The following is a 922746-nucleotide window of genomic DNA, read 5'->3' as shown; positions in this document are numbered from 1 at the left end:
ACAGCCGGTGGGCGATGGTCAGGACGGTGCGGTCCCGGCCGACCCGGTCCAGGGCCTCCTGGATGGCAGCCTCGGTGCGGGTGTCCAGCGCGCTGGTGGCCTCGTCGAGGACGAGCACGAGCGGATCGCGCAGGAGTGTGCGGGCCAGGGCCAGCCGTTGCTGCTCCCCGCCGGAGAAGCGGTGTCCACGTGCGCCGACGACGGTGTCGTAGCCGTCCGGCAGCGAGGCGATGAGCTCGTGGATCTGGGCGTCGCGGGCCGCCTGCTCGATCTGGGCCTCGGTCGCGTCCGGGTTGGCGAAGCGCAGGTTCTCCCGAATCGTGGCGTGCAGCAGGTAGGTCTCCTGGGAGACCACCCCGACCACGGCCGCGCGCTCCGGTGCGGGCAGGTCGCGCAGGTCGATGCCGTCGAGGGTCACGCGGCCCCGGGTCGGGTCGTCGAGGCGGGTGAGCAGCGAGGCCAGGGTCGACTTGCCGGAACCGGTGTGGCCGACGAGGGCGACGGTGGCACCCGCGGGGACGGTCAGGTCGACGCCGCTGAGCGCGTCGCTGTCACCGCCGGGGTGGCGGTAGCTCACGCCCTCCAGCCGCAGCTCGCCGCGCGCCGCCGCCGGGTCGAGGTGACGCGCCGTCGCGGGGTCGGGCTCGGCGACCTCGACGGGCAGGTCGAGGTACTCGAAGATCCGGCTGAACAGCGCCATCGACGCCGTCACCGAGACGCCGACCGAGAGCAGCCCCATGACCGGCCGGAAGATGCCGGCCTGGAGGGCGGTGAACGCCATCAGGGTGCCGATCGAGATGCCGGCGCCGGTGACCGGCAGCCCGGCGACCAGGTAGAGCGCCGCGGGGACGACCGCGAAGACGATGCCCATCGTCGCCTGCCGCCAGCGGCCGGCGATCTGCGCGGCGACCTCGAGGTCGAGCAGCCCCTCGCTGGAGCCGTGGAAGCGGTCGGCCAGCTGCTCCCCCGCACCGAGCGTCTTGCTCAGCCGGGCGCCGCTGACCGACAGCGACTCCTCGACCTGCCCGTGCAGTCCGGCGAGCGCCTTCTGCCGCTTGTCGGTCGCGTCGCGGCGCAGGCGGGCCACGGACCTGGTCACGATCACGGCCGGCGGGATGACGACGAGGGAGAGCAGCGCCAGGGTCGGGCTCATCGCGACCATCGCGACGAGGGTGCCGATGACGGTGGCGACGTTCCCGGCGAGCGAGGTCGCGGTCGAGGTGACCACTCCCTGGAGCCCGGAGACGTCGTGGGTCAGGCGTGACTGCACCTCGCCGGAGCGGGTGCGGGTGAAGAAGGAGAGCGGCTGGCGCTGCAGGTGGGTGAACAGCGCCGTGCGCAGCTCGTGCATGATCCGCTGGCCCATGGCGGTGCTCAGCCAGGTCTGCAGGACGCCCAGCACCGCGCCGACGACGGCCGCGCCGACCATGGCGCCGACCAGGATCAGCAGCAGGCGCACGTCCTGCTGGGGGATCGCCACGTCGACGATCTCGCGGACCAGGAACGGGCTGACCAGCCCGAGGGCCGAGCTGGTGATGATGAGCGCGAGCACCGCGGTGATGGTCCAGCGGTGCGAGGCGAAGAGGGCCAGGACCCGGCTGCCGCTCACCGGGTGGGCCGCGAGCTGGGCGGTGTCCCTGGGGTCGCGGCGGGCGCCGGCGGAGCCGCGTCCACGTCCCCCGTGGCCGGGGGTCGGTGTCGAGAAGTCGTCCAAGCGCTTCTCCTCTCGTCTGGAGCCGGCCGTCTGGAGCCGGCCCGGAAGTCTGTGCCACCTCCCTCAACTACTGAGGTTGCCTCTTTATTTCCGACCCTCGCTACGATGCCGGTATGACGTCCGCGCCCCGCCCTCCGGCCGGCGCCCCCTCGGCCCACGTCGCAGACCTGTCCGAGGTGGACCTGCTCATGCGTCTGGCCCGCCGCTGGAGGTCGGTCGGGACGGCCGGGACCGGCCACGGGCTGTCGCCGCACCAGGAACGCGGCCTGCTGGCTCTCGCCCGGCTCGCGCGCCGCACGCAGCAGGACGGCTCCGCCGAGCACTCCCGGCACGGGGAGCGCCTCCCCAGCCCCGGCGTCCGCATCTCGCACCTGGCCGACCATCTGGGCATCGCTCCCCGCTCGGCGACCGAGGTCGCCGACGCCCTCGAGTCGGCCCGGCTGCTGACCCGCTCCCCAGACCCGACCGACCGTCGCGCCGTGCTCCTCAGGCTCACCGACGAGGGGTGGCGCGCCGTCGCAGCAGCACGGGACCGGCGTCGGGCGGCCGCCGACGAGGCAGTGGCGGCCCTCGCCCCCGCCGACCGGGCCGAGCTGCGCCGCCTGCTGGAGACGCTCCTGCAGACCTGACGTATCCAGCCCCGGGCGAGCCGCTCCATACGGTGACCAGCACGGTCCACGACGAAGAGGGAGATCACCGTGTCCGAGAACCTCACCCACCCGCTCCTCGCAGCGCTCACCGAGGCACTGACCCGCACCGCCGGACTGCTCCGCGTCCCGGTCGAAGGCGTGCGCGTCCTCGGCGTGGAGGCCGCGCAGTGGCCCGACGGTTGCCTGGGCCTGCCGGAGGACGGCGAGGCCTGCGCCGAGGCCGTCACCCCCGGCTACCTGATCCGGCTGCACGACGGCTTCACCTGGCGCGCCGACGAGCACGGCAACGTGCGGCGGATGCGCCGGCCCGAGCCGTACCCGGACACGGAGGTGCGCCTGCACTACAGCGTCCAGGGGGGCATCGGCGGCGGCTACACCGCCTACGAGACCGACAGCTGGCGGCTGTCCGAGCAGGAGGAGGCCGAGCTGCTCGACCTGATCGATGCGGCCGACTTCTTCGACGTGGACACGCCGATGCCGACCCACACCGTCTACGACGGGATCACCACGCGGCTGTGGATCGCCCGTGGTCGGCGCGCGCACGAGGTCCTCCGCGGGAACGGTATCGAGGTCCAGGACACCGAGGCGTTCCACGCGCTGATGGCCTGGGCCGCCGAGCGCACTCCGCCGATGTTCCCCCGCGGCGTGATGGACCTCGACGGCGAGACGGCCGGCACGCCCTGACCGGACCCTCCTGGACTGGCCGCAGAAGCAGACCTCACCGTCGCCGTGGTTCAGGTCACAGGAGCGCGTGCGCGCGGGTGAGGCGCTGGCGCCACCACGCCTCGCGCTCCGCGCTGCTCCGGTATGCCGTGAGGCGGCCGGGGTCCACCGCCTGCCGGGCGGCGTCGGCCCGGTCCGTCGTCAGCGTGCCGGCCAGCGGGAGGAGGGGGTCCGGCACGACGTCGGCGGCGAGGAGGGCGGCGGTCCCCAGGCCGCAGTCGTGGTCGAGCTGCGGGAGCGCGGCGGCCAGGCGGACACCGGCGGCGAGCCCGACCGAGGTGTCCAGGGCAGAGGACACGACGGCCGGCAGCCCGCAGGCATCGACGATCTCCAGGGCGCGCGCGACGCCGCCGAGCGGGGCGACCTTGACCACGACGAGGTCGGCGGCGTGCTCGCGGGCGACGCGGAGCGGGTCCTCGGCCCGGCGGATCGACTCGTCGGCGGCGACGGGGACGTCGACACCGGCCCGGGCGAGGCGGACCCGGAGCTCGGCGAGCTCCTCGACGGCCGTGCAGGGCTGCTCGGCGTACTCGAGGTGGAGCGGGGCGAGCGCGGTCAGCGCCTCGACGGCCTCGTCGACCGACCAGGCGCCGTTGGCGTCCACGCGGATGCGAGCCAGCGGCCCCAGGACGCGGCGGACCTCGGTGACGCGGGCGACGTCGTCGGCCAGCACCTGGCCCTTCTCGGCGACCTTGACCTTGGCGGTGCGGCGGGCGGGGTCCGCAGCGAGGTCGTAGCGGGCCAGCACGCTCTCCACCCGGGCGGCCGCGAGCGCGGGGACGGTGGCGTTCACCCCGACCTCGGCGCGCACCGGCGGCGGGACCTCCCCCCACCCGAGCTCCACCGCGGCGGCGAGCCAGCGCGCGGCGTCGCGATCGTCATACTCAGGGAACGGCGCCCACTCCGCCCACCCGCGCGGGCCCTGGATGAGGACCGCCTCCCGCTCGGTCACCCCGCGGAAGCGCAGCCGCATCGGCAGGGTGACGACGTGGGCGGCGGCGAGCAGGTCGGACAGGTGGGGGCGCAGCGGGGACGGGGGCACGTCTGGAGCGTAGGACCTCCGCCGACCACCCTGCCTGGTGCCCGGCATCAATCTGTGGCCACCTGGGGGTCCACCGCAGTCGGGCGATCTCGACCAGGGCCGCGACCGTGTAGCGGCACCACGCTGGGCAACGGCGCGGAGCCGCTCGGGCACGCTCGCGGACACCTCCGGTCCGCAGCGAGGCCCGGGGGGGGCTGCGCCCGGCTCCGCCCCCGGGCAGGCTGGACCCATGGCACTCAAGTGGTACACGGTCGTCGTCGACTCCAAGGCCCCCCAGGCGCAGGCGCGCTGGTGGGCGGAGGTGCTCGGCTGGGTCAGCGTCTACGACACGCCCGACGAGGCGGTCATCGTCCCGAAGCAGGCCCTCGACGAGCACGAGGCCGGCCCGGCCGCCACGCTCGAGGACTGGATGCGCCGCGGGCAGGGCCTGGTCTTCGTCCCTGTCCCCGAGGACAAGACCGTCAAGAACCGCCTGCACATCGACCTCGCGCCGCACACCTCCCAGGACCGCGACGCCGAGATCCAGCGGCTGCTGGGCATGGGCGCCTCGCGGGTCGACGTGGGTCAGGACGAGTCCGAGGTCACCTGGACGGTGCTCGCCGACCCCGAGGGGAACGAGTTCTGCGTGCTGTCCAGCCGCGACCGCTGACCTCAGCCGCCCTCGCCGGTCACCTCCCGCACGTGCTCGGCGAACCCCGGCAGCGTGAACTCCAGCTGCCCGTGGCCGGCGCGGGCGATGATGCCCTTGTTGATCAGGCTGGCGCGGGTCTGGCTGATCGAGCTGGTCGGCACGCCGAGCGCCGCGGCCACGGTCGCGCGCGGCACCGACGGGACGCCCGCCGCCGCCATCGCCGTGAGGAACGCCTGCTCCCCGGCCGTCGCCGCGTCCCACCGGCCCTGGAAGAGGGTCCGCAGCCTCGCCTGCGCGACCTGCCACCCCTCCTCGGTATGCGGTGCCCTGATCTCCTCCCCACGGGACGGCTGCGCGACGTCCCAGGCCGCGGCCCCCACGAGCTGGAGCAGGTAGGGGTATCCGTTGGCGTAGCTCTCGGCCAGGCCCAGGCCCGCGGCCGACCAGCGGACCTCGGCGTCCGCGGCCGGCTCCACCAGGGCCCGCGCGGAGGCACCGGCGTCGAGCGCCGGCAGCTCGGCATACTCCCACCGCTCGGCGAAGGTGGCCGCCGAGGTGAGGTGTCCGGGCGTGGACGGCAGGCCGGCGCCGAGGACCACGAGCGGGTTGAGGTCGCGCTCGTGGGCGAGCGCCTGCAGGGCGTTGAGCAGGACGCCGGTCTCACCCAGGGCGGGCGCGTGCAGCTCGTCGAGGCACAGGAGCAGCCCCGCCCCGCCACGCCCGCGCACGGTCCGCGACGCCGAACGCAGCAGGTCCTGGGTGGCCAGCACCCTGCCCGGCGAGGTCTCGTCCTCCTTGCGCCGGACCCACTCGCTGCTCGCCCTCAGCCCGTGCCCTCCGACCTCCAGGCGCAGCGACTCCCAGCGGGGCAGGGCCGTGCCGGGGGTGATGTCGACCTGGTCGAGCCCGCGCTCCACCGCGGAGACGAGGTCGGCGAGGACGGGCTGGCCCTTGACGCACGGTAGCCACGCGACGGCATACCCCTTGGGCAGCGCGAGATCCTCGGCGGAGCGCAGGAGCGAGGTCTTGCCCAGCCCGCGCGGGGCGACGAAGGCGAGCGGTGCCCCTGCCGGCCCACCGTCGGCGACGCGGTCGAGGACCACCTCGATGCGGGCGAGCTCGTTGTCGCGGCCGGCGAGGAAGCGCGGGATGTCGCCCGGTGCGTAGGGGTTGGGCTCGGCCACCGATACCTCTTTCGGATACTTCTGGATAGGTATCCAAACCTATCCGGACTCTCTACTAGTGTGTGCGGCGTGACCGACACACCCCAGACGCAGGGCCCGTTCGACCCGACGCAGTGGCAGGAGGTCGCCGGCTTCGAGGGCCTGGTCGACATCACCTACCACCGGCACGTCGAGCTGGGCTGCGTGCGCATCGCCTTCGACCGGCCCGAGGTCCGCAACGCCTTCCGCCCCGGGACCGTCGACGAGCTCTACCGCACCCTCGACCACGCCCGGATGACCCCCGACGTCGGCGTCGTCCTGCTCACCGGCAACGGCCCCTCCCTCAAGGACGGCGGCTGGGCGTTCTGCTCCGGAGGCGACCAGCGGATCCGGGGGCGCAGCGGCTACCAGTACGCCGCAGACGGCACCGGCGACGACACCGCGGCCGGGGTCGACGAGGCACGGGTCAGGGCCGAGGGCGGGCGGCTGCACATCCTGGAGGTCCAGCGCCTCATCCGCACGATGCCCAAGGTCGTCATCGCCGTGGTCAACGGCTGGGCGGCCGGCGGCGGGCACAGCCTGCACGTCGTCTGCGACCTGACGATCGCCTCGCGCGAGCACGCGCGTTTCAAGCAGACCGACGCCGACGTGGGCAGCTTCGACGCCGGCTACGGCTCGGCCTACCTCGCCAAGCAGGTCGGGCAGAAGTTCGCCCGCGAGATCTTCTTCCTCGGCCGCGCCTACGACGCCGAGGCGATGCACCGGATGGGCGCGGTCAACCTCGTGGCCGACCACGCCGAGCTGGAGACGGAGTCGATCCAGGTCGCCCGCGAGATCCTCGGCAAGAGCCCGACCGCGCAGCGGATGCTCAAGTTCGCCTTCAACCTCGCCGACGACGGACTGATGGGCCAGCAGGTGTTCGCCGGGGAGGCGACGCGGCTGGCCTACATGACCGACGAGGCGGTCGAGGGCAAGGAGGCGTTCCTGGAGAAGCGCTCCCCCGACTGGAGCCCGTTCCCCTGGTACTTCTGACCTCTTCGTGGTCCCGGCCGTCCGCACCCGACGTGCGACACTGGGGCGACGACGCGCACCTGAGGCAAGGGGAGGACACCATGCGACGCGCCCTGACGACCGCCCTCGCGGTCAGCGCCCTCGTGCTGGCCGGGTGCTCCGGCGACGAGGACCCCGGGACCACGCCGAGCACCGCGCCCGGCGACGCACCGGCGAGCACCGGCGCCCCCGCCCCGACCGCCCCGACGGACGCGGTCGAGGAGACCTCCGACGAGACGTCGAGCACCGCGGACCCCGACGCCGGGGGCGAGGTCGAGGGTGGCGAGGAGGGCCAGGCGGCGGCCGACGTCGCCAAGGAGTTCCTCCTGGCGATGGTCGACGCGGACCCGCGGGCCTGCGACTACCTCCTGTCCTTCACCGACATCGAGCGCCCGATGACCGCGGTCAAGGCCGACCACGAGATGTGCGTCGAGCTGCTGCCCGAGGTGCTCAAGGCCGAGACCGAGGCGCAGGGCCTGGACCCCGCGGCGGCCGCCGCGCTGCAGGGCCTGCAGATCACCGGCGCCGACGTCGACGGCGACACCGCGGTCGTCGACGGCGACAACTACGCCGAGGAGTTCGCCGAGCCGATGGGCCGGACGACGATCACGCTGAAGCAGATCGACGGCGAGTGGTACGTCGACCTCGACAACTCCTTCGCCGCCCCGACCGAGCAGTGAGCGGCGTTGGCGACCTCGCGGTCCCGCCCGGCGCCACCTGGGACGACCTGGCCCCAGACCTGCGCGGGCTCCTGGACGCCTCGCCGCACGCCCCCCGCGCGGTGACCCTCGCCACCTCGGGCTCCTCCGGCACCCCCAAGCGCGTCCGCCTGCCCGGCGCCGCGCTGCGCGCCTCCGGCGAGGCCACCGCCGCGCTCCTCGGCGGCCACGGCCGCTGGGTGCTCGCGCTGCCCACCCACCACGTCGCCGGCCTGCAGGTCCTCGCCCGTTCGGCGCTGGCCGGCACCGACCCGGTGGCGCTCGAGCCTGGCGCACCCTTCACCGCCGAGGCGTTCGCCCGCGCTGTCGACCGGCTCGGTACCCCGTCCACGTCGGCGCCGCTGCGGCTCGTCTCGCTCGTGCCCACCCAGCTCGCCCGTCTCCTCGACCACGCCGCGGGCACCCGGGCGCTGCAGGAGATCGACGCGGTCCTGCTCGGCGGGGCGGCGGCGGACGCCGGCCTGCTCGGGCGCGCGCGCGAGGCCGGCGCGCGCGTCGTCACCACCTACGGGATGAGCGAGACCAGCGGCGGCTGCGTCTACGACGGGGCCCCGCTGCGCGACGTCCGGGTGCGGGTCGAGGAGGACGGTCGGGTCAGCCTCGGCGGGCCGGTCCTCGCCGAGGGCTACGCCGACCGGCCGGACCTCACCGCCGAGCGTTTCCGCACCGACGCGGACGGGACCCGCTGGTTCCGCACCGACGACCGCGGGGTATGGCGCGCAGGTCGCCTCACCGTCCTCGGCCGCCTCGACGACGTCATCGTCACCGGCGGTCACAAGGTGGAGCCCCGCGACGTCGAGACCGCGCTGCGCCGGCTGCCGGGGGTGAGCGACGCGCTCGTCGTCGGCGTCGCCGACCCGGAGTGGGGTCATCGGGTCGCCGCGCTCCTCGTCCCGTCCGGGCAGCCGCTGCCCACGGACCGGCTGCGGCGCTCCCTCTCGCCCGGACTGCCCCGGCACGCGGTGCCCCGGCAGGTGGTCTGGCGCGACTCCCTACCCCTGCTGGAGTCGGGCAAGCCCGACCGGGCCGCCGCCCGCGAGCTGCTCGGGGAGGGCTGAGGGCACGACCACCCAGGTCGCGGTGGCAGAATGGGGGGTCAGTCCCCACAACCAGGAGGAGAGGCTCGTGCCACGCGTGCTCGCCGCGGTCGCGGTGCTCGCCTTCACGATCTACTGCGTCGTCGACGCGGTGCAGACCGAGGATGAGCAGGTGCGCGGCGTCCCCAAGCTGCTCTGGCTGGTGATGATCCTGCTCTTCCCGCTGGTGGGAGGCGCGGCCTGGCTCGTCGCGGGCCGGCCGACCAGCATCCTGGAGACCCTCCTCGGCCCGCGCGGCGGGGGCGGGCCGCAGGGCCCGGTCGGCCCCGACGACGACCCGGACTTCCTCAAGCGCCTGTAAAGGACCCCCTACGTGGCAACCCTCGCCCAGTGGACCGAGGGGGCGCGCCCCCGCACGCTCCCGGCCGCCGTCGCCCCCGTCCTGGTGGGGACGGCTTCCGCGCACGCCCTCGGCAGCTCCGACCTCGCCCTGGCCCTGCTCGCGCTGCTCGTGGCCCTCGGCCTCCAGGTCGGCGTCAACTTCGCCAACGACTACTCCGACGGGATCCGCGGCACCGACGAGGACCGGGTCGGACCGGTCCGGCTGGTCGGTCAGCGGCTCGCGGACCCGGGCACCGTCAAGGCGGCGGCCTTCGCGTGCTTCTTCGCGGCGTGCGTGCTGGGCCTGGCCCTGGTGGCCCTGTCCGAGACCTGGGCGCTCCTGCTCGTGGGCGCCACCGCGGTGTGGGCCGCCTGGAACTACACCGGCGGGTCGCGGCCCTACGGCTACCGGGGGCTGGGCGAGGTCATGGTCTTCCTCTTCTTCGGGCTGTTCGCGGTGCTCGGCACCACCTGGACCCAGGCGCACCGACTCGACCTCGCCTCCGTCGCCGGCGCCGTCGGCTGCGGCGCGCTGGCCTGCGCGATCCTGGTGACCAACAACCTGCGCGACCTCGAGGGCGACAGGGCAGCCGGCAAGCGCACCCTGGCCGTGCGGCTCGGCTTCGCCCGCACCAGGGAGCTCTACACCTGGCTGGTCGTCGGGGCGTTCGTCATGGTGCTCGTCGCGGCCGTGGCCCACCCCACCGCGCTCGTCGGTCTGCTCGCCGCTCCGCTGGCGCTGGGCCCGCTGCGCGTCGTGCGCAGCGACGCGGTCGGCCGGGAGCTGCTGCCGGCGCTGGCCCGGACCGGCGTCCTCCAGCTGGGCTACGCGGTCGCGCTGACGATCGGGCTGGCGCTCGCGCCGCTCGTGGGCTGAGCGTCGAGGCCCGGCCCGGCGCTCAGACCCGCTGACCACCGACCGCCGACGCAACCGGGGCGAGTGCAGGGGTTCGGTCGGCTCCCCGCGCTCACCGCCGACGCAACCGGGGCGAGTGCAGGGGTTCGGTCGACACCCCGCGCTGACCGCCGACGCAACCGGGGCGAGTGCAGGGGTTCGGTCGACCGCCCGACGCCCCGGCCCCGCTCAGGCCCGCCCGTCCGCCTCGGCGTCCTCGTCCTCCTCGGCCGAGTGGTCCAGCCCGCTCTCCCGGCGCTTGCGCGTGACGCGACCACCCACCCGCCGCTCGATGCCGGAGGCGATCGCCTCACGGTCCCGGGCGAGCAGGAAGTAGGAGACCACCATCGAGGCCAGCGCGGCGACCACGGCCGCGGGCAACAGGTCCATCTTGAGCAGCAGCAGCAGCGCGAAGAAGAAGGCGAAGACCATCACCCTCATCACGGAGTAGCGGAAGGCGACCACTACGCCACCCCGGAGTAGCTGTGCAGGCCGGTGATGAGCAGGTTGACCACCGTGTAGTTGAGGATGATGCAGACGAAGCCGGCGATCGCCACCCACGTCGAGCGGCGCGCCGACCAACCGGTGGTCGCGCGGGCGTGCAGGTAGGCGGCGTACACGACCCAGATCACGAAGGTCCAGGTCTCCTTGGGGTCCCAGCCCCAGTAGCGGCCCCACGCCTGCTCGGCCCAGATCGCGCCGGACATCAGCGCGAAGGTCCACAGCGGGAAGGCGAAGATGTGGATCCCGTAGGTCATCCGCTCCAGCGCCTGGCCGGTCGGCAGGGCGGCCAGCCACCCTCGCACGTCACCGCGGGACTCGGCCCGGTCCTTGAGCAGGTAGGCCGTGGCGAGCGCGGCACCGATGGTGAAGAGGCCGACGGACAGGGTGGCGACGGTCACGTGGATGACCAGCCAGATGTTGTCCAGGGCGGGCATCAGCTGGGACGCCTCGGTGTACCACCACAGCCGGGCGGCGCCCAGGATGACGAGCACGGGCAGCACGACGAAGGCGCCCAGCCACAGCCGGTCCTTGCGCAGGCTCCAGACGGAGTAGATCACCAGCGCGAACGCGGAGGCCATGAGCGAGAACTCGTACATGTTGCCCAGCGGGGCGCGCGAGACGGACAGCGCCCGCAGGGCGGTGCCGCCGACGACCGCGAAGGTCGCCAGCCAGGTCAGCTGCAGCCCGATCACGCCCCAGCGCCGCGAAGGAGCGGGGTCGCTCGCGGACCCTCCGGGCGTCGAGGGCGGGACGTCCGCCTCCCGGGCCGCCTCGGGCGACCCGGCGCCGGCACCCACCAGGACCCTGCTCTCCGCGCGGCTCTGGCGGGCGGTGCCGGTCAGCGCCAGGTGCAGCGAGAACGCCAGCATCGCCAGCGCCAGCACGATGATCGCGCCCCAGATCAGGTAGTCGGAGGCGGCTGCGAGGGTCGGGTCGGTCATCAGGTGTCGTCCTTGTCTGTCACCACGCGCCCGCCGGAGGCGGCCACGGTCCGTGCGAGAACCTGGTCGACGAGGTCGTCCAGGCCGGGGTCGGTGCCCTTGGGCAGTCCGGCGACGGTCACTCCAGTATGCAGCGCGGCGTCGCCCGGGTGCTCCTGGGCGCCGGAGGGGCCGGCCGGTGCCACGCGCACGAAGACCCGGCGGCGCCGCACGCCGAGCGTGAGCACGAGCCCGAGCAGCGCCAGACCGGCGAAGAGGAGGGCCGGGGTGCGCCCGGGGTCGTGCCGGACCAGCAGCCCGCCCCAGCGGATCACCGACTCCATCTCGATGGTGCCGCGGTCGTCGGGCAGCTCGAGCACGTCGCCCGGCTCGAGCAGGAGGCGCAGCGGCTCGCCGCCCTCCTGCTGCAGCTGGGTCATCGAATCCGTCTCGATCGAGAAGACCGACTGCGCCCGCCCCTCGGGGAACAGGTCTCCCTCGAAGGCGGTGAGCACCAGCGCGGGCGCGACCAGACCGGGGAAGGATGAGGTCGGGCCGAGTCCCTCGACGAACTCCAGGGTCGGCAGGAAGCCGCCGACAAAACCTAGGCCCGGCGAGGCCGCCGGGACCTTGATCACGCCCTGGGAGGAGTAGTTGTTGTCCTGCGGCAGGAAGGTCACCGCGTCGCTGAAGAGGATCTTGCCCCCGGCGTCCCGCACCGTGACCACCGGTGCGTAGCCGTTGCCGAGGAGGAAGACCGAGGTGCCGGCCACGTGCAGCGGCTTGTTGACGGCGAAGGCCCTCGTCTCCGGCGCGTCCGCGCCGCGCTGGACCGTGGCGTCCCCGGCGAAGACCCGCGGCTGGCCGAACTGGGCGCCCTGCGCCTCGTGCTCGAACTGCACGTCCAGGTCGTCCAGTCGCAGCGAGAACACCGGCAGGTCGTCCGGGTTCACGAGCGGGCCGAGGTTGAGCGTGTCGAAGCTGGCCGCGCCCGTGGTGAAGGTCTCCCCCTCCTTGAGGATGATCTCGCCGCGCCAGCCGAAGAGGTGGCCCACCGCCACCGAGACGATCACCCCGAGGATCGCCAGGTGGAAGAGCAGGTTGCCGGTCTCCTTCAGGTAGCCCTTCTCGGCGGAGACGACCAGCGCCCCCTCCTCCTCGGCCCGGACCCGGTAGCGGCGCCGGACCAGCTCGGCCCGGGCTGCGGCCACCACGTCCCCCGCCGGGGCGTCGAGCACGGCCTCGGCGCGCGAGGGCATCCTCGTCAGCCGGGACGGCGTGCGGGGCGGCTGGGCGCGCATCGCCTGCAGGTGCAGGCGCAGCCGCGGCAGCACGCAGCCGACCAGGCTGATCATCAGCAGCAGGTAGATCGAGGCGAACCACGGCGAGGCGTAGACGTCGAACATACCGACCCGGTCCAGCCACGGCCCGGCGTCCGGGTGCTCCTCCAGGTAGGTGCGCACCCGGGAGGGGTCCACGCCGCGCTGGGGGAAGATCGAGCCGGGGATCGCGGCGACCGCGAGCAGGAGCAGCAGCGCCAGCGCGGTGCGCATGCTGGTCAGCTGCCGCCACGTCCAGCGCAGCCAGCCCACGAGACCGATCGCGCCCTTGCCGCCACCGCCGCCACGACCACCGAGCTTGGTGCGGTCCTTGGGGTAGTCCGGCTCGATCCGGGCGGGAGTCTCCGTGGCCATGTCAGATCACCGTCGTGAAGGAGCTGGTCAGGCGGGACTGGATCCACGCGGTCGCCTCGGCCCACACGCCCAGGACCATGAGCAGGCCGAGGACGACGAGCAGGCCGCCACCCACGCGCTGCACCACCAGGTAGTGGTCGCGCAGCCAGCGCGAGCCCCGGGAGACCCGTCCCACGCCCGCGGCCACGAGCACGAACGGCAGGCCCAGCCCCACGCAGTAGGCCACGGCAAGCACCAGCGCCCGCCCCACCGCGCCGTCACCGGGCAGGATCGAGGTGCCCAGCGTCTGGATCGCCGCGAGCGCCGGGCCGGTGCAGGCGGAGAAGCCCAGCCCGAACACGACCCCGAGCAGCGGTGCCCCGCCCAGCCCCGCGGCCGGCCGCCAGCGGACCGTCACGCCGCCCGTCGGCTGCAGGAGCATGACCAGACCGAGAGCGACCACGACTGCGCCGCCGAGCCGCAGCAGCAGCCCCTGGTGCTGCGCCAGGGCCAGCCCGAGGGAGGAGATGACCACGCTCATCGCGATGAAGACGGCGGAGAAGCCGGCCACGAACAGCAGGGTCCCGGTGACCACGCGCCACCGGCCCGCCCGGACGTCGGCGCGGCCGGGCGCGGGCGCCATACCCCCGACGTAGCCGAGGAAGCCCGGGACGAGCGGCAGCACGCAGGGGCTGGCGAAGGAGACCAGCCCGGCCAGCGCGGCGACGGCGACGGCCAGCAGGAGCGGGCCGGAGAGGACCAGCTCGCTCACCCGGTCTCCCCCTGGGCGAGCACGTCGTCGACGAGGCCGCGCAGCGTGGAGGCGTCGACGGGGCCGTTGACCCGCGCGGCGACCCGGCCCTGCTGGTCGAGCAGGATCGTGGAGGGGGTCGCGACAGCCAGGCTGCCCAGCTGAGCGCGGGTGCGCCCGCCGTCGTCCTGGAGGGAGGGGTAGGGCACGGCGTACTTGTCCTGGAAGGCCTGGGCGTTCTGCACCGAGTCGCGACTGTTGACGCCGATGAACCGCACCGGCTCCCCCGCCTCCTCGAGGGCAGCGGCGACCTCGACGAGCTCGGGCGTCTCCTCCACGCAGGGTCCGCACCAAGAGCCCCAGACGTTGATGACGACGACCTCGCCGACGTGGTCCGCCGAGCTCCAGGCCTCCTCGTCCAGGGTGGTGCCCGTCAGGGTGATCTGGGTCTGCCGCTGCTCGGGCGCGAGCGCCTCGACGGTCCCGTCGCCGGCGACGTAGCCCTTCTGGTCGCCCTGGCGCATCTGGTCGTTGATCGTAGAGCCCTGGTCGCTGCAGCCGGCGAGCAGCAGGGCGGCCGCGGTGGCGGCGACCAGGGGTATGCGGCGTGCCGGCGTCACCGGATCGTCCGCCCCGAGGCGCCGGTCACGTCGAGCGCCCCGACCAGCAGGTGGCGGGCCGGCTCGGCGTAGTCGATGCCCACCGGGTCGGTGCCGTGGAAGGTCACGCTGGTGACCGAGGCCAGGCTGCACTCGCGACGACGCGGGTGGTGCCAGAGCCGCGTGCGCTCCAGGGAGCGGCGCAGCGTCCAGACCGGGAGCTGGTGGCTGACCATGACCGCCTCGTGGCCCTCGGCCCGGGCACGGGCCACCTCGAGCGCCTCGGTCATCCGGGCCGCGATCTCGGCGTAGGGCTCGCCCCAGGAGGGGGTGAAGGGGTTGGTGTAGGCCTTCCAGTGCCGACGTCGCCACAGGGCACCCTCGCCCCGACCCACCTGCAGCCCCTGGAAGTGGTTGGCCGACTCGGTGAGCCGGTCGTCGACCGCGACGGAGAGCCGGTGCGCGGCCGCGATCGGCGCCGCGGTCTCCTGCGCCCGCTCCAGCGGGGAGGCGACGACGTAGGTGATGTCCTGCTCGGCCAGCGAGTCGGCGGCCGCCTGCGCCATCGCCCGACCCCGCTCGGAGAGGTGGTAGCCGGGCAGCTGGCCGTAGAGCACGCCGTCGGGGTTGTGCACCTCGCCGTGGCGCACGACGTGCACGACGGTCACGGGCGTCCCGTCGGGCAGGGTCCTGGCCTCGTGCGCGGGCGCCCCCCGGGGTCGCTCGCGGGCAGCGTCAGGCTCGCGGGCAGGGTCGGACATGGCCCGGATTCTCCCACGCGATCCTGAGACGGTCCTGACCACCTGCGCGACCCGCTCAGGCGATCTCGGCCGCCGACTCCTCGATCGCGCGGACGGTCGTCTCGACAGCGTCGTCACCGTGCGCCGCCGAGACGAACCACACCTCGTAGCAGCTCGGCGGCAGGTGGACGCCACGGCGCAGCATCGCGTGGAAGAACCGGCCGAACCGCTGCGCGTCCTGCTCCCGCGCGTCGTCATAGTCGCGGACCTCGCCCTCGCGGAAGAAGACGCTGAACATCGAGCCCACCCGCTGCACCCTGTGGGCGATGCCGTGCCGCCCGAAGGAGTCCCTCACCGCGGTCGTCAGCGCGTCGGCGACCTCCTCGAGCCGGGCGTAGACCTGCGGGGTGCAGGCCTGGAGCGTGGCCAGACCCGCGGCGGAGGCGACGGGGTTCCCGGACAGGGTGCCCGCCTGGTAGACCGGCCCCTCCGGGGCGAGCATCGCCATGACCTCGGCGCGGCCGCCGAAAGCCGCAGCCGGGAAGCCGCCGCCCATGACCTTGCCGAAGGTGAACAGGTCCGGCGCGCCGGAGGCCGGGACGCCCTCGAGGCCGAGCCAGCCGGCGGTCGAGGCCCGGAAGCCGGTCATCACCTCGTCGCTGACCAGCAGCGCACCGTGCTCGGCGGTGATCCGCCGCAGCCCCTCGGTGAAGCCGGGCGCCGGCGGGACGACGCCCATGTTGCCCGGCGCCGCCTCGGTGATGACCGCGGCGATCTGCTGGCCGCGCTCGGCGAACGCCTGCTCCACGGCCGCCAGGTCGTTGTAGGGCAGCACGATCGTCTCCCCCGCCGCGCTGGCCGGGACGCCCGGGCTGTCGGGCAGGCCGAAGGTCGCCACCCCCGAGCCGGCCGAGGCCAGGAGCGCGTCGACGTGCCCGTGGTAGCAGCCGGCGAACTTCACCACGGCCGAGCGTCCCGTGACGCCGCGCGCCAGGCGGATCGCGCTCATCGTCGCCTCGGTGCCCGAGTTGACCAGGCGCACCTGCTCCAGCGACGGGACCCGGCGCACGATCTCCTCGGCGAGCAGCACCTCGCGCCTGCTGGGCGTCCCGAAGGAGAAGCCGTCGGCCGCAGCCTGGCGGACCGCCCGCGCCACGTCCGGGTGCGCGTGCCCGAGGATCATCGGCCCCCACGAGCAGACCAGGTCGACGTAGCGCCGTCCGTCCGCGTCCCACATCCAGGGCCCCTCGCCGCGCACCATGAACCGCGGCGTCCCGCCCACGGAGCCGTAGGCCCGCACCGGGGAGTTCACCCCGCCGGGGATCACCTCACGGGCACGGCGCAGCAGCTCCTCGGAGGCGGGCGCGGTGTCGGGGTAGGGGGGGTTCGGTGCGTGGGTGCCCTCGGACGTCATGCGCCAAGCCTGACACGCTCACGCCCGGCTCCTGCGCGAGCGTCCGCCACCACGGCCAGGGTCGGTGTCCCGGGTGCCACCGGGTTTCCTCCTTCGGACATCGACGACTGTCGATGTACTCTGCTGGCGTGCCCCAGCCCACCGCCCCCGCGCGCGTGCACCTGTCGACGACGGACACGTACCTGCCCGTCTGGATCGGCGTGGCGATGGTCGCCGGGCTGCTCCTGGGGCGTCTCGTACCAGGCCTGGGCGAGGCGCTCGGCGCCGTGGAGGTCGACGGCGTCTCGCTGCCGATCGCGCTCGGCCTGCTCGTGATGATGTACCCCGTCCTGGCCAAGGTCCGCTACGACCGCCTCGACACCGTGGTCGGCGACCGACGGATGCTCCTCAGCTCCCTCGTCCTCAACTGGGTGGTCGGGCCCGCGGTGATGTTCGCGCTGGCCTGGGCCCTGCTGGCCGACCTGCCGGAGTACCGCACCGGCCTCATCATCGTCGGCCTCGCCCGCTGCATCGCGATGGTGATCATCTGGAACGACCTGGCCTGCGGCGACCGCGAGGCCGCCGCCGTGCTGGTCGCGATCAACTCGGTCTTCCAGGTGGTCGCCTTCGCCGGTCTCGGCTGGTTCTACCTCGCGGTGCTGCCGGGCTGGCTCGGCCTGGAGCAGGCCGCCCTCGACGTCTCCGCGTGGCAGATCGCCAAGTCGGTCCTGATCTTCCTCGGCGTCCCGCTGCTCGCCGGCTGGCTCTCCCGCGTCTGGGGCGAGCGGGCCAGGGGTCGCACCTGGTACGAGGAGCGCTTCCTGCCGGTGGTCGGGCCGTGGGCGCTGCGCGGACTGCTCTTCACGATCGTCATCCTCTTCGCCCTCCAGGGCGAGCAGATCACCTCCCGTCCGCTGGACGTGGTCCGCATCGCGGTGCCGCTACTCGTCTACTTCGCCCTCATGTGGGGCGTGGGCTACCTGCTCGGCAAGGGACTGGGTATGTCGTACGAGCGCACCACCACCCTCGCCTTCACCGCGGCCGGCAACAACTTCGAGCTGGCGATCGCCGTGGCCATCGCGACCTTCGGCGTCACCTCCGGCCAGGCCCTGGCCGGTGTCGTCGGCCCGCTCATCGAGGTGCCGGTCCTCGTCGGTCTCGTCTACGTCTCCCTCGCCCTGCGCGACCGTTTCCCCCACCAGGAGGCCGCCCGTGCCGATGCCTAGGCCCGCCGTCCTGCTCGTCGACGTCCACGACGCCGGCCGCTGCGATTGACGTGCACGTCAGTGGAGGGTGGTGGTCGCTGGAGCGACCACGACACTCACCCTTGCCGAGCAGGTGGCCCCGTCAGCTCCAGGAAGGCGCGCAGCCGCTCCACCGTCTCCGGACGGACCGTGTAGTGCACCCACCTCCCGCGCCGCTCCCGCTCCAGCAGTCCGGCGCGGCGCAGCTTGCCCGTGTGGAAGGAAAGGGTCGGTTGGGTGATCCCGAGGGCGTCAGGGAGATGGCACGCGCACGCGGTGCCGGACTGCGAACCTGCCAGGTACTGCAGCAGCCGCACCCTCGTCGGGTCCGCCAGCGCCCGGAAGAGCCCGGCCAGGTCCTCGGCCTGCTCGCGGGGCAGCAGCTCGGACTCCGAGCCCGCGCAGCACAGTTCCTCCTGCGGGCCTGCCGGGACAGGATGCGCGCGGACCTGGGTCATTCCGAGCAGGTTACGCCGCGCATCGACGACCGTCCATGTCGCAGACGGACGCCTCAGCGCACGTCGGCGGCCTGACCGCTGTTGCGGTTGGCTCGCACCACCCGGGCCATGAGCTCGCCGTAGCCGAGCAGCTCCTCGCGGCTCAGGTGGTCGAGCAGCGCGTGCCGGACGCTCTCCACGTGGACCGGCGCCAACGCCTCCACGGTGCATCGTCCCTCGTCGGTGAGGACGAGCAGCACCCCGCGCCCGTCCCCGGTGGCCCGGTCCCGCCGCACCCAGCCGCGCCGCTCCAGCCGCGTGGCGGTGTGGCTCACCCGGCTGCGGGACTGCACGACGAGATCGGCCAGCATCGCCATCCGCAGCCGTCGACCCGGTGCCTCGGAGAGCATCGAGAGCAGCTCGTACTCCCCGAACCCGACGTCGTGCGCCGCGAGGGCCTCCTCCATCGTCTGGCGCATCAGGTGCCAGGAGCGCAGGATGGCCCGCCAGGCCTGCTGTTCCTGCGGGTCCAGCCACCGCGTCGCCCCGTCCTCGCTCACGCCCGCTGCTCCGCGAGCAGGCGCGCGGCGTGCACGGCGTAGTAGGTGAGCACGACCTGGGCCCCGGCGCGCCGGACCGAGGTGAGGGTCTCCATCACCATCCGGTCCCGGTCGACCCACCCGCGCTGCGCGGCAGCCTCGATCATCGAGTACTCCCCGCTGACCTGGTAGGCCGCGACCGGCACGTCGGCGACCTCCACGACGTCGCTGAGCACGTCGAGGTAGGGTAGCGCCGGCTTGACCATGACCATGTCGGCGCCCTCGGCCAGGTCGAGCCGCAGCTCGCGCAGCGCCTCGGTCCGGTTCGCGGGGTCCTGCTGGTATGTCGTGCGGTCCCCGGTCAGCGTGGAGGCCACCGCCTCGCGGAACGGTCCGTAGCAGGCGGAGGCGTACTTGGCCGTGTAGGCCAGCACCGCGACGTCCTCGTGGCCGGCGGCGTCGAGAGCCTCGCGGACCACGCGCACCTGTCCGTCCATCATCCCGCTCGGCCCGACCACGTGCGCACCGGCGGCGGCCTGCGCGAGCGCCATCTCGGCATACCGCACGAGAGTGGCGTCGTTGTCGACCCGGCCGCGCCCGTCGAGCACGCCGCAGTGGCCGTGGTCGGTGAACTCGTCCAGGCACAGGTCGCTCATCAGGACCGTGCGCTGGCCCAGCTCCTCGCGCAGCAGCCGCAGCGCCCGGTTGAGGATTCCGTCGGGTTCGGTGCCGGCGGTGCCGGCTGCGTCCTTGTCCTCGTCACGGGGGACGCCGAAGACCATGATCCCGCCGACGCCGGCCTCGACCGCCTCGCTGGCCGCCGCGAGCAGACTGTCCGGCGTGTGCTGCACGACGCCCGGCATCGAGCCGATCGGCTGCGCCTCGGTGATGCCGTCACGGACGAAGACGGGCAGCACCAGGTCGGCGGGGTGCAGCCGCGTCTGCGCGACGAGCCGGCGGACCGCCGGGGTGGCGCGCAGCCGGCGGGGCCGCTCGTGCGGCACCGTGACGGTCGGCTCCCTCCCGGCCGTCCCGCTCACCTGCGGGACCTGGAGCGCCGCCCGGTCGTGCGCTGCTGGCTGGGGCGCAGCACCGGGCGACCCTCCGCGCGGACCGCCGCGGCCGCGGCACGGGCGTGCTGGGCCAGGGCGTCCACGAGCACGACCGCGTCCGGCTCCGGCGCCACGACGTCGACCCGCAGCCCGTGCTCCTCGGCGGTCTTGGCGGTGGCGGGGCCGATGCAGGCCACGACCGTGGTCGGGTGCGGCTTGCCCGCGATACCGACGAGGTTGCGCACCGTGGAGGAGGAGGTGAAGCACACCGCGTCGAAGGCGCCGCCCTTGATCGCCTCGCGCACCGGCGCGGCCGGCGGGGCCGCACGCACGGTCCGGTAGGCCGTGACGTCGTCGACCTCCCAGCCGCCCTCCTGCAGACCGGCCACGAGGGTGTCGGTCGCGATGTCCGCGCGGGGCAGGAAGACCCGGTTGATCGGGTCGAGCACCTCGTCGTACTGCGGCCATGCCTGCAGCAGGCCCCGGGCCGACTGCTCGCCCTCGGGGACGAGGTCGGGCTCCAGGCCCCAGTCGCGCAGGGCGGCGGCGGTCACCCCGCCCACGGCGGCGAGCTTGAGCCCGGAGAGGGCGCGAGCGTCCAGTCCGAGGGCCTCGAACTTCTCGCGCACCGCCCGCACCGCGTTGACCGAGGTGAAGCCCACCCACTCGTAGCGGCCGGTCACCATGCCGCCGATCGCGCGGTCCATCTGCTGCGGCGTGCGCGGGGGCTCGACGCTGATCGTCGGAACCACCGACGAGGTCGCGCCGTAGGAGGCGATGCGGTCGGTCATCGGCCCGGACTGCTCCTTGGTCCGCGGCACGAGGATCGACCAGCCGAAGAGCGGCTTGGTCTCGTACCAGGACAGCTCGGCGCGCAGCTCGACCTGGTGCCCGACGACCGCCACCGACGCGTCCGGGCAGGTGGCCCGGCCGGCCGCGAGGACCGCGATCGCGTCCTCGAGGGTGGTCACGTCGGTCGCCTGCGTGGTCGTGGTGCCGTGCTCGGTCAGGGCGACGGGCGTCTGCGGGTCGCGGCCGGCGGCGGCCAGGCCGCGCAGCGCCTCCAGCAGCGGGCGGCCGGTGCCCAGCACGACGACGGTGATGTCGTCGCGTGCGGACAGCGCCCAGTCGACCTGCGGGTCGTCGGCGGAGACCATGTGCAGGGAGCCGCTGCGCTCGTGCGCGGTGAGGGGCACGCCGGCGTAGGCGGGGACCGACCACGCGGTGCTGACGCCGGGCACGATCTCGAAGGGGACCCCGGCCTCGCGGCAGGCGAGCGCCTCGACGGCCAGCCCGCTGAAGGCGCTCGGGTCGCCGTCCATGAGGCGGACGACGAGCTGCGAGGGCGCGGAGCAGCGGCCGGCGGTGCGCACCAGGAGGGTGGCGCGGGCGGTCTCGCCGAGCGGCTTGGTCCCGGAGGACCGCTCGCTGGTGACGACGAACTCGACCTCCTCGCGGGTCCAGGCGCGCAGCTGCTCGACGTGGTCGGGCGAGTCGAGGACGACCACGTCCGCGGCGGCGAGGTAGTCGCGCGCCCGGACGGTGAGCAGCCCCGGATCACCCGGCCCGGCGCCGACGAAGGCCACCCGGGCGGCGTCGGGCTGCGACAGGGACGAGGGCGGCTGGTGCGCGGCTTGCAGGCTCACGTGGATCACGCTCCGGTGTGTGAGACCCCGGGTCCGCCGTCGGGACGGTCGGCGGACCGGGTGGGGTCGGGACGGTTCAACAGGTGCTCGGCCACGGTGCGGCCGAGCAGGACCGGGTCGGACCCGGTCTGCTCGTGGCGCTGCGGGTGCCGCAGCGCGACGAAGACGGAGAGGGTGAGGGGCGGGGTGGTGCGGCCCGCCTCCTCCGCGGGCGCGGGCCGCAGACCTGCCGGCGCGGCGTGAGCGCCCACCGGGGCCGTGCAGCCGGCCTCGAGCCGGGCGAGGACGGCGCGCTCGGCGGTGACGGCAGCGCGGGTCGGCGGGTGCTCCAGCGCGTCGGCGAGCAGGCCCCTGAGGTCGGCGTCGGTGACGACGACGCCAGGAGGCAGGTCGGCGAGCGCGGCGTGCCCGTCGCGGCACTCGACCGCGAGCGCACCCTGCCCGGGCGCGGGGAGCATGGTGCTCAGGTCGAGCCGCTCGGTGGCCTCGTCGAGGCGACCGAGCCGGGACAGCCCGGCGCAGGCGAGCACCACGGCGTCCAGCTCGCCGTCGCGGACCATGGCGATGCGGGTGCCGACGTTGCCCCGGATGTCGCGCACGTCGAGGTCGGGACGCAGCTGTGCCAGCTGCGCCGCGCGACGCGGCGAACCGGTGCCGACCCTCGCCCCCTCCGGCAGGGTCGCGAGCGTGAGGCCGTCACGGGCGACGAGGGCGTCGCGCGGGTCCTCGCGCTCGGGGACGGCGGCCACCACCAGGCCCGGCTCGGGCGTGGTCGGCAGGTCCTTGAGCGAGTGGACGGCCAGGTCGATGGTGCCCTCGTGCAGCGCCTCGCGCAGCGCGGAGGCGAAGACGCCGGTGCCGCCGATCTCGGAGAGGCTGGCTCGGGAGACGTCGCCCACGGTGCGCACCGGCACGAGCTCGACCTCGTACCCCGCGGCGCGGAGGTGGTCGGCCACCCAGCCGGACTGGCTGGTGGCGAGCTCGCTGGCCCGGGTGCCCAGGCGCAGCGCGCGTCCGGTCGCGTGCCGGTCGGCCACGTCGGCCACGTCGGCCACGTCGGCCAGGCGGTCCGGCGCCGCGTCCGGGCGCAGCATCCCGGCGGTCATCGCTCACCTCCGAGGTCCGCCACGTCGAGCGCGGGGGCGGCGTCCACCGCCACCTCGTTGGGGTCCAGGTCGAACAGCTCGCGCAGCACCTGCCCGTAGTCGGCCGGCTCCGGCCCCGAGGCGAGCTCCTTGACCCGGACGGTCGGGGTGTGCAGCAGCTTGTCGACCACGCGCTGGACGGTGCGGCGCACCTCGTGGCGCTCGTCGTCGGGCAGGTCCGGGACCCGCTGGTCCAGCCGCGCCATCTCCGCGTCGACGACGCGGGCGGCCCGGCTGCGCAGGGCGGCCAGGGTCGGGGCGAGGCGGGCGGCGCGGCGCTCGGTCAGGTAGCCGGCCACCTCGGCGCTCACCAGCTCCCGGACGGCGGTCACCGCGTCGTGCCGGGCCGCCCCTCCGGGCGCGCCGTCGAGCACGTCGCGCAGCTCCGCCAGCCCCCGGAGCCGGACCTCGGGCAGGGTCGCGACCTGCGGGTCGACGTCGCGCGGAAGGGCGAGGTCGAGGACGACCAGCGGCGAGGTGGTGCCCGCCCCGGCCCGGGCGCGGCCGAGCTCGTCGGCCCCGACGACGTGGCCCACGGCCCCGGTGCAGGTGAGGACGAGGTCGGCGGTTCCGAGCAGCGCGGGCAGGTCCGACCAGTCCGCGGCGGTGGCGCCGTGCTGGGCGGCGAGCCGGTCGGCACGGGCGCGGGTGCGGTTGACCACCGTGAGGTCGGCGAGGCCGGCCCGCCGCAGCTCGGCCACCGCCAGGCCGGACATGGCGCCGGCCCCGACGACCACGGCCCGTGCCGACACGAGCGAGGGCAGCTCCTCGGCCGCCAGCGCCAGGCCGACGCCCACCAGGGAGTGCGAGACCCGGTCGATGCCGGTCTCGGCGTGCGCGCGCTTGCCCACGCGCAGCGCCTGCTGGAGAAGGGTGTTGAGGGCGGGCCCGACGCGGCGGTCGAGCTGGCTGCGACGGAGCGCCTCGCGCAGCTGACCGAGCACCTGGCTCTCGCCGACGGCCATCGAGTCCAGCCCGCAGGCCACCTCGAACAGGTGCGCCACGGCCCGCTGGTCGTGGTGGACGTAGAGGTAAGGGGTGAGCTCCTGGCGCGCGACTCCGGTCGCCTCGGCGAGCGCCTCGCCGACCCGGACGAGGGCACCGTGGAAGGTGGCAGCCTCGACCACGACCTCGAGCCTGTTGCAGGTGGCCAGGACGAGCGACTCCTCGACGTGGTCGCCCGCGTGCAGCTGCATCGCCAGTGCGCGCGCCTGCTCGGCCCCGAGCGCGGCGCGCTCGAGCAGCTCCATGGGGGCCGTCCGGTGCGACAGCCCGACGACGAGCACGCTCATCGGGTCACCCTCCTCATCCGACCTCGTCCCCCCGGGCGTCGGCGAGCAGCCGCTGGTGCTCGTGGAAGGCCAGGATCTGCAGCTCGGTGGACAGGTCCACCGCGCGCACGTGCACGCCGTCGGGGACGCGCAGGACGACAGGGGCGAAGTTGAGGATGGAGCGCACCCCGAGCCCGACGAGCGTGTCGGCGACCTCCTGGGCGGCCTCCGCGGGCGTGGTGATGACCCCGACGTCGAGCGTGCCCGCGCCCCGGTCCAGCTCGTCCAGGCGTCGCGCCGGCAGTCCGCCGACCGTCGTGCCGACCAGCGCGGGGTCGTTGTCGACCAGGGCGACGACCTCGAAGCCACGCGGCGCCAGCCCGCCGTAGGCGGCCAGCGCCCGGCCCAGGTTGCCCAGGCCGACGATCACGACCGCCCGCTGCCGGGCCAGGCCCAGCTCGGCGGCGATCTGGTCGCAGAGGCGGGCCACGTCGTAGCCGACGCCGCGGACCCCGTAGGAGCCGAGGGCGGAGAGGTCCTTGCGCACCTGCGCCGAGCGGATGCCCAGGAGCTGGGCGAGGTCCTCGCTGGAGACCGAGCCACGGCCGGCGTCGGCCAGGTCGGTCAGGGCGCGCAGATAGCCGGGCAGCCGTCCGACGGTCGCCTCGGGGACTCCTCGTCGGGTGGACTCGGCCATCATGCTTGGACCGGCTCCTCTCTGGGGCTCGCGCAACGGCGCGGCAGGCCTTATATCAGACCCGCTCAGGCGCCCGTCGCGGACCCCTACACTCTAGGCACGCGCCAGCCGTTCGACCAAAACACGCGGTCGGGGGCCCTGCGGTGCTCGGCCGCCTCGCCCTCAGGGCCTGCGCCGGCGCCCCAGCGCCGCGCGCACATCGCGCTCGTCGACCACCCAGCGGGCCACCTCGACCCCGTCGACCAGCAGCACCGGCACGAGGGTGTCGTAGTGCGCGAGCAGCGCCGGGTCCTCCCGACCCGCGTCGTCCAGGTCGACGATGCGCAGGTGCGCCGGACGGGCGGTGCCCGCCCCCAGCACCCGGGACACCACCTGCTCCATGTCGGCGCACAGGTGGCAGCCCCGACGGGTGAGCACGACCACCTCCGCAGGGGGACGCCGGGGACGGCGCAGCCGGGCGAGCCACCCCATACCTGCTCCTCTTCGGTCGCTGCTCGGTCCCGGGCAGGGGCGCGGCCCCTGCCCGGGCGCGACGCCGCCACGGGAACGACGACGGCGCCGGCCCCGGTGCGGGGTCGGCGCCGTCCTTTTCGTGCGGCGTCAGCCGGTCACTTCTTGTTGCGACGCTGGTGACGCGTCTTGCGCAGCAGCTTGCGGTGCTTCTTCTTCGCCATCCGCTTGCGGCGCTTCTTGATCACAGAGCCCATGGGCTGTCCTTCGTCTCGATGGTCTGGGTCATGCCAGGACGTCGTACGTTCTCCGCGCGAGCGATAAGGATCACCCGCGCAGGTGGCCGGGAGCGGCGCTGCTCGCGGCATCGCTGCCACGCCCTACCCGCACGACGGACCGTCCCAGACTAGCGCGGGCGGGGGTCCCGTCCCAAACCGGGAGCCGGGAGACCGCTGCGACCCGGCCCGCCGTCAGGCCGTGCCGTGGTAGGACTCCTCGAGGTAGGCGTGCACCGCCTTCTCCGGCACCCGGAAGGAGCGACCGACCCGGACTGCGGGCAGCTCGCCGGAGTGCACCAGACGGTACACGGTCATCTTGGACACGCGCATCACCGCAGCCACCTCGGCCACGGTCATGAACGTCATCTCGCCGAGCTGACGCTCTTCTGCCATCGGACGCTTCCTCATCTGTTCGATATGTGGTCGTGCAGACGGTCGCGGCTTCCCCTCCGGCCCGTCCTCACTGTGCTGTGGCCCCACTGTAGGGGCAGGAGTGGTGGTTGCGAAAGTCGTGACTGCAGAATTGTCCAGCCCGACACGCGAGGGGGTGACTCTCGGGCAGGTGGGGCTGGTGTGCCTGACGTGGCGGTTCAGTCGAAGTAGGGGTCCAGGCCCCAGCCCGGGAAGACGGCTCTGCGGGTGGCCATGATCGCGGAGTCGACGGGGTCCTCGGGCTGGTAGCCGTCCTCCCAGGCGCCGTAGCGGATGGGACGGCCGCCGCGGTCGCCCATCAGCTCGGGCGCCTCCCGGCCGTAGTACTCCTCGACGTGGTCGCGCCACTCCTGCGGCGTCGCCGTCGCCGGGTCGACCCGACGACCGGTGGCCACGCCGATGAGGTGGGTCCAGGCCCGCGGCACGACGGAGACGAGCTCGTAGCCGCCTCCCCCGAGCGCCACCCAGCGTCCGCCGGCGACCTCCTCGACCAGGTCGGACACCCATCCGTAGGCGACGGCCATCGCGTCCATGGACACGCTCAGGTGCGCCAGCGGGTCGGAGTAGTGGCAGTCGCAGCCGTGCTGGCTGACCACGACGTCGGGGCCGAAGGCGCGCACGACGGGGGGCACCACGGCCTGGTAGGCGCGCAGCCAGCCCTCGTCGCCGGTGCCCGGGGGCAGCGCGACGTTGACCGCCGTGTCGACGGCCCTCGGGCCGCCGGTGTCGCCGGGGAAGCCGGTGCCGGGGAAGAGCGCGCGCCCCGTCTCGTGCAGCGAGACCGTCATCACCCGGTCCTCGTTCCAGAACGCCCGCTCGACACCGTCGCCGTGGTGCACGTCCAGGTCGAGGTAGAGGACGCGACGGGCGCCGAGCTCGAGCAGCCGCCGGATGCCGACGGCGGCGTCGTTGTAGACGCAGAAGCCGCTGACCGCCCCCGGCATCGCGTGGTGCAGCCCGCCCGCGATGTTGACCGCGTGCCGAGCCTGCCCTGACCAGACCGCCTCGACGGCGGCGAGCGTGGCTCCGACGGCCAGAGAGGTGGCCTCGTGCATGCCGGCGAAGGCCGGGGTGTCCTCCGTGCCGACACCCAGCCGTCCGGTGGCGGAGCGCGGGTCCGCGGAGGCCTCCTTGACCGCGGCGAGGAGCTCGGGGGTGTGCACGGTGAGCAGCTGCTCGTCGGTTGCCGGTTCGACCGGCTTTACGACGACGTCGTCGTGGTCGAGCAGCCCGAGCGAGCGCGAGAGCCGGTACGTCAGGTCCAGCCGCGAGGGGTGCATGGGGTGCCCCGGGCCGAAGTCGTACGCCGTGAAGCGCTCGTCCCACATCACCCAGGTGGCCGCCATGGCCCCACGGTAATCCACCGGTGACGGGCGGGGTGCCCGGCGTCCTCGCCGGGGGCGCCGGACCCGGCCCGCTCAGAGGGAGGTCGGGACCCCGCCGGTGTCGCCCAGCGGGTAGACCATCATCAGCTCCTCGGCGTCCGCGTCGTCGTCGTCGACGCCGCGGATCCGCATCGGCCGGCGCTCGTCGGTGGGCCGGAAACCGAAGCTGGAGGCGAACGCGACCGCGCGCCCGTTGTCGGTGCCCACCCAGTAGAGCAGTTGCCGCAGCCCGACCTCTCGGCCGACCTTGGCCGCCTTCTCCATGAGCCGGCGCGCCACCCCCGAGCCACGCCGGGACGCCTCTACCCAGAGCCCGAAGAGCTCTCCCGCGCCCGCGATCTTGGTGCGGTGGCCGGTGCCCACGCTCACCACGCCGATCACCTCGTCACCGTCCTGCGCCAGGATCCGCCGGGAGCGCGCCATCCGCTCCTCCCACACGCTGTCCTCGAACTCCGCCTCCTCCTCGGCGGACGCGACGAAGGCCTCCGGAGACTCACGCAGCGCCCGCAGACGGACTTCACGATAGATCGGCCACTCGTCCTGCTCGAGGACGCGCACGCGGATGTCACTCATGCCCATACTTTGTCACACGGCGGTCCGCGCCCGCGAGGGAGTCCGGGGCGCGACGGTCAGTCGGGCGGGGGCGAGAGCTGGCGCGAGCGGACGGCCGCAGCCTCTATCGCGGTCAGGAACGCGGCCCTGACCTTGTGGTCCTCCAGCGCCCTCAGCGCAGCCACGCTGGTGCCGCCGGGGCTGGAGACCTGCTCGCGCAGCACCGTGGGGTGCGTCCCGGTCTCCCGGATCATCGTCGCGGCGCCGTAGAGGGTCTGCACGACCAGCTCGGTCGAGGTGTCCCGCGGCAGCCCGAGCAGGACGCCGGCCTCGATCATCGCCTCGACGACGTAGAAGATGTAGGCCGGCCCGCTGCCGCTGATCGCGGTGACCGCGTCCTGGTGGGACTCGTCGAGCACGACCACCCTGCCGACCGAGGCCATCAGGCCGCGGGCCAGCTCCAGCTGCTCCTCGGAGCAGTGGTGGCCGGGGCTGAGCGCGGACATGCCCTGGTCGACCAGTGCCGGGGTGTTGGGCATGACCCGCACCACCGAGGTGCCCGCCGGGAGCCGGCGCTCGAGGAAGTCGGTGCTGATGCCGGCCGCGATCGAGACGACCAGCGCCCCGGGCCGGACAGCGTCGCGGACCTCCTCGACCAGCGCCGCCATGTCCTGGGGCTTGACGGCCACCAGCACGATGTCCGCCGCGGCGACGGCCTCGGCGGCCGGCACCGCCCGGGAGCCGTGCCGGCGGGAGACCTCCTCGGCACGCTCGGCCGACGTGTCGGAGACGAGCAGGTCCTGGGGGTCGTGGCCCGAGCGCACGAGGGCCGCCAGCAGCGTGCTCCCCATGACGCCCGCGCCCAGCAGCGCGATCGTCATGCCTCAGCCCTTCGTCGCCAGTCCGCGCAGGAAGAAGCCGAGGTTGGCCGGACGCTCGGCCATCCGGCGCATCAGGTAGCCGTACCACTCGTCGCCGTAGGGCACGTAGACCCGCACCCGGGCCCCGGCCGCGGCCAGCCGCAGCTGTTCGTCGGGACGGATGCCCAGCAGCATCTGGTACTCGAAGGAGTCGGGCGTGCGCTGCGCCTTGTCGGCGAGGACCGTGGCGATCTCCACCAGCCGGGGGTCGTGGCTGGCGACCATCGGGTAGCCCTCGCCCTCCATGAGGACCTTCAGGCAGCGCACGAAGGACCGGTCGACGTCGCCCTTGTCCTGGAAGGCCACCGACTCGGGCTCCTTGTAGGTGCCCTTGCACAGCCGGACCCGTGAGCCCTCGTGGGCGAGGTCGCGGCAGTCCTGCTCGGTGCGGTAGAGGTAGCTCTGCAGCACGGCGCCCACCCACGGCCAGTCCTGGCGCAGGTCGCGGAGCACCGACAGGGTGAGGTCGGTGGTCGTGTGGTCCTCCATGTCGAGGGTCACGGTGGTGCCGGCGTTGGCGGCGGCCTGGCAGATCGCCCGGGCGTTCTCGAGCGCGATGGCGTTGCCGTCGCGACCTAGCGCCTGCCCCAGCGCGCTCAGCTTCAGGCTCACCTCGACGGCGCCGTCCTGGGTGAGCCCGGCCTGCGCGGCCGCCGCGATCACGTCCAGGTAGGCGTCCCTGGTGCGCTCGGCCATCGCCGGGTCCAGCGTGTCCTCACCGAGGTAGTCGATGGTGGCCATCCGCCGGGTGTCGGCCAGCTCGGTGGCCACGTCGAGCACGTCCTGGGTCGTGGTGCCCCCGACGAAGCGGCGCACGACGTCCCGGCTGACCGGCGCGTGCTCGATCGCCTGGCGCAGCTGGTCGTTGCGGCTCATCCCGAGCAGGGTCTGCCGCATCAGCGCGGCGGGATTGAGGTGGGCGAGATCCATGGGGCCAGGCTACGCCGTGTCAGCCGACGTCCCGCGCGCCCGGACCGTCGTGCTGGCCCAGGTGCTGACGGGCGAAGGCGAGCGACTCGGCCAGGGCCGCCTCGCGGGCCTTGGTGCCGAGCTTGCGGGTGCCCACCTCGAGGGTGACCACGCCGTCGAAGCCGGAGCTGACCAGGTGCCCGAGCACCTCCGAGCAGCGCTGGTTGCCGCGGCCCGGCACGAGGTGCTCGTCCTTGAAGGAGCCGAAGGAGTCGCCCAGGTGCACGTGGCAGACGCGGTCGCCGAGGTCCTCGGCCAGCTGGAGCGCGTCGACGCCGGCGGTGGCCGCGTGCGAGATGTCCAGGGTGACGGCGCTGTAGGGGAAGTCGCGTGGGTCCGGCCCCGGGAGGTAGGCCTGCATCGCCCGCGCGCCCGAGCGCCACGGGAACATGTTCTCCACCGCCAGCTTGATGCCCCACCTCTCCTGCCGCTCGGCCACGCCCTCGACGAAGCCCTCGGCGTAGCCTCGCTGCCACCGGAACGGCGGGTGGACGACGACGCACTGCGCGTCGACCTCCGCGGCCAGGTCGAGCGCCCTCTCGATCTTGCCCCACGGGTCCCACCCCCACAGCCGCTGGGCGAGGAGCAGGGTCGGGGCGTGGATCGCCCCGATCTGCAGACCGTGCAGCTCGGCCAGCGACTTCAGCGCACCGGCCTCCTGCGTCACGGGGTCGGTCCAGACCATCACCTCCACGCCGTCGTAGCCGAGCCGCTGGGCCAGGTCGAAGCAGTAGGCGGCGTTCTCGGGATAGACCGAGGACGAGGAGAGATGGACAGGGATGTGCGGGAAGTCAGTCATCGGGTAGACCGTCCAGGAAGCGGAGGATGAGCCCCTCACGGAGGGCCCAGGGACAGATGGACAACGCCTCGACCCCGAGGAGGTCGAGAGCCGCCTCGACGACGACCGCGCCGGCGAGCAGCTGGGGCGCCCGGGCGGCGGAGACGCCGGGCAGCTCGACGCGCTCGGCCGCTGTCATGGTAGCCAGCCGCGGCACCAGCTCGGCCAGGTCGGACCGCAGCAGGGTGCGTGGGACGTAGGGGCCCTCGCCCTGCGGGGCCGACCCGCAGACGCGCGCCAGGGAACGGATCGTCTTGCTCGTGCCCACCGTCAGGTTGGGTCCACCGGCGCGGGTGAGCGTCGGGTGGACGGTGGCGATCTCGGAGCGGACCCGGCGGCGCAGGTCCTTCACGTCGGCCGCCGACGGGGGGTCGCCGGCCAGCTCCCGGGTCAGCCGCCCGGCGCCCAGCGGCAGGGAGACCGCGGCGTCCGGCTCCTCGTCCAGGCCGACGGCCATCTCCAGGGAGCCACCGCCGATGTCCACGTTGAGGATCCGGCCGGCGGACCAGCCGAACCAGCGGCGTACCGCCAGGAAGGTCACCCGGGCCTCGTCCTCGCCGGCCAGCACCTGCAGGTCCACGCCCGAGCCGGCCGCGACCTGCTCGAGCACGTCCTCGGTGTTGTCGGCCTCCCGGATCGCGCTGGTCGCGAACCCCATGAGCCGGGAGACGCCGCGGCTCTCGGCCACCTCCGTGCAGTCGGTCACGAACCGGGCCAGCGTGCTCGCGCCCGCGGCCGAGATCGTGCCCTCGTGGGTCAGGTGCTCGGCCAGTCGCAGCGTGACGCTGTGCGAGTAGTCGGGCAGGGGGTGCGCGCCGGGGTGGGCGTCGACCACGAGAAGGTGCACCGTGTTCGATCCGACGTCGATCACTCCCAGGCGCATATCTGCCATTATCCCCCCTAGGGTTGCGGCGTGACCGAGAGCCCGCTGGACGCACCGCGCGCCTGGGCCGAGCTGACCGACCCGGCCGACCCGGCGCAACGCCTGCGTCTCGACCTGACCTGGCTGACGTCCCGGTGGCGCTGCATCTACGGCGCCGGCTGCCACGGGATCGAGGCCGGGGAGCCCGACGCGGGGTGCTGCACCCTCGGCGCGCACCTCACCGACGACGACGACCACGCCCGGGTCGCGGCGGTCGCCGGGCGGCTCGGGCCCGACGGGTGGCAGCTGGTCGACGAGGCGCGCGACGAGGGCTGGCTGGCCGAGGACGAGGACGGCGAGCGCGTCACCCGCGTCGTGGACGGGGCGTGCATCTTCCTCAACCGCCCCGGGTTCCCCGCCGGCCCTGGCTGCGCGCTGCACCAGCACGCGCTGGCCGAGGGTCTGGCGCCGCACACCACCAAGCCGGACGTGTGCTGGCAGGTGCCCCTGCGGCGCGGCTACCGGGACGTGGAGCGCGCGGACGGCACGTCATACCTCGAGATCACGATCGGCGAGTACGACCGTCGCGCGTGGGGGCCCGGCGGGCACGACCTGGACTGGTGGTGCACCGGGTCGCCAGAGGCGCACACGGCGGGCGAGCCGGTCTACGTCTCGCAGCGCGCCGAGCTCGTCGAGCTCGTCGGGCAGGAGGCGTATGACGCGCTCGCCCGCCTCTGCGAGGAGCACCTCGCGGCGGTCGACGCGCTGCGGGAGTCCGGGCGGCGGCACCTGCCGCTGCTGGTGCACCCGGCGACCGCCGCTGCTTCCCCCGGCCAGGAGGTGGGTGAGAGCTAGCCGCCGTGAGCCGTGAGCACCGCGAGCCGCACGAGGTCGTCGGACCACAGGCCGGGCCAGCCGTGCACGCGCGGCGCCCACCGCTCCGGCAGCCCCGAGGAGCCGTAGCGGGCCCCGAGCAGGCCGCCGGCGATCGCCGCCACCGTGCCGGTGTCGCCGCCGATGCCCACCGCGGTCGACAGCGCCTCGACCACGTGCTGCTCGGCCGTCGCGGCCCCGCGCGTGCGGTGGACCGCCGACCAGGCGGCCTGGAGCGCGACGACCGTGCAGCCGTTGCCGCTGAAGGTGGAGGGGTCCTCGCGCTCGGCCTCCTCGACCCACGCCGACCAGCGCACCTGCACCTCGGGGCCGCCCAGGAGGTCCAGACCGCCGCGCAGGTCGAGCACCCCGTCGACCACGGCGCGCCGCACCGCCTCGGACCACAGCACGCAGGAGTCGCCGGCGAGGGTGTCCCAGTGGGTGAGCCGGGCGACGGCACGGGCGCTGCGCGCGGTGGCCTCGCGGTCCGCGAGCGCCGCGAGCCCGACCACGCAGGTGCGCGCGAGAGCGGAGTTCCCGGCCGAGCGCCCGGTCCGCTCGTGCTCGGCCCACGACTCCTGGAGCAGCGCCTCGTCCAGGGTCGCGTCGTCCCCGCGGCGGGCGACGGCGGTCAGCACCGCACGGGTGTGGGCGCCGACCTCGGGCGGGTCGGACTCGAACCAGGACAGGAACGCGGTCGCGACGCCGAGCTGACCGGTCGGCGAGGTCAGGTCGGTGCCGGTCGCCGCGACCTCGGCGACGCAGAGCGCCATCTGGGTGTCGCCCGACCACTCCCCCGGCGCGTGGTCGCCGGGTCCGCCGCCCGCCGGCTGCGGCCCGGTCGCCGGGTCGTAGGGCGCGGCGCCGGACGCGTAGGGGACGCCGAGCGCGTCGCCGAGCGCCTGGCCGAGCAGCACGCCCCCCGCGCGGTCGATCTGGTCGTCGGTGAGGTTCATCTGGCTCCCTTCTCCTCGCTGCCAGTACAGCCCAGAGCGCGCTCAGCGCTGCGTCCCGGGGGCGCCCGTCCCCCGACCGACCGACGTCAGGTCGCGTCCCGGTCCTGCAGGGCCCGCTCCTGGACGTCCGGTCGGTAACGCCCGCCCAGGTACATCCGCACCACGCGCAGGGTGAGCAGGGTCAGGTAGGCCACGAGCGCGACCGGGAAGATCCACCACGGCACCGCGCCGCCCGGCTGGTGGGCGGCGTAGGCGATGACGACCTCGGCGGAGACCAGCAGGAGCAGGGTGAGTCCGGTGATGACCATGATGTCCTCGCGGACGAGCCGCTCGAAGCGCACGACTCGCGGAACCGTCGACGTCCACCACTCGCGGTGCGGGGCGTTGACCAGGTCCGGGGCGACGAAGACCAGGCGGGACAGCAGCACCAGGGGCAGGGTGATGGCGAGGAAGACGACCGGCATCGCCAGGGCACCGGCCTTGCTCGACCACCCGTCGGGCACGCCGGACCCCGACCAGTGGGTGGGCACGCGCTCGGGGAGGGTGAGTGCGAGCCAGACGAGGACGCCGGTCCAGCAGGCGAGCGAAAGCCACAGGACGAGGCGGGCACGCGCCGAGGAGGGCTCGCGAGGCAGCTTGCGCGCTCGCCGCACCGCCTCCTCGCGGCGCCGTTCCCGCTCCTGCCAGCTCTCGCCTGTGCTGCTGCCGCTCCCTGCCCTCATGTCTTCCACCCTAAAGAGACTGCGTCGCCGAGCCGGTCTGTCGGCGGCACAGCCTACCCTCGGGCACGTGGCGACGAAGAGCGGGAGCAGACCGGCCTACCGGTGCGCGGAGTGCGGGTGGACGGCGATCAAGTGGGTGGGCCGGTGCGGTGAGTGCCAGGCCTGGGGCACGGTCGTGGAGACCGGTGCGCCGACCGCGGTGCGGACCAGCGCCGCCGCGCCGGCACGGCCGGCCGTGCCCATCGCCGACGTCGACGCGCAGACGGCGCGGGCCCGGCCGACCGGCGTCGGCGAGTTCGACCGCGTGCTCGGCGGCGGTCTGGTGCCCGGCGCCGTGGTCCTGATGGCCGGCGAGCCCGGGATCGGCAAGTCGACCCTGGCCCTGGACGTGGCGGCGCGGGCGGCCCGCGAGGGGCGGAGGGTGCTCTACGTCTCCGGCGAGGAGTCCGCGGCGCAGGTCAAGCTGCGCGCCGAGCGGATCGGGGCGGTGGCCGACACCCTCTACCTGGCCGCCGAGACCGATCTGTCCACCGTCCTGGGCCACCTGGAGCGGACCGACCCGGACCTGCTCGTCGTCGACTCGGTCCAGACGGTGGCCTCGGCCGACGTCGAGGGCGCCCCGGGCAACGTCGGGCAGGTCCGCGAGGTCGCGGCGGCGCTCATCCAGGCCGCCAAGTCCCGGGACACCGCCGCCGTGCTGATCGGCCACGTCACCAAGGACGGCTCGATCGCCGGTCCGCGCGTGCTGGAGCACCTCGTCGACGTCGTCGTCCAGTTCGAGGGCGAGCGGCACTCGCGGCTCCGGCTGGTGCGCGCGGTGAAGAACCGCTTCGGCCCGACCGACGAGGTGGGCTGCTTCGACCTCGGCGACGCGGGCATCGTCGGGCTGCCCGACCCCAGCGGTCTCTTCCTGACCAGTCGCGACCGACCGGTCGCCGGCACCTGCGTCACGGTCACCCTGGAGGGACGCCGCCCCCTCGTCGCGGAGGTCCAGGCCCTGGTCAGTCGGCCCGGCGGCGGCTCGCCGCGGCGCACGACGAGCGGGCTGGACTCCTCCCGGCTGGCCATGGTGCTCGCCGTGCTCGGGCAGCGCGCCGGGGTGCCGCTGGCCGAGCTCGACTGCTACGCGGCGACGGTCGGCGGGGTCCGGCTCTCCGAGCCGGCCTCCGACCTCGCCCTGGCACTGGCCCTGACCAGCGCGCTCGCCGACCTGTCGCTGCCGATGGGCACGATCGCGGTCGGCGAGGTGGGGCTCGCCGGCGACCTGCGTCCTGTCACCGGGCTGCAGCGACGGCTGACCGAGGCCGCCCGGATCGGCTTCACCGAGGCCGTCGTGCCGACCGGCTCGCTCGCCGACGGCCCGCCGCCGGCCGGCATACGGGTGCACGAGGTCGCCACTCTCGCCGACGCGGTCCGCCTCGTCGGGTCCGCCGCGCAGGGCGGCAGCCCGCAGGGCGGTCTCGTTGCGGTCACGAACGGGTAAAGAATGGACAGGTCGGCCGGGCCTGAGGCACCCAGGACCTAGGATCGGCGCACAGGGACAGGCGGGTCGGAGCACACCGCCGGGAAAGGTGGGTGTCCGGTGGCCGAGCGCACCGACGAGGAGCTCCTGCGCAGCACCCTCGCCGCCGTCGCACCAGGCACCGACCTGCGCGACGGCCTGGAGCGCGTCCTGCGCGGCCGCACCGGCGCGCTGATCGTCCTGGGCAACGACCGCGCCGTCGAGGCGATGAGCTCCGGCGGATTCGAGCTCGACGTCGACTTCTCCGCGACCCGGCTGCGCGAGCTGACCAAGATGGACGGCGCCGTCGTGCTCAACCGGGAGGGCACCCGCATCCTGCGGGCCGCCACCCAGCTGCTGCCCGATCCCACGATCGAGACGCGCGAGAGCGGCACCCGGCACCGCACCGCCGAGCGGGTCGCCAAGCAGACCGACCTGCCGGTCATCTCGGTCAGCCAGTCGATGTCGATCATCGCCATCTACGTCGGCGTCCAGCGCCACGTCCTCCAGCCCCGCACCCAGCTGCTCGCCCTCGCCAACCAGGCGCTGCAGACGCTGGAGCGCTACCGTGCCCGCCTCGACGAGGTCACCTCGACCCTGTCCGCGCTGGAGATCGAGGACCTGGTCACGGTCCGCGAGGTCGCCTCGGTCCTGCAACGCCTGGAGATGGTGGCGCGGATCAGCACCGAGATCGAGCAGTACGTCGTCGAGCTGGGCGTCGACGGCCGCCTGGTGCGGCTCCAGCTCGAGGAGCTCACCGGTGGCATCGGCCGCGACCGCGAGCTGGTGATCCGCGACTACGCCTCCTCCGCCGAGGCCATCAGCGACCCGGCCGAGGTGCTCGAGTCGATGGCCGGCCTCGACGGGGCCGAGCTCCTCGACCTGGCCGCCGTCGCCCGCGCGCTGGGCATCACCGTCGTCGGCGACGGCATGGACCACCAGAGCCTGTCGCCGAGCGGCTACCGGCTGCTGCACCGCATACCCCGGCTCCCGGGGGCGATCGTGGAGCGGCTGGTCGAGCACTTCGGCAGCTTCCAGGCACTCCTGTCCGCCGGCCTGGAGGAGCTGATGGAGGTCGACGGCGTCGGCGAGGCGCGTGCCCGCGCGGTGCGCGAGGGCCTCTCCCGGCTCGCGGAGGCCTCGATCCTGGAGCGCTACTCCTAGATGGGCCCCGCTCACGCGGCCACGGCCGCCGCGCTGCACGACCGCCTGCTCCCCTGGTATGCCGTGCACCGCCGCGACCTGCCCTGGCGCCGACCCGGGTGCTCGCCGTGGGGCGTGCTCGTCTCCGAGGTCATGCTCCAGCAGACGCCCGTCGCCCGCGTGCAACCGGTCTGGCAGCGCTGGGTGGCGGCCTGGCCGACGCCGGCCGCCCTGGCTGCTTCGTCGCCGGGCGACGCCGTGCGGGCGTGGGAGCGGCTGGGCTACCCCCGGCGCGCGCTGCGGCTGCACGCGGCTGCGGTCGTGCTGCGCGACGAGCACGGCGGGGTCGTGCCCGCCCAGGAGGAGGTGCTGCGCACGCTGCCCGGGGTGGGTGACTACACCGCCGCCGCGGTCGCCGCCTTCGCCTTCGGGCGGCGGTCCACCGTGGTCGACACCAACGTGCGCCGCGTGCACGCCAGGTCGGTGACCGGGGCGGCGCTCCCGGCTCCCGCGCTGACCCGGGCGGAGGTGGCCCTGGCCGCCGCGCTGCTGCCGGAGGACGACAGGGAGGCGGCCACCTGGAACGTCGCTGTCATGGAGCTCGGCGCGCTGGTGTGCACCGCCCGGTCGCCCCGGTGCGGGGCGTGCCCGCTGAGGGACGTGTGCCGCTGGCGGCTGGCCGGCTCGCCGCCCTACGACGGGCCGCCGCGCCGCGGGCAGGCGTGGGAGGGCACCGACCGGCAGTGCCGTGGCCGCATGGTGCAGGTGCTCCGGGACGCCTCCGGGCCGGTCGGCGCCGAGGAGCTGCACTCCGTGTGGCCGGACCGGGCGCAGTCGGACCGCTGCCTGGACGCGCTCGTCGCCGACGGGCTGGTCGAGCCGCTCGAGGACGCGCGCTTCCGGCTGCCCGTCTGACCTCGACCAAGGACTGCTGTGCCGCGGCGTTCCTACGGCAGCGGCTCTCCGGGGTCCTGCGCGGGCCGCTGCGGGTCGGCGTCCCGCGACGCTGCAGGGGCGTCCACGGCAACGTCCTCCTCGGCAGCGGGGTCGACCCCGGTGAGGTTCGTGCGGGACGCCGGCGTGCGGTAGGCCAGCCAGAGCAGCAGCGCCCCGAGCAGGATCATCGGGGCGGACAGCACCTGCCCCATCGTCACCCAGTCCAGCGCGAGGTAGCCCAGCTGGGTGTCCGGGATCCGCAGGAACTCCACGGCGAAGCGGAAGGTGCCGTAGAGGAGCAGGAACAGCCCGGACACCGCCCGCACCGGCCGGCGGCTGCGCGAGAAGACCCACAGCACCGCGAAGAGCACGAGACCCTCGAGGAAGGCCTCGTAGAGCATCGTGGGGTGGCGCGGTCGGTCGTCGGCCGTCGGGAAGACCATCGCCCAGGGCACGTCGGTCGGCTTGCCCCACAGCTCGCCGTTGACGAAGTTGCCGATCCGCCCGAAGAACAGGCCCAGCGGCACGAGCGGGGCGATGAAGTCGGTGACCCGCCAGAAGCCCCTCCCGGTGCGGTGGCCGAAGAGCCAGCAGGCCGCGAGCACGCCGAGCAGCCCGCCGTGGAAGGACATGCCGCCCTCGTCCAGCCGCACGATCCACAGCGGGTTCGCGATCGCCTTGTCCAGGCCGTAGAACAGCACGTAGCCCAGGCGGCCGCCGGCCACGATGCCTACGGTCGCCCACAGGATGAGGTCGCCGACCTCGTCGGCGGTCCAGCCGGAGCCGGGCCGGCGGGCGCGGCGCACGCCGAGCCACCAGCCGACCATGATCCCGACGGCGTACATCAGGCCGTACCAGTGGATCGTCAGCGGCCCCACGTCGAAGCCCGGCGGGATGTCCGGGTAGGGGATCACGGCCGGCAGCAGCGCGGTCGGGGGAAGGCTCATGGCAGGGCGGTCCTTCGTCCGTCAGGCGTCGGGGGACGCGACCTTCTGGGCACGGGCTGCCTCGCGAGCAGCGGCGCGCTGCCGGCGCAGGCGCGAGGCGAGGCCGCCGAGCTCCCTGCGCCCCCGCTGGACGGCGGGCACCAGGCGGTGGAGCACGGCATACAGGGTCTTGTTGTGCACCACGTCGACCTCGCCGACGAACTCGGTGGCACCCCCGTCGCCCTTGCAGAACGCCCGCTTGAACAGGTAGAGCCCGTCCTGCGGGTCGAGCGCGAAGACACCACCCATGTCGTAGCTCTCGGCGCCGCGCGAAAGCCCCCAGACCATGAGCTCGTGGTTCATCACCTGGTTGGGCGCGAGGTTGCGCTTGAGGTCGTTGGAGCCGGCGTAGAGGTAGTAGAGCTTGCCGTGGTAGTCGACCGTCACCGAGGCGGCGAGCACGTCGTCCTCGTGCCGCGCGTGGGCGACCCGCATCCGGTCCCCGAAGGCCTCGCGCATCCGGTGGAAGTAGGGCAGCCCGCGGGTGGTGATCTCGTTGCGCCGGGCCATGAAGGAGTAGATCTCGTGGAACGTGCGCAGCCCCTCCTCGGTGTCGGCGGGGACGACGACCACGCCCTTCCTGCGTCCGGTGCGGACGCGGTTGCGCGCCTTGCCGTCGTACTTCGCCAGCAGCTCCTCCTCGCTGAGCTCCTGGCCGTCCTCGTCCTGCAGCCGCACGATCATGCAGTAGCGCGGCTGGACCAGGTCGTCCTTGCCGGCCCCGACGTTCTTGACCACCCAGCCCTCCTGGGCGCGCAACCAGGCGTCCAGCTCGGGGGTGAACGGCACCTCGGGGTCGAGCTTGGTCATCACCGCCCGGTGCTTGCGCACCAGCGGCGCGGCCTCCGCGAGGAGGCGGTGCACCATATCCGGGTCGTCCCAGTCGACCAGCGGTCCGCGGGGGGCGTAGAGCACCGAGAACCCGCCCGGCAGACGTCGCACGAGGAGGGTCATCGCGGCGACGACCGCGCCGCCCTCCTCGAGGTAGACAGCCTCCTGCCCCCAGTCGTCCTTGACGAGCCCCCAGCGCAGGTCCTGGGTGAGCGACCGCAGCGGGTGCGAGCGCACGAAGTCGTCGTAGCGCGTGACGGCGTCGGGGTCGGTCAGGTCGAGGACGGGCACGCCCGTAACGGTACCTGGCTCACAGGTGGGACCGGACCACCTGCACCGCCCGGGCGGCGGCCCCGGCGGTGACGAACGGCGCCGTCTGCAGGGTGACCACACGCCGGGAGACGTCCTCGGCGACCGGGCTGCCCGACGGGTCGTAGCTGAAGGCCGCCGGGTCGGTGGGACCGGGGAACAGGGTGGGGCTGTACCACCGGTCGGCAGGCACCCCCTCACTGCGCAGCGCCGCCACCACCGCCCCCGCCCGGTCGGGTCCGTCGAGCAGGACCGGGTAGCGCACCAGGGCCAGCTTCGGGTCCTCGAGCAGCCGCGGGACCGTGATGCCGGTCAGTCCGGCGAGCCCGTCGCGATAGACCGCCGCGGTGCTGCGGCGGTGCGCCGTCCACTCCTCGGTCCTGGGTAGGTGGTGCAGCGTCTCCTCCAGCACGGCGGTCGGGAGCAGGGTCGGCTCGCCGGCGACGCGACCCGCGCGCTCCGAGGGCAGGAGGGCCAGGTCCAGGAGCCCGGTCGAGGCGGCGAGGGTGAGGGCACGGCTGCCCGCTGCCCCCAGGCGACGGGCGGCCCGCAGCACGGGTGCGCCGACCGCGCCGGCCACCGCCTTCCTGCGACCGGCCGGGGGGAGCGTGGCGAGGGCCGCCGAGAGCACCCGGTGCCACGGCCCGCCGCGCAGGGCGGGGTCGACCCACACGGCGGCACCCGACCGCGTCGGCAGGGTCAGCGCGTGCCCGAGGTCGTGCACCGACACGTCGGCGACCGGCTCCCCGTCCTCGCCGCGGGCCAGGTGTCCCAGGCAGTGTGAGGAGTCCTCGACGAGCAGCACGTCCTGCGGCAGGAAGCCGCGCAGCCGGGCCAGCGGCGCGGCCGGGCCGAAGGTGTGCCGCGCGACGAGGGCGCGGGTGGTGGGTGTGAGCGCGCGGGGCACGGTGGCGGGATCCATCGACAGGGTGTCCCGGTCGACGTCGGCCCAGCTCGGCCGCAGCCCCGCCGACACGACCGGCGCGAGCGCGCTCACCGGGGCGAAGGGCTGGACGACGGCCTCCCCGGGACCCGACTGCCGCGCGACCGCCCGCAGCACGACGAGGAGCGCGTGCTGGACCTTGCCCACCAGGTGCCAGTCGGCCGGGTCGGTGCCCGACAGCCCGGCCAGCGCACGGCGCAGCGCGGCAGGGTCGCCGTCGTGACGGGCACCGTCGCGGCCGTCGTCGCTGGTGGGAGCGCTCACGGCACCGAGTGTAGGTGCGCCCGGCCCGGTCGGCGCGCCCACGGGCCGTAAGGTGATCGCCATGCCGCTGACCTTCGTGACCTCCCCCGACCCGCGGGAGTGGGACGCCCGGATCGCCGCGAACCCCGACGGGGGCAACGTCTACCAGAGCCACGCGCTGGGCCAGGTCAAGCGGATGGCCCGCTGGGAGCCGAGGTATGCCGTGTCGGGCGACGTCGCGATGACGGTCCACGCCAAGAAGGCTCCCGGATTCGGCACCGTCTGGTACCTGCCCAAGGGCCCCTGCGTCGACGACGTGGAAGCCCTTCGGCCGGTCGTGGCGGACCTGCGGCAGGCGGCCGCGCGCGAGGGCGTGCTGTTCGTGCGGATCGAGCCGGAGATCCGGGAGAGCGAGGACTCGGTCGCTGCGCTCGCGGGAATGGGCCTGGTGCGCACCGACCCCGTGCAGCCGCACTCCTCGACGGTGGTCTTCGAGCTCCCGGCCTCGGAGGAGGACCTGCTCGCGTCCTACCCGTCCAAGACCCGCAACATGGTGCGCCGCGCGATCCGCGAGGGGGTCGAGGTGGAGCGGGCACCGCATACCGACCAGACCTACGAGCAGATGTGGGACCTGTGGGAGGGCGTCGTCCGCGACCAGGAGCTGGGGGTGCGCGGCAAGGACTACTTCGTGGAGTCGTGGCGCACGATGGTGCGGGGCGGGCTGGCCCAGCCGGTCGTCGCCCGGGTCGAGGGACGGATGGTCGCGTGGGCGCTGGTCACCGTGATCGGCGACGTGGCGGCCTACAAGGAGGGCGCGAGCACGCGGGAGCGGCCGGTGCCGGGGGTGAGCCAGCTCGTCCAGTACGAGGGCATGCGCTGGGCGATCGAGCGCGGGGCGCGCACCTACGACCTCGTCGGCACCCCTCACTCCACCCGGGTCGACGACAAGAGCGACATGCGCTACGGCCTGGGCGTCTTCAAGCGCGGCTTCTCCAAGGACGTCCTCGACTGGGTCGGCGCCTGGGACCTCGTGCTGCGCCCCCGCAGGTATGCGGTGTGGCAGCGGATCGGCCAGCGCGTGGTCACCCGGCTGCAGCGCCGGGAGCCCGGCGACGCCTTCTGGTAGGCCTCCCGACTTCTGGTGACCGTCGGCGTGTCGGCGGACATCGGCCCGCGAGCACGATGTAGTCGTGTGGACGGCGTCATCCGGCGCCCGGGGGACGAAGGGGCAGCGCATGACCACGGACGCGGACGACCTGACCACGACCACCGGGACGGGGGTGCGCAACCTCGTGGTCCACGCCTCGGTGGCCCTCGTGGCCGCGCACCTGGTGGTGGTGCTGCTCCACGAGCTGGCCCACGTGGCCGCCGGCGTGGCGCTCGGCTTCAGCAACGAGCTCTTCCCCTTCGGGGTGGTGCACTCCCCCGAGCCGGACGACGGGCGGGACGTGGTGATGCTGCTGGCCGGGCCGGTGTTCAGCCTGGTCACCGGTCTGCTGGCGATGACCTTCCAGCCGTTCCGGCGCGGGCCCGGGCAGGCGCACCTGCTGTGGCTGTGGTTCGCGGGCATGTCGACGATGGAGGGCATCGGCTATCTCATGCTCACCCCGTTCGGGGTCGGCGACACCGGGACGGCGGCCGACCTCCTCGACGTGCCGGCCCTCGTGTCCTGGGGCGCCCTGGCGGTGGCCGTGCTGGGCACCGTCGGGACGGCGCGCTGGTTCGCGGGGCCCGCGGTCCGGCACACGGCCGGAGACCTGGGCAGCCTGCGGGCCTTCACCTTCTACCCGTGGATCGTGGGCACCGTGGTCGTGCTGGCCCTGAATGCGCTCAACCTCGTGCTCGTCGGCGACGCGCTCGGACCGGAGATGGGCCCGGGCGTCGTCGTCGCCGTGCTCATGGGGGCCTTCGCCCTGGGCGTCTTCGCCCCGATGGCCATGCCGTTCACCACGGCTGTGCAGCGGCGCGATCCCGGGGCGGCGGGCAGCGAACCGATGGCCCTGCCACGCGTGCCGGTTCTGGGTCTGGTGCTGCTCGTCGTGGTGGTGCTGGTCAACCTCGTCGTGCTGGTGCCCGGGTTGAGGATCGGCTGAGCAACGGGCCGTCCGTCAGCGCCGCCGGTTGGTCCTTGCGGTCGCGGGAACCGACCACGGGTCCTCGGGCCACGGGTGCTTGGGGTAGCGGCCACGCATCTCCGCCCTGACCTGCGCGTACGGGCCGACCCAGAAGGACGCCAGGTCGTCGGTCACGGCGAGCGGGCGCCGGGCCGGACTGAGCAGGTGGAACAGGGTGGGCACCCGGCCGTCCACCAGCCGCGGCGTGTCCCTCAGGCCGAAGCACTCCTGCAGCTTGACGGCCACGACGGGCCGCGCGTCGGGGTCGTCGTGCGGCGGGTAGTCCACCGTGATCCGGGACCCGCTGGGCACCTCGAGCCGTTCGGGCACGAGATCGTCGAGGCGCGCGGCCTGCGGCCACGGCAGCAGCCGGCGCAGCGGGTCGGTCAGGTCCACGCGGTCCACCGGTGTCCCGCCCGCCAGCCGCCTCAGCTCCGGTCCGAGCCACTCCTGGGCGCGGTCCGCGAGCGCCTCGTCGGACACGTCGGGCCAGGGGGCGCCGAGGACGCGGTGCAGGAGCGCCAGGCGACGTCGCAGCATCTCCGCCGGGGTCGACCAGCCCAGGATGTCCAGCCCGTCGCGAGCGAGTGCCTCGGCGACCGCCCCGGCCCCCGCCTCGGGAGAGGGCCGGACCGGCGTGGAGGCGAGCTCGATCGCGCCGACCGCGTCGACCTGCCGCGCGACCACCCGCCCGTCGACGAAGGAGGCCCGCACCTCGCGGGAGCGCAGGGAGCCGGTGGCCAGCTCCACGACCCCCTCCCCCAGGCCCGCAGCCAGCCGCACGACCGCGCCGGTCCCTGCGGCCACGCGTCCCTCGACCAGGGCGACGTCGGCGACCGCGATCCACCGGTGCGGGTGCAGCGGGCTCCCCGGCGGGAGGGCCGCCCGCGTGCCGGACGCCAGCAGCCACGTGTCCCCGTCGCGCCGCGCGACGCGGGACGGGTGGGCCAGCGCGGTCACGAGCCCGGCGACGTCCTCCGGCGGCACGGCGCCCGCCCCCCGGTCCGCGGTCCCGCCGCCGCCGTCCAGCCCGCGTGGGTCACCGACGAGCCGCTCGAGCCGCCGGACCTCAGCGCGCCACCGGGCGGCACCGGGCGGGCGGCCCGACCGCAGGGCGCGCAGGAGGCCGCCCAGGTCCCCGTCCTGCGCCCGGTGGTCGTCGGCCAGGGCGGCGACCACCTCTGCGGCGGCCCGGGCTCCGACGAGCGGCGCGCCGGCGAGCAGCGCCCTGGCCTCGCGGGGGTCCGCCGGCACCCGGACGACCCGCAGCCCCAGGCCGGTGATGCGGCCGTCGTGGTCGACGAGCGCCAGCCCGCGCAGCACCTCCTCGGCCGCGCGCGTGGCGGCCGGAGCGGGCGCAGTGAGCAGCGCCATACCGTCCCCGCGGGGCGAGCCCCAGGCGGCGAGCGTGAGCAGCGCGCCGGTGAGGTCGGTGGAGGCGATCTCCGGGGTGGTGTGCTCCGGGGCGTGGACGAACGTCGCCTCGTCGAGGCAGCGGACGACGGTGCCGGGGCCGAGGCGGGCGGCGCGCCCGGCGCGCTGGGTCATCGCGGCGCGCGAGGCCTGCACGGTGACCAGCCCGGACATGTCCCGGCGCAGGTCGCGCCGCGGCTCGCGGGAGAGTCCCGCGTCCACGACGAGCCGGACCCCCGGGACGGTCAGCGAGGACTCGGCCAGCGCCGTCGACACCACGACACGGGGCGGGTCCCCGGGACACCGTCCGGACACGGCCCGCTCCTGGGCCCGCGCGTCGAGCCGCCCGTGGAGCGGCAGGACCTCCGTGCCGGGCGCCAGCCGCGCCACCTGCTCCACGACCCGGTCCACCTCCCGCACGCCCGGCACGAAGACCAGCGCGTCGACGGCGGGGTCGGCCGCCAGCGCGCGGGCGTGCTGCCCGGCCACCGTCCGTGCGACGTGGGCGAGGAAGTCGTCCGCGACGCCACGTGCGTCGGTGCGCGAGCCGGGCGCGGGCGCCCAGACCACCTCGAGGGGATGCTGCTGCGAGGCGTGGTCGACCACCGGGGCGGGCCCGTCCTCGCCGCCGAGCACCGCCGCGAGCGCCGGCACGTCGAGGGTCGCGGACATCGCGACGAGCAGCAGGTCCGGCCGCAGCGCGCGGGCCTCGCCGAGCATGCCGACCAGCAGGTCGGTGTCCAGGCCCCGCTCGTGCACCTCGTCGAGGACCACGGCCCCGACCCCAGGCAGCTCCGGGTCGTCGAGCAGCCGCCGGACCAGGACGCCGGCGGTGACGAACTCCACGACCGTGCCGTGGCCCACCCGCCGCTCCCCGCGCACCGTGCTGCCCACCAGGTCGCCGACCGAGGTGCCGGTCAGCGACGCCAGCCGGCGTGCCGCCGCCCGCACGACGACCCTGCGCGGACCGGTGACCACGACCCGGCGCGGGCCCCGGCGCCCCGCCAGGAGGTCGGCGGCCGCGGGCGGGGCGAGCGTGGTCTTGCCGGCCCCGGGCTGGGCGCGCACGACGGCGACGCCGCGTGCCTCCAGCGCCTGGCGCAGCTGCGGCAGCGCCTCGGCGAACGGCAGCCCCCGGCCGATCACGGCCAGGTCGAAGGGGGCCACGGGCCTAGTAGAAGGGGCCGGACTTCGCGGTCAGCCGGCGGTAGACCGGCATCCCGACCCGGTCCCAGGCCCGGAACGTCCGCGGCCGCAGCACCAGCTGCATGGTCCCGACCTGGTCGACGATCGGGCCGAAGGCGGTCTTGAACTGCACGAGCGGGTGCATCGGGTGAGACTCGTCGTCGGCGTCCCAGCTCGGCGGGGCGCCGTACATGTCGTAGGTGGTCGCGCCGTGCTCCTTGCACCAGCGCATGGCCTCCCACTGCACCTTGTACTGCAGCCCGTTGCTGTCCCGGGTCCGCAGCGAGCCGCCGTCCTTGTAGTAGCCGAGCCCGTCGCGGTAGATGATGAACGCGCCAGCCTCGTGGTCGCCGTCCTCGCGCGGCCTGGCGAGCACGAAGTGTCCCAGCCCGGCCTCGATGTAGGTCCGCCAGAGCCCCTCGTGGTAGGCCCGCGGCCGGCGCTCCTGCACCCCGGCGCGCTCGAGCGTCTCGTCGTAGAGACGCCACATCACCTCGAAGGCATCCTCGTCGGTGCGGTGCTCGACGACCGCCTCGGAGCTCTTGCGGATGTAGCGCCGGGCCCGTTGCCGGAAGCCGGCCAGGATCTCCTCCTCGTCCGGCCGCAGGTCGACCAGCACCGTGTGCTGCCCCAGCTGGAGGTCTGGGTGGTCGCGCATCCCCGGCACCGAGGCGATCAGGTTCTCGCGGTCCTGCGGTCCCTCGGCGGTCACCGAGGGCTCGAGGACGACCGCGAACGGTCGGCCGATCCCGGCGGGGCGCAGGTCCTCGAAGCAGGCACGGGCGTGGTCGGCGTCGGCGACCCGCGGGCCCATCGGGCAGTACCAGAGCTCCCCGAACGGCGGCACCCTGCGGTAGAGGTAGAGCGCGTGGACCGGCGGGCGGCCCTCGTGCTCGTGCACGAGGTGCCGGGCACGCCACTCCGGCGCCTTCAGACCGGCGTAGGAGTCCAGCTGGTAGAGCTCAGGACCGCCGGGGTTGCCCCACACCAGGTCGTCCCAGCGGGACCGCTCGTCGGGGGTGGCGTCGCGCAACGTCATACCGGCCACCCTAACCGCCGAGGGGGCGCCCGCCGGACGTGGCGGGCGCCCCCTCGGGGACCGTCGTGCGCTGGTGCGCGGGTGCGGGGACCTCAGCCGGTCGGCTGCTCCCCGGTCTCGGTCGTGCCCGGACCGCCCACGCCGGCCTCGGCGACCGGCAGCGTGTCCGGGACCTCGGCGGGCTTGGGCTGCCCCGCGAAGGTGAAGGCCGCCTGGCGACCCTCGCCCTCGACGTCGACCAGGACGATCTCACCGGCACCCAGATTGCCGAAGAGGATCTTCTCGGAGAGCTGGTCCTCGATCTCGCGCTGGATCGCGCGGCGCAGCGGCCGCGCGCCCAGGACGGGGTCGTAGCCCTTCTTGGCGAGCAGCGCCTTGGCCGCGGGCGTGAGCTCGATGGCCATGTCCTTGTCCTTGAGCCGCTCGTCGAGCCGGGCGACCATCAGGTCCACGATCTGGACGATCTCGTCCTGCGTGAGCTGCGGGAAGACGACGGTCTCGTCCACCCGGTTGAGGAACTCGGGGCGGAAGTGCTGCTTGAGCTCGTCCTCCACCTTGTGCTTCATCCGCTCGTAGTCGCTGCGGCTGTCCGGGCCTGCCGAGAAGCCGAGCGTGACACCCTTGGAGATGTCCCGCGTGCCCAGGTTGGTCGTCATGATGATGACGGTGTTCTTGAAGTCCACGACCCGGCCCTGGGCGTCGGTCAGGCGACCGTCCTCCAGGATCTGCAGCAGGCTGTTGAAGATGTCCGGGTGGGCCTTCTCGATCTCGTCGAAGAGCACCACGGAGAACGGCCGGCGGCGGACCTTCTCGGTCAGCTGGCCGCCCTCCTCGTAGCCGACGTAGCCGGGGGGCGAGCCGAACATCCGGGAGACGGTGTGCTTCTCGGAGTACTCGGACATGTCCAGGGTGATGAGCGAGTCCTCGTCGCCGAAGAGGAACTCCGCCAGGGCCTTGGCCAGCTCGGTCTTGCCGACGCCGGTCGGGCCGGCGAAGATGAACGAGCCGCCCGGACGGCGGGGGTCCTTCAGGCCGGCGCGGGTGCGGCGGATGGCCTGGGACAGCGCGCCGATGGCGTCGTCCATCCCGATGATCCGCTTGTGCAGCTCGTCCTCCATGTTGAGCAGCCGGCTGGACTCCTCCTCGGTCAGCTTGAAGACCGGGATGCCGGTGGCCGCGGCGAGGACCTCGGCGATCAGCTCCTCGTCGACCTCGGCGACGACGTCCAGGTCGCCGTTCTTCCACTCCTTCTCCCGCTCGGTGCGCGCCTGGGTGAGCTTGTGCTCCTCGTCGCGCAGCCGGGCCGCCTTCTCGAAGTCCTGCGCGTCGATCGCGGACTCCTTCTCGCGCTTGGTGTGCGAGATCTTCTCGTCGAACTCGCGCAGGTCCGGCGGCGCGGTCATCCGGCGGATGCGCAGCCGCGCGCCCGCCTCGTCGATCAGGTCGATCGCCTTGTCCGGCAGGAAGCGGTCGTTGATGTAGCGGTCGGCCATGGTGGCCGCCGCCACCAGGGCCGCGTCGGTGATCGAGACGCGGTGGTGCGCCTCGTAGCGGTCGCGCAGCCCCTTGAGGATCTCGATCGCGTGGGCCAGGGTGGGCTCCTGGACCTGGATCGGCTGGAAACGACGCTCCAGCGCGGCGTCCTTCTCGATGTGCTTGCGGTACTCGTCCAGCGTGGTCGCGCCGATCGTCTGCAGCTCGCCGCGGGCCAGCATCGGCTTGAGGATGCTCGCCGCGTCGATGGCGCCCTCGGCGGCACCGGCACCGACGAGGGTGTGGATCTCGTCGATGAACAGGATGATGTCGCCGCGGGTGCGGATCTCCTTGAGGACCTTCTTCAGCCGCTCCTCGAAGTCGCCGCGGTAGCGGCTGCCGGCGACGAGCGCGCCGAGGTCCAGGGTGTAGAGCTGCTTCTCCTTCAGCGTCTCGGGCACCTCGCCGCGGACGATGTCCTGGGCCAGGCCCTCCACGACGGCGGTCTTGCCGACGCCGGGCTCCCCGATCAGCACCGGGTTGTTCTTGGTGCGCCGGGAGAGGATCTGCATGACCCGCTCGATCTCGGCCTGCCTGCCGATGACCGGGTCGAGCTTGCCCTCGCGTGCGGCCTGCGTCAGGTTGCGGCCGAACTGGTCCAGGACCAGCGATCCGGCCTGCTGGCCCTCGGGGCCGCCGCTGGGGCCCACGCCCGCGCTGGCGGTCTCCTTGCCCTGGTAGCCGGAGAGCAGCTGGATGACCTGCTGGCGGACCCGGTTGAGGTCGGCGCCGAGCTTGACCAGCACCTGGGCGGCCACGCCCTCGCCCTCACGGATGAGACCGAGCAGCAGGTGCTCGGTGCCGATGTAGTTGTGCCCCAGCTGCAGGCCCTCGCGCAGGGACAGCTCGAGGACCTTCTTGGCCCGGGGGGTGAAGGGGATGTGTCCGGTCGGGCTCTGCTGGCCCTGGCCGATGATCTCCTGGACCTGCTGGCGCACCGCGTCCAGCGAGATGTCCAGGGACTCCAGGGCCTTGGCCGCCACGCCCTCGCCCTCGTGGATCAGGCCGAGCAGCAGGTGCTCGGTCCCGATGTAGTTGTGGTTGAGCAGCCGCGCCTCTTCCTGCGCGAGCACCACCACCCGCCTGGCGCGGTCGGTGAACCTTTCGAACATCGTCACTCCTTGACTTCGTGGCACGCGGGTCGTTCGAGCTGCACCTGGGTGCCCACGTGCGCGCGGGCGTGCATCCACTCTACGTTGCGTCTGCCTGCCTCAACGTCGCCGAGCGTCGCCTGTGTTCCACGGGTGTGCCGTGTTCGCCCCTGGCATAACGGCTCCGCCTAGGAGATCCCCAGCCCCACCCCCTACCATCGGCGCCCATGCACACCCGCACCCTCACCGTCGCCACCACCGCCGCCGGTCTCGCCCTCGTCCTGGGAGCCTGCACCTCCGGCGGGCCGGAGCCTGCACCCACCTCCGACGAGGCGGCCGTGACCAGTGACGACGGGCTCGAGGGCACCGCCGGCAACCAGGGCTGGATGTGCAACTACGTCAGCCCGACCGCCGTCGAGCTCGCCAACGGCTCGGCCCCGCAGACGACCCGCATGCTGGTCACCGAGGACACCGAGGACAGCTGGGTCTGCGACGTGCTCGTCGGTGGCAAGGGCGAGCAGGAGCCGGTCATCGAGCTGTCGATCCACCTGGGAGAGGGCGCGTGGGCCGACGCACGGGCCCGGGCCGAGGGCGCGGAGGGCGTGGAGCCCGGCCCCGACCACCTCGGCGTCTCCTTCGTCTCCCCGGGCCTGGTCACCGGCCTGACGATGTGCAAGGACCCGCAGTCCGACGACGCCGGCGACAAGATCCCCTACGCGCTGGTCGCCGAGTCCTTCGGGCAGACCGGCGCCGGGGCCACCGAGCATCTCGAGCGGGCGGTCACCGAGACGGCCAAGGCGCTGGACCAGAGCGTCGGCTGCAGCCCCAAGCTGGCCGTCGAGGAGGATGCGGCGCAGACCACCGCGCCCTGAGCCGCTCAGCCGGCCTTCTTGGCCGTGGTCTTGCTGGCCGTCGCCCTCTTCGCCTCGGTCTTCTTCGCAGCGGTCTTCTTCGCAGCGGTCTTCTTCGCAGCGGACTCCTTCGGCGCGGCCTTCTTGGCGGCCGGCTTACTCGGGCGCTCCGAGGCTGGGTCGTCGCCGGACTCGTCGTCGGCCTTCGCCCCGCGACCCTTCTTGGCCCGGTCGACCGAGCGCTGCAGGGCGGCGAGCAGGTCGACGACCTCCCCGGACTCGGCCTCCTCCTCGGCCTCGGGCGCCTCGGTGACGTCGCCGCCCTCGATCTTCCTGGCGACGAGGGCGTCGAGAGCCTCCTTGAAGTCGTCGACGTGGCCCTCGGGCTCGAAGTCGCCGGCCATCGATTCCACGAGCATCTGGGCCATCTGCTTCTCGGCCTTCTTCGGCTCGCTGACCTGGTCGAGGTTGTCGAGCCGGGCGGCGTCGCGCACCTCGTCGGGCCACAGCAGGGTCTGCAGCAGGATCGCGTCGTCCATCACCCGCAGCACCGCCATCGTCATCCGCGTGCGCACCGAGACCGTGACGACCGCGACCCGGTCGGACTCGCGCAGCGCCTCCCTCAGCAGTCCGTAGGCCTTGGCCCCCATGGCGTCCGGCTCGATGAAGTAGGCCTTGTCGTAGAGGATCGGGTCGATCTGGGCCGCCGGGACGAACCTCTCGACCTCGATCTCCTTGCTCGACCGGTTGGGCAGGGAGGCCAGGTCCTCGTCGGTGAGGACCACCGTCCGCCCGTCCTCGGTCTCGTAGGCCTTGGCGATCTCCTTGTAGGGGACCTCCTCACCGTCGGCCTGGGCCACCCGCTTGTAGCGGATCCGGCTGCCGTCGCTGGCGCGCACCTGGTGCAGGCTGATGTCGTGGTTCTCCGTGGCCGAGTAGAGGCGCACGGGCACGTTGACCAGCCCGAAGGAGACCGCACCCTTCCAGATCGCTCGCATTGGTCAAGGATGGACCAATGCGACCCATGCTGGCCACTCCTGGCGACCTGCGCACCGGCCCGCCCGCCGGACCGGCCTGGGTGCACGAGATCAAGTGGGACGGCATCCGGCTGCTCGCGGACGCGGCCGACAGCCGCCTGCGGCTGCTCACCCGCTCCGGCCGGGACATCGCGGTGGCGCTGCCGGAGCTGCACGGCCTGGCGCAGGTCTGCGACGACGTGCTGCTCGACGGGGAGGCGGTCGCGATGGTGGCCGGGCGCCCGTCCTTCAGCCACGTCGTCGACCGCGTGCACACCGCCTCTGCCGTCGCCGCGTCGCGTCTGGCCCGCACGCGCCCGGTGACCTACATGGTCTTCGACCTGCTGCGCCTGGACGGCATGGACCTCACCGGCCTGCCGTGGTCGGCGCGGCGGGCCGCGCTGGAGGACCTCCTCGAGGGCGTCCCGGGGGTGCAGCCCTCCCCCGTCTTCGACGACGGCCGCCAGCTGCTGGCCGCGACCGCCGACCAGCGCCTCGAGGGGGTGGTCAGCAAGCGGCGCGCGTCGCCATACCGAGCGGGCGTGCGCAGCACGGACTGGCTGAAGTTCCCCCACCGCGGCAGGGTCAGCGTCGTGATCGGCGGCTGGCGTCCGCAGACCGGCACGGTCGGCCGGCTCGGCGCGGTCCACGTGGGCGTCCCGGTCGACGACGGAGCCGGTCGACCCCTGCGCGACGACACCGGGGCACTGCGGCTGGACTACCGCGGAAGGGTCGGCGCCGGCCTGGCCGGTCGCGCCGGGGAGCAGCTGCAGGCCCTCCTGGTCGGGGCGCCGACGGCGCCGTACCCCTTCACCGCGGACATCCCGAGGCCCGAGGCGGCCGGCTCGACCTGGCTCGAGCCGCAGGTCGTCATCGACGTCGCCACGCTCGAGGTGACCTCCGACGGGCGGCTGCGGCAGCCGTCCTACCAGGGTGTGCGCACCGACCTGACCCCCGAGGACCTCCTGGAGCAGACATGAGCAGCCAGTCCGTGAGCGTGGCCGGGCGCACCCTGCGGGTGAGCAACCTGGACAAGGTGCTCTATCCCGCGACACGGACCACCAAGGGGGAGGTCCTGTCCCACTACGTCACGCACGCCGAGCAGATCCTGCCCGAGCTGCGGCAGCGGCCGGTGACGAGGATCCGCTGGCCCGAGGGCGTGGAGGCGGCGCACTTCTTCGAGAAGAACCTGCCCTCCGGCGCCCCCGACTGGCTGCCCCGGGTGACCATCGCCACGCCGGGCTCCTCACGGGGCCGGGACACGCTCACCTTCCCGCTCGTCACCGACCTCGCGGCGCTCGTCTACCTGGTCAACCTCGGCAGCCTGGAGCTGCACGTGCCCCAGTGGCGGGTGGGCGAGGACGGAGGGCCGCTGCCCCCGACCGGCTCGTGGTCGACCTCGACCCGGGGCCCGGCGCGGGCCTGCACGAGTGCGCCCGGGTCGCGCTCCTGGTGCGGGAGCGGCTGGAGTCGGTGGGGCTGGCCACGCGTCCGGTCACCAGCGGCAGCAAGGGCATGCAGCTCTACGCCGACCTCGAGGGCACCCGCTCCTCCGACGAGGTCAGCGCAGTGGCCAAGGCCCTGGCCGAGCACCTCGAGCAGGAGCACCCCGACCTCGTCACGGCGAAGATGACCAAGACCCGAAGGCCCGGCAGGATCTTCCTCGACTGGAGCCAGAACAACGCCGCCAAGACCACGATCTGCCCCTGGTCGCTGCGCGGCCGCGCCCGCCCGCAGGTCGCCCTGCCCCGCACCTGGCAGGAGGTGGAGGCGGCCGCGGCCGGCGAGGTGGAGCTGACCCAGAGGACGATCGAGGAGGTCTGACCCGCCCGGCCGCATCACCTGGGACAATCGGGCGATGACCTGGGCCGAGCACGCGATCTTCTGGCACGTCTACCCGCTGGGCTTCACCGGGGCCCCGCAGCGCGCAGGGCAGACGCCCGACGCGGGCGGCACCCCGTACCCGAGGCTGCGCCAGCTGGTCGACTGGCTCGACTACGCGGTGGGGCTCGGACTCAACGGGCTGCTGCTCGGGCCGGTCTTCGCCTCGGTCAGCCACGGCTACGACACGCTCGACCACGAACGGGTGGACCCCCGGCTCGGCACGCAGGACGATCTCGCCGCGCTGGCGGCGGCCTGCCGCGAGCGCGGCGTCCGCCTGGTGCTGGACGGCGTCTTCAACCACCTGTCCGCCGACCACCCGCTGGTGCGGCGGGCGGTCGCCGCGGGGCCCGGCACCGACGAGGGGCGCTGGATCCGCTGGGTGGACGGCTACCCCCGCTGGTTCGAGGGGCACCCCGGGCTGGTCGAGCTCGACCTGGCCCAGCCGGTCGTCGCCTCCCGGGTCGCCGAGGTGATGACGCACTGGCTGGACCGCGGGGCGGACGGCTGGCGGCTGGACGCCGCCTACGCGCAGGGGGCACAGGTCTGGCGTCCTGTCCTCGACCAGGTCCGCGCCGCCCACCCGGACGCCTGGGTGGTGGGCGAGGTCATCCACGGCGACTACGCCGGCTTCGTGCGGGACTCCGGGGTGGACACGGTCACCCAGTACGAGCTGTGGAAGGCCACCTGGTCCTCGCTGGTGGACGGCAACCTCTACGAGCTGGACCACGCGCTGGGCCGGCACGCGGCGCTGCTCGACACCTTCGTGCCGCAGACCTTCGTCGGCAACCACGACGTCACCCGGATCGCCTCGCGGGTCGGCAAGGACGGCGCCGTCCTGGCGCTCACGATGCTCATGACCGTCGGCGGGGTCCCGTCGGTCTACTACGGCGACGATCAGGGGTTCGAGGGCGTCAAGGAGGAGCGCGAGGGCGGCGACGACGCTGTGCGGCCCTCCTTCCCGGGCACCCCGGGGGAGCTGGCGTCCTGGGGCGAGCCGGTCAGCCGCGCGCACGTGGAGCTGGTCGGGCTGCGGCGCCGTCATCCGTGGCTGGTCCGGGCCCGCACCGAGGCGGTCACCCTCTCCAACGATCACTACGTCTACCGGGCGACGGGGACGCCCGAGGAGGTGCTGGAGGTCGAGCTCGACCTGCGCGGCGGGGGTCACCGCGCCCGGGTGCGCGACGGGGCGGGACAGGCGATCTGGTCGTGGGGCTGAACGCCTCCTTCACGGACGTCCCGAGGGCCGACGCACGTCAGGGAGGTCCGCTATCGTCATGAGGGTGTGACGGTGCCCTCCATGGACGCCGGGGTTCGATGACGACTAGGGGACGGGGTTCGAGGATGACCATGGGACGACGCGTCTCCCGGGCGCGGGCAGGGACGCTCACGGCGGTCACGGCTGCGGCCGCCCTCGCCGCGCTGACGGTCGGGCCGCAGGGCACCGCGCCGCGGGCCGCGGCCGAGCCTGCCGCCACCGGCGCGACCGCGTCCGGCACGACCGAGACCGAGATGGAACCGGCCGCCACCTCCCAGCCGGTCCGCTGGACCGAGGCCCTGGCCGACCAGGCCCCGTGCCCGGAGGGCCGCACCCGCCGCGCGACGCTGCTCGACGAGCACTTCAGCCGTGGGATCCCGCAGGCGGACTTCGCCAACGGCTGGTCGGTCGTCAGCCGGTCCCTCGACGGCCGGGCTGCGCGGTCCGTGGTGAGCGGCTCGGACACCGAGGACTGGTTCTTCGCCCCGTGGGTGCAGGCCCCGGTGGGCGCCCAGACGATGCTGGCGTTCGCCTCGCGCGGCACCGTGCCGGCCTCGGGCTACTCGCGCGCCGACGTCAACTCCGTGTCCACCCGGGTGGCCGCGAACGGCACCCGCTGGCAGGGCCGGGTCTTCGACGTCACCGCCGCGACCCGGGACGAGGACGGCCGGCTGGGCACCTGGTTCCAGCACCGTTCGCGCGCAGGCACGACCCAGTGGTGGGAGGTCGACAACGTCCAGCTCTACACCTGCCGGGCGGCGGCCGTCAGCCGGATCGAGGGCTCCGACCGCTACGCCACCTCCGCCGCCGTCGCGGCGCAGTACCGCCCCGGCCAGGACGTCGTCTACCTCGCCAGCGGCCACGGCTTCGCCGACGCGCTCAGCGGCGGGGCCCTCGCAGCCCGGGACGGGGCGCCGGTCCTGCTCGTGCGGACCGACGCCATCCCGGCGCCGGTCGCGGCCCAGCTCACCCGGCTCTCCCCGACCAGGATCGTCGTGCTCGGCGGGGCCACCGCCGTCGGGGACGCGGTGCTCGAGGCCGCGCGGGCCTACACCGACGGCAGCGAGGAGAGCGTCGTCCGCCTGGCCGGCGCGGACCGCTACGCCACGTCGGCCGCCGTGACCGGCTCCTACCCCGCTGGGGTCGGGACCGTGTGGGTCGCCAGCGGCAGGAGCTTCCCGGACGGACTGTCCGGCGGGGCCGCCGCCGGGCGGCAGGGCTCCCCGCTGCTGCTGACCTCGCCCGTCGAGCTGCTGCCGCAGACCCAGGAGGCCCTCGACCGGCTCGCCCCCGCGGACATCGTCGTCCTGGGCGGACCGGCAGCCGTCCCTGAGGCGGTGGTGGACCAGCTCCGGGCGCACACCACCGGCACCGTCACCCGGCTCGCGGGATCGGACCGCCACGAGACCTCCGCGCTGGTCGCCGACACCTTCCCGCGCGCCCCCGAGCGCGTCTTCCTCGCCACCGGCGCCGCCTTCCCGGACGCACTGTCCGGCTCGGCGCTGGCCGGCAAGGAAGCCGCCCCGGTCCTGCTGACCCGGGCCAGCAGGCTGCCCGCCGACGTCGGCTCGGCCCTGGACCGTCTCGACGCCGGCTCCGGAGTGGTCCTCGGCGGCTACACAGCCGTCCAGTCCACCGTCCTCGACCAGCTCGGCCAGCACGTCGGCTGACCAGGAGGAGGAGCTATGCGCACCACCCGCACCCTGCTCAACGGGGACGTGCTCGTCCTCGACGTGCCCGACGCGGAGACGATGCCCGCCCCGGCGGCGATCGGCGTGCTCGCGCGCGACGGCCTGGAGCTGGAGATCACCACCGGTGGCCCGGGCCACCTGGAGCACTACCTGTCGGTCAGCGGCACCCGGCTCACCGGCGAGGTCCAGCTGCGCCACGGCGCGACCCTGCGCCACGGACGCCACGGCGACGACCCGGCCCGAGGCCTGGTCTTCGCCCTCCGCACCGGCGATCACGAGATCTACGGCACGACGGTGCCCGGCATGGACCTGGAGGGGCTGACCTCCTTCCTCTCCCACGTCGAGGTCGCGACCGGCCCCGCCGGCCCGGTGCTCACACCGGCCGCCCCCGTCGGCTGGTCGGAGCACCGCACCCACGACGTCGCCCAGGTCGTCCGGGTGGTCGGCGGTGCCCGGATCCTGCTCGACGTCCGGCGGACCCGCAACGGGCTCACCCGGCCCTCCGGCCCCGGCCTGGACGTCCGGGGCGGCCGGCTGAGCCGGTCGGCCGACGACGAACGGGTCCACTACGCCGTGCTGGAGACCCCGGCCTTCCTGGTCTACGGCATCCCGGCCGACGAGGAGCACGTCGACGCGGCGGCCACGACGCTGAGCACCGTGACGGCGGAGCTGGGATGAGCATCCTGTCCCCGGCGCTCCTCGGCGCGGTGGGCCTCGTGCTGCTGGCCTCCGCGGCCGGGCACCTACGCTCGCCGGCCGCCCTGCGCCACGGGCTGGACGCGCAGGGCGTCGTGCCGCAGGTCGCCCGCCGCGCCGTCTCCCTCCTGCTCGGGCCGGTCGAGACGGTGCTGGGCGTGGCCGCGATCCTGGCCGCGGTCACCGGTCCCCGGCCCGCGCTCGCCCTCTGGGCCGGTCTGCCGTCCGCCGCGCTCTTCGCGGTCCTCGCCCTCTACCTCACGGCGGTCCTCAGGTCGACGGCCGGCCGGCCGGTCCCGTGCGCGTGCGGCCTGGGCGAGGCTCCGGTCGGCCCGTCCACCGTCCTGCGCGCCGCGTTCCTGGGAGCCATGGCGGCCCTCGGCGGGGCGACCGCGGGCGGCTGGTCACCGGGCACCGCTCCTCACGAGGAGCTCATCGTCGCGCTGGCCGCCGCCCTGGTCCTCGCCGTGGCGACCGCGCTGCTGCCGGCCGCCCGCGCCGTGCCGGCTGCGACGCTGCACGTCCGCACCGTCGACCTCGGAGGTCCCCGTTGAGCTTCATGGAGTCCGCCGTCCTGCTGGCCTGGGTCGCCCTGGTGCTGCTCGCGCTCGGGCTGGCGGGGCTGCTGCGCCAGGTGACGGTGCTCAGCCGCAGCCAGGCCGGGCGGCCCGGGGACGCCACCGCGACGGGCGCGGCGCCGCGCAGCACCCGCGACCTCCTCGGCTTCCGGCTCCCGACGCACGGCGACCTCGCCGGCCTGGTCGCCCCGGGGGCGGGCCGGACCGTGGTGGCGTTCGTCTCGCCCGGCTGCCCCTCCTGCGTCCTCACGCTCCGCGGCCTGGCCGACGTCCCCGAGCTTCAGGACGGCACGGTGCACCTCGTGGCCGTCTCGTCCGGCTCGTGCGAGGCGGCGGCGGCGGACCTGCCCGGGACCGGCCGCTGCGTCGAGCAGGGCCGTCCCCTGATGGAGCAGCTGCACGTGCCGGCCACGCCCTACCTGATGGAGGTCGACGGCGGGGGCACCATCGTCGCGGCCACGCTGCCCGGCCCCGACACCGATCTGGCCGCCTGGGTCCGCCGGACCCCGGGACGGACAGCGACGAAGGAGCACCGATGACGGACGACATCCCCACCCCCGCACCGGTGAGCTTCGCCGACCTGCCGGTGTCGGACCCCGGCCACCTGCGCAAGCGGCTGCGGCCCCGCCCCACCACCCGGCGCGCCTTCGTCGGCTGGGCGCTCGGCGCCGGCACGGCGGTGGGCCTGGGCTCGCTGGCCCTGGTCAACCGGGCCGCCGACCGAGCCCAGGCCGCCGCCTACTGGCAGGACTGGACCGGCACGTCGACCGGCCCGTGCGCCGACTACGCGCGGGACCACACCGAGACCGGCATCCAGTGCGGCGTCTCGCAGATGTGCCTGACCCTGTCCTGCTGCTGGAAGTACCGCAACGGCGCGGGCAACCGGGTCGGCTGGCACAAGAGCGCGCCGGGCGCGGCCGGCTACTACCTGCACCGTCCCGACGACTGCTGGGCCGGGACCTACGACTCCTGGCACTGGAAGTTCAGCGACGGCAACACCTACCGCTGCTCCGACGGCTGGACCTGCAGCGCGGACGGAGCGTGCTTCAAGTCGATCTGCCCATGGGTGGTCTGAGCCCGTCGGTCACGGTCTCCCGGGTGCGGCGCTGGGCGGCCGACCCGTTGCCGCTGCTCGCCCTGGTGGCGGCAGCCGGGGCCGTGCTCGCTGCGCTCCAGGCCGTCGGTGCCGTCACGCCCCCCTGGCAGGTGCCGGCGCTGCTGGGTGTCGTCGCCGCCGGGCTGGCGCTGTCCGGGTCGACCTGAGGACTCAACAGCGCGTGGGCGCTGATGGCCCCGGTCCGGGGCCGAGGGGTGCAGCTGCGGCTGTGGTTCGCCTTCTTCCTCGGGTGCGCGCTCGGCGGCGCCATCACCGGGAGCCTGCTCGGAGTGCTCTGCGGGCTGCTCTCCCCGATCCCGGTCGCGTGGCGCGCGGCCCTGCTCGGCGCCCTGGTGCTGGCGCTCGCGGTCACCGACCTGCGCCAGCCCCTGCTCCGGCTGCCCCAGCGCACGACCCTCATCCCGCAGGAGGTCTTCGCCCGTGGCCTGGCCCGGGGCGGGTTCCGGTTCGGGGTCGAGTACGGCTGCGGCTTGCGTACCCTCCTCCCGTCGGCCGCGCCCTACCTCGCGGCGCTCCTGGTGCTTCTCCTCGCCCCGGCCTTCGGCACGGCGCTGCTGCTCGGGGCCGTCTTCGGCGCCTCGCGCTCGCTGGCGGTCCTGCAGCGCGTGCTGCTCGGCCGAGCCGGCTGGCAGCAGTTCCTGGCGGCGCACACCCGCACCCTCGAGCGCGCCGGGACGCTGGTCACGGCCGCCCTGGTGGCGTGGGCGGCACTGCTCCTGCTGCCCTGACCCGGACGCGGGCTGAGCGCCGACCCGCCGTCGAGCTGGCGACGGACGCAGGGCGGGCCGGTCCCCCAGGGAACCGGCCCGTCCTGACGGTGGTGCGAAAGCGTCAGTTCGCTGCTGCGTAGGCGTCCTGCAGGTCCTGCGACACGCGACCGCGGGAGCTCACCTTGTAGCCGTTCGCGCGGCCCCACTCGCGGATCTTCGCCAGCTCCTCGGACTTCGCCGAGCCCGCCCCCGAGCCGGTGCCACGGCGCCGGGTCTGCCGACGCCCACCAGAGCGCCGCGACTCCGCGATCCAGGGCGCGAGGCCCTCACGCAGCCGGGTGGCGTTCTCGTCGTTCAGGTCGATCTCATAGGTGACCCCGTCGAGGGCGAACTCGACGGTCTCGGTGGCCTCGCCACCGCTGAGATCGTCTTCGAGAATGATCTGCACACGCTGAACCATTGGATTCTCCTGGATATGTCGTCCCGAGGCAGGCCACAGGGATTTGACCCGCCAGTACTAGGAAACCACATTCATGGCCGAACATCCAGAGGACACGATGAATTATTCCGTCGGTCCGCAGTCCGACGGCGACATCGATGCCGGCCCGGAAGCCCAGAGGCGACCGGCCCGTTCAGCGTGGGTCGTCGGGCTCCTGCGCCGTGACGTCCTTTTTCTCGGATATGTCCCGCACGGGCCGCCCCTGTTCCGACCTCTCCGCAAGCGACCGGTCCTGCTCGGCCTCCCAGCGCCGGATGGCCGCGCGCTCACGACGGTCACCCTCGACAAAATGCTTGAGGATCATCCAGAAGAGGAAGAGCAGGCCGATCGAGGGAATCAGCGCGGCCAGGATCATCCAGCCCTCGCGGAGCAGCTCGCCCATCATGCCTCCGGCTTGAGGAAGGGAAAGAGGATCGTCTCGCGGATGCCGGTCCCGGTGAGCAGCATGAGGACCCGGTCCAGGCCCATGCCGAGGCCGCCCATCGGCGGTGCGGCGTACTCCAGCGCCCGCAGGAAGTCCTCGTCCAGCTGCATCGCCTCGGGGTCTCCCCCTGCCGCCAGCAGCGACTGCTCGGTGAGCCGGGCACGCTGGATCTCCGGGTCGACCAGCTCGGTGAAGGCGGTGCCGCGCTCCACGCCGCCGATGATCAGGTCCCACGCCTCGACCAGTCCCTCGTGCGTCCGGTGCGTGCGGGCCAGCGGCTGGGCGATCTCGGGATAGTCGTGGACGAAGGTCGGTTGGACCAAGGTCGGCTCGACGAGGTCGCCGAAGATCTCCAGGGCGATCTTTCCGGCATTCCATTCCGGCCTGACCGGGACCTCGTGCTCGGCCGCCAGGGCGCGGAGTTCCTCCAGCGGGGTGCTCACGTCCACCGTTCTGCCTGCCGCTACGGAAAGCCCTTCGTAGAAGGGGAGCCAGGCCCATTCTCCATCGAGGTCCACGGCACCGCGCGGGGTCTGAACCTGACGAGTTCCGACAGCGTCGGCCGCCGCCAGGATCATCCGCTTCATGAGGGCGGCCATCGTGAACTGGTCACCATAGGCCTGATATGCCTCGAGCATGGTGAACTCGGGGCTGTGGGTCGAGTCGATTCCCTCGTTCCTGAATATCCGTCCAATTTCGTAGACGCGGTCGATACCGCCCACGACGGCGCGCTTGAGATGCAGCTCGAGGGCGATCCGCATCGTCATCGGTAGGTCGAAGGCGTTCAGGTGCGTGAGGAAGGGTCGCGCCGCGGCGCCGCCGTGGATGGTCTGCAGCACCGGGGTCTCGACCTCGACGTAGCCCTCGTCCTCGAGCACGCCGCGCACGGCCCGCGTCATCGCGGCCCGGTCCATCACCATCTGGCGCGCCTCGTCGCGCACGACGAGGTCGACGTAGCGCTGCCGCACCCGCTGCTCCTCGGACATCTCCTTGTGCAGCACCGGCAGCGGCCGCAGCGCCTTGGACGCCATCTGCCACGAGGCGGCCATGACCGACAGCTCTCCGCGCCGGCTGGAGACGACCCGGCCGGCGACGAAGACGTGGTCACCGAGGTCGACCCAGGCCTTCCAGCGCGCGAGCGCCTCCTCCCCGACCTCGGCCAGGGAGAGCATGACCTGCAGCCGGGTGCCGTCCCCGGCCTGGAGGGTGGCGAAGCACAGCTTGCCGGTGTTGCGGACGAAGACGACACGGCCCGCCACGCCCACCCCGTCCTGCGTCTCCTCGCCCGTCCCCAGGTGGCCCCACTGCTCGCGCACCTGCGCCAGCGTGTGCGTCACCGGCACCGAGACGGGGTAGGGTGCGACGCCCTCGGCGAGCATCGCCGCGCGCTTGCCCTGACGCACGCGGACCTGCTCGGGCAGGTCGTGCTCGTGGTCGGGGGCGGCGGGAGCGGGTGCTGCGGCCTGAGGATCAGTCACCCCGACAGGGTATCCGCCGCCGCCGGGCGCCCCGGCACCGAGCCGCGAGGCTCACCCCATACCTGTGGGGGTCTAGAAGAGCGCGTCACCTGCGACTCCGCGCTCGAGATCCAGCAGCGCCTGCTTGCGCTCCACGCCGCCGCCGTAGCCGGTGATGGCGCCGGAGGCGCCGACCACCCGGTGGCAGGGGACCACGATGGAGACCGGGTTGCGCCCGTTGGCCAGACCGACCGCGCGGGAGGCCCCGGGCTGACCCAGCTCCGCGGCCAGCTCGCCGTAGGAGCGGGTCTCGGCGTAGGGGATCCGCTCCAGCAGCGCCCAGACGCGTCGCTGGAAGTCGGTGCCCCCCGCCGCCAGCGGCAGGTCGAAGGCGGTCCGGCTCCCGGCGAAGTACTCGGCGAGCTGGTCGGCGGCGTCCCGCAGCACCTGCGGGGCTTCGTCGCGGTCCACCTCACGGCCGGTGTCGACCGGCGGGTGCTTGCTCTCGGCGAACCACACGCCGGTCAGGTGCGTTCCGTCGCTGACGAGGGTCAGCGGGCCGACGGGCGAGTCGACGACGAGGTGCAGGGTCGCGATGGTCATGGGGCCTCCTTCGGCCGGGGTCGGGTCTGGTGGGATCCAGGGGTATGGGGTGGTGGCTCGCCGTGGGCGGGCGGCCGGGCCGACGCGTGGGTGCCGCTCGCCCACAGGAGGGCGGTGGCGTAGGAGCGCCACGGGCGCCAGGCCTCGGCCCGCGCGAGCAGCGCGGGGGCGGCGTCGTCGAGGCGCGCAGCCTTGGCGGAGGCACGCACCCCGAGGTCGCTGGCGGGGAACGCGTCGGGGTCGCCCAGCCCCCGCAGGGCGACGATCTCGGCGGTCCACGGGCCGATGCCGCGCAGGGCGAGCAGTCCCTCGCGCGCGACGTCCCGGTCGGCGCCCGCCGACAGGTCCAGCTCCCCGCCGGCCAGGGCAGCTGCGAGGGCGAGCAGCGCCCGGCGCCGGGCCCCCGGCATACCGGGGAGGTCGACCTCGTCGGCGCCGGCGACCGCTTCGGGCGTGGGGAAGAGGTGCGTCGGGCCACCGTCCTCGAGCAGCGCGGGAGGCAGCGGCCTGCCCAGGGAACGGACCAGCTGGGCGGCCAGACCGGCGGCCCTGGCGGTCGAGACCTGCTGCCCGAGGACCGCGCGCAGCGCCATCTGGGCGGCGTCACCGCTGCCGGGCAGGCGGACCCCCGGCGCGCTGGTCGCGAGCGGCCGGAGCCCGGGATCCGTGGCGAGGTGCTCGTCGACGGCCACGGGGTCGGCGTCGAGGTCGAGCAGCCGCCGGCAGCGCTGGATCGCCGCGGCGAGGTCCCGGACGTCGCTGAGGAGCAGACGGGCGGGCACGTGCCGAGCATCAGGCTCCGGCATCTCCAGGCGGACGACGGCCGGCCCGCGCGGCAGGTCGAGGGCGACCTCCAGACCCCGGTCGCGCCAGACCTCGACGCCGGGCACGGTGGTGGCCACGAGGTGACCGAACAGGCTGGGAGCGTGCAGCGGGGCGCGGAAGGGCAGCCGCAGGTCCAGCCGGGCGACGCTGCCTGCGGGCGCCACGGGCCCCGCGCCGCTGGGGTCGCCGACTGGGCTGTCGACGAGCTGGTCGGCGGGGCCGCCGCTCTTCCCGCCATCGTCCGTGTCCCGGGCCCGGGCGGCCTGGCGCAGCTCGGTCGGCGTCGTCGCGTAGACCGTGCGCACCGTGTCGTTGAAGGACCGGATGCTGGAGAACCCGGCGGCGTGGGCCACCTCGGCCATCGTCATCGTGGTGCCCTCCACCAGCAGGCGGGCGGTCTGCGCGCGCTGGGCCCGGGCCAGGGCGAGCGGCCCTGCCCCGAGCTCGGCCCTCACCAGCCGCTCGAGCTGGCGGACCGAGTAGCCCAGCCGTCCCGCAAGACCACCCACCCCCTCGCGGTCGACGACGCCGTCGGCGACCATCCGCACGGCGCGTGCGGCGACGTCGCCGCGCACGTGCCACTCCGGCGAGCCCGGCGTGGCGTCCGGTCGGCAGCGCTTGCACGCCCGGAAGCCCGCTCCCTGGGCTGCCGCGGCCGAGGGGAAGAAGCGCATGTTGACGACTTTCGGCGTGATCGCCGGGCAGCTGGGCCGGCAGTAGATCCCGGTGCTGAGCACACCCGTGACGAACCACCCGTCGAAGCGGGGGTCCTTGCTCCGGACGGCGGTGGAGCAGCGGGCGGGGTCGAGGTGCACACCTCCATGGTGAACCCTGTCGGAGGCATGGTCTAGCAGGAAAACGACATCAGCGTCGTCGGGTCGCCAGGGGGCGGCTCCCGCAGCCCGGTGGAGCGCGACGGCTGCCCGGCCCGCCAGGATGGTGCCGTGAGGTGGGAGCAGGCGTGGCACGAGGCCCTCTACGGGCCCGACGGCTTCTACCGACGCCACGCGCCGGCCGAGCACTTCGCGACCTCGACCCAGGGCGTGCCCGGCGCCGGCGAGGTGCTGGCGGCGGCGGTCGTGGCCCTCGCCCGTGGGCACGGGTGCACGCAGGTGGTCGACGTCGGCGCCGGTGGGGGCGAGCTCCTCGCGCACGTCGCCGCGCTCGCGCCGGACCTGCAGCTCACCGGGGTCGACGTCGTCGACCGCCGCCCGCCCGGGGTGCACCGCTGGCTGCTCTCCCCCGGCGGCGCCGAGCTGCCCGAGGAGCTGGTGCACCTCACGGACGCCCTCGTGGTCGCCCACGAGTGGCTCGACGTCGTGCCCTGCCCCGTGGTCGAGCGGGACGAGCACGGGGTATGGCGCGAGGTCACCGTCCTCCCCGACGGCACGGAGTCGTCGAGGCGAGTGTCGTCGTCGGGTGCGGCGTCGTCGGACCGGGACGCCGAGATCCTCCACTGGCTCGGCCGCTGGGTCCCGGGGCACGTCGTGCGCGCGGAGGTGGGCCCGCCCCGGGACCGGGCCGCAGCCGACCTCCTGGGGCGGATCGACCGGGGCGTGCTGCTCGTCGTCGACTACGGGCACACCCGCGAGGACCGTCCCGTGCACGGCACGCTGACCGGCTTCCGCAGCGGCCGGGAGGTGCTGCCGGTGCCGGACGGCACGTGCGACCTCACCGCGCACGTGGCGGTGGACAGCCTCGTGGACCACCTGGCCGACGCCTTCCCGGGCACCACGTGCGAAGGCTCCAGCCAGGCGGAGGCCCTGACCAGACTGCTGCCCGCAGCGGGTGCGCAGGTGCCGCACGAGCTCGCCCTCAGCGCACCCACGGCATACCTGGAGGCGCTGGCGCGACGTGGCGCCCTCGCGACGCTGCGTGCGCCCGACGGACCGGGCGGCTTCCACTGGCTGGTGCTGCGCCGTCAGTAGGGTGGGACAGGTGAGCACCCGTGACCTCGACGTGACCCTGGGCGCCGGGACCGGCGTGGGCGGGACCAGCACGACCGAGATGGTGCTCAACATCGGCCCCCAGCACCCCGCCACGCACGGCGTGCTGCGCCTGCGCGTGACCGTCGACGGCGAGCGGATCCTGGCAGCCGAGCCGGTGATCGGCTACATGCACCGCGGGGCGGAGAAGCTTTTCGAGGCGCGTGACTACCGGCAGATCATCGTGCTGGCCAACCGGCACGACTGGCTCTCCGCCTTCAACAACGAGGTGGGCGTGGCGCTGGCTGCCGAGCACCTGCTCGGCATGGAGGTGCCCGAGCGCGCCACCTGGACGCGCACCCTGCTCGCCGAGCTGGGTCGCGCGCTCAACCACCTGATGTTCCTCGGGTCCTACCCGCTCGAGCTGGGTGCGATCACGCCGATCTTCTACTCCTTCCGCGAGCGCGAGGAGCTCCAGGCGGTGATGGAGGAGTTCTCCGGCGGCCGGATGCACTACATGTGCACCCGGGTCGGCGGTCTGCTCCACGACATCCCGGACGGCTGGCTGGACCATGTCGACGCCGCGGTGGAAAAGGTGCGTTCGCGGATGCCCGAGCTGGAGTCGCTGCTCCTCGGCAACGAGATCGTGCGCGCCCGCACCCACGGTGTCGGGGTGCTGGAGATGGAGCAGGTCCTGGGCTACGGGGTCAGCGGCCCCATCGCCCGCGCCTCGGGGCTGGACCTGGACCTGCGGCGCGACGAGCCCTACCTGGCCTACGGCGAGCTCTTCGGCGCGGGGGGTCCGGGACGGGTGGTGACCCGGGAGGCCGGCGACTGCGAGGCGCGGCTCGAGGTGCTCGCCGAGCAGGTCCACGTCAGTCTGGACCTGGCCCGTGCCTGCACCGAGCGGCTGCGCGAGCTAGGCCCGGGTGCCTTCGACACCAAGCTGCCCAAGGTGCTCAAGGTGCCCGAGGGCGAGGTCTACCTGCAGAACGAGAACCCGCTCGGCCTCAACGGCTACTACCTGGTCAGCCGCGGCGAGAAAGCCCCGCACCGGCTCAAGCTGCGCTCGGCCTCGTTCAACAACGTGCAGGTGTTGCGCGAGATGCTGCCCGGGACGGTGGTGGCCGACATGGTCGCGGTCCTGGGGTCGATGTTCTTCGTCGTCGGTGACATCGACCGGTAGCACCTGGCCCCCTCGGGCAGAGCCCCGTTGCGCTCCGATCCAGAGGGCGGATCGAAAGGGCGCATCGAAAGGGCGGATCAGAAGGGCGGAGGTTCGTCGCCGGGCTCGCCTGCGTCGGGTGCGTCGCCCGCACCGTCGTCCTGGGGCGGGTCGTCGACAGTGGTCCAGGCCGGGTGGTCCACCACCTCGCGGGGGTCGTGGGTGAGGAGTCGCTCCGGACTGGGGGTGCCGGGGCGGGGGCCGTCCTTGCGCCGACCGTCGCGCGTCGTGTGGCGGATCAGGACGGCCTCGTGCAGGCCGAGGAACTCCACGTCCGCGCCGGGCTCGTCGTCGTCGGCGACCAGCCGGTCCCCAGGACGACGGTGGGCCAGGGCTGCGTAGACCAGCAGCGATGCGAGGTGCCTCTGCTCCGCGAGGGTGAGTCCGCTCTCCGCCCCGTGCGCGGCCCCACCGGGTGGCCGACCCTCGGCTGGTCCAGCTGGTGGCGTCGCGCTCGGCGTGGCGGGATCGGGGACCGGGAGAGCCTGGGTGAGGTACTGGCGGTAGTCGTGGGCACGGGTGTCGTAGACCCGGCCCCAGAAGGACTCCCACGTGATGTTGCGGCTGGCGTCCATGACCGCGTCCCAGAACTTCAACGTCTTCAGCACGTGCCAGGGCCGGTCCAGGGACTGCAGGTTCGGCTCGCAGGTGGGTCCGCCGAGCAGATACTCCTGGACGTGGTCCAGGTCGCACCACGGTGCCGGGACCGTGGAGCCCGGCGCCCTCGAGGTCACGTCCGCGGCGATGATCTGGGCACGCATTGCCGCGTCCGGGGCATACCCGGTGGCCGAGCGCTCGATGCACCGCCCGTCGGCGGGGTCCATCAGTATCCGGTACAGCGTCGTGCCCGGCCGGCCGGCGATGGCCCGCACCTCCGCGGCGGTCAGGAACCGCGACTCCCGTCCCAGCAACCGGCCCACGCCGGGCAGCACCCTCACCAGCCCGAAGCTCGCCCCATCACCGCCACCCGCCTCCGCAGAAGGACTCCTCCCCTGTGCAGACGGACTCCTCCCCTGTGCAGACGGACTCCTCCCCTGTGCAGACGGACTCCTCCCCTGTGCAGACGGACTCCTCCCCTCCGGGCGACGGACTGCCCCCGCGGGACGAGGGACCGTCCCCGTGGGACGAGGGAAGCCTGGCGTGCAGGGCGGTGGTCGAGGGTCCAGCTCGTCGTCACCGTCGGCGCCCGCGTCGTCGGCCGTGCCGGGGCGGGGGCCGGAGCCGGGGCCGGGGCCGGAGCCGGGGCCCGGGCCGGGGTCGGAGCCGGGGCCGGAGCCGGGGTAGGTGTTCGGGACGCTGAGGACGGGAGCGCCGGTCAGCGCCTCCCAGGACACGATCACGTTGACGTGCGCCGACGGCACCCCGGCGAGGACGTCGACCAGGCCGGCGACGTCGTCGGGGCTGACCAGACCCAGGTCGCCGCCCAGGTCCGGCAACGGGAGCACCCCGTGGACCAGCAGCGCCCGCGCGATGTCCGAACGCAGCTGCCCCTTCCAGCGCGGGTCACCTGCGTTCCTGGCCTTGGTCGCCATCTCCTGCAACCGGGCCGCGGCACCCGTGACCGAGACGACGTCACCGGTGATGACCAGCCGCGCCGTCCCGTCGTCATCGACGACCGCGTAGGCGTCACGCGCCGCGTGCGCCGCCAGTCGCTCCGTCTCCCTGGCCTCCGGGTCTGCACCCTCCACGGCGGTCGCCAACCGCTCCAGTGCGTCGTGGAAGACCGGCTTGGCCCACGGAGCCTTGGACACCCCACCCTCGGGAGTGAGCCGCTCCGCCGCGGCCTCGGCCGGGTCGATGCAGGTCGCGAACAACGCTCGCGAGATCGCCGCAGCGTCCTCGTGCGCCATCCGCGCGCACCGCCGCGACCAGATCAGCACCAACGTCCACGGGGCGATCCCGGCCTCCAGGGCCTGCTCCACCGGACGCCGCGACGCATCCGGGAGGGAGGCGATGGCCACCTCCTCCTGCGCCGCTCCCCGTCCGCACCCGGTCAGCGCGACCAGCTCGGCCACCGCCACGGACTTGGCCCGTGCCCGCCACCGCTGCCGGGCGGTCCTGGACATCTCGGCCGGGTCGGCCACACCCTTGTCGGCCAGCAGCTCTGCCCCGGTCCGGGCAGCCAGCTCACGCACCGCGTGCAACCGCGCCCCCGACGCGGCGCACGACCACCGGTGAGCGGCCTCCACCGCGTCCAGGGAGGCTTCACCGCTCAGCTCCTGCCGATCCAGCGCAGGCAGCACGTCCTCCAGCTGACCACGCCGCTGCGGGCCCAGCCCCGCCAGCAGCTCCCCGTCAGGGTCGCCGCGCGGAGCGAGGTCAGCGTCCGCGCACGGCCCGGGCCGCTGGTAGGACACCCGCAGCACGCCGTCCAGCCCGAGGCCGGCACGGCCGGCCCACTGTCTCGGCACGAACGCGTCCAGCGCCTCGAGATCCACCGCGCCCCCGGCCCCCAACCCTTCCCTCAGCATCCGGGCCCGGACCGCGTCCTCACTCTGCTCTGCCTCGCCTGCCATACCAACCACCCCCTCCCCAGGGTCCGATCTGATGCCCCTATCTTAGGACAAGTGTCCGACAAAGGGCGCGGTGATCCACAGGGTGTCGTACATACCTTCGGGAATGGTGCTCGAGAGGAGGGCGCGCCGACCTCAGACCCGGCGCAGCACGCTCACCGCGAAGTCGGAGTCCGGCACCCACGGCTTGAGGTCCCAGGTGGCGAAACGCTGCTCCAGCACCAGCCCGGCCCCCGGAGCCAGCGCGTCGAGCTCCTGCGGGGTGAAGCCGCGGCCCACCCGGCACCCCAGCAGCACGAAACCGCCGGCGACCACGTGAGCAGCCACCCGTCCCAGCGCCCTCGCCCGGTGCTCGGCAGGCACGAAGTCCATGACGTTGCCCGCCAGCAGCGCCCCGTCGAACGGCTCGGTCACCCCCGTTGCGGGCAGGTCGAGGCTGACGACGTCGCCGACCAGCCACGTCGCGCCTGGGTGGTCCTGAGCGGCCGCAGCGATCAGCTCCGGGTCGACGTCGACGCCGACCACCCTGTGGCCCAGCCTGGCCAGGTGCCCACCGTGCCGACCGGGGCCGCAGCCGACGTCGAGCAGCCGCGCCCGCCGTGGGGCGAGCACGTCGACGAGCCGCGACTCGCCCTCGAGGTCCTGCCCGGAGCGGGCCATGGCACGGAAGCGCTCGGCGTACCAGCGGGAGTGCTCGGGGTCCTCCAGCCCCGGCCACATCGAGGTGGGCAGCCGCCCCTGCACGGGGTCGACCGGCGCTCGCCGCTCCTGCTCTTCCATCCCGCCAGGATAGGCATCGCCCCTGGCCGCCCAGGCGTGGCGGCAGCGTTCGGCCGCAGGCAGCCGGTTCCCGCAGCCCAGCCGAAAGGCAGCCCTGCCCCGCAGCTCAGCCGTAGGCGAGGTCGCCGTCGGTGGCCGTGTCGCCGTCGTCGTCGTCGTGCTCGGTCGGCGGGATACGGCACCAGGCCTGCCCGACGTAGCCGCTCACCGACAGCGCGAGCGCGGCGGCCGCGTGCACCACCCCCCAGACCAGCTGGACCCGCTGGCTGGGCACGTCGGCGACGGAGACGTGCACCAGAGAGTTGGCGAGGTACCAGCCGAGCAGGGCGGCGCCGCCCAGCGCCGCGGCCTGCGCCCCGACAAGGGTGCCGCGGGCCCGCTGCGGCGACGGCCGCCACGTCCCCTTGCCGTGCACGTAGCGCCGGACCTGCCAGGTCATCGCGAGCACGAGCAGCGTGACCGCGACCAGCGGCACAAGGCCGATCCAGGAGATCACCGGGTGCGCGCCACCGGCCGCGCGCACGACTGCGAGCAGCAACCAGCTGGCCATCCCGGACAGCAGCGCGACGACCACGCCGGAGCCGATCCGCACGCCCTGCTCAGGTCTCACCCGGCGTCCTCCTCCAGCGGGTGCACGTCCTGGTCGGCGACGAGGGGTATGAGGTCGCGCACCGCGACCACCTCCTCACCCACGCGCAGGCGGGCCTCGGGGTCCACGTCGAGCCAGGGCCTGAGCACGAACGCACGCTCGTGCGCGCGCGGGTGCGGCAGGAGCAGCTCCGGGTCCGCGCTGCGGACGTCGGTGCCGGTGGCGGGGTCGCCGTACTGGACGAGGTCCAGATCAAGGGTGCGCGGCCCCCACCGCACCTCCCGGGTGCGGCCGTGGGCGGCCTCCACCCGGTGCAGGGCGGCCAGCAGCGCCGCGGGCGGCAGGCTGGTCCGGGCGAGGGCGACCGCGTTGACGTAGTCGGGCTGCTCGGGGCCTCCGACCGGCGCGGAGCCGACGACGCGGGACAGCCGCAGCCCGCGGAGCCCCCGGAGCCGGCGCAGCCGGTGTGCCGCAGAGATCAGGGTGCCGGCGGGGTCGGCACCGTCGACGCCCTGCAGGTTGGCGCCGAGGGCGATCACGACCGGCACGTCGCGCTGCCGACGAACGACGACCTCGACGTCGCCGAAGGGCACGCCGACCGGAGCCTGCGGCTTGTGCACGGTGACCTCGACGGCCTCGACCAGCGGCCGGGCGAGCGTGCGCGCGGCGATCTCCTCGGCGACGGTCTCGATCAGGTCGCGGGGCTCTCCGGTGACGACGTCCACGACGTCGGCGGCCACCTGCGCGTAGTTGACGGTGCGAGCCAGCTCGTCGCTCTCGCCGGCGGGGCGCAGGTCGAGGGAGAGCACGACGTCCACGACGAAGTCCTGGCCGTCGCGGCGCTCGTGGTCCAGCACGCCGTGGTGACCGAAGGCGCGCACACCGGTCAGGCGGACGAGGTCACCGCGCACGGGCCGCCTCCACCATCTGGTGCACGGCCAGGGTCTCGCGCGTCGGACCCACCTCGTGGACCCGCACGGCGAAGGCCCCCGCCTGTGCGGCGAGCAGGGAGGTCGCCGCGGTGGCGAGGTCGCGCTCCGTCGGCGTGGCGGGGTCGGCGCCGGGCTCCACGGCCGCCCCCGGGCGGCGCGGGAGCCGACCCAGGAAGCGCTTGCGCGAGGTGCCCACCAGGACCGGCAGGCCGAGGCCGACCACGTGGTCCAGGCCGGCGAGCAGCTCCCAGTTGTGGTCCGCGTCCTTGGCGAAGCCGAAGCCCGGGTCCAGCACGAGCTGGTCGGCCGCGGCGCCGCGCGCGAGGAGGGCGTCGACGCGGGCGGTGAGCTCGCGGCATACCTCAGCGACGACGTCGTCGTAGTGGGGGCGCGCGTGGGGGTCGGAGAGCAGTCCACGCCAGTGCATGACCACGAAGGGGGCGCCGGAGGAGGCGACGAGGTCGGGCATGTCGGGGTCGGCGAGCCCGCCGGACACGTCGTTGACGATCACCGCACCGGCCTCCAGCCCGGCCGCGGCGACCGTGGACCGCATGGTGTCGACCGACACCGCGTGCCCGGCGTCGGCGAGCGCGCGCACGACCGGCACGACCCGGTCGAGCTCCTCCTGCTCGGAGGGACGCACGCTGCCGGGACGGGTCGACTCGCCGCCGACGTCGAGCAGGTCGGCGCCCTGCTCGACGAGCTCGAGGCCGTGGGCGGTCGCGGCGTCGGGGTCCAGCCAGCGCCCGCCGTCGCTGAAGGAGTCGGGGGTGACGTTGACGATCCCCATGATCCGGGTGGTCCGGGGGAGCACCAGGTCGGCGACGGTCGGCCGCACGGTCAGCGGGCCCTTCCCGAGACCAGGCTCATCGCCTCGGCGCGCGTGGCGGGGTCGCGCAGCTGCCCGCGGACGGCGGAGGTGATCGTGCGGGCGCCCGGGCGGCGGACGCCGCGCATCGACATGCACAGGTGCTCGGCCTCGACGACGACGATCACGCCGCGCGGGGCGAGCCGCGCCTCGAGCGCCTCTGCGATCTGCGTGGTGAGCCGTTCCTGCACCTGGGGGCGTCGGGCGAAGACGTCGACCAGCCGGGCGAGCTTGGACAGGCCGACGACCCGTCCGTCGGTGCCCGGGATGTAGCCGACGTGCGCGACGCCGTGGAAGGGCACGAGGTGGTGCTCGCACACGCTGAACATGTCGATGTCCCGCACGACGATCATCTCGTCGTGCTCGACGTCGAAGGTGGCGCCCAGCACGTCGTCGGGCACCTGGCTCAGGCCGGAGAAGATCTCCGCGTAGGAGCGCGCCACCCGGGCGGGGGTCTGCTGCAGACCCTCACGCTCGGGGTCCTCGCCGACCGCGAGCAGGATCTCGCGGACCGCAGCCTCGATCCGGGCGTGGTCGACCGGTGCGACGACCGGGGCGCCGGGGGCGTCCCCGTCGTCGCCGCCCGCGCCGGTGGCGCGGACGGGTCCGGCAGGAGCCCCGTCAGGGGTGTCCGGGGTCGACATGACCACCCTCCGGGATCTCGATCACCTTCTCTGGCGGGTGCTCCTCACCTTCGTCCACCGGCGGCCGGTGGCCGTTGGCCATCGCCCGCTTCTCGGCGTCGGTCAGGACCGGCCCGTCCTCGTGGATGGTCCGGGCGTCGGAGGAGAGCCAGACCGCGCGGACCGGGCGCTTACGGACGTCCGTGAAGATCTCGGCGATCGCCGCGGCGTTGAGCGTCTCCTTCTCGAGCAGCTCCAGCACCAGGGTGTCGAGGACCTCCCGGTTGTCGTTGAGGGCGTGCCAGGCCTCGTCGTGCGCGGCCTCGATGAGCCGGCGCACCTCTTGGTCGACGACGCCCGCAAGGTTCTCGGAGTAGTCGCGCTCGTGGCCCATGTCGCGACCCAGGAACACCTCCGATGAGCCCGAGCCGAGCTTGACCGCCCCGACCCGCTCGCTCATCCCGAACTGGGTGACCATCTTGCGGGCCAGGCCGGTGGCCTTCTCGATGTCGTTGGCCGCGCCGGTGGTCGGGTCGTGGAAGACCAGCTCCTCGGCGACCCGCCCGCCCAGCGCGTAGGCGAGCTGGTCCAGCAGCTCGTTACGGGTGGTGGAGTACTTGTCGTCGGCCGGCAGCACCATCGTGTAGCCCAGCGCCCGCCCGCGCGGCAGGATGGTCACCTTGCTCACCGGGTCGGTGTGGTTCATCGCCGCGGCGACGAGGGCGTGGCCCCCCTCGTGGTAGGCGGTGATCTTCTTCTCCTTGGCGCTCATCACCCGGGTGCGCTTCTGCGGACCGGCCATGACGCGGTCGATCGCCTCGTCGAGGTCGTGGTCGGTGATGATCCGCGCGTCCTGGCGGGCGGCGAGCAGCGCCGCCTCGTTGAGGACGTTGGCCAGGTCGGCGCCGGAGAACCCCGGGGTGCGCCGCGCCACCGCCATGAGGTCGACGTCGTCGGCCATCGGCTTGCCCGTGGAGTGCACCTGCAGGATGTGCAGGCGGCCCAGCATGTCCGGTGCCTCGACCGCGATCTGACGGTCGAAGCGGCCCGGGCGCAGCAGCGCCGGGTCGAGGATGTCGGGGCGGTTGGTCGCCGCGATGAGGATCACGTTGGTCTTGACGTCGAAGCCGTCCATCTCGACGAGCAGCTGGTTGAGCGTCTGCTCCCTCTCGTCGTGGCCACCGCCGAGCCCGGCACCGCGGTGCCGGCCGACCGCGTCGATCTCGTCGACGAAGATGATCGCCGGGGCGTTCTCCTTGGCCTGCTCGAACAGGTCCCGGACGCGCGAGGCGCCGACACCGACGAACATCTCGACGAAGTCCGAGCCGGAGATCGAGTAGAAGGGCACGCCGGCCTCACCGGCGACCGCCCGCGCGAGCAGCGTCTTGCCGGTGCCGGGCGGGCCGTAGAGCAGCACGCCCTTGGGGATCTTGGCGCCGACCTCCAGGAACTTGCGCGGCTCGGCGAGGAACTCCTTGATCTCCTCCAGCTCCTCGACGGCCTCGTCCGCGCCGGCCACGTCGGCGAAGGTGACCTTGGGCATGTCCTTGGTGGCCAGCTTGGCCTTGGACTTGCCGAACTGCATCACCCCGCGGCCGCCGCCCTGCATGCGCATCATCAGCCACAGGAACAGTCCGAGGATGAGCAGCAGCGGAAGGAAGTTGCCCAGCAGCTGCACGAAGAAGTTGGGCCGCGCCGGGTCGTCGGTCCAGGTCGTGCTCGGCGGGTGCTCGTCGATGGCCCTGATGATCTGCTCGCCACGGGCCTCGACGTAGTACGCCTGCACCTTGCCCGTCTCGCGGACGTCGTCGCTGGAGAAGGTCTGCCCGTCCTTGAGCGTGAGGTCCACCCGGTCGGGGGTGACCGTGGCCTCGGCGACCTTGTCCGCCTTGATCAGCTGCAGCGCGTCGGAGGTGGGGATCCGGGTGAAGTCGCTGGGCGAGAGCAGCGAGAACCACAGGATGCCCAGACCCAGGAAGACGAAGATCCACATCCACGGACTGGGCTTGGGGCGGGGCCGCCGCTTGTTGGCGCTGCTGCTCATGTCTGACGCGTTCGGGTGGACACGTCGCCGTGCCCGTCCCGGTCCTCCTGATCAAGAAAATCGGCACGTTGTCTGCTGCCCACAACGCGCGGCAGACGACCAGTGTTCCATCACGCCGCCGGGACCGCGGCCCCGGGGCACGGTCGGGTCCCTACGAGTACACGTGCTTGGCCAGGGTGCCGATGTCGCGCAGGTTGCGGTACTTCTCGGCGTAGTCCAGCCCGTAGCCGACGACGAAGGCGTTGGGGATCTCGAAACCGACGTAGCGCACGTCGATCTCCACCTTGGCGGCGTCCGGCTTGCGCAGCAGCGTGCAGATCTCCACCGAGGCGGGGCGGCGCGACTCCAGGTTGGTGCGGATCCAGCTCAGCGTGAGGCCCGAGTCGATGATGTCCTCGACGATGAGCACGTGCCGCCCGGAGATGTCGGTGTCGAGGTCCTTGAGGATGCGGACCACGCCGCTGGACTTGGTGCCCGAGCCGTAGCTGCTCACCGCCATCCAGTCCATCTCCGCCGACCCGGGCAGCGCCCGCGCGAAGTCGGCCATCACCATCACGGCGCCCCGCAGCACGCCGACGAGGAGCACGTCCTTGTCCTTGTAGTCCCCCCACACCCGGGCGGCCAGCTCGGTGAGCCGCGTCTGGATCTCCTCCTCGGTGTAGAGGACGTTCTCCAGGTCGGGCCCCATGTGCTCGGCGTCCACGCGCTGCTCCTTCGTCGTCTGGCTCCGGTCGTCGTGCTCGGCCCATTGAACTACGTGGGCCGCCCGATCCACACCTGCTCCCCCGTCCGGGACGCCTGCACCCCGCCCGGCAGGTGCAGGGGGCCCTGTCCGCGCCACCTGGTGAGCAGCCCGTCGACGGCCAGCAGGTGCTCCGAGGTGAGGTCGGTCCCCGGGCTGCCGGACGCCAGCGCCGCGCGCCGCCACAGACGGGTCCGGACGGCGCGGGGCAGCCCACGCAGCCGGCCCGCCTCCCAGGGCGGGTCCCCCATACCCAGGTATGCCGTCTCCGCCGCCGCGTCGAGGGCGTCCGCGTCGTCCCGCAGCAGGTCGGCGCTGCGCGCCAGGCCGGCCACCACGCCGGGACCGAGGTCGACGGCAACGTCGGCGAGGGCCCTGCGGGCCCGGACCCGGGCGTAGCGCGGGTCGACGTTGTGCGGGTCCTGCCAGGGCTCGAGGCCGAGCTCGGCGCACGCCTGGAGCGTCTGCTGGCGGGTGACGCCGAGCAACGGCCGGAGCAGGAGGGCGCCGCCGGTGCCAGGGTCTGCGGCCGCGTCGAGCGGCCGCCAGGGCGGCATCCCCGACAGCGACCGCGCGCCGGACCCCCGGGCCAGCCCGAGCAGCACCTGCTCGGCCTGGTCCTCGAGGGTGTGCCCCACCAGCACGGCGCGGGCGCCGAGCGCGTCCGCCCGGTCGGCGAGCACGGCATACCTCGCCCTGCGGGCGTCGGCCTCGGGACCCTCCCCGGTGCGCACCACCTCGACGGCGACCACCTCGACGGGATCGAGCCCCAGCTCGTGGCACAGGGCGGCGGCCTGCTGCGCCACCCGTGCGGACCCCTCCTGCAGCCCGTGGTCGACGACGACCGCGCCGGCGCGCCAGCCCAGACGGGACGCGACGAAGCCCGTGCCCGCGGCCAGCGCCGAGGAGTCCGGGCCGCCCGAGCACGCCACCAGGAGCAGCGGCTCGGCGGTCGGCGGGCCGAGGGGGACCTGCGTCAGCGCGCGCCGGACCGCGACACGCACGGCGGCGACGGCGGGCGGCGGGCCGGGCACGGGCGCGCGGGGTCAGCCGTGGACGCGCGCGACCCAGGCGGCCGGGTCGGCGATCTCGGCGGGCCGCGGCAGGGTCTGGGGCGAGCTCCACACCTGGTTGAAGCCGTCCACCCCGACCTGGTCGGTGACCGCGCGGACGAAGACCGCGCCGTCGCGGTACTGCCGCATCTTGGCCTCCATGCCGAGCAGCCGGCGCAGCATCTTGTCGACGTTGCCGGCCCCCTTGCGGCGCCGCTGGAACTTCCGGCGGATCTCCGCGACCGAGGGGATGACGCTCGGCCCGACCTCGTCCATGACGACGTCGGCGTGCCCCTCGAGCAGCGACATCACCGCGGTCACCTCGGCGAGGCGCTCGCGCTGCTCGGGGGTGGCGAGCACCTGGGTGATGTCGGTCTCGCCGCGCAGCACGCCCGGCAGCGCCGAGACGATCTCGCCCAGACGCTGGCCCATCCGGTCCGGCTCGGGCACCATCTCCGAGCCGATGGAGCGTGCGGAGTCGATCACGTGCTGCCGCAGCCACGGCACCGCGGTGAACTGCACCCGGTGGGTCTCCTCGTGCACGGCCACCCAGAGCCGGAAGTCGGATGGGTCCACCTCGAGCTCGCGCTCGGCGCTGAGGATGTTGGGCGCGACGAAGAGCAGTCGCGGGGTGCCCTGGGGGGCGAGGTCGTACTGGCCCAGCACCTTGGTCGAGATCCAGGAGAGGATGCCGGCGACCTCGGTGCCGGTGATCGTGGAGCCGACCTTCTGGGTGCGCTGCCCGACCTCCGGCAGGGTGCGGCCGGCCTGCTCGGCGCGCTGCCGGTCGGCCTCCCTCTTGCGGGACACGACGTCGTCGAGCACCGGCCCGAGCATCGCCCCCATCGAGGCGGCGTTGGCACGGATCCAGCCGGGGCGGTCCACGACGAGGGCGGGCGGGGTGCCCGGCGGCGTCTCCATCCGGGCGGTCGAGGCCACAGGGCCGACCGCGCGCTCCCCCGCGGAGCGCAGCTGGGTCACGAGGGCCTCCACCTCCCGCCGGCCGGCGCGCGGCCCGGGCGGCACGAGGCGTCCGGCGGCCGTCGCGGCGAAGCCCCAGTCGACCAGCTCGCTGCCGCGCACGTCCGGCGCGGTGGCCGGCGTCGGGTCGCCGGGCTCGGCGGGCGCTGGCACTGGGGTCGCGGGGATGGAGTTCATGGTCCGACGGTATGCGGTGGCGCCGGGTCCGCGCGAACCCGGCAGCCCCAGAGCGTCAGCAGCCGCAGCGGGCGAGCTGGGCGACGACCTCGTCGAGGCTGGAGCGGGCCTCCAGCACGGCACCGTCCTCGCCGATGTCGTCGGCGGTCATCGCGTAGACGAGCAGCCGGCCGTCCCGGGTCACGACGGTCCCGGCGAGCGAGGTGACGTGGGGCAGCGAACCGGTCTTGGCCCGGGCGTTGCCGACCGCGGCGGCGTGCACCGGCAGGTGGAAGCGGTCGTGGAGCGTCCCGGTGTAGCCCGCGATCGGCAGCCCGCCGGCGGCCAGGACCGACTGCAGCGGCGGGTGCGAGCCGTCCGCCCCCGCTACCAGCACCTCGGCGATGACGTCGACGGTGAGCAGGGTGCCGCCGGACAGTCCGCTCGCGTCGGCGAGGTGCAGACCGGTCATGTCGATCCCGTAGTCCTGCTCCAGGGTCTGCGCGATCCACGTGGTGAGGGCACCCTCGTCCACCGATCCGCCCGCGGCCACGGCGGCCTGTCGCGCCAGCTGCTCGACCATCGCGTTGTCGCTGGTGGCCAGCGCGAGCGCGAGCACGTCGCGCAGCGGCGCCGACTCGACGGTGGCGAGGACCTCCTCGGTCTGCTCGGGTGCCTGCACCTCCTCGGCCTTCCACCCGGGGTCGTCCACCGCCTCGCCGTCCGGATCGTCGGCCACCCGGACGCCGTGCTCCTCGAGCGCGGCGGCGAAGGCCCTCGCGGTCTCCTGCGCGGGGTCCCGCGGGGAGGGTCGCTGGGGCAGGGCACGGTCCTCCTCGAGGCCGAGCTGGACGATGCGCCCCGTGTAGCCCTCGGAGACCCAGAAGTCGGTCCAGGTCGACAGCGTGTCCGGTCCGGCGACGTGCTGCAGGTCGAGGGCGACCTCGACCGGCCCCTCCACGGCCCGCGCCTGCAGCGCCTCGGCGGCCTGGGCGGCCAGGTCCCCGACGCCCGCGCGGCCGGCGACCGCGTCCGCGTCGCCCTCGCCGCGGGCGAGGAGCATGTCGCCGCCGGCCACGAGGACGAGCTGCTCCGGGGAGGTCCCGGAGACCACCCGGGTGGTGAAGGTGTGCTCGACCGGCAGCCCGGTGACGATCGCGGCGGCGGACAGCAGCTTGGTCGTCGAGGCCGGCGTCACCGGCCGGTCGGCGTTGCGGGCGGCGAGGACGTCTCCGGTGAGCGCGTCGCGCACGGTGACAGCCCGGCGCCGTGCCGGGCCGAGCCAGTCGGTGTCCAGCTCGTCGGCGATGTCCTCGGTCAGCGTCGCGGCGTCGGGCTCGGGTCCGTCGGCGACCTGTCCGAGCGGGCGGGTCAGCGGGAGCGGGCGGGGCAGGGCCTCGGCCCGTGTCGTCGGGGGGGCCGCGGTGGTCATCGCGGCGTCGTCGGCGGTCCCGGGCGGCGCCGCGGCGCCCGCGACCGCCGGGCCACCGGCAGCCACGAGCGCGAGGAGCACGGCGGGGAGCACGGCATACCTGGAGCGCCCTCCGGCACCGCGCATGCCGCTGCTGACCACCTCTGGCCGCCCTCCGTCGCTGTTCCGTGCCCAGATGGGGGACACTGGACCCCAGAGCCTAACCGCCCACGATGCAGAAGAGAGCACCGCACATGCACTTCGACGTGACGATCGAGATCCCGCAGGGCAGCCGCAACAAGTACGAGGTCGACCATGCGACCGGGCGCATCCGGCTGGACCGCATGCTGTTCACGGCGACGCGCTACCCGGCGGACTACGGCTACATCGAGGAGACGCTCGGCGAGGACGGCGACCCGCTGGACGCGCTGGTGCTGCTGGACGAGCCGACCTGGCCGGGGTGTCTGGTGGCGGCCCGGCCGATCGGCATGTTCCACATGCGCGACGAGGCCGGCGGCGACGACAAGATCATCTGCGTGCCGGCCGACGACCCGCGCAAGAGCCACATCCGCGACCTGGAGCACATCGGCGAGCACACCCGCCTGGAGATCCAGCACTTCTTCGAGGTCTACAAGGACCTGGAGCCCGGCAAGTCGGTCGAGGGCGCGCACTGGGCGGGCCGCGAGGAGTCCGAGCGGGTCTACCACGAGGCCGTGCAGCGCGCCAAGGACGCTGGCCTGACCACCGCGCGCTGGCCGATGCCGCACCCCAACCACTGAGCGCGCAGGAGCACCTGGCGCACCGCGCACCCACCGACGCCCCGGAACCAGACGGTCCGGGGCGTCGTCCATCCCGACGACGCACGGTTCTGCTGTCCCCGACCGGGGCTCTAGGCTGTGCCTCAGCAGCCGCCGTCGCAGGGACGGCGCAGAAGGGCGGGAGCGTGTCCCGCCGGAGCGGGGAGGCAGAGATGTCGACTGTGGTGGAACAACCAGGTGGCGGGATCACCGAGGCCGGGCGCGGGGGCAGGGGCTGGCTGATGGCCGGCATCGGGCTCGGCGCCGCCGCCCTCATCGGGGGCGGGGCGTACGCCGCCGTCCACTTCCTGGGCAGCACCGGCGACCAGCCGGACACCGTGCTGCCCGGGGACGCGGCCGCCTACCTCCGCGTCGACCTGGACCCTTCGGTGGGCCAGAAGGTCGCCGCGGTGCGCTTCTTCCAGGGCCTGGACCCGCAGGCTCAGGCTCGGCTGGAGTCGGGCGAGTGGCGCGAGTACGTCTGGGAGAAGCTGACCGAGGACGGCGACGTCCCGGCGGACCTCGACTACGCGACCGACATCGAGCCGTGGCTGGGTGACCGGGCCGGGGTGGCGGTCCTGCCCAACGGGGAGGAGGAGCCGCTCGTCGCGGTCGCGATGCAGGTCAAGGACGGCGAGAAGGCGCTGGCGACCCTGGACAAGATCAAGGCCAGCAGCGCAGCCGCCGACACGCCGGCCGACGAGCAGTTCGGCTACTACCTCGACGGCGACTACGTCGTCCTGGCCAAGGCCGACCAGGTCGAGCAGGTCAGGGCCGCCGCCGAGCAGGGCACGCTGGAGGACCAGGAGGCCTTCACCTCCGACATGGACGACCTCGGCGACGCCGGCGTGGCCTCCTTCTGGATGGACGTGGCCAAGGTGGCCGAGCTCGAGGACGTCGCCCTGGACGAGGCTGCCGAGCTGGGCGCCGGCGGCGCGGTCACCAGCGGGCTGACCGACGAGCAGAAGGCGATGCTGTCGGGGCGGGCCGCCGGCGCGCTGCGGCTCAGCCCCGACGCGGTGGAGATCCACGGGCTCTCGCACGGCTACGGCGGCTTCTCGATGCCGACCGCCGACGGGGCCCAGCTGGTGCTGGACCTGCCGGCCGACACCGCCGCCGCCTTCTCCCTGGAGAACGGCGCCGACTGGGTGCAGGCGGTCTGGGACCTCTACTCCTCGGTCGACGAGGACGGCGTCGACTCGCTCGTCGAGGAGGCCTCCGCCCAGGGCTTCACCCTGCCCGAGGACCTCAAGACGGTCCTGGGCAGCTCGCTGGTCCTCTCGGTCGGCCCCGGCATGGTCGAGGCGGTCGAGGGGATGAGCCAGACCGAGACCAGCCTGCCGCAGCTGCCGGTCGCCTACCGCGTCCAGACCGACGCGGACAGGTTCAGCACCCTGCTGCAGGACCTGGGCCTGCCGCCCAACGAGCTGGCGCAGCGCACGGACGACGGCGTGCTCACCCTGGGTCTGGCCCAGGACTACGTCGACGGCGTCGCGGCGCCGCAGAGCCGGCTCGGTGACGATGCGACCTTCGGCGCGGCCGTCGCGGACGCCGACGAGGCGGCCTCGGTGCTCTTCGTGAACATCAACGAGTACGAGGACCGCTACCTGCCGATGGTCGAGGACGAGGATGCCCGCTCCGCCCTCGAGCGGCTCGCCGCGGTGGGCTGGTCGACCGAGGTCACCGGGGCCGACACCAGCCGCTTCACGCTGCGCTTCGTCGCCGACGGTGAGTGAGCCGACCGGCTGAGCCGCCCGCGGCGCGAGGACGCCCCGGACCCTGTGGGTCCGGGGCGTCCTGCCGTGCTGGAGCCGCCTATCGGAATCGAACCGATGACCTGTTCATTACGAGTGAATGCCCCACCGCAGGTCAGCGTCTCGCGCTGTCTCTTCGTGTCTACATAGTGTCTCACGGTGTAGCCCCACGACCAGGGTAGGCGCACGCTCCTGGCGCACCAGTGACGCACGAATTGTCTCCCCAGGCGACCGTGCGCCACCCGGCGTCTCATGCACGGCGTCTCCGAGGGTCGCCCTTGACGATGACCGCAATCAGTTCTGGGCTGCACCCGACAGCCTGCGCGAGGGCGGCATACGTCCAGCGCCGCGGGTCGCCCCTGCGCAACGCTCGCACGAGCTCGTCTCGCTGCTCCCGGTGGCGTGCAGCAGACGCGAGAGCGCCCTCCGACCGGAGGTGATGCTCACGCGCCTGCTGCGCCCGAGCGTCAGAGGCCACGCGAGAAGTCCGAGATGAGCTGCGGCACCGCCGAGTCGAACCCGGCCACGTCCAGCATTCCCGGGTCGGACGGATCTGCGATCGAGCATCCGGTCGCCGTCATCCCGACCACGATCATCTTGGCGGGGATGCCCGAGCGCTCACGGTAGGTACGCAGCGCCTGGTGCGGGTGGCTCGACCCGGCCCACGTCTCGTTGTCCGTGTAGACGACGAACGTGTCCACCTCCAGCCCCTGCTCTATCGCGTGCGTCACCGGCAGCGCGCAGTCGGTCCCGCCGAACGCAAGGTCAGACACGGCTGACCAGTGGCGGATCGGGCACACCCGCATCCCCAAGTCGGAGTTCTACGCCCCCTAAGCGTCCTCTGACGCGCGGGCGCGCGGCACCAAGTGAGGCCGTAGCCACAGCGTCAGAGGCCTCTCCGCGAACCGGTACGACACCAATGACAGCAGCACCGTTACCACCGCGACGCAAGGCAGCAGCATTGTCCGCGTCATCCACTCCATCGGTGAGAACCAGTGCTGCACCGGGAAGTGCCACAGGTACAGCCCGTAGGAGATCAACCCCAGCCACACCAGCGGTGTCCACGACAGTGCACGCGCGCCCCACGACCCCGGCGAGGTCACCAGCCACCCGACCAGCGCGGCACAAGCCCACGCCTGCACTCCTTGGCCGAGCTGGTAGCCACCGACCATGCCCCAGAACGTCTGCGCCGTCAGGACGGCCAGTGCCGGCCCTGCCAGCCACCGACACGCCTTCTCCACCGCGGCCGGCCACAGGCGCAGCCCGCACGCGACCAGGGCACCGGTGAGCAGCGAGTCCATGCGGGTGTCTAGGCCGTTGTACATCCGATAGGTGTCGTCCCCGATCCACGCCCTGATCAGCACCGCGACGGCAGACAGTGCCAGGGCCGTCCACGCGATGCCCCGCACCCGCCACAGGCAGTACGCAGCGGCGAGGACGAGCGGCCACACGAGGTAGAACTGTTCCTCGATCGCCAGCGACCAGGTATGCCCGAGCTCCTGCATCTCGTGGCCACCGATCCGCCGCCAGTTTGCGTAGTAGAACAGCGCGGCCGCGACGTTCCCCCACGGTGGACGAAGCACGACCACCGTGACGGCGACCGTGAGGACCAGCGCCGGGACCAGGCGTACGAACCGACGCCCGTAGAACCGTAGGTAGTCGATCCGGCCGTGCCGCTCACGTTCGGCGATCAGCAGGCTGGTGATCAGGTAGCCCGACAGGGCGAAGAACACCGACACCCCGGCCCCGCCGCCGGGTACGTAGTCCGGCCAGGCATGACCCACCATCACCGCGCCCACTGCGACGGCACGCAGCCCGTCCAGCTGCGGGATGTACCCCACCCCGGGGACCCTCCTGCTCACCAGCCGCACCATACCGCCCCGACCCCTGACCGGGAGGACCCACATGGACATCCGCTGCCGACTCGGCTGGCACGCATGGAAGATCGTGCGCATCCCCGGCCCCCGCGCGACCCCCGCCTGATCCGCCAAGACGAGGCAGGGGCACCCACGCACCCGCGTCCCCTCGGGGGGAGACGCACCGGGCACGCACCACCCAGGAGCAGCCAGCCCGCCCCCCAGATACATCCCCGAGAGGACACCATGCCGACCCGCCTGTACCGACCCACGCACGACCGACCCACCATCCTCGACCGCGTCCTCGCCCACGAAGCCGAGTTCGCGCTCGTCGCCGGACTGTGGACCGCGCTCGGCGCCGTCCTCTGCTGGACGTGGATCGACCCCGGCACCGGCCCCACCACCGTCCTGTCCGGCCTCCCCCCTGGCTCGCCGGCGCCGTGTCCGTCGCACTCCTCGTCTCCGGGCTGCTCGTCTGCGCCGCCGTCCTGTGGCCGACCGACCGTGTCGCGTGGCGCCTGGAGATGACCGCCCTACCGTTGGGAGCCGCCTCGTGGATCAGCTACGCCACCGTCACGGAGTCCCTGATCTGGCGCATCATCGCCGCCAGCTTCATCCTGTTCGTCGCCCTGCGTGTCCTGTCCGCGTGGCTGGTCGCCCGGCACCCGGTGCGGGTGCTGCTCGTCCTGCGTTGACGTGCGGGGAGGCGCCGTGGGGGTGAGCATCGAGGGGATATTGTCCGTCGTCCTCGGCGGCGGCCTCATCGCGTCCGTGCTGACGTGGTGGACGACCCGCCACAAGCCGAAGACGGACACCGCGCAGGTCGTCATCTCCGGCTACGACGGGCTCGTCGACGACATCCAGGCCGAGCGCGACACGATGCGTGCCCGCCTCACCGCGCAGGACGCACGCATCGACACGCTCACCGCCCGCGTGGAGGACGCCGAGCGCGAGGCACGCGAGGCCCGCACCATGACCTCCTACGCCGTCGCCGAGAACGCACGCCTGGTCGACTACATCCGCGACACCGCCGAGGCTGTCGTCGCCGGGACCGTCCCCCCGTGGCTGCCGCCGTCCGCGTACGGGCTGCACACCCGCCTCACCATCGACGACCTGCCCGTCGTCCCCGACCACGACACGGGCGTCCCCGGCGTCGACCTCAACCCACCGATGGAGGACCCCGATGCCTGACCTCCGCATCATCCCCCGCGCCGAATGGGCACCCCTGCACCGTGGCGGCTGGCCCGACTACGCCGCCGGCACCCCCTACCGGCCACTACCCGCTACGGAGGCGTGGGCGCACTACCCGGGCGGCGGCACCATCCCGCCCGAGACCGCCACCTTCGAGGAGGACGCCGCCTTCGTCCGGTTCCTCGACCGCGTCGGCTACGCCCGCTTCGGCCCCGACACCGGCACGGCCACCTGTGGGACCCGAAGAACGGCAAGGTCTCCACGCACTACGTCGACGCCGCCGGCGGGTGGTCCGGCACGCACGTCGGCGGCGCGATCGACGCCGGCTTCGACCCGCCTTCGGGTGCGGGGATCTCCGACTACGAGAAGGTGCGCCTCGACGACCTCGTGGCCGACCTCGACAAGCTCGGCTGGGGCTGCATCTGGGGCGTCCCGCAGCACTACGACCACGCCCACATCGACTACATCCGCGCCAACCGCAACATCGTCTACCAGGGGCCGAACGCCGGCTTCAGGGTGGCCGAGATCGAGGCGGTCCAGCGGGCAGCCAAGGCCCTCGGCGTCTACACCGGCGACGTGGACGGCGTCCGCGGCATCGGCACGCAGGCTGCGATCAAGACCCTGCAGCAGCTGGCAGGCCTGACCGCTGACGCGCTGCCCGGTGCGGCGACGATGGCCGCGATCAACTCCCTCCTGGCCCTCAACGCCGGGTTCACCATCCCCGACATCAGGGCGCGCCAGTCCGACCTTCGCCGTCTCGGCTACTACAAGGGGGCGCTCGACGGCCTGCGCGGCGGGCAGACGGTCGCGGCCATCGAGGCGTTCCAGCGCGACCGTGGCCTCGCGCCCGACGGCCTACCGGGCCGCAAGACGGTCGACGCGATCACCCTGGCGCTGGCCGAGCTGGACAAGCCGGCGCCCCGGCCCGAGCCGACGCCCCCGCCCGTCGTGTCACCCGAGCCGCCGACGAACGTCCCGCCCGTGCCGGGACGCCTTGGTGGCGCCGACCGGTACGACACTGCAGCCCTCGTCGCCCGCCAGGCCCCGGCCGAGCGGCGCCAGAAGGTCTACCTCGCCGCGGACTGGGCCGACGGCCTCGCCGCAGCCTCCGCAGGTGACGGCGTCGTGCTCCTCGCCCGGCGCGGCGGCACCGTCCTGCCCGGCACCACCCAGGCCGCGCTGCGCGACCTGCCCGTGACCGAGCTCGTCATCGTCGGCGGCACCGCAGCCATCCCCGAACCCCAGGCGCGACAGGCCGTCGACGCCATCACCACGAAGTGAGGAACGCCATGCCATCGAGCACCACGCAGACCCGCTACCCGTGGCGGGCGACCGTCCGCACCTTCGTCCAGACGTGGGTGCCGCTGATCGTGCTCGTCGTCCTGGGCCTGCCCGAGGTCGTCGAGGCGATCGACGCCGAGGCCGGCGCCTACCTGCCCGACCACGTCCGCTCCTGGCTCCTCGGACTGTCGACCGCGGCCGCCGTCGCCGCCGCGCTCGCGGCCCGCCTCATGGCGCTGCCGGGCGTGGGCCGTGTCCTCGACCAGGTGCGCGGCCTGGGCTGGCTCGCGGCCGAGCCGCCGTCCCGGGGCGCGCACCGTGACGACGACGGCGACGGCATCGCCGACGGCGCGGCCCGGTGACGTGAGCACCATGCGCGTCATCGTGACCTGCCCACCCGCCGAGGACGACCTCCCCTGCGACGACTGCACCATGCCCGACGCGATGCCCTGGCTGCTCCTGGCCACCGCCTGGCCAGCCGGCCTCGCGCTCACCGCCGGCTGGACCGTCCGCACCGCCTGGGCCGTCGCGCACAACCCCGACGCGCTCCGGTGGCTGCTGCGATGACCTACCAGGCCCACACCTGCGCCACCTACGGCGTCGTCACCGGCGTCTGCCCCGGCTGCGGCGCCCCACGACTCCACTGCGCCCTCTGCGGGGCCGACGCGACCTCGCACCAGCTCGACCCCTGCGTGAGCCGGTAGACTGGGCCACGCTAGTCAGCCAACTAGACGCGCCCTGGAGCGCAGACCGCCCCCGCCCTCCCTTCCCGGGAGGGCGGGGGCTTTTCTTGTTGACGCACCAGTGACGCACGAGGCCCCCTAGCCTGTTGGCTAGGGGGCCGTTTTCCCTAGAGCCGCCTATCGGAATCGAACCGATGACCTGTTCATTACGAGTGAACCGCTCTGGCCGACTGAGCTAAGGCGGCGTGGCTGCCTGCCCGGCAGCGCGACCGAGGATACCCGAGGGTGAGGCGCGCGCCCAAACGCGGGCGCACGCCATACCCCGGGGCGGCGGAGCCGCTCAGCAGCGCAGCCCGTCCTGGGGGACGGTGCCCTCGAGGAGGTAGGCGTCGACGGCGTCGTCGACGCAGTCGTTGGAGCGGCCGTAGGCGGTGTGGCCGTCACCGTCGTAGGAGATCAGCACCCCGGAGTCGAGGATGTCGGCCAGCGCCTCGGCCCACTCGTAGGGGGTGGCCGGGTCGCGGGTGGTGCCGATGACGACGATGGGGGCGGCGCCCTGCGCGGAGTAGTCCTGGAGGGTCTGCTCGGCGTGCACCGGCCAGTACTCGCACGCTCCGTCGCCGGCGAGGTAGCGGCCCCAGGTGGGCGAGGCCGCCTCGAACTGCTCCTCCACCGCGGCGCTGTCCAGGTCCGGCCCCTCGTCGGCCGGGCGGTCCAGGCAGTTGACCGCGTAGATGGCCTGCATGCCGTTGCCGGTGTAGGTGCCGTCGCTGTGCCGGGAGGCGTAGGAGTTGGCCAGGAACATCAGCAGCGTGCCGTCGCCCTGCTGGGCCCGGCCGAGGGCCTGGGTGAGGATCGGCCAGATGTCCTGGGAGTACATCGCCACGATGATCCCGAGCATCGCCCAGCCCTCGGTGAGCTCGGTGACCGTGTCGCCGCTGACCGGCAGCGGGTGCGCGTCGACCTCGTCCAGGAAGGCGGGGATCGCGACCATCGCGGTGTCGACGTCGTCGCCGAGCGGGCAGCTGCCGCCCCCGACGCAGTTCTCCACGTAGGCGCGCGTCGCCCGCTCGAAGCCTGCGGCCTGACCCAGCCCCATCTCCAGCCCGGTCAGGGTCGGGTCGATCGCGCCGTCGAGGACGAGGCGGCCCACCCGGTCGGGGAAGAGGGTCGCGTAGGTGGTGCCGAGGAAGGTGCCGTAGGAGGCCCCGAGGTAGGTCAGCCTGGGCTCCCCCAGAGCGGCGCGCAGCACGTCCATGTCCTTGGCCGCCTCGACCGTGGAGACGTGCCCGAGGAGGTCGCCGGCGTTGGTCTCGCACGCCTGCGCGAAGTCCTTCAGCTCGCCCTCCACCGCGCGTTCCTCGGCGGGGTCGTCCGGAGAGGGGTCGGTGCCCAGGAAGGTGTCCATCTGCTCGTCGGTGAAGCAGGTGATCGGTGCCGAGCGGGCGACGCCGCGCGGGTCGAAGCCGACCACGTCGTAGGCCGCGCGCACCTCGCGCGAGACGACCGCGCCGGCCATCATCGCGTAGTCGACGCCCGAGGCGCCCGGACCGCCGGGGTTGACCACGAGCGAGCCCTGCGGCTCGCCGGAGGCGCCGGCGCGCAGCACAGCCAGCTCGATCGTCGGGCCCCCCGGGTCCTCGTAGTCGACCGGCACCTCGAGGTTGGCGCACTCGAAGAGCGACTCGCAGTCGGTCCACTCCAGCTGCTGGCCGTAGAAGTCCTCCAGGCCCGCGGGGGCGCCGTCGGCGTCCGGGGTGGAGGTGCTGGTCACCGGACCGTCGGTGGAGAAGCCGTCCTGCGTCGCGGTGCCCGTGGGGGTCGGGGCGCCGCCGTCTCCACCGGCGAAGGTGCAGCCGGCCAGCAGCGTGAGCGTCAGGAGGCTCGCGAGCAGGCGCGGGGTGCGGGCGTGGCGGCCTCCCACGTGGGGTGTCGTCACAGTCCTAGGTCCTCTCGGTCGGCAGGATGAGCCCGATCATCATCGCCTCGAGCACGAGCAGGGGCGCTCCGTTGGCGATCAGCCGCTGGCGGGCGAGCCCGATCGTGTCGAGGGCACGCAGGAGGCCTTCGGGGGAGAAGGCACGCGCGAGCCGGCCGATCTGCTCCGGTTCGTTGGCGTTCACCGTCTCCACCGGGCTGCCGGTGGCCACCACGAGGGCGTCCCGGTAGACGGAGGCGAGGTCGGTCAGGGCTGCGTCGATGCTGTCGTGGGTCTGGCGGCGGGCCTGGCGCTTCTGGCGGGCCTCGAGCTCGCGCAGGTGCGCCCGCACCGCCGGCGGCTGGGTGCGCGCGCCCGGGTCGGCCCCGAGCTGCTCGAGCAGGGCCCGCCGCTCGTCGTCCGACCGGTCCGCGGAGACCGAGTCGGCACCCTCCCCCGCCTCGTCGACGAGGTCCTGGGCGGCGCGCAGGGCGGCGCCGACCCCGGTGAGCGACAGCGGTATCGCGACGATCTCCCGGCGCCGGCCGCGTGCGTGCTCGTCGGTGGCCAGGCGCCGTGCGATGCCGATGTGGCTCTGCGCGGCGCGGGCGGCGAAGTGGGCCATGGCCGGGTCGATGCCGTCCCGCCGCACGAGCAGGTCGGCGACCGCGTCCACCGGTGGCGTCCCCAGCCGCAGGTGGCGGCACCGCGAGCGCACGGTGACGATGAGGTCCTCGACGGAGGGCGCGCAGAGCACCCACACGGTGCGTGGCGGCGGCTCCTCCAGGGACTTCAGCAGCGCGTCCGCGGCGGGCTCGTTGAGGCGGTCGGCGTCCTCGACGACGATCACCCGCCAGCGACCCATCGACGGGCGGGTCTGGGCGAGCACGGCCAGGTCGCGCGCCTCGGCGACCTTGATGAAGGTCTCGGACGTGGCCACCACGGTCACGTCCGGGTGGGTGCCGGCCATCGCGGTGCGGCAGTCCTGGCACTCACCGCAGCCCGCGTCCCCGGGCGTGCGGCACTGCAGCGCGGCGGCAAAGGCACGGGCGGCGATGCTGCGACCCGAGCCGGGCGGTCCGGTGACCAGCCAGGCGTGGGTCATCGCCCCGGGCGTGCCGACGGTGCGCCGCAGCGTGTCCACGACCCGGTCCTGGCCGACGAGCTGGTCGAAGACGCTCATGCCGTGGACCCCAGGAGCGCACCGACGCGAGCACGCACGGAGGCTGCCAGCTCCTCGGGAGGCAGGGTGCCGTCGAGCACGAGGTAGCGGTCCGGCTCGCGCGCGGCGAGCTCGAGGAAGGTGCCCCGGACCCGGTCGTGGAAGTCGTCGGCCTCGCGCTCGAGCCGGTCGTGGACCTCGCCGCGCCGGGCCCGCCCCTCCCCGGTCGGCACGTCGAGGAGCACGGTCAGGTCGGGCACGAGGCCCTCGACCGCCCACACCGACAGCTGGCGGACGTCGTCGTGCCCGAGCCGGCGCGCGGCGCCCTGGTAGGCCACGGAGGAGTCCAGGAAGCGGTCGGTGATGACCACGTTGCCCCCCTCCAGCGCCGGACGCACGAGGGTGGCCACGTGGTGGGCCCGGTCGGCGGCGAAGATCAGCGCCTCGGCCCGCGGGCTGACCGACCCGTCGGCCCCGTGCAGCACCAGCTCGCGAAGCGCCGTCCCCAGGGCGGTGCCGCCGGGCTCGCGCGTGTGCAGGACCTCGGCCCCCTGCTCCCGCAGCCAGGCCGCGAGGAGCCCGGACTGGGTCGACTTGCCCGACCCGTCACCGCCCTCGAAGGCGACGAACAGCCCCCGCCCGTGACGGCATACCTGGGTCCCGGGCAGGGGCTGCTCACTCACGCCCGGCAGCCTACGTGACCGGGCTGACGGACCGACCCGCCGTCCACAGGCGGGGGCCCGCCGCTCAGCCGCGGGCCGCGTTGGCGACGACGGCGTCGCGGACGTACTGCGCCAGACCGGGCGCCACGTCCTCGTAGGTCTGGGTGAAGCGCGGGTCGGTGACGTACATCTCGGCGATACCGGCGTGCAGCGGCCGCGGGCAGTCGTAGAACCACCGACAGATCTGCTGGCGCGCCTCCTCGGCCGCGTCCATGGCCGCCTCGGAGCCGGCCGGCTCACCGGCGTCCATCAGCTCGACGAAGCGTGCGTTGTTGGCGGCGCCCTCCTCCTTGATCTGCGCCCACTGCTCCTTGGAGTAGCTCTTGGCGCGGCGCTGCGACTCCGTCCAGGCGTCGGTGCCGCCCCAGCGCTCCTCGGCCTCCTGGGCGTAGCTCTCGTCGAAGCTGTCGCCGAAGAGCTCCCGCTGCTCCTCGCGGGTGATCCGGTAGTCGTTCATCTCAGCCTCCAGGGCCCTGTCGATCGCGCTGACGAGCCCGTCGAGCTCGGCCAGCCTGGCCGTGACTGCCTCCCGCTGCCGCCGCAGGTGCGCGACGACCGTGTCGCTGCCGGCACCGGCCGCAAGGATCTCCCCGATCTTCTCGAGCGGGAAGCCGAGCCGGCGGTAGACGACGACGTGCTGCAGCCGGCGCAGGTCCGCCTCGGTGTAGAGGCGGTAGCCGGCGTGGCTGCGTTCGGACGGCACCACGAGGCCGATCTCGTCGTAGTGGTGCAGGGTGCGCACCGTCACGCCGAGCTCCTCGGCCACCTGGCCGACCGTCAGCATCTGCCCCGTCGTCATCTGGTCTGCGGTCACGCGACCGAGCCTGGCGCCTCACGTCGCGTGAGGGTCAAGCCGGTCGGGTCAGGGGGTCTCCCCGGCCGGGTCGGCCGGCTCGTCGGGACGGGTCATGGTGCCGCGCCCGCGCATCGACTCGAAGATCAGCGAGGTCTCCGCGTGCAGCACGCCGGGACGGTTGGTGAGGTGGTCCAGGACGAAGTCGCGCAGGGCGTCGGCCGACTCGGTCGCTACGTGGACGTAGTAGTCGATCGCCCCCGACACGTGGTAGGCGCCGAGCACGCCGGGCAGCTGGGGCACCTGCTCGGTGAACTCCTCGAAGTGGCTGCGCCGGTGCCCGCCGAAGCGCACCGCGATCATCGCCTCGACCGGGCGGCCCACCGCGACCGGGTCGACGTCGGCGTGGATGCCGCGCACCACCCCGCGCTCGCGCAGCGAACGGACGCGCACCAGGCAGGTGGACTCGGCGATGCCCACCTCCCGCGCGAGGGTGGCGTTGGAGGTGCGGCCGTCGAGCTCGAGGAGCCGGACCAGGGCCAGGTCGGTCGCGTCGAGGGGCTTGGGGGGGAGTGGATTCTTCGGCACGAGACGAGGGTATGCCGTGCGCGCCCGGGTGGCGCACTCGCGTCACCACAGATCCATCGGCGACTTACCGAGCACGTCCTACGATGCTTCGTGACGTTTGTGGTTCCGTCGCAGAGGCTGCACGATATGGGCATGAGCACCGAACACCTGAGCTTCGATAGCCGCGCCGTGCACGCGGGTCGTGGCGACCTTGCCGCGCTGGGGCTGCACGTCCCGCCCATCGACCTGTCCAGCACCTACCCCCTGCCCAGCGTCGACGAGGGCGGTCAGGCCTACGAGCTGATGGCGGGCGGTGGGACGCCAGCGCCGGGCCAGACCGCGGTCTACCAGCGGATGTGGAGCCCGGGCGTGGCCCGCTTCGAGGAGAGCCTGGCTGCGCTCGAGGGGGCGGAGTCGGCGGTCGCGTTCGCCTCGGGCATGGCCGCGCTGACGGCGACGCTGCTGTCCTGCGTGAGGGCCGGTCGGCCGCACGTCGTCGCGGTGCGCCCGCTCTACGGAGGCACCGACCACGTCCTCGCGACCGGGATGCTGGGCACGCGGGTCACCTGGGCCGCCGCCGACGGCGTCGCGGACGCGATCGAGGCCGACACCGGACTGGTGGTCGTCGAGTCCCCGGCCAACCCCACGCTGGACCTGGTCGACCTGCGCGCCCTGTGCGACCAGGCCGGCGAGGTGCCCGTGCTCGTCGACAACACCTTCGCCACCCCCGTGCTCCAGCGGCCCCTCGAGCACGGCGCCAGCATCGTGCTGCACTCGGTGACCAAGTTCCTCGCCGGGCACGGCGACGTGCTGGGCGGCGCGGTGGCCTGCTCGGAGGAGACCGCGCAGCGGATCCGCTCCGTGCGCGCCATCACCGGGGCGATCATGCACCCGCTGTCGGCCTACCTCTCGCACCGCGGCCTGCAGACCCTGCCGGTCCGGGTGCGCGCCCAGCAGGACACGGCCCAGGTGGTGGCCAACTGGCTCGTCGACGTCGAGGAGGTGGAGCGCGTCTACTACCCCGGCGTCGAGGGCGGCGACCCGGCCGGCCTGGTCGGCACCCAGATGTCAGGGCCGGGCGCGGTGGTGTCGGTGGACCTCGGGTCCTTCGAGCTCGCGGCTCAGGTGGCGCAGGGCGTGCGGATGATCACCCATGCGGTCTCCCTGGGCGGCGTGGACTCGCTCGTCGAGCACCCCGCCGCGCTGACCCACCGCGTCGTGGCCGACGACGTCAAGCCGCACCCCGGCGTCCTGCGCCTCTCGATCGGTCTTGAGTCGCCGGAGGACATCATCGCCGACCTGGAGCAGGCGCTGGCCGGAGGCTGAGCCGCCCAGCGGCCCGGCCAGGTCGACCGACGACCTCTCAGGACTTCTTGGTGGTCTTCTTCGCCGTCGTCTTCTTGGCTGCCCGCTTGCGGGTCGTCGGGCCTTTGGCGCGCTTCTCCGCGATGAGCTCGAAGGCGCGCTCCTCGGTCAACGACTCCGGCTCGTCGTCCTTGCGCAGCGTGGCGTTGGTCTCGCCGTCGGTGACGTAGGGGCCGAAGCGCCCGTCCTTGACCACGACCTTCCTGCCCGACACGGGATCCTCGCCGAACTCGCGCAGCGGCGGCTTGGCGGCCGCCCGTCCACGCTGCTTGGGCTGGGCGTAGATCGCCAGCGCCTCCTCAAGCGTGATCTCGAAGATCTGGGACTCCGCGGTCAGCGAGCGCGAGTCGGTGCCCTTCTTCAGGTAGGGCCCGTAGCGGCCGTTCTGCGCGGTGATCTCCTCGCCCGACCCGGGGTCGACGCCGACCACCCGGGGCAGCGAGAGCAGCTTGAGCGCGGTCTCAAGGTCGATCGTGGCCAGGTCCATGCTCTGGAAGAGCGACCCGGTGCGCGGCTTGACCTTCTTGGCGCCCCTCTTCGGCGCCTCGTCGCTCTCGGGCAGCACCTCGGTGACGTAGGGGCCGTAGCGGCCGGCCCGCGCGACGATCTCGTGGCCGCTCGCCGGGTCCACGCCCAGGACCCGGCCGTCGTCCGCGGCCGCCTCGAGCAGCTCGCGGGCCTTCTCCGGGGTCATCTCGTCCGGGGCGACGTCGTCGGTGACGGTGGCGCGTCGCGGCTCGCCGTCCTCGCCCGCCACCTCGACGTAGGGCCCGTAACGCCCCACGCGCACGACCACGCCGTCCCCGATCGGGATCGTGGACACACCCTTGGCGTCGATCTCGCCGAGGTCCTCGACCAGGTCCCGCAGCCCCTCCAGCGACGTCGCCTCGTCGCCGAAGTAGAACCGCTGCAGCCAGTCGACCCGCTGCACCTCCCCGGCCTCGATCCGGTCCAGGCCCTCCTCCATCGACGCGGTGAAGTCGTAGTCCACCAGGCTCGGGAAGTGCCGCTCCAGCAGCTGGGTGACGGCGAAGGCCAGCCAGGTCGGCACGAGCGCCGAGCCCTTGGTGCGCACGTAGCCGCGGTCCTGGACCGTCCCCACCGTCGAGGCGTAGGTCGACGGGCGTCCGATCCCCTTCTCCTCCAGCGCCTTGACCAGCGTGGCCTCGGTGTAGCGCGCCGGCGGGACGGTCTGGTGCCCCTCGGCCTCGGTCCGCAGCGTCTCCAGCGCCACGCCCTCGGACAGCTTCGGCAGCCGGGTGCCCATGCCGTCCTGGTCGCCGTAGCGCACCTCGTCCCGGCCCTCCTCGTAGGCGGCGAGGAAGCCGCGGAAGGTGATGACGGTCCCGGAGGCGGAGAACTCGGCCCTGCGCAGCTCCTTGCCCTCCATGCTCGCGCCGCCGCGCGTGCCCTCCGGCAGCGTCGCGGCCAGCCGGACGGTCGCGGTCGAGCCCTTGGCGTCGGCCATCTGCGAGGCGACGGTCCGCTTCCAGATGAGCTCGTACAGGCCGTACTCCTGCCCGCGCAGCTCCCCGGCCACCTGGGCCGGGGTGCGGAAGCGGTCGCCGGCGGGACGGATCGCCTCGTGCGCCTCCTGGGCCCCCTTGGCCTTCTTGCCGTAGACGCGGGGGCTGTCGGGGACGTACTCGGCGCCGTACATGTCGCGCGCCTGGGTCCTGGCCGCGCTGACCGCCGAGCTGGACAGGGTCGTCGAGTCGGTCCGCATGTAGGTGATGTAGCCGCCCTCGTAGAGCCGCTGGGCGGTGCGCATCGTCGACTGGCTGTTCAGCCGCAGCTTGCGGGAGGCCTCCTGCTGGAGCGTGGAGGTGGTGAACGGCGCGGACGGGCGGCGTGTGTAGGGCTTCTCCGCGACCTCGCTGACCACCACCTCGCCCTCGCGGGTGCCGTCGGCGACCGCCTGCGCGCCGACCGCGTCCAGCTGCACGGCCTTGGCGTTCTTGAGCGTCCCGTCGTCGGCGAAGTCACGGCCGGTGGCGACCTTGCGCCCGTCGAGACCGGTCAGCCGGGCGGTGAAGGCGTTGCTGGCCGAGGGTCCCCCGCCGGAGGGGGCGAAGTCGCCCTCGACGTCCCAGTAGGAGGCGGAGCGGAACGCCATACGCTCCCGCTCACGCTCGACCACCATCCGCGTGGCGACGGACTGCACCCGCCCGGCCGACAGTCCCTGCTTGACCTTGCGCCACAGGACGGGCGAGATCTCGTAGCCGTAGAGCCGGTCGAGCACGCGGCGGGTCTCCTGGGCGTCGACGCGGTGCATGTCCAGCTCGCGCGTCTCGTTGACGGCCCGCCGGATCGCCTCCTTGGTGATCTCGTGGAAGACCATCCGCCTGACCGGCACCTTGGGCTTGAGCACCTCGAGCAGGTGCCAGGCGATCGCCTCGCCCTCGCGGTCCTCGTCGGTGGCGAGGTAGAGCTCGTCGGCGTCCTTGAGGCGGCGCTTGAGCTCGGCGACCTTCTTCTTCTTGTCCGCGTCGACGACGTAGTAGGGCTCGAAGTCGTGGTCGACGTCGATCGCGAACTTGCCGTAGGGCCCCTTCTTCATCTCCGGGGGCAGGTCGCGGGGCTGCGGCAGGTCACGGATGTGGCCGATGCTGGCGTCCACGGTGTAGTCGGGCCCGAGGTACTCCCCGATGCTCTTGACCTTGCCGGGCGACTCGACGATGACCAGCTTGCGTCCTGCAACCACGGGCGTGCTCCTCCTCGGACACCGCGTGCCGCGGATTCGTCGCGGCTCGGACACGGGACCTCGGGCGCCACGGTAGCCCATCGGTCCAGCGACTACGCTGCATCCCTATGACGGTCCCCTCTGGAGCAGGTATGCGGTCACGCCCCCGGGTGCCCGCGCGCGCGCTCGGCGCGCTCGCCCTGGCGGGGACCCTGGCGCTGACGGGGTGCACCGGTGAGGACGAGCCGTCCGGCACCGACGCCGGGACCGCCGTGGTCGACGGCACGGACGGTGCAGGGGGCACCGCCGGCGCCGACGGCGGGCAGCAGAGCGCTGGCCCGGTGGCGCCGCCCACCGGGCCGAGCGACATCCAGCCGGTCGACGGGGAGCGCTCGGCCAGCGGCGACGGCAGCATCACGGTCGACGCCGACCACGCCGGCTTCGTGCTGCCGTCGGGCAGCATCGCCTGCTCGGTCACGAGGGAGTCGGCCGTGTGCCAGGTCGACGACGGCCCCGCCGTCAAGCCCGAGCACCTGGCCCAGGAGAACCTGCCCGGCTGCGAGGCGGGCGAGGCCAACGCGATCCGGCTCGTCGCGGGCCGTGGGGCGTGGACCTGCGTGGCCGACGCGCTCGTCGACCAGGCCACCGTCGGCACCGGCGGCTGGTGGGTCGAGGACGTCGGCGGCACCACGACCGACCAGGACGGCAAGACGCTGGCGGTCCTGCCCTACGGGTCCTCGCTCACCCTCGGCTCGGTCACCTGCTCCTCGGCCGAGTCCGGGGTGACCTGCGCCAACGACGCGCAGGGCGAGCAGTTCCAGGTCTCGAGCGGCGGCTACAGCTACAACTGAGCGGAGCAGGTGGGCTCCCCCGCGCTCAGCGCAGCAGCCCGTCCTTGACGAGGTCGCGCAGCACCGGCAGGACCGCCTCCCGCACCTGGTCCACCGCCACCTCGGTGAGCACCGCCAGTCCCGCGCAGAGCTGACCTGCGCTGAGCTCCCCGTCGCAGGCGCCGACGAACCCGGCGCCCAGGGTGTCGAGCCGGACGACCCGGCGCAGGCCGCCGCCCTGCCGCAGCTGGATCACCTGGGGGTCCGGCGCGCCGGGCCGGCCGACCCGCTCCTCGGTGATGTCGTCGGCGACCTGCCAGGGCACGTCGAGCAGCTCGTCGTCGGTGTGCTCGGCGAGCCAGGTGCGGGCGTGCAGGCCGTGCAGCACCGCCGGTCCCATCGGCGAGGCGACGGGGGTGCGCACGTCGACGAGGTCGCGCCACGGGTCGCGCTCCGTCGCGGGACGCTGGAGGGTCACCACCCCGAAGCCGACCCGCTCGACCCCGCGGGCGGCGAAGTCGGCCAGCCAGGCGGCATACAGCTCCTCGAAGGCCGGTGACCCCGGCCGGTGACCGCCGTCCCGGACCCAGGTCCCGGCATACTCGCTGACGTCCTGCTCCTCGCGCTGGACGACCCACGCGTCCAGCCCGTTCCCCTCCAGCCAGCCGCCGACGCGGTCGCGCCAGTCCTCGTCCTCGGCCAGCTCCCAGTTGGCGAGCAGCTGGGCGACCCCGCCGGGGCGCAGGTGCGCGCCCAGCTCGCGGACCAGACCGGCGACCAGCGCGTCACCGGTCGCGCCGCCGTCGCGGTAGCCGTAGACCGGGACCCCCGCCACGCGCGGCGTGATGACGAACGGCGGGTTGGACACGACGAGGTCGAAGGTCTCCCCCGCGACCGGCTCGAGCAGGCTGCCTTGGCGGAGGTCGAGCCCGATCCCGTTGAGCGCGGCGGTGAAGCGGGCGAAGGCGAGGGCCCGCGCCGACAGGTCGGTCGCCACCACGGCGCGCGCATGGGTGGACAGGTGCAGCGCCTGCACGCCGCTGCCGGTGCCGAGGTCGAGGCCGCGGTCCACCTCCGGACGCGGCGTCCAGGAGCTGAGGGTGGTCGAGGCGCCGCCGACGCCGAGGACGTGCTCGGTCGGCAGCGGACCGCCGGTCGCCGCCTCGCCGAGGTCGGAGACGAGCCACCAGGTATGCCGTTCGTCGCCGTAGGGGCGCAGGTCGCAGGTGGCGAGCAGGCCGCCGCGCACTTCGTCCCCGACGCCGGCGCGGCGGGCCAGGCCGAGGTCGAGCAGGCCGGAGGGCCCGGTGCGGGGCAGAGCCGCTGCGAGCCGGGGGGCGCCGACCGGGAGGCCGAGCACGAAGAGCCGGACCAGGGCGGCGGCCGGCTCGTCGCTGTCGCGGGTGGCCAGGTCTGCGGGCAGCAGCTGCTCGCGGTGCAGCGCCGCGGCCGCCCGCTCGCCCAGCACCTCGCCGGTCCCCTCGAGCGTGTAGGCGGCCTCCGTCAGGTCCTCGCGCAGCGCGTCGAGGAGGGCGGGCACCACGACGGGCGTGGGTGGCACGGGGCCGGACCGGCCCGGCCGGCCCGGTGCCGGCGGGGACTGGGGAGGGGAGGAGGAGGCCACGCGACCAGCGTGTCACGGGCGGGCGCGCGGGAACGAACGCAGGGCCCCGCCCCGGTCCTCCCGGTGCGGGGCCCTCCGTGCGGTGGGGAGGTCAGCGGTCGCTGAGGACCTCTGCGCCCTTCGGGGCGCCGCCGATGGCGATGTCCCGCCGCTTGGACACGGTGACCGCGGCCACGATGACCAGGGCCGCGACGATCGCGATGAGCCAGCGCACCATGTCGTTGGCGCCGTCGCCGTAGGTCAGGCCCACGATCGCCGGGGCGATGAGCAGGGCGACCAGGTTCATCACCTTGATCAGCGGGTTGATGGCCGGGCCGGCGGTGTCCTTGAACGGGTCGCCGATCGTGTCGCCGATGACCGTGGCGGCGTGGGCGTCGGAGCCCTTGCCGCCGTGGGCGCCGTCCTCGACGATCTTCTTGGCGTTGTCCCACGAGCCGCCGGAGTTGGCCAGGAAGACGGCCATCAGCACGCCGGTGCCGATCGCGCCGGCGAGGTAGCCGGCCAGGGCGCCCACACCCAGGCCGAAGCCGACCGCGATCGGGGCGAAGACGGCCAGCAGACCGGGGGTGGCCAGCTCGCGCAGCGAGTCCTTGGTGCAGATGTCCACCACGCGGGCGTAGTCGGGCTTCTCGGTGTAGTCCATGATCCCCGGCCTCTCGCGGAACTGGCGGCGCACCTCGAAGACGATGGCGCCCGCCGCGCGGGTCACCGCGTTGATGGCCAGCCCGGAGAAGAGGAAGACGACCGCGCCGCCGATCAGCACGCCGACGAGGGCGCGCGGGTCGAAGACGAGGAAGGACTGCAGCAGGTCGCCGTTCTCGCCGAGGGCGGTGCCGATCGTCTGCTGGATGGCGTCGAAGTAGGAGCCGAACAGAGCGGTCGCGGCCAGCACCGCCGTCGCGATCGCGATGCCCTTGGTGATGGCCTTGGTGGTGTTGCCGACCGCGTCCAGCTCGGTGAGGATCTGAGCGCCCTCGCCGTCGACGTCACCGGACATCTCGGCGATGCCCTGGGCGTTGTCGGAGACCGGGCCGAAGGTGTCCATCGCGACGATGACGCCGACCGTGGTCAGCAGGCCGCAGCCGGCCAGCGCCACGAAGAACAGCGACAGGATCAGCGAGCCACCGCCCAGGGTGAAGAGGAGGAAGACCGCCGCGGCGATGGTGACGGCGGTGTAGACCGCCGACTCCAGGCCCAGGCCGATGCCGGAGAGGACGACGGTCGCCGGGCCGGTCAGCGAGGTCCGGGCGACGTCCTTGGTCGGCTTGCTCTCGGTCCCGGTGAAGTGGCCGGTCAGCCACAGGATGAAGGCGGCCAGCACGATACCGACGACCACGGCGGCGGCCGAGCGCACGGCCGGGTTCAGGTCGACCACGACCGGGTCGCCCAGGATGGAGATCTGGTCGCGCAGGCCGTCGGCGCTCCTGGGCAGGAAGACCAGGGCGGCGACCACGGAGGCGACCGCGGCCACACCGGCGGAGAGGTAGAAGCCGCGGTTGATCGCGGACAGCCCGCTCTCGTCCGCGCGGGCCTTGGTGATGAAGACGCCGAGGATGGCGGTCAGGGCGCCGATCGCCGGGATGATCAGCGGGAAGGTCAGGCCGCCGTTGGCGCCCAGGGCCGCGGTGCCCAGGATGAGCGCGGCGACGAGCGTCACGGCGTAGGACTCGAAGAGGTCGGCAGCCATGCCGGCGCAGTCGCCGACGTTGTCGCCCACGTTGTCGGCGATGGTCGCCGCGTTGCGCGGGTCGTCCTCGGGGATGCCCGCCTCGACCTTGCCGACGAGGTCGGCGCCCACGTCGGCCGCCTTGGTGAAGATGCCGCCGCCCACCCGCATGAACATCGCCAGCAGGGCGGCGCCGAAGCCGAAGCCCTCGAGCACCTTGGGCGCGTCGCCCTGGTAGACGAGCACCACGAGCGCGGCGCCGAGCAGGCCGAGGCCGACGGTGGCCATCCCGACCGTGCCGCCGGTGCGGAAGGCGATCCTCATGCCTGCGTCGCGGTCCCCGTGCCGGGCCGCCTCGGCCACGCGCATGTTGGCGGCGGTGGCCAGGTTCATGCCCAGGTAGCCGATGCTGGCCGAGAAGGCGGCACCGAACAGGAAGGCCACCGAGCGTCCGACCCGGATCGTCATGTCGTCGGCGGGCAGGACGAGCAGCAGCAGGAAGGCGACCACGGCGAAGACGCCGAGCGTCTTGAACTGTCGGCCGAGGTAGGCCGAGGCCCCCTCCTGGACCGCCGCGCCGATCTCCTGCATGCTCTGCGTGCCCGTCGAGGTCACCAGGACCTGCCTGCGGAAGACGAAGCCCATCGCGAGGGCGAGGACCGAGATGGCGAGCACCACGACGACGATCGAGGTGTCCGCGGTGCTGAGCGAGATGTCGCTCGCGGCACGGACTGGTGTCATGAACAGCCTCCTGAGCTGGCCCGCGGCCTTGCGGGCAGACGACGTGCGGGACGGTGGTCCCGCTTCGGGTTGTGGTCACGGTCGTGACACGGCGCCGCGGTGCGGTCGGCCGCCGTCATGGTATGCGGTCGCGCCCCGTGCGGTCCCCGCGGGTCGTCGCGCGGGTGTGTCAGCGGCCCGGCGTAGCGTGGCGGGGACATGAGCGAGGATCTTGGGCACGACGACGGGTTCGACCCGTTGGCCGCCCTGTCGCACCTGACCCGCGGCCCGCGCGCCGGGCGGCTGGTGCACGTCCGGACGGTGCCGGCACGCGCGGGTCGCACGGTGCCCTGGCCGGACTGGGTCGCACCCGAGGTGACCGCCGCGCTGCACGGCGAGGGCATCACCGAGCTCTGGGAGCACCAGGAGAAGGTCGCCGAGCTGGCCCGATCGGGGCAGCACGTCGTGGTGGCCACCGGCACCGCCTCGGGCAAGTCGCTGGGCTTCCTGCTGCCGGTGCTCACCGCGGTGTGCGAGGGCGCGGCGGCCGCCAGCGGGCGGGGCGCGACCGCCCTCTACCTGAGCCCCACGAAGGCGCTGGGCGCCGACCAGGCGGCGCGGCTGCATACCCTCGCCGTCCCGGGGGTGCGCGCGGCGACCCTCGACGGCGACACCCCGACCGAGGAGCGGCGGTGGATCCGGGACCACGCGCACTACGTGCTGACCAATCCCGACCTGCTCCACCACACCCTGCTGCCGGGGCACGAGCGCTGGCGCAGCTTCCTGCGGGGCCTGCGCTACGTCGTCGTGGACGAGTGCCACGTCTACCGCGGCGTGTTCGGCGCGCACGTCTCGGCGGTGCTGCGGCGGCTGCTGCGGGTCGCCGCGCGGTACGGCGCCCACCCGACCGTGGTGCTCGCCTCGGCGACCGTCGCCGAGCCGGAGGTCCTCGCGCGCACCCTGCTGGGGCAGGAGGTCGAGTCCGTCACCCAGGACGCCTCGCCGCGCCGCGAGACGGTCGTGGCGCTGTGGCGGCCGCCGGAGGAGGACGGCAGGCGGCGCGGGACGGTCGCGGAGACCGCCTCGGTCCTGGCCGACCTCGTGGAGACCGGCGTGCAGACCGTGGCGTTCGCCCGCTCGCGCCAGGGGGTCGAGGCGGTGGCCGGGCGGACCCGGGAGGACCTGGACGCTCGCGGTGCGGGGGTGCCCGGGCAGGTGGCGGCCTACCGGGGCGGCTACCTGCCCGAGGAGCGACGGGCGCTGGAGGGGTCGCTGCGGCGCCGGGAGGTCCTCGGCCTGGCCGCGACGACCGCGCTCGAGCTGGGGATCGACGTCGCCGGCCTGGACGCGGTGGTGATGGCGGGCTGGCCGGGGACGCGGGCCTCGTTCTGGCAGCAGGTCGGTCGGGCCGGCCGTCGCGGTGCCCCGTCGCTGGCGGTGCTCGTCGCCGCCGACGACCCGCTGGACGCCTACCTGCTGGCCCACCCCGAGCTCGTCTTCGACGCGCCGCTGGAGGCCTGCGTCCTCGACCCGGAGAACCCCTACGTCCTCGGCCCGCACCTGGCGGCGGCCGCGGCAGAGCTGCCGCTGACCACCGAGGACGAGCAGTGGTTCGGCCCCAGCGTGGCCGCGCTGGCCGAGCAGCTGGTGACCGGTGGCGTCCTGCGCCGTCGCCCGACCGGCTGGTACTGGTCGCGTCCCGACCGACCCTCCGACCACGTCCAGCTGCGCGACGCCGGCCAGCCGGTGCAGATCGTCGAGTCCGGCAGCGGTCGGATCCTGGGCACGGTGGACGAGGAGCGGGCGCTGACCACCGTGCACGCCGGCGCCGTCTACGTGCACCAGGGGCGCGCGCACGTCGTCACCGACCTGGACCTGGAGTCCGGGGTCGCCATGGTGGTCTCCGGCGACCCGGGATGGAGCACGAGGGCGCGCACCGAGAGCACCTTCGCCGTGCGGTCCGTGGAGCAGGAGGAGGTCTGGGGCGCTGCCCGGCTGTGCACCGGTCGCGTCGAGGTGACCTCTCGGGTCACCGCCTTCCAGCGGGTGCTGCCCGACGGGGCGGTCGTGGGCACCCATCCGCTGGAGCTGCCGGAGCGCACGCTGATCACGCAGGCGGTGTGGTGGACGCTGCCGGAGGAGGAGCTGGCGCTGGCCGGCCTGGCGCAGGAGGAGGTGCCGGGCGCGCTGCACGCGGCCGAGCACGCCACGATCGGCATGCTGCCGCTGCTGGCGACCTGCGACCGGTGGGACGTCGGGGGCGTATCGACACCGCTGCACCCGGACACGGGGCGGCCCACGGTCATGGTCTACGACGGGCACCCCGGCGGCGCGGGCTTCGCCCGGCGCGGGTTCGGGGAGGCGGCCGTCTGGCTCGCGGCGACCCGGGACCTGGTGGAGGCCTGCGCCTGCGCGTCGGGCTGCCCGGCCTGCGTGCAGTCGCCCAGGTGCGGCAGCGGCAACGAGCCGCTCGACCGCGGCGGCGCCGTCGCCGTGCTCTCGCACCTGCTCTCGGAGCGATCGGTGCAGGTGCCCGCCTCCGGCTGAGCCGGCCCCGGCGCCGGCCACCACCGGGCGTGGCCTCCTCGTCTCCGTTATTCTCGTCGGGCGTCGGCACCCCGGCGCCATGGAGCACGCCCGGAAAGGTCCGACCATGCTCGTCATCGGCTTCCTGCTCATCCTGCTGGCCGCAGCCGCCATCGCCTACGTCCTGCTGGCCACCGCCGGCGACCCCGCCGTGCAGATCAGCTACGGCGTGCTCAACGTCGAGATCACCCCGCTGTGGCTCTACCTCGCCGGCGTGCTGACCCTGCTGGTCGCCGCCCTCGGCGTGTGGATCGTCGGGGTCGGTGCCCGCACCAAGGCGCGCCGTGGACGCGAGGTCCGCGAGCTGCGCAAGCAGGCCAGGGAGACCGACCGCCGGGCGACGCGCACGGGCGACTCCCAGGTGCCGCCGCGGACCGGCGCCGCAGGCACGACCGGGGCGCGGACGGCGCCCCCGACCGGCCCGCGGCCGACGACGACGACTCCGCCGGCGACCGGCACGGGGCCCAGGACGACGACTCCGCCCCCGGGCACGACCCGCCGGAACCCGCTCGACCCCGACGCCTGACCAGGCGCTCAGCCGCGGGGGGCGGCCATGGCGCAGACCCACCCCTCGGGCATGGTCCCGTCCTCGATGAAGCCGTGGAGCCGCTGCTTGGTCGCGTCGTCGAGCTTGGCGTCGCCCTCGGGGTAGACGATCGGCTCCTCCTTGGCGTTGTGCCTCTCCAGCTGGCCGAGGAGCTCGCGGCAGCGGTCCGTGGCACCGCCCCCGCTCCTCGCCGCCGCCTGCTCGAGCTCGTCCAGCGTCCGCCAGATCTCACCGTGCTCGCGCAGCATGACCAGGACGGGCCCCATCAGTCCGGCCGCACGCAGCGGCGGGAAGAGGAACTCCTCCTCGAGGTAGATGTGCCGGCGCAGCGCCGCAGCCGCGCGGGCGAGCTGCTCGGGCTGGGGCTGTCCCGCCTCCTGCCCCGCGGCGAACGCCTCCAGGCCGGCGTCGATCTCGTGGTGCTCGCGCTCCAGCGCGGCGGTCAGGGTGGGCTCGTCCACCATGGCGGGGCTCCTTTTCTCCAACGTCTGTGATGGATACCTGGAGGCTACGCCCCGCCTCGGGCCGGCGGTGGACCAGTGCCGGAGCCGGCGGTGGACCAGTGCCGGAGCCGGCGGTGGACCGGTCACTCGTCCGTCATGACGCCTCCCGCGACCGCCCGGGCGGTCGCGCTCCAGGAGGTCCCCGGGACGTCCCTGCGCACTTCGACCCGCGCCCGCGGCAACCCAGCCGCGTCGGGCACGACCGTGCACGAGACGAGGACCGCCCCGTGCAACCCGGCGACCGATCCACCGGCCGCGCAGGCCGTGGCGGTCCCCGTACCCTCCAGGGCACGGCCGGCCACGGCGAGCGCCGCCAGGTCGGCCGCCGAGCGTGCGCGCTGCCCGGCCAGCGCGACGGCCGCCACGAGCAGCCCCGCGACCAGCAGGGTGGTCAGGACACCGATCAGCCCGATCGCCAGCACCGTGCCGGACCCTCTGTCCGTCGATCCGACCCGGCTCGGGAGCGGCGACGAGCCCACGGGCGAGGGCCCGCTCACGGCCCGGGAGGCGCTCACGGGCGGGCTCCCGGTTCCCAGAGAGCGGCGGCGGACGCCCGAGCACCGGGCAGTGCGGGCAGCAGGCGGACGCGGCCAGGAGCGCTCACCCGGACGGTCACGGTCTCGGCTTCCGCGTCCACCTCGACCGTCGACCCGGCCGGCGCCCGGCTCGCCACCACCTCCCGGACCAAGGTCACGGCCTCACCGCGGGACGCGGCGCGTGCACCGGCGCGCGCCGCGTCCTCGCACCTGACGAGGTCGACCCCGAGGGTCATCGCCGTGAGGCAGAGCGCGAGCACCAGCACGACGGCGGGGAGCGCCACCGCCAGCTCGGCGGTGGCCAGCCCCCGCTCGCCGCGCCGGCACCCGCGCCCTCTCACAGGGACACCGACAGTGCGGTGGTGATGACCGTCGTGACCAGCCCCTCGACGGCACCGGACTTGATGACCATCAGCAGCAGCGCGGCGAACGCGCACGCGGCGATGGTGCCGACGGCGTACTCCGCCGTGCTCATCCCCGCCTCGCTGTGCCGACGCAGCTGGGCCAGTCCGAGACCGACCCGCCGACGCATGGTGCTCTTCCTCATGGTTCCCCTCCTCGTGCTACGGCACGCCCCCGTGCGGGGCGCACCTCGGGTGCGGGCCGCACCGGGAGCTCGGCCTGTGCCGAGCGCCGGGATCCGCGTCCCGCCCTACCGAGCCTGGGCGCTGGCCCGTGACGGCACCAGCGCGCAGGCGCATCTGTGGAGGAGGCCCGACCCGTGCCAGCCCTTGTGGACAGGCAGCCCCGGCCAGCCTCCGGTGATGGCTGGAGACAAGGTCGTGCTCGAGTCGTCCTACCCGAACGCGTGAGCACCGTCATGCAGGTGCTGCGCCGGCTGGTCCGACAACCTGCCCGCGCACCCAGAGCAAAGGTCAGCGTGCGCGACACGCGGTGTGCGGTGCGGTCCGACCGGATCGACGACCCTGGCGAACGGGAGCGGGCCTGGAGGTCCGTCGAGCAGCAGTGGCTCGGCTAGCGGGCCCACGAGCACGGGTCGGGGCGCGGCGTCGGCTGTTCCGGCGCCGAGCGCCGCCGCGCCGGCGCTGACGGCCGACGGGCCGGCGGGTCACCAGACGAGGTCCCGGGTCAGCGCGAGGACGACGGGCACGACGGTGGTGAGCACGAAGGCCGGCAGATAGGCCAGTCCGAGCGGGAGCACGAGCCGCACCCCCAGCTTGGCTGCGCCCACCTCGACGTCGCCGACCGCCTCCCGGCGCAGGTCCGCCGCCGCGCGGGTCAGGGCTTCGCCGGGAGGCACCCCGGCCCCCTCGGCCAGCCGCAGGCTCCTGACGGCCGGCGCCCACTGCTCCCCAGCGTCCTCCCACGCCTGCTCCACGGGGACACCCTCGCCCAGCCGGGCCGCGACCTCCGCGAGCCGTTCCCCGGTCGCGCCGGGAAGGACCTGGGCCACCCACGCCACAGCGGAGACGAGCGATCCACCACCAGCGAGGGCCAGGGCCACCAGCTCGAGAGCCTCGGCCACGAGCCCTCGTCCGGCTGGGCCGTCACCCTCGGCACGGTGGCCGGCACCGGCAGCCCGACCGGGGCGCCACCTGCCGCGGGCACCCCTCCGCCGGCCGGCGGGGGTCCAGGCCGGGCGCGGCCCTGCCGGCCACAGCAGGACCGCGGCGGCGGCGACCAGAGGAAGCAGCACCAGCACCACCGTCCGGGTGCCCGTCATCAGGTGACACCGACCAGGACACCTCTGACCATGCGGCGGACGGTCGCGTGCCCACCGGCCAGCAGCAGCAGCCCCAGCCCGGCGGAGGCCAGGGCCAGCGCGTCGCCGTAGAGCGCGACGGGACCGATACCCAGCAGCGCGGCCAGCCCGACCCCCGCCAGCGGGAGGAGACCGAGGACGGTCGCGGTGGCCCGCGCTCCGGCGGTGGCGACCTCGACGGCCCGCTCGAGACGGTGACGTTCCCGCGCGGCGTGGGCGCTGGACCGCACAGCGGCCGCGAGCGGCGCCCCGGTGCTCGCCGCGACGGACCAGGCCCTGGCCACCGAGGCGGCCGTCGGGCTGCCGGTGCGGCGGGCCAACCGCGACCATGACGGGGCGAGAGGCTGCCCCTCCCGGGCGGCCCGGGACAGCTCGGACCACGGACCGAGCGATCCGGCAGGTCCCACCGGCTCGAGGACCACGCGCAGCGCGTGCTCGGTGGAGAGGCCGGCCTCCAGCGCGGCGGCGAGGCCGTCGAGGAGCTGCACCTCCTCCGCCTCAGCGGCTCCCCGACGAGGGGACCGGAGCCGCCCCAAGTGGTTCCGGAGCGTGGTGGCACGGCGCCCCACCTCGCGCCTCGTGGACAGCTTCCGACCCCTTCGGAGGGAGGCCCGGCCCCCGGCGTGCCGGCTCGAGCCTCGGGGGGTCGACGGCCAGGCCAGCACCGCCAGAGCGGCCAGCAGCGCCAGCAGGAGCACGACCGGCCCGGTGGGTGTGCAGGTCACGGCTCGTCGCCCGCTCGCCCTGGGAGGAGGAGCCGCTGCTGGAGGACCGCCCAGCCCGGACCCTCGGTCCATGCGCCGGGCCCTCCGGTCAGGGCTGGGAGCGTGCGCAGCCCCTCGCCCGAGCGGTCGAGCACAGCCACCTCGGCGAGCGCGCGTCCGCCGTCCGGGAGCCGGGTCATGTGCAGGACGACCTGGATGGCGCTCGCCAGCTGCACGTGGACCGCCGCAGGCGTCATCGAAGCCAGCGCACCGAGCGCCTCCATGCGGCTGACGAGATCGGTGGCCGCGTTGGCGTGGACGGTGCCGCAGCCTCCCTCGTGACCGGTGTTGAGCGCGGCCAGGAGCTCCCTGACCTCCGCGCCCCTCACCTCGCCGACCACCACTCGGTCCGGACGCATCCGCAGGCACTGGCGCACGAGCGTGGTCAGCGTCACCTCGCCCCGGCCCTCCACGTTGTTGCTCCTGCCCTGCAGGTGGACGACGTGCGGATGGCCGATCTGCAGCTCGCGCACGTCCTCGACGACCGCGATCCGTTCGTCGTGCGGGACGTCGGCCAGCATCGCGGCCAGGACGGTCGTCTTGCCGCACCCGGTCCCGCCGGTGAGGACGAAGGAGGTGCGGGAGCGCACGACCGCCCGGAGCAGGGCGAGAGCACGCCCGTCCAGGGCGCCCCACGCCCGCAGGTCGTCGAGCGAGGGCCCCCTGCGGCGCGGGACGCGGAGGCTCACGTGCGGACCGCCGGCGACCAGTGGCGGCAGGACCGCGTGCAACCGCACGCCGCCGGGCAGGAGCCCGTCGACCCACGGGCTGCTGTCGTCCAGACGCTGCCCGGCGAGGCCGGCCAGGCGCACGGCGAGACGTCGCACGCTGCGCTCGTCGGTCAGACCGGTCTCGACCCGCTCGACCCCGTGGCCGCGGTCGACCCATACCCCGGAGGAACCGTTGACGAGGACGTCGGTGACCTCCTCGTCCCCGACGTGCGGAGCGAGCGGCCCCAGTGCGGCGAGCACGTCGGGGCGGACCTCGCTCACGCTGCGCCCCGGTCCAGCTCGGCCACCCGGGCGAGGACCGTGCACGCCGTCGCCCGAAGGGGTCCCTCCCGGGTGCCGGGCGGTTCCTGCTCGGCGAGCGCCTGCGCGACCGTCGGGTCGTGGGGCAGCCGGTCGAGCAGCGGCAGCCCCACCAGTCCGGCGACGTCGTGGGGATCCAGCCCGAACCCGGGAGCCGGACGGGCCACCAGTCCCAGCCCCGTCGCGAGGAGCTCACGGGCCGCCAGGGCGGCGGAGACCTGGCTGGGCGCGGTCCCGCTCAGCAGGACGAGGTGGTAGCACAGGTCCCACCACGCGGGCGCCTCAGGGTGGTCGGCACGAGGGAGATCCAGGACGGTCGCCCCCTGCCCCCGCGCCAGGCGAGCGACGGCCTCCAGTGCCGCCGGGCCCAGCGGCCGGGCCGGACCGGACGGCGGTGCGGTCACCTCGCCGGTGGCTGGCCGGGCTCTGGGGCCGGGATGGCTGAGCACGCGCAGACCGTCCTGGGCGGGGAGCCGCCCTGCCGGGAGCGCGAGCACCTCACGGTCGTGCATCGGCCAGCGCAGGCCGGGCTCGTGGGACAGACCGGCCAGCTGGTCGAGGCCACCACCGCCGGGCGCGAGGTCGACGAGGAGGGTCGGCGTCCCGACGTCTGCGCAGAGCCTGGCGACGGCGCAGGCGAGGCTGCTGGTACCCAGCCCTCCGGAGGCGCCGAGGAACCCGATGACGGTGGTGTGCGGCTGCATGCGCCCCACCCTGGACGCGCCGGGCACCGAGCACCATCCTTGCGGGCGGTCCTGTGGACGGCGGGGCCGCGATCGCGGTGCTGTGGACAGCGGCCTCGGCGGCGGGGGAGGTGGTCGGGCGGTCGGGCTGTCCGCACAGTCGTCCCGAGGCCGCAGGAGAGAAGGTAGAGGCCGGAGGATTGGGGACGGCCCCGGCGGGGGGGAAGCCGGGGCCGTCGGCGCTCAAGACCAGGGGGGGTTGGTCCCGAACACCCGCGCTACGACTCTTGCGAGGAGCGCTGTACTGACAAGTATGCCCCTCTGCGGTCTCACATGCAAGCCACGCCCCGGACGCGTCCCGGGCGCCCGTCGCTGGGCGGCAGCCACCTGGCGTTCTCCCCGGAAGAGTGGCAGGTCAGCGACCCTCGAGCCGGCCGGCCAGCACCGCGTCGGCGACCCGCGTGCCCTCGGCCGCGGCCCGGGTGACCGACTCGGCGCAGTGCAGCAGCCACAGCCGCACGCCCTCGCGCCCGCCGGAGGCGTAGGCGGTGATCGCCCCCCGATAGTCGGACCCGGCCCGGTCGGCGTGCCCGACCTCCGGCACGGCGACACCTGTGGGGTCAAGACCCCCCACGCGCAGCACGGCGCGCTCCATGGCCCGCGCCACGACGCCGTTGCCCAGCACGAACGGGCGAGCCGTGACCAGCTCGGCATGGACGACCGCCGCGACGAGCAGGACGGGGACCGAGCCGGCAGGGACCGCAGCCACCAGCTCGTGCACGAGCGCCAGCCGCTCGGCGACCTCCTTCGGCCCGGGCGCCTGACCCAGCTCGGTCCACTCGCGGCATTCCTCACCGGCCGCGCGGGGACGACCCACCTGGGCCATCGGCAGCAGCTCACCGGCGGCCGCCGTGTGCAGCGAGGCGAGCACCTGCGCGGGCGCGCGCAGCTGCGCGGCACCCACGTGCTCGGTCGCCGAGGTGGCCCGGACGACACCGGCGAGCACACGCCATACCGGGTCCTCGTCCCGCTCGTCCCAGGGAAGCGCGCCGCGCACGAGGTCGCGCACGAGGTCCGCGCTGCGCTGCGAGCCCGCGGGCTCGGCCCCCTCGAGCATGGCGCTGGCGGCGGCGCCGCGGACCCGCGACTCGGCGGCCGCCTCGGGGATGCGACGGCGCAGGGCCTGGTGCCAGCGCAGCTCGGTGCAGGCCTGTCGGGCCGTCTCGATCCCCTCGGCGACACCAGGCGTCCGGGCGAGGTCGGCCAGGGCGGCGAGTGCGGGCGAGGTCACAGAGGTCACTGTAGGGCCCCGCAACCGGGGTTACCCGCGAGTCTTTAACAAACCGTGACCCAAAACGGTGGATCACCCCTCGTCGCGCTGGCAGAATGGGCCCATCGACGCAGGTGGCCCCTCAGGGTGGCCCCGCCGGCTGTCACGGGACCGGAGCAACGTCGACACGGTGCCCGCCCGGCGCGTTACAGGGGCTGTCGGGCGGGCACCGAGCCGGCCACCGCACGCGCCGAAGGGGCGGCGACGGTCCGTGGCGCCGGGCGTCGATCTGTGCCTCTGCGGCCGGTCGGACCTGCAGCGGGGTGGTCCTCGCGCTAGCATCGCGGCCATGGCAACCCCCGTCGATCCAGGCAAGCAGCCCCACGTGGGGCTGACCGGAGACCGCACCATCGGCCAGCTCGTCAGCGACGTGTCGACGGACATCTCCCAGATCATGCGCGGCGAGATCGAGCTCGCCAAGGCCGAGATCAAGCAGGACGTAGGCCACGCGGGCAAGGGTGCCGGCATGTTCGTCGGCGCCGGCGTCCTCGGGCTCTACGGGCTCGGCCTGCTCCTGCTGGGGCTGGCCGGCGTCATCGCGATCTGGCTCAGCTGGTGGGCCGGGCTGCTCATCGTGGCCGCCGTGCTCTTCGTGGTCGCGGCCATCCTGGCGCTGGTCGGCAAGAAGCAGATCTCCCAGGTCAAGGGCAAGCCGGAGCGGGCGATCAGCCACGCCCAGCAGACCGTCGCCACCCTCAAGCAGGCGCCCGCCCAGCTCAGGGGCGGCTCCTCCGGCCCGACCGCCCCGGCGCTGCCGGAGACCACCACCGTTCCCTGACCGGTCCCGCCCGGGCGGACGGCTCAGAAGGGCAGCGGCCGCACGTCCGAACGGTCCCACTCCGGCGCGATGCCGGCGAAGTCCAGGACCCGGTCGAGAAGCCCCGCGGTGAAACCCCAGACCAGCAGGCCGTCCACGTCCCAGGCGGGTCCGACGAAGCCGCTGGGGTGACGGACCACGAACCGGTGCGCGGGATCGACGAGCCAGTCGACCGACGGCCGGACGACCCGGGCCACCTCGGCCGGCTCCTTGGCCCACAGCTCGCCGGGCTGCGGCTCGCGCCACCACCCCAGCACCGGTGTCACGTCGTAGCCGCTCACCGGGATGTGCAGGGTGGGCAGCTCGCCGAGGATCCGCACTCCCCCGGGCTCCAGCCCGACCTCCTCCCACGCCTCGCGCAGCGCGGTGTCGGCGGGCCGGGCGTCGCCGTCCTCGGTGCCGCCGCCGGGGAAGGCGGGCTGCCCGGCGTGCGAGCGCATGTCGTGCGCGCGCTCGGTGATGACCACCGTCGTCTCCGCGGGGTTCTGCGGCCCGGGCGCGAAGAGCATGAGCACCGCCGACTGCCGCCGACCCCCCTCGGGCGGGGGCAGGAAGCGGCTGAACCGTTCCCCACCGATCGTGGGGACCGTCTCGGCGAGGGCGGCGAGCCAGGAGGGTGCGCGGTATGCGGTCACGGCCGCGGTCCCGTGCGCAGCAGCTTCTCCGCGCGGGCCGGGTCGGTCTCGCCGATCCCGTAGGACGGGCAGAGCCGGGCCACCGGGCACGCGCCGCAGGCCGGAGTGCGGGCGTGGCAGGTGCGGCGGCCGTGGAAGATGACGACGTGGGAGAGCTGGGTCCACTCCTTGCGGGGGAAGAGCCCGCCGACGGCGTGCTCGACCTTGACGGGGTCTTCTTCGGCCGTCCAGCCGAAGCGGCGCGCCAGCCGGCCGAAGTGGGTGTCGACCGTGATGCCGGGCACGTCGAAGGCGTTGCCCAGGACCACGTTGGCCGTCTTGCGGCCCACGCCGGGAAGGGTGACGAGGTCCTTCAGACGGCCCGGGACCTCTCCGTCGTAGCGCTCGACCAGCGCTGCGGCGAGCCTGAGCAGGCTGTCGGTCTTGGCCCGGAAGAAGCCGGTCGGTTGGATGATCGTCTCCACCTCGGTGCGGTCCGCCCCCGCCAGCGCCGCAGCGTCGGGAAAGCGGGCGAAGAGCGTGGGCGTCACCCCGTTGACCCGGACGTCGGTGGTCTGCGCCGACAGGACGGTGGCCACGAGCAGCTGGTAGGCGTCGGTGAAGTCCAGCTCGGCGCGGGCGTCGGGGTAGCGCTCGGCGAGCACCCTGTACATCCGCCGGGCGCGGCGGGTCAGCGCCAGCGGCGTCTCCTCGGTCCTCGTCCCGCCCCCGGTCTTATTCTCCACGTCGCTGCCGGTCACCCGCCCAGCCTAGACGTGACCCGCGACACACCCGCCGCCGCCCGGCCGGGGCGGGAAGTGGCACTATGGGCTTCGTGGACCGCCAAGTCGTGATGAAGGCTCCGCTGTTCTCCGCGCTCGACGAGGAGTCGGCGCGAGGACTCCTGGACTCCATGACGCCGCACCGCCTCGCCCGGGGCGAGTCGGTCTTCCACGAGGGCGATCCGGGCGACTCGCTCTACGTCATCCTCACCGGAAAGGTCAAGCTCGCCCGCAGCTCGGCCGACGGCCGGGAGAGCCTGCTGGCGGTGCTCGGCCCGGGGGAGATGTTCGGCGAGCTGAGCCTCTTCGACCCCGGCCCCCGCCTGAGCACCGGTCACGTGGTCTCCACGACCGAGCTGGTCTCGCTGGGCAACGACGCGCTGCGCCTCTTCCTGGCCGACCACCCCGAGGTGGCCATGCAGATGCTCGCCGGGCTTGCGCACCGGCTGCGCCGCACCAACGAGGGCCTGTCCGACCTGGTCTTCACCGACGTCCCCGGCCGCGTGGCCAAGGCGCTGCTCGACCTGTCGGACCGCTTCGGCCGACGCAGCGAGGAGGGCCTGCACGTCGCCCACGAGCTGACCCAGGAGGAGCTGGCGCAGCTGGTCGGCGCGAGCCGGGAGACGGTCAACAAGGCGCTCGCTGACTTCGCCCACCGGGGCTGGGTCACGCTCGGCGCCAAGTCGGTCACGCTGCTGGACCTCGAGCGCCTGCACCGGCGCGCGCGCTGATCGGCTGCGCCCTCTCCACCCTTCGGGGGCCTGGGCTCAGAGACGTCCGAGGTAGTCGAGCTGGGCCAGGACGCTGAGCCTGGCGGCCGGCCACACCGCGTGCGGCACGTCGGCGTAGACCGCCTCCACGACCCGGTCGGCGAGGTCGCGTCCGTCCGGGGCGGGTCGCCCCGCCGTCGGGCCCTCGAGCTCGAGCAGCGCGGCCCGGACCTGGTCCAGACGCTCGTGACGGTGGGTCCAGTAGTGCTCCACCGTCCCGGCCGCGTCCGGCACGCCCGGCCCGTGGCCCGGCGCGATGCTGGCCATCGCGCCGGACCCGCCGAGCCGGCGCAGCCGCTCCAGGGACTCCAGGTATGAGGTGAGGTCGCCGTCCGGGTAGGCCACCACCGTGGTCCCCCGGCCCAGGACCGTGTCACCGGTGAGGAGCACCTGCTCGGCGGGCAGCAGGAAGGAGATCGAGTCCCCGGTGTGACCAGGCGTGGGGACGACGACCAGCTCCAGGCCGCCGACGGCCAGCACCTCGCCGTCGGCGAGGTCGTCGTGGCCCCCGCCGACGGCCCGCACGGGGGCGCCGGTCAGCTCCGCCCACCGGCCGGCCGACTCGGCGTGGTCGTCGTGGTGGTGGGTGAGCAGGGTGAGGGCGACGCGCGCGTCCTGCCCGGCGACGTGGTCGAGCACCGCACGCAGGTGGTCCTCGTCCAGCGGCCCGGAGTCGACGACGACCACCTGGCTGCTGCCGGGCTCGGCCAGCACCCAGGTGTTGGTGCCCTCCAGGGTCATCGGCGAGGGGTTGGGGCAGAGCACGCAGTGTGCCCGCTCCCCCCACGCTCCGCCCTGCCAGGAGGGGTCCGCGGCGGCGAGCGGCTTCATACCCCTGCGACCTGCGCGGGACAGCGCATCCACAGGGCACCGTCGCGCTCGACGGGCCAGGGCTGGATCCGCACGACCGGCGGGACTCCGGCGAGCCAGGAGTCCAGGTCCTCGACCGCGGCGAGCTGCTCGAGCATCACCTGGGTCGGCGGCAGCAGCAGCTCGCGACCCTCGCGCTGGGCGACGAGGACGGCCCCCGGCCTTGCCCAGGCGACCCGCTCGGCCTCGGTGGTCAGGTTCGCGGCCCGCTGCCCCTGGGGCAGCCGGGCGGCGAAGAACCGGGTGTCGTAGCGCCGTGGCTCGCACACCGGTGTCGTCCAGTGCCCGCGCAGGGAGAGCAGGTCGCTGCGCAGCACCAGGCCCAGGCGTGTGAGGAGCTCGCCGAACCCCTGCTCCCGGCCCAGCACCCGGAGTCGCTCCACCTCCCAGGACCGGTCGGTCAGGTCCGCGACCACCTCCTCGGGGCTCGGACCGGCGAGCAGCACCCCGCACTCCTCGAAGACCTCGCGCGCGGCGGCGCCCACCAGCTCGCGGGCCACCGCCTCGTCGGTGCCCAGACGCCGCGCCCACGCCTGCGGGGTCGGACCGGCCCACGGCACGTCCGGGTCGGCGTCACGGGGGTCGACGCCGCCCCCGGGGAAGGCCACCATGCCCGGCGCGAAGGGCATCGAGGAGGCCCTGCGCAGCACGAAGACCTCCACGCCGGCCCCGCCGTCGGACCTGTCGCGCAGGATCATCACCGTCGACGACGGCCTGGGCACGGCCGCGCGGCGCTCGGGCTCGGCCGTGGCCAGCCAGGCCCGCGTCTGCTCCTCGACGACCGGCGGCATGGCGAAGTCGCGGACCGGCCCCTCGACCACGCCCAGGTCGACCACGACGACGTCAGTCGCGGACGGCGACGGTGATCTCGACCTCGACCGGGGTGTCCATCGGCAGGGCCGCCACGCCGACCGCCGACCGGGCGTGCACACCCGCGTCGCCGAAAGCCGTGCCGAGGAGCTCGGAAGCACCGTTGACGACGCCGGGCTGCCCGGTGAAGGCCGGGTCGCTGGCCACGAAGCCGACGACCTTGACCACCCGCACGACCTTCTCCAGGTCGCCGACGACGGACTTCACCGCCGCGATGGCGTTGAGGGCGCACAGCTCGGCCATCTTCTTGGCCTCGTCCGGCGACACCAGGCCCTCACCCTCGCCGACCTTGCCGGTCGCCGGCAGCTTGCCGTCGACGAAGGGCAGCTGGCCGGAGGTGAAGACCATGTCGCCGTGCTGCACGGCGGGGACGTAGGCGGCCACCGGCGCGGCCACCTCGGGGACGGTGTGGCCCAGCTCGGAGAGCCGCTGCTCGACTGTGCTCATCAGGGTCAGCCCTTCTGCCGCTTGAGGTAGGCGACCGGGTTGGTGCCGTCCGGGCCGGGGATGACCTGGACCAGCTCCCAGCCGTCCTCGCCCCACTGGTCGAGGATCTGCTTGGTCGCATGGATGATGAGGGGGACCGTGGAGTACTCCCACTGCGCGTTGCTCATGCGCCCGACACTACCGCTCACCCGGGCGCCGCCACCGGCGTGGTAGGACTTCCCCCGTGAGCCCCGACCGCGGCATCCTCGACCGGCCCGGCCCGGAGCCGGACGCGACCCTGGCCTACGGCGGGCGGCCCGCGCAGCTGGTCGACCTCTACACCGCTGCGCGCCGGACGCCGCGCGCCTGGGTCGTGCTCGTGCACGGCGGCTTCTGGCGCGCCGAGTGGGACCGCGCCCACCTGCGCCCGCTGGCGGGAGCGCTGCGCGCCCGGGGGTATGGGGTCGCGCTCGTCGAGTACGCCCGCTCCGGGATGCCCGGAGGCGGGTGGCCGGGGACCTTCGACGACGTGGCCGCGGCGCTGCTGACGGTGCGGCGGCACGTGGGTGGCGCCGTGCCGGTGGTCCTCGTCGGGCACTCCGCCGGGGGTCACCTCTCGGTCTGGCTGCTGCACCAGGACGCGGCCTGCCCCGGGACCGACCTGGCCCCCGTCGCCGGGGCGGTGAGCCTCGCCGGCTGCCTCGACCTGTCCCTCGTGGCGGAGCTCGGCCTGGACGACGGAGCGGCGGTCGACCTGATGGGCGGTCCCTCGACCGAGGTGCCCGAGCGCTACGCCGCGGCGGACCCCGCTCTCCTGGGGCGCACCCCATACCCCGTGGTCGTCGTGCACGGGACCGCGGACGAGCAGGTGCCCGAACAGGTCGCCGACTCCTGGTGGGCGGCCGCCGGCACGCCCGGGCGCGACCGGCTGGTGCGGGTGGAGGGCGTCGGGCACTTCCCGCTGATCGACCCGGAGGATCCTGCGCACGGGGTGCTGGTCGCCGGGATCGAGGGCCTGCTGGACCGTCGGTGAGGGCAGTTCCCCAGGAAGTTCCCGTACCGTAGTGGGATGCGCTCTGCCTTGACCGTCGCCAGGGTCACCTCGCTGCTGGGGGTGTTCCTCGCTGTCGCGATGCTGATGGGGGTCATCGGCGCCGGCCTCGTCGCGCCCGTCGTCGGCGCCGCCGGGCTCGCCGCCCGTGAGGGCGTCGGCATGTTCGAGCGACTGCCCGGCGACCTCGACCAGAACCCGCTGGCCCAGCAGTCCAAGATCCTCACCGCCGACGGCCGGGTGCTGGCGACTCCCGCCGAGCAGAACCGCATCATCGTGGAGAGCAAGGACATCTCCCAGAACATGAAGGACGCGCAGGTCGCGATCGAGGACGAGCGCTTCTACCAGCACGGAGGTCTCGACGTCGAGGCTCTTGCCCGCGCGGTCGTCTCCAACGCCACCAGCGAGACCACCCAGGGCGGCTCGACGCTGACCCAGCAGTACATCAAGCTGGCGCTCAAGGACGAGGCGCTCAAGGACCGTGACGAGGAGGCCCTGCGCAAGGTCGAGGCCCGCTCGGGCATGGAGGGCTACGTCCGCAAGCTGCGCGAGCTGAAGTATGCCGTCACCCTCGAGGAGCGCCTCACCAAGGACGAGATCCTCACCGGCTACCTCAACCTGTCCTTCTACGGCGACCACGTCTACGGGGTCGAGGCCGCGGCCCGGCACTACTTCAACGTGCACGCCAAGGACCTGAGCATCGCGCAGTCCGCCACCCTGGCGGGGATCGTCCGCTCCCCCACGGCGACCAACCCGGTGGCGAACGTGGAGCTGGCGACCGGGCGGCGCAACACCGTCCTGGACAAGATGTACGCCCAGGACCTGATCACCGAGAAGGAGTGGAAGAAGGCCAAGGCCAGCAAGATCGAGCTGGACCTGACCGACAGCCAGCGCTCCTGCATCAACTCCCTGAACCCCTACTTCTGCGACTACGTCACCGCCTGGCTGCTGCGTCAGCCCGCCCTCGGCGCCACCGAGGCCGAGCGCGAGGAGAGGCTGAACACCGGCGGCCTGACGGTCACCACGACCCTCGAGTCGGACCTGTCCAAGAAGTTGCGCAAGATCCTGCGCGAGACCACCCCGAAGAACAAGTACAACCTCGGCTCGGCAGCCACGATCATCGAGCCGGGCACCGGCAAGGTGCTGGCCTTCAACCAGTCGAGCCAGTACACCTTCGACGGGTCCGGGGACAAGGTCCGACAGACCTCCGTGGACTGGAACGTCGACTCCGCCTACGGCGGCCCCGGCGGGTTCGAGCTGGGCTCGGTCGCCAAGGCCTACACGGTCGTCACCGCCCTGGAGAAGGGCGTGCCGGTCGAGGCCGAGATCGACCTGCCCACACCCCAACTGGCCGACTCCAAGGGCGTGTGGATCAACAACCCGGCCGACCCGCAGGTGCCGGACGGGCAGACCCACCCCGTCGCCGTGTTCACCAAGGACGACTTCCAGAAGGGCTGCACGATCGGAGAGGACTACTGGACCGTCCGCAACGCCGCCGACGAGAACCACGAGCCCGAGATCAGCCTGCGCAAGGCCACCTCGCTGTCGATCAACACCGCCTTCGCGACGCTGGCCTCCCAGGTCGGCACCTGCGACATCATCGAGACGATGACCCGGATGGGCATGCACGACAGCACCGGTGAGCAGTTCTCCCCGTTCCCGCCGGCGATCGTGCTGGGCGCTGACTACGCCTCGCCGATGACCGTGGCCTCCTCCTACGCCACCTTCGCCGCCGGCGGCGTCTACTGCCCGCCGGTCCCGGTGACCAAGATCGTCGACAGCAACGGCGAGGAGCTCCCGCTCGACCTGCCCGAGTGCGAGCGGGTCATCGACAAGGAGATCGCGCTCGGCGCGGTCGAGCTGCTCAAGGGCGTCGTCAGCCCGGCGGGGTCGGGATGGAAGGCGATCCTCGAGGGCGACCGACCGGCGGGCGGCAAGACCGGCACGAACAACAACTCCAGCCACACCTGGTTCGCCGGCTTCACCAAGCAGCTCTCGATCGCGGTGTTCATCGGCGTCCCGACCGGCGCCCCTGCCGGGGCCGACCGCGAGGACCTGCAGATCGGGGACACCTACGTCGACGGGGTCCTCTATGGCTCATCGCTGGCGGCCCCCACCTGGAAGCGGATCATGGACATGGCGTCCGAGGGCATGCCGATCGAGGACTGGGAGAAGCCCTCCTCGGAGATCCTGAACGGCAAGCGCTTGACGATTCCCTCGGTCATCGGCCTGGACGTCGCGAGCGCCAAGAAGAAGCTCGAGGAGACCGGCCTGACAGCCTCCACCCAGGACGTCTCCTCCGGCCAGGCGGCTGGCACCGTGGTCTACACCACGCCCGGCATCGGCAGCTCGATCCTCACCTCGACGCCGGTGGTGCTCCACGTGTCGACCGGTACCGCGCCCCCGCCCCCACCCCCGGTGGTCACCCAGCCGACGCAGCCGTCCCAACCGCTCCCGCCGTCCCAGCCGCTCCCGCCGTCCCAGCCGCTCCCGCCGTCCCAGCCGTCCCAGCCGTCCCCACCGCCGTCGAACGACGACGAGGCTGCACCACCGCCGTCGGCTCCGCCGACCGCGCCACCGCCCTCTGACGGCGGTGGCGACGAAGGCGGTGGCCGGGGTGGCGGCGGTGGAGACCGTCCACCCAGCCCGCCGGGCGATGACTAAGCCCTGCCCCGCCGGGTGACGGCCGGGGCCTGCCTGCCGGACGAGCGCTGAGCGGCGAGGGACGGGTGCCCGTCAGGCGCCGAGAGCCGTCCGCACCGCGGCGGCCACCCGGCCGCCCTCGGCGCGGCCGGCCACCTTGGCCTGGACGACCTTCATGACCTGGCCCATCGCGGCCAAGCCGGAGACACCGAGCTCGGCGACGGACTCCTGCGCCAGGCGTGCCAGCTCGGCGTCCTCGAGCTGGGCAGGCAGGTAGGCCTCGAGCACCGCCAGCTCGGCCTCCTCCTGCTCGGCGAGCTCGGGACGCGCTGCGCCGATGTAGGCCTCGGCGGCCTCGCGCCGCTTCTTGGCCTCCTTGGCCACGACCTTGAGGACCTCCTCCTCGGTCAGCTCCCGGTGCGCCTTGCCGGCGACCTCCTCGGTCGAGACCGCGGTCAGCGCCATCCGGATCGTGGCCGCCCGCACCCGGTCCCTGGCGCGCATGGCCTCGGTGAGGTCGCTCTGGAGGGTCGCCTTGAGTCCGGCCTGCTGGGGCGTGGTCATGGACGTCAGTCTCTCACCCGGCCGGACGGAGGGCACCGGGTTTGCACAGGTTCCACCTGCGAGGATCAGGACATGGTCGGATCGGTATGGCGTGCGCTCGGCACGGGCGCGGTCCTGGCGGCAGGTGCCGCCGCCTACGCGACGTGGGTGGAGCCGCGACTCTTCGTGCTGCGACGCGTGGACGTGCCCTGCCTGCCGGCCGGGGCGCTGCCGCTACGGATCCTGCACCTGTCCGACCTGCACCTGGTGCCCCGCCAGCGGATGAAGCGGGACTGGGTCGCCGGGCTGGCCGCCCTGCGCCCCGACCTGGTGATCGACACCGGTGACAACCTGGCCGACCCCGAGGCGGTACCGGCACTGCTGGAGTCCTTCGACGGGCTGCTCGGCGTGCCGGGTGCGTTCGTGCTGGGCAGCAACGACTACTTCGGCCCCCGCCCCAGGAACCCGCTGCGCTACTTCGACGACAGCCACCCCAAGCCGGTGCGCACCGGACCGGCGGAGCCCGGGCAGCACGGCCCGGGTCCGGACGTGGCGAACGACCCGCGCCGGCTGCCCACGCAGGACCTGGTGCACGGCCTGACCTCGCGCGGCTGGGTCGACCTCACCAACGCCCGCACCCGCCTGGAGGTGGCCGGGGTGCGGCTGGAGCTCGTGGGCGTCGACGACCCGCACCTGCGCTACGACGACTACCCGTCCGTGGCCGGGCCGGCCGCGACCGACGCCGACCTGACGATCGGGGTGACGCACGCGCCCTACCAGCGGGTGCTCGACGCGATGTCCGCCGACGGTGCCCGGCTGCTGATCGCGGGGCACACCCACGGCGGGCAGCTGCAGGTGCCGTTCTACGGGGCGCTGGTGACCAACTGCGACCTCGACACGGGCAGGGTCGCCGGGTTGTCGCGGTGGTGGCCGGGCGCGGGGCACGCACCGTCGCGCACGGCGCCCGGCGACGCCGCGTGGCTGCACGTCTCGGCCGGGCTGGGCGGCAACCCGTACACGCCGTTCCGGTTCTGCTGCCGGCCCGAGGCCACCCTGCTGACCCTGCTGCCAAGGTCCTGACCCGGCACGGATTCGGTCGCTGCCGCGGGTGTGGGTTATTCTTGCGGTCGCTGCGTACGGCCCCGGCCGTGCGGAGCACAGCCACGGGGTGTGGCGCAGCTTGGTAGCGCGCTTCGTTCGGGACGAAGAGGTCGCAGGTTCAAATCCTGTCACCCCGACCAGATACCGCAGGTTCCTGACCTGCGGTTTTGCCATCCTGGGGTCGCCTAATGGCGTGAAATCGTCGCGTCGGGCATAACTGGGGCACAAGGCCGGGTGATGACAGGAGTGGCCAGGTCGGGACAGGACGAGTCGCTCGTTATGCCCAGCCTGAGTGCGGATCCCCCTGCCCAGATTCGTGCCGTCAGGGTGCTTGCGTCCCCGGTCGCCCCCTCGTCGGTTAAGCCGCTAAACTGAACTTATAGCGACCATCGCGCTGTTCGGTGCGACCGGCAGGACCGGGGGCCGCGTCCTGCACCGTGCTCTCGACGCCGGTCATGCCGTGCGCGAGCTGGTGCGCGACCCTGCGAAGCTGGATCACGAGGGTGACGACCTGAGCGTGATCCGCGGGGACGTCCTCGACCCCGCGTCGGTGGCCCGGGCGGTGTCGGGCGCGGACGTCGTGCTGAGCTTGTTCGGGCAGGTCAAGGGCCCACCCAGGACCCTGCAGACGGACGGCACGCGGATCATCGTGGATGCGATGAGAGCTGCTGGCGTGCGCCGCATCGTGACGCTGTCAGGCGGCGGGCTGCGCGCCCCGCAGGACCGCCCGGGGATGGCCGACCGGGGACGTACAGGACCGTGGCGGCCCAGAGCTGCTCCAGTGGTTCGGTCATGGAGTGTTCCTTTCGGTAGCGGCCGACCGGAGTGGCCCGCCGCGGGATTTACACTGTAAGCACGAGAGGGCGGTGAGTGGTAACTGCTCACCACCGCCCGACGGAGACGCTGAGGCAGGGACGGAGGCTGGTGATGAGTCAGGTGGAGCGGGACGGTCTGGTGCGGGCCGCGCTGGAGCTGATCGATCAGGGCGGGCCGCAGGCGGTGAGCCTGCGGGTGATCGCCGGACAGGCCGGGGTGCCGGTGGAGCAGCTCTACCGGGTGGTCTCGGGTCGGGAGGAGCTGCTGGACGTGGTCGTGGCCGAGCTGGTGTCCCGGATCGAGGGACCGCTGGAGGAGGGGATGGCACGCACCTGGCAGGGGTACCTGCAGGCGCTGGGGCACCGGGTGCGGGAGGTGATGGTGATGCACCCGAGGGCGTTCCCGCTGCTGGTCACCTCACCCCCGGCCGCGCCGTGGCTGCGGCCGCCGCTGCGCTCGTTGATCGTGGTGGAGGACCTGCTGGCACACCTGGTCGGGCACGGGTTCAGCGACGAGGAGGCGGTGCAGGCCTACCAGGGGTTCTCCTCCTTCCTGCTGGGCCACCTGCTGCTGGAGGCTCCCTGCTGGGTGCCAGCACCGGGCCGGTCGAGGTGCCGCTGGACGAGGGCGGCGCGAGCGTGCCGGGCACGCACGAGCATCGCGAGGATGGGCACTTCCCGCACCTGAGGCGGATGCGGGAACGGCTCTCCCGGGACAGCGGCGCAGAGCAGTTCGAGATCGGCCTGGAGGCGCTGATCGACCGGCTGGAGATGCAGCTGGGGCAGTGAGGTTGGGGTGGGCCGGCACCCCGCGACGGAGGGGTATGGGCGGGGTGCCGGCCCTGCTCGATCCGACCTCAGCTGCGCCGGTCGGTGTCCTCGACGACGTCGACCTCCTCGCGGGAGACGTCGGTGGTGACCTCACGCTGTTCGGTCACGCTCTCCCGCTGGATCCCGACCTGCTCGGTCGCCACGACGTCCTTGGCGATCACCGGGCGCTCCTCGTGCACGGCCACCACGACCTCATCCTCGCCCAAGTCCGCCCCGCCGGTGTCCTCCCCCGGTCACAGGCTCGCGCACGATCTCGTACTCCTCACGCTGGACCGGCACGGTCACCGTCTTCTGCTCGGTCACCACGTGCTTGCGCAGCCGGACCCGGCCGGTCTGCACCCGCTCGGTGCCGACGTCGACCCGCTCCTCGTGCAACGTCATCCGCGCGTCATCATCCCCGGGACCGGTGCCGGTGCCGGCCATGCCCCGTAAAGCCTCCCGTCACGGTCGACGTCGCGGTCGCCGGTCCTCGGGCCGCCGCTGACGTCCATCCCGGACGTGTCCAGCCGGTAGTACTCGTACAGGCGGTCCTGCTCCTGCTCGGACAGGTGCTCATCGGCGTCGAAGTTCGGTGCGTCCTTGACGTAGCCCTTCTCGTACGGCACCCGCAGCTGCCCGTTGTCCAGCGAGGCGTCCTGCAGCGGCACGAATGTCTCCTTCGTGCCGAACAACCCGGTCCGCACGGTCACCCACGCCGGGTCACCGCTGCGGTCATCCAGATACACCTGCTCCACACCACCCAGGACGTCGCCGTCTCGGTCGACGACCTCGGCGGCCTCCAGGTCCTGCACCTGCTCCTGCGTGATCCTCATGTGCTTACGCTCCGTCGTTCAACGGGGGAACTGAGACTTACAGCGTAAGCGCACCGGCGGTGCGCGCACCTCGAACCGGCACCGGGTGGTCACGACCTGGGCTGCCCGCCTGCATGGGTCGGCCTAGACTGGCCACGATGGTCGACACCACGCGTGCTCGCACGCGGCGCTCAGGCCGCCGCGAGGTCCGCCCTGCCCTGGCCCGGGACACCATCGTCGACGCGGCCGTGGACCTGATCGACCAGCGCGGCGTGGAAGCCCTGTCGATGCGCAACCTCGGCGCGGTGCTGGGGTATGAGGGGATGTCGTTGTACCGGCACGTGGACGGCAGAGATGATCTGCTGGAGGCGGTCGTCGACCGCCTCACCGACTCCCTGGACCTTCCGAACGAACCACCACCGTGGGAGGAGTACCTCACCGACGTGGCCGCCCAGGTGCGTAAGCTGGCGCTGAAACACCCTCGGCTGTTTCCGCTGGTCGCGACCCGCCACCCCGCCGCGCCCTGGCTGCACCCACCGCTGCGCAGCCTGCGCGTGGTGGAGCACCTGCTGGCGACCCTGCGGGCCCAGGGATGGACACCAGAGGACGCCGTGCACGCCTACCAGGCGTTCTCCAGCTTCTTGCTCGGTTACCTCCTGCTCGAGGTCGCCGCCCAGGGGCAGGGCACCGCCCCTCCCGAGGCCCGCATCGACGAAGGAACCAGCGAGGACGACGCTGCACCGGTGACCGGGCGGGACCGCGAGGTCGATGTGCACGACTACCCCACCATCACCGAGCTACGGCCCGTCCTGGAACGCGCGGACACGACCACGGAGTTCAACGCCGGCCTCAGGGCGTTGCTGCGCCGGCTGTCTCAGCTGGCCCCGGGCTGACCCCGTCACCGCGAGGACGTGGCGGCTACGGCCAGCCCACGCAGCCGCACCGCGACCAGGACGCACATCACGCACCAGGGCAGCAGCGAGGCGACCGACATCACCAAACCGACCACTCCGAACGTCGAGGGGACCAGCATCAACACCCCCGCCGCCAGTGCCCACCACGCCACCGCACGCCCCAGGACCCTGGTGCCCAGCAGCGCGGCCCCTGCCAGCAGGAGAGCGACCCCGTTCAGGACGTAGTAGGTCAGGAACGCCGTCCCCCGCCACGACGCGAGCAGCACCTCACCCGCAGCCTGCAGCGCCGGCCTGTCCGCGGCGGGCGCGGCCCCGTGCACGCGGGCCAGCAGCAGCATCTCCACCGCAGGGTTGGACGCCAGGTAGGCCGCCATCCCCAGCACGACCAGCACACCGACCACCGCGGCAGCGGACCGGGCCCGCCCCCACAGCACCACCACCAGGGCCAGGTAGATCAGCGCCACCAGGACGTTGTTGAGACTGTAGAGCAGGTCAAGGCTGACCAGCCCCAGCACCGGGTCGGCCCTCATCAGCTCGAAGAACCCCGCGACCGTGCCCGGCGGGGGTTGCACCGCGAAGACGACCACCTGCAGCACGATCAGCAGCACCGACCCCAGCGCCGCCACCGCACCGGTCAGCAGCACCCCCCGCCAGGCACCCAGGACCGGCCACGTCTCAAGACCTCCGTCTTCCACGAACAGGAGTCTGGCACGACGGGCAGGACCTGAGCCCATGGCCAGGGTCTTGAGCCTCACGTCACGGGAGCCTCTAGAGTCCCACCCATGGACCACCACTTACCCGCGCCCACCGACGGTGCTCACCCTGCCCTGTCCGCGTTGACCCACCCGGACAAGGACGTGCGCCAGCAGGGTGCGATCGCCCTCGGCCAGCTCGCCGACCCCCGGCTCGCTCCACGGATCGCGGACCTGCTGTGGCAGGAGAGCGACGTCTTCGTGCGCGAGACGCTCACCTGGGTACTCACCCGCACCCCGGCTGCGGCCACCAAGGAGGCAGCAGCCCAGCTGCACAACCCCGACGCCGAGATCCGCCTGCAGGCGCTTCACCTGCTCAGCAAGGTCGCCGACCCGGGCTCGGTCGCGGTCGTCGCGCAGCACATCGACGACCCCGACCCGGCCGTCGCGGACAAGGCCAGATGGGCGCTGGCCCGGATCAAGGACCCCTCGGTCATCCCCCTGCTGGTGGACCGCCTCGGCGCGACAGAACTCACCGTGCGCGACGGGATCACCGCCACCCTGAGCCAGTTCGGAGCCCCGGCGGTGCCCACGGTCGCCGCGGCCCTGGAGCACCAGGCAGCCACAGTGCGCTCCCACGCCGCAGATGTCCTGTGCTTCATCGGCGCACCCGCCGCGCACGAGGCCACCCCCGCACTGACCAACCGCCTGGACGACGACCACCCCGACGTCCGGCTGGCGGCCACCCTCGCCCTGCGCGAACTCACCGACCACCCGCCCGCCCGGGCCACCCTGCACCAGGCCAGCATCAACCATCACGATGCCAGAGTCAGAGCCATCGCAAGAGCAAGCATCTGACGCTCGACGGCCACCCGGTCGCGGACCCTGAACAGACGCCGCAGCTGACGAGCAGCGGGGACTGTCCGCCGAACGGTGTTTGTGGCCTGACACGCCGGCACCGCTGGCAGGGAAGGTCACCTGATGACCGAGAAGGTGCCGCAGGCGGCCCCAGGTCTCATCGACCGGTTCAGGCAGGTAGCAGCGCAGCTGTCCGACCAGCCGGGCGATCAGCACGGCGTCCTTGTCGTCGGTCTTGTCGAACGTCAGGTCCTCGGACTTGCGCGCCCAGGAGGAGATCGTGGGCTGCACGCACACGAACGCCATGCCCCGGTCAGCCGCGAGCTGGCCCAGGATCCGCCACCGGTGCCCGGTCGGCTCACAGGCGACCGTGACGCCGGCGAACCCGTGGCGGGCCCCGTGCTGGCCTGCCCAGTCCAGCGCGGCGCCAAGGTCCCAGGCCTTGCACCGGAAGGTGCGCCGGGCCAGGACGCGGGAGTCGTGGTCGCACACCACGACCATCTGCTTGCGGTCGGCAAGGTCGATGCCCACGATCGCATTCGTGGGCGGGACCGCTTCGCGCAGCCGGGCCAGCCTGGCGTTCCGGTTCCGGTCACCACGCGAGACACCACTACGGTTAGACATTGAACGTCCTCCTGAAGGCGATGGGATACCAAGCCCGACAAGCGCATCAGGAGGACGTTCCTCACGTCCAGACCCCAGCGCTACAACGCCTTCCCATGCCGCCAGGAGGACGCTAGCCTGCGGCGCGTCCGACATTGCCGCGCGTGGTTAGACCACGCGCACATCTATCAGATCCTCGAGTCCGCCGAAATCATCTGGGTTGCGGGTGTACAGCGCAGCGTCATGCGCATGGGCGGTAGCCGCGATCAACAGGTCCATCGTGCGTCGACGGGGTTGACGTCCGGCTTCTACGACTGCGGCCGCGAGGCGGCCGTAACTGGCCGCCACTGTCTCATCTAGCGGTAGAGCATCAAAGCGACGTTGGAGAATGCTCAGGCGCCGCAGGCGTTCGGCACGCACCGCGGCGGACCTGGCAACCAGGACCCCGAAGTGCAGCTCCGCCAGCGTGACAGTGCTGATGGCCAGGACGCCGGGGATGGGCGTGACGTCCTCGGCGATCACCACGCTCGTGTCGAGCAGGCCCCGCTCGTCTGCCGCCGCCTGTTCGGTCACTTCTCTGCCCAGGGGTCGCGAACGGCGTCCTCGACCAGTTCTCGATCAGCCTCCCAGTCTGCATCAGCAGGGCCGGCGAACAGATCCGTGACGTCATCCCAGCGGTGCCAACGGTTCTGCCGAGCTGGCACGAGCCGGGCGCTGGGCCGACCGGACACTGTGATGATGATCTCCTCGCCTCGCTCCACGCGTCGCAGCAGTCCGGAGGCGTCCTGCCTCAGCTCACGAAGCCCAACCGTTTCCATGAATTCATGGTAGCCGATGTGCTACATACCCGCTCGGGCCGAAACCGGTGGCCCTCTTGACGGGGCCGATGTCGACCTTCACGCCGCGGCCTGAGGCGCACGCTCGTCCTCTTCTCAGGTGCCGGGACTGCCTGCTAGCACATGACCAAGACGTCTGGGTCCTCGGTGATGTCTCCGGCTGAGCAGGACTCCTCGCGATTCATGCCGCCGGCGCGCGCTTCTCGCGGAAGGTGCGCAGCGCCTGGGTCCGTTCGGTCTGGCTCAGGACGCCGGCGAACGGGGAGTTTTGACGAAGCTCGCGCGCCCGGGGGCTGGTGCTGAGGATCGTGCCGACCGTCTGTTCAAGTCCCCGGGCGAGGATGCTGTCCCACTCACGGAGGTACTCGACCGTTCGGCCGTCCGCCCGATGCATGGAGCTCCAGCGTCGGATGTTCTCTCGCGCCAGCCCCATGACTTCCTCCGGCCTGGTGAGCAGGTGGGTGAGCATCGCCTGGTGCATCCACATCTGCTTGCGCTGCTCCTCCGTCATCGACTGGGCGTCGAGCAGGGCCTCGACGTCAGAGCGTCTGACTCTGCGGTGCGCCCCCACCCTGATGCTAGGCAGGTCGCCCCGCTCGCACAGGTTGACGACGTGCTGACGCGAGACGCCGAGCGCCTCGGCGACCGCCCCCGTCTTCATCAGCGTGTCGTTCTCCATGTCTCTACTCTAGAGCAAACACCAAAAACACAATAGAACCACCAGGGCGCGTTCAGCCAGCCTTGAAGCCAAGGCGACGTTCACAGGCCGTCGCGACGCGGCGAACCGGCCTCGACCATCGCCGAGAGCGCCTCCGCGATCCTGGCGTCCCTGTCCGCTGCGGCGTGCTGGTAGCGCAGGGCCGCCTTGTGCGTCGAGTGGCCGAGCCGAGCCATGAGCTCAGCCAGCGTCGCTCCCGCCTGCGCCGCGAACACCGCTCCCGTGTGTCGCAGGTCATGCCAGCGCAGGTCCGGACGCCCGGCCGCTGCCCGCGCGGGGTGCCATGCCTTGTTGAGAGTGGACACGGCCAGGTGCTGGGCCGGGTTGCTCTTGGCATGGAACAGCAGCGCGTCCGGTCGCTTGTCCTTCATCGCGTCCAGGTGCGCCTGGATGGCGGGCATGATCGCGGACGGCAGCGTGACGGCGCGGATGCCGGCCTCGCTCTTGGGGTCACCCACGACGAACCGTGGTCGACGACGCGCCGCCACCGTCTCGGGATCCTCACCAGGCAGGCGCACCACGGCGCGGGTCACATGGACGACGTTGCCGGACAGGTCCTTGCGTCGCAGCTCCAAATCCTGTCACCCCGACCATGGCACGAAAGGGCCGTTGACCTGCGGAAACGCTGACTCAGCGGCCCTTCTGACTTCCCGGCCGTGCCTTGACCGTGCCACGGCGCTGGCCGGGAACGACGACCATCCCGATCCAGGCCTGGGCCTCAACGCCAGTGGCGTTCACGGCAAGACCTAGGCCGGTCGGAGCGGGGCGGCGTCCGCTCTTGAGTTGCTGGGAGGCATGTGGTGGACGCGACGATGGGCCACCGTGGTGACGGTGGCCCATCGTCGCTCATGACTGAGTCAGACTCGGCGAAATCAGTTGTCGACCTCGAGCACGCCGCAGACAGCCGGGTCGGTCGCCTCGGCGGGCAGGCTCGCGTCGAGCTCGCTGGCACCCGCGCCGTCGAAGTCGTATGTCCCGTTGCCGTTGTAGTCCACACCGTGGATGACCACAACGCCTTCACCATCACGGATGGCGTCGGCGATCTGCTTCGCGTTTCCGTCGCGGCCGGTGTCGCCGGTGCCGGCGATCCTGGTGACGTTGATGTTGGCGCGGCTGTAGTGGTACGAGCCGCCCTGGGAGACCGGAAAGCGGGTGACGTCCAGGAAGCTGGCGGGTGTGGTGTCACCGGTGGCGGTGAGCGAGACGACGACTGGTCCGTATGCCGGCACGCCTTCGGCGGTGTTGATGCGCCCGTCGCCGTTGGCGTCCAGGTCCAGCCCGGGGCACTCGTTGAGGGCGTCCTCGCCGTAATGGGAGCAATGATCAGAACCTGTGGATGGCCCTCGGCGGGGTGACGTGCAAGTGGCGTACCTCCCGAGCAAGATCTGAAGCCCATGCAAGTTCTGATCGGGGTCGGCGTTGGAGCGCCGGCTCGGGAAGGTACGCCCATGCTCAAGGTAGTCCAGGAGAACATCGAGTCCAACGTCGACGCGACCACGAGCGGTGGGTCGCTGCTGGATGAGATCGTCCGTGACGGTGCTCGGCAGATGCTCGCCGCGGCGTTGCAGGCCGAGGTCGCCGCCTACGTCGAGCGGTACGCCGAGGAGGTCGACGAGCACGGCCACCGGCTCGTGGTCCGCAACGGCTACCACCAACCGCGGGAGGTGAGCACCGCCGCTGGTGCGGTCCCGGTGCGCCAGCCGCGGGTCAACGACCGGCGGGTGGATGAGGCCACCGGTGAGCGCAAGCGGTTCGCCTCGGCGATTCTGCCCGCGTGGGCCCGCAAGAGCCCGCAGCTGGCCGAGGTGCTGCCGTTGCTGTACCTGCACGGCCTGTCCTCCAGCGACTTCGCCCCGGCGCTGACCCAGTTCCTCGGCACCGCCTCGGGGCTGTCGGCCAAGACGATCACCCGGCTGACCGAGCAGTGGCAAGCCGAGGCCGCCGCGTTCAACAAGCGGTCGCTGGCCGGCACCGACTACGTGTACGTGTGGGTCGACGGGATCCACCTCAAGGTCCGCCTCACCCAGGACAAGGTCTGCCTGCTGGTCATGGTCGGCGTCCGCGCCGACGGCACCAAGGAGCTCGTCGCGCTCGAGGACGGGCACCGCGAGTCCACCGAGTCCTGGGCCGACCTGCTGCGCTCGTGCAAGCGCCGCGGCATGGCCGCCCCGGTCCTGGCGGTCGGTGACGGGGCGCTGGGGTTCTGGCGTGCGCTGCGCGACGTCTTCCCCGAGACCGCACAGCAGCGGTGCTGGTGGCACAAGATCGGCAACGTGCTCGCCGCGCTGCCCAAGTCGGTGCACAAGAACGCCAAGGCGGCGCTGGCCGAGATCTACCAGGCGCAGGACCGCGAACACGCCCAGGCCGCGGCGCAGGCGTTCGCGGCCGCCTACGGGACCAAGTGGCCCAAGGCGGCCGCGAAGATCACCGACGACCTCGACGTCCTGCTCGCGTTCTACGACTTCCCGGACGAGCACTGGGTGCACCTGCGCACGACCAACCCCATCGAGTCAACCTTCGCCACCGTCCGGCTCCGTCAGCGGGTCACCAAGGGCCCCGGCTCGCGCGCCGCGGGCATCGCCATGGCGTTCAAGCTCATCGAGTCCGCGCAACGACGCTGGCGCGCGGTCAACGCCCCCCACCTCGTGGCCCTCGTCCGCGCCGGCGCCACCTTCGAGAAGGGCAAGCTCGTAGAACGACCCGAGGAATCAGGAGACCACCAACACGTCGCGTGACACACCGATCCACAGGTCTTGACAATTGCTCCCGTAATGGATGTGCTGGGCGTGCGGGGCGTCCGGCATCAGGCCGTGGGCGTCTACCTCGATGTGCTGGATCTTCTGGTTGCGCACGGTGCCGGGCGGTGCCGGAGGCGCCCGAACTGTTGAGCTCGTGCAGGTCCGCTTCGAGTGTCACGGTCCTGTCGCCACCCTGGCCGGATGGCTGCGGGTGGGCCGAGGCCGACCCGGCCCCGAGTGCCGCTGTGGCGACCACCGCGAGGACCGAGGTGCCGAGGAAGGCCTGCCTGCGTGGATGCATGATGAGCTCCTAGAGGTGTGCGACCAGGGAGACGATCTCAATGGTTGAGCGGTATTCGGAGCCGCTCGCCCATTGGATTGGAACCTCTGACACTTCAGGTGTGGTGCGGTGCGGGCCCCTGCCTCCTGGGTGTTCAGGCCCCCGGCCTGCCGAAGGGCGTAGCACTGACCGACCGCGCTCGTGCCGCACTGGAACGCGACCACGCGATGCATCCGACTCTGCCGCCGTCAGACCGTTCAGGCCGGCTGGCGCCGGAAAGGGTCGTCAGGTCCGCCACAAGCATCCGCGTTGCGGGTGTACACAGCAGCGTCATGCGCATGGGCGCTAGCCGTCTGCTCGGCACCGCTCTGCCCGGGGGTTGCGAACAGTGTCCTACATCAGCTCTGGGCGGTGTCAGGACGAGGCGGCGCTGCGCCGGGCCTGTTCCTGCAGCCAGCCGTCGTAGCTGCCCTCGAGCTCGACGACGTCGAATCCTGCCCGGCGCAGGGCCGCCGAGGCCACCGCGTTGCGCACGCCGCTCTGGCAGAAGGTCACGATCCGCCCCCGGGCCGGCAGCTCGTCCTGGTGCCACAGCACCCTGCCCGCGGACAGCTGCTCGGCGCCGGGGATGGTGCCCGCGGCGTGCTCGCTGCGGTTGCGCACGTCGAGCAGCACCGCGTGCTCCATACCCTCGAGCCCGGCCGGGCAGACCGTGCCCGGCTGCACCAACGGCAGCCCCTCCAGGCTGCTCACGTAGCCCACGACGTCGTCGACGCCGACCCGCACCAGATGGTCCCAGAGGTCCTGGGCCTGGTCCTGCCCGCGGGCCAGCAGGACCAACGGCCGGCTGTCCGTCTCGGGGTCGTAGGCCCAGGCGCCGTAGGTCGCGGCCCTCTCCGGCACCGGCACCGACAACGAGCCGGGCACCGTGCCCGCGTGCACCGCCCCGACGCTCCGGGTGTCCACGAAGGTGACCCGGTCGGCCTCCAGGTCCGCGCGCACGGCCTCGCCCGCCAGCTCGGCCAACGGCGCCCGCCGCCCCAGCACGACCGGACCGGCCAGGTTCTGCCGCTTCATCCGGGCGAAGTAGGCGTGCGCGTCGGGCTGGCCCGCCAGCAGCTCGGCGACGAAACCCTCCTGGTCACCAGCCGCCAGGTAGGGCGCCCACCACGCGTAACGCCGCTCGTAGCCCACCGTCGTCGAGGGCAACGCACCCAGCGCCTTCCCGCACGCCGACCCCGCACCGTGCGCGGGGAAGACCTGGACATGGTCGGGCAGGGTGAGGAACTTCTCCCGCAACGAACCGAAGACCTGCCCGGCACCGGCGAAACGGGTCTCCACCCCACCGGCAGCCTCGTCCAGCAGGTCGGGACGACCCAGGTCACCGGCGAAGACGAAGTCGCCCGAGAGCAGATAGCCCGCCTCCCCCGCGAACGCGCCGTCGGTGACCAGGAAGGACAGGTGCTCGGGCGTGTGCCCGGGAGTGTGCAGCGCCGTGAGGGTCACCTCCCCCACGGTGAGAGCCTCGCCGTCGTGCAGCCGCCTCCCCGCGAAACCGTACTGCCAGTCCGCCCCGCCCTCACCGGAGAGATAGACCTGCGCGCCGGTCGCCGCGGCCAGCTCGCGGGTGCCGGAGAGATAGTCCGCGTGCACGTGCGTCTCGGTCACCGCCACGATCGCCAGCCCGTGCCGCTCGGCCAGACCCAGGTAGACCCCGACGTCGCGCCGAGGATCGACCACCACCGCCTCACCGCTGCCCTGACAACCCACCACATAGCTCGCCTGCGACAGGTCCTCGTCATAGATCCGCTCCAGCAGCATCAGGCGCGCCCAAGGATCCGGTCGAGGACCGAGCGGCGGCCGCCGGCCGTCTCGGCCTCGGTGTGCCCGGCGCAGCGGTCGGCGCGGGCGACGCCGGCCATGACCTGGTCGACGTGCAGGCCGCAACCGGCCCAGGTGGTCTTGCCGCAGGTCCTGCAGGTGGTGCGACGGCACATGTGTGTTCTCCCCGGGGTCAGGGCGATGACGACGATACCCATAGGGGTATCCTGGGCAGGAACATTAATACCTAGGGGGGTATGGCGTCAAGTCCGGTCGCGCGCTCGGCACGGGGGACCTCCCGCGCGTTTGTCTAATACCCCCGTGGGTATATAGTGGCACGTATGGACTACGCAATGAGCACCACCGTCAAGAGGCCGTTCGCCGACACGCTGGAGGCGACGAGGAACGCCTTGGTCGACCAGGGCTTCGGCGTCCTGACCGAGATCGACATGGCCGCCACGCTGAGGACCAAGCTGGGCGCCGACATCCCCGAGCAGGTCATCCTCGGGGCCTGTCGTCCGGCCCTCGCCCTCGCGGCGGTCCGGGCCGAGCCCTCCGTCGGTGTGCTGCTGCCCTGCAACGTCGTGGTCCGGGCCGTCGACGACACGACCGTCGTCGAGGCGATGGACCCGGACGTCATGGTCACCATGACCAGCAACGACGACCTCACCGGCGTAGCGTCCGAGGCCAGGCAGCGGCTGAGCGCCGCGCTGGCCTCGCTCGGCACGCCGGACGTCGCCTGACACCTACCGAGAGGACCATCACCATGATCACGCTGGACTCCGAGGACATGGCTCCCGTCGTCAACCGCCTCCGCCGCGCCCAGGGCCAGATCGGGGGCGTCATCCGGCTGATCGAGGAGGGCCGGGACTGCAAGGACGTCGTCACCCAGCTGGCCGCGGTCAACCGGGCCCTGGACCGCGCCGGCTTCGCCATCGTGTCCTCCGGCATGCGGGAGTGCCTCAGCTCCTCCGAGGGGATGACCGCCGAGGACCAGGCGGCCATGGAGAAGCTCTTCATGACGCTCGCCTGACCCCGCCCCCACCGCCAGCTGAGGCCTGCGCTTGCGCAACACGTCCGACGAGGAGGAGACGTCAGTCAGCAGACAGCACAGCCTGACCCGTCAGGCACCAGACACTGTGCCCACCCCAGGTGATCTGCGCGACCGACTAGCGGCGCGACGTCATACCTGCCCGTCTATAGTGCAAGGAGCCCGCATTTCCACCACGTCAGAGGAGAGAATTGCCGTGAGCACCTACACCCTTCCCGACCTCGCCTACGACTACGGCGCGCTCGAGCCGCACATCAGCGGCGAGATCATGGAGCTGCACCACAGCAAGCACCACAAGGCCTACGTCGACGGCGCCAACGCGGCGCTGGAGAAGCTGGCCGCGGCGCGCGAGTCCGGCGACTTCGGCACGGTGCCGATGCTGGAGAAGAACCTGGCCTTCAACCTGGGCGGCCACACCAACCACTCGGTCTTCTGGCAGAACATGTCCCCCGAGGGCGGCGACCGTCCCGACGGCGAGCTGGCCGCAGCCATCGACGAGCACTTCGGCTCCTTCGACGGCTTCAAGGGTCAGTTCGAGGCGGCCGGCACCACCATCCAGGGGTCCGGCTGGGCCGTGCTGTCCTGGGACTCCATCGCCCAGGGCATGCGCGTCTTCCAGCTCTGGGACCAGCAGGGCAACGTGCCGATCGGACAGACCCCGCTGCTCATGCTCGACATGTGGGAGCACGCCTTCTACCTGCAGTACAAGAACGTCAAGGCCGACTACGTCAAGGCCTGGTGGAACGTCGTCAACTGGGCGGACGTGACCAAGCGCTTCCAGGCTGCGCGCACCGGCACCGCGGGGCTCATCGTCCCCGCCTGAGCACGAGATCTGCCGTTCCGACGGGGCGGAGGGCGTGAGCCCTTCCGCCCCGTCGGCGCGTCTGGGGATAGTCTGAGCCGCACTCCGAAGGACCCGACGCGGAAGGCCAGGTCATGCAGGTGCAGTGGTGGGGCGTCATCCCCTTCGCCATCATGCTCGCGACGATTGCCGTCGCACCGCTCGTCCCCGCGACCAGGGAGCTGTGGGAGCGTCAGCGCGTCCAGCTCCAGGTCTCCCTGCTGCTCGGCCTGCCGGTCGCGATCTGGTTCCTGGCGGCCAGCGAGGGCCAGGCCGTGGTGCATGCCCTCGTCGAGTACGGCCAGTTCATCATGCTCCTGCTCGCGCTGTTCGTGGTCTCCGGCGGCATCTTTCTCGCCGGTGACATCCGGGCGACGCCGAGGGTCAACACGGCCTTCCTGGCGGTCGGGTCGGTGCTGGCCTCGTTCATCGGCACGACGGGTGCGGCGATGCTGCTCATCCGCCCGCTGCTCAACACCAACGCCGAGCGGGTCCATCGTGTGCACACCGTGGTCTTCACGATCTTCATCGTGGCCAATACCGGCGGGCTGCTCACGCCGCTGGGCGACCCGCCGCTCTTCCTCGGCATGCTGCGCGGCGTCCCGTTCACCTGGACCTTCAACCTCTTCCCGGAGTGGCTCTTCGTCAACCTGGTCCTGCTGGCCACCTACTACGGGCTGGACCACCGGCTGTGGCGCAGCGAGCCGAAGGAAGCCCGTCAGCGGGACACCACCCGGGTCGAGCCGCTGCGCGTCCACGGCGCCATCCACTTCCTCTACCTGGCGATGATCGTGCTGTCGGTCGCCTTCGCCCCCAGCGTCGACGTGCAGGCGATCGAGGAGGGTCACGCGACCTGGTACCAGTGGATCCCCTGGCGCGAAATCATCATGCTCTCGGTGTCCATGGCCTCCTTCTTCACCGGTCCGCGCACCGCGCGCTTCCGCGACAACCGCTTCACCTGGGGACCGATCCAGGAGGTTGCCGCGATCTTCATCGGCATCTTCCTGACGATGATCCCGGCGCTGCGCTACCTGGCCCAGGTGGCTCCCGAGCTGCCGCTGAACCGGTTGACGTTCTTCTACTTCACCGGTGGGCTCTCCGCGGTGCTGGACAACGCACCGACCTACCTGACGTTCTTCGAGATGGCCCAGCAGCTGGGGGGCGAACCCTCCGTCGCGGAGGTGTGGGAGCCGTTCCTGGTCTCGATCAGTCTCGGCGCGGTGTTCTTCGGCGCGGTCACCTACATCGGCAACGGGCCGAACTTCATGGTCAAGGCGGTCGCCGACTCGGCCGGCGTGACCATGCCGTCGTTCGGGGGCTACGTGGTTCTGGCGTTCCGCTACCTGGTGCCGGTGCTCGTGGCGATGTCGCTGATCTTCATCAGTGGTGTCGGCTGGGCGCAGATCGCCGGCTGGGTGCTCACCGGGCTGCTCCTGCTGCGTGCCCTGCGCAGCCTGGTGATGAAGCCGCGGCAGGAGACGCGCGTCGAGGACGCGAGCTAGCGCTGCCGCGAGCGGCGCCCCGGCTGCACGACCGCGTCCGAGGAGGGCCCGATCAGTCGACCCCGTGGAGGGCCGCCATCTCGGCCTCCATGACGTCCTCCTCCTCGGCGTCGAGGCGGACGTGCGCGAGCAGCGCGAGAAGGACCCTCAGCGCGGCCGCGGCCCGCTCGCCCCACGACGACAGGTAGCTGAACTGCCACCACCACATGGCCTCGGTCCGGTGGCCGGCCTCGTAGTGCAGCGCGCCGTGGTGCAGGTCGTCGGCGATCGCCACGAGGTCGGCCGACAGGGAGCCGCTGGCCACCTCGGCGGACAGGACGGGGTCCTCCAGGTCGCAGTAGGTGTCCACCCCGCCGAGCAGCTCGAGGAGCCGCTCGTGCAGACCGTCCAGGTCCGCGTCGGGGCCGGGGTCGGGCTCGAAGCGCTCCTCCGGGACCACGTCGACGAGCGCCCCGAGGCGGGCACCCGCACCGCAGAGCTGACCCACGGCGAGGAGCAGCACCGGCAGCGCCGCCTCTGGCACCTCCCCCGAGGTCACCTCCCGCAGCGCGGTCACGTAGGCCGACACCTCGTGCTGCATCTCCCGGGCGAGCTCGTCCCAGCCCTCGTCGACGATCGTGTCCATGCCCCCACACTAGGCTCAGCCGGCCTCCGGCGACACCGGTGACGACCGCACCACCACGAGCAGCGTGACGTAGAGCGCGGCGAGGAGCAGGGGCGAGACGCTGACGGCGAAGAACGACCCCACCGCCCACACCACCGGCCAGACCACGAGCAGCCAGCGCGGCACCATCCCCACGCGCCAGGATCCGGCCGAGCAGAGAGCGACGCCGACCCAGCTGAGCGCGGTGGACGCGACATACGTCGGGCCGCCCTGCACGTCCTGGCCGGCGAACAGGCTCGCCAGGAGGACCGCGCACAGCGCGGCCATCGTGACGCCGACGAGCCCCAGCCCGACCTGACCGAGCCGGCCGTCACGCCGGTCCTGGACGAGACGGACACCGGCGAGGACGAGGACCGCGCCCACGGCGACCGGCAGGCCGCTCGCCGTGAGCCAGTAGTCCGCGGCGTACCGGTAGGGCCCGTCCGCGGTGTTCGTGGCCACAGCGAGGACCGCGGCCTCGGTAATGGCCCCGACGACGCCCACGGCGACGCCGACATGGAGGAGCCCCTGACCCCTCCGGCGCACCGCGGCGTCCGCCAGGGCTGTCGGCGTCGGACGGGGTCGGCCGGCTGGGACGGTGGTCATGAGGTCCTCCTTCGAACGGACGCCCTCGACGCTAGGGACGTCCGGCGTCCGTGTCGTCGGTACCAGGACCGACCTCGCGTCGTCCGTCCGGTGTCGTCCTCACGGAGGACGCCGTGCCGCACGCCGCGGTCCTATGCTGCAGACGTGACCAGGCGCCAGTCCGGGTCCCCCCGCACCGCGGACCGGTGGCTCGCAGCCGCCGTCGTGGCAGCCGCCGCGGCCGAGGCGCTGGTGCGCGCCCACGACCACGGGTCCCCCGCGCTGCTCCTCGGGCTCGTGGGGGCCGGCACCTTCGCGCCGGTCGCCTGGCGTCGGGTGCGGCCGCTCGCGTGCGTGGGCACGCTGACCGGTCTCGCCCTCGTCGGCTCGCTGCTGCAGCGCTGGGCGCAGGTCCCGGTGACCGACTCCGCTGTGGGCGTGCTGGTCCTCGTCGTGGCCGCCTACAGCCTGGGTGCGTATGCCGCACGCCGCGCGCTCCTCCTCGGCGCACCGCTGCCCGCCGTCCTCGTCGTGGCCACCGACCTCCTGGCGGGGACCGGCCGGAGCACGGGCGCGGCCGTCGTCTTCGCCGTCCTCTTCGTGGTCGCGGTGCCCGTGTGCGCCGGCCGGCTCGTGCGGGCCCGGCGCACGGCGGCCGGCGAGTTGCGGCGACGCTCTGCCGAGCTGCTCGCGGCGGGCGATCAGGGAGCCCGGGAGGCGGCCGCACGGGCGCGGCTGGCCGTGTCCAAGCAGGTGGGTCAGGAGCTGCTGGTCGGGATGGCGGCCCTGACCGTGCGGGTCGACGCCGCCGCGCGGGCACGGGAGATGGAGCGAGGGCTGGACGGCGCCGAGATCGCCGGGATCGAGCAGGATGCGCGCGCCCTCCTGGTGCGGACGCGCCAGGCGGTGGTCTCGCTGGTTCCCGACCCTGATCCCGACATCCCTGCCCTGGCTGTCCCGCTCACCGCGACCTCGACCGGCCAGGCGACCTCCGGCCGGGTCACCGCCGGCCCCGCAGGTCCGTCGCCCTGGCGCCCCGCTGCCGGGGCCAGGTCCTGGACCGCGCTCGCCGGGTCGGTCGTGGCCGGCACCCTCCTCCTCGAGCTCCCGCACCTCGCGGTGCGGGTGCCGCTGCCGCTGGCGGTGCTGGCCTGCGTCGCCGTGACCCTCCCGCTCGCGCTGGCGTGGGCCTCACCGCTCCTCCTGACCGCGTGCTTCTGGGCGGTCGTCGTCCTCGTCGGCTCCTTGGTCGCGGACCTCGACGGCAGCCTGACGGGGGTCGCTCTCGCGTTCGTGCCGCCCTTCGTCGCGGCCGCCCTCGTCCGCCGGGCACTCGGACCTCTCGCGCTCGCCACCTGCCTCGTGGGTCTGCAGCTCACGCTGGGATGGCCCGGGCTGGGCGACGCCCTGGTCGTCGTCCTCCTCAGCTTCGCCGCCGGAGCGGCCATGCAGGAGGGCAGCAGGCTCGTCCACGACCTGCGCCGGAGCGCCGACGAGATGGCCCGGCAGCACGAGGCCGCGGCACGTACCGCCGGGATGGATGAGCGCGGACGGCTGGCCAGGGAGCTGCACGACGCGCTCGGTCACAGTCTCACCGTCGTGGTCCTCCAGGCCGGGGCCCTGCGCCGTGCCAGGGCGGCGCGGGGGACGCCGGCGCCGCGCCCGACGGGAGCGCCGCTCCCGACGACGGGGCCGGGTCCGACGGCGGGGCCGGTGACCGACCACGAGGCAGAGACGCTGGCCGCGATGAGCCGTGCTGGCCACATTGGCCTGGCCGAGCTCACGGCCGGTCTGGGCAGCGGGCAGGACGACGACGTGCCGACCCCGTGGACGGACCCTGGACGCCCCGGCCTCGCAGCGGTCGGCGAGCTGCTGGAGCACGCCCGGGACTGCGGGCTGAGCGTGCGCGCGGAGCTGTGCGACGCCGACCCGCTCCTGGACGCGGCCGGCCGGGTGGCGCTCTACCGGGTGGTGCAGGAGTCGCTGACCAACGTGCTGCGCCACGCACCGGCCGCCGAGGTGCGAGTCAGCGTGCTGTCCGGCGAGCGGACCGTGGACGTGCGCGTGAGCAGCACCGCCGGAGAGCGCCACGCAGGCCCGTCGGACCCCGCCCGCCGCGGGCTGCTCGGCATGGAGGAGCGGGTACGGGCCTGCGGCGGCCGGCTGGAGTGGAGGGCCGTGCCGGCCGGTGGGTTCGACGTGCGGGCCATCCTGCCGCTGACGAGGGCACCGGCATGACCGCCGGCACGACCCCCGGCACGGCCCCCGGCACCATCCGGGTCGCGATCGCCGACGACCAGGACCTCGTGCGCTCCGGCGTGCGCGCCATCCTGGAGACGGAGCCGGACCTCGTCGTGGTGGGCGAGGCGGCGGACGGCCAGGAGGCGGTCGCGCTCGTCGCCCGCGAGCACCCCGACGTCCTGCTCCTCGACGTGCGGATGCCGCTGCGCGACGGGCTGAGCGCGGCGCAGGAGATCGTGGCCGCCCACCCCGGGACCGCGGTCCTCGTGCTGACCACCTTCGACCTGGACGAGTACGTGCACGCCGCACTGCTGGCCGGCGCCGCCGGTTTCCTGCTCAAGGACATGCCGGGCGAGGAGATCGTCGACGCGGTCCGGCGGACCGGGCGCGGCGCCGACGCCGTGCTCGCGCCGGCCGTCATCCATCGGCTCGTCGAGCGCTTCACAGCGAGGACCCGGGTGGCGCCGGACCGCCTGGAACAGCTCACCGCGCGCGAGCTGGACGTGCTGCGGCTCGTCGCCGAGGGCCTGAGCAACGCCGAGATCGCCGGCCGGCTCTACGTGGCGGAGACGACCGTCAAGACACACGTGGCCCGGCTCCTCATGAAGCTCGGCCTGCGCGACCGGCTGCAGGCCGCCGTCCTGGCGCACGAGACGGGCCTCGTGGGCCGGTAGGCCACCGGGCCGGCCGCCGGATCAGGTCGTCGGCGCGCCGCCGGAGAGCAGGCGTCGGCCCTCGAAGGCCCGCCCGAGGGTGACCTCGTCGGCATACTCCAGGTCGCCCCCGACAGGCAGCCCCGAGGCGAGCCGGGTGACGCGCACGCCCTCGAAGGCGGCCAGCATCCGGGCCAGGTAGGTCGCCGTCGCCTCCCCCTCGAGGTTGGGGTCGGTGGCGATGATGACCTCGCCGACCTGGCCGTCGGCCAGCCGCGCGACCAGCTCGCGCACGCGCAGGTCCTCCGGGCCCACGCCGCCGATCGGGTTGATCGCCCCGCCGAGCACGTGGTAGCGGCCGCGGAACTCACGGGTCCGCTCGATCGCGGCGACGTCCTGGCTCTGCTCCACCACGCAGATGAGCGAGGTGTCGCGCCGCGGGTCCAGGCAGATCCGGCAGCGCTGGGCCTCCGCGACGTTGCCGCAGACCTCGCAGAAGCTGACCTTCTCGCGGATCTGCACCAACGCGTCCGCCAGCCGGGTGATGTCCTCCGGGTCCGCGGTGAGCAGGTGGAAGGCGATCCGCTGGGCGCCCTTGGGGCCGACGCCGGGCAGCCGGCCGAGCTCGTCGATCAGGTCCTGGACCACACCCTCGTACACAGGGGCCGAGCCTATGCCGTCCGGCTGCGTGCGCCGAGCAGCGCCGCGCGCAGGCCGACGACGTCGTCAACGACGTGGTCTGCGCTGGACAGCGCCTCGCGGGTGCCCGCACCCCAGGTGACGGCCACGGCGGTCATGCCTGCGGCCCGCGCGGCGAGCACGTCGACGACCGCGTCGCCCACGTAGGCGCAGCCCGCCGGTGCAGCCCCCACCCGCCGGGCGCCCTCGAGCAGCGGCGCGGGATCTGGCTTGTGCACGCTGGTGTCCTCCATCCCGACGACGTGCTCGACCTCCGGCAGGCCGGTCACGCGCATCCCGCGACGGACCGTCTGGCGCCCCTTGGATGAGACCACCGCGACGGGTATGCCGTACGCCGTGAGCTCGGTGAGCAGGCCGGCCGCCCCCTCGACGGCGCGGATGAGCGTGTCGTGGTGGAGCAGGTTGTGCTCGCGGTAGCGGAGCACCAGCTCCTCGCCCCGGCCGGGGTGGCGCTCCTCGAGGACGTCGATCAGGGTGCGCCCGATCCAGCTGCGCATCTCGGCGTCACCCACGGGGACCTCCAGCCCGTGGAGGGTGTGGCGGTAGGAGGCGAGGATGAGGGGGATGGTGTCGGCGAGCGTGCCGTCGAAGTCGAAGAGCACTGCCTCCCAGGGTCGGTCTGCGAGGATCATCCGGGCAGGTCCGGCTGCCGCTGGTTGTACTCCCCTGCCCACTCCTGGCCCGACATGGCCAGGATCGCGGCCATCACCTCGTCGGTGAGCTGGCGGCGCGCCCGGCCCTGCGGCATGCCGGAGAACCGGTCGCCCACCTCGATCGGCGCACCGAACTCGACCCGGACCCTGGCCCGGCGGGGCAGCCGGGAGCCCACCGGCATGATCTGGTCGGTGCCGGTGAGCGCCACCGGGACGACCGGGCAGCCGGACTCCAGCGCGAGCCAGGCCACGCCGGTGCGTCCGCGGTAGAGACGACCGTCACGGGAGCGGGTGCCCTCGGGGTAGATCCCGAACGCCCCTCCCCCGCGGACGTGCGTCAGCGCGAGGTCAAGGGACTCCTGCGCGGCGCGGACGTCGTCGCGGTTGACGGGGATCGAGCCGACGCCGGTGAACCACTCACGGCTGATCCAGCCCTTGACGCCGGTGCCGGTGAAGTACTCGGACTTGGCCAGGAAGGCCACCTGCCGCGGCGAGGTGAGGGGGATGACGACGCTGTCGGCGAAGGACAGATGGTTGCTGGCGAGGATCACGCCGCCAGTCGCTGGGACGTTGTCGGTGCCGACGACCTCGGGGCGCCAGATGAGGCGGGCGAGCGGGGTCGCCACCGGGTGGAGCACCTCGTAGAGCATCTCCGTCCTTTCAGGCCACGGGATCGTCGTTGATGGCGATGACGGTACCGCCCAGGACGTGCTCGATCACCGGCTGCCCGACCACTCCCGAGGTGGCGAGGTCCTCGTCGTCGTCGCTGGGCGCATCGCCGTCGGGAGCCGGCCGGGCGGGCGCGGAGGCCTGGGGCTGCTCCGCGACGGTGACCGCGTCACGGGTGACGGGCTGACCCGTGGTCCGAGCGTCAGCCTTGGCGTCGGGCTCGGGCTCGGGGTCGCCGGTCGCCCACGCCGGGGCGGAGGCCGACCGCGCCTGCTGGGACCAGTCGGGTCCGGCAGCGTGCGGTGTGCGACGGCTGGCGCCGAGCTGGTCGGCCATAGAGGGGGCCGGTGCAGCCTGCGCGGGGGTCGGGGCCGCCGCCGGGTCGTCCGCCGAGGGACGTGCCGGACGTGCTGGGGCACGGGGCGGGGCCGCGGAACGGGCGGCCGCGTCTCCCGCTGCAGCCTGGCCGGCCCGGGTGCGGATGCGTCCCGAGCGCGGACGGTCCTCGAGCGGCGGCGGGGCCGCACCCTGGGGGTCCGTCGGCTGCTGCTGCGGCGCCAGGTGCTGCTGCGGCGCGGCGGGCTGCGGCGGGGGTCCAGCCTGCGGTGACCCGCTCTGGGGGCGGCCCGCTCCGGAGACGACCGCCTCGACCTGGGCGTCGAGCGCGATCGACTCGATGAGCGCCTGGCGCAGCGCCTCCTGGTGGGGCGTCCCGATGAAGTGGCGGATCCAGTTCTCGTCGGGCATGCCCAGCAGCACCCGGCGTCCGTCGTAGTCCAGGAGCACAGCCATCTGCAGACCGCTCCACGTGCGCCTGCTGATCTGCCGGACGTGCTCGAGCACGTCCGGCCACTGCCGCCGCAGCGCGGCGGTGTCGAGCGCGCCGGGCGCCGACCGGTCGGTCGGCTGAGGCTCGGACGTGGGGGCGGGCTCCTGCGACGGCGGCGGTCCCGACTGCGGCTGCGGCCGCTCCTGCTCGGGCCCGGGCTGCGGGGGTCCGGGTGCGGCTCCCTGACCAGCTGCCGCCTCCTCGGGCGCCGGTCGCGGGGCCGCCTGCGGTGCCGCTGCGGGCACCTGCTGCGCCGGGGCGGGCTGCTGCGCCGGGGCAGGCTGCTGCGGCGCTGCTGCGGGTTGCCCGCCCGAGGACGCGGCGAGGCGGCGCTCGATGCGGTCCAGGCGCACGCCATACCCCTCCTCGCCCGCGGCGGAGGGGAGCAGGAGGCGGGCGACGAGGAGCTCGAGCATGAGCCGGAAGGACACCGCGCCGGTCATCTCGGACAGGCCGTGGCTGACGACGTCGGCGGCGCGGGAGAGCGCCTCGGCGCCCTGCACCGAGGCCTGGTGGCGCATCCGGTCGATCTGGTCGGCCGGCAGGCCGGGCAGCAGTCCCCCGGCGGCGGCCGAGTCGCCGACCGCCGAGAGCACGATGAGGTCGCGGTAGCGCTCGAGGAGGTCCTCGACGAACCGGCGCGGGTCGTGCCCGGACTCCATGACCCTGTCGACCTGCTGGAAGACCGTGGCCGCGTCCCCGGCGGCGACCGCGTCCACGACCGCGTCCAGCAGCTCGACGTCGGTGAACCCCAGCAGCGCGGCCGTCCGCTCGTAGGTCAGCCCCTCCTCGCCGGCGCCGCTGATGAGCTGGTCCAGGACCGACAGCGAGTCGCGGACCGAGCCACCACCGGCGCGCGTGACGAAGGACAGCACCCCCGGCTCCAGCGCCACGCCCTCCTGCCCGCTCACCTGCTCCAGGTAGGCACCCAGCCGCTGCGGTGGGACGAGATGGAAGGGGTAGTGGTGGGTCCGCGACCGGATCGTGGCCAGGACCTTGTCCGGCTCGGTCGTGGCGAAGATGAACTTCACGTGCGGCGGCGGCTCCTCGACGACCTTGAGCAGCGCGTTGAAGCCGTTGGGCGTCACCATGTGCGCCTCGTCGATGATGTAGACCTTGTAGCGCGACTGCGCCGGCCCGAACGCGGCCCGCTCGCGCAGGTCACGGGCGTCGTCGACGCCGCCGTGGCTGGCCGCGTCGATCTCGATCACGTCGACCGAGCCGGCCCCGTCCCGGGCGAGTGCCTCGCAGGACTGGCAGGTGCCGCACGGCTCCGGCGTGGGCCCCTGCTCGCAGTTCAGGCAGCGGGCCAGGATGCGCGCGCTGGTCGTCTTGCCGCACCCGCGCGGCCCGGAGAACAGGTAGGCGTGGTTGACCCGCCCCGACCGCAGCGCCTGCATCAGCGGCTCCGTGACGTGCTCCTGGCCGATGACGTCGGCGAAGGACTCGGGCCGGTAGCGGCGGTACAGGGCGGTGCTCACGGTCCGACCCTAACGGCCGCCGCTGACAACCGGCCCGCCCGTCCACAGGTCGGCGCTCCGGGACCGACGGACCGACCCCGGGGTACGGCGCGGCTCAGGTCGTCGGGCGCAGCACCGTCATCCGGTGCGCGGCCCGGGTGAGCACGACGTAGAGGGCCCGCACGCCGCCGGCCGCCTCTGCGACGATCTCGTCGGGGTCGACCACCAGGGTGGCGTCGTACTCCAGGCCCTTGGTCGACAGGGGGTCGACGACGACCACCCGGTCGGCCACGCCCTCGAGGCCGACGAGCGGTGCACGCCATACCTCGGGGACGACCACCGCGACCTGCCCGTCGACCTGGCCGAGCAGGTCCTGGAGCGCATCGCGGGCCGCGGTCGTCACCTCCTCGCGCGGCACGGACAGCTCGACCGGGTCGTGACCGGTCTCGCGCACCGCGCGCGGGATGTCCGCGTCCGGCACGTGCTCGCGCACCATGGCGGCCGCGTGGTCGAAGATCTCCCGCGCGTTGCGGTAGTTGATGTCCATGTGGAAGGCGCGGCGCACGCTGCTGCCGAAGGCCTCCTCGCGCGCCCGGGCCGCCTCCTCCAGGTCGTCCCAGGACGCTTGTGCCAGGTCGCCGACGACCGTCCACGAGGCCCACCTGCCCCGGCGTCCGAGCATCCGCCACTGCATCGGCGAGAGGTCCTGGGCCTCGTCGACGAGCACGTGGGCGTACTCCTCCGGGGAGCCGATCCGACCGGCGAGCAGCCGGGTCAGCGGATCCCGGGAGATGCGCTCGGTGCTGGTCGGGTCGACCGCGACGACCACCGGCCGCCCGTCCTCGTCGGTGGCCTGCTGCTGCTGCCCGAGGTCCAGGCCCGCGCCGGTGCGCAGCGCGGCGACGCCGTACTGCGAGGCGTCCTCGAGCTCCTCGATCTCGTAGAAGCCGCGCTCCTCGCTGGGCAGGTCGACGACCGGACCCAGCCGGGCGTGCAGGTCGTCGACCAGCGCGACGTCGGCCGCCGTCCACGATCCCTCCTCCAGCGCGCGCCGGTAGGACTCCGCGAGCAGCCGCGCCTCGTGCGGGTCCGCCCCCAGCCGTCGGGCGAGCGCCTCGTCGGCCAGCCAGAGCAACGCCTGGCGCGGGTCGACCGGCCGCCACCACTCCCGGGCGAAGGCCTCCACGTCGCCGGAGTCGGTGAACCGGTCCACGAAGTCCGCGCGCTCGCCCGTCTCCGTGTCCACCTGCTCCCAGGCGGCCTCCGCGAGGGCCTCGACCGCCGCGTCGTAGGAGGTGTTGCGGTGGTGCGAGCGCAGCACGCGGGCACGGACGCGGCGCAGGTGCTGCTCGGTGAGCCGGATCGCGTGCCCGGCGACGAAGGTCCGCAGCTGGGTCGGCGCGTCCGGCACGGGCTCCTTGGCGAGCCCGGCCAGCAGGCGGCGCACCCGCAGCGAGCCCTTGACGGCCGCGGTGGGCGGCGGGTCCAGCCGGGTGGCGGTCATCCCGGCCACGACGTCGCCGAGCGAGCGCAGCGAGACGCTCTCCTCGCCCAGCGAGGGCAGGACGCGCTCGATGTATGCCGTGTAGGCGGCCGAGGGACCCACCACGAGCACCCCGCCGCCCTCGAACCGGCGCCGGTCGGAGTAGAGCAGGTAGGCCGCGCGGTGCAAGGCCACCACGGTCTTTCCGGTGCCAGGGCCTCCGGTGATCTCGGTGATGCCGCGCGCGGGGGCACGGATGGCCTCGTCCTGGTGCCGCTGGATGGTGGCGACGATGTCGCGCATGCGCGCGCCCCGGCTGCGGGTCAGCGCCGCCATCAGCGCCCCGTCGCCGACCACCACGACGTCGTCGGGCGCCTCGCTGACCATGAGGTCGTCCTCGATGCCGACGACCTGCTCCCCCCGGCAGCGCAGGACGCGCCGACGCACCACGCCCAGGGGGTCCACCGGCGTGGCGCGGTAGAAGGGCGCCGCCGCCGGCGCCCGCCAGTCCACGACGAGCGGCTCGTAGTCGTCGTCGCGCACCCCGAGGCGGCCGACGTAGCGCACCTCGCGCTCGGCCGAGCCGGCGCCGTCCTGCCCGGTGCCGTTCCCCGCGCTGCCGTCCTGCCCGTCGTGGTCGAGGTCGAGACGGCCGAAGACGAGACCCTCGTGCTGGTGCTCCAGGGAGGCGCGGCGCTTGCTCGCGGCATACACCAGGGCGTCCCGCTCGAAGAGCCCGGCCAGCTCCTCCTCCCGCGGGTCACCGGTGCCCGGCCGGTCCGGGCGGGCCCTGGCCATGCCCTCCGCGTGCACGAGCTCGACGCGTTCGGCCGCCTTGGCCAGCTCGGCGTACACGCGATCCACGTGCGCCTGCTCGACCGCGATCTCGGCGGCGACGATGTCGTTGGTCGTGGCCCTCACTCGCCCACCCTTCGTCCGACGTGCTCCCCCGCAAAGCGAACACTCTATCCGTTGACTCTGCGGCCGACCACCTGCACGGCCACCGGCCGCGTCGTCGCGCCCGGGTGCGGGAGATGCTCTAGATCCAGCCGCGGCGGGCCGCCTGCACGCCGGCCTGGAACCGGGTGGCCACCCCCAGGTGGTCCATCAGCCACCGGACCCGGCGCTCCACCGTGCGGACCGACACGCCCGTCTGCCGCGCGATGACCTTGTCGCTCGCGCCGGTGGTCAGCAGCGCCAGGATGCGCTGGTCACGCTCGGGCAGCGGGATCCGCTCGTGCGGCGTCAGCTCGCTCTCGAGCCCCGCCGCGTAGGGGGTCGCCAGCCCCCAGATCTCCTCGACCAGCCGGGTGAGCGCCCGCACCGGGGGCCCGAGCCGCACCTCGAAGGAACCCTCGCCCTCGCCGTCGTGGGCGGTGAGGTCCACCAGCGCGGCAGCGTCGGCCACGACCGTGGTGAACGGTATGCCGTTGGCGACGGCCACCTGGTGCCCCTCCGCCCGGCTCCGTCCGATGTGGGACAGGGCCGCGGCGCTGTCGAGCAGCTCCGTGTCCAGGACCAGCCGCACGTCGGCGCCGGCCCGCACGGTGAGCAGGCCGGGGACCTCATCGACCCGCTCCAGCAGCCGGACCGCGGCCGGCGAGGCGTCGAGGACCAGCCAGACTCGCGAGGAGGCCAGGCGGTGGAGGGCGACGACGTGGTCGACGATCTCCTCCACGCCCTGGAGCATCTGCAGCCCCACCGGCGGGAGGGTGGGCCGCTGGCCGACCGCCCGGCGCCACAGCGCCTCGACCTCGCTCGCGGTGGCGCGCGCCATGGCGGCCCGATGCTCCATCCGGTCGGCGTTGCGGGCGATCGCCTCGCGCGGGGGAGGGACGTCCCACGCGTCGGGGTCCGCCGTCCGCTCCAGCAACCCGCGGGCCACCAGCTCGCCGGTCGCCATGGTGATCGCCGCATCCTCCAGACCGGCCGAACGCAGACCCTCGCGGCTGGGCATTCCCAGCCCGATGGCGATCACGTAGACGCGGGAGACGAAGTGCTCGTAGGCCTCGCCGAAGACGTGCGGCTCGAACGGACCGGGATCGGTGGGGGCGGCGACGGAAGTGACCACGCAGGCCATCATGGCGGATCTCCGCCATTGTCGCCATCCCGTCACGGCCCGAGATGACATCTGCCGAGACGATGTGTCAGAGTGGGTCTACCGGCTTCGGCCGGGCGCAGGGAACGTGAGAGTCGCCGGGCATGCCCCCCATCAGTCCGGCTGACCCTGCCCTGTGACGTGGCCCTCCTGGGAGATACCCCCCCTGCCTTCCAGGAGGGCCACACTTATCTCCCGCGCCGCCAGCCCTCTCCCCGCACCGGCGCCGCCCGCCGCGGCCGGTAGGCTCGACAGGCGTGAAGGTCCTCCTCCTCGGCTCCGGTGCCCGTGAGCACGCCCTGGCCCTCTCGCTCTCCTCCGACCCGGCCGTCGAGCACCTCCTCGCCCTGCCGGGCAACCCCGGCATCGCCGAGGTCGGCACGTGCCTGGCCGGCGACCCGTGCTCCCCGGAGGCGGTCACCCGGCTCGCCCGCGCCGAGCGGGTCGACCTGGTGGTCGTGGGCCCGGAGGCACCGCTCGTGGCCGGCGTCGCCGACGCCGTCGTCGCCGCCGGGATCCCCTGCTTCGGCCCCTCCGCGGCCGCGGCCCGGCTCGAGGGCAGCAAGGCCTTCGCCAAGGAGGTCATGGCCGCCGCCGCCGTGCCGACCGCCAGCTGCCACGTGTGCGGCACCGACGAGGAGGTCGCCGCGGCGCTGGCAGCCACCGGAGCCCCCTACGTCGTCAAGGAGGACGGGCTCGCGGCGGGCAAGGGCGTGGTCGTCACCGCGGACCGCGGCGAGGCCGCCGCGCACGCGGCCGCGTGCCTGTCCCGCGAGGGCGGCCGGGTCGTCGTCGAGGACTACCTCGACGGACCGGAGGTCTCCCTCTTCTGCCTCAGCGACGGCACCACCGTGGTGCCGCTCGCGCCCGCCCAGGACTTCAAGCGCGTCGGCGACGGGGACACCGGCCCCAACACCGGCGGGATGGGCGCCTACAGCCCGCTGCCGTGGGCGCCCGAGGGCCTCGTCGAGGAGGTCCTGCGCACCGTCGCGCGGCCGACGGTCGAGGAGATGGCCCGCCGCGGCACGCCCTTCGTCGGGGTCCTCTACGTCGGGATCGCGCTGACCGCGGCGGGGCCGCGGGTCGTGGAGTTCAACGCCCGCTTCGGCGACCCCGAGACCCAGTCGGTCCTCGCACGGCTCGAGACGCCGCTGGCGGGCGTGCTGCTCGCCGCCGCCGAGGGGCGCCTGGCCGACCTGCCGCCGCTGGAGTGGTCACCGCGCAGCAGCGTCACCGTCGTCGTGGCCGCCGAGGGCTACCCCGGGTCGCCGGTGACCGGCCGTGAGATCACCGGCCTCGAGGAGGCCGGGGAGGTCGAGGGCGTGCACGTGCTGCACGCGGGCACCCGCCGGGACGAGGACGGTCGCCTGCTCTCCTCGGGCGGACGCGTGCTGTCGGTCGTGAGCGTGGCCGACGACCTGGCCGGCGCCCGGGAGCGCGCCTACGGCGCGGTGCACCGCATACACCTCGAGGGGTCCCACCACCGCGGCGACATCTCCCGCGCCGCCGAGCAGGGCGGGGTGGAGGTGCCTCTCGCCGTGGTCTGGCCGACGACCGGCGAGGACGGCGAGAGCCCGGTGGAGGTCGTCGGGCACGAGCTGGTCCACTCCGGCAAGGTGCGCGGCCTCTACGTGCCGCTCGACCCGCAGACCGGCGGCCGCGACGACCTCCGGCTGCTGCTCGCCGCCTCCGACCGGATCAGCGCCTACGACCACGTCCTGTCCACGCCCATCCCCGACAAGGGCAGCGTGCTGACCCAGATGTCGCTGTGGTGGTTCGACCAGCTGGCCGACCTGGTCCCGCACCACGTCGTCTCCACCGACGTCCCCGAGGAGGTCGCCGGCCGCGGCGTCTATGTGCGACGGCTGCGGATGCTGCCCGTCGAGTGCGTCGCCCGCGCCTACCTCACCGGCGGGGGCCTCGCGGAGTACGCCGCCACCGGCACCGTGTCGGGCGTGGCCCTGCCGGAGGGGCTCGTCGACGGGTCGCGGCTGCCCGAGCCGGTCTTCACGCCCAGCACCAAGGCACCCGTCGGCGAGCACGACCAGCCGATCTCCTTCACGGACGTCGAGGCGCTCGTCGGGCCCCGCCTGGCTGCCCGCCTGCGCGACCTCACCGTCGCGATCCTCGTGCGCGGCAACGAGATCGCCGCCGGCCGCGGCATCCTCATCGCCGACACGAAGGTGGAGTTCGGGGTGGACCCGCAGCAGCTGGCCGACGCCCTGGGCATCCCCCTCGAGCAGGCCACCGAGGGCGAGGTCGACTGGGCGGGGGTGGACCCCGACGTCGTCGCGGTCGTGCTGGCCGACGAGGTGCTCACGCCCGACTCCTCGCGCTTCTGGCGCGCGGACGAGTGGGCACCCGGGCGCACGCAGACCTCGTACGACAAGCAGGTCCTGCGCGACTGGCTCACCTCCCCGGCGAGCGGGTGGGACCGCGCCTCCGACGCCCCGCCGCCACCCCTGCCGGACGACGTCGTCGCACTGACCCGGGACCGCTACGTCGAGGCCTACGAGACGCTCACCGGGCGCGCGTTCGACCCGTCCGGCACCACCTCCTCCACCGCCCAGGAGTCCTGAAGCATGGCCGTGCACGACCACCAGCTGACCGTGTTCCCCGGCGGGTCGGCCCTGTCCGACTTCCGCGCGCAGGCGCTGCTGCGCCGGCTGCGCTCAGTCGCCCCGAAGGTGGGCGCGGTCTCCGCACGCCACGTGCACTGGGTCGCCTCCGACGCCCCGCTCTCCGAGGACGAGCACGCCGCGCTGTCGGCGATCCTGACCTACGGCGAGCCGTGGACCGGCCACCGCCAGCAGGAGTCCTCGGCCGTGCCCGGACCTGGCGAGGAGGTCGTGGTCGTGGCCCCGCGGCTGGGCACCATCTCGCCCTGGGCCAGCAAGGCGACCGACATCGTCCACAACTGCGGCATACCGATCCACCGCGTCGAGCGGGTCACCGAGGTCCACCTCGGGCTCGTGGGCGGGGCCGGGCTGACGGCGCAGGAGCGCGACGCCTGCGCGGCCGTGCTCCACGACCGGATGACCGAGACCGCGCTGCCGACGCGTGAGGCCGCCGCGGCGCTGTTCACCGAGCAGGACGCCCCGGCGATGGAGCACGTCGACGTCCTCGGGCGCGGTCGTGAGGCGCTCGTCGAGGCCGACCGTGCGTGGGGCCTGGCCCTGGCCGAGGACGAGGTCGACTACCTCCTCGAGGCGTTCACCGGGCTGGGCCGCAACCCCACCGACGTCGAGTTGACGATGTTCGCCCAGGCCAACTCCGAGCACTGCCGGCACAAGATCTTCAACTCCGACTTCGTCATCGACGGGCAGGCGCAGGAGCGCTCGCTCTTCGGGATGATCCGGCACACCGAGCAGGTCAGCCCGCAGGGGACGGTCGTGGCCTACAAGGACAACGCCTCGGTCATGGAGGGCGGCCGGATCACCCGGTGGGCCCCCGAGGGCGGGGCCGACGCGGGCGCCGCCGGGCTCTCGGGCCCGAGCCGCTACGCGCGCCGCGAGGAGGACGTCCACATCCTCATGAAGGTCGAGACGCACAACCACCCCACCGCCATCTCCCCCTTCCCGGGCGCGGCGACCGGCGCCGGCGGCGAGATCCGCGACGAGGGTGCGACCGGTCGCGGCTCGGCGCCCAAGGCCGGCCTGGGCGGGTTCGTCGTCTCCAACCTCCACCTGCCCGGCACCTGCGAGCCGTGGGAGTCCGAGCGGTATGGCGCACCCGGGCACCTCGCGACCCCGCTCGAGATCATGATCGAGGGCCCGATCGGTGCCGCGGCCTTCAACAACGAGTTCGGCCGGCCCGTGCTGGGCGGCTTCTTCCGGGTCTACGAGCAGACGGTCGACGGAGTGCGCCGCGGCTACCACAAACCGATCATGAGCGCCGGCGGCCTGGGCTCCATCAGCGCCTCGCAGACCGAGAAGATCCGCTTCCCCGCCGGCACGCTGCTGGTGCAGCTCGGCGGTCCCGGCATGCGGATCGGCATGGGTGGCGGCGCCGCCTCGTCGATGGCCTCGGGCGTCAACGCCGCCGAGCTGGACTTCGACTCGGTGCAGCGCGGCAACCCCGAGATGGAGCGGCGCGCCCAGGAGGTCGTCAACCACTGCGCGTCGCTCGGCGCGGACAACCCGGTGCTGGCGATCCACGACGTGGGCGCCGGTGGTCTGTCCAACGCCTTCCCCGAGCTGGTCGACGACGCCGGCCTCGGCGCGCGCTTCGACCTGGACGCGGTGCCGCTGGAGGAGTCGGGCCTGTCGCCCAGGGAGATCTGGTCGAACGAGAGCCAGGAACGCTACGTCCTGGCGATCGCACCGGAGTCTCTCGAGGTGTTCCGTGCGCTGTGCCAGCGCGAACGGGCACCCTTCGCGGTCATCGGCGTCGCCCAGGACGACGGGCAGCTGGTGCTGCGGGGCGAGGGCGACGGGGACGACCCGCTCGTCGCCGTCGACATGCCGATGGAGGTCCTCCTCGGCAAGCCGCCGCGGATGACGCGCGACGTCGCCCGGGTGGAGCGTTCCTCCGCGGAGATCGACCTGTCGGGACTGGACGGGTCCGCGGTGCGGGACACGGCATACGCGGTGCTCCGCCACCCGAGCGTGGCGTCCAAGCGCTTTCTCATCACGATCGGTGACCGCACGGTCGGAGGACTGTCCCACCGCGACCAGATGGTCGGCCCGTGGCAGGTGCCCGTGGCCGACGTCGCGGTGACCCTGTCCGACCACGTCGGCCTCGCCGGTCAGGCGATATCGTCAGGGGAGCGCACGCCGCTGGCCTCCGTCGACGCGCCTGCCTCCGGCCGGATGGCGGTCGGCGAGGCGCTGACCAACCTGCTCGCCGCGCCCGTCCCCTCGCTGCGCGACGTCAAGCTCTCCCTCAACTGGATGGCCGCCTGCGGCGAGGAGGGGGAGGACGCCGCGCTCTACGACACGGTGCACGCGGTCGCGATGGAGCTGTGCCCTGCCCTCGGGATCGGGGTGCCCGTCGGCAAGGACTCCCTGTCGATGCGCAGCACATGGACCGACGAGGACGGCGCCACGCGGCAGGTGACCTCGCCGGTGTCGCTGGTGGTCTCGGCCTTCGCCTCGCTGGACGACGTGCGGGGCGTGCTCACGCCGCAGCTGCACGCCGGGTCCGAGCTGCTGCTGCTCGACCTCGGCGCAGGACGTCGCCGCCTGGGCGGGTCGATCCTGGCGCAGGTGCGCGGAGAGTTCGGCGGGACGGTGCCGGACCTCGACGACCCGGCACGGCTGACCGACCTGGCCGACGCGCTCGGCGAGCTGCGGGAGAAGGGGCTGGTCACGGCATACCACGACCGGTCCGACGGCGGCCTGTGGGCCGCGCTGTGCGAGATGGCGCTCGCAGGTGCGGTGGGTCTGGACGTCGAGGTCCCCACGACCGCCGGCCACGGGGTGGCGGCACTGTTCACCGAGGAGCTCGGGGTGGTGCTCGAGGTGCCCGCCGACCGGCTGCAGGATGCTGGCGACGTCCTCGACGCGCACGGGCTCACGCCGCTGATGCATCACCTGGGCCGGTCGACGCAGGAGCGCCGGGTGCGCGTGCGGGCGGGCGGCGTCACCCTCGACGAGCCGCTGCGCGACCTGGCGCAGGCGTGGGACGAGGTCTCGTGGCGGATCGCGGCGCTGCGCGACAACCCGGAGTGCGCCGACGAGGAGCACGCCGTGTTCGGGGCGGACGACGACCCCGGGCTGTCGGTGCGCCCCAGCTTCGACCCGGTCGACGATGTCGCGGCCCCCTACCTCAACCTCGGGGCCCGGCCAGCCGTGGCGATCCTGCGCGAGCAGGGCGTCAACAGCCACGTCGAGACCGCGTTCGCCTTCGACCGTGCCGGCTTCGACACCTACGACGTGCACATGACCGACCTGCAGAGCGGACGTTTCGACCTCGGCGACGTCGTCGGTCTGGTGGCCTGCGGCGGGTTCTCCTACGGCGACACGCTCGGCGCGGGCGAGGGCTGGGCGCGCTCGGTGCTCTACAACGAGCGGCTCAAGGACTCGTTCACCGCGTTCTTCCACCGCGAGGACAGCTTCGCGCTCGGGATCTGCAACGGCTGCCAGATGTTCGCGGCCCTGGCCGACCTCGTCCCCGGCGCGGAGGCCTGGCCGCGGTTCACCCGCAACCGGTCCGAGCAGTACGAGGCCCGCCTGTCGATGGTCGAGGTGCTGGAGTCGCCCTCGATCTTCTTCGCCGGCATGGCCGGCTCACGGCTGCCGATCGCGGTGGCGCACGGCGAGGGTCGAGCGGACTTCTCGGCCGGCGACGAGGCGTCGGTGCTGCGCGCGATGCGCTACGTCGACAACCGCGGGCGCGTCGCCACGGCATACCCCTCGAACCCGAACGGCTCCCCCGGCGGACTCACCGCGGTGACGACGCCCGACGGACGGTTCACCGCGATGATGCCGCACCCCGAGCGGGTCCAGCGCAACGTCCAGATGTCGTGGACCTCGGCGCCGGTCGAGGAGGTCAGCCCGTGGCTGCGGATGTTCCGCAACGCGCGGGTGTGGGTGGGCTGACCCCTCCTCGGACCCGAGCACCGAGAAACGACACAACGTCGGCGGGGAACTGCCTCGTCGGACAGGCTTGAGCGCATGTCAGACGTGCGGGGGTCCCTGGCCGCTCACCAGGGGGTGGCGACGACCGTCCAGCTCACGGCGCTGGGCGTGACGCCGGCCGAGCTGAAGGGCCTGCTCGCCTCGGGCGTCCTCGTGCGCCTCCGTCGTGCCACCTTCATCGACGGGCAGCTGTGGCGGACGACAAGTCCCTGGGAGAAGCACCAGCTGCGCGCGCGGGCGGTCGCCGCGGCCCTTGTCCCGGGGTCACCCTACGCGCTGAGCCACCACAGCTCGCTCGCGGTCAGGGGGTCAGCGTGCACGGCGTGGACGACCGGGTCCATCTGGTGCGCACCGACGGTCGCCGGGGTCGGAGCGGAGCCGTGGTGCACGTGCACCCTCCGGTCCTGACCCGCTGGGTCGACGAGGCGGACGGCCTGCCTGCGCTGGTGCCCGAGCTCCGGTCGGCCTTCGCCCGCGCCGACGCTCGCCGCCGTCCTCCGGCGTGATCCGCTCTGTCTGTGGACCTGTGCACCGGAAGAAGACTTGTGCACCGGATATATCCCGTGCACAAGTCTCGTTCGGGTGCACAGGTCGCGCGACTCCCGGAGCGTCGTGGGGGCGCGTCGAGCCGTCGGGCGTCGGCGGGGGACGTGTGGGGGCCTGGGCGGTTCTCGCTCAGGCCTGCTGGATCCGGACCGAGTTGCCGGCCGGGTCGCGCACCGCGAAGTCGCGCGCTCCCCAGTCCTGGTCCATCGGCTCCTGCATGATCTCGGCGCCGCTGGCCTGGACCTTCTCGAAGGCCGCGTCGAGGTCGGCGGCGGCCAGGTTGATGCCGGCGAAGGTGCCCTTGGCCATCATCTCGACGACGACCGCGCGCTCCTCGTCGCTGATGCCGGGGGTGACGGCCGGCGGGTGCAGCACGATGGAGACGCTCGGCTGCCCGGGCGGGCCGACGGTGATCCAGCGCATGGCGCCCGACCCCACGTCGCCGCGGACCTCGAAGCCCAGGGCGTCGCGGTAGAACGCCAGCGAGGCCTCGGGGTCGTCGGCCGGCAGGAAGCTTGAAGAGATGGTGATGTCCATGGCTTCACCGTAGTTTCGTGGTGGCGAGCGGCGCTTCTCGATTCCTGATCGGTCTGGTCACGTCCCTCGTCACGCACGGAGGTATGGCCAGCTCGGTCGCCTCCCGTCGGTAGCCGCTCGGGGAGATGCCGACCAGCTCGGAGAACCTCGTGCTGAAGGTGCCCAGCGAGGAGAAGCCGACGGCGAAACAGACCTCGGTCACGCTCAGCTGCCCGCGCCGCAGCAACGTCATCGCCCGCTCGACCCGCCGCGTCATCAGGTAGGAGTAGGGCGACTCGCCGTAGGCCTCCTTGAACCGCCGGGAGAGGTGCCCGGCGGACATGTGCACGCCCCGGGCCAGCGCCTCCACGTCCAGCGGGCCGGCGAACTCCCGGTCCATCCGGTCGCGCACCTGACGCAGCAGCCGCAGGTCGCGCAGCCGCGCGGACACCTCGTCCATCCGTCCAGTATGCCGTTCCCCGTCCGGTCGGCCCTCCCGGCGCCCGGACGGTCGGTTCTGGTACGACGGCGCCCCGCAGACACGGCATACCCGCAACGTCGAGGCCGACCCGGCGGTGACGCTGACGCTGGAGAGCGGCACCGAGGTCGTCATCGTGGAGGGCAGTTCGCTGGCGACGCGGGCCGATCCAGAGGGCCTGGGTGTCCGACTCGCGGCGGCGTTCGCCAAGTACCACGACGCCGGCTACCACCCGGAGCCGGACTCCTGGTCGGGCGAGGACGGCGGCGGCCTTCGCGTGATCACGCCCGTGCGGGCGGTGGCGTGGTTCTCCTTCCCTACCGACTGCACCCGGTTCAGCTTCGGTGAGGAGCGGGTCTGAGGCCCTCGGCCCGGACCTCAGGCCGCGTCTGCGCCCACCATGTCGTGCAGGACGATCGACTCCTCGCGGTCCGGCCCGACCCCGATCACCGAGACGCGCGTGTTCATCAGCTCCTCGAGCCGTCGCACGTAGCGCTGCGCGTTGGGCGGCAGTTGCTCGAAGGTGCGGCAGCCGGTGATGTCCTCGGTCCAGCCGTCCAGCTCCTCGTAGACCGGTCGGGCGTGGTGGAAGTCGGACTGGCTGGCGGGCATCTCGTCGACCCGGGTGCCCTGCACGTCGTAGGCGACGCAGACCGGGATCTTCTCCAGCCCGGTGAGCACGTCGAGCTTGGTGATGACCATGTCGGTGATGCCGTTGATCCGCTGCGCGTAGCGGCCGACCACGACGTCGGCCCAGCCGCACCGGCGCGGACGGCCGGTCGTGGTGCCGAACTCGTGGCCCGCCTCGCGCAGGAAGTCGCCGGACTCGTCGTGCAGCTCGGTCGGGAAGGGCCCTTCACCGACCCTGGTCGTGTAGGCCTTGAAGATGCCGATCACCCGGTCGATGCGGGTCGGGGCGATGCCGGACCCGGTGCAGGCCCCGCCGGAGGTGGCGTTGGAGGAGGTGACGAACGGGTAGGTGCCGTGGTCGACGTCGAGCAGCGTGGCCTGCCCGGCCTCGAAGAGCACCGTCTCGCCCCGGTCCAACGCCTCGTTGAGCTCCAGCGCGGTGTCGGCGACCATCGGCCGGATCCGCTCGGAGTGCCGCAGCAGCTCCTCCATGACCTCCTCGACCTCGACCGCGCGCCGGTTGTAGACCTTGAGCAGCATCTGGTTCTTGGTCGCCAGCGCACCCTCGACCTTCTGCCGCAGGATCGACTCGTCGTAGAGGTCCTGCACGCGGATGCCGACCCGGTTCATCTTGTCGGCGTAGGTCGGGCCGATGCCTCGGCCGGTGGTGCCGATCCTGCGCTTGCCGAGGAAGCGCTCGGTCACCCTGTCGAGCACCCGGTTGTAGGGAGGTATGACGTGCGCGTTGGAGCTGATCCTCAGCCGGCTCACGTCGACTCCTCGCTCGGTCAGCCCGTCCAGCTCCTCGATCAGCACCGTCAGGTCGATGACGACGCCGTTGGCGATGACGGGGACGCAGCCGGGGGAGAGGATGCCGCTGGGCAGCAGGTGGAGGGCGTACTTCTGGTCACCGATCACCACCGTGTGACCGGCGTTGTTGCCGCCGTTGAACTTCACCACGTGGTCGACGCTGCTCCCCAGCAGGTCGGTGGCCTTGCCCTTCCCCTCGTCGCCCCACTGGGCGCCGACCAGGACGATCGCTGGCATGCGGCTGACCTTTCTGTGAAAGTTGTGGGGGTCAGCCTATCCTCGACGGCTGTCGAGCAGACCACGCCTGCCCAGAGCCAGCCCCAGCTGGAAGCGGGTGTCGGCCCCGTGCTCGTCCATCAGGGCGGCCACCCGGCGGCGCACCGTGCGCAGCCCCACGCCGAGCTGGCGGGCGACGGCCTCGTCCTTGAACCCCAGCGCCAGCAGCTCCAGCAGCCGCACGTCCCGCGCCTCGGCGTCCCCGTTCGGGACGGGTTCGGCGCGGCGCCACAGCTCCTCGAAGAGGGTGACAAAGGCGTCGACCACCCGGCGGGGCCGGAGCAGGATGAGGTCGTCGCCCGGCCCGCCCCCGGCCACCAGCACCCCCGAGCGCCCGAAGATGCCGAACTCCACGCCGATCTGGTCGTCGGGCAGGTAGCGCTGCTGCTCCCCGGCGCGCGCCCGTTCCTCCGCGTAGGCCCTCCAGTACGGATCTTCCAGCACCGACAGCGGGAAGATCGACAGCATCGGCCGCCCCTCGGCCATCCCCTCGTCCCGCCGGCGTCGCACGGTGTCCTCGTGGGCGGGGCCGGCGTCCATGGCGCCGGTCACCTGCAGGACCGAGCCGGTCGAGGTGCGGAAGAGCTGCTCCACGACACCGGCGGACTCGGCCGGCGCGACCCGCTGCACCATCGGCGCGCGCGGGCCGGACAGCTGCAGCCCGTGGCGGTAGTCGTCCTCCAGCGCCGCCAGCGACTCGCGCAGCACGAGCAGCTCCTGACGGCGCTCGTCCAGCTCGGCCTCCTGGCTGTCCAGCAGCCGCCCCACCGTGACCCTCGGGTCGTCGACGCTCACGCTCCCCTGCGGGGTCTCCCTGGCCAGGCCCAGCCGCTCGAGGGTCCGGAACACGCGCTCGGCGCGCCGCGCGGTCCAGCCCACGCCCTCAGCATGGACCGCCAGCGGTGCGGCCGGGCTGCGCAGCACGCGCCGGTAGAGCGCCACCGCGTCGTCGCTGAGCCCGGGAAGACGTGGTTGAGGGTTCACACATGGCAGGTTAGGGCCAGTGGCAGCGTTGCGCCAGACGAGGCGGGTGGCGTCTGGTTGGATAGACGATCGTCGGGCGCATACGTCAGGGGACGCGATCACGCCCGCTCAGGGGGCGCGGTCGACGCCGGGATCCCCTGGCGTCGACCGCGCTTGGGGAGGGACCGGGGTCGACGGCTCCGGGGCGGCGCCGGATGAGCCTGCTCGGACGCGCCTGGGGTCAGAGCCCGAGCTCGCGGGCAGCCTGCGCCGAGGAGGCCCGCAGGAACTCCGTGCACCGGACCCGCTCGTCCTCCTCACCGATCTGCCCCGCCGCGCGGGCCAGCGCCGCCAGCGCACGCAGGAACCCGCGGTTCGGCAGGTGCTCCCACGGGACCGGGCCCTGGCCCCGCCACCCGGCGCGCCGCAGCGCGTCGAGCCCGCGGTGGTAGCCGGTCCGGGCGAAGGCGTACGCGCTCACGTCGTCGCCGTCGGCGAGGGCACGCTCGGCGAGCGTGCCCCACGCCAGGCTGGAGGACGGGTATGCCGCCGCCACCGCGCGCGGGTCCTGCGCCTCGAGCGCGGCCGCGGCGGGGTCCTCGGGAAGGTGCGTGGGGGGGACGCCGAGCAGGTCGGCGCCGACCGTCACCGGCTGGTCCCGGCCGAGCGCAGGTGCTCGCAGGCCTGCACGACGCGGGCGGTCATCGAGGCCTCCGCCTCCTTGCCCCAGGTGCGCGGGTCGTACATCTTCTTGTTGCCGACCTCGCCGTCGATCTTCAGGACGCCCTCGTAGTTGGTCATCATGAAGCCGGCGACAGGCCGGGTGAAGGCGTACTGGGTGTCGGTGTCGATGTTCATCTTCACCACGCCGTAGTCGACGGCGTCGGAGATCTCCTGCTCGCTGGAGCCGGAGCCGCCGTGGAAGACCAGGTCGAAGGGCAGCGCGCCCTCCTGCAGGCCCAGCTCCTTGGCCGCGGCCTCCTGGGCCAGCTTGAGGATCTCCGGGCGCAGCTTGACGTTGCCCGGCTTGTAGACGCCGTGGACGTTGCCGAAGGTCAGCGCGGTGAGGTAACGACCCTCCTCGCGCGGGCCGAGCGCCTTGATCGTGGCGATCGCGTCGTCGGGGGTGGTGTAGAGCTTCTCGTTGATCTCGTGGGCGACGCCGTCCTCCTCGCCGCCGACGACGCCGATCTCGACCTCCAGGATCGTGCGCGCCTGCTTGGAGAGCTCCAGCAGCTCCTCGGCGATCTTGAGGTTCTCGTCCAGGTCGACCGCCGAGCCGTCCCACATGTGCGACTGGAACCAGGGCAGCCCGCCGTTCTTGACCCGCTCGATCGAGGCGGCCAGCAGCGGACGCACGAAGCCGTCCAGCTTGTCCTTGGGGCAGTGGTCGGTGTGCAGGGCGATGTTGACGTCATACTTCTTGGCGACCTCGTGGGCGAAGGCGCTGAACGCCAGCGACCCGGTCACCATGTCCTTCACGCCCTGGCCGGAGAAGTACTCCGCGCCGCCGGTCGAGACCTGGATGATGCCGTCGCTGCCCGCGTCGGCGAAGCCCTTGAGAGCGGCGTTGAGGCTCTGGCTGGAGGTGACGTTGATGGCCGGGTAGGCGAAGTTCTCGGCCTGGGCCCGGTCGATCATGTCGGCATAGGCCTCGGGGGTGGCGATAGGCATGGGGTCCTCCTCGGACGCAGCGGTGCGATCGGCTGCCTCCATGCTTCCACAGCGGGGGTATGCGGTGTCCGCCGGTCTAGGTACGGCCACCCGCCGCATGCTGCAGCGCCCAGTGGTACATGACGATCGCCGCGGCGGCACCGGCGTTGATGGAGCGCGTCGAGCCGTGCTGCGTGATCGCCAGGACCGTCTCGCAGGCCTCGACCGCCTCCGGGCTCAGACCGGGTCCCTCCTGACCGAGGAGGAGCACGCAGCCGCGCGGGACGGCATACCCCTCGAGGGGGACCGACCCGGGGACGTTGTCGACGCCCAGCAGCGCGAGCCCCCGCCCGGCGGCCCAGGCGGCGAGCGAGGCGACGTCGGGATGGTGGTGCTCGTGCTGGTAGCGATCGGTGACCATCGCGCCGCGGCGGTTCCAGCGGCGCCGCCCGACGATGTGGAAGGCGGCGGCGTTGAAGGCGTTGGCGGTGCGGATGACGGAGCCGATGTTGAAGTCGTGGCCCCAGTTCTCGACCGCGACGTGAAAGCCGTGGCGACGGGTGTCGAGGTCCGCGACGATCGCGTCGTGGCGCCAGTAGCGGAAGCCGTCGACGACGTTGCGGGTGTCGCCCTCGCGCAGCAGCTCGGGGTCGAGGTGCGCCGGCAGCCGGCCGTCCGGGCCGGTCGGCCAGTCGCCCTCCCAGGGCCCGACGCCGACGCTCACACCCGCCCGGCCCTGCGGTTGCTGCGCACCCGCCGCACCACCCATACGGCCACGACCACGACCACGAGGCCGATGACGATCTTCTGGAAGATGTCGGCGTAGGGCGCGACGTCGTGCCAGTTCTCGCCGAGCTGGTAGCCGGCGACGACGAAGATCGAGTTCCAGACCAGGCTCCCGGCCGTGGTCAGCAGCAGGAAGAGGAGGACCGGCATCCGCTCCAGACCCGCGGGTATGGAGATCAGGCTGCGGAAGATCGGGACCATCCGGCCGAAGAAGACCGTCTTGGCGCCTTGCTTGGCGAACCACGCCTCGGTCCGGTCCAGGTCGTCGAGGTTGACCAGCGGCAGCCGGCTCCACACCGCCCGGAACCGCTCGCGCCCGAAGACGCGCCCCACGCTGTAGAGGGCGAGGGCGCCCACGACCGAGCCGAGCGTGGTCCAGAAGATCGCGCCGGCCAGGGTGAAGGTGCCCTGGCTGGCGGTGAAGCCCGCGAGCGGCAGGATGATCTCGCTGGGGATGGGCGGGAAGAGGTTCTCGGCCGCGATGGCCAGGGACGCTCCCGGTCCGCCGAGGGTCTCCATGAGGTTGACGGCCCAGCCGGCCACCCCGGTCAGGTCGGTCTGCGTGCCCACTATTCTCCTCGTCGCTGTCGCTTCTGCGGCTGCACGATTGTCCCACCCGCTTGCTGACGGTATGCCGTGAGCGCCGCCCGGGCACCCGGCGCACCGGCCGAATACCATGCGCGACCTGCGGTGCCGCACTACGGTGGGGGCAGCGCCGCAACACCTGCGGGTGCCTCGGACGCGGCCCACCAGCGGGTCGTCACTAGGAGGAACGCCACATGAACGACACCACCAAGTGGATCATGATCATCCTGCTGCTGCTCCTCATCGGTGCCGCGGTGTTCATGCTCCTGCGCTCCCCGGGCAAGGAGAACGGCGCGGTCGACGTGCCGCCCGCCGACACCGACCGCGACGGCATCCCGGACGCCCCGGGCGGACGCGCCGGCGTGGCCCCGGTGGACGAGCGGGGCGTCTACGACCAGGACGCCGAGGCGGTGCCGGCCGAGCCGGTCACCACCGCTGGCCAGACCTACGACGAGCCGGTGGCGGACCAGGCCTACGACGAGCCGGTGGCGGACCAGGCCTACGACGAGCCGGTGGCGGACCAGACCTACGACGAGCCGGTGGCGGACCAGACCTACGACGAGCCGGTGGGCGAGGACGAGGCGGAGCCCTACCGCCCCGAGGCCGGCGCGTACGACACGGGGACGACCGCCGCCGACGGCTGGGACGCCGACGGCCCGGACGTGGCCCAGGCCGCTGCGGTCGGAGCCGCCGGTGCCGGGGGGGCCGCGGCGGCCGGACCGGTTGCCGACGACGAGCCGCCCGCGCAGACCCCGGACGAGGTCACTGCCGACAGCGCGCCCGTGGGCGCGGACCACGACGGGTCGCTCGAGGCCGAGGGCGCCAGGCCGCTCACCGACGAGGAGATCGAGGCGGGCAGCAGCGAGGAGCCGCTCGACGTGGAGGGCCAGACCCAGGAGTCGCTCCACGAGGACTCCCGGGGCGGCTGGGACCCGGACGGCCCGGACGTCGGCGAGGCGGCCGCGCTGGGCGCTGCGGCTGCCGCCGGCGGAGGCCTCGCCGCGGCATCCGCGCACCACGAGCCCGCGATCGACGAGCCCGTGGCTGAGGAGCAGGTGATCGACGAGCCCGTCGCTGACGCTGACGCCGAGCATGCGGCCCCCGGCGCCGGGACAGCTCCCGCGACCGGTGGCTTCCACCAGGAGATCCTGCCCACCGACCAGGGCACGGACGTCGACGCCGGACCTGCTCAGGAGTACCCGGTCGGGGACGAGAGCACGACCTACCGGGCCGACGACGGATCCGCGGTGCGGGTCGAGGAGCCGGCCGCCGAGGACACCAGCGGGCTCGAGGAGGCGGCCGGACGTGGCGCCGGCTACGAGTCCGTGGACACCACGCCCGACGCGCCGCTCGACACCCCCGCTGCTGACAGCGCTGCCGCCGCCCCGGCCCCGGCCGACGCGGGCTACGGCGCACCGCAGACGGCGGACGACTTCGCCGCAGGCTCCACGGACCCCGAGGTCGCCGCGGAGGCTCCGACGGACGGGACCTACGCGGCCCCTGCGAACGGTGCCGCCACCCCGAGGACCGACGACCCCGGCTACGCCCCGGTCTTCGCCGAGGCTGCCTACGGGGCCGGCTCGGCAGAGCCGCTCGAAGACGGCACCGGTCCTGCCGGCTGGGAGATCAAGGGCAACGCCGGCTCGATGCTCTTCCACACGCCGGAGTCGCCGAGCTACGACGCCGTGCGCGCCGAGGTCTGGTTCGAGTCCGAGGACGCCGCGCGCAACGCCGGCTTCGCGCACTGGGACCGCCGCCGCCGCTGAGCCCACCACACGCAGAGCCCCCGCCGACCCGGTCGGCGGGGGCTCTGCGCTGCCGGCACCTCTCACCCACTCGACCGCAGGACGAGGCCGGGACGGGGCGTCGGGGCGTCACACGGACCCCACCAGTCCGTCCGCTCCCGCTCTGCGTGGGTCGCCTGTGGCGAGCGAAACACGAGTGAAAATGCGGAATCATCGCAGGTCAGAGAGTTACACCTGTGTCATATCCGGGGTGACCTGCATGTTTGCTGAGAGTGTGTGAGCAACCTCACATAGTTACACGGTTGTGGTTACCGCTAGAAGCGTACTCATGCAGGTCAGCGTGGGTTGACCGGACCGCGAAAGATGGGTTCACTGCTCGTGCTCGCCCCTGTGAGCGGTCTCGTCCCCGACCCCCCTGATGGATGCCTCTATGTCGCGCACGCGCAGCCTGTCCCGCACGCTGATCGCGGTCACCGCCGCCACGGCCCCGGTCATCACCCTGGCACCGTCGGCTCACGCCGCCCCGCAGCCGCAGCCCCCGCGCACGCCGCTCGGGCTCCTCCCCTCCGCACCGGCACTGCCCGCCTCGCCGGCGCTGCCGGCGGCGCCCGCTCCCACCGCGCCGGTGCTGCCCACGGTCGAGCAGGGCGTGACCCGCTGGGTCAGCGTCCCGGTGGCCAACGTGCGCTCCGGTCCCAGCACCTCATACCGGGTCGTCGGCACCAGGTCGCTGGGCGCGAAGGTCCAGGGGACGGTCACCTCCAACGGCTGGCTGAAGATCTCCGACACCCAGTACATGGCCCCCTCCGTGGTCAGCTCCAGCCAGCCCGGCACGAACACGCAGGCCGACACGATGTGGCTCGACGTCGCGGTGGGCAACGTGCGTTCCGGCCCCGGCCTGGGCTACCGCGTCGTCGACACGATGACCTACGGGCAGAAGGCCCTCGGCAGCTGGGTCAACGGCTGGCTCAAGGTTGGCGAGGGCAGGTACGTCAGCGGGACGATCCTGACCTCCAGCAACCCCGACGGCGGCTCGTCGGCCGAGACCGTCACCCGCTGGGTCAGCGTCCCGGTCGCCAACGTGCGCCGCGGGCCCTCGACCAGCTACGCCGTCGTCGGCACCAAGACGATGGGCACCGAGGTGCGCGGCACGATCGGCAGCAACGGCTGGCTGAAGATCTCCGACACCCAGCACATGGCCCCCTCCGTCCTGGGTGCCACCGACCCCGGCGGCAACGACGGCGGCACCACGAAGGTCGACAGGTGGGTCAGCGTCCCCGTCGCCAACGTGCGCTCGGGACCCTCCACCGCACACCAGGTGGTGGGCACCAAGACCCAGGGCAGCGCGGTCAGCGGCGTGGTCAGCACCAACGGCTGGCTGCGGATCTCCACCACGCAGTACATGGCGCCCAGCGTCCTCACCCCGGACGCGCCCGCGGCGGCACCGGCACCGCCGCCCCCGTCCGACCCCGCCCCGAGCACCCCGGTGCGCGAGGCGGTCCTGGCGACCGCGGCGTCGTACGTCGGCTACCCGTACGTGCTCTACGGCACCCCGCCGAACGCCTTCGACTGCTCCTCCTACACCTGGTGGGTCTTCAAGCAGCACGGCATCAACATCCCGCGGACGGTCCGCGACCAGCGCACCGTGGTGACCCCGGTCAGCGAGCCGCAGCCGGGCGACCTCGTGTTCTACACGAAGTGGTACCACGTGGCGATCTACGCCGGCAACGGCATGGTCTACGACGCCCGCAACCCCAGCACCGGGGTCATGTACGGCCCCATGCTGCAGGACCCGGGTATGTGGTACGGCCGGGTCCCCGGCCTCTGACCCACCCCCGTCACGAGCTCAGGGCCCCCGCACCCGGGGAAGGTGCGGGGTCCCTGCTCTGCGGGAACGGGGTCGCTCAGCTCAGCCCGAGGTCGGCCAGGGAATAGGCGGCCCGATAGTCCACGCCGGCGGCGCGCACCTTCTCCTCCGCCCCGCTCGCGCGGTCGGCGATGACCGCGACCGCGAGCACCTCGGCACCGGCGTCCCGGCAGGCCTGCACCGCGGTCAGCGGCGAGCCGCCGGTCGTGGAGGTGTCCTCGACGACGAGGACCCGCCGACCCTCGACGTCCGGCCCCTCGATGCGGCGCTGCAGCCCGTGGGCCTTCTCGGCCTTGCGGACCACGAAGGCGTCCAACCGCCCGTGGCGGCGGTGCGCGGCGTGCAGCATCGCGGTCGCCACCGGGTCCGCGCCCATCGTCAGTCCGCCCACGGCGTCGATCTCCAGGTCGGAGACGAGGTCGAGCATGACGTCGCCGACCAGGGGGGCGGCCTGCCCGTCGAGGGTGATCCGGCGCAGGTCGACGTAGTAGCCGGCCTCCTGGCCCGAGGAGAGCGTGACCCGGCCGTGCACCACGGCCCTGTCCTTGACGAGCTCGAGCAGGCGGTCGCGGGCGGCAGTCATGGCAGCGAGGGTAGCGCCCGGCTCAGACGGTCCGGGTCCCTGCCTCGGCGCCGGGTGGCGAGGGACCCGCTGACGCCGCGGGTGATCCGGCGCGGGACGACCCGCAGCAGCCCGACCACGCCCTTGTAGGTGAGCGAGGGGACGGAGACGACCTTGCCGTGCGAGACCGCGGCGAGCGCCTCGCGGACCACGGCGGGAGCGTCGAGCCAGAGCGCCTCCGGCAGCCGGGACATGTCCATCTCGGCACGCTGGTGGAACTCGGTGTGCACGAAGCCCGGGCACACCGCCGTCACCGTCACCCCGTGGGGAGCGAGCTCGCAGGCCAGCGCCTCGGAGAAGACGGTGACGTAGGCCTTGATCGCCGAGTAGTGCCCCATCACCGCGAAGGAGGCGACGGAGGAGACGTTGAGGATCGCACCGCGCCCCCGCCCGCGCATCGCCCGACCGGCGGCGTGGCTGAGCACCATGACCGCCCGGACCATGAGGTCCACGGCCGCCTCCTCCTCGGCGAGGTCGTTGCGGACGAAGCCGCGCCCCGAGCCGAAGCCGGCGTTGTTGACGAGCAGGTCGACGGGCCGGTCGGGGTCGACCAGGCGGTCGGCGACCCGCTGCAGCTGCCCCCGGTCGACGAGGTCGGCGGTGAGCGTCTCGACGGCGACGTCGTGCCGGTCCCGCAGCTCGGCGGCGGCCTGCTGCAGCCGCTCCGGGTGCCGGGCGACGAGGACGAGGTCGTGGCCGCGGCCGGCCAGCTGCTCGGCGAACTCCCGTCCCAGCCCGGACGAGGCTCCGGTCACCAGTGCGACTCCCATGACGCCAGCCTACGTCTGCCGGACCCGTACGCTGACGGGTATGCCGCGCGCCGCGTTCTCCTTCCAGCTCACGCTCGCCGCACCCCCCGACGTGGTCTGGGAACGGTTGTGGGACCTCGACCGGCACACCGCCGCGGTCCCCCTCACCACGGTCGCGGGGGGCCCGCTGGGTGCCGGGGCGAGATTCACCGGCCGCACCGGCCTGGGCCCGCTCGGGTTCGACGACGACATGGTCGTGCGCGAGTGGGACCCGCCGCGGCGCGCCGTCGTCGACAAGGTCGGGAAGGTGCTGCGCGGAGCAGTGACCGTGACGCTCCGGCCGACGACCGAGGGCACCCTGGTGCGCTGGCACCAGACCTACGGTGCCGCCCTGGTGCCCGACCGCCTGGCCGCGCTGGCCCGGCCAGCGGTGCGCACGGCATACCTGCTGGCGGTGCGGCGGATCACCGGCGCCTAGTCTGGCGGCGTGCGCATCGCGACCTGGAACTGCAACAGCATCCGCTCCCGCGTCGACCGGGCGGTGGCCTTCCTCGAGCGGCACGACGTCGACGTGCTGGCGCTGCAGGAGACCAAGTGCCGGGACGACCAGTTCCCCCACCTGCCGTTCCAGGCGGCCGGTTACGAGGTGGCGCACGTGGGGCACAACCAGTGGAACGGCGTCGCCGTCGTCAGCCGCGTCGGGATCGAGGACGTCCAGGTCGGCTTCCCGGGGCAGCCGGGGTGGGGGAACCCGGTAGCCGCGGAGGCCCGGGCGCTGGGCGCGACCTGCGGCGGGGTGCGCGTGTGGTCCCTCTACGTCCCCAACGGCCGGTCGCTGGAGGATCCCCACATGGTCTACAAGCTGGACTGGCTGGCGGCGCTGCGGGAGGCCGGGGCGGGCTGGCTTGGGCAGGACCCCGACGCGGCGATCGCGCTGATGGGCGACTGGAACGTGGCGCCGACCGACGAGGACGTGTGGTCGGTCGACTACTACGAGGGCAAGACCCACACCTCGGCGCAGGAGCGGGCGGCCTTCGAGGGGGTGGTCGGCGCGGGCTTCGCCGACGTGACGCGAGAGCACACGCCCGGGCCGGGGACCTACACCTACTGGGACTACACCCAGCTGGCCTTCCCGAAGCGCCGCGGCATGCGGATCGACTTCTGCCTGGGCAGCCCCGGGCTGGCGCGGCGGGTGGAGGGCGCCTTCATCGACCGCGAGGAGCGCAAGGGCAAGGGTGCCAGCGACCATGCCCCGGTGGTCGTCGACCTGACGGCCGGATGAGGACACGGAGCGCACCGCCGGTCCCGTGGAAGAGCGTCCCGCGAAAGTGCCATGCCGTGCAGCACTTCCACGGGACGCTGTGGTCAGCGACGGGCGCGCAGCGCCAGCGGCAGCGTGAGCAGCACCAGGCCGGCGGAGATCGCCATCCCGGTCCCGAAGCCGTGCTGGACGGCGACCGTGCCCACGAGCACGGCGCCGAGGCCCGTGCCGGCGTCGAAGCCGGCGTTCCAGACCGCGCTCGCCGCCCCGACGCGGCGCGGACCGGCCGCCTCGAAGGCGGAGACCATCGTCAGCGTCTGCAGGCCGCCGTAGGCGGCGCCGAGGAGCGCGCAGCCGAGCAGCCACGGCAGCAGGCCGTCGAGGCCCACCTCCTGCTGGGTCAGCCAGGCCACCGCCAGCAGCCCGGCCACCGCGACCAGCACGAAGACCCAGGCCAGGCGACCCGAGCCGAGGCGGTCGGCCAGCGCGCCGACCCGCCACCGCAGCACGGTCGAGACCAGCCCGAAGACGAACAGCCCGGCGGTCGCCAGCCACGCCACCGAGACCATCTGCGGCGCGAAGGTGATGAGCGCGCCGCCGGCCAGGGTGATGGCCAGCAGGACCAGCGTCGGCGAGAGCACGGCGAGGTAGGTCGCGGCGCCGGCGGGTGCGTCCGCCACCTCCGGGTGCTGGGGGTCCCCGGTGGCGCGCTCGGGCAGGTGCCGCGCCAGCAGGACGGTGGCGGGGATCCCGAGCAGGGACACCCCGCTGAGCACGAAGACGATCCAGAAGCCCCAGGCCTCGGCGATCCAGCCGCCGACCGGCATGAGCAGGACGTTGGGGGCGGCGAGCGCGAGCGAGTAGGCGCCCACCGCGGCCCCGCGCCGCGCCGGGTCCACGAGCAGCACCGCCGCGGCGCTGGCCGCCACGGTGAGGATGCCGAACCCGACGCCGCGGACGGCCGACAGCAGCAGGATCGTCCCGAGCTCGTCGGTGAGCACGTGCAGGACCGCCGGGACGCCGAGCAGGACGAGGGCGAGCGTCAGGGTGAGGGTCCAGCCGACGCGACGGATCAGCGCGGGCACGGCGAACTGCGTGGCGACCGTCGCGCCGAGCAGCACGAAGTTGACCAGCCCCGCCCCGGCCGAGTCGGCCCCGCCGTGGACCGCCCAGAGCGGCGCGACCGGGAGGAGTGCGGCATACCCCGCGAAGCCGGCGAAGGAGACCACGGCCAGGGCGAGCATGCCCGGCACGGCCCAGATGCTGGTCGGCGGCAGGTCCCGGGGCGGTGGCCCTCCGGTCGGGGAGTCGGGCGCGGTCACTGGGCGGCGGCCCTGGCGGCCGCCTTCTTCTCCTTCTTGTAGGCACGCACCTGCTGCAGCGACTCGGGGCTGGTGACGTCGGCGATCGAGCGGTGGACCCCCTCCTCGCCGTAGACTCCTGCCGCCTCGCGCCAGCCGGGTGCCCCCAGGCCGCGCTGCTTGCCGAGGAGTGCCAGGAAGATGCGCGCCTTCATGTCGCCGTAGCCGGGCAGCGCCCTGAGCCGCCTGAGGATCTCCTTGCCGTCCGGGTCGTCCCGCGTCCAGATCGCCTCGGTGTCACCGTCCCAGTCCGCGACCACGGTCGCGGCGAGGTCGTGCACGCGCTGTCCCATCGACCTGGGGAAGCGGTGCACCGCAGGCGGCGTGGCGAACAGCGCGACGAACTCCTCAGGGTCGGTGGCGGCGATCTTCTGCGGGTCGACCGACCCGAGCCGTTCGGCGATCTTGCGGGGGCCGTCGAAGGCCACCTCCATCGGGATCTGCTGGTCGAGCAGCATGCCCGTGAGCAGCGCGAAGGGGTGCTCGGAGAGGACACGGTCGGCCTCCGGCTCGCCGACGAGGTGGAGGGTCTGGGTCATGGCTCGATGGTATGCCGAAGGGCCGCGCCCGGCGACGCTGCCGGCGGAGGCGGCCGCAGGCCCAGCCCGAGCGCGACGAGGGCCGCCAGGGCCGTGGCCAGCCCGGCGCCGGTGAGCACGGTCTGCACCTGGACCACCGCGGCGCCGAGGAGGGCGTCGGTGTCGGTCGGGTCCGGCAGGCCGGCGACCTCCTGCTCGAAGCGGCGCAGTCCCAAGGAGGTCAGCAGGGCCAGGCCGACGACCATGCCGACCATCCGGGCGACAACGACGAGCGAGCTGACCGTGCCGTGGCCGTCCTCGCGCGCGTCGGCCAGCGCGGCGTCGTTGACCGGGGCGATGGCCAGGCCGACGCCGAGTCCGGCGCCGACCAGGGGCAGGGTGGTGGCGAGGGCGTCGTCGAGGGTGCCCCGGTCCCAGCGGCCCATGTCCAGGACCGAGGCGGCGGCCAGCGCGAGCCCGGGCGCGGCGACGAGGGCCGGGCCCAGCCGCCGCAGCGCCCATCCCCCGACGACCGCCCCGACCGGCACGGCGAGCAGGAAGCGCACCAGCACCAGCGCGGCGTCGGTCTCGTCCGTGTCCTGCACGAGCCGGGAGAGCAGCGGGACGTCGACGACGACGGCCACGATCGCGGCGCCCACCAGCAGGCTGACGACCAGCGCCGGCCACACCCGCCGCCGCACCACGCCCTCGGGGATGAGCGGGTCGCGGGCCGTGCGCTGGCGGACCACGAAGGCGAGCGCCGTGAGCGCGGCCAGCGGCAGCAACCACCTCCCCCACGGCCCCAGCACCTCGGTCTCCGGGTCGGCGGTGGCGAAGGTCAGCACGAGCGCCCCCAGGCAGACCGCCACGAAGCTCGCGCCCAGCAGGTCGGCCCGGACCAGCAGCGGCAGCCATCGCGGTGCGGTGAGCAGCCCCAGCAGCAGGCACACGGCCGCCGCGGCGGCGCCGACCGGGGTCAGCACCCGGGACCCGGACGTCGGGTCGAAGGGCACGAACGGGCCGCCGAGCGCGATCGAGGTGGTCAGCGCCCGGGGCGCCCACAGCGCGAGCGTGGTCAGCACCGCGGCCGTCCCCGCCAGGAGGTATGCGGTGACGCGCACCGCCGCCCGTGCCGGACCGGGCCGCGGCGGCGGTGCTGGCGGAGAGGGAGTGGCGTCCCGCAGCACCCAGACCCCCACCAGGCAGGCCAGCCCCAGCAGCACGTTGAGCCAGAAGATGTCGCGCCAGCCGGCGACGACGAGCACGAGCGCGCCGAGCAGCGGACCGAGCACCGAGCCCAGCTCCTGGACGGCGCCGACGACGCCGAGCGGCATACCACGGCGCCCGGGTGGCCACAGGTCGGCGACGAGCGCCAGGGTGGCCGGCACCAGCCCGCCCCCGCCCAGCCCCTGGAGGAAGCGGCCACCCACCATCACCGGCAGCTCCACCGCGGCAGCCGTGATCGCCGAGCCGACGACGAAGACCACCAGGCACCACAGGAGGATCCGCCGCCGGTCGACCAGGTCGGAGAGCCGTCCGATGAGGGGCAGCACGGCGATGTAGCCCAGCAGGAAGCCGGAGATGATCGGCGTGCCCTTCTGCAGCGACTCGATCCCGACCCCGACGCCGGCCATCATGTCGGTCAGCGCCAGCACCACGACGTAGGTGTCGGCAGCGGCGAGCGCCACCGCCAGCGAGGCGACGGTCAGCAGCGACCGCGCGCCACGCGCCTGCGCCGACGACGTCCCCCTCCGGCCGGTGGCCGCCTGGCTCCCCCGCCCGCTCACGTCAGGGCTTGGTGACGGTGACCGGCTCGCCGTAGGCGGTGAGCGTGACCGTGTAGGTGGACGTCGCAGGTGGGTAGAACGGTCCGGTGATCTCGACGGTCCGCAGCTCCCAGCCCTCCTCGACCAGCCCGTAGGTCACGTCGAAGGGCGACGCCGCGTCGCCCGCGTACAGCAGGTCGGTCACCGCCTTGCCGGGCAGCGTCCCGGTGACCTCCTGGACGACGTCGGCGCCGGCCCGTGCCTCGTCGCCGAACTGCGGGTCCTGCGTCTGCGGGAGCAGCCCCACCAGGCCGTCCTGCGGGTCGAACAGCGTCGCCGGGTCGGGCACGCCCAGATCGGCCGGGTCGGTCCTGACGTGCGCGGGCACGTACGGGAGCTTCACCCACAGGTCGCCGTCCAGCGCCACCGTCGGCACGTCGGCCTGGATCCCGGCCAGCCTGGCCGTGATCGTCCCGGTGAAGGCGGGCGGGTCCATGGTCCCCTCACCCACCGCGCCGATGATGTAGCTCTTCTCCTCCTCGGGAAGCCCGGTCCCGGCGAGCTCGAGGTGGACCGAGCCGGCATCGACCAGCACGTCGTGCGCCTGCCCGAGCCGGTCCGCGGCGGTCGGCGCCTGCGTGGTCGGGGCCGGGTCCTCCGCGTCGCCGCCGCAGGCGGCGAGGGTGAGCGAGGCGCCGAGGGCGAGGACGACCAGGGTCCGCCGGGTGGGTCTCATGGGGCAAGTATGCCGTCGACCCGCGTCCGCGGGCTGGCGGTGGGCGCCTCAGGACAGCAGGGCGGCGCTCGCCCCCAGCAGCAGGGCCCCGCCGGTCGACGCGCAGACCCATCCCCCCGTCCGGGCCTCGCCCTCCTCGCCCAGGTGGCGCCCGACGAGGACGGCGGTGGCCAGCGCCACGACGACGGCCGCGCCGAGGTAGGCCGGGGTCCGGTAGAGCCACGAGTAGGGCACGAGGTGCACGGCCATGACGGTGCTCAGGGTCGCCGCGGCCAGCAGGTGGCGCCGCCGCACGACCAGGACCACGGCGAGCGGCAGCACGAGGAGCTGGCCGGTGGACAGGTAGATCGCCAGCTGGTTCAGCGCCGCTCCCTCCGGGCGGGGACCGCTGGCGGTGAGCGCGGTCAGCGCCAGGGCCAGCGGCAGCGCGACCATCCCCTGGAAGAGGGCGGCGTAGCTGCCGACCACCGACCCGCGCAGACGCCAGAGGAGGGCGGCCGCCAGCCACGTGGTGCCGTAGGCGGCGAGGAAGCCGGCGCCACGGTGGTTGACGGCCGCGAGTGTCTGCAGGTAGGCCTCCAGTTCGTCCATGCCGGCGACCCTACGTGCCCGGAACGAGCCCCTGGGATGGTCTCGAGGCACCGCCTCAGCTCAGGGTGAGGCTGTCCCCGTCGTCGGCGACGTCGACGGACACGGTCTGGCCGTCGCGGACCTCCCCGGCGAGCAGCGCCCGGGCGAGCCGGTCGCCGATCTCGGTCTGGACGAGCCGGCGCAGCGGACGGGCGCCGTAGGCCGGGTCGTAGCCGCGCTCGGCGAGCCAGCGGGCCGCCGCCTGCGTGACGTCGAGCTCGATCCGCCGGTCGGTGAGGCGGCGGGCCAGCAGCTCGACCTGCAGGCCGACGATCGTGGCCAGCTCGTCCTGGCTGAGCGGGTCGAAGATGACGACCTCGTCCAGCCGGTTGAGGAACTCCGGCTTGAACGCCTGCCGGACGGTGACCATGACCTGGTCGTGCTTGGTCTGCTCGTCGGTGGTGGGGTCGACGAGGAACTGGCTGCCCAGGTTGGAGGTCATCACCAGGATGACGTTGCGGAAGTCCACCGTGCGGCCCTGGCCGTCGGTGAGCCGCCCGTCGTCGAGGACCTGCAGCAGGATGTCGAAGGTCTCCGGGTGGGCCTTCTCCACCTCGTCCAGCAGGACGACGGAGTAGGGACGCCGGCGGACCGCCTCGGTGAGCTGGCCGCCTTCCTCGTAGCCGACGTAGCCGGGCGGGGAGCCGATGAGGCGCGCGACGGCGTGCCGCTCGGAGTACTCCGACATGTCGATGCGGACCATCGCCCGCTCGTCGTCGAAGAGGAAGTCGGCCAGGGCCTTGGCCAGCTCGGTCTTGCCGACACCGGTCGGGCCGAGGAAGAGGAAGCTGCCGGTCGGCCGGTCCGGGTCGGCGATGCCGGCCCGCGAGCGGCGGACCGCGTCGCTGACGGCGCGCACCGCGGTGCGCTGGCCGATGAGCCGCGTGCCGATGACGTCCTCCATCCGCAGCAGCTTCTCGGTCTCGCCCTCGAGCAGCCGGCCGGCCGGGATGCCCGTCCACATGGAGATGACGTCGGCGATGTCGTCGGCGCCGACCTCGTCCTTGACCATCGGGGACTCGGGGGCGGAGCTGACGGCCGCATCCTCCTGCTCCTGGGCCGCGGTCAGGTCCTTCTCCAGCTGCGGGATCTCCCCGTAGAGGAGCCGGGAGGCCGCCTCGTAGTCGCCCTCGCGCTGGAGCTTGTCGGACTGCGTGCGCAGGTCGTCCAGCCGGGCCTTGAGCTCGCCGACGCGGTTGAGGCCGGACTTCTCCGCCTCCCAGCGCGCGGTGAGCGCGGCAAGCTGCTCGCGACGGTCGGCCAGGTCCGCCCGCAGCTTCGCCAGGCGCTGGCGGGAGGCCTCGTCCTCCTCGCGCTGCAGGTGCATCTCCTCCATCGTCAGGCGGTCCACCTGGCGCTGGAGCTCGTCGATCTCGACGGGGCTGGAGTCGATCTCCATCCGCAGCCGGGAAGCGGCCTCGTCGACCAGGTCGATGGCCTTGTCGGGCAGCTTGCGACCGGTGATGTAGCGGTCGGACAGGCTCGCCGCGGCGACCAGCGCGGAGTCCGCGATCGCGACCTTGTGGTGCGCCTCGTAGCGCTCCTTGAGGCCGCGGAGGATCGCGACCGTGTCCTCGACCGAGGGCTCGCCGACGAAGACCTGCTGGAAGCGGCGCTCCAGCGCGGGATCCTTCTCGATGTTCTCGCGGTACTCGTCCAGCGTGGTGGCGCCGACCATCCGCAGCTCGCCGCGGGCGAGCAGCGGCTTGAGCATGTTGCCGGCGTCCATCGAGCCGTCGCCGGTCGCGCCGGCGCCGACCACCGTGTGCAGCTCGTCGATGAAGGTGACGACCCGCCCCTCGCTGGCCTTGATCTCGCCGAGGACGGCCTTGAGCCGCTCCTCGAACTCCCCGCGGTACTTCGCGCCGGCGACCATCGCGCTCAGGTCGAGGGCGACGAGCTTCTTGCCGCGCAGCGACTCGGGCACGTCACCGGCGACGATCCGCTGGGCCAGGCCCTCGACGACGGCCGTCTTGCCGACGCCGGGGTCGCCGATGAGGACGGGGTTGTTCTTGGTCCGGCGGGAGAGCACCTGGACCACCCGGCGGATCTCGGAGTCCCGGCCGATCACCGGGTCGAGCCTGCCCTCGCGCGCCATCTCGGTCAGGTCGGTGCCGTACTTGCCGAGCGCGTCGAAGGTGCCCTCGGGCTCGGCGCTGTCCACCTTCTGGCCGCCACGCAGGGTCGGGATGCGCTCCTCGATCGCGGCGGCGTCGAGCACCGGGAAGAGCCCGGTGCGAGCCACGGCCAGCAGCAGGTGGTCGGTGGAGACGAAGCTGTCCCCCATCTGGGCCATCGTGTCCTGGGCGTCCTTGACCACCCCGTGCATCGCCCGGGACAGGCCGGGGTTGCCCATCGAGGAGCCGCTGGCCGTCGGCAGCGAGGCCAGCGCGGACTCGGCGGCCTGCAGCGCGGACGTGGCCGAGGACCCGGTGGCGTCGAGCAGCGGCCCGGTCGTGGTGTCGGTCTGCTGGGCGAGCGCCTTGAGCAGGTGGGCCGGCTCGACCTGGGCATGGCCGGCGGCCGCCGCGTCGCGCACGGCGGCGGACAGGGCCTCCTGGGCTTTGGTGGTCAGGGACAGATCCATGCAGCATCACCTTCGTCGGCAGTGGGAAAAACGGACTCTGCCCGTTCCAACCTGTTCAAAGTTGAGTGTATTCCGCTCAACTTCCGACCGGCGACACGCTCGGCCCACCCCCGACCGGCGACACGGTGGTCGGGGGTGGGAGGGAAGGGTCAGAGCCCGAGGAGTGCCAGGGAGAGCACCATGACGACCGCGCCGAGGAAGAAGCCGACCAGCGACTGGCTGTAGTGCGTCTGGTAGCGCCGCGCCGCCGGCAGCAGCTCCAGGAAGCTCAGCGCCAGCATCATCCCGGCGACCAGCGCCAGGGAGAGCACCAGCCACTGCTCGGGCAGCACGGCCCGCAGCAGCAGGTAGCCGACCACCGCCCCGACCGGCTCGGCGAGCCCCGAGACGGTCGCCCACATGATGGCCCGCGAGCGGTCACGGGTCGCCGCGTAGATCGGCGCCGCCACCGCCACCCCCTCGGGCACGTTGTGGATCGCGATCGCCACCGCCAGGGTGATCCCGCTCGCCGGGTCCTGCAGCGTGGACATGAAGGTGGCCAGCCCCTCGGGCAGGTTGTGCAGCCCGACCACCGCGGCGACGAGCAGCCCGCTGCGCAGCAGCCGCGCCTCGTCCACGTCCTCCACACCCTCCAGCTCGGCGGGGTTGAGGTCGTGCGGGATCACCTTGTGGATCCCGACGACGACCAGCGCGCCGAGCAGGGTCACGGCACCGACCCACCACAGGGCGGGCCGCAGCCCGACGACGTCGCGCAGCGCACGGACCGCCTGCGGCGCGACCTCGACGACCGAGACCGCGATCATCAGGCCGGCCGCGAACGCCAGCGCCGCCGCCAGGGCCTGCCTCCGCAGCAGCTGCTCGCGGGTGCCGAGCCAGCCGCCCACGACCGTGGACAGCCCGGCGAGGAGGGCGACGAGCAGGGCGAGGGCCACCGCATACCTCCTGCTCGTGGTCGGGCGTCACCGGGCAGGTCGATCCTCCCGCACATCCTCACGGGTGCCACCCTGGAGGTATGGAGATCAGCTGCCACCTGGGCGACATCACCACCGAGCGCGTCGACGCGGTCGTCAACGCCGCCAACTCCTCGCTGCTGGGCGGGGGTGGGGTGGACGGCGCGATCCACCGGGCCGCGGGGCCGGAGCTGCTCGCCGAGTGCCGGCGGGTGCGGGCCGAGCGGTGGCCGGACGGGCTGCCGGTGGGCGAGGCGGTCGCGACCGGGGCCGGCCGGATGGTCGCGCGCTGGGTCGTCCACACCGTCGGCCCGAACCGGCACGCCGGCCAGGGCGACCCCGACCTGCTCGCCTCCTGCTTCCGCCGCAGCCTGGAGGAGGCGCACGAGGTCGGCGCCGCCTCGGTGGCCTTCCCGGCGGTCAGCGCGGGCGTCTACGGCTGGGACCCTGCGGTGGTCGCCGACGTGGCCGTCGCGACGGTCCGCCAGACGGCGCCGGCCACGCCCGGGGTCCAGGAGGTGCGGTTCGTGCTCTTCGGCGAGGCCGTGCTGGCGGAGTTCGAGCGGGCGCTCGGCGCCTGACGGTCAGCGTGCGGGCGGCCAGGCGTGGTCCAGCGCGTCGTCGAGGAGCTGCTCGCCCGCCTCCAGCGTCCTCTCCTCGCGGCGGGCCTCCTCGCGTCCGACGAGCACGCCGTAGGTGTAGGTCTCCTCACCGGCGCCGGCCGCCACGTGGCCCAGCTCGCGCAGCCACTCCTCCGCCACGACCGAGTCCTGCACCTCGCCGAAGGCCTCGGTGACCAGCTCCCACCGCTGCGCCGCGGCGGCCGCCCCGTCGCCGAGGGCGGGCGCCACCGCCTCGCAGGCGTAGCGCACGGCCTTGGCCTTCTTGCGCGCCTCGTGGAACAGGCGGACGCGCTCCGCGCCCTCCGCCCGCGCCGCGACGTCGCGGTCCGCGCGGACCCGCTCGACGGCCGCCGCCACCAGCGAGGGGAGCACGTCCTGCGCCGGCCGGTGCGCGCGTCCGCGCCACGGCGGCTCGGCGAGCAGCTCGACCAGGCGGTCGGTCATGAGCAGGTAGCGGTCGCCGTCGAGCACGCCCGCGAGCGCCGCGTGGGCCTGGTCGTGCCGGGCGTCGAGCTCGGTGCGCAGCCGCTGGGGCACCGGTCCGACGACCTGCTCGACCGGCAGCTCGTCGATCGCGGTCAGCATCCGCTCCCGCATGACCTCGGCGTCGCGGGGCCGCCCGAGGGCGGTGGCGTACCAGCGCAGCTCGGCCCGCAGCGGCTCGGTCACGTCCGGGTCCAGGAGCCGGCGGAAGGTCCGCAGCGCGCTGCGCAGCCTCCGGGTCGCCACCCTGGCCTTGTGCACCGCGTCGGGCGCGTCGGCCCGCACGTCGTCCTCGCGCCCGAGGATCACCGCGACCTGGGCAGAAAGGTGCGCCAGCACGACCTCGGCCGCCGGCGCGTCCGCACCCGGGCGCTCGCCACGGGCGGCGCGCTCGGGCCGCTCGCCCAGGGCCCGGGCGAGCTTGGACGGGTTGTCCGCGACCTCCACGCCCTGGCCGGCGAGGTGCTCGGTGATCCGGTCGAGCAGGGCGTCGTCGCCCTCGACGAGCTCGACCTCGAGCTCGCGCCAGCCGCTCCCCCGCGGCAGGGCGGTCACGGTGTCGTCGCAGAGCTGGGCCAGCACGGGCCCGGCGCCGGCCGCGTCCTCGCCACCGCTCCCGACCGGGTCGAGCAGGTCGATCTCGACGCGGTGCGTGCGGAGCACGGCCACCGGCAGGAGCGCGGCGTCCGCGCCCGCCGGCCACGCCTCCCCCAGCGCGGCGGCCACCTCCGTCCTGTGGCCGGTCGGCACGCGGAGGCGTCCGGGGCCGCGCCCCAGCGGCGCGTGGACCTCGAGGCGGGAACCGTCCGGGCGGGGGAGCTTGAGGTGCCAGCCCTCGTCATACCCTCCCTCGCGGCGGCGCAGGGTGATCCGGTTGCGGGCCAGCAGCAGGTCGCGGGTGTCGACGTAGACGGCGCGCATCCGCAGCTCGCGCGCGGGCCCCACCCGGACCAGGTCGCCCAGCGCGGGCAAGGGGTCGTCGGGGTCGAGGTGGAACTTGCGCTCGGTCTCGACCTGTCTCATGACCCCATTCTGGCCGTCGCGCCGGACGGAGGGGTCAGCCGGTGGCAGGGCGCTCGTCACCGGGCTGGTCGTACCACCCGTCGTGCTCGCGCGCCAGGTCCACGAAACGCTCCCGCAGCCCCTCGTAGGCCCCGCCCCCGGGTGCGTCGGGCAGGCGCGTGTCGAGGACGTGGACGCCCCACCCGGCGTCTGCGCCGCCGGCCCCGTGGCCCCGGCCCCGCGGTGCCTCGCGCAGCACGCGCACGTGCTCGAAGCCCTCCGAGCGCAGCGCGTCGGCGATCTCCTCGGCGCGCCGCCGGTCCGGCAGGACGAGGAGGTGCTCGCTGCCGGCGTGGGGAGGCTCTGCGGTGCTCACGGTGCCCAGGGTAGGCGCGCGAACGCGTTGCGTCCGGGATGCCAGGGCCAGGGTGGCGCGTCTCAGTCGACCTCGGCGTGCAGGGTCAACGGCTCGGGCGCACGCCACCACAGCAGCGTGCCGAGCAGGCAGACCAGCCCGGTGACCCCGAACGCCCAGCCGAAGCCCGCCGCGTCGGCGATCAGCCCGATGAGGATCGGACCGGCGATCGCGCCGCCGTCCTGGCTCATCTGGAAGGTCGACAGCACCTTCCCGCCGTTGCGCTGGTTGCCGATGACGTCGGCGACCGCCGCCTGCTGGGCCGGGTTGACCATGCCGGCGCCGACCCCGGAGACGAGGGAGAGCACGAAGAGGACGGCCAGGCCCGCGGTGGTCGACAGCCCCGGCCGGAGCGCCTGCCCCAGCAGCGCCATCGAGACACCCATCGTGATCAGCCCGACGAGGACCAGCGGGCGGCGGCCGAGGCGGTCGGTGAGCCGGCCGGACACCTGCAGGGTGGCTGCGGTCCCCACCGCACCGACGGCCAGCACCGCGCCGGCGACCCAGGTCTGGTCGAGGACGGCGATGGCGAGCAGCGGCAGCACCGCCATCCGCACCCCGAAGTTGGTCCAGCCGTTCGCCGCACCGGACACCAGCACGGCCCGGTAGACCGGGGAGCGCCACGCCTCGGCGAGCGCCATGGTCGGGCGCTCCGAGCGGTCCGGCGCCGGCCGTAACCTGGCGCCGCCCAGCCCCACGGCGACGACCCCGGCGGCGAGGACGAGCGCCACGCCATACACGATGAAGGGTGCGCGCATCCCCCACCCGGCGAGCAGCCCGCCGAGCACCGGTCCCACCATCCCGCCGATGAGGAAGGCGGAGCCGTAGGCCGAGGACACCCGCCCGCGCGCCCGCAGCGGCGCGAGCCGGACGAGCAGCGCCATCGCCGAGATGGTGAACATCGTCGACCCGACCCCGCCCAGACCGCGGAAGAGCAGGAGCTGGCCGTAGGACTGGGCGAACGCCGTCGCGAACGAGGAGGCCGCGACGACGAGCAGCCCGGCGAGGTAGATCGGCCGCTCCCCGAAACGCCCGACGAGCAGCCCGCCGGCCGGCGCGAAGACGAGCCGGAAGAAGGCGAACGCGGAGACGATGACCGAGGCCGCCGCCACCCCGACGTCGAAGGAGCGGGCGTAGGCCGGCAGCACCGGCGAGACGATCCCGAAGCCGATCGCGATGACGAACGCGGCCCCGACGAGCACCCAGATCTCGCGGGGTATGGGGTCGCGCACCCCGGGCGGGTCGGGCGCGGTGGTCGGCGGGTCGGCGGGTGTGGCCACGTGGGTGCTCACTGCCCCCCGACGAGCGCGGCGAACCGGTCCAGGTCGACGTTGCCGCCGGAGAGCACCACCCCGACCCGTCGGCCGGTGAGCTCGGGCACCGCGCCGGACAGGACGGCGGCCAGCCCGAGCACGCCGGTCGGCTCGACGACCTGCTTCAGCGTCGAGGCCATCACCCGCATCGCACCGACCAGCTCCTCGTCGGTCGCCGTCAGGACCGCCTCGACCCCGTCGCGGACGATCGGGAAGGTCAGCTCGCCCAGGCTGGTGGTCTGGGCACCGTCGGCGATGGTGCGGGGGGTCTGGATCTGCACGATCCGCCCCTCCTGCAGGGAGCGGCGGGCGTCGTCGCCGGCGGCGGGCTCCACGCCGTAGATCCGCGCGTCGGGCGCGAGCGCCCGGGCGGACAGGATGCTGCCCGAGAGGAGCCCTCCCCCGCCGAGCGGGACCACGAGCACGTCGGGGGGGCCGGCGTCCTCCACCAGCTCCTTGACCGCGGTGCCCTGGCCGGCGATGACCTTCGGGTGGTCGAACGGCGGGACCAGGGTCATCCCGCGCTCCGTGGCCAACGCCGCCGCGACCGCGGGCCGGTCCTCGGTGTAGCGGTCGTAGCGGACCACCTCGGCGCCGTAGCCGAGGGTCGCGGCGACCTTCTGCTCCGGCGCGTCGTGCGGCATGACGATGACCGCCGGCATGCCGATCTCGCGCGCGGCCAGCGCCACGGCCTGGGCGTGGTTGCCCGAGGAGAAGGCGACCACACCGCCGCGACGCTGCTCCCCGTCAAAGGCGGACAGGGCCGTGTAGGCGCCCCGGAACTTGAACGCACCGACCCGCTGCAGGTGCTCGGCCTTGAGGTGCAGCTCGCAGCCGGCCAGGGCGTCCAGCCGGCGGGAGCGCAGGACCGGCGTGCGGTGCGCGACACGGTCGAGGACCTGCGCGGCGGCCTCGACGTCGGCGTAGGTGGGCAGCGTCGGAGCGCTCATCGTGGTCCTCTCGTGGTCGATCCGTCCGAGCCTCTCACGCCCGTCCGCTCACGGCTGCGTGCGGAGCGGGACGAAGCGGTACCACCCGGGCGCCGGCTCGAGACGGGGCCGGTCGTCCTCGACCCGGACGCTCACCACCTGGCCCTCCAGCGGCAGGACCATGAGACCGTCGGCGGCGAGCTGGTCGACGAGCGCCCCCGGCAGCTCGCGGGCCATCGCCGAGACGAGGATCCGGTCGAAGGGGGCGGCGTCGGGCGCGCCCAGCACGTCCGGGTCGGCGACGCGCACCGCGGCCCGGTCCAGGCCGTCCCGCCGGAGCCGTCCGGCCGCGTCCTGCACGAGCTCCTCGACCACCTCCACCCCGAGCACCCTGCCGGTCGGGCCCACGAGACGCGCCAGGATCGCGGTGGTCCAGCCCGAGCCGCTGCCGACGTCGAGCACGGACTGCCCCTCCCGCACGTCGAGCAGCTCCAGCATCGTGCGCACGGTGGAGGGCTGGGAGCACGTGGAGCCGTGGCCCAGCTCCACCGGCGCGTCGATCCGCGCCAGCCGCCGCGACCCCGAGGGCAGATAGCCGGCCCGCGGCGTCTCCCGCATGGCCTCCACGACGCTGGGCACCGCCGGCATCCCTCCAGGCTAGGGCAGGCCAGCAGCGGGCTCCACCCGCACCGGCACGACCAGATCCCCTCGGCCTCGCCGCGGTGGGCGGTCCACTCTCGCTCGGATCAGCGGTCCGGCAGGGCCGCGACCATCCTGGGCAGCGCCGCGGCGGCGGTGGTCCGCCACACGACGTCGGCCGCCTCGCTCACCGCGGTCTCCTGCGGGTTGATCTCGAGCACGGGCACGCCGCGCGCACCGGCCAGGTGCGGGATCGTCGCGGCCGGGTGGACCAGCCCCGAGGTGCCGACGACCACGACGAGGTCGGCCTTCTGCGGCCTGCGCCGCGGCGAAGAACTCCTCCTGCGGCAGCGCCTCGCCGAACCAGACCACCCCCGGACGCACGGCGGCACCGCAGACCTCGCAGCTGGGCGGCTCGAGGTGGGCGACCGGCTCGTCCACCTGGGGGTATGCCGCACCGCTGGGTCGCCCGCACTCCGCGCACCGCAGCGCGAAGAGACTCCCGTGCACGTGGGCCAGCACCTGCGCGCCCGCGCGCTCGTGCAGGTCGTCGACGTTCTGGGTGGCGATGCGCAGTTGGGTCCCCGGCCGCTGCTGCCAGTCGGCGAGCGCGCGGTGGCCGGCGTTGGGCTCGGCACGGCGGACGAGGCCGGCGCGCCAGGCGTACCAGGCCCAGACCTGCCCGGGGTCCTCCTCCCAGGCCGACGGCGTGGCCAGCTCGGCGGGGTCGAAGCGCTCCCACAGCCCGACCTGGGCGTCCCGGAAGGTGGGCACCCCCGACTCGGCCGACATCCCTGCGCCGGTGAGCACGCAGACCCGCTGCGCACGGCGGACCAGCTCCAGCGCCCGGCCCGGGACGGGGGCGGCGGGTGGCTGGCTCATGACGCCCATCCTGGCAGGTCGGCCGGCCCGGGCATGATGGTGGCCATGCCAGCTTCTGCAACGGTCGCCGCCGTGGTGTTCGACCTGGACGGCGTGCTCACCGACACCGAGACGATCTGGGACGAGGTCCGACGGGGACTGGCGGCCGACGACGGCGTGCCGTGGCCGAAGGGCGCCACCGAGGCGATGATGGGCATGTCCACGCCGGAGTGGTCGGAGTTCATGGCGACCACGGTCGGGGTGGACGGAGACGCGGAGACGGTGGCGGCCCGGACGGTCGGGGCGATGGCCGCGCGCTACCGCGCGCACCTGCCCACCCTGCCGGGTGCGCAGGCTGCCGTCCGCCGGATGGCCGCGCGCTGGCCGGTGGGCCTGACGTCCTCGTCGCCGCGACGCCTGATCGACACGACGCTGGCCACGCTCGGACTCACCGGGCACGTCCGCGCGTCCGTGTCGACCGAGGAGGTGGCGAGGGGCAAGCCCGCCCCTGACGGCTATCTGCGCACGTGCGAGCTGCTCGGGGTCGCGCCGTCGCGGGCCGTGGCGATCGAGGACTCCTCGAACGGGCTGCGCTCGGCGGCGGCTGCCGGGATGCGGGTGATCGCCGTGCCGCACGAGGCGTTACCGCCCGCGGCGGACGCGCTCGCGCTCGCCGACGTCCGGGTCGGCTCCCTCGACGAGGTCACGGTCGAGCTCGTCGAGAATCTGGGGGCCTAGGCGACCGCGGAGGGTCACGCGCCGTGGTGCAGGTGGTCCTGCGTCCGTCGCGCCGGGACCGTGGGCGCGTGCACGTAGTGCATCGACCCCTTGTGGGGCTCGCGGAAGAAGAGGAAGAACCACGCGAACCACAGGGGCACGAAGACCAGCATCAACGGGCCGAGAAACATCGGGCCGACAGGAACTGCCATGGGCATCATGGACCTCCGTCCACCAGCCACCTCAGCTCTGCACCAGCTCTGCACCGCAGGACCGCGGCGGACATGATCGGTACGTCTACTAGAACGCTGTCCTGCCCCGGACTGTTCCGCCTGGCCGGGCCTGGCCAGGATGCTCGAGCGCGCGTTGACGCTGGGCACTCCGGGAGGGAGCTCCGGACGGGTGCAGGCCTGCCGCAGATCGCGCGGCTTGCGTGCGGCCGCGCTCAGTCGCCGAACGGCCAACCGGCCGGGCGCCACAGCGTCAGGGCGGTCCCCCCGCCCCGGGCCACCGGCCGGGTGCCGGCGCGCAGCGCCACGACCTCGCCGGAGCGGCCGGCGGCGAAGACCCGCGGCGCGCGGCCGACGGCCTCCCGCAGCGAGTGGTTCTCGGCGGTGAGCTCGGCCAGACGGGTGCGCATCGCCTCGACCTGCGTCTCGAGCTCGAGGATGCGCTGGATCCCGGCCAGGCTCACCCCCTCGCCGGAGAGCCGCTGCACCTCGCGCAGGCGGTCGATGTCCCGGGAGGAGTAGCGACGACCTCCCCCGCGCGTGCGCGAGGGCGTGACCAGGCCCAGCCGGTCGTACTGGCGCAGGGTCTGCGCGTGCATGCCGGCCAGCTCGGCCGCCACCGAGATCACGTAGACCGGCGTGTCCCGGTCGGGCCGCGCGATCAAGGACGCGCCCTCGCCATGAGCTCGGCGCGCGGGTCGGTGCTCCCGTCCTCCTCACGGAGGGTCTCGACGGCCTCGCGGGCCTTGTCGGAGAGCCGCTGCGGCACCACGACCTGGACCTTGGCCAGCAGGTCGCCGGTGCCCTTCCTGGCCTTGATGCCACGACCCTTGACCCGCAGCACCCGCCCGGAGGGCGTGCCGGGGGCGATCTTGACCTTGACGGTGCCGCCGTCGAGCGTCGGCACCGGGACGGTCGCGCCCAGCGCCGCCTCCGCGAAGGTGACGGGCAGGTCGAGGGTGAGGTTGTCGCCCTCGCGGCCGAAGACGGGGTGCGGACGGACGGCGACGTGCAGGATGAGGTCGCCGGGCTCGCCGCCCGGGACGGGTGCGGGCTCGCCCTTGCCGCGCAGGCGGATCTTCTGCCCGTCCTTGACGCCGGCCGGGATGCGTGTGGTGATGCGTCCGCCGTCCGGCTTGCTCAGGGTGACGGTCTCGCCGCTCGCCGCGGCGTGGAAGTCGAGCGTCGTGCTCGCCTCCACGTCGTGGCCGCGGGCGCCGCCGCGCGGGCCGTGGCCGCCCCCGGCGAAACCGCCCGGGAAGCCCTGCCCGCCCTGCTGCTGGAAACCTCCGGCGCCGCCGAAGGCGCCGAGCAGGTCCTCGAGGTCGATGCCCCCGGCGTTGCCTCCGGTGCTGAAGCGGACGTTGCGGGCCCCGCCGCCGCCTCCGCCGAACATCTGGGCGAAGACGTCCTCGAAACCGCCGGCCCCGGCCCCGCCGGGTCCTCCGGCGGTGAACCGGGCGCCGCCGCCCATAGCGCGGACGGCGTCGTACTGCTGGCGCTGCTCGGGGTCGGAGAGCACCGCGTAGGCCTCACCGATGTCCTTGAACTTCTTCTCCGCGGCGGTGTCGCCCGGCTTGGCGTCGGGATGCCACTGGCGGGCGAGCTTGCGGTAGGTCTTCTTCAGGGTCTTCTCGTCGACGTCCTTGGGGACGCCGAGGATCGCGTAGAAGTCCTTCTCCATCCAGTCCTGGCTGACCATGGGTCCTCACCTCCTCCTGGGGTGCTGCGTGGTGGTCCGACGGTATGCGGTGGGGCCGGCGGGCGGCCGGCCCCACCGCGTGGCTCGGGGCACGTGCGGAGCGTTCAGGCCGGGTCGGCGACCGCCACGCGAGCGGCGCGCACGACCTTGTCGTTGACGACGAACCCGGGCTGCATCACCTGCACGACCGTCATCTCGGTGGTGCCCTCCGGCAGCTCCACGCCGGGGGCGTCGGCGGGCATGTGCATGAGCGCCTCGTGGACGTTCGGGTCGAAGATCTCGCCGACCGCGCCGACCTGCTTGACGCCGAAGCGTTCCAGGGTCTGCCCGAGCTTGTCGGCGATCGCCGCGAACGGCGTCCCCTCGGCAAGGTCGCCGTGCTCCCGCGCCCAGTGGATGTCGTCCATCACCGGGAGCAGCGCCTCCACGACGCTTGAGGTGGCCCGGTCCCGGTCGCCCTCGCGCTCCCGCTGGGTGCGGTTGCGGAAGTTGACGAACTCGGCCTGCATCCGGCGCATCTCCTCCAGCCGCTCGGCGGCCAGGGCGGTGTCCGGGTGCGGCTCGTCCTCGGGCCCGGCGGGGGGACCGCCGGCGGGGGTGGCCTCCTGCGTGGAGGAACCCTGGGGGGCGTCCGCCGAGGGTTGCTGGCCCTCGGGGCGGCGCACCTGCCCCGTCTCCGGGTCGATGAGCCTGCGGTCCCTGATGACGGGCCCCGACCCGGGGCGCTCCTCGTCGGGAGCGCCCCCGGGCTGGGTGCCGTGGATGTCGGTCACTTGGTCTCCTCGTCGTCGACCACCTCGGCGTCGACCACGTCGTCGTCATTGCCGCCGGCGGCCGCGTTCGGGTCGATGTCCGCCGCGCCGGTGGCGTCGGCGAAACCGGCACCCGCACCGGCGCCCTCGGCGCCCTGCTGGGCGTACATGGCCGAGCCCATCTTCTGGCTCTCGGTGGAGAGAGTCTCCATCTTGGCGTTGATGTCCTCGATCGTGGCGCCGGAGTCAGCCTTGAGCGCGTCCTTGAGGTCGCTCAGCGCGGTGTCGACCGGGCCACGGGCGTCGGCCGGGACCTTGTCGCCGGAGTCGGCGAGGAACTTCTCGGTCGAGTAGACCAGCTGCTCGGCGGTGTTGCGGGTCTCGGTCTCCTCCTTGCGCTTCTTGTCCTCCTCCGCGTGCGCCTCGGCGTCCTTGACCATCCGCTCGATCTCCTCCTTGGGCAGCGCGCTGCCGCCGGAGATCGTCATCGACTGCTCCTTGCCCGTGCCGCGGTCCTTGGCGGACACGTGCACGATGCCGTTGGCGTCGATGTCGAAGGTGACCTCGATCTGCGGCACGCCGCGGGGGGCCGGGGCGATGCCGGTCAGCTCGAAGTTGCCGAGCAGCTTGTTGTGCTGGGCGATCTCGCGCTCACCCTGGTAGACCTGGATGCCCACGGACGGCTGGTTGTCGCTAGCCGTGGTGAAGACCTCGCTGCGCTTGGTCGGGATCGCGGTGTTGCGCTCGATCAGGCGGGTCATGATGCCGCCCTGGGTCTCGATGCCCAGGGAGAGCGGGGTGACGTCGATCAGCAGCACGTCCTTGCGCTCGCCCTTGAGGACACCGGCCTGGAGGGCAGCGCCGACGGCGACGACCTCGTCAGGGTTGACGCCCTTGTTGGGCTCCTTGCCGCCGGTCATCTTCTTGACCAGCTCGGCCACGCTCGGCATGCGGGTCGAACCACCGACGAGGACGACGTGGTCGATCTCGTCGAGCTTGATGCCGGCGTCCTTGATGACCTGGTCGAAGGGCGCCTTGGTGCGCTCCAGCAGGTCTGCGGTCATCTGCTCGAACTGCGCGCGGGTGAGGGTCTCGTCCAGGTGGACGGGGCCGTTCTCACCCATCGACAGGTACTGCAGGTTGATCGAGGTGCTGGTCGAGGAGGACAGCTCCTTCTTGGCCTGCTCGGCCGCGTCGCGCAGACGCTGCAGCGCGATCTTGTCCTTGGACAGGTCCACGCCGGACTGGTTCTTCACCGTGGTGACCAGGTGGTCGATGATGCGCTGGTCCCAGTCGTCACCACCGAGCTTGTTGTCACCGTGGGTGGCCTTCACCTGGATGGTCGCGAAGCCGTCCTCGGAGTCCTTGCCCACCTCGAGCAGGGAGACGTCGAAGGTGCCGCCACCGAGGTCGAAGACGAGGATGAGCTCGTCCTCCTTGCCCTTGTCCAGGCCGTAGGCGAGCGCGGCGGCGGTGGGCTCGTTGACGATGCGCAGCACGTTCAGGCCCGCGATCTCGCCGGCCTCCTTGGTGGCCTGACGCTCGGCGTCGTCGAAGTAGGCCGGCACGGTGACGACCGCGTCGGTCACGTCCTCGCCCAGGTAGGACTCCGCGTCGCGCTTGAGCTTCATCAGGATGCGCGCGCTGATCTCCTGCGCGGTGTAGGACTTGCCGTCGATGTCCTGCGTCTTCCAGTCGGTGCCCATGTGGCGCTTGACCGAGCGGATGGTGCGGTCGACGTTGGTGACGGCCTGCCGCTTGGCGACCTCACCGACGAGGATCTCGCCGTTCTTGGCGAAGCTGACGACGGACGGCGTGGTGCGACCGCCCTCGGCGTTCGCGATGATCTCCGGCTCGCCGCCGGTGAGGACGGCGACCGCCGAGTTGGTGGTGCCGAGGTCGATGCCGACTGCACGTCCCATGCGGGTTCTCCTTAGGTATGCGGTGCGCCTCGCCCGGGCGGGCGGACGCTGGGTTGACACGTCTGCACTCAACTCTGCGGATCGGACCCCTGCCTTGTCAAACTGAGGCTCATCGAAGTTGAGTTCACTAGGCTCAACCTTAGACGAGGCGCAGATGTTCCCGACGGCTGGATCCGATGCCGGCGAGTTTTTTTGTAGGAACCCGAATTTCTTGTCCCGATCCCAGTTTCGTGTCCCGCGCGTGTCCTGAGTCCCGATTTCGTGTCCTGGTAGGACGCTGGTGGCTATGGGCGCGACGAACCCCTTGGACACGGAGGTTCGCTACGTCGACGCCGACGGCGAGTCGGTCACGACGTCGCTTCGGCAGCTGGACCTCAAGCGCGCATCCACCGCGTTGCCGGTGCGTCGGCTGAAGTCGCATGTCCGCCAACGTCACTACTCAGGCCTGTTCTGGTCGGCGACTACGGGTGCGCACGTGCCCTATGAGAGTCGGTTGGAGCTGGATCGGCTGTGGCTGGCCGACTTCGACGCTGATGTGCACTGGATCGCCGCCCAGCCGATGTGGTTCGGCGGATCGGACGAGGGAGTCCTACGGCGGCACGCGCCGGACCTGCTGCTGACCGACAGGCGTGGCGTTATGACGGTCGTGGACGTCAAGCCCGCCGAGTTCGTCAAGCGACCGCAAGTCCAAGCGGTGTTCCGGTGGACCGCGCGGCTGTGCCAGGCCAAGGGCGTCCGGTACGAGGTGTGGTCCGGTACCGAGCAGGTCGCGCTGGCGAACATCCGGGCGTTCGCGGTCGCCCGCCGCGGGATCGAACCAGCCGACCTGGCCGCCGCGTCCGCTGCCGGACGGCGGATACGCCGAGGTCCACGTGATCTCCGACCCCCGCCGCGATCTGGTGGAGGCGATGAGGGCCGCCGACCTGCAGGTTTTCCAGCTTCTGGGACATGGGCGAGATGGACCGCATCCAGCGGACCATCGACACCGTCCGGCTGGTCGGCGCGCTCGTCCTCGTCCTCGGTCTGACCAGCTGCGCGGTCGGCGCCCTGGACCGCGCCATCGAACGCCGCCGCGAGGTCGTCCGGCTCCAGCTGCTCGGCGTCCCGCCTCGCACCCTGCCCCTGAGCCACTGGCTCGAAGTCGCCGTCCCGATCCTGCTCGGCACCGTCCTAGCCCTGGGGCTGGGCTGGCTCGCCGCCGACAGCTACCTGCTGCTGGTCAGCGACGACGAGCGCTTGCGCATCGCCCCCAGCTTCATCGGGCCGATGATCGCCGCGGCCGGAATCGGCAGCCTCCTCGTCGCCTGGGCCACATCACTCGTCGCCAACCCCAGGATCCGGCCCGAACTCATCCGCGCCGCTTAGCCACCCACCTTCGAAGTCCCAGTGCCCACGGGCCATGTACTGTCAGCCCTCGTCGTCATCCGCTGAAGATGCCGACAAGTTGGTGACACTGGTGGCCTCTCACCAACTTGACAACCTGCAGGTCAGCGCCCTGCGCCTCCGACAGATCGGCCGAGAACCCCTCCGCCCGGACTTCATCTTCTTCGACACCGCTACACCAACCTTGTGTGTAGGTTCATGGCCAACGTGTCGGATGCCTGCTCTTTGTCGGTCGCATGTCGGATTTTCTGGCCTCTCGTTGGATGCGCCAGGCACCTGTGGACCTCCGCCTCTGGTATGATGAAATCATACTGTGGAGGTGGGTATGACGGTGCGCAAGGTCGCGGTGACGCTCCCCGAGGAACTCTACGAGATGCTGGAGCGAGCCCGCTCGGCAGAGCACCGGAGCCGTTCGGAAGTTATCCAAGAGGCCTTGCGCACTCATTTCGGTGAGCCCATCTACCGGCCGACCGACGAGGAACGTGCAGCCCTCGTTGCGGCACTGGACGCCGCCCAGGTGAACCCGGAGTCACTGCACGATTGGTCCGACGTCCGCAAGACTCTCCCAGGTCGACGTTGAGGATCGTCCTCACCCAGCACGCGGTGAGCGACATCGAAGAAGCCTGTGACTACTACGCTGGCATCGACCCGAAGCTCGGTACGCGCTTCGCCGACGACGTCGGCGCGGCCATCGAGCGGATTGTGATGTTCCCCAAGGGAGCACCAGCGGTTGAAGGGTTCGACGAGCTCCGCAGGGCCCGGATGCGGCGGTTCCCCTACGGAGTCTTCTACCAGCAGACCCCGGCGGGTGACCTGCTCGTCGTCCGGGTGCTGCACTCCCGGCGCCACCCCGCAGGAGCCCTCGACGGCTAGGATCCCCGAGCCACACCGGTGCCACTCGGGCGTGGAGATTGGCTGAAGATGCCGACAAGTTAGTGACACCGCCGGCATCCCACAAACTTGTCAGCCTGCAGGTCACAGGCCCGTGGCTGCGACAGGTCGGCCGAGAACCTACAGTGGTTGTAGGTTCCGGCACAAGTTGTCACTTTCCGGGTTTCTTGTCACTCGCGTGTCACTTCCGGGCGAGTTGTCACGACGGCGTCATGCTGGTGGCGTGAGCAGGTCGCCGCGTGGCGAGGTGGAGTTGCGGTACACGTCCCGTGAGGGCGAGGACGTCGTGAGCACACTGGCTGATTGAAGCGCCCCAGGTTCGATGCCGCTCCTGTTTGAGTCCAGGAGGATGAGCACCATGCCCAAGAAGATCGATCCAGAGTTGAAGGCCCGCGCTGTGCGTCTGGTCACCGAGCACCTGTCCGAGTACCCGTCGTTGACGGCCGCTTCGGCCGCGGTGGCCAAGCAGCTGGGTGTCGGGAGGGAGTCCGTGCGTCGCTGGGTCATCCAGGCCCAGGTCGATGCCGGTGGCCGCGACGGTGTGACCAGTGAGGAACTGGAGCAGATCAAGTCCTTGAAGTCCAGGGTCCGCCGGTTGGAGGAGGACAACGCGATCCTGAAGGCCGCGACGGTTTTCTTCGTCGGGGAGCTCGACCCCCGCAACCGATGATCATGGGATTCATCGACACCATGAGAGCCCAGGGCCACGCGGTCGAGTCGGTCTGTGTGGTGCTGCGTGAGCAGGGCTGCCAGGTTGCCGCGCGGACCTACCGATCCTGGAAGCAGACCGGTCGAACGATCGCGGCACGTACGGTGACCGACGCCCAGGTTGTGGACGCGGTGCGTGACATCGCCTGGACCACCACGCCGCACGGGCGCCGCAAGTTGGCCCCGGAGGGCCTGTACGGGCGCCGGAAGATGACCGCGTACGTGCGCCGCACGACGATGCCCGCGGCGTCTGCCGGGGCCGTGGACCGGGCCATGAGGACCCTCGGGCTGGTCGGGGTGCGCCGCGACAAGGGCACCCGGACGATCCCGGCCAAGGACGGCATCCGGGCCGGTGACCTGCTGAATCGTGACTTCACCGCCAACGCACCGAACCTCGTGTGGGTCACGGACTTCACCTACGCCAGGACGTGGGCCGGGTTCGTCTACGTCGCGTTCATCCTGGACGTGTTCTCCCAGCGGATCGTGGCCTGGCACGCCGCCAGCACCAAGCACACCGACCTGGTCATGATCCCGCTGCGGATGGCGATCTGGCAACGAGAACGGGACGGCCACCCCAGGGTGCCCGGGCAGCTGATACATCACAGTGATGCGGGCAGCCAGTACACCTCGATCCGCCTCACCGAGCATCTCGCGCTGGAGGAGATCCGGCCCTCGATCGGGTCCGTGGGCGACGCGTACGACAACGCGCTCATGGAGACGGTCAACGGGCTCTACAAGGCCGAGTGCATCCGCACCACGGTCTTCCACGCGGGGCCCTACAAGACCCTCGCCGACGTGGAGTACGCCACCGCCGGCTGGGTCGACTGGTACAACACCCGTCGGCTCCACGGGTCGCTGGGCAACGTCCCACCGATCGAGTACGAGCAAGCCCACTATGCTGCCCTCAACCCCGAGCCGCAGCCCGTATGAGAGCGGCAGAGAACCTGGGGCGCTTCAGCCTGCCTCACACCCAAACTCCACCGCAGCCTGCTCCAACCTGAACGCACCCTTGACGCCTGCCTCACGCACACCTTCTATCCCGGCACTGGACAGCTCGAGAGGTGGGCCGAACCTGCTGGTTGACGTGGTCACTCGCACGTCGCGTCGAGCACTTCGGACCGAGCTGCGCATGGTGCCGGGCTCGCCCGAAGACCCGTCTCGTGCTGCCCGGAGTGAGTTGACCCCGTGCCACCAGGCGATGTTCACGGGTCACGGGCACCGAAAGTGAGCCTTGACAGAGCGATGGCCCCAAACTTAAAATTCTCCCACTTCCGGAGATGGAGGGCAAGCCATGAAGCCGATGATGGCACGCAGAACGGGTCCAGATCGCGCACGCTCCGCCCAGGTCCTGCTGCTTGGCATGGCGTCAACTCTCCTGGCATTGCTCTCGATCGAACGGGTGGCGTCGGCAGCCACCGGGGAGGGTTCGATCATGGTTCAAGTCGACGCAGGCGAGGTCGGCATGTGCGCTGGTGAAGAGTTCTATGAGGATACCGAGTATCTCATCGATGAAACCGCGAACGGTTGGGCCACTAGATAACTGCGCAGGCACAACCAGGCAAACGATGTGCGCTGCCTTCGAACTAGGCTCGACGTACTGGCGAACGTTAGGAACGCACGACATTCACCAACAGAGGCGGCTTACGACTAGGAGTCAGGATGGGTCCGAGGCGCAGCAGGGGGCGACGGTTCGCAGTAGTGACCGCGACTGTCGCGTTAGCGGTTGGGCTGGGAGCCTGCGCCGGGTCCGACCCAGCACCGGGAACGACGGGTGAGGGGGCGGCGGTTACCGACCGCCCGGTGGAGCACTCGACGCTGGGGTGCGATCAGTGGGAGGGTAGCGACATTGTGGTCGCGGGGGATGGCGGGGCGGCTACCGGCCCAGGCGCCGCAGAAGATCCGGCGCAGGCAATCCGGAACTTCGCCACCCTCGAAGGACTGCCTGCCGGCAAGGACAGCGAGGTGTCTGCGGGTGTCTGGGTCAGGGTAGGCGCGGACGGTCGAGCGAGCCACATCCTGCGACTAGCCAGATCTGGTAAGTGGTGGTATGTCTCCGGTCTGGACAAATGCGCGCCAGCGCATGAGACGCCCCCTAACTAACCACATGACCTGCCTGGTTGACCCTCCCCCAGACAAAGAGAATGTCGGCCCGCTCGACGGAATGGGGACGGTGAACCGGCATTGGATCAGCGACCCCGGCGTGAGGATTCCGACAAGTTAAGGAGACGGACGGCGGCTCAAGGACTGTCCCTCTGCAGGTCACGCGACTGCTCTTCCGACAGGTCGTCCGAGAACCTACAGCCGGCGAGTTTTCTTGTAGGTTCTCGGCCAAGTTGGCAGTGGTCTCATCTATCTGACAGTGGCGTGTCAGTAGTCTCATCCATCTGTCAGTGGGTCACGATGGGCGTGTGGGCGTGCGCGAGGTCTCCTTGCGGTACTGCAACGTCGCCGGTGACGAGGTCACGACGACGTGGCGCGAGGCGCGCGCCGAGCTGATCGTCGAGGGTCTTCCGGTCCGTATCCCGCCGTCCTACCGGGGGCAGGGGAACTACCCGGGTCTGTTCTGGTCGGCGACGAACCGACGGACGCTGGTGTACGAGAGCCTGCTCGAGCTGGACCGGCTGTGGTTGGCGGACTTCGACCCGACTGTCGTGGGTATCGCGACCCAACCGTTCCAGATCACGGGAAGCGGCACCGGCGCTCAGCCTTCGCATGTGCCCGATGTCCTCCTGGTCCATGTCGACCGGACGGTCACCTTAGTCGACGTGAAGCCGGCAGAGTTCCTGGACAAGCCCGCGGTGCGGGCCCAGTTCGACTGGACACGCGGGTTGTGCCGGGACAAGGGCTGGGGCTACGAGGTCTTCTCCGGCGGCGATCCAGTCGTGCTGCGCACCATCAAGGCCCTGGCTGTCGGTCGTCGCTCCGCGCGACCGTCGACCGGCTGCTGCACCACGCCCACGTCTGTCAGACCAGCGGCGACAGCGTCCGCCTCACCCAAGCCCTCGCCGGTCAGGGGTGAGCCTGTTGAACTGAGCAACCAGACCGGTGGTGGCCACCCCGCCTCCTGGGCAGATCCCATGGCCACCCCGCCTCCTGGGCAGATCCCATGGCCACCACCGGGCAGGTTTCTTGTCCGCCACCGGGCAGTTCCTACTGGCCCTTGACATCCCCGACGGCCCGTCACCGTCGCGGCGTGTGGCTGTCCCAGGCCGGGCCGTGGTGGTGGACCGAGCGGATCGGACCCTGACCCTGCCCGCGACCTCCCAGCCGCATCCGCGCGGGCCGACACGACGATTCAGGCGCTCGACCGACCACCGTGAATCATCGAGGTCTGGCCCGGCGGCAGCAGCACGAAGGTGCGCAAGAGACAGCCCTTGACGAACTATGAGACATAGGAGCAGGATATGTCGTGTCGGTCGGGTTATCGTCTGGCCTTGGGGGTGCTGGTGAGGCTCCGCAGCAGCCAACGCAGGGGAACTGCACATGAGCTCACCATTCAGGATCGGATGGATCCATGTCACCCACGAAAACTCTTCGGACCACCCTTCTCGTGCTTCGCCAGCGCGGTCCTCGCGGTTGGACCAGCGGCCGTCACGGCCTCGGCGCAACCAGCGGAGAGCTCGTCCACCGTTGGGCCGACTGCGGTCCCGCCGCCGCCAGCACCCGGACGATGTGGCGCGTACTACATCATCCAAACCTCGGGTGGTGAAGCCCAAGTGCGAGAGTGCAGGAATAGCGCCGGCACTCAGATTCGGGTCAACGGCAACGTCATCGACACGGACAATGACGGCCAGTGCGCCCAGGTTTATGCCTCCTACAACATCTCCACCGCCACGGACTACAGCCGGTACGCCTGCCCGCAGGGTGAGCGCGAGTACTTCACCTTCCCCTGGCGCAACGGCACGAACGCTTATATCTACCTTCGTGAGGTGGACGAGCCTGAGGCAGAGCCCAACTGACGGTATTGCGGTCCGGTGCAGCGGATTGCACGCAGGGTATGACGGGACTCCCGTCCTGTGCGGGCTCGACCTAGAAATCCGCGGGCGAGAGATCGTCAGCGTCAGTGGGGCCAGCGGATCTGGGAAGTCAACGCTACTGCTGACCCTGGCTGGACTGCTCCCTCCGACCGCGGGCGAGGTGATCGTTGAGGGAACCGCGGTCTATCAGTTGGACGCGGATGCGCGCACGACGTTTCGTCGCGAGAACGTGGGCCTCATCTTCCAGTTCGGTCAACTCGTTGCTGAGTTGACTGCGGGTGACAACGTGGCGTTGCCATTGCTTTTGGGAGGCGCACGCCGTCACCGCGCGACGGAGCAGGCTCGAGCCATACTCGGTGAGTTGGGGTTGGGCGAGATGGTCAGCCGATATCCGCATCAGCTCTCTGGAGGGCAGCGACAGCGGGTGGCAGTGGCCCGAGCCTTGGTGAACGAGCCGCTGGTTGTGTTGGCGGATGAGCCGACCGGTTCCCTGGACTCGCGCACGTCCCAGGACGTGCTGGACCTGTTGTGCCGCTCCACCCAGCAGGCCGGTGCCTCCTTGGTGCTGGTCACCCATGATGAGGGCGTGGCCCGACGTGCGGACCGGCAGTTGTACCTGCATGATGGCACGCTGGCTACCGAGAGCCTCAGACCGTGACGTTCTGGCTCGTGGGGCGGCTGTGGCGGGGCGCCGGGCCCGTGCAGTGGGCGTTAACCGCGGTCCTGGTCGCCACAACCGCATTGGCTGCCGTGGTGCTGCTGGCGATGGCCAGCGTCCCGGCAGCTTTTCAGAGCCAAGAAGACCGGTTGGCGTGGACACAGTTTCCGCGGGACTGGACGGCACAGGCCGACCCGGAGACAACTGCCGACTACATCTATGTCTACCCGGTGGTGGACTACATCGCAGATCAGCGGGTGACCGTGGTCAACGTGGCCACGCATGGCGAGGGAGTGGCTCCCCCCGCCGGGATACCCGAGTTTCCCGCGCCCGGCGAAACGCTGATCTCACCAGCACTGCAGGATGCGCTGGCGCAGCACCCGGAGGTTTCACGAAGGTACGGAAGGGTCGTCGGTGGGATCACCGCTGAATCCCTCTTGGGGCCGAACCACCTGATGGCAGTCCGCGGTGATACAGAGCAACAACTCGACCCGGTCGCTGTCCCGATCACGGAACTGTCTGCCGAGGCGGCAGCCGTCTCGTCGACGACGCTGACCCTGCTGCTGTCTCTGGCCGGTGTGGCACTGCTGGTGCCACCGCTGTTGCTCGCCTACACGGCCACCTCAGCGTTGACTCAAGCACACCGGAGGCGCATGGCCAACCTCGTCATCGCCGGCGCACCCGCCGCGATCATCCGCAGGATCGTCGCTGGTGAGGCGCTGATAGCCAGCAGCCTTGGGATCCTCGTGGGCGGCGCGACCTTCTTCGTGTTGCGGCCAGCCTTAGCGGGCCTGCTGGTCGGGGAACCTGCCCCGTTTTCCAGGGACCTTGCCCCGGCATGGCCCCTTGTGTTGATGATCGCCGTGGGCTTACCTCTGATCGTCGTCGGGATTGGGCTGCGCACCGCACGCTCGGCAGTACACCAACCGCTGGTCTCAACAATCACCGCCCGGGAGCAGACCCGATCGGGACGGCCCGCCGCGGTCGGGGTCCTGCTCTTCGCCAGTGCATTGACGCTGGGCTGGGTCGGGATCTTCACCGGCACACGGCAGACCCTCTTGCTCATGGCGCTCGGTGGAGCGGGCCTGGTGCTGGTGCTCCCGTGGCTGGTCCGCAGGACTGGCCAGTGGATGCTCGCTTCGCGCCGCCCCGCACTGGTTCTCTCCGGCGGGTGGTTGGAGGCCGCCCCCTGGAGTACCGCCAGAGGCGTCGCGGCCGCCTCGCTGGCCGTCTTCGTCGCCACAGTGTTCGTCATGCTCAACCCCACCGCGGTGGCCGCCGTTCCTGACCCCGTCATCCAGCAAGCCCCGGGAACAATCACGATCGAGGCCCGTGCCGCGTCCGCCGACCAGGTGTCCGCCTTGGTCGATGATCTCCGCCAGATCACAGGAGTCCAAGCCGCAGCTCCCGTGATCGAAGGCACCGTCCAAACTGGTCAGCACCCATTAACAACATGGATCGGAGACTGCCGCCAGATCGCCACCGCCGCTGAGTTGGCCGAGCTTGACTGCGGCGACTCCTCGGCTGCCTGGACCACCTCCGCAGCAGAAGCCGCATTGCAGGATCCGGCCCTGCAGGTCACCGGCCTGGCCCCTGCAACCCTTCGGTCGCTGACCGCAGCGCCAGACCCGAACGAAGCCGAATCGCTCCCCGTACCGGCTGCCACGCCCGAACTGCGTACCGCGATCGCCGCGACAGACAGACCACACCTGATCATCGACCCCGCCCGGGCAGGGCTGGACGTGTCCCACTTCCGGCCTACTCTCGTACTGGTTCGGACCACCGACCCCCAGGCTCTCGCACATATTCGCACCGCCGCACTCACGACGGACCCCACCGCACAGATCGCGACCCGAGCCACTTCGCAGGAGGGCTACGACGGGCAACTGCGCCAGTACTACAGCATCATGTTGTGGGGGGCTATCGGGACCTTCCTCACCGCCGCAGCAGCATTGTTCGCGTCCGCGCTCACCGGGATCGCGAGGAGATCCACCAGCACGGCAGTGCTGCAGGCGATGGGAACACCGACGCGCACGCTCCGCGCAGCGGTGTGCCTATCCGTGAGCGCCCCGATGGCTCTTGTCACGGCTCTTGCACTGCTCGTAGGCATCTCCTGCGCCAGCAGTCTGCTCTACACCCTGAGCAGTCCCACGGGGACAGGCCTGATCGGATTGTGGCCACTCGTTCCCGCCATGATTCTCGCGACCGCAGCAGGTGCCACCGCCGCCCTAGCTATCCCGAAATCAGCCCGATTGAACGAGCTGCCCGGCGAATAACCGCAACCCAACCTGGCCAGGCGAGAACGCATTCAGTCGCAGCAGACCCCGAGCGCGGAAGGTTGCGGACATCCCGGGACGGTCAACCCAGGCTCAGCAGGGCTGACCGGCCTGTGCGCAGCTACAACCTGGAAATGGACAAGAAGATGAGACTGAGCCAAGGTGGGCCGACCCACGTCGGGCCCTCCCCCCGGAACTTGGACACGGGGGTTGATTACGCAGCGGTTGGCAGTGTAGCGGCCCAGCGGGCCTCGTAGGTGGACGGGGACAGGTAGCCGCACCAGGAGTGTCGGCGTCGGGTGTTGTAGCGCACAGCCCAGCGGAAGACCTGGCGACGACAGGTGGCCTCGTCGGGCCAACAGGCGGCGTCCTGGAGGACCTCGCGCTTCAGGGTGGCGTTGAATGATTCCGAGCACACGATGGGAGTATGCCGCCGGCTGGGATCTCGGTGCAGCCGGCAATCCCGGACAAACCGACCGACAAACCGGCGCTCGAGCGGTTCTTCAAGAGCCTGCGGCTGTCCCTGCTGGACAAGCTGTCCGCCTACAAGGGACCGAACATCGCCTCCCGGGGCAAGGACGTCGAGAAGGGCGCGTTCTACTACGTCACCGAGCTGGAGGACCTGATCAGGGAGTGGGTCGGCGACGTCTACCACCTCCGCGCGCACCGGGGATTGCGGGACCCGTTGCTGCCGAAGGTCGACCTGTCCCCGCAGGAGATGTTCAACCGGGGGATCGAGTTCTCCGGCCTGCTGCGGCTCCCGGCGGCCGAGGATCTGCGGTATGAGCTGATGGAGGTCCAGTGGCGCAAGATCCATCACTACGGGGTCGACATCGACGGGCGCCGGTACGACGGTCCGGGCCTGAACACCTACCGGGCCAGGAGATCGGACTACGGGGGCGCCCACGCCGGGAAGTGGCCGATCCTGGTCGATGCCGACGACGTGCGGGCCGTCTACTTCCAGGACCCGGCCGACAAGAGGTGGCACCGCCTGGAGTGGCGGCTGGCCGCGGGGATCAACACCCCGTTCAGCAAGGACGCAGCCGACTACACCCGCCGCATCAGCATCGCCGAGCACCGGCACGTCGACCCGCAGCAGGCCGTAGAAGACCTCCTGGCCCGGTGGAGCCGGGAGGAGGTGATGGGCCGCCGAGAACGCAACCTTGCGATCCGGCTGGCCACCCAGCCCAGCAGCCACGTGTTCGATGACGACGAGGTGACCGACCACGCCTCCCTGCCCGGAGTGATCGACCTGCTGACGGCCCGTCAGGCCCGCGAGGCCGCGCCGCCGCAGCACGCGGATGACCTGGACGTGTTCGAGCGGTACTACGCCGAGCACCCGGACAGCGAGGTGCTGGAAGTGTTCGACGAATGAGCAACCCGTGGGCCCGGTGGCTGGCCGTGCACGACACGGCCCTGTTCCAGCTGTCCCGCAAGGTCGGGTGGGACGCGTTCGTGAACGCGGCACCGCGCCCGGACTTCCCGACCTTGACCATCGCTGAGATGGCCGACCTGGGCCCGGAGGAGGCGGAGGACTACGGTGAGGCCCGGATCGTGTGGAACGCCAACCCACCGACGGTGCGTACCCAGCAGCTCGCCTCGGCCTACCAGGTGATCGATGAGGTGATGGCCTCCAACCGGCGCGACGCGGACAAGCTGCGCGGGTCGGTGGTCATCGACGCCGAACCGTACCTGGGCAAGACCACGATCGCGACGAGGTACGCGCGCGACTTCCACCGGCGGATCTACCGCCGCTACGGGCACACCACGGCTGAGGGGAATCAGCGGCTGCCGGTGGCGTTCGTGCCGCTGAACGAGGGCATCACCCTCAAGGGTCTGAACCAGAAGCTGTTGGAGTTCTACGGCCACCCGGCGGCCCGGCGCGGGTCACGCACCGAGCTGACCGCACTGGCCATCGACTGCGTCGCCAGCTGCGACACCCGCCTGATCGTCATCGACGAGCTGCACTTCGTCGACTTCGCCGGGCGCCATGGCACCGAGGTGTCCAACCACCTCAAGGGCCTGGCCAACGAGCTACCGGTCACGTTCATCTACGTCGGGGTCGGGCTGCGTGAACGCCGCTTCTTCGACGAGGGCCTGCACGGCGACCAGGCCGTCCTGGCCCAGACCAGCCGACGGGCCACCCGCTGCCCGGTCGTGCCCTTCACGACCGGCACCGACGCCGGTGCCCGCGCCTGGGCCACGCTGCTGGCCACCCTGGAACCGCACTACAAGCTGGCCCGGGCCCGGCCAGGGATGCTGACCGACCACGCCGACCTACTGCATCGACGCACCCAGGGCCGTATCGGGTCACTGACGGCCTTGCTCGACGGTGCCTGCGCACGAGCCATCACCACCGGGACCGAGGTGCTCGACGCCGACGTGCTGTCCTCGGTCCGGATCGACAATGCCGCCGAACGTCTCAGCCACAGCGCCTGAACCCCTCCCCCGGGCAGTCACCGGGGGTGTCCGGGCGCGGCTGGTGCCCGGCGGGTACGACATCACCCGGCTCCCGCTGACCGTGCCTCCGGCCGCCGGGGAACAGCTGGGGTCGTGGCTGGCCCGGTTGGCTCACAGGTACCGACTGCCGGTCTCCGGTCTCCTGACCGAGCTCGCCGTGCCGGTCGTCGCCGGCCCGGCCTCCCGCGTCGAGGCGCACCTGTCCCCACACGCCCAGATCCTGGCCATCGCGGCGGGGCTCGACTCCCTACCGCCGGGCACCGACGGCGGCGATGATGCGCTGTCCTCCCAGGTGACCCGGTACCTGGGCACCTATCACGGACGGGGCGAGGTCGCCCCGGACCGGACCCGTTTCTGCCCCTCCTGCCTCGCCGACTCCGGCGGGGTCTGGCTGCAGGCCTGGACGGCCCCACTGAACCTGGTCTGCACCACGCACCGACAACTGCTGGTCCGCCGCTGCCCGGCGTGCCGACGCGCACGGTTCACCAGCTCGGCGTGGATGACCCACGACACTGCCCCCTGGGTCTGCAGCGAACCCGCGTCCGGACAGCACAACCCCACGGACCCGATACCAGGTCTGCGGGCAGGACCTGCGCCAGACTCCTGCTCCGCCGGTCGACCAGGACATGGCGAACCTGCAGCTATGGCTGCACGCCCTGGCCCGGCAAGCCGACGACGACCCGGCCCACGTGATCGGTGCCTGCGGCTTCGAGGTGTCCCACGCGGACCTGTTCGACGCCGCCCTCGAGCTCGTCGTCGAACGACTCGGCGACGTCAAGCACCTGACCCGTCCCGGCCGCGCCGCCCGCGACCTGCTGGACGCGATCCGGTTGGCACGAGCAGTGATCCAACAACCGGACCCGGCCGCCGCTGGAGAGGTCGCCGACCGGCACGGGCTGCTCCACCCGGCCGGCCGGGTCACCCCGATCGGCCCCGACCACGTCCTGACCAAACGTCGCCGCAACCCCCTGCTGGCCGCGGTCCGCCTCACGTCCCTGAGAGAACACCTGCCCGCCAGCAGCCAACTGGTCTTCCGCACCGGCAGTGGCCACCCCTGCTACCCCTTCCCTACCGAGCACGGTGCGCCCACACCAGCGCCGGAACAGGCGCGACTGGCGTGGATTCCGCAGCTGCTCTGGCCCGGCACCCTCAACCCGTGGATCCGCGACAGCGACTACCGGGACCGGGCCGCCGCCAGCATGCTGCTGGCCAAGGTCGGCAGCACCCGGCCCTGGCGACTGATCGCGATCGACCTCGGCCTGCCAGCCTCGTTCGCGGTCCACCCACCGAACCTGGTCCGGCACCTGCGCCGTACCGGCGCCTGGCCGGCCGTGCTGCGCCGTCTGGACGAGGTCGCGACCCTCCTGGAGGCTACTTTCCCGCCGATCGACTACCAGGCCCGACGGTGGATTGCCGCCGACCAGGACCTGCTCGTCGCAGCGGTGAACCACACCCGCGGCCTCCTCGGCCCGTGCCACGGCTGGGTCAGCACCGGCGCCCTGGTCGAGCTGTTCTGGTCCGTCTACACCGGCGGTGACCTACGACTGGCCGCACCCACCGAAGGAACCCTGCTCAACCCCGACCTGTACCACCGCGACGACGAGGGCGCCGACACCGACCCGACCGCAGACCCCTACCTGGCCCGATTCCTGGCCGTGGTCGCCACCGGTGTGGCCGAGGCGACCGGGCACAACCCGGACGAACCGTTGACGTGGCGACCTCCTTGAAGCAGCCAGGCTCCCAAGCCGACACCTGAACCGACACGAGATGACACCGGGTCAGCGCCCGAGCTGCCACGGTCCGTGCGCTGGGACCACTCCGCGCCCGTCACCCGGGCGGTCGCCCTGCGCCTTGCCGAGGAGGACTTGCCGGCGCAGGCGCTGTCCTCGACCGCTGCGGCTTTCATGGACAGCGGCTACGGCATCACCAACCCCGACCTCCTGGCCCAGCTACTCCCCTCCACGCGCGCCACCTACCAGACGCTGCGCGGGCTCCCCCACGACCAGCGCCTCGTCGACCCGATCGTCCGCCGACAGATCCGCCACACCCTCGCCCTCGACAGAGAGGACCCACCCAGGGCCGGCCACATCATCTGGGAACTGGACGGGCACCACCGAGCGGCGACCTGACACCCGAGACTTGGCTCCTCAACCTGATCAGCATCTCCAAACAACCGTCCGGTGCAATCTCAGACCATCTCGAGCCCGGCCCGAGCTAGTGTCGGTCGAGTACGACGACGCAACGTTCATCGACGGCCTCCAAGAGTCCGGGCCGCGCAGGCGCAGACGAGGGTCAACAGACGCAGCAGACCGTAGTGCCTCATGTCAAGGTGCCCGCGAAACGGTGCCCGTGCCTCAACTAGGAACTGCCCGCGAAACGGGTGGCTGATGGGGCTTGGCCTGGACGCGTACGCCCTTGCGCACGTCGGGTAGTGCGGAGGGGATGCTGGCGAGGTAGAGCTGTTCGGTCTTGGCCTTGGCGTGCACGATCAGTCGGGTCTGCAGGTCGGCGATCCGGCGGCCGATCTGGGCGGGGTTGAGCGAGTCGCGGTAGGCGGTCAGCTCGGCCTGCTGGGTCGTGGACAGGACGCCCGCGGCCAGGAGCCGCTGCAGGGGCGTGCGGGGCTGGTCGTACAGGCGGGTGCGCCGTCCGTGGCGGTCGGTGCCGTAGCCGGCCGGCTTCTTGGTCGGGGTCAGGTAGTTCATCCGGTCGTTGACCAGCGGCCACAGACGGGCCAGCACGGCGCGTTCCTCGGCCGTGTCGTAGCGGTAGTAGAAGGCGTACCTGCGGACCAGGTGGTTGTTCTTGGACTCGATGGCGGCCTGGTCGTTCTTCTTGTAGGGCCGCCCGCGGGTGAAGTACACGTCCAGGTCGGCGGCCCAGTTGACGACGGCGTGATTGAGGAACTCGCTGCCGTTGTCGAAGTCCAGGCCGCTGACCTTGAAGGGGATGTGGTCCACGCCGGCCTGCAGCGCGCCCAGGATGTGGATGTGGGCGTTGTTGCGGACCGTGGCCGTGAACACCCACCCGGTGTGCACGCAGGTCAGGTTGAGGGTGCGGGCGTACTCGCCCTTGGTCGTGGGGCCGCAGTGCGCGACGGTGTCGCACTCGAAGAACCCCGGCTCGGCCTCGACCTCGTCGCCGGCCCTGCGCACGGTGATCGAGGTGCGCAGCAACGGCGAGGGCTTGGTGGTGGAGATGCCGCGCACCTGGTCGGTGGCCCTGGCCGGTGCCAGGTACCTCCTCGATCGTGGCTGCGGACACGGCCAGCAGCTCGGCCCGCACCCCGGTGCTGTACCTGCCCTCGGGGTCCAACATCCCGGGACCTTCGAGGCACAGCTCGCCGTGGTGCTCCAGGGCGTCGAGCTGGAGCTGCATCGAGGCGGCCAGGTACTTGCCGCACTGCCCGCCCGAGGCCGCCCAGACCTTCTGCAGGACCTTGGTCGCGTTGTAGGAGTACTTCGGACCCCGCGGCGTGCGGGGGCGGGCCGCGACCTGGCGACCCGCGCCCGGTGGCGTCTTCGCGGCCTCGGTCAACCGGCGCCGGGCGTTGTCGCGGGACCAGCCGGTCACTGCGACCACCTCGCCCAGGATCCGGCCCCGGTCCTTCTTGCTCGCCCGCACGCCTTGGCGTACCTGCTCGTGATCTCCGCGCGCGACCTCACCGACAGCCCACCGTCCATGTTCCAGGGTGCACCCACCCGTTTCGCGGGCAGTTCCTAGTTGAGGCACCGGACCACGTTCGCGGGCACTTCAGGTGAGTCTCGTCGCACCCTTGTCCGATCGGCCGAGGTGATCTAATCTGGCATTTAGGCCTGTTGACGACGAAGGGCTGACAGATGGCTTTCCCACGAGCACCTGAAGCGGCGAAGCCTGGCCCCGGGGGGCGCCTGAGGTACCGGTCGAGGACGATGGCCGCAGTCGTGCTCGCACTGGCTCTGCCTCCGGCTCGGTTGCTTTCGCGGCCACCTACTACTCCACTGTATCCACGATGGGCAGTTACGGCGGGTACAACTTCCGGAACCAAGCATGGTTGGACAATTACAGTCCAGGCCAAGGTGCAGCCAAGACCTACGTCACATCGGGCACTGCCCCTGCCGGGTGGCTCGGCGTCGAGGGCCGGGTGCTACGCCAGTCCAGTGACGCGATTTGCCGCACCACTGGCATGCAGTACAGCTCCAACGCGACATCATCCGTCTCCCGGGGTGCATGGCGCCCGACAAACTCATCGACGTGCCCCAGTGGCCAGCACTACTACAGCGGGGGCAAGGCTGCCCGATGGAACGGGAACGGTTACAACTACCAATTCACCTTCAGGACCGTGGCAGTGGTCCTGGTGAACTAAAAGAGGTCCAGAGATGAGCATCAAAACCAAGCCGAGGCGAGCCGCCCTAGTCGTTCTCGGGGCAGGTGCGGTCATCGTCGGTGGCGCCTACGGTGGTGTCGCGTTGGCAGAGGGCACCGTTGCGAGTGACACGGTCGAGGACAACATCGCTGCCGACCAGTATCCGAAGCCCGCCAACCCCGACTACGCAATCAACGCGAAGGGGCTCACCTACGGGACGGCCGCGCAGGCAAACGTGCCTGATGAGGAGCCAGACCTGATTCTCGTGGTGTCCGACGCCGGCGCCGAAGGGTACGTCTACACCGACGAACTGAACCCGCCAGACTTCAAGTCTCCACAGGAAGCGCTTGCCTGGCAGGAGGAGCGGTACGCCAGCGACTTCGTGCTTGGTGTGTACGAGAGCGACGGGGCGACCAAGATCGGCACCTTCACCATTCCCAAGAGCGAGAACTAAGGCCGATAGCTTCACCCTACATGCCGGGCTGCCCACAAGCCCCCACTGTGCAACGATTCTGGCCCCCGTCCGCGAGCGGGTCGCGTGCTGGCTGAACGCTCGCGCTCGTCCCGTGCCCGGGGTGCAAACTTTGAGTTCATGCCGCCTGTCGCCGCCTAAGCATTCCCAAAGCGCACAGCCGGCCAGTACATCGCCTGACGCACGCCACCAGGGCGACGGCGCCGGGTGGACGCAAAGAGGCCCCTGTCAGGCTCACCCGGGTTGGTACTTCTTGGCTAGTCTGCCGGGGTTGATGCCAGACTTCTCCTGCCGGTGCTTCCAGTCCTCGGGGAGGTTCCGGTGGCGCACTTGCCACAGCGATCCGGATCCGAGGAAAGTTGTCGACCAGGGAACTCGTGATCGGGCTTCGCGATGAGAACAGGCAGGCCCTGCGCAGCTGTCAGCGTGGCCGCCCAACTCGCTGAGGCGGTGAGGTTCCACATACGCACCGGCAGAGCGAAGAAGCCCGTCGCCACACCGATCATCACCAGCGGACGTGCTGCCACCAGGAGTGCCTCGTCTGACCGGCGAACTACTGGTGCCGTCATCATGTCGGTGGTGCCGGCTGGTGAGCGCCTAGCCCCTGGCCCCATTCCTCCAGGCCATCCAGGACCGGGCCGAGCGCCTGGCCCGCTGGAGTGAGGCTGTAGGACGACACGCTGGGGCCGTCCTGGCGTTCGATCAGGCCTGCGCCATCCAGGGTGCGCAGTCGGTCGCTGAGCAGGTTCGTAGAGATCCCCCGCAACATCTGGACGATCTCGGTGAAGCGTCGGGGCTCTTCGGCCAGCGTGGCGAGGATCAGCAGTGTCCAGGGCCGGCCGAGGAGCCGACTCGCCGCGTGCAGTCCCGGCCCGGGAATGTGCCGGTCGTCGCCGGACACGGGTCAGGACGCCCGCTGTGTGAGGAACACGGGAAAGCCGTCCGGGTCGAGCGCGACCGCGTCGCGCTCACCCCAGGGTTCGTCCGTGGGCTCCTGGGTGACCGGAACCCCTTCACGGCGCAGGCGGGCCACGAGGTCGACGACGTCGACGACCTCGAAGTACCCCTCGCAGCGTCCGTGGAGCGCTTCGGTGGCGTCCTGTTCGTCGACGTGGGTTGGACTGATCAGCAATCTGGTCTCCCCGACGGCCAGCTGAATCCTACGGGCCCGCTCGGAGATGAAGGTCAGTCCCAGCAGGCCCTCGTAGAAGATGCGCGCACGGTCTGGATCCTGCACGTAGATGGCTACATTGCGGACACCCGTGAGATAGGTGGACATGGACTGCTCCCGTCTGCTTCAGATTTTGGAGTGATGTTCACGTTCAAAATATGAAGCGCGACTGCATCCGTCAAGGCGGACGGCGGCACGCCCTCAGTGCCCACCTTGGCCCCCGCACGGCAAAGACCACGAGGCGGGAGGACGTGGCAGGGGCAGTCCCGACCGCGGCACGGCCGTGAGGATTCCGTCAAGTTAGCGAGACTGACGACGTCCAGCGATCTTGTCGGTCTGCAGGTCAGGCGCCTGCTTCCCCGACAGATCGGTCGAGAACCTACATTTCTTCTTCTCTCTCCCCGTGCCGCCCTCGGCCTCACTCCCGATGACGATGGTATTATGGATGGCATGTTGGCATCGCTCGACAAGGCGGGGCGCGTGGTCATCCCCAAGGAGGCCCGGGATCAACTTGGGCTGGGACCCGAAGTCCAGTTCGAGGTGACCCTGACCGGCGACGGGCTGCTCCTCACCCCCCTTCGTAGGTCGGCACGGCGCATCGTCGAGGTCGACGGCTGGCCGGTCATCGAGGCCGTGCCCGGCGTGACGACGACCGACGCCGATGTCCAACGCTGGCGGGACGATGGTCAGCGCTGACCGCTGGGCGGTCGACACCAGCGTCGCGGTCGCCGCGCTGGACGCTGGTCACGCGGCACACGTTCCGTGTCTTGCGGCCGTCCGTGAGCATCGCCCCTCCCTTGCCGGGCACGCGGCATACGAGCTCTTGGCCGTCCTGACCCGGCTTCCCGGGCCGCTGGCCGTCGATGCCACGGATGCCGCAACGCTGATCGATCGCGTCTTTCCCGAGGCGGTGTGGCTGTCGGCGCGTGCCAGCGGCGCGCTGCGTCCTCGACTGGCGACGACGGGCATCGTCGGTGGTGCGGTCTACGACGCGCTCGTCGGTGAGGCGGCCCGCGCCAACGAGCGACGCCTACTCACGCGGGACCTGCGTGCCCGTCGGACCTACGACCTGCTGGGCGTCGACTATCAAGTCGTCGGTTTCTGAACGGAACTCCTGCCACCTCCATGACGAGGGGCAAGTTCCAGTGAACTTTCAGCCGGGCAGTGACGGCTAGCTGGGCGCGACGGCTAGGGATGCGGACAAGATAGTGAGACAACAAACAGCGAGGCGACTTGTCCCGCCGCAGGTCAGCGGCTTGCGCCGGAGACACTGTTGGCCCGCCCCTGGACCATGCGTGTCGCCGGTCGGGTGGGTCATCAGCGCCTACGCGCTGCGCAGGAACCTGCTCAGCGGGTCGCCGCCTACTGTCGTGACGCAGTGCTCGGAGTCTTGCCGGCACGCGTGTGGTCGTAGGCGGCGGGTTGATGGACCACCACCTGGGGACGGCGGTGCGAGAGGTAGTCCCGGCACCAGTTCGTCACCGCGGTCACCCGCTGGCTCACGCCGGGCAGCAGGGCGGCGTGGACAGCCAACCAGGCCAGGAAGGCGGCCGGCCCCAGCACCCGCAGCCGACCGGCTCCGAGCTCGGCGACGGCCGCGCCCCGCCCGACCATCGCCATGATGCCCTTGTCGAGGTAGGTGAACGGGGTGCGGGGCTCGCCGCGGAGGTCGGCCATGATGTTGCGGGCGGCGTGCTTGCCGGACTGCTGTGCCACCGAGCCCAGCTGGGGGAGCTGGCGCCCCTTCGCGTCGACGATGTTGGCGGCATCGCCCAGGACGTACACGCCTGTGACGTCCGGCGCCGTGAGATCAGCGGCCACGTCGACGCGGCCGCCACGCCCGGTGTCCAGACCGGAGCCGGAGAGCAGGGAATTGGCCTTGAGCCCTCCCGCCCAGATGACGATGTCCGCACGGATCCTGCTGCCGTCGGCCAGCGTGACCCCTTCGGCATCGACCGACGACACGGCGCTGCCGAGCCGCAGCTGCACACCCACGGAGCGCAACCGGTCCGCCGCGTAGTGCTGGGAGGCCTGGGAGAACGGTCCCAGCACGGTGTCCACCATGTCGACCAGGTGGACGCGGCACGAGCGGGCCGCGAACTCCGGCGAGTAGTACCGGGACACCACGTACTTGATGTTCTCCGCGATCGCCCCAGCCGTCTCCACCCCGGTGGGTCCGCTTCCGACCACCGCCACGCTGAAGGTCCCCTCACCCACCGCGGACTGGCCGGTGGCCGCTCTGTCCAGAGCACCGAGCATCGCCGAGGACAGCGCGGTCGCGTCATCGACCGAATAGAGCGGGTAGGCGTGTTCCTCGGCCCCCGGAGTGTCGAAGAAGTTCACCACGGCACCCGCTGCGACAACGAGGATCTGCGCGTGGTACCGCAACCCGTCACTGGTGGTCACGGTCCTGGACCCGGCATCGATCTGGCTGACCGTGGCGGTGCGCAGGGTGACGTGCCGTCGCAGCTTGTGCAGCAGGCTCCGCAGGGGGCTGGCCACCGAAGCGACAGCGACCTGGGAGGTCGCCACCTGGTAGAGGAGCGGCTGGAACTGGTGGTAGAGGTTCTGGTCGATCAGCAGGACATCGATGCCGGCCCGCCCGAGCCTCTTGGCCACCTCCAGACCGGCAAAACCGGCCCCGACGATCACGACCTCGTGGTGCTGCTCGTCCGGGTGCTGCACGTGCGCGAACTCCTCCACGCGAGCCTGCCCCGCTGCGTCCGTCGACATTCCAGCTCTCTCCTTCCTCCTCGCGCCGGGAAGGGCTGCTCCATCCCGGTTCAGCTCGTCTGCGCCCTCCCCAGGCTAGGACGCCCCGGTGCCCGGCGCCCCCTGATCAAGCGACAAGGAGCTCTAGAGTGGCTTGAGCAAGGGACCTGCCGAGCTCGCCGAGCACCGCGGCGCCCACGTCAACTGGAGGGTCTTCGGCGTCTCCTGCGCCGTCATCCTCGGCTTCTCGGCCTGGGCGATGCTCGCCCCCGACCAGGCACGCGGCACGATGCACCGCACGGTGACCTGGATCGCGGTGAACCTGGGCTGGTTCTACGTCCTGACGGTCACCCTCGTGATCCTCTTCGTGCTGTGGGTGGCCTTCTCCCGGGAGGGCAGCGTGCGGCTCGGCCCCGACCACTCGCGGCCGCAGTACAACCTCTTCACGTGGGTCGCGATGCTCTTCGCGGCCGGCGTGGGCATCGACATGCTCTTCTACTCGGTGACCGGGCCGGTCACCCAGTACATGGTGCCGGTGTCGGCCGAGCCGCAGTCTGTCGAGGCTACGCGCGACGCGGTGGTGTGGACCATGTTCCACTACGGCATCACCGGCTGGTCGATGTATGCCCTCCTCGGGATGGCGATGGGCTACTTCGCCTATCGCTGGGGGATGCCGCTGTCGATCCGGGCCGCGCTCTACCCGCTCCTGGGCAAGCGGGTGCGTGGGCTCACCGGTGACCTCATCGACATCTTCGCCCTCATCGGCACGGTCTTCGGCGTCGCCACCTCGATGGGCATCGGCGTCGTCCTGCTCAACGTGGGATTCGCCTGGCTGTTCGGCCTCCAGGAGGGCCTCGCGCTGCAGGTCGCCCTGGTGGTCGTCGCGGTCGTCATGACCGTCGCGGCCACCACCTCCGGGGTCGACAAGGGCATCCGCCTGGTCTCGGAGCTGAACCTGTGGTGCGCCGGCGCCATGATGCTCTACATCCTGGTGACCGGCGAGACCGCGTTCCTGCTCAACGCCATGGTGGCCAACATCGGCCGGTTCATCGGCACGCTGCCGCAACGGACGATGGAGACCTTCGCCTACGCCCCGGGCGGCGCGGAGTGGATGGGCGGCTGGACGCTGTTCTTCTGGGCGTTCTGGCTCGCCTGGGGACCGTTCGTCGGGCTCTTCCTGGCCCGCATCTCGCGTGGCCGCACGCTGCGGGAGTTCGTCATCGCCGCCATCACCGCACCGGTCCTGTGCGACTTCATCATCGTGTCGATCTTCGGCAACTCCGCCCTCTTCGAGGTGCTCCACGGCAACACCGCGTTCGCCGAGCTGGCGATGACCGAGCCGGAGCAGGGCTGGTACGCGCTGCTGGAGGGGTTTCCCGGCGCCGCCTTCCTGATCGGGCTGGCGACCCTGTCCGGGCTGCTCTTCTACCTCACCAGCGCCAACTCCGGTGCGATGGTGATGTCCAACTTCTCCTCCAGCATCCCCAAACCGGCCCAGGACGGGGCGAAGTGGCTGCGGATCTTCTGGGCGGTCGTCACCGCCGTGCTGACGATCGCCATGCTGGTCGCCGGAGGGGTCACCACGATGGAGTACGCGACGCTCATCTTCGCCCTGCCCGTGACGGTCGTCGCCTACCTCGTGATGGCCTCCTTCTCCAAGGTGCTGCGCATGGAGCGGGCGGAGCGCGAGGGCCAGGTCATCCGCCGTCGCTCTGCGGCGGCGCACGGCGGGCAGGTGCCGGAGAAGACCTGGCGCCAGCGGCTCGCTCAGCTGCGTGCCTACCCCTCCCAGAAGGTCGTCGCCCAGTTCCTCGAGGAGGTGGTCCGCCCGGCCCTGTCCGACGTCGCCGAGGAGTTCCGCGAGCAGGGCTACGACGCACGGTTCACCACGACCACCGTCACCCCGACCGGGATCCCCGAGCACACGCTGGTGATCGACAAGGCCGACCACCGGGACTTCCACTACCAGGTCGCCGCGGTCGAGGCCCCGGTGCCGGCGCTCGGGGCCCGCCCGATGTCCCGCGGCGACGACGTCTTCTACAAGGTCGAGGTCTTCACCCAGACCGGCACCGAGGGCTACGACCTCATGGGTCTGACCCGCCAGCAGGTGATCAGCGACGTGCTCGACAGGTATGAGGCGCATCTCGCCTTCCTGAGGTACTCCCACGAGCACGACTACGCCTCGGTGCTCACGCCCGCCGAGCCGCACGAGCCCGACCGCGCGCCGGCCGTCCCCACGGTGGCGGACGACGTGGAGCGGATCGAGGAGTGAGCTCTCGGGGCCTCGGGCTGACGGCATCGCAGAACCTGGACTGGCATGCCGGTCTTGCGGATGGCACCGCTGCACCACCACCTGTCGTGCGCTTGCGGTAGCAGGGTCACCCAGGCCCCCTCACCACATACCGGGCGCGGCACGCCGTCGGGGACTAGCGTGGCGAGGTGGCCACGACCGGCGCGCAGGCGACCAAGGCGGACGAGCACGGCGGCAGCATGCTCACGGTACTCATCGCGCTGGGCGCCAACGCCCTCATCGCCGTGGCCAAGACGGCTGCCGCGCTCCTCACCGGGTCGGCCTCGATGGTCGCCGAGTCCGCCCACTCCTGGGCCGACACCGGCAACGAGGCGCTGCTCCTCGTGGCCGAGCGCAAGGCCGGCAAGGAGCCGGACCTCGCCCATCCGCTCGGCTACGGCCGGGCCGCCTACGTGTGGTCGATGATCGCCGCGTTCGGACTCTTCACCGCCGGCTCGATCCTGTCCGTCATGCACGGCATCTCCGCCCTGCAGGACGAGGGACCGGGCGAGGACTACCTGGTCGCCTACTCCGTCCTGGCGGTGGCGTTCGTGCTCGAGGGTGTCTCCTTCGTCCAGGCCCTGCGCCAGACCCGCGCCGGGGCGGCGAAGCTGGCGATGCGGCCCCTGCGCTTCGTCCTGGACACCAGCCAGACCACCCTGCGGGCGGTCTTCTTCGAGGACGCCGCGGCCCTGCTCGGCATCCTGCTGGCCGCCGGCGGCCTGGCCCTGCACGAGGTCACCGGGGAGGCGGTGTGGGACGCGGTCGGCTCGATCCTCGTCGGCGTGCTGCTCGGTCTGGTCGCGGTCCTGCTCATCGTGCGCAACGGCCAGTTCCTCGTCGGTCAGGTGGTGGCGCCGTTCACCCGCCGACGGGTGCTCTCCGCCCTGCTCGACGACCCGGAGATCGAGCAGGTCACCTTCGCCCACATGGAGTATGTGGGTCCCTCCCGCATCTTCGTCATCGCCGCCGTGGACCTGGTCGCCGACGACCGCGAGTCGGTGCTGCGGGGGCGGCTCCAGGCGGTCGAGGACCGGCTGCACGAGGACCCTCTCATCACCCGTGCGGTGCTCAGCCTGTCCGCCCCGGGCGAGGGGCCGCTCGGCACGGACGACTGAGCGCCTCAGAAGAGCTGGCGCCAGTTGGTCCTGGCCAGGTCCAGCAGCTCGTCGCCGCGTCCGGACATCACGGTGCGGATCGCGAAGAGCGCGAAGCCCTTGGCCTGCTCCAGCTTGACCGCCGGCGGCATCGACATCTCCTGCCGGTCGGTGACCACGTCGACCAGCGCCGGCCCGTCGTGCGCGAAGGCCTCGCGCAGCCCCGCCTCCAGGTCGGCCGAGCGTTCCACCCGCACCCCCTTGATCCCCATCGCCTGCGCGACCGCCGCGAAGTCGGGGTTGTCCAGGCCGGTGCCGAAGGTGACGAACCCGGCCGCCTTCATCTCCAGCTCCACGAAGTTGAGCGAGGCGTTGTTGAGCACGACGACCTTGACGGGCAGGTTCTTCTGGACGGCGGTGAGCAGCTCGCCGAGCATCATCGCCAGCCCACCGTCGCCCGAGAGCGAGACGACCTGCCGGGACCGGTCGACCGCCTGGACGCCCAGGGCGTGCATCAGCGCGTTGGCCATCGACCCGTGGTTGAACGAGCCGATCAGCCGGCGCCGGCCGTTCATCGTCAGGTAGCGCGACGCCCACACCACCGGCGAGCCGACGTCCGCGGTGAAGACCGCGTCGTCCGCGGCGACCTGGTCCACGAGGCGGGCGAGGTACTGCGGGTGGATCGGCTCCTTGCGCCGGCTCGGGGTGGCCAGCTCGTCCAGCTTCTCCCTCGTCCGGCGGTAGTGCTTGAGCGAGTCCTCCAGGTGCTTGCGCCTCTTCTGCCGCGGCACCCGCTCCAGCAGCGCGGCGGCCGTGTCCCTGACCGTCCCGACGATCGGCAGGTCCACGCGTGTGCGACGCCCGATGTTGGCCCCGCGCAGGTCGACCTGGATGACGGTCGCGTCCTGCGGGTAGAACTGCTGGTAGGGGAAGTCGGTGCCGAGCATGAGCAGCACGTCGGCCTCCAGCATCGCCCGGTAGCCGGAGGCGAACCCGAGCAGCCCGGTCAGGCCCACGTCGAAGGGGTTGTCGTGCTCGAGGTGCTCCTTGCTGCGCAGGGTGTGCACCACCGGCGCGGCGAGCCGGTCGGCGAGCGCCACCACCTCGTCGTGGGCGCCGGCGCAGCCCGCACCGGCGAGGATCGTGACCTTGGACGAGCCGCCGAGGAGCTCCACCGCCCGGTCCAGTTCGTCCACGGACGGCAGGATCCGGGGCGCGGTGCGCGGGATCGGCACCGGCTCGGTCCGCTCCGCCTCAGCGAGGGCGACGTCGCCGGAGACCACCAGCACCGACACGCCCCGCTTCTCCACGGCCTCCCGCAGCGCGATGTCGAGCATCCGCGGCAGCTGCGAGGGAGCGGTGAGCTGCTCGGCATACACCGAGCAGTCCCGGAAGACCTCGACCGGGTGCGTCTCCTGGAAGTAGGTGGAGCCGATCTCCTCGGTCGGGATGTGCGCGGCGATCGCCAGCACGGGCACCCGGGAGCGGTTCGCGTCGTAGAGCCCGTTGATGAGGTGCAGGTTGCCCGGACCGCAGGAGCCCACGCAGACCGCGACCTCACCGGTGATCTCGGCCTCGGCCGCCGCCGCGAAGGCCGCGCTCTCCTCGTGCCGGGTCAGCATCCACTCGATCCGACCGTCCTCGCGCAGTGCGTCGGTCAGCCCGTTGAGCGAGTCGCCCGGGACGCCCCAGACGCGGCGCACCCCCTGGGCGTAGAGCTGGCTGACGATGTTCTCCGCGACGGTGGGCACGGCGCCTCCTGGCAGGACGGGGTATGTGGCTGGGCCGGGTTCCCTGTCAGGCTAGCCCGAGGCTAACGAGCGTCCTCTTCGGCTCGCATCACTGCCCCAGGCGCACCTTCTCTGGCGGCGAGACCGGGCACACCTCGGTGAACACATGCTCGACATCGGGGTACTTGCCCTGCGCCACCATGTCCTCCACCTGACCACGCACCGACGGTTCGTCCGGCGTCCAGGCGCGGCTGGCCAGGAACGTCTCCCTCGTGGGCGGCTCAGCCATCTCGAGACCCTCGTCGCGCAGGCATGGCACGGTCGTCGTCGTCCAGTAGTCGTAGATGCGTGACCAGTCGGCGTCGTCGAGGGGCTGCAGATACTCCTCCCGGATCGGATAGCTTGCGATGCACACGTAGTAGTCCATGTCGAACGCGGCGCTCTGCTCCTCGGGATAGCTGAAACCGCCATGCTCGCCCATCGACCAGCCCCGCTCGACCAGACACTCGTCCACCACGTCCTTGGACTCCGCCGGCGTGACCTCCCGGATGGGCTCCACCTCCGGCGGGTCTTCGATGCCGAGCATTTCCGCGACGGCCGCGATCTGACCCTCAGCAGTCACCGGCTGCGCTGTGTCGGCAGGACTCGAGGCGCCTGACGTGGTGCTGGCCACGTCCGGCACCGGCGCCCCCTGCTGGTTGCAGCCGGCGAGCACTACCGCGGCGCTGCCGACGACGCCGAGCACAAGCCCTCGCACCTCAAAGGCACACAAGATAGGGACGCTCGATCCACCTCAAGGAGGCTTCGGCGTAGACTTGCCTGGTCGCCCAGTAGGGGATGGAGTAGGAGCGTCGGTAGTACGGGTGGTCGACGTATCCCCAGTTCCCCGTGTCGGAAGCGCTCGTGCGAGCGTCCCAGGACTTGTTGTGGGACCACCCCTGAGCGCCCGAGCGCAGAGAGAAGTGAGGGCCGCAGTCATCATAGAAACTGCCCCAGCGCGCCATGATCTTGAACCGCTTCCATCCCATGTCGAACCACTCCGTTTTCATGTCGAACCACACCGTTCGACGTTGGGCTGGTGGACTCACCATACGGGTGCCGGTCGAGCTTGTCGGTGAAGAACCGTTGTAGCAGCGTCGCAAGGTCACTCATCATCGGCCCCCGCTCGCTTGGATGCGTTCGGCGAGAGCGGCTGCGAGCTCAGGGGTGTTCGACAGATACCAGTAGGTCGCTTCCGGGCCGACGTGTCCGAGGAACGCCGACAGCACTGGCATCATCTGATCGACGTCGCCGCCGGCACGGATGTGGCCGATCAGGGTATTCGTCGCGAACGAGGGTCGGAAGTCATGCAACTTGGCGGCCGGTCCGGTCGAACCGCCAGCCAGGTCGGCCATCTCTCGTATCTCTCGGAAGGTGTTGCCTGCGGTCGAGCGAGCGATCCGGGTGCCGCGCCGGGCGACGAGCACCGCTGTCGTCTTCGGGACAGGGAACGTCCGATCACGCAGCCGCTGGTACCTGCGGATGGCGGCCATCGTCGTTGCGTGCAGCGGCACGAGGCGGGACTTGCCGAACTTCGTGTCCGTGACTCGTGCCCAATCGCTGCCGTCACCGGACTCGTCCAGGGTGAGGTCGTCGTGATCGAGGTTACGGGCCTCGCTGATCCGCATCCCGGTCGCAGTCAGCAGCCCCAGAAGCGTCTGCCAGGACGCTGCACGAACCTCTGGGATCAGCCTGCCCGCCGCGGCCAACAGCGTGTCGATCTGCTCGCCGGTGAAGATCAGCGGGCGAGGACGATGAGCCCCGTAAGGGCGTCCGCCGGTCCAGAACACTTCCTCGCCCTGAACCCTGCCGCCACGGCCGTAAAGAACGTACTCCTTCAAGGCCTGTCCGACATCGTCAGGAAGTGGCAGTTCATCGATGCGGTCGCCCTTGCCGCGAACGCGCAGGCTTCCGGTGCGCCAGCCGACGTCATCCAGCCGCAGGCCGGCGATCTCGCAGGCACGCAGCCCCAGCCCGGTCAACAGCAGCAAGATCGCGCGGTCGCGAAGGCCTTTCGACGAACGCAGATCGAGCGTGTCGAACAGCGCCTCGACCGTCCCGGCGGGAACGGGTTCAGGGATCGATGAGAGCCGCCATGCCGCCGCGTGAGGCACTACCCCAGAGAAGTCCTGTGAGGTCCGTGCCGACCGGTGGCAGTATTGCAAGAACGAGCGCAGCATCACCAGCTGCTTGCCTAGCGTCGACGCCTTCCATCCGCGCGCCGCTTCCAGATTCACCCACTCTGTCAACGTCGCTGCGGTCAACCTCCGCAACGACTGATCGACCGGCGCGGGCAGCCACTCCACGAACCCCGCGACACGAGCGGTATACGCCGCCCCAGTGCGCTTCTGTGCGGACCGCTCCCGCAGCAGCCACTTCTCGAACTCGTCCAGCACGTCTCGGACGTCGGCGCGGCGCTGATCGCGATGAATCACCATCTCTGTCCTCCTGACCCGAAGCCAGGCGATCCCAGTGACCGCCAGGTCAGATCAAGCGAACCCCGACGCAAGCACCCATCGTTATGTTGACCGGCTCAGGCGCTGGCCTCCGCCCGACCACGCCACTCACGATGCCGGTCAACATAACCCCGAGGTCGACATACCATCGCTTATGCGGAATTCCGCATAAGCGATGTAGTGGGTCAGGTTCCGGAAACCCAGGGCCAGGCCACGCAGGTGCTCAAGGCGACCATTGATCGCTTCTGTGGGTCCATTGCTGGTGCGCGGTCGGTCGAAGTAGGCCAGGACGTCGCAGACGCGTCTGGCCAGGGTGCGGCCGAGCTTGCGCAGCTCGACCAGCGCCTTGGGCACGCCGTCGGCCAGGGCCTCGATCACGGAGCTCATCTCGACGCGGGCCAGCAGCCCGGTCGGGGTGGCGGTAGGCGGCGATCATGCGCTGGTAGATGCCCCAGGTGCACTCGACCTGGATGTGCTCCTCGCCGGCGAAGAGCGACTCGAGGCGCTCGTGCTGACGTTCGGTGAGCAGGTCGGCGCCGGTGTGCAGCGTCCGGCGCGCCGTGTAGAGCGGGTCACCCTTGCGGCCACGATGACCGTGCAGCTCCTGCTGCACCCGGTGCCGGCACTCGTCCAGGGCCTCCCCGCTCAGGCAGACCACGTGGAACGGACCATCATCGGCACAGCGTCCGGCTGCTCTTCGCTGGTCGCCGTCTTGAAGCCGGCGTTATCCCGGGGCTAGCCCGGCGGTGGTCGCCCGGGGGCGAGCGGCCGGCCCCTACCAGGACATCTCGTGGCAGCGGGTGGCGTCGGCCTCGACCTGGAGGGTGGCGTGCTCGATGTCGAAGCGTCGCTGCATGACCTGCCGCGCGTCCTCGAGCACCGCCTGGCTCGACGTGCCGGGCGCGGCGACGAGGTGCGCGGTGGCGACGTGCATCCCGGAGGTGAGCGCCCACAGGTGCAGGTCGTGGACGTCGCGCACCCCCGGCACCTCCCGGAGCCGTGCCTCGACGTCGGCCGGGTCCAGCCCGTGCGGGGCGTGCTGGCCCAGCACGGCCAGCACCTCGCGCGCCAGGAGCAGGGCGCGCACCAGGACGAAGACCGCGATGGCGAGGGCCACGACCGTGTCCCACCAGCCCTGACCGGTGCGCGCGACCAGGACGCCGGCGACGATCACGCCGACCGAGCCGACGGTGTCCGCGACCACCTCGAGGTAGGCACCCTTGACGTTGATGCTCTCCGTCGCGCCGCCGCGCAGGAGCAGCAGCGCGACGAGGTTGACGACCAGGCCGATGCCGCCGACCACCATCATCGGGCCGCTGGCGACCTCCGGCTCCTGCCCGAGGCGGCGGGCGGCCTCGGTCCCGACGTAGGCCGCGGCCCCCAGCATGAGCAGGACGGTCAGGCCGGAGGCGAAGACCTCGGCCCGGTAGGACCCGTAGGTGCGCCGGCCGGTCGTGTCCGGCCGCGTCGCGATGCGGGTGGCGGCGAGCGCGGCGCCGAGCGCGACGACGTCGGCGGCCATGTGTCCCGCGTCGGAGAGCAGCGCCAGCGACCCGGACCAGAGCCCCGCTGCCAGCTCGACGCCGAAGAAGCTTGCGACGAGCACGAGGGCCACCGCCAGCCGCCAGCGGTGCCGACCGCCCAGGTGGGTGCTGCCGTGGGAGTGGCTCATCGCGCGCCGGCGCAGCAGGCGCCCGAGCACGCCGTGCCATCGGGCGCGCCGCCGCCGGCAGGCATCGCAGACCCCGGCGCGCAGCAGCCCTCGCCGCGCCAGGCCAGGACGCCCTCACGGGCGGCGATCGCGGCGATGACCAGGCCTGCCGCCGGGTCGGCCCACGACCAGCCGAGCAGCGCGTTGAGCAGGAGCCCGCCGAGGAGCACCGCGGACAGGTAGGTGCACAGGAGGGTCTGGGTCGAGTCCGCGACGACGGCGTTGGAGCCGAGCTCACGCCCGGTGCGGCGCTGCGCCCACGACAGGAACGGCATGACGAGCAACGAGGCGATGGCCAGCCCGACGCCGACGGGCGAGTGGTCGGGCTCGTGGCCGGCGACGAGCGCGAGGAGCGAGCTCGCGCCGACGTAGGTGGCGAGCGCGAAGAAGGAGAAGGCCATCAGCCGCAGCGCCAGCTGCTCCCGCGACTCGGGCAGGCGGTGGGCGAACTGCCACAGCACGACCAGGCCGCTGCTCACCTCGATGGCCGAGTCGAGGCCGAAACCGACCAGGGCGACCGAGCCGGCGACCACTCCCGCGGCGAGCGCGACGACGGCCTCGACGACGTTGTAGGCGACCGATGCGCCGGCGAGGAGGCGGGCCCGCCGGCCGAGGGTGCGCCGCCGTGCCGCGTCGGTGGCGACCGCTGCGAGGGGCCGGACCGCGGTCATCCGGTCCGCTCCGCAGCCGCGCCCGAGCTCGGGCAGAGCACGACCGCGTCGCCGGTCGCGGCCAGCAGCCCCTCGGCCGCCGCGAGGACGCGGGTGACCGCCTCGGGGTGCGCGACGGCATACAGCGAGGAGCGGCCCACCGGTCGGGAGGTGACCAGGCCGCAGCCGCGCAGGCAGGCGAGGTGTTTGGACACCGTCGACTGGGCCAGGCCGAGGTGGGCGGTCAGGTCGACGACGCGGTGCTCGCCGAGCAGCAGGTGCTGCAGGATCGCCATCCGGGAGGGGTCGGCCATGCCGCGGAAGAGGCAGGCCGCCGCCGTGGCCGCCGCCGCCTCGTCGAGGGGCCGGGGCGCCTCCCGGCCGTTGGTCTCCGTCGTCATCATCGCCATCTGGCGATGATAGCGCGATCTGTCGAACCACTGAACCCTGCGGCCCTCCCGTGCGACTAGAGGGGTATGACGCGACCTTTCACGTCATACCCGGGCGGGGGACACCCGTCCACGAACCAAGGGGACGACACCATGGACGCTCGACACCTCCTCCGCCACCGCCTCACCGGCCTGGCCGCCGCCGGCCTGCTCGCGACCGCGCTCGCGGCCCCCGTCTCGGCGGGCGCCGGCACCGTCGCGCCGGCCGCGCCGGTGACCGTCGTGCCGGCCGCGCCGGGTCCCTACTGCGGGATCTCGTGGGGATCGCTGGCCAAGAAGAACGCGGTCTCGCACACGACCGGCACGCTCGAGGACGTGCGGGCCGGGCAGCACGACTGCTACGACCGGCTGGTCCTCGACGTCGACGACGTGCCGGGAGGGCTGAGCTACGACGTGCGCTACGTCGACGTCGTGCGGACCGAGGGCAGCGGGAAGGGCGTCCCGCTCGCCGGGCCGGCCCAGCTGCGGATCGTGCTGCGGGCGCCGGCCTACGACGCGCAGGGCCGCGCCACCTACCGGCCCGCGGACCGCGCACACCTGGTCGACGTCGCCGGCTGGTCGACCTTCCGCCAGGTGGCGTGGGCCGGCAGCGTCGAGGGGCAGACGACCGTGGGCCTCGGTGTCCGTGCCCGGCTGCCCTTCCGGGTCTTCGTGCTCGACGGCCCCGGCGACGGCGCCCGGCTGGTCATCGACGTCGCCCACCGCTGGTGACGTGCGAGGCCCGCCTCAGAAGTTGATCCGCGCCCCCAGCACGACCGTCTGCCCGATCGGCAGCCGGAAGTAGGAGGTCGGGTCGGCGGCGTTGCGGGCCAGCACCTCGAAGAGCCACTTGCGCGACCGGCCCATCCCGGGCCGGTCGCTGCGGTGGACGGTGATCCTGGACAGGAACCAGGTGACGTCGCGCAGGTCGACGTCCACCCCCTCGTCGCGCGCGAGCGCCAGGGCGACCGGGATGTCCGGGTGGTCGGAGAAGCCGAAGCGCGCGGTGACGTGCGTGATGTGGTCGTAGGGGTCGCCGAGGTCGTCGACCACGACGCGTTCGTCCTCCGGGACGTGCGGGACGTTGACCGTCTCCATCGTGACGATGACGACGTCGTCGTGGATGACGTGGTTGAAGTGCACGTTCTCCCGCAGCGCGAGCGGGGTGGTGGCCTTGTTGGGGTGCAGGAAGACCGCCGTGCCCGGGACCCGCAGGATCTTGGCGTTGCCGTGCACCTCGTCCAGGAACGGCCCGAGCGGCCCCTCGAGCTTCTCCCGCCGCGCGGTGACCAGCTCGCGGCCGCGCGCCCAGGTCGTCATCACCGTCGCCACGCTCACCGCGACGGTCAGCGGCAGCCAGCCGCCGTGCAGCACCTTGGCGATGTTGGCGGAGAAGAACCCCACCTCCAGGGTGCCGAAGACGAGCGCGAACGCCGCCACCTGGGGCCAGCGCCAGCGCAGGGCGGCCACCGCATACACGCAGAAGAGCGTGGTCGTGAGCATCAGGTCCATGGTGACCGCCAGCCCGTAGGCCGTGGCCAGCCGCTCGGACGCGCGGAAGGTCAGCAGGAGGACGAGCACGCCGCCGAGCAGCAGCCAGTTGACGCTGGGTACGTAGATCTGCCCGCCCTCCTGCTCGCTCGTCTGCCGCACGGTGAGCCGGGGCAGGAAGCCGAGCCGCTCAGCCTGGCGCGCGACCGAGTAGGCCCCGGAGATCACCGCCTGGCTGGCGATGATCGTGGCCATCGTGGCCAGGACGACGAGCGGCAGCCGGGCCCACTCCGGCGCGAGGTGGAAGAACGGGTTCTCGATCTCGTGGCTGTCCCGCAGGACCAGCTGGGCCTGACCGAGGTAGTTGAGGGTCAGGCAGGGGAAGACCAGCGCGAACCACGCCCACACGATCGGCACCCGCCCGAAGTGCCCCATGTCGGCGTAGAGCGCCTCGGCCCCGGTGATCGCCAGCACGGTGGCACCCATCGCGACGAAGGCGATCGCGGGCCGGTGCAGGACGAAGGACCAGGCGTGGTGCGGCGACAGCGCCGCCAGGACGGCCGGGGCGGCGACCACGTGGACCAGGCCGAGCACGCCGAGGGTGAGGAACCACACCACCATCACCGGGCCGAAGAACCGCCCGACGTGGTGCGTGCCGAACCGCTGCACCGCGAAGAGCGCGACGATGATGGCCGCCGCGAGCGGCACGACGAGTCGGCCGAGGCTCGGTGTGGCGACCTCGAGGCCCTCGACCGCGGACAGCACCGAGATCGCCGGGGTGATGAGGCTGTCGCCGAAGAAGAGCGAGCCGCCGAAGACGCCCAGCACGAGCACGAGCGCGTGCCGGCGCCCGCCGAAGCGGACGCTGCGGTGCGCCAGGTGGGCGAGCGCCATCACGCCGCCCTCGCCCTCGTTGTCGGCGCGCAGGATGAAGCCGAGGTACTTGGCCGAGACGATGAGCGTGATCGACCAGAAGACCATCGACACCACGCCGTAGACGTTCTCCGACGTCGGTTCCACGATCCCGCCGTCGAGGGCGAAGACGGTCTGCAGGGCGTAGAGGGGGCTGGTGCCGATGTCGCCGAAGACGACGCCGAGGGCGCCCAGCACGAGGGGCGCCACGGAGCGTGCCGGGCGCGTTCCGGCGGATGTCACGTGCGGGGATGCTACGCCTCTCCGGGCCGAGATGGCGGGTCGAGCGGGTGGGAGCGCCAGGGGCGCCGCAGGATGGGGGTATGGAGCTCCTTCTGCTGGGTGGCACAGCCTTCCTCGGGCGCGAGGTCGCCCGGGCCGCGCTCGCCGGTGGCCACGACCTCACCTGCCTGGCCCGCGGGACCGCGCCGGCGCCCGGCGGCGTCACGCTCGTGACCGCCGACCGGGACCAGGACGACGCGCTTGCGCCGGTGTCGGGAAGGTCCTGGGACGCGGTCGTCGACCTCACCAGGCAGCCCGGCCACGCCCGCCGTGCGGTGCGCGACCTGACGACGGCGCACTGGGTCTTCGTGTCGAGCGCCAACGTCTACGTGGAGGGCCCGGAGGTGGACCGCGACGAGGGCACGCCGCTGGTGGAGCCGCTGGAGGCGGACCTGATGTCCGGCATGGAGGACTACGGGGCGGCCAAGGTCGCGTGCGAGCGGGCGTTCGCAGGGTCGGGCACCTCGGCGACGCTGGTCCGCGCCGGGCTCATCGGCGGTCCCGGCGACCTGTCGGCGCGCAGCGGCTACTGGCCGTGGCGGTTCGCCCACCCGGTGGACGGGGGCGGACAGGTCGCGGTGCCGGACGACCCTGACTTCCCGTGCGCGCTCGTCGACGTGCGCGACCTGGCGGCCTGGATCGTCGCAGCGGCGCAGGAGCGGCTCGACGGACCCTTCAACGCGACCGGCCCCACGACGACGCTCGCCGGCGTGCTGGCCGAGGCGGCGGAGGTGGGCGGAAGCGGCTCCCGGGCACGCCCCATACCCCTTGAGCTGCTCAAGGAGCTGGGGGTGAACCCCTGGGCGGGGCCGCGCTCGATGCCGCTGTGGATCGACGTGCCGGGGCTGCGCGGCTTCGCCACGATGGACACGGCGCGGGCGCGAGCGGCGGGGCTGGTGTGCCGCCCGCTGGCGGGCACCCTGCGCGGAGCGCTGGCGACGGAGGAGGAACGCACCGGGCCGCGGCCGTCGGGGCTGACCGACGACGAGGAGCGCGAGGTGCTCGCGGCGGTGGGCCGACCCGGGCGCACCCCGTCGGTGCGGCGTCATACCCTCGGTTCGTGAGCGAGCTGACCTCCACGGTGTCCGGCACCGCCCTGGTCTTCGAGGGCGGCGGCATGCGCGCGTCCTACACCTCCGGGCTGCTGGTCGCCCTGCTCGAGGCGGGCCTCCACCTGGACTGGGTGGGCGGCATCTCGGCCGGGGCGAGCAACACCGCCAACTACGTCTCGCGGGACGCCTGGCGGGCGCGGCACAGCTTCACCGATTTCGCGGCCGACCCTCGCTTCGGCGACTGGCGGACGCTCGTGCGGGGGCAGGGCCTGTTCAACGCGCACTACATCTACGAGGAGACCGGACTGCCCGGTGCCGCCCTGCCCTTCGACTGGGCGACGTTCGTGGCGGACCCGGCCACCGTGCGGATCGGGGCGTTCAACGCCACCCGCGGGGAGCAGGTGTGGTGGGGCCGGCAGGACTTCGGCTCGATGGCCGACCTCATGGTGCGGGTGCGCGCCTCCTCGACGATGCCGGTGGTCATGCCGCCGGTGACGATCGACGGCGAGGTCTACGTCGACGGGGCGCTCGGACCGGCGGGCGGGATCCCGCTGGACGCGGCGCGGGCCGACGGCTACGGCAGGTTCCTCGCCGTGCTGACCCGGCCGCGGGGCTACGTCAAGACGCCGTCGCGCACCGACTGGTACGTCCGCCGCCACTTCCGCCGTCTCCCCGCGGTCGCCGAGGCGCTGCGGCAGCGCCCGGCGCGCTACAACGCGACCCGCGCGGAGCTGTGGGAGCTGGAGCGGGAGGGCTCGGCATACCTCTTCGTGCCGGAGGTGATGCCGGTCGGCAACGGCGAGCGCGACGTGGCGCGGCTGCGCGCCAGCCACGAGGCGGGCCTGGCCCAGGCCCGCCGCGAGCTGCCCGCCATCCGGGAGTTCCTCGGGGTGTAGGGGAAGCACGCCGGCCAGGGGCTGGCCGCAAGCCGCTCACGTGAGTGGCGCGTGCACGGCATACCTGTCCAGCGCGTGCCTGACCCACTCACGTGAGTGGCGCGTGCACGGCATACCTGTCCAGCGCGTGCCTGACCCACTCACGTGAGCGGCGCGTGCACGGCGGGGGAGCTGGTCCGGCGCTCGTGGCATGCTCCCGGGGTATGCGGACGCACACCTTCGGCAGCCACCTCACCAGCGAGCTCGTGGACGGGGTCGCGCACGTGCGTCTGGCCCGGCCGGACAAGCTCAACGCGCTGACCCTCGAGATGCTCGACGGCCTGGTCGCCGCGGCGCGGTCGCTGCGCGGGCAGGCCGACGTGCGGGCCGTGGTGCTCTCCGGCGAGGGGGACGCCTTCTGCGCCGGGCTCGACCTGCGGGCGGCCCTGCGGCAGCCGCGCGGCATCGCGACGAGGTTCGTGCCGCTGCCGTGGACCGGGACGAACGTCTTCCAGGAGGCCTGCTGGGCGTGGCGGCGGCTGCCCGTCCCGGTGGTGGCCGCGGTGCACGGGCACTGCCTCGGGGCTGGGCTCCAGCTGGCGCTGGGCGCGGACCTGCGGGTGAGCACGCCGGACGCGCAGTGGTCGGTGCGCGAGGCGCGCTGGGGGCTGGTGCCGGACATGAGCGGCACCCGGTCGCTGGTCGAGCTGGTCGGTCTTGACGTGGCCAAGGAGCTCACGCTCACGGCGCGCACGGTCGGGGGCGAGGAGGCGCACCGGCTGGGTCTGGTCACGCGCGTCGCGGCGGACCCGCAGGCCGCCGCGCTCGACCTCGTCGGCCAGATGGTCGCCCACGACCCGGTGGCGCTGGCGCGCGGCAAGCGCCTGCTCGACCGTGCGGTCGGGGCGTCGGTGCGGGCGACCTTCGCGCGGGAGCGGTGGGCCCAGCTGCGGCTGCTGGCCCGGATGGACCGCAGCGGCCTGCCGGGAGGCTCGTCGCAGCCCGCCCGGCCGCGGGGTGCCGCGCGCTAGGACGCTCTGACCGCCCACCCCGACCTGTGCACCCCTAGTCGACTTGTGCAGGGGATGTCACCCGTGCACAAGTCATCTTGGCGTGCACAGGTCCGGCGGGCCGGGGCGGGGCGGGGCGGGGCGGGGCCGGCACGCCTCAGCCGTCGAGGAAGTCCCGCAGCAGCTCCGTGAGCTCCTCAGGCTTCTCCGTGTTGACGAGGTGCCCGGCGCCCTCGAGCACGCGCAGCCGGGCGTCGGGGATCCCGGCCGCCAGCGCCCTGGCGCCGGCCTGGTTGGCCAGGTCCTTGCCGCCGACGACGACCAGGGTGCGCGCGGTGATCCGCGGCAGCGCCTCGGTGAGGTCGAGCGCCCGCACGACCTGCTGGCTGCGCAGCACCTGCTCCTTGGAGACGCCGGCGTCGGCCAGGCGCGACCTGGGCACCATCCGCACCAGCGCCGACTGCAGCCGCAGCACGGTCCGCGAGGGCCGCACCTGCCCGCCCACGAGCACCAGCCGACGCACCCGCTCCGGGTAGTCGGCCGCGACCTGCGCGGCGACCATCGCCCCGTAGGACACCCCGCACAGGTCGACCTGCCGCATCCCCTCGAGCATGAGGTCCTGGTCGAGCGCGGCCGCCGCCTCCGCCATCGGCACCGTCTTGCGCTCGGTCGGACGCAGCCCCGGCACCCACGGCGTGAGGAGCCGCCGCGACCCGTAGAGCCGCACGACGACGTCCTCCCACGCCATCGGCGCCTGGCCGAGGGCGTGGAGCAGGACGAGCGGGAGGGGGTCGGGGCTGGGTCCGGTCATCGGACGAGCAGGGTATGCCGTGCGCCGCTCACGCGGACGAGGCCGGGTGGTCGTTGGGCTCGTGGGGGTCTCCGACGCAGAACTCGTTGCCCAGCGGGTCGCGCATCACCGTCCAGCTGAAGCCCTCGACGTCGTGGTTGCGCACGACCTGGGCGCCCAGCTCGACCAGCCGCGCGACCTCGTGGGCGCGGTCGCCGCCGGACAGGTCCAGGTGCACCCGGTTCTTGCCCTGGGTCGGCCGCTCGACCCGTTGGAAGCCGAGCGCGGGCCGTCCGCCGAGGATGACGAAGTCGTCGGTCTCCATCACCGGCTCGGCCTGCAGAGCCTCCCGCCAGAACCCGGCGAGCGTGCGCGGACGCTCGCAGTCGAAGGTCACCATGCCGGCGGTCAGGCTGCTGCACGTGGTCGTCTCAGTCATGAGGCCAGTCTGGCCGACGGGAGCCGCAGGTGCGAGGGCGCCGCCCGGGACGTGGCGGCGCCCCCCCCGCGGTCCGCGGGCCGGGTCAGGGGCGCGGTGCGCCGCTCGGGCCGCCGTCTCAGGCTGCCGGCTGGCTCTCGCGCACCGCGGCGAGCAGCTGGTCGTAGAGACCGCGCACCGCGTCCTCCGGGGCGTCGGCCAGGATCTCGCCCTCGGTGGACAGGTCCTCGCCGAACCTCAGGCCGGGGCCGTCCAGGCGCACCATCCGCAGGCGGTCCAGGACGGTGCCGAGGGCAGCGGTCGCGGCGGCCGCGCCGCCCCAGCCGTAGCCGACCACGGCCACCGGCATGCCCGCCCACTCCTGCTTGAGGGTGTCCAGCGCGTTCTTCAGCACGGCCGGGTAGCCGCCGTTGTACTCGGCGACGGTGAGCACCAGCGCGTCGTAGCCGCGCACCCGCTGCGACCAGGCGATCGTGCTGGGCCGGTCGTAGTCGCCGGCCGCGGGCACGGCGTGGTCCTCGAGGAAGGGCAGGGCGACCTCGGCGAGGTCGACGATCTCGACCTGGGCGTCGTACGGCGCCAGCTGCGAGACCCACTCGGCGACCTTGGGGCCGATCCGGGAGGGGCGGGTGGTGCTGACGACGACGCCGATCTTGGGGAAACTCATACCACTGATAATAGATGACGGTTCAATCATATTCCGGATCCGGACCGGATGTGGTCCACGCCATACGCTGTCCTGGTGACCGGTCGGATCGAGGTGCGCGGCGCCCGCCTGCACAACCTGCGCGACGTCGACGTCGACCTGCCCCGCGACGCGCTGGTCGCGGTCACCGGGATCTCGGGGTCGGGCAAGTCCAGCCTGGCCTTCGGCACGATCCACGGCGAGGCGCAGCGACGCTACCTCGACTCGGTCGCCCCCTACGCCCGCCGGCTCATCCACACGGCCGTCGACCCGCAGGTGCGCGACGTGCGCGGACTGCCCCCGACGGTCGCCCTCGAGCAGGGGCGCGGCGCAGGGAGCCGGCGCTCCACCGTCGGCACGGTCACCACGACCGGCCCGACGCTGCGGATGCTGTGGTCGCGGTGCGGGACCTACCCGCCGGGCGCGGAGCACCTCGACTCCGACCACTTCTCCCCCAACACCGCGCAGGGCGCCTGTCCCACCTGCGGCGGCCTCGGCGTCGTGCACGAGCCGACCGAGGCCTCGATGGTGCCCGACGACTCGCTGTCGGTCGCCGGGGGTGCGGTCGCCGCGTGGCCCGGGGCATGGCTGGGCAAGAACTACCGCGACATCCTCGCCACGCTCGGCCACGACGTCGACCTGCCCTGGCGCGAGCTGCCCGAGGAGACCCGACGGTGGATCCTCTTCACCGACGAGCAGCCGGTCGTCACCGTCGTCCCCACCCGAGAGGCGGCGCGGATCCAGCGGCCCTACCAGGGCACCTTCTCCTCGGCGGCGCGCTACGTGCGGCGCACCCTGGCCGAGACGCGCAGCACCACCCAGCGGGCCAGGATGCTCCGGTATGTCGAGACCCACCCGTGCGGCACGTGCGGTGGTCGCCGGCTGCGGCCCGACGCCCTCGCCGTGACCTGGCAGGCGATGGCGGTCGACGAGGCGGCCGACCTGGCGGTCGGCGAGCTGCTGGCGGTGGCGCGGGTGCGGCTCGACGAGCTCGCCGTGCAGCCGGAGCGGGACGCCCGCGAGCAGGCCGAGACGATGCTCCTGGAGGACCTGGTCGGGCGGCTGGGGCTGATGGCCGAGCTCGGGCTGGGGCATCTCACGCTGGGCCGCGGCAGCACGAGCGTCTCCGCCGGCGAGCTGCAGCGGCTGCGGCTGGCGACGGCGCTGCGGTCGGGGCTGTTCGGCGTGGTCTACGTGCTCGACGAGCCGTCGGCCGGGCTGCACCCGCGCGACACCGAGCAGCTCGTCGCGCTCCTGCGCCGCCTCGTCGCGGCGGGCAACACCGTCGTCGTGGTCGAGCACGACATGGGCATCGTCACCCGCTGCGACTGGGTGGTCGACGTGGGGCCGGGGGCCGGGCGCGAGGGCGGCGAGATCCTGTGGTCGGGGAGGGTCGCCGGGCTGGCGGGCGTGGTGGACTCCGTCACCGCGCGCTACCTGGACCACCCCGTGCACGCCGGGGAAATCCGGCCGGACGGCTCGCCGGCGCGGGCAGGGACCGGCACGCTGTCCTTCACCGACCTCACCCGGCACACCGTGCGCGGTGTCGACCTCGACGTGGCACTGGGGACGCTCACCGTGGTGACCGGCGTCTCGGGGGCGGGCAAGACCAGCATGCTCGACGCGGTCCACGACGTGACCGGCGCACAGCTGGCGCGGGTCGAGATCCAGGCGGGGGACGATCCTCCCGGCGCTGCGGAGGAGACGGACAGCGAGGACGCCGGCGGGGCGGAGGGCGGCGCGGCCGGCACCGCCGACGCACCCGCCGGCGGACGCGTGACCGCCTCCGGAGACGGCATACCGAGGCGGCTGGTGCGCATCACGCAGAAGCCGATCGGCCGCTCCCCCCGGTCCACGCTGGCGACCTACACCGGGATGTGGGACCACGTGCGCAAGACGTTCGCGGCGACGCCCGGGGCGAGGGCGCGCGGGTGGACGGCGAGCCGGTTCAGCTTCAACACCAGGGCGGGGCAGTGCCCGACGTGCCGCGGCGAGGGCGCGGTGTCGGTCGAGCTGCTGTTCATGCCCGGCACCTGGTCGACCTGCCCCACCTGCCGCGGCGCGCGCTTCAACCCCGAGACCCTCGAGGTGACCTGGCAGGGGCGCACCGTCGCCGACCTGCTGGCCATGACGGTCGTGCAGGCCGCGGAGGCGCTCGCCGACCTGCCCGCCGCGCGCCGGGCGCTCGCCGCGCTCGACGCCCTGGGGCTGGGCTACCTCACGCTCGGGCAGCCGGCGACCGACCTCTCCGGCGGGGAGGCGCAGCGGATCAAGCTGGCCACCGAGCTGCAGAAGGAGCGCCGCCAGCCGACCCTCTACCTCTTCGACGAGCCGACGACCGGGCTGCACCCGGCCGACGTGCACCGTCTGCTGGCGCAGCTCCATACCCTCGTCGACGCCGGCCACACCGTGCTGGTCGCCGAGCACGACGAGGCGGCCGTGACCACGGCGGACGTCGTCGTGGAGATGGGTCCGGGGGCCGGCGAGGACGGCGGGCGGATCGTAACCACCCGCTCCCCCGACCTGTCCACCCACCACCCCTAGCAGCACCGCCACGTGGAAACCAGCGCCCAGCCGAGCGGATAGGCCACCCCGTTCCGCCCCGACACCCAGGAGGCCCGCGCCCGACCTCGGCGAAAGGCCACGACCTCACCCCGTCACCGTGAATGGTCGAGGTCGACGGCTGACGTGCCGTCGTCAGGACACACGTCCCTTGTCGGGTCAGGCGCTGTCGTGACAGCGTGCCAATACCGCGTCGAGCCACTCGTCCGCAAGTATCGCGTCGGTCAGCGCGCTGTCCATGCTGGCGACGAAAGTCTCATGGCTGTCGATCGGCGTCGCCATGAGCCACGTTCCGTCCAACGGCGCGATGACGTTGGCGGGCTGGGCCGACTCCAGCCCCTCGGGCGCTCCTTCCCATCCGCCGAGGGTCAAGCCGTCCGACTCGAAAATGTAATAGGGGCCGATCTTGGGCGCATCAAATCCGGCATCCCACATGTCAAACCCCTCCCAGATGGCATACAAGAAGACCTCTCGAGTGTCCGGCGCGTGATCCTTGAGCAGGTCCAGCAGCCGCGGCGGGGCAGACCCATCCTCGGGCAGACTCAATGAATCAGGGTTTTGCTGCACATCCTTTTCGTAATGAAGGAGAACATGCTTCCATCGAGCATCCGGGGTCAGCTCACGCCCCGTCACCCCAAGGTAAGTATCACGGAATCTCACACCTCCCGCCGGGTGATATACCCTCACTATGAATGGAAAGACACAAGGCAGGACGTCAGAGATGAACCTTTGCGTTGTTACAGCCAAGGTGCGGCAAGGGTCCCCCAAGAGAGGAACCCCTAAAAGCAGATCGCGTTTCTCTGAGTTCAATCGTGAAGGATGCGCTAGCCCTGACATTGCCCACCAACATACACTGTCTTCGAGTCATAACCGATGTTTTGAGCGGGAGCACTGCCGTCGGCCACATCCGCGGAAGCCCAGTTGTCCACGTAGACGTTTGCTGACGCAAAGTAGGTGCCTGAGGCGCCATAATGTGCTCCTTCACTTCGAGCAGGAAGATATACCGTCTTCTTTGGCCCGTACGGAAGACCCCGCGTAACGTCAACCCACTGAGGCCCTTGAGAGAGTGAGGCGAAAGGCCCGCTCGAGGGACTCCCGCAGGATCCACCGGAGTCGAAGCCAAAATAACCGTCGACTCGCAGTCGCGTTGTTCCCCCAAGCCCAGAGCAGTTCATTGTAACCTTCGCATGGATCGTCTCGAATTCACTGCTCCAGTGAGGGTTATGAACGTTGAACTTACAAGTTTCACTAGCGACGGTTGAGAGTTGTCGATATCCGCTGCCGTAGCTGGCCCAGTGACCGTTGCCATGCCGAGCGTCAGCGCCGCCAAGACGCCTACGATGCAGGTTCTCGGTTTCAGGACACCTGATGATAATGTCGGATCCGGTTTCAGGCCACCACTGACGAGCGCATTACACCCCGCATCGGGGCGGCGCGCACCGCCTGCGGGTGCAGCAGGGTGCAGCAGTGCACCCTGGTGGACAACGGTCGCACCGTGGTGGTGGCCGACCACGACGATGCGGCCATGGCCACGGCGGACGTGGTCGTCGAGCCGGGGCCTGGGGCGGGCTCGTGGGTCGCAGGCACGAGGCCGGCGTCACCGCCACGACCGACTACGTCCCGGTGGTCGAGGCGGGCGGGCTGCGCGCCGAGGAGGTCCGGATGGACCTGATGCAGCACTACCGCGAGGACGTGCTGCACAGCGCCGGCATGCCGGAGGAGCTGCCAGGCCAGCTGGGGATGGTCGGCGGGGTGGCCCGGCTCCTGGCGCCGGAGGTGGCGCGCACGATGCGGGGACTGGCGGGCCGCTACGACAGCTTCGTCACGACCGCCCTGAGCGCGACCTGGCCAGGACTGTTCGGCAGCGACCGTCCGCAGGTGCTGATGATGTTCGTCCCCGCCATCCCCTCGGCATGGGGCGACTCCAGCCTGTTCTCCGTCGCCCCGGGCCGCTCGGTGCACAACGTGGCCGCGGGCCTGCGCGGCATGTACTCGGCGATGGGCGCCGTGGCGCCCGGGCTGGAGCCGGGGACCGCCGGCATCACCAGGCGCGACCGCCGGCGCGGGGTGCTCGGGATGGCGACGGCGCCCGCCTTCATCGCCAACACCGCGCAGTTGGTCACGCCGCGCCGGGTGGCGGGCCGGCGGGTCCGGGTGATCGGTTACCCCTTCCTCGGGCCCGCGGCCGACGCCGCCCTGCCCGCCGACCTCGAGGCCTTCCTCGCCGCCGGCCCGCCGCCGGTCTCCGTCGGGCTCGGGTCGCACACCGTCCCGGCGGTGCGCGAGGCGATCCGCGGCATTGTCGCGGCAGCACTGTCGGCGGGCCGGCGGGTCGCCGTGATGAGGGGGTCGGGCCTGGAGGACGAGGACGGGCACGACGAGCGGGTGGCCTTCGTCGGCGACGTGCCGCACGACCTGCTCTTCCCGCGGACGGCCGCGGTCGTGCAGCACGGCGGTGCGGGCACCAGCGCGGTCGCCCTGCGCACCGGCCGGCCCAGGTCGTCGTGCCGTTCACCATGGACCAACCGTTCTTCGCCGGTCGCCTGCACGAGATCGGGTCGCCGGTCCCCCGGTGCCGGCGCCGGGCGCGTCCGGCCCGGACGGGGCGGAGCGGGTCGGGGCCTCGGGGCGGAGCGGGTCGGGGCCTCCCTGGCCCGTGTGCTCGAGCCTGCCGTGGCCGCACGGGCTGCGCAGGTCGCGGCGGCCGTCCGGGGCGAGGACGGCGTGGCCGGCGCCGTCGCACTCATCGAGCAGGAGCTGGGTGCCGGGTCTGAGACGGGCAGGGCGGGTGCGGCGACCGGCGCGCACCGCCGCCCGGGGTGCCTGGCCCGCGCCCGGCCCCTACGCTGGGGAGCATGGGACGGCCGACCCGGACGCTGAGCACAGCGGCGGTGGGGTGCCTGGTCCTCACCGCATGCTCGGGCGGGAGCGACGGCGACGATCCCCGGAGCGCGCCGCCCACCGACGTGACGACCGCGACGAGCACGACGACCGCCGCCCCTGCCGATGCCGGCACCGCGACCAGCGAGGCGGCCACAAGCAGCCCGACCGAGGCTGCACCGGCCACCGAGCCGACCGTCCGGGTCCAGGTGGTCGCCGACGGGCTAAGCCTGCCGTGGGACGTACAGTTCCTGCCCGACGGCACGGCTCTGGTCACCGAGCGGGGCGGCCGGCTGCTCGCGCTCGACGACGCCGTCGAGGACCCCGGCTCCGCCGAGCCCCGCGAGGTCGCGCTCGACCTGCCCGAGCTCTTCGTCGGCAGCGAGGCGGGACTCATGAGCCTGGCCGTCTCGCCGGACTTCGAGCAGGACCGCACGATCTTCGTCTGCCACGCCGCCCAGCCCGCTGGCGAGCACCCTGACGTGCGCGTCACCCGCTGGACGCTCGACGAGGACGTGACCAGGGCGAGCCGGGACGGTGTGGTGGTGGCCGGCATGCCGCTGAGCACCGGTCGGCACTCCGGCTGCCGTCTGCTGTTCACACCGGAGGGGCAGCTGCTCGTGGGCACCGGTGACGCCGCCGAGGGCAGCAACCCTCAGGACCTGCAGTCCCTCGGCGGCAAGGTGCTGCAGCTCACGGCCGACGGCGACCCGGCGGCGCCCGAGGGCCACGTCGAGGGCGCCGATCCGCGGATCCTCACCTACGGCCACCGCAACGTGCAGGGGCTGGCGCTCCAGCCCGGCAACGACCGGCTGTGGTCGGTGGAGCACGGGCCGGCCGTTGACGACGAGGTCAACATCCTGAAGCCCGGCGCCAACTACGGCTGGGACCCGACGCCCGGCTACGACGAGTCGGTGCCGATGACCAACCTGGAGCGCTTCCCCGACGCGGTCGAGGCCGTCTGGAGCAGCGGTTCCCCCACCCACGCCACCAGCGGCGCGACCTTCCTGCAGGGCGAGCAGTGGGGCACCTGGGACGGCGCGCTCGCCGTCGCCGAGCTCAAGGGCAGCGGCGTCACCGTCTTCCTCGTCGACGAGCGGGAGATCACCGGCAGCGTCCGCGTGCCCGAGCTCGAGGGAACCTACGGGCGCCTGCGCTCGCTCACCCTCGACGCCGACGGCGCGCTGTGGGTCACCTCCTCCGACGGCGAGGACGACGTCCTGCTCCGGGTGACAGCGGGGACCGGCTGACGACGGCGGCGACGCGCGCACCGCATACCCTTGTCCCCCGTGAGCACCCACATCGCCGCCGAGCCCGGCCAGATCGCCCCCCGCGTCCTCCTGCCCGGCGACCCCCTGCGGGCACGCTGGATCGCCGAGACCTTCCTCGAGGATGCCGAGTGCTACAGCCAGGTGCGCGGCATGCTCGGCTTCACCGGCACCTACCACGGCGAGCGCGTGTCCGTGCAGGGGACGGGTATGGGGCAGCCGTCCGCCTCGATCTACGTCAACGAGCTGATCAGCGAGTATGACGTGCAGCAGCTCGTGCGCGTCGGTTCCTGCGGCGCGCTGAGCGAGCGGCTGGCCGTGCGCGACGTCGTCATCGCCCAGGCGGCCGCGACCGACAGCTCGATGAACACGATCCGCTTCCAGGGCTACCACTACCCGGCCGTCGCCGACTTCGGGCTGCTGCGCCACGCCGTCGAGGCGGCCGAGAAGGCGGGCGCGCCGCACCTGGTCGGCACCGTCTTCAGCTCGGACAGCTTCTACCACGCGCGGCCGGAGCTGACCCAGAAGGTCGTCGAGTACGGCGTCGTCGCGGTCGAGATGGAGGCTGCGGAGATCTACACCCTCGCCGCCCGGCACGGCCGCCGGGCGCTCGGCGTGATGACCGTGTCCGACCACATCATCACCGGCGAGGAGACCAGCGCCCGGGAGCGGGAGCAGACCTTCGGCGACATGGTGACGATCGCGCTGGACACGATGCTGGCCACGCCGCTGCCGGCCTGAGCCGCAGCCGCTGTGCCCGACCCGCGCACGTGAGTGGGTCCAGCACGGCATACCCGCCGAACGCGTGCGCACCCCACTCACGTGAGTGGGTCCAGCACGGCATACCCGCCGAACGCGTGCGCACCCCACTCAGGTGAGTGGTTCGAGCACGAGGCCTAGCGCGTCAGGAACTCCCGCAGGTCGGTGGCGAACCGCCCGGGGTGCTCCAGGTGCGGGCTGTGCCCGCACTCCGCGTAGACGATCTCGGTGACCTGCCCGCCGCCAGCCTTCAGGACGGCGCGCAGCTGGGAGACCATCGGCTGGGTGGGGCACACCTCCTCCCCCGGGTAGCCCGGGACCACGCCGAGCTTGCCCAGCTGGGCCAGGTCGAACATCGAGGTGTCGGAGACGATCTGGTCGGCGTCGCCGCGGATCCACAGCACCGGCGGCACCCGGTCGAGGTCGGCGAAGCCGGACTGGTCGAGGTACTTCGGCGACAGCGCGTTGTTCATGCCGGTGGTGCCGGGGGCCACCCCCGGCCAGTTGGCCGAGCTGGTGCGGTCGCCGGGGTAGACGTCGTCGCCGACGGAGGTCTTGAGCATGCCGTCGAGGTACTTCTCCTCCAGCTGCGGGTCGAAGGTGAAGCCCGGCCGGACGTAGAAGGACCGCAGCGTGGTGCGCGGGCTGGTCGGCCGCTCCCCCCGGTCGCCCGCGGCCAGCGCCGCGCAGAAGTCGGGGTTGGCGGTGCCGCCGCCGGAGCCGGCGAAGTCCGCCGCGACCGGCCGTCCGTCCAGCCCGGTCGACCCGCCGAACCCGTAGGGGCTGCCGGCCGCCTCCAGGACGAGACGGCGCACCCTTCCGGGGTGGTCGATCGCCAGCTGCAGCACGACGTTGCCGCCCGCCGACCAGCCCAGCGCGTCGACCGGCCCCTCGATGCCCATCGCGTCGAGCAGCGCCGCGACGTCGTCGGAGAGGTCCGCCACGCCGCGGGTGGCGTCGATCGTCGCCCGCTCGGAGTCGCCGTAGCCCCGGAAGTCGGGCGCGATCACGTGGAAGTCGCCCGCGAGGTCGGTCATCAGCTCCTCGAAGAAGACCGAGGAGCTGACGTTGCCCTGGACCAGCAGCAGCGTCGGCGAGGCGGGGTCACCGGCCTCCCGGACGAAGGTGTTCAGGCGGTCGGTGGGGACGTGCCGGGCGTCGATGCTCATGCCCGGCATCCTGCCACCGGCCCCGACGGTCCTCACGTCACGGGGCGCGGCTGGCCACCACGTCGACGAAGACCTGCGGCAGCTCGCGCGGGTCGCGGATGACCAGGGACTCTCCCCCGGCGGCCTTGGCCAGCCGGTCCAGCGCCTTGGCGTCCACGTCCGGGCCCACGCCGATGAGGACGACGGTGACGGGAGCGTCGCCGGAGTCCCGTGCCTTCGAGAGCCGCTCGACCACCTGCTTCTCGGACAGGCCGCCGGTGCTGTCGTCGTTGATGCCGTCGGTGAGCAGCAGCACCGAGCTGATCGCCTCGGGGCTGTAGCGCTCCTGCATGGCGGTGTAGGCCGCCCACAGGGAGTCGTGCAGACCGGTGTCGCCCTCCAGGATGTCCAGGTCGAGCTTGTCGGTCTCGGCGAGGAGCAGGTCCTTCTGGGTGACGCCGCTGCGGACCACCTCGTTGAGGGGTCGCAGCCGCACGACGTCGCGGTAGTCGTTCTTGCCGTCGAGCGCGGTCGCGAAGTACCACAGCCCGATCGCCGTCTGGCCCGGGACGACCGACAGCGCCGTCTGCGCCGCCTGCCGGGTGAGGTCGATGCGGGTGGTGTCCTCGCCGACCACGGCCTCCATCGAGCCGGAGATGTCGATGAGCGTCAGGATCCGCGACTGCGGGGCGATGACGGTCCAGGTCCTCGCCAGCGTCTGCGTGATCTCCGGGTCCGGCTCCTGCCCGTCCGCGTCGCCGGGCTGCAGGCCGAGGTCCTCGATGTCGCCGGCGGCGTCCTCGGAGGTGAGCGCCTCCTCCAGCGCGTCGGCCGCCTGCGGGGAGCCGGCGTCGCCGATCCGCACGAAGGGCATCCGCACCACGCTCGCGCCGTCCCCGAAGGGCAGTCCCCGGATGCCGAGGTCGGGGTCGGCGCCGGCCACCTGCTGCTGCGTGACCGGCACGACCGTCGTGGGGTCGGCCGCGACCGCGACCAACGGGTCGCCCTGGACGGCGGTCTGGGCGAGCAGCACGAGCGTGCCGCGCGCGTCGCTGCCGGCCTGAGCCCACCCGTCGGGGCCGGCGCCCGCGGCCGCGAGCAGGGCCATCGAGGCCTGGTCCACGCGGGGGTCGCCCACGCGCAGCGTCACGGGCGCCTCGCCGGAGGCCACCGCCTCGCGGTACAGGGCGGTGAGCTGGCCGAACGTGGTGTCCTCTGACACGCCGAGCGCGCCCAAGGCCCGGGCGGCCGGCTCGGACGCGGCGAGGACGACCGGGCTGGAGGCCACGACGTCGCCGACCTCCAGGTCCACGCCCTCAGCAGCCATGAGCTCGGGCCACCCCGACGAGCCGGCCACCCACACGTCGGGCGTCTCACCGCTGCGCAGCGCCGCCTGGGCGGTGGCGGCCTCGCGGGAGACCACCGCGTAGCTGAAGCACTCGTCGCCGGCCCGCTCCGAGGCCGCCTGCACGGCCGGCAGCAGCTCGGGGGCCGACCAGACGGTCACGGGGGTGCAGTCGAGGTCGCCCCGCCCGGCCGGTTCGGAGGTCTGCTCCTCCTCGTCCGGCCCCGGGCCCGAGGCGCCCGCGACGTCCGTGGTCGGGGTCTCGCCCGCGGTCGCCCCGTCGTCGTCGGAGCCGCCGAGGAGCTGGAACACGCTGATTCCCCCGACCACCAGGAGCAGGACGACGAGGGAGACGAGCGCGACGGGGCCCCAGTTCACGGACGTGGGGCTGCTGTGCTTGGCCACGCCATGCAAGGTAGCGCGTCTTGGACCGCCCCGTGTCTGTCAGGGCAGACACGGTCCGTCAGGCCGACGCGCCGCCCGGACGCTTCCTGGGCAGCCCGTCCTCGAGGAACAGCGTCGGACCCCCCGGGTCCCGCGCGAGCACGGAGGTCAGCAGCCGCGCCACGTAGGGGGCGACGTGCCCGGCGGCCTCCTCGGTCGTGGACCAGTGCACCGCGCGCAGCTCGGTCGGCTGCAGCGTGACACGCTCGATCAGGTCCGGGTGGGCCCCGAGGTCGAAGACGAGCAGCAGCGCGTCGGTCCACTGCTTGTAGGGCGGCAACCAGTCCACCGCCACCAGCCCGCCGATCGGCAGCTCCAGCCCCAGCTCCTCGGACACCTCCCGCCGCAGCGAGGCGACCGGCGACTCGGCCGGCTCGGCCACGCCGCCGACGAGGTCCCAGTCCTTCTTGTAGGTCAGCTCGCACAGCAGCACCCGCCCGGCTCCGTCGGTGACCAGACCCTGCACGATGAGCCGCTTGGTCGGCAGCGAGGCGTCCAGCATCGCCAGGAACGCCTCGTGGGTCCCCGGCGGCGGGTCGTCGCGCAGCCGCGCCAGCCGCAGGACGTCCACGGGTATGCCGTCCGCTCCCCTCCCACGGCCTCTCGCCACCCCCTCGGGTCGCAGGCCGGCGCGCTGGAGGACGCGACGCAGCGCCACCTGCTCCCGCGGCACCTCCGCCTCCACGCGGTGGTGCCCGGCGGCGAAAGCTGCGTCCACGACCTCGAGGACGGCCTTGGCAGCCGAGTCGAGCCCCTCCGCGGGGCCGGCCCGTCGCGCCGTTCCCTCGGCGGCCTCGACGGCTGGGTCTGTCCCGAACGGCGGGTCGTCGACCGTCCCCAGGTGCTCGAGCCCGACCAGACCGACGACGCCGGGCTCCCCGGACCGGACCTGGGCGCGGACCCGGCCCGTCGTCATACCTGCCTTCCCGTCACGGAGCGTGCCGGCTCAGACGTGCCGACGGCTGGTGATGACCCGGAACCGGTTGGCGACGTACGCGGCGTCGGCGTAGGCCGCGTTGGCCGCCGGGTTGGCGCCGGTGCCGTGCAGGTCGGAGAAGGCCGCGGTCTGGTTGACGAAGATCTGCCCGGTGAGGTTCTCCGAGAGCGCGACCCCGGCCTCGGCCGCGGCGTCGCGGGCGTCGTCGAGGACCTCCTCGTCCGTGGAGTAGACGGCCGCGGTCATCCCGCCGTGCTGCTGGACGGTGTCGGTGAAGATCTGCAGCGACTGCGCCGTGTCGTCGGTGCCGATGACGAAGGCGACCGGGCCGAAGCACTCCTGGGTGTAGGCCTCGGCGTCGTCGGCGTCGACCGCCACGAGGCCGGGGGTGCGCACCACCGCGTCCGGGTAGATCGGGTGGGTCACGGCGCGGGTGTCGAGCAGCACAGTGCCCCCCAGCCGTTCGGCGAGCCCCGGCAGGTCGGTGGCCCGGCCCCGGACGTCGTCGTTGACCGTCGCGCCGAGGACCTCCACGGCGCGGGCGTCGTCGGCGGTGAAGCGGGTGATCGCCTCGCCGAGCCTGGCTGCGAACTCCTCGCCGGACAGGTGACCCTCGTCGGTGTCGACACCGGTGCGCGGGACGTAGACGTTCTGCGGGGCGGTGCACATCTGGCCCGAGTAGAGGGAGAAGGAGAAGGCCAGGTTGCCGAGCATCCCCTTGAGGTCGTCGGTGGAGTCGACGACGACGGTGTTGAGGCCGGCCTTCTCGGTGTAGACGAGCTTGCCCCGCGCCGCCGCCTCGGTCTCCAGCCAGCGGCCGAAGCCGGGCCCGCCGGTGTAGTCGATGATCTTCACGGCCGGGTCCAGCGCGAGGTCCTTGGCCAGCGTGCCGCCGGTGTCCTCGGGCGCGAGCTGGACGAGCGCCCTGTCGAAGCCCGCACCGGCGAGCACGTCCCTGGCGATCGCGACGGTGAGGGCCAGCGGCAGGACCGCGTGCGGGTGCGGCTTGATGATGACCGGGTTGCCGGTGGCGAGGCTGGCGAAGATGCCCGGGTAGGCGTTCCAGGTCGGGAAGGTGTTGCAGCCGATGACCAGCGCCACGCCGCGCGGCACCACCCGGTAGTCCTTCTGCATCCGGATCGGCTCGCCCTTGGCCGGCTTCTCCCAGGTGACGGACGCGGGTATGCGGTGCTGCTCCTCGAGTGCGGCGACGACCGCCTCGAGCGCGCGGTCCTGGGCGTGCGGACCGCCGGCCTGGAAGGACATGACGAACGGCTGACCGCTGGTGTGCATGACGGCGTGCGCCATCTCGTGGGAGCGCTCGTTGATCCGGTCGACGATCTCCACGCAGACCGCGGCGCGCACGTCGGCGCCGGCGTCACGCCAGGCGGGCATCGCCGCGCGGGCTGCCTCGATCGCGGCGGCGACGTCGAGCTGGGGGTAGCGCACGCCGAGCGTCGGCCCGTAGGGGCTGACCTCCGAGCCGACCGTGTCGCCGGTCGAGGGTTGGTCGGCGAGCGCCTCGAAGTCCTTGTTGAGGGTGGCCTCGTGCGCCGCCTGACCCCGCTCCGGGGCCGCCTCGCCGTAGACCCGCGGGCTCGGCGACTCGGGGTAGCGGCTGTAGTAGCTGCGGTCCCGGAGTGCCTGCGTCGCGGTCTCCAGGGTCTCCCGGTGCTGGTCCAGGAGCGGGTGCGTCGTCGCGGTGTCGGCCATGGTGCCAGCCTAACGACGTGGTGCGACGACGGACATGCGGACCTCGACCGTCGTCCGGGGTGACCTCCCGCCGGACGCGGTCGGGGCAGGACGGGCTCCCGGGCTCAGCGGCCCCGTGTCCGCCGGCTCCGGCGACGGCCGACCACCACCAGCACCAGGGTCGCCGCGACGGTGGCTGCCGACAGGACCCCGACGGCGTGGTGCGGGTCGGGATCCACGCCGCGCATGGCCCGGCGCACCGCCTCGCGGTAGGGGGTGATCCCTCCCGGCGGAGCCCCGACGAGCTCCTCGAGGTCGCGCTCGCGGCACACGACCTCGTGCACGAGCGAGCCGACCAGCGGCTTGGCCACCCCGGCATCCACCGGGGTCACCAGACCCACCCAGTGGCTCGCGAGCCAGGGCGTCATCACCGGGAGCGTCACGATGAGGCGTCGGTGCTGCCCGGTCTCCTGGGCGAAGGCCTGCATCATCTCGGCGTAGGTCAGCACGTCCGGTCCGCCGATGTCGAAGGTCCGGCTCACCTCCGGGGGCAGCTGCGCCGCCGCCACCAGCCAGTGCAGCACGTCGTCGATCCCGACCGGCTGGATGCGGTTGCGCAGCCACTTGGGGGCCACCATCGCCGGGAGCCGCGTCGTGAGGTAACGGAGCATCTCGAAGCTCACCGAGCCTCGTCCGATCACCGTCGCCGCCTGCAGAACGGCCGTGGGCACGCCGGAGGCGAGCAGGATCTCGCCGACCTCGACCCGCGAGGCGAGGTGCGTCGACAGCTCCTCGCCCTCGGGGTGCAGGCCCGACAGGTAGACGATCCGGCCCACGCCCGCTTCCCCCGCCGCCCGCCCGAAGCCGTCCGCCAGCTCCCGGTCGCGTCGGACGAAGTCGCCACCGTCCATCGAGTGGATGAGGTAGTAGGCCACGTGGACGCCCCGCAGCGCCGAGCGCAGGTCGTCCGCGTCGGAGGCGTCACCCTGGTGGACGTCCACCTCCCCCGCCCAGGGCGCGTCGAGCGAGCCGGACCTGGTCAGGACGCGCACGGCGTAGCCCTCCTCGAGGAGGCGCGGGACGAGCAGGCCGCCGACATAGCCGGAGGCGCCGGTGACGAGTGCGGTGCGGTTTTCCATGGGTTCACCTCAGGAAGGTCAGGATGGGTGGGAGGAGCAGGAGCATTCCGGTGGACCAGGTGACGTGGGTGATGACCGGGCCGAGCACCCCGCCGGTCACGCGTCGCTGCAGCCCGCAGACCAGACCGAGGGACGCAGCAGCGAGGACGAGCAGGGGCACGCCGCTCACGACGGTCGTCAGCGTGTAGACCGCCGTGGTCACCGCGACCGTCCACCGCTCGGGGATCGCGGAGTAGAGGGCACCGCGGAAGAAGGCCTCCTCCGCGATCCCGTTGCCGGCGGTCAGCACCAGGACGAGCGGGAGCGAGCCGTAGCGCGCGTGGTCGAGCAGGTCGTCGACCGGTCCCCGCAGCACCGGCACCTGCGCGACCAGGAACGCACCGGCCAGGAACACCCCGACCAGCAGTGCTCCCAGGGCGAGGGACTGCACGACGGGCACGGCGTAGGACGTCCCGTCGCGGGTGCGCGCCCGACCGACGTGGAGGGGCCCGGCGAGCAGCGCGCCAGCGGCCCAGGTGAGCGCGAGCGCCGCGGTGCCGAGGTAGAAGAGGGGATCTCCGGGACGCAGGCTCAGCGACCACCAGAGCAGCACCGCACCGACGCCCAGGGTGAGGGCCGAGACGATCCGGCGCCGGCGCAGCACGCCCGGGGGGTCGCGCCGCTGGCGCGGCACCTTGGTGACGAGCGCGGCGTTGAGGAACGCGCGCAGCTCGGTCACCGGGTTCACAGGTCCCATCCTGGATGCTCACCGCCTTTCCGGCACCTGCTCATCATAGACAAACGCTTGACAAACCTTGGATCGCCGGGCTCAAGGACACCGGCCTGTTCGCGAGCGTCGCCAGCCAGGGACTGCCGATCCAGACCGCGGTGGCCGTCGGCGTCACCGTGCGACAGCCTCTTCGTCTACCCCTGGTGCGCGGCTGAGGCCACGATCTCGGTCAGGCCACGCACGTGGTCGCCGGCGAGGAGCCCGGCGGTCCGGTGCGTGGCCTGATGCCGTCAGGGCAGCTCGACGACGGTGGAGCCACCGTCCTCGCCCTTGCGTCCGGTCAGTGCCCTGAGGGTGCTCACCGCGGTGCCGACGAGCGACTCGCCGCCCCAGTAGTGCGCGGTGTCGCCCGACACGCGCAGCACCACGTTGTCCGGGTCGTCGGGACCGCCCTCCATGAACGCGTCGGCGCCCTTGGACCACAGCCGCTCGACGAGCGCGCGGTCCTCCACCAGAGCCCCGGCGCCGGAGAGCGACACCCACGCCTTCATCGACGAGTACGCGACGTTGACCCGCGGATCGGCCAGGACGTCGCTCATCACCGGGCTGCTGCGCCGCACGAGGAAGAGCACGTCACCGTCCTCCTCGGCGACCTGCGTCGACAGCGGGCGGCTCGTCAGCCGACCCTGGGGGGAGCTCGAGTCGATCGTGGTGACCATCGCGACGTCCATGTCCGAGATCAGGTCGTGGACCTTCTCCACGTCTGCGGGGTCCTCGCTCACCCGCACGGGGTCGGCGGGGCTCGTGTCGTGGTGCTCGCGCTGGGTCATCGTGCATCTCCTTCGTCGACGTGGGCAGAGGGACGTGGGAACAGGTATGGGGAGAAGGGCCGGAGCGGACGACGGCCATCACGCCGAGGGCGACCACGTCCGGGGTGCGGCGCAGCAGGAAGAACGAGAGACCGACCACCATGGCGAGGACGACCATGGTGGCCGGCGAAGACCACGGTCAGCCAGCTGGCGTCGAGGGCGAGGGCGGCGGCCAGCCGGCTGCTGGCCGCCACGGCGGAGCCGGCGCTGCGCGGCAGCCACTGCCCGACGACGTACCCGGCGAGCAAGGCCCTGCGCAACGAGCTCATGCCCTCGGACCCTAGCTGCCAGGACGGACCTGCGCCGCGCGGAAGCGGGCCCCCGCCCTCGACGTCCAGCGACGGGGTTCGTCGGACGACCCTTCGCATCCAAGGTTTGTCAAGGCTTGGGGTAGGCTGCGTCCATGAGGAGGACGACGTGCACCGCACGGTGAGGCAGGTCAGTGAGATGACCGGCATCGCACCCGACACCCTGCGGGCCTGGGAGCGGAGGTACGGCGTCGTCACCCCGGCCCGCTCGGAGTCCCGCTACCGCCTCTACGACGAGCACGACATCGAGCGGCTGCAGCTCATGGCGCGACTGGTGAGCGGGGGCGCCCCGGCGTCGCTGGCCGCGCAGCAGGTGGCGGCGAGCCTGCCCGACGACCGGTCGGAGCACGCCGGTCCGGGGCCGGGCGGAGGAGCGTCCTCGGCGGAGGTCGAGCCGCGGCCCACGACCTCTCCGGCCGTCACCGACCCCGGCCTCGACGCGCTGGTCGTGGCCGCCCGGAACCTCGACCGGGCCGAGGTCGACCGCGTCCTGGACCGCGCCTTCTCCACCGGCTCGTTCGAGTCGGTCGCCGAGCAGTGGCTGCTGCCCGCGCTGGCAGAGGTCGGCGCCGCCTGGTCCGACGGTCGGATCGACGTGGCGGGCGAACACCTCGTCAGCGGGGTCGTCCGCGGACGGCTGGGCAGCGCCTACGACGCCGCGGGCTCCGCCCTGGGAGGGCCGGTGGTGCTGGTCGGACTGCCCCCGGGCTCCCGGCACGAGCTCGGCTCCCTGACCTTCGCCACCTGCCTGCGCAGGCTCGGTGGCGACGTGCGGTGGCTAGGAGCCGACCTCCCGGTCGACAGCTGGTCCCACGCCGTCGCGCGGCTGCGGCCGGCGGCCGTGGTGATCACCGTCCCCACCGGCGCCGACCTGGCAGCCGCGTCCGAGGTCACGGGGCGGCTGCGCGGGGAGCACCCGGCGCTCCCGATCTTCGCCGGCGGTGGCGGGACCGGGCACGCCGCCGACGCCCTCCGCAGCAGCGCGGTCCTGGACCTGCCCGGCTCGGTCACCCGCGCTGCGCGCGAGGTCATGGTCCATCTGCAGGACACGCTGAACGCGACCCGCTGAGGTCGGACAAGGGCCTGCCCAAAGGCGGGGCTCCGCCGTGTCGTCCTACCCGCCGTTGCTGCGACGGGTAGGCTCAAGGTGTGACTCAGACCACTAACGTCTATCGTTTGTCAAATGTTTGTCCATGAGGCATCCTTGAGTCACGCAGCCAGTCCGGATCCGGGTCCACCGGCTTCCCGACGCACAGGAGACGAGCCGACATGACCACGACCGCCGCGTCCGCCGGCCAGGGCCTCGCCTCCGGCCCGCCGCACGCGCCCCGCCAGGAGGACCTGGCCACCCCCGCACTCGAACGCTTCCTCGCCCGGGGTCGTGCCCAGGTCGTGGACGAGCACGACCGCGCCCTGTGGGAGGCCCTGCACGGGCTCACCGACGGAGGGAAGCGGTTTCGCCCCGCCCTGCTCATGCACCTCCACCGGGCGCTCGGCGGGCGGGACCACCACGTCGCCTCCGCCGTCGCTGATGCGATCGAGCTCCTCCACACGGCCTTCGTCATCCACGACGACGTCATCGACGGGGACGAGGTGCGTCGGGGCCGACCCAACGTCGGCGGCACGTTCGCCGGCCGGGCTCGCGCCACCGGCGCCTCCCCGGAGCGCTCGCACCACTACGGAGAGGCCGCGGGCATCCTCGCCGGGGACCTGGCCCTCGCCGGCGCGGTGCGTGAGATCGCCCTGTGCGGTGCCCGCAGGGACGTCGTGGTGCGACTGCTCGACCTCCTCGAGGAGGTGCTCCACCGCAGCGCAGCCGGGGAGCTGGCCGACGTGCGGGTCAGCCTGACCGTCGAGGCCTCCCTGGCCGACACGCTGGACATCGCCGAGTGGAAGACGGCGGCCTACTCCTTCGAGCTGCCCCTGCAGGCGGCGGCGGTCCTGGCCGAGGCGCCCGAGGACGTGGTCGTGGCCCTCGGGGCCGTCGGCAGGTGCCTCGGGGTCGCGTTCCAGCTCCAGGACGACCTGGACGGCGTCTTCGCCACCGCCGAGCAGACCGGCAAGGACCCGCTGTGCGACCTGCGCGAGGGCAAGTGCACCGCGCTCATCACCGTCGCGCGCTCCACCCGCCGGTGGGAGGAGCTCGCGCAGTACGTGGGCGACCCGGACCTCACGGCCGACGGGGCGCGGCGCGCCCGCGAGCTGCTGACCGCCTGCGGCGCCAGGCGCGCGGTCGAGATTCTCGTGCGGGACCTGCGCGAGGCCGCCGTGGCGGGGACCGCAGCGCTGCCAGGGACCGCGCGGGAGCCCCTGCTGGAGATGATCCGGCTGCTGCTCCCGAGGACCGCTCCGAGCACGGCGGCCGCGCCGGCGGAGGACCGGACGAGGGCCCGGACGAGGGTGAGGGGAGCAGCCTGATGACGCCCCGTCGCGTCCGTAGGTCGATCCCGTCGACCACCTCCTACGACGAGGTCGCGCGGGCTAGCGCCGCCGTGGTCATCAGCCACTACTCGACCTCCTTCGGCTGGGCCACCCGGCTCCTGCACGAGCCGGTCCGCACCCACGTGCGCTGCGTCTACGCCCTGGTCCGGGTCGCCGACGAGCTGGTCGACGACGAGGGCCAGCCCTGGGACCGCGACCAGCGCGCCCGGCTCCTCGACAGCCTGCAGGAGGAGACGCACCAGGCCCTGCGCGCGGGAGGAAGCGCCAACCTGGTCGTCCACGCCTTCGCCCTCACGGCCGCCCAGCACGGCATCGGTCGCGACCTCGTCGACCCCTTCTACGACTCGATGCGCGCCGACCTGACCGTGCAGGTCCACGACCGCGAGAGCCTCGACGGCTACGTCTACGGCTCCGCGGAGGTCGTGGGCCTGATGTGCCTGCGGGTCTTCGTCGACGGAGACGAGCCTCGCTACCTCGAGCTCGCCCCCGGCGCCCGCCGCCTCGGCGCCGCGTTCCAGAAGGTCAACTTCCTGCGCGACCTGCACGCCGACCAGAGCGAGCTCGGGCGCACCTATCTGCCCGGTGTCGACCTGGCCACCTTCACCGACCGCGAGCGCGACCTTCTCCTCGACGACATCGACGCCGACCTGGAGGCAGCCGCGGCCGTGATCGGACGGCTCCCGGCGAGCAGCCGGTGTGCCGTGCACGCGGCCCACGGCCTGTTCTGCGCCTTGTCGACGCGGCTGCGCACCACCCCGGCCGCCCGGATCGCCCAGGAGCGGGTGCGCGTGCCGGACCTGGTCAAGGCCCGGATCCTGGCGCGCAGCGCACTGGTCGCCCGATGAGGGTGGCGATCGTCGGCGGTGGCATCGCCGGACTGGCCACCGCCGCGCTGCTCGCCAGGGACGGGCACGACGTCGACCTGTTCGAGCAGCAGCAAGGCGTCGGCGGCAGGGCCGGCTCGCGGTCGGTGGGCGGGTTCCGCTTCGACACCGGCCCGTCGTGGTACCTCATGCCCGAGGTGTTCGACCACTTCTTCCAGCTCCTCGGGACCTCCTCCGAGGAGCAGCTCGACCTGCGCGTCCTCGACCCTGCCTACCGGGTGTTCTACGAGGGTGCGCCAGGGGCAGCCGCTCCGGCTCCCCTGGACGTGCGCGCCGACACCGACGCCAACCTCGCGACGTTCGAGCAGACCGAGACCGGTGCCGGGCGCGCGCTCACGGCATACCTCGGCTCCGCCCGCGAGGCCTACGACCTCGCGCTGCGCCACTTCCTCTACACCAACTTCACCTCACCGCTGGCCCTCGCCTCCCCGGCGGTGCTGCGCCGGCTCCCCCGCCTGCTGCCGTTGCTCACCCGCTCGTTGGAGGACTTCGTCGCACGGCGTTTCGCCGACGTCCGGCTGCGTCAGGTGCTGGGCTACCCGGCGGTCTTCCTCGGGTCCTCGCCCGACCGGGCACCGAGCCTCTACCACCTGATGAGCGCTCTGGACCTGACCGGCGGGGTGATGTATCCGCAGGGCGGTTTCAGCCACCTGATCGCCACGATCGCCCGTCTCGCGGGGGACCAGGGCGCGCGGATCCATACCGGGGCCACCGTCACCGCGGTGACCACCGCCGACACCGCGCGCCGACGCCCCCGGGCCCGGGCGACGGGTCTGCGCTGGCGGGACGCCGACGGCACGGAGCACACGCACGCCGCGGACGTGGTGGTCGGGGCCGGCGACCTGCACCACCTGGAGACCCGGCTGCTGCCGCGCCACCTGCGCACCTACCCGCAGGAGTACTGGGACCGCCGCGAGTCTGGGCCCGGAGCCGTCCTCGTGCTGCTGGGCGTGCGCGGCGGCCTGCCGCAGCTGCCGCACCACTCGCTCTTCTTCACCCACGACTGGCACGCCAACTTCGACGCGATCTTCGAGGGTCGGGTGCCCAACCCGGCCTCCGTCTACGTCTGCAGACCGTCGGCCACCGACCCGGGCGTCGCCCCGGCGGACCACGAGAACCTCTTCGTCCTCGTGCCCGTCCCTGCCGACCCCGGCCTGGGTCGCGGCGGAGCCGACGGGAGCGGCAGCCCCCAGGTGGAGGCGATCGCGGACGCCGCGGTCGCGCAGGTGGCCAGGTGGGCCGACGCGCCAGACCTCACCGAGCGCGTCGTCGTCCGGCACACCATCGGTCCCGGTGACTTCGCCGAGGACCTCTCCGCCTGGCGTGGAGGCATGCTCGGTCCTGGCCACACGCTGCGGCAGAGTGCGATGTTCCGCGCGCGCAACCGGTCCAGCCACGTCGAGGGCCTGTACTACGCCGGGTCCAGCACCATCCCGGGCATCGGGCTGCCGATGTGCCTGATCAGCGCCGAGCTCGTGCTCAAGCACCTGCGCGGCGACACCTCGACGGGACCGTCGCCGGTGCCGCGGCCGACCGCCGAGGTCGATCACCGTCGGCGCCGCACCCGTCGCTCGTCCCAGACCGGCTGGTCGGCCTCGTAGACCTCGCCGTCGGCGCCGAAGACGAGGAAGCGGTCGAAGCCGCGCGCGAACCACCGGTCGTGGGTGACCGCGACCACCGTGCCCTCGAACCTGCCCAGCCCCTCCTCCAGCGCCTCGGCCGAGTCCAGGTCGAGGTTGTCGGTGGGTTCGTCCAGGAGCAGGAGCGTGGCCCCGGAGAGCTCGAGCATGAGGATCTGGAAGCGCGCCTGCTGACCGCCGGACAGGGAGTCGAAGGTCTGCTCCGCCTGCCGCGCCAGCTCGTAGCGGTCCAGCACCCGTGACGCCTCGTCGCGCGTGCGACCGCGCCGGTGGTCGTCGCCGCGGTGCAGGATCTCCAGCAGCGTCCGGCCGTCGAAGGTGTGCCCGTCGTGGGTCTGGGCGAACCAGCCCGGTCGCACCCGCGAGCCCAACCGCGCCGTTCCTGTATGCCGCACCGCCGGCGGTCCGGCCTCGCCCACCGGCTGGTGCTCCACGTCGGGGTCGGACCCCCCGGCCGCGAGCAGGCGGAGGAAGTGCGACTTGCCCGAGCCGTTCGACCCGAGCACGGCGACGCGCTCGCCATACCAGACCTCCAGGTCGAACGGCCGCATGAGCGAGTCCGCGTCCCCCGGCGCGCCCTCCGCGACCGGCGACACGGTCGGCTCACCCTCAGCCTCCCCCGGCGCCAGCAGCTCGAGCCGCTCGCAGACCACCGCGCGCTTGGCGGTGCGGCCCCCGGTGAGGCGCATGGTGACGTTCTGCTCGCGGGCGACCTTCTCCGGCGGCCCGGCCTCCTCGAAGCGGCGCAGGCGGGTCTGCGCGGCCTGGTAGCGCATCGCCATGTCGGAGTTGTAGGCGGCCTTCTGCTTGTACATGAGCACGAGCGCGCGCAGCTTGGCGTGCTCGTCCTCCCACCGCCGAAGCATCTCCTCCAGCCGGGCGTTGCGCTCCTCGCGGGCGCGGTGCCAGGTGGCGAAGCTGCCCGGGTGCGTCCAGGCGGTGGCCCCCGCGGCGCCGGGCTCGAGGGTGACGACGCGGGTGGCTGCGTTGCCGAGCAGCTCGCGGTCGTGGCTGACGAGCAGGACGGTCTTGGTGGAGGCGCGCAGCTGCTCCTCGAGCCACCGCTTGCCCGGCACGTCGAGGTAGTTGTCCGGCTCGTCGAGCAGGAGCACCTCGTCGGGTCCGCGCAGGAGCGCCTCGAGGACGACGCGCTTCTGCTCGCCGCCGGAGAGGGTGGCGACGCGGCGCCACTGGACCCGCTGGAACGGCGTCCCCAGGGCCGCGGTGGTGACCTCGTCCCAGCGGGTCTCCTGCTCGTAGCCACCGACGTCGCCCCAGTCGGCGAGCGCCTGGGCGTAGGCCATCTGGGCCGGCTCGTCGTCGATCTCCATGATCGCCAGCTCGGCGGTGTCCAGGGCACGGGCGGCGGCGGCGATGCGCTCGGGCGCGACGGAGACGAGCAGGTCGCGCACGGTGGAGTCGTCGCGCACGGACCCGACGAACTGGCGCATCACGCCCAGACCGCCGCTGCGGGTGACCGTGCCGCCGTGCGGGTCGAGCTCTCCGTCGACGATGCGCAGCAGGGTGGTCTTGCCGGTGCCGTTCGGTCCGACCAGCGCCACGACCGCCCCCTCGCCGACGCGGAAGCTCACCTCGTCGAGCAGCGGACGGCCGTCCGGCAGGACGAAGGAGATCTGGTCGAGGTTGACGTGGCCCACGATGCGAGCGTGTCAGGCGCGGCCGGGCGCGGTCCACCGGATGTGGTCCGGGCCGCCTGGTCTGGTGCCGGTGGACAGCGGGTGTGGCGCTGGGGAACAGCGGGGGTGGCGCTGGGGGACAGCGGTCCCGTGGAAGATCGTCACGTGGGAGTGCTGCGCGACACAGCATCTCCACGGGACGCTCTTCCGCGGGACGGGCTCCCGCGGGACGGGCTTCCGCGGGACGGGCTCCCGCGGGACGGGCTTCCGCGGGGCGAGCTCACCCTGCGCGGCGCCGGCGGCGGCGCCGGCCCTCCTCGATGGCTGCCCGGATCTGGTCGAGGAACGGCGCTGGCGAGATGCGCCACCCCAGGACGGGGATCTGCAGACTGATCATGGTGTCGCTCGTGATCGCCAGGTCGTTGAGCCGCAGCGAGTCGTCCACGACCTTCAGCCCGACGAAGTGGTGCGCCCCATGGATCTCGGCGTGCACGTCCTCCCCCTCCCAGAACAGGTCGAGGTAGACGCGGCCGCCCGGCCCCGTCCGCACGGCCTGGCGGGAAGGTTCGGGCAGCCCGGCGCCGCGGCAGGCTCTGGAGACGTCCAGCTCGTTGATCGAGTGCGCCCCGTCGCAGATGTCCTTGATCACCCCGTCGAGAACGCTGCGCCGGCGCGACCGGCCGACGCACTCCCACCGCTCGAGCAACGCGGTCGTCGACACCAGCCGCTGCTGCACGGCCATGGCCAGCAGGGTCGCCGCCGCCCGGTCCGACCTCGCCCACTCTGCGGCCCTGACGAGGGCGACCTCCGGCTTGGTCCGGCGCAGGCCGGTCGTCACGCGGGGGCCGAGGTCGCGGAGCACGTGGTGCCGCACGCCGGGCAGCCGGCGATAGGTCGCGTTGCGCGGCACGGTGACATGGATGAGGTCCTCGGTCCACGACGTGAGTCCGGCGGCGATGAGCGCCGTCGGCCCGTCCAGCACGGAACGCGGACCTGACTCCCACAGCGCCCGCCAGAGGAGCCCCTCACCGGTGGGCTCACGGCCGTCGATGCAGATCGTGTGCTTCCCGCCGCGGTGCCACAACCGTCGGCGGACCTGGCCGTCGATGTCGTGACGGGTGAGACCGGCCGAGAGCAGGTCCTGACGCAGAGCCACCCCGCCGCGGAGCCGTGCGAGCTCTCCGCCGATGCGGGCGCGGCGGTCCAGCCTGTCCGCCGACGTCCCGGCTCCGATCGGCCCAGACCCGGGACCACCGTCTTCCTGCGCCGACTGCTTCGCCACGTTCCATCCCGGTCCCTGCATCTGTCTCGCGCCTTCCTCCGACTGTCGCGCGCGTCTCCCACGACCCGCCCGGCGCTCGTGCAGCCGGACACGCGTCCTGGCCTCCGCCCACCGCTTCTCGGGCGCATACCCAGGCTGGCACGTCCCGTCCGTGGCCGACCGTGCTCATCCACAGGCCCGGCATGCTGGTCCCGTGGATCAGCGTCCCGTGGAAGTGCCGCGAGACGCAGCAGTCCCACGGGACCCTCTTCCACGGGCCGCGGGTCTTCCCCGACGTCGCAGGGCCGCCTCGGCACTCCTGGACGACCGCAGCGAACGCCCGTGCCAGAGTGGATCCATGACGCAGCCGCAGGACCCCACGGTGACCGGCAGCCCCCTTCGCCCGGCCGGGGCGGGAGACCCGGCCACCAGCAGCGCACCGACCACCAGCACGACCGGCGCGCCCTCGTGCCTCGCCCCCGCCGACCTGCCCGTCGCCGTCATCGGCGCGGGCGCGATGGGCTCGGGCATCGCCCAGGTGGCGGCGCAGGCGGGCCACCCCGTCACGCTCGTGGACAGCCAGCGAGGAGCCGCCGAGAGGGCCGTCGAGAAGCTCACGGCCACCTTCGACACGCTCGTGGCCAGGGGCAGGGTCGACCGCGGGACCGCGCAGGCCACCCTCGCCCGGATCAGCACCCACACCACCAGGGACATGACGACCGTCCCGCCGGTGGCGCTGGTCGTCGAGGCGGTCGTGGAGCAGATCGACATCAAGCGGGTGATCTTCCGCCAGCTCGAGGAGGCACAGTCCCCGACGACGGTGCTCGCCACCAACACCTCCAGCCTGTCGATCGACGCGATCACCGGCGTGGCCACGACTGGGCACGACGCGGCCCTGCACGGCGGCACCTCCCCCGCGATGGCGCAGCCCGGCCGGGTCATCGGGCTGCACTTCTTCAACCCGCCGCCCCTGATGAGGCTCGTCGAGGTCGTCTCCGGCGAGCTCTCCGACCCGACCGTGCTCGACGACGCGAGCGCCCTGATGCGGACCTGGGGCAAGACACCGGTCCGGTGCGCCTCCACGCCGGGGTTCATCGTCAACCGGGTGGCCCGCCCCTTCTACGGCGAGGCGCAGCGGATGGTCGAGGAGGGGCTCGTGGACCCGGCCAGCCTCGACCTGACCCTCCGGCAGGCCGGCTTCCGGATGGGTCCCATGGAGCTGACCGACCTCATCGGCCAGGACGTCAACCTGGCCGTCGGCGAGTCGGTCTGGCACCAGACGGGGCAGGACCCGCGCTACGCGCCCACGGCATACCAGCGCGACCTGGTCCGCGCCGGCCGCCTGGGCCGCAAGACCGGGCGCGGCGTCTTCCGCTACGACGAGTCCGGGAAGATGCTCGACGCCGTCCCGGACGAGGAGCTGGCCGCCCGGCTCGTCGGCGGCCCCCTGCGCACCGACCCGGTGGCCCGCACCCTGACCATGCTCGTCAACGAGGGCGTCGACCTGGTCCACCGCGGCGAGGCGACCGCCGACGACGTCGACACCGCGATGAAGCTCGGCACCAACTACCCCCAGGGCCCCTTCGAGTGGCTCGAGCAGCTCGGCGCCGCCACCGTCCGCGCCCGGCTCGAGGAGCTCGACACCGCCTACCCCGGCGGCCGCTACCGCCCGAGCGAGGCGCTGCGGTGAGTGCGGAAGAAGCCCCCGACCTGACCCACGTCCGGCGCATGTGGGCGGAGGACCAGGCCTCGGCGGGCCTCGGCATCGAGGCTCTCGAGGTCGGCGTGGACCTCGCGGGCGGTCAGCGGCTCGGCCACGCCCGCACCCGGATGACGGTCGTGGGGACGATGGTCAACGGGCACGGCATCATGCACGGCGGGTTCCTCTTCACCCTGGCCGACTCCACCTTCGCGCTGGCCTGCAACGCGACCGGGCGGCCGACCGTCGCGGCCGGCGCCGACATCACCTTCCTCACCGCCGGGCGCCTGGACGACGTGCTCGTCGCCGAGGCGCGCGAGCGCATCACCTACGGGCGCAGCGGCATCACCGACGTCACCGTGAACCGGGAGTCCGACGGCGCGGTCGTGGCCGAGTTCCGCGGCCGGAGCCGGTCGCTGCCACCGCGCTGACGACCCTGCCCGCGCACCCGGGGAACCACACCGGGCGGGTCCAGGACGCAGCTGCGGGTCCGGGTATGCGGTGACGCACCTGCGCGGCCACCGTCACCGGGCATACGCTCCAGGGGAAGCCGAACGTGAGAGAGGTGCCCATGTCACTGCCGACGATCGAGCCCCGGCCCGACCTCTACGACGACGCCGAGAACTGGTCGGTCGACCAGCTGCGCAGCGAGCAGCTCAGCAGGCTGCAGGACTGCGTGCGCCGCGCCTACGAGGGAGTGGCGCACTACCGCCGGGCGCTGGACGAGCGCGGGGTGCACCCTGACGACATACGGACCCTCGAGGACGTCCGGCTGCTGCCGTTCACGACCAAGGCGGACCTGCGGGACAACTACCCGTTCAGGATGTTCGCGGTGCCGCGCGAGCACTGCGTGCGCGTGCACGCCAGCTCGGGGACGACCGGGCGCCCCACCGTCGTCGGCTACACGAGGAAGGACATCGACACCTGGGCCGACCTGGTGGCCCGCTGCCTGCGCGCCGCGGGCGTGCGGCCGGGCGACATGGTGCACGTGGCCTACGGCTACGGCCTGTTCACCGGTGGCCTCGGCGCCCACTACGGGGTGGAGCGGCTCGGCTGCACAGCGATCCCGATGAGCGGTGGGCAGACCGAGAAGCAGATCCAGCTCATCCGCGAGCTCAAACCGTCGGTGATCATGGTCACCCCCTCCTACTTCCTGGCGATGATGGACCACGTCAAGAGCCTCGGACTCGACCCGTCGGAGACCTCGCTGCAGATCGGTGTCTTCGGCGCCGAGCCCTGGACGCAGGCGATGCGCGAGGAGATCGAGGCGGAGTGCCAGATGCACGCCACCGACATCTTCGGGCTCTCCGAGGTGATGGGACCGGGCGTGGCCCAGGAGTGCGTCGAGACCAAGGACGGACTGACCCTGTGGGAGGACCACTTCTACCCCGAGATCATCGACCCGATCACCGAGGAGCCGGTCCCCGAGGGGGAGGAGGGCGAGCTCGTGCTCACCGCGATGACGCGCGAGGCGATGCCGGTGCTGCGCTACCGCACCCGCGACCTGACCCGGCTGATGCCCGGCACCGCGCGCCCGAGCTTCCGCCGGATGGCCAAGATCACCGGGCGCTCCGACGACCTGATGATCGTGCGCGGCGTCAACGTCTTCCCGACCCAGATCGAGGAGATCGTGCTCAAGGTCGACGGGCTCACGCCGCACTTCCAGTGCGTGCTGACCCGGCCGGGGCGGATGGACGAGCTCACCGTCAACATCGAGGGCGCGCCCGGCCTGCCGCCGGAGCGCCGGGAGGTCCTGGCCCGCGACGTCGCCCACCGGATCAAGTCCAGGATCGGCACGTCCGCCCAGGTCGTGGTGCTGGCCGAGGGCGGCATCGAGCGCTCGGTGGGCAAGGCGCGCCGGATCGTCGACCACCGGCAGCTGGACTGAGCACCGGTTCGCACCGGGCACCGCGCTCCGCAGGCTGCGGCATAGGATTCACCGCATGACGTCGTGGCTCGGCTGGGTGCTGCGCCGCGCCCGGGCCTCGACAGGCCTGCTCCTGACCCTGCTGGCGCTGGTCACGGCCACGACCGCGATCCTGGCCGGGGCCGTGGGCTACTCCGGCGCGGCGGCCACGACCGCCGCCCGGCAGGCGATCACCGGTGCCCCTCCGGGCGAGGCCGGCATCCGCGTGCAGACGCGCGAGGGCGACGACCCCGCCGCCCAGGACTCCGCCGCCCGCGGGCTCATCGACGAGGCGTTCGCACCCGCGCCGGTCAGCGTGCAGCGCACCGTCGTCAGCCCGCCCCGGCCGGTGACGGACGTCGACGGCACCGTCCTGAAGGGGGACGTCGTCGTCCTGGCCAGCGAGGCGCTCACCCCCGACGACCCGGACGTCGGGGACAGGGTGGACGTCGTCGAGGGCGGCTGGCCGCAGGCGGCCACCGACCCGGTCCAGGGCCTGCTGCACGCCGGGCCCGCCGCCGAGTGGGGCGTCGGCGTCGGCGACACCCTCGAGGTCGACGGCACCCCGGTCGCGGTCGCGGGCCTGTGGCGCCCGGTCGACCCGGGCGACGCCTACTGGTTCGGCGACCCGCTCGTGGCGACCGGTCGGGACGGCAAGGAGCGCGGCCCGCTCCTCGTCCCGCCCGGCTCGGTGGCCCAGCTCGTCGACGCGCCCTTCGTGCGGTGGACCGTCCAGCCGGACGCGCGCGAGATCCAGCCCGGCGACCTCGCGCACCTGTCCTCCGCCGCGGAGAGTCTGCGCTCCACCCTGAAGACCCCCGGGGTCGACGTCCGCGGCGTGACCGTCGAGGGCGACCTGGCCCCGACGGCCGGCACCGCGGCCCACAACCTGGCCACCGCCAACGCCCTCGGCGTCATCCCCCTGTCGGTCCTGGCGCTGGTCACCATGCTCTCGGTGATCCAGCTGGCGCGGCTGCTGGCGACCACCCGCGAGGCGCAGGCGCAGCTGCTCGTCGCCCGCGGCGCCACCCGCACCCAGGTCCTGGTCAGCACGGTGGGCGAGTCGGCCGTCGTCACTGTCGTCGGCAGCACGCTGGGGGCGCTGGCCGCGTGGGCGGTCCTCCAGGCCGTCCCGGCCGGCCCGGGCCAGGGCGGCACCGTCGTCCGCGTCGCCCTGCTCACCGGGCTGGCGGTCCTGGTCGTCCTGGCCGCGGTGGCCGCGATCCAGGTGCGGCGTCTCACCGCGGGGGGGACCGCGGACATCTCCGGCCGCACCCGCGCCGCCACCGCCCTGGCCACCCTCGTCCTCGTGCTCGGCGCGGCCGGCGTCTCCTGGTGGCAGCTGCGGCGCAACGGCTCCCCGCTCGTCACCCGCGACGACGGCTCGCTCGGCACCGACCTGGTCGCCGGCGCGGCGCCAGCGCTGCTGCTCGCGGCGGCGGCCGTCGTGGCCATGGCGCTGCTCGGCCCCCTCGGCCGCCTCGTGGAGGCGCTGACCAGGTCCGGCCGCTCGGCCGCCGGGCACCTGGCCGCCGCCCAGGTCGCGCGCCGCCTGCCCGTGTATGCCGTGCCCGCCGTCCTCACCGTCCTCGCCGTCGGCGCGACGACGCTCTCGGGACTCTACGCAGGCACCTCCGCGGCGCTGCGGGACAACCTCGCCGCGGTCGGCCAGGGCGCTCCGGTGCGCGCCACGCTGGAGGCACCGCCCAAGGTGGCCGCCGACGGCCAGGTCCCCCCGGCGCCGCAGCTGCCGACCGGCGTCACCGGCACCACCTCCACGGCCCCGGTGTGGCTCGACGAGACCTCACGGCTGGGCGACCTCGAGGTCCCCGTGACGATGGCCCCGGCGGGCGAGCTCGCGCAGACCGTGAGCCTGGCGCAGCTCCCCACCGGCCAGCAGCTGGTCCCGGTGCAGGCCCTCACCGTGCCCACGCCGGCCCCCGCCGGGGTCGAGATCCCGCCCGGCACCCGCGAGGTCACCGTCACCGTGGACGTGGACCTCACCGCCGACGAGAAGGCCCTGGAGGGCGTCCAGGCAGGCTTCGAGCAGACGGTCAAGGACGTCATGGACGGCGTCTTCGGGCAGGCGCAGCCCGACGAGGCCCAGGCGCGGGCCGACGCCCGGATGATGATGGACAGCCAGTTCGTCAACGCCCCCTCCCAGACGACGTGGGACCTCAGGCTGCGGTTCGTGGACACGACGCACGGCATCTACCGCACCGTGGACGGCGGCACCGTGGACCTGAGGATGCCCGCGGTCACGCTGCCCTGGACCGCGCAGGTCGAGGCCGGCGATCAGGTGGAGGACATCGACTACACCCGCGCAGAGATCACCCAGGGTGGCGGCGACGCCGACATCACCTTCGCCCTCCCCCAGGACACCTCCTTCACCCTCGTCGGGGTCGACCTCCTGCGCCCCAACGAGCGCTTCCGTGGCTTCCCCGCGCTGCCGCCGGACGTCGACGCACAGCTCACCGCACGCACCGGCGACGGGACCGACCTGTTCGGCGCGGCGACCGCCGGGTGGGGCTCGCTCACGCTGGCCTCGCCCCAGGTCCTCGCCGACATCGAGGCGGAGAACGCGGGCGTCGACCCCGAGGCGACCGTCACGACCGTGCTGCCGGACGGCGGCCGGCTCACGCAGGGGCTGACCCGCCAGGTGCCGGGGGAGCTCGACACCTCGGGGAGGACGTGGACGATCCACCAGGGCTCGGACGTCATGTTCCCGGACGACGTCACGATCGCCCCCGGCCTGGAGTACGTCGAGGACGCCGCGCCTCCGACGACGGCACCGACGCCGTCGCAGCAGGAGGAGGAGAACACCACCGTCGAGGCCGCCGCCTCCACCGGCACCGTGCCCGCGGCGCTGACCGCTGCCACGGCGTCGGCCGCCGGCCTGCGCGTCGGGGACCGGGCGCAGCTCAACGCGTTCGGCAGCCAGCTGCCGATCGAGGTCGTCGCCGTGGTGCCGGCCGTCCCAGGCTCGCTGTCCGCCACGGGCGTCCTGCTCGACCGGGACGCGGTCGCCGCGCAGTTCGTCGCGCAGCAGCGCCCGCTGCCCTACCCCACCGAGCTCTGGGCGATGCCCGACGGCTGGTCGGGCGTCGAGGGCGCCGCCGACGCCCGCACGGACGAGACCACCAGCACAGTCGTCGAGGAGCTCGCCGGCCGCGACGGCGTCGCCACGGTCACCGGGCCCGGGCGCGTGGCGGTCACCGACGCCACGAGCGCGGCCCGCCTCGTCTTCTGGGTCGCCTCGGTCGGCGCGGTCCTGCTCGCGGTGACCGGCATCGGGGCGGTCGCCGCCACCCTGCTCGGACACCGCCGGCCCGAGGTCGCCGTGCTCCGCGCCCTGGGTATGACGCCGCGCTCGCAGGCGCGCTCGCGCGCCCTCGAGCTGGGCGGGGTGGTGCTGGCCTCCGTCGCGCTCGGGCTGGTGGCCTCCTGGCTGGTCGGCCGGGCCGTCGTCCCCGAGCTGGCCCGCTCCACGGCCCTGCCGGGCCAGGCGAGCCTGCCGGCCCAGCTGCTGCTCGAGCCGGGAGTGTGGGCCGCGCTCATGGGCGTCGGCGCGCTGGTCGTGCTGCTCGTGGTCGGCGGCCAGGCGACGCGGGTCCGCGCGCAGGCCCTCGACCACGACTACCGGGAGGAGATCAGGTGACCGGCCGGCACAGCACCCGACGCCACACCTCCGCGGGTCTGGCGGCCCGCCAGTTCGCCGCCGACCCGTGGGTGTCGGCCGCCCTGGCGCTGCTCGTCGGGCTGGTTTCCCTCCTCCTCACCGCGGTGCCCCGGGCCCTCGACGACGTGCAGGCGCGCCAGCTCGCCCAGGACGTCGGCAGCCTCTCGGCCCTCCAGCGCGACGTCACCGGCACCTGGGGGACGACCGTGGAGTTCCCCGCCACCCTCGACGACGCCGGCCGACCGACCGACTCCTGGCAGGCCTTCGAGGACGGTGCCGAGCGGGTGCGCCAGGAGCAGCCCCAGCCGCTGCGCTCGCTGCTCCAGCCCGCGCAGATGCACGCCTTCCTCACCCACAGCATCGACACCGTGCCGCCGATCGAGTCGACCTACTACCAGGCCACGATCACCGTCTACGCCGACCCGCACCTGGAGGACCTGGTCGAGCTCGTGGACGGCGACTGGCCAGTGCTCTCCCTGGACGGAGGCAACACCGGCGCCCGCACGCGTGACGGTGACCCCGGTGCCGCGGAGGAGCCCGCGCCGGTGCAGGTGATGATCCTGGACGAGGCGGCCGAGAAGACGCACTGGGAGGTCGGCGACGAGATCGCCCCGGGCCTGGAGCTGGCCGGCACCTACCGGCCCAAGGACCCGGACGACCCGCGCTGGCAGCACGTGCCCAACGGCACGAAGATGGGGATCCTGGCCAACCCCAACAGGGGCGAGGCGGCGCAGGTCACGGCCTACCTCAACCCGCTCAACCGCGGCAGCCTGGGGCCGCCGGCCTCGGTGCGGATGGAGCTCTGGTACCCCGTCGACGCCAGCGCCGTCACCGCCGCCCGGATCGACACCCGGCTGCTGCGCCGCCAGCTGACCCGGATGCTCGCCCAGCAGCACGTCATCGTCGCGGCGGGCGACCCGGTCCTGGGCCCGCTGCAGGGCGACCAGCTGCCCTCCTTCACCACCGAGCTGACCGGCACCCTGGACCAGGTCGCCAGGCAGCAGCGGGCCACCAACTCGCTGCTCGCGGTGGTCGCCGCCGGCCCGCTCGGGGTCGCCGCCGCCGTCACGTCGCTCGGCGCCCGGCTCGTGGTGCACCGGCGCCGGTCCGCGCTGGCGATGACGCTCGCCCGCGGCGCCAGTCCGACGCAGCTGCGGTGGCTGGTGGCGATCGAGGGCCTGGCCCTCGGTGTCCCTGCTGCGGTGCTCGGCCACGTCGTGGCCCAGCTGGCGCTGCCGACGACCTCCCGGTGGTGGGAGTGGGTCGTCACCGGGGTCGTCGCGGTCGTGCCGGCCGCCGCGCTGGCGGCCTCGCTCGACGACGCCTCGCTGCTCCAGCAGCGCAGCGACCTGTCCGCGCGCAGCTCCAGCCGCTGGCGCTGGGTGGTCGAGGCGGCCGTCCTCGTCCTGGCGGCCCTGGCCACCTGGCGGCTGCTCGGCCGCGACTCGCGCGGGGACGCCGCCGCCGACTCCGGCATCGACCTGCTCGCGGCGGCCACACCGCTGCTGCTCGCGCTGGCCGCCTGCGTGGTGGCGCTGCGCCTCTACCCCCTGCCGCTGGCCGGCCTCACCCGCGTGCTGCGGCGCCGCACCTCGCTCACCCCCTTCCTCGGCGCGGCCCGCGCCCTGCGCGACCCGGCCGGCGGGCTCGTCCCCGCCCTTGCCGTCGTCCTCGGCACCACGATCGCGCTGGCCAGCGCGGTGCTGCTGACGACCGTGACCCGCGGCGCCGAGGCCGCCGCCTGGCAGCAGAACGGCGCCTCGGTCCGGATCAGCGGCCCCTACGCCGACGACTCCTTCGTCGAACTGCTCGAGGGCGTCGACGGCGTGCGGGAGGTCGCCCGGGTGCGCGACCTCGGCACCCGGCTCGACCTGGTCGTGGGTAACGAGCGCGACAGCCTGCGGCTGCTCATCGCCGACGACTCCCTGCAGCAGGTGCTGGGGCCACCGTCGCAGGCGGTCGGCCCGCCGCCGTCCTTCTACGCCCAGGACGGGCCGGTGCCGGTCGTCACGGGCGGCGAGGTCACCCTGCCCGCCGGTGACGGCGACCTGGGCACGCTCGGGGCGGTGCAGGTCGTCGGCCACCTCGACGAGCTGCCCGGCCTGGTCACGCCAGGGAGCTGGGCGCTCATCGCCAAGGACCGGTGGGAGGCTGCGGGCAAGACCACCCCCACCGGGCGCAGCGCGCTGGTCGCGGTCGACGAGGGCGCGGACCCCGCCCGGGTCGCGGAGGAGATCCGCGGCGTCATCGGCGCCGGCGTCGTCACCACGGTGCAGGAGGAGCTGGACGAGTTCACCTCCGCCCCGGTCACCATCGGGCTGACCCGGGCGTTCGTCGGCGCGGCGCTGCTCAGCGGCCTGCTCACTGTGCTCTCGATCGTCGTCGTCCAGCTGATGGGCGCGGGCGCCCGCGCCCGGCTGCTCGCGGTGCTGCGCACCCTCGGCCTGGCCCCGCGGCAGACCCGCGCGCTCACCGCCTGGGAGCTCGGTCCGCTGCTGGTCACCTCCCTCGTCGTGGGTGCCGCGCTCGGGCTCGCGATCCCCTGGGTGCTCGTGCGGGCCGTGGACCTGCGCGGCCTCACCGGCGGACAGCACCAGCCCGCCCTGTCCGTCGACCCGGTGACCGTCGGCGCGGTCCTGCTCGCCGTCGTCCTCACCGTCCTGCTCGCCGTATCCGTCAGCGCCTGGCTCGCCGGGCGCACCAACCTCGCGCAGTCGCTGCGCGTCGGGGAGGAACGATGACCACCACCACCGCAAGCACGACCACCGACCACGGCGGGGTCGCCCCCGTGCGGGAGTACTCCGGCCCCGACATCTGGTGCGAGGACCTCGTGCGGATCTACTCGACCGAGGGCGTCGAGGTCCAGGCCCTGCAGGGCCTCAACCTCGTCGTCGACCCCGGCGACGTCGTCGCGCTGGTCGGCGCCTCCGGCTCGGGCAAGTCCACGCTGCTCGGCATCCTCTCCGGCCTCGACCGGCCGACCGGCGGCAAGGCCCGCGTCGCCGGCGTGGACCTGCTGACGATGAACCGCGCGCAGCGGGTGGACTACCAGCGCCACGTCGTCGGGTTCGTCTGGCAGCAGACCTCCCGCAACCTGCTGCCCTTCCTCACCGCCGCGGACAACGTCGCGCTGCCGATGGTCATCAGCAGCCGCAAGGAGCGGGGCGGGCGCGTCGCCGAGCTGCTGGACCTGCTCGGCGTGGCCGACTGCGCCGACCGCCGGCCCGCCCAGCTCTCGGGCGGCCAGCAGCAGCGGGTGGCGATCGCCACCGCCCTGGCCAACTCCCCCTCGGTGCTGCTCGCCGACGAGCCCACCGGCGAGCTGGACGACGCCGCCTCCGAGCAGGTGCTCGAGGCGATGCGCTCGGCCGCCGGCGAGCTGGGCACCACGGTGCTCGTCGTCACCCACGACCCGACCGTCTCCGACCACGTCCGCCGGACCGTGCAGATCCGCGACGGCCGCACCTCCACCGAGGTGCTGCGGGAACGGGTCGTCGGCGAGGACGGCGTGGAGCGCCTGGTCGCCCGCGAGTACACCGTCATCGACCGGGCCGGCCGCATCCAGCTGCCCCAGGCGTACGTCCGCGAGCTGGGCCTGCACGACCGGGTGCGGATCGAGAAGGAGCCGACCCACGTGCAGGTGTGGCCCGACGACCAGGAGCACCACCTGCCCGCCAACGGCGGGACGCGACCGCCCACGACGGACGGCGAGGAGGAGCGATGAGCGAGCGCGCGGCATACCCGCAGGAGGAGACCGGGCCGGAGAGCGGGGCGACGGTCCTCGCCGGACGGGGGCTGCACCGGACCTTCGGCTCGGGCGCGACCGAGGTGCACGCCCTCGCGGGCGTCGACATCGAGGTGCCCGCCGGGCGGCTGACCGTCGTGCGCGGGCCTTCCGGGTCGGGCAAGACGACCCTGCTCAACCTGCTCGGAGGGCTGGACCGGCCGACGTCGGGGGAGGTTCTGCTCGACGACGGGCGGGTGCTCTCGGGCCTGCCGGAGAAGGACGTGCTGGCGGTGCGGCGGGAGCGGATCGGCTACGTCTTCCAGAGCTTCGGGCTGGTGCCGGTGCTCTCCGCGGCCGAGAACGTCGAGGTGCCGCTGCGGCTGCAGCGCGTCCCGGCCGGCGAGCGCTCGACCCGGGTCGCCGAGGCCCTCGAGCTCGTGGGCCTCGCGCGGCACGCCGGGCAGCGCCCCTACGAGCTGTCCGGCGGGCAGCAGCAGCGCGTCGGCATCGCCCGGGCGCTGGTGTCACGGCCCGACATCCTCATCGCCGACGAGCCGACCGGGCAGCTGGACTCCGAGACCGCCGCCACGGTCATGGATCTGCTCGTCGAGCTCACCCACGAGCAGGGCATCGCCTCGGTGGTCGCCACGCACGACCCGATCCTGATGGGCCGGGCCGACCAGGTCGTCGAGCTGCACGACGGGCGCCGGGTGGGCACCACCGCCTGACCGTAGGGTTGGGCCATGCGCGTCCTCGTCACCGGCGGTGCCGGCTACATCGGCTCCCACACCGTCCTGCAGCTGGTCGCGGCCGGGCACGACGTTGTCGTGGTCGACGACCTCAGCAACGCCAAGCCCGCGGTGATGGACCGCCTGGCCGAGCTCGCGGGGCGGCCGGTGCCTCTCCATACCTTCGACGTCGCTGACGAGGAGCGTCTGGACGCGGTGATGGGCGACCCGGCCGCGCCGGTGGACGCCGTGGTCCACTTCGCCGCGTTCAAGGCGGTCGGGGAGTCGGTCGCGCGGCCGGTCGACTACTACCGCAACAACCTCGGCGCCACCCTGTCGGTGCTCGCCTCCATGCTCCGGTATGACGTGCGCCACCTGGTCTTCTCCTCCTCCGCCACGGTCTACGGGGAGTCGGCCCCGGTGCCGATGACCGAGGACCTGCCGACCTCGGCGACCAACCCCTACGGGTGGACCAAGGTGATGAACGAGCAGATCCTGCGGGACGCCGTCGTGGCGCACCCGCAGATGCGCGTGGCGCTGCTGCGCTACTTCAACCCGGTCGGGGCGCACCCGAGCGGGCGGATCGGGGAGGACCCCTCCGACGTGCCCAACAACCTCATGCCGTTCCTCGCCCAGGTCGCGGTCGGCCGACGCGAGAAGCTGTCGGTCTTCGGCGACGACTACGACACGGTCGACGGGACAGGGGTGCGCGACTACATCCACGTCGAGGACCTCGCCGCCGGCCACGTGGCCGCGCTCGGGTGGATCAGCAGCCACGACCGGGCGCTGTCGACGTGGAACCTGGGCTCGGGCCACGGCACCTCGGTGCTCGAGCTGGTGCGCGCCTTCGAGCAGGCGAGCGGCCGGGAGATCCCCTACGAGGTGGTGGCGCGGCGCCCGGGAGACATCGCGGTGTCCTACGCCGACCCCTCCCTGGCCGAGCGGGAGCTGGGGTGGCGCACCACCCGCACGGTGGCGGACATGTGCGCCGACACCTGGCGCTGGCAGCAGGCCAACCCGCAGGGCTACCCGGACTGATCCGGGCGACGCCACCTACCCGGCGTAGTAGACTGGGCAGATGCGCCAGCGATCCACGAACCTCGGAGACCTCGAGAAGGTTGTCATGGACACCCTCTGGTCCCACGGACCCGAGCTGTCGGTGCGCGACGTCATGGAGCGGATGGAGGGCGAGAAGGACCTCGCCTACACCACGATCATGACCGTGCTCGACCGCCTCGCCAAGAAGGGCCTGACCGACCGCACCCGCGACGGCCGGGCCTGGCGCTACACCGCCGCCTCCTCCCGCGAGGAGCTCGCGGCCACCGCCCTGCGCTCGACGCTGGCGAACGTCCAGGCCGACCGCCAGCTGGCCATGATGCACTTCCTCGACGACGCCAGCCCGGCCGAGATCGACGACCTGCGCGCGGCCCTCGCCGAGGTCGAACGCCGCCACGGCTGAGCCGCCGTGACGGGTGTCCTCGTCACCGCGGCGCTCATCGTCGGCGCCCTGCTGACCGTCCTGGTGGCACCGCACCTGCTCGCCCGCCAGGCCTGGCTGCGCGCGACCCCCGGTGAGGCGCTGTTCCTGTGGCAGGCGGTGAGCCTGGCCGGCGTGCTCTTCGCCCTGCTGGCGGCACCGGTCGGCGCGCTGGTGCTGCCCACCGACCGGCCCTGGCTGCTGTCCGCGGCCATCGTGGTCTCCGGGCTGATGGTGGTGCGCCTGCTGGTCTCCGGCCACCTGATCGGCACCGACCTGCGGCGGCTGCGCGCCCAGCACCGGCGGATGGTGGACGTCACCGGCGAGCGGATCCACCGTCCCGACGCCAACGTGGAGGGCGTCACCGTGCTGGCGCGCGGCAACCCGACCGCCTACTGCCTGCCCGGGCGGCACGACCGCATCGTGCTGAGCCAGGCCGCGGTGGAGCGGCTGACGCCCGAGCAGCTGGGCGCGGTCCTGGCCCACGAGCAGGCGCACCTGGACCAGCGGCACGACCTGCTGCTGGAGCTGTTCACCGTGCTGCACGAAGCGGTCCCGCGCCCGGTGCGGGCCGAGGAGGCGCTGCGCGAGGCGCACCTGCTCGCCGAGATGCTCGCCGACCGGGCGGCCGCCTCGCGGGTGGGCGCGCTGCCCCTCGCGCACGCGCTCGTCGCGATGTCCGGGGCCGGGAGCACCCACGAGCCGGAGCCGGCCGGGGCGACCCTGGCCGGCGGCGCCCAGGTCGGCGTGCGTCTGCGGGCCTTCGCCTCCGACCCGGCCCACCCGGTGTGGCGGGTGGCGGTGGTGGGGGCGGGGCTGCTCGCGCTGGCGGTCCCGTGGCTCGTCCTGCTGCCTGCGGCGCTGGTCTGACCCCGGACGCCCCCGGAGGCCTGCGCCCAGGGGGTGCTGGGATCTTCCGGTGGAGATCGCCGCGGCCGGGGCCTAGGTTGGAGCTGACCGTCCCCAGGCCAACCCGAGGAGGACCCGTGGGAGACAACGCGTGGATCGTGTGGTTGATCGTCGCGATCGTCGTGGTGGCGATCATCGTCGCGGCGATGGTCGCGTTCCGGCGCCGGAAGAAGATGGAGCAGGACCGGCACGAGGCCGCGAGCCTGCGCGAGCGCGCGGCAGGCGGGGAGACCTACGCCGCCGGGGCCGAGGACCGGGCACGCGAGCTGCAGGGCCGGGCGCGCGAGGCCGAGGCGAGGGCGGAGCAGCTGCGCGCCGAGGCCGACCAGGCCACGCACATCGCCCGTGAGCACCGGGACCGGGTGACCGGCGACCACCTGCGGGCCGAGGAGGTCGACCCCGACCGCTGAGGACGGCTCAGCGACGCGGGTTCTTCATCGCGATCGCGGTGGACAGCACGGTGGCGAAGCCGCACCAGGCCGCGTAGGGCGCCAGCGCCGCCCCGGCGACCGGACGGGCCCGGGAGGTCCGCCGCACGAGGTCGGCCGAGCTCACCGCGAGCACCGCGCACTCGGCGGCCGCCAGCCAGGGACGGCGGCCGCGCCAGAAGAGCCAGCTCCATCCGGCGTTGAGGACCAGGTTGGCCGTCAGCGCCCTGCGGTAGGCGGCACGCTCCGTCCGCCTGCCCGACTCCTCCAGCTCGTCGAGCGCGACCGCCGAGGTCACGGCGAGACCGGCGTAGAGCGGGGTCCACACCAGGGGGAAGACGGTGCTCGGCGGCTGCCACTCGGGCTTGCGCAGCGTGCGGTACCAGAGGCTGTCGGGGTCGGTGGCGAGCACACCGGCCACCGCCGTCCCGGCCACGCTCGCCGAGGTTGTGAGCAGGGTCGTCAGACGCATCCCCCCACGCTCCACCACCACGGCCCCGCCCGCATCCTCAAAAGGCCCGACCGCGCACCTGCACCGGGATGGGAAGATGGTCCCCATGCCGCTGCCCGCCGCCCGTACGCCCCTGGCCCACCTCGAGCCCGCGATCGCGCTGGGCGCCCTCGACGGGCGCTACCGCGGGGTCGTCGCCCCGCTCGTGGACCACCTCTCCGAGGCCGCGCTCAACCGTGCCCGCCTGCACGTGGAGGTGGAGTGGCTCATCCACCTCACCAGCCACGACGTCGTCCCCGGTGCCGACCACCTCGCGCAGGGCGAGCAGGACGCCCTGCGCGCGCTGGTCCTCGATCTCGACGCCGCCGCGATCGCCGAGCTGAAGGACATCGAGGCCGAGACCGTCCACGACGTCAAGGCGATCGAGTACTACCTGCGCCGCCGCCTCGTCGAGGTCGTGGGCGCAGATCGCGCCGTCGCCCTGGGCGAGCTGGTCCACTTCGCCTGCACCAGCGAGGACGTCAACAACATCTCCTACGCGCTCATGGTCCAGGGCGCGGTCACCCAGGTGTGGCTGCCCCGTGCCCGGGCTCTCCTCGACCAGCTCTCCGGCATGGCGCGCGAGCTCGCCGAGGTGCCGCTCCTGGCGCACACCCACGGCCAGCCGGCGACGCCGACCACGATGGGCAAGGAGCTCGCGGTGCTCGCGTGGCGGCTGCGGCGGCAGCTGGACCGGGTGGGCGGCACGACATACCTCGGCAAGCTCAACGGGGCGACCGGCACCTACGGCGCGCACGTGGAGGCGGTGCCGGGCGCCGACTGGCAGCAGGTCAGCCGCTCCTTCGTCGAGCACCTCGGCCTGACCTGGAACCCGCTGACCACCCAGATCGAGAGCCACGACTGGCAGGCCGAGCTCTACGCCGACGTGGCCCGTTTCAACCGGGTGCTGCACAACCTGTGCACCGACGCCTGGACCTACATCTCGATGGGCTACTTCGCCCAGGTCCGCGGCCAGGGCACCGTCGGCTCGAGCACGATGCCGCACAAGGTCAACCCGATCCGCTTCGAGAACGCCGAGGCCAACCTGGAGGTCTCCAACGCCCTGCTCGACGTGCTCGCCTCGACGCTGGTCACCAGCCGCCTGCAGCGCGACCTGACCGACTCCTCGATGCAGCGCAACATCGGCACCGCCTTCGGCCACAGCCTGCTCGCGATCGACAACGCCTCGCGCGGCCTGGCCGGGCTCGACGCGGTGCCCGAGGCGATGGCCAGGGACCTCGACGCCAACTGGGAGGTGCTCGCCGAGCCGGTCCAGTCGGTGATGCGGGCGCTGGCCGCGCGCGGGGTCGAGGGCATGACCAACCCCTACGAGCGTCTCAAGGAGCTGACCCGCGGCCGCCGGATCGGGCAGGCCGAGCTGGTCGAGTTCGTGCGCGGCCTGGGGCTGCCCGCCGAGGAGGAGGAGCGCCTGGTCGCGCTCACCCCGGCGACCTACGTGGGTCTCGCACCGCGGCTGCTGGACCACCTGGAGGGCTGATGCACCTGCTCCCCGCCGACCAGCTCGACCCGGTCCGCACCCACCTGCGCGCGCAGGGGTATGCCGTCGCGCACGCGGTCACGCCCGCGGACACCGAGCTCCGGTCGGCCCAGGCGGAGATCGCCCGGGCGCTGCGGCTGCCCGGCAACGCCGCGACGAACCTCGACGCGATGGCGGACACCCTGCGCGACCTGAGGCAGATCTGGGGCAGCCAGAAGGTCGCCCTGCTCTGGGAGGACGCCGGCCGGCTCGCCGGCGAGGACGGCCGCGCCTGGTGGATCCTCGGCGAGCTGCTCGACGAGGCCGACGACCTGACCGTCGTGGCGCTCGGCGAGGCGCACCTGGGCGCGCCGCCCGCGCCTCACGAGCAGGATCGCGCGTGAGGCTCCCCCGCCCGGTCCAGCTGGGTCTGCTCGTCCTGTGCGCCGCCGTCGTGCTCTGGCTGGTGGCGCGGACCCTGGAGGGTGGTGGGAGCACCGTCGGTGCGCCGTCGCCCTCCCCGACCGGCACGGACACGCGCGACTGGGACGGGATCGACGCCTGCCGTGACGACGTGCTGCCGCCGGAGCTGGAGGAGGTCGCCGACGAGGTCGAGGCCGGCGGACCCTTCGAGTTCCCCGGCAAGGACGGGTCGACCTTCGGCAACCGCGAGGGCTACCTGCCGCAGGAGTCGGGGGGCTACTACCGGGAGTACACCGTCCAGACGCCGGGCCTGGACCACCGCGGTGCGCGCCGGGTCGTCACCGGCGGCGGCCAGACCGATCCGCAGGTCTGGTACTACACCGACGACCACTACGAGAGCTTCTGCGAGTTCGCCCCCTGACGGGGGTCGTCGGCCGACGTTGCGCCACATACCCCATGGGGGTATGATGAGGGTATGGCTGTGAACGGATACACCGGGTCCAAGGACGCGTACCTCAAGAGGCTGCGCCGGATCGAGGGCCAGGTGCGCGGCATCGAGCGCATGGTCGAGGAGGACACCTACTGCATCGACGTGCTCACCCAGGTGAGCGCGGTCACCAAGGCGCTGCAGGCGGTCAGTCTCGGGCTGCTCGAGGACCACATCGGTCACTGCGTCGTCGACGCCGCCAAGGAGTCCGACGAGGCCAAGGACGCCAAGGTCCGCGAGGCCGCCGACGCGATCGCCCGGTTCGTGCGCAGCTGACCTGCCGGAGCCGCCATACCCATCATCACCAGCACCACCACACCGGAGGACACCTCATGGAGACCACCACCATCACCGTCAACGGCATGACCTGCGGCCACTGCGTCGCCTCCGTCACCGAGGAGCTCAAGGAGGTCGCCGGCGTCACCGACGTGCGCGTCCCCGAGCTCGTCAAGGGCGGGGACAGCCAGGTCCTCGTCGACTCCGAGGGCGCCCTGGACCTCGAGGCCGCCAGGGCCGCCGTCGCCGAGGCGGGCTACACCGTCTCGGCCTGACGCCCTTGCGGGCGGCCGCCCGGCCGGTGGCCGTCCGCACCACGCACCCCCACCGCAGGACCAGGAGCCATGAGCACCACGACCAAGAGCACCCCCGACGCCGGCACCAGCACCCCCACGAGCCACGTCGACCTGGCGATCACCGGCATGACCTGCGCCTCGTGCTCGGCACGGATCGAGCGCAAGCTCAACAAGCTGGACGGGGTCGAGGCCAGCGTCAACCTGGCCACCGAGAAGGCGAGCGTCAGCTTCCCCTCGGCCCTCTCGGTCGCCGACATCGTCGCGACCGTGGAGAAGACAGGGTATGGCGCCACGCCCCTGGAGGAGGACCGCGGCGGCCGCGCCCCCGCGATGACCCACGACGTCGTCAGCAGGAGCTCCCTGCGGCTGCGCGTGGTCGTCGCCAGCGTGCTCGCGGCGGTCGTCGTCGTGCTGCACATGGTCCCTCCGGTCGCCGACGCGCTGGGCACGACCGGGATGTGGCTGCAGTTCGCGCTGACCGTGCCGGTCTACCTGTGGGCGGCCTGGCCGTTCCACCGCGCCGCGCTGGTCAACGCCCGCCACCTGTCCTCCACGATGGACACGCTGGTCTCGGTCGGCACGACGGCGGCGATGGGCTGGTCGGTCGTCGCGCTGTTCACCGGCTTCACCCACGACATGTACTTCGAGACGGTCGCGGTCGTCACCGCCTTCCTGCTCGTCGGCCGCTACATCGAGGCCCGCGCCAAGGCGCAGGGCCGCTCTGCGCTGACCTCGCTCATGGAGCTGGGCGCCAAGGACGTCGCGATCCTGCGGCACGAGGCGGCCACGGGCGCGTGGACCGAGGAGCGGATCCCGGTCCAGGACCTGATGAGCGGTATGCGGTTCGTCGTCCGGCCGGGCGAGAAGGTGGCCACCGACGGCCGGATCGTCGAGGGGCACAGCACGATCGACGCCAGCATGGTGACCGGCGAGTCGATGCCGGTCGAGGTGACCGCCGGCGACGACGTCACCGGCGCCACCGTCAACGGCCACGGCCGCCTGGTCGTGGAGGCCACCCGGGTCGGCAGCGAGACGACCCTGTCCCGCATCACCGCGCTGGTGGAGCAGGCCCAGACCGGCAAGGCCCCCGTGCAGCGGCTGGCCGACCGGATCTCCGCTGTCTTCGTCCCCGTCGTGCTCGTCGTCGCGCTGGTGACCTTCGTGCTGTGGCTGCTCACCGGGCACAGCATGGCGGCCGCGCTCGCCCCGGCCGTGGCGGTCCTCATCATCGCCTGCCCGTGCGCCCTGGGTCTGGCGACGCCGACGGCCCTGCTCACCGGCACCGGCCGCGGCGCCCAGCTGGGCATCCTCATCAAGGGCCCGCAGATCCTGGAGTCGACCCGCCGCGTCGACACCGTCGTGCTGGACAAGACCGGCACGATCACCACCGGCGAGCCCGTCCTCACCCACGTCCTGACCGCCGGCGCCCTGTCCGAGGAGGCCGCCCTCAAGGCCGCCGCCTCCGTCGAGACCGGCAGCGAGCACCCGGTCGCGGCGGCGATCGTCGACGGAGCCCGGGCCCGCGACATCGAGACCAGCCAGATCACCGGCTTCACGAACCTGCCGGGCCAGGGCGCCCGCGCCAGCATCAAGGACACCGAGGTGACCGTCGGCAAGGCCGACCTGTTCGACGAGGTCCCCGCCGAGCTGCGGGCCGAGCTGGACGCCGGCCGGGGCACCACCGTGCTCGTCGGCTGGGAGGGCACCGCCCGCGCCGCGATCACCGTGGCCGACACCCCGCGCGAGACCAGCGCCGCCGCCGTGGCGCGGCTGCGCGAGCTGGGCCTCACGCCATACCTGCTGACCGGTGACAACGAGCACACCGCCCGCCGGGTCGCCCAGGAGGTCGGGATCGACCCCGCCCACGTCGAGGCCGGCGTGCTGCCGCAGGACAAGTTCGCCCGGGTCAGGGCGCTGCAGGGCCAGGGGAAGGTCGTGGCGATGGTCGGCGACGGCGTCAACGACGCCGCGGCGCTGGCCCAGGCCGACCTCGGGATGGCGATGGGCAGCGGCACCGACGTGGCCGCCGAGTCCGCGGACATCGTGCTCATGCGCTCCGACGTCGGGGCGGTCGCCGACGCGATCGGGCTGTCCCGCAAGACGCTGCGGGTCATCAAGGAGAACCTCGTCTGGGCGTTCGGCTACAACACGCTGGCCATCCCCCTGGCGGCGTTCGGGATGCTCACGCCGATGATCGCCGGCGGCGCGATGGCGATGTCCAGCGTGCTCGTCGTGCTCAACAGCCTGCGGCTGAAGGGCTACGGCCGGCGCTGAGCCGGTCGCGCAGGACCCACCCACAGCGCGAGGCCCCCGCACCGCCGGGTACGGGGGCCTCGCCAGGTCCGCAGAGATGCGGGCGTTCAGATCGTGACGGCACCCTCGGGCGTCTCGAAGGTCACGTCGAACAGGCACGGCTCGTCGTCCTCCACGAAGCCGAACTCCACGTCGCTCTCGAAGTTGCCCTCGGCCTGGTCGCCGATACCGAGCCAGGCGCGCACGACCGGGGGCTCTCCGCCGATGGTCAGACCGCTGAGCCGGGCGGTGCTCGCCGCGAGCTGGGAGGGGTGGGCGTCGCGCGGCGAGACCCACTTGACGAAGAACGGCAGGTTGCCGTGGTCGATGACGTTCTTGACGCCGATCTGCTTCCACTCCAGCTCCACGCCCTGCGGGGTGTGCCGGTTGCCGTCGACCGCCGCGCGGCCGAGGCGCTCCTCGACGACGGTGAGGTCGTCGACCTCCACGACCCACGCCATCCAGCCGCCGCCGCGCGCCGAGCGGGCCTTGACCGCCTGACCGAAGGGGGCCTTGTCCGAGGCGGGGTGGTCCAGGGCCTCGACGACCTCCAGGTAGCGGTCCTCCGCCAGGGGCAGGATGACGTTGCGGGTGCCGAAGCGCGGGTGCACGCCGCCGTCCACCGGGGTGATGCCGAGCTGGTCCCCCAGGCGCCCGGCCGTCGCCTGCAGGCCCTCCGGGCCGGCGGCGTAGCTCACGTGGTCGATACGCATAGCGGTCATCGTGGCACACCCACCCGGCGGTGCCCACGCCGCCCCCGCCTCGCGCTCAGCCTCCGCGCCCCGACCGCTGGCGCACCGCCTCGTAGAGGATGATCGCCGCCGACGTCGCCACGTTGAGGGAGTTGGCGCGCCCGACCATGGGGATCCGGACGCGGTGGTCCGCCGCCTCGAGCACCTCGGCCGTCAGGCCCTCCTTCTCGGTGCCGACCGCCACCGCCGACGGTCCCCGGTAGTCGACCTGCGTGTGCTCGGTCTCGGTGTCCGGCGTCGCCGCGACGAGGGGTATGCCGTGCGCCCGCAGCCAACCGAGGGTCGCCTCGGTGCTGTCGCTGGCCACGGGCACCGAGAAGACCGTGCCCTTGGAGGCCCGCACCGTGTTCGGGTTGCCCCAGTCGGTGACCGGGTCGGCCGCGACGACGGCGTCGAGGCCGGCGGCGTCGGCGGTGCGCAGCATCGCCCCGAGGTTGCCGGGCTTCTCCACGCCCTGGCACACCAGGACCAGCGGGTCGGAGGGCAGGTCGAGGTCGGCGCACCGGCGCTCGATCGTGTCGACGACGGCGAGGAACCCGTCCGGCCCCTCCCGGTAGGCCGCCTTCTCGAAGGCCGCCCGGGACAGGCGCACGAGCTCCGTGCCAAGGGACCCGACGCGGCCGACGAGGCCGTCGGCGCGCGCTCCCTGCCCCATCAGCTCCGGGCAGTAGAAGAGTGCACGCGGCACGACCCCCGCGTCCAGGGCGAGGCCGAGCTCCTCGTATCCCTCGACGAGCGTGCGCCCCTCCTGCTCGCGCGTCCGCCGCCGCCGGAGCCCGGCCAGCGCCTTGACCCGCGGGTTGGCGGGAGAGGTGATGAGGAGGGGGTCGCGCACGTGCACCAGTCTGGCAGCCGGCCCCGTGGTGAGGGGTGCGCGGCGCGGCCGGTCGGCTAGGCTTCGCGCTCGTGGAGGAGGGGACCCCCGAGGCGACGCCGGCACCGGCCGGCCCCCTGCGCGCCGCCCGCGACTGGCTCACCGCCAGCCCCGCGCGCGTCGGGTATGCCGTGGTGGCGGCGGTCCTGCTGCTCACCTGGCCCTTCGGTGGCTGGTCGCCCGCGGTCGAGGCGGGGGCGAGGACCCCGGTGGGCAGGGAGGTCTCGGCCGCGCCGTTCACGGTGACGGTGGAGCGCGCGGTCGCCGGGGTCGACCTCGGCCACCCGTTCGCCCTGCTGGACAACGGCATCAACCCCGACCAGGCCGACGACCAGCACGTGCTGCTGATGCTGACGGTGCGCAACGACTCCGCCCGCACGCTGCCGGTGCGCGAGGTCTACGCCGACCTGATCTCCGTCTCCGGGTCGGGGGAGCCGGTCACCACGACCGGCGCACCGCAGGCGGACGTGTCGATGTGGAGCAGCGTCTACGCCGGCCGGGAGCAGCCGCAGCTGCTCGCCGGGCTCGGCCCGGGGATGGACTACGAGCTGGTCCTGCAGCAGCCGGTGAGCGGCGAGGCGCCCGAGGAGCTGGAGGTCGAGCTCTACTCGCGGACCTCTCGGCAGAGCTCGCTGGAGGACACCATGCTGTGGGCCGACCCCGTGCTCGTCACCACGGTCACCGTCCCCGTCGAGCATCCCGCCGGACCGCTCTACCGTGCGCCGTGGGAGGACGGAGGCAGCTCCGGGGGTGACGAGCGGTGAGCCTGCTCTCCGGCCGGTGGCTGGGCGGCCTCGGCACGAGCGCGTTCGTCCTCGCCGCACTCGCGGTGGGACGGGTCGTCGGCGACCAGCTGCCCGACCCGTTCGAGCCGTTGAGCGCGCCCAGGGAGCACGCGGTGGGGGTGGGTGAGACGGCATACCTGCGGGAGGCGGAGCTGACGGTGACGGGCACGCGGCTGGGACCGCTGCTGGACGACGGGCTGTCCCCCGTGCCGACTCCCGGCATCTGGCTGGTCGTCGACCTGGAGCTGACCGGGGCCGGGTCCGACTCGCAGCTGCGCACGTGGGAGGTCGTCGCGGCCGACGGGACCAGCTGGGCGCAGACGCGCGGCCTGACGAGGACCTGCAGCCTCGTGCCGCCCGGCATCACCCAGCGCTGCTCGGTCGCGCTCGAGGTGCTGCCGGCGGCGCTGCCCGGCGCCACGCTGCGGCTGGGGACCGCGAGCGACCTGCGCTACGACGACGTGGCGGTCGTCGAGCTCGGTCTGACGGCCGCCGACGTCGAGGCGGCGGCGTCCGACGCCCCCGTGGCCACGCTCCCGCTGGAGCTGGTGGGCGCGGACGGGCAGGGCGCGCCGTGAGCTGGTGGCGGCGCAACCGGTGGGCCCTGCTCGCGCTGCCGTTCGTCGTCGCGCTCGTCGCGGTCAGCGGCGCCTCCCGTCTGGTCAACTTCTGGTGGCCCAGCCAGCTGAGCGAGCCGGTGGTCGGGTCCGTCGGGGCGCCCGTCGGCCTCACGGCGCAGACGTGGGACGAAGAGGGTGAGGAGACGAGCATCGACGTCGACGTCGTCGTCGGGCCGACCACCGAGGCGGTGGACTGGACCGACGGGGACGGCATGCTCCAGCGCGTGCCCTACGTCGACGGCACGCGCGTGTGGCGGACCGACGTGACGTTCACCGCGCCGGCAGGGGAGGACCCGACGCTGTGCTTGGCCGAGGTGGTGGACACACGGGGGCGCACCACGACCTACACCACGACGGCCGTCGGGGCCCAGGGCCTGCCGGTGAGCCCGTGCGCGCCACCGTTCTCGCTGTCGGAGCAGGGGCCGCGGGACGAGACGTGGACCGTGCCTGTGCTGGTGCGCCTCACCGCCGACGTCGAGCCGGCCGAGCTGCGGATCTGGTGGCAGCCCCCGGAGCACGTGGCGGTGCCGCTGGAGGTCGACGCGGGCTGAGCAGTCGGCCGGCGCGGACCGTCGTCAGCCGGCCTCAGCCTGTCCGCGAGCTGCGGGCGGCGCGAGCTCCATCGCCGTGGAGCAGACCAGCGCGCAGGTCCAGGCGAGCGGCGCGACCGCGGCGGGGCTGCCCTCGCTGAGCACCTTCTCGGGCAGGCTGCCGGCGACCGTGCGGTGCTCCTCGAGCCAGGCGAGCACGTCCCGGCCACGGCCGGGGTGCCCTGCCGCGACGTAGGCCTGGGCGAACAGGGCGGTCTCCGGCGTCCAGCTGACCCAGGTGTCCTTCCAGCCCTCGCCGGGCGACACGCCGCCGGCCGGCCGGAGCATCGCCGTCCACGCGAGGTCGAGCAGCGGCACCACCTCGCGCTCCAGGCCGTGCACGTAGGGCGGGAGCAGGAGGGCGAGCGCGGCGTCATACCCCCCGCCTCGCGCGTAGCGGCGGAAGCCGGTGCGTCCGAAGCGGACCGCGACGACCTCGCGCAGCCGCTCGGCGTAGGACGCGGCCTGCACCGCCTGCGGCCCGAGGTCCTCGCCCAGCGCGGCGGCGGCCTGGAGCCCGGCCAGCGTCACCGCCGCTACGCCCAGGGTGGTGCGCCGCTCCGGCACCTCCCAGTAGTCGGGCGTGGGACTGGGCAGCCCGTCGCCCCGGGGCCGGTCGAGATCGGTGAAGACGGCACGCAGCGCCGCCACGGCAGCAGGCCGGGCGACCGCGAGCAGGTCCTCGCGGAGCCCGGGCAGAGCCCGGCAGGAGCGGTGGAGCGCCCAGAGGAACCAGCCCGCGCCGTCGGCCTGGTGGGGCCTGGCGTCCGGGGTGGAACCGGCGAGGGTGTACCTCGCCTCGAACTGCCCGTCCGGCCGCTGGCAGCGCGCCAGGAAGGTGATCCACCGCAGGACGTCTGCCCCGCGTCCCAGGTCGGCGTAGAGCCGGCACACGTGCGCGGCGTCGCGGGGCCAGACGTAGCGCCAGTTCGCCGTCCAGGCGGCCACCGGGGCCGGCAGGCCCGCGGACAGGACGTTGAGGTCCAGGACGGCGTCACCGGCCAGGCCGGCCCAGCGCGGGTCCACCGTCCTACGGACGACCGCCAGCAGTCCGGTCTCGGCCGCGACGAGCTCCGGCGTGCGGGCCGCCGGCGTCAGCGCCCGGCTGCCGGGGACGGGGAAGCGCTCCTGCGGCAGCAGGAAGGAACGCTGCGACGGCCCCGAGAACCCGACGCCGGCGGACACGAGCGGGATGGTCTCCTCGGCGCGCGCGGCGTCCCGCAGCAGCGACCCGCCGCCCACGACCCCCAGCGCGAGGCCCGCCCCCAGGACGGCGCGGCGGGCGACCCGGCCCTGCCTGCCGAGGGGCACGCCGCCGTCCCCGGCGGGTCCGCCGGTCATGGCAGGGCACCGCCGGCGGTGGCGGGCTCGGGCACCCCCTTCTCGGTCGCGCCGAGGACCAGGAACCGGTCCACGGCCGCCGCGACGAGCACCGCCACCAGAACCCAGCTGACCCCGGAGAAGAGGATGTCGACGTAGGGCGCGAGCGCGACCATCAGCTCGGCCTCCATCGACGGCAGCACGGCCCGCAGCCCCCAGGCCACGAGCAGCTGGGACTGGCGGGCGAGCAGGAAGACCAGGCAGAGCGTCACCATCGGCACGAGCCCGGCGCGCACGAGCGTGCGCAGGCCCGTGCCCAGCGAGGTGAAGCGTGAGGTGAAGGAGGCGATCGGCTGGGCCAGCCAGTCGCGCAGCCAGTCCGGCAGGAGCGAGAGGCGCTGCCGCACCCGCGCCGCGGCGACCAGCTCCTCGAGCGTGCGCACCCGCCGGGCGACCCGCTCGGGCAGCGGCACCTCGGGCGGCTCGACGGGGTCGCCTAGCGTGCTGCCGTAGACCACGGCGCCGACCACCAGCCAGGCGAGCGGCACGACGACGAGGACGTCGAAGTCGCCGAGCACACCCCATACCCAGGAGGTCAGCGACGAGACAGCACCGCCGACCGGCCCGAGCGCCCCCGTCAGCCTCTCCCACACCCCGACGACCCCGTCCACCGCGCGCCGGTCCAGCACCCAGCCCCACAGCCCCGACCACTGGGTGGCGATCGACTTGGCGGCGAAGGCCAGCCAGACGACCTCGAGCCAGGCGGCGAGGAAGCCGAAGACAGCGTGCCGCCGCGGCAGGTCGAGCCGGTCCACCAGCCAGCGCAGCACCAGGGCGGCGACGACCGTGGCGACCAGCACCGGTGTGTCCACGGTGCCGATCGTGCGGTCGGCCATCTGCGACCCGGTGAGGAAGGTGGTCTGCCGGAACTCCTCGGAGAAGGTCTCGTTGACGAACCGGCGCATGTCGTCGCGCAGGTAGCCCTGCGCGGCGTAGAGCGCGAGGAAGGGGATCAACGCGCCGGAGACCACCTGCATCCGCTGCGACATCGTCTCCGGGCGGCCCTCGACGTGGCGCAGGGAGGGCAGCAGCGCCCGGAGCATGAGGATCAGCGCCGTGAGCGTGGCCAGCGGCGCCAGCGTCACGGTCACCGAGGCGGCCACCGGGTGCTCCCGGCTCAGCACGAAGCTGCCCCACAGCACCAGCTCGCGCACCGCCGCGCCGAGCAGGAAGAGCACGACGAGCACCGGCCAGTGGCGCACGAGCAGGCGCAGTCCGTCGACGACGACCACCAGGGCGGCGGCGACGGTGCGGCCCACCTCGCGCAGGGCTCCCCTCACAAGCTGGGAGTGTATGCCGTGCGCCTCCGCCGCCGCCCCCGCCACCGGGCGTGGCGGCGGGTCGGCGCTCAGACGACCTTCACCTTCGTGCGCACGACGGTCGTGCCCGGCAGCTGCGGCGAGGTCATCGTGGAGGTGACCACGCCGGTACCTCCCCGCAGCCCGCGCACGTCGACGGTGTAGGTCAGCGTCCCTCCGGGAGTGGGAGGTGTGCTGCTCACCACGAGGTCGCCGGTCGGCACGGTGGCGCTCATGTCGCCCTCGCCGAGCGCGTTCTCGGCGCCGACGAGGAAGGACTGCCCGGGGTCAGCAGGCAGGTCCGCGGGGTCGTAGGCGTAGGAGATGTCCTCCACGCCGTTGACCCCGATCCAGGTCTGCATCGGCACCACGTCGGTGGTGCCCCACACGCGGGTCTCGTGCTCGACGACCAGCCAGGAGCTGACGCCGTCGGTGAGCACGCTGATGTAGATGCCGTCCGTGCCGGTGCCGTCCAGGTCGGTCCAGAACGGTGCGAGCACGTTGTTGGGCGGAGCGGCGTCCGGGCCCTCCGGGATGCTGCAGCAGTTGTTGTCCGCCTCCGTGCCGCCGCCGACCACCGAGTAGCCGTTGGAGTCGACACCGAGCAAGGTGTACGTCCGACCGGCGAACTCGAAGGACGGCACGTTGAAGTTGACGAGGTCCTCGTCGCCGACCGGGAAGGGCTTGATCCCGAAGGCAGCCAACGGGAGGAAGCCCGCCACCGAGCTGCCGGGCTCCACCGCCGGTACGCCCGGACGGTTGCCGGCGAGCGTGGCGGTGGCCGTGACCGACCTGGGGCCGGTCGCCGTGGCTCCCTCCACGCCTGCCAACTTCAGCTCGTTGGTCAAGGAGGTCGTCAGCGAGACCCTCTGCTCCTCAGGGCCTTGATTGACGGCCTGGACGGTGCAGGTGGTGGTGCCCTGCCGGGGGATCTCGGCCGGGTCGCAGGACTGGGTCAGCCCGACGTCCCCCTGCGTGTGCACGAAGGCCACCGGTAGGTGCAGGCCGGCACCGCCGTGCTTGGGGGTCAGCAGGACCGAGCCGAAGCGCTGCTCGCCGAGCGGGGCCGTCGAGCTGATCGTCACCATGAGGTCCACGGACCGGCCAGGACGCAGGTTGAACTTGCGCGGGCTCACCGTGATGGTCGAGTCGGCCGGAGCCTGCGCCGAGACGTCGACCTGCTGCATGCGGGAGGAGGTGTTCGTGACCGTCCTGGTCGTCGTCAGGGTGCCGGGCATCGTCGGCGCGTTGATCGAGGGCAGGTTGAGGTCGACCGCGGTCAGCGGGTCCCCGCCGAGCTGGAAGAGCCTGCCGGCGGTCTCGTCGACGGTCAGGACGACGTCCGCGGCGGCGGCCACGTCGATCCGTCCGGCGCCCATGTCGAAGGCGTCGGCCGGGGTGGTCAGGTCCTCCTTGACGACGTCGGTGACCGAGGACGTCATGAGCGCCGAGCGGATCTGTCCCGGTGTCCAGTCCGGGTGGACCGCACGGACCAGGAGGGCCGAGCCCGCGACGTGCGGCGAGCTCATCGAGGTGCCGGCGATCGCCTGGAAGATCTCGCCGGGAGGTCCGCCGGTGACGGTGTCCGGCGTCGGGGTCATGCCGGCGAGGATCTGCACGCCGGGCGCGGTGACGTCGGGCTTGACGAAGAGGCCGGCCGGCCCGCGGCTGGAGAAGGCGGCCATGACGTCGCCCTGGCCGTCTTGGGCCACGCCCGCGGTGAACTGCCCGAGCACGTCGTCGTGGCCGTCCATGAAGGCCTCGAGGTCGGTGCCGTCCGCAACGTGGATCGTGGGCAGCCAGTGGTTGTCGGTCTCCACGTCAGCCAGGCTGGGGTTGTACAGAATCATGCCTGCGGCTCCGCCCTGGAGGACGTTGTAGCCCTTCTCGACGCGCGCATTGGTGCCGCGCCGGCACGCCACGATCTGCCCCTCGAAGGTGCCTGCCGGTGCAGGATCGAGGCACATCGGGTCGTTGTAAGGGGCGTCGGCGGACATCACGACCGGCAGCGGGCCGGCGCCCTGGGTGATCGTCACTCCGCCCACCTCGTAGGTGTCGGCGCCGGCGGTCATGGTCAGCGTGGAGCCGAACTCACGCCTCTGGGTCGAGGCCCCCACGCTGGTCACCCAGGGCGAGAGGTGGTTGGCCGTGCCCGCCCCCGGCCCCTCGTTGCCGGCGGAGGCCGAGACGAAGACACCTGCGGCGTAGGCATCGAGGAAGGCCAGCTCGGTGGGGTCTGCGTAGGGATCTGTGCCGCCGGAGATGGAGAAGTTGATGACGTCGACGCCGTCCTCGATCGCCTGCTGCACGGCCGCGGTCGTGTCGGAGTCGAAGCACCCCTGGACGCCGCACACCTTGTACTCGACGACCCACGCCCCGGGTGCCATCCCGCGGACCGGTCCGCGGTCGACGCCGAGGACCTCGGCGTGCTCGAGCACGTTTCCGGCACTGGTCGATGCGGTGTGCGTCCCGTGCCCCTCGGAGTCGCGCGCGCTGTGGTATGGCTCGACGGCCGCCCGGCCGGCGCTCGACAGGTAGGTGTCCAGGAAGGCGTAGCCGCCGATGAGCTTGTTGTTGCAGCTGAACGGGTCGTCCTCCGCGGTGAGCGGATTGTCCCCGAAGTCGCACTCGAGGTCCAGCCCCTTCGGGGGCGCCTCCAGGTTGCCCTGGTCGGCGAAGGACGGGTGCTCGGGCCACACACCGGTGTCAAGGTTGGCGTAGATCAGCCCGGCGCCCGCGTCCGGGGCGCCACCCAGGGCCTCCTGGACCTCGTCGGCGTGGATGAACTGCGGGCTCGAGTCGGTCAGCGGCTTGCGCAGCTCGTCGGGCTGCACGGCCGCCACCCCGTCGATGGCCAGGACGTCCTCGACGCTGTCGGCCGGGATGGTGGCCGACAGCCCGCCGTAGGCCACCCGGAAGCTGCGGCCGACCTCGGCCCCGGGCACCGCCTGGTCGAGGGCCGCCTCCACCGCCTTCTCGTTGCGCTGCTGGTATGCGGTGTAGGCGCGCTCCGCACGGCTGTGCCCGGTGATCGGGCGACCGGTCACCCTCGGGCTCGTGGCGGCCAGTCCGTCGAGGCCGCCGGCGTAGCTCGCCGAGCCGTCGTGGTCGAGCTTGATCATGACCGGGATCAGGGTGTCGTCCTCACGGTCGAGGAGCGCCCGCGGCGTGTGGGCGAGCGAGCCGGACAGGGACTTGTGGGCTCTCACCGTCCCGGTGTGCGTGACGGCACCGTCGACGACGGTGAGGTCCGCCGGTTCGACGGGGTCGGGTCCGGCACCTGCGGAGGGCAGTGCCGGGCCGACGGCCAGGAGGGAGAGTGCGGCCGCAGCGGCCGCGAGCTGACGGAGTGGAGAGCGCGCCATCGCGTGGGTCCTTGTCTTCCATGGACCCGGGGCGGCAGCCGTGCACGTCCCACGGGTCCGTTCAGGACCTCGGCCCGGACGGGCAGAGTGGCTGAACGCTACTCCCGTCGATGCGCCTTGTACACCCTTCCTCGGTGTGCCGCGCGTGGGCCGACGAGCTCGTCAGGCCAGCTCTTCCAGCACCTGTTCCAGGGCGTCGACCAGGCCGTCCTCCTCGACGGGGCCGGTCATCCGGTCGGCCGCCTGGACGACCTCGGCCGGAGCCTGTCCCATGGCGTAGCCGCGAGCGGCCCAGACGAGCATCTCCACGTCGTTGCGCTGGTCCCCGACGGCCACGGTGCGGTGCGGCTCCACGCCCAGGCGGCGGCGGACCTGCTCCAGCGCGGAGGCCTTGGAGACCCCCTCCGGGGCCAGGTCGAGCCAGGCGCTCCAGCCCACGGCGTAGCTGACGCCGTGCAGCCCGATGCGCTCGACCAGGTCGCTGAACTCCTCGGAGGTGGAGTTCGGGTCGCGGAAGGTGACACGGGTGACCGGCTGGCTGAGCAGCTCCTCCATCGGCACCACGGTCTGCTCGCCCCACAGCTCGCCCTCGGGGAAAGGGGTGCTCACCTTGAAGCCGACGCCGACCTCCTCGACCGCCACGATCGCGCCCGGGAGCTCGCGCCGGACCAGGGACACCGCGGGGGCCGGGTCGAAGGTGACCACGTCGAGGAGCCGGAAGCCACCGTCCTGGTCGTCGTCGACCTCGACGGTGACGGCACCGTTGGAGCAGACCACCGGCCGACCGTGCGTCCGCAGCCCGAAGTGCTCCAGGATCGGCATCGTGGCCACGACCGAGCGCCCCGTCGCCACGACGACGCGCACGTGCGGCAGCCCCTCGAGGCGGCGGACGACGTCCTCCACCCGGGACGAGACCGAACCGTCGTGGTGGATGAGGGTCCCGTCCACGTCCAGCGCCACCAGCAGGGGCGTGTCGCGCACCGGGTGGCGCTCCTGGGTGCGGGTCCTCGTCTCGACGCTGCTCACAGGGGCGAGCCTAGCCGCAGGCCCTGCCGCGGGACCCTGCGGCGTCCCCCGCACCGTCGCACCACCTATCCCCTGGACAGATCAAGATCGTCCTGTCTATGATCCGACAGACGGGAATATTTCCTGCGTGAATGCGGTTCTACCGGATACCTTGCGTGAAAACAGCCCAACGACGGGAGGAGATTGCCATGCGAGCGGACACGCACATCGACCCGGGTCAGGTCCACGAGGTGCTGGCGCAGCATCTGCTGGTCGACGGCTACAAGCTGGTCTTCGACACCATAAGGAGCCACGGGTCCTGGTTCGTCGACACCCGCACCGGCGACTCCTACCTGGACCTCTACACCTTCTTCGCCTCCGCGCCGCTGGGCGCCAACCCCTCCGGCGTCGTCGACGACCCGCAGTTCCAGGCGCTGCTGGCGCAGGTCGCGTCGAACAAGCCGGCCAACTCCGACGTCTACACCACGCACCTGGCCGAGTTCACCACGACGTTCGCCCGGGTCCTGGGCGACCCGGCACTGCCGCACCTGTTCTTCGTCGAGGGTGGGGCCCTCGCGGTGGAGAACGCGCTCAAGACCGCCTTCGACTGGAAGAGCCGGCGCAACGAGGCGGCCGGGCTCCCGGCGGACCTCGGCACGAAGGTCATGCACCTGACCCGGGCCTTCCACGGCCGCAGCGGCTACACGATGTCGCTGACCAACACCGACCCGGCCAAGGTCGCCCGCTTCCCCAGGTTCGACTGGCCCCGGATCGACGTTCCCGCGATCACCTTCCCGCTCGAGGAGAACCTGGGCAAGGTCGAGGCCGCCGAGCGGCACGCCCTGGAGCAGGCCCGGGCCGCCTTCGAGGCCCACCCGCACGACATCGCCGCGTTCGTCGCCGAACCGATCCAGGGCGAGGGCGGGGACAACCACATGCGGCCGGAGTTCCTCCAGGCGATGCAGGCCCTCTGCCACGAGCACGACGCCCTGTTCGTGCTCGACGAGGTGCAGACGGGCGTCGGCCTGACCGGCACCCCGTGGGCCTACCAGCAGCTCGGGCTCGAGCCCGACGTCGTCGCCTTCGCCAAGAAGGCCCAGGTCGGCGGGATCATGGCCGGGCGCCGCGTCGACGAGGTCGCCGACAACGTCTTCCACGTCTCCAGCCGGATCAACTCCACCTGGGGCGGCGGCCTGGTCGACATGGTCCGCTCCCGCCGGCTGCTGGAGATCATCGAGCGCGACGGGCTGTTCGAGCGCGCCGCCGACACCGGAGCCTGGCTGGGCGAGCAGCTCCGGGCGCTCCAGTCGCGCCACCCCGGCACGGTCAGCAACGCCCGCGGTCGCGGCCTGATGTGCGCCCTCGACCTGCCCGACGGCCCGACCCGCGACGGACTCGTGCGCCGGCTGCGCGAGGATGAGAAGGTCCTGGTCCTGCCCTGCGGCGAGCGCTCGGTCCGCCTGCGCCCCGCCCTGGACGTGACCCGGGACGAGCTCGCCCTCGGGCTGCGCGCGATCGAGAGCGTCGTCGACCGCATGAACACCCGCACATCGACGGCATGAACAGCCGCTCTCGACAGCGCCGGCACGGATGTTGAGACGCTGGACGAGCGACCCACCCCATCCAAGGAGAAAGGTGTCCACCATGGTCCACCACGTCACCTCCGTCATTGACGGGCAGCCGGTCGCCGGCGCGCCCGGCGGCCGGCTCACCAACGTCGACCCGGCCGACACGGCCACCGTCGTCGCCGAGGTCGCGCTCGGCGACGCGGGCACGTTCGTGGAGGCGGCGAGGGCGGCCAGGAGGGCCCAGCCGGCCTGGGCCGACGTGCCCGCCCCGGTGCGCGGACGCGCCATCGCCCACATCGGGCGGATCGTGGAGGCCAACCAGGACGCGCTGGCACGGATCGTCACCGCGGAGATCGGCAAGCCGCACGTCGAGGCCCTGGGCGAGGTGCGCGAGATCATCGACACCTGCGACTTCTTCCTCGGCGAGGGACGCCGGCTCTACGGCCAGACCGTCCCCTCGGAGATGCCCGACAAGAGCCTGTTCACCTACCGCGAGCCGGTCGGGGTGGTCTCGGTCATCACCGCCGGCAACTTCCCCGTCGCCGTCCCCTCCTGGTACATCGTGCCCGCGCTGCTCACCGGCAACACGGTCGTGTGGAAGCCCGCGGAGTATGCCGCCGCCTCGGCCCAGGCGCTGGCCGCCCTGTTCCGCGCCGGCGGGCTGCCCGACGGTGCCCTGCACCTCGTGCTGGCCGACGGCGAGCAGACCTTCGCCGGGCTGGAGGAGGCCCTCGAGGAGCGGCTGGTCGACAAGGTCGGCTTCACCGGGTCCAGCGTCGTCGGCGCCCTGATCGGCGAGCTGACCGGCCGCCACCTGCAGTCCGCCTGCCTGGAGCTGGGCGGCAAGAACCCGATGGTCGTCACCCCCAGCGCCGACCTCGACCTGGCCGTCGAGGGGGCGGTGTTCGGCGGGTTCGGGACCGCCGGCCAGCGGTGCACCTCGCTGGGCACGGTCATCGTGCACGAGTCGGTCCACGACGAGTTCCTGCGCCGGTTCGCCGCTGCCGTCGAGCAGGCGGCCGTGGGCGACCCGAGCCAGGAGGTGCTCTTCGGACCGATGATGTCGCAGAAGTTCGCCGCCCGGTTCGAGGACTACCTCGGCTGGGTGCAGCCGCACCACCGGGTGCTGGGCTCGGGCGGCACCGGCCGGATCACCGGCGACAACCCGCGCGAGGGGTTCGTCGGGGACCCGGAGCGCGGCCTGTTCTACCACCCGACGATCGTGGACGGGGTGGGCCCGGAGGACCAGATCTTCATGGAGGAGACGTTCGGCCCGATGGTGGGCGTGACGAGCTACCGCACCCTGGAGGAGGCGGTCGACCTGGCCAACCGTCCGGGCTACGGCCTGTCCAGCTCGATCTACACGACCGACCCGCAGGACGTCTTCCGCTTCCGGCGCGGGATCGGCGCGGGGATGGTCAGCGTCAACAACTCCACCTCCGGCGCCGAGGCGCACCTGCCCTTCGGGGGCAACGGCCGCTCCGGCAACGGCAGCCGCCAGTCCGGGATGTGGGTGCTCGACCAGTTCACCCGCTGGCAGGCCGTCAACTGGGACTGGTCCGGACGGCTGCAGAAGGCGCAGATGGACGTGGCCGACCTGACCCCGGACGACGCCTTCCGCCTGGACGTATGACCGAGGCTCCCGGCGCCGCCGAGGTCGACGCGAACCTCCGCCGGTCGGTCGCCGCCCTCGCCCGGCCGTCGGGGGTGCGTGACCCGAGCCTGCCGCTGCGCCCGGGGACCGGGCTCACCGGCACCGCCGCGCTCGCGCTCTTCGAGGCCCAGGCGACCAGCCGGCAGCTCGACCTCGCGGCGCGGTCGTTGCAGGCCCGGGGCGAGGGCTTCTACACGATCGCCTCCTCAGGGCACGAGGGCGACGCGGCGGTCGCCGCGGCCCTGCGCCCGACCGACCCCGCGCTGCTGCACTACCGCTCCGGGGGCTTCTACGTCGCCCGGGCGGCGCAGGTCCCGGGCCAGGACCCCGTCCGCGACGTGCTGCGCGGCCTGGTGGCGGCCGCGACCGAGCCGATCGCCGGCGGCCGGCACAAGGTCTTCGGCCACCACGACCTCGCGGTCATCCCGCAGACCTCGACGATCGGCTCGCACCTGCCCCGCGCCCTCGGGGTGGCCTTCGCCGTCGAGCGGGCCCGGCGCCTGGGGATCGACTCCCCCTGGCCGGAGGACGCGGTGGTGGTCTGCAGCTTCGGCGACGCCTCCGCCAACCACTCGACGACGACCGGCACCGTCAACGCGGCGTCCCACCTGAGCCACCAGCAGCTGCCGCTGCCGCTCCTGCTCGTCTGCGAGGACAACGGGTGGGGGATCAGCGTCCGCACGCCGCAGGACTGGGTCGCCGCCGCCTACGGCCACCGGCCGGGCCTGCGCTACCTCACGGCCGACGGCTCGGACCTCGTCGCGGTCCACGACGCGGCGCGCGAGGCGGTCGACCACGTGCGCCGGCGGCGCCGGCCGGCCTTCCTGCACCTGCGCACCGTCCGGCTGCTGGCCCACGCCGGCTCCGACGTGGAGAGCGCCTACCGGACGCCCCGGGAGCTGCGCGAGGACCTCGCCCGCGACCCCCTGGTCGGCACCGCTCGCCTCCTCGTCGAGGCCGGGATGGCCGGTCCGGAGGAGCTGCTCGCGCGCTACGACGCGATCGGCCGCAGGTGGCCCGGGTCGCCGAGGAGGTCGTCCGGGAGCCGCGGCTGGCGAGCGCGGCCCAGATCGTGGAGCCGCTCGCGCCGCACCGACCGGACCGGGTCGCCGTCGAGGCGGTGCGGTCGGCGTCCCCGCAGGAACGCTCGGCCGCGTTCGGCGGCCGGCTGCCGGAGCACGAGCCGCCGCTGACCCTCGCCCAGACGATCAACCGGACGCTGACCGAGGAGCTGGCGCTGCGCCCGGAGATGCTCGTCCTCGGCGAGGACGTCGCTGTCAAGGGAGGTGTCTACGGCGTCACCCGCGGCCTGCGCCAGACGTTCGGCCCGGCGCGGGTCTTCGACACGATCCTCGACGAGCAGTCGGTCCTCGGCCTCGGCCTGGGGGCCGCGGTCTCGGGCTTCCTGCCGGTCCCGGAGATCCAGTACCTCGCCTACCTGCACAACGCCGCCGACCAGCTGCGGGGAGAGGGCGCCACGCTGTCGTTCTTCTCCCAGGGCCAGTACCGCAACCCGATGGTCGTGCGCATCGCGGGGCTGGGCTACCAGAGGGGCTTCGGCGGCCACTTCCACAACGACGACGCCGTCGCGGCGCTGCGTGACATCCCCGGCCTCGTGCTGGCCGTCCCGTCGCGGCCGGACGACGCGGCCGCGATGCTGCGCACCTGCCTGGCGGCGGCCCGGGTGGACGGGACCGTCAGCGTCTTCCTCGAGCCGATCGCGCTCTACCACGCACGAGACCTGCTCGCCGAGGGCGACGGCCGGTGGCTCTCGTCCTACGCCCCGCCCGGGCGGTGGGCGGGGCAGCACGCCCCGGTCGGCTCGGCCCGCACCCACGGCGAGGGCACCGACCTGACGCTCGTCACCTTCGGCAACGGGCTGCGGATGAGCCTGCGGGTCGCCGCGCGGCTCGCCGGGGAGGGCGTGGGCTGCCGGGTCCTCGACCTGCGGTGGCTCGCTCCGCTGCCCGTCGAGGACGTGCTGCGCGAGGCACGGGAGACCGGCCGGGTCCTCGTCGTCGACGAGACCCGCAGCAGCGGCGGCGTCTCCGAGGGCGTGGTGACCGCGCTGGTCGACCACGGTTTCGACGGGGCGGTGAGGCGCGTGACCAGCCGGGACAGCTTCATACCCCTGGGCCCTGCGGCCGACCTCGTGCTGCTCTCCGAGGAGGAGGTCCTGGCGGGCGCACGCGCGCTGCTCGGCGGCGTCACCTCCTGAGGGGGCGGCGCCGCCGCTCACTCCGCCAGCCGCAGCGCCTTGCGCCAGCTGAGCCTGCCGGAGGTGTGCAGCAGCGCCCGCCGGTAGAGCCGGCTGCCCAGCAGGATCGTCAGCGCGCAGAAGCCCACGACCAGCGCGAGCGCCACGGCCGGCTGCCACCAGGACACCTCGCCCTCCAGGATGCGCATCGGCATGAGCAGCGTGGACAGGACCGGGACGAAGGAGGCCACCTCCCGCGCGACCCCGTCCAGGTTGATCGCGCCGAGGAGGGCGAAGACGAGCACCATGGTCAGCGGCATCGTGGTGGACTGCAGGTCCTCGGTGCGCGAGGCCAGCGCCCCCGCCGCGGCCCAGACGCACGCCAGGGCCAGGAAGCCGAAGACGAAGAACGGCAGGTACCAGCCGATCGCCTCGGCCAGCCCGGGCAGGGCGACGTCGAGGTCGGTGAAGGTCATCCCCACCAGGGCGACGGACACGATGAGGGCCATCTGGCCGAAGGCGAGCAGCGTGTTGCCGAGCACCTTGCCCAGGAGCAGCTGGCGCACCGGGATCGCCGCGGCGAGGATCTCCACGATCCGGGACTGCTTCTCCTCCACCACGCTGGAGGCGATCTGCATCCCGAACATGATGGCCGCGAGGTAGAAGACCATCGCGAAGCCCAGCCCGACCAGGAAGAGCATCCCCTCGCCCATCCCCCCGGTGGCCGCGGACAGGTCCACCGGCGTCAGGACGCTGCCCGCGGTCAGCTGCTGCACGGAGGTGCCGGCGGCCTTCGCGTTGGCGGTCAGGGCCTCCGTCCGGACGGTGTCGGACAGGGCGGCGTAGAGGCTGGAGGGGGGCTCACCGTCGCTGAGCAGCTCCCACGAGCCGGGGCCCCCGACCAGCGCGACGTCGGCGTCGCCGTCGCGCACGGCCTGCTCGGCGGCCGCCCGGTCGGCCACCCGCAGCGTGTCGACGGTGGTGTCGGACACGCCCGTCACCGACAGACCCACGACGGCGGGCGCGGCCTGCTGGACCACGGACGCGCCCGCGTCGCCGGTCACCGCCACGGTCTGCTCGGTGGTGCCGGCGAAGAAGGTCGGGACGACCATCGCGCCCAGGAGGAGCACGACGGTGAAGACGGTGGACAGGATGAAGGTCTTGTCCGTCAGCCGCACGTGCACCTCGCGCGCCATGACCAGCGCCCACGGCGCCCGCGGCGGCGCGACCCTGGCGGCGCCAGACGGGCTGCCGACCGGGCCACCGGGGCCGCCGGGCGAGGATCCGCGCAGGTCGGTGGGGTCCTTGGTCAGGCTCATCAGGCCGCCACCTCTCGGTAGATCTCGGACAGGGTGGGCACGATCCGCGCGAACTCGCGGACGCCGCCGCGGGCGACCGCGTCGAGCAGGAGCCGCTCGGCCGCCTCCTCGTCGGTGGGCTCGACCAGCGCCGTCGGGCCGTCGACGTCGACGACGGTCACGCCGGGCGCGCCGCGCACCCAGCCGGCGTCGTGGGTCGTGGTCAGCCGGTAGCGCAGCGGCGCCGTGGCCCGCAGCTGCTCCGAGGTGCCCTGCGCCACGACCCGACCCCTGCTCAGGACCACGATGGCGTCGCAGAGCCGGTCCACGAGCTCGAGCTGGTGGGAGCTGAACAGCACCGGGACCCCCTGGGCGGTGTGCTCGCGCAGCAGCTCGCTCATCTGGTCCACGGCGGCCGGGTCCAGCCCGGAGAACGGCTCGTCGAGGACCAGCAGGGTCGGGTCGCCCAGCACCGAGGCGATGATCTGGGCGCGCTGCTGGTTGCCCAGCGAGAGCGTCTCGAGCTTGTCCTTGACCCGCTCGCCGAGGCCGAAGCGCTCCAGCAGGTCGGCCGACCGCTCGCGGGCGTGGGTGGCGCTCATCCCGTGCAGCTGCCCCAGGTAGGTCAGCTGGGCGAGGACCGGCTGCTTGGGGTAGAGACCGCGCTCCTCGGGCATGTAGCCGAACCGGCTGCGGTCGGCCCGCGTCACGGCACGACCGCGCCAGTGCACCTCTCCCGCGGTCGGCGCGAGGACACCCATCACCATCCGCATGGTCGTGGTCTTGCCCGCCCCGTTGCCGCCGACGAAGCCCACCATCGCGCCGTCCGGCACGGTGAAGCTCACGTCGTCGACGGCGAGGTGGTCGCCGTACCTCCTGGTCAGTCCCCGCAGCTCGAGCATGTGCGCCCCTTCGTCCTGGTGTCGTGGTTTCAAGGACGACGCTACGTCGCGCCGGGGACGGCCCACATCGGCCCTCCGACCGAGAACCCCTCTCCTCCGCGCGACGGAGACCGCAGCAGGCTCAGTCGCCCGGGCAGACCAGGCCCGCCTCGTAGGCCGCGACGACCGCCTGCACCCGGTCCCGCACCCCGAGCTTGGCCAGGATGTTGGACACGTGCGTCTTGACGGTCGCCTCGGTGACGAAGGCCTCGGCGGCGATCTCACCGTTGGACATCCCCCGCGCCACCATCCGCAGCATCTCCCGCTCGCGCTGGGTCAGCCCCGGCAGCGGCTCCGGTATGTGCTCGGTCCCCGTCTCCCCCTCGCCCCCCGCCGGCGCCGTGCCGGCCGCAGCCACGCTGCGGGCGATCACCCGGCGCGTGACCTCCGGGGCGAGGAGCGCGTGGCCGTGGGCCACGTCCCGGACGGCGGCGACGAGCTCGTCGGGGTCGGCGTTCTTGAGCAGGAACCCGCTGGCCCCCGCCTCGAGCGCGTCGAAGAGGTAGTCGTCGCGGTCGAAGGTGGTCAGCACCACGACGCGGACGTCCGGGTGCTCGGCGACGATCCGGCGCGTCGCCTCGATCCCGTCCAGCACGGGCATCTGCACGTCCATGAGCACGACGTCCGGCCGCAGCCGGGCGACCGCCTCGACGGCGCCCTGCCCGTCCCCGACCTGACCCACGACCTCCAGGTCGTCCTCGACGGACAGGATCATCGCGAAGCCCTGCAGCAGGAGCGGCTGGTCGTCCACGAGCAGGACGCTGATGGTGGTTCCCCTCACCCGTACATCCTCCCACCCCGGCGACGCCACGCCGCAGCCCTACCCCGACCTCAGGCGCTCAGCCCCGCGCCCGCGGCGGGTGCCACCCCGGCGCGTCGCCCCTCGAGCGGGAACCAGACGCGCACCCGCCAGCCGGGCATCCCCTGGCGCGGGCCCGCCTCCACACCGCCCCCGAGGTGCTGGGCGCGTTCGCGCATGCCGCGCAGACCGAGCCCGGTCCCGGCGGTCCCCGGTCGCAGGGAGCCGTCGTCGACGACCTCGACCTCGAGCCGGCCCTCGTCCTCGTCCACCCGCACCACCGCCTGGGCCCCGCGCGCGGTGGAGTGACGGTGCACGTTGGCCACCGCCTCCTGGACGATCCGGTAGGCCGACAGCTGCACGGGAGTCGGCACCCGTGCCGCGGCGCCGGGCGCCGACTCGACCACCCGCACCTGCACCCGGCAGGTCGGTGTCGTGGCGCCGGCGGCGAGGGCCGGAAGGTCCTGCAGCGTCGGCTGCGGCGCCCGGTCCACCACCGCGCCGGCGCCGGTGGCGGGCACGGACGGCATACCCTCCTCGTCCGGCTCCTCGGCGCGCAGCGTGCCGAGGAGACCGTGCATCTGCCCGACCGCGTCGCGGGAGTTCCGCTCGATCGCCGTGAGCGCGGTGCGCGCGGCGTCCGGGTCACGGTCCATGACCTTGCGGGCGGCGCCTGCCTGCACGCCCATGACCGAGACGTGGTGGGCGACGACGTCGTGCAGCTCGCGCGCGATCCGGATCCGCTCGGCCACGACCGCCTGGTCCCTGAGCCGTCCCGACTGGGCCTCGATGGTCCGTGCCTGCTCGACGACCTGGCCGGTGCGGCGCGCGGCGTTCCACGCGATCTGCCCGAGCAGGATGGAGCCGCCGAAGAAGAGGACGTTGTTGAGCAGCATGAGCAGGCCGAAGGCGAGCGGAACGTCGAAGAGCCCCACCTGGTCGGGCAGGTCGGCGGAGAAGCGCGCCGTCGCCTGGGCCACCCCGCTGCCGAACGCGTAGCTCCACGCGACCCAGCCGACCATGAGCGCGAGCACCAGCCCGACGGCGGCGACGACCGCCCGTCGGTCCCTGCCCCACGCCACCCCGGAGAAGATGAGGAAGAAGTAGAGGGCCTGCATCGGCAGCGTGCTCATCGTCATCGGCAGCACCAGGCCGAGGACCAGCATGTGCACTCCGGCGGCGATGACGACGAGGGTCGGGCGGCTGCGCCGGAGGGGGACGAGGGCGGCGGCGGTGAGCATGCCGAGGTACTGCCACGGGACGCCGTGCGGCTCGTTCTCGAAGGCGCCGAGGCTGCGCATGGTCTCGGCGCCGAGGGCGGCCGTCAGCGCAGCGGCCAGCGCCAGCCACAGGTCGTTGCGGCGCTCGGCAGCGGTGGGGCCGGGGCGCTCCCACCCGGTGTCCGCGCCGGACCAGGTCTCGATCGTGCTCACCCACCCAGGGTAGGAGCCGGGGCGGGGCCGGCGCCTCGGCCCCAGGTCGTAGACCCTGCGGGCGAGACGCCGCTCAGCCGGCCGGCGGGCGGATGAGCGCTGCTCCGCCGAGGAAGGGGCGCAGCGCCGCCGGCACGTGGATCGAGCCGTCCTCCTGCTGGTGGTTCTCCAGCAGCGCGATGATCGGGCGGGTGCTCGTCAGCGCGGTGCCGTTGAGGGTGGCCACCGTGCGGGTGCCGCCGCCCTGCGGGTCGCGCTCGCGCACGCCCAGGCGACGCGCCTGGTAGGTCGTGCAGTTGGAGGTCGAGGTCAGCTCGCGGTAGCGGCCCTGGGTCGGGATCCATGCCTCGCAGTCGTACTTGCGCGCGGCGGGGCCGCCGAGGTCGCCGGCCGCGACGTCGATGATCCGGTAGGGCAGCTCGAGGGCGTCGAGGACGCGGCGCTCGACCCGCAGCAGGTTGGCGTGCTCGGCCTCGGTGTCCTCGGGTCGGCAGAAGACGAACATCTCGGTCTTGGTGAACTGGTGGACCCGGAAGATGCCCCGGGTGTCCTTGCCGTAGGAGCCCGCCTCGCGCCGGTAGCAGGTCGAGGTCGCGGCGTAGCGCAGCGGCCCGGCCGACAGGTCGATGATCTCCTCGGCGTGCAGCGCGGCGAGCGCCACCTCCGAGGTGCCGGTCAGGTAGAGGTCGTCCGCCTCGAGGTGGTAGACCTCGTCGGCGTGGGCGTCGAGGAAGCCGGCGCCGGCCATCGCCTGCTCGCGCACGAGGGTCGGCGGGACGACCGGCACGAAGCCCTCCTCCTGGGTGACCTGCTGGGCGAGCGCCATGAGCGCGTGCTCCAGACGGGCGCCGACGCCGAGCAGGTAGTAGAAGCGCGCACCGGAGACCTTGGCCCCGCGGGCGGTGTCGATCGCCCGGTGCAGCTCGCCCAGCTCGAGGTGGTCCTTCGGCTCGAAGCCCTCGGCAGCAAAATCACGGGGAGCGCCCACGTGTTCGATCACGACGTAGTCGTCCTCGCCGCCCGCCGGCACACCGTCCCTGACGATGTTGCCCACCAGCCGCATGGCCGCCTCGCGTTCCGCGAGGGCCGCGGCGTACTCGGCCTCCAGCGCCTTGACGCGGGTGGCGAGGTCCTTGACCTCGGCGAGCAGCGCCTGCTTCTCCTCGCCCTGGGCCTGGGCGACGAGCTTGCCGTGCGCCTTCTGCTGGGCGCGGGCGGCCTCGAAGCCGGCGAGGGCGGTGCGGTGCCGCTCGTCGGCGGACAGCACCTGGTCGACCAGCCCGGGGTCCTCGCCGCGCGCCTGCTGGGAGGCGCGCGCCCGCTCGGGATCGGCACGGAGCTCACGGAGGTCGATCATGCGGGCCAGCCTACTGGTGGGTGGCGGGGCCCGGCCGGGACGCCCGGCGGTCGGGTCGTGCGCGCGGGGGCCGGGTCGGGCGGATACGGTGACCCGTATGGAGAGTGCTGGCGGCGGACGCCGTGCCGCGGTCGTCGTCAACCCCACCAAGTTCACCGACGTGGGGCGGGTGCGGCGGCAGGTCGGGCGCGCCTGCGGCCGGCACGGGTGGGAGGAGCCGCTGTGGCTGGAGACGACCGCCGAGGACACCGGCACCGGCCAGACGCGGGAGGCGCTCGCCGCGGGCGTGGACCTGGTGTGCGCGCTGGGCGGCGACGGCACGGTCCGCACGGTGGGCGCCGAGCTGGCGGGCACCGCGACGCCCATGGGGCTGCTGCCCGGCGGCACCGGCAACCTGCTGGCCCGCAACCTGGAGCTGCCGATCGACTCCCTCGACGCCTGCCTGGAGGTGGCCCTGACCGGCCAGGACATGCCGATCGACACCTGCCTCCTGGACCTGGTGCGCCCGGCGGCCACGGCGACCGGCGACACGACCGGGGACACGACCGGGGACGACGCCGGTGCGGCCGACGACGACCGGACCGGTGAGGGCACCGCATACCCCCGGGGCGGGCTGCACGGCGAGCGCGAGGAGCACGTCTTCCTGGTGATGGCCGGCCTCGGCTTCGACGCCGAGGTGATGGCGACCGCGCCCGAGAAGCTCAAGGCGAGGGTCGGCTGGCCGGCCTACATCGTCTCCGGACTCCAGCACCTCAAGGGACCGCAGTTCACGGTCGTGGTCAAGGTCGACGGCGCGATGCCCTTCCGGCGACGGGTGCGCAGCGTCATGGCGGGCAACGTCGGCAAGCTGCAGGGCGGCATGGACCTGCTGCCGGACGCCCTCGCCGACGACGCGAGCGTGGACGCCGTGCTGCTCTCCCCCGAGGGGGTCGTGGGCTGGGCCGCCACCATCGCCCAGCTGAGCACGCGGCGACGGTTCGGCCACTCCCGCGTCGACCACGTGCAGGGGCAGGACGTGCGGGTCGTCTGCGACCGGCCGGTCGCCGTCGAGATCGACGGCGACCCGATCGGCGAGGCGACCGCGATGCGGGTGGTCGTGCAGCCGGGCAACCTCGTCGTCCGGGTGCCGGGCAGCGGCCGGCGCCGGGCGCGCCGCGACATCGACGCCCTCTCCGACGAGCAGCAGCACCCGCTGCCGCAGCCGCACCACGACGGGCGCGTCTCGCACCGGGGCTGAGCCCCCGCCCCGTCCCGGGGTCAGTCGGCGCGGCCGCTGCGGGCGGCGTCGAGGGCCTGGCGCTCCTCCGGCGTGAGCACCACGTCGGAGTCCCCGCCGACGACCGCCTTGCCGTACGTCCGGCTCTCGCCCCGCGCGTGGATCGAGCTGACCACCACACCGTCACCCGCGTCGTCGAGGAACGCGGCGCTGAAGGACATCCGCCCGCCCATGTCCCCGAACGCGTCGTAGCGCACCACCGCGACGTGCCGCAGCGCACCGGCCACCTCGTCGCGCAACCGGGCGACCTCCGTCTCGACCGCGTCGAGGCGCTCCCCCGAGGTGCCCGCACCCTCCGCGGCACCCCCGCCGGTCCGCGCGAGCCGCCGGTCCAGCACGCGCAGCCGCCGCAGGGCGACCCCGGCGGTCAGCAGCGCGAGCACGGCGACGACCACCGCGGTGAGCAGCAGCGTCTGCGCGGTCGGGTCGAGTCGGTCCACGTCCCGAGGGTATGCGGTCGCGCCGCCCCCGCGCCGCAGCCGCCCGGCGGCGCCCCGGTCGTGTCCGGTGGTCGGAGGCACAGGGAGCTGTGGGTCACGCGTGGCACCATGCCACCAGCACGAAGGACGAGACCGGACGGCGCGGGAGGAGGCCACGATGGCGCGGACAGCACCCACGTCGGCTCGGGCAGCTGCGCCGACGACGTCGCACCGGCGCGGGGCCCGGGTGCTCGTGGTGCTGGTGCTCGGAGCCTGGATCCTCGCGGCGGTCGCCGCGGGGCTCGGTCTCGCGCCGCGGGCGGGGAGCACCACGACGTCGCCGGACTCTCTGGGCACGCCGGGCGACGGGCCGGTCGTGGTCGTCGGCGTGCCCGGCCTAACGTGGGACCTGGTCGACGAGGACGCCACGCCCGCGCTCCACGCGCTGGCGGGCGAGGGAGGCTCAGCCGCCCTCGTCCTGCGCGGCACCTACGAGGTCACGTGCTCCGCCGACGCCTGGCTCACGGTCGGGGCCGGGCAGCGGGCCGCGACGGACGTCGAGGGGTGCGCGGACGCGGAGCTCGAGGCGACGCCGACCAGCGGCCGTCCGGCGCCGGTGCTGCCGCAGGACGTCGTCGTGAGCGGGGACGGCGCAGCCGTGGTCGACGAGAGCGCCTGGGACCGCTGGACGAGGAGCGGCGCACGCAGCTCCCTCCCGCCGCAGCTCGGCGCGCTCGCCGCCGCGGCCGAGGAGGCCGGGACCTGCGTGGCCGCCTACGACCCGCTCTCCGCGCTCGGAGCCGCCGACGGGGAGGGGCGCGTGGCGGCATACCTGCCTCAGCGGGAGGCCCTGCTGCCGACGGAGCTCGACCCGGGCTGCAGCGTCCACCTGATGTCGACACCGTCGGTCACCACACCCGACCGTGAGGTGCTGACCACCCAGCCCGACCGGGCGGAGCAGGTCGTCGTCGACCCGACGGTGCTGAGCGGGGTCGACGCCGCGGTGGGCGAGCTCGCCGACCGCCTGCCGGTGGGCTCGTCCCTGGTGGTCGCCGGCCTGGGGCACCCTCGGGACCAGGCGGTGGCGACGACGCTGATCGTGCACCCTGCCGGCAGCGGCCCGCAGGGCGCGACCCTGACCAGCGGCTCGACCCGCCAACGCAGCCTGGTGCAGCTGACCGACCTGACTCCGACCGTCCTGGTCCAGGCGGGCATCGCCGGCGGGTCGGCGGCGTCGCCGCTGCCCACGACGCTCGCCGGAGCCCCCGTGACCGTCGCCCCCGGCGACGACGGCCGCACCCGGGCGCAGGACCTCGCCGCCGCGGTGAGCGGCGCGAAGACCCTGGCACCGGTCGCGCTGGGCGTCGTGGCGGTCCTGACGCTCCCCGTCCTGGTGCTGGCCCTGCTGCTGAGGCGGCACCGCGCGGTGGCGGTGGTGGGCACGCTCGCCATGGCCGTGCCCGTGGCGACCTGGCTGGCCGGCCTGGTGCCGTGGTGGCGCGCAGACCGCCCGTCGGTGGCGCTGACCACGGCCGTCGTCGGAGCGGCGCTGCTGGTCGCGGGGACCGCCTGGGCCGGTCCGTGGCGGCGCGACCCGCTCGGTCCGCCCACCGTGGTCGCCGCCGTGACGCTGGTGGTGATCGGCGCGGACACGCTGTGCTCCGCGCGGCTGGGCCTGGTCTCCGTGCTCGGGCTGCAGCCGGTGACCGCGGGGAGGTTCTACGGGCAGGGCAACGTCGGCTTCGGCACCGTGCTGGGGGCGTTCCTCGTCCTTGCCGCCGCGATGCTGACCTGGCTGCCGACAGCGGCGGACCGGGCGGGGAGCGACGGCAGGGGCCGGAACGGAGGCGACGGCGGACGTCGGCGCGCCGCCTCCCGCGGCGCCGGTGCGGCCGTCGCGGTCCTCCTCCTCGGAGCGGGACTCACGGTGGTCAACGCGGCGCCCTCCGGGGGTGCCGACTTCGGCGGGGTCCCGGCGATGGTCGTGGCCACCGGGCTGTTGGCGCTCTACGCCCTCGGCCAGCGCTGGAGCGTGCGCAGCCTGCTGACCCTGGCGGTCCTCGGTGTCCTGGTGGCGGCGGTCGTGATGGTGCTCGACTGGCTCCGCGGGCCGCAGCGACGGACGCACCTGGGTGCCTTCGTCCAGCAGGTCGTCGACGGCCACGCGCTGGGCATCGTGACCCGCAAGCTGGACCAGAGCCTGGGGATCCTGATCAGCTATCCGTTGTCCTGGCTGGCGGTGCTGGCGCTGGTGCTCGTCGCCGTCGTGGTGGTGCGCCGCCCCCGCTGGTCGGCCGCGCTCTGGGAGCCGGCGGGGACGCACCCGGCGGCGCTGGCCGGCGTCGTGGCGATGGTGCTGGGCTGGGTCCTCAACGACTCCGGGATCGCGGTGGTGGCACTGGCCCTGGCGGTGCTGATCGGTGCCGCACTGGCCGTGCTGGGCGCCCGCGAGCCGTGGTTCGACCAGCCGGAGAGGGGCCGGTAGGACGCGCGAGGCCCGGATCCCCGGGACGGCCGGGCCCGTCTGGACCGTCCCGCCTGCGGGACCGGGCTCAGAGCTCGTGCCAGGTGCCGCCGGTCCGGCGACGGACCGCCCCGCCCAGCCGGCCGCTCGACGCCCGTCGCCCTGCGGCCGCGGCACGGGCCGCCCCGGAACGCACGACGCGTCCGGCCGTCCGCGCGTGACCGGCGGCGGCCCGGGGCACCCCGGAGCGCTCGGCCAGGGCACGGGTGACGCCGGCGAGCTGGCGGGCACGGTGGAGCTGGGAGGCGAGGTCGCGGCCGGTGACCCGGTGGTGCAGCTCGCAGGGCACCTCCACGACCCGGCCCCCGCCACGGAGCACGTCGACGGTCAGGCCGACCTCGACCCCCCACCCGGCGGCCAGGGGCATCGCGGCGTCCAGCGCCGCACGGGTGAGGCAACGCTGTCCGGACAGCGGCTGGGTCGGCGTCCAGCCGGTGAGCCGGGCGATGCCCTCGCGGGCGGTGCGCACCACGAGGCCGAAGCCACCGCCCGGGCTGTGCTGCGGCGGCAGCACCGCGATCGCCATGTCGGCCGACCCGGTGAGCACCGCGTCCACGACGGGTCCCAGGTTGCCGGCCGAGGCCTCGAGGTCGGCGTCGACGAAGAGCACCGCGGCGCCGGGAGCGAGCTCGGCGGCTCGCGCGGCACCGGTCGTCATCGCGGCGGCCTTGCCGTGGTTGCGCTCGTGCCGGACGACCTCGACCCGCCCGGCCCACTCGGCCACGGCGGCGGTCTGGTCCGCCGACCCGTCGTCGACGACCACGACGTGCGCCACCTGCGCCAGCCCGTGCAGCGCGGTGACGGTCGACCCGATCCGCGCCTCCTCGTCCCTGGCGGGCACGACGGCGACCACGCGCGGGGGCGAGGGGTGGGGCAGGGGCGAGCTCACCGCATACCTCCTGCGGTCAGCGCAGGGTGACCTGGCGGGAGACCAGGCCGTCGCGGGCGCGGCGCTCGGCGGTGGACAGCGGGTCGTCGGAGGCGAGCGCCTTCTCGTAGCGACCCTGGAGCTCGGCCAGCGCGGCGGAGTGCGAGGCCGGCTCGGCGCCGGGGTCGACCTCGAGGACCGGCACGAGCAGCCCGGCGGCGCGGAAGGCGCCCAGCAGCTCGGTGCCCTCGCCGAGCGTGTGCTCGCCGGCGGCCTGCAGGCGAGCCACGGCGCGGGTGGCCGCGTCCTCGTCCTCGCCCAGGATCCACCGGACGTAGGCCCGGCCGGTCATCAGGCACCAGTACGCCGACGGCGCGCCCTCGAGCCGCTGCATCGGCACGGCGGTGTCGTTCATCTGCTCGAGCGCGGCCTTCTGCTCGTCGGTGGCCTCCTCGCCGAGCCAGAAGCCGAAGTCGTCCTCGACCTGCACCTCCAGGCGCTGGCCCTCGGCGAGCAGGTCCTGCAGCCGGGGGGTCGCCGCGGTCGCGGGGCGCACCGAGTTGATCGACGTCCCCGGCTCGGCCGCGATCGCGGTGAGCAGCGCCTGGGCGACGTCGCGGGAGGCGTCGCCGCTGGAGGTGCGCGACTGGAGGGCCACGAGCACCTCGCCGGTGTCGCGGTGGATCGCCGGCATCGCCGCCGGCAGGATGCTGACCAGCGTGACCTCGCGCCGGCCCGCGGGGACCGGCCGACCGCCGACCTCGGTGCCGTCCGGCACCTCGACGGTGACCCTGGCGGTCGCGGCGGGCAGGATCTCCCGCATCGCGACCCAGTCGGTCTCGTCGGCCAGGCCCTCGAAGGGCCGTGCCACGTAGGGAGCGCGCTGCTCCTTGGCGCCCGCCTTGTCGGCGCGCTTCTTGCGTGATGCCTTACCCATGCGGGGGAGTCTACGTGCGTCGTTAGAGTGCCTGAGCATGAGCAAGAACGAGCTGTCCTGGACGCCCGCCCCCGGGCACGGCGAGGAGGTCCTGTATGCCGTGGACGGTCCGCTGGGCCGCGTCCGCCTCAACCGGCCCCGGGCGATCAACGCCCTCGACCGCGCCAGCGTGGACTCGCTGCACCAGCAGCTGCACGCGTGGGCGGAGGACGACACGGTCGCCGCGGTCGTCCTGGACGGTGCCGGCGAGCGCGGGCTGTGCGCGGGCGGGGACGTCCATGCACTTCGCCAGGCGGTGCTCGACGGTCGGCCCGGCGAGGCCGAGGACTTCTGGGCCGCCGAGTACGCCGTCAACGCGCTGATCGCCGCCTACCCCAAGCCGTACGTCGCCTGGATGGACGGGATCGTCATGGGCGGCGGGGTCGGAGTCTCCGCGCACGGGTCGGTGCGGCTGGTCACCGAGCGCACCCGGCTGGCGATGCCGGAGACGATCATCGGGTTCTTCCCGGACGTCGGCGGGCTGTGGCTGCTCTCCCGCGCGCCGGGCGAGCTGGGCACGCACGTGGCGCTGACCGGGGCGACGGTGGGCGGCGCAGACGCTCGGGTGCTCGGCCTGGCCGACGCGCTCGTGCCGTCGGGGGCCGAGGGCAGGCTGCTGGCCGCCCTGCGGGAGGACCCGACGGCGGACGCCCGGGCCCTGGCCGCGCCGGTCCCCGTGACCGACGTGGCCACGGACCCGTCGCCGGAGCCGTGGCTCCAGACGAACCGGGACTGGATCGACGAGTGCTACGCCGGTGCCGACGCGACGGTCGTCCTGGAGCGCCTGCTGGGGCACGCCTCGCCGGAGGCGAGGGCCGCCGGCGAGACCCTCGCGACCCGCTCGCCGCACTCCGTCGCGGTGACGCTGGAGGGGCTGCGCCGGGCTGCGTCGATGGACGTCGAGCAGGTGCTGGCCCAGGACCTGGTGCTGGGGCGCACGTTCGCCGCCCACCCCGACTTCGTCGAGGGCGTGCGCGCGCAGGTCGTCGACAAGGACCGTTCGCCGCGGTGGGCCCATGCCTCGGTCGCCGACGTGCCGCGGTCGGAGGTCCTGGCGGCCTTCGGGGAGGCCTGAGCGAGGAGCCGGAGCACCTCCCGCCCACCCGCGCGTCGGCCCGACCCGCACCGTGCGCCGCCGCAGAAGGGACAGCCGGGACCGCGGACTCATGGGCTGAGCAGCGCGCGCGGCATCACCCGAGCAGCCCACGCTCCCGGGCGACGGCGGCGGCCTCGGTGCGGCTGGAGACGCCGAGCTTGGCCAGGATGTTGGAGACGTGGACGCTGGCCGTCTTGGTGGTGATGAACAGCTGCCGCCCGATCTCGCCGTTGCTGCGGCCTGCGGTGACCAGGCCGAGGACCTCGCGCTCCCGGCGGGTCAGCTCGACGCGCACCGCGGCAGGGTCAGCACGTGCGTGGGGTGCGGACCGCCCGGGACCGCCGCGCGGCACCTCCCGGCCCTCGACGCGGGCCAGCTCGGCGAGCAGCGGCAGGGCACCGAGCCGCTCGGCCACCTCGCGCGCGGCCGCCACCAGCTGATGGACGCGGGCGGCCTGCTCGGGTCCGGCCTGGGCGAGCACGGAGGCCAGGCGTGCCTGGGACCTGGCTCGCTCGAAGGGGCTGCCCAGCCGCCCGAACGTCTCGACCGACTCCTCCCACGCGGTCACCAGCTCCTCCAGCGACGGCGAGCGGACGCCGGCTCGCCAGCGCAGGCGGAGCTGCTCGGCGCGGTGGCGGGCGGTCCAGGCCACGCCCTCGGGACCTTGGACCCGACCGATCTCCTCGCCCCTGCGGGCCACCACGTCGGCGGCCTCGACCAGGCGGTCGCCGGTGGCGACCAGCTCGGCACGCTCGGGCCCGGCCGCGTCGGCGGCACGGTCGGCGAGGTGGGCCAGCAGCAGCGCACCGAGGCGCACCTGGGCCGGAAAGCTCTTGACCTGCCACAGCGCGGTGACGGAGGCGCTCGCCCGGTCGTACGCGGCGACCGACCCGGCCAGGTCGCCGGTGTCGCCGAGCACGTCGATCGCCGGACCGGTCGTGAGGATGACCGCCCAGCCGTCGCGGTATGTCGTCTCCGGCACGGCCGCGAGCGCGGCCGTCGCGCCGGGGTCGCCCCGGCCGGCCATGGTGTGGAGCCTCAGGGCGTGGAGCAGCCCGGCGAGGACGGGCGGCGCCGACTCCGTGGAGGTGTCGGCGAGCCGGTCCACCTCGTCCCAGTCGCCGAGCTGGTAGGCGCAGATCGCCGCCAGCGCCCGCGCGTCGAAGCCGTACGGCGCCCAGCGGCGACCGTGGTCCCGCGCCAGCTCCCAGGCCTCGCGGTAGCAGTCGTGAGCCTCCTCGTAACGGCCCTGCTCGAAGAGGATGCCGCCCAGCTGGTGCAGCCCGCGGACCAGTCCGGTGGTGTCCCCCGCCCGCCGCAGCCCGGCGACGACGTCCTCCAGGGCGGTCCGCGCCGCCTCCGGCTCGCCGACGAACGACTTGAGCCGGCCCAGGGTCGTTGCCGCCTCCGTCTGCAGCCGTTCCAGGCCGAGCTCGACGGCCAGGTCGTGCGCGGCCTGGGCGGCGCGGGTGGCCACCTCGAAGCGGCCACGGTCGGCGTTGGTCTGGGCGTGCACGGCCAGCGCCCTGACCCGCTGCCTGCTGGGCTGCTCGCCCAGCAGGCCCAGCGCCTCCTCGGTCGCCGCCAGCGCGTCCACCGTCGTGGTGTCGACCATCAGGGCGGCGAAGGCGAGCGCCACCAGGAGCTCGGCGCGCTCTGCCGCGGCAGGAGCGACCTGCGCCGACGCAGGAGCGACTTCGGCCGCGGCGTCGGCGCCCCTGACCTCCCCGACCTCGAGCAGCAGCAGGTCCAGCGCCTTCGGTGCGTGCCCGGCGGTGATGAGCGCGTCGGCGGCCTTGCGGACGGTCGGGGCCCGGGCGACACCGGACTCCTCGGCCACCGCGGGCGCACCCAGCAGCTCGAGCGCGGTGAGGAAGTGGCCGGCCGCCTCCTCGGGACCGCCCAGGCGCATCGCCTCCTCGCCGGCCTCGACCGAGGCGCGGACGGCGGTCACCGGGTCGTGGCCGGCGCGGGCGTGGCGGGCGAGCTCGGCCGCGGCTCCCGGGACCCCGCCCTCGCGCAGCGCCCGGGCGCACGCGGCATGGAGGCGGGCCCGCTCGCCGGGGAGCAGGTCGTCGTAGACGGCCTCGCCGAGCAGCGCGTGCCGGAAGGAGTAGCCGGCGTCGCTGGTCGGCACCAGGATGTTGGCCTCCACGGCCGCGCGCAGGGCCTCGTCCAGCCGGGCTGCGGGCAGGTCGACGACCGCCTCGAGCATGGCGTGCGGCACCCGTCGTCCCACGCAGGCCGCCGCGCGCACCACCGCGCGGGTCTCCTCGGGCAACCGGTCCAGCCGCACGAGCAGGACGTCGGCCAGCGTCCAGGGCAGCGCCGCGCCCCCGGTGCCGTGCGCGGCGAGCAGCTCCTCGGCGAAGAACGCGTTGCCCTCGGCGCGGCGCACGATCTCCTCCACGCCCTCCTGGTCGGCCCGCGCCCCGCCCGCGGAGCGCACGAGCGTCCGTACGTCGGCGTCGCCCAGCGGGGCGAGGTGCAGCCGGACGAGCGAGGGCATCCGCCCCCACTCGGCGACCGTCGAGCGCAGCGGGTGGCGCCGGTGCAGGTCGTCGGCGCGGTAGGAGACGACCACCGAGACCGGGGTCGCGAAGCCCCGGGCGAAGAAGAAGGACAGCAGGTCACGGGTGGACCGGTCGGCCCAGTGCACGTCCTCGACGACCAGGAGCACCGGCCGGTCCCCGCCGAGCACCTCCAGCGCCGTGTGCAGGCCCTCGAAGAGCTCGCCGCGCACGGCGCCGTCCCCCGCGTCGTCGCGTCCGGCCAGCGGCGCGACCTCACCCATCCCCGGTCCGGTCCGCAGCGAGGCCATCCCCTCCAGCGCCTCCCCGCGCTCCCCCGGCTCCGCCGTCGTCAGCACCCGGCCGGCGGGCAGCAGGCGCGCCACGGCGGGGTGGTGCGCCACGACCGGCTCGAGAACCGCCCGGGCGTCCTCGTCCAGGCGCCCCAGCACCTCGGTGAGGGGCAGCAGCGGCAGCGCGCTGTCCCCGAAGTCCAGGCAGTGCCCCACCAGCACCCGCCACCCCTGCGCCCGCGCACGCGCCCCCAGCTCGGCCAGCAGCCGCGTCTTGCCCACCCCGGCGTCGCCGCCGAGCACGACCGAGGCCGACCCCGGAGCGTCTCCGAGGCCGACCCGGTCCGCGAGCTCGGCCAGCTCGGCGTCCCGCCCGACCAGGGGCGCGGTCGATCGGTCCTCCTGTGCCACGTCCCCCATCATCGCGGTCAGCACCGAGCGGTGCTCGTCCGCCGCGCTGACAGGGACGCACGGCACGGTCACCGGACCGGCACCGCGGTGCCTCCGGCCGCGGCGGGCACGGTCGCCCGGCGGCTGCCCGGTCGGGCACCACGGCCGGACCGCGGGGTCCCGGCGGTCACCTGGCGGCCCCAGGCCCGCACGAGCTGCTCGCGCCGGTATGCCGTCTCCTCGGCGAGGTACGGCGTCAGCATCATCGTCATGGTTCTTCCTCTCGTCGGCGGACCCGGACGGGTCCGACCCTTCGAGAGTCCTCGACTGAGGTAGGCAGCCACATCGGGCGTGCTCCCTATCTCTTCCGGCCAGCTACCTCAGACACGTGGCCGGATCCGTGCGGTACTACCTCAGGCGCGCTCGCCGGCCGCGCCGGGACCGTCCGCCCCACGCAGCCGCAGCGCGGCCCGGGCCTCCTCGACCTCGGCCCACGGCACGAGCTCCTCGCCGCGCTCCATCGTCGCCTCCGGGCCCTTGCCGGCGAGCAGCACCGTGTCCTGGGGGCCGGCGCGGTGCACGGCATACCTGATCGCGTCGGTGCGGTCCCCGACCGAGACGAAGTTGCCGCGCCCGGCCCCGGTGGCGCCGCGCTCCATCTCCGCGAGGATGTCCGCCAGCGGGGTGGTGCGGTGGTCCTCCTCGGTGAAGACGGCATGGTCGGCCATCCGGGTCGCGACCTCGCCCAGCGGGGCGCGCTTGGAGGGGTCGCGGGGGCCGCCGGCCGAGCCGATGACCACCCACAGCTCTCCGGCAGTGGTCACGCGGACGGTCTCCAGAGCCTTCTCCAGGCTGGGCGGGGTGTGGGCGAAGTCGACGATGACGCGCGGCTCCCCGGGCCCGCGCTCGACCATCTCCATCCGGCCGGACACGCCGCCGAAACCGGCCAGCGCCCCGACGAGGTCGGCCGCCGGGACGCCCGTGGCCGCCACCGCCGCCACCGCCGCGAGCGCGTTGGCCACGTTGAACCGCCCGATCATCGGCAGCCGCGCGGGCAGCTCCCCCTCCGGGGAGACCAGCGTGAAGGTGATCGCGTCGGGCCCCTCCTGGACGTCCTGCGCCCGCCAGTCGGCCTCCCGGCCCTCCGCGGAGTATGTGGTGAAGGTCCGCTCCCCCGTCGTCGCCACCGGCACGAGCCGGTCGAACCACGGCGCGTCGTCGACGTTGAGCACGGTGGTGGCGGCGCGGGCGACGAGCTTGGCCTTGTCGGCGAAGTACTGCTCCATCGTGCCGTGGAAGTCGAGGTGCTCCCCGGTCAGGTTGGTCCAGACGCCGACGTCGTAGGAGACGCCGCGCACCCGGTCCAGGGCCAGCGCGTGGCTGGAGGACTCCACGACCGCGGCCGTGGCCCGGTGGCTCACCATGTCGCGCAGGATCTGCTGGACCTGCGGCGCCTCGGGGGTGGTGAAGTGCGAGGGTGGCTGGCGCAGCACCCCGTCGGGCAGCTCGTAGCCGACCGTCGACAGCAGACCCGTGGGCCGGCCGGTCGCGCGCAGCAGGTGCAGCGCGAGGCAGGAGGTGGTGGTCTTGCCGTCGGTGCCGGTGACGCCGATCACCGTGAGGCTGTCGCTGGGGCGGCCCATGAGCGCGGTCGCGGCGTCGGCGAGGGCGGCGCGGGCGTCGGGCACGCGCAGGTAGGGCACGGGGCAGGCGCGGTCCTGCGGCATACCCTCCCCGACGACGACGACCGCACCGGCCTCGACGGCCTCGCTGACGAAGGCGTGACCGTCGAAGCGGGCGCCGCGGACCGCGACGAAGGCCTGGCCAGGACGGATCCAGTCGGCCTGGTGGCTGACCCCGGTGACCTCGGTGGCGGCGGCCCGGCCGGTGGGGTCAACCAGCTCCGCGCCGACGGCGGCCGCGAGGTCGTCGAGTCTCATGGCGCTCAGCGTAGACGCGTCGATGCCGCCGTGAGCGCTGGCCACGTCGCCCAGGACCGAGCCCGGGGTCGGGACAGGCTCAGGCTCGGACGAGCCAGACCGGCTGGTAGGTCGAGAGGTGGACGCCCCCGTCGGGGCTGAGGTTGGGCGGGTAGCCGTTCAGCGCGTCGACCGACTGCTCGGGCGGCAGCCCGTGCTCGCGGACCCACCAGCCCGGCACCTGCCGCGGCTCCTCGGTGACGTTGTAGAGACCGAGCATCGGGCCCAGCGGGTGGCGCCGCAGGACCGCGAACACGCCGCGGTCCGGCGCCGCGACGGGCTCGGCCGGCACGCTGGCGTGCAGGTGCGGCAGGGAGGCCCGCACCGTGGCGAGGTGGCGCATACCCGCCCACACACGGCCCGGCGCCGAGTCCGGGTCCGCCTCGGCCTGCCGCACCCGCCCCCTGTCCAGCCGCGGCCGGTGCGCCCACCGGTTGTCGCCGGCGTGCTCGGGCACCGCGGCCCAGTCCGCGTCGTTGAGCTGGGCCACCTCGTCGCCCGACCAGATCACCGGGAGACCGCCGAAGCCGTACACCACGGCATACCCGAGCAGCACCCGGGCGACCGCCAGGTCGACCTCGTGCACCGCCTCCTCCTGAGCCTCCAGGTTCGCCGCGAGGTCGAGGAGGTCCAGCGCCGTGCCCAGGCCGGCCAGCGAGGCCGCCGACCCGCTGATGCGGCGGTCGCCGGTCGCGGGGTTGTGCTGGAAGACCAGGCCCTGCGCGGTCGACCCCGGGAACTGCCCGGAGTAGTAGTCGGACAGGAAGACCCGGTGCCCCGCACCGTCGGCCATCACCGCCCGGGCGTCGGCGTCGTCGACCGCCCAGCCGATGTCGTCGTGGCAGCGCAGGTAGGTGATCCACGCCGTCGTCGAGGGCACGGCCGGCACCCTCGCCAGGGCGTGCGTGGCCAGCCGGCTGTCGCGGCAGGCGAGCATCGACCACACCTGCACCATGAGGCTGTTGTGGTAGGCGAGGTCGGAGACCTTGCCGTGGTGGCGCCCCTGCCCGAGGTAGTGCACGACGTCGTCCGGGGCGACGATCGCCTCGGCCTTGAAGACCACGGCCGGGGCCGCGATCCGCGCCAGCGCGCGCAGCGCCTGGGTGAGCTGGTGCACCTCGGGCTCGTTCTGGCAGGCGGTGCCCATCCGCTTCCAGAGGAAGGCGATGGCGTCCAGCCGCAGCACCTCCACACCCTGGTTGGCCAGGAAGAGCACGACGTCGGCCAGCTCGCAGAAGACGTCGGGGTTGTCCCAGGCCAGGTCCCACTGGAAGCTGTTGAAGGTGGTCCACACCCACCCCTGGAGGTCCTCGTCCCAGGTGAAGCTGCCGGGTGCGAAGTCGGGGAAGACCTCGGGCAGCGAGGCCTCGTAGCGGTCCGGGATGGTCCGGTCGGGGAAGACGTGGAAGTAGGCGCGGTAGCGCTCCTCGCCCGCCCGTGCGGCCACCGCCCACGGGTGCTCGCGGGCGACGTGGTTGAGGACGAGGTCGAGGCACAGGCTGATGCCTTCGCCGCGCAGCGTCGTGGCCAGGGCGCGCAGGTCCTCCATCGTGCCGAGGTCCTCGCGCACCCGACGGAAGTCGGCGACCGCGTAGCCGCCGTCGTTGGGCGCCGGCCGCGGCTGGAGCAGCGGCATGAGGTGCAGGTAGCGCACCCCGAGCTCCTTGAGGTGCCCGACGGTGCCCGCCACCCCCGCCAGGCCCGTTCCCTCCGGCGCCAGCCGCTCGGCGTACGCGGCGTAGCCGACCACCTCGGGCCGCTGGAACCAGTCCGGCTCCAGCGAGCGCCGCTCGTCCAGCAGGTGCAGCTCCTCGTCCCGGTCCCGGTAGGCGCTCGCGGCCAGCTCGAGCGCCCGGCCGGCGACGGCGAGGGGGTCGGGGTAGGGGGTGAGGCCGGCCAGCAGGTCCTCCCACCACCGCGCGACCCGCAGGAGGAAGGTGGTCCGCCGGTGCGCAGGAAGCGGCCGGAGAGTCCCCTCGAGGCGCTCGTGCACCTCGGGGGGAAGGCCCTCCGGCCAGCTGCCCTGCGGGGTCAACCCTTGACCGCGCCCGAGGTCATCCCGCGCACCAGGAAGTTCTGGAGCACGAAGAAGACGACCATGGGCAGGATGATCGAGATGAACGCGCCCGCGGTCAGCAGCTCGGCGCCCTGACCCTGGGTCCCCAGCAGCTGCTGGAGCTTGACGATCACCGTGGTGTTGGAGTCGGACAGGAACAGCTTGGCGATGAGCAGGTCGTTCCACACCCACAGGAACTGCAGGGTGGCGAAGGCCGCCATCGCCGGCATGGCCATCGGGGCGATCAGCTTCCAGAAGATCTGGAAGTTGGTGCAGCCGTCGATGCGTGCCGACTCGACCACGCTGAAGGGCAGCGAGGCCATGTAGTTGCGCAGCACGTAGATGCACAACGGCATACCGAAGCCTGTGTGCAGCAGCCAGACCGCCAGGTAGGTGCCGGAGATGCCCAGGCCGCGCGGGCCAAGCAGGTCCAGCAGCGGCGCCAGCGCCGACTGCAGCGGGACGACCATCACCGCGACGATGATGATGAACAGCAGGTCCTTGCCCCAGAAGTCCATGAACGTGAACGCGTAGGCGGCGAACGCGGCGAACATCACCGGGATGATCGTGGCCGGGACGGCCACCAGGATCCCGTTGAGGAAGGCGTTGCCCAGGTCCGCCTGGTCGATGACCCGTGAATAGTTGTCGACCGTCCAGCCGCCCTTCCACAGCGCCTCCCACCACCCGGAGGTGGCGGCCGCGTCGCGGGTGCGCAGGCTGGTGACAAGCAGGCCGATGGTGGGCAGCGTCCACAGGAGGGCCAGCAGGAACATGACCACCATCGAGAACGGGCTGCGGGGCCGCCCGTCCTTGAGCCGTCCCGCCCCGTGCCGCTTGGGGGCCACCGGGGTGGCGGGGGTTGCCGTCGTGGCGCTCATCGCATGGCCTCCTGCTCGCGGAACTGCTTGACCTGGTAGATCAGGACCGGGATGACGGCGATCAGCAGCACGACGACGAGCGCGCTGGCGATGCCGGCCTGCCCGCGGGCGAACAGCTGGTTGAAGAACATGTTCGCGATGACGTCGGTGTTGTCCCGGCCGTTGGTGAGCACGTAGATGATGTCGAAGACCTTCATCACCAGGATCAGCACCGTGATGAAGACGGTGATGATCGTGCCCTTGATCTGCGGGATGGTGACCTGCCAGAAGATCTGCCACTCCGTCGCGCCGTCGATGCGGGCGGCCTCGATGGTGTCCTCCGGCACGCCCTTGATGGCCGAGCTGAGCAGGACCATCGCGAAGCCGGTCTGCAGCCACACCAGGATGACCATGAGCAGCAGGCTGTTGAGCCGGGCGGTGTCGATCGAGAGCCAGTTCAGCGGCTCCGTGCCGGGGATGAGGGTGTAGATCGCGTTGAGCACCCCCGTCTGGTTGCGGCCCGGCGCCTGGTAGGCGTAGATGGTCGTCAGCCAGATCGCCGAGGCGGCCACGAAGCTGATCGCCATCGGCAGGAAGATGAAGCTCTTGGCCCACTTCTCGCCGCTGGCCGAGAGCTTGTCCGCCAGGACCGCCACGATCACTCCGATCGCCACCGAGATGGCCGGGACGATCGCGATCCACAACAGGTTGTTGAGGAGCGCGGACCAGAACGCGCTGTCGGCGAACAAGTCGCGGTAGTTCTGGAGACCGACGTAGGCGGTGCTGTCGGCGTTGGCGAAGCTGTAGTGGATGGTCTGGATCGTCGGGTAGAGCAGCATCAGCCCGATGAGGGAGAACCCGGGCAGCAGGAAGGCGTACGGGACCAGCCCGTGCTCCAGCCGGCGGGGCAGCGCCTCCACGGCGAGGTTGATGAACCAGAACAGGATCGCCGCGCCGCCGATGCCGGCGACGAGGCCGAGCAGGCCCATCAGGATCTTGCTGTCAAGGAACCAGCCCGGGTAGTAGGCGAACGCGAGGAACAGGTTGCCCAGCGCCCAGATCGTCAGGGCGACGCCCAGGACACCGACGATCAGCTGCACCGGCTGGAGCCCGGAGGTGTCGGGCACCGCCTGCACGGGGTTGTCGTCGACGACCCGGGGGTCCTCCTCGGGGACGTCCTGCCCCACGGGCGGGGTCGAGTGGGAGGAGGTCATGTCAGTTCGACCCTGTCTCCGACGCGGAGTCGTCCTCCGCGCTCTTGGGCCAGCTCGCCTCGATCGCGTCGGCCGCCTCCTGCGCGGTCTTGTCGCCGGTCTGGTAGTCGACCATGCCCTTCCAGAACGTGTCGGAGCCGACCTCCTTGGGCATCAGGTCGGAGGCGTCGTAGCGGAAGACGTCGGCGGTCGTGGCCATCTCGGCGATCTGCCGGGTGGTCTCGTCCGGGTACTGGCTGGCGTCGAAGGTCTTGTGCGGGCTGAGCCAGCCGCCGGCCTGCGCCCAGGCGCCGCCGAACTTGTCCGAGGTCAGGAACTTCATGAACTCGATCGTGTCGGTGTCGTAGCTGAACGCCGCCGCGAGGTCGCCGCCGCCGAGGATCGGCTGGCCCTTGAACCCGTCCACCGCCGGCGGGAAGACGTAGATGCCGATGTCGTCGTCCAGGTTGGCCTGGACGTCCTCGGGGAAGAAGCCGGTGGCGAAGTTGCCCTGGCGCATCAGGTAGCAGCCGGGCGGGTCCTCGAAGGCCGGGGTCATCGCGTCGGAGAACGGCGTGGTGATGATGCCGGTCGCGCCGCCGAGGACGTTGCCCGGCTTGTTGGCCAGCTCCCCGTACTTCTCGATCGCGGCCACCACGCGCTCGTCGTTGAACGGGATGCGGTGGTCCACCCAGTCGTCGTAGACGTCCGGGCCCCACAGCCGCAGCATGTACTCCTCGACCCAGTCGGTGCCGACCCAGCCGGTCGCCTGGTCCGAGCCCCAGCCGATGCACCACGGCGGCGTGTCGGTGTCCTGGCGGATCTGGTCGGCCACGTCGGCCAGCTCGCCGAGGTCGGCGGGCTCGGTGTTCCAGCCGCCCTCGTCGTAGGCCTTCTTGGGGTACCAGACGATGGACTTGACCGCCATCCTCATGGGGGCGGCGTACACGCGGCCGTCGAACCGCGCCGCGTCGAGGAAGCCCGGGACGAGCGTGGAGTCGAGCGTGTCGTAGTCGAGGAACCGGTCGACCGGGATGACCTTGCCCATGCCGACCATCTGCTCCACGCCGCCGGGCTGGGGGAACAGCCCGATGTCGGGGGCGTCGCCGGAGTTGACCTTGAGCAGGATGGTGGTGGTGAAGTCCTGGTCGGGGACGTACTGCACGTCGATGCCGCTGCTGTCCTCGAAGTCCTTGATCGACTCCAGGAAGGCCGCCTCCTCCTGGCCGCCGAAGGCGCCCAGGACGGTCACGACGCCGTCGCCCTCCTCGGGCTCGGCGTCAGCGGCCAGGCCTCCGCCGGCACCGCCGTCGGGGTTCTGCAGGCATCCGGTCAGGGTGAACGCGGCGGCGGCCGCCGTCGCCATGACCAAGCCGCGTCGCAGTCGGGAACTCGCCATGTCAGGCTCCTTCACCTCACGGTGCCGGGCGTCGCGGTCCGGTGGGTCGGGTCCGCGCATCGAGCCCGCACATCGCCACGACACTACCCATCGGATGTGTCCTGAGTCACGACTGTGTGGTCACGAATTGGTCACGGTCGGGCCCGGGCACCGGTCTCGCGCACCGGCTCGACGAGCGGGAAGGGCACGTAGAGGCGCTGGCCGACCACCTGGACCAGGTAGCGGGAGCGACCGCGGCGCACCACCCTTCCGGAGACCCCGTGGTAGCGCCCGGCGGCGGTGATCCGCACCAGCGCGCCCGCCGGGAGCATCGTCGGGCCGCCCACCGGGGCGGCCTCGCCGCGCGCTCTGGCCCGCAGGTGCTCGAGGTCCCGGGCCACGGCGCTGCCGAGCAGCGTGTGGTCGACCGGCACGCCGTCCAGCGTCCAGCGCAGCACCCGGTCCTCGTCCGGGACCGCGCGGCAGCGCGTGCAGAGCAGGAGCCGGGCGGGCCTGCGGTGGCGGTGCACGACGTGGCCGGCGGCGCACCGGCCCTGCCAGCGGCCGGGCACGACCGGCTCGTCGGCGGTGTAGCACCGCTGCCCGCTGGCCCCGATCGCGACGGCACGGCGGCGCCATACCTCGTCGTGCCCGTGCCGCGGGCCCACGAGGGCGTGCGCGATCTCGTGCAGCACCGTCTCCCGCACCTCCGCCTCGTCGTGGGCCGCGGTGAGCGCCCGGCTCAGGGTGATCCGTCGGTCGGCGAAGTGGCAGGCGCCGGCGCGCACGCGGGCCCGGTCGAAGTCGAAGGTCCAGCCGGTCAGGCCGTGCTCGTCCATGAGCGAACGCGCCAGCCGCTGGGCGAGGGTGAGATCCACGACGCTCATGGTAGGAACCGCCCCTGACGCACGGTCGGCGTTAGGGTCGACCGTGTGAACCTCGAGAAGGTCGTCTTCGGATTCTTCGTGCTGCTGGCGGCGACGCTGAACTTCGGCTACGTGATCGGTGAGATCGACAACGCCCATCTGCACAACGTCTACGAGCTCTATGCCGCCGTGGCGGTCAACATCATCGCCACCATCCTCAAGTTCGGCGACCGCACCCAGATCGGGGCGGTGCACCTGGCGACCAGCCTCGTCGCCAGCATCCAGCTGATCATCGCGGCCCTGGTGTGGATCTGGGCCTCGCACGTCGACCCCGCCGGGCTCACCGACCAGCACATGGCCAGCGTCGTCTCGATCGCCGCCGGCGCGCTGCTGGCCAACTTCGTCTCGGTCATCCTGCTCGTGGTCGAGACCGTCTCCTACCGGCGCCGCTGACCGGCCGCCGGCACCACCGCATACCCGATGGTCAACCTGCTGCAGCTGCTCCCCAGGGGCAAGCGCGCGCGCAACCGGCCCGACTCGCTGCGCCGGGTCCGTGTCGACGTGCCGCGGGAGCCACCGGCGACCGACGCCGTCTTCCTCGTGCTGCGGCGGCTGCGGGTGCCGCTCGGGGTGCTCGTCGGGGTCTTCGCGGTCATGACGTTCGGGCTGTCGGCCATGCCCGGGTCGCCGGAGAACCCCGAGCGGCTGTCGGTCTTCGACTCCTTCTACGTCATCAGCTACACCGGTCTGACGATCGGCTACGGCGAGGTGCCGCACGCGTTCTCCTACGCGCAGCGGATCTGGGTCACGCTCACCATCTACGCCAGCGTGCTCGCGTGGTCCTACAGCCTCGGTGCGCTGCTGGGCCTCGCCCAGGAGCACACCTTCCGCCGGGCGATCCAGGTGCAGCGGTTCAGCCGGAAGGTGCGGCGGATCAACGCGCCCTTCGTCCTCGTGGTCGGCTACGGGCAGGCGGGCGAGGCTGTGTGCCGGGCGCTGGAGGACCAGGGGCGGGAGTTCGTCGTCCTCGACAGCAGCCTGGACCGGATCGAACGGCTGGCCCTGGACGGCTACACCAGCGACGTGCCGGCCCTCGCCGCCAGCGGACGAGATCCGAGGGTGCTGGGGATGGCCGGCCTCGCGCACGACCACTGCGAGGCGGTCCTGGCGCTCACCGACAACGACGAGACCAACCTGTCCGTCGTGATGAGCGTCAACCTGCTGCGCCCCGAGCTCATGGTCATCGCCCGGTCCAGCGACCGGGAGCACGCCCAGCAGATGCACGACTTCGCCGCGGACGTGGTGATCAACCCCTTCGACCGCTACGGCGCCTACCTGGTGATGGCGCTGCGCCGCCCGGCCGGCTTCCGGCTCGCGTCCTGGCTGATGAGCCCGCGCGGCACCGAGCTGCCCAACAAGCTCGAGCACCTCACCGAGGGCCACTGGGTCGTGTGCGCCGACGGGGCCTTCGGCTTCGAGGTCACCCGCGACCTGGAGATCGCCGGCCTCGACGTGGTCCTCGTCGACCCGGCAGACGGCCGTCCCGACGTCACCGACGCGGTGGGCTTCATCGCCGGCGCCGAGTCGGACATCGTCAACATGGCGATGGCGGCCCACGCCCGCATCGAGAACGACGACCTGTTCATCGCGGTCCGGCAGAACTCCGCGGTCAACGAGGCGCCGCTGCGGGCCTTCGACGCCGACTCCGTGTTCGTGCCGACCGAGCTGCTGGCGCGCGAGGCGGTGGCCCGCATCACCTCGCCCAACTACTGGAGCTTCATCGACCACGTCCTGCACGAGGACGACGACTGGGACGCCCACGTCATGGACGAGATCGTCGCGGTCGTCGGGGACGAGACCCCGGTGAGCACCCGGCTGGACCTCGACCCGACGCACGCTCCTGCGGCGGTCCGCTGGATGCGCACCCACGACCTGACGATCGGCGACCTGCTGCGGGACCCGGACGACCGCGACGTACGGCTGGCGGCGTTCCCGTCGCTGCTCGTGCGCGAGGGGCGGCGGATCTTCACCCCACCCCTGGACCAGACGCTGCAGGAGGGCGACTCGGTGCTGCTGCTCGGCCGCGAGCAGGACCTCGTGGTCGCCCAGGCCACGCTCTTCCACGACTCCGCGGTGGAGTACGTCGCCACCGGCCGCGAGGTCGCGACCGCCTGGGTCGTGCGTCAGCTGCAGGAGTGGCGCTGGCGGCGCCGCGCCCGCGTGTCGCGGCGAGGCTGACCTCACCACCGTTCGGCGCTCCCGGGCTGCAGCACCGGGCAGGACAGGCGGCAGGGAGCCGGCTTCGCGGGTCCCGTCGCGAGTAGTTGACCGGTCGGTCAATCAAGACCTATCCTGGAACTACCCGACTCGCCTCAAGGTTCGACGGGTCCTGAGAAGAAATCGAGGCACACATCATGCAGAAGTGGACACGATGGCAGGACTGGGTAGCCCTGGTGGCTGGCGTCTACGCCTTCCTCTCGCCGATCTGGACCACCACGACGACCACGGCGACCTGGACGGTGGTCGTCCTCGGGGTGATCACCGCTGCGGTGGCCCTGTGGTCGCTCGCCCTCCCCGACGACCGGAGCTCTGAGGTCGCGCACATGATCATGGGCGTGCTCCTCTTCATCGCCCCCTGGGTCATGGGGTTCGCCGACCTGAGCGCGATGGCCTGGACGGCGTGGATCACCGGTGTGGTGACCTTCATCGCCGGCGCCTGGGCCATGCCGCTCAGCAACCGGCTGCACATGCAGCACCACCCCGCACCGACCCACTGAGGGCACCGGCGGGCGGGCCCACGGGCCCGCCCGGCCCGGCGGGGCACGACCAGGAGACCGACGACATCATGACCACGGACCGGCGCACCGCCATCCTCGACGCTGCCGAGCGCCTCTTCGCCGAGTCCGGGTTCGACGCCACGTCGACGGCCCGGGTGGCCGCCGAGGCAGGGGCGCCCAAGGGACTGGTCTTCTACTACTTCCCGCGCAAGATCGACCTGTTGCTCGCCCTGCTGGACGAACGGCTTCCCGCGCACGACCCGGCCGAGGCCGCGACGGTCGCCGAGCTCGGCGACCCCGCCGGCTCGCTGGTCCGGCTCGACCGGCTCCTCGGCCTCGGCGAGCACAGCTCGCTGACCCTGCGCACCATCGTCTTCCGCGAGTCCGGGACCCACCCCGAGGTGGCTCGCCGGCTCCTCGCGCTGCGCTCGGGACTGGTGGCGCTGACCGAGGCGGTGCTCGACCTGACGGTTGGCGTCGTGCTGGATCCCGAGCTGCGCAGCCAGGCGGCGCACACCTTCGTCGCCGTCATGCTGGACCGGGCCAGCACGGGTCGTGCAGGCGGACCCGCACCCGACGCCGCCGGGCCCGCCCGACTCGTGTCGCTCGCGGTCCAGGCTGCGCACTAGCTCACCGGACGCGCACTGCGCCCCGCCCCTGCCTGACTAGTCTGGACCGATGGGCCTTCTCGACCGTCTGAAGCGTGCCGCCTCCTCCACCACCGGTGGCACGCACGTCCGGCCCGCCGAGGAGGCGGCCCCGCCCCGGGTGAGCGCGCTGCCCGACCGGGGCGACCGCGCGGCCGACGAGCTGCCCCTGACGCCGGAGTCCACCCGCCCCGGCGACGAGGATCGGGCACGCATCAAGGCGGGGCTGGCGGCGCTGGAGGTCGAGGGCGTCGACGTCGACGACCTGACCTCGCTCGGCGAGGGTCTCGACCGGGCCCTGAGCGGCTGGATGACCCGCCACGGCGAGGACCACGACGGGATCGTGGAGCGCTACGCGATCGGGATCGGTGAGCACCTGGTCCGCAGGACCGACCTCACCTGGGCGGTCGTCACCGACGTCTTCGGGACCGACCTCGCGGTGAGCGCCGGGGACTTCGTCGTGGTGCCGCACAACCTGGTCGCGGTGCGCTGGATGCGCCGCGAGACCGGCTGGGCGCCCCGGGTGGTCGGCCACCTGGTGGACCTGCGCACGCGTTCCCGCTGACCGGACAGCCTGCCGACCGGAGGCCTGCGAGACAGCGAGGATCCACGTCCGGACAGCGACGTGGCCGGGACCGCTCGAGGCGGTCCCGGCCACGCGGCGGGTCGGGCTGGCTGGTCAGCCCAGCTGGAGGGCCTGACCCACGACGATCAGGTCGGGGTCGGCCAGGTCGTTGATCGAGACCAGGCTGGCGACGTCCACGCCGTTGACGTCGGCGATCTCGGCGAGCGTGTCGCCACGCTGGACGGTGTAGGTCCCACCCTCCGCGTCGGCCGGGACGAGCATCACGTGACCGGCGAAGATCAGCCGGCCACCGTCGATCAGGTCGTTGATCCCGACCAGGTCGGAGACGGTGGTGTCGTGGTCCTTGGCGATGGAGGCGGTCGTCTCGCCGCGCTCGATCACGTGCTCGACCAGCTCGGGCTGCTGGGTCGCCTGCTGCGCGGGTGCCTGCTCGATCGTCTGGGGAGCCGCCTGCTGCTGGGGCTGCTGGACCGGCGCCTGCTGCTTCGGCGCCTGCTGCTGGACCGGCGCCTGCTGCTGCGGCGCCTGCTGCTGCGGGGCAGGGGCCTGGTATGCCGCACCACCGGCGGTCAGGCCGGCCTGCACCGAGCACACCGGCCAGGCGCCGGGGCCCTGGGTCGCGAGCACGTTCTCGGCGATCGCGATCTGCTGGGCACGGCTGGCCAGGTCGGCGCGCGCGGCGTACTGCGTGCCGCCGTGGCCCTCCCAGGTGCCCTGGGCGAACTGGAGACCGCCGTAGTAGCCGTTGCCGGTGTTGATGCTCCAGTTGCCGCCGGACTCGCACTGGGCCACGGCGTCCCAGGTGGAGCCGCTGGCGGCCTGCGCGGCGCCGGCGCTGCCGAGGCCGGCGAGAGCGGCCAGGCCGGTGGCGGCGGCCAGCGCGGTGACGTGACGGGTGCTGATGGCACGGTGCTTCATCGGATGTGATCCTCACGGGACGGGTACGAAGGGTGGCCGCGGACAGGGGCGCCGCGGCCACGTCCCACGGTGGGGCACGTCGGGACGGATCTCAAAATTCAGATTCACATGACATTCACAGAAAGGGCCGTTACCAGTTCGTGATTCTTCCGTGATCTGCGGTGATGCCTTTTCTTGTGAAACGCCTCACAGTGCACCCATGCGCCGCCCGGGTGTGCGCTCTGGCCGCCCTCGCGCTTGACCTGCGTCAAGGAGGTCTGCTCTGACAGTCCGTAGTTTTGAGGGTGACAAGCAAGCCCCCCGACAGAAAGGGCATCTCCGATGAGCACCACCACCTCCACCACGACGACGATCCTGCGCGCCGAGGGCTTCTCCTGCCCCTCCTGCGTGGCCAAGATCGAGAAGCAGGTCGGCCGCCTCAAGGGCGTGGAGTCGGTGAAGGTCCACTTCGCCTCGGCCCGCGTCGAGGTCGTGCACGACCCCGCCGTGGCCAGCACCGAGGACCTCGTCGCCGCCGTGGCCAAGGCCGGCTACAAGGCCACACCCGCAGCCTTCTGAGGCAGGACCTCGCAGCGACCGGCCGCCCGCGGGGCGGCCGGTCGCTGGCGTCTCCGAGGAGGTGAGGCGACCGGCGACCTTGAACTCACCCCTGGCGGAGGGTCCAATGGAGGTATGCAGACCGCTTCGCCCTCCTCCGGTGTCCTCGCCGGCATCGTCGTCGACGACTCCGCCTGCGACGTCGACGACCTGTCCCCCTGTGGCGGCGTGCGCGTGACCGTGCCCGGCGAGCAGCGCTGGGACGAGCTGGTCGAGCTCGCGGTCGGCTCCGAGTGGCCCGGGCTCGAGCTCCTCAGCGGCGTGCCCGGGACCGTCGCCGAGGTGGTGCGCGCCAACGTCGCCGCCCACGGGCAGGAGCCGTCCGGCACGGTCGCCTCGGTGCGGACCTGGGACCGGAGCACGGACGCTCAGCGCACCTTCGCGTGGGGGGACTGCCGCTTCGGGCCCGGAACCTCCCAGCTGCAGGAGACGCTGCCCGGCGGCCGCGGTCGCTACCAGATCCTCGATGTGACCTTCCTCTTCAAGCAGGGCGACCTCACCGCGCCGGTGCGCGACGCGCAGCTCGCGGCGCTGCTCGGCGTGCGGCCCGGTCACCGCGTGCCGATCACCGCCGTCCGCAGCGCCGTGCTGGCGGACCGGGGGCAAGAGGCCACCCGATGAGCCGCGGCGACCGACCGGCGCGGGGATGGGCGCCGCGGGGAGCGGTCGTCTTCGCGGTCTTCGCCCTCGTGGCGCTGGCAGGCCCCGCCGTCGTGGCGGCCTGGTCTGTCATGCAGGACCTGAGCACGACCGGCGAGAAGTTCGACGGCCTCGGGACGGCGATCGGCGCCCTGGGCCTGGTGCTGTGCGTCATCGTCGCCGCACCGCTCGCCTCCTTCCTGCGCCGCGGTGGGAAAGCGACCTTCTGGACCGGCACCGTGGTCTGGGTCGTCTTCGTCCTCTTCCTGCTCAACCTCGGCTTCTCCACCCTGCTCACCGGTGCCGCCGCCTGGGTCTTCCTGGCCGCGGCCGTCATCGCTGCCGTTGTCGCCGGCGTCCGGGCCCGCCCCGTGGTGGGCTGACAGGACCGCTCGCTCGAAGGCGCTCCTCGGGCCGGCACCTGGCCGTCGACGACCTGCTTGCGTTTCGCCCGGCGTGCACGATGGGCAGATCGGGCGCATCGCCCCTGGTCGCTCGCATCGTGCACGCCGGGCGACACCGCCGGTCGACCGGGTCGTGAGCAAAGCGGCCGACCGCTTGACCCGGGTCAAGGTAGCCCGTTCCGACAATGCGTAGTTTCGAGGGTGAGCACGAAGCTGACCGGCCGCAGCGCACGACGCGGCCCACCCCATACCCCGCTTGTCGGAGAGGAAGATGTGAGATGAACAAGGTCCACAGCTGGCTGCACGGCCGCTGGGGAGTGCCGCTGGTCTCAGGACTGCTGATCGTGGCCTCCCTGGTCGCCGGTCAGCTCCTGGACGCGCTCCGCTGGGGCGACGCACTCATGGTCGCCGCGGCCGTGGTCGCCGGCACGCCCATCGTGATCAAGGCCTGGCGCGCGCTGACCGCCCGGGTCGTCGGGATCGACCTGCTGGTCTCGATCGCGGCGATCGGCGCGGTCATCATCGGCGAGTACTGGGAGGCCGCCGCGGTGACCTTCCTGTTCGCCGTGGGCCACGCGCTGGAGACGGCGACCCTCAACCGGACCCGTTCCGCGCTGGCCGAGCTCATCGCGGTGGCCCCCGACGTGGCCGTCGTGCTGCGCGAGGGCGAGCAGGTCGAGGTCCCGGCCGCCCAGGTGCTCACCGGCGAGACCGTGCTGGTCAAGAACGGCGCCAAGGTGCCGGTCGACGGGATCGTCTCCGGCGGCACGGGAGCGCTGGACGAGGCCTCGATCACCGGTGAGTCCATCCCGGTCGAGAAGACCGAGGGCGACCAGGTGTTCGCGGGCACCATCTCCACCGGCGGCTTCCTGCAGGTGACCGCCACCGGCGTCGGCGCCGACACCACCCTGGCGCGGATCATCCACCGGGTCGAGGAGGCCCAGGACGCCAAGGCCAAGACGCAGAAGTTCATGGACCGCTTCTCCGCCTGGTACACCCCCGCCATCATCGTGCTGTCGATCATCTTCGGCCTGGCCACCCAGGACGTCGTCCTGGCCCTGACCCTGCTGGTCATCGCCTGCCCCGGTGCCCTGGTCATCTCGATCCCCGTCTCGATCGTCGCCGGCATCGGCCGCGGCGCCAAGGACGGCATCCTCGTCAAGGGCGGCGAGTTCCTGGAGACCTCCGCCAAGATCGACGCCGTCGCGCTGGACAAGACCGGGACGCTCACGCAGGGCCGCCCGCAGCTGACCGACGTCGTCCCGCTCGACCCGGGCATCACCAGGGACGAGCTGCTCCAGCTGGCCGCCCGCGCCGAGGCGGGGTCGGAGCACCCGCTGGCACGCCCGATCGTCGAGGCCGCGGCGGAGCTGGGTCTGGCGGTCCCCGGGCTGCCCGAGCACACCGACCCGGTGCCCGGCAAGGGCATCGTCGCCACCCTCGACGGACAGCGGATCGCCGTCGGCAACCTCGCGCTCATCGAGGCCGAGCAGGCGACGCTGGACAGGGCCGGCCAGGACGCCGGGGTCAACGACCGGGCCGCGCAGACGGTCCAGGAGCTGGCCGCTGCCGGGCGCACCCCGATGGTCCTGGCCCGTGACGGGCAGGTCCTGGGTGTGGTCGCCGTGGCCGACAAGATCCGGCAGGACGCCCCCGAGATGGTCCGGCGCCTGCACGCGGCTGGCGTCAAGAAGGTCGTCATGCTCACCGGCGACATCGCCCCGGTGGCCGAGGCGGTCGGTGCCCAGGTCGGCATCGACGAGGTCCGTGCGGGACTCCTTCCGGAGGACAAGCTCGACGCGGTGGCGGACCTGCAGCGGCAGGGCTACACGGTCGCGATGGTCGGCGACGGCGTCAACGACGCCCCGGCCCTGGCCACCGCCGACATCGGTGTGGCGATGGGTGCCGCCGGCACCGGCGTCGCGATCGAGACGGCCGACATCGCGCTGATGAAGGACAACCTGCTCAAGCTGCCCGAGGCGGTCTCGCTGGCCAAGCGCACCGTGGCCAACATGCGGCAGAACATCGTGATCGCCCTGGCCACCGTGGCCGTGCTGATGCTCGGCGTGATCTTCGGCGGGGTCACGATGGCGATCGGGATGCTCGTCCACGAGGTCTCCGTGCTGGTCGTCATCGTCAACGCGATGCGCCTGCTCCGTCGGCGGGAGCACCAGCCGGTCGATGCCCGGACGACCACCGACGACACCCCGTCCCGGCCCCGGGTCGCCCAGCCGGCCTGACCACCGACCGACCGGCCGCCCCAGCGCGGCCGGTCGGGCACGTCATACCCGCATCGGAGAGGATTGACCCATGTCACGTGTCTATGTGTTCACCCAGTACGGCGGCCCCGAGACCGAGGAGCTGCGCGAGCGGCCGGTGCCGGAGCCGGGACCGGGACAGATCCTGGTCAAGGTCCGCGCGGCCGGCGTCAACCCGGCGGACCTCAAGCTGCGCGAGGGCCAGTTCGGCCGCTCGCACACGATGCCCCGCACGCTGGGCTTCGAGGTCTCCGGCGTCGTGGCCGCGGTCGGTCCGGACGTCGAGGGGTATGCCGTGGGCGAGGCCGTCCTCGGTCCGGTCGCCCCCGGCGAGGGCGGCTTCGCCGATCACGCCCTGCTGCGGGCCAAGGACGCGGTCGCCAAGCCCGAGGACGTCTCCTTCGAGGTGGCCGCGACGGTCCCCGTGGCGGGCACCGCGGCCTACGACCTCACTCACCAGGTGGAGCTCGAGGAGGGGCAGACGATGCTCGTGCTCGGCGCCGGCGGCGGGGTGGGGCACATGGCCTGCGAGATCGGGCGGGTGCACAGGTTCCGGGTGATCGGGGTGGCCTCGGAGGCCAAGCGCGAGATCGTGGAGTCCACCGGCGCCACCTGGGTGGCCTCCGGCGACGGCGCCGCCGGCGCGGTCCGCGAGCTGGCGCCGGACGGTGTCGACCTTCTCGTCGACCTCGTGGGCGGGCAGCCGCTGCGCGACCTCGCGCCGCTGGTCACCTCCCCGGACCGCATCGTCTCCGCCGCCGACGAGCAGACCGCCACCGAGCTCGGCGGCTCCGGCCGGGCCAACGACCCGGAGGCGCTGGAGAAGATCGTCGGCGTGGTCGGCCACGGGGTCCTCACCCCTGAGGTGGCCGCCGTGTTCCCGCTCGACCGGGCCGGCGAGGCGCTCGCCGCGGTGGCCGAGGGGCACAGCCGGGGCAAGACCGTCATCGTCCCCTGATCCGACCCTCCTGCCCGGTGTCCCCGAGGCTAGTCTCGGGGACACCGGGCCGACCAGCAGAGGAGACGCACCGTGGGGACGCGGAGGTCGGAGCAGATGGTCGCGGCGTACGTCGAGGAGCTGGGACCCGCCGAGCTGATCCGCGTCGGCCCGCTGCCCGTGCCGGTCGTCGGCCCGACCGAGGTGCTGGTGCGGGTGGAGGTGGTCGCGGTCGACCCGGTGGACACCCTCGTGCGGTGGGGTGCCTTCCCGACGCCCGTCCCGCTGCCGTTCGTCGTCGGACGCGACCTGGTCGGGACCGTGGCTGCGGTCGGCGCGGGCGTGGCCCGGTTCGGGGTGGGTGACCGGGTCTGGTCCAACAGCCTCGGGCACGGCGGTCGGCAGGGCTCGTTCGCCGAGTATGCCGTGGTGCCGCCCGAGCGCCTCTACCACCTCCCCCGGGGGGTCGACCCCGTCCAGATGGTGGCCCTGGCCCACCCTGCGGCCACGGCCTGGCTCGGTCTGCACCGGCACGCCCGCGCCCAGGCCGGGGAGACGATCCTCGTCGGCGGGGGCGGCGGCAACGTCGGGGAGTGCGTGGTTCGCCTGGCCGTCGCCGCGGGACTCCGCGTGCTCGCGACCGCCTCGGCCGCAGACCTGGAGCGGGTCGGGGACGCGGGTGCCGAGGTCGTCGTGGACTACCGCGCCGCCGACGTGACCGCTCAGCTCCGCGCCGCCGCGCCGGAGGGGATCGACGTGCACTGGGACACGTCGGGGCACCACGACCTCGAGGCGGCGGTCGCCCTCGCGCGCCGCGGCGCGCGCATCCTGCTCACCGCGGCCGGGCCGGAGGCGAGCGTGCCGCTGCCGGTGGGTGCGGCCTACACGAAGGACGTCGACCTGCTCGGCTTCGTGATCAGCAACGCGACGGTCCCGGACCTCGCGGCGGCGGCGCGGGCGGTCGGCGGGCGGCTCTCGGACGGCACCCTGCGCGCGCGGGTCACTGAGGAGCTGCCGCTGTCGGCGACCGCCGAGGCGCACCGCCGGGTCGAGGCCGGCAGGGTCCGGGGACGGCTCGTGCTGCGGCCCTGACGCCGAACCGCGTCGCCCGCTCAGGGGAGGGCGCCGGCCCTCGGCAACCGGTGCAGATCGACCGCGGTGATCGTGCGGTCCTCGACGGTCGCCGTCATGTAGGTGCAGTGCGGCTCACGGCGTCGGTCGGTGGGGGACCCGGGGTTGAGCAGGCGCAGCCCGTCGTGCTCGGTGTCCCAGGGGATGTGACTGTGCCCGAAGACGAGCACGTCCAGGTCGGGGTATGCGGCGCGCATCCTCTCGCCACGCCGCGTCCGGGCGCCCGTCTCGTGGACCACGCCCCACGCCATACCGCCCAGCTCGGCCCGAGCCACCTCCGGGAGGCGGCTGCGCAGCTCGGGGCCGTCGTTGTTGCCGTGCACGGCGACCAGTCGGCGCGCTCGACCCTCGAGCTCCTCGAGCAGCGGAGGCGTCACCCAGTCGCCGGCGTGGATGACGACGTCAGCGCGACCGACCTCGTCCCACACCTGGCGGGGCAGGGCCCGGGCGCGGGCAGGGACGTGGGTGTCGGCGAGCAGGAGCAGACGCAGGCCGCTCATCCCACCGGTGCCTCTGGCCCACCCTCGTCGCGGTCGGGACCGTCGTCGGTGGGCCTGTTGTCCATCGGCCCACGGTAGCTCGTGCGGGTCCCTCCTGGGGCCCAGGTGTCGTGTCTCGACACCACCGGTGCTGCGCGGGCCCGAGCGTTCGGGTAGATCGGTCGCATGACAGTCCTCTCCCGTCCGCACGAGGAGCGCGACCGCCTCGCCCAGGAGCTGCTCGACCGTCTCACGCCGCTGATGAGCGCCCTGGGCATCATCTTCGTGCTCCTGATCCTCGGTGAGCAGCTCACCCGTCCTGGCTCGACCCTCTCGTCCGTGCTCACGGTGCTGGGATGGGCGCTCTGGGCGGTGTTCGCCGCGGAATTCGTGGCGCGCGCGGTCGTGGCACCGCAGACGGGTCGCTTCCTGCGGCGCAACTGGTGGCAGGTCCTGTTCATCGCCCTGCCATTTCTGCGGGTCTTCCGGCTGATCCGGGCGGCCAGGTTCCTGCGCACCGGGCGGGTGCTCTCGGGAGCGGTCCGGGGGACGCGCTCGGCCGCCTCCGCGCTGCGCGGGCGGCTGGGCTGGCTTGCGTCGCTGTGGTTGATCACGGTGCTGTCGCTGGGCCAGCTCCTCTTCGCCTTCAGCGGCTACGCGACCTTCGGCGAGGCGCTGCACGCGACCGCGATGGGGGCGATCACGGGCGAGCCGTTGGAGCCTGACGACGCCTTCGCGAACGTGGCCGAACTGTTCCTGGCAGCCATGTCGGTCGCGGTGTTCGGCACGCTCGCCGGCGCGGTCGGAGCGTACTTCCTGCGTGCGGACAAGGACGCTGCCGACCGCGGTGCGGCTGCCTAGCTCACCGCTGGGTCACAGCCGGACCAGCATCTTGCCCGTGTTGCCGCCCTGCAGCAGGTCGATGAACGCGGCCGGCGCGTTCTCCAGCCCGTCGCGGACCGTCTCGTCCCACGTGACCGAGCCGTCGGCGAGCCAGCCCGCCATCTTCTGCGCGAACTCCTCCGCCTTGTCGGCATACGTCCCGACGAGGAATCCCTGCAGGGTCAGCTGCTTGCCGATGACCAGGGAAAGGTTGCGCGGGGCGGGGGTCGGCTCCGTGGCGTTGTACTGCGAGATGGCACCGCAGACCGCCACCCGCCCGTGCGCGTTGAGCACGGAGATGGCCGCCTCGAGGTGCTCCCCGCCGACGTTGTCGAAGTAGACGTCGATGCCGTCGGGGGCGGCCCGACGGAGGGAGTCGACCACGGGGCCGTCGCGGTAGTTGAAGGCCGCGTCAAAACCGAGCTCCTCCAGGCGGGCCACCTTCTCCGACGAGCCGGCGCTGCCGACCACCCTGGAGGCGCCGCTCATCTTGGCGATCTGCCCCACGAGGGACCCGACCGCCCCGGCGGCTCCGGACACGAAGACCGCGTCCCCCTCGGCGAACCGGGCGGCATACATCAGCCCGGCGTAGGCCGTCAGACCGGTCATCCCCAGGGCACCGAGGAAGGCGGACTCGGGCGCCAGCGTGGGGTCGATGGTCTTGACGCTGGAACCCGGCACCACCGCGTGCTCGCGCCAACCCCTGTTGTGCAGCACCGTGGCGCCCACCGGGACGTCGGCACTGGACGAGGCGAGCACCTCCCCGGTGGCGGCACCCTCCAGCGGGGCGTCGAGCGGGAAGGGCGGGACGTAGGACTTCACGTCGCTCATCCGCCCCCGCATGTACGGATCCACCGACATGTAGTGGTTGGCGACCAGCACCTCGCCATCGTTCAGGTCGGGCACGGCGGTCTCGACCAGCGAGAAGTTGTCGGGCAACGGCGGACCGCTAGGACGGGAGACGAGGTGGATCTCGCGGGTATGCGTGGGCGTGGAGGTGATGCCGATCAGTCCTTGTGAGTTGGGTCAGCGTCGGTCTGGGCAGCGCCCGGCGCGGTGGTGCACGGCGTGCAGCTGCTGACGACAGCGTAGGCCGCGACCCGCGGTCGGACCTTCTCAGGCCGACGTCCTGGGAACGCGCTCCTCCCACGTCCGCTCCGCGACCAGCTGCTCCTTGCCATCGGTGGTCGCGTGCGCGGTGACCGATGCCCGGACGACGAAGTCGTCGGCGTCAGCAGTGATCTCCTGACGCGTGTCCACGTGCGCCCGCCACCCGTCCTTGGTGAGGGTGATCGCCCACGCCGACGTCGCGGTCGCGCTGAGCGGGTCGCCCTCCCGGATCCGGTACGTCTCCCTGCTGTGCTCGCGGAACTCCAGACCGTCCGGGTAACGACGGGAGCCGCCGTAGCCGGGGTCCACCTCCAGCGTCCACTCCCCTGACGCGACGTCATGGGTGAGGAGGCGTTCCGCAGGCGCGACGACGGCCGGGTCGACATCGCCGTGCTTCTCTGGCAGCGGTCCTACCGGCAGCGGCCGGCTCTGCTCCGGGTCCTCGAACGACACCTGCTCGACGTGGCCGGTGAGCGTCGGCAGGCTGAGAGCGGACGCGCCCAGGTCGACCCGCAGGGTGGCCTCCTGCGGGTGCGGCCAGATCCACGGCCAGTACGTGGAGGACAGGGCGAGGCGGAGCGTGTGCCCCGCCGGCACGGCGTAACCGATCGATGCCAGGTCGATCTGCACGTCGACCATCTCGTCCACCGGCATCTGGTCGTTGCGCTCCCGCCCGTTGCGCTTGTTGAGGTTCAGCACACCACGGGTGATCAGCGTGGAGGCGCCGTCAGGAGCGACGTCGCACAGACGGACGACGATGGTGCCCTGCGGGCGGTCGCACGCCAGCCGTAGGTGCACCCGCGGGTTCCCGAGGACCTCCAGCCGTTCGGGCAGCGGCGAGAAGGTCAGCGTGACCGAGCGGCCGTCGTCGGCGCGTTGGTCGGACGGCAGGTCGGTGGCGTTGCCGAACGGGAAGAACCGGCCGGCGTCCGCCCCGGTGTGCTGCGGCGTCCGGACGATCACCGTGGCGTCCTGACCCACGACGCCGGAGCACGCCGCGCCCGCGAGAGCCAGCTCGGTGTCCTGGCCGGCCGCGGGGGGCCACTCACCCATACCGACCCAGCGGCCCTGCCGCTCGGGGTAGTAGGTCGCCGGGCGCTCCGCATCCATCACGAACGCCCGCAGCAGGGGCTCATCCTCGACGCGGTTCTGCGCGCCCTTGAGCCAACGGTCCCACCACCGCACGGTCTCCTGCAGGAAGCCGATCGAGGGACCGGGTGCGAGCTCGCGGTCGGGGTACTGGTGGGACCAGGGGCCGACGATGCCGCGCACCGGCACCGTCAGGTTCTGCGCCAGCCGGAAGACGGTGTCGCGGTAGGGGTCATGCCACCCGCCGACGGCCAGGACGGCGGCCCGGATGCTGGAGTAGTCCTCGCAGACGCTCCCGCGCCGCCAGTACTCGTCCCGTTCCTGGTGGGCGAGCCACACGGGTGCCATCGGCTGCGTGTCCTCCAACCGGTCACGCCACTGCCCGACCCAGCGTTCACCGACGACCTCCGGCCGCGGCGGACGGGCGTTGAAGGCCAGCATGGTGCCTGCCCAGGCCGACATGTCGATGGCGAGGACCGCCCCGCCCATGTAGTGCACGTCGTTGTCGTACCTGTCGTCCGTGGAGCACACCGTGACGATCGCCTTCAGCGGCTCGGGGGCGAGCGCGGCCAGCTGCAGGGCGTTGAAGCCGCCCCAGGAGATGCCGAACATGCCGACCTGACCCGAGCACCACGCCTGATCGGCGAGCCACAGGATGACGGACACCCCGTCGTCGAGCTCCTGCGGGGAGTACTCGTCCACGAAGTGCCCGTCGGAGCTGCCGGTGCCACGGATGTCGACACGCACCGACGCGTAGCCGTGCCCGGCGTAGTACGGGTGCCGCTCGCTGTCGCGCGGCGCGGTCCAGTCGTCGAGGCGGTAGGGCAGGTACTCGAGCAGGGCCGGCACGGGGCGGTCGAGCGAGTCCTCGGGCCGCCAGATGCGGGCGTGGAGGCGGACGCCGTCGGGCATCGGGATCCACACGTCCTCCACCAGCAGGGGGCGGGGAAGGGGGTCCACGTACTTCACGGTGACTCCGCCTCCTCGTGGTGCACCTGCCCCGGCGGGTCGGGTTCGTCGTCCTCCACGTGCACGTGCACGGCACGGTCCTGCTTGAGCCACCGCGTCAGCGACAACGTCAGGAGCAGGTACATGACGAGAACCGGGACGGCGACGAGCACCGCGGAGGTCTGCACGACCTCCAGCCCCCCGACGAGGATGAGGGAGACCGCGAGCGCGGACATCACGGCGCCCCACAGCAGCCGGTGCCACCGCGCCGGCTCGGCCCCGTGCACGTCGGTGCTGGCCACGCTGGCCAGCACGTAGCTGGCCGAGTCCAGCGACGTCGACAGGAACACGAACCCGAGGACGAGGAAGGCGACCGAGGCCAGGACGGACAGCGGAAGAGAGTTCAGCAGCTCGACGACGACCGCGGGCCCGCCGCCGTCCCCGAGGGTCGCGACGAGGTCAGCCTCACCGGACAGCTGCAGGTTCATGCCGTAGCCGCCGAAGATGGCGAAGTACAGCCAGCTGCCGGCCGTTCCCCACGCGAGGATGTTGAGGACCAGGTCACGGATGCTGCGGCCCTTGGAGATGCGGGCGACGAAGATGCCGATGAACGGCGCGGTGGCCGCGAACCAGGCCCAGTAGAACACCGTCCACGCCTGCGGGAACCCGCCCTGGGTGATGGGGTCGGTGCTCAGGCTCATCATCATGAAGTTGTCGAGCATCACGCCGAGGCTGTTCGTGAAGTAGGACAGGATGAACAGGGTCGGGCCGGCGAGCAGCACGAAGACGGCGAGCGCCAGCGCCAGGTAGACGTTCCAGTCACTGAGCCGACGGATGCCCTCATACAGGCCCGCGTACGCGCTCGCGGAGAAGATGACCGTCCAGATCACGATGATGCCGATGTTCAGGTACGTCGACTGCTCGATCCCGGTCAGGTCGCTGGTCACCGCTGCGACCATGGGAACCCCCAGCCCCAGGGACGTCCCGAGCCCGCCGACCATGCTCCAGATGACCAGGATGTCGATGACCTTGCCGATCGGCCCGTCGGCGTGCCGACCCAGGACGCCGCGGCAGGCGGCGCTGACCCGCAACGACGAGCTGTTGCGCACGAAGAAGCTGTAGGCGATGACGACGGCGGGCAGCGCGTAGAGGGCCCAGGCCGAGATGCCCCAGTGGAACAGGCCGTAGGCGACAGCGAACTCCGCTGCCCGGTCGGACCCGGCCTCGATGCCGAACGGCGGGCCGGTGTAGTAGTACAACGGCTCCACGATCGACCAGAACATGATGCTGGTGCCCATGCCTGCGCAGAACAGCATCGCGCCCCAGCTGAAGCGGGAGAACTCCGGGCGGTCGTCGACGCCGCCGAGCCTGACCTTCCCGTAGCGCCCGACCATCAGCCACAGCAGGACCCCGAACAGGGCGATGGTGAGGAACTCCCAGGCCCAGTCCAGCCGGGAGGTGATCGCGGTGAGGATGTCCTGCAGGACGGGTGCTGCGGTGTCGCGGAACACCACGAGCAGGAGGGTGAGGACCGCGACCAGTGTGATGGACGGCCAGAAGATGCCCTTGTCGACCTTGCTCTCCATCAGCGACCCGCTCCCTGTCAGTGACGTCCGGCTTGCTACGAGCCCGTGCAAGACACCCCACGGAGGCTGTCAGGTATCCACGGCCGCCGCAACCTGCGGCTGGGTCAGCGAGGCGCGCCGGCGCGGCCTGGTCGCTGCGACACGCGGACCGCCAAGGACGTTGCGGCGGGAGCAGCCCGGTCTCCTGCTGGGGCTCGTACGCTCGCGCCGGTGGGACCCCCCACCTGGGGGATGGTGCCAGGCGGGCGGTCCGGACACCCTGAGGGGGAGGCCGCTGACGAGCGGTGGCCACGACGCAGGGAGAAGGTCATGGACATGGGCACGGCTACGCACGAGGTCGTCGTGGTCGGCAGCGGGCCGGCCGGGCTGGCCACCGCTGCTGAGCTGAAGCGACGCGGTGTGGAGGTCCTGGTGCTGGAACGGGGCGACCGGCTCGGCGCGGCCTGGAGCGGGCGCTACGACGGGCTGCGCTTCAACACCAGCAGGTGGTGGTCGGCGCTGCCAGGGGCCCCGTTCCCGAAGGAGTTCGGATGGTTCCCGACACGAGATCAGTACGTCGGCTACCTCGAGGACTACGCCGCGCGTCACGACCTGACGGTCCGCACCGGCGTGGAGGTGAGGCGGCTGGATCCGTCCGGGGCAGGCTGGACGCTACGTCTGTCGAACGACGGCGCGGACCGGCTCGCGGCGGCCCACGTCGTCGTCGCGACCGGTGCGCTCAACCTGCCGAGCGTGCCGGACTGGGCGAGCGGCACGCCATACCGGGGCAGCATCGTGCACGCGAGCTCCTACCGGAACCCCGACCCCTACCGCGACCGTCGGGTCCTGGTCGTGGGGCCCGGGTCGTCCGGCCTGGAGATCGCGCGGCAGCTCGCCGAGGGCGGCGTGGCGCAGGTCCTCGTCGCGGTGCGGACGCCGCCCAACCTCCTGCCGCGCGTCAAGGGTGGGCTGCCCTTCGACCTGCCGGTGCCGCTCTTCTTCTCGCTCCCGGTCGCGATGGTCGACGCGATGCTCCGCAAGGTGCAGCGGGCGACCTGGGGTGACCTGAGCCCGTACGGGCTGCCTCCCTCGCCGGAGGGCACCCTCTCCGGACTCCTCGCGCGCGGCGCCGGGACGGCGATCGTGGATGAGGAGACGGTGCAGGCCGTCCGGGAAGGGCGGATCCAGGTGGTTGCCGGGGTCGAGCGGCTCGACGAGACAGGTGCGGTGCTCACGGACGGGACGCGCCAGGAGATCGACGACGTGGTGCTGGCCACCGGCTACCGCACCGGGCTGGAGCCGATCGTTGGTCACCTGGACGTGCTCGGGGAGCGGGGTCTGCCGCTGGTCACCGACGGCGGCGAGGCGCTGCCCGGTCTGCGGTTCGTGGGCTACGTCTACCGGCCCGGTCTCACGGGGTACGTCGGCAAGCTGGCGCGGCGCGCAGCGCTGGAGATCGCGAGGACGCGCAGGCGCGCGGTCCCGGTGCCCGCGTAAGGACGCTCACTAGGCGGAGGAGCGCACCACCGGTGCGTGGGAGAGACGGGCGAAGAGCTCGGGCCGGCTGCTGACGCCCAGCTTGGCGAAGACCGACTTCACGTGGCCCTTGAGGGTGTCCGGCGTGATCCACAGCTCGGCGGCGATGTCTGCGGTGGCCATCCCGGTGAGGAGGAGCTGCGCCACCTGCCGCTCTCGGGGTGTGAGCTCGTGCAGGTGCATGAGCAGGCACGCGACGTCGGCGCGGCGCGCGGGCTCGAGCAGCACCGCAGTCTGCCCCGCCGTCTCCAGGCAGCTGCCGCGCACGACCAGCCACTCGCCGCTGACCGCCCGGACCTTCGCGACCGCGGGCGCCCCGTCGACATCGCCTGCGGCGAGCGCACGGGCGCGCATCGCCACCTCGTGCAACACGGCGGACCGCTGGAGCCGGTCGTCGTCGACCGGGCCCAGCCAGTCGAGCGCGCGCGGCGTGCTCGAGACGACCCGCCCGTCGTCGTCGAGGACGACGATGCCGGGCGTCTCCTGAGCGGGGTCGAACCATGCCTCGTCGAGGAGCAGCCCCGTGCGGATCCCGTGGGCCACGTGCGGCGCGATCCGCGCCAGCAGGTCCACCTCGCGCAGGGTGAACCAGGGCGCGTCGGCGGTGCGGGTCAGGCAGACGTGGCCCCAGCAGACGTCTGCGGTGCAGAAGACGGCACGCAGCTCGTCGCCGAAACCGTTCGGCTCGTAGACGGCTCGCCAGCGTGGGCTGAGCTCCAGGCGCCCGTCCGTCGCGGCGCTCAGCGAGGCGGCGGCCACGCCGGTGCGGGCGAGGTCGACGAACTTGGTGAAGTCGTCCTGAGAGAGCTCCAGTTCCATGAGCGACAGGTGCGCGGTGCGCGGCACATCCTGCTCGTAGACCCCGTTGAGGAGCATGGTGTCAGGGTCGACGAGGATCCAGCCGGCGGCGTCGTAGGGCACCTGCCGACGGACGAGCGCTGCGACCCGCTCGTAGAGCGCGAACGCGTCCTGTGGGCGCGCGCACTCCCGAGCGACCGACTGAACGAGACGGTCGTCTCGAGCGCGGGGGGGCGTTGCCATACTCCCATCTTCCCGCGCCGGGACTGGCGTGTCCACGGTGTGCCGGTGGCGTTCTCGGGTCGGGCGGACCGTGCGCACGAGTCCCTCGACCTGGGCCGCGGACAGGCAGTCTTGCGCCGCCAGGGACGAGCACGAGCAGGAGCTTGTGCAGCGGTGAGATCTTGCGGGTGTGCTCGCCGGCCACTGATCAGTCGCAGGATCCGATCTGTCGCACGTGTCGCGGGCTCTCCAGCAGGCGCACATTGCGTCCCCGCCGACGACGTCGTGTCAGCCGGGACCCACTTCGAGACACGACCCACTGCAGGAGCGTGATTCTGAGACGTGCTCCGCTGCGCATGGTCGTGACAGCACTCAACCGCCGATGTGCGTACGCTGGGTACGGCAACGAACGCGGTCGATCACGCCGGGCGGACCATCGAAGAACCACGCAGATGAGCCCGACATGCGATCCATAAGCTCGCGCCTGTCCCCCTCGTGAAGCCGGGCAATCGGCACACTCGAGATGGGCCGGCCCACGCAGCTGTCGGCGAACGTCGGGGTGGGGAGGTTAGAATACTGTCCGACGGTGCGTGGCTAGCAATAGATCGGACTGGAGGCTCCCTATGTCGCACGATCGAGTCCTACACCTCTCGCCCGATAGCCACATGACCGTTCTCGGATGTGCGTCCAATTCAGCGAGCGGCCCAACAACCTCGTTCGTAGTGTACGCAAATGAAAAGGGCTTACTAATCGATACCGGAGTCGACCCAATAGGTCGACTCACATACAATAGAGAAGACGTTGCTCAAGTGTCGAGCGTGATCGTGACACATTCGCATTCAGATCACTGCGCAGGATTCGCGAATTTCGTCTTCACACGCCAACTCCTAGCGAAAAATTGCGACGGCATCCCACCATTGCAGGTTTACGCCAACAGGCAGACACTGAACGCGCTTGATTCGCAGTTGAAGACCCAGTATCCGAACCGCGAATTCGACGTAATTGAAAACGAAGTCATAGCCGGGGAAGCCATGCGGACGCCCGAGGGCTTCACTTTAGTCTTCCTAGATAGTGCTCACGAAGTTCCGGCTGTCTCCGCGAGAATCACTCACGATTTGCATGATTGGACCATTGGCATTCAGTCCGATAGTGCGCCGTCGAACCGCTTTCTCAAGTTTTTCGAAGGTGCAACCGTCCTCGTTGCAGAGGTCCACTCGCTCGAGACTGATTCCGGTCGGTTGCGTAGGGTCCACGAGAGGGGCCACTCAGGGCTGGCGGACGCAGCACGGCTTGTGGAAATGGTCCAGCCCGAAGTTGCAATTCCTTTCCATTTGCCATCTGAGTTCTTCTCAAGTGCCGCAGCGGCCGCTACCGTCGCTGCCGCATTGGGCGAGGCTGGTCGGAGGGGTTTGCAATGTCTTCCGACCATTGGGCAGTGCACGGACTAGAGCGTGCGGAACGGCGAGAAGTGAATAAACGGGACGCCTAATCGTTCTGCTGCCAGTTGGTCATGTTCTGAATCACCTATGAAGAGACATGCTGATGGCTGCCTCCCGCAAGCAGCCGCCAGCATGCTGTACTTATCCACTTCGTCCCGGTCCGTGGCGCGACCCAGGACTTGAATCTCCGGACGCGGTTGGGTCGCACATTCATAGGTTCGCTGTAGCAATTGCTGAGACTCATCGATGGCACCTTGGGAAACGATAAAAACATCCGTCTCCGCTGCCAGCCACGTCAAGAGATCGCGCGCAGGGCCGATCAACGTCTCCGTACCTTGCAGTTCGCGGAGCCTTACGCGCTTGCGCGCCACCACCTCATCGAGGAGGGAAGTGTTGATCTCTAAGCGCTCCATCACAGCCATCAGAAATGATCTCGAACTACCACCCAGTCTCAGTTCTTCTTCGATGACTTGTGTAGCTATGCTCTTCTCGTCCTCGGTGCACAAACGCATGGCCTCGATAGACGCTCTTACGTGGAGGGGGTCGCGCTCAAAGAGTGTTCCACCTAAGTCAAAAGCAACACATTTCCGAGGCAGCAGCGTTTCAATGGAATGCCGCAAATCGAGAAACATGTTCCTCGTGGGGTAAGGGCTATCAATACTCAAGGAAGCCGCTCCCATTCCTGCTTGTTTGAGGCGATCCACTCAGCGGTGCGCAAGGCGTCAATGTCTCTATCAATGTCGAACACCGGGTCCTCGACAGAAGCAGTCACGCGACAATATTCGTCAGCGATAAGGGCTCGCACGAGTTCGCCACTGCTCCGAGCTGCTCGGAGTGCTTCATGCCGTGAACACAGCTCCAGTAAGGTGGTGCGTCCTGCCGAAGATAACCATCGAACATTCGCAAAGACGGTAGAGCTGGGAGGTATGCCTTTGGAGAAAGCGGTCACTAAACCGGAACTATGCAAATGAACCCAGATAGGGTCTTCATCTTCTACATAATGCGTAACAAGAAGGTGCAACTGAGGTCCTGGCGTAGTCAGTGAAATGTCTTCTAAGAGCCTCGTGACCGCCCCAGTTCGCATGACCGTATCGGCTGTCCCCACCACGATTGGCCCCGGCTTCGACTCGACCAAAACACGCAGCATCGCCTGTCCAGTGCCACCACCGAGTTCCACTCTGACAAGCTCGAAGTGAAGTGAGGACCATCGAGACCGCAAATGCTCGAACAGTAGCTCATTCTCAGGCCATGTAGCTACGTATATAACGCCGATGCCAGCTGCAGCCATACTACCCACGGTGTAATTTATCAGTGGCTGGCCCAGCAGAGGGGTCAAGCCCTTTTGTCCCTGTGCCATCAGCATCCTCGAACCCTGCCCCCCTGCAAGTATGGCGCCGACGGGAATTGTCTCTTCCCTAGTGCCCAAGGGTTGTCACTCGCTTTCGTGCTAAGGGGATGAGGTCGCTCCGAATCCATGCCGCCAGATCCTGACTGGAACGCCACTCCGGTGCAATGCCTGCCCAGATTAGTTCGAAGTCTTTAGCAAACCTATTTACTACGGCGCTGCTATAGATAAACAGCGAGTTCACTCGGTAGTGGTCGTCCACACGTACCGGCTCATGGAGCACCACCACGTCTCCGCCGAGCAGGTGGTACTTTAGCGGGATCCTGGCATCCGTGATGCCGGCATGATACGTGGGGCAATTCAAAAGATGGTGAATCCAACGCTCAAGGCTATCAACCACTTCTTGTGGCGAGAGGTTGGTGCCACTCGCAGGCCGCCCACGTTGCTCAACGTATGCGAGCAATTGTGAACGAGAGTATATCTCTCGGCAAGGAACACCGGCCGACAACTTTTGGAGGAAATTGTTCCTTCGCTCGAGTTGCCCGGTACGGTAACCGATGGCGTCTGGGTGGCCCTCGCCGTAGCGGCCTTCCGCGATCCTTTGGATCGCGCCTTCTCCGAGAAAGTGCGGAGCAATACGGTACTGGATTAACGCGAAGGATTCGGCGGCCTTTTCCGCCGCAAGGATGTGCTCCCTATAGTCGGAAACCGTCGCATTGACGAGGATTTCGGCGTCGAGCGTTAACGCCGGGGGGGTGATGACGTCAGTGACTAAAGCCTTGTGAATGTCACCGTCCAGCTGGGCCTTGAGGGAAGCACGCTGCCTCCACTGGTAGGAGCCCACGTGCATCGCGAGGGCAGCAACGCCGCTGCAGATGAGCAAAGCCAAGGATGAAGTGAGTGACGGCGCCACATCTGCAGGCAGGAACTGGATCAGGAGCGCAATAAACCCCAAGTAGGCCAGTGAGAGTCCAACATGGTGCTTGATTGGTCTCCGTCCCCCCGGATCTGGGTCCGCGGTGTACAGCCACGTGACTGCGATGGTGATGGCTAGGCCCGCGATCACGCTGGCGATCGTGGCGTTCAGTTCGCTGTCCCAGAGCACGGGCCCATGCTAGCGACAGGATGTGCGAAGGCTGAGACACCCGCTTCCGTCCCTGTGTCTGGTTCCCCGGCCTTGTTACGCGGTGGCCGCTGCCGCGACATCCGCCCTGGCTTGAGCACGGGGCGTTGCTCTCCTGTGCAGCCCAGTCTTGAACGTGCCCGTGCCTGTCGTCGTGGTGGTGGTTGGGTCAGGATCACCGCCTTCAACTCGGCCGCGCAGCTACGTCGCATGGGCCGATCAGCACCTACAAACCGCGGCCCCCATCATCGGTCCGATTCAGCCACCGTCATCGTCAAGTCGCACAGTGAATCTTCGGCCCGGGGGTCAATAGCTTGGCGACAGTGGTGTCTCAAACAACCCGACGCACAACGGCTGGAGATGATCGGGACATTGAGGTGAAGCCGGCGAGACAAGCTGGACGGCCAGGGTAAGGGCGTGGATACATCGGTTGTGCCTGCATCGCAACGAGTATCGGCTCGACGGCCCAAAGCTGCTGTCGGGACATTACGATGTTCGAGCACAGGCGCGGGCCGCGCGGCGGTGGCCCCGCCGCTGGTCCCCTCGCGCACTGATGTCGAAGCCCAATAGGCGCGAGCGCGGGCTGGGCTCTGGCGTCCGAGGACTAAGTACCTGATACTGACCATGCCCCACTGGTGGTCTGTTGGGTCGAGAGAGGCGGGACCCCGATTTGCGCTGCACAGAAGTCTTCGATCTTATCGTACTCGGCGCCGGCATAGCCGGTCACACGGTTGCGACGTCGGCGGCGGAAGCTGGCTTGAGTGTGCTCATGCTGGAAAAGACTGAGGAGGTGGGCGGGTCATCTGCGATGAGCGGCGGGTGGTTTGCCTTCTCTGGTACAGCAAAGCAACGCGAACGTAGCGTCGGCGACTCAGATCACTTGTTTATGCAGGACCTTCTTCGAACGGGCGACGGTCAAAGCGACCGCACTTTGTTGAGGGCCTACCTAGCGAAGCAACAGGAGACGTATCTTTGGCTGAAGAGACACGGAGTCGTCTTTCGGGCCCTCGAGTTGAGCGCCGGGATGAGCGCGGCGCGGGCTCACCAAGCTCACATGCACCGTACGCTGAGCATTCTGCAGGAATTCTTTGTAGCCGCGGGCGGCGCCATAAGGGTGCGACACCGGGGACTGCGAATGCTGCAAGCTCGCTCGGGAAAGGTGATTGGCGTGGTGGCAGACACGCCGGGGGGCGAGTGCTCGTTCGTAGGCCGCGACGGCGTCGTTCTAGCGACCGGTGGATTCACACGGGCCGTTGATCTCCTGCAGGAGTTTGTGCCTGACCAACTATCCGCCCTTCCGCATGGCGGTAAGGGAAACACCGGGGACGGCTTGAAAATTGCGCGCTCGCTCGGAGCTGGTCTTGCGGACATGTGCTCCGTTTCGGGCACCTACGGCGCGCACCCAGGTTCTGACGACGCTTGCGATGAGTTGGTCACCGCTTATTACAAGGGCGCCATTGTAGTAAACCAGGATGGGAGGCGGTTCGTCAACGAGTCCGTCGACTACAAGACGTTGGGTCGGGCGGTGCTCGCGCAACCCGGGGAAGTGGCCTTTCAAATCTTCGATTCGAAAATACGAGCGATGTGTCGAGAAAGCGATTTGATCAAGGACCTCGATTCCCTTGAGCAGAAGGGCCACTTGCAGAAAAGTGATACGATCTGCAGACTGGCGCAATTGGAGGGTATCGATGCTGCCGCACTTGCTGATAGCGTTGTTCGATATAACCGCGGAGTCGCGACCGCGACGGACGAGTTCGGTCGTACGCATCTGTGCAGCGGTTCCGGCAATCTGATAGAGATCGACACGCCGCCCTTCTACGCTTACCGCTCGAAGTCGGTCATGACCTCAACCTACGGCGGCTTGACGACTGACAGTTGTGGCCGCGTTCTCAACGTGCACCAGGCCGTGATGGAAAATCTGTACGCAGTGGGTGAGATCACCGGGGGGTTTCACGGTGCGGGTTACATGACCGGCACCTCGCTGGGGAAAGCGACTGTATTCGGGCGGATCGTTGCTCAGCATGTTGTACGTAGTCATTTTCGCCGCAGCCTGTGAGGAGTGCGTACTTGTCCTGGCAAGGGCTGTCGGGGTTGGTGGCGAAAGGATCTCCCCGCGTGTACGGCCCCTCTCTCTCCATGTGGGCGATCCCAGCCGGGTCGTGGGAGATGTCCGAGCCTGGAGTGACCAAAAGGGGTCTGCGCCGGCTCGGAGTCTCTCCGGAGCCACAGCACCTGTATTGGGGCGGACCAGTCAGCTCATTCCGTCCTCGTCGCCCTGGCAACACCTTGAGACAAGCCCACAGCTTTGCATTGACGCAACCCAGCCAGTTCGAGAGCCGGGCGTTTCCCTTGCTACTATCCTGGCTGGCCCTCTCGACGGCACGAGTGGCGCTGCCCACGAGGGGGATGACGTGGCACCTGAACAAGTTGGTATCGTGTTCGGGGATACCGCGGTATTCACGGCGGTTGAAGTTGCGGCCTTCTGGACGCTGCGCCTAGCCACGTGTATCCGCCAGCGCGGGCCTTCGGCAGCAGCCGTTTGTCGCTGATCCGTGCCCTGGCCGTGTCGACACAGGCGGCGACGAGGCCACGCACATCCTCGTAGTTCGCCGGCCGAGGCGCTTTGACCGGGCGGCCCTGACCAGCGGCGTGACGTTGCACGTCCCGCTTGACGGTCTTGTGGGTGGTGCCGCAGATATCAGCGGCGCCACGGTAGGCGCCCACGGTCTCGTAGGCGGTGATGATGTCCAACTCTTCCCCCATTTTCTTAAATGGAGCTCCCTGGGCGGTGCGGTGACTGGCTTAGACACCGACACCGTCACCGCCCAGGGGCTCAACTCATGGACGACACGAGCAGAGGGTGGGGACACTTGCCTGGCCACCAGCTGGGACCTCACGTGGCCACCAGTGGGGACTTTGCCCCCGGCATGGACACCCCCTCGCAGCGGTAGCGCCAGAGCGAACGACTGCTATCTCGCTTCAAGCCGGACGTCTCGAGGCGGCCCGCCATCCGGGCGAAACGTCCGGAAATGCCGCGACCTGCGCAGTCTGATTGCTTCGTCTTGACGGCTCGCTCGTGCCCTTAGAACTCTGTCCCCCTCGTGATGCCGAGGGTGGCCAGTAAGTCCTCGTGCAGCTGTATCCAGACAAGATTCACCGCAGCCACCTCTGGTGAGTCGACCCATCGGTGGTCTCCATCCCAGGCTTGTGCCAGGGCTGCGTCCATGCGCGGTTGGTGAACCCCGAACCGGGGCACCTCGGCGGCAAGCACCGCCATAACGTTCCCCAGCTCGGCCACGAGACGGTCCAGCTCGCGAAGAATCGCCCGGTCGTATCCGGCATCCAAGTGGTCGTTGAACACGAGCGGATCATCGTCTGTAGGCCTGAGCTGCCAGCGCGTCATGAGGGGGCCAAGACGTTCATTCAGTGGCAGAAAGCGCCCGTGCCCATCCACCACGTTCTGCCGTGTGCCGTGAGCATCGAGGTCATCGCTCAACATCTGCTCGCCCTGCCGCCGCCCCAGATCCGTCATCGACCAGCCGCTGCCGTCGGTATAGGCGGGGCGACGGGCCAAACCGCGCGCCTCCGCATCCAGAAGGTTCTCCTGAACGTCCCCCGGGTCAAGCCCGTACAGTTCCCCGACCTGCCGGGCTGTGGCGTGACCGAGTACCCGAACACCGTGGAGCGACAGCACAGAAATCGACGACACGGGTACAAGCGTATGCAGCGCCAGCAAGCAACACCGCCCGGCTGCGCGTCCGGGTCGTGGGGCGACGCGTCCCTGCGACTGGCAGGCCACCACACGGGTGTGTCCCCCACGGGGTCGAGCGCAGATTGAGGCACTGTGAAAGGCCGCCAGAGGCGCGCATCTGCCGCCTGCAGGGTGTCCGTCTCCCACACGACTCTGTGGCACCGGTGTCACCTGTCGGTGCGGCAGTCCCTATCGATGGTCGCGCATCGTGGTGGAAGTGCGTGCTGGTGTGGTCTAGTTGTTGTCGTGGCGGCGTGGACTCGGGGAGCGATGACGTACGAAACGATGGTTCGCCAGGGGCTGTCGTCGCGCCAAAAGACCGGGGCAACCGATGCCGTGCGATCGGTGATGACACTGCAGGCTCAAGAACCGGCGTCCCTGTATCTTGCGCTCTGGAATCGCATCGATGGCTTTGAGGCGAGCGATCTTGACCGGGCGTTGGCCGACGGTGCGATCGTGAAGGCGTCGTTGTTCCGGTTCACGCTGCACGCCGTCGCCGCAAACGACATCCCATGGGCAAGGGCAGCGATGAAGAGTCGAGCACACGACGCCGGGTACTACGACATCCTTGACGGCATCGGGCTCAGTACGGAACGGATCGAAGGACTCCTCGAGCGGCTGTCGAAGGTGATCGCCACACCGCACAGCAACGCCGACATGGAGCGGCTGCTCTCCGAGCTCGTTCCTGAGGCCGGCGACCCGGCGCGACTCTGGTCGGCGTTGCGAATCGTCGGCGCCTTCCGGAACGCCCCGACAGCCGACCCCTGGTCGTTCGGTCGACGTCCGGCCTTCCTGCCATGCAGGAGTGCCGCCGATGACGAACCAGCCGCAACCGCTGAACTCGTGCGTCGCTATCTCACAGCGTTCGGCCCAGCGACCATCGCCGACATGTCGCAGTTCACCATCCTCAAGCGGTCGGCCCTCCGGGAGGTGGTGAATTCGATGGCCGATGTTGTCGCTGTCGCTGGGCCGGACGGAGCGCAGCTTGTCGATGTGAACGGTGGCGAGCCCCAACCGGAAGCCGAAAGGGCAACGCTCCCGCCGCGCCTGCTGGGGATGTGGGACAGCGTGCTGCTCGCGTATGCGGACCGCTCGCGCGTGATCCCCGACGAGCACCGCCCGCACGTCATCCGACGAAACGGCGATGTCCTCCCGACCGTGATGGTGGAGGGTCTCGTCCGAGGTGTCTGGCGGGCCTCGGCTGACGCGATCGAAGTCCGACCGCTGGAACCGCTGGACGATGCAACCCTCGAAGATCTCAACGGCGAAGCGCGGAATCTGCGACGTTTCCTTGCCGACCGAGAGCCTGCGGTGTTCTCCCGATTCGGGAAGTGGTGGGATCGTTTGCCCGACGGTCCGACGATCACGATCGGATCTTGAACGCCGACAAGTCTGGACCCGCCAGCCACGGGCTCATCAAGGACGACGCCCGGTTCATGGACCCTCTGCCGCCGACACTGCTCCTGCCCGACGCCCTGACCGAGGACGTCCTGACCGAATTCGACCGGCCTCGCATGAGCAACGGCCCACCAGGACCGTGAACGGTTGACTAAAGCACCTTCGCGGCCTGGCCCTCGGCTTCCGCAACCTCACCAACTACGTCGCCAGAGCACTCCTTCAGACCGGCGGATTCAGGCCGCGACTACACCCTGCAGTTACATGCCCGATCACTGTAGTCACAGGACTCACCGGCACGCGGGCACGATCGCAGTGCACGCATCTGCCGCCGGGCGCGCCGACCGAGGCCCATAGAGTTGTGCACGTCCACTACGCGCCGGACATCAGCGGCGGTGCGAGCGGACTCAAGCCTCTCGGAGGTAGCCAGTGGCGGGGTCGATCTCCGCGAGGAAGTTATGGATGTTCTCCCGGTGCTCTTCCAGAGACATGTCCCGAGTCGGGCCGAGGCCGAACCCGTAGCCTGGATTCGGGCCGCTGCTCCACACGTAGTCTGTCCCTCCCTGTCCATCCGCTCGCACCTCGAATACCTCACCGTCGACGTCGAGCATCAAGGCGGGACCCGTCATGCTCGTGTCAGGCTCCGTGCACACGCCTGGCTCCGCAGCAGCGTCGATGTCTACGTCTTGTGGGTAGTGATCACGCACTCCACCATCATCCGCTAGGCGGCCTAATAAGGGCACGGATCTGCCGCGGGTCGGTCGCCTGAGACTCTGGCGGTGTTTCGCGGAACAATTCCTCTATCGAGGGCGGGCGCTGAGCAGACGGCCGACGATTCGCGATGGTTGAGGGTTCAGGGGCGGGTGCGCCAGAGTTGGCAGGGCCAGTCCCACTGCTCGGTGGGACCGGAGAGGCCGAACCAGTCCTCGAGCGCGGCGGCGATGAGTGCTTCCTGGTCCACGTCGTCGTCGATCCCGTCGTCCCGGACCGGCGTGAGGTTGGCGGTGTCTGGGTTGATGAAGTGCCGAGCCGTATGGGTGGGATCGGACCCGTCCATGACAAAGCCCGACCCATAGCGAACAGGCCCTTCGGCCAGGAGGAACTCCGGCTCACCGCTGAGGAAGAGGGTCCGGGTGCCGTCGGGCTCGACTACCAGGTTCTCCGCCGGCTCGGCCGCGATCAGGGCATGGATGTCGAGCTGATACTCCGAGGACACGGGCACCAGTCGCGGCTCGGGCTCGGGACGGTGCACGACGCCGTCCCACAATCCCTGCTCGAAGGCTTCCATCCGGCCTCGGGCGAAGGGGCGATCAGTCAGCCCGAGGTCGACCTCGCGCACCCTGACCCCGGCTTTCCAGTGCGTCCAGGCCGCGGCGTCGATCACTTCGTTGAACGTCACTCGGTGCACGGTGTCGGCTTGCGCGCGCAGGGCGGGCCAAGGACCCTTGCGCGGGCGGAACGGCAGCATGTACCGAGCTGCCAGCCAGAAATGGGCTTCTGTCTGCCCAGCAGCGACGACGTCGAGATCGGCATCCGAGGTAAGGAACGCGCCCATAGTGCTCTCATCGCTCACCTTTTCCACCGAACGACACGAGGCTCGGAGCACCTCCGTGGCGTCCGGGACAGCAACACTTCCGGTGCGGCTCCACCGCACAACGTCGAAACTCATACGGTCCCCGGGCTCCGCCGGGCTCACGAAGACCTCCACGGGCCTCTCCGACGCAATCACCAGCGCAGCCTACCCAGGAGTGGGACACCCATCCGGTCATGTCGCTGGTCGTCAACCCATGGATTGCAGCGCCGGCCTGCTTAAGCGGCCATACGCCAGAATCCCAGCGGCGGCCGCGAGAAGCACCACGGCAAAGAGCAGCCAGGGCATCGGGTCGAGGAGTTCCCCGCAGCCAGACACGCTCGGGGTCGCGATGCACTCATCACCGGGCCCGCCACGGTTCCGCCAAGCGACCGAAAGCAACGGAGCCGTCGCGCCCGCGAGGAGCCACGGCAGATCCCATTTCCAGTTCCTCAGGGCGGCAGCCGCAATCGCGATCGCGAGGACGGGGAGACCCACGGTCATTAGGGACAGGCCGAAGAACGTGATGACGCTGCCGGCGATGAGCCAGGCCAGCAGACTCCACATGCTGCCGATGCGGTGAGCCATGACGCTCATCCACCGACCATAGCGGTCCGCGGAGCGCCCACGTCCGACTCTGCCGTCGACGGGTCCGGGCAAGATCACAATGCCGGGACGACTGCTGGTCTACGGTGTGTCACACTCGGCCCGCCATCGACGAAGAAGAGTCATGAAAGAGATCGGGACGGACCAGGATGCGTTCGAGGCGTTCTACCGCGAGCACCTGAGCTTCGTCCGGAAGTACGTCGCACGCCGTGTCGACGACGCCCATACTGCCGCTGACCTGACGGCCGACATCTTTTTGGCCGTCATCGAGTCAGCGCACCGGTACGACGAAGCCAAAGGGTCCGCGGGCGCCTGGCTGACCGGGATTGCACGCAACGTCGTGGCTGATCACCAGCGGAAGAATGCACGCGAGCTGCGTGCTCTGGGCAAGGTCAACGGACGGGCCTTGCTGGATGAAGCTTCGGTCGAACGGATCAACCAGAGGCTGGACGCCGAGCGCGCAACCCGCCAGTTGTACCGGACTCTGCAAACCTTGCCCGCCACCCAGCGCGCAGTTGTGGAACTGGTCGCCATCGACGGACTCAGCCTCACCGAGTCCGCCGCCGTCCTGGGCATCACCGCTGCGAACGCGAGAACCCGATACCACCGCGCCCGGACCCGGCTCCGCAGCGCTCTGCCGACAACACTTAGCGAGGTGCCCTCATGACGACTCAGCTCGACGACTTCGAGACCCGGCTGCTGCAATCGCTGCGCGCAGAGGTCGCCCAACGGCACCAGCCTCGCCCCCGGCGAGGATTGCTGATCGTTGCCGGTGCCGCGGCGGCAGCAACCGCGTTCATTGTCGTCCCGGCACTGAAGCCGACACCCGCGTTCTCCGTCAGCGAGGGCAACGCTGGAGAGATCAAGGTCACGATCACCCGACCAGAGGACGCCTCGGGCCTTGAGCGCGCACTCGTCGAGCACGGCATCAACGCCGACATCACCTACCTGCCGGACCTGCAGACGTGCTCCCCTGGGCGCTTCCAGAAGAGCGAACGGGCCACCCCCGGGCTGATGACTTCGATCAGCGATCAGAGCATCGCGGTCACGATCCCACCTGGGGCGGTACGTGACGACGAAACGTTCGTGCTGACTTGGTCAGTCCTGCCCATGACCGACGACGAGATCGCGGATCAGAACCTCGATCTTCCCGATCATGTAACCGTTGTCAGCGGCTCACACTCCAACGTTGACTTCGCCGTCGCCTCCGGACCGGTTAGCCCATGCGAACCAGTCCTCGCACCTGGATCACCCAGCCCGTAATCCAAGCGTCCGGCGTGTGCTGCAGCGGCCCGGCTCGGAGCTCCGACAGACGCACTACTTTGCCGCTGTGAACGCGTAGCGTCCGACCATGCCGCACTGGGCGTGGCCGCACGCTACTGCCGCTGGTCGCCTGCTGCTCGACCGTGCCGCTGCGGGGACAGCAGAACCGAGTTCACGCGTGGGCGCACCCCGACACGAGCCCTTCCGATGGAACCAGCAAGCGTTACCCAGGACGGCGCGCCATCTCGACGTCCACCAGCAGCGCAGCGTGCGCCTCGTTCCAGGTCTGCGCTGGTACTCGCGCCATCCCCGGTTCCAGAACGGAGTGCCAACCGTCCCGCATCACGCCGCGGTGGTTCAGCAGCGCCGGGACGGCGAGCGGCAGGGGAAATCCGTTTCGCCACATTGGCTTGTAGCTTGCGACGTTCCCCACGTTCGCTTGCCAGACCAGCAGCTCCCAGCCGAGCGAGCCGAAGGCATGGTCAAGCGCTAGCGCCACAGCCCCGGTCATGGCGCCCCGGCCACGGGTCCGTGGGTGGGTAACGTAGCCAACATCCCCCGAGGCATGCTTTCCCTCGCCCCCTCCGGAGCGTAGATCGATCGTGCCGGCATACGCCCCATCCTTCTCGATCGCCCAAGAGACACGATCGGGCGACGGCTCGATCATCTCCGCGAGGTACTCCTTTGCCATCTCCTTCGAGTAGGGCGTCGGCACCGTGGTCCAACGGACAGTCTCGGGATCGATACACCGCTCAAGGACTGGCCCGAGGTCGTCCATCGTGTGCGGTCGAAGGGACACACCGGGACCGGTCAGGACGGGGATCTCGAGTGCGTCGGACATGCCCGAAACGCTACCTGCTGGACGGAGCACCGCCAGGCCGTGGACGCCCGCATCTGCCGCTGTGAACGCGTAGCGTCCGACCATGCCGCTGTGAACGCGTAGCGTCCGACCATGCCGCTGCTCGCTAGTCTGCGTCTCCTTGGTGCTTCTCTTGCCTGGAGTCGTGCGTGTGCGGGTGGTCCAGTCCTGCAGTGCGGATGAGCTCTCCTTGCAGAAGGGCAAGGCGGCGTGTGGTGCCGGCGTAAGAAGGCGCCCTGACTTCGCGCCGGTCCGTCCGCTCCAGAACTAGTTCGCTCAATCCAGGAATGGGTGTCGCCTGCCATGAGCATGGGACCGCTCTGAGCGGTTTTCTGCCAGCTTCATGGGACCACCTGGGTTGCCAGTCATGGGACCACCCGGCGCGCCTGCCTGGTGGGTCCTCGGATCGCTCGTTGGATCGTCTCGTCAGCGTCGTCGACGTGGAGGTTCAGCGGGCATGGGATTCAGGGAGGTCAGCGTGATCGAGGTCAGAGAAGTGCTGCGCGGGTGGCTCGAGGGAGCCGGGCTGCGCACCGTGGCCGAGCGGGCCGGGGTCGACCGCAAGACCGCGCGCCGGTACGTGCAGGCCGCCCAGGAGGCCGGGCTGGAGCGCTCGGCCGGGTGGGCCGCGGTCGACGACGCGCTCGTCGGCGCGGTCGTGGAGGCGGTGCGCCCGGCACGACCGAACGGGCACGGCGCCTCCTGGGAGGTGCTGCTCGCCCACGAGGAGGCCATCACCGCCTGGGTCAAGGGCGAGGGCAAGGACGCCAGGGCGCTGTCGATCGTGAAGATCGAGGAGCTCCTGGCCCGGCAGGGCGTCGTGGTGCCCTACCGGACGCTGCACCGGTTCGCCACACAGCGGTGCGGCTACCGGACCAAGGAGACCACGGTCCGCGTGGACGACGGCGAGCCGGGCGTGGAGCTGCAGGTCGACTTCGGCCACATGGGCTACCTGGTCGACCCGAGCGACGGGCGACGCCGCAAGGTCCACGCGTTGATCTTCACCGCCGTGGTCTCCCGGCACGTGTTCGTCTGGCTGACGTACTCCCAGACCCTGACCGCGGTCATCGCGGGTTGCGAGGCCGCGTGGGCCTTCTTCGGCGGCGTGTTCAAGGTCCTCATCCCGGACAACCTCAAGCCGGTCGTGACCGACGCCGACGCGGTCAACCCGCGCCTGTCCACCGGGTGGCTGGACTACGCCCAGCACGCCGGGTTCGTCACCGACCCCGCCCGGGTCCGCTCCCCCAAGGACAAGCCCAGGGTAGAACGGGCGGTCCAGTACGTGCGCGGCAACTTCTGGGCCGGGGAGGACTTCACCGACCTGGCCGATGCCCAGGCCCACGCCCAGGCGTGGTGCGCAGGGCGGGCCGGGATGCGGATCCACGGCACGATCCAGGCCCGCCCCCTGGAGGTGTTCGCCCGCCTCGAGGCCGGCTGCCTGCTGCCCGTGCCGGCACACTACGACCAGCCCGTCCTCACCCGGGTCAAGGTCCACCGCGACTACCACGTCGAGGTCGCCAAGGCGCTGTACTCGGTGCCCGAGGCCCACCTGGGCCAGTACCTGGACGCCCGCGCCGACAGTGAGCTCGTCAAGCTCTACACCAGCGGGCCCGGCGGCGGGCGCCTGGTCAAGACCCACCCCCGGCAGGCACCCGGGCGACGGTCCACCGACAGGGCCGACCTGCCCGAGCACAAGGCCGGGTACGCCATGCGGGACCTGGCCGCCCTGATCGGCGCCTGCACCGGACACGGGCCCAGCATCGGCATCTACGCCGAGCGGCTGCTGCAGGTCCCGCTGCCCTGGACCAGGATGCGCGCGGTGTACCGCCTCCTGGGCCTGGTCCGCCGCTACGGGCCCGAGGCGGTCGAGGCCGCGTGCTCACGCTCCCTGGACCTGGACGTGGTCTCCGTGACCAAGATCGCCGCCATGCTCGAGCGCGCCACCGAGCACACCGCACCGGTGCTGCCCGCCGCGGCAGGCGGCCCCACAGGAAGGTTCGCCCGCGACCCGGCCGAGTACGCCGGCGCCGGGCCCGCCCGGCTCACCCTCCTCCCCGGCGGCGCAGCCGCCACCACCAAGCCCGAAGGAGAGCACTCATGAGCACCACCGCCGCGCACGAGGCCAGCACCCTGGCCGGGCCCGTCGACCCGGTCGGGGTCGACCTGACGCGCACCCTCAAAGCCCTCAAGCTTGGGCAGATGACCCAGACCCTGCCCGAACGGCTCGTCCTTGCCCGAGCGCGCAAGATGGGCCACGCCGCGTTCCTGCAGCTCATCCTCGACGACGAGATCACCCGCAGGGAGTCCCGCTCGGCGATGCTGCGCGCCGCGAAGGCAGGCCTGGACCCCTCCATGCGGCTCCAGTCCTGGGACGAGCTGGAGGACCTGACCTACGACCGGGCCATGCTGTCCGACCTGACCACCCTGGCCTTCACCGAGGCCGGCAACAACGTCCTGCTCCTCGGTCCCGTCGGCGTGGGGAAGACACACCTGGCGACCGCGCTGGGCCACATCGCGATCCGGCGCCGCCTGAGCGTGCACGCCGCCCGGGCGGACAAGCTGTTCACCCGGCTACGCGCCGCTCGCCTGGACAACACCCTGGAGGCCGAGCTCCGCAAGCTCGCCCGCGTCGACGTCCTCATCCTCGATGACTTCGCGCTCCGAGCCCTGGACGCCACCCAGACCAACGACTTCTACGAGCTCGTCGTCGAACGGCACCGCCGCGCCAGCACGATCGTGACCTCCAATAGGGAGCCCTCCGAATGGCTGACCATGACCAGCGACGCGCTGCTGGCCCAGTCCGCCATCGACAGGCTCACCTCCGGAGCGCACACCCTCGTCATCGAGGGCCCCTCCTACCGCCAACGCGACACCCACCGGCGCGGCACCCTTGACACCAAGGAGCAGGACCAGTGATGCTCACTCACACCCCCAGGTGGTCCCATGCTCGTGGCAACGAGGTGGTCCCATCACGCTGGCAAGCGACAATGGGTGAGCCCCACGTGTAGTACGGGGAGTACGGTGCCAGGTGAGCTCGACGCAGACTCGAGTATGGGATGCGAGCTCTGAAGACCATGCCTTGCACCGTGGCCCCGTCGCCGTCCAAGACGACCTTCTGACGGAGGGCCAACACGAGGTAGAACGAGCACACGGCGAGAATGACTTGCACGATGCGCCAGTTGTCAGGGTTCTCAAGAGGTGCAGGTAGCACGAGCAGGGAAACCGGCTCTTCGCAGATGAGGGTGTAGAGGTCCGTCCGCGCGTCGGTGCCGGGGTAGGTGTCGAGGTCTTCCGATGATGGGAGTTCTCACACCGCCCACCGGGAAGACCTCGACGTGCCTGACGCTACCTTCACCTGCCCTGACCTGACCACCTTCTCGTCTGGACGACCTCGGCCTGGAGGTCACCGGCCAGCTCATCGAGCCTCACCGGGCCGTCTTGAAGTGTCGGGTCGTGGAAGCCGATGACTGGTGCAGGCGGTGCGGCTGCCAGGGCACCCCACGCGACACGGTGACCCGGGAGCTGGCGCACGAACCGTTCGGGTGGCGCCCCACGACCCTGTTGATCACCGTGCGCCGCTACCGGTGCCCCGGACTGCGGACACGTGTGGCGTCAGGACACCACCAAGGCCGCGCCGCCGCGGGCCAAGATCTCGCGCGCCGGGCTGCGGTGGGGCCTGGTCGCGATCGTGATCCAGCACCTGTCCATGTCCAGGGTCGCCGAGGGCCTCGCGGTGTCGTGGAACACCGCCAACAACGCGGTCCTGGCCGAAGGACAGCGTCTGCTCATCGCTGACCCGGCCCGCCTGAACGGCGTCAAGGTCGTCGGGGTCGACGAGCACGTGTGGCGGCACACGCGCAAGGGGGACAAGTACGTCACCGTGATCATCGACCTCACCCCGGTCCGCGACGGTACCGGGCCCTCCCGGCTGCTGGACGTGGTCGAGGGCCGCTCGAAGAAGGCGTTCAAGGACTGGCTGGCCGAGCGGGACCAGGCCTGGCGGGACGGCATCGAGGTCGTGGCCATGGACGGGTTCTCTGGGTTCAAGACCGCCACCACCGAGGAACTGCCCGACGCGGTCACGGTCATGGACCCCTTCCACGTCATCCGGTTAGCCGGGGACGCGCTGGATGAGTGCCGACGCCGCGTGCAGCAGGACCTGCACGGGCACCGCGGCCGCAAGGGCGACCCCCTGTACTCCGCACGGCGGACCCTGCACACCGGCGCCGACCTGCTCACCGAGAAGCAGCAGGACCGCCTCGACAAGCTCTTCGCCGGCGATGAGCACGTACAGGTGGAGTGCACCTGGGGCATCTACCAGCGGATGATCCACGCCTACCGCGACCCCGACCGCGCGGGCGGCCGTACCGAGATGCAGTCCGTCATCGACGCCCTCACCGACGGCGTCCCGGGGCCGCTGGTCGAGCTGCGCAAGCTCGGCCGCACCCTGACCAGACGCGCCTGCGACGTCCTGGCCTACTTCGAGCGGCCGCGCACCAGCAACGGACCTACCGAAGCCGTGAACGGTCGACTCGAGCACCTACGCGGCCTGGCCCTGGACTTCCGCAACCTCACCCACTACATCGCCAGAGCTCTCCTGGAAGCCGGCGGATTCAGACCCCAACTACACCCTGCATTGTGAAGAGCCGGGAAACCGCGACGGCGAACCCCAGATGCACCCCGATGCTGACTGGGCTGCGCAGAACCTTTCGCTCCGCGGTACGTCTCACAAGCGGAGAGTACAGTCGCACGCTTCTGCCGCTGTGGTCGCGTAGCGTCCGACCATGCCGCCTGGAGAGTGCTCGCACACTCCTGCGCACCAGTGGTCGCCGGCAGTGGTCTCGTGGGCCGGCTCCCTCATCCACCGATGTCGGGAGTAGTTGGTAGAACCGCCTCGACAAGCCGGTGCGCCATCCACTCCGCGCGCGTCTGTGAGGCTTCCACCAACCAGCCGATCATCTGCTCGGGATAGAAGACGAGGACAGTGAGAGCGAAGAGCGTGCCCATCGCGGTCTTCGCCCACCGAGTGCGCAGGATCGCCCAAGCCATGCCCTCCAGCTCCACAACTCCCCCAATCGTCTACTGATCACCGTGCCGTTGTAGTCAAGACGCGCGACTCTGACGGATAGTTCCCAATTGGTCGTCAACTCGGCATAGGAGCTCGCCACTCACTGCTGCCGAATGAAGTCGGCCTTGGTATTGCCAGGCGCCAGCCCGACGGCCCCGCCGCCTGCTGCACTTGACGGCACAGTCTGCGGAGCGCCTAGAACTCCCAGGCCCACGCGCCATCGACACCCATGTTCATGCCGTTCAGCGTGATCGACCCTGACTCCACACTCGTGTCCAGAACGATCCTGCCCTTCACCTCTTCCCCGGGTCCGATCGTCTGGGGCAGCACTTCGTTTTCGTTCAGGCACCCATACGCGTTGCCGACGGAGTCGTTCTCGCGCTTGCTGTCTTCGTCGAAGACAGAGAAGCCGTGTGAGGAGATATTCACCTGGCCAAATGGGTCCTCAGCAAGCTCCGGCATGGTGTGGACCTCAAAAGTGAGCGCCACGAACTGCCCGTTCTTAGCCGGTTGCGCGTAAGGAGAAGTGCACGCGACATCGACCTCGATGTCGGTGACCCGGAACACGGTGGTGAAGTCGCCGTTGGGCAGGGTCATGCCTGCCCATTGACCGACGTCTTTGACCAGGTTGCCACGGGAGTTGGTCTCGGGCTCACCGAAGTCGTATTCGCTCGCGTTCCCGTCCTCCGTTGTCGCGGAGCTTGCCTCGGCGGCATCTTCCGTCGTGGGATTCGGGCTGCTCGTTCCTGTGACCTCGGAGTCGTCCGACGACGGCGAAGGTGCCGCCGCAGGCTGGGTCACCGTCTCCGTCACAGTCACCATTTGTGGACTTGTATCCCCGCCGCAGGCGCTCAGCACCATCGCTGCGCACCCAGTTGCCATCATGGCGAAAAGCCGCGTCATGTCTTGCCCCTCCACTTTGTCCCTGCCGTATCGGGAGGGACGCTAGCAGTCGTGGGTGACAGGCCCTCAAGCGGGATGCGCGTTTGTGCGCCTACTGATTTCCCTTAGTAGGCGACGTCACGTGGACGCGCAGGGCAGGGACTTCGCGCTCTCGAGAGTTGGATCTTGTTGCAGTCCGCCGCCACGGTCGCACGCTTCTGCCGCCAGGAGCGTGGTCGCACGCTCATGCCGCGCGTTGCTTGATCTCTGGAGTGAATCTGGCTCGCGTTCACTCGCCAGCGGGTGCTGAGTCCAGTTCTGCTGACGATTCGACACCAGAGGACGTAGTGCATCTCACGGTGTAGGACTGGGCGGTTGTCTGCAGCTGGCCTTGACCGTTCTCCTCCGAGGAAACTGAAAGCACTACCTGCCCCGAAGCATCGGATATCTCGACCACTCCGGCCCCCAGGACCGAGACCTCATGCGTGCCAGCCGCTACATCTGAGCGGTTGAGCTTGCACCCATCCATGACGACCTCCAAAGGCGCGCTCTCCGGGTCTGGGGACGGATCACCAAGGCATCCGGCGACCGTCAGGGCAGAAACCAGCATCAGAAGCACACGGAGACCGCCGGCGCTCGTCTTCGGACGGTTCGTACTCTTGCCCATTCCCTGCTCCTTCGCAGAAGACCTCCTCCAACATACGCCGATGGACGGCGCTTGACCGGCACCCGCCATCGTCTGAGGGGGACGAGGCCACACTTCGGAGGGGCGGAACAACGGTCCGACGGGTCAACAGAACGTCACTCTCATGCCGCTGTCGGCGCGCAGCGTCCGACCATGAGTCTGGTGAGGAGGCTCGGATCGCCGTCGAGATGCGGACGGGTCTGGTCGCAACGTCACGGTTCGGTCGCGTTCTACCCTCTGTCCTGGTGCGGTCAGACGAACTGGCGCTACGTTCAGTCATGCGCAGCAGGGGAACCGCCGTCCTCGTCCTCACCGCCAGCTTCGGCCTAGCCTTCTGGCTCGGCACCGGACCACTGGCCCTGCTCTACACCCCCCACTGGGCCGCCGAGGCAATCCCCGTTCTATTTGGGCCCTTGGCCCTGATCGCGGCCCTGCTCGCGCCCCGCTCAGTGCCTTGGAGCCTTGGTGGATACGGCGTGGGAGTCATCCTCGGTGAAGTGATCGGCGAGCATACTTACGCGGCACAGCAGGCGCACTTGAACGCGCAGTTGGCCGACCCCGCGTACTTGCAGGACTGGGAACCGAGCCACCCCGGATGGTGGATCGCAACCCTTGCTTTTCTGACCCTGACCGGAACCGGCTGCTGGCGAGGGCGACGAGCCGCCCGCCGCTCGGACACAGCATCGAACCGGACTGCCGCCCTCGTCGGTTCATCTCCGGTCACTGGTCCATCCATCGCTCGCGGTTCCCGAAGGCTGCACTGAGGCCGACGTCCCGGCATCCTCTTCTGCCGCGGGTCGGTCGGTTTACGAACTGGCTCAAGGTGCTCCGCGGGAGGCTCTTATGCCGATGGAGATCATCATCGGTAGACGTCTGCGCGGTGCTCGATCGCAATGACGGTCACGCGCTCATCGATCCGGTAGATGATCCTGTACGAGCCGCGTCGTGCGCTGTGCAGTCCTTCGAGGTCGAAGCGCAAGGCTTTGCCGACGCGCTGGGGATTGCTCGCGAGTGGGCCGTAGATGAACTCGATGGCCGCCGTGGCCACTTTTTCGGGCAGTCGCTGCAGAGCGCGCTTGGCCGTAGGCGTCCACGCGACCTCGTACTGCTCCGTCATCAGGCGCGCAGCCTCGCAAGAATGTCCTCCTTGCTGAGGGCCTCGGCCTCGCCAGCCACGAGCTCGGCAAGGCTGTCTCGGACCTGACTGATGAGTCTTGGTCGGCTCACGACCTTCAGCGTCTCCTCCAACGACTCGAGGTCATCGGCGCTGATCACCACAGCCACCGGCTTGCCGTGCCGAGTGATCACCACCCGGTCATGCTCGCGCTCGACCTGGTCCACCACCTCGGACAGGCGATTCTTCACATCACGCAGGGCCATCGAAGTATCCACAATCATAGCCACAAGTGTAGCCACAACAGGCCGCAGGTCAACGCCCTGTCCTGCCGCTGTCGTCGCGTAGCGTCCGACCATGCCGCTGTCGTCGCGTAGCGTCCGACCATGCCGCTGTCGTCGCGTAGCGTCCGACCATGCCGCTGTCGTCGCGTAGCGTCCGACCATGCCGCTGTCGTCGCGTAGCGTCCGACCATGCCGCTGTCGTCGCGTAGCGTCCGACCATGCCGCTGTCGTCGCGTAGCGTCCGACCATGCCGCTGTCGTCGCGTAGCGTCCGACCATGCCGCTGTCGTCGCGTAGCGTCCGACCATGCCGCGAGTTGCCATGCCAGGGCCTCCCCTTAGGAGGGCTCCCCGAAGCATGCGGGCGGAGACGCGTGAGCCGCATCCCTTGCGGGCCGCTCGCACAAAGTTGCCACCTAGGCAGCGGCACGATCGGGCATAGTTGGCCTTATGCGACCGGTCGCCATCTCCCTTCTGGCTGCTCTCGTCGTCGCAGCCTGCAACGAGGACCTGGCCCCGAGCAATACCCCACCGACGCACTCCCCGGAGCTCATAAGTTCTGCGGACGCCAAGCCTGATGGCCTCATGCTGGAATGCGTGGACGCCATCGACAACGCGGCTGAGGTCCCGACGGAGTATCAGGCCATCCTCGGCTCCGTGGCCCTTCCCACATCGGAGAGCGCCACGCACGCCCTCCAGGCCGTCCAACGACCAGATGAGCCCCCGCCGAACTACTTCGCCAAGACCGGGCTGCTACTACGGGCCAACGCGCCCATGAGCATCGAGGTTGAACACGCATCCCAGGGCGCGCTCATCGGGTGGGGCAGTCCACCAGCCTTCTCCTCCCGAGTCTGGACCGACGGCTGCGCCGGGACTGGGTGGTTCGCATTTCCCGGTGGGCTCATGGTCGCCGAACCGATGTGCCTTAATCTGACGGTCACGGTAGACGCCGACAGCGAGACGATCCACCTTGGGGCTGGCGCGGCCTGCAACGGTCAGCAACCACCGCCCTCGCCCTGACACCGCCCACACGCTACTGGCACCCCTCTGTGTCAAGACGCCGCTGGGAGGGAGGTTCTACGCTTGGTGGTGGCGGGTCCGGGAAGTGGCTTGTCCGAAGAGCCGGCATCGGGTTGTGAGCCGGTCACGCTGGAGTCAGAGTCGTCACCCCGTTGCCCTCCCGGGCCCGTCGCCGTGGGCCCGGCGAGGTCGTCGAGCATCGCCTTATAGACCAGGTCGGACAGGCGCCGTTTGAGGCAACGCATCGCTTCCATCGGCGTCTTGCCGGCAGCGACCTTGCGGTCGTAGTAGGCACGGCCCTCGGTCGCGTGCCGCAGATGGACGACGGCCATGATGTGCAGCACCCGGTTGATCTGCCGGTTCCCCTTGCGGGAGAGCCGGTGGTGGGTGTGGTCCCCGGAGGAGGCGTCCACGGGGGCGGTGCCTGTCCAGGACGCGAAGTGGTTGCGGTCGGGGAAGCGGGTGATGTCGGCGACCTCGACCAGCAGCCGCGCGGCGCCGGAGGGGCCGATGCCGTGCAGGTCGATCAGGCCGGTCCCGGTGGCTTTCACCAGCGACTTCAGCTCCTTGTCCGCGGCCTTGGTGCGGGCGTAGATCTTGGCCAGGTCCTCGGCCAGCTCGACCGCGTGGGCCTTGCGCACCTTGCCCGCCACGGTCGTCGGGCGGACCTTCTTGAGCAGCTCCTTTGCCTGCGCCGCGGACAGGGACCGCTTGGCCCCGCCGGGGATGAGCTCGAGCAGCAGCTTGTGCAGCTGGCACACCTTGCGGGTGTGCTCGGCCCCCAGGGACGCGCGCCGGTCCACGCACATGCGCAGCACCTCCAGCTGCTCGTCGTCGACGACTGGGCGCAGCCCGCCCATGCGGACACCGACCAGGGCGATGGAGTGGGCATCGGTGGCGTCGGTCTTACGGCCCTGGCCGGTGGCGAAGACCCGCACCCGCGCGGACATCTTCGCCGGCACGTCGACCACGTCCTCACCGTCAGCGACCAGGCGGGAGGCCACGTGCTTGCCGATCCCGGCGCAGCCCTCGACCGCCCACAGGCGCTGCGGCCACTGCCGCGCGTAGCCCAGCAGCTGGGCGTAGCCGTCGGCGTCGGTAGTGAACCGGCCGCCACCGACGACCTGCTCGTGGCTGGTCATCACCTCGATCGTGACGGTGCGCTTGTGCGGGTCCATCCCGATCACGACCAGCGGGTTCTCTGCGTCCATGCCCTTGCTCCCTTGCGTCGACATCACTTCGTGTCGAGCTGGGAGGGCACCGCTACGTACGGCTGGGCAAACCCCTCTCGAGCCTCTCCCGGCCCTGGCGGTGACCGGGGCGACGCAGGCCAAATGTAAGCCTCACGCCAACGGCGTGGGCAGCCGCACTGAGAGCGACCACCCCGGTCACCTCAGACCGAGCCTGGCCGGGCCCGATCCTGACGTCAATGAAACACGTAGCCGCACTGAGCGTGGCCGCACGCTACTGCCGCGCGTCGGGCGGTCACAGTTGCAGATGGATTCGCAACGCTTCGTCGACCGCGGCCATAAGGCGGTGCGACACCCGGCCTACCGCAGAACCGACCCGCTCGACTGCGACGGAGCGCACCTGCTCCGCCTGGGCCTTGGAGTCCACCCGCAGTCCTGTCTCGTCGGCTGGCAGCAACACCTGGAACGGGAAGATCCGCTCCACGTTGCTGGTCACGGGCACGACGGTGACTACTCCACGACCGAGTCGTTCAGCCATGGTGTTCGCCCGATCATTGCTGACGAGCACCGCGGGCCGCCGCTTGTTGGCCTCGCTGCCGCGCACCGGATCCAGATCGACGAGAAGGATCTCACCGCGCAGCATCGGTCAGCCCGTCCGCGGACGTTGACGCCCACGCGTCTTCGTCCCCTGCGACGGCCCACTCCTCCCAGGCGGCGGCATAGGCCGCCTCCAGCTGCGGGTCTTGCAGACGGCGGATGGCCTGCTGGACGGCAGCGGACCTCGACTCGAGGCCAGCTTCTTCCACGTAACGGTCGAGGGCCGCGAGGTCTTGCTCGCTCAGACTCACACTCACCTTCATGCATCGATGCTACCCGAGTAGGATGATATTTGCTACCTCAGTAGCAGCATCCGGTCATGCCGCCAGCCGTGTCTCGCGCCCTTCAAAGCGGACCTACTGGCAGGATCCTTGCCGTGTCCAAGTCAGAAGGGGCGGCCAGAGCCGCGTGGTGGGGGTCCAAGGACGAAGTCAGGATCGACCACGCCACGCTGGTGGACGCTGATGTCGACTGGCTGCAGCCAGTCAAGCGGTTGACGCTCTGGGCAGTGAAGCATCCAGACAACCTCTTGGCGTGCCTCCCCCGGTTGGAGTTCCTCGACATCCGCGGTGGCTCCGGGACGAACGTCCGCCACATTGCGGGGTGTCGGAGTTTGAGGGTGCTGGTCGTGAACCAGGTCCGCGGCATGAGCGACCTTGGTGACGTCGCACAGCTCTCAACCCTCGAGCTGCTCAGCTTGTACGGACTGCCTAGAGTGCAGACCCTCCCATTGAGCGCCGGTATGCCAGCCTTGACACGCGTCGAACTGGGTTCCATGAAGGGCCTGTCCTCAATCGCACCCATCCTGGCCGCGCCGGCGCTCGAGGAGCTCCAACTAGTTCGCAAGGTCAACCTCAGCAGCAAGGACATTCATGCCATCCGAGAGCATCCCAGCCTGGTCAGATTCGGATGGTTCGCAGAAGACGTCCCCGACAAGGTCTGGAAGCCCGTGGTGGACAGGATCGGCAAACCCGCCCCGGCTGCGCTTACCCCCGAGAAGTGGCTCGACCAGCACCCGGGCTAAACGCGCGCATCTGCCGCACTGAGCGTGGCCGCACGCTACTGCCGCCAGTCGCTCGCGCTGGCGTCAGCCTCCCCGTGTTGGCTCACCCGAATACCGTCTCCCGATCCGAATCCCGATGAGCAGGCTCAGCAACAACGCCCCGGTGAGCGTGACGCCGAGCGCTAGCAGTTGCTCGGGAAACAGCATCACCGGCACGGGCCCGTCGGCGGGCACGGGTTGGTAAGCGAACCAGCCATAGGAGTTGGGGCCGATGACGGCACTGACAAGCAAGCCACCGACGATGAGGACGGCCGCCACCAACACTGCGATACGAAAGCGGGTGCGACTGGTGGACACCGTGCCATCGTGTCATGAAGCTCGCGCACGCTCCTGCCGCGAGGCGCGCGACGTTGCACAACTCGCGCTGGGAGCTCCTGATCGTGCAAGTCTTGCCGGTTGCTGTGGCGCGGGTGCAGACCGTTCAACCGCTGACGAGAGGTCTCGCTCTCGTCGGCCTTCCCGAAACACGGGTTCGGCATCCGCACGGCGCGTCCCGTTCTCGTCGCTCGGGTCCCGTGGCCTTTGTCCTCGGAGATACTATGCGGCCCTCCGAATGGCCAGACCCGTCAACCTCGACCCAGGCGGCGACGAGCGCTAGAGCCGGAGGTCCCGGAGGCGAGGCAGGTTGGCCCACACTCTCGCCGCCAGGCTCGGGTCGAACATCGAGTGGTAGCCGCCGGTGTGCCAGAAGAGCACCGGCCCCTCGATGAGCCCTCTCCCGGCCAGGTCGATGATCGCGGCGACGGCCTTGGCGGTGTAGACGGGATCGACCACGATCCCCTCAAGCCGCGCCATGAGGTCGATGGCCTCGGTCACCCCCGGAGCCGCCTCGCCGTACCCCTCTCCCAGGTAGTCCTGAGTCAGCTCGAGGTCGGAACCGGTGACCCGGAGACCCGGCGCGACGAGGTCGGCCCCCTCGTTCGCGAGCCGGAGGTAGGTACCCGGGACGTCCTCGTAGACCTCCCCGGCGACGACGACGCCCAGGATGCGCGTGGCTTGCCCCCGCAGCGTCCGCCCCAGGACGAGCCCGGCGTGCGTGCTGCCTCCCGAGCTGGCGTGCACGATAGTCCTTGGTGCCACGCCGTGTGCGGCGAGCTGGTCGGTGGCCTCGAGGTAGGCGTGCACGAAGCTCGCCGCCCCACGACCGGTGGCCGAGCCTATAGGTAGCCGGTGCACGCGCTCGCCAGCAACCTCGAGCTCGCGCACCACGTCCGTGGTCAGCCCCGCCAGCTCCACCCAGGACACGTCGCCCACGAGCCGGAGGTCGGCACCGAAGAGAGCATCGAGCAGGAGGTTGCCCACCGGCTCCTTCGGTTCGTCGTGGCAAAGCACGAGCGTGCACCGCAGACCGAGGGCGGCGGCAGCGGCCGCCGCAGCACGAGTCGCGTTGGAGTGCCGGGATCCCTCGGTCACGATGTGGGTCGCCCCCAGCGCCCGCGCGTGGGCCAGCTCGGCCTCGAGCTTGCGCACCTTGTTGCCCGCCAGACCGACCGAGCCCAGGTCGTCTCGCTTGCACCAGACCTCCAGCCCAAGGTGATCGCCGAGCCGGGGCAGCAGCTGCACGGGCGAGACGAACCCTCGCAGGTCGATCCGGGGCAGGTCGAGGTGCTCGGGTTGTGTAGTCATGCCTGAGAAATGTAGGCAGGGCAACTCAGATGCACAACCGCTTAAACACCAGGTATGCAGATGCATAGTCCAGGTGGGTTGCGCTTGGTGTAGCGTCGGTCAGGTGCACACCCTCGACGCGGTCGATGCCCGAATCCTCTTGGCCCGGGACGGCGACATGGACGCCTCACTGGTCGAGATCAGCGCTCGGCTCGGGATCTCGCGCAACACGGTGCACGCGCGCCTGAAGAAGCTCCGTGAGGGCGGCGCGCTGCGGCCGCCCAGCACCGCCCTGTCGCCGGCGGCGCTGGGACGTCCGCTGCTCGCCTTCGTGACCGTGTCGGTGTCGCAGCAGGAGATCGACCATGTCTACGCGGCGATCGCCGCGATCCCGGAGGTCGTCGAGACGCACACCACCACCGGGGACGCGGATCTCATGCTCAGGGTCGTCGCGCGCGACACGGTCGACCTGCATCGGATCACCCAGCGCATCCAGCTGGCGCCAGGCGTGCACCGCAGCAGCACGGCCATCGCGACGACCGAGGTCATCGCGCCCCGGATGTCCCTGCTGCTGCAGCGGCTCGCGGGGGACGGCCAGGCCGCGGCACCCCACCGCAAGCCATGAGGCGGATCACCGCCGAGAGGACGATCCCCAGACGCTGACCAGCCGCGGTCTGCCCCGGCGGATCCTGCACGAACGGTTGCGCCTGCGGGTGGGCACCGGCCGCGGGCCACAGAAGGCGGGCCTGTGCCAGCGGGGCGTCCTCGATGGGGAGGTAGGCGATCTCAGGAGACTGGTGGTTGTAGGTGGTGGCCTCGGCGGTGATCCCGACGGCCTAGCCTAGGGTGATTCGGGCGAGCCACTCGTCGGTGTTCGCCACGCGGACGGTGCGCGGCGATGGACCGTGGTGGGCCCACAGGTCGGCGGTGGCCGTGGGGGCGGTGGCACAGACGGCGAGCGGGCCTTCGGACAGCTCCTGGAGGGTGACACTGGTCTGTTGCGCTCTGGAGTCTGTGGCGGGCAGGGCCGCGACCAGCTTCTCGGTGAACAACGTCAGCGACACCAGGTCCGAGTGCGCCGGGTCAGCGGGGGGCGAGGTGCGGACCAGCGCGGCATCGATCTGGCCGTGCCGCAGCGCCTGCACTGGGTCGGCGGGCCGCGCCGGCTCTCAACCAGTACGTCATCCGCAAACTCGGCGACGCATCCTGACGGATATCCGGAAATGCCGCAAGTGGAGATGAGGTCGAGCTCTCCGGCTGGCTCTGACGGTGGCCAGCCGGGAGTAGCCTCACAGTTGTGTCGAGTAAGGCGGAGCGGCGAGCTGCGCGGGAGGCAATCGCTGCATACCACGAGGCCGAGCTGGCCAAACTGGTGGAGCGGGTTGGTGAGGCGATCGACGCTTTCCGGTCGGGGCAGCTGGACGCCTTGGAGGTCGACCGAGTTCTTTTCCAGTACTCGCGGGCGGCCAAGGAATTGTGGAAGTTCTGCGATCTCGGGTCGATCGAGCTGACCGCGTCCCTTATCAACCGCGACGAGCCATCGGTCGATTGGTGGGACCGCGGCGCACCGAGACGGCGGTGACCCGCGAGTCGTGGATCTGCACGTCACGCACGTGGGCCTAGGTCACGCCGAGGAGTTCACCCTCGCGCTCCCTCGGAAGTACCCGATAGCGGCGGTTGCGCTTGCCAGAAAGGCCACCGAGATGGCGATGACGGCTACTCGTGCCGCGCCAAGGTTGGGCAACGGAATCGCGTAGTACGCCAGATAGACGAGAAGCATCGCGCTGGTGAGCCCGACAGCGACCCAGCCGAGTCGCGAGCCTGCTCGCGCAGCGACACCACCGAGGACGAGCGGCACTCCAATAATGACCAGCAACCACGGGGCCTCGGCGATGTCGCGGACGATCAGCTGCGCAATGTCCGGCACGGCTCTCCTCCTTGAGTGTCATGTCACGCTGCCTAGCAGTATGGAGGCAATGCCTGAGCACCCCCCGTGCTCGCCCTCGAACTCACTGTATTGCCGCGCTGAGGACGGCTACGCTCGTCCGATCATGCCGCGGCGAGGTTGCCGGTGGGCCTCCGCACATGAGAGGCTCGGTCTACTGGGAGGAGGGCCACGTGAGCACGAACGCTGAGTTCCTTATTATCCCCGCCGTTGACCAGGCGGGCCAAGCGACATGGATGGAGTCGCTGCGGCCGAGAACAACGACCATAGAGTTGCTGTTTCACGACGGTGACACCGATCACCCGTTGACTCACGGGCTGGCGTGGCTGTCTCCCATCCGCCAGGTGGGGGTCGGTGCGCGTCCCGGTTATCCCGGACCCCAGCCGAACGCCGTCCTGCACCGTTACCCGTACGACCGGGCCATCCTTCATGCACTGAACGGTCTCGGCGGTCTCTTTGAGTACGTACCAGCCCCCACCGGTGACACCGTGAACTTCACCCGGCTTGGCAACGTCGATGTCACCTTCCTGGACCACTCCGACACAGTGCTCGGATCGACGGTGACCCACGAAGGACTCATCCTGTCTCCGGTCGAGGCCTCCGCCAGAACTTGACCCATCCGCTCTTGCCGCACTGGGCGTGGCCGCACGCTACTGCCGCTGCGCGCGAGCTCTGTGCGTGTGTCGTGGCCGCCCTCTATCCTTGAGGCATGAGCACCGTCACGTCCGACAGCGTCGCCCTTCGTGCGGCTCTTGCCGCGCACCGTGGCGCCCTCGACGAGATCCTCCAGCATTACGGTGCGACGAATCCGAGGCTGTTCGGCTCGGTTGCCCGCGGCGACGCCACCGCCGACAGCGACCTCGACATCCTCGTGGACCTGCTGCCCGACGCGGGGAATCCTCTGTTGCGCGTAGCCGGTATCGGTGAGGACCTCAGCGAGGTCCTGGAGCGACGGGTCGACGTGGTTACCGCGGCCTTGTTACGGGACGAGGTATCAGCCACCGCACTGGCAGATGCGGTACCGCTGTGAGTCGATCCGAGCAGGAACGATTCATCGACATCTTGCACGCCATCGAGCGCTGTCAGAACTACACACAGCATCTTGACTCCGAGGACCTCCGAGCGATGGCCTACGACGCTGTGCTGCGCAACCTTGCCGTGATCGGTGAGGCGATTCGGGCGCTACCCAGCGAGACGCGCGACCGCGCACCAGAGGTCCCATGGGGAGCGATTGCAGGTCTGCGCAACGTCGTCGTGCACGAGTACTTCCGCATAGATCCCGCGCTGATCCTCGACATCATCGACAACCAGCTCGGGCCTCTGGCTGACCGCCTTCGCCAGTTCTAATCCCTGCCGCGCCAACACACGACTCTGCCGCGCGTCGAGCGGTCATAGCTGCAGATGGAGTCGCAACGCCTCGTCGACCGCAGCCATGAGGCGGGGCGGCACCCGGCCTACCGCAGAACCGACCCGCTCGACTGCGACCGAGCGCACCTGCTCCGCCTGGGCCTTGGAGTCCACCCGCAGTCCTGTCTCGTCAGCTGGCAGCAACACCTGGAACGGGAAGACCCGCTCCACGTTGCTGGTGACGGGCACGACGCTGACTACTCCACGACCGAGTCGTTGACCCATGGTGTTCGCCCGCTCATTGCTGACGAGCACCGCGGGGCGCCGCTTGTTGGCCTCGCTCCCGCGCACTGGATCCAGATCGACGAGAAGGATCTCACCGCGCAGCATCGGTAAGCCCGTCCGAGGACGCTGATGCCCACACGTCCTCGTCCCCCGCGACGGCCCACTCCTCCCAGGCGTCGGCATAGGCCGCCTCCAGCTGCGGGTCCTGCAGGCGGCGGATGGCCTGCTGGACGGCAGCGGACCTCGACTCCAGGCCAGCTTCTTCGACGTACCGGTCGAGGGCCGCGAGATCCTCCTCGCTCAGACTCACGCTCACCTTCATGGATACATCCTACCCAGGTGGGATAATAATTGCTACCCTAGTGGCAGCATCCGCCCATGCCGCTACCGCTCGTGCAACTGGGGCACTTCACCGTCACACGCCAGCACGATGGGCCGTGCGAGACGTTGCTCCTGCTTGGAGGCGAGAGAACCCAGAGTTCGCCCGAGGAGCTCAGCGGGAATGATCGCCGAGTGGCTCGTCGGCGCGCTGGACGAAGCCGTTCGAGCGGCGGGGCGACCGCGATGAACTGCCAGATGAGGATGTGATCGGTCGGTCTCGTCTCAAAATCCCCAGCTGGCGTCTCAAAGTCCGCCGCTGAAGTGCCGATCCGTCTCACGCAGTCTCATACTCTCCGGTAAACCTCAAGATCGCTCGCGGTTGACAGGTTGACAGGCATGTCGTCACGACTGCCCCAGCAGATACCGCCCGAAGTGCGGCACCGTGAACGCGATCCGGCCCCGCTCGCCGGAGTAGATCAGACCCTTCTTCAGCAGCGCGTCGCGCGCCGGGGACAGGGACTGCGGCTTGCGACCCAGGTGCGTGGCCAGGTCGGCGGTCGCCACCGAGCCCACCTCGTCGACGTCAACGCCCTCCGCGAGCTGGGACGAGGCCACCTCGGCCATCGCCCGCAGGTACTCCCGCTCCCCCGGCGTGGCCCGCTCGTAGCGCGACCCGAAGAAGCCCACGGCGAGCTCCTCCTCCGCCTCGGGCGCGGCCACGCGGACGTCCTCCTCGGTGATGGGCGAGGACGGCGCCAGGTCCCACACCTCCTTGCCGTAGGCCTGGATGAAGTAGGGGTAGCCGCCGGTCGCGGCATACATCGCCTCCAGCGCACCGTCGGCCCACTCGGCGTCCTCGTCCTCGGCCGGCGCCTGCAGCGCACGGGCGGCCTCCTCGCGAGAGAGCCGGTCGATGCGGTTGTAGCGGAAGAGCCGCTCGGAGTAGGACTTGCTCGCCGACAGCACCGCCGGCAGGTGCGGCAGCCCCGCGCCGACCACGATCACCGGCAGCGCCGACTGGCTCAGCTCGTGGCAGGCCGCGCACAGCGCCGAGACGTCCTCGGGGCCCAGGTCCTGCATCTCGTCGATGAAGACCGCCACGCCCTTGCCCACGTCCGCCGCGAGCCCGCCGACGTCGGTGAACAGTTCGACCAGGTCGATCTCGATGTCGCCGGAGTCCGCCCGGCCGGTGATCGCCGGGACGTCGATGCCCGGGTTCCAGCGGTCGCGCAGCTTGGCGCCGGGCTGGTCCTTCTGGGCGAAGGCCTTGATGACGCCCAGGACGTGGTCGACCTCGCCGCCCTGCGGGTGGCTGAGCTCGCGGACGGCGACGTGCAGCGCGGCGGCCATCGGCCGGCGCATGCCCTGCTCCGGACGCGCCTCGTACTTGCCGGTCCCCCACCGCGCCCGCACCGCGGTCGAGCGCAGCGCGTTGAGCAGCACGGTCTTGCCCACCCCCCGCAGCCCGGTGAGGATCATCGAGCGCTCCGGGCGGCCGCGCTGGATGCGCTCGAGCACCACGCGGAATCGCTCGAGCTGCTCGTCACGGCCGGCGAGCTCGGGGGGGCGCTGTCCGGCGCCTGGGGCGTAGGGGTTACGGATCGGGTCCACGCTCGGACTGTATGCGGTGGTCTAGCGAATCTGTCAGAGACACGCAGACACGTGGATCGTCGGTCTCGATGTCCGGGTATGCCGTTCTCTGCCGATTGCGCTAGACGTCGCGATAGTGCGCGATCGGGCGCGCCGAAGGCTCGATCGGGCCGTCTCGGTCGCTCTAGCGATCCCGTTAGAGTGGGGCAGATGGAAGCAGAGCGCATTGACCAGATCCCCGTCGGTCAACGCGTCACCCTGCGTCGTCGGCTCCCCGACGGGGCGGCCGGCGATGTCGTCGGCACGGTCGTGGCGCACGACCCCGAGGGCGTGACGCTGCACACGATGCGGCGGGGCGAGGTGCGCGTCGCCTACGCCGAGGTGGTCGTGCACCGGGTGGTGCGCCCCGTCCCCTGGCGGATCGGCGCGTTCCTGCGCCGGGCCGGCGTCGCGGTGCTCGACCTGGACGGCGTCCTGCGCACCTTCGACACCAGCGGTGAGCTCGCCAGGGTCGAGTCCGAGCTCGGGCTGGACGTCGGGGCGGTGATCGAGCTCGCCTTCGCGCTGCCGGAGGCGGCGGCCATGGTCACCGGACGCTCCACCCACGCCCACTGGATGGCCGCCGTGCGCGCGCGGCTCCTCGCCGACGCCCACGCCGAGGAGGCGGTGGAGCGGCTGATCGCCGTGTGGCGGGAGGACAGGGGCACGCCCATGGGTGCGACCGTGGCCCTCGTCGACTCCCTCGTCGCGGCGGGCACCCCGACCTTCGTCTTCACCAACGGCACGGACCGGGTGCCCGAGGAGCTGGAGCACATGGGCCTGGGCCGGCTGGTGCCGATGCTCATCAACACGCATGACATGGGCCGGGCCAAGCCGGCACCGCAGGCCTTCGCGCTCGCGCACGCGGAGGTCGAGCGCCGGGTCGGCCGGGTCGTCGACCGGGCGCAGGTGCACTTCACGGACGACCGCCCCGGCAACGTGGAGGCCGCCCGGGAGTTCGGCTGGCAGGGACGGGTGTTCACCCCGCCCGCGCCGGGCCAGTGGTGAACAGCCCGCCGCATCCTGCCGAGGAGGGCTGTTACAGGACCGTGGGGTCCTGACCGCTCTCGCTGGTCAGCGCCTTGCCGTGGCGCAACCACGACAGCATGCCTCCCTCGACGTTGACCACGTCGAAACCCTGCTGGACCAGCCACTGCACGACCCGGCCCGAGCGTGCACCGCTGCGGCAGACGACGGCCAGCGAATCGTCGGTGACGGGGAGCTCGTCCAGCCGCGCCGGCACGTCGCCCATCGGGATGTGCACGGCGCCGACAGCGTGGCCGGCGGCCCACTCGTCCGCCTCGCGCACGTCGACCATGAGGACGTCGTCGGGCAACTGGGAGACGTTGACGGTGGGGATGTCGTTCATGGTCCCATCCTGCCCCACCGGGGGAGCGCGACATCCGGTGCCCCGGGGCGATCGGAGGCCCCGCTGTCCGCGACTCAACGCACGGTGATCTCCACGCGCCGGTTGCGTGCCTGGGCCGCCTCGACCTGCTCCTCGGTGCCGGTCTCGTCGGCGACCGGCCGGCTCGACCCGTGCCACTCCACGGTGATGTCCCAGCCGGACCCTAGCTCCTCCTCCAGCGCGCGGGCGACCGCCTCGGCCCGCTGCTCGGACAGCTCGTCGTTGCGCGCCGCGCTGCCCTGGCCGTCGGTGTGTCCGGCGACGGCGACCGCCCTGGAGTCCTGCTCCCTCAGGACCTCGACCGCCACCGCGATGGCGTCGTCGGCCTTGCCGGTGAGCTTGGCCTTGTCGAAGTCGAACAGCACGGCGGTGTCGAGACTGACGGTGACCTCATCGCCCTGCTCGACGCTCGCGCCCGCCTCCTCGGCCCGCGAGGCGTAGGTGCGCAGGCTCTCCGCAGCACCCACCGACGCGGTGCCCACCGCTGGCGTGGTGACCGGCAGCCCGGCGTCGGGCAGGACGACCAGGTGCTCACCACCGGGGTCGGCGACCTTGACCTCCAGGGTGATCTGCTCTCCCGGCTCGACCATGGACCCGGTGTGGCAGTCGGTGTCCTTGGCCATCCGCCCGGTCGGCGCGACGGGCCCGTAGGCGGCGAGGCCCTGGAAGCAGTGCTGGCCCTGGAGGTCGGGAAAGTCGAACTGGTGCCGGGCGAGGGTGTAGGTCGGTCTGAAGTCACCGGCGTTGGCCATGGTGGTGCGCGCGGTGACGACCCCGCCCTCACGACTCACCTGGTCGATCGTGAGGACCTCGTTCCAGCCGAAGGGCACGCTGCTGGCCTGGGGCAGCTCGGTGACGGGGACGTCCTGGATGGTGCCGACGTCGGCGACCTCGACGTCGACCCTGTCCTGTCCCGCCGGCAACGAGACCACGGCCCAGGCCGGCGCCCCGCCCTCGTCACCGAGCTCGGTGTAGACCTTGGTCGAGACGCTGCACAGGCACCGGTCGTCCTCGTCCCGCACCGGCAGGTGTCGCACGCCCTCCTGGTCCACCACGGCGACGCGGGAGAACTCGTAGCCGCCGGACGCGAAGAAGAAGCCGGGCTCGAACCACTGCGCGGCCGAGGTGTCGCTCGTCGACCCCGCGACGCGACCCGTCACCACCGCCCTGGAGTCGTCCAGCCGGTGCACGCCGAACAGGGTGAACTCCCGCTCGCCCTCAGAGATCGTCTCGATCTCCTCTGGCCAGGTCCGCTCGACCGGCACCGTCATCGGCACCGCCGTGTTGAGCTCCAGCGCCTCGGCCGTCGCCTCCGCGCTCCCCTCCGTGGTCGTCACGGCATCGTCGGCCACGGGCGGCGTCCCGCTGGTCACCGCCGCCCCGGCGGTGGTGGTCGTCTCCGGCTGCGGATCCGGACCGGCGCTCTCGCAGGCGGTCAGCACGAGCGCGGCAGCGACGACGGCCCCGGCCAGGCGCGCGAAGGATGCGGCGGTCTTGGTCATGAAGTCCCTCCCCGGACGAACGACGGACCAGTCTGCCACACCGGGCGAGGCGCCACCGCGCGCGAGGCTCAGCGCAGCAACCGCGACATCCGCCGGTCGGCCAGCTCCTTGCCACCGGTCTGGCAGGTGGGGCAGTACTGCAGCGAGGAGTCGGCGAAGGACACCTCGCGCACCGTGTCCCCGCACACCGGGCAGGCCTGGCCGGTGCGGCCGTGCACGTTCATCCCGGCCCGCTTGGCGTCCTTGAGCTGGGCCGCGGGCTTGCCCTCGGCGGCCAGCACCGCCGCGGTCAGGGTGGTGCGCAGCGCCTCGTAGAGGCGCGCCACCTCCTCCTCGGTCAGCGAGGCCGCCAGCGCGAAGGGCGAGAGCCGCGCCGCGTGCAGCACCTCGTCGGAGTAGGCGTTGCCCACGCCCGCCAGCACCGTCTGGTCGCGCAGCAGCCCCTTGACCTGCGTGCGCCGCCCCTCGAGCAGCGCGGCGAAGTCGGCCAGCGAGAAGTCCTCGGCCAGCGGGTCCGGACCCAGGGCCGCGACGCCCTTGATCGCGGAGGGGTCGGTCACGACGTAGGCCGCCAGCCCCTTCTTGGTGCCGGCCTCGGTGAGGTCGAAGCCGGACCCGTCGTCGAGGCGCACACGCAGGGCGATCGGCGTCCTGCCGGGACGCACGCGGGTGGGCGGCACCTCGTCATACCAGCGCAGCCAGCCCGCCCGGGCGAGGTGGAAGACCAGGTGCGTCCCGTCGACGTCGAGGTCGACGAACTTGCCGCGCCTGCCGACCGCGTCGACCGGGCGGCCCACGAGGGCGTCCGGCGGCGGGTCGAAGGTCTTGAGGACCGCGATCGAGCCCAGCTCGACGTCGGTGACCACGCGACCGGTCGTCCGCTCGCCCAGGAAGTCGACGAGCGCCTGCACCTCGGGCAGCTCAGGCACTGCGGGGCTCCTCTCCGCCGTCCTCGTCGGGTATGGCGTGCGCCCTCACCTGGGGCGCCGTCCCGGGCTGGTCCTTCGCGACCTCGCCCTCCGGCAGCCTCTCCGCGCCGGTGGCGTGCGCGCCCCGTGCGGTCACCAGCAGCTGGTGCAGCCCGTAGCCGTTGGGGGCCTTGAGCATCGGCACGTCGGCGCGCTTGCCGAGGAGCTCGTCGGTCGCCACCGGCAGACCGCTGGAGAGCAGCTGCTCGGCCGGGGTCAGCTCGCGGATGCAGATCGCCTCGACCTCCTCGGGGTACTCCTCGGCGAGCTCCCCGTAGATGACCGGGTCGTGCTGGCCGTCGTCGCCGACCAGCACCCAGCTGATCTGCGGGAACTCGGCGACCAGCCGGCGCAGCTCGCGCTCCTTGTGCTCCTGCCCGGAGCGGAACCAGCCGGTGTTGGTCGGCCCCCAGTCGGTCAGCAGCATCGGTCCGACGGGGAAGTCGTGCCGGCGCAGGAAGCGGGTCAGCGCGGGAGCGGTGTTCCAGGCGCCGGTGGACAGGTAGAAGACCGGCATGCGCGGGTCCTCGGCGACCAGGGCGCGGTACATCGAGGCGATGCCCGGCACCTTCTGGCGGACCAGCTCGGAGCGTACGAAGGTGTTCCAGCCCGCGATGAAGATGCGGGGCAGGTGGGTGATCATCACGGTGTCGTCGATGTCGCTGACCAGGCCGACCTCGACCTTGGGGTCCACGACGAGCACCGAGACGGTGACGGAGTCGCCGTTGTCGATCGCGACGCTCGCCTCCTGCCAGCCGGGCGGCAGGCCGTGCCCCTCGAGGTCGACGTCGACGTAGCCGCTGCGGTCGCTGCGCGCGCTCGCCCGCGCCGCGCCGAGCCGGACGGTGACGAGGACCCCGGTCGCGGGAGCGGTGAGGAAGACCCGCCAGCCGCGCTGCGCGACGTCCAGCAGCGAGTCATGAGCGTGCGTCAGGGCGGTGCGCCGCTCCTCGGGCTCGGTGCGCGACAGGGTGACCCGGGCGAAGACCCGTGCCCGGTCCACGCTGCCGTAGCCGGTGTAGCCGGACACCCGCTCGTGCCAGCCCCGGCGCTCCAGGCGCGCGTTGACCCTGCGCCGGACCGCGTCCTCGAGCCGGGCGGCGGGGTGGGGACGTCGCGCCATGGTTGACACCCTAGACCGGGCGACGGTCGGAGGGGCCGGCTCCCGCGTCAGTCGATCCCCGCGACGGCGGCGGCGCGCTCACGGGCCTTCTCGGCGGCAGCCTCCTTGGCCTTCTTCTCCTTGGCGGCCTTCTTCTCCGCCTTGACCTTCTCCGCCTTCACGCGGGCCTCGCGCGCGGCGGCCGCGCCGGGCGCCTCCTCCAGGCGGCCCTCCTGCTGGGCGACCTTCTCCAGCGCCACCCAGGTCGGTCCGTCGACGACACCCGTCGGCTCGAGGTCGGCGGACTTCTGCAGCTTCTCCACGGCCTTCTCGGTCTGCGGGCCGAAGCTGCCGTCGGCGTCGACGCCCAGGAGCTGCTGGAGCAGCCTCACCGCGCCTCCGGCGTAGGGGCTGCCCGCACGACCTTCGGCGTCCGTCTCGGCGGCGAGGACGCCTTCGGGGTCGGCCGACAGGTCGAGGGAGCCGCGTTCGAGCTGCACGTCGCGTACCGCCATGGTGGGGTGCACGGCGCGCTCGAGCAGCAGCCAGGTCAGCGGCGTCACCACGGCCGGGCCGTCACCGCGCCGCTGGGCCTGCTCGGCCAGCACGGGCACGGACTTCTCCCAGCGGGCCAGCGCCTTGGCGGTCCTGGGCCCGAACGACCCGTCCGGCTCGGCGCCGATCGCCGTCTGGAGCACCTTGACCGCCTTGCCCTGCTCACCCTCGGTCAGGGTGGTCCTGAGGTAGGGGGTGAACTCGCTGGTCTGCCAGGCCTTCCGGGCCACGCCCAGCGCTGCGTCGGGCAGCGGGGCGAGGTCCCAGCCGAGCGCCACGGCATACGTGAAGTCGTCGGCGACGCCGGTCATCGGGACGTGGTGCTCGCTCTGCCAGTCCAGGAGCGCGGCGCGGGTCGTGCCGTCCAGGACGCCGGTCTCGGGCAGGTCGAGCAGCTTCTGGAGCATGCTCACCCCGGCACCGGACTCCCCCGGCCGGACCCGCCCGATACCCGTGCTGGGTGCGGCAGGGGCGTCCTCGACCGGGCACGGGTCGACGCGCGGCACCGTGTGGAGCGGGGCGTACTGCCACGGGATCACGTCGCAGGGTCCGAGGTCCGGCTGGGTCACGGCCACGCCCGTCCACCAGGAGGTGCGCATCTCGGCGCCGTCCCAGGTGAAGGAGAAGTGGATGTGGTCGGTGTGCGGGTTGCCGGTGTAGTACTGCCAGCCGCGCTCCTGGCTCCAGATCAGGCCGTTCCAGATGAGGTACTCGATGCCGAACCGGTTGGCCATCTCGCCGTCGTTGCCGGTCAGCCACAGGATGACCGCGTCGGCGATCTGCACGTCGCTGTGGTCCCAGACGTTGAGCGGCCAGTCCAGCGCACGGCCGTCGTGGTGGAAGGAGGCGTAGTCGATGCAGGGCCGGGAGCCGAAGAAGGTCGGCCGGTCGTAGTGCTCGCTGACGAGCAGCGCGAACGCGGTCACGCCCGGGCGGTCCTCGGGGTCGCAGGAGACCTGCTGCTCGAAGGGACCCTTCTCGTCGACCTGCTCGGGCAGGTCCTTGTTGACCGGAGGGTCGGGGACGAGGGAGGGATCGATCGGGACCGGCGCGAAGGTGGCCGCACCGCCGAAGCCGCCGTTGGTGCCGTAACCCGCGCCCCCCAGGGTCGGAGTCGGCGCCGGAGCCGTGGTGGCCGGGATGCCGGCCTGGTCCTGACCGGCTGAGTCGACCGCCCCCGGCGCGTCGTCCGCCGAGGCGGACAGGCCCGGGGTGACCGCGAGGATCCCCGCGAGCGCCGCCGCGGCGGCTAACCGTCCGACCGCCCCGCTGCCCCTGCGGACCGGTCCCCCACCTGCTCGCATGTCCCTGCGCTCCGTCCCGTGCGACTGTGCCTGGCTCGACGACGCGACCCCGTCGAAGCGGCGCCGCGTCCTTCGAACTCTATGCCCCGGCGGACGTCCTGACCAGTGGTTCCTCCAGATTGGCTTCGACTGATCTGTGCCGACGCCACTCTGGTCACATCAGTCACAGCCTGGCGGCCCGACGTCCGAGGGGGGTTCCGGTCCAGCACCACGAACGCCCGCCGATCGACTACCTTGCATGGAGCGGCTCGACGCTGAGCCGTTCATCGCCTGTGAGGAGCACGACATCATGACCACCCGTACGTCCACGAAGCGTAGGGCCCTCGTGGCGGCCGGCGCGGCGCTCATGCTGGTGGCGGGGGGCGCGTCGGCAGCGACGTCCGCGCCCTCGGCCCCGGATGCGCCGCCGTCCCCCGACGCCCCCGTCCTGCCCGACCCGACCCAGGTCTACCGCATCGCCGGTCCGGACCGTTACGCCACCGCCGCCGAGATCGCGCGGGCCTTCCCGGCCGGCGCCAGCCCGACGGTGGTGGTCACCTCCGGCCAGGGCTTCGCCGACGCGCTCTCCTCCCAGCTTCCTGCGTCCGTCACCGGCGCCCCGCTCGGCGACGACCGTGCGGCCGGCGCCCCGGTGCCGATCCTGCTGACCCGCTCGGGCAGCCTGCCGGCGGCGACCCGGTCCGCGCTGAACAGCCTGCACCCCACCAAGATCGTCGTCGTCGGCGGCACCAGCGCCGTGTCCGACGCGGTGCTGCGGGAGCTCCGCGGCTACGCGGGGACCGTGCAGCGGGTCGCCGGCGACAACCGCTACGAGACCTCCGCCGCGGTCGTCGGGAGCTACCCGGCCGGCGTGCCGGTCCTCTACGTGGCCACCGGAAAGGCCTTCCCCGACGGTCTGACCGCCGGCTCCGTCGCGGGCCGGGACGGCGTGCCGCTCCTGCTCACCGACCCCGCCAAGCTGCGCGCCGTGACCGCGCAGGCGATTTCCGACCTCGCGCCGCAGTCGGTGGTCGTCGTCGGCGGGGCCAGCGCCGTGTCCGACACGGTCCTCGACTCGATCGCCGCCATCGTCCCGGACACCACCCGGGTGTCCGGCGACGACCGCTACGAGACCGCGGCAGCGGTCGCGGCGACCTACGAGGCCGACTCCGTCGCCTACCTGGCCAGCGGGCAGAACTACCCGGACGCCCTCACCGGCGGCGCATTCGCGGCATACCACCAGGGACCGCTGCTGCTGACCCGCACGACGACCGTCCCCGCCGCCACCATGGGCGCGCTCGACCTGCTCAGCCCGCAGGGGCTGGTCGTCTTCGGCGGCACCACCTCGGTCACCAAGGGCGCGCTGAAGGCCGTCAACGCCGCCCTGCCGGCCTGGTACGACGAGCTGGTCGTCCAGCTGCTGTCGTTCAACGACTACCACGGCCACATCGAGGTGGAGAACGGCAAGCTCACCGAGGCTCAGGACCCCGAGCAGAACCTGGTCGGCGGCGCGGTCAACCTCTCGACCACGCTGGACATGCTGCGCACGCGCTCCTTCGAGGACCAGAGCCTGACGGTCGCTGCCGGCGACCTCATCGGCGGCTCGACCTTCATCTCCGGGCTCTTCCAGGACGAGCCGTCCGTGGAGACCCTCGAGGTCGCGGGGCTGGACATCTCCAGCGTCGGCAACCACGAGTTCGACGAGGGTGTCGATGAGCTGCTCCGTATGCAGTACGGCGGCAACCACCCGGTGCTCGGTCAGTTCGACGACGAGCCCTACGACGGCGCCGACTTCCAGTGGCTGGCGGCCAACGTGGTCGACAAGGAGACGCGCGAGCCGATCCTGCCGGCCACCGAGGTGCGCAACGTCGCCGGCGTGGACGTCGGCTTCATCGGCATGACCCTCGAGGCCACGCCGACCCTGGTCAGCCCGGGCGGCGTCGCCAGCGTCGACTTCCTCGACGAGGTCACGACGGCCAACGCGCAGGCGGCCGCTCTGCAGGCGCAGGGCGTGGAGTCGATCGTCGTGCTGCTGCACGAGGGCGGCTACCAGACCGGCACCTACAACGGCTGCGAGGGCATCTCCGGCCCTGTCGTCGACATCGCCGAGAAGCTCGCGCCCTCGATCGACGCCGTGATCACCGGCCACACCCACCAGCCCTACGTCTGCACCATCGACGACCCGGCCGGTGAGCCCCGCTCGGTGACCAGCGCCAACCAGTACGGCCGCGTCGTGACCGAGACGGCGCTGTCCGTCAGCCGGACCACCGGCGACGTCATGCGCGACCGTGTCTGGGCCGACAACCACCTGGTCCTGCAGTCCGTCGCGGACGACCCGCAGATGGCCCAGGTCGTCGAGAAGTGGCAGGCCAAGGCCTCCGTCCTGGCCGGCCGCGTCGTCGGCACGGTCGCCGAGGACATCACCGGGGACGCGAGCGGCAACCGCGGCATCGAGACGCCGATGGCCGACCTGGTCGCGGACGCGATCCTGGCGGCCACCTCGGCGCCCGCGGACGGCGGCGCGCAGATCTCGTTCATGAACGTCGGCGGCGTCCGTGCCAGCCTGAAGGTCGACCAGATCAGCAACGGCGAGCAGCCGGGCGAGGTCACCTACCAGGAGGCCTACAACGTCGCACCGTTCGGCAACCTGCTGGTGTCGATCGACATGACCGGCGCTCAGATCAAGGCGGCGCTGGAGCAGCAGTACCAGCCGGTCGAGTCCCGTGGCAGCCGCCCGATGCTGGCGCTCGGCGTCAGCGAGGGCTTCAGCTACACCTGGGACGCCACGCAGCCCCAGGGCTCGCGGGTGAGCAACATGGCGCTCGACGGCACGCCGCTCGACCCCGCCACCACCTACCGGGTGTCCACGCTGAACTTCCTGCAGGAGGGTGGTGACCTCTTCACCGCCTTCACCGAGGGCACCAACCTCATGGGTGGTCCGGAGGACCTGGCCGCGCTGGTCCAGTACCTGAACGACAACCCGGGCCTCACGGCTCCGGAGGACCGGGTCGAGGGTCTGTGACCTGACCCGACCGACAGCGGCGAGGGCCGCCACCCGTGACGGGTGGCGGCCCTCGTCATGTCCGGGCCGTCCCGGCGTGCGCACGTCCTGGCGGACCTGTGCGCGGGGGCGGCCGGCGGTTCCCGAGGTCGCTCAGAGGTTCTCGTCCACGAACTGCCGGGCCACGTCGGCCGGGTCCTCGCCGTTGCTGACGACCTGCACCATCATCTGGGTGAGGTTCTGGGTGGTCAGTGCGGCAGAGACGGCGTCGAGGGCCTCCTCCACCGTCGGGTTGACCACGTCCTTGGAGATGAGCGGGACGATGTTCTGGGCCGCGAAGAGGCTCTCGGGGTCCTCCAGGACGACGAAGCCGTTCTCCTCGATGGCCGGGTCGGTGGTGAAGATGTTGGCCGCGTCGACCTGGCCGTTCTTCAGCGCCTGGACGGTGAGGTTGGAGCCGGCGGCCAGGGAGCGGAACTGCTTGAACTCCAGCCCGTAGACCTTCTTCAGACCGTCGACGCCGTTGGGCCTGGTCTCGAACTCCGGCGGTCCGCCGAGCACCAGGTCGCCGGCCTTGCCCTTGAGGTCCGCGATCGAGCTGAGGCCGAGCTCCTTGGCCGTCTCCCCCGTCACCACGAGGGCGTCCTTGTCCTCGGCCTGGCTGATCTGCAGCAGCTGCAGGCCGTCGGGCAGGTTCTCCTTGGCATCCGCGAGGACCTCCTCGGAGGAGGTCGCGGTGATGTCCGGGTTGAGGTAGGTCGCGAGCCCGCCGGTGTACTCCGGGACCAGGTCGATCGACCCGTCCTCCAGGCCTGCCATGTAGGTCTCGCGCGAGCCGATGTTGAGCTTCGTCGGCGCGTCCACACCGGCGTCCGAGAGCGCCGCCGCGTAGATCTCGGCGAGCAGCTCGTTCTCCGGGAAGTTGGCCGAGCCGACCACGACCTCGCCGCCCTCGCCGTCCGGTGCGGGGGCGGTCGCGGTGCCGGCGGCCGGGCTGTCCCCGCCGGTGTCCCCGGAGCCGCTGTCGAGCGGGTCCCCGCCGCCGCCGCATCCTGCGAGCAGGAAGGCGGTTGTCAGGGGCAGCGCGATCAGCCAGGTTCGACGCATGAGAGCTCCTCCGATGAGGTGAATGATGTCGCGGTCACGATGTCACGAACCGCCGGCGGGCGCACAACCACCGTGCCCCTCCGCAGGACAGAGCCGGGCCCGACCGGGTCCGTGGTGGCGGTGGTCATCGGGCTCACCCGACCGGCACCGCGGTGACGACGTGGTTGTCCACGTAGTGCCCGGTCCGCGGGGACCAGTCGCCGGTGCAGGTGACCAGACGCAGCACCGGGTCGCCGTCCCGCCGGAACAGCTCGTCGACGGCCAGGTCGGTCTTGGCGACCGTCTGTCCGCCCACCACGCGGTATGCGGTCCGCGTCCCGTCCGCGAGCTCGATAACGATCTCGGCCCCCTCCGCCACCCTCGTGAGGTGGGCGAAGGCACCGGGTCCGGTGGTGGTGTCCACGTGGCCGGCGAGGACCACCGACCCCGCGTCGCTGCCGGGGGCCGGTCCGTAGCGGTACCAGCCCGCCCGGTCTGCCTGCTCGGGGATCTCCATCTGGCCGTCGTCCGAGACGCCGACCGCGTCGAGAGCGACCTCGAGGCGCAGCGAGGGGACGCGGAGCACCGCCGGCGCCGCCAGCCGGTCGCCCCTCGGGGATCGCCGCCCCGCGTCGGCCAGCGCGGCCGACGACCGGCCCGGCTGCCCGACGGAGGACCGGGGGGCGGGCGCGGAGGCGGCCGAGGGCCCCGCCGCCGGGTCGGGGGCGGACCCCGGCGGCGGGAGGGTGGTGGCGGCCGAGCTCGCCATCAGCAGCGAGGACGACGCGTCGGCTCCCGCTTCGGCGCCGTCGACGAGGAGGCCGCGGACCGCCCAGCCGACCACCAGGAGACAGGCCAGCAGCGCCCCGAGGGCGAGGAGCCCGCCGGGTGCCAGCCGCCTGCTCCGGCGGGTCGGTCGGTGGGCGGATCCGCGGCCCACGGGTCAGGCCCGACCGTTCGTGGTCGTGCCGGCCCGGACCAGGCGACGGCCGGCGACGACCGCGCCCGCGGCACCGGCGAGCGCCAGCACCAGCAGGGCGCCGTCCTGGGCGGTCCCGCCCTGGTCGCCGGCCATGCCGCCGAGCCCGGAGGGGACGCCCTCGGGCGCGCTGTGCAGGCCCTCGATCGTCTGCACCGCGAGGGCGAGGTTCTCGTCGGCGGCCGAGCCCCAGGCGTAGACGATGGTGTTCGTGCCCTCGGCGAGGTCGAGGTCGGCCGGGCCGAGCACGACGTCCTCGGTGCCGGCGAGCACCACGTCGGCGGAGACCGTCGTGGCCGGGAGGTCGAGCACCGCCTCGTCGGGGTTGGACAGACCCTCGATGACCGGGCTGCCGCCGGCGCGCACGTCCACCGCCGGGGCGGCCGCGACGTGGCGGACGGTCAGGCGGGCGTCGCCCGCCTCCGTGGTCGAGATGTCGTTGACGAACGCCGAGAGCATCGGCGTCCCGGACTCGTCCAGGTGCGCGGCGAGCGTCAGGTTGGCGCCGCCGGGGACCTCGAGGCCCTCCGCGGAGAGCGCCGGCTCGGCCGAGTCGGGGGTGTCGCCATCCGCGTAGACCTCGATGTCGTAGGCACCGGCGGGCAGCATCATCGGGTCGGTGAGCGTCCCGGGGGCGAAGTCGGGGATGGTCTCCTCCCCGTTGACGTAGACGTCGACGGTCAGTCCGGGGACACCGTGCAGCACGGAGACGGTGGCCTCCTGGTCGGCGGCCAGCGCCGGTGCGGCGAGGGCGGTCGTGGCGAGCCCGGCGAGGATGGCGGCGGTGGTGGTCCTGCGCATGATGGTTGCTCCTTGGGTCCGGGGCGGAACGGTTCCGCCCTCACCTGTCACTGCGGACCTGGACGGCCTGCCAGATTCAGGTCTGTCCCATCATTGTCTAATGTTTGTCATATGTCCAGTCCTGGACGCGGTCCGCGACCGGCGGGTCCTTTCAGCTGGGTGCCTCGACGAGGCCGACGAGCTCGCGCAGGGAGGTGATCCGCTCCGCACCGGGCGCCTCGAGCTCGACGCCCGGGGTCTGGAGCAGGATGCCGCGCACCCCGGCCGTCTCGGCGGCGGCGACGTCTGCGGGCCGGTCGCCCACGGCCAGCACCAGGGCCGGCCGGAGCCGGTGCCGCGTGAGCAGCTCGACCACCATCGCCGGGTCGGGCTTGCGCGGGAAGCCGTCCGGCGCGCACACCAGGTCGTCGACCCGGAGGCCGACCTGCTCGAGCAGCTCGCTCGCGCTCTCCCGGTCGCGATGGGTGGCCACCAGGTTGAGCCCGCCCGCCGCGTGCACCGCCCCCATCACCTCGCGCGCACCCTCGGTCACCGGTGGCGGGTCGTGGCGCCAGGTCTCCTTGGTGGCCTCGTAGGCCGCGCGCAGGTCCTCCTGCGGTATGCCGTGCCGCTGCGCCAGCGTGGTGATCGCGTGCCCGCTCGAGACACGCGTGAGCACCGCGACGGCATGCAGGTCCGCGTCGGTCACCGGCCCGCCCCCCCTCCCCTCCTGCACGGCGCCCGCCAGGGCCCGGTCCACCACCGGGTAGGTGTCGAGCAGGGTCCCGCCCAGGTCCCAGATCACCGTCCGCACGACGACGTCCGCCAGCCTCAGTGCCCGGGGCTCGCCCGCGTCAGCCCCGGGGAGACCACCAGCCGCTGCACGCCGGCGAGCACGAGGTCCACCCCGAGGGCCAGCAGCGCCACGACGATCGCCCCGCCGGCCATCTGCGCGTAGTCGCGCGACGCCTGCCCGTCGATGAGGAACCGGCCCAGGCCACCCAGACCGACGATGGCCGCGATCGTGGCTGTCCCGATGATCTGCAGCATCGCTGCCCGCAGGCCGGACATGATGAGCGGCATCGCCCCGGGCACCTCGACCTGGCGGAGCACCTGGGCGCCGGTCATCCCCATACCGCGCGCGGCGTCCCGGGCGGCGGGGTCGGTGGCCTGCACGCCCGCGTAGGTTCCCGCGAGGACCGGAGGGACCGCGAGCAGCACGAGCACGATGAGCGCGGGGATCACGAACGCGAGCTCACCGCGCAGCCGCGGCAGGAGCAGCAGGACGGCGATGAAGAGCACGCCGAGCGAGGGGATGGCCCGCACCGCGCCGGCGGCGTTGACCGCCAGCCAGCGGCCGCGGCCGGTGTGCCCCACCCACAGCCCGACGGGGACCGCGACGAGGGCCGCGACGACCAGGGCGAGGAAGGAGTAGAGCAGGTGCGCCAGCGACTGGTCCACGATCCCGCCGGTCCCGGTCCAGCTGGCAGGGTCGGTGAGCCACTGCCAGGTGAGGACGAGCGCGTTCATGCCGGTACCCCCTTCTGCAGCCACGGCGTGAGGAGGCGCGCCAGGAGCGCGATCGCGGCGTCGAGCAGGAGCGCCAGCACCACCGAGGCGAGGACGCCGACGACGATCGGCCCCATCGCGTTGCGGTTGAAGCCGTCGGTGAACAGCGACCCGAGCTGGCTCACGCCGATCAGCGCGGCGACCGAGACCATCGAGACGTTGCTCACCGCCGCCACCCGCAGGCCGGCCGCGACGACGGGCACGGCCAGCGGCAGGTCGACGGCGACCACCCGCCGCAGCTCCCCGAAGCCCATCGCGGTCGCCGCCTGCCGCACGTGCCCGGGCACCGAGGCGAGGCCGTCGGCGACCGTGCGGGTCAGCAGCGCGACGGCGTAGATCGTCATCGCGACCAGCACGTTGGCGTCGTCGAGGATCTGGGTGCCGAGCACGAGCGGCAGCAGGATGAACAGCGCCAGCGAGGGGATCGTGTACATCAGCCCGGTCCCCGCGATCAGCGGCGGCCCGAGCCACCGCACGTGCGTCGCCAGCCACCCCAGCGGCACGCTGACCGCCAGTCCGATCAGCAGCGGCACGCCGGCCAGGTAGAGGTGCCGCAGCATGAGCGCGCCGAGCTCGCCCCACTCGACCCCGCCCATCAGGGGCTCTCCACGGTCCGGTCCGCGTCGGCTCCAGACCGCTCGGGGTCGTGCGCTGCGTCCCCACCGGGCGCACCGCTTGTGGCCAGGGCGTCGAGCACGTCGTCGGCGAGGACCGTGCCGACCACCCCGCCGTCGTCCTCGTCCACGACCACGCCGCGGCCGCTGGGCGAGGACAGGGCGGCGTCGAGCAGGTTCCGCGCGCTGTCCCCGCGACGGGCCACGCTGCCGAAGCGGCGCACCCGGTCCTCGGTGAGCGGCCCGCCCCAGGAGCGAGCGTCCGCCCAGCCCAGCGGCATACCGGTGTCGTCCACGGCGAGCACCCAGCCGGAGCCGGCGGGGACCGCCTCCCCCAGGCGGACGGTGCTCTCGTGGCGGGGCGTGACCTGGACGTCGGCGAAGCCCAGCGCCCGGTAGCCTCGGTCCTTGCCGACGAAGGAGGCGACGAAGTCGTCGGCGGGCCGCGCGAGCAGGTCGGCCGGGGTGGCGAACTGGGCCAGGTGACCGCCGTAGCGCATGACCGCGACCATGTCGCCCAGGGTGAGCGCCTCGTCGATGTCGTGGGTGACCAGCACCACGGTGATCCCGAGCTCGTCCTGGAGCCGGCGCAGCTCGTCCTGGAGCTCGGCGCGCACGATCGGGTCGACCGCGCTGAACGGCTCGTCCATGAGCATCAGCTCCGGGCCGCTGGACAGGGCGCGCGCGACCCCGACGCGCTGCTGCTGCCCGCCGGAGAGCTGGGAGGGGTAGCGGCCGGCCTGCTGGGCGGTGAGGCCGACCTTCTCGATGGCCTCCATCGCGGCCGCGCGCGAGCGGGCGCGGTCCCAGCCGAGCAGCCGCGGGACCGTCATGACGTTGGCCAGCACGGTGCGGTGCGGGAACAGGCCGGCGTGCTGGATGACGTAGCCGATGCTGCGGCGCAGCTGGGCCGCCGGCCGGTCGCCGACGTCCCGGTCGTTGATGAGGATCCGCCCGGAGGTCGGCTCGACCATCCGGTTGATCATCCGCAGGCTGGTCGTCTTGCCGCACCCGGACGGTCCGACCAGCACCGTGATCTGACCGCGGGGCATCTCCAGGGAGAGGTCCTCCACGGCGGTGGTGCCGTCGGCATAGGTCTTGGTCACGCTGTCGAAGCGGATCACCCGGACAGCCTAGGGGGACGGGCGCCGCCGGACCCGATGGGCCGCCGTCCGGCACCTGTGGGCCCCGCCGCCGTCAGGTGCGCGGTCACCCGCCGGGCAGTTGTTTCGCCCGGCGCCCTGGAACCCTTGCGGAACCCGCAGCGCGCCCCCTCCCGACGGGCACGCTGTGGACAACTTCTGCGGCTGGTCGACCGGCTGGTGCAGGCTGCGGCGGTGGATCCGGTGGAGGCGGTCCGCCGATGCGGCGGCCGGGCGAGCAGCGCGCAGCTGCGCGAGCTCTGCGTGCGGCCCCGGGACCTGTCGGCCGCGGTCCGGACGGGGCACCTGGCACGCACCCGGCCGGGGCGCTACCGGCTCGCGACCCTCGACACCCAGCTGGACGTGGCCATCGGGCTGACCGCGACTCTCTCGCACCGCAGCGCGGCGCTCCACCACGCGCTCGAGGTGGCCACCGCCCCGGAGCTCCCGGAGATCACGGTCAGACGCAACCGGCGGCTCAGTCGTGACCAGCAGCGCAGGGCCAGCACGACCTGGCGCGACCTCCCCGCGAGCGCGGTCGCGGCGTCCGTCACGCCGCCGGCGCAGACGGTCCTGGACTGCGCCCGGGACCTTCCGTTCCAGGAGTCGCTCGCCGTCGCAGACTCGGCCCTGCGCCACGGCCTCGTCGACCTCGACCAGCTCCGGGGGCGGGCTGCGCGCGTGCGGGGGCACGGTGCGGCGCGGGCGCGCCGGGTCGCGGCCGCGGCGAGTCCCCTCGCGGCCAACCCCTTCGAGTCCTCCCTGCGCGCGATCGCCCTGGACTCCGGACTGGACGTGCAGCCCCAGATCCAGGTCACCGACCACGGCCTGTTCGCCCTGGTGGACCTCGCCGACCAGGGCCGACGGCTCGTGATCGAGGCCGACAGCTACGAGCACCACGGGAACCGCAGGGGCTTTCGCAAGGACGTGCGCCGCTACACCGAGCTGGCCGTCTTCGGGTGGACCGTGCTGCGCTTCACCTGGGAAGACGTGATGCTCCAGCCGGACTACGTCCGGTGGGCCCTCACCTCCTGGCGCCTCGCCCAGGACGGGGTCCGGGTCCTCGCACCGCCGGCGCACCTGCCGCGGCTGGCCTAGACGGTGGCCGTCGTCCACGTCTCGCCGGGCGTGCACGATGAGCAAGGACCCGGGCTTCGTGGCACTTTTCCGCATCGTGCACGCCGGGCGAGACGCCCACCCGGCTTCCCCACGCGGACAGCCGGCCGCAGGACCCCTCCCCCGAGCAGATGCAGGCAGCGCCCCACCGCCCGCCCGGAGCACCGTTCGGCAGGTGGAACCGCCTCCTGCTCGTAATACTCGGAAGATGCACAGCGTCCCCCGCGACCTCGAGAGTGCCGCCACCGCGCAGCGGCTGGCCGACACCGTGCTGCCCACCCGGCACGGCCGCTTCCGGATGACCGCCTACCGGGGCGGCACCGGCACCGAGCACGTGGCGCTCAGCGTCGGCGTCCACGACGACGACCCGCCGGGCGCGCCGGCCCCGCTGGTCCGGCTGCACTCCGAGTGCCTGACGGGCGACGCGCTCGGCTCGCACCGCTGCGACTGCGGCGAGCAGCTCCAGCACGCCCTCCACCTGCTCGCCGCCTGCGGCCGCGGCGTGCTCGTCTACGTGCGCGGGCACGAGGGACGCGGCATCGGCCTGGCCGAGAAGCTGCGCGCCTACGCCCTCCAGGACGCGGGCCTGGACACCGTCGACGCCAACCTGCGGCTGGGCCACCTGCCGGACGCCCGCACCTACGACGAGGCGGCCGCGGTCCTGGCGGACCTGGGCGTGCGCCGGCTGCGTCTGCTCACCTCCAACCCCGCCAAGGAGAGCGCACTGCGGGCCCTGGGCGTGGACGTGGTCGAGCGGGTCCCGATCGTGGTGCCGCCCCGCCCCGAGAACGCCCGCTACCTGCGCACCAAGCGCGAGCGCATGGGCCACGACCCCGGCGAGGACGACTGGCAGCAGCTGCTCGAGGGGACGGTGCCCAGGAGCGGCGAGCTGGCGGAGCGCTACGGCGACCTCGTGCGCCGCGACGGCCCGCTCGTCCTGGCCCAGCTCGGGCAGAGCCTGGACGGGTTCATCGCCAGCCGGTCCGGGGACGCCCGCTCGGTGACCGGGCCCGCCGACCGCGAGCACCTGCACCGTCTGCGCGCCCTGGTCGACGCGGTCATCGTCGGCGGGCGGACCGCCGCCGTCGACGACCCGCGCCTCACCGTCCGGGACGTGGTCGGTCCCGACCCGGTCCGGGTCGTGCTCGACCCAGGGGCCACGCTGCCCCTCACCTCCCACCTGCTCTGCGACGGGGTGGCACCCACGCTGTGGCTGGTCCGTGCCTCCGCGCCGGTGCCCGCCGACCTGGCGGAGCACGTCGAGGTCGTGCGGTGGCACGCTGCGGGACCGATGGCCCCCGACCAGGTCCTGCAGGAGCTGCGGCGGCGCGGCCTGGGGCGGGTCCTCGTCGAGGGCGGCGGCCGGCTGGTGAGCGCCTTCGTCGACGCCGGCCTGGTGGACCGGCTCTACCTGACGACGGCGCCGGTGATCATCGGCGAGGGCGTGCCCGGCCTGCGGGTCGCGGCCGCCGAGACGATGGCCGGGGCGACCCGTGCGCCGGTCCGGCGCTGGGTCCTGGGCGAGGACGTGGTGGTCGAGGTCGACCTGGCCGCCGAACGGGTCGCGCGCACCGACCGCTCCCCCGAGGACCACGGCGCCGACGAGGTCGAGGAGGTGTCGAGCAGCACGGCCTGAAGGCTGCGCCCCGCAGGGTGCCTGACCCCGACCTGCGGCACGATGGGCCTCCATGGACCACCACCCCGCGAGCTGGACGGTGAGCGAGGCCTCATGACCGACCGACCGCGAGGTGGGCTGCTGGCCCTGTGCCTCGCCGAGCTGGTCAGCTGGGGCCTGCTCTACTACTCCCTGCCGGTGGCGGTCACCCCCATCGCGGCCGACACCGGGTGGAGCCAGACCACCACCATGGCGGCGCTCTCGGTCGGGCTGCTCATCTCCGCCGTCGCCGGGATCCGCGTCGGCCGGCTGCTCGACGCCGGCGGTCCGCGCACCGTCATGACGCTCGGCGCCGTCCTGGGCGTCGTGGCCCTCCTCGTGGTGGCCGCCGCGCCCACCCTCCCCGTGTTCTTCGCCGGCTGGATGCTGGCCGGGCTCGCGCAGGCCGCGACGCTCTACCCGCCCGCCTTCGCCGTCGTCACCCGCTGGTACGGCTCCGCCCGGGTGCGGCCGCTCACCCTCCTCACCCTGGTCGGCGGGCTGGCCTCGACCGTCTTCGCCCCGTTCCTCGCCCTCCTGCTCGACCAGCTCGGCTGGAGGGCCACGTATGTCGTGATGGCCGGGATCCTCGCCGTCACCGTGGTCCCGTTGCACGCGTTCTTCCTCAACCGGACGTGGACGCCGCCGCCCTCCGCCGAACCGGCCGCACCCGCGTCGCCCCCCGCCGCCTCGTCCGCGCTCCGGACCGAGACCCGCGCCCGGGTCCGTGCCGTCACCCGTTCACCACGGTTCGTCCTGCTGCAGGTGGTGGTCTCGCTGGCGACCTTCACCCTCTTCGCCGTGACCATCAACATCATCCCGCTGCTCGTCCACCGGGGGGCCTCCTTCGGCCTGGCCGCGGTCGCGCTGGGCCTGATCGGCCTGGGGCAGGTGTCCGGCCGCCTCGGCTACGTGGCCCTGGAGGCGGCGACCACGCCGCGGCTGCGCACGGTGCTCCTGCTCGGCGCGGGCGCCCTCGGGCTGTGGCTGCTCGCCTTCGTGCCCGGGCCGGTGGCCCTGCTCGTCGGCATCTCGATGCTGTGCGGCGCCGTCCGCGGCTGCCTCACCCTGCTGCAGGCCACGGCGGTCTCGGACCGGTGGGGGACGGCGGACTTCGGCGCGGTCAACGGTGTCTTCGTCGCGCCCGTCGTCGCGCTGACGGCTCTCGCCCCGGTCGCGGGCCCGGCCCTCGCGGGGCTGCTCGGCGGCTACCCCCCGATGGTCCTCCTGATGGCCGGCGTCCTCACCCTCGCCACCGCCCTCGCCGCCCGCACCTGAGGACGGGGGCGGCCGGGGGACGCCCCCGCCGGTGCCGGCTCAGCGTGGCAGGACCAGCAGGTCCTCGTGGTCCACCCGGACGTCCAGGCGCCCGCCCGCCAGCTGCTCGAGCCGGCGAGCGCGCCACGCCCGCAGCGCCGAGACCTGCTCGGGCGACTCCTCGACGGCCGCCTCGACCCGCTCCCCCAGCCACCGTCCCAGGAGCTCCGGCCGGCGTGCGTCGAGCGTCCAGGGCGTACCCGCCGCGTGCACCCTCAGCCCCCGACCGACGAGGTCGTCGCGCAGCATCCTCACCGCGTCCGGCCCCGGCCGACCGCGTCGCCGCTGGTGCGCGTCGAAGGACGCCCGGAGCCCCGCGTCGCCCGGATCCTCCGGCGACCACTCCACGCTGCCGGTGACCGAGAGCGACAGCAGCGCCGGCGCGCCCGACCGGTCGACGGCCTCGGCGAACCGGTCGACGTCCGGACGGTCGAGCACGTCCAGCAGTGCGGCGCAGGTGAGGACGGTGGGGGCACCGTCGCCCGGAGGCAGCCCGGCCAGCACCTCGTCGAGGTCCCCGGCACCGGCCTCCACCCGCAGGGCGTCACGGTGGTCGGCGTGCCCGAGCAGCTCCGCGTCGTGGTCGACCACGACCCACTCCTGGGCGAAGGGCAGCCGCGGACCAAGGTAGTCCCGGTTCGCGCCCGTCCCCGCCCCCACGTCGACGACCCTGACCACCGCGGCTCCGCACTCGTGCAGGTGCCGCACCAGCCGGTCCAGCAGACCGCCCGCGCCGTGGTCTCGCGCCTCCTCGTCCGCCTCGCGCCGCAGCGCCAGCCAGCCGGCGCTGGCCCGCACCGCCGGCGGCACGGCGCCGGCGGTGAGCCCAGGCACGACGGCAGCGGGCACCTCGCCAGCAGCCACCCGGGCCGGGTCGTCCGCCTGCTCCTCCGTCCGTGTCGTCATCGCTCGATCCTGTCCAGGGCGAGGTCGATCTGTCGGACGGTGCGGTCCCACCCGCTCAGCAGAGCACGCCGCTCCAGCGCCGCCGCCCGCCACGCCTCCCGCAGGTCCGGCTCGGTCAGCCACCTGCGCAGCGCCCCGGCCAGCTCCTCCGGGCCCTCGACCGGCACCGCCACGCCCGGCGGGTCGTCGCAGCCGGTGCCGCGCAGCGCCTCCACCGCCCCCGTCCCCTCCCCGACCACGGTGGGTATGCCGTGCGCGTGCGCCTCGGCGACCACCTGCGCCCAGGTCTCCGAGCGCGAGGGGTGGACGAGCAGGTCGGTGCGCTGCCACAGCCGCTCGAGCTCCTCGCCCTCCACCGTCCCGGGCCAGGCCACGCGGTCTGCGATCCCGCGGGCTCGGGCGTCGGCGACCAGCGTGTCGAGGTGGACAGGGTCCTGCGCCGGGCCGGCGAGCACCGCGGTCCACGGCAGGTCGGCGACCTCCTCCAGGGCGGCGAGGAGGACGGCATGGTTCTTCACCGGGGCGACGGCTCCGAGGGCCAGGAGCAGCGGGGCCGAGTGGTGCTCCGCGGAACCGCCCCGACTCCCCTCCGCGACAGGAGCGCGCTCCGTCCCCGGCCGGGCGACGACCACGTCCCCGACACCGTGCCGGGCCCGCAGCTCCTCGCGGGCCCAGTCGCTCACCGTGACCACGAGGTGCGCGGCGGCCAGCGCCCGCCGCTCCCGCCGGTCCAGCTCGGCCGCCCGCTCACCGCTCTCCCCCGCTCCGTCGGCCAGCAAGGAGTGGACCAGCAGCGCCGTGGGCCGCGCCTGCGCCGAGCGACGGACCGCGCCCGGGGCGGCGCACCCGACCAGCCCGTCGACCAGGACCGCGCCCGGACCCAGCGCGTCCAGCCGCACGTCCAGCGCGGTCCTCTGGGCCTCGCTCGGCCAGGGCCAGTCCCCCTCGGCCCGCACCTGGTTGACCTCCCGCCCGAGGTGCCGCCAGCGTCCGACGATCGCCGCGTCATACCGGTCCCCGCCGCTGGGCGCCTCGGCCGGCCGGTCGGGGACCACGACGTGCAGCGGGCCGCCGGTCACGCCCGGTCCAGGTCCAGGCGGTAGGACGCCCACGCGTCGGGGTGCTCGCGCAGCGTGACGCTGACCGAGCGGAACGGCGCCGGGTCGACCTGCTCGACGAGCCGCTCGGCGACCCAGCGGCTCAGGAACTCGGTGGTGGTGACGTGCCCGGCCAGCTCGGGCACCTCGTCGAGGTTGCGGTAGGCCAGCCGCCCCAGCACCCCGGCGAGCGCCTCGGTGGCGGCGCCGATGTCGAGCACCACCCCGTGCGCGTCCAGGCCGTCGCGCTCCCAGGTCGCCTCCACCACGTAGGTCGCGCCGTGCAGCGCCTGCGCCGGCCCGAAGAACTCGTCGGGCAGGCTGTGGGCCACCATCACGTGGTCACGGACGGTCAGCGTGTGCATGGTCCTCCTCCTTCGTCGGTATGCCGTCCGCCGCCGCGGGCGGGTAGCTCACCACGTGGCACAGCCCGGGTGCCCCGGCGGCCAGGTCCTCCATCAGGCGGGGCAGCTGCTCCAGCGGGGTGGGGCCGGCGAGCAGGTGGTCCAGGGCGGGGTCGGCGGCGGCGCGGAGGGCGACCGCCATCCGGTCGGCGTGGTCGCGGCGCGCCGCCCGGTGCGGGCTGACGCGGCTGACCTGGCTGGCGCGCACCGCGAGCCGCCGGGCGTGGAAGTCGCCGCCGAGGTCCAGGGTGACGGGGCGGTCGCCGTACCAGGACAGCTCGACGACCTCGGCCTCCTCCCCGAGCAGGGACAGCGCCAGGCGCAGGCCCTCCTCGCTGGCCGAGCAGTGGAAGACGACGTCGCAGCCCGGCGTGGCCGAGCCGGGCCGCACCCAGGTGGCACCGAGCGCCCCGGCGACCCGACCGCGCTCCTCGTCGGGCTCGACGACCTCGAGCCGCTCCAGCGGCAGCCTCGCCAGCAGCGCGGTGAGGCTGGCGCCGACCATGCCGCAGCCCACGACCGCGACCCGGTCGCCGTAGAGCGGCCGGCCGTCCCACAGCGCGTTGACCGCCGTCTCCAGGGTGCCGAGCAGCACCGCGCGCGCGTCGGGGACGTCGTCGGGCAGCGCGGTCAGGGCGGTGAGCGGCACGACATACCTGTCCTGGTGGGGGTGCAGGCAGAAGACGCGGCGGCCCACCCACCCGGGATCACCGGCCTCGACGACGCCCACGGAGAGGTAGCCGTACTTGACCGGCCCGGGCAGCCCGCCGGCTTGGAAGGGCGCCCGCATCCGCTCGGCGACGGACGCCGGGACCCCGCCGCGGTGGACGAGCAGCTCGCTGCCGCGGCTGATCCCGGACGCGGTGGCGCGCACGAGCACCTCCCCCGGGCCCGGCTCGCGCAGCTGCTCGGAGCGCACCTCGCCCCGGCCGGGGGCGAGGGTCCAGTAGGCACGGGCACGCATGGCACGATTCTGGCCCGATCGTCCCGACCGCGCCGCCCGGAACGTCAGGTCGCCGGGGAGGTCCGCGGGCGCGCCGGTCGGTGCCTACCTCTAGCGTGACGTCCGTGGACCCGACCCCGACGACCTCCGCGCGCAGCCGGCCGGCGACGCCCGGGGACGTCGTCACCCTGGCCCGCGTGGTGCCGGTGCTCGCCGCCGCCGGGCTGGTCGTGGGGGCGCTGGCGACCGGCGGGGAGCCCCGCACGTGGTGGGTCGCCGGGCTCGGCGGGCTCGCCTGGGCCGGCGACGCCCTCGACGGGTATGTCGCGCGCCGCACCTCCTCGGTCACCGACCGCGGGGCGGCGCTGGACTCCGCGGTGGACGGCGCCCTCGTGCTCGTCCTCTCGCTGGCGGTGGCGCCGGTGGCGCCGTGGGCGCTGGTCGGCGGGCTGCTCTTCCCGGCCTTCGCGCTCGTCCAGGTCCGGCGCCCGGCGTGGCGGCGGCCGCTGCCGCCCAGCCCGCGACGCCGCCTCCTCGGTGGGGTGATGGCCGGGACCCTCGTGCTCGCGTGCGCCCCGGTGTGGCCGGCCGCCGTGGTGCAGGTCGCCGTCGGGGCGGCCGTGGTCCTGGTGACGTGGTCGTTCGTGGTGGACGTGCGGTGGCTCGAGCGGGCGGCCCCTGGGAGGGTCAGGAACCTGCACTAGCCTCGTCGGAGCAGCTCGACGAGAGGGACCGATGAGACACCGGCAGCGGCACCCCGCGCACCGTCGGGGTCAGCGTCCCTGGTGGCTGGGCATGCTGGCGGGGACGCTGGTCGCCGCGGTGGTGGCCTGGCTGGCGGTCTGCGTCGACGTGCTCGTCACCCCGCAGGTCGACCCGCACGGGCGGGTGGACGCCGTCTACGTGCTGGGACCGGCGGAGACCAGGATCGGCGCGGCGCTGGACCTCATGGACCAGGGACTGGCCCCGGTGCTGCTGGCGACCACCTCGGTGCGCGAGGACGGGACGACCTACGCCACCGGTCACTGCGGCACGGCGGCGGCGACCTACCGGGTGGAGTGCGTGCTGCCCGACCCCTACAGCACGCGCGGCGAGGCGCAGGTGCTCGGCGAGCAGGTGGCCGCCCACGGGTGGACCCGGGTGGCCGTGCTCACCAGCACGGTGCACACCGCGCGGGCCCGCATGCTGATGGAGCGCTGCGTGGACGCCGAGGTGCTGATGTGGACCCTCGACGACCGTCCCGACCCCGGGGTGGTCGCCCGGCTGGAGGGGTTCGTCTACCAGTCGGCGGCCTGGGTCAAGGCCCAGCTCGAGCGGGACTGCTGACCCGGCGGGCACCTCCCGCTGCCGAGCCGACCCGGCCGTCCACCCGACCGGCGACACGTTCGGTGCGCGAGCGGCGGCGCACAGCCCTAGCGTCGGGAGCATGCAGACAGCCCAGCCGTCCCGTGCCGTCGCCCTCGTCGCCGGAGCCTCGCGCGGCCTCGGGCTGCTCGTCGCCCGCGAGCTGGTCCTGCGCGACCATGACGTCGCCGTCTGTGCGCGGACCGAGGACGACCTGGAGGTCGCCGTGCAGATGCTCCGGAAAGGCGCGGAGGCCCGGGGCGCGACCGCCGACGAGGGCGCAGGGCCGGGATCGCCGCAGGTGCGAGGCTACGTGTGCGACGTGGGCGATCAGGACGCCGTCGAGCGGCTCGTCGCCGACGTCGAGCGCGACCTCGGTCCGGTCGACGTGCTCGTCTGCGTCGCCGGCACCATCCAGGTCGGCCCGGCACGGACCATGACGCTGGAGCACTTCGAGCAGGCCGTGGCCACGATGCTGATGGGGCCGGTCCGGCTCGCCTGGGCGGTGCTGCCGGGGATGCGGGAGCGCGGGCGCGGCCGGATCGGGACGGTGACGAGCATCGGTGGCAAGGTGGCGGCACCGCACCTGCTGCCCTACGTCACGGCGAAGTTCGGTGCCGTCGGGTTCAGCGAGGGCCTCTCCGCGGAGCTGGCGGGCACCGGTGTCACCGCCACGACGATCGTGCCAGGGCTGATGCGCACCGGGTCCCACGAGCGGGCCCTGTTCACCGGCGACCAGGCGGCTGAGTTCGCCTGGTTCGGCCCCGCGGCGTCGATGCCGCTGCTGTCCGCCGACGCCGAGCGGGCCGCCCGGCGCATGGTCGACGGGGTGCTCTCCGGACGGACGACCGTGGTGATCACGCCCCTCGCCTGGGTCGGCATGCGCGTGCACGGGTTGATGCCTGCCACCACCGTCCGCGTCATGGGCCTCGTCAGCCGGATGCTGCCGGACGCTCCCGGGCTGCCGGACGACTCCGTCACGGTCGAGGGACGCCACGCCGCGCGGGTCCTCGACTCCTCGGTGGTGCGCACGCTGACGACCCTGGGCCGCAGGGCTGCGGCCCGCTTCAACGAACGCGGTCCGGGTGCGGTCCCGACCGGCCCGGGTACGGGCCCGACCGGTGCGGCGCGGCGTCAGGGCGAGGCCGCGACCTCCTCGCTGCGCACGTAGGACGGGGCGCGCAACCTGGACCACAACGGGTGCATCCAGGTGCCGGTGGGCGGGTGCCGGACCGGGTCGTGGCGACGGTGACAGTCGCCGTCCTCCCAGACCACCTCGAGCCGCCCGCGCTCGTGCCACGGCTGTCCCGGGGCCGCCACGAGGAGGCGCCAGGTGCGGGGCGGGCCGCTGACCCGCCCGGCGCCGGCCTCGGCAGGCTCGGGGTCCAGGCGCAGCAGCAGCGGGCCGCGGGCGGTGCTCATCGGCAGCAGCGTGGTCACGGTGCCGTGCGCGCCCGGACCGCGCAGGGTGAGGAGGTGGCGACCCACGACACCCGTCCCGGTCGAGGCGAGGAGCACGTCGCCGGCGCCGGGGCCCTCGACGCGCACCGCCAGACCCTCCACGTCCGGCCACCGACGCAGTCCGGTCGCCCGCGAGCTGCGCACCAGGCAGGGGTGCGGACCGGGCTCGTCGAGCAGGTGGACACCGCTGGGAGGGCCGGGCGAGACCAGGAGCCAGCCGCGTCCGCAGACCCCGACGGGGTGCAGCGCGCGCGTCCCCCGCACCCGCGCGAGCAGGCCGAACGCCCGCCCGAGCGTCGCACCCGTCGCGCCGCCGGCCGCGGCCAGCACCGGGCGCGTCGCCACGCTCACGGCCGGAGCACGACCTTGAGACAGCCGTCGGACTTGTCGTTGAAGGTCTGGTACATCTGCGCGGCCTGCTCGAGCGGGACCCGGTGGGTGGCCAGACCCTCGAGCCCGAGGACGTCCTCCTCACCGCTGACCAGGTCGTAGAGCTCCCCGGTCCACCGGGGAACGTTGCACTGCCCCATCCGCAGCTGCACCTGCTTGTCGAAGAGCTGCATCATCGGCATCGGGTCGGCCATCCCCCCGTAGACGCCGCTGAGCGAGACGGTGCCGCCCCGCCGCACCGCGTCGATCGCCGTGTGCAGGGCGGCGAGCCGGTCCACCCCCGCGGTCTCGATCGCCCTGCGCGCCAACGGCTTGGGCAGGCGCTTGGCCGCGGCCACGGCCGCGCCGAGGACCGGGCTGCCGTGCGCCTCCATGCCGACGGCGTCCAGGACCGCGTCCGGCCCGCGGCCGTCCGTCATCGAGCGCAGCACCTCGGCGACGTCGTCGACCTGCGACTGGTCGACGACCTCGAAGCCCTGCTGCCGGGCCGCCTCGAGCCGTTCCGGCACGCGCTCGACCCCGACCACCCGCTCGATGCCCAGGTGGCGGGCCACCCGCAGGGCCAGCTGCCCGACCGGGCCCAGTCCGAGGACGGCGAGGGTCCCGCCCGCCGGCACGTCGGCATACCGGACCCCCTGCCAGGCGGTGGGGAGGATGTCGGAGAGGTAGAGGAAGCGTTCGTCCGGGTGGTCGTGGGTGATCTTCACCGGACCGAAGTCGGCGTGCGGGACGCGGACCAGCTCGGCCTGCCCTCCCGGGACCGACCCGTAGAGGCTGGTGTAGCCGTAGAGGCTGGCCCCCTTGCCGTGCTCGCGGTTCTGGGTGGTCTCGCACTGGGAGTAGAGCTGACGCTCGCACATCCAGCAGCGACCGCAGCTGATCGTGAAGGGCACGACCACCCGGTCGCCGACCGCGAGCCGACCGACCGCCGGGCCGACCTCCTCGACCACGCCCATGAACTCGTGGCCGAGGACGTCGTCGGGCTGCAGGTAGGCCGCCAGGACGTTGTAGAGGTGCAGGTCGGAGCCGCAGATCGCGGTGGAGGTGACCCGCACCAGGGCGTCCGTCGGCCGCTCGATGCGCGGGTCGGGAACCTCTTTGACCTCGACGTCGCCGATGCCCTGCCAGGTGAGTGCTCGCATCGCCCCACGCTAGGTCCGCGCGGAGGCGGGCGCGCGACGAACTCACGGGTAGAGTCGGCGCATGACCGCTGTGAGCGTGGCGATCGTCAACGACTACCCTCTGGTCGTCGCCGGGCTGACCCTGATGCTGCAACCCTTCGCCGACCGGGTGCACGTCGTCGACCTCGCCGTCGACGCGGTCCCGGACCGGCCGGCCGACGTCGTGCTCTACGACACCTTCGCCGGCCCCGAGCCCAGGGACCGGGTGCTGGAGGAGATCCTGGCCCGGGACGCGACGGCCCGGGTGGTGCTCTACACCTGGGCGCTGGAGGACGACCTGGTCGACGACGCGCTGCGCGCCGGCTTCGCCGGCTACGTGGACAAGGCCGCGACCGCCGGGGAGCTCGTGGCCGCGATCGAGCGGGTGGCGGCCGCCGAGGGCGACGTGGTGGTGCGCCATGACGCCGCGGAGGCGGCGCTGGACGGGGACGGCCTGAACGGTCCGTCCGGCCGGTGGCCCGGGATGGAGCACCAGCTCTCGGCGCGCGAGGCCGAGGTGGTGGCCTTCATCACCCAGGGCCTGTCCAACCAGGACATCACCCAGCGCGCCTACCTGTCGATCAACACGGTCAAGACCTACATCCGGTCGGCCTACCAGAAGATGGGGGTCAGCACCCGCTCCCAGGCGGTCCGGTGGGGGATGGAGCACGGTCTGGACCATGCCGGTCAGTGCGCCGAGGACCCTGCCGGCGACCGACCGGCCGAAGCCCGGTGAGCGCGCCGGCGGCCATGCCCACGGGGCCGCTGGCCGCCGAGCTGGTCCGCGGCTTCGCCGACGGCAGCCTCTCCCCGGTCGACGTCGCCACCGACGCGCTGGAGCGGATGGAGCGGGGCGAGCCGCGGATCAACGCGATGTGGGTCCGCGACGACCCCGAGGAGGTGCTGGCCCGGGCCGCGGCGTCGGCGCGGCGGTGGCGCGAGGACCGACCGCTCGGGCGCCTCGACGGCGTGCCGGTCACCCTCAAGGAGAACCTCGCCCGCGCCGGCGTCCCGATGCCCTCGGGCACCGCCGGCGTCGACCCGGTCGTGCCGGACACCGACTCCCCCGTCGCCCGCCGCGTCCAGGAAGCGGGCCTGGTCGTGCTCGGGTCCACCGTGATGCCGGACTGGGGCATGCTCTCCTCCGGCATCTCCTCGCTGCACGGCACCACCCGCTCCCCGCTGGACCCGGCGTGGACCACCGGCGGCTCGAGCTCGGGGGCGGGCGCCTCGGTCGCCGCGGGCTACGCCCCGCTCGCGGTGGGCACGGACATCGGCGGGTCGATCCGGCTTCCCGGCACCTGGCTGGGGCTCGCGACGCTCAAGCCGAGCGCCGGGCGCGTGCCGCTGCACGCTCCGTACCTCGGGCGCGCCGCCGGACCGATGGCCCGCACCGCGCGTGACTGCGCGCTGCTCATGTCGGTGCTGGCCGGGCCCGACCCGGTCGACTGGACCAGCCTGCCGGCCGAGCCCACCGACTGGACGCACCTGGGGACCGACGTCCGCCGGCTGCGGGTGGGCGTGTGGACCACCGCGGGGTATGGCGTGGAGCCCGACCCCGAGGTCGTCGCGGCCACCCGCTCGGTCGCCGACGCGCTCGCCGACGCGGGCGCGGACGTGGTCGAGGTGGCGCCGTGGCTGACGCAGGACGTGCTCGACGGGATCGACCTCTTCTGGCGGGCGCGCTCGTGGGCGGACTTCGTGCGGCTGACGCCGGAGCGGCAGGAGCGGGTGCTGCCCTATATCGCCGAGTGGGTGCGCGGCGGGTCGGCGGCGAGCGGGACCGACATCGTGGACGCCTACCACGCGTTCGGGCTGCTGCAGGCGCGCACGGTCGCGGCGTGGGCGGCGGCCGGCGACCCGGACCTGCTGGTCTCGCCGGTGGCGCCGTGCGCGGCCTTCCCGGCGGAGCAGCCGATGCCCTATCCCGACGGGCGCGGGCTGTGGCACATCAACTTCACGGTGCCGTGGAACATGACCGGCCAGCCCGCCGGCACGGTGCCGGCCGGGGCCACCGCGGACGGGCGGCCGCTCGGGGTGCAGCTGGTGGGGCGGCCGTTCGACGACCTCGGCGTGCTGCGGGTGATGGACTGGTGGGAGCGGCCAGGCTGTTGACCCGCCCCGGGCCGCGTGGGTCCACGTTCGACCGGCGAGGCCGTGGCGACCGGCGTAGGGTTGAGGAGGTCCATGACTTCAAGAGTCTGCGCGAAGGAGCACGAACCATGAAGAGGACCTTGGCCCTGGCCTGCTCGGCCACGATGGTGCTGGGACTGGCAGCCTGCGGCGGTGACACCGGCACGGAGACGCCGGCGGACGAGACCACCGCGGAGGACACCGCCACCGACGAGGGCACCGCGGACGGCGACGCAGCCGCCACCGGGGACGACAGTTCGATGACCAGTTCCGGCGAGGCGGCCGCGCTCGAGCTGCCCGACCTCAGTGGCGAGGAGCTCGAGGTCGCGGGCGTGTGGACCGGCGCGGAGCAGGACAGCTTCGGCCTGGTGCTGGACGCCTTCGAGGAGAAGACGGGAGCGACCGTCCAGTACACCTCCACCGGCGACGACATCGCGCCCGTGCTGACCCCGCGGGTGGAGGGCGGCAACCCGCCCGACGTGGCGATGCTGCCCCAGCCCGGGCTGCTCACGCTGTTCGCCGAGCAGGGCGCCCTGGTGCCGGTCGGCCCGGACGTGGAGGCGGCCATCGACGCGAACTACGAACAGGTCTGGAAAGACCTGGGCACCGTCGACGGCGACCTCTACGGCGTGTGGTTCAAGGCCGCCAACAAGTCGACGATCTGGTACGACGTCGAGGCGATCGAGGCGGCGGGGATCAGCACCACCCCGCCGGAGGACTGGGACTGGCCCGACCTGAAGGACATCTCCCAGACCATCGAGGACTCCGGCGTCACCCCGTGGGCGGTCGCCGGCGCCGACGGATGGACGCTGACCGACTGGTTCGAGAACATCTACCTCTCCCAGGCCGGTCCCGAGCTGTACGACAAGCTCACGGCCCACGAGATCAAGTGGACCCATCCCTCGGTGGACGTGGCGCTCACCACGCTGGCCGAGGTCTGGGGTGAGGAGGGCTGGGTGGCGCCCGGCGCGCTGCAGACCGACTTCCCCGGCTCGGTGACCACGGTCTTCGGTTCGCACGACGCGGCCATGGTCTACGAGGGCGACTTCGTGGCCGGGGTGATCGGCTCGGAGACCGACGCCGTCGTGGGCCAGGACGCCGACTTCTGGCCCTTCCCGGCGGTCGGCGAGGAGCCCGCGGTCGTCGGCGGCGGCGACGTCGCCGTCGGCTTCACCGACAGCGAGGCGACGATGGCGCTGCTGGAGTGGCTGGCCTCGCCCGAGTCGGCGGAGATCTGGGTGCAGGAGGGTGGCTTCACCTCCCCGAACAAGAACGTCGACACCGCGCTCTACCCGGACGACATCTCGCGCGGCATCGCCGAGAGCCTGATCGCGGCAGGCGACGCCTTCCGCTTCGACATGTCCGACCAGATGCCGCCCGAGTTCGGCGGCACCCCGGGTGCCGGCATGTGGCAGGACCTCACCGACTTCCTGCGCGACCCCACGAGCGTGCAGGAGACCATGGAGAGCCTGGAGGCCAACGCCGCCAAGGCCTACGGCGACTGAGACGCGGACCGGAGCACCACTCCATACCCGACCCGTGAGCACCACCGCACCGGCCGCGCGAGCGGCGGGCCCCCAGCATCAGCGGCGGCGCCCGCCCTCGCGCGAGCATGCCTGGGTGGCGTGGCTGTTCCTCGGCCCCGCCGCGGCGATGCTGGTCACGCTGGTCGTCTACCCGATCGGCTACTCGATCTGGCGCAGCTTGTTCGACGCACGGGGCGACACCTTCGTCGGGCTGGCCAACTACGCGCGGATGTTCACCGACCCCGCGACTTTCACGGCGCTGAAGAACAACGTCATCTGGGTGCTCGTGACGCCGGCGCTGGTCACCGTGCTCGGCCTGATCTTCGCGGTGCTGACCGAGCGGGTGCGCTGGGGCACCGCGTTCAAGCTGATCGTCTTCATGCCAATGGCGATCTCGTTCCTGGCCGCCGGGATCATCTTCCGCGTCGTCTACGAGCGTGACCCTCAGGTCGGCCTGGCCAACGCGGTGGTGACCGGCGTCTACGAGGTCTTCACCCAGCAGGCCAGCTATCCGGGGGCCGGCCCGCGGCCCGGCGACCTGCTGGTCGAGGACGGCGCCGGCGGCTACGCGACGGCGGCCGACGTGGATCCGGGCTCGACGGTGCCGTTGCCACTGGTCGGCGTCGGCGCGGAGTACGTGCCCGCCGACCCGGTGACGCCGCAGCCTCCGGAACAGGCCGCCGCGGACGCCATCACCGGGACCGTGTGGTTCGACTTCACCCGGGGCGGCGGCGGCACGCCGGGCGAGATCGACCCGTCGGAGGTGGCGCTGCCGGGCGTGCAGGTGCAGGCGCTCAGCGACGGGGAGGTGGTGGGCCAGGACCGCACCGACGAGGAGGGGCGCTACGTCATCGAGGGAGTGGACGGTCCGGTGACGGTCGCACTGCCCGCGGACAACTTCACGACCCCGTTCCGCGGGGTGGCCTGGCTGGGCCCCACCCTCGTGACGCCGGCGATCATCCTCGCCTACGTGTGGATGTGGGCGGGATTCGCGATGGTGCTGATCGGCGCCGGGCTGGCCGCGATCTCGCGGGACGCCCTGGAGGCCGCCCGGATCGACGGGGCCAGCGAGTGGCAGGTCTTCCGCCACATCACGGTGCCGCTGCTCTCGCCGGTGCTGACCGTGGTCTTCGTGACGATGATCATCAACGTCCTGAAGATCTTCGACCTCGTCTACATCCTGGCGCCCGGATCGTCGGCGCAGGCCGCCAACGTCATCGCCGTCGAGATGTGGTCGGTCTCCTTCGGCGGCGGGCAGAACTTCGGCATGGGCAGCGCGCTGGGCGTCTTCCTCTTCCTGCTCGTCCTGCCCGCGATGCTGTTCAACATCCGCCGCTTCAAGCAGGAGCAGCAGTGACGGCGGCGACCGCCCACGGCGCGGCGGACCCCATACCTCCCGGGCGGGAGGCGAGCACCCGACCCCCGCGGCGCGGCATGGCCTCGCGCGTCCAGAGCGCCCTGGGGCGGGGCCTGGTGTCGGTGGTGCTCGCCGCGGTCGCGATGTTCTGGCTGATGCCGAGCTTCGGGCTGTTCATCGCCTCCCTGCGCACGCCGCAGCAGAACAACACCTCCGGCTGGTGGACGGCGCTGACCCAGCCTGCGCAGCTCACCCTCGACAACTACCAACGGCTGCTGTCGAACGAGGGCATGGTCAACGCCTTCTTCAACACGGTCTGGATCACGGTGCCGGCCACGCTGCTGGTCGTCGTCCTCGCCTCGCTGGCCGCCTATGCGTTCGCCTGGATCGAGTTCCCCGGCCGTGACGCGCTGTTCATCGCCGTCGTGGCCCTGCTGGTCGTGCCGGTGCAGGTGGCGCTGATCCCGGTGGCCGGCCTGTTCGGCGACCTGGGCATCTTCGGGTCCCGTCTGTCTGTGATCCTCTTCCACGTGGCGTTCGGGCTGCCGTTCGCGGTCTTCCTGCTGCGCAACTTCTTCGCCGGGATCCCCAAGGAGCTGCTCGAGGCGGCCCGGATGGACGGCGCCGGTGAGTGGCGGATCTTCCGCAGCGTGATCCTGCCGCTGGGTCTGCCGGCGATCGCCTCGCTCGGGATCTTCCAGTTCCTGTGGGTGTGGAACGACATGCTGGTGGCGCTGGTCTTCGCCGACTCGCGTGCCGCCCCGCTGACCGTCGCGCTGCAGTCCCAGGCGCGCCAGTTCGGCGCGAACATCGACATCCTCGCGACCGGCGCGTTCCTGTCGCTGGTCGTGCCGCTGGTCGTGTTCTTCAGCTTCCAGAAGTATTTCGAGCAGGGCGTGCTCGCCGGCTCGGTGAAGTAGCCCGCCGACCGCGGTGCGCGGCACGGCATACTGGCCGGCGATGACGGTCGAGGTGCGGGACGCCCGCGTGGACATCGACGGCCGGGCCGCGCTGGCGCCGGTCTCCTTCTCCGTGGCGCCGGGGCGGTGCCTCGGCGTGGTGGGCGACAACGGGGCGGGCAAGACCACGCTCCTGCGCGTCCTGGCCGGCCTGCTCGTGCCGACCGGCGGGTCCGCGCACGTGGGTGGTCGCCGCTGCGACGAGCGGGACGCGGCCTTCCGCCGGGACGTCGCCGCGCTCGTCGGGCCGCCGCCGGCCGCCCGCGACCTCACCGTCGAGGAGCACCTGCTGCTCGTGGCCCGCACGTGGGGCGCCGGCTCCGGCGACGCGGTGCGGCTGGTCGACGGGCTGGTCTGCGAGCTCGGTATGCAGCAGCTCACCGACCGCTTCCCGCACCAGCTGTCCACGGGTCAGGTGCAGCTCCTCGCGCTGGCGCTCACGCTCGTGCGACCGAGCTCGGTGCTCCTGCTGGACGAGCCGGAGCACGGGCTCGACGACGGACGGGTCAGGACGGTGCTCGCCGCGCTGCGGGCGCGGCGCGAGGCGGGCATGACTGTGGTCCTGGCCACGCACGACCCGCGGTTCGTCGACGGGCTCGGCGCCGAGGTCCTGGAGCTGAGCGCGGCGTGAGTGGCGGAGGGGGAGGTGGACGGCGCGGGGCGGGCGGCACCGCATACCGCGTCTATGTCCTGGTGCTCGTGACGGCGCTGGTCGTGGGCCCGTCGCTGCGGGCCCTCGCCGTGGTCGTCGCGGTCCCGGGGCTCGGCGAGGTGCTGGCGAGGGAAGACCTCCCGGCGCTCGTCGCGGCCGCGGCGGGGCTGCTGGTCTGGGGCGCGCTGGCCGTCGGCACGACGCACGGGCCGGTGATGGGCAGCCCGCTGCGGATCCACGTGCTGGCCGGCGGACCACAGCCGCGGCGGATGAGCCTGCGGGGGTCCTTCGTCAGGCGCCTCCTGGTGCTGGTCGTGGCGGGTGCGGCGCTCGGCGCGGTGCCGGGACTGGCGCTGCTGCACCTCGGGGCTGGCGGTGCCGGCACCACCGCGCTGGGTGGGGCGATGACAGGCGCGTGCGTGGGTGGCGTCACGGCGGCCGGATGGCTCGCCGGGCAGGCGCTGTCCCGGCGGGGCGTGCGGCGCGCGGCGCTGCTCGTCCCGGTGTGCGCGGGTCTGGTTGCGACGCTGCTCCTGGTCGGCCCCGCCGCGCTGCCGCCCGGGTGGACGTCGCCGGTGACGGTGCTGCTCCTGCTGGTCCTGCTCGTCGCCGGGCTGACGGTGGTGCCCGGGCTGCTCGACCGCCTGCGCGGACCGGTCCTGCTCGAGCAGGCGACGAGGTGGCAGGGCGCTACCACGGCAGGAGGTGCCGGCGACCTGGCGGGCGCAGCCGCCACCTACCGGCCCGTCCCGTCGCGGCACGGCCGGTGGGACGCGGTCGGACGTGGCGGCTCGCTGCCGCTGCTCTTCCTGCGCCGCGACCTCGTCGGTGCGGCGCGCACGCCGGTGCGGCTGCTGGTCGGGATCTCGGTGCTGCTGCTCGCGCTCGTCCTGGGCATCGTGGTCAGCACCCTGTCCTCCGGGCCGTCGTGGGCCGTGCTCGCCGTGGCGTTCGCGATGGTCCACGTCCGGCTCGGGGTCGTCAGCGACGGCTTCCGGCACGCTGTCGAGGCGAGCGCGGCGCCGACCCTCTACGGCGTGCCCGACCACCACCTCGTCGGCCTGCACGCCGCGCTGCCGCTGGCAGTCGTGCTGGTCCTCGGCGCGGCGGCCGCCCTGGTGGCGGTGCCGCTCACGGGGGTGCACCCGGTGGGAGCGCTGCTCGTCGTCGTGGGCGGGCTCTTCTGCGTGGCCGTGCGCGCCTACGACGCAGCGCGCGGACCGATGCCGCTGCTCCTCCTCACCCCGGTGCCGACCGCTGCCGGCGACATGTCCGGGCTCATGGTGGCGGCGTGGCAGGCCGACGCGCTGCTGGTCGCCGTCCTCGTCCCCACGCTCGTGACGGTCGCGGCGGTGTCGCTGGGCGGGTGGCTCGTCCTGATCTACGCACCGGCGGCGGCGCTGGTCCTGCTGGGTCTGCGCCGACGGATGAGCCTCCGCTAGCAGCTGCGCGCGTCCAGACCCCCCGCGGTCGTCCCCTCCACCTCCAGTCTAGAGCGCACAGGGGGGCTTGCGGCAAGGCCCCGGTCGTGCCCCACAATCGCTGGTCGCACGGGCGACCGCCGCCCGGGAAGGGTTGGGGACGATGACGACGACGGGGATCTTCGAGCTGGCCGGGCGCGAGGCCAAGGCCGCGCCGGGCATGGTCGAGCAGGACGAGGCGCACCTGGCCGCCGTGGCGCAGCGGCTCGAGGAGACGGTCCAGGAGCTGGCGGACCGGCTCGCCGAGGAGCGGCGGGCTCCGGCGGGAGGCGGGCAGACGGCGCTGGAGCGGGACCAGCAGGTGCACCGGCTGAGCGCGCGGCTGCGGGTGCTGGAGCGCTACGGCCAGGACCTGTGCCTGGGCCGGATGGTGCTGGCCGGCGAGGACGAGCCGGTCTACGTCGGGCGCCTCGGCCTGAGCGACGGCGACGGGGAGAGGCTGCTGGTGGACTGGCGCTCCCCCGCTGCGGAGCCGTTCTTCGCGGCGACGCACGCCGACCCGATGGGCCTGGTCAGCCGGCGGCGCTACCGCTGGGCGCGGGGCCGGGTCGTCGACTACTGGGACGAGGTCTTCACCGCCGACGGGCTCGACGGCCACGCGGCGCTCGACGACCAGTCGGCCTTCATCGCCTCGCTCGGCGAGGCGCGGTCGTCGCGGATGCGGGACGTGCTGGGGACGCTGCAGGCGGACCAGGACGCGATCATCCGGGCGGACTCGCGCGGGGCGCTCGTCGTCGACGGCGGGCCGGGGACGGGAAAGACGGTGGTGGCGCTCCACCGCGCCGCCTACCTCCTCTACGCCGACCCGCGCCTGGGCCACCACCGTGGTGGGGTGCTCTTCGTGGGGCCACACACCCCATACCTGGCGTATGTCGAGGACGTCCTGCCCAGCCTCGGCGAGGAGGGCGTGCGCACCTGCACGTTGCGCACGCTGCTGCCCGAGGGGGCGGCGGCCGTGGAAGAGACCGATGCGGAGGTGGCGCGGCTCAAGTCGTCGGCGGAGATGGTGCGGGCGGTGGAGCCGGCGGTCGCGCTCCACGAGGAGCCGCCGACCGAGGCGACGGTGGTGACGACGGAGGTCGCCGAGGTCGTCGTGACCCCGGACGACTGGGCCGAGGCATTCGGCGCCCGTGACCCCGCGACGCCCCACAACCTGGCGCGCGAAGAGGTGCTCGACGAGCTCGTGGACGTGCTCGTCGACCGGTTGGTCGACGAGGCGGGGGTGGACGAGGACGGCGTCGGCGCCGACGCGGCCGAGCTGCGGCAGTCGCTCCACTCGAGCCGCGAGCTGCGGCGCGCGGTCGAGCGGGCGTGGCCGCTCATCGAACCGACCGACCTGGTCGGCGACCTGTGGGACGTGCCGGCCTACCTGCGCCGCTGCGCCCCGTGGCTAACCGTCGAGGAGGTGCGGCTGCTGCAGCGCGACGCCCCCCAGGCGTGGACCGTGTCCGACCTGCCGCTGCTGGACGCCGCACGGCAGCGGCTCGGCGACACCGCGGAGGCGCGCCGGCGGCGTCGCCAGGAGGCGGCGCTGGCCGAGGAGCGCAGGCGCATGGCCGACGTCGTCGACGACCTCGTCGCGCACGACGACTCCGAGATGCAGGTCATGTCGATGCTGCGCGGGCAGGACCTGCGGGCGGCGCTGGACGACGTGTCGGTCGCGCCGGCCGCGGACCCCGACCGGCTCGCCGGCCCGTTCCTCCACGTCGTCGTCGACGAGGCGCAGGAGCTGACCGACGCGCAGTGGCAGATGCTGCTGCGCCGCTGCCCCTCGCGCAGCTTCACGATCGTCGGCGACCGTGCGCAGGCCCGGCACGGCTTCGCCGAGAGCTGGGAGGAGCGTCTGAGGCGGGTCGGGCTGGAGCGGGTGGAACGGCGGACGCTGACGATCAACTACCGCACGCCGGCGGAGGTGATGGCGGCGGCCGAGCCGGTCATCCGCGCCGTCCTGCCCGACGCGGACGTGCCGGTCTCGATCCGCTCCACCGGCGTCCCGGTCCGTCACGTCGGTGCCGCGGAGCTGGATGGGGTCCTGACCGGGTGGCTCGCGGACCACGAGGAGGGTATGGCGTGCGTCGTCACCTCCACCGGCGAGCCGCTCGCCTCGGTGGTGGGGTCGCCGCGGGTGAGGTGGCTCTCGCCCGAGCTCGTGAAGGGGCTGGAGTTCGACCTCGTGGTGATCGTCGAGCAAGAGAGCTTCGGCGACGGGGTCGAGGGTCCGGTGGACCGCTACGTCTCGATGACGCGCGCGACCGGACAGCTGGTGATCGTCACCCTCTGACGACCGGGAGCGCGCTCTGCAGCCTCACCGAGAGCGCGTCCTGCAGCCTGACCGAGAGCGCGTTGTGCAGGGCGACCGAGAGCGCGTTGTGCAGGGCGACCGAGAGCGCGTTCTGCAGCCCGACCGAGAGCGTGGCCCGCTGCGTCCCGTGGAAGAGCGTCCCGTGAGAATGCCGTGCCCCGCCGCTTTTCCACGGGACGCTCTCTCACGGGACGGGGTGCAGAGCGCGCTCCCGGCCGCAGGGCGGAACGTGCAGAGCGCGCTCCCGGTCGCAGGGGACGGGGTGCAGAGCGCGCTCCCGGTCGCACGGGACGGGGTGCAGAGTGCGCTCCCGGTCGCAGGGGACGGGTGCAGAGCACGCTCCCGGTCGTCAGAGGGCGGTGGCGGCGGCGAGCACGGCGGCCTCGCCCTGGAGCGGCCCGATCAGCTGGACGGAGAGCGGCATGCCGCCGGCATCGGTGCCCATCGGGACAGAGACGGCCGGGAGGCCGAGGAAGTTGGCTGCCACGACGAGGCGCAACCGCCGCCAGGCGTCCTCCGCCGCCTGCTGGCCGCCGAGGTCGAAGTCGACGGGCGGGACGCGCTCGGTGAAGACCGGGCCGAGGACGAGCGGCGTCTCGTGCTGGAAGCTGCGCCACGCCGCGGCGACCACGGGGTGCCGGGCCCACGCCTGGGCGAGGTCGGCGGCGCTCTCGTAGGGCCGGGTGACTGCTGTGCTGTCCCGCAGGAACTGCGCGGCCGAGCGGCCCAGCGGGACCGGCAGGCGCGCGGGGTCGAGGGACCAGGCCACGTCGGTGACGGCCAGGCGCCGCCACAAGACAGCCGCCTCCTCCAGCAGCGGCGGCTCGGACTCCTCGACCTCCCAGCCGGCCGCCCTCAATGTCTTTGCCGCCCGGTCGACGGCGGCGCCGACCTGCTCGTCGACGCCCCAGCCGAGCGGGTCGCGCACCACCGCCGCCCGGCGCGGACCGTCGAAGCTGCCGACCGGCGGCAGGTCGAGGGACACCGGGTCGCGCCCGTCCCAGCCCTCGGTGACCGCGAGAGCGGTCCGCAGGTCGCGGACGCTGCGGGCCAGGAAGCCGTTGACGGAGAACTGCTGGAGCGTCAGGGCGACCGGGTCCTCGGCCACCGCCGACCGGGGCACGCGCCCCAGGCTGGGCCGCAGCCCGCACACCCCGAGCGCGGACGCCGGCAGCCGGACCGACCCTCCGAAGTCGTTGCCCAGGCCGAGCGTCGACATGCCGGTGGCGACCGCGACGGCGTCGCCGCCGCTGGAGCCGAAGACGGTGCGAGTCTCGTCGAACGGGTTGAGGGTCCGGCCGAAGAGGTCGTTGTCGGTGTCCCAGCGCATCCCGAAGTCCGACATGTTGCCCCGCCCGACCGGGACGGCGCCGGCGGCCAGGACGCGTTCGACCACCGTGGCGTCCCTGGTCGGGACGGCGTCGGCGGCGCCGCGCCACCCCTGCGTGGTCGCCGACCACGTCAGGTCGATGTTCTCCTTGACGCTGACCGGCACCCCGGCCAGCGGCCCGGGGTCCCGGCCCTGCGCGACGGCACGGTCCACCTCGTCCGCGCGTCGCCGCGCGCGGTCTCCGAAGACGACGGTGAGGGCGTTGAGCCGGGGGTTGGACCCGGCGGCCCGGCGCAGGTGCGCGTCCACGACCTCGGCCGCGGACGTCGTGCCGGCCCGGACGGCGCCGGCGACGGAGACCGCGTCCGGAAGGTCGTGCATCGAGGTCATGACCTAAGTCTGCGGGGTGCCCTGGTCGCGCAGCGCCTCGACCTCGCGGCGGATGCGCGCGGCGAACCCGGCCTCGCCGAAGCCGTCCGCGTGTGCGCGCAGCACCTCGGGCGACCACTCGCGGGACTCCGCACGGTCCACGGCCTCGGCGATCTCGCCGGACACAGGGTGCTCGAAGAACACGCCGGTGCGGCCGTCGACGACGGTGTCCAGGTAGCCGCCCTCGTGCAGCGCGACGACCGGCAGGCCCCAGGCGTTGGCCTCCAGCGGCGTCAGGCCGAAGTCCTCACGGCTCGGGGCGAGCAGCCCCCGCGCATGGGCGTAGGTCCAGCGCAGCTCGGCGTCGCTGATGCCGGAGAGGATCCGCACGTTGGGGGGCAGGTCCGCGAGGAGACGCGCCCGCTCGGGCCCGTCGCCCACGACCACGAGCCGGTCGTCCGGGCGGTCGCGGAAGGCCTCCACGGCGGCGCCGACGTTCTTGTAGGCCATGAGCCGGGAGACGACGAGCCAGTAGCCCTCCCACCCGGAGATCTGCGCCGGGGCCGCCTGCTCGCCCGTCGTGTCGATGCCCGGGGGCGGGGGCACGACCTCGGCGTCGATCCCGTAGGCCGCGGCGATCCTGTCCCGGACCACGCCGGAGTTGGCCAGGTAGCGGTCGGCGCGCAGGGCCGCCGCGCGGTCCCACCGCCGCAGGGCGGGGGTGAGCGCGGCGAGCGCCAGGCGCCGGGGGGCCACCGGACCGGCGCCACCGAGGTACTCCTCTGGCTGGTAGAGCCAGCGTGCCGGGTTGTGGCAGTAGACGAGTGCACGCCCCGAGGTGCGGAAGCCGTGCGCCCAGCCGCTGCTGGAGACGATCGTGACGTCGGCGTCGACGCGGGTCGAGCCGGCGGCCGGGGCGAGCATCGGCAGCGCGCGGCGGTGGTTCTGCCGCAGCGCAGGGATGCGGTTGAGGGGCCCGGCCACCACAGTCCGCTCGCGGAACTCGGGGAAGGTGCCCTTCTTGTCATACAGGGTGGTGAAGATGGGCGCCTTGGGAAAGGCGCGGCTGAGCGCCAGCACGACGCGCTCCGCACCTCCCCGCTGCGTGAGATAATCGTGCGCGATCGCCACCTTCATCTTGGTGACTTCACCTTGATGACCAATTCCATACCCACTTCCTCGACGCTCGTCACCCGAGGTCAAGATACCCGCAGCATTGGTCAGGCCCAAATCGATGCTTTATCAGGCCGGCCCACCATGGTAAAGATGATGAAGCGCCCGCCGTCTCCGGTGGGCGCAACCACAGGAGGAAGCATGGAACTCGTCCCCGGCAACACCCTCATCACCGCCACCCCGCAGGAGGGTCGCGAGCTGGCGATCGCGATGGCGCGCAAGTCGGTCGGCGCGATCCAGACGGACGCGGACACGCGCAAGAAGCTGCGCCCGGACTACGCCAACAACGCCGACTCGCTCACCCACGCGGCGCAGGTCGTGGCGATCGAGTTCCAGACGATCGCGGCGGCGAACGACTACTGGCGCGACCAGGCCTGAGCCGCCGCATGACGAGGCTCCTCGTCGTGCACCACACGCCGTCCCCGGGCATGCAGGCCATGCTCGAGGCGGCGCTGTCCGGTGCTCGCGACGACGAGATCGAGGGCGTCGAGGTCGTCCTGCGCCCGGCGCTGGTCGCCGGGCCGGTGGACGTGCTGGAGGCGGACGCCTACCTGCTGGGGACGCCGGCGAACATCGGCTACCTGTCGGGGGCGATGAAGCACTTCTTCGACCAGGTCTACTACCCCTGCCTCGACGCGACCCGCGGCCGGCCCTACGCCGCCTACGTGCACGGCAACGAGGGGCTCGAGGGCGCCGTGCGCGCGATGCGGAGCATCACCTCGGCGCTGGGCTGGGAGCCGGTCGCGCCCGTGCTGGAGGTGTTGGGGACCCCTGACAAGGAGGCGCTGGCCGGCTGCACCGAGCTGGGTGGGGTGCTGGCGGCGACGGTGATGCCCGAAGGAGACGTGTCTGAAGCACAGCCCCGGTCCTAGATTGGCACCGTGGACGAGACATGCACGAGCAGCGGGTTCGACCACTTCCTGCTGACCCGGTTCAGCGCCGTCCTGTGCCCAGGGCAGCCACCCGCCGAGGAGGACTGGCTCTACTACCGGCTCGCCTTCTTCCTCGACGCGTGCCTGCCGTCGGTGCTCTCCCAGCGCGGGGCGCAGCCGTTCGAGTGGCTGGTGCTGCTCGACGACCGCTGCCCGGACGGTTTCCGCGAGCAGGTGGAGGAGCTCGCCGAGGGTGCGTTCACGCCGTTGTGGAGTCACGAACCGTTCCGGCGGGACAGCTTCGCCGGCCCGGTCGTCGACCGGAGCGACGCTGCATACCTGATCACCACGCGGATCGACAGCGACGACGCGATGGCGGTCGACCTCATGGCCGCGGTGCAGGGGCAGTTCGAGCGGCAGGAGCTGATGTTCGTCAACTTCGCGCGCGGTGTGCAGATCGACAGGTCGGGGGCGGTCTACCGCAGCGACGTCCTGTCCAGCCCGTTCCTCTCGCTGGTCGAGCGGCGGGACGAGGGGCCGCCGCGGACGGTCTACGCCGCCAAGCACGCCCGCGCCCGCAGCCTGGCACCGCTGCGGGAGGTGAGGGCGCCGGTGATGTGGGCGCAGGTGCTGCACGGCACCAACCTGTCCAACATCGTCAACGGGGTGCGGGTCGACCCGCGCGTGGTGGACGAGCGGTTCCGCATCGACCTGGGGTATGAGGCCCGCCCGGGTCGGGCGCGCCTCCTGCGCGGGCAGGTGAGCCACCTCGGGCAGCTGGCGCGGCTGTGGGCCGCGCATCCGGGCGAGCTGACGAAGTGGGCGGAGGCGACGGCCTGGACGCTGCGCGGCACGCACGAGCGGCCGCAGCAGGACGGCGCGCCGACGGTGACGGACCGGGTGCAGGAGTGGGAGCGGGAGGCCCGCACCAGGCTGCGGCAGGCCGGGTGGGACCTCACCGCGCGGGCCAACCGGCTGGTGCCGGGGCGCGAGCGGGTCGTCGCCGGGGACGTCGAGGAGGTGCTGGCACGCGACCGCGTCGCCGTGCTCGCCGAGTGGGCACGGGGCCCGCGGCTGCGGGAGGACGCGCGGCGTGCCGCCAGCGCGTATGCCGACGCCGGGCTCGGCGTGCTCGTGGTCGGCGCGCGCGACCCGTGGGCGGCCCTGCGCCCCGGGCCGGTCCCGCCGGGCGTCGCCGTCGCACGCCGGGGCAACACCGCCTACGACTTCGGGTCCTGGGCGTGGGCGCTGGCGACGTGGCCGCAGCTGGCCGCCAAGGACCTGGTCGTGCTCACCAACGACTCGCTGGTCGGCCCGCTCGCGCCCGTGGACGAGCTGCTGCGCAGATCGGGGCGACGGAGGCGGACGTCTGGGCGGCGACGGCCAGGCGGCGGCCCGTCGAGCACCTGCAGAGCTATCTCCTCGCCTTCCGTCGGGGCGTGCTGGGCGGCCCGGCGCTGCGCGACTTCTTCGCCAGGGTGGGGCCGGCCCGCTCCAAGCGTGAGGTGGTGCTGACCTACGAGCTCGGCCTCACGCGGACGATCGACGAGGGTGGCCTCACCCGCGACGTCGGCTGGACGCACGAAGAGCTCGGACTGCCACCTGAGGCAGACCTGCCCCTGGAGGGGTGGAAGGGGCTGCTCGAGGCCGGCCTGCCGTTCGTCAAGAGGACGCTGCAGACGCACCCGCGCTTCGCGGTGGTGCGGGTCGAGGTCGGGGCGCGGATCCGCGCGGGCCTGGGTCAGCCCGCGTCGAGCAGCCCGAGCAGGTACTCACCGTAGCCGGACTTGCGCAGCGGTCCCGCGCGCTCGAGGAGCTCCTCGCCGGTGAGGAAGCCCATCCGCCAGGCCACCTCCTCGGGGCAGCCGATCTTCTGTCCCTGCCGCGCCTCCAGGGTGCGGACGAAGTTGGAGGCGTCGTTGAGCGAGTCGAAGGTGCCGGTGTCCAGCCAGGCGGTCCCGCGCGGCAGGACTTCGACCTGCAGCTCGCCGTCGTCGAGGTAGCGGCGGTTGAGGTCGGTGATCTCCAGCTCGCCGCGCGGCGACGGTTTCAGCTCGCGGACGTAGTCGACGACCCGGTCGTCGTAGAAGTAGAGACCGGGCACCGCATACGAGCTCCGTGGGCGGGCGGGCTTCTCCTCCAGGGAGACGGCACGGCCGTCCTCGTCGAACTCCACGACGCCGTAGGCGCTCGGGTCGGCGACCCGGTAGCCGAAGACGGCCGCCCCGACCAGGTCCTGGAAGCGGCGCAGCTGGGTGCCCATGCCCGGTCCGTAGAAGATGTTGTCGCCCAGGACCAGGCAGGAGGTGTCGCCGCCGATGTGGTCCGCGCCGAGCAGGAACGCCTGCGCCAGCCCGTCGGGCGAGGGCTGCTGGGCGTAGGTGATGGTGATGCCGAACTGCGACCCGTCGCCCAGCAGCCGGGCGAACTGGTCCGCCTCGTGCGGGGTGGTGATGACCAGCACGTCCCGGATCCCGGCCAGCATGAGGGTGGACAGCGGGTAGTAGATCATCGGCTTGTCGTAGACCGGGACCAGCTGCTTGCTCACGCCGAGGGTGATCGGGTGCAGCCGTGAGCCCGTGCCGCCTGCCAGGATGATGCCGCGCATGAGACTCAGGGTATGCGGGCACCGCAACCATCGCTATACACTGCCCGCGCAGGCTGGGGAACCTAATTTTTGGGAGGCACCGTGACATCCCCCTCACCACCGCCGGGTCGACTCACGGGCATCGACACGCTGCGGGGCCTGTCTGCCGTGGCTGTTCTTGTGTGCCACATCGCCGGGTACTGGACGTTCATGAGCCTCCCGTGGAAGATGCCACAGCTGATGGCTCTCGGCGCACATGGGGTGGACATCTTCATCGTGATCTCCGGCTTCGTGCTGTTCCTCCCCGTCGTGCGAGCGATGGGACACCTCGACTCGAAGCAGTTCTACGGCCGGCGCGCGATGCGCATCCTGCCCGCCTATTACTTGGCGCTCGCCATCGCTGCGGTCCTCGCGATGGGACCACGCACCTGGGATCTCGTGGTCGCCCGACAGGCGACTCTCCCCGAGCTCGTCCTTCATATCCTCGGTATTCAAACCTGGTTTCCCGGCACCCTCGGGTCAATCAACGGGTCGCTGTGGAGCATCTCTCTTGAGCTGCACCTCTACCTAGTATTCCCGGTGCTGGTGGCGATTTGGCGGCGCTGGGGGATGACACCGCTCCTCGTCGGGAGCGTTGCACTGGCCACCGTCTGGACGTGGTCGCAGAGCCTGGGAGTCAGCGGGCCAGTTGGGTTCGGGCTGGGCGGCATCCACGCACTCCCCTCGAGGTTGTTGCAATTCGTCGCTGGCATGTGGTGTGCGACTCGACTGGTGAGCTCCCAGCCTCTGAACACGCGGCACTGGGCGCTCGGCATGCTCGTTTTCGGCGCTGCCGCAACGTTGGCGTCGACGATCCAGCTGAACGAGGTCATCATCCACCTGGCATGGGGCGGGCTCGGTGCGTGCCTGGTCCTGTTGATGTGCGCAGTTCGCCCAACGGGTCAGACCGTCGAAATTTCCGAACGCTTCGGTGAACGCGCATACAGTTTCTACCTCCTTCACCAGCCTGTTCTGCTAGTCCTCGGTCCGGTCGTCGCTCTGCTTCCAGGATGGCCAGTCCAGCTCGTGGTCGGAGGCACCGGGGTGTTTCTGCTGGTCACAGCGTTCGCCGCCCTGATGTATCGGTACGTCGAGCTGCCCACGCACCAACTGGGTCGAAGGCTTTTCCCCAGCCCCTCGCAACGTCCCGCGCCTGCACCAGGGTCACGGACTGGCGGTTATTAGCACAGGCAGGCCGGCCCGCGCTTCACTACCACCCAAAGGGCTCCAGACCTTCCAAGTATTTCGTTAGCGCATTCCGTTGGTCGACGACCTCGTGGCCTGCCGCCTCGATCTTGCCCAACCGGAGCACAGAACGGGCCGGTCTGCGTGCGATCGGTCCGTCCTGGTCCGCTAGGTATTCGGCGGTGATGGTTTCCGTTATCAAGGCGGGGTCGGCGTCTCGGGCCTCATAGACCTGCCGTGCGATGTCGGCCCACGAAGAGGCGTTCCCTGTGCTCGTCACGTTGTAGGTCCCGTACGGTGCGCCTGTGGTCAGCAGGTGCACGGTGGCGCGGGCGAGGTCGTCGGTGAAGGTGAGCCGGCCGACCTGGTCGGCGACCACCGACGGGGACACCCCGCGGTCGGCGAGGCCGGCCATCGTCGTGACGAAGTTCTTGCCCTTCCCGACGACCCAGGAGGTGCGGACCAGGTAGTGCCGTGGGACCACGGACACGGCCAGGTCGCCGGCGGCCTTGGACGCGCCGTAGACCGACAGCGGCGCGATCGGGTCGTCCTCGCCGTAGACCTCCTGGGTCCCGTCGAAGACGTAGTCGCTGGAGTAGTGCACGAGGGTGAACCGGTGCTTCACCGCGGCCCTGGCCAGTGCTGCGGCCCCGGTGGCGTTGGCCGCCCACGCGGCGCGGCGCCCCTCGGGCGTCTCCGCGGCGTCGACCGCGGTGTAGGCCGCGGCGTTGACGACGGTCCCGACGCCGGTGAAGTCGAAGCCGGCGACCGCGGCCGGATCGGCCAGGTCCAGCCCGTCCCGGTCCAACGCCTCCGCCCCGGGCAGCGCGTCGACGAGGGCCCTGCCGAGCTGGCCGCCGGCGCCGAGCACCAGCGTGCGCGGGGGCGGGACGGGGGTGACGTCGGCCAGGGTCGGGTGGTTCTTGTCCTTGTCCGAGACCTGCGCCTGCTCCAGGGGGATGGGCCAGGGGATCGCGGCGGTCCCGTCGGCGAGGTTGAGCATGGTGTACGCGGAGTCCGGGGACCAGTGCTCGTTGACCAGGTAGGAGTAGACCGTGTCCTGGACCAGGGTCTGGTAGGAGTTGCCGACCCCGCGCGGGACGAAGACCGCGACGTGCTCGTCCAGCTCCTGGGTGTGCACGGTCCCGAACGTCGGGCCCTCGCGCAGGTCCACCCAGGCCCCGAACACCTTCCCGGCCACGACGGAGACAAGCTTGTCCCAGGGCTCCGCGTGGATCCCCCGCGTCACGCCCGCCCGACCGTTGTGCGCCGCCGACTGCTGCACCGGCCCGAAGTCCGGCAGCCCGGCAGCGGTCATCTTGGCACGCTGCCAGTTCTCCTTGAACCAGCCCCGCGCATCGGCATGGACAGGCAGGTCCACGCTGAGCAGCCCGGGGATCGGGGTATGGCGCACGCGCACCTCGGCGGTCACGCTCACTGACCCTTCGCCGCGTAGCCGGCCTCGACCGCAGCCTTCTTCGGGCCCCACCAGTCCCGGTGCGCTGCATACCAATCGATCGTGCGTACCAGGCCTTCTTCGAAGGAGGTGAACCGTGGCTCCCAGCCCAGCTCGGTCCGCAGCTTGGTCGGGTCGATCGCGTACCGCAGGTCGTGCCCGGGCCGGTCGGTGACGTGGTCGAAGTCGTCCGGGTTACGATCCATCAGTTCCAGGATCAGGCGCACCACCTCCAGGTTGGCCTTCTCCCCGTCGGCACCGACGAGGTAGGTCTCACCCACCCGGCCGTGGTTGAGGATCGTCCACACCGCCGAGGAGTGGTCGTCCACGTGGATCCAGTCCCGCACGTTCGCGCCGCTGCCGTAGAGCCTGACCCGGCCCCCGTCCAAGAGATTCGTGATCTGACGGGGGATGAACTTCTCCACGTGCTGCCAGGGCCCGTAGTTGTTGGAGCAGTTCGACAGCGTCGCCCGCACCCCGAACGAGCGCACCCACGCCCGCACCAGGTGGTCCGCCCCCGCCTTGCTGGCCGAGTACGGTGAGGAGGGCGCGTAGGCAGTGGACTCCGTGAACCGCTCAGGGTCGTCCAACTCGAGGTCGCCGTAGACCTCGTCGGTCGACACGTGGTGCAGGCGCACCCCGTGCCTTCGCACCGCCTCCAGCAGCGTGAACGTCCCCACGATGTTGGTGTGCACGAAAGGGCTGGGGTCGCGGAGGGAGTTGTCGTTGTGGGACTCCGCCGCGAAGTGGACCACCGCGTCACCGTCATCGGTCAGACGACCGACGAGACGATCCACCAGCTCCACATCCGTGACATCCCCGACCACCAGCTCGACACGGTCGCACGGCAGACCTTCCAACGCCTCACGCGACGCCGCATACGTCAGCTTGTCCAGCACGGCCACGCGAACGTCGGTGTGCTCGAGCAGAAAGTGGACAAAGTTGGAACCGATGAAACCGGCCCCACCAGTCACGAGAAGTCGCATGCTGGAAGCCTAGCGACCGGACTGCACAGACCCGTAGATCTGCATGTAGGCGTCGACGACCCGGTCCCAGGTGAATCTCCTCACGGTCTCTAGCCCGCGCGTCGCCATCCGCCGCGATTTCTCGCGATCACTCAAAAGTTGGACAACAGCTCTAGCCAGAGCCGTGGTGTCCTCAGGATCGACAAGACGGCCATCAACTCCGTCGGTGACCAGATCCGCTGGGCCACCCCGGGTCGTGGCGACCAGCGGTGTGCCTGACGCCCACGCCTCCAGAACAACGATGCCGAACGCCTCTACGCGGCTCGGCACAACGACGACATCAGCCTTGGCCATCAGCCGTTGCACCTCGCCCGCGTCCTTGCGACCGAGGAAGTCGATCCTGCTTCTGATCCCAAGCTCTGTCGCAAGTTTCTCAAGACCCTTTTGCCCCGGGCCCTCACCCACGATCTGCACGCGAGCGTGGGGAGGGAACGCCTGGGCTGCACGGATGAGTAGGTCGAACCCTTTCTTCTCCACCACGCGTCCAGCCGCCAGCACGACCTGCTCTTCCTGCGTGGCTGGACGACTTGAAGCCACCGGGTCTAGGACCACCCCGTTCGGCACGACCTGCACCTCGCCGGCACCGAACCGCTGCTGGAGGTCCTGAGCAACCATCGTCGAGCATCCCGTCACCACCTCCGCCCGGCCACACGCCATCGCAAGGGCTCGGCGTTGCAACGCCGAGCGCTCAAAGATGTCGTGGTCGTCCATGAACGTCTCGCCGTGGCTACTCAGGACCAATGATCGTCGGCTGAGCAGCGCAAGACCGAGGGCATAGGTCCCGTTCGGGCCGAAGCACTGGACATGTAGAAGGTCGGGTCGAAACGCTCGCCACGCCTCGAACCACGCGGTTCCCGTCGCAGGCGCCTGCACCACCAAGGACGAGAGAGACGACAGCTTGCGCGCCGGCAGAGGCGTCGGCAGGTAACGCACACGGATGCCGTCGACCTCCTGCATGCCGAGACGTTCTCCGCGGTCTGGGGTCCAGATCTCCACACGAACGCCTCGCTCCTGCAGCCCGCGGGCGACGTGCCGGGTATGTTCCTCCACTCCGCCGAAATGAGGATGGTATGAGCTCGGAATCAGGGCCACAGATCTCGCTTCAGCGCCTACCGTCGTGTGAGCACCCACGGGTAGCAGGATAGTCGGTGCCCGTCCCCGGGTACCGTGCTGATCACTGCCGGATCCAACGATAGGGGTGGCGTGAAGCACTTGGTGATCGCAACGACCGCGACGTCCACACCGATGGGGGCCCAGAAGTACGAGACGGAGATCACCTCCCGTGCACACGCCGCTCTGGCTGCGGAGGGCGAGCAGTGGCAAGTCCAACGAGTGGTGTCACGATCCCTGCGTTCTCCCCTCCCAGGAGACAGGCGCATCCCGACGGGTCGCCTCTTCAAGGCCACCCGGTTGGAGCGTCGCATCTTGGGAGGGCTCATCTACAAGCGCAGGTCCTTGGTTCATCGAATGGATCTCCTCCTCCCACCCCCACCAGGGCCGGACGTCGTGACGCTGCATGACGTGGTTTCGTGGAAGTTCTCTGACGAGTCCGCGCCGGTCAAGGCCGCCGCCCACGAGCTTCGCGCTGCCGACGCGGTCATCTGCGTCTCCCAGTTCACCGCCGATGAGGCGACGGAGCTGCTCGGACTTAAGGATCCAGTCGTCATCCCGAACGGTGTCGACGAGGACTACTTCGATGCACAGCCACTTGACGTCGAGACTCTCAACGCGCTCGGGCTCCGTAAGCCCTTCGTCCTGTACGCCGGGGGGTCGGCTGCGCGCAAGAACCTACCCAGTCTCGCTGACGCGTGGCGCCGGATTGCGGGAGTCCGGCCCGAATGGTCGCTCGCGCTCGCGGGTCCGACCACCCCGACGCGCTCGAAACTCTTCTTCGGCTTACCGCAATTGGTCCATCTCGGGCGTCTGGCCGACGAACTGATGCCCGGCCTCATCGCCAGCGCGGACGCGGTGGTCGTCCCCTCGCTGTATGAGGGCTTCGGGCTTCCCGCGCTGGAGGCTATGGCGGCGGGCACGCCTCTGCTCTGCAGCAATCGAAGTTCCCTGCCCGAGGTGGTCGGTGAGACCGGCACATTGGTCTCGCCCACCCCGGAGGCTCTGGCTGCAGGACTCGAGCACGTCACTTCCGGCAGCGACGAGATCGTGCGGTTGACGTTCCTTGCTCGTGTGCGCGCCGCGCAATTCACCTGGGACCGGTCAGCACGAGCTCATGCCCAGGTATGGCGCTCAGTGCGCTGAAGTGGCGGGCTCGCCACCGTGATTCTTGCGCGGCCAACCGTGCGGATAGCGTTTGAACCGTGGTCCGGCCCCCTCCGGCAGCCGGTCTAGCACGGTCCAGCCGAACTGCCAGAGTGCCTGGATACGGACGTCGTCCCAGCTCCGACCGCCCGTCCTCAGCAAGACACCCGGTGGGTCAGTGTTGGTGTCGTACTTGATCGTTGGATTCACGGCGCGGAACAGACGTGCCGCACGCTGGTAACTCTCCATCCGGTATTCGAAGGTGTAGGGATGCGGAGCATGACGCACAACCGCCGCAGGGGCGAGGCTCCTGAAGGGGGCCCGGATCAGGCGCTCACGATCGATTAAGAAGACGTGGTCGCTGAAGCCGTGCGTCAGGATGAAGTCGCCGACCCTGGTCACAGCCTCTCGTTCGATGACAGGCTCGAACGACGTCCGAGGGGGCCTGTTCAGCGACACGTGCAACACGCGTGAGTCGGCGCGTAGGAGTTCTAGTCCGGGATCGATCCAGTTCTGCGGATCGACTAGTCGAGTCTCCGCGTCCCAGCCCAGGAGCCAGCGTGTCCTCAGAACGTGTGGCATGACCAGCCCGAAGTCTACGAGATAGGGACGCTTCCCCAGAGACCTACGGGAGATGCGCTTCGCGCGCAGAGCAGCCTCGAGATGGTCGGAGACGAAGGCGTAGCCGCTCAGCTCACCCGACCTCACCAGGGCCTCGGCCCGTTCTCTGGCGTCCGCCTGGTCGGCGACGTTGTTGACGAGGACGACGACCTCATCCAGCGTTCGCCGCTGCGAATCGACGATACCCTGCACGTACCCGGGCTGGAGGACTGCGCGATAGGTGCGCTCATACACGTTCGTTATCAGCCCTACGGACATCGACGCCTCCAATACCTGCTTCGCCCCAGGCCATCAATATACTGACGTCCCGGGACGACAACGCCCACCTGCTTGGGCACGAGGCAGGAGGATCCAAGCCGTGAGCGTGACACGAGTGCTTCTGATCTCCCCGGTTCCCGACCGCGACCCTCCGTCGGGGGACGTGACGTACACGCGTCAGCTCCTGGCGTCGCCGCCTCCGGGCGTCGAATACACCACTTACGACCAAGCGCTGGACGACGGAACCCTCGTCGAAGTGGGATCCAGGTCGGCCGTGAGCACGACCCAAGGCCTGGCGCGCGTCGGTCAACTGCTCGTTGCAGCAGCTCGCAAGGCCGAGCACGTGGTGAGGCGCTCCGGTCTGACGTACCGGGAGCCAGTGCGTGTGTTCCGCGTGCAGAATGACGCCTTCGACCTGGTCCACGTCCACGTGTTCAGCCACCTCTTCCTCGGTACCCGACCTCCAGTGCTAGCCAGCGCGGGGGGACCGCTCCGATGGGTCTATGGCGACGCGTGGGGCTGGTCAGACCGTCGTCTGCGTATCGCCGACGCTGTCGATACCCTGATTGGGGCCGCCTGGAACGCCACCCTATGCGGCCGCCGCCTCGGTCAGGCCAACCTGTTCGTCGCCCCGAGCACCTACCTCCAGCGCTGGCTCCTCGCACGAGGCTGGAACCCCTCCGACATCGTTGTCCAGCCCAACTATTTGGTCCCGCCGCCGGGCGGGTCCGCCTCTCCCCGGTCCGCCCACACACCCACCCTGGGATTTGTAGCCCGCGACTTCGATGCCAAGGGCGGCCACACGGTACTGGAAACATTCGCCCGCCTGCGAGACTCCATACCCGACCTGCGCCTGCTGGTCGCAGGGTCACCTCCACCTGCCGACGCCCCCACAGCCGGCATCACGTGGATGGGCGAAGTGAGTCGAGAGGAACTGTTGCAGGACGTGCTTCCCCAGGTCGATGTGTTGGTCTACCCCTCTCACTTCGACACGGGGGTTCCGTACAGCGCGATGGAGGCACTATCCCTGGGCATTCCGGCAGTGGTGTCGGACTACCGCTCCCTCCCCGACCTCGTGGGGGATGACGCTGGGACGGTCTGCCCCGCCGGGGACGTAGACGCCTTCGTCGCTAGCATGCTCCGGCTGCTCGAGGATGCAGACCAGTGGGACAGTGCTTCCACCGCTGCCGCGCAACGCTTCAACGAGCGCTTCTCCGCACGATCTCAGGCTCCGCGACTGCGCACGATCTACGACCTAGCGCTCCGGCGAAAGTCAGTTTCGGATCGACGCCGCCGCCGCTGGGTCACGTGATTCCCGGATGCGGAACCTGTCTTTCAAGCGCAGGAACGGAGCCTCCACCCAGCGGTAGGACGCGCCCGCACAGACGACTGTGATGCCGAGGGCCAGAAGCATGTTCCCCAGCCAAAGCATCTCGACACCGAGCACCGACATCAGTTTGGAGACCACGGGCGAGAGCACGATAGGGAAGTGGTATAGGTACAGGCCGTAGGCACGGACGCCCAGCCAGGTGAGCGGGACGACAGAGAGGAACCTGGCCCCAAGCGACCTTCTTGCCACGACGAACCCGACGATCACCACGACCGACAGAATCGTGGGGATCCCGAACGGTCCCCGCATGAGCACCGCAGGTACTGCAACGGGAGTCATGAGGATGACGGTCAGGACCGCCAGAGAGACAAGACCCGACCTGCCCCACCAAACCGTACTGGGCGGGAGGCGGGGAAGCACAAGAGCGATGCAGCTTCCGACGAGCATGGGTAGTCCACGCCAGTACATGGCCCCAACGGTGCCAGGCAGAACGCCGGGCAGAATCGCCAGACCCAGCATCAGCAGTGCGATCACAGCCAGTGAGCGCCTTAGCCGTCCTGCCAGCAACCCAAGCAGCACGACTGGCCAGAACAAGTAAAAGTGCTCCTCGAGCGAGAGCGTCCAGGTGTGGGAGAGAAAACCGGAGTCGATGCCGAGACCGATCGTTACGTGCGAGACGTATAGCACGGCAGCAACGGCGCCAGGGACCGCCTCGCGCAGTTCGCCTCGACCAGCTTGGAGCCCGAGGACCAGACCTACCGTGAGCAGGAGGGCAGGGTAAAGCCTCAGGATGCGACGCATGTAGAAGTTCGGAAGCGATACCCGCCCGTAGCGTTCTCGCTCTCGCACTAGCAGTGAGGTGATGAGAAATCCGCTAAGAACGAAGAAGACGTCCACGCCAGCGAATCCGTTAGGGGCCAGCTGAGGGAAGGCGTGATAGAGCAGCACGGCGACGACCGCCACGCCACGGAGGCCGTCTAGGGCTGCCCAGTGGACCGCGTCCGCCTGCGGACCAGAGTCTGATGCCACCGCCGAACAGTAGCGCGGGCTGTGCCGCGTCGGTAACTGCCAGCTGTACGCTGGGCGCGGCTGGGTGTACGCACTTCCGCGCCCAATGATGGAGGGTCCATGGATTCACAGCGCGTGTCGGTCGTCATCCCTTGCTACAACGACGCTCCCGAACACCTGCGGCAGTGCGTCGACTCCGCTGCCGGACAGACGCATGCGGATGTCGAGGTGATCGTGGTGAACGACGGATCGAACGAAGAGTCGACCCTGCGGGCACTGAGGTCACTCAACGGGGTAGTGCTTCTGGAGCAGGAAAACGCAGGCCCGGGTGCTGCCTTCAACACCGGCATCGCGGCAGCGACCGGGACGTATGTACTCCCTCTGGGCGCGGACGACTACATGGCTCCAGACATGGTGGAGTTGCTGCTCAGTAGGCTTCGCGGCGCCGGACCCGATGTTGTCGGCGTCTACCCGGTCGTGGAGTTCAGGGGGGAACGGTCGGGCCTGATGCCTGCACCGCCGTCGGTCACGCTTCAGGACATCGCGGTCCGCAACCGGGTCGTGGCGAACACGTTGTTCCGGCGGTCCCAGTGGGAGCTGGCAGGAGGGTACGGTGCCTTCAACGACTGCTCCGAGGACTGGTACTTTTGGGGAGTCCTGCTCGGACGCACCGGAGGGCGCCTCGTCCAGGAGCCAGGAGCACGCTTCTTCTATCGGGTCCGGCCGGGATCGCGAAACTCGGTAAACCGAGGGGTGGAGCGCAAGGAGAACGCGCGGCGCCACATCGTCGAGGCACTTCCCGACAGGGCTGCCGAACTTTACCTGAGCGCTGCCCGCCAGGCAGACGACGCAATCGCCGAAGCTGATCGTTATCGCTCCTTCGTCGAAGGTTGGCGGCGACGGCTCGGACCAGTAGCCCCCGCCTACAAGCACGGCCACAAGCTCCTCACCCAACTATCGCGATGGCGTCGACCAGGTTCGTAGCTGCTCGTGACCTCCGACAAGCACCCTGATCTCGACCGGGCTGGCCTGCAATCGCGGGCGATCCGTGGAGCTGCGTGGACAGCCATCCACACCTTCGTCTCGCTGCCCGTCGCGTTCCTGGTCAACCTGCTTCTCGCCCGCGTGCTTGGTGTGGTCGACTATGGACGCCTCACCTACTTGACGATGCTCATCACCGTCACTGGAACGATCGCGGCGCTCGGAGTAGGGACCAGCGTGCTCCAGTTTGGGGCGAAGGCGCACACGGCTGGACGCACGGACGAGGTGCGGAAACTGCTCCGGGCGGGATCCGGATGGCGTCTGCTTGTGAGTGCACCTATCGTCACGCTCGTCGTCCTCGCCTTCGTCCGACTCGAGCCATCCTTCTTGGTCCTCGTCCTAGTCTTCGGTGTGTGGCTCCCCGCCGTCCTGGGCGGGCTGGGGATCGCCCTGAACATCGAGCAGAAAACGGCCGAAGGCGCCCAGGCGGCACTGATCGGCAGTTTCTTCACTCAGGCATCTGTAGTTGCCATCGTTCTCACCATCGGTACGGCCGACGCGGTCTGGGCGGGTCGAACAATCGCTTCGGCGCTCGTCGTTACGCTCCTCTTCTTCTTCATCAGCCAGCCATATCGGAGCGCAGTCCTCACGCCAGGGAACCCTTTTCGACTCTCGAAGCAGTTCTGGCGATTCGCCATACCGACCGGACTGGCCAGCGTCGTGGGGACTCTGGTGACCTCTCGCTCGGAGGTACTTCTTCTGCAATGGCTGTCGAGCCCCGTCTCCGTCGGGCTCTTCGGCTTGGCGTTCGGGCTCGCCGCCCACATCTTCGCCCCGGCCCAGTCGTTCATCGGTCCGCTTATCCCCGCGGTCTCCGGACTGGCCGAGGTCGATCCGCAGGCGCTACGACCGGCGTTTCTACGGGTGCTCCGCTGCAGCGCCATCGTGGCCGGCCTGTTTGTTGCGGGCCTCCTCCCTGCCTTTTCCTCCTTGGTGCCGCTGCTGTACGGACGCGAGTTCTCCGCGGCGGCGAGCATGGTACTGGTGTTGGGCATTTTCACCGCGCTAGGGCTTATTGCGGGCCCAATCACGGCCTTCATCTATGCCCGCCTCCGAGGCCGTCTGATCCTTGAAATCGAGATCTGGTCGCTTTCCGTAAAGGTCGCCATTGCCCTTGCGTCAATTGCCTGGTTAGGGGCGTGGGGCGCGGTTCTCGCGAGCGCCTGTGCTATCACGGTCAGAACCGCGATGCTATGGATCCACGAGGCGCGACATTTGAGGATTTCTCGGAGAGATTCGCTCTTTTCCGGCGCACCGCTCTTCCTCGCTTCGCTCATCGCAGCATCACTTTGGATTGGTTCCATGTGGGTCGCCGATACTCCCGTGCTACGCGGCATGGGTACTGGCATGGTTGGAATAGCCGGCCTGGTGCTTCTCGTACGGTTCTTGCGACTCGGTCTAAAGACCGGAGATCGAGATGCGATCCTTCAGGCAGTTCCCCTCCGGTTTCGTCCCATCTTTCGTCCGCTCATGTCGATACTGGTCTCTACGGAGCATCGTCAGTTGTGATGACCTGCTCACATAGCTCTAGAGACCTTTGATGCGCAAGGAATCGAGAACAGAATCAGCCCGCATGGCGGCCCGTTGATCAGTGAAGGCCGCTGACCGGCGCAGACCCCAAGCCCTCAAGCCCTCGAAATGTGCCAGCGACGAGCCAAGGGCATTTGCAAGTGCGACTGGATCACCCTCCCGGTAAAGCACGCATGTTGGTGCCGCATCAAGGAGTTCGCGAGGAGCACCGTGGTCGGTGCCGACAACTGGCAGTCCTGCCGCCAGCCCCTGCACGATCACCTGCCCGAACGGCTCCGGCACGATCGAGCAGTGCACGAGGATGTCGTGCGAGTCGAGCAGCGCCTGGACGTCGTCGACGTGCCCGAGCAGGCGCACACCTGGCTCGGCCCCGGCGAGCGCCGCGACCTTCGCTGCATACTCGTCCTCGCCGAAGTGCGACCCTCCCGCGACGGTCAGCGTCGCCTCGATCCCGAGCTCACGCAGCGGCGCCAGCGCCCTGATAGCGACGTCGGGCGCCTTCCACGGTGAGATGCGCCCGAGGAAGAGGAGCCTCAGCGGCGCGGGCGGCTCGGTCCGCGGAGGCCGGTCCAGCATCTCTTGGGTGACCCCGCACATCGAGTAGACGACGTCGATCCGCTCATCGCTGACGCCGAGAGCATCCTGGACGGTGCCCGCGGTCCACCGCGAGTTCGCCACGTAGTGGCTCACCCTCCGGGCAGTCACGTGCTTGGTCAGGGCGAGCGCAAGAGGCGACATGGCGCTGTCGGTGAGCCCGTCCCGGACCCAGTAGACGAGCCGGGTCCGCCGCGGCGCCAGCAGGGCGACGAGGAAGGCGGCGCGCATCGAGTTCGCCACGACGAGGCCGCCCCCTCGCAGTGCCCTCCGGAGTCCCAGCGCACCCTTCGCGTGGACCGTCTCACGCCCGAGCCCCTCCCAGACCCCCCCGGGCTCCATGGTGACGAGGCGGACGGGCAGCTCGGTTGCCTCGAGATAGCGGCGCAACGCCAGCTCTCCGCCCCCTGGCTTGTTCGTGTGCGAGACGAACGTGATGATGCTGTGGCTCTTCACTCGTGACCTCCGGCGACGCGGTCCAGCACGTCCGCCATCTGCTCGACCCGTATCGTCCAGGAGGGTATGTCGTCAGGAAGGTCGGGCGACCACGGCACCACGTCCGCGGTCGCGGCCGTCACGGCCCCGGGGAAGGCCGCCGCGGACACCGCCTGCACGAGAGGATCGTCGACGTCGACGAACCCGGCCACCGGGGTCGCGACGACCTGACGCCGCGCCGCCCTGTACTCGTAGGCCTTGATCGGGTCCAGCGACATGGTGAAGTCGGTCAGCACGTGCGGCACGAGGAGCACGTCCGCGTGCTGCAGGTAGGCCGGCACCTGCTCGCTCGCGCGGGGACCCAGGACCTGCACCCCGGCGGCGCGGAGAGCCGCGAGGTCCGGGGCCGGCAGCGGGGCCGGACCGACGAGGACGACCGTCCCGGGGCGGCCACCAGGTGGGTGGCTCAGCGCTCGGGCGGTCGCCACGCACAGGTCGACGTCGACGCGGTCCCGGTGGGCCGTCCCCAGGTAGAGCGCCACCAGGCCCGTGGGAAGATCCTCCGGCCGCGGCTGGAGGGTGCGGTAGGGCTCCAGGTCGACCGCGTTCGGGATCAGAACGACCTCCCGCAGTGCCGACTTCGTGCGTCGCAGTCCTTCGGAGCAGACGACGACCTCCCGACAGTGGTCGAAGAGATACGTCTCCTGCCGTCGCAGGCGTGTCAGCTCTGCCGCAGGGCGGTCTGCCACCAGCCAGTCGTCGGTGATGTCATAGAGCGCGGGCCATCCGGTGACGGCCAGCACCTCGGCGCCGCCCGGGTCGTTCACCCAGAGCACCGGGTCCGTCATGCCCAGTCGGGGAGCAGTCCGCGCGACCAGCCCGGCGCGCCGGCGGTCACCGCCTGCGTCGATCCTGCGGGGCAACCACTTGGTGGGGCGCAGCGCCCAGACCTTCGCATCCGTGCCCTCCACTGCGATGCGTCGCAGGCCGGAGCGGCCGGGCAGGCGTCCGCCGCGCAGGCTGTGCCCCACGTCGACCGGTGGCTCGACGAAGAGCACCCGCCGCACGTGCCCGGCGCGCAGCAGCCCGGCGACGAGGTGCTGGTTACGGCGCCAGACCTCGTCCCAGACCTCGAGCGAGATCACTACAACGTCCCTCACGTTGCCAGGACCTTTTCGTAGACGGTCTGGGTGTCGGTGTACTGGCGATCAGGCGTGAACCGCTCCCGCTGCACGGCGCGAAGCTCTCGCCCATATACGGAGCTCGCCGCGGCGTCGGCCGCCATGACGGCGAGCATGTGCCCAGCTTCGTCAGTGCGGCCTGGCGCGAAGAGGAAGCGGTCGCCGACCAGCCCCACGGTCTCAAGGTGTCCACCGCTGGCTGAGGCAACCACAGGAGTGCCATGAGCCATGGCCTCGACGACGGTGAGACCGAACGGCTCCGCCGTTGCCGTTGCCAGGACCATCGCGGCGCGACGCATCCGATCGGCCAGGTCGTCGACGAAACCCAGGAAGACGAGCTGCTCTCCCAGACCCAGGCTCGTCGCCCGAGCGACCAGCGCGTCGTGCTGGGACCCACGACCCGCGATTTCGAGCCGCCACCCTTGTGCGGCCAGACCTGACGCCGCAAAGGCATCCAGTGCATCAAGCGTGCGCTTTTCAGGAGACAGCCGTTGGGCGACCAGGATGACGTCCTCCCGGGGTCGAGTCACCTCAACCTGCGGGTCGACGCCAGCGTAGACGACCGTCGAATCGCCATCGATGTTCGCCGCCACGAATGCGCTGACGGCGATCTGCGTCGCCACCGCCCTGCGTAAGAAGGGCCGCGCCATGTGGCCCCGAAGGCTCGCACCTCGCACGGCGGCGAAGTGGCGCGTGGTGACGACGCGCGCAGGATGGGTGAAGAGCCGGGCCGCCGCCGTCGCCGCAACCTCCGCCTTGGTCATGTGCGCGTGAAGAATGTCGACCCGGCTCGCGAGTCGGGACAGCCGCAGCGCTTCCCCTATGCCGCGGCAGGGCGCGAACGACACGTTTCCGGCGAGCCGCTCGCGCATCGCGGCAGAGTCGCCTCCCCAGACCTCGACGTCGTGACCGTGACGCGCCTGGGCGTTCGCGAGCCCGCAGACGTGCTGCTCGGCTCCAGCGAACGATGCAGTGAGTACAAGGTGGCGGATCTTCATGCGGTGACCTGTGCTGGACCGGCTACTTGTCGCTCGGACAGCTCGTCGGTCCGGCTCATAGCCAGGACTCCCAGCAACACTCCGATCAGCAGGAACGGGATGCTTGTCGTGGGGCTCAACCAGAAGATGTCGAACTGGCCCTGCACCAGTCGAGCGACCAGGGTCGACAGGGCGAGGGCACCGCTGACCCCCGGCACGCGCCAGAGCACGGCGATCATGCCGACGGCCATCACGACAAAGCCGAGCAGGCCCACGACGCCCGTCGTCGCCAGCACCTCGAGGAACACCTGCGGCGGGTGGAAATTGTGCAGTCCGCGTCCCTCGGTCCAGTAGCGAAGCCCCAGACCGAACCACGGGGATGTCTGCCAGTTGGCGATGCTCTGGTCGTACCACTCGAGGCGTTGGAAGTAGGAGTTGTGCTGGTTGCCCGAGGCGATCTGGTCACGGACGAGGGTAGCCACCACCGCGAGCGCCGGGATGCCCAGGAAGATGCTCAGCCAACCGCGGCCCCGTTCGTGGCGCCCTTTGAAGGCCACGAGCACGAGGCCAACGGCCAGCGCGACGATCGCCTGCCTGGACTGCGAAACGCCCAGCGCCGCCACGCAGAGCCAGAAACCGGCATGGGCGACAGTCCTCGACAGCCCAAGCCAGGCCGGGCGGGCGTAGAGCATCAGCGCCGCAAAGGACATCAGCGATCCGAAGTAGTTCTTGTGCATATCGAACGGCCGGGTCGGATAGAGGGGTGCGAAGTCTCCCCTCACGTAGTAGGTCGCAGCCTCGACGAGGCCAAGCACGGCCAGGACGGCCGTGGCGGCCAGGAAAAGCCGCGTCCCGGTACGACCCGCACCTGACCGCCCGACCGCCCAGCCGACGATCAGCGCCCCCGAGACGAGCAGCCAGTTGTGGAACCAGTCCACAGTGTTGGCGAGGAACGGGTTGGCGATCAGGGTGAACAGCGTCAGCACCTGATAGACCGCGTTGAGCCACAGCAGAGCGCGCAGCTCCTTACTGAACGGTCTGGGCGACAGCAGCACCGCGGGCCAGAATGCGAGCGCCAGCATCACGTCCGACAGCGTCAGGTCCACACCGCCGCCGCCGACGCGCGCCACCACCACGATCAGCGGCATCGCCAGCAGCGGCAGCGTGACCGGGTTGACCAGCGCCGCGATCGCGACGAGCACGACCAGCGCGACGCCCACGGCGACAAGCGGCTGCTGCGGCACGAGCCAGGCGACGCCGAGGGTCAGCGCCACGGCGGCGACCACGAGGGCACCGATGCCCACGCGGCCGACGATGTCGCGCCAGGTCGTCGTCATGCGTCCACCCTCTCGCGACGGGGGTGGTCAGGTCGAGCCCCGCGGGGGAAGTGTTGACGCTCGACGGACAGGGGCCCCCGCGCGAGCAGCCCGGCACGTGCCCTGGCGGCGCGCCCGCGCCCGCCCGGCAGCACGACCGAGCGCACGGCCGCCCCGGCCAGCTGGGCGGCGCGCGCCACCTGCCACCCCGCGTCGCCGAAGTGCTTGCGCAGATAGCGCTCCTGCCCGGCGTGGAAGTGGGTCTCCCGCCGCTGCGGGTCGCTCGAGGTGGCCGCGCCGACGTGCGTCGCGGTCACCTCGGGCACCAGCCGGTGCCGCCAGCCCATCAGCGCCGCTCGCCTGGCCCAGTCGGTCTCCTCGGCATAGAGGAAGAAGGCCTCGTCCAGGGTGCCGACCTGCTCCAGCGCCTCCGCGCGCAGCATCAGCACGGACCCGATGACGTAGTCCGGCCGCCGGTCGTTCACCCGACCCAGCCCCACCGCCTCGAGCCACGAGCCCAGCGGTGAGGGGAACGGCCACGCCACCCTCGCCGGCCACCCGTCCCCGTCGACCTGCGCCGGCGCGACGCTCGCCAGGTCCGGCTCTGCCCGCAGCGCCGCGTGCAGCGCGCGCACGCCCTCGACCGGGACCACCGCGTCCGGGTTGAGCAGCAGCACGTCGGCACCAGGGCGCAGCCGGCGCGCCAGGGCGTGGTTGACGCCCGCGCCGAACCCGCCGTTCCACCCGGGGTCGAGATAGCGCACGCCCAGCTCCTCGCACAGCGCGCGGACCTGCGGCAGCGAGGAGTTGTCGACCACCGTCACGTCGAGCTCGCGCACCGGCTCCAGCGCCGCGCGCAGCAGCCCCGTCGAGCCGTACGCCACCACGACCACCTCCGGGTCGCCCGCGTCGGCCGCCTCGCTGCGGGCCACCTTGGTCATCCGGCGGTAGACCTCGTCGTAGCGCGCGGCGACCCTCTCCCACGAGCACTCCTGCGCCCGCTCCAGCCCGGCCCTCCGCAGCCGCTCCCACAGTCCGGGCTCACGGCCGACCCGCAGGAGCGCCTCCCCCAGCGCGGCCGCGTCGCCCTCCGGCACCAGCACGCCCGCGTCCCCGACGACCTCGGGCAGCGCACCGGAGTCGCTCGCCACGACCGGCACCCCCGCCGCCATCGCCTCGACCACCACCCGGCCGAACTGCTCCACCCACCCCGGCGTCGTCAACGACGGCACCGCGAGCACGTCCAGCCCCGCCAGCAGCGCGGGCAGCTCCTCCTGCGTCGCCGCTCCCGCGAAGCTCACCCGGTCGCCAAGGTCCGGGTATGCCGCGCGCTCGCGCAGCTGCTCCTCCTGCGGTCCCGCGCCGACCACCGTCAGCCGCAGGTCGGGGTAGGCCGCGACCGCGTCCAGGAGCACGCCGACACCCTTGTGCGCCGCGAGCCTGCCGACGTAGCCGACCTGCACGGGGTCGACGGCCGCGGGCGGCTCGCGGTCGGCGGGGGCGAAGCGCTCCACGTCGACCCCGAGCGGGACGATGTCGGGCACGCCGGGGAACCCCTTGCGCACGCAGATCTCCCCCGCCCGCTCGTTGCACGCGACGACCGCCCGGGCGTGCCGCAGGGCCCAGCGCTCCCACCAGCGGAACGGGACCGGATAGCGCTTCTCGATGTTCTGCGCCGAGTAGAGGGCGTAGGGCGCCCGCTGGCGCCGCAGCGCCCGGAGCACGAGCGCCTCGAGGGTGCTGACCGCGAAGGGCTCCTCGTGCAGGTCCAGCACGTCCCACCGCTGCCCCATCGCCCGCCAGAGCGGCCGCGGGTCGTAGGCGAACAGGGCCGGGTGCCGGCCCACCGTCGCGACCGCCTCGACGGACCCCTCCGGCTCCAGCGGGTCCGCGGGGTCGCCGGTGAGGGTGACGACCGAGCCGCCCTCGTCCCAGCGGCGCGCGGAGAGCAGCAGCACGTCGTGGCCGAGCCCCCTCAGCCCACGCTCACGCTGTCTCCATGCGGTCATCACCCCGCTGTGGAACAGGCGGAGCACCTTCATGCGCATAGACTACGGGTGGTCGACCATGCACCTGAGCGGGAGGAGGGCCCCGTGACCGTCCGCGACCTGCTGCTGACGCTGCGCACGCGGTGGCGCATCGTCGTGGCCACGATGCTCGTCGTCGTCGCCGCGACCGCCTACCTCACCCTGCAGATCCAGCCGGTCTACCAGTCGAGCTCACGGGTCTACCTGCTGGCCAACAACCAGACCGAGTCGACCAACGTCTACAACATGCCCGCCGCCGAGCTGGCCACGGTCATCCAGGTCGCGACCTCCCCGATCGTGCTGGACCCGGTGCGCGAGCAGCTCGGGGTCGGTCCCGGCACCATGCTCCAGGTGCAGGCCAGCCGCTCCGGCGACACCCCGCTCATCGACGTCACCGTGCGTGCCCACGACCCCCAGGTCGCCGCCGACGCCGCCACGGCCGTGCCCCAGCAGCTGGCCGCGGTCGCGCGCAACTTCTCCCCGATGCTGCAGATGAGCGGCAGCGCGGTCTCCGCGGAGACCGTCGTGCCCGCCGCCGTGCCGGGGCGTCCGGTCGAGCCGGACCCGGAGCGCAACCTCGCGCTGGGAGCCCTCGCCGGCCTGCTGCTCGGCGTCGCCTTCGCGCTGGCCCGGCAGGCGCTGGACCAGCGGGTCCGCGGGACCGCCGACGTCGAGGCGATCAGCGACCGCCCGGTGCTCAGCACGATCCCGATGCGCAAGGCCGACGACGCGCACTCGATCTACCTCGAGCTGGACCCGTTCGGCCCGCAGGCCGAGGCGGTCCGGCAGCTGCGGACCAACATGATGTTCGTCGACGTCACCACCGGCAAGCACTCCTTCGTCATCAGCTCCACGTTGCCCGGCGAGGGCAAGACCACTACGGCGGTCAACCTGGCCCTGGCGATGTCCGACGCCGGCACCAAGGTCCTCCTCATCGACGCGGACCTGCGCCACCCGTCGGTGGGCACCACGCTCGGCCTCGAGGGCGGCGTCGGCCTGACGACCGTGCTGCTCGGTGACGCCGACGTCCACGACGTCGTGCAGCCCTGGGGCGGCAACAACCTGCACGTCCTCACCGCCGGCGAGGTCCCGCCGAACCCCAGCGAGCTGCTCGGCTCCAGCAAGATGCACGAGCTCTTCGAGCGCCTCAGCGAGCAGTACGACTTCATCCTCGTCGACACCCCGCCGGTGCTGCCCGTGACCGACGCCATGGTCATCGAGAAGCTCACCGGCGGCATGCTCATGGTCGTGGCCAGCGGGGAGACCCGCAAACGGCACGTCTCCGAGGCCATGCGCGTGCTGGAGACCACCGGCACCCACGTCGCCGGCTTCGTGCTGACCAAGGCGCCCGCCCAGCCGTCGGCCTACTACAGCTACTACGGCGGCGAGCACGCCTCCACCCGCCCCGACGGCCCGCGCAAGCGCAAGCGGCGCCAGGGCAAGCGCGACAAGCGCATGTCCAAGTCGCGTCCCCACGCCGAGGCTGCTGCGAGCGCGCGCGCCGAGCGCGCCGTCGACGGAGGTGAGGCGCTGGAGTTCAGGAGCCGCGCCCGTCAGCGCCTGGACCGCCGCAACGGCAGCGGCTGAGCCTCTTCAGCCTCGCCGCAGGAGCCCCATGCTGACGAGCTCGTCCAGGAGCTCGCGGACAGCTGCCGGGTCGACGTCGTCCCGCTCCACGTCCAGCTCCCGCGCCGCGACCTCGCGGATCGCGTCCACGTCGTGCCCGGCCAGGGCGCCGCGGCAGACGACGGCCGCCGGCCCGGCCAGCACGTGGATGATGCCGGTGTCCAGCGGCGCGACGTAGACCCGTCCGCCGTGGTCGCCCTCCTCCGGCCGGTCAGCCACACCCCAGGCCGGGTCCCGCTGCCACGTCGACGTCTGTTCCTTCGCGTCCCCCGCGCCGCTCACCCGTCGCCTCCAGCGTCGCGGCCCGCGCCCCGCGCAGCCCAGAGCTCGAGCAGCCCCCGCCGCCCCCGGTCGACGAACTCGACGGCCACCTCCACGGGTGACGGGTCGTGGCCACGGGTGTTGGCGAGGTGCTCGGTGTTGACCAGCGGGGCGCGCAGCGCCGTGGCGACCTTGCCGACGAGGGTGGGCTGCGCCTTGACCCGCGCCCGCCACTCCTCGACCCGGCCCGAGCCCGTCGTGATGGCCCTCCACAGGTCGTGCTCGCGACGGTCCCGCACACGGTCCAGCTCCCCCAGCGCCGCGGCGTGCGCCACCTCCGCGCCGACGCGGGGCACGAGCGCACGCACCTGCGCGCCCATGGCTGAGTCGCGCAGCGCAGCCAGCCGCGGCTGGTCGTCCGCCGTGGCCCCGTTGCGCGTCTCGTTGAGCAGGAACACCAGCGCCTGACCCGCCTGCGAGGGGACCGGGTTCGGCACGCCGCCCAGCGTGACGACCTCACGGTCGGCCCACAGCACGTCGAAGGTCGCCTCGTCAGCGGACATCCCCGGGAAGAACCGGTGCACGTCGGCATAGCCCAGGTGGTCGTGCCAGTAGGTCTGCGCGTGCCCGAACGGCGACCCGGTGTGGAAGCGCGAGCGTCGGTGCCAGGCGGCCTGATCCAGCGCCCCGACGAGGCGGCGCACGTGGGAGGGCCGCACGAGCAGGTCGGCGTCGGTCCCGGCGCCCCGTGAGCGCCACTGCGGCTCGAAGGCCAGGCCCTTGACGTGCAGGACGTCCGCACCGACCCGGTCGGCGAGGTGCTGGAGCGCGGCGTGGCACAGCTCGATCCTGGCCGTCAGCTCGACCCGCGCCTCGCCCTGCGTCCGCACGCCCCCATGGTGCCACCCGGGGCGGGGCTGCCCGGCCGGACGTGCCCGCCCCGCGCTCGACCTGCGGTCGCGGACGCGTGCACCTAGCCTGAACCCATGCCCGGGGAGAGTAACGTCGTCATCGTAGGAGCAGGCCTCGCCGGCCTGACCTGCGCGCTGTCCCTGCAGAGCCACGGCGTCCCCGTCCGTGTCCTCGAGGCCTCGGACGCCGTGGGCGGCCGGGTGCGCACCGACCGGGTGGACGGCTTCCTGCTGGACCGGGGATTCCAGGTGCTCAACCCCGGCTACCCGATGGTCAAGGCGCACGTGGACCTGGCCGAGCTGGACCCGCGCAAGTTCACGGCCGGCGTGGGGGTGCGCTCCGACCGCACCCACGAGCTGCTCGTCGTGGCCGATCCTCGCCGCGAGCCGCAGTTCCTCGCGCAGACCCTGCGCTCGGGCAAGCTGCACCCGGCCAGCGTCACCGCGCTGGCCCGGTGGATCTCGACCGGCGACGCGTCGCCGGCCGACGGTTCGGTGGACCTCGAGCGCAGCAGCTCGATGGACGAGGCGGGTCTGCACGGCCCGCTGCGTCGCCTCGTCGACACCCTGCTGGCCGGCATCCTACTGGAGGACGACGGCAGCACGTCGACGCGGTTCGCGCGCCGGGTCGTCAGAAGTCTCATGTCCAGCACGCCGGTCCTGCCCGCGCAGGGCATGCAGGCGGTGCCGGAGCAGCTCGCCGCGCAGCTGCTGGTGCCCGTCGAGCTCGACACCGAGGTGGTCGAGGTCTCGCCCGGCTCGGTCCGCACCGCCGCCGGGGAACGCGTGCGGGCCGACCTCGTCGTCGTCGCCACCGACCCCACCACGGCCGGCCGGCTGACCGACCGACCGGTCGCCACCGGCAAGGGGCAGACCACCCACTGGTATGCCGCTCCCGAGCCGCCCACGGACCTCGCGGCGGTGATCGTCGACGTCCGTGAGGAGCGCGGTCCGATCGTCAGCTCCGCGGTGCTGAGCAACGTCGCTCCCGGCTACGCCCCCGAGGGCTGGCACCTGGTGCAGGCCAGCACCCTCCTGGCACCGGGCCAGGAGCCGGTCGACGACTTCACCGTGATGCGCCAGCTGCGCCAGATCTACCGGACCAACACCACGGCCTGGCGGCTGCTGCGCCGCGACGACATCCCCTACTCGGTGCCCCTGCAGCCCGCCCCGTTCCGGGAGCGTGCGGACCTGGCCGTCGCGGACGGTCTCATCCTGGCCGGCGACCACATGGACACCGCCTCCCTCGACGGGGCGATGGTCAGCGGCCAGCGCGCCGCGCTCGGCTACCTGCGCCGTCGTGGCCTCGTCGAGGTCTAGCGTCCCTGTGGACAGAACCAGACGCGTCCCGGCTCGTTCTGCTCCGATAAGGCCATGCAGATCGTCTCCACCGAGGTCGTGGGTCCCCGTGCCTCCGTCATCCTCAAGCGCGCTCGCACCCTCGCCCGCATGACCCAGAGTGACGCCAGCCTCCGCTGCCACATCGCCCGCAGCGTCTTCTCCGACTATGAGCGCGGCGCGCGGGACCCGTCCATCCAGACCCTGCGCAGGCTCCTGGCGCCGCTGGGTTTCGACGTCTCCACCATCTGCCTGGTCCGTCGGGTGCTGGCGGCCGACCAGCTGCAAGGACCGCTGGGACAGGTCCTCCTGGCGCACCTCGACGAGGTCGTCGCCGTCCTGCGCAGCCACGGCGCCACGCGCGTGTGGGCGGTAGGTCCCGTCGTCGAGGGGCTGGAGAACGAGTTCGACGATATCCGTCTGCACGCAGACCTCCCCGCAGGAACACCGATCGCCGCGGTCATGGGCGAGGTGAGCGAGGTCTTCGGGTGGGCCCACATCCCCAGCATCCATCCTGTCCCGAGGCCCGGGCCGGAGGAGGACCCTAATCTCTTCGCCCCGGACCCACCCTGCGTCGAGCTGGGGACCGAACCCGCCTAGCTCCTGATGATCTGAGGTGCGACCAGCCGGAGAACAAGCCTTGGGGAACTGAGGACAAGAACAGACCGCCCGCCCCTCGCTGGCGATGTCGCCGATCGTCGACGGAGTCGTCGGACGCTGCTTGCGACAACCCGCGCGGAGCGACCGTGCCGAGCAACCGTACCGAACGACCCGTGCGTCGTCGACGATCCGCGACATCAGCCGCGCGCAGGGGGTCGATGCGCAAGGGGTCTGCTCCGGCCGACCCTCCTTCCCAGGCTCTCCGACCGCGTTCACTCCTGCCGCATCCGCTCCAGCCGAGCAGTCAGCAGGGCGAGCCGGTGCGCGTTGCCGGTGAGCGCGACATACCGCTCGCCGTAGAGCGCCAGGAGCGCGTCGTCGAGGCGCCGCACCGCGCCGGGCGGGTAGCGGTAGTCCATCCGGGCGTTGAGTGCGGTGGTGTCCTGAGTCGAGAGTGCCTCGCCGAGCTCGGCCAGCGAGGTGATGCCCAGCTCGAGCAGCAGCGCCGAGGTCCACCCGTAGTGCTCGGTGCGCGACCAGCCGGCGTCGGGGAAGCGTCCGGCGAGGAAGGCGGCCAGGTCCCGCGCACTGATCCTGGGGTCCTCGTCGGCCTCGTCCGCCTGCCCCGGCGCGCTCTGCCGCAGCCGGTCCCGGATCGTGACGAACTCCCGGTCGGCCAGCTCCAGCAGCCCCGCGGCCAAGGTGAAGCGCCGGTCCAGGTCAGGGGCGTACTCCTCGGGGATCGTCCCCTTGTAGCGGGTGTCGTGCTCGAACTCGGCCCAGGCGTGCTGCAGCACCGTGCGGACCTGCACCGACGCGGTCCGGCCGGCGAGCGCCGACCACTCCTGCCGCCCGGTGCGCTCCGCGTCGAGCTCGAGGAGCACGTGCCGGCTCTGGTAGCCGAACCCGCCCGCCTGCGCGGTCTCCAGGCCCATGTCGCGGTCGTCGATGACGTGCAGCTGGGCGGCGAGCAGGTCCGCGACGGCGTCCACGTCGGCCAGCACGTAGGTGACCACCCGCAGCCCGACCTGGTCGGTGATCTGGGTGAGCGGGTCGGAGAAGACCGGCCTGCCGTCGACGGTGCGCGAGGCCTTGCCCGCGAACGACTCGACGCTCTTGGTCCGGCCGGTCACCGTCAGGTAGTCGATGCCGGCCTCGTCCAGCAGCGTGGTGACGAGCTCGACATACCCCTGGGTGGCCGCCTCCACCTGCGGGCGCGCGGCGGCATACGCCCGCACCGCGTCCTCGGGGCTCTGGGGTGCCGCTCGCCGTTCGCGCATGCCCCCTACTCTGCCGTGCCCGGCGGACGGACGTGCGCAGACCGGCCGGTCAGTCCTTGTCCTGCAGGTAGGGCTCGCCCTCGTCCGGGACGGCGATGAGCCGGCCCTCCTCGTCCTCCACGAGCAGGTCGCGCTCCAGGTCGTCGCCGCTGAGCGTGTCCACGACCATGGCGATGGCGCCGTCACCGGTGATGTTGGTGGCCGTGCCGAAGGAGTCGATCGCGATGTAGGTCGCGATCATCAGGCCGACCTGCGGCTCGGTGAACCCGAGCATCGAGGTGAGCAGGCCGGAGGCGGCGAAGATCGCACCGCCGGGCACGCCGGGCGCCGCGACCATCGTGATGCCGAGCATGAAGATGAAGCCGATGAAGACCGGGATGTTGACCGGGACGTCGGCGAGGAACATCACCGCCAGCGAGAAGGAGACGATCTTGGTCGTCGAGCCGGCCAGGTGGATCGTCGCGCACAGCGGCACCACGAACGAGGCGACGGGCCGGCTGACGCCCATCTTCACCGCCTGGCGCAGGGTGACCGGGATGGTGGCCGCCGAGGAGGAGGTGCCCAGCGCCGTGGCGTAGGCGGGCATCATCGTCCGCAGCGAGGTCAGCGGGTTCTTCTTCGCGATCGCGCCGGCGACGAAGTACTGGATGAGCAGCAGCACCACGGTCAGCGAGAGCACGAGGACGATGACGCTGGCGAAGGTGGTCACGACGTCCCACACCTGGCCGGCCGCGGCCATGTTGGCGAAGATGCCGAAGATGTAGAGCGGCAGCAGCGGGATGATGATCGCGGAGATGACGATCTCGATGATGGAGCGCAGCTCGACGAACCCCTTGTGCATGGTGTCGGTCTGCAGCAGGGTCATGCCGACGCCGAGCACGAAGGAGATGACCAGGGCGGTCATCACGCCGAAGACCGGCGGCATCTCGACGGTGAAGTAGGGGCCCAGCAGGGCCTCCGCCGGGTTGACGACCTCGGTGAAGGAGCCCGGCTGCAGCATGCGCGGGAAGACCGTCATGGACACCGCCAGCGCCAGGAACCCGGCGAACAGCGTGGACCCGTAGGCGATCGCGGCGGTGATGCCCAGCCACTTGCCCGCGCCCTTGCCCAGCTCGGAGATCGCCGGCGTGATGAGCCCGACGATGATCAGCGGGATGATGAACGTCAGGAAGCTGCTGAAGATCCCGTTGAACGTCTCGAAGATCCGGACGAACCAGTCCGGGCTCCACAGCCCCACCACGATCCCCAGGACGATGGCGACGACGATGCGCGGCAGCAGGCCGAATTTTTTCACAGGGGAATCGTGACAGCATCGGGCGCTACTTGAAAGTCACGACCGCTGGCCGGGAACCCGCCGCTCTGCCTCCAACTCCGCATTGAACCACTGCAGGGTCGCTTCGAGCCCGGCACGCAACTCCACGGGCTCCTGCTCGGGGAAGAGCGCCCTCAGCAACGCGTCGTCAGCCTGCGATGCCGGGACGTCGCCCGCGCGGGGTTGCCTATGCTCCAGCACTGGCTCGACCTGCGCCAGCTCACCAAGGAGCTGAGCAAGCTCCAAGATCGTGGTGGAACCGCCGAACGCCAAGTTGACCGGTGATGTGCTGGTCACCCGCCGTTCGATCGCGTCCAGGACGATCCGGCAGACGGATCCCACGTAGGTGAAGTCGCGTGACTGCGACCCATCACCGTTGATCGGCAGAGGAAGACCCCGTAGCAGGCGGTCGATGAACAGCGGCACGACAGCCGCATACGCGTGGTCGGCGCGCTGCGCCCCACCATAGACGTTGAAGAATCTGAACGGGAGCACCGGCAAGCCGTAGCATTCCTGGAAGGCGAGCGCATAGTGCTCGCTCGCGAGCTTGCTCACTGCGTAGGGGCTCATCGGCGCCACCCAGTCGTGCTCCTGCTTGGGCTGCTTGCGGTTCGCTCCGTAGACGGATGACGAAGAGGCGACGATCACGTGCTGGCCCCCCTGGACCGCGCGGTCCAGCACCGCCAGCGTGCCGGTGGCGTTGGCATGGTGCGTCGGCAGTGGCCGCTGCACGCTCCTAGGGACGCTGCCGAGAGCCGCGAGGTGGACGACAGCATCGGTGCCCGACATGGCCCGCTCGAGCAGCGTCGGCTCTAGGAGGCTGCCCTCGATGAGACGCAGGTCCAAATTCTCCAGGTTGCTGTGAAGTCCTGTGGAGAAGTCGTCCAGCACACTGACGTCGTGCCCCGCCTCCAGCGCCTGGCGAGCCAGGTTGCTGCCGATGAAACCGGCTCCGCCGGTGATGAGAATGTTCATTGGCACATCACTTCCCGAAGATGGCGCCCTCGAGGGCGGGGGTGAGCCACTTCACGAAGGCCTGACTGAAGTGGTCGGTGTCCTGGTAGATGAGCAAGCTGTCGGTCAGCGCGTAGCACTGATCCGCACAGGTGAGGTCGAGGGTGTCGACGACCCGGACGTTCTCACGACCCCCCACGAACTCGGCATAGGACGCTGCGGTGTAAAGAGGCTCGTGATCACGCGGCAACGAGCAGGCTGTGGCGTCGTCAAGGTGCTCAGCAAGGCAGTTGACGGGCGTCTCGGGCCAGGTGATGGAGTCACTCATGAGCACGACAGGAACTCCCTGCGGCAGACGGTCCAGCAGGCCGGACAATCCCTCCTCGAGCAGCTGGGCAGGGTCGGCGTCCGGATCCGCCGTCAGATCTTCGTAGAGGTGGGTCTGGTTAGACAGGATGATGACCTCCGGATCGGAGTCCGCGAGGATCTCCAGCTGGTGCTCCCGCCACTTGTCGCAGTAAGGGTTGGCCGTGCCGTCGGGCAGGTGGTCCACGGGTATCAGCAAGGATGGGCAAGCGTTGAGCACCATGGGCATCACGCGCATCCCCCTCTCCTTGCCGATCGTGTCCAGCGCCGGCACAAAGTGGGCCGCGTGCGAGTCCCCGAAGAGGATGACGTCACGTTCCGAGCCGGTATCACCGGCCCAGCACACAGGCTTATCCGTCAGGTTCATGACGCCTAGACAGTCCCCGTCGTAGACCGGCGCCGACGAAGCCTCCGTCAGGCTCGGAGTCAGGTCTGCCGGCACGGCGTCAGCAGGGACGGACACGACCCAATCGGTTCGCGGCGGCGCCGTGACCGAGCCCGACGGCTCGGGGGCGTCGGAACCGCTCGTCCTGATGCTGGACCACATCAGTGCCAGCAAGGCAGCCACGACGAGGAATGCTGCGACGCCGTAAGCGATAACCAGACTGGGCTGGGTCTTGCGAACCGGACTCGTCATAAGAGGCCTTTCGATCAGGTGGTACGAGAGGACCGCGAGCACGACCGAGGCGAGGGCGGCCACGATGGCCGACGAACCACCGATGGTGCTCCGTCCCAGGGCGGCAGCGGAGAGCACCAGGACCGGCCAGTGCCAGAGGTAGAGCGAGTAGGAAACGTCGCCCAGGACAAGCCCCGGAGAAGTCAGGCGAGCGATCGCCCCGGAGCCACCGCCCGAGGGCTGTTCGTCCGACCCATTACCGGCAAGGATAGCCAGGGCCGCGCCGAGCACCGGCAGGAGAGCTGCCCATCCCGGGAACCGCACGGAGGCGTCGTACAGGATGACGGCCACAAGGATCATTCCCACCCCCACTGCTCGTCCCCCGTGGCGCAGCAGCGCCGGATAGGGGCGGACGCGTCCGCGGGTGGTCAGCCCGAGGAGCGCTCCGACGCCGAGCTCCCAAGCGCGCGTCCAGGGCCAGTAGTAGGCCTGCTCGGACCCGTCGGTGGCCGACAGGACGAAGGAGACGATCACGATCCCGGCGATCACCGCGATCCACGGCTTAGCTGTGGTCGTCCTCATGAAGAGTCCCAGGAGCACGACGGAGAAGTAGAACTGCTCCTCCACCGAGATGGACCACAGGTGGAGCGCCGGCGATGTCTGGTCCGCCGCAAAGTAGCCCGAGGGGGCGGCCGCGAGATGGACGTTGGCGTAGTGCAACGCGGCCGACTGCAGGTCCTGCAGGGCCGTCCAGGCGTCGATCGGGCCCAGGATCAGCCAGGAGGCGAGCGCCGTCAGCACGATGACCAGGAGCAGCATCGGCAGGATGCGCATCACCCGCCTCGCCAGGAACGCACGAGCGTCGAAGTGGTGATTTCGGTCGAGCTCCTGGCCGACGCCCCGCAGGATGAGGTAGCCGGAGATGACGAAGAACACGTCGACCCCGACGAATCCGCCTGGTGCGATCCCCGCGCCACCGGCGTGGAACACCACGACCGAGAGCACCGCCAGCGCCCGGAGCCACTGGATGTCCGCCCTCCGGCGTCTGGCCACCGCGGCAGTCCGATCCGTCACGGGCTGGGTCAAGGTTGCTCCAGCCATCACCTTTCCCCGCTCCTGTCCGGTGGGCGCTCCCGAGACGGCTCGTCCCGCGGACCGGGCGTCAACCGGTCGACGAGCGACCGTGGCACCCGAGGACCCCGTGAAGGCCTGATGCTAACGTGTGAGGCCGCACCAAGCGAGACGACGCCTAGCGCCCGGGGTGGTTGGAGGGTCTGCATGCCGCATGTTCTGTGGTGCGTCACCAGTCCTGTGACCGCACGTGCTTTTCTGCGTGGGCATCTGCAGCACATGGAGAGCCGCGGTATTCGCACCACCCTGGTCTGCGGCGATGACGGCACTATCGGTGAGGAGTTCCCCTCGTTCGAGCCCTGGACGGTCGACCGCGAGCCCTCTGCGCTGGCTGACCTTCGGGCCGCCCGAGACCTGACCCGCATCCTCCGTCGCCTGCGCCCCGACACTGTCGTGCTGGGCACACCCAAAGCCGGACTGCTGGGTATGCTCGCGGCCGTCGCGACCCGCGTTCCTCGTCGCATCTACGTCGTGCATGGTCTGCGGTACGAGGGCTTCACCGGGTGGCGTCGACGCGTCTTCCAGGCATTCGAGGTGCTGGTCGCGTCCGGAGCCACGCAGACGGTCGCCGTCAGTCCGTCGGTCGCGGCGTCGCTCCGGTCCTTCCTTCCGCCATTGCCTCGTCGTCGGGTGAGGGTGATCGCGCACGGATCTGCCGACGGCGTCGACCCCTCTCGGTTCCGACCTGCCACGGCCGACGAGAGCCGGGCTGTGCGGCGCCGACTGGGCCTTCCGGCGGACAAGCACGTGGTCCTTTTCGTCGGGCGTCTGACCGGCGACAAGGGCCTGAGTGCACTCGTGCGACTCGCCGCGGTGCTCGAGACGCGGTCCGACACGGTGCTGGTGCTCATCGGCGAGCCCGAGCCGCGAACGGCGACCGAGGAAGGTCTCGTCGACCTCCTCACAGCCAGCCCCGCCGTACGGCACGAGAGCCGCTCGGACGAGGTCGAGACGTGGCTCAGGGCCGCCGACGTCCTGGCCCAGCCCACCCGGCGCGAAGGTATGCCCAACGTCATCCTGGAGGCGCAGTTCAGCGGACTGGCGGTGGTCTCCTGCGCGGTGACAGGTGTAGTCGACGCCGTCGAGCACGACGTCACGGGAGTCCTGGTCCCGTGGGGCGACGACGGCGCGTTCGTCGACGCTGTCCTCGATCTGCTCGCGGACCCGGGTCGTCGCCTCTCGCTGACCCAGCAGGCACGATCGCGTGCGCTCGCTCGTTTCGATCAGAAGCAGGTGCGCGACTGCTGGGCGCGCTTCCTCCTGGAGGAGGCATGATCCGTGTCGGTATCGCGCGTCCGACCCGCTTCTACGGGCCAGAGATCTTCGCGCTCGTCCACCACTTCGCGAACGATCCTGACGTGCGTTACGTCCTCGTCGAGGACAAGGAGGATCTTGATTGCGTCGAGCTGGACCTGGCCCACGTGGTCATGGGTTTTGAGGGCCGGTGGCGGCGTGCACGGACCCCCCGCATCCACGACTACTCGTCGCTGTCGACTCCGCCCTGGGCGCCGCTCAAGGACCGCATCAAACGCTCCGGCCAGATCCGCCCCGTTCTCCGCAGCTTCCTCTCCTGCTTCGTCAAGGAGCACATGGACTTCCGGGACGGCTGTCCCTGGGTGCTGCGCGACATGGGCGTCTCGGACGCCTTCTTCGCCACTTCACCGGTGGGGGGCAAAGAGCACGACATGGGCTATGCCGGCAGCCTGACCGTGGCGCGCGGCCTTGTGCGGCCACTGACGTCGCTCGCTGCGTCAGGGTTCCGTCTCCTGCTGGTCGGAGAACCAGACAGCCAGCTGCGCAGCGCCCTCGCGGCATACCCGAACGTCACGTTCGCAGGAAGGCTCCGGCAAGACGACGTCCCTGAGGCTCTGCGCACCTGCACGTACGGGCTGAACTACGTGCCTCCGGTCACCCCCTACCAGCACCAGACCTCCACCAAGGTCCTGGAGTATTCCGCCCTTGGGCTGAAGATCCTGACGAACGACTATCCCTGGGTGCGCCGGTTCCAGGCCGACCACGATGCCCGCTTCGCGGTACTCGACCCAGACCGGCCGCCGACCCCGGAGGAACTGGCTGCGATGCCGCTGCGCAACGCCGACCCCGAAACGTTCCGGTGGTCGTCGGTCCTCGAAGCCAGCGGTTTGCGCGACCAGATCCTGAGGGTCGTCAATGGGTTCTAGGGCGCTGCTGCGCGGAGGCCTCCTCTATGCGGCACGGGTCTCGTACGGGGCGCTGCTGCTCGCCGCCTCAATCATCATCGCCCGGCTGTACGGTCCGTACGGCCTCGGGGTCTATGCCCTGCTCCTCACCTTGACCAACCTGGGCGGGATCCTGGGGGTGTTCGGCATGAACACCCTCCTCCTCGAGCGGCTACCCCGGCTGCGGATGCGCGCCGACGCCGACCGAGCCGTAGGAGCGTACCTGCGTTCGCTGCTGGGTGTGGTGACCCTCACAGGGGCACTTGCCACCACGCTCTGCGCGCTGGTCGCCTGGTACATCGTTCCCGAGCTGTTCTGGGCCAGCGGCACCGTGATGTTCATGGCCTGGTCCACCCTGTTCCTCAGCTTCCTCGTCTCTGAGCACCGCCAGGTCATGGCCGCGTCGCTCGAGTCTGTGCTGCGTCCCGCTCTGTTCGTGGGGCTCCTGGTCGTCATGGGCTTCGTCCTGGCCCTGGACTTCACCCTGGTCGTCAACACCGCTCTGCTCGGGTCCCTCGGTGTTCTCGCGCTCCTGGCTGGGATGAGCGCCCTCGTCCTGACCAGGCGTTACCGGACGCGCGCCGTATCCCCCGGCTCTGTGCACCCGGCGTCCTCCTCGCAGCACGTGGGTGCATCCGTCCTCGGCCGAGACTCCCTCGGACACGGCTTCATCTACATGGTGACGGCTCTTCTCACGGCGGCGGGTCAGCAGTTGGACCGGTTCGTCATCGAGCTCCTGGCCACGACGGAAGCCGTCGGTGTCTACAGTTCGACGCAGAACGTCATGAACATCGTCACCTACGCGATGCTGGCCCTGATGTCGCTGCTCCTGCCCGCGATCGCGGAGTGGCAGGCCGGCAGCCTTCCAACCGAGGATTTCGTCCGACGGTGCCGTCTCATGTCCAGGGCACTGACCGCGCTGGCGCTCGCGGTCGTCGTCGTGTGCGTCTTCGGGGGCGACCTCCTTCTCAGCGTGTTCGGTCCCGAGTTCGTCGCCGGCCGTGACGCGCTCGTCGTCCTAGCCGTCGGTCAGGTGGTCACCGCGGCCCTCGGTGTCGCCACGACAGTCCTGTCGATCGGGGACCACCGGCTCGTCGCCCTCTGGATCACCGCCGGAAGCGTCGTTCTCAACATCGTCCTGTGCTTCCTGCTCATCCCGATCGGCGGGATCACCGGAGCGGCCGTAGCGACCGCGGTCTCCCAGTCGTCCAATAGACTGGCCGGGCATCTCTACCTGAAGCGCCGCCTTGGCGTGAGCGTGACCGCCTGGTGAACGTGGAGCCCCTGTGACACAACCGACCAACGCGCTGACCTTCGCGGTGCTCACCGTCGCGCTGGCGGCCGCGGCACTGCTGGTGCTGGCCTGCACCTTCTACCGCGGCCCGTTCGGGGTGAAGGTCGCCGCCGTGGCCAGTTTCGTCCTCCACGGGGGGCTGGGGATCAGCAACGTCCTGTGGTCCTGGTTCGCGATCGCCGACCAGGAGACTTACCACGCGCAGGCACTCGCCCTGGCCGACGGGCGAAATCCCCCCATCTGGCAGGAGAGCAAGCAGGCCTGGCCGGTCCTCCTCTCCTGGATGTACCGCTGGATCGAGCCGAACCTGCAGCTCGGCATCGTGGCGAACGCGCTCCTCACGGGAATCACCGTGCTTCTCGTCCACCGCACCGCGGCAACTCTCCACCCGCGGGCCGGGGGGTACGCCGTGCTCCTGCTCTTCCTGATGCCCAGCTGGTGGATTTGGGGGTCGTTCGCCGTGCGTGAAGGACTGGTGTGGACGATCTGCGCCGGCATCGCGCTCTGCCTCGTCCACCTCCGCCGTGGTTCGATCGTGGCCTCCGTCGGCTTCCTCGCGCTCTGCGGCCTGCTCGTCGCGGCACGTGGAACCCTGGTGCTGCTCATCCTTGCGGGGCTCGCCCCGGTCCTGCTCATCGGTTCCGCCAACAAGCTGCGCGGAGCCCTGCTCGGGCTGGGAGTAGTAGCTGGAGCGTTGTTCTTCTTCAACGCGGTCCTGGCCGAGACCGTGGAGCGCTCCGATGACCTCGAACTCATCCGCAACGACCAGTCACGCGCCGAGTCTGGCTTCGTCACTGGCCAGGTCCTCGTCACGCTCGCGCGTGTCCTAGGCGGTCCGTTTCCCTGGGAGGTCCCTTCGCTCGGGCTCATCTTCCTGCCTTTCGGGGCCTTTGCCATCGGCATCCTGGTTCTCACCCTGATCGGACTCCGCCGCCTCGGTCTGCCCGGTCTGTGGCTAGCCGGCCCGGCGGGTTCGATCCTCCTCGGCCTCGCCCTCGTCTCGGGCAACTACGGCACGATGATGCGGCTGCGCGACATGGCGACGATCCTCGTCCTACCGCTGGCTGCGAGAGGGCTGCTGTCCATCGTCCGCTCACCGTTCTGGCGTGACCGCTCCATCCAGGGTCGTCCCACCGTCCACCGGACTCCCGGCGCGGCCACGACGCGGGTCAGAGACGCGTGAGCAGGTCTCGCCAGGAGCGCCGGTCGCCTTCGCCGGTGATCGTCATGCAGAGTACCGAACCGGCACGCCGCGGCTCGGCCGCGCTCGTCCACCTCTCGGCGATCGAGGAGGGGCTCGACCGAGCCGGACTGACCGTCCGTCGCACGTGGGCGGACCCGACGCACCCCCTGCCGGTCCGTCTCGTCGCCAACGGGATCCAATTCATCCGCGCGTTGCGTGGGGCCGATGCGGCCTACCTGCGCTGGCACGTCGCCGACGTCCTGCCGATGATCGCCCTGCGCGCCCGGCGCGTGCCCTATGTCCTCGAGATCAACGGGCCGGTCGACGACGTCATTCATGCTCATCCCGTCGTCCGGCCGCTGCGTCCTCTGCTCGAGGCTCTCGCCCGGTGGCAGCTGCGTGGCGCGACTCGCATCACCACGGTGTCGACCGGCCTGGCTGGCTGGGCGGACCGGCAGGGAGCTGGGCACACCGATCCGCAATCGGTGCAGAACGGGGCCTTCCCCAAGATCCAGCGACACCGACGACCGCCGGAACACCCCCCCTACGTCGTCTACTTCGGCGAACTAGCCGACCGACAGGGGGTGCGCTTCCTCCTGGATGCCCGCCGCTCCAGCACCTGGCCGGAGGGCCTCAAGCTCGTCGTGATCGGGGACGGGCAGTTGCGCCCCGAGGTGGAGGCTGCAGCCCGGGCGGGTCTGCTGACGTCCCTCGGACGCCTCGCGCAGGAGGGGACGCACGCCATCGTGGCCGGTGCTGCAGCGAGCGTCAGCCTGCAGTCTCCCGCGTACCCCCGTAACGAGGTGATGGGCTTCCCGTTCAAAGCCGTGGAGAGCTTGATGCTGGGAGTCCCGGTCGTCGGGACCTCCCTGTCGGACCAGGACCGCATCCTGGCGAGGTTCCCGCGCTGCGGCGTGGTCCGTTACGGGGACGTCCCCGCCCTGTGCGAAGCCCTCACGAACTGCGTCCGCGCCGAGGAAGCGGAACGTGCGGCCATCGCAACCGAGGCCGGCGCCACCATGACCTGGCAACGCGCCGGGGAAGAGACGGCCGAAGTCGTGTGGGACGCGCTCGCCCGGTCGGGATTCGGCATCGCCAAGGGGTAGTCAGCGGGCGCTCAGGACGTCCTCGTCTGCCTGCTCCCGGGCGTAGGCATGGTAGTAGTTGCCGTTGGTCGCCCCAGCGCGAGCCGGGACCTTGTTGAGCACCAGGCCGAGCACATGCGCCCCGACGCTGTGGAGAGCGTCCATCGCCGAGTGCAACTGTGCACGGCGGACCACCCCCGACCCAACGACCACGATGGTGCCGTCGGACTGGCTCGCGAGCACGGCGGCGTCTGTCACCGGCAGCAACGGTGGCCCGTCGATCACCACGAAGTCGTACCGGTCGCGCACCTCCGTCAGCAGGCCAGCCATGCGCGGCGACCCCAGGAGCTCGCTCGGGTTCGGTGGCAACTCACCAGCACCCAGGACGTCGATGCGCCATTCCTGGCCGTGCTGCTGCACGACGTCGTCGAATTCAGCGTCTCCGATCAGCACCGTCGTCAGCCCTACCTCACCCACGAGACCCATGTACTCCAGGAGCTTCGGACGGCGCAGGTCCGCCTCGATGAGCAGCACCCTGCTGCCGTCGGCGGCGAGAGCGAGAGCCAGGTTGGCGGTCGTCGTGCTCTTGCCCTCGTGCGGCACGGACGACGTCGTGACAATGACCTGCGGAGGGTTCTCGGGGTCGATGAAGCGCAGGTTGGTCCGCATCACGCGGAACGCTTCGGCGCGTGGGTGCTGCGTACTTGCCTGCGTCAGGAGGGGATGCTTGACCGCGTGCCTGTCGTAGCCGATGGTCCCGATCAGCGGCGGGAGGTCTTCCCGCTGCGGAAGGGAGGACGCGTCCACGATCCGGGTGTTCGTGACGACCCTGGTGACGGTGATCACCAGACCAAGGAGCGCGCCGACAAGTCCTCCGAGCAGCAAGTTCCTCCCTGGCTGCGGGCTGATCGGAGCATTTGGTACCGCCGCGGCACGAGTCACGCTGACCTTGACGGGGGACGAGGCCGACCGGACGGACTCCAGTTCCTGGATGGTTTCGGTGAACTGCTCAGCGACAGCATTCGCCAGTTGCGCTGACTCTTGAGCAGAAGGTGCGTAGGCCGTCAGCTCGAGCAGCACCGTTCCCGAGGAGACGTTGGCACGCAGGTCGTGCGCGAGGTCTGCGGCGTCTCTCTGGAGCCCGAGCTCTTCGATGACCGGGTCCAGCACGATCGGCTGAGTCATCACCTGCGAGTAGGTGAGGACCTGGTTCTGGGTGTAGTTCACGCCTTGCACCAGGCCCGCCGCGTCGTCGCCTACGCTCGTCGAGACGAACATCTCCGTCGAGGACGCGTAGCGCACCGGCTGCAGCAGGCTCATCGCGGCGCCTACGATGAGGCCGAGGAGCGCACCTAGCAGCACGCCGCGCCAGCCCTTGCGCGCGACGTCCAGGAACGATGCGAGCGTCACTCTAGTCCCCCTGACCGGGTAGGAAGTTGAAGCGACAGCGTATCAATCCCATTTGGGGCGTCGGCACATCTCTTCTAGGCTTGGGGCGCGCGACTCCTGAGTCGTGGCATCGGCGGGAGGAAGGCACTCGATGAGATCGGCGCGGACGCTCGACATCCTGATCGCCGTTGCCACCGTCGTCGCGGTCGCGGCGGCATGGCTGGCCTTTGCACGCCTGCCGATCCACCAGCCTGACGAGGTGGCTGTCTCAACATCCGCTCCGGCGCACCACAGCGATGACGCAGAGAGCGGCGGGGCGCCGGCGGTCACGCCCACCACCAGGGCTGCGGCCACGTCAAAGGAGGGTCCACGTGATCCACGAGAAGTGTGGTGGGACGCCTTCCAGTCGCCGAGAGCCGACCTCCTCGTCGTCGGAGACCACACGGTGAACAACGACGACGAATGGCTCACCGAGTGGGCTGGGATGCAGGGTTCTCGCGCCGTCGACGTGCACTTCTGGCAGGAGGCGAGCGACACTCACTACGAGCAGACGGTCCGGCGCGGCAAGGATTCAGGCAGGGCGGACCTCGTGGTGTGGGCGGCGGCGCGTGAGGGGACCTCGCTCGCTGCGGCGGCCGAGATGGTCCCTCAGTTTGTCTCAGAAGGCACCCGCCCCGACCTCGTGCTGATCTCAGTGGCCGGCGAGGGCGATGAGAGCGACCTGGACGACCTCTCAGCGGCTCTCGCCAAGGCGGCTGGGGACCGTGTCCCGACCGCCGTTGTGCTCTCGCCCCCGGGCTGGGCAGCGTCCGAGCTGGTGGAGCCCCTGGCCGAGTGGGCCGCCAGGAACGACCTTCCGGTCGTCGATCTCCGCGATATCAAGGGCCTGCCGCCGCAACCGACGCCAGCGGAGGCGGCAGCGGCCATCCAGCAGGTCGTCCGGAGCTGGAGCGAGTAGACGCTCTCGGCCCAAGATGCTCGGAGTCGCGGCAGGCTCGGGACGCCCACCGTGTCGTGGGGCCGTCCCTCTAGCCGGTCACTCGCGCCGGGACGCCAGCGACCGTGCGTCCGGGCTCGACGTTCCGTGTCACGACAGCGCCGGCTCCTACGACTGCCCCTGACCCGATCGTCAGACCCTGCAGGACGGTCGCGTTGGCGCCGATGAGGGCCCCCGCTCCTACTCGTACGTCACCGGAAAGGCAGGCGGCCGGGTTGAGACGGACGAAGTCGTCCAGCACCACGTCATGGCCCACCGTGGCGTTCTGGTCTACGTGGACGTGCCGCGAGACGTCGATCGAGGCACTGAGTCGGACACCCGGTGCCACCACCGTGCCCTCTCCCAGCCGGACGTCAGCACCGATGGTGGTGTCCGGATGGACAAGGATCGGAAAGGAGACGTCTGTGCGGGCGTTCTGGCTCAGGCGGTCCACCAACTGGCGGCGCCCGTCAGGATCACCGACTGCCACGACAACCGACAGCGGACCGTCGCGGTCGAGAAGATCTGAGACCCTCCCGAGAATCATCGGTCCGAGGCGTCGCAGCCGATGGACGTTCGCCGGACTAGGAGCGTCGTCCACGACTTCTCCGCAAGCCCAGACCCGGTCGTCGAGGGCAAGCCGACGCAACAAGGTCACGACCTCTCGCCCGAAGCCTCCGGCGCCGACCACGATCGGTGGGGTGGTGGGTGGGGGGATCACTCGCCGCCCATGAACTCGGGCATGGTCGCCTCCCCCTCCGCGCTGATCCCCTCTCGACGCAGGACCGTCAGGACGGTGCGTGCCAAGATCCTCAGGTCGAGACCGACGGTAGCTCGGTCGACATACCAGACATCCAGCGCCAGCCGTTCGTCCCAGCCCAGGCTGTTGCGTCCCGAAATCTGGGCCAGGCCGGTCAACCCGGGACGCACCTCGTGACGTCGTGCCTGCTCAGCGGTGTAACGGTCCAGGTAGGCCATGAGCAGGGGGCGAGGACCAACGAGGCTCATGTCACCTTTGACCACGTTCCACAGCGTCGGAAGCTCGTCCAGGCTCGTCGAGCGCAGGAAAACGCCCAGCCGGGTAAGCCTGCTCGCGTCATCCGTCAAGCCGGGCGCAGGCGGCCTCATCGTGCGGAATTTGACCAACTCGAACGGTACCCCGTGCAAGCCCGGCCGCTGCTGACGGAACAAGACCGGGCCACCGCTCGTCAGCCGGACGGCGACAGCGGTCATCATCTGCAGGGGCGCGCTGATGGTCAGCGCGGGAACCGCGATAACCAGGTCTAGGACCCGTTGGGCCCTGCGGGGCGCCCTCAAGCCGCGGCCAGCTCGTCGCCGATGGTCGTGATGACGAGATCCACTTCTTCGTCCGTGAGGACAGATCCGCTCGGCAAGTTGATGCCGTGCCCGAAGAGTCGCTCTGCGGCACCGGTGACCACGCGGCGGGAGCTGGCGAAGACCGGTTGGAGGTGCATGGGCTTCCACAGGTGCCGGGCTTCGATCTGGCGAGCGTTCAACGCTGTGACGAGCTCGGGGCCGCTGCGTCCGAGACGGGCAGGGTCGAAGACGGCAGAAGTCAACCAGCAGTTACCACCGTCAGCCTCGTCACCGAGGAAGCGCACGCCGTCCAGCCCTCCCAGCGCCGCTCGGTAGCGCATGTGTATCTGCTTTCTGCGGGCGATCATCTCGTCCAACCGGCTCAGCTGGCCGCGTCCCAGCGCCGCCAGGATGTTGGAGAGGCGGTAGTTATACCCGACCTCCTGGTGCTCGTACCACGGCACGGGCTGCCGGGCCTGGGTCGAGAGGTGGCGGGCGCGTTCTAGCAGAGCAAGATCGTCGGACAAGATCATGCCTCCGCCAGAAGTCGTCATGATCTTGTTCCCGTTGAACGACAGTGCGGCCGCCATGCCGAAACTACCTGCCGCTCGCCCGTTCTCGTCGACCGCGCCCAGCGCCTCCGCCGCGTCCTCGACGAGCGGGATCCTCCGTTCGGCGAGGGCCGGCGCCAAGCGTGCGTAGTCGGCCGTCCGGCCATACAGGTCCACGGTCATGACAGCGCCGACCCGCACCCCCTCCGCGACGAGCTCGTCGACCGCACCGAGGAGGACATCGACGTCCAGATTGCCGTCGTGTTCCTCGACGTCGACGAAGACCGGCTTGGCGCCTGTATAGGCGACGGCAAACGCCGAGGCTGCGAACGTCATCGTCGGAACCACGACCACGCAGTCATCGTCCACGCCGACGCCCAGCAGTGCCAGGTGCAGGGCTGCGGTGCCGGATGCGAGGGCGAGTCCGCCCGCGACTCCCACCCGGGCGGCCATCTCCTGCTCGAACAGCTCGACTTCTGGACCTAGTGGCGCGACCCACCCGGAACGCAACGCTTCGATGACGTGCCGCTCCTCCGTCTCCGTGATATCGGCGAGAGAGAGGTGGATCACCGGCTCCCCTCACGCATAACTGCTTCCGACACGGGATGCAGCGCCAGGCGCCTCAGCGTCTCGACCGAGTCGGGATACGTGGAAGAGTTGATGAAGTCACCGGAGATGGGAGGCACGTCCACGGACCGTACCAGTGGATGCCCAGTCTCCCGACGATGCTCCGAGTCGGTGAACAGGTCCTCGGACAGCTTCTCACCGGGTCGCAGACCCGTGTACAGGATGGGGACCTCCTGGCCCGCCATCCTCATCAGGGTTCTGGCTACGTCAGCGATCTTGACGGGCTCTCCCATGTCCAGGACCATCGCCTCCCCGTCGCCGCCCATGACGCAGGCCTGGAGGACCAGTTGACAGGCCTCGGGGATCAGCATGAAGTATCGCTCGACATCAGGATGCGTCACGGTTACCGGCTGGCCGGTGCGGATCTGCTCCGTGAAGATCGGGATGACCGAACCCCTGGAACCAAGCACGTTGCCGAACCGGACCGACACGTAACGACCGGCGTGCTTGCGAGCAAACTCAGCTGTCAGCCGCTCGGCGATCCGCTTTGAGTAGCCCAAGGCGCTCGTGGGCGCGGCAGCCTTGTCGGTCGAGACGTTGATGAAGACGCCCACCCCCGAGGCAGCCGCCGCGGACAGGACGTTGTAGGTACCTTGGACGTTGGTCATCCAGGCCTCGGACGGGTTCTTCTCCAAGAGCGTGAGGTGCTTGAGGGCCGCAGCGTGGAAGACCACATCAGGACGGTGCTCAAGGAAAAGCTGGTGCAGCCGACCCCGCTCCCGGATGTCTGCCAGGAGGAGGTCCTCCCCCTCCAGCAGTCCCCGGCCCGTCAGGGAGAGTTGAGTGGCATGCAGACCGGACTCATCACGCTCGAGCATGAGCAAGCGGGCGGGCCGGTAGCGCGCGATCTGACGGCACAGCTCGGAGCCGATCGAGCCACCGGCGCCCGTGACGAGCACCACCTGGCCCGTGATCTGCGCCGCGATGGCCTCCTGGTCCAGAAGGACGGGACGCCTACCGAGAAGATCTTCAAGGTCCACGTCGCGCAGGTCCTGCACATCTGCACGGTTGAACATGTCGTCGATCGCCGGCAGCACCTTGACCTGCAGGCCCGTCGCGTCGCCGATCTGAGCGACCTCCCGCAAGTACTGCGCATCGGCGTCAGGCAGAGCTACGACGAGATGTGTGGCCCGCTTGCGCTCCGCAATCCGGGGGATGTGGCCGAGACCGGTCAGAACCTTGATCCCGTCAACCCGCTGGCGACGCATACCGCGGTCCTCGTCGACGATGGCCACGGGGACGTACTGCCCCGACCCGAACAGCATGCTGTGCACCAGCGAGCGTCCCGTGACACCCGCCCCGATGACGATGGCACGGGCCTCGGCCTCTCTTCGGCCGAAGCGGCGAGCTCGCCATGCCCGAGCCACGAACCGGACCGCCAGCATACCAACGAGAGCTACCGCGCCCCCGAGGAGCGGCACGGAGCGCGGCACCAGAAGAGGCGGCTGGACCACCGTGACGACGACGAAGAAAAACAGGGCAGTGAGAGTGACCGTCCGTCCGACAGAGACGACCTCGTCGAACGAACCGCGTTGGTGCCTCGTGGAGTACGGACCCGTGACGACGCCGATCAGGATGTGCAGCACCCCTGCGGCCGGCATGACATAGACGAGAGTGTCCGCAAACTGTCCGATAGAGACATAACTGAGTCGCCCCCAGGTAGTGAGGAGGATCGCGACCGCCCAGATCACTGCATCGGTCAGCGCCCAGAACGCCCGAGCGGCCACTTCGTGCATCCTCAAGTCCGACAACTCCCATTTCGACTCTCGCGACGGACTGTTCGACAGCCGCAGCTCCCCCCACCCCACCTTCACCGAGGGCAGTTACCTCAAGAGGTTGACACAAGAAAGGATTCTCTGCAAGTTTTCGGGTTGGCACGAGGTCCTCGAGCTGACGGACTCTGGCTCACCATGACCGCGCTGCGTGCCTGCCGGCACTGCCCACTGGTCTCAGTCGATCACGACCTCCGTGCCCACGCCACCTTTCACCGCCGCGGCGATGCTGGACAGCGCGGTCACCACCGCCCGCGGACCGCCGGACTCCACGAACCGGGTGACCGCCTCGATCTTGGGCAGCATCGACCCGACGCCGAACTCGCCGGCCTCCAGGAACCCGCGCAGGTCGGACACCGGGACCCGCCCCAGCGGCCGCTCCTGGGCCGTCCCCCACCCCAGCACCGCGTGCTCGACGTCGGTGGCGATGACCAGCAGGTCCGCCTCCACCATCCGGCTCAGCAGGTATGCCGTCAGGTCCTTGTCGATGACCGCCTCCGTCCCGCGGTAGCCGCCCCGAGGGTCGGGCACGCACGGGATCCCGCCGCCGCCGGCCGCGACCACGAGGAAGCCGGGCCCCAGGAGTGCCGCCACGGCTCCGGCGTCGAGGATCTCCCGCGGCTCGGGCGAGGCGACCAGGCGGCGCCACCCACGCCTGCCCTCGTCTCGCCATACCTGTCCCTCGGCCTGCTTGGCCGCGGCGTGCTCGGCCCGGCGGTAGGGCCCGATGGCCTTGGTGGGCACGGCGAAGGCCGGGTCGTCGGGGTCGACGAGGGTGCGGGTGACCAGCGCCGTGACCGGGCGGGAGACGCCGCGCTCGGCCAGCCTGCGCTCGAGCGCGTTGACGAGGGTGAAGCCGATCGTGCCCTGCGTCTGCGCGCCGCACCAGTCCAGGCCCACGGGCGTCAGGTGGCCGGCGGACAGCTCGTTCTTGAGCAGGATGTTGCCGACCTGCGGCCCGTTGCCGTGCGTGAGCACCACCTCGTGCCCGTCGGCGACCAGCGCGGCGACGTGCCGCGAGGCCTCCTCGATGGCCCTGCGCTGGTCGTCCGGCGTGGAACTGCCGTCGGTGGCGGTCATGGCGTTGCCACCCAGGGCGACGACGATCCTCATCGGTCCTCCAGCCTCAGGGCCTGCGCCCAGGTCGTGGCCGGCCGCCCGAGCAGGCGGGCCAGCGGGCCGGGGTCCGCGGTGAACCCGGTCTCGTCGTAGGCGGCGAACATCGCCAGCAGGTCCTCCCGCGCCGACCCGTGCACCTGCGCGCCAGGTCCGGCGACCCACTCCTGCACGCTGGTGCGGGTGGCGGCGACCGGCCGGCCCAAAGCCTGCTCCGCCCGGGCGGCCAGCTGGGCGACGGTCAGCTCCTCCGGCCCGCCCAGCGTGACCGTGGTGCCCGCCGGCAGCTCCCCGGCGAGCGCCGCCGCGGCGACCTCGGCCACGTCGCCCAGGTCCACCAGGCTGAACGGCCGGTCCAGCCGGTAGGGCACCGCCAGCTGCCCCGCGCGCGCCGCGCCGGTGAGGTTCTGCAGGTAGGCGCACGGCCGCAGCACCACGGCACCCGGGTCGACCGCCCGCACCGCCTCCTCGGCGCCGCCCTTGCGCAGGTGGTGCGGCATCCGCGCGTCGTCCGGGTCGGCCACCGAGTGGTAGACCAGCCGATCCACGCCGGCCCCGCGGGCCAGTCGGGCGGCGCGCGCCATCGCCTCCGTCTCGCCCGGGTGCACGTTGGGCATGAGCAGGTATGCCGCCTCCGCGCCCTCGAACGCCTCGGCCAGTCCTTGCCCGCTGGCCACGTCGGCGACGAGCCACCCCGCACCGGACCCGTCGTCGACGTGCCGCCGCGAGGTGCCGCGCACCGCCAGGCCCCGGGCCAGCGCAGCACGGACCACGGCACGGCCGGTCTTGCCGGTCGCGCCGAGGACCGTGACCGTCGGCATGTCCTCAGAGCCAGTCGACGTCGGCCGAGGTGGCGCCGCCGGAGAGCCGTGCGTAGCCCGGCCCCCGGTCGAAGAACGGCTCCTCGCCCCGGGCCGCCCGGCGCTCGGCGCGCAGCGCCTGCGTGGCGGCCTCGTCGATCACCGGCTCGTCCCTGGTGCCGGAGGCGACCACGCCGTAGTCCTGCCGCGCGCCCTCGAAGGACACCTTGCCCCAGCGCAGGTCGCGCTCGACCTCCTCGGTCGGTCGCTCCAGCGGGTCGCCCCAGCCGCCGCCGCCGGTGGTGCGGATCCGGATGATCTCCCCGGCCCTGACCGGCTCGGCGTCGGCGAGCGCGTCGACATACCTCTCGTCCGGGCCGCCGGGGCCGATGCAGACCTCGAACGGGTGCCCCGCCTTGCCGCCCTTGACGCCCCAGCAGGCCAGGATCGAGCGGTCCGCGATCGACATGAAGTGGGCGTCCTTGAGCATCCGGATCGCCTTCTCGTACCCCAGCCCGCCGCGGTAGCGCCCGGCCCCGCCGGAGTCGACCGCCAGCCCCAGCCGCTCGACGAGGAAGGGGAAGCGGGACTCGGTGAACTCGGTCGGCAGGTTGCGCGAGTCGGGCACGACGTGGATCGTGTCCTCGCCGTCGGCGTAGTAGCGGCCGCCGGAGCCGCCGCCGAGCACCTCGCGCATGAGGTAGTCCTTGCCGTCCCGGTCCTTGCCGTAGACGCCGGTGTAGCGGATCGTCTCCTGGTCCGCCGGCATCCTCCCGTCGACCGCCTTGGCGACCACCCCGGCCAGCACGCCGAGCAGGCGCAGGATGACGAACGTGCGCGCGTTGGTCGGCGCCGGGAAGATCGGCGTGAGCAGCGTGCCCTTCTCCGGGAACCTCATCTCGATGAGCGGCACCACGCCCTCGTTGACGTCCAGCTCGGCCATCCGCTCGGGGGTGTCGGCCAGGTTGCGCAGGATCGGCGCGAGCCACTTCTTGAGGAAGTTGCCGTCCGCGTAGTCCCCGCAGTGGTTGATCGGCCCCTTGGCCTGCGGGGCGGTGCCGGTGAAGTCGATGATGATCTTGGGCCCGTCCTGAGGCCCGCCGGTGCTGGTCTTGGTCAGCGTGATCCGCTGGGTATGCAGTCTCGGCGCGTCGACGCCGTCGTGCTCGGCGTAGTCCTCCCAGACGTACTCGCCGTCGGGGATCTTGGACAGGATCTCCCGGCGGTAGGTCTGCGTGGTCTTGTCCAGGATCGCCTGGAACGCCGCCTCGACCGTCTCCCGGCCGTAGCGGGCGAACAGCTCCGACAGGCGCGAGGCCCCCATCAGGCAGGCCGAGCACTCGGCGTCCAGGTCGGCGGCCAGCGACTCGGGCATCCGGGAGTTGCGGGTCATGATCCGCAGCGCCGCCCGGTTGGGCACACCCTGGTCCCACAGCTTGATCGGGGGCACCATCAGCCCCTCCTCGAAGACGCTCGTCGCCGCCGACGGCATCGAGCCGGGCGTGGCGCCGCCGATGTCGTCGTGGTGGCCGAAGGCCTGGACGAAGCAGACGACCTCGCCCTCGTGGAAGACCGGGACGGTGACGCACAGGTCGGGCAGGTGGCCGATGCCGCCCTCGGACTCGTAGACGTCGTTGTGGAAGAAGACGTCGCCCTCGCGCATCGTCTCCAGCGGGAAGTCGCGGGCCACCGGGTGGACCAGCGCGCTGTAGGAGCGGCCGGTGAGCTTGCGCAGCGCCCGGTCGTGGATGCCGGCGCGGAAGTCGTGCGCGTCGCGGATCATCGGGCTGCGCGAGGTGCGCGCGATCGCGGTCTCGACCTCCATCTCGACCGAGGCCAGGGTGCCCTGGACGATCTCGACGACGATCGGGTCGACGGCCGGCGCGGTGGTGGGAGTGGTCATGTCAGCGCTCCTCGTTGCTGGACGGCCGGGTGATGATCAAATTGCCCCACGCGTCGACCCGCAGCGCGAAGCCTGGGTGGACCGGCACCGTGGAGCCGAACTCCTCCACGATCGCCGGGCCGGCGAAGGTGTCCCCCGCACGCAGGTGGGGGCGCCAGTAGACGGAGGTCTCCACATACCCCTCGTCCGCCTCGAAGCAGACCTGACGGGCGCCGGTGCGGGCGCCCGAGGGGTCCCCGTCGCCGGCCTCGATCGTGGGCAGGGTGGGGCGGGTGATCGGCCCGATGCCGGTCACCCGCAGGTTGACCCACTCGACCTCCTGGGCGGCGTCGCCCCGGAAGTCGTAGCCGTAGAGCGCGCGGTGCGCGTCGTGGAAGGCCTCGGCGACCTCCTCGGCGGCCGCGGCGTCCAGCCCGTCGTCGGGCACCGGCACGCGCACCTCGAAGGCCTGGCCGACGTAGCGCAGGTCGGCGGTGCGCTGGAAGCGGTGCTGGTCGGCGGGGAAGCCCTCGACGTCGAGCGCGTGCGCGGCCCGCGTCCGCAGCTCCTCGAAGGCGCCGTCGAGGGCTGCCAGGTCGAGCGTGGCGTGCTTGGTGACCATCGTCTGGACGTAGTCGTTCTTGACGTCGACGGTGAGCAGGCCGAAGGCGGAGACGTTGCCGGGGTTGGGCGGCACGATGACGCCGGCGAGGCCGAGGATGTCGACCAGGCGGCAGGCCAGCAGGGAGCCGGACCCGCCGAAGGTGGCCAGGGTGAAGTCGCGCACGTCCAGGCCGCGCTTGACCGAGATCTGGCGCAGGGCGTTGGCCTGGTTCCAGGCGCTGATCTCCAGGATGCCGGCCGCCGCGTGCTCGCGGTCCAGGCCGAGGCGGCCGGAGATCTCCTCGATGCCGGCGCGGGCCGCCCCGACGTCCAGCGGGATCTCGCCGCCGAGCAGGTGCGGGGGGATCCGGCCCAGGACCAGGTGGGCGTCGGTGATCGTCGGGGCGCCGTCCGCGCCGCCGTTGCCGTAGCACAGCGGCCCAGGGTCGGCGCCGGCCGACTGCGGGCCGACCTTGAGCGAGCCCTCCGGGCTGATCCAGGCGATCGAGCCGCCGCCCGCGCCGACCGTGACCACGTCGATCATCGGGATCTTGGAGGGGTAGTCCCCGACCGTCCCCTCGGTGGTCAGCGTCGGCTCGCCGGCGAGCACGACCGACACGTCGGTCGAGGTGCCGCCGCCGTCGCAGGTCAGGACCCGCTCGAAGCCGGCCAGGCTGGAGATGAGCGCGGCGCCCAGCGCCCCGGCCGCCGGGCCGGAGAGGACCGTGGTGATCGGCTGGTGGACGACCTCCTCGGCCGACAGCACGCCGCCGTTGGACTTCATGATGTAGAAGGGCAGCGCCCGGTGCGAGGCGTCCCCCGTGGTCCCGGTGTAGGCCCTCAGCCGCTCGGTGATGTTGGCCACGTAGGCGCCGACGCGGGGCTTGACGGCGGCGTCGACGAGGGTGGTCATCGAGCGCTCGTACTCGCGGTACTCGCGCAGCACCTGGCTGGAGATGGAGACGACCGCCTCGGGCATCTCCTGCAGGATGACCTCGCGCATCCGCTCCTCGTGGGCCGGGTTGGCGTAGGAGTGCAGGAAGTTGACGGCGAGGGTGCTCACCCCGCGGCCGGCGAACCAGCGGGCCACGGCGCGGGCGCCCTCGTCGTCGAACGGGCGCACCTCGTTGCCCTCGAAGTCGAGCCGGCCGCCCACGGTGCGCACCAGGTCGGCGTCGGTGATCCGCGGCGGCTTGACCCAGAAGTAGGAGTTGCCGTAGCCGTCCGGCACCGCCTGCCGGGCGATCTCCAGCACGAACTCGTAGCCCTGGGTCGTGATGAACCCGACCTGGTCGATCTTGCCCTCGAGCAGCTGGTTGGTCGCCACCGTGGTCCCGTGCGAGACGGCCGTGACGTCGGACCCGGTGGCGCCGAGCACGTCCAGGACCTTGTCGATGCCGTTGATGAAGCCGTCGGCCGGGTTGCCCGGGGTCGAGGGCGTCTTGGTCGTCGTGATCGTCCCGGCGTCCTCGTCGAAGGCCACCACGTCGGTGAACGTCCCTCCGGTGTCGATGCCGATCCGGATGCGCCGGGGCGCTGCTGTGGTCATCAATCGTCCTTCGCGGGAGGGGCGTCGGTGGCCCGGGTGGACAGTGCCTCGAGGTTGATTCAAGCCGAGGCGGGTGGCGCTTTCGTCAGCAGAATGTGCCGACGCCAGCAGGCTCAACGAGCAGGATCTGCCCGTCCGGGCGCGCGCGTCAGCGGCTGCGCCCGCGGGCCCGGGCACCGACGAGGACGCCGAGCAGCGCGACGGCCGCACCGACCGCCATCCCCCTGGCGAACGAGTCGTCGCCGTCCGCGGCGCCGGGCAGGGCAGCGGCCCGCAGCGCACCGAGGCGTCCGGGGCTGCCGGCCGCCTGCGGCAGCTGGCTCCCGGACGGGACCGGACCGACCGTGTCGCCGGTCGGGGGGTCGAGCTCGCCGGTCGGGGTGGGGAGCTCGGGCTCGCCGGAGGCGCGCCGCACCAGCTCCTTGTCGATGTTGGCGAAGAACTGCCCGGCCAGGCGCTTGGCCACACCGCTGAGCATCCGCTGGCCGACCCCGCCGACCGGGCCGCCGACGGTGGCGTTTGCGGTCCAGGTCAGGTCGGTGCCGCCGTCGTCGGCCGCGGCCATGTTCACGGTCACGTCGGCGTTGATCGTGCCCGGCCCGCCGGCGCCGGCCAGGGAGAGCACGAAGGACTCCTGCGGCACCTCCTGGGAGAAGACGGCGGTGCCGTCGTAGGTGCCGCGGATCGCGGCCACCCCGGCGCTGACCGTCATCTCGAAGCTGCCGGGCGCCACCTCGCGCATCGCCTGGGCCCCCGGCAGGGTGGCGACGAGCACGCTCTCGTCGTGGAAGGCCTCCCACGCCGTGGCGGGGTCGGCGGACAGGTGGTTGCTGCCCGAGATCTGCATCAGGACTCCTCGGTCTGGTCGGTCTGGTCGGTCCGGTCGGTCCGGTCGGTCCGGTCGGTCCGGCGGCTGGCACGCAGGTGCCACAGGTCGCTCGGCGAGATCGGCATCCGGGTCACGGCGAAGCCCTCGGCGTCGGAGATCGCCGAGGCGATCGCGGCGGCCACCGGGATGGTCCCGGCCTCGCCGGCGCCCTTGATCCCCAGCGGGTTCAGCGGGCTGGGCGTCTCCAGGTGGTCGGTCTCGATGTGCGGGACCTCGGTGGAGAACGGCATCAGGAAGTCCATGAAGGAGGCGTTGAGCAGCTGCCCGTCCGCGTCGTACTCCATCTTCTCGTAGAGCGCGCCGCCGATGCCCTGCGCGACGCCGCCGTAGACCTGCCCCTCGACGATCATCGGGTTGAGCATCGGACCGCAGTCGTGCACCACGGCATACCGCAGCACCGTGATCTCGGCGGTCTGCGGGTCGGTCTCGACGATCGCCGCGTGCATCCCGTTGGCGAAGGTGGTGCGCACCGGGGAGAAGAACTGCGTCTCCTCCAGCCCGGGGCGGTCCTCCTCGGGGATCGGCGGCTTGGTCTCGTCGGCCTTGCCGCCGAACTGGGTCGCGGCCTTGGCCGACTCGTCGAAGGCGTAGCGCAGCGGGTTGGCCAGGACCGCCACCGTCCTCAGCGGGATCGTCGCCTCGGGCGCGCCCCTGACGCTGATGATCCCGTCGACGATCTCCAGGTCGTCGGGGTTGGCCTCGAGGGCGTCGGCGGCGATCCGCAGCGCACGCTCCTTGAGCTTGCGGGCGGTGAGCAGCATCGCGTTGCCGCTCATCACCGCCCCGCGCGAGCCCCAGGTGCCGACCGAGTAGGCCATCGCCCGGGTGTCGCCGGTGGTCACGTGCACGTCGTCCAGGGGCACGCCGAGCTCGTCGGCGACGATCTGGGCGAAGACGGTCTGGTGGCCCTGGCCCTGGGTGGTCAGCCCGGTGGCCACGTTGATCCGGCCGCTGGTCTCGACCTCGATGTGCGCACCCTCGTAGGGCCCGGCACCGGTGCCCTCGACGTAGCAGCCCAGGCCGATCCCGACCTGGCGGCCCTCGGCACGCGCCTGCTCGCGGTAGGCCTCGAACTCCTCCCACCCGATGAGCGCCTTGAGCTTGTCCAGGCTGGCCGGGAAGTCGCCGGAGTCGTAGATCCCCAGCCGCCCGTCCTGCAGCAGCATCCCGATGTCCCACGGGAACTCCTGCGGCTGGATGAAGTTGGCCGAGCGCACCGCGGTGCGGTCCAGCCCGAGCTCCGCGGCGATCGCGTCCATCGTGCGCTCCATCAGGAACGCGGCCTGCGGCCGGCCGGCGCCGCGGTAGGGCGTGACGATGACGGTCGTGGTGTAGAGCGAGGTGAAGCTCACCCGGAAGTTCTTGAGCCGGTAGGGGCCCGGGATGTGGGTGACCGTGTTGAGCGGCACGATCACGCCGTAGGGCAGGTAGGCGCCGTGGTCGTGCCAGACGTCGGCCTCCATCCCCAGGATCACGCCGTCGTCGTCGAAGCCGACCCGCACGTGCTGGAGCATCTGCCGCTCGTGCGCCGAGGAGATGAAGTGCTCGCGCCGGTCCTCCACCCACTTGATCTCGGTCTGCATCCGCAGCGCGGCCGCCGCGACGCAGATCTCCTCGGGCCAGGGGTGGTTGATCTTGACCCCGAACCCGCCGCCGACGTCGGGCACGATGACCTCGACCTGGGAGAGGGACAGGCCCAGCTTGGCGGCGACCGCGGCGCGCAGCCCGGTCGCGGTCTGCGTCGAGGAGTGCATCCGCAGCATCCGCAGCTCGGGGTCCCAGCGGGCCGCCACGCCCTTGCCCTCCAGCGGCATGCTCGCGCTGCGCTGGATGTCCAGGTCGAGCTCGAGCACGTGCGGCGCGGCGTCGATCCGCGGGCCCGGCTCGCCGAGCTCCTGCTCGAAGTAGGCGCCGACGTTGCCCGGCGCACCCTCGTGGACCAGGTGCTCCGCGGCGCGCGCGGTCTCCACCCCGACGACCGCCGGGAGCACCTCATACTCCACCCGGACCCGCTGCGCGGCGTCCTCGGCGAGGTAGCGGTCGGTGGCGACCACCATCGCGACCGCCTCGCCGACGTGGTGGACCGTCTCCTTGGCCAGCGCGTATGCCGTGAAGGGCGCGGTGATGCTCGGGTGCGGGATGAGCATGGGCAGCGGCTGCCCCGCCGCCTCGTGCGTCTGGTCCAGGTCCTCCCAGGTCCACACCGCGACCACGCCCTGCACGTCCAGGGCCCCGGAGACGTCGATGTCGGTGATCCGCGCGTGGGCGTGGGGGCTGCGCACGAAGGCCGCGGCGAGCGCGTGCTGGGACAGGTCGTCCAGGTAGTGGCCCTGGCCGCTGACCAGGCGAGGGTCCTCCTTGCGCTGGACGCGGTCGCCGACCGAGCGGGTGCTCACTGCTGCTCACCCTCCCGCCGCAGCTCGGCCGCGCGACAGACCGACCGCACGATGTTCTGGTAGCCGGTGCACCGGCACAGGTTGCCGGCGATCGCCTCGCGCGCCTCCTCCTGCGTCGGGTCCGGGTTCTCCTCGAGGTAGGCCGTGATCGTGGTCAGGAAGCCCGGCGTGCAGAATCCGCACTGCAGCCCGTGGCACTCCACGAACGCCTGCTGCACCGGCCCGAGGGTCCCGTCGGGCCTGGCGAGGCCCTCCACGGTGGTGATCTCGTGGCCCTGGGCGGTGGCGGCGAACATCAGGCAGGACCGGGAGGGGCGGCCGTCGACCAGGACGGTGCAGGCACCGCACACCCCGTGCTCGCAGCCGACGTGGGTGCCGGTCAGGCCCAGGTCGTGGCGCAGCGCGTCGGAGAGCAGCCGGCGGCCGGGGACCTCGAGGTCGTGCTCGGTGCCATTGACCCGCAGCGTGATCTCGAGCAGCTCCTCGGGCTCCTCGGGCGCCTCGCTGGGGTTGAACGGCGGGGTGCTCCGGCGGATCCGGACACGCTGGGTGGCCATCAGTTCTCCTCGGTCGTCGCGGCGGTGCTGCCGAGCAGCTCGGCGAGCAGCCGGGTGGTCTGCACCACCGCCAGGTGCCTGCGGTAGTCGGCGGAGGCGTGGATGTCGTCGCCGGGCTCGACGAAGGCGGCGACCGCGTCGGCCAGCGCGTCCTGCAGGGCCCGGTCCGCCGCGGCGCCGGGGGTGCCCAGGTCGTGGCCCTCGAGGGTCGGGACGAGGTCGAGCACCGCGGGCACCTCGGTGACCGAGACGTAGGAGACCCGGGCGAGGGTGGCGCGGCCGTCCTCGACCCGCAGGGCCAGGGCGGTGCCGGCGACGGCGTAGTCGCCGTGCCGGCGCGCGGTCTCGGTGAAGGCCGTGCGGGTGCCGGCCGGGAAGCGCCCGAACACCGCCACCACGGCGAGCTCCTCGGGCTCCACGGCGCACTCCATCGGCCCGACGAAGAACTCCTGGCAGCTCAGGGTGCGCTCCCCGCCGCGGGAGCGCAGCTGCACCGAGCCGTCGGTGATCGCCAGGATCGCCGGCAGCTCGCCGGAGGGGTCGGCGTGCGCCAGGGAGCCCACGACCGTGCCGCGGTTGCGGATGACCGGGTGCGCCACGTGGCGCAGGGCCTGGCGCAGGAGCGGCTGGGCCGCTGCCGCGCCCTCGTGGGCGAGCAGGTCGGCGTGGCGCACGAGCGCGCCGACCCGCACGGCGTCGTCGGTGACCTCCACCCGGTCCAGGCCGGGGAGACGGTTGATGTCGACCAGGTGGGCCGGGGCGGCCAGGCGCATGTTGAGCACCGGGACCAGGCTCTGGCCGCCGGCGAGGACCTTGCCCTCGTGGCCGTGCTCGGCGAGCAGGCCCAGGGCCTCCTCGAGCTCGCGCGGTGCGTGGTAGACGAAGGGTGCCGGCTTCATCTCACTCCTTCCTGGTGCTGGCGGGGGTTCGACGGCTGGCGGGCGATGTGCTGGTCGGTGAGGCCCTGACCGCCGGGCGGGGAGGTCGTGGCTCCCCGCCCGACCGTGATCAGCTCAGGCGTCGACCCTGGGCCGCTCGCCGTCCTCGTCGGCCTGGGGGCCGTCCTCGACGATCAGGTGACCGTCGTCGGTCCGTCCCAGGACGCGGCGGCCGCGCAGGCCGTAGTCCTCGGCGAACCCGAGGTTGTCCAGGCTCTGGATGCCGGGCGGGGAGGCGATGGTGGCGGTGCCGAAGTTGGCGTCGCGCATCGACGCGGGCATCAGCCAGGCCACCAGGTGGTAGGCCGTGATGACCACGATCGTGCCGAACGCGATGCCGGCCAGGCTGAAGGTGCTGGTGATGTTCAGCGAGGTGTCGCCGATCGCGATGATGATGCCGGCCGCGACGGGGACGAGGTTGATCGGCCGGGAGAAGTCGACCCGGTTCTCCACCCAGATCTTCGCGCCGAGCAGGCCGATCATGCCGTAGAGGACCACGGTGATGCCGCCGAGCACGCCGCCGGGGACGGCCGAGACCAGGGCGCCGAACTTGGGCGAGAGGCCGAAGACGATCGCCACGAGCGCCGCGGCGTAGTAGGCGGCGGTGGAGTAGACGCGGGTGGAGGCCATGACCCCGATGTTCTCGGCGTAGGTGGTGGTCGGCGAGCCGCCGACGCTGCTGGCGATGATCGTGCCGACACCGTCGGCGGCGATGGCCCGGCCCATCATCGGGTCGAGGTCGGCGCCGGTCATCTCCTCGACGGCCTTGACGTGGCCGGCGTTCTCGGCGACCAGGGCGATGACCGCCGGGAGCATGAGCAGCACGAAGGTGAGCTTGATGTCCGGCGTGTGCCAGCCGACGACGCCGTTGGCCAGGTCGGTCGCCGGCGGGAAGCCGAACCACGGGGCGGACATGACGCCGTCCCAGTTGACCCGGTTGTGGGTGTCGACCTCGCCGGTGCCCGCGTTGAAGGCGGTGATCGGACCGGTGGCGAGGTCGGCCAGCCAGGAGGCGACATACCCGAAGACGAGGCCGAGGAGGACCGAGACGCGGCCCCAGAAGCCGGGGAGGATGGTGGCCAGCAGGATCGTCGCGGTCATCGTGGCCAGCGCGATCCACTGGTCCTGCGGCCAGTAGATGTTGGCGACGACCGGCGCCAGGTTGAAGCCGATGAGCATGACGACCGCGCCGGTGACCACGGGCGGCAGCACCTTGGTCAGCGCGGCGGCGCCGATGAAGTGGATGAACACGCCCACCAGGGCGAGCACCACGCCCGCGACGAGGATCGCACCGGTCACCTGCGGGGGCGTGCCGCCCTGCGCGTAGACCGCGGCGGCGCCGCCGACGAACGCGGCGGACGTACCCAGGTAGCTGGGGACCTTGCCGTTGACGATCAGCAGGAAGATGATCGTGGCGATGCCGCTCATCATGATCGCCAGCTGGGGGTTGAGCCCCATGATCAGCGGGAAGACGAACGTCGCGCCGAACATCGCGACGACGTGCTGCGCGCCGAGCCCGGCGGTGCGTCCCCAGCTCAGCCGTTCGTCGGGCGCGACCACGTCGCCGGGGCCGAGGGTCTTGCCGTCTCCGTGAAGCTTCCATCCAAGGGCCATGTGTCCACTCCTGTGTGGGATGCAGGCGCGTCTGCTCAGCCACGGTGGCTGACACGCCCTTGCCAGGCGAGACTACGTGCTGGGGTCGACCTGTCACTCTGGTGGTTGTTGACGAAGCATCACCCCTGCCGTCGGCAAGACCTGCCGGTCCCGGCTCACGGTTCGCGCAGCTGGCGCACCTGGAGGGCGAGCATGATCGCGAAGCGCAGCCGCGGGTCGGTGGTGAACGGCCCGAGCATCCGCTCCAGCTTGCCGATCCGGTAGCGCAGCGAGTTGTAGTGGAAGTGCAGCGCCCGGGCGGTGGTGGCCACGTTGAGGTTGTTGTCCAGCAGCACGGTGAGGGTATGGAGCAGGTCCTCCGCGTCGGGGTCGCCGCCGGCCGCGAGCGGGCCGAGCGTCTCGGCGACGAAGCTGTCGACCTCCTCCCGGCCCTCGATCTGGGAGAGCAGCCGGAAGACGCCCAGCGCGTCGAAGTGGGTCGTCGCCCGCGGGCCGTGCAGCCGGCGCCCGACCTGGACGGCCTTGCGCGCCTCGGCGTAGGCCCGCGGGAGGTCGGCCACGTCGGTGAGGGTCCGGGAGATGCCGGTGCAGAAGGTCCGGCGGCCGCCGCCACCGAGGCCGTGCACCTGCCGGGCCATGGCGCTCACGCGCTCGGTCACCTGGGCCGGCTCGGCCTCGGCGGGGACGCCCAGCAGCAGCACGACCTCCTGGCTGAAGCCGGCCACCGCGGTGGTCGGGTCGTCGGTGGCCGCGGCCCCGCGCCAGGCGGCCCGGAAGCGCTCGGGCTCGGCCAGACCCTCGTGCTCGGTGGGCCCGTCGACCTCGGCGACGACCACGGCGAGCGGCTGGTCCAGGTCCCACCCGAGGTCGGCGGCGTGGGTCAGGACCCGGTCGGGCGTGCCCGCGCGGCCGAGCAGCGCGTCGCGCAGGAAGTCAGCGCGGTAGCGCGCCTCCACGGCCGCGACCGCCTGCTGCTTGGTGATGGCCAGGGCGGCCGCGGTCGTCGCCGGCACGACCACGTGCCGGTCCTCGGCGGCGAACCGGCTGCTGCGCACCAGCACCAGTCGGCCCAGGTCGCTGGCCCCGCCGGGGATCCGGGCGACCATGCGGTGCAGGTCCTCGTGCTCGACGGAGACACCCGGCACCTCCTCCTCGACGAGGAAACGGCCGGTGGGGTCGAAGCACGGCAGTGCGAGCACCGCCTGGAGCACCTCCTCGCTCGCTGCCGCCCGCGCGAGGACCCGGCCGTCCATCGAGGTCACCAGGGCGGCCTCGGCCAGGTGGCGGACCATGCCCTCGCAGACCCGGTCCAGGTCGCCGCCGGAGATGACGACGCCGACGAGGTCGTCGAGCACCTGCTCGGCGCGGGCGAGGGTGACGGCGCGCCGGTTGAGGACGAGGGTGAGCACGGTGTTCATGACGTCGTCGAAACCCAGCTCCTCGGGGAGCGCGAGGACCGGCAGGCCGAGCCGGTCGGCCTCGGCGAGCGCCTCCGGGGGCAGCCGGTCGACGTAGCGGTGGAGCTTGACCGCCACCCCGGCCAGCCCGCGTGCGTCGAGCGCGCGCACCCACGCCACGAGGTCCCCGTGCTGGCGCAGCGGGTATCCGGTGGTCAGCAGCAGCTCGTCGGGCCGGACCCAGGGCAGGACGTCGGGCACCTCCATGACGTTGACCCGGGTGACGAGGCGGTCCAGGCCCTGCGCGCCGGCGAGGACGGTGGCGCCCGCCAGGACGTCGAGGGCGAGGGCCTCCCGCACGGTGATGCCGGTCGGTGTCGGGTCCAGGCCGGTGTCGCGGCGGGACGGCTCCGGGGCTGCGGGGGCGGAAGACTGCTCCGTTGGCAAGACTTGGCGCTCCATCGCCGCATTGTCGTCAACGTTGGCCAGCCCTGGCAAGCCCGCCCCTGCCTAGGGTGGACGGATGGGACCAGCGGTGGTGCGGCGGAGCGCACCTGCTGCTGCCTCCACGCGCGCACCCGGCTGGCTGTGGGGGCCGGCGGTGGGCGCGCGGGTCCTCGCGTCCTCGGGGAGCGCCGCCTACCTCCTGCCCGTGGGGATGCCCCCCGGGATGCCCCCCGGGGCGCCGGCCGGACCGCCGGCCGGGAGCCCGACCGCCGACGTCCTGGCCCTCGTCTCCCCCGACGCCCTGCGCCTCCCGGGCGCCGTCCTCGTCCCCGGTCCCGGCGACCTCGCCGCGCTGCGGCTCGCCGTCGGCGCCACCGTCGCCGTCGGCGAGGGACGGGTGCAGGGTTCGGGGGCCCAGCTGCAGGTCCGCCGCTCGTGGCTCCCGCGCCCCGTCCCGTCCGGCTCGTGGCCAGCGGCTCCGGAGGTGGTGACCGCCCTCGACGGCCTGGCGCTGCGACCCGGCCGCGCCGACCTGGGGCCGCTGGCCGCGGAGGCCCTGCACGACCCCGTCCCGGGCGTCGCCGCGCTCGTCGGGCTCGGTCCCGGCCTCACGCCGTCGGGCGACGACGTCCTGTGCGGGATGCTCCTGGTGCTCGGCGCCGCCGGCCATCCGGACCGGGCCGCCCTCGCCGACGCCGTCCGGGGCAGCCTGCACCGGACCACCGCGCTCTCGGCGACGCTCCTGCGCGACGCGCTCGACGGGTATGCCGTGCCGCCCGTGCGCGACCTCCTCGCCGCAGCGCAGCACGGCCCGGGGCCGGGGGACGGGGGCGCCGGACTCACCGTCCTGGCCCGGGCCGTCACCCGGATCGGCCACTCCTCCGGCTCCGACCTGCTCGTCGGTGTCCGGACTGCCCTCGAGCACCTGCTCGCCACCTCTGTCCATACCCGTCCCGACCCCGTCCCCCGAGAGGACTGACGTGACCGACACAGTCGACGTGCGCAGCGGCGTCTACCACGACTCCGTGACCCTGATGCAGGTGTCCCAGCAGGTGAGGACGACGCCGGGCGTCACCGACGCCCTCATCGGCATGGGGACCGAGCTCAACCTCGGCCTCATGCGGGACGGCGGCTTCGACGTGCCCGGTGCAGCCGGCCCCAACGACCTGGTCGTCGCGCTGCGCGGCAGCGACGAGGGCGCGCTCGGCGCGGGCCTGGCCAGGCTGGAGGAGGTCTTCGCCGAGCTCCGGGCCAGGTCGCGGCGGACGGGGACCGCCGAGGAGGTGGCCCCGCGCACGGTCGGCTCGGCCGCCGCACGCTCCGGGGCCAACCTCGCCCTGATCTCCACGCCCGGCCGGCACGCCGTCGCCGACGCTCTCGACGCGGTGCGCTCCGGGCTGTCGGTCATGCTCTTCTCCGACAACGTCTCCGTCGAGGACGAGATCCGGCTCAAGGACGCGGCCGCGGCCGCCGACGTGCTCGTCATGGGTCCGGACTGCGGGACGGCGGTGGTGGGCGGGGCCTACCTCGGCTTCGCCAACGTCACCCGGCCCGGGCGGTTCGGGGTCGTCGCCGCCTCCGGCACCGGCGCGCAGCAGGTGATGTGCCTGCTCGACCTGGCCGGCGAGGGCGTCAGCCACGTGCTGGGCCTCGGCGGCCGCGACCTGTCCGACGCGGTCGGCGGCCGCTCGGCGAAGCAGGCGCTGCGCGCACTCGCCGCCGACGAGGCCACCGAGCACGTGATCATCGTCTCCAAGCCGGCCTCCCCGGCCGTCGTCGAGGAGCTGACCGCCCTGGCGGGCGAGCTCGGCGTCGGAGTCTCCTGGGCCACGCTCGGCCGCGGCCTGCCCGACCTCACCGCCGCCACGGAGGTCGCGCTCACGGCTGCCGGCGGCACGGTCCCGGAGTGGCCGTGGTGGGCCGCCGTCGAGCCGCGGCCCGCGGGTGAGCCGGGGCAGGGCGAGCACCTGCGCGGGCTCTACTGCGGGGGCACCCTCGCCGACGAGGCGATGATCATCACCGAGGAGCAGCTCGGCCCGATCGCCTCCAACATCCCGCTCGAGGGCAGCCCGCAGGTCTCCGGCCACGAGCCGCTCACCGGCCACGCCGTCATCGACTTCGGCGACGACGAGCTGACCCAGGGCCGGGCGCACCCGATGATCGACCCGTCGCTGCGGCTGGAGAAGATTCGCGAGCAGGGCACCGACGCCACCTGCGGCGTGCTCCTGCTCGACCTCGTCCTCGGCCACGGCTCGCACCCCGACCCCGCCCGTGAGCTCGCCGACGCGGTCTCGGCCGCACGCTCGGCCGCCCGCGAGGACGGCCGCCAGCTGCCGGTCGTCGTCGCGCTCGTCGGCACGGAGTCCGACCCGCAGGGGCTCAAGGCCTGCGCGGCCACGCTCTCGCAGGCCGGCGCGCAGGTCCACACCTCGCACGCCCAGGCCGTCCGCACCGCGCTCCAGCTGCTCGCCCGCCCCTGACCAGGGCGCCGGAGCACCCCATACCTCGCACGCCACCGACCGAAGGACCGACCGATGAGCACCCCGACCCAGGAGCCGCTGCGCGGCCTGCTGACCCGCGACCCCGTCGTCGTCGCCGCGGGCGCCGAGCTGTTCAGCCGGACGCTGCGCGAGCAGGCCGTGCCCGTCACCGACGTGCAGTGGCACCCGCCGCTGGAGGGCGCCGACGAGGCGCTCGCCCGGGTGCTGGCCGACCCGCGCCTGGCCGAGGCCAACGCCCTCGCGCTGGAGCGGATCACCTCCGCGGAGGCCCAGCTGGTCCGGGTCGCGCCGGCCAGCGAGCTGCTCGGCCTCGAGCCGGGCGAGTTCCTGCACAGCGGCCCGCCGCTGACGTGGGAGCGCGCCTCAGGGCCGATGAGGGGCGCACTCGTCGGCGCGATGATCTTCGAGGGGCTGGCGGCCACGCCGCAGGAGGCGCAGGAGAAGCTCGCCGGGCCCGACATCACCCTGGCCCCGTGCCACAGCCGCGGCGCGGTCGGCCCGATGGCGGGCGTGATCAGCCCCTCGATGTGGGTCTTCGAGCTGCACGACCCGGTGCACGGGACCACCTCGTGCTGCTCGCTCAACGAGGGGCTGGGCAAGGTGCTGCGCTACGGCGCGTTCGACGAGGAGGTGCAGACGCGCCTGGCCTGGATGCGCGACGTGCTCGGGCCGGTCCTCGCCGAGGCGGTGCAGGCGCACGGGCCGGTCGACGTCAAGGCCTACCTGCCGCAGATGCTGCAGATGGGCGACGAGGGGCACAACCGCAACCGCAGCGCCACGCTCATGTTCCTGCGCGACCTGCTCCCGCACATCGTGCGCCAGGACCGGTCGGCCGACGACATCGCCGAGGTATGCCGCTTCGTCGGCGCCAACGACCACTTCGCCCTCAACCTGGTCATGCCGGCCTGCAAGCTGGCGATGGCGGCCGCCAAGGACATCCCCGGGTCGTCCGTGGTCGTCACGATGGCGCGCAACGGCACCGACTTCGGGATCCAGCTGGCCGGGACGGGCGAGGAGTGGTTCACCGCGCCGGCGAACACCCCCGAGGGCCTCTTCCTGGGCTCCTACGGGCCGGAGGACGCCAACCCCGACATCGGCGACTCGGCGATCACCGAGACCGCCGGCATGGGCGGCTTCGTGATGGCCGCGGCGCCGGCGATCGTCCGGCTGGTCGGCGGCGACGTGGCGTTCGCGCTGACGACGACGCGGACCATGTACGAGATCACCCTCGGCGAGCACCCGACCCTGCAGGTCCCGGTCCTGGAGTTCCGCGGGGCGCCGGTCGCCATCGACGCCACCGCGGTCGCCCGCACCGGGGTGCTGCCCCAGATCAACACCGGCATGGCCGGCCGGGTCGCCGGCACCGGTCAGGTCGGTGCCGGGCTCGTCACGCCGCCGGCGCAGGTCTTCGTGGACGCGCTGGCGGCGCTGGCGCAGCGGGTGCCGGCCGGGACCGGCCACGACGAGGAGGGGACGGCGTGACCGCCCTCCACGAGCTCGGCCTGGTCGAGCTGACCGGGCTGCTGCGCTCCCGCGGGGTCAGTGCGCGCGAGGTCCTCGACGACCACCTCGCCCGGATCGAGCAGGTCAACCCGGCCCTCAACGCGGTCGTCACCCTCGTGGCCGAGCAGGCGCAGGCGCAGGCCGCCGCGGCCGACGAGCGCGCGGCCGGCGGCGCGGAGCTGCCGGTGCTGCACGGCATACCGATGACCCACAAGGACACCCACGCCACGAGGGGCATCCGCACCACGAGCGGGTCCCCGCTGACGGCCGACCTGGTGCCCACCCACAGCGACCTGATCGTGCAGCGGCTGTGGGACGCCGGGGTGATCGCGACCGGCAAGAACAACACGCCGGAGTTCGCGGCCGGCTCGCACACCTTCAACCCGCTGTTCGGTGCGACCGGCAACCCCTACGACCCGGCGCTGTCCGCCGGTGGGTCGTCCGGCGGGGCCGCGGCCGCCCTGGCGGCGCGGGTCCAGGCGCTGGCCGACGGCAGCGACATGGGCGGCTCGCTGCGCAACCCCGCGGCGTGGTGCAACGTCCTCGGCCTGCGCCCGAGCCAGGGCGTGGTGCCGATCGTGCCGAGCGCCAACCCCGAGGCGTGGCTGAGCCGGCAGGGGCTGATGGCGCGCTGCGTCGACGACCTCGCGCTGGGGATGTCCGTGGTCGCCGGTCCGCACCCGGAGGTGGCTGCCGCGTGCCCCGCCGACGGGCCGGCCTTCGCCGCGCTGCTCGAGGACGACGGGCCGGCCGACCTGACCGGGGTGCGGGTGGGTCTGGCCGTCGGTCTCGGCCAGGACGTGCCGGTCGACCCGCAGGTGCGCCGGGTGGTCGAGGAGCAGGCCAGGGTGCTCGAGGGCCTCGGCGCCGCCGTCGAGGAGTCCGCGCCGGACCTCGCCGACGCCGACGAGGTCTTCGACGTCACCCGCGCCTTCGACATGGCGACCAACCTGCGCCGCCTGGTCGCCGGGCACCGCGACGACGGGACGGTCAAGGAGGACGTGGTGTGGAACGTCACCCGCGGCCTGGAGCTGAGCGCCGAGCAGCTGATGTCGGCGGCCGAGGCGCGGCGGCGGCTGGACCGGGCGGTGCGCCGCTGGTTCGGCGAGCACGACCTGCTGCTGGCCCCGACGGTGCAGACCATGCCGTTCCCGGTCGAGCAGACGTGGCCCACGTGGATCGACGGCGTGCAGCTGGAGACCTACCTGGACTGGATGCGCTCCTGCTGCCTGGTCTCGGCCACCCGCTGCCCGGCGCTGTCGGTGCCCGGCGGCTTCGTGGACGGGCTGCCCGTCGGCCTGCAGCTGGTCGCCGCGCCGGGAGCCGACGTGCGGCTGCTGGCGCTGGCGCGGGTCTACGAACGGGCGACCGGGTTCGCGGGGACCGCGCCGGGTCGCTGAGGCCCGGCGACGGGATCAGTGGGTCGTCGTGGTCTGCTGGTAGAGGACGAGCCGCAGCCCGTCGTCGGTGCGGGCGTAGACACTGGCCATGAGGGCCTCGAACGGCGGCTCGTCGCCGCGCCGGGCCACCGCCCGGTAGACGACGGCGGCGGATTCGGCCGTGACCGGGACCAGCCGCGGTGCGGTGAGCTCGTAGCTGTCCCAGGCGGGCGCCTCGTCGAGGGAGGCCACGACGGCGTCGCGGTCGAGGACGGCACCGTTGACCAGGACCATCACGGCGTCCTCGCTCATCAGCTCACCGTAGAAGCGGCCGCCGGAGGAGCTGCACAGCGCGTCCCAGCCCCTGCGCTCCAGGCTCAGCAACGTCTCGAGTCCTAGTTCTTCCATCTTCACCACGTTAGGCGAACCCCGGTCGCGGCGGCCAGGGGTCCTGCTCATCCCAGGTGTGCCGGCAGCGCCGCCTCGAGGCCGAGCCACAGCGCGAGGTCCTCGATCTCGGCGACCACCCGGTCGCGGCGGGCGGCGCTCCATACCCCGTCCTCGTGGAGCGCGTCCACCCGCAGCACCCCACCCTTGCGGTCGGCCGTCGCGTCCAGCTTGCCGACGAGCCGGTCGCCGTCCAGCACCGGCAGCGCGTAGTAGCCCCACCGGCGCGCGGCCCTGGGCTTGTACATCTCCAGCACGTAGTCGAAGTCCCACAGCTCGCCCATCCTGGTGCGGTCGAAGACCAGCCGGTCGATCGGGCAGAGCAGGGCGGCCCGCCCCTCCAAGGGGGTGCCGTCCAGGTAGCGGGGGTCGACCCGCCAGGTGCCCCTGACCCCGTCGATCACGGCCTCCTCGCCCTGGTCCCCGGCGCCGAGCGGTTCGGTCGGGCACTGCGGGCCGCGGGCGCGCAGGATGCCCATGGCCGCCAGCCGGCGCCGGTCCTGCTCGGCGACGGCCTCCTGGACCGGCAGCGGCTCGAGGTGGGGGTAGACCCGCTCGGCCAGGTCCCAGAGCCGCTGCCCCTTCTCCCGGGCGCAGACGGCGACCTCCCCGCGGGCCACCATGAGGTCGAGGAGGCGGCCGAGGTTCTTGGCGTCGGTCCAGCCGCTGGAGCGCCACGGGACCTGCGTCGAGTCGGGCAGGCCGCCGGTCGGGGTCGGGCCCCGTGCCGCGAGGTGGGCCAGGACGTCGCGGCGGGCGCGGTCGTTGGCCGCCACCCAGTCGGCGTTGACGAGCTGCCAGCCCTGCAGCTCCTCGTGGCCGGGCGCGGGCACCGGCCAGGCCGCCATCTGCGCGGCGTGGAGCGCGACGTCCTCGGCCGGGCGCACGAAGCCGAGGATCTCCACCAGGGTGCGCTCGGCCAGCAGCCGGTCCAGCTCGCCGGGGTCGTAGGCGCTGCCGAGCCGGCTCCACAGCACGAGGTGCTGGGCCGGGGCCACCGCCGTGACAGGGTCCAGCTGCAGGTGGGTGAGCTCACGGACGGTCTCCACGACGTCGCCCGGCCGCGCGCGGGTGAGCAGCTGGGCACGGACGGCGACCCGGCGGGCGTCCCGGGCGGTGAGGCGGTGCGGCGCAGCCATGTCCTCCACGGTATGCCGTGCAGCGGACAGGTGCGGTCCGCCTGGTGCGGGCTCAGCCCATGAGGGTGCCGACGAAGATCTGCCAGGCCAGCGCCGACTTCGCGGTGAGGCTGAGCACGATGTAGGCCGTCTCCCCGGTGAGGTAGTCGCGGAACCGGCCGACCCGGCGGTACTGCAGCCACTGCACCAGGGCGAAGACGTTGAAGAAGAGGAAGAGCGAGACGATGATCCCGTAGACGAAACCGGGCGGCTCGGCACCGGTCGTGGACCCGGGGGCGAGCGTGTAGACGACGACCCCGACCCACGGCACGACCCCGGCGAAGCAGCCGAAGAGGAACGGCAGCCACCCGCCGTCCCCGGGCTGGTGGTACTTCTCCTGCAGCCAGCCGAAGAGGATCATCGAGGCGTTCACGCCGAAGAGCGCCAGCAGCGCGACCACGTCGTAGATGCCGACCAGCTGGGCGATGATGACGATCATCAACGAGCTGGACAGGGAGTACTCGACCCACCGGAAGTAGTTGTGGCCGCGGGCCAGGCCGGCCCGGTAGCGCCGGAACGACCCCGGCGAGGCCACGATGACGTGGAAGAGCGCCGACAGCGCCAGGAAGGCCGCGATCGCCAGCGCCGTGGGGACGTCCCACAGGGTGACCTGGTCCCCGGGCGGGGTGCCGGGCGGACCGGCCAGGTAGGTCGCGGTCACCGGCAGCGTGAAGTCGGTCGCCAGGACCACGACGGCCACCGCCTGCGCGGCGTGCACCGCCGCGGCGACCCAGTTCAGGGTGCGCAGCCGCGCGTAGCGCGACCCGTCGCTCGGGGTGGTGCTCACGGGCTCTCCGTCTCGTCGTGGGCGCTGGCACCTCACCGTACTGCCCGCCACCCGCCCGTCTCCGCGCCGCCCTAGACTCGCGCCATGCCCAGTCTGCTGTGGCTCCGCCGCGACCTGCGCCTCGGCGACCACCCGGCCCTGCTGGCCGCCCACGAGGCCGCCGGCGAGGGCCTGACCGTCCTCTTCGTCGTCGACCCGGCGCTGTGGGCCCGGGTCGGGGCCGTGCGCACCGCCTGGCTCGCCGCCACCCTCCGGGCGCTCGAGGAGGACCTCGAGGGCCGGCTCACCCTGCGCGTCGGCGACCCGGCCGAGGTCGTCCCTGCCGTGACCCGCGAGACCGGCGCCACCGCCGTCCACCTGACCCGGGAGACCACCCCCTACGGCGCCCGGCGCGACCGGCAGGTCCGCGGCGCCCTCCCCGAGGACGTCGACTGGGTCGAGACCGGCACGCCGTATGCCGTCGGCCCCGGCCTGGTCCGCACCGGTTCGGGCGACCCCTACAAGGTGTTCACCCCCTTCAGCAGGGCCTGGCGCGCCCACGGGTGGCCCGGGCCGGCGGCATACCCCGACGGCCTGGTGCCGACCGACCTGGGGCGGAACGCCCACGCGGACCGGCTCGTGGAGGAGGCGCTGGCCGCCGACGACCTGCCCGAGCTGCCGCCGGCCGGCGAGCGGGCGGCGCTGGCGCGGTGGGCGGAGTTCGTCGCCGACGACCTGGCCGGTTATGACCGGGGGCGCGACCGGCCGGCGGAGGAGTCGACGAGCTTCATGTCCCCCTACCTCAAGGTCGGCGCCGTCCACCCCCGCACGCTGCTCGCCGACCTGTCCGGCCGCAGCGACGGCAGCGTCGAACGCTTCGTGAGCGAGCTGGCCTGGCGGGAGTTCTACGCCGACGTCCTGCACCACCATCCACGCACCGGCTGGTCGGACCTGCGGCAGGAGCTGTCGGGGCTGCGCTACGACGAGCCGCAGGACGCGATCGAGGCGTGGCAGCAGGGCCGGACCGGCTATCCGATCGTCGACGCCGGCATGCGGCAGCTGCTGGCGACGGGCTGGATGCACAACCGGGTGCGGATGATCACCGCCAGCTTCCTGACCAAGGACCTGCACGTGTGGTGGCCGGTCGGCGCGCGCTGGTTCCTGGACCGGCTCATCGACGGCGACCTGGCCTCCAACAACCACAACTGGCAGTGGGTCGCCGGGACCGGGACGGACGCCGCACCTTACTTCCGCGTGTTCAACCCGGTGCTGCAGGGCGAGCGGTTCGACCCGCGCGGGGAGTACGTCCGCCGCTGGGTGCCCGAGCTGGCGCACCTGCCGGGCAAGGCGGTGCACCAGCCGTGGGAGCACGAGGAGGGCTACACCCGCGGCTACCCCCGGCGGCTCGTCGACCACGCCGAGGAGCGCAGGGAGGCCCTGGCGAGGTACAGGGCGGCGAGGGGCTGACCCGACGGGGCGCGCACGTCGACGGGCTAGGGGCGAGGCCGTCGGCGGTGCGGGTGCCCCGTCGCTCGACGACGGGTCAGGGCGCCACGTAGCCGGTCGGGTCCTCGCCCAGGTCGACGATCGCCGCGACCGGGCCGCCGCCGTCGGGGCCCTGGTGGGCCGCCGACACCGACACGAACACCGCGGGGTCGCCGGTCACCGCGGCGGTCACGCCGCCGACGGCCGCCTTGATCTGCCGGTGCCAGTGCACGTCGGAGTCGTCCAGCATCGCGTTGCGCCGGCCGAGGACCTTGCCGTCCTGGCTCGCCTCGCACTTGAGGAAGACGTTGACCAGACGGCCCTGCAGGTCGTCGCGGTGCGGGCGCTCGGGCAGGTCGAGGCCGGCGTCCTTGATCGCGTTCCAGATGCCGTCCTGGTCCAGCGCGTGCTCCATGACCGAGTGGCCGATCCGGTAGCGCCCGCCCACGCCCGTCGCGTTGCCGACCACGACGACCTGGGCGCGGTCCAGCTCGACGCCGGAGGAGCAGGAGGCGACCGCGGAGTACTTCGAGCGGTCGCTCATGATCTCCTCGTCGCTCACCCCGTCGATCTCGCCCAGCGCGACCGCGATGCCCAGTCCCGTGGTGCCGTTGGAGACGTCCATCGAGGTCAGCGTGTCGTCGGTGAAGACCGTCTCGCCCCGGCTGTGCGCGTCGCGGATCGTGTCGATCGTCAGCAGCGGGGTCTTGGTCTGCACGTAGTGCACGTCGGCGGTGTCGGTGATGCCGGCGCGCTCCATCGCGACCTTCACCGCGGCGGCGACCTTGTCCACCATGCCGGTGCGTCCGATCTCCTCGGGCAGCAGCGGCTCGCTCATCGCCATGCCCACGGTCAGCCGCGGCTCGTCGGTGGCCTCGACGGTCGAGGGGTCGACGCTGGCGAAGATCGTCGCGTGCGGGCTGATCACGCCGTCGGTGCCGCCCGACCAGACGATCGGGATCTGCTTGACCTTCTCGCCGTCGACCCCGTGGGCGACCAGCGCCTCGCGGAAGGCCCGGTCGGCGATGATCCGCGTGTAGTCGTTGACGCCGCCGTTGCCCTCGGTCTTGCCGATGATGGCCAGCACCCGGTCCGCCTCGAGCACGCCGTCCTCGAGCAGGCGGACGAACTCGCTCGCGTCGCTGACGCTGTGGATCGGGACCTTGCGCACTTCGATCGGGTCGGGCATGTTGCGGGCCTTCCTCGTGGATGGACGGTGGTGACGCACGTGCTGTCGAGGGTATGGGGTGCGCACCCCGGGCAGTCCGGCAACAGTTGCCGGAAAACCGGGGGTGGCCGGGACAGGATCCGCCAGCGGCCCGCGCAGCCGGGGGCCTGTCCTACCGCGCCCGCAGCTCCCGCTTGAGGATCTTGCCGGTCGCGCCCTTGGGCAGCTCCTCGATCAGGGTGACGGTGCGCGGGTACTTGTAGGGAGCGACCTGGTCCTTGACGTAGGCGACCAGGTCGTCCTCGGTGGCCTGCGCGCCCGGGGCGAGCACGACATACGCCGCGACCTCCTCGCCCAGCTCGGGGTGCGGCACCCCGATGACGGCCGCCTCGGCGACCCCCGTGTGCTCGTAGAGCACCTCCTCGATCTCGCGCGGGTAGACGTTGAAGCCGCCGCGCAGGATCATGTCCTTCTTGCGGTCGACGATGAAGTAGTAGCCCTCCTCGTCGCGGCGCGCCAGGTCGCCGGAGTGGAACCAGCCGTCGGCGTCGATGGCCGTGGCGGTGGCCTCCGGCTGCTGCCAGTAGCCCTTCATGATGTTCTCGCCGCGGATGCAGATCTCGCCGATCGCCTCGGGGTCGGAGGGGTCGAGGTCGGTCCCGTCGTCGCCGGTCAGCTTCATCTCGCAGCCGCGGACCGGGGTGCCGATCGAGCCGGGCTTGCGCTTCCGGTCGGGGTGGTTGAAGGAGGCGACGGGACTGGTCTCGCTGAGGCCGTAGCCCTCCAGGATCGCGGCGTCGAAGACCTCCTCGAAGCGGCGCATCACCTCCAGCGGCAGGCTCGACCCGCCGGACACCGCGATGCGCAGGGCGGACAGGTCCGGCGTGGCCTGCGAGGCGGCCGCGGCGGCGAGCATCGCGCCGTACATGGTCGGGACGCCGGCGAAGACGGTCGCGCGGTCGCGCTCCATGACGGCCAGCACCTTGGCGGGGTCGAAGCGCGGGATGATCGTCAGGGCGGCGCCGGTGGCGACCGCGGTGTTGAGGGCCACCGTCATCCCGAACACGTGGAAGAGCGGCAGGCAGCCCATCACCACGTCCTCCGGGCCCAGGTGCAGGAGCGTCTCGTTGCTGGTGTCCAGGTTGGTCTGCAGGTTGTCGAAGGTCAGCTCGGCGCCCTTGGGCCGGCCGGTGGTCCCCGAGGTGTAGAGGATGACCGCGGTGTCGTCGCCCCCGCGCTCGACCACCTCGGTGACCGGGTCGGTGGCGTCCTCGCCGTGCACCCAGGAGCTCAGCCCCTCCGGGCCGACCGCCATCAGCTGCACGCCGGCCGCCTCCGTCGCGGCCTGCGCCTCCTCGCCCGGCATCGCGACGAGCAGCTTCGCGCCGGAGTCCTCCAGGTAGAACTGGATCTCGCGCCGCCGGAACAGCGGGTTCATCGGCACCACGATGGCGCCCAGGCGCAGCGCGGCGTAGAAGATGACCGGGAAGCTCGGCAGGTTGGGCAGCATGAGCGCGACCCGGTCGCCCTCGCCGATCCCCTGCGCGCGCAGCCACCCGGCGAGCTGCCGGGCCGAGTGCTCGAGCTCGGCGTAGGTGAGCCGGAAGTCGTCGAGGATGATCGCCGGTCGGTCGGGGTGCTGCTCGGCCGTCCGGACGAGGTTGTTGGCGAGGTTGGTCATCGTCGACCTTTCGGGAGGGGTATGCCGTCGGCTCCTCATCTTCGTCCTCCCCGCCGCCCTCGGCAAGGGTCGGGGGTGCGGGGGTGCCGGGGGTGCGGCACGACCGCCGCAGGGCCGGACGGTCGTGATGACCTGGTGTCGCCTGGCTCACTGCGGTCGCGGTGATCTGCTGTCGACAGGAAGCACCAGGTCACCACGACCGCTGTCGGGACTGTCCGGCGAGCTCGGATCACGTGGCGCTGTCAGCCGCCCAGGTGGTGCCGGCGGCCCTCACCCGCCAGGTGGTGCGGCGGCAGTCACCCGCGCCCCGGTGTGCACCTTCCGCCAGGCGTCGACGGCGCTCCACATGCTCACCAGGCACATCAGCCCGCCCGCCCACATGAGGGTGTTCCAGCCGTCGCGCGGGCCGTCGACCAGAGCAAGCACCACGATGAGGACCGCCAGGGCCACCATCGCGGTCTGGGCCCACGCCGCCCGCCGCAGCCGCGCGGGCCGGTCGCGCTCGAACCTGGCCGCGTACACAGCCGGGTCGCCGAACTCCTCGGCCAACGCCCGACCGGTCTCCGCAGCGTGGGTCCGCGCCTCGTGGACGATGTCGCGGACCCGCGCCTCGCCGAGGTCCATCCGCATCCGCAGCGTCCCGGCCAGGCGACGCTCCCACTCCTCGTCGTCCAGCGGGCGCGTCGTCCGCCGCCCCTCACGCTCGGGAAGGACGCGGTCGAGGAGGCTGGCGAGGAGGACATACCCGAGCACCAGGGCGGCCCAGGCGAAGCTGCTGGCGGTGGCGACCACCCGGTCCGCGCCCATGACCAGCCAGGTGGCCCCGGCGACGCCGCCCAGGACGACGGCCCCGGCGGCGGCGACCGCGACCCAGCGGGGCCGGCGCAGGAGCGCGCGCTCCCAGGTCGCCAGGGCGAGGGTGCACATCAGGCCGGACGCGAGGGGGAAGAGCATCCAGCCCCAGCTGTAGTCCGTCGTCCAGCCGTCCTTGACCAGCACCATGATCATCACCAGGAAGGTCAGCAGCGCGGCGACGACGCAGCCGACGACGAGCGCATCGCGCCAGGAGGTGTCCGGCGTCCCGTCGACGAGGACGCGCCCCTCCTCCGGCGCCTCGCGCAGCCGGGTCCGCGCCCACTCCCGCGGGTCGCCGTAGAGCGCAGCGGGTCCCTCGCCCGACTCGCGGACCAGCGTCAGCGCCTCCTCCAGCTCGCGGCGGGTCGCGGCGCCAGCGACCCCTTCGAGCACCATGAGGGCCACGACGTCCTGCGCCCACCTCTGGTCCTGTTCATCCCCGCGCGCGTCCCGGTATGCCGTGAGCACCCCGGTCAGCATCCCTTCCCTGCCCATCTCACTCCCCGCCCTTCGTCAGCTCGTCGGTCAGCCCGCGCCATGCGGCCAGGCCCTCGGTCAGGTGCGTCCGTCCACCGGCCGTCAGGGTGTAGTCCTTCCGCCCCGGCCCGCCGGCTCCCTCGACCCAGGCGGCGCGCACGTGACCGTCCGCCTCGAGCCGCCCGAGCATGGGGTAGAGCGAGCCGCCCCGCAGCAGGCCGAAGCCCCGCTCCTGAAGCGACTGCGCCAGGGCGTAGCCGTGCAGCGGGCCGGTGCGCAGGCTGCCCAGGATGGCCAGCTCGAGGGCGGCGCGCACCCAGGGTGCGGGCCAACCTGATGTGTCGGTCACGGATGTAAGTATGACCTGTATCTAGGTATGCAGGTCACGCACGGATCCCGGGAGGGACCCGGGAGGGACCCGGGAGGGACCCGGGATGAGCAGGGCGGGACCCGGGATGAGCAGGGCGGAGCCGGGGGCGCGCGTCAGTCCGCGGCGTGCTCCTCCAGCCACGTCCCCAGCGCCCGGGCGCTCGCGTCCACGAGGTCGGGCCAGTCCATCGCCCCCGCGTCGGCAGCGTCGGACACGTGCTTGACGAGGCGCACGGGGACACCGAGCGCGGCGCAGGCGAACGCCACGGCATACCCCTCCATGTCGACCAGGTCCGCGCGGGCGGCGAGCCGGTCGCGGACGCCGGGGTCGGTGACGAAGAGGTCGCCGGTGGCCAGCACGGTGCCGTCGCCGCCGGGGATCTCGAGCTGCTCACGGGGGTCGGCGCCGAGGCTGCGGACCACCTCGGCGTTGATGTCGTGGTTGAGGACGCGGCTGGGCAGGAAGAGACCGTCGCGGTCCGGGCGGAGCGCACCCGCGGTGCCGACGTTGAGCACCGTCAGCCCCTCCCGATCGGTGCCGAGCAGGGCACGGGTCGTCGCGACGGCAGCGGCGGTCTTGCCCAGGCCGGTCAGGACCACGGGCAGGTGCGGCGGGGCGTATGCAGCCTCCGGGCGCGGGGCGCACACGACCAGGTAGCGGCTCATGGACTCAAGAGCCTAGGGGTCGCCGCGCCGCAGAGCGCGCGCCCGGCCGGACCGTCGCGCGCCCGGCCGGTCAGAGCAGGTCGGCCAGCGGCACCGAGGTGTCGCCGAGCTTCTCCGGCGCCGGCTTGCCGACGAGCGCACGCAGGGTGTCGCCCACGTCCCAGTCGTTGACCTGCATCGCGGCCAGGATCGTGCCGTCCTTGACCCAGAAGGCGGTCATCCCCTCGGCCGGCTCGCCGCGGGTGACGACCTCGTCGTAGCCGTCCTTGCCGACGTGACCGACATACTCCATCCCCCAGTCGTACTGGTCGGTGAAGAAGTAGGGCTGGTTGCGGTAGGGCTCCTGCGAGCCGAGCATGGCGCCGGCCACGAACGTGCCCTGGTTGAGCGCGACGTCCCAGTGCTCGACGCGGATGCGCCCGAGGGTGGGGTGGTCGTGGTTGGCGACGTCGCCGGCGGCCCAGACGTGCGGGTCGCTGGTGCGCAGCGAGGCGTCGACGAGGATCCCGTTGTCGGTCTCGAGCCCGGCCTGCTCGGCCAGCTCGACGACCGGCAGCACGCCGATGCCGACGACGACCAGGTCAGGGTGCAGGTGCGAGCCGTCGGAGAGGGTGAGGTCGGTCCCGCCCTCGCCGTGCTCGATCGACTCGACGCCGGAACTGACCCGCAGGTCGACCCCGTGGTCACGGTGCAGCTGGGCGAAACGCTCCCCGAGCTCGGCCCCGAGCACCCTGGCCAGCGGGACGGCCTCCGGCTCGACGACGGTGACCTCCGCCCCGGCCTGGCGTGCGGCGGAGGCGACCTCCAGGCCGATCCAGCCGGCGCCGATGATCACCACCGAGGTGCCCTCGGCCAGCTTCGGCCTCAGGGCCAGCGAGTCGTCCCTGGTGCGCAGGTAGTTCACCGGCGCGCCGGAGTCGTCGGCCATCGCCAGGTGCCGCGGGCGCGAACCGGTGGCGAGCAGCAGCTCGTCGTAGCCGATCGTCCGGTCGCCGGCGGTCACGGTGCGGGCCTGCAGGTCGATCGCGCTGGCGGTGGTGCCCGTGAGCAGCTCGACGTCGTGCTCGTCGTACCACGCCTGGTCGTGCACGGTGGCCGAGTCCGGCTCCTCGTTGCCCAGCAGCACGCCCTTGGAGAACGGCGGGCGCTCGTAGGGCAGGTGCTCCTCGGCAGCCACCACGGTGATCGACCCGGTGTAGCCCTGCTCGCGCAGGCCCTCGACGGCCTTCGCCGCCGCCAGACCTCCTCCGACGACGACGATGCTCCCGGGCTGGCTGCTCTCCGACTGGTTCTGCTGGGTCATACGCTCCTCCTGGTGAGTGCGAGGAACTCGGCGCGGCTGCTGGGGTCCTCCCGCAGCCGGCCGAGCACCGTGGACGTGGTCGTGCGGGTGCCCGGGACGCGGGCGCCGCGCAGGGTCATGCAGGTGTGCTCCGCCTCCACCACGACGCCGACGCCGCGGGCGTGGAGCGTCTCCTGGAGGTGGTCGGCGATGTTCTTGGTCAGCCGCTCCTGGGTCTGCGGGCGGCGGGCGTGCAGGTCGACCATCCGGGCGAACTTCGACAACCCCAGGATCCGGTCTCCGGGCAGGTAGCCGATGTGCGCCACCCCGACGAAGGGCAGCATGTGGTGCTCGCACAGGCTGCGCACCGGGATGTCGCCGACCACCACCAGCTCGTCGTAGCCCTCCTCGTTGGGAAAGGTCGTCAGGTCGAACTCCTCGGGCTGGGTCAGCTCGAGCAGCGCCCGCGCCATCCGTCCCGGGGTGTCGGCCAGGTGCTCGCGGCTCAGGTCCATCCCCAGCGCGGTCAGCAGGTCGGCGGCGGCGCGCTCGGCGGCCGCGGAGTCCACGCTCGGCCGGTCGGGGACGATCCGCGGGCGGCGGTATGTCGTGCGCTCCGGCAGGAGCTGGACGGCCGGTTCGGACGCGACTGCGGTGCTCACGAGCGGACTCCCTCCTCGGGCCGAGGCGATCCCGGCCGGACCCTTGTGACGTTAGACCCGACCACGCTCTTGTGTCAACAGAATCCTGTTTTAGAATGGCCCCATGGATCTTGGATCGCACGCTGCCCGCATCGGTGCTCTGGCGGAGAGCACCCGGCGACGGCTCTACGAGTATGTCGTGTCCCAGCCCGGCGCGGTGGGCCGCGAGCAGGCCGCGCGCGAGCTCGACCTGGCACCCCATACCGTCAACTTCCACCTCGACAGGCTCGCCGAGGAAGGCCTGCTCGACGTGGAGTTCCGGCGGCTCACCGAGCGCACGGGGCCCGGCTCGGGCCGCCCGGCCAAGCTCTACCGGCGCACGGACCGGGAGGTCTCGGTGTCGCTGCCGCCGCGCCGCTACGACCTGGTCGGCGACGTGCTCGCCGCGGCCGTCACCCGGGCGATGTCCGGCGACCCGCTGGCGACCTCCGTCGTGGAGGCCGCGCACGAGGCGGGGCGGGCCGCGGGCAGCACCGCTCGACCCGAGGGCGGGGCTGCGGAGGCGACGCTGGAGGACCTCGCCCGGGCACTGACCGGCCTGGGCTACGAGCCGCGCGACGAGGACGGCGCGATGGTGCTGGCCAACTGTCCCTACCACGCGCTGGCGCAGGAGCACACCGAGCTCGTCTGCGGGCTCAACCAGCACTTCGTCCAGGGCGTGGCCGACGGGGTCGGCTGCGGCGGAGCCTGCGCCTGCCTGGAGCCGCAGGAGGGCCGCTGCTGCGTGGTGGTCCGGTCGGAGCGCCAGCGCTAGCGCGGCGGGTGCGACCCGTGCACGCGGTCGTGCAGCGACTCCATCTGCGCGTCCAGGTTGGCCGAGGCCGTCGCCGCCTCGCGCAGGTCGTGCACGATGTCGGCCGGCACGTCCTGGTCGTACTTGTAGTAGATCTTGTGCTCCAGCGCGGCCCAGAAGTCCATCGCCACCGTGCGCAGCTGCAGCTCGACCACGACGGGCACGATCCGGTCGGACAGGTGGACGGGCACCTCGAGCTGGGCGTGCAGGCTGCGGTAGCCGTTGTCCTTGGGGCGGGCGACGTAGTCCTTGACCTGCAGGACCGTCAGGTCCGGCTGCCGGGCGATCATTTCCCAGACCGCGTAGACGTCCTTGACGAAGCCGCAGGTCACCCGGACCCCGGCGATGTCGGTGACCTCCCGCCGGATCGCCTCCATCGACGGCTCGAAGCCCCGTCGCCGCACCTTCTCCACGATCGAGCGCACGCTCTTGAGCCGGGCGTCGACGTGCTCGATGGGGCTGCTGTCGTGCAGGTGGGTGAACTCGTCGTGCAGGATCGAGATCTTGGTGGTCAGCTCGTCGATCCCGAACTGGTACTCCATCAGCAGCCGGGTCACGTCGGCGTTGACCGACTCGAGGTCCTCGAGCCTGGCCCGGGCGTCATCGATCGGCAGCGGCGTCGTCACCCCCGACACGGTAGGCGTCGAGCCTGGGAGGTCCTCACCCGCGGCGGCGAGCCGCTGCGCGGGCGTCACGACCACGGCGGCGGCTGGGGCAACGGCTGCCCACCCTCCAGCGCCAGGCCGTCGTCCACGCCGCGGGCCAGCCAGAGCAGCAGCCGGGCGGGGCTGGCCGCGAGCGCCGGACCGCCGCCGCCGACCTCGATCTCCGCCATCCCCTCGGGCCGCAGCGTCATCCCGGGCGCGCCGGCCGCGTCCCACTGCCGGGCCCCGCGTCGTAGCGTCCGGGCGACCCAGCCGGGGTCGGCGTCCTCGAAGCCGTAGCCGCTGTCCAGGTCGACGTGGTGGAAGACCACCTCGAGCAGGCGCATCGAGACCAGCTGGGCGCCGGTCACCGGGGTGCCGGTGCGGCTGCGCACCTGCGCCTCGCCCGCCGGACCGGTCAGCACCTCCGACTCGCGCCGGAAGCGCTCGGCGCTGAGGCGCAGGTCGACGACGATCTCCTCCAGCGGCCGCAGCGCCCCGTCCTCGATCTGGGCGTCGCGCACCAGGGCCGAGGGGTATGCGGCGCGCTCCCGTCCGTCCGCCGCCCACCTGACCAGGTTGAGCAGGGCGTCGGCGTTGCGGGAGAGGTGGGTGAGCACGTGGGCCAGCGTCCACCCGGGGCACCGGCTCGGCCGGCGCACGTCGTCTGGTCCCAGCCCGGCCACCGTGTCCAGCAGGCGCGCGGTCTCGGCGTCGAGCTGGGCGAGGTTGTCGGCTGCGCGGTTGGTCATCTGTCGTCCTCCTGGTTCTCGTCCTGCTCGTCGTTGGCGTCCTTCGTGTCCTTCGCGAGCGGGTCCTGGTGCGCGCCCGGGTCGCCGGCACCGCCGTGCAGGAGCGCCACGTCGGAGACCACGTCGATGTGCTCGCTCATCGCCCGCGCCGCGGCGAGCGGGTCCCGGTCCCGGATGGCGGCGGCGATGACGCGGTGCTTGTCCAGGGAGTTCTGCGGGCGGCCGGGCGTGGAGAGCGACTCGATCCGGGTCTCCAGGATGAGCTCGCCGATCTCCTTCATCAGCCGGGCCAGGACCCTCGAGTGGCCCGCCCGGGTGACCGCCTCGTGGAAGGCCTGGTCACCCTCGAGGGCCCGCTCGCCGGCGCGCACCTGCCGTTCCATGAGGTCGAGCGCGGCGTCGATGGCGGCGAGGTCCTCGTCGGTGCGGCGCCGCGCCGCGAGCGCGGCGAGCTTGGCCTCCAGGGCCGAGCGCGCGTCGATGATGTCGGGCATCGAGTCCTGGTGCTCGCGCACGGCGCAGAGCAGGACGTCCGCCTCGTCGGCGCCGCGCAGGATCGTCGCCCCCTCCCCGTGCCGGACGTGGACCATGCCGACGACCTCCAGCGCCACGAGCGCCTGCGCCAGCGAGGCACGGCTGACGCCGAGTGCCTGGGCGAGCTCGCGCTCGGCGGGGAGCTTGTCCCCCGGGCCCAGCCCGTGGGTGCGCACGTGGTCCAGCAGCTCCTGGACGATCTGCTCGTAGAGGCGCGGGCGGGGCAGGCGCGGCGGGACCGGGACGCCCGGTGCGGCGGGGCGCACCGGGGTGGCATCCTGGCCCGGCGCCGGCCCCCCGGCACCGACGGTCTGGGGACTCATGGGCGGAGTCTATTGACAAGTGGCTCGGTTGCCTATTGGCTAGGCCACTGAACCGACCCCCTCCGAGGAGTGACCCATGCCACAGGGTGCGCGGTCCGGACCGCTGTCCGACCTCGTCGTGCTCGACCTCACCCGCGCGCTCGCCGGCCCGCACGCCGGGATGATGCTCGCCGACCTCGGCGCCCGCGTGATCAAGGTCGAGTCGCCGGGCTCCGGGGACGAGACCCGCTCGTGGGGTCCGCCGTTCGTGCCGGGCAGCGACGGCGAGGACGTGGCCACCTACTTCCTGTCGTGCAACCGCAACAAGGAGTCCGTGGCCCTCGACCTGAAGTCCGACGAGGGCCGCGAGGTCCTCACCGCCCTCGTGCGACGCTGCGACGTGCTCCTGGAGAACTTCCGGCCCGGCGTGCTCGACCGCCTCGGCTTCACCGCCGAGCACCTCCTCGGGCTCAACCCCCGCCTCGTGCTGCTCTCGATCTCCGGCTTCGGCCACGACGGGCCCGAGGGCGGACGGCCGGGCTACGACCAGATCGCGCAGGGCGAGGCCGGCCTGATGTCCCTCACCGGCTCCGGCCCCGAGGACCCCCAGCGGGTCGGGGTGCCGATCGGGGACCTGCTCGCCGGCATGTACGGCGCCTACGGCGTCCTGGCCGCGCTGCACGAGCGCGAGCGCACCGGGGCGGGCCAGCACGTGCGCACCTCGCTGCTGGCCTCCTTCGTCGGCGTGCACGCCTTCCAGGGGACCCGGTGGACGGTCGCCCACGAGGTGCCCCGCGCCCAGGGCAACCACCACCCGTCCATCGCGCCCTACGGGCTGTTCCGCTGCCGCGACGGCGCCGTGCAGATCGCCTGCGGCAACGAGAGCCTGTGGCAGCGCCTGTGCGCGGAGTTCGGGCTGGACCCGGCGGCGGAGGGACTGGCCAGCAACCCCGAGCGGGTCGCCCACCGCGAGCAGCTCGTCAGCCTCCTCGAGGAGACCTTCGCCGACGTCGACCGCGACGCGCTGCTCGCCCGCCTCGACGGGGCCGGCGTCCCCTCGGGCCGCGTCCGCGACCTGCAGGAGGTCTACGAGTGGGACCAGACCCGCTCCCAGGGCCTGGTCGTCGACGTCGAGCACCCGACCCTCGGGCCGGTCGAGCTGCCGGGCCCGCCGCTGCGCTTCTTCACCGCCGACGGCACCGAGACCACCCCCACGGACCACCAGAGCCCGCCCCTGCTGGACCAGCACGGTGCCGCGGTGCGGGCCTGGCTGGAGGAACGCGGATGACGCGGCGCCCGGCCCGCAAGGTCCTCGACACCGTCCTGGACACGGGGTCGTTCCTCTCCTGGGACGAGCCCCCGGTGCAGCCCGACCTCGGGCCGGACTACGCCGCCCAGCTGGCGCGCGCGCAGGAGCGCAGCGGCGTCGACGAGGCGGTCATCACCGGCGAGGGCCGGCTCGGCGGCCAGCGGGTCGCCGTCGTGGCCGGCGAGTTCGGTTTCCTGGCGGGATCGATCGGCGCCGCGGCCAGCGAGCGGCTGACCGTGGCCATCGAGCGGGCCACCGCCGAGGGCCTGCCGCTGCTGGGCTCGCCCTCCTCGGGCGGCACCCGGATGCAGGAGGGCACCCCCGCGTTCCTGCACATGGTCAAGATCGGCCAGGCGGTGATGGCCCACCGGCAGGCCGGGCTGCCCTACCTGGTCTACCTGCGCGACCCGACCACCGGCGGCGTGCTGGCCTCGTGGGGGTCGCTGGGCCACCTCACCGTGGCCGAGCCCGGCGCGATGATCGGCTTCCTCGGCCCCCGGGTGCGCGAGGTGATCCACGGCGAGCCCTTCCCCGAGGGGGTCCAGCTCGCCGAGAACCTCGTCCGCCGCGGCGTGATCGACGGCGTCGTGCCCCTGGAGGGGCTGCGTGCGGTCGCGATCGGCGCCCTGCGCGTGCTCACCACGCCCCAGGAGCCCGAGCTGCTCGCCGCGGTCTCCTCCCCCGAGCCCGCGACGGTCGAGACCGACCGGGCGGCCTGGGCCTCGGTCGAGGCGACCCGGCGCCCGGACCGGCCCGGGCTGCGCGAGCTGCTCGCCGGGTCGGCCGAGACCTTCGTCGCCCTGCGCGGCACCGGCTCCGGCGAGTCCGACCTCACCGTCATCCTCGGCCTGGCCCGCTTCCCCGGGTTCTCCTGCATCCTCGTCGGCCAGGACCGGCGGGCCCAGCAGCACGCCTACCTGGGTCCCGCGGCGCTGCGCGTCGCCCAGCGCGGCTTCCAGCTGGCCGAGGAGCTCGGCCTGCCCGTGGTCACCGTCATCGACACCCCCGGCGCCGAGCTGTCCACCGAGGCCGAGCAGTCGGGGATGGCCGGAGAGATCGCCCGCTGCCTCGGCGCGCTGGCCACCCTGCAGGTGCCGGTCGTCTCGGTCGTCCTGGGCGAGGGCACCGGGGGCGGGGCGCTGGCCCTCATGCCCGCGGACCGCACGGTGTGCGCCGAGAACGGCTGGATCGCCCCGCTGCCCCCGGAGGGTGCCAGCGCCATCGTCCACCGCACCGGCGAGCTCGCCCCGCAGATGGCGAAGGCCCACCGGATCCGCGCCGTCGACCTGCTCGCGATGGGCGCCGTCGACGAGATCGTCCCCGAGCTGCCGGACGCCGCCGAGGAGCCCCAGGCCTTCTGCGACCGCGTCGTGGTCGCCACCGCCCGGCAGCTGCGCGAGCTGATCGCCCAGCCGACCGCCGACCGACTCCGCTCCCGGCACCAGCGCTACCGACGCATGCGCTGAGCCGGAGCGGCCGGGGTCGCTGCACACCGCATACCCCTGCGCACCACCCCCGTCCCCGGACCCGCCGAGGACACCACCCCCACAGGAGAACCGTCATGAAGTCCATCCGATCCCGACTCCTGACCGTCGTGGCACTGACCACCTCGGTCGGTCTGACCGCCTGCGCGGCACCCGGCTCCGGCACCAAGGCCGGGGGTGAGGACGACGGCGACACGACGGTCGCGGCCGCGGCCGAGTGCTCCGACGTCGAGCTGCGCCTCTCCCACCAGTGGCCCGAGCCGACCGGCGACGAGGGCGGCGACTTCCGCGCGCTCATCGCCAAGAAGTTCGCGGACGAGGTCAGCACCGCCACCGACGGCCAGGTCAGCGTCACGGTCTACCCCAACAGCACCCTGGCCAAGGCGACCGAGCAGTACGACGCCATGATGAGCGGCTCGATCGACGCCTCCGTCTTCCCGCTGGACTACGCCTCGGGCAAGGTCCCGGAGTGGAGCATCACGCTCATGCCCGCCCTCGTCCGCGACCACGACGAGGCCAAGGCCTGGGACGAGGGCGAGATCGGTGCCGCCGTCCGGGACAACATGGAGAAGAACGGCCTGGTCGCGCTGACCAACGTGTGGAACGCCGGCGCCATCGGCGTCAAGGGTGACCCGATCCTGCGGCCCGACGACATCTCCGGCGGGGAGACCATGCGCGCGGCCGGCACCTACGTCGAGCACATGCTCGAGGCTGCCGGCGCCGGCATCACCTCGCTGCCGAGCTCGGAGATCTACACCGCGATGCAGACCGGCGTGCTCGACGCGGCCGTCACCTCGACCGGCTCGTTCGCGTCCTACAACCTGCAGGAGCAGGTCAAGTCCTACACCTCCCCGACGACCCACACCTTCTGGTTCATGTACGAGCCGCTGGTGATGACGACCTCCTCCTTCGGCAAGCTGTGCACCGAGCAGCAGGACGCGGTGCTGAAGGTCGGCGAGGACCTGCAGGACTACGCCTACACCGCCTCGCGCGAGGACGACAGCCGCGTCGAGAAGATCTTCCAGGACGCCGGGGTCGAGGTCGTCACGATGAGCGACGAGGACTTCGACGCCTGGCTGCCGCTGGCGCAGGAGCAGTGGGACTCCTTCGCGGAGTCCGTCGACGGCGGTCAGGAGCTGCTGGACCTGGCCAAGAAGGTCCGCGAGGGCTGATGTCCGCGGCCACCCACCACGGCACCGCGCCGCCCTACCGACCACCGGCGATCGTCCGCTGGGTCGGCGTGCTCTCGGAGGCCTCGGGATGGCTGGCGGCGATCGCGCTCGTCCTCGCCACGCTCATCACCAGCCACGGGGTCTTCGTCCGCTACTTCCTGCGGCAGCCGACCGTCTGGCAGACCGAGTCGACGATCTACCTGCTCATGCTGGTGACCTTCGTCGGCGCCGCCTACGGGCTGCGGCACCACGCCCACGTCGGGGTCGACCTGCTCATCGACATGGTCCCCAGGCGTCCGCAGCTCGTGGTCCGCATCATCACGGCGCTGATGTGCCTGGCGGTCGTGCTCGTGGTGATGTGGACCTCCTACCTGGACTGGCACGAGGCCTACCTCTTCAACTACCACTCCTCCACGGCGTTCCGCTTCCCGCTGTGGATCGCCTTCGCGATCCTGCCGCTGGGCATGCTGCTCGTCGCGCTGCAGTACGTCGCGATGATCGTGGAGGGGATCATGGGGCTGGCCGGAAAGGTCCCGCTGGACAAGGTGTCGCTGATGACCTCGACCAGCGAGCTCGGTCAGGTGAGGTCGGAGATCGAGCTGACCGAGGAGCTGCACCCCCAGGACACGGCGCGGGACGACGGAGGTGAGCCCCGGTGAGCTCGCTCACCCAGGGAGGCATCATCGGCCTGATCGCCCTGGTCCTGTTCATGACGGGTATGCCGATCGCGTTCGCCCTGGCCATCACCGCCCTGGCCTCGATCGTCTTCTTCCTCGGCCCGGACCAGTTCTCGCTGTTCGGCAAGATGACCTTCGACTCGCTCAACGACTTCGGCCTGCTGGCCATCCCGTTGTTCGTGCTGATGGGCAACATGTTCGGCGGGTCGCACGCCAGCCGGCAGCTGTTCGAGGCCGGCGAGGCCTGGCTGTCGCGGATCCGCGGCGGTCTGGCGATGAGCTCGGTGGCCGCCTCCACGCTCTTCGCCGCGCTCACCGGGTCCAGCGCCGCCACCGCCGCGGCGATCGGGCGGGTCGCGGTGCCGGAGATGGAGAAGCGGGGCTACTCGGCACGCATCGCCACCGGCGCGATCGCCGCGGGCGGCACGCTGGGGATCCTCATCCCGCCCAGCGTCACGCTCATCCTCTACGGCATCGCCGCGGAGCAGTCGATCGGCCAGCTCTTCGCCGGCGGAATCGTGCCCGGCATCATCCTCGCGCTGATGTTCTGCGTGTGGATCTTCATCGCCCAGACCATGGAGAACCGGGCGTCGGACCGGCGCGCAGCGCGGGACGGCACCGGCGGCGCGGCGACGCTCTCCGGTCCGCGGGCGCAGCGGCGCTACACCTGGGCGGAGCGGTTCACCAGCCTGACCAAGGTGCTGCCGTTCGCCGCGCTCATCGCCGTGGTGCTCGTCGTGCTCTACCGGGGCATCGCCACCCCGAGCGAGGCGGCCGCGATCGGCGTGCTGCTGGTGTGGATCCTGGTCGCTCTCATCTACCGCGGCCTCAGCGGCCGTGCGCTGATGGAGGTGCTCAAGGAGTCCACCAACCAGAGCACGATGATCCTGATGATCACCGCGTTCTCGGCCGTCATCGCCACGGTCCTGAGCTACCTGCGGGTGCCGCAGGACCTGGCCGCGCTGGTCAGCGACGCGGAGCTGAACCGCTGGGTGGTCCTGCTGCTGATCAACATCGTGCTGCTGGTGATGGGTTGCTTCCTGCCTCCCGTCTCGATCATCGTGATGACGACCCCGATCCTGCTGCCGATGATCCTGGCGCTCGGTTTCGACCCGATCTGGTTCGGCGTGGTCATGACGATCAACATGGAGATGGGGCTGATCACACCACCGGTGGGCCTCAACCTCTACGTGCTCAAGGGCATCGCCCCGCACATCCCGCTCAAGGAGATCCTCCTCGGCTCGATGCCCTACATCGGGGTGATGACCCTGGCCCTGGTGCTGTTCTCGGTCTTCCCCCAGATCGTGCTGTTCGTGCCGAACTGGCTCTACTAGCGCGGCCTGCCCGCAGCACGCCGTGAGGAGGCCCCGCAGACCACCGGTCTGCGGGGCCGCGACGGTCCAGGACCTCAGGAGCGCAGGTCCGCCAGCGTGTCCGCCTCCCCCGGTGCCTTGTCGTCCCGGTAGCGCAGCACCCGGGCGAACCGCAGCGCCATACCCCCGGGGTAGCGCCGCGAGGTCTGCACCCCGTCGTAGGCGATCTCCACGACCTGCTCGGGCCGGACGTGGACGACGTGCTGCTCGCGCCGCGTCTCCAGGGCGAGGAAGCGCTCGGTCTGCCAGGCCAGGACCGCGTCGGTCATCCCCTTGAACGTCTTGCCGACCATGACCAGCTCGCCGGAGCCGGGGTCGCGCGCGCCGAGGTGGATGTTGGACAGCCACCCCTGCCGGCGGCCGCTGCCCCACTCGACGGCGAGCACGACGAGGTCTGCCGTGCGGCGGGGCTTGACCTTGACCCAGCCGGCGCCGCGCCGGCCGGCCGCGTAGGGGGCGCGCGGATCCTTGACGACCACGCCCTCGTGCCCGGCAGCGAGGACGTCCTCGAAGAAGGCCTGGGCCGCCGCGGGGTCGGCGCTCCGCAGCCGCTCGACGGTCAGGTCGGGGGCGAGCCGGTCCAGCGCCGCCCAGCGCTCCTCGGCGGGCCGGTCCAGCAGGTCCTGGCCGTCCAGGTGCAGCAGGTCGAAGAGGTAGGTCGCCACCGGGGTGGTCCGCGCCAGCGTCTGCGGGTCGGCCGAGCTGGCGGTCCGGGCGCCGGTGACCTGGAAGGGCTCGGGCCGCCGGTCCGGCCGCAGCGCGATCACCTCGCCGTCGAGGACCGCGGCCCGGGCCGGGAGCGCAAGGACGGCGTCGACGACCTCGGGCAGCCGGTCGGTGATCTCCTCCAGGCTGCGGGTGAAGAGCCGCACCGGCGGGTCGGCCGCCCGGTCCAGGTGCGCCTGGAGCCGGATGCCGTCGAGCTTGGCGTCGACCGCGACCTCGGCCCCGCCCCCGACCGCGGCGACCGCGGCAGCGACGTCCGGCTCGGACCCGGCGAGCATCGGGCGCAGCGGCCGCCCGACCTCCAGCCCGAGCCGGTCCAGGGCGTCCGCGCCCTCGAGCAGCGCGGCCGCGGCGACCGGCCCGGGGAAGCCGGCCAGCATCACCGCCCGGCGCACGAGGGTCTCGGGCACCCCGGCGGCACGGGCGATCGCCGGCAGCAGGACGCCCTCTGAGGCGCCCTGGCGCAGCTCGCCGGTGAGCAGACCGACCAGCCAGCGCTGCTCCTGAGCCGTGGCTGCCCCGAAGAGCTCGCCCACCATCCGGCCCCGGACCGCCAGCGAGCCGCTCCCGGAGAGCCGTCCGAGCGCGGACAGGGCGTCGTCGACGTCGAGCACCTCCAGGCAGGGCCGGTCCGCCGGCGCGGGCAGGTCGCGCAGTCCCCGCCAGCCCACGCCGACCGTGCGCTGCGGCAGCGTCCCGGCGAGGTAGTCGGCGACGACGGCCGCGTGCCGCGCGGGCTGCTCCGCGACCCGGGCTGCCTCGCCCAGCGTCGCGGCCAGCAGCTCGACCTTGGCGGTCCGCGAGCGGGTGGCCGCCACCCGGGCGGAGGTCTCGATGACCCGGGCGAGCGGCATACCTCCTCGGTGCTCGCTCAGCGCTGCTGCTCCAGCAGCTCCAGCAGCGGGACCGACGGCGCCACGCCGGGCACCCCGGCCTCGTCGAGGAACGGTCCGAGCACCGTGCCGTCGGGCAGCGTGATGGTGTCGCCCGGGCTGCTGGCGGTCCCGGCGCTGCGCACGTCGCCGTGCCGGTAGACCACGTCGCCGGGGCGCAGACCGGGCACCAGCTCGGAGACGGTGACCAGGGTGTAGCCCTGCGCCGTCAGGTCGCTGATGATGAGGGGGACGGCGTCGACCGAGTTGGGGTGGATGTCGTGCTGGAGGACGATCGAGCCGGGACGCACGGCCGACATCACCCTGCTGCGGACCGTGGCGGCGGACGGGGAGTTGTCCCAGTCCCGGGGGTCCACGTCCCAGATGACCAGCGGGAAGCCGAGCTGGCGGGTGAGGGAGTTGAAGGACCCGTACGGCGGGCGGAGCAGCGTCGTGTCAGGCACCCCGTGCTGGTTGAGCTCGTTGTCGGTGACGTCGACCTCCCACTGCTGCTGGGCCCTGGTCAGGAGCGTCAGCTGGGTGTGGTCCCAGGTGTGGTTGGCCACCTCGTGGCCCTCGAGGTAGGCGCGGCGTGAGTAGGCCCCGTAGGCGTCGACCATCTGACCGACCTGGAAGAACGTCGCCGGCACGCGGTAGTCCGCCAGCGTGTCGAGCAGGGTGCCGGTGTAGCGGCCGGGGCCGTCGTCGAAGGTCAGCGCGACGCACCTGGTCACGTCGCAGTCCACCGTCGGGCGCGCGTCCAGGGAGGCTCCCCGCATCGAGGAGGTGCACAGGGCGTCCTCGCCGCCGAGCGCGACGACCCGGGTGGGGTGGCGCTCCTTGAGGAAGGCGGCGGTCGCCGCGCGCACCGGCTCGCACGGACCGGGCGTCAGCAGCACGGGGCCGTCGGCGATCATGCCGGAGGCCACGGCGTCGGCGAAGTTCTGGCCGTCACCGCGGGCCAGGTACACCCGCGAGGTGCGGCTGGGGTAGGCGTGCTTCGCGATCGCGATCGCGGTCCGGTAGCGGTCCCGGCCCGCGAGACGACCCGTCGTCCGGCCGTCGGCCGCCTCGGCCAGCACGGCGTCGCTCACGGCGGCCGGGCCGCCGAGCGCGACCACCCGGGTGGCGCCCATCGCCTGCACGGCCGCCGCGGTCGCGGCCGGCACGGAGGCGCCGTCGCGGGAGGTCAGCAGGATCGGCCCGTCGCTGAGCATGCCGCCGCCGAGGGCGTCCGGCGAGACCTCGCCGCGGGTGAGGTAGACCCGGGCCGAGCCGGAGGGGAACTGCCGCTGGGCGATCAGCGCCGCGGTCTCGTAGCGGTTGGCCCCGCCGATCCGGTCGGTGGAGCGCCCGCCGGACGCGGTCGCCAGCGTCGCGTCGCAGACGGCCGCAGGGCCGCCCAGCGCGACGACCCGCTGAGGGTCGATGCGGTCGATCTCGTGGAGGACGGTGGTCGGCACGGCGCGGCAGTGCGAGCGCACGAGCAGGACCGGTCCGTCGGAAAGGGTGCCCGCGGTGAGCGCGTCGCTGAACTCGGCCCCGTCGGCGAGGTAGACGACCGAGGCCTGCGCCGGGTCGGCGTAGCGGTCGCGGGAGATCGCGACGGCCGAGGCGTAGCGGTCGGCACCCGCCAGCCTGATGATCGGCGCGCCCGTGCGGCCCGAAGGGACGATGTCCGTCGCGTCGGCGGTGCCGTCGGTGGTCGCACCGTGGGTGGCGCTCACCACCGTGTCCGGCTGCTCCTCGGCCGCGCCGGCGGGGCCGAGGAAGCTGGTGGCCACGAGCGCCAGGAGCGCGCCCCACACCCCCGCCCGCGTCAGATGCGTCCCGCTCTTCCCGCCTGCCCCACCGATACCCATGGGCAGACGCTACCCCCTGCCCCACGGGAGCGCCAGTGACTCAGATCACACGTCGGCCGACACGGACCCCGCAACAATCTTGACCAAGTCCTGACCGAACGCATACCCCGTCTTGACCGAACCCGGGCTAACGTCGTTCCTGACCGACGACGTCACCGACCGGCCGCGGGGATCACTCACCCCAGGACCCTCCGGCCCCGACTCGTCGGGAGCGCGCACGTCGTCGCCGGCGGACCCCCTGCACCCGCCGGCAACCTCGGAGGGGAGGACGTGCCCGCGCCGAAGGGCGCGCCGGCTGTCACGGGCCCGGCGCGCCCTTCCACGTCCGGCAGGGGGTTGTCCCCCCTGCCGTCCGGTGGAGCGCACCCTCGCGGCCGGCACCGGCACGTCACTACGGTTGGGGGCATGACCGTGCGCAGCGCGCCCCTCGGGGGACCCGGCGACCTCACCTCGCCCCCGCCGCTCCCCGGGGCCGGCCCTGCGGGGGCCGGCTCGCCCTGGCCCGCGCCCGCCCCCGGCCCCGCCCGACCGGTCCAGGTCGCGCTGCGCCGCTGGCGGGAGGGCTGGTGGGCGGCGACCGGCCTGGTCCTGGGGCTGTTCACCGCCCTCCTCGCCGTCGTCGTCGTCGTCCTGGGCGTCGCCGGTCTCTTCTCCCTGCCTGCCGTCGGCACCGGGATCCTCCTGCTCGTCCCCGCGTTGTGGGGCGGCTGGCTCCTGAGCCGGCTGCAGCACGGCATGCTCCTGGTCTTCGCAGGCGTCGAGGTCGGCCCGCCGCTGCCCAGCCGGGCGCCCACCTGGCGCCGCGCGCTCGGCCTGGACGAGCCGCGGCTGCGCTCCTTCGGGTGGGCGGCCCTGCACGGCCTGTGGGGGCTGCTCGCCGGCTCCGTCGTGCTCTTCCTCCTCGTCCAGGGCCTCACCCTGCTGGCGCTCCCGCTCGTCGGGCTGGGGGCACCGGACGAGGGCAGCCGCGTGCTCGGTCTCGTCGTCGTCTCCGGACCGACCGGGTATGCGCTCGGCTCCGTCGTCGGCCTCCTCACCCTCCTCGTGGTCCCGTGGGTGGGTCGCGGGATGACCAGCGTCGACATCGCCCTGGCGCGCTGGCTGCTGGGCGACGACCCGCAGCGCCAGCTGCGGGAGATGAGCCGCCGGGTCGCCACCCTGACCACCTCGCGCGAGGAGACCATCGACTCGGTCGAGTCCGAGCGCCGCCGGATCGAGCGCGACCTGCACGACGGGCCGCAGCAGCGGCTCGTGGCCATCGCGATGAACCTGGGTCTGGCCCGTTCCACGATGGACAGCGACCCGGAGGGTGCCCGCGTCCTGATCGATGAGGCCCACGCCTCGAGCAAGGAGGCGATCGTGGAGATGCGGCAGGTGGCGCGCGGGATCGTGCCGCCCATCCTCACCGACCGGGGGCTGGACGCGGCCGTGTCCGCGCTCGCGGCGCGCAGCCCCATACCCGTCACCGTGGAGGCGCACCTGGCCCGCCGGCCGGACCCGACCGTGGAGGCCATCGCCTACTTCTGCGTCTCCGAGAGCCTGACCAACGCGGCCAAGCACTCCGGGGCCCGGCACGTCGGCGTCCGGCTCGACGTCGTCCCCGCCCCGAGGGCGACCGGCTGACCGTCGCCGTCACCGACGACGGGCGGGGGGGCGCCACGGTCGGCCACGGTTCCGGCCTGGTCGGCCTGCGCCAGCGGGTGACGTCGGTGGACGGCGACCTGCACGTCCGCTCGCCCGCCGGCCAGGGCACCACCGTCACCATCAGCCTGCCCATGCGACCCCGGAGGACACGATGACCACCATCCCCAGCACCGACCGGGCCGCCGAGGGGTCCGCCGACCGCCTGCGCGTCATCCTCGCCGAGGACTCCGTGCTGCTGCGCGACGGTCTCGTCCGCCTGCTCCAGGCCGCCGGGCTCGAGGTCGTCGACGCCTGCCCGGACGCGCAGACCTTCCTGGTGTCGGTCCGCGAGCACCGCCCGGACATCGTCGTCGTCGACGTGCGGATGCCGCCGACCTTCACCTCCGAGGGGCTCCAGGCCGCGCTCGTCGTCCGGCAGGAGCTGCCCGACGTGGCGGTCGTCGTGCTCAGCCAGTACGTCGAGGAGACCTACGCCACCGAGCTGCTGGCCGGTCGGCCCCGCGGCGTCGGCTACCTGCTCAAGGACCGGGTCGCCGACACCAGCGAGTTCATCGAGGCCATCCGCACGGTCGCGGCCGGGGGCACCGCGCTGGACCCGGAGGTCGTCTCCCAGCTCATGTCCCGCGCCCGGCACACCGACCCGCTGTCCCGGCTCACGCCGCGCGAGCAGGACGTGATGCGCCTGATGGCCCAGGGCCGCACCAACAGCGCGATCTCCCGCGAGCTGTTCATCGGCGAGGGCGCCGTGGAGAAGAACGTCTCCTCGATCTTCACCAAGCTCGACCTCGCCCCCACCGGCGACGACCACCGTCGGGTGCTCGCCGTCCTGCAGTGGCTCGAGCACGGGGCCGAGGGATGACCCCGGCGACCACCACCGTGCCCCAGGACCGGGTGGCACCGCCGCCGGGTCCCACGAGCGCCCCCCGCTACGACCCCCGGCACCGAGGCCTGCGAATCGGCGGTGCCGCCCTCGTCGGTCTGCTCGGGATCGGCCTCGCCGTCAGCACCGTCCCGGAGATGGTGCGCGACGCCGAGGTCCAGTCCTTCGACCTGCCCGCAGGCACCCAGGAGCTGAGGATCGTGGGTGACGTGGGCGACGTGGACCTGCGCGGAGTGCCGGAGGGAGGACGGACGGGGATCAGCGCGGACAAGCACTGGTCCTTCCGCGAGCCGGCTGCGCGGGTGGAGAGCACCGGCGGGATCACGACGGTGACGATGGACTGCCCGGAGTTCGCCGTGGGACAGTGCTACGCAGACTGGGACGTGGCGGTGCCCTCGCACGTCACGGTGGTCGTACGCACCTCCGTCGGCGACGTCGACGCCGACGGCCTGACCGGCGACCTGGCCGTGCACAGCTCGGTGGGCGACATCGCGGTCACCGGGTCGCCCGCGGTCCTGGAGGTGAGCACCTCGGTCGGGGACGTCAGCGCGACCCTGGGCGCCCCGGCCGACCGGGTCACCCTGCGGACCAGCGTCGGCGACGTCGCGCTGACCCTGCCCGGCGGCGTGGCCTACGACCTCAAGGCCCAGGGCCTGGACCCGGCCGACGTGCGCGTGGAGACCTCACCGACCTCCGAGCACCACGTCAGCGTGGAGAGCGACCTCGGCTCGGTCCTCGTCACCGGGGACTGAGGAGGGGCGGGGCGCGCAGACGGCGAGGAGCCCTGCACCGGTGACGGTGCAGGGCTCCTCGTGTCTCTCACCGGTGGGCGTCACCGCGAGGTCGGGGACCTCACGGGTAGACGACCGACTCCAGCTCCTCCTGGACGGCCAGGGACACCGCGCTGTACCCGCCGGCGATGGTCAGCGCCTGCACCCGCAGGTCGATCATCGTCGCCAGGGTCGCCGCCGGGATCCTCGTCGGACGCGTCAGCAGCACCGGGCTGGTGTTCTGCGCGGCCACCGGGGCGGCCGCCAGGGCGTCGGCGAAGCCGGAGCCCGACGCCATCACGGCGTGGGCGACGGGGGTGGTGAAGAACTCGGCAGCCACGTTGGCGGAGGTCTCGTACCGGTCGTCACCGCCGATCCGGACCACGTCGGTGGCGTAGGCGCGAGCCTGCCGCAGCACCGCATCGCTCACCGCGGTCCTCCCGCCCAGGACCACGATGCGGTCCGGGTCGAGACGGGCGAGCTCGGCGGCCACCACGGCCGGGATCGAACCCGGACGCGTGAGCAGCACCGGGGAGTCCTCGACGCCTGCCGCCGCGGAGGCGGACAGGGCGTCGGGGAAGGCCCGGCCGCTGGCCAGGAAGGCCACGCTGACACCCACCGGGTACTCGCCGGAGACCGCGGCCGAGGTGGCGTAGCGGTCGCTACCGGCGAGGCGCTCGACCGTGCCGGCGTAGTCCGCCAGCCTGGCCTCGACGCCCGCGCTGATGGCGGTCGGACCGCCGAGGACGACGATCCGTTCCGGGGCCAGCGTCTGCAGGGCCATCCGGGTGGCCGCCGGCAGCGAACCGCTGCGGGTCAGCAGGACCGGGGAGCCCTCCGTGCCGGCCAGGGCGCTGCCGGACAGCGCGTCCGGGAAGGCCTGTCCGCTGCCGATGTAGACCGTCTCCACGCCCGCGTCGAAGTTCTCGACGGCGAGCTCGGCGGCGGTGGCGTAACGGTCCGGGCCCATGGCGCGGTCCACCGTGGGGCTGTCGACCAGACCGGTGCCGGCCCAGGCGATGCCGAAGGCGGGGCTGGTCCAGGTCTCGGTCACGGCGTCGCGGTCGTCGTTCCAGGCCTGGGCCCGGGTGATGGTGATCTCGATGACGTAGTCACCGTCCGGCACCCGCACGCGGGCCCCGTTGTCGTCGACGACCTTGCCGTCCCACGTCCTGACGGTCAGACCGGGGGTCCGCTCCAGGTAGTCCACCTCGCTGACCAGGCCGAGCGAAGCGCCCTTGCCACCGTCCGCGCGGGCCTTGAAGACCTCCCAGTCCATCGCGCGGGACTGCTGCTCGAGGTGCATCAGGACGGTGGGCACGTCGCCCTCGTCCATGGTGTACGTCGTGCCCGCTCCGGCGAGGTTCCAGTCGCCCTCGGGGTCGACGCAGTCGACGCCGAGGAACATGGTGCAGGACGCCAGCTTGCCCAGGACGGGCAGCTCGACGGGGCCGGTCTCGCCCTGCACGGCGCCGGTGAGCACCTCGACCTGCTGGAGGTCGAAGGAGGCACCGCCGACGGGCACGGAGTAGACGCTGCTGTCGGTCCCGGTGGCCAGCACGTAGCCGCCGTAGAGGAAGCCGATGTCCTCCTCCGCGTCGTAGGGACCCACGACGGTGACGTCGACGGTGGCGCTGCCGCCCGCGGGGACGCTCACCTGGTCCGCCGAGAAGCTCACGTCGGCGTCGGCGTAGTAGTAGTCCCAGTCGCTGGCCGTGCCGGCGGTGCCGAGCGCGGGCTCGAAGGACATCGTGTAGACCTCGGTCAGGTCCGTGGTGTTGGTCAGCGTCAGCGTCGTGGTGACCGCATCAGAGGTCTGACCGAGCTGCAGGAAGGACGGCTCGAGCTCCACGTCGGCCAGGATCGCCTTGTCGACGTGGATCATGCCGGCACCCTGCAGGTGCACGACCTCCAGGCCTGCGGCGGGAGCGATGTTGAGGGGCAGCTGCTCCGCGGAGTTCTGCATCTTCGTCTTCACCTCCGGCACGCTCAGGCCCGGGTCGGCCTCGAGCATGAGGGCCGCGGCCCCCGCGACGTGCGGGGAGGCCATCGAGGTGCCCGACAGCGTGGCGTGGGCGCCCTTCTCCAGGGGGTAGGTCGAGTAGATCTGACCGCCCGGCGCCGCGACGTCCGGCTTGTACATGAGGTCCGCCGCGGTGCCGAAGGAGCTGAACGAGCTCATCAGGCCGCCGGTCGGGCTCGGGGTCGAGGTCTGCTCGGCGGACCAGGTGATCGTGGTGCTGCCCTCGGCGAGGGCGTCGGCGACGAGGGCCTCACCGTCGGCCGCGGTGATCATGATGACCGGGACGGTGACCGGCGGGTCACCCTCGACGGTCGGGTTGATCAGCCCGGGCACGTTGTTGTAGATGATGACGCCGGCGGCACCGGCGAGCTGGCCGTTGCGGGCCTTCTCGTAGAAGGAGCAGGTGCCGCGCTGGATGAGCACCCAGTTGCCGTCGATCACGGCCTTCTGGGCGTCGGTGAAGGGGTCCGTGCCGCAGGCGAGCGCCTCGGGAGTGCCCGGCTCGGCGACGGCCACGACGGGCGCGGTGCCCTCGGTCGGAGGGGCCGGCGAGCCGGTGGCCGGGACGTAGGGGACGGGGTCGCCGTTCTCGTCGGAGAAGAAGCTGGCCATGAACTCGATGTTGTCGACCGAGCCGACGCCGATGGTGTCGCGGCCGACGCCGGGGGCGCCGGCGGAGTAGACGCCGTCATCGCCGGAGTTGCCGATCGAGGCGGCGACGACGACACCCTCGCGGGCGAGGGCGTCGGAGGCCTGGGCGGTCGGGTACTGCGCCCAGTTGCTGAAGGCCGAGCCGATCGACATGTTGACCACGTCCATGCCGTCGCGCAGCGCCAGCTCCATGGCGTGCAGCATGACGTCGCCCTCGGTGGAGCCCTCGCAGCCGAAGACGCGGTAGGCGCCGAAGGTGACGCCCGGTGCCACACCGGTCACCTCGCCGTCCGCGCCGACGATCCCGGCGACGTGGGTGCCGTGTCCCTGGCAGTCGTCGGGGTTGGGGTCGGGCATCGGGTTGGGCTGGTAGGCGGGGTCCGAGGGGTCTGAGTTGTAGGTGTCGCCGACCAGGTCGTAGCCGTAGGCCACGCGCTCGGAGGGGAAGGCCGTGCTGCCCGGCGTGCCGTTGCCCCCCAGGTCGGGGTGGTCGATGTCGATGCCGGTGTCGATGATGCCGACCTTGATGCCGGTGCCGTCGTAGCCGAGCTCGCTCTGGACGACGTCGGCGCCGGTCATCGTGATCGCGGAGAACAGCTCCGGGTCGATGGTCTGGGTCTGCACGTCGGTGGGCGCCTCGATGATCTCCATCGGGAAGATCGCCTCGACCACGCCGGAGGAGGCCAGCTCGAGCAGCTCGTCCTCCTCGACGTCCACGGACACGCCGTTCCACAGCGTGCCGAACTCCTGGCGGACCTCCACGTCCACCCCGGCGTCGGCGACGTCGGCCTGGAACTGCGAGCGCTCGGCCCTGATGGCCGACAGCGAGCCGCCGTTGCTGGTCGGCTCGCTCGCGAACTGCACGAAGAAGCTGTTGGGGGCCGTCTGCACCCCCGTCACCACGTTGTCCTGGATCTTGAGCTCTGGCGCCGTGGCGCCGTCCGCGAACTTGCTGATGTCGTCAGCGCTGGCGGCGATCGGGGCGAGGAACGCCCCGGTCATGGCCAGTGTGGCGACACCCGCGAGAGCGCGACGGGCGTGACCGCCCCTGTCTGCTGATTTCACGCGACTATCTCCCTTGACATGCCGTCCGTGCACGCCGGCGTGGCGCACACCCTCGTCACCCTAGGAAAAAACGGACCCCCTGCGGGCCCCCCAAGGTCACGATCGGGTAACGATGGAGGCCCGACGCCCCCCTTCCCACCCGAAGGGGTGAGGGGCTTCAATGGGGTATGGCACCCGATCCCGCACCCGTCCAGCCCGCCCCCTCCACCACGGCCTTCGTCGGCCACGCCGGCCACGGTCCGGTGGACACCCCGGTCCGCGTGGCGGACCTGGCGGACTACCGGGCGACGTTCTGCCCGGACGGCGCCGACCCGACCGACCTCGACCGGGCCGTGCGCCTGTTCTTCGCCAACGGTGGCACCGACGCGGTGGTGGTGCGTGCCGCAGGGCCCACGCCCGGGCAGGTCGTCCCGGTCGGCGGCGTCGGCGGCCTCCACGCGCTGCCCGGGCCGTTCGCCGTCCTCGTCCTCGTCGGCGTGACCGCCGCGCACCCGCTCGCCGTGGCCCGCGCCCTGGGCCGGTGCGAGCAGGAGCGGTCCGTGCTCCTGCTCGACCTGCCCGCGGACTCCTCCCCCACGACCGCCCGCCTGCTCACCGCCCAGGTGGGCGGGGAGCGGTCGCGCGCGGCGGCATACCTGCCCTGGCTGGTGATGGACGGGGACCGCGGGCCGGTGGCCGTCCCCCCGTCCGGTGCGGTGGCGGGGCAGCTCTCGCGGGACGCGGGGCGGGGGGTCTGGGGCGCACCCAGCGGTGCCGACGCCGAGCTGCTCGGCGTGACCGGCGCAGCGGCGGTGCTGGACGAGGCGACGACCGGGACCCTGTCCCAGGACGGGATCAACACCCTGCGCACCTTCCCCGGCGCGGGTCCGCGGGTGTGGGGCGTGCGCACCCTGGCGGCCCGGGAGAGCGCGGTGCCCGCCGAGCGCTACCTCCCGGTGCGCCGGCTCACCGACCACGTGCTCACCTCGCTCGAGGAGGGTATGCGGTTCGTCGCCGACCGCCGTCCCGACGCCGGTCTCGGCGACCTGGTGCGACGTCGGGCCGAGGACTTCCTGCACGGCCTGTGGCAGCGCGGCGCCCTGGCCGGCACCCGGCCGCAGGATGCCTACTTCGCGCGCTGCGACGGCACGACCACGACGCGCGCCGACGCGGCCGCCGGCCGGATCGTGCTGCTGCTCGGGATGGCCGTCCTGCGTCCGGCCGAGTTCGAGACCTACCGGCTCGACCTGGACACCTCGGCGGCCAGCGGGCCGGCGGTGCTACCGGCGACCGCCGCCGTCGCGGCGGCCACCAGGCTGGCGCAGGAGCACCTCACGGTCGTGCGGCGGGTCGACCTGCGGCCGCTCCTCGGCGGGGGGAGCGCCGACACCGAGCGGCGGCTGGAGCAGGAGTTCGCGGCCGCCGCCAGCGGCAGCACGGTCCTCCTCCTGCAGGAGGCCGACGCGGTCCTGGGCACCGGGGAGGTCGGCAGGTCGGTCGGCCGGCTGCTCGAGCGGCTCTCGCGCGACAGCGGCGTGCCCTACGTGCTCTCCGGGGGGCGCCGCTAGGCGCCTCTGGTCGCGGGAGGGCCCCCGCAGCGGTGTCGCTGCGGGGGCCCTCGACGCGTCGGCCTCACGGGTAGACGAGCGCCTCCAGCTCCTGCTGGACGGCCAGGGCCACCGCGGTGTACCCACCGACGATCGTCAGCTTCTGCACGCGCAGGTCGATGATCGCCGCCAGGATCGGTGCCGGGATGCTGGCCTGCCGCGTCAGCAGGACCGGGCTGGCGTACTTCGCGGCCACGGGCGCTGCGGCCAGGGCGTCGGCGAAGCCGGAGCCGGAGGCCAGCATCGCGTGGGCGACCGGAGCGGTGAAGAACTCCGCAGCCACGTTGGCCGAGGTCTCGTACCGATCGGCACCACCGATCCGGACCACGTCGGTGGCGTAGGCGTGCGCCTGCGTCATGACCGCGTCGCTGACCGCGTCGGTGCCTCCCAGGACCACGATCCTGGCCGGGTCGAGCCGGGCGAGCTGCGCCGCCACCTCGGCCGGGATCGAGCCCGCCCGGGTCAGCAGCACCGGGGAGTCCTGCACCCCGGCCGCCGCGGAGGCGGACAGGGCGTCGGGGAAGCCGGAGCCGTTGGCCAGGAAGGCCACGTTGACGCCCGCCGGGTACTGCGCGGCGACGGCTGCCGAGGTGCCGTACCGGTCGCTCCCGGCGAGACGCTCCACGGTGCCGGCGTAGGCCGCGAGCTGTGCCTCGACGTCGGCGCTGATCGCGGTGGGACCGCCGAGGACGACGATCCGCGCCGGGGCCAGCGTCTGCAGGGCCGCCCGGGTGGGCGCCGGCAGCGAGCCGCTGCGGGTCAGCAGGACCGGGACGCCCTCGGTGCCGGCCAGCGCGCCGCCGGAGACTGCGTCCGGGAAGTCCTGCCCGCTGCCGACGTAGACCGTCGCCACACCCGGGTCGAAGTTCGCCAGGGCGAGGTCTGCGGCGGTGGCGTAACGGTCCGCGCCCGCCACCCGGTCGACCACCGGCCCCACCAGGCCAGCGCCCACCGCGAGCTCGGGAGAGGTGGACCGCACCGACATGCTGGGGAACTCCCCGCCGTACCCGACGGTGTTCACCGACTGGACCCGGTAACGGTAGGTCGTGGTCGCGTCCGACGTGGTGTCGGTGAGCGCAACCGTGCTCCCTCTCGTGTTCTCCTGGTCGAGCGGCCGCTCGACCGTCCCGACGTCGGTCCAGGTCAGGTCGTCGGTCGTGCGCTGGACCACGAACGAGGTCTCGGTGATCGACCCGTCCGTCCAGGTCAGTCGCACATGACGGTCGGCGCCCGTGCCGACGAGCGTGCTCGCCAGGCTCTCCGCGGGCAGCGGCGGCAGCGCCAGGCTGACCGGTCGCATCATGTCCATCTCCTCGTGGGACAGGATGTGGCAGTGGTAGACGTACTCCCAGCCGAAGTTGACCAGCTTGTTGAGGATCTGGGCGGTCGGGTTGCCCTGCGGGTCGATGTTGTTGAAGCCCGTCGTCGACCCGAGCGGGTCCATCGGACTGAGCGGCCGGATCGAGTTGGGCACCTCGAACGGTGCCGTCGGCACGATCGGTCGCAGGGCCACGATGGTGTCCTCCAGCGGACTCATCCGGACCGTGTCCTTCCACCCCAGCTCGGCCGGGCTGGTCGGGATGATGATGTTGTCCCAGGTCACCCGGTTGAGCACCTGGACGTCGTAGAGGTGGAAGTGGATCGGGTGCGTGTCCACCCCGTTGTGCGTGAACCGCCAGATCTGCGTGCCGTCCTTCAGGTCCTTGATCGGGGTGACCTTGACATCCGCCGTGGGCAGGTTCGTCCCGTCGATCAGCTCCGTCTGCGGGTTGATGAAGGGGTAGAGCGTCACGTTCTGCAGCCCCGGTGTCGGCGGCTGCGCCTCGATGCCGAGGTTGGCCGTCATCCGCCCGAAGTCGTCGAAGGACGAGGCGTTCATCTCGTCGTGGATCGCCTTGGGCTCCACCGTCAGGGAGACCCTGGTCGCCGGCGAGCGCAGCGTGTTGAACCCGAAGGTGCCGGTGTCGTGCACCCGCAGCATGCCGTCGCACCGTTCCACACCCGGGCGTGCGTTGCAGTTGCTGCTCGCCGCGAACGAGGATCCGTAGGCGGAGTTGTAGGCCGCCTGGCCCACGATGACCGGGTTCTGGCCGGACTCGAAGACGCCGGACCCGTTGGCCTTGTGCGAGAACGCCGAGCGCAGCTTGGTGAGGTTGAAGGCTGCCGCCGGCGCCTCGTCAGCGATCCTGACCTGCATGACCGTACGGATGTTCGGACCGTAGCCGGCCAGCGGCGTGGGCGAGCCCACGGGGCTGAGGTCGGGTGCGCCGGTGTAGTAGTCGTAGGACGGGACCCGAGCGGGGAAGGCTGCCGGGGCGTCGTTGTAGAGGATGAGCGTCTTCCCCGCGAACCTGCTGAAGTCCACGACCACGTCCGCCCGCTCGGCCGGCGCCATCAGCAGCGAGGACTGGTCGACGTTGCCGACGTCGAACCGGGTCGGGTCGGTGATGTACGTCGCCGGCTGCTGCCCGTCGATCACCGCGGGGGCCGGCAGGAAGCCGCCCTCGTTGGCGATCTGGACCCAGTCGGGTCCGTAGGCGTCGTCGTTCGTCCCCACCGGCGTCGGTGAGACGTTCGGGTTGGTCTGGGCCGCCGCCAGCTCGTCTGCGTTGAGCGCGACCTCGGTCGTGCCGTCACCCTGGTCCGGGTCGGCCGTGTACCACTGGAGGTTGAAGAACCGGTCGTTGGCCGCGTTCAGGAACGTGAGCCGGTAGCTCTTCGGCTGCAGCGTCACGGTCGGGTAGGCGACGCCGTTGATGATCGGGGTGTCGTTGAACTGCTCCATCCCGGCCGAGACGTTCGGCGTGCCGGGGATCTCCTGCGGCTCGCAGAACGGGTCGGTCTGGTACTGCCAGGTGGCCGGGTCGTCCAGGTTGCACGCCGGGTCGAAGTAGGGGTTCGCGATCGGTCCGTGGACCGCGTCGCTGGCCGGTGGCCAGAACCACGGCCCGTACATCCAGCGGCCGTAGGCGCTCATGCCGGACGGGTCTCCCGGGTTCTGCGCCGGCATGTAGACGTGGTGGTACCAGAAGCTGCCCTTGCCGCCCCACCGGGTCGCGTCCCAGGTCGGGTCCTGCAGGGCGAGGGTCGCCTCGTCGGGCGTGAACGTCCGGTCCTGCACGACCAGCGGGATCGTCGCGTCCGCCCCGGGGAGGGTGCCGTCGGAGATCAGCTTCTTCTCGGTGTCGTCGGTGATCTTGTAGCCGGCGGCCTCACCGGCGTAGACGTTGAGCCGGGTGATGCCCCAGGAGTGGTCGTGGTAGAACATCAGCCGCGCGCTCTGCTGGTTGGTGTAGTAGAAGGTCGAGCACCCGTCGTCGGCCGCGGCGCAGACCTCTGCGCCGGATCCGGTGACCATGTCGGGCACGTTCTCCACGCTCACGCCCTGCGGCCAGGCGGTGTCCTCGCCGGCCGGGGTGATCCACTGGTGCGGCGTGCCGTCGCTGATCCACGGGGTGATGCCGCCGTGCAGGTGCAGCGTGGCCCGGTTGTCCTTGAAGCACGCGTCCGACTTGGGGTATGCCGTGCAGTCCGGGTTCCGCACACCGTCGAGCACGCTGCCCTCGTCGGCCGGCGCGCCCATGTCCATCGGGCCCATGCCGGAGCCCATCATCGTGCTGTCGGTCGGCAGGAAAAGGTCGCCGGCGGCACCGTTGGGCAGCAGGTTGCGGAAGACGATCCGCACCGGACGGTCCTTGGTCGCCCCGATGAACGGGCCGAGCCACTGCGGGGAGGCGACGCCGGTGTAGCCGGCGATCGGCTGACGGGTCCCGTCGAGCAGCTCGTTGTAGAGCGGCACCTGCCGGCCCGGGACCGCCGCGGTGGACAGCTGCACGTAGCCGCGCACCAGCGTGGCGGGAAGGTCGGTCGAGAACTTGGTGCGGTACTGCACGAGGCCGATGACGTACTCGTCGGCCTCCTTCCCGTCGTAGGTCTTGACCTCGGGCACGGCGGTGGGGATGAACTTCGCGGCCGCGCCCGTGGACGCGGTGTCCGGCGCGAGCGGGCAGCCCAAGCCGTCGGTGCCGGGGTCGCAGGTCAGCGGGAGCTGGTCCTGGAACTTCTTGATGCCCGGGGACAGGTAGCCGTCGCCGGGGCTGTCCACCGTGATCGCGCTGATCGAGCCCAGGTCGGTGCGGGACGTCACCGTGGCACCGGTGCCGGTCCCCGTCGGGTCGTTGACCTGCACGCCCGGCCGGCTCGTGTAGCCGGTGCCCGGCGCGGTCACCGACGCACCGACCAGCTTCAGCGTGGTGGTGGCGGTGGCAGGGGTGGCCCCGCTGATCGGGTCGAAGACCGTGCCGTCGCGGACCGTGACGGAGGGTGCGGTGCTGTAGCCGGAGCCGGGGTCGTCGACGACGACGGCCGTGATCGTGCCGCTGGCGTCCATGCCGTCGACCGCATCGCCGCTGGCGATCATCGGGACGTGGGCCCTGGCGATCGAGCCGTTCGGGTCGTCGGGGAGGTCGAAGTCGACGGTCGGCATGGTGTAACCGCTGCCACCGTCGGCGAGGTGGACGGCGTCGACGCCCCCCGAGGCGGTGCCCGTCGCGCCGCTGCCACCGCCACCGGTGATCGCCAGGCCGAGCGCGCCGTAGCCGGAGCCCGCCTCGCCGACCGTGAGGCCGATGACGCCACCGGCGGGGTTCACGCTCACCGTCGCCGCGGCCGCGGTCCCGGTGCTGCCGTCGACGGTGACGGTCGTGGCGGGGGAGTAGTCGTGGCCCGGTGCAGTGACGGTGATGGCGGAGATGCCGCCCGTGAGGGGGTCCACCGCCGCCACCGCCTCGGCGCCTGCTCCGGTGCCCGCGGGGTCCACCAGGGCGACGTCGGCGGTGGACAGCGTGTAGGGGCTGTTGGCCCAGTTGGGGTAGGGCCCGAAGTAGTGGGGGACCGCGGACTCGTCCGTCGGCGAGCTCGGCGCGCCCGCTGCGACGACCGCCGCGCCGGCGGTCGGCGGAGCTGCTCCCTGGGCCAGCGTGCCGCCCACCGAGATCGTGGCCACCAGGAGTCCGGCACTCAGGAAGCCGATCCTGCGGCGAGTCCCCACATGCTTGTTCATGTCCACATCTCCCTGTCTTGGCCGGCCCGCGAGCCCGTCGCCGACCGTGCAGGGCGCCCTCCGACGTCCTTGAGGTCAGTCCATCCCTTCCGGAGGGCATCGGGCGGACAGGTGACCGGACGGTCAACCAGCGGTAATCTCCCGGTCATGAGCACGGTGATGGTCGTGGACGATCACGAGCGGACCCGGACCCTGCTGCGCAAGGTGCTCGCTGCCGAGGGGCACGTCGTGCTGGTCGCGGGGGACGGTGACGATGCGCTGCGCCAGCTGGCCGAGCACGAGGTCGACCTCGTGCTCCTCGATCTGGTCATGCCGAGCTCGAACGGCCTGCTGGTCCTCTCCTCGCTCCGGCGCAGGGGGATCACCACCCCGGTGATCATGGTCTCCGGGGTCGACGACGTGGCGGTCCGGGTGCAGGCGCTCGACCTCGGGGCCGTGGACTTCGTCCTCAAGCCGTTCCACAACGCCGAGCTCGTGGCGCGCGTGCGCCGGCACCTGCTCACCCCCGGTCGCCCGGTGTACGACGACCGGCGCTTCCTGGAGTCCGGCGGCCTGCGCCTCGACCTGGACCGTCGCCTGGCCCGGGTCCGCGGCGCCGAGGTCGTGCTGAGCGAGCGTGAGTTCGGTCTGCTGGCCCACCTGGTCCGCCGGCAGGGCGACGTGTGCACCCGCACCGAGCTCCTGCACGACGTGTGGGGGCTCGACTTCGACCCGGGGAGCAACCTGGTCGAGGTGTGTGTCCGCCGCCTGCGCAAGAAGGTGCCCGAGGTCTGCGTGGAGACGGTCCGCTCGGTGGGCTACTGCTTCACCGGCACCTGAGGTCGCCGACGTGGTCGGGGTGCACGAGGTCGACGGCGTCGTCCGCTCCCGCCTGTTCGCTGCCTGGGCGCTGCTCGCCGTCGGCTGCACCGTCTGGATGTGGCTCGCGCCCGGGGACGAGGTGGTGCCCTTCCACCTGGTCTGGATCGGCTTCGCGCTCGCCTACGGGTTCGAGGCCTGGCCGCTGCGGCCCACGATCGTGTCCCTGGCGGCGGTCACCCTCGCGACCGGGGCGATCCTGGTCCGTCGGGCCGCGACGGGGGTGATCGCCTGGGAGGAGACCTCCGAGATCCTGCTGATGCTCCTGCTCGCGGCGCTGGTGATCTGGCACGTCCAGCGCCGCGACGCAGCGCTGGACGCCGTCACCCTGCTCGCCGAGCGCGACGCGGAGTCCTCCGCCCAGCGGGTGCGCCTGGCCCGGCTCACCTCGCACGAGATGCGGACGCCGCTGACGATCTCGCTGGGCTACGTGGAGCTGATCCTCGCGCGTCCGGTCGAGCCGGACCTGCGGGAGGAGCTGGAGGTGCTGCACGACGAGCTGGGCCGTCTCGCCCGGGCCAGCGACCGGTTGCTGCGGATGATCAGGCTGGGCCAGCCCCTCGAGCGCTCTGCCGTCGACGTCGATGCGCTCCTGCAGGAGACCGCCCGCCGCTGGTCGACGGTCGCCCAGCGGAACTGGGTCGTCCGCTCCGAGGGCGGCACCGTGAGCGCCTCGGCCGAACGGCTCCGCGCCTGCTTGGACACCCTGATCGAGAACGCCGTGCGGCACACCGCGGAGGGTGACGTGGTGCTCCTCCACGGCTCGCGCACCGCCGACCACCTCTGGCTGACGGTCGCCGACTCGGGCCCCGGCCTGGACGCCGACCTGGTCGCGGCCGTCAACGGACGACGCCCGCACGAGGCGCACCTCGCGGAGCACGCCGGTGCCGACGGCCTGGGGGCACGCACCGGCCTGGGCATCACGCTCGTGCAGGAGATCGTCGAGACGCGCGGAGGCCGGGTCGTGGCCGGTCGCAGCCACCTCGGCGGAGCACTGGTCCTCCTCGTCGTGCCGGCCGAGATCCCGCACGCCGACGACGAGCAGGGGACGACGAGCACCGGCCCGGCCGCCGTCGTGCGCCCGGTCGGCGACCTGGAGATCGAGGCGGCACGCTGGGCGGACCTGTCCCCCGACCCGCCGCCCGGGACCGCAGCGGCCCTGGAAAGAGAAGAAGGTAGCCCTCACCCCGGGTGAGGGGCGCACAATGGCCTGGTGCTGATCCGACTCCTGCGCAGGCATCTGCGCCCCTACACAGGGACCGTCGTGCTCGTCCTGCTCCTGCAGCTGGTCGCGTCGATCGCCAGCCTGTGGCTGCCCACCCTCAACGCCGACATCATCGACAACGGCATCGCGAAGGGGGACACCGCCTACATCTGGCGGATCGGCGGGATCATGCTCGCGGTGAGCGCCGTGCAGGTGGTCTCCCAGGTGATCGCGGTGCGCGGCGCCGCCCGGACCTCGATGGGGCTGGGCCGCGACGTGCGCGAGCGGCTGTTCGACACGGTGCTGAGCTTCTCCTCACGCGAGCTGGGGCAGTTCGGTGCCCCGACGCTGATCACCCGCAACACCAACGACGTCCAGCAGGTGCAGACGCTGACCTTCATGTCCCTGGTCATGCTGGCCGCCGCCCCGATCACGGGCATCGGCGGGGTGTGGATGGCGATGCGCCAGGACGTCGGCCTGTCCTGGCTCATCGCGGTCGCGGTCGCCGTGCTGCTGACCGGGATGGCGGTGGTGATCGCCAGGATGGTCCCGCTGTTCCGGGCGCAGCAGAAGAAGCTGGACGCGATCAACCGGGTCATGCGCGAGCAGATCGGCGGTGTGCGCGTCGTCCGGGCGTTCACCCGCGAGACCGAGGAGAAGGCGCGCTTCCGGCAGACCAACACCGAGCTGACCGACATCGGCCTGCGGGTCGGTGACCTGATGGCGGTCATGTTCCCGTTCGTCATGCTGGTGATGAACGTCTCCAGCGTCGGCGTCATCTGGTTCGGCGCGCAGCGGGTCGAGTCGGGCGCGATGGAGGTCGGCGCCCTCACGGCCTACATCAGCTATCTGATGCAGATCCTGATGTCGATCATGATGGCCACGATGGTGGCGACCATGATCCCGCGGGCGTCGGTGTCGGCCGAGCGGATCGTCTCGGTGCTCGACACCGGGACGAGCGTCACCGCCGCCGCGCACCCGCAGCGCCCCGACCGGCTGGTCGGCGAGGTCGACCTGCGCTCGGTGGACTTCACCTACCCCGGTGCCGAGGAGGCCGTGCTGCACGACATCAGCTTCAGCGCGCGCCCCGGCACCACCACGGCGATCGTCGGCGGCACGGGCTCGGGCAAGACGACGCTGCTGCGGCTGGTGCCGCGCCTGGCCGACGTGACCGGGGGCCAGATCCTGGTCGACGGGATCGACGTGCGCGAGCTGTCCCCGCAGGACCTCTGGTCGCGGGTCGGGCTGGTGCCCCAGCGCCCCTACCTCTTCTCCGGGACGGTCGCCACCAACCTGCGCTTCGGTGACCCCGACGCCAGCGACGAGCAGCTGTGGGAGGCCCTGCGGGTGGCGCAGGCCGAGGACTTCGTCTCCGCCTTCCCCGAGGGCCTGGACCACCCCGTCGCGCAGGGCGGCACCAACGTCTCCGGCGGTCAGCGGCAGCGGCTGTGCATCGCGCGCGCGCTGGTCGCCCGGCCCACCATCTACCTCTTCGACGACAGCTTCTCCGCGCTCGACCTCGCCACCGACGCGCGGCTGCGCGCGGCGCTACGTCCCCGGACGCAGGAGGCGACGGTCGTCGTGGTGGCCCAGCGGATCTCCACGATCATCGACGCCGAGCAGATCGTGGTGCTCGACGCAGGGCGGGTGGTCGGGGTCGGCACGCACGACGAGCTGCTGGCGACCTGTCCCACCTACGAGGAGATCGCGCGCTCCCAGGAGCTGACGGGAGCGGCGGCATGACGGGGCGGACGACGACCAGGGCACCCGGCGGCCCCGAGGGCCAGGATCCCCGGCCCAGCACACCGGCGGAGGAGGAGCACCATACCGACGTCGTCCCCCGGCGCCCGCCCCGCGGCCCGCGCGGAGGAGGCCCCCCGGCTTCGGAATACCCGCCGAGAAGCCCTCCCACTTCGGCGCCTCCGCGCGCCGCCTCGTCGGTCGGCTGGCTCCGTACCGCATGTACATCGCGATCTCCGTGGCGCTCACGATCGGCGGTGTCGTGCTGTCCACCCTGGGGCCCAAGATCCTCGGCCGGGCCACGGACTACGTCTTCGCCGGGCTCATCGGGCGCAACCTGCCCGCCGGGGCGACCGTCGAGGAGGTCGTCGCCGGGCTGCGGGCCCAGGGCAAGGACACCTTCGCCGACCTGGTCGCCGGCACGCCATACCTGGTCCCGGGGCAGGGCATCGACTTCGACGCCCTGGCCCGGGTGATCATGCAGGTGCTGGCCCTCTACCTGGTCGCCGCCCTGCTCATGTGGATCTCGGTGCGACTGGTCAACCGCATCTCGATGTGGACGGTGCGCGACCTGCGCTCCGACGCCGAGGACCAGGTGCACCGGCTGCCCCTGTCCTACTTCGACAAGCAGCCGCGCGGCGAGGTGCTCTCCCGGGTCACCAACGACCTGGACAACGTGCAGCAGGTGCTGCAGCAGACCTTCGGACAGCTGCTCAGCGCGGCCGTCACCGTGGTGGCGATCCTGGCCATGATGCTGTGGATCTCCCCCGTGCTCACCATCATCGCCGTGCTGACCATCCCGGTCTCCGTGCTGGTCACCGTGCTGATCGCCTCGCGCTCGCAGAAGCTGTTCAAGGCGCAGTGGGCGCACACGGGCACGCTCAACGGTCAGGTCGAGGAGGCGTTCACCGGTCATGAGCTGGTGAGGGTCTTCGGGCGTCGCGAGCAGGTGACGGCGCGGATGCGCGAGGTCAACGAGGAGCTCTTCGACGTCACCTGGCGGGCGCAGTTCATCAGCGGCGTCATCATGCCGGCGATGTTCTTCATCGGCAACCTCGGCTACGTCCTCGTGGCCGTCGTCGGTGGCCTGCGGGTGGCGACCGGGACGCTGAGCCTGGGCAGCGTGCAGGCCTTCATCCAGTACTCCCGCCAGTTCACCCAGCCGGTCACGCAGGTCGCCTCGATGGCCAACCAGCTGCAGTCGGGCGTGGCCTCGGCCGAGCGGGTCTTCGAGCTGCTCGACGAGGAGCCGCAGGTGCCGGACCCGGTGGACACCCCGCCGGTGAGCGCGTCCCGCGGACGGGTGGAGTTCGAGGACGTCACCTTCTCCTACGGTCCCGAGCCGCTCATCGAGGACCTCTCCCTCGTGGCCGAGCCCGGGCAGACCGTGGCGATCGTGGGCCCGACCGGAGCCGGCAAGACCACGCTGGTCAACCTCATCATGCGGTTCTACGAGCTGGACGCCGGACGGATCACCCTGGACGGCCGGGACATCACCTCCATGACCCGGCACGACCTGCGCGAGCGGATCGGGATGGTGCTGCAGGACGCGTGGACCTTCGAGGGGTCGATCCGGGACAACATCGCCTACGGCCGACCCGGCGCCACCGATGCGGAGGTGCACGCAGCGGCGCAGGCCGCCTACGTCGACCGGTTCGTCCAGCACCTTCCGGGGGGTTACGACACGGTCCTGGACGACGAGGGGTCGACGGTCTCGGTCGGCGAGAAGCAGCTGATCACGATCGCGCGCGCGTTCATCTCCCAGCCCTCGCTGCTCATCCTCGACGAGGCGACCTCCTCGGTGGACACGCGCACCGAGCTGCTCGTCCAGGAGGCGATGGCCAGGCTGCGCACCGACCGCACCAGCTTCGTCATCGCGCACCGCCTCTCCACCATCCGTGACGCCGACCTCATCCTGGTGATGGAGCAGGGTCGGATCGTCGAGCAGGGCACGCACACCGGGCTGCTCGCTGCTGGCGGTGCCTACGCCCGGCTGCACGCGGCGCAGTTCCGCGGGGCAGCGGTGCAGGTGGACGCCGAGAAGCAGGCGGGCGAGGTGCCCGGCGCGCCCGGCTGAGAAGGCCTCCTGCACGCCCGTGGGTCCCGCGGGCCGGCGGCACCGACAGCTACCCTGGCGGGCATCATGTCCTCCCTCGTGGTTGTCCGGTGAGGTTCGACGCGGCCGTCGTCGGGCTCGGCCCAGCCGGTCGGGCCCTCGCCTCGCGCCTGGTGGCGCGAGGCGCCGCGGTGCTCGCCGTCGACCCTGCGCCGGACGCCCTCTGGCGCCCGACCTACGGCGTCTGGGCCGAGGACCTGGAGGGCCTTCCCGACGACGTCACCCGCTCCCTGGTCCGGCGTCCGCAGATCCGGGCCCGCGGCCACCACGTGCTGCCGCGCGAGTATGCCGTGCTCGACAACGCCGCCGTGCAGCGTGCCCTGCCGCTGGGCGCGGCGGAGGTGCGCGCGGAGCGGCTGGGGGACGAGGAGGTCCTCGCGCTGCGCCGGGAGGCCACCGTGGTCGTGGACGCCCGCGGCGCCCGGCCGGCGGGTGGTGACGTCGCGGCCCGGTCCCAGGACCGCTCCCCTGCCCAGACCGCCTTCGGGATCGTCCTCGCGCAAGAGGACGCCGCCCCCGCCCTGGAGGGGGCCGAGGGGCTGATCATGGACTGGCGCCCCGACCAGGTCCCCGGAGGGCACGCGGAGCACGGCGCCCGGCCGACCTTCCTCTACGCCATCCCGCTGGGCGACGGGACCGTGCTGCTGGAGGAGACCTGTCTGGCGGCGGCTCCTGGTCTGCCGGTCCAGGAGCTGAAGACCAGGCTGCGGGCGCGGCTGATGGCGCGGGGTGTCACGGCGGGTGCGATCGAGGACCCGGTGGCCCGCGAGATCGTCTGGATCCCGATGCGCGGTCGTGGGACCCGCACCGTCGGCGGCGTGCTCGCGGTCGGCACGGCCGGGCGCGGCGGCAACGTGGTGACCGGCTATTCGGTCGCCCACTCCCTGCTCCGCGCCGACGCCCTGGCAGCACGCATCGTCGAGGGGGATCCGCCCCGCCGGGTCGACCCCGTGACACCCGCGGACGCTCTTCGGGAGGCCGGTCTGCGTGCCCTGCTGCGCCTGGGTCCCGACGGCATGCTCGACCTGTTCGACGCCTTCGGCCGGCTGCCCGAGGAACGGCAGCGGGCCTTCTGGTCCCGAGCGGCGGACGCCCCCGACCTGGCCGCCGCGATGTGGGGGATGTTCTCCCGGATGCCGGCGCGCTCCCGGGTGCAGCTGGCCCGGGCCACGCTGGGTCCGTGAGCCGGTCTGCGGCAGGCCGGAGCCAGGCTGCGGGACGCAGGCCCGCGCGGGGTCCCGACTAGGCTGCACGGTATGCAGCTTGCCGAGCAGTTCGACCGTGCCGCCGGGCGCTACGACGTGCTGACCAGGTTGAACCCCGGCTACCACCGGGCGCTGCGCGAGGCGGCCACCGCACTGGTGAGCAGGCTGCGCGGCAGCTCGGCACCGCTGCGCCTGTGGGACCTGGGCTGCGGGTCGGGGCTGTCCACCCGGGCCCTGCTCGACGCGGCCGGGACGGAGGTCACGGTCGTCGGTCTGGACGCCTCCGCCGGGATGCTCGAGCAGGCCGGGACCAAGGACTGGCCGGACGGCGTCCGGTTCGTGCAGGCCCGCGCCCAGGAGCTGCCGCGGGTCGCCGCCGAGGAGCTGGCCGGGCCGGCCGACGGGGTGTTCGCCGCCTACCTGCTGCGCAACGTCCCGGAGGACCAGCGGGACGCCACCGTCGCCGCGATCCACGACCAGGTGCGCCCCGGCGGCTGGGTGGCGCTGCAGGACTACCACGTCAAGGGCGACACCGTCGCGAGCGCGGTGTGGACCCTCGTCTGCTGGGGGGTGGTGATGCCGCTGGCGGTGGTGCTGCGCGGCAACCCGGCGATCTACCGCTACCTGTGGCGCAGCGTGCTCGACAACGACAGCACGGCCCGGCTCTCCAGCCGCCTCGACCGGGCCGGCCTCACCGAGCAGACGTGGAGCACCGCCGGCGGCTGGCAGCGCGGGATCCTGCACACCGTCCTGGCCCGTCGACCGGGCTGAGCCGCGCCCACCGTCCATCCCCGGAGGCCCCGCCCCCCGAGCACCCGAAGCAGAGGACCCATGAACGCCAGCCACCCGCCCGGCCGCGACCGCGGCGCCGTCCACCACCCTGCCGCCCCTGGCACCGCACGACTGACCGCTCCCCGGCACGTCGTGGTGGTCGGCGGCGGCATCGCGGGGCTCGCCTCCGCCGCCGTGCTCGCCGAGCGCGGGGTGCAGGTCACCCTCCTCGAGGCGTGCGAGCAGCTCGGCGGACGGGTCCGCGCCTGGCCCCTGGACGACGGCCGCACGATGAGCCGCGGGTTCCACGCCTTCTTCCGGCAGTACTACACGCTGCGCTCGCTGCTGCGCCGCGCCGACCCGACCCTGACGCGGCTGGTGCCCGTGCCGGACTACCCGCTGCGCCGCCGCGACGGCCTGACCGACTCCTTCGCCGCCCTGCCGGCGACCCCTCCGCTCAACCTCGCGGCCTTCGTCGCGCGCAGCCCCACCTTCCCGGTGTCCGCGCTGCCCTCGGTGCACCTGCCCAGCGCCCTGGAGCTGATCGACGTCTCCTACCCGGCCAGCCACGAGCGCTACGACGGCGAGTCCGCGCAGGACTTCCTGGACCGGTTGCGCTTCCCCGAGGGCGCCCGGCACCTGGCGCTGGAGGTCTTCGCCCGGTCCTTCTTCGCCCACCCCGCCGACTTCGGCGCCGGGGAGCTGGTCGGCATGTTCCACAGCTACTTCACCGGCAGCTCCGAGGGCCTGCTCTTCGACGTGCCGGACGACGACTACGACACCGCTCTCTGGGCGCCGCTGGGGCGATACCTGGAGGGGCTCGGCGTCGACGTCCGACTCGGCGAGCCGGTCGGCTCCCTGACGCGGGACGGGGGGGTATGGCACGTGCAGGTCGCGGGCGAGCAGGGCGCCACCTGCACCGCGGACGCGGTGGTGCTCGCCACCGACCCCCGCAGCACCCGCGCCCTCGTGGCCGACCTCCCGGCCGGGGATGCCGCGCGCGAGGACTGGCACCGGCGGGTCGGGGCGGGGCGCAACGCGCCGCCGTTCGCGGTGCTGCGGCTCTGGCTGGACGCTCCCGTCGCGGCCGAGCGGGACGCCTTCCTGGGCACGAGCGGCTACGACCTGCTCGACAACGTCACCGTGCTGGAGCGCTTCGAGGACGGGGCTGCGGCCTGGGCGGCGGAGCACGGTGGCTCCGTGGTCGAGCTGCACGCCTACGCCGTCGACCCGGCGCGGGACCCCGACCTCGCCGGTGACAGCCCGCACGGCCTGGACCTCGGCCGGTTGCGCGAGCGGCTGATGACCTCCCTGCACGAGGTCTACCCGGAGACCGCCGACCGCGGCGTGGTCCACGAGGAGCTGCTCGTGGAGGACGACTGCGGGCTGGTCGGCACCGGCGCCTGGCGCGAGCGGCTGACCGTCGGCACCCCCTACCCCGGCCTGGTGCTCGCCGGCGACGGGCTGCGGGTCGACTGGCCGATCGCCCTCATGGAACGGGCCGCGGTCACCGGGGTCCTGGCCGCCAACGAGCTGCTGAGGGGCTGGGGAGTGCGCGGCGAGGACGTCTGGACGGTGCCGCTGGAGGGCGTGCTGCGCCGCCCGCGCTCGGCCGTGGCCAGGCTCGGACGCTCGGTGCGCGACCGCATACCCCTGGGGTCCGGTGCCTGGAAGCGGCTCGGGACCGGCCGGCAGGCCGCCCGGCCGGTGCGATGACCGTGCGGCGCCGGGCCGTCCGCCAGGAGGAGCCGAGCACCCCGAGGCTGGAGCGGGAGGACCCCGGCGGGCGCACGGGGGTGAGCGCGATCTGGCGGGTGCGCGGGCTGCCCGAGGCACGGCAGGTGCTGCGTGCCCGGCACGCCACCACGCAGGCCGGCTTCACCGCCGAGAAGATCCCGCGACGGCTCAAGCTGCACCCCATCCTGGTCTCCGACGGGCCGCTGCACGACGAGCAGCGGCGCAAGGTGGGACGCTTCCTGGCGCCCAAGGTGGTCCAGGACCGCTACCCGGGCCTGATGCAGGACGCCGCCGACCGGCTGCTGGGCGAGGCGGCGAGGTCCGGCGGCTGCCGGCTGGACGACCTGGCCCTGGACTACACGGTCGAGGTCACCGCCCAGGTCGTCGGGCTGACCGCCTCCTCGGTGCCGAGGATGGCGCGGCGGCTGGTCACCTTCTTCAACCAGCCCCCCTTCGACATCACCCGGGCCGACCTCGGCCGGACCGGGCGGCAGTGGGCCTCGGCCGCGGTCAACGGGCTCGTCCCGGTGGTGCGCTTCTGGTGGCACGACGTCCGCCCGGCGGTGCGCTCCCGGCGACGGGAGCCGCGCGGGGACATCATCAGCCACCTGATCGCCGAGGGCTACAGCAACACCGACATCCTGGTCGAGTGCGTCACCTACGGCACCGCCGGGATGGTCACCACGCGGGAGTTCATCACGATGGCCGCCTGGCACCTGCTCTCCGACGAGCTGCTGCTGGAGCGCTACCTGGCCGGCGACGAGGCCGGGCGGACGGCGATCCTGCACGAGATCATCCGGCTGGAACCGGTCGTCGGGCACCTCTACCGCCGCGCGCAGACGGAGGTCCCCGTCGGGGAGCACGCCTCGGCGGCCCCGGGCGACCTCATCGACGTGTGCATCCGGTCGGCGAACGCCGATCCGGAGGCGGTCGGACCCGACCCGCTGGCCCTGTGCCCGGGCCGTCCTCTGCCGACCGGGGTCAACCCGGCCGGCCTGGCCTTCGGCGACGGCGAGCACCGCTGTCCGGGCCAGCCGCTGGCGATGCTGGAGTCCGACGTGCTGCTGCACGCGCTGCTCTCGCGCCGCCCCCGACTGGTGCGGGAGCCGGAGCTGGGCTGGGACGAGCTGATCGAGGGCTACACCCTGCGCGGGATGGAGCTGAGCCTGTCCTGATCGACCGGCGCGACGGTTCAGCTCCCTCCGGGCCGCCCGGTGGCCGGCAGCTGATGGCGGTAGGTCCAGGAGGTCAGCGCGGTGGCGACCATCGCCACCAGCACGCCGCCGAAGATGTGCAGGGCCCGCTGCCCGGCCTGCCCCAGACCGAACTGCACCGAGACCGCCACAGCCAGGCCCACCGCCAGCCAGAGGTTGACCGGGCCGGCGGAGCGGCGGAGCACGACGTACACGAGGGCGCAGAGCAGCGAGAGACCGAGGGTCACCCACGCCCCCACCTCGTGGAAGCGCGCATACCCGGGCTCCCCACCCAGCACCGCCGCCGCCCACCCGGCCTGGCCGACCACGGCGCTGAGCAGCAGGGTCGCCGCCAACCGCAGGGTGAGCAGGTGCGGGTGGGGCAGGCCGAGGCTCATGCCGACCTCCAGGCGACGCGTCGGGCGGTCTCCAGGAGGCCCTCGACGCCACCGGGGGCGAGGGTCGTCCCGGACAGCACCGAGCCGGCCGCCTCGATCTCGGCCGCGATCCGGTCCTCCACCTCCTGGCGCACACCGCCCTCGTCCAGGGCGCGCTGCAGCAACGGCACGTCCGAGGTCAGCGCCTCAGCGGTCCCGACCCGCTCCATCGCCGCCGCCGCCTCGCCGCGCAGCCGCTCGGCGCCGAGCACCCAGATGAGCGTCGACTTGCCCTCCCGCAGGTCGTCCCCGGAGGGCTTGCCGGTCACGGCGTGGTCGCCCCAGACCCCGAGCACGTCGTCGCGCCAGGCGAAGGCCCGGCCCAGGTGCCAGCCGAAGCGGGCCAGCACCTCGCGCTGCTGCGGGGTGGCGCCCGCCGCCAGGGCGCCCAGCTGGAGCGGCCGCGCGATCGTGTAGGAGCCCGACTTCAGCGCCGCCACGGCCTCGGCGTGCGCGAGGTCCGAGCGCCGGGCGGCGGCCCCCGTCAGGTCGGCGCGCTGACCCACGATGAGCTCCAGGTTGAGCTCGTACCAGTAGTCGCGCATGACGGCCGGCAGCGTGTGGGCGAGCCGGTCGGCCTCGCTGTGGGCCAGGTCGCCCAGCAGCAGGGCGATGTTCTCGCCGAAGCGCACCGGGTCGCCATGACCGCCCGCCTCCCGGTGCCGCCTGGCCGCGACGACGTGGGCGGAGGGCACGCCGCGGCGTTCGTCGGACTGGTCCATCACGTCGTCGTGCAGCAGCGCGAAGAGGTGCAGCATCTCCAGGGCGGCCGCGGCGCGCACGAGATCCGCGTGGCACGGGGTGCCCAGCCAGCCGCCGGTGGCGACGAACCCCCAGTGGCACATCTGCGGGCGCAGCCGCTTGCCCTGACCCGCCAGGAGGGTGTGCAGCCACTCGGGCAGGTCCCCCGGGTCACCGCCGAGCAGGTCGACCTCGCCGGCGGGCGCGACGGCGTCCCAGCCCCGACGCATCGCGGTCAGCTCCGCGGCCAGCAGCGTGTCGACCGCCTCGAGCGTGGCGGCGGCGGGAGCGCCGTCCCGAGCCCGACCACCAGGGCGGCCTTCCAGGTCACCCCCCGCGTCCCGCCCCTGCTCGTCCGTGCCACCTCTCACGGCGCCCGAGGCTACCGCACCGGAGCTCACCCCAGCCGCGACACGAGGGCATCGATCAGCGCCGCACCGTCCCGCCCGGGATCACGCCTGGCGAGGGAGGCCGCCACCCGCGCGGCTCCCGCCCGGATCCCCGGGTCCTCCGCCACGTGCTCCACCGCGCGCCGGAGCGGACGTGGGTCGTCCGCCCGTCCCGGCGAGGGCAGGTGCATCCCTGCCCCGGCCCACTCCACCCGTCGGCCGACGTCCGCCTTCTCCTCGGTGCGCCCGACCTGCAGGACGGGTACCCCGTGGCCGAGGGCCAGCACGGCGCCCGTCCACCCCCCGTTGGTGACGAACAGCCGCACGTGGGGCAGGAGCTCCTCGTAGGGGACGAAGTCCGTCACCGTCACCCGTCCGGGCGGCGGCAGCAGGCCCGGCCCACCCAGCGCGGCCGGATCGCCGGCGCCGGTGGTGAGCACCCCGGGCCGTCCGCTCCGGGCCAGCACCGTCAGCACCGGTGCGAGCACCTCGCGGGGATCGGCCCGCAGGGTGCCCTGGGTGGCCAGCACGAGCCCCCCGTCGACCACCTCCTCCCACCAGTCCGGACGTTCCCAGTCCCGCGGGGCCGGCGGGCGCAGCGCCCCGACGAAGTGCACGTGGTCCGGGAGCGCCCGGCGCGGATACTCCAGCTCCGGTGCCCCGCAGTGCAGGTGCAGGAAGGGCGAGAGCACCGCCTCCAGCACCGGCACCTGACCGGGGGGCAGTCCGACCTCCAGCCGCAGGGCGTCGTAGGCCGTCTGGGTGCGGCGCATGATCACCCCCCGGCTGGCCGCCTGGACGACCCTGTTGCGCCAGACCCAGGGCCGTTCGGTCCGGTAGGGCAGGCCAGCGCCGAAGGGGGGCGTGTGCTCGTCCGGGAAGTGCAGCGGCCCGTCACCGAAGCTCACCCACGGCACGCCCTCCCGCTCAGCGGCCAGGGCCGCGGCATACCCGAGCGAGTCGGTGAGCACGACGTCGGGGCGCAGGGACCGGACGAGCTCGCGGCTGCGGCGCAACCGGCCGGAGGCGTCCTGCAGCAACCAGGAGTAGCGCTGCGAGACCTCCCGCAGGCGGCCGGCGCGGGAGGTGAACGACCGGGTCGGACCGGTGTCCCAGCGGTGCGCCGGGGACCGGGGCGCCAGGTCGCGCAGCTCGTCCGCCTGCCCCCAGTGCACCTCGGCGCCCCGGGTGGCCAGCCCGGCCAGGAAAGGTGCGGCGTTGGCGGTGTGCGCGTAGATCGGCGAGCTGAGCGCCAGGACCCTCACCGCACCGCTCCGCGCCGGACGAGGGCAGCGGCCGGCCCGACGGCGCCACGGGTGGCGTCCGTCAGCGCCACTGCACGCGGCCCGGGCGGGCGCTGGTCGTCCATGGTCCCAGCGTCCCATCCCGCGAGCGGTCCGGCCACGGAGCGCACGGCATACCCACGGTCACCGCAGGTCGTAGTCGACGACCACGGGGGCGTGGTCGGACAGGCGGACGCCGCGGTGCTCCCGGTCCACGACCGCCGAGACGGCCGTGCGCGCCAGCCGGGGCGTCGCCAGGTGGTAGTCGATCCGCCAGCCGACGTCCTTCTCGTAGGCCTGACCCAGCCACGACCACCACGAGTACGGGCCCTCGGTGCCCGGGTGCAGCGCGCGGACCACGTCGACGAGCGTCCGCGGCGAGAGCCGGGCCCCGATCCACTCTCGCTCCTCGGGCAGGAATCCCTCGGAGGTCCTGCTCTGCCGCCAGCGCGCGACGTCGAGGCAGGTGTGCGCGACGTTCAGGTCGCCGATGAGCAGGAACTCCCGCCCACGCTGCGCCGCCGCCCGCCGGGTCCGCGACAGCTGCCGGGCGAAGGCGGCCATGAAGCGCATCTTCCGCTCGTACCTCGCCCCGCCGTCGGGCGCCTCGCGCATCCGGTGCGGGACCTGCAGATGGGCGGGGAGTCCACCCTTGGGCAGGTAGAGGCTGGCCACCGTCACGGGCGCCTCGGCAAGGTCGACCTCGACGTACCGCCCCTCGTGCGCGTGGCGTCCCAGCCCCCGCGCCAGCGGCACGCCGTCCGGTGCGGCCTGGGTGTGCAGGTGCTCCTCCCCGGGTGCCCGGACGAGGACCTCCGCGTCCCAGGTGCGCACCCCGGCGGGGCGCTCCCGGGTGAGCACGGCCACCCCGTTGCGTCCCGCGATCTGCCCTGGCTCGTAGACCACGTGGTAGTCACCGAACGCCTCCGGCGGCAGCGCCCCGACCGGGGCACGCACCTCCTGGAGCGCGACGACGTCGCAGCCCCTGCCGGCGAGCCAGTCACCGAAGCCGCGGCGGTGGGCGGCCCGGACACCGTTGACGTTCAGCGTGGCGATGCGCAGCACCCTGCGAGGGTATGCCGCGGCCGCGCCGCGCTCAGGCGGGCCCGTCCAGGACGTCCCGCTCGGCCGGGATCGCGTCCGGGTCCTCACCGCCGAGCATGTCGACCTCGCCCGCCTCCCTGCGCGCCGCGGCACCGGACTCCGGCGCCCCGTAGGCGGTGCCGGCCTCCGGCTCCTCCTGGTAGATCCGCTGGTCGATCGTCTCCTCGCCCCGGTCGTCGACCTCGAGCAGCTCGGCGCCCATCGGCCGCTGTTCCGGGGGGCTCCAGGGCACGTCGTCGACGGAGTCGGGCTGGTCCAGGTCGACGTCGGCACGCGCCTTCTGCTCCGCGTCGAGGTCGAGGTCGTCGATGTCCTCGCTGTAGGTGATCGGTTCGTCCTGGTCGGGATGCTGGCTCATCGCTCCACCGTGCCCCGCCCAGCGCCGGACGGCAAGCCGGATCGTGGGGTGCGTGCCGGACGACATGTCCCCCGGGTGTCGCCCGGGGCGCAAGAATGTCCCGCATGGGTGTGGTGGTGACGTATCTGGCGGTGATCTTCGGTTGCGGGCTGATCGCCAGGACGGTCAAGCTGCCGCCGCTGATCGGTTTCCTCGGCGCCGGGTTCGTGCTCAACGTGCTCGACGTCGAGCAGCTCGACGCGTTGTCGGTGCTCGCGGACGTCGGTGTGACGCTGATGCTCTTCGCGATCGGCCTGCGACTCGATCTGCGCAGCCTGCTCGGCAAGCACGTGTGGATCACCGCCGGGGCGCACATGGTGCTTCTCACCGGCCTCGGCACCCTGTTCCTGGCCGGGATGAGCGCTCTGGGGGTCTTCGGCCCCGAGTCGTGGCAGGTGCTCGCGACGCTGGCGCTCGTGCTGTCGTTCTCGAGCACCATCTTCGTGGTCAAGATCCTGCAGGAGCGCGGCGACGAGCAGGCTCTCTACGGCAGCATCTGCATCGGCGTGCTCATCATGCAGGACATCGCGGCCGTCGTGGTCATCTCGGTCTCCCGCGGCCAGGCACCCAGCGTGTACTCGCTCGGCCTGCTGGTCCTCATCCCTGTGCTGTACCGGGCGACCCGGGACTGGTACCGGCTCGGTCACGGCGACCTGGGCGCTGTTCGGCATCGCGATGGCTCTGATCCCCGGGTACGCGCTCTTCGAGTGGCTGGGCCTGTCCGGCAGCCTCGGTGCCCTGGTGATGGGGCTCGTGCTCGCCCCGCACCCAGGGGCGGACCAGCTGTCGCACTCGCTGTTCACGATCAAGGAACTGCTGCTGGTGGGCTTCTTCGTCACGATCGGGTTCGAGGGTCTGCCCACCTGGCACAACGTCACGGTGGCGGCGGTGCTGCTGCTGCTCCCCCTGCACGCCCTGGTGTACTGGGGGTTGTTGTGGCTGCTGGGGATGCGCAACCGCACCAGCGTGCTCTCGGCCCTGCTGCTGTCGAACTATTCCGAGTTCGCGTTGATCATCGCGGCGATGGGGGTGTCTGCCGGGTGGCTCTCCTCGCACTGGCTGCTGTCGCTGTCGATCGCCGTGTCCGCGGGGTTCGTCGTCTCGGCCGTCGCGAACCCGCGCAGCGTCTCGCTCGCCTCGCGGTTCGCCCAGCGCCTGCCGGTGCGGCCGCCGCACAAGATCCACCCTGAGGACCGTCCCATCGAGCTCGGCGAGTCGACCGCGATCGTGCTGGGCATGGGCCGGGTCGGCCACGCCACCTATCAGCAGCTCACCGACGCCTACGGCTACGCGGTGCTGGGTGTGGAACACGATCCGCTGCGGGTGCACAAGCTGCGTGAGCGTGGCGTCAACGTCGTCGAGGGCGATGCCACGGACTACGACTTCTGGGCCCGGCTGGTGGGGTCGGGCACGGTGCGCATCGTCGTGCTTGCCATGCCGGCCCAGCACGCCAACATCGACGCCCTGCGCGAGCTGCGCAGCTTCGGTTACGGGCAGGTCACGGTGGCGGCGGTCGCGTCCTACCAGGAGGACGTCGAGGAGCTCGAGGAGCTCGGGATCGACGCGGTCATCCGCCTGTACGAAGGCGCCGGCGAGACGCTCGCGGACCGTTCGGTCTCCGCTGACCGACGCCTGCCCTCACCCTGATCGTGCCGGGGAGCTCGAGAAAGAGGGCATCTGCCCGATCCGTACCCGCCCCCTTAGGGACGAGCGTTGCCGTCATCCCCCGGAGCACAGGGCGACGGGAACGGAACATCAGGAGCGCATCATGGGACCCGAGGGCACCGGCCTCTACACATGGACACCTGTCCGGCACACCAGCCGGACCGACAGCCTCACCGTCCACCGCCGCCCAGGACCCCTCCGGCGAGTCGTCGGACGACGCGGCGGAGCGGCTCAGGCGACGGCCCGGGGGCGGGTCCCGGTGGACGTCCGGGTGGACGTCCTGCGGCGGTGCGCCGAGGAGCAGCTGGGGGCCGGGGACCGCACGGGCGGCGGGCAGACGCTGGGCCAGGCACGCCTGGTCGCGCAGGCGTGCGGCCTGCTGCGGGCGGTCCGGCTGGCCGACGAGCTCGCGGCGCGAGCCGGCCTGGGGCCTCCCCGTCCCGACGGCGGTGGCGAGGACGGTGCGGCTGGCGACGGAGCCGGAGCTCTCGTCGCCGGCGAGCAGCTCTTCATCAGCGACAAGACCGCAAGCGTCCACGTCTCGGCGATCCTGCGCAAGCTCGGCGCCAGCACCCGCACACAGGCTGCGGCGCGGGCGCGCAACGTCCCCGGCTGAGCAGCAGCGGCTCTCCCGCGTCGTCGCCTCAGTCGGTCAGCCCGGACGCGTCCTCCGGAACGTCCACCGCATACCGCCGGAGCAGCGCGAGCGGGACGACCTGCAGGACCGCCTCGTGGGTGCTGGCCAGGAGCACCGGGGCGCCCCGTCCGGCCTGCGCCGACTGCAACCAGCGCAGCGCGACCACGCACCAGCGGTCGCCGGGTGCCAGGCCGGGGAACTGCCACTGCGGCCGGGGCGTGACCAGGTCGTTGCCGAGCTCGCGCTGGTGCTCCAGGAAGTCGGCGGTCAGCACCGTGCACACCCCGTGGGTGCCCGTGTCGTCGGGGGTCACCTCGCACCTGCCGGAGCGGGTGAACCCGGTCAGCGGGTCGGTGCCGCACTCCTGGAGCTCGCCACCGAGGACGTTGCGCTCAGCCATGCCCCGATCATCTCAGGTGCTGCGGATGTCCCGGCACCGTGCAAGAGTGGCGGCATGGAGACCAGCGTCAGCAGGCGGACCGGTCCCGACCGGTTCGAGATCAGCGTCGACGGGGCCGCTGCAGGGTTCACCCTGTTCGTGGACCACGAGGGGCGACGCATCTTCTACCACACGGAGGTGGACCCCGAGCACGGCGGCAGGGGGCTCGCGGGCGAGGTCGTCGGCACCGCCCTCCAGCGCACCGTCGACGAGGGCATGCGGGTGGTCGCGGTGTGTCCGTACGTGAAGAAGTACGTCAACACCCACGAGGAGTTCGCCGGACACGTCGATGCAGCCACCCCGCAGATGCTCCGCGCGATCCCGCGGCAGGGCTAGGTATGCCGTCGGTCCGCGCAGGCCGACGGGCACGCAGGCCGGCGGGCGGGCACTCGCACTGAGTACCCGCCCGTCGGCGTCCCGCCACCAGGTCCTGCGTCAGGGGCCGGCCGGCACCGCCGGGGCAACCGGGTCCGTGGGATCGGAGGCGTAGGTCTCCGCCGTTCCCTGATCATCGGTGTAGTCGACGACCACCCTGATCTGGCGTCCCTCGTCCGCCGGCTGGACGGTATAGCCCAGCTGGTTGGTGTCCGGCGTGACCTTCGTCGCCACCGTCACCACGTCGGCCGCGAAGCCGTCGCCCGAGGTCTGCCAGCTGTAGGTCATGCCGGCCGCCACCGCCTCCTCGAGCCCGTCCGCGTCGACGAAGGGGCTGGGAAGGATCGACTGCCCGACCTGCGGCGTGGTGGTCGACAGCGTCAGCCCGGTGGGGCTGTCGTTGATGTTGACCACGCTGGCGCCGTTACCGACGACGGGGGAGACGATCTGGCGCAGCTGGCCGTTGTCGTCCTCGAAGGTCACCACGACCCGGAGGATGGCACCAGCGTCACCGTCACCGGGGACGAACTCCTGCTGCCAGGTGTTCGGGTCGGGGCCGGGTGTGACCTCTCCACCCTCGGTGGGCGAGGGGTCCCAGGCCTCCGTGGCCTCGCCGGCCTGCCAGCTGAACCGCAGGCCGACCGGGTCGGTGACGGTGGCGTTGCCGTCCGGGTCGAGGAGGTGCACCGTCGCGGTGATCGGCTGGTCCTCGGTCGGCGGCTCGGTCTGCCCGCCGAAGGAGACGTAGCCCATGTTGGTGCAGGGCGTCATCTCCTCGTTCAGCTCGAAGCAGCCGCCGTCACCGAACTGGAGCATCTCGATGTTGACCAGGATGTCGGCGCCCTCGGACTCCTCGAACTCGGCTCCGCCGATGTGCACGACCTCCCAGTAGCCGTCGGGGAGGGCCTTGATCGTGTAGTTCGGGTCGCCGACGTCGTTGATGAAGGCGTCGGTGTAGACCGCCGTGTCGACGTCGCCCGCGTCCGACTCGTCCACGAGCTCGCGGACGATGTCGATGTCGCCGGGGTTGATGGCCCCGGAGAACACCGCTGCCCGCATGTCGGCCGCGCTGGCGTAGCGCTGCCCGGTCGTGGTGTGCACGAGCCTGACGCGCAGCGCCCGGTCACCGTCGATGACGTCGTCGCCGAACCGCCCCTCGAGGATGTCGTCGCCAGCCCCGCCGAACAGCAGGTTCGCGACCCCGTCCGTGTCCTGGAGCAGCGGGTTGTCCGAGCGCAGCCGCATGGAGTAGTCCTGCTCGTGTCCGGCGGGGTTCAGCAGCTCCCGCATCCCGTCGACGAGGTCCAGGTTCTCCGGGTCCATCCGGTTGACCGCGTCCGCCGACAGGTCGTCGGGGGCGACACCCAGACCGCGGATGACGTCGTCACCTGAACCGCCCGAGAGGGACTCCACCTGCAGGTAGCGGTCGCGGATGGCTGTGACGTCCGGCGGCTGCAGCAGGTTGAAGTTCAGGTCGGCGTCGACGTTGGTGCCCGTCCCGTCGTAGGTGACGTAGTCGAACCCGAACATCCCGTGGTAGCGGTCCGTGCCGCCGGCCTGGCCGACCATGATGTCGTCGCCGCCCTCCGCGTCGTGGTCGTCCGAGCCGCCTCCTCCGATGAGGACGTCGTCTCCGCCGTCCACGTCGTCCTGGAACTGCTGACCGTTGTCGCCCATGAGCAGGTCCGCGTGCAGCCCGCCCTCCAGCCAGTCGTCCCCTTCGTTGCCGAACGGGTTGTCCCGGCCGGTCCCGCCGATGAAGACGTCGTCGCCGGTGCCGAAGAAGCCTGTGGCCCCGTCGGAGTTGTCGGACGGCTTGGCGATGAAGTCGTCTCCCGACTGACCGAAGAGCAGGTCTGCGCCCGGGCCGCCGTCGATCGCGTCGTTGCCGTGACCACCCTTGATGTTGTCGTTACCGAAGGAGTCGGTGAGGATGTCGTCGCCAGGGCCACCCTGGATGGAGTCGTCACCGGACCCACCCTCGATGCGGTCGTTGCCGCCGTAGCCCCACAGCGAGTCGTCGCCCTGACCACCGCGGATGCGGTCGCCCAGCGTGCGGTCGCCGTGGATCTCGACGTGCTCGTCGCCGTCCCAGCGCCACGTGCCGTCAGCCATCTGGCTCAGGCCGCTCGGCAGCGGGTCGGGCAGGTTCTCCAGGTCGAAGTACGGCGAGTGCGACAGGAAGATGTCCGCCGGCAGCAGCGACGCGTCCGTGTTGCGCTGGATCAGCTTGGAGAAGGAGTTGGCCTCCAGCGCTGCGAAGAGCTGGTTGCCCTGGTTACGGAACAGGTAGTAGAACCGGTCGCCGAACTGGAGGTCCTCCAGCTGCTGCTCGAAGACGTAGTTGAACGTGCTGCCGAGCATGCCGCCGAACGGGTCGAGCGCCTCGGCCAGGCCGCCGACCCAGAAGTCGACGTCCTCCAGACCGGTGATGCTGCGTCCGTCCACGTTCGCCCAGTCGCCCGTGCTGGCCATGAAGGCCCCACGGTCGGCGGGGGCGGTCGGCGCCGGGAAGAGGGCCTGGACGGCCGTCACGAGCGCCGGGGTGAGGACAGTCTCGCCGCCGAGCACGTAGACCTTGTTGGGCGCCAGGCGCACCAGCTCATCCTGGACCGGGGTCGGCAGGGAGCCGCTGCGGACCAGCATGACCGGGGCCTGCTGCATGCCTGCCGCGGCCGCGCCGGCCAGGGCGTCGGGGAAGTTGGTCCCGGCGGCCAGGAACGCGCTGCCACCCACGGCGGCGAACGACCTGCTCACCATCGCGCTCGTCTCGTAGCGGTCGCTCCCGCCGATGCGGGTGACCGTCGCGAGCGCCCCGAGCTGGGTGGCCACCGCCGGGCTCAGTGCGGTCTCGCCACCGAGCAGGACGATCGAGGACGGCGCCAGGCGCGTGATCTCGGCCAGCACCTCGTCGGGCACGGAGCCTGGACGGGAGAGCAGCAGAGGTGCACCCTCGGCCGCTGCAGCGGCGCTGCCGCTGAGCGCGTCCGGGTAGGCCTGGCCGCTGGCCACGTAGACCGTGTCGACGGCCGCGGGGTCCGGGAACGCGCTCCGGGTGACCAGGGTGCCGGTGTGGTAGCGGTTGTCGCCGCCACGCCGCTCCACGACCGGGGCATAGGTCTCCAGCGAGTTGGCGACCTGCTCGCTCACCGCGGAGGTGCCGCCGAGCAGGACGATCTTCTGCGGCCGCAGGCGGATGATCTCCTGCACGGTCGCCACCGGTATGGCGTTCTGCCGCACCGGGAGCACCGGTCCGCCGTCGGCCGCGGCCGCCGGTCCACCGGTCAGCGCGTCCGGGAAGACGGTGCCGTTGGCGATGTAGACCGTCTGGGCGGTCGGGAAGAACGCCCGGCTCACGGCCGCGGCGGTCTCGTAGCGGTCGTCGCCGGCGATGCGCTGCACGATGTCGACCGTCCCGATCCCGTTGACTAGGGCCGAGGCTGCGGCGCGCTTGCCGCTCAGCGTCGTGGCCTCCAGCACCGACGGGTGCTGGCCGTAGGCGGCGACGAAGTTGACCAGCGAGGTGGTGCTCGCACCACGGCCGAAGTTCTGGCCGTTCTTCAGGTTCAGCCCGAAGTCCACCCAGCTGCTGTAGGGCTCCAGCTGGGGGTTGCCGCTCTGCGCGTAGAAGGTGCGCCGGGCCTGCTGCAGGCCGGGCACGCCGGTGTCGCGGGCACGCAGAATGTTGATCGTCGCCAGGTCGAGGGGCAGACCGAGCAGGTTGTTGCGCAGCGTGCTGGTGACGAGCTCGTCGACCTGGTTGGCGACCTGGTCCGTGGTGCCGTTGACGATCGCGCCTGCGGCCTCCTCGGGATCGAGGATCGCGTCCGCGGGGCAGACGTTGTTGGCGTCCGGCGCCACCGCGCAGTGGTACTGCCGCGGGTTGAGGAAGCCGTCCAGCAACCGGGCGTCGGTGACCTCGGCACCGTCTGCCCGGGTCAGGTCCCGGGCGATCGTCTCGGTCAGCATCGAGTGGCCGAAGCGGTAGACCACGTGCGCGAACTCGGCCTTGATGGAGGCGTCGATCGTGCTGTCGTAGGCGTTCTCGTTGAACACCACGGCGTCGATGGCCGGCTGGACGATGCGGGCGAACTCCTCGAAGACGAGGTGCTGGTACTGCATCTCGTTGGTGAAGCGCGCGGCCTGGAAGACGCGCTCGGCGTAGGTCCAGTCGTCGGCCTCGCCGCTGCTCTCGAACCTGGCCTTCAGGTCCGGGTTGGCGTCGAGGATGTCCTGGACGTGCGCGGCCAGGCGGTTGTGCTCGGAGTGGAAGACGTGGTGGACCGCGCTCAGGCCGATGTTCTCGTTGCCGCGCCCGTCACCGGTGATGAAGTGCTCGCCGAGCAGCACGTTGTCGTAGCCCGGGATCGTCGGGCATTCGCCCGTGTCGCACTCGGGGTCGTCCACCGGCGGCGCCGGCGTCGCGCCGTGCGCGATGTCGTCAAGGAAGGACTGCGGCAGCGGGACCGCGTCGGTGGAGACCACCGGGGTGGTCAGGTTGCCCTCGACCGCCCCGCCGGGGGTGAGGAGCTGCGGGAAGCCCGCGGGACCGGGGATGAACTGGCCGTAGGGGTCGACGACGACCTGCGGGACGTTCAGCACGCTCTGGTCGCGCAGGTCGATGCCCAGCACGGTGAGCGCCTGCTCCTGGACCGCGTCCCAGGTGGCCAGGCCGCCGTTCGGGCCGTTGAGGAGCCGGCCGGTCGCGACCGGTCGCGCCGGGGTGCCGACGAGCTCGTACTCACGGATGAACACCTGGTGGGCCGGGTGCGAGGTGTAGGTCTGGTTCTGGTCGACCCAGGGGGTGGTGCGGTTCTGGTGCTCGCGCACGTCGTCCGAGGTGCTGTCCACCCCGTCCGGTCCGGGCTGGTTGGTGGCGCGGCTCATCGCCAGGAACTTCTTGTCGTCGTCGGTCCGGCTCCACAGCGGGTCGTCCGGGCTCAGCGGGACGATGATCGCGTTCTCGGGGTGCTTGTCGACGAGGTCGAGACCGTGGTCGAAGAACTGGCCGAAGAAGACGAACCACATGTTGACCGGCGGCGAGAGCGCCTCGTCGGCCGTGGTGTTGGGCAGGTAGAGCTCGCCGGTGTCGGGGTCGATGACGGCGTCCGGGTTGTTGTCCGCGGCGACCTGGACGGTGGGGTTGTTGGTGGTGTTGTCGACGATCAGGTTGGTGATGACACGCGGCTGGGTGTCGTAGACCAGACCGTCGTACTGCTCGTAGCAGGTGCCGTTCGGGTCCTCGCACATGGAGGTGTCACCGGCGGTCGGGCCCATGGGCATCGGCGTCTCGCCCTGGCGCCAGCGGATCGGCAGCAGCCGCGGCATGAGCTCGTTGGACTTGCCGATCGTGGTGTCGAACTCGAGGTTGTTGAAGGAGCCGTCCACGGTGCGCAGACCGTGCGGCAGCATCGGGTCGCGCACGCACTTGCCGCTGGTGTCCTGGTTGGAGCGGCACAGCAGGCTGTAGCTGCGGTCCTGGCGCTCGATCGCGTAAGCGTGCGCCTCGGAGATCTCGATCTGGTCGAGGATGAACTCCAGGTCGCTAGGGATCAGGCCGAAGGAGGGGTCCTCGTCGGTGGCCAAGGGTGCGAAGTCCGTGGTGGGTGCGGTGCTGGGTGCGGCCCCCGCACTGCCGGCCGCGGCCGTGGTGAGGACCACGGCGGCGGCCGCGAAGAGCGAGACCGGCGTGCGCAACCGCCTCCTGTCCCTGATCGCCCAGAGAGCGAGCAAGGCGGTGAGGAGAAGGAAGGCACTGCCCCATACAACGGTCATCTGGACCACCCCGACATTTCGTCCCGGCCTGCGCCTGCACGCTGCCGGCTCGATTGACTGTCCCGCAGGATGGATTACCGGCTCTTCACAGATGACGGTGTAGTCGCGGTCTGAAGCCTCCGGCCTCCAGGAGTGCTCGGGCGATGTAATGGGTGAGGTTGCGGAAGCCGAGGGCCAGGCCGCGTAGGTGCTCGAGTCGACCATTGATCGCCTCGCTGGGACCGTTGCTGGTGCGGGGCCGGTCGAAGTAGGCCAGGACGTCGCAGACGCGTCTGGCCAGGGTGCGGCCGAGCTTGCGCAGCTCGACCAGCCGTGCGGGGACGCCGCTGCTCAGCGCTTCGATGACCGAGGCCATCTCCGCCCGGCCGGCAGTCCGGTCCGGGGCGCGGTAGGCGTAGATCATCCGCTGGTAGATGCCCCAGGTGCACTGCACCTCGACGTGCTCGGGTCGGGCGAAGAGGCTCTCGACGCGCTCGTGCTGACGGTCGGTGAGCAGGTCGGCGCCGGTGTGCAGGGTCCGGCGCGCCGAGTAGAGCGGGTCGCCCTTGCGGCCACGGTGCCCGTGCAGCTCCTGCTGCACCCGGCGCCGGCACTCGTCCAGGGCCTCCCCGCCCAACCTGACCACGTGGAACGGGTCCATGACAGAGACCGCGTCCGGCAGCTCCTCGGTAGTGGCCGTCTTGAACCCGGAGAATCCATCCATGGCCACGACCTCGATCCCCTCGCGCCAGGCCTGGTCCCGGTCGGCCAGCCAGTCCTTGAACGCCTTCTTCGACCGGCCCTCGACCATGTCCAGCAACCGTGCCGGCCCGGTCCCCTCGCGCACCGGGGTGAGGTCGATGATCACGGTGACGAACTTGTCGCCCTTGCGGGTGTGCCGCCACGCGTGCTCGTCCACGCCCAGGACGCGGACGCCCTCCAGGCGGGTCGGGTCGTCGATGAGCACCCGTCGTCCCTCGGCCAGGACGGCGTCGTTGGCGGTGTTCCAGGAGACTGCCAGGCCTTCGGCGACGCGGGCCATCGATAGGTGCTGGCAGACGATCCCGACCAGTGCCCACCGCAGGCCGGCGCGGGAGAGCTTGGCCCGCGGTTCCGCGGCCTTGCTGGTGTCCTGGCGCCACACGTGTGAGCACTCCGCGCACCGGTAACGGCGGACCGTGACCATCAGCGTGGTGGGGCGCCACCCGAACGGTTCGTGCGCCAGCTCCCGGATCACGGTGTCGCGGGGGACGCCCTGGCAGCCGCACCGCCTGCACCAGTCGTCCCGCTCCACCACCCGGCAGGCGAGGACCGCCCGGTCCGGCTCGAGCAGCTGGCCGGTGACCTCCAGACCGAGGTCGTCCAGGCGGGCGAAGGTGGTCAGGTCAGGGCGCGTGAAGGTAGCGTCGGGCACGTCGAGGTCTTCCTGATGGGCTGCGTGAGAACTCCCATCATCGGAAGACCTCGACGCCTACGCCGGCACGACGCGCCAGCGCCCCCTACACCCTGATCTGCGAAGAGCCGGATTACCCTGCAGATCGCTCGATCATGCCGCCCCCACGAAGGAATGTCCCTCGGTAAAACTACCTATTGTGCCGTGCCCGGAATTCTGCTATGAAAGTCCGCCGCGAGCGGTGGGCGGCGTAGTCTTTGAGGGTGACCACGATCATGTGGGGGGCGCTGGCGGCCTCGTCCCTGCTCGTCGGCGCGGTGCTGGCGCTGCTGCGGGACTGGAGCGCGCGCACGGTCGGGCTGGTGCTCGGCTTCGGCGCCGGGGCGCTGATCGCCTCGGTCTCCTTCGAGCTCGCCGAGGAGGGAGTGCGTGGCGGAGGGGCGCTCGCGGTCGGGGCAGGGCTCGCTCTCGGGGCGCTCGCCTATGCGCTCGCGGACCGCGCGGTCGAGGGGTATGCCGCTCGCGGGGCCGGTGCCGCCGGCCTCCCGCTGGCGGTGGGGGCGCTGCTCGACGGCATCCCCGAGCAGGTGGTGCTGGGCGGCGGGCTGGCCGCCGGCGGCTCGGTGTCGGTGGCGCTGCTCGTGGCGATCTTCGTCTCCAACCTGCCCGAGTCGATCGGGTCCTCGGCCGACATGCTGGGGTCAGGGCGGTCCCGCACCACCGTCCTCGGGCTCTGGGGCGTCGTGGCCGTCGTCTGCACGCTGGCCACGGCGGGCGGGGCGGTGGCGGTGGCCCACGCCCCGGACGGCGTGACGGCGGGCATCCAGGGCTTCGCCGCCGGGGCCCTGCTCGTCATGCTGATCGACTCGATGATCCCGGAGGCGCGCAAGAAGGGCGGGGAGCTCGCCGGCCTGGCAACGGTGGTGGGTTTTGCTCTCGCCGCCGGCCTGTCACTGCTGACCTGACCCCCGGTCCGCCTCGTCCCGCTCCGCCGAGGTGCGGGCCAGGGAGAGCATCATCAGCCCGCCCAGCAGGTCGAGGACGCCGATGGCGAGGACGACGACGGTGATCCAGCCGGTGCCTCCGGCACCCATGAGCCGCCACAGCCCGTAGAGCGTGAGCAGCACCCCGATGACCAGGTAGAGCATCCCCCGCCGGCGCAGGAACGCAGGGTCCTGGCGGGGGTCGCCGCGTCGCGCGGCCCGCCCGCCGGCCGGGGACGGCCCGCCCTCGTCGACCACCTCGCCGCTCAGCACCCGGGTGGCCTCCCGGCCCTCCTCGTCGGCGAACGTCCCGTCGAACGCGTCCTGCGTCTGCGGGTCGTAGGCCTCGTAGCCTGTCTCCTGGGCCACGATCGTGACCGCCTGCCGCACCTGCTCGTGGAATCCCTCCGGGTCCTCGTGCTCCCAGTAGGGGAAGCTCACTGCCGCCTAGCCGTGGAAGAGCTCGACCTGCAGGCCGGTGTCCGTGGCCGAGAACTCCCCGAAGACGTCGCCTCCGGTCTCCTCGGCGACCCACGTCTCCACCGGCCCGGTCACCTGCTCACGCAGCCGCGCCTCGATGCGGCCGAAGGTGGCCACGCCGTCGGCGAGCGCGGCCTCGTCCAGGAGGGCGTCGTCGTGCGTCTCCTGCTCGTCGGCCTCGACGACCTCGGTCCAGTCCTGACCGGCTCGTCTCGGGTAGAGAAGGATGTCGTAGCTCATGGGTCCATCCTGCCGGAAGATCCGACGAGTTCTGTCGGTGCCGCCGGTCAGCGCAACGACGAAACTCCCGACCGGATCAGATCCGGCCGGGAGTTTCGTGTCTTCAGAAACGGGTAGCTCAGGAGACTACCTTCATGTGCGCGAGGGGGGAGTTGAACCCCCACGCCCTTTCGGGCACACGGACCTGAACCGTGCGCGTCTGCCTATTCCGCCACTCGCGCGAGTGCCGAGCAAGACTAGCACGATCCCGGCCGGACCCTTCAATCCGCACGTCGGCCGCAGGGGATCCGCGCGGGAGCGGCCAAGGTCCAGAGACTCTCCAGTCCCGGCAAGTACGATCGCAGGGCGGGGCCGTCGGCACCGGCGGGCAGCACCGGAGGAGGAAGGAGAGAGCCGTGGGAGTCTTCGACCGGCTCGAGCGCGGTCTCGAGCGTGCCGTCAAGCAGCCCTTCGCTCGGATCTTCAAGGCCGAGGTCCAGCCCGTGGAGATCGCCTCGGCCATGCGCGGGGCGATGGACGACCGCGCCGCCGTGCTCGGCCCGGGACGCACCATGGTGCCCAACGTCTTCACCATCGAGCTGGCGGGCTCGGACTACGAGCGCCTCTCCTCCTACGCCTCCGCGCTCACCGACGAGCTCGTCGCGGCGGCCGAGGACCACGCCGACGCCCAGCGCTACGTGGCCCCCGGTCCCTTCGAGGTCCGGCTCAGCTCGGGCGAGGACCTGGAGACCGGCATCTTCCGGGTCCGCCCGGCCGCCAAGGACGGCCGCCACGCCCGGACCGGCGGCGCCCGGGGGAACGACGCCCGGGAGCATGCCGACGGGCGTCCGCGCGAGGACCGTCCTGTCCGTGGGCGCGAGCGGCAGGACCAGGACGAGCTCGCGGCATACCGCCCCGAGCCCCGGCGCCCCGCGGACCGGCCGGCGGAGCGCCCGCAGCAGCCCACCCGCGAGATCCCCTCGGCCCGACCGTCCCGCGGCCGCGCACCCCGCCCCGCCCTGGAGATCGACGGTCGCCGCGTGCCGCTGACCGCCGCGGTCACCACCCTGGGGCGCGACGAGTCCGCCGACCTCGTGCTCGACGACCCCGGCATCTCCCGGCGGCACGCCGAGGTGCGGATCGGCAACGACGGACCGCACCTGCAGGTGCTGCTGCGCGACCTCGGCTCGACCAACGGCACCTACCTCAACGGCGACCGGGTGGGCGACGAGGAGCTGCGGGAGGGCGACCGCATCACGATGGGACGCACGAGCCTGACCTTCCGCCTGGAGGGCTGATGGGAGAGCTCACCCTCAACCTGGTGCGGCTCGGAGTCATCGTGCTGCTCTGGGCCTTCGTCTTCTCCGTGGTGGGCGTGCTGCGCGGCGACCTCTACGGCACCCGCGTGCTGTCCCGCAGCGGCGGTGCCGCCACCCGACCGCGCGAGGTGCGCCCCGAGCGCCGACGGCGCCGCGAGGTGCCCACCCACCTGGTCGTCACCGAGGGACGCCTTCGCGGCACCTCGGTGCCGCTGCACGAGGGGGGCCTGCTGATCGGCCGCAACCCGGAGTGCACGCTCGTGCTCACCGACGACTACGCCTCCGGGCGGCACCTGCGCATCTATCCGGGCGCCGACGCCTGGTACGCCGACGACCTCGGCTCCACCAACGGCACCCTCGTCAACGGCCAGAAGATCGGCGAGGGCGCCCGGCTGGACCCCGGGGCGCAGATCCGCATCGGTCAGACCGTCCTCGAGCTGCGCCGCTAGAGTCGATGGTCGCCCTCCGCTACGCCGCCCGCACCGACGTGGGACTCGGCAGCAAGTCCCGCAACGAGGACTCGGCCTACGCCGGGCCCGAGCTGCTCGTGCTGTGCGACGGCATGGGCGGTCACGCGGCCGGCGACGTCGCCTCCTCCCTCGTCGTCGGCGAGCTGGTCCACCTGGACGGCGAGTCGCACGGCGCCGACGACGCGCTGAGCATGCTCGAGCGGGCGGTCGAGGAGGCCAACTCCCGGCTGGCGGACGTGATGGACGTCTATCCCGACTCCGACGGGATGGGCACCACCTGCATCGCGATGATGCGGGCCGGCACCAAGCTGGCGGTCGCCAACATCGGCGACTCCCGCGCCTACCTGCTGCGCGGCGGCCGGCTGACCCAGATCACCAAGGACCACTCCTTCGTCCAGTCCCTCCTCGACGAGGGCCGCATCACCAAGGACGAGGCGCTGCACCACCCGCAGCGCTCCCTGGTCACCCGGGTGCTCACCGGACGCAGCGAGGACACCCCTGACCTCTCGCTGCGCGAGCTGCGCACCGGCGACCGGATCCTGATCTGCAGCGACGGCCTGACCGACTACGTCGCCGAGGACACCGTCGCCGAGCTGCTCGGCCGCAGCGACCGCTCGCCCGGGCAGGTGGCCGACGACCTCGTCGGCGTCGCCCTGCGCGCCTCGACCCGCGACAACGTCACCGTGGTCGTGGCCGACGCCGTGGACTCCGGCCACGGCACCACCGAGCCGCAGGTGGTCGGCGCCGCCGGCGAGCGCCGCCGCACCCAGCCGGTGCGCACCCTCACCCCCGCCGAGAAGGCCGCCCAGCTCTCCCGGGAGGCCGCGGGGCTGACGCTGGAGGAACCGAGGCTGGCCGAGGAGGGTCCACGCCGCCCGCTCCTGCGCTGGCTGCGCCGCGCCGTCCTCACCGCCGCCGCCGCCGCGCTCGTCGTCGCCGGCGGCTGGGGCGCCTGGACGTGGAGCCAGCAGCAGTACTTCGTCGGCGAGGACGACGGTGTCGTCACGGTCTTCCGGGGCGTGGCCCAGGACCTCGGACCGATCTCGCTGAGCACCCCCGAGGAGCGCACCGACGTCCGCCTGCAGGCCCTGCCCGCCTACTACCAGGACCGGGTGCGCGGGACGCTGTCCGCCGACGACCGCGCCGGCGCCGACACGATCGTCGAGGAGCTGCGGCGCATGGCGCAGGAGGGTTGCGCGCCGCTGGTGATCCTGCCCGACGGGTCCACCACCTCGACCGTGCCCGAGGGTGCGGTCGCGGTCACCGGCACCGCCCGGCCCACCCAGGACGCGGCCGAGGCGACCAGCAGCCGGACCTCGACCACCGCCCCGCGCGCCACCGCCGGCGACCCGCTCGACGTCGGCGTGGACCTGGGCACCTCGACCGCGCGGCCCACGGTGACCGTCGTCTACCCGAGGGGGTGCCCATGAGCCCCGCCGGCCCCACGCCCTCGACCGTGACCAGCCTGCGCGTGCGCAGCGGGCGCACCGTCGAGCTGCTGCTCACCCTCTTCGCCCTCGTCGTCGTCGGGCTGGCCTACGTCAACGTCGAGCTGGCCGTCCGCGAGGAGGTGCCCCCGGACCTCTGGTGGCACCTGGGCACCCTCACCGCCCTCGCGCTCGGTCTGCACGTGGTGCTCCGCTGGCGGGCCCGGTATGCCGACCCGCTCCTCCTGCCGATCGCCACCCTGCTCAACGGGCTGGGTCTGGTGATGATCCACCGCATCGACCTGGGCAGCTCGTCGAGCTCGGTGGCCACCCGCCAGCTGCTGTGGACGGGCGTGGCCGTCGCGGCCGCGGCGGCGACGCTCGTCGTGGTGCGCGACCACCGGGTGCTGCGCCGCTGGACCTTCCTGGCGATGGCCGTCGGTTTCCTGCTCCTGCTCCTGCCGATGCTGCCGGTCGTCGGGCACGAGGAGTTCGGGGCCCGGTTGTGGATCCGGATCGGCGGCCTGAGCTTCCAGCCCGGCGAGCTGGCCAAGATCGCGCTCACCGTCTTCTTCGCCGGCTACCTGGTGAGCACCCGCGACGCGCTGTCGCTGGTGGGGCGCCGCCTCCTGGGTATGCAGTTCCCGCGCGCCCGGGACCTCGGCCCGATCCTCGTCGCCTGGGGGCTGTCGGTGCTCATCCTCGTGCTGCAGCGCGACCTGGGCTCCTCGCTGCTGTTCTTCGGCCTGTTCGTCGCCATGCTCTACGTCGCCACCGAGCGCACCAGCTGGATCGTCATCGGCCTGACCCTGTTCATGGCCGGGGCGGTGATGGCCTGGCGGATCTTCGCCCACGTCCAGGCGCGGGTGACGCTCTGGCTCGACCCGTTCGCGGCCGGCCAGTCCGACCAGGTGGCCAAGGGGCTGATGGGCCTGGGGCACGGCGGCATCTTCGGCACCGGCCTGGGGCAGGGCTATCCCTACCTGACCTACTTCGCCAACAGCGACTACATCTTCGCCAGCTTCGGGGAGGAGCTGGGGATGGTCGGCGTCTTCGCGATGCTCATGCTCTACGCGCTGCTCGTCGAGCGCGGCCTGCGCACCGCGATCGGGGCCCGCGAGGGCTTCGGCAAGCTGCTCGCGGCAGGACTGTCCTTCACCGTCGCGCTGCAGGTCTTCGTCATCGTCGGAGGCATCACCCGGGTGCTGCCGCTGACCGGCCTGACCACGCCCTTCCTGTCCGCCGGCGGGTCCTCGCTGCTGGCCAACTGGGTCATCGTGGCGCTCCTGCTGCGGATCAGCGACCACGCCCGCCGGCCGGTGGCCGAGCGGGCGCCGGACCCGTCCGTGAACCTGCCCGGCGTCCCGGGGGTGACCTCACGATGAACACCCCGATCCGGCGTCTGGCGTTCCTCGTCCTGGCGATGTTCACGGCGCTGCTGCTGGCCACCACCTGGATCCAGTTCGTCGCCGCCGACGGCCTGCGCGACCGCCCCGGCAACCGGCGCACGCTGATCGACACCTACAGCCGCGAGCGCGGCGCGATCCTCGTCGACGGCACCGCCGTCGCCCGGTCCGAGCGCACCGACGACGACCTGCGCTGGGTGCGCCGCTACGACCAGGCCACCCGCTATTCCCACGTGACCGGCTACTGGTCCTTCACCTACGGCGCCGGGCTGGGTCTGGAGAAGGCGCGCAACGCGGTGCTCGCCGGGACCGACGACAGCCTCTTCTACCAGCGGGTCGTGGACCTGGTCACCGGCCAGCAGCCGAGCGGGGCCAGCCTGGAGCTGACGATCGACCCCGACGTGCAGGCCGCGGCGGCGGAGGCGCTGGGCGACCGACGGGGCGCCGCGGTCGCGGTCGACCCGCGCACCGGGGCGATCCTGGCGCTGGTCAGCCGCCCGAGCTTCGACCCCAACGCCCTGTCCAGCCACAACCTCACCGCGGTCGACGAGGCCTACCAGCAGCTGACCCAGGATCCTGCCCAGCCGCTGGTCAACCGGGCGATCGCCGGCGACCTCTACCCGCCCGGGTCGACGTTCAAGCTTGTCGTCGCGGCCGCCGCCCTGGAGAGCGGCGACTACCGCGCCGACAGCGAGCTCGACGGTCCGGTCCGCTACACCCTTCCGGGGACGAGCACCGAGCTGCCCAACTTCGGCGGCGAGGCCTGCGACCCGCAGGGCCGCCCCACGCTGGCGCGCTCGGTGCAGATCTCCTGCAACACCGCCTTCGCCTGGCTGGCCGGGCAGCTCGGCGCCGACGCGGTGCGCGAGCAGGCCCAGGAGTTCGGCTTCGGCCAGCAGATCGAGGTGCCGATGCAGGTCACCCCCTCCAGCTACCCGGACCAGCTGGACGACGCGCAGCTGGCGCTGACCGGTGTCGGGCAGTACGACGTGCGCGTCACCCCGCTGCAGGTGGCGATGGTCTCCGCCGCGATCGCCAACGACGGCGCGCTGATGACTCCATACCTGGTGGAGACGGTGCGCGACCGCGACCTGGAGGTCATCCACGAGACCCGGCCGCGCACGATGTCGCGCAGCGTGTCCGCCTCGACCGCGGCCGCGCTGACCGAGATGATGGTCTCCGTCGTGCAGGGCGGCTCGGGGACGCTGGCCCAGATCCCCGGGGTGAGCGTCGCCGGCAAGACCGGCACGGCGGAGTTCGGCAGCTCGGGGGCGGCACACGCCTGGTTCACCGGGTTCGCGCCCGCGGACGACCCGCAGATCGCCGTCGCGGTGATCGTGGAGTCCGCCACCGACAACTGGACCGGGGAGACCGGCGGCCAGGTGGCCGCACCGGTCGCCAGGGCGATGCTCGAGGCAGGAGTGGCTCCATGACCGACGACCCGACCCAGGCGACCCCGCCGCCGCAGGACCGTGGGCAGGAGCCGCGCGTGCTCGGCGGCCGGTACGAGGTGGGTGAGCTCGTGGGCCGGGGCGGGATGGCCGACGTCCACGCCGGCCACGACCTGCGGCTGGGGCGGAAGGTCGCGATCAAGATCCTGCGCACCGACCTGGCCAGGGACAGCTCCTTCCTCGCGCGCTTCCGCCGGGAGGCGCAGTCGGCGGCCGGGCTCAACCACCCCTCGATCGTCGGCGTCTTCGACTCCGGGGAGCAGATCGTCCACGAGGCCGGCGGTGCCCCGCTGCACGTGCCCTACATCGTCATGGAGTTCGTCGAGGGCAAGACGCTGCGCGAGCTGCTCAACGAGAGCCGGACCAAGACGCTCCTGGCGGACGAGGCCGCACGCATCACCGCGGCGGTGCTGGCCGCCCTCGAGTACGCCCACGACCGCGCCCTGGTGCACCGCGACATCAAGCCGGCCAACGTCATGGTCACGCCGCAGGGCGCGGTCAAGGTGATGGACTTCGGGATCGCCCGCGCCCTGGCCGACACCGCCGCGACCATGACCCAGACCCAGGCCGTCATGGGCACCGCCCGCTACCTCTCCCCGGAGCAGGCACAGGGGCTCGACGTCGACGGACGCTCCGACCTCTACTCCGTGGGCTGCCTGCTCTACGAGCTGCTCGCCGGCCGGACCCCCTTCCAGGGCGACCCCGTCTCGCTCGTCTACCAGCACCTCGGGGAGACCCCCAAGGCGCCGTCGACCCACCTGAGCCACCTGCCGCAGGCGCTGGACGCCATCACCCTGCACGCGCTGGAGAAGAACCCGGACGAGCGCTACCAGTCCGCCGCCGACTTCCGCGCCGACCTCAACGCGGCCCGCGCCGACGAACCCGTCTCCGCCGCCGCCGAGTCCAGCTACGCCCGCGCGCTGGGGATCGCCGGGGCGGGGGCGGCCGCCGTCGCCCGGGCGCGGGCCGCCACCGCCCCGACCCAGGCGGTGCCCGCCGCGAGCGGTCCCGACCGGGGCGACCCCCACGAGGAGGACCTGCGCCCCACCGGGCCGGTCCCCTTCCTCGAGGGCCGCGACGAGGAACGCTGGGAGCGGACCGACGAGATGCCGGTGCGCGAGCGCCGGCACCGGGGCGCGGCGCTGCTCCTCGGGGCGCTGGCGCTGCTGGCGGTCGCCGGCGTCGCCTGGGTGCTCTTCCAGGTCCTCGGCCCCGGCCAGGACCAGCCGACGATGGTGACGGTGCCGAGCACCGTCGGACGCACCGAGGCGCAGGCCAGGACCGAGCTGACCGGCCTGGGCTTCGTGGTCCCGGACGCGACGTCGCGCAACAGCGACGCCGCGGTGGGCGACGTCATCGAGCAGGACCCGCCGGGCGGCTCGGCCGAGGAGGGTTCGACCGTGCGGCTGGTCGTCTCGGCCGGTCCGGAGGCGATCACGATCCCCGACGTGCGGGACATGGAGGAGCAGGCGGCCCGGGACCTGCTGGAGCGGCAGGGCTTCACCCAGGTGGTCGCCAAGGCCAAGAAGGTGGACGACAAGGACGTGGAGAAGGGCCACGTGGTCGGCACCGACCCCGCGGCCGGCGAGGAGGTGGCGCCCGACGCGCGCATCGTCCTGGAGGTCGCCAGCGGCAGGGTCAAGGTGCCCGCCCTCGTCGGCGAGGACCAGAACAGCGCGGTCGTCCTCCTCAGCGACGCCGGTCTCACCTGGGACATCCAGGAGGAGCGCACCGCCGAGGTGGTGGCCGGGACGGTGCTCAGCCAGTCCGTCGAGGCCGGCGACCGGGTCCCCCTCGGCACCGAGATCGTGCTGGTGGTGGCCGCCGAACCGGTGGTCTTCGTCACCGAGACCACGACCGTCAACCCTCCTCCGGCGGACACCAGCACGACCACGAGCACCGAGCCCAGCGAGTCGCCCAGCGAGTCGCCCAGCTCTCCCTCGTCGACCGGGCCCACCGGCCCGACCGGCCCGACGGGGCCGACCGATCCCGCCCCGACCGGCCCGACCGAGACCGGGCCTACCGGCACGGACCCGCCGACCGACGGGTGAGCGCGGCCGCCCGGTCGGCGACGGCGTCGGTCCCGGGCCTCAGTCCTGGGGGGTCGGCAGGATCTCGCCCGGCTCGAGGTCGCGCACGGCCGTGGCGTAGTCAGGGCGCACCGTGCCGGTGAAGCCGGGCATCTCGGCGGTCTCGACGTCCTCGACGGTGTAACCCAGGCCGACCGTGTCCGCCCACTGCCGGTAGACGTCGACGACCGGGTCGGCCTCGAGCGCGGAACGCATGCTGCCCACGTCCCCGATCGCGGTGACGGTGTAGGGCGGGGAGTAGACCCGGCCCTGGAGGTAGAGGGTGTTGCCGACGCACTGCACCGAGCTGGTCGACACGATCCGCTGGTCCTGCACCATGACCGCCTCGGCACCCCCGGCCCACAGCGCGTTGATCACGCCCTGCAGGTCCTCCTGGTGGACCACGACGTCGTCCACCGTGTAGCCCTCCGGCAGGGTCTGCAGCGTGTAGCCGGCGTCGTCCAGGGTCACCCGGACCGCAGGACCGGCGACGGGGGCGAGGCCCACCCGGGGTGCGACCCTGTCGGCGCTGCGGGACAGTCGGCGAGCCTCGCTGGAGTCCACCCGGTCCTGGAGGGAGGCCACGTCGGTCCGCAGCCGGTCGGCCCGCTCGTTGAGCTGGGACACCTCGCGGTCGCGGGCGGTGATGAGCCCGACGAGGTCGCTGATCTCGCCGCTGAGCGGCCGGGTCCTGGCCAGCGAGGCGCTCGTGCCGAAGAGCAGACCGGCCACCACGCACACCACGGTGACCCCGATGACCCCGCCCCGGCGACGGGCAGCGCCGCCCGCGGCGGGGCAGGGCGCCTCGCCGTCGGCCGGTGCGGTGCTCATGGCGGCCAGCGTAGCCGCGTATCCTGACCGCACCCACCAGACGAAGGAGACCGCCGTGCCCAAGTCCCGCGGCCGTGAGGGTGCGAAGCAGCGTGCCCGGCGCACCAGCGAGATTGCGCCCACGACCCAGAAGATTCCCTCGAACCCCTCGTGGTTCGTCCCCGTGATGTGCGCGCTGATGATCGTGGGGGTGCTGTGGGTGGCGACCTTCTACGTGACCTCCGGGCAGTGGCCGATCGGCTCGATCCGCTACTGGAACCTCGGGATCGGCATGGGGATGATCATGGCCGGCTTCATGATGGCCACCCGCTGGCGCTGAGAGTTGTCCACAGGCTGTCCCCAGCCTGGGGACAAATGACAGCCGTGTAACTCACACCCTGTGGACAACTCGTCGGGGGGTGGGGATCAGAGCTGGACCGAGAAGGCGGACGGTCCGAGCACCGCCAGGATCCGCCACACGGCGAGGCCGGCCAGGACGAGCGCGGTCGCGCCCAGGGCGGGCCAGAACAACGCGCGACGGCGCGCGGCCTGCGGCGAGCGGCCCGGCGCCGAGGTGAGGATGAGCAGCCCGCCGACCGCCGCACCGGTGAGCGCCCCGCCGACGTGCGCCTGCCAGGCGATCCCGGGCAGGAAGAAGGGCAGCGCCAGGTTGATCGCGATCATCACCAGCAGGCTGGTCGGCACCTGGTGCTGCTTCAGGGCGAGCACGACGTAGAGCAGGAGCAGGCCGAAGATCGCGCCGGACGCGCCCACGACGTGGGTGATCCACCCCGGGTTCGGCGGGGCGATGAGCAGCACGCCGACCGAGCCGCCCACCGCGCAGATCAGGTAGACCAGCAGGAAGCGTGCCCGCCCGAGCATCTTCTCCAGGACCGGACCGAAGATCCACAGGATGTACATGTTGAACAGGATGTGCAGCAGGCTGGAGGGGGAGTGCACGAACGCCGAGGTGACGAACCGCCACGGCTCGCTGCCGGCCAGGACGCCCACGAAGGACAGCTGACCGGTCAGGCTCGGCACCGTGCGCTGGCCCAGGTAGACCAGCACGCACAGCGCCACCAGCCCGTAGGTCACGTACGGGGCGCCGGTCGTGGCCACCGCCCCGAACCGGGTGCGCGGCACCGGCGCGCCGCGCGAGCCCTCCTTGACGCAGTCCACGCACTGGATGCCCACCGCCGCCGGGCGCTGGCAGTCCGGGCAGACCGGGCGCCCGCACCGCTGGCAGCGCACGTAGGACACGCGGTCGGGGTGCCGCGGGCAGGTGGGTGGGGACGAGGTATGCGGTGTCCCGGGCGGCTGCGTGCCGCCCGGGTCACCGGGGCCCCGCCCGGGCGGTCCGGGTGGGTGGGTGCTCACGACGGGTCGGTCAGCGCTCGACGGAGACGCGCTCGATGACGACCGGCTCGGCGGGCTTGTCGTTGCGCCCGGTCGGGACGGCGGCGATCGCGTCGACCACCTCGCGCGAGGCCTGGTCGGCGACCTCGCCGAAGATCGTGTGCTTGCCCTGCAGCCAGGTGGTGGAGTCGACGGTGATGAAGAACTGCGAGCCGTTGGTGCCCTTGCCCATGCGCTTGCCGGCGTTGGCCATGGCCAGCATGTAGGGCTGGTTGAAGTTCTTGTCGGGGCTGATCTCGTCGTCGAACTCGTAGCCGGGGCCGCCGATGCCCTCGCCCACCGGGCACCCGCCCTGGATCATGAAGCCGGGGATGATGCGGTGGAAGGTGAGGCCGTCGTAGAAGGGCTGGGGGTTGGTGCGCCCCGCGTTGTCCTTGTACTCCTTCTCACCGGTGGCCAGACCGACGAAGTTGGCGACGGTCCTGGGCGCGGCGTGCTCGAAGAGCTCGACCTTGATGTCGCCGTGGTTCGTGTGCAGCGTGACGTTCATGCGCACCAGTCTCGCACGGTGCCGGGTGCGGCCCCAGCTGGATACCGAGGCCCGGAACAGGGCAGGATGGGAGACAGACCACACGAAGGAGGAACTGCAGTGTTCTTCAAGACCGATGCAGACCGGGCGTCCGCCGAGGCGGCCAAGGCCCGCCACGATGCAGGGGAGGCCGGCGGCAGCGCCGCGTCCGGCGCCCGCAACCTCGGGGCCGCCGTCGTCGCGACGCTGGCCGAGGTCACCGCGCCAGCGGACGACCGCAAGGGCAAGAAGCAGGCGCAGCGCACCCGGGCCAAGGCCGTCAAGGCGGCGCGCCAGGACCGCGAGGCCGCCGGCAAGGCGGCGTCCAAGGCGGCCGCCCACAGCCGCAGGGCGGCTGCGCACGGCCGGTCCGCGGCCGACAAGCGCGCCGAGGAGGCCGGCGGGACGATCGCCGCGCTGGCCGACGCGGCCGGGCACAAGGCGGCCGCCGCGGCGACCACCGCCGCCGGGACCGCGAAGGTGGCCGGCGACCAGCTCGCCGACCGCATCTCCCGCTCCGACGTGGCCGACCGCGCCCGCGAGCGTCTCTCGCAGGCCCGCGAGTCGGCGGCCCACGCCGGTGAGACGATCGCCGACCGGACCGGCCCGCTGGCCGACTCGGCCCGCGAGAAGGCCGGCGTCGGCGCCGCCCTCGTCGGCGCCCTGGCCGCCGCGGCGCGGGAGAGGGCCGCCGAGACCCGCACCCGCGCGCTGCTGGGCGTCGACCACGGCCTCGACGTCGCCGTCCCCCGCGCCCAGGAGGGCGTGGCCGCGGTCGGCCCCCGGGTCGACCACGTGCGCGACGTCATCAACGAGGAGCTCCTGCCCAAGCTGCAGGAGATGCTCGGCGAGGTGCAGGCCGGCAAGGACCGGCTGCTCACCAAGGACGACGGCGTCGCCGCCGCCCTCACCGGCACGCCGAAGAAGCGCCGGCGCAAGGGCGGGGCGCTCATCGCCCTGGGGCTGCTCGCCGCGGCAGGGGCCGGGCTCGCCTGGTACCTCAACCAGCAGCAGCACGCCGCCACCGACCCGTGGGCCAGCCAGGCCGGTGCGGACCCGTGGGCCAGCCGGACGCCGGTGACCCCGGTCACCGACGGGCCGCTGCCCGAGACGACCGTCACCGAGACCCCGGTCGCCACGGTCACGGACACCGCCGTCACGGACACCGCGGTCACGGACGCATCGGTCCCCACCGACACCGCGGCCACCGCTGCTCCCGCCGCCACCCCGACGGCGGAGCCCACCGGTGAGTCCGCCGCACCGCGGATGCTCGACCCCGAGGAGATCGACTCCCTCGGCGCGACGTCGCAGAAGGAGAGCCAGGAGCAGACCCCGGGCACCACGCCCCCCGACGGGGACTCCGCCCGCGGCTGATCCCTGGTCCGCACGACGGGCGCCGTCCCGCTGGGGCGGCGCCCGTCGCGGCTGTCCGGGTCCGGGCACCACCCTCCCGAAGGCCGGACGCGGGACCCCCGCACGTCACACCCGTCACACCATGACCTTGCGACACACCGGCGCAGGACCCTCGTCGCGGCCTGCGGCGCACCTACGCTGAAGCCGATCGCCGGTGCGGGCGTGCCGGCCTTCCCGTCAGACAGAGACGGGAGGACGCCCGGCCACGGCGCGTGAGGAGGCCAGGGTCATGTCGGTGCTGCCCGCTGCAGACCTGCCGCCCGACCCGGGCGGGGCGGAGGCCTTCGTCGACCTGGACCACGACGGCTCGAGCGGCTACGCGCTCGCCCCGCTGAGCACGACGACCTCCACCGAGGTCCTCGAGCCTGCTGCCCGGCGTCGCCGCCGGGGCGGGCGGGGACCCACCGACGTCTCGCCCCGGCCCGGCTACATCCCCGGTCTCGACGGTCTGCGCGCGATCGCCATCGTCGGCGTGCTCGTCTTCCACTACCTGCCCGGCGTGCTGCCCGGCGGGTACCTGGGCGTCGACGTCTTCTTCGTCGTCTCCGGGTTCCTCATCACCACGCTCCTGCTGCGCGAGCTGGACCGGCACGGCCGGGTGGACCTGCCGGCCTTCTGGAAGCGGCGCGCCCGCCGGCTGCTGCCCGCCCTCGCGCTCGTCGTCCTGGTCAGCGTCACCGCGGCGCGCCTGGTCGGCGGCGACCTGCTCGTCGGCATCGGGAGGCAGACCCTCGGGGCGCTGACCTTCACCACCAACTGGCTGGAGATCGCCGCGGGAGCCAGCTACTTCCACAGCACCAGCCCGATCCTCTTCGTCAACTTCTGGTCGCTGGCGGTCGAGGAGCAGTTCTACCTCCTGTGGCCGCTCACGCTCGTGCTCGCCGTGGCGCTGACCCGCACCACGCGGCAGCGGATCCTGGCCGTCGCGGGCGTCGGACTGGCCTCGACGGTCGCGATGGCCGCGCTCTACACGCCCGGTGCGGACGCCACCCGGGTCTACTACGGCACCGACACCCACCTGATGGGACTGATGGCCGGGGCCGCGTTCGCGATCGCCTGGGCGGACCCGACCCACCGGGCCGGGCTGCGCTCGCCGGTATGGCGTCGCTGGCGCTGGGCGGCCGTGCTCGGCTCGCTGGCGGTGCTGGGCGCCCTCATGCGGTGGATGGGGGAGTCCTCGCCCTGGACCTTCCGCGGCGGGATCCTGCTCGCCTCCCTGGCCACGCTCGTGCTGCTCGCCGCCCTCCTCGAGTCGCGCAGCCCGTGGCGCACGCTGATGGAGCTGGCGCCGCTGCGCTGGGTCGGCGAGCGCTCCTACGGGATCTACCTGTGGCACTGGCCGGTGCTCATCCTCGCCGGTGCGCTGGTGCCCTACGCGCTCGGCACGACCCGTGGGTGGCTGGTGCTGGGCGGCGCGCTCCTGGTCACCCTCCTGCTCTCGGAGATCTCGCTGCACCTGGTGGAGACACCCGTGCGGCGTGACGGCCTGCGCGCCTCGCTGGCGCGGCTGGGCCGGTGGGCCGGCACGCCGTGGCGGGTCACGAGGGTCCCGCGGATCGCCGCCGGCGTCGTCACCGCGATGGTCGTCCTCACCGCCGTCGCCCTGGTCACCGCCCCCGACAAGTCGAGCACCCAGCGCCAGATCGAGCAGACCGAGGCCCGGCTCGCCGGCGCGGCGGTCGCCTCGACGGTGGACGGCGCGGCCGAGGCCGCCCAGACCGGCACCGAGCTGGGCGGCTCCGACGGCGAGGACGCCGGGGTCACACCTGGAGCGGTCCTCAGCGCGGCGCTCGGCCTGGCCGACCTCGCCCCCGACGCCGCACCCTCCGGCACCGCGGACGCCGCGAAGCAGGCCGACGAGCAGGCCGACGAGCAGGCCGATCAGGCCAAGGACGCTGACGGGCAGGACGGCGCCACGGCCGCTGCGCCCGGCAGCGTCGAGGTCAACGGCACCACCTTCAGCGCGGACGACGACGGCCTGCTCGTGCCGCCCGGGGAGGCCATCACGGCCATCGGCGACTCCCTCGTCGTGACCAGCGCGGACGGCCTCACCTACCGCTTCCCGGGCATCAACTACGTCGCCAAGTCCAACCGGCAGTGGCACGAGGCCGGCGCCGTCATCGACCAGGCGCTCGCCGACGGCACCGTCCGCGGCAACGTCGTCCTGCACTTCGGCACCAACGCCGGGGTCGACGGGGACGCGCTGCGCTCGGCGCTGGAGGCCTTCGGTCCGGAGCGCAACGTGGTCGTCATGAACCTCTTCGTCAACGCCTCCTTCACCGACGGCTCGAACGCGACGATCGAGAAGGTCGTGGCCGACTACCCCAACGCGGTGGTCGGCGACTGGCACGGCACGATCAGCGCCCAGCCGCAGGACCTGCAGGCCGACCACGTCCACCCGGACCTGGACGGGATGCACGTCTACGCCCGGGTCGTGGCCACCGCCTTCGACCAGCTCGCCGCCCGGGGCGGCTGAGCACGGCGGGCGCGCCCGGGGACCGGGGCGCACCACATACCGACGGGTGCGCACCGGACCTTCACCCGAGGTGCGGTTGTGTGGCAGGCTCGACCCTGTGAACATCGTCTTCGTCGAGCCGCACTTCCCCAGGAACCAGCGTGAGTTCCCCAGGGCGCTCGCCGAGGCGGGCGCCGACGTCATCGGGATCGGGGAGACCCCGCTGGACTACCTGGACGAGCAGCTCAAGAGCTGGATGGTCCACTACGAGCAGGTGGGCTCGGTGACCGACCTGCAGCAGATGACCGACGCCGTCCGCCGGGTGCAGGGCATGGTGTGGGTCGACCGGCTGGAGTCCACGATCGAGGCCCACCAGCTGGTGGCCGCGCAGGTGCGCGAGGCGCTCGACATCCCGGGCACCTCGGTGCGCACCACCTGGCTGTGCCGCGACAAGCCGTCGATGAAGGAGGCGGTGCGCCAGGCCGGCGTCCGGGTCGCCAGGTCGACCGGAGCGGACACCGCCGAGCAGGTATGGAGCTTCGCCACCCAGGTGGGCTACCCCCTGATCCTCAAGCCTCGGGACGCGGCGGGCGCAGCCGGCACGGTCCGCGTGGACAACGACAGCGAGCTCGCGGTGGCCCTGTCCAACCTCGGCGGCCACGACTCGATCGCGGTCGAGGAGTTCATCGAGGGGCACGAGGGCTTCTACGACACGGTCTCCGTCGACGGGCACCCGGTCGTGGACTTCGTCTCGCACTACTACCCCGGGGTGCTCGAGGCGATGCGCACCCGGTGGATCTCGCCGCAGTTCATCGCGACCAACCGGATCGATGGTGGCGGGCTCTACCAGGAGCTGCGCGAGATGGGCGCGCGGGTCAACGCCGCGCTCGGCATCGGCACCTCGGCCACCCACATGGAGTGGTTCCACGGGCCCAAGGGCCTGGTCTTCTCCGAGATCGGCTGCCGCCCGCCGGGCGTGGGCTGCTGGGACCTCTACAACGCCGGCAACGACATGGACGTCTACGGCGCCTGGGCAGAGGCGATCGTGCACGGGAGGGTGACCAGGCGACCCAGCCGCAGCCACTCCGCGGGGATCATCGCGCTGCGCCCGGACCGGGACGGCCGGATCAGCGGCTACTCCGGCCTGGAGGAGGTCGAGAACCGCTACGGGCGGTGGATCATCGACGCGCACATCCCGGTGGCGGGCACCGGCACCCAGCCGGTCTCGGCCGGCTACATGGCCAACGCCTGGATCCGGATGAAGCACCCGGACTACGACCAGTTGCGCGGCATGCTCGACGACGTCGGCCGCACCGTGCAGGTCCATGCCGGCTGAGGCGGAGCCACCGGACGCGGACCCCCGCATCACGTTCCTCGGTCCGCAGCGCACCCCGCGGGTCCCGCACGTCGTGCGGCACCTGGGTCTGCGCGGCCGGCGCTTCGGGATGATCACCGCCGGCTGGCGCGACCGCGAGACCGACGACGCGCTGCTCAGCGACCTGCTCGGCGGCAACACCGTCAACCTGGGCCTGTGGGGCCTGATGCAGCAGGTCTGGGAGGCCGACCCCGAGCTGGCCGCGGCCGACCACCGGCGCCGCACCGTCCACACCGAGATGCAGGAGCTCTACCTCATCGGCCTGGAGCAGGCCAACGAGGCGGCCCGCCGGATCCGGCTGCACGAGCCGCGGGACCCGCGCGTGGTCAAGGAGTCCCTCATGGACGTCGTCGACATCATGCGCACCCTGGACCAGCGGCACGTGAGCCGGGTCGACGAGCTCAACGCCGACTTCTACGAGCGCTACCAGCCCCAGCACCGCGACGCGGTGGTCGCGGGGCGCTTCCGGGTCGGCCGCGCGGTCGCCGACTGCGAGGCCATCGCGATCACCGGTGGTCACGTCGGCGTGCTCATGGGGGCGATGCACGTGTTCAACCTCGGGCCCGCGCTGGCCTCGCCCGCGGTCCCCGACCCGCTCGAGGACGCCGGCCTCCGGGGCGCCACGGACCCTGACGACCTGCCGCCGCCGAGGCTGCTGCGCCCGGTGCTGGCCTGGGGGGCCGGGGCGATGGCGCTCACCGAGAGGATCGTGCTCTTCTACGACCACGCCGTGACCAGCCCCGGCGTCTCCGAGGTCCTCATGGGCGGTCTGGGCCTGACCCGCGGCGTCGTCGCCCTGCCCTCGCCCCGGGAGCGGCTGGACATGCGCGACAGGCGCCGGCTCGGGGTGCTCGCCCGCCGCGCCCTGCCCCGCCGCGGCGTGCTCCTGGACCAGCGGACCACGGTGACGCTCACCGCCGACGGCCGGCTGCCCGACGACGCCCGGGTGCTGGGCAGCGACGGCATCGTGACCACCTACCGCCAGAGCCTGCTCGACGAGGCGCCGACCGAGCCGCCCCTCGCGGTCGGGCCGACCGGCGCGGGAGGTGAGGAGGTCCGATGACGCTGCCCACCCCATACCCGATCCAGCGCCAGCACAAGGGCAAGCTGGCGATCAACGTGCTGCGCTCGAGCGAGCCGCTCGGCACGGCGGAGGTCGAGGAGTTCCTGGCCGGCCGCGACATCCCGATCGTCGAGGGTCCCAAGTGCACCTTCCTCTACCGGGGCGAGGTGGACGCGGTCGCGGTGCGGCACCGGATCGTCAACCAGCCGCAGCACGTGCCGATGCGGCGGATCGAGGGCACCGACCTGTGGTTCGTGGTCATCGAGCTGCCGGCGCACTCGCGGGTCGAGTACCAGATCGAGGTGCGCGTCGGCGCCGTCGTCGAGACCTTCAACGACCCGCTCAACCCGCACGTCGCGCACTCGCCGGTCGGCTCCTCCAGCGTGCTGCAGGCCAGCGGCTACGAGACGCCGGCATGGGTGCTGCCGCAGCCGGACGCGCGCCCCGGGGAGCTGGTCGACTGGGTCCTGCCCTCGACGGCGCTGCGCCGCACCACGCACAACCGGATCTACCTGCCGGCGCGCTTCCGCCGGTCCAGCCACTACCCGCTGCTCGTCGTGCACGACGGGGACGACTACATCACCTACTCGGCCATGAAGACGGTGCTGGACAACCTCATCCACAACCTCGACATGGCCGAGACGATCGTGGTCTTCACCAACTCCGGCGACCGGCTCAAGGAGTACCCGAACTACGCCCCCCACGCGCGCTACATCACCCGGGAGCTGCTGCCGGCGATCGAGGCCGAGCTGCCGGTCGTGCGCCGCTCGGACTCGCGCTGCCTGATGGGGGCGAGCTTCGGGGCGGTCGCCTCGCTGTCCACGGCATACCGCAGCCGCGGGACGTGGGACAACCTGCTGCTGCAGTCGGGGTCGTTCGTCTTCACCGACATCGGCAGCGACCACGGCGGCGGGCCGGCCTTCGACCCGGTGATGAAGTTCATGAACCGCTACCGGGCCAAGCCGCGCCGGGTGGCCGACCGGATGTACATCTCCTGCGGCATCTACGAGCCGCTCATCGTGCCCAACCGCTCGATGGTGCCGGTCTTCGAGTCGACCGGCGCCAAGGTCAGGTACGTGGAGGCGCGGGACGGCCACTCGTGGGAGAACTGGCGCGACCGGTTGCGCGACGGGCTGTCGTGGATCTTCCCCGGGCCGCAGAAGCTCGTCTATGAATAGTTCTAGAGACCGTGATATCTACCTAGGGAGCCTGGCATGACCATGTCCTACCTGCTCGTCGACGGCGAGAACATCGACGCCACGCTCGGCAACTCGATCCTGGGCCGACGCCCGCACCCCGACGAGCGCCCCCGCTGGGACCGCGTGCTCACCTTCACCGAGGACACCTGGGGGCAGCCGGCCAAGGGGTTGTTCTTCCTCAACGCCAGCAACGGCCTGCCGATGACCTTCGTCCAGGCGTTGCGGGCGCTGGGCTACACGCCGGTGCCGCTGTCGGGCACGCCGGACCAGTCGGTCGTCGACATGGCGATCCAGCAGATGCTCGAGGCGATCCGCGAACGGGACGACGACGTCATGCTCGTCAGCCACGACGGGGACTTCCTGGACTCGGTGACCCCGCTGCTGGACGGCGAGCGCCGGGTGGGGCTGATCGCCTTCGCGGAGTTCCGCAACTCCGGCTTCCACAGCCTCATCTCCCGAGGTATGGAGTTCTTCGACCTCGAGCACGACACGCTCGCCTTCAACACCGAGCTGCCGCGGATGCGGATCATCCCGATCGAGGAGTTCGACCCGGCGCAGTTCCTGTAGAGGGGCGTCTGCGGGACCGGAGCACTTCACGACGGTTGGCGTAGAGAACGCCTGATGTATCAGGCGTTCTCTATCCGGACCGTCGTCGAGTCGTCGCTCGGGCGACCAGCTGTGCGACCAGTGGTGCTTGTGGGGTTGCCGCGGCTAGAGTGGCCCGATCGCTGACCCTCGTGGGCCGTCCGGTGCCCGCCGCCCCTCCCAGGGAGAGACCATGCGCACCGTCCTGCACCGCTTCGTCGGACCGGCTCTCGCCGTCGTCCTGAGCGCCGGGCTCCCGACGGCGCACGGCGCCGCAGCGTCGCCCGCCGTGCTGGCCACTCACCCCTCGACCGGCACGGACACGGCCATCACCGGCACGACCGCCGACGACACCTCGGGCGCCGACCACCGCAGCGTCCCGCTGCAGGCGGCCGCCGCCGGCCTCGGCCTGTCGGCACGAGGGCCGTCCTCCTCGCAGGTGAGCTCGGCGACCCTCTCCCTCGGCGAGGGCGTCCACGTGGTCGGTGTGCGGTGGACCGGCGGCACGCCGTCGGACCTGGAGCTGCGGCTGCGCGAGCCGGGCCGGCTCTGGGGCGCCTGGCACGACCTCGGCGGCGTGCTCGAGACCGGCCGCATCGCCCAGGAGCAGGCGGTGGTCGCCCGGGCGGCGGCGACCGAGGCAGCGGCGGCGCGGGCCACGGCCGACGCGGCGACCGACGACGCGGGTGCGGACGCACGGCATACCTCCACCGGCGGGACTGACCTGGACCCGGACGTGATGGCGACAGAGGGCGACGTCGTGATCGGCGCCGTCGACGTCGAGGTCCGCGTGCGCGGGGCGGTCGCGGACGCGACGCTGGAGACCTGGACGACGAAGCCGACCGCCACGGACGCCGAGGCGGTGGCCGACCTGCCGGTCGGTGGCGCGGGACTGGTCGTCGGCACGCGCGCGGACTGGGGCGCGGACGAGTCGCTGCGCGGGACCGACCCGGTGGCCCTGGTGCACGACGGGCCCAAGCTGGGCGTCACCGTGCACCACACGGCCACGCAGAACGGCTACGCGGCCGAGGAGGTCCCGGCGCTGCTGCGGGCGGTGTACTTCTACCACGCGCAGACGCTGGCCTGGGGCGACATCGGCTACGGCACCCTCGTGGACCGGTTCGGCCGCGCCTGGGAGGGACGCGCCGGCGGCGTCGAGCACAACCTGCAGCTGGCGCACGCCTACGTCATGAACCGGGACTGGGCCGGGATCAGCGTGCTCGGCGACCACGAGACCGCCCAGGTCGAGCCCGCGGAGCTGGCCACGCTGGCCGAGCTGACCGCCTGGACCCTCGACACGCACGGCGTCGACGTGGGCGACGAGATCGTCTACACCAACGACAGCGAGGGGTGGACCCGGACGGTGCGGGCCGTGCACGGGCACCTCGACGCGGTCGCGACGACCTGCCCCGGGATGCACCTCTACTCGATGTTCGAGCAGGTGCGGGCAGCGGTGGCAGCCCAGGAGTCGGCGGGGACGCACGCGGTGCAGCGGGTCGCCGGGGAGGACCGCTACGCCTCCGCGGCGGCCCTGGCGCAGCGCGCCCTGCTCGAGGGGACGGACACGGCATACCTCGCGTCGGGGGTCGGGCTGGTCGACGCGCTCGCGGTCGGGCCGGTGGCGGCGGAGCAGGACGCGGCGGTGCTGCTCACCCGGACCACGTCGGTGCCGGCGGCCACGCTGGGCGCGTTGGAGTCCCTGGGCGTCTCGCAGGTGCGGATCGTCGGCGGTGAGGCCGCGGTCGGGCCGGAGGTCGAGGCCGACCTGGTGGCGCGGGGGTTCCGCGTGACGCGTTTCGCCGGCGCCGACCGGTATGCCGTGGCCGCCGCCCTCTCGGTCGAGGCCGCTGCCGACGGGAGCGTCCCGGGGACGGTCTACCTGGCCAGCGGGCAGGAGCTGGCGGACGCGCTGGGCGGCGCGTCGGCCGCGGCGCACCACGCGGGCGCGGTCCTGCTCACCCGGCCCGGACGACTTCCGGCGGCGAGCGCCGACCGGTTGGCCGAGCTCGCGCCGGAGCGGGTCGTGGTGCTCGGGGGTGGGGCAGCGGTGAGCGGAGCCGTCGTCGACGAGGTGCGTGCCCTGCTGCCCGCCGCCCAGGTGGACCGGATCGGCGGAGCGGACCGTTACGCGACGAGTGCGCTGGTGGCGGACGACGCCTTCGGGACGGTGGCGAGCGCGGTCGCCGCCTCGGGGATCGCTCCGGCCGACGCCATGGCGGGCACCCAGCTGGCCGCACGCCACGACGGCCCGCTGGTGCTGGTGCAGGGGGGCTGCCGACCGGCCGCGGTGGACGCGGCCTACGGGGAACTCGGGGTGCGGCTGACCAGGCTGGCCGGCGGGCCAGCGGTGCTGGACTGGGCGGCGGGGAGCACGACCTGCGGGTGAGGGACGGGCACCTCGCACCTCGATGCGGCCACGACGCCGAAGGCCCTCCCCGCGGAGCGGGAAGGGCCTTCGACCTGGTGGGGTGGAGACGAGGGGACTCGAACCCCTAACCCCTGCTTGCAAAGTCCACGGATGGGGCACGCGATAACCCATTTCTGCAGTTCAGGGCGTTGCGGAGCACACCGGATCGCGCCGATCGCGTACCCCACTGCAGTACTAATCTGGGGTACGGTCCCACTGCCGCAGGTGACGTAGCGGAGGGCTCATCCTCACCGCAGCGGAATCGGACCATGACCCGGCGCCACGCTTTGGCCCCCCGTGGGGTGCGCGGACGGCGCGGCCAAGTGGGCTCAGCCGCACAGAGGGGCGTGACTTCGCTGCAACGCCGAACGGATGTCGCGGACAGGCGAAGCCCCGGTGACCGGACCTTGAGGGCTGGATCCTTTAGTGGACGGGCCCATCCATGCTGGAGGGTTCAAGGAGGGCGCGATAGCGCGTCTCACCCTCGTATGCTGACTTCACATATCGCCCGAAACGGTCTGCATAGGCGCAGGTGATCGCGTTCCTGTCGGCTACGTGTTTTGTGAGTGGCCGCTATGCCGCCTTCAGCCCGCCTTTGATCGGCTGGTCCCCGTCGTCGGGAAGGCCGCGTCGAAGAGAACCATGGAACTGTTCGCAGCAAACCAAGGTCGGGCGCAGCGCTGGGTGCTCGCACCTCCCGCTCCAACCTGAAAGCTCCGGTTTCGCCCGTCGTTCGGAACGGCGCGTATGTGGGCTCTTCAACTTTCAGCGTGGTGAGCCCCTGACCGAGGGCTCGCGGCCCTGCGCCACGATGGGTGTTGTCAAGGCATCCATAGAGCGAGGACCGCGAGCGTGCACAAGCCTACGTTCGACGTCGATGCGGCGTCGATCCTGTTCAACCTGTCCGGCTACCGGGTCGTGTCGGCCAGCCCTGCCGTCGCCGATGAGCAGCCCCGGCAGGTGGTGATCGAGACCCTCGCCTGCGAGGGTGCGTGTCCGTCCTGCGGGGTGTTCTCCAGCTGGGTCCAGGCCCGCCCCGTCCAGCACGTGAAGGACGTTCCTTGCGGGGGTGAGCGGCTCGACGTGGTCGTCCGCAAACGCCGCTACGCCTGCACCGAAGAACTCTGTCCGCGGCGCTCGTTCACCGAGGAGACAGACCAGCTGCCCGCCCGTGCCCGGGTCACGACCCGGCTGGCCGAACACGTGATCACCGCCTGCCGCGCCGAGACACGTGCGGTGTCCCGGGTCGCCGACGAGGCGCACCTGGCCTGGCCTACGGTCATGCGGATGCTCACCAGCACCCTGGACCTGGACAGCGGTGTCGACCGCCGCCACGTCAAGCACCTTGACATCGACGAGCACCGCTTCGCCCGCCGTGCGGTACCTGCGCGACCCCGACACCCACACCGTGAAGCGGGTCGAGCCCTGGTCGATCGTGTTCACCGACCTGGACGACGGCGCGATCCTGGACGTCGTCGACGGCCGCCGCGGCAAGGTCGTCAAGTCGTGGCTGGGTGCTCGGCCCCGGTGGTGGCGCAAGCGGGTACGGCTCGTCGCCCTCGGCCTGTCCAGCGAGTTCCGCGCCGCGGTCCGCAAGGCCCTGCCGAAGGCGAGAGTGAGCGTGGACCACTGGCACGTGGTCCGGCTCGCGAACGACATGGTCACCAAGGTCCGTCGCCGCCGGGTGTGGGAGCTGCACGAGCGTCGCGGCCGTGCCACGGACACGCCGTGGAAGTACCGCAAGCTGCTCACCTGCGCCGGCGACCGGCTGAGCGTGCGGCAGCGTGAGCGGCTCAAGGAAGTCCTCGCCCAGGACGTCGAGCTGGCCGTCGCGTGGGGCATCAAGGAGCACGTCCGACAGCTCCTCGCCGCCCGCGACACCGCCTCCTTCCAGCGGCACTGGGCCCGCCTGGAGAGCGCCGTACGAGCCACCCGACTGCCCGAGCCCGTCAGCCTCATGCGCACCCTGCGCGCGTGGCGGCGCGAGCTGCTCACCTTCTGCCGCACCAGGGTCACGAACGCACGCACCGAGGCCGCGAACCTGACCGCGAAGACGATCAAGCGCGTCGGACGGGGATACCGCAACCACGACAACTACCGATGCCGCATCATTGGATACGCGCCCCGACCGATCGCGGCGTGAACACCCAGACCACGCTCAAAGTTGAAGACCCCGTATGTGGGGTTGCTGGCTTTCGGCCCCGGCCCCTGATGCACTGGAGGAAAACGCGTTGATGCCGGCGGCCCCCCTGGACCGTCGTCACGCTAGGGTTAGTGAGTCCCTACGGCCAGAGAGGTCCACCGGCTTGCCGATTTTCCAACTCGCAGACACTGACGAGCTGGCACAGCCGTCGCCGCCGTGGTTTGTCGACTGGGTGAGGCTGGGCCTGCGGGCGGCGGAGTGGACCGCCTCGCCTACACCAAGTCGCCGGGTGATCGGCGTCTCAGCACCCAGCGAGGCACTGGCGACCGCTGCACTGTCCTTCGGGTTCGTTCGCGCTTCTTACCTCGCTCGGTCCGGCACTGCAACGTTGCACCCGATAGCGCCTGAATCGCTTGAGACCGGAGCTTGGGTGTGGTTCCGAGCAGGGGCCACGGTCCGCACCGGACGCTTTCTCGGGTTCGACCTCGCAGGCAATATCCGTACGTCGAACGGTCACTTCCGCCGGGCGTCAGTAACTGAAGTGCGACTGCTGCCCGGTTGGCTTCAGGGGCGGGAAGGAACCGCGGACTATCACGATGGGGTCGACCAGCTCTTTTTGAAGCAGATGCTGCGCTCGACTGACCCCCTCGCCTTCGCTACGTCATGGAGCACCCGGCTCCTCGTGATTGGCTCGGTCTCGAGGATGAACCAGGAACTTGACCTACGCATAGCGCCGGCCGCGCCCGACGCCACGATGGGCACGATCCGACAGATCGTGCGGCCGTTGGATCGAGATGCCCCGCTTGGTTGCCAGAGTGTCCTTGTCTCCGCGCAGTTGGAAGAGCCGCCATGGCTCGCGTGGGAGACGCCGCCCGCGCTCACAATCCTCCGCGGCGCCTACGCCACCAGCCGATGGCTGCCTGAGATTACAAGTGGCTGTGTGATCTCCGTGCTCGGACGCGCGGAACCAGGCCTAGAGGCCGCCGTTGCTGCGCTGATGCAGGCGCGCTCTTATGCGGAGCCACTGGGATCGACGGCCTTGGGCTGGGTTGCACCAACTAGTTGTGAAGTGCTCGCGTTCGATGAGGCCGCATGACACTTCTCCAGGACACGCTCGAGGCGTACGCACTTGCCGAGGACGTGCAACCCGAGCGGTATCGAGTGGATTGCCCACCGGCCCACCACTTTTCGTTCGCGTTGAACACTCTGACGAGGACTCTCGCGGACGAGACGGAGAATTCCCTTTGGGACACTGTGCTCGGTAGTGGCCGGGCCGCACGCTGGCGGGCGGGCGCAGAAGGCATACCGTTCGATGCTCCGAGCAGCGGCGCCCGGGAGCCTCTGGAGGCTCTAATTGGACGGGCGGACTCCCTTTCTGCACTCGTCGAGGGGCAAACGCAGCGACTCCTCCAACGGCTGGCCGAGGCCGCAGCCGGGCTGCTAGAGGAGAACAATAGCGCTCTCGCCTCCGCGATCCTGCAATGTCTCGCAGATGGAGACCCAGACGACACCTGCGCGATCGCGGTCAACGGCCGCACCGCACATGCTATCTCCGCTTGGTTGAACAGCCGCGGGCTCGAGTTCCCCGTGATGAAGCCTCGTGATTTTATGACGGGTCGGCGCTGGGATTTCGCGGTCGTTGTCGGGGCAGCCGACTGGTTCCCAGGACAAATGTTCACATGCCCACGCGCGAAAGCTCTGACGCTTGTCCATCACGCGCACTTAAAGGACGCAGAGCAAGTCGAAGGGGCGTTCGAACGCTTCGCGACAGTCCCGTTCTCCGTGCGCGTGAAGGATCCGCAACCATGGACCCGCAGCGTGCCGGATCTCGGCAGCGGCTCCCCTGCGGAGGACGACAGTGACAGAGCAGCTGCACTAAGCCCGGCACCACCGTGGAGCGCTCTGACGCAGCAGATTCCTCGAGTCGGCACTGGCGACGACCAGGTCCTTGCGCGCCTGTTGGTGCTTGGGGCTGGCTATGGCCTGTGGCTGCCCGTAGAGGCGATGAGCATTCGCGGGCTCGACACAAGCGCGGCGCCTGGGGAGCGGGTTGTCTCCCTTAGGGCCTCTTCCATCGCGTCCGATGCCGTTCTCGTGGTGCGCGAAGGGGGGAGCGTGTCGGGCACCCTCGCCGACATGGCAGACGCCGCCCTGGGGAAACGAGCCACGGCCATCCGGCGACGACAGCAGGAATGGAAAACACTGCTGCGTCAGGAACTCGACCGCGTCGGGCCGTCTGCCCTGCAACGAGAGCTAAGACGAAAAGGTTCGATGACGGCAAACGTTCGATTCTGGGCTGATGACGAAAACATCAGGCCCCAATACGATCGCGACTTCATCGTGCTGCTGACCCACTTAGGAATATCGGACCCCGAACCGTATCTGTTGGAGGGCCGAGAACTCTGGGGAGCTCACCACAAGGCGGGGGTGCAACTTTCGCATGCACTTGAAGCGGCACTGGAATCAGTGGACCTCACGGAACTCGAAACGTGCGGGCGTCAACAGTTGCACGTAAGTAACCAGTCAGTAGAAGCGACACTAACGGCCTTCAGGGTCATCGCCGTAGAGCACGAAACTCACAGTGTGCCGTCCAGCGCGACCCGGAGAACCTTCGAATTGCAGGGAGCGCAATGGCTCGAATGATACCTCCCATCATAGGAGCGGACTCGCCGCCCGGCGAGACGCTCATCTACCAGCGCTTGGCGGAGGACCCTGATTGCAAGGACTGGATCGTTCTGCACTCCCTTCACCTTGCCGAGGTGCGCCGAGCTGCCGAGGGCGAAATCGACTTCGTGATCATCATGCCGGGGGCCGGGGTCCTATGCCTGGAGGTCAAGTCACACAGACGCGCTCACCGCGGCCCGGACGGGGTATGGCGCCTAGGCAGCCAGCCCCCAACTGACAAGAGCCCGTTTGCACAGGCAGCACGCGGCATGCACGGCGTCCTGGACTACCTCGGCCGCAAGAGGCTAGACCTGCGCCAAGTTCCCGTTTGGTCGGCCGTATGGTTCACGCACGCGTCAGCGGACGTGCCCCAATCCCCCGAGTGGCATAGCTGGCAACTACTGGATCGGCACGACTTGCGGCGTCCCATCTCCCAGTCGCTTGGCGCCGTCATGCACAATGCACGGAAGCACTTCGCTCAAAAGTTTTCGCGCTTCGACGTCAATAGCAGCGAGCCGAGTAAAGAGCTGGCTACGGCGTTGGCGGCTCAACTACGGCCCCGCTTCGAACTCTCGATGACCCCAAAGCAGGTATCGAAGGAACGAGCCGCTGAGCGGCTCAGCTTCGTTGAGGAGCAGTACGAGGCATTGGATTTAATGGAACAAGAACCGCGCGTTCTCTTTACCGGTCCCGCCGGCACGGGCAAGTCCTTGCTAGCTGCCGAGGCCGCACGACGAGCCACAGCTCGCGGGGAGCGCGTCCTCTTCGTCTGCTTTAACCGGCTCCTTGGCGGGACTATGACCGCCGCCTTCGCGGATCTGCCAACGGTAACCGCGCGCACCCTCCACTCATACATGATCCACACCACCAAAGTATCGGTTCCGGAAGCAGCATCGCAGGAGTGGTGGCAAGCCACTCTGCCGGAGCTTGCATTGGAGGCGGCACTCGAACTTTCGGAGCCGTACGACGTTCTCATCGTGGATGAAGTGCAGGACGTGGCATCCAACCAGGCATACCTAGATGTTTTGGACGCATCGCTCGTGGGTGGCCTAGGAAGTGGACGGTGGTTGATGTTCGGCGACTTCGAGAAGCAGATGCTTTATGGCGGCGGTCACGACGGGCGAGGCGAGCTGGCCGCTAGGTGCAGCCACTTCAGCAAGCCCACGCTGAGCCACAACTGCCGTAACACGCCGCAAATAGGCTCGGCTGCAAGCCGTCTCTCGGGCATGCCGATGAACGCTTATCGGGGGTATCGCCGTCGAGACGACGGGGTTCGCCCCATATTCCGAGCCTACACGTCTGCAATTGAACAGCAACAGCAGCTATTGGCCGCCCTTGACACACTGACTAGCGAGCACTACGGGAGCAGCGAAATCGTGATCCTGTCCGCCAAGACTGAAGACTCGGCCGCGGCTGTGCTCGCCGAAAACGGCTCTCCTCGCCTGGCTCCTTACGGGAATCACGGCAAGAAGATTCCTTATACGACCATCCACGCCTACAAAGGTCTCGACGCCCCGGCCGTAGTCGTGACTGACATCGAGAATGCGGGAGACGCCGCCGCGCAGTCCCTTTTCTATGTTGCCCTATCCCGGGCGAGTGACCGCCTCGTAGTTCTGGCTGATGCCAAGGCTATGAAGGAGCTCGCTGGCATCTTGGTGGGCCGCGATGAGTGATCTCACCGCTACCCGGGAGATCGTGCAGCGAGCCCTCGCGGAGGAACTGGTTGGGCCTCAATCGGACGCGCCTCGAGGCATGCCCCTCGACCTGTCAACGAGGGTTCGATTTGACAGCTGGGAGGCCGTCGCGGGCCCATACCATTGCAGTAAGACGTTGCAGGAGGTGTTGTCGGACACCGAACCGGTTCGTCGCTACGGCGTAGGCGTACTGCATCCGGCGCACGTCGCTGACTCCCCGCTCCAGGTAGTCGTCCCGGGCCTTGAGAAGACGAGCGGCGAGGTACCGCCGGACGCGGGGGGCGGTCCTAGCGAAGACTCCGGATCGGTCGCCGCTGACGGCGACGATCTTGACTTGAGCTTGGCGAACAGTTGGGAGCAAAGCACCGTCGGCGTGTCCTTCCGCGCCGATCTGCCTGCGGGCTCAGGATTGCGCGTGGTCGCTTCCTTCGGTGCTTACGCTCCGATTGAAGTCGTCGTCGGGGACGCGACACCACGTTGGTGGGTCCGACGACCCGTCAAGGCTGTGGGTTACTTCAGCGCGGCGGGGCTGACAGAGCACCAGGGGCGTCGCATCATCGCCCCAGATGTGTGGACGGTCGAAGGCGTTGACCCGTCCACGCTCGAACTTCGAGCGTTCAGTCGCTTGATCGACGGCCAACGACTAATTACTTTGACAGTCACCAACCGCAGCTCGGGACGGGGAAGCGCTCACTGCCTATTTCAGGCCGGCTTGACAGTTCTGGCGGAGCAAGGGGCTGCCATCCTGCCCTACCGCGAGCGTCGTGGGAACCGGGTGGTCGATCGTGAAGAACAGTCAATCGCTCTGCTCTACCGGCGGCATCAGACCTTCGGCATCGGCCATGGCTGTGCGGCTGACTGGGAACGGGAGCCGGGTGACGCGGTGACCGAACTACGGGGCGTTTGCCTTCCCCAGTACGAAGCACCGAGCGTGACGCCCGACATACGTGCCAGGGATAACTCCGTCCTCAAGGTCGACATGCGCCTGCTAGCCGGGGACGACGATACTGCAGCTGCCGACCAGGTAGAAGAACTGCTCGCTTCATATGAAGAATGGATCGCGCGCCGTCGAGAAGAGCGCGTCAACCTCCCCCAGGAGTTGCAGCCCGCAGCCGATGACCACCTGCAACAATGTGACCTTGCCCTGAACCGCATGCGTGACGGGTGGAGTCTAGTTCGGACAGACCCACTGATACGCAAGGCTTTCCGCCTTGCCAACGCTGCCATGCTGGCCCAGCAAGCCAGGTCCTCGGCCGAGCTCCGACGAACGTCGGTCGATGCGAACGGGCTAATCAAGGTCGAGGGACTTCCACCGGACGGGTCGCTGTCGCCGGACCGCGGCTTCTGGCGGCCGTTCCAGATCGCCTTTTTCCTAGCGGCTCTCAAATCCACTGCGCTAGGGGACGACGCCGAGCGCAAAACCATAGAGTTGATCTTCTTTCCCACTGGCGGAGGCAAGACCGAGGCGTATCTAGGGCTCGCTGCGTTTTCCATGCTCCTCCGTAGGCTGCGCGCGACCGGCGGTCCGGACTTAGGACCGCAGCCATCCAGCGCCATCACTGGAGGAGCGGGCACCGACGTCCTCATGCGCTACACACTGCGGCTCCTGACAGCACAGCAATTCCTCAGGGCGGCATCGTTGATCTGCGCGCTTGAACAACTGCGTCAGGATGACCAAAACCTCGGTACCGCGGAGTTCAGCGTTGGCATCTGGCTCGGTGGAGACACGACGCCGAATACGCACAAACAAGCGGTCGAGACTTGGAACGCTTTGGCTCGTGATCCCGCTAATGCTTCGAACAAATTTCTCCTTCTGCAATGCCCATGGTGCGCGGCGACAATGGGCCCCACCCAGGAGCAGCAGCAACACCGGCGCGGGCGCGGGCGCGGGCAACAGCCGACCGTACCCGGATACATCAAGCAGCGCGACGTCGTCCGCCTGGCGTGTCCGGACCGCAAGTGTGCGTTTGCCCGCGGGCTGCCTCTGTACGTTGTAGACGAAGATATCTACGCCAAACGACCGACGCTTGTGATCGGCACTGTCGACAAGTTTGCAATGCTCGCCTGGCGCGACAAGGCTCGAGCAATTTTCGGTATCAACGGCAACGGCGATCGAGAACTAGCACCACCAAACTTGATCATTCAGGATGAGTTTCACCTCATTTCAGGGCCGCTGGGCTCCATGGTCGGGCTCTATGAGGGCGTTATCGAAGACCTTTGCACGGATCATCGGCAGAGCGAACCGACCCTGCCCAAAATCGTCGCGTCAACCGCCACGATCCGTCGTTACGAAGAACAAGCACTTGCTGTCTACGGCCGCCAAACCGTGCGCCTGTTTCCCCCACAGGGACTTGACGTCCAAGACGCGTTCTTTGCGGTATGGGCAAGGCATCCGGCCACCGGCGAATTGTTACCGGGACGGCGGTATGTCGGAGTCCATGCCCCTTCGCTCGGGTCGACCCAGTCCGTGCAAGTGCGGGTCGGGGCGTCGCTACTTCAGGCGCCGCTTCTCCTAGCTTCAGCAGAAGAGCAAGATCCCTGGTGGACCAATCTCTGGTTTTTCAACAGCCTTCGTGAATTGGGAAACACCCTGTCGCTGATGCAGTCGGATATCCCCGACTACATCGTCGGGGTCCGGCTACGCGACAAACTGACTGCGGTCCGCTTTCCAGGTTCGCCGCTTGAGCTCACCAGTCGCCGCCGGGACGATGAGATCCCGCGTGCCATCCAACAACTCGAACGGAAACGTGTGCCCACCACTGGCCGCGACAAGGATGCTCGAGGCGCCGTGAGCGTCTGCCTCGCATCAAGCATCGTTGAGGTGGGCGTCGACATCGAACGGCTCTCTTTGATGACAATTGTCGGACAACCAAAGACGACGGCACAGTATATTCAGGTATCTGGACGGGTAGGCCGCCGTTGGTGGGAACGGCCTGGGCTTGTCGTTACATTGTATGGTGCTGCGAAGCCGAGAGACCGGAGCCACTACGAGCGTTTCCGCAGTTATCACGAGAAGCTGTATGCACAAGTCGAACCGACGAGCGTCACACCGTTCGCCAAGCCGGTCATGCAACGCGCACTCCGGGCCGCGTTGGTCGCCTACGTGCGCATGTACGGTCCAGAGGGGAGCAAGCCTTGGCCGTACCCCCAGGAACTCGCTGAGAGAGGGAGTGCCCTCCTGCTCGCCAGATTGCGCCGCGTCGATGCCAGCGAGATGGGGGCCGCGACCGAGCTACTGGCACTCGCGGCCCGTGAATGGCAGCACTGGGGCAGGGCGGAGTGGGACGGGAACTACCTGACCGGGGATCCCCTGAACGGTCTCATGCGCTTCCCCGGTACCGCAGAACCACCCACTCCGTCATGGGAGATCCCCACTTCGATGCGAAACGTGGACGCGGAGTGCCGCACAAGCGTGACTGTGGCTTACCACGAGGACCGCGCGCTGGAGGTCTCGGAGTGACCACCGGGGGTATCCGTCGAGCACAGCTGATCTCACCTTTTGGCGTCGGATCTATGCATGTCCTCGTCGGTGGATCTTCGGTCGTGACGGCCGGTCTTGACCACTGGTTTGACGGCGAGAACGTCGATTTGCACGACTACAGGATCGACGAATGGCGTCTCGAAAAGCGGCTGGGGGTGCGTCATTTCCGCCTGCCGCCCGACTATCGGACGTCGAGTGGCCGCGGCCTGCAGGAACCCAACCTGAGGTTGACCGTGCCCGGACTTCGTTTTCCAAGGTGGAGTTTTTGCCCATACTGCAAGCGGCTGCATGAGCACCCGTTGGCTCTGCAGGGCCGTGCCCGCTGCGCTGACCCCAAGCACGAAGGCAAGGGAAATCAAGGGCCCGTACTCGCGCAGGTGCCGTTCGTTATCGCCTGCGAGGAAGGACACCTAGCAGACTTCCCCTGGCGAGAATGGGTGCACCGCTCGTTGCGCCCGAGCTGCCGGGGTGTCATGCGTCTCACGTCAGGTGGTGGCGGATCGCTGTCGGGCCAGCGCGTGTCCTGTGATGGCTGCAAGGCGTCACGTCCCCTAACAGGTATCACCAACACCGCCCGTGATTCCTCCGGCGAAAGTTCCACCATCCTCACGCAGTCTCTCGCCGGAGGTGAAGAAACCTATGACTGCGCAGGATGGAAGCCTTGGCTTGGTGACCACAGCGAGCCTTGTGGTCGGCCACTGAGAGCAACGCTACGCGGCGCCTCGAACGTCTATTTCCCGCTCGTTGAAAGCTCGATCTATCTGCCGCAGAAGCAAACAGCACCTGAAGATCTCATGCAGATCCTTCGAAAGCCGCAGTTCTCGATGCTGGGTGTACTCCGCGAAGTGGGTGAACTGACACCGGCGGCCGTGCGGAAGACGGACGCCTTCGGCCTACTCGAGCGCTACGAAGACGACGAGATTCAGGCAGCGGTCGATGATCTATTCGTGCCAGTCTCAGATCAGGATTTCTCACTCGATGACACCTCGCAAACTGAATGGCGCCGCCCAGAATACGCGTTGTTGCGGGACGCAATAGTTGACAACGACCTCACTGTCACCGCACCGACAAGTGACTTCGACCCGATCCTCGCAGAGGCATTTTCTCGCGTGCGACTCATCGAGACGTTGCGAGAAACCCGAGCGCTCTGGGGTTTTACGCGCCTCAACTCTGGAGGCCTAAAGCTGCGGGAGGGCAAGGCGCGACTGTGGAGAAATATGCCATCAGTCGCGACCGAGTGGCTCCCGGCATACGAGGTTCGCGGGGAAGGCATCTACCTAGAACTAGACGAGAGTCGCCTCGCCGCCTGGGAGGCCCGCCCCGAAGTGCTTGAGCGCGCGAGTCTGATTTCCCGTCGCTACGGAGCGGTTGTTGCAGCGCGAGGCTTGGCGGAACGCGAGCTGGGTCCCCGTCTCGTGTTGATGCACACAATCGCACACTTGCTCATAAATCAATTGATCTTCGAGTGCGGATACAGTTCCGCCTCCCTTCGGGAACGGCTTTACGTCGCCGGAGCTCCGAGCCCCATGGCGGGTGTGTTGATATATACTGCCGCTGGCGACTCGGAGGGGACCATGGGCGGACTCGTCAGGATGGGCCAACCAGGCAACTTGGAACGCGTGTGGGATGCAGCTATCGCTGCGGCGGAGTGGTGCTCAACTGATCCCATCTGCATGGAAGCCGGTGAGGGCGGCCAGGGCCCCGATTCTTGTAACTTGGCGGCATGCCACGCCTGTGCACTTCTGCCCGAAACCAGCTGCGAAGAGTTCAATCGCTTCCTGGATCGGGGCCTTGTCATCGGTTCGCTGCAGAATCCGAGTGTGGGGTACTTTTCGGCATCCTCGGCTCCCTAGCCAATAGCCAGCCTCCCGTCTCAGCTTGCGTAGCAGTCTTGTAACTGCCACACAGGTCAGTGGGCGGGGTCGATCAATCCGCCAGGTCAGAGCTAGGGATGATGATGACGATCTCCCGACTCGATGGGCCTCAACCGCCCAGTCTCGCCTGCAGGGTGGCGCGCTTACAACCCGAGCGCTGGCGCGCCGAGAGCTGCGGGCCGCAGGACCACCCCTCAGCGTGACGGTTTGCCGAGCCGCCGTGCCACAATGTCGGCGATGACGTCCGCTACCTCTACGGGGGGTTGGTGTTCCCATACGCGGACGACAGCCCAACCGGCCTCCGCGAGTTGTGCATCCGTGTCGGCGTCGCGCTCACGGTTCCTCGCCATCTTCCCAGACCAGTAATTCGGGTTCGCCTGGGTTTCCTTGCGACCGTGTTCAGGGCAGCCGTGCCAGAAGCAACCGTCGATGAACACTGCCACCTTAGCCGGGCCGAAAACGATGTCGGCTCGGCGTCGCAACCCCTTTAGGGGTGGCCGATCAACGCGGTACCGCAGACCCCGGGCGTGGAGAATGCGGCGCACAGCCAACTCCGGCGCTGTGTCGCGGGTGCGTTGCAGCTGCATACGGTTGCGGACACCAGACGTCGATGCATACGAAGTCGTCTCGGAGTCCACCCGCCTGGTGCGCTTGCTCGACCGTGGCCGCCCGCTCATCGTTCGCTCGTGCAGAACATCCGGTGTCGAAAGGCACCTTCCGCGGTCGCTCCACGATGCACACCTGGCGCCGCTTGGTCGTCCGGGGCCGCAACGGTCATGCGGTCACCCATGTGGGCAACCTGAAGCATTGGCCACTGCTCAGCTGATCTTCGAGCGAAGACGATTTGTGGCAAACGCCGCATGGCGGGCGTGGTCCTCCTGTCCGCGGAAAGCATGCCAGTCGCCTATGCGATAAACGGGTACGCCCCCGCGCTCACTCACTTCGATATCGAAGTCATGACTCAGAAACTTGATTCGGCGAACGATCTCGTCGTCGGCGAGGGCGCGTCCGAGAGCGTTGCGGAGACCCGCGAGCGACATAAAGCCGCCGTGATTCCGCATCGCTCGGTACACCTCGTCTTGATACTGGCCGCCGTCGGTTTCATCGTCGGATCGGAGTGATTCCTTGCGCAGCGCGGCTGCGATCGCCAGCCCGACGGCGCGCGCCACCGGCGGGGGAAAAGCGTTGCCGATCTGACGGTAGATGGCCGTCTTGCGGCCCTTGGGGTCTCCGAAGTCCCACTCGTACCCAGGGCCGGACCAGCCCTGTATCCGTGCGACCATCTCGTTCGTCAACTTGGGGATGAAGTCCTCGGGTAAGTCACGGCTGGGTGCAGCATCGGCGATGCCCAGTCCGTCTACCCCCATCGAGCGCCACGCGCGCTTCGCCCGGGTCGGGCCGAGGTCAGGGCCGCCGTGCTTCTTAGAGCCACCCACGATGGTGGGGGCAACCCGGTCGGCCTTCCTCGCCCATGCCTCAACGCCCATCCAACCGTTCGCACCCATAAGGTCGTACAGCGCCGCGCCGACCGTTTGAACGGTAGGGGTGGGCATGGGCCAGGAGAAGTACGGCGCGAACTCCTCTCGCAGCGCGACCAGGATGAAGCGAGGGCGCAGCTGTGGGACTCCGAAGTCCTTGGCTTCCAGCAATCTCCAGTCTGCGTGGTATCCCAGCTCGCCGAGCCGATCGAGGACGGCCTGCCGGTAGCCTGCGAAGCGTGGCATGGACAGACCACGAACGTTCTCGAGAAGCACGGCGTCCGGCATCATCTGGCCCGCTGCCTCGACAGCCCAAGCGAACAAGTCCCGTTCGTCGGATGACCCCAGCTGCTTGCCGGCGACGGAGAACGGCGGGCAAGGAACCCCGCCCGCCAGCAACGAGACGCCTCGGTGGTCCTGCGGACTCCAAATTGAATCGTCCGCGACGTCCCCGACCGCGACCACCGGCTGCGGGCGGCCCTCTTCGGAGGCAAGGCGGGAAAGGTTGCGCTCGAGGGTCGTCGCTGCGTCGCGGTCCAGTTCCACAGCGAGCGTGTGGCGGAAGCCTGCGAGGTGGAGACCCAGACTCTGGCCGCCGGCACCGGCGCAGATCTCAACCGCTGTCAGCTCGGCAGTGTGCGTGTTGCTGTCCATGATGCGACCATTCTGGCAGGGACCGCCGACATGGCTGGGACGCGCACCGGTGCCCACCCACGATGTCGGCAGTCACCGGCCCGCGGCACGTTCCCCGTACCAAGAAGTGCCGAACGGTTGGCGGGTCTCGGCCGTGGCCGCCCTCAGCGCCAGACGCGAGGGACCGAGCGCGACGGGCCCCTCCTCGCCCGCCTCCGCGGGGCACACGTAGCCGGCCACGTACTCCGTCCTGCGCGGCACGGGGAGGCCGAGGTCCCGTGCCGCCGCGCGCTGCCAGTCGTACGCCCCGCCCAGGATGACGATGCCCTCGGCGGCTAAGGGATCCCGGGACCCGCTTTGTCCACCTCGGATTCGCCTAGTCACGTCGAGCTGCGCCGCGACGGTCGCCACGGCTGCGCGGCCCACGACCTGCCCCACGGTTCGACGGAACAATTCGGACACGCGGCTGGTCCCTCCCCGGGCCGCAAAGACGGCGGCCACGTCCGCCTCTGGCATGTGCAGCAGGGTGTTCGGGGGGAGGTCGGCGTCCCTCTGCAACCATTTGATCGCCGACCTGCCGAGAACGGAGAGCGTGCGCTTAGCGTCCCGGTTTCGGCCAACATTCAGGAGGTCTTCCGATGCTCGCACGACACCAACCGAGAACCGCGACGTCTGGTCACTGGCCGTAATCACCATGCACAGCTCCCCGATGGCCTCGGGTGGTAACATCCACCCTCCGGAACTCTGGCTGTACTTAGCGTCGACGTCGTGGCCCGCAATGCAGTAGTCCAGCTTGGCCCCGTCGGCATACTTGAACTCGCGCTGAAGGTTGATCTCAACCAGGGTTCCAAAATGGGTCTTCTCAGTCTTGAACAACTGGTCCCAGCGGTAACGGCGGGTTCGCACACCGTCGTAGATCTGGTCGTACGTATCACGCAGAACCTGTCCCGTGGCCCCACCAGTCGGGTCTAGCCGCGCCATCTCGATCACGATGCTGTCCCGCGCGCGGTCGGGGGGGAGCTGGAAGTGGAGGTCAAGGGTCACACCCGGACAATATCTGAGGCGCGCTGAGCTGCCTCCGGTGCCCGTGTCGTTCGAGCGATGGCAGGCCTACCTGCCCCTACCCCTCTCCTGTGTGTCGGTCCGCATGCCGGAAGTCAACTCCGCCGTCCCCGCACGTCGAGCAATGGAGCACCCCGATCTTTGGCAATGCCGATGTGAAGATCCATGCGTCACAGGCACCGCACTGCCACACCGTGCAGTTCCCACGCAGGAAGCGGAGCAACTCCCAGGCCCCCTCGGCATCGAAACAGTCGATAACCTGAGGTTCCGGCTGGCAAGCATCAGCGAGCCATGCATCGAGCCCATGCCGACTGACTGTGAAGTCCTCGCCGAGGACGTACACGTACTGATCTACTTGTTGGGTGACAATTACACGGCCATCTCCGGTGACGTAAAGGTTCAGGGAGGCAGCCCTGGCGCCGCCCGCCGCCTCCAACACTGCCTTGCTTGCCTGCATCGCATCCGTCACCCGCGCCATCCTATCCGTGCTTGGAGCCGCGGTTCGTTCGTCCTTGCCACAGTCATCGAATCTGCTACTGTCGCGGCGCAACCGAGCGATGGTGCCTTACGTGTTGTTACCGCCGCCTCTGCGACTCGCCTAGGACGCGCCTGAGGCTTGCCTGCTGCGTAAGCGGCGGGATCTACTTCGAATCCACGCGATCTTCAAGAACGCACCATCCTGGCTGACAACGTGTCGTCACCGGCTAACATCCGGCTCACCTGGTGCTGTGTCGCCGGCACGTGAAAACTGACCCCTGGACGGCAGGGCGGGTTCCACTCAACGTCGCAACACCGGCGGACTTTCGGAGGCTAGCAGCGCGGTGAAGAGTTGGTGCGGCGTACGGTCGTCCAGGATCATCCGGGGGCGGTTGTTCAGCTCGTTCTCGACAGCGAGCAGATGCTCGAGAGTGTGGATGCCGAGGTCGGTCCCCTTGGGGAAGTAGTCACGCAGCAGCCCGTTGGTGTTCTCGTTCGACCCGCGCTGCCAGGGTGAGTGGGAGTCGCAGAAGTAGACCAAGGTGCCGAGGGTCCGGGTGATGGACAGGTGTCTGGCCATCTCGGTGCCCTGGTCCCAGGTGATCGAGCGTCGCAGGTATGGCGGGAGGTCACCCAGGCGGGCCGTCAGCGCCTGGTGCAGGGCTTCACCGTCGCGGCAGGGCAGGTGCAGCAGCCGCAGCAGCCGGGTCTGCCGTTCGACCAGGGTGCCGATCGCGGACCGCTGGTCGCGGCCGATGATGAGGTCGCCCTCCCAGTGCCCCGGCTCGGTCCGGTCTGTGGGCTGGAAGGGTCGCTGGTGCACCGTCAGCATGGGCTGCTCGAACCGGGGCCGCCGGCGCTCGACACGCTGCTGCGCGCGCCGGTGCTCCCGCCCGGTCCGCAGCGGTGAACGGCGGTGCGGCGCCAGCGGTGAGGGCCGCATGAGCGTGGACCCGGGCTGGTAGAGGGCCTGGTAGATGCTCTCGTGGCACAGCTGCATGCCGGGGTCGTCGGGGAACTCCGCCCGCAGGTGCCTGCTGACCTGCTGCGGGCTCCACCGCTGAGCCAGCAGTTCGCCCACCACTCGTCGCAGCTCGGTGTTGGTCTCCACCCGCCGAGGATGATGACGGCCGCGTCGAGCGGTCGCGGCCCGGTGCGCCTCGAACGGACGGGTACCCCTGCGTGCCGGCGTTGCGGCGCAACTCCCTGGAGATCGTCGACTTCGCCCGGCCCACCCGGGCCGCGATCGCCGTGACGGTCAGGCCGGCCTGGTGAAGATCCGCGATCGCGATCCGCTCGCCCTGCGACAGGTAGCGGGTGCTGATCTGCCGCACCGCCAGCCGCTCCAGCGGCGGCACGAAGCCGACGACCTCACCGCGGCGGTAGACCTTCGTCCCGCGTGCCCAGTTGTTGCCGGCGCTGCGCGATACCCCGACCTCGCGGGCCGCGGCCGAGATGCTCCACCCCCTCTCCCGCAGCTGCACGAACCGAGCACGCTTGGCCGACAACGGGCGCCGTCCCGGCCCCTTCTTCACACGTCGCGACAACGACCTCACACTCCCGGACTCTAGGGAAGCGTTGCGACAGTGCCTGGAAACCACCCTGCCGCCAAGGGGTCAGATTTCACCCGCCGTTGACATGCTGGACGCTCGAGCGAAGCCAGCTCTTGCCCTCGTCCTTCCCGGGTTGGGGAATAGTGCGGGTATCAGTATCCGAAAATGTGCACGCTCAACACGTCGACAGCTGTGCGCGGGGTTGTGAAGAATGCCCCCATACGTCGCACAACTTTGGGGAATGGTCGTTCCCGGACCGCTCCGTTCTCGTTGAAGAGCTCGTTGGGGACGACAAGGAAAAGGTGGTTGGCGTTGATGGCGATGTGGGCTTTCCACAAGTCCTTCAGATCGTGATTGTTGGCCGTGGTGCCGCCTCTCTCGACCTCTGCGATCACCCCCGTTGTCGGCGACAACGGGTAGTAGAAGTCCGGACGCGCTCGTGTTACCAAACCCTCGTCGGGGGTCAAGACGACTTCTGGCGCGAATCCCAGTTCCGCTTCGAGCAGGCTTCCCACCCGGCCTTGTATCGCCTTGGATTGGGCCCCATGAATATGGAGCCGCGCGATGACACCCTCATCGGCCTGTAAGTGATCCATGAGACGCTCAGCTAGAGCGTCGACCCGCTCGAGTTCTGCCCGCTCGAGAGCGCCGTCGGGCATACGTGCGTGCCGACGGTACTGGATCACCTGCGCAGCTTGGCAGCTGCGCGGGCTAGAAGCTAGTCCGGCAGAACACGCCGAGCGAGTTTGCTGCGGCTGGCCAACCGTGGGCCCCGCGCCCCACGTGTCGACGGGCAAGCCATCAGCCGCTGAACAGCACATGGTTCCGGGGTTCTCCCGAGGGCTTCGACACCGTGTTTCAAGGGTTCCCAGACCGGTGCCCAACTTTGTCAACGGGCCCACACACAACGTCTACGTCGGATGGCCGCTGCAGGCCTTCGTGCGGTCCGGGCATTGCCGGTTAGGTTCCTTCAGGGCCAGTCTCAATACATCCGGTTTCGGTAGTTCCACGACGCCTCGACCGCGCGGCGCCCCAAGATGGCCTGCGTTGGTCGCGGCCCTCATCGAGCGGGACCCGGTGCCTCGCGTAAGGCACCCTCATGGGGCGCGTAACGCTCTGCTCGTCGCTGGCCGGCTCGCAGCCTCCCGCCGTCACGGTCTGGCGTCGGCATGCCGAGAACAGAGGTCGGCGTGCTCAGGCGCCTGATCAATCGGGTCTGGTGTCTGGCTCCGCCGGGATCTCTGCTGGGAAGACCCGTCGGGCTCGGCTCTGTGGATGGGGTGCCGTGGACGGCGCGCCAGACGGCGAGATCGCCGAGGAGCTGGCTGTCCACGTGCGGTGGCAGTGCTCGCTGCCAGGGCGCCCGGTCGGACGCACCAGCCTGCCGGGCTTCGTGGGCGACGCGCTCGGCCAGATGCTCGACCCGACGGGTGAGCCGGTCGAGGTAGTCGCTCGTGCCCGTGTCCTGCCGGAGCGCCGGCGGGATGTCGGGGAGCCAGGGCAGGGGTGCGTCTCCGTGGGACGGTGGGGTGGTGCCGGCGATGCGCCAGGTGAGGGCGGCGGCGGGGTCGTCGGCCTCGGTGAGGGACTGGGTGCCGCGGTACCAGGTCGCCTCCTCGAGCACCTTCTGTGGTGATGTGCCGTCGACCCAGCGCAGCGCGAGCTGGCCGCGCAGGTGCGGGTAGGCCGGCTGCTCGGTGAGGCCGGGGATCCATCGCTCGAGGGCGTCGTCCAGCGCGGCCATGCGCTCGTGTCCGAGGTGGTTCTGGGCCAGGACCGGTAGGGCGTCCTGGTAGGCCAGCACCGCTTGGCGCAGCAGCTGAGCCGCGTCACCGCGCTCGACGGTGGTGGCCGAGTGGGCGCGGCCGTCGCGGGCGAGGATGTCGGTGAGCACCTGCCGCGAATCGACGACCGTGTCCTGCACCTCGGGTCCGACACCGTCCAGCGAGGGGGTTGGTGTGGCGAGGTAGACGTGGTTGGCCTGCCGGCCGCGGGAGAGGGCGACGTAGAGCGCCTGGCGGGTCTCTGCCCCGGTGAGGACGGTGTGGGTGGTGTCGACGGTCGCGCCCTGGGCGGCGTGGATGGTGCTGGCGTACCCCAGCTGCACGTGCTCAGCCGCGTACCCGGCCGGCAGCGTGACGTGAGGTCGCTTGCTCCCGCTACCGTCGCGGTGGCGCTCGACAGAGAGGCTTCCGTCGGGATGAACCTCCAGGACGTGCCATCGATCGCCGTTCTTGACCCACGACCCATCCCCAGCACGCAGGGTGCGGTCGTTGCGGTGGGTGATCACGGTGTCCCCGGCACTGGCGCGGGTGCCGTCGCCCAGGGTCACCTCGCGCCCGGGCGGCTGCCCGATGGTGTCGAGGCGGTCGGTCCGGGCGCGCTGGTTCAGCTCGCGCACGGCGTCCCGGGTCGCGGCCAGCAGCAGGCTGGACAGCCCGGCCTGCTGGTCGGCTGCCCAGGCGGCGTACGCCGCATCGACCACGTCCCCGGTGTCACCGGTGTGGACGCGGTCGTGGTCGAGGTAGTGCTCCAGGGCGGCGGGGTCGCCGTCGCGGATCGCGAGGGTGGCGGCGCCTTCGGCGGGGTCGGTGAACCGGTGCAGCTCGGTCAGCGTGGCGGTGGTGCCGTGCGCGTAGCCCTGCTCAGCCAGGCCACCGAAGATCCCGCCTGCCGCCACGGCGGCCAGCTGCTGGTCGTCCCCGACCAGCCGCACGCTGCCACCGGCGTCGACGACGTGGCGGACCGCGGCCGCGAGGTTCCGGGTGCCGGCCATCCCGGCCTCGTCGATCAGCACCAACGTCCCCGGTCCCACGCGGCAGTTCGGGCCTCCCGCCTGGTTCGGGGCGGCGAGGCCGGCTCCGGTGGTGGTCTGGTGGAGGTACTTGGCGAGGGTGTCGGCGTGGATGCCGGTGGCGCGGCCGAGCTCGTCGGCGGCGACCGCGGTGGGGGCCAGGCCGAGGACGGTGCCTCCGGAGGTCTCCCACGCGCGGGCGAGCACCCGCAGCGCGGCGGTCTTGCCCGCCCCGGCCGGGGCAAGGGCGACCTGCATCCGGCACCCGCTCGTGGCGAGGTTGCGGACCATCGCGGTCTGCGAACGGTCCAGACCCGGCCCGTCCGCAGACTGGGCCGCCAGCACATCCTCCACGACGACTGGGTCTGCCTGGCGGCCGTCCCGACGCAGTCCTAGGGCGAGGAGCTCGTGCTCGGCGGCCAGGATCGCGTTTGAGGTGTAGGTCTGGCTGCCGTGCACGACGTGGGCGGACTGTCCGTCCGGGCGGCGCAGCACCTCCGGTTCGCCCAGCTCCAGCGGGACGCCGACCGGGACCGAGAAACGGTGCATGACCCAGCGTTCGACCTCACGCGCGTGTTCCTCGAGCCGGGCCAGGGGCACCTGGGCGGTGCGGAGCTGGCGCAGCGTCTCGGCGCGCACGTGCCAGACCTGCCACGTCGCCCGCGACCCCTCCAGCACCTTCACGACGCGGGCGGCGAGGAGCTGGGGGCGTGCGCCCCCACCCCTGAGCGTAGGTATGCGTCCCTGGAGCGTCTCCACCTCGTGACCTGCGACGATCCCCACTTCTCTGCTGGGCTCCCGGGGGCGTCTCCACCCCGCCCCCACCGCACTCGCGACTATCTCCTCCGGGTTGCGTCCCGCGGGGGCGAGCACGGCGGTGGCCTGCGCCCGCCAGGTCTGGCGTTGCTCGGCCTCGGAGCGGGGGTCGTGCTTGTCCGGGGGGGTCTCCAGGTTCGCCTGCTGCGCCAGCGCCAGCGCCTCGATCGTGGTGGGGTTGCGGCCGTGGTCGGCCCGGAAGGTGGCGGCGAGCTCGCGCTGCCGGGTCTCGATCGCCTGCCGCCGCGACGACCAGGTGGCCAGGAGGGCGGGGTCGATGCCGTCGATCTCCCGCACCGCCCGCTTGCCCTCCGGTGAGGGACGCTCGCTGAAGCGGACGCCGAGCCGGTCGACGAGGCCGGCTTCGAGGTGGGTGTTGTAGTGCTCGGAGGCCATGACCTTGGCCTTGAAGAGCATCCGCCCGTCCAGGGTCAACCACCGCCCGCACTCCCCGGGCAGGGACTGCACCTTGTTCGAGACGACGACGTGGGTGTGCAGGTCCGGGTCGCCGGTGCGCGAGTCACGGTGGTCGAACGCGGCCGCGATGAGCCCGACCACCGGGACCTGGCGGATGCCACCCTTGCCCACCCTCGTGTAGGCGACCTCACGCTCCAGCATCGCCAGGGTCGCGCGGACCGCGTCCTGGTGCGCAGCCTCCACCTGTCGCGCGATCTCCGGGGAGGCGAGGGCCCACAGCGCCGAGACCGACTTCACCGGCGAGAACGTCAGGTCGAACCCCGCCACCGGCACCTGCGCCGGCCGCGACGCCCTCGCCACGAACATCGTCAGCTCGGCCTCGTCCACCGGCGCGCGGCCGTGCCGCTGCACGAACGCGCCCCGTGCCACCTGGGTGCGGATCTCCGTCCGCTCCTCTAGGGGGATGGGGGCGTTCCACACCAGGCCCCGCGACGTGTTGTGCTCGCTGAACGCCCGCGCCGTCACCTGCCGCAGCGTCGTGGCGTCGAAGGTCGAGAACGCCCGCCCCAACGCACCCCACCCCTTCACGGCCGCCTGCGGCTCCTCGGAGCGGGGGTGGCGGCCCTGGCCGAACAGCAGCCGCATCTGCTCCTCGGTGACGACGTCCCCCGCGGCCAGGTCGAGCCCGGCGAGGCCGGTGCCCAGCCAACGGCCGGGCGCCTCGCCCTTCTCCTCGTAGTACGACGCGAGCCCGACCTGCCGCTTCTCGGTGGCGTCGTGGGCAGCGACCTGCTTCGTCAGGTACGTGTACCCGCTGCCGGCGGCGAGCTTGTGCAACGTCATCACGTATACCAAAGGCGGCCGAACGAGCCTCAGGGTTTCACGAGTTTCGCCGAGTGCACTAGGTGTGTCCTCGATCTGCTGCTGCTGGGCGTCGGTCGGTCGCGGAGCTGCTCAGAAAAAAGTTGAAGAAAATGAGTCCCGGAGGGTGGTCTCGGCCGCTTTAGGGGGTAGGCGGGTTCGTCGTCGGGTGGTTATCCACAGGGACGGTCGGGTGCCTGCCTGGTCCGCACGGGATCTGGCCTACTGGAGGTCGGTCCCTGACGAAGGGAGTGGACATGTCGACGATGGCCAGCGGGAGTCCGGAGCAGCGGAGCAAGGCACCGGTCGGGCCACTGCAGCGGCGGTGGTACAGCGTGCCCGAGGTGGCGGAGATGCTCGGCTACGGGCCGACGAAGGTGCGGATGATGTGCATCTCCGGCGACCTGCGCTCGCTCAAGGACGGCGGGTCCCGTCGCATCCTGCCGGCGTGGGTCGACGAGTACGTCGCCAGGCGGGCGGCCGAGGCGGAGGAGGACTGGCGGTGAGCCGCCGCGCCAACGGGGAGGGGTCGATCTACCCCTACCGCAACGGCTTCGCCGCGCACGTGTGGATCACCACCCCCGCGGGCCGCCGCCAGCGCAAGTCCGTCTACGGCAAGACCCGGGCCGAGGTCCACGAGAAGTGGCTCCGGCTGCACGAGCAGGCGCGGCGCGGACCGGTCGTCCCGGTCTCGCCCAGGCTCCGCGACTTCCTCGAGCAGTGGCTGACCGAGACCGTCCGGCCAGGACTGTCGCCGGCCACGGCGAGCAACTACGAGATGTTCTCCCGGCTCTACATCGTCCCCGACCTGGGGGATCGCAAGCTCGAGAAGCTGTCGGTCCGCGACGTCCAGACCTGGGTCAACGAGCTGCGGGTGCGGTGCCAGTGCTGCTTCCAGGGCAAGGACGCCGCGCGGACCGAGCCGCGGTGCTGCGCGCGTGGGCAGTGCTGCCACGAGGTCGCCTCGGAGTGGACGGTCCACCAGGCGTGGCGCGTGCTCCGCGGGGCACTCACCCAGGCGATGCGCGAGGAGCTCGTCTTCCGCAACGTGGCCGCGCTCGTGCGCGTGCCGGTGCCCCGGGCGAAGCGATCGGCCGTGTGGTCGGTGGACGACGCCCGGCAGTTCCTGGAGTCAGCCCGCGACGCCGGGGATGCGATGTATGCGGCCTACGTGCTGCTCCTCGTGCTCGGGCTGCGGCGGGGGGAGGTGCTCGGCCTGGCGTGGGAGGACGTCGACCTGGAGCAGGGCGAGGCCTACATCGCCTGGCAGGTCCAGCGCGTCGACGGCCAGCTGCTCCGGCGGCGGACCAAGACCCCCTCCTCGGACGCGCCGCTGCCGCTGCCGGACATCGCCCTCCGGGCCCTCCAACGGCACCGGGCCGAGGAGAACCGGCGACGGCTCGCCGCCGGAGACATGTGGGGCGACTGCGGCCTCGTCTTCACGACCCGTCTGGGCGATCCGCTCGACCCGCGCAACTTCCACACGGCGTTCAAGACCCGGGCGGGCAAGGCCGGCGTCCCGATCATCCCCGTGCACGCAACGCGGCGGACCTGCGCGAGCCTGCTCGTCGCGCTCGACGTGCACCCGCGGGTGGCGATGGCGGTGCTCCGGCACAGCCGGATCTCGATGACCATGGAGGTCTACTCCCAGGTCTCGTCGCAGGCCACGCGCGAGGCGCTGCGCCAGCTCGGCGGACGACTGGGCGGCTCGGTTGGCTAGACCCCGAACGAAGATGTCGCAGTTCGACGACAAGGGCACATGTCGCGGTACCGTGACATTTCAAGATGTCACGGATATGTGACATCTACGGTGGGGAAGTGGGTCGCATGCTCAGGACGGTCCGAGACGTCGGTGCGGCGGTGCGCCGAGCACGCCGGGAGGCCGGGCTCAGTCAGCAGGCTCTCGCGGACCGGGCGGGGGTTTCCCGCCAGTGGCTCTCCCGCGTGGAAGCGGGGAAGGGTCCCTCCGCCGAGATCGGCAAGGTGCTCGACGTCCTTGCCGCGCTCGGACTTGCGGTCGACCTGGTCACCACCCCCGTGACCGAGGCCGCGGACGATGACCCGTTTGCCGGTCTCTTCGAGGGCGGCTCGTGACGGCATTCCTGGACGTCTACCTCGACGGCGTCCTGGCCGGACAGGTCGATGAAGGTGGGGCGCACTTGGCTCGTCCGCGACGTGACCGTCGAGGACTGGGTCGCCGTCGGTCTCTCCCTAGGTCTGGAGGCGACCGAGGCCGTGGACCGCGTGGAGCGCCTGCGCACAGGCCTGCCCGAAGCGTCCTCGCAGCGGCTAAGGCCGCACCCGCGCCCTTCGCTGACGATGCCCGCCGTGTCGCCAGTGCCGTCGCTCGGCAGGTCCACCCGCGGGCTCCGCGCCTTCCACGCGCGTCTCAGGCCACCCGGAACTCGGCTGACTAGGGCTGTGAGCAGGACTCTTGGTGGGAACGCCCCGATCCCTGCTGCTGTGGGCGAGACATGTTCGCTCACTGCACATCCCACCTGCCAAATGTCTGTCATGAGTGTGTAGATTGACATTGTGGACGTCGCTATGTTCGGGAACAACAGAACCGGGACCCTCGTGCCGATCTCGGGTGTCGACCCACGATCCGGGGAGTGGACACACTCCGCATTCGTTCCCGCGCCACTGACGGAGGACCTGCCCGACGTGAGTCCTCAGACATGGATGCGGGTCGCCGACGCGCGCGCAGCCCTCGCGGCACTGGACAGCACGGCGCGTCAGCTGCCCAATCCCCAGCTGCTCCGGCGACCCTCGCTGCAGAGGGAGGCCCAGAGCACCTCGGCGCTCGAGGGCACCTACGAACCCCTGCACGCGGTGCTGACCGCCGACGACGAGGGCCCGCTGAGCCTCACGATGCGCGAGGTTCTCAACTTCGTGACGATGGCCGACTTGGCCTTCGGCTGGGTGAACCAAGGCCGGACCTTGTCCGTCCCCATGCTCGCCGAGCTGCAGCAGACGCTGGTCCGCGGCACCCCGGCGGAGAGCCCCTCGTCCGGGCAGATCAGGACGATCCAGGTCGTCATCGGGCAACGCCGGACGGCTGCCGTCGGGGAGCTCCCGGTCAAGGCCGCCCGGTTTGTCCCCCCTCCTCCCGGGTTGGACCTCGAGGCGAACGTGCGCGACCTGGTGCGTTGGATGGCCGCGGACCACAAGGAGACGATGGACCCGGTGGTCGTCTCGGCGCTCTCGCACTACCAGTTCGAGACCCTGCACCCCTTTCACGACGGCAACGGACGCATCGGCCGCCTCCTCATCGTCCTGCAGCTCTACGCCTCTGGGGTCCTCAGCGAGCCGACCCTCACGGTGTCCCCCTGGTTCGAGGCACGACGCAGCGAGTACTACGACCGCCTCCTGGCGGTGAGCTGCGCCGGCGAGTGGGACCAGTGGATCTCCTTCTTCGCCCAGGGGCTCGAGGAATCGGCGCGGACCACCCATGGGCAGATGCTGAGGCTCGTCGACGTGCAGTCCGAGCTGAAGGAGAGGATCCGCGCCTCGTCTCTGCGCGCAGACAAGGCCCACACCCTCGTCGACTACGCGGTCGCACACCCCTCCTTCACGGTGCGGCAGGTCCAACGCGACCTCGAACTCTCCTACGGCCGGGCCAACGGCCTCGTCGGTCAGCTGGTCGACCTCGGCGTCCTCTCGTCAACGGGTGAGACCTACCGCCGCCGCTTCTTCGCCCCTGCCGTCCTCGACGTCCTCCTCAGCGCCTGACGGCGTTGCAGCACGCACGTCACCCCAAACCTGCAGGTCAGGCCCATGATCGACGCGTTTGCAGCCGTACTTTGCTGGGGTACGGGCACGAAAGAGGCCCTCCCCGCGGAGCGGGAAGGGCCTCTGACCTGGGGTGGAGGCGAGGGGACTCGAACCCCTAACCCCCTGCTTGCAAAGCAGGTGCGCTACCAATTGCGCCACGCCCCCTGGACGGCCCGCTGGTCGGGAGACCGGGACCGGGGATTGTTCAGTTGTGCGGGCGGACCAGGGTCACTGGCCGCCGACGGTGTGGACGTCGTCGGTGGCCTCGGCCCACAGGTCGCGCTCGGCCTGGGTGTCCTGCATCTTCTTCAGCACGGCGATGCCGGCAGCAGCCGCGGCGAGCATGAGCAGACGCTTCATTCTGTGCCTCCGTCGGGGACGAGGTGGATGGTGCTGGTGGGCCTAACTGGACTTGAACCAGTGACCTCTGTCTTATCAGGACAGCGCTCTAACCAACTGAGCTATAGGCCCGGGGACGCGTTGCTCACGCGACGCACGAGACTACCGCATGGCGGCGAGCGCGCCCAAATCCTGGGCGAGCTCCCCGACCGGAGCGGCTACTCGTCGGAGAGCGTCACCTGCGCGCCACCGACGAGAGCGGCGCAGATGTTGTAGAGGAAGGCGGTCAGGGTGGCCAGGGCGGTGAGCAGGAAGACGTTGAGCACGCCGATCACCGCGGTCAGCGAGACCACGCGGCCGAAGCCGAGGTAGTCCATCAGGTCGAACGCCGGCCCGCCGGACTCGCCGCTGGTCACCTGGGTGAAGAAGTCGCTGACGGTGGAGAAGACGTTCATCCCCGACAGCACCGTCCACAGCAGGCCCACCATGACCACGCCGGCGATGCCGAGCGCGACCGAGACCAGGAAGCTGATCTTCAGGACCGACCAGGGGTCGATCCGCTGGGCCGTCAGCCGCACCCTGCGGGGACCACCCCGGCGCGGGGCGGGACGTCCGGCACGGGCCGGGTCGGAGGTGCGGGCGGTGTTGGTGGGGGCGGTCCGCGGTCCCGCCGGTCGCGCGGTCGAGGGGCGTCCTGCGGTCGCACCGGCCGCCGACCCCGACGCCAGACCGGCGGAGGCGCCCCGCAGCGCGCGCGCCTTGCGGGCCGCCAGGTCCCGGCCCTGGGCGGTGCGCGCCAGGGCCCCGTCCCTCATCCGGGCGGCGGTCGAACGGTCCTCCTCCGAGGCCGTCACCGTCCGTCCGCGCTCGACCCCGCGCCCGGGCCCCCGGTCCGGTCCGGACCCGTCCTCCGGCTGCACGCGAGGATGGACCTCGGTCTCGTCACCGGAGGTCGACGGGCCCGGCTGGGCGCCGTGGCTGGTGCTCATGCATCGTCTCCCGGGGGTGCGTCGCTGGTCTGACCGCTCGGCTGCTCACCGTCCGGCTCCTCCGACGGTACGCCATCGGCGACACCGGCGACATCCTCCGCGCCGTCACCGGCAGGTATGTCGTCCGCCTGCGCGTCCTCCTGCCCGGCGATCTCCTCGACCTCCTCCAGCGCCGTGCTCTCGGCGTTGCGGGCCACGGCCACGATCGAGTCGTGCTTGCCGGGATCGGCGAACCGGACCCCGGCGGTGTCCCGGCCGGTGACCCGGACCTGGTCGATGCTGGAGCGCACCACGTTGCCGCGTTCCATGACCACCAGCACCTCGTCGCCCTCGTGCACCGTGAGCGCACCGACGAGGTTGCCGCCCTTGTCGGTGGACTTGGCGACCTTGATGCCCAGACCGCCACGACCCTGCACCCGGTAGGCCGAGACCGGGGTGCGCTTCGCCATACCCGTCTCGAAGACGACGAAGACGAACGGGTCTTCGCCCTCGGGGACCACCGACATGGAGAGCAGCTCGTCCTCGCCGCGGAACTTCATCCCGGAGACGCCGGAGGTGGCCCGGCCCATCGGCCGCAGCGCCCCGTCGGTCGCGGTGAAGCGGACCGACTGGCCCTTGCGGGAGACGAGGAGCACGTCGTCCTGCGCGGAGGTCAGCTGCGCCCCGACGAGCTCGTCGCCGTCGCGCAGGTTGATCGCGATCAGACCGCCGGAGCGGGGGGAGTCGTAGTCGCCCAGCCGGGACTTCTTGACCAGCCCGTTGCGGGTGGCGAGCAGCAGGTAGGGCTCCTGCTCGTAGTCGGCGATGGTGAGCACCTGGCGGATCCGCTCGTCCGGCTGGAAGGCCATCAGGTTGGCCACGTGCTGACCCTTGCCGGTCGGCCCGCCCTCGGGGAACTCGTAGGCCTTGGCCCGGTAGACCCGGCCGGTGTTGGTGAAGAACAGCATCCACTCGTGGGTGCTGGTGATGAAGAAGTGCTCCACCACGTCGTCGGCGCGCAGGGCGGCGCCACGACGGCCCTTGCCCCCGCGGTTCTGCGGCCGGTACTCGCGCACGGGGGTGCGCTTGACGTAGCCGCCGCGGGTGATGGTGACGACCACGTCCTCCTCGGGGATCAGGTCCTCCATCGACATGTCGCCCTCGTCGGGGACGATCCGCGAGCGCCGCGCGTCGCCGTACTTGTCGACGATGGCCCCGAGCTCGTCGATGATGATCTGCCGCTGCCGCTCGGGCTTGGACAGGATGTCCTGGTAGTCCTCGATCTGGGTCTGCAGCTCGTCGTGCTGGTCGATGATGCGCTGGCGCTCCAGCGCGGCCAGGCGGCGCAGCTGCATGTCGAGGATGGCGCGGGCCTGCACGTCGTCGATGGCCAGCAGCTCCATCAGACCGTCCCGGGCCTCATCGGCCGAGGGGCTGCGGCGGATGAGGGCGATGACCTCGTCCAGCATGTCGAGGGCCTTGAGCAGGCCGCGCAGGATGTGGATCCGCTTCTCGGCCTCGTCCAGGCGGAACGTGGTGCGCCGCACGATGACCTCGACCTGGTGGTCGACCCAGTGCCGGATGAACGCCGAGACGGGCAGCGTGCGCGGCACCCCGTCGACGAGCGCCAGCATGTTGGCGCTGAAGTTGGCCTGCAGCTGGGTGTGCTTGTAGAGGTTGTTGAGGACGACCTTGGCCACGGCGTCGCGCTTGAGCACGATGACCAGGCGCTGCCCGGTGCGGCCGGACGTCTCGTCGCGCAGGTCGGCGATCCCGCCCAGGCGACCCTCGTTGACCAGCTGGGCGATCTTGCGGACCAGGTTGTCCGGGTTGACCTGGTAGGGCAGCTCGGTGACGACGAGGCACTGACGGCCGTGGATCTCCTCGACCTCCACGACGGCGCGCTGGACGATCGAGCCGCGGCCGGTGCGGTAGGCCTCCTCGATGCCCTTGCGGCCCAGGATGAGCGCCCCGGTCGGGAAGTCCGGACCGGGCACCAGCTCCAGCGTCTTGGCCAGCAGCTCCTCGCGGGTGGCCTCCGGGTGCTCCAGCAGCCACCGGGCGGCGGAGGCGACCTCGCGCAGGTTGTGCGGCGGGATCTGGGTGGCCATGCCCACCGCGATACCGGCCGAGCCGTTGACCAGCAGGTTCGGGAAGCGCGCCGGCAGCACCGTCGGCTCCTTGGTCTTCCCGTCGTAGTTGTCGGTGAAGTCGACGGTGCCCTCGTCGATCTCGCGGACCATCTCCATGGCCAGCGGCGCCATCCGGGCCTCGGTGTAGCGCGGGGCGGCCGCCCCCTCGTCGCCGGGCGTGCCGAAGTTGCCCTGCCCCGAGATCAGCGGGTAGCGCATCGACCACGGCTGCACCAGGCGCACCATCGCGTCGTAGATCGCGCTGTCGCCGTGCGGGTGGTAGTGACCCATGACGTCGCCGACGACACGCGCGCACTTGTTGAAGCCGCGGTCGGGACGGTAGCCGCCGTCGAACATCGCGTAGACCACGCGCCGGTGCACCGGCTTGAGGCCGTCACGCACGTCGGGCAGCGCGCGGGAGACGATGACGCTCATCGCGTACTCGATGTAGCTGCGCTGCATCTCCGCGTTGAGGTCGACCGCCTCGACGCGGTCGGTCTCGCCGGGCGAGCGGTCCACGGGCGCGGTCTGCGGGTCGGGGTTCTCCACCTCGACGTCCGTGTCGTCCGTGGGCAGGTCGGGGGTCTCGTCGTCAGCCATCGTTCCCTCGGTCGGTCGTGTTCAGGTCAGGTATGCGGTGCAGGCGCGGCGGCCTCGTCCCGCCGCCCGGCGCGCCTAGATGTCGAGGAAGCGGACGTCCTTGGCGTTGCGCTGGATGAAGCTGCGCCGGGACTCCACGTCCTCGCCCATGAGCACGGCGAAGATCTCGTCCGCGGCCGCGGCGTCGTCGAGGGTCACCTGGAGCAGCACGCGGGTCTCGGGGTCCATCGTCGTCTCCCACAGCTCCTGCGGGTTCATCTCGCCCAGACCCTTGTAGCGCTGCACGCCGGAGTCCTTGGGCATCCGCCAGCCCCGGTTGGTCGTGCCCTCCCGGATGAGCGCGTCGCGCTCCCGGTCGGAGTAGGCGAACTGGTGGTCGGCGTTGGACCACTTGATCCGGTAGAGGGGCGGCTGGGCCAGGTAGACGTAGCCGTGCTCGATGAGCGGCCGCATGAACCGGAACAACAGGGTGAGCAGCAGGGTCCGGATGTGCATGCCGTCGACGTCGGCGTCCGCCATCAGCACGATCTTGTGGTAGCGCGCCTTGGTGATGTCGAAGTCCTCGCCGATGCCGGTGCCGAAGCCGCTGATCAGCGCCTGCACCTCGAGGTTGGCCAGGATCTTGTCGAGCCGGGCCTTCTCCACGTTGAGGATCTTGCCGCGGATGGGCAGGATCGCCTGGGTGTGCGGGTCGCGGCCGCTGACCGCCGAGCCGCCGGCCGAGTCGCCCTCGACGATGAACACCTCGGACTTGGCCGGGTCCTTGGACTGGCAGTCCTTGAGCTTGCCGGGCAGGCCGAGGCTCTCCAGCGGGCCCTTGCGGCGGGTGGCGTCGCGCGCCTTGCGGGCGGCGACCCGGGCGTGCGCGGCGTTGACGGCCTTGCTGACGATCGCCTTGCCCTCGCGGGGGTGCGCGTCCAGCCAGGCGCCGAACCGCTCGGTCATCGCCGCCTGGACGAAGCCCTTGACCTCGGAGTTGCCGAGCTTGGTCTTGGTCTGGCCCTCGAACTGGGGCTCGCCGAGCTTGACGGAGACGACCGCGGTCAGGCCCTCGCGGACGTCGTCGCCGGTGAGGTTGTCGTCCTTCTCGCGCAAGATCTTGTTGGTGCGCGCGAAGTCGTTGACCAGCCGGGTCAGGGAGGCGCGGAAGCCCTCCTCGTGGGTGCCGCCCTCGTAGGTGTTGATCGCGTTGGCGTAGGTGTGCACCGACTCGCTGTAGGCGGCCGTCCACTGCATCGCCACCTCGAGGCTGAGCTGGCGGGCGGTGTCCTCGAGCTCGAAGGCGATGACCTCCTCGTGGATCGGCTCGGCCCGCTTGCTCTTGTTGATGTGCTTGACGTAGTCGAGGATGCCGTTCTCGTAGCGGTAGCTGACCGAGCGCTTCTTGTCGGCCTGGCTGGCCTCGTCGTCGGCGGTCTCCTCGATGGCCTCGGCGTCCTCGGTCCGCTCGACCGGCCGCTCGTCGGTCAGCGAGATGGTCAGTCCCTTGTTGAGGAAGGCCATCTGCTGCAGCCGGGCGCGCAGGGTCTCGAAGTCGAAGACGACCGCGTCGAAGATGTCCGGGCTGGGCCAGAAGGTGATCGTCGTCCCGGTGACGTCGGCCGGGATCTGCTCGTCCTTCGACAACGGAGCCTGCGGCACGCCGAGCTCGTAGGCCTGCCGGAAGACGTGGCCCTTCTGCCGGACCTCGACCTCCATCCGGTCCGAGAGGGCGTTGACGACCGAGGAGCCCACGCCGTGCAGACCGCCGGAGACCTTGTAGCCGCCCCCGCCGAACTTGCCGCCGGCGTGCAGCACGGTGAGCACGAGCTCCACCGCGGGACGCTTCTCGGTCGGGTGCAGGTCGGTGGGGATGCCACGGCCGTCGTCGATCACCCGGCAGCCGCCGTCGGCCAGCAGGGTGACCTCGACGTGGGTCGCGTAGCCGGCCATCGCCTCGTCCACCGAGTTGTCCACGACCTCGTAGACCAGGTGGTGCAGTCCGCGCTCACCCGTGGAGCCGATGTACATGCCCGGGCGCTTGCGGACCGCCTCCAGGCCCTCCAGGACCTGGATCGCCGAGGCGTCGTAGGCCGGCGCGGTGGCCAGCGACCCTGGTTCCCCTTCCTGAGGTGGTGCCGCAGGCAGCTCCGGCATCGCGGGCTCGGCAGGGATCTCGGGACCGACCTCGGGCACGGTGCTCCTCGGGTAGGGGACGTGTCGACGGCGACCGTCGACGGACAACATCCCGATCTTACCCGTTCCGCGGGCCCGAACCGGTCATCCACAGGCGTTCTGAGGGCATTCTTCGCCGATCTGGCCGCAGGACGTGCCGACGACCCACCCCCGACACGTCTCCTACCCCCTCAGCGGCCCAGACGGCGGTCCAGGCGCGTCGGCGGACGGTGGCCGGACCGGGACGGCCGCCGGACCCGCACGGATCAGCCGTAGGTGTCCCGCGGACCGCGTCCGCCCGCCGACAGCGGCCCCTTGCGCCAGGACGGACCACCGGGGCCGCGGACCACGATCTCGGTGACGACGCCGGCCCCCACCTCGGTCTCGATCCTGGCCAGCACGCTGGACAGGAGCAGCCGCATCTGCGTCGCCCAGGCGGTGCTCACCGCCCGCACGGTCAGGACCGTGCTCTCGAAGGCGACCACCTCGACGTTGGCGGCGACCTGCGCCCCCACGATCTGGGGCCACCGGCCCACGACGGAGCCCACCTGGACGTCCGCGTCCCAGCCACGGCTGGCGACGAGGCGCTCGATCTCGGCCCCGACCGGGTGCGGATCACGCTTGTCGCCCTCCTTGGGCGGGGCCTGCCCCGCGGCGCGGCGCCGGCCGGCGCCGGCGGGCGAGCCCGGGCGCAGCCCCTTGGCCCGCGCGTTGCGGCGGGCCCTGGCCAGGGCGTCGTGCGCCGCGTGCAGCGGGTCCAGCTCGGCCTTCGTCCCCTCCGCCCCGGGCTGAGGAACCTGCGGGGCCGGGTCCGCAGCACCGGCGGCCGGGACGTCGGGGGGCTGCCCGTTCACGGTTCGGTCCCGTCGTCGGACGCGGCCCGCGGCGTCACCGCTCCGAGCACCACGTCGAGCACCCGCCCGCGCGGTCCTCCACCAGGCCCGTCGAGCAGGCGGTCCGGCACGTCGTCGGCCACCGCGGCGGTCACCAGCACCTGCTCGCAGTCGGCGACTAGGTCGACCAGCCGCTCGCGACGTCCCACGTCCAGCTCGGCGAAGACGTCGTCCAGGACGAGCACCGGGTCGGTCCCCAGGTCGTGACGCAGCAGCGAGAACCCGGCCAGCCGCAGGGACAGCGCCAGGCTCCAGGACTCGCCGTGCGAGGCGTAGCCCTTGGCCGGCAGGTCGCCCAGCGTGAGCACCACCTCGTCACGGTGCGGCCCGACCAGCGAGACGCCGCGCTCCTGCTCCTGGGAACGCACCTGCTCGATCGTGTCCAGGACCGCCTGCACCACCTCCTCCTGCTCGGGCACCTCGCCCGCCTCGATCCGCTCGGCCGCGCGGGTGCCGGCGGCCAGCGAGCTGCGGTATGCCGCGTCCGCGGCGGTCTGGCTGTCGCTGATCGTGCGGTAGGACTGCGCGAGGTAGGGGCGCAGGTCGCGCAGCAGCCGCAGGCGCGCGTAGATCAGGGCGCCCCCGATCTGGGCCAGGTGGGTGTCGAAGACCGTGAGCGTGGCCAGGGCCGAGGCGCGCGCCTGCTCCAGGTCCTCCCCGGGGGCCAGCCGGGGACCCCCGCCCCGACGGCCGCGCCCCGGCTCGCGCCACAGCGACGCCCCCGAGCGCAGCAGGGCGTTGCGCTGCCGCAGCGCCCGGTCGTAGTCCGACCGCACGCCGGCCCACCGTGGCTGCCGGGCGACGAGCAGGTCGTCGAGCATCCGGCGCCGCTCGGCGGGGTCGCCCTTGACCAGCGCCAGGTCCTCCGGCGCGAAGAGGACGGTGCGCAGGGTTCCCAGGACGTCGCGCTGCCGCGCGACCGGGGAGCGGTTGAGGCGGGCCTTGTTGGCCCGGCCCGGCACCACCTCCAGCTCGACCAGCGACTCCCGGCCCTCGCGCACGACCGTCGCCCGCACCACGGCGCTCTGCGCACCGGCCCGGACCAGAGGAGCATCCTGGGCGACGCGGTGGGAGGCGAGCGTGGCCACATACCCGGCGGCCTCGACGAGGTTGGTCTTGCCCTGCCCGTTGCGCCCGAGCAGCACGGTGACCCCAGGGGCGAGCTCGACGTCCGCGGCCGGATAGCTGCGGAAGTCGGTCAGGGCCAGCCTGCTCAGGTGCACGGGGACGGCCGGGCTGCCCGTGCCCGGGCGCCGGCCGGACGCCCGGGGTTCACCGGTCGGTGTCGCCGCTGCCCGAGGTCGGTCCGTCGGCGTGCTCGGTGGTGCCGGTGCCCGAGGACGGCCCGGCGGTCTCCGCTCCCGAGGACGGCTCGGCGTTCTCGGCGCCCGGCCGCTGCTCGCCGGCCTCCTGCGCCTTGGGCTCGGCGCCGCCGTGGACCTCCACCTGGCCCTCGTCCTTGCTCTTCTCGTCGTCGAGCATCTTGACCGCGTGGCCGCCGAACTGGCCGCGCAGCGCGGCGACCATCTGCATGGCGGGGGAGTTCTCCTGGCGCGAGGCGAAGCGGGCGAAGAGCGCCGAGCTGATGACCGGCATCGGCACGGCCATCTCGATGGCCTCCTGGACCGTCCAGCGGCCCTCGCCGGAGTCGGTGGTGTACTCGCTGACGCCCTTGAGCTCAGGAGTCTCCTCCAGCGCCTTGACCGCCAGGTCGAGCAGCCACGAGCGCACCACGGTACCGCGGCTCCAGGCCTGGAAGCAGCCCTGGACGTCCTTGACGAAGTCCTTGGCGGTGAGCAGCTCGTAGCCCTCGGCGTAGGCGGCCATCAGGCCGTACTCGATGCCGTTGTGCACCATCTTGGCGTAGTGGCCGGCGCCCACGTCCCCCGCGTGCACGAAGCCCTCCTCGCGCGGACCTTCGGGTCGGAGCGCGTCGAAGACGGGCATCGCCATCTCGACGTGCTCCGCGCGGCCGCCGCACATCAGGCCGTAGCCGTTCTCCAGCCCCCAGATCCCCCCGGAGACTCCGCAGTCGACGTAGCCGATGCCCTTGGCGGACATGAGCTCGTCCAGCTCGATGTCCTCGGTGAACTTGCTGTTGCCGCCCTCGATGATCAGGTCTCCCTCGGAGAGCAGCTCCCCGAGCTGCTCCACCGTGCTGCGGGTCGGTTTGCCGTGCGGGACCATCACCCACACCACGCGGGGCGCGTCCAGGGCCTGCACCAGCTCCTCGAGCGTGTGCACGTCCCGCAGGCTCTCGTCCAGGTCGAAACCGAAGACCTCGTGACCGGCCTTGCGCAGCCGGTCGCGCATGTTGCCGCCCATCTTGCCCAGGCCGATCATCCCGATCTTCATCGCTTCTCCTCGTGGTTGGCGGACTAGGTGGTCTGCCGGGGCCGCTCCGCGCTCAGCCGGCGAAGCGCACCGGCATCAAGACGTAACGGTAGGACTCGTCGGGCTCCCCGTCGATCTCGGCCTGCCCCGACAGCACCGCCGGACGCGAGGGCTGGGTGAAGCCCAGCCTGGCCAGGGGGGCGTTGAGCACCCCGAGGCCGTCCAGCAGGAACTGGGGGTTGAAGGCGATCTCGATCTCCGGCCCGGTGAGCGAGGCCTCGACCGCCTCGCTGCCCTGGGCGTCGTCGCCGCTGCCCGCCTCGATGGTCAGCTGGCCGTCGGTGAACCGCAGCCGGATCGGGGTGTTGCGCTCGGCCACCAGCGCCACCCGCCGGACCGCCTCGATGAACGCCTGCGTGTCCACGACCGCCACGGTGTCCACCGAGGAGGGGAAGATCGAGGTGACCTTGGGGTACTCGCCGTCGAGCAGCCGCGTGGTCGTGCGTCGCCGGCCGGCCTCGAAGCCGACCAGCCCGTCGGAGCGCTGGGCGTCGCCGAAGGCCACGTCGACGCTGGCCGAGGCGCCCAACGCCTTGGCGGTCTCGGACAGGGTGCGGGCCGGCACCAGGCAGACGTAGCTGGCGTCCGGGGCCGAGGGGCTCCAGGTCAGCTCGCGCAGCGCCAGGCGGTAGCGATCGGTGGCCAGCATGGTGACCTTCTCGCCCTCGATCTCGACACGGACGCCGGTGAGGATCGGCAGGGTGTCGCCGCGGTCGGCGGCGATGGAGACCTGGTGGACCGCCTGGGTGAACGCGTCACCGGGCATGCTGCCGCTGGCGTCGGCCTGGGTGGGCAGCTGGGGGTAGTCCGCGACCGGCATCTGGATGAGCGCGAACCGGCTGGACCCGCAGGTGAGCTGGACCTTGGCGCCGTCGGTGGCGACCTCGACCGGACGGTCGGGCAGGTTGCGGGAGATGTCGGCGAGCAGCTTGCCGAGCACGAGCACCTGGCCGCCCTCGCTCACCTCGGCCTCGACGGTGACCGTCGCGGACACCTCGTAGTCGTACGCCGACAGCGTCAGCGTCCCGACCTCGTCGGCGGTGAGCAGGACCCCGGCCAGCACCGGCACGGGCGGACGGTTGCTGAGTCCGCGGACCACCCAGGCCACGGCCTCGGACAGGACATCGCGCTCGACACGGAACTTCACGACACTCGGCCCCTCGGCTGATGAGACGACGACAACAGGCGCGGCAGTCACCGCAGGGGGCGACGCGCGGATGTGCAGCATGTCACGACTTCACGCCGCCAGTCCATCGCGCCCCGGATCTGGTGGTTCTGCGTGGATCCCACTGTGCCATGCCCGGTCCCCGCACCCCCGGACCAGGCCCAGCAGGGACGGGGGAGGAGGTTCCTATGGTGATGGATCTCGTCGTTGTCGTCGGGCCTGTGGACACTGTGGACGACGCCGGTCCGGGACCACGTCCGCGCAGGTCGGAGCGGGGATCGAGCGGGTGCTGACCCTGTGCGCACCGGGTGGACCGGGCTGGGCACGACCTCCCTGCGGGTGTGGACGGACATCCGTCGTCCACAGGCCGTCCCACGACCTGCGCCGGCGGTCCCCAGCTCGGTGCGGCCTCCTCCCCACGTGGTCCACAGGCTGTGCACAACCGGGCAGCGTGCCGTCGACGCCGGGACGAGGGGCAGGTGTGACGGGGGTGAACGGTGGGTCACGACGCACAGGTTCGTCCACAGGCTGTGGACAGTCGGTGGGAACTGCAGCGCCCGAGGCTCCTAGCGGGCCGACGCCTTGCGGATGATGCCGGTCAGGTCGGTGATCTGGTCGTAGAGGGCGCGGCGCTCGCCCATGAGCTGGCGGATCTTGCGCTCGGCGTGCATGACCGTGGTGTGGTCGCGGCCGCCGAAGTGCTGGCCGATCTTGGGCAGCGAGAGCTCGGTCAGCTCGCGGCACAGGTACATCGCGATCTGGCGGGCGTTCACCAGCGAGCGGGAGCGCGACGTGCCGCACAGCTCCTCGATGCTGATCTGGAAGTAGTCGGAGACCTCGGCCATGATCGTCGGCACGCCGATCGCCGCCGCCTCGCCGCTGGGGATGATGTCCTTGAGCACGTGCGCGGCCAGCTCGGCCGTCAGCGGCTCGGAGGACAGCGAGGCGAAGGCCGTCACCCGGATGAGCGCCCCCTCCAGCTCACGGATGTTGGTGGTGATCCTCGAGGCGATGAGCTCGAGCACCTCGTCGGGGGTGTTCATCCCCTCCTGGGCCGCCTTCTTGCGCAGGATGGCGATGCGCGTCTCCAGGTCGGGCGGCTGGACGTCCGTGAGCAGCCCCCACTCGAACCTGCTGCGCATCCGCTCGGCGAAGCCGGAGAGCCGCTTGGGCGGCTGGTCGGAGGTGATCACGACCTGCTTCTCGCTGTTGTGCAGCGTGTTGAAGGTGTGGAAGAACTCCTCGACCGTCTGCTCCTTGCCCTGCATGAACTGGATGTCGTCGATGAGCAGGAAGTCGACGTTGCGGTAGCGCCGCTGGAACGCGCCCGCCTCCTGGTTGCGGATCGAGTTGATGAAGTCGTTGGTGAACTCCTCCGAGTTCACGTAGCGCACCCGCACCCCCGGGTAGAGGCTGCGGGCGTAGTGCCCGATCGCGTGCAGCAGGTGGGTCTTGCCCAGTCCCGACTCGCCGTAGATGAACAGCGGGTTGTAGGCCCGCGCCGGCGACTCCGCGACCGCGAGCGAGGCGGCGTGCGCGAACCGGTTGGACGAGCCGGACACGAAGGTGTCGAAGGAGTACTTCGGGTTCAGCCGCGCCTCGTCCGGGCCGGTGCCCTGGGTGGCCGCCGCGCGCCTGGGCACCGCCGGTGCCGTCGTCGCGGCCGCCGGCTCCTGCGCGGGGTATGGCGTGGCGCCACCCTCGGGCGTGCCGTCCGTGGCAGGGGCGGCCTCGTCCTGCGCCTCCACCTCCTGGCGCAGCGACTCGTCCACGGTGATCGCCAGACGGACGTCGTGACCCAGCTCCCCGGCGAGCGCCGTGACGATCGGCGGGCGCAGGGTCGTCTCCAGCGTGTCCTTGGTGTGCTGGTAGGGCACGGCCAGCAGCGCGGTGCCGTCCAGCAGGCCGATCAGCCTGGTGAGCCGCAGGAACGCCCGGTCCCGGGCCGTGACCCCCTGACCCTCCAGCTCTGCGACGACCCGCTGCCACACCGCGTCGGACTCTGCCGGGGACGGATCGTGCGTCACTGCGTGGTCATCCCCTTGTAACGTCGACATGGTCCAGAATCCTGTCCACAGGATTATCCACAACCTGTGGACGGAGCGGTGGACAACCGCCGGGAGAGCCCGACGCTAACAGCATGGGCGCCGCTCGGGCAAGTGCTGAAGCGGAGCAATCCGGCGTCGTCGGCGTGTCGCGCCCGTCCCAGCGGCCACGTCGCCGATCATGGTCGGTTCGCCGCCAGGCGCTCGGGCAGGGGGCCGCGGTTTGACCCGGGCGAGGGCCTCCCGTACCGTTGCACGAGGCCATCCTCGGCCGCTTTCGCCTGCCCACGCGTGACCGTGGTGGACCGCTCCTTCTGTAACGGTCTGCCGCTACGTCCTGCGTGTGGGCTTTCGTTGGCGGCCGGGGACGCGCACCGGCGCCCGACCCGTGAGGGAAAGGGCGGCCGACCCTGATCCACGGACCGCTCCTGGGCGGTCCCCGTCACCGGAGCACCGCACATGAGCAAGCGCACCTTCCAGCCGAACAACCGCCGTCGGGCCCGCAAGCACGGTTTCCGTCTGCGCATGCGCACCCGCGCGGGCCGCGCCATCCTGGCCGCCCGCCGCCGCAAGGGCCGCTCCGCGTTGTCCGCCTGAGCGTCGGCCGCTTCCGGCTGCCGCATGCTCCCGCGTCGACACCGACTGACGAGCCCGGCCGACTACCGCGCCGTGCTGCGCGGCCAGGCCCGGCGGCGCCGTCGTCGGGCCGGCACGGACCTCCTCGTCGTGCACGTCTCGGTGCCGGACGCGGAAGCCTCCGCACCGGCCGAGCCCACGTCCCTGCCCACGCGCCCGCCGCGCGTGGGCTTCGTGGTGTCCAAAGCCGTGGGCAACTCGGTGGTCCGGCACCGCGTCCTGCGTCGGCTGCGGGCGCTGGTCGCCCAGCGGCTGACCCTGCTGCCGGCCGGGACGGACGTGGTGGTCCGGGCGCTGGCAGCCGCGGCGACGGCGAGCTCTGCCGAGCTGGGAACGGCTCTGGACGAGGCTCTGGAGCGGGCCCTGCCACCGGTGGGGGTGTCCCGGTGAGCGCCCCGCGCGGACAGGGCCGGGCCGAGGAGGGACTCATGCGCGACGTCCACCGTGGCGGCGTGCCGGACGGAGAGCGGCGCAGCGTGCTCGCGCTTCCCCTCGTCTGGCTCGTGCAGCTCTACCAGCGGACGATCTCCCCCCTGCTGGGGCCGGTGTGCCGCTACTACCCGTCCTGCTCCGCCTACGCCGTGACCGCGCTCGAGCGGCACGGTCCGCTGCGGGGCACTTGGCTGGTGGTGCTGAGGCTGCTGCGCTGCAACCCCTTCGCCCGGGGCGGTGTCGACCACGTGCCCCCACGCCGGGGGGGCCGGGCGCCGGACCCCGGTGCACCCCATACCCACGACCATGTCGGAACCCAGCCTCCGGGCGCGGCGCCGACACACGCACCGGTGAGCCGCGCTCACCGACAAGACTGAGGACCTCATGGGAATCTTCGACACGATCCTCTTCCCGTTCATCTGGTTCGACTCCGCCATCCTGGTCGGTTTCGAGTGGGTGCTGACCAAGCTCGGCCTGTCGGACACCAGCGGATGGACCTGGGTGCTGGCCATCATCGGCCTGGTCGTCACCCTCCGCGCGCTGCTGACGCCGCTGATGATCAAGCAGATCAAGAGCCAGCGCCGCCTGCAGATGGTGCAGCCGGAGCTGGCCAAGATCCAGAAGAAGTACAAGAACAAGAAGGATCAGGCCTCGCAGAAGGCGTTCCAGGAGGAGACCTTCGCGCTCTACCGCGAGGCGGGTGCGAACCCGTTCAGCGCCTGCCTGCCGATCCTGATCCAGATGCCGTTCTTCTTCGCGCTGTTCCGGGTGCTCAACAGCGCCGCCGCGGTGTCGGAGGGGAGGGCGGACCCGCTGGGGCTGTTCTCCCGCGAGCTGGCCACCAAGATGGCCGAGTCGCACATCTTCAACGCCCAGCTGACCTCGACCTTCCTGCACGACCAGGACATGTCCGCCAAGGTGCTGTCGATCGTGCTCATCCTGGTCATGTCCGCGACGCAGTTCATCACCAGCCACCAGCTGATGCGCCAGAACATGTCCGAAGAGGCGCTGAACAGCCCGATGGCCCGCCAGCAGCAGATGCTCATCTACGTGCTGCCGGTCGTCTTCGCCGTGTCCGGCGTGAACTTCCCGGTGGCCCTGCTCATCTACTGGACGGTGAGCAACCTGTGGACGATGGGCCAGCAGTTCTTCGTCATCCGCAACATGCCCGCCCCCGGGTCGCCCGCGGAGAAGAAGTACCGCGAGCGGATGGCACGCAAGGGACGCGAGGCGACCGGCATCCAGCTGAAGAACCCCAACCTGCTCGCCGAGCGGGAGGCCGCCAGCGACGACGCCGGCACCACTCCCCGAGGCAGTGGTCAGCGCGCGCAGCCCAAGAGCAAGAAGCGCTCGAAGAAGCGCTGATCACCAGACCCCCGGCTGGCCCCCCGCAGGCTGGCCACCGCCGGCGCCACGCGCGCCCAGCAACCCAGGAGACAGCATGAGCACGAACCCCGAGAGCATCCCGCCGGTCCAGGACGTCCCCGTCGAAGCTGACGAGCAGGACAGGCCCGAGCTGCACGAGAAGGACGAGCGGGCCTCCGACCTGCGCGAGGCGGACGACCAGACCCTCGAGGACCAGCACCAGGCGCAGGACGACGGCGAGGACGGGGACGACCAGGACGCGTCGGCGGCTGCCGGCCCGGACCGTCGGCACGACGCGCGCACCGAGGACCTGGTCCGCGAGGGCGAGGTGGCTGCCGACTTCCTGGAGGCCCTGCTCGACATCGCCGACCTGGCCGGCGACATCGAGGTGGACATCGAGCGGGACCGGGCAGCCGTGGCGATCGTCGATTCCGAGGACGGGGTGGCGCCGCGTCGCCTCGTCGGCCCGGGAGGAAGCGTCCTCGACGCGCTGCAGGAGCTGACCCGGCTGGCCGTCCAGGCCGACACCGGGGAGCGCAGCCGGCTCATGCTGGACGTCGCGGGGTACCGCGCCGACCGTCGGGCCGCGCTGGTCAAGGCAGCACAGCAGGCGATCGCCGAGGTGCAGGAGAGCGGCGCGTCCCGGGACCTGGAGCCGATGACCGCCTTCGAGCGCAAGGTCGTGCACGACGAGGTCCTCGCGGCCGGGTTGCATTCTGAGTCCGAGGGCGCGGAGCCGTCGCGCTACGTCGTCATCAAGCCCTCGGCCTGAGCGACCCCTTCCACCCGTGAGCGACGTCCCGCCGCCCGTCACGGCCGCGCCCCCGCCGCCGGCCGAGGCCGAGGAGATCTTCGGCGGGCAGCTGGGCCTGGCGCTGCGTTATGCCGACCTGCTGGCGACGACCGGCATCTCGCACGGCCTGGTCGGCCCCCGCGAGGCAGCACGGCTGTGGGAACGGCACCTGGTCAACTGTGCGGTCTCCGCGGCCCTCGTGCCGGAGGGTTCGGAGGTCGTCGACATCGGCTCCGGGGCGGGACTGCCGGGGCTCGTGCTGGCCATCCTGCGTCCTGACCTGCGGCTGCACCTCGTGGAGCCGCTGCTGAGGCGCACCACCTGGCTGGAGAGCACGATCGCCGAGCTCGGCCTGGAGAACGTGTCAGTGCACCGCGGACGCGCCGAGGAGATGGAGATGTCCGTCCCCGTGGTGACCGCCCGGGCGGTGGCCTCGCTGGACAAGCTCGTCCGCTGGTCCTTCCCCCTGCTGGAGCCGCAGGGGCGGCTGCTGGCGCTCAAGGGCGAGGCTGCCCGGCGCGAGCTGGAGGAGGTGGAGCCGCTCCTGCGCAGGTGGGGCGTCCCGGCCAGTACGGTGCACGTGGTGGGCGAGGGGCTGGTGAGCGAGCCGGTGCGGGTGGTGGAGATCGTGCGGCCCGACCACCTGCCTCCCGGGACGGACCACACCGGCCCGTCCCGGCCGGGACGCAGACGGGGCGGGCGCGCGAGTCGTGGCCGGGACGCGAGACGCACCGAGGGTTGACCGGCCGGCCGGCCCTCCTGGAAGCACCTGGTCGTGCCTCGCCCCACCAGCCGCTCGTCGTGACGGGGAACGTGCGACGACGGGGACACCCGAAGCCGAGCCCGGCTTGGGGCGGAGGCGGGCCATCAGGGATGATGGGAGCCTCATGACTACGACTGACCACGGCGCACTCGGGTGGCCGCAGCAGCAGGGGAGCACAGCGAGCGCGCAGGGAGGGGATCGGTTCGACGGCTCATCGTTGCTCGGCTGGCCACCCGCTCAGGAGCAGCTCGGGTGGCCGGCAGGCCCGACGGAGGCGGGGACCGTACCTGCCGCAGCTGTTTCCCGTGAAACATCTGCGTCGGACCTTGCGGACGGCCCTCCGGCGGTGGTTTCCCGTGAAACATCGCCGGAGGTCGTAGCTGGCTCCGATGCCGAGACGAGCGTCGTTTCACGTGGCACGACGACCGCCGAAGCTCCGGAGAGCGTCCGCGAGGAGCCCCTGGCGCACGACGCGGGCACCGGTCAGGGTGCCGGGCGGCTGCAGCAGTCCGGCGTGGTCGTCGACGCGTCGGGGGCCGCCCCCCACTCGTGGTCGGGGACGCGCGTGCTGACCGTGGCCAACCAGAAGGGCGGGGTCGGCAAGACGACCACGGCGGTCAACCTCGCGGCGGCGATGGCCGAAGCGGGGTTGCGTGTGCTCGTCCTGGACCTCGACCCCCAGGGCAACGCGAGCACCGCGCTGAGCATCCCGCACCAGAGCGGCACGGCCGGCATCTACGACGTGCTGATCGAGGGGGTCGCCCTGGCCGACGTCATCCAGGAGAGCCCGCAGGTTCCGGGACTGCTCTGCGCACCGGCGACGATCGACCTGGCCGGCGCGGAGATCGAGCTGGTGCCGCTGGTGGCACGGGAGAACCGGCTGCGCAAGGCGCTCACGACCTACCTGGAGTCCCTCGGTGAGGAAGACCGCGTGGACCTGGTGCTCATCGACTGCCCGCCCAGCCTGGGCCTGCTCACCGTCAACGCCTTCGTCGCCGCGCGGGAGGTGCTGATCCCGATCCAGTGCGAGTACTACGCCCTGGAGGGTCTGAGCCAGCTGATGAAGAACGTCGAGCTCATCCAGCAGCACCTCAACGCCGGGCTCCAGGTGAGCACGATCCTGCTGACCATGTTCGACGCGCGCACCAGGCTCGCCTCCGACGTCGCGTCGCAGGTGCGCGACTACTTCGGCCCGCGGGTGCTGCGTGCTGCGATCCCGCGGTCGGTGCGGATCAGCGAGGCGCCCAGCCACGGCGAGACCGTCATCACCTACGACCCGTCGAGCACGGGAGCACTGTCCTATGTCGAGGCCGCCGCAGAGATGCGGCAGCAGGAGGTAACAGCATGAGCGAACGGCGACGCGGTCTGGGCAAGGGCCTGGGTGCCCTCATCCCGGCCGGACCGGGTGGTGACCGGCCCTCCGACGTCTTCTTCCCCCGGGCCCCCACGACTGCGCCGGTGCCCGACGGCACCGAGCCGGATGCGTCAGCTGAACGTTTCACGGGAAACCACGCCGACGCCTCCTCACCCGGAGGCGAGAGTCCGGACGCTTCCCGCGCGAGCACCACCGCGCTCGTCGGGGGCGACGTGGACGGGCTGGCCCCGGTGCCGGGGGCCCGCTTCGCCGAGGTCCCGGTCGACGCCGTACGGCCCAACCCGCGGCAGCCACGTCAGGTGTTCGACGAGGACGAGCTGCGCGAGCTGGTCGACAGCATCACCGAGCTCGGTGTCCTCCAGCCGATCGTCGTGCGTCCGCTGCCGGCCGACGACGAGGGAGGGCCGCTCTTCGAGCTGGTCATGGGCGAGCGCCGGTTGCGCGCCTCGAGACAAGCAGGCAGGCAGACGGTGCCCGCCATCGTGCGCAGCACCGAGGACGAGCACATGCTCCGGGACGCGTTGCTGGAGAACCTCCACCGGGCCCAGCTCAACCCGTTGGAGGAGGCCGCCGCCTACCAGCAGCTCCTCGACGACTTCGGCTGCACGCACGAGGACCTCGCCGGGCGCATCGGGAGGTCGCGGCCGCAGATCTCCAACACGATCCGCCTGCTGCGGCTGCCACCGCTCGTGCAGCGCCGGGTGGCCTCGGGCGTGCTGAGCGCCGGCCACGCCCGCGCGCTCCTCGGCCTGGAGGACGGCGCCGCCATGGAGCGGCTGGCCCAGCGCATCGTCGCCGAGGGTCTGTCCGTGCGCAGCGTGGAGGAGATCGTCCTGGTGGGTGTCACGGACGCCCCCGCCCGACGGTCGCGCACCCGTCCGGAACCCTCCCCCGAGCTGGCCAAGGCGGCCCACGACCTGTCCGAGCGGCTCGAGACCCGGGTGCAGGTCAGCATGGGCCGGCGCAAGGGGCGCATCACCGTCGAGTTCGCAGGTCAGGACGATCTGGAGCGCATCCTGCAGGCCCTCGCGGGAGAATGACGGAGGCCGTCGTCGGCCGGTCGGCAGCGGCAGTTCTCCACAGGACGCAAACCGGCCGTCCACAGGGCTGTGGACAACCCGTGTGGACGGCCGGTGGACAACCGTGGAGCGACGCAGATCAGGCGGTGAACTGCTCCATCTCCTGAGCCAGCTTCTTCTTCGGCAGCGCGCCGACGAGGCTCTTGACCACCTCGCCGCCGGAGTAGACGTTGATCGTCGGGATGCCGGTGATGCCGTAGGCCTGGGTGGTCTGCGGGTTGTCGTCGGTGTTGAGCTTGACGACCTTCAGCTTGTCGCCCCACTGCTCGGAGAGCTCCTCCAGGATGGGGGCGACCATCTTGCACGGGCCGCACCAGGGCGCCCAGAAGTCGACGAGCACGGGGCCGTCGTGCTGGAGGACGTCCTCGGTGAAGGTGGCGTCGCTGGTCTGCGTGATAGCCATGGATGTTCTTCCTTCCGGCGGGTCTGCGAGATTCTTCGGGTGGACGGGGCGGGCGGCCTGCGCCACCCCGGGTCAGACGGGGGCGAGCACCGAGGCGAGGTGCCGCTCGGCGTCGAGGGCTGCCGAGCAGCCGGTCCCGGCAGCGGTGATCGCCTGCCGGTAGGTGTGGTCGACCAGGTCCCCGCAGGCGAAGACGCCCGGGACGCTGGTGGCGGTGCCGCGGCCCTCCACGAGCACGTAGCCCTCGTCGTCCAGGGCCACCTGTCCGGCCACCAGCTCGCTGCGCGGGTCGTGGCCGATGGCGATGAACAGGCCCGGGGTCTCCAGCTCACGGATCTCACCGGTCACGGTGTCCCGCAACGTGATCGAGGACAGCTTGGGGTCCCCGTGCAGGGCCACGACCTCGGAGTTCCAGATGAAGCTGATCTTCGGATCGTTCAGGGCACGCTCGACCATGATCTTGCTCGCGCGCAGCTCGTCGCGGCGGTGCACGACGGTGACGGTGCGTCCGAAACGGCTCAGGAAGGTGGCCTCCTCCATGGCCGAGTCCCCGCCGCCGACGACCACGATGTCCTGGTCGCGGAAGAAGGCTCCGTCGCAGGTCGCGCACCACGACACGCCGTGGCCGGAGAGGACCTGCTCCTCGGGCAGCCCCAGCTGACGATAGGCCGAACCCATCGCCAGGATGACCGTGCGGGTGCGGTGGACGGTGCCCTCCCCGTCGGTCACCGTCTTGACCGGACCGGCCAGGTCGACCGCGACGACGTCCTCGCGCAGCAGCTCGGCGCCGAACCGCTCGGCCTGCTCGCGCATGTTCATCATCAGCTCGGGACCCATGATGCCGGTGGCGAAGCCGGGGAAGTTCTCGACGTCGGTGGTGTTCATCAGCGCGCCGCCGGCCGTGACCGAGCCCTCGAAGACGAGGGGCGCGAGGTTCGCGCGCGCGGCATACACCGCGGCGGTGTAGCCCGCCGGGCCGGAGCCGATGATGATGACGTCGCGCACCTCGTCGCCCGCAGGCTGGGGGGTGGTCGGCGTGACCTCGATGGGGAACGTCATGGCATCCTTCCTGGCGTTCGTCGGCGGGCGGGGGCCTCGCACCGGCGGCGCGCCGCGGGCGAGGGGTGGCGGGTCCTTGTGACAACCGATCCTAAACGCCGGATGTTCCCGGGACCGCGCCAGGTCACGGCCCCCAGGCGAGCACCTCCAGCGCGTCCACGCTCGCACCCTGGGCGCAGGAGGCCGGGAGCAGGACGGCCGAACCGGCGTCCCCGTCGCGGCCGACCAGCACCACGACCGGGTCGCCCTCGTAGAGGGCCTCGGCCGCCTGGCGCTCCGGCCAGGACCGCCCGTCGCCACCGGTCTGCCAGCAGCGCTGGGCACCGGCGACGCTCAGCGTGCCTTCTCCGGAGGAGGAGAAGTCCTCGCTGGTCAGGGCGGCGAGCACGTCGGAGCGCACGGCGCCGGCCCTGACCTCTCCCAGCGGCGGGAGCACCTCGACCGGCAGGTCCGCAGCGGCCACGCTCGGCGCCGCCGCGTCGTCCCCCGCGGAGTCGGCAGCGCTCCCGGCTTCTTCCTGGGCGAGGAGGTCCTGAGCGGCACCACCGGCCGACCCGTCCATCGCCTCCTCGTCGCTCCCGGCGCTGTCGGCCCCGCCCGCGTCGGCCGCGCCCGCGTCGGCGGCGACGCGGGAGCGGGTGCTCACCTGGGCGGCGCTGTCCAGCTCGGCCGCGGTCCCGCCCAGCAGGCCGCCCCCGCCCAGTTCGCCGACCGCGACGGTCGCCACCAGCAGCCCGGCGGCCGCCGCTCCCAGGTAGGCCAGGGTGCGCCCGGGACTCCGGGGGGAGCGCCGCCCGGTCAGCTCCACGACACGCCCGCGCCCGCCACCGTCCGTGGAGCCGGTGTCCTGCAGGCGCTGGGCGTGCTCGGCAGCCAGCCGGGCGGTGATCCGCTCGACGAGATGGTCCGGCATCGGGCCGGGGTCGGGCAGGGTCCGCAGGAGAGCACGGATGCCGGTGGGGTCGACCTCCTCCGGCCCGGAGCTGCGCAGGGGGTTCTGGCCCTCGCTGGGCGTCACGCAGGGACCTCCTCGCGGTGGCGGTGTGCAGGAGCGGTGGTCGGGCCCGCGCGGCGGGCGGCCTGCTCCCGGTGCGCCGGATGCGGCGCACACCGGTACGACGACCGGGCGGCCCGCAGGGTTCCCCCGCGCAGGGTGGCGCACCTCATACCTCGGCCCCCGGCCCCTGCGTGGGACGCAGGATCCTGGCCATCGCCTCCCGGCCCCGCGAGCAGCGCGACTTGACCGTCCCCTCGGCCACCTCGAGCACCGCGGCCGCCTCGGCGACGCTCAGCCCGTGCAGGTCGACCAGGGTCAGCGCGAGCCGTTGCGCCTCCGGGAGCTCGGCCAGGGCGGCCCGCACGTCGAGCCGCACGTCGACCGCGTGGTGACCGTCGCGGGGCTCCACCGGCTCGTGGTCCTCGATGTCGGCGGTCGGACGGACGCGACGCAGCCGGTCCAGCGAGGCGTTGACCGTGATCCGGTGCAGCCAGGTGGTCAGCTGGGCGTCGCCGCGGAAGGAGGCGGCCCGGCGGAAGGCGTTGAGGAAGGCGTCCTGGACCGCGTCGGCGGCCATCTCCCGGTCCCGGGTGGTGCGCAGCGCCAGCGCCCACATCCGGTCGCGGTGCCGGCGGAAGATCTCCCCGAAGGCGTCCGCGTCGCCCTCCACGTGCAGCCTGATCAACGTGTGGTCGTCGAGCTCGGTCAGGTCCCTCGTCACGGCTGGCGCACCCGTCGTGCTCACCTGACGGTGATCTCCCGCACGCTGACGACCTCTCCCTCGGGGGAGGTCCACGCGCGGGTGAACCACACGACGAGGTAGCGCCCGGTGGCCGGCTCGTCCGGCGTCACCGTCCAGGTGCCGCTCGCGGCGTCGTCGCTGCCGAGCTCGGTCGCGCCCGCGATCGTCGGCTGGTCGGCGAGGTATGCCGTCACGCCCACGTCGCCCTCGCCGAGCTGCACCTCGACCTCGCTGACCTGCGCACCCTCGCCCAGGTCGAGGACGAGGCCGGTGCCGGTCTTCAGGCCGCCCCAGCCGGGGGAGAGGTAGGTCTGCGAGCTCCAGGCCGTGTCCGGGTCGCCATCCACGGCGAGAGGGGCGTCGGCGGCGTTCTCGTCGCCGTCGCCCTGCGGATCGAAGGAGTCGATGCCGAGCACCGGCAGGCCGCCGCCGGCGGCCGGCGCGGCCGCTGTCGGGGTGTCCTGCGCATCTGCGGAACCGGTCGGCCCGTCCTTGCCCTCGCCGGCCGCGCCCGCCCCTGCGGTCGACCGCGTGCCGTCGGTGGCGGAGGCCGTCGTGGGAACGCCCGCCGGTGGGGTGTCGTCCCCGAGACCCCGCAGCGCGCTCCACCCCAGGACGGCGACCAGGCCGAGCAGACCGACGAGCACGAGCATGATGGCCGCGGTCTGCGCGCCGGTGCCGCGCTCCTCGCGCAGGCCGGAGGCGTCCGGGCCGGCTCCGCGGTCCGCGACCTGCGGGGCGGGCCGGACGGGGCGGTCGGTGCGCGGGGAGATCCGCTCCCCGGTGCTGCGGACCCCCAGGAGCTCGGCGGCGGAGGGTCGTCCGCGCGCCTCGTCAGGGAGCGGGTCGGCGGCCCGGTCGTCGGCGCCGACCCCGAAGATGCCGCCGGTGCGGTCGTCGCCGCGCGCGGATCCGTGGGTGGCGCGGTCGTGGCGCCCGAGGGCGCCGTCCTCGCGGGGAGGCCGGGGCACCCGGGTGGTCGCGTCCGGGTCGTCGCCCTCGCCGGCGGGCAGGTGCTCGGTGTCCGTCGGGTGGGTCGCGGCCGCGACCGCACTGGCCGTCGACGACGCCGGCGCGGCGCCCCGGTCGGAGGGCTCGGAGGGGGCGCTGAAGGAGGTGGGACGGGTGCCCCGGACCATCTCCGAGGACCACGGCGCGAGCTGGCGGGCCAGCTCGCCGGGGGTGCGGGGCAGGCCGCCCATCGCGCTGTCCGTGCCGTGCACCATCCGGCACAGCGCGTCCAGGTCGCCGGGCACGCCCCCGACGACCTCCGAGGGAGCGAGCAGCGACCCGTCGGCCAGGCGGCGCGCGGGGCGCAGCCCGGGCAGGTCCTCCCCGGGCCACCGGCCGGTCAGGCCGGTGTAGAGCAGGGACACCAGGTCGGCGGTGTCGATGATCGAGGCCTCCGCGGAGGTGACGTCGTCGGTCCCCTCCAGCGCCGAGGCCACCCCGACCCCCGAGATCTTGACCGTGCCGTCGCTGGTGCGCAGCACCGAGTGCGGGTTGAGGTAGAGGTGGTGCAGGCCGCGGCGGCGGGCGGACTCCAGGCCGGCCGCGGCCTCGCCGACGATGCGGCGGACCTCCTCGGCGGCCAGCGGCTCCTCGGCGACGAGGGAGGCGAGCGACTCGGCCTCGCTCAGACCCTCCTCGACGACCCAGCTCAGACCGTCCTCGGTGCCGACGTCGAGCACCCGGACCAGCCTCGGGTCGTCCACGGAGGCGACGCGGCGCGCGCCGTCGAGGGCGGCCTGGGCGGTCGCCTCGAACTCGCCGGTGGCGGGCAGCACCGTGACCGCCACCAGCCGGCCCAGCGTGACGTCCCGGGCGGACCAGTACTCCAGGCTCCCGCCGTCGCGTCGGGCCAGCAGCTCGTCGAGGGCATAGCGCTCCCCCAGGACGGTGCCCACCTCGAGCCTGTCCATGTCCTCGTCCTTCCCGCCGTCCCCGCTGCTCGCGGGCCGGTCCCACCCTAGTGTGCCCGCAGCGGACCCCTCCGCTGCCCGGGACGCGCTCGAGGGATGGTCCTCGTCGGCCGCCTCCCCGGATCCCTCCCAGGGTATGTCGTGCCACGGCAGGAGCGGGAGCACCCCGCTGTCGTCGCCCGGGGGCACCGACGGCTCGGTATGGGGTGCCCGCCCGCCCCCGGGGTCGCCGCGGTCGCCGCCCGCGTGGTCGTCGCCCCGGCCGGACGCCTCCCCCGAACCCTCGCCGGACGTGCTCCGCGCGAGCAGCCGCTGCCCGCCGGGCACCCGCCGCAGCAGCGGGGCGGCGGCCTCGGCGAGCTCGGCGACCCCGAGGAGGTGGGCGCACACGGCATACACGAGCAGGAAGAGGATCCCGCAGGCCGCGAGCGGGACGACCACCTGGAGCCACTCGGGCAGGCCGATGCTCGCGGTGCGCACCAGCTCCCTGGGCACGAGCACCCGCATGAGCAGCCAGGTGGGGACCGCGGCCGCGGCGGCCGCGGCCACCGCGCGCAGGCCGGTGCGGAGCACGCCGTGCAGGTCGACGCCGGGCAGGCGCCGGCGCACGGCGCGCACCCCCAGGACGGCCGCGGTCGTCTGACCCAGCGCCTGACCCGCCCCGACCAGCACCGCCGCGGTCGCCGGGGAGGTGAGGCGGGCGAGGAGCAGGACGACGAGGAGCACGCCGGTGATCGCCATCTGGAAGTTCAGCGGGGTGCGGGCGTCCTCGAAGGAGTAGAAGACGCGGGCGCAGAGCAGGTAGACCCCGTAGGGCACCAGTCCGACGGTGAGCACGGTGAGGATCGGCGCCATGTCCCGCGGGTCGGCGTTCTCGGGGAAGATCACGCGCACCACGTAGGGGGCGAGCACGATCATCGCCAGGGCGAGCGGCACCATCGAGGTCACCAGCAGCCGCATGCCCCGCGCCGTGTGCTGGGCCATCTCGTCCAGCGCGTCGCGCGCGGCGGCCTTGGACAGCACCGGGTAGATCGCGGTCAGCAGCGACAGCGCGATCAGGGAGTGCGGGAGGATGTAGATGAGGAAGGCGTTGTCGTAGGCCGCCTTGGCCGGGGCGGTGGGCGCGGCGACCGCGACCCAGGCCAGCACGTTGTAGACGAACAGCATGCCCAGCTGGCTCAGGCCCACGTCCGCCAGCGACCAGCCGGCCATCCGCGAGGCCGAGCCCAGGCCCACGCCCCGGAAGCCCCACCGGAAGCGCCAGGTGAAGCCCGTGCTGCGCACGGCCGGGACCAGCACGACCGCCTGGAGCAGGATGCCCAGGGTCGCCGAGCCGGCCAGCAGCCAGATCATGCCGGGCGTCCACGCGTCCAGCGGGATGCCGCCCTGCGTGGGCGGCACGGCCGCGCCGGGGTAGCGGCGCATGAAGACGACGATGCCGCTCAGCGCCACCACGTTGGCGAGGGCCGGGGACCACATGAACGCCGCGAACCGGTGGTGCGCGGCGAGGACCTGGCCCATCAGGGTGTGCAGCCCGTAGAAGAGGATCTGCGGGATGCACAGGTAGGCGAACAGGATCGCCAGGCTCAGCTCCGGACCGCCCCAGGGCCACTCCAGGTTGTAGAGCTTGGTGACGAACGGGGCCGCCGCCACGAAGACGACCGTCCCGACGACGAGCACGCTCAGCGCCAGCGTCAGCAGCCGGTCGGTGTAGTCCTTGCCCTGCTCGCCGCGCAGCAGCGCCCGGGTGATCTGCGGGAGCAGGACGACGTTGAGGACGCCGGCCGCCAGCAGCACGTAGATGGTGTTGGGCAGCGAGTTCGCCGCCTGCCAGACGTTGGCCGCGGGAGTGGTCAGGCCGATCGCGGCGGTGAGCAGGGACACGCGCAGCAGCCCGAGCACGCGGGAGACCAGCGTGCCGCCGGCCATCACCAGGCTGGACCGGGCCAGGGAGGCTGCGCTGCCCTGCGAGGCCGCGCCGTCCCGTGACGCCGAGCTGTCCTGCGAGCCGCTCATCGCGCTCCTCCCTCGGGGCCCTGCGCCTGGCCCGGGTCGTCGTGGCCGGTGGGCGCGGTCGCGCCCGCCCGGGGGCGCAGGGCGCGGACCAGCCCCAGGACGAGGACCAGGCCGGCGGCGGACCCCAGGACCCAGTAGATCCAGACGCCGGTCGGACGCACCCGCACGGTGACCCTGGCGTCGTCGCCCAGCCGTGTCCCGTTGGGGGCGGTCAGCTGCGCGGTGACGGTCGTCTCCCCGCGCGTCACGGCCTGCGCGGTGAAGGAGACGGTGGCGCGGCTGCCCGCGCCGATCGAGATCGGCCCGGGCTGCTCCACGATGCGCAGCAGGCTCCTGTCCGGGACCACCCGGACCCGCACGTCCTCCACGTCCACCGGCAGGTCGTTGACCACGGTGACCTGCATGATGCCGCTGTCGGAGAGGAAGTTGACGGTGCTGGGGTTGACGTGGACGCCCTCGGCCGCGTCGTCGCTCAGCCCGCGCAGGGTGCGCAGGGTGGTCGGCCAGGCCGCCGGTTCCCCGCGCCACCGGGTCGACCAGAGCTGCGCGAGCACGGGGGGCCACGACTCCAGGCTCGGCGCGTCGGAGAACACCTGGCGCAGGCCCTGGAGCTGCCGGTCCACACGGACCAGGTCGCGCACCCGGCCGGCGTCCAGCGCCGGGCGCTGCGGCAGGACGGCCTCGGCGAGACCACCGAGCACCTCCGGGTCGGGGGGCGACCCGGTGAGCTCGACGGGAGGGATCCGCCCGGCCTCCGCGAGCAGCTCGTCGGCTCCTACCGCGGCCGTCCACGGCGCCTCCCGGAGCCCTTCGGACAGCGCCGCGAGCACCTCGTGCGGCACCTCGGTGCCCCGCCGGGGGCCGTAGACCAGCGACCGGGGGGCGTCGGGCTGCTGGAGGTAGGCGGCGAGGTTGTCCGCGAGGAGCTGCTGGACCGCCGCGCCGATCCCCTCGGCCAGCGCCGTGTCGCCGGCGGTCGCGAGCAGGCCGGCCGCCCTGGAGTCGACGCCCAGGCCGGTGAGGTCCGGCACGCCCAGCACCGGGGCCGCGGCCGTGCCGACCGGTTGGCGGGACCCGCCGGTGAGCGACTCGAGGGGCAGCACGACGACCGAGACGCCGCCCGGGCCGCGCGGCCGTCCGGCCCACAGCCGGTCCAGCCCGGTCATGTCGTCGACGGAGGGGGCCGCCAGCGCGGGCCAGGCCACGTCGTGGCGGCCGCGGTCCAGCAGCTTCTCGACCCGCTCGTGGTGCGCGGCCAGCGGCAGTCGCATCGCCGCCCGGGCGGTCGGTGCGCTCACCCCGAGCTCGAGGAGCGCGGCGACGTCCGGGTCCGCGTTCGGCAGCCACCACAGCCGCTGCGCCGGGACCCGCTCGAGACGGTCCCTGATCACGTCGAGCTCGTCCTCGACCACGTCCCGCGTCACCACGGTGGGGGTCCGCGCGCCGTCCCCGGCGGTGCCGAGGCCGCCTCCCACGTCCAGGCCCTGGTCGGCGGGGGAGCGGCGGGGAGGCGGTGCGGTCGCGGCCGTCGTGGCCGCGTCGGGGACGTCGCCGGCCTGGTCGCCCTCGCCGGTCCCGTCGCCCTGGCCGCCGGTGGACGTCGCCGGACCGGTGGAGGTCGCCGGACCGGTGGACGTCGCCGTTCCGGCGGGCGTCGCCGTCGCGGGCGCCGTCCCCTGCGCGTCCTCCCCGGTCGGCGTCGCCGACCCGGTGGCGTCCGAGGGCGACTGGTCCTGCGGGGCCTGCTCCTCGGGGGCCGGCGTCAGGCCCGGGGCGGGGTCGAGCTGCACGAGCAGGGCGGGGTCGACCACCCAGCTCACCTCCGGCAGGTCGAGGACGTCCAGCCAGGTGCGCACCGCCGACCCGGGCCCCACGGCGGCGTGCCAGGCCTCCTGCCGCTCCGTGTCGTCGGTGCTCGCGAGCGCGGGCTCGGCCGGCAGCGTCAGCGGGACCACCCAGGCGTGCTCGAGCGGGGTCGGGACCGCCTCGGCCCGGGCGACCGGGAGCACGGTCCGCAGCCGGGCCACGCCCCCGCCGTCCTCGTCCCTCGCCCGGACCTCGACCGCCAGCGCGGTCAGGTCCTCGGGCAGCCCCGTCATGGCCCCCGCGGGGATCTGGGCGCGGAAGGGCACGGTCTGTCCCGGGGCGAGCACCGGGCCCACCGCGTCCTCGGCCAGGACCCACCCGGCCTCCCGGCCCTCGCCCCCGCCGACCCAGTCCGCGACCTCCGCCCGCGACCCCAGCGGGGTCCAGGAGGCCCGGACCTGCACCGTGCCGAGCCGCTGCCTGACGGTGCCGTCGTTGACGAGCCGCCCGCGCAGCGCGACCGGTTCACCCACCCTCGCGACCGTGGGATCCACCTCGTCGAGCACCACCCGGATCTCCACGGCCACCTCGTCCTGGTCGGGTGGGGCGTGCGCGGAGGGAGTCGTCGCGAGCGCCGTGCCGGTGCTGGTCGCCGCGACGGCCGTCACGGGCGTCACCAGGGCGGTCGTCACCGCTGTCAGGATGGCGACGAGCGTCGCGGCCGCCCTCGGGCGAGCCGCCCACGCTGCTCGGCGGGCAGGGGCGCTCACGACGTCGTCAGGCGCTCCGGGTCAGGCGCGTCCACGCCTCCCGTGCGATGCGGCGCTCGTTGGGGAAGGTCAGCTTGCGGTGCACCTCGTCCAGCGGCACCCAGATCGCGTCGATGGCCTCCTGGTCCGGGTCGTTGTCCACGGTCAGGCAGCCGCCGACCGCCTCGAGCAGGTAGTGGTAGACCATCTTGTGGATCCGGTGGGAGGGGGTGGTGAACCAGTACTCGATCGTGCCGAGCGTGATGAGCACCCGCCCCTCGATCCCCGTCTCCTCGGCGACCTCGCGCTCGGCCGTCTCCACGAGGGTCTCGCCCGGCTCGACGTGACCCTTGGGCAGGCACCACTCCACCCGTCCGGACCGGTTGCGCCGCGCGATGATCGCGATCCGCGCCCGCCCCTCGTGCACGTCGATCACGACCCCGCCCGCGGAGGTCTCGCTCACCGACGGCAGCCGTCTGACCGACGGCTGGCGGTGCGAGGCGGTGGTCATCCCCACACTGTAACCAGTGGTGCGCGGGACGCCCACAGATGAACGCCCGCCCCGCGAGTCCCCTCTACCATGGACCCGATGTCCACTCCCCCCACGGCCGACGCGGCCCTGCTGCTGCGTGCGCTGCAGCATCTGCGCCCGACCCTGCCGCTGCTCACCGAGGTCGGCGAGCTGTTCACCGCCGCCGGGCACGAGCTCGCCCTCGTCGGCGGTCCCGTGCGCGACGCCTTCCTCGGCCGGCCCTCGCCCGACCTCGACTTCACCACCTCTGCGCGTCCCGACGAGATCGAGCAGGTGCTCGCCGGCTGGGCGGACACGACGTGGGACGTCGGCCGCGACTTCGGCACGATCGGCGCCCGCCGTGGCGACCGGACGCTGGAGATCACCACCTACCGCGCCGACGCCTACGACGAGGACTCCCGCAAGCCGGTCGTGGCCTTCGGCGACAACCTCGAGGACGACCTCGTCCGCCGCGACTTCACGGTCAACGCGATGGCGCTGCGCCTGCCCGACCTGACCTTCACCGACCCGCACGACGGACTGGGCGACCTGGCCCGCCGGGCGCTGCGCACACCGCATACCCCGGAGGTGTCCTTCAGCGACGACCCGCTGCGGATGATGCGTGCCGCCCGGTTCGCCGCCCAGCTGGGCCTGGTCCCGGCGCCCGAGGTCCTCGCGGCGATGACGGGTATGGCGTCGCGCCTGGCGATCGTCTCCGCCGAGCGGGTGCGTGAGGAGCTGGTCAAGCTCGTGCTGGGCGCCGACCCCCGCGCCGGCCTGGAGGTCATGGTCGACACCGGCCTGGCCGACCAGGTGCTGCCCGAGCTGCCCGCGCTGCGCCTCGAGGTGGACGAGCACCACCGGCACAAGGACGTCTACGAGCACAGCCTCACGGTGCTCGACCAGGCGATCGCGCTGGAGGACCCGCCCCTGCCGGACGACGCCGGCGCGGGGGACACCCGTGCGCAGGCCCCCGCGGAGCAGGACCCGTCCGAGGAGGACCGCGTCCCCGGCCCGGACCTGGTCCTGCGCCTGGCCGCGCTGCTGCACGACATCGGCAAGCCCGCCACCCGGCGCTTCGAGCCCGGCGGCGGGGTCAGCTTCCACCACCACGAGCTGGTGGGCGCCCGGATGACCCGCTCCCGCCTCAAGGCCCTGCGCTTCGACAAGGAGACCGTCAGGGCGGTGTCGCGGCTGGTCGAGCTGCACCTGCGCTTCCACGGCTACGGCTCCGGGGAGTGGACCGACTCGGCGGTGCGCCGCTACGTCACCGACGCCGGGCCCCTGCTGGGGCGGCTGCACAAGCTGACCCGCTCGGACAGCACCACCCGCAACCGCCGCAAGGCCGCCCGCCTGGCGGCCACCTACGACCACCTCGAGGAGCGGATCGAACGGCTGCGGACCGAGGAGGAGCTGCGCGCGGTACGCCCGGAGCTCGACGGCAACCAGATCGGCGAGGTCCTCGGGATCCCGCCCGGCCCGCTTCTCGGACGCGCCTACAAGCATCTGCTCGCGGTCCGGCTCGACCAGGGTCCGCTCGGCGAGGACGGTGCGCGCCGGGAGCTGCTGCGGTGGTGGGCCCGGCAGCCCGAGTCGCAGGCCTCCGCGACGGACTGACCAGGTCCCTGGGACGACGGCCGGGAAGACCGGCTCAGGCGGTGCTCGGACTCCGCGCCGGTTCGTCGGTGGCCGGGGTGAGAGCCTGCCGGTCGGGCGCCCCTCCGGGCTCCTCCGCCACGCGCCACAGGACCCACGCCCACGCGGCGGCGCGCAGCACGACGAGCATGCCGTAGGTCTCCGGCGGCAGCCCCCGGCCCGGGTCGCTGGCGAAGGCGATGTGCAGCCAGGTCGCCAGGAAGTGGACGGTCTCCACGCTGGCCCACAGCAGGTGCTCCCACCACGCCCGGGACGACAGGGCCAGCAGCGGCAGCACCCACAGCCCCGACTGGACCGACAGCGAGGGCGCGGTGAGCGCGACCACCGCGGTCATCGCTGCGGCCAGCTGGACCACGCCCGGGCGTCGGCCCGGCCGGCCCACCAGCCAGACGCCCACACCCAGCGCGACCAGCCACCCGGCGACGGCGATCACCGTGGTCGTGACCGGCAGCAGCGGGGTGCCGAAGAGCCGGGGCACCATCTGCAGGGCGCCGTAGCCCGCCTCCTGGCCCCACCACTGCACCGCCCCCGTGAGCGAGCGCGGTTCGAGCAGCTGGAGCGGGACGACCAGCGCGAGCGCCGCCAGGACGGCTCCGACGACGACCTGACCGGCGCGCAGCAGCTCGGTGCGGGCGGCGGTGTCCCGGGTGGCTCCCGGCGTGCCGTCCCGCTGCGGCCGCACCTCGAGCGCTGCACGGCGCCGGGCGAGCAGGACGATCGCGGCGATCCAGACCAGCGGGAAGGGCCGCACGAGCAGCGCCAGGCCCAGCAGCGCCCCGCCGGCCCATCCGTGGCCGCGCCGCCAGGCCCACAGACCCAGGAGGGTCAGGGCCACGCCCAGCAGGTCGGTGGAGACGAGCGCCAGGGTGACCAGGACGGGGCTGACCGCCAGGTGAGCGGCGTGCCACGGGCGGCGGGGCAGCATCGCGACCGCGGCCAGGGTGGCCGCGGCGAGCAGCAGCACGCAGGCCACCGCCCAGAGGCCGAACACCCAGTCCTGGGCGGCCAGGCCCTCACCGGCCGAGGGGGAGACCCGGGCCAGCACCCACATGACCAGGCCGGACAGCGGCGCCTGGTCGGAGGGGATCTCGCCGCTCCAGGGCAGGTGGCGCGCGGCCAGCGGCGAGCTGACGTGCACCACCGGCAGGTCGGAGTAGCAGGCCCGCCAGAACTGGTCGGGCGTGCTCCAGCCCTTCGTCAGGCAGTGGCCCTTCTGCCAGACGCCGAGCGCCAGCATCACGGTGCCGAGCACGGTCAGCGCGGCGGCCACGCCGCTCAGCCCGCGCGCCCCGACCACCGCGTAGCGGCCCAGCGGCCCGCCGACGACGGCCGTGGCGCGGGCGACGACAGGGTCGGTCCACGAGGGCACGCGGTAGGGCACGTCGCGGCGCGTCCGCTCCCGGGTGACCCTCATGGGGACCAAGGGTAGGTCCGGCTCAGCCGGTCGGGCGCGGGGCGTCCTGCCCCGGTGGCCCGCCACCCTGCCCCGGTGGCCCGCCACCCTGGCCCGGTGGCCCTCCGCCCTGGCCCGGCGGCGCGCCGGTGCCGGGATCCGTCGGCGTCGGTGAGGTGGGCGCCGGCGGGCTGGGCGCGGGGGTGGTGGGTGCGGGCGCCGTGTCGGTGGGCGGCGGCGCCGTCTCGGTGGGCTCGGGGGAGGTCGGCTCGACCGAGGTGGTCTCGGTCGGCTCCTCGCTGGTCGTCTCGGTCGGCTCCTCGCTGGTGGTCCGGGTCGGCTCGTCGGTCGGCGAGGGCTCCGGCTCCTGGTCGACCGTCCCGGTCACCTGCGGCGCCTCGGTGGTGGCCAGGACGTCGCCGACGCCGACGCGCGGCGGGAACGGCACGACCTCCTCGCCCTCCATCGCCAGCCGCATGAACTCGCCCCACACCTGGGCGGGGAAGGTGCCGCCGGTCACCTGGTCCAGGCCACCGACGTCCTGCATCGGCACGGTGCCGTCGCCCTTGTACATGACCACGCCGGTGGCCAGCTGCGGGGCGAACCCGTCGAACCACGCCGAGACGTTGTCCTCGCTGGTCCCGGACTTGCCGGCCACCGGCCGGCCCACGTCGCCGGCGGTCGTGCCCGAGCCCTGCGTCATCACGTAGGTCATCGCGTCGGTGACGTCAGCCGCGACGTCGGCGTCGACGCCGTCCTCGGTCTGCGGGTCGGCCTCGTAGGTCACGTCGCCGGAGGCGGTGGTCACCTGCTGGACCAGGTACGGCTCCGCGCGCTGGCCCTCCGCGGCGAGCGTGGCGTAGGCGTTGGTCATCTCCACCAGCGTCGGGGAGGCGGTGCCCAGGACGTTGGTCAGGTCGGTGCCCAGGCCGGGGGTGTCCTCCGGGATGCCGAGGTCGACCGCCGCCTCGACGGTCTTCTCCGGGCCGATCAGCTCGTTGAGCTGGACGTAGATGGTGTTGACCGACTCGGCCAGCGCGATCCGCAGGTCCAGGGTGCCGAAGGAGACGTCGCGGAAGTTGCGCACCTCGACCTCGCCGTCCCCGGTGCCGAACGTCATCGGGCTGGGTCCCTCGAAGGTCGTGAGGGTGTCGACGCCGTCGGCCACCGCGGCCGTCAGCGTGATCGGCTTGAACAGCGAGCCGGCCTGGACCCGTGCCGAGGTGGCCGCGTTGAGCTGGGTCTGCTGGTAGTCCTCGCCGCCGTACATCGCGGTGATCGCACCGTCGCCCGGGCGCACCGCGGTGAGGGCGGTGGTGATGTCGCCGGTGCCCTCCCCGGTCGGCCGGAAGGCCTTGACCGCCTTCTTGGCGGCGTCCTGGTGCTTCTTGACGATGGTCGTGGTGACCCGCAGGCCGCCGGTGTCGATCTGGGCGTCCTCCAGGCCCAGCAGGTCCCGCAGGTCGCCGCGGACCTCCTGCGCGACGTACCCCTCGACCCCCTGGGCGGCGCTCGTCGGCGAGGGCTCGCGGACGTCGGGGAACGTCATACCCTCGCGGGCGGAGGCGTCCAGCCACCCCTCCTGGACCATGCCGTCCAGGACATAGTTCCAGCGCTGCTGCGCACGCTCCTGGTTGCCGTCGGCGTAGTCGGGGTCGAACAGCGAGGGGGCGTTCATGACCGCGGCGAGGAAGGCTCCCTCGGACTCGGTCAGGTCGGAGACGTCCTTGCCGAAGTAGGCCTCGCTGGCGGTCTGGATGCCGTAGGCTCCGCGCCCGAAGTAGATGACGTTGAGGTAGTTGTCCAGGATCTCGTCCTTGGACTGCTCGTTGTCGATCTTGATCGAGATCATGATCTCGCGGAACTTGCGGGTCAGCGTCTGGTCGGCGGTCAGGTAGTAGTTCTTGACGTACTGCTGGGTGATCGTCGACCCGCTCTGCACGGTCCCGCCGGTGAGGGTGCGCCACGCCCCGCGCAGCGTCCCGCTGACCGAGACCCCCTCGTTGTCGTAGAAGCTGCGGTCCTCGGCGGCGAGCACCGCCTTCTGCACGTGGTCGGGCACCTGCGAGAGCGGCACGTCCTCCCGGTCGTAGCCGCCGGTGAACCTCGCCAGCTCGGTCTGCCCGTCGGCGTAGTAGAGGATCGTGCTCTGCGCGTCGGCGAAGTCGTTGGGGGCAGGCACCTCGGTGCGGGCGTAGGCGACGGCGAAGGCTGCGGCCAGGACCGCGACCGCGAGCAGGCCGAGGCCCACCAGCCAGATCAGGGCACGGCGCCAGCGGCCGGGCGGGCGGCGCCGGCGGGTGGCCTGCGCCTCCTTGCGGGTGCGCGGGGACGGGGTGGAGGGGCTCACGGGCACATTGTGCACGGTGGTCGCTGGGAGAAGCGTCGGAATCAAGCGGTACCGTGCATGGTTGTGCTTCAAGCGGGCGGTCTGGCTGGGCCGCCCGAGGCGTGAGTCAAGGAGAGATGACCTGATGGGTTCGGTGCGCGTGGCGATCGTCGGTGTGGGCAACTGCGCCAGTTCCCTCGTCCAGGGCGTGGAGTACTACAGGGACGCCGACGCGACCGCGACCGTGCCAGGACTGATGCACGTCCGGTTCGGTGACTACCACGTCGGCGACGTGGAGTTCGTCGCCGCCTTCGACGTGGACGCCAAGAAGGTCGGGACCGACCTGGCCGAGGCGATCAACGCCAGCGAGAACAACACCATCAAGATCGCCGACGTGCCGCCCAGCGGCGTGGTCGTCCAGCGGGGGCCCACCCTCGACGGGCTGGGCAGGTACTACGCGGAGACGATCGAGGAGTCCGACGCCGAGCCGGTCGACGTGGTCCAGGCGCTGCGCGACGCGCGCGTCGACGTGCTCGTGTCCTACCTGCCGGTCGGCAGCGAGGCGGCCGACAAGTTCTACGCCCAGTGCGCCATCGACGCCGGCGCCGCCTTCGTCAACGCGCTGCCGGTCTTCATCGCCTCCGACCCGGAGTGGGCCAAGAAGTTCGAGGACGCGGGCGTCCCGATCGTCGGGGACGACATCAAGAGCCAGGTCGGCGCGACGATCACCCACCGGGTGATGGCCAAGCTGTTCGAGGACCGCGGCGTGCTGCTCGACCGCACCTACCAGCTCAACGTCGGCGGCAACATGGACTTCAAGAACATGCTCGAGCGCGAGCGGCTGCAGTCCAAGAAGGTGTCCAAGACCCAGGCGGTGACCTCCAACGTCACCCACCGCTTCGAGGACCGCGACGTGCACATCGGTCCCTCGGACTACGTGCAGTGGCTGGACGACCGCAAGTGGGCCTACGTGCGCCTCGAGGGCCGCGCCTTCGGCGACGCCCCGATCAACCTGGAGTACAAGCTCGAGGTGTGGGACTCGCCGAACTCCGCCGGCATCATCATCGACGCCGTCCGCGCCGCCAAGATCGCGCTGGACCGCGGCCACGGCGGCCCCGTCATCGGCGCCTCCGCCTACCTGATGAAGTCCCCGCCCGTGCAGATGCCCGACGACCAGGGCCGGGCCGAGGTGGAGGCCTTCATCCGCGGCGACGCCTGAGCCGGGCACGACCGGCGCCTGCGACGATGGCGCCATGCCAAGCAGACCCGTCCGCGCCGGCGGTCCCGTCGTCCGCGTCCGCGTCCTGCTCCTCGCCCTGAGCGTCGACGCGCTGCCCGCCGACCCGCCGTGGGACCCCGGCTCGCACCGGTGGCCCTGGACGGCCGCCGCGGGCGGTCCCGCCGGCGACACCCGCGGGTATGACGTCACCCACCTCCCCGTGGCGCGTCCCTCCCGCGCGGGTGGGTTGGCGCGGGCGGCGCTCGCGCGGGTGCGGCACGCCGGTCGGGCAGATCGCGGTGGCGACGGCGACGGCTGGGCGCTGGACCTGCGCAGCAGCACCGAGCTGCCAGGCCTGCTGCGGACGACCGACGTGGTGTGGGCACTCGACGCCGGCACCGAGGCCGCGCTCGCGACCGCTCCCGAGCTCGTGGGCGGCCGTGCCGTGCTGCCCGCAGCCAGCTGGCCGGCCGGCGGGCGCGCCCTGGCCGGGCTGGACCGGCTGCTGGAGGAGGTCGAGGCCCGACCGCGGGGCGGACGCACCAGGGTGTCCCCGGCCGACCTGCGCCGCTGGCGGGAGACCGCCGAGGGCCTGAGCGCGGCCGGCCTGCCGGACGCCCTGCGGCCGCTCGACGCGGTCACCGAGGCCCTGCGGGTCCACCGGGTGCGCCGTCGCGCCGCAGCTGCCGACCGGGCGGCCGTCGCCCTCGACGCCGCCGACTGGCCGCAGGACCCGCGCGGCGCCTCCGGCCTGGCCGGGCGCCGGACGGCCGCCGACCTCTCCCTGGGCACGCTCCGGTGGGAGGAGGTGGACGAGGACGAGCTCGCGGCGGTGGCACGGGCCGCCGTGCGTGGTGCCGACGAGGCCCTCGCCGCCGACGAGCCCGCCCTGGCCCTCGCCCGGCTCGGGGACGCGCTCTCGCTGCTCTTCCACCGCGCCCTGCACGCCGAGGTGCCCCGTAGCCCGCTGGTCGAGGACCCGGCGGTCTACCTCGCGCCCCTGCGCGGGTCGAGCACCTACCGGACCCTCCTGATGCCCGGCGGCGCGTCCGCGCAGCCGACCGCCGCACCCACCGCGCCGGCAGGTCGCCCGCCGGGCGACCGGCCCGGCGTGCTCGTCGTCACCGGTGCCTACGGCGCCTTCCACGGCGGCGTCGTCGCCGCGCTCCGGCAGGCCGCCGAGGTGACCGTGAAGGACCTGGCCGCCGAGCACGACGCGCTCTCCGCCAAGGTCCTCGACCCGTCGACGCTGCCGGCCCTGGCGGCCCTGATCGCGCGCGTCGGCGCACAGGGTGGCGGCGGCGAGGACCGGCCCGCGTGGGTGGACCGCCGGCTCGCCCGGCAGGTCGCCGGAGTCGCGGCGTCGGTGGAGGAGGCGCTCGCGGGGCAGGACGTGGTCCTTGCCGACTGGGCGGACCCGGCCACGGTCTGGGTCTCCCACCTGTGCCCGCCGACGACCCGGCTGGTCGTGCGCGTCCACGCGCTCGACGCGCTGGACCCGTGGCTGCACCTGGTGCGCTGGGACCGGGTCGAGCGGGTGGTGACGGTCAGCGAGCCGCTGCGCTCGCTCGTCGCCGACCTGCTCGCCGCGGTGAGCGACGTCCCGGTGCCGGTGGAGGTCCTCCCGCACGCGGTGACCCGCCTGCCCGACCTGGCGAGGGACAAGACGCAGACCGCCCGCACCACCCTGGGGATGATCGGGTGGGGCCGCCGCGTCAAGGACGTCCACTGGGCCCTGGACCTGCTGGAGCGGGACCCGGCCTGGGAGCTCGTCCTCGTCGGCGCCGACTTCCCCCGGTCGGTCAACCCGGTGGTCGAGCCGTTCGTCACCCGGCTGCGGGAGCGGCTCGCCTCGCCCGGGCTGCGGGACCGGGTCCACCTCGTCGGCCAGGTCGACGACGTGGGCGAGCCGCTGCGCAGGATCGGGGTGATCCTGTCCACGAGCGTGCGCGAGTCGTGGCACGTGGGCCTCGTCGAGGGCGCGGCCTCCGGCGCCGTCCCGGTCGTCCGGGACTGGCCCCTGCTCGCCTCGCGTGGCGGCCCTCGCACGCTCTTCCCCGACGAGTGGGTGGTGGACGACCTGGACCAGGCCGAGGCGCGGGTTCGCCGCGTCACCGCGCCGGGCGCCTGGGCGCAGGAGGGGGCGAGGGCCCGGGAGCAGGCGCTCTCGCTCTTCGACCCCGACGCGGTGGGTGAGGCCTACCGCAGGGTGCTGCTGGGCGTTCCAGCGCCGGACTGAGGGCCGCCCGTCAGCGGGTGCGCACCCACTCCGGGTCGCGGCCGAACCAGCGGCGGACCACGGCGGCGACGGCGCCGGTGAGCACGTCCTCCTCGGGCAGCAGGTGCACCTGGACCCGGTCGGTGGTGATCGCGCACTCCTGCTCCTCCTGCAGGAGCAGCACCGAGGGCTCGAGCACCACCAGCCGGTCGAGGTGCACCGGCTCGGTGCGGCTCAGCGCCTGCCAGGTGGGCCCGGAGACGACCCGGTCGAACCAGCGGTCGTGCATCTCAGCCCGCTCGGCCCCGACGTCCTCCGGCCGCTCGAGGTGCCACAGACCGGTGCGCACCGAGGACCACCCGGAGGGCAGCCGCCATACCCCGCAGGCCCGCCCGGGCTCGACGACCGGGTCGGCGGAGAGGTCGGCGAGGTAGGCGGTGTCCAGCCGGTCCGCGCTCCGGTGCTGGTGGGTGCCGCGGACGTAGGGCAGCGGCGCGGGCAGCGGCCGGCGGCGCCCGGCCCGGTGCCAGGCGCGGTAGGTCCCGCGGAAGGCGAGGCGCTCCGGCGCGGTCCAGCCCAGGGCGAAGTCGCTGCGGGACAGCGAGCCGCTCCGGAGCCGGCTCAGGCCGAGCGGGGTGCGGGTGGAGACCAGCTCGCCGAGCTCGGTGGCCAGACGCTCGGCGTACTCGCTGTCGGCGCCCTTGCGCACCGGCAGGTAGGGTCCGGCCCGCCGGACGGCGTCGGCGCGGACCATGAGGGAGGAGGCGTTGATCCGGACCGGGCGGTAGCCGAGCCACTGGTGGGTGAGGTCGTCGTGCACGCGCACCGCCAGGGCACGGCTGGCCGGAGCATCGGGCCGCTCCGCGAGCAGCGCCACCTGGGCCGCGACCCGCTCCGGGTGCGACCAGTCGTCGGCGTCCTGGAAGGTGATCAGCGAGCCCCTCGCCTCGCGCAGCGCGTCGTTGCGGGCCAGGTAGCTCCCGCCGTTGGTCGGTCGGCGCAGCAGCCGCACGCGGTCGTCCAGCTCCAGAGCCTGCTCGAACCAGGTCTCGTAGTCGGTCCCGGAGGCGTCGTCCACGAGGAGGACCTCCAGCGCACCGTGGCTCTGCGCGGCCAGCGAGGCGACCGCGGTGAGCAGCCCGGCGTCCGGACGGAAGCAGGGCACCACGACCGTCACCAGCGGCCCGTCGACGCTGCCTGCGACCACGTCCGGCACGACCAGCCGGTCGAACGGCAGGTCGTCGCCGTGCGGGCGGACCTGCAGCGGGGCGAGCCCGTGCGCCACGAACGGGGCGGAGAGCAGCTCCTCCCAGGCGCGGCGGGCCTCCTCGTCGGGCGGGCCGGCGGCGGGCGAGGTGTGAGCGTCGGGCCGGTGCGCCCACGGGTTGGCCAGGTCGGCGTCCAGGAAGGGCTGCATCCCGGCCGGCAGCCGGGTCAGCAGCGGCAGCAGCCGGCGGACCTCGTCGGGCAGCCCGGTGAGCATCAGCGTCTGCGCGGCCAGCTGGTGGTGAGCTGGTGCCAGGTCGTCCCGGGCGCCGTCGGCGAACAGCGCACGGTAGGCGAGCGCGGCGGCCCTGAGCTCATCCTGGCCCCGGGCCTGCCCGGCCCAGGTCATCGCCAGCGCGGCCAGGACGCGGCCGGGCCGGCCGTGCAGCAGCTCGGGCGGCAGCTCCCCGGCCAGCGCCATCCGCAGCAGGTCCTGGTCGCCGAGGTCCGTCCCGGGCACGGAGCGGGCCAGGGCCTCGCGGGCGGTCGTCGACCGGGTCCGCAGCGCGAGCCCGGCGACGTGCATGGGCCGCCGGTCGGCGAAGACGCTCGACAGACGCTCGACGCTGGGGTCCGGGCGCTCCGGAGGGGGCGGCACGGCGCCATCATCAGCCACCAGGTGCACGCGAGGCAACCACGCCCGCGCCGACAGGGGAGAATGGCGCTCGCGCCCGGGGCGCTACCGGCCCGGGCCACGGCGAGACGAGGAGGCGGCATGGCGGTGGAGAGGGCGCGGGCGGCGCTGCGCAGGGCGGTGCCGGGGATCGCCTGGCGGGACGAGCGGCTGGCCGAGCGCGCCGCCCAGGTCGAGGAGCTGCGCCGCAGGCTGCGGCAGGTCGAGCAGCAGCTCGCACGGCAGCAGGAGCCGCGTCGGGACGCGACCCGGCCCGGCCGGAGCACCGCGCCCTCCTTCCGGCAGCACGTGCACGAGCTGCGCCGCGGGGTGGAGGAGCTGCGCGCGCTGGACCCGGGCGCCGGCCACCCCCTGCTGCAGGTGGCGCGCAAGCTGCGCAACCACCGCCTTGCCGCCAGCCACGGCGTGCCGGTCCCGGAGGTCCTCTCGGTGTGGCGTGCGGCGGACCAGATCGACCTGTCGGGGCTCCCGGACGAGTTCGTCCTCAAGTCCGACGGTGGCGCCGGCGGCCACGGGGTGCTCCCGCTGCGGCGGGTGGCGCCCGACCGCTACCGCCTGGTCGGCGGGGGCGGCGACCGTGCGGAGGAGGACGATGCGCCGGACCTGTCCGGGGCGGATGTCGTGGAGCACTACCGCACCGCGTCCAGGGTGGAGGGGCCGTTCTTCGCCGAGGCCATGCTCGTCCGGCCCGGCGTGGAGGGGCTGCCCGACGACATCAAGGTCTATGCCTTCTACGGCGAGGTGGGCCAGGTGCTGCTGCGGCGGATGGACGTGCACGCCGACCTGTCGAAGGCCCGCTACCGCTTCCTCGGGGGCGACGGCGCCGACCTCGGGCCCGACGCCTCGACCACCCACCGGATCGACCCGTCGATCCCGGCGCCGGACGACCTGGAGACCTACCTCGACCTGGCCCGCCACCTCTCCCGGGCGATGGCCCTGCCGTTCGTGCGGGTGGACCTCTACGAGACCGCGGCCGGCCCGGTCCTCGGCGAGCTCACCCGCGGCCCCGGCGGCGCCCAGCTCTACCGCAAGGACCACGACGCGGCGATGGGCCTGCGGTGGGAGCGGGCGCAGTACCGCCTCGACCTCGACGTCCTCGCCGGGCGTCCGCTGGCCAACCTGCACGGCGAGCACCCCGCCGTGGACCACTACCCGCAGGGTCACCCGTCGCAGGCCGCCGGCTGGCCGGTCGTCACGGCACCGTGCGCCCGGTGGTGCGGCGCGGTGCCGGCCCCGGTCTGAGGTCCGGAGGACGCGATCCGCTGCGGGCCGGCACCTCCGGGCCGGTCACGCCGCGTCGAGGGTCCCGAACTCGCGGTGCCGCAGCAGCCCCACCCACTGCTCGCGCGTGTTGCGCAGGAAGTGGTCGGTCCCGGTGGACCAGGTGTGCCCGGAGGGGTCGGCGTTCCGGATGTAGAGGTAGCCGATGTCGTGCGGCTGGTAGATGCTGCCACCCTGCCGACGGAGCGCCCTGATGAGCTGCGTGTCGACGGCGCGGGGCACGTGCGGCCACCCCCCGACCGCGGCCAGGTCGGCGGGGCTGAGCAGGAAGGTGCTTCCGGCCACCCGGTGGGTGAAGCTCTCCCGGACGCCGTAGAGCCGGCGCACGGTGGTGTCGAGGGCCTCGAGGTAGACGACGGTCGTGCTCTTGCCGACCAGCGTGGCACCGGAGTACCCGTGCGCCATGACGAGGTCGCGGACGTGGTCGTCGCTCATGTAGTCGTCGTCGTCGACCTTGGAGACGAGATCGCCGGAGGCGCACGCCCAGGCGTCCTGCAGGACCGAGCCGAAGACCTGGTCGGCGGGGAACTCCCGGACCACGAGAGGGCGTGCGCCCGCGGCCAGGGCGAGCCCCTCGGGGGCCGGGCAGCCGTGCAGCCCGACGACGATCTCCAGGTCCGGGTAGTCGACGCGGGCCAGCCGCTCCACCAGCGGCCGGACCAGCTCGCACCGCCGGCTGACCAGCACCAGGCTCAGGCTCGGCCAGCGGGGGAGGAGGGGACGCAGGGCCGCGCGGCGCTGCACGACGGCGTGCACGTCCCACGCCAGGTCTCCGGCGCGCCCGCCGGTCGACGGCGCCACGCGCGCAGCCAGGTCCGCCGGCAGCTCGGCCAGCACCGACGGGCTCAGGGTGCCGCTGACGACGGTGCCCCGCGCGACGGCCCGGTGCAGGAAGGCGGCGAGCTCGTGGGCGGCGTGCTGTGGCAGGCCCGGCTCCTCGACGCGCAGCTCGTGCACCTCGTCGAGGTGCGGCAGGAGGGAGTCCAGGCCACCGTCCCACCGGCCCCGGCGACGGTGCCCGAGGTGCCAGCCCTCCGCCGTCGTGCGCAGCGTGCGCACGGTCATCCCGCTGGAGTCGGGGACACGGCCGACAGGGTTGTCGATCCTGATGTCCACCCGGCGAGCCTATCGGTGCCGGGGCAGGCCGGCGGGCCGTGGCTACGATGACCGGGTGAGCGAGCTGCAGGTCGTCCTCGACGGACGCGGGGCGCGTCCGGAGGAGCGGGCGGTCGCGGCCGCCACCCTGCTGGCCCAGGTGGACCAGACCCTGCTCGACCCCGCCACCGCGTCGCTGCGCCGCGACATCCCCCTCCTCGTCGTCCCGGGCCGGGCCGCGCTGGCCCGCGGGGCCGTGCGCCGGGTGCTCGCCGACCTGGCCACCCCCGGCAGGTGCCTGACCTGCGTGCTCCTGCCCGGCGACGGCCTGCTGCGGGTCGCGGCCTGGGCGCCCCGCTGGCTCGCGGACTGGCAGGGCAGTCTGGCCGACCTCGTCGACGCCGACCTGGCCTTCGACCGCGAGCATCTCCCGACCGGCTCGCCCCTGGCCCGTGCGTGGCTGCGCGCCGACGCCGTCGGGGTGTCGGCCGCCGCCGACGTCGGCGCGGACCCGGCGGGCTGGGCACGCCGGACGGGTCTCCTCCTGGACCGTGACGCGGTCGTGGCATCGGTGCGCGCCCCGCTCGGTGCGGCCCGCCGCCGCATGGCCAGGCGGGGTCAGCGCCGCTCCCGGGATCAGGTCCTGCGGTAGAGCCAGCCCGCCTCGCGCTCCCGCGCCGTCCGGTAGACCTGCGAGCTGCCGGGCAGCAGGTGCTCGACCGGGTCCGGCCCGCGCACGTCGGCCACGCTGACCTCGGAGGTGAAGCGCAGCTCGGCACCCGCGCGTGGACCCACCGGGGTGCGCGCGTCGGGCACCGGGCGCCCCGGCTGCGGTCGCAGGACCGGCTGCTCGGTATGCCGCGACCGCCCTGCCAGGTCGACCACCAGGTCGGCGGTCTCCCGGCCGCCGGTGGGCGCCTCGAGCCCGGCGCACGCCTCGCGCAGCTCCTCGCGGACCTGCGGGTCGAGCAGCCGGGCGACCGCCGGCTCCAGCCCGTGCGTCCCGGGGACCAGCGCGGCGCCCCGCGCGCAGACCCCGGCCGCCCTGGCCTCCTGGTCGTCGGTGACGTGGTGGACGCTCGGCACCAGCAGCGTGGGGACCCCTGCGGAGAGCAGCTCGTGCACGGAGTTGTAGCCCGCGGCGCCGACGGCCGCGTCGAAGGCGGCCAGGTGCCGGGCGAGCGGATAGACGTCGTCGAGCACGACCACCCGTGCGCCCCGGCCGTGCCTCTCACCCCCGCCGACGGCGTGCCTGGCGATCGCCTGCCGGGTGACTGCCACCACCCACTCCGGACCCCGCGCCGCCAGGACCTCGCGGACCTGCCCAGCGGTCTCCTCGACCGAGCCCAGCGCGCCGGACCCCGGGGCCAGGAGGAGCACCGGCCGGTCCTGGGGCAGACCGAGGGCCGCGCGGGCCTCCTGCCGGGTGCTGGCGGGCAGGACGTCGGTCAGGCTCACCGGCGGCACCCGCTCGGCGTCGGTCCGCCCGGCGAGGGGGCCGCGGTCGGCGGCGCCGCCGAGGTCGCCGGGCTGCACGACCAGGTCGAAACGGCCCGAGACCGCCAGCTGCGCGCTGGGAGCCTGGGGACGCCACATACCCCGGCGCATCCACGCGAAGCCGACCTCGGGCATCAGCTCGCGGGCCTCCAGCAGCCCGGCGTAGGGCACCACCCCGTCGAAGACGACCGCGCTCGCGCCGGTCTCGGCGGCGAGCGAGACGAGCCGGTCGCGCAGGTAGTGGTGCCAGCGGTAGGAGCGGTAGCGCGTCCGCAGCGCGCGCCGCCACCCGGCCGGGGGGAGCCAGCCGGACTCGCGGCTCGGGCAGTACTCGTAGCGGATCCGCCGCTCGCGCGCCCCGGGCAGCTCGCCGGAACGGTCGGCCGCGGCGACCCGCGGCAGCGCCCCGGACAGCGAGAAGACCACGGCGTCCATCCGCCGCGGCCCGCTCAGCGCCGTCGTCAGCTGGCGGGACAGGTGACCCATGCCGACGCCGTTGCTGGTCATGAGGATGACGACCGGCGGCGCTGGCATGGGGGCAAGGCTAGCGCCGCGCGGTGGCCATAGAGTGACCACCGATGACGCTGCACCCGATCTGCGAGTACCTCGACCTGCCGAGCGGCGAGCCCCGGCTGCGCGTGGCGGTGCGCCTGCGCTTCGCGGACCGGCCCGAGGGGGAGCGCTACCTCCTGAGGTGCGTGGACCGGCGCGGTCGCCCCGTCGCCCGGGCCGTCGCCGAGGTCACCCCCCGGGTCAACACCGTGGGCACCTGGACGCGCTCGCAGCTGGTCTTCGAGGTCCCGGCCGGTGACCTGCCCGACGGCTCCGTCCGGCTCGAGGTCGCCGCGGCCGCGCCGGGAGCCACCGCCTACCCGGTCCAGCCGAGCGCCGGGCTGCTGGCCGCCTCGCGCCGCACCCGGCTGCGTCCCGACCGGTGGGTCCAGGCGGTCCCCGCCGCCGGGCGCGCCGCGGTCTGGCTGCGGCTGGCGTCCGACACCCGCCTGGGCAGGCTGTCGTGGATAGCGGCGGACTGGCTGCGCGAGCTGGCCTTCGTGGCCCACGCCCGCCGGTTCACCTGGGTCCGGGCGGCGCGCCTGGCGACCCGGCCGTTCGTGCCCAGGGGGCCGGTCTGGCTGGTCGGTGAGCGTCCGGAGACCGCGCGCGACAACGGCCGCGCCCTCTTCGAGCACCTGCGCACGACCCGTCCGGACGCCCCGGTGTACTACGTCATCACCGCGGACAGCCCGATGCGCGGCGCCGTGGAGCCGCTGGGCAACGTCGTCACCCACTCCTCCTGGCGGCACCGGGTCCTGATGCTGCACGCGCAGGTGCTGGCCAACGCCTACTCGGTCAAGCACATGCTGCCCAGCCGCTGGCACCCCGGCGCCTACATGAAGCAGGCCGCCTGGCGGACCGGTGCCCACCGGGTCTACCTCAAGCACGGCGTCCACCTCAGCCCGTACGCCGTCAAGCGCGCCAACGGGGGCTACGACCTGCTCGCGGCGGTCGGGGACCGGGAGGCCGAGGCGCTGCGCGCCACCTCCGGATACGACGAGGAGGTGGTCGTCACCGGGCTCGCGCGCTACGACGCGCTGGTGCGGCCGGCGGAGCGCAGCGGGACGGTGCTGTTCATGCCCACCTGGCGGCGCTACCTGGTGCCCACGCTGTTCAGCGGAAACGACGAGTCGCAGGTCGCCTACGAGGGCTCGACCTACCAGCGTTTCGTCACCGACCTGCTCGGCAGCCCCCGGCTGGCCGAGCTGCTCGCCCGCCACGACCTGACGCTGCAGGTCGTCCCGCACTACAACCTGGGCTCGCTGCTGCGTGCCGACGACCTCGCCTCGCAGCGGGTCCGGGTGCTCGACGCGTCGACGGCCGACATCCCGGGTCTGCTGCGCTCCTGCGACCTGCTGGTCACCGACTACTCCTCGGTGCAGTTCGACGTCGCCTACGTCGGCACCCCGGTCGTCTACTGCCAGTTCGACGCGGAGGAGTACACCGCCGGGCACAGCGCGTTCTCCTGGTTCGAGACCGCGCGGGACGGGTTCGGGCCGGTCACCCGTGACGTCGAGGGCACGATCGGGGCGATCGAGCGGTATGCCGTCTCCGGCTTCGAGCGCGAGCCGCTCTACGAGGAGCGGGTCCGGTCGGTCTTCGCCCACCACGACCGGCACAACGGCGAACGCCTCGCGCTCGCGATCGACGAGCTTCTCAGACGCGGCGCCTAGCTAGCGGCACCACTGCGAGCAGTCCACGACCGTGCGCCCGAAGTTGACCGGCGAGCGGGGCCGCTCGTCCGGGGGGTAGAGGCGCAGATCGGCCAGCGTGCCGAACAGAGGTCCGGCGGGACGACCCGCGCTGAGGTCGGCCTGCAGGCGCGCGCTGCCCTCGAGCCAGCGCCGGCCCAGGAGCTCGTCGTGCCCCTCCGTGAAGCGTGCGTTGCCCCCGTTCGGTGCTCGCGTGATCTCGCCCAGGACGATCCCCTTCGAGGTGTCGTAGAGGTCGACCCGGCAGAACGGCAGCCCGACGGCGCGGGACAGGTGGCGGGCCACCTCGAGCATCCGCGGCAGCGAGTCCGGCACCGGGATCGTGGGGTCGTGCGGCCGCCCGGGCGCCACCACCCCGTAGTCCACGCCGTTCTCGTCGACGAACTTCACCCGGATGGAGGAGGCCCGACCGTGCTCGCCGACCCGACGGAGGAGGACGTGACCGACCTCGCCGTAGAACATGTAGCACTTCACGTCGTCCGGGATGGGACCACCGTCGGCCGCGTGCAGCAGCTCCTCGGCGAAGAACGGCGCGCGCGCGGCGCGCCCCAGGGAGCGGATGCGCTCGCGCAGCTCCTCCTCGCTGACGTCGCCGCTGGCCCCGACGCGCTCGTAGCGGCCGTCCGCCTGCCGGCGCAGCGGGAACACCGCGACCGAGCCGGCGCCCCCGTCCGCCTTGACCACGAAGGAGTCGGGCAGCGCGGACAGGTCGATGGAGTCGACGTCCGGCCACACCGCGTAGATGTCGGGGACCGCGACCCCGTGGCTGGCGGCGAGCTCGAGGGTGCGCAGCTTGTAGGGCAGCTGCAGCGCGGCGGACTTGGTCGGCCGCCCCAGCCGGTCCTCGGTCCGGAAGGTGCGGACGTGCTCGCGCAGCGACTGGCGGTAGGAGGCCCTGGACAGGTCGTCCAGCCGGGCGTTCAGGTGCGTGGCCGCTGCGAGCCCGGCCTCGAGCTCGGCCACCGTGGCGCGCAGGTCAGCTGCGGATCCGCCGCCCGGGCTGCGTCGGCGCCGCACGCGCCGGTCGAGGATCGCCAGGCGGCTGCGCAGGTCGAGGACGACCAGGAGACCGAGGGCGACGAGGGCGAGAAGGCCGGTGGCGGCCAGTGCGGGTCGGTCGAGGAGGGCGGCGACGACGCTCGCCGCGGCGACCACGAGCACCGCCACCACGACGGCACGCTGACGGGGGGTCCTACCAAGCATCTGTCCACCTCACCCGGCCCCGCGGGAGGCGGGGCGCGTCCGTCGCCGACCGGTCGGGATCAGGCTACGTGAGGGGGGCAGGTGCATACTGTGCCGTGCCGACCCGCGTGCCGCAGACCCTCGGAGGAGTGCTCAGCCCATGACCGTCGACGAGCCCACGGCGCCCCTGGACCCCGAGCTCGCCGCCCGTCTCCTCGCGCTGGCCGAGCGGCGCGGCGGCGCCCGCGCGGTCGAGCGGACCGTGCTGCGCACCCGCTCCCGCACCGCCCGCGACCTGCTCGCGCGTGCAGCGTCCCCCGCCCGCCTGTCGGCCGCCGATCTCCTCGCCGCGGTCCGCGCCGCCGCCTCGGGCGACGACCACGCGGTGCCGCCGCTCGACCTGGAGTGGACCCTGAGCCTGGCCCGCGCGGTCGGGATGCAGGACCTCGACGACCACGACCTCGGCGACGCCGTCCTGCTCCTCCGCGAGCTGCGGCGGCAGCACGGCAAGGAGCTGCTGGCCACGCCCGCGGCCCAGCAGACGGTCGTCGAGCGGCTGTGGCAGGCGGGTGAGCGAGGCCTGCTCCGCTCGTGGCTCGCCGACCTGGAGCAGCTGCGCCCCGAGGTGCGCCGCTTCCTCGACATCGACCTCGCCCGGACCGGGCGGGACGGTTCCCTGCAGGACCCGACCGGCTCCCCCCGGTGGCAGAAGCTGGTCGACACGGTGTTCACCGAGCACGGCGTCGAGCCGGTACGCGTGGTCGGCGGCGGCCCGGCCACCCCCTTCGACCGGCTGAGCTGCCCGGTCGACGATCCGGTGACCGACGGCCCGCTGGTCACGGTGATCATGCCGGTCTTCCGTCCCGGCCCGGAGCTGCTCACCTCGGTCCGCTCCATCTGCGCCCAGACGTGGCGCAACCTGGAGATCCTCGTCATGGACGACGCCTCCCCGCCCGGCCACGAGGAGGTCCTCGAGCGGTGCGCGGCGCTCGACGAGCGCGTCCGTGTGCACCGGATGGACCAGAACGGCGGGACCTACCTGGCCCGCAACGCCGCCCTCGACATCGCCCGCGGCGAGCTGGTCACCGTGCAGGACGCCGACGACTGGTCCCACCCGCGCCGGATCGAGCTGCAGACCAGGGCGTTGCTCGCCGACCCTGAGACCCCCGCCACGCGCAGCTTCTGCCTGCGGGTCAGCGAGGACCTCGTCTTCACCCGGCCCGGCTACGAGACCAGCCAGGAGAACGCCTCCTCGCTGATGTTCCGACGGGAGCAGGCGCTGGCCACCGTCGGCTACTTCGACCGCTCCCGCAAGAGCGCCGACACCGAGTACCGGCGCCGCCTGGAGCTGGCGACCGGCCGGCTCAGCACCGACCTGCCGGCCCCGCTGGCGCTGGTGCGGATGGCCGGCGGCTCGTTGTCCCGGGCCGACTTCACCCCCGGCTGGCACCACGTCTCCCGTTTCGTCTACCGGGCCGCCTACGAGCGGTGGCACGCCGGGCTGGCCGCCGGCGCCGACCCCTACCTCCCCCGCTTCGCCGACCAGCGGCGCTTCGCGATCCCGCAGCGCTTCCAGGTCGACCAGGCCTCGGTCGCGCAGCGACCGCCGCACTACGACGTGGTGCTGCTCAGCGACTGGCGCCTCATCGGGGCCGCGCAGCGTGCGCTCCTGAGCGAGGTCGACGCGCTCACCGGCGCCGGATACCGGGTCGGCATCGCCCACCGCGAGTCCTACCTGGCCCTCACCGCGCGGCGGCAGCCGCTGCACCCGAGGGTCCTCGACCTGGCCAACGCCGGCACCGTCGACCTGGTCGCCCTCGACCAGGTCGCCACCGTCTCCCTCCTGCTCGTGCGCTCGCCCGACGTGCTGCAGTTCGCCCCCGCCGCGGCCAGCACGCTGGACGTGGCGAGGGTCGTGGTCGTCGCGGACCGGGCTCCGCACGCGCTGGACGGTGGCCAGCCGGACTACACCACGGCCGCGTGCGACGCGACCGTGGTCGCCACCTTCTGCGTCGAGCCGCTCTGGGTCGCCCAGGGCCCGCAGGTCGCGCGCATGCTGGCCGAGGAGATCCCGGAGGGCCGGGTGTCCTGCGAGGTGGTCGGCGACCTGCTCACCGGTGACCTGCTCCCCGGGCAGATCGGCGGGCAGACCGGCAGCGCCGCCGGCGACCGGCCGGTGCTCGGCCGGCTGGCCGAGGACGCGCCGTCGGCCTGGCCCGCCACGGCCGAGGACCTGCTGGCGGCCTACCCGGTGGACGGCAGCGCCGACGTCCGGCTCCTGGGCGCGGCCACCGTGCCCCTCGAGCTGCTGGGCGGCAGCGGTGCCCCGGAGGCGTGGTCGGTCCAGCGGGCGGGCGAGGTCGACCCGCCCACCTTCCTCGACCAGCTCGACGTCTACGTCCACCAGCCGCACCCGAGCACGCCCGCGAGCTTCGTCCCGGAGGTGGCCACCGCCGTGGCCAGGGGGGTGGTGGCCGTGCTCCCGCCGCGCTTCGAGCCGGTCTTCGGCGAGGCCGCCCTCTACGCCGATCCCGCCGCGGTGCCGGAGCTGATCGGCTCCCTGCACGCGGACCCCGACGCCCGCGCGCGCCAGGTGGCACGTGGCCGGGAGCTGGTGCGCAGCAGGTTCGGGCCGGAGGCCTACCTCGCCCGGGTCGCCGACCTGGTCGGGCCCCCGCGTCCGGACCCGCCGCAGAGCACGGCCGTGTCGCCCGAAGGCACCACGGCGCAGCCGGCAGGGACGACCCCCGCGGCACCGACCGCCGCCCCCCGGCCCGGTCCGGCGGCGCCCGACCGCCGCCGGAGGCGGAACCTCCGCCTCGTCCTCACGGTCGGGCTCGGCGCCGCCGGGCGCCTCGGCGAGGTCCTCCAGCGGGTCCGCGACGACGAGTCGCTCTTCGGCACCCCGGTCACGGTCGTCCACGCTGCCGGCGCCCGGGCCGAGGCGCAGGAGGTCGCGTTCGCCCACCCGGGCGTGGACTTCGTCGCCGCAGAGGGCGACGGCAGGTCCGACCTGACCCACGCGGCCCGCGCCGCGCTCGTCGACAGCGGCGCGCCCCTCGTGGCGGTCGCCGACCTCCCCCGGTCCCGCGCGGTCCGCTCCTTCGGCAGGGCGGTCCGGCTGGAGGCCGCCCGCCTGCGCCAGGCCAGGATCGAGGCCCCGCTGCCGCTGCTGGTATGGACGAAGACCTGTGCCGTGCAGACGGTGGCCGCCTACCTGGAGCACGCGCTCGGCACGGCCGGCGGACGCGAGGGCCCCTTCTGCGACTACCTGGGCGGGCTGTGCCTGAGGGCGTCGACGCCGCGCCTGGAGGCACTGGACCCGGCTCGCGGCTCGGTCGACGTCTTCGTCTGGCTCTCCGCCAAGCTCCCGGCGGGCATGCCGCGTCCCCCGTGGCGCTACCGGGTGGCGCTCGTCCGGGCCGGCCGGCCGGTGGCCGCCTCCGCACCGGCCGGGCTGGAGACGCGGGTCGACAACCGTGGCCACGAGGTCTGGGAGAACCTGCCCGCCCGTCTCCCGCTGGAGCGGGCGGGCGACGGGACCTCCGTGCTCACCCTCGAGCTGGACACCGAGGTCGAGGCCCTGGCGACCTCCCGACGGCTGCGCCCCGCCAAGGGGGTGCTGCTCGACGCGCGCACCGTCACGATGCCGGTGGCCCCGGACGCCGGCAGCGGCGACGTCGTGCGCTTCCTCGTGCACACCGCCCGCACCGGCGGCATCAGCTACCTGACCACCCAGCGGGGAGCGGGCGCGATCGCCCGGTTGCGCTGGGAGGCCACCATGGTGCGCAAGGACCTCGGGTCGGTCGTGCGCCGACGGGGCAGCCGCCGGATGCTCGCGCTGCGCATGGTGCGCCTGGCCACCCAGCCGTTCTTCGCCGGCCGGCACATCATGCTCGTCGGCGAGCGCAGCGACACGGCCCAGGACAACGGCCTGCACCTCTTCCGGCACATCCGCCGGACCCAGCCTCGACGCCACGTCTACTACGTCATCGACCGGCACAGCCCGCAGCGCGAGCGGGTCGCCCCCCTCGGCCATGTGGTCGACCACTCCTCGCTGCGCCACCAGCTGCTCATGCTGCACGCCGACGTGCTGGCCAACGCCTACTCCATCCGCTACCTGCTGCCCGCGCAGTGGACCCAGGAGAGCTACGTGCAGCATCTCGCGTGGCGGATCGGGGCGCTGCGGGTCTACCTCAAGCACGGCGTGCACCTCAACCCCAACGCGGTCAAGCGCGGACTCTCCGGCTACGACCTCATCCTCACCGTGATGCCGCGCGAGAGCGAGGCCATCCGGGCTGTCTCCGGCTACGACCGGCAGGTCCGCGAGATCGGCATGCCGCGCTACGACGGTCTCGTCCCGGCGCCGCCGAGCCGCACCGTGCTGTTCATGCCCACCTGGCGCCAGTACCTCGTGCCGCGCCTCAGCGGCCGGCCCAACCCCGGGCAGATCCCGTTCGAGGGCTCGGCCTACGAGCGCTTCATCAGCGGCTTCCTGGGCAGCCCGCGGCTGCACCGGATGCTGGAAGAGCACGACTTCCGGCTCACCTTCCTGCCGCACTACAACATGGCTTCCTCCTTCGACGGGGCGATCGCCTCGGCCGAGCGGATCGCGGTCGCGGACACCGACGCGACCAGCTTCCAGGACCTGCTGCGCGGTTGCGACGCGTTCCTCACCGACTATTCCTCGGTGCACTTCGACGTCGCCTACCTGGGCACCCCGGTCGTCTACGCCCGCTTCGACGAGGCGGACTACGAGTCCGGCCACGCCTCCCGCTCCTGGTTCGACTACGAGCGGGACGGCTACGGTCCCGTCGTGCGCACCGTGGAGGGCACCCTGGACGCCCTCGAGGAGGTCCTGCGGCGCGGTTGCACGATGGAGGAGGTGTATGCCGCGCGCGTCGCCGGCTCCTTCACCTACCGCGACCGCGACAACTGCGCCCGTGTGGTCGCCGCCCTCGACGAGCTCAGCGCCCTGCGCCGGCGCGGGATCGAGCCGTCCTGAGGGGGCACGCGGTCCTCGCGACCCGGACCCAGGAAGCACCGAGAAAACCGTGCCACCATGTGGGGCGGTCTTCGCAGCGCGGGGCCCTCCACCCCACCAGCTCCCGCACCCCGGCCAGGACGTGCGCGCCGACCCGACCAGCACGCCATACCCCCGAAGGACCGAGCACGTGACCAGCACCGACACCGGGTTGCGCGTCAGGAGGCGCGCCGGTGCGGAGCGCCCCAAGGGGTTCCGCCCGGACATCGAGGGGATGCGCGCCGTCGCGATCCTGCTGGTGCTGGTCTACCACGCCGGCCTGCCGTTCCTGCCCGGCGGCTTCGTCGGGGTCGACGTCTTCTTCGTCATCTCCGGCTTCCTCATCACCGGGCTGCTCATCAGGGAGCTGGAGACCAAGGGCAGGGTCTCGCTGCCACGGTTCTACGCCCGGCGCGCCAAGCGGCTGCTGCCGGCCACCGCGCTGGTCCTCGTCGTCACGACCTTCCTGACCTGGCTGACCTCCTCGGTCGTGGAGTGGCGCACCTTCGGCCTCGACATCGTCGGGGCCGCCACGTACGTCGTCAACTGGGTCCTCGCCGGACGCGCGGTGGACTACCTGGCCGAGGACGTCAGCGCCTCGCCCGTGCAGCACTTCTGGTCGCTGGCGGTCGAGGAGCAGTTCTACATCGTCTGGCCGCTGCTGCTCATCGCGGTCGGCTGGTGGGTGGCGCGCCGCGGCTCGGCCCGGCTGCGACCGGTGATGACCGCCGCCATCCTCGTCGTCATCGTCCCCTCCTTCCTCTGGTCCCTGCACCTGACCGGCGCCAACCCCGAACGGGCCTTCTTCGTCAGCACCACCCGGCTGTGGGAGCTGGGCATCGGCGCGTTCGTGGCCATCGGCGCGCTGCTGTGGGCGCGCCTGCCCCGGACCTTCGCCGTCGTGCTGGGCTGGGCGGGGCTGGCCGCCGTGGTGCTCAGCGGCTTCGTCATCGACACCCGGACGCCCTGGCCCGGCTACCACGCGCTGCTGCCCACGCTGGGCACCGCGGCGGTGATCATCGCCGGCTTCACCAGCGGTCGGAGCGGCGCCGCGGGGATCCTGTCGCGGCCCTCCATGGTGTGGGTCGGGGGCCTGTCCTACTCCCTCTACCTGTGGCACTGGCCGCTGCTCGTCTCGGCCGACGCCTACTGGGACGGGCTGAGCCCGCTGGCCGGCACCGCCGTCGCCCTGCTCTCGGTCGTCCCGGCATGGCTGTCCCTGCGCTACGTGGAGAACCCGCTGCGCTTCTCCCGCAGCCTGTCCGCGTCCAACCGGTTCACGCTGTCCCTGGGCGCGAACTTCACCGCCGTCGGCGTGGTCGCCGGGCTCCTGCTCGTGCTCGCCGTGCCCACCAGCTCCGCGCCGGGGAGCAGCACCGCCGCGGGTGCCGGCGCGATCACCCAGGGCGGCGGGCAGCGGGACGGCGGGGCGCGCACCGACGCGCCGACCACGACGTCGGACGGGACCCCGCCGCCGGGCTCGGTCGCCAGCCTCGCCCTCGTCGACGGCTTCGTGCCCGCCGCGACGGAGGCCACCCAGGACGTGCCCGCCGGCTACGACGACGGCTGCCAGCAGAACCAGTCCGACCCCGAGCCGATCCGCTGCGACTACGGAGACCCTCAGGGCGAGGTGACCATCGCCGTGGTCGGCGACTCCAAGATCTTGCAGTGGCAGTCGGTCCTGGACCAGATCGGCAAGGACGAGGGCTGGCACCTCGTCTCCTACACCAAGTCCGCGTGCGGGTTCCACAGCGGCATGCAGGTGGCCAAGGGCGGTCCCTACACCAGCTGCGCACAGTGGAACGACCTCGTCATGCAAGAGATCGTCGACCTCGACCCGGACCTGGTGCTGACCACCCAGCGCAACTTCCAGGCCCTCACCGACGAGAGCGACCCCTCGACCCTGAGCGAGGACGCCATGCTCCCCGCGATCGTGGAGACCTGGCAGGAGCTGGCGGACCACGGCATACCCGTCCTGGGAATGCTCGACAACGCAGCCCCGGACATCAGCGTCTACGAGTGCGTCGCCGAGCACCCGGACGACCTGGCCGCCTGCACCTTCGACAAGCAGGAGGGCATCGACAACAGCTCGGCGCCGCTGTTCGAGGCGGCCGCCGAGCAGGTGCCCGACGTCCGCCTGCTCGACGTGCGCGACGCGATCTGCCCCGACCCGCAGACCTGCGTGCCGGTGATCGGCGGGGTCCTCGTCTACCGGCAGACCAGCCACATCACCGACACCTACGCCCGCAGCCTGGAGCCGCTGGTGAAGGAGGAGATGGTGCCGCTGGTGGAGCAGATGGCCGGGGGCGGCGGCCGGTGAACAGGGGCGGAGCGGAGGATGGCTGCTAGGATTCCGGACGCTCCCGCCCTGTCGAGCGGAGCGGGACCGCTCCTCGTCAGCGGCACCCGGCACGACGTGGCTCGGCCCGAGCGCGTGACCAGCACAGACTTTCTCGAGGAGTGACACCGTGGCTTTCGACGCCGTCATCATCGGCCTGGGTTATGTGGGCCTGCCCCTGGCCCAGGAGGCGACCCGTTCGGGTCTGAGGATCCTGGGGTATGACGTGAACGAGGGTGTGGTGGGGGATCTGAACGCCGGCCGCAGCCACGTGGACGACCTGTCGGACGCGGACATCGCGCAGATGGTGGCCGGCGGGTTCGAGGCGACGACGCAGGAGTCGCGGATCGCCGAGGCGAAGGTGGCGGTGATCTGCGTGCCGACGCCGTTGTCGGAGGAGGGTGGCCCGGACCTGCGTGCGGTGGAGGCCGCGGTGGGTGCGGTGGCCCGCAACCTGCAGCCCGGGATGCTGGTGGTGCTGGAGTCCACGACCTACCCGGGCACGACGGACGAGGTGGTGCGCCCGCTGCTGGAGGCCGGTGGGATGGTCGCCGGTGAGGACTTCAACCTGGCCTTCTCCCCGGAGCGGATCGACCCGGGCAACGAGAAGTTCGGGGCGAGGAACACCCCGAAGGTGGTCGGCGGTCAGACGCCGGCGTGCACGGATGCGGCGGCGGAGTTCTACGGACGGTTCGTGGACACGGTGGTGCGGGCCAAGGGCACGCGCGAGGCGGAGACGGCCAAGCTGCTGGAGAACACCTACCGGCACATCAACATCGCGCTGGTCAACGAGATGGTGAAGTTCTGCCACGAGCTGGGCATCGACCTGTGGGACGTGATCGAGGCGGCCTCCTCCAAGCCGTTCGGGTTCCAGGCGTTCTACCCCGGGCCGGGGGTGGGCGGGCACTGCATCCCGATCGACCCGAACTACCTGTCGCACAACGTGCGGGCCCGGCTGGGCTACCCGTTCCGGTTCGTGGAGCTGGCCCAGGAGATCAACTCCGGGATGCCGGGCTACGTGGTCTCGCGGGTGCAGGACCTGCTCAACGACCAGGGCAAGTCGCTGCGGGGATCGACCGTGCTGCTGCTGGGCGTGACCTACAAGCCGAACATCGCCGACCAGCGGGAGTCCCCGGCGGTGCCGCTGGCCAGGGCGCTGGTCGCCAAGGGTGCGGTCGTGCAGTACCACGACCCGCACGTGAGCGACTGGCGCGCGGTGCCCGGCGCGGCCCGGGTGGAGGACGCCGCGGAGGGCGCGGCCGCCGCCGACCTGACGGTCCTGGTGCAGAACCACCGCGAGTACGACGTCGACGCCCTGGCCGGCGCCGCCACCCAGCTCTTCGACACCCGCGGCAAGGCCCACGACGGCGAGCGGGTCCACCGGCTGTGACCCTCGGCGGACCCGACCACCAGGGCTCCCTGCCCGGGCTGTCCGAGGGCCAGGCCGCGGCCCTCGCGGAGCGGCACGGGCTGGCCCAGGTCGGCGTCCGCCCCCCGGTCGGGGTCTACCTGCGGGACCTGTGGCGCCACCGCCACTTCCTGCTCACCCTGTCCAACGCCGGCTTCACCGCCCGGCACCAGAACAACTACCTCGGCGTCTTCTGGTCGGTGCTCAACCCGCTCCTCTTCGGGGCGGCCTACTGGCTGATCTTCGGCAAGCTGCTGGGCACCACGGGCAGGACGGAGAACTACGTCGGCTTCCTGCTCGCCGGGCTGTTCACCTTCATCTTCTTCTCCGCGGCGTTCAACCACGGCTCCAAGTCGATGATCAGCAGCACCGGGCTGGTCCGCTCGCTGCGCTTCCCCCGGGCGCTGCTGCCGGCGTCGGTGGTGCTCACCGAGCTGATCGCCAGCCTGCCTGCCTTCGGCATCCTGCTCGTCGTGGCCGTGGCCACCGGGGAGGTGCCCAGCCTGAAGTGGCTGCTCTTCCCGGTCGCGGTCGTGCTCGCCGCGGCGATCACGCTGGGGATCGCGCTGATCTGCGCGCGGCTGGTGCACGCGGTGCGCGACGTGAGCAACCTGATCGGGCTGGCCACGCGCGTGCTGCGCTACGTCTCGGGGGTCTTCTTCCCGATCGCCGACTACGCCGGCAAGGGCCTGATCAGCGACCTGATGATGTACCAGCCGGTCGCCCTGATGATGACGCTCGTGCGGCAGACGCTGCTCGAGGAGTTCCCCCTCGACCCGGTGACCTGGCTGGCCTCCCTGGCCTGGGCCGTCGGGCTGTGCGTCGTCGGCTTCGTCACCTTCTGGCGGGCGGAGGCGAGCTATGGACGCGCCTGAGCGGCCGGAGGGCCACCCGTCCGCCGGCCCCACCGCCGACGGCCGCCGGCCCGCGGCGATCGTCAGCCACGTCGACATCATCTACCGGGTCTACGGGGCGGGCCGCGCCCACGAGGTGGAGGAGGACGAGAGCAACCTCTTCGCACGCCTGTTCAGCCGCACCACCCCGCAAGTCGGGGTGCGCGAGGTGCACGCCGTCAAGGACGCCTCCTTCGTCGCCTACCAGGGCGAGTCGGTCGGTCTCATCGGCCGCAACGGGTCCGGCAAGTCGACCCTGCTCCGCGCCATCGCCGGGCTGATCCCGCCGGACCGGGGCCAGATCTACCTCGACGGCCGGGCCGCGCTGCTCGGCGTCAACGCGGTGCTGATGCGCAAGCTCAGCGGCGCCCGCAACGTGATGATCGGCGGTCAGGCGCTGGGGCTGTCCAAGCAGGAGGTCCGCGAGCGCTTCGCCGACATCGTCGAGTTCAGCGGCATCGGCAGCTTCATCGACCTGCCGATGGAGTCCTACTCCTCCGGCATGGCCGCCCGGCTGCGCTTCGCCATCTCGACCGCCGCCGTGCCGGACATCCTCGTCGTCGACGAGGCCCTGGGGACCGGGGACGCGGACTTCCGCAAGCGCGCCCAGGACCGGATCACCCAGATCCGCCGGGACGCCGGCACGGTGTTCATGGTCAGCCACAACAACAACACCATCAAGTCGATGTGCGACCGGGCGCTGTGGATGGAGCATGGCCACCTCATCATGGACGGCCCCTCCGGGGAGGTCGTCGACGCCTACGCCGAGTGGGTCGCCAGGCGTCGGCGGGCCAACCGGCGCGGTGGGCCCACCCCGCCGGGGCAGGGGCCGGCGTGAGCTCGCCGCGCTCGGCCCTGGTCGTCACGATCGTCCACCACCCGGCCGACGCCCGGATCCGGCACCGGCAGATCCAGGCCCTGCTGGACGCCGGGTGGCAGGTGACCTACGCCGCCCCCTACGCCGCCTACGGACTCGTGCGGCCGGTCGGCGTCCGCGGCCTGACCCCCGTCGACCTGCCCCGCTCCTCGGGCCGCCTCCGGCTGCGGGCGCTGGCCGCCGCCCGGCGACTGCTGCGCGAGCGGGCCCCCGGGCACGACGTCGTGCTCCTGCACGACCCGGAGCTGGTGCTGGCCACCCTCGGACTCGACCTGCCGCCGGTCGTCTGGGACGTCCACGAGGACACCGCGGCCGCGCTCGAGGTGCGGCCCTGGCTGCCCCCGCTGCTGCGCCGGCCGGCGGCCACCGGCGTGCGCCTCATGGAGCGCTGGGCCGAGCGGCGGATGCCGCTGCTGCTCGCCGACCACCACTACGCGGCCCGCTTCGCGCGGCCGCACCCGGTGGTGCCCAACACCACCTACGTCCCGCGGGACCCCCGCCCCGCCGCCACCCCGGACCGGGAGGGACGGCTGCGCGTCGTCTACCTCGGCAGCGTGACGATGGAGCGGGGCGCGGACGAGATGGTCGCCGTGGCGCGCCGGCTGCGCCAGGACTCCGGGGGCAGCGTCGTCGTGCAGGTCATCGGGCCCGCGCACGGCCGGGCGGGTCAGGTGCTGGAGCAGGCCGCGCACGACGGGGACCTCGAGTGGTCCGGGTTCGTGCCCAACGACGAGGCGGTCGAGCGTCTCGCCGGTGCGTTGGCGGGGCTGTCGCTGCTGCACGACGAGGCCAACTTCCGGCCGAGCATGCCCACCAAGGTGGTGGAGTACATGGCGCACGCGGTCCCCGTGGTGACCACTCCGCTGCCGGTGCCCACCGAGCTCGTCCGGGAGTCCGGCGGTGGCGTGGTCGTCCCGTTCCACGACGTCGAGCAGACCGCCGCGCAGATCATGACGTGGGCGCAGGACCCGGTCGCCGCGGCGGAGACCGGCCGCCGGGGGCACGCCGCCGCCCGGGAGGGCTTCGACTGGGTCACCCACGCGCCCGGCTTCATCGCCGCGCTCGAGGAGGCCTCGCGCCGCGGGCCGTCCGCCACAGGTCAGTCGCGGCCGTAGAGGTCGCGGGTGTAGAGCTTGTCGCCGAAGGCACGGGCGCTGTCGTCGAGACGGTTGGCGATGATCAGGTCTGCCTGCTCGGCGAACTCGTCCAGGTCGCGCACCACGCGCGCGCCCTGGAAGGTGTCCTCGGTCAGGGCCGGCTCGTAGATGACGATCTCGGTGCCGCGGGCCTGGAGGCGGGACATGACGCCCTGGATGGAGGAGGCGCGGAAGTTGTCGGAGCCGGCCTTCATGATCAGCCGGTAGATGCCGACGGTGCGCGGCTGGCGCTCGTGGATGTCGGAGGCGATGAAGTCCATCCGGGTGGTGTTGGCGTCGACGATCGCGGTGATGAGCGTCTGCGGGACGTCGCCGTAGTTGGCCAGCAGCTGGCGGGTGTCCTTGGGCAGGCAGTAGCCGCCGTAGCCGAAGGAGGGGTTGTTGTAGTGGTCCCCGATGCGCGGGTCCAGGCCCACGCCCTCGATGACCTGGCGGGTGTCCAGGCCGCGGGTGGCCGCATACGTGTCCAGCTCGTTGAAGTAGGCCACCCGCATGGCCAGGTAGGTGTTGGCGAAGAGCTTGATGGCCTCGGCCTCGGTGGAGCCGGTGAGCAGGACCGGCACGTCCTTGGTGATCGCGCCCTCGAGCAGGAGGTCGGCGAACATCTGCCCCACCTCGCCGGTGTCGCCGACGATGATGCGCGAGGGGTGCAGGTTGTCGTGCAGTGCGCGGCCCTCGCGCAGGAACTCCGGGGAGAACAGCACGGTCGCGCCGGGGTGCTCCTCGCGCAGCCGCTGGGTGAAGCCGACCGGGATCGTCGACTTGATGACGACCGTGGCGCCCGGGGAGTGGGACAGGACGTCGACGAGCACCTTCTCCACCGAGGAGGTGTCGAAGAAGTTGGTCTCGGTGTCGTAGTCGGTCGGGGTGGCGATGACCACGACGTCCGCCCCCGCGTAGGCCTCGGCCGGGTCGGTGGTGGCCCGCAGCCGCAGGTTGTTGTGGGCGAGGTAGTCCTCGAGCTCCGGGTCGACGATCGGGCTGCGTCGCTCGTTGAGCATGGCGACCTTGGACTCGTCGATGTCGAGGGCGACGACGTCGTGGTGCTGGGAGAGCACCACGGCGTTGGACAGGCCCACGTAGCCGGTGCCGGCGACGGCGATCTTCATACGGGTGCTCCTCGTGGTTCGCGGCGGACCGGATCAGTATGCCGTGCGCGCGTGGGGCCGACCTCATCTCGCGGCTGACCGGCTGCGGGGCGGGACGGCGACGGGATTAGGTCATGGCGCGCGTCGGCCGGTATCGTGGAGGGGCTCATCGCACCCCGTCCGGGCCCAGGCCTGTGGACGACGGCGGCGCACGACCTGCGGGTCGTGGCAGGCTGGGGGAGCGGTGAGGCACGTATGAAGCCCTCCTGTCACGGAGAGACCGTGACCGCAACAGACCGAAGGAGGTGGGTTCACGCATGCGTCAGTACGAGCTGATGATCATCCTCGACCCCGAGACCGACGAGCGCAATCTCCAGCCCACGCTGGAGAAGATGCTGGACGTCGTGGGCAAGGAGGGTGGCTCCGTCGACGAGATCGACGTCCTGGGCCGCCGCCGCCTGGCCTACGAGATCAAGAAGCAGGCCGAGGGGATCTACGCGGTCGTGCAGATGACCGCCGAGCCCGCGACCGCCCAGGAGCTGGACCGTCGGCTGGGGCTGAACGAGTCCGTCCTGCGCACCAAGCTGCTGCGCCGCGACGCCTGAGCGAGGCGCAGACACCCGAGGACACCCTCAAGGACCCAGACACCCTCAAGGACCAACGGATCGAGGACGACCTGACATGGCCGGAGAGACCCCCATCACCGTCGTCGGCAACCTGACCGCCGACCCGGAGCTGCGCTTCACCCCCAGCGGTGCGGCCGTCGCCAACTTCACGGTGGCGTCCACCCCGCGCACGTTTGACCGCCAGACCAACGAGTGGAAGGACGCGGAGACGCTGTTCATGCGCTGCTCGGTGTGGCGCGAGGCAGCCGAGAACGTCTCCGAGTCGCTCCACCGCGGCACCCGTGTCGTGGTCACCGGACGGCTCGTCTCGCGCTCCTGGCAGACCCAGGAGGGGGAGAACCGCACCGTCATGGAGATGCAGGTCGACGAGATCGGCCCGTCCCTGAGGTACGCCACCGCCCAGGTGACCAAGGCCCAGCGCGGCAGCGGTCAGCAGGGCGGCTGGGGCGGCGGTGCGCAGCAGGGTGGCCAGGCCGCCCCGCAGCCGGCCGGGCAGTCCGGCGGCTGGGGCGGCGGTGCCCAGCAGGGCGGTCAGACCGCCCCGCAGCCGGCGGGGTCTGGTTCCAAGGGTGCTCAGCAGTCCGGCGGCGACGCCGACCCGTGGGCCACCGGTGGCCAGTCCGGCCAGCAGGCCGGGCAGCAGGCCGGTGGTTGGGGCGGCGCGCCGTCCTACGACGAGCCGCCGTTCTGATCCTCGGGCCCCGGACCACCAGGTCCGGGACCGTCGAGCAGGACCCGAGCTCACCGCATACACAGCAGTTCCACCATCCCGAGCAGCGCTCGGGCTCTCACGAAAGGGGAGAGCACCACGATGGCCAAGCCCGTTGTGCGCAAGCCCAAGAAGAAGGCGAACCCGCTGAAGGCCGCCAAGATCGAGGCGATCGACTACAAGGACACCGCCCTTCTTCGCAAGTTCATCTCCGACCGCGGCAAGATCCGTGCGCGTCGCGTGACCGGCGTCTCCGTCCAGGAGCAGCGCCGTATCGCCAACGCGGTCAAGAACGCCCGCGAGATGGCGCTGCTGCCCTACAGCAGCTCCGCCCGCTGACCCACGACGTCCCAGGAGATCGAAGATGAAGGTCATTCTCACCCAGCCCGTCTCGGGCCTGGGCTCCGCCGGTGACGTCGTCGACGTCAAGGACGGCTACGCCCGCAACTTCCTGCTGCCCCGCAAGGTCGCGACCCCGTGGACCAAGGGCGGCCAGAAGCAGGTCGAGGCGATCAACCGTGGCCGCGAGAAGCGCGCCATGCAGAACGCCGAGGACGCTGCGGCGGCCAAGAGCAGGCTCGAGGGTGCCACGATCACCGTGGCGGCCCGCGCCGGCTCCGGCGGTCGCCTGTTCGGCGCCGTGACCCCGGCCGAGATCGTCGAGGCGATCGTCGCGGCCGGGGGTCCCGAGGTCGACAAGCGCCGGGTCGAGGTCCCCACCCCGATCCGCAGCGTCGGCGAGCACGCCGTCCACGTGCGTCTGCACGAGGACGTCTCGGCCGACCTCACGGTGACGGTCACCGGCGCCTGAGCGCCGGGGCACCGCCCCGCACCACGTCGACGGCCCCGGACCGCTTGATGTCCGGGGCCGTCGCGCACCTCGCCGTCGTTAGGATGGCGGACACCTCACGCAGCCGGTTGAGACCCAGGGAGGGCCATCGTGATCGTCGCCCTCCTCGCTGTGCACCTGGGGGCGGCGCTCGTGGCACCGACGCTGGTGCGCCTGGTCGGCCGACGGGCCTTCGTCCCGATCGCGCTCGCCCCGGCGCTCACCGCGGCCTGGGCGGTCACCCAGCTGGGCGCCGCCGGCTCCGCCGAGCCGCTCACCGAGACCTACCGGTGGGTACCGGACCTGATGCTCGGGCTCACCTTCCGGCTGGACACCCTGGCCTGGGTGATGACGCTCGTCGTCTCCGTGGTCGGTGCCCTCGTCCTGCTCTACTGCGCGCACTACGTCGAGGAGGACGACGACGGCAACGTCGGGCTGCTCGCCTCGGCGCTCGTCGCCTTCGCCGGGTCGATGCTCGGGCTGGTCACCGCCGACGACCTGCTGCTGCTCTACGTGTTCTGGGAGATCACGACGATCCTGTCCTACCTGCTCATCGGCTACCTCTCCCGCAGCCAGGCGAGCACGCGGGCCGCCAAGCAGGCGCTGATCGTCACCACCGCCGGCGGCCTGGCGATGCTCGTCGGCATCGTGCTGGTGGGCACCGCCTCGGGCACCTACCGGATCAGCGAGCTGCTCGCGTCCCCCACGTCCTCGGGGATGGTCACGACCGGCGTCGTGCTGCTCCTCGTCGGGGCCATCACCAAGTCGGCGCAGGTCCCCTTCCACTTCTGGCTGCCCGGCGCCATGGTCGCACCGACGCCGATCAGCGCCTACCTGCACGCGGCGGCGATGGTCAAGGCCGGCGTCTACCTCGTCGCGCGCCTCGCCCCGGCGTATGCCGACCTGCCGGCCTGGCAGGTCACCCTCCTCGTGCTCGGCGGGGCCACGATGCTCCTGGGCGCCTTCCGGGCCACCCGGCAGAACGACCTCAAGCTGCTGCTCGCCTACGGCACCGTCAGCCAGCTCGGCTTCCTCGTGGTGCTGCTCGGCTGGGGCAGTCCTGGCGCCACGCTGGCGGGGCTGGTCGTGCTCGTCGCGCACGCCATGTTCAAGTCCAGCCTCTTCCTCACCGTCGGCACCATCGACCACGCGACCGGCACCCGGGACATCCGCCGGCTGGTCGGGCTGCGCTCTCGGATGCCGGTGCTCGCGGCCTCCTCGGTGCTGGCCGCGATGTCGATGGCCGGGCTGCCGGTGCTCGTCGGCTTCGTCGGCAAGGAGGCGGGCCTGGGGGCGCTGCTCCACCCCGCCGACGGCTGGTGGTCCCTCGACGGCGGCGCTGCCGCTGCCGTCGTGCTCGGCTCGGTCCTCACCATGGCCTACTCGTGCCGGTTCGTCTGGGGCGCGTTCACCGACGGCGCCCGGCCCCCGGTGGGCAAGCCCGAGCCGCCGCGCTGGCACCGGCCGACCTGGATCCTCGTCGGCGTCCCCGTGCTCCTCTCCCTCGGCGGCCTGGTCCTGGGGCTGACCTCGACCACGCTGGAGACGGTGCTGACACCGCATACCTCGACCGTCACCCACCGGGTGGACGCCCACCCGGTCCACCTCGGCCTCTGGCACGGGTTCACCCTGCCGCTGGCCGTGTCGGCCGGCATCTGGGTGCTCGGCGCGGCCTGGTGGTGGCTGCAGAGCCGGCGGCCGGTGGAGGTCCCGGTGCCGCTGTCCCCCTTCGACGCCGGGCGCAGCTACCACCACACCATGCGTGGGCTGGACCGGCTGGCGCTGGAGACCACCGGCTTCATGCAGCGCGGGTCCCTGCCGGTGCTGCTGGGCACCATCCTCGCCGTGCTGGTGGCCCTGCCGGTCGCCACCATGGTGCTCAAGGGGGTGTCCTGGCCGCAGGAGGTCCACCTCGCCGACTCCGCGGCGCAGCTGGCCATCGGGGTGCTGGTCGTGCTCGCCGCCTACCTGGCCACGCGGGCGCGGCGCCGACTGCGCGCGGTCTTCCTGGTCAGCGTCACCGGCTACGGCACCGCCCTGCTCTTCCTCGTGCACGGTGCCCCGGACCTGGCGCTGACCCAGGTGCTGGTCGAGACCGTGGTGCTGGTCGTCCTCGTGCTCGTGCTGCGCCGCCTGTCCGGCCGCTTCCCGGACGACCCCACCCGCCTGACCAGGCGGGTGCGTGCCCTGCTCGGCGCCGCCGTCGGCGCCGTCGTGGGCGTCTCCACCGCCGTGGCGGCGGGCTCCCGCGTCCAGGAGCCGGTCTCGGCCGACCTCGCCGGCCGGGCGGTCGACTACGGCGGCGGGCTCAACATCGTCAACGTCATCCTGGTCGACGTCCGCGCCTGGGACACCATGGGCGAGCTCTCGGTCGTGCTGGCGACCGCGACCGGCGTGGCCAGCCTCATCTTCCTGCGCGAGGAGAACCTCCAGCGCGCCGCCCAGGGGCTGCTGCGCTCCCGCAACCTGCGCGCCAGGCGCCCGGAGGAGCGCCCGGACGGGCGCGGCAGCGGGCAGGAGGCCCCCTCGCGCCGGCTGTGGATCGCCGGCACCCACCAGGTCGACCCCTACCGGCGCTCGACCATCCTCGAGGTGGTCACCCACCTGGTCTTCCACACCATCGTGCTCTGGTCGGTCTACCTGCTGTTCACCGGCCACGACCAGCCGGGGGGCGGGTTCGCCGCGGGGATCGTCGCGGGTCTGGCGCTGTGCCTGCGCTACCTGGCCGGCTACGGGGCCGAGCTGCGGGCCGCGCTCCCGGTGCGCCCCGCCTCGCTGCTGGGCACCGGGCTGTTCATCGCCGCCGGCTCGGCGCTGCTGCCGATGCTCGTCGGCTCACCCCCGCTGCGGAGCTGGACCGTCGACCTGCACGTGCCGCTGCTCGGCGAGGTCCACCTGGTCACCTCGCTGATCTTCGACGTGGGCGTCTTCCTCGTCGTCCTCGGGCTCATGCTGGACATCCTGCGCAGCCTCGGCTCCGGCATCGACGACCAGATCCGCGACGAGGAAGAGCGGCTCGCCGCCCGCGAGGGGGCCGGTCGATGAGCGTCAACCTGACCACGATCGTCGTCGCCTCGGCGCTCATCGGGACCGGGACCTACCTCTTCCTCTCCCGCTCGCTGGTGCGCGCGCTGATGGGCTTCCTGCTCATGGGCAACGGCATCAACCTGCTCTTCATCGCGGCCTCCGGCCCCGCCGGTGCCCCGCCGATCGTGGGCGAGTCCGACACCCCGATGACGGACCCGGTGCCGCAGGCCCTCGTCCTGACCGCGATCGTCATCACCCTGGGCATGACCGCCTTCGTCCTGGCCCTGGCCCACCGCGCACGCCAGCTCTCCGGGCGCGACCTCGTCGACGACGACACCGAGTCCGCACGGATCCACGCGCGCGCCGACGCCGACCTCCTGGACAGCCTCAGCGCCCGCGACGTCGCGGAGCAGATCGTCACCGGCGCCGAGCTGCCGGAGAGCCGCCACCACGGCGAGACCGAGGCGGACGGTGAGGCGGGGACCAGCTGGCGCGGCGGCATACCCGGGCAGGACCCGGGCGGGCGGCCCCCGACCGACGACCCCCGCAGGGGAGGCGGACGATGACCACCCCCTACGCCTGGGTCGTGCCGCTCATGGTCGTGCTCCCGCTCGTCGGCGCCGGGCTGGCGCTGGCCGCCGCGCGCCGCACCGGTGTGCAGCGGATCATCAGCATGAGCGTGCTCGGCACCATGCTGGTGCTGGCGGGCGTGCTGCTGTGGGCCGCCGACCAGCTCGGTCCGCAGGTCGTCTACGTCGGCGGCTGGACCCCGTGGGAGGGCATCGTGCTGGTGGTCGACCGGCTCTCCGCGCTCATGGTCATCGTCTCCACCACCGTGACGATGGGGGTGCTGGGCTACTCCATCGGACAGGGGCGCAGCTCCTTCGACGACGAGAGCGACGGGCACTCGCCGCTCCCGGTCTTCCACCCCACGATCCTCGTGCTCGCCGCCGGGGTGACGACGACGTTCGTCTCCGGCGACCTGTTCCACCTCTACGTCGGCTTCGAGATGCTGCTGGCCGCGAGCTTCGTGCTGCTCACCCTCGGTGGCACGGTCGAGCGGGTGCGTGCGGGCACCACCTACGTGCTGGTCTCCCTGCTCTCCTCGATGATCTTCCTCATCGCGATCAGCATGGTCTATGCCGCGACCGGCACCATCAACCTGGCCCTGCTGGCCCAGCGGACCGGCGACCTGCCGCCCAGCACCGTCGCCGTGCTGCACGTCATGCTGCTGCTGGGCTTCGCGGTGAAGGCGGCCGTCTTCCCGATGTCGGGCTGGTTGCCGGACTCCTACCCGACCGCGCCGGCCCCGGTCACCGCGGTGTTCGCCGGGCTGCTGACCAAGGTCGGCATCTACGCGATGATCCGCACCCAGACGCTGCTCTTCCCCACCACCCGCTTCGACGACGTGCTGCTGTGGGCCGCGCTGCTGACCATGGTCGTGGGCATCCTCGGTGCGATCGTGCAGGACGACATCAAGCGGATGCTGTCCTACACGCTGGTCAGCCACATCGGCTTCATGCTCTTCGGCATCGCGGTCGGCTCGACGATCGGCCTGGCGGCCGCGATCTTCTACGTCATCCACCACATCCTCATCCAGACCACCCTGTTCCTGGTCACCGGCCTGATCGAACGGGTCGGCGGGTCCAGCGACACCGCGCGGCTCGGCGACCTCGCCGCGATCTCCCCGGTCGTCGGGGTGCTCTTCTTCGTCCCGGCGATGAACCTGGCCGGGATCCCGCCGTTCACCGGCTTCCTGGGCAAGGTCGGACTCATCCAGGCCGGTGTCGACGCGGGCACCTGGCTGTCCTACGTCGTCGTCGCCGGCGCGGTGGTCACCTCCCTGCTGACCCTGTATGCCGTCGCGCGCGTCTGGGCACGCGCCTTCTGGTCGGAGAACCCCCGGGGGATCACCGGGCAGGGCCCGGTCCGGGGCGGTCACCACGAGGCGCTGGGCCTGGGCGTGCTGGTCCCGACCTCGGGGCTGGTCGCGGTGACGGTGGCGCTGACCGTCGTGGCCGGGCCGCTCTACGACATGACCACCCGGGCGGCGGTCGACCTCATGCTGCGCGAGCCCTACCTGCAGGCCGTGCTCGGGGCGGGGGCCGGACTGTGAGGGGCCGGCTGCTGGGACGCCAGCTCTCGTGGTGGTCGATCCTGTGGCTCACCGTGGTCTGGGTGGTGCTGTGGCGCTCGCCCAGCGTGCTGACCGTGGTCGGCGGGGTGGCGGTGGCCGTCCTGGTGCTCGTGGCCTTCCCGCTGCCGCGGGTGCGGGTGCGGCTGCGGCTGCACCCGTGGCCGTTCGTCGTGCTGCTGGTCCGCTTCCTGTGGGACCTGACGGTGGCCTCGGTCCACGTGGCGTGGCTGGCGATCGCCCACGGCCCGACGACCCGCGGTGTCGTCATGGACATCCAGCTGGTCGCCAGGGAGGAGCTGCTGCAGACGATCACCGCCGAGCTGGTCGCGCTCGTCCCCGGCACGGTGGTCATCGACCTGGACTCCCGCGACCGGCTCCTGACGCTGCACGCCCTCGAGGTGGAGAACGACAAGGACGCCCAGCGGGTGCGGCGCAACGTCCGCGCCCAGGAGGCGCGCGTGGTGCGCGCGCTCCACCCCGACCCCGAGGCGGTGCTGGACCCGCGGCGGTCCAGGGCGGCGGCCGCGGTCGCGCAGGGCCCGGCGGCCGAGGGTCTCGGCGCCGCCCCGCCGACCGCGCAGACCGGACGCCGCAGGGACGACGGGCAGGAGCAGGGATGAACCTGGAGACCGTGGAGGCCGTGCTGTCGTGGGCGATCGGCGCGCTGATCGCGCTGTCCGCGCTGCTCGTCCTCGTGCGGGTGACGATCGGCCCGAGCGTGCTGGACCGGGTGGTCGCCTCCGACACCCTCGTCTCGGTCGTGGTGTGCGCGCTCGGTGCGCACATCGCGCTGACTGGGTCGGTGTCCACGATGCCGCTGCTCGTCTCGTTGTCGCTGGTCGGCTTCCTGGGGTCGGTGGCCGTCGCCCGGTTCGTCGCCCGGGACCGTGACCCGGAGCCTCCGCGATGAGCTGGACGACGGTCGCCGACCTCCTCGGCCTGGTCGCGCTGCTGGCCGGGGCGTTCCTGTGCTTCGCCGCCGGCGTCGGCCTGGTGCGCTTCCCCGACCTGCTCACCCGGATGCACGCGGGGACCAAGCCGCAGGTGCTCGGCGTGCTGCTGGTCCTCATCGGCGTGTGGCTGCGCACGCGGTCCGGCATGGACGGTCTGGTGCTGCTGCTCGTCGGCATCTTCCAGCTGCTCACCATCCCGGCCGGTGCCCACATGGTGGGTCGTGCGGGCTTCAGGACCGGTCAGGTGCGACCGGCCGACATCCACCCCGGCAGGCGCGAGCGGACCGGCGCCGGGGAGGCCGAGCCCGGGCGCTGACCCTGGCCCCGGCCCGCGCTCGACCCGGAAGCCGGGCGCCGGGGTCGATCAGGGTTGTCGTGGTCCTCACGTGCTGGGAGGCTGAGGACATGCGCAGCCTCCATCTCAGCCGCGTCATCGCGGCCCCGCCCCAGGAGGTCTACGACTTCGTCGCCGACCCCTTCCACCTCGCGGCGTGGGCGTCCGGGCTCACCGAGGGGACGGTGCAGCAGGAGGGCGATCGCGTGGTCGTCGACTCGCCGATGGGGCGGGTCGAGGTGGAGTTCGTGCCGCGCAACGAGCACGGCATCCTCGACCACGACGTGACGCTGCCCTCCGGCGAGGTGGTCCGCAACCACATGCGCGTCCTGGGCCACCCGCAGGGTGCCGAGGTGATCTTGACGCTGCGCCAGCTCGGTCTGAGCGAGGAGGAGCTCGAGCGGGACCGCCGGCTGGTCGAGGCCGACCTCGACCAGCTCAAGGGTCTGCTCGAGACCACGTTCTAGGCGCCCGGGGCCACGGCCGGGCACGCCGGCACCTCGTTCCTGCCGTTCCGGACCACGTCCTGGCCGCTCCCCGCTGTTTCGCCCGGCGTGCACGATGGCGACACCACCCGCCAAACGCGGGCTCGCGCGCATCGTGCACGCCGGGCAAAACCTGGTCGGGGCGCGAAACCCGGACCGGGACCGCCTGCCGGACCCGCGGGCCTCAGACCCTCCGCACCGTGAGTGCCGGTGGCGAGACCAGCGTCTGGGCCACGACGCAGTAGCGCTCCGTCAGCTCGAGCAGCCGCGCGACCGTGGCTTCGTCGGCGTCCGTGTCGAGGTCGAAGAACAGCTCCACCCCCGTCAGCCCGACGGGCGCAGCGCGGTCCACGCCGAGCGTTCCGCGCGCGTCCCACGTGCCGTCGGCCGTGACGACGGCGGACCGCAGCTCGACACCCAGGGCGGTGGCGACCGAGGACAGCGTGACGCCTGCGCAGGCGACCAGCGCCTGCAGCAGGATGTCGCCGGAGCAGGCCTGGGTCCCGTCACCACCGGCCGCGGGGTGCAGGCCGGCGACCACGTCCCCCGCCCAGGTCGGGACGGTCGCGGTCAGCGCCCGCTGGTCGACCCTCGCGGTGGCGGTGCTCGGCGTGAGCGCGCTCGCGGGGTCGTCCCGGTATGCCGTCTTCAGCGGCCGCTGCCGCTCCCGCAGGGCGGCGGCGGGCGAGGTCTGGCTCACGTCCGTCATCACGCCACCGCCCCGACCGCTCGTGGGGGCTGCGGGTGGTCGCCCGGCGGCTCCACGCCGTACCCGGACTCCTCGAGCTCGCGGACGAGCGGGATGACCTCGCGTCCGAAGCGCTCGAGGTCCTCGTGCACGTGCAGGAAGCCCAGCAGCAGCACGTCGACGCCGGCCGCCTTGTAGTCCACGATCCGGCGGGCGACCTGCTCGGGGGTGCCGATCAGGCCGGTGCGGAAGCCGTCGTTGTACTGGACCAGGTCGCGGAACTCCGAGTCGGCCCACATCCCCTTGCCGTCCGGGGCGGAGGCTCCGGCCTGCTTGACCGCCTCGCCGAAGCTGCGCACCTTGTCGCCGTCTGCCCTGGCGATGATCTCCTCGACCACGTCGACCGCCTCGGTGTCGGTGTCGCGGACGACCGCGAAGCCGTTGAGGCCGAAGCGCACGGCGTCGGCACGCCCGTGCCGCTCCGCCCGGCCGCGCACGTCGACGACCTGCTCGCGCACGCCCTCGACCGTGCTGCCGTTCATGAAGTAGACGTCGGAGAGGCGGCCGGCCATCTCCCGGGCGGCGCCGGAGTTGCCGCCCTGGAAGATCTCGGGCGCCCGGGCCGGAGAGGGGCGGAAGACGACGTCGCGGGTGCGGTAGAAGTCGCCGCGGAAGGTGAACGGTTCCTCCTGCCACAGGCCGTGCAGCACCTCGATGAACTCCTCGGACCGGCGGTAGCGCTCCTCGTGGTCGAGCCAGTCGAGCCCCAGGCGGGTGTACTCGTCCTTGAACCAGCCGGAGACGACGTTGAGCGCCAGCCGGTTGTCGTGCAGCGCCTGGGCGGTCGAGGCGAGCTTGGCCAGGATGTGCGGCGGCCACTGGCCGGGATGGATCGCGGCGATCACCCGCAGCCGCTCGGTGGCGGCGAGCAGCCCGAGGGAGAAGCTGACCGACTCGTGCTGGGCGTCCGCGCCGTAGCTGGCGAGGTAGCGCACCTGGGTCAGCGCGTAGTCGAAGCCGACCTGCTCGGCGGTGCGGGCGACCTCGATGTTGTAGGCCGGGCCGTGGTCGGTGCGCTGCTCGATCGTGGAGACGACCAGGCCGCCGGAGACGTTGGGAACCCAGTAGGCGAAGGACAAGGGGTTGTCGGCGAGGGACACGGGTCAGGCTCCGATCAGCTCGAGGGGCCCGAAGCTCCCCTGGTGGTGGACGAGGGGCGCGGCGGCGGCGCGGGTGGTGGCCCGCTCGACGCGCGCGAGGGCGAGGAAGGAGTCGCCGGCCTCGACGAGGTCGACGAGGGTGGTGGTCAGGCGCACGGCGCAGCCGTGGACGTCGGGCAGACCGCCGGTCCAGCCCCAGGTGCCGTCCTCGGCGAAGCGTCGGGAGCGGTCTGCGGCGAACCGGGTGGCCACGTGCGCCTGGTCCCGGCCCAGCAGGTGGAGCGCGGCACGGCGGGTGCGGCCGAGCGTCACCAGGCTGGAGGAGTCCTTGCCGATGTTGAAGCTGACGAGGGGCGGGGCAAGGCTCACCGAGGCGATCGAGATCGCGGTGAAGCCGGTCGGGTCGATGCCCGGCGCGCGGGCGCCGGTCACCACCCAGGTGCTGGTGGCGGCGTGGCGGAAGGCGCTGCGCAGGTCGGGCGGGGCGACGTGCAGGGTCGCTGAAGACATAGGTCATCTCCTGAAGATTCTGCGGGTATGCCGCTCGTGGCGGCGGGGAAAGGGTGGTGGCGGCGGTCAGCGCGCGCGCTCGGCGGTCAGCTCTGCTCGGCGGTGACCGCCGAAGGCATCTCCTGGAAGCAGCAGGACATTTGGGAATCCTCCATCGGTCCTGGCGTGAGCACCCTTCCCCGGGCGGGGCGGTTGCTGCGGCGTCGACGAGCCAGGTCTCTCGGCCGCTCTGGATGGTGGAGCGATCAGATCACAGATTCTTCGGAGAAGTCAAGCGTCCGGGTCTGGGGCGTGGTCCGGCAGGGGTCAGCCGGTCCACTCCCCGGTGCCCCAGGCGTGCTCGAGCACCCGGTCGTAGGGCGTGGTGTCCCAGCCCTGCGCGGTCACCCAGGCGTCGTCGCAGTAGGTGTCGGCGTAGCGGCTGCCGTCGTCGCACAGCAGGGTCACGATCGACCCGGGACGACCGGCGGACCGCAGCTCGCAGGCCAGGCGGAGCACGGCATACATCGCGGTGCCGGTGGAGGGGCCGCAGGACAGGGCGGTCTCGCGCAGCAGGAAGCGCATGGCCGCGACCGAGGCGGCGTCGGGCACGCCCATCATCCGGTCGACCACGCCCGGGACGAAGCTGGGCTCGACCCGGGGCCGGCCGATGCCCTCGATCCGCGACCCGCACGGCGCGAAGCCCTCGCGCCCGCCGACGAAGGAGGGCAGGAAGGCCGAGCCGTCCGGGTCGACCACGCACAGGCGCGTCGCGAAGCCCCTGAGCCGCACGTAGCGGCCGATGGTCGCCGAGGTGCCACCCGTGCCGGCGCCGACGACGACCCACTCGGGCACCGGGTGAGGCTCGAGGGCCAGCTGGTCGAAGACCGACTCGGCGATGTTGTTGTTGCCGCGCCAGTCGGTGGCCCGCTCGGCGTAGGTGAACTGGTCCATGAACCAGCCGTCGTGGCGCTCGGCCAGCTCCCGGCTCACGTCGTAGACCGCGGCCGCGTCGTCGACCAGGTGGCAGCTCCCGCCCTCCCGCTCGATGAGCGCGATCTTCTCCGGGCTGGTGTCCCGGTGCATGACCGCCACGAAGGGCAGGCCGAGCATCCGCGCGAAGTAGGCCTCGCTCACCGCGGTCGAGCCCGAGCTGGCCTCGATCACGGCCGTGCCCTCGCGCAGCGAGCCGTTGCACAGCGCGTGCAGGAACAGCGAGCGGGCCAGCCGGTGCTTGAGGCTGCCGGTGGGGTGGGTGGACTCGTCTTTGAGGTAGATCTCCACTGCCCAGCCCGGCGGCAGGTCGAGCTTGACCAGGTGGGTGTCGGCGCTGCGGTTGGCGTCCGCGGTCAGGCGCCGGACGGCCTCGTCGGTCCAGGCCCGGTCGGCCGGGCGGGCAGGGAGCACGTCGTCCAGCGGGCGGGGTGCGGCCACCTGCTCACTCGTCATGCGAACAACCTACGCGGCGCGGGTCAACGCGTGGCTCCGGTGATGAGCCAGGCGTCGCCGCGGGCCCGCCACACCAGCCCGGCGGCCCGGACGGCCATGAACGCGCCGAAGGCCACCCACAGCCAGACCAGACCGGTGACGCCGACGACGCCGACGGCCTTGAGCGCGAGCGCCATCGGCAGGTAGACGACCAGGAAGACGGTCTGGGCCACCGCCAGCCAACGGGCGTCGCCGGCGCCGATGAGCACCCCGTCGAGGACGAAGGCGACCCCCGAGACGGGCTGGACGACGGCGACGACGACGAGGGCGGCGGCCAGCGCGGCGCGCACCTCCGGGTCGCTGGAGAAGCCCAGCGGGATGATCCGGTGCAGCAGGAGGATCAGTGCGGTCAGGACGAGCCCGAACCAGACGCCCCAGCGGACCATCAGCCAGGTGACCGCGTGGGTGTCCTCGACCTCGCCGGCGCCCAGCGACTTGCCGGTCAGCGCCTGAGCCGCGATGGCGAGGGCGTCGAGGGCGAAGGTGAGCGCGCTCCACACCGTGATCGCGACCTGGTGGGCGGCCAGCTCGGGCTCGCCGAGCCCGGCGGCGACCCACGTGGTGATCAGCAGGACGGCGCGCAGCGACAGGGTCCGGACGAGCAGGGGTATGCCGTCGAGCGCCGAGCGCAGCACGCCCGCCGTGGCGAACCCGAGCGAGGCGCCGAACCGCGAGGCTCCCCGGATCACCACGACGACGAGCGCCACCGCCATGCCGGTCTGCGCCACCACCGTCCCCCACGCGGCACCGGCGATCCCCCAGCCGACGCCGTGCACGAGGAGCAGCGACAGGGCGGCGTTGGTGGTGAACCCGGCGACCGCCACGATCAGTGGCGTCCTCGTGTCCTGCAGCCCGCGAAGCACGCCGGTGGCAGCGAGGACGAGGAGCATCGGGGGTATGCCGAGCGCCGAGACCCGCAGGTAGGTCACCGCCTCCGCGGTCGCGTCGGGCGTCGCGCCGAAGATCGCGACGAGGGGCTCGGCCCAGACCCACACGACGAGCGCCGCCAGGACGCCGAGGACCAGGGAGAGCCACAGGCCGTCGACGCCGGCGGTGAGCGCACCGCGCTCGTCACCGGCGCCGAGCCGGCGGGCGACCACGGCGGTCGTGCCGTAGGCGAGGAAGACGAAGATGTTGACGGCGGTCAGCAGGACGCCGCTGGCGACGCCGAGCCCGGCGAGGGAGGAGGTGCCGAGGTAGCCCACGATCGCGGAGTCGGCGAGCAGGAAGAGCGGCTCGGCGACGAGCGCGAGGAAGGCGGGGACCGCGAGCCGGAGCACCTCGCCGCGCAGGCCGCGGGGGTCCGCCCCGGGCGCTGGGGAGGGATCCATGGGCAGTGAGTCTGCCATGTCGGAGAAGAACTTCTCCTCCACAGGGTGTGGGTAACGTCGGTGCAGGTCAGCGCGCCCCCGACGCGGAAACTCCTCCGCCGTCCACAGGGCCGTCCACAGTCGTCCACAGGCGGTGCGGAGTGTCGTCCACGGGCTGCCCACACGTTGTCCACAGGCACGGTTGGTGGGGTCCGCGGAAGGGCCTACGGTGGCGCGAGGGTCGTCGCCGGGCAGGGCGTGCGGCGGGTCTGTCGGTGCGCAGTGGTGTGGTCGTGTCAATGGTCGGACGAGAGCTGGAGAGCGGATGTCGCTGAGCGAGCTGGAGCAGGCGTACGGGACGCCGGACGCCCCTCCCGAGGAGCGGTTGCCGCCCCAGGACGTGGCGGCCGAGCAGAGCGCGCTGGGGGCGATGCTGCTGTCCAAGGACGCGATCGGGGAGTGCTCCGAGCTCGTGCGGGCGGCGGACTTCTACCGGCCGGCGCACGAGCGGATCTACGACGCAGTCATCGACCTGTTCTCGCGGGGGGAGCCCGTCGATGCGATCACCGTCGCCGACGAGCTGACCAAGCGCGGCGACCTGGCCAGGGTGGGCGGCACGGCCTACCTCCACCAGCTCATCGCCCAGGTGCCCACGGCTGCCAACGCCGCCTACTACGCCGAGATCGTCGCCGAGCGGGCGATCCTGCGGCGGCTGGTCGAGGCCGGCACGCGGATCGTGCAGATCGGCTACGGCGGGGGCGATGTCGAGGAGGTCGTCAACGCGGCCCAGGCCGAGGTCTTCGCCGTCGCGGACAAGCGGGGCGGGGAGGACTACCACGCGCTCGGGGACCTGATCCAGCCGACGACCGACGAGATCGAGCACAACGCCAGCTCCTCGGGGGAGATGGTCGGGGTGCCGACCGGCTTCACCGAGCTGGACGAGCTCACCAACGGGCTGCACCCCGGGCAGATGGTGATCGTGGCGGCGAGGCCGGCTGTCGGCAAGTCCACCTTCGCGCTGGACGTGGCGAGAGCGGCAGCGATCAAGCACCGCCTGCCGAGCGTCGTCTTCTCCCTGGAGATGAGCCGCACGGAGATCACCATGCGTCTGCTGTCGGCGGAGTCGGAGATCCCGTTGCAGAACATGCGCAAGGGCAACATGCGCGACCGCGACTGGACCAAGCTGGCCGAGACGCAGGGGCGGATCCACGACGCCCCGCTGTTCATCGACGACTCGCCCAACATGTCGCTCATGGAGATCCGGGCCAAGTGCCGCCGGCTCAAGCAGCGCAACGACCTCAAGCTCGTCATCGTCGACTACCTGCAGCTGATGAGCTCGGGCAAGCGGGTCGAGTCCCGTCAGCAGGAGGTCGCCGAGTTCTCACGTGCGCTCAAGCTGCTGGCCAAGGAGCTCGAGCTGCCGCTGATCGCCCTGTCGCAGCTGAACCGTGGGCCGGAGCAGCGGACGGACAAGAAACCGCAGATGAGCGACCTTCGCGAATCGGGATCGATCGAGCAGGATGCCGACCTCGTCATCCTCCTTCACAGAGAATCCCTGTATGAGAGAGAATCGCCTCGAGAAGGAGAGGCGGACGTGATCGTGGCCAAGCACCGCAACGGTCCGACCGACACGGTTGTCGTCGCGTTCCAGGGCCACTACAGCCGGTTCACGAACATGGCGAGCAACTTCTGACGGGGCTGTCGAGATGCAGCCAATCTTGCACGACTGACCTCGCTATGTAACATTGCCCCGCCTATTGGAAATGGCGATTCAGATAACCAAACATTATGACAGGGGGTTGAGTCAGCCCCACATGCAGGTGATGAACTAGCCACTCACTGGAACCCAAGCTGCTATCAACGATCCCTTCCAGCGTGGTCCAGTTGAGGGTGCCACCCACGAGCACACCGACGGCAGGCACAACCTTGCCGAGCCCCTGCTTGGTCATACGAAGGCTGAAAGCCTTGGCGAACTGTCCGGCAACTCGAGCGACGATCGTCTCGTTCAGAACGGCCCAGGTCTTGCCACGAAAGAGAGCTTGAGTGAGCCGCGAGATGTCGGCCATAGCGGCGGTCTTGGCTGTAGCTGACGCCGCCGTCCCCGCGTTGACGACGGACATGGCGAAGAGCTTCTCTGCTGGCTCTTCAGGGTCATAGCCGTAGAACAGGGAAACGTGACCAACGCGCAAGGCCGCGAAGTACTCCTTCTACAACACCTCGCCCTACACGCTGCCCTCGCTGACCGGCGACAGCGCCAACATCAAAGGCCAACCTGCTCTCCTACGTCGACGGCTTCAACGACAACGTCCGCGACGTATTCACCCGGTTCGGGTTCGAGGAGCAGGTCCAGCGGCTCGAGGAGGCCAACGCCCTCTACCTGGTGGTCCAGGAGTTCGCCAAGCTCGATCTGCGTCCCCAGCACGTGAGCAACACCGAGATGGGCTCGGTGTTCGAGGAGCTCATCCGCAAGTTCGCCGAGGCGAGTAACGAGACCGCTGGTGAGCACTTCACCCCGCGTGAGGTCATCGCCCTCATGGTCGACCTGCTGCTGGTCGGCGACGAGGACGCCACTGCGCCGGGCAAGGCCGTGAATCGCCGTGTCTACGACCCGGCGGCCGGCACCGGCGGGATGCTCTCGACGATGGACGAGCACCTGCGGGAGCAGAACCCCGCTGCGCGGCTGCTCATGGCCGGTCAGGAGATCAAACCCCAGCTCGTATGCCGTGTGCAGGGCGGACATGATCATCAAGGGTCAGCCGGTGGACGCCATCGCCCTGGGCAACACCCTCACGGACGACGCTCACGCGGGCAAGGACTTCCACTACTGCCTGTCCAACCCGCCGTTCGGGGTGGAGTGGAAGACCTCCCAGCGCGAGGTCGTCAGGGAGCACAAGCAGTTGGGCTTCAACGGTCCGTGCTCGAAGCGAGACTGCTGGAACTGACGAAGGATCCGGCCTGGCAGGAGAACCTCCTGCCGTCGATGCTCACCCGAAGACGCGAAAGATTGCGTGCCGGAGCGAGCAGTCGCTCGATTCCCATCACCCGTTTGGGGCGGAAGGTTTTTGGGTAGGTAGGCAGGGGTCCATGAACGGTGCCTGACCAGTGGAAAGGAAGAGCCGTGAAAGCTCTGCGAGGAGTGCCTTGACCTTCCACGCGGAGTTCAGTAGGGTGCCCTCCACTCCGCACAGTGCCGACACCCCAGCACTGTCCTTCTTGAGATGAAAGACGGCGACACGTCATGAGGAATTCTGTTTTCTTGCCGCTCGTTGCGGCGGCTGCGGTCGCGCTGGGATCGGGGTGTGCCGGCCCGGACGGCGACAGTTTGGCCGAGCAGACCCAGGCCGGAGCCGACGTCGGCGCTGATGTCACCCCGGAGGGGGACGGGGCCAACGCTGAAGGTGACGTGTCAGCGAATGACATTGCGGACGAGGAGCTGCATGGGCAGTTGGTGGAGAGTTTTCCAACTGACCAGGTGCCGCTCTACGCAGGGGACGTCGTGGGCAGTCTGGGCCGGATGTCTGACTACCTCGGCCTGCCCGAATGGAACGTGGACATGACGACGGCTGATTCCTTCGACGACGTGGATGTGGCGATTCGAGATGCCTACTCGGCTGATGGCTGGGAAATTGCCAGCGAGAGTAAGAACCCCTTCGGTGGAAACATGCTGATCGCCCGAAGTGGTGACTACATCGCCACGATCACGTATCAGGAAGCAGACAACGATGGCACTTCGATCAATTACGGAGTGAGTCAGCAGTAGGATCGTGCGAACAGAAGGGGCGGGGTCGCGGTGGACGTGTCCGTCCGCCGCAGCTCATGGCTGACATCCGTTCGGTGACCCCGACCGACGCCTCCACTCCGACGTCCTCTGGGGTGTCGTCGAGCCGGGGGGACTCACCGCTGCACGATGGTGGTCACGACCTCCGTCAGGGAAGGTCGCCGCGGGGTCGAGGAGAAGCCGAACCGCGCCGGTGGGTCGACCACGGTCAGGCAGCCGAGGTCGAGCCCGTCCAGCCGGGCGGATACCGACCTGATGGCACGGACGTCGGTCGCCCCGTAGTACTCGCGCCGCCCCTGCCCCGCGCTTCCTCGGGTCCGGACACCGCGCAGGACCACGCGCGCGACGGGGTCCGTCACTGCAGAGAGCAGCGGACTGGCCGCGACACTGCGTGGTATGCCGCGTAGCGCCCAACCCAGGACGGTTCGTCGACCGAGCGCAGCGGTGAGAGTCAGCGATGCGGTGATCACGCAGACCGCTGTGCTCCGGCTGCCAGCCAGCACCGTCGATCCGGGCTCGGCCGTGCAGCGCACTTCGACCGGCTCGATCCGGGTCTCGTCGAAGACGTACGTGCCGCCGACGAAGTCGGCCACCTCCTGCGTCGGTGCCAGCAGGAGCCGGTGACCGTCGCCCAGCTCGATCATCACGTCGGCGAACGAGCCGAGCGGCGAGGTGTCCCAGATCCCGACGACCAGCCGGGCGCCGCTGGACGTACCGACCCCGAGGATGCGACCGTTGAAGGTCCAGGTGCGCGACGCCACACGCCTATCATCGCGGTCACAGCCACGTCGTGCCCACGCACAGGCTCAGGTGGGGTCGCTGTGGCCAGGCCGGACCAGGCCGGTCTCGTAGCAGCGGACGACGACCTGGACCCGGTCGCGGACGCCCAGCTTGGCCAGGATCGCGCTGACGTGCGACTTCACGGTGGGCTCGGACAGGTACATCCGCGCAGCGATCTCGGCGTTGGACAGGCCCTGTGCCACGTAGCGCGCGGTGTCGAGCTCGCGCGGCGACAGTGCCGTGAACGCCTCCCCGACGCCCCCCGGGGGGTGCGGCGCCCTGACGAACTCTGCGAGCAGCCGGCCGGTCACGACGGGGTCCAGGATCGCCTCGCCCGCCGCGATGGTGCGGACGGCTTCGATGAGCTGACCGGGACTGACGGTCTTGAGCAGGAACCCGCTCGCACCGGCGCGGACGGCGTCATACACGTAGCTGTCGCCGTCGAACGTGGTCAGGATCAGCACCCGGGTCCTGATCGAGGGATCGGCGAGCAGGGACCGGGTCGCTGCGATGCCGTCCATCTCCGGCATCCGCACGTCCATGAGGAGCACGTCGGGCCGGAGCTCCCGCGCCGACGCCACGGCTCGCCGCCCGTCGCCGGCCTCGCCGACGACCTGCAGGTCCGACTGGGTGCCAAGGATCATCTGGAAGCCGGAGCGGACCAGTGCCTGGTCGTCGGCGATCAGCACCCGCGTCGCCGCGCTCATGCGCGTGTCGGCAAGGTTGCGGCGACGAGGAAGGAGCCGTCCGGTTGGACTCCGGCCTGCAGGGTGCCGCCGTAGAGGCGGACCCGCTCACGCATGCCGACCAGACCGTGCCCGGCGCCGTTCGAGGCCTCCGGCGTCGCGCTGCCCGCGGCGTTGTGGATGCGCACCACGAGAGCGTGCTCGCCATACTCCACCTCGACGCGTGCCTGCGCGCCCCCGGAGTGCTTCAGCGCGTTGGTCAGCGCCTCCTGAACGATCCGGTAGGCGCACAGCTGCTGTCCCGGCGGCACGAGGCTGCGCTCGCCGGCGACGGTCAGCGTCACCGCCATACCCGCCTCCCGGAGCCGCTCCACCAGACCCGGCAGCTGCTGCAGGCCGGGCTGTGCCTCGAGCCCCTCACCCGTCCCACCGTCGCGGAGCAGGCCGAGCAGCCGTCTCATCTCGGCCAGGGCCTGCTGCCCGGTCTCCCGGACGGCGCTCAGCGGCACCCGGGCGGAGGTCGGGTCGTCGGTGAGCAGCTGCTCGGCCGCCGCCGCCTGCACGACCATCACGCCCATGCCGTGGGCGACGACGTCGTGGAGCTCCCTGGCGATCCGGGCGCGTTCGTGGACGACAGCCGCTTCCAGGGCCTCGACCGCGGCGGCGCGCTCGTCGCTGGCGGCTGCCTCGGCGCGCCACCGCTCCTGTTCCCGGCGGCGAATCGTGCGGCCCGCCAGCCACGCAGCAGCTGAGAAGATCGCCGCGAAGGCGAGGTCGTCGACCTGCCAGCCGGACAACGCCACCACGTGCAGCGCTGTCGCCGCGCCCACGAGGGCGGTGACCGCCACCATCCTCCCGCCGCCGGCGTGCCGGCCGAGGCTGTAGAGCAGCACGAGCCCGGCCAGCAGCCCGGACAAGGTGTTGGTCGGCGCCGAGACCAGCGCCTCGACGGCCAGCGCCGCAGCACCGACGGCTGCGGCCGCCGCCGGAGCGGACCGCCGGGCGGCCACCGGCGCAGTCTGGCAGAGCAGCAACATCCCGGGCAGCAGCCCGCGCCAACCTGCCTGGCCCGCGGAGGCGAGCTCCACCTGGCCGCCCAGGGTGATCACCGCGGCCAGCGCGACGTCGAAGGAGACACCGGCACGCCAGTCGGTTCCGCCGTACGCCTTCGCGTTCGCCACCACGGCCACGTCTCAAGACTAGATCCCTGGCCCAGATCCGTCCTCCGTCCCAAGGATGAGCGCACTCGGCCCCGGGTCGGGGCGGGGCAGGTGCGAAAGGGGACCGGCGGCGGGTCGGTCCATGCCCGATGCCCGAGGCGCAGCGCCACCGAGGCTCCTAGCGTTCCTGGCATGACCACGTACCGATCGACCCACATCCGCAGCACCGTCCGGCACGCCATGGCCACCACGACGGCCGCGCTCGTCATCGGCGCCGCCGTCCCCGCCTCGGCGGCGGCACCGACGCACGACGTGCCTGCCGCGGGCGAGGTCGTCACGTGCGACACGGTCGGGGCCCTGACCGCCACGAGCGGCAGCCTCCGACAGCGTGAGACGACCACCATCGACGGCCGGGGGCGGGCACACGTGCTCTTCACCATCTCCACCGACCATGTCCGCCTGGTCGGCGCCGACGGCACCCGCTACCGGCTGACCGGCGGAGGCTTCGACCACGTCCTCTACCCCGGCGGCGCGGTCACCGGCGACGTCCTCTCCGAGCACGAGCTCTTCTTCTTCAACGTCGTCACCGATGGCGACATCGTCGGGGTCGTCCGGTTCCGGCTACGCACCGGATCCGACCAGATCCCCCACGTCGTCGACGCCAGCACCTGCCAGCTCCCCGGCATGTCCTGACCACCACGCAAAACCCAAGGAGACCACCATGAAACGCACACTCATCGTCGCCGCCACCGCCGCCCCGTGCCTGCTCGCGCTGTCCTACCCGTGGCGCGACGCCACCCACGGCGCGGGCGCTGCGCTCAGCAGCATCGGCTGGTTCGGCTTCCTGCTCGCCCTGGTCATCGTCGCGGTCACCTCGGCCACGCTCGGCCTGCGCAGACTGCGCACCCACGCAGCCTGAGCCACGGCCGGCGCCAGGGTGGTGGTCAGCCCGCGGGGCCAGCGGCAGCACCGGGCCCGCGGAGCCAGCACAGGGTCTCCGTCGAGCCCTGCAGCTCGAGGCGGCGCCACAGGACGCTCCCGGGGACGGCCTGGCTCGCGTGCTGGGCGATGGCTTCGTGCTGCGCAGCACGGTCGACCTCCACCACGAAGTGCCCCACGGAGCGACCCACGAACGGGACGCCCGTCTCGGCCACCAGCTGCCTGGCGAGGTCCTCGGGCAGGGTCCAGGCCAGCACCGGCAGGTCGAGCCGCTCGGCCGTGACCAGCGCGGCACCGGTGGCGGCGACATGGTCCGGGTGGCCCGAGATGCCCGTGCTGTCGAAGACGAGGAGACCTTCGGGCCGGGTGTCGTCCGCCGCCTCGCGCACGAGGGCGGCGACCTGCTCCGGGTCGAGGTCCCCCAGCCCACCGTCGGGCAGGTCGAGCAGCCTGGTCGAACGCGCACCCAGCGCGCGCCCGGCCGCCTCGAGCTCGGCTGCCCGGACCGTCGCCAGGTCCGGTGCCGCCCCCAGGGTGGACGCCTCGCCCCGGGTCAGGCAGAGCACGTCCACGGCAGCACCGGCGCGGGCGAAGGCGTCGATGAGCGCGCCCAGGCCGAAGGACTCGTCGTCCGGGTGCGCGACCACGGCGAGCACGCGCTGCCAGGAGGGGAGGGTCTGCGGTGCGGTGAGCATGGCACGATCATCTCCCGGCCCGGTGACCGCGACGCGCCGACCCCCGGAGCGGTCCTTGCCGCGCAGCAGGGGGCGGACCCGCCTCAGGTGGGTCCGCGCAGCGACTCCAGCCGCTCGCGCAGGTGCTCCAGCTCCCTGTCGTTGCGGCACAGGCTGATCGCCTCCTGGTATGCCGTCCGCGCCTGCTCCGTGCGTCCCGCCCGCGTGAGCAGCTCGGCGCGCACGGCAGCCGGACGGTGACTGCCAGCGACGTCGACGCCCTCGAGCGCCAGCAGACCGGCCTCCGGGCCCCGCGCCTCGGCGACGGCCACCGCCCTCGCCACCCGGGCGGCCGGGGAGGGCATCACGTCGAGCAGCGTGTCGTAGTGCTCGACGATCCGCCCCCACCTGGTCTCCTGCGCGGTCGGCGCGGTCGCGTGCTCGGCCGCGATCCGCGCCTGCACCAGGTAGGCCGCACCCTGCCGGGTCACGGTCCGGACCGGGCCGAGCGAGCGCAGGAGTGCCAGCGCCTCCTCGATCTCGGCACGGTGCCACCGGGACCGGTCCTGGTCGGCGAGCAGCACGAGCCCCCCGTCCGGCCCGAGCCGGGCGTCCCGGCGCGAGTGCTGGAGCAGCATCAGCGCGAGCAGCGCCACCAGCACCGGCGTCCCGGGACGCAGCGCGAGGACGACGCGCACCAGCCGGACCGCCTCTCCGGCGAGGTCGGCGCGCAGCACGTCGGGACCGCTGCCCGGGGCGTAGCCGGCGGTGAACGCCAGGTAGGCCGTCTGCGCGACCGTGTCCAGCCGGTCGGGCAGCACGTCGACCCCCGGCACGGCGAACGGGATGCCGGTGGCCACGATCTTCTTCTTGGCCCGCGTGATCCGGGCCGCCATGGTCGGCTCGGGGACGAGGAAGAGGCGCGCCACGTCATACGTGCTCACCCCCAGCACGAGACGCAGCGTGAGCGCGGTGGCGGCCTCCGGGGCCAGCGCGGGGTGCGTGCACATCAGGACCAGCCGCAGGACGTCGTCCTCGACCAGCCCGCCCGGGTCGACCATCGCCGCCGTCCTCTCCTGCCCCCGTTCGGCCTCGGTCACCAGCAGGGGTGCCCGCCGCTGCCGCATCGCCTCGGCCCGCAACCGGTCCAGCACCCGGCGGCTGGCCGCGGTGTTGAGCCAGGCCGCCGGGCTGTCCGGGACCCCGTGCGCCGGCCAGGTGCGGGCCGCAGCCTCGACGGCGTCGCCGAGGGCGTCCTCGACCAGGTCCAGCCGGCGGAAGCGCGCGAGCAGCAGGGCGACCAGCCGTCCCCACTCCTCGCGCACCACCCGCGCGAGGGCGTCCTCACCCACCTGCCGCCGCGCCTTCGCTCACGCCACCGTGACGACCGGTCGGAGCTCGACGAAGCCGGTGCGGACCTCCTCGGTCGCGCCCTCCCAGTCCGTGGGTTCGTTGGCGATGAGGACGAGGTACTGCTTCACGGCGCCTGTCCCTGCGTCGGGGCGGAGCGCTCCTCGGGCCGCACGGTGCGGCGGATCTCGACGCCGTCGCCGAGCGCGGCGATGATCTTGCAGCACTCGGCCAGGTCGTCCGGGTCCTCGGTCTCGACCATGTAGAACCCGCCCACGTGCTCGGCGGACTCCGCGAACGGACCGTCGGTGACGGACCGCCCGCCCGGCCGGACCGTCCGGGCCTCCGTCGTCGCGTGCAGCTCCGCGCCGCCGGTGATCCGGTGCCCGCGCCGGGTGAGCTCCTCGGAGAACCGGGTGTACTCGGCATACCCGTCCTTGCGCTCCTGCATGCTCATCGTGGACCACCACCGGTCGGCGTCGCCCACGATCACCACCATGTACTCGGTCATGTCACCGATCCTGTCCGTTCCGGGCCGCGGCTGCGACCTCACGTGCATGACGGACGGTCGCGGCCACTTTCGACAGCCCGGCGCTCCAGGCGCAGCACCCGTCCCACGCGAGGCTGCCGGGAACGGTGTGAGACTGGCTGTCCGACCCAGGACTCACCAGGAGGACACGGTGCTCGTCTCACCCACGCTGGCCATCAACGAGGAGATCGCCCGCCGCCGCGCGCAGGGCCGGCCCGTCGTCGCCCTCGGCTTCGGCGAGGCGAGCCTGCCGGTCCACCCGCTGCTCGTCGACCAGCTCGCCAGGCACGCCGCGCAGGGCGGCTACGGCGAGGTCGCCGGCGCGTCGAGGCTCCGCGAGGCCGCCGCGGGCTACTGGTCGCGCCGTGGGGTCGGGACGCGGGCCGAGGAGGTCGTGGCCGGACCGGGCAGCAAGCCCCTGCTGTATGCCGTGTTCGAGGCCCTGGGCGGTCCGGTCCTGCTGCCCAGGCCCAGCTGGGTCAGCTACGCCGCGCAGAACGAGATCCTCGGGCAGCGCAGCGTCTCGGTGCCCACCGTCGAGGGGGAGGGCGGCGTGCCGGACCCGGCCCGGCTCGACAGCGTCGCCCGCGGGCTGCGGGACGCCGGCACCCCGGCCACGGCCGTCCTCGTGACGATCCCCGACAACCCCACCGGGACCGTCGCGGCCCCGGCGACCGTCCGTGAGCTGTGCCGGGTCGCCGAGGAGCACGACCTGGTCGTCATCTCCGACGAGATCTACCTCGACCTCGTGCACGACCCCGACCGTGAGGTCCTCACCCCGAGCCAGGTCGTCCCCGGGCGCACGATCACCACGACCGGACTGAGCAAGAGCCTGGCCCTGGGCGGGTGGCGCATCGGGGTCGCCCGCATCCCGGACGGACTGCTCAGCCAGGTGCGCGGCCGGGTGACGAGCGTGGCCAGCGAGATCTGGTCGGCGCCCGCCCACCCGGTCCAGCTCGCCGCGGCGTGGGCCTTCGCGGAGCCGGCCGACCTCACCGCGCACATCGCGCTGAGCAGCCGGCTGCACGGGCGGGTCGCGAGGGCGGTGGCCGCGGTCTTCCGCGACGCCGGTGCCGAGGTCGCCGAGCCGTCCGGGGCCTTCTACCTCTACCCCGACCTGGAGCCGCTGCGGGACCGGCTGGCCGGCGCGGGCGTCACCACCAGCCCCGGTCTGGCCCGTGTGCTGCTGGACGAGCACGGCATCGCCACCCTGCCCGGTGCCGCGTTCGGCGACGCCGAGGACCGGCTCACCCTGCGCGTCGCCACCCCGATGCTCTACGGGCCCAGCGACGACCAGAGGTGGGCCGCGCTCGAGGCGGAGGCGCCCGCGGAGCTGCCGTGGATCCGGGAGGGCCTGGACACGGTGCGCCACGCGCTGGACGCGATGCTGCCCGAGTAGGCCCCCGCGATGCGTCGGCCGCGGCACTGGTCGGGGTAGGGGGTCTGCTTGCGGTTGCACCGACCCGTTGGGAGTGCAACTGTCGAAAGAGGAACGGATGAGCGTCCCGCACCATACGAACATCCACGCTAAGAAGGTCGGCCAGTGAGGGACAGGCAGCAGAACAGGCAGCAGATCGTCGTCGTCACCGGCGCGAGCGCGGGGATCGGCAGGGCCACCGCGGTCGCGTTCGGCCGGCGCGGCGCCACCGTCGCGCTGCTGGCCCGGGGACGGGCCGGGCTGGAGGCGGCCGCCCGGGACGTGGAGGAGGCGGGCGGGACCGCCATGGCCATCCCCACCGACACCGCCGACCACGAGCAGGTGGAGGCCGCCGCCGCCCGGGTCGAGGACGAGCTCGGCACGATCGACGTCTGGGTCAACGTCGCGTTCACCTCGGTGTTCGCGCCCTTCTGGGAGATCTCCCCGGAGGAGTACGCCCGTGTCACCGAGGTCAGCTACCTCGGCTTCGTCTACGGCACGATGTCCGCGCTGCGCAGGATGAAGCCCCGTGACCGCGGCACGATCGTGCAGGTCGGCTCGGCGCTGGCCTACCGCGGGATCCCCCTGCAGAGCGCCTACTGCGGCGCCAAGCACGCCATCCAGGGTTTCCACGAGTCGTTGCGCTGCGAGCTGCTGCACGAGCGCAGCAACGTGCACGTGACCATGGTGCAGATGCCGGGGGTCAACACCCCGCAGTTCCGCTGGGTCCTCTCCCGGCTGCCGAACAAGGCCCAGCCGGTCCCGCCGATCTACCAGCCCGAGATCCCCGCCTCCGCGGTCCTGTACGCCGCGGACCATCCGCGACGTCGCGAGTACTGGGTCGGCGGCAGCACGGTGGGGACCCTGGCCGCCAACGCCGTCGCCCCCGGGATCCTGGACCGCTACCTGGCGCGGACCGGCTTCGCCTCGCAGCAGGGCGACGAGCCGCGCGACCCCGACCAGCCGGTCAACCTGTGGGAGCCGGCCGACGCCGACCGCGACCACGGCGCGCACGGTCCCTTCGACGACCGCGCCACCGACCGCTCCTACCAGGTGTGGGCCTCCCGGCACCACGGCCTGCTGGCCGGCCTCGGCGCGGTCGGCGCCACGGCTGCCGTCGGGGCGCTGGCGTCCCGGTGGCGCTCGTGACCCGGTCCGGACACCCGGCACCGGCGGACGTGACCTCCCCGCTCGCGAGCGCCCTCGAGGGCGGGCGCGGCGCATACGGGCTCGTGCAGCTGGGCCGCCCGGACCTGGTGGGCAGGATCCTGGGGGCGCGCCTGCTGGTCCAGGCCGTCGGCACCGCGCTCGCCGCGGACCGGCTCCACCGGCACGCCCGTGGCGGGCTGCACGCGCTCGGCGGCGCCGTCGACGTCCTGCACGGGACGAGCATGCTCGGCCTCGCCCTCGTCTGCCGGCGGCGCCGCGGCTGGGCGCTGCGCCAGGCGGCCGGTGCGGCCGTGCTGGCGGCCGGGGAGCTCGCGCTGGCCGTCTCGTGCTCGAGGCACCCTTGACACTCTGTCGCCCCGCCTCTGGACAAGGTGCCGCGACGCGCAGGACGGCCGCGAGGTCGGGGGAGGTCGCGGCACGCACCCCTCGGCGTGAGGGCAGGGTCGGACGGCGGGCCCGTGCACCGTGGGAGGACGGCCGCACGGCATGATGGACTGTCGCTCGCGGCGGAGGTCCGCGACGGTCCGCGCAGCAGCACGGCGGTCCCGACGACAGAGAAGTGGTGGCACCTATGACCTGGCCAGGCACCGGCACCGCCGCCCCCGTGCTCCTGCCCGCCGAGGAGCTTCCCCTGGGGGAGGAGGTCGACTGCGGCTCCCACACGGTCACCGAGGAGGAGATCGTGGCCTTCGCCTCCGCCTGGGACCCGCAGTACTTCCACGTCTCGGCCGACCTCGCCGCCCACAGCGACTTCGGCGGGCTCATCGCCAGCGGGCTGCACACCGCCTCGATCTACCAGAAGCTCGCGGTCGCCGGTCTCCTGCACCGCTTCGACGTCGTGGCCGGCAGGGAGATCCGCAGCCTGCGCTTCCTGCGGCCGGTCCGTCCCGGCGACGTCCTGAGCTGCGGCATCCTCGTGCGGTCCGTGGAGCCGGCCGCCCCCGGTCGCTCCCTGGTCGTCATCGCCGGCGTCCTGCGCAACCAGCACGGCAAGCCCGTGCTGGAGCTCGAGGTGGACTCGCTGATGAGGTCGCGGCAGCTGCCACTCACCCGGACACGGGGCAGGTGGCCAGCAGGGCGGGCACCAGGACCTCGTTGATGTTCCACCGCCCCTCCAGCGAGCTGAGGTCGCGACCGGTCACGCCCAGCGAGAGCTGGCGGGTGCCGTCGGCGCTGGTGAACGCCACGCTCAGGGTCCCGTAGGTCGCGCCGTCGTGCCCGTAGAGCCACTGCGGGTCCTCGGGGGAGGAGCAGGGATCGGGCAGCCGGTAGACCCCGAGGCCGTACTGGAGCATGTCGGTCGTGACCGGCGTGACCATCTCCTGCACGAGCGCCGGGTCGACCAGCTCGCCGGAGATCAGCGCGTCGGTGAACGCGTTGAGGTCGGCCGTGGTGCTCACCACGGCACCGGAGGACCGGAACAGGTCGGGGTCGAAGCCGCCGAGCTCGAGCCAGCCGTCGCCGACCCAGGCGTCCTCCTCGAGGGCCGGGTTCGGCATACCCGGGTCGAGCGGGTAGGAGGTGTGCCGCATGCCCGCCGGTCCCCATACTCCCTCGCGCAGCAGCGTCCCGACGTCCTCGCCGGTCCGGGCCGCCAGGAGCATCCCGAGCACGACGTAGCCGGCGTTGGAGTAGACGAACTCCCCCGGCTCGGTCCACGGGAAGGCGTTGACCGCGTCCACGTGGTCCTGGTCGGTGTAGTCGCGCCCGATCGCTGCCAGGAAGTCCGACATCTCGGGACCCTCGACGTTGGGCAGGAGCAGCTCCTGGGTGCCGTTGGGCATCCCGGAGGTGTGGCTGAGCAGCTGCCGGAGGGTCACGTCGGGGTGGTCGGGCAGGAGGCCGGGGATGACGTCCTCCACCCGGGTGTCGAGCGTCCACGTCCCCGCCTCCACCTGCTGGAGGACGAGGGTGGCGACCATCATCTTGGTGTTGCTCGCGACCCGGAAGCGGTCCTGCCAGCCGGCCGGCGGCCGCTTGTCGAGGGCACGGCCCCCTGCCGAGCCGCGCCAGGTCAGGTCAGGGGAGTCCACGCGCACGGTGACGCCGATCGCGCCGTCGGTGACGACCTTGGCCATGCCGGCGTCCAGCGCGTCGGTGGCCGGCGTCGACCGGCCGGGCGGGGTCCCCTTGAGACGCACCTGCTGCTGCGCGGTCCGCGCGGCGTGGCGCACCTGCTCGCGCAGCGCGGTCTCGTCCTGGGCGGCCGACACGCTCCCAGGTATGCCGTGCTCCTCGGGTCGGTCCGGGGCCGCCGAGGCGGTGGTGGGCAGCACCAGGGCCAGCGCGGCCAGGGCGGCGGTCCCGCCGGTCGTGGCTCGTCGGGCGGTGCGGGTGCGGATGGTCATCGGGTCCCCTCTCGTCTCGATGGTGGTGTGCGGCCAGTCTGCGTGCCCGCACCGACAGGCGCATCGGCACCCCGGGGGAGATCGGGGACGGCCCGCCTCGTCCTGGGGACGGAGATCTGCCCGCTCCCGGCGCGCCTCCTTCTAGACCAGGTGCCGACCGAACTCGACGAGCATCACGACGCCCAGGACCATGAGGACCACGCCGGCGCCGGTGACCGTCCGGCGGTAGCCGGTGTCGGTGAGCCAGCGGCGGCCGCGCGCCACCACCGCCGCGAGCGCTGCCTTGGAGCCGACCAGGGTGAGGTAGAACCCCAGCACCACGGCCACGCCGGCGGGCGCGCCGCCCCGCCAGAAGGAGACGGTCAGCGGCCCCAGCACGGTGATCCAGCTGAGCCACGGGTGCGGGCTGAACAGGTTGACCAGCACGGCCCGCCGCAGTGCCGTGCGCAGCGGAGGAGCGGCCCCGGCCACGCCCGGCGCGAGGCTGGCGGTGCGCGCCTCGCGCACGGTCTGGACGCCGACCAGGACGACGAGCACACCGCCCACGACCCCGAGCCAGCCGAGAGCGTCCGGCCCCAGCTCGCGCAGGACGAGGAGCACCGCGGTGACGACGACGAGGTCGCTGAGCAGGGGAGCGGCGGCGACGGCGAGCCCGTGGCGCAGCCCGCCGTGCAGCGTCGAGGTGATGACCAGGACCAGCAGCGGGCCGGGACTGACGCCGGCGGCCAGGCCGATCCCCAGCCCGGTCAGGATCGCGGCGACGGCGCCCGTCATCCGACGTCAGCGGGGAGGGAGCACATGGTGCCCGCAGCGTAGTCCGGCGCTGGGAGCGGTCGAGATGCGGTCGGGACGGCGACCTTGCTACCCGCTCACCCTGATGGGGCGATGCTGGACGGGTCCAAGGAGGCGGCCCCCACGCTCGCCCTCCTGGGCGTGGGGGCCGCGGCCTGTCCTGGGTGCCCCCGCCTGCTCGGGGCGGTCGCGGGTGGCCCTGCCGTGGTGGCCGGTCAGAGGCCGACCGCCTTGGCCCGTGCGGCCACCGTGTTGTAGAGCGCGCCGTCCGTGATCACAGCAGCGGGCGGGAAGAGCAACGTGACCGCTCCCAGCACCGCCGCAGACGCCGCGGCTGCCGCCGCCTCCTGGTCGGCGAGGTTCTGCCCGTCGCTCTCCTTGCAGGTGAGGGTGACCACGACGATCTCGTCATCGGCCACCGCGACGTCGAACATCTCGACGTTGGGTGCCTGGTCGGCCAGCGCCCCGGGGTCACTGACCGCCCCTGCGGCGCGCACGGGCCACTCACCTGAGTGAGGTAGGCCCGCGATCTGCCCCTGCGGCGTGCAGGAACCACTCACGTGAGTGAGTCGAGCACGGGCACTGGCCCTGCGGCGTGCAGGAACCACTCACGTGAGCGGGTTGCGCGCGCAGACCTACTGGCCCAGCTCGCCCAGCAGCGTCTCGAAGTCGCCAGCCCGGTCAGGATCGCGGCGACGGCGCCCGTCATCCGACGTCAGCGGGGAGGGAGCACATGGTGCCCGCAGCGTAGTCGGCCCGCTGGTCCTAGGGCTGCGGCGAACCGGGGAGGGCCCTCAGTCCGCCACGGTGGACGGACGCCCCTGGTAGAGCAGGTCCGCATACTCCGGGTGGCGTGCGATCCAGGCGCGGACGAACGGGCAGACCGCCAGGACCGTGCGGGTCCCGTCCGCGCGGACGTGGTCCAGGGCGCCGCGGACCAGCGCGCCGCCGACCCCCTGCCCCTCGAAGGCGGGGTCGACCTCGGTGTGCGTGAAGACCCACAGCTCCTGCGTCTGCTGGTAGTCGGCGAAGCCGGCCACCTTCCCCTCGAGGTGGGCCTCGAAACGGGTGCGGTCGGGCTCGTGGGTGACGGTCACCTCGGCCATGGGTCCTCCTGGGTATGCGGTGTCGACGGGCCACGCGGCCCCGCGCACCGTACGGCACCGGTCGACACCCCGGGTCGTCGCCTGCCAGACTCGCGGAGGTGACCGCCTGGACCGACCCGCTGACCCAGACCACCTCATACCCCGGTCTCGGGCCGGCCACGCAGACCGAGGAGATCGCCGAACCGCACGTGATCGTGCTCTTCGGCGCCCGCGGCGACCTCTCCCGGCGCAAGCTGCTGCCGGGGCTGGCCTACCTGTGCAGCTCGGACCTGGCGCCGAAGATCCGGGTGGTGGGCAGCTCGCTGGAGGAGTTCGACGACGCGGAGTTCCGGGAGTTCGCCCGGGAGGCGCTCGCCGAGTTCGGCCACCGGCAGCTGGGCGAGCAGGAGTGGGGCGCCTTCGCCGACAACCTCCGGTACGTCCCGACGAGCGCCGGCGCCGCCGGGCTGGCGCGGGTCGTGGCAGAGGAGCGGGCCGCCCTCGGGCAGCGGTCCGGTCTGCTGCACTACCTCAGCGTCCCGCCCAGCGCGGCCCTGTCGGTCATCGGGCTGCTGCGCGAGGCCGACCTGGTGGAGGGCTCGCGGATCGTCATGGAGAAGCCCTTCGGCACCGACCTGGCCAGCGCGGTCCACCTCAACGCCAGCGTCCACGAGACCTTCGACGAGGACCAGATCTTCCGGATCGACCACTTCCTGGGCAAGGAGGCGGCCCAGAACATCCTCGCCTTCCGCTTCGCCAACGGGCTGTTCGAGCCGATCTGGAACCGCAACTTCATCGACCACGTGCAGATCGACATACCCGAGACCCTCGGCCTGGAGCGACGGGCCGGCTTCTACGAGGCGACCGGCGCCTACAAGGACATGGTGGTGACCCACCTGTTCCAGGTCCTGGCGTTCGTGGCGATGGAGCCGCCGACCGCCCTGGAGCCGACCGCGATCGGCGAGGAGAAGAACAAGGTCTTCCGCTCGATGCTGCCGCTGGACCCCGCGCGGGTGGTGCGCGGCCAGTACGTCGGCTACCTGGACGAGGAGGGCGTCGCGCGCGACTCGGACACCGAGACCTTCATCGCGCTGCGCTGCGAGATCGACAACTGGCGCTGGGCGGGCGTGCCGTTCTACCTGCGCACCGGCAAGCGGATGGCCGAGGGTGCGCGCATCATCTCGATCGCGTTCAAGGAGGCGCCACGCACGATGTTCCCGGCGCACTCCGGCGTGGGGCAGGCCGGGCCGGACCACCTGACCTTCGACCTGGCCGACGAGTCCAAGGTCTCGCTGTCTTTCTACGGCAAGCGCCCCGGCCCCGGGATGCGCCTGGAGAAGCTCTCGATGCAGTTCTCCACCCAGGAGACCGCGGCCGCCGGGGACGTCCTCGAGGCCTACGAACGGCTCATCCTGGACGCGATGCGAGGCGACCACACGCTGTTCACCACGGCCGAGGGCATCGAGAGCCTGTGGGCCCGCTCGGGCCCGCTGCTGCAGAGCCCCCCGCCGGTGAAGCCCTACCCGGCGGGGACCTGGGGACCCAACGCCATCCACCAGCTGATCGCGCCGCACGCCTGGCGGCTGCCCTTCGAGCGGACCTGGCGCGACCACACCCCGACGGGTGGGTGAGCCGCTCGGCTAGCCTGGCCGGGATCCAGGGCCACGACCGACCGGCGCCGGCCCGCAGCGGCAGGAAGAAGGACCAGACGTGCGCATCGGCATCCTCACCGGCGGCGGCGACGTCCCCGGGCTGAACCCGTGCATCAAGGCCGTGGTCAACCGGGTCCACGAGGAGGGCCACCAGGTCACCGGCATCCGGCGCGGCTGGGGCGGGCTGCTCGGCACGAACCCCGAGGACCCGGAGTCGCTGGCGGCGAACATGCTCGAGCTCGACCCGGCCGTCGTCCGCACCGTCGACCGCAGCGGCGGCACCTTCCTGCACAGCTCGCGCACCAACCCCGGCAAGGTCCGCACCTCCGAGGTCCCGGACTTCCTCGCCGGCAGCGTCAGCGGCGAGGGCCCCCACGACCTCACGCCGCACGTGCTCAAGGTCATCGAGGCGGCCGGCATCGACGTGCTCATCCCGATCGGCGGGGACGACACCTTGTCCTACGGGCTGCGGATGCACCGCGAGGGCGTGCCCACGATCGCGATCCCCAAGACGATGGACAACGACGTCAACGGGACCGACTACTGCATCGGCTTCTCCACCGCGGTCACCCGCGGCGTGCAGTTCATGCACAACCTGCGCACCTCCACCGGCTCGCACGAGCGGATCGCCGTCGTCGAGCTCTTCGGCCGCTACTCCGGGGAGACCTCGCTCATCACGGCATACCTCTCCGGCGCGGACCGGGCGCTGATCCCCGAGGTGCCCTTCGACGTCGACCGGGTCAGCGAGCTGCTGCTGGCGGACAAGGCGAAGAACCCCTCCAACTACTCGATGGTGACGATCTCCGAGGGCGCCACGATCGCCGGCGGGGACATGATGCTCTCCGGCGAGGAGGACGCCTACGGCCACCGCAAGCTCGGCGGCATCGGCCAGCTCACCGGCGAGCTGATCAAGGAGCGCACCGGTGAGGAGATCGTCTACCAGCAGGTCGGCTACCTGATGCGCTCGGGCAGCCCCGACTCCCTCGACCTGATGGTCGCCACCAACTACGCGGTGATGGCCGCCGACCTGGCCCTCGACGGGTCCACCGGGCGGATGGTGGCGCTGCGCAACGGCAGCTACTCCAGCGTGCCGATCTCGGTGACCGGCGAGGGCGTGAAGGGCGTCGACGTCGAGGAGCTCTACGACGCGCCCCACTACCGGCCCAAGGTGCGGCACGTGCGCGGCAAGCCGATGTTCCTCTACTGACCGACGGTCAGACGCGCCACGCTCGGCTCAGGCCTGGGCCATCGACGTGGGGCCATCGACGTCGGGCCGGCGAGGTCAGGCCGGGTTGATCACCCGTCCCCACGTCGACTTGTTGCCCCAGATGTTCTGCCGCAGGCCTTCGAGCTGCAGGATCTGGCTGTGGTCGACGAAGAGGTTGACCTCGTTGCCGTAGTTCTTCACGTACCACTCGAAGACGGGCCCGTCGGCCGCCTCGAACATGACGTTCTCCATCCCTAGCCCGTTCATGATCGTCGCGGCGACGCCGGTGTTCCAGCGGGTGACGTTCTCGGTGATGCCCTCGGACTCGATCATGATGATCTCGGCGCCGGCCTCCAGGGCCTTCCTGCCGCGGTCGATGAGGTCGCCGACGTCCTTGGCGCCCTCGGCGGCCAGCTCGGCCTCGGAGGAGTCGCCGCCGGAGCCGATCTGGATGCCCAGCTCGGGCTTGGCCTTCAGGCCGGCCCTGACGACCTTCTCGACCAGGCGCTGCAGGCCGGAGGTGGGCAGCATGATGAAGCCGGTCGAGATCTCGATGACGTCGAAGCCGACCTCCTTGGCCTCCTTGAGGTAGGCGTCGACCGCGTCGTCGCCGTAGCGCAGCACGGTCTCGATCCAGCCGCCCGAGGAGACGTAGGCGTCGTTCTCGTGGGCGATGTCGCTGAACGCGCGGACCTGCTCGGCCGGCACGAGCGCGAACGACCCGCCCGCCCACTTGATGCCGTCGACCCACTGGCCGGCCACGTCCATGACGTCCTGCAGGTGCCGGGTGCCGAACGTGTCGTAGTAGGGCGCGCGGATCTCGGTGATGCCGTGGCTGCGCGGCTTGGTCGGGCGCGCGGCGCGGGGCACGAAGTTGAAGCTCACGTCGAAGGGGATCTGGTTGCTCATCTGACTTCCTCTTTCTTCTTCTTCACTCAGGTATGGGGTTCACGCCGCGGACGTCGGCGCCGGGGACGCGAGGGTGGCCGTCGCGCGGGTGGGGCTGACGCGGGCGAGCGCGTCGGCGAGCTCGGCGACCGTGCGGTGCTCGAGGTCCTGGACGAGCTGGGCGATCTCCTCGCGCAGCTGCGGCGTGGCGAACGGCGCGGCGAGCAGGTCGAACTTGGCGCGGGCGCCGTCCCAGCTCAGCGGGTCGGTGTGGAAGCCCTCGTAGGAGTCGGTCGAGGCGCGGAAGACCGTCCCGTCGGTCATGGTGACCTCCAGGTCGGCCGGCATCGCCTCGGGGAAGCGGGCGGAGAAGCCCGCGTCCGGCACGATCGTGATCCTGGTCATCAGGTCCTGCACGTCCTCGGCGATGATCCGCTCGTGGTGGTACTGGGCCGGGCCCAGCTCGCCGTCGAGGAGGACGACTGCCAGCATCCACGGCAGGGAGTGGTCCGCCTCCTCCTTGGTGCGGACGGTGCGCTTGTCGCCCTCCTCGCCGCCGCCGATGATCGAGTAGGCGACGTCGAAGGTGCGCAGCCGCACCCCGCTGACGCCCAGCGGGCTGAAGCCGTCCTCGGCCCGGACCGCCTGGGCGGCGTCCAGGGCGGACTGGGAGTGGATCTCGGCATTGTGCTTCTTGATGATCGAGCGGCGCACGCGCTCCAGGTCCTCGGCGGCCCAGTCGATGGTGAAGTCGCCGGCGATCGACTCCTTGAAGCCCTTGTTGCCCTCGAAGACCTGCTCAGGCCCCGTGATCCCGCGCGAGGCGAGCAGGGCGGCGAAGGTGCCCTCCTTGGAGACCTGGGGGTAGGCCAGGCCCTTCCAGTGGCTGAGGTTGCCGGTGCGGGTCACGCGCAGCGCGTTGTTGGCGGTGCCGCTGATCGCGACGGCGTTGGCGATCTGCTCGACCGGCAGGCGCAGGGCCTTGGCCGCGGAGGCGGCTGCGGCATACGCGCCCTGCGTGGTGTGGTCGAAGCCGGCGGCGCGGACCGGTGCCTCGTCGGAGAGGCGCGAGTGCACCTGGTAGGCCACCGCCAGCGCGGTGAGCAGCTCGGCCCCGGTGCCGTCGACCGACTCGCTCGCCGCGAGCACCGCGCCGAGGTTGTCCGAGGGGTGGCACGTCTCGCCGGGGGCGAGGTAGGAGTCCATGAAGTCGAGGTAGCGCGACAGGGCGCTGGTCCAGAACGCGGCCCGGTCGGGGGAGGTGCGCCCGCCGCCGATCATGGTGGCAGAGGGGGCGCCGCCCAGGTCGTCGAGCAGACCGCGGACGGCGACGACCGGCTCGGCGTCGAGCGCGCCGATGGCTACGCCGAGGGTGTCGAGCACGCGGATCTTCAGCTGCTCGAGCGCCTCGGGGCTGATGTCCTCGAAGCGGGCGTCGGCGACGAACCGCGCGAGCCGGACGACCTCGGTGGGGGAGGTGGTGGGGTTCATGGGGACCGTCCTTCCTGCACGATGCAGTAAGGCAAGGCTTGCCTTACCAACATGTCCATCGTGCCACGACAATATCTTGATGTCAAGATACTTGTCGGATTCCTGCTGCCGTCGCAGGGGCGTTTCGGCGGCCAGGACGGTCCTCCGGCGCGGTGCGCCGTCGGCGGATCCGGCCCCTACCCCTCCGGCGGACCGCTGAGCTTGGCCAGCATCAGGTCCAGGCCGCGCCGCGCGGCCCTCTCGGCCGAGGCGACCCGCTCCTGCGCGGCCCGGGCGGCCTCGAGCGTGGCCTCGGCGCGCTCCTGTGCGGCGAGGCTCGCCTGCACCCCGTCCTCACGCTCGGCACGCTCGGCCTCGGCGTCGTCGTGGAAGCCCTGCACCTCGCCGGCGGCCAGCTCGACCGCGCGGTCGAGCAGGAAGCGGTAGGCGTTGCGGACCTTCTTGGGGGTGGTCTTGCGGTCCAGGCCCTCGACCTCCTCCTGGAGGGTGCTGCGCATGAAGACCAACGGGTCGGAGCGGTAGCGCTCCTCCTCGGCGGCCTGCCGGGCGGCGGCCAGCCGCTCGTTCGCCTCCGCCAGCCCGCGCTCGGCGTCCCGCACGAGCGACGCGGCGGCGCCCACGTGCGGGGCGAAGCGCCCCTCGAGCGCGTAGACGAGCTCGTCCCGCTCGCCCACGCCGTCGGCGCCGGCCGTCTCCTGCGCCCGGTCCTGGTCAGTCATGCCGATCCCACCTCGTCCATCGGCACCACTGTCTCATCCGCAGGCGCCGGCGCGAGGACCAGCGTGGTCAGCGCTGCAGCGGCCGGTAGAAGACCAGGCCGTTGCCCTGGTCGTCGTAGACCACGGCGCGGCGCTCGTGCGCGTCGTCGTAGGGCTCCTTGACGACGGCCCCGCCGGCAGCCTCCGCCGCACGGGCCGCCCCGTCCACGTCGTCGGTCTTCACGCCGACGACGACCTTGCCCGGCAGCGGGTGGTCGATCGCGGTGGCCAGGGCGATCGTCACCGAGCCGCCGTCGACCGCGGCGAAGTGGGACCCGTCGCGGAACTTCAGGGCCATCCCGAGGGTCTGGGTGTAGAAGCGGATCGAGGCGTCCAGGTCCTCGGTGCTCAGCAGGATCATCCGCACGTCGTGCTCGCTCACGCGCACGCTCCTCGTCTGTCACGGCCGTCACGGCCGGGGTGGAATAGAGGATTTGGACACTATCAGCGGTCCTCGGCTGCGAGCCCGCCGGAGCCCGGCATGCCGCACGCCGCGGACAGGGTCCCCGGGATCGCGCCGGGCGTGGTCTTCCGGGAGCGGCTGCTCGCCTGGCTCGGGCGTCAGCTCGCGTAGATCTGCAGGTCGTGGCCGATCCGGTCGGCCATGGCGGTCAGCTGGTCCAGGTCCGGGTGCCGCGCGATGACCATGCCGTCGGAGAGGAGCGTGGCCCGCCAGTCGCGGCGGCGCGCCCCGACGGGGAGCAGGTCGACGACGCACAGGTGCTCGCGGTAGTCCCGGACCAGCTGCTCCAGGCCCTCGATCCGGGTGATCCGCCCCAGCCCGCGCGCCCGCTTGAAGAGGGTCAGCGCGTTGTACTGCTTGGTCAGGGCTGCCGTCGTCCCGCGGGTCACCGCCTCGGCCCAGGCCCGGAAGAGGTCTCCGTCGGTGGAGAAGTTCATGATGTCCACCGACCTGGCCCCCGGCGGACGGGCGCCGATCTCGCCGAAGACCGTCTCGCCGCCGGGCGTGCGGAACCACTCCATGTGCGTGAAGCCGGTGTCGAACTCGAGGGCCTGCAGGACCTGCCTGCCCATCTCCCGACCGTCCTGCAGGTGCGGGGCGTCGATGTCGCGCAGGGCCACGGTCTGGGGGCTGATCCACTCCACCGAGCGGCCGATGAGCGGGCGCGGGCGGTACCAGCTGATGTTCTCGAAGAGCACCTCGCCGTCCGCGCACACGGTGTCGTAGGTGTACTCCTCGTCGCCGTTGATGAACTCCTCGACCGACAGCTTGCGCACGTGCAGCAGCATCGGCAGCAGCTCGGCGAGGTCCTCGGCGGAGTCGACCCGGTAGGTGTCCGCCGAGCCGGCGCCCGCGATCGGCTTGACGATGAGCGGGTAGCCGATGCGCTCCGCGGCGGCCCACACCTCGGCGGCCGTCGTCGCCGAGGCGTGCCGGGGCGTGCGGATCCCGGCCTCGTCCAGGCGCTGCTTCATCAGCTCCTTGTCCCGGAAGAGCAGGGCCTGGTCCACGGTCATGCCGGGCAGGCCCAGCCGTTCGCGAGCCATCGCCGCGAGCAGCACGTAAGGCTCCCACAGGCACTCGACCCGGTCGATCCGGGCGCGTCGGCCCAGGTCGACGAGCGCGTCGAGCACCTCGTCGGCCCGCCCCAGCGGCGCCTGCTGGTAGTGGACCAGGTTGGCGCGAGCCTCCGGCGGCAGCACGTGCTCCGGCTGGTCGCCGACGCCGACGACCTCCGCCCCGGCCTGGGCCAGCGCCCGGGTGAAGTAGGACTGCTCCACCGGGAACCCGGGCGAGATCATCACCACGCGCACGGCATACCTCCTCAGCCTTCCTCGACCAGCTCGACCCGGACGCCGCCGACGATGCGGTCCAGAGCCTCCCGGACCACGTCGGTGTCCTCGTGCTTGACGGTGATGAACCCCTCGCCCTCGTAGGAGCTGGACGCGCGCTGGCCGGGCGTGGGCATGCGGGCGTCGACGACCAGGTGCCCCAGGTCGCGCTCGATGTCCTCCAGGCCGCGCACCCCGCGGACCCGACCGCGCCCCATGCCCCGCAGGTAGGCGGTGCCCACCGCGTGCGTGCGCTGCGGCTCGGTGAACCGGTCGAGGAGGACGAGCTCGGCATACAGGGAGAAGAAGTCGACCCCGTGGGCGTGGCCGATCATCCCGGCCAGCTGGGCGCCCGGCGGCCGGGCCCCGACCTCGGAGATCGCGACCGAGCCGTCGGGGCGGCGGAACCACTCCATGTGGCTGAACGCGGTCTGCACGCCGAGCACCTCGAGGGCGCGGGGGCCCAGGCGGCGGATCTCGTCGTACTCCTGGCCCGAGATGTCCCGGGGGAGCAGGACCGTCCACTGGACCCACGGGTTGCGCAGCACGTCGAGCGGCGGAGGGCGGTAGTCGGAGATCGAGGACCACAGGGTGCGACCCCCCAGCGTGACGCTGTCGAAGGTGTGCTCCTGCCCGGTGAGGAACTCCTCGAGCAGCCACACCTCGCCAGGGTCGCGCCGGGCGACCTCGAGCCAGGAGCGGACGTCCGCGTCCGTGTCGAGCCGGAAGGTGGAGCGTGCGCCCGCGCCGTCCGGCGGCTTGGCCACGAGTGGCCGCCCCACCTCCGCGACGAAGCGCTCGGCCTCCTCGGTCCGGGTGACCAGCTGGTGGCGGGCGCACGGCAGGCCGGCGCCCCGCAGCACGGTCTTCATCCGGGACTTGTCGCGCACGTTGCGCGCCGCCTCCTCGCCCATGCCCTCCAGGCCCAGGGCGTCGCGGGCCTGGGCGAGAGGCACCTGGAGCTCCTCGAGGATCCCGACCAGGCGCTCGACCCGGCCGACCTGCGACTGTAGGCCGCGGACGGCGTCGACCAGCTGCTGCGGGTCGAGCGCGTCGCTCACCTGCCAGTGTCCGGCGAGGGAGGCCCTGAGCTCTGGCGGCAGGCTGGAGGCCGGGTCGTGGGTGATCAGCGCCAGACGCACGCCGGGGACCGCGGCCGCTGCGGCGACGAACCGGGACGTGGCCTGGAGCAGGTAGGGGGCGACGAAGGCTGCGACCACCATGACGCGACCCTAGTGTCTTTTCGCGCCGCGCGGGCGGCGTGCGCGCGCTCTTGACAGGCAGACCGCGAAGGAGGATTGTAAAAAGTATCAAGATTCTTTCTAGAAGGAGTGAGCGAGATGACCACCACGTCGCAGAAGGTGCCGGTCCACCGGGACGGGGACGCCGTCGCCCAGGTGTGGGCGAGGGTCCGTCAGGACCCGACCTACGCCGCGTTCTGGCTGTTGCGGGTCGGGTTCGTCGTGCTGCCCCTGTGGATGGGCATCGACAAGTTCTTCAACGGCCTGACCGACTGGCCGGGCTACCTCGCGCCGTGGATCGTGGCCCTGCTGCCGTTCTCGGCGCAGACGGCGATGTACGTCGTGGGCGTGGTGGAGATCGTCGCCGGCGTCGCGGTGGCCGTGAAGCCGCGCTACGCCAGCTACGTGGTCGCGCTCTGGCTGGCCGGCATCATCGTCAACCTGCTGACCTACTCGGGCTACTACGACGTCGCCCTGCGTGACTTCGGCCTGCTCGTCGCCGCCCTGTCGCTGGCGCTGCTGTCCCGCGCCTACGACGCGCCCCTGGGCCACCGGCACGACCCGGTCAGGAGCGCGGCGTGACCGACCGCCTGTCTGCACTGAGCTCGGCGGGCGTGTCCGTCTGGCTGGACGACCTCAGTCGGGAGCGTCTGACCAGCGGCAGCCTCGCCGAGCTCGTGCGCACCCACCACGTCAGCGGCGTGACCACGAACCCGTCCATCTTCGCCAGGGCGATCCGCGGTCGCGGTGCCTACCAGGCGCAGCTGCGTGACCTGGCGGCGCGCGGCGCGGACGTCGGGGAGTCGTTGCGGGCCATGACCACGTATGACGTGCGGTGGGCCTGCGACGTGCTCCGGGGTGTCCACGACGCGACGGACGGCGTCGACGGGCGCGTCTCGATCGAGGTGGACGCGCGCCTGGCCCGAGACACGGCGGCCCAGGTCGCCGAGGCCCGGGCGCTGTGGTGGGCGGTGGACCGGCCGAACCTCCTCATCAAGATCCCGGGGACGCTCGAGGCGCTGCCCGCCATCACCGCCTGCCTGGCGGAGGGGATCAGCATCAACGTCACGCTCATCTTCTCGCTGGCCCGCTACGCCCAGGTGATGGACGCCTGGCTGGACGGTATGGAGCAGGCCCACCGGGCCGGCCGCGACCTGTCCACCCTCGCCTCGGTCGCCTCCTTCTTCGTCTCCCGCGTCGACACCGCGGTGGATCCTCGGCTGGACGCGATCGGCACGCCGCAGGCCGCGGCCCTGCGCGGCAGGGCCGCGATCGCCAACGCGCGGCTGGCCTACGAGGCGTACGAGCAGATGCTCGCCGGAGCGCGGTGGCAGGCGCTCGCCGCGGCCGGCGCCCGACCCCAACGCCCGCTGTGGGCGTCCACCTCGACCAAGGACCCGGCCTACCCGGACACCCGCTACGTGGACGAGCTGGTCGCCCCCGACGTGGTCAGCACGATGCCGCAGGCCACGCTGCTGGCGGTCGCCGACCACGGCCGGATCGCCGAGGACTCCGTCCACGGGAGCTACGAGGAGTCACGCGAGGTGCTCGACGCCCTCTCCGGGCTCGGCATCGACTACGACGAGGTGGTCACCACCCTCGAGGACGGCGGGATCGAGGCGTTCGACGCCACCTGGCGGAGCCTGGCCGAGGAGCTGGGGCGCACGTTGGCAGGCGCGGTGCCGGACGAGGAGGAAGCGGCAGCGGCGCTGTGAGAGATTGGTGGGGATGGGACGATCCGGGCCGTTGCGCGTCTACACCGTCGGGCACTCCACGCGAGAGCTGGACGAGGTGGTGCAGATGCTGCGCGCGAACGGTGTCGACCTCCTGTGCGACGTCCGCTCCTACCCCTCCTCGCGGAAGTTCCCGCAGTGGGGCCAGGACGCGATCGTCGAGGAGCTGCCGGACGACATCGGCTACCGGTGGTTGCGCGACCTCGGCGGCAGACGGCATACCCCGGCGGGCGTGCCCAGCGAGAACGGCGGCTGGCGGGTGAAGGCGTTCCGCGACTACGCCGACTACATGGACACCGACGGCTTCGACCACGGGCTGGATGAGCTGCTCGCGGCCGCCGCCGAGCACGTCCCGGCCATCATGTGCAGCGAGGCCGTGCCCTGGCGGTGCCACCGGCGCCTGGTGACCGACGCGCTGCTGGTCCGGGGGGTCGAGGTCTGCCACATCATGTCCCCGACCTCGACCAGGGAGGCCGACCTCACCCCCTTCGCCGTCGTCACGGACGGGCGGCTGACCTACCCGGAGCCGGCGGCGTGAGCGAGGTCGAGGCGCGGGTGCGCGAGGCCGTGCGGGCGGTGCCGCCCGGGGCCGTGGTCACCTACGGCGACGTCGCGGCGGCCGTGGGGATCGGTCCCCGCCAGGCGGGGCGCCTGGTGGGCCGGCTCTCGGAGGACATCCCCTGGTGGCGGGTCGTCCACGCCGACGGGTCCACGGCCACCTGCCACGGCGGCACGGCCGGGGAGCTGCTGGTGGCCGAGGGCGTCAGCTTCCACGGAGCACGGGTGGACCTGGGCCGGCACCGGGACGCCGGCGCACCGCTGTGAGCCCTAGTCTGCTCCCGTGAGCAGGCACCCCGTCGGCGCGACGGCATACCCGGACCTCGGCGACGACGAGCAGGCGGAGCAGCTGCGCCCGGTGGCGGTGGCGGCGGCCGCCGAGTTCGGTCTCGACGTGGTGGGCCTGGAGGTCGTCGCCCACGCCTACAACACCACCTTCGAGGTCAGGACGGCCGACGGCGGGCGCTACGCCCTGCGGCTGAACACCAACTCGAAGAGCTCCGTCGCCGAGATCCTGGCCCAGCAGGCCTGGCAGCTGGCCATCGCCGCGGAGACCCCGGTGCGCGTGCCGGTCCCCGCGGTGACGCGGGACGGCCAGTGGTGCACGCGGATCGGTTCGGCGGCACTGGGGCGCGAGGTGCTCGTCACCTGCGCGGCCTGGCTCGAAGGACCCGACGTGGTCGAGCCCGACCCCGAGCAGGCACGTGCGCTCGGCCGGGCGATGGCGCAGCTGCATGATCACGCGCGCCGCTGGGTGCTGCCCGATGGCGGCGAGATGCCGGTCTTCGACGACCCGCTCTTCGGCGACGAGGACCGGCTCACCGGCGCTCCGGGGCTCGACGCCGAGCAGCACGAGGTCCTGCGGCGCGCGGGCGAGCGGGCCCGGGACGCCTTCGCACGGGTGCACCGCGCCGGCCCGGTGCTGGCGCTGCACGCGGACCTGCACGGCGGCAACCTCAAGTGGCACGAGGGCCGCCTCGCGGTCTTCGACTTCGACGACTGCGGGCAGGGCACGCCCGCGCTGGACCTGGCGGTCAGCACCTTCTACCTGCGCGGGGCGGGTGCGGAGCCTGTCGAAGCGGCACTGCGGGAGGGCTACGCCGAGGTCGCGCCGCTGCCCGACACGGCACCGGCGGACTTCGAGGCGCTCGTCGCCTCCCGACAGCTGCTCCTGGGCAACGACCTGCTCGGCAGCACCACCGCCGGGCAGCGTGGGCGGGCGGAGGACTACCTGGTCACGTCGGTGGACCGGCTGCGCCACTGGCTCCGGACCGGGGAGTTCACCCGGTCGTTGCCGGCGGTCTGAGCTGCCGCGGCCGGCACGGCGCGGAAGGCGCCGTCAGGGCAGGCGGCCGCTCTTCATCAGCGCCGAGCTGTAGACGTTGCTGATCCGCACCCCGTCCAGCCAGTCCGTGAGCCGCCGCGCCTCGTGCTCGAGCGCCGCGCGGGCGTCCGGGCGGAGGTCGACGTCGGGCGTCTGGACGACCCGGACCGCAGCCTCCTCGTCCTGCACCCACGCGCCGACGATCCGGCCGTCCCACCAGGCGGTGGCGCCGCCGTTGCCGTTGCTGTCGAACAGGTATGCCGTGTGCTCCGGGTCGAGGTAGAAGTCCCGCTGCTTCCAGCCCATGGTCGTCGGGTCGAGGGTGGGCAGCAGCGCCGCCCACGGCTGGACCGGACCGACCGGCTCGACGTCGTCCGGCAGCAGCCACCCGGTCCTGTCCCCGTCCAGGGAGACCGGGACGGCGTCGACCGCGGCGAGGGCCGCCCGGGCCGCGCTCCGGGTCGAGCCGAGCCACCACTGGAGGTCGTCGAGCGTGCCGGGACCGAAGGTGCGCAACCAGCGGCGCACGAGCACGGCATACCCCTCGTCGGTGCCGAGCGGCTCCGGCTGCTCGCCCAGCCAGTCCGCCATGAGGGTCCACGTGGGGCGCGAGAGGCGCCAGTGGCCGGCGTTCGGGCCCCGGGTGGTGCGGCCCTCGGCCCCGAGCATCGTGAGCACGCGGGGGGCCAGATGGGAGGTGCCGCCGTACTTCTTGTCCAGGTGGGCGGTCACCGTGCCGGTGAGCTCGGGCAGCTCCTCCCTCAGCGCGCGGGCGGACATCGGTGCCGACCCCGCCAGCCGGCCCAGCACCGCGCCGGCGGCCGCGTCCAGCCAGCCCTGCCCGTCGTCGGCGACGCCGTGCCGCTGCGCGTCGCGGGCCACGAGGCGCCGCTGCTCGGCCGCCACCCTGGCCGACGCGCTGCCGAGCGCGGCGGGCAGCAGGTCGCGGGGGAAGACGAACAGCGTCCGTCGCATCGCCAGCTGCTTGACCACCGACCGGTCCTCGTAGAGCGAGCGGTCGACGTCGGCGGCGCAGACGCCCTCGGTGCGGGCGTGCACGGCCAGGTGCACGGTCGCCGCCTCGGTGGCGTGGAGCACGGTCATCGCCCCGGTCGCCGCGGGCACGTCCGCGACCCGGTGGTCGGGGTGCAGGGCGTGCCGCATCGCCAGCCTCGCCCGGCGCTCCTTGTCGTCGACGTGACGGACGGCGGTGACCGCCCTCGCGCCGGCCCGACTCACGCGCCGCCGGTGCGGGCTGCGCGCCGCCCGACGGCGAGGAAGACCTGGAAGCGGCCGTCCTCGCGCTCGATCTGGGTGCAGTCCTGGACGGTCACCCCGACGAAACCTGCGTCCTGCAGGGTCGAGACGATCTCGGCGCGGTCGAAGCCCCGGTGCCCGTGGAAGTCGTCCAGGTGCTCGTGGAAGGACCCGTCCTCGCGGTCCAGGTCGACCACGCACAGCAGGCCGCCGTCCTCGAGCAGCGCGGCGAAACCCTCGAGCACGGTGGGGAGCGCCTGCACGTGGTGCAGCACCATCGAGGTCACGACGAGGTCGAAGCGCTCCTGCGGGGCGGCGTCGTGCTCGAGGTCGAGGTCCCACACCCGCGCGTCCTTCGGCAGGGTGCCGTCGGCGATCTTGGCCTCCAGCACCGCGCGCATGCCCGAGGAGCTGTCCGCGAGGGTGACCGTCAGCCCCTCGAGGATCTCCAGCAGGCCCTGCGTGACCAGCCCGGTGCCCGCGCCGTACTCCAGCAGCCGGGTCGACTCCCGCGCCGGCGCGGCCGCCGCGACCGCCCGGGCAACGTCCCTGCCGTGCCGTCGCTTGTCGGGGTCGTCGTCCCAGGTCGATGCCCGCTCGTCGAAGTGCTTTGCTCCCATGCGTGCAGCCTGCCACGCGGGACCGACAGCGCGTCGGTCGCCCGCTCGTCCACACCCCCTGCCGGTCCGGAGGTCGGCAGGCGCTGCCTGTGGACGGAGCCGGTGGTCGGTCGGGCCGCCGACCTACGTTCGGTGGTGACGCGCACACCGGGTGCGCAGGGAGGGAGAACCATGAGCATCGACCCGGGCCTGCGGGCCTTCTGGGACCAGCAGCAGCGTCAGATGACGCAGAACATCCGCAGGTATGGAGTGCACCTCACCTACGTCTCCGAGGAGGAGGGCGGGTGCGCGTGCTGCGAGGCGGGCGTGCCGGCCGGCCCCGACGTGGTCGCCGAGATCGTGGCCGCGACGGACGGGGACCCGTCGAGCCTGCCGGAGCGGCTGAGCGTGCCGCTCTGCTACACGACCGGGCTCTTCGGCGTGGGCCACCCCGAGCTGGTCGTGGTCGGCCTCTCGGCGCTGCCGTCGATGGTGCTCCTCAACCAGGTGGCCCGGCGGGTCTTCCACGACGGTCAGGACGTCATGGCCGGGGAGCAGCTCGAGCTAGAGGGGCTGAAGGTCTTCGTCGAGGAGCTGCCCGACCCGTGGATGACGACGTTCGAGACCTTCCACTACTACGACCGGCCACCGTGCTCGGCGCTGCCCACGCTCCAGCTCACCTGGGCGGACCCGCAGGGCCGTTACCCCTGGGACGAGGGTCACGTGCCCGTGCCGTGGCCGCAGCCCCGGCCGGGCGGCTACCGGGCCTGAGCGCGCGGCCTCACCGACGCCTTCAACGCCACGCCGGTCAAGGAGGGGCAGCGGCGGCGCGAGCTGCTCGAGCGGCGCCTCGACGGGATCGGCGAGGGCACCGAGATCCTCCCGCCGTTCCACGTGGACCACGGGCCCGACATCCGCTTCGGCTCGTGGTGCTTCGCCCACTACGGGCTGGTCGCGCTGCTGGGCGTGGCGGCGACCACCGTCGGCGACGACGTGCAGATCGGGCCGAACGTCCAGCTTCTCACGCCCACCCACCCCCTCGGCCCCCCGCTGCGGAGGGTGGCCGTGGGCGTCCCGCCCGGGGTCGTCCGCCGGCTGGACGAGGAGCCGGCGGACGGCGCGGACCAGGAGACCGGGACGCGCTATGACCGGGACGAGGTCCGACCGGGGAAGCTACGCCTCTGGGGCGACCTGGTAGAGGCCGATCGAGTTGCCGTCCGGGTCGGTGAACGCCGCCCACCAGCTCGTCTCGCTGATCGGCTGCTTCTCCATGGTGATCGTGGCGCCCAGCTCGGCGGCCCGGGCGAGGGCGTCGTCGATCGAGTCGACCTCGACGTAGCTGCGCGGCTGGGTGAAGCCCTCCGAACGCGGTGCCAGCCCGCCGCCGCTGATCTTGTTGGGGGCCTGCCACATCGGGTAGCCCTCGTAGCCGGGGACCTCCGCGATCTGCCAGCCGAACAGGCTTCCGTAGAACTCCGTCGCCCGTCCGGTGTCGCTCACCGGGATGTCGATGTGCGTGATGTCTCCGTGCGGCATCGTCGTGCTCCTTCGTCGGGTGGGACGGGTCCTCCCGTCCTTGTCCGAGCGTGGCACCGGGCACCGACAGGCGCACGCGGACGGGTGCCGGACGGACGAAGGACGGTGACCACGCCATTATTACCGCGTATGCTGTGGAAATGGCTTTGTCGGACGCCTCGGGCCCTCGCCCGGACCTCGTCGCCGCACGTCGCACCGGGGAGCGTCGCGCGGATGTCCTGCATGCCATCGCGGGTGCGCGCGAGGGGCTCGGCGTCCGTGCGCTGGCCGAGGCGACCGGGCTGCACGACAACACCGTGCGCTTCCACCTCGAGCGGCTCGTCGCCGACGGCCTGGTGGAGCGTCGTCAGGGGAGGTCGCCAGGTCCTGGCCGGCCGCCCCTGGTCTTCGTCGCCCGGCGCGACCAGGACGGTGCGGGCCACGACAACTACGAGCTGATCGCCGGGGCGCTGGCCATGCACCTCGGCGACGGCGAGGAAGCGATGGTCGCCGCGGAGGCGGCCGGTCGCGCCTGGGGTCGCAGCCACGCCGGAAGCGCCGGGAGCCCCGGGAGCCCCGGCCACGCCGGTGGCCCCGACCGTGCCGACGCGCCGGCGGGCGACTGGGAGGCCGGGCTCGACGAGCTGGTGCGGGTGATGGACGGAGCCGGCTTCGCGCCGGAGATCACAGACGCTGCGGACGGCGCCACGGTGCGTGTCCACCACTGTCCGTTCGGCAACCTCGCCCGCGAGGACCGGACCGTCCCCTGCGCCGTGCACCTGGGCCTCATGCGCGGGGTCGCCGAGGTGGCCGGAGGGGCCGTCCGGGTCGAGGGCCTCGAGCCGTTCGTGACGCCTTCGCTGTGCCTGGCCCACCTGGCTCCGGCCGCAGCCAGGTCGTCCTGACCCGCCTCCCCAGCCAGCTCCCGACCCGACCGCCTCACCCAGCTCCTGCCCGACCGCCACCCAGCTCCCGACCCGACCGCAGGCAGCACCCCGACCCGCTGGCCTGCCGGTGCGGTGCGGTCCGGGCGTGCAGGAGGGCCGTCCTGGCGACCGACACGCCGCAGTGCACCTTGTGCTTGTGCGCGACACGCCGCGGGGTGCGGCGCCGGCTGGGAGGGCCGTGCTGCGGGACCTGCAGGCCGCGGAGGTGCGTGACCGCCGAGGGGGCCCGACGGTGGGGACGGCCCCGCTCAGCCCTGGGGCGGGTTCGAGCTGACCAGCGGCGTGTCGACGCCCAGGGCGCCCATCTTGGCGGCGCCACCGGGGGAGGCCAGCGGCTCGTCGCGCCCGGGCAGGGTCTCGAAGAAGAAGTCGGCGTTGTCCTGCAGGTAGGGCGTGAACTCTGCGGGCAGGTCGTCCTCGTAGTAGATCGCCTCGACCGGGCAGACCGGCTCGCAGGCACCGCAGTCGACGCACTCGTCCGGGTGGATGTAGAGCGCGCGCTCGCCCTCGTAGATGCAGTCGACGGGGCACTCCTCCACGCAGGCGCGGTCGACCACGTCGATGCAGGGCTGGGCGATGACGTAGGTCACGACTACCTCCTTGGCGAGACTTCGATCCACCTAGTATTCACGATAGGTATCGTTGAAACAAGCGGGGGCTCGGTGCGGCCCGGGACCTGCAGGTCAGTGTCCCACGGTGAACCGGCGCCGCGGGTGCGCACCCGACTCGATCTCGTCGACGTAGGCCCTGGCCAGGTCCGTGCCGGAGATCTCGGAGGACCCGTCCTCCTTGGTGACCAGTACGTCGCCGCCCGTGCGGTAGCTGCCGGTGGTCTCGCCCGGCGCGTAGGAGCCGTAGAGCCCGGCCGGGCTGACGTAGAACCACTCCAGGTCCTCCGGCGCCTCGCGCAGCGCGTCGAGGACGGCGGCGTGCGCGGTGGCCTCGGGCTTCCAGTCCTCGTTGAAGTCGGGGGTATCCAGCAGCCGCGGTCCGCCCTCGGCGACCAGCGACGAGGCCGCGCCCCCGACGAAGGACAGGCGCGCGCCGTGGCGCCTGGCCGCCTCGATCAGGGCAGGCGTGCGCTCGAGCATCGGCGCGCCGTCGACGTCGACCGCGTGCAGCGCCACGACCAGCTGGTCGGCGCCGTCGGCGGCGGCGTCCACCACGGCAGGATCGGCCATCGAGCCGGTCCGGTACTCCACGCCCTCCTGCGGCTCGGCCGGCGCGTTGCGGCTGTAGGACACGACCTCGTGGCCGCGACCCACCGCCTCGCGCGCGATGTTGCCGCCCGAGTAACCGGTGCCGCCGAAGATGACGATGCGTGCCATTGAGGAGCGCCTCCTGCGTCGTAGGGACGGACCCAAGGTCCGTGATGCGTCATCTAGGTTACTCCGCGCCGCGGCACCGCTCGCGGCGGGTGCCGTCTCGGGTGGACGCGGGAGGCGGGTGCGGCGCCATACTCGTCCATGGTCCGTCTGCGCACCGTCTCGCCCGACTCGCCGGGCTGGACCCGTCGGCGGGCCGGCACCGGCTTCACCTACCTCGACGAGGACGGTGGACGCCTGCCCGCCCCGGACGTCGAGCGCGTGAAGGCGCTCGCGATCCCTCCCGCCTGGGAGCAGGTGTGGATCTGTCCCGCCCCCAACGGCCACATCCAGGCGGTCGGCACCGACGACGCCGGCAGGCGCCAGTACCTCTACCACCCCTCGTGGCGCGAGAAGCAGGACGCCAGGAAGTTCGACCGCATCCTGACGGCCTCGCGCCGGCTGCCCGACGTGCGCCGCCAGGTCACCCGCGACCTGCGGGCCGAGGGTATGCCGTGGAGCCGCGCCTGCGCGACCGCGGTCCGGATGCTCGACCTGGGCTACTTCCGGATCGGCCACGACGTCTACACCGACGTCAACGGCTCCTTCGGGCTGACCACCCTGGAGCGCCAGCACGTGCGCTCGGTGCGGGGCGGCCTGCGCTTCCGGTTCGTCGGCAAGGGCGGCGTCGAGCAGCAGCTGACGATCGAGGACGACGACGTGGCAGCGGCACTGCGGGCCATGCGGCGCCGGCGCACCGGCTCCGCCCGGGTGCTGGCCTGGAAGGACGGCCGGCGCTGGCACGACCTGGGCGCCGACGACGTCAACGACTACCTCGCGGCGCTGTTCGACGGCGAGCTGACCGCCAAGGACTTCCGCACCTGGCACGCGACCGTGCACGCCGCCGTGGCGCTGGCCAGCTCGCCGGAGCCGGGGGACACGAAGGCCTCCCGGCGCCGCGCGATCAAGGCGGCGGTCGAGGAGGTCTCGGAGTTCCTGGGCAACACCCCGACGATCGCCAAGGGGTCCTACATCGACCCCCGCGTCCTCGACCGCTACGAGAAGGGGGAGACGGTGGCGGTGCCGGCCGCGACCGAGGGGCGGCCCCCGGCACGGCGCCAGCGCAAGGTCGAGGAGGCGGTCCGCGAGCTGCTGGAGTGAGCGCACGGACGAGAGCGGAAGCGGTCACCCGGGGGTGAACCGCAGCGAGCGCGTTCCGGACCTTGGGAGCGGCGACCGCGCCCCGGCGGGCTGCCGGGACGCGGTCGCCGTCCTCCTAGGTGGGGCTGGTGCCCCGGTCGGTCACAGGGCGCGGAGCGCGTCCAGGACGACCTCCGTGATCGCGGTCTCTCCACCGACCACGGTGACCAGCTCCGGCTGCAGCCGGCTGACCTGGTCGGCCGTCGCCCGGGGCAGCGAGTCCGGCCGGGTCAGCAGCATCGGAGCACCGTCCCGGCCCGCCACGGCGGCGCCGGAGAGGGCGTCGGCGAAGCCGCGGCCCGAGGCCACGAACACCCTGGCGGAGGTGTCGATCGACTCGGCCAGCAGCGCCGCCGTCTCGTAGCGGTCGTCACCGCCGACCCGCGTCACGGTTCCGTAGGCGCCCAGGGACTCCTGGACCGCCTCGCTCACCGCCGTGGTGCCACCCATGAGCACGATCTGCTCGGGCGCCAGCCTCGTCAGCTCGGCGACCGTCGCTGCCGGCACCCGGTCCTGGCGCACCAGCAGCACCGGCGACTCCGTGTCGCCGGCGCGGGCCGCGGCGGCCAGCGCGTCCGGGTAGTCCAGTCCGGAGGCCACGAACACCGTGCTCGCCGCGTCGAACTGTCCGGAGATCGCCGCCGCGGTCCCGTACCGGTCGTCGCCCATCAGGCGGCTGATCGGCACGTCGCCGGTGAGGGCATCGACCTCGTCGTAGACCGACGCGGACACCGCGGCCGGGCCACCGACCACGACCACCGAGGCCGCGTCCAGCACCTGCAGCGCCAGCGCCGTCTCCCGCGGCAGCGAGGTGCTGCGCGTGAGCAGGACGGGACTGTCCACCGACCCGGCCCGTGCGGCCGCGCTCAGCGCGTCCGCGTAGGACTGGCCGCTGGCGACGAACACGACGTCCGGGGACGCGTACTCCTCGGCCAGCAGGGCAGCGGTGCCGTACCGGTTCTCGCCGCCGACGCGCTCGACCTCCAGGCCCGGCTCGGGCTGGACGGGCTGGCAGGCCGTGTCCAGCAGGCCGAAGTCCTGGGTGACCGTCTCGCCGCGGGGGACCGTGACGTCGGCGGACTCCGGACGGTAGCCGTCCTTGGTCGCCGTCACCTCGGCCGCACCCACACGGGTGTCGAACCAGGTCGCGTAGGAGCCCTCGGGGCCGGTCGTGAGGAACCAGCCCGGGAAGCCCTCGCGGTAGGGCGAGATGTCCACCCCGGCGCCGGGCAACGGCGTGGCCGCACCCTCGCAGGACAGACCGCTCACCGTGCCGGTCAGCTTGCCCCAGGTGAGGGCCGGGCCGACCACCATCGTCACCGGAACCTCCGGGGCGGACCCCGGGGCGTTGGAGACGATGCGCACCGACGCGGTGTACGTGCCCGGCTGGGCGACGTCGCCGTCGGTGGTGACCTCCACGGTCACCGAGTCTCCCGGAGCCAGCGTCGCGGTGGTCTGCGACAGCTCCAGCCACTCGACGTCGGCGCCGGAGGCGCCGCACTCGTCGAGCCCGGGCAGCACCTCGGCGCTGCCCACCGCGTCGAAGTTGCCGCTCGAGCCGCCGACCCGTGCGAAGCCGCACGCGCCGGCCCCGCGGTAGAGGGCCGCGTTCGAGGCGGGCAGGGAGCTCCACGCGTCGGCCGCCGGGTCGTAGGCGATCGTCGCGTTGGTGATCTCCCCGGCCTGCACGCCGCCGTTGACGACGAGCGTGCCGTTGGCCGCGGCGTACTGGCTGGCCCAGGTGTCGACGGGGGCGTCGGCCACCGCCGTCCAGGTGTCCGAGCCGGTGTCGTAGGCGAAGGTGCTCGCCGTCGCCGCCGCACCGTCGTTGCCGCCGGTGCAGTAGAGCGCGCCGTCGATCCCGCCGCAGGAGGCGAAGGCCGCCGCCTGCGGGTAGTCCGCGACCTGCGCCCACGTGTCGGCGGCGAGGTCGTAGCTGAAGACGCTGCTCGCCATCGGCAGGCAGTCACCGGTGGTGCACCCGCCGACGGAGTAGAGCTTGCCGTCGACGACGGCCTGGCCCGCGGCGGAGAAGCCCGCCGGTGCCGGTGCCATCTCGGTCCAGCTGTCGGCGCCCGCGTCGTAGGCGAACGTCTGCGCGCTGACGCCGCTGGCGACCCAGCCGCCGGCGACCACGATCCGACCGTCGACCACTCCGGTGGTCACCGCGCTGGCCGCGATCGGCAGCGGAGCCACCTGCACCCACGCCATGGCCTCGTTGTCGTACCGGGCCACGGTGTCGTAGGTGGTGGTGCCGTCCGTGCCGCCGATGCTGTACCAGGTGCCGTCGAGGTTGACGACGCGGTTGTCCATGACGACCGTCGGGAAGGCACCCAGATCCGTCCAGGGCGCCTCCGCCGGGACCGTGGCAGGAGCCTGGTCCGCGGACGTGCCCCTGCCCTGCTGGGCGAAGGACGTGGGGGCCTGGAGACGGACGACCTCGGCACCGTCGGCGTCCATGATCTCCTGACGGGTCATCGTGCTCCCGTCCGCGCGCAGCTGGACGAAGTCGCCCGGCACCTCGCGGAGCTCCACCTCGGCCTCGCCGGTGCCCGTGTTGGTCACCGTCAGCTCCTCGGTGGCCGACCCGCCGAGCGTGACCTCGGTGTCGATCGACTCCGGGGTCCACTCGAGGAAGGCCGCGCCCAGCTCGAAGTCGAGCCGGACGGTGTCGTTCTCCACGGTGGTCACCGACTGGGTCACGCTGGAGTAGTTGCGTGCCTCGGCGGTGAACTCCTCCTCGCCGGTGGTGGCGTCGAACAGCCAGTAGAAGCCGTCGGCCAGGTTCTCGTCGGCCGGCGTGGCGACCGTGACCGCGGAGGCGGTCTCGTCCGCGTTGCTCACGCGCGCGCCGACGACGCCCTCACCGGTGTTGCCGTCGAGGACGTTGCCGACCAGCAGGCCGCCGTCGTCGGTCGGGACGCAGGCGCGGTTGCCGACGAAGACGTCGTCGACCTCCCACCAGTAGTCCCAGGAGCCCTGGTAGCGGAACCGGACCTGGACCTCGCTCTCGCCGGCGGCGTCGGGGAGCTGCAGGGCGACCTCGCCGGTGGTGTCGCTGGTGTAGCTCGCGACCTCCGTCCAGGTGGTGCCGCCGTCGATGCTCAGCTCCACGGTGCCGCTCTCGCCGCTGCCGAGGAAGGCGTTGTAGTCGTGCTTGAAGCCGACCGCGGGGTCGCTCAGCTCGCTCATGTCCACGCTCGGTGAGACCAAGGAGGTGTCCTGGGCGCCGCCGCTGCCGTAGTAGTCGCTGTCGGTGATGGCGAAGCCGCCCTCACCGCCGGTGCGGTTGCCGCGGGACTTGGGGTCGTCGAAGCGCCACACCTGCTCGGTGCCGGCGTCGTCGACCACGGTCCAGCCCTCCGGGACGTCGGTGCCGTCGAAGGTCTCGATGACGCCGTCGGTCGCGTAGGTGTAGCCCGGGGCCGTGCAGCTCTCGGCGTTCACGGCCAGAGCGGCGTCCTCGGTGGTGTCACCGTCGACGAGCACGTCGCGGGTCTGCGTGTCGTAGCCGGGGTACTCGGCGACGAACTGCAGCTGGTAGGTCGCGCCGACCGGCAGGTCGAGCGCGTAGTCACCGGTCACCGGATCGGTGTAGGTGAACACGCCGGTCCCGACCGCGCCGACCTTCGCGTAGAGCGGCCAGCCGCGGCCGGACCCGTCGGTGACGGTGCCGGTGACGGTGGCCCTCGGCGAGGGCTGCAGGGCGAAGTCCTGGGTGGTGGTGGCGTCCTTGGTGATCGTCACGCTCGCGCTGTCGGTGGAGTAGCCGAACTTGCTGGCCGAGACGTCGTAGTCGCCGGTGGTGAGCAGCACGTCGTAGGTGCCGTCCGCGCCCGTGGTGAGCGTGCGGTCCAGCTCGCCGTCGACCACGATCGTCGCGCCGGCGACCGGCTCACCGTCGGACCCGTCGGTCACCGTGCCCTCGAGGACGCCGGTGTCGCCGATCGGGGCGGCCTGCACGGTGGCGAGGACGTCCATCCGGCCCTCGCCGAACCCGTTGTTGTCCTCCAGCGTGCCGCCGCAGGCCGGGTAGTCCGTGTCGATGGCCGCCCCGTCCAGCAGCAGGCGGGTCCCTTCCACGTCGCCGACCAGGGAGGGTGCGGCCGACCAGAGCAGCGCGACGGCTCCCGCCACGTGCGGGGTCGCCATCGAGGTGCCCGTGTAGTTCGCGTAGCCGTTGCCCGGCACTGAGGAGCGGATGTTGGTGCCCGGCGCCGAGATGTTGGGCTTGATCTCACCGTCCTGGCCCGCCCCGCGCGAGGACGAGCCGGCCAGCCCGTGCGAGCTGGTGTAGTTGCCCACCGAGTAGGCCACGATGCGGCTGCCGGGGGCTCCGGAGGTCTCGCAGGCCGGTCCGCTGTTGCCGTTGGCGAAGACGCCGAAGATCCCGGCGTCGGTCCAGGAGACGATGATGTCCTCCATGAACGGGTCGTTGCTCGGCAGCTCGGTGCCCCAGGAGTTGTTGATGACGTTCGGTCGCTTGGACGGGTCGGGCGCCGACCCGTCGACGCGGGTGGGCGCCAGCATCCACTGACCGGAGTCGATGAGCGCCTGGTCGGTCGGGCAGCACCCGGCCGCGGCGATCCACTTCGCTCCCGGAGCGACGCCGATCTGGTTGCCCGCGCCGTCGTCGCCGACCATCGTGCCGGTCACGTGCGAGCCGTGCCCGTTGTAGTCCGTCGGGGTCGGCGAGCCGCCCTGCGGGTCGAACCAGTTGTAGTCGTGGTCGAAGGAGCCGTCGCCGTTGTTGCCGCGGTAGTGCTCGACCAGCGCCGGGTGGTCGTACTGCACCCCGGTGTCGATGCTCGCCACGACCAGGCCCTCGCCGGTGACGCCGTAGTCGGTCCAGACGTCGTCGGCGTTGATGTCCGAGACGCCCCACTCGACGGCGGAGGGAGCCACGTCGGCGGGCTCGATCTCGGTCTTCTCGTCCGGTATGTCGTACACGCGGGGTGCGTAGATGCCGTCCACCTCGGGCGACTGGACGAGCTGGGCAACGAGGTCGCCGTCGCCGCCGGCGACGCGGATCGCGTTGGTGGCCCAGTAGGCGTCGTAGTCGACGCCCTCGGCGTCGAGCAGCGCCCGCACCTGGGCCTGGCTCTCCTCGGCCGTCTCGGTCAGCGCTTCGACGACCGCCTTGCCGCGTGCGTCCCAGTCGTCGATCGAGCGGAGCTGGCTGGAGTCGGGCCGGTCCTCGAAGTGGACCCAGAAGTCAGCGGCGCCCTTGGTGTCGAGCAGCTGCTGCACGTCCGCCTCGACGCTGGCCACGGAGTCGGGGGTCGCAGGGACCGGGCCCGGTTGTGCCGCTGCGGTCGCCCCCGCGAAGGGGACGAGCAGCGAGACGCCGGCGAGTCCTGCGAGCCACCTCCTCACTCTGCCTCGCGCATGAGTCATGTCTCCTCCTTGAAACAGGGCGGCAGGGTCGCCACCGTCTGTTCACGCTAAGGAGGCCCGGGGGGCAGGACAATGTCCGGACGTGGGCGGGACGTGGGCAATTCGTGGGCAGCCTACGTGCGCAACGCCTTGATGAGCTCGTCCTTGTCCATGTCGGAGCGGCCCTCGATGTCGAGCTCGGCGGCGCGGTCGTGCAGCTCCTCGACGGTCCACTCCTCGTAGGGCTTGCTCTCCCCGCCGCGCCGGCCGACCTCCTCGCGGGAGGTGTTGGCGGCCGCGTTGGAGATCGCGGCGGCCTTGGACTTGCTCATGCCGTCGTCCCGCATGGCCTCGTACATCTCCTCGTCCTTGATGCTCGGGCCCGGGTCGTCCTTCTTCTCAGGTGCCATCCCTCCACTGTGGCGCGGCACCCGGGGGCCGTCCACCGGGACTACCCTTCGGTCATGACGCGCGCCCCGCAGCACCACGACGTCGTGGTCGTCGGCAGCGGGTTCGGCGGCAGCGTGGCCGCTCTCCGGCTGGTCGAGAAGGGGTATGACGTCACCGTCCTGGAGGCGGGGCGCCGGTTCGCCGACGAGGACTTCGCGAAGACCTCCTGGGACCTGCGCCGCTTCCTGTGGGCACCCCGCCTCGGCCTGCGCGGCATCCAGCGCATCCACCTGCTCCCCGACGTGCTCGTGCTGGCCGGCGCCGGTGTGGGCGGGGGGTCGCTCAACTACGCCAACACGCTCTACCGGCCGGGGTCCGCCGCGTTCTACGAGGACCCGCAGTGGGCCGGCATCACCGACTGGCGGGCCGAGCTGGCGCCGCACTACGACACCGCCTCGGCGATGCTGGGCGTCGTCACCAACCCCAGCACCACGCCCGTGGACCTGGTCTACCGGGAGGTGGCCGAGGAGATGGGGGTGGGGCACACGTTCCGGCAGGCGCCCGTCGGCGTCTTCTTCGGCCGGGACGGCAGCCCCGAGCCCGGAGTGGAGGTCGAGGACCCCTACTTCGGCGGCGCCGGTCCTCGCCGCACCGGGTGCATCGAGTGCGGGGAGTGCATGGTCGGCTGCCGTTACGGGGCCAAGAACACGCTGGTCAAGAACTATCTGTGGCTCGCGGAGCGGGCGGGCGCGCGGGTCGTCCCCGACACGACCGTCGTGCGGGTCGTGCCCCGCGAGCAGGGAGGGTATGCCGTGCACACCCGACCCACCGCCTCCCCGAGCGCGCCCTGGCGGCGGGCGCGACCCCATACCCTCACCGCCGACCACGTGGTCCTGGCCGCAGGCGCCTGGGGCACCCAGCACCTGCTGCACCGCCTCCGGCGCGACGGCGACCTGCCGCACCTGTCCGACCGGCTCGGGCACCTGACGCGGACCAACTCCGAGTCGCTCCTCGGGGCGCTGGTGCCGCGACGGCGCGCGGGCGACCTCGACCTGACCCGCGGCGTGGCGATCACCAGCTCCTTCTACCCGACACCCGACACGCACGTGGAGCCGGTGCGCTACGGACGGGGGCAGAACGCCATGGGCCTGCTCGTCACGCTGCTCACCGACGGCGGCGGGCGGGTGCCCCGGCCGCTGAGGTGGGCGGGGCAGGTGGCGCGCCACCCGCTGCGCCTGCTGGGGCACTACACCGGGCTGGGGTCGTGGTCGGAGCGGACGACGATCGCGCTGGTCATGCAGAGCCGTGACAACTCGATCACCGTGGGGCCGGGGCGCGGGCTCCTCGGCCGCTACCGGCTGACCTCGCGGCAGGGCCACGGCGAGCCGAACCCGACGTGGATCCCGGTCGCCAACGACGCCGTGCGCCGGATCGCGCGGCGGCTGCGCGGGTGGCCGGGCGGCAGCATCGGGGAGATCTTCGACGTGCCGATGACCGCCCACTTCCTCGGCGGGTGCGCGATCGGTGACTCGCCGCGCACGGGTGTGGTCGACGCCTACCACCGTGTCTTCGGGCACCCGGGGCTCCACGTCGTCGACGGCTCGGCGGTCTCGGCCAACCTGGGCGTCAACCCCTCGCTGACCATCACCGCGCAGGCGGAGCGGGCGATGTCGCTGTGGCCGGCGAAGGGCGGGGAGGACCCCCGCCCGGCCCCCGGTCAGCCCTACCGGAGGGTCGCGCCGGTGCCGCCGGTGCGTCCTGCGGTGGCGTTTGGGCCGGCAGCGACGCGGCAGCGTGCCTGACGCGCTCACGTGAGTGGCGCGTGCACGGGCGCGGGGGCCCGGGCGTGCGGGAGCCACTCACGTGAGTGGTGCGTGCACGGGATCGGGGGCCCGGGCGTGCGGGAGCCACTCACGTGGGTGCGTGCACGGGATCGGGGGCCTGGGCGTGCGGGAGCCACTCACGTGGGTGCGTCCTGCCCGCCGGCACTGGACAGGTGACCTGCTGACCGGCTATTTTGACTATATAAATATCTGCCGTCCGGAGGCCCCCATGACGATCACGCCGAGCGCCCGCGACCTGTCCAGGGTGGACACCCTGCAGGTGGTGGTGCGGGAGAACACCCCGTTCCTGCCCAAGGTCGCGTTCACGCTCATCACGATCGCCTCGATGGCCGGCGTGACCCTGACCAGCACCGGCATGGGGCTCTCCTGGAGCCAGACCGGGATGCGCTGGCTGACGCTGTGGTCGACGGCGCTCGCGGGCGGCTTCCTGGTGTGGCGCACCGTCTACGTGCGCGGACGCGAGCCGGGGACGGACGACGCCGCGGTCGCCGCGCTCAACGACACCGCCTTCGACATCGCCGACCGCGTCTCCCGGTGGGTGGCCGTCGTGCTGGTCCTGGGCGCCCCGGGTGCGCTCGTCGTGCCGACGGTCACCGGCGCCGGGTGGGTGTCGGGCCTGCTCGTGGCCGGCTCGCTCCTGGTCGCGGCACTGATGGCGGTCGGCGTGCGCCGCGCCCCGGTGGCCGCCGCCGCAGCGCTGGTCGTCGCCGCGCTGCTCGTCGGCTGGGCCTGGCTGGACGCCGGCAACGGTTGGCCGTTCTGGATCCGGCTGCTCCACCTGACGGCGTTCACCCTGTGGCTCGGCGGGGCGCTGTGGAACATCGGCGTGGCCATGCCCGCCGGCCGCCAGCACCCGGTCGTGCCGGCCGTGCTCGCCGGGGCCCGGCAGCTCGACCGCTTCCGCTGGGTGGTGCGCTTCGCGCTGCCGACGATCATCGTCACCGGGCTGGTCATGGCCGGCGCCTACCGGTCACTGCCGATCCAGTGGTGGCTGACCTTCCCCGGCGTGCTGATCCCGCTGAAGGTCATGTCGATCCTCGCGCTCGTCGTCGTCTTCATCACCTGCCCGCTCTTCCGGCACTGTTCTCCGGTCCAGGGCGTCTGCGACATCGAGGACCTGCACCTCGACGACGACGTGGCCGCCGCCCACGTGCCGACCGCGGTCGACACCGGCGCCCTCGGCGCGGCGCAGGTCGACCCCGGGAGGGCGCTCCCCGCCCCGGCCGACGGCGTGACCCCGGGCGGCGGCGTCGTCCCGCAGGTCGCCGGCGCCGGTCGCGGTGCGGCCACCGGCACGAGCCCCGGGGCGTCCGGTCCCGCGACCGGCTCGTGAGCGCGGAGACCAGGCCCCTGCCGGAGGGCGTCGCCCCGCACGGCGAGCATCTTTTGCTCGACAACCGCACCACCCCGTGCGCCGTCGGGCTGATCCGCGCGGCGCGGGCGATCCGGGCGATGGAGCCCGGCGCGGTCCTGGAGATCTGGACCCGCGACCGCGTCGCCCCGGTGGAGATCCCGGTCTGGGTCGAGCGGGAGGGCCACCAGATCGTCCGCCAGGAGCGGTCCGGGCGCTGGCCGCGCGGCTGGTTCGTCTTCGAGGTGCGCCGGGCGGGCTGAGCAGCCGGTCGGGCCGGAAGGTCTGGTCTGAGCCGCGAGGCACCCACCGGGGTCCTCACCAGCGCGGGCCCTACCGACGCAGGCCCTACTGCGCAGCCTCGGCGATCGCCTTCTTGGTCAGCCGGCGCACGCGCTTGGGCCGGCGCGACCGCTGGGGGATCAGGCCGCGCATGCTCTCGTGCCGGCCGAAGCACAGCATCCGGTCCCCCTCCTCCAGCACCTTGTCCGCGCCCGGGTTGGGCATCACCCGCGTGCCCCGGTGCAGGGTGAGCACCTGGACGTCCTTCTCCCACAGGCCGGACTCGCCGAGCGTGCGACCGACGAGCTCGGACCCGGCGAGGACCGCGATCTCGGCCACGCCGTACCCGGTGGAGACGGCCAGCCGCTGGCGCACGTCGATGTCGGGGAAGCCGGACTGGTCGGCGATGTAGTCCACGATCGCCCCGGCCACGTCCAGCTTGGTCGCGGTCTCGATGCCCTGGAGTCCGGGGGAGGAGTTGACCTCCATGACCAGCGGGCCGTCCTCGCTCTCGAGCATGTCCACGCCCGCCACCCGCAGGCCCATGATGTGCGCGCTGCGGACCGCGACATCGGCGAACTCCGGCTCCAGCTCCACGGCCTCCACCGTCCCGCCGCGGTGGACGTTGGAGCGGAACTCGTCGCCCGACGCGCGTCGACGCATCGCCGCCACCACCCGGTCGCCGACGACCAGGGCCCGGATGTCGGTGCCCTTGCTCTCCTTGACGAAGCTCTGGATGAGCACGTGCTGGTTGGTGCCGTGCAGCGTCTCGACGATCGCCTCGGCCACCTTCATCTCCGGGGCCAGGATCACGCCGATGCCCTGCGTGCCCTCGAGCAGCTTGATGACGACCGGCGCCCCGCCGACCATCTCGATCGCGTGCGGGATCTCGTCGCGGTTGCGCACGAAGACGGTCGCCGGCATCGCGATCTCGTGGCGCAGCAGGATCTGGCTGGCGCGCAGCTTGTCGCGGCTGTTCATGATGCCGTTGGCGGTGTTCGGCGTGTAGACGTCCATCTGCTCGAACTGGCGCACCACGGCGGTGCCGAAGTAGGTCACCGACGCCCCGATCCGCGGCAGCACCGCGTCGTAGGCGGACAGCGGCCGTCCGCGGAAGTGCAGGTCGGGCTCGGGGCCGGCCAGGTCGATCCCGAAGCGCAGCGTGTCGAGGACCTTGACCTGGTGGCCGCGTTCGAGGGCGGCGGTGCGCAGCCGCTGCGTGGAGTAGGCGCGCAGCGAGCGCGAGAGGATGGCGAGCTTCATGGGGGCGTCCTGAGAGGATGGGGCGCGTGACCGGGCAGACCCATGAAACCATCCCCGCCGCGACGGTCGTCGGGTGGCGGGAGTGGGTGCGCCTGGACGCCCTCGGCGTGCCCTGGATCAAGGCCAAGATCGACACCGGCGCCCGCACCTCCTCGCTGCACGCCTTCGACCTGCAGGCCCTCGAGGTGGACGGCTCCCCCCGGGTGCGCTTCAGCATCCACCCCTGGCAGGCGACGGCGCAGGACGAGGTCGCCGTCGAGCTGCCGGTCCACGACGTGCGCTCGGTCCGCAGCAGCTCCGGCCACGCCGAGACGCGGTATGTCGTGCTCGTCCCCCTCGTGCTGCACGGCCGGCAGGTCGAGGCGGAGGTCACGCTGACCGACCGCGACGAGATGGGCTTCCGGATGCTCGTCGGGCGGGAGGCGCTGGTGCCGGGCTTCCTCGTCGACCCCGGGCTCTCCTACGCCGGCGGCCGCCCGGAGCGCGCGGTGCGCCGGCGCAACTGGGGCAGGACGACGGCACCCGGGAGCCGCGGGTGAGCGCCCTGCGACCCTCCTTCCCGATCGGCGGGGTCAAGGTGCGCGCGGGCCAGCTCCGCGAGGTCTCGCTGGACGTGACGCGGCTGGTCACGGGCGCGCAGGTGACGCTGCCGGTGCACGTCCTCCACGGCCGCGAGGAGGGCCCCGTCGTCTGGCTGGACGCCGCGGTCCACGGTGATGAGGTGGTGGGCATCGAGGTCATCCGGCGGGTGCTGGCCAGGCTCTCGCCGAGGACGCTGCGCGGGACGGTCCTCGCCGTGCCGATCGTCAACGTCCTGGGCGTGATGACCGGAGACCGCTACCTGCCCGACCGCCGCGACCTCAACCGCAGCTTCCCCGGGTCGCCGCGCGGCTCCCTGGCCGCCCGGATCGCGCACCTGCTGATGACCGAGGTGGTCGCCAAGTGCGAGGTCGGGATCGACCTGCACACCGGTTCGGACCGTCGCTCCAACCTGCCCCAGGTGCGGTGCGACCTGGAGGATCCGCGGACCCGCGAGCTGGCCGAGGTCTTCGGTGCGCCGGTGACCTACCACGCCAAGCTGCGCGACGGGTCGCTGCGCTCCGCCGCGCGCGAGGCCGGCGCGCGCGTCCTGCTCTACGAGGCGGGGGAGGCGTGGCGGATCGACGAGTATGCCGTCACCCCCGGGGTCGACGGCGTGCTGCGGGTGCTCGCCACCCTCGGGATGCTCGATGAGGACGTCGAGGTCCCGCCGACGACCGCCCCGAGCGAGGTGTGCTGGCGCAGCGGCTGGGTGCGTGCCCGGCGGACCGGGCTGCTGAGCATGGACGTCTCGCTCGGCGACCACGTGCAGGTCGGTGGGCGCCTCGGTGAGCTGCACGACTCCTTCGGCCGGCGGCCCACGATCGTCAAGGCTGACCGGGACGGCATCGTCATCGGACGGACCGAGGCGCCGGTGGTCAGCTCGGGCGACGCCCTGGTGCACATCGGCTCGCTCGAGGAGGTGCCGGCGCCCTCCCCGGTGCTACTGTCCGCAGGAGGTGACCAGGCCGTCGTCGGCGCGAGGAGGCCCGCATGTTTCTGACCGTCCATGAGCAGGAACGTCTCATGGTCTACACCGCAGGAAAGCTGGCCATGGAGCGTCGCGAACGTGGCCTGCGGCTCAATCTGCCCGAGGCGACCGCGGTCCTGACCTCCTTCCTCCTCGAGGGTGCCCGCGACGGCCACTCGGTGGCCGACCTGATGGAGGCCGGGCGGCACGTGCTCTCCCGCGAGGACGTCATGGAGGGCGTGCCCGAGATGCTGGCCCAGGTGCAGGTGGAGGCCACCTTCCCGGACGGGACCAAGCTCGTCACCGTGACCGGACCGATCCAGTGAGTGAGCGATGAGCAACGAGCAGGCACCCCAGGATCCCCAGGAGCGTCCCGAGCTGTCGGAGAACCCGTTCGACAACCCTACGCTGCGCGACGGGGGGCAGGAGCGTCCCGTCGAGCACGCCAGCGACGATCCCGGACGTGACTACCCCAGCACGACGCGGTCGACCGGGGCCCAGCGGCAGATGGCCTCCGGCGTGGGCGCACCCAGCGAGCCGCGCCGACCGGGCACCAACGAACGCCAGGCACCGCGGCGCCACTGCGCCGACGAGCTGGCCGCCGCCGACCCGGTCGTGCCGGGCGAGGTGCTCCTCGGCGAGGGACCGGTGAGGATCAACGAGGGCGCGGAGGTCACCCGCCTGCGGGTCAGCAACCCCTCCGACCGCCCGATCCAGGTCGGGTCCCACTACCACTTCGCCGAGGTCAACCCGGCGCTGCGGCTGGACCGGCAGGCGGCCTGGGGCAAGCGGCTGAACATCCTGTCCGGCGGCTCCGTGCGCTTCGAGCCCGGCGTCGACGAGGACGTCGAGCTCATCCCGATCGGGGGCGCCCGGATCGCGCTCGGCTTCCGCGGCGAGTGCCGAGGAGCCCTCGATGGCTGAGATCTCCCGGTCCGAGTACGTCGCCTCCTTCGGCCCCACCACCGGGGACCGCATCCGGCTGGCCGACACCGACCTGGTGATCCAGGTCGAGAAGGACTACTGCGCCGGCGGCGACGAGGTCGTCTTCGGCGGCGGCAAGTCGATCCGCGAGTCGATGGGGCAGTCCGCCCGGACCCGCGCGGAGGGCACGCCCGACCTGGTCATCACCGGGGTCGTGGTCCTCGACCACTGGGGCGTGGTCAAGGCCGACGTCGGCGTGCGCGACGGACGGATCACCGCGCTGGGCAAGGCGGGCAACCCGGACACGATGGACGGGATCCACCCCGACCTGGTCATCGGCCCCTCCACCGAGGTGATGGCCGGCAACGGCCTGATCATGACCGCCGGCACGGTGGACACGCACGTGCACTTCGTCGGGCCCGACATGCTCAGGATCGCCCTGCAGACCGGGACGACCACGGTCGTCGGCGGCGGCACCGGCCCCGCGGAGGGGTCCAAGGCCGCGCTGGCCACGCCTGGTGCCTGGTGGATCGAGAAGATGCTCCAGGGCATGGATCCGTGGCCGCTGAACCTGCTCTTCCTCGCGCGCGGCAACGCGATGAACGAGGAGGCGCTCTGGGAGCAGCTGCGCGGCGGCGCGGCCGGTTTCAAGGTGCACGAGGACTGGGGCGCGACGCCCGCCGCCATCGACCTGACGCTGGCGGTCGCCGAGCGATCGGGCGTCCAGGTGGCCATCCACTCCGACACCCTCAACGAGGCCGGCTTCGTGGAGGACCTGCTCGCGGCGGCCGGCGGACGCACCTTCCACGCCTTCCACACCGAGGGCGCCGGCGGCGGCCACGCGCCGGACATCATCCGGATCGCCGCCGAGCGCAACGTGCTGCCCGCCTCCACCAACCCGACCCGGCCGTTCACCGTCAACACCGTCGACGAGCACCTCGACATGGTGATGGTGGCCCACCACCTCAACCCGCAGGTGCCCAACGACCTGGCCTTCGCCGAGAGCCGCGTGCGGGCGGGCACGATCGCCGCCGAGGACGTGCTCCAGGACCTCGGGGCGATCTCGATCATGTCCTCCGACGCGCAGGCGATGGGCCGGATCGGCGAGGTCGTGCTGCGCACCTGGCAGACCGCGCACCAGATGAAGAAGGTCCGCGGCAGCCTGCCCGGCGACGGTCTGGCCGACAACCTGCGCGCCCGCCGCTACGTCGCCAAGTACACGATCAACCCGGCGATCGCGCACGGCATCGACCGGCACGTCGGCTCGGTCGAGCCCGGCAAGCTGGCCGACCTCGTGCTCTGGCAGCCGGCGCTCTTCGGCGTCCGCCCGTTCACCGTGCTCAAGGGCGGGATGGCGGCCGCGGCCGCCCTCGGCGACCCCAACGCCTCGATCCCCACCCCGCAGCCGGTCTCGGTGCGGCTGGGCTTCAACGCCTTCTCCCCGGCGGCCGGCGCGACGAGCCTGGCGTTCGTCTCCGAGGCCGCGATGGAGGACGGCATCGCCGACCGGATCGACGTCGGGCACGAGTTCGTGCCGATCACCTCGACCCGCGGGGTGACCAAGGACGACATGGTGCAGAACGCCGCCCGGCCGAGCATCGAGGTCGACCCGCACACCTACGCGGTCCGCGTGGACGGCGAGCTCGTGGAGCACGAGCCCGCGGAGTTCCTGCCGATGGCCCAGCGCTACTTCCTCTTCTGATGCCGACCGACACCGAGCCGGCCGGCGGCGCGGCCGCCCTGCTGATGGTCGCGGACGGCCGCTTCCCCTCCGGGAGCTACGCCCACTCAGGCGGCCTGGAGTCGGCGGTCCGCCACGGCTGGGTGCGGGACCTGGCCGACCTGGAGGGCTTCCTGCTGGGCCGGGCCGCGACCACCGGGCTGATGAACGCCAGCTTCGCCGCCGCGGCCCACGGCTGCGCCGGCGCGCCGTCCCTGCTGGCGCTGGACGCCGAGCTGCTGGCCCGCACCCCCTCCCCGGCGCTGCGCCGGGTCGGCGTGGACCTGGGCCGGATGCTGCTGCGCGCCGCGCAGCGGATCTGCCCGCACCCGGTGCTGGACGAGGCGCCGCCGCAGCTCCAGCAGCCGCTGGTCTACGGGCTGGTCGCGCGTGCCGTGGGTGCGCCGGCCCGGGCCGCGGCCGCCGCGGTCCTGCACGAGACCGTCACCGGGCCGGCCACCGCCGCGGTCAAGCTCATGCACGTCGACCCCTTCACCACCCACCGGGCGGTGCTGCGCCTGGCCCCCCGGCTGGACGACCTCGCCGACCGCGCGGTGCTGGCCGCCCGGGGCGACCCCGCCGACCTGCCCAGCCCCGGCGCGCCGCTGTCCGACGTCGCCGCCGAGCAGCACCGAGACCTCGATGCCCGTCTCTTCGCCTCCTGAGCCGGCCACCCGGGTCGGGGGTATGCGGTGCCGCGCCGTGGTCCACACGCTCGCCGAGCCGACCGCCCGGGGCCCCGTCAGCCGGGTCGCCCGCCTCCGTGCCCAGGCACCGCTGGTGCCCCGGCCGACCGGTGCCAGCGGCTTCGAGCCCTACGTGCGCCGGGACCCCTCAGCGGTCCGCGTGACGCTGTCCACCGGGGCGGCCGGCCCGATCGGCGGCGACCACTACGAGCTCGAGGTCGTCGTGGGTGCCGGCTCGACGCTGGTGCTGCGCGAGGTCTCGGCCACCCTCGTGCTGCCCGGCCCGCACGGGGACACCTCGCGCACGCTCGTCCGGGTCCGGGTCGAGGAGGGAGCCACCTTCGTGTGGGTCCCCGAGCCGCTGATCGTCGCGCACCGCTGCTCGCACGAGCACGACGTCCGCATCGACCTGTCCGCGGACTCCCGTCTCTTCGTGCGCGAGGAGCTCGTCCTGGGGCGGCACGGCGAGCCGCCCGGCGACCTGCGCGCGCAGCTGCGGGTCCGGCGCGAGGGCGCGCCGCTCATGGCGCAGAGCCTGCAGCTCGGCCCGGGCGCCGACGGCTACGCGGGGGCCGCGGTGCTGGGTCCGCACCGCGGCGTCGGCACCGCCGTGGTCGTCGAGCCGGACGGTCACGGGATCGGTGCCGCCTCGACGCAGGACGCCACCGCGACCATGCCCCTGGACCGCACCGCCCTGCAGGTCTCGGCGCTCGGCGAGGACGCCCTCCAGCTGCGCCGCCGGATGGACGCCGCGCTGGCCGGGTGCGGCCCCGCGTGGGGGTCGCCGACCGCCGACCGCTGGTCGGCGGTGCCGCGCTGACCGACCCGGGCACACCCCATACCCAAGGAGAAGGAGCCAGACATGACCTCGAACGCGACCGACGCCCCGCACCGCGCGCTGCGGCTGGGGGTGGCCGGGCCCGTCGGCACCGGCAAGAGCTCGACGATCGCCAGCCTGTGCCGCGTGCTCGCCGGGGAGATGTCGATCGGCGTCATCACCAACGACATCTACACCGACGAGGACGCGCGCTTCCTGCGCTCCGAGGGCGTGCTGCCGCAGGAGCGGATCCGCGCCGTGGAGACCGGCGCCTGCCCGCACACCGCGATCCGCGACGACGTGACGATGAACCTGCTGGCGGTGGAGGACCTCGAGCGGGACTTCTCGCCGCTGGACCTCGTCCTGGTGGAGTCGGGCGGGGACAATCTCACCGCGACCTTCTCCCCGGCGCTGGTCGACGCCCAGCTCTTCGTGCTCGACGTCGCCGGCGGCGGCGACGTCGCGCGCAAGGGCGGGCCCGGCATCGCGCGGGCGGACCTGCTGGTCGTCAACAAGATCGACCTCGGCGAGCACGTGGACGTCGACGTGGAGCAGATGCTTGCCGACGCGCGCGCCGCCCGCGACGGGCGACCGGTGCTCGGCGTCTCCCGCAAGCGCCCGGAGACGGTGGAGGCCCTGGCCGGCTGGGTGCGCGAGCTGCAGGCTGCCTTCACCGGCGGCGGGCACGAGCCGGTCGACCCCGGGCCGATGGCGCCGCACTCGCACGCCGACGGCACCGTCCACCAGCACGGGTAGGAGGCCGGCGTGGGTCAGGGGGCGCGCCGCGGTCGCGCGGAGCGGGGGCGGGCGGCGCGGTCGCGGCGGCCCAGCCACAGCGCCAGCGCCACGCCCGCCAGGGCGCCGAAGAGGTGCCCCTGCCAGGACACCCCCGGGCGTAGCGGCAGGACGCCCCACAGCAGTCCGCCGTAGAGCACGATCACGAGGACCCCGACCAGGGCCGGCGCGATCCGGCGGGCGGCGAACCCGTAGACGGCGAGGAAGGCGGCATACCCGTAGACCACCCCGCTGGCCCCGATGACCACCGTGCGCGGCGCGCCGAGCAGCCAGACCCCCGCGCCGCCGAGGAGGACGACCCCGACGGTGACCAGCCACAGGTGCCGGGTGGTCCACGCGAGCAGGCTGCCCAGCACGAGCAGCCCGGAGGTGTTGGCGATCAGGTGCCCCAGGCCCAGGTGCAGGAACGGGCTGAGCACGATCCCCGGCAGGCCGTCCGCCTGGCGCGGCCGGATGCCGTAGCCGTCCAGCTGCAGCGGCGTGAGCAGGTCGGCCAGCTCGGCCACCCACATCAGGGCGAGGAGCACCAGGACGGGTATGACGCGGTGCAGCCACACGGGCAGCCCCGGGCTGGCCGTGGGGCCGGGTCGGGTGGGTCGGGCGACGGTCACGGGCACCACACTGCCACCCGTGCCTGAGCGCCGGTGCGTCAGCCGGCGCGGCGCAGGGAGAAGAGCTGCCAGGCAGAGACGCCGGCGAGGACCCCGCCGGCGAAGGTGAGGACCAGCCCCGGACCGGGGGTCCAGCCCTGCATCCCGACCAGGCTGGCCATGTGGAAGAACTGCCACGCGGGCAGCGCCACGCAGATCGCCGCGGCGGCCAGCGCCTGGAGCGCGGCGGGGACACGCAGCGGCACGAGCGCGCCGGCGAGGGCGAGCACGCCGACGGTCGCGGTCCACTGGCCGGGCCCGCGCATGCCGTTGATCGGGCCGAACTGCGTGTAGAGCCACGGCAGGAAGGCCCCGACGATGATCATCGCGCTGGCGGCGAGCAGCCGCATCTGCCCGGGCATCTTGCGCCGGCGGGTGCGGGTGGGTGCGGTCTGGGTGGTCATCGCGTACCGAGCCTAACGGGCGGGGGTGGCAGAGGTGGGGGGCCGGCACGGTCCCGGTGGGACGACCCGGGACCGTGCCGGAGCTGGCGGTGGCTCGGCGCGAGCTACCGGTTGTCGAGCTCGAGGTCGCCGTCGTCGAGCGGACCGTCGGCGTGGGCGACGACCAGCTCGCTACGGCCCGGGTAGCGCACCTCCTCGACCAGCTGCTGCATCCGCTCCGAGGGTGCCGGGGTGACCTGCGAGACGGAGATCGTCACGATGAAGTTGATCAGCATGCCGACGAAGCCGAAGCTCGTCGCGCTGATCCCCAGGATCCCGTCGCTGCCGCCATAGATCGGCAGCGTCCAGATCTGGTAGGACAGCGTCGTGGCCAGTCCGGCCGCCATGCCGGCGGCGGCACCCATCGCGGTCGTCTTCTTCCAGAAGATCCCGAGGAAGAGGATCGGGAAGAAGCTGGCTGCTCCGAGCCCGAACGCCAGCGCGACGACCTGGGCCACGAACCCGGGCGGGTTGATGCCCAGGTAGCCGGCCACGAGGATGGCGAAGCCCATCGTGATGCGGCCGACCATCAGCTGCCGCGCCTCGGTCGCCTGCGGGTTGATCCGCTTGTAGTACACGTCGTTGGCGACGGAGGAGGAGATGACCAGCAGCAGGCCGGAGGCGGTGGACAGCGCCGCCGCCAGGCCGCCGGCGGCGACCAGACCGATGATCGGGGCGGGCAGGCCCGCGATCTCCGGGGTGGCCAGCACGACGATGTCGTTGTTGATCGCCAGCTCGAAGCCCTTGCCGATGCCGCCGGCCACGTCGATGACCCCGTTGCCGTTGAGGTCGTCCACGGTGATCAGGCCCACCTCCTGCCAGGACTTGAACCATCCGGGCTCGCTGCCGATGGCCGTCCCGGGGATCTGCTGCAGGATGTTGAACTTGCTGAACGCGCCGATCGCCGGGGCGGTCGTGTAGAGCAGCGAGATGAAGAACAGGGCCCACAGCGCGGAGAACCGCGCCGCGCGCACGCTGCGCGCGGTGTAGAAGCGCACGATCACGTGCGGCAGTCCGGCGGTGCCGAACATCAGCGTGGCCGTCATGAGCAGCATGTTGAGCATGTTCATGTTGGCGAACGCGCCCGTGTAGGGGTCGAGCCCGAACTCGGCCTGCAGCGCGTTGAGGTCGCCCATGATCTGGCCGAACCCGATCTGCGGGACCGGGATGCCGGTCAGGTGCTGGGAGATCGCGACCGCCGGGATCAGGTAGGCCACGATGAGCACGGAGTACTGGGCCACCTGGGTCCAGGTGATGCCCTTCATCCCACCGAACACCGCATACAGGAACACGATGGCCATGCCGATGATGACGCCGAGGGTCTCGTTGACGCCGAGGAAGCGCTGGAACACCACGCCGACGCCCGACATCTGGCCGGCGACGTAGACGAAGCTGACCACGATCGCGCAGACGACGGCGATCAGGCGGGCGGACTCGGAGTAGCGGTCACCCACGAAGTCGGGCACGGTGAACTTGCCGAACTTGCGCAGGTAGGGCGCCAGGAGCATCGCCAGCAGCACGTAGCCGCCGGTCCAGCCCATCAGGTAGACCGAGCCGCCGTAGCCGTTGGTCGACAGCGCGATGATGCCGGCCATCGAGATGAACGACGCGGCGCTCATCCAGTCGGCGGCGATCGCGGCGCCGTTGGCGGGGGCGGGGATGCCGCCGCCGGCGACGTAGAAGCCGGAGGTCGTCGAGACCCTGCTGGCGTAGGCGATGTAGATGTAGAGCCCGAAGGACAGGGCGACGAAGACGAGGGTCCAGGCCTGGACGGAGCTCATGAGCCGTGCACCTCCTCCTCGTACTCGGTGATGCCGAACTCCGCGTCGAGCTTGTCCATCCGCCACACATAGATGGCGATGAGGGCCAGGAAGGTCAGGATCGAGCCCTGCTGGGCGAACCAGAAGCCGAGCGGGACGCCCATGAAGCTCACGGTGTTCAGCGGCTCGACGAAGACGATGCCGGCGCCGAAGGAGACCAGTGCCCAGACCACGAGCAGCACGCTCATGAGGCGCAGGTTGCGGCGCCAGTACTCCTGGCGTCTGGTGGCGTCCATCACGACACCTCGGCCGGGGTGACAGGGAAACTCATGGGAGCGCTCCTTCGTGGTGGCAGGGGCCGCCGGGTCACGGCGGTGTGACCCGAATCACGGTAGGCGCGCCCCGCGCCGGCCGCGAGGCCCAGCGGGCAGCCGCTCGACGGACGGTGCGCGGGGGGCGTCCGGTGGGGCGCGACCCACGACGAACGGTGCACCGGCCCGGCACGTGCGGCCCCGCGGCGACGAGCGGTCGGTCCGGCACGACGACCGGTCGGGTATGCCGTGCGGACGGTCGTCCGGCGCGTCCGGACGGGCCGGCGGCGCCGTCCGGCGCGCTCAGCGGCGCCGGGCGACGAGATCGCCAGGATTCCGGACCAGCCCACCTGGCACGTCCCGCCAGGACGCCCACGGCACTTCTTCCCGCGGCCTGCCGCCGGCGCGGCCGGTGCCGCGGGCTCAGAGCATCAGGCTCGCGCCGAGCAGCGCACCCAGGAGCGAGAGCTGGGCCGTCGCGCCCAGCACGTCCCCCGTCGCCCCGCCGACCAGCCGGTGGGCCAGGCACCCCACCAGGAGCGCGGTCAGTGCGGCGCCCACGAGCATCGCGAGCCCGAGCCACCCGAGCAGCACGCAGAGCACCACGGGCACGAACCACGCAGCGACGGTGCGCCCGCCGGTGAGCCCCTCGACGACGGTGCGACCTGTCCCCTCGGCCCTCGCGTACGGCAGGAGCAGCGCCACCGGGAGCATCGCCGACCGGGAGAGCGACCAGGCGGCGGCACCGACCAGCGCGGCCGTGACCCACCCGGGGGAGTGGAGCAGCAGCCAGGTGCCCCCGAACCACCCCGCACCCGCGGGGGGCGCGGGCGCCACCAGGCCGACCAGCAGGGCTACCTCCAGGAGGAGCGCCAGCACGACCGCGGCCGTCCCGTAGACGCCGGTCGCGTGGTCCTTCATGATCCGCAGCCGGCTCTCGCGGTCGTGCCCGCCGAGACCGTCGGCCACGTCGGCCAGGCCGTCGAGGTGGAGCGCACCGACGACCACCACCTCGACGACGACCACGAGCACGACGGCGACGAGCGCGGACGTCATACCCGTCAGCGCCCCGGCCAGCAGGAGCAGCCCCGCACCGAGGAGCGCCCCCACCGCCGGGAACCACACGGCCGCCCGCGCCAGGTCGGGCACCCGGCGCGGGTCGTGCGGGACCGGCACCCGGGTGAGGAAGGCGACCGCGTCGAGGAGGCTGCGCACCGGGTCCTCAGGCCGTGGGGGTCGAGTCGGCCAGGCCGAGGTCGGCGAAGCTGCCCATCTGCGCCAGCAGGGCGACGGCCGAGCGCAGCACCGGGACGGCCAGGGCGGCGCCGCTGCCCTCGCCGAGCCGCATCCCGAGGCGCAGCACCGGCTCCAGGCCGAGCTCCTCCAGCTGCACCGCGTGGCCCGGCTCCGGGGAGAGGTGGCCGGCGACCATGGCGTCCACCGACGCGGGGGCGAGCCGGCTGGCGACCAGGGCGGCCGCCGTGGTGATGAAGCCGTCGAGGAGCACCGGCACGCGCCGGGCGGCGCAGCCGAGCACCACGCCGGTGAGGGCGGCGACCTCCAGGCCGCCGATCCCTGCGAGCACCTCCCACGGGTCGTCGGCGTCGCCGTGCCGGCGCAGGACCGCGTCGACCGTCCGGACCTTGGCGGCCAGGGCCTCGCCGGACACGCCGGTGCCCGGGCCGGTGACCCGGGCCGGGTCGCGGCCCAGGAGGGCGGCGGTGATCGCGCTTGCCGTGGTCGTGTTGCCGATGCCCATCTCGCCCAGGCCGACCAGGTCGGTGCCCTCGTCGGCGAGGCGCTGCGCCAGGCCGATGCCGTGCGCGACCGCCTGCTCGGCCTGGGCCCGCGTCATCGCGTCCTCCTCCAGCGTGTTGCCGGTGCCGGCGCGGACGCGCAGGTCGAGCACCTCGTTCTGGCCGGGGAGGACCGGCGGCGGCGCGACGACCCCGAGGTCGGCGACGAGCAGCCGTGCGCCGGACTGCTGCGCCAGGACGCCCACCGCGGCGGTCCCGGCGGCGAAGCCCTGCAGCATCAGGCCGGTCACCTCCTGCGGGTAGGCGCTGACCCCGCTCGTCGCGATCCCGTGGTCCGCGGCGCACACCACGATCGCCGGGTGGTCGACGTGGGGGGCGGTCGTGCGCTGGATGCCGGCCAGGCGGGAGGCGAGGTGCTCGAGCAGGCCGAGGCTGCCCAGTGGCTTGACCTTGCCGTCCATCGCCGCGGCGGCGGCCGCCGAGGACTCGGCGTCCAGCGGTTCGATCCGGGCGACCGTGCGGTCGACGAGCTCGCGCGGGGTCAGGGTGCTGTCCATGGTCAGTCCTCCACGGGGTCGAGGGTGAGGGTGCGCCCGGCCACGACGAGCTGGGCGAGGTCGGCGTGCCTGGCGACTGCGGCGTTCATCCGGCCGAGCCGGTCGCGGTAGTCCCGCGACAGCGCGTGCATCGGCACGATCCCCAGGCCCACCTCGTTGGTGACGACGACCACCTCGCCCTGGTACGCCGTGCCCCACCGCCCCAGCCCGTCCGCCTGCGCCACCACCGCCGCCTCGTCGTCGCCGCGGACCATGAGGTTGTTCAGCCACAGGGACAGGCAGTCGACGATCACCGACCGGCCGGGCGGGAGCTGGCCCACGGCGGCCACCACCTCCAGCGGCTCCTCCAGGGTGGTCCATCCTGCGGGGCGCTCGGCCCGGTGCCGGGCGATCCGGTCGGTCATCTCCTCGTCGCTGGCCCGCCCGGTGGCGACGAACACGACCGGCGCGCCGGAGCGCTCGGCGCGGCGCACCGCCAATGAGGACTTGCCGCTGCGCGCGCCCCCGGTCAGCAGGGTCAGGCTCATGCGTCTCTCCTTCGGGTGTGCGGTGCCGCCCGGCCCGCCCACCAGGCGGCGAGGCAGAGCGCGACGACGGTGAGCTCGGCGCGGTCGACGAGCTGGCGGGCGCGGGTGATGTCTCCCGCTCCGGGCCGAGGCCCGTCGCCGAGGCGGGGCCGGTCCTCCACCTGGTCGCCGTAGCGCAGCGGGCCGCCCAGCTCCACCGCCAGCGCCGCGGCGACCGCCGCCTCGGCGACGCCGGAGTTCGGTGAGGGGTGGGCCGGGGCGTCGCGGCGGACCAGCCGGACGAGATCCCCCGCCCGGCCCGGTGCGAGCACCCCCACCAGAGCGGCGAAGAGGCGGGCGGGCAGCCAGGCCATCGCGTCGTCGAGCCGGGCCGCGGCGGTGCCGAACCGGGCGTACCGCGCCGAGCGGTGCCCCACCATCGCGTCCATCGTGTTGACCGCACGGTGGACCAGCACGCCCGGCGCTCCGGCGACCAGTCCCCAGAAGGCCGGCGCGACCACGGCGTCCACGGTGTTCTCGGCGAGCGACTCCACGACCGCGGCGGCCACGCCGGAACCGTCCAGCCCCGAGGGGTCGCGGCCGACCAGGGAGGGCAGGGTCGCCCGGGCCGCAGCCAGGTCGTCCTGCAGCAGGTGCTCCTCGATCGTGCGGGAGGTGCGGCGCAGCATGCGACCGGCGGAGGCGACGGCGACGGCGAGCGCCACCGGGAGTGCTCCGCGGAGCACCTCCCGTCCTGCGGGGGCCAGGACCGCTCCGGCCCCGGCGACGAGGGCGACCCCGGCAGCCGCGCCGAGCCCGGCGCCGAGCCCGGCGTGGATCGCGCCCGCGGCACGGCTGTCGCGGTAGACGACCTTCTCGACCCGCCCCATCGCGGTGCCGAACCATGCCACGGGGTGCCACCGGTCCGGCGGCTCGCCGAGCGCACGGTCCAGGAGCAGCCCGGCCACGACGCCAAGGGCCCGCTGGCCCGTGGTGCCGAGCAGAGGAGCGCCGGCGCGGCTCACCACACCACGCCCAGCTCGCCCGGGTCGCCGTCGTCCGGCGGCCACGGATGCGCGGCCAGACCGGCCGCCACTGCCTCCCGGACCGCCCTGGCGATGTGTTCGCCCCACGGGGAACGGACACCGGCGAAGGCGACCGGCCCCTCCGGCCCCTCCTCGGAGAGAGCCGGCCCCTCCCCGGAGCGAGCTGGCCCCACCTCGGGGGCAGACGGTCGCCGGCCCGCAAGACCTGGGCAGGTCACCACGACCGCGTCGCTGGCGGTCCCGGTGCCGGGCACGCCGGCCTCGAGCAGCGCCTGGGCCTTGGCCTCGGTCGCGGTGCCCACCGCCTGCACCAGTGCACTGGTCGACAGCGGCACGGGCAGCGAGACGACGAGGTTGATCGTGCCGGGCGGGGGCGGCTGACGGTCGTCCGGGCCGCCCGCATGCAGTGCCACCTCCGACGGCTCAGCCCCTTCCGAGGACCCGGACCCCTCCGGCCGCACCGCCCACGTCGGGCGCGTCACCCCGACCGTCGCCCAGGCGAGCACCCCGCCGGACCGCGAGGCCTGCACCTGCGCGACGTCGGCGGCGGTGAGCAGCGCGCAGCCCTCGCCCTCCAGGCCGAGCGAGGCGGCCAGCTCGGCGACGTAGGCAGCCAGGTCGGTGCGTGCGAACCCCTTGTCCACCCCGACGTTCACGACCCACGCCGGACGGGTCAGTCCGCCGCCGACCGCGGCCGAGCTGAGCGCCGTGGGCGGGGTGGGAGGACGCCATACCAGGACACCGCGGTGAGCGGGGCCGGTCGGGAGGAGACCGGGTGCGGCCCGGACGAGGACGGGGTCGGGCAGCACGGTCACCAGCCGGGCTCCTCGCCCGGGGCGGCCGCCTCCGCGGCCAGGGCGAGCACCGCGTCGACGTCGAGGTGCCCCTCGACCCAGTCGGCGAGATGCTCGACGTGGTCCTCGACCGCCTGGCGGTAGGGCACCTCGGAGGGCTCGAACGTCCGCCGCCGCGCGGCCGCGACCTCCCACAGCAGGGCGTGGCGCAGCCGGTCGTTGTCGAGGACGCCGTGCAGACTGGTGCCCCGCACGCGCAGCCGTGACCTGGCGACGCAGCCCTCCTCCTCGGCCTCGCCCCAGGACTCCCAGGGGGCCAGCTCCAGCCACGGCTGGCCGCCGGTGCGGTGCGGCCGCCCGAACCGGATCTGGTAGCCCTCCACCGGAATGCCGGTCCGCAGCACCCTGCCTCCCGAGCGGGTGACCACCTTGGGCCGCTCGAAGGTCGTCTCGACCGGGAGCAGGCCCAGCCCCTCGACCGTGCCCGCGCCGGACTCGAGGTCGTCGTGGATGAGCTCGCCGAGCATCTGGTAGCCCCCGCAGATCCCCAGCACCCGGATCTTGCGGGACAGGTGCGGGATCGCCTCGGCCAGCCCGGTCCCGCGCAGCCACGCCAGGTCGGCGACGGTGGTGCGGGTGCCGGGCAGCACGACGAGGTCAGCGTCGCCGATGTCGGCAGGACGGGTGGCCCAGCGCAGCTCGACGCACGGCTCGAGCACGAGCGGGTCGAGGTCGGAGGGGTTGGACAGGTGCGGCAGGCGGACCACCGCCACCCGCACCGGGCGCTCGGCCGTCGCGGGGGAGACGGGCCGGCCGGGCGCGGAGAGGTCGAGCGAGTCCTCGATGCCGAGCATGAGGTGCTCTCCCAGGTGCGGCAGGACCCCGAGCACCGGCACGCCCGTGCGTGCCTCGAGGTCACGCAGGCCGTCCTCGAGCAGCCCGGCGTCGCCGCGGAAGCTGTTGACGACGAAGCCGCGCAGGTGCTGGCGCAGCCGTTCGGGCAGCAGCGCCCAGGTCCCGTACGCCGAGGCGAACGACCCCCCGCGGTCGATGTCCACGACCAGCACCGCGGGCAGCCCGGCGGCGGCGGCGAGAGGGAGGTTGACCACGTCGCGGTCCAGCAGGTTGATCTCGGCCGCGCCGCCGGCACCCTCGAGGACGACGACCTCGTGGTCGCGCCGCAGCGAGGTCAGCGCGTCGAGGACGACGGGGCGCACGCGCTCGACCCGGTCGCCGAAGTCCGCGGCCTCGTCGACGCCGACCTCCTCGCCCATCACGACCACGTGCGAGGTGTGCACGCCGGAGGGCTTGAGCAGGACCGGCCCCATCCGGCGGTCGAGCTCGGCCCGCGCGGCCACCGCCTGCATCGCCTGGGCCCGACCCAGCTCCCCGCCGTCGGAGGTGACCGCGGAGTGGTTGGACATGTTCTGCGCCTTGAACGGCGCGACGTCCACGCCGCGGCGCGCGAGGGCCCGGCACAGCGCGGTGACCACCGTGGACTTCCCGGCGCCGCTGGTCGTGCCCAGCACCATGACCGCGCCGGAGGGGCGCGGTGCGTCGTCAGTAGTCGATGCCACGGCGGGCGCGGATCCCTTTCTCGAAGGCGTGCTTGACGGGGACCATCTCGGTCACCGTATCGGCCACGTCCACGACCGCCTGCGGCATCTCGCGGCCGGTAAGGATGACGGAGACGGTCTCCGGTCGCGTCCGGAGGACCTCGACCACGTCGTCGACGTCGATCCAGCCCCAGTTCATCGGGTAGGAGACCTCGTCCAGCAGGACCATCGGGTGCTCGCTGCGCGCGACCAGCTCGCGCGTGAAGGCCCACGCGGCGACCGCCTTGGCCCTGCTCTCGTCGAGGTCGTCGGACTCCCACGAGAAGCCGTCACCGGCGACGAACCAGTCCACGCCGAGCCGGCGCAGCATGGCCTCCTCCCCGGTGCGCCACGTCCCGGACTTCACGAACTGCACGACCGCCGTCGGCCAGTCGCGCGCCCGGCTGCGCAGCAGCGTCCCGAACGCGGCGGTCGACTTGCCCTTGCCGTGCCCGGTGTTGACCAGCACCAGCGAGGGCGCCGAGCGCAGCGCGCGCCGGTCGTAGGGCCGTTCGGTGCGCGGCTCGTCGTGGTCGCGGGCGGGCTCAGCGGTGGTCACGAGACCTCCTGGTCGGGGGTGGGGGTCGGGCGTCGGTCGGCGAGGGAGACGGGACTGCCGGGGGTATGACGTGCGGCACGTGGCGCGGGCACCACCACCAGGTGGCCGTCCAGCTCGTGCACGCGCACGGGGTGGCCGTAGACCCGGGAGACCAGGTCCTCCTGGAGGACGTCGCAGGGTGCGCCGACGGCGGCCAGCGAGCCGCGGTCCAGCAGCGCCAGCCGGTCGGAGTAGCGCGCGGCGATCCCCAGGTCGTGCATGGCGGCGACGACCGTCAGCCCGTCCTCGTGGCGCAGCTCGTCGACGAGCTCGAGCACCTCGACCTGGTGGCCGACGTCGAGCGCGCTGGTGGGCTCGTCGAGGAGCAGGACCGGCGACTGCTGGGCGAGGGCCCGGGCGATGACGACCCGCTGCGCCTCGCCGCCGGAGAGCTGCAGGACCGGCCGGCCGGCGAACGAGGCCAGCCCCAGCCGGCGCAGGACGTCGGTGGCCACCCGTCGGTCGGCGGCCGACTCCTGGCGCAGCCAGCCCAGGTGCGCGGTGCGGCCGAGGAGGACGTACTCGACGACGGTCATCCCCGGCGGGAGCTCGGGGGACTGCGGCATGAGGGAGAGGTCGGTGGGGCCGGGCGGGCCGCCGTTGCCCAGCTCGACCGACCCGGTGCTGCGCACCAGCCCGACGAGCGCGCGCAGCAGGGTCGACTTGCCCGAGCCGTTGGGCCCGATGAGGCCGAGCCACTCGCCGGTGCGCAGCTCCAGGTCGGTGCCGCGCAGCACCTCGGTGCCGTCGTAGGCGACGCGCAGGTCGTGGATCCGCAGCGCGCTGGAGGGGGTGAGGGTGGGGATGCTCACGTGCCGTACCTCCCTCGCCAGAGGACCACGCAGAAGAACGGCGCGCCGACGAAGGCGGTGATGACCCCGACGGGCAGCTCGGCGGGCGCGGCCAGGGTGCGTGCGCCGATGTCGACGAAGGCCAGGAAGGCCGCCCCGACCAGCGCGGACAGCGGGATCAGCGCCCGATAGGAGTGGCCGACGAGCAGCCGCACCACGTGCGGGGTCACCAGGCCGACGAAGGCGATGAGCCCGCTGACCGACACCGCCGCCGCGGTGAGGAGGGTGGCGGCCACGACGATGACGAGCCGCGACCGGGCCGGGTGCAGCCCCAGCGAGCGCGCCTCGTCGTCGCCGAGCCGCAGCACGTCCAGGTGCCGCGCGTGCAGGAGCAGGACGACGCCCGCCACGGCGACGTAGGGCAGCAGCAGCACCACGGGGTGCCAGCCGTCCGTGGCCAGCCGCCCGAACAGCCAGGAGAGGACCTCCCGCGAGCGGGTCTGGTCCAGCTTCTGGATCGCGAAGGTCTGGGTGGCGGAGAACAGCGCGGCCATCGCCACCCCGGCGAGCAGCAGGGTGGCGGGGTCGCGGAACGAGCCTCGCGCCACCAGCACCGAGGCGGTCACCGCGACCAGCGCACCGAGGAAGGCGGCGGCCGGCAGCGCGTCCACCGGCCCCCAGGACAGGTCGAGCCCGAAGCCCAGCGCGAGCACGGCGCCGAGCCCGGCCCCCGCCGAGACGCCCAGGAGGTAGGGGTCTGCCAGCGGGTTGCGGAAGACGCCCTGGTAGCCGGCGCCGGCCATCGCCAGCGACCCGCCGACGAGCGCGGCCAGCACCGTGCGCGGCATCCGGATCTGCCACAGCACCGCCTGCTGCTGGTCGGTCAGCGTCTGGTGCAGGTGGAGGCCGGGCAGCGGGTCGAGCAGCGACCGGACCACCCCCTCGACCGGGAGCCCGGCCGCCCCCTGGGTGACGGACACCATACCGACGAGCAGGAGGACCGCCACGGCACCCAGGACGGCCGCGACCGGCAGCCGGAACGCGCGCTCGGCTGCGCGGTCCAGCTCGTCGGCCGGCCTGGGGGCGTGGGTGGTGCTCATCGGGTATGCCGTGCTGTCCGTCCGCGGTGCGGCGCCGCTCAGCGTCCGGCCGGGACGGCCGCCGCGGTCATCGCCTCGGCGACGACGGTGACGAGCTGCGGCAGGCGGGGTCCCCAGCGGGAGGCGATGTCGGAGGAGACGACGACGATGTTGTCGTTCCTGACCGCGTCGATCTGGTCCCAGCCGGGGCGGGCCGCGACGTCCTCAGGGGTGTAGCCGACGAGGTCCTGGATGACGATCAGCTGCGGGTTGGCCTCGATGATCGCCTCCTCGGTCAGCTGCGGGAAGCCCGAGCCCTCGGTGTCCCCCTCGTCGGCGATGTTGGTCGCACCCATCTGTGCGTAGACGGAGCCGATGAAGCTGTGGCTGCTCGCGGCGAAGAGGGTCTGGTCGACCTCGTGGTAGATCCGCAGGTCGAGGTCCGTGGGTGCCGCGGCGAAGGCCTCCTCCATCCCCTCACGCATCGTGGAGATCGCCTGGGCCGCGTCGTCGGCGTGCCCGGTGGCCAGGCCGAGCGCGGCCATGCCGTCGTAGCCGCCCTCGACGTCGGCCGGCGCGGCGTTGACGATCACCGGGACGTCGACCTGGCCCAGGGAGGCGACGATGTCGTTGATGTCGTTGGCGACGACGACCAGGTCGGGGTCGTAGGAGACGATCGCCTCGACGTTGGGCTCGTAGCCGGACAGGTCCGTGGTCGGCGCCTCCTCCGGGTAGGTCGACCACTCGTCCGCGGCGACGACCTGGTCGCCGGCGCCGACGGCGAAGAGGATCTCGGTGGCCGAGGCCGACAGCGAGACGATGCGCTCGGGACGTTGCTGGATCGTCACCTCGCCGGCGGGGGTGTCCACGGTGACGGGGAAGGCGTCGAGGGCTGCCTCGGTGTCCTCGGCGGTGGTGTCGCTGCTGTCGGTGGCGCCGCCGTCGGCGGCGGTGTCGTTGCTCGCGGCGTCCGGGGCGGCCGGGCCGCTGGTGCTGTCGGCGTCGCCGGTGTCGGTGGCGCAGCCGGTGAGGGCGAGCGCGAGGGCGGCGGCCAGCGCGGTCGCCTGGCGGAGGGTGCGGGGGTGCGTCATCTTCTTGTCGGTCTCCTGTCGGTCGAGGCTGGTGCTTCGCTCGAGCGACAGTCCGTCTGACGGTCCGCCGTCCGAACCGGCCCTTGGCTCCTCGAGGGCGTGTGGTGCGGATCATCGAGCAGCTCGACCGGACTTGGCAGCCTGCGGGGCTGCTCCACCGTTGCGGGTCAGTGCCGGATTTTCACCGGACTTCGCCTGCTCGATGTATACAGCATACACGCGAGCGTGGATGCTGTGGGAAGCCTAGCCCGGGTCGCGGAAGACGGTGCCCGGGGGCAGGCGGGGACGGAAGGGGTGACCGGCCGGGAAGGAGGCTGCCGAGGCGGTCAGAGTCGGGCGAGCGCGGCTTCCAGCCGCTCGAACCCCGGCGGTCCCGGGACCGCGATCCGAAAAGTCCCCGGGAGGCCGAAGCTCCTGCAGTCCCTGACCAGCACGCCGTGGGGTGCCAGCCGCTCGCGCAGGCGGGGTTCACGCACCAGCACCCACGGCGCGTCCGCTGCCGTCGCTGTCAGCCCGTGCCCGCGGAGCAGCCCAACGAGGTCGTCGCGGAGACGGGCGACGGCGTCCGTCCAGGTCGGCAGGTCGGCGGTGCCGAGCAGGTCGGGCAGGACGGCCAGGGCCAGGGTGCTCACCGACCAGTGCGCCTGACGCCGCGCGCAGCCGCGCACGACCTCCGGGTCGGCGAGGACGTAGCCGATCCGCAGGCCCGGGCAGTTGAAGGTCTTGGTCAGCGACCCGACGACCGTGACCTCCTCCCGGCCGGCGGTCCATAGCCCGGTCGCCAAGGCGTAGAACGCCTCGTCCCACACGTCGGCGGTCTCGCCCGGACCGGCGAGGACGCCGGTCGGGCTGTGCGGGTCCGTGCGCCACCGTGCACCCTCCGTCCCGCGCGGGTGCAGGCTGAACTCCGGCTCGCTGCGCACCCCTCCGCCCAGCACCTGGGTCACCAGGTGGATGGCCTCGCTGCCACCGTTGGTCAGCAGGAGCCGCTCTGCCTCGACCCCGAGGGCACGGGCCAGCTCGATCGTCGCGGGAGCAGGGTCGGGATAGCGGTACAGCGCATCGGCGTGCCGTTCCACCAGCGGCGCGACCGGAGGCGCGACGGGGTTCATGTTCTGCGAGAGGTCGAGCAGGTCCGCCGGGTCCAAGCCGAGGGCCGCCGCGACCGCGAGGCCGTCACCACCGTGCGCCCCGGCGGGTGGCACCACCGGTGCCGCGCCCGAAGATGCCAAGGAGGACAGACGCGCGGCTCGGCCCTGCTGCGTGTCGTCCTGCACCATGTCCTGCTCCTGGTCCGCGAGTCGGCTTGACCAGGCACAGGATAGACGGCATCCTGGATCCACGCAGTCCTGCCCCAGGAAGCTGGTCGGAACCCAGCACTGGCGCGCAACCGTGGACCGGGACACCGGTGAGTCGGACACTGGGCGGACGGCATCCCGATTTGAGTCGTCGCGCACACGGCCAGGGTCCGACACCCCCGTGTCAGGGTCCCCGCCGAGAAGGAGTGGGGATCGATGCAGGCAACCGCCTGGAGGGCCGGACGTCCGCTGCTGGAAGGGGGTATCGAGGAGCCGCCCGCGCTCGGGGGCCTGGTCCGTGACCGGCTGCGTGATGCCGTGATGAGCGGTGAGATCCCACCGGGCGCGAGGCTTCGGCAGGTGGCCCTGGCGAGGACCCTGGGGGTCAGCCGGATGCCGGTGCGGGACGCGATCTCGGCACTGGTGGCGGAGTCGCTCCTCGTCGAGTTGCCAGGGGGCGGTGTCGGGGTGCCCGTCCTCACCGCGGCTGACGTGCAGAGCCTGCTCTCGGTCAGGGAGGTTCTGGAGCGCCATGCCTTGCAGGCGCTCGTGGGTCATGCCCGGACCGGCGGACACTCCCCGGCCGTCGTCAGCCCCCCGGCGGAAACCGCCACGGCCGACGCCCACGTCCGGTTCCATCGCACGCTCTGCCAGGCGGCGGGAGATCGATATCTCACCTCGGCCCTGGCCACGGTATGGCCGTCCCTCGGACGTCTCATGCACGGCGCGGGGCGGCTTCCCGAGCACGTCGTGGCCCTAGACGCCACGCTGCACCGGCTCCTCCTGGTCGGTGACCGGCGCCGTGCCGCAACAGTGCTCGAGGAGCAGTTCGCCCTGGTGCGGCGTTGGCTGGACCTCGATGCTCGGGGCCCGCTGACGCTGCGCTGCGAGGAGGTCGGCTGAGCGTGGTGTCGACGGCGACGTCGGAGGACCTGCCGCACGTCCTTGTGTCCCGTACCTGGGTGACACCGGCCGTGGCCGAGCTCACGCTGCGGCCTGAGGGGCGACATCTCACCTTCGCTCCAGGGCAGTACGTCCTGGTCAGTGATGAGAACGACCGGTTTCCGGTCCGGTCCTACTCGGTCGCGAACGCCCCCGACCCTTCCGGGAGCATCAGGCTGCTCGTCACCAGGGTCGACAAAGGGCGGACCAGCCCGTGGCTCACGACAAGCATGCCGCTGGGGACCTCCGTGATGCTCTCGGGTCCGTACGGCACGTTCGTCGTGGACCCGAGGAGCGAGCGCCCGATCTTGTGCGTGGCCGGTGGATCCGGGCTGGCTCCGGTGCTCTCGCTCGCCGAGGCAGCCGTGCTTCGCGGGACGCCGCGCTCGTTCTCGGTCCTCTTCTCAGCGCGGTCCGAGGCCGACCTGATGTATGAGGATCGCTTCGCCTCGTGGCAGGCGGAGCAGCCAGGCTTTCGTTACGTGCGCACGCTCACCCGGGCCCCCGGCCCACCGCCGGTGGGACGAGTCGGTCTGGTCCTGCCCGAGATCGTGCCCGACCTGTCAGGACATGACGTCTTCGTCGCCGGAGCGCCCGGACTTGTCGCAACCGTGTGTCGGGTCGCCCAGGACCTCGGCTGCGTTCCCGGCGCCGTGCGCACCGAGGCGTTCTTCGCCGACCCTCAGGGTGCCGCTCCGGCCTGAGCGCCCCCAGCGGACGGAGAGGAGGGCCAGCCTAGGCTGGCCCCCTCCCCGCATCGGCACCGCCGGTCAGTAGACGGGGGTCTCGGTGTAGCTGCCGAAGATGTCGCGGAGCGCACCGGTGATCTCGCCCATCGACAGGTGAGCACGGACGGCCTCGATGGTGGCCGGCATGATGTTGACGTTCGGGTCCTTGGCCGCGCGCAGCAGCTCGGCGAGCGCGGCATCGGCCCGCGCGCGGTCGCGGTCGGCGCGGACCTGCTTGACGCGGGCGATCTGGCGCGCCTCGGACTCGGGATCGAGCTTGTGGATCTCGATCTTCTCGTCGGAGCCGTCGTCGACGTACTTGTTCACGCCGATGACGGGCCGGTCACCGCTGGCCTTGCGTTTGGCGTAGTCGTATGCGGAGTCGCTGATCTCGCGCTGGAAGAAGCCCTCGTCGATGGCCTTCTCGACGCCGCCCATGTCCTCGACCTGCTTCATGTAGCGGTCGATGCCCTTCTCCATCTCGTCGGTCAGCGCCTCGACGTAGTAGGAGCCGCCGAGGGGGTCGATGACGTTGGTGACGTTGGTCTCGTCGGCGATCACCTGCTGGGTCCGCAGCGCGATCTTCATCGCCATCTCGCTGGGGATCGTGTATGCCTCGTCCAGACCGTTGGTGTGGAGGGACTGTGCCCCGCCCAGCACCGCGGAAAGGGCCTGCAGCGCGGTCCGGATGATGTTGACGTTCGGCTGTGGCTTGGTGAGCGTGGCTGCCGCGGTCTGGGCGTGGAAGCGCATGCGCATGGACGCCGGGTTCTTGGCGCCGAACCGCTCCTTCATCATCTTGGCGTAGTAGCGGCGCACGGCTCGGAACTTCGCGACCTCCTCGAAAAGGTCTGCCTGGCTGACGAAGAAGAAGGAGAGGCGTGGAGCGAAGTCGTCCACGTCGACACCGCTGGCGGTGACGTGCTCGACGTAGGCGGCGGTGTCGGCCATCGTGAACGCGATCTCCTGCAGAGCGTTCCCGCCGGCCTCGGAGATGTGGTAGCCGCTGATGTTGATGGGGTTGTACCTGGCCATGTGCTCGGCGCAGTAGACCACGCAGTCCCGCACCAGACGCATGCTCGGGCTGACGGGGAAGATCCACTCCTTCTGTGCGATGTACTCCTTCAGGATGTCGTTCTGGATCGTGCCCGACAGCTTGTTCAGGTCCATGCCGCGGTCCTCGGCGACTGCCACGTACATGGCCAGCAGGATCCAGGCGGAGGGGTTGATGGTCATCGACACCGAGATGTTCTCCAGGTCGATCTCGTCGAACAACGCAGCCATGTCGGGCAGGACGTCGACGGCCACTCCCTCGCGACCGACCTCACCCAGGCTCATCGAGTGGTCGCTGTCCAGGCCCATGAGGGTGGGCATGTCGAAGTCGATCGACAGACCCGTCTGTCCCTGCGCGATCAGGTACTGGAAGCGCTTGTTGGTCTCCTCGGCCTGACCGAAGCCGGCGATCTGCCGCATGGTCCAGGGCCGGCCGCGGTACATGGTCGGGTACGGCCCACGGGTGAACGGGAACTGTCCTGGGAGCCCGATCTCGTCGTACGTGGCGGGCAGGTGAGCGGGCGTGTAGACCCGCTCCACCTCGGTGCCGCTGCCGGAGACGTAGCGCTCCTTGGACTCCGGGGCGCGGGCGAGGAACGAGGCGAGCTCGTCGCCCTCCCATGCCTGCAGCCGTGCGTTCACGTCCTGGACGAGGTCCTCGCTCGCGAGCGGGTTCTGCTGGGTCATGACTAACCTTCCTTCGGGTTCGTGGCGGGGTCGGGCGTGGTGGCCTCGTGGTGGCCGAGAAGCGTGCGGGCAGCGGTCAGCGGGTCTGTGCGCCGCTGGGCCACCTCGTCGACAGCAGCGTCGAATTCGGGCACGCCGGGGCGCAGGTCCCGCAGGGCGGTCTCCTCGGCGGCCCACCGGACGCGGGTCGCGGACAGCCGATGGACGTGCTCGTCCAGGACCCCGTGCTCACGCATCCAGCCCAGGTGCTTGTCGAGCTCGGCGATCAGCTCGACGACGCCCTCCTGGCGGGTCGCGGACGTCTTCTGCACGGGGACGTTCCACTGAAAGGCCTTGCGGCGGGACAGGCGGAGCATGTCGCGCAGCTCGGAGACGGTCCGGTCGGCTCCGGGGGAGTCGGCCTTGTTGACGACGTGCACGTCGGCGACCTCGAGCAGGCCGGCCTTGATGGCCTGGATCGCGTCGCCGGCGCCCGGGATGCTGACGACCACGGTGGAGTGGGCCACGCCCATGATGTCGACCTCTACCTGCCCGACGCCGACGGTCTCGAGCAGGATGACGTCCTTGCCTGCTGCGTCGAGCACGGACAGACCGTCCACCACGGCACGGGAAAGACCGCCCAGGGCGCCGCGCGTGGCGAGCGAGCGGATGTACACGTCGGGGTCTCCGGACAGTTCGTTCATCCTGATCCGGTCACCCAGGATCGCGCCGCCGGAGTAGGCGCTGGACGGGTCGACGGCCAGGATCCCGACCGATCGGCCCTGCCGGCGGTACTCGACCGCCAGCGCCGAGACCAGGGTGCTCTTCCCGCTCCCGGGCGGCCCGGTGATCCCGACCACGTGGGCCGTGCCGGTGTGCTCGTGGAGGGCGGCGATCTCCTCGGCCACGCCCGGGGCGCGGCGCTCGATCCGGGTCAGGAGACGTGCGATGCCTCCCTGGTCGCCGGCCAGGACACGCTCTACGAGGGTGGCCGTCATGAGGCACCGCCGTTCTTGCGCAGGCCGTCGAGGAGGGTGCGGTCGTCGACCACCCGCCGGGCCTTGAAGTCGGTGCGGGGGAAGGTCCCCGGGCTGGTCGGTACCACGAGGGCTCCCACCCCCAGGACGGTGCGCAGGTCGGTCTCGACCCTGGCGCGCCACTCCTCGACCGGGGTGCCGCACGCGGCGGGGTCGAACTCCACCTGGACCACGAGCTCGTCCATCGAGCCATCGCGGGTGATGACGATGCGGTGCTCACCGCCATAGCCGGGAGCCCCCATGACGACGTCGTCGATCGCCGAGGGATAGATGTTCTCGCCGCGCACGACGAACATGTCGTCGATACGTCCGTAGATCCCTCGCGGCAGGAACGGATAGGTCCTGCCCCGGGACGCGTCGGGCGCCTCCCAGCGGGTGAGGTCGTTGGACAGCAGGCGGATCATCGGCTGGCTGACCCGCTCGAGGGTGGTATAGACCGGGGTCCCCTCCTGGCCGTACGGGACGCGGCGGTAGTCCTGCGGGTCGCAGACCTCCGTGTAGACCAGGTCCTGCCAGCAGAACATACCCGGAGCGTCGAGCGCCGAGCCCAGAGCCATCCACGGGCTCACCTCCGCCATCGACCCGGAGTCGTAGACCTCGGCGTCGAAGGCGGCCACGATCTTGTCGCGGACCGCCGGCACGCTGGCGCCAGGCTCCCCGAGAAGAACAGCTTGCGCAGCCCCAGCGAGCGCGGGTCGATGCCGTTCTCCCGTGCGACCTCGGCCAGCCGCAGCGCATAGCTGGGTGTGCCGTAGAACACGGTGACCCGCATCTGCTGCATCCAGTTGATCGTGCGCAGGGACTGCCCGGCCACGCCAGCACCGAAGGGGAACACGGTCGCACCCAGGCGCTCGGCGCCGATGTAAGCGCCCCACGACCCCCAGTAGAGGGCCAGCGGCGAGCCGATCAGGACGGTGTCGCTGGGCCTGATGCCCATGGCCCACATGACCCGGGCGTGCGCGTTGGCGATGGCCTCCCAGTCGGGTTGGCTGATGCCGAAGGCTGTCGGGCGCCCGGTGGTGCCGGAGGTCCCGTTGATGTGCCGCACCTGGTCGGGGCGCACGCTGAGGTAGCTGCCGAACGGCTCGTGCCGGGCCTGGTCCTCCCGCAGCTCCGCCTTGGTCACCACGGGGACGCGACCAAAGTCCTCCAGGCTCCGCACGTCCTCAGGCTCCAGCCCGGCAGCGGACCACTTCGCCCGGTAGAACGGCGCGTTCTCCCAGGCGTAGGCCATGACCTGCTGGATGCGGGCCAGGATGTGCTCGTCGCGCAGCTCGGGGTCCATCGTCTCCCGGACGGGGAACCAGTGCTGCGACGTCTCGTCGGGGCGGTAGGTGGCGTCATAGCGCGGCGGCCAGTTCCACTCCTCCATGGTGCTCACCGGGCGGCGTTCTCGGGCGCGACGCGGGTCACCGTCTCCACGATCGTCTCGGGGGTGGTGTCCTGGCCCAGGACGGCGGCCACCCCGCGCTGGCGCAGCTCCTCCTCGTCCTCCTCCGGCATCACGCCACCGGCGACGAGGGTGAAGCGAGGTGCGCTCGGGAGCTCCTCGATGAGCTGAAAGATCCGACCGAAGATTGGCATGTGGGCACCGGACAGCAGGCTGACCCCGAGAACGTCGACGTCCTCCTGCACCGCTGCCTCGACGACCTGCTCGGGCGTCCGGTGCAGACCGGTGTAGATGACCTCCATACCGGCGTCGCGCAGCGTTCGGGCGACCACCTTGACGCCGCGGTCGTGGCCGTCCAGGCCGATCTTGGCCAGCATCACGCGCAGGGGGACGGGGGTCTCGGAGCTCATGAGGGCTGCCTTTCTGTCATGGGGGTGGGTCCTGGTTCGACCGGGCTGGGGTTGCCCGTTGACCGGGACGCGGTACGCGGTCTATGTTGACTGCATACTGGATACACTAGCAACGACTCCGAGGAAGTGGAACCCCCATGGCACGTGAGCGAGCAGCGGCGGACGAGCCGCAGGCCCAGGGCACGGAGGCGCAGCCCGTCTTCAGCACCCAGTCCGGAGTACCAATCCAGGAGCGCTACGGTCCAGAGGCGTTGCAGGGCTGGGACCCCGCGCGGCAGCTCGGGGAGGCAGGCTCCTTCCCCTACACCCGCGGCCCCTACCCCACGATGTACCGCTCGCGGCTCTGGACCCACCGTCAGGTCGTCGGACTCGGCACCGCGCAAGAGACCAACGAGCGCAACAAGTACGTCATCGAGCACGGCCAGACAGGTCTGTCGAACGACTACGACGTTCCCACCCTGATCGGGCTCGACTCGGACGACGAGCGCGCCCGCGGGGAGGTGGGCCGCAGCGGGGTGGCGATCGACACGCTGCGCGACATGTACGACGTGTTCGACGGCATCGACCTGGAGAACATCAGTGTCTCGATGACCATCAACCACCCGGCCTTCATCCTGGTCGCGCAGTACATCGCAGCGGCACAGCAGCGGGGATTTCGGCTCGACCGGCTGGCCGGCACCGTGCAAAACGACCCGCTGAAGGACTTCTACGCGCAGAAGACCTACCGGTTCTCGCCACGCCCCTCAGTGCGGCTGGCTGCGGACCTCATCGAGCACTGCGCCCAGCACATGCCGCGGTGGAACGGCATCTCGCTCAACGGCTACAACATCCGCGAGGCGGGCTCGACCGCTGACCAGGAGCTCGCGTTCACCTTCGCTCACGCGATCGCCTACATCGAGGAGCTGCTGGGGCGCGGCCTGCCGATCGACTCCTTCGTCTCGCGCTTCTCCTTCATCTTCAACGTGCACAACGACTTCCTGGAGGAGATCGCCAAGCTGCGCGCCGCACGACGGATGTGGGCCAGGCTGCTGACCGAGCGCTTCGGGGCCCGACCCGAGTCGGTCAAGCTGCGGATGCACGTCCAGACCGGCGGGAGCACGATGACCTACCAGCAGCCCGAGGTCAACCTGATCCGCGGCGCCCTGCAGTCGATGGCCGGTGCTCTCGGTGGTGTCCAGTCGATGGCGGTCTCCTGCTTCGACGAGGCCTACTCCATCCCCTCGCAGCGCGCCCAGAGGCTTTCGCTGCGGACACAGCAGGTCGTCGGGTTCGAGTCGGGCGTCACCAAGGTCGTGGACCCCTTCGCAGGCTCGTACTACGTCGAGAGCCTGACCGACGAGACGGAGCGGCGGGCCGACGAGTGGCTCGCCCGGGTGGACGAGCAGGGCGGCGCGATCGCAGCGGTCGAGAACGGATGGTTCGAGAGGGTCATCTCCGACACCGCCCACCGACAGCACCTCGAGGTGGCCAGCGGCGAGCGGGTCATCGTGGGGGTGAACTCCTTCGAGGAGTCCGAGGAGTCCGAGATCGAGACTTTCCGCGTCGGCCCCGGCTCGGAGGCCGCTCAGCTGGAGCGCCTCAAGGAGGTCAGGGCCACCCGTGACGACCGCGAGGTGCAGCGTCTTCTGGACGTGGTCCAGGAGACCGCCGCCGCCGGGAAGAACCTCATGCCGGCCGTCATCGACGCGGTCAGCGCCTATGCCACCCAGGGCGAGATCACCGACCGGGTGCTCGCCGTCGACGGCGAGTACGTCGCCCCCGCCATCTACTGAGGAGCCACGACCATGATTCGAGTACTTCTTGCCAAGCCGGGCATCGACGGCCACGACGTCGGGGTCAAGATCGTGGCCAGAGCCTTGCGCGACGCCGGCATGGAGGTCATCTACACCGGCCTGCGGACGACCATCCCGGACGTGGCGCGCACCGCGATCCAGGAGGACGTCGACGCGATCGGCATCTCCAACCTGTCGGCCCAGAACGTCACCATGATGAGTCAGCTGCAGGAGCTGCTGATCGAGCTCGGAGGTGACGACATCCTGCTCGTCACGGGCGGGAGCCTGCTGCCGGAGGACATCCGCGCCCTGAACGACATGGGCATCGAGGGTGTCTTCCCTCCGGGGACGGCCAACGAGGACTTCATCACCTTCATCCGTCAGCACGTTCGCACCCGGGAGGGAACCGAGGCATGAGTCCCGACAAGACCACCTGGACCCTGACCAGGACGCTCCGGGACCAGGTCGCGCGTCGGGCGGAGCAGGACTTCCTGCGTCACGAGGACGGGCGGAGCTACACCTACGGTCAGACGCTGGTCGAGGCGTCGCGGGTCGCCGGAGGGTTGCGGCAGCTCGGCGTGGACCGGGGCGACCGGGTCGTCCTCATGATGGACAACGCTCCGGAGCTGGTCCTGGCCTGGTTCGGTGTCAACCTTCTCGGTGCCGTCGAGGTGCCGATCAACACCGCGAACCGTGGGGCGGCCCTCGTGCACGTGCTGAACAACTGTGGTGCCGCTGTCGCGGTGGTCGACGAGCACCTGCTGCCAGTCGTGGCCGAGGTCAGGGACCAGCTGGAGCATCTTCAGGTCGTCGTCACCCGTTCCGGACGCTCCGATCTTGCTGGCACGCGCGCGATGTCGTGGGCCGAGCTCTGCTCGGCGGACGCGCTGACAGACCACGTCGAGGTGGACTACCGAGAGGTGGGCGCCATCATGTACACCTCCGGCACGACAGGGCCGGCCAAGGGCGTCCTCATGCCTCAGGCGCACATGTACCACTTCGCCAAACAGGTCGTGCAGCAGCTGCGTCTGGACGAGGAGGACACCTTCTTCGTCTGCCTCCCGCTCTTCCACGCCAACGCCCAGCTGATGCAGGTGTACGCCACACTCATCGCAGGCGGCACCGTCGCCCTGGTGGGCCGCTTCTCGGCGACCGAGTGGGTGGCGCAGATCCGGCGGACGGGAGCCACGGCGAGCAGCCTCCTGGGCGTGATGGCGCAGTTCATCCACGCCCAGGACGCGACACCCGCGGACGACGACCATCGCCTGACCCGGATGGTCACGATCCCCCTGCCACGCGGTATCGCGGACTCGTTCGAGAAGCGTTTCGGCGTCCGCTGCGTCGAGGCTTACGGTATGACCGAGATCTGCCTGCCCCTGTACCGACCCATCGACGAACCTCTCCGCCCGGGGTCGTGCGGCCGCGTCCTGGAGGACGAGTTCGAGGTCCGTGTCGTGGACCCGGACACCGATGAGCCGCTGCCCGCTGGGCAGGTCGGCGAGATGGTGGTCCGCCCGCTGATCCCCTACACGACCTTCGCGGGCTACCACCAGATGCCCGAACGCACCGTGGAGGCGTGGCGCAACCTGTGGTTCCACACCGGAGACTCGGGGTCCTACGACGAAGACGGGTACTTCTACTTCGCCGACCGCACGCACGACCGGATCCGGCGACGCGGGGAGAACATCACCACCTACGACATCGAGCTCGCCCTGCAGAGCTTCCCCGGCGTCAGAGAGGCTGCCGTGGTGGCCGTCCCTGCCGACGAGGGGGAGGACGAGATCAAGGCGTTCCTCGTGACGGAGGGGACGGTCGATCGGCGCGCCCTGGTGCACCACTGCGCAGCCCAGCTGCCCTACTTCAGCGTGCCGCGCTTCGTCGAAGAGGTCGACGAGCTGCCGAAGACCGCCAATGCCAAGATCCTGAAGCGCGAGCTGCGTGATCGGAAGCCGGTCGCGGAGTGGGACCGTGTCGCTGCCGGGATGAGGGTCACCAAGCACGGCGTCGTCGAGCAGGGCGTATGACGGCTCTCGACCGAGAAGGTTCCTCATGCGTATGACCGCATCGCAGGTTGCCGAGAGCGACGGCCTCGTCCGCGGGGCGGTCGCCATGTCGCCGATCCTTCTGGGGGTCATCCCGTTCGGGATGATCGCCGGGGTGGCAGGCGTCGAGAACGGGATGACGGTCCTGGAGGCCTGCGCCTTCTCGCTCATCACCTTTGCCGGGGCTTCGCAGATCGCTGCTCTCGACCTTCTCGGGTCGGGTGCCGCCGTGTCCGTCGCGGTCCTGACGGCGACGGTGATCAACCTTCGCTTCCTGATGTTCTCCGCAGCGATGGCCCCGCACCTTCAGACTCAGTCCCTGGCTGGTCGCCTGCTCAGCTCCTACATCCTGACGGACCATGCCTACGCCGTGGCGAACGCTCGGTACGTCACCGGTCCACCCCCTCGGGACAAGGCTCGTTACTACCTGGGCGCGGCGGTGATCTTCTGGGTGACTTGGCAGCTCTCCACGCTCGCCGGGGCGCTGCTGGGGCAAGGGATTCCAGAGGCCATCCCGCTGGCGTTCGCCGTCCCGCTGTCCTTCCTGGCCCTCATGATGCCGGCCCTGACGAATCTCCCTGCGGTCACAGCGGCCGTCGTCGGCGGCGCAGTAGCCGTCACGCTGGTCGGTGCCCCGGGCAACCTCGGCATGCTCCTGGGAGCCCTGCTCGGCACGACGGCCGGGTTCCTGCATCAGCGGTACCGCTCATGGAGGGCTGAGGCATGACAGACCTGAGTTCGACGACCGTCTGGACCGTCATCATCCTCACCGCGGTCCTGGGATTTCTGCTCCGTGCGCCCTTCATCCTCATGGCTGAACGGATGGCCCAGCTGCCGGCAGGGTTCCAGCAGTTCCTGCAGATGATTCCTCCCGCGGCGTTCGCGGCCCTGGTCGCGCCGGCAGTCCTGCGGCCCGGAGCCGCGTGGTCGGGACTCAGCCCCGAGGTGCTCGCGGCAACGCTCGCCGCCCTCGTCGCGTGGCGCACCAGGAGCATCACGTGGACCATCCTCTCGGGCATGGCCGCCGTCATGCTGTTCAACCTCCTTCCTTTCCTCGCCTGACGACCCGCTTCAGCGTATCGGAGAGTAGGTGGGATAGGTCGAAAGCTGCTCGTGGAGGGGGCTCAGCCCGCCTCTTCGATGAGGCGCTCCGCAGCTCTGTGCAGGTGCAGCTGCATGAGCCGCCCCGCGGCGTCCGGGTCCTGGTCCTCGATCGCGTCGACGATCGCGGCGTGCTCGTCCCAGGCGAGATAGATGTAGTCCTGCATCTGCAGGATCTGGTACATGATCCGGTCGACCTGCGCCCACATCGGGGTCAGTGCGGACTCGAGGAACCGGTTGCCCGTGGCCCGGTAGAGCGCCCAGTGGAACTCCTTGTCGAGGGCGGTGAGGGCCTCGCGCTGGTCGTTCGCGATCAGCTTCTTCGAACGGAGACAGATGCTCCGAAGCTGACGGATCTGCTCGCTGCCTACCGCACCGGCGAGCTCCCTGACCACGAAGACCTCGAGCGTCGCACGCACGGCGTAGACGTCGTGCATGTCCTGCTGGGACAGCGCGGACACGACAGCGCCGCCGCCGGAGGCAGGCACCGCGAGGCCCTCAGCGACCAGGTCGCTGATGGCGTCGCGCACGGGCATACGGCTGACGCCCAAGGCGGCGGCCAGCTGGGTCTGACGGAGGCGCGACCCAGGCGGCATCTCGCCGACGGTGATGGCCCGTCGTAGGCGATCGAGCACCGCTCGCTTCACGGCGGCCGCGTCGGGGATCTGGATGACCGGCCCACCCAGGACGGGCCCCTCCTGCCCCGGAACGATGCCTCCCCCTGCTGTACCAGCTGCAGCCGCCATGGCCATCTCCTTCGTCGTCGAGCGCCCAGCTCATGCAGGACGTTAGTCCACGCCCTACCCATTGACGCAGGGTCACGGCATCCCTAGTATGACCTGGATACAGGATTCTGTGTACCTGTAACGGCCCCGGTGGCACGCCCCGTCGCCGGCTCCAGCCCACTGTCGCGCACTGACCAAGGAGCCCAACATGAAGTTCACGAAGACCGCCTGGATCGCCACGATGGCTACGGTCGCACTGGGGGCTACCGCCTGCGGTGGGGACGGTGGCGAGGGCTCGGACGGCGCAGAGCCGGTGACCTTGAGGGTCGGACACGTGTTCCCCGCCTCGTCTCCGATCCACGTGGCCGCCACTGCCTGGGCCGACCAGGTCAAGGAGGAGACCGACGGCCGGGTCGAGATCTCGGTCTTCCCCGGCTCCCAGCTCGGCAGCGACGTGGAGATGGGGGAGGGCCTGCAGAGCGGTACCGTCGAGTGCGGCATGGTCAACTACGCGGCGGCCGGCATCGACCCACGCCTGCAGCTCAGCTTCATGCCCTACATCGTGACCGGATACGACGGTGCGGACGCACTCTTCTACGGTGACGGGTTCGTGGCCAACCACGACCGTGAGCTGCTTGCGGAGCGCGGGGTGGAGGTGCTCGCCTTCTACGAGAACGACTTCCGCGGCCTGAGCAACAGCAAGCACGCCGTCCACACCCCGGCAGACCTCGAGGGTCTGAAGCTGCGCGTCCCCGAGACGCCCATGTACGTCGACATGTTCAAGGCCTGGGGGGCCCAACCCCTCGCGATGGCGTTCAGCGAGCTGTACACCGCTCTCCAGCAGGGCACGGTCGACGGGCAGGACAACGGCCTCGCCCTGACGACCGACTCCCAGTTCGGGGAGGTGCAGAGCTACATGACCCTGACGAACCACGCCTACGGCACCGGCGCGCTGGCCTGCAACGAGGACACGTGGGCTCAGGTGGGTGACGACCAGGACACCGTCCGGGCGGCGGCCGAGACGATGAGCGTCGACATGCGCCAGGCCCTGCGCGACGCGCGCCCCGACCGTATGGAGACCCTGAAGGCGCAGGGCGTCGAGGTGGTGGAGCTGACCGACGCCGAGATGGCAGAGTTCGTGAAGATCAAGGAGGTCATCTGGCCCCAGTTCGAGGAGGTCTTCGGCACCGACGTCATTGCCGGCCTCCGCGAGGCGTCCGAGGCGGTCGCCGGTGGTTGATCCCGGCCCCGTCGAATCACGAGGATCGGGCTACGACGCCTTCGGCGACGGGGGCGAGGTCCCTCCGGTGCCCGTCGGCCCGCGATGGCTGTCCGTGCCGCTCGACGCCCTGGACAAGGTGCTCCGCGTGCTCCTCACGGTGTTCATGGCCGTCATGCTGCTGGCCGCGCTGACCCAGGTCTTCGTGCGCTACGCCCTGCCCACGACCCTGATCGGGCCCGAGGAGATCGCCCGCTACATGATGATCGGCGGCACCTTCCTGGCGCTCCCGGTGCTGGCCAGGGCCCGCAACCACATCGCCGTCGACGCCCTCGCGCACTATCTGCCCGGGGGCCGCTCCCGGCGCTGGCTCGAGCGGCTCATCCTCGTGCTGGAGATCGTCTTTCTCGGCCTCTTCTCCTGGTACGCGGGAGTCGTGGTGCGCGACGCCGTGGACACCGGTGGATTCTCAGCCGGCCTGCAGATCCCCAACTGGATCCCCATGCTGCCGCTGGTCGTCGGCGCGGTCCTCGGTCTGGTGGTGACTGCCGCCCTCCTGGCCCAGTCGTTCCTCAGCGGAGTCACGTTCGGGAACTATGACGTCGCGGAGCAGGAACCGTCCGCATGATCATCCTCGCAGTCACGAGCATCGTCGTCCTCATCCTCCTGGGCGTCGCCGTCGCCTTCGCTTTCGGCGTCGGAGCCTTCTTCGCCATGATGGGCGTCGGTGACGCGTCGCTCGTGCCGTCCGTCGCCTACCGGACGATCGACTCCTTCCCGCTGCTGGCCATCCCCTTCTTCCTGCTGGCGGGCACGATCATGAAGGACGGCGGCGTGTCCACCCGTCTGGTCAACTTCGTGGCGGCCTTCACGGGACGTCTCAAGGGCGGCATGGGTGTGACCCTTGCCGGGGCCTCGGCCATCTTCGGTGCCATCACCGGATCGTCGGTGGCCACGGTCAGCGCCATGGGGTCGATCATGACGCCGGAGATGGAGAAGCGCGGCTACCCCCGTCGTTACGTGGCCGGCATGGTGTCGGTCGCGGGCCTCCTGGGCATCCTCATCCCGCCCAGCATCCCGATGATCGTCTACGGCATCGCCGCCAACGTGTCCATCAGCAAGATGTTCCTGGGCGGGATCATCCCCGGTCTCCTGCTCTTCGTGATGATCTCCGCGACGAACCTGGTCTGGGCGCGTAACCAGCCTGGGCTGCGGGACCGTGACATGCCGCTTGACCGGGATGAGCCGGACGGTCAGGTGCCGAGCTCGCGTGTCAGCCCCGGGCTGCGCCGCGCCGTGCGCATGTTCGTCGCAGCGGTGCCCGCGCTCCTGATGCCCGTCGTCATCCTCGGGGGGATCTACAGCGGCTACTTCACCCCGACGGAGTCAGGAGCCGTGGCGTGCCTGTACGGACTGCTGGTCGGCCTGCTGGTGTACCGCGGGATGCGCGTCAAGACCATCCACACCACCCTGCTCGACGGCATGCTGTCCACCGCGCCGATCCTGGTGATCATCGCCCTCGGTGGCGCCTTCGCGCGGGCCCTGACCATGTCGGGCATCCCCACCAGCCTCGCGCTGTGGATCGACGAGGTCGGCCTGCCTATCTGGGCGTTGATCATCGTGCTCAACCTCTTCATGCTGGTCGTCGGCATGCTGGTGGAGGAGAACACGGCCATCATCGTCCTAGCGCCGCTCCTGATGCCCATCGTCACCGCGGCGGGCATCGACCCCGTGCAGTTCGGCGTGATCATGGTGCTCAACCTCGGCATCGGTCTCGCCACGCCCCCCATGGCGCCGAACATCTTCGTCGCCGCCGGCGCGTGCGGCGTTCCTGCGCACCAGATGGTCGGGTGGACCTTGCGGTTCCTGCTCTTCGGGGCACTCCCGGTCCTCGTGGTGACCAACGTCGTCCCGTGGATCTCCATGTGGCACATGTAGAGCCAATCACAGTGAGGAGCAGAACGTGAACACCGACCCGACCGTGGCAGACGTCGTCGCCGAGGCCCTCGTGGCCAGCGGTGTGCGCAGGGTCTTCGGGCTCTGCGGAGGACACATCCAAGAGTTGTGGGACGCGCTGGTGCGCCGCGACGTCGAGATCGTCGACGTCCGGCACGAGGCAAGCGCTGTCTACATGGCGCACGCCGCGGCCGAACTGACCGGTGAACTCGGTGTCGCGCTGGTCACCGCCGGTCCTGGGCTCACGAACACGACGACAGCGGTCTCCAACGCCGGCGTCTCGCGCGTCCCCGTCCTCGTCCTGTCCGGGTCGACTCCGCGCCCGCAGGTCGGCATGAGCGCGATGCAGGACGTGGCGCAGGCCGCCCTCATGGCGCCCATCACCAGACGGGCCGAGTCCGTGCGCCACCAGCGGCACGTGCTCGACCGGCTGTCGGCCACGATCAGGGCGGCCCAGGGCGAGGGTGACGAGCCCGGGCCTGCCTACCTGGACCTCCCCACCGACCTGCAGACCGAGAACTACGATGGCGATCTGGACCGCGTGGCGGCGCTCGTGCCCTACCGCCTACCCCCGCGGCCTCCAGCGGCACACCAGGTCGACGCCGCGGCCGCGGCGATCCGACGGTCGAGACGTCCACTGGTCATCGCCGGCCGCGCTGCCATCGACGCCTCCGCACTGCTCCAAGAGTTCTTGGCCGCGACCGGTGCGGTCTACCTCGACACCGGAGAGAGCCGTGGGGCCCTGCCCCAGGACCATCCCGCAGCCGTACCGGCCATGCGGGCCAGGGCCATGCGCGAGGCGGACCTGGTCATCGTCCTCGCCCGACGACTGGACTTCCAGCTCGCCTACGGCTCCCCGGCCGTCTTCTCGGGAGCCTCCACCTTCGTGCGCATCGGCCGCTACCGTGAGGAGCTCAGCGCCAACCGGGTGGGAGACGTCGAAGTGTGCGCGGACGTGAGGTCGGGACTCCAGGCCCTCCTCGACGCAGGCGCTCGTCCGGTCGCTCCAGACGTGGCGTGGCAGGAGGAGATCGTCACGGAGAACAAGGAGCGGGTGAGCAGGCTCGCCGAGAGGATCGCCACTGCACCCGCGGGCGACGACGGTGCGATGCACCCGTACACCCTCATCGGGGCGGTCAACGAGCTTGTCGACGACACCACGGTCGCCGTCGCCGACGGCGGTGACATCCTCTCCTTCTCACGTGTCGCACTGCAAGGGCAGCGGTATCTCGACTGCGGGCCTCTCGGCTGCCTGGGCGTCGGCGTCCCGTTCGCGACCGCGGCGGCGCTGACCCACCCGGAGCGGAGGGTCGTGGCCGTCATCGGCGACGGATCCTTCGGCTTCACCGCCATGGACGTCGACACCGCTGTCCGGCAGGGCGCCAAAGCCGTCTTCGTCGTCGCCAACAACGAGGCGTGGAACATCGAACGCTACGACCAGGTGGAGCGCTTCGACGGCCGACTCGTCGGGGTGGACCTGCCCGGCGTGCGCTACGACCTGCTCGGACAGGCGCTCGGCGCCCACGGAGAGCGGGTGGAGAGCGCGGACGAGCTCGGTCCCGCGCTGAGGCGAGCCCTCGAGAACGCACCGGCGGTGGTCGACGTTCGGGTCACCCGGGATGCGGTGTCGCCCGACTACCTGTCCGGCCTCGCCGAGGTGCCGCCGTACCAGGCGCTCCGGGCGTGGAACGACGCCGAGTCCTCGTCCACGGTCGAAAGGTAGACCACTGAGCATCCACGACAGCCACGCCGACGTCCTGTACGACCATGTCCGGACCCGGGTCACCGGGTCGCTCGGGCACGTCACCCTTGCCCGGCCGCGAGCCCTCAACGCCCTGTCCCTGGACATGATCCGCAGGATCACCTCCGTGCTCAGGGCCTGGGAGTCGGACAGCTCGGTGCAGCACGTACTCCTGGACGGTGAGGGTCCACGCGGCTTCTGCGCGGGCGGCGACGTCAAGGCCGTCTACGACGCGATGGATGGACAGCACCACGTCGCCCAGCAGCTGTGGCGTGAGCAGCACCTTCTCGACGCGCTCATCGCCAGCTACCGCAAACCGGTCGTCACGCTGCTGCACGGCATCGTCCTGGGCGGTGGGGTGGGTCTGGGCTGTCATGCGTCGCACCGCCTCGTCACGCCCACGTCCGCCGTGGGCATGCCCGAGGTCGGCATCGGGCTGTCCCCGGACGTCGGTGCGCTCTACATCCTGGGGCGCGCGCCGGGGCAGCTGGGCTTTCATCTCGCCCTGACCGGGACGACCACGGGTCCGCTCGGCGCGGTCGAGGTCGGGCTGGCAGACACCGTTGTCGGCTCCGGGTCAGGAGACGAACTGACCGCTGCGCTCTCGCGGGGCGTCGACACCGACGACGCGGTGCGATCGGCAGAGCTTGGACCAGGGAGCCTGGACGCCGCCGCGGAGCCACTCCTTGCGTCCCGGGACTGGATCGCCGACTGCTATGCGGCGCCGACCGTCGAAGGAATCCTCACCAGGCTGGATGCCCGGCCGGAGCCAGAAGCCGCGGTGGCGGGAGCCCGGCTGCGCGAGGTCGCACCGGCTGCGGTGAAGGTCACCCTCAGAGGGCTCCAGCGTGTGGTGGACGGGGAGACCTTGTCCCAGACTCTCGTCGGAGACCTCCGCCGGAACGTCCACTTCAGCTTCGACCCCGACTTCCGGGAGGGGCTTCGCGCGGCGGTCATCGAGAAGGACCGGAACCCGTCGTGGGCGATCAGCCTCGACCAGGTGACCGACGAGCGGGTCGAGAGCTACTTCGCGCCGATCGACGGTCCCGACCTGGCGATGGACACGGTGCTGGACCGGTAGCTCCGGGCGGCAGCCGGTCCAGCCGCCTGACCCCGTGCGGTGCCCAGGTGCGCGGCCACCGCGGCACCGGCGGGGCGCCCCAGACCCCCTCAGGCCCCCAAATCGTTGATCTGACGCGGCTCCGTGGCGCGTCGGTTGGCAATCAGGGCCCTCGTCTGCTTACCGTGAGGCGACCCATCAGGCCGATGAAAGGGCTTTTCACATGAGCAAGAAGGTTATTGTCGAGGCCGTGGCCCGCGAGGCGGGCATGACCCAGGCTGCTGCCGACAAGGTCGTCAGCGCCGTTCTCGACGCCATCGGCGCCGAGCTCGCCAAGGGCGAGAAGGTCTCCTTCCCGGGCTTCGGCACCTTCGAGGTCCGCGAGCGCGCCGCCCGTACCGGGCGCAACCCGCAGACCGGCGCCGAGATCCAGATCGCGGCGAGCAAGGCCCCGGCGTTCAAGGCCGGTTCCAAGCTGAAGGAGCGCGTCTCCAAGTAGGGACCGCCACCCACGTCGAACGCCCTGCCCGTCCTCGTGACGGCCAGGGCGTTCGCCGTTCCGGCGTTTCTCTGGCAGAGTGCTGCTCGCAGGCAGGCACCACAGGGAGCAGGGGAGCAACGGGGTATGCCGTCACGTCTCGCAGTCATCCGTCCTACCCTGACGCGCCGCGCCCTCACGCGTCGGACCGTGCTGCGCGCCGCCCTCGCGGCCGGCGTCGCCGCGCCGGCGCCGGGCCAGCCGGTGTCCCGCCCGCCGGAGGCACTGCGCTCGACCTCGCTCCCGACCTCGCCGCTCCACCTGATCTCCACCGGGCTGCCCACCAGGCAGGGTGCCGTCGCCCTCCTGGGCGGGCGTGCGCCGGCCTGGTTCGGGCTCGAGGGACCGGGCATCGTCTCCTCCTTCCCCTCGACCGACCAGGTCGTGCTGACCTTTGACGCGTGCGGCGGGTCCCGGCTCGAGCACGACGCGGAGCTGATCGAGGTGCTGCGCCGGCACCAGGCCCCCGCCACCCTCTTCGTCAACCGGTCGTGGGCGGTCGCCAACTGGCGGACCATGTCCGAGCTCGTGGCGGACCCGCTCTTCGAGATCGCCAACCACGGCGACCGGCACGTGCCGCTGAGCGTGGACGGACAGGCGGCGTACGGCATACCCGGGACGGCGTCCGTGGAGGAGGCGTACGACGAGATCGCGCGGGCGCACCGGCTCCTCCGGGTGCTGTGGGGGATCGAGCCGCGGTGGTTCCGGCCCGGGACCGCCCACCTGGACGACGTGTCCGCCGAGCTCGCCGTGCACCTGGGCACGCCCGTCGTCGGGTTCACCGTCAACGGGGACCTCGGCGCGACGGCCCCGGCCCGGCAGGTCACCGCCAACCTGCTGACGCTGGCGCCGGGCGGCATCGTGCTCGCGCACATGAACCGTCCCGGCGGCGGCACCGCGGCCGGGGTCGACGCCGCCGTGCCGCTGCTGCGCGAGCGCGGGCTGAGCCTGCGCCGGCTCGACGACGTGCTCTGAGGAGCGTCAGCGGGTGACGTCGGCCAGGTGGTGCTCGATGTCGTGCAGCGTGTAGACGGCGAGGGTCTCCACGGTGAACGCCGTGCCGTCCCGGGACCCGCGCCGGGACCACTGCTCGCCCGCGACCGCGTCGAAGGCGGCGGCGGTGGCGTCGACCGCCTCGGCGTACTCCTGGGCCACCCGGCCCGGGTCCTGCAGGTCGTAGCGGGCCCGCACCGCGGCCTCGTCCTGGTCCCAGCCGGCGAAGCTCGCGCCGTCCTCGGCGAGCATCAGCTCCAGGCGGCCGCGCATGACGTCGAGGACGTCGCGCACGTGGGCGCCGTACTCGAGCGGTGACCAGGTGGTCGGCTCCGGACGCTCCCGCACGTCGATGCGCGCGAGCTGCTCGCGCCAGGGCGGCACGGTCGCGCGCAGCCGGTCACCGGTCGTGGTGACGTCGTAGTCCGGCTCGAAGCCGCACTCGGCGCACCCCTGCGTGATGACCGCGGTCCAGTCCTTGGTGTCCGGCTCGATGTGCTGGGGCTGCTCCATCTGTCGATGGTGGCACACCCTGCGGGCGCCGACGCGCCGGGCGCTTGCCTGCGAGGGCCCTCATCCAATACGGTCGTATTCATCGAACATGTCAAACGTATTGGAGCATGATGTTCCGGGTCCTCGAGCTGCTCGCCCTGCTCGCCCCCGTCCTCGCGGGGGCCCTGCTGCTGCGCTACCGGCGCCGCTCGCGCGCGGCCTTCACCTGGGGGATGGTCGGCTGCCTCCTCGCCGCGCTCGCCTCGGGTGTGAGCATGGTGGCCGTGCGCACGAGCGTGATGAGCAGCTACCGCACCGGCGGTGATGCGATGGACGTGCTGGCGCAGCTGGGGTGGTGGGCCTGGCTCCGCTTCGCCCTCCTGGTGCTGGCGGCCGTGCTGCTCATCGTGGCCGCCCTCGTCGACCGCGGAGGTGATCCGCGGCCCGTCGGCTGGATCGCCGGTGGCCTGCTGGCCGGACTCCTGGGCGTCGCGGTGCGGGGCGTCGAGGTGCCGGTCCCCGACCACGAGGGCCTGGGCGTGGTGCTCGTGATGATGAAGGAGACGCTCGAGGCGGCGCTCCTCGGCCTCTCCGTACTGCTGCTCGCCGTGGCCGCCGTTGCCCACCGCCCACCCGCGCACGCTGACGACGCCGGCCGTGCGGAGCCGACCGAGCTCGCCCGCCGCGCCGGGGTGGCAGCATGGCGTCTCTACACCGACACCCGGAGGACCCGATAACCGATGAGCACGAGCGCCCGCCGCGACGTGGTCGCGGCGGTGGTCGCGATCCTGGCGGAGGCAGGCTTCGAGGGGCTCAGCCTCCGGAGCGTCGCCAGCCGCGCCGGGGTGTCCCTCGGCGCCGTCCAGCACCACTTCCCGACCAAGGCGCAGATGGTCACCGCCGCGCTGACCTCGATCGCGGCCGAGGCAACGCAGCGCCTCGGCGAGCTGGAGCAGATCCCCGACCCGGGTGAGCGGCTGCACGCGCTGGTCGAGCGTCTCCTGCCGAGCTCGGGCGACAGCCTGGTCGCGAGGATCTGGCTGTCGCTGGCCGCCCGCGCCACGGTCGACGAGGAGGCGGCGGCGGCCTATGCCGACCTGTGGGGGCGGACGCGGGCGGGCCTGCGGCTCCTGCTGCCGGCCGCCGGAGCACCGGTTGCCACGGCCGAGGACGACGCGACCGAACTGCTGGCGCTGCTCGACGGGCTCGCCCTGGGTGTCGTCGCCGAGGCGGGTCGGATGGACCCCGAGCAGGCCAGGCGGATCGCCCACCGCCGCGTCGAGGAGCTCCTCCGGCAACCGACCGCCCGGCTCGCGGACGACATACCCTGACGAGCATGCCCGTCCGTCCGGAGCCCGCCCATCCCCGTCGCTGGCAGCGCTTCGTCGCCATCGGCGACTCGTTCACCGAGGGGATGGTCGACGCGCACCCGGACCGGCCGGACGAGTACGTCGGCTGGGCGGATCGCGTCGCCGCCGCGCTCGCCGCGCGCAACGAGGCGGAGGGGCGGCCGTTCGGCTACGCCAACCTCGCGGTCCGCGGGCGGCTGATCGACGCGATCATCGAGGAGCAGCTGCACGCGGCACTCGCGCTGACCCCCGACCTGGTGAGCTTCTCGGCGGGCGGCAACGACGTGCTGCGGCCGCGGGTGTCGATCGAGTCCGTCATCGCCCGGCTCGAGGGTGGTGTGGAACGCATCCGGGAGACGGGCGCCGACGTGCTGCTCTTCACCGGACCCAACGTCGCGTGGGCCTCGCTGGTGAGCCGGATGCAGCCGCGGATGGTCGAGTACACCGCCGAGCTGTGGGGCGTGGCCCAGCGCACCGGCTCGTTCGTGGTCGACCTCTACACGATGCAGTCGCTGCGCGACCCGCGCATGTGGGGCGACGACCGGATCCACTTCAGCTCCGAGGGGCACGCCCGGGTCGCCGCGCAGGCGCTGTGGACGCTGGGCATGCCGTTCGAGGTGCGTGACTGGCTCGAGCCTCTCGACCCGGCGCCGTCTCTGGGGCGCTTCGAGTCGCTGGCCGCCGACAGGGAGTGGGTGGCCGCCTACCTGCGGCCTTGGGTCCGGCGCCGGCTGCGGGGCGAGAGCTCCGGCGACCACCGGGTCCCCAAGCGGCCCGACGTGCTGCCGGTGATCCTGACGCACGAGGCGGACGACGGCGCATGACGGGTCGCGGGCGGAGGGGGGCGGACGAGCTGCCCGACGTCGGCCGGGAGCAGCTGGCTGCGACAACCCTGGCCCGGCAGTTGACCGAGTGGGTGCACAGGGCTCCAGATCCGGCGGGTTCCAGGCCATAGGCTGCACGGCGTGGACCTCGTGCTGGCCGTCGCCGACGGTGAGGCCGTGGAGGCTGTCGAGGTCGACGCGGGTGTGCCGGGGCGGCGGCACCGGGTCGCGCTCGGGGAGCTCCCCGCCTGGGTCGCGGGGCAGCCGGAGTCCGTCCGCTGGGTGTGGGCCGACTCGGCGGCGCTCTACCCGCGGCTGCTGCGGGCGGGTGTCCGCGTCCGGCGCGGTGTCGACCTGAGGCTGACCCGCGCCCTGCTGAGAGCGGCGGCCGCGGTGCGGGACACGTCATACGCGCTCGCCCCGGGGAACGACTGGGACGCCGCCCCGACCGACGCCGCGGTCCCCCCGGAGCACGTGCCGTCCGACCCGACGCTCTTCGACCTCGCGTCGCGGGGACCGGGCGTGGACGAGTGCGTGGCCGAGCACGTGGCCCAGCAGGAGTGTCTGGCCGGTGCCCAGGACCGCGGGGGTCTGGCGCTGCTGTGCCACGCCGAGTCGGTCGGTGGCCTCATCGCCCAGGAGCTCAACCACGCGGGTGTGCCGTTCAGCGCCGAGGTGCACGAGCGGCGGCTGACCGAGACCCTGGGGGAGCGGGACCCCTACGGGGGGCGGCCGGCGGTGCTGGCGCAGGTCTGCGAGCAGGTCCGTGCCGCGCTCGACGCGCCGCGGCTCAACCCGGACTCCGCCGTGGACATCGTCGCGACCCTGCGCCGTGCCGGCCTCGAGGTGACCAGCACCCGCAAGGGGGAGCTGGCCAGGCTGGACCACCCCGTCGTGGAGCCGCTGCTGCGCTACAAGAAGCTGAGCCGGCTGCACACCGCCAACGGCTGGGCCTGGATGGAGAGCTGGGTGCGGGACGGTCGCTTCCGCCCCGACTGGGTGCCGGGCGCCGTCGTCACCGGACGCTGGGCCAGCCGCGGCGGCGGCGCCCTGCAGCTGCCCAGGGAGATCCGGTCCGCGGTGCGGGCCGACCCGGGCTGGCGCCTCGTCGTCGCCGACGCCGCGCAGCTCGAGCCGCGGGTCCTGGCCGCGATGTCCGGGGACGAGCAGATGGCGAGGGCGGCGTCGGCCGGCGACCTCTACCAGGCGCTCGTGGACCAGGGCGTCGTCGAGACCCGCCAGCACGCCAAGGTGGCGATGCTCGGGGCGATGTACGGCGCCACCACGGGCGAGGCCGGTGCCCTCGTGCCGCGGCTGCAGCGCGCCTACCCGCGGGCGGTCGGGCTGGTCGAGGCGGCCGCCCGCGCGGGGGAGCGCGGCGAACGCGTCACCACCTGGCTCGGCCGGACCTCGCCGTGGCCCTCAGGGTGGTGGCGGGACGCGCAGGCCGCCGCCCAGCAGCCCGGGGCCGGCGGCGCCGCTGAGCGGCGGGCGCGGCAGGTGTCCCGCGACTGGGGCCGGTTCACGAGGAACTTCGTCGTCCAGGGCACCGCGGCCGAGTGGGCGCTGTGCTGGATGGGGCACCTGCGCAGGCTGCTGGAGGAGACGGCGAGGGTGGGGACGGCGGGTGGCTCGGGGGTCCACGCGGGTGCCGCGCCGGACGCGCGCCCCGAGCTCGTCTACTTCCTGCACGACGAGGTGATCGTCCACGCACCGGAGGAGCTGGCCGACGAGGTCGCCGCAGCGGTGGCCGGGGCGGCCGCGGCCGCCGGGGAGCTGCTCTTCGGGAGCTTCCCGGTGGAGTTCCCGCTCGACGTGGCGGTGGTGGGGTCCTACGACGAGGCCGGTTGAGCCAGCGCGGCCAGCGCCGCGTCCACGGCCGGCACCAGCCTGGCACGCAGCGGCTCCAGCAGCGTGACCGCGTAGGTGTTGGTGATGTGCGAGCCCTGCCGGTAGACCAGCACGTCGCCGATGACCGGCGGGCACTCCTCCAGCGGGCAGATCCAGTCGTTCATCGTCAGGAAGGTCGCGGTGGGCACCTGGGCGGCCGCCTCCCGGAGCGCCCCGGTGCCGCTGCCGTCGGAGCGGTCGAAGGTGCACCGGGAGAGGTCGTCACGGTGCTCGGAGACGCACTCGTAGACGTGCTTGCCGCCCGGGTTGGGGGAGTCCGCGAGCACCATGACCGGCACCCCCTCCTCCGCCAGGTCCGACCAGTAGTCGGCGTAGCCGGCCGCCAGCCGGTCGCTGCGCTCCTGCCGGGTGCCCTCCCCCGCCCCCTGCTTGACGCCGGAGACGATCACCACCTCGGGCTGCTCCGGGCCGAGCAGCAGGTCGTGGACCCGCTGTCCCCACAGCAGGCAGCTGCCGTCGTCGTCCACCGAGGCCGAGCTCCAGGGGCAGGCGTCCCGGACGTAGTAGTGCAGCCTCCACCCCTGGTCGGTGGCGATCTGCTCCAGGACGTCGCCCCACTGCCCGATCTTGGAGTCGCCGACGACGGCCACGTCGAGGTCCCCCGCGAGGTCTCCCGCCTCGCAGCGGATCACCTCGGTGCCGCCGACGCTGCCGGAGCAGTGCCGGTCGTAGAGGCCGGGCAGGTCCTTGGTGGCCAGCAGCGGGTCCGGCGAGATCGACTCGGGCGTGAGGTCGATCCGCGAGATGTCCGGCCCGGCGGCGGTCGGGTCGGGCGCGGTGACGGTCGGGTCGGGCGCGGCGTCCCGGGCCACCCCGGCCGGTGGGTCCGCGTCCGGGGAGGGAGCAACCGGGTCGGCCACGGGAGGGCCTCCCTCCAGCATGGACCCGGCTCCCGCTCCGGCACCGGCCTCGGCCTGCACGACGGCGGACTCCATCCCGCGCACCAGGGTCAGGCCCGTGCCCAGGCCCAGCAGCGTGCAGGCCGCGCCGACCGTCAGCGCGAGGGAGGGCAGCCTCGACATCACCGCCGCGGACCGGATCGGGTTCTCGACCAGCGCGTAGGTCAGGCGTGCGGGCAGGTAGGAGAACGCCGCGATCGCCACGCCCTGCCACAGCGACAGCTCGCCCCAGGCCGCCGCGGCGACGACGAGGAGCGGCCAGTGCCACAGGTACAGGGAGTATGACGTGGCGCCGACGTCGAGCATCGGTGCGGCGCCCAGGAGACGGACCGGGCCGCGGGACCGCCCCGCGAAGCCACCGGCGATGACGGCGGCCGTGCCCAGCGTCGGCAGGAGCGCGGCATACCCGGGCCAGGGCGTCTGCGGACCCAGCAGGGTCGCGGAGAGGACGAGCGCGAGCACGCCGGCCCACGCGACCGCGGTCGCCGGTCCCGGCGCCAGTCGCTGCCAGAAGGTGGCGGTGATGGCGACGAGGCCACCGACCCCCAGCTCCCACAGCCGGGTCGTGGTGACGAAGTAGGCGGTCTGCGGCTGGCCGGCCGTCGCGACGAGCGACCAGCCGAGCGAGGCCAGGACGACCAGGACCAGGAGCGCGCCGAGCACGGGCCGGGTCCGCAGCCGGTGCCGGTGCACCAGCCAGGTGCCGAGCACGATGAGCAGCGGCCAGACGATGTAGAACTGCTCCTCCACCGCCAGCGACCAGTAGTGCTGCACCGGCGAGGCGACGGAGTCCTCGGCCAGGTAGTCGACCGACCGCGCGGCCAGGCGCCAGTTGATGACGTACGCGGCGGAGGCCGCCAGGTCGCCCCCGATCTCGGCCCACCGCACCGTCGGGACGAACGACCAGCTCAGGACGCCGGTGACGACCAGCACGAGCGAGGCCGCCGGCAGCAGCCGCTTGGCCCGGCGCGCGTAGAACCTGAGCAGGGAGACCCGGCCGGAGCGCTCCACCTCGCGGACCAGCAGCCCGGTGATCAGGAACCCGGAGATGACGAAGAAGACGTCCACCCCGGCGAAGCCGCCGGGGACGAACGGCAGTCCGGCATGGAAGGCCAGCACCATGAGCACCGCCACCGCCCGGAGACCCTCGATGTCCGGGCGGAAGTGCGCGGTGTCGGTAGGACGTCCTGGCACGAGCGCAGCGTACTGCCCTAGCGCGTGCCCCACTCCCACCGCGGCGTGCTGAGCAGGCCCTGCCCGACGACCTGCGTCTCGCCGAGGTCCTTGGTCAGCTCGACCAGCCGCAGGTCGGCCACCTCGCCGGGTGCCGGGCCCACGTCCGCCTCCTCCTCCTCGCGCAGCGCGTCCAGGCCGGTGCCCATCGCCTCCGCCAGCGCCTCGAGCAGCGGCTCGGAGTGGGTGACCAGCACGACCTGCGTGCGCCGCGACGCCGCCGCGACCAGGCGGGCGAGCGGCGCGACCAGTGAGGGGTGCAGGCTCGTCTCCGGCTCGTTGAGCGCCATCAGTCGCGGCGGCACCGGCGTCAGCAGCGCGGCCAGCCAGAGCAGGTAGCGCAGCGTCCCGTCCGACAGCTCCGCCGAGCGCAGCGGGCGCAGCATCCCGGGCTGGTGCAGCCGTACGTCGAAGAGCCCCTCGGTCACGTCCACCTCGAGCCTCGCGCCGTCGAAGGCGTCGGCGACCGCGTCGTCCATCGCGCTGCGCGAGTCCTCCCGGACCGTCTGCAGGGCGGCGGCCAGGTCGGAGCCGTCGTCGGACAGCGCCCACGTGCGCGTCCCGACCTGCGGCCGGCGCGCCGGGCTGCCCGCGTCGACCCGGAAGCCGTCGTAGAACCGCCACGACCGCAGCGCCTCGCGCACGGCCCACAGCTCCGGCGCGGCGAGCGGGTCGACGACCTCGGTGAGCATGCTCGACCACGCGGGGGCGCTCACCGGCGCCCTGGCCCACCGGCCGGCGTCGTCGCGCAGCTCGACGCTGTGGTGCTTGCGCCGCGCGACGAGCGTCGAGGGGCGCATCACCGGCCCGCTCCACACCGCCTCGCGCTTGACCTCGGGGTCGCGGTCGAAGGCCGACCCGTGCTGGACGGGTATGCCGAGGTCCACCAGGTAGGACAGCTCGCCCTCGGTGCTGCCCACCCCGAGCAGCAGGCTGACCCGTCCCCTGCGCACGGTGCCCTCCACGTCATACCCCCGACGGGCGCCGCCGAGCGTCTCCGGGCCGGCCCAGAGCGCGGACTCCAGGCCGCCCTCGCGCGCCAGGGAGCCGACCACCCGTCCGGCGCCGCAGTCCGCGAGCAGGCGCAGGGCCCGGTAGACGCTGCTCTTGCCCGTCCCGTTGGCGCCGGTCACCACGGTGAGCCGGCCCAGCGGCAGCCGGACGTCGCGCAGGGAGCGGTAGCCGCTGACCGCCACGGTGCTGTACACCCGCCTCAGCGTAGGGGTGCGGTCCGACAGGGCACACGACGAGCGGGGTAGGTCGTCGCCGAACCGTGACCTCCGGGTCCGCCACGCCGAGGCTTGGACGTGGCAGGCTAGGAGGGACCACCGCAGGGCCGGTCTCCCGGGCCGGCCCGCACGGGCGAGGAGGTCGGGCGATGTCGGAGCGTGGACTACCTGCGGTCGAGGTCGCGCCGCTGCACCGCGACGGCGAGCTGGGTGGGTTCGTGCTGCTGGGCCGCTGGCCCGAGGACACGCTCGAGTGGACCCAGGTGCTGCTCCTGGCCGTGCAGATGGCCGCCGTCCCGGGCATGCTCCCGGGCGGCAGCACGGTCTTCCGGGTCGCCGAGGAGGTGCCCGACGGGCCGCCTGAGGGCGCGGTCGGGCTCGTCCTGGCCGAGGGCCCGATCCTCGGCGACCGCCCCCTGGAGCCGGGCCGGTTCGCCGGTCACCTGCCGCCGGGACTGGCGGTGCTGCACCCTCCGCGCAGCACGGTGGCCTCGGTGAGCGAGTACGACACCGCCTCCGGCTGCCTGCTCCTGCCCGGCCTGCCCGAGCTGGGCCTGGACCACCGCGCCGCCTGGGTCGAGGCGGACGCCCACGGCCACATCACCCGGTGGGCCAGCCGCTCCAGCGTGGACCTGCACGCCGACGCGGACACCGCCGCCCTCGGGCTGCTGCTCGTGGCCTGAGGGGCGGGTTCTGTCCTAGGGTCGTCCTACGCTCACAGCACGAGCGGACCATCCCGCGCCCAGCCGAGGAGACGCGATGAGCGAGCGCGACACCCCAGACCCCGCCCCGGGCCGTGACCCGGACGCCGGGCGGCCGGACCAGGAGGTGGTCGACCTCGCGCACCGGCTCTTCGACATGGCGCGCGAGGGGCGGACCGAGCAGCTGGCGGCCTACGTCGACGCCGGGGCGCCCGCCGACCTCACCGACCCGTCCGGCAACACCCTGCTGATGCTCGCGGCCTACCACGGCCACGCCCAGCTGGTCGGCGAGCTGGCCCGGCGCGGGGCGGACGTCGACCGGCTCAACGACCGGGGCCAGTCGCCGCTGGCCGGCGCGGTCTTCAAGGGCGAGGACGAGGTGGTGACCGCCCTGCTCGGGCTCGGCGCGGACCCGGAGGCCGGGACGCCGACCGCCCGGCAGACCGCGCAGATGTTCGGCCGGACCGACCTGCTCGACGGGCCGCGCGAGCGCGGAGGTCCTACCGTCGGGGGATGAGCCGACCCACCGTCCTGGTGACCGGAGCCGCCGGCACGGTCGGCGGGGACGTGCTGCGGCTGCTGCGCGACGACCCGCAGGCCGACCTCGACCTGGTCCTGACCGACGCGGCCGCCGACGAGCAGGCCGACCCGCCGGTCCGGGCGCTCGACGTGCGCGACCTGGAGGCGACGACCTCGGCCCTCGGCGGCGTCGACACCGTGATCCACCTCGCCGGCGCCTCCTCCCCGCAGGCCTCCTGGGAGGAGGTGCTCGACCTCAACGTGGTCGGCACCCGCACCGTCCTCGAGGCGGCGCGGCGGGCCGGCGTGCGCCGCGTCGTGCTGGCCTCCTCCAACCACGTCATGGGGATGTACGACCGGGAACACGCCTGGCCCGTCTACGGGCACCAGCCGGTCCGGCCGGACAGCCTCTACGGCGTCTCCAAGGCGATGGCCGAGGTGCTCGGACGCTACTACCACGACGAGCACGGCCTCGAGGTGATCGCCCTGCGGATCGGGTGGGAGAGCGGCGACCGCGGGGCTGCCGACGACGAGGTGACGCAGGCGATGTGGGTCAGCCCGGGGGACATGGCCCAGGCGCTGCGCCGGGCGGTGCAGGCGCAGGTCCGGTACGGCGTCTACTACGTGGTCTCCGACAACCCGACCCGGCGCTGGGACCTGACCAACACGATGGTCGAGCTGGGATACCGGCCGCGGGACAGCTGGCAGGAGGATCAACCGAAGGGTTGAGGCGCGCGGGACGCGGGGGAGGTGGCCTCCTGCGTAACGTCGAGGACATGCTTACCTACATCTTCCGGTCCTCGGTCGTCTGGACCGCGGTCGGCCTGGCCGGCGGCCTCGGCTACCGCGAGCTCACCCGGCAGCAGGAGTTCACCGGCTTCACCCAGCTGGCCCTCGTCCACACCCACGCCCTGGTCTGGGGCACGATCTTCATGCTCGGCCTGCTGGCCCTCGCCGTGGCCCTGCCCGGCCTGACCCGCGACGGCCGGATGCGCTGGGGCCTGCACCTGTTCAACGCGGGCCTGGCCATCACCGTCGGCATGCTCGGCTTCAAGGGCAGCCTGCAGGTGCTCGGCACCTCCTGGTCCGACAGCCCCGCCCTCGCCGGGATCTCGGGCACCGGCCACATCCTGCTCACCGTCTCGCTCGTGCTCCTGCTGCTGGCCGTCGGCCGACAGGTCAAGGACCTGCAGCGCACCGCCGTCACCGCCCGTGACGACGAGCTCCAGGAGCTGGTGACCACCCGGTGACGCGCACGGCAGGTCCCCGGCACCGCTGGGCGGCGCTCGGCGTGCTCGCGGCGGCCCTGGCGATGATCATCCTCGACGGGACGATCGTCGGTGTCGCGCTCCCGGCGATCATCGACGACCTCGACCTGCACCTGACGCAGGCGCAGTGGGTCAACAGCCTCTACTCGATGGTCTTCGCCGCGCTGCTGCTGGCGTCCGGACGGCTGGGGGACCGGATCGGGCGTCGGCGGCTGCTCGTGGTCGGCGTCGTGATGTTCGTGGTCGGCAGCGTGCTGGCCGGGCTCGCCGGGGGCGGCTCCTCGCTCATCGCCGCCCGCGCGCTGCAGGGCGTCGGCGGCGCGCTCGTGCTGCCCGCGACCCTCTCGACCGTCAACGCCACCTTCCGCGGCAAGGACCGCGCGACGGCCTTCGGCATCTGGGGCGCGGTCATGGCCGGGACCGCCGCGGTCGGGCCGCTGCTCGGCGGCTGGCTGACCACGGTGGCCAGCTGGCGCTGGATCTTCTACGTCAACGTGCCGGTCGGCCTCGCGGTCCTCCTCGGCGCGCTCCTCCTCGTCCCCGAGACCAAGGGCGCCCGGGGTGGTCGCGGGCTCGACGTCGACGGCCTGCTCACCAGCGGGATCGGTATGGCGCTGCTCGTCTTCGGGATGATCGAGGCCACCGCGCTGGGCTGGTGGACCCCGAAGGCGGACTTCACCGTCCTCGGGCTGACCTGGCCGGTCACCGCGCCCGTCTCGCCGGTGCCGGTGGCGCTCGCCGTGGGCGTCCTCTTCCTGCTGCTCTTCGTGCGCTGGGAGATGCACCGGGCCCGGGTCGGCCGCTCCGCGCTGCTGGACCTGACCCTCTTCTCGGTGCCGACCTTCACCTGGGGCAACCTCACCGCCACCGCCGTCGCGGCAGGTGAGTTCGCCCTGGTCTTCGTGCTGCCGCTCTACCTCGTCAACGCCGCCGGGCTGACGATCATGCAGGCCGGCCTGGTGCTGGCCGCGATGGCCTTCGGAGCCTTCGTCTCCGGGGCCTCGGCCCGGCCGCTCGCCCAGCGCTGGTCCCCGGCGAGTGTCGTGGTGGGCGGGCTCGCCCTCGAGCTGGCCGGCCTGGTCGTGCTGGCCTTGCTCGCACGTCCGGACCTGGCCATCTGGATGATGATCGCCCCGCTGGTCGTCTACGGCCTGGGCCTGGGCCTCGCGTCGGCGCAGCTGACCTCGACCGTGCTGCGCGACGTGCCGGCGGCCCAGTCGGGCTCGGCGTCGGCGACGCAGTCGACGGCCCGCCAGGTCGGCGCCGCGGTCGGCAGCGCGATCTGCGGGACCGCGCTGGCGGCCGGGCTCGGCTGGTTGCTGCCCGGCGCCCTGGCCGACCTGCCGCACCTGGACCCGGCCACGGCCGACCAGCTGCAGAGCACCGTGGTCAGCTCGGCGGGTGGCGTCATCCCGATGGTCCGTGCCGGGACCGGGCCCTTCGCGTCGCTGGGCAGCGCCGGACCCGAGGTGGCCCGCACCCTGGCCGACGTCTTCGGGCAGGCGACCGGCGTCGCGGTCGCGGTGGCCGCCCTCCTGCTCGCCCTCGGCCTCGTCGGGGCGCTGCGCGTCGCGGTGGTCGCCCGCCGGGAGGTCTGAGCGGCGCAGCCGGCCCGCGCACGCGGATCAACCGAAGGGTCGAGGCCGGCAGGGAGAGGGGCAGGTGTCCTTCTCCATACCGTCGAAGACATGCTCCCCCACCCTCTCCCCCGCCTGCTGACCGGCCGCGCCTCCGCCTGGGTCGCCCTCCTGCTCGCCGCCCTCGTCGCCGCCGGTCTGATGGGCGGCCTGCGCGGCGCCGAGGTCGCCGCCGGCCACGGCGCCGCACCCTCCACCTCCGAGTCCGCCGTCGTCTCCGACCTCGTCCAGGAGCTGCCCGGCGCCGACGTCGCGACGCTCGTCGTGGTCGCCACCCGCGAGGACGGCGCGGTCCTGACCGCCGCCGACCAGGCGGGCCTCGCGCAGCTCTCCGCCACCCTCCCGGCCGCCCGGGGCGAGCAGGCCTTCGGGCCGATCATGAGCGGGGACGGCGAGGCCGGCATGATCCAGGTGCCCGTGCGCGTCGACCCCACCGACAACGACGCCCTGCGCAGCGTGGTCGACGGGGTGCGGGCCGCGGTCGCCGACGGGCTGCCCGCCGGGCTCGACGCGAGGACGACCGGCGGACCGGCCTTCGGCGCCGACATCGCCGCGTCCTTCGACGGCGCGAACCTCACCCTGCTGCTCGTCACCGTCGGCGTCGTCGGCCTGCTGCTCATGCTGACCTACCGCTCGCCGGTGCTGATGCTCCTCCCGCTGACCGTCGTCGGTCTGGCCGACCAGGTCGCCGGCGTGGTGACCAAGGCGGTCGGGCAGGCGCTCGACCTCAGCTTCGACGGCGGCATCATCAGCGTCCTGGTCTTCGGGGCAGGCGCCAACTACGCCCTGCTGCTCATCTCCCGCTACCGCGAGGAGCTGCACGAGCACGAGGACCACCGTGCCGCGCTGCGCGCCGCCTGGCGCGGGAGCGTCCCGGCGATCCTGGCGAGCAACGTCGCGGTCGTGCTGGCCCTGTCGACCCTCGTGCTCGCCTCCCTGCCCGGCACCCGGGGCCTGGGCATCGCCGCGGCGGTCGGCCTCGTGGTCGCGCTCGTCTCGGTCGTGCTCGTCCTGCCCGCCGCGCTCGCGGTCGTCGGCCGGGGAGCGTTCTGGCCGTTCGTGCCGCGCCCCGGGACCGGGCACGGCGCGCACGCCGCGGCCCCGGACCAGGGCCTGTGGGGCCGGGTCGCCGGCTCCGTCGTGCGTCGTCCGCGCCAGGTCCTGGCCGCCGGCGTCGTGCTGCTGGCGGTCATGGCGACCGGCCTGATCGGCACGGACGTCGGCCTGAGCCAGGTCGACCGGTTCCGCGGGGGCTCGGAGTCCGCGACCGGGGTGCAGGTCGTCTCCGAGCACTTCCCGGCCGGCAGCGCCGCGCCGTTCACGGTCGTCACCGGCGCCGCCGGGCTGGACGCGGTCACCGCCGCCGTCGAGGGCGTCGACGGGGTGGAGATGGTCCGCCCCGGACCGGCCGGCGACACGGCCTCCCGCGGCGAGGTCGCCACCCTCACCGTCGTCGGCGACGCTGCCCCGGGCACCCAGGCCGAGCGCGACCTGGTGCGCGACCTGCGCGCGGCGGTGCACGGCATACCCGGCGGGGAGGCGATGGTGGGCGGCGCCGCGGTGACCGACGTCGACTCCCGGGCCGCCGCCCGCGCCGACCTCTTCCTCGTCGCGCCGCTGGTCCTGGCCGTCGTCGCCGTCGTGCTCGCGGTCCTGCTGCGCTCGCTCGTCGCCCCGTTCGTGCTGCTCGCCGTCAACGTCGCCAGCACGCTCGCGGCGATCGGCGCCGGCGCGTGGGCCGGCCGGGTCCTCTTCGGCTGGCACGCGCTCGACACGGACGTGCCGCTGCTGGCGTTCCTGTTCCTCGTGGCGCTCGGGATCGACTACACGATCTTCCTCGTGCACCGGGTCCGCTCGGAGGCGCCGGCGCTCGGCACCCGCGGCGCGGTCGTGCGCGGCGTGAGCACCACGGGCGTGGTCATCACCAGCGCCGGGACCGTCCTGGCGGGCGTCTTCGCCGCGCTCAGCGTCCTCCCGCTCGTCACGCTCGGCCAGCTGGGCCTCATCGTCGGGCTCGGCGTGGTCGTGGACACCCTCCTCGTGCGCACCCTGCTCGTCCCGGCGGTCATCACCCTGGTCGGCGACCGGTTCTGGTGGCCGAGCCGCCCGCAGCCCGGCGCGGCCGCGGAGCCGGACGTGGCGCCCGAGCGCGAGCTGGTCCTGACACGATGAGGGGGTGAGGACCTCGACCGCCGCGATGATCCGCAGCCTGGCGCTGGTCCAGCACGTGCTCTTCCTCGCGCTGGTCGCGATCGGGGTATGGCGCGCGCTCGCCACCGGCGCACCCCTCGCCCTGCTCGTCGGCGCCGTCGTGCTGCTGCTCGCCTGGTACGCCGTGGGCGCCCGCCGCGCGGCGGCCGGTCCGGGCGGAGGGCCGCACCTGTCGGCCGAGGGGGCCGCGCTGCGCCGGGTCGGGCCCGGGGGCTGGTGGTTCCTCGGGCTGGTCGTCGCCTGGCTGCTCGCCGTGGCGGTCAGCCCGGAGCTCATCTGGGTGGCGTTCTCGCTGTGGCTGCTGGCCGGTCACCTGCTGCCCTTCCGGCTCGGTGTCGTTCTCAGCGCGGTGGTGCTCGCGGTCGTGGTGCTGCGGCCGTGGCCCGGCGGGCTGAGCGTGGCGGAGGTCGTGGGCCCGGCGGTCGGGATGGTCTTCGCGCTCGCCCTCTCCCGGGGCCAGCAGCAGCTCGTCCGTGACGGGCTCGAGCGCGAGCGGCTCGTCGCCTCCCTCGTCGCGGCCCAGGAGGAGACCGAGGTGCTGCACGCCGAGCTCGCCGAGGTGCAGCGCTCGGCCGGCGTCCTGGCCGAGCGGACGAGGCTCTCCCGGGACATCCACGACACCCTCGCCCAGGGCTTCTCCTCGATCCTGCTGCTGGCGCGCGCCGGCGCGGCCACCCAGGACCAGGAGGCCGAGCGGCGGCTGCTGGCGCAGATCGAGACCTCCGCCGCCGAGGGCCTGGACGAGGCGCGCCGCGTCGTCGGCGCGCTCGCCCCGGCACCGCTGGAGTCGGGGCTGGTCGAGGCGCTGCGCCGGATCGTGGACCGCTTCACCGAGGAGAGCGGCGTGGCCGGCGAGGTCCGCGTCGAGGGTGACGTCGCCGCGCTCCCGCCGGTCGTCGAGGTGGCCCTCCTGCGCGTCGCCCAGTCCGCCCTCGCCAACGTGCGTCAGCACGCCCATGCCTCGGCGGTCGTCCTCACCGTCGCCGAGGCCGAGGACTCCGTCCGGCTCGACGTCGTCGACGACGGGCGCGGCTTCGACCCGGCCGCGGTCGTGGAGGACGCCGACGTGAGCCGCGGCGGCTACGGGCTGCGCGCCTCCCGCCAGCGGCTGCGCGAGCTCGGCGGCGGCCTCGACGTCGAGTCCGAGCCGGGCGGCGGCACCGCGGTGAGCGCCTCCGTGCCGCTGGCGCGGACCCAGCCTCGGGGCGGGGTGGCGGACGGGTGACCGGCGAGACCCCATACCCCGACGTCGGCGCAGCCGTCAGCGTCCTGGTCGTCGACGACCACCCCGTCGTGCGCGCGGGCCTGCTCGCCCTGCTGTCCGTCCAGCCCGGGCTGCGGGTGGTGGGCGAGGCGGGCGACGGCGACGAGGCGGTCAGGCTGGCGCGCGAGCTGCGGCCGGACGTCGTCCTGTGCGACCTGCGGCTCGGGGACGGCCCGGACGGGGTCGAGGTGAGCCGTGCGCTGCGCGCCGGGGCAGCGGCGGGCGCGCCCGCGGTGCTGATCCTCACCACCTACGACCACGACGCCGACCTGGTGCGGGCGGTCGAGGCGGGGGCCTCCGGGTACCTGCTCAAGGACGCCGCGCCGGCCGCGATCGTGGCCGCCATCGAGGCCTCCGCCCGGGGGGAGACCCTCTTCGGCCCCGAGCTGACCGAGCGCGTGGTGGCGACCATGCGGGTGCGGCGGGCCGAGCTGTCGCCGCGCGAGCTCGAGGTGCTGCGGCTGGTCGCCGACGGGATGTCCAACCGGGAGGTGGCGCGCAGCCTGTTCGTCAGCGAGGCGACGGTCAAGACGCACCTGAACCATCTCTTCGGCAAGCTCGGTGCGGAGAGCCGGACCGCGGCGGTGGCCTCGGCGCGGGCGGCCGGGCTGATCGACTGAGCGCCCTCGGCGCCCGTGTGGACGGACGGGTCGGGGTGTCGTGGAATAGACAGGAAGGTGCTCCTGTTCCTATAGTTGATTCGTCAACTACTTCTCAGAAGGTGAGCCACATGCAGCTCGGACTCTTCAGCGTCGGCGACGTGACCATGGACCCGACCACCGGCCGCACGCCCACCGAGGGCGAGCGCATCGAGGCGATGACCCGCATCGCCCTGAAGGCCGAGGAGGTCGGGCTCGACGTCTTCGCCACCGGCGAGCACCACAACCCGCCGTTCGTGCCGTCGGCGCCGACCACCCACCTGGCCTTCATCGCCGCCCAGACCGAGCGGCTGATCCTGTCGACGGCCACCACCCTGATCACCACCACCGACCCGGTGCGCATCGCGGAGGACTACGCCTTCCTGCAGCACCTGGCCAAGGGTCGCGTCGACCTGATGATGGGCCGCGGCAACACCGGTCCGGTCTACCCGTGGTTCGGCAAGGACATCCGCCAGGGCATCCCGCTCGCGGTGGAGAACTACCACCTGCTGCGCCGCCTGTGGCGTGAGGAGGTCGTGGACTGGGAGGGCAAGTTCCGCACCCCGCTGCACGGCTTCACCTCCACGCCGCGCCCGCTCGACGACACCCCGCCGTTCGTCTGGCACGGCTCGATCCGGTCCACCGAGATCGCCGAGCAGGCCGCCTACTACGGCGACGGCTTCTTCCACAACAACATCTTCTGGAACATCGAGCACACCGCCCAGATGGTGAACCTCTACCGCCGCCGGTTCGAGCACTACGGCCACGGCTCGGCCGACCAGGCCATCGTCGGGCTCGGCGGGCAGGCCTTCATGGCCGCCACCGAGGCGGAGGCGAAGAGGACCTTCCGGCCCTACTTCGACAACGCGCCCGTCTACGGCCACGGCCCGAGCATGGAGCAGTTCACCCAGGCCACCCCGCTGACCGTGGGCACCCCGGAGATGGTCATCGAGCGCACGCTCGGCTTCGCCGACGCGGTCGGCGACTACCAACGGCAGCTCTTCCTCATGGACCACGCCGGCCTGCCGATCGAGATGGTCCTGGAGCAGGTCGAGATGCTCGGCACCGAGGTCGTCCCGGTGCTGCGCAAGGAGTTCGAGGCCCGTCGTCCCGCACACGTGCCCAGCGACCCGCCCACCCACGGCTCGCTCGTGGCGCAGGGCCCGGAGAGCACGTTCCACCTCGTCGCGCCCGCCCGCGCCGCCGCGGCCACCAGCTGACCACCCGCCGCCCGGGGACGGACCCCGTCCCCGGGCGCACGCCATACCTCCAGGAGACTGACTGCATGTCCCGTCGAATCGTCGTCATCACGGCCGGGCTGTCCCGGCCGTCGTCCACCCGGCTGCTCGCCGACCGCCTGGCCGACGCGGTCGGCGCCGAGGTCAGCGCCCGCGGCGAGAGCGTCGAGGTCGAGGTCATCGAGCTGCGCGAGCTGGCGCAGGACCTGGCCACCACCATGACCGCCGGGGGTATGCCCACCGGCCGGGTCAAGCGAGCCCGCGACCTGGTCACCTCGGCCGACGGCCTGATCGCGGTCACGCCGGTGTTCACCGCCAGCTACTCGGGCCTGTTCAAGATGTTCATGGACGTGCTCGACACCGACGCGATCAACGGGATGCCCGTCGTCATCGCCGCGACGGCTGGCACCGCGCGCCACCAGCTCGTGCTCGACCACGCGCTGCGGCCGCTGTTCACCTACCTGCGCGCGGTCGTCGTGCCGACCGGCGTCTTCGCCGCGACCGAGGACTTCGGCGGCGGCGAGGGCGGCGGGGGGCTCGCCGGGCGCGTCGCCCGCGCCGCCTCCGAGCTGGCCGCGCTCGTCGTCTCCGAGAGCGGGTCGGTGGCCGGCTTCGCCGCCAGCGCCGAGGAGCTCGTCGCGCCGAGGCGGCGCCGCTCGGGCAACGGGGTCGAGACGGACGTGACCGACTTCGAGACGCTGCTGGGCGAGCTGGGCCAGTAGGTCTGCGCGCGCAACCCGCTCACGTGAGTGGGTCCTGCACGCCGCTGGGCCCGTGCCCGTGCTCGACCCGCTCACGTGAGTGGTTTCTGCACGCCGCAGGGGCCGTGGCCGTGCTCGACCCGCTCACGTGAGTGGTTCCTGCACGCCGCAGAGGCAGATCGCGGGCCTACCTCACCCACGTGAGTGGCTCGTGCGCGCCGCAGGGGCGGTCAGTGACCCCGGAACGCCTCCTCCAGCCACCACGACGGCTCCTCCGAGGTGACCTTGGCGTGGACCAGCATCGGTCCGCTGGTGTCTGACGCGAGCCAGTCGCGCACCGGCGCCAGGTCCTCGACGGTCCGCACGGTCACCGCCTCGAACCCGTAGCCCCGCCCGATCGCGGCGATGTCCGTCTCCGGGAAGCGCACGATGCCCACGTCGTGGCCGCCGGGGCCGAAGTGGTGCACCTCGGCGCCGTAGGCCTCGTCGTCGTAGACCACGACCAGCATCGGCAGGCCCAGCCGCGCGACGGTGTCCAGCTCGGCGGCGGCCATGAGCGCACCGCCGTCGCCGAGCGCCGCCACGGGCAGCCGGTCCGGCCGGGCCAGGGCCGCCCCGATGGCGGTCGCCAGACCCAGCCCGATCGACTGGAAGGCCTGCGTGAAGCAGAAGCCCTCCTCGTCGGGCACGCCCAGGAACATGCTCGGGTAGCCCATGAAGTTGCCCGAGTCGACGGACACCACGCGCTCGGCCGGCAGCAGGTCGTCCAGCGCGACGGACAGGGTGCGCGGGTCGATCCGACCGTCCCCGCCGGTGTCGTCGTAGGGGACGTCCCTCCAGCGCAGCTCCTTGTCGAGCCGCTCGCCCACCTCGGGCCTGCGGTATGCCGTGCGCCGCTCGCCCAGGAGGTCGGTCGCCGCGGCGGCGGTGGCCGCCACGTCGCCCAGGACGCCGAAGGTCAGCTCGCGGTGGGCGCCGAGGGCGTCGGCGGTGTCGTCGACCTGGACGACGGTCGCCCCGTCCGCGATGAGCCGGCCGTGCCGCATCGTCCACATGTTGAGCGCGCAGCCCCAGCCGACGATGAGGTCGGCGCCCTGCACGAGCTCGGCGGTCAGCGGCGAGGAGAACCCGCCCGAGACGTCGAGCTGCCAGGGATGGTCGTGGAAGAGGCCCTTGGCCACGGCCGAGGTCGCCAGCAGCGCGCCGGAGCGGTCGGCGAGCTCGCGCACCGCGTCCCGCGCCGCGTGCGTGCGACCGCCACGGCCGACGACGAAGACCGGGCGCTGCGCGGCGCGGAGGGCGTCGGCGAGACGCTCGACGTCCTGCGGCGAGGGGACGACCGGTGAGGGCGCAGGGGGCAGGGCGACGGCGTCGAGGGCGCCGTCGGGCACGTCCTGCTCCTGCACGTGCAGCGGCAGGTTGAGCACGACGGTGCGACGCCCGTGGACGGCCTCGGCGACGGCGGCGACCGTCTGGGCGACCGCCTCGGAGGGCGAGGTGACCCGGTGCGGAACGGCGCCGACGGAGCGGGCCATCGCCTCCTGGTCGACGTAGAAGTTGGAGCGTGGCTCGACCGACTCGGGCGCGATCAGGACCAGGGGGGTCCGGCTCTTGGCCGCCTCGGCGACCCCGGTCAGGCTGTTGGTGAAGCCGCACCCCTGGTGGACCGTGATCGCGGCCGGCCGCCCGCAGACCCGGGCGTAGCCGTCGGCAGCCGTCGCCGCGCCCCCCTCGTGCCGGGTCGCCACGAAGCGGGCGCCAGCCGCGACCATGGCATTGGTGACGTGGAAGTTGCCGGAGCCGACCACCCCGAAGACGTGGTCGACACCGCAGGCCACCAGCGCCCGGCCGACCGCCTCAGAAACGAGCATGGGAGGAGCTCGACCTAGCCCTCGACGAGCGCGAGGACGCGCGCCGGCGAGCCCGACCCGCCCACGATCTTCAGGGGTGAGGCCAGCACCATCGCGCCCGTCGCGGGCAGCCTGTCGAGGTTCTGGAGCTGGGCCAGGCCGTACTTGCCGGCGCCCATGAGCAGGTCGTGGCACGGGAAGAGCGGGTCGAAGGAGTGCGCTGCGCCCGCGTCGGTCCCCACGGTCTCGACCCCGATGCCGACCAGGTCGGCGAGCTGGGCCACCCAACGGACGCAGTCCGCAGACATGCCCGGGCTCGTCGGACCGGTCTCGGTGTTGTTGATCATGTCCTGCTGCGTCGTGCGCCGGGACCAGCCCGTGCGGCACAGCAGCCAGCCCCCGGCGGGCAACGGGCCGTTCTCCTCGACCCAGGCCTCGACGTGCTCGCGCTCGATGAGGAAGTTGGGGTCGGCGTCCACCCGCTCGGTGACGTCCAGCACCGCGGCCGGCCGCACGAAGGCGTCCACCGGGACGCTGGAGATGTCGGCGAGGTCCTTGCCGGTCACCCAGTGGTTGGGCGCGTCGAAGTGGGTGCCGGTGTGCTCGCCGGTGCGGAAGTTGTTCCAGTACCAGGCCGGCCCGCGGTCGTCGTAGCGGCTGATCTCCTCGAGCTGGAACTGCGCGGTCTGGCCGAACTGCGGCGGCAGCTCGAGCAGCGGCGTCTCCGAGGACAGCGGCGCGGTGAGGTCGATCACCTCGATGCGGCCGTCACGAAGAGCGTCTGCGAGCTGGGCGAGGACGGACACGGGGACCTCCGGAAGGCGGGGACGTGGGGTGCGGGCAGCCTATGACGCGTCCGTGACGGGCGTCAACGACGCGGCAGGAAGACCCCCGTGGCACGCGCGGTCCTGAGGACCATTGCCAGGCGGGCGCCACACCTATATGGTCCCTGGATCATCGTCGTAACGACTACGACATGGGAGTAGTCAGGAGTTGCAGATGAGCTCGACCACGACAGACAGCGACGGTGGCGTCGTCTCGACACGGACGCCATGCAGTGGCGAACGCTGGCTCCGGGCGTGGGCATCAAGGTGCTGCGCCTGGACCGGGCGAGCGGCGCGTGGACGATCATGATCCGCTCGGAGAAGGGCTCCGTGCTGCCGCCGCACCAGCACCTCGGACTGTCCGAGATCTACATCATCAAGGGCTCGGGCCATCACGAGCAGGCCGGCCACTTCAAGACCGGCGACTACGTCATCGAGCCGGACGGCGCGACGCACAGCCCGTTGTTCTTCCAGGAGGAGGTCGTGCACATCATGGTCGCCCAGGGACCGTCCGCGTTCCTCGCCGAGGATGGCTCGGTGTCCTTCATGATGGACGTCGACATGCTCAGCCAGTTCGCCGAGGAGGCGGTGACGGCCAACGCCTGAGCGCGGAGCTGAAACCCAGCCTGACCTCCCGTTCCCGGCCGGCTCGGCCCGGCCCCACTCCTCTCCCGGACGGAGCGCACCCATGACCACGCGTGACCTCATCGACCCCGACGGACTCCACCCCGCCCCCGGCTTCAGCCACGTGACCGTCGCCCGGGGAGCGCGCACCGCCTACATCGCGGGGCAGGTGGCGCTGGCCCCGGACTTCTCCGTGATCGGGGGCGAGGACCTGCGCGCCCAGACCGTGGCCGCGATGCGCAACCTGGAGATGGCCCTCTCCTCGATCGGCGCAGGCTGGGACCAGGTGGTCCGCCGCACCATCTACACCACCGCGCCGACCGAGTTCAAGGTGATCACCGCGGGCATCGAGGAGGTCCAGGGCAGCGACCGGCACCCCGCGCAGACCATCGTCGGCATCACCGGCCTGGCCGTGCCCGGACTGCTCATCGAGATCGAGGCGACGGTCGTCCTCGACTGACTCCGCACCCGTGACGCGGTGGTACGCGGGCGTACCGCCGTGTCACGAGTGCCGGGGTGTGGACCTCAGCGCCAGGGGCTGAAGTCCGGCGCGCGCTTCTCCGCGAAGGCGTTGGCGCCCTCCTTGGCCTCGGGCATCTGCACGAAGAGGTCCAGCCCGGCGAAGGCGATGTTGCCCAGGCCCTGCATGTGGTCGGAGTCGGCGTTGAAGGAGTGCTTGAGGAAGCGCAGGGCGGTCGGCGAGAGCGCGGAGATCTTGCGGGCGTACTCCCGTGCCTTGTCCATCAGCTCCTCCGGCGCCACCACGTCGTTGACCAGGCCCCAGCGCTCGGCGGTCTGCGCGTCGTACAGGTCGAGCAGGAACCAGATCTGCCGCGCCCGCTTCTCCCCGACCACCCGGGCGAGGTAGGCCGAGCCGAAGCCGGCGTCGAACGAGCCGACCCGCGGCCCGCTCTGGCCGAAGCGCGCCGTCTCGCTGGCGACCGACAGGTCGCACAGCACGTGCAGCACGTGCCCGCCGCCGGCGGCGACGCCGTTGACCGCGGCGATGGTCGGCTTGGGCATGTCCCGCATCGTCTGGTGCAGCTGCTGGATCTCGAACAGCCCGGACTCGGTCGGGCCGTAGCTGCCGGTCTGGGCGCGCTCCTTGACGTCGCCACCGGCGCAGAAGGCCTTGTCGCCGGCCCCGGTCAGGATCACGCACGCGACGCGCTCGTCGGCCCAGGCGTGCTTGAACGCCGCGATGAGCTCGTCGACGGTCCGCCCCCGGAAGGAGTTGTAGCGCTCCGGCCGGTCGATCGTCACCACCGCCCAGCTCTCCTCGACCTCGTAGCTGACGTCGGTGAACTCCTCGGGCTTGATCATGGCTCCGCTCTCTGTTGGGTATGTCGCCATCTTGACGGTCGTCACGAAGAGTGGCAAGGTCACGGCGTGTCCGAGCATGAGGGTCGTCCGGTCGCGCTGGTCACCGGCGCGGGTCGTGGGATCGGCGCGGGGGTCGCCGAGGCGCTCAGTCGTGAGGGGTATGCGGTCGCGCTCACCTCGCGCAGCCGCGACCAGCTCGAGGAGACCGCCGCGCGGTGCCACGGGCCCACCCTGGTGCTCCCGGCAGACATGACCGGGCCGGGCGCCGTGGACCTGCTCCTCGAGCAGGTCGAGCGGGCGTGGGCCGCGCCGGAGGTCGTCGTCGCCAACGCCGGCGCCGGTGTCTCGGCCTCGGTCGAGAGGACCACGGACGAGCAGTGGCAGCAGATGCTCGACCTCAACCTCACCGCCCCGTTCCGCCTGCTGCGCCGCACGATCCCGGCGATGAAGCGGGCCGGCCACGGCCGGATCGTCGTGATCGCCTCGGTCGCCGCCAAGCTCGGCGAGCCCTACATCTCGGCCTACACCGCCAGCAAGCACGGCGTGCTCGGCCTGGTCCGCTCGGCGGCGGCAGAGCTGGCCCGCACCGGAGTGACCGTCAACGCGGTCTGCCCGGGCTACGTGGACACCCCGATGACCGAGGCCACCGTCCAGGGCATCGTGGACAAGACCGGCCGCACGCCCCAGGAGGCGCGGGCGGCGCTGGAGGCCAAGCAACCCATCAAGCGCCTGATCACCGTCGAGGAGGTCGTCGAGGCGGTGCTGACCTGCGTGCGCAACGGCGGCATGACCGGTCAGGGCATCAACGTCGACGGAGGAGGGCTCCAGTCATGACCGAAGCCAGCAGCGGCCGCCAGAGCGCGATCGAGCACGTCAACCCGCCCGAGCTGGGCGAGCCGAGAGGCTTCAGCCACGCGGTCGTCGGCACCGGCCGCACCGTCTTCCTGGCCGGCCAGACCGCGCTGGACGCCGAGGGCAGGATCGTCGGCGACACCGTGGTCGAGCAGTTCGAGGTGGCCATGACCTCGCTGCTGACCTCGCTGCGCGCCGCCGGCGGCGAGCCGACCGACCTGGCCAGCCTGACCGTCTACATCGTCGACATGGACGACTACAAGGCGCACGCCCGCGAGATCGGGCAGGTCTGGAAGCGGCTCCTCGGCCGCCACTACCCGGCGATGGCCGGCATCGGCGTCGCCCGCCTCTGGGACGTCGAGGCGCTCGTCGAGGTCCAGGGCTTCGCGGTCCTGCCGCCCGGGGCGGCCTGACGCCGCGTCACGTTTCGGTCACGACCCTGTGTCGTTCTGTGGACGAGCGACACAGCGACGACATAGGGTCGAGCCCACCGACCGGTGCAAGGACGTGCCGGCCCACCCACAGAGGGGATCACCGATGACCACCCGAGGCACTTCATACCTGCTGGCCCTGGCGACGTCCGGGGCGCTCGTGCTGAGCGGCTGCGGTGGCGGCACCCTGGGCGGTGACGACGGCGACGGCGCCGCAGCCGAGGGGCCGATCAAGATCGGGCTGCTCGTGCCCCAGTCGGGCGTCTACAAGAGCCTGGGCGACGACATGTTGGCGGGCTTCGAGGTCTACCTCGAGCAGCACGACGACACGCTCGGCGGCGCCGAGGTCGAGGTGATCCTGGCCGACGAGGGCGAGACGGCCGACTCCGGCAAGGCCGCCGCGGAGAAGCTGGTCAAGCAGGACGAGGTCGCGGTCGTGACCGGCGTGGTCAGCTCCGCGGTGATGAACGGCGTGGTCGACCTCTTCGAGACCAGCAAGATCCCGCTCGTCGGCTCCAACGCCTCCCCGACGACGCTGACCGACGCCACCTACATCTGGCGCACGTCCTACGTCAACGACGAGCCGGGGGAGGCGCTGGGGGCGTACGTCGCCGAGAACGCCGAGGGCGGCGTCTACTTCCTCGCCGCCGACTACCAGGCGGGCAAGGACGAGGTCGAGGGCTTCAAGAAGAGCTTCGAGCCGGCCGGCGGCGAGACCGTCGACGAGGTCTACACCCCCTTCCCCGGCACCACCAACTTCCAGCCCTTCCTGGCCAACGTCAAGTCCTCCGGCGCCGAGTCGCTCTTCTCCTTCTACGCCGGCGGCGCCGCGGTCGAGTTCGTCAAGCAGTACGACCAGTTCGGTCTCAAGGGCGAGGTCACCCACTACTCCGCCGGCTTCCTCACCGAGGGCGGCGTGCTCGACGGGCAGGGCGACTCGGCCGAGGGCACGTTCACCGCGATGAACTACAACTACGACCTCGACAACGAGCTCAACACCACCTTCGTCGAGGACTACGAGGCCAAGACCGGCATGAAGCCGACCACCTACGCGATGGCCTCCTACGACGCCGCCAAGGTGCTGGACCTGGCGATCGAGGCGGCCGGCGGGAAGGCCGACCCGGAGGCCATCAACTCCGCCATCGGCGAGATCACCGAGGTCGAGTCGCCGCGCGGCACCTGGACCTGGTCGGACATCGGGACCCCCGTGCAGATGTGGTACCTGCGCGAGGTCCAGGACGTCGACGGCACGCTGCGCAACGTGGTCGTCGAGGAGCTCGGCGAGCTGGGCAGCGACCGAAGCGCCTGATGCCGACCGTCGACCGCGCCTCATGACCGGGTGGCTCGACGCGCACCTCGTCTCCATGGTGGACGGGGTCGCCTACGGGCTTCTGCTCTTCACGCTCGCGGTGGGCCTGTCCCTCGTCTTCGGAATGATGGACGTGCTCAACCTCGCGCACGGCACGCTCTACCTCGCGGGGGCCTACACCGCCTACGCGCTGTCCGACGGCAGCTGGCTCGGCCTGCTCGTCGCGCTGGTGGTCGGGCTGGTGGTCGGGCTGCTCGGCGGCGGCCTGCTCGCGGCGGCGGTCGCGCCCCTCCAGGGACGGGGGCACCTGGACCAGGCGGCGCTGACCCTGGGCATCGCGTTCATCGCCGCCGAGGTCATGGTGGTGATCTTCGGCGCCCAGGTGCTGCCGACCGCCCCGCCGGCCGGGCTCGCGCGGTCGGTCTCGGTGCTCGGGCACTCCTACCCGCTCTACCGGCTGGTCTTCATCCTGGTCGCGGGGCTGATCGCGGTCATGGTCTACCTCGCCTTCGAGCGCTCCTCCGTCGGCGCGCTGGTCCGCGCGACGGTGGCCGACCGCGACATGGTGCGGGCGATGGGCGTGGACACCCGCAAGGTGCTCTTCGGGGTCTTCGCCTTCGGCGCGGTGCTGGCGGCCGTCGGCGGCGTCCTCGGCGCGCCGATCATCGCGCCCGGCCCGGGCATCGACGACCGCGTCCTCGTGCTCTCCCTCGTGGTCGTCGTCATCGGCGGCCTGGGGTCGGTGCGCGGGGCGCTGCTCGGAGCGCTGCTCATCGGCCAGGTGCAGACGCTCGGGGTGGCGCTCGTGCCCGCCTTCGCGCCCTTCCTCCTCTTCGGCGCCATGCTGCTCGTCCTCGTCCTGCGCCCGCAGGGCCTGTTCGCGCCGGGCCGCGCATGACGACGACGAGCTCCGGTATGCCGTCCGCCGCGACCTCCCCGCGCCGCCCCTTCCCGGTGCGCACCGCGCTCGTGGTCGGCGCGGTCGTGCTGCTGCTCGCGCTCGTGCCGTGGGTGTTCGGCGCGTTCACCGTCTCGACGTTCACCCGGGCCCTGGTCTTCGCCGTGCTCGCGATGAGCGTCAACCTGCTCACCGGGGTGGCCGGGATGCCGACGCTGGGCCAGGCCGCCTACTTCGGGGTCGGCGCCTACGCCGGTGCCCTCGTGGCCATCCACTGGTCCGACCTCGGCGTCCTGCAGCTCGTCCTCGCGACGCTGGCCGGCGTGGTCGCGGCCCTGGTCACCGGACCGCTGGCGATCCGCGGCCGCGGCGTGGCCTTCCTGATGATCACCCTGGCCATCGGCGAGATCGGCTACTCGGCGGCCGGCCGCCTGGACTCGGTGACGGGCGGGACCGACGGGCTGAGCGGCATACCCCCGGTCGTCGCGGTCCCCGGGAGCGGGGGGCTGGTCAACGAGGGGCTGATCTACTACTACGTGCTCGTCGTGGCGGTCGTCGCCTACCTGGCGGTCGCGGTGCTGCTGCGCTCGCCGTTCGGGCTCACGCTGCGCGGGCTGCGCGACAACGAGGCGCGGCTGCGGGCGGTGGGCTACCGGACCGATTCCTACGCCCTCGCCGCCTACGTCTACGCCGGCGGGCTGGCGGCGCTGGCCGGGTCGCTGTGGGCCTCCTCGCAGCGCTTCGTGGCGCCGGGCGACCTGGCCTTCGAGGTGTCGGCGCTGGCGCTGCTGGCGGTCATCGTCGGCGGCCTCGGATCGATGTGGGGCGCGAGTCTGGGCGCGCTCGTGGTGGTCTTCACGCAGGACTACCTGGGGCAGTTGTTCTCCGGGCACGCGCCGCTGCTGCTGGGCCTGCTCTTCGTGCTCGCCGTCTACCTGCTGCCCAAGGGCATCGCCGGCGGGCCGAGGCAGTGGCGGCGGATGTTCGGCCGCCGACGGACCCCGGACGAGGAGGCGGTGAGCCCGGTATGACGTCGGGCCAGCAGACGGACAGCGCACGAGGCGCGCCGGGCGCTGCAGGGCCGGCGCTGCGCGTCGAGGGCCTCTCCCGCCACTTCGGGAGCCTCAGGGCCGTCGACGACGTCAGCTTCGAGGTCGCGCCGGGCAGCAGGCACGCGGTCATCGGGCCCAACGGCGCGGGCAAGTCGACGCTCTTCGCGCTGGTCGCCGGGGCGCTCCCGGCGACGTCGGGCAGCGTGTGGCTGCACGGCGAGGACGTGACCTCGCTGACCGAGCACGGGCGGGCGCGACGCGGCCTGGTGCGGACCTTCCAGCACTCCTCGCTCTTCCTCACCGCCACCGCGCGGGAGAACGTGCTCCTGGCGGTCCAGCGTCGGCACGGGATCCAGGCGCGGCCGTGGGGCGCGGTGCGGCGCCGCAGGGCGCTGCTGGAGGAGGCCGACGCCGTGCTCGAGCGGCTCTTCCTGCACCGCCGCTCCGGCCAGGCGGCGGGCGCCCTGTCGCACGGGGAGCGTCGCCAGCTCGAGGTGGCCGTCGCGCTCGCGACCTCGCCGTCGGTGCTCCTCCTGGACGAGCCGGCGGCGGGCATGTCGCCGGCGGATACGCAGGCCTTCCAGGAGATCGTCCTCGCCCTGCCCTCCGACGTGACGGTCCTGCTCGTCGAGCACGACCTCGACCTGGTCTTCGGCGTCGCCGACCGGGTGACGGTGATGCAGCTGGGCCAGCACCTGCTGACCGGCGACCCGGCGCAGGTGCGCGCCAGCGACGCCGTGCAGAAGGCCTACCTCGGCGCCGAGGACACCTCCGAGCTGTTCGTCGACGAGGAGGGAGGGTGATGGGTGGCGAGGTCGCGGCGGCGGCGCCGATCCTGGTGACCCGTGGGCTGGTGTCGGGCTACGCCGGGTCGCGGGTGCTGCACGAGGTGGACGTCGAGGTGCCCGAGCGCGGCGTCCTGGCGGTGCTGGGCCGCAACGGTGTCGGCAAGTCCACGCTGGTGAGCACGATCATGGGCCTGGTGCGGCCGATGGCCGGCTCGGTGACCGTGGCCGGGCACGAGGTGGCCGGCTCCCGTCCCGACCGGATCGCCAGGCTGGGTGTCGGCCTGGTCCCGCAGGGGCGGCGCGTCTTCGCGCCGCTGAGCGTCGCCGAGCACCTGGAGATCGCCGACCGTGCCGGGAGGAAGGGTGACTGGACGCGCGAACGCGTCGTCGAGCTGCTGCCGCGCCTCGGCGAGCGCATGCGCCACCGCGGGGACCAGCTCTCCGGCGGCGAGCAGCAGATGCTCGCCATCGCCCGGGCGCTGCTGACCAACCCCAGGATCCTGCTCCTCGACGAGCCCTCCGACGGGCTGGCGCCGTCAGTCGTCCATCAGGTCGCCGACGTCGTGCGCGAGGTCTGCGGCGCGGGCATGTCGGTGCTGATCGTCGAGCAGAACCTGCGCCTGGCGCTGTCTGTCGCCGACCGTGTGGTCGTCATGCAGAAGGGCTCGGTGCGCTGGGACGCGCCCGGGGCGGAGTTCAGGAGGAACCGGAGCCGGGCGGAGGAGCTGCTGGGAATCTAAGAGCACCGGCCAGCTCGAATGACGGATCCATGACGTCGAGGGCAGCGCGGCGTCACCCCAGGCTATGGCTACGGCGGAGTCTGGAGCGCCGCACCGGGGTGCCTGGGCACCTCATGCGTCGGGTAGACGCTCGACCGGCCCATGGTCGTGACATCGCTGTACCGCCGATGTCCGGATGCTTGGCTGCGGCCCCCTGACCGGTGGATACGCCGTGGACGGCTCGCGAGTCAGGCGCGCCGAGGAGTGGGTAGAAAGGGAAAGGGTCTGCGAGTTCCCTCTCCGCTCAGGGCTATGCTCCATCGCCGCCGCCCCCGGCGAACCGCGCTTGCTCTTTCCCGCGCTGCTCATCGTTTTAACCACCCCGCGGCGGCTGCCTTGCTCTCGTCGCAAACTTCATCGGTGAGCCGTGGGCAGCACCCAGGTCTCACATGCCGACGCGACGAGCACGCGGCAACAAGGTCGATAGGCACCTTGCGCGGGCGAGTGGAAGGCCAGGGTATTCCTTCTACTCCGCACCCTCCCAGAGCGAGCCTCGTACCTTCGACAAGAGGGACTGCAACTCCTCATCAGGCTGCTCGCCACTACTAAGCGGATCGAACCGCGACCGGTAGTACGTTGGAGGTGAGTGGTGATCGGCCGAGACGCGAACTTCCCCCGTCAGCAATCCCTGCCCGTCTATCACCTGCAGGAGGAGGAAGGTGGCTCCCTCGACTGGTGCCACAGCGACCACTAGCGACTCTTCGAATCGCCAAAAGCGCAGCCGTCGCATATTAGCCTCTTCACCATCGCACCCTAATGCTTCTTCGACCAGAGAAGTGTCGACTAACGCGCCGTCTTCATTCTCGTCAAGGGGCGCCACGAGGGAGGGAGGAAGGTTAATCAAAGACGTGCACAGAGATGAAATCACCTGCCCGCGAGGCGTGGGCACCGGAGAGACAACCCACTGAGTTCCATCAGCGAAAGATGAGATAACCTTAGCAATCAACTCGTCGTCACCTGCAGCGATGCCTGGTCTGATCGCCTCGATCACAATGCGGCCAAGAGAGTCAGTCCTAGCGTAAAAGCTGACCCCAATGCTCTCTTGGTCCGCGGCCTCCAAGAAGGTAAATCCGGATTGCATGCTGCCTACCAAGGTGAACAGGCGCCCACCCCAGGCAACACGATGAACAGTGACACCGTCATCGATTGAGTACGAGACCCTCGCCACCTCACCCACGCAGAATCCGCCCGTCAACGGCGAGAGTCGCGACCCGCTTCCCGAGATTACTGAACAGCTTCCAGTAAGCGCCACCGTGTCCCGAGTAGTCGCGCTGGATGAACCAAGACTGGCCACGCTGCTCGTGGATGCTTGCACCCTTCTTGACGGTGAACGCGGAAGTGTTGACGCGAGTCGAGGAGAGGAGAAGCCGTACAGGAATCCCTCCACACTGAATCTCGTTCTCGACATCTCCCCCAAGCGCCGACGCTCCCGTGTCGGCCTGCTCCCACTCAACCGGAACAGACATCACGACGGGCGGACCGCCCGGGTCGTCGTGGCAACGCACGGGCACGCCGTGTGCATGCGGGCTTACAGCCGCAAAGAGGAAAGCGCCAGTAGTAGTCGCGAGCAGAATGCGTCGAGCGCGCCTCAACATGTTGTAAAGAACCTCCTACCCCTCAAGCCTCATCCCCCTGTTGAAGACGAGAACTGCAGCAGAATGTAGCAGGCCGACAAGCATCAGCCAGCGTGGAACTTCACGGATCTGGGACCCAGGCGCTCCAGGTCTTCAACCTGCCAGGAGCCGGTCGTCGAGGCTGGCCGCGTGCAGGCCCGGCCTCTGAACGTCGTCGCCGTCAACGGCGGACGGAACTTTCTAGCACCGGGGCTGTCCATGCGCTAGTGCCGCCGATCGGGCGTTCCGGCACGGCTGGCCGAGTGCTAGTGCGCCGAGGGTTCCGTTCGTCAGGGGGCGAGCCCGCTGGGGTCTGTGGACGCTGCAGCCCGCCGAGGGCGGGCCGCGTAGCGTGAGGCGCCATGACCTGGACGCGATCGCGGCCGGCGTGGGTGGCCGCGCTCATTGCGCTGTTCGCACTGCTGCGTGCCCTGCGCCGCTTTGTCGAGGTTGACGAGCGTCCGGTGGCCTTGGTCGTGGCGGTCCTCGTCGTGGTCACCGTGGCGCTCGTGCCCACCAGCTTGGGCCGGGGACAAGTACCAGCCGAGCGGGCCGGGTGGCGGAAAGCGCTGCAGTTTCTCGCAGCGGGTGCGGTGACAGCGCTGGCCACCCTCCTGGGTGGCGGTGTCATTCTCGCTGGGGCGCTCGGTGTGCTGGCCGCCGCGACCGTGGCCGTGGCGTGGCCAGCGCTTAAGAAGTCGACCTGATCCTGGCCACGCCCGACCCTCCGCCCGGATGCCCGATGGGTTGGGTGCCGGTATGCGCGTCAGGCTGTCCCGCGCGGAGTTGAGACCACGTCACGGTTGCCGTCTTCGACGAACTGCTGCTTCGTTACGGGCCGCAGCTGGTGGAAGGCGCATACGGCGACGATGCTGAGCCACGCTATTGCGAGCGGTTGCGCGAACCCACTCGTCATCGCCGTGACCCAGGAGCCCCCTACGCCGAGCCACTGATCCACGAAATGGGTGGGACCAGGGCGACGACGCCGGCGACCAGTGCCTCAAGCCCAAGAACGACCCAGGATTGCTGGCGGGAGCGACCGATCAGGGCTATGACGACGAAAGCGAAACCCAGGAGCGTCGTGGCGGCCCAAGGACCCCAGTAATCCTCCATCGAGACCTCGGCTAGTGCCAGGACTGTTGCTTGCGTCGGCCACGCGATGGCCCACAGCAGAAAGAGAAGTATGGGTATCCGGGCCACGTGTAGCGTCCGGAGGGCAGTACTCAGAGTTGCTCCTGAGTCGTCGACGGATCCTGCCTGGCAGCCCCCACCGTGCCTCATGCGCGGTACAGGCGCAATCGCCACCGACGATTGAGCACCTGCCGTCACGGACGCCGACCGCGATGACCTTTGCGCAAATGGCTGGCGAAGGCGTGGCTCGGGATCCCCAACGTTTGATCCGCAAGTCCGCGAGCTAAGGAACGCACTCAAACCACCCGACTGCCACAGGTCCGCAAACGCACTGTTCTGCCGCCAGCCGTGTCTCGCGCCCTTCAAAGCGGACCTAATGGCAGGATCCTTGCCGTGTCCAAGTCAGAAGGGGCGGCCAGAGCCGCGTGGTGGGGGTCCAAGGACGAAGTCAGGATCGACCACGCCACGCTGGTGGACGCTGATGTCGACTGGCTGCAGCCAGTCAAGCGGTTGACGCTCTGGGCAGTGAAGCATCCAGACAACCTCTTGGCGTGCCTCCCCCGGTTGGGGTTCCTCGACATCCGCGGTGGCTCCGGGACGAACGTCCGCCACATTGCGGGGTGTCGGAGTTTGAGGGTGCTGGTCGTGAACCAGGTCCGCGGCATGAGCGACCTTGGTGACGTCGCACAGCTCTCAACCCTCGAGCTGCTCAGCTTGTACGGACTGCCTAGAGTGCAGACCCTCCCATTGAGCGCCGGTATGCCAGCCTTGACACGCGTCGAACTGGGTTCCATGAAGGGCCTGTCCTCAATTGCACCCATCCTGGCCGCGCCGGCGCTCGAGGAGCTCCAACTAGTTCGCAAGGTCAACCTCAGCAGCGAGGACATTCATGCCATCCGAGAGCATCCCAGCCTGGTCAGATTCGGATGGTTCGCAGAAGACGTCCCCGACAAGGTCTGGAAGCCCGTGGTGGACAGGATCGGCAAACCCGCCCCGGCTGCGCTTACCCCCGAGAAGTGGCTCGACCAGCACCCGGGCTAAACGCGCGCATCTGCCGCGCTGAGGACGCTAGCCTGCGGCGCGTCCAATCATGCCGCACCGAGCGTGGCCGCACGCTACTGCCGCTGTGGTCGCGTAGCGTCCGACCATGCCGCGCTGAGGACGCTAGCCTGCGGCGCGTCCGACCATGCCGCGCTGAGGACGCTAGCCTGCGGCGCGTCCGATCATGCCGCGCTGAGGACGCTAGCCTGCGGCGCGTCCGATCATGCCGCGCTGAGGACGCTAGTGGAGCGTGTCGTTAATTCTTAAACGGTTGTCTGTTTGGGATGCTGGGGCATGGCGAATCGACCTGCCGGCCCTGTCGTTGCGTGAAGGCGATCGGGGGGAGCTGGAGCGGTTGCACCGCTCGACCGCTGCCCGGGCCGGTGAGGTGCTGAGGGCCAGGATCGTGCTGGCGGCCGCGGACGGGGAGGCCAACGAGCGGATCGCGCAGCGGCTGGAGACGTCGAAGGCGACGGTGCTGAAGTGGCGTGGCCGGTACCAGGCCAAGGGACTGGCCGGCCTGGCCGACGAGGCCCGGTCGGGGCGGCCGCGGACGGTGGACCACGCCCGGATCGTGTCGGTGACCCTGGCCCCGCCGCCGAAGAAGTACGGGGTGACGCACTGGTCCACCCGCCTGCTCGCACGCCACCTGGGGATCGGGAACAGGACCGTGGCCACGGCGTGGCGCGAGTACGGCGTGCAGCCCTGGCGGGCCGAGACGTTCAAGTTTTCCACCGACCCCGAGCTGGTGGCCAAGGTCACCGACGTCGTCGGGTTGTACCTGGACCCGCCTCAGAACGCGGTCGTGCTGTGCGTGGACGAGAAGTCCCAGATCCAGGCGCTGGACCGCACCGCGCCGATGCTGCCGATGCAGCCCGGGCTGCCCGAGCGGCGCACCCACGACTACAAGCGGCACGGCACCTCCACGCTGTTCGCCGCGCTGGAGATCGCCACGGGGAAGGTCACCGGCGCGTGCAAGCCACGGCACCGGCACACCGAGTTCCTCGCCTTCCTCGAGCAGGTCGCCCGCGCCTACCCCGATGACGAGCTGCACCTGGTGATGGACAACTACGCGACGCACAAGAAGGCAGAGGTGCGGGACTGGCTCGCGGCCAACCCCCGGATCCACGTCCACCACACCCCGACGTCGGCGTCGTGGCTCAACCTCGTCGAGGTCTGGTTCGGCATCATCGAACGCCAGGCCATCCACCGCGGGTCCTTCGGCTCGGTCAAGGACCTCAACGCCAAGATCCGCGCCTTCATCGACGGCTGGAACGACCGCTGCCACCCCTTCGTCTGGACCAAGACCGCCGACGAGATCCTCAAAAGGGCCAACCGTCAGACAACTTCAAACACGGCCCACTAGCCTGCGGCGCGTCCGATCATGCCGCGCTGAGGACGCTAGCCTGCGGCGCGTCCGATCATGCCGCGGGTCGCGATAACCTGGTGGACGGGAGGGCAGACTTCTCCTATGGACAACTCCTCTCAGATGACCGCCGCCGAGGTGGTGCAGATCGTCGCCTGGCTTGACGCCAACGGGGTGGTCTATCAGATCAACGGCGGATGGGGCGTCGATGCGCTGGTGGGACGACAGACGCGCCCTCACCAAGATCTCGACGTGTTCATCGACGAAGTTCACGAAGCCGACTTCATGGCCTGGCTCACCTCCCGGGGCTACCGGGTCACCGAAGATTGGCGACCAGTCCGCGTGCAGTTATCGAGTCCCCTGGGGCAAGTAGCAGGGCCCCGGAAAGATCGTGTCTTAGCAGGTCAGCAGGTGGGTGATGGCCCGTTCGGGGTCGTGGGCGTGGTGTCGTAGGCCGGCGGCGATGTTGTCCCATCCGGCGAGGCGGAGCAGTCCGATCACGGTGCCTCGCAGGCTAGCCATGACGTGGGGGCTGTTGCCGGTGCGGACCTGGGAGAGGTCTTCTGCGAAGGTCACGTCGCGGACCCAGTGCAGGCGGTTCTCGATGGACCAGTGCTGGCGGACCCATGCGGCCAGCACCGCGGGCGGTGCCTGGGCGTGGGTGGCGGAGGTGATCAGGTAGACGACCTCGACGCTCTTCTTCCCGTTCCTGGTGACGGTGCGTCGCAGCTGGGCGACCTGGGCGGCGCCGGCGAATCCGGTCCAGGCGGGGGCGTCGGTGACCTTGATGGTGCGGGTGGCCCGGCGCCCGTGGCCGGTGGTGGTGGCGGTGCGGGCCGGGACGTCCTTCCAGGGCAGCGCCTTGAGCCGGGCCAGCAGCTTGGGCTGGTTGGACTTCACGGTGAACAAGTAGTCCGCGCCCGCGTCCAGGATGACCTGGGCGGTGTCGGCTAACGTGTGCATCGCGTCCAGGGTGATGACAGATCCGCGCAGGTCAGCCGGGTCGAATCCGGTGAGGAGGTCGCGGACGGCGGGAATCTCGTTGCTCTTGGCGGGCACGGCGACCTGTCCCAGGACCAGGCCGGACCGGTGGTCCAGGGCGGCGACCAGGTGCGGTGCCTCACGGTCCTTGCTGCGTGCTCCCCGCACGGTCTTGCCGTCGATGGCGATCACCCGGCGGCCACCGACCCGGGCGGTGCGGGTCCACAGCCACGCCCCCAGGACCCGGTCCAGGGCGTCGGTGTCCAGCCGCGCGAACAGCTTGCGCAGCGTCGACTCCTCCGGCGCCCCGGTCAGCCCGAGGGCGGCCAGGTGCTCTGCGGGCAGGTCCGCGGCCCACTCCCCGATCGCGGCGAAGGAGCGGGCCCCGGTCAGCACCGCGCTCACCGACACCGCCAGCACCCCGGCCAGCCGGTACCGGATCCCGCGCGGATCACGCGGGTCCGGCACCTGCGCGAGCAGGTCCAGCAGCTGGTCGGTGCGGTCCGGTTGGGCAACATGGGCGGTCATCGGCGAAGATGTCATCGGCGGGTGTGGTCCTTGCTGAGGCGGTGTGTGTGAACAGTTCCCATCTCAGCCTCTTGGGCCACACCCGCCCCACACGACACGCCGATCACACCGCTACAGAGTTGCAGGTCACAGGCCTACCCACCGACCTTTCCGGCACGTGTGCCATGAACGATGAATGGAGGACTCGATGTGTAGGTAGGTGAGTCTTTCGGGAGTCGATGCTGTGCAAGAGATGAGGGATTGTTGGCCCCTTGGAATCGCCCTTCGGGGGGAGGTTTCAAACCGCCACAGGCTGCGTTGGTTGAAGACCGTCGTGGTGAGCGTTTGTGGAAAAGGCACCGGGAAGGTGTCAGGTGGGGACCAGGAAGATGAGTGAACCCGAACCGCTGTTGACGTGTCGTTAAAAGAAAAGAGACGTCGAAACCGTGGCCATGTTCCGGGCTGCGGGAGCTGGGCCTGGCAGGTGCCCGATGACTGGCCAGGTGGCGTCCGGCATGGAGGCGGCATGAGCCTGGTCTGCGGCTCTTGCATGGAACATGGGAAGGCGTGCGCCGATACCGTCCCGACTCGATGTGGGCGGGCGAGAGGGAGCAGCCCGGGGATCTGCTCGGGTGTGAGTACCGATGCGGGGCACGCTGGCGGACCGGCCCGTAGTAGTGCTGAAGCGTCTGTAATGGGCGTGGAGCGAAGGGGCCGGGTCTTTCGTGGTGAGTTTGTCTGGTCAACCAGAACCACGTGAGTGGTTCGGGGAGGAACTGTGGTGAGCGAGCTGAAGTCGTCAGGGAAACCGTTTGAGATTTCTCCAGATGGAGGTCTGGCAGGCCTGGGAGCAGGTCAGGGCGAACAAAGGCGCACCGGGAGTGGACAAGGTTAGCCTGGAGGAGTTCGGGGAGGATCTACGGGGAAACCTGTACAAGATCTGGAATCGGATGTCCTCGGGCAGCTACTTCCCGCCCCCGGTGGCTGCGGTCGAGATCGCCAAGCCCGATGGTGGGACCCGTGTTCTTGGGGTTCCCACGGTCGGGGACAGGGTGGCCCAGACGGTGGTCGCGAAGCGGTTGGAGGCACAGGTGGAACCTGTCTTCCATCCGGACTCGTACGGCTACCGTCCGGGCCGGTCGGCCCTGGACGCGGTCGGGACGTGCCGGCGGCGCTGCTGGAAGTACGACTGGGTCGTCGATCTGGACGTTGCGAAGTTCTTCGACAGCGTCCGGTGGGACCTGGTCCTCAAGGCAGTCCGTGCGCACACCGACCAGCCCTGGGTGGTGCTGTACGTGCAGCGGTGGCTTCAAGCCCCGGTGCAGCATGCGGATGGCACCCTGGAGCACCGGGACCGGGGGACCCCGCAAGGTTCTGCGGTCTCTCCGGTGCTGGCGAACCTGTTCTTGCACTATGCGTTCGATGCGTGGATGAGCCGGGAGTTCCCCGTAGTCCCGTTCGAGCGTTACGCCGACGACGCGGTGGTGCACTGCGTCAGCGAACGCCAGGCCCACTACGTGCGGCAGGCGATCGAGGACAGGATGATCCAGGTCGGGTTGCGGTTGCACCCCGAGAAGACCCGGATCGTGTACTGCAAGGACGGCAACCGACGTGGTGGGCACGAGCACACCGCGTTCACGTTCCTGGGGTACACCTTCCGTGCCCGCGGGGCGCGGGACCGGCACGGCAACGTGTTCACCGCGTTCCTACCGGCGGTCAGCAACGACGCCTTGAAACGCATGGGGAAGACGGTCCGGCGGTGGCGTCTGCACCGGCGAACCGATCTGACCCTGGCCGAGATCGCCGACTGGATCAATCCGGTCGTGCGAGGGTGGATGTCCTACTACGGGGCGTTCTACCCATCGGCGCTCTACCAGCTGCTGGCGCGCATCAACACCTACCTGATGCGCTGGCTCCGCAAGAAGTTCAAACGATACCGCGCGCAGCGACGCGCACGCGCGGCATGGGAACGGGCCACCCGGGCGTACCCGCGAGGGTTCGCCCACTGGGCCTGGGTCAACTATCCCATGATGACCAGGAAGACAAGAGCCGTGTGACGGGAGACTGTCACGCACGGTTCTGTGGGAGCCCGGGGGGTGCGATTCCCCCCGGGCCACCCGACCCTGGGGCAAGTAGACGTCCACGCAATGCGCTTGGACCCGGCCTGCGACGGGGTCCAGCAAGGTCTCGACGACGACGTGTACCTCCACCCTTCTGAGCAGAGAGTCGTCGGCCTCATCGACGGTCAAGCAGTCGCCGTGGCTAGCGCCGAGCGAGCCCGTCAGCTTCGAAGTGGCTATCGCCTGCGCGCCGTGGACCTCCACGACCTCGCATTACTCGACGAGCTGTAGGCATCCTCTACTGCCGTGAGCCGCTCGTCCGTCCGAATGCGTTACCGCCGCGCCAGACGCGCGTCCTTCCGCCCAGAAGGACGCGGCGGTGGACGTCGGAGAGCGTGGGGAGAGCTGCTCCCAGTCAACGTGGCGTCGATCTGGGATTGACGACGACTACCGGAAGGGAGATGCGCTATGCGTGGGGTCGAAGTCCAATCCCGCGCGTCGAAGGAGTTGGCTGGCCCCGTGAAAAGCAGGCTCCCGATGTGGGGTAGGTCCGATCATTACGTGGTCTGGAAGGTAGGGGTCGCATAGCGGCGCAGTCCAGACTCTGCCCTCAGCCTCTGGCGGCGGGACTCCGAGAGAAACGAAAGGCGTGACGCCGAACCGTGACTGCCGAAATTCTACGGCGCGACTATCTGGTGGCGACGTTGCCACAAGACGGACTTCCTGCTCATCCGCGAAAGACGGATGCTTGCAGAAGACTAAGAGTGACATGAGAGTCGCTGCCGCGTTCTCAGGACGATAACCACCGTAGACATCCTCCGCTCCTGAAGCATTCGTGGGAGGCATCGGAGGTTCCGAGGTAGCGAGCGAACCGTTAGAATCATCCCTTGACGCCGCTGCTGCACAGTAACTCAAGCCGCGCAGCAAGAGCTGATGTTGCGCGTTCTTCTCGTATAGCACTCGCCCCCACCGGGGAGCCAGATGCGGCAGCGGGTCGAGGGTCCGAGGCGGGCTGTGCCTGTCCAGCACAACCAGATCTTGGACGCTGAAGCCAAGCGAGTACCCGGGGTCTGCGCTGTATCCACGCCATTGTCCCAAAGAGTCCTCCGCTTCAGATGCGCAGAAGATGAATAGGGGGTATCGGTCGAGAACGCTCTTGAGGCTACTTTCAACCTCCACCAGATGGGCCTCCTGGTAGGGCTCCAACTGCCCGTTCCCCAGGATGCCTTCGATCAAGTCATGCACGAGCCCCTCGCCGTAGTGAAACTCGGCCTCGTCGTTAAGACACAAGACCGAGGTTGCACGAACCCTGCCCTCGGTCATCATTCCAATCGCGCCAGCAGCGTCGGTGTAATGCCAAACGGTAGTCCCGCCTGGCACCGGTTCGATGACCGGCGCTAGCAACCGTGTGGGGACTCCCGATATCGACACCGGTGGGTCTAGTAAGGGTAGAGGGAGCTGAATCCCTGAGACCCCTGAATCCACCTCACGGTCAGTCATCCTGATCGTCTCCCCGCAGGGACCGAGCCAGAAGATCGGCGATCTCATCGAGGCCATGATCTGCGGTGCTCAGTCCGCTGCGGTCTCCAAGTAGAGCGCTAAAGTCCTGCATCTCGGAGAATGAAAGTCCAGCAAGCACCGGAATGACGCGTTTGCGACCGTTGATCAGAGCTGCAAGTTCGTGCTTTGTCCAGAACCGATTAGGCTCGATGTAGGCCGGTGTTACGAAACAGAGACCCACGCGCGCACGCCCGATGCCTTCGTCGATAGCAATCGTCTGTGACGAGCCAAGGGCAATCCTTTCGTCGGCCATCCAAACGTCTAAACCGCGCGCCTTGAGTTCGTCCCGAAGTCGACTAGCGACAGCCTTGTCGGGGCTAGCGTATGAGAGGAAGACGTCCACGTCGCGAGGGACAGGGTCGGCGGCGACCGCGGTTGCTAGCGATCTAAGTGTGACGGACTCGAGTTCACTGACTCGCGAGACTAAGTTGTCGGTCGATTCAGAGAGCGCCTCCAACTCGCGCGAAACCCGCCGGTCTTGCCGAGTTCGCTCCTGGGCGGCCCTCAATTCGGCATGCCGCCTCGCTTGAACAGCGGAGGCCTCTTCGCGGTCAACTTTCTTCTGCAGGTTGGCGACCACCCGGTCTTGTTCGGCGACTTTCCCCTGGGCTCGAACCAAGTCTTTCTCAAGCCGCGCGACCTGTAGCTCTTGTGTTCGTCGCGCCGCTTCACTACTCGCTCGGCTAACCCTTGGACGCTGCTCACTAAGTCGCCGAGCAATGGACTGGGCATCCTTGATCAAGCGGATCCGCTTTTCGCGCTCTCTAACCAATTGCCTTCGGTGCTGTTCAAGCATGCTCAATGTGGTCACCTTAGTCGGGAATCATCTTGACGCAGCCTACCCGACCGAACGCTAAGATCGCCTCCGTTCGGCCCCTCTTCGTGCCGATGCAACGCTCCGAATGATATAGGCGCGACCCGGGCTGCCCGCCCGCGTTCATTCCGCCGCGACCGGACGGGGTCCTGGGGTCGGCGTAGCGTCGTGGCGTCGCAGCCTCGTCGCGCTGGTGGCGGGCACCGACTGGGCCGGGTTCCAGGTCGCCGCAGGAGGCGACCATGTCCACCACGACCAGCTCCACGGCGGCACTGCCGTTCCAGCCGTCCTCGATGAGCGCTGCGCAACTGGCAGCGGTCTCGTTCTTGGCTCGCTACTCCGGAGCGACTCACGTCCTGTACAGGGCACAACTGGGGCGATGGTTCGCCTGGTGCGAGACCAATGGACTGGACTCGCTGGTGGGGATACAGCGTGCGCACGTCGAGCTCTACATCCGCGAGCTCGGAGAAGCGGGCCTGATGGACTCCTCGGTCAACACGATGATGCACGCCGTGCGCGGGTACTTCCGGTTCGCGCACATCGACGGCACCATCCCCGCCGACCCGGCCGTGTACGCCCGGCTCCCGAAGGTCCACCGGGACGAGTCCCGCACCCAGGGCCTGGACCGGCTGGAGCTGATCCGCTTCCTCCAGGTCGCCCAGACCATCACCGTCCACCACGGCGCACTGGCCTACCTGCTCGGAATCAACGCCCTGCGCGCCTCCGAGGCCGCAGCCGTGCGGATCGAGGACTACACCGACGTCCTGCGCGGCCACCGCGTGCTGCACCTGGTCGGCAAGGGCAACAAGCCCGCCACCATGCCACTGAACGTCCCCGTCCTACGGGTCCTTGAAGCCTGCCGAGGTGAGCGCATCACAGGGCGACTCGTCCTCCGCCCAGTCTCTGGCAGACCCATCGACCGACGCGACGTCTACCGGATGGTCCAACGCATCGCGAAGACCGGGCGGATCCCCAGGCACATCAGCCCCCACTCGCTACGCCACGCCGCCATCACAACGCCCTCGACGCCGGCGTACCCCTACGCGACACCCAGATCCTCGCCCGGCACGCTGACCCCAGAACCACCGAGCACTACGACCGAGCCCGCGGCAACCTCGACCGCCACGGCGTCCACTTCCTCACCGCCTACGTCGCCGGCGTCTGAACCCGTCGGTTGCCCACGGCCGGCGTCAGTTCCGCCCAAATTGGGCTACCAGGAACAGCGGCTCCGCTCCACCCCGGGGTCGCGCACCGGTGCGGGTCGTGACATCACTCTCACGCCGAGAGTCGGTTGCTTCGCGGGCCCTCTCGCCGGCCGGACACGCCGATGAGCGGTCGTCCGCCAGGGGTCCCTCGGCGGCCCATTCCGCCCAGAATAGAAAGCTCCTCGAAGCGATGCAGGGGTTCCAGGTCGAGCCCGAGGAGTCGGCGCCCTACGCAACTTCGCGCCGACGGGCGCAAGTTATCGCTGCTCTATCTGCTTCATAAGGTCCTGCAAGAAGCCGTCCGCGCTATCCACGATCACCCGGTCCTCGAGCTTCAACCCCACGCCTCTCCACTGAGCTTCGCGGACCTCGGTGTAGTAGTGATTTAATGATTCTCCTGGCATCGGATCGACCCACCACTCGTCGAGCCGCCCAGATCCCAGACCGGTCAGCCACCGGTTCATGTCCCGGTCGCGCATACTGCACCCGACCCATACCCATCGCAGCGGCTTGTCCGTCGCGTCGAGCAACTTGTTGAGCGCCGAGATCACGTCGCCGTGGAGCCCTGCAGAGGTCGTATCTATAGTGGCGATGAGGGACTCTGGGTCCTCGATCGATCCGTGGAGTTTCAAGACCGGCAGGGGCTTGGTGGCGTCTCCGGCGGCATAAGCCAGGAGGTCGTCAATGCGCGCCGTGTCCTCATAGTCCTCGTGCCGGAAGAAGACACTGTGGTCCACTGGGAGCCCGTCCTCGACCAGCTGATCGAAGTTGACAGTCATGATGATCAACTCGCCTCTCAAGGCTTCGGCCAGCCCGCGTAGCGCGCGTCGCCCCGGGCGAATGAACTGCAACGCGTTGGCACAGTCCGCGATAAGGTTCTGAATCACCTTGGAGTCCGCGCGCGGCCGGAAACCTTGGGAGTTGAATGTCTCGAGAAGCACACGCTCCAGCGTCAGCCCAGTGACTAAAACGTCCCTGTTCTCGCCCTCACCGGTGAGGAAGTGGCCACGGTCACGCAGCAGGTCGTAGAACGCTTCTGCCGCTTCACGGCCTTCTAGATGGTCCCCGACAAGTTCAGCAAGTGCAATGTCACGGTAGTGGTTCCCGAGCCGGATGCCAGCCGAGGAGGATGCCCCCGCGCCGAGGAACAAAACCACAGGACCGGAGCTAGGACCGATGCCGGCGATCGCTTTAATCTCCTGCGCCCGTCCCACCTGCGATCTCTGAATGACCCGGTCCCACCGCACCACATATCGCAGGTAAGGAAGGCGACGATAATCGTAGGTGGGATCAAGAGTGCTACCCACCATCGGGACTATGGTCTTTGGGCGATCCTTCAGCCCTAAGCTCAGGGGTGAGATGGTGAGCAGGTTCCACAGGAGCATCCGGCGGCGGGCGTCGGTGGTGGCGATACCGGTCGTCAGGATGACGAAGTCGAACTCGTCGTAGGCGGCGCTAGCTGCCACAGCTGCAGCGCGCAAGATGGGCACCAACGACGGCTCCAGCGGGGCGCTGTGCCCCTTCAGTCGAACCACGACCCGACCGCTGACGTCGAGCTCAATGATCACCTGCCCAGGCAATGCTTCGCCGGCATCGGCCAGCATGCCTTCGACCACGTCGCGCCGATCAGTGTGGACGGGACCATTGGGCCATTCCCACTCTTCTTCGGGACGGCTGAGGAAGTACAGGTGTCCGCCTTCTCTTTGGGCTCCGGCTAGCAGCAGTGGGATGTCCTCGTCGAGCTCCTCGTGCAGACACGGGATGAGTGCCGGTCCTCCGCCTCGGTCGGCGCGGTGGTCGCGTATCAGGCGGGCGAGCAGGTCCAGGCCCGGAGGGACGATCACAGCGCCCCAGCCCGGCCGAGCAGTGTCTCGGTCATCCGGCGCGTGGAGGTGGGGTCCTCGTGCATTTGGCCCAGAGCCGCGAGGGGACCACGTCGCCGGCGGTACTCCTCGACGAAGTCCAACACGGCGACATGCACGCGCGGTTCGTCCTGCAAGCGGTTGAGCCTGGACGCCACCTCTCGGGTCAGGTGGTCTTGTCGTCCGGGCCGGACATACATTAGTGCCCCTTCGGCGGTCGTGTCCCGAGCCACGTCACGTCCCATAAGGCGTGATACCTGCGAGAAGGCCCAGTGCCCTCGGAGTCCCTGAGTCTGGGCGGGCTGGTCGCGACCGAGAGCCTCACTGAAGCTCGCGATGAGCGGCTGCACGATCATGCCCAAGCGGATGTCGAAGGATTTGTCCTTGGCCAAAAAGAGGGCGCGCTCGGCACCGACGGATCCGTTCAGTAGCAAGAACATGGCGGCTCCCAGCACCGCCGGGCTAATGGAGGAGTTGAACTGCTTTTGCATCCATGTGGCTTGCCATTGCACGCGCAAGTTGGTCGCCACGCTTAGGGCTCGCAACTGCGACGCGGTGTCGATCTCGGTCGCGCCGGTGCGTTGCAGCTGCATCAGTACGTCGAGCAGGATGCGACCCTCGGGTGTAATGAGCGCACTTCCGTCGAGCAGGACCGCTACCTGTCCCGGCAGCTCCGTGGTCTCCTCGTCCGCCGCTGGGAGTTTGTACACGCGTGCCTTCAGAGTGCGTGCGCTGACGCCTGTGCCGAACACTGCCGCCATCGCGTCGAGGTCGTCCTCGAGCAGCTCCGGCGGCCGGCCCATCAGCGCGAACCAGGTGCGGCTTAGCACGCGTATCCAGCGCTGGCACTCCAGCGGGGGGAACCATGTTGGGGCGCCGAACAGTTCGTCGGGGTTCATCCCTGGAACTTCTCCGTGAAGTAGCCATGCGCATCGACGTCGCGGGCTCGGCGCTCGTACTGGGTGTGCAGCTCTCCGGTGGTCTGGTCCAGTTCGCCCCCATAGTCAGCCTGCAGCGGCAGCACAACGACGACTTGGTCCGTCAACGCCTGCAACTCGCTGCTAGTGAGCAGATCAGCAAGCGGCCGGCGCTGTTCAGCGGAGATAAATGCACCGAACTCGTCTAGGAACACCAAGCGGTTCTCGTGGGCCTCGTCGGCGACCTGCTGAAGCCTCGCACGCATGAATCCCAGCGCCTGCTGACCTGAGGAGAACGCGGACATCGGTCGCGTGCGCGACTCACCCTCCGGCGTGTGCCATGTGATGGTCGACTCGCCCTCCTCCAAGCTCACCCGCGTCAGCGCCCCACCATCGAACAGCGCGTCGACGATCGGCCGCGCGGATAGTTCTCGGAGGGCCTCTTCCTCAACCACCGCCTTGACCGCCGAGTCCATCGGCGTGGCAGCGAGCGCCGAGATGGGGCGAGCCGCGATGGCCTCAAGTCCGCCGACAGCGGCGACGAGACGATCCATGGTGTCCTTAAACTGGCACACATGGTTGGCCAGACCTTGCCAAGTGGCGTCCGGCCAGTCGTCGTCCGTTAATGAATCCTCAGCCATGTCCTCGGCCGAACGAGTAGTCGCCCTTTGTGCTCCGTTGACCTTGTTGGCGAGTTCGCCTAGCCATGCCGTGTCCGGGTCGGAGGCGGCTTCGCGTCTCAGCGAGCTTCGCATGCGGCGTCGACGTTGCTCGCTGCGGGCGAGTTCCTCAATGCGAGCCTCGGTCTCGCTTGCCTCCTGGGTCAGCGTCGCCACTTCCATAAGCGCCGCCGACAGTGCCGGCTGCAGTTGGTCTGCTTCCACGCTGTGCTGCTCGAGGATCTCCGTCAGTCGAGCCGCGAAGTCGATCACCTCGCCGTCGTCACCGAGTACCCCCCGGCTCATCGCGCCGATGCGCATGTTGAGGGCGCGGACGGCAGCGGTGGCGTCGTCAAGCTCCGTCCGGGCGTTGGAGGCGCGCTTGCGGAGCTCATCATGGTCGGCAGCGTCCGGGTCGAGCTGTTGCATCTCCTCGAGCAGCTCGTCACGATCCCGGTTGGCCTTCTCGCGCTTCGCGTACAGGTCGGCGACTTCACGCAGCTCGGCGAGCTCGCGGTTGGCTGCAGTGAGCTCCTCCAGATCGCTGTCCGCGACGGGCAGATAACCCAGTCCAGAGCGTAGCCCTTGGACGGTGATGTCAACGTCATGAACCCGCGCCAGAACTGTTTCGGAGAGCCCGGACCCGACCGCGTCGTCAAGCACAACACGCACGTCGTCGACGAGCTGGTTCTCTTCGCGGGTGCGGTGCGAACTGGCGGCCGCGAGGTGGATCCTGTACTGGCGACTAGCAGCAGCCTCGATCGCCCGGTCGAGTGTCTGTAGTTGGCGAGGGCCCAGGGACTCCGCGTCCGAGGGCAGGCCTGCAGCCTCCAGTCGTGGCGCGAGTTCCGAGAGCCGGGCCAGCTGCTTGGTGAGGTTGCGTTCAAGTGTTTGCACCCGCCGCTCCCGTGTGGCAATCGCCTTCTGCACCTGGTTGCCTTGGCTGAGCTCGGCAAGAGCCTTGACCTGCGCTTCTTCTGCCAGCCGTACACGCTCGTGCGCCTCCTCCAGTTGCTGTTGGAGGCCCTTCAGCTTCTCTTGGTGTTCGGCGACACTGCCGCCCTCAACCATCGCGGCAAACATGCTTGCCTCGGTGAGGTCATCAGCGAATGGCCGTGCGCGGTCGAGGCGATCAGCGATGTCGGTCAGCTGCTCCTGTGCCGCCTTGCGGCGGGCGCGGTCGGCGGCGTCCTGTGCAGGCGACGCCTGCACCAGACGCTCGGCCAGCTCACCCAGGTCGGCTCGCGCGTCGTAAAGGCAGCCCAGGCGTGCGTTCACCACGCTGAGCGACCTGTGGAGACGGCCGGTCTGCTGCGAGAGCGTGTCCGCAAGGCGCTCGGTTCCCGACAAATGGACCACATCGAGGAGGTCGAACAACTCGGCCACGGGCGTTGCCTCACCGTCCAGCGTGAGCTCTCCCACCCAGTCGCCGATCCTCTCGGCAGGACGCTCGGGCCAAAGGTTGGGAGTCAGCCGGACACTTGCCTCCGACGCGGCACCTGCGAGGCCGCGGAACGTGATCGTGATCGGTCCAACCAGTCGTCGCATCGACGCCCACGACGCGGGCTCGTCGAGGTAGGGCTGCTGCCCGCTGAGAAGCACTAGGAGGCGAATTAACGCTGACTTCCCGATCCCGTTGCGGCCTTCGAGTCGACAAGGGCGGATCGCGGGGATGTATCTGATGACCTTCAGTCCACCGGTGGGAGAGCCGGTGACTGTGACCTCAAGCGCCATTCGCGCTGTCCACGATCGTGCGGCCCAGGTCGAAGTCGTTCTCCACGAGCGACGCGAGCAACGCCGTCATCGGAGCGTCCGCGGCAGCGGTCGGCGAAGGCTCCGCGAGCTCGAGATCTTCCGCGCGCTGGAGACGCTCCATCTCCCCCAGCAGTCGCAATGCCTGCGTCTCGTCGCTCATGGCTCCAAACCTACCGGACTGCGACGTTGACTGAGCCCGAAGAACGGTCTCCACGTGTGGAGCCGGTGCGTGGGCACTGTGACACCGCTTATTAGGGCTTCTCCATCACAATGAGGCGCTCGGCGAGCTTGACATTGTGACGATCGACGTTCTGACGCCACCGGTCTCCACGCGCACGCAGGTGCACGTCCTCAGTGAAGGTGAAGCCGACGGCCTCTGACATCTCGCCGATCAGCCGCGGGGTGTCGATGTACACGCCGTACGGCGCGCTGTCACCTACCAGCCACACCGCCCTGGAGCCGGCCCCCAGAAAATCGTGCAGGTTTTGGAGGATGTCCCACATGGCGACGAAGTAGGCGGGCGCCACCTGGTCGTACTCCTTCGACCGCTTCTGCCTCTCCTTCTTGGCCTTCGTCATCTCCTCGGCCAGTCCGACAATTTCCTCAGCCGGGTCGGGGTGCCTGGCCGAGCGCCCACGAAGGACGTCGAGAGCCTCGGACTTCTCGCGTACCGAGGACTGCTGGGTCGTAGCCGTAACCATGTCACCCCGGACCTCTCGACACATGTCTCCCCAGGTCGTCACCTCTCCCCAGAAGTACAGCTCGAGTCGAGTCGCATCTGCGTAGTCGAAGTTATTCAAGTACGGGGGCGAGGACACGCAAGCAATGCCCGAGCCGGAGAGTTTTGCCCACGCTGCAGAATCTCGCGAATCCCCGGTAACGACCTGGGCGCTTGAGGCCTTGGCCACACCACTGGCGACGCTGTCGAGGTCAGTGGCGATAAACTGCGCGCGAACCTGGAACCGTTTGATGGCGTCGGTGTGTCGCGGCTTTCGGGCCACGCCGGGACGCTGGTAGGGCCACCCGACCTTGACTCCGGCGACATCGCGCAGCGTAGCGAGCAGGGCCCACTTCAGGTACTCAGCGGCCGGGTCGTCGGCGTGCGAGACGATCGCCTGGCGCAGTGACACCAGGGCGTACAGGGTCTCCGCGGCAAAACTGCGCCGCACGAGGTCGGGCTCTTCTGCAAGAACGCGTTGCCATCCATTCGGCGCTGACGCGATGGCGCGACCAGCCGAAGCTTCGATGCACGCAGCGAGGTCGCGCACAGCCTGCCCGGTCGCGGATGGCGTCAACTTCAGGCGGGCCAACTCGGCGATTAGGGGGTGGGCCTCGATGCCCGCGAAGCCCAAGCCACGTGCACGTGCGGCAGTACCGGTCACTCCGGAACCCGTGAAGCAGTCCACGACGGTCCCACTCTCGACGTGCAGGCGATCCAGTAGCAGGCCGACGTAGTCGGTGGCGAATCCAGCGGGATACCGGAACCAACGGTCGAACGCGTGATGGCTGCTCGTACCGTGGCTGCGGCCGCGGCCCGAGGCGGGCTCGCCGGGCCATGGACCCCGCCCTAGATTCGCGGCCACGCTTGCTGACTCGGCTGTGGAGGGAGACGCGACTGAGGACGTCTCCAGCGACGGTCCCAGTGATGTCTCCGCAGACGTTGCTTCGATCCTTGCGACGGGCATGAGGCTATTGCACCACGGCGTAGGGCCCCGCCGCCACGGTGTACCGCTAACGGCAGCAACGCCGGGTGACAGGGCAGGGGGCTGGTGCTACTTCTGCTCTCTGATGTGCCGCGGCCGCCGGTCGTTTCCGCAGGTGCGTGCCAGATTCCGTGGTCGACGATACGCATGGTCAGGTGACGCGCTCGGAGGTGCCTACTTCGCTGAGGTTCGCCCGTCGCGGTAGAGCCCGGCTCATCAGTTGCGAGGACCAGGACAGGATATCGAGGTCGAGGAACCCGTATGACGAACTGCGCCGGGCGCACCGTGCAGTTCATCATCCTGTCCTTCGGCGGTGTCACGTCGGCCGCCGCCAGCGCACGACCCGCGGCCGCGAGCTCGTCTTGAGGAGGCAACGGCACAAGACCGTCCTGGCTCAGCCAGACAAGGAATGCCTCCTCGGTGATCAGTCCTGGCCCCACGGAGGAGTACCACGCAGGCGCCCGGAATGCCGCCACCGGCGAGACGGTAGTCACTGCGAGCTGGCGGGCCGCATCTCGAACAGGTTCCGGATCTAGATCCAGAACGAGAGCCGGGACCAGGTCGGGATTTAGGCCGGTGACAGCAGGCGGCTGGCGTCACAGGGTGCGTCTTACCTCGATGATTCACGGCGGTGATGTGGGGTCCTGAGTTCGTGTCGCGGTCCGCGCCGGGTGGCCGCGGTGGCGGTGGGCAGGGTCGGGGCCCGATCCGCTCGGGTGGGCGCCGGGTTCCACTGCTCGGGTGTGCTGGGGTGGTGGGTGGACAAGGACACTGTCGTCAGGCCGGGTGCAGTGCGCGGAGGCGGTCGAACGCGTCGGCGAGGTGGGTGGCCCAGGCCCATCCGGTGGGGATCTTCAGCACCCGTTTCCTGGCGTGGCGCACGTATCGGGCTGGTGCGGACAGCAGCCGGAACCGCAGGGCCTTGGGCTCGGCGACGGCGAGGTCATCCTCCAGGGCGAGCAGCCGCAGCCAGGCCAGCACGGTGACGGCGTGGGCGGCCAGGTGCAGCCAGGCACTGTTGCGGTCGTAGGAGGTCGAGGGAAGCCGGGTGGCCCCGCAGGCCTTGAGCTCCTTGATCCGGTCCTCCACGTGCGCCTGGGTGCGGTGCCGGACGTCCAGGTGCTGGACCTGACCGGTGGGCGTGTTCGTGGCGAACGCGCCGTAGCGCCAGTTCGGGTCCTGCCCCAGCTGCGCCTGCTCCCCGGGTGAGCGCGGAGTGCGGCGGGCGAAGATCCGCATGTCGCCCGGCCACCCCGACAGCAGGTCACCGGTGTGACTGTGTCGTAGGAGCCCGGTCAGCTCCACGACCTGCGCGTGCTCCTCGGCCCCACCGGTCGCGGTCAGCCCCGCTGACCAGTCACCCTCGCCGGTAGCCTCGATCGCGGACCGGGTGCGGGCATCGACGGGCCACCCGATGGAGTACTCCACCCCTCGCCCGCGTCGCCCGTGCTGACCAGCGGTGTTCAGGGCGTCCAGGTGCTCGACGAGGCCGTGGGAGGCACCGGCCCCGTCCACGCTCACCAGCACCTCGCGGCGGTGCGCCGCGGGCACCTGGGCCAGCGCCGCGTCCAGCACCTTCACGTGGTCGGCGGCGGTGAACGAGCCGGCCGACCCGACCCGGTTCATCATCGCCAGGTTCTCGCCCGTGTTCGAGCACCACGCGGTGAGGGGGTGGAAGCCGAACCCCTTGTAGTTCGCCTCCGCGCCCTCCTTGGCCGAGGCGGCCGCGATCACCGTCGCGTCCAGACGGATCACCAGCACCGGCACGTCCTCACCCCGGCCCGGGCGGGTCAGGTCCTTGCCGGCGACCCGAACCGCGGGCAGCCTCCCGTGCCGGGCCACGATCTGCTCCCAGGCGCGGGAGCGGACCTTGGCGGTGGCCCGCGCCAACGCCCGCCCGGCCAGCCCGTCCTCACCGAGTCGGTCGGCGTACTCACCCAGCACCCGCAGCACCGTGGTGTCGCTGGCCCCACCGGCCGGGCCGAACAGCTCGACCTGGGCGGTCATCGCCTCCACGTCGCTCAGGCACCGCGCCCCGGACGCCAACGCGGCGACCGTGTCCGTGACCGCCCGGCCACGGTCCCGGCCCGGGCGGAAGCCACGCCGGGCGAGCACGTCCCGGAACGCGCCCGTGAGCCCGACCCGGTCGGCCAGCAGCCGGGGCAGCACCACCCCCGCGTGCGCCACCGTCCCAGCGCCTTCCGCCTTCACCAGCAGGCTCTTCGACCAGGCTGCCTCAGCAGCAGCCGTCCCGCTTGTACGCTTCACCTTGAGGGTGTCCCTTCCCGGGTATGAATCCAGATCTAGACAATCCGTATTCTCCCAGGTCAGGGACACCCTCACCCCCGCGACACGCTACTTACCGGCCCTGCCCGACTCCCCTAGTGAATACTCCAGGCTTACCGCCGCGAGCGGACCTGCGCCGGCGTAGTGGGACTCGGTGGATCGTCAGCGACGTTGGTAGATGTCGCGTCTGTGGCCGACGGCCACGACCAGGACGAGAAGGACGTCGTCGCGGATCTCGTAGATGATGCGGTAGTCGCCAGTGCGAACCCGCCACTCACCGTTTCCACCGACGAGTTTCTTCGCCGCATTGGGCCGGGGTTGGTCCGCGAGCAGCTCGACCGCTGCCTGCACGCGGCGCCGCGCATCTGGGTTGAGCTTACGCAGCTGGCGCACCGCGGCAGGCGCGACCTCGACGCGATATGTCATGCCAGGCCGAGGTCGGCCTTGACCTGATCCCACGGGATGGCAGTCTCGCCCTCGTCCAGCTCGGCTCGGGCGGCCCGGGCGGCCTCGATGTCGGCAAGGTCCTCCGCGGCTGCGATCAACCCGTCCAGATCGTTGGCATCGATCACGGCAGCCACCCGCCGGCCACGACGGGTCAGGTAGATCGGGTCGTGCCCGATGCGGGCGGCATCGACGACATCCGCCAGTCGAGCTCGGGCGTCGCTGACAGTGATCTCTCTCATGGATCAACGGTATCTCATAAACCGCGATTTTGTACAATAGAGCCTAGTTGGCGCACTTCTGTCGGGTAGGGCAGCACCCCAGCAGCACCCCAGCGTCGCGGCGGGTCACGTCATCAGGAGACCGCATCACTTCGCCGCGAGTAGGTATGGACGGTAGCGGCCCCGGAGAGGAAGTCCAGCTCGCCGTGGCCTCAGTGGCTCCGGCCAGCTTTGGCGGGGCAGTGCTCGACGCCGACTCCTCCCGGCCTCCAGGTGATTCCGGTGATCGAGCGCAGCGGCGCGAACGGGTCGCATGCTCGTGGCCAGGCCACCGGCAGGCTGGCCGAGATCTCTGTTGCCTCGCCCGGGGAGGCCCGAACGGCCAACCGGCGCAACGCCTCTACGTCAGTGAGCTTGACCGTGACACTCCAGGTCGCCGTCCCGTGGTCGACGGAGTCGCCGCCCTTGGCCTCGCTCTCCACCGACAGGATCCGCAAGGCGCCGGCCTCCACCGCCTCCTCCAGCCCATCGCTGGGCCAGATCAGCCAGGCAAGGGCATCGAAGACGTCATCGTCGGGCGCGGCATCCGGTGCCTCACGCTCGGCCTCCTCGACGCCGAGGTCACCGCCCGAGGCGGCGATCACGACGCCCTCGTTCGACCGCGCCGCGGCCTGCAGGGCAGAAGCATCAGTGATGGTGACCTCTGCGGTGGCGGTCAGTTGCCACACCTGCCGGTTCTTCCCGCGCTGCGGTGGCTGGGGAGGGACCTGCGGCTGGTGGTCGGGCAGCTGAAAGAGACCTGGCTGGTCGGCATCCATGCCGACCGACCCTATGCCCCTCAGCTCCGCTGGTCCGATGTCTGACGGAAGGTCGCGCGCTCCGTCGCACGTCTCATCGCCGGGCGGGTCCAGTGTTCGGCGTAGCGTCGTTGGGGTCAGTGCCTCGTCGCGCTGGCGGCGGGCGTCGACAGTGGCGCAACGAGGTCGCCGCAGGAGGCGACCATGTCCACCACGTCCAGCTCCGAGACGATCCTGCCGTTCCAGCCGTCCTCGATGAGTGCCGCGCAGCTCGCGGCGGTCTCGTTCCTGGCGCGGTATTCCGGGGCCACGCATGCCCTGTACCGGGCGCAACTGGGTCGCTGGTTCGCCTGGTGCGGGACCAACGGGTTGGACCCGTTGGTCGGGATACAGCGAGCCCACGTCGAGCTCTACATCCGTGACCTCGGGGACGCCGGCCTGATGGACTCCTCGGTGAACACGATGATGCACGCCGTCCGGGGCTACTTCCGGTTCGCCCACATCGACGGCACCATCCCCGCCGACCCGGCCGTGTACGCCCGGCTCCCGAAGGTCCACCGGGACGAGTCGCGCACCCAGGGCCTGGACCGGCTGGAGCTGATCCGTTTCCTGCAGGTCGCCCAGACGATCTCCGTCCACCACGGCGCGCTGGCCTACCTGCTCGGGATCAACGCGCTGCGTGCCTCCGAGGCCGCGGCGGTGCGGATCGAGGACTACACCGACGTGCTGCGAGGCCACCGGGTGCTGCACCTGGTTGGCAAGGGCAACAAGCCCGCCACCATGCCGCTGACCGTTCCCGTCCTGCGGGTCCTGGAGGCCTGCCGCGGTGAGCGCACCACCGGGCCGCTGATCCTGCGACCGCTCTCCGGGAGACCGATCGACCGTCGTGACGTCTACCGGATGGTGCAGCGCATCGCGAGGAGCGCGAGGATCCCCAGGCACATCAGCCCCCATTCGCTTCGGCACGCTGCAATCACCAACGCCCTGGACGCCGGCGTGCCCCTGCGCGACGCCCAGATCCTCGCCCGTCACGCTGACCCCAGAACCACCGAGCACTACGACCGAGCCCGCGGCAACCTCGACCGCCACGGCGTCCACTTCCTCACCGCCTACGTCGCCGGTGTATAGGTACGCGGCCGACTACGTCAGATCCGCCCACTTTGGGGAAGCATCGCTCCGGTCGCTCTGGGCCATCTGCAGGTTGGGGCGCTCGCGCCTGGTCGGAGGTCAATACATCACGACTCCGCCAAGAGTCGGATGCTTGGCGACAACCCCTCGTCCGCAGTCGGCACGCATGTCCGGACGGGTCGAGCGACACCCCCCGCGGCACGTGGGACTAGTGGAACGTGTAGTTAGTTGATTTACAGTTGCTCGGCTGCGACGATGGGGTATGGCGAATCGACCTGCCCCGGCGCTGGGGTTGCGTGATGGTGACCGTGAGGAACTGGCCCGGTTGACCCGGTCCTCCTCTGCTCGGGCCGGTCTGGCGCAACGGGCACGGATCGTGCTGCTGGCCGCGGACGGAGTGTCGAACATCTCGATCGCGGCGAAGGTGGGGGTGTCGCGGCCGACGGTGATCGACTGGCGCAACCGGTACGCGGCCCAGGGGATCGCCGGGTTGGAGGACGAGCCTCGGTCGGGCCGGCCGCGGACTATCGACCACCGGGAGATCGTCGCGCAGACGCTGCGGCCGCCACCGAAGAAGTACGGGGTGACGCACTGGTCCTCCCGGTTGCTGGGCCGCCACCTGGGCATCAGCAACGGGACCGTGGCCAAGGCGTGGCGCGACTACGGGGTCGCGCCGTGGAGGGTGGAGACGTTCAAGTTCTCCACCGACCCCGAGCTGGTCGCCAAGGTCACCGACGTCGTCGGGCTGTACCTGGCGCCGCCGGAGAACGCGATCGTGCTGTGTGTGGACGAGAAGTCCCAGATCCAGGCCCTGGACCGGACCGCGCCGATGCTGCCGATGCAACCAGGACTGCCCGAGCGGCGCACCCACGACTACAAGCACAACGCCACCACGACGCTGTTCGCGGCGCTGGAGATCGCCACCGGCAAAGTCACCGGCGCCTGCAAGGCGCGACACCGCCACCAGGAGTTCCTCGCCTTCCTCAAGCAGGTCGCCCGCGCCTACCCCGACACCGGCGACGGGACCGAGCTGCACCTGGTCATGGACAACTACGCCGCCCACAAGCGCGTCGAGGTCCGCGACTGGCTGGCCGCCAACCCACGAATCCACGTCCACTTCACCCCGACCTCCGGCTCCTGGCTCAACCTCGTCGAGGTCTGGTTCGGCATCATCGAGCGCCAGGCGATCCACCGCGGCACCTTCAGATTCGTCAAGGACCTCAACGCCAAGATCCGCGCCTTCGTCGACGGCTGGAACGACCGCTGCCACCCCTTCGTCTGGACAAAGACCGCCGACGAGATCCTCAAGAAAGCCAACCGTCAGACCACTTCAAACACGAGCCACTAGCTCCGGGCCAGAGGCACGCGAGGCGTCTACTTCCCCTTATAAGAAGTCGAATGCGACTGGCGGGGCACCGCCTGCAACCCGATACGCTTCCCAATCCAGCGAAGGTCCTGAGTGCGGACGGGCCAGCTTTAGGACTGCTTGCCGATGAAGATGTGTTCGGTCTAGCGCGGAGCGCGGGTCCAAGTGGAAGTATTTTGCGCATTCGATTACGAGTGCGTCCGAGGTATCAAGAAGGGGTGCCACAATCGATGCCAGCATTTCGGCGGCGTTGCCCTCTAAGCCGGCCACTAGCCAGCCTCGGTTGTGCGATGCGCCGGAAAACAGTGGCCACAAGGACTGCTGGTTGGGAGTAAAGGTCGGAACTAAATCAGTAACATTCGGTACTAGACGAGAAACTTGCCCCTCGAACGAGACTTGTCGAGTCTCGGCGCTGCGGTCGCCGCCCTTGGCTACCAGTTCGAACCCTGCGCGGTGCATCAACCGTTGTCCCAGCGCACGTCCTTCTTCGACACGTTCTCGCTCTACGCGCGCAACATCTGAAATGCCGAAACTCTCTAGGGCGTTCGGAGATTCCTGAGTGTCGTGCAGCAATCTGCCGGCCCAACGGGCAAGTCGCTGCTGTGTTGGCACTCGCGTATCCACGAGCCAGAAGACGCTGATAGCCGCCTCGTAAATCGATCGCCCTAGCGCCATTGCCGGTAGCGGCAAGAGCCGTTGTTCGTTCGCGAGGATCACTTGCAGTCCGAATTGGTGTTCAAGGGCGCTGGACAGGTCGAGCCTCACAGCGCGGTGGGCCCACCATCGGAGCGCTTGGAGGTCTGCGGATCGGCGTGCGCCGTGGACCAGAGCAAGGTCCTCAGCTGCCGGTGATCGCGAAGGCGGGTCGTCCACGATGGACGATGCCTGCTCGAAAAAGTCCTTAAGGTGCCGCACTTGCTGCCCGAGAACGCGGGTTGCTAGAACTGAGGGTTCAGGGTTCACGCCTAGAAGGCTAGGCCTTACCGCGAAGGGATGACGACTGGCCGTTGGGAACGTCAGATGCGTCCTGACTGATCAGCAAGCGCACTCAACTGCCGCGTGAAGTGACAGCACCCCGCAGCCGCTCCAGGTGGCGTCTGCGCCTCGGCTCAGGCCATGTACTGCGCGTCGGCATCAAGGAGGGCGCTCACCACGTGCTGGGGTACCGAGCGCTCGTAGAAGCCATCCCCTGCGGCGAGGACCAGCAGAGCATCCCCGCGGATGGCTCCGCCGAACATCCCGATCCCTGCCATTTCGAACAGCGCCGACGCCCGCGGGTTGACTGTCCCGTCATCCAGGCTGGGGTACCGAGAGTTCACGTAGACTTTCGCCTCGAGACCGCCCATCGTGACGGAGGCGGCCTCGACTGGCCCGCCCTGCACGTAGGGGTAGTAGGACATCGCGTTGCGCTCATTGACCGTGACCGCAGCCATCGGCTCGTCGCCGTGCGGAATGTGGATGCCGGTGATGCTCATGACTGCCCTCTGCTCCAAGAACCTGCCTAGGGGCCGCGCCTCGTCGCGCTGGCCGACCACACAGTACAAGCCGGCACGCGGAGGCTCGCCTGCGGCCTCATGCGGCGGTTGGCAGACCATTGTCTGGACGGATGCGCTGCTCGCCAGCGCCTTGGTGCTCGGCCAGCGACGTCGCTGATGCGCGATGTCTTGGCACGGCTGCTCGCGTTCGTCAGCGTCGTGCGCTTGGGTTGGCGCGTGACCTACTACGAGGGAATCTCTCTGACTTCGAGCTTGACGGAGGCTGGTGAAGCGGACGCCGTGGCAGTGCTGACCGCCTACTTCTCGCCCCTTTCCGGGAAGGACACGGGCTTCACCGGAGGTGTGTGGGACACGTTCGATCCGAGTGGGACGCGAGCAGCCAGTGGTAACACGTTCACCTCTGATGACTTGCTGGCCTGCTCCTTCCTCTCTGCCCCGATCCATCCACGCTCGGCAATCGAACTTGTCGACTCACAGCGTCGGCGATTTGAGGTGTTGCTCGAGCAGGTGGGGCCCGACCTCGACTTCGTTACATTGGCGTCCACAGATGTCGAACCGTTCACGTCCGTGCGGACGCTCTACCGCGCGCTGATCGCGCTTCCCTTCGTCGGGGAAACGCGCGCGACGAAGCTACTCGCTCGGAAGAGACCACGGCTGGTTCCAATCGTGGATTCGGTCATCAAGCAAGCGGTCTTCGGTGGTGCCAACTCGCAATGGCGCCCCTTGCATGCGGCACTCACCGCCCAAGAAAGCCTCCTCTGGAATCGCCTGCTCCACCTACGGCAGGCCTCGGGTCTGTCGGAATGCGTCACGCCGCTGCGCATCTTCGACGTGCTGGCCTGGATGGACGGGAGTGGCAACACCAGACGGGTGCTCGAGGGTCAGTCGATTCTTCGTGAGGCTCCCTCACAGGAAGACTGAACATGTGACAACTAGTCGGTGCGTCATCAGGCGTCATCATCCGCCGCGGGTCGCTCCTTCGAGGTCGCTCCTTCGAGGTCGCTCCTTCGAGGTCGCCCTTCGGGGTGCGTCATTTCGCCGCTTATGATGGAGGGACACGGTCGCGCGGAGGCGCACGCAACTGCCGCTGGTCGCTCTCCATTCCAGCTCGATCGGAAGGCGTCGTCCTTGGGTTCCTTAGGGTGCGATCACGGCTCATCCAGCAACGGCACCTCGAGGTCGTACGCCAGCACGATGGCTCGTGCAAGGTGGCGCTCCTGCTCGGGCGTGAGGAAGCCCAGCGTCCGGCCCAGGAGGTCGGTGGGGATGGTAAGGACGTTGTCGATCGAGACAGCACCGTTGTGGTCCAGCCCGTTGGCACGTCCTACCGGCACTTCGCTGGACAACCTCTTGATGGTCGACGTGATGGGAGCCACGGTCACCTTGGTCATCACGGCTCGGGCAGTGTCGCGGGTGAGCACCAGGACTGGGCGGGTCTTATCCAGCCGCGCCAGGCAGATCTCGCGCAAGGTCAGTCGTCCAGTGTCGCGTGGGCTACGGACCAGGTGACGAGCTCGTCGAGGTCATCGGCCGTGCCCTTCTTCTTCAGGGTCTGGGCGTCCTGCTGCGCGGCTTGCAGGCGCATCTCGCGCTCTAGGGCTGCGGCCACCAGCGCGGCTCGACTGGGAGCCTTGCCACTGGCCACGCTCCGGTCCAGAAAGCGAACCATCTCATCAGGGAGCCGTATCGCGATCTGTGTCGTCATCCCCTCAGCATACCATCCCGCATCCCACAACGGGATGCACGACTTTGCCGCTGTCCAAATAGGTCAGTTTCTCCCGAACCGCTGCTGGGCCGCCTGCCGGGTGATCCCCAGGGCAGCGCCGATGATGGTCCAGGAGTCACCCGCGTCGCGGGCGGCTTGGACAGCTTCGCGCAGTTCGTCCTCAGCGTCGGTCAGGTTGGCGCGGGCGGCCTGGATGCGGCGGAAGTGGACGGCGTCGCGGGCGGGGTTCGTGCCTGAGTCTAGCTCGTCCAGGCCGGTCTCCTCGGGGCGGGTCTTGATGCTCATGTGCTGTTTCACCTCATCTCAGGTAGTCGTAGAACCTCGGTCGTAGCCGGTCGGCGTGGATGATGCGTACCGGTGCTTGAGCAGGCACGGCGACCAGTTCCAGCAGCCGGCCGTGACGGTCAGGGCCGATCACCAGGAGGCGATCCTCACCCAGGTGCTCGTACTCGACCAGGCGCATGGCGTTCCTCCAGGCGTGCTGGACGTCCGCGTCCTCGACCCCGTGCTTGCGAGCCGACGACGTGACCTCCACCCGTCAAGTATCCCTTGACGACGAGTGAGCGTCAAGCCGTTCTTGACGGCCGGGTGACGCCGTGGCGGCACGATGGTTCATGACCACGACCCAGCCCTCCACTGCCCTCGTCCCCCTGGGTGTCAGCGACCCCGCAGATGCCGCGCTGCGCCAGGCCGTCGCCGCCCACCTGGCCCGCTACACCGGCCAGACGCGCACCCACACCGAGTCAGACCTGCGCGCCTTCCTGGCCTGGTGCGCCGCACGTCACGTCGACCCGCTGACCGCCCACCGGGTGCACGTCGAGCTGTACGTGCAGGAGAACCGCCGGTACAAGCCGTCCACGATCTACCGGCGGCTGTCCGTCGTGGCCGGGTTCTACCGCACAGCCGTCATCGACGGTGTCCTGACCGCCTCCCCGGCCGACCACGTCCGCCGCCCGCACGTGCCACCCGAATCACCCACCTTGGGCCTGTCCCACCTGCAGTTCGAAGCGATGCTGCAGGCCGGCCGCACCAGCGTCAACATCAACCGCGTTTGCGCAGGGTCTCCACGTCGTAACCCGCCTCGGCTTCGTCGGCCCAGGTCTGGATCTGCTCATCGGTGACCGGCTTGCCCTTGATGGCCTCCAGACCAAAGTGAATTACGCAATGGGGTGGAGCAAGGGACATCTCGGCGCTGCAGAAGATCGCCGGCTGCCGTCCCGCTGACGGCGCCCTCCGCCACCCCGGAGGCTCGCGGCAGGATGGGGTCCATGTCATCGCTCACCCAGGATCCGCGCGGGCACCGCGAGCGGGCCGCGGCGGCGCGCGACCGGGTCCGCGAGGCGCACCGATCGGGTCGCCTGCAGGACTGGTGGTACGACCTGCTCGACGTGGGGCGTCAGCCGCGCCTCGTCCGCGCCGGGCTGCGCTACGTCGTGGCCTGGGGCAACCTCGGGTCCGGCGGGGTGACGTTCACGGCGCTGCTATCGCTGACGGCGGCGCTGACCATCATCGTCAACACCGCCCGTGCTTTCCTGGGCGGCCGGCCGGAACTGGTCGCCGGCGTCATCGACATCGTCAACTCCGTGGTGCCGGGCATCATCGATGACGGGAGCAACGACGGCCTGATCGCGGCCGGGCACCTGCTGCGGGACGGCACCTGGGGCTGGACGACCGCAGTCTCGACAGTGATCATCGTGTGGACCGCCATCACGATGATGACGGGACTGCGTCGCACGGTGCGGCAGATGTTCGGCCTCGGCGGGGCCCCGCTGCGCTTCGTCCGAGGCAAGATCGTCGACCTGTGGGGCTTCTTCCTCCTCGCCCTCACCTTCTTCGCATCCTCGGCCGCTGTCTCCGCGATGACTCTGCTCGGCGAGCACCTCATGGTCTGGCTGGGGCTGCGCAGCTCGGTCGCCGGCTGGCTGCTCGCTGCTGGCGCCCTGCTCCTCATCGCGGTCCTGGATGGGATGCTGGTGTGGCTGGTCGTGCGCGTCATCAGCAAGGTCCGGGCCCCCTGGGCGGACATGCGCCAGGGTATGGTGCTCGGCGCGGTCGGCTTCGGCCTGCTCCGGGCGGGCGGCGCCTCTGTCGTGGGCGCCGTCTCGGCCGGCCCGCTCTTCTCCACCTTCGCCGCCGTGGCGACCCTCATGCTGACGCTGAACCTCGCCCTGCGCTGGCTGCTCTTCGTCGCCGCCTGGATCGCCAACCCGCCCGCCGCGCACGTACCCGTCCATCCCGACACGGTGCACGCGAAGGAGCAGCCGAACTACGTGACCCTCAGCGCACCGCATACCCTCGCCTGGCCCCACCACCAGGTCACCGGTTCGCTCATCCCTCAGGACCACCCCCGCTTCGACCGGCAGCGCGACTAGCCCCCAACAGCTCACCCAGCCCACTGTGACGCCGTCCGCCGTGCCTGCCGCTTGCGCGCACCCGCCCCGGTGGCTCTCGAGCGCTGACCCGACCCGTCCCCCTCTACTGCCGCACGCCCTCCACGAACCGGTGCGATGGCTCCTCGAGCCTGCGCCGGAGCGCGAAGAACAGGTCGGCGGCCCTGCTGCCGGACCAGTCGCGGGGGAGCAGCTCGGGGGCCAGGCCGGGGTCGAGGTAGGGCAGGCGCCGCCACGCGGTGAGGACGCGCACGTAGTCGGCGAACGCCATACCCGTCTCGTCCTTGCCACGGCTGGCACGCCACCGCGCGAGCACGGGCTCGTGGTCGGAGCAGAACTGCGCGTAGAGCGCGTCGAGACTCTCCAGGTCCCACCACCGCGCGACCTGCTCGGGCGCGGTGGCGAAGCCGAGGTAGCGGCCCTCGAAGAGGTCGACGTACTCCGCCAGCTCCTCGCGCAGGAGCACGTCGCGCGCCTCCGCGGACAGGTGCGCCGGTGCGATCCATACGCCGGGGCCGACAGACCCGAAGCCCAGCCACGACAACCGGGAGCGCAGCGTGTGCCGCCGGCGGCGCTCGGACTCCGGCACGCTGAAGACCGCCAGCACCCATCCCTCGTCGAGCGTGCCGCGCCGACGGCGGAAGATGCGCCGGTCGCCGGCCGCCAGGATCTCGCGGGCGTGCGCGGACAGGGCGTAGCCCGCCCGGCCGTCGATCCGCTCGGACTCCAGGATCCCGCGCCGCTTGAGCCGGGAGATCGAGGAGCGCACCGCCTGCTCGTCGACGCCGAGCTCGGCCATCAGCCGGATCAGTGAACTGACGCTCAGCCAGCCGCCGACCTCGCGCGCGTAGAGCCCGTAGATCGTCACGATCAGCGCCCGCAGCCCGGAGTCCGCGGCCGACCCGCCGCGGGCACCCGACCCGCTCCGTGATGTCGTGCTCTTGACTGTCGTCACGGATCAAACATACGTTGACCTAGCCGGGCGCCGTCGCCAAGGTGCCATGACGAGAGGTCTGCCACGCATGCCGGACACCGAGCTCACGCCGAGCGCGCACGTCGACACCTTCTGCCGCGACAACCTGCCTCCGCGCGAGCTGTGGCCAGACCTCGTCTTCGACGTGCCGGAGGTCCACTACCCCGAGCGGCTCAACGTCGCCACGGCCCTCCTCGACGACGTCATCGACGGCATGCCGGGCGGTGCGGACCGCCCGTGCGTGCTCGCCCCGGACGGCACCCGGTGGACCTACGGCGAGCTGCGCGAGCACGCCAGCCAGGTCGCGCACGTGCTCGTCGAGGACCTCGGCCTGGTCCCCGGCAACCGCGTCCTGCTCCGCGGCCCCAACAACCCGTGGCTGGTCGCCGTCTGGTTCGCGGTGCTGAAGGCCGGCGGCGTGGTCGTGCCCACGATGCCGATGCTGCGTCCGGGCGAGCTGGCCTCCATCGCCGAGATCGGCAGGTTCGACATCGCGCTGTGCGACCACCGTTTCACCGAGGACCTCCTGCGCGCCCAGGTCCCGGGGCTGCGGACGCTCACCTACGGGGGCACGGCCGAAGAGCTCGACGGCGCGAGCGAACTGCCCGACATCACGGCCCTCGCCCGGGACAAGCCGACCACCTTCGACGACGTCGACACCGCCGCGGACGACGTCTCGATGCTCGCCTTCACCTCCGGCACCACCGGCCGACCCAAGGCGACGATGCACTTCCACCGGGACATCCTGGCCAACGCCGACACCTTCTCCCGCTACGTGCTCAAGCCCGAGCCCGACGACGTCTTCGTCGGCACCCCGCCGATCGCGTTCACCTTCGGCCTGGGTGGCCTCGTCGTCTTCCCGCTGCGCGTGGGCGCCAGCACGCTGCTGGTCGAGAAGGCCACCCCCGAGCAGCTCGCCGACCTCATCGCTGAGCACGGTGCCACGGTCTGCTTCACGGCCCCCACGGCATACAAGGCGATGATCGCCAGGGGCAAGGCCGAGGCCCTGCGCGGCCTGCGGCGCGCGGTCTCGGCCGGCGAGCACCTGCCCAGGTCGACGTGGCAGGACATCTACGACCGGACCGGCGTGCGCCTCATCGACGGCATCGGTTCCACCGAGATGCTGCACATCTTCATCGGCTGCGCCGACGACGACATCCGCCCCGGTTCCACCGGCCGCCCCGTCCCCGGCTACCAGGCCAAGATCGTGGACAAGGCCGGCAGGGACGCCCCCGACGGTGTCCCCGGCCGGCTGGCGGTCAAGGGCCCGACCGGCTGCCGCTACCTCGCCGACGAGCGCCAGACCGTCTACGTCCAGGACGGGTGGAACCTCACCGGCGACACCTTCATCCGCGACGAGGACGGCTACTACTGGTACCAGGCGCGCTCCGACGACATGATCGTCAGCTCCGGCTACAACATCTCCGGCACCGAGGTCGAGGAGGCGCTCATCTCCCACCCCGAGGTGATGGAGTGCGCGGTCGTCGCCGCCCCCGACCCCGAGCGCGGCAACGTGGTCAAGGCCTACGTCGTGCCTCGCGGTGGACGTCCCCAGCTGGGCGGTGAGGAGGGCGAGCAGGCGCTGCGCACGGCGCTGCAGGACCACGTCAAGGGGGCGATCGCGCCCTACAAGTACCCCCGTCAGATCGAGTTCCTCGACGCCCTGCCGCGCACCTCGACCGGCAAGGTGCAGCGCTTCGTGCTGCGCCAGGACGCCGCCGCGGAGGTCTCGTGAGGCGGGCCACCGTGACCCGCGTCGTCGACTGGTGCGACACCGACGCCGCCGGCCACTACCACCACTCCTCGGTCATCCGGTGGGTCGAGGCCGCCGAGAACGAGCTGCACACCGCGATGGGGCTCCCGGAGCTCTACGGCGCCGTCCCCCGGGTGCGGTATGAGGTGGACTACCTCGACCGGCTCTGGTTCCGTGACGAGGTCCTCACCTCGCTGTGGGTGGAGAACGTCGGCACGTCCTCGCTGGTCTACGCCTTCGAGGTGGAGGGCCCGCGCGGGCCTGCCGCGCGCGGGCGGATGGTGTGCGTCAACGTCGGCAGCCGGTCGGGGCAGGAGCCTGGCGAGGGGGGCCCGCCGCCGGCGACGCCGTGGCCGGACCGGGTGCGCGAGCTGCTGGCCGGCGCCGCCTGACGGCGGTCGGGCTTCTCAGACAACGTCCTGCACGACATGCGACGTTGTCCACGTCGCATGTGGTGCAGAACCTTGCCTGTCTCGGCGAGCAGGCCGGGGAAGCCCTCGAAGGCTTGGTCCCCTCGTGGGATCAGCCGCAGCCGCACGCGCCGGAGCCGCAGCCACCGGCGGCCGCCGGCTCGGGCTCGGGGGCGCTCTGCGCAGCGGCCTCGGGCGCGCTCTCCTCGGCGCCGCCGCCGCACCCGCAGCCGCCGCACCCGCAGCCTCCGCCCCCGGCGGTGTTGCCCTGGTCCTCCCAGGCGTAGCGGATCGCGTTGAGCATGACGTCGACGGGCTGCGCGCCGGGGACGCCGAACTTCTGGTCGAGCACGAAGGTCGGCACCGAGCTGATCCCGATCTGCGTGGCGACGGCCAGGTCGCTGCGGACCTCGTGGCCGAAGGAGTCGCTCTCGAGCACGCCGCGCACCTCCTCGGTGTCCAGGCCGGCCTCGACGGCCAGGTCGAGCAGGACCTGCTTCTCGCCGATCGAGGCGCCCTCGGAGTACCAGGCCCGCATGATCCGCTCGGTGACCTGCTCCTCCACGCCCTGGAAGCGGGCGAAGTGGATCAGCCGGTGGGCGTCGTAGGAGTTGCCGCCGACCGACTTCTGCCACTGGTAGTCCAGCCCGGCGGCGGCGGCGTCGGCGGCGAGCTGCTCCTGGGAGGCGGTCGCGTCCTCGACGGAGATGCCGTACTTCTGCGCGATCCGCTCGACGTTGCTGCCCTCGACGCGCTCGGGCGCCTCCGGGTCGAGCTGGAAGCTGTGCCAGATCACCGACACCTCGTCGGCGTGCTCGAACTGCTCCAGGGCGAGCTGCAGGTTGCGCCGCCCGAGGTGGCAGAAGGGGCAGAGGATGTCGGACCAGACGTCGATGCGCACACCCCGACCGTACGCGCCGGCGGCCCGCGACGGAAACCCGGCTCGGCCCCCTGCGCACCTGTGCACCCCCTTCGGACATGTGCGCGGGCTATAGCGGTCGCACAAGTCCGCAGGAGGTGCACAGGTCGGGTGGGGCGGGGGAGGGCGGGTCGACGATCTCGCGCAGCTCACTGCCTGGAGTTCAGTTCAGCTGGTCCCGAGCTGCCCTGGAACTGTCGGGCGCCCGTCAGCCCGTCACAGACCGGATGCTGGCGGCCACGACAAGCCGCCCCTGCTCCAGGCATGCCTCGGGGACGTCGCTGTAGCGGTCTGCCTCGACGTTGGAGTCCTCACCGCCCCCGCCGGTGACGGTCTGCCCCGGGCGGACCTCGCCAAGCCCCGGCACGGTCACGCTGGTGCCGTCCTCGGACAGCTTGCTGCCTGCCGGCCACACGAGCGGGACCGGCGCGTCAGAGCCCTCTGTGAGCAGACCCAGGCAGCCTCCGGGACCGAGCCCGAGCACTCCTCCGATCTCGGCGTCGGAGCCTTGTTCGGAGTCCTTGGCCACGAGTGCGATCGCGCCCTGGTGCTCCTGGACGTCCACGGCGCCCGACCCGCCGCACGCCGAGAGCATCAGCACGGTCGCCGTCAGCGCCCCGGCCCGCACACTCCGACCGAATTCGGGGGAGATCATGATGTGAGCTTCACTGTGAGGCCAAGCTGGGTGGCCGTAGAGCGGATCGGAGTGTACATGTCTCGGTTCTTCAGCAGGTACGTCTTGTAGCCGGAGTGGACGCCGTAGCCGTGGTGGCCCCAGAAAACTGGGCCTCCGCTGTCGCCGCTGTCAGCCTTGCGGTTCTTCATCATGATCAGGTTGCAGTAGTCACCGCGGCACTGGCCGGTCCTGTAGACGTCGTCGCAGGTGTTGCTCGTCGTCTTGCCGTACTTGCACAGCGACTGGCCCTTCACGGCGTTGACGGTCGCGGTGATGGTCCGGCGCTGACCGCTGGTGTAGTAGAACGACGCCGAAGCGGCCTCGCTCGAGCTGTGCCACTGCACATCCCCGTACTGCTTGGCCAGGACCCCCCGGAAGTAGAGAATGTCGCGACCAGCGTAGGTCTGGCTGTTGGAACAGTGCTCCGCAGTCAGGAGACCATGGGAGTAGTAGGCGTTCTTCACCGAGAAGCCGGCCGTGCAGCTGCCCAGGTGCCCACCCCGTAGACCGTGTCGGAGCCACCGCCGACCGTACCCTTGGTGATGGCGACCGTGACGCCGGCCGGGATGCGGGATGCTGCCTTGGCGACCTCTGGCGTTGCAACGACCTGACTTGCCGTCCTGGTGGTCGCCCCAGGCGCCCCGTCGAAGGTGACCGACACCGTACCTGTCTCCGCGTCGATGTCGGTGTGGACCTCAGCCCCACCGGTAGCGTCCCGTACCGCATAGTGCAGCGCCTCCCCGGCCGCCTTGACGTCCTTCTCGGCCCAGCCGATACCCTGCACAACCTTGACGCGAGCCGGTGACTGGTTCGCGACCTCGGCCGCACCCGCGGGCAGGGCGCCCTTCATGCCTACCTCGCCTACGCCCTTGTCCCAGCGGGCGTAGGCGAACTGGTCGGGGAACTGCTCCGAAATTTCGGTCGTGAGACTGGCGAACTCGTTCTGCCCAGCAAGCTCGGCTACAGCCTGGTCCATGCTGATGCCCTTGTCCTTCGCCACCACGCCGATGTCGAACAGCTCAGCCTCGGTCAGCTCCACGGCTCCAGTCCCGCCGACGAACATCGTGTCGACACTCGAGACCGTCGCCGCTGTCCCTGCATTCGCTGCCACGACTCCCGAAAGCGCAAAGCTCAAGAGAAGACCGAGCCCAGAAATCCACCGGATCCTCATTGCCCCCATCCTTTCGCTGCCCCACTGCAGATGCCTCAGGCTACCAGGAACGTGGATCCAGCGGCAGGCATCTGAAGGTCACGATGTGGTGTCGGGGCGGGGGAGGACGCGCCCGGTCACAGCGGCATGAAGCGCCCGCCGTTGACGTCCAGCACCACGCCGGTGATGTAGGAGGACTCGGGACCGGCGAGGAAGAGGACCGGGTCGACGATCTCGCGCAGCTCGGGAAACCGGCCCAGGGGTATGGCGTCGAGCACCTCGTCGCGCTCGCTCGCCGGCATCTCGTCGTACATCTGCTGCAGCCTGCCGGTGAGGAAGAGCCCCGGCGCGACCGCGTTGACCCGCTGGCCCCGGCCGCCGACCTCGCGCGCCAGCCGCCGGGTCATGCCGAGCACGGCAGCCTTGGACGCCGCGTAGGGCACGCCCGTCACCGGCGAGGGCTGCCGGCCGCCGATCGAGGACACCGTGACGACCGCGCCGTCGTCGGGCATCCGGGCCAGCGCCGCCTGCGCGCAGTAGAACGTCCCCTTGACGTTGACGTCGACGACGAGGTCCACGTGCTCCGGCTCGATCTCCTCGAGGATCTTCGGGGTGCCCAGCGACCCGCCGGCCAGGGTGACGAGCACGTCCAGGCCGCCCAGCCCGCCGACCACCGCGTCCATGACCGCCGCCACGGCGTCCCGGTCGCTGACGTCCACCTCCCAGCCCCGGGCGGACACCCCATACCCCTCCGAGAGGGCGGCCGCGGCCTCCTGCACCCCGCGCACGTCGAGCACCGCGACGGAGGCCCCCTGCGCGGCGAAGCCCTCGCAGACCGCCCGCCCGATCCCGCCGGCGCCACCGGTGACCACGGCGACCTTCCCGGTGAACCTGCCCTCGCCCGTCATCGCAGCCTCATTCCGTGTTGTTGACGACCGTCGAGAACTCAACATAGTGTGCGGGTGCTGGCAACGACAACGGCGAAGGAGTCGGTGGATGCGCATCGCGATCATCGGGGGCGGCCCCGGCGGGCTCTACTTCGCGGCGCTGACCAAGGCCCTCGACCCCTCGCACGAGATCACGGTCTGGGAGCGCAACGCCCCCGACGACACCTTCGGCTTCGGCGTGGTCTTCTCCGACGAGACCCTCGGCGGCATCGAGCACGCCGACAGGGCGGTCTTCGAGGCGATGCAGCGCGAGTTCGCCCGCTGGGACGACATCGACGTCCACGTCGACGGGCAGGTCCTCACCTCCGGCGGGCACGGCTTCGCCGCGATGTCGCGCAGGCGGCTGCTCGAGATCCTCCAGGCCCGCTGCCGCGAGCTCGGTGTCACCCTGCACTTCCGCACCGAGGGCCCCGACGTCGAGGAGCTCTCCGCCACCCACGACCTCGTGCTGGCCGCCGACGGCCTCAACTCGGCGGTCCGTCGCCGCTACCAGGACACCTTCCGCACCACCCTCGACGTGCGGAAGTGCAAGTACATGTGGCTGGCGACCAGCAAGGTCTTCGAGGCGTTCAAGTTCTACATCCTCTCCACTCCGTGGGGCGTCATGCAGGTGCACGGCTACCCCTACGACGCGACCGGCTCCACCTTCATCCTGGAGATGCACGAGGACGTATGGCGTGCCGCCGGTTTCGACGCCGGCGAGGACCGGGCGTGGGTCCCGGGGGAGTCGGACGAGGAGTCGATCGCGCGGATCCGCGAGCTGTGCGCCGACATCTTCGAGGGCGAGGACGTCATGGCCAACAACTCGCGGTGGATCTCCTTCACCACCGTGCGCAACGAGTCCTGGCGGCGCGGCAACGTCGTCATCCTCGGCGACGCCGCGCACACCGCGCACTTCTCCATCGGCTCGGGCACCAAGCTGGCGATGGAGGACGCGCTCGCGCTCGCCGCGTGCCTGCACGAGCAGCCCGACGCGGACGCGGCGCTGACGGCATACGAGACCGAGCGGCGACCGGTCGTGGAGTCCACGCAGCGCGCCGCCCAGGCGAGCCTGGAGTGGTTCGAGAACCTCGGGCAGTACACCGACCAGGACACCGAGCAGTTCGCCTTCAACATCATGACCCGCAGCCGGCGCGTCACCCACGACAACCTCAAGGTGCGCGACCCCGAGTTCGTCAAGCGGATCGACCACTGGTTCGCGCGGGCGACGCCCGGCGGCCGCCCCGACGCGCCGCCGATGTTCCAGCCCTTCCGGCTCGGCGGGCTCGAGCTGCACAACCGCGTCGTCGTCTCCCCGATGGACATGTACTCCTCGCCCGGCGACGGCATGCCCACCGAGTTCCACCTCGTCCACCTCGGCGGCAAGGCGATGGGCGGCGCCGGCCTGGTGATGACCGAGATGGTCTGCGTGTCCCCGACCGGCCGGATCACCCCCGGCTGCACCGGCATCTGGAGCGACGAGCAGACCGACGCCTGGCGCCGGATCGTCGGCACCGTGCACGAGCTGTCGGAGGCCAAGATCGGCCTGCAGGTCGGGCACTCCGGCCGCAAGGGCTCGACCAAGCTCATGTGGGAGGGCATCGACCAGCCCCTGGACGACGGCAACTGGGAGGTCGTCGGGCCCTCGCCGCTGCCCTACCAGCACGGGGTCAACCAGGTGCCGCGCGAGCTGACCCGCGAGGACCTGGAGGGAATCAAGGCCGAGCACGTCGAGGCGGCCCGCCGCGGTGCCGAGGCCGGCTTCGACCTGCTCGAGCTGCACGTGGCGCACGGCTACCTGCTGAGCTCGTTCGTGTCGCCGGTCACCAACCAGCGCACCGACGAGTACGGCGGCGACCTGCGGGCCCGGCTGCGCTACCCGCTCGAGGTCTTCTCCGCGATGCGCGAGGCCTGGCCGGCCGAGCGGCCGATGACCGTGCGCATCTCGGCCACCGACTGGGTCGACGGCGGCATCGACGTCGAGGACGCGGTCCAGGTCGCCCAGGCCTTCAAGGACGCCGGCGCCGCCGCGATCGACGTCTCCTCCGGGCAGGTCACGCCCGACGAGCGGCCCGCCTTCGGCCGCAGCTACCAGACGCCCTTCGCCGACGCGATCCGCAACCGGGTGGGCATCCCCACGATCGCGGTCGGGATCATCTCCTCCTGGGACGACGTCAACTCCATCGTCCTCGCCGGCCGTGCCGACCTGTGCGCCGTCGGCCGCGCCCACCTCTACAACCCGAGCTGGACGCTGCACGCCGCGGTCGAGCAGGACTACGACGGCCCCGGCGCGGTCTGGCCCACGCCGTGGCGCGCGGGTCGCCGCAAGCCGCAGACCGGCCGCACCGACGGGCCCAGGCCGCGCCTGCAGCTGGTCCGTGAGGGCGAGCAGGGCACCCGGCACGCCAGGTGGAGGCCGGGCACGTGACGCTCCGCCCCCTCTGGGACGCCCGCGGCGTCGCGGTCGTCGGCGCCAGCGACCGCCCCGGCGCCGTCGGGCGGCTGCCGGTCCAGTTCCTCCAGCGCTACGGCTACGCCGGCGGGATCTACCCGGTGCGCCCGGACGGTGCGCCCGTCTGCGGGCTCACGTCCTACCCCTCGGTCGCGGAGGCGTCGCGACAGGGTCCGGTCGACCTGGCCATGATCATGGTCGCCGCCGACAAGGTGACCGCCGCCGTGCGCGACTGCGCCGCCGCCGGCGTGCCGGTCGTCGTCGTCTGCTCCAGCGGCTTCGCCGAGACCGGCGAGGGCGGCGCGCTCCTGCAGGACGAGCTGGTCACCGTCGCCGGCGAGCTCGGCGTGCGGGTCCTCGGGCCCAACTGCATCGGCACGGTCGGCACCGCGACCGGGCAGGTCAGCTCGTTCTCCCCGCTCTTCTCCGGCGAGCGCACCGAGCTCGTCCCCGGCGGGCTGGGGTTCGTCAGCCAGAGCGGTGCGCTCGGCTATGGCGCGGTCTCGCTCGCCTTCGAGCGCGGCCTCGGCCTGGGCTGGGTGGTCAACACCGGCAACGAGGCCGACCTCTCCGCGGCCGAGGTCATGGCGGCCGTCGCCGGGGAGGAGGGCTGCACCGGCCTGCTCGGGTATGCCGAGTCGCTCACCGACGTGCACGCCCTCGCCCGGGTGGTCGCCTCCGGGGTCCCGGTCGCCCTGCTCAAGGCGGGGCGCTCGGACGCCGGTGCCCGCGCCGCCGCCTCGCACACCGGTGCGCTCGCGGCAGGGGACACGGTCGTCGACGTCGCGCTGCGCCGGGCCGGTGTCGTGCGGGTCGACGACGTCGAGGAGCTGCTCGACGTCGGTGACGTCATGGGCCTGGTCCCGTCGGTGCGCGGGCGGCGGGTGCGCCGGGTCGCGGTCGTCACCACCTCCGGCGGGTCGGGCATCCTCACCGCCGACGCGATCGAGACGCACGGCGACCGGCTGGAGCTCGCCGCGCTGTCCGCGGCGACGACCGCCGCGCTGGAGGAGATCGTCCCGGCCTACGGCGCGACCGGCAACCCGGTCGACGTCACCGCCTCGGTGATGAGCAACCCCGCACTCTTCGACCGGGCGCTGACCACGATCGCCGGTGACCCCGGCGTCGACGCCGTCGTCGCCTGCTTCTGCGTGCTGACGGGCAAGGACGTCGACGACGTCGTCGCCGCGCTGGCCCGGGTGCGCGAGGCCACCGGGGTGCCCGTCGTCGTCGTGCGCACCGGTGCCGACCACCTCGCCCCGCAGGCCGCCGCGACCATGCGCGCCGCCGGCCTGCCGGTCTACACCACGCCCGAGCGCGCCGTCCGGGCGCTCGCCGCGCTCAGCCAGATGGCCCGGCCGGACGTGCGCGAGCGTCCGGCGCCGCCCGCGGTCGACGCGCACCTGACCGCGGACATGGGGGAGGACGAGCTCAAGGCGACCCTCGCCCGTCTCGGCCTGCCCGTCCCCGTGGGCCGGGTCGCGGCCGACCGGGACGACGCCGTCACCGCCGTGGCCGAGGCCGGCGGTCGCGCCGTGCTCAAGGCCGTCGTGCCCGGGCTGCTGCACAAGTCCGACGCCGGAGGCGTCGTCCTCGACGTCACCGCCGAGCAGGCGCCCGAGGTCTTCGACCGGCTCGCCGCGATGGGCGGGGAGGTGCTCGTCGAGGAGCTGGTGCCCGGCGGCCTCGAGGCCCTCGTCGGCTCCACCGACAGCCCGCTGGGCCGGGTGCTCACCGTCGGCGTCGGGGGCGTGCTCACCGAGGTCGTCGCCGACGTCGCGCTCCGGCTGCTGCCCGTCGACCGGCAGGACGTCGAGGAGATGCTCGACGAGACCCGCCTGGGCCGGCTGCTCGCCGGTGTCCGAGGCCAGGGCCCCGCCGACCGTGCCGCGCTCGTCGACACGGTCCTGGCGGTCGCCGGCGTCGCCGCCACCCTGCCGCCGGGCGCCGAGCTCGACCTCAACCCCGTCACCGTCCTCGCGCAGGGCGACGGCGTGCGGATCCTCGACGCGGCCCTCGCCACGGCGGACGAAGCGGGAGACTGACCAGATGGACATCGGCACGCTGCTCACCCGCGCCGGCCACCGCTTCGGCGACCGGGTGGCCGTCGAGGGCACAGAACCCGGCGACCGGCGCACCTTCGCGCAGCTGGCCGACCGCGTCACCGCGATCGCCGGCGGGCTGCTCGCCCTCGGTCTGGAGCCCGGGGACCGGGTGCTGGACCTGCAGAGCAACAGCACGACCTACCTGGAGACCGACCTGGCGATCCGCGCCGCCGGCCTGGTGCGGGTCGCCCTCAACCACCGGCTGCACCCGAGCGACTGGGAGCGGATCGCCACCGACTCCGCCGCGCGCGGGCTGATCTACCACGAGCGGTTCGCCGACGACGTCGCCGCGGTGCGCGAGCAGGTGCCGCACGTCGTCGTGGTCGGCGACGGGCCCGAGACCTCCCTGGAGCAGCTCGTCGCCGGCGCCACCGCCGGCCGGCTCCCGGTGCGCGCGCCCGACGACCTGTGCGGGCTGCACTACTCCTCGGGGACGACCGGGCACCCCAAGGGCGCGCAGCGCACGCACCGCAACTGGTTCGCCTCCATCGTCAACATGACCCAGGACGTGCTCGGCGGGCCGCCGGACCCCGACGCCGACTGCTACGTCCACGCGGGCCCGGTCACGCACACGTCCGGCCTGTTCGTGCTGCCCTTCCTCGTCGCCGGCGCCCGGCAGATCGTGCTGCCGACCTGGGACCCGCAGACCTTCCTCGAGGCCGTCCTCGAGCGCGGCGCCACCCACACCGCGCTGGTGCCGACGATGGTCGCGCGCCTGCTGTCCCACGGCGCCACGCGGGAGGACCTGGCGGGGCTGAAGATGCTCGGCTACGCCGGCGCGCCGATGCCGCCGGAGCAGATGCGCCGCGCGCACGACGAGCTCACGCCCCACCTCGTCCAGTACTACGGCCTCGTCGAGGCCATCCCGCCCGTCACCGTCCTCGACGCCCCCGACCACGAGCGCGGCCTCACCTCCGACCCCGAGCTGCTCACCAGCGCCGGCCGCCCCGCGCTCGGCGTCGAGCTCGCCGTCGTCGACGAGGACGGCCGCCGCCTCCCGCCGGGCGAGGTCGGCGAGGTCATCACCCGTGGCGACCACGTCATGGCCGGCTACTACAACGCCGCCGAGCGCACCGACCTGTCCAAGGCGGTCGTCGACGGCTGGCTGCACACCGGCGACCTGGGCCGGCTGTCCGGGAGCGGACACCTGTGGCTCATCGACCGCAAGGGCGACATGATCATCAGTGGCGGCTACAACATCTATCCCCGCGAGGTCGAGGAGGTCATCGCCGAGGTGCCGGACGTGGCGCAGGTCGCGGTCGTCGGCGTCGCGGACTGCGACTGGGGCCAGCGCGTCGTCGCCTTCGTCACGCCCCGGTCCGGTGCGGGGGTGACCGAGGAGGCGGTGCGCGAGCACTGCGCGAGCCGGCTCGCGTCATACAAGAAGCCCAAGGAGGTCCGGGTCGTGCAGGAGTTCCCGCTCAACTCGACCGGCAAGATCGCCAAGAAGGTGCTCCGCGCACAGCTCGAGGAGGGTATGAGGTGAGCTGGGACGACCCGCACCTCCAGGTCGACTACGCCCCCGAGGGCGCCGAGCGGCCCGGCGAGTACCCCTACACCCGCGGCGTCAGCGACGAGCCGAAGGTCTGGATCATGGGGCAGTACGCCGGCTTCGGCACCGCCAAGGAGTCCAACGCGCGCTTCCGGGCGCTGCTCGACGCCGGCGTCACCGGCTTCTCCGTCGCGATGGACCTGCCCAGCCAGATGGGCATCGACTCCGACGACCCGCGGGCGGCCGGCGAGGTGGGCCGGGTCGGCGTGGCCATCGACAGCCTGGCCGACATCGAGGTGCTCATGGACGGCATCCCGCTGGAGGAGCTGTCCCAGGTGCGCACGACCGCCAACTCGATCGGCTACCTGTGGGCGGCGCTCTTCGTCGCGCTGGCCGAGAAGCGCGGCGTCCACCCGGACGAGTTCGGGATGTTCATCCAGAACGACGTGCTCAAGGAGTTCATCGCCCGCGGCACGCAGATCTTCCCGCCGCAGCCCTCGCTGCGGCTGGCCGTCGACTGCATCGAGCACGTCGCCCGCGAGACCCCGAGCTGGGTGCCGCTCGCCATGAGCGGCTACCACATCCGCGAGTCCGGGGCCTCGGCCACGCAGGAGATCGCCTTCACGTTCGCCAACGCGCGGGCCTACCTGGACGAGTGCGTGCGCCGCGGGGTGGACGTCGACCAGGTGGCGCCGACGCTGTTCACCTTCCTGGCGATCACCACCGACGTGCTGCCCGAGGTCGCGAAGTTCCGCGCGGCCCGACGGGTGTGGGCGCGGCTGATGCGGGAGCGCTACGGCGCGAAGGACCCGCGCAGCGAGCAGCTGCGGATCTTCGCCTTCACCGCCGGCTCGACCCTGACCGCGCAGCAGCCGATGAACAACGTGGTGCGCGCCTCCGTCGAGGCGACCGTCGCCGCGCTCGCGGGCGTGCAGACGCTGCACGTGTCGGCCTACGACGAGGCGCTCGGCGTGCCGACCGAGGCCGCGGCGACGCTGGCCCTGCGCACCCAACAGGTGGTCGCCTTCGAGACCGGGCTCACCACCACCCTCGACCCGCTCGCCGGCTCGTATGCCGTGGAGCAGCTCACCGACGAGCTCGAGGCGTCCATCTGGGCCCTGATGGACGACATCGAGGAGTGCGGCGGCGCGCTGGAGGCGATCGGGTCGGGCCGGTTCGCGCGCGACCTTTCCGAGGCGGCCTACCGGCTGGCCCAGCGGGTGGAGTCGGGGGAGAAGACCGTCGTCGGGGTCAACCGCTTCCCGGCCCCGACCGAGCCGCTGGAAGTCTTTGCGATCGACCCCGCGACCGAGGAGTCCCAGGCGGCCTCGGTGCGGAGGCTGCGTCAGACGCGGGACCAGGCGGCGGTGGAGGCTGCTCTGGAGCGGTTGCGGACCGACGTGCAGGCCGGGCGCTCGGTAATGCCGGCGACGATCGAGGCGGTCAAGGCCTACGCGACGCTCGGCGAGGTCGTGGCGGTGCTCAAGGAGGAGTTCGGCAGCTGGCAGCCGAGCGCGGAGTTCTGACCCGGACGCGGGGCTGGCGCTGCTCCGCGGAGCAGCGCCTCCCCACACCGACCGGCGACACGGTTGGCCCGCCGCCCGGTCGACGCAGGACGGGACCTGGCACCCGGTGATGCGGCGTGCCGCTCGACGCCCTCGTGCAGCTGGCCGCACCCACGAACGAGCGATCCGCGGCAGGAGCGGATGCCTACTGGTGGTGACGCAAGATGTTCAGAACCTGCCCATCAGGCGTTCGCACGAAGAAGCGTCGAACCCCCCACGGCTCGGTCGTCAGCGGGTGCACGACTTCGTAGCCGCGGCGGAGTGCTTCCTCGTAGGCCTCGTCCACGTCATCGACCGCGATGGAGACAGCGGGGACGTCCGCAGCTGACGCATCGTGCGTGAGGATCTGCAAGCTTGCCCCCGAAGGCGCGAGGTAACGCGCTACCCAGTCAAGGCCCATTTCTTGGCGCTCCAGGCCGAGGAAGCCGCCGTAGAACTCATCCGCCGCGGCGATGCTGTCGACGGGCAGGTCGGGAATGATGCGCACGACTCTCATGCGTCGAGGTTCGCAGGCCGCCCCCACCTCCGCAACACCCCGATGACACCAATGCCCAGAGTACGTGGTCCGGTGCCTCAACGAGGGACTGCTCGCGAAATCGTGTCGACGGGTGCACCCTAGGACATGGACGGTGTGTTGTCGGTGAGGTCGCCGTACGCAGATCACGACGCGATACGCCAAGGGCGTACGTGAGGTCGTCTAAGAGGGATCGGCGCCGGATGCTGGACGAGGCGGTCGCTTTGACCGGCTGGTAGGACACGCTCACCGGGGATCGTCGTGCACCACTTTGGTGGACTCCACTAAGAGGTACTCATGGCTGAGGAAGGTGCTGCCGACGAGAAGAAGGACCCTGCCCCTGGCACCGTGGAGGCCTGGGGCCGTTCCCCGGACAACCCGGTCGGGGGCTGGTACCGACTGCGCAAGGGATACCGCCGCAGATTCGGCATGTACCTTCCGCCGCTCCTCGAGGCGCTCGACCTCGCAGAACTAACTCACCAGGCCCGCAACAACCAGATCTGCGCCCGCTGAACCCGAATGCCGCGCTGCCGCCATGTGCCGCGGGAGTCAGCCTTCCTACTGGGACGTCCGCCCGGCGGCGGATGCGCGCGTTCGTCGGGGGCTTCGCTGGCAGCGTGGGGCTCAGTAGTTGCGTCACTCCTACATGGCCGGGGCATTGTCGCCGACCTCTGCCGCAGAATGGGGTATGCGAGTTCCTGTGTGGAAGCGCGCCCTCGCCGTGGTGGCCCCCGTGTGGGCCACCGTGCTCGGTGCCGCGATGGCCGTCCAGTGGGAACTGAGCGCCGGGGGTGCCTTCCACGAGATGCCTCCCGGAGCGTCGACCGTAGGCCGATGGATGGCAGAGACCCTCCCCCTCGTGGCCGGCGGACAGCCGGTGTGGTGGTGGCGCGGACCTTTCTTCCTCTCTCTCGCAGCAGCGCTTCCCTTCGTGTGGTCGGTCACCAGCTTGGTGCCATGGACGCTCGCGCGTTGGGGCACCCGCATCGGCCTTCTCGTGGCGACGGCGGCCATCGGCTTGGAGTACAGCACTCCGAGCTACGGCTGGTTGATCGACCTGGCGGCGCTGCTCCTGGCCATCGGAGGGACCGAGGCCTGCGGTGTCTCGGCACTGCGTCACGGGGTCCTGCCGAAACCAGTGGCGTGGTCGTTGATCTGCGCGCTGCCACTGACGGCGGTTGCTGGGTTCCTCGTCTTCTGGTACCTGCCGCCAGCGCTCACCGTTGGCCTCCTCATCAGCTGGGCACTGGCGGCCATCCTCGTCGCGGAACACAGCGGCACCGCCTTGATCAGTCGCTTCATACGTCGATTCTGGCTCAGCGGCATAGCCTTGCGTTCGCGGTCAGCGTCCCCCGCGGCCCGAGCAGTGCATCGTTGGCGCATCTGGTGGATGCCAGCACTCCGCAGTCAGTCGTACATTTCGTACGTTGCATCGTTGGTGCGAGAACAGGAGCCGACGTGAAGGTCATCAGGCGGGTGATCGTGTTCGACGCCAGCGATATCGAGGCCGAGAGCAGATTTTGGGCGGGCCTCCTGGGTGGTGAGGTGCACCGCGACGAGGACTGGCACAGCATCGTGGTCAACGGCGAGTGGGTGATGGGTGTGCAGCTCGCCCCCAACCACGCGGCCCCGGAATGGCCCAGCGGCCAACAACAGCAACAGGTGCACCTGGACCTGCACGTGGAGGACTTGGCGCAGGCCGGTCGGCTTGCGGTCGCTCTCGGAGGTCGCCAACTGCAGGCAGCGAAGAGACCAGCCGACAACCCCGATGGCAACGAGATGTTTGCTGTCTACGCCAGCCCAGCAGGCCACCCGCTCTGCTTCGGGGTGCACTGACACAGACCCGTGAATAACCCGGCCGAGGCGTGCCCGTGAGGGCGCGGGCGGAGACCGGCACGTCGTTCCGGACCGGAGGGTCAGGCGGCTGGGTCGATGACGACCATATGACCGAGCCGTTCCAGCTGTGCGGCGAGGCGGCGGGTGTGGGCTTCCTGGGTCCGGCGCGACACCCAGTGAGCGCCGAGGTCGCGGTAGGGCTCGTCGTTGATGAGCATGTGGTAGGCCGACACCAGGAACGAGTGCGCGACCGCGACCTGGCTTCTGCCCCGGCCGCGGCGTTTGGCCAGGCGGGTGTGCTGCGCGGCGAGGTAGTTCTTCCCGTGCCCTCGCGCCACCGATCCGGCGGCCTCGACGAGCATCGCGCAGAGCCACTTGTTGCCGTGCCGGGTGCCGGCCGGACGGGTCTTGCCCGCGGACTCGTACACGCCGGGGGCGATCCCGACCCAGGAGGCCAGGTGCGCGGCGGAAGGGAAGCGGGACATGTCCGCGCCGGTCTCGGCCACGATGACCTGCGTCCAGGGCGTTAGTGATGGCGGCGTGCCATAGCACAGAGAGCGAGCGCAGGATCAGCGGGCCTGTGGTGCGCTCCCCTGCGGCGGACTTCGAGGACCCGCAAGACTGGGACCATTAGCGGCATCGTGGCGCGGCCTGTTGCCCTTGCCGAGCAGGTGCAGCACCGGGTGGCCCCGCAGGACGTCGGTGTAGTCCTCGAGGCGCACGGCTGCGGCCTCGGAGACGCGCAGTGATTTGATCCCGAGCAGGTAGGCCAGTGCGCCGTGGTGGACGATGGTCTGGGCGACCTGAAGGAAGCGGATCAGCTCCAGCCGGTCCAGGCCCGGCCCTGGGTGCGGGACTTGTCCCGCTGGACTCTCGGGAGCCGGGCGTACACGGCCGGGTCGGCCGGGATGGTGCCGTCGATGTGCGCGAACCGGAAGTAGCCCCGGACGGCGTGCATCATCGTGTTGACAGGGCATGCGTTATGCGTGGCCCCGGAGTACCGGGCCAGGAACGAGACCGCCGCGAGCCGTGCGGCTCATCGAGGACGGCTGGAACGGCGGCACCGTCCTTGAGGTGGTCGTGGTGGACGTGGTCGCCTCCTGCGGCGACCTGGACTGGGGCCTCAGCGGTGCCCGCGGCTAGCGCGACGAGGCTCTGAACGACTTCGACGCTACGTCGAAGCGCACAAGCATCGCCTCCGGCGATGAGCACGCTATGACGCGCCCGCGCGACCGTGCCCGCCAGACATCAAACCAGTGGGATGACGGGCATAGGGTGGGTCGCCATGGATCCCGACCAGCCTGGGCTCTTTGAGCTGCCCGATCGCGAGACGCAACTTCCTGCCGAACGAGGGCACCGCGGGAGGACCCGAGAGGTGTAACGGACTTGGGACCTGCGGTCCCTGTGCCGGTCGCTGAGAATGGGGGTGTCGTCCGGCGACGTCGACACACACTGGTGCGGGTGAGCCCGTAGAGGTGTATGACGCGAGGTCCTCGGGTGTCGCTGGATTGTTGCTACGAGCACGCGGGTCTGTGTCCTGGCAGAGGGTCTTCCGGACGGCGTCGGGTCGCGATGGTCGCGGCCGATGACTGGGAAGGGAGCTGGGACAGATGCAAGTGCTCTTCGAGCGGGTGGCCGGGTTGGACGTCGGCAAGGACTCGGTGACGGTGTGCGTGCGCACCCCGGGAGCCCGGCGTGGCCGGCACGCGGAGACGCGCACGTTCAAGACGACGACCGGGTCGTTGCGGGTGATGCGGGACTGGCTGACCGAGTGCGGGGTCACGATCGCGGCGATGGAGTCGACCTCGACGTACTGAAAGCCGTTCTACTGCCTGGAGGAGGTGATGGAGGTGTGGTTGCTCAACGCCGCGCACATGAAGGCGGTGCCGGGTCGCAAGACCGACGTGCGGGACGCGGAGTGGATCGCCCAGCTGCTGGAGCACGGATTGCTGGCGCCCTCGTTCGTGCCGCCGCCGGGGATCCGCTCGCTGCGGATGCTGACCCGCTACCGGGTGCAGCTGATGGGCGACCGGACCCGGGAGTGCATCCGCCTGGAAATGATGCTGGAGGACGCCTCCATCAAGCTGTCATCGGTCGCGTCCACGCTGACCACGGTCTCGGCCCGGGCGATGCTGGCGGCGATGATCGCCGGGGAACGGGACCCGCTGGTGCTGGCCGAGCTGGCCAAGGGCAAGATGCGCCGCAAGATCCCCGACCTGGCCCAGGCGTTGGAGGGGCACTTCGACGCCCACCACGCCCAGCTGGCCCGCTCCATCCTGAACCGGCTGGACATGGTCGAGCAGGACCTGGTCGAGGCCGACGAGGCGATCACGGTCGCCTGCGCGCCGTGGGCTCACCAGATCGAGCTGTTGCAGACGATCCCTTCTGTCGGTGAACGCGTCGCCCAGGTGATCGTGGCTGAGACCGGAGCCGATATGTCGCGCTTTCCTTCCGCGGCGCACCTGGCCTCCTGGGCAGGGCTGGCACCCTCGGTGTACCAGTCAGCGGGCCGCACTCGACCCTCCGGTACCCGGCATGGCAACAAGTGGCTATGCGCGATGCTGGTCGAGTCCGCTGGCTCGGTGGGACGGATGAAGGGCAAGAACTATCTCGCGGCCCAGCACGCCCGCCTGACCAAGCGCCGCGGGGCGGGTCGGGCTCAGGTCGCGGTCGCGCACTCGATTCTGGTGTGCGCCTACCACATGCTCAAGAACGACGAGCCCTACCTTGACGTCGGTGCGGACTGGTTGGCCCGCCGCAACCAGTATACCGGAACGACGTGTCGGGCTCCGCCCGACGCGCTCCCGCGCACGCCCTGGCCCGGGTTATTCACGGGTCTGTGGGAACTGACCGCCACCGCGGAGATCACCATCACTGATCCTGCAGCCCTGCAGGCCGCGGCGCGGGCGGACGAGGGTGTCGTGATCGCCGCCTCGGGCGGAGACCTCGGCCTCGACGACGCCGAGGGTGAGGCACCGGATACCGCGCCCGGCGATGACGTCTTCGATGCACTTGCCTGGCTGATCTGGCCCAGTCATGGACTGGAGGGGGCGCTGGAGGCCGGCGCCCTGCGGATGCTGTCGGTGGAGAGCGAGGCCAGGGGCGACTCCGTCGATCACGGGACGGCCACGTGGAGCGTCACGGCCAAGCTCACTGACGTGCAGGCGCTGCGCCGGTTGGCCGCCCGGGCATGCCCGGACGAGGCAACGGAGATCTCGGCCAGCCTGGCGGTGGCCTGGCAGCGGGCAGCCGACCCGTTCGCGCCGCTGCGCTCGGTCGCCGGAATCACCTGGAAGCCGGGGCGAGTCCTCGTCGAGCACCTCCCGGCAAGGGCTAACCGGAATCCCTGAAGCCACGCAGAGCTGGCTCCATCCGGTGGGACCGCAACCCTCCAGGTCTTCTCGCGGCGGTGACGCGGGTGTACACCGAGCCGTAGCCCAGCCCTGGCGGCAGGTACAGTTCCGGGGCGATGATGGTCACCGATCTGCAGCACTTCCTCGACCTGCCCCTGGATGCACCAGGCCCCGCACGCCGGCTTGCCGAGCAGCTGGGCGACCTCGTCAGCGCGGCCACCGCAGGCGACGCGGGTACAGCTTGGGAGAGCGCGCTGCCATGTCGCCGCCGCCCCGGCCACCGTGCCTGCCCGGGCCGGATGGTTCTGCACCGCGACCTCGACGTCTCGGTTCCGATCCGTTGGCAGTGCAGCAGCTGCGCAGACCAGGGCCGCATCAGTAACTGGGCCGATTCACCGTTCGACCTGCGACCGCGACGGCTCGCTCGCGCCGAGCCCGTCCACCAGATCCTCATCCCCACCGAGGTGGCAGCGACGCTGCGCGAACTGAACCTGCTCGACGTCGACTCTCAACGGTTGGTGTTCCGGATCCATCCTCACGCCACCGGCAAGGTCGTCCTGCCTGCCACCGAAGACGGACTGGAGGAACTCATCGGGTCCCTCGCAGCCGAAGCCAACCACGAAACTGACATGCGTCGCCAGCGGCGACTCGACGTTGCCTTCGAAGCGCTCAACGCCGCAGCCGGCAGCAACGGAGCCTGACCGGTGGCCGTTCCAGAGCGACCGACACCTGACCATCGTCGAGCGGCGCGCGCCCTGGCGCGAGGACTTCGGACCCGAATGGACGAGCCTGCCCATCGCGCGCCTGCGATACACCGCAAAGGACAAGGCCTGGACCTTGTACTGGAGGGACCGCAACCTCCGCTTCCACCTGTACGACCGGGTCGGGTCCGCACGCACCATCGAGTCCCTCCTAGACGAGATAGACCGCGACCCCACCCACATCTTCTGGGGCTGACCAACCCTCGTAGCCAAGCCCTCTCCAACAGTGACCGATCAAGCGAGTCCAACATCCAACTTCTCGAGGTCTAGACGGACTTCGACAAGGCCTACAAATGGCGAAACGCGGCGGAAGGGGCTACGTCGAAGCGCTGGACTCTCGTCGAGGGCCCGCGCCGAGGGACGTTAGAGGTCCAGCAGCAGCGCGAGGGTCTCTCGGACCTCGCCGAGTACTACGGGGCCGACATTTCCGGTGCGGTGCTGGATACGCGAGGTGGCCACAGATCGCACGTGCTGGCACTGCGCCGAGGAACGCTCTGCAAGACGGTTGCCGTGATCAGGGTCGATGACCACTTCGGTGCTGCTGGACCGGATGGTGCGGGTCAGCGGCACTACCTGCACGACGTTCGGTCCACCCGCCAGCACCCGTGCGGCAGTGACGACGACCGCGGGACGATGTAGCCCCGCCTCGCTACCGGCCGGAGTGCCGAGGTCGAGCTCGACGACGTCACCCGGCGTCAGCATCGAGCCAGGCCGTCTCATCCTCAGTGAGATCTTCGGACAGGTCGCGGCCCATGCCGTCTTGGCGCAGCGCTCTCAGAGCGCTGCTCACCAACTCGTCGATCGTCTCGTGGCGCTCGGCCGCCAAGCGGGTGACCCGGGCGTGGGTGTCCCGGCTGATGCGTATCGTCGTCGTCTCGGCCATGTGGCAACGGTACGCCATGTAGATGATTCCGTCTACACGGCGGCTCGCCCTCCAACTGCTACCCACGACGCGAGTAAAAGCGCCCGGCTCGCGGCGAAGTGACGCGCTTGTCGGCTGCGGCGTGCAAGGGGTTTCGTGACTAACCAGCACGGGCGAAGCGGGGTGCAGTTGGCCATCCCGACCCGAGGGTTCCTTGTGGCCCGCCTGGTGACGCGCGTCCGCCGCGACGGTGTCGGGTCAGGTTAGGTCGATGGTTTCTGGGTTGCGCCATTCCGAGTTGGAGAGCTGTGTGATCCGCCAGCCTAGGGCCAGGCCTGCCGCCGCCCCGAGTGCGTACTTTAGACCGAGGACCGCGAGGACGCCGCCGGGGGCTACCACCTCGAGGACGAACGCCACGCCGGCGAGTCCGACGACCCAGAGTGGCACCAGCCGGCGACGGTAGAAGGCGATCGGGAGCAGGATCACCGACAGCCCGTACGCCACGACCAGCGGCATCACGAGCAGTCCGATCGCCGCATCGCCGTTGATACTGTCAAGAGTCTCGATTGCCGCGGCGCGGTCTGGTGCTGCGTCTACGACCTGGATCGTGATGAGGGAGAAGGTGGCGTAGGCGACGTGGCCGAGGGCGCCCATCACCCCGAAGAGGGCGGCGGCCCAGGCCAGCCGCCTCCCGCGGCCGCGGACCACCCGCGCGGCGCCGATCACGCCGACGACGAGCAGGATGGATGAGATGACGAGTACGACGGCCTCGACCGTCAGGCGGCCGGGGGCCGAGGACGCCACGTCGTACAGGCCAGTTGCCTGCCCGTCGTTCGGCGGCGCGATGAGTCCGCCGATGCCAACGAGCATGGCGGAGCCGGCGAGCGCCGCTGCCGTGACGATGCGATGGGCGTGTGAGGCGTGTGTGTCGACTGGACTTGTTGCGGACAACGCCTGTGGTTCGTTGCGCATGGGTTTGGCTCCTCATTGACGGAATCGGACCCGGTAAGTCCATCCGTTCTCGCTGGCTCGCGCGTCGGCCGCAGAGGCAGTTTCGGTAGCTCTTGGCTCCAAGAAATCGCGGAGCCTGTTCCATCCGCAGGTTGAGGGAGCTGGCCGCAAGGTGGATGCATCCCGCGGCGGTACCTGAGACGCTGATGGGCATGCGGTGGGTCGGTGATGGGCTCGACGTCCACTCCGTCAGCTCGTCGGTCCGGACGATGGGTGCGGAGCGTCGAGAGGACATCCTGCTCGCGGGAGTCATCGGACTCGCTGGCCTGGTCGAGGTGACGCTCGGGGCGGTCCCCGGCCACGCGTTGGTCGCGAACCTGTCCCTGCTGGTCATGACCGCTGCGCTGATAATACGGCGGCTGCGCCCGCGCACGTGCCTCACGCTCGTCCTGCTGGCGCTGACCGTCCAGTCATTCCTCGGCGTCGCCGTCAACGCCCAGCTGATGACGATCCCGTTCATCCTCGTCGCCGCCTATTCCGTCGGCGCGCACCTCGATCGGAAAGCCTCGGCCATCGGCCTCGCGATCGGCACCACGCTGGTCTCGGTTGCGATCGCGGCCACAGGCGTGGGCGGCTCCGACTACGGTTTCGGTCTGCTCCTCATCACTGGTCCGTGGATCGCTGGTGTCCTGGTCCGCGCGCGCGCCGGCGCGGAGGCGGAGGCGGTCGCCAGCGCGCAGCGCCGGACGAGACGGGCGGCCGACGACGAACGAGAGCGCATCGCCCGAGAGCTTCATGACATCGTCTCTCACGGCCTCTCTGCGATGGTCGTGCAGGCAGCTGCTGCCGCCGAGCTGATTGACTACTCACCCGAGGCTGCTCGTAAGGCCATGCACGAGGTCCAGGCGACAGGTGCTGAAGCGATGCTCGAGATGCGCCACATGTTGGGGCTGATGCGCGGAGGCGAGACTGCCGGACGCCGACCTCAACCGGCCCTCGATGACGTGCACGAGCTCATCGCCGCCGAGCAGGCCGTGGGTCACTCGGTGAGCCTGAGCGTCCAGGGCACACCTCGTGAGCTGCCGCGCGGGTTGGCTCTCTCGATCTTCCGGATCGTCCAGGAATCACTCACCAACGTGCGCAAGCACGCGAGCCGGAGCCGCTGCGAGGTGATCATCACCTACACCCCCGTCGCCCTACAGGTGGAGATCATCGACGACGGAGGCGGTCGTCCCCAGCGCCCGGAGAGTCCTGGCTTCGGGATCATCGGCATGAGCGAACGTGCCCGGCTCTATGGCGGGACACTCGAAGCCGGACCACGCTTGCCGGATGGCAGCTGGGTCGTCCGGGGCCGGTTCCCCTTGGAGCATCACGTGGGTGAGTCATGATTCGCGTCCTCGTCGTGGATGACCAGGCACTCGTGCGCGAAGGGTTCCAGGCAATCCTCGACTCTCAACCCGATTGCCAGGTCGTCGGCGCAGCGGAGGACGGGGTCGATGCTGTCGAGCAGACCCTTCGACTGACTCCGGACGTCGTCCTGATGGACATCAGGATGCCGCTGCTGGACGGCGTCGAGGCAACCCGTCGGATCTGTTCCGACCGGCACTGGACCGGACGGGTCATCGTGCTGACGACCTACGGGGCCGATGAGAACGTCTGGGACGCCTTCCACGCAGGCGCGTCGGGCTTCCTCCTGAAGACCACGACCGCCGGTGACCTCGTCCACGCGGTACGGTCCGTCGCCGCAGGGACGGAGCTGATCGCTCCCGACGTGACCAGGCAGCTGATGCGCCAGTTCATGGCCAAACCACGCCCCGGCGAAACAGCACCCGGACTCGCTGAGCTCACCGAGCGGGAGCGACAGGTGTTCGAGCACCTGGCCAACGGCCGCTCGAACGCCGACATAGCCCGCGTGATGTTCGTGTCCGAAGCCACGGTGAAGACACACATCAACCGGCTCTTCGCCAAGCTCGGAGTGCGTGACCGCGTGCAAGCAGTCATCTTCGCCTACGAGTCAGGATTCATCTCCCCCGGACAACGCGCTGAGCAATAGCAGCGAAGCGCGCGTCTATCTGGGCGGAACTGACGTGGCAGCCCGACTATACGCCGGCGACGTAGGCGGTGAGGAAGTGGACGCCGTGCCGGTCGAGGTTGCCGCGGGCTCGGTCGTAGTGCTCGGTGGTTCTGGGGTCAGCGTGCCGGGCGAGGATCTGGGCGTCGCGCAGGGGCACGCCGGCGTCCAGGGCGTTGGTGATGGCAGCGTGCCGAAGCGAGTGGGGGCTGATGTGCCTGGGGATACTCGCGCTCCTCGCGATGCGCTGCACCATCCGGTAGACGTCACGACGGTCGATCGGTCTCCCGGAGAGCGGTCGCAGGATCAGCGGCCCGGTGGTGCGCTCACCGCGGCAGGCCTCCAGGACCCGCAGGACGGGAACGGTCAGCGGCATGGTGGCGGGCTTGTTGCCCTTGCCAACCAGGTGCAGCACCCGGTGGCCTCGCAGCACGTCGGTGTAGTCCTCGATCCGCACCGCCGCGGCCTCGGAGGCACGCAGCGCGTTGACCCCGAGCAGGTAGGCCAGCGCGCCGTGGTGGACGGAGATCGTCTGAGCAACCTGCAGGAAACGGATCAGCTCCAGCCGGTCCAGGCCCTGAGTGCGCGACTCGTCCCGGTGGACCTTCGGGAGCCGGGCGTACACGGCCGGGTCGGCGGGGATGGTGCCGTCGATGTGGGCGAACCGGAAGTAGCCCCGGACGGCGTGCATCATCGTGTTCACCGAGGAGTCCATCAGGCCGGCGTCCCCGAGGTCACGGATGTAGAGCTCGACGTGGGCTCGCTGTATCCCGACCAACGGGTCCAACCCGTTGGTCCCGCACCAGGCGAACCAGCGACCCAGTTGCGCCCGGTACAGGGCATGCGTGGCCCCGGAATACCGCGCCAGGAACGAGACCGCTGCCAGCTGCGCGGCACTCATCGAGGACGGCTGGAACGGCAGGATCGTCTCGGAGCTGGACGTGGTGGACATGGTCGCCTCCTGCGGCGACCTCGTTGCGCCACTGTCGACGCCCGCCGCCAGCGCGACGAGGCACTGACCCCAACGACGCTACGCCGAACACTGGACCCGCCCGGCGATGAGACGTGCGACGGAGCGCGCGACCTTCCGTCAGACATCGGACCAGCGGAGCTGAGGGGCATAGGGTCGGTCGGCATGGATGCCGACCAGCCAGGTCTCTTTCAGCTGCCCGACCACCAGCCGCAGGTCCCTCCCCAGCCACCGCAGCGCGGGAAGAACCGGCAGGTGTGGCAACTGACCGCCACCGCAGAGGTCACCATCACTGATGCTTCTGCCCTGCAGGCCGCGGCGCGGTCGAACGAGGGCGTCGTGATCGCCGCCTCGGGCGGTGACCTCGGCGTCGAGGAGGCCGAGCGTGAGGCACCGGATGCCGCGCCCGACGATGACGTCTTCGATGCCCTTGCCTGGCTGATCTGGCCCAGCGATGGGCTGGAGGAGGCGGTGGAGGCCGGCGCCTTGCGGATCCTGTCGGTGGAGAGCGAGGCCAAGGGCGGCGACTCCGTCGACCACGGGACGGCGACCTGGAGTGTCACGGTCAAGCTCACTGACGTAGAGGCGTTGCGCCGGTTGGCCGTTCGGGCCTCCCCGGGCGAGGCAACAGAGATCTCGGCCAGCCTGCCGGTGGCCTGGCCACGAGCATGCGACCCGTTCGCGCCGCTGCGCTCGATCACCGGAATCACCTGGAGGCCGGGAGGAGTCGGCGTCGAGCACTGCCCCGCCAAAGCTGGCCGGAGCCACTGAGGCCACGGCGAGCTGGACTTCCTCTCCGGGGCCGCTACCGTCCATACCTACTCGCGGCGAAGTGATGCGGTCTCCTGATGACGTGACCCGCCGCGACGCTGGGGTGCTGCTGGGGTGCTGCCCTACCCGACAGAAGTGCGCCAACTAGGCTCTATTGTACAAAATCGCGGTTTATGCGGTACCGTTGATCCATGAGAGAGATCACTGTCAGCGACGCCCGAGCTCGACTGGCGGATGTCGTCGATGCCGCCCGCATCGGGCACGACCCGATCTACCTGACCCGTCGTGGCCGGCGGGTGGCTGCCGTGATCGATGCCAACGATCTGGACGGGTTGATCGCAGCCGCGGAGGACCTTGCCGACATCGAGGCCGCCCGGGCCGCCCGAGCCGAGCTGGACGAGGGCGAGACTGCCATCCCGTGGGATCAGGTCAAGGCCGACCTCGGCCTGGCATGACATATCGCGTCGAGGTCGCGCCTGCCGCGGTGCGCCAGCTGCGTAAGCTCAACCCAGATGCGCGGCGCCGCGTGCAGGCAGCGGTCGAGCTGCTCGCGGACCAACCCCGGCCCAATGCGGCGAAGAAACTCGTCGGTGGAAACGGTGAGTGGCGGGTTCGCACTGGCGACTACCGCATCATCTACGAGATCCGCGACGACGTCCTTCTCGTCCTGGTCGTGGCCGTCGGCCACAGACGCGACATCTACCAACGTCGCTGACGATCCACCGAGTCCCACTACGCCGGCGCAGGTCCGCTCGCGGCGAAATGACGCACTCCGCAACGATCGACCCAATGCCGATGAGTTCAGTGGGAAGCAAGCCCGGATATGGCAGACAAGAGACCAAGGCACACTCGTCCGGGCAAATGCTTCTACGACATCAAGAACGTCGTATCAGGGTCGTCGAAGGCTACAGCGACGTTGTAGCGCAGGAGGGTCCTGATGAAGTACACAGACACTGAACACGTAACCCGGGTGCTCATCGATTACGGGAGGGACTCTCGGTGCCGCGAGCGGTCCGGTGCGGGCGCGACGCGGGTTGTTGTACGATCCCGGCATCCGTGGACTGAGGGAGCACGACGTGGTGGACGAAGAAGGGGCCGAACTTGCGCGCATGCGTGAGGCGGAGGCCAAGCGAAAGAGCCGGAGTAAATTAATCGGCGGAGTCGCGGCGGGAGTGGTGCTGCTGGGTGGAGGCGTACTCGTCGGCTCAACCCTGGGCGACGGCGAGACCGAGCCCGGAGCCGAGCAAACCCCACCTGTATCAACCGCGTCGGCTGGGGTCCAGCCAAGCGCCCCTGTCGAAATCGACCCGCCCAGCCCGGCCGGTGGAGAGGTGGTTGACCCAACAGCCAGCGATACTGAGCCGGCAGCTGTCGACTTCAGATTTGCAACTGAACGGGTGCCGTACTTTCATGACGGTGGGGACATCAGCCAGATGCGAGCCTTCTACGCGGGCCTGGACCACGATTGGATACTAGGTTCCGCACCGGAAGCAGGGCGTAATTATGTCGAAAACTTCCTGGTCGAGAGGGGCGCATCGACGCCTCTTGCCCACCACGCCGACTTGATAGATCGTGAAGACAACACGTGGCTGGCTGACTTAGAGACCCCTGGTGGGGGGACGGAATCGGTTGAAATCGCGGTGGCAGCTGGTGAAAATATCACTGCCGTCCTAAACGTCTATCTCGTCAACAAGGATGAGCTAGGCATAGATATCGATCGGGTAATGCCAGAATCACAAAGGATATTCGATGCTATGGGTACCTATCTGATACGGGGCATGGCAGAGACAGGCGAAGACCGCACACTTTGTGAGGATGAATTCGACTGTCCGTCGGCGCTCGACCACGCTGGTCTCCGGCAGATGATCGCCACGGCTGACGCCTTGCCGGCTGACAGCGTTGTCCTTGGCGCTCAGATCAATTTCTTCCCTGATGAGCGAAATCGACATGACGACATCACGCTCCACTACATCGATGGTGCGACCAGTGAACTACTCACCGCCGAATTTTCGGTCGATAATCGCTTCATGTTGTACCCACTAGAAGTGCCCTTTACTAGCGACTCGATGGCCAACGCCATAAATCAAAACTACTTAGGTGCGCCGAATGGTGACGGCGACATAGCTCAAATTTACATGGAGAATGAGGACGCGATCCATGATAAGATCGGCAATCGACCGCTAAACTAGCTGAATAGATTGCCCATCCTCGTTCTTTCGTGGGTCGCCGTCGGCCGTGGTGTGACGGCGTTGCAGGAGATGTCGGGGGGTAGTTCTGGCACTGGGGTAGGACAGAGTTCCGGACGGCCTTCCGCGACGTCAGTTTTCCATGGTCCCAGGCGGTGTGCTAGCTGGTCGGGACAGGATGAGCGCTGATGGGTCAGGGAGGGGCGAGGGCGGTCAGGTGCTCCACCTGTCTGGGACGAGGTTGGCGACCGGCGCGTTTTCTGCGAGCCAGAGGTTCCGTTGGATACGGAGGGAGCACACAGTCCGGGCGCCAAGACGCGTCCCTATGCGGCGGATTGACGCACGCCGAAACGACCGACCGGCGGCAGAGGCGGGCGTCCGCTGTGATCCGCCTGTTGACATGCGAGCAGGGCCGCAGAACACTGAGGTGACCCACTTTCGTGCTTACAGGGAGGTCGTCATGGATCGTCATTACCGCACTCGCCGCGCTCTTGGATGTGTCGCGATTGCATTGGGCTTGGGCGCTGTAGGACCGGTTACCGCTTTGGCCGTGCCTCCCGCGGGGGGACAGTGCCTGGGCCCGTGGGTGGAAAACACCACCTTGGTGAACCCGGACAATCCGGGATTCTTTACAATCCGGGATTCTTTGACACCATCGACAAGAACGGGGACGGGGTGATCTGTATCAAGGACTGGACAGGGCCAGACCCGGACCCTGACGTCGGCTTCTTGGCCATTGACAATACGGGGCGACACAACAGGTAGCCGAACGCTCGGCCCCTGCCGACTCCTTGTCCGAGCCGTGGGGTTCGGCGGCTGCCCCCAGGACTCCTGACATAGCGGTGATCTGATCGGCGTGTTTCCTGCGGAATGTGCTGGTGTTGACGGCTCTCATGTAAGATAATCCTTTCGTAGAGTAGTCGGGGTTTCCTCGCACCTCTCCCTGCACGCCAACCCAGGTGCCTACGCGCTGGTCACCTGCGGCCTGTGATGACCCCTGAGGCCCCACACGCAGGTACATCATCCTGGGCGGATCTGACGTAGTCGGCCGCGTACCTATACGCCGGCGACGTAGGCGGTGAGGAAGTGGACGCCGTGGCGGTCGAGGTTGCCGCGGGCTCGGTCGTAGTGCTCGGTGGTTCTGGGGTCAGCGTGACGGGCGAGGATCTGGGCGTCGCGCAGGGGCACGCCGGCGTCCAGGGCGTTGGTGATGGCGGCGTGCCGTAGCGAGTGGGGGCTGATGTGCCTGGGGATCCGCGCGCTCCTCGCGATGCGCTGCACCATCCGGTAGACGTCACGACGGTCGATCGGTCTCCCGGAGAGCGGTCGCAGGATCAGCGGCCCGGTGGTGCGCTCACCGCGGCAGGCCTCCAGGACCCGCAGGACGGGAACGGTCAGCGGCATGGTGGCGGGCTTGTTGCCCTTGCCAACCAGGTGCAGCACCCGGTGGCCGCGCAGGACGTCGGTGTAGTCCTCGATGCGAACGGCCGCGGCCTCGGAGGCGCGCAGGGCGTTGATCCCGAGCAGGTAGGCCAGCGCGCCGTGGTGGACGGAGATCGTCTGGGCGACCTGGAGGAAGCGGATCAGCTCCAGCCGGTCCAGGCCCTGGGTGCGCGACTCGTCCCGGTGGACCTTCGGGAGCCGGGCGTACACGGCCGGGTCGGCGGGGATGGTGCCGTCGATGTGCGCGAACCGGAAGTACCCGCGCACGGCGTGCATCATCGTGTTCACCGAGGAGTCCATCAGGCCGGCGTCCCCGAGGTCACGGATGTAGAGCTCGACGTGCGCACGCTGTATCCCGACCAACGGGTCCAACGCGTTGGTCTCGCACCAGGCGAACCAGCGACCCAGATGTGCCCGGTACAGGGCGTGAGTCGCTCCGGAGTAGCGAGCCAAGAACGAGACCGCTGCCAGTTGCGCAGGGCTCATCGAGGACGGCTGGAACGGCAGTGCCGCGGTGGAGCTGGTCGTGGTGGACATGGTCGCCTCCTGCGGCGACCTCGTAGGGCCACTGTCGACGCCCGCCGCCAGCGCGACGAGGCACTGACCCCAACGACGCTACGGCGCCCGACTCCGCGTCCGCTCGCGGCGGAATGACGCACCGGTCGGACTCGCTGACTCGCGACAAGCGAGTCCGCGGGAAAAGGACGTGCCCACCCGGGTCGCTTACGGATGGGTTACCAAGCTGGCGTAGTACTTGCTTGGATGGTCCCTACTGGAGGCGGCTCCATGTCGGTGATTGCTTATGCTTCTCTCCGTGGCGCAGCAGTCCGTAGGCGTTCCTAATCTTGAAGACGAATCCAATCAAAGTTCCCAGCAGGGCAACAACTCCGACGTACCAGCGAGCGTAAGGATTGGCCCAGTCAATGCCCTCGGCAAAACCACCTGGATCCGGGCTCGCCCGTGAGACCTGAGTCAAAATCCACTCTTGATAGTCGATAACATAGTTCAGCACATAGAAGTTCACGACTGCAATCGCCAAGGCGCCGACACCACCAATCTTGAGCCCGAGGTCCCTCAGGCCGATCCAGCAGATTGAGCCGAGACCTACAGCGAAAGCGATTGCCCCCGTGAAGGCGATGAACTTGACGATCGTCTCGAACCACACCATAGGAAGGCCCAAGAGTAGGCAAAGGAGAAAGGAAAGGCGGGCAAGCAACACGCTGAGCACGAGGTCGCCAACTGCAACGCCCGCGAGCTTCGGTAGCAGTCTCCATTGCCCAACACGCAATAGATACGCGTCCCACAGGCGGGAAGCCTCCCTCCAACTGCCCCACGCGCGCTTTACCATACCCTCTCCCGCAACGCAAATGATTCTTCAACGCTTAGTGCCGCAAACAGGCGCCGAGTGGCGTTGGGGTAGGTGGGGCGGCAGTAAGAGCGACGCCTGCGGCAGGTGCGGCCGCTTGCCGGGAGGCTTGCCGTGCGGTGACCGTCGACGGGCGCTGTGCATTGAGCCATGCCGAGATGCTAGAGACGGGCTCCGACAAGCCCTGCCACCCGAGCGTCGACCGTTGGCCTGCACGTGCACGAGAGGACAGCATCGGCTGGTCCCCCTCGACCGGCCACGCATGCCACTTGCGGCGAAATGACACGCCGAAGTTCGGTGGCGGGTGCTCATTCGGGCCTGACACCGCACGGCGCGTGGGTGTGGCACGGAACTTAAGTCGCTGATTGACACAACGAACTGATACGCGCTAGGACGGCAGCCCATGTGCGGGCACTACACTTGCCTGATGGGATGGGATGTCACCGAGGCAGCAACTGCCCACAGTACGCTATCTGGCGTCCTGGCAAGCATCATCTTGGTGCTGATGTCGATTATTGCTGAGCGGTCCTGGAAGGCTGCCCCCAACTCTACCGAAGGCGACAAGACGAGAATCGCGCAGGTCCTCAAACTCCTGCTAATGGCCTGCGTCTTCTTGATACTCGCCGCCATCATCTGGGGCGGCCTAACTGGGCATCCTAGCCTCAGTGACCTTGGCGAATTTGCACGGGAGTCTCAGGACTCAGACCTGCTCTCTCGAGCAGTAGCGCGAAGCAGCGCAGTCGGGGCCATGGCGGTTATATTAATGGCGGCTGGGGCGTTAGCCCTCTTCGCTGGTGCGCTTGAAGCGATGGGAAGGACGCCGACATTTGGCTCTGACCGACTTCTGGCTGAGGTATTCATGGCACTCGTCGCTTTCGCTGCCTACGAGGTATCCGTATTCACAGTGTTCGCACTCAACGCCTACGGGATCGAGAGATCGATCGTCCCGACCTCCTTGTATGTCTTCGTTGTCGTTTGGCTCGGATGCCGCGGCAGCACTCGCGTGGTTCGAACCTGGAAGACTCCACCTAGTGTAAGGGAGCGCACTCTCTTGCGGCGCCTTCGCATGTGCGGCGTTACGACCGGTGGGTTCGTTATCTGTGCCTATATTCTTTCTCCAGTACCGTCGGCACTGGAGACCTTCCCTGAGTTTGGAAGAGTCGACTCATTGTCCTTGATCTTCCTAGTAGCCGCAGGGCTAGCGTTCTGCCTTTATGGAATCGCGATAGCGAACTTCGTTAGAACGTCTGGGCTCGAGCACTGAACGCCACTTTGAGTGTGGCAGAGGGCCACCGTCCATCACCGGTCGCCCCCACAAGGCAAGCTGCTACGCGGACCAATTCCTGCTTCGCTCGCAACGGCCGAGCAGGCGGACCCAAACTGGCTGCAATGGGGAAGAGCAGTTAGTCGCGGCGGAATGACGCACCGATGACGAGTCGCCCGAGACCGTGCCCTGGGGGTGTGTCGGTCCGCAAGACTACCGTTTGACAACATCGGGAGGGCCGCCGACCGATATCCATGTTCCGGCGGCGAGCGAGAAGGCGAGAATGATGGATAAGACTGCTTTGAAAGCACGGCTTAGGGGCACCGACCAGTTCAAGTTGCTGGCAGCCGTAGCTGAAGCCGTGGGCGACAACCCGGGAGACGAACCTAACGAGTACGTTTCTACCGAATCTGCAGGGAAGTCGGTGGGGCTCGGTACTCGCGACGTGATGGAGCACACGAGAGACCTTGAGGCCCTCGGTCTTCTCCGGTCAAGCGGCCGGATGAGTGGCGGTCACCAACCAACGGCGATGGGGAGGACGGTTGTGAGGGAACTGCAGGAATCGCAGGCGACCGGTCAGGACCGCTACGACCACACGGCTCGTGAGATCCTGCGCCACATGGCCGAGAAGGGCCAGGACGTCACGTGGACCGAGGTCGCTTCATGGAACCTGCACATGCCCGGGCTACCGGAAGTCACGGAGCAGGAACGCGAAACGTGCATGAAAGTCCTCGAATCTCAGGGGTATATCCACGGGTTCCACAGCGCCCAGCAGGACTTCGTGCGAACCAGGCTGGAACCGAAGGGTCGAGTAGTCCTTGGTAGGCCTGACGTGTCGCTGACCGGTTCGCTGTTCTCGGGTTCATCGTCGGTGACGTACGACCAGCGCAGCGGAGTACATGGCTCGTTCACGAACCATGGCGGGAACGTTCAGATCGGCGATCAGAATGTAATGGTCGCTCCGATCAGCAACGACCAGAGGCAGCAAGTTCTGGCCGACGTCCAAGCGGTGCGGGCCTTGCTAGATGCCAACCCGGAGTATGACGCGACAGCCCGTGCGAAGGTAGTTGAGAGTCTGGACGAAATCGAGGCGGAGGCGAACGGCCCTCGCGACCCGGGTGTGATCAGGCGACTCGCGGAGAACGCGTCCGGCGCGGCGGTGGCCGCGCTCGGCTCATCTGGCGGGATCGCGATCGCGGAGGCCTTGGGCAGACTGCTGACTACGCTCGGCTGACCAACTGAGAGGACGACTGCCCTCCGGTGGTTTGGGGGGGCCGTTGTCGTGCTTGACGACAACATTTCTCATTGTTCTTTCGAGTTAGGAATTCGGGAACTTTAATCGACTGACGGCACTTGGTCGCAGGCGTCCCGGGGGCTGCCTCGGAATGTGAACGTTGGAGCCTCCGCCTAATGTGGACCCATTCCTAGCTGTCCTCGGCGAGGTCGTTCTTAGCCCATTCTGGGCGGAAGGACGCGTCCCATAGTGGGCGGAATGACGCACCCTCCTCGCGTGTATCGGGCGGTCGGGTGGGAGTTCTTGCAGAGCCCCAGGATCAGAGGCCACCCTGCCTGCTCAAGCGCGGGGCACCTCGACCATGACCGCCGTGCCCTGGCCCACCCCGATGCACGCGGCGGCCACGCCGACGCCACCGCCGCGCCGACGCAGCTCTCGTGCCAGGTCGACCACGACGCGCGGTGCGCTCGCGCCAAGGGGATGCCCGATCGCGATCGCGCCGCCGTTGACGTTGACGATCGAGGGGTCGAGCTCGGGCAGGTCGTGCAGGACCGAGAGCACCATCGCCGCGAACGCCTCGTTGACCTCCCACAGGTCGACGTCGTCGAAGCCGACCCCGGTCCGCTCCAGCAGCTGCCGCACCGCCGGCACCGGCGCCACCGCGAAGAGCTCGGGCGAGAGCGCGACCGTCCGCGACCCGACGATCCGCGCGAGCGGCTCCACGTCCAGCTCCTCGGCGACCTCTGCCGTGCCGACCAGCGCCGCCAGGGCGCCGTCGTTGATCGGCGAGGAGTTGCCGGCCGTGACCGTCCCGTCCGGCGTGAAGGCCGGCCGCAGGGCGCCGAGGGTCTCCATCGAGGCCTCCGGGCGCAGCGACTCGTCGCGCTCCACGCCCTCCAGCGGTACGACGAACCCGTCGTGCAGGCCTGCCTCGAAGGCGGCGTGGACGCGCTGGTGGGAGCGCACGGCATACTCGTCCATCTCCTCCCGGTCGATGCCCCGAGCGGTCGCGACGGCCTCCGCGCTGGCGCCCAGCGACGCCGTCCACGCCTCGGGGAAAGCGGGGTTGACCATCCGCCACCCGACCGTGCTCTGGTGCAGCTCCATCCGCCGGGGGAGCGCCTCGTCAGGCTTGGGCAGGACGTACGGCGCGCGGCTCATCCCCTCCACGCCGCCGGCGACGACGAGCCGGGCGTCGCCGACCGCGACGGCCCGGGCGGCCTGGACCAGCGCCTCCGAGCCGGACGCGCACAGCCGGTTCGTCGTGGCGCCGGGCACCGTGACCGGCAGGCCCGCCAGGAGCGCGGCCATCCGGGCGACGTTGCGGTTCTCCTCGCCGGCGCCGTTGGTGTTGCCGTAGTAGACGTCCTCGATCCTCGCCGGGTCCAGCCCCGGGTGGCGCGCCACGAGCTCGCGCAGCGGCGTGGCCGCGAGGTCGTCGGTGCGCACGTGGGACAGGCCGCCGCGCAGCTTGCCGAACGGCGTGCGCACGGCGTCGAGGAGGAACACCTCTTGTCCGAGCATGAGTCCATCTTGCCGTGCACACTGGGCGGATGAGCGAGCTGCTCCGGTATGGCGTGCACGATGACCAGGTGCTCGAGCTCCACGAGCCCGGACCGACGGCGCACGGCGACGGCCCGACGGGCGTCGCGGTGCTGGTGCACGGCGGCTACTGGCGGGCGAGGTTCACCTGCGATCTCATGGCCCCGATGGCCGCGGACCTCGTGCGGCGGGGCTGGGCGGTGGCCAACGTGGAGTACCGCCGCGTCGGTGCCGGCGGCAGCTGGCCGGTGATCCTCGACGACGCCCGCGCCGGGGTCGACCTGGCGGTGGTCACGGCCAGCGAGCGCGGGTGGTCCGGTCCGGTGGTGACGGTCGGCCACTCGGTCGGCGGGCAGCTCGCCCTGCTCACGGCGGAGCGCGGCGTCGACGGGGTGGTGGCGCTCGCGCCGGTCACCGACCTGCCCCGGACCCGCCGGGAGCACCTCGGCGACGACGCGGTGGAGGAGCTGGTCGCCGCCTCGCCCGGCCAGGAGGAGTCGCTGCTGCGCGACGGGTCCGCGCTCGGCCAGCTCCCCGTCGGCGTGCCGGTCCTCGTCGTGCACGGCGACGCCGACGTGCGGGTGCCCCTGGCCCACAGCCAGGACTACGTCGCGGCGGCCCGCTCCGCCGGCGACGACGTGGAGCTGCGCACGCTCCCCGGCGTCGACCACCTGGCGCTCATCGCGGCGGACGCGCCCTGGTGGGAGGACACCGTCGCGTGGATGTCGGCGCTCCGGCCTCGACGCCGTCAGCACCTTGCCGGTCAGAGCATGACGCGCTGGGACTTCAAATACGACTGGGCCGGCCCGCTGGGTGCCCACCAGATCGCGGACCTACGGGCACTGGTCGATGTGAGTGACCCGGCGGTGTCGTCCGCCGTCGAGCGGTGGCTGAAGGTCCTGGAGCGCGTGTCGGTGACCCACCTGCCTGGTGAGGTCTACGGCCTCGGCGGTGCGAAGGTCACGGTCGAGCGCGAGGTGGACGGAGAGCTGACCCTTGCGCTGCGCTCCGGAGGTGACGACGCCTTCGACTCCATCGGGTCCGCCGCCGACGCCCTGCACGACGCCGTAGCCGACGGCGGCGGTGCGCGCATCCGCTGGATCGAACTGCCCTACGAACCAGCCTTCACCTAGACCACTGGTGGCTGCGTCGATCTCGTGGCGTCCGGTGACGATCTCCGGCCCAGCGCCCGGCGTCCTACGAGCAGGCCGCCTCCCGCAGCGCCGCCAGCCCGGCCAGGTCGCCCTCGCCGAGCTCGCTCTGGCCGGAGTTCTCCGCCGCCATGAGCTGCGTCGTGTCCTCGGTGTGGCCCAGCCCGAGCACGTGCAGCAGCTCGTGGACGAGCAGCACCTCCAGGTCGATGCCGCCGAAGCCCAGCCAGCCGCCGTCGTCGGTGTCCACCACCACGGAGCCACCGACGGCACGGCCGCCACCACCGGGCCCGGTCAGGTAGGTCGACCCGCCCAGCCCTGCCACCGTGCCCTCCAGGCCGGGCACCTCCTCCTCGTCGGCCCAGCCCAGCAGCACGGTCCGGCGGTGCCGGTCGTCGAAGTCCCGGTCCGTCGTCTCCCCGGTCACCTCGAACGTGAAGCCGCTGGCCTCGTTGACCCGGGCGACCGCGGAGGTGAGCGGCTCGGCATACCCCCTGGGTGCCCCCTCGGGGTTGACCTCGATCTCGATGCGGGCGTCGCAGCCCCAGGTGACGGGACTGCCGGAGGAGGAGGTGATCATGAACGAGTAGCCCTCGCCGCCCGAGCCGGCCTCGCCGTCGTGCGGGTCCACGACGGTGGCCTCCCACAGGTCGGCCAGGTCCATCTGCGGCGAGGCTGCGACGGCGCCCACGATGACCGCCCCGACGACCACGAGGGTGCCGAGCACGGTCGCGCACCCGGCCCTGCCCTCGCTCCTGCCCATCGTCCCAGTGTCGCCGCCGCCGGGTGGGCGGCGCTCAGGTGCCGATCCGCGCCTGGGCGTCGAGGCGCTGGAGCAGGTCGTGCGCGGCCAGCTCCACCGCCTTGTGCCGCCACTGCGCTGCCCGGAACACGCAGGCGATGAGCGCCGAGCGGTGCACGCGCCGGAAGTCGCCGTACCCGAAGGCGTAGCGTCCCTTGGTCAGATCGGTCGCGCCTACGGTGAGACCGAGGTGCCAGGCGGCGTACTCCTCCATGCTGTGCCGCTCCAGGTAGGCGTTCTGCGCTGCGGCGTCCGGCTGGACCTCCGACCACTCGCTGTCCAGGACGTACTGCCGCGCCTCGATCAACCCCCGGCAGCGCGCCACGCCCGCCTCGTTCACCTCGTAGGTGGCCATCCTCACATCGTGCCTGCCCTACCGGTCCCGCGCCAGACGGGGCAAGGTAGGGACATGAGCACCGACGCCACCACCGCATACCGGGCAGCCCGTGACCAGCTCCTGTCGCTCCAGGGCGACCCGGAGCGCGCGCGTGCCGAGTTCCGCTACCCCGACGTGGGGAGGCGCTTCAACTGGGCGGTCGACTGGTTCGACGCGTTCGCGCGTGGCAACCACGGGCCCGGGCTGGTGATCGTCGAGGAGGACGGGACCGACCAGACGCTGACCTTCGACCAGATCGCGCACCGCTCCGACCAGGTCGCGGCCTTCCTCGCGGGGCTGGGGGTGGGCAGGGGCGACAGCGTCATCGTCATGCTCGGCAACCAGATCGAGCTGTGGGACACGATGCTCGGCATCATCAAGCTCGGCGCCGTCCTCATGCCGACCACCACCGCGGCCGGGCCGGCCGACCTGCGCGACCGGATCGAGCGGGGCGGGGCCAAGGTCGTGATCGCCAACCCCGCGGACACCGCCAAGTTCGAGACCGTCCCGGGGGACTACCTCAGGGTGAGCGTCGGGGAGGTGGAGGGGTGGACCGACCTGCGCACGGCCTACACCCTCGACGCCGCACCGACCGTGCACCCGGGGACGGGACCGGACGACCGGCTGCTGCTCTACTTCACCTCCGGCACCACGAGCCGGCCCAAGCTGGTGGAGCACACCCAGGTGTCCTACCCGGTCGGGCACCTGTCCACGATGGCGTGGCTCGGCGCGCGGCCCGGTGACGTGCACCTCAACATCTCCAGCCCCGGCTGGGCCAAGCACGCCTGGTCCTGCTTCTTCGCGCCGTGGATCGCCGAGGCGACGGTGATGGTCTACAACTACTCCCGCTTCGACGCCGCTGCGCTGCTGAAGGTGCTGCGGGCCTACCGGGTGACGACCTTCTGCGCGCCGCCGACGGTGTGGCGGATGCTCATCAACGCCGACCTGTCCGGCGGGCCGGGCGCGCTGCGCGAGGTCATCGGCGCCGGCGAGCCGCTCAACCCCGAGGTCATCTCCCAGGTGAGCAAGCACTGGGGCCTGACGCTGCGGGACGGCTACGGGCAGACCGAGACGACCGCGCAGATCGGCAACATGCCGGGGGACCGGGTCAAGCCGGGCTCGATGGGCAAGGCGCTGCCCGGTATGCCGTGCGTGCTGGTCAGCGTCGAGACCGGCGAGGTCGTCGAGGGGCCGGGGGAGGGCGAGCTGTGCCTGGACCTGTCGGCGCACCCGGTCGCGCTGATGACCGGCTACCAGGGCGACGACCAGCGCAACACCGAGGCGATGGCCGGCGGCTTCTACCACACCGGTGACGTCGCCCAGCGGGACGCGAGCGGGATGGTCACCTACGTCGGACGCACCGACGACGTGTTCAAGGCCAGCGACTACAAGATCAGCCCCTTCGAGCTGGAGTCGGTCCTCATCGAGCACCCGGCGGTCGCCGAGGCCGCGGTCGTGCCGACCCCCGACGAGGTGCGCCTCGCGGTGCCCAAGGCCTACATCGCGCTGGCGCCGGGCCACGAGCCCACGCGGGAGACCGCCTACGCGATCCTCAAGCACGCGCGCGAGCACCTGGCCCCGTGGCAGCGGGTGCGGCGGGTCGAGTTCTACGAGCTGCCCAAGACGATCTCCGGCAAGATCCGCCGGGTCGAGCTGCGGGCCCGCGAGGAGGAGCTCGCCGCCGAGGCCGTGCGCCCCGGGACCGTCGGGGCGGTCACCCAGGAGTACCGCGACTCCGACTTCCCCGAGCTGCGCGGGCAGTAGGTCGCGCGTGACGGACGACTCCGAAGTGCTCAGCCCCGAGGCGGTCGAGCTGCTGGCGGCCGCCCCGGTGCGGCCCGAGCGCGCCGAGCTCTCGGTGGAGGAGAACCGCGCCGCCATGCTCGAGGCGATCAGCTCCTTCGGGCCGGGCGCGCAGCTGTGGTCGGTGCGCGACGACGAGGTGGCCGGCAGGTCCGGTGCGGTGCCGGTCCGCGTCTACCTCCCCGCGCCGGACCCGTCTGGCGTGCTGGTCTTCCTGCACGGCGGCGGCTGGGCGCTCGGCGACCTCGACACCCACGACGCCCTGTGCCGCGACCTGGCCGACGGGGCGGGCTGCGCGGTGGTCTCCGTGGACTACCGGCAGCCGCCCGAGCGCCCGTTCCCGGCCGCGGTCGAGGACGTGCTCGACGTCGTCGGGGCGCTGCTGGAGGACCGCGCCGGCCTCGAGCTCGACGGGCTCCCGGTCGCCGTCGGCGGGGACAGCGCCGGCGGCAACCTCGCGGCGGTGGCGGCCCAGCAGCTGCGCGGCCATCCTCGTCTGCTCCACCAGGTGCTGCTCGTGCCGGTGACCGACGCACGGCCCGAGGAGTGGGGCAGCTACGCCCGCTTCGGGCACGGTCCGGCGCTCACCCGGCGCGACATGGACTGGTACTACGAGCAGTACCTCCCGCACGGCACCGACCCCGACGACCCCCTGCTCGCGCCGCTGCGCGCCGCCGACCTCTCCGGGGTCGCTCCCGCGACCTTCGTCACGGCCGGGTGCGACGTCCTCCGCGACGAGGGCGAGGCGTATGCCGCGCGCCTCCGCGACGCCGGCGTCCCCGTCGGGGTGCACCGCGCCGCCGGGATGTTCCACACGTTCCTGCTCTACGGGGACCGGCTGGCCGCGGGTCGGGAGGCGCGGGGGTATGTGGTGGAGCGGCTCAGGCAGGCGCTCACCGGGTGACCCGGTCGCCGGGCGGGCGCAGGTAGGGTTGGCGCTGCCGGTCCGGCCCGCAGGGCCGGCGCAGGGGGCCCTGAGGTGCAGCCGGTGCTCCTTCTCGCCCCACAGCTCTGCCTGAGGAGTCCCATGGAGTTCGCCCGTCCCGTCCTGATCGTCTCCGCGATCGTGCTGGTCCTCCTGGTCCTGGCCGTCGTCGCCTTCGTCTACGCCAAGGTGCGCTTCAAGATCGCCACGCCCGACGAGGCGCTGATCATCACCGGCCGCAAGAGCGGGACCCCGGTGATCAACCCGGAGACCGGGGAGGAGAGCACCGACCTGTCCGGGCAGCGCGTCGTGATCGGTGGCGGCACCTTCGTCAAGCCCGTCTTCGAGCAGGTCGCCCGCCTCTCCCTCGCCTCGCAGAGCTTCTCGGTGACCGCCGAGGACGCCACGACCAAGAGCGGCGTGGGTGTCACGCTGCGCAGCATCGCGGTGGTCAAGGTCGGCGGCACCGAGCGCATGGTGCGGGCCGCGGCGCAGCGCTTCGCCGGACGCAGCCAGGAGCAGGTGATCGAGCAGCAGACCAGCGAGGTCCTGGTCGGTGTGCTGCGCACCATCGCCGGCACGCTGACGGTGGAGTCGATCCTCTACGAGCGCCAGGACTTCTCCAAGGAGGTCAAGGACATCGCGGTCCCCATGCTGTCCGAGCGGGGGCTGGTCCTGGAGAACTTCGAGATCCAGACCGTCGAGGACACCGGCGACTACATCCGCAACCTCGGCCGGCCGCGAGCCGCGGCCGTGGCGCGCGACGCCGAGATCGCCGAGGCCCAGGCCCGCCGGGAGAGCACCGAGCGCTCCAACGAGGCGGCCGTCCAGATCGCCGAGTCCAACAAGGCCCTGGCGCTGCGCAACGCGCAGATCACCCAGGAGACCGCGACGGCCCAGGCCGACGCCGAGGCCGAGCAGGAGCGTGCCGTGGCCGAGGCGCAGCAGGCGGTGCTCGAGCAGCAGGAGATCGTGGCGCAGCGGCGTGCCGCCCTGCGCGAGCAGGAGCTGCAGACCGAGGTGCGCAAGCCGGCCGAGGCCCGCAAGTACGAGGCCGCGCAGGAGGCAGACGCCCGCAAGTACGCCGCCGAGCAGGAGGCCGAGGCGGCCAAGACCGCGGCGATCCGCAAGGCCGAGGCGGAGGCGCAGCGCACGACCGCTCAGGCGGACGCCGAGGCCTCGGCGGCACGTGCCCGCGCCGAGGCGGACCTGGTGCAGCAGCAGCGCCGTGCCGAGGGTGCGCTCGCGCTCGCCCGGGCCGAGGCCGACGGTGTCCAGGCCCGCGGCGAGGCGGACGCGGCCGCCGAGCGCGCCAGGGGTGAGGCGCGCGGTGCCGCGATCAAGGCCGAGTCCGACGCCTACCAGGCCTTCCCCGAGTCCGCCCGTCTCCAGATGGTCCTCGACGCGCTGCCGAGGATGGCCCAGCCCTACGCCGACGCGCTGGGCAGCATCGACGACATCACCGTCATCGACAAGGGCGGGGCCTCCCGGCTGACCCACCAGGTCGCCGACGGCGTCCAGGAGCTGGCGACGCTGCTCAAGGCCCAGGCCGGCATCGACCTGCTCGAGCTCGTGCGCGGCGACGAGGAAGACCTCCCGGTCGAGACAGACGGGTAGCGGCCTGGGACAGACAACGTCCTGCACGCTATGCAGCGCTGGCGACGCTGCATGTGGTGCAGGACGTTGTCTGTCCTGCCTCGTCGACGGCCGGAGGGTGACGCCGGTCCCGGCGCGGCCTCGGATCGTCTGGCTGTGGCCGAAGTGCTCGTGGTCGTCGTGGTAGCCACCGGTGCCGCCGCCGACCTCGCCGAAGTGCTCGACGAACTCCACGCCCTTGACCCACGTCACGTGCACCGGCACGGTGGAGCAGCGAGCGGCCACGCCCCCTCAGCGCGAAGCGTGGCCGGCGACGGCGGTCAGGCTGTGGTCGCCCACTGGTCGAGCACCCGCTGCAGCTCGGCGACGTGCCGGCGCGGCACGTAGGCCACGCTGATCGTCTGCCCGTGACGGACGTGGGCGGCGCCTTGGCCGGGTCCTGCGACCGCGTCGAAGAGCTCCGGCATCACGACGGGGTCGGCCCGGTCGTGGTCCAGTCGCGGGTGGATCTCGCGGGTCAGGCCGTCGAAGGTGAAGCGCACCACCCAGCGGCTGCGGTCCGGGTGGACCCCTCCGCTGACGTCCTGCAGGAGGTAGCGCGTGCCGGCCGCGGTGGAGAGCTTGCGCAGCAGGTCGGGGTAGGAGTCCGGTCCGACGATGTGCTCCAGGTCGACGGTGGTGACCCGTGGGTGGCTCGTCAGGTCGCCGTCGGCGTCCCGGGCGAGGCAGTGCATGGCCGCCACGTAGGGGTGGCGCTTGAGCAGGAGCGCGGCGTCGCGGTCCTTGGCCACGTCGGCCGCCGTCACGCCGGCCTGCGGCTCCAGGCCCAGCCGGGTCAGGGTCGCGAACTGCTCGGCCACGGACGGTCGGTGGGGTGGAGGGACCGGGGGAGGTGCTTCCGGGCTCCCGTCGCTGCGCCTGGCGAACACGTCTGAGAGGGCCATGTCTCCAGCCTGCCACTTACCCCCGAGCGGCACAACGGATCGTCCGTCGGACCGCCGCGCCGGGGGCCCGGGAGGCGCAGCGGCGCGCCAGGCACCACACTGGACCCTCGTGAGCACCATCGTCTTCCTCCACGCCCACCCCGACGACGAGGCCTCCGGCAGCGGCGGCACCATGCGGCTGGCCGCCGACGCGGGGCACCGCGTGGTCTGCGTCTTCGCCACCGACGGCGACCACGGCACCGTCCCGGCCGACCTGGCCGAGGGCGAGACCGTCGTCCTGCGCCGGCGCGGGGAGGCGGCGGCCGCGGCGCAGGTCCTCGGCATCGCCAGGACGGAGTGGCTGGGCTACGCGGACTCGGGCATGAGCGGGTGGGAGCAGAACGAGGCCGAGCGGTCCTTCCACCGCGCGGACACGCAGGAGGCCGCCCGGCGGCTCGCGACCGTCGTCGACGAGGAGGAGGCCGACGTGCTCGTGGGCTACGACTGGCACGGCGGCTACGGCCACCCCGACCACGTCAAGGTCCACCACGTCGTGCACCGTGCGGCCGGGCTCGCGGCCCGCCGCCCGCGCCTGCTCGAGGGCACGATGAACCGTGACGCGATCCGTCGCCAGTTCCTCGCCGCCAAGGAGGCCGGGCTGGTCACCGAGGACGCCGACTGGAACCCTGACGCGGTCGCCGACGACGGCAACCCGTTCGGCACGCCGGAGGCCGAGCTGCACTGGCACGTCGACGTGCGGCGCGTCCTGGACGTCAAGCGCGAGGCCCTGGCCTGCCACGGGTCCCAGGAGGACGTCGCCTGGATGCTCGCCATGCCGACCGAGCAGTTCGCGGCGGCCTTCGGCGACGAGTGGTTCATCGAGCCCGGGCGGGCACCGGGGCTCGTCGTCGGCGAACCCTTCCCGTGACCGGATCGTGACCGAGGGGGTGCGCCGCCCGCAGGAGCGGGCGGCGCACGCCATACCCCGCAGGGCTCTCAGGTCTCGTTGAGCTGCTGCAGGAAGGCCTGGCCGCGCTCGCTGGTGGGCTCGTCGAGCACCTGGGCGGGCGGCCCCTCCTCGGCGATGCCGCCGTCGGCCAGCAGCACGACCCGGTCGGCGGCCTTGCGCGCGAAGCGCATCTCGTGGGTGACCACCATCATCGTCATGCCCTCGTCGGCCAGCACGCGCATCACCTCGAGGACCTCGCCGACCAGCTCGGGGTCGAGGGCCGAGGTGGGCTCGTCGAAGAGCATCACCGCCGGGTCCATCGCCAGGGCGCGCGCGATCGCGACCCGCTGCTGCTGGCCGCCGGAGAGGTTGCCCGGGTAGGCGTCGGCCTTGTGGTCCAGACCCACCCGCGCGAGCAGCTCGAGGCCACGCTCCCTGGCCTCGGCGGAGGAGCGCCCGAGGACCTCCCGCTGGGCGACCGTGACGTTGTCCATCACGGTCATGTGCGGGAAGAGGTTGAAGGACTGGAAGACCATCCCGATGCGCGCGCGCAGGCGGTTGAGGCCCTTCTCGGTGTAGGACAGCTGCTCGCCGTCGACCTCGATCGTCCCGCCCGAGATCCGCTCCAGGCCGTTGACGCACCTCAGCAGCGTGCTCTTGCCGGCGCCGGAGGGGCCGATGAGGGTGACCACCTCGCCCTCGTGGACGTCGAGGTCGATGCCGTCGAGCACCGTGGTGGTGCCGAACTTCTTGACGATGTCGCGCATCTGCACCATCGGTCGGCCGGTCTGGCCGTCCAGGGGCTGCGCCGCCTGCTGGCTCGTCTGCTCGCTCATGCTGCTGCCGGCCTCCTGTGTGCGCTGAGCCGGTGCTCGAGCCAGCTGACCAGTGCGGTCAGGGCGAGCACGATGACCAGGTAGTAGATCGCGACCACGATGTAGGCCGTGAGCGGCTCGTAGGTGGACGCCGCCATGTTGCGCGAGGTCTGGAACAGCTCGGTCATCCCGATGAACGAGACGAGCGAGGAGTCCTTCACCGCGATGATGTACTGGTTGCCCAGGACCGGCAGCGTGGTCCGCAGCGCCAGCGGCGCCTGCACCCGCTTGAGGGTCTTGGTCCGCGACATGCCGAGCGAGCGCGAGGCCTCCGTCAGCCCCTTCGGGACCGCCTGGAAGCCGGAGCGGAAGATCTCGGCGATGTAGGCGGAGTTGTGGAACGCCAGCGCCAGCGCGCCCGCCCAGAAGGCGGACAGGGTGACGATGGCGACCAGCCCGAAGTAGATGATGAAGATCTGCGTGATCAGCGGCGTGCCACGGACCAGCCCGATGTAGGCGGTGGCCAGCCACCGCAGCGGCCGGAGCCTGCTCATCGCCATCGCAGCGACGACCGCACCCCCGACCATCGCCAGGACCAGGGCCGCGGCCGTCAGCCGCAGCGTCACCCACGACGCCTCGACGAACAACGGGGCGTACTGCGCGAACAGCTCCAGGAAGTGCTGCACCGGAGTGCTTCCTCAGCCCTCGCTGGTCGCGGCGGCCTCGTCGGACCCGCCGGTCGTGGAGATGTCCTTGCCGAAGTACTTGGTGGAGATCTCCGCGTAGGTGCCGTCCTCCTTGATGGCGGCCAGCGCCTCGTTGAGCGCGTCCTGCAGCGCGGCGTTGCCCTCCTTGACCGCGAAGGCCGGCTCCTCGGTGAAGACCGGCTCGCCGCACTCGACGAGGTCCAGACCGGACTCCTGGATCTGGTAGAGACCCACGTTGCGGTCGGTCATCGCGGCGTCGAGGCGACCGGCGGAGGTGTCCTGCAGGGCGGTGATGTCGGAGGAGAAGGTGCGCACCTCGCCCACCCAGTCGCCGCCGTTGTCCTTGAGCCAGTCCTGGTATGTCGTGCCCGTCGCCACCCCGATCGAGGGCTTGTCCATCTCGGTGATGTCGGTGCACTCGGTGCCGGGGGCGACGAAGGCCTGGGCGCCGGAGACGTAGTAGCTGTCCGTGAAGTCGACCTGCTCGTCCCGCTCCGGGGTCGGCGTCATCGAGGCGACGAGCACGTCGTAGCGGTCGGCCTTGATGCCGCCGATGAGGGTGTCGAAGGCACCGGTCTCGGACTTCAGCTCCAGCCCCAGCTGGTCGGCCACCGCGGCGCCGATGTCGTAGTCGAAGCCGGTGAGGGTGTTGCCCTCGAAGTAGCTGAACGGCTGGAACTCCCCGCTCATCGCCACCACGAGCGTCCCGTCGTCGATGAGGTTGAGGTCCGCGCCGGAGCCCTCGGCGGCGGTGCCGCCGTCGGTGCCGGCGTCGGAGCCGTCGTCACCGTCGCCTCCGCAGGCGCTGAGCGTGAGGGCGGCGGCGCTGAGCGCGGCCACCACGGCCAGGCTGCGTCGGTGGGTGCGTCGGGTGGTGGGGATCATGCGGGTCTCCTTCGAGGAAGATGGGCAAGGTCTCTGTGCCAACGTAGCCACCGCGCCGGGCACCCGCTCGCCGACTTGCGAACGACCCGTCCTGTGGGCTACGCGCGCGCGCCTTGACGCCGGCCGAGCGCCCCGGCGCCGGCCGGACCCGGTGTTATCCAATCGTTACGCAGACGGCTCAGTGCACGTGCTTGCGGAACCACTCCAGGCTCGCCGCCCACGGGCCGGACCGGTCGGCCAGGTCGGGCAGCAGCGGCGTCAGCTCGGCGCTGAAGCTCTCGCTCGCCTCGCGGGGCAGGAGCGAGGGCAGGTTGTCGATGGCGATGACCTCGAGGGGGTTCTCATCCGTGCCGAAGCGGCGGACCGGCTCCTCCCAGGTGGTGACCGCGGTGTTGATCGGGACGAGGTTGGCCTCGGAGGTCACGTCGCAGGTGACGTCCCCGACCACGCGCAGCCGGCGCGGCGCGTCGACGTCCTCGGCGGTCACGAACGGCTGCTGACCGGCGGCCCCCCTGCTGACGACGCAGTTGACCACGATGTCGTGGTCGAGCAGGACGTTCCGGTCCACCAGCACGGTGTCCGGCCGGTCCCACCGGGTGACGGCGCAGCCGGCCACCTCGAGCGCCTCGGCCGCCCCCCGGCCGGACCGTCCGCGGTGGCCGATCACCAGCGCGTGCTCCGGGGTGTCCGGCGCGCTGCCCACCAGCTGCGCGTCCAGCTCGGCGCGGGACATCGGCGCCACCCCGCCGGGCAGCAGACCACGGTGACGCAGGACCGAGAGGGCGGCTCCCACATACCCTGCCCAGAAGCCGAAGGCGACGACGCGCTTGCCGTCCACGGTGAGGTACTCGACGTCGAGCAGCTCCCCGCCGCCGCGACGGAAGCGCTCGAGCACCTCCTGGGCGCCCTCCTGCCCCTTGTAGGCGTGCGCGAAGTAGACGTGCGTGCGGGCCAGGTCCGAGGGGTCCTGCGGCAGCTCCTTGATGCCCACGACGACGGTGCCCTCCGGGGCGTCCGTCCAGGAGCCGGTCGGCGCGGTCCGGCAGCCGACCGCGACGTACTCCTCGACCGGGACGATCCGCGTCGGCGACTCCTCGACCGTGACGCGGAAGCCGTCCTTGACCAGCCGTGCGGCGTCCGCGGGGACGATGGGCACGCGCTGCTCGGTGGGGCGGGCCTCGGCGCGGATCCACAGGTGCGGTCGGGTCATGGGGACAAGCGTAGGGCCGCAGGAGGGATGGTCCGGCGTCGCCGACGCTGGCACCCACGTCCTGTGGTGAGGCAGGTACCCGGCCTCTCGACCGTGTCAGTCACGTGGTGCAGGATCTGGGGTATGGGGATGTTCGAGTCGGCCGGCCGCCGCAGACGCGCGGCCGAGATGCAGCGACGGCTCGCCCAGCTCGACGAGTGGGACCGGCGCTACGGGCTGGGTGGTGCGCCGCCCGGCCACCCCTCGGCCCGACCGGACACGACGTGGCGGCACCACTCGCCCGCCGGCGAGGCACCTCTGCGCGCCCTCGACCCCTCGCCGCGCCCGCCGGGCCACCGCCCGGTGCGGCAGCGGCGCCGGACCGGGCGGTGGCTGGTGCTGCTCCTGGTGGTGGCGCTGGGGGTGGGCGCCTACCTCTATCCCGGCTCCGCCGGCGTCGTCCTCGACCGGGCGACGGCGGCCGGTCGCGCGGTGCTCGGCCTGCCCGCCCAGGAGCCGGAGGCCCTCGCCCCGGCGGGGGGCAGGGACTCCCGCCTCGGCGACCTCGGCGACCGGTTGCAGGACGCCGTCGTCCCGGCCCTGCAGGGGACGCCGTGGGGCTGGGAGCCGGCCCGCGGGGACCGCGTGCTGCCGGTCGTCCACCCGGGGACGTCAGGGGAGCACGCCTTCGTCGCGACCCAGCCGGGCACCGACGTGCCCGTCGGCTTCTCCCCGTGCGGGCCGGTCGAGGTCGCGGTCAACCCCGACCGGGCGCCGCGCGGCTACACCCGGCTCGTCCAGGACAGCCTCGCGCGGCTCAGCGCGGCCAGCGGCCTGCAGCTGGTGCTCGTCGGGGAGACCGACGACACCTGGCGCGGCGGCGAGGCCCGGCGGGCCGGCCTGCCCGTGCTCGTCTCATGGGCCGACGCCGACGACGTGCCCGAGCTCGCCGGCCAGCCGGCCGGCATGGGCGGGCCGACCATGATGACCGGCGCGGACGACAGGTCCTGGTCGGCCTCGGGGCAGGTCGTCCTCGACGTCGGCGACCTCTCCTCGCCCCGGCAGCACGCGACCGTGCTGGACCACGAGCTGGCGCACGTGCTCGGCCTCGACCACGTCGACGACCCCCACGAGCTGATGGCCGCGGTCAACCGGGGCCAGACCGGCTTCGGCCCGGGAGACCTCGAAGGTCTCGCGGCGCTCGGCGCCATCTCCTGCCCGTGAGCCCTGTGGCAGCGCCGGCTCCGAGGGGGGCCGGTCCCGCTGGCTCGGCTCCGGAGCTGCGCCCCGGCTCAGCGCGCCGCCAGGGCCATCCGGCGGACCGCCTCGCCCATCAGCTCCACGCTGGTGCCGTAGTTGAGCCGAGCGAAGCCGGCGCCACCGGGTCCGAAGGCGGGCCCGCGCTCGAGGAAGACGGCCGCCGGGTCCTCGCCCAGGCCGAGCTCGCGGCAGTCCAGCCAGGCGAGGTAGGAGGCGGTGCCCGGCCGGAAGCGCACCGCCGGCAGCTGCTCGGCGAGCAGGTCGACGAGCTGTGCCGTCCGCTGCTCGAGGACCGACCGCACGGTCGCCAGCCACTCGCGGCCGTCGGTGTAGGCGGCGACCGCGGCGTACTGGCCCATGATCGAGGCGCCCCAGGCGACCTCCTCGGGGATCTGCGGCCAGCGGCCTTCGACGCCGGTGACGCCGAGCGCGAGCTTGAGCCCGGCGGTGTTCCACGCCTTGGAGGGCGAGTGCAGGGCGAACCCGACCTGGCGCGCGGCGTCGGACACCGACAGCCAGGGCACGAACGCGGGGCCGCCGGGGTGGGTCAGCGGCGCGTGGATCTCGTCGGAGACGACGACCGCCCCGTGGTGGGCCGCCATCTGAGCCAGTGCCTCGAGGTCCTCGCGGGCAGCGACCAGCCCGAGCGGGTTGTGGGGATGGCACAGCAGGACGACGCGGGTGCCCGAGGCGAGCGCGTCCTCCATACCGTCCAGGTCGAGGCGTCCCCCCGAGGCGACGTCGAGCATCGGCACCTCGTGCGGCTCGAGCCGGAGCGAGGCGAGCCACGGGTAGAAGGCCAGGTAGACCGGCGGGGTGAGGACCACCCGGTCGCCGGGCGAGGTCAGCGCCCCGAGCACCGCGGTGGCCGCCTGGCCGACGTCGCCGAACATCCGCAGCTCCCCGCCGCCCTGCGCCGGGTCCCAGCCCCAGGTGTCCCGCGCGAACCCGGCGAACGCGTCGGCCACCGGGGCCGGGTCGCCGGCGTAGCCGAGGTCGGACCGCTCGACAGCCAGCCGCAGCGCGTCGGCGACCGCGGGTGCGGTGCGGACGTCCATCTCGGCCGTCCACGCCGGCAGCACGTCCTCGGGCACCAGGCTCCACTTGGCCGAGCGGTGCCCGCGCATCTGTTCCAGCGTCAGGTCGAAGGGCGCGCCCACATCAGGACGCCCGGCTCTTCGGGGCCCTCTGCGCGGTCTGGGCCGGGTCGCGCACGACGACGTCGCCGAGCACCTCGTCGATCTTGGCCATCAGGTCGGCGTCGAGCTTCACGCCCGCGGCCTGCACGTTGTCCTGCACCTGCTCGGGGCGGGAGGCGCCGACCAGCGCGGCCGCGACGTTCGGGTTCTGCAGCACCCAGGCGACCGCGAGCTGCGGCATCGTCAGGCCGGCCTCCTCGGCGAGCGGGCGCAGGCCCTGCACGGCGGTGAGCACCTCGTCGGTCATCAGGTCCCTCATGCCCTGACCCATCTTCTCGTCGGCGGCGCGACCCTCGGTCGGCGCCTGCCCGGGGAGGTACTTGCCGGAGAGCACGCCCTGGGCCATCGGGCTCCAGACGATCTGCGACATGCCCAGCTCCTCGCAGGCCGGCACGACCTCGGGCTCGATGACGCGCCAGAGCATGGAGTACTGGGGCTGGGAGGAGATGAGCTGGAAGCCGAGCTCCCTGCTCAGCCGGTGGCCCTCGCGCAGCTGGTCGGCGGTCCACTCCGAGACGCCGATGTAGAGCGCCTTGCCGGCGCGGACGATGTCGGCGAAGGCCTGCATCGTCTCCTCCAGCGGCGTCTCGGTGTCGAAGCGGTGCGCCTGGTAGAGGTCGACGTAGTCGGTCTGCAGCCGCCGCAGCGACCCGTCGATCGACTCCATGACGTGCTTGCGCGACAGGCCGGTGTCGTTGTGCCCGCGCGGCCCGGTCGGCCAGTAGACCTTGGTGAAGATCTCCAGGCTCTCCCGGCGCTCGCCCCTGAGGGCCTCCCCGAGCACCTCCTCGGCCCTGGTGTTGGCGTAGGCGTCGGCCGTGTCGAACGAGGAGATGCCAGCCTCGAGCGCGGCGCGCACGCACCGGAGGGCCACCTCGTTCTCGACCTGGCTGCCGTGCGTGAGCCAGTTGCCGTAGGTGATCTCCGAGATCTTCAGACCGCTGTTGCCGAGGTATCGAAACTCCATACCGTGCAGCCTAGGTCTCCTCGGCGGCGGGTCCGACGGGGGCCCGGGGTTACCGTAGGAGCATGACGTCAACCGGCGGTGGAGCGGGCGCGGGCCCCGAGCAGTGGCGCGGGCCCAGCGAGATCGGCGACGAGCAGACGGTCGGACCACCGCCGCCGCTGCCCGACCCCAACGTCCCCGGCCAGGGCCTGCCCGAGATCGTGCCGGACGCGGCGACGCCGCTACCGGCCTACCGCGGCACGCCGGCACCTCCGCCGGCCCGCCGGGAGAAGTCCGACCCGTTCTTCGCGCTGATCGGCGACGTGACCCGCACCGGCCGCTGGCCGGCGGCCCGCCGCACGACCGCGCTGTCGGCGATCGGCGACGTCCGTCTCGACCTGCGCGAGGTGCTCCAGCCCGGCGAGACCCTCGAGATCGAGGCCTGGTCCCTGATCGGCAACCTGGCCGTCGTGGTCCCCCCGGGGACCGAGGTGTCGGTCGAGGGTGGCGCCCTGATGGGCGGCTTCAAGCAGACCAACGACGCCGACCCGGCCACTCCGCGGACCGGGGCGCGGCTGATCCTCAAGGCGTACCTGCTCATCGGCGACATCAAGGTGCGCGAGGCGGGCCCGGACAGCGGCAAGCCGCCGCGCGGATGGCGCTGGAGCGCCCGCTCCTGACCTCCTCAGGGCTTCCCGCGCCCGGCGTCAGGCCCGGGTCGCCCAGCCGGAGCACACGCCCCGAGGGGAGCCGCACGACGAGCGCGGTGACCTCGGTGCGCAACGGCATACCCAGGGGCCGGGCGTGCACCCGCCCGCCGGCGAAGGCGACGCACGCGCCCGGCTCGTCGAACCCGTGCGCGCGGCCGGCCACCGCGTCCGTGACCCGCCAGAAGTAGCCCTCCATCGCCACGCCGGGGTGGGAGCGCACCGGGTCGGGGACGGTGACGCGTCGACAGGAAGACGCGTCGACCCGGGCGTAATCTCAGCCTCGAGATGGATCGTCGACCCCTCGCTGCGGCGCTCGCCGTGCTCCTGCTCACGGGCTGCGGGACGTCCTCGCCCCCGGACGATCAGGCATGGGTCAGGTCCTCGGTGCAGGTGCTCGACGACGTCGCCGGCAGCGTGGCGAGCAGCCGGCTGGCCCTGGACGAGGCGCAGAAGGGCCACCTCCTGGGCCGTTCCGGCCTCGTGCTCGCCCAGGACGCGGAGAGCTCGGCGGCTGGTGCCGCGCGGGGCTACCTGGGCAGCCAGCCCGCACCCGGGCGGGCCGAGGACTTCCGTCGGCTGGCCGAGCTCCTCCGGCAGGCCGAGTCCGTCCTCGTCGACGCGCGGATCGCGTTCGCCACCGGGGCGCAGGCCGACTACGCCGGGCTCCAGGTCCGGCTGCAGAAGGTCGGCCAGGAGCTCGAGCAGGCCGCCGAGCCGCTGCGGAGGGCGGGCGGATGAAGAAGTACCTCGCCGTCGCCCTCGGCATCCTCACCGCGATCGGCGGTTTCGTCGACATCGGCGACCTCGTCACCAACGCGGTCGTCGGCTCACGGTTCGGCCTGTCGCTGGCGTGGGTCGTGGTGATCGGCGTCATCGGCATCTGTGTCTATTCCGAGATGTCCGGCCGGATCGCCGCCGTCAGCGGGCGGGCCACCTTCGACCTGGTGCGCGAGCGGCTCGGCCCGCGGGTCGGCCTGCTCAACCTGGTCGCCTCGATGGCGGTGACCTTCCTGACCCTCGTCGCCGAGATCGGCGGTGTCGCGCTGGCCCTGCAGCTGCTCAGCTCGGTGCACTACCTGCTCGTCGCGCCGTTCATCGCGGTCCTGCTCTGGCTGGTCCTGTGGCGGGCCAAGTTCTCCGCGATGGAGAACGTCGTGGGACTGCTCGGCCTGGCCCTCGTCGTGTTCGCGGTCGCCCTGTGGCAGCTGGGACCCGACTGGGCCGAGCTCGGCAAGGACGCCCTGATGGCCCGCAAGCCCTCGCAGGAGAGCTGGACCACCTACGCCTTCTACGCGGTGGCGCTCTTCGGTGCGGCGATGACCCCCTACGAGGTGTTCTTCTTCTCCTCCGGAGGCGTGGAGGAGAAGTGGACGCCGAAGGACATCGGCGTCATGCGCGCCAACGTCCTCGTCGGCTTCCCCCTCGGCGGGCTGCTGTCCCTGGCGATCGCGGGCAGCGCGGGCGTGGTCCTCATGCCCGAGGGCGTCACGGTCGACTCCCTCGGCCAGGTCGCGCTGCCGGTGGCCGTGGCCCTGGGCAAGATCGGGCTGGCCGTGGTGATCCTCGGCTTCGTCGCGGCGACCTTCGGCGCGGCCTGCGAGACCGGCCTGTCGATCGGCTACAGCGTCGCGCAGTACTTCGGCTTCCAGTGGGGCAAGTACGTCCGGGCCGGTGAGGCCACCACCTTCCACGTCGTCGTCGGGGTGTCGATCATCGCCGCGACGGGGGTGCTCATGACGACGGTCGACCCCGTCATGGTCACCGAGGCCTCGGTGGTCTTCTCCGCCCTCGCGCTGCCCCTGACCTACCTGCCGATCCTCGTCGTCGCCAACGACCGCGACTACCTCGGCGACCACGTCAACGGCCGGCTCGCCAACGTGATGGGCATGATCTACCTGGTGATCATCCTGGTGGTCTCCCTCGCGGCGATCCCGCTGATGATCGTCACCGGGATGGGGAAGTGAGGCAGGAATGAGGAAGGACGACCTGGCCCGGCCGGAGGGGTTCCTGGACGCGGCGCTGCAGCTGCTCGACCGCCAGCTCGTCGACTCCGAGGGCCGGCTGGCCGGCAAGGTCGACGACGTGGAGCTCACGCAGGACGGGGGCGGGCTGCGGGTCACCGGCATCCTCGTCGGCGTCCCCGCCTGGCTCCCGCGGCTGGGGCCCCGGTTCGGCCCGTGGTTGCTGGAGTGGTGGCGCCTCCTGGGCGTGACCAGGGCCCACCGGACCACGCCCGGGCGGATCGGCATCGAGAGGGTCGCCGAGCTCGACCAGGAGGTGCGCCTCGACCGCGAGCGCGACGGCCTCGTGCAGCTGGCGTCGGGCCCGGAGGAGGATGAGGACGACGTGCGCCACCGCCTGGGCGACCTGCTCGCGGTGCGCGTGACCTCGGCCGACGGTGAGCGCCTCGGGCAGGTCCTCGACGTGCGGATGGCGCCGGCCGGGGAGCTCGCCTCGGGACGGGTGCGCGCCGTGGGTCTGATCGTCGGCCGGGTGGGCAGGCCGGGCTCGCTCATGGGCTACGAACGCGACGAGGACCAGGGGCCGGCCGCCCTGGCCGTGCTGGTGCGCCGGATCCACCGGGACACGGCATACGTCCCCATGGAGCAGGTCGCGCAGATCGACTGGGACGAGCGCGAGGTGCGCCTGGGCGACCGGCCGGGCTGACCCGCCTGCGGTCGCACGGCCGCATGTCAAGGGGAATGCCCCTGCGCCCGCGGGCGTTTGCGTGGGTCCACCACCCGCCCAGGAGGCCCCGTGACGCTGCCCGCGCTCGCCGACCAGCACGCCCGTCTGCTCGCCCTCGGCGTCGACCTGCCGGCCCTGCCCGAGGACCTGGCGGGCGACCTGCTCGTGGTGCACCCGCGGCACACCCCGGTGGTCGACCTCGTCGCGCTGCTGCGTCTGCGCGAGCGGCCCGGGTTCGTCGTGGAGGACCTGACCGACCTGGCGCAGTTCGTCCCTGCTCCGGGGGTCGAGGTCCCGGACGCCGACCTGTATGCGGTGCTCGACCCCCAGCGCGGGGACGAGTACGCCGACCAGAGCCCCGACGAGGTCGACCCGCAGGTCCGGGCGCGCGGCCGCGACCTGATGACCGCGGCCGAGGGGGTGGCCTGGGCCCTGCAGGTGCCGGAGGTGCTCGAGCGCAACCACTGCTTCATGACGACCGGTTCGCGCAGACCGGGCTCCCGCCGCGGCCGGCTCGACGCGCGCGTCCCCGCCCTGTGGATCAGCAACGGCACGGGCCGGGACGGCAAGGAGCGCAAGGACGCGCCCAAGCTCGGCTGGTGCTGGGCGGGCAACCGGCACACCTGGCTCGGCATCGCGTCGGTGGCGGGCCGGTCGGCCTGACGCCGAGCGTCCGCGACGGACGGGTATGGCGTGCACGAGCCACTCCCGTGAGTGGGTCAGGCACGCGAGGAGACGGTATGGCGTGCACGGGCCACTCCGGTGAGGGGGTCAGGCACGGCCCGGACCAACCTGCCCGGCGAGGAACTCCATACCCGCAGGCCAGTGCCCCTCGAGGTAGGCGCGGTCGTGCCGCCCCTCGTCGAACACCGTGACCGCCTCGGGGAGCTGCTCGGCGAGCGCATGGTTGGCCTCGACGAACTCGTCGTCGGCGCCGCAGGCCATCCACACCGGGAGCCGTCGCAGCGCGTCCACCCTGGCGCGCACGTCGTGCTCGGCGAAGTCGGCGGCGTCGTCGAACGCGCCCGCCGACGTCTCCGCGGGCGAGAGAAAGAGCGCGGAGCTCATCGCGGCCACGCCCAGGACCCGCTCGGGCGGCAGCCGGGTGGCCAGCAGCAGCGCGCCGTAGCCGCCCATCGAGAAGCCGGTGAAGCCGACCCGGTCCACCGGGGCCCCCTCCCGCTCCAGCACCGGCAGCAGGTCCTCCAGCACCATCGTGCCGGCGTCGGTGCCGTCGGCGCGGGCGTGCCAGTAGCTGTCGCCGCCGTCGACCGCGGCCACCGCCAGGCCCAGGCGCTGTGCCAGGGCGGGCCCGAGCGGTGGCTCGAACCAGGTCCGCAAGCTGCCGCCGTGGCCGTGCAGCGCCACCACCGTGGCCACCGCTCCCTCCGGCAGCGCCAGCCGCCACCGCGGCTCGGTCCCGGGCAGGTGCGCCGAGCTCAGCCGACCCTCCAGCACCGGGGCGAGGCGGTCGTCGGTGCGCGGCGAGCACGCGGACAGCGGAAGGCCCGCGGCGCCCGCCACGGCGAGCGCGCCGGCCCGCAGCAGGGTCCGCCGCCGGATCAGTCCCGCACCCCCGATCGTGGTCATCGCTCTCCCTCCGCCCGGCGCGGTCCGGCGCGGTCCGGCGCCAGCCCCCACGGTCTCATCCGGCGCCGACACCGGTCCACCCCTGGCGGCGCGCCGTCCCGTCCCAGGGCCTGCACGTGGTCACCGGCACCGCTCACGGCTGGTAAGATTGCATGCATCATGCAACTGACTGAGCAGCTCGCGCGCGCCTTCGCCGCCATGGGCCGCGCGATCAACGAGCGGGATGCCGAGCTTCCGAGGTCCGACTACCTCACGCTCGTCCGGCTGGCGAACGCGGTCGAGGGCGAGGGTCCCTGCCGCCCCAGCGACCTCGCCCACGCCGAGGGCCTGGACCCCTCGACGATGAGCCGCCGCGTCGCCTCGTTGACCGAGCGCGGCCTGGTCGAGCGGGAGACCGACCCTGACGACCGCCGCGCCCACCGGCTGCGGCTGACGGTCGTCGGTGCCGAGGCTCTGCGCGTCGAACGCCACCGCCGGGTCGCCCTCGTCACCGACGCCCTGGCCGGCTGGGAGGAGTCCGACAAGGACCAGCTCGCCCGGCTGCTCGGCAAGCTCAGCGACACCCTCGAGTCCCGAAGGACCCCCGCCCCGTGAGCACGACCACCACGGCGCCCACCGGCGCCACCCCATACCGGATGACCCCCGAGCACCGTCGCGTCTTCGTCGGCCTGATGCTGGGCATGTTCGTCGCCTCCATCAGCCAGACGATCGTCGGGCCCGCGATGCCGCGCATCGTCGCCGAGCTGGGTGGGATGGCCCACTACAGCTGGGTCGCGACCGCGGCGATGCTGGTCTCGGCGATCGTCGTGCCCGTGGTGGGAAAGCTGTCCGACATGTTCGGCCGGCGCGAGTTCTACCTCGCCGGCCTGGTCGTGTTCATGATCGGCTCGATCATCTCCGGGCTGGCCCCCAACTTCTGGACTCTGGTCGCCGGCCGCGCCGTGCAGGGACTGGGCATGGGCACGCTGATGCCGCTGTCGCAGACGATCATCGGCGACATCATCCCGGCGCGGCAGCGCGGGAAGTACCAGGGCCTCATGGGCGCTGTCTTCGGCGTCACCTCGGTCGCTGGCCCGATCGCCGGCGGCTGGATCACCGACCACTGGGGCTGGCGCTGGCTGTTCTTCGCCGCGCTGCCGGTCGGGATCTTCGCCGTCTTCGTCATCGCCCGCTTCCTGCACCTGGAGCACACGCCGCACCGCGGCCGGATCGACGTGCTCGGCATCGTCACGCTCGTCCCGGCGCTGGTCGCGATCCTGCTGGCGACCTCCTGGGGCGGCACGACCTACCCCTGGGGATCGGCCGTCATCATCGGGCTGCTCGTCGTCGGCGGCGTGCTGCTGGCCGTCTTCGCCTGGGCCGAGCTGCACGCCGAGAACCCGCTCCTGCCGCTGCGGCTCTTCCGCAACAGCATCTTCACCGCCTCCAACATCGCCGCGTTCGCGCTGGCGATGGTGATGTTCGCGGCGATCATCTACGTGCCGGTCTTCGCCCAGGGCGTGCTCGGCGTCGACGCCACCGCGTCCGGGCTGATCCTCATGCCGATGATGCTGGGCCTCATCGTCTTCGGCATCGTCACCGGCGTCCTGATCACCAAGACCGGCCGCTACAAGGAGTTCATGCTGCTGGGCACCGTGGTGCTGACCGTCGGCCTGTGGATGCTGACCCGCCTCGGCGTGGACTCCTCGGAGTGGGAGCTCACCGCGGCGATCGCGGTCATGGGCACCGGCCTGGGCATGGCGATGCAGCAGTACACGCTCGTCGTCCAGAACGCCGTGTCCCGCGCCGACCTCGGCGTGGGCACCGCCACGCTGCAGTTCTTCCGCAACGTCGGCAACACCGTGGGCGTGGCGGTCTTCGGCAGCGTGATGACCAACGGGCTGGCCGGCGCCATCGCCGGGCACCTGCCCCCGGACCTCCTCGAGAAGGCCGGTGGCGGCCTGGACAACCTCGACGCCGGCGCCGCCCTCGACCCGGCCGCGACGGCCGGCATGCCGCCGCAGGTGCTGGAGGCGATCCGGGCCGGCCTGGCCGACCAGCTGCACGCGACCTTCATGCTCGGCCTGCCGATCATGCTCGTGGTCTTCGTGGCCACCCTGGCGATCCGGGCGATCCCGCTGCGCGAGACCGTGCACACGGCCGGCGAGGCGCAGCAGGAGTACCTCGACACCATGGCCCAGAGCGCCCCGGACAAGGACTACGTGCCGGGTCTGCGCCACGGCGACCTGGGGGCCCGCACCCGTGAGCGGGTCCTGGGCATCCAGCTGGCGATGCTCGCCCGCAGCGCCGGGCGGCCGGACCGTCCGCTGCTCGCCCGCGCGGTCGCCGAGCTCGGCGACGGCGACGTGGAGAAGGGCCGCCGGATCCTCCAGCACGCCTCCCTGATGCTCACCAGCGACGACGAGCACGAGGTCGCCGCTGCGGAGAGGTATGCCGTGGAGCTGGGTCGGCGCGCCGGTGTCGAGGGCGGTCTGCTCAGCGACGCGCTGCGCCAGGAGCTCGCGGTCCGCGCGGCGGAGCGGACCCGGCAGGAGGTGCTGACCGCCGTCGAGCCGACCGTCGCCGAGCGGCACGCCGCCGTGGACCTCGCCCAGGTACGGCAGGCCGCGTCCGAGCTGTCGACGGCGCTCCTGGTGGACACGGTGCACCCGGAGGAGGAGCCTGCGCGGGCCTGAGCTGCTCCCCGGCCCCCTGGACGGCCACTCCTGGCGCATCGCGCCCCCGGGGCAGCGCCCGACGCTGCCCGCCCGGGCAACAGACAACGTCCTGCACGGTCAGACAACGTCGGCAACGCTGCATGACGTGCAGGACGTTGCATGTCCCCCGCAGACCCCTCGTGCGCGACCCGGTCAGCGGTGCTCCACCAGCCGGACCTCGGACTCCTCGCCCGCGACGCAGAGCGCGGCCGCGTAGCCGCGCAGCGGCGCGTCCACCGGGAGCACCGCACCGGCCGTGCCGGCCTTGAGCCGTGCCTCGTCGCCCACCCACGCCTGCGCGGCGAGGACCTCAGCCGTGAGGTCGCCGCTGCCGGCGTCCTGCCGCGCGTCGGCCGCGCCCTCGAACCGCGAGACCCGCTCCACGTCGATGCCCACGGGTGAGTCCTGGCAGGTCGCGACGACCACCAGCACGCCTGCGTGGGCGACGGAGACGTGGGGGCCGCCCTCCACCACGGGCCGTCCGTGCTGGGCCCCGCACCCCTCGCAGGTGCGGTCGACCACGACCGGCCCGGACCGCGCCCGGTGCGCCTGCACGGCGTGCTGCAGCAGGGCAGCGCCGACGGCGCGGCGGGCCCGCTCGGCGCCGGTGAGCCTCTCCAGCCGCGCGCGCTCCGGGGCGGGCAGCTCCGCCTCCATGGCGGCGTCGGCGCAGGTGAGGTCGGCCCACCACAGGTGCACGTCCACAGCCGACACCACCCTCCTCATATACCTCGCGTTTGGCTCACGATATTTGGTGAGGCTAGCCTAAGCAGTCGTGTCCCCCACCATGCTCGGTCTCGCACCGCGCCCGGTCCTCCGACCGGACGTGCGGCGCTCGCCGCTGCCGGTGGCCGGGCAGGTCGAACCGGCCGCCCCCGCCCTGGTCGGGGCCGACGGGACGGTCTTGGACCACGGCACGCTGCGCCGGCGGGTCGACGCCCTCGCCGAGGAGCTGGACGCCCGGGCCGCGGGGGAGAGGCTGCTCGTCCACGTCCCGATGCCGTCGACCGTCGAGGCGGTGGTGGGCTACCTCGCCGTGCTGGAGGCCGGGCACGTGGCGCTCGTCACCAGCGCCGACCCGACGGCCTCCGCCGCCGTCACCGACGCCTGGCCGGTCGACCTGGCGATGACGGCCCACGGGACGTTCGAGACCTCGGCGGACGCCTCGCCCCGGCACCTGCTCCACCCCGACCTCGCGCTCCTGCTGTCCACCTCCGGCAGCACCGGCTCGCCCAAGCTGGTCCGGCTCTCCCACGAGAACGTCCTCTCCAACGCCGCGGCCATCGCCCAGGCGCTGAGTCTCACCGCCTCGGACCGCGGGGTGACGAGCCTGCCGCTGCACTACTGCTTCGGGCTCTCGGTCCTGCACTCCCACCTCACGGTCGGTGCCTCCGTCGCGCTCACCACCGCCTCCGTCGTCGAGGAGGCCTTCTGGTCGGTCGTCGACGACCACCGCGTCACCGACATCGCCGTGGTGCCGCACATGGTCGAGCTGATGGAGACCACCGGCGTCCTGCAGCGCCCGCACCCGAGCCTGCGCCTGATCACCCAGGCCGGCGGCCGGCTGGCCCCCGAGCGGGTCGAGCGCACCGCCCGCCTCGGCGCCGAGCACGGCTGGGGCCTGGCCGTCATGTACGGCCAGACCGAGGCCACCGCCCGGATCGCCGTCCACGACCCGGCCGCCGCCCTGACCGCGCCCGACGCCGTCGGCCGCCCCGTCCCGGGCACCCAGGTCGTCCTCGACCGCGACGTCCCCGAGGCCGACCCGCACGCCGGCACCGGCGAGGTCGTCGTGCGGGGCCCCGGCGTGATGATGGGCTACGCCCAGCACCCCGACGAGCTCGCGCCCGGCCCGATGCTCACCGAGCTGCGCACCGGCGACCTGGGCCGGCTGGACGAGGACGGCGTGCTGCGGATCGTGGGGCGCCGCTCCGGCTTCGTCAAGGTCCTCGGCCTGCGCATCGACCTCGCCCGGGTCGAGACCGCGCTCGAGCGCGAGGGCCTCGTCGTCTGCGTCACCGGCGACGACGACGGGCTGCGCGTCGCCGTCGAGCCGGTCGGGGGCACCTCCACCACCGACCTCTCCGGTATGGCGCGCCGCACCGCCGCGCACGCCTGCGGCCTGGGCGTGGGCCACGTCCGGGTGGCCGTCCTGCCGCTCGCCCGGCTGTCCAACGGCAAGGTCGACCGCGCCGGGTGCGACGTCCTCGTGCGGGCCAGCGACCCCGAGGAGTGCGTGGACGCCCGCCAGCAGATGGACGCCCCGCCCCTGCAGGTCCGCGTCGGGGCGGCGCTGTCCACGGTCCTGGGCCGGGACGAGATCGACCTCGCCCGCTCCTTCGTCGCCCAGGGCGGCGACTCGCTCTCCCACGTGCAGGCCTCCACCCGGCTCACCGCGCTCCTCGGCACCCTGCCGCCCGACTGGCACCACCGACCGCTCCAGGACCTGGTCACCGCCGCGGTCGCCGGCGGTCGGACCGACCAGGACGAGCAGCCCGCCACCGGACGCCTCGCGCGCTGGCTCGGCGGGCCGGTCCGCCTGGAGACCTCCGTCGTGCTCCGCGCGCTCGCCGTGGTGATGATCTGCGGCACCCACGCCGGACTCTTCCGGCTGCTCGGCGGTGCCCACACGCTCCTCGTGGTGGCTGGCTACAACGCCGCCCTCTTCGGCCTGTCCGCGGCGACCGCCCGCGGCCGCTGGCGCGGCAGCACCCGGCTCCTGGTCGGCATCGCGGTCCCCACGATGCTCGTCGCGCTGGTCGGGCTGAGCTACGGGCGCTACGGCTGGGACAACGTCCTCATGGCCAACTGGCTCGTCGACGACATCTCCTACGGCAAGCACAACGAGCTGTGGTTCATCGACTCCCTGCTCGCCTGCGTGCTGGTCACCACCGTGGTGCTCTCCCTGCCCGGGGTGTCGCGCCGCTGGCGGGTCGACCCCTGGCAGGTCGCCTTCGGCCTCGTGCTGGCCGGCCTCGTGCCCCGCTTCCTCATCCTCACCTTCGCCGACGGCGTGCTGCGCGGCATGATGCCGACCGTCTTCTGGCTCTTCGCGGTCGGCCTGGCCCTGGCCACCGCGAGGACCGTGGCCCGCCGCCGGTGGACGCTCGGCGCGATGGTGCTCGGCATCGCGTGGTACTTCCCCGACGACCCGGTCCGCAACGCGACCATCCTCGCCGGCGTGCTGGCCCTCGCCCTGCTGCCCTCGATCAGGGTGCCCTCCCGGCTGGTGCCGGCGGTCGCGACGCTCGCCGCCGCCAGCCTGATCATCTACCTGGTCCAGTTCCAGGTGCTCGACCTCGTGCCCACCCCGCCCCTGAAGACGCTGGCCGCCCTGGCCGTCGGGGTCGTGGTCTGGCGCTGGACGGACGCCCCGCTGCGGCGGCTGGCGGACCGGCTGGTGCGACCCCGTACCCCTGCCTGCGACCCCACCCCCGAGAGGACCGCCGCGTGACCCCCACCCTGAGCCGCCGCACCCTGATCGCCGCGCTCCTGGCCAGCCCCGTCGTTCTCAGCGCGTGCAGCGGGGACGAGAAGTACGTCCCCGACCCCGAGGCGCTGCAGATCTACTCCAGCCAGCACCAGAACGTCACCGAGGCATGGGCCAGGGCGTTCACCGACGCGACCGGGATCAAGACCCAGGTGCGCTCCGGCACGGACTCCTCGATGGGGCACATGATCGTCCAGGAGGGCGACGCCTCGCCCGCCGACGTCTTCCTCACCGAGAACTCCCCGGCGATGACGGTCGTCGAGCGCGCCGGCATGCTCGCGCCGGTCGAGGAGACCACCCTGGAGCAGGTCGGCGAGGGCCGGGCGCCCTCCAGCGGCATGTGGACCGGCATCGCCGCGCGCTCCACCGTGCTCGTCTACAACACCTCGATGATCACGCCGGCCGAGCTGCCCGCCTCGATGATGGACCTGCAGGACGCGGCCTGGGCCGGGAGGTGGGGCTGCGCCCCCGGCGGCGCCGACTTCCAGGCGATCGTCGCCGGCATGCTGGTCGACCGCGGCGAGGAGGAGACCGCCGCCTGGCTCGAGGGGCTCAAGGACGGCGCCGAGATCTACCAGAACAACATCGCCACGATGAAGGCCGTCAACGCCGGCGAGGTCCCGGTCGGGATCATGTACCACTACTACTGGTACCGCGACCAGGCCGGCACCAAGGAGGGCTCGGGCAATACCGAGCTCCACTACTTCGGCGACCAGGACCCGGGTGCCTTCGTCTCGCTGTCCGCGGGCGGGGTGCTCGCCACCACCGACAAGGCCGACGAGGCCCAGCAGTTCCTCGCCTACCTGACCAGCCCCGAGGGCCAGGAGGTCCTGGTCAGCAGCGGGTCGATGGAGTACCCCGTCGCCCGGGGGGTGCCCGCCGACCCCGCCCTGCCCCCGCTGGACAGCCTGGACGCGCCGCTCGTGGACCCCTCGGCGCTGGACTCGGACAAGGTCGTCATGATGATGACGGATGCCGGCATCCTCTGACCATGCACCCGCACGGGTGCTCGGGCCGCTCGCGACGCTCGTCGCGGCGCTCACGCTCCTGCCCGTCGTCGTGGTCGTCGTCCGCGGAGGCGCCGACGGCTGGTCCGCGGCGGTCGACTACCTGGTGCGGCCGCGGATCGGTGAGCTGCTGGCCCACACCGGCTGGCTGCTGCTGCTCACCGTGCCCGCGGCCATGGTCCTCGGCATCGTCGCGGCCTGGCTGGTCGAGCGCACCGACCTGCCGCTGGCAGGACTGTGGCGCACGCTCATGCTCGCGCCGCTGGCCGTCCCGGCGTTCGTCAGCAGCTATGCCTGGATCTCCTGGCAGCCCCAGCTCGTGGGCCTGGGCGGCGCGGTGCTGGTGACGACGCTGGCCTACTTCCCCTTCGTCTTCCTGCCCGTCGCCTCGCTGCTGCGCGCGCTGGACGGCGGAGAGGAGGAGGCCGCCCGCTCGCTGGGCCTGGGGCCGCTGCGCGCCGCGCTGCGCACCGTCCTGCCCCGGCTGCGACCGGCGATCAGCGGGGGAGCGCTGCTGGTCGCGCTGCACCTGCTCGCCGAGTACGGCGTGCTGGAGATGATGCGCTACCAGACCTTCACGACCGCGATCCTGCAGCAGTATGCCGTGGGGTTCAGCGACACCCCCGGCTCGCTGCTGGCGACCGTCCTGGTCGGGCTGTGCCTGGTCGTGCTCGCGCTCGAGGTGGCCGCGCGCGGCCGGCGCAGGGTGGCGCGGGTCGGCTCCGGGGCGGGGCGACGCGCCGACCCCGTGCCGCTGCGAGGGTGGCGCGCCCCGGCACTGGTCTTCCTCGGCGCGGTCGCCGCCCTGGCGGTGGCCGTCCCGGTCGTCATGGTGCTGCGCTGGCTGCTCGTCGGCCAGAGCCAGCGTGGTGTCGACCTGAGCGACCTGGGGCCGGTCACCCTCTCCACCCTGGCCCTGGCCCTGGCCGGCGGGGTGCTCGCGGTCGCGCTCGCCCTGCCCGGCGCGCTGCTGCTCGCCCGCCGCCACGGGCCGCTGGCGATCCTGCTGGAGCGCTCGACCTTCCTGGCCAGCGCGCTGCCGGGCGTGGTCATCGCCCTCGCCCTGATCGGCGTGGCCGTCGACGTCGCCCCCGCGATCTACCAGACCGCGCTGCTGCTCGTCCTCGCCTACGCCATCCTGTTCATCCCGCGCGCGATGGTGTCGCTGCGCGCGGGACTGGCTGCGGCGCCCCCGGAGCTGTCGGAGGCGGCGCGGGCCCTGGGCGCGCGCGGCGTCTCGGTGCTCACCCGGGTCGTGCTGCCGCTGGCCGCGCCCTCCGTGCTCGGTGGCTTCGTGCTCGTCGCGCTGGCGATCACGACCGAGCTGACCGCGACCCTGCTGCTCGCGCCGACCGGGGTCGAGACGCTGGCCCTGGCGTTCTGGGGCGCGGCGGACGAGCTGGACTACACGGCTGCGGCGCCCTACGCCGCGATGATGATCGCCCTGTCCGTGCCGCTGACCGTGGTGCTGCGCCGGCAGATCACGAAGGAAGGATGACAATGGTGGCGACCCTGCCCGAAGGGCGGACCGAGCGGACGACGAGCGCGCAGACGGAGGTGGCACCGGTGAGCGAGGTGCGCGTGCGCGGCGTCCGGGCCGGCTACGGGGGCAACCAGGTGCTGCACGACGTCGACCTCACCGTGCGGGCCGGCACCACCACGGCCGTGCTGGGCGGCTCCGGCTCCGGCAAGACGACGCTGCTGCGGGTGATCTCCGGGTTCCTGCGGCCGACCACGGGGTCGGTGTCGATCGGTGGCCGCGTGGTCGCCGACGAGCACACCCTCGTGCCGCCCGAGCGGCGCGGCATCGGCTACGTGCGCCAGGACGGCGGGCTGTTCCCGCACCTGACCGTCGCCGGCAACATCGCCTTCGGCCTGCCGCGGCCCGCGATCGGACGCCGTGACCGCCACCACCGCGAGCGGATCGCCGAGCTGCTCGAGCTGGTCGAGCTGCCGCCCGAGGTGGCCGGACGCCGGCCAGACCAGCTCTCCGGCGGCCAGCAGCAGCGGGTGGCGCTGGCCAGGGCGCTGGCCCCGCACCCGGACCTCGTGCTGCTCGACGAGCCGTTCTCCTCCCTGGACACCGCGCTGCGCGCCGCCACCCGCGAGGCCACCGCCCGGGCGCTGCGGGCGGCCGGCGCGACCGCCGTCCTGGTCACCCACGACCAGGGGGAGGCGCTGTCCTTCGCCGACGAGGTGGCGATCCTGCGCCAGGGCCGGTTCCGCCAGGTCGCCGCACCGCGGGCCGTCTACGGCGAGCCGGTCGACGCGCACGTGGCCACCTTCCTCGGCGACGCCATCTACGTGCACGGCCTGGCCAGCCGGGACCAGTTCCGCTGCGCGCTGGGCAACCTGCAGACGGCCGGGTTCGTCACCCGCGGCGCGGTCGAGGCGCTGCTGCGCCCCGAGCAGCTGCAGATCGTCCCGCCGGGGACGGGATCGGTGGACGCCCGGGTGCGCTCGGTGACCTTCTTCGGCCACGACAGCGTCGCCGACCTCGAGCTGGTCAGCGGCGTGCCGGTCAACGGCCTGCGCGCGCGCACCGTCGGGCTGCGGCTGCCCGAGGTGGGAGACGTCGTGGGCATCAACGTCGTGGGACCGGTGCGCGTCTTCCCCTCCTCCTGAGGTCAAGACCCCGGTTCGAGGTAATGCACGGCCATGCTCGGGCAGTGCAATACCTCGAACCGTGGCCATCGCCGCGTGGTCGAGGTGAAGCGCAGCTGCCCGTCGGTGCTCCATCACCTCGCCCCTCCGCGGCGCGCATCCACAGGAACCCGCGAGCGCGACCGTCGTCCACAGCCGGGCGTGACGTGGTTGGGCCGGGGCGGTCCAGCGGGCACGGTGCTGGAGCATGGGTACCAGGGAGCGCAGGGAGCTGGCGCGGGCGACCGCGGACGACTTCGGCGGGGCACTGTCGCGAGAACGACTGCGCAGGATCGGGGTCGACAACCGCATGGTCCGCCGCGAGGAGGCTGCGCAGCGATGGCGCGTGCACGGGCGGCAGACCATCGCCATGCACACGGGCGAGCTTGGCGCGCGCGCCGATCGCTGGCGGGCCATATGGGAGGTCGGGGCGGGGATCGCTGCGCTGGACGGGGTGACGGCGCTGACCGAGGCGGGCATGACCGGCTTCACCGAGCATGCGACCCACGTCAGCGTGCTCCATCGGCACGACATCGAGGACGTCCCCGGGGTGCGGATCCACAAGCTCATCCGCCGTCCGGAGGCGGACCTCCTCACGAACGGGATCCCACGGGTCCGCCCGGCCGTCGCCGCCATCCACGGTGCCCACTGGGCGGTCTCCGACCGGCAGGCCGCGCTGATCCTCTGCATGCCGGTGCAGCAGCGGCTCGTCACCGGCCAACAGCTGCTCGCGGCCCGGAAGACGGTCAGGGGCCGGACGAGACGGCGCTTCATCGAACTCGTGATCCGCGACATCGCCCTGGGGGCACAGTCGTTGGGTGAGCTTGACTTCGCCGAGGGCTGCCGGATGCGCGGGCTGCCCGAGCCGGAGCGGCAGGTCGTCCGGCGCGGGGTCGGCAACAAGGTCTACCTCGACGCCAGGTGGCCCAACGGACTGGTGGTCGAGATCGACGGCTCCGGGCATCACCAGGGACTGTCCGTCGCCAACGACAACCTGCGCGCCAACGCGGTGACCTTGACCGACGACACCGTGCTCCGGATCGACCTCGTCGGGTGGCGGCTCTTCCGGGAGGAGTTCCTGGACCAGGTGTGCGCCGGCTACTGGATCTGCCAGCACCGCTTCGGGTCGAGGTAACCGACCGCCGGGCCGCTGCCGTGACATACCTCGAACCGGGCCAGCGGCGCCGGAGTCGAGGTATGCGGCAGCCGTGATGTGGTGGTCGATTACCTCGAACCGGGTGGGGAGAGCCGGTCCAACGCTGGGCGCGCCGGGTCCTCGTCGAGGCGCGATGTCCCCACTTCCCCATCAGGGGACGACCCTGCACCGCAGCGTCCATCCCCGGGATCGAGGTATACGGCGGCCCTATCCCGGGCCTCCATTACCTCGAACCGGGAAGGGGGACCGGGATCGAGGTATACGGCGGCCCTATCCCGGGCCTCCATCACCTCGAACCAGGGGGCGGTGGCGGCGCGCATCGTAGGCTCCCGCCATGCCCGCCACCTTCCACCTGCCCACGGCCGTCGTCGTGGCAGCGGGCTTCGTGCTGCTCCTGCTCGTGCTGTGGCTGCGCCGGCGCCGGATCGCCCACGGCTTCCTCTCCGAGGCCGACCAGCTCACCCACGAGGCGCTGCGCTCGGGCTTCCAGGCCGGCCGGCACCTGCGCTCCGGGCTCACCGCAGACACCGCCGAGAAGGCGGCGCGGCACCTGCGCCTCGTCCTCGGCGGCTCCGCGCTCGCGGTCTGCGACGGCCAGGAGGTCCTGACCTGGACCGGCCACGGCGAGCACCACCGCGACCAGGCCCTCGGGCACGCCCGCCAGACGCTGGAGTCCGGCGACACGGCGGTGCTGGGCCGGCGGGACCTGCCGTGCGCCCGGCCCGACTGCGACGTGCGCGCCGGCGTGGTCGCGCCCCTGGTGGTGGAGGACCGCGTGATCGGGACCCTCACCGCATACTCCGACCGTCCGTCCCCGGGGCTGGCCCGCGCCCTGGAGCAGGTGGCCTCCTGGGTGAGCGACCAGCTCGAGCTGGGCGAGCTGGACCGGGAGCGCACCCGCGCGGTCGAGGCCGAGCTGCGCAGCCTGCGGGCGCAGATCAGCCCGCACTTCATCTACAACTCCCTGGCCGCGATCGCCAGCTTCGTGCGCACCGACCCCGAGCGGGCCCGCGAGCTGCTGCTGGAGTTCGCCGACTTCACCCGCTACGCGCTGCGGCGCGGCGGCGCCTTCACCACGCTCGCCGACGAGCTGCGCAACATCGAGCGCTACCTGGTGCTCGAGCAGGCGCGCTTCGGCGACCGGCTCCAGGTCAACCTGCTCGTCGCGCCGGAGGTCCTCACCGTCGTGCTGCCCTACCTGGCCGTCCAGCCGCTCGTCGAGAACGCCGTCCGCCACGGACTGGCCGACAAGGTCGGCACCGGCACGGTGACGATCACCGCCACCGACCTGGGCGACCAGGCCGAGATCAGCGTCGAGGACGACGGGGCCGGGTCGGACCCCGAGGACGTGCGCCGCGCCCTCGACGGGGAGGACGCGGTGGACGGGGCAGGCACGAACGAGTCCGTCGGCCTGGGCAACGTCGACGCCCGCCTGCGGCGCGTCTACGGCGACGACCACGGGCTCGTCGTGGAGACGGCCCCGGGCCTGGGGACCAAGGTCACCTTCCGGGTCCCCAAGTACGCACCGGGCGTCCATCCCGGGTAGATCCGCCCACCCCTTGCGCCGCTCCCTACGATGTCCCCTATGCGTGCCCTCGTCGTCGACGACGAACCACCGGCCCTGTCCGAGCTGACCTACCTGCTCGAGCAGGACGGCCGGTTCTCCGGCGTGGTCGCCGCCGGGTCCGGCACCGACGCCCTGCGCGCGCTGGAGGACGGGGAGGTCGACGTCGTCTTCTCCGACATCTCGATGCCGGGGCTGGACGGCATGGAGCTGGCCCGCGTCATCGCCCGCTTCGCCCGCCGGCCGCAGGTCGTCTTCGTCACCGCCCACGAGGAGCACGCCGTCGACGCCTTCGCGGTGCAGGCCACCGACTACCTCCTCAAGCCGGTCTCCCGCGAGCGCCTCGCGCGGGCGGTCGACCGCGTCGTGGAGGGTATGAAGCCCGCCGCCTCCCCGGGGCCGGTCGCCCCGGGTGCGGGGGAGGTGGCCGGCAGCGCGCCGGCCGAGCCGGCCGACGAGCGGATCGCGGTCGAGCTCGGCGGCGTCACCCGCTTCGTGCGCCGCTCGGACGTGCGCTACGTCCAGGCCCAGGGCGACTACGCCCGGCTGTTCACCCTGACCGGCTCGCACCTGATCCGGGTGCCGCTGTCGACGCTGGAGGAGCGCTGGGCGGACGCCGGGTTCGTCCGGATCCACCGCTCCACGCTCGTCTCGCTGCGGCACGTCGGAGAGGTCCGCCAGGGCCACGGCAAGGTCAGCCTGGTGCTCGCGCCGGACGGCACCGAGCTGGCGGTCGCGCGCCGCCACGCGCGCGAGGTGCGCGAGCGCGTCCTCGCCGACGGTGCCGACGGCCTGCCGTGACCGCGCCCGAGGGACCGGCGCGGCGGGTGCGGGTGACGGCCTCCCGGCGCGGCGCCCCCGCCGCCCTGCGGCGGCCGGTCGCCAGCGCGCTGGCCGAGCAGACCGGGCTGGGCGAGCTCTACCTCCAGGGGCTGCTGCGTGCCCAGCTGCGCCTGACGGCCGCCGTGGCCAGCACCATCACCGCGGTCCTGCTCGGCATCCCGCTGATCTTCGCCCTCGTCCCGGCCACCCGTCAGCTGCACGTGGGCCCTCTCCCGCTGCCGTGGCTCGTGCTCGGCGTGCTGATCTACCCGACGGTCGTCGCGGCCGCGGCGTTCTACACGCGCCAGACGGAGCGCACCGAGCGCCGCTTCGTCGCCTTCGTCTCCGAGGCGGGGACGGAGCGGCGGTGACCGGTCCGCTGTCGGCGCTCGCGGTCGCCGTCGTCTGCCTGGTCACCCTCGGCCTGAGCCTGTTCATGCTGCGGCTGTCCCGGCGGACCAGCGACTTCTACGTCGCCGGGCGCACCGTGTCGGCCGGGCGCAACGCCGCGGCGATCGGCGGGGAGTACCTCTCGGCCGCCTCCTTCCTCGGCGTGGCCGGTTTCATCTACGACCAGGGCGTCGACGCGCTCTGGTACCCCATCGGCTACACCGTCGGCTACCTCGTCCTGCTCATCCTCGTCGCCGCGCCGATGCGGCGGTCGGGGGCCTACACGCTGCCGGACTTCGCCGAGGCCCGGCTCGGCTCGGTGCCGCTGCGCCGGCTGTGCACGCTGCTGGTGGTGCTCATCGGCTGGCTCTACCTCATCCCCCAGTTCCAGGGGGCGGACTTCACCCTCCGCCTGGTCACCGGCGCCCCGACCTGGGTGGGCAGCCTCGTCGTGGCCGTTGTCGTGATCCTGGCGGTGGCGGCGGGCGGGATGCGCTCGATCACCCTGGTCCAGGCGGTGCAGTACTGGGTCAAGCTCACCGCGCTGGCCGTCCCCGCGGGGATGATCCTCGGCGCCTGGTGGGCGACGCAGGGTCCCGCACCGGCCGTCGCCGAGGCCTGGACCCAGCCCTTCACCGGCCGTGCGCCCGAGGAGCACCACCTCTACCGCACCTTCTCCCTCATCGTCGCGCTCGCGCTGGGCACGACCGGCCTGCCGCACGTCGTCGTGCGCTACTACACCAACCCGGACGGCGCCGCGGCCCGCCGGACCACCGTGCGGGTGCTCGCCCTGCTCGGCCTGTTCTACGTCTTCACGATCGTCTACGGGGTGCTCGGCCGGGCCTACCTGCCCGTCCTCGGCGCCGGCGACCGGGCCGACACCGTCGTGCTGCGGCTGCCGGCGGAGGTCTTCGCCTCCCCGGCCTCGGACATCCTGACCGCGGCCCTGGTCGGCGGCGCGTTCGCGGCCTTCCTGTCGACCTCCTCGGGGCTGGCGGTCGCGGTGACCGGCGTGCTCAACCAGGACCTGGTGCGCCCCCTCCTCGCGCGGGTCACGCAGGGCGACTCCACCGAGGTGAGCGGGTTCCGGTTCGCCGCGGTCCTCGCCGTCCTCGTCCCGTATGCCGTGAGCCGGTTCTTCCCGCAGGTGCCGCTCGCGGCGTTCGTCACCCTGGCGTTCGTCATCGCCGCCTCGACCTTCTTCCCGCTGCTCGCGCTCGGGGTGTGGTGGCCGCGGCTGTCCGTGCAGGGGGCCGCGGCCGGGCTGACGACGGGCGCCGTGCTGGCGATCGGCGCGCTGGTGGCCACCGGCCTGCTCGCGCAGCAGACCGGGTGGCCCGACGCGCTCCTGGCCCACCCGGCGGCGTGGACCGTCCCGGCGGCGCTGCTGGCGGCGGTGGGCGTCTCGCTGGCCACGCCGCACGGCATACCTCCCGGCGCCCGGCGGACCCTCGTCCGGCTGCACACGCCGGAGGTCGTGACCGTCGCCCCGCTCGCCCCGCAGGGCAGGGCCGGGTCGCCCGTCCCTCGCACGGGGTCCGTCCGCGACCACGTCTAGTCTCGTCTGCATGGAGCTCAAGGCGACCCTGCACCGCTACCTGCGCACCGAGCGCGACGCGCTGATCTGGAAGCTGGAGGGCCTCGGCGAGCGGGCGGTGCGCACCCCGCTGACCTCCACCGGCACCAACCTGCTGGGCCTGCTCCGGCACGCCACGGGGGTCGAGGCCGACTACTTCGGCTCCGTCTTCGGCCGTCCCGTCCCCTTCGACCTCGGCTTCGACCTGGAGGGCGAGGACAACGCCGACTTCTGGGTGCCGGCCGACGTCTCGACCCAGGAGGTGCTCGACCTCTACACCCGCGTCCAGCAGCACGCCGACGCCACGATCGAGGCGCTGGAGCTGGACGCGCCCGGGCGGGTTCCGTGGTGGGGGCGCAGGTCGGACACCACGCTCGGGGACGTGCTCGTCCACGTCACCACCGACCTGGCCCGGCACGCCGGCCACGCCGACATCCTGCGCGAGGAGCTCGACGGCGCCGTCGGGCTGCGCGCCGACAACGGCAACATGGCCAGCGAGGACGCGCAGTGGTGGGCCGACTACCGGGTGCGCCTGCAGGAGGTCGCGGACAGCTTCCAGGGCTGAGGGAGTCGCAGCCCGCTCGTCGCGCACGTCCGACCGCTCGTCGCAGGCGCGGACCGCCCGACAGGTCCCCGACCCCGCGCGTGCGGGCGTGACGGCATACTCTCGAAGGGAACGTCACGACGCGAGGAGGCACGATGACCACCGAGGCCACCGAGGGAATCCAGGCCCTGCTGCACGAGAAGCGCACCTTCCCGCCCAGCGCGGAGTTCGCCGCGCAGGCCAACGGCACCGCCGAGATGTACGACCGGGCGGACGCGGACCGGGAGGCCTTCTGGGCCGAGCAGGCCAGGAAGTACGTCCGGTGGGAGACCGACTTCGACCAGACGCTGGACTGGAGCGGGGCGCCGTTCTCCAAGTGGTTCCTGGGCGGCCGGCTGAACGCCTGCGTCAACGCGGTCGACAAGCACGTGGAGGCCGGCAACGGGGACCGGGTCGCGATCCACTTCGTCGGCGAGCCCGAGGGTGACACGCGCGACATCACGTATGCCGACCTGCACGGCCAGGTGCAGAAGGCCGCCAACGCGCTGGCCGACCTCGGGGTGGGGCAGGGCGACGCGGTCGCGATCTACCTGCCGATGATCCCCGAGGCCGTCGTGGCGATGCTGGCCTGCGCCCGCCTCGGTGCCCCGCACACGGTGGTCTTCGGGGGCTTCTCCGCCGACGCGCTGCGCAGCCGCATCGCGGACGCCGGCGCCAAGGTCGTCATCACCGCCGACGGCGGCTGGCGGCGCGGCAAGCCGGGGGCGCTCAAGCCGGCCGTGGACGCGGCGCTGGACTCCGGCGAGCACCCGGTGGAGAAGGTCCTCGTCGTCAGGCGCACCGGGCAGGACGTGCCCTGGACCGACGGGCGCGACCAGTGGTGGGACGACGCGCTCGCCGCGGCGGCAGACACGCACGAGGCGCAGGCCTTCGACGCCGAGCACCCGCTGTTCATCCTCTACACCTCGGGCACGACGGGCAAGCCCAAGGGCGTCTTCCACGCCACCGGCGGTTACCTGGTGCAGAACGCCTACACCAGCTCGGTGGTGCTCGACATCCACCCCGAGTCCGACGTCTACTGGTGCACCGCCGACATCGGCTGGGTCACCGGCCACTCCTACATCGTCTACGGGCCGATGACGCTCGGGGCGACGCAGGTGATGTACGAGGGCACCCCGGACACCCCGCACCAGGGCCGCTTCTGGGAGATCGTGCAGGAGGCGGGGGTGACGGTCCTCTACACCGCGCCGACCGCGATCCGCACGTTCATGAAGTGGGGCACGGACATCCCGGCGAAGTTCGACCTGTCCAGCCTGCGGCTGCTCGGGTCGGTCGGCGAGCCGATCAACCCCGAGGCGTGGATGTGGTACCGCGAGCACATCGGCGGCGACCGCACCCCGATCGTGGACACCTGGTGGCAGACGGAGACCGGCGCGATCATGATCAGCCCGCTGCCGGGCGTCACGCAGGCACGCCCCGGGTCGGCGATGCGTCCGATCCCGGGAGTCGTGGCCGAGGTCGTCGACGACGCGGGCCAGCCGGTCGGCAACGGCCAGGGCGGCTACCTGGTCATCACCGAGCCCTGGCCCTCGATGCTGCGCGGCGTCTGGGGGGACCCGGAGCGCTACAGGGAGACCTACTGGTCCCGGTTCGAGGGTGTCTACTTCGCCGGTGACGGCGCCAAGCTGGACGACGACGGCAACATCTGGGTGCTCGGGCGGGTGGACGACGTGATGAACGTCTCCGGGCACCGCATGTCGACCGCCGAGATCGAGTCGGCGCTGGTGTCCCACCCCAAGGTGGCCGAGGCCGCCGTGGTCGGTGCTGCCGACGCGATGACCGGTCAGGCGATCTGCGCGTTCGTCATCCTGCGCGAGGACGTGATCAGCGAGGCCGACGAGCACGGTGAGGGCGCCGAGCTGGTCGCCGAGCTGCGCGCCCACGTGGCCAAGGAGATCGGTCCGATCGCCAAGCCGCGCCAGATCATGGTCGTGGCCGAGCTGCCGAAGACCCGCTCGGGCAAGATCATGCGCCGACTGCTCAAGGACGTCGCCGAGAACCGCGAGGTCGGCGACGTCACGACGCTGGCCGACTCCTCGGTGATGGACCTCATCTCTGCCGGGATGGACAAGGGCGACTGACCCGCCCCGGGCACGAGCGACGGCCGGTCGACCCGCGGGGTCGACCGGCCGTCGCTCGTGCTGGCCTCAGTCGGGGATCATCTGCTGCCACGGACGGGCCAGGTGGAACCGGCGCCCGGTGACCTCCGTGACGTCGATCGCGACGACGTTGTGCTTGTTCGAGGAGGTCCACGGCCGCAGCCGCAGGTTGTCGGCGTCGCGGTGCTCCTGACCCTCGAGGATGCGGGCATGGCCGCGCGCGATGACGCTCCACGCGGAATCGGACCCGTCGTCGATGCGGTCGATCTCGAAGGCGACGTCCTCGTTCATCACCACACCCAGGAGCTTGGAACCCTCGGCGGTGCGGAAGACGAGGCGACCGCGGTCGGTGGCGTAGTTGACCGGAGCGATGTGCACCTCGTCGGCGAGGTGGTAGGCCATCCGGCCGAACTCCTCCTGGTCCAGGAGCTGCCAGCACTCCGTCTCGGTGAGGATGCGCGGTGCGGTCGAGGTTGCCATGATCAGCCTCCCTTGCTGGGCACCCCCATTCTACGACGATATGTCGTATAAGGCCAGCCCCGTTCAGCCGCGGGCTCCGCTGGAGGTCCAGCCCACCTTCGGCTTCTTCGGGTTGCGGCTCGGGCTGGTCGGGGTCCTTCATCGGCCCGCCGGGGCCCGCCGGGACGTCGGCGACGCTGAGGATCTCCAGCTTGTCGGGGTGGCGCGCAGAGACGATGTAGACGCCGGACTGGCCGCTGTCCTGCGGCTGGCCGAAGGCGCGGGGGTCCTGGGAGAGGAAGACCAGCTTGCGGCTGGGGTCCACGTCCATGTCCTCGTTCTCCCAGAAGCCCGGCATGTCGATGGAGTCGAGCAGGACCGGGTTCTCGGGGTCGCTGACGTCGTAGGACTTCAGCCCGAACCGGCCGGTGGCGAACATGACCTTCTTCGTGGCCCCGTAGTCGAGGAAGCTGAGGTCGGTGGCCCCGATCAGCTCCGGCAGCTGGGTCACGGCTGCCCGACGCAGGGGTCGGCGAGCGGGTCCACGACCGTGCCCACGAACTGGCCGGAAACTGCCCATCTGCACCTGCGCCGGAGCCGCCCCTCGGGGTACGGTGTGGGGCACGCACGACGTTCTCGGAGAGGTGGGTGCACGATGGCACGCAAGGAGTCGACCTTCCTCGGCTGGCCCGTGCTCCGGCAGCTGGCCACCGGGGACCTGCTGGGCCGCGGCGCGTCCGTGACCTCGCGCCGCACCCGGGAGATCACGCCACGGACCACGACCGCCGACCGGGTCGTGCAGAGCGTCTGTGCCTACTGCGCCGTCGGCTGCGGCCAGAAGATCTTCGTCAAGGACGAGAAGATCGTGCAGATCGAGGGTGACCCGGACTCGCCGGTGAGCCGTGGGCGGCTCTGCCCCAAGGGCGCCGCCAGCGAGCAGCTCGTCAACTCCCCCACCCGGGTGACCGAGGTGCTCTACCGGGCACCCGGGGCCACGGACTGGCAGACGATCGACCGGGACACCGCCATCGACATGGTCGCCGAGCGCTACCTGCAGGCCCGCGACAACCACTGGCAGGACGTGGACGAGCGTGGTCGGCGCGTCCGGCGCACGATGGGTATCGCCTCGCTCGGGGGAGCAACCCTCGACAACGAGGAGAACTACCTCATGAAGAAGCTGTACACGGCTTCCGGGGCGATCCAGATCGAGAACCAGGCCCGCATATGACACAGCTCCACGGTTCCCAGTCTGGGATCCTCGTTCGGGCGCGGCGGCGCGACCCAGGCCCTGCAGGACATGGCCAACGCCGACTGCGTGGTCATCCAGGGGTCCAACATGGCCGAGTGCCACCCCGTGGGCTTCCAGTGGGTCACCGAGGCCAAGGCCCGCGGTGCGCGCGTCATCCACATCGACCCGCGCTTCACCCGCACGTCCGCGGTCGCTGACACCCACGTCCCCATCCGGGCCGGCAGCGACGTCGTGCTCCTCGGCGCGCTCATCAACCACGTGCTGAGCAACGACCTCTACTTCCACGACTACGTCGTCGCCTACACCAACGCCGCGACGCTCGTGCGCGACGACTTCGTCGACACCGAGGACCTGGACGGGCTCTTCTCCGGCTACGACGCGACGACCGGCACCTACGACACCTCCACCTGGGCCTACGCCGCCCGCGAGGACGGGCCCGGCTCCGGCGACGGGATCGAGGAGCCCTCCGGCGACGGGGGCGGCCCGGACCGGGAGGAGGAGTCCCGCGCGGCCGGGCACGAGCGCGGTGCCGCCGGCGCGGCGCTCGAGCACGCCAGGGTGGTGCGCGACGAGACGCTGCAGGACCCGCGCACCGTCTTCCAGATCCTGGCGAAGCACTACCGGCGCTACACGCCAGAGATGGTCCGCGACCTGTGCGGCATACCCGTGGAGCTGTTCGAGGAGGTGGCTCGCGCGGTCACCGAGAACTCCGGCCGCGAGCGGACCACCTGCTTCGCCTACGCGCTGGGCTGGACCCAGCACAGCCTGGGCGCCCAGTTCATCCGCGCCGCCGCGGTCCTGCAGCTGCTGCTGGGCAACATGGGTCGCCCCGGCGGCGGCATCATGGCCCTGCGCGGCCACGCCAGCATCCAGGGCTCGACCGACATCCCCACGTTGTTCAACCTCCTGCCGGGCTACCTGCCGATGCCGGTGGCCGGGGAGCAGGACACCCTCGAGGACTACCTCGCCACGATCGCCTCCCCGCTGCAGAAGGGCTACTGGACCGAGGCGCCGGCCTACACAGCGAGCCTGCTGAAGGCCTGGTTCGGTGACGCGGCCACCGCGGACAACGACTTCTGCTTCGACTACCTCCCGCGGCTGACCGGCGCGCACGGCACCTACCAGACGGTGATGGAGATGCTCGACGGCGAGGTCGACGGCTACTTCGTCGTCGGTCAGAACCCCGCCGTGGGCTCGGCGCACGCCAAGATGCAGCGCCAGGCGCTGGGCAAGCTGAAGTGGCTGGTCGTGCGGGACCTGCAGCTCATCGAGACCGCCACCTTCTGGAAGGACTCCCCGGAGATCGCCACCGGCGAGCTGCGCACCGAGGACATCGACACCGAGGTGTTCTTCTTCCCGTGCGCCAGCTACGCCGAGAAGTCGGGCACGTTCACCCAGACCCAGCGGATGCTGCAGTGGCGCCACCAGGCGGTCCGACCGCCGGGTCAGGCGCAGAGCGAGCTGGACTTCTACTACGAGCTGGGCAGACGGATCCGCCAGCGCCTGGCCGGCTCGACCGACGAGCGGGACCGTCCGCTGCTCGACCTCACCTGGGACTACCCGCAGGACGAGCACGGCGAGGTCGACGCCGAGGCGGTGCTGCGCGAGATCAACGGCTACCACCTCACCGGCGACCAGGCCGGGCAGGTGCTCGACTCCTTCGTGCAGATGAAGGACGACGGGTCGACCTCCGGCGGCTGCTGGATCTACACCGGCGTCTTCGCCGGCGGCGTCAACCACTCCATGGGTCGACCCGCGCGCGAGGAGCAGGACGAGGTCGCCAGCGGCTGGGCCTGGGCCTGGCCGCTCAACCGCCGCGTGCTCTACAACCGCGCCTCCGCCGACCCGCAGGGCCGGCCGTGGAGCGAGCGCAAGAAGTACGTCTGGTGGGACGCCGACGCCAAGCGGTGGACCGGCAAGGACGTGCCCGACTTCCCGGTCGACCGCGACCCGAGCTACCGGCCGGCGGCCGACGTGGGCGGCCCGGCGGCGATCGCGGGCGACGACCCGTTCATCATGCAGGCCGACGGCAAGGGCTGGCTCTTCGCACCGCGGGGCATGGTCGACGGGCCGCTGCCCACGCACTACGAGGCCCAGGAGTCGCCGGTCGACAACGCGCTCTACACCCAGCAGCGCAACCCGGCCCGCCTGGTCTACCCGCGCAAGGACAACCTGTGGGCGCCGTCGGGCCAGGACCCGGGCAGCGAGGTCTACCCCTACGCCTTCACCACCTACCGGCTCACCGAGCACCACACGGCAGGCGGGATGAGCCGCTGGCTGCCCTACCTCTCCGAGCTGCAGCCGGAGATGTTCTGCGAGGTCTCCCCGGAGCTGGCCGCCGAGCGCGGCCTGGAGAACGGCGGATGGGCCACGATCATCTCGGCACGCAGCGCCATCGAGGCCCGCGTGCTGGTCACCGGTCGGATGAAGCCGCTGACGGTCCGGGGCCGCACCGTGCACCAGATCGGGCTGCCCTACCACTGGGGCGTGGGGCGCGACGCGGTCGTCGAGGGCGACTCGGCCAACGACCTGCTCGGCATCGTGCTCGACCCGAACGTGCACATCCAGGAGTCCAAGGCGGCCACCTGCGACATCCGGGCCGGCCGTCGGCCGCACGGCGAGGAGCTGCTCCGGCTCGTCGCCGAGTACCAGTCCCGGGCCGGCAGCACCGCCGAGACGGCCAACGAGCACGCCGACCCCGTCGACGCCGAGACCGCCCGGCGCCGCGCCGAGGCAGGAGGGGAGAACTGATGGGTTATCTGGCACGCCAGCTCGCCGGGCCGACCGACCCGGCGCGGGACGCCGGGTGGTCCGCCCCCGAGGAGCGCAAGGGCTTCTTCACCGACACCTCGATCTGCATCGGCTGCAAGGCCTGCGAGGTCGCCTGCAAGGAGTGGAACGCCCTGCCGCTCGACGGGCTGGACCTCAGCGGCGACTCCTACGACAACACCGGCGGCCTGGGTGCCAGCACCTGGCGGCACGTCGCCTTCGTCGAGCAGTCCCAGGACCGGATCGAGGAGGCCCGCGCCTCCGGCCGCCGTCTCGTCGACCTGGGTATGCCGCAGGTCGGCGCCCCGGCTCCCGCGCCCTCCGCCCTGAGGACCGGCGACACGGTCGGCGCGGTACCACCCACCCTCCCCGACGAGGGTGACGGCGGGCTGGACATCAGGAACCTGCTCGGCGGCGCCCCGACGCCCGACTTCCGCTGGCTGATGTCCTCCGACGTGTGCAAGCACTGCACGCACGCCGGCTGCCTCGACGTCTGCCCCACCGGCGCGCTGTTCCGCAGCGAGCACGGCACCGTGGTGGTCCAGGCCGACATCTGCAACGGCTGCGGCTACTGCGTCGGGGCGTGCCCCTTCGGGGTGATCGAGCGGCGCACGGACGCCGCGGTCTCGGTGCGCAAGGACGGTCACGTGCCGGACGTGGGCGTGGCCCAGAAGTGCACGCTGTGCTACGACCGGCTCAGCGTCGGGCAGGAGCCCGCGTGCGCGCAGACCTGCCCCACGACCTCGATCCGGTTCGGCACGCGCGAGGAGATGGTCTCCCTCGCCCACGACCGGGTCGTGCAGCTGCACGACCAGGGCTTCACCGAGGCGCGGCTCTACGGCGCCAACGACGAGGACGGCGTGGGCGGCACCGGCTCGGTCTTCCTGCTGCTCGACGAGCCCGAGGTCTACGGCCTGCCGCCGGACCCGGTCGTGCCCACCGCCAAGCTGCCTGAGATGTTCCGCCAGGCCGGCTACGCCGGTCTGGGCCTCCTCGGCGCCGCGGCGCTCGCCTTCGTGGGGAGGCGCCGGTGACGACGTCGTCCTTCGACTCCTACCGACCGCCCGAGGACGGTCCTCGGCGTCGCCGGCGGTCCTCGGTGCGCGGGGCGGTGACGGGGGCGGGGCGTGACGTCGCCCGGGCCGGCCGCAGCTGGCTCAACCGCGACGGCGGCGGCCGGCGCGAGGCGCCCGCGGTGCCGGACGCCGAGTTCTCCGACTACTACGGCCAGGCGGTCATCAAGCCGGTGCCGTGGAAGCACGAGATCCCGGCCTACCTCTTCGTCGGCGGGATCGCCGGCGCCTCCGGGCTGATCGCCGCGGGTGCGTCCGCCACCGGGCGGCACACCCTGCGGCGCAACAGCCGTTACACAGCGATCGCGACGGTGGCGCTGAGCGGCGCGGCGCTGGTCGCCGACCTCGGACGTCCCGAGCGCTTCCTCAACATGCTGCGGACCGTCAAGCTCACCTCGCCGATGTCGGTGGGCACCTGGATCCTGTCCGGGTATGCAGCGTTCGCGGGCGTGGCGACGGCCTCCGAGGTCGCCCGGTCGCTCACCCTGCCGCGGGGCGGTGTGCTCGCCCTGGTCCAGGACGGGCTCGCGCTCGTGGACGCCCCGGCCGCGGTCGGCCAGGCGCTCTTCGGTCCGCCGCTGGCGGCCTACACCGCGGTGCTGCTGTCCGACACCGTCACCCCTGTCTGGTTCGAGAGCCGGGCGCAGCTGCCCTACGTCTTCGTCGCGTCGGCGGCGATGGCGGCCAGCGGCGTGCAGCTCGTGCTCTCGCCGGCCGCCGAGAGCGGCCCCGTCCGGCGGCTCGCGGTCGCCGGGGCGGCCACCGACCTGCTGGCGATGCACCTGCTCGAGGAGCACCTGGAGGGCCTGGAGCTGGGCGAGCCGCTGGAGACCGGGCCGGCCGGCACCAAGCTGCGGCTCGCCAGGGCGCTCACCGTCGCCGGAGGGATCGGCGCGCTCGTCTCGGGCCGCAGCCGACTCCTGGCGGCGGCCTCCGGGATCGCGCTGGCCGCGGCCTCGGCGCTGACCCGCTTCGGTATCGTCGAGGCCGGGATGGAGTCGGCCAAGGACCCTCGCTACACCGTCGGCCCGCAGAAGCGGCGACTGGAGCAGCGACGTCGTGAGGGGACCGTGCACGACAGCATCGTCACCGTCGGGTGAGGCCGACGCCGAACCGCTGGGTCATCCTCGCGGGTGGCGTCCTGGTCCAGCTGGTGATCGGCGCGGCCTACGCGTGGAGCACCTTCAGCAAGGCGATCCTGGCCGACCCGTCGGCCTTCGAGCTGTCGACGGTCCAGGCCACCGTCCCGTTCGAGGTCGCGATCGGGATGATCTTCGTCGGCACCTTCCTCGGCGGCCGGCTGCAGGACCGGCGCGGCCCGCGTCCGGTGGCGCTGGCCGGCGTGGTCGTCTACGCGGTCGGGATCGTCCTGGCCAGCTTCGCCCGCGACGCCGGCGACCTGTGGCTGCTGGTCCTCGGCTACGGCGTGCTCGGCGGCTTCGGCCTGGGGCTGGCCTACATCGTGCCGATCGCCATGCTGCAGAAGTGGTTCCCGGACCGGCGCGGCCTGATCACCGGCATCGCCGTGGGTGGCTTCGGGTTCGGCGCGGTCATCACCTCGCCGCTGGCGCAGGCGCTCATCGACAGCAGCGCGGACTACCAGCGCTACCCCACGAAGGTGTTCCTGTGGCTGGGTCTTGCCTACCTCGTCGCCGGGCTGCTCGGCGCCTCGGTCTTCCGCGACCCGCCCCAGGGCTGGACGGTCGCGACGGAAGCGCGCACGCAGCGGGAGGAGGAGGCGACGGCCGAGGGCGCCGTACCGGAGGACGACGTGGTGGAGTTCACGCCGTCGGAGGCGCTGCGCATGCCGCAGTGGTACCTGCTCACCCTCATCCTCACCGTGTCGGTGACCGCCGGCATCGCGTTCATCTCCCTAGCGGCCGGGGCCGCGAGCGACGTCGCGGGCCTGTCCGCCGTCGGCGCCGCCACGCTCGTCGGGGTGATGGGCCTGTTCAACGGGGCCGGGCGGATCGTGTGGGCGGCGCTGTCGGACCGGATCGGCCGCCGGCAGACCCTGATCGCCATCCTGGCGCTCCAGGGTCTGGCGCTCGTCGCCATCCCGCACGTGCACGGCGCGGCGCCGTTCTACGTCCTCGCGGCGGTGATCTACCTCTGCTACGGCGGGGCGTTCGGCACCCTGCCGGCCTCGGCCACCAGCTTCTTCGGGCTGCGGCACTCCGGTGCGATCTACGGGCTGATGCTCCTCGGCTGGTCCATCGGCGGCGTCGCCGGCCCGTTGCTCATCTCCTGGCTGGTCGGCGACGAGGGCAACTACACGCTGGGCTTCACGGTGATGGGCGTCCTGGCGCTGGTCGGCGTCCTGGTGCCGATCCTCACCCGACGGCCTGCGCACCTGCGAGGGCCGCAGAGGTAGCCACCGGCGCGGGAAGGCCACGGCGCCCCCCTGGACCTGTGCCCCCCTGGACCTGTGCACCACAAAATGACATGTGCAGGGGATACAACTCGTGCACACGTCGTTTCTGGGTGCACAGGTCGCCTCAGACGACCTCGATGAGCACCCCGTCGCCGAGCTCCCCGGCCGGCAGCGTCCGTCCGACCACGGGCGCGCCGGGCACCTCGCCGACGACGAGGAGCCCGCCGGACGTCTGGGCGTCCGCGAGCAGGAGGAGATCGTCCTCGCCGATCCCCGGGCCGCTGGCCAGGTGGGGGCGCACCCAGTCCAGGTTGCGCCGGGACCCACCAGGGACGTGCCCGGCGGCCAGCGCCTCGCGCGCACCCGGCAGGTAGGGGGCCGCCGCGGCCTCTACCCGGGCGGCGACGCCGGAGGCCCGGCACATCTTGAACAGGTGCCCAAGCAGGCCGAAGCCGGTCACGTCGGTCGCGGCCACGACGCCGGCGTCAAGCGCGGCCCGTGCGGCGTCCGCGTTGAGCGCGGTCATGCTCTCGACCGCCTCCGCGCTGGTCCTGCCGGTCGCCTTGGCGCGGTTGTTGAGGATCCCCACGCCGAGCGGCTTGGTGAGGCTGATCGGCAGGCCCGCCGCTGCCGCGTCGTTGCGCATCAGCCGCGCAGGGTCCGCGGTGCCGGTGACCGCCATCCCGTAGAGCGGCTCCGGCGCGTCGATGCTGTGCCCGCCCAGGACCGGGCAGCCGGCGGCGGTGGCCACGTCGAGCCCGCCCTGCAGCACCTGCTGGAGCAGGTCGGTGCCCAGGACGTCCCGGGGCCAGCCGACGAGGTTGATCGCGACGACCGGCGTGCCGCCCATCGCGTAGACGTCCGACAGCGCGTTGGCCGCGGCGATCCGCCCCCAGTCGTAGGGGTCGTCGACCATCGGCGTGAAGAAGTCGGCGGTGGAGAGCAGCGCCACCCCGCCCTCGATCCGGACCGCTGCGGCGTCGTCGCCGTCGTCCAGCCCGACGAGGACGTGGTCGTGGTGGGCGCCCGGGTCGAGCCGGAGACCGGACACGAGCTGCTCGAGCTCGCCGGCGGGGATCTTGCAGGCGCACCCGCCGCCACGGGCCAGCTGCGTGAGTCGCACGGGGTGCATGGCCCCACCCTAGACACCGGCTGTCTAGGGTGGGCCCTGGAGGTGTCTGGGTTCCTGGTGGGCCCCCCGGTCTTCAACACCGGTGAGGCCGAGCATCTCGGCCTGGCGGGTTCGATTCCCGTCCACCTCCGCCACACGTCCCCGCCGGGAGCAGAAGGGAGCACGAGGGTGAGCCAGGACGACCCGCGCCGGGCCATCCCGCGCACCGACGCGCTCCTAGCCGAGCCGCCCCTCGCCGCAGCGGCCGCCCGGCTGGGCCGCCCGCCGGTCCGGGCCGCCGTGACCGACGCGCAGGACCGGGCGCGGCGCGGCGAGATCGGCCCGGACGAGGTCGCCGCCGCCGCGCTCGCGGCGCTTCCCCGCCGGGCCTCGACCCTGACGCCCGTGCTCAACGCCACCGGCGTCGTCGTGCACACCAACCTCGGCCGGGCACCGCTGTCCCCGGCTGCCGTCGAGGCCGTGGTGGAGGCCGCCGGCTACTGCGACGTCGAGCTCGACCTGGGCACGGGAGGGCGCGGGCCCCGCGGGCAGGGCGCACGCGCGGCGCTCCTCGAGGCGGTGCCCGGCGCCGGGGACGCGCTGGTCGTCAACAACGGCGCCGCCGCGCTCGTGCTGGCCACCACCGCCCTCGCCGCCGGCCGGGAGGTCGTCGTCTCGCGCGGCGAGATGGTCGAGATCGGCGACGGGTTCCGACTGCCGGACCTCGTCGCCTCCACCGGTGCCCGGCTGCGCGAGGTCGGGACCACCAACCGCACGCACCCGCAGGACTACGCCGACGCGGTCGGGCCGGACACGGGGTGCGTGCTCAAGGTGCACCCGAGCAACTTCCGGGTCGAGGGCTTCGTCTGCGCGGTCGGTCTGCCCGAGCTGCGCGACCTGCGCCGCCCGGACGGGAGCCGTGTTCCCCTCGTCGCCGACATCGGCTCCGGGCTGCTGGCGCCCGACCCGGTGCTCCGCGACGAACCGGACGCGGGGACCGCCCTGCGCGACGGCGCCACGGTCGTGACGGCCAGCGGCGACAAGCTGCTCGGCGGCCCGCAGGCCGGCCTGGTCCTGGGCGAGGAGGACGCGGTCCGGCGGCTGCGCCGGCACCCGCTGGCCCGCTCGCTGCGCGTCGACAAGCTCACCCTCGCGGCTCTCGAGGCCAGCGTCCGCGCGCCCTCCACCCCGGTCCGCGACGCGGTGCACGCCACGGCGGACGAGCTGCGTCCCCGGGTCGAGCGGCTCGCCACCGCGCTCGGCCGCGAGGTCGTGCCGGTGACCGGGCGGGTCGGGGGCGGGGGCGCCCCGGGTATGCCGCTGCCCGGCTGGGCGGTCGAGCTGCCCGTCGAGGCGGTGGTCCGGCTGCGAGAACCGGCGCACGGTCTGCCGGTCGTGCTCGCCCGCGTCGAGGGCGGGCGCGGACTGGTGGACGTGCGCTGCATACCCGAGGACCGGGAGGACGACCTGCTCGCCGCGTTGCGCGCCGCGCTGGACGAGGCGACGGAGGGCCGGACGCCGTGAGGCGGGTCCTGGCCACCGCCGGGCACGTCGACCACGGCAAGTCGGCCCTGGTGCGGGCGCTCACCGGGCGCGACCCGGACCGGCTCGCCGCGGAGAGGGCCAGGGGCCTGACGATCGAGCTCGGCTTCGCGTGGACCAGCCTGCCGGGCGGCGCCGAGGTGGCGCTCGTCGACGTGCCGGGGCACCAGCGGTTCGTCGGCACCACGCTGGCGGGGCTGGGCCCGGCGCCGGCGGTGCTCTTCGTGGTGGCCGCCGACCAGGGCTGGCAGGCGCAGAGCACCGAGCACCTCGCGGTCGTGCGGGCGCTCGGCATCACCGACGGGCTGCTCGTCCTCACCCGCGCGGACCTCGCCGACCCGCAGCGGTCCGCGCAGGTCGGGGCCGAGGCGGCACGCCGGCTCGCGGGGGCCGGGCTGGAGGTGCCGTCGTGCACCGTCTCGGCCCGGACCGGGCAGGGAATGGACGGGCTGCGCGTCGCGCTCGCCGAGCTGGTGGCCCGGCTCCCGGAGCCGGACGCCGGCGCGCCGGTGCGGCTGTGGTGCGACCGGTCGTTCACCGTCGCCGGGTCCGGCACCGTGGTGACCGGGACGCTGGGGGCGGGCACGCTGCATACCGGGGACGTGCTGGAGCTGCTGCCGGCGGGCGGGCGGCGGGAGGTGGTCGTCCGCGGTCTGCACAGCGGCGACGTTGCGCACGAGGTGGTCGGCCCGGTGTCCCGGGTGGCGGCGAACCTGCGCCGTACCGGGACCGGCGACGTGGGTCGCGGGTCGGTGCTGGTGACGCCGGGCGCCTTCGCCGTGGCGCGTGTGCTCGACGTGGCGCTCACGCCCGAGGACCTGGGGGTCGCCGTCCCCGCAGGGGTGCAGCGCGCAGCAGCCCACGACCGGACGCCGCCCGAGCAGGTGGTCCTGCACGTCGGCACGGCCGACCAGCCGGTCCGGTGCCGACCGCTCGGCGACGCGCACGCGCGGCTCACCCTCCCGGAAGACCTGCCGTGGCGGGTCGGGGACCGCGCGGTCCTGCGCGACCCGGGCAGCCGTCGGGTCTGGGCCCTGCGCGTCCTCGACGTCGACCCGCTGCCGCTGCGGCGCCGCGGTGCCGCCCGCCACCGCGCCGAGGACCTGGCTGCGGCCACGACCACCGGGGAGGACGCAGGGTCCCGCGCCGTGAGCCGGGGCCTGGCCGACCTGCGGGTGCGCTCGCGGTCGGCCGAGCACCCGGACGTCCTGCGGCGTCTCGGACTGGGCCGGCCGACCTCGGCCGTGCACGTCGGCGGCTGGTGGGTGGACGAGGACGCCCTGCGTGCCTGGGCCGACCGGCTGGCGGGCGGCGTGCGCGGCCACCGAAAGGAGCACCCCCTCAGCGCCGGCGTGCCCGTCGCCGAGGCGGTGCACCTGCTCGACCTGCCACCTCACCTGCGGGCGGCCGCTGCCGGGGGCACGCTGGCGCCGGACCTCGCGCCGCCGGGAGGAGCCCTGGTCCGGGCGGCCGTCGAGCTGGCGGACCTCGCCGTGGACGGTGGCCGGGTGCACCCGCGCGGGGCTGCCGGGCTCGGCGCCGCCGAGGCGGGTGTGGCCCAGGTGGAGCGACGCCTGAGGCAGGATCCGTTCGCGGCACCGGAGCGCGAGGACCTCGCCCGGCTCGGGCTCGGTCCTGCCGAGCTCGCGGCCGCCGCGCGCCTGGGCCGGCTCCTGCGCGTGACCGACGACATCGTGCTGCTGCCCGACGGGCCCGCTCGCGCCATGCGGGAGCTGGCGGCGCTGGAGCAGCCGTTCACGCTGAGCGCCGCGCGGCAGGCACTCGGGACGACCCGTCGCGTGGCGGTCCCGCTGCTCGAGCACCTGGACACCCGCGGGTGGACGCGCCGCGTCGACGGCCGGCTGCGCGAGGTCGTGCGCTGACGCCCGATCGGGTCGTGGCTGGGTGACTTCGAGGAGGTCGGGGTGATCAGCGACCGGGACCTGTCATGCCGCCGGGCCCCGGACCGCGTGGCGCACGTAGAGGACACCGTTGTCGAAGCGCCGGTGGTCCAGCAGTGCGAGGTCGAGCCGCACGCCGCGGGGCAGCGCGGGCTTGCCGCCGCCCACGAGCACCGGGCACAGGAGCAGGACGCACTCGTCGACCAGCCCGTGCCGGAACGCCTCGGCCCCGATGGCCGCGCCGCCGATGCTCAGGTCCGCGCCGGAAGCCTCCTTGAGCCGGCGTACCGCCTCGGGGTCGAACCGTCGTTCGATCCTCGTCCGCGCCGTCGACACGGACGCGAGCGTGGCGGAGTAGACGACCTTGTCGCCGGCCCGCCAGATCTGCGCGTAGTCGTGGACGACGGCCGGCTCGGACTCCAGCCAGTCGTCGTCCTCCCACACGCGCATCGTCTCGTACATGCGGCGGCCGTAGAGCGAGGTGCCGATGCCCCGCTCGTGCTCGTTCCAGAAGGCGTGCACCTCGTCGTCGGGCACCGACCAGTCGAAGGAGCCGTCCTTGTCCTCGAGGTAGCCGTCGAGCGAGACGTTGGCGGCGTAGATCAGCTTGCCCATGGGTGTCTCCGAGCTGCCGGTGGGGGTTCTACGGTGCTCCTGCACCGACGCCACGTCAAGGGCCCCCGGGAGCAGGTCGGCGATCCTGCCGTCCGCCTACTCCGCCCGCTCGAAGCGCAGGCTCACCCCGCGCACCCCGCCCATCCACAGCTCCTGGCAGGCCGCCGCGAGCTCGTCGAGGCCCTCGGTGAGGCTGGCGAAGACGTTGCCGGGCACCCAGCCCTGGTCGCCGTTGACCAGCAGGTTGTTGCGGCCGTAGAAGACGGCCAGGTCGACGATCGAGCCCTGCTGCCGGAGGGTCTGCCCCTCCTCGTAGCCGTAGGCCGGGGTGCCCAGGTCCTGGCCGGAGAAGGTGAACCAGCACAGGTCGCCCGGGATCGGCGTGACCGTGGTGTTCTCCTGGCCGGGGTCGCGGCCGTCGTCGGCCAGTCCGGGCAGCAGCGCATAGATCTCGTTGCACGCGTACTTGCCGTGGTAGACCTGACCGCCCAGCGGCAGCGCGTCCCACACCGCGGCGCAGGTGCGCGGTGCGGCCTCCTCCAGCATCCGGGCCCGTGCGCTCACCCCCCGCTCGGGCAGGCTGACGGTGATGAAGCGGCTCATGGCGCCCCCCTGGGTGTCGTGCCCGTCGGGCCGCCGCCCGCGACCAGGGTCGGCGTCCGGCGGTGCCAGTCGGTGCGTTCCTGGTAGGCCTGCCCGGCGCGCAGGACCAGCGCGTCGGCGTGTCTGGGTCCGACGACCTGCAGGCCCACCGGCCGTCCGTCGGCGGTCAGCCCGCAGGGCAGGCTGAGCGCCGGCTGCTGGGTCATGTTGAACGGATAGGTGTAGGGCGTCCACGACGTCCACAGGTCCGACGGCCAGTCCCGGGGCGCGGGGCGGGCGACCTCGAAGGCGGCGACCGGCATCGTCGGGGTGAGCAGCAGGTCCCACCTCTGGTGGAAGGCACCCATGCGCACGCCCAGGTCCATCCGGACGGCCACCGCGTCGAGGTAGTCGGCCGCCGACGCCCCCAGCCCGTGCTCCCGGACCGCGGCGGCCAGTCCAGGGTCCACCTGGTCGATCGCCCCCCGGCCGTAGCCCTCCAGCACCTTCGCGGCGCCGGTGAACCACAGCACGTGGAACGCGTCGACGGGGTCCTCGAGGCCGGGGTCCACCCGCTCCACGTGCGCACCGGCGTCGGCCAGCACCTGCACCGCGGCGGTGACCAGCGCCTCCACCTCGGGGTCGTTGCCGCCCAGGCCGAGGGTCGGGGACCAGGCCACCCGCAGTCCGGCGACCCCGTCGTCCAGCCCGTCGAGGAAGGACCCGGCGGGCGGGGCGAGCGCGTGCCAGTCCCGGCTGTCGGGCCCGGTGAGCAGGTCCATCATCAGGGCCGCGTCGCGCACGGTCCGGGTCATCGGTCCGGCGTGGGCGAGCGTGCCGTAGGGGCTCGGCGGGTAGAGCGGGATCCTGCCGAAGGTCGGCTTGAGCGCCACCGTGCCGGTGAACGCGGCCGGGATCCGCACCGAGCCGCCGCCGTCGGTGCCCACCGACCAGGCGCCCATCCCCAGCCCGACGGCCGCCGCCGACCCGCCGCTGGAGCCGCCGGCGGTGAGCCCGGCACCCCACGGGTTGCCGGTCGCGCCGTGCCGCGGCGAGTCCGTGACGCCCTTCCAGCCGAACTCCGGGGTGGTCGTCTTGCCCAGCAGCACCGCTCCGGCCTCGCGCAGCCGGGCGACGGCCGGGGCGTCCTCCTCCCACGGGCCGGCCTCGTCGACCAGCCTGCTGCCGCGCAGCGTGGGCCACCCGCGCGTCGGCAGGAGGTCCTTGACGGTCGTGGGTATGCCGTCCGCCGGGCCGAGCGGGCGACCCTGCACCCAGCGGTCGGTCGCCTCCCGGGCCGCGGCCAGGGCCGCCTCCTCGTCGAGGAGCACCATCGCGTTGACGGCGGGGTCGTGCTCGTGCACCGCGGCCAGCGCCGCCTCCGTCGCCTCCAGCGGGGTGAACCGGCCGGCCGCGTAGCCCTGCGCCAGCTCCCCGGCGTCCATCCTCGACAGCTCGCTCATCGTGAACCTCCGGGCACGTAGCCACGCTGCTTGTCCACCACGTTCGCCAGCGGTTCCCCGGCGAGCCAGCGGTGGGCGTTGTCGACGAACTGCCGGGCCAGCGCGTCCCGCCAGCCGACGACGTCCCCGGACATGTGCGGGGAGACCACCAGCCCGGGCGCGTCCCACAGCGGTGAGTCCTGCGGCAGGGGCTCGGTCGCGAAGACGTCGAGCGTCGCGCCGTCCAGGCTCCCGGCGTGCAGCGCGGCCAGCAGGTCGTCCTCGACGACGGTGGGGCCGCGGCCGACGTTGACCAGGTGCGCACGCTCGGGCAGCGCCGCCAGCACCCGGGCGTCGACCAGCCCGTGCGTGGCCGGCGTCAGCGGGACGGCGTTGACCAGGTAGTCCACCTCGCCCACGTGGTCGGCCAGCTCGGTGCTGGCCACCACCCGCCCGAAGTCGGGGTCGCCGTCCCGGGCCCGGCTCCCGGCGCCGCTGACCTCCATCCCGACGGCCCGGAGCAGGCGGGCCGTCTCCCGGCCGATGCCGCCGGTGCCGACCACCATCGCCCTGGCGCCCCGGACCGTCCGGGTCTCGCGGTGTCGCCACTCGCGGCGGCGCTGCAGGTCGTGGCTCTCGTGCACCAGCTTGGCGTGCGCCAGCACCGCGCCCAGCACGTACTCGGCGATCGGCCGGTCGAAGGTCCCCCGGGCGTTGGTGACCACCACCCCGGAGTCGCGCAGGCCGTCGAAGAGCAGCGTGTCCACCCCGGCCGCGGCCACGTGGATCCAGCGCAGCCGGTCGGCCCGGCCCCAGACGTCACGGACCGCGCGGGAGAAGAAGTCCCAGAGGAGGAGGGCGTCGGCACCCTCCAGCGACGGTCCCAGGCCGGCGGCGTCGGTCACGCGGACCTCCACCCGGTCCGCGAGCTCGTCGAGGAAGGGCGGGACGTCGTCGTTCCCGCCGGAGAGGACTGCCAGGACCTGCCGTCGGCTCACGCTGACACGGTAGCCGGTCCGAGTGTCCTATTGTCAACAATCGCCCGGATGCGGCACCATGCGGACATGGGCCTCTTCCCCGGTGCGGAGACGGTCGTCGGCGGGGCCGCGGCCGGCGTCGTCGTGCCCTACGACTTCGCCCTCGACCGCGAGCTGTGGCGCTGGGCGCCGCGGCAGCTGGACCTGCTGCTCACCCGCACGCCCCACCGTGCCCTCCCGGTGGACCTCGAGCAGGCCCGCGCGGTCTCCGCCGCACCCGTCGTGGCCGCCTGCACCCGCGAGCTGCTCGTGCCCCGCCCCCGCGTGGTGGCCTTCGGGTGCACCTCGGGCAGCTTCGTGGACGGCTGGAGGGCGAGCGGACCCTGGTCGAGGCGATGCTGCACGCGGGGGCGCCGGCGGCGGTCACCACCAGCGGCGCCCTCGTCGAGGCGCTGCGCCACCTGGGCGTCCGCCGGGTCGCGGTCGCCAGCCCCTACGAGGAGCAGGTCACCTTCCGCCTCGAGCTCTTCCTCGCGCAGGCCGGGATCGAGGTATGCGGCACCGCCTCGCTCGGTCTGCCGGGGCAGATCTGGCGGGTCCGTCCCGAGGAGACCGCCGCCCTGGTCCGGGCCGCGGCGACCACGCCCTGCGACGCCGTCTTCGTCTCCTGCACCAACCTGCGCACCTACGACCTGGTCGCCCCGCTGGAGCGCGAGCTCGGCGTCCCCGTGCTCACCGCCAACCAGGTGACGATGTGGGCGACGGCGCTGCTGGCCGGCCTCCGTGCCCGCGGGCCGGGGCAGCGGCTGCTGGACGGTCGCCGGGGCCACCGGCGGGCCGTCCCGCCCGGCCGGCACGAGGAGGTGGCCGGTGCCTGAGGGTGGCGTCCTCGCCGAGCGCGAGAGCATCGAGTCCCGACCGTTCCCCGTGACGGAGTACCGGACCCGTCTGGCGCGGGTGCAGGAGACGATGGCCCGCACCGGGCTGTCCGGGCTGGTGGTGACCGACCCGGCGAACCTCTACTACCTCACCGGCTACAACGCCTGGTCCTTCTACATGCCGCAGTGCCTCGTCGTCCCCCTGGCGGGGGAACCGCAGCTGTTCATGCGGGAGATGGACGCGCAGGGTGCGCACTACACCGCATACCTGCCGGCCGACCTGGTCCACGGCTATCCCGAGCACCTCGTGCACCGGCCCGACCGGCACCCGATGTCCTGGATCGCGCGCCGGGCCGTCGACGTCGGCGTGCTCGACGACGGCCCGGGCGCCCGGATCGGCGTGGAGACCGACGCCGCCTTCTTCACGGTCCGCGGCTACCGGGCGCTGCAGGACGGGCTGGCCCGGGCCCAGCTCGTCGACGCCCTGGAGCTGGTCAACTGGGTGCGGGCGGTGAAGTCGCCCCTGGAGCAGGAGAAGATGCGCGTCGCCGGCGAGATCGCCCAGGGCGTCATGCAGGTCGCGATCGACAACGTCGAGCCGGGGCGGCGGCAGTGCGACGTCGTCGCGCAGATCCAGTACGCCCAGACGCTGGGCGCCCGCAAGCTGGGCGGCGACTACCCCGCGATCGTGCCGATGCTGCCCACCGGCGAGACCGCGGGCACGCCCCACCTGACCTGGAGCGACCTGCCGCTGCGCTCCGGGGAGGCGACGACGATCGAGCTGGCCGGCGTCTACCACCGCTACCACGTGCCGCTGGCCCGGACCGTGAGCCTGGGCCGTCCGCCGGCCGAGCTGGCCCGGTGCGCGGATGCGGTCACCGAGGGGGTGCAGGCCGCGCTGGCCCAGCTGCGGCCCGGGTCGACCGGCCAGCTCGTGCAGGAGGCCTTCGCCGCGAGCGTCGGGCGGCACGGCTACGTCAAGCGCTCGCGGGTGGGCTACTCGATCGGGATCGGCTACCCGCCCGACTGGGGCGAGCGCACCATCAGCCTGCGCCGGGGCGACCTGACGCGGATCCAGCCCGGGATGGCCTTCCACCTGATCCTGGGCATGTGGATGGAGGGCTGGGGCTACGAGCTGTCCGAGCCGGTCCTCGTGGGGGCCGAGGGTGCCGAGCGGCTGGCACCCCTGCCGCAGGAGCTGACCGTGAAGACCTGACCCGTCCGGGAGAGCCGGACGAGTTGCCACAAGCACGCAACGAGAAGGAAGAGGCGAGAAGGATGACCATCACGCGCACCAGCCACCCGACCCTGCCGCTGGCGGACCGAGCGGCGAGCCTGGTGGGGTCGGTGATCGACTCGAGCACCTCGCTGCTGGCCGGCCAGACGCACGACATCGTGCGCCTGGCGATGGGCAGCCCCGCCCGGGAGGCGATCCCCGCGGCGGCGCTCGCCGAGGTCGCCCCGGCCGCCATCGGGGCCGGGTCCGCCGACGCCTTCGACTACGCGGCGACCGAGGGCGACCCCGCGCTGCGGGAGGCGCTGCTGGCGATGCTCGAGGGCACCTCCGACGCGACCACCGCGGACCGGCTGACCATCACCGCCGGCGGGATGCAGGGTCTGGACCTGGCCAACAAGCTCTTCGTCGACCCCGGCGACCTGGTCGCCGTGGAGTCCCCGACCTACACCAACGGCAGCGCGACCGCGCTCTCCTACCAGGCGCGCCTCCTCGAGGTGCCGGTGGACCACGAGGGCATGGTCGTCGAGCAGCTGCGGGCGCTGGGCGAGGCGCGCGGGCGGCCCAAGGTCATCTACACGATCCCGACCTTCCAGAACCCCTCCGGCGCGACGATGTCGCGGGCCCGGCGCGAGGCGCTGCTGGAGCTGGCCCGCGAGTGGGGCAGCGTGGTCGTCGACGACGACCCCTACCGGATGCTCGGCTTCGCCGACGAGGAGGTGCCCAGCCTGCACGAGCTGGCCGACGGCGACCCTCTGGTCTTCTCGGTGCGCACCTTCTCCAAGATCATCGCCCCCGGGCTGCGGGTCGGCTGGGTCGACACCGACCCCTCGCTGCAGCCGCTGCTCATCAACGCCAAGCAGGCGATGGACACCTGCACCAACCTGCCGATGCAGCGCCTGGTCGCCGCCTTCCTGCAGGCCGGCCACCTGCAGGAGCACGTGGCGGTCCAGCGCCAGGAGTACCGCCGGCGCAAGGAGGCGATGCAGCAGGCGCTCGCCGAGCACCTCTCCGACGTCGCGCGGTGGACCGACCCCGAGGGCGGTTTCTTCCTCTGGGTCACCCTCGAGGGCGGGGGCGCCGACGGCGGCCCGCCCGACACGGAGGCCCTGTTCCCGGTCGCGCTCGCCGAGGGCGTGGCCTACATCCCCGGCAACGCCTTCTCGGCGGAGGGCCGCTTCCCCGACGCGCTGCGGCTGTGCTTCGCCTCCACCCCGCCGGACCGGATCCACGAGGGCGTGCGACGCCTGCGGGTCGCGCTGGACCGGATGGGGACGGGCGCGTGAGGACGACCGCCGTCGGACTGCTCTACCCCGGCCACAGCGCGCAGGACGACTACGACGTCCTGCGGTCGCGGTGGGAGGACCGGGTCCGGCTGCCGCTGGTGCACACCTCCGTCGGTGAGGACGCGCACCGGGTCGACGCCCTGCTCGACCTGGGCCGTGCGGAGCGCCTGCTCGTCGGTGCCGAGGAGCTGGTGCGGCAGCATCGTCCCGACGCGGTGATGTGGGCCTGCACCTCGGGCTCCTTCGTCTTCGGCTGGGACGGGGCCCGGCGGCAGGCGGAGCAGGTCGCGCAGGCCGCCTCGCTGCCGGCGTCCTCCACCTCGCTCGCCTTCGTGGCGGCGGCGCGTGCGCTGGGGCTGCAGCGCGTGGTCGCCGCGGCGTCCTACCCGCGCGACGTCGCGCAGCGGTTCGTCGACTTCCTGGGCCACGGCGGGGTGGAGGTCGCCGAGCTGTCCAGCCACGGCATCCTCACCGCGGCCGAGGTCGGCACCCTGGGACGGGAGCAGGTCCTCGCCCTCGTCGCCGGGGCGGCGCGGGGGCAGGGCGCCGAGGCGGTGCTCGTCCCCGACACGGCGATGCACACGCTCGCCTGGCTCGACGACCTCGAGGAGGCGGCCGGCATGCCGGTGCTCACCGCCAACCAGGTCACCGTCTGGGAGGGCCTGCGGCTGGCGGCCGGCGGCGTCCCGCCCGACCTGCCCGGGCTGGGCTCCCTGTCCGGGACGGCGGTGGTCCGGTGAGCCCGGAGGGCAGTGCGCCCACCGTGGCCGGTGCCGCGCGCAGGGCGGCGACGCTGCGGCCCCTGGTGCAGCAGTCCACCCCGGCACGGGTGGCCGCCCGGGTGCGCCGCGCCATCGCCAACGGCGACTTCCCGCCGGGGAGCCAGCTGCACGAGGTCGCCCTGGCCCGGCAGCTCGGGGTCAGCCGCGGACCGCTGCGGGAGGGCCTGCAGCGCCTCAGCCAGGAGGGGCTGCTGACCTCGATCCGCAACCGCGGACTGTTCGTCGTGGACCTCACGCCGGAGAACGTGGAGGACATGTTCCTCGCCCGCGAGGCGATCGAGCGGTGCGCCGCGGCGGTGCTCCTGCGCGGCGACCACGTCGCGGCGGCCGACGCCCTGGAGCGGGTGCTGGACCAGATGGCGCGGGCCGCGGAGGCCGGCGACTCCCACGGGGTCGCCGAGGCCGACATCGGCTTCCACGAGAAGCTCGTGGCGCTCACCGGCAGCGAACGGCTCCGGCGGATCCACGAGACGCAGGCCGCCGAGGCGCGGATCTGCGTGCACGCGCTGGGCAGCAGCTACGCCGACGACGTCCTGCGGGTCTCCGAGCACCGGGCCATCGCGCAGGCGCTGCGCGACGGCGACGCCGAGCTGACCGACCGGCTGCTGGTCGCGCACATGGCCGACGCGGTGCGCGAGCTGGTCGAGGCCAGCCGCAACGGCAGGGTCGCGCGGCAGGCCGACTGATCCCTTGCGTCCTCAGCGCTGCGGCATCGCGATGCCGACGTACTTGGTCTCGAGGAACTCGTCGATGCCGACCGAGCCTCCCTCGCGGCCGAGCCCCGACTCCTTCATCCCGCCGAAGGGCGCGTAGGGGTTGGAGACCACGCCCTGGTTGAGCCCGACCATGCCGCTCTCGATCGCCTCGGCCATCCGCAGCGCCCGGCGCAGGTCGTTGGTGTAGACGTAGGAGACCAGCCCGAAGCGCGTGTCGTTGGCCAGCCGGACCGCCTCCTCCTCGGTCGTGAACGGGGTGAGGGGGGCGACGGGTCCGAAGATCTCCTCCTGGGCCATCCGGGCCGCGGTCGGCACGCCGGTGAGGACCGTGGGCCGGTAGAAGTAGCCCGGGCCGTCCACCCGCTCCCCGCCGGTGAGCACCGTGGCGCCGCGGTCCACGGCGTCGGCGACGAGGTCGCTCACCTTGGCCAGGCCGGCCTCGTCGATGAGCGGCCCGACGTCCACGCCGTCCTGGGTGCCGTCGCCGACGGTGAGCCTGCCCATCCGCTCCGCGAGCCGTCGGCCGAACTCCTCGATGACCGGCTCCTGCACGTAGATCCGGTTGGCCGCCGTGCAGGCCTCGCCCATGTTGCGCATCTTGGCGGCCATGGCCCCGGTGACGGCCTCGTCCAGGTCGGCGTCCTCGAAGACCACGAAGGGGGCGTTGCCGCCGAGCTCCATCGAGGTGCGCAGGACGGTCGAGGCGCACTGCTCGAGGAGGACCTTGCCCACCTTGGTGGAGCCGGTGAAGGAGAGCTTGCGGGCCAGGCCGGACCGGATGAGCGGCTCCATGACGCCGCTGGCGTCGGTCGTGGTGAGGCAGTTGACCACGCCGTCGGGCAGGCCCGCCTCGCGCAGCACGTCGACGAGGGCCAGCATCGACAGCGGCGTCTGGTGGGCCGGCTTGATCACGCTCGTGCAGCCGGCGGCGATCGCCGGTCCGATCTTGCGGGTGCCCATCGCCATCGGGAAGTTCCACGGGGTGACCAGCAGGCACGGCCCGACCGGCTGCCGGGTGACCAGGAGACGTGCGCCGCCCTGCGGGGCGGTCTGGAAGCCGCCGTCGATGCGCAGCGCCTCGCCGGCGAAGTGGCGCAGGAACTCCGCGGCGTAGCTGATCTCGCCACGCGCCTCGGGCAGCGGCTTGCCCATCTCCAGGGTCATCAGCAGGGCGAGGTCGTCGATGCGTTCGTGCAGCAGCCGGAAGGCGGTCGTCAGGATCTCGTGGCGCTCCAGGGGGGTCGTCCGGGCGAACGAGGGCTGCGCGGCGACGGCGGCATCGAGCGCGGAGCGGCCGTCTGCCGGCGAGGCGTCAGCGACCTCGCACAGGACCTCACCGGTGGCGGGGTTGAGCACCTCGAAGGTGGCGCCGTCGGTGGCGTCCACCCAGGAGCCGGCGACGAAGAGCTGCTTGGGGAGGTTTCGGACCACGGGTGCGTCCACGACGGACCACTCCTTCGACGGGTCGGTTGGGATACGCTGATTGTCGACAATCCTTCCGTCAGCAATCTAGCAAAGGAGGGTGGCGATGGCGACGTCGTTGTCCCCGCTGCTCAAGCAGGCCACGGGGGTGATCGCCGCCCGCGGCGAGGGTGCCCTGATCTTCGACGAGGACGACCGTAGGTTCCTCGACTTCACCGCCGGCATCGGCGTCACGAGCACGGGGCACTGCCACCCCCGCGTCGTCGCTGCGGCGCAGGAGCAGGTCGGCCGGCTGATCCACGCCCAGTACACGACCGTGATGCACCGGCCGCTGCTGAGGCTGGTGGAACGGATGGGGGAGGTGCTCCCCGCCGGCCTGGACCGGGTCTTCTTCGCCAACTCCGGCTCCGAGGCGGTGGAGGCGGCGCTGCGCCTGGTGCGCCAGGCCACCGGCCGGCCCAACGTCGTCACCTTCCACGGCGGGTTCCACGGCCGCACCGTCGCCGCCGCCTCGATGACCACCTCGGGCACCAAGTTCCGCTCCGGTTTCGCCCCGCTCATGGCCGGGGTGCACCTGGCGCCGTTCCCCAGTCCCACCCACTACGGGTGGAGCGAGCAGGAGGCGACCCGGTTCGCGCTGCGCGAGCTGGACTACCTCCTGCAGACGGTGAGCTCGCCGGCCGACACGGCCGCCTTCGTGGTGGAGCCGGTGCTCGGCGAGGGCGGCTACGTGCCGGCGTCGACGGAGTTCCTCGCCGGGCTGCGCGAGCGGGCCGACCGCCACGGCATCCTCCTGGTGCTGGACGAGGTGCAGACCGGCTGGGGACGGACCGGGCGCTTCTGGGGCCACGAGCACTTCGACGGCCGGCCGGACGTCGTCGTCACCGCCAAGGGACTGGCCTCCGGCTTCCCGCTGTCGGCCATCGCCGCCTCCGAGGAGCTGATGAGCAGGGCCTGGCCGGGCTCGCAGGGCGGGACCTACGGTGCCAACGCCGTCGCCTGCGCCGCGGCGGTCGCGACCCTGGACGTCATCCAGGACGAGGGCCTGGTCGAGAACGCCGCCGCGCGCGGCGAGCAGCTGCGGGCCGGGCTGGAGAAGGTCGCGGCCGACGACGACCGGATCACCGATGTGCGCGGGCTCGGCCTCATGCTGGGCAACGAGTTCCGCGACCACGCCGGCGAGCCCGACGGGGCCACCGCCGGCGCGGTCCAGCAGGAGGCCGCGCGCCGCGGGCTGCTGCTCCTGACCTGCGGCGCCTGGGGGCAGGTGGTCCGGTTCATCCCCGCCCTCGTCGTGGACGAGGCGCTGGTGGACGAGGCCGTCGGCATCTGGGCCGAGACGGTGGAGTCGGTCGCGTCCTGAGCCCCCCGGGCCACGTCTGCGCCAGGACCCGGCGGGGTCGCCGCGCTGCCCTCAGGCCGGGGCCGCGGGGCGGGTGGCGCCCCGGTGCCAGCCCCACAGGAGCGCCCCGGCCGCGGCGAAGCCGGTGCTGGTCAGCGCGGCGCTGAGCAGCGAGGTGGTGACCAGCGGGGCGACCACGCCGGCGACCAGCGCGTTGCAGATCAGCACCGAGAAGGCAGACATCGAGGCGGCGGCGCCGCGGTGGTGCGGGAAGAGGTCGAGCAGGGCGAGCTGCAGCACCGGGAAGACCACGCCGATCCCCACGCCGATGAGGGCCGGCCCGACCACCACCCAGGGCGGGCGGGGCGCCACGAGGACGAGCGCCACGTTGACCGCCGTCGCCAGGAGGACCAGCAGGACGGCGCGGTCGACGAGCACCTCGGCGTCGACCCGGCCGGCCGCGCGGCCGCTGACCCAGGAGCCCAGGACCATCCCGCCGATCATCGGCACGAAGAGGATCCAGAAGTCCTGCTCGCCCAGGCCGAGCAGCTCGACGACGACGATCGGCGCGGCCAGGACGTAGAAGATGTAGGCGCTGAAGATGAACGCCGTGGCCAGCGCCAGCCGCTCGAAGCTCCAGGACCGTGCCACCACCCACAGCCCTGAGAGCAGCGCCCCGACCCGCAGCGGCTGGCGCTGTGCCGGCGGCAGCGTCTCGGGCAGCGCCCGTGCGGTGACCACCGCGACCACCACCCCGTAGAGGCCGACGAACCAGAAGATGCCGCGCCACGGACCGGCCAGCAGCAGCCAGCCACCGATGACCGGCGCGATGGCCGGCGCGATGGCGAAGATCATCATCACCTGGCTCATCAGCCGCTGCGCCGCCGCCCCGGCGTACAGGTCGCGGATGACCGCGCGGCTGACGATCGTGGCGGCCCCGGCGAACAGGCCCTGCACCGCCCGGCCCACGAGCAGCCAGCCCAGGGTGGGGGCGAGCGCGCAGGCCACGGAGGCCACGACATACCCCGCGATCCCGCCGAGCATGACCGGCTTGCGGCCGAGCGCGTCGGAGAGCGGCCCGTGCAGCACGCTCATCACCGCGAAGGTGAGCAGGTAGACGCTGGTCACCTGCTGCAGCGCCGCCGTGTCTCCGCCGAGATCCTCGCCGATCGCCTGGAAGCCGGGAAAGACGGTGTCGATCGTGAACGGGCCGATCATCGCCAGCGAGGCCAGCACCGTCGTCACGGCCCAGCCCGGCGGCACCCTGTCCGCGCCGGCCCCCGCCGGCACGCTCACGGCCGGTGCCGTGCCGGGCGGGGGGTGAGCTCGACGGTGAAGAGCGGCAGGAAGAGCTGGGTGAGCGGGCCGATCGCGACGGCGTAGAGGAGGGTGCCGAGCCCGACGACGCCCCCCAGCAGCCAGCCGACGGCCACGACCGAGACCTCGATGCCGGTGCGCACCAACCGGATCGAGCGACCGGTGACGCGCGCGAGGCCGGTCATCAGTCCGTCCCGGGGGCCGGGGCCGAACTGGGAGCCGATGTACATCCCGGTGGCCACGCCGTTGAGGATCACGCCGCTGAGCAGGAGCACGACCCGCCAGCGCAGGGCGCCGGGCTCCGGGACGAGCGAGAGCACGAGGTCGGCCGCGGGGCCGATGAGCACGGCGTTGCACAGGGTGCCCAGCCCCGGCTTCTGTCGCAGCGGGATCCACAGCAGCAGCACCAGGACCGAGACGCCGACCACCACGGTGCCGAAGCTGACCGGGACGCGCGTCTGCAGGCCCACGTGGAGCACGTCCCACGGGATCAGGCCCAGGACGCTGCGCACGACCAGCGCCATCGAGGCCCCGTAGAGGAAGAGCCCCACGAGCAGCAGGGCCAGGCGCGGCGCGAGCCGTCCCGCCCGCAGCTGCTCCAGCGGCCCGACGTCGGCCAGCTCGCGCCGGCGCGCACGGGGAGTGGTCACGAGGACCGATTGTGCCTCACGCCGATGACGGCCCCCGACCCCGCGGCCCCGTACGATGACCTCCGCAGGGAGCGGCACGCCATACCCGCCCCTGTCTTCTCGTGACCCGAACAGTGGAGGTATCACCGTGGCGCATCCTGGGATGGGCGCGTTCCCGATCGATCGCGGTTTCGCCTTCCGCGTGTGGGCACCCAACGCCGACGCCGTGGCGGTGGTGGGTGACTTCAACGGCTGGGACGCCCAGGCCCACCCGCTCGAGCACGAGGGCAACGGGCACTGGTATGCCGAGGTGCCGGGCGCCGAGCACGGTCACGAGTACAAGCTCCTGCTCACCGCCGGCGAGAGCACCTTCTTCCGCATCGACCCCCGCGCGCAGGCGGTCACCAACTCGGTCGGCAACGGGATCCTCTACGACCATGGCCGCTTCGACTGGGACGGCGACGAGCGCTTCGACACCCCGGGTCAGCACCAGCTGGTCGTCTACGAGACCCACATCGGCTCCTTCATGCGCGGGGACAACGGCGGACCCAGCGACCTGAACAACCTCACCGGGCGGCTGGACTACCTGGTGGGCCTGGGCGTCAACGCGGTCGAGCTGATGCCGCTGATGGAGTTCGCCGGCGACTACTCCTGGGGCTACAACCCGGCGCACATCTTCGCGGTCGAGCACACCTACGGCGGCCCGGACGCGCTGAAGACGTTCATCCGCGAGGCGCACCGGCACGGGATCGCGGTCATCGTCGACGTCGTCTACAACCACTTCGGTCCCAGCGACCTGTCGCTGTGGCAGTTCGACGGGTGGAGCGAGAACGGCAAGGGCGGGATCTACTTCTACAACGACCACCGTTCCTCGACCCCGTGGGGCGACACCCGCCCCGACTACGGCCGGCAGGAGGTCCGCGACTTCGTCCTCGACAACGCCCGGATGTGGCTGCGGGACTACCACGCCGACGGCCTGCGCCTCGACATGACGCCCTACATGCGCTACGTCGACGGCTTCTCCGGCGCCATCCCCCAGGGCTGGTCCCTCATGCGCGAGGTCGGCGAGGTCGTCCGCACCGAGTTCCCGGGCCGGATCACGATCGCCGAGGACCTGCACAACGACGCCGCCGTGACCGCGACCCGGCAGGGCGGGGCGGGCATGCACGCCCAGTGGGACAGCGAGTTCGTCCACCCGGTCCGCCAGGCCCTCATCACCCCCGCCGACGAGCAGCGCTCCATCCCGGCCGTGGCCCGGGCGGTCGTGCACCAGTACAACCACGCCTTCGACCGCGTCATCTACACCGAGTCCCACGACGAGGTCTCCAACGGCAAGGCCCGCATCACCTCCGAGGTCCAGGGCGACAACCCCAGCGGCTGGCACGCCCAGAAGCGCGCGACGCTCGGCGCCGCGCTCGTGCTCACCGCACCGGGCATACCGATGCTCTTCCAGGGCCAGGAGTTCCTCGAGGACGAGTGGTTCCGGGACACGGTGCCGCTGGACTGGGAGCGGGCCTGGGCCTTCCGCGACATCACCCAGATGTTCCGCGACCTGATCCGTATGCGGCGCAACCTGGCCGGCCGGACCCCGGGCCTCTCCGGGCCGAACACCACCCTCGTCACCCTCGACGACGACGCCAACGTCATCGCCTTCGTGCGCTCCACCGACGACGGCCGCCACGTGCTCGTCGCGCTCAACCTCACCGGCGAGCCGGTGCAGCGCGAGGTGGAGCTGCCCGGTGGCTCCTGGACGCTGATCTTCAACAGCGACGCCCGCCGCTACAGCCAGCTCTTCGGAGACCACCCGACCGCCGACCTGGAGGTGCGGGACGGCCGCTCGGTCCTCGACCTGGGTCCCTACTCGGCCGTGGTCTACGTCCCGGCCTGAGCAGGGACGGCCGCGGGCTGCGGCGGCGGGTCGGCGGCCGCTCGTCAGCCCGCAGGGTCCGCGCGCGGCGTCTCCGGGGCGGGGTAGGTCTCGCGGCGGACGTCGGGGACCATGCCGTGCTGGACGCCCCAGCGCACCGCCTGGGAGCGCCGTGTCACGCCCATCTTGCGGTAGGCGTTGCGGATGTAGGTCTTGACCGTGTTGATCGACAGGTAGGCCCCGCGGGCGATCTCCTCGTTGGACAGGCCCTGGGTGATGAGCGCCACCACCTCGGCCTCCCGGGCGGACAGGCCCTCGGCGCGGCCGGGCCAGTCGGCCCCGGCGGGCAGGTCGCCGTCCTGCGCCGTGTGCGTCGGGGAGATCACCACCTCCCCGTCGGCGATCCGCTGGATCGCGGCGGCGAGCTCCTCGCCCGGGAGGGTCTTGTCGAGGTAGCCGCAGCAGCCCCGGGAGATGGCCTGCTCGACCAGGCTGGCGCGCAGGTCCCAGCTGTAGACCGTCACCCGACCCGCGCGGGGATTGCCGACGACGTCGTCGACCGCGTGCTCGACCTGGCCCCGCGCGAAGGTGTCGAAGAGCGTGACGTCCACCGCGGTGCGGACCGGGGCCCCGAGGTCCAGCTCGACGACCTCGACCCGGTCCTCGAAGGGCGAGAGCATGGCGTGCACACCGCGCACGACGACCTCGTAGTCGTTGAGGATGGCCACACGCACCGGGAGAGGGGTCACCGCTGCAGGATAGTCCGCCCCCGTCTGACCAGGAATGATCACCCGGCAGGGTGTGGCGGGAACGTTGCGTGCTGCCTACCGTGAGGTCATGCCCCTGCAACCAGCCGTCCTCACGATGGCCAAGGGAGGCCACCAGCAGCTGCTCCACCAGGTGGACGGGCTGTCCGTGGGCTCGGTGCCGCCGCTCGTGCACTGCGTGATCTCGATGGGGGACCGGGACCTGACCCGCGGGCGCCTCCCGCTCGGCACCGACCGGTGGACGACGCTGGTGCGCCCGATCCCCAGCGACCGCCGCGCGCTGCCGCTGGCCGGCGCGCGCAACCTCGCCGCGGAGATGGCGGTCGAGGCGGGTGCGGAGGTCCTGGTCTTCCTCGGCGGGCACGTCATTCCCGGCAGCCGGACCCTGGAGCGTTTCGCCGAGGCCGTCTCCGAGCGACCGGCGGGGCTGCCGGACGGACCGGTGGTCTACGTGGGTCCGCTGCTGCACCTGCCGGAGCCGGAGGAGGCGGTGGGCTACCCCTTCGGCAGGCTGGACGAGGTCGCGCTGCCCGCTCCGGGCATCGACCCCCCCGAGCCGGGCAGGCACCTGGGCGAGCCGTCCCCGGAGCGGTTCGACGGCCGGGCGTTCGCGATGAGCGCCCGCGACTTCCGGGCGGCCGGCGGTTTCTGCGCCGACTACACCGGTCACGGCCTCGAGGACGCCGACTTCGCCGAGAAGGTGACCCGTGCCGGTGGCGCGTTCGTCCACGTGGGCGGCGCCACGGCCTACGTGCAACCGGTCGAGCCCCCGGACCTGCAGACCGAGCTGCGCGTCGCGCTGCGCCACGCGGGCACCTGGCGCTCCCGCTGGGGCGGGGACCCCGTGGAGCACCCGCTCTACGAGCGGCTGCTCGGCTCCGGCGTGCTGCGCCGCACCGAGAGCGGGGGCTTCGTCGCGGGCTGACCGGCCCCTGCCTCAGTCGGTCACGTGCACGAACCCGTGCGCGCCCCGCTCGGCGTCCACCATGATGTGGGACACGACCGGGTAGTGACCAGCCTCCGGGAAGGTCAGCTCGACGAAGCCGCCCTGCGCGGGCTGCAGCCCGAGGGCCTGGGCGCCCGCACCCTGCGCGGGCCCGTCGGGCCCGCCGAGGGTGTAGGCACCCTCTGCGTACACGGTGTCGAACTGGCCGCCGACGATGTGGAAGCTGGTCGCGCGGTTGGGCCCGTTGTCGAGCACCCAGAAGCGCACCCGCTCGCCGACCTTCGCCTCGAACATCCGGTCCGGGTCGTCGTACTGGTTGGCGATGCCGTTGAAGCTGACGAGGGAGGGTCGCTCGGCGAGGATCGCGTCCACGTCCACCGCGGCCGCCGGAGTCCCGTCCTGGCCCGTCCCGGGCTGCAGGTAGGTCTCGGACTGGACGACGAGGTACTCGCGGTCGACCTCGGGCAGCCCCTGCTCCGGCTCGATGATGACGGCGCCGTGCATGCCCGCGGCGATGTGGGAGCTCATCGGCATCGTGGCGCAGTGGTACATCCAGATGCCTGCCCGCTCGGCGGTGAAGCGGTAGACGAGCGACTCGCCGGGCGGGATCGTGCGCATCGGCCGGTCCGGCGCGAGCGCGCCGGCGTGGAAGTCGATCGAGTGCCCCATCGTGCCGTCGTTGACGAGCGTGATCTCGAAGACGTCGCCCACCCGGCCGCGCAGGGTCGGGCCGGGCACCTCGCCGTTGAAGGTCCACCGCACCTGGGTGATGCCCGGGGCGACCTCGAGCTCCTCCTCGGTCGCGGTCATCGTCAGCCGGTGCACCGTGCCGCTCTTCGTGGTCAGCGGGGGCAGCACCGGGTCGACCGGGTGCCCCACGGTGGCGTCGGGGTCGATGCGGACGGGGGCCGGGTATGCCGTGCCTCCCGCGGTCCCCGCCGTGCCGGCACCCCCGTGGTCGGGGTGGGTGGTCGCGGCGGCGGCGTCGGTGCCCCCGCCGGTGACGACGACGTCCAGGACCATGCCCATCTGGCGGTGCCCCACGATGGTGCACCAGCCCTGGACGGACCCGGTGACCACGCCGACGTCCAGGGTCGCGGTCTCCCCGGCGGACAGCCGCGGGGTGCGCTGCCCGAGGAGCTGGAGGTCGTGCAGGTTGGTCTCGTCGGTGTTGGTCAGCTCGATGACGAGCCGGTCGCCGGCGGGGACCTCGATGCTCGAGGGCTCGAAGGCCATGTCGACGGCCTCGACCTTGACGGTCGTGGTGCGCCCGGTGGGCTCGACACCGGCCGCTGCGGTCGTGGAGGGGCCGGTGATCCCGCCGGTCCCGTACAGGCCCGCGGCCGCCGGGTCCAGGGCGACCCCGACCGAGACGGCCAGGACGAGCGCCGAGACGGCGGCCACGAGCTGGCCGACCGACCAGATGGAGGGCAGCCGGTCCGGCTCGCCGTGGGCGAGGCCGGGGGTGGGCGTGGCGCCGGAGGGCCGCTCCCCGCGGGCGCGGGCCTGCTCGACCTCGCGCTTGGCGCGGGTGGCGGCGAGGATGCCGCCGAGCATGATCGGGACGAAGGCCGCCAGCGCGGCGAGCACGAGCACGGAGACGACGACCCGCACGATGCTCGGGACGGGGAGCAGGGCCAGCAGCAGGCCGAGGTTGATCGTCACCAGCCGGGTGGTGGCCCACCGGTCGAACCAGCGCGCCCCGGCCCGCACCACGGTCTTGCCCCCGCCGAGCACCGACGGCATCAGGTAGGACAGCGCGCCGGAGAGCAGCTGGGCGGCGAAGCCGACGACCAGGACGGCGCTCGTGGTGCTGAACCCGTCGGCGAACTCCGCCCACGTCGCCGTGGTGAGCAGCCGGGCGAGCACCACGAAGATGGCGACGAGCCACCACACCAGGGCGAGCCCGACCGAGGCGGGCGCGAACTCGCGGGGGAGCTTGGTGCGCACGGGCGCCAGGACGGCGGAGGCCCACCACAGCAGCGAGACGGCATACAGCACGAGGGCGGCGACGGTGACCCACCGCAGGTCGGCGAGGGCGCCGACGACGAGCAGGCCGATCGCGCCGGCCAGGCCGGGGAGCGCCTGCTCGGCGCGCTTCTCGGCGCGCGGCCCGATCGCGGTGCGCAGCATGGTGGGCCACAGGGTGAGCAGCGTGCCGGTGACCGTCAGGCCCACCCAGCCCAGGACGTTGACCGTGATGTGGGCGAGCAGGATGCGTCCCTGAGCGGCGTCGTCCAGGCCCAGCGCGAGGGTGGCGCCGAGCGCGACGCCGACGGGCAGGCAGACCACGGCGGCGAGGTAGTAGCGCACGGTGACCCGGAAGCGTCCCGGCAGCGCGGCGCGCAGCCGGCGGCCGAGCTGGACGCCGTGCCAGACGACGGCGGCGGCGACCAGGGTCGCGCCGACGACGGTGAGCCACCACTGCGTGGTGGGGACGCCGACGAGGGTCAGCACGGTCCCGGCGAGGAGGAGGACGAGGCGCCGGCTCTGGATCCTGCGGTCGTCCAGCCCCGGCCGGGTCTTGAGCAGGGCCTGGGTGAAGTGCGTGCTCCACACCATGATCGCGTGGGTCAGAGCCCCGAGGAGCACCACGTGGACCATGAGCCAGCGGGAGCCGGGCACGAACGGGTGGACGAGGGTCATGACGACGGCCAGCGCCATCCACACCAGGGACGGGTAGTCGCGCAGGGGCCAGCGGCCCCGGGCCGAGCGGCCGCCCTCGGCGGGGCGGGCGGCGGGGCGGTCGAGCATGTCAGGCACGGTCCTCCGACGGGGTGGGTGAGGGCGCGGCGGGCGCGGGTGAGGGGATGGCCGGCACGCCGGCCCGGGAACGGTGCGGGATGGCGGCACCTGCGCGGCGGGGTCTCCGCCGGGTGGCGACGACCGCGGTGACCACGGAGACGAGCGCGAAGAGCAGCACGGCGACGACGTTGCCGACCAGCGCGGCCTGCCACGCGGTGGTCTGCTCGGCGAGCACGGTGAGGACGCGGCCCAGCAGGGTCACGTGCAGCAGCACGAGCGGCACCCACATCCAGCGGTGGTAGGGCAGCCTGACCCGCAGCACGGCCGGGAGGATGACCGGCGCGTGCGCCACGATCATCGACATCGCGAAGCCGAGGAAGGTGGCGTGCACGACGACGTCGTAGCCGGCGGCGGAGGTCGCGGGGGAGCCGAGCACGACCAGGCCGACGCCGGCCACGACCAGCCAGACGTAGCCGGCGAGCAGGGCGGCGGCGGAGAACCGGGGCAGGCCGCTGGCGCGGACCAGCCGGCGGGCCACGTCGTGCCGGACCAGCCAGAGGGTGAGCGCGACGACCGCCAGGCCCAGGGCCCGCCCGCCGGTCACCGGCCAGAGCACCGCGGCGAGCGCGGCGGCGGTGAGGGCGACGGCGAAGGCGGTGAGGCGCAGCTGCGCGTCGGCCGGCATCGCCAGCCGGGCCAGCTCGACGCGCTCGGCCCCGATGGTCAGCACGATGAAGCCGACGAGCAGGGGCACCACGGAGGCCACGTCGAGCCGGGTGAGCAGCAGGGCGGCGGCCGCGGCGAGGACGGCACCGAGCGCCTGGACCCCGATGAGCGGGTCGCCGTTGCGGCGCCACAGGGCGGCGTAGACGACGACGAGCAGCAGCATCCCCTGGGTGAGCAGGAGGCGGCCGAGCAGCGGGTCGGGCAGCACGACGAGCGCGAGCGCGCCGGCGCCGAGCACGCCGGGGGACAGCAGCGCCCAGCCCTGGCGCAGCGCGACCGCCCGCTCCAGGGCGATGACGGTGCCGAGGAAGCCCAGGACCATGAGCGGTCCGTGCAGGACGGCCAGCCGCGGGCTGCCGGCCGGGGCGGGCACGCCGGCCAGGGTCAGCGCGGCGTCCAGGCCGGCGAGCAGGGCGAGCCCGCCGGGCAGCAGCAGGAGGCGGCCGGCCCCCGGCGGACGGCCCGCCCCGGGGAGCCGGCCCGCCCCGGCGGCCCGGACCTCCGCGGTCATGACGGCGGGGGCGCGGTGAGCGACTCGACCTCGGCCCAGTCCGGGCCCTCCAGGGCGATGGCCGAGGCGGGGAAGAGCCCGTTGTCCTCGCGCTCGACGTGGTGGCGCAGGTCGTGGATGAAGGTGTCCACCAGCGCGTGGTCGCCCTGCTTGATCGCCTCGAGCTGCTCGTCGAGCGTGATGTGCTCGCCGCAGAGGCTGTCGATGTGGTCGACGAACTCCTCCTGCCGGCGCATCACCGTGAAGAGTCCGTCCTCCTCGTTCCTGGTGTGCGGGTGCAGCAGCGTCTCGACCTCCTGCACCGCCGCCGCGACCTGCGCGGGGTCACCCTCCCGGCAGGCGCGGCGCAGCACTCCTGCGGCGTTGATGATGTCGGTGTGCTCGGCCATGAAGCGGCCGATGACCTCGATCGACTCGCAGCCGCAGTAGGTGCACACGACTCAGGCGTGGCGCGTGAAGCGCAGGGTCCAGGCCTCGGGGCCGCGCTCGACGTAGTCCCAGGTCACGGCCTCGCCGTGCAGCTGCTGGATCTGACCGAGCAGCGGCAGCGGGTCGTGCGGGGCCACGAGGTCCATCTGCTGGCCGTGCCGCAGGCCGTTCAGCGCCCCGAAGATCGTCGCGTGCCGGATGGCGTGCGGGATCTGGCGGGCGTCCAGCGAGGGGATGTCGGCGTCGTGCTCGCCGCAGCCACAGCTGCTCTTCTCGGTGATGGGCAGCGAGGTGTGCCCGGTGGTGGCGTCGGTCATGGCGTTCCTTTTCGCAGGCGGTGCGTGGGTGGGTGGACCACCCCAATATAAACGAAACAACGGAGTGCTCGAAAGGCCAACACTACACGTCGTCGTACACTAGGCTCTTACCGTCATCGTCCCATCCGCGCCCCGCGGTCACCACCCTTTCCGGAGAAGAACGCCATGAGCGAACCGCTCGCCCACGACGTCAACGCCCAGGCGGACGCCGGGCCCGACGCAGCGACCGCCCGCACGATGCTGATCCTGGCGACCCTCGGGTTCGCCATCTGCTTCTGGGCGTGGGCGCTGCTCTCCCCGCTGGCGGTGACGCTGCGCGACGAGCTCGGCCTCACCTCGCTGCAGCAGTCCCTCGTCGTGGCCACCCCCGTCATCGTGGGCTCCCTGGGTCGCATCCCGGCAGGCGCCCTCACCGACCGGCTGGGTGCCAAGGTGATGTTCCCGGCGGTGGCGGTGCTGACCATCCTGCCGGTGCTCTTCCTCGGCTTCTTCGGCAACAACCTGCCCGCCCTGCTGGTCGGCGGCTTCTTCCTGGGGATCGGCGGTACCTCCTTCGCGGTCGGCGTGCCGTTCGTCAACGCCTGGCACCCGCCGGCGAAGCGCGGCGCGGCCCTCGGCATCTTCGGCATGGGCACCGGTGGCACCGCGGTGGCCGCCTTCACCACGCTGCAGCTGTCCAACGCCTTCGGTCGGCCGGCCCCCTTCGTCGTCGTGGCCGTCCTGCTCGCCGCGTATGCCGTGGCCGCCTGGTTCCTGCTGCGCACCGCGCCCGGTCGCGCCGGTGCTGCCACCGGCAACTGGCTCCTCAACGCGCTGCGGACGCTGGCCCAGCCGGTGGCCCTGAAGCTGGCCATCCTCTACGCGATCGCCTTCGGCGGCTTCGTCGCCTTCAGCGTCTACCTGCCCACCTACCTGGTCAACAACTTCGGGATGGCCAAGGGTGACGGCGCCCTGCGGATGGCGGGCTTCGTCGTGGTCTCCGTCATCGCCCGGCCGCTCGGCGGCTGGCTGTGCGACCGCTTCTCCAGGACGCGCGTCCTGGCGGGCCTGCTCGTGATGACCGGTCTGTTCGCCCTTCTCGCCGCCCTCGTCGGGGCGGGCACGACGGTCATCGTCGGCGACAACCACTACCCGGTGGCCCTGGAGCCGGTCGGCACGGTCGCCTTCCTCGGCATGGCCGCCGGCCTGGGTGCCGGTGCCGGTGCCGTCTTCGCCCTCGTCGCCGCGCTCGTGGAGCCGGCCCGCGTCGGCGCCGTCACCGGCGTCGTCGGAGCGGCCGGCGGTCTGGGCGGGTTCGTCCCGCCGCTGCTCATGGGAGCGATCTACGGCGCCTACGGCAGCTACACGATCGGGCTGCTGCTGCTGGCGGCGGTGGCCATCGCCGGCGGCCTGTTCACCCTCGTGGGATTCCGCCGGGAACTCGCCCGCGAGGGGTAGTTTTCTGGCACGATAGGAGGATTGCAAGGAGGAGGAGGCGCACATGCCGGACGTCAGCACCGACCCCCGGGTTCCCTCGGTGGGCGTCACGCTGCTCGGCTCGCCGGTGCGCCGCGGCGTGGTCGAGGTGCTGGCCGCCCTCGGCGAGGAGATGCGCAGCCAGGGGCTGACCGCCGCCGAGCTCGGTGAGCGCCTCGCCCTGCACACCACGACCATCCGCTTCCACGTCGACCAGCTGGTGGCCGCGGGCGTGCTGGACTCCCACTTCGTGCGCAGCGGCGGCGTCGGGCGGCCCAGCAAGAAGTACGTGCTGCGCGAGGACCCGCTGGGCGCGACCGCCCAGCAGGCCCGGGACAGCCGCCCGTTCGAGGTGCTGGCCGGGCTGCTCACCGCCACGCTCTCCACGGAGCAGACCGAGCGGCTCACGCCCGAGCAGGCCGGCGCCCTGTGGGCGCAGCGACGCGCCGAGGAGGTCGCCCAGGTCCGCGCAGCGGTCCAGGGGGCCCGCGTCACCGGAACGAGCGCCACCGGCGCCACCGGCGCCGAGGACGCCGCGCCCGGCACCGGCCGCGACGCCAAGGTCGCCGAGGTCATCGCCCTGCTCGGCGACTGGGGCTACACGCCGCAGACGCACGAGCTGGAGGACGGCACCGGGGTCGACGTCACGCTGCGCCGGTGCCCCTTCATCGACCTGGCACGATCGCACCCGGACGTGGTGTGCGGCGTGCACCGCGGACTGCTGCGCGGCGCGCTGACCGCCGTCGGCGAGCCGGACGCCCGCGTCAGCCTCGAACCCTTCGTCGGCCCGGACACCTGCCGGGCCCGCCTGTACCTGACCGAAGACGACCAGAGGAGTGCACGCCCATGACCGACATCCAGGAGCGTCCGGCAGGCTTTGACGGCCCCCTGAGCTCGGCCCTCGTCGGCACCCGGCGATTCTTCACCCGCGGCACCGTCTCGCAGGACCACCGCGACCTCACCCTCAAGGGCGGCCGCAGCGGCGACTCCTTCTACCGCGACCGGTGGAGCCACGACAAGGTGGTCCGCTCCACGCACGGGGTGAACTGCACCGGCTCCTGCTCCTGGAAGGTCTACGTCAAGGACGGGATCATCACCTGGGAGGCCCAGCAGACCGACTACCCGACCACCGGCGCCGACCGGCCCGAGTACGAGCCCCGCGGCTGCCCCCGCGGTGCCGCCTTCTCCTGGTACACCTACAGCCCGACCAGGGTGCGCTACCCCTACGTGCGCGGCACCCTGCTGCAGATGTACCGCGAGGCCAAGCAGCAGTTCAAGGACCCGGTCGTGGCCTGGGCCAGCATCGTGCAGGACGAGGAGAAGTCCCGCACCTACAAGGCGGCCCGCGGCAAGGGCGGCCTGGTCCGCTCCACCTGGGAGGAGACGGTCGAGATGATCGCCGCCGCCCACGTCTACACGATCAAGCGCTACGGGCCCGACCGGATCGGCGCCTTCTCCCCGATCCCGGCGATGTCCCAGGTGAGCTACGCCTCCGGCGCGCGGTTCAACGAGCTCATCGGCGCGCCGATGCTCTCCTTCTACGACTGGTACGCCGACCTGCCCAACGCCTCCCCGCAGATCTGGGGCGACCAGACCGACGTGCCCGAGTCCGGGGACTGGTGGGACGCGGCCTACCTGATCATGTGGGGCTCCAACGTCCCGCTGACCCGCACCCCCGACGCGCACTGGATGATCGAGGCCCGCTACCGCGGCCAGAAGGTCATCGCGATCGCCCCGGACTACGCCGAGAACGTCAAGTTCGCCGACGAGTGGGTCGCCCCGGCGCCCGGCACCGACGCCGCTCTCGCGATGGGCATGGGCCACGTCATCCTCAAGGAGTTCTTCGTCGACCGCGAGACCGACTTCTTCGCGGGCTACACCAAGCGCTTCACCGACCTGCCCTACCTGGTGACGCTGGACGAGGTCGACGGCGCGGAGGGCGTGTTCCGGCCGGGCAAGTTCCTCGTCGCCGGCGACCTCGAGGGCCATCCCGAGTCGACCTCCGAGAACGCCATGTGGAAGCCGGCCGTCCTGGACGCCGCGACCGAGGAGGTCGCGATCCCGCAGGGCTCGATCGGCCACCGCTACGGGCCCGAGGGCGAGGGCAGGTGGAACCTGGACCTGGGTGACATCGACCCGGTCCTCTCGCTCTACGGCGACACCGGCGAGTCCGTCGAGCTGGAGCTGCCGCGCTTCGACCTCGGCACGAAGGTGGCCTACGAGCGCCGCGGCGTGCCGGTCCGTCGGGTCGGCGGCCGGCTCGTCACCACCGTGCTCGACCTCATGCTGGCCCACTACGGCGTGGCCCGCGACGGGCTTCCGGGGGTCTGGCCCGCCGGCTACGAGGACCCTGCGGTCCCCGCGACGCCCGCGTGGGCCGCGGAGCTCACCTCGGTGCCGGCCCACCAGATCGCCCGGCTGGCCCGGGAGTTCGCGCAGAGCGCGATCGACAGCCAGGGCCGCGGCATGATCCTCATGGGCGCCGGCACCAACCACTGGTACCACTCCGACCAGATCTACCGCGCGATGTGCATGCTCACCACCATCACCGGCTGCCAGGGCCGCAACGGCGGCGGCTGGGCGCACTACGTCGGGCAGGAGAAGGTCCGCCCGCTCATGGGCTTCCAGCAGATGGCCTTCGCGCTGGACTGGGTCCGCCCGCCGCGGCACATGAACCAGACCGCCTACTGGTACGTCCACACCAGCCAGTACCGCTACGACACGTTCAGCACCGACGACGTCGGCGCCGGCACCGGTGCCTTCGAGGGCCGCACGATGATGGACGTGCTGGCGCAGTCGGTCCGGCTCGGCTGGACGCCGAGCTACCCGCAGTTCGACCGCTCCTCCCTCGTGCTCGCCGACCAGGCCGCCGAGGCCGGCGTGGACGTCAAGGAGTATGTGGTCAACCAGCTCAAGGAGGGGTCGCTGCGGTTCGCGGTCGAGGACCCCGAGCACGAGGAGAACTGGCCGCGGGTGCTCACCCTGTGGCGCTCCAACCTCTTCGGCTCCTCGGCCAAGGGCAACGAGTACTTCCTCAAGCACCTGCTCGGCACCACCAACGCGGTCCGGGCCCAGGAGGCCGGCGAGGACCAGCGCCCCCGCGAGGTGGTCTGGGCCGAGCGGGCGCCGGAGGGCAAGCTGGACCTGCTGATGACGATCGACTTCCGGATGACCAGCTCCACGCTGCTCTCGGACATCGTGCTGCCGGCCGCGACGTGGTACGAGAAGCACGACCTCAACACCACCGACATGCATCCCTACGTCAACTCCTTCAACCCGGCCATCGCCCCGCCGTGGCAGACCAAGACGGACTGGGACGCGTGGAAGGCGATCGCCAAGCGCTTCTCCGAGCTGGCCGTGGACCACCTGGGCACCCGCACCGACGTGGTCGCCAAGCCGCTGTGGCACGACACGCCGGAGGCGATGGCCAGCGTGCACGGCGTCGTGCAGGACTGGAAGACCGGCGAGGTCGAGCCGGTCCCGGGCAAGACGATGCCGGTGCTGGTGGCGGTGGAGCGGGACTACACCCAGGTCTACGAGAAGATGACCTCGATCGGCCCGCTGCTGGAGAAGGTCGGGATGGTCACCAAGGGCGTCCCCTACGACCCCAAGGAGGCGATGGCCAAGCTCCGCGCGCTCAACGGCACCGTCCACGGCGGCGTCGCCGACGGGCAGCCGCGGCTCGACACCGACGTGCACTGCTGCGAGGCGATCCTGCACCTGTCCGGCACCACCAACGGCTCGCTGGCGACCCAGGGCTTCAAGAACCTCGAGAAGCGCACCGGCACCACGATGCACGACCTGGCCGCCGAGCACGAGGGTCAGATCATCACCTTCGCCGACACCCAGCAGGCCCCGGTCCCGGTCATCACCTCCCCGGAGTGGTCCGGCAGCGAGTCCGGCGGCCGGCGCTACAGCCCGTTCACCCAGAACATCGAGCGGCTCAAGCCCTTCCACACCCTGACCGGTCGCCAGCACTTCTACCTCGACCACGACTGGATGCAGCGGATGGGCGAGTCGCTGCCGACCTACCGGCCGCCGCTGGACATGACCCAGCTCTTCGACGAGCCGGCGATCGGCAGCCAGGGCGAGCTGGGCGTCTCGGTCCGCTACCTGACCCCGCACAACAAGTGGTCGATCCACAGCGAGTACCAGGACAACCTGTTCATGCTCTCGCTCTCCCGGGGCGGGCAGACGATCTGGATGTCCGACGTGGACGCGGAGAAGATCGGGGTGCGGGACAACGACTGGATCGAGGCGGTCAACCGCAACGGTGTCGTCGCCGCGCGGGCGATCGTCAGCCACCGGATGCCCGAGGGCACGGTCTACATGCACCACGCCCAGGACCGGCTCATCGACGTCCCGCTGACCGAGACCGACAACAAGCGGGGCGGCATCCACAACAGCCTCACCCGGATCCTGATGAAGCCCAGCCACCTGATCGGCGGCTACGCCCAGCTGGCCTACTTCTTCAACTACATCGGCCCGACCGGCAACAACCGGGACGAGGTCACCTCGATCCGCCGGCGCACCGTGCCGGTCACCTACTGAAACCCACCCGACGCACCGCATACCAGAGGAGAAGAGAATGCGTGTCATGGCACAGATGGCCATGGTGATGAACCTGGACAAGTGCATCGGGTGCCACACCTGCTCGGTGACCTGCAAGCAGGCGTGGACGAACCGCTCCGGCATGGAGTACGTCTGGTTCAACAACGTGGAGACGCGGCCCGGGCTGGGCTACCCCCGCACCTACGAGGACCAGGAGGAGTGGAAGGGCGGCTGGATCCGGCAGGACAACGGCCGGCTCAAGCTGCGCTCGGGCGGGCGGCTCAACAGGCTGCTCAGCATCTTCTCCAACCCCAAGCTGCCCTCGATCCAGGACTACTACGAGCCCTGGACCTACGACTACGAGACGCTGCTCAACGCCCCGGCGCAGGAGCACTTCCCGGTGGCCCGCCCGCGCTCGCTGATCTCCGGCAAGCAGATCAACATCGAGTGGTCGGCCAACTGGGACGACGACCTCGGCGGCAGCCGGGAGCACGCGGCGCAGGACCCGATGCTCAAGGGCATCGAGGACAAGGTGAAGATGGAGTTCGACGAGACCTTCATGTTCTACCTGCCGAGGATCTGCGAGCACTGCCTCAACCCCAGCTGCGCGGCCGCCTGCCCCTCCGGCGCGATCTACAAGCGCGAGGAGGACGGCATCGTCCTGGTCGACCAGGACAAGTGCCGCGGCTGGCGGATGTGCGTCACCGGCTGTCCCTACAAGAAGGTCTACTTCAACCACAAGACCGGCAAGGCCGAGAAGTGCACCTTCTGCTACCCGCGCATCGAGGTCGGCATCCCGACCGTGTGCGCGGAGACCTGCGTGGGCCGGCTGCGCTACATCGGCCTCATGCTCTACGACGCCGACAAGGTGCTCGAGGCGGCCTCGGTGGAGGACGACCACGACCTCTACGAGGCGCAGCGCTCGGTCTTCCTGGACCCGCACGACCCCGAGGTGCAGCGCGCGGCGGAACGGGCCGGCATCCCCGGCGACTGGGTCGAGGCGGCCCAGCGCTCGCCGGTCTGGCGGCTGATCAGCGACTACAAGGTCGCGCTGCCCCTGCACCCGGAGTACCGCACGATGCCGATGGTCTGGTACATCCCGCCGCTGTCGCCGGTCGTCGACGTCATCAAGGAGACCGGCTCGGACGCGGAGGACCAGTCCAACCTGTTCGCCGCGATCGACGCGCTGCGCATCCCGGTGGAGTACCTGGCCAACCTGTTCACCGCCGGCGACACCCAGCCGGTGGACTTCGTGCTGCGCCGGCTGGCGGCCATGCGCTCCTACATGCGCGACATCAACCTGGGCCGGGACCCGCAGGAGTCGATCCCGGCGGCCGTCGGGATGAGCGAGGAGGAGATGTATGAGATGTACCGCCTCCTGGCGATCGCCAAGTACGACGAGCGCTACGTCATCCCCACCGCCCACGGCGAGGAGGCGCACGCCCTGGAGGAGACCGCCACCGACTGCCCGGTGAGCGGCTACGACGACGAGCTCCTGGACATCTCCGGCCCCTTCGGCGAGGGCTCGGGCCGCGGCAGCTCGACCCCGGTGGCGGTGGAGAACTTCAAGATGCTCCAGCGCCGCCAGACCTCCGACGAGCTGCTCTCCGGCGGCACCAAGCGGGGCCGCGTCAACCTGCTCAACTGGGACGGCAAGGGCGTGCCCGACGGGATGTTCCCCGACCGCGAGGTGCACATGGACGGGTCCAGCCTGGAGGACTCCACGAGGGGAGATGGCTCCCGATGATGCCGTGGCGCCGCCACCGGCGCACCCGCTCCACGCTCGCCCCCGGGCAGCAGGCGGACGCGTGGCAGGCGGTCTCGCTGCTGCTGGACTATCCCGACGAGACGCTGGTCCAGCGGCTGCCGCTGCTGGGCGAGGTCGCGAACGGTCTGCCCGCCCCGGTGGCGCAGCCGCTGCGGCGGTTCCTGGAGCACGCGGCCTCGACCCCGCTGCAGGAGCTGCAGCGGGACTACGTCGAGACCTTCGACGTGACCCGCAGGTGCGCGCTGCACCTGACGTACTTCCTGCACGGAGACACCAGGAACCGGGGCGCGGCCCTGGTGCGGTTCAAGCAGCTCTACCGTCAGCACGGCGTCGAGCTGCCCGACCGCCCCGAGGGCGGTGACGCCGAGCTGCCCGACCACCTGTGCGTGGTGCTCGAGTTCGGCGCCACCGTGGCGCCGGAGGCGGCCTGGAAGCTGCTCAACGACCATCGCGTCGGGATCGAGCTGCTGCGCCGGGCGCTGGACCACCGCGGCTCGCCCTGGCTCGACGTGGTGCAGGTGCTGCGGGCCACCCTGCCCGGCCTCGACGGCGACGACCAGCAGGCGCTGGCCAAGCTCATCGCCGACGGTCCGCCGCTGGAGACCGTGGGCCTGGACGACGCCCTCAACGCGCCCTACTCGATCGACCCGGCCCTGGACGGGTCCTCCCAGCCCCCGCCCCAGGCGGAACGGCATACCTCGCTCGGCCCCACCATCCCCGTAGGAGCCCCCCGATGAGCACCTTCCTCTGGGTGATCTTCCCGTACATCTGCCTGGCGATCTTCGTCGTCGGGCACGTCTGGCGCTACCGCTACGACAAGTTCGGCTGGACCACCCGCAGCTCCCAGCTCTACGAGACCAAGCTGCTGCGCATCGGCAGCCCGCTGTTCCACTTCGGCATCCTCGGCGTGGCCGCCGGGCACTTCATGGGCCTGGTGATCCCGCAGAGCTTCACCGACTGGCTGGGCCTGAGCCACGAGGCCTACCACGTCATCGCGCTGGCCGGTGGCATCCCGGCGGGCCTGGCCGCGCTCGTCGGGCTGGGGATCCTGGTCTACCGGCGGCGCACCGTCGGTCCGGTCTTCTCCGCGACGACGGTCAACGACAAGGCGATGTATCTCGTCCTGGCCGTCGTCATCCTGCTCGGCATGTGGAACACGATCGCCGGCGGCCTGCTCACCATCGGCGGGGAGTACAACTACCGCGACGGCGTCTCCCCGTGGTTCCGGCAGATCTTCTGGTTCCAGCCCGACGCCTCGCTGATGGAGAACGCGCCGCTGGGCTTCCAGCTGCACGCGGTCCTCGCCTTCCTGCTCTTCGCGATGTGGCCGTTCACCCGTCTGGTGCACGTCTTCTCGGCGCCGGTCGGCTACTTCACCCGCCCCTACATCGTCTACCGCAGCCGCGACCGGCGCGCCGGTGTGGCCACCGGCACCCGCGCCCAGAAGCGCGGCTGGGAGCGGGTCGAGTGACCCAGCCGCACGCGGTCTTCGGCGACCTCGGCCTCTCCCCGGCGAAGGAGGACCCCTCGCGCGTCGTCGACGTCCTGGCCGAGGGCGAGCGCCTGCTGGCCAAGGCGCGGGCCAGCGGTCTGGGCCGCGCCGTGCGCGCCCTCGTGCGCCAGCCCGGGCAGAACCTCATCGTCCTGGGGCTGCCCGCCGGCGGCGGGCTCCCGGACCACGACGCCCCCGGGCCGGCCTCGCTGCTGTGCCTGTCCGGCGAGGTGGTGCTGCGCACGGCCGGTGCGTCGTGGACGCTGCCCGCCGGGACGGCGCACGCCATACCCCAGCAGACGCACGACGTGCGCGCCGACGTCGACAGCGTGTGCGTGCTGACCGTCTCGCTGCCCGTCGAGGACGTGGCGCGATGACGCTGGGCACCGACGTCCGGACCGACGAGGGGCTGGCCCCGCTCGTCGAGCCGGGACCGCCGCTGACGCGCGAGCAGGTCTCGCGCTACTCGCGCCACCTGCTGGTGCCCGGGATGGGCATCGAGGCGCAGCGGCGGCTGCTCAACGCGCGGGTCGTGGTCATCGGGGCCGGCGGGCTGGGCAGCCCGATCCTGTCCTACCTCGCCGCGGCCGGCGTGGGGCACCTGACGATCGTCGACGACGACGTCATCGACACGACCAACCTGCAGCGCCAGGTGATCCATCGCAGCGAGGGCGTCGGGCGCCGCAAGGTCGACTCCGCGGCGGACCACGTCCACGGGCTCAACCCCGACGTCGGCGTCGAGGTGCGGCACACCCGGATCACGCCCGAGAACGCCGAGCAGCTCCTCGTCGGCCACGACCTCGTGCTCGACGGCGCGGACAACTTCCCCACGAGGTATGCCGTCTCCGACGCGGCCACCGCGCTCGGCATCCCCGTGGTCTGGGCAGCCGTGTTGCGCTTCGACGCGCAGATCTCCTCCTTCGTGCCCGGCCGGCGCGGCTCGGTGAGCCTGCGGGACCTCTTCCCGCTGCCGCCGCGCCCCGAGGACGTGCCCTCCTGCTCCGAGGCCGGGGTGCTCGGTGCTCTGGTGGGGCAGGTCGGCTCGATCATGGCCGGCGAGGCGGTCAAGCTCATCTGCGGATTCGGCGAGCCGCTCGTCGGCCGGCTGCTGCTGGTCGACGCGCTCGCGCAGCGCACCCGCGAGGTCCCGCTGCGCCCGGCCGGGGTGGTCCTGCCCCGGCCCCCGCACGAGCCGACCCGCGACCTGGTGCCGCTGGAGGAGGTCTCCGCCGAGGAGGTCTCGGCGCTGCTGGCCGCCCGGGGCGCCGCCGGTGGTGGCGGTGGGGACGCGCCGGTGCTCCTCGACGTGCGCGAGCCCGCCGAGCACGCGCTGGGGACGGTGCCGGGCGCGCTCACCGTGCCGGTCGGCGAGGTGCTGACCTGGGAGGAGCTGGTCGGCCAGCTGCCGGAGGGGCCCGTCGTCGTCTACTGCAAGACGGGCCCGCGCGCCCGGCGCGCCGCCGCCCACCTGGTGCGGATCGGCCATCCCGGCGTGCGCGTGATGACCGGCGGCATCCTCGCCTGGATCGACCGCGTCGACCCCTCGCTCCCGTCCTACTAGGCCCCGGCGTGGGTGACGGGCCGCCGGGCGCGGTCGACCTGCTCGTCCTGGCCGGCGGCCGGGGCGAGCGGCTGGGCGGCCAGGACAAGGCCGCCCTGGTCCTCGACGGCCGCCCGCTGCTGGACCGCGTCCTGGACGCGGCACCCTCCCTCGGCGGCCGCGTCGTGGTCGTCGGCGACACCGCCGTGCCGCCAGGCGTCCTGCGCACCCTGGAGGACCCGCCGGACGGCGGGCCGGTGGCCGGCATCGACGCCGGGCTTGCGGTGCTGGGGCGTGCCGGCCGCGACGGCGGGCCGGCCCCCTGGGTCGCGGTCGTGGCCGTCGACCAGCCGGCCGCGGCGCAGGCCCTGTCGAGCCTGCGCGCGGCCCTGACCCGCGTGCCCGACGACGTCGACGCGGTGAGTCACGTCGACGGGACCGGCCACCGCCAGTGGCTGCTCGCGCTCTACCGGCGGGCCGCGCTCGAGGGTGCGCTGGCCGCGCTGCCGGGCGCACGGCATACCTCGGTCCGACGGCTGGTGGGCGACCTGGCCTGGTGGGCGGTCGACGCGGGCGGGGAGCACGTGGGCGACGTGGACACCTGGGCGGACCTGGAGGGCTGGGAACGGCGCCTGCGACGTGGGAGGATGGCCGGACAGCTACCTGAGAAAGAGGGATGACGATGGCGACCGTCAGATTCTTCGCCGCAGCGGCGGAGGCGGCCGGCACCGGGTCCGAGGTCGTGCACGCGGACGACCTGGGCAGCCTGCTCGACCGGCTGGTCGAGCTCCACGGGGAGGAGCTGGGCCGCGTGCTCGGACGCAGCTCGGTGCTGCACGAGGGACAGTACGTCAGCGACCGCGGGACCCCCCTCGCCCACGACGCGGTCCTCGACGTCCTCCCGCCCTTCGCAGGGGGCTGACCGGCGCGGGCGCCCGCCGTGCGGGGCGTCGTCGGCGGGCGTAAGGTCGGTGGGGTCCCGCACGAGAGGCAGTGAGCGTGAGCGAGTCCCCGACCGGCCCGGCCGGAGCAGTGTCGGCACCGGCGGCGGTGACGGCGGAGCAGCGCGCCCGGGCGCGCAAGGCGGTCGTGGCCGCCTCGATGGGCAACGCCCTGGAATGGTTCGACATCATCGTCTACGGCTTCTTCGCCGTGGTGATCTCCGACCTGTTCTTCCCGGAGGACGCCGACCCGACGGTGGCGCTGCTGGCCGTCTTCGGGACCCTGGCGCTGACCTACTTCATCCGCCCGGTCGGCGCGATGGTGATCGGCAACTACGGCGACCGGCGGGGGCGCAAGGCGGCGCTGACGCTGACGATCGCGCTGATGACGCTCGGCGTGGGGATCATGGGGTTCTCGCCGACCTACGCCACGATCGGCGTCGCCGCGCCGGTGCTCATGCTGCTCTCCCGGCTGATCCAGGGGTTCTCGGCGGGCGGCGAGTTCGGCTCGGCCACGACCTTCATGACCGAGCACAGCCCGGACAAGAAGGTCTTCTACGCCAGCTGGCAGGTCGCGACGCAGGGCATCTCGCTGCTGCTGGCGGGCCTGTTCGGCTGGGTGCTCACCACCACGCTGAGCCACGATGCGCTCTACTCCTGGGGATGGCGGGTGCCGTTCATCTTCGGCATGCTCATCGGCCCGGTCGGCTGGTGGATCCGCCAGTCGATGGAGGACACCCCCGAGTTCGTCGCCGTCGAGGAGCGCGAGCAGCGGGAGGCGGTGCCGCTGGGCACCGTCCTGACCCACCACCTCGGCCGCGTCTTCACCGGCGCCGCGTGCGTCGGCGTCGCGACGATGTCGGTCTACCTCATCCTCTACATGCCGACCTTCGCGATCACGGCGCTGGAGCTGCCCGCCTACTCCGGCTTCGTCGGCGCGTCCGTCGCCGGTCTGGTCACCCTCGTGCTCGCCCCGGTGTTCGGTCACCTGGGCGACCGCATCGGGACCGTGCCGATCATGGTGGTCGCCGCGGTCGTGGGCGGACTGGTGGTCTATCCGCTCTTCCTCAGCCTCATCGACAACCCGTCGATCTGGATGCTCACCATCGTCGAGATCGTCCTCGGCATCGTCCTGGCCGCCTACTTCGCCCCGCTGCCGGCGATGATGTCGGCGCTGTTTCCCACCGAGGTGCGGACCACGGGTATGTCGCTCGCGTACAACGTGGGCGTGACCACCCTGGGCGGGCTCACCCCGCTCGTGCTCGCCTGGCTGGTCGACCACTTCGCCGACATCTCCCCGGCGATCTACTACATCGCGGTGTGCCTGCTGTCGCTGGTCGGGCTGACGATCGCGCGCAAGGTCTACAGCATGCGCTGAGGTCACGCACCACTCACGTACGGTCGTTGTAGATCACTCGCGCTGCATCACGCGATCTCTACAAGAACCGTACGCAGGTCGGGGGTGAAGTCCGTCGCCGCTGCGGGGAGCGCTACGACAGGCGCGCTACGCCGCCCGGGCTCCGGCCGGCACGGCGCGCACCGCGCGCACGATGGAGCGGACCATGCCGACGGCCACCAG

At 72.0% G+C, this 922746-nt stretch carries 841 protein-coding genes, 6 tRNA genes, 13 pseudogenes and 2 riboswitches (2 of these 862 only partly in view); of the genes and pseudogenes, 426 read left to right on the top strand and 434 right to left on the bottom strand.

Going from position 1 to position 922746, the window contains the following annotated elements; all coding sequences use genetic code 11:
- Positions 1-1714, bottom strand: partial view of an ABC transporter ATP-binding protein gene (locus DV701_RS14885; protein WP_114929376.1) — the 5' portion only. Its footprint begins 161 nt before the window's first position; the window shows 1714 of its 1875 coding nt (coding positions 1-1714); the start codon lies at positions 1712-1714; its stop codon lies beyond the left edge, outside the window.
- A 113-nt stretch (positions 1715-1827) separates the two neighbouring features.
- Between DV701_RS14885 and DV701_RS19270 the strand changes: the two genes are divergently transcribed.
- Positions 1828-2343 carry a MarR family winged helix-turn-helix transcriptional regulator gene (locus DV701_RS19270; protein WP_324616594.1) on the top strand — a complete coding sequence of 172 codons (516 nt, stop codon included), beginning with the start codon at positions 1828-1830 and terminating at the stop codon, positions 2341-2343.
- A 69-nt stretch (positions 2344-2412) separates the two neighbouring features.
- The gene (locus tag DV701_RS14875) at positions 2413-3048 is read left to right on the top strand and encodes a hypothetical protein (RefSeq protein ID WP_114929374.1); all 636 of its coding nucleotides are present in this window, start codon (positions 2413-2415) and stop codon (positions 3046-3048) included.
- Positions 3049-3103: 55 nt separating this feature from the next.
- Here the strand turns inward: DV701_RS14875 and DV701_RS14870 are convergent, their stop codons facing one another.
- Positions 3104-4114, bottom strand: coding sequence for an o-succinylbenzoate synthase (locus tag DV701_RS14870; protein WP_228255371.1), 1011 nt, complete (start codon positions 4112-4114; stop codon positions 3104-3106).
- Between the two features lie 244 nt (positions 4115-4358).
- Here DV701_RS14870 and DV701_RS14865 point away from each other — a divergent pair, with 244 nt between their 5' ends.
- Positions 4359-4778, top strand: coding sequence for a VOC family protein (locus tag DV701_RS14865; RefSeq protein WP_114929371.1), 420 nt, complete (start codon positions 4359-4361; stop codon positions 4776-4778).
- Between the two features lie 2 nt (positions 4779-4780).
- Here the strand turns inward: DV701_RS14865 and DV701_RS14860 are convergent, their stop codons facing one another.
- Positions 4781-5944 carry an ATP-binding protein gene (locus tag DV701_RS14860; protein WP_114929369.1) on the bottom strand — a complete coding sequence of 388 codons (1164 nt, stop codon included), beginning with the start codon at positions 5942-5944 and terminating at the stop codon, positions 4781-4783.
- Between the two features lie 69 nt (positions 5945-6013).
- Between DV701_RS14860 and DV701_RS14855 the strand changes: the two genes are divergently transcribed.
- From DV701_RS14855 to DV701_RS14835, 5 genes are all read left to right on the top strand, one after another.
- Complete coding sequence (locus tag DV701_RS14855) at positions 6014-6955, top strand: 1,4-dihydroxy-2-naphthoyl-CoA synthase (RefSeq protein WP_114931223.1); 942 nt, start codon at positions 6014-6016, stop codon at positions 6953-6955.
- A gap of 80 nt (positions 6956-7035) precedes the next feature.
- Positions 7036-7653 carry a hypothetical protein gene (locus DV701_RS14850; protein WP_114929367.1) on the top strand — a complete coding sequence of 206 codons (618 nt, stop codon included), beginning with the start codon at positions 7036-7038 and terminating at the stop codon, positions 7651-7653.
- Entirely contained in the window at positions 7650-8750 is a 1101-nt protein-coding gene (gene menE / locus DV701_RS14845; RefSeq protein ID WP_228255061.1) for an o-succinylbenzoate--CoA ligase, read from the top strand. Before DV701_RS14850 ends, menE begins: the two co-directional genes overlap by 4 nt.
- Before the next feature lie 67 nt (positions 8751-8817).
- Positions 8818-9090 (top strand): PLDc N-terminal domain-containing protein, encoded by a 273-nt coding sequence (locus tag DV701_RS14840; RefSeq protein ID WP_114929363.1) that lies wholly within the window; start codon positions 8818-8820, stop codon positions 9088-9090.
- Positions 9091-9102: 12 nt separating this feature from the next.
- Positions 9103-9987, top strand: coding sequence for a 1,4-dihydroxy-2-naphthoate polyprenyltransferase (locus DV701_RS14835; RefSeq protein ID WP_114929361.1), 885 nt, complete (start codon positions 9103-9105; stop codon positions 9985-9987).
- 207 nt (positions 9988-10194) lie between these two features.
- Here the strand turns inward: DV701_RS14835 and DV701_RS14830 are convergent, their stop codons facing one another.
- The 7 genes from DV701_RS14830 to hemL are packed head-to-tail and all read right to left on the bottom strand — an operon-like array spanning position 10195 to position 16606.
- Entirely contained in the window at positions 10195-10470 is a 276-nt protein-coding gene (locus tag DV701_RS14830; RefSeq protein WP_114929359.1) for a DUF4229 domain-containing protein, read from the bottom strand.
- Entirely contained in the window at positions 10470-11450 is a 981-nt protein-coding gene (ccsB, locus tag DV701_RS14825; protein WP_114929357.1) for a c-type cytochrome biogenesis protein CcsB, read from the bottom strand. The genes DV701_RS14830 and ccsB overlap by 1 nt, the downstream gene beginning before the upstream one ends.
- The gene (gene resB / locus DV701_RS14820) at positions 11450-13123 is read right to left on the bottom strand and encodes a cytochrome c biogenesis protein ResB (protein WP_114929355.1); all 1674 of its coding nucleotides are present in this window, start codon (positions 13121-13123) and stop codon (positions 11450-11452) included. The genes ccsB and resB overlap by 1 nt, the downstream gene beginning before the upstream one ends.
- Before the next feature lies 1 nt (position 13124).
- On the bottom strand, positions 13125-13874 hold the full coding sequence (locus tag DV701_RS14815) for a cytochrome c biogenesis CcdA family protein (protein WP_114929353.1): 750 nt from the start codon (positions 13872-13874) through the stop codon (positions 13125-13127).
- Positions 13871-14473 carry a TlpA family protein disulfide reductase gene (locus tag DV701_RS14810; protein WP_228255060.1) on the bottom strand — a complete coding sequence of 201 codons (603 nt, stop codon included), beginning with the start codon at positions 14471-14473 and terminating at the stop codon, positions 13871-13873. The genes DV701_RS14815 and DV701_RS14810 overlap by 4 nt, the downstream gene beginning before the upstream one ends.
- Positions 14470-15213 carry a histidine phosphatase family protein gene (locus DV701_RS14805; protein ID WP_114929351.1) on the bottom strand — a complete coding sequence of 248 codons (744 nt, stop codon included), beginning with the start codon at positions 15211-15213 and terminating at the stop codon, positions 14470-14472. Before DV701_RS14805 ends, DV701_RS14810 begins: the two co-directional genes overlap by 4 nt.
- Positions 15214-15268: 55 nt before the next feature.
- The gene (gene hemL, locus DV701_RS14800; protein ID WP_114929349.1) at positions 15269-16606 is read right to left on the bottom strand and encodes a glutamate-1-semialdehyde 2,1-aminomutase; all 1338 of its coding nucleotides are present in this window, start codon (positions 16604-16606) and stop codon (positions 15269-15271) included.
- 128 nt (positions 16607-16734) lie between these two features.
- On the opposite strand from hemL, the gene arsB reads away from it, so the two are divergent.
- The gene (arsB, locus tag DV701_RS14795; protein ID WP_228255059.1) at positions 16735-17811 is read left to right on the top strand and encodes an ACR3 family arsenite efflux transporter; all 1077 of its coding nucleotides are present in this window, start codon (positions 16735-16737) and stop codon (positions 17809-17811) included.
- Positions 17812-17906: 95 nt separating this feature from the next.
- Here the strand turns inward: arsB and DV701_RS14790 are convergent, their stop codons facing one another.
- From DV701_RS14790 to DV701_RS14715, 16 genes are all read right to left on the bottom strand, one after another.
- The gene (locus tag DV701_RS14790) at positions 17907-18287 is read right to left on the bottom strand and encodes an ArsR/SmtB family transcription factor (RefSeq protein ID WP_114929345.1); all 381 of its coding nucleotides are present in this window, start codon (positions 18285-18287) and stop codon (positions 17907-17909) included.
- Positions 18288-18340: 53 nt separating this feature from the next.
- Positions 18341-18826: a MarR family winged helix-turn-helix transcriptional regulator gene (locus DV701_RS14785; protein ID WP_228255058.1), complete on the bottom strand. Its 486-nt coding sequence runs from the start codon at positions 18824-18826 to the stop codon at positions 18341-18343.
- Positions 18823-19845, bottom strand: a complete 1023-nt coding sequence (hemB, locus tag DV701_RS14780; protein WP_228255057.1) for a porphobilinogen synthase — start codon at positions 19843-19845, stop codon at positions 18823-18825. Before hemB ends, DV701_RS14785 begins: the two co-directional genes overlap by 4 nt.
- Positions 19842-21503: a bifunctional uroporphyrinogen-III C-methyltransferase/uroporphyrinogen-III synthase gene (locus tag DV701_RS14775; protein ID WP_202863550.1), complete on the bottom strand. Its 1662-nt coding sequence runs from the start codon at positions 21501-21503 to the stop codon at positions 19842-19844. The genes hemB and DV701_RS14775 overlap by 4 nt, the downstream gene beginning before the upstream one ends.
- Positions 21504-21508: 5 nt before the next feature.
- On the bottom strand, positions 21509-22609 hold the full coding sequence (gene hemC, locus DV701_RS14770; RefSeq protein WP_228255056.1) for a hydroxymethylbilane synthase: 1101 nt from the start codon (positions 22607-22609) through the stop codon (positions 21509-21511).
- Complete coding sequence (locus tag DV701_RS14765; RefSeq protein ID WP_114929342.1) at positions 22606-23940, bottom strand: glutamyl-tRNA reductase; 1335 nt, start codon at positions 23938-23940, stop codon at positions 22606-22608. Before DV701_RS14765 ends, hemC begins: the two co-directional genes overlap by 4 nt.
- Before the next feature lie 13 nt (positions 23941-23953).
- A complete protein-coding gene (locus DV701_RS14760) occupies positions 23954-24616 on the bottom strand; it encodes a redox-sensing transcriptional repressor Rex (protein WP_407669374.1) in 663 nt (220 codons plus the stop codon).
- 162 nt (positions 24617-24778) lie between these two features.
- Positions 24779-25087 carry a glutaredoxin family protein gene (locus DV701_RS14755; RefSeq protein ID WP_114929339.1) on the bottom strand — a complete coding sequence of 103 codons (309 nt, stop codon included), beginning with the start codon at positions 25085-25087 and terminating at the stop codon, positions 24779-24781.
- 137 nt (positions 25088-25224) lie between these two features.
- A complete protein-coding gene (locus DV701_RS14750) occupies positions 25225-25323 on the bottom strand; it encodes a 30S ribosomal protein bS22 (protein ID WP_003792170.1) in 99 nt (32 codons plus the stop codon).
- Between the two features lie 213 nt (positions 25324-25536).
- Positions 25537-25737, bottom strand: coding sequence for a helix-turn-helix domain-containing protein (locus tag DV701_RS14745; protein ID WP_114929337.1), 201 nt, complete (start codon positions 25735-25737; stop codon positions 25537-25539).
- 197 nt (positions 25738-25934) lie between these two features.
- Positions 25935-27122, bottom strand: coding sequence for an acetoin utilization protein AcuC (locus DV701_RS14740; protein ID WP_114929335.1), 1188 nt, complete (start codon positions 27120-27122; stop codon positions 25935-25937).
- A gap of 72 nt (positions 27123-27194) precedes the next feature.
- Positions 27195-27734, bottom strand: a complete 540-nt coding sequence (locus DV701_RS14735; RefSeq protein ID WP_114929333.1) for a GNAT family N-acetyltransferase — start codon at positions 27732-27734, stop codon at positions 27195-27197.
- A 56-nt stretch (positions 27735-27790) separates the two neighbouring features.
- Positions 27791-28594 carry a pyrroline-5-carboxylate reductase gene (gene proC, locus DV701_RS14730; protein ID WP_114929331.1) on the bottom strand — a complete coding sequence of 268 codons (804 nt, stop codon included), beginning with the start codon at positions 28592-28594 and terminating at the stop codon, positions 27791-27793.
- A gap of 3 nt (positions 28595-28597) precedes the next feature.
- Positions 28598-29563 carry a proline dehydrogenase family protein gene (locus tag DV701_RS14725; RefSeq protein ID WP_114929329.1) on the bottom strand — a complete coding sequence of 322 codons (966 nt, stop codon included), beginning with the start codon at positions 29561-29563 and terminating at the stop codon, positions 28598-28600.
- A gap of 19 nt (positions 29564-29582) precedes the next feature.
- The gene (locus DV701_RS14720; RefSeq protein ID WP_114929327.1) at positions 29583-30401 is read right to left on the bottom strand and encodes a sugar phosphate isomerase/epimerase family protein; all 819 of its coding nucleotides are present in this window, start codon (positions 30399-30401) and stop codon (positions 29583-29585) included.
- Entirely contained in the window at positions 30394-31323 is a 930-nt protein-coding gene (locus DV701_RS14715) for a Ppx/GppA phosphatase family protein (RefSeq protein ID WP_114929325.1), read from the bottom strand. Before DV701_RS14715 ends, DV701_RS14720 begins: the two co-directional genes overlap by 8 nt.
- 30 nt (positions 31324-31353) lie before the next feature.
- Between DV701_RS14715 and DV701_RS14710 the strand changes: the two genes are divergently transcribed.
- Positions 31354-32157 (top strand): hypothetical protein, encoded by an 804-nt coding sequence (locus tag DV701_RS14710; protein ID WP_114929323.1) that lies wholly within the window; start codon positions 31354-31356, stop codon positions 32155-32157.
- On the opposite strand, the gene DV701_RS14705 is transcribed toward DV701_RS14710, so the two are convergent.
- Positions 32154-33131: an ADP-ribosylglycohydrolase family protein gene (locus DV701_RS14705; protein WP_114929321.1), complete on the bottom strand. Its 978-nt coding sequence runs from the start codon at positions 33129-33131 to the stop codon at positions 32154-32156. The two genes, DV701_RS14710 and DV701_RS14705, sit on opposite strands and share 4 nt — an antisense overlap.
- 86 nt (positions 33132-33217) lie before the next feature.
- On the bottom strand, positions 33218-33853 hold the full coding sequence (locus tag DV701_RS14700; RefSeq protein ID WP_114929319.1) for a DUF1648 domain-containing protein: 636 nt from the start codon (positions 33851-33853) through the stop codon (positions 33218-33220).
- Positions 33854-33920: 67 nt separating this feature from the next.
- Here DV701_RS14700 and radA point away from each other — a divergent pair, with 67 nt between their 5' ends.
- The 3 genes from radA to DV701_RS14685 all read left to right on the top strand — a co-directional run bounded on the left by radA (position 33921) and on the right by DV701_RS14685 (position 37412).
- Positions 33921-35336, top strand: a complete 1416-nt coding sequence (gene radA, locus DV701_RS14695) for a DNA repair protein RadA (RefSeq protein WP_228255055.1) — start codon at positions 33921-33923, stop codon at positions 35334-35336.
- Positions 35337-35435: 99 nt separating this feature from the next.
- Positions 35436-36518: a DNA integrity scanning diadenylate cyclase DisA gene (gene disA / locus DV701_RS14690; protein ID WP_114929317.1), complete on the top strand. Its 1083-nt coding sequence runs from the start codon at positions 35436-35438 to the stop codon at positions 36516-36518.
- Complete coding sequence (locus DV701_RS14685; RefSeq protein WP_114929316.1) at positions 36519-37412, top strand: HhH-GPD family protein; 894 nt, start codon at positions 36519-36521, stop codon at positions 37410-37412.
- Between the two features lie 32 nt (positions 37413-37444).
- Here DV701_RS14685 and lgt read toward each other — a convergent pair whose 3' ends face one another.
- From lgt to DV701_RS14670, 3 genes are read right to left on the bottom strand one after another with little or no spacing between them, the layout of a single operon-like run.
- On the bottom strand, positions 37445-38380 hold the full coding sequence (gene lgt, locus DV701_RS14680) for a prolipoprotein diacylglyceryl transferase (protein ID WP_114929315.1): 936 nt from the start codon (positions 38378-38380) through the stop codon (positions 37445-37447).
- Positions 38381-38401: 21 nt separating this feature from the next.
- The gene (locus DV701_RS14675) at positions 38402-39541 is read right to left on the bottom strand and encodes a lipid II:glycine glycyltransferase FemX (RefSeq protein WP_114929314.1); all 1140 of its coding nucleotides are present in this window, start codon (positions 39539-39541) and stop codon (positions 38402-38404) included.
- Positions 39542-39560: 19 nt separating this feature from the next.
- Positions 39561-40766, bottom strand: coding sequence for a DegT/DnrJ/EryC1/StrS family aminotransferase (locus DV701_RS14670; protein ID WP_162803070.1), 1206 nt, complete (start codon positions 40764-40766; stop codon positions 39561-39563).
- 61 nt (positions 40767-40827) lie between these two features.
- Here DV701_RS14670 and DV701_RS14665 point away from each other — a divergent pair, with 61 nt between their 5' ends.
- Complete coding sequence (locus tag DV701_RS14665; RefSeq protein WP_114929312.1) at positions 40828-41871, top strand: lipid II:glycine glycyltransferase FemX; 1044 nt, start codon at positions 40828-40830, stop codon at positions 41869-41871.
- A 109-nt stretch (positions 41872-41980) separates the two neighbouring features.
- Complete coding sequence (locus tag DV701_RS14660; protein WP_114929311.1) at positions 41981-42838, top strand: zinc metalloprotease; 858 nt, start codon at positions 41981-41983, stop codon at positions 42836-42838.
- 15 nt (positions 42839-42853) lie between these two features.
- Here the strand turns inward: DV701_RS14660 and hrpB are convergent, their stop codons facing one another.
- The 3 genes from hrpB to DV701_RS14645 all read right to left on the bottom strand — a co-directional run bounded on the left by hrpB (position 42854) and on the right by DV701_RS14645 (position 49141).
- Positions 42854-45439, bottom strand: a complete 2586-nt coding sequence (gene hrpB, locus DV701_RS14655; RefSeq protein ID WP_114929310.1) for an ATP-dependent helicase HrpB — start codon at positions 45437-45439, stop codon at positions 42854-42856.
- A 4-nt stretch (positions 45440-45443) separates the two neighbouring features.
- A complete protein-coding gene (locus tag DV701_RS14650) occupies positions 45444-46496 on the bottom strand; it encodes a lipid II:glycine glycyltransferase FemX (protein ID WP_114929309.1) in 1053 nt (350 codons plus the stop codon).
- A 92-nt stretch (positions 46497-46588) separates the two neighbouring features.
- Positions 46589-49141: an ATP-dependent Clp protease ATP-binding subunit gene (locus DV701_RS14645; RefSeq protein WP_114929308.1), complete on the bottom strand. Its 2553-nt coding sequence runs from the start codon at positions 49139-49141 to the stop codon at positions 46589-46591.
- A 206-nt stretch (positions 49142-49347) separates the two neighbouring features.
- Between DV701_RS14645 and DV701_RS14640 the strand changes: the two genes are divergently transcribed.
- The gene (locus DV701_RS14640) at positions 49348-49992 is read left to right on the top strand and encodes a hypothetical protein (RefSeq protein WP_114929307.1); all 645 of its coding nucleotides are present in this window, start codon (positions 49348-49350) and stop codon (positions 49990-49992) included.
- 5 nt (positions 49993-49997) lie between these two features.
- On the opposite strand, the gene ku is transcribed toward DV701_RS14640, so the two are convergent.
- A complete protein-coding gene (gene ku, locus DV701_RS14635; protein WP_114929306.1) occupies positions 49998-50969 on the bottom strand; it encodes a non-homologous end joining protein Ku in 972 nt (323 codons plus the stop codon).
- 17 nt (positions 50970-50986) lie between these two features.
- Between ku and DV701_RS14630 the strand changes: the two genes are divergently transcribed.
- From DV701_RS14630 to DV701_RS14585, 11 genes and pseudogenes are all read left to right on the top strand, one after another.
- On the top strand, positions 50987-51967 hold the full coding sequence (locus DV701_RS14630) for an ATP-dependent DNA ligase (RefSeq protein ID WP_114929305.1): 981 nt from the start codon (positions 50987-50989) through the stop codon (positions 51965-51967).
- A pseudogene (ligD, locus tag DV701_RS19265) lies at positions 51964-52290 on the top strand (non-homologous end-joining DNA ligase LigD); the annotation flags it as partial. The gene DV701_RS14630 and the pseudogene ligD (DV701_RS19265), both read left to right, overlap by 4 nt.
- An 86-nt stretch (positions 52291-52376) precedes the next feature.
- Positions 52377-52811 (top strand): non-homologous end-joining DNA ligase LigD, encoded by a 435-nt coding sequence (gene ligD, locus DV701_RS18890; protein ID WP_228255053.1) that lies wholly within the window; start codon positions 52377-52379, stop codon positions 52809-52811.
- 34 nt (positions 52812-52845) lie between these two features.
- Positions 52846-54087, top strand: a complete 1242-nt coding sequence (locus DV701_RS14620; RefSeq protein WP_114929304.1) for an alpha-amylase family glycosyl hydrolase — start codon at positions 52846-52848, stop codon at positions 54085-54087.
- Between the two features lie 131 nt (positions 54088-54218).
- On the top strand, positions 54219-55796 hold the full coding sequence (locus DV701_RS14615) for a cell wall-binding repeat-containing protein (RefSeq protein ID WP_114929303.1): 1578 nt from the start codon (positions 54219-54221) through the stop codon (positions 55794-55796).
- 15 nt (positions 55797-55811) lie between these two features.
- Positions 55812-56495 (top strand): hypothetical protein, encoded by a 684-nt coding sequence (locus DV701_RS14610; RefSeq protein WP_114929302.1) that lies wholly within the window; start codon positions 55812-55814, stop codon positions 56493-56495.
- On the top strand, positions 56492-57067 hold the full coding sequence (locus tag DV701_RS14605; RefSeq protein ID WP_114929301.1) for a MauE/DoxX family redox-associated membrane protein: 576 nt from the start codon (positions 56492-56494) through the stop codon (positions 57065-57067). Before DV701_RS14610 ends, DV701_RS14605 begins: the two co-directional genes overlap by 4 nt.
- Positions 57064-57630, top strand: coding sequence for a thioredoxin domain-containing protein (locus tag DV701_RS14600; protein WP_162803069.1), 567 nt, complete (start codon positions 57064-57066; stop codon positions 57628-57630). Before DV701_RS14605 ends, DV701_RS14600 begins: the two co-directional genes overlap by 4 nt.
- Complete coding sequence (locus DV701_RS14595) at positions 57627-58166, top strand: hypothetical protein (protein WP_114929298.1); 540 nt, start codon at positions 57627-57629, stop codon at positions 58164-58166. The genes DV701_RS14600 and DV701_RS14595 overlap by 4 nt, the downstream gene beginning before the upstream one ends.
- Entirely contained in the window at positions 58154-58354 is a 201-nt protein-coding gene (locus DV701_RS14590; RefSeq protein WP_114929296.1) for a hypothetical protein, read from the top strand. The genes DV701_RS14595 and DV701_RS14590 overlap by 13 nt, the downstream gene beginning before the upstream one ends.
- Positions 58355-58378: 24 nt before the next feature.
- A complete protein-coding gene (locus DV701_RS14585) occupies positions 58379-58936 on the top strand; it encodes a hypothetical protein (RefSeq protein ID WP_114929294.1) in 558 nt (185 codons plus the stop codon).
- A gap of 103 nt (positions 58937-59039) precedes the next feature.
- Here the strand turns inward: DV701_RS14585 and DV701_RS14580 are convergent, their stop codons facing one another.
- The 5 genes from DV701_RS14580 to DV701_RS14560 all read right to left on the bottom strand — a co-directional run bounded on the left by DV701_RS14580 (position 59040) and on the right by DV701_RS14560 (position 63541).
- Positions 59040-59378 (bottom strand): histone-like nucleoid-structuring protein Lsr2, encoded by a 339-nt coding sequence (locus tag DV701_RS14580; protein ID WP_114929292.1) that lies wholly within the window; start codon positions 59376-59378, stop codon positions 59040-59042.
- Positions 59379-59550: 172 nt separating this feature from the next.
- Entirely contained in the window at positions 59551-59802 is a 252-nt protein-coding gene (locus DV701_RS14575; RefSeq protein ID WP_114929290.1) for a hypothetical protein, read from the bottom strand.
- A complete protein-coding gene (gene lysS / locus DV701_RS14570) occupies positions 59799-61319 on the bottom strand; it encodes a lysine--tRNA ligase (protein ID WP_114929288.1) in 1521 nt (506 codons plus the stop codon). Before lysS ends, DV701_RS14575 begins: the two co-directional genes overlap by 4 nt.
- A gap of 72 nt (positions 61320-61391) precedes the next feature.
- On the bottom strand, positions 61392-61901 hold the full coding sequence (locus tag DV701_RS14565; RefSeq protein WP_114929286.1) for a methylated-DNA--[protein]-cysteine S-methyltransferase: 510 nt from the start codon (positions 61899-61901) through the stop codon (positions 61392-61394).
- On the bottom strand, positions 61898-63541 hold the full coding sequence (locus DV701_RS14560; protein ID WP_114929284.1) for an AlkA N-terminal domain-containing protein: 1644 nt from the start codon (positions 63539-63541) through the stop codon (positions 61898-61900). Before DV701_RS14560 ends, DV701_RS14565 begins: the two co-directional genes overlap by 4 nt.
- Positions 63542-63670: 129 nt before the next feature.
- On the opposite strand from DV701_RS14560, the gene DV701_RS14555 reads away from it, so the two are divergent.
- Positions 63671-64654, top strand: a complete 984-nt coding sequence (locus DV701_RS14555) for an SAM-dependent methyltransferase (RefSeq protein WP_114929282.1) — start codon at positions 63671-63673, stop codon at positions 64652-64654.
- Positions 64655-64733: 79 nt separating this feature from the next.
- Positions 64734-65837: an NADH-quinone oxidoreductase subunit D gene (locus DV701_RS14550; RefSeq protein ID WP_114931209.1), complete on the top strand. Its 1104-nt coding sequence runs from the start codon at positions 64734-64736 to the stop codon at positions 65835-65837.
- Positions 65838-65914: 77 nt separating this feature from the next.
- Here the strand turns inward: DV701_RS14550 and DV701_RS14545 are convergent, their stop codons facing one another.
- The 11 genes from DV701_RS14545 to DV701_RS14495 form a co-directional block, all read right to left on the bottom strand.
- Positions 65915-68392: a hypothetical protein gene (locus DV701_RS14545; protein ID WP_114929280.1), complete on the bottom strand. Its 2478-nt coding sequence runs from the start codon at positions 68390-68392 to the stop codon at positions 65915-65917.
- 132 nt (positions 68393-68524) lie between these two features.
- Positions 68525-69169 carry a class I SAM-dependent methyltransferase gene (locus DV701_RS14540; RefSeq protein WP_114929278.1) on the bottom strand — a complete coding sequence of 215 codons (645 nt, stop codon included), beginning with the start codon at positions 69167-69169 and terminating at the stop codon, positions 68525-68527.
- A gap of 106 nt (positions 69170-69275) precedes the next feature.
- Entirely contained in the window at positions 69276-69779 is a 504-nt protein-coding gene (locus DV701_RS14535) for a DUF3180 domain-containing protein (RefSeq protein WP_162803068.1), read from the bottom strand.
- Complete coding sequence (gene folB, locus DV701_RS14530; protein WP_114929274.1) at positions 69776-70669, bottom strand: dihydroneopterin aldolase; 894 nt, start codon at positions 70667-70669, stop codon at positions 69776-69778. The genes DV701_RS14535 and folB overlap by 4 nt, the downstream gene beginning before the upstream one ends.
- On the bottom strand, positions 70659-71480 hold the full coding sequence (gene folP / locus DV701_RS14525; protein ID WP_114931207.1) for a dihydropteroate synthase: 822 nt from the start codon (positions 71478-71480) through the stop codon (positions 70659-70661). The genes folB and folP overlap by 11 nt, the downstream gene beginning before the upstream one ends.
- Before the next feature lie 50 nt (positions 71481-71530).
- Positions 71531-72202, bottom strand: coding sequence for a GTP cyclohydrolase I FolE (gene folE, locus DV701_RS14520; RefSeq protein ID WP_114931203.1), 672 nt, complete (start codon positions 72200-72202; stop codon positions 71531-71533).
- On the bottom strand, positions 72180-74225 hold the full coding sequence (gene ftsH / locus DV701_RS14515) for an ATP-dependent zinc metalloprotease FtsH (protein WP_407669320.1): 2046 nt from the start codon (positions 74223-74225) through the stop codon (positions 72180-72182). The genes folE (DV701_RS14520) and ftsH overlap by 23 nt, the downstream gene beginning before the upstream one ends.
- 151 nt (positions 74226-74376) lie before the next feature.
- Entirely contained in the window at positions 74377-74928 is a 552-nt protein-coding gene (hpt, locus tag DV701_RS14510; RefSeq protein ID WP_114929272.1) for a hypoxanthine phosphoribosyltransferase, read from the bottom strand.
- A 50-nt stretch (positions 74929-74978) separates the two neighbouring features.
- Entirely contained in the window at positions 74979-76001 is a 1023-nt protein-coding gene (tilS, locus tag DV701_RS14505; RefSeq protein ID WP_114929270.1) for a tRNA lysidine(34) synthetase TilS, read from the bottom strand.
- Positions 76002-76013: 12 nt separating this feature from the next.
- Positions 76014-77177: a zinc-dependent metalloprotease gene (locus DV701_RS14500; RefSeq protein ID WP_114929268.1), complete on the bottom strand. Its 1164-nt coding sequence runs from the start codon at positions 77175-77177 to the stop codon at positions 76014-76016.
- 55 nt (positions 77178-77232) lie between these two features.
- Complete coding sequence (locus DV701_RS14495) at positions 77233-78729, bottom strand: D-alanyl-D-alanine carboxypeptidase/D-alanyl-D-alanine-endopeptidase (protein WP_114929266.1); 1497 nt, start codon at positions 78727-78729, stop codon at positions 77233-77235.
- Positions 78730-78821: 92 nt separating this feature from the next.
- Here DV701_RS14495 and DV701_RS14490 point away from each other — a divergent pair, with 92 nt between their 5' ends.
- A complete protein-coding gene (locus DV701_RS14490) occupies positions 78822-79346 on the top strand; it encodes an inorganic diphosphatase (protein WP_114929263.1) in 525 nt (174 codons plus the stop codon).
- A 191-nt stretch (positions 79347-79537) separates the two neighbouring features.
- A complete protein-coding gene (locus tag DV701_RS14485) occupies positions 79538-81100 on the top strand; it encodes a DUF3352 domain-containing protein (protein ID WP_114929262.1) in 1563 nt (520 codons plus the stop codon).
- Positions 81101-81585: 485 nt separating this feature from the next.
- On the opposite strand, the gene DV701_RS14470 is transcribed toward DV701_RS14485, so the two are convergent.
- Complete coding sequence (locus DV701_RS14470) at positions 81586-81891, bottom strand: hypothetical protein (protein WP_202863549.1); 306 nt, start codon at positions 81889-81891, stop codon at positions 81586-81588.
- 57 nt (positions 81892-81948) lie between these two features.
- Positions 81949-82959 (bottom strand): acyltransferase family protein, encoded by a 1011-nt coding sequence (locus tag DV701_RS14465; protein ID WP_162803067.1) that lies wholly within the window; start codon positions 82957-82959, stop codon positions 81949-81951.
- A gap of 455 nt (positions 82960-83414) precedes the next feature.
- On the opposite strand from DV701_RS14465, the gene DV701_RS14460 reads away from it, so the two are divergent.
- The 6 genes from DV701_RS14460 to DV701_RS18330 all read left to right on the top strand — a co-directional run bounded on the left by DV701_RS14460 (position 83415) and on the right by DV701_RS18330 (position 86150).
- On the top strand, positions 83415-83669 hold the full coding sequence (locus tag DV701_RS14460) for a hypothetical protein (RefSeq protein ID WP_114929256.1): 255 nt from the start codon (positions 83415-83417) through the stop codon (positions 83667-83669).
- 22 nt (positions 83670-83691) lie between these two features.
- The gene (locus DV701_RS14455) at positions 83692-84165 is read left to right on the top strand and encodes a hypothetical protein (protein ID WP_162803066.1); all 474 of its coding nucleotides are present in this window, start codon (positions 83692-83694) and stop codon (positions 84163-84165) included.
- Between the two features lie 102 nt (positions 84166-84267).
- Positions 84268-85446, top strand: a complete 1179-nt coding sequence (locus DV701_RS14450) for a peptidoglycan-binding protein (RefSeq protein WP_162803065.1) — start codon at positions 84268-84270, stop codon at positions 85444-85446.
- Positions 85447-85454: 8 nt separating this feature from the next.
- On the top strand, positions 85455-85808 hold the full coding sequence (locus tag DV701_RS14445; protein ID WP_114929250.1) for a hypothetical protein: 354 nt from the start codon (positions 85455-85457) through the stop codon (positions 85806-85808).
- A gap of 10 nt (positions 85809-85818) precedes the next feature.
- Complete coding sequence (locus DV701_RS14440; protein WP_162803064.1) at positions 85819-86013, top strand: hypothetical protein; 195 nt, start codon at positions 85819-85821, stop codon at positions 86011-86013.
- The gene (locus tag DV701_RS18330; RefSeq protein WP_162803063.1) at positions 86010-86150 is read left to right on the top strand and encodes a hypothetical protein; all 141 of its coding nucleotides are present in this window, start codon (positions 86010-86012) and stop codon (positions 86148-86150) included. Before DV701_RS14440 ends, DV701_RS18330 begins: the two co-directional genes overlap by 4 nt.
- Before the next feature lie 150 nt (positions 86151-86300).
- Here DV701_RS18330 and DV701_RS14435 read toward each other — a convergent pair.
- The 6 genes from DV701_RS14435 to DV701_RS14410 all read right to left on the bottom strand — a co-directional run bounded on the left by DV701_RS14435 (position 86301) and on the right by DV701_RS14410 (position 91312).
- A tRNA-Thr gene (locus tag DV701_RS14435) sits at positions 86301-86374 on the bottom strand.
- 95 nt (positions 86375-86469) lie between these two features.
- Positions 86470-88068, bottom strand: a complete 1599-nt coding sequence (locus tag DV701_RS14430; protein WP_228255051.1) for an alpha/beta hydrolase — start codon at positions 88066-88068, stop codon at positions 86470-86472.
- Positions 88069-88072: 4 nt separating this feature from the next.
- A complete protein-coding gene (locus tag DV701_RS14425) occupies positions 88073-89230 on the bottom strand; it encodes a DNA polymerase III subunit delta' (RefSeq protein WP_114929245.1) in 1158 nt (385 codons plus the stop codon).
- Positions 89227-89892, bottom strand: a complete 666-nt coding sequence (tmk, locus tag DV701_RS14420; protein ID WP_114929243.1) for a dTMP kinase — start codon at positions 89890-89892, stop codon at positions 89227-89229. The genes DV701_RS14425 and tmk overlap by 4 nt, the downstream gene beginning before the upstream one ends.
- Before the next feature lie 64 nt (positions 89893-89956).
- Entirely contained in the window at positions 89957-90745 is a 789-nt protein-coding gene (locus DV701_RS14415; protein ID WP_324616593.1) for a MerR family transcriptional regulator, read from the bottom strand.
- A 48-nt stretch (positions 90746-90793) separates the two neighbouring features.
- Positions 90794-91312, bottom strand: a complete 519-nt coding sequence (locus DV701_RS14410) for an Lrp/AsnC family transcriptional regulator (RefSeq protein ID WP_114929241.1) — start codon at positions 91310-91312, stop codon at positions 90794-90796.
- Between the two features lie 132 nt (positions 91313-91444).
- Between DV701_RS14410 and DV701_RS14405 the strand changes: the two genes are divergently transcribed.
- Positions 91445-92617, top strand: a complete 1173-nt coding sequence (locus DV701_RS14405) for a trans-sulfuration enzyme family protein (RefSeq protein ID WP_114929239.1) — start codon at positions 91445-91447, stop codon at positions 92615-92617.
- A gap of 37 nt (positions 92618-92654) precedes the next feature.
- Here the strand turns inward: DV701_RS14405 and topA are convergent, their stop codons facing one another.
- A complete protein-coding gene (gene topA, locus DV701_RS14400; RefSeq protein ID WP_228255050.1) occupies positions 92655-95360 on the bottom strand; it encodes a type I DNA topoisomerase in 2706 nt (901 codons plus the stop codon).
- A 107-nt stretch (positions 95361-95467) separates the two neighbouring features.
- Here topA and DV701_RS14395 point away from each other — a divergent pair, with 107 nt between their 5' ends.
- The gene (locus DV701_RS14395; protein ID WP_162803062.1) at positions 95468-96190 is read left to right on the top strand and encodes a hypothetical protein; all 723 of its coding nucleotides are present in this window, start codon (positions 95468-95470) and stop codon (positions 96188-96190) included.
- 25 nt (positions 96191-96215) lie between these two features.
- Here DV701_RS14395 and DV701_RS14390 read toward each other — a convergent pair whose 3' ends face one another.
- Both DV701_RS14390 and DV701_RS14385 read right to left on the bottom strand, forming a co-directional pair.
- Positions 96216-97793: a DUF7059 domain-containing protein gene (locus DV701_RS14390; RefSeq protein ID WP_324616592.1), complete on the bottom strand. Its 1578-nt coding sequence runs from the start codon at positions 97791-97793 to the stop codon at positions 96216-96218.
- Positions 97794-97884: 91 nt separating this feature from the next.
- The gene (locus DV701_RS14385) at positions 97885-100200 is read right to left on the bottom strand and encodes a sodium-translocating pyrophosphatase (protein WP_114929230.1); all 2316 of its coding nucleotides are present in this window, start codon (positions 100198-100200) and stop codon (positions 97885-97887) included.
- A 198-nt stretch (positions 100201-100398) separates the two neighbouring features.
- On the opposite strand from DV701_RS14385, the gene DV701_RS14380 reads away from it, so the two are divergent.
- Both DV701_RS14380 and DV701_RS14375 read left to right on the top strand, forming a co-directional pair.
- Positions 100399-102726 carry a DEAD/DEAH box helicase gene (locus DV701_RS14380; protein ID WP_114929228.1) on the top strand — a complete coding sequence of 776 codons (2328 nt, stop codon included), beginning with the start codon at positions 100399-100401 and terminating at the stop codon, positions 102724-102726.
- Positions 102727-102805: 79 nt separating this feature from the next.
- A complete protein-coding gene (locus tag DV701_RS14375; RefSeq protein WP_162803061.1) occupies positions 102806-103291 on the top strand; it encodes a LapA family protein in 486 nt (161 codons plus the stop codon).
- Positions 103292-103299: 8 nt separating this feature from the next.
- Here the strand turns inward: DV701_RS14375 and DV701_RS14370 are convergent, their stop codons facing one another.
- The 9 genes from DV701_RS14370 to DV701_RS14330 all read right to left on the bottom strand — a co-directional run bounded on the left by DV701_RS14370 (position 103300) and on the right by DV701_RS14330 (position 109843).
- On the bottom strand, positions 103300-103776 hold the full coding sequence (locus DV701_RS14370; protein WP_202863548.1) for a hemerythrin domain-containing protein: 477 nt from the start codon (positions 103774-103776) through the stop codon (positions 103300-103302).
- A gap of 122 nt (positions 103777-103898) precedes the next feature.
- Positions 103899-104294: an Rv3654c family TadE-like protein gene (locus tag DV701_RS14365; protein ID WP_228255367.1), complete on the bottom strand. Its 396-nt coding sequence runs from the start codon at positions 104292-104294 to the stop codon at positions 103899-103901.
- A 32-nt stretch (positions 104295-104326) separates the two neighbouring features.
- Positions 104327-104692, bottom strand: a complete 366-nt coding sequence (locus DV701_RS14360) for a TadE family type IV pilus minor pilin (protein WP_228255049.1) — start codon at positions 104690-104692, stop codon at positions 104327-104329.
- A complete protein-coding gene (locus tag DV701_RS14355; RefSeq protein WP_267874119.1) occupies positions 104689-104898 on the bottom strand; it encodes a DUF4244 domain-containing protein in 210 nt (69 codons plus the stop codon). Before DV701_RS14355 ends, DV701_RS14360 begins: the two co-directional genes overlap by 4 nt.
- A gap of 522 nt (positions 104899-105420) precedes the next feature.
- Positions 105421-106035 carry a type II secretion system F family protein gene (locus tag DV701_RS14350; protein ID WP_114929223.1) on the bottom strand — a complete coding sequence of 205 codons (615 nt, stop codon included), beginning with the start codon at positions 106033-106035 and terminating at the stop codon, positions 105421-105423.
- The gene (locus DV701_RS18325) at positions 106035-106562 is read right to left on the bottom strand and encodes a type II secretion system F family protein (RefSeq protein ID WP_162803060.1); all 528 of its coding nucleotides are present in this window, start codon (positions 106560-106562) and stop codon (positions 106035-106037) included. Before DV701_RS18325 ends, DV701_RS14350 begins: the two co-directional genes overlap by 1 nt.
- A 233-nt stretch (positions 106563-106795) precedes the next feature.
- Entirely contained in the window at positions 106796-107830 is a 1035-nt protein-coding gene (locus DV701_RS14340) for a TadA family conjugal transfer-associated ATPase (protein ID WP_228255048.1), read from the bottom strand.
- Positions 107827-108573 carry a hypothetical protein gene (locus DV701_RS14335; RefSeq protein ID WP_162803059.1) on the bottom strand — a complete coding sequence of 249 codons (747 nt, stop codon included), beginning with the start codon at positions 108571-108573 and terminating at the stop codon, positions 107827-107829. Before DV701_RS14335 ends, DV701_RS14340 begins: the two co-directional genes overlap by 4 nt.
- A gap of 394 nt (positions 108574-108967) precedes the next feature.
- Positions 108968-109843: a Fic family protein gene (locus DV701_RS14330; RefSeq protein ID WP_114929215.1), complete on the bottom strand. Its 876-nt coding sequence runs from the start codon at positions 109841-109843 to the stop codon at positions 108968-108970.
- 328 nt (positions 109844-110171) lie between these two features.
- Here DV701_RS14330 and DV701_RS14325 point away from each other — a divergent pair, with 328 nt between their 5' ends.
- Positions 110172-110660 carry a phage holin family protein gene (locus tag DV701_RS14325; protein ID WP_114929213.1) on the top strand — a complete coding sequence of 163 codons (489 nt, stop codon included), beginning with the start codon at positions 110172-110174 and terminating at the stop codon, positions 110658-110660.
- A gap of 23 nt (positions 110661-110683) precedes the next feature.
- Here DV701_RS14325 and DV701_RS14320 read toward each other — a convergent pair whose 3' ends face one another.
- Both DV701_RS14320 and nth read right to left on the bottom strand, forming a co-directional pair.
- Positions 110684-111334 carry an NUDIX hydrolase gene (locus DV701_RS14320; RefSeq protein ID WP_114929211.1) on the bottom strand — a complete coding sequence of 217 codons (651 nt, stop codon included), beginning with the start codon at positions 111332-111334 and terminating at the stop codon, positions 110684-110686.
- The gene (gene nth, locus DV701_RS14315) at positions 111331-111987 is read right to left on the bottom strand and encodes an endonuclease III (protein ID WP_114931193.1); all 657 of its coding nucleotides are present in this window, start codon (positions 111985-111987) and stop codon (positions 111331-111333) included. Before nth ends, DV701_RS14320 begins: the two co-directional genes overlap by 4 nt.
- 161 nt (positions 111988-112148) lie before the next feature.
- Between nth and DV701_RS14310 the strand changes: the two genes are divergently transcribed.
- Positions 112149-112826: a Crp/Fnr family transcriptional regulator gene (locus DV701_RS14310; protein WP_228255047.1), complete on the top strand. Its 678-nt coding sequence runs from the start codon at positions 112149-112151 to the stop codon at positions 112824-112826.
- Positions 112827-112862: 36 nt separating this feature from the next.
- Here the strand turns inward: DV701_RS14310 and DV701_RS14305 are convergent, their stop codons facing one another.
- Genes DV701_RS14305 through DV701_RS14290 form a run of 4 tightly spaced genes read right to left on the bottom strand, consistent with a single transcriptional unit; the run spans position 112863 to position 115219 of the window.
- Complete coding sequence (locus tag DV701_RS14305) at positions 112863-113696, bottom strand: MBL fold metallo-hydrolase (protein WP_114929207.1); 834 nt, start codon at positions 113694-113696, stop codon at positions 112863-112865.
- Entirely contained in the window at positions 113693-114571 is an 879-nt protein-coding gene (locus DV701_RS14300) for an NUDIX hydrolase (RefSeq protein ID WP_114929205.1), read from the bottom strand. Before DV701_RS14300 ends, DV701_RS14305 begins: the two co-directional genes overlap by 4 nt.
- A 7-nt stretch (positions 114572-114578) precedes the next feature.
- Entirely contained in the window at positions 114579-115052 is a 474-nt protein-coding gene (locus DV701_RS14295; RefSeq protein ID WP_114929203.1) for a RidA family protein, read from the bottom strand.
- A gap of 5 nt (positions 115053-115057) precedes the next feature.
- Positions 115058-115219 (bottom strand): DUF4177 domain-containing protein, encoded by a 162-nt coding sequence (locus DV701_RS14290; RefSeq protein ID WP_114929201.1) that lies wholly within the window; start codon positions 115217-115219, stop codon positions 115058-115060.
- 56 nt (positions 115220-115275) lie between these two features.
- Between DV701_RS14290 and DV701_RS14285 the strand changes: the two genes are divergently transcribed.
- Together DV701_RS14285 and DV701_RS14280 are read left to right on the top strand one after the other, a co-directional pair.
- A complete protein-coding gene (locus DV701_RS14285) occupies positions 115276-116064 on the top strand; it encodes an alpha/beta hydrolase family protein (protein WP_114929199.1) in 789 nt (262 codons plus the stop codon).
- Positions 116065-116100: 36 nt separating this feature from the next.
- On the top strand, positions 116101-118746 hold the full coding sequence (locus DV701_RS14280) for a penicillin-binding protein (protein ID WP_114929198.1): 2646 nt from the start codon (positions 116101-116103) through the stop codon (positions 118744-118746).
- A gap of 72 nt (positions 118747-118818) precedes the next feature.
- Here the strand turns inward: DV701_RS14280 and DV701_RS14275 are convergent, their stop codons facing one another.
- The gene (locus tag DV701_RS14275; RefSeq protein ID WP_114929196.1) at positions 118819-119289 is read right to left on the bottom strand and encodes a GatB/YqeY domain-containing protein; all 471 of its coding nucleotides are present in this window, start codon (positions 119287-119289) and stop codon (positions 118819-118821) included.
- Positions 119290-119361: 72 nt separating this feature from the next.
- On the opposite strand from DV701_RS14275, the gene DV701_RS14270 reads away from it, so the two are divergent.
- From DV701_RS14270 to DV701_RS14255, 4 genes are all read left to right on the top strand, one after another.
- Positions 119362-120348: a metallophosphoesterase gene (locus DV701_RS14270; protein ID WP_114929194.1), complete on the top strand. Its 987-nt coding sequence runs from the start codon at positions 119362-119364 to the stop codon at positions 120346-120348.
- An 84-nt stretch (positions 120349-120432) separates the two neighbouring features.
- A tRNA-Pro gene (locus tag DV701_RS14265) sits at positions 120433-120509 on the top strand.
- A gap of 239 nt (positions 120510-120748) precedes the next feature.
- Positions 120749-121222, top strand: a complete 474-nt coding sequence (locus DV701_RS19395) for an NAD(P)-dependent oxidoreductase (protein ID WP_114929192.1) — start codon at positions 120749-120751, stop codon at positions 121220-121222.
- A gap of 74 nt (positions 121223-121296) precedes the next feature.
- Positions 121297-121872 (top strand): TetR/AcrR family transcriptional regulator, encoded by a 576-nt coding sequence (locus DV701_RS14255; protein ID WP_114929190.1) that lies wholly within the window; start codon positions 121297-121299, stop codon positions 121870-121872.
- A gap of 169 nt (positions 121873-122041) precedes the next feature.
- On the opposite strand, the gene DV701_RS19165 is transcribed toward DV701_RS14255, so the two are convergent.
- Genes DV701_RS19165 through DV701_RS14240 form a run of 3 tightly spaced genes read right to left on the bottom strand, consistent with a single transcriptional unit; the run spans position 122042 to position 122827 of the window.
- Positions 122042-122203: a DUF2382 domain-containing protein gene (locus DV701_RS19165; RefSeq protein WP_162803058.1), complete on the bottom strand. Its 162-nt coding sequence runs from the start codon at positions 122201-122203 to the stop codon at positions 122042-122044.
- A 4-nt stretch (positions 122204-122207) separates the two neighbouring features.
- Positions 122208-122396 carry a DUF2382 domain-containing protein gene (locus DV701_RS19160; RefSeq protein WP_162803057.1) on the bottom strand — a complete coding sequence of 63 codons (189 nt, stop codon included), beginning with the start codon at positions 122394-122396 and terminating at the stop codon, positions 122208-122210.
- Positions 122393-122827 (bottom strand): PRC-barrel domain-containing protein, encoded by a 435-nt coding sequence (locus tag DV701_RS14240; protein ID WP_114929186.1) that lies wholly within the window; start codon positions 122825-122827, stop codon positions 122393-122395. Before DV701_RS14240 ends, DV701_RS19160 begins: the two co-directional genes overlap by 4 nt.
- A 137-nt stretch (positions 122828-122964) precedes the next feature.
- Between DV701_RS14240 and DV701_RS14235 the strand changes: the two genes are divergently transcribed.
- Positions 122965-123699, top strand: a complete 735-nt coding sequence (locus DV701_RS14235) for a TetR/AcrR family transcriptional regulator (protein ID WP_162803056.1) — start codon at positions 122965-122967, stop codon at positions 123697-123699.
- Between the two features lie 5 nt (positions 123700-123704).
- Here DV701_RS14235 and DV701_RS14230 read toward each other — a convergent pair whose 3' ends face one another.
- On the bottom strand, positions 123705-124415 hold the full coding sequence (locus DV701_RS14230; RefSeq protein ID WP_162803055.1) for a hypothetical protein: 711 nt from the start codon (positions 124413-124415) through the stop codon (positions 123705-123707).
- Between the two features lie 87 nt (positions 124416-124502).
- Here DV701_RS14230 and DV701_RS14225 point away from each other — a divergent pair, with 87 nt between their 5' ends.
- Complete coding sequence (locus tag DV701_RS14225) at positions 124503-125270, top strand: HEAT repeat domain-containing protein (RefSeq protein ID WP_114929180.1); 768 nt, start codon at positions 124503-124505, stop codon at positions 125268-125270.
- 180 nt (positions 125271-125450) lie between these two features.
- Here the strand turns inward: DV701_RS14225 and DV701_RS19390 are convergent.
- The 6 genes and pseudogenes from DV701_RS19390 to DV701_RS14195 form a co-directional block, all read right to left on the bottom strand.
- Positions 125451-125771 (bottom strand): annotated as a pseudogene (locus DV701_RS19390) (IS110 family transposase); the annotation flags it as partial.
- 270 nt (positions 125772-126041) lie between these two features.
- Positions 126042-126446, bottom strand: a complete 405-nt coding sequence (locus tag DV701_RS14215) for a type II toxin-antitoxin system VapC family toxin (protein WP_114929178.1) — start codon at positions 126444-126446, stop codon at positions 126042-126044.
- Positions 126443-126691, bottom strand: coding sequence for a type II toxin-antitoxin system Phd/YefM family antitoxin (locus tag DV701_RS14210; RefSeq protein WP_114929177.1), 249 nt, complete (start codon positions 126689-126691; stop codon positions 126443-126445). Before DV701_RS14210 ends, DV701_RS14215 begins: the two co-directional genes overlap by 4 nt.
- A gap of 199 nt (positions 126692-126890) precedes the next feature.
- A complete protein-coding gene (locus tag DV701_RS14205; protein WP_114929176.1) occupies positions 126891-127388 on the bottom strand; it encodes a helix-turn-helix domain-containing protein in 498 nt (165 codons plus the stop codon).
- A gap of 80 nt (positions 127389-127468) precedes the next feature.
- Positions 127469-128002, bottom strand: coding sequence for a tyrosine-type recombinase/integrase (locus DV701_RS14200; RefSeq protein WP_114929175.1), 534 nt, complete (start codon positions 128000-128002; stop codon positions 127469-127471).
- Between the two features lie 297 nt (positions 128003-128299).
- Positions 128300-128656, bottom strand: coding sequence for a hypothetical protein (locus tag DV701_RS14195; RefSeq protein WP_114929174.1), 357 nt, complete (start codon positions 128654-128656; stop codon positions 128300-128302).
- A gap of 219 nt (positions 128657-128875) precedes the next feature.
- Between DV701_RS14195 and DV701_RS14190 the strand changes: the two genes are divergently transcribed.
- Positions 128876-130162 (top strand): IS256 family transposase, encoded by a 1287-nt coding sequence (locus tag DV701_RS14190; protein ID WP_114929173.1) that lies wholly within the window; start codon positions 128876-128878, stop codon positions 130160-130162.
- Positions 130163-130859: 697 nt separating this feature from the next.
- Here DV701_RS14190 and DV701_RS14185 read toward each other — a convergent pair.
- Both DV701_RS14185 and DV701_RS18320 read right to left on the bottom strand, forming a co-directional pair.
- Positions 130860-132266 (bottom strand): MBL fold metallo-hydrolase, encoded by a 1407-nt coding sequence (locus DV701_RS14185; RefSeq protein ID WP_114929172.1) that lies wholly within the window; start codon positions 132264-132266, stop codon positions 130860-130862.
- A complete protein-coding gene (locus DV701_RS18320; RefSeq protein ID WP_162802725.1) occupies positions 132266-132484 on the bottom strand; it encodes a hypothetical protein in 219 nt (72 codons plus the stop codon). Before DV701_RS18320 ends, DV701_RS14185 begins: the two co-directional genes overlap by 1 nt.
- 123 nt (positions 132485-132607) lie before the next feature.
- On the opposite strand from DV701_RS18320, the gene DV701_RS14180 reads away from it, so the two are divergent.
- From DV701_RS14180 to DV701_RS14165, 4 genes are all read left to right on the top strand, one after another.
- Complete coding sequence (locus DV701_RS14180; protein WP_114929171.1) at positions 132608-133009, top strand: DUF302 domain-containing protein; 402 nt, start codon at positions 132608-132610, stop codon at positions 133007-133009.
- A 26-nt stretch (positions 133010-133035) separates the two neighbouring features.
- A complete protein-coding gene (locus DV701_RS14175) occupies positions 133036-133299 on the top strand; it encodes a metal-sensitive transcriptional regulator (protein ID WP_202863731.1) in 264 nt (87 codons plus the stop codon).
- 214 nt (positions 133300-133513) lie between these two features.
- Complete coding sequence (locus tag DV701_RS14170; protein WP_114929169.1) at positions 133514-134140, top strand: superoxide dismutase; 627 nt, start codon at positions 133514-133516, stop codon at positions 134138-134140.
- A 113-nt stretch (positions 134141-134253) separates the two neighbouring features.
- Positions 134254-135660, top strand: a complete 1407-nt coding sequence (locus DV701_RS14165) for a sodium:proton antiporter (protein WP_114929168.1) — start codon at positions 134254-134256, stop codon at positions 135658-135660.
- A gap of 52 nt (positions 135661-135712) precedes the next feature.
- Here DV701_RS14165 and DV701_RS14160 read toward each other — a convergent pair whose 3' ends face one another.
- Positions 135713-136285, bottom strand: coding sequence for a DUF5063 domain-containing protein (locus tag DV701_RS14160; protein WP_202863546.1), 573 nt, complete (start codon positions 136283-136285; stop codon positions 135713-135715).
- A 15-nt stretch (positions 136286-136300) separates the two neighbouring features.
- Complete coding sequence (locus DV701_RS14155) at positions 136301-136909, bottom strand: hypothetical protein (RefSeq protein ID WP_162803054.1); 609 nt, start codon at positions 136907-136909, stop codon at positions 136301-136303.
- Positions 136910-137053: 144 nt separating this feature from the next.
- Between DV701_RS14155 and DV701_RS14150 the strand changes: the two genes are divergently transcribed.
- Both DV701_RS14150 and DV701_RS14145 read left to right on the top strand, forming a co-directional pair.
- Entirely contained in the window at positions 137054-139126 is a 2073-nt protein-coding gene (locus DV701_RS14150) for a histidine kinase (protein ID WP_162803053.1), read from the top strand.
- Complete coding sequence (locus DV701_RS14145; RefSeq protein ID WP_114929165.1) at positions 139123-139803, top strand: response regulator; 681 nt, start codon at positions 139123-139125, stop codon at positions 139801-139803. Before DV701_RS14150 ends, DV701_RS14145 begins: the two co-directional genes overlap by 4 nt.
- Positions 139804-139824: 21 nt before the next feature.
- Here DV701_RS14145 and recR read toward each other — a convergent pair whose 3' ends face one another.
- The 6 genes from recR to DV701_RS14115 form a co-directional block, all read right to left on the bottom strand.
- Complete coding sequence (recR, locus tag DV701_RS14140; protein ID WP_114929164.1) at positions 139825-140442, bottom strand: recombination mediator RecR; 618 nt, start codon at positions 140440-140442, stop codon at positions 139825-139827.
- 11 nt (positions 140443-140453) lie between these two features.
- Positions 140454-141113, bottom strand: a complete 660-nt coding sequence (locus DV701_RS14135; RefSeq protein WP_114929163.1) for an HAD family hydrolase — start codon at positions 141111-141113, stop codon at positions 140454-140456.
- Positions 141110-141784 carry a lysophospholipid acyltransferase family protein gene (locus DV701_RS14130; protein ID WP_114929162.1) on the bottom strand — a complete coding sequence of 225 codons (675 nt, stop codon included), beginning with the start codon at positions 141782-141784 and terminating at the stop codon, positions 141110-141112. The genes DV701_RS14135 and DV701_RS14130 overlap by 4 nt, the downstream gene beginning before the upstream one ends.
- Before the next feature lie 10 nt (positions 141785-141794).
- Positions 141795-144113, bottom strand: a complete 2319-nt coding sequence (locus DV701_RS14125; protein WP_114929161.1) for a DNA polymerase III subunit gamma and tau — start codon at positions 144111-144113, stop codon at positions 141795-141797.
- A gap of 94 nt (positions 144114-144207) precedes the next feature.
- Positions 144208-146496, bottom strand: a complete 2289-nt coding sequence (locus DV701_RS14120; RefSeq protein ID WP_114929160.1) for a HelD family protein — start codon at positions 146494-146496, stop codon at positions 144208-144210.
- Between the two features lie 118 nt (positions 146497-146614).
- The gene (locus tag DV701_RS14115; protein WP_162803052.1) at positions 146615-147646 is read right to left on the bottom strand and encodes a helix-turn-helix transcriptional regulator; all 1032 of its coding nucleotides are present in this window, start codon (positions 147644-147646) and stop codon (positions 146615-146617) included.
- Positions 147647-147930: 284 nt separating this feature from the next.
- Here DV701_RS14115 and purD point away from each other — a divergent pair, with 284 nt between their 5' ends.
- The 3 genes from purD to DV701_RS14100 all read left to right on the top strand — a co-directional run bounded on the left by purD (position 147931) and on the right by DV701_RS14100 (position 154662).
- The gene (gene purD, locus DV701_RS14110; RefSeq protein WP_114929157.1) at positions 147931-150252 is read left to right on the top strand and encodes a phosphoribosylamine--glycine ligase; all 2322 of its coding nucleotides are present in this window, start codon (positions 147931-147933) and stop codon (positions 150250-150252) included.
- Positions 150253-150255: 3 nt separating this feature from the next.
- Complete coding sequence (gene purL, locus DV701_RS14105) at positions 150256-154215, top strand: phosphoribosylformylglycinamidine synthase (protein ID WP_114929155.1); 3960 nt, start codon at positions 150256-150258, stop codon at positions 154213-154215.
- A 75-nt stretch (positions 154216-154290) separates the two neighbouring features.
- Complete coding sequence (locus tag DV701_RS14100; RefSeq protein WP_114929153.1) at positions 154291-154662, top strand: type IV toxin-antitoxin system AbiEi family antitoxin domain-containing protein; 372 nt, start codon at positions 154291-154293, stop codon at positions 154660-154662.
- Positions 154663-154929: 267 nt separating this feature from the next.
- On the opposite strand, the gene DV701_RS14095 is transcribed toward DV701_RS14100, so the two are convergent.
- Together DV701_RS14095 and DV701_RS14090 are read right to left on the bottom strand one after the other, a co-directional pair.
- Complete coding sequence (locus DV701_RS14095; protein ID WP_114929151.1) at positions 154930-155337, bottom strand: VOC family protein; 408 nt, start codon at positions 155335-155337, stop codon at positions 154930-154932.
- A 4-nt stretch (positions 155338-155341) separates the two neighbouring features.
- Positions 155342-155776 carry a helix-turn-helix transcriptional regulator gene (locus DV701_RS14090; protein WP_114929149.1) on the bottom strand — a complete coding sequence of 145 codons (435 nt, stop codon included), beginning with the start codon at positions 155774-155776 and terminating at the stop codon, positions 155342-155344.
- A 115-nt stretch (positions 155777-155891) separates the two neighbouring features.
- Between DV701_RS14090 and DV701_RS14085 the strand changes: the two genes are divergently transcribed.
- Positions 155892-156155 (top strand): hypothetical protein, encoded by a 264-nt coding sequence (locus DV701_RS14085; RefSeq protein ID WP_228255045.1) that lies wholly within the window; start codon positions 155892-155894, stop codon positions 156153-156155.
- A gap of 17 nt (positions 156156-156172) precedes the next feature.
- Here the strand turns inward: DV701_RS14085 and DV701_RS14080 are convergent, their stop codons facing one another.
- The 6 genes from DV701_RS14080 to DV701_RS14055 all read right to left on the bottom strand — a co-directional run bounded on the left by DV701_RS14080 (position 156173) and on the right by DV701_RS14055 (position 161431).
- The gene (locus DV701_RS14080) at positions 156173-157471 is read right to left on the bottom strand and encodes an adenylosuccinate synthase (RefSeq protein WP_114929147.1); all 1299 of its coding nucleotides are present in this window, start codon (positions 157469-157471) and stop codon (positions 156173-156175) included.
- Positions 157472-157507: 36 nt separating this feature from the next.
- Positions 157508-158494, bottom strand: a complete 987-nt coding sequence (locus tag DV701_RS14075; RefSeq protein ID WP_162803051.1) for a helix-turn-helix domain-containing protein — start codon at positions 158492-158494, stop codon at positions 157508-157510.
- 220 nt (positions 158495-158714) lie between these two features.
- A complete protein-coding gene (locus tag DV701_RS14070; RefSeq protein ID WP_114929143.1) occupies positions 158715-159122 on the bottom strand; it encodes a DUF3151 domain-containing protein in 408 nt (135 codons plus the stop codon).
- A complete protein-coding gene (gene fbaA, locus DV701_RS14065) occupies positions 159119-160147 on the bottom strand; it encodes a class II fructose-bisphosphate aldolase (RefSeq protein WP_114929141.1) in 1029 nt (342 codons plus the stop codon). The genes DV701_RS14070 and fbaA overlap by 4 nt, the downstream gene beginning before the upstream one ends.
- Positions 160148-160223: 76 nt before the next feature.
- On the bottom strand, positions 160224-160895 hold the full coding sequence (locus tag DV701_RS14060) for a TrmH family RNA methyltransferase (RefSeq protein ID WP_114929139.1): 672 nt from the start codon (positions 160893-160895) through the stop codon (positions 160224-160226).
- The gene (locus tag DV701_RS14055) at positions 160847-161431 is read right to left on the bottom strand and encodes a DedA family protein (RefSeq protein WP_202863730.1); all 585 of its coding nucleotides are present in this window, start codon (positions 161429-161431) and stop codon (positions 160847-160849) included. Before DV701_RS14055 ends, DV701_RS14060 begins: the two co-directional genes overlap by 49 nt.
- 260 nt (positions 161432-161691) lie before the next feature.
- Between DV701_RS14055 and DV701_RS18520 the strand changes: the two genes are divergently transcribed.
- Together DV701_RS18520 and DV701_RS14045 are read left to right on the top strand one after the other, a co-directional pair.
- Positions 161692-163263, top strand: a complete 1572-nt coding sequence (locus DV701_RS18520) for a sunset domain-containing protein (RefSeq protein WP_202863545.1) — start codon at positions 161692-161694, stop codon at positions 163261-163263.
- A gap of 409 nt (positions 163264-163672) precedes the next feature.
- A complete protein-coding gene (locus DV701_RS14045; RefSeq protein WP_114929135.1) occupies positions 163673-165070 on the top strand; it encodes an SH3 domain-containing protein in 1398 nt (465 codons plus the stop codon).
- A gap of 76 nt (positions 165071-165146) precedes the next feature.
- On the opposite strand, the gene pyrE is transcribed toward DV701_RS14045, so the two are convergent.
- Together pyrE and DV701_RS14035 are read right to left on the bottom strand one after the other, a co-directional pair.
- The gene (gene pyrE / locus DV701_RS14040) at positions 165147-165692 is read right to left on the bottom strand and encodes an orotate phosphoribosyltransferase (protein WP_114929133.1); all 546 of its coding nucleotides are present in this window, start codon (positions 165690-165692) and stop codon (positions 165147-165149) included.
- Complete coding sequence (locus tag DV701_RS14035; RefSeq protein WP_114929131.1) at positions 165689-166501, bottom strand: SDR family NAD(P)-dependent oxidoreductase; 813 nt, start codon at positions 166499-166501, stop codon at positions 165689-165691. The genes pyrE and DV701_RS14035 overlap by 4 nt, the downstream gene beginning before the upstream one ends.
- A 40-nt stretch (positions 166502-166541) precedes the next feature.
- Between DV701_RS14035 and DV701_RS14030 the strand changes: the two genes are divergently transcribed.
- Together DV701_RS14030 and DV701_RS14025 are read left to right on the top strand one after the other, a co-directional pair.
- Positions 166542-166958 (top strand): SRPBCC family protein, encoded by a 417-nt coding sequence (locus tag DV701_RS14030; protein ID WP_114929129.1) that lies wholly within the window; start codon positions 166542-166544, stop codon positions 166956-166958.
- Positions 166959-166967: 9 nt separating this feature from the next.
- Positions 166968-167762: an exodeoxyribonuclease III gene (locus tag DV701_RS14025; RefSeq protein WP_114929127.1), complete on the top strand. Its 795-nt coding sequence runs from the start codon at positions 166968-166970 to the stop codon at positions 167760-167762.
- An 83-nt stretch (positions 167763-167845) separates the two neighbouring features.
- Here DV701_RS14025 and DV701_RS14020 read toward each other — a convergent pair whose 3' ends face one another.
- The 7 genes from DV701_RS14020 to zupT all read right to left on the bottom strand — a co-directional run bounded on the left by DV701_RS14020 (position 167846) and on the right by zupT (position 176271).
- Complete coding sequence (locus DV701_RS14020; protein WP_228255366.1) at positions 167846-168985, bottom strand: MFS transporter; 1140 nt, start codon at positions 168983-168985, stop codon at positions 167846-167848.
- A 74-nt stretch (positions 168986-169059) separates the two neighbouring features.
- Positions 169060-169641 (bottom strand): HhH-GPD-type base excision DNA repair protein, encoded by a 582-nt coding sequence (locus DV701_RS14015; protein WP_114929123.1) that lies wholly within the window; start codon positions 169639-169641, stop codon positions 169060-169062.
- Positions 169638-171407, bottom strand: coding sequence for an MFS transporter (locus tag DV701_RS14010; RefSeq protein WP_114929121.1), 1770 nt, complete (start codon positions 171405-171407; stop codon positions 169638-169640). Before DV701_RS14010 ends, DV701_RS14015 begins: the two co-directional genes overlap by 4 nt.
- A gap of 1 nt (position 171408) precedes the next feature.
- Positions 171409-172122 (bottom strand): LppX_LprAFG lipoprotein, encoded by a 714-nt coding sequence (locus DV701_RS14005; RefSeq protein WP_114929119.1) that lies wholly within the window; start codon positions 172120-172122, stop codon positions 171409-171411.
- Between the two features lie 48 nt (positions 172123-172170).
- Positions 172171-172713 (bottom strand): DUF7010 family protein, encoded by a 543-nt coding sequence (locus DV701_RS14000; protein ID WP_114929118.1) that lies wholly within the window; start codon positions 172711-172713, stop codon positions 172171-172173.
- Positions 172714-172768: 55 nt separating this feature from the next.
- Positions 172769-175339: an ATP-dependent chaperone ClpB gene (clpB, locus tag DV701_RS13995; RefSeq protein ID WP_114929117.1), complete on the bottom strand. Its 2571-nt coding sequence runs from the start codon at positions 175337-175339 to the stop codon at positions 172769-172771.
- 149 nt (positions 175340-175488) lie between these two features.
- Complete coding sequence (gene zupT / locus DV701_RS13990; protein ID WP_114929115.1) at positions 175489-176271, bottom strand: zinc transporter ZupT; 783 nt, start codon at positions 176269-176271, stop codon at positions 175489-175491.
- 80 nt (positions 176272-176351) lie between these two features.
- Here zupT and DV701_RS13985 point away from each other — a divergent pair, with 80 nt between their 5' ends.
- Positions 176352-176870: an O-acetyl-ADP-ribose deacetylase gene (locus DV701_RS13985; RefSeq protein WP_114929113.1), complete on the top strand. Its 519-nt coding sequence runs from the start codon at positions 176352-176354 to the stop codon at positions 176868-176870.
- Between the two features lie 3 nt (positions 176871-176873).
- Here the strand turns inward: DV701_RS13985 and DV701_RS13980 are convergent, their stop codons facing one another.
- From DV701_RS13980 to DV701_RS13955, 6 genes are all read right to left on the bottom strand, one after another.
- The gene (locus tag DV701_RS13980; protein WP_162803049.1) at positions 176874-178418 is read right to left on the bottom strand and encodes a CYTH and CHAD domain-containing protein; all 1545 of its coding nucleotides are present in this window, start codon (positions 178416-178418) and stop codon (positions 176874-176876) included.
- Between the two features lie 34 nt (positions 178419-178452).
- Entirely contained in the window at positions 178453-178773 is a 321-nt protein-coding gene (locus DV701_RS13975; protein ID WP_114929109.1) for a hypothetical protein, read from the bottom strand.
- 62 nt (positions 178774-178835) lie between these two features.
- Positions 178836-180092, bottom strand: a complete 1257-nt coding sequence (locus DV701_RS13970) for an MFS transporter (RefSeq protein WP_228255044.1) — start codon at positions 180090-180092, stop codon at positions 178836-178838.
- A gap of 8 nt (positions 180093-180100) precedes the next feature.
- The gene (locus DV701_RS13965) at positions 180101-181075 is read right to left on the bottom strand and encodes a threo-3-hydroxy-L-aspartate ammonia-lyase (RefSeq protein ID WP_114929107.1); all 975 of its coding nucleotides are present in this window, start codon (positions 181073-181075) and stop codon (positions 180101-180103) included.
- 48 nt (positions 181076-181123) lie between these two features.
- Positions 181124-181702 (bottom strand): protein-L-isoaspartate O-methyltransferase family protein, encoded by a 579-nt coding sequence (locus DV701_RS13960; protein ID WP_114929105.1) that lies wholly within the window; start codon positions 181700-181702, stop codon positions 181124-181126.
- A gap of 9 nt (positions 181703-181711) precedes the next feature.
- Positions 181712-182575, bottom strand: a complete 864-nt coding sequence (locus DV701_RS13955; RefSeq protein WP_324616591.1) for an SIR2 family NAD-dependent protein deacylase — start codon at positions 182573-182575, stop codon at positions 181712-181714.
- Between the two features lie 45 nt (positions 182576-182620).
- Between DV701_RS13955 and DV701_RS13950 the strand changes: the two genes are divergently transcribed.
- Positions 182621-183292: an HAD family hydrolase gene (locus tag DV701_RS13950; protein WP_114931174.1), complete on the top strand. Its 672-nt coding sequence runs from the start codon at positions 182621-182623 to the stop codon at positions 183290-183292.
- Positions 183293-183306: 14 nt separating this feature from the next.
- Here DV701_RS13950 and DV701_RS13945 read toward each other — a convergent pair whose 3' ends face one another.
- The 5 genes from DV701_RS13945 to dnaK form a co-directional block, all read right to left on the bottom strand.
- Positions 183307-183483, bottom strand: coding sequence for a hypothetical protein (locus tag DV701_RS13945; protein WP_162803048.1), 177 nt, complete (start codon positions 183481-183483; stop codon positions 183307-183309).
- A 233-nt stretch (positions 183484-183716) separates the two neighbouring features.
- Positions 183717-184163 (bottom strand): heat shock protein transcriptional repressor HspR, encoded by a 447-nt coding sequence (locus tag DV701_RS13940; RefSeq protein ID WP_407669373.1) that lies wholly within the window; start codon positions 184161-184163, stop codon positions 183717-183719.
- On the bottom strand, positions 184163-185203 hold the full coding sequence (locus DV701_RS13935; protein WP_114929101.1) for a DnaJ C-terminal domain-containing protein: 1041 nt from the start codon (positions 185201-185203) through the stop codon (positions 184163-184165). Before DV701_RS13935 ends, DV701_RS13940 begins: the two co-directional genes overlap by 1 nt.
- A gap of 104 nt (positions 185204-185307) precedes the next feature.
- The gene (locus tag DV701_RS18875) at positions 185308-185976 is read right to left on the bottom strand and encodes a nucleotide exchange factor GrpE (RefSeq protein ID WP_228255043.1); all 669 of its coding nucleotides are present in this window, start codon (positions 185974-185976) and stop codon (positions 185308-185310) included.
- The gene (gene dnaK / locus DV701_RS13925) at positions 185973-187877 is read right to left on the bottom strand and encodes a molecular chaperone DnaK (RefSeq protein WP_114929098.1); all 1905 of its coding nucleotides are present in this window, start codon (positions 187875-187877) and stop codon (positions 185973-185975) included. The genes DV701_RS18875 and dnaK overlap by 4 nt, the downstream gene beginning before the upstream one ends.
- A 286-nt stretch (positions 187878-188163) precedes the next feature.
- Between dnaK and DV701_RS13920 the strand changes: the two genes are divergently transcribed.
- From DV701_RS13920 to DV701_RS13880, 10 genes are all read left to right on the top strand, one after another.
- Positions 188164-188904: a TnsA-like heteromeric transposase endonuclease subunit gene (locus DV701_RS13920; RefSeq protein ID WP_114929096.1), complete on the top strand. Its 741-nt coding sequence runs from the start codon at positions 188164-188166 to the stop codon at positions 188902-188904.
- Complete coding sequence (locus DV701_RS13915; protein ID WP_114929094.1) at positions 188826-189242, top strand: FtsX-like permease family protein; 417 nt, start codon at positions 188826-188828, stop codon at positions 189240-189242. The genes DV701_RS13920 and DV701_RS13915 overlap by 79 nt, the downstream gene beginning before the upstream one ends.
- Before the next feature lie 343 nt (positions 189243-189585).
- The gene (locus tag DV701_RS13910; protein WP_114929092.1) at positions 189586-189840 is read left to right on the top strand and encodes a ribbon-helix-helix domain-containing protein; all 255 of its coding nucleotides are present in this window, start codon (positions 189586-189588) and stop codon (positions 189838-189840) included.
- Positions 189837-190133, top strand: coding sequence for a type II toxin-antitoxin system RelE/ParE family toxin (locus tag DV701_RS13905; RefSeq protein ID WP_228255042.1), 297 nt, complete (start codon positions 189837-189839; stop codon positions 190131-190133). Before DV701_RS13910 ends, DV701_RS13905 begins: the two co-directional genes overlap by 4 nt.
- A gap of 376 nt (positions 190134-190509) precedes the next feature.
- Positions 190510-191789, top strand: a protein-coding gene (locus DV701_RS13900; RefSeq protein ID WP_114931168.1) for an IS3 family transposase whose coding sequence is annotated in 2 segments (ribosomal slippage) — positions 190510-190783 and positions 190783-191789 — 1281 coding nt in all. Because the reading frame shifts where the segments join, the coding sequence is not laid out codon by codon here.
- A 361-nt stretch (positions 191790-192150) separates the two neighbouring features.
- Positions 192151-192399 (top strand): hypothetical protein, encoded by a 249-nt coding sequence (locus DV701_RS13895; RefSeq protein WP_114929088.1) that lies wholly within the window; start codon positions 192151-192153, stop codon positions 192397-192399.
- 868 nt (positions 192400-193267) lie between these two features.
- Entirely contained in the window at positions 193268-194023 is a 756-nt protein-coding gene (locus DV701_RS19260; RefSeq protein ID WP_324616590.1) for a TnsA-like heteromeric transposase endonuclease subunit, read from the top strand.
- 552 nt (positions 194024-194575) lie between these two features.
- Positions 194576-194818: a hypothetical protein gene (locus tag DV701_RS18515; protein WP_202863543.1), complete on the top strand. Its 243-nt coding sequence runs from the start codon at positions 194576-194578 to the stop codon at positions 194816-194818.
- Complete coding sequence (locus tag DV701_RS13885; protein WP_228255041.1) at positions 194724-195494, top strand: ABC transporter ATP-binding protein; 771 nt, start codon at positions 194724-194726, stop codon at positions 195492-195494. Before DV701_RS18515 ends, DV701_RS13885 begins: the two co-directional genes overlap by 95 nt.
- A complete protein-coding gene (locus tag DV701_RS13880) occupies positions 195491-197770 on the top strand; it encodes an ABC transporter permease family protein (protein WP_114929083.1) in 2280 nt (759 codons plus the stop codon). The genes DV701_RS13885 and DV701_RS13880 overlap by 4 nt, the downstream gene beginning before the upstream one ends.
- Before the next feature lie 214 nt (positions 197771-197984).
- On the opposite strand, the pseudogene DV701_RS13875 reads toward DV701_RS13880, so the two are convergent.
- Positions 197985-198182, bottom strand: a pseudogene (locus DV701_RS13875) (integrase core domain-containing protein); the annotation flags it as partial.
- Positions 198183-198197: 15 nt separating this feature from the next.
- On the opposite strand from DV701_RS13875, the gene DV701_RS13870 reads away from it, so the two are divergent.
- From DV701_RS13870 to DV701_RS13855, 5 genes and pseudogenes are all read left to right on the top strand, one after another.
- Complete coding sequence (locus DV701_RS13870) at positions 198198-199145, top strand: hypothetical protein (RefSeq protein ID WP_228255040.1); 948 nt, start codon at positions 198198-198200, stop codon at positions 199143-199145.
- Positions 199142-200209: a TniB family NTP-binding protein gene (locus DV701_RS13865; protein WP_114929081.1), complete on the top strand. Its 1068-nt coding sequence runs from the start codon at positions 199142-199144 to the stop codon at positions 200207-200209. Before DV701_RS13870 ends, DV701_RS13865 begins: the two co-directional genes overlap by 4 nt.
- Positions 200178-200618, top strand: a pseudogene (locus DV701_RS18865) (TniQ family protein); the annotation flags it as partial. The gene DV701_RS13865 and the pseudogene DV701_RS18865, both read left to right, overlap by 32 nt.
- A 238-nt stretch (positions 200619-200856) precedes the next feature.
- Positions 200857-201957: a hypothetical protein gene (locus DV701_RS18860; RefSeq protein WP_228255039.1), complete on the top strand. Its 1101-nt coding sequence runs from the start codon at positions 200857-200859 to the stop codon at positions 201955-201957.
- A gap of 75 nt (positions 201958-202032) precedes the next feature.
- On the top strand, positions 202033-202359 hold the full coding sequence (locus DV701_RS13855) for a hypothetical protein (protein ID WP_114929079.1): 327 nt from the start codon (positions 202033-202035) through the stop codon (positions 202357-202359).
- Positions 202360-202584: 225 nt separating this feature from the next.
- Here the strand turns inward: DV701_RS13855 and DV701_RS13850 are convergent, their stop codons facing one another.
- Positions 202585-203439, bottom strand: coding sequence for a DDE-type integrase/transposase/recombinase (locus DV701_RS13850; protein WP_202863541.1), 855 nt, complete (start codon positions 203437-203439; stop codon positions 202585-202587).
- Between the two features lie 1149 nt (positions 203440-204588).
- On the opposite strand from DV701_RS13850, the gene DV701_RS13845 reads away from it, so the two are divergent.
- Positions 204589-205029 carry a hypothetical protein gene (locus tag DV701_RS13845; protein ID WP_114929078.1) on the top strand — a complete coding sequence of 147 codons (441 nt, stop codon included), beginning with the start codon at positions 204589-204591 and terminating at the stop codon, positions 205027-205029.
- A gap of 586 nt (positions 205030-205615) precedes the next feature.
- On the opposite strand, the gene DV701_RS13840 is transcribed toward DV701_RS13845, so the two are convergent.
- Together DV701_RS13840 and DV701_RS13835 are read right to left on the bottom strand one after the other, a co-directional pair.
- Positions 205616-205948 (bottom strand): winged helix-turn-helix transcriptional regulator, encoded by a 333-nt coding sequence (locus tag DV701_RS13840; RefSeq protein ID WP_114929076.1) that lies wholly within the window; start codon positions 205946-205948, stop codon positions 205616-205618.
- 3 nt (positions 205949-205951) lie between these two features.
- Entirely contained in the window at positions 205952-206326 is a 375-nt protein-coding gene (locus DV701_RS13835; RefSeq protein ID WP_114929074.1) for a VOC family protein, read from the bottom strand.
- 342 nt (positions 206327-206668) lie between these two features.
- Here DV701_RS13835 and DV701_RS13830 point away from each other — a divergent pair, with 342 nt between their 5' ends.
- A complete protein-coding gene (locus tag DV701_RS13830; protein ID WP_162803046.1) occupies positions 206669-206914 on the top strand; it encodes an AbrB/MazE/SpoVT family DNA-binding domain-containing protein in 246 nt (81 codons plus the stop codon).
- Positions 206901-207323, top strand: a complete 423-nt coding sequence (locus DV701_RS13825) for a type II toxin-antitoxin system VapC family toxin (RefSeq protein WP_114929070.1) — start codon at positions 206901-206903, stop codon at positions 207321-207323. The genes DV701_RS13830 and DV701_RS13825 overlap by 14 nt, the downstream gene beginning before the upstream one ends.
- 257 nt (positions 207324-207580) lie before the next feature.
- Here the strand turns inward: DV701_RS13825 and DV701_RS13820 are convergent, their stop codons facing one another.
- On the bottom strand, positions 207581-208951 hold the full coding sequence (locus DV701_RS13820) for an NAD(P)/FAD-dependent oxidoreductase (RefSeq protein WP_114929068.1): 1371 nt from the start codon (positions 208949-208951) through the stop codon (positions 207581-207583).
- Between the two features lie 133 nt (positions 208952-209084).
- On the opposite strand from DV701_RS13820, the gene betT reads away from it, so the two are divergent.
- Both betT and DV701_RS13810 read left to right on the top strand, forming a co-directional pair.
- Positions 209085-211202 (top strand): choline BCCT transporter BetT, encoded by a 2118-nt coding sequence (gene betT, locus DV701_RS13815; protein WP_114929066.1) that lies wholly within the window; start codon positions 209085-209087, stop codon positions 211200-211202.
- Between the two features lie 167 nt (positions 211203-211369).
- The gene (locus tag DV701_RS13810; RefSeq protein WP_228255038.1) at positions 211370-212338 is read left to right on the top strand and encodes a cation diffusion facilitator family transporter; all 969 of its coding nucleotides are present in this window, start codon (positions 211370-211372) and stop codon (positions 212336-212338) included.
- 5 nt (positions 212339-212343) lie between these two features.
- Here DV701_RS13810 and poxB read toward each other — a convergent pair whose 3' ends face one another.
- The 7 genes and pseudogenes from poxB to DV701_RS13770 all read right to left on the bottom strand — a co-directional run bounded on the left by poxB (position 212344) and on the right by DV701_RS13770 (position 219304).
- A complete protein-coding gene (gene poxB / locus DV701_RS13805; RefSeq protein ID WP_114929064.1) occupies positions 212344-214068 on the bottom strand; it encodes a ubiquinone-dependent pyruvate dehydrogenase in 1725 nt (574 codons plus the stop codon).
- A gap of 88 nt (positions 214069-214156) precedes the next feature.
- Positions 214157-214792 carry a hypothetical protein gene (locus DV701_RS13800; RefSeq protein WP_114929062.1) on the bottom strand — a complete coding sequence of 212 codons (636 nt, stop codon included), beginning with the start codon at positions 214790-214792 and terminating at the stop codon, positions 214157-214159.
- 406 nt (positions 214793-215198) lie between these two features.
- Entirely contained in the window at positions 215199-216524 is a 1326-nt protein-coding gene (locus tag DV701_RS13790; RefSeq protein ID WP_114929058.1) for a tyrosine-type recombinase/integrase, read from the bottom strand.
- Between the two features lie 138 nt (positions 216525-216662).
- Positions 216663-217262: pseudogene (locus DV701_RS13785) on the bottom strand (ISL3 family transposase); the annotation flags it as partial.
- Between the two features lie 55 nt (positions 217263-217317).
- Complete coding sequence (locus DV701_RS13780; RefSeq protein WP_114931160.1) at positions 217318-218214, bottom strand: cation diffusion facilitator family transporter; 897 nt, start codon at positions 218212-218214, stop codon at positions 217318-217320.
- Positions 218211-218924 (bottom strand): cation transporter, encoded by a 714-nt coding sequence (locus DV701_RS13775; protein WP_114929056.1) that lies wholly within the window; start codon positions 218922-218924, stop codon positions 218211-218213. The genes DV701_RS13780 and DV701_RS13775 overlap by 4 nt, the downstream gene beginning before the upstream one ends.
- Positions 218921-219304 carry an ArsR/SmtB family transcription factor gene (locus DV701_RS13770; RefSeq protein ID WP_202863729.1) on the bottom strand — a complete coding sequence of 128 codons (384 nt, stop codon included), beginning with the start codon at positions 219302-219304 and terminating at the stop codon, positions 218921-218923. The genes DV701_RS13775 and DV701_RS13770 overlap by 4 nt, the downstream gene beginning before the upstream one ends.
- A 141-nt stretch (positions 219305-219445) precedes the next feature.
- On the opposite strand from DV701_RS13770, the gene DV701_RS13765 reads away from it, so the two are divergent.
- Positions 219446-220063 (top strand): AMIN-like domain-containing (lipo)protein, encoded by a 618-nt coding sequence (locus tag DV701_RS13765; protein WP_114929052.1) that lies wholly within the window; start codon positions 219446-219448, stop codon positions 220061-220063.
- A 15-nt stretch (positions 220064-220078) separates the two neighbouring features.
- Here the strand turns inward: DV701_RS13765 and DV701_RS13760 are convergent, their stop codons facing one another.
- Positions 220079-221977, bottom strand: coding sequence for a potassium transporter Kup (locus tag DV701_RS13760; protein ID WP_228255037.1), 1899 nt, complete (start codon positions 221975-221977; stop codon positions 220079-220081).
- 80 nt (positions 221978-222057) lie between these two features.
- On the opposite strand from DV701_RS13760, the gene DV701_RS13755 reads away from it, so the two are divergent.
- The 3 genes from DV701_RS13755 to DV701_RS13745 all read left to right on the top strand — a co-directional run bounded on the left by DV701_RS13755 (position 222058) and on the right by DV701_RS13745 (position 224974).
- On the top strand, positions 222058-223080 hold the full coding sequence (locus DV701_RS13755; protein ID WP_114929048.1) for an NAD-dependent epimerase/dehydratase family protein: 1023 nt from the start codon (positions 222058-222060) through the stop codon (positions 223078-223080).
- Entirely contained in the window at positions 223077-223964 is an 888-nt protein-coding gene (locus tag DV701_RS13750) for a patatin-like phospholipase family protein (protein ID WP_228255036.1), read from the top strand. Before DV701_RS13755 ends, DV701_RS13750 begins: the two co-directional genes overlap by 4 nt.
- A 203-nt stretch (positions 223965-224167) precedes the next feature.
- Entirely contained in the window at positions 224168-224974 is an 807-nt protein-coding gene (locus DV701_RS13745; protein WP_114929046.1) for a crotonase/enoyl-CoA hydratase family protein, read from the top strand.
- A 136-nt stretch (positions 224975-225110) separates the two neighbouring features.
- On the opposite strand, the gene DV701_RS13740 is transcribed toward DV701_RS13745, so the two are convergent.
- The 3 genes from DV701_RS13740 to DV701_RS13730 all read right to left on the bottom strand — a co-directional run bounded on the left by DV701_RS13740 (position 225111) and on the right by DV701_RS13730 (position 226849).
- Complete coding sequence (locus tag DV701_RS13740) at positions 225111-225764, bottom strand: alpha/beta fold hydrolase (RefSeq protein WP_114929044.1); 654 nt, start codon at positions 225762-225764, stop codon at positions 225111-225113.
- Positions 225765-225792: 28 nt separating this feature from the next.
- Complete coding sequence (locus tag DV701_RS13735) at positions 225793-226182, bottom strand: VOC family protein (RefSeq protein WP_202863540.1); 390 nt, start codon at positions 226180-226182, stop codon at positions 225793-225795.
- A gap of 118 nt (positions 226183-226300) precedes the next feature.
- On the bottom strand, positions 226301-226849 hold the full coding sequence (locus tag DV701_RS13730) for an NADPH-dependent FMN reductase (protein ID WP_162803045.1): 549 nt from the start codon (positions 226847-226849) through the stop codon (positions 226301-226303).
- 48 nt (positions 226850-226897) lie between these two features.
- Between DV701_RS13730 and DV701_RS13725 the strand changes: the two genes are divergently transcribed.
- Positions 226898-229411 (top strand): excinuclease ABC subunit UvrA, encoded by a 2514-nt coding sequence (locus DV701_RS13725; RefSeq protein WP_162803044.1) that lies wholly within the window; start codon positions 226898-226900, stop codon positions 229409-229411.
- 177 nt (positions 229412-229588) lie between these two features.
- Here DV701_RS13725 and DV701_RS13720 read toward each other — a convergent pair whose 3' ends face one another.
- Positions 229589-230062: a hypothetical protein gene (locus DV701_RS13720; protein WP_162803043.1), complete on the bottom strand. Its 474-nt coding sequence runs from the start codon at positions 230060-230062 to the stop codon at positions 229589-229591.
- Between the two features lie 939 nt (positions 230063-231001).
- Between DV701_RS13720 and DV701_RS13710 the strand changes: the two genes are divergently transcribed.
- Genes DV701_RS13710 through deoD form a run of 3 tightly spaced genes read left to right on the top strand, consistent with a single transcriptional unit; the run spans position 231002 to position 234318 of the window.
- Positions 231002-232309 carry a glycosyltransferase gene (locus tag DV701_RS13710; protein WP_162803042.1) on the top strand — a complete coding sequence of 436 codons (1308 nt, stop codon included), beginning with the start codon at positions 231002-231004 and terminating at the stop codon, positions 232307-232309.
- Positions 232285-233559: a PQQ-dependent sugar dehydrogenase gene (locus DV701_RS13705; RefSeq protein ID WP_114929034.1), complete on the top strand. Its 1275-nt coding sequence runs from the start codon at positions 232285-232287 to the stop codon at positions 233557-233559. Before DV701_RS13710 ends, DV701_RS13705 begins: the two co-directional genes overlap by 25 nt.
- 39 nt (positions 233560-233598) lie before the next feature.
- Positions 233599-234318 (top strand): purine-nucleoside phosphorylase, encoded by a 720-nt coding sequence (deoD, locus tag DV701_RS13700; RefSeq protein ID WP_114929033.1) that lies wholly within the window; start codon positions 233599-233601, stop codon positions 234316-234318.
- Positions 234319-234473: 155 nt separating this feature from the next.
- On the opposite strand, the gene DV701_RS13695 is transcribed toward deoD, so the two are convergent.
- The 6 genes from DV701_RS13695 to DV701_RS13670 all read right to left on the bottom strand — a co-directional run bounded on the left by DV701_RS13695 (position 234474) and on the right by DV701_RS13670 (position 241777).
- Positions 234474-235505 carry an alpha/beta fold hydrolase gene (locus DV701_RS13695; RefSeq protein WP_114929032.1) on the bottom strand — a complete coding sequence of 344 codons (1032 nt, stop codon included), beginning with the start codon at positions 235503-235505 and terminating at the stop codon, positions 234474-234476.
- 37 nt (positions 235506-235542) lie between these two features.
- Positions 235543-237234, bottom strand: coding sequence for a substrate-binding domain-containing protein (locus tag DV701_RS13690; RefSeq protein ID WP_162803041.1), 1692 nt, complete (start codon positions 237232-237234; stop codon positions 235543-235545).
- Positions 237235-237292: 58 nt separating this feature from the next.
- Positions 237293-238189 carry an NUDIX hydrolase gene (locus DV701_RS13685; protein ID WP_114929030.1) on the bottom strand — a complete coding sequence of 299 codons (897 nt, stop codon included), beginning with the start codon at positions 238187-238189 and terminating at the stop codon, positions 237293-237295.
- A 30-nt stretch (positions 238190-238219) separates the two neighbouring features.
- Positions 238220-239923 carry a phenylacetic acid degradation protein PaaN gene (paaN, locus tag DV701_RS13680; RefSeq protein ID WP_114929029.1) on the bottom strand — a complete coding sequence of 568 codons (1704 nt, stop codon included), beginning with the start codon at positions 239921-239923 and terminating at the stop codon, positions 238220-238222.
- Positions 239924-240027: 104 nt separating this feature from the next.
- A complete protein-coding gene (locus DV701_RS13675) occupies positions 240028-241041 on the bottom strand; it encodes an NmrA family NAD(P)-binding protein (protein WP_114929028.1) in 1014 nt (337 codons plus the stop codon).
- A 4-nt stretch (positions 241042-241045) separates the two neighbouring features.
- Positions 241046-241777 carry a CPBP family intramembrane glutamic endopeptidase gene (locus DV701_RS13670; RefSeq protein WP_114929027.1) on the bottom strand — a complete coding sequence of 244 codons (732 nt, stop codon included), beginning with the start codon at positions 241775-241777 and terminating at the stop codon, positions 241046-241048.
- A gap of 5 nt (positions 241778-241782) precedes the next feature.
- Between DV701_RS13670 and DV701_RS18310 the strand changes: the two genes are divergently transcribed.
- Complete coding sequence (locus tag DV701_RS18310) at positions 241783-241965, top strand: hypothetical protein (RefSeq protein ID WP_162803040.1); 183 nt, start codon at positions 241783-241785, stop codon at positions 241963-241965.
- A gap of 75 nt (positions 241966-242040) precedes the next feature.
- Here DV701_RS18310 and DV701_RS13665 read toward each other — a convergent pair whose 3' ends face one another.
- Positions 242041-242580 (bottom strand): pyridoxamine 5'-phosphate oxidase family protein, encoded by a 540-nt coding sequence (locus DV701_RS13665; protein ID WP_114929026.1) that lies wholly within the window; start codon positions 242578-242580, stop codon positions 242041-242043.
- A gap of 306 nt (positions 242581-242886) precedes the next feature.
- Here DV701_RS13665 and DV701_RS13660 point away from each other — a divergent pair, with 306 nt between their 5' ends.
- The 4 genes from DV701_RS13660 to crtI all read left to right on the top strand — a co-directional run bounded on the left by DV701_RS13660 (position 242887) and on the right by crtI (position 247854).
- Positions 242887-243996, top strand: a complete 1110-nt coding sequence (locus DV701_RS13660; protein ID WP_114929025.1) for a MerR family transcriptional regulator — start codon at positions 242887-242889, stop codon at positions 243994-243996.
- A gap of 200 nt (positions 243997-244196) precedes the next feature.
- Positions 244197-245345: a polyprenyl synthetase family protein gene (locus DV701_RS13655; protein WP_114929024.1), complete on the top strand. Its 1149-nt coding sequence runs from the start codon at positions 244197-244199 to the stop codon at positions 245343-245345.
- The gene (locus DV701_RS13650) at positions 245345-246214 is read left to right on the top strand and encodes a phytoene/squalene synthase family protein (RefSeq protein WP_114929023.1); all 870 of its coding nucleotides are present in this window, start codon (positions 245345-245347) and stop codon (positions 246212-246214) included. Before DV701_RS13655 ends, DV701_RS13650 begins: the two co-directional genes overlap by 1 nt.
- Positions 246211-247854, top strand: coding sequence for a phytoene desaturase family protein (crtI, locus tag DV701_RS13645; RefSeq protein ID WP_114929022.1), 1644 nt, complete (start codon positions 246211-246213; stop codon positions 247852-247854). The genes DV701_RS13650 and crtI overlap by 4 nt, the downstream gene beginning before the upstream one ends.
- Here crtI and DV701_RS13640 read toward each other — a convergent pair.
- A complete protein-coding gene (locus tag DV701_RS13640) occupies positions 247800-249551 on the bottom strand; it encodes an ABC-F family ATP-binding cassette domain-containing protein (protein ID WP_114929021.1) in 1752 nt (583 codons plus the stop codon). The genes crtI and DV701_RS13640 overlap by 55 nt on opposite strands.
- 259 nt (positions 249552-249810) lie before the next feature.
- A complete protein-coding gene (locus DV701_RS13635) occupies positions 249811-250812 on the bottom strand; it encodes a hypothetical protein (RefSeq protein ID WP_162803038.1) in 1002 nt (333 codons plus the stop codon).
- Between the two features lie 337 nt (positions 250813-251149).
- On the opposite strand from DV701_RS13635, the gene DV701_RS13630 reads away from it, so the two are divergent.
- The 11 genes from DV701_RS13630 (at position 251150) to DV701_RS13580 (ending at position 265326) form a co-directional block, all read left to right on the top strand.
- Positions 251150-252481 carry a 3-hydroxyacyl-CoA dehydrogenase NAD-binding domain-containing protein gene (locus DV701_RS13630; protein ID WP_114929019.1) on the top strand — a complete coding sequence of 444 codons (1332 nt, stop codon included), beginning with the start codon at positions 251150-251152 and terminating at the stop codon, positions 252479-252481.
- Complete coding sequence (gene paaI, locus DV701_RS13625) at positions 252478-252921, top strand: hydroxyphenylacetyl-CoA thioesterase PaaI (RefSeq protein ID WP_228255035.1); 444 nt, start codon at positions 252478-252480, stop codon at positions 252919-252921. Before DV701_RS13630 ends, paaI begins: the two co-directional genes overlap by 4 nt.
- A gap of 140 nt (positions 252922-253061) precedes the next feature.
- Positions 253062-254378, top strand: coding sequence for a phenylacetate--CoA ligase PaaK (gene paaK / locus DV701_RS13620; protein WP_114929017.1), 1317 nt, complete (start codon positions 253062-253064; stop codon positions 254376-254378).
- Between the two features lie 55 nt (positions 254379-254433).
- Positions 254434-258054, top strand: coding sequence for an ABC transporter permease (locus tag DV701_RS13615; protein WP_114929016.1), 3621 nt, complete (start codon positions 254434-254436; stop codon positions 258052-258054).
- Entirely contained in the window at positions 258051-260816 is a 2766-nt protein-coding gene (locus DV701_RS13610) for an FtsX-like permease family protein (RefSeq protein ID WP_114929015.1), read from the top strand. The genes DV701_RS13615 and DV701_RS13610 overlap by 4 nt, the downstream gene beginning before the upstream one ends.
- The gene (locus DV701_RS13605) at positions 260813-261799 is read left to right on the top strand and encodes an ABC transporter ATP-binding protein (protein ID WP_114929014.1); all 987 of its coding nucleotides are present in this window, start codon (positions 260813-260815) and stop codon (positions 261797-261799) included. Before DV701_RS13610 ends, DV701_RS13605 begins: the two co-directional genes overlap by 4 nt.
- Positions 261796-262530, top strand: coding sequence for an ABC transporter ATP-binding protein (locus DV701_RS13600; RefSeq protein WP_114929013.1), 735 nt, complete (start codon positions 261796-261798; stop codon positions 262528-262530). The genes DV701_RS13605 and DV701_RS13600 overlap by 4 nt, the downstream gene beginning before the upstream one ends.
- A 15-nt stretch (positions 262531-262545) precedes the next feature.
- A complete protein-coding gene (galE, locus tag DV701_RS13595; protein WP_114929012.1) occupies positions 262546-263568 on the top strand; it encodes a UDP-glucose 4-epimerase GalE in 1023 nt (340 codons plus the stop codon).
- Between the two features lie 40 nt (positions 263569-263608).
- A complete protein-coding gene (locus tag DV701_RS13590) occupies positions 263609-263989 on the top strand; it encodes a BlaI/MecI/CopY family transcriptional regulator (RefSeq protein WP_114929010.1) in 381 nt (126 codons plus the stop codon).
- Positions 263990-263995: 6 nt separating this feature from the next.
- Positions 263996-264877, top strand: a complete 882-nt coding sequence (locus DV701_RS13585; protein WP_114929008.1) for a M56 family metallopeptidase — start codon at positions 263996-263998, stop codon at positions 264875-264877.
- A gap of 116 nt (positions 264878-264993) precedes the next feature.
- Positions 264994-265326: a hypothetical protein gene (locus tag DV701_RS13580; protein ID WP_114929006.1), complete on the top strand. Its 333-nt coding sequence runs from the start codon at positions 264994-264996 to the stop codon at positions 265324-265326.
- A gap of 7 nt (positions 265327-265333) precedes the next feature.
- Here DV701_RS13580 and DV701_RS13575 read toward each other — a convergent pair whose 3' ends face one another.
- Positions 265334-265816 (bottom strand): TspO/MBR family protein, encoded by a 483-nt coding sequence (locus DV701_RS13575; protein WP_114931154.1) that lies wholly within the window; start codon positions 265814-265816, stop codon positions 265334-265336.
- Positions 265817-265901: 85 nt separating this feature from the next.
- On the opposite strand from DV701_RS13575, the gene purB reads away from it, so the two are divergent.
- From purB to DV701_RS13545, 6 genes are all read left to right on the top strand, one after another.
- Positions 265902-267332, top strand: coding sequence for an adenylosuccinate lyase (gene purB, locus DV701_RS13570; protein ID WP_114931152.1), 1431 nt, complete (start codon positions 265902-265904; stop codon positions 267330-267332).
- A complete protein-coding gene (locus DV701_RS13565) occupies positions 267332-267715 on the top strand; it encodes a barstar family protein (protein WP_114929004.1) in 384 nt (127 codons plus the stop codon). Before purB ends, DV701_RS13565 begins: the two co-directional genes overlap by 1 nt.
- Positions 267712-268155, top strand: a complete 444-nt coding sequence (locus DV701_RS13560; protein WP_114929002.1) for a ribonuclease domain-containing protein — start codon at positions 267712-267714, stop codon at positions 268153-268155. Before DV701_RS13565 ends, DV701_RS13560 begins: the two co-directional genes overlap by 4 nt.
- A gap of 60 nt (positions 268156-268215) precedes the next feature.
- Positions 268216-268497, top strand: a complete 282-nt coding sequence (locus DV701_RS13555) for a metal-sensitive transcriptional regulator (RefSeq protein WP_114929001.1) — start codon at positions 268216-268218, stop codon at positions 268495-268497.
- A 56-nt stretch (positions 268498-268553) separates the two neighbouring features.
- On the top strand, positions 268554-268772 hold the full coding sequence (locus DV701_RS13550) for a heavy-metal-associated domain-containing protein (RefSeq protein ID WP_114928999.1): 219 nt from the start codon (positions 268554-268556) through the stop codon (positions 268770-268772).
- A gap of 69 nt (positions 268773-268841) precedes the next feature.
- Complete coding sequence (locus DV701_RS13545; RefSeq protein WP_114928997.1) at positions 268842-271067, top strand: heavy metal translocating P-type ATPase; 2226 nt, start codon at positions 268842-268844, stop codon at positions 271065-271067.
- An 86-nt stretch (positions 271068-271153) separates the two neighbouring features.
- On the opposite strand, the gene DV701_RS13540 is transcribed toward DV701_RS13545, so the two are convergent.
- Both DV701_RS13540 and DV701_RS13535 read right to left on the bottom strand, forming a co-directional pair.
- The gene (locus DV701_RS13540; protein WP_114928995.1) at positions 271154-271798 is read right to left on the bottom strand and encodes a VOC family protein; all 645 of its coding nucleotides are present in this window, start codon (positions 271796-271798) and stop codon (positions 271154-271156) included.
- Positions 271799-271853: 55 nt separating this feature from the next.
- Complete coding sequence (locus DV701_RS13535) at positions 271854-272678, bottom strand: TrmH family RNA methyltransferase (RefSeq protein WP_114928993.1); 825 nt, start codon at positions 272676-272678, stop codon at positions 271854-271856.
- A gap of 65 nt (positions 272679-272743) precedes the next feature.
- On the opposite strand from DV701_RS13535, the gene DV701_RS13530 reads away from it, so the two are divergent.
- From DV701_RS13530 to DV701_RS13520, 3 genes are read left to right on the top strand one after another with little or no spacing between them, the layout of a single operon-like run.
- Entirely contained in the window at positions 272744-273475 is a 732-nt protein-coding gene (locus tag DV701_RS13530; protein WP_162803037.1) for a hypothetical protein, read from the top strand.
- The gene (locus tag DV701_RS13525) at positions 273472-274074 is read left to right on the top strand and encodes a hypothetical protein (protein WP_114928989.1); all 603 of its coding nucleotides are present in this window, start codon (positions 273472-273474) and stop codon (positions 274072-274074) included. The genes DV701_RS13530 and DV701_RS13525 overlap by 4 nt, the downstream gene beginning before the upstream one ends.
- Positions 274071-274667 (top strand): hypothetical protein, encoded by a 597-nt coding sequence (locus DV701_RS13520; RefSeq protein ID WP_114928987.1) that lies wholly within the window; start codon positions 274071-274073, stop codon positions 274665-274667. The genes DV701_RS13525 and DV701_RS13520 overlap by 4 nt, the downstream gene beginning before the upstream one ends.
- Before the next feature lie 24 nt (positions 274668-274691).
- On the opposite strand, the gene DV701_RS13515 is transcribed toward DV701_RS13520, so the two are convergent.
- From DV701_RS13515 to DV701_RS13500, 4 genes are all read right to left on the bottom strand, one after another.
- A complete protein-coding gene (locus DV701_RS13515; RefSeq protein ID WP_114928985.1) occupies positions 274692-276047 on the bottom strand; it encodes a glycoside hydrolase family 15 protein in 1356 nt (451 codons plus the stop codon).
- Positions 276044-277366, bottom strand: a complete 1323-nt coding sequence (locus DV701_RS13510) for a hypothetical protein (protein ID WP_162803036.1) — start codon at positions 277364-277366, stop codon at positions 276044-276046. The genes DV701_RS13515 and DV701_RS13510 overlap by 4 nt, the downstream gene beginning before the upstream one ends.
- A gap of 68 nt (positions 277367-277434) precedes the next feature.
- Entirely contained in the window at positions 277435-280749 is a 3315-nt protein-coding gene (locus DV701_RS19255) for a S8 family serine peptidase (protein ID WP_114928981.1), read from the bottom strand.
- Between the two features lie 162 nt (positions 280750-280911).
- Complete coding sequence (locus DV701_RS13500; RefSeq protein WP_228255034.1) at positions 280912-281775, bottom strand: HAD family hydrolase; 864 nt, start codon at positions 281773-281775, stop codon at positions 280912-280914.
- Between the two features lie 188 nt (positions 281776-281963).
- On the opposite strand from DV701_RS13500, the gene lat reads away from it, so the two are divergent.
- The 4 genes from lat to DV701_RS18505 all read left to right on the top strand — a co-directional run bounded on the left by lat (position 281964) and on the right by DV701_RS18505 (position 287194).
- The gene (gene lat / locus DV701_RS13495) at positions 281964-283316 is read left to right on the top strand and encodes an L-lysine 6-transaminase (protein WP_114928979.1); all 1353 of its coding nucleotides are present in this window, start codon (positions 281964-281966) and stop codon (positions 283314-283316) included.
- Positions 283317-283398: 82 nt separating this feature from the next.
- Positions 283399-284955 (top strand): aldehyde dehydrogenase family protein, encoded by a 1557-nt coding sequence (locus DV701_RS13490; protein ID WP_114931148.1) that lies wholly within the window; start codon positions 283399-283401, stop codon positions 284953-284955.
- The gene (locus DV701_RS18510; protein ID WP_202863537.1) at positions 284952-286169 is read left to right on the top strand and encodes a thiamine pyrophosphate-dependent enzyme; all 1218 of its coding nucleotides are present in this window, start codon (positions 284952-284954) and stop codon (positions 286167-286169) included. Before DV701_RS13490 ends, DV701_RS18510 begins: the two co-directional genes overlap by 4 nt.
- Positions 286097-287194, top strand: coding sequence for an alpha-ketoacid dehydrogenase subunit beta (locus DV701_RS18505; RefSeq protein ID WP_202863536.1), 1098 nt, complete (start codon positions 286097-286099; stop codon positions 287192-287194). The genes DV701_RS18510 and DV701_RS18505 overlap by 73 nt, the downstream gene beginning before the upstream one ends.
- A gap of 17 nt (positions 287195-287211) precedes the next feature.
- Here the strand turns inward: DV701_RS18505 and DV701_RS13480 are convergent, their stop codons facing one another.
- The 5 genes from DV701_RS13480 to serS form a co-directional block, all read right to left on the bottom strand.
- Positions 287212-288492, bottom strand: coding sequence for an ABC transporter permease (locus DV701_RS13480; protein WP_114928977.1), 1281 nt, complete (start codon positions 288490-288492; stop codon positions 287212-287214).
- On the bottom strand, positions 288492-289373 hold the full coding sequence (locus DV701_RS13475) for an ABC transporter ATP-binding protein (protein WP_114928975.1): 882 nt from the start codon (positions 289371-289373) through the stop codon (positions 288492-288494). Before DV701_RS13475 ends, DV701_RS13480 begins: the two co-directional genes overlap by 1 nt.
- A 121-nt stretch (positions 289374-289494) precedes the next feature.
- Complete coding sequence (locus DV701_RS13470; protein ID WP_407669372.1) at positions 289495-290127, bottom strand: response regulator; 633 nt, start codon at positions 290125-290127, stop codon at positions 289495-289497.
- A 116-nt stretch (positions 290128-290243) separates the two neighbouring features.
- Positions 290244-291644 (bottom strand): sensor histidine kinase, encoded by a 1401-nt coding sequence (locus tag DV701_RS13465; protein WP_114928972.1) that lies wholly within the window; start codon positions 291642-291644, stop codon positions 290244-290246.
- Positions 291645-291717: 73 nt separating this feature from the next.
- Positions 291718-293001: a serine--tRNA ligase gene (gene serS / locus DV701_RS13460; RefSeq protein ID WP_114928971.1), complete on the bottom strand. Its 1284-nt coding sequence runs from the start codon at positions 292999-293001 to the stop codon at positions 291718-291720.
- Positions 293002-293098: 97 nt separating this feature from the next.
- Between serS and DV701_RS13455 the strand changes: the two genes are divergently transcribed.
- Complete coding sequence (locus DV701_RS13455; RefSeq protein ID WP_114928970.1) at positions 293099-294238, top strand: diacylglycerol/lipid kinase family protein; 1140 nt, start codon at positions 293099-293101, stop codon at positions 294236-294238.
- Positions 294239-294258: 20 nt separating this feature from the next.
- Here DV701_RS13455 and DV701_RS13450 read toward each other — a convergent pair whose 3' ends face one another.
- Positions 294259-294717, bottom strand: a complete 459-nt coding sequence (locus DV701_RS13450) for a DUF4446 family protein (protein WP_228255033.1) — start codon at positions 294715-294717, stop codon at positions 294259-294261.
- A gap of 157 nt (positions 294718-294874) precedes the next feature.
- Between DV701_RS13450 and DV701_RS13445 the strand changes: the two genes are divergently transcribed.
- Entirely contained in the window at positions 294875-297181 is a 2307-nt protein-coding gene (locus DV701_RS13445; protein ID WP_162803035.1) for a hypothetical protein, read from the top strand.
- A 67-nt stretch (positions 297182-297248) separates the two neighbouring features.
- Here DV701_RS13445 and DV701_RS13440 read toward each other — a convergent pair whose 3' ends face one another.
- Positions 297249-298109, bottom strand: coding sequence for a glycosyltransferase family 2 protein (locus DV701_RS13440; protein ID WP_228255032.1), 861 nt, complete (start codon positions 298107-298109; stop codon positions 297249-297251).
- Positions 298110-298125: 16 nt separating this feature from the next.
- Entirely contained in the window at positions 298126-299025 is a 900-nt protein-coding gene (locus tag DV701_RS13435; protein ID WP_114928966.1) for a DUF5926 family protein, read from the bottom strand.
- A gap of 37 nt (positions 299026-299062) precedes the next feature.
- Between DV701_RS13435 and DV701_RS13430 the strand changes: the two genes are divergently transcribed.
- Positions 299063-300139, top strand: coding sequence for an enoyl-CoA hydratase/isomerase family protein (locus DV701_RS13430; RefSeq protein ID WP_114928964.1), 1077 nt, complete (start codon positions 299063-299065; stop codon positions 300137-300139).
- 115 nt (positions 300140-300254) lie between these two features.
- Here DV701_RS13430 and DV701_RS13425 read toward each other — a convergent pair whose 3' ends face one another.
- The 8 genes from DV701_RS13425 to DV701_RS13390 form a co-directional block, all read right to left on the bottom strand.
- Positions 300255-303446 (bottom strand): helix-turn-helix transcriptional regulator, encoded by a 3192-nt coding sequence (locus tag DV701_RS13425; protein ID WP_114928962.1) that lies wholly within the window; start codon positions 303444-303446, stop codon positions 300255-300257.
- Positions 303443-303625, bottom strand: a complete 183-nt coding sequence (locus DV701_RS13420; RefSeq protein WP_114928960.1) for a hypothetical protein — start codon at positions 303623-303625, stop codon at positions 303443-303445. The genes DV701_RS13425 and DV701_RS13420 overlap by 4 nt, the downstream gene beginning before the upstream one ends.
- A gap of 141 nt (positions 303626-303766) precedes the next feature.
- Complete coding sequence (locus DV701_RS13415) at positions 303767-305293, bottom strand: UDP-N-acetylmuramoyl-L-alanyl-D-glutamate--2,6-diaminopimelate ligase (protein WP_114928958.1); 1527 nt, start codon at positions 305291-305293, stop codon at positions 303767-303769.
- Between the two features lie 79 nt (positions 305294-305372).
- The gene (locus DV701_RS13410; RefSeq protein WP_228255031.1) at positions 305373-307367 is read right to left on the bottom strand and encodes an alpha-amylase family protein; all 1995 of its coding nucleotides are present in this window, start codon (positions 307365-307367) and stop codon (positions 305373-305375) included.
- Positions 307364-308266, bottom strand: a complete 903-nt coding sequence (locus DV701_RS13405; protein ID WP_114928954.1) for a carbohydrate ABC transporter permease — start codon at positions 308264-308266, stop codon at positions 307364-307366. The genes DV701_RS13410 and DV701_RS13405 overlap by 4 nt, the downstream gene beginning before the upstream one ends.
- Entirely contained in the window at positions 308263-309459 is a 1197-nt protein-coding gene (locus tag DV701_RS13400) for a carbohydrate ABC transporter permease (protein WP_114928952.1), read from the bottom strand. Before DV701_RS13400 ends, DV701_RS13405 begins: the two co-directional genes overlap by 4 nt.
- 1 nt (position 309460) lies before the next feature.
- Positions 309461-310837, bottom strand: a complete 1377-nt coding sequence (locus DV701_RS13395; protein WP_114928950.1) for an ABC transporter substrate-binding protein — start codon at positions 310835-310837, stop codon at positions 309461-309463.
- Between the two features lie 131 nt (positions 310838-310968).
- Positions 310969-311694, bottom strand: a complete 726-nt coding sequence (locus DV701_RS13390) for a SprT-like domain-containing protein (protein WP_114928948.1) — start codon at positions 311692-311694, stop codon at positions 310969-310971.
- A gap of 54 nt (positions 311695-311748) precedes the next feature.
- Between DV701_RS13390 and DV701_RS13385 the strand changes: the two genes are divergently transcribed.
- From DV701_RS13385 to DV701_RS13365, 5 genes are all read left to right on the top strand, one after another.
- Positions 311749-312135: a DUF6394 family protein gene (locus DV701_RS13385; RefSeq protein ID WP_114928946.1), complete on the top strand. Its 387-nt coding sequence runs from the start codon at positions 311749-311751 to the stop codon at positions 312133-312135.
- Between the two features lie 27 nt (positions 312136-312162).
- A complete protein-coding gene (locus DV701_RS13380) occupies positions 312163-313920 on the top strand; it encodes a potassium channel protein (protein ID WP_114928944.1) in 1758 nt (585 codons plus the stop codon).
- A gap of 176 nt (positions 313921-314096) precedes the next feature.
- A complete protein-coding gene (locus DV701_RS13375; protein ID WP_114928942.1) occupies positions 314097-314459 on the top strand; it encodes an SPW repeat protein in 363 nt (120 codons plus the stop codon).
- A gap of 68 nt (positions 314460-314527) precedes the next feature.
- Positions 314528-315088 (top strand): TetR/AcrR family transcriptional regulator, encoded by a 561-nt coding sequence (locus tag DV701_RS13370; protein ID WP_114928940.1) that lies wholly within the window; start codon positions 314528-314530, stop codon positions 315086-315088.
- A 49-nt stretch (positions 315089-315137) separates the two neighbouring features.
- Positions 315138-315671 (top strand): DUF3806 domain-containing protein, encoded by a 534-nt coding sequence (locus tag DV701_RS13365; RefSeq protein ID WP_114928938.1) that lies wholly within the window; start codon positions 315138-315140, stop codon positions 315669-315671.
- 114 nt (positions 315672-315785) lie between these two features.
- On the opposite strand, the gene DV701_RS13360 is transcribed toward DV701_RS13365, so the two are convergent.
- Positions 315786-316610, bottom strand: coding sequence for a LysM peptidoglycan-binding domain-containing protein (locus DV701_RS13360; RefSeq protein ID WP_114928936.1), 825 nt, complete (start codon positions 316608-316610; stop codon positions 315786-315788).
- Between the two features lie 321 nt (positions 316611-316931).
- Here DV701_RS13360 and DV701_RS13355 point away from each other — a divergent pair, with 321 nt between their 5' ends.
- The 6 genes from DV701_RS13355 to DV701_RS13330 all read left to right on the top strand — a co-directional run bounded on the left by DV701_RS13355 (position 316932) and on the right by DV701_RS13330 (position 322537).
- Complete coding sequence (locus tag DV701_RS13355) at positions 316932-317168, top strand: heavy-metal-associated domain-containing protein (protein ID WP_114928934.1); 237 nt, start codon at positions 316932-316934, stop codon at positions 317166-317168.
- Between the two features lie 114 nt (positions 317169-317282).
- Positions 317283-317828, top strand: a complete 546-nt coding sequence (locus DV701_RS13350) for a UDP-N-acetylmuramate dehydrogenase (protein ID WP_114928932.1) — start codon at positions 317283-317285, stop codon at positions 317826-317828.
- Positions 317825-318229: a hypothetical protein gene (locus tag DV701_RS13345; RefSeq protein WP_114928930.1), complete on the top strand. Its 405-nt coding sequence runs from the start codon at positions 317825-317827 to the stop codon at positions 318227-318229. Before DV701_RS13350 ends, DV701_RS13345 begins: the two co-directional genes overlap by 4 nt.
- Positions 318230-318528: 299 nt before the next feature.
- On the top strand, positions 318529-320490 hold the full coding sequence (locus DV701_RS13340) for a heavy metal translocating P-type ATPase (RefSeq protein WP_114928928.1): 1962 nt from the start codon (positions 318529-318531) through the stop codon (positions 320488-320490).
- Between the two features lie 70 nt (positions 320491-320560).
- Positions 320561-321466, top strand: coding sequence for an NADP-dependent oxidoreductase (locus DV701_RS13335; protein ID WP_114928926.1), 906 nt, complete (start codon positions 320561-320563; stop codon positions 321464-321466).
- A gap of 72 nt (positions 321467-321538) precedes the next feature.
- On the top strand, positions 321539-322537 hold the full coding sequence (locus DV701_RS13330; RefSeq protein WP_228255030.1) for an NADPH:quinone reductase: 999 nt from the start codon (positions 321539-321541) through the stop codon (positions 322535-322537).
- A gap of 20 nt (positions 322538-322557) precedes the next feature.
- Here the strand turns inward: DV701_RS13330 and DV701_RS13325 are convergent, their stop codons facing one another.
- Positions 322558-323076, bottom strand: a complete 519-nt coding sequence (locus DV701_RS13325) for a metallophosphoesterase family protein (RefSeq protein WP_202863535.1) — start codon at positions 323074-323076, stop codon at positions 322558-322560.
- A gap of 165 nt (positions 323077-323241) precedes the next feature.
- On the opposite strand from DV701_RS13325, the gene DV701_RS13320 reads away from it, so the two are divergent.
- The gene (locus DV701_RS13320; protein WP_114928922.1) at positions 323242-323916 is read left to right on the top strand and encodes an ion transporter; all 675 of its coding nucleotides are present in this window, start codon (positions 323242-323244) and stop codon (positions 323914-323916) included.
- A gap of 12 nt (positions 323917-323928) precedes the next feature.
- On the opposite strand, the gene DV701_RS13315 is transcribed toward DV701_RS13320, so the two are convergent.
- From DV701_RS13315 to DV701_RS13305, 3 genes are all read right to left on the bottom strand, one after another.
- Positions 323929-324948, bottom strand: coding sequence for an NADP-dependent oxidoreductase (locus tag DV701_RS13315; protein WP_114928920.1), 1020 nt, complete (start codon positions 324946-324948; stop codon positions 323929-323931).
- 105 nt (positions 324949-325053) lie between these two features.
- Positions 325054-327096, bottom strand: coding sequence for a CocE/NonD family hydrolase (locus DV701_RS13310; RefSeq protein WP_228255029.1), 2043 nt, complete (start codon positions 327094-327096; stop codon positions 325054-325056).
- Between the two features lie 5 nt (positions 327097-327101).
- The gene (locus tag DV701_RS13305) at positions 327102-328670 is read right to left on the bottom strand and encodes a BCCT family transporter (protein ID WP_202863534.1); all 1569 of its coding nucleotides are present in this window, start codon (positions 328668-328670) and stop codon (positions 327102-327104) included.
- Positions 328671-328880: 210 nt separating this feature from the next.
- On the opposite strand from DV701_RS13305, the gene DV701_RS13300 reads away from it, so the two are divergent.
- A complete protein-coding gene (locus tag DV701_RS13300; protein WP_202863533.1) occupies positions 328881-330146 on the top strand; it encodes a flavin-containing monooxygenase in 1266 nt (421 codons plus the stop codon).
- Between the two features lie 9 nt (positions 330147-330155).
- On the opposite strand, the gene DV701_RS13295 is transcribed toward DV701_RS13300, so the two are convergent.
- The gene (locus DV701_RS13295; RefSeq protein WP_162803034.1) at positions 330156-331226 is read right to left on the bottom strand and encodes a helix-turn-helix transcriptional regulator; all 1071 of its coding nucleotides are present in this window, start codon (positions 331224-331226) and stop codon (positions 330156-330158) included.
- Between the two features lie 602 nt (positions 331227-331828).
- Here DV701_RS13295 and DV701_RS13290 point away from each other — a divergent pair.
- Positions 331829-332653 (top strand): MBL fold metallo-hydrolase, encoded by an 825-nt coding sequence (locus DV701_RS13290; protein ID WP_114928914.1) that lies wholly within the window; start codon positions 331829-331831, stop codon positions 332651-332653.
- Here the strand turns inward: DV701_RS13290 and DV701_RS18305 are convergent.
- From DV701_RS18305 to DV701_RS13280, 3 genes are read right to left on the bottom strand one after another with little or no spacing between them, the layout of a single operon-like run.
- Positions 332650-333276, bottom strand: a complete 627-nt coding sequence (locus DV701_RS18305; protein WP_162803032.1) for an HAD family hydrolase — start codon at positions 333274-333276, stop codon at positions 332650-332652. The genes DV701_RS13290 and DV701_RS18305 overlap by 4 nt on opposite strands.
- Before the next feature lie 29 nt (positions 333277-333305).
- Positions 333306-334070, bottom strand: coding sequence for an NTP transferase domain-containing protein (locus tag DV701_RS13285; RefSeq protein ID WP_228255028.1), 765 nt, complete (start codon positions 334068-334070; stop codon positions 333306-333308).
- Positions 334060-335094, bottom strand: a complete 1035-nt coding sequence (locus tag DV701_RS13280; protein ID WP_114928910.1) for a hypothetical protein — start codon at positions 335092-335094, stop codon at positions 334060-334062. Before DV701_RS13280 ends, DV701_RS13285 begins: the two co-directional genes overlap by 11 nt.
- Before the next feature lie 661 nt (positions 335095-335755).
- On the opposite strand from DV701_RS13280, the gene DV701_RS13275 reads away from it, so the two are divergent.
- The gene (locus tag DV701_RS13275; RefSeq protein ID WP_324616589.1) at positions 335756-337168 is read left to right on the top strand and encodes an FAD-dependent oxidoreductase; all 1413 of its coding nucleotides are present in this window, start codon (positions 335756-335758) and stop codon (positions 337166-337168) included.
- A gap of 401 nt (positions 337169-337569) precedes the next feature.
- Here the strand turns inward: DV701_RS13275 and DV701_RS13270 are convergent, their stop codons facing one another.
- Positions 337570-337863 (bottom strand): hypothetical protein, encoded by a 294-nt coding sequence (locus DV701_RS13270; protein ID WP_202863532.1) that lies wholly within the window; start codon positions 337861-337863, stop codon positions 337570-337572.
- Positions 337864-338194: 331 nt separating this feature from the next.
- Positions 338195-338821 (bottom strand): transcriptional regulator, encoded by a 627-nt coding sequence (locus tag DV701_RS13265; protein WP_162803031.1) that lies wholly within the window; start codon positions 338819-338821, stop codon positions 338195-338197.
- A 312-nt stretch (positions 338822-339133) separates the two neighbouring features.
- On the opposite strand from DV701_RS13265, the gene DV701_RS13260 reads away from it, so the two are divergent.
- Both DV701_RS13260 and DV701_RS18300 read left to right on the top strand, forming a co-directional pair.
- Positions 339134-340243 carry a winged helix DNA-binding domain-containing protein gene (locus DV701_RS13260; RefSeq protein WP_162803030.1) on the top strand — a complete coding sequence of 370 codons (1110 nt, stop codon included), beginning with the start codon at positions 339134-339136 and terminating at the stop codon, positions 340241-340243.
- Positions 340244-340347: 104 nt separating this feature from the next.
- A pseudogene (locus DV701_RS18300) lies at positions 340348-340514 on the top strand (transposase); the annotation flags it as partial.
- Between the two features lie 151 nt (positions 340515-340665).
- Here DV701_RS18300 and DV701_RS13255 read toward each other — a convergent pair.
- From DV701_RS13255 to DV701_RS13245, 3 genes are all read right to left on the bottom strand, one after another.
- Positions 340666-340965 carry a hypothetical protein gene (locus DV701_RS13255; protein ID WP_114928902.1) on the bottom strand — a complete coding sequence of 100 codons (300 nt, stop codon included), beginning with the start codon at positions 340963-340965 and terminating at the stop codon, positions 340666-340668.
- Positions 340966-341111: 146 nt separating this feature from the next.
- Entirely contained in the window at positions 341112-341831 is a 720-nt protein-coding gene (locus DV701_RS13250) for a hypothetical protein (RefSeq protein WP_162803029.1), read from the bottom strand.
- 207 nt (positions 341832-342038) lie between these two features.
- Positions 342039-342425, bottom strand: a complete 387-nt coding sequence (locus DV701_RS13245; RefSeq protein ID WP_114928898.1) for a hypothetical protein — start codon at positions 342423-342425, stop codon at positions 342039-342041.
- A gap of 133 nt (positions 342426-342558) precedes the next feature.
- Between DV701_RS13245 and DV701_RS13240 the strand changes: the two genes are divergently transcribed.
- Together DV701_RS13240 and DV701_RS13235 are read left to right on the top strand one after the other, a co-directional pair.
- Positions 342559-343101 carry an RNA polymerase sigma factor gene (locus tag DV701_RS13240; RefSeq protein ID WP_114928895.1) on the top strand — a complete coding sequence of 181 codons (543 nt, stop codon included), beginning with the start codon at positions 342559-342561 and terminating at the stop codon, positions 343099-343101.
- On the top strand, positions 343098-343697 hold the full coding sequence (locus DV701_RS13235) for a hypothetical protein (protein WP_114928893.1): 600 nt from the start codon (positions 343098-343100) through the stop codon (positions 343695-343697). The genes DV701_RS13240 and DV701_RS13235 overlap by 4 nt, the downstream gene beginning before the upstream one ends.
- 223 nt (positions 343698-343920) lie before the next feature.
- Here DV701_RS13235 and DV701_RS13230 read toward each other — a convergent pair whose 3' ends face one another.
- Positions 343921-344538 (bottom strand): GNAT family N-acetyltransferase, encoded by a 618-nt coding sequence (locus DV701_RS13230; RefSeq protein WP_162803028.1) that lies wholly within the window; start codon positions 344536-344538, stop codon positions 343921-343923.
- Positions 344539-345013: 475 nt separating this feature from the next.
- Here DV701_RS13230 and istA point away from each other — a divergent pair, with 475 nt between their 5' ends.
- The 3 genes and pseudogenes from istA (at position 345014) to DV701_RS13215 (ending at position 349198) form a co-directional block, all read left to right on the top strand.
- Positions 345014-346657 carry an IS21 family transposase gene (gene istA, locus DV701_RS13225; RefSeq protein WP_114928889.1) on the top strand — a complete coding sequence of 548 codons (1644 nt, stop codon included), beginning with the start codon at positions 345014-345016 and terminating at the stop codon, positions 346655-346657.
- On the top strand, positions 346654-347472 hold the full coding sequence (gene istB / locus DV701_RS13220) for an IS21-like element helper ATPase IstB (RefSeq protein WP_114928888.1): 819 nt from the start codon (positions 346654-346656) through the stop codon (positions 347470-347472). The genes istA and istB overlap by 4 nt, the downstream gene beginning before the upstream one ends.
- A gap of 419 nt (positions 347473-347891) precedes the next feature.
- A pseudogene (locus DV701_RS13215) lies at positions 347892-349198 on the top strand (ISL3 family transposase).
- A gap of 215 nt (positions 349199-349413) precedes the next feature.
- On the opposite strand, the gene DV701_RS13210 reads toward DV701_RS13215, so the two are convergent.
- The 4 genes from DV701_RS13210 to DV701_RS13195 all read right to left on the bottom strand — a co-directional run bounded on the left by DV701_RS13210 (position 349414) and on the right by DV701_RS13195 (position 352589).
- Entirely contained in the window at positions 349414-349620 is a 207-nt protein-coding gene (locus DV701_RS13210; RefSeq protein ID WP_114928887.1) for a hypothetical protein, read from the bottom strand.
- A gap of 199 nt (positions 349621-349819) precedes the next feature.
- Complete coding sequence (locus DV701_RS13205) at positions 349820-350527, bottom strand: hypothetical protein (RefSeq protein ID WP_162803027.1); 708 nt, start codon at positions 350525-350527, stop codon at positions 349820-349822.
- Positions 350528-352050: 1523 nt separating this feature from the next.
- Positions 352051-352308, bottom strand: a complete 258-nt coding sequence (locus DV701_RS13200) for a type II toxin-antitoxin system RelE family toxin (protein WP_114928885.1) — start codon at positions 352306-352308, stop codon at positions 352051-352053.
- Entirely contained in the window at positions 352308-352589 is a 282-nt protein-coding gene (locus tag DV701_RS13195; RefSeq protein ID WP_228255027.1) for a type II toxin-antitoxin system Phd/YefM family antitoxin, read from the bottom strand. The genes DV701_RS13200 and DV701_RS13195 overlap by 1 nt, the downstream gene beginning before the upstream one ends.
- A gap of 448 nt (positions 352590-353037) precedes the next feature.
- Here DV701_RS13195 and DV701_RS13190 point away from each other — a divergent pair, with 448 nt between their 5' ends.
- The gene (locus DV701_RS13190) at positions 353038-353607 is read left to right on the top strand and encodes a hypothetical protein (RefSeq protein WP_114928884.1); all 570 of its coding nucleotides are present in this window, start codon (positions 353038-353040) and stop codon (positions 353605-353607) included.
- 32 nt (positions 353608-353639) lie between these two features.
- Here DV701_RS13190 and DV701_RS13185 read toward each other — a convergent pair whose 3' ends face one another.
- From DV701_RS13185 to DV701_RS13175, 3 genes are all read right to left on the bottom strand, one after another.
- Positions 353640-354818, bottom strand: coding sequence for an IS110 family RNA-guided transposase (locus DV701_RS13185; protein ID WP_114928883.1), 1179 nt, complete (start codon positions 354816-354818; stop codon positions 353640-353642).
- 274 nt (positions 354819-355092) lie between these two features.
- A complete protein-coding gene (locus DV701_RS13180; RefSeq protein WP_114928882.1) occupies positions 355093-355440 on the bottom strand; it encodes a type II toxin-antitoxin system PemK/MazF family toxin in 348 nt (115 codons plus the stop codon).
- Positions 355427-355657: a ribbon-helix-helix domain-containing protein gene (locus DV701_RS13175; RefSeq protein ID WP_114928881.1), complete on the bottom strand. Its 231-nt coding sequence runs from the start codon at positions 355655-355657 to the stop codon at positions 355427-355429. Before DV701_RS13175 ends, DV701_RS13180 begins: the two co-directional genes overlap by 14 nt.
- Positions 355658-355770: 113 nt before the next feature.
- On the opposite strand from DV701_RS13175, the gene DV701_RS13170 reads away from it, so the two are divergent.
- The gene (locus DV701_RS13170; RefSeq protein ID WP_228255026.1) at positions 355771-356418 is read left to right on the top strand and encodes a hypothetical protein; all 648 of its coding nucleotides are present in this window, start codon (positions 355771-355773) and stop codon (positions 356416-356418) included.
- 63 nt (positions 356419-356481) lie between these two features.
- Here DV701_RS13170 and DV701_RS13165 read toward each other — a convergent pair whose 3' ends face one another.
- Together DV701_RS13165 and DV701_RS13160 are read right to left on the bottom strand one after the other, a co-directional pair.
- Positions 356482-356754, bottom strand: a complete 273-nt coding sequence (locus DV701_RS13165; protein ID WP_114928879.1) for a hypothetical protein — start codon at positions 356752-356754, stop codon at positions 356482-356484.
- A gap of 297 nt (positions 356755-357051) precedes the next feature.
- Positions 357052-358083, bottom strand: coding sequence for a 1-aminocyclopropane-1-carboxylate deaminase/D-cysteine desulfhydrase (locus DV701_RS13160; RefSeq protein ID WP_114928878.1), 1032 nt, complete (start codon positions 358081-358083; stop codon positions 357052-357054).
- A gap of 103 nt (positions 358084-358186) precedes the next feature.
- Here DV701_RS13160 and DV701_RS13155 point away from each other — a divergent pair, with 103 nt between their 5' ends.
- Positions 358187-358687, top strand: a complete 501-nt coding sequence (locus DV701_RS13155) for an Lrp/AsnC family transcriptional regulator (RefSeq protein ID WP_022920208.1) — start codon at positions 358187-358189, stop codon at positions 358685-358687.
- Between the two features lie 211 nt (positions 358688-358898).
- Here DV701_RS13155 and DV701_RS13150 read toward each other — a convergent pair whose 3' ends face one another.
- On the bottom strand, positions 358899-359207 hold the full coding sequence (locus DV701_RS13150) for a LysR family transcriptional regulator substrate-binding protein (RefSeq protein WP_022920209.1): 309 nt from the start codon (positions 359205-359207) through the stop codon (positions 358899-358901).
- 152 nt (positions 359208-359359) lie between these two features.
- Between DV701_RS13150 and DV701_RS13145 the strand changes: the two genes are divergently transcribed.
- On the top strand, positions 359360-359644 hold the full coding sequence (locus DV701_RS13145; protein ID WP_022920210.1) for a hypothetical protein: 285 nt from the start codon (positions 359360-359362) through the stop codon (positions 359642-359644).
- 42 nt (positions 359645-359686) lie between these two features.
- Here the strand turns inward: DV701_RS13145 and DV701_RS13140 are convergent, their stop codons facing one another.
- The gene (locus tag DV701_RS13140; RefSeq protein ID WP_114928877.1) at positions 359687-359989 is read right to left on the bottom strand and encodes a hypothetical protein; all 303 of its coding nucleotides are present in this window, start codon (positions 359987-359989) and stop codon (positions 359687-359689) included.
- A 191-nt stretch (positions 359990-360180) separates the two neighbouring features.
- Between DV701_RS13140 and DV701_RS13135 the strand changes: the two genes are divergently transcribed.
- The 3 genes from DV701_RS13135 to DV701_RS13125 all read left to right on the top strand — a co-directional run bounded on the left by DV701_RS13135 (position 360181) and on the right by DV701_RS13125 (position 361354).
- On the top strand, positions 360181-360621 hold the full coding sequence (locus DV701_RS13135) for a hypothetical protein (RefSeq protein WP_162803026.1): 441 nt from the start codon (positions 360181-360183) through the stop codon (positions 360619-360621).
- A 95-nt stretch (positions 360622-360716) separates the two neighbouring features.
- The gene (locus DV701_RS13130) at positions 360717-361037 is read left to right on the top strand and encodes a nucleotidyltransferase family protein (RefSeq protein ID WP_114928875.1); all 321 of its coding nucleotides are present in this window, start codon (positions 360717-360719) and stop codon (positions 361035-361037) included.
- Positions 361034-361354, top strand: a complete 321-nt coding sequence (locus DV701_RS13125; RefSeq protein ID WP_202863531.1) for a HepT-like ribonuclease domain-containing protein — start codon at positions 361034-361036, stop codon at positions 361352-361354. Before DV701_RS13130 ends, DV701_RS13125 begins: the two co-directional genes overlap by 4 nt.
- Positions 361355-361396: 42 nt before the next feature.
- Here DV701_RS13125 and DV701_RS13120 read toward each other — a convergent pair whose 3' ends face one another.
- The 3 genes from DV701_RS13120 to DV701_RS13110 form a co-directional block, all read right to left on the bottom strand.
- The gene (locus DV701_RS13120) at positions 361397-361744 is read right to left on the bottom strand and encodes a type II toxin-antitoxin system PemK/MazF family toxin (RefSeq protein ID WP_114928873.1); all 348 of its coding nucleotides are present in this window, start codon (positions 361742-361744) and stop codon (positions 361397-361399) included.
- On the bottom strand, positions 361731-361961 hold the full coding sequence (locus tag DV701_RS13115; protein ID WP_114928871.1) for a ribbon-helix-helix domain-containing protein: 231 nt from the start codon (positions 361959-361961) through the stop codon (positions 361731-361733). The genes DV701_RS13120 and DV701_RS13115 overlap by 14 nt, the downstream gene beginning before the upstream one ends.
- Positions 361962-362362: 401 nt before the next feature.
- Positions 362363-363571 carry an ATP-binding protein gene (locus DV701_RS13110; protein ID WP_114928869.1) on the bottom strand — a complete coding sequence of 403 codons (1209 nt, stop codon included), beginning with the start codon at positions 363569-363571 and terminating at the stop codon, positions 362363-362365.
- 189 nt (positions 363572-363760) lie between these two features.
- Between DV701_RS13110 and DV701_RS13105 the strand changes: the two genes are divergently transcribed.
- Entirely contained in the window at positions 363761-364597 is an 837-nt protein-coding gene (locus DV701_RS13105; RefSeq protein ID WP_162803025.1) for an HAD family hydrolase, read from the top strand.
- Between the two features lie 31 nt (positions 364598-364628).
- On the opposite strand, the gene DV701_RS13100 is transcribed toward DV701_RS13105, so the two are convergent.
- From DV701_RS13100 to DV701_RS13080, 5 genes are all read right to left on the bottom strand, one after another.
- Positions 364629-364958: a rhodanese-like domain-containing protein gene (locus DV701_RS13100; protein ID WP_114928865.1), complete on the bottom strand. Its 330-nt coding sequence runs from the start codon at positions 364956-364958 to the stop codon at positions 364629-364631.
- A gap of 74 nt (positions 364959-365032) precedes the next feature.
- A complete protein-coding gene (locus DV701_RS13095) occupies positions 365033-366499 on the bottom strand; it encodes an OmpA family protein (RefSeq protein WP_114928863.1) in 1467 nt (488 codons plus the stop codon).
- Positions 366500-366567: 68 nt separating this feature from the next.
- Positions 366568-367428, bottom strand: coding sequence for an Fpg/Nei family DNA glycosylase (locus DV701_RS13090; RefSeq protein ID WP_114928861.1), 861 nt, complete (start codon positions 367426-367428; stop codon positions 366568-366570).
- Positions 367421-368590, bottom strand: coding sequence for an App1 family protein (locus DV701_RS13085; RefSeq protein ID WP_114928859.1), 1170 nt, complete (start codon positions 368588-368590; stop codon positions 367421-367423). Before DV701_RS13085 ends, DV701_RS13090 begins: the two co-directional genes overlap by 8 nt.
- 47 nt (positions 368591-368637) lie before the next feature.
- Entirely contained in the window at positions 368638-370428 is a 1791-nt protein-coding gene (locus DV701_RS13080) for a peptidoglycan-binding domain-containing protein (RefSeq protein WP_114928857.1), read from the bottom strand.
- A 238-nt stretch (positions 370429-370666) separates the two neighbouring features.
- Between DV701_RS13080 and DV701_RS13075 the strand changes: the two genes are divergently transcribed.
- Positions 370667-373429: a cell wall-binding repeat-containing protein gene (locus tag DV701_RS13075; protein ID WP_114928855.1), complete on the top strand. Its 2763-nt coding sequence runs from the start codon at positions 370667-370669 to the stop codon at positions 373427-373429.
- 132 nt (positions 373430-373561) lie between these two features.
- Here the strand turns inward: DV701_RS13075 and DV701_RS13070 are convergent, their stop codons facing one another.
- From DV701_RS13070 to DV701_RS13040, 7 genes are all read right to left on the bottom strand, one after another.
- On the bottom strand, positions 373562-374515 hold the full coding sequence (locus DV701_RS13070; RefSeq protein ID WP_114928853.1) for an ABC transporter substrate-binding protein: 954 nt from the start codon (positions 374513-374515) through the stop codon (positions 373562-373564).
- Between the two features lie 133 nt (positions 374516-374648).
- Entirely contained in the window at positions 374649-375434 is a 786-nt protein-coding gene (locus DV701_RS13065) for a class F sortase (RefSeq protein ID WP_114928850.1), read from the bottom strand.
- 3 nt (positions 375435-375437) lie between these two features.
- Positions 375438-376274 carry a DUF4397 domain-containing protein gene (locus DV701_RS13060; RefSeq protein ID WP_114928849.1) on the bottom strand — a complete coding sequence of 279 codons (837 nt, stop codon included), beginning with the start codon at positions 376272-376274 and terminating at the stop codon, positions 375438-375440.
- A 151-nt stretch (positions 376275-376425) separates the two neighbouring features.
- A complete protein-coding gene (locus DV701_RS13055) occupies positions 376426-377058 on the bottom strand; it encodes an HAD-IA family hydrolase (protein ID WP_228255025.1) in 633 nt (210 codons plus the stop codon).
- Positions 377059-377084: 26 nt separating this feature from the next.
- On the bottom strand, positions 377085-377783 hold the full coding sequence (locus DV701_RS13050; RefSeq protein ID WP_114928845.1) for an ABC transporter permease: 699 nt from the start codon (positions 377781-377783) through the stop codon (positions 377085-377087).
- Positions 377780-378418, bottom strand: coding sequence for an ABC transporter permease (locus DV701_RS13045; protein ID WP_114928843.1), 639 nt, complete (start codon positions 378416-378418; stop codon positions 377780-377782). Before DV701_RS13045 ends, DV701_RS13050 begins: the two co-directional genes overlap by 4 nt.
- Positions 378418-379560, bottom strand: coding sequence for an ABC transporter ATP-binding protein (locus tag DV701_RS13040; RefSeq protein ID WP_114928841.1), 1143 nt, complete (start codon positions 379558-379560; stop codon positions 378418-378420). The genes DV701_RS13045 and DV701_RS13040 overlap by 1 nt, the downstream gene beginning before the upstream one ends.
- A gap of 213 nt (positions 379561-379773) precedes the next feature.
- Between DV701_RS13040 and DV701_RS13035 the strand changes: the two genes are divergently transcribed.
- The 3 genes from DV701_RS13035 (at position 379774) to DV701_RS13025 (ending at position 383626) form a co-directional block, all read left to right on the top strand.
- Entirely contained in the window at positions 379774-380676 is a 903-nt protein-coding gene (locus DV701_RS13035; protein WP_162803024.1) for a DUF559 domain-containing protein, read from the top strand.
- A 226-nt stretch (positions 380677-380902) separates the two neighbouring features.
- Positions 380903-382330 carry a GTP cyclohydrolase II gene (gene ribA / locus DV701_RS13030; protein ID WP_114928837.1) on the top strand — a complete coding sequence of 476 codons (1428 nt, stop codon included), beginning with the start codon at positions 380903-380905 and terminating at the stop codon, positions 382328-382330.
- 93 nt (positions 382331-382423) lie between these two features.
- Entirely contained in the window at positions 382424-383626 is a 1203-nt protein-coding gene (locus DV701_RS13025) for an MFS transporter (protein WP_114928835.1), read from the top strand.
- A 39-nt stretch (positions 383627-383665) separates the two neighbouring features.
- On the opposite strand, the gene DV701_RS13020 is transcribed toward DV701_RS13025, so the two are convergent.
- Genes DV701_RS13020 through DV701_RS13005 form a run of 4 tightly spaced genes read right to left on the bottom strand, consistent with a single transcriptional unit; the run spans position 383666 to position 387036 of the window.
- Positions 383666-384571, bottom strand: a complete 906-nt coding sequence (locus DV701_RS13020) for a class I SAM-dependent methyltransferase (protein WP_114928832.1) — start codon at positions 384569-384571, stop codon at positions 383666-383668.
- On the bottom strand, positions 384568-385650 hold the full coding sequence (locus DV701_RS13015) for a glycosyltransferase family 4 protein (RefSeq protein ID WP_114928830.1): 1083 nt from the start codon (positions 385648-385650) through the stop codon (positions 384568-384570). Before DV701_RS13015 ends, DV701_RS13020 begins: the two co-directional genes overlap by 4 nt.
- On the bottom strand, positions 385647-386033 hold the full coding sequence (locus DV701_RS13010) for a 6-pyruvoyl trahydropterin synthase family protein (RefSeq protein WP_114931132.1): 387 nt from the start codon (positions 386031-386033) through the stop codon (positions 385647-385649). The genes DV701_RS13015 and DV701_RS13010 overlap by 4 nt, the downstream gene beginning before the upstream one ends.
- Positions 386011-387036: a zinc-dependent alcohol dehydrogenase gene (locus DV701_RS13005; RefSeq protein ID WP_114928829.1), complete on the bottom strand. Its 1026-nt coding sequence runs from the start codon at positions 387034-387036 to the stop codon at positions 386011-386013. The genes DV701_RS13010 and DV701_RS13005 overlap by 23 nt, the downstream gene beginning before the upstream one ends.
- Before the next feature lie 104 nt (positions 387037-387140).
- Here DV701_RS13005 and DV701_RS13000 point away from each other — a divergent pair, with 104 nt between their 5' ends.
- The 3 genes from DV701_RS13000 to DV701_RS12990 all read left to right on the top strand — a co-directional run bounded on the left by DV701_RS13000 (position 387141) and on the right by DV701_RS12990 (position 389530).
- Positions 387141-387719 (top strand): CDP-alcohol phosphatidyltransferase family protein, encoded by a 579-nt coding sequence (locus tag DV701_RS13000; RefSeq protein ID WP_162803023.1) that lies wholly within the window; start codon positions 387141-387143, stop codon positions 387717-387719.
- A 31-nt stretch (positions 387720-387750) separates the two neighbouring features.
- On the top strand, positions 387751-388341 hold the full coding sequence (locus DV701_RS12995; RefSeq protein ID WP_114928827.1) for a YdcF family protein: 591 nt from the start codon (positions 387751-387753) through the stop codon (positions 388339-388341).
- Between the two features lie 100 nt (positions 388342-388441).
- Positions 388442-389530: an SDR family NAD(P)-dependent oxidoreductase gene (locus DV701_RS12990; RefSeq protein ID WP_114928826.1), complete on the top strand. Its 1089-nt coding sequence runs from the start codon at positions 388442-388444 to the stop codon at positions 389528-389530.
- On the opposite strand, the gene DV701_RS12985 is transcribed toward DV701_RS12990, so the two are convergent.
- Together DV701_RS12985 and DV701_RS12980 are read right to left on the bottom strand one after the other, a co-directional pair.
- Positions 389494-390171: a phosphodiesterase gene (locus DV701_RS12985; RefSeq protein WP_114928825.1), complete on the bottom strand. Its 678-nt coding sequence runs from the start codon at positions 390169-390171 to the stop codon at positions 389494-389496. The two genes, DV701_RS12990 and DV701_RS12985, sit on opposite strands and share 37 nt — an antisense overlap.
- Complete coding sequence (locus tag DV701_RS12980) at positions 390168-391352, bottom strand: zinc-dependent alcohol dehydrogenase (RefSeq protein ID WP_114928824.1); 1185 nt, start codon at positions 391350-391352, stop codon at positions 390168-390170. Before DV701_RS12980 ends, DV701_RS12985 begins: the two co-directional genes overlap by 4 nt.
- A 61-nt stretch (positions 391353-391413) precedes the next feature.
- Here DV701_RS12980 and DV701_RS12975 point away from each other — a divergent pair, with 61 nt between their 5' ends.
- The 8 genes from DV701_RS12975 to helR all read left to right on the top strand — a co-directional run bounded on the left by DV701_RS12975 (position 391414) and on the right by helR (position 401759).
- Positions 391414-392106 (top strand): response regulator transcription factor, encoded by a 693-nt coding sequence (locus DV701_RS12975; RefSeq protein ID WP_114928823.1) that lies wholly within the window; start codon positions 391414-391416, stop codon positions 392104-392106.
- Complete coding sequence (locus DV701_RS12970) at positions 392103-393485, top strand: amidase (protein WP_228255024.1); 1383 nt, start codon at positions 392103-392105, stop codon at positions 393483-393485. Before DV701_RS12975 ends, DV701_RS12970 begins: the two co-directional genes overlap by 4 nt.
- Positions 393486-393592: 107 nt before the next feature.
- Positions 393593-395008, top strand: a complete 1416-nt coding sequence (locus DV701_RS12965) for an ABC transporter substrate-binding protein (protein ID WP_114928822.1) — start codon at positions 393593-393595, stop codon at positions 395006-395008.
- A 34-nt stretch (positions 395009-395042) separates the two neighbouring features.
- Positions 395043-396386, top strand: coding sequence for a carbohydrate ABC transporter permease (locus DV701_RS12960; protein ID WP_202863530.1), 1344 nt, complete (start codon positions 395043-395045; stop codon positions 396384-396386).
- Positions 396383-397306 (top strand): carbohydrate ABC transporter permease, encoded by a 924-nt coding sequence (locus tag DV701_RS12955; protein WP_228255023.1) that lies wholly within the window; start codon positions 396383-396385, stop codon positions 397304-397306. Before DV701_RS12960 ends, DV701_RS12955 begins: the two co-directional genes overlap by 4 nt.
- Positions 397307-397346: 40 nt before the next feature.
- Complete coding sequence (locus DV701_RS12950) at positions 397347-397976, top strand: ABC transporter ATP-binding protein (RefSeq protein WP_114931124.1); 630 nt, start codon at positions 397347-397349, stop codon at positions 397974-397976.
- The gene (locus tag DV701_RS12945) at positions 397973-399439 is read left to right on the top strand and encodes a hypothetical protein (protein WP_162803022.1); all 1467 of its coding nucleotides are present in this window, start codon (positions 397973-397975) and stop codon (positions 399437-399439) included. Before DV701_RS12950 ends, DV701_RS12945 begins: the two co-directional genes overlap by 4 nt.
- A 142-nt stretch (positions 399440-399581) precedes the next feature.
- Complete coding sequence (gene helR / locus DV701_RS12940) at positions 399582-401759, top strand: RNA polymerase recycling motor ATPase HelR (RefSeq protein WP_114928820.1); 2178 nt, start codon at positions 399582-399584, stop codon at positions 401757-401759.
- 370 nt (positions 401760-402129) lie between these two features.
- Here the strand turns inward: helR and DV701_RS12935 are convergent, their stop codons facing one another.
- Both DV701_RS12935 and DV701_RS12930 read right to left on the bottom strand, forming a co-directional pair.
- A complete protein-coding gene (locus DV701_RS12935; RefSeq protein WP_114928819.1) occupies positions 402130-403500 on the bottom strand; it encodes an amidase in 1371 nt (456 codons plus the stop codon).
- Between the two features lie 3 nt (positions 403501-403503).
- The gene (locus DV701_RS12930; RefSeq protein WP_114928818.1) at positions 403504-404616 is read right to left on the bottom strand and encodes a glycosyltransferase; all 1113 of its coding nucleotides are present in this window, start codon (positions 404614-404616) and stop codon (positions 403504-403506) included.
- A gap of 177 nt (positions 404617-404793) precedes the next feature.
- Between DV701_RS12930 and DV701_RS12925 the strand changes: the two genes are divergently transcribed.
- From DV701_RS12925 to DV701_RS12910, 4 genes are read left to right on the top strand one after another with little or no spacing between them, the layout of a single operon-like run.
- Positions 404794-405030 carry a hexameric tyrosine-coordinated heme protein gene (locus DV701_RS12925; RefSeq protein ID WP_114928817.1) on the top strand — a complete coding sequence of 79 codons (237 nt, stop codon included), beginning with the start codon at positions 404794-404796 and terminating at the stop codon, positions 405028-405030.
- Positions 405031-405038: 8 nt separating this feature from the next.
- The gene (locus DV701_RS12920) at positions 405039-405524 is read left to right on the top strand and encodes a flavodoxin family protein (RefSeq protein WP_114928815.1); all 486 of its coding nucleotides are present in this window, start codon (positions 405039-405041) and stop codon (positions 405522-405524) included.
- 9 nt (positions 405525-405533) lie between these two features.
- On the top strand, positions 405534-407039 hold the full coding sequence (locus DV701_RS12915; RefSeq protein ID WP_114928813.1) for a glycosyltransferase: 1506 nt from the start codon (positions 405534-405536) through the stop codon (positions 407037-407039).
- Positions 406964-407305 carry a hypothetical protein gene (locus DV701_RS12910; RefSeq protein WP_114928811.1) on the top strand — a complete coding sequence of 114 codons (342 nt, stop codon included), beginning with the start codon at positions 406964-406966 and terminating at the stop codon, positions 407303-407305. Before DV701_RS12915 ends, DV701_RS12910 begins: the two co-directional genes overlap by 76 nt.
- Here DV701_RS12910 and rfbA read toward each other — a convergent pair.
- Positions 407266-408132 carry a glucose-1-phosphate thymidylyltransferase RfbA gene (gene rfbA / locus DV701_RS12905; protein ID WP_114928809.1) on the bottom strand — a complete coding sequence of 289 codons (867 nt, stop codon included), beginning with the start codon at positions 408130-408132 and terminating at the stop codon, positions 407266-407268. The two genes, DV701_RS12910 and rfbA, sit on opposite strands and share 40 nt — an antisense overlap.
- Before the next feature lie 81 nt (positions 408133-408213).
- On the opposite strand from rfbA, the gene DV701_RS12900 reads away from it, so the two are divergent.
- Positions 408214-409335: an acyltransferase family protein gene (locus DV701_RS12900; RefSeq protein WP_162803021.1), complete on the top strand. Its 1122-nt coding sequence runs from the start codon at positions 408214-408216 to the stop codon at positions 409333-409335.
- Between the two features lie 25 nt (positions 409336-409360).
- On the opposite strand, the gene DV701_RS12895 is transcribed toward DV701_RS12900, so the two are convergent.
- The 3 genes from DV701_RS12895 to DV701_RS18295 are packed head-to-tail and all read right to left on the bottom strand — an operon-like array spanning position 409361 to position 412866.
- Positions 409361-410767: a sugar nucleotide-binding protein gene (locus DV701_RS12895; RefSeq protein ID WP_407669319.1), complete on the bottom strand. Its 1407-nt coding sequence runs from the start codon at positions 410765-410767 to the stop codon at positions 409361-409363.
- A gap of 2 nt (positions 410768-410769) precedes the next feature.
- Positions 410770-411777, bottom strand: coding sequence for a dTDP-glucose 4,6-dehydratase (gene rfbB, locus DV701_RS12890; RefSeq protein WP_114928803.1), 1008 nt, complete (start codon positions 411775-411777; stop codon positions 410770-410772).
- A gap of 9 nt (positions 411778-411786) precedes the next feature.
- Positions 411787-412866: a glycosyltransferase family 4 protein gene (locus tag DV701_RS18295; protein ID WP_228255362.1), complete on the bottom strand. Its 1080-nt coding sequence runs from the start codon at positions 412864-412866 to the stop codon at positions 411787-411789.
- Between the two features lie 195 nt (positions 412867-413061).
- Here DV701_RS18295 and DV701_RS12880 point away from each other — a divergent pair, with 195 nt between their 5' ends.
- Positions 413062-414072, top strand: coding sequence for a glycosyltransferase family 4 protein (locus tag DV701_RS12880; protein ID WP_228255359.1), 1011 nt, complete (start codon positions 413062-413064; stop codon positions 414070-414072).
- On the opposite strand, the gene DV701_RS12875 is transcribed toward DV701_RS12880, so the two are convergent.
- Positions 414061-414951: a hypothetical protein gene (locus DV701_RS12875; protein ID WP_162803019.1), complete on the bottom strand. Its 891-nt coding sequence runs from the start codon at positions 414949-414951 to the stop codon at positions 414061-414063. The genes DV701_RS12880 and DV701_RS12875 overlap by 12 nt on opposite strands.
- A 100-nt stretch (positions 414952-415051) precedes the next feature.
- Between DV701_RS12875 and DV701_RS12870 the strand changes: the two genes are divergently transcribed.
- Positions 415052-416263 carry a glycosyltransferase family 4 protein gene (locus DV701_RS12870; protein WP_162803018.1) on the top strand — a complete coding sequence of 404 codons (1212 nt, stop codon included), beginning with the start codon at positions 415052-415054 and terminating at the stop codon, positions 416261-416263.
- On the opposite strand, the gene DV701_RS12865 is transcribed toward DV701_RS12870, so the two are convergent.
- On the bottom strand, positions 416225-417310 hold the full coding sequence (locus tag DV701_RS12865) for an acyltransferase family protein (RefSeq protein WP_162803017.1): 1086 nt from the start codon (positions 417308-417310) through the stop codon (positions 416225-416227). The two genes, DV701_RS12870 and DV701_RS12865, sit on opposite strands and share 39 nt — an antisense overlap.
- A 99-nt stretch (positions 417311-417409) precedes the next feature.
- Between DV701_RS12865 and DV701_RS12860 the strand changes: the two genes are divergently transcribed.
- On the top strand, positions 417410-418273 hold the full coding sequence (locus DV701_RS12860; protein ID WP_114928793.1) for a glycosyltransferase family 2 protein: 864 nt from the start codon (positions 417410-417412) through the stop codon (positions 418271-418273).
- 6 nt (positions 418274-418279) lie between these two features.
- Positions 418280-419839, top strand: a complete 1560-nt coding sequence (locus tag DV701_RS12855) for a lipopolysaccharide biosynthesis protein (RefSeq protein ID WP_162803016.1) — start codon at positions 418280-418282, stop codon at positions 419837-419839.
- Positions 419840-419857: 18 nt separating this feature from the next.
- On the opposite strand, the gene DV701_RS12850 is transcribed toward DV701_RS12855, so the two are convergent.
- From DV701_RS12850 to DV701_RS12830, 5 genes are read right to left on the bottom strand one after another with little or no spacing between them, the layout of a single operon-like run.
- Positions 419858-420910: a glycosyltransferase family 4 protein gene (locus DV701_RS12850; RefSeq protein ID WP_114928789.1), complete on the bottom strand. Its 1053-nt coding sequence runs from the start codon at positions 420908-420910 to the stop codon at positions 419858-419860.
- Positions 420907-422049 carry a glycosyltransferase gene (locus DV701_RS12845; protein WP_114928787.1) on the bottom strand — a complete coding sequence of 381 codons (1143 nt, stop codon included), beginning with the start codon at positions 422047-422049 and terminating at the stop codon, positions 420907-420909. Before DV701_RS12845 ends, DV701_RS12850 begins: the two co-directional genes overlap by 4 nt.
- Entirely contained in the window at positions 422046-423068 is a 1023-nt protein-coding gene (locus tag DV701_RS12840) for a glycosyltransferase family 4 protein (RefSeq protein WP_114928785.1), read from the bottom strand. The genes DV701_RS12845 and DV701_RS12840 overlap by 4 nt, the downstream gene beginning before the upstream one ends.
- The gene (locus tag DV701_RS12835; RefSeq protein WP_114928783.1) at positions 423065-424384 is read right to left on the bottom strand and encodes an O-antigen ligase family protein; all 1320 of its coding nucleotides are present in this window, start codon (positions 424382-424384) and stop codon (positions 423065-423067) included. The genes DV701_RS12840 and DV701_RS12835 overlap by 4 nt, the downstream gene beginning before the upstream one ends.
- Positions 424381-426405 carry a glycosyltransferase gene (locus DV701_RS12830; protein ID WP_228255022.1) on the bottom strand — a complete coding sequence of 675 codons (2025 nt, stop codon included), beginning with the start codon at positions 426403-426405 and terminating at the stop codon, positions 424381-424383. The genes DV701_RS12835 and DV701_RS12830 overlap by 4 nt, the downstream gene beginning before the upstream one ends.
- A 51-nt stretch (positions 426406-426456) precedes the next feature.
- Here DV701_RS12830 and DV701_RS12820 point away from each other — a divergent pair, with 51 nt between their 5' ends.
- Positions 426457-427977, top strand: a complete 1521-nt coding sequence (locus tag DV701_RS12820) for a polysaccharide biosynthesis tyrosine autokinase (RefSeq protein ID WP_162803015.1) — start codon at positions 426457-426459, stop codon at positions 427975-427977.
- Between the two features lie 6 nt (positions 427978-427983).
- Here the strand turns inward: DV701_RS12820 and DV701_RS12815 are convergent, their stop codons facing one another.
- On the bottom strand, positions 427984-428298 hold the full coding sequence (locus DV701_RS12815; RefSeq protein ID WP_114928779.1) for a hypothetical protein: 315 nt from the start codon (positions 428296-428298) through the stop codon (positions 427984-427986).
- Positions 428295-429167 (bottom strand): 2-nitropropane dioxygenase, encoded by an 873-nt coding sequence (locus tag DV701_RS12810; RefSeq protein WP_114928777.1) that lies wholly within the window; start codon positions 429165-429167, stop codon positions 428295-428297. The genes DV701_RS12815 and DV701_RS12810 overlap by 4 nt, the downstream gene beginning before the upstream one ends.
- Positions 429168-429263: 96 nt before the next feature.
- Between DV701_RS12810 and DV701_RS12805 the strand changes: the two genes are divergently transcribed.
- Positions 429264-430508 carry an NAD(P)/FAD-dependent oxidoreductase gene (locus DV701_RS12805; protein WP_114928775.1) on the top strand — a complete coding sequence of 415 codons (1245 nt, stop codon included), beginning with the start codon at positions 429264-429266 and terminating at the stop codon, positions 430506-430508.
- A gap of 54 nt (positions 430509-430562) precedes the next feature.
- Complete coding sequence (locus tag DV701_RS12800) at positions 430563-431126, top strand: helix-turn-helix domain-containing protein (RefSeq protein WP_114928773.1); 564 nt, start codon at positions 430563-430565, stop codon at positions 431124-431126.
- A 272-nt stretch (positions 431127-431398) separates the two neighbouring features.
- On the opposite strand, the gene DV701_RS12795 is transcribed toward DV701_RS12800, so the two are convergent.
- Genes DV701_RS12795 through DV701_RS12780 form a run of 4 tightly spaced genes read right to left on the bottom strand, consistent with a single transcriptional unit; the run spans position 431399 to position 436740 of the window.
- Positions 431399-432406, bottom strand: coding sequence for a GTP pyrophosphokinase (locus DV701_RS12795; RefSeq protein WP_114928771.1), 1008 nt, complete (start codon positions 432404-432406; stop codon positions 431399-431401).
- A 49-nt stretch (positions 432407-432455) separates the two neighbouring features.
- Positions 432456-433700, bottom strand: coding sequence for a dicarboxylate/amino acid:cation symporter (locus DV701_RS12790; RefSeq protein ID WP_114928769.1), 1245 nt, complete (start codon positions 433698-433700; stop codon positions 432456-432458).
- Between the two features lie 36 nt (positions 433701-433736).
- A complete protein-coding gene (locus DV701_RS12785; RefSeq protein WP_114928767.1) occupies positions 433737-434693 on the bottom strand; it encodes an NAD-dependent epimerase/dehydratase family protein in 957 nt (318 codons plus the stop codon).
- Between the two features lie 7 nt (positions 434694-434700).
- Positions 434701-436740: an acyltransferase family protein gene (locus tag DV701_RS12780; RefSeq protein WP_162803013.1), complete on the bottom strand. Its 2040-nt coding sequence runs from the start codon at positions 436738-436740 to the stop codon at positions 434701-434703.
- Between the two features lie 192 nt (positions 436741-436932).
- Between DV701_RS12780 and DV701_RS12775 the strand changes: the two genes are divergently transcribed.
- Genes DV701_RS12775 through DV701_RS12755 form a run of 5 tightly spaced genes read left to right on the top strand, consistent with a single transcriptional unit; the run spans position 436933 to position 442566 of the window.
- Positions 436933-438060 (top strand): glycosyltransferase, encoded by a 1128-nt coding sequence (locus DV701_RS12775; RefSeq protein ID WP_162803012.1) that lies wholly within the window; start codon positions 436933-436935, stop codon positions 438058-438060.
- Entirely contained in the window at positions 438057-438965 is a 909-nt protein-coding gene (locus DV701_RS12770; protein ID WP_114928761.1) for a glycosyltransferase family protein, read from the top strand. Before DV701_RS12775 ends, DV701_RS12770 begins: the two co-directional genes overlap by 4 nt.
- The gene (locus tag DV701_RS12765; protein WP_114928759.1) at positions 438955-440256 is read left to right on the top strand and encodes an MATE family efflux transporter; all 1302 of its coding nucleotides are present in this window, start codon (positions 438955-438957) and stop codon (positions 440254-440256) included. Before DV701_RS12770 ends, DV701_RS12765 begins: the two co-directional genes overlap by 11 nt.
- Before the next feature lie 13 nt (positions 440257-440269).
- Positions 440270-441460, top strand: a complete 1191-nt coding sequence (locus tag DV701_RS12760; protein ID WP_114928757.1) for a hypothetical protein — start codon at positions 440270-440272, stop codon at positions 441458-441460.
- A 44-nt stretch (positions 441461-441504) separates the two neighbouring features.
- Positions 441505-442566, top strand: a complete 1062-nt coding sequence (locus tag DV701_RS12755) for a glycosyltransferase (protein ID WP_228255357.1) — start codon at positions 441505-441507, stop codon at positions 442564-442566.
- On the opposite strand, the gene DV701_RS12750 is transcribed toward DV701_RS12755, so the two are convergent.
- Positions 442567-443955, bottom strand: a complete 1389-nt coding sequence (locus tag DV701_RS12750; RefSeq protein WP_114928753.1) for a polysaccharide biosynthesis tyrosine autokinase — start codon at positions 443953-443955, stop codon at positions 442567-442569.
- A gap of 130 nt (positions 443956-444085) precedes the next feature.
- On the opposite strand from DV701_RS12750, the gene DV701_RS12745 reads away from it, so the two are divergent.
- Complete coding sequence (locus DV701_RS12745) at positions 444086-444892, top strand: hypothetical protein (protein ID WP_162803011.1); 807 nt, start codon at positions 444086-444088, stop codon at positions 444890-444892.
- A gap of 70 nt (positions 444893-444962) precedes the next feature.
- Here the strand turns inward: DV701_RS12745 and DV701_RS12740 are convergent, their stop codons facing one another.
- From DV701_RS12740 to DV701_RS12675, 14 genes are all read right to left on the bottom strand, one after another.
- Complete coding sequence (locus DV701_RS12740; protein ID WP_228255021.1) at positions 444963-445601, bottom strand: NeuD/PglB/VioB family sugar acetyltransferase; 639 nt, start codon at positions 445599-445601, stop codon at positions 444963-444965.
- Positions 445602-445627: 26 nt separating this feature from the next.
- The gene (locus DV701_RS12735; protein WP_114928749.1) at positions 445628-446227 is read right to left on the bottom strand and encodes a sugar transferase; all 600 of its coding nucleotides are present in this window, start codon (positions 446225-446227) and stop codon (positions 445628-445630) included.
- The gene (locus DV701_RS12730) at positions 446224-447348 is read right to left on the bottom strand and encodes a DegT/DnrJ/EryC1/StrS family aminotransferase (protein ID WP_114928747.1); all 1125 of its coding nucleotides are present in this window, start codon (positions 447346-447348) and stop codon (positions 446224-446226) included. The genes DV701_RS12735 and DV701_RS12730 overlap by 4 nt, the downstream gene beginning before the upstream one ends.
- Positions 447345-449132, bottom strand: coding sequence for a nucleoside-diphosphate sugar epimerase/dehydratase (locus tag DV701_RS12725; RefSeq protein WP_228255020.1), 1788 nt, complete (start codon positions 449130-449132; stop codon positions 447345-447347). Before DV701_RS12725 ends, DV701_RS12730 begins: the two co-directional genes overlap by 4 nt.
- Positions 449133-449354: 222 nt before the next feature.
- Complete coding sequence (locus tag DV701_RS12720; RefSeq protein ID WP_114928745.1) at positions 449355-450290, bottom strand: carbamate kinase; 936 nt, start codon at positions 450288-450290, stop codon at positions 449355-449357.
- Entirely contained in the window at positions 450287-451114 is an 828-nt protein-coding gene (locus DV701_RS12715) for an SDR family oxidoreductase (RefSeq protein ID WP_114928743.1), read from the bottom strand. The genes DV701_RS12720 and DV701_RS12715 overlap by 4 nt, the downstream gene beginning before the upstream one ends.
- A 4-nt stretch (positions 451115-451118) precedes the next feature.
- On the bottom strand, positions 451119-452996 hold the full coding sequence (locus tag DV701_RS12710; RefSeq protein WP_114928742.1) for a hydantoinase B/oxoprolinase family protein: 1878 nt from the start codon (positions 452994-452996) through the stop codon (positions 451119-451121).
- Between the two features lies 1 nt (position 452997).
- Positions 452998-455127: a hydantoinase/oxoprolinase family protein gene (locus tag DV701_RS12705; protein ID WP_114928741.1), complete on the bottom strand. Its 2130-nt coding sequence runs from the start codon at positions 455125-455127 to the stop codon at positions 452998-453000.
- A gap of 148 nt (positions 455128-455275) precedes the next feature.
- A complete protein-coding gene (locus tag DV701_RS12700) occupies positions 455276-455974 on the bottom strand; it encodes an SRPBCC family protein (protein ID WP_114928740.1) in 699 nt (232 codons plus the stop codon).
- Complete coding sequence (cutA, locus tag DV701_RS12695; RefSeq protein ID WP_114928739.1) at positions 455974-458412, bottom strand: aerobic carbon-monoxide dehydrogenase large subunit; 2439 nt, start codon at positions 458410-458412, stop codon at positions 455974-455976. The genes DV701_RS12700 and cutA overlap by 1 nt, the downstream gene beginning before the upstream one ends.
- A complete protein-coding gene (locus tag DV701_RS12690; RefSeq protein WP_114928738.1) occupies positions 458409-458969 on the bottom strand; it encodes a (2Fe-2S)-binding protein in 561 nt (186 codons plus the stop codon). Before DV701_RS12690 ends, cutA begins: the two co-directional genes overlap by 4 nt.
- Positions 458969-459868, bottom strand: coding sequence for an FAD binding domain-containing protein (locus DV701_RS12685; protein ID WP_114928737.1), 900 nt, complete (start codon positions 459866-459868; stop codon positions 458969-458971). Before DV701_RS12685 ends, DV701_RS12690 begins: the two co-directional genes overlap by 1 nt.
- Positions 459869-459982: 114 nt before the next feature.
- Positions 459983-461521, bottom strand: coding sequence for a uracil-xanthine permease family protein (locus tag DV701_RS12680; RefSeq protein ID WP_114928736.1), 1539 nt, complete (start codon positions 461519-461521; stop codon positions 459983-459985).
- A 155-nt stretch (positions 461522-461676) separates the two neighbouring features.
- Positions 461677-463380, bottom strand: coding sequence for a PucR family transcriptional regulator (locus DV701_RS12675; protein ID WP_114928735.1), 1704 nt, complete (start codon positions 463378-463380; stop codon positions 461677-461679).
- Positions 463381-463441: 61 nt separating this feature from the next.
- Between DV701_RS12675 and DV701_RS12670 the strand changes: the two genes are divergently transcribed.
- From DV701_RS12670 to DV701_RS12660, 4 genes are read left to right on the top strand one after another with little or no spacing between them, the layout of a single operon-like run.
- On the top strand, positions 463442-464344 hold the full coding sequence (locus tag DV701_RS12670) for a DUF2877 domain-containing protein (protein WP_162803010.1): 903 nt from the start codon (positions 463442-463444) through the stop codon (positions 464342-464344).
- 1 nt (position 464345) lies between these two features.
- Positions 464346-465845 (top strand): FdrA family protein, encoded by a 1500-nt coding sequence (locus tag DV701_RS18845; RefSeq protein ID WP_228255019.1) that lies wholly within the window; start codon positions 464346-464348, stop codon positions 465843-465845.
- Between the two features lie 54 nt (positions 465846-465899).
- On the top strand, positions 465900-467348 hold the full coding sequence (locus tag DV701_RS18840; protein ID WP_228255018.1) for a YlbE family protein: 1449 nt from the start codon (positions 465900-465902) through the stop codon (positions 467346-467348).
- Positions 467345-468769, top strand: a complete 1425-nt coding sequence (locus DV701_RS12660) for an amidase (protein ID WP_114928733.1) — start codon at positions 467345-467347, stop codon at positions 468767-468769. Before DV701_RS18840 ends, DV701_RS12660 begins: the two co-directional genes overlap by 4 nt.
- Positions 468770-468784: 15 nt before the next feature.
- Here DV701_RS12660 and DV701_RS12655 read toward each other — a convergent pair whose 3' ends face one another.
- From DV701_RS12655 to heR, 3 genes are read right to left on the bottom strand one after another with little or no spacing between them, the layout of a single operon-like run.
- Positions 468785-469156: a nuclear transport factor 2 family protein gene (locus DV701_RS12655; RefSeq protein ID WP_114931117.1), complete on the bottom strand. Its 372-nt coding sequence runs from the start codon at positions 469154-469156 to the stop codon at positions 468785-468787.
- A gap of 47 nt (positions 469157-469203) precedes the next feature.
- Complete coding sequence (locus DV701_RS12650; protein WP_114928732.1) at positions 469204-470334, bottom strand: DNA glycosylase AlkZ-like family protein; 1131 nt, start codon at positions 470332-470334, stop codon at positions 469204-469206.
- Positions 470335-470386: 52 nt separating this feature from the next.
- The gene (gene heR, locus DV701_RS12645) at positions 470387-471160 is read right to left on the bottom strand and encodes a heliorhodopsin HeR (RefSeq protein ID WP_228255017.1); all 774 of its coding nucleotides are present in this window, start codon (positions 471158-471160) and stop codon (positions 470387-470389) included.
- A gap of 84 nt (positions 471161-471244) precedes the next feature.
- Here heR and DV701_RS12640 point away from each other — a divergent pair, with 84 nt between their 5' ends.
- The gene (locus DV701_RS12640; RefSeq protein WP_114928731.1) at positions 471245-472606 is read left to right on the top strand and encodes a cryptochrome/photolyase family protein; all 1362 of its coding nucleotides are present in this window, start codon (positions 471245-471247) and stop codon (positions 472604-472606) included.
- Between the two features lie 76 nt (positions 472607-472682).
- Here the strand turns inward: DV701_RS12640 and bar are convergent, their stop codons facing one another.
- From bar to folE (DV701_RS12605), 7 genes are all read right to left on the bottom strand, one after another.
- Entirely contained in the window at positions 472683-473813 is a 1131-nt protein-coding gene (bar, locus tag DV701_RS12635; RefSeq protein ID WP_114928730.1) for a barbiturase, read from the bottom strand.
- A gap of 151 nt (positions 473814-473964) precedes the next feature.
- Complete coding sequence (locus DV701_RS12630; RefSeq protein WP_114928729.1) at positions 473965-475473, bottom strand: long-chain-fatty-acid--CoA ligase; 1509 nt, start codon at positions 475471-475473, stop codon at positions 473965-473967.
- Positions 475474-475743: 270 nt separating this feature from the next.
- Positions 475744-476823 carry a hypothetical protein gene (locus DV701_RS18290; protein WP_162803009.1) on the bottom strand — a complete coding sequence of 360 codons (1080 nt, stop codon included), beginning with the start codon at positions 476821-476823 and terminating at the stop codon, positions 475744-475746.
- A 1-nt stretch (position 476824) separates the two neighbouring features.
- Positions 476825-477154, bottom strand: a complete 330-nt coding sequence (locus tag DV701_RS12620; protein WP_114928728.1) for a PadR family transcriptional regulator — start codon at positions 477152-477154, stop codon at positions 476825-476827.
- 134 nt (positions 477155-477288) lie between these two features.
- The gene (locus tag DV701_RS12615; RefSeq protein ID WP_114928727.1) at positions 477289-477840 is read right to left on the bottom strand and encodes a nucleosidase; all 552 of its coding nucleotides are present in this window, start codon (positions 477838-477840) and stop codon (positions 477289-477291) included.
- Positions 477841-477910: 70 nt separating this feature from the next.
- The gene (locus DV701_RS12610) at positions 477911-479143 is read right to left on the bottom strand and encodes an NAD(P)/FAD-dependent oxidoreductase (RefSeq protein ID WP_114928726.1); all 1233 of its coding nucleotides are present in this window, start codon (positions 479141-479143) and stop codon (positions 477911-477913) included.
- On the bottom strand, positions 479140-479784 hold the full coding sequence (gene folE, locus DV701_RS12605; RefSeq protein ID WP_267874117.1) for a GTP cyclohydrolase I FolE: 645 nt from the start codon (positions 479782-479784) through the stop codon (positions 479140-479142). The genes DV701_RS12610 and folE (DV701_RS12605) overlap by 4 nt, the downstream gene beginning before the upstream one ends.
- 103 nt (positions 479785-479887) lie before the next feature.
- Between folE (DV701_RS12605) and DV701_RS12600 the strand changes: the two genes are divergently transcribed.
- The gene (locus tag DV701_RS12600; protein ID WP_114928724.1) at positions 479888-480577 is read left to right on the top strand and encodes a helix-turn-helix transcriptional regulator; all 690 of its coding nucleotides are present in this window, start codon (positions 479888-479890) and stop codon (positions 480575-480577) included.
- Here DV701_RS12600 and DV701_RS12595 read toward each other — a convergent pair.
- From DV701_RS12595 to DV701_RS12585, 3 genes are all read right to left on the bottom strand, one after another.
- Positions 480574-481242 (bottom strand): GTP pyrophosphokinase, encoded by a 669-nt coding sequence (locus DV701_RS12595; RefSeq protein WP_228255016.1) that lies wholly within the window; start codon positions 481240-481242, stop codon positions 480574-480576. The genes DV701_RS12600 and DV701_RS12595 overlap by 4 nt on opposite strands.
- Before the next feature lie 65 nt (positions 481243-481307).
- Positions 481308-482012, bottom strand: coding sequence for a maleylpyruvate isomerase family mycothiol-dependent enzyme (locus DV701_RS12590; protein ID WP_114928722.1), 705 nt, complete (start codon positions 482010-482012; stop codon positions 481308-481310).
- On the bottom strand, positions 482009-482869 hold the full coding sequence (locus DV701_RS12585) for a FadR/GntR family transcriptional regulator (protein WP_114928720.1): 861 nt from the start codon (positions 482867-482869) through the stop codon (positions 482009-482011). Before DV701_RS12585 ends, DV701_RS12590 begins: the two co-directional genes overlap by 4 nt.
- A 76-nt stretch (positions 482870-482945) precedes the next feature.
- On the opposite strand from DV701_RS12585, the gene DV701_RS12580 reads away from it, so the two are divergent.
- The 5 genes from DV701_RS12580 (at position 482946) to DV701_RS12560 (ending at position 488824) form a co-directional block, all read left to right on the top strand.
- Positions 482946-484136 carry a CaiB/BaiF CoA transferase family protein gene (locus DV701_RS12580; protein WP_114928718.1) on the top strand — a complete coding sequence of 397 codons (1191 nt, stop codon included), beginning with the start codon at positions 482946-482948 and terminating at the stop codon, positions 484134-484136.
- Positions 484133-485623 carry a carboxyl transferase domain-containing protein gene (locus tag DV701_RS12575; protein WP_114928716.1) on the top strand — a complete coding sequence of 497 codons (1491 nt, stop codon included), beginning with the start codon at positions 484133-484135 and terminating at the stop codon, positions 485621-485623. Before DV701_RS12580 ends, DV701_RS12575 begins: the two co-directional genes overlap by 4 nt.
- A 95-nt stretch (positions 485624-485718) precedes the next feature.
- Positions 485719-486813, top strand: coding sequence for a TRAP transporter substrate-binding protein DctP (gene dctP, locus DV701_RS12570; protein WP_114928714.1), 1095 nt, complete (start codon positions 485719-485721; stop codon positions 486811-486813).
- Positions 486813-487472 carry a TRAP transporter small permease subunit gene (locus DV701_RS12565; protein WP_114928712.1) on the top strand — a complete coding sequence of 220 codons (660 nt, stop codon included), beginning with the start codon at positions 486813-486815 and terminating at the stop codon, positions 487470-487472. The genes dctP and DV701_RS12565 overlap by 1 nt, the downstream gene beginning before the upstream one ends.
- Positions 487469-488824 (top strand): TRAP transporter large permease, encoded by a 1356-nt coding sequence (locus DV701_RS12560; protein ID WP_114928710.1) that lies wholly within the window; start codon positions 487469-487471, stop codon positions 488822-488824. The genes DV701_RS12565 and DV701_RS12560 overlap by 4 nt, the downstream gene beginning before the upstream one ends.
- A 74-nt stretch (positions 488825-488898) precedes the next feature.
- Here the strand turns inward: DV701_RS12560 and DV701_RS12555 are convergent, their stop codons facing one another.
- Both DV701_RS12555 and DV701_RS12550 read right to left on the bottom strand, forming a co-directional pair.
- Entirely contained in the window at positions 488899-490443 is a 1545-nt protein-coding gene (locus DV701_RS12555) for an ATP-dependent DNA ligase (RefSeq protein WP_114928708.1), read from the bottom strand.
- Between the two features lie 17 nt (positions 490444-490460).
- Positions 490461-492323 carry a cell wall-binding repeat-containing protein gene (locus DV701_RS12550; RefSeq protein ID WP_114928706.1) on the bottom strand — a complete coding sequence of 621 codons (1863 nt, stop codon included), beginning with the start codon at positions 492321-492323 and terminating at the stop codon, positions 490461-490463.
- Between the two features lie 405 nt (positions 492324-492728).
- On the opposite strand from DV701_RS12550, the gene DV701_RS12545 reads away from it, so the two are divergent.
- From DV701_RS12545 to DV701_RS12535, 4 genes are read left to right on the top strand one after another with little or no spacing between them, the layout of a single operon-like run.
- Positions 492729-493946, top strand: a complete 1218-nt coding sequence (locus tag DV701_RS12545) for a sensor histidine kinase (protein ID WP_114928704.1) — start codon at positions 492729-492731, stop codon at positions 493944-493946.
- Positions 493847-494122 (top strand): ATP-binding protein, encoded by a 276-nt coding sequence (locus DV701_RS19385; protein WP_407669371.1) that lies wholly within the window; start codon positions 493847-493849, stop codon positions 494120-494122. The genes DV701_RS12545 and DV701_RS19385 overlap by 100 nt, the downstream gene beginning before the upstream one ends.
- On the top strand, positions 494119-494826 hold the full coding sequence (locus DV701_RS12540) for a response regulator transcription factor (RefSeq protein WP_228255015.1): 708 nt from the start codon (positions 494119-494121) through the stop codon (positions 494824-494826). Before DV701_RS19385 ends, DV701_RS12540 begins: the two co-directional genes overlap by 4 nt.
- On the top strand, positions 494823-495599 hold the full coding sequence (locus DV701_RS12535; protein WP_114928702.1) for a DUF4097 family beta strand repeat-containing protein: 777 nt from the start codon (positions 494823-494825) through the stop codon (positions 495597-495599). Before DV701_RS12540 ends, DV701_RS12535 begins: the two co-directional genes overlap by 4 nt.
- A gap of 100 nt (positions 495600-495699) precedes the next feature.
- On the opposite strand, the gene DV701_RS19250 is transcribed toward DV701_RS12535, so the two are convergent.
- Positions 495700-499293: a cell wall-binding repeat-containing protein gene (locus DV701_RS19250; protein WP_114928700.1), complete on the bottom strand. Its 3594-nt coding sequence runs from the start codon at positions 499291-499293 to the stop codon at positions 495700-495702.
- Between the two features lie 230 nt (positions 499294-499523).
- On the opposite strand from DV701_RS19250, the gene DV701_RS12525 reads away from it, so the two are divergent.
- Positions 499524-500903, top strand: coding sequence for a phage tail sheath family protein (locus DV701_RS12525; RefSeq protein ID WP_114928698.1), 1380 nt, complete (start codon positions 499524-499526; stop codon positions 500901-500903).
- A gap of 64 nt (positions 500904-500967) precedes the next feature.
- Here the strand turns inward: DV701_RS12525 and DV701_RS12520 are convergent, their stop codons facing one another.
- Entirely contained in the window at positions 500968-506004 is a 5037-nt protein-coding gene (locus DV701_RS12520) for a cell wall-binding repeat-containing protein (protein WP_114928696.1), read from the bottom strand.
- A 147-nt stretch (positions 506005-506151) separates the two neighbouring features.
- Here DV701_RS12520 and DV701_RS18285 point away from each other — a divergent pair, with 147 nt between their 5' ends.
- The 8 genes from DV701_RS18285 to DV701_RS12480 all read left to right on the top strand — a co-directional run bounded on the left by DV701_RS18285 (position 506152) and on the right by DV701_RS12480 (position 516810).
- A complete protein-coding gene (locus tag DV701_RS18285; protein WP_162803008.1) occupies positions 506152-506823 on the top strand; it encodes a response regulator transcription factor in 672 nt (223 codons plus the stop codon).
- A 10-nt stretch (positions 506824-506833) separates the two neighbouring features.
- Entirely contained in the window at positions 506834-508057 is a 1224-nt protein-coding gene (locus DV701_RS12510) for a sensor histidine kinase (protein WP_114928694.1), read from the top strand.
- An 18-nt stretch (positions 508058-508075) separates the two neighbouring features.
- Positions 508076-509809: an ABC transporter ATP-binding protein gene (locus DV701_RS12505; protein WP_114928692.1), complete on the top strand. Its 1734-nt coding sequence runs from the start codon at positions 508076-508078 to the stop codon at positions 509807-509809.
- A gap of 217 nt (positions 509810-510026) precedes the next feature.
- Entirely contained in the window at positions 510027-511883 is a 1857-nt protein-coding gene (locus DV701_RS12500) for an ABC transporter ATP-binding protein (RefSeq protein WP_407669317.1), read from the top strand.
- 89 nt (positions 511884-511972) lie between these two features.
- Positions 511973-513106: a lycopene cyclase family protein gene (locus DV701_RS12495; protein WP_114928688.1), complete on the top strand. Its 1134-nt coding sequence runs from the start codon at positions 511973-511975 to the stop codon at positions 513104-513106.
- 72 nt (positions 513107-513178) lie between these two features.
- Positions 513179-513898, top strand: coding sequence for a methyltransferase domain-containing protein (locus tag DV701_RS12490; RefSeq protein WP_114928686.1), 720 nt, complete (start codon positions 513179-513181; stop codon positions 513896-513898).
- 60 nt (positions 513899-513958) lie between these two features.
- Positions 513959-515614 (top strand): FAD-dependent oxidoreductase, encoded by a 1656-nt coding sequence (locus DV701_RS12485; RefSeq protein WP_114928684.1) that lies wholly within the window; start codon positions 513959-513961, stop codon positions 515612-515614.
- A complete protein-coding gene (locus DV701_RS12480; protein WP_114928682.1) occupies positions 515611-516810 on the top strand; it encodes a cytochrome P450 in 1200 nt (399 codons plus the stop codon). The genes DV701_RS12485 and DV701_RS12480 overlap by 4 nt, the downstream gene beginning before the upstream one ends.
- 17 nt (positions 516811-516827) lie before the next feature.
- Here the strand turns inward: DV701_RS12480 and DV701_RS12475 are convergent, their stop codons facing one another.
- From DV701_RS12475 to DV701_RS12455, 5 genes are all read right to left on the bottom strand, one after another.
- Positions 516828-517226, bottom strand: a complete 399-nt coding sequence (locus DV701_RS12475; protein ID WP_114928680.1) for a hypothetical protein — start codon at positions 517224-517226, stop codon at positions 516828-516830.
- The gene (locus tag DV701_RS12470; RefSeq protein WP_162803007.1) at positions 517223-518377 is read right to left on the bottom strand and encodes a polyprenyl synthetase family protein; all 1155 of its coding nucleotides are present in this window, start codon (positions 518375-518377) and stop codon (positions 517223-517225) included. Before DV701_RS12470 ends, DV701_RS12475 begins: the two co-directional genes overlap by 4 nt.
- A 26-nt stretch (positions 518378-518403) precedes the next feature.
- The gene (locus DV701_RS12465; protein ID WP_114928677.1) at positions 518404-519660 is read right to left on the bottom strand and encodes a glycosyltransferase; all 1257 of its coding nucleotides are present in this window, start codon (positions 519658-519660) and stop codon (positions 518404-518406) included.
- A gap of 162 nt (positions 519661-519822) precedes the next feature.
- A complete protein-coding gene (locus DV701_RS12460; RefSeq protein ID WP_114928676.1) occupies positions 519823-520743 on the bottom strand; it encodes an exodeoxyribonuclease III in 921 nt (306 codons plus the stop codon).
- Positions 520744-520774: 31 nt separating this feature from the next.
- Positions 520775-521140, bottom strand: a complete 366-nt coding sequence (locus DV701_RS12455) for a hypothetical protein (RefSeq protein ID WP_114928675.1) — start codon at positions 521138-521140, stop codon at positions 520775-520777.
- A 95-nt stretch (positions 521141-521235) separates the two neighbouring features.
- Here DV701_RS12455 and DV701_RS18825 point away from each other — a divergent pair.
- The 3 genes and pseudogenes from DV701_RS18825 to DV701_RS12445 all read left to right on the top strand — a co-directional run.
- Positions 521236-521682 (top strand): annotated as a pseudogene (locus DV701_RS18825) (cation:proton antiporter domain-containing protein); the annotation flags it as partial.
- A gap of 172 nt (positions 521683-521854) precedes the next feature.
- Positions 521855-522826: an NAD-binding protein gene (locus DV701_RS18820; protein ID WP_228255014.1), complete on the top strand. Its 972-nt coding sequence runs from the start codon at positions 521855-521857 to the stop codon at positions 522824-522826.
- A gap of 121 nt (positions 522827-522947) precedes the next feature.
- A complete protein-coding gene (locus tag DV701_RS12445) occupies positions 522948-523460 on the top strand; it encodes a LuxR C-terminal-related transcriptional regulator (RefSeq protein WP_202863527.1) in 513 nt (170 codons plus the stop codon).
- Between the two features lie 28 nt (positions 523461-523488).
- On the opposite strand, the gene DV701_RS12440 is transcribed toward DV701_RS12445, so the two are convergent.
- Positions 523489-523881, bottom strand: coding sequence for a DUF2237 family protein (locus DV701_RS12440; RefSeq protein ID WP_114928674.1), 393 nt, complete (start codon positions 523879-523881; stop codon positions 523489-523491).
- Positions 523882-523935: 54 nt separating this feature from the next.
- Here DV701_RS12440 and DV701_RS12435 point away from each other — a divergent pair, with 54 nt between their 5' ends.
- Entirely contained in the window at positions 523936-524256 is a 321-nt protein-coding gene (locus tag DV701_RS12435) for a GNAT family N-acetyltransferase (protein ID WP_114928672.1), read from the top strand.
- A 99-nt stretch (positions 524257-524355) separates the two neighbouring features.
- On the opposite strand, the gene DV701_RS12430 is transcribed toward DV701_RS12435, so the two are convergent.
- Entirely contained in the window at positions 524356-529992 is a 5637-nt protein-coding gene (locus DV701_RS12430; protein WP_162803006.1) for a peroxidase family protein, read from the bottom strand.
- 163 nt (positions 529993-530155) lie between these two features.
- Complete coding sequence (locus DV701_RS12425) at positions 530156-531463, bottom strand: ISL3 family transposase (protein ID WP_114928668.1); 1308 nt, start codon at positions 531461-531463, stop codon at positions 530156-530158.
- A gap of 242 nt (positions 531464-531705) precedes the next feature.
- Between DV701_RS12425 and DV701_RS12420 the strand changes: the two genes are divergently transcribed.
- Entirely contained in the window at positions 531706-532407 is a 702-nt protein-coding gene (locus DV701_RS12420) for a ZIP family metal transporter (protein WP_202863526.1), read from the top strand.
- Here DV701_RS12420 and DV701_RS12415 read toward each other — a convergent pair.
- The 3 genes from DV701_RS12415 to DV701_RS12405 all read right to left on the bottom strand — a co-directional run bounded on the left by DV701_RS12415 (position 532393) and on the right by DV701_RS12405 (position 533366).
- Positions 532393-532866 carry a hypothetical protein gene (locus tag DV701_RS12415; RefSeq protein ID WP_114928666.1) on the bottom strand — a complete coding sequence of 158 codons (474 nt, stop codon included), beginning with the start codon at positions 532864-532866 and terminating at the stop codon, positions 532393-532395. The genes DV701_RS12420 and DV701_RS12415 overlap by 15 nt on opposite strands.
- 6 nt (positions 532867-532872) lie before the next feature.
- Entirely contained in the window at positions 532873-533145 is a 273-nt protein-coding gene (locus DV701_RS12410) for a hypothetical protein (protein ID WP_114928664.1), read from the bottom strand.
- A 137-nt stretch (positions 533146-533282) separates the two neighbouring features.
- Positions 533283-533366, bottom strand: a tRNA-Leu gene (locus tag DV701_RS12405).
- A 174-nt stretch (positions 533367-533540) separates the two neighbouring features.
- Between DV701_RS12405 and DV701_RS12400 the strand changes: the two genes are divergently transcribed.
- The 6 genes from DV701_RS12400 to pknB are packed head-to-tail and all read left to right on the top strand — an operon-like array spanning position 533541 to position 541248.
- Positions 533541-534422, top strand: coding sequence for an FhaA domain-containing protein (locus DV701_RS12400; RefSeq protein ID WP_114928662.1), 882 nt, complete (start codon positions 533541-533543; stop codon positions 534420-534422).
- A complete protein-coding gene (locus DV701_RS12395) occupies positions 534422-534892 on the top strand; it encodes an FHA domain-containing protein FhaB/FipA (protein ID WP_114928660.1) in 471 nt (156 codons plus the stop codon). Before DV701_RS12400 ends, DV701_RS12395 begins: the two co-directional genes overlap by 1 nt.
- A 5-nt stretch (positions 534893-534897) precedes the next feature.
- Complete coding sequence (locus tag DV701_RS12390; RefSeq protein WP_114928658.1) at positions 534898-536343, top strand: PP2C family protein-serine/threonine phosphatase; 1446 nt, start codon at positions 534898-534900, stop codon at positions 536341-536343.
- Positions 536340-537725, top strand: coding sequence for an FtsW/RodA/SpoVE family cell cycle protein (locus DV701_RS12385; protein WP_114928656.1), 1386 nt, complete (start codon positions 536340-536342; stop codon positions 537723-537725). The genes DV701_RS12390 and DV701_RS12385 overlap by 4 nt, the downstream gene beginning before the upstream one ends.
- The gene (locus DV701_RS12380) at positions 537722-539179 is read left to right on the top strand and encodes a peptidoglycan D,D-transpeptidase FtsI family protein (RefSeq protein ID WP_114928654.1); all 1458 of its coding nucleotides are present in this window, start codon (positions 537722-537724) and stop codon (positions 539177-539179) included. Before DV701_RS12385 ends, DV701_RS12380 begins: the two co-directional genes overlap by 4 nt.
- The gene (pknB, locus tag DV701_RS12375; protein WP_114928651.1) at positions 539176-541248 is read left to right on the top strand and encodes a Stk1 family PASTA domain-containing Ser/Thr kinase; all 2073 of its coding nucleotides are present in this window, start codon (positions 539176-539178) and stop codon (positions 541246-541248) included. The genes DV701_RS12380 and pknB overlap by 4 nt, the downstream gene beginning before the upstream one ends.
- A 39-nt stretch (positions 541249-541287) precedes the next feature.
- Here pknB and DV701_RS12370 read toward each other — a convergent pair whose 3' ends face one another.
- A complete protein-coding gene (locus DV701_RS12370; RefSeq protein ID WP_114928649.1) occupies positions 541288-542097 on the bottom strand; it encodes a DUF881 domain-containing protein in 810 nt (269 codons plus the stop codon).
- Positions 542098-542152: 55 nt separating this feature from the next.
- Here DV701_RS12370 and DV701_RS12365 point away from each other — a divergent pair, with 55 nt between their 5' ends.
- Complete coding sequence (locus DV701_RS12365) at positions 542153-542416, top strand: cell division protein CrgA (RefSeq protein ID WP_114928647.1); 264 nt, start codon at positions 542153-542155, stop codon at positions 542414-542416.
- Between the two features lie 86 nt (positions 542417-542502).
- On the opposite strand, the gene DV701_RS12360 is transcribed toward DV701_RS12365, so the two are convergent.
- Entirely contained in the window at positions 542503-543336 is an 834-nt protein-coding gene (locus DV701_RS12360) for a rhomboid family intramembrane serine protease (protein WP_228255013.1), read from the bottom strand.
- A gap of 127 nt (positions 543337-543463) precedes the next feature.
- Entirely contained in the window at positions 543464-543982 is a 519-nt protein-coding gene (locus DV701_RS12355; RefSeq protein WP_114928643.1) for a peptidylprolyl isomerase, read from the bottom strand.
- Positions 543983-544081: 99 nt separating this feature from the next.
- Between DV701_RS12355 and DV701_RS12350 the strand changes: the two genes are divergently transcribed.
- The 13 genes and pseudogenes from DV701_RS12350 to DV701_RS12295 all read left to right on the top strand — a co-directional run bounded on the left by DV701_RS12350 (position 544082) and on the right by DV701_RS12295 (position 566332).
- On the top strand, positions 544082-545374 hold the full coding sequence (locus DV701_RS12350; protein WP_114928640.1) for a hypothetical protein: 1293 nt from the start codon (positions 544082-544084) through the stop codon (positions 545372-545374).
- 268 nt (positions 545375-545642) lie between these two features.
- Positions 545643-547889 carry an acyltransferase family protein gene (locus DV701_RS12345; RefSeq protein ID WP_114928638.1) on the top strand — a complete coding sequence of 749 codons (2247 nt, stop codon included), beginning with the start codon at positions 545643-545645 and terminating at the stop codon, positions 547887-547889.
- 97 nt (positions 547890-547986) lie between these two features.
- Positions 547987-549204, top strand: a complete 1218-nt coding sequence (locus DV701_RS12340; protein ID WP_114928636.1) for an ATP-grasp domain-containing protein — start codon at positions 547987-547989, stop codon at positions 549202-549204.
- Complete coding sequence (locus DV701_RS12335) at positions 549194-550306, top strand: hypothetical protein (protein WP_114928634.1); 1113 nt, start codon at positions 549194-549196, stop codon at positions 550304-550306. Before DV701_RS12340 ends, DV701_RS12335 begins: the two co-directional genes overlap by 11 nt.
- Positions 550303-551484: an alpha/beta hydrolase-fold protein gene (locus DV701_RS12330; protein WP_114928632.1), complete on the top strand. Its 1182-nt coding sequence runs from the start codon at positions 550303-550305 to the stop codon at positions 551482-551484. Before DV701_RS12335 ends, DV701_RS12330 begins: the two co-directional genes overlap by 4 nt.
- 36 nt (positions 551485-551520) lie before the next feature.
- Complete coding sequence (locus DV701_RS12325; protein ID WP_114928630.1) at positions 551521-552072, top strand: NYN domain-containing protein; 552 nt, start codon at positions 551521-551523, stop codon at positions 552070-552072.
- Positions 552073-552283: 211 nt separating this feature from the next.
- Positions 552284-554476: a cell wall-binding repeat-containing protein gene (locus DV701_RS12320; RefSeq protein WP_114928628.1), complete on the top strand. Its 2193-nt coding sequence runs from the start codon at positions 552284-552286 to the stop codon at positions 554474-554476.
- Between the two features lie 873 nt (positions 554477-555349).
- Positions 555350-556640 (top strand): annotated as a pseudogene (locus DV701_RS12315) (ISL3 family transposase).
- Between the two features lie 289 nt (positions 556641-556929).
- Entirely contained in the window at positions 556930-557736 is an 807-nt protein-coding gene (locus DV701_RS12310) for a hypothetical protein (protein WP_162803005.1), read from the top strand.
- A complete protein-coding gene (locus tag DV701_RS18280) occupies positions 557733-559283 on the top strand; it encodes a hypothetical protein (RefSeq protein WP_162803004.1) in 1551 nt (516 codons plus the stop codon). Before DV701_RS12310 ends, DV701_RS18280 begins: the two co-directional genes overlap by 4 nt.
- Positions 559271-560977: a nuclease-related domain-containing DEAD/DEAH box helicase gene (locus DV701_RS12305; RefSeq protein ID WP_114928624.1), complete on the top strand. Its 1707-nt coding sequence runs from the start codon at positions 559271-559273 to the stop codon at positions 560975-560977. Before DV701_RS18280 ends, DV701_RS12305 begins: the two co-directional genes overlap by 13 nt.
- Positions 560978-561143: 166 nt before the next feature.
- The gene (locus DV701_RS12300) at positions 561144-564458 is read left to right on the top strand and encodes a helicase-related protein (RefSeq protein ID WP_228255012.1); all 3315 of its coding nucleotides are present in this window, start codon (positions 561144-561146) and stop codon (positions 564456-564458) included.
- Entirely contained in the window at positions 564398-566332 is a 1935-nt protein-coding gene (locus DV701_RS12295) for a DUF1998 domain-containing protein (protein WP_324616629.1), read from the top strand. The genes DV701_RS12300 and DV701_RS12295 overlap by 61 nt, the downstream gene beginning before the upstream one ends.
- 215 nt (positions 566333-566547) lie before the next feature.
- Here DV701_RS12295 and DV701_RS12290 read toward each other — a convergent pair whose 3' ends face one another.
- From DV701_RS12290 to mobF, 6 genes and pseudogenes are all read right to left on the bottom strand, one after another.
- A complete protein-coding gene (locus DV701_RS12290) occupies positions 566548-567030 on the bottom strand; it encodes a very short patch repair endonuclease (protein ID WP_267874116.1) in 483 nt (160 codons plus the stop codon).
- A 141-nt stretch (positions 567031-567171) separates the two neighbouring features.
- Entirely contained in the window at positions 567172-568485 is a 1314-nt protein-coding gene (locus DV701_RS12285) for a DNA cytosine methyltransferase (RefSeq protein WP_114928616.1), read from the bottom strand.
- 72 nt (positions 568486-568557) lie between these two features.
- Positions 568558-569508 (bottom strand): NaeI family type II restriction endonuclease, encoded by a 951-nt coding sequence (locus tag DV701_RS12280; protein ID WP_114928614.1) that lies wholly within the window; start codon positions 569506-569508, stop codon positions 568558-568560.
- A 796-nt stretch (positions 569509-570304) separates the two neighbouring features.
- Positions 570305-571538 (bottom strand): annotated as a pseudogene (locus DV701_RS12270) (IS30 family transposase).
- 170 nt (positions 571539-571708) lie between these two features.
- Positions 571709-572242: a hypothetical protein gene (locus tag DV701_RS12260; RefSeq protein WP_228255011.1), complete on the bottom strand. Its 534-nt coding sequence runs from the start codon at positions 572240-572242 to the stop codon at positions 571709-571711.
- A gap of 374 nt (positions 572243-572616) precedes the next feature.
- Entirely contained in the window at positions 572617-576426 is a 3810-nt protein-coding gene (gene mobF, locus DV701_RS12255; protein WP_114928608.1) for a MobF family relaxase, read from the bottom strand.
- Positions 576427-576701: 275 nt separating this feature from the next.
- Here mobF and DV701_RS12250 point away from each other — a divergent pair, with 275 nt between their 5' ends.
- From DV701_RS12250 to DV701_RS12235, 4 genes are all read left to right on the top strand, one after another.
- A complete protein-coding gene (locus DV701_RS12250) occupies positions 576702-576950 on the top strand; it encodes a helix-turn-helix domain-containing protein (RefSeq protein ID WP_228255010.1) in 249 nt (82 codons plus the stop codon).
- Positions 576947-578164, top strand: a complete 1218-nt coding sequence (locus DV701_RS12245) for a site-specific integrase (RefSeq protein WP_114928606.1) — start codon at positions 576947-576949, stop codon at positions 578162-578164. The genes DV701_RS12250 and DV701_RS12245 overlap by 4 nt, the downstream gene beginning before the upstream one ends.
- 107 nt (positions 578165-578271) lie before the next feature.
- Entirely contained in the window at positions 578272-578538 is a 267-nt protein-coding gene (locus DV701_RS12240) for a helix-turn-helix domain-containing protein (RefSeq protein WP_114928604.1), read from the top strand.
- A gap of 570 nt (positions 578539-579108) precedes the next feature.
- A complete protein-coding gene (locus DV701_RS12235) occupies positions 579109-580176 on the top strand; it encodes a Fic family protein (RefSeq protein ID WP_228255009.1) in 1068 nt (355 codons plus the stop codon).
- A gap of 134 nt (positions 580177-580310) precedes the next feature.
- On the opposite strand, the gene DV701_RS12230 is transcribed toward DV701_RS12235, so the two are convergent.
- The 11 genes from DV701_RS12230 to dnaA all read right to left on the bottom strand — a co-directional run bounded on the left by DV701_RS12230 (position 580311) and on the right by dnaA (position 592920).
- A tRNA-Ala gene (locus DV701_RS12230) sits at positions 580311-580383 on the bottom strand.
- A 63-nt stretch (positions 580384-580446) separates the two neighbouring features.
- On the bottom strand, positions 580447-580578 hold the full coding sequence (locus tag DV701_RS18815) for a DLW-39 family protein (RefSeq protein WP_228255008.1): 132 nt from the start codon (positions 580576-580578) through the stop codon (positions 580447-580449).
- Positions 580579-580612: 34 nt separating this feature from the next.
- A tRNA-Ile gene (locus DV701_RS12225) sits at positions 580613-580689 on the bottom strand.
- 86 nt (positions 580690-580775) lie between these two features.
- The gene (locus DV701_RS12220; RefSeq protein ID WP_228255007.1) at positions 580776-581546 is read right to left on the bottom strand and encodes a DUF3566 domain-containing protein; all 771 of its coding nucleotides are present in this window, start codon (positions 581544-581546) and stop codon (positions 580776-580778) included.
- Entirely contained in the window at positions 581543-584257 is a 2715-nt protein-coding gene (gyrA, locus tag DV701_RS12215; RefSeq protein ID WP_114928603.1) for a DNA gyrase subunit A, read from the bottom strand. Before gyrA ends, DV701_RS12220 begins: the two co-directional genes overlap by 4 nt.
- Before the next feature lie 75 nt (positions 584258-584332).
- Complete coding sequence (gene gyrB / locus DV701_RS12210) at positions 584333-586393, bottom strand: DNA topoisomerase (ATP-hydrolyzing) subunit B (protein ID WP_114931097.1); 2061 nt, start codon at positions 586391-586393, stop codon at positions 584333-584335.
- A 284-nt stretch (positions 586394-586677) separates the two neighbouring features.
- Positions 586678-587265: a DUF721 domain-containing protein gene (locus DV701_RS12205; protein ID WP_114928602.1), complete on the bottom strand. Its 588-nt coding sequence runs from the start codon at positions 587263-587265 to the stop codon at positions 586678-586680.
- Complete coding sequence (locus DV701_RS12200) at positions 587262-588527, bottom strand: DNA replication/repair protein RecF (protein WP_114928601.1); 1266 nt, start codon at positions 588525-588527, stop codon at positions 587262-587264. Before DV701_RS12200 ends, DV701_RS12205 begins: the two co-directional genes overlap by 4 nt.
- Before the next feature lie 49 nt (positions 588528-588576).
- Complete coding sequence (gnd, locus tag DV701_RS12195) at positions 588577-589659, bottom strand: phosphogluconate dehydrogenase (NAD(+)-dependent, decarboxylating) (RefSeq protein ID WP_114928600.1); 1083 nt, start codon at positions 589657-589659, stop codon at positions 588577-588579.
- A 52-nt stretch (positions 589660-589711) separates the two neighbouring features.
- Positions 589712-590845 carry a DNA polymerase III subunit beta gene (gene dnaN / locus DV701_RS12190; protein WP_114928599.1) on the bottom strand — a complete coding sequence of 378 codons (1134 nt, stop codon included), beginning with the start codon at positions 590843-590845 and terminating at the stop codon, positions 589712-589714.
- Positions 590846-591429: 584 nt separating this feature from the next.
- Positions 591430-592920, bottom strand: coding sequence for a chromosomal replication initiator protein DnaA (gene dnaA / locus DV701_RS12185; RefSeq protein ID WP_114928598.1), 1491 nt, complete (start codon positions 592918-592920; stop codon positions 591430-591432).
- Between the two features lie 447 nt (positions 592921-593367).
- On the opposite strand from dnaA, the gene rpmH reads away from it, so the two are divergent.
- From rpmH to DV701_RS12145, 8 genes are all read left to right on the top strand, one after another.
- Entirely contained in the window at positions 593368-593505 is a 138-nt protein-coding gene (gene rpmH, locus DV701_RS12180) for a 50S ribosomal protein L34 (protein WP_114928597.1), read from the top strand.
- 24 nt (positions 593506-593529) lie between these two features.
- Entirely contained in the window at positions 593530-593934 is a 405-nt protein-coding gene (gene rnpA / locus DV701_RS12175) for a ribonuclease P protein component (RefSeq protein WP_114928596.1), read from the top strand.
- A 38-nt stretch (positions 593935-593972) separates the two neighbouring features.
- The gene (gene yidD / locus DV701_RS12170; RefSeq protein ID WP_114928595.1) at positions 593973-594353 is read left to right on the top strand and encodes a membrane protein insertion efficiency factor YidD; all 381 of its coding nucleotides are present in this window, start codon (positions 593973-593975) and stop codon (positions 594351-594353) included.
- 7 nt (positions 594354-594360) lie between these two features.
- Positions 594361-595341, top strand: coding sequence for a membrane protein insertase YidC (gene yidC / locus DV701_RS12165; protein ID WP_114928594.1), 981 nt, complete (start codon positions 594361-594363; stop codon positions 595339-595341).
- A gap of 76 nt (positions 595342-595417) precedes the next feature.
- The gene (locus DV701_RS12160; RefSeq protein WP_228255005.1) at positions 595418-596113 is read left to right on the top strand and encodes a Jag family protein; all 696 of its coding nucleotides are present in this window, start codon (positions 595418-595420) and stop codon (positions 596111-596113) included.
- Positions 596114-596129: 16 nt separating this feature from the next.
- A complete protein-coding gene (rsmG, locus tag DV701_RS12155) occupies positions 596130-596876 on the top strand; it encodes a 16S rRNA (guanine(527)-N(7))-methyltransferase RsmG (protein WP_202863525.1) in 747 nt (248 codons plus the stop codon).
- 535 nt (positions 596877-597411) lie between these two features.
- Positions 597412-598245 carry a ParA family protein gene (locus DV701_RS12150; protein ID WP_407669316.1) on the top strand — a complete coding sequence of 278 codons (834 nt, stop codon included), beginning with the start codon at positions 597412-597414 and terminating at the stop codon, positions 598243-598245.
- Positions 598242-599312 (top strand): ParB/RepB/Spo0J family partition protein, encoded by a 1071-nt coding sequence (locus DV701_RS12145; protein ID WP_114928593.1) that lies wholly within the window; start codon positions 598242-598244, stop codon positions 599310-599312. The genes DV701_RS12150 and DV701_RS12145 overlap by 4 nt, the downstream gene beginning before the upstream one ends.
- A gap of 118 nt (positions 599313-599430) precedes the next feature.
- Here DV701_RS12145 and trxA read toward each other — a convergent pair whose 3' ends face one another.
- The 7 genes from trxA to DV701_RS12110 form a co-directional block, all read right to left on the bottom strand.
- Entirely contained in the window at positions 599431-599754 is a 324-nt protein-coding gene (gene trxA / locus DV701_RS12140) for a thioredoxin (protein ID WP_114928592.1), read from the bottom strand.
- A gap of 72 nt (positions 599755-599826) precedes the next feature.
- Positions 599827-600813, bottom strand: a complete 987-nt coding sequence (gene trxB, locus DV701_RS12135; protein ID WP_114928591.1) for a thioredoxin-disulfide reductase — start codon at positions 600811-600813, stop codon at positions 599827-599829.
- A 124-nt stretch (positions 600814-600937) separates the two neighbouring features.
- Positions 600938-601831 (bottom strand): hypothetical protein, encoded by an 894-nt coding sequence (locus DV701_RS12130; RefSeq protein ID WP_114928590.1) that lies wholly within the window; start codon positions 601829-601831, stop codon positions 600938-600940.
- Between the two features lie 145 nt (positions 601832-601976).
- The gene (gene sigM / locus DV701_RS12125) at positions 601977-602531 is read right to left on the bottom strand and encodes an RNA polymerase sigma factor SigM (protein WP_114928589.1); all 555 of its coding nucleotides are present in this window, start codon (positions 602529-602531) and stop codon (positions 601977-601979) included.
- A gap of 20 nt (positions 602532-602551) precedes the next feature.
- Positions 602552-606490: a lipid II flippase MurJ gene (locus tag DV701_RS12120; RefSeq protein ID WP_114928588.1), complete on the bottom strand. Its 3939-nt coding sequence runs from the start codon at positions 606488-606490 to the stop codon at positions 602552-602554.
- Positions 606487-609066 carry a DUF6049 family protein gene (locus DV701_RS12115; RefSeq protein ID WP_228255003.1) on the bottom strand — a complete coding sequence of 860 codons (2580 nt, stop codon included), beginning with the start codon at positions 609064-609066 and terminating at the stop codon, positions 606487-606489. The genes DV701_RS12120 and DV701_RS12115 overlap by 4 nt, the downstream gene beginning before the upstream one ends.
- Before the next feature lie 7 nt (positions 609067-609073).
- On the bottom strand, positions 609074-609556 hold the full coding sequence (locus DV701_RS12110) for an NUDIX hydrolase (RefSeq protein ID WP_114928586.1): 483 nt from the start codon (positions 609554-609556) through the stop codon (positions 609074-609076).
- Between the two features lie 78 nt (positions 609557-609634).
- On the opposite strand from DV701_RS12110, the gene DV701_RS12105 reads away from it, so the two are divergent.
- Positions 609635-611173: a CCA tRNA nucleotidyltransferase gene (locus tag DV701_RS12105; RefSeq protein WP_228255002.1), complete on the top strand. Its 1539-nt coding sequence runs from the start codon at positions 609635-609637 to the stop codon at positions 611171-611173.
- Positions 611174-611207: 34 nt separating this feature from the next.
- Here DV701_RS12105 and DV701_RS12100 read toward each other — a convergent pair whose 3' ends face one another.
- Together DV701_RS12100 and DV701_RS12095 are read right to left on the bottom strand one after the other, a co-directional pair.
- Positions 611208-612626: a hypothetical protein gene (locus tag DV701_RS12100; protein ID WP_162803002.1), complete on the bottom strand. Its 1419-nt coding sequence runs from the start codon at positions 612624-612626 to the stop codon at positions 611208-611210.
- 22 nt (positions 612627-612648) lie between these two features.
- Positions 612649-614955 (bottom strand): transglycosylase domain-containing protein, encoded by a 2307-nt coding sequence (locus DV701_RS12095; protein ID WP_114928583.1) that lies wholly within the window; start codon positions 614953-614955, stop codon positions 612649-612651.
- Between the two features lie 124 nt (positions 614956-615079).
- On the opposite strand from DV701_RS12095, the gene DV701_RS12090 reads away from it, so the two are divergent.
- Positions 615080-616153, top strand: coding sequence for an inositol-3-phosphate synthase (locus DV701_RS12090; RefSeq protein WP_114928582.1), 1074 nt, complete (start codon positions 615080-615082; stop codon positions 616151-616153).
- 34 nt (positions 616154-616187) lie between these two features.
- Positions 616188-618392, top strand: coding sequence for a glycosyltransferase family 4 protein (locus DV701_RS12085; RefSeq protein WP_114928581.1), 2205 nt, complete (start codon positions 616188-616190; stop codon positions 618390-618392).
- A gap of 10 nt (positions 618393-618402) precedes the next feature.
- Here DV701_RS12085 and DV701_RS12080 read toward each other — a convergent pair whose 3' ends face one another.
- Positions 618403-620235 carry a glycosyltransferase family A protein gene (locus DV701_RS12080; protein WP_114928580.1) on the bottom strand — a complete coding sequence of 611 codons (1833 nt, stop codon included), beginning with the start codon at positions 620233-620235 and terminating at the stop codon, positions 618403-618405.
- Between the two features lie 117 nt (positions 620236-620352).
- Between DV701_RS12080 and DV701_RS12075 the strand changes: the two genes are divergently transcribed.
- Positions 620353-621513 carry an ATP-grasp fold amidoligase family protein gene (locus DV701_RS12075; RefSeq protein ID WP_162803001.1) on the top strand — a complete coding sequence of 387 codons (1161 nt, stop codon included), beginning with the start codon at positions 620353-620355 and terminating at the stop codon, positions 621511-621513.
- Between the two features lie 45 nt (positions 621514-621558).
- Here the strand turns inward: DV701_RS12075 and DV701_RS18275 are convergent, their stop codons facing one another.
- Positions 621559-622668 carry a hypothetical protein gene (locus tag DV701_RS18275; RefSeq protein ID WP_162803000.1) on the bottom strand — a complete coding sequence of 370 codons (1110 nt, stop codon included), beginning with the start codon at positions 622666-622668 and terminating at the stop codon, positions 621559-621561.
- A gap of 55 nt (positions 622669-622723) precedes the next feature.
- On the opposite strand from DV701_RS18275, the gene DV701_RS12070 reads away from it, so the two are divergent.
- Entirely contained in the window at positions 622724-623299 is a 576-nt protein-coding gene (locus DV701_RS12070) for a hypothetical protein (protein WP_114928578.1), read from the top strand.
- Here the strand turns inward: DV701_RS12070 and DV701_RS12065 are convergent.
- Entirely contained in the window at positions 623284-624678 is a 1395-nt protein-coding gene (locus DV701_RS12065; protein WP_162802999.1) for a glycosyltransferase, read from the bottom strand. The two genes, DV701_RS12070 and DV701_RS12065, sit on opposite strands and share 16 nt — an antisense overlap.
- 44 nt (positions 624679-624722) lie before the next feature.
- Here DV701_RS12065 and DV701_RS12060 point away from each other — a divergent pair, with 44 nt between their 5' ends.
- Complete coding sequence (locus tag DV701_RS12060; protein ID WP_114928576.1) at positions 624723-626372, top strand: CDP-glycerol glycerophosphotransferase family protein; 1650 nt, start codon at positions 624723-624725, stop codon at positions 626370-626372.
- On the opposite strand, the gene DV701_RS12055 is transcribed toward DV701_RS12060, so the two are convergent.
- Positions 626373-627614 (bottom strand): ATP-grasp fold amidoligase family protein, encoded by a 1242-nt coding sequence (locus tag DV701_RS12055; protein WP_162802998.1) that lies wholly within the window; start codon positions 627612-627614, stop codon positions 626373-626375.
- Positions 627615-627753: 139 nt separating this feature from the next.
- On the opposite strand from DV701_RS12055, the gene DV701_RS12050 reads away from it, so the two are divergent.
- From DV701_RS12050 to DV701_RS12025, 6 genes are all read left to right on the top strand, one after another.
- Positions 627754-632598 carry a CDP-glycerol glycerophosphotransferase family protein gene (locus DV701_RS12050; RefSeq protein WP_114928572.1) on the top strand — a complete coding sequence of 1615 codons (4845 nt, stop codon included), beginning with the start codon at positions 627754-627756 and terminating at the stop codon, positions 632596-632598.
- A 169-nt stretch (positions 632599-632767) separates the two neighbouring features.
- Positions 632768-634936: an acyltransferase family protein gene (locus DV701_RS12045; RefSeq protein ID WP_162802997.1), complete on the top strand. Its 2169-nt coding sequence runs from the start codon at positions 632768-632770 to the stop codon at positions 634934-634936.
- A gap of 148 nt (positions 634937-635084) precedes the next feature.
- Positions 635085-636344: a nucleotide sugar dehydrogenase gene (locus tag DV701_RS12040; RefSeq protein WP_114928568.1), complete on the top strand. Its 1260-nt coding sequence runs from the start codon at positions 635085-635087 to the stop codon at positions 636342-636344.
- The gene (locus tag DV701_RS12035) at positions 636341-637237 is read left to right on the top strand and encodes an ABC transporter permease (protein ID WP_228255001.1); all 897 of its coding nucleotides are present in this window, start codon (positions 636341-636343) and stop codon (positions 637235-637237) included. Before DV701_RS12040 ends, DV701_RS12035 begins: the two co-directional genes overlap by 4 nt.
- Positions 637224-638093, top strand: a complete 870-nt coding sequence (locus tag DV701_RS12030) for an ABC transporter ATP-binding protein (protein WP_114928567.1) — start codon at positions 637224-637226, stop codon at positions 638091-638093. Before DV701_RS12035 ends, DV701_RS12030 begins: the two co-directional genes overlap by 14 nt.
- The gene (locus DV701_RS12025) at positions 638090-639247 is read left to right on the top strand and encodes a glycosyltransferase (protein ID WP_114931087.1); all 1158 of its coding nucleotides are present in this window, start codon (positions 638090-638092) and stop codon (positions 639245-639247) included. Before DV701_RS12030 ends, DV701_RS12025 begins: the two co-directional genes overlap by 4 nt.
- Here the strand turns inward: DV701_RS12025 and DV701_RS12020 are convergent.
- Entirely contained in the window at positions 639232-640398 is a 1167-nt protein-coding gene (locus DV701_RS12020; RefSeq protein WP_114928565.1) for a nucleotide sugar dehydrogenase, read from the bottom strand. The two genes, DV701_RS12025 and DV701_RS12020, sit on opposite strands and share 16 nt — an antisense overlap.
- 296 nt (positions 640399-640694) lie before the next feature.
- Between DV701_RS12020 and rpsF the strand changes: the two genes are divergently transcribed.
- The 11 genes from rpsF to DV701_RS11965 all read left to right on the top strand — a co-directional run bounded on the left by rpsF (position 640695) and on the right by DV701_RS11965 (position 649459).
- Positions 640695-640982 carry a 30S ribosomal protein S6 gene (rpsF, locus tag DV701_RS12015; protein ID WP_114928563.1) on the top strand — a complete coding sequence of 96 codons (288 nt, stop codon included), beginning with the start codon at positions 640695-640697 and terminating at the stop codon, positions 640980-640982.
- A 76-nt stretch (positions 640983-641058) separates the two neighbouring features.
- Positions 641059-641694 carry a single-stranded DNA-binding protein gene (locus tag DV701_RS12010; RefSeq protein ID WP_114928561.1) on the top strand — a complete coding sequence of 212 codons (636 nt, stop codon included), beginning with the start codon at positions 641059-641061 and terminating at the stop codon, positions 641692-641694.
- A gap of 120 nt (positions 641695-641814) precedes the next feature.
- Positions 641815-642051 (top strand): 30S ribosomal protein S18, encoded by a 237-nt coding sequence (gene rpsR / locus DV701_RS12005; RefSeq protein ID WP_114928559.1) that lies wholly within the window; start codon positions 641815-641817, stop codon positions 642049-642051.
- Between the two features lie 25 nt (positions 642052-642076).
- Complete coding sequence (gene rplI, locus DV701_RS12000) at positions 642077-642523, top strand: 50S ribosomal protein L9 (RefSeq protein WP_114928557.1); 447 nt, start codon at positions 642077-642079, stop codon at positions 642521-642523.
- 129 nt (positions 642524-642652) lie between these two features.
- On the top strand, positions 642653-645586 hold the full coding sequence (locus DV701_RS11995) for a Na+/H+ antiporter subunit A (protein ID WP_114928555.1): 2934 nt from the start codon (positions 642653-642655) through the stop codon (positions 645584-645586).
- A complete protein-coding gene (locus DV701_RS11990; RefSeq protein ID WP_114928553.1) occupies positions 645583-646134 on the top strand; it encodes a Na(+)/H(+) antiporter subunit C in 552 nt (183 codons plus the stop codon). Before DV701_RS11995 ends, DV701_RS11990 begins: the two co-directional genes overlap by 4 nt.
- Positions 646131-647684, top strand: coding sequence for a Na+/H+ antiporter subunit D (locus tag DV701_RS11985; protein WP_114928551.1), 1554 nt, complete (start codon positions 646131-646133; stop codon positions 647682-647684). The genes DV701_RS11990 and DV701_RS11985 overlap by 4 nt, the downstream gene beginning before the upstream one ends.
- Complete coding sequence (locus tag DV701_RS11980; protein WP_114928549.1) at positions 647681-648325, top strand: Na+/H+ antiporter subunit E; 645 nt, start codon at positions 647681-647683, stop codon at positions 648323-648325. The genes DV701_RS11985 and DV701_RS11980 overlap by 4 nt, the downstream gene beginning before the upstream one ends.
- Positions 648322-648615: a monovalent cation/H+ antiporter complex subunit F gene (locus DV701_RS11975; protein ID WP_114928547.1), complete on the top strand. Its 294-nt coding sequence runs from the start codon at positions 648322-648324 to the stop codon at positions 648613-648615. The genes DV701_RS11980 and DV701_RS11975 overlap by 4 nt, the downstream gene beginning before the upstream one ends.
- Positions 648612-648974 (top strand): monovalent cation/H(+) antiporter subunit G, encoded by a 363-nt coding sequence (mnhG, locus tag DV701_RS11970; RefSeq protein WP_114928545.1) that lies wholly within the window; start codon positions 648612-648614, stop codon positions 648972-648974. The genes DV701_RS11975 and mnhG overlap by 4 nt, the downstream gene beginning before the upstream one ends.
- Positions 648975-649063: 89 nt before the next feature.
- On the top strand, positions 649064-649459 hold the full coding sequence (locus DV701_RS11965) for an SRPBCC family protein (protein WP_114928542.1): 396 nt from the start codon (positions 649064-649066) through the stop codon (positions 649457-649459).
- Positions 649460-649661: 202 nt separating this feature from the next.
- On the opposite strand, the gene DV701_RS11960 is transcribed toward DV701_RS11965, so the two are convergent.
- The 5 genes from DV701_RS11960 to DV701_RS11940 all read right to left on the bottom strand — a co-directional run bounded on the left by DV701_RS11960 (position 649662) and on the right by DV701_RS11940 (position 654633).
- The gene (locus tag DV701_RS11960; protein ID WP_228255000.1) at positions 649662-650177 is read right to left on the bottom strand and encodes an OsmC family protein; all 516 of its coding nucleotides are present in this window, start codon (positions 650175-650177) and stop codon (positions 649662-649664) included.
- An 8-nt stretch (positions 650178-650185) separates the two neighbouring features.
- On the bottom strand, positions 650186-651325 hold the full coding sequence (gene sfnG, locus DV701_RS11955; RefSeq protein WP_114928538.1) for a dimethylsulfone monooxygenase SfnG: 1140 nt from the start codon (positions 651323-651325) through the stop codon (positions 650186-650188).
- 3 nt (positions 651326-651328) lie between these two features.
- Positions 651329-651835, bottom strand: coding sequence for a flavin reductase family protein (locus DV701_RS11950; RefSeq protein WP_114928536.1), 507 nt, complete (start codon positions 651833-651835; stop codon positions 651329-651331).
- 148 nt (positions 651836-651983) lie between these two features.
- Positions 651984-652075: riboswitch (SAM riboswitch) on the bottom strand.
- Positions 652076-652141: 66 nt separating this feature from the next.
- Positions 652142-653263: a PLP-dependent cysteine synthase family protein gene (locus tag DV701_RS11945; RefSeq protein ID WP_114928534.1), complete on the bottom strand. Its 1122-nt coding sequence runs from the start codon at positions 653261-653263 to the stop codon at positions 652142-652144.
- 23 nt (positions 653264-653286) lie between these two features.
- Positions 653287-654633 carry an MATE family efflux transporter gene (locus DV701_RS11940; protein WP_114931085.1) on the bottom strand — a complete coding sequence of 449 codons (1347 nt, stop codon included), beginning with the start codon at positions 654631-654633 and terminating at the stop codon, positions 653287-653289.
- A 304-nt stretch (positions 654634-654937) separates the two neighbouring features.
- Between DV701_RS11940 and dnaB the strand changes: the two genes are divergently transcribed.
- A complete protein-coding gene (gene dnaB / locus DV701_RS11935) occupies positions 654938-656305 on the top strand; it encodes a replicative DNA helicase (protein WP_114928532.1) in 1368 nt (455 codons plus the stop codon).
- Positions 656306-656366: 61 nt separating this feature from the next.
- On the opposite strand, the gene DV701_RS11930 is transcribed toward dnaB, so the two are convergent.
- Positions 656367-656801 carry an EcsC family protein gene (locus DV701_RS11930; protein WP_114928530.1) on the bottom strand — a complete coding sequence of 145 codons (435 nt, stop codon included), beginning with the start codon at positions 656799-656801 and terminating at the stop codon, positions 656367-656369.
- Between the two features lie 248 nt (positions 656802-657049).
- Here DV701_RS11930 and DV701_RS19035 point away from each other — a divergent pair.
- The 3 genes and pseudogenes from DV701_RS19035 to DV701_RS11920 form a co-directional block, all read left to right on the top strand.
- Positions 657050-657265 (top strand): annotated as a pseudogene (locus tag DV701_RS19035) (N-6 DNA methylase); the annotation flags it as partial.
- A gap of 106 nt (positions 657266-657371) precedes the next feature.
- A complete protein-coding gene (locus tag DV701_RS19030) occupies positions 657372-657554 on the top strand; it encodes an N-6 DNA methylase (RefSeq protein WP_229574831.1) in 183 nt (60 codons plus the stop codon).
- Between the two features lie 296 nt (positions 657555-657850).
- The gene (locus DV701_RS11920; RefSeq protein ID WP_114928528.1) at positions 657851-658372 is read left to right on the top strand and encodes a hypothetical protein; all 522 of its coding nucleotides are present in this window, start codon (positions 657851-657853) and stop codon (positions 658370-658372) included.
- A gap of 134 nt (positions 658373-658506) precedes the next feature.
- Here DV701_RS11920 and DV701_RS11915 read toward each other — a convergent pair whose 3' ends face one another.
- The 3 genes from DV701_RS11915 to DV701_RS11905 are packed head-to-tail and all read right to left on the bottom strand — an operon-like array spanning position 658507 to position 661046.
- Positions 658507-659151, bottom strand: coding sequence for a hypothetical protein (locus DV701_RS11915; RefSeq protein WP_114928526.1), 645 nt, complete (start codon positions 659149-659151; stop codon positions 658507-658509).
- Positions 659152-659196: 45 nt separating this feature from the next.
- The gene (locus DV701_RS11910) at positions 659197-659877 is read right to left on the bottom strand and encodes a response regulator (RefSeq protein WP_114928524.1); all 681 of its coding nucleotides are present in this window, start codon (positions 659875-659877) and stop codon (positions 659197-659199) included.
- Complete coding sequence (locus tag DV701_RS11905) at positions 659874-661046, bottom strand: sensor histidine kinase (protein ID WP_114928523.1); 1173 nt, start codon at positions 661044-661046, stop codon at positions 659874-659876. Before DV701_RS11905 ends, DV701_RS11910 begins: the two co-directional genes overlap by 4 nt.
- A gap of 162 nt (positions 661047-661208) precedes the next feature.
- Here DV701_RS11905 and DV701_RS11900 point away from each other — a divergent pair, with 162 nt between their 5' ends.
- Both DV701_RS11900 and DV701_RS11895 read left to right on the top strand, forming a co-directional pair.
- Complete coding sequence (locus DV701_RS11900) at positions 661209-661709, top strand: hypothetical protein (protein WP_114928522.1); 501 nt, start codon at positions 661209-661211, stop codon at positions 661707-661709.
- 28 nt (positions 661710-661737) lie between these two features.
- The gene (locus tag DV701_RS11895) at positions 661738-661935 is read left to right on the top strand and encodes a hypothetical protein (RefSeq protein WP_114928521.1); all 198 of its coding nucleotides are present in this window, start codon (positions 661738-661740) and stop codon (positions 661933-661935) included.
- A 25-nt stretch (positions 661936-661960) separates the two neighbouring features.
- Here DV701_RS11895 and DV701_RS11890 read toward each other — a convergent pair whose 3' ends face one another.
- The 3 genes from DV701_RS11890 to DV701_RS11880 all read right to left on the bottom strand — a co-directional run bounded on the left by DV701_RS11890 (position 661961) and on the right by DV701_RS11880 (position 664490).
- Positions 661961-662650, bottom strand: a complete 690-nt coding sequence (locus tag DV701_RS11890; RefSeq protein ID WP_114928520.1) for a PIG-L deacetylase family protein — start codon at positions 662648-662650, stop codon at positions 661961-661963.
- An 83-nt stretch (positions 662651-662733) separates the two neighbouring features.
- Positions 662734-663981, bottom strand: coding sequence for an RNA polymerase sigma factor (locus DV701_RS11885; RefSeq protein ID WP_114928519.1), 1248 nt, complete (start codon positions 663979-663981; stop codon positions 662734-662736).
- A gap of 125 nt (positions 663982-664106) precedes the next feature.
- Positions 664107-664490 (bottom strand): YciI family protein, encoded by a 384-nt coding sequence (locus DV701_RS11880; protein WP_114928518.1) that lies wholly within the window; start codon positions 664488-664490, stop codon positions 664107-664109.
- 169 nt (positions 664491-664659) lie between these two features.
- On the opposite strand from DV701_RS11880, the gene DV701_RS11875 reads away from it, so the two are divergent.
- The 4 genes from DV701_RS11875 (at position 664660) to DV701_RS11860 (ending at position 668194) form a co-directional block, all read left to right on the top strand.
- Positions 664660-665907, top strand: coding sequence for a pyridoxal phosphate-dependent aminotransferase (locus tag DV701_RS11875; protein WP_202863523.1), 1248 nt, complete (start codon positions 664660-664662; stop codon positions 665905-665907).
- A 144-nt stretch (positions 665908-666051) separates the two neighbouring features.
- Positions 666052-667074, top strand: a complete 1023-nt coding sequence (locus DV701_RS11870) for an SDR family oxidoreductase (protein WP_114928517.1) — start codon at positions 666052-666054, stop codon at positions 667072-667074.
- A gap of 29 nt (positions 667075-667103) precedes the next feature.
- On the top strand, positions 667104-667439 hold the full coding sequence (locus DV701_RS11865) for a hypothetical protein (RefSeq protein WP_162802996.1): 336 nt from the start codon (positions 667104-667106) through the stop codon (positions 667437-667439).
- 227 nt (positions 667440-667666) lie between these two features.
- The gene (locus DV701_RS11860) at positions 667667-668194 is read left to right on the top strand and encodes a MaoC/PaaZ C-terminal domain-containing protein (protein ID WP_114928515.1); all 528 of its coding nucleotides are present in this window, start codon (positions 667667-667669) and stop codon (positions 668192-668194) included.
- Here DV701_RS11860 and DV701_RS11855 read toward each other — a convergent pair.
- The 4 genes from DV701_RS11855 to DV701_RS11840 all read right to left on the bottom strand — a co-directional run bounded on the left by DV701_RS11855 (position 668142) and on the right by DV701_RS11840 (position 671341).
- Positions 668142-669443 (bottom strand): serine hydrolase domain-containing protein, encoded by a 1302-nt coding sequence (locus DV701_RS11855; RefSeq protein ID WP_114928514.1) that lies wholly within the window; start codon positions 669441-669443, stop codon positions 668142-668144. The genes DV701_RS11860 and DV701_RS11855 overlap by 53 nt on opposite strands.
- A 141-nt stretch (positions 669444-669584) precedes the next feature.
- Positions 669585-670217, bottom strand: coding sequence for a LysE family transporter (locus DV701_RS11850; protein WP_114928513.1), 633 nt, complete (start codon positions 670215-670217; stop codon positions 669585-669587).
- Between the two features lie 233 nt (positions 670218-670450).
- Positions 670451-670732, bottom strand: coding sequence for a hypothetical protein (locus DV701_RS11845; protein WP_114928512.1), 282 nt, complete (start codon positions 670730-670732; stop codon positions 670451-670453).
- Positions 670733-671029: 297 nt separating this feature from the next.
- Positions 671030-671341 carry a GNAT family N-acetyltransferase gene (locus DV701_RS11840; RefSeq protein WP_114928511.1) on the bottom strand — a complete coding sequence of 104 codons (312 nt, stop codon included), beginning with the start codon at positions 671339-671341 and terminating at the stop codon, positions 671030-671032.
- A 98-nt stretch (positions 671342-671439) separates the two neighbouring features.
- Between DV701_RS11840 and zwf the strand changes: the two genes are divergently transcribed.
- Together zwf and DV701_RS11830 are read left to right on the top strand one after the other, a co-directional pair.
- The gene (gene zwf / locus DV701_RS11835) at positions 671440-672951 is read left to right on the top strand and encodes a glucose-6-phosphate dehydrogenase (protein ID WP_407669315.1); all 1512 of its coding nucleotides are present in this window, start codon (positions 671440-671442) and stop codon (positions 672949-672951) included.
- Positions 672952-673030: 79 nt separating this feature from the next.
- Complete coding sequence (locus DV701_RS11830) at positions 673031-674179, top strand: 6-phosphofructokinase (RefSeq protein WP_114928507.1); 1149 nt, start codon at positions 673031-673033, stop codon at positions 674177-674179.
- A 75-nt stretch (positions 674180-674254) separates the two neighbouring features.
- Here the strand turns inward: DV701_RS11830 and DV701_RS11825 are convergent, their stop codons facing one another.
- The 6 genes from DV701_RS11825 to DV701_RS11800 form a co-directional block, all read right to left on the bottom strand.
- On the bottom strand, positions 674255-675088 hold the full coding sequence (locus DV701_RS11825) for a phosphosulfolactate synthase (protein ID WP_114928505.1): 834 nt from the start codon (positions 675086-675088) through the stop codon (positions 674255-674257).
- A gap of 39 nt (positions 675089-675127) precedes the next feature.
- On the bottom strand, positions 675128-676558 hold the full coding sequence (locus tag DV701_RS11820) for an MmgE/PrpD family protein (protein WP_114928503.1): 1431 nt from the start codon (positions 676556-676558) through the stop codon (positions 675128-675130).
- 176 nt (positions 676559-676734) lie between these two features.
- Entirely contained in the window at positions 676735-677277 is a 543-nt protein-coding gene (locus DV701_RS11815) for a hypothetical protein (protein ID WP_114928501.1), read from the bottom strand.
- A gap of 67 nt (positions 677278-677344) precedes the next feature.
- Positions 677345-677698, bottom strand: coding sequence for a VOC family protein (locus DV701_RS11810; RefSeq protein WP_114928499.1), 354 nt, complete (start codon positions 677696-677698; stop codon positions 677345-677347).
- 179 nt (positions 677699-677877) lie between these two features.
- A complete protein-coding gene (locus DV701_RS11805) occupies positions 677878-679092 on the bottom strand; it encodes an ATP-grasp domain-containing protein (RefSeq protein ID WP_202863522.1) in 1215 nt (404 codons plus the stop codon).
- Positions 679093-679103: 11 nt separating this feature from the next.
- Entirely contained in the window at positions 679104-680333 is a 1230-nt protein-coding gene (locus DV701_RS11800) for an ATP-grasp domain-containing protein (RefSeq protein ID WP_114928497.1), read from the bottom strand.
- Positions 680334-680450: 117 nt separating this feature from the next.
- Between DV701_RS11800 and DV701_RS11795 the strand changes: the two genes are divergently transcribed.
- From DV701_RS11795 to DV701_RS11775, 5 genes are read left to right on the top strand one after another with little or no spacing between them, the layout of a single operon-like run.
- Positions 680451-680933, top strand: coding sequence for a DoxX family protein (locus tag DV701_RS11795; protein ID WP_228254998.1), 483 nt, complete (start codon positions 680451-680453; stop codon positions 680931-680933).
- Positions 680930-682066 carry a transaldolase gene (tal, locus tag DV701_RS11790; RefSeq protein ID WP_114928495.1) on the top strand — a complete coding sequence of 379 codons (1137 nt, stop codon included), beginning with the start codon at positions 680930-680932 and terminating at the stop codon, positions 682064-682066. The genes DV701_RS11795 and tal overlap by 4 nt, the downstream gene beginning before the upstream one ends.
- A 13-nt stretch (positions 682067-682079) precedes the next feature.
- On the top strand, positions 682080-682622 hold the full coding sequence (locus DV701_RS11785; protein WP_114928493.1) for a DUF488 domain-containing protein: 543 nt from the start codon (positions 682080-682082) through the stop codon (positions 682620-682622).
- Entirely contained in the window at positions 682619-682909 is a 291-nt protein-coding gene (locus tag DV701_RS11780) for an MGMT family protein (RefSeq protein WP_114928491.1), read from the top strand. The genes DV701_RS11785 and DV701_RS11780 overlap by 4 nt, the downstream gene beginning before the upstream one ends.
- 16 nt (positions 682910-682925) lie before the next feature.
- Positions 682926-683948 carry a phosphotransferase enzyme family protein gene (locus tag DV701_RS11775; RefSeq protein WP_114928489.1) on the top strand — a complete coding sequence of 341 codons (1023 nt, stop codon included), beginning with the start codon at positions 682926-682928 and terminating at the stop codon, positions 683946-683948.
- Between the two features lie 33 nt (positions 683949-683981).
- On the opposite strand, the gene DV701_RS11770 is transcribed toward DV701_RS11775, so the two are convergent.
- Both DV701_RS11770 and DV701_RS11765 read right to left on the bottom strand, forming a co-directional pair.
- Positions 683982-685205, bottom strand: a complete 1224-nt coding sequence (locus DV701_RS11770; protein ID WP_228254997.1) for a winged helix DNA-binding domain-containing protein — start codon at positions 685203-685205, stop codon at positions 683982-683984.
- Positions 685202-685846: pseudogene (locus tag DV701_RS11765) on the bottom strand (class I SAM-dependent DNA methyltransferase); the annotation flags it as partial. The gene DV701_RS11770 and the pseudogene DV701_RS11765, both read right to left, overlap by 4 nt.
- Positions 685847-686014: 168 nt before the next feature.
- On the opposite strand from DV701_RS11765, the gene DV701_RS11760 reads away from it, so the two are divergent.
- Complete coding sequence (locus DV701_RS11760) at positions 686015-686593, top strand: DUF4262 domain-containing protein (RefSeq protein WP_114928486.1); 579 nt, start codon at positions 686015-686017, stop codon at positions 686591-686593.
- 402 nt (positions 686594-686995) lie between these two features.
- Here the strand turns inward: DV701_RS11760 and DV701_RS11755 are convergent, their stop codons facing one another.
- Positions 686996-687358 (bottom strand): VOC family protein, encoded by a 363-nt coding sequence (locus tag DV701_RS11755; protein WP_114928484.1) that lies wholly within the window; start codon positions 687356-687358, stop codon positions 686996-686998.
- 140 nt (positions 687359-687498) lie between these two features.
- Here DV701_RS11755 and DV701_RS11750 point away from each other — a divergent pair, with 140 nt between their 5' ends.
- Complete coding sequence (locus DV701_RS11750; protein WP_114928482.1) at positions 687499-688242, top strand: helix-turn-helix transcriptional regulator; 744 nt, start codon at positions 687499-687501, stop codon at positions 688240-688242.
- A gap of 290 nt (positions 688243-688532) precedes the next feature.
- Here DV701_RS11750 and fdxA read toward each other — a convergent pair whose 3' ends face one another.
- Together fdxA and DV701_RS11740 are read right to left on the bottom strand one after the other, a co-directional pair.
- On the bottom strand, positions 688533-688874 hold the full coding sequence (gene fdxA, locus DV701_RS11745) for a ferredoxin (RefSeq protein ID WP_114928480.1): 342 nt from the start codon (positions 688872-688874) through the stop codon (positions 688533-688535).
- Positions 688875-688967: 93 nt separating this feature from the next.
- Complete coding sequence (locus DV701_RS11740; RefSeq protein WP_114928478.1) at positions 688968-689612, bottom strand: NAD(P)-dependent oxidoreductase; 645 nt, start codon at positions 689610-689612, stop codon at positions 688968-688970.
- A gap of 138 nt (positions 689613-689750) precedes the next feature.
- Here DV701_RS11740 and DV701_RS11735 point away from each other — a divergent pair, with 138 nt between their 5' ends.
- Complete coding sequence (locus DV701_RS11735; protein WP_114928477.1) at positions 689751-690749, top strand: DNA topoisomerase IB; 999 nt, start codon at positions 689751-689753, stop codon at positions 690747-690749.
- A gap of 141 nt (positions 690750-690890) precedes the next feature.
- Here DV701_RS11735 and DV701_RS11730 read toward each other — a convergent pair whose 3' ends face one another.
- Together DV701_RS11730 and DV701_RS11725 are read right to left on the bottom strand one after the other, a co-directional pair.
- The gene (locus DV701_RS11730; protein ID WP_114928475.1) at positions 690891-696185 is read right to left on the bottom strand and encodes a cell wall-binding repeat-containing protein; all 5295 of its coding nucleotides are present in this window, start codon (positions 696183-696185) and stop codon (positions 690891-690893) included.
- A 113-nt stretch (positions 696186-696298) separates the two neighbouring features.
- Complete coding sequence (locus tag DV701_RS11725) at positions 696299-696574, bottom strand: DUF7218 family protein (protein WP_114931075.1); 276 nt, start codon at positions 696572-696574, stop codon at positions 696299-696301.
- Between the two features lie 54 nt (positions 696575-696628).
- Here DV701_RS11725 and DV701_RS11720 point away from each other — a divergent pair, with 54 nt between their 5' ends.
- The 3 genes from DV701_RS11720 (at position 696629) to DV701_RS18270 (ending at position 700012) form a co-directional block, all read left to right on the top strand.
- Positions 696629-698356, top strand: coding sequence for a GMC family oxidoreductase (locus DV701_RS11720; protein ID WP_114931073.1), 1728 nt, complete (start codon positions 696629-696631; stop codon positions 698354-698356).
- A gap of 121 nt (positions 698357-698477) precedes the next feature.
- Positions 698478-699731, top strand: a complete 1254-nt coding sequence (locus DV701_RS18490) for a hypothetical protein (RefSeq protein WP_202863521.1) — start codon at positions 698478-698480, stop codon at positions 699729-699731.
- Positions 699728-700012, top strand: coding sequence for a sulfurtransferase TusA family protein (locus DV701_RS18270; RefSeq protein WP_162802995.1), 285 nt, complete (start codon positions 699728-699730; stop codon positions 700010-700012). Before DV701_RS18490 ends, DV701_RS18270 begins: the two co-directional genes overlap by 4 nt.
- Positions 700013-700097: 85 nt before the next feature.
- Here DV701_RS18270 and rimK read toward each other — a convergent pair whose 3' ends face one another.
- Positions 700098-701294 carry a 30S ribosomal protein S6--L-glutamate ligase gene (rimK, locus tag DV701_RS11705; RefSeq protein ID WP_114928473.1) on the bottom strand — a complete coding sequence of 399 codons (1197 nt, stop codon included), beginning with the start codon at positions 701292-701294 and terminating at the stop codon, positions 700098-700100.
- Between the two features lie 26 nt (positions 701295-701320).
- Between rimK and DV701_RS11700 the strand changes: the two genes are divergently transcribed.
- From DV701_RS11700 to ureG, 8 genes are read left to right on the top strand one after another with little or no spacing between them, the layout of a single operon-like run.
- Positions 701321-701833, top strand: a complete 513-nt coding sequence (locus tag DV701_RS11700; protein ID WP_228254996.1) for an ATP-dependent zinc protease family protein — start codon at positions 701321-701323, stop codon at positions 701831-701833.
- Entirely contained in the window at positions 701830-702876 is a 1047-nt protein-coding gene (locus tag DV701_RS11695; protein ID WP_114928469.1) for a succinylglutamate desuccinylase/aspartoacylase family protein, read from the top strand. Before DV701_RS11700 ends, DV701_RS11695 begins: the two co-directional genes overlap by 4 nt.
- Positions 702867-703169 carry an urease subunit gamma gene (locus DV701_RS11690; RefSeq protein ID WP_114928467.1) on the top strand — a complete coding sequence of 101 codons (303 nt, stop codon included), beginning with the start codon at positions 702867-702869 and terminating at the stop codon, positions 703167-703169. The genes DV701_RS11695 and DV701_RS11690 overlap by 10 nt, the downstream gene beginning before the upstream one ends.
- Before the next feature lie 7 nt (positions 703170-703176).
- Positions 703177-703767, top strand: coding sequence for an urease subunit beta (locus tag DV701_RS11685; RefSeq protein WP_228254995.1), 591 nt, complete (start codon positions 703177-703179; stop codon positions 703765-703767).
- A complete protein-coding gene (locus DV701_RS11680) occupies positions 703760-705469 on the top strand; it encodes an urease subunit alpha (protein ID WP_114928465.1) in 1710 nt (569 codons plus the stop codon). Before DV701_RS11685 ends, DV701_RS11680 begins: the two co-directional genes overlap by 8 nt.
- Positions 705469-706152 (top strand): urease accessory protein UreF, encoded by a 684-nt coding sequence (locus DV701_RS11675; RefSeq protein WP_202863520.1) that lies wholly within the window; start codon positions 705469-705471, stop codon positions 706150-706152. Before DV701_RS11680 ends, DV701_RS11675 begins: the two co-directional genes overlap by 1 nt.
- A gap of 37 nt (positions 706153-706189) precedes the next feature.
- Entirely contained in the window at positions 706190-706993 is an 804-nt protein-coding gene (locus tag DV701_RS11670) for an urease accessory protein UreD (RefSeq protein WP_162802994.1), read from the top strand.
- Between the two features lie 42 nt (positions 706994-707035).
- Positions 707036-707746 carry an urease accessory protein UreG gene (gene ureG, locus DV701_RS11665; protein WP_114928461.1) on the top strand — a complete coding sequence of 237 codons (711 nt, stop codon included), beginning with the start codon at positions 707036-707038 and terminating at the stop codon, positions 707744-707746.
- 14 nt (positions 707747-707760) lie between these two features.
- On the opposite strand, the gene DV701_RS11660 is transcribed toward ureG, so the two are convergent.
- The 15 genes from DV701_RS11660 to DV701_RS11590 all read right to left on the bottom strand — a co-directional run bounded on the left by DV701_RS11660 (position 707761) and on the right by DV701_RS11590 (position 722043).
- Complete coding sequence (locus DV701_RS11660; protein WP_228254994.1) at positions 707761-708396, bottom strand: rhomboid family intramembrane serine protease; 636 nt, start codon at positions 708394-708396, stop codon at positions 707761-707763.
- Positions 708397-708434: 38 nt separating this feature from the next.
- Positions 708435-708839 (bottom strand): hypothetical protein, encoded by a 405-nt coding sequence (locus tag DV701_RS11655; RefSeq protein ID WP_114928459.1) that lies wholly within the window; start codon positions 708837-708839, stop codon positions 708435-708437.
- A gap of 104 nt (positions 708840-708943) precedes the next feature.
- On the bottom strand, positions 708944-710659 hold the full coding sequence (locus DV701_RS11650) for a sodium:solute symporter family protein (RefSeq protein ID WP_114928458.1): 1716 nt from the start codon (positions 710657-710659) through the stop codon (positions 708944-708946).
- The gene (locus DV701_RS11645; protein ID WP_114928456.1) at positions 710656-710934 is read right to left on the bottom strand and encodes a DUF4212 domain-containing protein; all 279 of its coding nucleotides are present in this window, start codon (positions 710932-710934) and stop codon (positions 710656-710658) included. Before DV701_RS11645 ends, DV701_RS11650 begins: the two co-directional genes overlap by 4 nt.
- Before the next feature lie 438 nt (positions 710935-711372).
- Positions 711373-712164, bottom strand: a complete 792-nt coding sequence (locus tag DV701_RS11640) for an adenosylcobinamide-GDP ribazoletransferase (RefSeq protein WP_114928454.1) — start codon at positions 712162-712164, stop codon at positions 711373-711375.
- Positions 712165-712171: 7 nt separating this feature from the next.
- Positions 712172-713263: a nicotinate-nucleotide--dimethylbenzimidazole phosphoribosyltransferase gene (gene cobT, locus DV701_RS11635; protein ID WP_114928452.1), complete on the bottom strand. Its 1092-nt coding sequence runs from the start codon at positions 713261-713263 to the stop codon at positions 712172-712174.
- Between the two features lie 2 nt (positions 713264-713265).
- Entirely contained in the window at positions 713266-713790 is a 525-nt protein-coding gene (cobU, locus tag DV701_RS11630) for a bifunctional adenosylcobinamide kinase/adenosylcobinamide-phosphate guanylyltransferase (RefSeq protein ID WP_114928450.1), read from the bottom strand.
- Positions 713787-714794, bottom strand: coding sequence for an adenosylcobinamide-phosphate synthase CbiB (gene cbiB / locus DV701_RS11625; protein WP_228254993.1), 1008 nt, complete (start codon positions 714792-714794; stop codon positions 713787-713789). Before cbiB ends, cobU begins: the two co-directional genes overlap by 4 nt.
- Entirely contained in the window at positions 714791-715630 is an 840-nt protein-coding gene (locus DV701_RS11620; RefSeq protein WP_202863519.1) for an adenosylcobinamide amidohydrolase, read from the bottom strand. The genes cbiB and DV701_RS11620 overlap by 4 nt, the downstream gene beginning before the upstream one ends.
- Positions 715627-717186, bottom strand: a complete 1560-nt coding sequence (locus tag DV701_RS11615; protein WP_202863518.1) for a cobyric acid synthase — start codon at positions 717184-717186, stop codon at positions 715627-715629. The genes DV701_RS11620 and DV701_RS11615 overlap by 4 nt, the downstream gene beginning before the upstream one ends.
- Positions 717170-717763: a cob(I)yrinic acid a,c-diamide adenosyltransferase gene (gene cobO / locus DV701_RS11610; RefSeq protein ID WP_114928446.1), complete on the bottom strand. Its 594-nt coding sequence runs from the start codon at positions 717761-717763 to the stop codon at positions 717170-717172. Before cobO ends, DV701_RS11615 begins: the two co-directional genes overlap by 17 nt.
- Positions 717760-718614: an ABC transporter ATP-binding protein gene (locus tag DV701_RS11605; protein ID WP_114928444.1), complete on the bottom strand. Its 855-nt coding sequence runs from the start codon at positions 718612-718614 to the stop codon at positions 717760-717762. Before DV701_RS11605 ends, cobO begins: the two co-directional genes overlap by 4 nt.
- Complete coding sequence (locus tag DV701_RS11600) at positions 718611-719693, bottom strand: FecCD family ABC transporter permease (protein ID WP_114928442.1); 1083 nt, start codon at positions 719691-719693, stop codon at positions 718611-718613. Before DV701_RS11600 ends, DV701_RS11605 begins: the two co-directional genes overlap by 4 nt.
- Positions 719694-719731: 38 nt before the next feature.
- Positions 719732-720763 carry an ABC transporter substrate-binding protein gene (locus tag DV701_RS11595; RefSeq protein ID WP_114928440.1) on the bottom strand — a complete coding sequence of 344 codons (1032 nt, stop codon included), beginning with the start codon at positions 720761-720763 and terminating at the stop codon, positions 719732-719734.
- Positions 720764-720831: 68 nt separating this feature from the next.
- A riboswitch (adenosylcobalamin (AdoCbl) riboswitch) is annotated at positions 720832-720983 on the bottom strand.
- 106 nt (positions 720984-721089) lie between these two features.
- A complete protein-coding gene (locus tag DV701_RS11590; RefSeq protein ID WP_114928439.1) occupies positions 721090-722043 on the bottom strand; it encodes an aminotransferase class I/II-fold pyridoxal phosphate-dependent enzyme in 954 nt (317 codons plus the stop codon).
- Between the two features lie 234 nt (positions 722044-722277).
- On the opposite strand from DV701_RS11590, the gene DV701_RS11585 reads away from it, so the two are divergent.
- Positions 722278-722964, top strand: coding sequence for a GntR family transcriptional regulator (locus tag DV701_RS11585; protein ID WP_114928438.1), 687 nt, complete (start codon positions 722278-722280; stop codon positions 722962-722964).
- 59 nt (positions 722965-723023) lie between these two features.
- A complete protein-coding gene (locus DV701_RS11580; RefSeq protein WP_162802993.1) occupies positions 723024-723707 on the top strand; it encodes an FAD-binding oxidoreductase in 684 nt (227 codons plus the stop codon).
- Positions 723708-723773: 66 nt separating this feature from the next.
- On the opposite strand, the gene DV701_RS11575 is transcribed toward DV701_RS11580, so the two are convergent.
- The 5 genes from DV701_RS11575 to DV701_RS11560 are packed head-to-tail and all read right to left on the bottom strand — an operon-like array spanning position 723774 to position 728287.
- Positions 723774-725471 (bottom strand): methylmalonyl-CoA mutase family protein, encoded by a 1698-nt coding sequence (locus tag DV701_RS11575; protein ID WP_114928436.1) that lies wholly within the window; start codon positions 725469-725471, stop codon positions 723774-723776.
- Between the two features lie 2 nt (positions 725472-725473).
- Complete coding sequence (gene meaB / locus DV701_RS11570; protein ID WP_114928435.1) at positions 725474-726448, bottom strand: methylmalonyl Co-A mutase-associated GTPase MeaB; 975 nt, start codon at positions 726446-726448, stop codon at positions 725474-725476.
- Positions 726445-727128 carry a phenylacetate--CoA ligase family protein gene (locus tag DV701_RS18485; protein WP_202863517.1) on the bottom strand — a complete coding sequence of 228 codons (684 nt, stop codon included), beginning with the start codon at positions 727126-727128 and terminating at the stop codon, positions 726445-726447. The genes meaB and DV701_RS18485 overlap by 4 nt, the downstream gene beginning before the upstream one ends.
- Positions 727053-727859, bottom strand: coding sequence for a phenylacetate--CoA ligase family protein (locus DV701_RS18480; RefSeq protein ID WP_324616627.1), 807 nt, complete (start codon positions 727857-727859; stop codon positions 727053-727055). The genes DV701_RS18485 and DV701_RS18480 overlap by 76 nt, the downstream gene beginning before the upstream one ends.
- Positions 727860-727864: 5 nt before the next feature.
- Positions 727865-728287 carry a cobalamin B12-binding domain-containing protein gene (locus DV701_RS11560; RefSeq protein WP_114928434.1) on the bottom strand — a complete coding sequence of 141 codons (423 nt, stop codon included), beginning with the start codon at positions 728285-728287 and terminating at the stop codon, positions 727865-727867.
- Between the two features lie 137 nt (positions 728288-728424).
- Here DV701_RS11560 and DV701_RS11555 point away from each other — a divergent pair, with 137 nt between their 5' ends.
- Genes DV701_RS11555 through DV701_RS11535 form a run of 5 tightly spaced genes read left to right on the top strand, consistent with a single transcriptional unit; the run spans position 728425 to position 733163 of the window.
- A complete protein-coding gene (locus DV701_RS11555) occupies positions 728425-730059 on the top strand; it encodes an acyl-CoA mutase large subunit family protein (protein WP_114928433.1) in 1635 nt (544 codons plus the stop codon).
- Positions 730060-730071: 12 nt separating this feature from the next.
- Positions 730072-730476, top strand: coding sequence for a cobalamin B12-binding domain-containing protein (locus tag DV701_RS11550; protein ID WP_114928432.1), 405 nt, complete (start codon positions 730072-730074; stop codon positions 730474-730476).
- Positions 730473-732083: an AMP-binding protein gene (locus tag DV701_RS11545; protein ID WP_114928431.1), complete on the top strand. Its 1611-nt coding sequence runs from the start codon at positions 730473-730475 to the stop codon at positions 732081-732083. Before DV701_RS11550 ends, DV701_RS11545 begins: the two co-directional genes overlap by 4 nt.
- Positions 732084-732108: 25 nt before the next feature.
- The gene (locus DV701_RS11540; RefSeq protein ID WP_228254992.1) at positions 732109-732828 is read left to right on the top strand and encodes an AzlC family ABC transporter permease; all 720 of its coding nucleotides are present in this window, start codon (positions 732109-732111) and stop codon (positions 732826-732828) included.
- Positions 732825-733163, top strand: coding sequence for an AzlD domain-containing protein (locus tag DV701_RS11535; protein WP_114928430.1), 339 nt, complete (start codon positions 732825-732827; stop codon positions 733161-733163). Before DV701_RS11540 ends, DV701_RS11535 begins: the two co-directional genes overlap by 4 nt.
- A gap of 62 nt (positions 733164-733225) precedes the next feature.
- Here the strand turns inward: DV701_RS11535 and DV701_RS11530 are convergent, their stop codons facing one another.
- Positions 733226-733948, bottom strand: coding sequence for a GntR family transcriptional regulator (locus DV701_RS11530; RefSeq protein ID WP_162802992.1), 723 nt, complete (start codon positions 733946-733948; stop codon positions 733226-733228).
- Positions 733949-734135: 187 nt separating this feature from the next.
- On the opposite strand from DV701_RS11530, the gene DV701_RS11525 reads away from it, so the two are divergent.
- From DV701_RS11525 to DV701_RS11495, 7 genes are all read left to right on the top strand, one after another.
- Positions 734136-735167: a TRAP transporter substrate-binding protein gene (locus tag DV701_RS11525; protein ID WP_114928428.1), complete on the top strand. Its 1032-nt coding sequence runs from the start codon at positions 734136-734138 to the stop codon at positions 735165-735167.
- The gene (locus DV701_RS11520; protein ID WP_162802991.1) at positions 735160-735774 is read left to right on the top strand and encodes a TRAP transporter small permease; all 615 of its coding nucleotides are present in this window, start codon (positions 735160-735162) and stop codon (positions 735772-735774) included. Before DV701_RS11525 ends, DV701_RS11520 begins: the two co-directional genes overlap by 8 nt.
- Positions 735771-737084, top strand: coding sequence for a TRAP transporter large permease (locus tag DV701_RS11515; protein ID WP_114928426.1), 1314 nt, complete (start codon positions 735771-735773; stop codon positions 737082-737084). Before DV701_RS11520 ends, DV701_RS11515 begins: the two co-directional genes overlap by 4 nt.
- A gap of 25 nt (positions 737085-737109) precedes the next feature.
- Positions 737110-738825 (top strand): thiamine pyrophosphate-binding protein, encoded by a 1716-nt coding sequence (locus DV701_RS11510; protein WP_114928425.1) that lies wholly within the window; start codon positions 737110-737112, stop codon positions 738823-738825.
- Positions 738722-739924, top strand: a complete 1203-nt coding sequence (locus DV701_RS11505; protein WP_114928424.1) for an enoyl-CoA hydratase/isomerase family protein — start codon at positions 738722-738724, stop codon at positions 739922-739924. Before DV701_RS11510 ends, DV701_RS11505 begins: the two co-directional genes overlap by 104 nt.
- A gap of 202 nt (positions 739925-740126) precedes the next feature.
- Positions 740127-740402, top strand: coding sequence for an HU family DNA-binding protein (locus DV701_RS11500; protein WP_114928423.1), 276 nt, complete (start codon positions 740127-740129; stop codon positions 740400-740402).
- Between the two features lie 126 nt (positions 740403-740528).
- Positions 740529-741416: a polysaccharide deacetylase family protein gene (locus tag DV701_RS11495; protein WP_114928422.1), complete on the top strand. Its 888-nt coding sequence runs from the start codon at positions 740529-740531 to the stop codon at positions 741414-741416.
- A gap of 6 nt (positions 741417-741422) precedes the next feature.
- On the opposite strand, the gene DV701_RS11490 is transcribed toward DV701_RS11495, so the two are convergent.
- A complete protein-coding gene (locus tag DV701_RS11490; RefSeq protein ID WP_114928421.1) occupies positions 741423-741947 on the bottom strand; it encodes a DinB family protein in 525 nt (174 codons plus the stop codon).
- A gap of 107 nt (positions 741948-742054) precedes the next feature.
- Between DV701_RS11490 and DV701_RS11485 the strand changes: the two genes are divergently transcribed.
- The 4 genes from DV701_RS11485 (at position 742055) to DV701_RS11470 (ending at position 745950) form a co-directional block, all read left to right on the top strand.
- Complete coding sequence (locus tag DV701_RS11485; protein ID WP_162802990.1) at positions 742055-742663, top strand: hypothetical protein; 609 nt, start codon at positions 742055-742057, stop codon at positions 742661-742663.
- A 3-nt stretch (positions 742664-742666) separates the two neighbouring features.
- Entirely contained in the window at positions 742667-743257 is a 591-nt protein-coding gene (locus tag DV701_RS11480; RefSeq protein WP_114928419.1) for a TetR/AcrR family transcriptional regulator, read from the top strand.
- Between the two features lie 5 nt (positions 743258-743262).
- Positions 743263-744099, top strand: a complete 837-nt coding sequence (locus DV701_RS11475) for an SGNH/GDSL hydrolase family protein (protein WP_114928418.1) — start codon at positions 743263-743265, stop codon at positions 744097-744099.
- A 141-nt stretch (positions 744100-744240) separates the two neighbouring features.
- On the top strand, positions 744241-745950 hold the full coding sequence (locus DV701_RS11470) for a bifunctional 3'-5' exonuclease/DNA polymerase (RefSeq protein WP_228254991.1): 1710 nt from the start codon (positions 744241-744243) through the stop codon (positions 745948-745950).
- Here DV701_RS11470 and DV701_RS11465 read toward each other — a convergent pair.
- A complete protein-coding gene (locus tag DV701_RS11465; protein ID WP_162802989.1) occupies positions 745932-748103 on the bottom strand; it encodes an acyltransferase family protein in 2172 nt (723 codons plus the stop codon). The genes DV701_RS11470 and DV701_RS11465 overlap by 19 nt on opposite strands.
- A 17-nt stretch (positions 748104-748120) precedes the next feature.
- Positions 748121-749350 carry an AAA family ATPase gene (locus DV701_RS11460; protein ID WP_114928415.1) on the bottom strand — a complete coding sequence of 410 codons (1230 nt, stop codon included), beginning with the start codon at positions 749348-749350 and terminating at the stop codon, positions 748121-748123.
- 170 nt (positions 749351-749520) lie between these two features.
- Here DV701_RS11460 and DV701_RS11455 point away from each other — a divergent pair, with 170 nt between their 5' ends.
- The 10 genes from DV701_RS11455 (at position 749521) to DV701_RS11410 (ending at position 759569) form a co-directional block, all read left to right on the top strand.
- Complete coding sequence (locus DV701_RS11455; protein WP_114928414.1) at positions 749521-750054, top strand: peptidase; 534 nt, start codon at positions 749521-749523, stop codon at positions 750052-750054.
- 76 nt (positions 750055-750130) lie between these two features.
- Positions 750131-750589, top strand: a complete 459-nt coding sequence (locus DV701_RS11450) for an ankyrin repeat domain-containing protein (protein WP_114928413.1) — start codon at positions 750131-750133, stop codon at positions 750587-750589.
- Positions 750586-751320, top strand: coding sequence for an NAD-dependent epimerase/dehydratase family protein (locus DV701_RS11445; protein ID WP_114928412.1), 735 nt, complete (start codon positions 750586-750588; stop codon positions 751318-751320). The genes DV701_RS11450 and DV701_RS11445 overlap by 4 nt, the downstream gene beginning before the upstream one ends.
- Before the next feature lie 47 nt (positions 751321-751367).
- A complete protein-coding gene (locus tag DV701_RS11440; protein WP_114928411.1) occupies positions 751368-751841 on the top strand; it encodes a DUF2871 family protein in 474 nt (157 codons plus the stop codon).
- Positions 751838-753457 (top strand): MFS transporter, encoded by a 1620-nt coding sequence (locus DV701_RS11435; RefSeq protein ID WP_267874115.1) that lies wholly within the window; start codon positions 751838-751840, stop codon positions 753455-753457. Before DV701_RS11440 ends, DV701_RS11435 begins: the two co-directional genes overlap by 4 nt.
- Positions 753458-753547: 90 nt before the next feature.
- Positions 753548-755668, top strand: a complete 2121-nt coding sequence (locus DV701_RS11430; RefSeq protein ID WP_114928410.1) for an MMPL family transporter — start codon at positions 753548-753550, stop codon at positions 755666-755668.
- Between the two features lie 4 nt (positions 755669-755672).
- Positions 755673-756932: a sensor histidine kinase gene (locus tag DV701_RS11425; RefSeq protein WP_228254990.1), complete on the top strand. Its 1260-nt coding sequence runs from the start codon at positions 755673-755675 to the stop codon at positions 756930-756932.
- The gene (locus DV701_RS11420) at positions 756929-757591 is read left to right on the top strand and encodes a response regulator (protein WP_114928409.1); all 663 of its coding nucleotides are present in this window, start codon (positions 756929-756931) and stop codon (positions 757589-757591) included. The genes DV701_RS11425 and DV701_RS11420 overlap by 4 nt, the downstream gene beginning before the upstream one ends.
- Before the next feature lie 110 nt (positions 757592-757701).
- A complete protein-coding gene (locus tag DV701_RS11415) occupies positions 757702-758829 on the top strand; it encodes an LLM class flavin-dependent oxidoreductase (RefSeq protein ID WP_114928408.1) in 1128 nt (375 codons plus the stop codon).
- A gap of 65 nt (positions 758830-758894) precedes the next feature.
- The gene (locus DV701_RS11410; protein WP_114928407.1) at positions 758895-759569 is read left to right on the top strand and encodes an FMN reductase; all 675 of its coding nucleotides are present in this window, start codon (positions 758895-758897) and stop codon (positions 759567-759569) included.
- A 209-nt stretch (positions 759570-759778) separates the two neighbouring features.
- On the opposite strand, the gene DV701_RS11405 is transcribed toward DV701_RS11410, so the two are convergent.
- On the bottom strand, positions 759779-761419 hold the full coding sequence (locus tag DV701_RS11405) for a thiamine pyrophosphate-binding protein (protein ID WP_114928406.1): 1641 nt from the start codon (positions 761417-761419) through the stop codon (positions 759779-759781).
- Positions 761420-761433: 14 nt separating this feature from the next.
- The gene (locus DV701_RS11400) at positions 761434-762204 is read right to left on the bottom strand and encodes a cyclase family protein (protein ID WP_114928405.1); all 771 of its coding nucleotides are present in this window, start codon (positions 762202-762204) and stop codon (positions 761434-761436) included.
- 243 nt (positions 762205-762447) lie between these two features.
- Between DV701_RS11400 and DV701_RS11395 the strand changes: the two are divergent.
- Both DV701_RS11395 and DV701_RS11390 read left to right on the top strand, forming a co-directional pair.
- Positions 762448-762828 (top strand): annotated as a pseudogene (locus DV701_RS11395) (cupin domain-containing protein); the annotation flags it as partial.
- An 82-nt stretch (positions 762829-762910) separates the two neighbouring features.
- Entirely contained in the window at positions 762911-763306 is a 396-nt protein-coding gene (locus DV701_RS11390) for a RidA family protein (RefSeq protein WP_114928403.1), read from the top strand.
- 65 nt (positions 763307-763371) lie between these two features.
- Here DV701_RS11390 and DV701_RS11385 read toward each other — a convergent pair whose 3' ends face one another.
- Positions 763372-764169 carry an enoyl-CoA hydratase-related protein gene (locus DV701_RS11385; RefSeq protein ID WP_114928402.1) on the bottom strand — a complete coding sequence of 266 codons (798 nt, stop codon included), beginning with the start codon at positions 764167-764169 and terminating at the stop codon, positions 763372-763374.
- Positions 764170-764235: 66 nt separating this feature from the next.
- Here DV701_RS11385 and DV701_RS11380 point away from each other — a divergent pair, with 66 nt between their 5' ends.
- The 11 genes from DV701_RS11380 (at position 764236) to DV701_RS11325 (ending at position 775882) form a co-directional block, all read left to right on the top strand.
- A complete protein-coding gene (locus DV701_RS11380; protein ID WP_202863514.1) occupies positions 764236-765003 on the top strand; it encodes an SDR family NAD(P)-dependent oxidoreductase in 768 nt (255 codons plus the stop codon).
- A complete protein-coding gene (locus tag DV701_RS11375) occupies positions 765000-765434 on the top strand; it encodes a RidA family protein (protein ID WP_114928401.1) in 435 nt (144 codons plus the stop codon). The genes DV701_RS11380 and DV701_RS11375 overlap by 4 nt, the downstream gene beginning before the upstream one ends.
- Positions 765435-765558: 124 nt before the next feature.
- Positions 765559-766761 carry an ABC transporter substrate-binding protein gene (locus tag DV701_RS11370; protein ID WP_114928400.1) on the top strand — a complete coding sequence of 401 codons (1203 nt, stop codon included), beginning with the start codon at positions 765559-765561 and terminating at the stop codon, positions 766759-766761.
- A 22-nt stretch (positions 766762-766783) separates the two neighbouring features.
- Positions 766784-767659, top strand: coding sequence for a branched-chain amino acid ABC transporter permease (locus DV701_RS18475; protein ID WP_202863513.1), 876 nt, complete (start codon positions 766784-766786; stop codon positions 767657-767659).
- Positions 767660-767676: 17 nt separating this feature from the next.
- Positions 767677-768690 (top strand): branched-chain amino acid ABC transporter permease, encoded by a 1014-nt coding sequence (locus tag DV701_RS18470; RefSeq protein ID WP_202863512.1) that lies wholly within the window; start codon positions 767677-767679, stop codon positions 768688-768690.
- Positions 768687-769514, top strand: coding sequence for an ABC transporter ATP-binding protein (locus tag DV701_RS11360; RefSeq protein ID WP_114928399.1), 828 nt, complete (start codon positions 768687-768689; stop codon positions 769512-769514). The genes DV701_RS18470 and DV701_RS11360 overlap by 4 nt, the downstream gene beginning before the upstream one ends.
- The gene (locus tag DV701_RS11355; protein WP_202863511.1) at positions 769514-770239 is read left to right on the top strand and encodes an ABC transporter ATP-binding protein; all 726 of its coding nucleotides are present in this window, start codon (positions 769514-769516) and stop codon (positions 770237-770239) included. Before DV701_RS11360 ends, DV701_RS11355 begins: the two co-directional genes overlap by 1 nt.
- Positions 770240-772253: 2014 nt before the next feature.
- Positions 772254-772598, top strand: coding sequence for a hypothetical protein (locus DV701_RS11345; RefSeq protein WP_162802988.1), 345 nt, complete (start codon positions 772254-772256; stop codon positions 772596-772598).
- Between the two features lie 817 nt (positions 772599-773415).
- Positions 773416-774063: a leucine-rich repeat domain-containing protein gene (locus DV701_RS11335; RefSeq protein ID WP_228254989.1), complete on the top strand. Its 648-nt coding sequence runs from the start codon at positions 773416-773418 to the stop codon at positions 774061-774063.
- Between the two features lie 301 nt (positions 774064-774364).
- On the top strand, positions 774365-775429 hold the full coding sequence (locus tag DV701_RS11330) for an IS630 family transposase (RefSeq protein ID WP_114931046.1): 1065 nt from the start codon (positions 774365-774367) through the stop codon (positions 775427-775429).
- 105 nt (positions 775430-775534) lie between these two features.
- On the top strand, positions 775535-775882 hold the full coding sequence (locus tag DV701_RS11325) for a nucleotidyltransferase domain-containing protein (RefSeq protein ID WP_114928395.1): 348 nt from the start codon (positions 775535-775537) through the stop codon (positions 775880-775882).
- Here DV701_RS11325 and DV701_RS11320 read toward each other — a convergent pair.
- Complete coding sequence (locus tag DV701_RS11320) at positions 775826-776938, bottom strand: ISAs1 family transposase (RefSeq protein WP_202863510.1); 1113 nt, start codon at positions 776936-776938, stop codon at positions 775826-775828. The two genes, DV701_RS11325 and DV701_RS11320, sit on opposite strands and share 57 nt — an antisense overlap.
- A gap of 806 nt (positions 776939-777744) precedes the next feature.
- On the opposite strand from DV701_RS11320, the gene ltrA reads away from it, so the two are divergent.
- Both ltrA and DV701_RS19375 read left to right on the top strand, forming a co-directional pair.
- On the top strand, positions 777745-778974 hold the full coding sequence (ltrA, locus tag DV701_RS11315) for a group II intron reverse transcriptase/maturase (RefSeq protein ID WP_202863509.1): 1230 nt from the start codon (positions 777745-777747) through the stop codon (positions 778972-778974).
- A gap of 24 nt (positions 778975-778998) precedes the next feature.
- Entirely contained in the window at positions 778999-779268 is a 270-nt protein-coding gene (locus tag DV701_RS19375; protein WP_407669312.1) for a nucleotidyltransferase domain-containing protein, read from the top strand.
- A 156-nt stretch (positions 779269-779424) separates the two neighbouring features.
- Here the strand turns inward: DV701_RS19375 and DV701_RS19370 are convergent, their stop codons facing one another.
- Both DV701_RS19370 and DV701_RS11300 read right to left on the bottom strand, forming a co-directional pair.
- Complete coding sequence (locus DV701_RS19370) at positions 779425-780300, bottom strand: DUF2971 domain-containing protein (RefSeq protein WP_407669370.1); 876 nt, start codon at positions 780298-780300, stop codon at positions 779425-779427.
- A gap of 169 nt (positions 780301-780469) precedes the next feature.
- Positions 780470-781117, bottom strand: a complete 648-nt coding sequence (locus tag DV701_RS11300; protein WP_162802986.1) for a toll/interleukin-1 receptor domain-containing protein — start codon at positions 781115-781117, stop codon at positions 780470-780472.
- Between the two features lie 476 nt (positions 781118-781593).
- Here DV701_RS11300 and DV701_RS11290 point away from each other — a divergent pair, with 476 nt between their 5' ends.
- On the top strand, positions 781594-782682 hold the full coding sequence (locus tag DV701_RS11290) for a tyrosine-type recombinase/integrase (protein ID WP_114928390.1): 1089 nt from the start codon (positions 781594-781596) through the stop codon (positions 782680-782682).
- Between the two features lie 131 nt (positions 782683-782813).
- Here DV701_RS11290 and DV701_RS11285 read toward each other — a convergent pair whose 3' ends face one another.
- From DV701_RS11285 to DV701_RS11245, 9 genes are all read right to left on the bottom strand, one after another.
- On the bottom strand, positions 782814-784400 hold the full coding sequence (locus DV701_RS11285) for an SIR2 family protein (protein WP_114928389.1): 1587 nt from the start codon (positions 784398-784400) through the stop codon (positions 782814-782816).
- Positions 784397-785317: a hypothetical protein gene (locus tag DV701_RS11280; protein ID WP_114928388.1), complete on the bottom strand. Its 921-nt coding sequence runs from the start codon at positions 785315-785317 to the stop codon at positions 784397-784399. Before DV701_RS11280 ends, DV701_RS11285 begins: the two co-directional genes overlap by 4 nt.
- A complete protein-coding gene (locus DV701_RS11275) occupies positions 785314-787728 on the bottom strand; it encodes a coiled-coil domain-containing protein (protein ID WP_162802985.1) in 2415 nt (804 codons plus the stop codon). Before DV701_RS11275 ends, DV701_RS11280 begins: the two co-directional genes overlap by 4 nt.
- Entirely contained in the window at positions 787718-787909 is a 192-nt protein-coding gene (locus tag DV701_RS11270) for a hypothetical protein (protein WP_114928386.1), read from the bottom strand. Before DV701_RS11270 ends, DV701_RS11275 begins: the two co-directional genes overlap by 11 nt.
- Before the next feature lie 91 nt (positions 787910-788000).
- Positions 788001-789155, bottom strand: a complete 1155-nt coding sequence (locus DV701_RS11265; protein ID WP_162802984.1) for a hypothetical protein — start codon at positions 789153-789155, stop codon at positions 788001-788003.
- A 1074-nt stretch (positions 789156-790229) separates the two neighbouring features.
- Entirely contained in the window at positions 790230-791795 is a 1566-nt protein-coding gene (locus DV701_RS11260) for an IS1380 family transposase (RefSeq protein ID WP_114926649.1), read from the bottom strand.
- Positions 791796-791900: 105 nt separating this feature from the next.
- On the bottom strand, positions 791901-792164 hold the full coding sequence (locus tag DV701_RS11255; protein ID WP_114928355.1) for a type II toxin-antitoxin system RelE family toxin: 264 nt from the start codon (positions 792162-792164) through the stop codon (positions 791901-791903).
- Positions 792161-792424, bottom strand: a complete 264-nt coding sequence (locus DV701_RS11250) for a type II toxin-antitoxin system Phd/YefM family antitoxin (RefSeq protein WP_114928356.1) — start codon at positions 792422-792424, stop codon at positions 792161-792163. The genes DV701_RS11255 and DV701_RS11250 overlap by 4 nt, the downstream gene beginning before the upstream one ends.
- 191 nt (positions 792425-792615) lie before the next feature.
- Complete coding sequence (locus DV701_RS11245; RefSeq protein WP_114928357.1) at positions 792616-793221, bottom strand: hypothetical protein; 606 nt, start codon at positions 793219-793221, stop codon at positions 792616-792618.
- A gap of 183 nt (positions 793222-793404) precedes the next feature.
- Between DV701_RS11245 and DV701_RS11240 the strand changes: the two genes are divergently transcribed.
- Entirely contained in the window at positions 793405-794328 is a 924-nt protein-coding gene (locus DV701_RS11240; protein ID WP_114928384.1) for a tyrosine-type recombinase/integrase, read from the top strand.
- 262 nt (positions 794329-794590) lie between these two features.
- Positions 794591-795676 (top strand): IS630 family transposase, encoded by a 1086-nt coding sequence (locus DV701_RS11235; RefSeq protein ID WP_114928383.1) that lies wholly within the window; start codon positions 794591-794593, stop codon positions 795674-795676.
- 1127 nt (positions 795677-796803) lie between these two features.
- Here the strand turns inward: DV701_RS11235 and DV701_RS11230 are convergent.
- Positions 796804-797169: a hypothetical protein gene (locus DV701_RS11230; RefSeq protein WP_162802983.1), complete on the bottom strand. Its 366-nt coding sequence runs from the start codon at positions 797167-797169 to the stop codon at positions 796804-796806.
- Positions 797170-797406: 237 nt separating this feature from the next.
- Between DV701_RS11230 and DV701_RS11225 the strand changes: the two genes are divergently transcribed.
- Positions 797407-798111, top strand: coding sequence for a DUF6308 family protein (locus DV701_RS11225; RefSeq protein ID WP_162802982.1), 705 nt, complete (start codon positions 797407-797409; stop codon positions 798109-798111).
- 227 nt (positions 798112-798338) lie between these two features.
- Here DV701_RS11225 and DV701_RS11220 read toward each other — a convergent pair whose 3' ends face one another.
- The 4 genes from DV701_RS11220 to DV701_RS11205 all read right to left on the bottom strand — a co-directional run bounded on the left by DV701_RS11220 (position 798339) and on the right by DV701_RS11205 (position 799451).
- Positions 798339-798659, bottom strand: a complete 321-nt coding sequence (locus tag DV701_RS11220) for a type II toxin-antitoxin system PemK/MazF family toxin (protein WP_114928380.1) — start codon at positions 798657-798659, stop codon at positions 798339-798341.
- A 2-nt stretch (positions 798660-798661) separates the two neighbouring features.
- Positions 798662-798895, bottom strand: coding sequence for a ribbon-helix-helix domain-containing protein (locus tag DV701_RS11215; protein WP_114928379.1), 234 nt, complete (start codon positions 798893-798895; stop codon positions 798662-798664).
- A 63-nt stretch (positions 798896-798958) separates the two neighbouring features.
- Positions 798959-799201, bottom strand: coding sequence for a hypothetical protein (locus tag DV701_RS11210; RefSeq protein WP_114931042.1), 243 nt, complete (start codon positions 799199-799201; stop codon positions 798959-798961).
- Positions 799202-799214: 13 nt separating this feature from the next.
- Positions 799215-799451 carry a BrnT family toxin gene (locus DV701_RS11205; protein WP_114928378.1) on the bottom strand — a complete coding sequence of 79 codons (237 nt, stop codon included), beginning with the start codon at positions 799449-799451 and terminating at the stop codon, positions 799215-799217.
- 79 nt (positions 799452-799530) lie between these two features.
- Between DV701_RS11205 and DV701_RS11200 the strand changes: the two genes are divergently transcribed.
- Together DV701_RS11200 and DV701_RS11195 are read left to right on the top strand one after the other, a co-directional pair.
- Entirely contained in the window at positions 799531-800037 is a 507-nt protein-coding gene (locus tag DV701_RS11200) for a site-specific integrase (RefSeq protein ID WP_202863508.1), read from the top strand.
- Positions 800038-800184: 147 nt separating this feature from the next.
- On the top strand, positions 800185-801288 hold the full coding sequence (locus DV701_RS11195) for a YihY/virulence factor BrkB family protein (protein WP_114928377.1): 1104 nt from the start codon (positions 800185-800187) through the stop codon (positions 801286-801288).
- A 103-nt stretch (positions 801289-801391) separates the two neighbouring features.
- Here the strand turns inward: DV701_RS11195 and DV701_RS11190 are convergent, their stop codons facing one another.
- Positions 801392-802261 carry a PaaX family transcriptional regulator gene (locus DV701_RS11190; RefSeq protein ID WP_228254988.1) on the bottom strand — a complete coding sequence of 290 codons (870 nt, stop codon included), beginning with the start codon at positions 802259-802261 and terminating at the stop codon, positions 801392-801394.
- A gap of 67 nt (positions 802262-802328) precedes the next feature.
- Between DV701_RS11190 and DV701_RS11185 the strand changes: the two genes are divergently transcribed.
- Together DV701_RS11185 and DV701_RS11180 are read left to right on the top strand one after the other, a co-directional pair.
- A complete protein-coding gene (locus DV701_RS11185; RefSeq protein WP_114928375.1) occupies positions 802329-804014 on the top strand; it encodes an AMP-binding protein in 1686 nt (561 codons plus the stop codon).
- A gap of 11 nt (positions 804015-804025) precedes the next feature.
- On the top strand, positions 804026-804424 hold the full coding sequence (locus DV701_RS11180) for an acyl-CoA thioesterase (protein WP_202863507.1): 399 nt from the start codon (positions 804026-804028) through the stop codon (positions 804422-804424).
- A 130-nt stretch (positions 804425-804554) separates the two neighbouring features.
- Here DV701_RS11180 and DV701_RS11175 read toward each other — a convergent pair whose 3' ends face one another.
- The 5 genes from DV701_RS11175 to DV701_RS11155 all read right to left on the bottom strand — a co-directional run bounded on the left by DV701_RS11175 (position 804555) and on the right by DV701_RS11155 (position 808095).
- A complete protein-coding gene (locus DV701_RS11175) occupies positions 804555-805343 on the bottom strand; it encodes a DsbA family oxidoreductase (RefSeq protein ID WP_114928373.1) in 789 nt (262 codons plus the stop codon).
- A gap of 226 nt (positions 805344-805569) precedes the next feature.
- Complete coding sequence (locus tag DV701_RS11170; protein WP_162802981.1) at positions 805570-806016, bottom strand: hypothetical protein; 447 nt, start codon at positions 806014-806016, stop codon at positions 805570-805572.
- Positions 806013-806501, bottom strand: coding sequence for a trypsin-like serine protease (locus tag DV701_RS11165; RefSeq protein ID WP_114928371.1), 489 nt, complete (start codon positions 806499-806501; stop codon positions 806013-806015). Before DV701_RS11165 ends, DV701_RS11170 begins: the two co-directional genes overlap by 4 nt.
- Positions 806498-807208, bottom strand: a complete 711-nt coding sequence (locus DV701_RS11160; protein WP_114928370.1) for a hypothetical protein — start codon at positions 807206-807208, stop codon at positions 806498-806500. Before DV701_RS11160 ends, DV701_RS11165 begins: the two co-directional genes overlap by 4 nt.
- Before the next feature lie 116 nt (positions 807209-807324).
- Entirely contained in the window at positions 807325-808095 is a 771-nt protein-coding gene (locus DV701_RS11155; RefSeq protein WP_114928369.1) for an SDR family NAD(P)-dependent oxidoreductase, read from the bottom strand.
- A gap of 88 nt (positions 808096-808183) precedes the next feature.
- On the opposite strand from DV701_RS11155, the gene DV701_RS11150 reads away from it, so the two are divergent.
- From DV701_RS11150 to DV701_RS11135, 4 genes are read left to right on the top strand one after another with little or no spacing between them, the layout of a single operon-like run.
- Positions 808184-810541 carry a bifunctional salicylyl-CoA 5-hydroxylase/oxidoreductase gene (locus DV701_RS11150; protein WP_114928368.1) on the top strand — a complete coding sequence of 786 codons (2358 nt, stop codon included), beginning with the start codon at positions 808184-808186 and terminating at the stop codon, positions 810539-810541.
- Positions 810538-812610 (top strand): acetate--CoA ligase family protein, encoded by a 2073-nt coding sequence (locus DV701_RS11145; protein ID WP_114931038.1) that lies wholly within the window; start codon positions 810538-810540, stop codon positions 812608-812610. Before DV701_RS11150 ends, DV701_RS11145 begins: the two co-directional genes overlap by 4 nt.
- A gap of 4 nt (positions 812611-812614) precedes the next feature.
- Positions 812615-814156 carry a class I adenylate-forming enzyme family protein gene (locus DV701_RS11140; RefSeq protein WP_114928367.1) on the top strand — a complete coding sequence of 514 codons (1542 nt, stop codon included), beginning with the start codon at positions 812615-812617 and terminating at the stop codon, positions 814154-814156.
- Positions 814153-815688: an acyl-CoA mutase large subunit family protein gene (locus DV701_RS11135; RefSeq protein WP_114928366.1), complete on the top strand. Its 1536-nt coding sequence runs from the start codon at positions 814153-814155 to the stop codon at positions 815686-815688. The genes DV701_RS11140 and DV701_RS11135 overlap by 4 nt, the downstream gene beginning before the upstream one ends.
- Before the next feature lie 184 nt (positions 815689-815872).
- Here the strand turns inward: DV701_RS11135 and DV701_RS11130 are convergent, their stop codons facing one another.
- Positions 815873-816223: a VOC family protein gene (locus DV701_RS11130; RefSeq protein ID WP_114928365.1), complete on the bottom strand. Its 351-nt coding sequence runs from the start codon at positions 816221-816223 to the stop codon at positions 815873-815875.
- A 315-nt stretch (positions 816224-816538) separates the two neighbouring features.
- On the opposite strand from DV701_RS11130, the gene DV701_RS11125 reads away from it, so the two are divergent.
- The 3 genes from DV701_RS11125 (at position 816539) to DV701_RS11115 (ending at position 818077) form a co-directional block, all read left to right on the top strand.
- Positions 816539-816754: a DUF6855 family protein gene (locus DV701_RS11125; RefSeq protein WP_407669311.1), complete on the top strand. Its 216-nt coding sequence runs from the start codon at positions 816539-816541 to the stop codon at positions 816752-816754.
- 325 nt (positions 816755-817079) lie between these two features.
- Positions 817080-817703: a hypothetical protein gene (locus DV701_RS11120; protein WP_202863506.1), complete on the top strand. Its 624-nt coding sequence runs from the start codon at positions 817080-817082 to the stop codon at positions 817701-817703.
- Positions 817700-818077 carry a VOC family protein gene (locus DV701_RS11115; RefSeq protein ID WP_114928364.1) on the top strand — a complete coding sequence of 126 codons (378 nt, stop codon included), beginning with the start codon at positions 817700-817702 and terminating at the stop codon, positions 818075-818077. The genes DV701_RS11120 and DV701_RS11115 overlap by 4 nt, the downstream gene beginning before the upstream one ends.
- Positions 818078-818157: 80 nt before the next feature.
- Here DV701_RS11115 and DV701_RS11110 read toward each other — a convergent pair whose 3' ends face one another.
- Positions 818158-818583, bottom strand: a complete 426-nt coding sequence (locus tag DV701_RS11110) for a transposase (RefSeq protein ID WP_202863505.1) — start codon at positions 818581-818583, stop codon at positions 818158-818160.
- A gap of 311 nt (positions 818584-818894) precedes the next feature.
- Positions 818895-819038, bottom strand: coding sequence for a hypothetical protein (locus tag DV701_RS18265; RefSeq protein WP_162802980.1), 144 nt, complete (start codon positions 819036-819038; stop codon positions 818895-818897).
- A gap of 649 nt (positions 819039-819687) precedes the next feature.
- Between DV701_RS18265 and DV701_RS18465 the strand changes: the two genes are divergently transcribed.
- From DV701_RS18465 to DV701_RS19155, 4 genes are all read left to right on the top strand, one after another.
- On the top strand, positions 819688-819894 hold the full coding sequence (locus DV701_RS18465; RefSeq protein WP_202863504.1) for a hypothetical protein: 207 nt from the start codon (positions 819688-819690) through the stop codon (positions 819892-819894).
- A gap of 15 nt (positions 819895-819909) precedes the next feature.
- Positions 819910-821427: an IS110 family RNA-guided transposase gene (locus tag DV701_RS18460; RefSeq protein WP_267874148.1), complete on the top strand. Its 1518-nt coding sequence runs from the start codon at positions 819910-819912 to the stop codon at positions 821425-821427.
- Positions 821428-821546: 119 nt separating this feature from the next.
- Positions 821547-822131 (top strand): hypothetical protein, encoded by a 585-nt coding sequence (locus DV701_RS11100; protein ID WP_114928363.1) that lies wholly within the window; start codon positions 821547-821549, stop codon positions 822129-822131.
- Positions 822085-822387: a DUF3024 domain-containing protein gene (locus tag DV701_RS19155; protein WP_228254986.1), complete on the top strand. Its 303-nt coding sequence runs from the start codon at positions 822085-822087 to the stop codon at positions 822385-822387. The genes DV701_RS11100 and DV701_RS19155 overlap by 47 nt, the downstream gene beginning before the upstream one ends.
- Before the next feature lie 167 nt (positions 822388-822554).
- Here DV701_RS19155 and DV701_RS11090 read toward each other — a convergent pair whose 3' ends face one another.
- The 3 genes from DV701_RS11090 to DV701_RS11080 all read right to left on the bottom strand — a co-directional run bounded on the left by DV701_RS11090 (position 822555) and on the right by DV701_RS11080 (position 824025).
- A complete protein-coding gene (locus DV701_RS11090; protein ID WP_114928362.1) occupies positions 822555-822893 on the bottom strand; it encodes a type II toxin-antitoxin system PemK/MazF family toxin in 339 nt (112 codons plus the stop codon).
- Positions 822877-823074 carry a hypothetical protein gene (locus DV701_RS11085; RefSeq protein WP_114931034.1) on the bottom strand — a complete coding sequence of 66 codons (198 nt, stop codon included), beginning with the start codon at positions 823072-823074 and terminating at the stop codon, positions 822877-822879. Before DV701_RS11085 ends, DV701_RS11090 begins: the two co-directional genes overlap by 17 nt.
- Positions 823075-823311: 237 nt before the next feature.
- The gene (locus tag DV701_RS11080) at positions 823312-824025 is read right to left on the bottom strand and encodes a hypothetical protein (protein ID WP_114928361.1); all 714 of its coding nucleotides are present in this window, start codon (positions 824023-824025) and stop codon (positions 823312-823314) included.
- Positions 824026-824156: 131 nt separating this feature from the next.
- Here DV701_RS11080 and DV701_RS11075 point away from each other — a divergent pair, with 131 nt between their 5' ends.
- A complete protein-coding gene (locus tag DV701_RS11075; RefSeq protein WP_162802979.1) occupies positions 824157-825392 on the top strand; it encodes a sensor histidine kinase in 1236 nt (411 codons plus the stop codon).
- Entirely contained in the window at positions 825389-826057 is a 669-nt protein-coding gene (locus tag DV701_RS11070; protein WP_114928359.1) for a response regulator transcription factor, read from the top strand. The genes DV701_RS11075 and DV701_RS11070 overlap by 4 nt, the downstream gene beginning before the upstream one ends.
- 46 nt (positions 826058-826103) lie before the next feature.
- Here the strand turns inward: DV701_RS11070 and DV701_RS11065 are convergent, their stop codons facing one another.
- On the bottom strand, positions 826104-827027 hold the full coding sequence (locus DV701_RS11065) for a tyrosine-type recombinase/integrase (protein WP_114928358.1): 924 nt from the start codon (positions 827025-827027) through the stop codon (positions 826104-826106).
- A gap of 183 nt (positions 827028-827210) precedes the next feature.
- Between DV701_RS11065 and DV701_RS11060 the strand changes: the two genes are divergently transcribed.
- The 4 genes from DV701_RS11060 to DV701_RS18260 all read left to right on the top strand — a co-directional run bounded on the left by DV701_RS11060 (position 827211) and on the right by DV701_RS18260 (position 830005).
- Positions 827211-827816, top strand: coding sequence for a hypothetical protein (locus DV701_RS11060; RefSeq protein ID WP_114928357.1), 606 nt, complete (start codon positions 827211-827213; stop codon positions 827814-827816).
- A gap of 191 nt (positions 827817-828007) precedes the next feature.
- Positions 828008-828271: a type II toxin-antitoxin system Phd/YefM family antitoxin gene (locus DV701_RS11055; RefSeq protein ID WP_114928356.1), complete on the top strand. Its 264-nt coding sequence runs from the start codon at positions 828008-828010 to the stop codon at positions 828269-828271.
- A complete protein-coding gene (locus DV701_RS11050; RefSeq protein WP_114928355.1) occupies positions 828268-828531 on the top strand; it encodes a type II toxin-antitoxin system RelE family toxin in 264 nt (87 codons plus the stop codon). The genes DV701_RS11055 and DV701_RS11050 overlap by 4 nt, the downstream gene beginning before the upstream one ends.
- 361 nt (positions 828532-828892) lie before the next feature.
- Positions 828893-830005 carry a hypothetical protein gene (locus DV701_RS18260; RefSeq protein WP_162802978.1) on the top strand — a complete coding sequence of 371 codons (1113 nt, stop codon included), beginning with the start codon at positions 828893-828895 and terminating at the stop codon, positions 830003-830005.
- A gap of 1053 nt (positions 830006-831058) precedes the next feature.
- Here DV701_RS18260 and DV701_RS11040 read toward each other — a convergent pair.
- Together DV701_RS11040 and DV701_RS11035 are read right to left on the bottom strand one after the other, a co-directional pair.
- Complete coding sequence (locus DV701_RS11040; RefSeq protein WP_114928353.1) at positions 831059-831982, bottom strand: tyrosine-type recombinase/integrase; 924 nt, start codon at positions 831980-831982, stop codon at positions 831059-831061.
- Between the two features lie 232 nt (positions 831983-832214).
- The gene (locus DV701_RS11035) at positions 832215-832613 is read right to left on the bottom strand and encodes a hypothetical protein (RefSeq protein ID WP_162802977.1); all 399 of its coding nucleotides are present in this window, start codon (positions 832611-832613) and stop codon (positions 832215-832217) included.
- 625 nt (positions 832614-833238) lie between these two features.
- On the opposite strand from DV701_RS11035, the gene DV701_RS18255 reads away from it, so the two are divergent.
- Entirely contained in the window at positions 833239-834075 is an 837-nt protein-coding gene (locus DV701_RS18255) for a hypothetical protein (protein ID WP_162802976.1), read from the top strand.
- Between the two features lie 283 nt (positions 834076-834358).
- On the top strand, positions 834359-835309 hold the full coding sequence (locus DV701_RS11025) for a hypothetical protein (RefSeq protein WP_162802975.1): 951 nt from the start codon (positions 834359-834361) through the stop codon (positions 835307-835309).
- A 339-nt stretch (positions 835310-835648) separates the two neighbouring features.
- Here the strand turns inward: DV701_RS11025 and DV701_RS11020 are convergent, their stop codons facing one another.
- Positions 835649-836833: a thiolase family protein gene (locus DV701_RS11020; RefSeq protein WP_114928349.1), complete on the bottom strand. Its 1185-nt coding sequence runs from the start codon at positions 836831-836833 to the stop codon at positions 835649-835651.
- Positions 836834-836862: 29 nt separating this feature from the next.
- Between DV701_RS11020 and DV701_RS11015 the strand changes: the two genes are divergently transcribed.
- Positions 836863-837984 carry an alpha/beta hydrolase family protein gene (locus DV701_RS11015; protein ID WP_114928348.1) on the top strand — a complete coding sequence of 374 codons (1122 nt, stop codon included), beginning with the start codon at positions 836863-836865 and terminating at the stop codon, positions 837982-837984.
- 64 nt (positions 837985-838048) lie between these two features.
- Here the strand turns inward: DV701_RS11015 and DV701_RS11010 are convergent, their stop codons facing one another.
- Both DV701_RS11010 and DV701_RS11005 read right to left on the bottom strand, forming a co-directional pair.
- Entirely contained in the window at positions 838049-838765 is a 717-nt protein-coding gene (locus DV701_RS11010) for a matrixin family metalloprotease (RefSeq protein ID WP_162802974.1), read from the bottom strand.
- A 34-nt stretch (positions 838766-838799) separates the two neighbouring features.
- On the bottom strand, positions 838800-839159 hold the full coding sequence (locus DV701_RS11005) for a hypothetical protein (protein ID WP_114928346.1): 360 nt from the start codon (positions 839157-839159) through the stop codon (positions 838800-838802).
- Positions 839160-839213: 54 nt separating this feature from the next.
- Here DV701_RS11005 and DV701_RS11000 point away from each other — a divergent pair, with 54 nt between their 5' ends.
- The 3 genes from DV701_RS11000 (at position 839214) to DV701_RS10990 (ending at position 843525) form a co-directional block, all read left to right on the top strand.
- On the top strand, positions 839214-840944 hold the full coding sequence (locus DV701_RS11000; protein ID WP_114928345.1) for an AMP-binding protein: 1731 nt from the start codon (positions 839214-839216) through the stop codon (positions 840942-840944).
- Between the two features lie 7 nt (positions 840945-840951).
- Positions 840952-841887 (top strand): alpha/beta hydrolase, encoded by a 936-nt coding sequence (locus DV701_RS10995; RefSeq protein ID WP_162802973.1) that lies wholly within the window; start codon positions 840952-840954, stop codon positions 841885-841887.
- 123 nt (positions 841888-842010) lie between these two features.
- Positions 842011-843525: a flotillin family protein gene (locus DV701_RS10990; RefSeq protein ID WP_114928343.1), complete on the top strand. Its 1515-nt coding sequence runs from the start codon at positions 842011-842013 to the stop codon at positions 843523-843525.
- A 299-nt stretch (positions 843526-843824) separates the two neighbouring features.
- Here DV701_RS10990 and DV701_RS10985 read toward each other — a convergent pair whose 3' ends face one another.
- Positions 843825-844364 carry a hypothetical protein gene (locus DV701_RS10985; protein WP_114928342.1) on the bottom strand — a complete coding sequence of 180 codons (540 nt, stop codon included), beginning with the start codon at positions 844362-844364 and terminating at the stop codon, positions 843825-843827.
- Between the two features lie 193 nt (positions 844365-844557).
- Here DV701_RS10985 and DV701_RS10980 point away from each other — a divergent pair, with 193 nt between their 5' ends.
- Positions 844558-845355 carry a PIG-L deacetylase family protein gene (locus tag DV701_RS10980; RefSeq protein ID WP_114928341.1) on the top strand — a complete coding sequence of 266 codons (798 nt, stop codon included), beginning with the start codon at positions 844558-844560 and terminating at the stop codon, positions 845353-845355.
- Between the two features lie 68 nt (positions 845356-845423).
- Here DV701_RS10980 and DV701_RS10975 read toward each other — a convergent pair whose 3' ends face one another.
- The 4 genes from DV701_RS10975 to DV701_RS10960 all read right to left on the bottom strand — a co-directional run bounded on the left by DV701_RS10975 (position 845424) and on the right by DV701_RS10960 (position 848993).
- Positions 845424-846212 carry an amino acid ABC transporter ATP-binding protein gene (locus DV701_RS10975; RefSeq protein ID WP_114928340.1) on the bottom strand — a complete coding sequence of 263 codons (789 nt, stop codon included), beginning with the start codon at positions 846210-846212 and terminating at the stop codon, positions 845424-845426.
- The gene (locus DV701_RS10970) at positions 846209-846877 is read right to left on the bottom strand and encodes an amino acid ABC transporter permease (RefSeq protein ID WP_114928339.1); all 669 of its coding nucleotides are present in this window, start codon (positions 846875-846877) and stop codon (positions 846209-846211) included. Before DV701_RS10970 ends, DV701_RS10975 begins: the two co-directional genes overlap by 4 nt.
- A gap of 12 nt (positions 846878-846889) precedes the next feature.
- Complete coding sequence (locus tag DV701_RS10965; RefSeq protein WP_114928338.1) at positions 846890-847783, bottom strand: transporter substrate-binding domain-containing protein; 894 nt, start codon at positions 847781-847783, stop codon at positions 846890-846892.
- Positions 847784-847961: 178 nt separating this feature from the next.
- Entirely contained in the window at positions 847962-848993 is a 1032-nt protein-coding gene (locus tag DV701_RS10960; protein ID WP_114928337.1) for a saccharopine dehydrogenase, read from the bottom strand.
- A gap of 123 nt (positions 848994-849116) precedes the next feature.
- Between DV701_RS10960 and DV701_RS10955 the strand changes: the two genes are divergently transcribed.
- The gene (locus DV701_RS10955) at positions 849117-850196 is read left to right on the top strand and encodes a zinc metalloprotease (RefSeq protein WP_114928336.1); all 1080 of its coding nucleotides are present in this window, start codon (positions 849117-849119) and stop codon (positions 850194-850196) included.
- 68 nt (positions 850197-850264) lie between these two features.
- Here the strand turns inward: DV701_RS10955 and DV701_RS10950 are convergent, their stop codons facing one another.
- On the bottom strand, positions 850265-851359 hold the full coding sequence (locus DV701_RS10950; protein ID WP_114931032.1) for a MalY/PatB family protein: 1095 nt from the start codon (positions 851357-851359) through the stop codon (positions 850265-850267).
- A gap of 34 nt (positions 851360-851393) precedes the next feature.
- Complete coding sequence (locus DV701_RS10945; RefSeq protein WP_114928335.1) at positions 851394-852398, bottom strand: aldo/keto reductase family protein; 1005 nt, start codon at positions 852396-852398, stop codon at positions 851394-851396.
- A gap of 62 nt (positions 852399-852460) precedes the next feature.
- Between DV701_RS10945 and DV701_RS10940 the strand changes: the two genes are divergently transcribed.
- The 5 genes from DV701_RS10940 to DV701_RS10915 all read left to right on the top strand — a co-directional run bounded on the left by DV701_RS10940 (position 852461) and on the right by DV701_RS10915 (position 856438).
- Positions 852461-853057 (top strand): LiaF domain-containing protein, encoded by a 597-nt coding sequence (locus DV701_RS10940; RefSeq protein WP_114928334.1) that lies wholly within the window; start codon positions 852461-852463, stop codon positions 853055-853057.
- 315 nt (positions 853058-853372) lie between these two features.
- The gene (locus DV701_RS10930; protein WP_162802972.1) at positions 853373-853825 is read left to right on the top strand and encodes a hypothetical protein; all 453 of its coding nucleotides are present in this window, start codon (positions 853373-853375) and stop codon (positions 853823-853825) included.
- Positions 853822-855051 carry an NRAMP family divalent metal transporter gene (locus tag DV701_RS10925; protein WP_114928331.1) on the top strand — a complete coding sequence of 410 codons (1230 nt, stop codon included), beginning with the start codon at positions 853822-853824 and terminating at the stop codon, positions 855049-855051. Before DV701_RS10930 ends, DV701_RS10925 begins: the two co-directional genes overlap by 4 nt.
- 7 nt (positions 855052-855058) lie before the next feature.
- Entirely contained in the window at positions 855059-855754 is a 696-nt protein-coding gene (locus tag DV701_RS10920; RefSeq protein ID WP_114928330.1) for a hypothetical protein, read from the top strand.
- 90 nt (positions 855755-855844) lie between these two features.
- Positions 855845-856438: a DUF5701 family protein gene (locus DV701_RS10915; RefSeq protein WP_114928329.1), complete on the top strand. Its 594-nt coding sequence runs from the start codon at positions 855845-855847 to the stop codon at positions 856436-856438.
- A 108-nt stretch (positions 856439-856546) separates the two neighbouring features.
- Here the strand turns inward: DV701_RS10915 and DV701_RS10910 are convergent, their stop codons facing one another.
- Positions 856547-857365 (bottom strand): alpha/beta hydrolase, encoded by an 819-nt coding sequence (locus tag DV701_RS10910; protein ID WP_114928328.1) that lies wholly within the window; start codon positions 857363-857365, stop codon positions 856547-856549.
- Positions 857366-857524: 159 nt separating this feature from the next.
- On the opposite strand from DV701_RS10910, the gene DV701_RS10905 reads away from it, so the two are divergent.
- Both DV701_RS10905 and DV701_RS10900 read left to right on the top strand, forming a co-directional pair.
- Positions 857525-857959, top strand: a complete 435-nt coding sequence (locus tag DV701_RS10905; protein ID WP_114928327.1) for a MarR family winged helix-turn-helix transcriptional regulator — start codon at positions 857525-857527, stop codon at positions 857957-857959.
- Positions 857956-860040, top strand: a complete 2085-nt coding sequence (locus DV701_RS10900; RefSeq protein WP_228254985.1) for an MDR family MFS transporter — start codon at positions 857956-857958, stop codon at positions 860038-860040. The genes DV701_RS10905 and DV701_RS10900 overlap by 4 nt, the downstream gene beginning before the upstream one ends.
- Before the next feature lie 174 nt (positions 860041-860214).
- Here the strand turns inward: DV701_RS10900 and DV701_RS10895 are convergent, their stop codons facing one another.
- Positions 860215-860775: a 4'-phosphopantetheinyl transferase family protein gene (locus DV701_RS10895; RefSeq protein WP_162802971.1), complete on the bottom strand. Its 561-nt coding sequence runs from the start codon at positions 860773-860775 to the stop codon at positions 860215-860217.
- Between the two features lie 61 nt (positions 860776-860836).
- Between DV701_RS10895 and DV701_RS10890 the strand changes: the two genes are divergently transcribed.
- The 11 genes from DV701_RS10890 to acs all read left to right on the top strand — a co-directional run bounded on the left by DV701_RS10890 (position 860837) and on the right by acs (position 875394).
- Complete coding sequence (locus DV701_RS10890) at positions 860837-863515, top strand: AMP-binding protein (RefSeq protein WP_114928325.1); 2679 nt, start codon at positions 860837-860839, stop codon at positions 863513-863515.
- A complete protein-coding gene (locus DV701_RS10885; protein ID WP_114928324.1) occupies positions 863512-864540 on the top strand; it encodes an extracellular solute-binding protein in 1029 nt (342 codons plus the stop codon). The genes DV701_RS10890 and DV701_RS10885 overlap by 4 nt, the downstream gene beginning before the upstream one ends.
- On the top strand, positions 864524-866056 hold the full coding sequence (locus DV701_RS10880) for an ABC transporter permease (RefSeq protein ID WP_114928323.1): 1533 nt from the start codon (positions 864524-864526) through the stop codon (positions 866054-866056). The genes DV701_RS10885 and DV701_RS10880 overlap by 17 nt, the downstream gene beginning before the upstream one ends.
- A 5-nt stretch (positions 866057-866061) precedes the next feature.
- Positions 866062-867183, top strand: a complete 1122-nt coding sequence (locus tag DV701_RS10875) for an ABC transporter ATP-binding protein (RefSeq protein ID WP_228254984.1) — start codon at positions 866062-866064, stop codon at positions 867181-867183.
- Between the two features lie 226 nt (positions 867184-867409).
- Positions 867410-868336: a hypothetical protein gene (locus DV701_RS10870; RefSeq protein ID WP_114928322.1), complete on the top strand. Its 927-nt coding sequence runs from the start codon at positions 867410-867412 to the stop codon at positions 868334-868336.
- A gap of 355 nt (positions 868337-868691) precedes the next feature.
- Positions 868692-869903: a sensor histidine kinase gene (locus DV701_RS10865; protein WP_202863502.1), complete on the top strand. Its 1212-nt coding sequence runs from the start codon at positions 868692-868694 to the stop codon at positions 869901-869903.
- A gap of 39 nt (positions 869904-869942) precedes the next feature.
- A complete protein-coding gene (locus tag DV701_RS10860; protein ID WP_114928321.1) occupies positions 869943-870722 on the top strand; it encodes a LytR/AlgR family response regulator transcription factor in 780 nt (259 codons plus the stop codon).
- Positions 870719-871114: a hypothetical protein gene (locus tag DV701_RS10855; RefSeq protein WP_114928320.1), complete on the top strand. Its 396-nt coding sequence runs from the start codon at positions 870719-870721 to the stop codon at positions 871112-871114. The genes DV701_RS10860 and DV701_RS10855 overlap by 4 nt, the downstream gene beginning before the upstream one ends.
- Positions 871111-872691, top strand: a complete 1581-nt coding sequence (locus tag DV701_RS10850; RefSeq protein ID WP_114928319.1) for a sodium/solute symporter — start codon at positions 871111-871113, stop codon at positions 872689-872691. The genes DV701_RS10855 and DV701_RS10850 overlap by 4 nt, the downstream gene beginning before the upstream one ends.
- A 10-nt stretch (positions 872692-872701) precedes the next feature.
- Positions 872702-873274, top strand: coding sequence for a DinB family protein (locus tag DV701_RS10845; protein WP_114928318.1), 573 nt, complete (start codon positions 872702-872704; stop codon positions 873272-873274).
- Between the two features lie 134 nt (positions 873275-873408).
- Positions 873409-875394, top strand: a complete 1986-nt coding sequence (gene acs, locus DV701_RS10840) for an acetate--CoA ligase (protein WP_114928317.1) — start codon at positions 873409-873411, stop codon at positions 875392-875394.
- A 66-nt stretch (positions 875395-875460) separates the two neighbouring features.
- Here acs and DV701_RS10835 read toward each other — a convergent pair whose 3' ends face one another.
- Positions 875461-875892, bottom strand: a complete 432-nt coding sequence (locus tag DV701_RS10835; protein WP_114928316.1) for a pyridoxamine 5'-phosphate oxidase family protein — start codon at positions 875890-875892, stop codon at positions 875461-875463.
- 634 nt (positions 875893-876526) lie between these two features.
- Between DV701_RS10835 and fdh the strand changes: the two genes are divergently transcribed.
- Genes fdh through DV701_RS10810 form a run of 4 tightly spaced genes read left to right on the top strand, consistent with a single transcriptional unit; the run spans position 876527 to position 883336 of the window.
- Positions 876527-879871, top strand: coding sequence for a formate dehydrogenase (gene fdh / locus DV701_RS10825; RefSeq protein ID WP_162802970.1), 3345 nt, complete (start codon positions 876527-876529; stop codon positions 879869-879871).
- Entirely contained in the window at positions 879871-880923 is a 1053-nt protein-coding gene (locus DV701_RS10820; protein WP_114928313.1) for a 4Fe-4S dicluster domain-containing protein, read from the top strand. The genes fdh and DV701_RS10820 overlap by 1 nt, the downstream gene beginning before the upstream one ends.
- The gene (nrfD, locus tag DV701_RS10815; protein WP_114928312.1) at positions 880920-882062 is read left to right on the top strand and encodes an NrfD/PsrC family molybdoenzyme membrane anchor subunit; all 1143 of its coding nucleotides are present in this window, start codon (positions 880920-880922) and stop codon (positions 882060-882062) included. Before DV701_RS10820 ends, nrfD begins: the two co-directional genes overlap by 4 nt.
- Positions 882059-883336 carry an L-lactate MFS transporter gene (locus DV701_RS10810; protein WP_228254983.1) on the top strand — a complete coding sequence of 426 codons (1278 nt, stop codon included), beginning with the start codon at positions 882059-882061 and terminating at the stop codon, positions 883334-883336. Before nrfD ends, DV701_RS10810 begins: the two co-directional genes overlap by 4 nt.
- 124 nt (positions 883337-883460) lie before the next feature.
- Here the strand turns inward: DV701_RS10810 and selD are convergent, their stop codons facing one another.
- Entirely contained in the window at positions 883461-884468 is a 1008-nt protein-coding gene (gene selD, locus DV701_RS10805; RefSeq protein WP_114928311.1) for a selenide, water dikinase SelD, read from the bottom strand.
- 38 nt (positions 884469-884506) lie between these two features.
- On the opposite strand from selD, the gene DV701_RS10800 reads away from it, so the two are divergent.
- From DV701_RS10800 to selB, 3 genes are all read left to right on the top strand, one after another.
- Positions 884507-884602: transfer RNA gene (locus tag DV701_RS10800), tRNA-Sec, on the top strand.
- Between the two features lie 34 nt (positions 884603-884636).
- Complete coding sequence (gene selA / locus DV701_RS10795; RefSeq protein ID WP_114928310.1) at positions 884637-885971, top strand: L-seryl-tRNA(Sec) selenium transferase; 1335 nt, start codon at positions 884637-884639, stop codon at positions 885969-885971.
- Positions 885968-887872, top strand: coding sequence for a selenocysteine-specific translation elongation factor (gene selB / locus DV701_RS10790; RefSeq protein WP_114928309.1), 1905 nt, complete (start codon positions 885968-885970; stop codon positions 887870-887872). Before selA ends, selB begins: the two co-directional genes overlap by 4 nt.
- 63 nt (positions 887873-887935) lie before the next feature.
- Here selB and DV701_RS10785 read toward each other — a convergent pair whose 3' ends face one another.
- From DV701_RS10785 to DV701_RS10770, 4 genes are all read right to left on the bottom strand, one after another.
- The gene (locus tag DV701_RS10785) at positions 887936-888505 is read right to left on the bottom strand and encodes a dihydrofolate reductase family protein (protein ID WP_114928308.1); all 570 of its coding nucleotides are present in this window, start codon (positions 888503-888505) and stop codon (positions 887936-887938) included.
- Positions 888506-888601: 96 nt separating this feature from the next.
- Positions 888602-889108, bottom strand: a complete 507-nt coding sequence (locus DV701_RS10780) for a DUF3830 family protein (RefSeq protein ID WP_114928307.1) — start codon at positions 889106-889108, stop codon at positions 888602-888604.
- Entirely contained in the window at positions 889105-890550 is a 1446-nt protein-coding gene (locus DV701_RS10775) for an amidase (protein ID WP_114928306.1), read from the bottom strand. Before DV701_RS10775 ends, DV701_RS10780 begins: the two co-directional genes overlap by 4 nt.
- The gene (locus DV701_RS10770) at positions 890547-891527 is read right to left on the bottom strand and encodes a D-2-hydroxyacid dehydrogenase (RefSeq protein WP_114928305.1); all 981 of its coding nucleotides are present in this window, start codon (positions 891525-891527) and stop codon (positions 890547-890549) included. Before DV701_RS10770 ends, DV701_RS10775 begins: the two co-directional genes overlap by 4 nt.
- Before the next feature lie 317 nt (positions 891528-891844).
- On the opposite strand from DV701_RS10770, the gene DV701_RS10765 reads away from it, so the two are divergent.
- From DV701_RS10765 to DV701_RS10745, 5 genes are all read left to right on the top strand, one after another.
- Positions 891845-892384, top strand: a complete 540-nt coding sequence (locus tag DV701_RS10765; protein WP_228254982.1) for a maleate cis-trans isomerase family protein — start codon at positions 891845-891847, stop codon at positions 892382-892384.
- A complete protein-coding gene (locus DV701_RS10760; protein WP_228254981.1) occupies positions 892377-893600 on the top strand; it encodes a M24 family metallopeptidase in 1224 nt (407 codons plus the stop codon). The genes DV701_RS10765 and DV701_RS10760 overlap by 8 nt, the downstream gene beginning before the upstream one ends.
- Before the next feature lie 62 nt (positions 893601-893662).
- A complete protein-coding gene (locus DV701_RS10755) occupies positions 893663-894904 on the top strand; it encodes an aminotransferase-like domain-containing protein (protein WP_114928304.1) in 1242 nt (413 codons plus the stop codon).
- Entirely contained in the window at positions 894901-895644 is a 744-nt protein-coding gene (locus DV701_RS10750) for a maleate cis-trans isomerase family protein (RefSeq protein WP_114928303.1), read from the top strand. Before DV701_RS10755 ends, DV701_RS10750 begins: the two co-directional genes overlap by 4 nt.
- Positions 895641-896372 (top strand): GntR family transcriptional regulator, encoded by a 732-nt coding sequence (locus DV701_RS10745; RefSeq protein WP_228254980.1) that lies wholly within the window; start codon positions 895641-895643, stop codon positions 896370-896372. The genes DV701_RS10750 and DV701_RS10745 overlap by 4 nt, the downstream gene beginning before the upstream one ends.
- 12 nt (positions 896373-896384) lie before the next feature.
- Here the strand turns inward: DV701_RS10745 and DV701_RS10740 are convergent, their stop codons facing one another.
- A complete protein-coding gene (locus DV701_RS10740; protein ID WP_114928302.1) occupies positions 896385-897845 on the bottom strand; it encodes an NAD-dependent succinate-semialdehyde dehydrogenase in 1461 nt (486 codons plus the stop codon).
- 85 nt (positions 897846-897930) lie between these two features.
- Here DV701_RS10740 and DV701_RS10735 point away from each other — a divergent pair, with 85 nt between their 5' ends.
- Entirely contained in the window at positions 897931-899187 is a 1257-nt protein-coding gene (locus DV701_RS10735; RefSeq protein ID WP_114928301.1) for an aspartate aminotransferase family protein, read from the top strand.
- A 51-nt stretch (positions 899188-899238) separates the two neighbouring features.
- On the opposite strand, the gene DV701_RS10730 is transcribed toward DV701_RS10735, so the two are convergent.
- Together DV701_RS10730 and yczE are read right to left on the bottom strand one after the other, a co-directional pair.
- The gene (locus DV701_RS10730; RefSeq protein ID WP_114928300.1) at positions 899239-900462 is read right to left on the bottom strand and encodes a multidrug effflux MFS transporter; all 1224 of its coding nucleotides are present in this window, start codon (positions 900460-900462) and stop codon (positions 899239-899241) included.
- Positions 900459-901133, bottom strand: coding sequence for a membrane protein YczE (gene yczE / locus DV701_RS10725; protein ID WP_114928299.1), 675 nt, complete (start codon positions 901131-901133; stop codon positions 900459-900461). The genes DV701_RS10730 and yczE overlap by 4 nt, the downstream gene beginning before the upstream one ends.
- 127 nt (positions 901134-901260) lie before the next feature.
- On the opposite strand from yczE, the gene DV701_RS10720 reads away from it, so the two are divergent.
- Positions 901261-903000, top strand: coding sequence for an alpha-amylase family glycosyl hydrolase (locus tag DV701_RS10720; protein WP_228254979.1), 1740 nt, complete (start codon positions 901261-901263; stop codon positions 902998-903000).
- A gap of 44 nt (positions 903001-903044) precedes the next feature.
- Here the strand turns inward: DV701_RS10720 and DV701_RS10715 are convergent, their stop codons facing one another.
- A complete protein-coding gene (locus tag DV701_RS10715) occupies positions 903045-903728 on the bottom strand; it encodes a response regulator transcription factor (RefSeq protein ID WP_228254978.1) in 684 nt (227 codons plus the stop codon).
- A gap of 88 nt (positions 903729-903816) precedes the next feature.
- Here DV701_RS10715 and DV701_RS10710 point away from each other — a divergent pair, with 88 nt between their 5' ends.
- Positions 903817-904671 (top strand): glycosyltransferase family 2 protein, encoded by an 855-nt coding sequence (locus tag DV701_RS10710; RefSeq protein WP_162802969.1) that lies wholly within the window; start codon positions 903817-903819, stop codon positions 904669-904671.
- A gap of 12 nt (positions 904672-904683) precedes the next feature.
- Here the strand turns inward: DV701_RS10710 and DV701_RS10705 are convergent, their stop codons facing one another.
- Genes DV701_RS10705 through DV701_RS10690 form a run of 4 tightly spaced genes read right to left on the bottom strand, consistent with a single transcriptional unit; the run spans position 904684 to position 909420 of the window.
- Entirely contained in the window at positions 904684-907446 is a 2763-nt protein-coding gene (locus tag DV701_RS10705; RefSeq protein ID WP_114928296.1) for a multicopper oxidase domain-containing protein, read from the bottom strand.
- 1 nt (position 907447) lies between these two features.
- Positions 907448-908674, bottom strand: a complete 1227-nt coding sequence (locus DV701_RS10700) for a hypothetical protein (protein WP_202863501.1) — start codon at positions 908672-908674, stop codon at positions 907448-907450.
- A complete protein-coding gene (locus tag DV701_RS10695) occupies positions 908671-909111 on the bottom strand; it encodes a hemerythrin domain-containing protein (RefSeq protein WP_114928295.1) in 441 nt (146 codons plus the stop codon). The genes DV701_RS10700 and DV701_RS10695 overlap by 4 nt, the downstream gene beginning before the upstream one ends.
- A 3-nt stretch (positions 909112-909114) precedes the next feature.
- The gene (locus DV701_RS10690; RefSeq protein ID WP_114928294.1) at positions 909115-909420 is read right to left on the bottom strand and encodes a DUF2249 domain-containing protein; all 306 of its coding nucleotides are present in this window, start codon (positions 909418-909420) and stop codon (positions 909115-909117) included.
- A 165-nt stretch (positions 909421-909585) separates the two neighbouring features.
- On the opposite strand from DV701_RS10690, the gene DV701_RS10685 reads away from it, so the two are divergent.
- From DV701_RS10685 to DV701_RS10635, 11 genes are all read left to right on the top strand, one after another.
- The gene (locus tag DV701_RS10685; protein ID WP_162802968.1) at positions 909586-910857 is read left to right on the top strand and encodes an MFS transporter; all 1272 of its coding nucleotides are present in this window, start codon (positions 909586-909588) and stop codon (positions 910855-910857) included.
- A 43-nt stretch (positions 910858-910900) separates the two neighbouring features.
- Positions 910901-911725, top strand: coding sequence for a helix-turn-helix transcriptional regulator (locus tag DV701_RS10680; RefSeq protein ID WP_114928293.1), 825 nt, complete (start codon positions 910901-910903; stop codon positions 911723-911725).
- Entirely contained in the window at positions 911722-915426 is a 3705-nt protein-coding gene (locus DV701_RS10675) for a nitrate reductase subunit alpha (protein WP_114928292.1), read from the top strand. Before DV701_RS10680 ends, DV701_RS10675 begins: the two co-directional genes overlap by 4 nt.
- Before the next feature lie 37 nt (positions 915427-915463).
- Entirely contained in the window at positions 915464-917173 is a 1710-nt protein-coding gene (narH, locus tag DV701_RS10670) for a nitrate reductase subunit beta (protein WP_114928291.1), read from the top strand.
- Entirely contained in the window at positions 917170-917931 is a 762-nt protein-coding gene (gene narJ / locus DV701_RS10665; protein WP_228254977.1) for a nitrate reductase molybdenum cofactor assembly chaperone, read from the top strand. Before narH ends, narJ begins: the two co-directional genes overlap by 4 nt.
- Positions 917928-918665 (top strand): respiratory nitrate reductase subunit gamma, encoded by a 738-nt coding sequence (gene narI, locus DV701_RS10660; RefSeq protein WP_114928290.1) that lies wholly within the window; start codon positions 917928-917930, stop codon positions 918663-918665. Before narJ ends, narI begins: the two co-directional genes overlap by 4 nt.
- Entirely contained in the window at positions 918662-919063 is a 402-nt protein-coding gene (locus tag DV701_RS10655; RefSeq protein WP_114928289.1) for a cupin domain-containing protein, read from the top strand. Before narI ends, DV701_RS10655 begins: the two co-directional genes overlap by 4 nt.
- Entirely contained in the window at positions 919060-920247 is a 1188-nt protein-coding gene (locus DV701_RS10650) for a ThiF family adenylyltransferase (protein WP_114928288.1), read from the top strand. The genes DV701_RS10655 and DV701_RS10650 overlap by 4 nt, the downstream gene beginning before the upstream one ends.
- A gap of 8 nt (positions 920248-920255) precedes the next feature.
- Complete coding sequence (gene mobA / locus DV701_RS10645) at positions 920256-920906, top strand: molybdenum cofactor guanylyltransferase (protein ID WP_162802967.1); 651 nt, start codon at positions 920256-920258, stop codon at positions 920904-920906.
- Positions 920903-921148, top strand: coding sequence for a MoaD/ThiS family protein (locus DV701_RS10640; RefSeq protein WP_228254976.1), 246 nt, complete (start codon positions 920903-920905; stop codon positions 921146-921148). The genes mobA and DV701_RS10640 overlap by 4 nt, the downstream gene beginning before the upstream one ends.
- 77 nt (positions 921149-921225) lie before the next feature.
- Positions 921226-922545, top strand: a complete 1320-nt coding sequence (locus tag DV701_RS10635) for an MFS transporter (RefSeq protein WP_228254975.1) — start codon at positions 921226-921228, stop codon at positions 922543-922545.
- 126 nt (positions 922546-922671) lie between these two features.
- Here the strand turns inward: DV701_RS10635 and DV701_RS10630 are convergent, their stop codons facing one another.
- On the bottom strand, positions 922672-922746 hold the final stretch of the coding sequence (locus DV701_RS10630) for a tellurite resistance/C4-dicarboxylate transporter family protein (RefSeq protein WP_228254974.1). The gene runs 1023 nt beyond the window's last position; the window shows 75 of its 1098 coding nt (coding positions 1024-1098); its start codon lies off the right edge, out of view — the gene reads right to left on this strand; the stop codon is at positions 922672-922674.

This window comes from Ornithinimicrobium avium (assembly GCF_003351765.1).
Lineage (GTDB): Bacteria > Actinomycetota > Actinomycetes > Actinomycetales > Dermatophilaceae > Ornithinicoccus > Ornithinicoccus avius.
Note: the sequence above shows the minus strand (reverse complement) of the source record. Positions and strands in the feature narration are given on the sequence as shown.

Excerpts from the sequence above, each read along its gene's own strand:
- DV701_RS12715 (WP_114928743.1), bottom strand. The coding sequence starts at position 451,114 with ATGCCGACGGTCACGGTCCTCGGCGCGACCGGCAAGACCGGCCGTGCC.
- DV701_RS18320 (WP_162802725.1), bottom strand. The coding sequence starts at position 132,484 with ATGGGTATCGTCGTCATCGCCCTGACCCCGGGGAGAACACACATGTGC.
- DV701_RS12445 (WP_202863527.1), top strand. The coding sequence starts at position 522,948 with ATGGGACCCGAGGGCACCGGCCTCTACACATGGACACCTGTCCGGCAC.
- DV701_RS13740 (WP_114929044.1), bottom strand. The coding sequence starts at position 225,764 with ATGACCGGACCCAGCCCCGACCCCCTCCCGCTCGTCCTGCTCCACGCC.
- DV701_RS13985 (WP_114929113.1), top strand. The coding sequence starts at position 176,352 with ATGGAGATCAGCTGCCACCTGGGCGACATCACCACCGAGCGCGTCGAC.
- DV701_RS10845 (WP_114928318.1), top strand. The coding sequence starts at position 872,702 with ATGGAGCTCAAGGCGACCCTGCACCGCTACCTGCGCACCGAGCGCGAC.
- mobF (WP_114928608.1), bottom strand. The coding sequence starts at position 576,426 with ATGACGTTGCACAAGCTCGCCGCCGGCAGCGGGTACACGTACCTGACG.
- DV701_RS13605 (WP_114929014.1), top strand. The coding sequence starts at position 260,813 with ATGACCACCACCACCGCAAGCACGACCACCGACCACGGCGGGGTCGCC.
- crtI (WP_114929022.1), top strand. The coding sequence starts at position 246,211 with ATGAGGGTGGCGATCGTCGGCGGTGGCATCGCCGGACTGGCCACCGCC.
- DV701_RS13745 (WP_114929046.1), top strand. The coding sequence starts at position 224,168 with ATGCGGACGCACACCTTCGGCAGCCACCTCACCAGCGAGCTCGTGGAC.
- DV701_RS11270 (WP_114928386.1), bottom strand. The coding sequence starts at position 787,909 with ATGAGCGACGAGACGCAGGCATTGCGACTGCTGGGGGAGATGGAGCGT.
- DV701_RS11215 (WP_114928379.1), bottom strand. The coding sequence starts at position 798,895 with ATGACGACACAGATCGCGATACGGCTCCCTGATGAGATGGTTCGCTTT.
- DV701_RS12565 (WP_114928712.1), top strand. The coding sequence starts at position 486,813 with ATGTCCGCGGCCACCCACCACGGCACCGCGCCGCCCTACCGACCACCG.
- DV701_RS14095 (WP_114929151.1), bottom strand. The coding sequence starts at position 155,337 with ATGGACATCACCATCTCTTCAAGCTTCCTGCCGGCCGACGACCCCGAG.
- DV701_RS12440 (WP_114928674.1), bottom strand. The coding sequence starts at position 523,881 with ATGGCTGAGCGCAACGTCCTCGGTGGCGAGCTCCAGGAGTGCGGCACC.
- DV701_RS10685 (WP_162802968.1), top strand. The coding sequence starts at position 909,586 with ATGAGCGAACCGCTCGCCCACGACGTCAACGCCCAGGCGGACGCCGGG.
- DV701_RS12075 (WP_162803001.1), top strand. The coding sequence starts at position 620,353 with ATGGCGGTGGAGAGGGCGCGGGCGGCGCTGCGCAGGGCGGTGCCGGGG.
- DV701_RS14580 (WP_114929292.1), bottom strand. The coding sequence starts at position 59,378 with ATGGTTCAGCGTGTGCAGATCATTCTCGAAGACGATCTCAGCGGTGGC.
- DV701_RS14380 (WP_114929228.1), top strand. The coding sequence starts at position 100,399 with ATGAGCGAGGATCTTGGGCACGACGACGGGTTCGACCCGTTGGCCGCC.
- DV701_RS13060 (WP_114928849.1), bottom strand. The coding sequence starts at position 376,274 with ATGCGCAGGACCACCACCGCCGCCATCCTCGCCGGGCTCGCCACGACC.
- DV701_RS14165 (WP_114929168.1), top strand. The coding sequence starts at position 134,254 with ATGCAGGTGCAGTGGTGGGGCGTCATCCCCTTCGCCATCATGCTCGCG.
- DV701_RS14585 (WP_114929294.1), top strand. The coding sequence starts at position 58,379 with ATGGCCCCGGTCCGGGGCCGAGGGGTGCAGCTGCGGCTGTGGTTCGCC.
- DV701_RS11415 (WP_114928408.1), top strand. The coding sequence starts at position 757,702 with ATGCAGCTCGGACTCTTCAGCGTCGGCGACGTGACCATGGACCCGACC.
- DV701_RS14275 (WP_114929196.1), bottom strand. The coding sequence starts at position 119,289 with ATGACCACGCCCCAGCAGGCCGGACTCAAGGCGACCCTCCAGAGCGAC.
- DV701_RS14440 (WP_162803064.1), top strand. The coding sequence starts at position 85,819 with ATGCGCGTCATCGTGACCTGCCCACCCGCCGAGGACGACCTCCCCTGC.
- DV701_RS11645 (WP_114928456.1), bottom strand. The coding sequence starts at position 710,934 with ATGGACGCCACCAGACGCCAGGAGTACTGGCGCCGCAACCTGCGCCTC.
- DV701_RS18290 (WP_162803009.1), bottom strand. The coding sequence starts at position 476,823 with ATGGGCAGGGAAGGGATGCTGACCGGGGTGCTCACGGCATACCGGGAC.
- DV701_RS13820 (WP_114929068.1), bottom strand. The coding sequence starts at position 208,951 with ATGTCGACGGACGCAGCGGGGCAGGCTCGCGTGGAGGAGTTCGCGCAC.
- DV701_RS12395 (WP_114928660.1), top strand. The coding sequence starts at position 534,422 with ATGGGAGAGCTCACCCTCAACCTGGTGCGGCTCGGAGTCATCGTGCTG.
- DV701_RS10920 (WP_114928330.1), top strand. The coding sequence starts at position 855,059 with ATGAGGAAGGACGACCTGGCCCGGCCGGAGGGGTTCCTGGACGCGGCG.
- DV701_RS11795 (WP_228254998.1), top strand. The coding sequence starts at position 680,451 with ATGACCACCACGTCGCAGAAGGTGCCGGTCCACCGGGACGGGGACGCC.
- acs (WP_114928317.1), top strand. The coding sequence starts at position 873,409 with ATGACCACCGAGGCCACCGAGGGAATCCAGGCCCTGCTGCACGAGAAG.
- DV701_RS18510 (WP_202863537.1), top strand. The coding sequence starts at position 284,952 with ATGACCGAGGCTCCCGGCGCCGCCGAGGTCGACGCGAACCTCCGCCGG.
- DV701_RS12930 (WP_114928818.1), bottom strand. The coding sequence starts at position 404,616 with ATGAAGGTGGCGATCGCGCACGATTATCTCACGCAGCGGGGAGGTGCG.
- DV701_RS13725 (WP_162803044.1), top strand. The coding sequence starts at position 226,898 with ATGTGGTCCACGCCATACGCTGTCCTGGTGACCGGTCGGATCGAGGTG.
- DV701_RS14445 (WP_114929250.1), top strand. The coding sequence starts at position 85,455 with ATGCCATCGAGCACCACGCAGACCCGCTACCCGTGGCGGGCGACCGTC.
- DV701_RS13295 (WP_162803034.1), bottom strand. The coding sequence starts at position 331,226 with ATGGCAACGCCCCCCCGCGCTCGAGACGACCGTCTCGTTCAGTCGGTC.
- DV701_RS12835 (WP_114928783.1), bottom strand. The coding sequence starts at position 424,384 with ATGACGACGACCTGGCGCGACATCGTCGGCCGCGTGGGCATCGGTGCC.
- DV701_RS13980 (WP_162803049.1), bottom strand. The coding sequence starts at position 178,418 with ATGAGACAGGTCGAGACCGAGCGCAAGTTCCACCTCGACCCCGACGAC.
- DV701_RS14720 (WP_114929327.1), bottom strand. The coding sequence starts at position 30,401 with ATGACTGACTTCCCGCACATCCCTGTCCATCTCTCCTCGTCCTCGGTC.
- DV701_RS11480 (WP_114928419.1), top strand. The coding sequence starts at position 742,667 with ATGAGCACGAGCGCCCGCCGCGACGTGGTCGCGGCGGTGGTCGCGATC.
- DV701_RS19270 (WP_324616594.1), top strand. The coding sequence starts at position 1,828 with ATGACGTCCGCGCCCCGCCCTCCGGCCGGCGCCCCCTCGGCCCACGTC.
- DV701_RS12585 (WP_114928720.1), bottom strand. The coding sequence starts at position 482,869 with ATGAGTCCCCAGACCGTCGGTGCCGGGGGGCCGGCGCCGGGCCAGGAT.
- DV701_RS12800 (WP_114928773.1), top strand. The coding sequence starts at position 430,563 with ATGCAGATCGTCTCCACCGAGGTCGTGGGTCCCCGTGCCTCCGTCATC.
- istA (WP_114928889.1), top strand. The coding sequence starts at position 345,014 with ATGGGATTCAGGGAGGTCAGCGTGATCGAGGTCAGAGAAGTGCTGCGC.
- DV701_RS12010 (WP_114928561.1), top strand. The coding sequence starts at position 641,059 with ATGGCCGGAGAGACCCCCATCACCGTCGTCGGCAACCTGACCGCCGAC.
- DV701_RS12965 (WP_114928822.1), top strand. The coding sequence starts at position 393,593 with ATGAAGAGGACCTTGGCCCTGGCCTGCTCGGCCACGATGGTGCTGGGA.
- DV701_RS13195 (WP_228255027.1), bottom strand. The coding sequence starts at position 352,589 with ATGATTGTGGATACTTCGATGGCCCTGCGTGATGTGAAGAATCGCCTG.
- DV701_RS13920 (WP_114929096.1), top strand. The coding sequence starts at position 188,164 with ATGGGCGCGACGAACCCCTTGGACACGGAGGTTCGCTACGTCGACGCC.
- gyrA (WP_114928603.1), bottom strand. The coding sequence starts at position 584,257 with ATGGCTGACGACGAGACCCCCGACCTGCCCACGGACGACACGGACGTC.
- DV701_RS11235 (WP_114928383.1), top strand. The coding sequence starts at position 794,591 with ATGGCGAATCGACCTGCCCCGGCGCTGGGGTTGCGTGATGGTGACCGT.
- DV701_RS14185 (WP_114929172.1), bottom strand. The coding sequence starts at position 132,266 with ATGCTGCTGGAGCGGATCTATGACGAGGACCTGTCGCAGGCGAGCTAT.
- DV701_RS11385 (WP_114928402.1), bottom strand. The coding sequence starts at position 764,169 with ATGATCAAGCCCGAGGAGTTCACCGACGTCAGCTACGAGGTCGAGGAG.
- DV701_RS14280 (WP_114929198.1), top strand. The coding sequence starts at position 116,101 with ATGCGCTCTGCCTTGACCGTCGCCAGGGTCACCTCGCTGCTGGGGGTG.
- DV701_RS14255 (WP_114929190.1), top strand. The coding sequence starts at position 121,297 with ATGAGTCAGGTGGAGCGGGACGGTCTGGTGCGGGCCGCGCTGGAGCTG.
- DV701_RS11125 (WP_407669311.1), top strand. The coding sequence starts at position 816,539 with ATGGCTGAGGAAGGTGCTGCCGACGAGAAGAAGGACCCTGCCCCTGGC.
- hemL (WP_114929349.1), bottom strand. The coding sequence starts at position 16,606 with ATGACGTCCGAGGGCACCCACGCACCGAACCCCCCCTACCCCGACACC.
- DV701_RS14425 (WP_114929245.1), bottom strand. The coding sequence starts at position 89,230 with ATGAGCGTCTTCGACCAGCTCGTCGGCCAGGACCGGGTCGTGGACACG.
- rnpA (WP_114928596.1), top strand. The coding sequence starts at position 593,530 with ATGCTCCCGCGTCGACACCGACTGACGAGCCCGGCCGACTACCGCGCC.
- DV701_RS11975 (WP_114928547.1), top strand. The coding sequence starts at position 648,322 with ATGAACCTGGAGACCGTGGAGGCCGTGCTGTCGTGGGCGATCGGCGCG.
- serS (WP_114928971.1), bottom strand. The coding sequence starts at position 293,001 with ATGATCGACCTCCGTGAGCTCCGTGCCGATCCCGAGCGGGCGCGCGCC.
- DV701_RS11325 (WP_114928395.1), top strand. The coding sequence starts at position 775,535 with ATGGACAACTCCTCTCAGATGACCGCCGCCGAGGTGGTGCAGATCGTC.
- DV701_RS14725 (WP_114929329.1), bottom strand. The coding sequence starts at position 29,563 with ATGGATCTCGCCCACCTCAATCCCGCCGCGCTGATGCGGCAGACCCTG.
- DV701_RS14210 (WP_114929177.1), bottom strand. The coding sequence starts at position 126,691 with ATGGAAACGGTTGGGCTTCGTGAGCTGAGGCAGGACGCCTCCGGACTG.
- DV701_RS12975 (WP_114928823.1), top strand. The coding sequence starts at position 391,414 with ATGACCGCTGTGAGCGTGGCGATCGTCAACGACTACCCTCTGGTCGTC.
- DV701_RS11685 (WP_228254995.1), top strand. The coding sequence starts at position 703,177 with ATGAGCAACGAGCAGGCACCCCAGGATCCCCAGGAGCGTCCCGAGCTG.
- DV701_RS11720 (WP_114931073.1), top strand. The coding sequence starts at position 696,629 with ATGACGCGCGCCCCGCAGCACCACGACGTCGTGGTCGTCGGCAGCGGG.
- DV701_RS11275 (WP_162802985.1), bottom strand. The coding sequence starts at position 787,728 with ATGGCGCTTGAGGTCACAGTCACCGGCTCTCCCACCGGTGGACTGAAG.
- DV701_RS11730 (WP_114928475.1), bottom strand. The coding sequence starts at position 696,185 with ATGACTCATGCGCGAGGCAGAGTGAGGAGGTGGCTCGCAGGACTCGCC.
- DV701_RS13960 (WP_114929105.1), bottom strand. The coding sequence starts at position 181,702 with ATGCCGGCGGTGCCCAGCGTCGTGGAGGCCATGCGGGAGACGCCGCGG.
- DV701_RS13180 (WP_114928882.1), bottom strand. The coding sequence starts at position 355,440 with ATGCTGCGCGGTGAGATCCTTCTCGTCGATCTGGATCCGGTGCGCGGC.
- DV701_RS11950 (WP_114928536.1), bottom strand. The coding sequence starts at position 651,835 with ATGTCTTCAGCGACCCTGCACGTCGCCCCGCCCGACCTGCGCAGCGCC.
- DV701_RS13895 (WP_114929088.1), top strand. The coding sequence starts at position 192,151 with ATGAAGCCGATGATGGCACGCAGAACGGGTCCAGATCGCGCACGCTCC.
- DV701_RS10735 (WP_114928301.1), top strand. The coding sequence starts at position 897,931 with ATGGCGACGTCGTTGTCCCCGCTGCTCAAGCAGGCCACGGGGGTGATC.
- DV701_RS12615 (WP_114928727.1), bottom strand. The coding sequence starts at position 477,840 with ATGAGCCGCTACCTGGTCGTGTGCGCCCCGCGCCCGGAGGCTGCATAC.
- DV701_RS12640 (WP_114928731.1), top strand. The coding sequence starts at position 471,245 with ATGCCCAGTCTGCTGTGGCTCCGCCGCGACCTGCGCCTCGGCGACCAC.
- DV701_RS14595 (WP_114929298.1), top strand. The coding sequence starts at position 57,627 with ATGACGGACGACATCCCCACCCCCGCACCGGTGAGCTTCGCCGACCTG.
- DV701_RS10940 (WP_114928334.1), top strand. The coding sequence starts at position 852,461 with ATGACGTCAACCGGCGGTGGAGCGGGCGCGGGCCCCGAGCAGTGGCGC.
- DV701_RS11985 (WP_114928551.1), top strand. The coding sequence starts at position 646,131 with ATGACCACCCCCTACGCCTGGGTCGTGCCGCTCATGGTCGTGCTCCCG.
- DV701_RS14090 (WP_114929149.1), bottom strand. The coding sequence starts at position 155,776 with ATGGACGAGGTGTCCGCGCGGCTGCGCGACCTGCGGCTGCTGCGTCAG.
- DV701_RS11965 (WP_114928542.1), top strand. The coding sequence starts at position 649,064 with ATGCGCAGCCTCCATCTCAGCCGCGTCATCGCGGCCCCGCCCCAGGAG.
- DV701_RS14355 (WP_267874119.1), bottom strand. The coding sequence starts at position 104,898 with ATGAGGAAGAGCACCATGCGTCGGCGGGTCGGTCTCGGACTGGCCCAG.
- DV701_RS12860 (WP_114928793.1), top strand. The coding sequence starts at position 417,410 with ATGGATTCACAGCGCGTGTCGGTCGTCATCCCTTGCTACAACGACGCT.
- DV701_RS13565 (WP_114929004.1), top strand. The coding sequence starts at position 267,332 with ATGCACCTGCTCCCCGCCGACCAGCTCGACCCGGTCCGCACCCACCTG.
- mnhG (WP_114928545.1), top strand. The coding sequence starts at position 648,612 with ATGAGCTGGACGACGGTCGCCGACCTCCTCGGCCTGGTCGCGCTGCTG.
- DV701_RS14370 (WP_202863548.1), bottom strand. The coding sequence starts at position 103,776 with ATGGTGGACGAGCCCACCCTGACCGCCGCGCTGGAGCGCGAGCACCAC.
- DV701_RS13670 (WP_114929027.1), bottom strand. The coding sequence starts at position 241,777 with ATGGGACCTGTGAACCCGGTGACCGAGCTGCGCGCGTTCCTCAACGCC.
- DV701_RS10975 (WP_114928340.1), bottom strand. The coding sequence starts at position 846,212 with ATGAGCGAGCAGACGAGCCAGCAGGCGGCGCAGCCCCTGGACGGCCAG.
- DV701_RS11090 (WP_114928362.1), bottom strand. The coding sequence starts at position 822,893 with ATGCTGACGCCGGGTGACGTCGTCGAGCTCGACCTCGGCACTCCGGCC.
- istB (WP_114928888.1), top strand. The coding sequence starts at position 346,654 with ATGAGCACCACCGCCGCGCACGAGGCCAGCACCCTGGCCGGGCCCGTC.
- DV701_RS12105 (WP_228255002.1), top strand. The coding sequence starts at position 609,635 with ATGTCCACTCCCCCCACGGCCGACGCGGCCCTGCTGCTGCGTGCGCTG.
- DV701_RS12555 (WP_114928708.1), bottom strand. The coding sequence starts at position 490,443 with ATGCCGCTCGCCCGGGTCATCGAGACCTCCGCCCGGGTGGCGGCCACC.
- DV701_RS11650 (WP_114928458.1), bottom strand. The coding sequence starts at position 710,659 with ATGAGCTCCGTCCAGGCCTGGACCCTCGTCTTCGTCGCCCTGTCCTTC.
- DV701_RS13365 (WP_114928938.1), top strand. The coding sequence starts at position 315,138 with ATGGGCCTTCTCGACCGTCTGAAGCGTGCCGCCTCCTCCACCACCGGT.
- DV701_RS13420 (WP_114928960.1), bottom strand. The coding sequence starts at position 303,625 with ATGACGATGATGCTGACGCCGTACCTCGCCGAGGAGACGGCATACCGG.
- DV701_RS14590 (WP_114929296.1), top strand. The coding sequence starts at position 58,154 with ATGGGTGGTCTGAGCCCGTCGGTCACGGTCTCCCGGGTGCGGCGCTGG.
- DV701_RS11760 (WP_114928486.1), top strand. The coding sequence starts at position 686,015 with ATGAGCATCGACCCGGGCCTGCGGGCCTTCTGGGACCAGCAGCAGCGT.
- DV701_RS13615 (WP_114929016.1), top strand. The coding sequence starts at position 254,434 with ATGACGTCGTGGCTCGGCTGGGTGCTGCGCCGCGCCCGGGCCTCGACA.
- DV701_RS14705 (WP_114929321.1), bottom strand. The coding sequence starts at position 33,131 with ATGAACCTCACCGACGACCAGATCGACCGCGCGGGGGGCGTGCTGCTC.
- DV701_RS13020 (WP_114928832.1), bottom strand. The coding sequence starts at position 384,571 with ATGACGACACGGACGGAGGAGCAGGCGGACGACCCGGCCCGGGTGGCT.
- DV701_RS12305 (WP_114928624.1), top strand. The coding sequence starts at position 559,271 with ATGGCTCGAATGATACCTCCCATCATAGGAGCGGACTCGCCGCCCGGC.
- DV701_RS12145 (WP_114928593.1), top strand. The coding sequence starts at position 598,242 with ATGAGCGAACGGCGACGCGGTCTGGGCAAGGGCCTGGGTGCCCTCATC.
- DV701_RS12285 (WP_114928616.1), bottom strand. The coding sequence starts at position 568,485 with ATGGACAGCAACACGCACACTGCCGAGCTGACAGCGGTTGAGATCTGC.
- DV701_RS12685 (WP_114928737.1), bottom strand. The coding sequence starts at position 459,868 with ATGAAGCCGGCACCCTTCGTCTACCACGCACCGCGCGAGCTCGAGGAG.
- DV701_RS13245 (WP_114928898.1), bottom strand. The coding sequence starts at position 342,425 with ATGAGCGTCATGGCTCACCGCATCGGCAGCATGTGGAGTCTGCTGGCC.
- DV701_RS13600 (WP_114929013.1), top strand. The coding sequence starts at position 261,796 with ATGAGCGAGCGCGCGGCATACCCGCAGGAGGAGACCGGGCCGGAGAGC.
- narJ (WP_228254977.1), top strand. The coding sequence starts at position 917,170 with ATGATGCCGTGGCGCCGCCACCGGCGCACCCGCTCCACGCTCGCCCCC.
- DV701_RS13380 (WP_114928944.1), top strand. The coding sequence starts at position 312,163 with ATGGTCAACCTGCTGCAGCTGCTCCCCAGGGGCAAGCGCGCGCGCAAC.
- DV701_RS13660 (WP_114929025.1), top strand. The coding sequence starts at position 242,887 with ATGCCCTCGGACCCTAGCTGCCAGGACGGACCTGCGCCGCGCGGAAGC.
- yidC (WP_114928594.1), top strand. The coding sequence starts at position 594,361 with ATGGGAATCTTCGACACGATCCTCTTCCCGTTCATCTGGTTCGACTCC.
- DV701_RS18475 (WP_202863513.1), top strand. The coding sequence starts at position 766,784 with ATGACCGGGTGGCTCGACGCGCACCTCGTCTCCATGGTGGACGGGGTC.
- DV701_RS14020 (WP_228255366.1), bottom strand. The coding sequence starts at position 168,985 with ATGCTCGCCCTGGCCGTGGTCTCCTTCGCCGGCTTCGCGGGGTATGCC.
- DV701_RS14640 (WP_114929307.1), top strand. The coding sequence starts at position 49,348 with ATGCACACCCGCACCCTCACCGTCGCCACCACCGCCGCCGGTCTCGCC.
- DV701_RS12875 (WP_162803019.1), bottom strand. The coding sequence starts at position 414,951 with ATGTCCGTAGGGCTGATAACGAACGTGTATGAGCGCACCTATCGCGCA.
- DV701_RS14335 (WP_162803059.1), bottom strand. The coding sequence starts at position 108,573 with ATGCAGCCGCACACCACCGTCATCGGGTTCCTCGGCGCCTCCGGAGGG.
- DV701_RS13630 (WP_114929019.1), top strand. The coding sequence starts at position 251,150 with ATGACGCAGCCGCAGGACCCCACGGTGACCGGCAGCCCCCTTCGCCCG.
- DV701_RS18470 (WP_202863512.1), top strand. The coding sequence starts at position 767,677 with ATGCCGTCCGCCGCGACCTCCCCGCGCCGCCCCTTCCCGGTGCGCACC.
- DV701_RS12520 (WP_114928696.1), bottom strand. The coding sequence starts at position 506,004 with ATGAACAAGCATGTGGGGACTCGCCGCAGGATCGGCTTCCTGAGTGCC.
- DV701_RS11430 (WP_114928410.1), top strand. The coding sequence starts at position 753,548 with ATGCTCCCCCACCCTCTCCCCCGCCTGCTGACCGGCCGCGCCTCCGCC.
- DV701_RS13845 (WP_114929078.1), top strand. The coding sequence starts at position 204,589 with ATGAGCATCAAAACCAAGCCGAGGCGAGCCGCCCTAGTCGTTCTCGGG.
- DV701_RS13105 (WP_162803025.1), top strand. The coding sequence starts at position 363,761 with ATGGAAGCAGAGCGCATTGACCAGATCCCCGTCGGTCAACGCGTCACC.
- DV701_RS14350 (WP_114929223.1), bottom strand. The coding sequence starts at position 106,035 with ATGACGGGCACCCGGACGGTGGTGCTGGTGCTGCTTCCTCTGGTCGCC.
- DV701_RS11455 (WP_114928414.1), top strand. The coding sequence starts at position 749,521 with ATGTCGGAGCGTGGACTACCTGCGGTCGAGGTCGCGCCGCTGCACCGC.
- DV701_RS11515 (WP_114928426.1), top strand. The coding sequence starts at position 735,771 with ATGATCATCCTCGCAGTCACGAGCATCGTCGTCCTCATCCTCCTGGGC.
- DV701_RS19250 (WP_114928700.1), bottom strand. The coding sequence starts at position 499,293 with ATGACCGGGGCGTTCCTCGCCCCGATCGCCGCCAGCGCTGACGACATC.
- DV701_RS10965 (WP_114928338.1), bottom strand. The coding sequence starts at position 847,783 with ATGATCCCCACCACCCGACGCACCCACCGACGCAGCCTGGCCGTGGTG.
- trxA (WP_114928592.1), bottom strand. The coding sequence starts at position 599,754 with ATGGCTATCACGCAGACCAGCGACGCCACCTTCACCGAGGACGTCCTC.
- DV701_RS11815 (WP_114928501.1), bottom strand. The coding sequence starts at position 677,277 with ATGACTGACCAGGACCGGGCGCAGGAGACGGCCGGCGCCGACGGCGTG.
- DV701_RS12710 (WP_114928742.1), bottom strand. The coding sequence starts at position 452,996 with ATGACCACTCCCACCACCGCGCCGGCCGTCGACCCGATCGTCGTCGAG.
- DV701_RS13160 (WP_114928878.1), bottom strand. The coding sequence starts at position 358,083 with ATGACTACACAACCCGAGCACCTCGACCTGCCCCGGATCGACCTGCGA.
- DV701_RS13695 (WP_114929032.1), bottom strand. The coding sequence starts at position 235,505 with ATGAGCATCGACGCCCGGCACGTCCCCACCGACCGCCTGAACACCTTC.
- DV701_RS10690 (WP_114928294.1), bottom strand. The coding sequence starts at position 909,420 with ATGACCGACGCCACCACCGGGCACACCTCGCTGCCCATCACCGAGAAG.
- DV701_RS10960 (WP_114928337.1), bottom strand. The coding sequence starts at position 848,993 with ATGACCCGACCGCACCTGTGGATCCGCGCCGAGGCCCGCCCCACCGAG.
- cobT (WP_114928452.1), bottom strand. The coding sequence starts at position 713,263 with ATGGACAGCACCCTGACCCCGCGCGAGCTCGTCGACCGCACGGTCGCC.
- DV701_RS13775 (WP_114929056.1), bottom strand. The coding sequence starts at position 218,924 with ATGACCGCGGTCCGGCCCCTCGCAGCGGTCGCCACCGACGCGGCACGG.
- DV701_RS10705 (WP_114928296.1), bottom strand. The coding sequence starts at position 907,446 with ATGCTCGACCGCCCCGCCGCCCGCCCCGCCGAGGGCGGCCGCTCGGCC.
- DV701_RS12610 (WP_114928726.1), bottom strand. The coding sequence starts at position 479,143 with ATGACCCAGCAGAACCAGTCGGAGAGCAGCCAGCCCGGGAGCATCGTC.
- DV701_RS13010 (WP_114931132.1), bottom strand. The coding sequence starts at position 386,033 with ATGCACACGCTGACCGTCCGTGACCACGTGATGGTGGCCCACAGCCTG.
- DV701_RS11530 (WP_162802992.1), bottom strand. The coding sequence starts at position 733,948 with ATGGCGGCTGCAGCTGGTACAGCAGGGGGAGGCATCGTTCCGGGGCAG.
- DV701_RS11170 (WP_162802981.1), bottom strand. The coding sequence starts at position 806,016 with ATGATCTCCCCCGAATTCGGTCGGAGTGTGCGGGCCGGGGCGCTGACG.
- DV701_RS11230 (WP_162802983.1), bottom strand. The coding sequence starts at position 797,169 with ATGAGCATCACCGGCATCCACATTCCGCACGGCGACGAGCCGATGGCT.
- DV701_RS14385 (WP_114929230.1), bottom strand. The coding sequence starts at position 100,200 with ATGACACCAGTCCGTGCCGCGAGCGACATCTCGCTCAGCACCGCGGAC.
- DV701_RS13190 (WP_114928884.1), top strand. The coding sequence starts at position 353,038 with ATGCGACCGGTCGCCATCTCCCTTCTGGCTGCTCTCGTCGTCGCAGCC.
- DV701_RS13935 (WP_114929101.1), bottom strand. The coding sequence starts at position 185,203 with ATGGTCAGCCAGGACTGGATGGAGAAGGACTTCTACGCGATCCTCGGC.
- selD (WP_114928311.1), bottom strand. The coding sequence starts at position 884,468 with ATGCACCCCGTGCGACTCACGCAGCTGGCCCGTGGCGGCGGGTGCGCC.
- DV701_RS12580 (WP_114928718.1), top strand. The coding sequence starts at position 482,946 with ATGCCACAGGGTGCGCGGTCCGGACCGCTGTCCGACCTCGTCGTGCTC.
- DV701_RS14620 (WP_114929304.1), top strand. The coding sequence starts at position 52,846 with ATGACCTGGGCCGAGCACGCGATCTTCTGGCACGTCTACCCGCTGGGC.
- DV701_RS14565 (WP_114929286.1), bottom strand. The coding sequence starts at position 61,901 with ATGACCATCGCGACCCTGCACCTCGTCGTCGACTCGCCCGTCGGCCCG.
- DV701_RS14575 (WP_114929290.1), bottom strand. The coding sequence starts at position 59,802 with ATGATGGGCGAGCTGCTCCGCGAGGGCTGGATGATCCTGGCCGCGCTG.
- DV701_RS12385 (WP_114928656.1), top strand. The coding sequence starts at position 536,340 with ATGAGCCCCGCCGGCCCCACGCCCTCGACCGTGACCAGCCTGCGCGTG.
- DV701_RS11590 (WP_114928439.1), bottom strand. The coding sequence starts at position 722,043 with ATGGTGCAGGACGACACGCAGCAGGGCCGAGCCGCGCGTCTGTCCTCC.
- DV701_RS12455 (WP_114928675.1), bottom strand. The coding sequence starts at position 521,140 with ATGAGCCAGCATCCCGACCAGGACGAACCGATCACCTACAGCGAGGAC.
- dnaK (WP_114929098.1), bottom strand. The coding sequence starts at position 187,877 with ATGGGACGTGCAGTCGGCATCGACCTCGGCACCACCAACTCGGCGGTC.
- DV701_RS11200 (WP_202863508.1), top strand. The coding sequence starts at position 799,531 with ATGACCACGACCCAGCCCTCCACTGCCCTCGTCCCCCTGGGTGTCAGC.
- DV701_RS12830 (WP_228255022.1), bottom strand. The coding sequence starts at position 426,405 with ATGAAGGTGCTCCGCCTGTTCCACAGCGGGGTGATGACCGCATGGAGA.
- DV701_RS14685 (WP_114929316.1), top strand. The coding sequence starts at position 36,519 with ATGGGCCCCGCTCACGCGGCCACGGCCGCCGCGCTGCACGACCGCCTG.
- DV701_RS13735 (WP_202863540.1), bottom strand. The coding sequence starts at position 226,182 with ATGACTGAGACGACCACGTGCAGCAGCCTGACCGCCGGCATGGTGACC.
- DV701_RS14700 (WP_114929319.1), bottom strand. The coding sequence starts at position 33,853 with ATGAGGGCAGGGAGCGGCAGCAGCACAGGCGAGAGCTGGCAGGAGCGG.
- DV701_RS18520 (WP_202863545.1), top strand. The coding sequence starts at position 161,692 with ATGAACGACACCACCAAGTGGATCATGATCATCCTGCTGCTGCTCCTC.
- DV701_RS12030 (WP_114928567.1), top strand. The coding sequence starts at position 637,224 with ATGGACGCGCCTGAGCGGCCGGAGGGCCACCCGTCCGCCGGCCCCACC.
- DV701_RS11140 (WP_114928367.1), top strand. The coding sequence starts at position 812,615 with ATGGACATCGGCACGCTGCTCACCCGCGCCGGCCACCGCTTCGGCGAC.
- DV701_RS18465 (WP_202863504.1), top strand. The coding sequence starts at position 819,688 with ATGCAAGTGCTCTTCGAGCGGGTGGCCGGGTTGGACGTCGGCAAGGAC.
- DV701_RS14645 (WP_114929308.1), bottom strand. The coding sequence starts at position 49,141 with ATGTTCGAAAGGTTCACCGACCGCGCCAGGCGGGTGGTGGTGCTCGCG.
- lat (WP_114928979.1), top strand. The coding sequence starts at position 281,964 with ATGCGAGCGGACACGCACATCGACCCGGGTCAGGTCCACGAGGTGCTG.
- DV701_RS11130 (WP_114928365.1), bottom strand. The coding sequence starts at position 816,223 with ATGAGAGTCGTGCGCATCATTCCCGACCTGCCCGTCGACAGCATCGCC.
- DV701_RS11540 (WP_228254992.1), top strand. The coding sequence starts at position 732,109 with ATGCGTATGACCGCATCGCAGGTTGCCGAGAGCGACGGCCTCGTCCGC.
- DV701_RS12680 (WP_114928736.1), bottom strand. The coding sequence starts at position 461,521 with ATGGCCCTTGGATGGAAGCTTCACGGAGACGGCAAGACCCTCGGCCCC.
- DV701_RS11240 (WP_114928384.1), top strand. The coding sequence starts at position 793,405 with ATGTCCACCACGTCCAGCTCCGAGACGATCCTGCCGTTCCAGCCGTCC.
- DV701_RS11035 (WP_162802977.1), bottom strand. The coding sequence starts at position 832,613 with ATGGTGTGGTTCGAGACGATCGTCAAGTTCATCGCCTTCACGGGGGCA.
- DV701_RS11410 (WP_114928407.1), top strand. The coding sequence starts at position 758,895 with ATGTCCCGTCGAATCGTCGTCATCACGGCCGGGCTGTCCCGGCCGTCG.
- fbaA (WP_114929141.1), bottom strand. The coding sequence starts at position 160,147 with ATGCCTATCGCCACCCCCGAGGCCTATGCCGACATGATCGACCGGGCC.
- DV701_RS11120 (WP_202863506.1), top strand. The coding sequence starts at position 817,080 with ATGGCAGAGACCCTCCCCCTCGTGGCCGGCGGACAGCCGGTGTGGTGG.
- DV701_RS14240 (WP_114929186.1), bottom strand. The coding sequence starts at position 122,827 with ATGAGGATCACGCAGGAGCAGGTGCAGGACCTGGAGGCCGCCGAGGTC.
- DV701_RS12675 (WP_114928735.1), bottom strand. The coding sequence starts at position 463,380 with ATGGAGCGCCAAGTCTTGCCAACGGAGCAGTCTTCCGCCCCCGCAGCC.
- DV701_RS12335 (WP_114928634.1), top strand. The coding sequence starts at position 549,194 with ATGCCGGCTGAGGCGGAGCCACCGGACGCGGACCCCCGCATCACGTTC.
- DV701_RS10925 (WP_114928331.1), top strand. The coding sequence starts at position 853,822 with ATGAAGAAGTACCTCGCCGTCGCCCTCGGCATCCTCACCGCGATCGGC.
- DV701_RS14190 (WP_114929173.1), top strand. The coding sequence starts at position 128,876 with ATGCTCAAGGTAGTCCAGGAGAACATCGAGTCCAACGTCGACGCGACC.
- DV701_RS14745 (WP_114929337.1), bottom strand. The coding sequence starts at position 25,737 with ATGGCAGAAGAGCGTCAGCTCGGCGAGATGACGTTCATGACCGTGGCC.
- DV701_RS11155 (WP_114928369.1), bottom strand. The coding sequence starts at position 808,095 with ATGACGGGCGAGGGCAGGTTCACCGGGAAGGTCGCCGTGGTCACCGGT.
- DV701_RS12065 (WP_162802999.1), bottom strand. The coding sequence starts at position 624,678 with ATGCCAGCGCCGCCGGTCGTCATCCTCATGACCAGCAACGGCGTCGGC.
- DV701_RS11080 (WP_114928361.1), bottom strand. The coding sequence starts at position 824,025 with ATGCGCAACGAACCACAGGCGTTGTCCGCAACAAGTCCAGTCGACACA.
- DV701_RS11740 (WP_114928478.1), bottom strand. The coding sequence starts at position 689,612 with ATGGCACGCATCGTCATCTTCGGCGGCACCGGTTACTCGGGCGGCAAC.
- DV701_RS13945 (WP_162803048.1), bottom strand. The coding sequence starts at position 183,483 with ATGGCAGTTCCTGTCGGCCCGATGTTTCTCGGCCCGTTGATGCTGGTC.
- DV701_RS11370 (WP_114928400.1), top strand. The coding sequence starts at position 765,559 with ATGACCACCCGAGGCACTTCATACCTGCTGGCCCTGGCGACGTCCGGG.
- DV701_RS11525 (WP_114928428.1), top strand. The coding sequence starts at position 734,136 with ATGAAGTTCACGAAGACCGCCTGGATCGCCACGATGGCTACGGTCGCA.
- DV701_RS10835 (WP_114928316.1), bottom strand. The coding sequence starts at position 875,892 with ATGGCAACCTCGACCGCACCGCGCATCCTCACCGAGACGGAGTGCTGG.
- DV701_RS13360 (WP_114928936.1), bottom strand. The coding sequence starts at position 316,610 with ATGAAGCACCGTGCCATCAGCACCCGTCACGTCACCGCGCTGGCCGCC.
- DV701_RS11065 (WP_114928358.1), bottom strand. The coding sequence starts at position 827,027 with ATGTCCACCACGTCCAGCTCCGAGACGATCCTGCCGTTCCAGCCGTCC.
- DV701_RS13475 (WP_114928975.1), bottom strand. The coding sequence starts at position 289,373 with ATGCTCGAGCTGCGGGGACTGACCAGGAGGTACGGCGACCACCTCGCC.
- DV701_RS11880 (WP_114928518.1), bottom strand. The coding sequence starts at position 664,490 with ATGACCGAGTACATGGTGGTGATCGTGGGCGACGCCGACCGGTGGTGG.
- DV701_RS11490 (WP_114928421.1), bottom strand. The coding sequence starts at position 741,947 with ATGGAGCAGCCCCAGCACATCGAGCCGGACACCAAGGACTGGACCGCG.
- narH (WP_114928291.1), top strand. The coding sequence starts at position 915,464 with ATGCGTGTCATGGCACAGATGGCCATGGTGATGAACCTGGACAAGTGC.
- DV701_RS10755 (WP_114928304.1), top strand. The coding sequence starts at position 893,663 with ATGACCATCACGCGCACCAGCCACCCGACCCTGCCGCTGGCGGACCGA.
- DV701_RS13025 (WP_114928835.1), top strand. The coding sequence starts at position 382,424 with ATGACCGACCGACCGCGAGGTGGGCTGCTGGCCCTGTGCCTCGCCGAG.
- DV701_RS11900 (WP_114928522.1), top strand. The coding sequence starts at position 661,209 with ATGACCACGTACCGATCGACCCACATCCGCAGCACCGTCCGGCACGCC.
- DV701_RS11040 (WP_114928353.1), bottom strand. The coding sequence starts at position 831,982 with ATGTCCACCACGACCAGCTCCACCGCGGCACTGCCGTTCCAGCCGTCC.
- DV701_RS18265 (WP_162802980.1), bottom strand. The coding sequence starts at position 819,038 with ATGATGCACGCCGTCCGGGGCTACTTCCGGTTCGCGCACATCGACGGC.
- DV701_RS14405 (WP_114929239.1), top strand. The coding sequence starts at position 91,445 with ATGAGCACCGAACACCTGAGCTTCGATAGCCGCGCCGTGCACGCGGGT.
- DV701_RS11060 (WP_114928357.1), top strand. The coding sequence starts at position 827,211 with ATGGATGCCGACCAGCCAGGTCTCTTTCAGCTGCCCGACCACCAGCCG.
- DV701_RS14180 (WP_114929171.1), top strand. The coding sequence starts at position 132,608 with ATGGACTACGCAATGAGCACCACCGTCAAGAGGCCGTTCGCCGACACG.
- DV701_RS13685 (WP_114929030.1), bottom strand. The coding sequence starts at position 238,189 with ATGACGACGGGCCGGGTCCGCGCCCAGGTCCGGTCCGGGGAGCCCGGC.
- DV701_RS14035 (WP_114929131.1), bottom strand. The coding sequence starts at position 166,501 with ATGGGAGTCGCACTGGTGACCGGAGCCTCGTCCGGGCTGGGACGGGAG.
- DV701_RS12700 (WP_114928740.1), bottom strand. The coding sequence starts at position 455,974 with ATGCAGATCTCGGGCAGCAACCACCTGTCCGCCGACCCCGCCACGGCG.
- DV701_RS14850 (WP_114929367.1), top strand. The coding sequence starts at position 7,036 with ATGCGACGCGCCCTGACGACCGCCCTCGCGGTCAGCGCCCTCGTGCTG.
- DV701_RS12370 (WP_114928649.1), bottom strand. The coding sequence starts at position 542,097 with ATGAGCACCGCACCGGCCGACGGCGAGGCGCCCTGCCCCGCCGCGGGC.
- DV701_RS18285 (WP_162803008.1), top strand. The coding sequence starts at position 506,152 with ATGAGCACGGTGATGGTCGTGGACGATCACGAGCGGACCCGGACCCTG.
- DV701_RS11250 (WP_114928356.1), bottom strand. The coding sequence starts at position 792,424 with ATGAGAGAGATCACTGTCAGCGACGCCCGAGCTCGACTGGCGGATGTC.
- DV701_RS14225 (WP_114929180.1), top strand. The coding sequence starts at position 124,503 with ATGGACCACCACTTACCCGCGCCCACCGACGGTGCTCACCCTGCCCTG.
- DV701_RS14865 (WP_114929371.1), top strand. The coding sequence starts at position 4,359 with ATGGCACTCAAGTGGTACACGGTCGTCGTCGACTCCAAGGCCCCCCAG.
- DV701_RS10785 (WP_114928308.1), bottom strand. The coding sequence starts at position 888,505 with ATGGGCAAGCTGATCTACGCCGCCAACGTCTCGCTCGACGGCTACCTC.
- DV701_RS12475 (WP_114928680.1), bottom strand. The coding sequence starts at position 517,226 with ATGAGCCTCGGCCTGCCCCACCCGCACCTGCTCACCCTGCGGTTGGCG.
- DV701_RS13130 (WP_114928875.1), top strand. The coding sequence starts at position 360,717 with ATGAGCACCGTCACGTCCGACAGCGTCGCCCTTCGTGCGGCTCTTGCC.
- rfbA (WP_114928809.1), bottom strand. The coding sequence starts at position 408,132 with ATGCGCGGCATCATCCTGGCAGGCGGCACGGGCTCACGGCTGCACCCG.
- DV701_RS11290 (WP_114928390.1), top strand. The coding sequence starts at position 781,594 with ATGTCCACCACGACCAGCTCCACGGCGGCACTGCCGTTCCAGCCGTCC.
- DV701_RS13080 (WP_114928857.1), bottom strand. The coding sequence starts at position 370,428 with ATGCGAGCAGGTGGGGGACCGGTCCGCAGGGGCAGCGGGGCGGTCGGA.
- DV701_RS14545 (WP_114929280.1), bottom strand. The coding sequence starts at position 68,392 with ATGGCAGGCGAGGCAGAGCAGAGTGAGGACGCGGTCCGGGCCCGGATG.
- DV701_RS13765 (WP_114929052.1), top strand. The coding sequence starts at position 219,446 with ATGGACGCTCGACACCTCCTCCGCCACCGCCTCACCGGCCTGGCCGCC.
- DV701_RS13575 (WP_114931154.1), bottom strand. The coding sequence starts at position 265,816 with ATGCGTCTGACGACCCTGCTCACAACCTCGGCGAGCGTGGCCGGGACG.
- DV701_RS11680 (WP_114928465.1), top strand. The coding sequence starts at position 703,760 with ATGGCTGAGATCTCCCGGTCCGAGTACGTCGCCTCCTTCGGCCCCACC.
- DV701_RS13705 (WP_114929034.1), top strand. The coding sequence starts at position 232,285 with ATGGGACGGCCGACCCGGACGCTGAGCACAGCGGCGGTGGGGTGCCTG.
- DV701_RS11475 (WP_114928418.1), top strand. The coding sequence starts at position 743,263 with ATGCCCGTCCGTCCGGAGCCCGCCCATCCCCGTCGCTGGCAGCGCTTC.
- DV701_RS14765 (WP_114929342.1), bottom strand. The coding sequence starts at position 23,940 with ATGAGCGTGCTCGTCGTCGGGCTGTCGCACCGGACGGCCCCCATGGAG.
- DV701_RS13175 (WP_114928881.1), bottom strand. The coding sequence starts at position 355,657 with ATGAAGGTGAGTGTGAGTCTGAGCGAGCAAGACCTCGCGGCCCTCGAC.
- DV701_RS14060 (WP_114929139.1), bottom strand. The coding sequence starts at position 160,895 with ATGGGTGGTGCGGCGGGTGCGCAGCAACCGCAGGGCCGGGCGGGTGTG.
- DV701_RS13590 (WP_114929010.1), top strand. The coding sequence starts at position 263,609 with ATGCGCCAGCGATCCACGAACCTCGGAGACCTCGAGAAGGTTGTCATG.
- DV701_RS11345 (WP_162802988.1), top strand. The coding sequence starts at position 772,254 with ATGACCTGGACGCGATCGCGGCCGGCGTGGGTGGCCGCGCTCATTGCG.
- DV701_RS11860 (WP_114928515.1), top strand. The coding sequence starts at position 667,667 with ATGACCTGGCCAGGCACCGGCACCGCCGCCCCCGTGCTCCTGCCCGCC.
- DV701_RS11820 (WP_114928503.1), bottom strand. The coding sequence starts at position 676,558 with ATGAACCCCACCACCTCCCCCACCGAGGTCGTCCGGCTCGCGCGGTTC.
- purL (WP_114929155.1), top strand. The coding sequence starts at position 150,256 with ATGGCCGTGCACGACCACCAGCTGACCGTGTTCCCCGGCGGGTCGGCC.
- DV701_RS12880 (WP_228255359.1), top strand. The coding sequence starts at position 413,062 with ATGGGGGCCCAGAAGTACGAGACGGAGATCACCTCCCGTGCACACGCC.
- DV701_RS13550 (WP_114928999.1), top strand. The coding sequence starts at position 268,554 with ATGGAGACCACCACCATCACCGTCAACGGCATGACCTGCGGCCACTGC.
- ribA (WP_114928837.1), top strand. The coding sequence starts at position 380,903 with ATGCACAGCGTCCCCCGCGACCTCGAGAGTGCCGCCACCGCGCAGCGG.
- DV701_RS12545 (WP_114928704.1), top strand. The coding sequence starts at position 492,729 with ATGACCGTGCGCAGCGCGCCCCTCGGGGGACCCGGCGACCTCACCTCG.
- DV701_RS13120 (WP_114928873.1), bottom strand. The coding sequence starts at position 361,744 with ATGCTGCGCGGTGAGATCCTTCTCGTCGATCTGGATCCAGTGCGCGGG.
- DV701_RS12390 (WP_114928658.1), top strand. The coding sequence starts at position 534,898 with ATGGTCGCCCTCCGCTACGCCGCCCGCACCGACGTGGGACTCGGCAGC.
- DV701_RS11405 (WP_114928406.1), bottom strand. The coding sequence starts at position 761,419 with ATGCTCGTTTCTGAGGCGGTCGGCCGGGCGCTGGTGGCCTGCGGTGTC.
- DV701_RS19255 (WP_114928981.1), bottom strand. The coding sequence starts at position 280,749 with ATGGCGCGCTCTCCACTCCGTCAGCTCGCGGCCGCTGCGGCCGCACTC.
- DV701_RS13085 (WP_114928859.1), bottom strand. The coding sequence starts at position 368,590 with ATGGCGCGACGTCCCCACCCCGCCGCCCGGCTCGAGGACGCGGTCCGG.
- pyrE (WP_114929133.1), bottom strand. The coding sequence starts at position 165,692 with ATGACTGCCGCCCGCGACCGCCTGCTCGAGCTCGTCAAGGACAGGGCC.
- DV701_RS13070 (WP_114928853.1), bottom strand. The coding sequence starts at position 374,515 with ATGCGTCGAACCTGGCTGATCGCGCTGCCCCTGACAACCGCCTTCCTG.
- proC (WP_114929331.1), bottom strand. The coding sequence starts at position 28,594 with ATGACGATCGCGCTGCTGGGCGCGGGCGTCATGGGGAGCACGCTGCTG.
- DV701_RS12060 (WP_114928576.1), top strand. The coding sequence starts at position 624,723 with ATGACGCTGCACCCGATCTGCGAGTACCTCGACCTGCCGAGCGGCGAG.
- DV701_RS11545 (WP_114928431.1), top strand. The coding sequence starts at position 730,473 with ATGAGTCCCGACAAGACCACCTGGACCCTGACCAGGACGCTCCGGGAC.
- DV701_RS14295 (WP_114929203.1), bottom strand. The coding sequence starts at position 115,052 with ATGAGCACAGTCGAGCAGCGGCTCTCCGAGCTGGGCCACACCGTCCCC.
- DV701_RS13540 (WP_114928995.1), bottom strand. The coding sequence starts at position 271,798 with ATGCGTATCGACCACGTGAGCTACGCCGCCGGCCCGGAGGGCCTGCAG.
- DV701_RS12325 (WP_114928630.1), top strand. The coding sequence starts at position 551,521 with ATGACCATGTCCTACCTGCTCGTCGACGGCGAGAACATCGACGCCACG.
- DV701_RS11245 (WP_114928357.1), bottom strand. The coding sequence starts at position 793,221 with ATGGATGCCGACCAGCCAGGTCTCTTTCAGCTGCCCGACCACCAGCCG.
- DV701_RS14395 (WP_162803062.1), top strand. The coding sequence starts at position 95,468 with ATGACGGTCCCCTCTGGAGCAGGTATGCGGTCACGCCCCCGGGTGCCC.
- gyrB (WP_114931097.1), bottom strand. The coding sequence starts at position 586,393 with ATGCCGGAGCTGCCTGCGGCACCACCTCAGGAAGGGGAACCAGGGTCG.
- folE (WP_114931203.1), bottom strand. The coding sequence starts at position 72,202 with ATGTCGACCCCGGACACCCCTGACGGGGCTCCTGCCGGACCCGTCCGC.
- paaK (WP_114929017.1), top strand. The coding sequence starts at position 253,062 with ATGTCACTGCCGACGATCGAGCCCCGGCCCGACCTCTACGACGACGCC.
- ku (WP_114929306.1), bottom strand. The coding sequence starts at position 50,969 with ATGCGAGCGATCTGGAAGGGTGCGGTCTCCTTCGGGCTGGTCAACGTG.
- DV701_RS12590 (WP_114928722.1), bottom strand. The coding sequence starts at position 482,012 with ATGACCAACCGCGCAGCCGACAACCTCGCCCAGCTCGACGCCGAGACC.
- DV701_RS12655 (WP_114931117.1), bottom strand. The coding sequence starts at position 469,156 with ATGGAAGAACTAGGACTCGAGACGTTGCTGAGCCTGGAGCGCAGGGGC.
- DV701_RS14030 (WP_114929129.1), top strand. The coding sequence starts at position 166,542 with ATGCCGCGCGCCGCGTTCTCCTTCCAGCTCACGCTCGCCGCACCCCCC.
- DV701_RS12120 (WP_114928588.1), bottom strand. The coding sequence starts at position 606,490 with ATGAGCGGCTCGCAGGACAGCTCGGCGTCACGGGACGGCGCGGCCTCG.
- DV701_RS11390 (WP_114928403.1), top strand. The coding sequence starts at position 762,911 with ATGACCACGCGTGACCTCATCGACCCCGACGGACTCCACCCCGCCCCC.
- DV701_RS13480 (WP_114928977.1), bottom strand. The coding sequence starts at position 288,492 with ATGAGCCTGACCAAGGACCCCACCGACCTGCGCGGATCCTCGCCCGGC.
- DV701_RS13400 (WP_114928952.1), bottom strand. The coding sequence starts at position 309,459 with ATGACCTCCTCCCACTCGACCCCGCCCGTGGGGCAGGACGTCCCCGAG.
- rpmH (WP_114928597.1), top strand. The coding sequence starts at position 593,368 with ATGAGCAAGCGCACCTTCCAGCCGAACAACCGCCGTCGGGCCCGCAAG.
- DV701_RS18330 (WP_162803063.1), top strand. The coding sequence starts at position 86,010 with ATGACCTACCAGGCCCACACCTGCGCCACCTACGGCGTCGTCACCGGC.
- DV701_RS11280 (WP_114928388.1), bottom strand. The coding sequence starts at position 785,317 with ATGAACCCCGACGAACTGTTCGGCGCCCCAACATGGTTCCCCCCGCTG.
- trxB (WP_114928591.1), bottom strand. The coding sequence starts at position 600,813 with ATGACGTTCCCCATCGAGGTCACGCCGACCACCCCCCAGCCTGCGGGC.
- DV701_RS13205 (WP_162803027.1), bottom strand. The coding sequence starts at position 350,527 with ATGACGCGGCTTTTCGCCATGATGGCAACTGGGTGCGCAGCGATGGTG.
- DV701_RS14485 (WP_114929262.1), top strand. The coding sequence starts at position 79,538 with ATGTCGACTGTGGTGGAACAACCAGGTGGCGGGATCACCGAGGCCGGG.
- DV701_RS10870 (WP_114928322.1), top strand. The coding sequence starts at position 867,410 with ATGGGTACCAGGGAGCGCAGGGAGCTGGCGCGGGCGACCGCGGACGAC.
- DV701_RS10700 (WP_202863501.1), bottom strand. The coding sequence starts at position 908,674 with ATGACCGCGGAGGTCCGGGCCGCCGGGGCGGGCCGGCTCCCCGGGGCG.
- DV701_RS14045 (WP_114929135.1), top strand. The coding sequence starts at position 163,673 with ATGTCGCGCACGCGCAGCCTGTCCCGCACGCTGATCGCGGTCACCGCC.
- DV701_RS14375 (WP_162803061.1), top strand. The coding sequence starts at position 102,806 with ATGGAGCACGCCCGGAAAGGTCCGACCATGCTCGTCATCGGCTTCCTG.
- DV701_RS13865 (WP_114929081.1), top strand. The coding sequence starts at position 199,142 with ATGAGCAACCCGTGGGCCCGGTGGCTGGCCGTGCACGACACGGCCCTG.
- DV701_RS13095 (WP_114928863.1), bottom strand. The coding sequence starts at position 366,499 with ATGACCAAGACCGCCGCATCCTTCGCGCGCCTGGCCGGGGCCGTCGTC.
- DV701_RS18280 (WP_162803004.1), top strand. The coding sequence starts at position 557,733 with ATGACACTTCTCCAGGACACGCTCGAGGCGTACGCACTTGCCGAGGAC.
- DV701_RS12055 (WP_162802998.1), bottom strand. The coding sequence starts at position 627,614 with ATGCTTGGTAGGACCCCCCGTCAGCGTGCCGTCGTGGTGGCGGTGCTC.
- DV701_RS11355 (WP_202863511.1), top strand. The coding sequence starts at position 769,514 with ATGGGTGGCGAGGTCGCGGCGGCGGCGCCGATCCTGGTGACCCGTGGG.
- DV701_RS12345 (WP_114928638.1), top strand. The coding sequence starts at position 545,643 with ATGTCGGTGCTGCCCGCTGCAGACCTGCCGCCCGACCCGGGCGGGGCG.
- DV701_RS13650 (WP_114929023.1), top strand. The coding sequence starts at position 245,345 with ATGACGCCCCGTCGCGTCCGTAGGTCGATCCCGTCGACCACCTCCTAC.
- DV701_RS13490 (WP_114931148.1), top strand. The coding sequence starts at position 283,399 with ATGGTCCACCACGTCACCTCCGTCATTGACGGGCAGCCGGTCGCCGGC.
- DV701_RS14760 (WP_407669374.1), bottom strand. The coding sequence starts at position 24,616 with ATGGCCGAGTCCACCCGACGAGGAGTCCCCGAGGCGACCGTCGGACGG.
- DV701_RS12805 (WP_114928775.1), top strand. The coding sequence starts at position 429,264 with ATGCCCGGGGAGAGTAACGTCGTCATCGTAGGAGCAGGCCTCGCCGGC.
- dnaB (WP_114928532.1), top strand. The coding sequence starts at position 654,938 with ATGTCGCTGAGCGAGCTGGAGCAGGCGTACGGGACGCCGGACGCCCCT.
- DV701_RS13545 (WP_114928997.1), top strand. The coding sequence starts at position 268,842 with ATGAGCACCACGACCAAGAGCACCCCCGACGCCGGCACCAGCACCCCC.
- DV701_RS13955 (WP_324616591.1), bottom strand. The coding sequence starts at position 182,575 with ATGAGCCAGCCACCCGCCGCCCCCGTCCCGGGCCGGGCGCTGGAGCTG.
- DV701_RS13515 (WP_114928985.1), bottom strand. The coding sequence starts at position 276,047 with ATGACCGGCGGACCCGCCGGGGACGGCGGCGTGCCCCTCGGCAGGCAG.
- DV701_RS11485 (WP_162802990.1), top strand. The coding sequence starts at position 742,055 with ATGATGTTCCGGGTCCTCGAGCTGCTCGCCCTGCTCGCCCCCGTCCTC.
- DV701_RS19160 (WP_162803057.1), bottom strand. The coding sequence starts at position 122,396 with ATGACGTTGCACGAGGAGCGGGTCGACGTCGGCACCGAGCGGGTGCAG.
- DV701_RS14135 (WP_114929163.1), bottom strand. The coding sequence starts at position 141,113 with ATGATCCTCGCAGACCGACCCTGGGAGGCAGTGCTCTTCGACTTCGAC.
- DV701_RS18840 (WP_228255018.1), top strand. The coding sequence starts at position 465,900 with ATGAGCACCCCGACCCAGGAGCCGCTGCGCGGCCTGCTGACCCGCGAC.
- ltrA (WP_202863509.1), top strand. The coding sequence starts at position 777,745 with ATGGAGGTCTGGCAGGCCTGGGAGCAGGTCAGGGCGAACAAAGGCGCA.
- DV701_RS14715 (WP_114929325.1), bottom strand. The coding sequence starts at position 31,323 with ATGCGCCTGGGAGTGATCGACGTCGGATCGAACACGGTGCACCTTCTC.
- DV701_RS11560 (WP_114928434.1), bottom strand. The coding sequence starts at position 728,287 with ATGAGCTCCGAGACCCCCGTCCCCCTGCGCGTGATGCTGGCCAAGATC.
- meaB (WP_114928435.1), bottom strand. The coding sequence starts at position 726,448 with ATGACGGCCACCCTCGTAGAGCGTGTCCTGGCCGGCGACCAGGGAGGC.
- DV701_RS13915 (WP_114929094.1), top strand. The coding sequence starts at position 188,826 with ATGGGCGAGATGGACCGCATCCAGCGGACCATCGACACCGTCCGGCTG.
- DV701_RS10910 (WP_114928328.1), bottom strand. The coding sequence starts at position 857,365 with ATGACCACGATCGGGGGTGCGGGACTGATCCGGCGGCGGACCCTGCTG.
- resB (WP_114929355.1), bottom strand. The coding sequence starts at position 13,123 with ATGGCCACGGAGACTCCCGCCCGGATCGAGCCGGACTACCCCAAGGAC.
- DV701_RS11675 (WP_202863520.1), top strand. The coding sequence starts at position 705,469 with ATGCCGACCGACACCGAGCCGGCCGGCGGCGCGGCCGCCCTGCTGATG.
- DV701_RS11440 (WP_114928411.1), top strand. The coding sequence starts at position 751,368 with ATGCTTACCTACATCTTCCGGTCCTCGGTCGTCTGGACCGCGGTCGGC.
- DV701_RS12990 (WP_114928826.1), top strand. The coding sequence starts at position 388,442 with ATGCAGACAGCCCAGCCGTCCCGTGCCGTCGCCCTCGTCGCCGGAGCC.
- DV701_RS11595 (WP_114928440.1), bottom strand. The coding sequence starts at position 720,763 with ATGACGCACCCCCGCACCCTCCGCCAGGCGACCGCGCTGGCCGCCGCC.
- DV701_RS12650 (WP_114928732.1), bottom strand. The coding sequence starts at position 470,334 with ATGGCTGCGCCGCACCGCCTCACCGCCCGGGACGCCCGCCGGGTCGCC.
- ureG (WP_114928461.1), top strand. The coding sequence starts at position 707,036 with ATGACCTCGAACGCGACCGACGCCCCGCACCGCGCGCTGCGGCTGGGG.
- DV701_RS14235 (WP_162803056.1), top strand. The coding sequence starts at position 122,965 with ATGGTCGACACCACGCGTGCTCGCACGCGGCGCTCAGGCCGCCGCGAG.
- DV701_RS13780 (WP_114931160.1), bottom strand. The coding sequence starts at position 218,214 with ATGAGCCACTCCCACGGCAGCACCCACCTGGGCGGTCGGCACCGCTGG.
- DV701_RS13075 (WP_114928855.1), top strand. The coding sequence starts at position 370,667 with ATGGAGCGGCTCGACGCTGAGCCGTTCATCGCCTGTGAGGAGCACGAC.
- DV701_RS12690 (WP_114928738.1), bottom strand. The coding sequence starts at position 458,969 with ATGGCCACCCAGCGTGTCCGGATCCGCCGGAGCACCCCGCCGTTCAAC.
- DV701_RS13755 (WP_114929048.1), top strand. The coding sequence starts at position 222,058 with ATGGAGCTCCTTCTGCTGGGTGGCACAGCCTTCCTCGGGCGCGAGGTC.
- DV701_RS14205 (WP_114929176.1), bottom strand. The coding sequence starts at position 127,388 with ATGGAGAACGACACGCTGATGAAGACGGGGGCGGTCGCCGAGGCGCTC.
- DV701_RS13835 (WP_114929074.1), bottom strand. The coding sequence starts at position 206,326 with ATGTCCACCTATCTCACGGGTGTCCGCAATGTAGCCATCTACGTGCAG.
- DV701_RS11010 (WP_162802974.1), bottom strand. The coding sequence starts at position 838,765 with ATGGGCAGGAGCGAGGGCAGGGCCGGGTGCGCGACCGTGCTCGGCACC.
- DV701_RS10950 (WP_114931032.1), bottom strand. The coding sequence starts at position 851,359 with ATGCGCGGGCACCGCTCGGCCAAGTGGAGCCTGGTGCCCGAGGACGTG.
- DV701_RS12600 (WP_114928724.1), top strand. The coding sequence starts at position 479,888 with ATGGATCTTGGATCGCACGCTGCCCGCATCGGTGCTCTGGCGGAGAGC.
- DV701_RS12410 (WP_114928664.1), bottom strand. The coding sequence starts at position 533,145 with ATGAGCTACGACATCCTTCTCTACCCGAGACGAGCCGGTCAGGACTGG.
- DV701_RS13050 (WP_114928845.1), bottom strand. The coding sequence starts at position 377,783 with ATGAACGCGCTCGTCCTCACCTGGCAGTGGCTCACCGACCCTGCCAGC.
- DV701_RS12795 (WP_114928771.1), bottom strand. The coding sequence starts at position 432,406 with ATGCGCGAACGGCGAGCGGCACCCCAGAGCCCCGAGGACGCGGTGCGG.
- DV701_RS11690 (WP_114928467.1), top strand. The coding sequence starts at position 702,867 with ATGTTTCTGACCGTCCATGAGCAGGAACGTCTCATGGTCTACACCGCA.
- DV701_RS11445 (WP_114928412.1), top strand. The coding sequence starts at position 750,586 with ATGAGCCGACCCACCGTCCTGGTGACCGGAGCCGCCGGCACGGTCGGC.
- DV701_RS14080 (WP_114929147.1), bottom strand. The coding sequence starts at position 157,471 with ATGCCAGCGATCGTCCTGGTCGGCGCCCAGTGGGGCGACGAGGGGAAG.
- DV701_RS18480 (WP_324616627.1), bottom strand. The coding sequence starts at position 727,859 with ATGGAGGAGTGGAACTGGCCGCCGCGCTATGACGCCACCTACCGCCCC.
- DV701_RS11210 (WP_114931042.1), bottom strand. The coding sequence starts at position 799,201 with ATGAGCATCAAGACCCGCCCCGAGGAGACCGGCCTGGACGAGCTAGAC.
- DV701_RS10865 (WP_202863502.1), top strand. The coding sequence starts at position 868,692 with ATGCCCGCCACCTTCCACCTGCCCACGGCCGTCGTCGTGGCAGCGGGC.
- DV701_RS11000 (WP_114928345.1), top strand. The coding sequence starts at position 839,214 with ATGAGCACCGACGCCACCACCGCATACCGGGCAGCCCGTGACCAGCTC.
- DV701_RS13335 (WP_114928926.1), top strand. The coding sequence starts at position 320,561 with ATGTCACGTGTCTATGTGTTCACCCAGTACGGCGGCCCCGAGACCGAG.
- DV701_RS11585 (WP_114928438.1), top strand. The coding sequence starts at position 722,278 with ATGCAGGCAACCGCCTGGAGGGCCGGACGTCCGCTGCTGGAAGGGGGT.
- DV701_RS13235 (WP_114928893.1), top strand. The coding sequence starts at position 343,098 with ATGACGACTCAGCTCGACGACTTCGAGACCCGGCTGCTGCAATCGCTG.
- DV701_RS14325 (WP_114929213.1), top strand. The coding sequence starts at position 110,172 with ATGGCAACCCCCGTCGATCCAGGCAAGCAGCCCCACGTGGGGCTGACC.
- hemC (WP_228255056.1), bottom strand. The coding sequence starts at position 22,609 with ATGACCGCCGGGATGCTGCGCCCGGACGCGGCGCCGGACCGCCTGGCC.
- DV701_RS14130 (WP_114929162.1), bottom strand. The coding sequence starts at position 141,784 with ATGCTCTACGAGGTGCTCCACCCGGTGGCGACCCCGCTCGCCCGCCTC.
- DV701_RS13770 (WP_202863729.1), bottom strand. The coding sequence starts at position 219,304 with ATGACGACGGAGACCAACGGCCGGGAGGCGCCCCGGCCCCTCGACGAG.
- DV701_RS13350 (WP_114928932.1), top strand. The coding sequence starts at position 317,283 with ATGCAGACCGCTTCGCCCTCCTCCGGTGTCCTCGCCGGCATCGTCGTC.
- DV701_RS11755 (WP_114928484.1), bottom strand. The coding sequence starts at position 687,358 with ATGCCGCACGGAGACATCACGCACATCGACATCCCGGTGAGCGACACC.
- DV701_RS12090 (WP_114928582.1), top strand. The coding sequence starts at position 615,080 with ATGGGTTCGGTGCGCGTGGCGATCGTCGGTGTGGGCAACTGCGCCAGT.
- DV701_RS12765 (WP_114928759.1), top strand. The coding sequence starts at position 438,955 with ATGGGTTCTAGGGCGCTGCTGCGCGGAGGCCTCCTCTATGCGGCACGG.
- DV701_RS12500 (WP_407669317.1), top strand. The coding sequence starts at position 510,027 with ATGTACATCGCGATCTCCGTGGCGCTCACGATCGGCGGTGTCGTGCTG.
- DV701_RS13200 (WP_114928885.1), bottom strand. The coding sequence starts at position 352,308 with ATGACGGAGCAGTACGAGGTCGCGTGGACGCCTACGGCCAAGCGCGCT.
- clpB (WP_114929117.1), bottom strand. The coding sequence starts at position 175,339 with ATGGATCTGTCCCTGACCACCAAAGCCCAGGAGGCCCTGTCCGCCGCC.
- DV701_RS11055 (WP_114928356.1), top strand. The coding sequence starts at position 828,008 with ATGAGAGAGATCACTGTCAGCGACGCCCGAGCTCGACTGGCGGATGTC.
- DV701_RS12290 (WP_267874116.1), bottom strand. The coding sequence starts at position 567,030 with ATGAGCGGGCGGCCACGGTCGAGCAAGCGCACCAGGCGGGTGGACTCC.
- DV701_RS12575 (WP_114928716.1), top strand. The coding sequence starts at position 484,133 with ATGACGCGGCGCCCGGCCCGCAAGGTCCTCGACACCGTCCTGGACACG.
- DV701_RS11850 (WP_114928513.1), bottom strand. The coding sequence starts at position 670,217 with ATGACGGGCGCCGTCGCCGCGATCCTGACCGGGCTGGGGATCGGCCTG.
- cobU (WP_114928450.1), bottom strand. The coding sequence starts at position 713,790 with ATGAGCCTGACCCTGCTGACCGGGGGCGCGCGCAGCGGCAAGTCCTCA.
- DV701_RS14000 (WP_114929118.1), bottom strand. The coding sequence starts at position 172,713 with ATGGACGAACTGGAGGCCTACCTGCAGACACTCGCGGCCGTCAACCAC.
- paaN (WP_114929029.1), bottom strand. The coding sequence starts at position 239,923 with ATGGCCGACACCGCGACGACGCACCCGCTCCTGGACCAGCACCGGGAG.
- DV701_RS11550 (WP_114928432.1), top strand. The coding sequence starts at position 730,072 with ATGATTCGAGTACTTCTTGCCAAGCCGGGCATCGACGGCCACGACGTC.
- DV701_RS11735 (WP_114928477.1), top strand. The coding sequence starts at position 689,751 with ATGGTCCGTCTGCGCACCGTCTCGCCCGACTCGCCGGGCTGGACCCGT.
- DV701_RS13655 (WP_114929024.1), top strand. The coding sequence starts at position 244,197 with ATGACCACGACCGCCGCGTCCGCCGGCCAGGGCCTCGCCTCCGGCCCG.
- DV701_RS12535 (WP_114928702.1), top strand. The coding sequence starts at position 494,823 with ATGACCCCGGCGACCACCACCGTGCCCCAGGACCGGGTGGCACCGCCG.
- DV701_RS12320 (WP_114928628.1), top strand. The coding sequence starts at position 552,284 with ATGCGCACCGTCCTGCACCGCTTCGTCGGACCGGCTCTCGCCGTCGTC.
- DV701_RS12380 (WP_114928654.1), top strand. The coding sequence starts at position 537,722 with ATGAACACCCCGATCCGGCGTCTGGCGTTCCTCGTCCTGGCGATGTTC.
- DV701_RS13395 (WP_114928950.1), bottom strand. The coding sequence starts at position 310,837 with ATGGCGAGTTCCCGACTGCGACGCGGCTTGGTCATGGCGACGGCGGCC.
- DV701_RS10820 (WP_114928313.1), top strand. The coding sequence starts at position 879,871 with ATGGGTTATCTGGCACGCCAGCTCGCCGGGCCGACCGACCCGGCGCGG.
- DV701_RS11020 (WP_114928349.1), bottom strand. The coding sequence starts at position 836,833 with ATGCTCGGACAAGAGGTGTTCCTCCTCGACGCCGTGCGCACGCCGTTC.
- DV701_RS11840 (WP_114928511.1), bottom strand. The coding sequence starts at position 671,341 with ATGGCCGAGGTGACCGTCACCCACGAGCCCGACCGCACCCGTTTCGAG.
- DV701_RS14160 (WP_202863546.1), bottom strand. The coding sequence starts at position 136,285 with ATGGACACGATCGTCGACGAGGGCTGGGACGAGCTCGCCCGGGAGATG.
- DV701_RS12100 (WP_162803002.1), bottom strand. The coding sequence starts at position 612,626 with ATGAGGGTCACCCGGGAGCGGACGCGCCGCGACGTGCCCTACCGCGTG.
- DV701_RS13830 (WP_162803046.1), top strand. The coding sequence starts at position 206,669 with ATGTTGGCATCGCTCGACAAGGCGGGGCGCGTGGTCATCCCCAAGGAG.
- DV701_RS11750 (WP_114928482.1), top strand. The coding sequence starts at position 687,499 with ATGGCTTTGTCGGACGCCTCGGGCCCTCGCCCGGACCTCGTCGCCGCA.
- DV701_RS14500 (WP_114929268.1), bottom strand. The coding sequence starts at position 77,177 with ATGAACTCCATCCCCGCGACCCCAGTGCCAGCGCCCGCCGAGCCCGGC.
- DV701_RS12775 (WP_162803012.1), top strand. The coding sequence starts at position 436,933 with ATGCCGCATGTTCTGTGGTGCGTCACCAGTCCTGTGACCGCACGTGCT.
- DV701_RS14605 (WP_114929301.1), top strand. The coding sequence starts at position 56,492 with ATGAGCATCCTGTCCCCGGCGCTCCTCGGCGCGGTGGGCCTCGTGCTG.
- DV701_RS14740 (WP_114929335.1), bottom strand. The coding sequence starts at position 27,122 with ATGGCGGCCACCTGGGTGATGTGGGACGAGCGCTTCACGGCGTACGAC.
- yidD (WP_114928595.1), top strand. The coding sequence starts at position 593,973 with ATGCGCGACGTCCACCGTGGCGGCGTGCCGGACGGAGAGCGGCGCAGC.
- DV701_RS10680 (WP_114928293.1), top strand. The coding sequence starts at position 910,901 with ATGCCGGACGTCAGCACCGACCCCCGGGTTCCCTCGGTGGGCGTCACG.
- DV701_RS13675 (WP_114929028.1), bottom strand. The coding sequence starts at position 241,041 with ATGGAAAACCGCACCGCACTCGTCACCGGCGCCTCCGGCTATGTCGGC.
- DV701_RS12755 (WP_228255357.1), top strand. The coding sequence starts at position 441,505 with ATGCAGAGTACCGAACCGGCACGCCGCGGCTCGGCCGCGCTCGTCCAC.
- DV701_RS10780 (WP_114928307.1), bottom strand. The coding sequence starts at position 889,108 with ATGAGCCGCTTCATCACCGTCAGCCTGCCCGAGCGGGGGGTGAGCGCA.
- DV701_RS10880 (WP_114928323.1), top strand. The coding sequence starts at position 864,524 with ATGCCGGCATCCTCTGACCATGCACCCGCACGGGTGCTCGGGCCGCTC.
- DV701_RS13240 (WP_114928895.1), top strand. The coding sequence starts at position 342,559 with ATGAAAGAGATCGGGACGGACCAGGATGCGTTCGAGGCGTTCTACCGC.
- DV701_RS10860 (WP_114928321.1), top strand. The coding sequence starts at position 869,943 with ATGCGTGCCCTCGTCGTCGACGACGAACCACCGGCCCTGTCCGAGCTG.
- dctP (WP_114928714.1), top strand. The coding sequence starts at position 485,719 with ATGAAGTCCATCCGATCCCGACTCCTGACCGTCGTGGCACTGACCACC.
- DV701_RS12020 (WP_114928565.1), bottom strand. The coding sequence starts at position 640,398 with ATGAAGATCGCCGTCGCCGGCACCGGCTACGTGGGCCTGTCCAACGCC.
- DV701_RS11895 (WP_114928521.1), top strand. The coding sequence starts at position 661,738 with ATGAAACGCACACTCATCGTCGCCGCCACCGCCGCCCCGTGCCTGCTC.
- DV701_RS12220 (WP_228255007.1), bottom strand. The coding sequence starts at position 581,546 with ATGAGCACCAGCCACGGCGCCCAGCCGGGCCCGTCGACCTCCGGTGAC.
- rpsF (WP_114928563.1), top strand. The coding sequence starts at position 640,695 with ATGCGTCAGTACGAGCTGATGATCATCCTCGACCCCGAGACCGACGAG.
- DV701_RS11450 (WP_114928413.1), top strand. The coding sequence starts at position 750,131 with ATGAGCGAGCGCGACACCCCAGACCCCGCCCCGGGCCGTGACCCGGAC.
- DV701_RS12050 (WP_114928572.1), top strand. The coding sequence starts at position 627,754 with ATGACCGTCGACGAGCCCACGGCGCCCCTGGACCCCGAGCTCGCCGCC.
- DV701_RS13665 (WP_114929026.1), bottom strand. The coding sequence starts at position 242,580 with ATGACCCAGCGCGAGCACCACGACACGAGCCCCGCCGACCCCGTGCGG.
- DV701_RS10675 (WP_114928292.1), top strand. The coding sequence starts at position 911,722 with ATGACCGACATCCAGGAGCGTCCGGCAGGCTTTGACGGCCCCCTGAGC.
- DV701_RS12435 (WP_114928672.1), top strand. The coding sequence starts at position 523,936 with ATGGAGACCAGCGTCAGCAGGCGGACCGGTCCCGACCGGTTCGAGATC.
- DV701_RS11005 (WP_114928346.1), bottom strand. The coding sequence starts at position 839,159 with ATGGCCACCTACGAGGTGAACGAGGCGGGCGTGGCGCGCTGCCGGGGG.
- DV701_RS14490 (WP_114929263.1), top strand. The coding sequence starts at position 78,822 with ATGCACTTCGACGTGACGATCGAGATCCCGCAGGGCAGCCGCAACAAG.
- DV701_RS11160 (WP_114928370.1), bottom strand. The coding sequence starts at position 807,208 with ATGAGGATCCGGTGGATTTCTGGGCTCGGTCTTCTCTTGAGCTTTGCG.
- DV701_RS11100 (WP_114928363.1), top strand. The coding sequence starts at position 821,547 with ATGATGGTCACCGATCTGCAGCACTTCCTCGACCTGCCCCTGGATGCA.
- DV701_RS11945 (WP_114928534.1), bottom strand. The coding sequence starts at position 653,263 with ATGACGAGTGAGCAGGTGGCCGCACCCCGCCCGCTGGACGACGTGCTC.
- DV701_RS13415 (WP_114928958.1), bottom strand. The coding sequence starts at position 305,293 with ATGAGACTCGACGACCTCGCGGCCGCCGTCGGCGCGGAGCTGGTTGAC.
- DV701_RS14665 (WP_114929312.1), top strand. The coding sequence starts at position 40,828 with ATGCCGCTGACCTTCGTGACCTCCCCCGACCCGCGGGAGTGGGACGCC.
- DV701_RS13305 (WP_202863534.1), bottom strand. The coding sequence starts at position 328,670 with ATGGAGAGCAAGGTCGACAAGGGCATCTTCTGGCCGTCCATCACACTG.
- DV701_RS11990 (WP_114928553.1), top strand. The coding sequence starts at position 645,583 with ATGAGCGTCAACCTGACCACGATCGTCGTCGCCTCGGCGCTCATCGGG.
- DV701_RS11375 (WP_114928401.1), top strand. The coding sequence starts at position 765,000 with ATGACCGAAGCCAGCAGCGGCCGCCAGAGCGCGATCGAGCACGTCAAC.
- DV701_RS13790 (WP_114929058.1), bottom strand. The coding sequence starts at position 216,524 with ATGGTGATTCATCGCGATCAGCGCCGCGCCGACGTCCGAGACGTGCTG.
- DV701_RS10990 (WP_114928343.1), top strand. The coding sequence starts at position 842,011 with ATGGAGTTCGCCCGTCCCGTCCTGATCGTCTCCGCGATCGTGCTGGTC.
- DV701_RS14735 (WP_114929333.1), bottom strand. The coding sequence starts at position 27,734 with ATGAGTGACATCCGCGTGCGCGTCCTCGAGCAGGACGAGTGGCCGATC.
- DV701_RS11825 (WP_114928505.1), bottom strand. The coding sequence starts at position 675,088 with ATGAGCAACCAGATCCCCTTCGACGTGAGCTTCAACTTCGTGCCCCGC.
- DV701_RS12490 (WP_114928686.1), top strand. The coding sequence starts at position 513,179 with ATGCAGCTTGCCGAGCAGTTCGACCGTGCCGCCGGGCGCTACGACGTG.
- DV701_RS12110 (WP_114928586.1), bottom strand. The coding sequence starts at position 609,556 with ATGACCACCGCCTCGCACCGCCAGCCGTCGGTCAGACGGCTGCCGTCG.
- gnd (WP_114928600.1), bottom strand. The coding sequence starts at position 589,659 with ATGAAGATCGGGATGATCGGCCTGGGCAAGATGGGCGGCAACATGCGC.
- DV701_RS19370 (WP_407669370.1), bottom strand. The coding sequence starts at position 780,300 with ATGACCGAGGGCAGGGTTCGTGCAACCTCGGTCTTGTGTCTTAACGAC.
- DV701_RS10640 (WP_228254976.1), top strand. The coding sequence starts at position 920,903 with ATGACGATGGCGACCGTCAGATTCTTCGCCGCAGCGGCGGAGGCGGCC.
- DV701_RS13445 (WP_162803035.1), top strand. The coding sequence starts at position 294,875 with ATGGCGCGGACAGCACCCACGTCGGCTCGGGCAGCTGCGCCGACGACG.
- DV701_RS13455 (WP_114928970.1), top strand. The coding sequence starts at position 293,099 with ATGGAGAGTGCTGGCGGCGGACGCCGTGCCGCGGTCGTCGTCAACCCC.
- DV701_RS11920 (WP_114928528.1), top strand. The coding sequence starts at position 657,851 with ATGAGGAATTCTGTTTTCTTGCCGCTCGTTGCGGCGGCTGCGGTCGCG.
- folP (WP_114931207.1), bottom strand. The coding sequence starts at position 71,480 with ATGGGGATCGTCAACGTCACCCCCGACTCCTTCAGCGACGGCGGGCGC.
- DV701_RS12935 (WP_114928819.1), bottom strand. The coding sequence starts at position 403,500 with ATGACCTCGATGCACGACCTTCCGGACGCGGTCTCCGTCGCCGGCGCC.
- DV701_RS13230 (WP_162803028.1), bottom strand. The coding sequence starts at position 344,538 with ATGTCCGACGCACTCGAGATCCCCGTCCTGACCGGTCCCGGTGTGTCC.
- DV701_RS11890 (WP_114928520.1), bottom strand. The coding sequence starts at position 662,650 with ATGCTCACCGCACCGCAGACCCTCCCCTCCTGGCAGCGCGTGCTCGCC.
- helR (WP_114928820.1), top strand. The coding sequence starts at position 399,582 with ATGACGACGACGGGGATCTTCGAGCTGGCCGGGCGCGAGGCCAAGGCC.
- DV701_RS11025 (WP_162802975.1), top strand. The coding sequence starts at position 834,359 with ATGATGGATAAGACTGCTTTGAAAGCACGGCTTAGGGGCACCGACCAG.
- DV701_RS14750 (WP_003792170.1), bottom strand. The coding sequence starts at position 25,323 with ATGGGCTCTGTGATCAAGAAGCGCCGCAAGCGGATGGCGAAGAAGAAG.
- DV701_RS10955 (WP_114928336.1), top strand. The coding sequence starts at position 849,117 with ATGGGGATGTTCGAGTCGGCCGGCCGCCGCAGACGCGCGGCCGAGATG.
- DV701_RS11495 (WP_114928422.1), top strand. The coding sequence starts at position 740,529 with ATGCCGTCACGTCTCGCAGTCATCCGTCCTACCCTGACGCGCCGCGCC.
- DV701_RS13005 (WP_114928829.1), bottom strand. The coding sequence starts at position 387,036 with ATGCGTGCCCGTGCCTACTGGACCCTCGCCCCCGGCCGGGGCGAGGTG.
- narI (WP_114928290.1), top strand. The coding sequence starts at position 917,928 with ATGAGCACCTTCCTCTGGGTGATCTTCCCGTACATCTGCCTGGCGATC.
- DV701_RS13730 (WP_162803045.1), bottom strand. The coding sequence starts at position 226,849 with ATGAGTTTCCCCAAGATCGGCGTCGTCGTCAGCACCACCCGCCCCTCC.
- DV701_RS11015 (WP_114928348.1), top strand. The coding sequence starts at position 836,863 with ATGAGCGAGCTGCTCCGGTATGGCGTGCACGATGACCAGGTGCTCGAG.
- DV701_RS18310 (WP_162803040.1), top strand. The coding sequence starts at position 241,783 with ATGCTCACCGCCTTTCCGGCACCTGCTCATCATAGACAAACGCTTGAC.
- DV701_RS11505 (WP_114928424.1), top strand. The coding sequence starts at position 738,722 with ATGCGGTGTCGCCCGACTACCTGTCCGGCCTCGCCGAGGTGCCGCCGT.
- DV701_RS12480 (WP_114928682.1), top strand. The coding sequence starts at position 515,611 with ATGACCGTGCGGCGCCGGGCCGTCCGCCAGGAGGAGCCGAGCACCCCG.
- DV701_RS18815 (WP_228255008.1), bottom strand. The coding sequence starts at position 580,578 with ATGAAGCGTCTGCTCATGCTCGCCGCGGCTGCTGCCGGCATCGCCGTG.
- ftsH (WP_407669320.1), bottom strand. The coding sequence starts at position 74,225 with ATGAGCAGCAGCGCCAACAAGCGGCGGCCCCGCCCCAAGCCCAGTCCG.
- DV701_RS11575 (WP_114928436.1), bottom strand. The coding sequence starts at position 725,471 with ATGACCCAGCAGAACCCGCTCGCGAGCGAGGACCTCGTCCAGGACGTG.
- DV701_RS11785 (WP_114928493.1), top strand. The coding sequence starts at position 682,080 with ATGGGACGATCCGGGCCGTTGCGCGTCTACACCGTCGGGCACTCCACG.
- DV701_RS13375 (WP_114928942.1), top strand. The coding sequence starts at position 314,097 with ATGCAGAAGTGGACACGATGGCAGGACTGGGTAGCCCTGGTGGCTGGC.
- DV701_RS13910 (WP_114929092.1), top strand. The coding sequence starts at position 189,586 with ATGACGGTGCGCAAGGTCGCGGTGACGCTCCCCGAGGAACTCTACGAG.
- DV701_RS13370 (WP_114928940.1), top strand. The coding sequence starts at position 314,528 with ATGACCACGGACCGGCGCACCGCCATCCTCGACGCTGCCGAGCGCCTC.
- DV701_RS14660 (WP_114929311.1), top strand. The coding sequence starts at position 41,981 with ATGACCACGGACGCGGACGACCTGACCACGACCACCGGGACGGGGGTG.
- DV701_RS11195 (WP_114928377.1), top strand. The coding sequence starts at position 800,185 with ATGTCATCGCTCACCCAGGATCCGCGCGGGCACCGCGAGCGGGCCGCG.
- rpsR (WP_114928559.1), top strand. The coding sequence starts at position 641,815 with ATGGCCAAGCCCGTTGTGCGCAAGCCCAAGAAGAAGGCGAACCCGCTG.
- DV701_RS11725 (WP_114931075.1), bottom strand. The coding sequence starts at position 696,574 with ATGGCACCTGAGAAGAAGGACGACCCGGGCCCGAGCATCAAGGACGAG.
- DV701_RS14145 (WP_114929165.1), top strand. The coding sequence starts at position 139,123 with ATGACCGCCGGCACGACCCCCGGCACGGCCCCCGGCACCATCCGGGTC.
- DV701_RS10650 (WP_114928288.1), top strand. The coding sequence starts at position 919,060 with ATGACGCTGGGCACCGACGTCCGGACCGACGAGGGGCTGGCCCCGCTC.
- DV701_RS12525 (WP_114928698.1), top strand. The coding sequence starts at position 499,524 with ATGGCACCCGATCCCGCACCCGTCCAGCCCGCCCCCTCCACCACGGCC.
- DV701_RS10905 (WP_114928327.1), top strand. The coding sequence starts at position 857,525 with ATGCAACTGACTGAGCAGCTCGCGCGCGCCTTCGCCGCCATGGGCCGC.
- DV701_RS13115 (WP_114928871.1), bottom strand. The coding sequence starts at position 361,961 with ATGAAGGTGAGCGTGAGTCTGAGCGAGGAGGATCTCGCGGCCCTCGAC.
- rimK (WP_114928473.1), bottom strand. The coding sequence starts at position 701,294 with ATGAAGCTCGCCATCCTCTCGCGCTCGCTGCGCGCCTACTCCACGCAG.
- DV701_RS11940 (WP_114931085.1), bottom strand. The coding sequence starts at position 654,633 with ATGGATCCCTCCCCAGCGCCCGGGGCGGACCCCCGCGGCCTGCGCGGC.
- DV701_RS14305 (WP_114929207.1), bottom strand. The coding sequence starts at position 113,696 with ATGAAGCCGCTCGCCGCCGCGGACCCCTCCTGGCAGGGCGGAGCGTGG.
- lgt (WP_114929315.1), bottom strand. The coding sequence starts at position 38,380 with ATGAGCCTTCCCCCGACCGCGCTGCTGCCGGCCGTGATCCCCTACCCG.
- DV701_RS12670 (WP_162803010.1), top strand. The coding sequence starts at position 463,442 with ATGGGACCAGCGGTGGTGCGGCGGAGCGCACCTGCTGCTGCCTCCACG.
- DV701_RS11555 (WP_114928433.1), top strand. The coding sequence starts at position 728,425 with ATGGCACGTGAGCGAGCAGCGGCGGACGAGCCGCAGGCCCAGGGCACG.
- DV701_RS13290 (WP_114928914.1), top strand. The coding sequence starts at position 331,829 with ATGTCGCACGATCGAGTCCTACACCTCTCGCCCGATAGCCACATGACC.
- DV701_RS14005 (WP_114929119.1), bottom strand. The coding sequence starts at position 172,122 with ATGAGACCCACCCGGCGGACCCTGGTCGTCCTCGCCCTCGGCGCCTCG.
- DV701_RS11185 (WP_114928375.1), top strand. The coding sequence starts at position 802,329 with ATGCCGGACACCGAGCTCACGCCGAGCGCGCACGTCGACACCTTCTGC.
- DV701_RS10945 (WP_114928335.1), bottom strand. The coding sequence starts at position 852,398 with ATGGAGTTTCGATACCTCGGCAACAGCGGTCTGAAGATCTCGGAGATC.
- purB (WP_114931152.1), top strand. The coding sequence starts at position 265,902 with ATGCCGCTGCCCGCCGCCCGTACGCCCCTGGCCCACCTCGAGCCCGCG.
- DV701_RS14290 (WP_114929201.1), bottom strand. The coding sequence starts at position 115,219 with ATGAGCAACGCGCAGTGGGAGTACTCCACGGTCCCCCTCATCATCCAT.
- DV701_RS11600 (WP_114928442.1), bottom strand. The coding sequence starts at position 719,693 with ATGAGCACCACCCACGCCCCCAGGCCGGCCGACGAGCTGGACCGCGCA.
- galE (WP_114929012.1), top strand. The coding sequence starts at position 262,546 with ATGCGCGTCCTCGTCACCGGCGGTGCCGGCTACATCGGCTCCCACACC.
- DV701_RS11050 (WP_114928355.1), top strand. The coding sequence starts at position 828,268 with ATGACATATCGCGTCGAGGTCGCGCCTGCCGCGGTGCGCCAGCTGCGT.
- DV701_RS10930 (WP_162802972.1), top strand. The coding sequence starts at position 853,373 with ATGGATCGTCGACCCCTCGCTGCGGCGCTCGCCGTGCTCCTGCTCACG.
- DV701_RS13430 (WP_114928964.1), top strand. The coding sequence starts at position 299,063 with ATGAGCAAGAACGAGCTGTCCTGGACGCCCGCCCCCGGGCACGGCGAG.
- DV701_RS12330 (WP_114928632.1), top strand. The coding sequence starts at position 550,303 with ATGACGCTGCCCACCCCATACCCGATCCAGCGCCAGCACAAGGGCAAG.
- DV701_RS13870 (WP_228255040.1), top strand. The coding sequence starts at position 198,198 with ATGCCGCCGGCTGGGATCTCGGTGCAGCCGGCAATCCCGGACAAACCG.
- DV701_RS11070 (WP_114928359.1), top strand. The coding sequence starts at position 825,389 with ATGATTCGCGTCCTCGTCGTGGATGACCAGGCACTCGTGCGCGAAGGG.
- DV701_RS18860 (WP_228255039.1), top strand. The coding sequence starts at position 200,857 with ATGGCGAACCTGCAGCTATGGCTGCACGCCCTGGCCCGGCAAGCCGAC.
- ccsB (WP_114929357.1), bottom strand. The coding sequence starts at position 11,450 with ATGACCGACCCGACCCTCGCAGCCGCCTCCGACTACCTGATCTGGGGC.
- DV701_RS12705 (WP_114928741.1), bottom strand. The coding sequence starts at position 455,127 with ATGACCACAGCAGCGCCCCGGCGCATCCGGATCGGCATCGACACCGGA.
- DV701_RS12540 (WP_228255015.1), top strand. The coding sequence starts at position 494,119 with ATGACCACCATCCCCAGCACCGACCGGGCCGCCGAGGGGTCCGCCGAC.
- DV701_RS13825 (WP_114929070.1), top strand. The coding sequence starts at position 206,901 with ATGGTCAGCGCTGACCGCTGGGCGGTCGACACCAGCGTCGCGGTCGCC.
- DV701_RS12240 (WP_114928604.1), top strand. The coding sequence starts at position 578,272 with ATGCTCAGGACGGTCCGAGACGTCGGTGCGGCGGTGCGCCGAGCACGC.
- DV701_RS13965 (WP_114929107.1), bottom strand. The coding sequence starts at position 181,075 with ATGAGCGCTCCGACGCTGCCCACCTACGCCGACGTCGAGGCCGCCGCG.
- DV701_RS12925 (WP_114928817.1), top strand. The coding sequence starts at position 404,794 with ATGGAACTCGTCCCCGGCAACACCCTCATCACCGCCACCCCGCAGGAG.
- DV701_RS10775 (WP_114928306.1), bottom strand. The coding sequence starts at position 890,550 with ATGAGCGAGCTGTCGAGGATGGACGCCGGGGAGCTGGCGCAGGGCTAC.
- DV701_RS14015 (WP_114929123.1), bottom strand. The coding sequence starts at position 169,641 with ATGACCCAGACCCTCCACCTCGTCGGCGAGCCGGAGGCCGACCGTGTC.
- DV701_RS12840 (WP_114928785.1), bottom strand. The coding sequence starts at position 423,068 with ATGAAGATCCGCCACCTTGTACTCACTGCATCGTTCGCTGGAGCCGAG.
- DV701_RS12250 (WP_228255010.1), top strand. The coding sequence starts at position 576,702 with ATGTCGACGATGGCCAGCGGGAGTCCGGAGCAGCGGAGCAAGGCACCG.
- DV701_RS12485 (WP_114928684.1), top strand. The coding sequence starts at position 513,959 with ATGAACGCCAGCCACCCGCCCGGCCGCGACCGCGGCGCCGTCCACCAC.
- DV701_RS12085 (WP_114928581.1), top strand. The coding sequence starts at position 616,188 with ATGCCAAGCAGACCCGTCCGCGCCGGCGGTCCCGTCGTCCGCGTCCGC.
- DV701_RS13345 (WP_114928930.1), top strand. The coding sequence starts at position 317,825 with ATGAGCCGCGGCGACCGACCGGCGCGGGGATGGGCGCCGCGGGGAGCG.
- DV701_RS11910 (WP_114928524.1), bottom strand. The coding sequence starts at position 659,877 with ATGAGCGCGGCGACGCGGGTGCTGATCGCCGACGACCAGGCACTGGTC.
- DV701_RS14550 (WP_114931209.1), top strand. The coding sequence starts at position 64,734 with ATGGTGCTCAACATCGGCCCCCAGCACCCCGCCACGCACGGCGTGCTG.
- DV701_RS11255 (WP_114928355.1), bottom strand. The coding sequence starts at position 792,164 with ATGACATATCGCGTCGAGGTCGCGCCTGCCGCGGTGCGCCAGCTGCGT.
- rplI (WP_114928557.1), top strand. The coding sequence starts at position 642,077 with ATGAAGGTCATTCTCACCCAGCCCGTCTCGGGCCTGGGCTCCGCCGGT.
- DV701_RS11360 (WP_114928399.1), top strand. The coding sequence starts at position 768,687 with ATGACGTCGGGCCAGCAGACGGACAGCGCACGAGGCGCGCCGGGCGCT.
- DV701_RS12160 (WP_228255005.1), top strand. The coding sequence starts at position 595,418 with ATGAGCACGAACCCCGAGAGCATCCCGCCGGTCCAGGACGTCCCCGTC.
- DV701_RS14100 (WP_114929153.1), top strand. The coding sequence starts at position 154,291 with ATGTCAGACGTGCGGGGGTCCCTGGCCGCTCACCAGGGGGTGGCGACG.
- DV701_RS14270 (WP_114929194.1), top strand. The coding sequence starts at position 119,362 with ATGGTCGGATCGGTATGGCGTGCGCTCGGCACGGGCGCGGTCCTGGCG.
- dnaA (WP_114928598.1), bottom strand. The coding sequence starts at position 592,920 with ATGTCGACGTTACAAGGGGATGACCACGCAGTGACGCACGATCCGTCC.
- DV701_RS12355 (WP_114928643.1), bottom strand. The coding sequence starts at position 543,982 with ATGAACGTCACGCTGCACACGAACCACGGCGACATCAAGGTCGAGCTC.
- DV701_RS12785 (WP_114928767.1), bottom strand. The coding sequence starts at position 434,693 with ATGAACATTCTCATCACCGGCGGAGCCGGTTTCATCGGCAGCAACCTG.
- DV701_RS12980 (WP_114928824.1), bottom strand. The coding sequence starts at position 391,352 with ATGCGAGCACTCACCTGGCAGGGCATCGGCGACGTCGAGGTCAAAGAG.
- DV701_RS12920 (WP_114928815.1), top strand. The coding sequence starts at position 405,039 with ATGACGAGGCTCCTCGTCGTGCACCACACGCCGTCCCCGGGCATGCAG.
- DV701_RS18305 (WP_162803032.1), bottom strand. The coding sequence starts at position 333,276 with ATGTTTCTCGATTTGCGGCATTCCATTGAAACGCTGCTGCCTCGGAAA.
- DV701_RS14630 (WP_114929305.1), top strand. The coding sequence starts at position 50,987 with ATGCGACCCATGCTGGCCACTCCTGGCGACCTGCGCACCGGCCCGCCC.
- DV701_RS13100 (WP_114928865.1), bottom strand. The coding sequence starts at position 364,958 with ATGAACGACATCCCCACCGTCAACGTCTCCCAGTTGCCCGACGACGTC.
- DV701_RS11500 (WP_114928423.1), top strand. The coding sequence starts at position 740,127 with ATGAGCAAGAAGGTTATTGTCGAGGCCGTGGCCCGCGAGGCGGGCATG.
- DV701_RS18255 (WP_162802976.1), top strand. The coding sequence starts at position 833,239 with ATGGGATGGGATGTCACCGAGGCAGCAACTGCCCACAGTACGCTATCT.
- DV701_RS13260 (WP_162803030.1), top strand. The coding sequence starts at position 339,134 with ATGACGTACGAAACGATGGTTCGCCAGGGGCTGTCGTCGCGCCAAAAG.
- DV701_RS14755 (WP_114929339.1), bottom strand. The coding sequence starts at position 25,087 with ATGGGGTGGCTCGCCCGGCTGCGCCGTCCCCGGCGTCCCCCTGCGGAG.
- DV701_RS14055 (WP_202863730.1), bottom strand. The coding sequence starts at position 161,431 with ATGGAGACCCTCGGCGGACCGGGAGCGTCCCTGGCCATCGCGGCCGAG.
- DV701_RS11150 (WP_114928368.1), top strand. The coding sequence starts at position 808,184 with ATGCGCATCGCGATCATCGGGGGCGGCCCCGGCGGGCTCTACTTCGCG.
- DV701_RS10710 (WP_162802969.1), top strand. The coding sequence starts at position 903,817 with ATGCCCCTGCAACCAGCCGTCCTCACGATGGCCAAGGGAGGCCACCAG.
- DV701_RS14610 (WP_114929302.1), top strand. The coding sequence starts at position 55,812 with ATGCGCACCACCCGCACCCTGCTCAACGGGGACGTGCTCGTCCTCGAC.
- nth (WP_114931193.1), bottom strand. The coding sequence starts at position 111,987 with ATGTACAGGGTGCTCGCCGAGCGCTACCCCGACGCCCGCGCCGAGCTG.
- DV701_RS14790 (WP_114929345.1), bottom strand. The coding sequence starts at position 18,287 with ATGACCCAGGTCCGCGCGCATCCTGTCCCGGCAGGCCCGCAGGAGGAA.
- DV701_RS11085 (WP_114931034.1), bottom strand. The coding sequence starts at position 823,074 with ATGGCCGAGACGACGACGATACGCATCAGCCGGGACACCCACGCCCGG.
- DV701_RS12720 (WP_114928745.1), bottom strand. The coding sequence starts at position 450,290 with ATGAGGATCGTCGTCGCCCTGGGTGGCAACGCCATGACCGCCACCGAC.
- DV701_RS12950 (WP_114931124.1), top strand. The coding sequence starts at position 397,347 with ATGACGGTCGAGGTGCGGGACGCCCGCGTGGACATCGACGGCCGGGCC.
- DV701_RS13045 (WP_114928843.1), bottom strand. The coding sequence starts at position 378,418 with ATGGGCGGGGTCGAGTGGGGCGAGCTCGGCGCGCTCATGCTGCGGCAC.
- DV701_RS14805 (WP_114929351.1), bottom strand. The coding sequence starts at position 15,213 with ATGTCCGACCCTGCCCGCGAGCCTGACGCTGCCCGCGAGCGACCCCGG.
- DV701_RS13950 (WP_114931174.1), top strand. The coding sequence starts at position 182,621 with ATGCCAGCTTCTGCAACGGTCGCCGCCGTGGTGTTCGACCTGGACGGC.
- DV701_RS13320 (WP_114928922.1), top strand. The coding sequence starts at position 323,242 with ATGACAGTCCTCTCCCGTCCGCACGAGGAGCGCGACCGCCTCGCCCAG.
- bar (WP_114928730.1), bottom strand. The coding sequence starts at position 473,813 with ATGCCCGACCCGATCGAAGTGCGCAAGGTCCCGATCCACAGCGTCAGC.
- DV701_RS11855 (WP_114928514.1), bottom strand. The coding sequence starts at position 669,443 with ATGACCATCCGCACCCGCACCGCCCGACGAGCCACGACCGGCGGGACC.
- DV701_RS12550 (WP_114928706.1), bottom strand. The coding sequence starts at position 492,323 with ATGGGTATCGGTGGGGCAGGCGGGAAGAGCGGGACGCATCTGACGCGG.
- DV701_RS18820 (WP_228255014.1), top strand. The coding sequence starts at position 521,855 with ATGGCTCTGATCCCCGGGTACGCGCTCTTCGAGTGGCTGGGCCTGTCC.
- DV701_RS12770 (WP_114928761.1), top strand. The coding sequence starts at position 438,057 with ATGATCCGTGTCGGTATCGCGCGTCCGACCCGCTTCTACGGGCCAGAG.
- DV701_RS11320 (WP_202863510.1), bottom strand. The coding sequence starts at position 776,938 with ATGACCGCCCATGTTGCCCAACCGGACCGCACCGACCAGCTGCTGGAC.
- rfbB (WP_114928803.1), bottom strand. The coding sequence starts at position 411,777 with ATGCGACTTCTCGTGACTGGTGGGGCCGGTTTCATCGGTTCCAACTTT.
- DV701_RS13340 (WP_114928928.1), top strand. The coding sequence starts at position 318,529 with ATGAACAAGGTCCACAGCTGGCTGCACGGCCGCTGGGGAGTGCCGCTG.
- DV701_RS11800 (WP_114928497.1), bottom strand. The coding sequence starts at position 680,333 with ATGGTGGTCGCAGCCTTCGTCGCCCCCTACCTGCTCCAGGCCACGTCC.
- DV701_RS13325 (WP_202863535.1), bottom strand. The coding sequence starts at position 323,076 with ATGAGCGGCCTGCGTCTGCTCCTGCTCGCCGACACCCACGTCCCTGCC.
- pknB (WP_114928651.1), top strand. The coding sequence starts at position 539,176 with ATGACCGACGACCCGACCCAGGCGACCCCGCCGCCGCAGGACCGTGGG.
- DV701_RS13405 (WP_114928954.1), bottom strand. The coding sequence starts at position 308,266 with ATGAGCGCCACGACGGCAACCCCCGCCACCCCGGTGGCCCCCAAGCGG.
- DV701_RS14540 (WP_114929278.1), bottom strand. The coding sequence starts at position 69,169 with ATGGAAGAGCAGGAGCGGCGAGCGCCGGTCGACCCCGTGCAGGGGCGG.
- DV701_RS13355 (WP_114928934.1), top strand. The coding sequence starts at position 316,932 with ATGAGCACCACCACCTCCACCACGACGACGATCCTGCGCGCCGAGGGC.
- DV701_RS12745 (WP_162803011.1), top strand. The coding sequence starts at position 444,086 with ATGAGATCGGCGCGGACGCTCGACATCCTGATCGCCGTTGCCACCGTC.
- DV701_RS11535 (WP_114928430.1), top strand. The coding sequence starts at position 732,825 with ATGACAGACCTGAGTTCGACGACCGTCTGGACCGTCATCATCCTCACC.
- DV701_RS13185 (WP_114928883.1), bottom strand. The coding sequence starts at position 354,818 with ATGGACGCAGAGAACCCGCTGGTCGTGATCGGGATGGACCCGCACAAG.
- DV701_RS13435 (WP_114928966.1), bottom strand. The coding sequence starts at position 299,025 with ATGGGTAAGGCATCACGCAAGAAGCGCGCCGACAAGGCGGGCGCCAAG.
- DV701_RS12630 (WP_114928729.1), bottom strand. The coding sequence starts at position 475,473 with ATGACCAACCTCGCCAACAACCTCGTCCGGACGGCCGAGCAGCACCCC.
- DV701_RS13470 (WP_407669372.1), bottom strand. The coding sequence starts at position 290,127 with ATGATCCTGTCCGTCGAGGACGACCTGGAGGTCGTGGGTCAGGTCGGG.
- DV701_RS11655 (WP_114928459.1), bottom strand. The coding sequence starts at position 708,839 with ATGACCACCCAGACCGCACCCACCCGCACCCGCCGGCGCAAGATGCCC.
- DV701_RS14615 (WP_114929303.1), top strand. The coding sequence starts at position 54,219 with ATGGGACGACGCGTCTCCCGGGCGCGGGCAGGGACGCTCACGGCGGTC.
- DV701_RS14650 (WP_114929309.1), bottom strand. The coding sequence starts at position 46,496 with ATGACGTTGCGCGACGCCACCCCCGACGAGCGGTCCCGCTGGGACGAC.
- DV701_RS14155 (WP_162803054.1), bottom strand. The coding sequence starts at position 136,909 with ATGACCACCGTCCCAGCCGGCCGACCCCGTCCGACGCCGACAGCCCTG.
- DV701_RS12995 (WP_114928827.1), top strand. The coding sequence starts at position 387,751 with ATGAGACACCGGCAGCGGCACCCCGCGCACCGTCGGGGTCAGCGTCCC.